Here is a 922,746-nt window from a genome sequence, read left to right as displayed (position 1 = left end):
GGCACCGTCCGCAACCAGGACGGCACCTTCGTCTTCACCGGTGACAACACCGCCGCGCTCCAGGTCTTCGAGGTCGAGGCCGACATGGTCGGCCGGGGCGGCGGGGCCATCGGCATCCGCTTCGACCGGATCCCGGCGGGCGCCACCGTACTGGTCAACGTCTACGGCACGAACCGGACCATCAACACCTTCAGCGGCGACATCACCGACAGCGCCAACGGGTTCAACCCCTACCGCGACCGGCTGCTGTGGAACTTCCCGGACGCCACCACCCTCAACCTGAACGGCAGCGGCCAGTTCCAGGGCAGCGTGCTGGTCGCCGAGCCGGCCTCGTCCACCACGGTCACCCTGCCCGGTATGAACGGGCGCTTCTTCACCACCGGCGACCTCACCCACACCGGCATCCAGGGCGGAGGCGGCGGCCAGGAGCTCCACGCGTACCCGTTCAACGGCAGCCTGCCCGACTGCGAGAACGTCGCACCGGTGAGGGGCCAGGTCTCCGTCTTCAAGCACGACGCGGACAAGCCGCTGCCCGGAGCCACGTACGAGCTGTGGCGTGAGACCAACGGCAAGAGCGGAGCCCAGTTCACCAACCCCGGCGGCGACACCAAGGTCGCCGACTGCGTCACCCCGGCGAGCGGCATCTGCTCCCACACCGTCCCGGTCGGCACGTACCACTGGCGCGAGACGAAGGCGCCGGCCGGGTACGAGCTCGCGCAGGACCCCGTGGCCGAACTGACACTGACGCGGCAGAACGCCTCCGCCGGCGTCAGGGCCCGCATGGCCAACAGGAAGCGCCCGGCCGACGCCGAGGTGGTGCTGCGCAAGTCCGACAAGGACGGCGGGGCGCTCCTGCCCGGCGCCCGGTTCGAGCTGTGGCGCGAGACCAACCACCGCGCGGGCCTGCAGACCGCCGGGATGGACCCGGACGAGCGGCTCCCCGGTACCTGCACCACCGACGCGAAGGGCAGCTGCACGGTCCACCTGCCGGTCGGCGAGCGGCACTACTGGCGCGAGACGCAGGCACCGGCCGGCTACGACCTGCCCGCGGACCCGGTCACCGCGTTCGATCTCGATGAGGGCGACGTGCGGACGGGCCTGGTCGTCAAGATCACCGACGAGCGGACGAAGGATCCCGAGTACACGGGGTCGATCAAGGTCCTGAAGAAGGACGCGAAGACGAAGCGCCCGCTGCGCGGGGCGGTCTTCGAGGTGTGGAAGGAGACCAACAACACCGCGGGCCTGCAGACGCGCGGGATCAACGCCGACCGGAAGGTGACGCCGGGCTGCGCGACGGACCGGGGCGGGACGTGCGAGTTCCCGGGGCTTCGGGAGGGCTCGTACTACGTGGTCGAAACGGCCGTCCCGGAGGGTTACGTCCTCCCGCCGAACCGGGTGACGGGCCCGCTCCGCCTGGACGCGAAGACCCCGGACCACCGCCGGGTGATCACCCTGCACAACAAGCGTGACGACCACGGCAAGGGCAAGGACAAGGGCCCGAAGCCGCCCCGGGCCGGATAGGGCGCGCGGATGGGCCGCCCGGGTGGGCCGGTGACCCTGCCGGCCCACCCGGCGCGCCGGGTCCGGGCGGGTCCGGTTGGATCGGGGCCAGCGGCCCGGCCGGCGGGCGCGAGGAGGCCCGTATGAGCACAGGCGGCGCGGCAGGGGCGATAGGGGCGATAGGCAGGGCGGCCGCCACGGCCGCGATCCTCGCGACGGGCGCCCTCGGCCCGCCGCTCCCGGCGACCGCGACCGCGACCACGGCCGGTGCCGCACCCGGCACCACGGCCGAGGCCCCGGACACACCCGCGGCCGGGACCGCGGCCGGGACCCCGCCCGGGACCGCGGCCGCGTGCACCGCCGGGACCGGGCCCTACCAGCGGGAGCTGGAAGGGCACCTGCGGCGCCGGGTCGACGGGGTGCAGGACGCCGCGGACTGCGAGGCGATCCGCGGGTTCCAGCGGAGCAACGCGATCCGGCCGGCCGACGGGTACGCCGGGCTGGTCACCTTCCGGACCATGGTCGCGGTCGCCGCCCGCGCGAACCCCAACGCCCGCGGCGGCTGCCCCGTCCGCCCGCACCGGGTGACCTGCGTGGACCTGGAGCGGCAGCTGCTCTGGGTGCAGCGCGACAGCGCGGTCGTCTTCCCGCCCGTGCCCGTGCGCACCGGCCGCGACGACGAGGAGACCCGCCCCGGCTGGCATGAGGTCTACTGGCGCAGCGAGGACCACAAGTCCACGCTCTACGAAGACGCCCCCATGCCCTACGCCCAGTTCTTCGACGAGGGCCAGGCCCTCCACGGCCGCCCCGGAGACCTGTACGCCCACGGCGGCTCCGCCGGCTGCGTCAACCTCTCCGTCCCCGACGCGCGGCGGCTGTGGGACCTGCTGACCGAGGGCGACGCCGTCTACGTCTGGGGCGCCAAGCCCGGTACGGAGGACTGACTCCCGGCGTGGCACCACTCTTGGGACGGAACGGTGACAAGGCCGTACTGTCTCGTGATCCCCCGTGTGATTTCCTGGCGAGAAGCGCGCGACTGTCCGCGCGCGGGGGACATGGGGAGAACAAGAGTGAACCTGCAGCCGATACGCGGCCGCGCCCGCACCGGCCTGCCGGCCCTCCTGCTGGGTGCGGCCCTGCTGTTCACCAGCGCGTGCAGCGCGGGGGGCAACGGCGGTGGCGCCGGCGGGAGCGGCGGCGGAGACGGGGGTACCGGTACGACCGGCACCGAGGCGTCGAAGGCCGTCGTGAGCGTCAAGCCCGATGACGGGGCCAAGGAGGTCGCCACCAACGGCGTCCTGAAGATATCCACCACCGGCGGCAAGCTCACCACGGTGACCGTCGCCGACAGCAAGGGCAACGCGGTCGAGGGCAAGCTCGCCGAGGACGGCGCGAGCTGGGAGCCCGCCCGCAACCTCGCCGCCGCCACCGAGTACAAGGTGCACGCGGTCGCCAAGGACGAGGCCGGCCGCGAGTCGGCGAAGGACAGCACCTTCACGACCCTCACGCCCGCCAACACCTTCATCGGCCAGTACACGCCCGAGGACGGTACGACCGTCGGCGTGGGCATGCCGGTCTCCATCAACTTCTCCCGCGGCATCACCAACCCCGAGGCCGTCGAGAAGGCCATCACGGTGACGGCCGAGCCGTCCGTCCCGGTCGAGGGCCACTGGTTCGGCAACGACCGCCTCGACTTCCGCCCCGAGAAGTACTGGGCCGCCGGCACCAAGGTCACCCTGAAGCTCGCGCTCGACGGGGTCGAAGGCCGCCCGGGGGTCTACGGCAAGCAGACCCGTACGGTCACCTTCACCGTCGGCCGCTCCCAGGTCACCACCGTCGACGCCGCCGAGCACGAGATGCACGTCGTCCGTGACGGCACGGAGATCAAGAACATCCCGATCACGGCCGGCGCCCCCTCGAACACCACGTACAACGGGCAGATGGTCATCAGCGAGAAGTACAAGGTGACCCGGATGAACGGAGCCACCGTCGGCTTCGGCGGCGAGTACGACATCTCCGACGTCCCGCACGCGATGCGGCTGACGAACTCCGGCACCTTCGTCCACGGCAACTACTGGGCCTCGTCGAGCACTTTCGGTTCCGAGAACGTCAGCCACGGCTGCGTGGGCCTCAAGGACGTCCGCGGCGCCGGTGACGGCAGCCAGCCCGCCGCCTGGTTCTTCAACGAGTCGCTGATCGGCGACGTGGTCATCGTGAAGAACTCCAAGGACAAGCAGGTCGCCCCCGACAACGGCCTCAACGGCTGGAACATGGACTGGGCCGAGTGGATCAAGTAGTCCCACGCCCCGCGTAGTCGAGGTGGCCCGGTGCTGTGACCCACAGCACCGGGCCACCTCGCGTTAACCGGCGCTAACCTTCCCCGTATGACCATCTCTCTCGAAGTCTCCGAAGGCGTCGGCGTCATCCGTCTGGACCGGCCGCCCATGAACGCCCTGGACATCGCCACCCAGGACCGGCTGCGCGAGCTCGCGGTGGAGGCGACCGATCGCGCCGATGTCCGCACGGTCGTCATCTACGGCGGCGAGAAGGTGTTCGCGGCCGGCGCGGACATCAAGGAGATGCAGACCATGGACCACGCGGGCATGGTGGCCCGGTCCCGCGGACTGCAGGACGCCTTCACCGCGGTGGCCCGGATCCCCAAGCCGGTCGTCGCGGCCGTCACCGGCTACGCCCTGGGCGGCGGCTGCGAGCTGGCACTGTGCGCGGACTACCGGATCGCCGCCGACAACGCGAAGCTCGGCCAGCCCGAGATCCTGCTGGGCCTGATCCCCGGCGCGGGCGGCACCCAGCGGCTGTCCCGGCTGATCGGCCCCTCCAAGGCCAAGGACCTCATCTTCACCGGCCGCATGGTCAAGGCCGACGAGGCACTGGCCCTCGGCCTCGTGGACCGCGTCGTACCGGCGGCCGAGGTGTACGAGCAGGCGCACGCGTGGGCCGCGAAGCTGGCGCAGGGCCCGGCCCTCGCGCTGCGCGCCGCCAAGGAGTGCGTGGACGCGGGGCTGGAGACCGACATCGACACCGGGCTGACCATCGAACGGGGCTGGTTCGCGGGCCTGTTCGCCACCGAGGACCGTGAGCGCGGGATGCGCAGCTTCGTCGAGGAGGGGCCGGGGAAGGCCAAGTTCCTGTAGGCGGGGCCCCGGTCCTCCCTGTGGGTGGATTAGCCGGGCCTTAAGGGAGTCTTAAGGCGAAACGTTGATCCACTGAGGGTGACCGCCGTTTTGCGGTGCGTCACCGCAGGTCAGGGTGGGTTCGGCGGCCCCCGGATTGCCATTCGCATATGCCGGGAAGACCCTTCGGAGCCAATGATTCCGAGGGGTCTTTTCCTGCGGAACCGCCCGGACTGCCGTACGGGCCGTCCATGATGGGGGCATGGCGGGTCTGGAGGGTGTGGAACAGCCGCGGCAGCGCAGCAGCGCTCCCGCCGTACGGCTCACGGCGGCCCTTGAGGACGAACAGGGCCTCAAGGCGCTGGAGTTGTACGGGAATCCGGCCGAGGCGGAAGTGACACTGCCGTCCATGCCCGAGTCGGCGAGCACCGCCCGCCGGCTCACCCAGTGCGTGGTCGTACGCCTCTGGGGCCTGTCGCCGCAGATCGCCGAGCACGCGGTGCTGCTGGTCTCGGAGCTCGTCGGCAACGCCGTCCGGCACACCGGGGCCCGGTCCTTCGGTTTACGGATGCTCAGGCGGCGCGGCTGGATCCGGGTGGAGGTGCGCGACCCCTCGCGGGGGCTGCCCTGCCTGATGCCGGTGCACGAGATGGACACCACCGGGCGGGGGCTGTTCCTCGTCGACAAGCTCTCGGACCGCTGGGGCGCGGACCTGTTGCCGCGCGGCAAGATCACCTGGTTCGAGATGCGGGTGGCGGACCGCTGAGCCGGAGCGCCGGGCCCCGGAAACGCAGAAACCCCCTGTCGCCGTTGTGGGGCGCTGCGGGGGTTTCATGGGTGTGCCGAGGATCGAAGGGGGTGTGATCCTCGGCGGGGGACTTCGCTCGGGTCAACGGGAAGCCGTGGTTCCGACTATGGCAGACGAGGGATCAAATGCCAAAAGTCCCAAGTTGGACATAAGTGTGCATATCCTAAGACTTTCCACCTAAATCTTAGGTGAGATGGACCACTGGCCTCGTAATTAGTGCATAAGTATCAACCGCTGTGAGTGAATCGTTGATCACATAGCGGACAGGTTCCCCGTGGGGCCGGTTTGGTCGAAGGTCCCGAATTGGGTCAATCAATACCTACACGGGCATCCACCCCTTAAATGGGCGAGTGCTCTGCTACCCGGACCGCCGATCCGCTCTTCGTGCCGGCGCGGCGGTCGCCGCCGGGGCCCTCGCCGCCGCCTGCGGCACGGATGCCCACACCGCCCCCGGGCCGTCCGCGTCCGCCGCGCCCCCCGCCAAGGCCGCTCCGGACAGACGGGCGGCCGCGGCCAAGGCGGCCCCCGCCCCGCGCCGGTTCGCCGGGCAGCCCGTGGAGATCGGGCACGGCCCGCGCGACCGTCCCGCCGTCGCGCTCACCTTCCACGGCAACGGAGACCCCGCCATCGCCAGGGCGGTGCTCGCCGAAGCGGAGCGGGCGGGCGCGCGGGTCACCGTACTGGCCATCGGCGCCTGGCTCGACGCCCACCCGGACATGGCCCGCCGGGTCCTGGACGGCGGGCACGAGCTCGGCAACCACACCCAGCACCACCTCGCGGTCAACACCATGCCCGAAGCGCAGGCGTACGCGGAGATCACCGGCTGCGCCGACCGGCTCAAGCGGCTCACCGGGTCCATCGGCACCTGGTTCCGCCCGTCCCAGACCCAGTACGCCACCCCGCTGGTGCGAAAACTCGCCCAGCGGGCCGGCTACCCGCACGTCCTCTCGTACGACGTGGACTCCCTCGACTTCACCTCGCCCGGTGCCGCGGCCGTGGTCCGCACCGTCATCGGCACGATCCAAGGCGGATCGGTGGTGAGCCTGCACTTCGGCTACGCGGACACGGTCGACGCGATGCCGCCCCTCCTCGAAGAACTCGCGCGCCGCAAGCTGCGCGCGGTGACCACCACGGAGCTGCTGACCCCATGACGACCACCCGCCTTCCCCGGAAGGCCACCGCGCTGCTGGCCGGTCTGGTCCTCGCCGCCCTGACCGGCTGCGGAGCGGCCGACAAGGGCCCCGCCGAGGCGCTCAGCACCAAGGGGCCCGCCGTGCCCGCCAAGGCCGTACCGGCCGCGCCGCCGGGCCTGGCCGGAATGCCGCCGCTCCTCGATCCGAACGACGTGTACGCGGCCGACCGGCCGAACAGGCTCTCCCCGGTGGTCAAGGACTTCCCGTCCCGGGTTTACGTGCCGAACACCAACTCCAACACGGTGTCCGTCATCGACCCGGTGACGTACAAGGTCATCGACACCATCCCCGTCGGCGTCCAGCCCCAGCACGTGGTCCCCTCCTGGGACATGAAGACCCTCTGGGTCAACAACAACCGGGGCCACACGCTCACCCCGATCAACCCGGCCACCGGCGAGGCCGGCAAGCCCGTCGAGGTGCACGACCCGTACAACCTGTACTTCACGCCCAACGGCAAGTACGCGGTGGTCATGGCGTCGATGGACAAGGAACTGGTGTTCCGCGATCCGCACACCATGGACCGCGTGAAAACCGTCCCGGTGACCTGTTTCGGCGTCAACCACGCGGACTTCTCCGCCGACGGCCGCTACTTCATCGTGAGCTGCGAGTTCTCCGGTGAACTGCTCAAGGTCGACACCGAGAAGATGGAGGTCATCGGCCAGCAGAAACTGCCGTTCGAGGGCGCGATGCCGCAGGACGTCAAGGTCTCGCCGGACGGAAAGACCTTCTACGTCGCGGACATGATGGCGCACGGCATGTGGGTCCTCAGCGGCGACACGTTCGACACCCCCAAGCTGCTGCCCACCGGAAAGGGCTGCCACGGCCTGTACGTCAGCCGCGACTCCAAGGAGATGTACGTCTCCAACCGGGGCGAAGGATCCGTCTCCGTCTACGACTTCACGCAGAACAAGCTGACGAAGAAGTGGGAGCTGCCCCAGGGCGGCAGCCCCGACATGGGCGGCGTCTCCGCCGACGGCAAGGTGCTGTGGCTCTCGGGCCGCTACAACTCCGAGGTCTACGCCATCGACACCACCACCGGGAAGCAGATCGCCAAGGTCGCGGTGGGCAGCGGCCCGCACGGCCTCGCCGTCTACCCGCAGCCCGGCCGCTACTCGCTCGGCCACACCGGCATCTTCCGGTAGGCGCACGGGCGCACGGGCGCACGGGCGTACAGGCGTACAGGCGCGCAGGCGCGCAGGCGCGCAGGCGTCGCGACGTGAAGGCTTGACGACGTGAGAGTGCCCCGGGAGCCCGCACAGCTCCCGGGGCACTCTCACGCGCCGGACGTCACCAGGAGACGGGGAGCCGCTCCGGAAGCCGCTTGATGAAGCCGGTCCGCCAGACGAGGTTCTCCGCCGGCACCGCGAGGCGCAGCTCGGGCAGCCGCTCGACCAGCACCTCCAGCGCGATCTCGGCGTGTGCCCGGCCCAGCGCGGAGGCCGGGCAGAAGTGCCGGCCGGCGCCGAAGGCGAGGTTGGCGTTGGAGCCCTCGCGCTCGAGGTCCAGCTCGTCGGGGTTCTCGAAGGCCTCCGGGTCGAAGTTGGCGCCCTCCAGCAGGACGAGGACGAGCTCGCCCTCCCTGATCAGCACGTCCCCGACCTGGATGTCCGCCATCGCGATGCGCGGCAGGCCGTCACCGACGGACAGGTTCCAGCGCAGCAGCTCGTCCACGGCCTTGCCCATGCGCTCCGGGTGTTTGCGCAGATACCCGATGAGCTCGGGCTTCTGCAGCAGCGCCAGGACCGCGAGGGTCAGGAACGCGGACGTGGAGACCGCGCCCGCGCCGAACAGCGACACGGCGACGGTGGCGAACATGTCGTCGGTCAGGTGCGCCGACTCCGGGTCCGCCTCCTTCAGCTCGGCGAACTTGCCGAGGAGCCCCGTACGCTCCTCGGCGGGAAGCGCGAGCTGCGCCTTCAGCCGGTCCTCGAAGTAGCCGACGTCCTTGTACCAGTTGAGCGCCGAGTCGGCGAACGGCTCGCGCGCGGTCATGAACGCGACGTCCAGACCCGACATCAGCCGCCGCCAGTCCTCGAACGGCACGCCCAGCACCTGGCAGTGCATGGCCGCCGAGAACGGATCGGCGAAGCCGGCCCGCAGGTCCGCGGGCCCGCCCTCGGCGAGGAGCCGGTCGACGAGCTCGCCGGCCTTCGCGCGCAGCCAGTCCTGCAGACCCTTCTGGCGCGGGTTGAGCGCCTTCATGACCGCGTTGCGCAGTCCGGCACTGTTGATGTTGCCCATGTTGTTGACGACCTCGGGCGGGATCGTCAGCGCGTACTGGCGGGGGACCCCGGCGTTCGCCGTGTCCTTGAGGCTGAAGCGCTCGTCCTCCAGCACCTGCTTGGCCAGCGCGTAGCTGCTCACCAGCCAGGCCGGGTCCCCGGTGAGGGTACGGACCTTCGCGACGGGCGCCTTCTCGCGCAGCCAGGTGCACTCCTCGGGGAGCACGTCTCCGCGCCGCGAGAGCGGGAAGTCGAGGAGGGCCTCATCGGTCCGCCCGCCCGTCTCACGGGAATGGTGCGCCTCAAGCTGCTCGACGCTCATCGACGGTCCCTTCGGTTGGTGCGGTGTGCGTGTGCGTGTTCACGTTCGGGTGGTTCGGGTGGTTCGGGTCGCTCTGAGCCATATCGGCCACCTCGGGCCTCACGACGGCATAGGCCTGGTTCCTGGTCGCGCGCAGTCCCCCACCGCGCGCGAAGAGGACATCGGTCATCGGCATCTTGACGTGGTAGGCCGCCACGGAGGACGGGACGTCGAGAATGCTCGGGGTGTCCACGAAGAAGGGCAGCTCGGCTGCCATGTAATCGAAACACACCTGCAACTGCGCGTCGGTGATGGATTCACCTTCCGGCAACTTGGAGCCGACAAAATGCAAGGCCATTTCCTCGCAGCCCTTGCGGAATTCGTCATCGGTCTCCAGGAAATGGAGTACGCGCCTGTGCAGAAGTTGGTAGACGGGGTTCGTCTGGAACTCCGAAAGTGCCCTCACTCGGATCTCGGCGTGCGGAGGCCCTGATTCCTCCACGCCCTTGAGAATCCGTCGCCGGACCGCCTTGATTTCCTTCGTCGCGCGCTTCTCCGCGTGTTCCTGGGTGTAGCCGAAGGCGGCGAACATCCGGTCCACGTGGAGGTCTGCGTAGACGAAGTCGACCTGCGCGAAGCGGGTCGTGGCCCATCGGGCGAGGCTTGAGATGCGCTCGGAGCTGAAGTAGCTGTTTCCAGGACTCACTCCGATGAGCACATGGTCGCCGTCTTCCCAGATGTGGCGGCAAGTGCGGGTGAAGGGCAGAACTTCGAATGATGCGTCAGCTGTGATCGTCACCTGTTTGATCGCCCTTGTTGCCGCTTGTCCCTGGGAGCCCTGCGCTCCCGGTGTGGCGGCAATGTCGCTACGTTATGCCGTGGCCCCGGAGGGTGACAAGTGGGGGCTTGAATTGTTGGCTGGAATTATCGCTTCCGCACTACGGAAGAGTAATTGAATTTCTTTCTGCCGCTCGAACGGGACCCGGGGCGTCCGGGGGCGCCGCGTGCCGCTACCCTGAGCCGGTCAACAAGCACCAAGAAGGGGTGGACCCAGTGGCGGACATCGACAGCGCACGGACGACGTTCGGCAAGTTCGACGTGAACGGTGACGGCTTCGTGACGGCCGACGAGTTCCGTTCGGCGATGGCGGAGATGGGTGACCCGTTCGTCACCGGCCCGGTCGCGGAGGCCGTGATCGCCGCCAAGGACACGAACAACGACGGCCTGCTCAGCTTCGACGAGTTCTGGGCCTCCCTGAACAAGTAAGCCCCCCGCGCCGCCCCCGGCCCCCTGCCGGGCCGGGGTGCGCGCGTCAGGCCCGCGGCTGCGGCCCGGACATGCCCTCCACCTCGGCGAGGGCCTCCTCCAGCCAGCGCAGCCAGAAGGTCTCCAGCCCGGTTCCCGCGTGCAGCACGACACGCCGCAACCGGTCCTGCGCGGCGTCCCGGCCGGCCGGGAAGTCCTTCTCCTCGATGGACTCGTACACCGCCAACTGGGCGCGGTGCAGCTCCAGGTGGCGCCGCAGCTCGGCCGCCAGACCCTGCGGCCCGACCACCGCGGCCGCCCGGATCCGCAGCAGCAGGGGATCCCGTACCGGCTTGGGATCCTGGCTCTCCCCGACCCACCGGGCCAGCTCGCCGCTCCCGGCGGGCAGCACCTCGTACTCCTTCTTCCGCCCCCGTACGGGCACCTCACCGGGCAGCGCCCGGATCAGCCCGGCGTCCTCGAGGCGGCCGAGCTCGCGGTAGATCTGCTGGTGCGTCGCGGACCAGAAGTACCCGATCGACTTGTCGAACCGCCGGGTCAGCTCCAGCCCCGACGAGGGCTTTTCGAGCAGGGCGGTGAGGATGGCGTGCGGCAGCGACATGCGGCCATCCTAGGTTTTAGGCCGGGCATCACCCTGCCTACCGCCAGGCGGCCAGCGCCTCCGGACTCCGGGGCCCGGGAGCGTCCGGCGCCAGCAGGCCGTGCGCGCGCAGCAGGGCCGTGACCGCCGGGGACCAGGCCGCGCGCAGGCCCGCCGAGGCGAGCAGGTCCGGGTCCGAGAGGAGGGCGCCGGCCGCGCCGAAGCGGATGCCCGACGGGGTCAGGACCGCCGCGTCGTCGGCCCAGCGGACCGCCAGGTCCACGTCGTGCGTGGCCATCACCACCGTCGTGCCGGAGGCCCGGAGCCCGGCGAGGACGGCCAGCAGCCGCTCCTGGCCGTCCGGGTCGAGCCCGGCCGTCGGCTCGTCCAGGATCAGCACGCGCGGCGCCATCGCCACCGCCCCCGCGATCGCCGCGCGCTTGCGCTGGCCGTAGGACAGGAGGTGGGTGGGGCGGTCCCGGAGCGCGGTGATGTCCAGGGCGGCCAGCGCCGAGTCCACCCGGGAGCGGACCTCCATCGTGGGCAGCCCCAGGTTCATCGGGCCGAAGGACACGTCCTGTTCGACGGAGGCCGCGAACAGCTGGTCGTCGGGATCCTGCACCACCAGCTGCACGGAGGTGCGCAGCCGGGTCAGCCCGGCCCGGCCGTACGAGACCTCCGTGCCATCGAGCCGCAGCGCGCCCGAGCCGGGCCGCAGGCCACCGCTCAGCAGCCGCATCAGCGTGGTCTTGCCGCTGCCGTTGCGGCCCAGCAGGGCCAGCGCCCGGCCCGGCGCGATGGCGAAGTCGACGCCGGAAAGGACCGCCGGGCCGTCCTCGTAGGCGTAGCCCGCCCCGGCCAGTTCCACCAGAGGGGTCACCAAGGGGGTCGCCAACGGGTTCACAGGTAGAGCCCCTTCAGGGTGAGGGTCAGGGTGATCAGGGCCGCCAGCAGGGCCGCCGAGGCCGCGAGGAACCGCCACGACAGCGCCGCCTCCGGTACGAGCACCCGCAGCGCGCCGTCGTAGCCGCGCCCGGCCAGCCCCGCCTGGAGCCTGGCCGCGCGGTCGAAGGCCCGTACGAAGGAGGTCGCGGCGAGCCCGGCCAGGGACCGCCACACCGCCGCCCGCCCGGTGTGCCCCAGGCGGGCCGCCTGGGCCCGGCGGACCTGGGCCGTGGAGTCGAGGAGCAGGAAGCCGATCCGGTACATGACCAGGGCCACGTCCACCACCGGGGCCGGCACCCCGGCCCGGACCAGCCGGGGCAGCACGTCGGAGACCGGGGTGGTGAAAGCGAACAGCAGCAGCCCCAGCGAGGCCGCCGAGGTCCGCAGGAGCAGTTCGGCGGCGTGCCGCGGGCCGTCGGGGGCCAGGGCGAGCGGACCCGCCGGGCCGCCGACCGCGAACAGCAGCGGCAGCGCCCCCGTGAAGCAGAAGCCGAGCGGGAGCCGGAAGGCCCGCCACAGCTGCCGCCCGGCGACCCCCGCCGGGCCCAGCAGCACGGTGAGGGTGGCGGCGGCCACGAGCGGCCCGCCCGGCCAGGGCGGCAGGCAGACGGCGGTGACCGTCAGCCCGATACCCAGCAGGGCCTTCTCCAGCGGGTGACGGCCGCGCCAGCGGCTGGAGTGCGCCGCCACGTCGATCGGCAGCACCGCCTACGACTCCGCGCGCGCCGGGGCGGAGGGCTCCGCGGCGGCAGGGGAGGGGGCCGCGGCGGAGGCGGCGGAGGTGGCGGGGGCGGCGGCCGCGGCGGGGAAGGCGGACGGAGCGGCTGCGGCCGCGGCCGCGGCGGCTGCGCCCTGGCGGCGGCCCTTGCGGACGCCGAAGTAGTAGGCGAGCACACCCGCGCCGAGGGCGGCCTGCAACGCGAACAGTGCGGACTCCACCTCCCCGGAGGGGGGTTCGTACAGCGGCGAGAACCACGGCTCGTAGTCCGGCTTGAGCTCCGTGATCGCCGACTCCGCCTGCGCGTCGGCGCCCGCGAAGGGCTCCTCCTTGCCCTCGCCCATCCCCAGCGCGATCGGGAGGACAGCCAGCGCCGCCACCAGGAGCAGCAGCAGGCCGTTGATCTTCGTGTTCCGGGACATCCCGCTCATCGGGCCGCCACCTCCGCTTCGGTCTCCCCGGGGCGGGCGGGCGTCAGCTTCGCGACCCCGAGCCGGACCAGGTCCGACTTGCTGGCCTGCATCAGCAGCCGCATCACCAGCACGGTCAGCAGGCCCTCGCTCACGGCCAGCGGGATCTGCGTGACCGCGAAGATCGCCCCGAACTTCGCGAGCGCGCCCGGGAACCCGGTGGCCGGGTCCGGGAAGGCCAGCGCGAGCTGCACGCTGGTGACGCAGTAGGTGACCAGGTCCGCGAAGAAGGCGCCGAAGAAGACGGTCACCATCAGCGGGAGGTCGAACCGGCGCAGCAGCCGGTAGACGGCGTAACCGGCCCAGGGGCCGGCGATCGCCATCGAGAAGACGTTGGCGCCGAGGGTGGTGAGCCCGCCGTGGGCCAGCAGCAGGGCCTGGAAGAGCAGGGTGATCGTGCCGAGCACCGCCATGACCGGCGGCCGGAACAGGATCGCCCCGAGCCCGGTGCCGGTGGGGTGCGAGCAACTGCCCGTCACCGACGGGATCTTCAGCGCGGAAAGGACGAAGGTGAACGCGCCGGACGCACCCAGCAGCAGGGTGCTCTCCGGGTTGGCCTTCACCTCGCGGGTGAGCGAGCGGACGCCGTGGACGACGAAGGGAGCGGACGCGGCGCCCCAGGCGGCCGCGTGCAAAGGGGGCAGGAACCCCTCGGCTATATGCATGAGTGGGGAGACCTCTCCAGCACCTCGTGGATGGACAACGCGCCCCGGCCGGTCTCCTGGCTCACGGGTGCTGCCGTCCCGGCCCCGCCTTCCCGGGCAGCACGGAAACCCCCGCGCAGCCCAGTGGCCTTCCCGCAGGAGTGGAGCCGGACTTCCCGATCACAGTGGCGAGGGCCGCACCGGTTTCCCACCGGTTTCCCGAACACCAAGGCCCGCTGACCCTAGTCGGCCGCACGGACCGGTACCAACCCGCCCCGGGCCCGGACGGGTGCGGCCCGGTGGCGGCCGAGCCCGGCGGCGCCGAGGCTGGTGGCGTGGCTGCCGACACCGATACCGATACCGCGAACCCGTTCGACTACTCCGACCTGACCGCCGTCTACGTCAACTGCACGCTCAAGCGATCACCCGAGCCCAGCAACACCGAGGGCCTGATCGGCAGGAGCCGTACGGTGATGGAGGCCGCGGGGGTGCGGACCTCGCTCATCCGGGCCGTCGACCACGACATCGCGACCGGTGTCTGGCCCGATATGACCGACCACGGCTGGGAGAGCGACCAGTGGCCGGTCCTCTACAGCCAGATCATGGACGCCGACATCCTCGTGCTCTGCGGCCCGATCTGGCTCGGGGACAACAGCTCGGTGATGAAGCAGGTCATCGAGCGGCTCTACGCCTGCTCCTCGATCCTGAACGAGCAGGGCCAGTACGCCTACTACGGGCGCGCGGGCGGGGCCCTGATCACCGGCAACGAGGACGGCGTCAAGCACTGCGCGATGAACGTCCTCTACAGCCTCCAGCACCTCGGCTACGCGATCCCGCCGCAGGCCGACGCCGGCTGGATCGGCGAGGCCGGGCCGGGACCCTCGTACATGGACCCCGGATCCGGCGGCCCCGAGAACGACTTCACCAACCGGAACACGGCCTTCATGAGCTGGAACCTCATGCACCTCGCCGCGCTGCTCAAGCGCAACGGCGGGATGCCCGCGCACGGCAACCAGCGCTCCCTGTGGGACGCGGGCTGCCGCTTCGACTTCCCGAACCCCGAGCACCGGTAGGGGACGCCCCCTACCCCGGTACGTCGGCCAGCGCCGACTCCAGCTGCGCCAGCAGTGGCCGCGCGTTCATCCTGCGGCAGCTCGACAGGGTCTCCTCCAGCACCGCCCGGGCCGCCGGCGCGTCCCCCGAGGCCAGCAGCGCACGGGCCAGCGGGGGCGCCGCCAACGCCCGCACCAGGCTCTGCCCCGACCGGCGGCCCAGCGCGTCGGCCTCCCGCAGGTGGCGCAGGGCCCCCGCCGTGTCCCCGCGGTCCTGGGCGATCCTGCCCAGCCCGATCCGGGCCGCGCTCTGCCCGGCCAGATCGCCGGAACCCAGGGTGAAGGCCAGCACCTCCCCGAAGCCGGCCTCCGCCTCGTCCAGCCGGCCCAGCAGCCGTTGCGCGTCGGCGACCCAGCGCAGCACGCACATCCGGGGCCAGGCCGCGCCGCCCAGCACCGCCACGGCCAGGGCCTCGCGCAGCACCTCCAGGGCGCGTTCCGGCTCGCCGCGCGCGAGCAGCACCTGACCGGTCCCGCGCAGGGCGTGCGCCTGGCCGTAGCGGTCCCCGGCCGCCTCGAAGACGGGCGCGATGCGCCGGCAGCGCCGGGCCGCCTCGTCGAGCCGGCCCTGGATCCGGGCGAGGTAGGAGAGCAGCCAGCCCGCGTACGCCGCCCCGTGCGCGTCCCCCAGCTCCTCGAACAACGCCTCGCCCGCGCTCAGCATCGCCCGGGCCGGACCCCACTCCTCGCGGCAGGTCCGCAGCCTGCCCAGCCCGACCAGCAGCACCGCCTCGCCCGTGCGGTCGCCCACCGCGCGGGCCGCCCCGAGCCCCGCCTCCTGGACGGCCTGCCAGCCGGCCAGGTCGCTGCGCAGGTCGAAGAGGTACTCGCCGCCCGCCGCGAGCTCCCAGCAGGCGTACGGGTCCACCCGCGCGGCCTGCCGCACGGTGGCGACCAGCGCGTCCCGTTCCGCGCCGAGCCAGCGCACCGGATCGGCGCGCGGCCCGGCGAGGACCGCCGGGTCGGGGACCCGGGCGGCCGTGCGGCCGCCCAGCCCGGGGTAGTCCAGGCCCTGGTGGGCGCGCCGGCCCTCCCGTACGAGCGCCACCCAGCAGGCGAGCACCCGGCGCACCACCGCTCCGTCCTGCCGGGCCAGCTCCCGGCCGAAGGCGCGGACCAGGTCGTGCATGCGGTAGCGCGGCCGGCCGGTGCCGTCCGGGCCGGACACCTCCAGCAGGTGGGCCGCCGTCAGGGCGTCGAGCGCCTCCTCCGCAGCGGGCAGGGGCCGGTCCAGGACCGCCGCCGCCGTCCAGGCCGCGCAGTCGGGGGCGTCGAGCAGCGCGAGTCCGCGCAGGAGCGCCCGCGCGTCGGGGGGCAGTGCGCGGTAGCTGAGCCGCAGCCCGGCCCGCACCCCGTCGAGCACGTCCAGCCGGGCCCGCTCGTCCTCCAGCCGCGCCACCAGGTGGGCCGGCCCCCGGTGCGGGAGCGCGGCCAGCTCGGCGCCGACCACGCGCAGCGCGAGCGGCAGCCGCCCGCACAGCCGGACCAGCTCACGGGCCGCCTCCGCCTCGGCGGCGATCCGTTCGGGGCCGGCGGCCAGTGAGAGGAGGGCGAGGGCGGCCGGCTCGTCGAGGAGGGGGAGCGAGAGGGCGACCCTCCGCTCCAGCCCGCCGAGCCGGTACCGGCTGGTGACCAGCACGCCCGGACCGCCCGTCCCCGGCAGCAGGGGCCGCACCTGCCCGGCTCCCGCCGCGTTGTCGAGCACCACCAGCACCCGCCGGTCCGCCAGCAGGCTCCGGTACAGGGCCGCGCGCTCCTGCGGATCCGCGGGCACCGCCGGACCGTCCACGCCGAGGGCGCGCAGGAACCCGGCCAGCACCTCGGCCGGATCCGCCGCGCCGGCCGGATCGGCGCCGCGCAGGTCCACGTGGAGCTGCCCGTCGGGGAACTCCCCGCGCAGCCCGTGCGCCACCCGCAGCGCGAGCGCGGTCTTCCCGATCCCGGGAGCCCCGGTGACCAGACAGACCCCGCCGCCCCCAACCAGCCCGCGCCGCAACACCTCCACCTCCCCCTCCCGCCCGGCGAACCCCCCGGGCCCGATGGGCAACTGCGCGGGCGGCCCCCACCCGCCCCCGTCCCGCTCGGCCCGGCCCGGGCCCGGCGTGCCCGTCCCGGGCCGGGCCCGCCGGGCCCCGGCGGCTCCGGCCCGCACCGGGTCCGGTGCGTCCGTCCGGGGCCGGTTCCGGTTCGCCCCTGGCTCCGTGTGGTGGGCTCGTCCCCGTGCCGGCCGGGGCCGCCGCTGCGCGGGCCGCCCGATCGAGGCCGGGTCCGGCCCGGCGGGGGCGCCGTGCGCGGGCGGGGTCCGGTCGGCCGGGTCCGGGAGGCGCAGGGCGGGGGCGTCGATGAGGATCGCCGCCTGCAGGGCGGTGAGGTCCGCCCCCGGGTCCAGGCCCGCCTGCTCCGCCAGCCGGCGCCGGGCCGCGGTGTACGCCGCCAGGGCTTCGCCGCGCCGCCCCGAGCGGTGCAGGGCCAGCATGTGGAGCTCCACCAGCCGTTCCCGCAAGGGGTGTTCGGCGGACAGGCCGGCCAGCTCCGCGCAGACCAGGGCGTGCCGGCCGAGCGCGAGGTCCGCGGTCAGCGCCCGCTCCACGCAGTCGAGCCGGTCCTCGGCCAGCCGGGCCGACGCGGCTTCGAAGACCCGCCCGCGAAGTCCCGCCAGGGCCACCGGACCCCGCCACAACTCCAGTGCCCGGTGCAGGAGTCGGCGGACCTCGCCCGGGTCCGGGCGGGCCTCGGCGGCGCGGCGCAGGAGCGCGAAGTCCCGTACGTCCAGCTCCGCCGCGACGGCGGGATCCGCCGCACCCGCCGTGCCTACCGCACCCGCCGTGCCTACCGCACCCGCCGTGCCTACCGCACCCGCCGTGCCTACCGCACCCGCCGTGCCTACCGCGCCCGCCGGGTCCGCAGGGTCCATCGGGTCCACCGGGTCCACGGACAGGGTGAATCCCGCCTCCGTGCGCGCCACCGGCACCCCCGCACGCCGCAACACCCCCGCCACGTTCTGCAGTTGCTCGTGCCACGTCGCCGGCGGGTCGCCCCACACCGCCGCCGCCAGCCCGGCGGCCGGGACCACCCGCCCCGCCTCCAGCGCCAGTGCCGCCAGCACCCGCCGGCCGCGCGGTCCGCCGGGCAGGGGCCGGCCGCCGTCCAGGGTGATGGCGACGGGACCGAGCAGTGAGAAGACGAGGGGCATCGCGCACTCCCTGACACCGCGTCCAGGACGGATGGCCGACGGATGGGCGGCCGGTGGGCCGAGATCGTAGCGTCTGCCCACCCGGCCGGAGCAGGGGTGCCACACATTCCGCTCCGGCCGGGGAGCGCCGGGGCGCAGCCCCCACGTCTCCGCGCCCCGGCGCTCCGGCGCTCCGGCGCTCCCGCCCCCGCCCACCGCTCCGAGAGGACATGCCCGATGCGTTCCCGCACGCGCACCGCCGCGCTGCTGACCGCCGCCGTGCTCGGCCTGGCCGGTCTCACCGTTCCCCAGGCCACGGCCCAGGCCCCGGCCCAGGCCCCCGCACGGGTCACGGGCTCCGCCGCGTCCCCGCCCGCCGGCCCGGCGGTCGCCGTGGCGATGGGCGACAGCTTCATCTCCGGCGAGGCCGGCCGCTGGCTCGGCAACACGGACCGCTACGACGCCGGCCGCAACGGCACCGACCGGGCCTGGACCGGCGGTTCGAAGTACGACCCCGCCAAGGTCTACGGGGCCACCGGCGCGGTCGGCGGCTGCCACCGCTCCGACGTCTCGGAGATCACGGGCGCCCCGCTGCCCGGCATCGACCAGCGGATCAACCTCGCCTGCTCCGGAGCCGAGACCGTCAACGTGCTCAGCGCCGCGAAGGGCGGGCAGCCCTACAACGGCGAGGCCCCGCAGACCGACCAGCTGGCGGCGCTCGCCAGGACGAAGCGGGTCAAGGTCATCGCGCTCTCGATCGGCGGGAACGACCTCGGCTTCGGCCAGATCATCGGCGACTGCGCGTACGACTGGTACTTCAGGCGGCTGTGCTGGAAGAAGCAGGCGCCGGTGGTGGAGCAGAAGCTGCCCGGGGTGAAGGCCAAGGTGGCGGCGGTCGTCGACGACATCCGCGCCACCATGCGGACCGCCGGGTACGCGGACGGCGACTACCGGCTCGTGCTCCAGTCCTACCCGTCACCGATCACGGGCGGGGAGTCCTTCCGGCTCTCGCAGAACGACTCGGACCGGATGTTCAAGGACGGCTGCCCCTTCAACGACCGCGACGCGGACTGGGCGGCGTACACGCTGGTCCCGCAGATCGGCGCCATGGTCAAATCGGTGGCCGTCGGCAAGGGCACCGACTTCATGGACCTGAAGGACGCGCTGGCCGGGCACGAGGTGTGCGCGCTCGGCACGGAGCAGGTGGGCCCGGGCGGGCCGGACCCGCGTGAGCACGAGTGGTTCCGGTTCCTGGACTACACGAACACCCAGGGCACGCTGGAGGAGTCCATGCACCCCAACGCCTACGGCCAGCGGGCGATGGGCGCCTGCCTGGGCCTGGTGAGCGCCGCCGCGGCCGGCCGGTACGAGTGCACGCAGGACTGGTTCGGCAACGGGGACCCCGGCCAGATGCGGATCCGCCCGGCCTAGTGCGGCGACCTGGGGCCCGCAGGAGGGGGCGGGGGCGGGGCCCGGCGCGTGCGACGCCGGGCCCCGCCCCCGTGCTCAGCACACGTTCGGGTGCGCGATGTCCAGCACGAAGCGCTCCGGGGAGTGCAGCGTGGACGAGGTGTAGGCGGGCTGGGTGTCGAAGGCGGCGCCGAAGGTCACGTACCCCTCGTAGTCGCCGGTCAGGGCGATGCCCTTCAGCTTGGGCAGGTAGGTCCTGAGGAGCTTGGGACCGAGGTAGACGTTGTGGCCCGCCTCGTCGTGTCCGGCCGCCGGGTGCAGGCGGATCTCCAGGAAGTACCGGCCGGCCAGCGGGACCGGCTTGCCGGACCCGTCGTAGACCAGGTGCGCGACGGGGGTGACGGTGACGGCGGGGACGTATCCCTGCAGGTCGACGACCACGCGGTCGTACGTGCAGTGCCCGCCCCAGCGGGCGTTGACGACGAGCGGGGTTGCGGAGGCGGAGGCGGTCGGCGCGGATGCGGAGGCGGTGGCGGCGGATGCCGGTGCGGCGAAGGCGAGGGTGGCGGCGAGCAGCGCGCCCGCCCCCAGTGCGGTGGCCTGCCGGCGGCGTGGACGGTTCATGGCGTCCCCTCGATTCTCGAGAGACGGGGACCGGTGTCACCGCTGAAGACGCTCCCGGTACGTCCGTGGTTGCACCGGATTCGGCCCGCGGACGCAGCCCACCGGGCGAGTCGCTCCGGACTCAGCCCGGCAGCAGCGCGCTGAGCTCGGCGTCGAGGTCGTAGTGCCGCTGCTCCTGGCCCCGCGGCACCATTTCGGTCAGCCGCCGGCACAGCTCCCGTACGTCCTTGGCACGGGCGGACACCACGCAGGACTGCTCGCCGTTGCTGAAGGCCAGGAAGACCCGCGGCTCGGTGCCCTTCCAGCGCGGCCACACCTGTATGTCGCCCTCACCGGTGGCGCAGACCTGGCCGTCGAGCAGCAGCTCCCGCGAGAACACCCAGTGCGCCAGGTGCATGCCGGCCCCCTCGAAGTCGAGGGAGATCTCGTAGGGCCGTGCGGTGCGGTACACGAAGACGCCGCGTACCGGGATGGGGGCCGGTGCGGCCTCCAGTCGCAGCGGGAGGACGCGGTGCTCGGTGCCGGTCATGCGGGGGCCTCTCTCTCGGGGTGGGGCCTCGTCGGTGGACGCGTGGCACGCCCACTCGGGCAAGCTAGCCCACCCCCGGCACGCTTCCGGCGGCCAAAGGTCCCATCCGGCGGGGCCGCTCGACCCGTTTTCGCGCAACGCGGCCGAGCCCGCCCTCCGGGGGTGTGGACGCGACGTCGTGTCCCCACCCGTCCACCCACTTGCCCGGGGCGGGGAACGACGCGGGCCCCGGCGCCAAGCGCCGGGGCCCGCATGCGATCAGCCGGAAGGCGTCAGCACTCGATGACGTTGACCGCGAGGCCGCCGCGGGCGGTCTCCTTGTACTTGACCTTCATGTCGGCGCCGGTCTCCTTCATGGTCTTGATGACCTTGTCGAGGGAGACCTTGTGGCTGCCGTCGCCGCGCATCGCCATCTTGGCCGCGGTGACGGCCTTGACCGCCGCCATGCCGTTGCGCTCGATGCAGGGGATCTGGACGAGCCCGCCGACCGGGTCGCAGGTCAGGCCGAGGTTGTGCTCCATGCCGATCTCGGCCGCGTTCTCGACCTGCTCCGGGGTGCCGCCCAGGACCTCGGCCAGCGCGCCGGCCGCCATCGAGCAGGCCGAGCCGACCTCGCCCTGGCAGCCGACCTCGGCGCCGGAGATCGAGGCGTTCTCCTTGAAGAGCATGCCGATCGCGCCCGCGGCCAGCAGGAAGCGGACCACGCCGTCCTCGTCGGCGCCCGGCACGAAGTTCATGTAGTAGTGCAGGACCGCCGGCAGGACGCCCGCCGCGCCGTTCGTCGGGGCGGTCACGACGCGGCCGCCGGCCGCGTTCTCCTCGTTGACGGCCATCGCGTAGATCGTCGCCCACTCGCTGCGGTGCATCATCGGGTCGCCCTCGGTGCGCAGCTGGCGCGCCGTGGAGGCGGCCCGGCGCTTGACCCGCAGGCCGCCCGGGAGGATGCCCTCGCGGGACATGCCGCGCGAGACGCAGGCCTGCATGACCCGCCAGATCTCCAGCAGGCCCTCGCGGATCTCGTCCTCGGTGCGCCAGGCCTTCTCGTTCTCCAGCATCATCGAGGAGATCGACAGGCCGGTCTCGTTCGCGAGGCGGAGCATTTCGTCGCCGCTGCGGAAGGGGTACTTCAGCGGGGTGTCGTCGAGCTTGATCCGGTCCTCGCCGACCGCGTCCTCGTCCACGACGAACCCGCCGCCGACCGAGTAGTACGTCTTCTCCAGCAGCGGGGTGCCCGCCTCGTCGTACGCGAAGAGCGTCATGCCGTTCGCGTGGTACGGGAGCGAGCGCCGGCGGTGCAGGATCAGCTGGTTCGGCTCGTCGAAGGGGATCTCGTGGCCATCGCCTATCTCCGCGCCGAGCAGGCGCAGGCGGCCGCTCTTGCGGATGCGCTCGACCTCGGCGTCGGCGTTCTCCACGTCCACGGTGCGGGGGGAGTGGCCCTCCAGGCCCAGCAGCACCGCCTTGGGGGTGCCGTGACCGTGTCCGGTCGCGCCCAGCGAGCCGAAGAGCTCGGCACGCACCGAGGCGGTCTGGGCGAGGACGCCGTCCTTCTTGAGCCGGGTCACGAACATGCGCGCGGCGCGCATCGGTCCGACGGTGTGGGAGGAAGAGGGACCGATGCCGATCGAGAAGAGATCGAAGACGGAGATGGCCACGGTTGCGGACTCCTATGTCTGCTCGTGGGTGGAAAGCGGGGCAGGAGGGGTGGATCTGCGGATTTTGTCCGGCAGACGAGCTTAACGCGGTGAGGTGAACAGCTCTGCTGCCGGACGCATCGTGCGGGAGGGGATCAGGCGTGGGTCAGTTCGCGCTCCGGTGTACCGGCCGTGCCGGCCTCCCCGGCGTGGGCGGCGTCCAGGACCGGGTCCGGGCCCGGCAGGCCCGCGTGGTGGGCCTTGACCCCGGACCGTACGGCCCAGAAGTAGAAGCCCAGGGCCGAGAGGCCCACGACGGCGATGTCCACGCCGCCCGGGATGAGGCCGTGGCCGCCGAATTCCTTGCTGCCGAGCGCCGACAGCGTGCCCAGCCACAGCAGGAAGGCGATCATCCACCAGGCCGGGGCGAACTGCCCGGCCAGGTTCTTCTCGCCCTTGCGCTTGAGCACGACGGCCGCGATCGGGGCGGCGACCAGGGTGAGGAGCACCACCTTGCCGGTGTCGGGCCACTTGGACCAGTACAGGGCGCAGGCGGCGAAGGCGAAGGTGACCGGGCAGAGGATCTTGGCAGCAGGGAGGCGGAAGGGGCGCGGCAGCCCGGGCTTGGTCTGGCGGAAGACGCCGACCGCGATCGGGCCGATCAGGTACGAGACCACCATCGCGGCGGAGACCACGCTGGCCAGGGCCTCCCAGCTGTGGCCGACGGTGACCAGCAGCAGGATCGAGAAGCCGAGGTTCAGCCACATCGCGGGACGGGCGGTGCCGTACTTGGGGTGGACCTCGCGGATCTTCTTCGGGAAGAAGCCGGTGTCCGCGAGGTTCTGCGCCATGTAGGAGGCGGAGGCGACGTTGCCGATGTTGGCGCCGGACGGCGAGATGAAGGCGCCGAACTGGAGCATCGTGACGACCCAGTGCAGCATCAGCATCTTGGCGAGGTCGGCGAACGGCGAGGAGAAGTTGATGCCGCTCCAGCCGCCGGCCTCGGCCAGCTTCTCCGGCGGGACGCCGCCGATGAAGGCGATCTGCAGGGCCAGGTAGATGACCAGGCCGAGGGAGAGCGCGCCGACCAGGGCCAGCGGGATGGCGCGGCCGGGGTTCTTGGCGGCGCCGCCGAGGTTGACGACGGCCTGGAAGCCGTTGAAGGCGAAGACGACACCGGAGGTGGTGACGGCGGTCATGACCGCGGACCAGCCGTTGGGGGCGAAGCCGCCGTGGTCGGTGAAGTTCCCGGTGTGGAAGCCGGAGGCGATCAGGGCGATCACGGCGAGCACCGGGATGGCGAACTTGACCAGGGTGAGCAGGTTGTTCGCCTTGGCGAGCAGCGCCACCGACCAGTAGCAGGCCAGCCACAGCGCCACGGTCAGGAACAGGGCCATCGCCATGCCGGAGGTGGTCAGGCCGCCGTTCTCGACCAGCCCCTTGGCCCAGCCGAAGTTCCAGGACGACATGTACTGCGTACCGGCGATGGACTCGATCGGGATCAGCGCGGCGATGGCGATCCAGACCGCCCAGCCGGTGATGAAGCCCAGCACCGGCCCGTGCGAGATGGTGCCGAAGCGGGCCATCGAGCCGGGCAGCGGATAGGCGGCGCCCACCTCCGCGTACGACATGGCGATCATGCCGATGAAGACGGCGCCGATCACCCAGGCGACGATGGCCGCCGGCCCGGCGACCGCGGCCGCCTGGCCCGCGCCGAAGAGCCACCCGGAGCCGAAGATCGAGCCGAGCCCGATCATGATCAGGGCGAAGAGGCTGAGCCCCTTCCTGTTGGCCGCGCTCATGTCCATGAGGTGTGCTGTCCGTCCTGCCTGGGGGTGCGGTGCTTCCTTTATTCGGAGCCTATTTGCCGTTTTTTGGGTTATTCAGTGGCAATGGGCCGCACCCACCGGGGGCTTTGGTCATGAGAAGGGCCCGGCCCTGTGCAAAACAGTGCCGGGCCCTCCCCAGGCCGGTGCCTAGAGCGTCGGGTACAGCGGGAACTTCGCGGCGAGCGCAGAGACGCGCGCCTTCAGGTCGTCCGCGTCGTAGGCGGGCTTCAGCGCCTGCGCGATGATCTCGGCGACCTCGGTGAAGGCCTCTGCGTCGAAACCGCGGGTGGCCAGCGCCGGCGTACCGATCCGCAGACCCGAGGTGACCATCGGCGGCCGCGGGTCGTTCGGGATGGCGTTGCGGTTGACCGTGATGCCGACCTCGTGGAGGCGGTCCTCGGCCTGCTGACCGTCCAGCTCGGAGTTGCGCAGGTCGACCAGGACCAGGTGCACGTCGGTGCCGCCGGTGAGGACGTCCACGCCCACGGCCTTGACGTCGTCCTGGACCAGACGGGCGGCGAGGATCTTCGCGCCCTCCAGGGTGCGCTCCTGGCGCTCCTTGAACTCGGGCGAGGCCGCGACCAGGAAGGAGACCGCCTTGGCCGCGATCACGTGCTCCAGCGGGCCGCCCTGCTGACCCGGGAAGACCGCGGAGTTGATCTTCTTGGCCAGCTCCTGCGTCGACAGGATGACACCGCCGCGCGGACCGCCGAGGGTCTTGTGCGTGGTGGTGGTGACGACGTGGGCGTGCGGCACCGGGTTCGGGTGCAGACCCGCGGCGACCAGGCCGGCGAAGTGCGCCATGTCGACCATCAGGTACGCGCCGACCTCGTCCGCGATGCGGCGGAAGGCGGCGAAGTCCAGCTGGCGCGGGTAGGCGGACCAGCCGGCGACGATCAGCTGCGGCTTGGACTCCTTGGCCAGGCGCTCGACCTCGGCCATGTCGACCTCGCCGGTCTCGTCGACGTGGTACGGGACCACGTTGTAGAGCTTGCCGGAGAAGTTGATCTTCATGCCGTGGGTCAGGTGACCGCCGTGGGCCAGGTTCAGGCCCATGATCGTGTCGCCCGGCTTGATCAGCGCGAACATCGCGGCCGCGTTGGCCTGCGCACCCGAGTGGGGCTGCACGTTCGCGGCCTCGGCACCGAAGAGCGCCTTGATGCGGTCGATCGCGATCTGCTCGACGACGTCGACGTGCTCGCAGCCGCCGTAGTAGCGGCGGCCGGGGTAACCCTCGGCGTACTTGTTGGTCAGGACCGAGCCCTGGGCCTCCATGACGGCGACCGGAGCGAAGTTCTCCGACGCGATCATTTCCAGGGTCGACTGCTGGCGCACGAGTTCGGCGTCGACGGCGGCGGCGACGTCCGGGTCGAGCTCGTGGAGGGGAGTGTTCAGTACGGACATCAGGAGTCCCCGGGGATCAGTTGTCGGAGTGGGTGAGCGCGGCGTACTCGTCGGCGGAGAGCAGGTCGCCCGGCTCCTCCGCGACGCGCACCGTGAAGAGCCAGCCGCCCTCGAACGGAGCCGAGTTCACCAGGGACGGGTCGTCGACGACGTCCTGGTTGGCCTCGACGACCTCGCCGGTGACGGGGGAGTACAGGTCGCTGACCGACTTGGTCGACTCCAGCTCGCCACAGGTCTCGCCCGCGGTCACGGTGTCACCCACCTCGGGAAGCTGGGCGTAGACGACGTCACCGAGCGCGTTGGCCGCGAACTCCGTGATGCCGACCGTCGCGACGCCGTCCACGGCGGCCGACAGCCACTCGTGCTCCTTGCTGAAACGCAGCTGCTGGGGGTTGCTCATGACCTGATTCTCCTGGATGCGGTGGAGTGGATGTGAACGGTGGTCTTGCGTGCGGCGCAGGTGCCGAGGTGAGGGGAAGTGTTACTTCTGCCGCTTGTAGAACGGCAGGGCCACGACCTCGTACGCCTCATGCGTACCGCGAATGTCCACGCCGACGCCGGAGGTGCCGGGCGCGGCGTGTGCCGCGTCGACATAGGCCATCGCGATCGGCTTGCCCAGCGTCGGGGACGGGGCGCCCGAGGTGACCTCGCCGACGACCTGGCCGTCGAAGGTCACGGAGAAGCCCGCGCGCGGGACGCGGCGGCCCTCGGCGATCAGGCCCACCAGCTTGCGCGGCGGATTGGCGGCGGAACGCTCGGCGGCGGCCTCCAGCGCGGCGCGGCCGACGAAGTCACCCTCCTTCTCGAACTTCACGACCCGGCCCAGCCCCGCGTCGAACGGGGTGAGGGAGGTGGTCAGCTCGTGCCCGTACAGCGGCATGCCCGCCTCCAGGCGCAGGGTGTCGCGGCAGGACAGACCGGCCGGGACCAGGCCGACGCCCTCGCCCGCCTTGGTCAGCGCCTGCCACAGCTCCACGGCGTGCTCGGGGGCGACGAACAGCTCGAAGCCGTCCTCGCCGGTGTAGCCGGTACGCGCGATCAGCGCGGGCACCCCGGCCACCGTGCCGGGCAGGCCGGCGTAGTACTTCAGACCGTCCAGGTCGGCGTCCGTGAGCGAGGCGAGGATGCCGGGGGACTCCGGACCCTGCACCGCGAGCAGCGCGTACGCGTCGCGGTCGTCGCGGACCTCGGCGTCGAAGCCGGCGGCGCGCTCGGTGATCGCGTCGAGGACGACCTGGGCGTTGGAGGCGTTCGCGACGACCATGTACTCGGTCTCGCCCAGGCGGTAGACGATCAGGTCGTCGAGGATCCCGCCGTCCTCCTGGCAGATGTGCGTGTAGCGGGCGCGGCCGACGCCGACGGTGGAGATGTTGCCGACCAGCGCGTAGTCCAGGACCTTGACGGCCTCGGGGCCGGTCAGGGTGATCTCGCCCATGTGGGAGAGGTCGAACAGACCGGCCTTGGTGCGGACGGCGTTGTGCTCGTCGCGCTCGCTCGCGTACCGCAGGGGCATGTCCCAGCCCGCGAAATCGGTCATGGTCGCACCGAGGGAACGGTGCAGCGCATCGAGGGCGGTCAGGCGGGGGGCAGTGCTCATGGGTGTGGCTCCCGGGTCCCAGGGCATGACATGACGAGGAGGAGTTCCTCCCCATCTGTCATCGGAACCTGAGAGGTTCGCCGAGAGTTCCCCGCTTCCAGGGGAAGGTCTTCGACTTGCACCTTGGGTGGAGCCGACGCCGGTGCCCTCACGGGCGGTGACGCGGCTCGCTTTTCAGATCTGCCTCATCCACGCGGTACGGGGCCTGAGAGATTCAAGGGAGGTACTTGCTCCTTCGGCGCCCGGGCACCGCCTTGCGGCGTGCCGGGACTCTCCCGCGCGGATTCAAGCGGCCGGTATGCAGTTGGTGTCCAGATGGCGCACATCATTGCACGGCGTGCGGCCGAATGGGGGAGGGGGTCCGGAAGCGGAGCGAACCGGAGCGGAACCGGAGGTCCCGGATTACCGTCTCTTTACACTCAGGGGGACCGGGTCCTGGTGACCCGGCGCGGGGGAGGCGATCACTGTGCGGAGATTCGGAGTACTGGCGATTACGGGTACGGCCACCGGCGAGGGCGCGGTGGCGGGCGTGCCGACGCAGCGCGGAGCCGTACGGGCGCAGGGCGCTGCGGGGGCGGCCGCGGCCTCCGGCCGCCGGCCCGCCCCGGTGGTACGGGACCTGCGCGGACCCGGCGGCCCGCGGTGGCTGCGGTTCGCGGACGGGGACATCGTGGTCGTGTCCGGACTGCCCGGCGGCGGCAAGAGCACTCTGATCAGGCGGGCCGCGGACGGCGGCGGCATCGACTCCCAGGACGCGCGCGAGCGCTGGGAGCGCCGCATGCCGGCCGCCCTGCCGTACGCGGTGTACCGGCCGGCCGTCCGGATCGCGCACTACTGGGGACTGTGGCGGGTGCTCCGCTCCGGCGCCCCGGCCGTCGTCCACGACTGCGGTACGCAGAGCTGGGTACGGGCCCTGCTCGCCAGGGCCGCCCGGCGGCGCGGCCGCGCACTGCACCTGGTGCTGCTGGACACCACCCCCGAGGAGGCCCGGGCCGGGCAGGCGGCGCGGGGCCGGGGCGTCTCGGCGTACGCCTTCGCCCGGCACCGGGGCGCGGTGGCCCGGCTGCTGCGCGAGGCCGAGTCCGGCCGCCCGCCGGCCGGCTGCGCCTCGGTGACCCTGCTGGACCGCCCGGCGGCGTCCCGGCTGACGGAGATCGGCTTCCACTGAGGGCGGCGGCCACGGGCCACGGGCCGGGGGCCGTGGCCGGGGCCGGGGCCGGGGGCACCCGAGCCCCCGGCGGGGCCGTCGGGGACGCCCGTTAACCTCGGGCGAGACCAGGAGCGAGCAAGCGGAGGCGTACATGTGGCCGGGGAACGAGCTGGAGCAGGTGCTCGGGGCGGCGCTCGGGCAGCCCGGCGCGGGGGGGCGGATCCTCGAGGTGCTCGGGCGCAGCCAGGTCTGGATCCCGCTGCCCGGCGGGGTGGGCAGCCTGGACCTGCCCACCATGGAGATCAACGGAGACGCGTACGTACCCGTGTACAGCTCCGAGGAGCAGTTCCGCGGCTGCGCCGGACCCGGTATGGACTTCGCCGTCGCCCCCGCCGTGGAGTTCGCCCGGGGCCTGCCCCCGCAGCTCGGCATCGCGATCAACCCCGAAGGGGCCGTCGGCGTGCCGCTGCCCCCGCCCGCCGTCGCGGAGCTCTGCCGGGCCGGTCGCGGCCCGCTCGACGGGCCGGCCACCGGTGGCCGGGTCCGGCTCTTCGAGCCCGACTGGCAGGAGGACCCGGTCGACTTCCTGACCGCCGCCGCCGAGGAGTTCCGCGCCACCGGAGTGGTCGCGGCCGCGTACCGCTGCCTCGCCAGCGTCGAGGCGGGGGCGCCGGAGCTGTACGTCGGTGTCCACCTGGTGGGATGGGAGCCCGGTATGCGAAATGCCCCGATGGACGCGCTGGGCCGGGCCCTGACCCGCGTCCCACCGCCCTGGCCGGTGCAGTTGATCCTGCTGGACGCCGCCGAGGACCCGGTCGTCGACTTTATTCGTGAGCGCGTACGCCCCTTCTACCTGTCGTAGGCACGCTTAAGCTGGTGGCCGACACGCGTGGACGACGGGCGGACGAAGAAACGAAGAGGGGTACCGGGTGAGTGCGTCAGGCACGGCCGCGGTCGGGCAGGTCGAGCACATGCTGCGCCAGGTGACTCCCGGGCGCTACGAGAGCTACGAGTCCCTTCTGCACGCCCTGGCCGAGGGACGGCTGTGGATGCTGCTCTGGCAGGGGCGGCCCGGCTCCCCGGACGCCCAGTACGGCGGCATGGAGGTCGAGGGCCTCGGGTACGCGCCCTGCGCGACCTCCCCGCAGGAGCTGGCCGTCAGCGGCTGGAACCGCGGGTACGAGGTGGTCACCGGCCGGGACATCGCCCGCGCCCTGTACCCCGACCGCTGGGGGCTGTGGCTCAATCCGCACGCCCAGGGCGGCGGCGTCGGCATCCCCTGGGCCGACCTGCGCCGGATCGCCACCGGCCTGGACCGGATGCCGGCCGGCCCGCTGCGGCTGTCCGAACCCGCCATCGAGCTCCCGCAGTTCTACGGGCTGCTCACGCAGCACGCGCACCGCACCCCCGCCGTGCGCTCGCTGCGCCGCGCCTGGGTGCAGCCCGCGCTGGGATCCCCGTACCTCGCCGTCGGGCTCGACCTGTACGACGCCTCCGCGCACGCGCTGGAATCCGTACGCGAGATGATGCGCCAGTCGGTCGGCGCGGTCCCCGAGGGCGTGCCCGTGTGCACGGTCGCGCTCGCGGACGAGCACGATCCGGTGGCGATGTGGCTGAGGGCGCAAACCAGGCCCTTCTACGACCGTGAGGGACAGGCGCCCGCCTACTGAGACATCGCAGCCAAGTCAGCCCGAGGCCGTACGGAACAGTCGTTCCGTGCGGCCTTTGCGTTGTCCTGATTTCGACACTGATGTACGCCCAATAGGCATGCTAGTACGCCGAGTTGGGCGCCATGTCCGATTCCGTACCGAACAGACGGTCTTGCTCCGCTGAGCTGGGAGTGAAGTCCGGATAACGGGAACTCGACCCTCAGATCACGGTTGCGCATCCATTCACCTGCGGGTCTGGCGGCTGATCGAGCGCCCGATGAAGACTCCCCACCCAAGAGCGGGGTCAGTCCTCCGAGAGCGACTCCGCCACAGGAAATCCGCGAGCAGTACCCCGCAGTACCTCGCAGTACTCGCAGTACCTGCAGTACCTGCAGCACCTCGCACTCCGAGCGCCACTCCGCACCAACGCCGCCACAGCGGCGGGCATGGGCCGGCCCACCCGTCGGCCGAGAGGGGTCCCCACCACGATGACGGCACCACTGCACGACATGAGCGCGGAGACACCCGCACCCGTGTCCGTAGCCGACGTCCCCGCCAAGGCCATCGAAGGCCGCTCGCCCGGCCGCATCGCCTGGACGCGGCTCAAGCGCGACAAGGTCGCGCTGGCCGGCGGTGTCGTCGTGCTCCTGCTGATCCTCGTCGCAGTCTTCGCGCCGCTGATCGTCTCGGTCCTCGGCCACCCGCCGGAGGAGCCGCACGAGGATCTCCTCGACCCGCTGCTCGGCCTGCCGGCCGGCCCCCGCGGCGGAATGAGCGGCGACTTCCTGCTCGGCATCGAGCCGGTCAACGGCCGCGACGTGTTCAGCCGGATCGTCTACGGCGCCCGCATCTCCCTGCTGGTCGCCTTCCTGTCCGCCGCCGTGGCGGTCGGGCTCGGCACCCTGTTCGGCGTCGTCTCCGGCTACTTCGGCGGCTGGGTCGACACGATCATCAGCCGCGTGATGGACCTGCTGCTGGCCTTCCCGCAGCTGCTCTTCATCATCGCCCTCGTCTCGGTCGTCCCCAACAGCCTCTGGGGCGTGGAGGGTTCGAACCTGCGGATGTGGGTCCTGATCCTGGTCATCGGCTTCTTCGGGTGGCCCTACATCGGCCGCATCGTCCGCGGGCAGACCCTGTCGCTGCGCGAGCGGGAGTACGTCGAGGCCGCGCGCAGCCTGGGCGCGGGACGGGCGTACATCCTCTTCCGCGAGCTGCTCCCGAACCTGGTGGCGCCGATCACCGTCTACACGACGCTGATGATCCCCACCAACGTGCTGACCGAGGCGGCGCTCAGCTTCCTGGGCGTCGGCGTCAAGCCGCCCACGCCGTCCTGGGGCGAGACCCTGTCGACGGCCGTGCGGACCTACGAGGACGATCCGCTCTTCATGATCTTCCCCGGTACGGCGATCTTCATCACCGTACTGGCCTTCAACCTCTTCGGCGACGGCGTCCGCGACGCCCTCGACCCGAAGGGCTCCCGTTAGCCGACCCCGCAGGGCATCCCGCAGGTCACCCGCAGGTCAGAACCACACGGCACACCGGACCCGGCTTCGAAACCGGAATCACAACGGAGGGTTGCGAGCATCGTGACTACCCATCGCATGTCCAAGCGCAAGCTTGCCGCCGGCACGGCGCTCGTGCTCGCGACGATGCTGGCCGCGACCGCCTGTGGCGGCAGCGACGGCGGCAAGAAGGACGAGAAGCCGTCCGCGTCGGCCGGCTTCAACGCCGCCATAGGCAAGGTCGCCAACGCCGGGACCAAGAAGGGCGGCGAGCTCAAGTTCGTCGGCACCCAGGAAGCCGACTCGTGGGACCCGCAGCGCGGTTACTACGGCTTCATGTGGGACTTCTCGCGCTACTACACCCGCCAGCTGATCAGCTTCAAGGCGGAGCCGGGCTCCAAGAGCACCGAGCTGGTCCCCGACCTGGCCACCGCGAACGCGGAGATCAGCGACGGCGGCAAGACCTACAAGTACACCCTCAAGGACAACGTGACCTGGGAGGATGGCACCCCCATCACCGCCCAGGACATCAAGTACGGCATCGAGCGCACCTGGGCCCAGGACGTCATCTCCGGCGGCCCGGTCTACCTGATGCAGGTCCTCGACCCGAAGACCGAGTACCCGGGTCCGTACAAGGACACCAGCCCGGACAAGCTCGGCCTCAAGGCGATCGAGACCCCGGACGCGAAGACCATCGTCTTCAAGCTCCCCGCGCCCAACGGCGACTTCGAGCAGATGCTGGCCATGCCGGCCGCCAGCCCGGTCAAGCAGGACAAGGACACCGCGGCCAAGTACGGTCTCAAGCCCTTCTCCAGCGGCCCGTACAAGATCGACACGTACGAGCCCAACAAGAGCATGAAGCTCTCGCGCAACGCGAACTGGAAGCCCGAGTCGGACAAGATCCGCACGGCGCTCCCGGACTCCATCTCGGTCACGTTCATGGCGAACGCCGACGACATGGACAAGCGCCTGATGAACGGCGAGTTCGACCTGGACATCAACGCGACCGGCATCGGCCAGGCGGCCCGCGCCACCGCGCTGAAGGAGCACAAGGACAACCTGGACAACGGCCAGACCGGCTTCATCCGGTACGCCGTCATGCCGCAGACCGTCGCGCCGTTCGACAACATCGAGTGCCGCAAGGCCGTCATCTACGCGGCCGACCACAAGTCCCTGCAGACCGCCCGCGGCGGCCCGCAGGCCGGTGGTGACATCGCCCCCAACATGCTGCCGCTCGGCATCAAGGGCTCCGACGCCAAGTACGACCCGTACGGCGTCCTGACGAACGACGGCAAGCCGGACACCGAGAAGGCCAAGGCCGCCCTGAAGGCCTGTGGCAAGGAGAGCGGCTTCAAGACCACCATCGCGGTCCGCAACAACAAGCCGGTCGAGGTCGCCACGGCCGTCTCCCTGCAGAACGCCCTGAAGCAGGTCGGCATCGAGGCCGACGTCGACCAGTTCGACGGCGCCCAGACCTCCGGCATCATCGGTTCGCCGAAGGTCGTCAAGGAGAAGGGCTACGGCATCATCATCATGGGCTGGGGCGCCGACTTCCCGACCGGTCAGGGCTTCTCCCAGCCGCTGGTCGACGGTCGCTTCATCCTGCAGAGCGGCAACAACAACTTCTCCGAGCTGAACGACCCGGCGATCAACGCCCTGTTCGACAAGGCCATCGCGGAGACCGACCCGGCCAAGGCCGGTGACATCTACAAGCAGATGAACCAGAAGGTCTCCGAGGCCGCGGTCTACCTGCCCTTCGTCTACGACAAGACGATCTCGTGGCGCTCCAGCCGCCTGACCAACGTCTACACCACCGACGCGTACAACGGCCGGTACGACTACGCCTCGCTCGGCGTCCAGTAGACAAACCGTCCGATTCAGTTCCAGTGCCACACCCGCTAGGCACGAAGGGCAGGTGATGGCCGCGGTGGCGGCTCGGGGACGCTCTCCAGAAGGGGGCGCCCCCGGGCCGCAGCCAGGCCGAGCGCAGTGCTTGCATATCTCATCCGGCGGATCTTCGCCGTCATCGTCATGCTGTTGGTCATCACGCTGGTGACCTTCGGAATCTTCTTCCTCTTCCCGAAGCTGATCGGGACGGACCCTGCCCTGTACTTCGTCGGCAAGCAGTCCGACCCCGCCGCCATCGAGGGCATCCGGCAGAAGATGGGTCTCGACGACCCGATCCTCGTCCAGTTCGGCAAGTTCGTCGTCGGGCTGGTGGCGGGTCGTACGTACGCCAACGGCAACGACGTCACGCAATGCGCCGCGCCCTGCTTCGGCTACTCCTTCAAGACCGAGCAGGAGGTGTGGCCGCTGCTGACCGACTGGCTGCCCGTCACCCTCTCGCTCGCCGCCGGCGCCGTCGTGCTCTGGGTGATCGGCGGTGTCGCCACCGGCATCATCTCCGCCCTCAAGCGCGGTACGGTCCTGGACCGTTCGGCGATGGGCCTGGCCCTCGCCGGCGTCTCCCTGCCGATCTACTTCACCGGCATGCTCGCCATCGCCGTCTTCTCCGACCAGCTCGGCTGGTTCGAGAGGCCGAGCAAGACCTTCGCCGAGGATCCGGGGGCGTGGTTCAACGGCATGATGCTGCCGTGGATCTCGCTCGCCTTCCTCTACGCGGCGATGTACGCGCGACTCACCCGCGCGACCATGCTCGAGGTCCTCAACGAGGACTACATCCGCACCGCGCGCGCCAAGGGGCTGACGGAACCCGTCGTCATCGGCAAGCACGCGATGCGCTCGACCATGACCCCGATCCTGACCGTCCTGGGCCTCGACCTGGGCGCCCTGGTGGGCGGTGCGGTCCTGACCGAGAGCACCTTCTCGCTGCACGGCCTCGGCTACAACGCCGTCCGCGCCATCAGCGATCACGATCTGCCGGTCATTCTCGGCATCACCCTGATCGCCGCCTTCTTCGTCGTCGCCGCCAACCTCGTCGTCGACCTCCTGTACGCGGTGATCGACCCCCGAGTGAGGCTGTCATGACCGATTCGACGACGCCCGCCGTGACGGGCGCACCGAACGAGCCCGTCGCCTCCGGCGCACCGGCCACCGCGTTCCTCGACGTACGCGACCTCAAGGTGCACTTCCCCACGGAAGACGGCCTGGTCAAGTCGGTCGACGGGCTCTCCTTCACGCTGGAGAAGGGCAAGACCCTCGGCATCGTCGGCGAGTCCGGCTCCGGCAAATCGGTGACCTCGCTGGGCATCATGGGACTGCACCGGGTGGGCCAGTACGGCCGCCAGCGGGCCCGGATCTCCGGCGAGATCTGGCTCGACGGCAAGGAACTGCTGTCCAGCCCCGAGGACGAGGTGCGCAAGCTCCGCGGCAAGGAGATCGCGATGATCTTCCAGGACCCGCTGTCGGCGATGCACCCGTACTTCACCGTCGGAAAGCAGATCGCCGAGGCCTACCGGGTCCACAACAAGGCCGACAAGAAGACCGCCCGCAAGCGGGCCGTCGACCTCCTGGACCGCGTGGGCATCCCCGAACCGCACAAGCGGGTCGACAGCTACCCGCACGAGTTCTCCGGCGGCATGCGCCAGCGCGCGATGATCGCGATGGCGCTGGTCAACAACCCCGACCTGCTCATCGCGGACGAGCCGACCACCGCCCTCGACGTCACCGTCCAGGCGCAGATCCTCGACCTGATCCGTGACCTGCAGAAGGAGTTCGGCTCCGCGGTCATCATGATCACGCACGACCTCGGCGTGGTCGCCGAGATGGCCGACGACCTCCTCGTGATGTACGGCGGCCGCTGCGTGGAGCGGGGCAGCGCCGAGAAGGTGTTCTACGAACCCCGCCACCCGTACACCTGGGGACTGCTCGGCTCCATGCCGCGCATCGACCGGGACCAGACCGAGCGCCTCATCCCGGTCAAGGGCTCGCCGCCCAGCCTCATCAACATCCCGAGCGGCTGCGCCTTCAACCCCCGGTGCCCCTACGCCGACCTGCCCAAGGACGACGTCACGCGCACCGTGCGGCCCGAACTGGCCCTGGTCGACCGATCGGCGGAGGGCGCCGGCCGCCACTGGGCCGCCTGTCACCTCTCCCCGGAGCAGCGGGACCGGATCTGGACCGAAGAGATTGCGCCGAAGCTGTGACCGAAATGGCTGTGCCCAACAACGACGTGCCCAACAACGACGTGCCCAACAACGACGTGCCCGACAACGACGTGCCCGACAACGCCGAGACGTCGGAATCCACCGGCGTCGTGCTCCCCGCACAGGCGGTGGACTCCCCGGAGCCGCTGCTGAGGGTGACCGGACTGGTCAAGCACTTCCCCATCTCCAAGGGGCTGCTGCGCCGCCAGGCCGGGGCCGTGAAGGCCGTCGACGGCATCGACTTCGACGTCCGGCGCGGTGAGACCCTCGGCATCGTCGGCGAGTCCGGCTGCGGCAAGTCCACGATGGGCCGGCTGCTCATGCGGCTGCTCGAACCGACCAGCGGGAAGATCGAGTTCGAGGGCAAGGACATCACGCACCTGAGCGTCGCGGGCATGCGCCCGCTCCGCCGTGACGTGCAGATGATCTTCCAGGACCCGTACGGCTCGCTGAACCCGCGGCACACGGTGGGCACCATCGTCGGCGCCCCCTTCAAGCTCCAGGGCGTCCAGCCCGAAGGCGGCCTGAAGGCGGAGGTGCAGCGCCTCCTCTCCCTGGTGGGCCTCAACCCGGAGCACTACAACCGCTACCCGCACGAGTTCTCCGGCGGCCAGCGCCAGCGCATCGGCATCGCGCGCGCCCTGGCCCTGAAGCCGAAGCTGGTCGTGGCCGACGAGCCGGTCTCGGCCCTCGACGTCTCGATCCAGGCCCAGGTGGTCAACCTGCTGGACGACCTCCAGGAGGAGCTCGGCCTCACGTACGTGATCATCGCGCACGACCTGTCGGTCATCCGGCACGTGTCGGACCGCATCGCCGTCATGTACCTCGGCAAGATCGTCGAGCTGGCCGACAACAAGTCGCTCTACACGGCCCCGATGCACCCGTACACCACGGCCCTGATGTCGGCGGTGCCGGTGCCGGACCCGCGGCGGCGCGGGGTCAAGAGCGGCCGCATCCTGCTCAAGGGCGACGTCCCTTCGCCGATCTCCCCTCCCTCCGGCTGCCGGTTCCACACCCGGTGCTGGAAGGCGACCCAGATCTGCACGACACAGGAGCCCCCGCTGGTCGCCCTGAAGACCGGCCACCAGGTGGCCTGCCACCACCCGGAAAACGCCCCGGACCAGGCCCCGGGCGACCCGTCCCTCCCGGGCACGGACGCGGCAACCACAACCCCGACACCCTGACCCCGTGCCCGGCGGGGCCACGACCCCGCCGGGCAAAGATCAGCCCCGCCGGCGATTGAGGCGCGGGGGTTCGGGGGCGGAGCCCCCGGCAACGGCGCCGCACCCGGCCCTGATCCGCCCCCACAGGGGTGTCGCCGCGGGCCGGCCCGGGGCCCGGCAACACCCCGGGCGGGGGCCCGAGCCCCACCCGTACCAGCCCGCCGCCAGGCGACCGGCAGAATGACCCCGTGCTCCACGACCTCTTCCCGCCCGGAATCCAGCACGCCCTGGACCTCGCGGGCATCTTCGTCTTCGCCACGGCCGGCGCCCTCCTCGCCGTACGCAAGAACTTCGACGTCTTCGGCATCGCCGTCCTCGCGCTGGTCACCGCCCTCGGCGGCGGCCTCTTCCGCGACCTGGTCATCGGTGCCACCCCCGCCGCGGCCTTCGGCGACCTCGGCTTCTTCGTCACGCCCCTGATCGCCGCCGCGCTCGTCTTCTTCCTGCACCCCGAGGTCCAGCGCATCAACCGCGCCATCAACGTCTTCGACGCGGCCGGCCTCGGGCTGTTCTGCGTGACGGGCACGACCAAGGCGTACGAGTACGGCCTCGGCCTCACCGCGTCCGCCGCGCTCGGCCTGGCGACGGCCGTCGGCGGCGGCGTCCTGCGCGACGTGCTCGTCAACGAGGTGCCGTCGCTGCTGCGCGACCGGGAGATGTACGCCGTGCCGGCCGTCATCGGCGCCTCGATGGTGGCGCTCTTCATCAGCTTCGATGCCCTGAACGGCCTCACCACCGGCCTGGCGATCATCACCACCTTCGTGCTGCGGCTCCTGGCGATCCGCTACCACTGGCGGGCCCCGCTCGCGTGGAACCGCCGCTCGTCGGTGGCGGAGGAGCCCTAGCAGAAAAAGCTACCGCTTAGTAGGTAGCCGGTGTACCGTCGTTCCATGTCACACGCAGCTGCCAAGGCCTCCATCGGCGACAGCGAGTTCGACCGCGACACCGCCATCAGCGCCCGCGCGGGCGAGCCCGGGGTGTACGACGCGAACCTCTCCGCCGGGTGGACGATCATCACCGCCGTCAACGGCGGCTACCTGCTGGCCCTCGTGGGCCGCGCCCTGTCGGCGGCCCTGCCGCACCCGGATCCCTTCACGGTCTCCGCGCACTACCTGACCTCCTCCGTGCCCGGCCCCGCCGTGATCCGCACCGAGGTCGTCCGCGTCGGCCGCACGCTCTCCACCGGCCAGGCCTCGCTCTTCCAGTACGACGAGAACGGCGCCGAGATCGAGCGGATCCGCGTCCTGGCCTCGTACGGGGAGCTCGCGGCGCTCCCGGACGCCGTCCACACCACGGCCCTCCCGCCCGTCATCCCCGCCTACGAGGACTGCCTCGGCCCCGAGGCCGGCCCGGCCCCGATCCCCGGCAGCTCGGCGATCGTCGACCGGCTCCGGCTGCGACTGGACCCGGCGACGGCCGGCTGGGCGGTCGGGCAGCCGTCGCGCAAGGGCGAGATGCGGTCCTGGTTCGAGCTCGCCGACGGGCGCGACGCGGACCCCTTCTCCCTCCTCCTCGCGGTGGACGCGCTCCCGCCGACCTCCTTCGACCTCGGCCTGCTCGGCTGGACCCCGACGGTGGAACTCACCACCCACATCCGCCACCGTCCGGCTCCCGGCCCGCTCCGGGTCTCGATCACCACCCGGAACCTGGCGGGGGGCTTCCTGGAGGAGGACGCGGAGGTCTGGGACTCGGCGGACCGCCTGGTGGCCCAGTCCCGCCAGCTGGCTCGCGCCCCGCGCGCGACTTCCTCGTAACGCGCCGCTCGACCCTGGCGCGCCTCCCGGGCTTCGAACCGCTCCGCCCGACTCCGCCCGCCGATCCTGCTCACACTCGCGCCCCCACCGCCCCACCCCGATGCCCGGGCGCGGCCCCGGCCGTCCTGGCGCGGGGCCCGATGCGCGGGTGTGGCCGCAGCCGTCCTGGCACGGGGTCCGAAGCCCGAGCGCGGCTCCGGCCGTCCTGGCACGGGGTCCGAAGCCCGGGCGCGGCTCCGGCCGTCCTGGCACGGGGCCCGATGCCCGGGCGCGGCTCCGGCTGTGCCGGTGCGAGGTCCGTTGGCGGGTGCGGCTGGTCTGCCCTGCGGGGCGGAGTTCCCCTACCCGCCCTTCGCCCGTTCCCCGGGCGCTGCCCGGACCCGGTCCTCAAACGCCGGACGGGCTGGAGGGTCGCCTCAAACGCCGGCGGGGCTGGAAAATCCAGCCCCGCCGGCGTTTGAGGCGCGGGGGTGCGGGGGCTGGCCCCCGGAGCGGTGCCGCACATGGCATCGGGTCCGGGGCGGAGCTCCGGGGAACGGGCGAAGGGCGGATAGGGGATGAAGCCCCGCGCAGCGCGACGTCCGCAGCCTGCGCCCGGGCCCGGCGCGGGGCCGAGGGTCCCGCCCGGGACCCGGATCGGCCGGCGCCGGTACGGACGCATCGGGAGCGCGGTTCCACTCGGATCGGCCGGCGTCGGTACGGGCGCACGGGGAGCGGGGTTCCGCGCGGATCGGGCGGTGCCGATGCGGGTGCACCGGGAGCGGGGTTCCACGCGGATCGGGCGGCGTCGGTACGGGCGCATCGGGAGCGGGGTTCCACCCGGATCGGCGGTGCCGGTGCGGGTGCACCGGCAGCACGATTCCACTCCGATCGGCCGGTACCGGCCGCGGGGCCCCGCCCGGATCGGCCCGGGGCGGTGGGGTCCGGGTTCCCTCGGCGGGGCGTAAGGCGGCGGCGGGGGGATCGGCGGCACGGGGGACTCGTAGAATCGGGGGATCATGGCCTACCTCGACCACGCCGCCACCACTCCGATGCTCCCGGAGGCCGCTGCGGCGATGACCGCGCAGTTCGCCGTCACCGGCAACGCCTCCTCCCTGCATGCCGCCGGCCGCCGCGCCCGCCGCACCGTCGAGGAGGCCCGCGAGGCCCTCGCCGACGCCCTCGGGGCCCGTCCGAGCGAGGTGGTCTTCACCGCCGGTGGCACGGAGGCCGACAACCTCGCCGTCAAGGGGCTCTACTGGGCCCGCCGCGACGCCGATCCCGCCCGGACCCGCGTCCTCGCGAGCCCCGTCGAGCACCACGCCGTCCTCGACGCCGTGCACTGGCTCGCCGAGCACGAGGGCGCCCAGGTCGAGTACCTCCCCGTGGACGCCTACGGCCGTGTGCACCCGGAGGCCTTCCGCGAGGCGATCGAGCGCAACCCCGACGACGTCGCCCTCGCCACCGTCATGTGGGCCAACAACGAGATCGGCACCGTCATGCCGATCGCCGAACTGGCCGCCATCGCCCGCGAGTCCGGCATCCCGCTGCACTCCGACGCCGTCCAGGCCTTCGGCCAGCTCGACGTCCGCTTCGGCGACAGCGGCCTCGCCGCCATGACCGTCAGCGGCCACAAGGTCGGCGGACCGTACGGGATCGGCGCGCTGCTGCTCGGCCGCGACCAGACCCCCGTACCCGTCCTGCACGGCGGCGGCCAGGAGCGGCACGTCCGCTCGGGCACCCTCGACGTCCCGGCCATCGCCGCCTTCGCGGTGGCCGCCGTACTCGCCGCCGAGCGGCGCGAACGGTTCGCCACCGAGATCGGCGCCCTGCGCGACGCACTCGTCACTGCCGTGCTCCGCGAGGTCCCCGACGCGGTCCTGGGCGGCGACCCCGCCGGCCGGCTTCCCGCCAACGCCCACTTCAGCTTCCCCGGCTGCGAGGGGGACTCCCTGCTGCTCCTGCTCGACGCCCAGGGCATCGAGTGCTCCACCGGCTCCGCCTGCACGGCGGGCGTGGCGCAGCCCAGCCATGTCCTGCTGGCCACCGGCACCGACCCGCGCCTGGCCCGGGGCACCCTGCGCTTCTCCCTCGGCCACACCTCCACGAAGGCCGATGTGGAAGCGGTCGCCGCCGCCATCGGGCCCGCCGTGGCCCGGGCCCGTACGGCCGGACTCAGCTAGCGGCCCGGGCCAGCTCTTCGCCGATCATGCGGATGTACCGGCTCCAGTCCCAGTGGGGCCCGGGGTCCGTGTGGTCGGCGCCCGGCACCTCGGAGTGCCCGAGGACGTGTTTGCGGTCGGCGGGTATGCCGTACCTCCGGCAGATGTCGGCGGCGAGCCGCGCCGAAGCCCCGTACATCGCGTCCGTGAAGTCCTGCGGCCGGTCCACGAACCCGACGTGCTCGATGCCGACGCTGCGCTCGTTCATCGAGCGGCTGCCCGAGTGGAAGGCGACGTCGAGCTCGCGCACCATCTGCTCCACGTGGCCGTCCTGGCCGACTATGTAGTGCGCCGAAGCCCTGTGGAAGGGGTTCCTGAAGGCGTCCACCGACGATTCGAAGCTGCCCTGTGTGACATGGACGACGATCCGGTCCACCCGGTAGTCGGCGGGCCGGTCCGCCAGCCGCCAGTTCGCCGGAGAGGCGGCCGTCCACGTCGCCCCCGCGTGGTCCAGCGCACCCTCCTGCCGCGGCTTGGACACCCCCGGCAGCAGCCACCAGGCCCGCCCGAGCTCGTCGCGCCCGGCGACCGCCGCCACCGCGAAGACCCCCAGCCCGCCGAACAGCACCGCCCTGCGGGTCCGCCGCGGCCGCCCGGCGCCCGTACCGCCCTTGCCGCCCGAGCTGCCCGTACCGCCCCTGCCGCCCTTGCCACCCGAGCCGCCCGACCTGCCCGTACCGCCCTTGTCGCCCTTGCTCCCCATGGTGATCCACCCCCTGCACCCGACAACGCGCTGTGACCCGGCGCGGTTCCCCCGTACTCTGGACGGTGCTATGACTGAGAACCTGCCGAGCGGTCCCCGCCCCCTTCGCGTCCTGGCCGCCATGTCCGGCGGCGTGGACTCCGCCGTCGCCGCCGCCCGCGCGGTCGCGGCCGGACACGACGTGACCGGTGTCCACCTCGCCCTCTCCGCGAACCCGCAGTCCTTCCGGACCGGTGCCCGCGGCTGCTGCACGATCGAGGACTCCCGCGACGCCCGTCGCGCCGCCGACGTCATCGGCATCCCCTTCTACGTCTGGGACCTCGCCGAGCGCTTCCGCGAGGACGTCGTCGAGGACTTCATCGCCGAGTACGAGGCCGGGCGCACCCCGAACCCGTGCCTGCGCTGCAACGAGAAGATCAAGTTCGCGGCGCTGCTCGACAAGGCCCTTGCCCTCGGCTTCGACGCCGTGTGCACCGGCCACTACGCCACCGTCGTGCTGAACGAGGACGGCTCCCGCGAGCTGCACCGCGCCTCGGACATGGCCAAGGACCAGTCCTACGTCCTCGGCGTCCTCGACGAGAAGCAGCTCGCCCACGCGCTCTTCCCGCTCGGTGACACCCTCACCACCAAGGAAGAGATCCGCGCCGAGGCCGAAGAGCGCGGCCTGGCCGTCGCGAAGAAGCCCGACAGCCACGACATCTGCTTCATCGCCGACGGGGACACCCAGGGCTTCCTCGCGAACCGCCTGGGCAAGGCCGAGGGCGACATCGTCGACGAGGCCACCGGTGAGAAGGTCGGCACCCACGAGGGCGCCTTCGGCTTCACCATCGGCCAGCGCAAGGGCCTGCGGATCGGCCACCCGGCCCCCGACGGCAAGCCGCGCTACGTCCTCGACATCTCCCCGGTGAACAACACCGTCACCGTCGGCCCCGTCGAGGCCCTCGACGTCACCGCCCTCACCGCGATCCGCCCCCGCTGGTGCGGCTCCACCGCCGCCGCCCCGGGGACGTACACCGCACAGCTGCGCGCCCACGGCGGCGAGACCGAGGTCTTCGCCGAGCTGGTGGAGGGCGAGCTCAGCGTCCGCTTCACCGAGGCGGTCCGCGGCGTCGCCCCCGGCCAGGCGATCGTCCTCTACGACGGCACCCGCGTGGTCGGCTCCGCCACGATCGCGACGACCACCCGGGCTGCGGCAGCCGCGGTCTGAGCCGGGGCTCAGGCCACCGTCAGCACGATCTTGCCGGTGGTGCGCCCGCGCTCGCCGATCTCGTGGGCCTTCGCCGCCTCGGCGAGCGGCAGCACCGTGTCGACGACCGGCCGCAGCCGGCCGTCCGCCACCAGTGCGGCCACGGCCTTGAGGCCCGCGTAGTCCGGCTCCACCAGCGTCCAGCCGGTGTGCACCCCGGGCGCCTCGGCCGGTACGTCGTCCGGGCTCGGCAGCGTCACCAGGTGCCCGCCGGGCTTGAGGACGGCCAGCGAGCGCTGCCCGTAGTCCCCGCCGACGGAGTCCAGCACGATGTCCACGTCCGCGCCGACCGCCTCGGCGAAGTCCGCGGAGCGGTAGTCGATCAGCTCGTCGGCGCCCAGCGAGCGCAGCAGCTCGTGCTTGCCGGCGCTGGCGGTGCCGATCACGTACGCCCCGTACGCCTTGGCGATCTGCACCGCGAGGTGGCCCACGCCGCCCGCCGCCGCGTGGATCAGCACCCGCTGCCCGGCGGTGAGCCCCGCCGTGTCGAGCAGCGCCTGGTAGGCGGTCAGGGCCGCCAGCGGCAGCGCGGCCGCGCCGGTGTGGTCGATGTTCGCGGGCTTGCGGACGAAGTGCCGGGCCGGGGCCGTCACGTACTCGGCGTACGCGCTCGCCTGGTGCGGGAAGCGCGGCATGCCGAAGACCTCGTCGCCCGGCTGGAACAGGGTCACCCCCGGGCCGGCCGCCTCGACCGTGCCGGACACGTCCCAGCCGACGGCCGGGACGGGGCCCCAGGAGATCAGGCCGCCGGTGGCGCGGGTCTTCCAGTCGACCGGGTTCACGCCCGCCGCGTGCACCCGCACCAGGATCTCGCCGGGGCCCGGCTCCGGCCGGTCCAGCTCGGTCTCGGTGAGTACTTCCGGTCCGCCCCACTGGCTGACGACGACGGCACGCATGGATGTCTCCTCTGATCGATTTCCTGCCGCTTCGCAGGAGTCTGTGCAGGTCCCGGCGGATTCCTCCGCTCGGTGCCCTCAGCCTGACGTCCCGTGCCCCCGCGTGGAACTGGCCGTACGGCCACTATGTGACAGAATCTGGCCATGACCCCTGTGCACCGCATCGCCGTACTCGCCCTCGAAGGGGTTCCCCCGTTCGAGCTCGGCATCCCCTCCCGGGTCTTCGGAAACGCCTTCGACGAGGCCGGGAAGCCGCTCTACGAAGTGACCGTCTGCACCGCCGACGGCGCGCCCGTGACCAGCGACGCCGGCTTCACCATCGGGGTCCGGGCCGGCGCCGAGGCGCTGGCCGCCGCCGACACGGTGGTCGTCCCGCCCACCCACGCCATGGACGGGCTGATGCGCGGCGCCCCGCTGCCGCCGGAGCTCAGGGACGCCCTGGCCGGGATCCGCCCCGGCACCCGCATCGTCTCCATCTGCACCGGCTCCACCGTCCTCGCCGCCGCCGGGATGCTCGACGGGCGGCGCGCGACCACGCACTGGGTGCACGCGCCCGAGTTCCAGCGGGCCTTCCCGCTCGTCAAGCTCGACGAGGAGGTGCTCTTCGTCGACGACGGGGACATCCTCACCTCGGCGGGCGTCGCGGCCGGGGTCGACCTCTGCCTGTACCTGATCCGCGGCGACCACGGCACGGCCGTGGCGAACCGGGCCGCGCGGCTGTGCGTGGTACCGCCGTGGCGCGACGGGGGACAGGCCCAGTACATCGACCGGCCCGTCCCGGAACCCACGCTCGCCACCACCACCGCCACCCGCGCCTGGGCCCTGGAGCGGCTCGCCGAGCCGATCGCGCTCGCCGAGCTCGCCGCCCACGCGCGGATGAGCCTGCGCACCTTCACCCGGCGGTTCCGCGACGAGGTGGGCATGACCCCGGTGCAGTGGCTCACCGGCCAACGCCTCGAAGTGGCCCGCCACTTGCTGGAGTCCAGCGACCTGCCCGTCGACCTGGTCGCCCACCGCTCGGGCTTCGGCTCCGCCAACTCGCTGCGCCAGCACATGCGGACGGCACTGGGCGTCTCCCCGATCGCCTACCGCCGCACCTTCCAGCCCGACGCGGCGGCGGCGCGGCCCTGACCCGTGACGGTCCGTGACGGTCCGTGGCGGCCCCGGAGGTTGTGACCGGCAGACAGTACGGCCCAGGTCGAACCGAAGGCCGAGAGTTCCGGAACCTGCGCATTCGTCATCATCGAGTACCGCTAGCCGCGGCATCGGTGCGCGCCGACTGCGATCGTGCACAGCATGCTGTCGCTGAAAATGAACGACGCCGCGGTTCGGGCGCTCGGAGTACTTGCCGGGCCGGCCGCCCTGACACCACCCGGGGCTCGAATCGGGATTCGTCGAACACATCCAGGTCGAGCTTGAGCCGAACCCACTCGACGGCCATGAAGGGCACCCCCAGGATCACCGGGCATGCTCAAAGGTGGGTATCGGCCAGGGGGTTTCGCCGGATGGCAGGATGTCTGCTCCCAGCTGGGAACACTCGGCCCGGTGAACCTCCCGTACCGAGCCTGCGTCTTCTCGTTCGATCGTCCCTACACGCGCAGGAGAACAGGCCGTTGACTGACAAGGACATTGAGCGGACCGACGAGCGGGGTGACGGCCCGGGGCCCTGGTGGGCGGGGCTCGGGACGTGGGGAGCCGTCGGATTGATCGTCTTCGGGGTCCTCTGGGCAGCGTGGATCTTCCTCCGGCTGCCCGGCACCCCGGAAATCCCGGCGACCGGCTACTACCAGGCCGCCAAGGTCCTCGCCGTCGGCCTGGTACTCGCAGGCAGCTCCCTGCTGGGCCGCCGCCGTCAGGGTGCCCGGTGAGCACCGTCAGACGGCGCGACCGAACCCCGTCACCTGACCCGCTGAAACACGCGAGACGCACGGGGCCTCCGGAGGGGAGCCACCGGAGGCGACTCAGGGCGAAGCCCGATCTTCCCGGCCCGAAGATCTCGTCCATGGCCTGAGCTCCTTCCGCCCGACCAGGAGGGCGATCACCTCGACCGGGATTCCGTGAGCGGAGAGCAGCGAGACGCAGCTCGTGCGGAGCAGCCGGGTCGTCCACCTCTCCGGACTCCCCACGCCGGCCTCGCGAAGCAGCGAGCGGAAGTCGCGCAGGACGCTGGTCGAGGTTCGCTGCTTCCCGCTGTCGTCGGGGAAAACGAGCCCGTCGGTGCTCCAGCCCTTCCCCGCGGCCTTGCACTCCTCCTGCTGGGCACGGCGGTAGTCCCTCATGACCTGAGCGACCTGAGCGACCTGAAGGGGCACGGCCAGTGACCGTCGGCTCTGTACGGTCTTGGCCTTCCCCGACACCTTGAGCCGCTTGCGCTTGCCCGCAGGAGTGAAGCCGAGGGAGACCGCCCCGATGTACTGGTTCTTGGACTTGTCCCAGTAGATGGAGTCCTCACCATTGGCTGCCCTTACGAGCCGGTGCCCGCTCGTTGTCCATCTGGCACCTGTCGTGCACGCCGGTGGGCCGCACCGGTCCTGGTGCGGCCCCAGCCGACCAGCACGCCACGTGCGGCCAGGGTCGGTTGGAGGCGTCGAACTCCTCGCCGTGCCACCCCCGCCGACATCCGGCCCTTCTTCAGGAACGCCGCCTCGTCCAGCACCAACACCCCGTCCGGCCTGCGGAGATGCTGCACCACGAACGAGCGCACACGGTCCCGGCGCTGATCGGCGAGCCAGGTGGAACGGGCCAGGAACCACTACACCCGCTCCGGCGACGCATGCCCGGTCCGACCACACCCGCACCGCACGCTCCGCCTGAATGAACGGAACAACGCGACACCGGCCCAACAGCCATCACGGCTGTAGTACCGGACGTTCGCCCCTTTTTTTGCGCGTGCGTACATTCTCGCCTGACATTCGCACACCGTATCCTGAGTTAGCTCTATTAAGATAACCCCGCAGGGAAGGAAGAGGCAGGCCATCCGATGGATATCTTTCTCGTCGCCCACGGCAAGTCGCAAAACTATCCACAAACGTTCATACCTGCTGGAATGTCGGTCACTCTTTTCAATGACCTCGACTTCAAGTTGGATCAATCCGCCTCCCTCATGTCCATGACCCTTCTCGCAGAGGCTGGGGCAGCCAGCAACAGAGCCGCCCTGGTGGGGCCCGCGGGGATCGAGAACAGAGAACTCACCGCACTCTCCAAAGTGGAGTTCGAGAGGGTGAAGCGGGCCGTGGGGGAAGGTCTAGGTGGTGTCGCCTACACGCCGGGGCAGGACGGCCTGCAGGAACCCATTCGACTGTGCGAAGCGCCGGCAGGTTCGGACTTGTGCGCCAACGGGGTGCACAGGTGCTACGGCCTGCTGCGACAGATCTATGACAGCTGGGACAGATCCGGACGGATTTACCTCGTCTATTGTCGAGGAACGCACGACGGATCCCCTCTAGCCGACAAGATCGTCGCAGAAGTGCCGGGCGGCAGCGATCACATCTACCTCTCCACCCACGAGGCGGCGGACCGTCTGATCAAGATGGCGTTCGAACTCAACAAGACTGCCTTCTTCGATCGGTACGACAGGCTTCCGGCTCGTAGTCAGGATATTCTGCGCAGCAGAAAGCCGGATATCGTCGGCAAAGCCATTACTGCGCGGCGAGCGGAGCGCGTTTTCCAGCAGGCAGGCGGCGACCTGATGAACGTATACGACCTGAGTGAGAAAGGGGAGGAAGCGGGTGCGGCTCTGATGCGGCACTACCTGGGGAGCGCGGCCTTCCGGCAGTTGGTATCTCAGGAGACGAACGGTGACCTTGGCTCCTTCGCATCGTTTCCGACACAGATCATCAAGAAATGTTGGGGCTGGTACAAACTGGAACCAGAGGAGCGCATAGCCCTCATGAAGCACAACGCATCGTTCCGGATGTGGCATGCCGCAGGGGAGAGGGAGAAAAAATACCAGCTCGAAGAGCTGAGAGTGAAGGAGAGAAGGCTGACTAATAGGCAGGCGAAATCAGGACCAAGGGGCGAAAATGAGACAGGTCCTTCCGTCTCCTCATCGGATTCCTTTGAGGACTCTGACAACTACTCCTCAGGAGGTGATTCACCGCGCTCCCCGGCGAAGCTGCCGGAGTATTATGACTTGCATCCAGAACTTGAATGGTGGCAGCGCCTGAAAATCTACTTCGATGCAAATTGGAATTCACCCTCACTTAAGCAGCCGGTTGATGCTAAGAATCTCGAGATCCTGAGAAACGTAAACGCTGAACAGATTAATTTTTGGCTCTACAACGGACGGCTGATCCTCGGCTTTGAATTTAACAACGGAACGCTAGTAAAAGATCCCAGGGTCGGAAATGTGGACGAAATCTTCACCGACACCGCTACTTATCTGAGCTATCATTCCGACTGTTACCGCGGAAAGATTGCACGCACCGGAGAGCTGAATTTCGGCATCGCGGACCATACTCTGGACCAGACCGCAATTCACATGCTCAATGCCGCTCTCGTGGAAGTGCTGGGCGGCCAAGATGCTCATGTTTCGGTTGAGATCCACGACCAGACGTGACATCGGCTATCCGATCTTCTTTCACCGACACGGCAGCCCCGCAGAGGAGCCACTGCGGGAGAGGTGACCCTGATGCCTCCCGGGAACTGGCGGGAGCCGCTCCCTTTCTGACCCGTCCGCGAGGGGCGCTCGTTACCCCGGAGGCAATCGCCACCGGGCCCGGCAGCGGGCAGGATCGGACCGACAAGCCGATCCCGCAGGGAAGACGAGGCCCGACATGACCGCCTACGCCATCGCCCACATACGCCCCCGGACCATGAACGAGGACGTCCTGCGCTACATCGAGGAGATCCAGGCCACCATGGACCCCTTCGGCGGGCGCTTCATCGTCCACGGCCGGGAGGTGGAGGTCGTGGAGGGCACCTGGCCCGGCACCATCGTCATGATCGCCTTCCCCGACATCGAGCGGACCCGGGCCTGGTACGGGTCCCCCGCCTACCAGGCCCTCATCCCGCTGCGCGCCGACCACATCGCCGGGGACGTCATCCTCGTCGACGGGGTCCCCGCCGACTACGACGCCTCCAAGACGGCGGCCGCCCTGCGCGCCGCGGCCGGCCTCTGACGATGGCGGAGCGCGCCACCCACCTCGGCGCGACCCTGTGAACCGTCCGGTCGGTCGGACTCTTTCGGGGCCGTCGGGTCCGTCGCGCCCAGCAAGATCGAAAGAGACGAGCCAACCCCGCCCGGGGCCCTGGCCGGGACCCGGGCAGGTGAGGTCGGAGGGTGCGGGTGGGGTGCGAGCATGGGCGGCATGCCTACTCACCTGATCACCGGCGCCGGCTCCGGCATCGGCGCTGCCGTCGCGGCCCGCCTGCACGCCCGCGGCGACGACCTCGTACTCCTCGCCCGCGACGCCGCCCGCGCCAAGCAGCTCACCGACCGCTACCCCGGATCCCGCGCACTCGTCGGGGACCTCGCCGACCCCGACCGGCTGTCCTGGGCCTTCTCCAAGCAGGCCATCCCCGAGCGGATCGACTCCCTCCTGCACATCGCCGGGATCGTGGACCTCGGCCCCGTCGGCGAGCTGCGCCCCAAGACCTGGCACCAGCAGCTCAACGTCAACCTCATCGCCCCCGCCGAGGTGACCCGCCTGCTGCTCCCCACCCTGCGCGCCTCCCACACCACCATCGTCTTCGTGAACTCCGGCGCGGGCCTCACCGCCCACGCCGACTGGAGCGCGTACGCCGCCTCCAAGCACGGGCTGAAGGCCCTCGCCGACTCGCTGCGGGAGGAGGAGAAGGAGAACGGCATCCGCGTCACCTCCGTCTTCCCCGGCCGCACCGCCACCCCCATGCAGGCCAAGGTCCGCTCCCAGGAGGGGGAGTCCTACGACGCCGCCGACTGGATCGACGCCGAGTCCGTCGCGACCACCATCGTGATGGCCGTCGACCTGCCCCGCGACGCCGTGGTCTCCGACCTCACCGTCAGGCCCGGCCGATGAGCGAGGGCCCCGCCGGCGGAGCCACCGGCATCGGTTCGCTCCCCGGCGGCGACGCACGCGAAGCCGCCAAGACCGTCACCGGTTCCTTCGAGGAGTTCCCGTACCTCCCCGAGCTGCCCGCCCGGGGCCCCGGCGCCGACATGATCGGCCGTTCCCTCGGGCTGCTCGTCGACATGTACGCCCACGTAGAGCCGAGCGGCTGGCGGATCAGCGACCGCCCCGGCCGCGACAGCAAGCGGGCCCGCTCCTGGCTCGGCGAGGACCTCGACGCCCTGGAGGAGTTCACCCAGGGGTACGAGGGCAGGCTCAAGGTCCAGGCCGTCGGGCCGTGGACGCTGGCCGCCTCCCTGGAGATGCACGGCGGCGAGTCCATGCTCCAGGACCCCGGCGCCTGCCGGGACCTGGCCGGGTCCCTCGCCGAAGGCGTCCGCGAGCACCTGGCCGACGTACGCAAGCGCATCCCCGGGGCCCAGGTCGTGCTCCAGTACGACGAGCCCTCGCTCACCGCGGTGCTGCTCGGCCGGGTGCGCTCCGCCAGCGGCTACCGCACCTACCGCGCCGTGGACCGCCAGGTCGTCGAGGGGACGCTGCGCGAGCTGTTCGCCGTCCACGACGGGGAGGTCATCGTGCACTCCTGCGCTCCCGAGGTCCCCTTCGGCCTGCTGCGGCGCGCCGGGGTCTCGGGCGTGTCGTTCGATTTCTCGCTGCTCACCGAGCGCGAGGACGACGCCATCGGCGAAGCCGTCGAAGGCGGCACGAAACTCTTCGCCGGAGTGGTGCCCGGCACCGACGGCCCGTTGTCAGACCCGGGCGGTAGCGTCATGGGTGTCAGGAAGCTTTGGCGCAGGCTGGGGCTGACCCCGGGGACTCTGGCGGAGTCCGTCGTGGTCACTCCCTCGTGCGGACTGGCGGGCGCTTCGCCCGCGTACGCGCGCGCGGTCCAAGCGCACTGCGTCAGGGCGGCGAGGTCGCTCGCCGACAACCCTGAGTGATGGACTGAGACGGGTCACGGGAGGACACGGCATGGCAGCCGAACAGAAGCAGGGCACCGACACGGCCGTACCGGTGGCATCGCGCGAGCAGCACGCGCTGATCGCCGAGCAGGTCGAGGAGCACCGCTTCCGGTACTACGTGAACGACCAGCCGGTCGTCAGTGACGCCGAGTTCGACAAGCTGCTGCGCTCACTGGAGGTACTGGAGGAGCAGTATCCGGAGCTGCGCACGCCCGATTCGCCCACCCAGAAGGTGGCCGGGGCGTACGAGACGGACTTCGCCTCCGTCGAGCACCGCGAGCGCATGCTCTCCCTCGACAACGCCTTCGACGACGAGGAACTGGCAGCCTGGGCCGAGCGCGTGGCCCGGGACGCCAACACCTCCGACTACCACTACCTGTGCGAGCTGAAGGTGGACGGCCTCGCCGTCAACCTCACCTACGAGAACGGCCGCCTGACCCGCGCCGCCACCCGCGGCGACGGCCGCACGGGCGAGGACATCACGCCGAACGTCCGCACCATCGCCGACATCCCCGACCGGCTGGGGGGCGAGCGGATCCCGGCCCTCGTCGAGATCCGCGGCGAGGTCTTCTTCCCGATGGAGAAGTTCGAGGAGCTCAACGCCCGCCTGGTCGAGGCCGAGGGAAAGCCCTTCGCCAACCCGCGCAACGCGGCGGCCGGTTCGCTGCGCCAGAAGGACCCCAAGGTCACCGCGAGCCGCCCGCTGCACATGGTGGTGCACGGCATCGGCGCCCGCGAGGGCTTCGAGATCGAGCGCCAGTCGCAGGCGTACGAGCTGCTCCACGAGTGGGGCATGCCCACCGCCAAGCACAACAAGGTGGTCTCCACGCTCGCCGAGGTCCGCGAGTTCATCGCGGACTTCGGCGAGAACCGGCACTCGGTGGAGCACGAGATCGACGGCGTCGTCGTCAAGCTCGACGAGATCGCCCTCCAGGGCCGCCTCGGCTCCACCGCGCGCGCTCCGCGCTGGGCCATCGCCTGGAAGTACGCCCCCGAAGAGGTCAACACCAAGCTGATCGACATCAAGGTCGGCGTGGGCCGCACCGGGCGCGTGACCCCGTACGCCCAGGTGGAGCCGGTGACGGTGGCGGGCTCCGAGGTCGAGTTCGCGACCCTGCACAACCAGGAGGTCGTCAAGGCCAAGGGCGTGCTCATCGGGGACACCGTCGTGCTGCGCAAGGCGGGCGACGTCATCCCGGAGATCCTCGGGCCGGTGGTCGACCTGCGGGACGGCACCGAGCGGGAGTTCGTGATGCCCGCCGGCTGCCCCGCGTGCGGGACGGAGCTGCGGCCGATGAAGGAGGGGGACATCGACGTCCGGTGCCCCAACGCGCAGTCCTGCCCCGCCCAGTTGCGCGAGCGGATCTTCTATCTGGCCGGCCGTCAGAGCCTGGACATCGAGAACTTCGGCATGGTCGCGGCGGCGGCCATGACCGGACCGCTGGAGCCGGCCGTCCCGCCGCTCCTCGACGAGGGCGACCTCTTCGACCTGACCATCGAGCAGCTCCTGCCCATCAAGGCCTACGTCCTGGACCCGGACAGCGGGCTGCCCAAGCGGGACCCGAAGACGGGCGAGGAGAAGATCGTCACGGTCTTCGCCAACCAGAAGGGCGAACCGAAGAAGAACGCCCTGTCGATGCTGGAGAACATCGCGGCAGCCAAGGACCGCCCGCTCGCCCGCATCATCAACGGCCTGTCGATCCGTCACGTCGGCCCGGTCGCGGCGGAGGCCCTCGCCCGCCAGTTCCGGTCGATCGACGCGATCCGGGGCGCCACCGTGGAGGAACTGACGGCGGCCGAGGGCGTCGGCGCCATCATCGCCGCCTCCCTCAAGGAGTGGTTCGCCGAGCCGTGGCACGAGGAGATCCTGCGCAAGTGGCGGGCGGCCGGCGTCCGGATGGAGGAGGAGGGTTCCGGTGAGGAGGAGGGCCCGCGCCCGCTCGAGGGGCTGACCGTCGTCGTCACCGGTACTTTGCAGAACCACACCCGGGACGGTGCGAAGGAGGCCCTGCAGAGCCGCGGCGCCAAGGTCACCGGATCCGTCTCCAAGAAGACCTCCTTCGTCGTGGTCGGCGACAACCCCGGCTCGAAGTACGACAAGGCCGTGCAGTTGAAGCTCTCCATCCTGGACGACGCCGGGTTCGCCGTCCTGCTGGCGGACGGCCCGGACGCGGCGCGCGAGGCCGCGCTCCCGGTGGACGGCCAAGCCGAAGCCGAGTAGTGACTCCCTGACAGGAGTGGCGAAGGCGAACGGATGCGTGGCGTGCGGCCGTACGAGCGGGCGCACGCCAGGCGCGGCCGGCGGTGGCACCCGTCCGCGAACGGCCGGTACTGAACACGGTTGAGGCCGGTACAAGGCTGGTCGTGGGCCCGGGACCTGTCGGATCATCGGATGGGTGACCGGAGGGTCCTGGTCCAAACTCACCCGTTCGGCGGATACCGTACTGATGAGGATGGCTGGGTCGTATTCGGGCAACCGCCGCCGACCGCTGCCCCTGGGTGCCTCCAGCGTCCTACTGTTGAGGGGTGCGCCAGTCGTGCACGGCTGCTTGATGCGCTTCCAGTCGTGATGGCATGACATCGGGGCCATTGCGTGGCATCGGCATCGCCGGCTGTGAGAGGGACGGGCATGAAACCCACCGAAAGCGCCGACCCGTCACCAGATTTCGGCGGGGAGTTCCCGTCCATGCGGCGGACGGGCCGACTCGGTGTCCTGGGCACCAGGGCACCGCAAGCGCGACCGCTCGACACCGGAGCGGGCGCGGGCGGACCGGAACGGCGGCGCCTCGCGCTGCCCTTCGTCGTCGTGGGGACCGCCGCCGTCGTGCTCGTGATCGGCATCGTCGCCGCACTGACCAGCCGTCACGCCCTGTTCCCCGGCGGCTCGGTCGGCTGGGCCCTCGCCCTGCTCACCGGCATCATCGTCGGCCACCTCGTCGCCCTCGGCCGCGACCGCTGGTGGGGCGGCACCGGATCGGGCGCGGCCCTCACCCTCGGCGTCCTCATCCTCTTCGGATGGGTCCCCGCCGGGCTCGTCTCGCTCGCCGTGGTCTCCCTCGTCGGAGCCGCCCGCCGGCACCGCTGGCGCCAGGGGCTGCTGCACGGAGCCACCGACATCCTCGGCATCGGCGCAGGCGCCCTCGTACTCGCCGCGTTCGGCGAGGCGCCCTCCGTCGAACGCCCCTGGAGGCCCACCGGATGGGGGCTCGACGCCGTCCCCGAAGTCATCCTCGTCGCCCTCGCCTACCTGCTCGTCACCCGCGTCCTGCTCTGGCTCGCGCTCGCCCCGACCGGCGGGGGACTGCCCACCGTCGCCCGCACCGCGCTGCTGCGCCAGGCCCTGGTCGCCGTGGCCCTCCTCGGCATCGCACCGCTGATCTGCGTGGTCGCCGAATCGCTGCCGGTGCTGCTGCCGCTGTTCGCCGTACCGCTGATCGCCCTGGACTCCACGCTGTGGATCGCCCGCGCCCGCGCCGAGGAACAACTGCGCGACCCGCTCACCGGACTGCCGAACCGGCAGTGGCTGCTGGAGCGCGCCTGGAGCGCACTCGACCAGGCTGAACGTTCGGGCACCCGCTCCGCGCTGGTGCTGATCGACCTGGACCGCTTCCGCGCGGTCAACGACACCCTCGGCCACCTCGCCGGCGACCGGCTGCTCCTGCAGATAGCGGACCGGCTGCGCCAGGCCCTGCCCCCGGACGCCGAGGCGGCCCGGCTCGGCGGCGACGAGTTCGCCGTCCTGCTGCCCGTCGCCGACTCCACCACCAGCGCCCAGCGGGTGGCCCGCAACCTGGTCGCCGAGCTCAGCTCCCCCCTCGACCTGGACGGCCTGACCCTGGTCCTGGAGGCCAGCGCCGGCCTCGCCGTCTTCCCCGACCACGCACTGGACGCGGAGGGACTGCTGCGCCGCGCCGACGTCGCCATGTACCAGGCGAAGCGGGACCGGACGGGCGTCGAGGTCTACGAGTCCAAGCGCGACAGCAACACCCCCGACCGGCTCGGCCTGCTGGGGGACCTGCGCCGCGCGCTGGACGCCGGCGAGGTGGAACTGCACTACCAGCCGAAGGTCCGCTTCGACGGCCAGGTGGCCGGGCTCGAAGCACTCGTACGGTGGGTGCACCCGGAGCGCGGGCGGGTCTCGCCGGACGAGTTCATCGCCATCGCGGAAACCTCCGGGCTGATGCCGCACCTGACGGAGTACGTACTGGAGACCGCGCTCGCGCAGGTCGCCCGGTGGCGGGCCCAGGGCCTCAAGGTCCCCGTCGCCGTCAACGTCTCGCCGCGCGACGTCCACACCCCCGGCTTCGCGGGAGCGGTGGCCGCCCGGCTCGCCCGGCACGGCGTACCGGCGAGCGGCCTCCAGCTGGAGATAACGGAACACGTGCTGCTGGAGGACCCGCAGCGGGCCGCCGACACCATGGCCGGGCTGACCGGCCACGGCGTGAAGATGTCCCTGGACGACTTCGGCACCGGCTACTCCTCCCTGGTCCACCTGCGGCGGCTGCCGGTCAGCGAACTGAAGATCGACCGCTCGTTCGTGGCCCGGCTGGCGGTGGACGCGCAGGACGCCGAGATCGTCCGCTGCACGGTCGACCTGGCCCACTCGCTCGGCCTGCTGGTCGTCGCGGAGGGCGTCGAGGACGACGAGACGTGGGAGCGCCTGCGCGACCTCGGCTGCGACGCCGTCCAGGGCTGGCTGGTCGCCGCCGCGATGCCCCCGCAGGAGGCCACGGCCTGGCTGCTGGCCCGCGGCGAGCGGGGCTGGCGGCGGCCCGCGGACATCACGGCGGAGCTGGCCGCGGAGGCGGCGGCAGCCTCCGCGGCGTCCGCCGCGGCCGCGGCGGCCTCGACCCAGTGAGCCCGAGGTACATCGAAGCACCGGCGGTCCACCGGCCCGCGCCCGGCGATCCGCCGTCGGTCTTCCTGGCGGGCGGGATCACGCACTGCCCGCCGTGGCAGTCGCCGGCGGCGCGGGCGCTGGACGAGTTCGTCGTCCTCAACCCGCGCCGGACCGACTTCGACGTGTCCGACCCCACGCAGACGGACGTCCAGATCGCGTGGGAGTACCGGCACCTGCTGCTGGCCGACGTGACGCTGTTCTGGTTCCCGGAGTGCGAAGCGTCCCTGACGGTCCAGCCGATCACCCTGTACGAACTCGGCGCGGCCGCGGCCGCCCCGGGGCGCCGCCTCGTCGTCGGGGCCGACCCCGGCTACCCCCGTGCCGCGGACGTCCGCACCCAGCTCTCCCTGGTCCGCCCGGGCCTCAAGGTCCACGGAACCCTCGCCGAAACCCTGGCCGAGGCCCGGACCCAGCTGGCGGCGCTGGCCTGAGGGCCGCCCTGCGGGGAGCGGCCGAATCGGGCCCCCGCGGGGGGTTCGCAGGCCCCCCTGGGGAAACCGTTGCGCCGGGTGGGGGCCGGGCCCCATAGGATTGGGACCGAAACCTACACACTCACCACCCCCAGAGGATCGCTGCATGCCTGGCATCACGCGCGAGGAGGTCGCCCACCTCGCTCGGCTGGCACGTCTGGAGCTGAAGAGCGAAGAGCTCGACCACTTCGCTGGACAGCTCGACGACATCATCGGCGCGGTCGCCCGCGTTTCCGAGGTCGCCGACCAAGACGTCCCGCCGACCTCCCACCCGCTGCCGCTGACGAACGTCATGCGCGCGGACGAGGTCCGTCCGTCGCTCACCCCCGAGCAGGCGCTTTCCGGCGCTCCCGCCCAGGAGCAGCAGCGTTTCAAGGTGCCGCAGATCCTGGGGGAGGACTAACAACATGACCGACACGCACAGCATCATCAGGCTCACCGCCGCCGAGACCGCCGAGAAGATCGCTTCCGGCGTCCTCACGGCCGTCGAGGTCACCGAGGCCCACCTGGCCCGCATCGAGGCGACCGACGAGAAGGTCCACGCCTTCCTGCACGTCGACCGCGAGGGCGCCCTCGCGCAGGCCCGCGCCGTCGACGCCAAGCGCGAAGCCGGCGAGAAGCTCGGCCCGCTGGCCGGCGTACCGCTCGCCCTCAAGGACATCTTCACCACCGTCGGGGTTCCGACCACCGTCGGTTCGAAGATCCTCGAAGGCTGGATCCCGCCCTACGACGCCACCCTGACGCGCAAGCTGAAGGAAGCCGACGTGGTGATCCTCGGCAAGACCAACATGGACGAGTTCGCCATGGGGTCCTCCACCGAGAACAGCGCCTACGGCCCCACCGGCAACCCCTGGGACCTCACCCGGATCCCCGGCGGCTCCGGCGGCGGCTCCGCGGCCGCACTGGCCGCCTTCCAGGCGCCGCTCGCGATCGGCACGGACACCGGTGGTTCCATCCGCCAGCCCGCCGCCGTCACCGGCACCGTCGGCGTCAAGCCCACCTACGGTGCGGTCTCCCGCTACGGCATGGTCGCCTTCTCGTCCAGCCTCGACCAGGGCGGCCCCTGCGGTCGCACCGTGCTCGACACGGCCCTGCTCCACGAGGTCATCGCCGGGCACGACCCGCTCGACTCCACCTCCATCGACGCCCCGGTCCCGCCGGTCGTCGAGGCGGCCCGCAACGGCTCCGTCGCCGGCATGCGCGTCGGCGTGGTCAAGCAGTTCGCCGGCGAGGGCTACCAGGCCGGCGTCGTCCAGCGCTTCAACGAGTCGGTGGAGCTCCTCAAGGAGCTCGGCGCCGAGATCGTCGAGCTGGACTGCCCGTCCTTCGACCTCGCGATGGCCGCGTACTACCTCATCGCGCCGTCCGAGTGCTCCTCCAACCTGGCCCGCTTCGACGCCATGCGCTACGGCCTGCGCGTCGGCGACGACGGCACCAAGTCCGCCGAGGACGTCACCGCCCTGACCCGCGAAGCCGGTTTCGGCGACGAGGTCAAGCGCCGCATCATCCTCGGTACGTACGCGCTCAGCTCCGGCTACTACGACGCGTACTACGGCTCCGCCCAGAAGGTCCGCACGCTCATCACGCAGGACTTCGAGAAGTCCTTCGAGCAGGTCGACGTGATCGTCTCCCCGACCACGCCCACCACCGCCTTCCCGATCGGTGAGCGCACCGACGACCCGCTGGCGATGTACCTCGCGGACCTGTGCACCATCCCGACCAACCTGGCCGGCAACTCCGCCATGTCGCTGCCCTGCGGCCTGGCCCCGGAGGACGGTCTCCCGGTCGGACTGCAGATCATCGCCCCGGCGATGAAGGACGACCGGCTGTACAAGGTCGGCGCCGCCGTAGAGGCTGCCTTCGTCGAGCGCTGGGGCCACCCGCTGCTTGAGGAGGCTCCGTCGCTGTGAGTTCGAGTACGAGTACCAGTACGAGTGCGCTGTCCAAGGCCAAGGGCTTCAGGAAGTCCAAGTCCGGCACGTACCTGTCGATCGGCACCACCGCCTTCGGTGCCCTCAGCGTGGTCAAGCAGGCCAGGAAGGCCCGCACCGAGCACGACACGCTGAAGCTGATCGACGCCGTCGTGTCCGCCGCCGCCATCGTCACCGGCCTCGCGATCCTGTACCGCGAACTGAAGCGTCTCGGCGACGACGACGTCCTGCTGGGCTGAGAGGGAATTTCCACTGTGACTGTCACCGAACTGCTGTCGTACGAGGACGCCCTCGCGTCGTACGACCCCGTCATGGGCCTCGAGGTCCACGTCGAGCTCGGCACGAAGACCAAGATGTTCTGCGGCTGCTCGACCGAGCTGGGCGCCGAGCCCAACTCGCAGACCTGCCCGGTCTGTCTGGGCCTGCCCGGCGCGCTGCCCGTCGTCAACGAGATCGGCATCGAGTCCGCCATCAAGATCGGTCTCGCGCTCAACTGCGAGATCGCCGAGTGGTGCCGCTTCGCCCGGAAGAACTACTTCTATCCGGACATGCCGAAGAACTTCCAGACCTCCCAGTACGACGAGCCGATCGCCTTCAACGGCTTCCTCGACGTCCAGCTGGAGGACGGCGAGATCTTCCGCGTGGAGATCGAGCGCGCCCACATGGAGGAGGACACCGGCAAGTCGCTGCACGTCGGCGGCGCCACCGGCCGCATCCACGGCGCGTCCCACTCCCTGCTGGACTACAACCGCGCCGGCATCCCCCTCATCGAGATCGTCACCAAGCCGATCGAGGGCGCGGGCGTACGGGCCCCCGAGGTCGCCAAGGCGTACGTCGCCGAGCTGCGCGAGGTCATCAAGGCCCTCGGCGTCTCCGAGGCCCGCATGGACAAGGGCCAGATGCGCTGCGACGTCAACCTGTCGCTGCGCCCCACCCCCGAGTCCGAGTTCGGCACCCGCAGCGAGACGAAGAACGTCAACTCGCTGCGCTCCGTCGAGCGCGCCGCCCGCTTCGAGATCCAGCGCCACGCGGCGGTGCTCTCCTCCGGCGGCTCGATCGTGCAGGAGACCCGGCACTTCCACGAGGAGGACGGCTCCACCACGGCCGGCCGCATCAAGGACAACGCCGAGGACTACCGGTACTTCCCGGAGCCCGACCTGGTCCCCATCGCCCCGGCCCGCACCTGGGTCGAGGAGCTGCGCTCCGGTCTGCCCGAGATGCCGCGCGTGCGCCGCAACCGCCTCCTCGAAGAGTGGGGCGTCACCGAGCACGACATGCAGTCGATCCTCAACGCGGGCGCGGTGGACTCCATCGTCGCCACCATCGAGGCCGGCGCGGACTCGACGGCCGCCCGCAAGTGGTGGATGGGCGAGCTGGCGCGCAACGCCAACGAGCAGGGCGTCGTCGTCGACGAGCTGCCCATCACCCCCGTCCAGGTCGCGCGCGTCGCGGCCCTGGTGGCGGCCGGTGAGCTCAACGACAAGCTGGCCCGCCAGGTCCTCGAGGGCGTCCTCGCCGGCGAGGGCACCCCGGACGAGGTCGTCGAGAAGCGCGGCCTGAAGGTCGTCTCGGACGAGGGCGCGCTCGGCGCGGCCGTGGACGAGGCCATCGCGGGCAACGCGGGCATCGCCGACAAGATCCGCGGCGGCAAGATCGCCGCCGTCGGCGCGCTGGTCGGAGCGGTCATGAAGACCACCCGCGGCCAGGCCGACGCGGCACGCGTCAAGGAGCTCATCCTGGAGCGCCTGGGCGTCTCCGAGTAGTCGGCGCGGTCGCTCCCGCGCGTGCGCGGGTACGTACACGACGGCCCCGCACCGGTTCTCCGGTGCGGGGCCGTTCGCCGTTCAGCGCGTCAGCTGCGGGCCGGCGATGACCACCTTGCCCATGTCGCAGCCCGCGTCCACCTTGAGGCGCAGCCGCAGGGCGCCGCTCACCTCCACCCGCTTGGTGATGGGTTTGCCCAGCGCCACCAGCTCGGAGAAGGCGGCGGGCTGGCCGTCGAGCGTGATGGTGACCCGGCCCTTCTCGTTGACGGAACCGTCGTCGATACCGGCGGTGAAGTCCAGGTACTTCCACTCCCGGTTCAGGTCGAACTCCGCGATCGCGTCACCGTTGCAGCCCAGGTCGGCGATGAACGCCGCACCGTACTGCTTGGTGTTGATCTTCGCCGCCCCGACGGTGAACTCGCCCAGTCCCGATACGGGGTTGATCACGGTCAGATCGGCGGCGTTGACCCCCGGAGCCACCCCTGACGCGGGCTGCGAACCCGTCGCCGTGGGCTGGGTCGTCGGGTCATCGGACACGGCCGCGGACGCGGACGGGCTGGGTGTCGGGGTGGGGGTCGGGCTCTCGGGGGCCGGGGAGGACGAGCCCGCCTTGTCCCCGCCGGCCGCGGTGTTCGAGCCGGCGGCGTCCTTCTTGTCCCCGAGCAGCCTTACGCCGACCACCGCACCGGCCGCCACCACCAGCACGGCGAGCACCGCCCCGAGCACCAGCCCGGTACGCCGCTTCCTGCGCGGGGGCGGGGCCGTGGGCAGCGGCTCCGTGGGGGACACGGCCGCGGGCGCGGGACCGTACCCCTGCGGCACGCTCGCCTGCGGCGGCGGGGTGAACACCGGTTCGGTGGGTGGCGGGGTGTACACGGGTTGCGGCGGGGGCGCCGCCGGGAGCACCGGGGAGGCCACCGGGGGCGTCGGCCGCTGCTGCGGCGGCGGGGCCACGGGCTTGGGCGGGGCCGCCACCGGGACCGGGGGCACGTCCTGCACCACCCGCTGCGAGGTGGACGTGGTGGTGGACACCACCGCGCGGCGGATGTCCTTCATCCAGCCCGCCAGGTTCACCGGACGCTTCAGCGGATCGGAGGCGAAGACGGAGGCGATCCGGGCCCGCTGCTCCGCGTCCAGCACCGCGAACTGCGGCAGCCGCACGAGGGACTGCGCCAGCAGTTCCGGAGTCGCGGGCGGCGATTCCCCGCTCAGCAGGAAGTACGCGATGGCCCCGAAGGCGTACCGGTCCGCACCCGGGGTCCGCTTCCCGTCGAAGACCTCGGGAGCCGCGTAGCCCGGGGTGAACCACACCTCGGCCGTCTGGTGGTCGGCGGTCAGCTTGCTGAGGCCGAAGTCCACCAGGGTCGCCTGCCCGTGGGCGTCGACCATGACGTTTCCCGGAGACAGGTCACCGTGGATGACCTGGCGCCCCGACGGGGTGGCCTTCCCCGAATGCAGCCAGTCCAGCACGTCGGCCAGCTGCTCCAGCGTGCGCATCACCTCGCGCCGCTCGCCGGCGGTGGAGAGCGTCCGCTCGGCCCGCCAGTCCCGCAGGTCGAGCCCGTCGACGTGGTTCATGACCAGGACGAGGGCCCGCCCGGTCAGCGTCCCGGATTCCCCGGGCCGGTGGATCGGCGGCCCCTCGAAGTGTTCCCGTACACCCACGACGCCCGGCCGGTGGACGAAGCGCAGCAGCTCGGCCTGTTCGTTCCACTTCTGGCTGATGCGGTCGAACACGTCCGGGGTGATCGTGGTCTTGGAGTCGAGCACCTTCACGACCACGGGCTCGGACCCACCCGCGAGCTCTATCTCCGCGAGGTAGAGCACGGCCTCACCGCCGCGCCCGATGGACCGGAGCAGTCGGTAGCGGTCTGCCGCCGCGTCCGGACCGATGTGCAGATTCTGGCTGGTCAATTTCCCCCCAGCGCCGAGTATTTGAGTGGGGATCAGCTTCCCGGCGCGGGAGGTGGATGGTCAAGCGGAGGCGGTCACGAATGCGTCCCAGGCTGCGGGGGCCACGGTCGGGACGGGGCCTTCGGCGACCTTGGAATCGCGCACGTGTACGGCGGCGGCGTGGGCGGCCCGACCGGTGTACTGCCCGGTGCCCGGTGGGCCGAACTGCCCACCGGGCGGCGCCGGTCAGCGGATCTGCGGCACGGCTCCCGACACGTCGAGGGTGAGCAGCCGGGCCTGCTTGGCCGGGAGGTGGACCTCGGGCAGGTCGATCTCCGGGAGCTCCACCTCCGGGCCGAGCGCGAAACCGGTCCGCTGGAGCCGGGCTATGGCCTTCTCGTTGCGGGCGTCGGGCTCGGCCACGACACGGCGGACCGACGGGTCGGACAGGAGGTAGGCCAGGAAGACGTTCAACAGGGCTGCGGTGAAGCCCTGTTCGGCGCCGCCGCGGTCCGGGCCGATCAGCAGGTGCACGCCGATGTCCCCGGGCTGGACCTCGTAGCACTCGCTGACCCGGTCCTCCGCGCAGTCGTACGTCTGGAACAGCGCGACCGGCTGCCCCTCGCGCCGCGCGAGGTACGCGTGGTGGGTGGTGCGGCGGTCCACGTCCTCGTAGATCTCCTGCACCAGCTCGCGGCTGGCTCCGCCCATGCCCCAGAAGGAGGCCCGCTCCTCGGTGACCCAGGCGTGGACCAGCACGGAGTCGACGGCCGGGTCGAGGGGGGTCAGGGTGACGGTGCCGAAGCCCTCGACGACATGGGTGTGCACGGGCTGCCGCGTGGTGACGGGGGCGGCGGTGTCGGGGACGGCGGTGTCGGGGGCGGCGGTGCCGGGGGAGCTGGTCATTCGGATTCCTTGGTGAGGCGGGACCAGTCGGTGACGACCGGGACGAGTTCGCAACGAGCCCAGAGCGGGAGCTGGTCGCGGTGGTGCGGGCTGCCGGTGACCCCGTCCGCGCCGAGCGGGACCGCCCAGAGGCTGTCCTCGCGGCGGGCCAGGTCCCAGACGTATCGGGCCGCAGAGGCGCGGGCGGTGAGGTCGGTGTAACCGGGGACGGTGGAGGTGGCGTTGACGCAGTCGTGGTCGCCGCCGAGCCCCGGCCACTCGGCGTCCGGATCCGGCAGCGCGGACCAGGGGGCCAGCCGGTGGACCTCCGACCAGGGCGTGTCGGGCCCGCCCGCGGCCGCCGTCTCCTCCAGCGCGGCCCGGACGTGCCCGGCCCGGTCCAGCGCGGGCAGGAGGGAGGTGGTGAGCAGCCCCTCCAGGGCGTAGCCGATGCGGGGGAGCAGGTACAGCCAGGGGTGGAACACCTCCGGGCCGGCCGGGGCGTCGGCGAGGCCGGCGAAGACCGGATCGGCGGCGAAGCGGCGTACGGTCGCCGCCCGGAAGGCCGAGAACACGGTGGCGTCGGTGCTGCCCGCGTCCATGTGCCGGTCCCAGCCGAGCAGCCGGGCCCGCAGCGCACCGGCGGCGGGGGAGAGGTCCTCGAACGCGGGGAGCAGGGCGAGCAGCGGCGCGGCGGAGGCCAGGTGCGTGTCCGCGTGTACGTCGGCCATCGCCTTCGGGGTCCAGTCCGCCGAGCCGGACAGCAGCTCGCGGATGCGGTTGGCGCGGTGCGGGGGCGCGAACTCCACGCCGAGCGGCGAGGCGATCCCGCGCGCGTTCGCCATCACGGCGAAGCCCTGCACCGGTTCGGCGGGGGTCTCCGCCCAGCCCTGCCAGGCGTGGCGGGCGTCCGTGGCGGGGACGGGGCGCAGCCGGTTCTCGGGGTCGCGCAGCGGGACGGCTCCGGCGACGCGGTGCAGCAGGCCGCCCTCGGTGTCGGCGGCGTGGACCACGTTGACGGGCTCGGCCCAGCCGTCGAGCGCGGCGTCGATGTCGGCGACGGTGCGGGCCCGCAGGAGCGCGGGGAGGGCGGCGAAGCCCAGGTCGCGGCGGACTCGGGGCGGGTAGCGCAGGGAGAGGGTCTGGGCGTTGCCGCCCGTGGGGCCCGCTTCGTCCTCCGCTCGGATGATCACCGGGCCGCGCGCGGTCTCCAGTACCTCCACCTCGACCGGGTCCGCTCCGGCGACCGTGATCGTCTCGGTGTGGCGGGCGACGGGCTCCCAGACGCCGTCGGGGCCCAGGGCCTCGGTCCGGCCGTCCTCCAGGTGGCGCAACTGCTCGGAGTACAGGTCCTGATAGTCGGCCATGGCGTTGGTGATGGCCCAGGCGGCGGTGCCGGTGTGCCCGAAGTGGGCGAGGCCGGGGACACCGGGAACGGCGAGGCCGAGTACGTCGTACTCCGGGCAGGCGAGACGTATCTGCTGGTACACGCCCGGGTCCTCGATGAACCGGTGCGGGTCGCCCGCGATGATCGCCGCGCCCGTCGCGGTCCGGTCGCCCGGCACCAGCCAGCCGTTGCTGCCGGCGGTGCCGGGGCCGTCGGTGGCGAACAGGGTGGCGGCCTCGTCGCCGAGGGCGTGGGCCGCGCGCTCGCGCCACAGCTTGGTGGCGAAGCCGGCGAAGAGGATGTGGGTCGAGATCCAGATGGCGAGGGGGACCCAGGGCTCCCAGGGCTCGGGGGCGTGCCCGAAGCGCTCGTCGCGGGCGGCCCCGGCGGCGAGCCCGTCGTTGACCCCGCCGACGTAGGCGCGGACCCAGGCGGAGGTTTCCGGGTCGAGTGCCTCGTAGCAGCGGCGCGCGGTGTCGGCGAGGCGGCTCCGGCGGGCGAAGCGGTCCCAGGCGACGGAGTCGGGGCCGAGGAGGGAGGCGCTCGCGCCCTCGGCGCGCAGGCGTTCCACCTCCAGCTGCCAGGCGCGGTCGAGGGCTGTGGTGCGGCCCTGGGCGTAGGAGAGACGGAGCGGATCCGAGGCGCGGAGGTGCGGTATGCCCCAACTGTCCCGGTAGAGCTCGGTGTCCTCGTACCTGCCGTGACCCTCGTACCTGCCGTGACCCTCGGACCTGCCGTGACCCTGGTACCTGTCGTGACCCTCGGACCTGTCGTGGTCCGCGTACTCGTCGTCCGTGCTGCTCACAAGGCTCACACTCTCCACACTCTTCCCCAAGTGCATTTAGGTTAGGCTGCCCTAACTATAAGGGGAAGGTAGGGATGCAATGAGCGTCGCGAGCGGGGCGGGGAAGACGGCCAAGGGCTGGGAGGGCGTCGTCCTCAAACTCATGCGGGCCAAGGACTTCACGTTCACGGTCACCGGGGCCGAACAGGTCACCGAGCACTTCCGGCGCGTACACCTGTCGGACGGCGGACTGCTCGCGGCGGCGGGGGAGTCGCTGCACCCGACGATGTGGGTCCGGCTCTGGTTCGCGGCGGCCGACGGCAAACCGCACCAGCGGGCCTACACACTGGTCGACCCGGACCCGGCCGCCGGCACCTTCTCGCTGGAGTTCGCCCTGCACGACGGGGTCGCGAGCGACTGGGCGCGGAGCGCGGCCGCGGGCGACACCATCGAGGCGACCATCCAGGGGACGGGCTTCACGACCCCGGAGCCGGCACCCGAGCGGCTCCTGGTGATAGGCGACCCGGCTTCGCTGCCCGCGATCAACTCCCTGCTGGACGCCTTCCCGGACACCCCGGCGACGGTCTGGTTCGAGACCCAGCACGCGGCGGACGCCGCACTGCCCCTACGAGTGCACGCGGACCGCCACGACGTACGCCGGGTCGAGCGGGGCGCGGGCGGAGGCACGGCGCTGACCGAGCGCGTCCGCGCCGAACTCCCGCCCCTCCTCGGGGAGGCGGGGTCGGCGTACGTCTGGCTGGCCTGCGACACCACCACCACCCGCACCCTGACGGGCTGGCTCCGCAAGGACCTGGCGATCCCGAAGGGGCGGGTCAACGGGCTGGGGTACTGGCGGCCTTGAGGGCTTGGCCTGGGGGTGGGTGTGGGTGCGGGCCGGGCATCGGGTGCGCGGGCGTCGGGTGCTCGGGCGTCGGGTGCTCGCGCCTTAGGCGCCCGTGACGCCGTCGACGGCCTCGCGGAGGAAGTCCGCGTGGCCGTTGTGGCGGGCGTACTCGTGGATCATGTGCAGCATGAGCATGCGGAGCGAGGCGTCCTCCTCCCACTTCTCGACGTGCGCCGTCACGTCGAGGGACTCGGCGGCCTCCTCCACCGCGCGCGAGTGCTCGACCTCCGCCTCCCAGGCCGCGAAGGCCTCGGCGCGGGTCGAGCCGGAGACGTCGTAGGCGGCCTGGAAGTCGTGCTTGTCCGACCACAGGTGCGGGACGTCCGCCCCGCCCAGGGTGCGGCGGAACCAGTGCCGCTCGACCTCCGCCATGTGCCGGACCAGCCCGAGCAGGGACAGGGTGGAGGGCGGGGACGACTGCCGGCGCAGCTCCTCGTCGGTGAGTCCGTCGCACTTCCAGGCGAGGGTGGCCCGGTGGAAGTCGAGGTACGCGCGGAGCATTTCGCGCTCGCCCCCGGTGAGGGGCGGGCCGATGCGGGGTGTGGGTTCTGTTCCTGTTGCAGCCATGGCAACGATCTTGCCCCGTTGATCCCGGGGGTGGAAGGCGTTCGGCCCGGCCCGGCGTGCATCTTTTGTTCTTAAACTGAACATATGCCGCCGAGTCGTCCCCATATAGCCCATAGGATCCACAAGTTCCTGCGGGGTGGGGGTGGGGCTGTGCTGCGGGTTGGGCGGGGGCGTTGACAGGGTCCGGTGGGAGCCCGGCAGTCCAGTGTCCTTTCGGTGCGGGCCGGTCCCTCAAGGGCGCTCCTTCGTCGCGTCGCTTCGCGATGGCCTTCGGCCACCCTTGACCGACCGACCCACCCCGAAACGCCACAAGACTTCCGGGTTCCCCCCGGGGAACGGCCGGGAGGGACGGATGCGGAGGAGCGGCCGCATCAGGGATGTCCATGCCCACTGCGGCCGGTGCGATCTGGACCGTCGAACGGTCAGGACCGGCCAGCTGGAGGGTACGGCTGCCCGGGACAGTCAGAACACCCAGGGCCGGGCGGTCGGACACCCTTCCCGAGACTTCGCACGGCCAACCCGACCGTAAGGACGACCACCACCCCCTCGCAGGGTCGGTGGGCGCATCAGATCGCTACACACTCCCACTCGGCTAAGCGACTAACGACCGTCCGTGGGCGATGGGGGTGATGGGGGTGATGGGGGCGGTCAATGGGATCAAGATCAAGATCGCGCCTGAGGCTGTCCGTCTTGGGTTGTGGACAGGCTTTGACCTCACGAATCACTTAGGTAAGCCTTACCTTGCCTGAATCGCACTCGCGATGATCCTGCCTTCGGAGCTCATTCTCATGTCGTCCACTGCCGCTGATCTGCCTTCCCGCCCTGTCCGCCTGTACGACTCCTGGTGGACGGTGGTGGCAGCTGGGCTTGGGGCGATGATCGTTCTGACGGTCGGTCTATGGGTGTCCGTTCACGTGGAAACCGACCCGGCGCTGCACACGGCCGCGCTGTTCGCCCACCTCGCGTCGCTCGTCGTCGGCTTCGGCGCGGTTCTGACCGCTGACTACTACGGTCTCCTGTGGGCCATGGGGCGTTGCTCGCTCACCGAGGTGGTCGGTGCCACCTCCAGGCTCCACATACCCATCTGGGCCGGACTCGGGGGTCTCGTCGTGAGCGGGATGATGCTGGCACCCAATCTCGACTCGCCGCTCACCCTCGCGAAGCTCGGGCTGGTCGCCCTCCTCACCCTCAACGGCCTCCAGGCCGGCCTCCTCGGTCACCGCCTCACGACCGCACCCGCCGTCACCCCCCGCCTGCTGCTGTGGGGCGGAGCCACCGCCGTCATCTCCCAGCTCTGCTGGTGGGGCGCAGTAACCATCGGCTTCCTCAACACCAATTCCTGACCCGCCCCGTCCTGCACCCTGTCCGCCAAGGCCACCTGGTGACGGTCTTCTCGTCCTCAGACTCCGAGAACTGATCGTTTCGATTCCTCGGCCACGGAAGGTCGTTAGTCGCTTAGCCGAGTGGGAGTGTGTAGCGATCCGACGCGCCCACCGACCCTGCGAAGGGGTGGTGGTCGTCCTTACGCTCATGGCGGCCGTGTCGAAGTCTCGGGAAGGGTGTCCGACCGCCCGGTCCTGGATGCTCTGACCGTCCCGGGCGTCCATTCCCTCCCCCTTCTGCGGTGCTGACAGGTGACGGGTGCGGATCGCACCGGCCGGAGGGGGGATGGGCATCCCTGATGCGGCCGCTCCTCCGTATCCGTCCCTCCCGGCCGTTCCTCGGGGGGATCCCGGAAGTCTTGTGGCGTTTCGGGGTGGGTCGGTCGGTCAAGGGTGGCCGAAGGCCATCGCGAAGCGACGCGAACGAAGTGAGCGCCCTTGACGGGCCGGCCCGCACCGAAAGGACACTGGACTGCCGGGCTCCCACCGGACCCTGTCGAAGTCACCGCCCAACCCACCCCCCACCCCACCCACCCCCCACCCCCTACCCCTCCCAAACCCAAGGCACCGTCACCCCCAGGACTTCGAAGCCAAGCCGTTGCAGGATCGGGCGGCTGTCCTCCGAGGCGTCGACCTGGAGGTAGGGGATGCCCCGCTCCGCCGCGATGCGGGCGCGGTGGGCGACCAGGAGGCGGTAGATGCCGCGGCCCCGCCACTCCGGGACCGTGCCGCCGCCCCACAGGCCCGCGAAGGGGGTCCCCGGGCGCATCTCCATCCGGGCCGCGCTGACCGGGGTGTCGCCCGCCATCGCGACGACCGCTTCGATGGTGTCCGGCTCGTCCCTCAGCAGGTTCAGCATCAGCTCCCTGATGCGCGGCCGGTCCGAGCCGAAGGCGCGGCGGTGGGCCTCCATCATCAGGTCAACGCCCTCCTCATCGGTCACCACCCGCAACGTGATGCCTTCCGGCGGCTCCACCGACAGGGCGGCGAGGTCCGCCGCGCGCCCCACCAGCAGCGTCTCCGCGGGCTCCGCCACGAAGCCCGCCGTGCGCAGCCGCTCGCCCAGGTCGGCGGGGCGGTCGTAGTCGTAGAGCTTCCATTCGAACTCCGCGTCGGGGACCTCGCCCCGTGCTGCCAGTTCCGTGAAGAACTGCACCTGCTCCGTGATCGCCGCGTCCGCCGTGCTCTCGTCGAGGTCGGACCAGAGCACCGTGCTCCCGCCGGCTCCGGGCACGATCTGCCGTACGACCGGTCCCACCCGTTCCACACGCGCGTCACTGGTGTCGGGCTGGGCGTTGCGGCGCATCGCGGAGTCGAACTCGGCGCGCACCTTCAGCAGGGCATCTCGATCCGTCGTCATCCGGCCAGCTCACCAGCCGCCGACCACTCCGACAACTGCATTAACCTCACCCCGGTGAGCGACCCCACGCACCCCGTGCACCCCGATTCCCCCCGCCCCACCCACCCGTCACCCCACCCCTCCCCCCACCCCTCCATCCACACCGGCAAGGCCACCCCCGACGCCGCGCTCGACCGGGGCTGGCTGCTGGGGCACTTCAAGGAGCCCGGCGACCCCCGCCACAGCGAGGACGTGGAGATCAAGTGGGGCGTCCACCCCAAGGGTGACGAGCGGGCGCAGTGGGTGCGCGGCGAATCGCGTACGGCGTTGCAGGTGCTGATCAGCGGACGGTTCCGGCTGGAGTTCCCCGGCCGCAGCGTCGTCCTCGCCGAGCAGGGGGACTACGTCGTGTGGGGGCGCGGTGTCGACCATTCCTGGTACGCGGAGGAGGACTCGGTGGTGCTCACCGTGCGCTGGCCCTCGCTGCCGGGTTACCGGGCCGACGGCCCTGATGACCAGTCCGGCCGGACCTCCGTTCCGAAGTCCGTGTGACCATGGTCCCGCACCTGTCCGGCAGCCTGTGACGATGCCCACGAAGGCCGCCAACGATCACGGAACGCTGAGATCGTGAAGGTGTAGACCACTAGTTACAAGACGTGCAGTTACAAGGCGTGCAGTTACAAGACGTGTAGTTACAAGACGTGTAGTTACAAGACGTGTAGTTACAAGACGACGTGCAGTTACAAGACGTGTAGTTACAAGACGTTCAGCCATTCAGTGTTCAAGCGTTCTTTGCGACGGGCCGTCCCCCGGTGAAGATCCGAACCACCAGGGAGCTCGTCCGTTGGCAGCCATCGCACGCTGGTGCATGCGACACCGACTCGTTGCCGTCTTGATCTGGCTCCTCGCGTTCCTCGGGACCGCCGCGGCCGCCGTCGGTGCCGGAGCGGCGTTCTCCAACGACTACGAGGTCCCCGGGACCGAGTCCAGCAAGGCGCACGCCCTGCTCCGCGAGGGCTTCCACGGTCAGGGTGGCGACACCGACACCATCGTGTGGCGGGCCCCCGACCACCAGAGCGTCCGTACGCCCGCCGTCGAGCAGCGCATGACGCGGGCGCTGGACTCGATAGCCCGGCTGCCCGGCGTCGGATCGGTGGCCGGTCCCTACGGTTCCGAACCCGGGGCCGCCGCCCGGATCAGCTCCGACGGGCGCACCGCCTACGCCGTGGTCACCTTCGACCGGCAGGCCGACTCCGTGCCCAAGGGCGAGGCCAAGGCCGTCGTCGACGCCGCGAAGAACCCGGAGACCCAGGCCGACGGCCTCCGGGTCGAGCTCGGCGGCCGCGCCATCGGTCTCACCGAAGCCCCCAGTGCGCACCTCGCCGAGGTCATCGGCGTGGCCATCGCCGCCGTGGTGCTGTTCCTGGCCTTCGGGTCGCTGGCCGCCAGCCTGCTGCCCATCGCGACGGCCCTGGTCAGCGTGGGCACCGCCTACTTCGGCATCACCCTCCTCGGGCACGCGATGCCGGTCGCCGACTTCGCCCCGATGCTCGGCACGCTCGTGGGCCTCGGCGTCGGCATCGACTACGCGCTGTTCATCGTCACCCGCCACCGCAAGGGACTCCAGCGCGGGCTCGCGGTCGCGGAGGCCGCCGAGAACGCCGTCGCCACCACCGGCCGGGCCGTCGTCTTCGCCGGGGCCACCGTCTGCATCGCGCTGCTCGGCATGCTGGTGCTGCGGCTGAACTTCCTTAATGGCGTCGCGATCGCAGCCTCCCTCACCGTGGTGCTGACCGTCGCCGCCTCGGTGACGCTGCTGCCCGCCCTCCTCTCGTACATCGGTCCGCGCGCGCTCTCCCGCCGCGAGCGGCGCAGGCTGGCGGACGAGGGTCCGCGGGCCGGGTCGGTCACCGGCTTCGCCGCCCGCTGGTCGGCCTTCGTCGAGCGTCACCCGAAGCTGCTGGGGCTGCTCGCCACGGTGGTCATGGTGGTGCTGGCGCTGCCCACGTTCTCCCTCCACCTCGGCACCTCCGACCAGGGCAACAATCCGGCCACCGCCACCACCCGCAAGGCCTACGACCTGCTCGCGGAGGGCTTCGGCCCGGGGATGAACGGCCCGCTGACCGTGGTCGCGCGCCTCGGCGGCGCCGGTGACCGGGTCGCCGTGGACGGGCTGGCCGAGTCGCTCCGTACGACCGCGGGCGTGGCCTCCGCCGGGCCGGCGGTCTTCAACCGGAGCGGGGACACCGCCGTCATCACCGTGGTGCCGGACTCCTCGCCGCAGTCCCGGGACACGAGCGCGCTGGTCGGCACCTTGCGCGAGGACGTCATCCCGCGCGCCGCGCACGGCAACACCATGCAGGCCCACGTCGGCGGGGTGACCGCCGGGTACGACGACTTCGCCGAGGTCATCGTCGGCAAACTGCCGCTGTTCGTCGGGGTGGTCATCGCCCTGGGCTGCGTGCTCCTGCTGCTGGCCTTCCGCTCCATCGGCATCCCGGTCAAGGCGGCCGCCATGAACGTCGCCGCCGTCGCCTCCTCCTTCGGCGTCGTCGTCGCGGTCTTCCAGTGGGGCTGGGGCAGCGAACCGCTGGGCCTGGGCAGCGCGGGACCGATCGAACCCTTCCTGCCGGTGATCATGGTCTCGGTGCTCTTCGGACTGTCCATGGACTACCAGGTCTTCCTCGTGAGCCGGATGTACGAGGAGTGGCTGGAGACCGGGGACAACAAGAGGGCCGTGCGCGTCGGCCTCGCCGAGACCAGCCGGGTGATCAACTCGGCGGCCGTCATCATGATCTCCGTCTTCCTGGCCTTCGTACTCAGCGGCGACCGGCTCATCGCCATGTTCGGCATCGCGCTGGCCGTGGCCGTCGCCCTCGACGCCTTCGTCCTGCGGACCCTCCTCGTCCCGGCCCTGATGTACATGCTCGGCGGAGCCAACTGGTGGCTGCCGGCCTGGCTGGACCGCAGGCTGCCGAAGATCAGCATCGAGCCCCCGGAGTGCCGCCCGCATGCGAAACTTCCCCTGCAGCGGCCCGGCACGGACCCCGCCACGAGCGAGGACGGAGCCGAGCCCGCCACCAGCCCCCGGTGACCAGGCCACCCGCCGCCACACACCCAAGGAAGAACGCGCATGTTCTCGATAGACCTCGCCGACGACGCCCAGATGTTCCCCCTGGAAGCCCGGCACGCGGAGGAGTTCTTCGCGCACATCGAACGCGGACGCGAGTTCATCGGCCAGTACGTCGGCTTCCCGGACCGGTCCTCCGACCTCGAGTCCGCCCGCGCGCTGCTGGCCAAGTACGCGCTCACCGCGGGGGAGGACGGCGCCCGGTTCTTCGGGATCCGGCTCGACGGCACCCTCGTGGGCGGTGTGCTCTTCCCGGCGTTCGACGCCCAGAGCGGCAACTGCGAGATCGGCTGCTGGCTGGAGCCCGCCGCGGCCGGCCGCGGCCTGGTCACCAAGGCCTGCAACGTCCTGATCGACTACGCCTTCGGCGAGCGCGGCATGCACCGCGTCGAATGGCACGCCGCCACCGGAAACAAGAAGAGCCTCGCCGTCGCCGAGCGCCTCGGCATGACCCGCGAAGGCGTCATGCGCCAGAACCACCTGCACCGCGGAGTCCGCCAGGACACCGAGATCTGGGCGATCCTCGCCCACGAGTGGTCCCCGGCGCAGGCGCCGTCCGCGTAAGCGCACCCCGGTCGCGCACACCCCGCCCCCGTCTCCGCCCCGCTCCGTATCCGCCGCGGACTAGGCCGGACGCGGGGCAGTGGTGACGGTCCGGCCGGATTCTCAGGAACCTCTCAGAAAAGCCGCCTACGGTGCCCCGCATGGACACCACGAAGACCGCCGACACGACCGCTCCCGAGGCGGACTCCCCGGCCGACCTGACCAAGGCCACCGACGAGACGGCCACCCCGGTCGCCGCGGACAACGCTGCCACCGAGGAGCTCCTCGACGAGGAGCTCGACGCCGACCTCGACGGCGAGCTCGACTCGTCGGACGACGAGCAGCAGAACAGTGGTGTCGCCGCCGGAGCCTCCGCCATCGTCGCCGCCGGTCTCGGCCTGATCGCCCTCAGCGGTAGCTGGACCTCGCGCGTCCTGGCCGAGCGCGAGACGCTCAAGGGCCAGATCAGCTCGGCCAACGCCACCAGCACCGAGGCCAAGATCGAGGCCCTGTACGGCAACGCCTGGCACATGACCGCCCTGGTCAACGGTGTGCTGTCGACGATCGCGCTGCTCATCGCCGTGTTCGTGCTGGCCCGCCCGGCCTTCGGCGCCCCCGGCCGCACCCTCCCGACCTGGGTCCGCTCCGTGTCCTGGGCCGCCGTGGTCGTCGCCGCCATCGGCCTGATCGCCTTCGCCTTCATGTACGTCCTCTCCCTCCCCGTGGCCCCCAGCGCCGCGTAACACCGCGACCGGCGGTCGCAGCGCGGACACCAAGTGGAGGGTGACACCACCGGTTCGACCGGTGGTGCCACCCTCCTGTGCGTCCCTGACCAGGGACCGAGGTGTCGAGACGGGCCGCCACCTTGAGTTCACCGTCACCACCGGCATTCGGCCCCTGGGCTGATCGGCTACCTGGGATCGTCGGTCATGGGGCTCATTCTCAGTACGGGCAGTACTGGGCGGTCCGCGGGTTCGGGACGCAGGTGACGTCGTCAAAGGCGTCCGCGAAACCGATCGCGAAGACGAACAGGCTGACCGCGAGGACGGCGAGCGCGAGAACCAGACTCGTGCGGGCCGCGCCGCGCAGGGTCCGCACCACCGGAGCCGGCCCGGAGAGAAGGGCATCGGCTCTGCCGTTTCGCTCGGAGAGGGCTGTCAGCACCGGGCGGACCCGTGCCTCGAAGAGCTGCTCCGGTCCGGCTCCGACGGTTCCGGCCCTGTGGAACAGGTAGTCCGCCGCCTCCGACGCGAACTCGCCCGCCTTGGCCGCGGAGGAGGCCGCCGCCCTGGCCGCGTGGACGGCCACCCCGCCCATGGTGAGCACGCCCAGGACGATCGGGATCACGAAGCTTCCCGTCGCCTGGCCCGCTTTGGCCGTAGCGGTCATCGCGGCGGTCGCCGCGGTTCCGAGAGCCCCGACCCACAGGGGCCAGGTGGTCCCGAGGACGGCCAGCCGACGCGCCCCGCCTAGGCCGATCGCCGCCGCCCGGTACCCCGCCTAGGCACTGCCTTAGGCCACCTCAGGCTCCTTAGGCCCGGGCCTAAGGCACCCCGGCCCGTACAGATGCGGCATGCTCCCGATGTGCCGGTACCCCCTGGGAAGCGATTCTTGGATCACACCGAACGAGGTGCCCGAGAAACACCACCAGGGAGTACGAGATGTTCCAGTACGAGATCGCCACCGCCCGCCACGACGACCTCATCCGCGAGGCCGACGCGTACCGCCTGGTCCAGGAGGCGAAGAAGAGCCGTCGCCTCTTCTCCCGGAACCAGGAACCGGAGGGGTCGGTGAGAGGGCACCGCAGCCGCTTCGCCCGAGCCGCGTAACCCCCACACGCAACCGTGTGAACCGGCACGTGATGAGAAGCGCACCAATAACAAGTGCCGATGACCAGGGCCTCTGTGCGATGCTCGGCGGCGTGGAAACCAGATCTGTCAGCCCGGTGTTCGTCGGCCGAGCCGACGAACTGGCCGTACTCACCGACGCCCTGACGCGCGCCGCCGGCCAGGAGCCGCAGGCACTGCTCATCGGGGGCGAGGCCGGGGTCGGAAAGACCCGCCTCACCGAGGAGTTCCTCTGCGAGGCCGACCGCCGCGGCGCGGTCGTCGCCGTCGGCGGTTGTGTGGAGATCGGGGCGGAGGGACTTCCCTTCGCCCCGTTCTCGACCGCCCTGCGCACCCTGCACCGCCTGCTCCCCGCCGAACTGGCCGCCGCGGCCGTCGGCCAGGAAGACGAACTCGCCCGCATCCTCCCCGAACTCGGCGAGACCCCGCGCGGCCCGCACGACGAGGAGAGCACCGCCCGGCTCTTCGAGCTGACGGCCCGGATGCTCGAGCGGCTCGCCGCCGACCGCACCGTCGTCCTCGTCCTGGAAGACCTCCACTGGGCGGACGCCTCCACCCGGCACCTGCTCTCGTACCTCCTGCGCGCCCTGGGCAGCGGCCGGCTCGTGGTGGTCGCCACCTACCGCGCCGACGACGTGCACCGCCGCCACCCGCTGCGCCCGCTCCTCGCCGAACTCGACCGGCTGCGCACCGTCCAGCGCATCGAACTGCCGCGCTTCAACCGGGCCGAGGTGCGCCGCCAGCTCGCCGGCATCCTCGCCTCGCAGCCCGACGAGGACTTCGTCGAATCGGTCTTCGACCGCTCCGACGGCAACGCCTTCTTCGTCGAGGAACTCGTCGCCTCCCGCGCCAGCGGCTGTGTCACCGGCCTCACCGAATCCCTGCGCGACCTCCTCCTCGTGCGCGTCGAAGTCCTCCCGGACGCCGCGCAGCGCGTCGTGCGCATCGTCGCCGAGGGCGGCTCCACGGTGGAGTACGAACTGCTGCGCGCCGTCACCCGGCTCACCGAGGACGAACTGATCGAGGCCCTGCGGTCGGCGGTCGGCGCCAACATCCTCATCGCCACCTCCGACGGCGACGGCTACCGCTTCCGCCACTCCCTGGTCCGCGAAGCCGTCTCCGACGACCTGCTGCCCGGCGAGCGCGCCCGGGTCAACCGCCGCTACGCCGAGGCGCTGGAGGAGGACGACTCGCTGATCCGCACCGAGGAGCGGACCATCCGGCTCGCCACCTACTGGTACCACGCCAACGACGCGGTCAAGGCGCTGCCCGCCGTACTCGCCGCCTCGGTGGCCGCCCGGCGCCGGCACGCCTACTCCGAGCAGCTGCGGCTGCTGGAACGGGCCATGGAACTGTGGGAGGCCGTACCGGAGGAAGTGCGCGGCGCGCTGCGCCCGGCGGACTACACCGAGGTGTACCCGCCCTGCGGCTGCGACCCGGCGACCACCCCGCTGCAACGCCTCGACCTGCTGGCCGAAGCCACCGTCGCGGCCCGCTTCGGCGGTGAGCGCGAGCGCGCCCTGAAGCTCACCAAGACGGCCCTGCGGACGCTGGACGACGGTCACGACCCGCTGCGCGCCGCCTGGTTCTGGACGGAACGATCCCGGCTGATCACCGCCCTCGCCCGCGGCGACGGCTGGGCGGAGCTGGCCAGGGCCCAGGAACTCGTCCGCGGGCTGCCCCCGTCCCAGGTGCACGCCGACGTCCTGGTCCGGGCCGCGAGCTGGGGCATGCTCCACCAGCCCGGCCCCGACAACCTGGTCGCCGCCGAACGCGCCGTGGAGTACGCGCGGATGGTCGGAGCCGAGGACACGGAACTCAACGCCCGGATCACCGTCGGCAGCCTGCTCGTCGACTGTGGCGAATCCGAGCGCGGCCTCGCCGAGATGTACGCCGTCAAGGACCGGGCCGCCGAACTCGGACTCGGCATGCTGGCGGGACGTGCTCATATCAACCTGACCTCTCATCTGGAAAGCATGGGCCGGTCCCGCGAAGCCGTGGAACTGGCGGAACAAGGTGTCGCACTGGCCAAGAAGTTCCATCTGATGGACTCCGAGGCCTGGGTGCGCGGGAACATGGCGGAGAGCCTCTACAGCCTCGGCCGGTGGGACGAGTCCGCGACGGAGGCCCGGCGCGGCCTGGCCCTCGTCAGCAGCGCCGCTCCGCGCGCCGCCGCCGCCGCACGGCTGTCCTACCTGGCCCTGGCCCGCGGCGAACTCGCCGAGGCCGCCACCCAGCTCGCCGCCGCCCGCGCCCACTTCGGCTCCCACAACGGCCAGCCCCAGCACCGGATCCCGCTGTTCCGCCTCGCGATCGGGGTGGCCGCGGGGGAGGGCCGGATAGCCGACGTCCGCACCGAAGTGACCACGGCCGTCGACTACGGCTTCCCGCTCGGCAACCACCGCTACGCCTGGCCGCTGCTGCTCGCCGCCGCCTCGGCCGAAGCCGACGCCCGGGGCCTGCCGGTCGCCGAGGCCGGCCGGGAGGAAGCGCTGACGGTGCTGCGCACCGCCGCCCGGGCCCTGGCCACCCCGGTCCCGGTGTGGAGCGCCCACTCCGAGTACCTCAGGGCGGAGCTGCTGCGGGCCGAAGCCCGGGACACCGTCGCCGACTGGACGGCCGTGGAAGGGGCCGTACGCCCGCTGGAGCGCCCGTACCTGCTGGCCAGGGCCCGGCACCGGCTCGTGGAGGCCCTGCTGGCGGGCGGCGGCGACCGCGAGGCCGCAACCGGTCTGCTCCACCAGGCGCACGCCACCGCCGAGCGGCTCGGCGCCCGCCGGCTCCGGGAGGACCTGGCCCTGCTCGCGCAGCGCGCCCGGCTCCCGCTCACCCCCCTGGACACCCCCAAGGCCCTGCCGGCGCCGGACACCGACCCGGTGGAGGCGCTGGGCCTGACCAGCCGTGAACGGGACGTGCTGCGCCTGGTCGCGGTGGGGCACACCAACCGCCAGATCGCCGAGGAGCTCTTCATCTCCCCGAAGACGGCCAGCGTGCACGTCTCCAACATCCTGGCGAAGCTCGGCGTCGCGGGCCGCGGTGAGGCCGCCGCCCTGGCCCACCGGCTGCGGCTCTTCGGATCAGGCTCCCCGAAGGCCGTCCGGACGGGTTAGGCCATCCTGGGCCGTCCTGGCCGTCCTGGCCGTCCTGGCCGTCCTGGGCGCCCTGGGCCGTCCTGGCCGTCCTAGGCCGTCGGGTGGTCCTTGGGGCGTATGAGCACCCGGCCGGACTCCAGGTCTATCGGACCCTTTCCCGGGTCGCCGTCATTCACGTCGATCCGGGAAAGCTCCAGCCGCTTCTTCTCGTCGTCCGTGTGCTTGCGTCCGGGGCTGAAGAGCTCCTCGATCATGTTGAACATCGTGCCCACCGTGCCTTTCGTCCCCCGGTCCGGGGCCCGCCGGTCATCGCACTGTCAGTGTCAGGATCCTGTCGTCGCCGGCTTCCGGCGACCCGCGCCCGTCCGTCTCGCTCGTGACCAGCAGCAATCTGTCCCCACCGAGGGCCACCACGGTGCGCAGTCGGCCGTACTCACCCTGCAGGAAGGCCTCGGGCTCCGCCACCGGCTCCGCCCCGGCCAGCGGAATCCGCCAGAGCCGCTCTCCCTTCAGCCCCGCCATCCAGACCGAGCCCGCGGCCCAGGCGATCCCGCTCGGTGAGGCCTCGTCGGTCTTCCACACCGCCACCGGATCGCGCAGCCCCGGCTTTCCGGCCTTGCCCTCCGCCTCCGGCCAGCCGTAGTTCCCGCCGGGCTCGATCAGATTCAGCTCGTCCCAGGTGTTCTGGCCGAACTCGGCCGCCCACAGTCGCTTGTCCTTGTCCCAGGCCAGGCCCTGCACATTGCGGTGCCCATAGGAATAGACGACCGAATCGGCCTCGGGATTCCCGTGCACCGGCTGCCCGTCCGGGGTCATCCGCAGGATCTTCCCGCCCAGCGACTTCTTGTCCTGGGCCAGCCCGGTCTCCCCGGTCTCTCCCGTCCCGGCGTAGAGCATCTTGTCCGGGCCGAAGGCGATGCGCCCGCCGTTGTGGATCAGGCCCTTGGGGATCCCCCTGAACACCGTGTCGGGCGCGCCCAGTTGATCACCAGCCGTTCTCTTCTCGTCATAGCGCAGCCGGGCGATGCGGTTGTCGGACTCGGTCGTGAAGTACGCGTAGACCATGCGGTCCGAGGCGAAGGAGGGGGACAGCGCCAGCCCCAGCAGCCCGCCCTCGCCGCCCGGGGCCACCCCGGGCACCTTGCCGACCGGGGTCACCGTGCCCGTGCCCACGTCGACCCGGCTGATCGTCCCCTTGTCCCGCGAGGCGACCAGCAGGTTCCCGTCGGGCAGCGGAGCCACCCCCCACGGGGCCTCCAGGTCCTTGGCGACCACCCCGGTCACCGTCACCTGGCCCTTGGCCGGCGGCCCGGAGGCCGACGGGGAGGCGGACGGCCCGCCGGAAGCCCCCGGTGGTGGCGGGCTGGACGCCGGGCCCGGTGGTGATCCGCCCGGCCGGGCCGCCGCGCCGCCCGGCGGCGAGCACCCCGCCGCCAGCAGCGCCCCGCACCCCGCCAGGGCGAACGCCGCCAGCACTCCACGGGTCCGGGCGCGCGGGCCGACGTACGACATCGGTACCCGTGCCCGCCCCCGCTCCTGGCCCTGGCCCTGTTCCGGCCCGGGCCCCTGCGCCCGGCCCCGTGCCCCGCCCCGGCCCCGCCCCTGCCCCTGCTCGTGTCCGTGTCCGTATCGCATCGCCGTGCTCCCCTCCGGTCCTCCGATCGTGCCTTCACCAGACTCAACAGCCACGACCATGCCCCAAGTTCCGCCACTCGTACACTCGATCGAGTGGTTGCGGAGCCGGCCCGGAAACCCGCCTCAGGCCCCCACCGGCGCCGGCAGCTCCGACAGCTCCACCAGGTCCGCGGAGGTCAGCCGGACCTCCGCCGCCCGCGCGTTCTCCGCCGCCCAGCGCGCCTGCCCGGCCCCCGGCACCGGCACCACCTGCGGACCCTGCGCCAGCACCCACGCCAGCGCCACCTGCGCCGCCGTGACCCCGTCCCCGTGCCGCCGGGCGACCCGCCGCAGCCCCGCCACCAGCACCTGGTTCGCCGCCATCGCGTACGCCGTGAACCGCGGATGCATGGCCCGCACGTCCTGCGGCTCGAACCCCTCGCCCGGAGTCAGCGTCCCGGTCAGGAACCCGCTCCCCAGCGGCATCGCCGCCAGGAAGCCCACCCCGCGCACCGCGCACCACGGCAGCAGCCCCCACGCCGCCTGCGGCGACCACACCGACAGCTCCGCCTGCACCGCGCTCACCGGGAACACCTGCTGCGCCCGCTCCAGGTGCCGCACGGTCGCCCCGTACGCCCGGTCCCCGCGCCGCCCCGCGCCCGGCCCGGTCCCCGCGCCCAGTGCGCAGAAGCCGAGCGCCCGCACCTTCCCCGCGCCCACCAGCTCCGCCATCGCGCCCCACGTCTCCTCGACCGGGACGTCCGGGTCCACCCGGTGCAGCTGGTACAGGTCTATGACGTCCGTGCGCAGCCGCCGCAGCGAGGCGTCACAGGCCCGCCGCAGGTACCCGGGGCGCCCGTCGGCCACCACGTGCGGCCCGTCCGCCCGCAGTCCCGCCTTCGCGGACACGAAGGCGTCCGCCCGGCGCTCGCGCAGTACCCGCCCGAGCAGCAGCTCATTGATGTAGGGGCCGTAGAGATCGGCGGTGTCCAGCAGGTTCGCGCCCAGGTCCAGCGCCGTGTGCACGGTGTGCAGCGAGTCCTCGCGCCGTTTGCGCGAGGGCGCGTACGCCCCGCTCATCGGCATGCATCCGAGCCCTATGGCGCCCACCGTCAGCGCCCCCGACCCGATCGCCCTGCGCTCCACCCGTGCGTCCCCCTCCCGGTCCGGCACACAAACTAACGGCTCGAACCCGATCCCCTGGCATAGCCTCGTGATCATGACTGCAGAGACTGAGATCCCGGACGTCTGGCTCCCCTTCCCCGCCGAGGAGGTCGAGGGGCTGCCCGATTCCTTCCGGTACCGGCAGTGGGACGGCGAAGAGGCCTTCCCGGGCGATCCGGCCGCCTGCGTCTTCTACGTCACCCCCTACATGAAGTCCCCGGCCGTCACCCTGCGCCCGCTGCCCGCGATGCCCCGCCTGCGGATCGTCCAGACGCTGACCGCCGGCATCGATCACGTCCTCGGCGGTCTCGGCGTCCTGGCCCCCGGCGTACGGCTGTGCAACGCCAAGGGGGTCCACGACGCGAGCACCGCGGAGCTCGCGCTCACCCTGACCCTGGCCTCCCTGCGCGGGATCCCCGGCATGGTGCGCGGCCAGGACCGCGAGGAGTGGCGCTTCGGGTTCTACGAGGCCCTCGCGGACAAGTCCGTACTGATCATCGGCTACGGGGCGGTCGGCGCGGCCGTCGAGGACCGGCTCGCGCCCTTCGAGTGCGAGCGGATCGTCCGGGTCGCGCGGACGGCGCGCACCACGGCGCGCGGGCCGGTGCACGCCCTCGCCGAGCTGCCCCAACTCCTGCCCGGGGCGGACGTGGTGATCCTCTCCGTGCCGCTCACCGAGGAGACGCGCGGGCTCGTGGGCGCCGGGTTCCTCGGCCGCATGAAGGACGGCGCACTGCTCGTGAACGTGGCCCGCGGCCCCGTCGTCGACACCAAGTCCCTGCTGGCGGAGGTGGAATCGGGCCGGCTGCGCGCCGCGCTGGACGTCACCGATCCGGAACCGCTGCCTTCAGGCCATCCGCTCTGGCATGCTCCGGGTGTCCTGATCACCCCCCATGTGGGCGGCAGCAGCTCGGCGTTCGAGCCCCGGGCGAAGCGCCTGGTGGCCCGTCAGCTCCGCCGGTTCGCCGCCGGAGAGCCCGTGGAGAACACGGTGTTGATCACGGAGTGACGAGCGGTGCGCACGCTCCGCGTTCACCCGGATGCGGTCCGTGGGCACAACTCCCCGCTTGGTGACGGAGCGTAGAGAAGCTATGTCCCTGAGTGACGAAAGTGGTGTATCGTCGGAAGAAGGGGCTGCGCCACGAACGTCTGGCGCTGGGGAGTGATCGGACACTTTGGGGGGCGACGGGCGATGTACGGCCAATGGACGAAGGATCCGATGCGGCGAAGCCGCCGGAGGCGACGCTGCCGGGACTGGGGTGCGCCGAAACCAGCCAGCGAGGTGGACCGGTGAGCGCCCCGGGGGCGGCGCTGCTGACCCGCCAGCCCCTCGCCGGCGGCGGCAAGAGCCTGGTGATGCAGCTCCTCCTCGCGGTGGTCAGCAGCGGGTACGGCGTGGGCGCGGCCCTCGGCTGGGGTTCCGAGGAAATCGCCGACTTCATGGGCGACTTCGGTCTCAGCGCCGCCGGGCTACTGGCCGCCGTCTCCTGTTTCACCTACGCGCGGGCCATCGACAGCCGTGAGCGCCCGGCCTGGCTCCTGTTCGCGTTCTCCTCGCTCATGGGCGGCTTCGGCAACGCCGTCTGGGGCTGGCACGAGGTGATCCTCGGCGAAGCGGTGCCGAAGCCCTCCATCGCAGACTTCGCCTTCCTCTGCTTCGCACCGCCCGCCATCGTGGGCCTGCTCGTCCTCGCCAAACGCCCGGTCACCAGAGCCGGCTGGGTCTGCCTCGGGCTCGACTCCTGGCTCATCGGCGGCTCCCTGCTCACCCTCTCCTGGAGCCTGGCCCTCGCGCACGCGGCGCGCACCGCCCAGACCGGGGCCCCCGGCAGTGTCCCGCGAGCGGCCCTCTCACTGGCCTATCCGCTCCTGGACATCGCGCTCGTCTCCATGGTGCTGGTGCTGCACTTCCGCCGCTCCGAGACCAACCGCTCCGCCGTCAACACCGCCATCGCGGCCCTCTCCCTGACCGTGCTCAGCGACGCGCTGTTCACCTCGCCGCTGCTCAGCGCGGAGTACCAGTCCGGCCAGCTCCTCGACGCCGGCTGGTTCGCCGGCTCGCTCCTCCTCGCGTACGCGCCCTGGGGCGCCCACCGGACCCACCCGGGCCCCGACGCCGCCGACCGGGCCCGCGCCGCCGAGCGGCCCCACAGCCGTCCCATCACCGGCTCCCTGCCCGCCCTCACCCCGTACCTCGCGGCCGCCGTCTGCACCCTCGGCATCCTCTACAACGTCGTGGACGGCCGGAAGGTCGACCGGGTCGTCGTCTTCACCGGCTGCACGGTCGTCCTCGCCCTGGTCATCCGGCAGGGGATCATGCTCCTCGACAACATCGCGCTGACCCAGGAGCTGGCCCAGAAGGAGAACCACTTCCGCTCGCTGGTCCAGGGCTCCAGCGACGTCATCATGATCGCCGCGCCCACCGGGACCCTGCGCTACGTCAGCCCGGCCGCCGCCGGGGTCTACGGCCGCGAGGCGGAGGAGCTGGTCGGCACCGAGCTGGCCACCCTGATCCACCCCGAGGACCTCGGCCGCGTCGTCCACGAGGTGCGCCGCTTCCTGGCCGCGCCGCCCGCCGAGGAGCCGACCACCCGCATCGAGTGCCGGTTCAAGTCGGGCGACGGTGAATGGCTCAACGTGGAGTCCACCGTCAACCGCCACCAGGGCGGGCTCATCCTGAACAGCCGCGACGTCACCGAGCGGGTCCGGCTCCAGGCGCAGCTCCAGCACAGCGCCGAGCACGACCCGCTCACCGACCTCCCCAACCGGGCCCTGTTCACCCGGCGGGTCCGCCAGGCCCTCACCGGCCGCCGGGCCGGGGACCACAGCACCGCCGTGCTCTTCATCGACCTCGACGGTTTCAAGGCGGTCAACGACACCATCGGCCACCAGGCCGGCGACGAACTGCTCATCGAGGCCGCCCGCCGGCTCCAGGACTCGGTCCGGGCGGGGGACACCGCGGCCCGCCTCGGCGGCGACGAGTTCGCCGCGCTGATCCTGGGCGACGGCAGCCGCGACCGCAGCGCCCGCGAGTACCAGGTCCACGAGATCGCCGACCGGCTGCGCACCACCCTCTCCCAGCCCTACCGGATCTCCGGGAGCGAGGTCCGGGTCGCGGCCAGCATCGGCGTGGCCTTCGCGGATCCCGGCATCACCCCTTCGGACCTGATGCGCAACGCGGATCTCGCGATGTACCGGGCGAAGGCGGGCGGCAAGGACCGGGTCGAGATGTACGCGCCGCAGATGCAGGCCGAGGTCGTCCGCAGGGCGGAGCTGGCGGGGCGGCTGCGCACCGCGCTGCACGAGGGCGAGTTCGCGCTGCTGCACCAGCCCGTGGTCTCCCTGGCCACGGGCGAGATCTCGGCCGTGGTGGCGCAGGCCCGGTGGCGTTCCGCCCAGGGGATCCTCTTCACGCCCGCCGAATTCCTGCGGGTCGCCGAGTACAGCGAGGGCGGTCACCCGGGCCACCCGGCCCTGCCGGACGCCTCGCGCGCCGCCGAGCTGGGGCGCTGGCTGCTGGAGGAGGCCGTCGGGCAGGCCGCCGAGCGGCACCGGGCCGGGCACGACGTACCCGTGGCCGTACGGATGACCGCGCAGCGGCTGCTGGACCGGTCGATGCCGCTGGGCTCCGTGGAGGCCCTGCTGACGCGCAACGGGCTGCCGTCCGGCGGGCTCGTCCTGGAGCTCGCCGTCTCCGACCCCAGGGTGCCCTTCGACGACCTGGAGCGGCGCCTGGCGGCCCTGCGCCGGCTCGGGGTCCTGATCGCCCTGGACGGCTTCGGCAGCGGTTACGCGGCCATCAGCGCCCTCCGGCGGCTCCCGGTGGACATGCTCAAGCTGGACCGCGGCCTGGTCGAGGGGGTCGTGGAATCCCCCCGGCTCCACAAGATCACGGCGGGTTTGTTGCGGATCGCAAACGACCTCGGCATGCAGTCGGTGGCGGAGGGCGTGGACCTGCCCGAACAGGTGATGGCGCTGCGCGCGATGGGCTGCTCCCATGGACAGGGAATGGCCTTCTCCGGCCCTCTCGACGAGTACAGGCTGCGGCGAGCGCTCGTGCGCGGTACGTTCCCAGTACCGGGCGGCGCGGCCCAACCAGCGTTGGCCGGTGGTTCCCCAGGGGGCTCGATGGCCATCCACAGAGGCTCACATAATGAGACGCCCGTCCCACCCGCTTGACATCACCCTCCCGCCGGAGGGAGGGTCAATGCCATGCGCACCCGAATTCTCGTACTTGGAAAGCGCGTCGGCTGAAGCTGGGACCAGCATGTCCCCGCTCAACGCACCCGACGCGCTCCCCTCGCTTGCCTCCCGGCACGAGGGGTTTTTTGTTGCACTGGCAACGTCGAATCTCGTAAAACCCTCCTCGTAAAACCCTCAGCTTCGAGAAGAGAATGCCGATGACCGAGCAGGCCACCGGGGCCCACCATCCGCAGCCGCGGGCCCGTACCGGCGGACACCAGACCGCCGCAGTTGAGCACGTCACGGGTGCGCAGTCCCTCATCCGCTCTCTCGAAGAGGTGGGGTGCGACACCGTCTTCGGCATTCCGGGCGGGGCCATACTCCCGGCGTACGACCCGATGATGGACTCGGAGAAGGTCCGTCACATCCTGGTCCGGCACGAGCAGGGGGCCGGTCACGCCGCCACCGGTTACGCGCAGGCCACGGGCAAGGTCGGCGTCTGTATGGCGACCTCCGGTCCGGGCGCCACCAACCTGGTCACCCCGATCGCCGACGCGCACATGGACTCCGTCCCGCTCGTCGCGATCACCGGCCAGGTCTCCTCCAAGGCGATCGGCACCGACGCCTTCCAGGAGGCGGACATCGTCGGCATCACGATGCCGATCACCAAGCACAACTTCCTGGTGACCAGGGCCGAGGACATTCCGCGGACGATCGCCGAGGCCTTCCACATCGCCTCGACCGGCCGCCCGGGCCCGGTCCTGGTCGACATCGCCAAGGACGCCCTGCAGGCGAAGACCACCTTCTCGTGGCCGCCCACCCAGGACCTCCCCGGCTACCGCCCGGTCACCAAGCCGCACGCCAAGCAGATCCGCGAGGCCGCCAAGCTGATCTGCCAGGCGAAGCGTCCGGTCCTGTACGTCGGCGGCGGCGTGATGAAGTCCGGTGCGACCGCGGAGCTGAAGGTCCTGGCCGAGCTGACCGGGGTCCCGGTCACCACCACGCTGATGGCGCTGGGTTCCTTCCCCGACAGTCACCCGCTGCACGTGGGCATGCCGGGCATGCACGGCGCGGTCACGGCGGTCACGGCGCTGCAGAAGTCGGACCTGCTGATCGCGCTGGGCACCCGCTTCGACGACCGCGTCACGGGCAAGCTGGACAGCTTCGCCCCGTTCGCCAAGGTCATCCACGCGGACATCGACCCCGCCGAGATCGGCAAGAACCGCGTCGTCGACGTCCCGATCGTCGGGGACGCCCGCGAGGTCATCGCCGACCTGATCCAGGCGGTCCAGGCCGAGCACACCGAGGGCCACGCCGGCGACTACTCCGCCTGGTGGAAGGACCTCAGCCGCTGGCGCGAGACCTACCCGCTGGGCTACGAGAAGCCCTCCGAGGACATGCTGTCCCCGCAGCAGGTCATCCAGCGGATCGGCCAGATGGCGCCCGAGCACACCATCTACGCGGCCGGCGTCGGCCAGCACCAGATGTGGGCCTCGCACTTCGTCAACTACGAAGAGCCCCGCACCTGGCTGAACTCCGGCGGCGCCGGAACCATGGGCTACGCGGTCCCGGCCGCGATGGGCGCCAAGGTCGGCATGCCGGACCGCACGGTCTGGGCGATCGACGGCGACGGCTGCTTCCAGATGACCAATCAGGAACTGACCACCTGCGCGCTGAACAACATCCCGATCAAGGTCGCGATCATCAACAACGGCGCGCTGGGCATGGTCCGCCAGTGGCAGACCCTGTTCTACAACCAGCGGTACTCCAACACCGTGCTGCACGCGGACGAGACGGGCCACGACACCGTCGGCTCCCAGCTCGGCGAGTCCATCGCCCCCCGCAAGGGCACCCGCGTCCCGGACTTCGTCAAGCTGTCCGAGGCCATGGGCTGCGTGGCGCTGCGCTGCGAGGACCCGGCCGACCTGGACAAGGTCATCGCCGAGGCGAACGCGATCAACGACCGCCCGGTCGTCGTCGACTTCATCGTCCACGAGGACGCGATGGTGTGGCCGATGGTCGCCGCCGGCACCTCGAACGACGAGGTCATGGCCGCCCGGGGCGTCCGCCCCGACTTCGGCGACAACGAAGACGACTGAGCCGAGAGAGCCTGAGAGAGAGAACGACTCACATGTCCAAGCACACGCTCTCCGTCCTGGTCGAGAACACGCCCGGCATCCTCGCCCGGATCGCCGCGCTGTTCTCCCGCCGCGGCTTCAACATCGACTCCCTCGCGGTCGGTGTCACCGAGCACCCCGACATCTCGCGCATCACCATCGTCGTGAACGTCGAGGACCTCCCGCTGGAGCAGGTGACCAAGCAGCTGAACAAGCTGGTCAACGTGCTCAAGATCGTCGAGCTGGAGCAGCACAACGCCATCGAGCGCGAACTCGTTCTGGTGAAGGTCCGCGCCGACAACGAGACGCGCTCGCAGATCGTCGAGATCGTCCAGCTGTTCCGCGCCAAGACCGTCGACGTCTCCCCGGAGGCCGTCACCATCGAGGCCACCGGCGGCACCGACAAGCTGGGCGCGATGCTCAAGATGCTGGAGCCCTTCGGCATCAAGGAGCTCGTCCAGTCCGGCACGATCGCCATAGGGCGCGGCGGCCGGTCCATCACGGACCGCAGCCTGCGCGCGCTCGACCGCAGCGCCTGAGCCGGCCGGGCCGGTGACACCGGCCCGGTCGCGCACCGCCCGTTCGTCCCTCGCTCGCTCGTATGGCGAGACCGAGAACCACGTATTCCGTTCCCCGCCGTACGGTGGGAGCAACACCAGCGCACCAAGGAGAGTTTCCAGTGGCCGAGCTGTTCTACGAGAACGACGCCGACCTGTTCATCATCCAGGGCCGTAAGGTCGCGGTCATCGGTTACGGCAGCCAGGGCCACGCCCACGCGCTGTCGCTGCGTGACTCCGGCGTCGACGTCGTCGTCGGCCTGCACGAGGGTTCGAAGTCCAAGGCGAAGGCCGAGGAGCAGGGCCTGAAGGTGCTCCCGGTCGCGGAGGCCGCGGCCTGGGCGAACGTGATCATGATCCTGACCCCGGACCCGCTGCAGGCCGAGATCTACGCGGCTTCGATCGAGTCGCACCTGGAGGAGGGGGACGCGCTCTTCTTCGGTCACGGCTTCAACGTCCGTTACGGGTTCATCAAGCCCCCGGCCAACGTGGACGTGGCGCTGGTCGCGCCGAAGGGTCCGGGTCACCTGGTGCGCCGCCAGTACGAGGAGGGTCGTGGTGTGCCCTGCATCGCGGCCGTGGAGCAGGACTTCACCGGTTCCGCGTTCCAGCTGGCGCTGTCGTACGCGGCGGGTATCGGTGGTACGCGTGCCGGTGTCATCAAGACCACGTTCACGGAGGAGACCGAGACCGACCTGTTCGGTGAGCAGGCCGTTCTGTGTGGTGGTGCTTCGGCGCTGGTGAAGGCTGGTTTCGAGACGCTGACCGAGGCGGGTTACCAGCCGGAGATCGCGTACTTCGAGTGCCTGCACGAGCTGAAGCTGATCGTGGACCTGATGTACGAGGGTGGTCTGGAGAAGATGCGCTGGTCGGTCTCGGAGACCGCCGAGTGGGGTGACTACATCACCGGTCCGCGCATCATCACGGATGCCACGAAGGCCGAGATGAAGAAGGTCCTCGCGGAGATCCAGAGCGGCGAGTTCGCCAACACCTGGATGGCCGAGTACAAGGCGGGTCTGCCCAAGTACAACGCGTACAAGAGCGCGGACGAGGCCCACCTGCTGGAGACCACCGGCAAGAAGCTCCGCAAGCTGATGAGCTGGGTCGACAACGACGAGAGCTGATCCAGTGCGCGGCGGGGCCGGGGCGAATCGTCCCGGCCCCGCCGCCCACCGGCGCCGGAACCCGGAAAACGGGGCTCCCCGAGTCCCGCTTGTCCACCCCGGCCAATCACGGACGGGTGATCCTTCCGTACAGGCGGAATGCCGGATCGGATCCGCCACTACACTGCTCAACACAACGCGTCAGGCCCACAGTGTCGTGCGTCTTCCACGCGGCTACCCCCTCCACCGCCTGCGGCCGTCGGGACGGCCGTCCGCACTGGACTTGTGAGGACCCACGTGAGCTCGAAACCTGTCGTACTCATTGCCGAAGAGCTGTCGCCCGCCACCGTGGACGCGCTCGGCCCAGACTTCGAGATCCGGCACGTCAACGGTGCCGACCGTGCGGAGCTGCTCCCCGCGATCGTCGACGTCGACGCGATCCTGGTCCGCTCCGCGACCAAGGTCGACGCCGAGGCCATCGCCGCCGCCAAGAAGCTGAGGGTCGTCGCCCGCGCGGGTGTCGGTCTCGACAACGTCGATGTCTCCGCCGCCACCAAGGCCGGCGTGATGGTCGTGAACGCCCCGACCTCCAACATCGTCACCGCCGCCGAGCTGGCCTGTGGCCTCCTCGTCGCGACCGCCCGCAACATCCCGCAGGCCAACACCGCTCTGAAGAACGGTGAGTGGAAGCGGAACAAGTACACGGGTGTCGAGCTCAGCGAGAAGACCCTCGGCGTCGTCGGCCTCGGCCGGATCGGCGTCCTGGTCGCCCAGCGCATGTCGGCCTTCGGCATGAAGATCGTCGCGTACGACCCCTACGTGCAGCCCGCGCGCGCCGCCCAGATGGGCGTCAAGATGCTGACGCTCGACGAGCTGCTCGAGGTCGCCGACTTCATCACGGTGCACCTGCCCAAGACCCCCGAGACCCTCGGTCTCATCGGGGACGAGGCCCTGCACAAGGTCAAGCCGTCCGTCCGCATCGTCAACGCCGCCCGCGGCGGGATCGTCGACGAGGCCGCGCTGTACTCGGCCATCAAGGAGGGCCGCGTCGCCGGCGCCGGCCTCGACGTGTACGCGAAGGAGCCCTGCACGGACTCCCCGCTCTTCGAGCTCGACCAGGTCGTCTGCACCCCGCACCTCGGCGCGTCCACGGACGAGGCCCAGGAGAAGGCCGGTGTCTCGGTCGCCAAGTCGGTGCGCCTCGCGCTGGCCGGCGAGCTCGTGCCGGACGCGGTCAACGTCCAGGGCGGCGTCATCGCCGAGGACGTCCGTCCCGGCCTGCCGCTCGCCGAGAAGCTCGGCCGCATCTTCACCGCCCTCGCGGGCGAGGTCGCGGTCCGCCTCGACGTCGAGGTCTGCGGCGAGATCACCCAGCACGACGTGAAGGTGCTCGAACTGTCCGCCCTCAAGGGCGTGTTCGAGGACGTCGTCGACGAGACGGTCTCCTACGTCAACGCCCCCCTCTTCGCGCAGGAGCGCGGGGTCGAGGTCCGCCTGACCACCTCCTCGGAGTCCCCGGACCACCGCAACGTGGTGACCGTCCGCGGCACCCTGTCGGACGGCCAGGAGGTGTCGGTCTCCGGCACCCTCGTGGGTCCGAAGCACCTGCAGAAGATCGTCGGCATCGGCGAGTACGACGTGGACCTGGCGCTCGCCGACCACATGGTCGTCCTGCGCTACGCCGACCGCCCGGGCGTGGTCGGCGCCGTCGGCCGCATCCTCGGTGAGGCCGGCCTGAACATCGCGGGCATGCAGGTGGCCCGCGCCGAGGAGGGCGGCGAGGCCCTCGCGGTCCTCACGGTCGACGCCGAAGCCCCGGTGAACGTCCTCGCGGACATCGCCACCGAGATCGGCGCCGTCTCGGCCCGCACGGTCACCCTCGGCTGAGGTTTCGGCAGCGGACATGCGCGAAGGGCCCGGGGGAGACCCCGGGCCCTTTCGTGTTCCCCGCCGCTTCGGACGTTCCTACGCCGCTCAGCGCGCGAGGGCTCCGCCGGCCTCTGCCCGCTCCGCCGGAGCCGGGGCCTGGGCTCCGCGACCCCGGAGCAGGGCCGCGGCGAGCACCGCCGCCGCGAGCAGCAGGACCGTACCGCCCCAGGCCGCGTACTGCATTCCGTGGACGAAGGCCTCCCGGGCCGCCGCCAGGACCTGTCCGCCCGCTTCGCCGCCGAGCTGCTGCGCGGTCGCCACGGCTCCGCCGAGGGTCTCCCGTACGGCCGGCTCGGAGCCGGCCAGGTCGGAGCGGTAGACCGCCGTGCCGAGGCTGCCCAGGACGGCCATCCCGAGGGCGCCGCCGAACTCCTGGCCGGTCTCCAGCAGGGAGGCGGCCGAGCCGGCCTTCTCGGCGGGGGCGGCGCCCAGCGCCATGTCGGAGACCAGGGACATCACGGTGACGATGCCGCAGGCGAGGACCCCGGCGCCGGTCAGCAGCAACCACAGCGAGTCGGTTCCGACCAGGCCGATCAGGCCGAACCCGGCGGCGGCGAGGACGAAGCCGCCGGCGATGACGTAGGCCCGGTCGGTCTTCTGGGCGAGGGCCGCGCTGACCGGGGCGGCGGCGCCGATGAGGACCGAGGGGGCCAGGCTCCAGAGGGCGGCTTCCAGGGTGCCCATGCCGAGCACCGACTGCAGGTACTGGGTGGTGAAGTAGGCCGAGCCCATCATGGCGAAGGCGGCCAGGGTGTTCAGGCCGATGCCGGCGCCGAAGCCGCGGCCCCGGAAGAGGGCCCGGGAGACCATGGCGTCGTCACGGGTGCGCTGGCGGCGGACGAAGACGTACCCGAAGGCCAGTCCGACGACGAGGCAGGCGGCGTGGAGCGGGCTGAAGCCCTCGGCGGCGATCTCCTTGAGGCCGTAGACCACCGGCAGTACGGCGGCCATGGACAGCGGCACGCTCAGCAGGTCGAAGCGGCCCGGGGCCGGGTCCTTGAACTCCGGAACCAGTACCGGGACCAGGGCGAGCAGGAGAAGCATCGCGGGCACGTTGATCAGGAAGACGGAGCCCCACCAGAAGTGGTTCAGCATCACCCCGCTCATCACCGAACCCAGTGCGATGCCGCCGGTCATGGCGCCGGACCAGATGGCGATGGCCTTTCCGCGCCGCCTGTCGTCCTGGAAGAGGTTGCGGATGAGGGCCAGCGTGGACGGCATCAGGGTCGCGCCGCCGATGCCGAGCAGGGCGCGGGCCGCGATGAGCAGCTCGGCGCTGGAGGCGTAGGCCGCGGTGACGGAGGCGAGCCCGAAGGCGGTCGCGCCGATCAGCAGCAGCTTGCGGCGGCCGATCCGGTCGCCGAGCGAGCCCATCGTGATCAGCAGGCCGGCCAGGGCGAAGGCGTAGCTGTCGAAGATCCAGAGCTGCTGGGTGGCGCTGGGGTCGAGCTCCCGGGTGATGGCCGGGATGGCGAAGTAGAGGACGGAGACGTCCATCGAGACCAGGAGCAGGGGGAGCAGGAGAACGGTGAAGGCGATCCATTCCCGGCGACCGGCGAGACGTGCTGCGGGGTTCGTCATGAGCAGCAATGTACAAGCGTCATAAACGCCTGTCTAGTACGGCCGTATGAAACGATTGTGTGGAACGTTTGTCTTGGACGGACGTCTTGGTTACCGTGAGGGCATGGGACATCGCGAAGACTTGCTGGAAGGCGCCAAGAAGTGCCTGGTCGAGAAGGGTTTCGTGCGTACGACGGCACGCGACATCGTCAAGGCCTCGGGTGCGAACCTGGCCTCGATCGGCTACCACTACGGCTCCAAGGACGCACTCATGACGGAGGCGTTCATCGCCGTCATCCAGGAGTGGGGTGACCAGTTCACAGCCGGGGTGAAGGGGGAGGGCGGCTCCCTCGAGCGCTTCCGGTCGGTCTGGGACGGGGTGCACTCCGGGCGCGAGGATTCCGGCCCGATCTGGGCGGCCAGCATGGAGATCGCGCTGACCCCCGACCGGATGCCGGAACTGCGCGAGATGCTCGCCGCCTCGCAGGGGGAGGGGCGCAAGGGGCTGGTCTCGATGTTCACGGGCGTGCCCGAGGAGGGCGTGTCCGAGGAGGACCTGCGGACCACCGGCGCGTTCTACCAGGCCCTGCTGAACGGGTTCATGCTCCAGTGGCTCTTCGACCCCGCGTCGGCCGCGACCCCGGCGGACCTGACCGAGGGGATGCGGCGGGCGGTCGGGGCGATGGCGGGAACGGCGGCCGGGGCTGACGCCGGGGCCGATGCCGGGGCCGATGCCGAGGTCGATGCCGGGGCCGACGCCCAGGGCTGAGCGGACTCGGAACCGCCGCCGCGGCGCCCCCGTCCCACCCCCGGATCGGATCGGACCGGCCGGAGGGGGAGTTGTGAGACGTACGGTGATGGCGGTGTCGGTGTTCCTCGCGGTGTTCGCGGCGGCGGGATGCGAGGGCTCCGGGGCGCCCCGGAGCGGCGCGACGTCCGACCTCCGCCCCCGGATGGCGGAGGTGGCGCGGGCCTGGGAGGGCTCGCCGGCGCTGAAGGAGTGGCGCGAGGGGTTCCACCTGCTGGAGGACCCCGTGCGGCTGCCGTCGGGCGCCTTCCGTGACGGGTACGACAAGATCGCCTATGAAGAGCGCAACTTCACCCTGCGCGGCAAACTGGCCGCGCAGCCCGGGCGGTCCGGCCGGATCAGCTGGGCCGACGGGGCCGCCCTCGACGTCACGACGCTGAGCGTGGGCGCGACGTACGAGGCGCTCACCGGTGGGGCGCTCACGGGTGGGGCGCTCGCGGGTGGGGAGCCCAGGGGTGGGATGCCCACGGGTGGGGTGCCCGCCCGCGAACACCCGTTGACCGTCACGGGTGTCCGCTCCGGCGAGCTGACCATGAAGACCAGCCGCGGCCCCGCCCGGGTCCCGGTGTGGTTCTTCGACCTGGAGGGATACGCGGAGCCGCTCGCCCGGGTCGCCCTCGCGGACGCCGGGCCCGCCCGGCCGCCGATCGGACCCGTGCGGCCGTTCGCCGGGGGCGCCGCCGAACTGTTCGGGCACGGGGCCGCGGACCCCGCCGTGACCGCCTTCTCCGTTGAAGCCGGGCACGGGGCATGTGACGGCGGGGTCGCCGTCGAGGTCCTGGAGGGGGTCGACACGGTGGTCCTCGGCGGCCGCGTCCTGCCCGGCAAGAAGCTTCCGGAGGGCGCGGTGTGCGCCGCGGTCATGCTCAAGGCGTCGGTCCCGGTGACGCTGACCCGGCCGCTCGGGAACCGGGTCCTTATCGACGCGGTCTCGGGGGCGGCGCTCGGCTACTCCGGCGGCCCCTTGCGCTGACGCACCGAGCGGTAGCCCGGGTGGACGCCCGGGGTCAGGCCCTGCGCCTCGGCCAGCCGGCCCAGCAGGGCCGCGAGTTGGCCCCGCTCCTGCGCCGACAGGGGCTCGCAGACCTGCTGTTCGTGCGCCGTCGCGACCTCGCGCAGGCCGGCCAGCAGGGCCGTCCCGGCGTCGGAGAGGAACAGTGCGTACAGCCGCCGGTCCTCCGGATTGCGGCGGCGCTCGATGAGTCCGCGCGCCTCCAGGTCGTCGGCGAAGGCCACGAAGCGGCTCGGGGGCATGCCGAGCACATCGGCCAGTTCGCGCTGGCTGCGGCCGGGAGTGCGGGCCAGCAGGCGCAGCAGTCCTGCCTGGGCGGGGGTCAGTCCGAGCGCGGAGACCCGCTCGGCGAAGCGCTCGGCGGCGTGCGCGCCGAGCTGGGCCAGCAGGAAGGCCACGCCGCCGGGCGGGCGCGGACCCGGGCCCGCGGCGGGGCCACCGCCACCGTCATCAGTCGTTCCCATGGGGGAACCGTAACAGCTTGACAATCGTTTCAACCTGTAATCATTCTGGAAGGGAACGGACTGGACGGGCGAGGAGACGAGAACGCCATGACCACCGCACCCACCCCCGCTGACCCGGCCGAACGCCCCGACCGCCCCGGCCGGGGCCCCCAGGCCGGGCCGCCCCTGCTGGCGCCCGTACTGGCCCTCACCGGCCTGACCATCGCCTACGTGGTCCTCAACCGGGCCACCCCGCACCCCGACGCCACCGGCCTGGAGGTCCTGCGGTACGCCACCGGACACCGGACCACCGCCGAGCTCGGTGCCTTCCTGCTCCTCGGCTCGGCGGTTCCGATGGCCCTGGTCGCGGCCGTCCTCTACCGGCGGCTGCGCGCGCTCGGCATCACCGCTCCCGGATCGGCGATCACCCTGGCCGGCGGGGTGCTGGCCGCGGCGGCGCTGATGCTGAGCGCCATGTCCGGCTGGGCGGGGGCCCGGCTCGGGCAGGGCGCCGGACCCGATCTCGCGCGGGCCCTGGCCGACCTGGCCTTCTTCGCCGGCGGGCCCGCGTACGCCGCCATGTTCGCCCTCCTGCTGGCCGGGGTCGCCGTACCCGGGCTGATCGCCGGTCTGCTGCCCCGGCCCCTGGCCTGGGCCGGGCTGGTGCTGGCCGCCGCGGGGATGCTGGCCCTGCTCGGGCTGGTGGTGGACGGGTTCCAGTACCTGCTGCCCGTGGTGCGCTTCGGCGGGCTGGTCTGGCTGGTGTGGGCCGCGGTGAAGCTCCCGCGGACCCGGCACGGCCTCGGCCGGGCGGGGGTGCGCTGAGATGACGCGCTACCCCGAACTGCACGGCCGTACGGTCGTCGTCACCGGCGGCAGCCGGGGCATCGGCGCCGCCACCGCCCACGCCTTCGCCGCCGAGGGGGCCCGGGTCTGCGTCGTCGGGCGGGACGAGGCGGCCCTGGCCGCAGTGGTCGGCGCGATCACCGCCGAGGGCGGTACGGCGATGTCCGTGGCCGCCGACGTCACCGACTCCGCGGCCCTGGCCCGGGTCGCCGAGGAGAGCGGGCGACGGCTGGGCCCGGTGGACGTACTGGCCGCCTTCGCGGGCGGTCAGGGCCGGCCCGTGCCGAGCGCCGAACTCACGGAGGAGCGCTGGCGCGAGGTCCTGGACGCGGACCTCACCTCCGCCTTCCTGACCGTACGGACCTTCCTGCCCGGCATGCTGGAGCGCGGCGGCGGCAGCGTGATCACCATGTCCTCGGCGGCGGGGCGCCAGCCCAGTGGGGCGAACCTCGCCTACGGGGTCGCCAGCGCGGGCCTGGTGATGCTGACCCGGCACCTGGCGACCGAGGCCGGCCCGCGCGGGGTCCGGGTCAACTGCCTGGCGCCTTCGGTGATCCTGACCGAGCGGTCGGCCGTCCAGATCCCGGCCGGGGTACGCGAACAGCTGGCGCGGGCCCACCCGCTGGGCCGCCTCGGCCTCCCGCGGGACGTGGCCGCCTGCGCGCTCTTCCTCGCTTCGGACGGCGCGTCCTGGCTCAGCGGCATCACCCTGGACGTGGCGGGCGGCCGCATCACGGGGTGAGCCCCGGCCGGTGCGGGCGGTCGGATGACGGGGTGACCCCCGGACCGGCGCGGGCGGTCGGATCACGGAGTGACCCCCGGACCGGCGCGGGCGGACCGGGCAGCCGGCCGGCGGCCCCGGCGGGGCGGTTCCCGGGCCGCGGACCGGTCAGCCGTGGAGCCGGGCCGCCTTGAGGGCCATGTGGAGGAGCAGGCGGTCCTCGCCCTCGTCCAGGTCGAGGCCGGTCAGCTGCTCCACGCGGGAGATGCGGTAATACAGGGTCTGGCGGTGGATGCCCAGGGCCGCCGCCGCGCGGCCCGCCTGGCCGGCACAGTCCAGGAACACCTCGGCGGTCCGGGCCAGTTCCGGGTTGGCCGGGCCGAGCAGGGCGCGGGCCACCGGGTCGTGCAGGGCTTCCCCGGCCACGGAGGCCAGCATCCGGTACGGCCCGATCGCGGACCACTGCGCGACCGGCCCGAGCCGGGGCTGCGCGGCGGCGGCCCGCGCGGCGGAGGCGGCCTGCCGCCAGGCCGCGGGGAGTCCCGAGAGCGCCCGCACGGGATCCGACACCCCGGCGGTCGTCCCGGCGGGAGCCCCGGCCGCCGTCCCGGCACCTGTTCCGGCCGCCGTCCAGCCGGAGCCCGCGCCGCCCACCGCGGAGCCCGCGCCGCCCGCCCCGGGCTTGGTCGTGCCCGCCACGGCGGCCGCGCCGCCCACCCCGGGCTTGGTCGTGCCGACCCCGGAGCCCGTGCCGACCCCGGATCCCGTGCCGCCCGCTCCGGAGCCCGGGCCGCCCACCCCGGGCCTGGCCGTGCCCGCCCCGGGGCCCGCCGTGCCCGCCCCGGCCGCGCGGGGCATCAGCCGGGAGATCGCCGTCAGGGCCGGAGCCAGCGGGTCCGTGCCGCGCAGCCGGATCAGGACCGCCAGCACCTGGCGCCCCGGGCCGGCCGGCCCGTCGGGGTCCCGCGCCGCGGGGTCGCTCTCCTCCTCGCCGGCTCCCCGCCAGGGGGCCACGCACACGGCCGCCGCCCCCGGGACCGAAGCCGGGGCCTCCCCGGGCCACGGGCTCACGCAGACCGCCGCGTGGGGTCCGTCGGCGCCGGGGCCGAGCGCCACGCGCAGCGCGGCCACCGCCATGTCCTGCTGCCAGCCGCGCCCGGCGGTGAGAACGGCGAGGAACTCGCGCGACAGGTCGGCCCCCGCCCGGGCCTCCTCCGCGAGCAGCAGCCCGATCCGCTGGGCCACCTCCATGGCCGCGGCCAGCGCCCCCGCGTCGGGGCCGGGCTCCTGGTCGAGGAGCCACACGTAGCCCTGGACGATCCCCCGGTAGCGCACCGGCAGGCAGATCCGGCCCCGGAAGACCCCGGCGTCCGGGGCCGCCGGGATCCGGACCGGTCCGGTGGCGCGGGCGATGCCGAAGCCTTCGAACCAGGAGCGGACGGCGGCCGTCGACTGGCGGGTCAGGATCGAGCGGGTCCGTACCGGATCCATCGCCAGATCGTCGTCGCTGTCGTGCGCGCCGAAGGCGATGAGGCGGAAGTCCCGGTTCTCCAGCGTCGCCGGAGCGCCGAGCAGCGCCGAGATCTCGTCCACCAGGTCCTGGTAATCGCCCTTCACGCGCACATTCTCCCACCCCCGGACCGGCTCTTCAGACAGATGTATGAGATCCCGGCCACGGATGCGTGACAGCTGTCGATGGCAGAGGATCGTGGAGATCCCTAGGTTTCACGGTGGTTTTACTTGCGTTTTCCTTATGGCCTTCGCCGTCCCGGCGTGGGCCGTATGTCTGCTTCTGCCAGCCACCCGTTGGAGGTCCCCCGTGCTGGGTCCCGCGATCCTCGCCGCCTCGCGCAGCGACAAGATGCGCCGAATCGTCTCTGCCGCCCCGGTGACCAAGCCCGTGGTGACCCGGTTCATCCCCGGTGAGACGGTCGACCAGGTCATCCCGATCGTCGAGGACCTCACGAGCAAGGGCCTGGAGGTGACCCTCGACGTCGTCGGCGAGGACATCACCACCGTGGAGCAGTCCCACGCCGCGCGCGACGCGTACCTCCAGCTGGTCGAGCAGCTCGCCCACCTGGGCCTCGGCGAGACCGTCGAGATGTCGGTGAAGCTGTCGATGTTCGGCCAGGCGCTGGAGGGCGGCCACGAGCTCGCCCTCGCCAACGTCCGCCCGGTCGTCGAGGCCGCCGCGGCCATCGGCACCACCGTGACCCTGGACGCCGAGGACCACACCACCCTCGACTCGATGTTCGCCATCCACGAGGAGCTGCGCCGCGAGTTCCCGCAGACCGGCTGCGTGATCCAGGCGTACCTCTTCCGCACCGAGGCCGATGCCCGGCGCCTGGCCGCCGCCGGCAGCCGCGTGCGCATCGTGAAGGGCGCCTACAAGGAGCCCGCCGAGGTCGCGTACCTGGACAAGGCCGAGATCGACAAGGCGTACGTCCGCATCATGAAGATCCTGATGGAGGGCGAGGGCTACCCGATGATCGGGTCCCACGACCCGCGCCTGATCGCCATCGGCCAGGAGCTCGCCCGGCAGGCGGGACGCAAGCTCGACGAGTACGAGTTCCAGATGCTGTACGGCATCCGCAGCGAGGAGCACCTGCGGCTGGCCGCCGAGGGCCACCGGATGCGCGTCTACACGGCGTACGGGACCGACTGGTACGGCTACTTCATGCGGCGCCTCGCGGAGAAGCCGGCCAACCTCCTCTTCTTCCTCCGCTCGATGATCACCAAGAACTAGCCCCTCCCGCTAGCTCAAGGCCCATCCCCCAGCTCAAGGAGTTCCAGCCCCATGGACGCCGTAACCCAGGTCCCCGTGCCGGTCAACGAGCCGGTCCACTCGTACGCCCCCGGCACCCCGGAGCGCGCGCGCCTCGAGACGCAGCTGAAGCAGCTGTCCGAGAACCCGATCGACCTCCCGATGACGATCAACGGCGTCAAGCGGATGGGCGGCGGCGAGCGCTTCGACGTCGTGCAGCCGCACGACCACAAGTCGGTCATCGGCACCTACGCCAACGCCACCCGGGACGACGCCCAGGAGGCCGTCGACGCCGCCCTCGCCGCCGCCCCGGCCTGGCGCTCGATGTCCTTCGACGACCGCGCCGCGATCATCCTGCGCGCCGCCGAGCTGCTGTCCGGCCCGTGGCGCGAGAAGCTGGCCGCGTCCACCATGCTGGGCCAGTCGAAGACCGCGCAGCAGGCCGAGATCGACACCCCGTGCGAGCTCGTCGACTTCTGGCGCTTCAACGTCCACTTCGCCCGCCAGATCCTGGCCGAGCAGCCGGTCGCGAACTCCGCCGGCGTGTGGAACCGCAGCGACCACCGCCCGCTCGAGGGCTTCGTCTACGCGATCACGCCGTTCAACTTCACGGCCATCGCCGGCAACCTGCCGACCGCCCCCGCGCTGATGGGCAACGTGGTCGTGTGGAAGCCGTCCCCGACGCAGACCCACTCCGCGGTCCTCCTCATGGAGCTCCTGGAGGAGGCCGGCCTGCCGAAGGGCGTCATCAACCTGGTGACGGGCGACGGCATCGCCGTCTCCGACGTGGCGCTGACCCACCCCGATCTCGCGGGCATCCACTTCACGGGTTCGACCAAGACCTTCCAGTACCTGTGGAAGACGGTCGGCACCAACATCGAGACGTACAAGTCCTACCCGCGCCTGGTCGGCGAGACCGGCGGCAAGGACTTCGTCGTCGCGCACCCGTCCGCGGACCGCGCGATCCTGAAGACCGCCCTGACCCGTGGCTCCTTCGAGTACCAGGGCCAGAAGTGTTCGGCGTCCTCGCGCGCCTACGTTCCGGCCTCGATCTGGAACGACGGCTTCAAGGAGGCCTTCGCGGCCGAGGTCGACGGCATCTCCATGGGTGACGTCCGCGATCTGACGAACTTCATCGGCGCCGTCATCGACGAGCGGTCCTTCGCGAAGAACAAGGCCGCGATCGACCGTGCCGCCGCGGACCCGACCTGCGAGATCGTCGCGGGCGGCACGTACGACGACTCGGAGGGCTACTTCGTCCGCCCGACCGTCATCGCGTGCACCGACCCGGAGAACGAGGTCTTCACGACCGAGTACTTCGGTCCGGTCCTGGCGATCCACGTGTACGAGGACGCCGAATTCGACGCGATGCTCGCGCAGATGGAGTCCGTCTCGGCCTACGCCCTGACCGGCTCGATCATCGCCGCCGACCGTTACGCGGCCGCCGACGCGATGGAGAAGCTCCGCTTCGCGGCGGGCAACTTCTACATCAACGACAAGTCGACCGGCGCCGTCGTCGGCCAGCAGCCCTTCGGCGGCGGCCGCGCCTCGGGCACCAACGACAAGGCCGGCGCCGCTTCGAACCTGATGCGCTGGACCTCGACCCGCTCCATCAAGGAGACCCTGGTCGCGCCGACCGAGTACGGCTACCCCCACATGGGCTGAACCGCGCCCCGCTGAACCCCGCCCCCGTTCCGGTACCCCCAAGTCCGGAGCGGGGGCGGTCCCGGTTCCCGGCCGTTTCCGGCTGTTCCCGGTCCTACGGGACCAGCACGACCTTGCCCAGGTTGCGGCGCTGCTCGATCACCGCGTGCGCCCGGGCCGCCTCGGCGAGGGGGATCTCCTCGTGCACGGCGGTGCGCAGGGTGCCCGCCCCGCGCAGTTCCCACAGCTCGCGCCGCCAGCGCTCGTACAGCTCGGGCCGGCCGGTGGCCACGGCCCGCATCTGGAAGCCGATCACCGAGGCGCCGCGCAGCAGCAGCTCGTACGCCTCCACCGTGCCGCCGCCGGAGCCGAAGGCCACCAGCCGGCCGCCGGTCGCCAGGGCCCGTACGGCGGGGCCGAGCAGGTCGCCGCCGACGCCGTCGAGGATCACGTCGTACGGCGCTCCCCACTCGGGGTCCCCGTACAGGACGACCTCGTCGGCGCCGAGGCCGCGTACGAACCCCGCCTTGTCGGCGCTGCTGACGGCGGCGACGACGCGGCCCGCCCCGCCGGCCCTGGCGAATTGGAGGGCGAGCGTTCCCACGGCGCTGGCGGCCGCGGTGACCAGCACCGACTCCCCGGGCCGGACGTGCGCGGCCTCGTAGGCGCCGCGCGCCACCAGCCCGCTGCGGACCAGTGCGACCGCCTCGACGGCGCTCGCGCCGTCCGGGACCGCGGAGGTCATCGTGGCGTTCAGGACCGCGAACTCGGCGTAGGCGTCGGCGAAGCACAGCCCCGTGACGCGGTCGCCGACGGCGAAGGCGGTGACCCCCTCGCCGGTGGCGGCGACGCGTCCGGCGACCTCGCCGCCGAACGGCGTGGGCCCGCTGCCCTCGCGGACCTTGCGGACGGTGGGCAGGGTCACCCCGACGGCCTCGGTCCGCACGAGCAGCTCACCGGGTCCCGGAGCGGGTACCGCGACGTCCTCGGCGAAGAGGACTTCGGGGCCGCCGTTGACCTCGTAGCGGATGCGGAGCAAGTGGACCTCCCGTTGTTGATCTTGCGCGAGGCCCCACGGTAACCGAGCCCCGACGGCTCGCTAGACCTCCACGATGACCTGGTCCAGGGACTTGCGGACCAGGTCCGGGACCTCGCAGTCGTCGGCGGGGTAGCCGACCGGGATGACCGCGAAGGCCTTCTCGTTCCCGGGGCGGTCGAGGACGTGGGAGAGGAAGCGCATCGGGCTCGGCGTGTGGATCAGGGCGGCCAGGCCGGACAGGTGGAGGGCGGACAGGAGCATGCCGACCGCGATGCCGACCGACTCGTCCACGTAGTAGTGCTTGTGCTTCGTACCGTCCTCGCCGAGCCAGTACCGCTGCTGGAAGACCACGATCAGCGCCGGGGCGTCGGTGAGGTGGGTCTTGACGGCGTCCGTGCCGATGGGGCGCAGGGCCGCGAGCCACTCGTCGCCGAGGCGGCCGTCGTAGGACAGCTGTTCCTCCTGCTCGGCGGCCGCACGGATCTGCCGCCGTACGGCAGGGTCCTTGACGAGGACGAAGGTCCACGGCTGCTGGTGCGCCCCCGAGGGCGCGGTCGCGGCGCACGCGATGGCGTCCCGCACCACCTGCTCGGGCACCGGGTCGGGGGAGAAGTGGCGTACGGTCCTGCGCTCGTCCATCCGCGAGCGCAACTCGGCGGCACGCGCGAGGGATTCCCGGGCCGGCATCCGCTCGGGCCGGTAGGGGGCGGGGCGGTACGGCTGGCCGTGGATCGGGGTCCACTGCTGGGTATCGGGAGACATGCGGCGAGTCTGCCGAGGCAGTGGTCCAGACCGCCAGACCCGCGTCGGCCGAATCCGGCCGGTGAGCGCCACCGCACGTCCGCATACCGGAGACGGCGCCGGACGGAGCCCGCTTGGTACGGTCCCGGCATGGCTGACTGGGACGCGGAGGCGGTACGGGGGACCTTGCTGCGGCACACCTCGCAGCTCGCGGACGGCGAGCTCCGCCGGGTGCGAGAGCTGCTCGACGGGGCCTTCGGCGGGGACTTCTCGGAGGAGGACTTCGAGCACGCGCTCGGCGGGATGCACGCGCTGGTCCACGAGGGCGGGGAGCTCGTCGCGCACGGGAGCGTCGTGCAGCGGCGGGTCGTGCACGCCGGGCGGGCACTGCGCACCGGGTACGTCGAGGCCGTGGCCGTGCGGGGCGACCGGCGGCGGTGCGGGCTCGGCGGGCGGGTGATGGACGCGCTGGAGGGAGTCGTCGCGCGGGCCTACGTGCTCGGGGCGCTCAGTGCCTCCGCCGCCGGGGCCGCGCTGTACGCCGGGCGCGGCTGGCAGGTGTGGGGCGGGGAGATCGGGGTGCTCGGACCCGGGGGGCCCGAGCGGCTCGCCGACGAGGAGGGGTCCACGTACGTGTGGGTCCCGCCGGGCGGTGGGGTGCTGCTCGACCCCACCGCCGGGCCGCTCCGCTTCGACTGGCGGGACGGTGACGTGCTCTAGGGCTCTAGGGCCCGTCGGCCACGGCTCCACGGCTCTAGGGCTCCGGAGCTCCTGTGCTCCTGTGCTCCTGTGCTCCGGCGCCGTGGCCGACGGGCCCTGGTGGCTAGGAGCCCGAGATGCTCGGCGCGCCCGACTCGATGTGGCCCGTGTAGCGGCGCGACCAGGTGCCGTCGGAGTCGGCGAGCACCGTGAAGTCGTACCAGCCGTTGCTGTAGGCCACCGCGTTGAAGTAGTCCTCGCGCGAGGAGTTCGCCGGGACGGTGTACGTCCACGGGCCGTCCGTGCGGTAGGCGTTCGGGCGGATGGTGAAGCTGACCGGCGAGGCGGAGGAGTTGGTCATCTTGAAGTAGACGGCCGTCTTGCCGGTGCCCGGCTCCACCGCGAAACGGGCCGCGACCTCGATCGACTTGCCGGCCTTCGAGGCGTCGCCGATGAAGCGGCGCAGGAAGCGGTTGGGCCCGTACATCGAGATGTCGTACTTGCCGGAGCCGCTGCCGGTGCCGATGTTGAAGTAGTCCGTCGAGGTGGCGCCGACGTCCACCGTGTACTGCCAGGCGGCCGTGTCCCGGTACTGGTGCGGGTGGATCGAGAAGTGCGCCGCCTGCTTCGCCTCCGCGCCCGCGTTCGTCATCGAGAACCAGGCCAGGATCTTGCCGGCCGCCCCGAACTCGAAGCGGTCCAGGTTCCCGTTGACCTGGTACGGAACGGCCCGCGCGGGCCGCGTACCGGCCTCCTGCACCGGCTGCGCGTTGTCCTGCGGCGCCGGGTTGGTCAGCGGGCCGCAGGTCGCCTGGCCGATGACCTTGGCGGTGGAGGGGAGACCCGCGGGGACCCCGTAGACCGGGTGCGCGAAGTCGAAGACGCCCGTCAGGTCGCCCGTGACCTTGCGGCGCCACGCGCTGATGTTCGGACAGGTGGCCGGGGTGCCCAGGGCGGCCGTCCACGTCTCCATGAAGCGCAGCACGGAGGTGTGGTCGAAGACCTCCGAGCTCACCCAGCCGCCGCGGGTCCACGGGGACATCACGATCATCGGGACGCGGAAGCCGAGCCCGATCGGGGTGCCGTCGATGTACTCGCCGGGGGTGCCGGGCGGGGCGATCGGCGGCGGGACGTGGTCGAAGAAGCCGTCGTTCTCGTCGTAGTTGAGGAAGAGGACGGTGGAGTCGAAGACCTCCGGGTTGGCCGAGAGCGCGCGGTAGACCAGGTCCACGAAGTGCGCGCCGTCGCCGGGCGGGGCGTACGGGTGCTCGGAGAAGGCCTCGTTCGCCACGACCCAGGAGACCTGCGGGAGGGTGCCGGCGACCACGTCCGCGCGGATGGCCGCGGCGATGTCGTCCGGGGTGGAGCCGGTGACCTTCGGCACGGAGCCCATGCCCCGGTCCCACAGGGGGTTGCCGGGGGCGGCGTCCGTGAACTTCTTGAAGTAGGCGAGCCCGTTGTCCCCGTAGTTGTCCTGGGCGTTCTGGTAGACCTTCCAGCTCATCCCGGCCCGCTGGAGGGCCTCCGCGTACGTCTCCCAGGTCAGGCCGGACTCGTCGCCGCCGTCCTTGCTGCCCGCGTCCACCTTGCCGCTCCACAGGAAGGTGCGGTTGGGGCCGGTCGCGCTCAGCGTCGAGCAGAAGTAGGCGTCGCAGATGGTGTAGTTGTCGGCGAGGCCGTAGTGGAAGGGGATGTCGCCGCGGTCGAGGTAGCCGAGGGTGCGGGTGTTGCCGACGCCGGTGACGAAGTTGTCCATGCGGCCCTTGTTCCAGGCCGCGTGCTGCGAGGTCCAGCTGTGCGGGAGGTCCCCGTTGCACTGGGCCAGGGTCTCGCCGTCCACGCCGCCGACCGCGGGGGTGGAGCTGAGCTTCCACGGGTACTGGCGGCCGCCCCAGTTGGGCTGGTTGAAGGTGCCCCAGCCGCCCGGGATGTTGCCGGCGGCGCGGTCGCTGAAACCGCGGACACCCTTCAGCCTGCCGAAGTAGTGGTCGAAGCTGCGGTTCTCCTGCATCAGGATCACCACGTGCTTCACGTCGGTGATCGTGCCGGACGCCGCGGCGGCGGCCGCCGAGGTCGGCGCGATCGCGGGCAGGGCGGCGCCTGCCATCAGCCCGGCGCCGATTCCCACGAATCCTCTGCGGCTGATCGGTGTCACTGGCTACTCGCCTCCAACTCAAGTGCCCCGCTGGCACATTGACGGCAAGAGTGGCGGTAGCCGCGCCAAAGGTCTACATCCGTGCGGTAAGAACTCGGTGAACATCCGGGTGGCTGGATTCAGTGGTCGACCCGTACGAGCATCTTGCCCAGATTGTCTCCTCGGAGCATGCCCCGGAAGGCATCCACCGTGTGATCGAATCCCTGGACAACGGTGGTGTCGGTACTTATCCGGCCACTTCGCAGGGACGGGACGAGGAGGTCCTCCAGCTCGTCCTGCAGATTGGTGTGATTGCGAACCAATACCCCTTCCAGGCGAAGCGACTTGTGTACGACCTCGAAGAGGTTGCGGGGCGCGGCGGGGGAGCGGTCGCCGTTGTACATCGAGATCCCGCCGACCCAGGCGATCCGCCCGTACTCGCGCAGCACGTCGATGGCGCCCTCCAGGTGGTCCCCGCCGACGTTGTCCACGTAGACGTCGATGCCGTCGGGGGCGGCTTCGGCGAGCTGTTCGCCGACCGGCCCGTCGTGGTAGTCGAAGGCCGCGTCGAAGCCGAGGACCCCGGTGAGGTGGCGCACCTTCGCCGCCGAACCGGCGCTGCCGATGATCCGGCGGGCGCCGAGCAGCCGGGCGATGTGGCCGGTGGCCGTGCCGACCCCGCCCGCCGCGGCCGAGACGAAGAGGTCCTCGCCCTCGCGCAGGGCCGCGGTCCGGGTCAGGGCGGCGTACGCGGTCAGGCCGGTGCCGCCGAGGATGGAGAGGTACGCCTCCAGCGGGACGCCCTCGTGGCCGCGGAGCTTGCGGGTGCCGTCGACGCCCAGGGTGACCAGCGCGTGGGTGCGCCAGCCCGCGCGGTGGAAGACCAGGTCGCCCTCCGCGAGGCCGGGGTCGCGGGAGGCGGTGACCCGGCCCACCGAGCGGCCCTCCAGCGGGGTGCCGAGCTCGAAGCCGCCCTCGCCGCCGTCCATCAGCCCGCGGTGGTACGGGTCCACGGAGAGCAGCAGGTTCTCCACCAGGGCGGTGCCGGGGCGCGGCCGCGGGACGGAGGTTTCGACGTAGGTGAAGTCGGAGGCGGCGGGGAAGCCGGTCGGGCGGGCGATCTGGTGGACGGCGTGAGCGGTGTTCTCGGTCATGGCGAGGACGCTAGGAGGGAATCGCCGGCCCGGGCAGGGGGTTGGGTTCATGGAACCCGCACATCCATGAATCGCGCTCATAGAACGAGGTGAGGGCCCCCGTGGCCGAGCTGCTCCCGCAGGAACTGCGGATCCTGGTCGCCGTCGCCGAGGCCGGCGGGTTCACCGCCGCGGCCGCCGTCCTCGGCCTCACCCAGTCCGCGGTCTCGCACGCGGTGCGCGGCAGCGAGGCCAAGCTCGGAGCGGTGCTCTTCGAGCGCGGCCGCACCGGCGCCTCGCCCACCCCGGCGGGGGAGCGGGCCGTCGGCCACGCCCGCCGGATCCTGCGGCTCCACGAGGTGATGGGCGCGGAGGCGCGCGGCGCGGGCCGGGCCGGCGACCCGGCGACGCTGGACGGCGTACTGCGGATCGCCGCGTTCCGCAGCGCGGCCCTGCATCTGCTGCCACCCGCCCTGGAGCGGCTCACCGCCCGTCACCCCGGCGTCCGCCCGGAGGTGCGGGTGGTGCGCGAGCTCGGCGCGGGCACGGCCGGGGAGGTCGCCGCGGGCCGCGCGGACCTCGGCATCGCGACCCTGGGCGGCGGCCAGGACCTGCCGCCCGGCCTGCTCGCCGGGGTGCTGCTGGAGGAGGCGTACGCCCTGGTGCACCCGGCCGGGCATCCGGACCCGAGGGCGCTGCCGCTGCTGGACTGGGACGAGAACTGCGGCTCCTACACCCGGGCCTGGTGGCAGGAGCAGGACTGGATCCCGCGGGCCACCGTCAAGGCGGAGGACGACGGGATGGTGCTGACCATGGTCGGCCGCGGGCTCGGCATGGCGATCCTGCCGGAGCTGTCGCTGCGGGAGGCGGACGGGGCCGTCGACATCACCGGTCTGGGTCTGGCGGGGCCGGTGAGACAGGTGGGATACGTCACCACACCGGAATCAGCTGCCACCCTGATGGTCAGGGCTCTGATCAGGGAACTTCGTTCCGCCACGGCATAAAACGGAACCCTGCGCAGGGCTCGTTCGAGGGCTTGTGCGTCTCAGATAGTAGGAAGTCCGAGTAATTGCGGAGACATACAGCGGGAGCTGGCCTACTTTGTAGAAGCCGAACGTCTCGCCGATCCGGCGAATGGCGGTCGAGAGCGCGCGCCCCATGGCAGGCAACCCTTGCCGCGCACCGCTCCCCGCCTCTTCCGGCGCCTTGAAGGAACCCCTCATCCGTGGCCCCGCCACGCCGTGATCTCAAGGAGTCGATCACCATGACGCACACCCCCACCAACTCCACCCGCCGGCCCCGCCGCTCCTCCGCCGCCGACGCGGACCGCAAGAACGCCGCCGCCGCCCTGCAGCGAGCCCTGGACCGCCGTGACAACGGCGGCTCGACCGGCCACTGAGCACGAGCCCGGCCCCGGACATATTGCGTCCACATGATGGACGCAATATGTCTGAGGGGTGGGACAGGGAGTACGGTTCCACCATGTCGACCAGCATCAATCTCGCAGTGATCCCCGGTGATGGCATCGGCCAGGAAGTCGTGGCTCAGGGCCTCAAGGTCCTTACCGCGGTCCTGCCCCAGGATGTGAAGCTGGAGACCAAGGAATACGACCTCGGCGCCCAGCGCTGGCACCGCACCGGTGAAACCCTCCCGGAAGCGGAGCTCGAAGCCCTCAAGCACCACGACGCGATCCTGCTGGGCGCCATCGGCGACCCCTCGGTCCCGTCGGGCGTCCTGGAGCGCGGTCTGCTGCTGAAGCTCCGCTTCGCCTTCGACCACTTCATCAACCTGCGCCCCTCGAAGCTCTTCCCCAACACGGCCACCCCGCTCGCCGGCCGTCCGGAGATCGACTTCGTCGTGGTCCGCGAGGGCACCGAAGGCCCGTACACCGGCAACGGCGGCAGCCTGCGCACCGGCACCCCGGCCGAGGTGGCCACCGAGGTCAGCGTCAACACGGCGTACGGCGTCGAGCGAGTGGTTCGTGACGCCTTCGAGCGGGCCAACGCCCGCCCGCGCAAGAAGCTGACCCTGGTCCACAAGAACAACGTCCTCGTCTACGCCGGCCACCTGTGGAAGAACACCTTCGACAAGGTCGGCCGGGAGTACCCCGAGGTCACCACCGACTACCTGCACGTCGACGCCGCGACGATCTTCTTCGTCACCCAGCCCGAGCGCTTCGACGTCATCGTCACGGACAACCTCTTCGGTGACATCCTCACCGACCTGGCCGCCGCCGTGACCGGCGGAATCGGCCTGGCCGCCTCCGGGAACATCAACCCGACCGGCGCCTTCCCGTCCATGTTCGAGCCCGTCCACGGCTCGGCCCCGGACATCGCCGGCACCGGCAAGGCGGACCCGACCGCGACGATCCTCTCGGTCGCCCTCCTGCTGCGCCACCTCGGCTACGAGGACCAGGCCGTCCGCATCGAGGACGCGGTCTCCGCCGACCTCGCCGAGCGCGACGGCACCTTCCGCTCCACCGACGCGATCGGCGACGCACTCGCCGCTCGAGTAGCCGGCTGACCCGGTAGCCCCCACTTCCAGGAAGCCGCCGGGTCGCGACCACCGCACCCGGCGGCTTTTCCTGTGCGGCCCCCGGGTGCCACCATCTCCCCTGGGCCGCATTTCACCCCGTTTCACCGAAGCCTCCTCCCGCGCGATAATCGAACGCGAGGCCGCGGAATACGGGGAAGCTCGGACGTCCTAGTACGCCGTGAGCGCGGTCCGCCATACACAACCGGTGAAGGACAAGCACTCATGACGACGACGCCCACGATCGAGCTGAAGCCCTCCTCGAACCCCCTGTCCGCCGCGGAGCGCGACGCGATCCTGGCGAGCCCCGGCTTCGGCCGCCACTTCACCGACCACATGGTGACGGTCAAGTGGACCGAGGGCCGCGGCTGGCACGACGCGGAGCTGGTCCCTTACGCGCCGCTGTCGATGGACCCGGCGAACATGACCCTGCACTACGCGCAGACGATCTTCGAGGGCCTCAAGGCCTACAAGCAGCCCGACGGCACCGTCGCCACCTTCCGCCCGCAGGCGAACGCCGAGCGCTTCCAGTCCTCCGCCCGCCGCATGGCGATGCCGGAGCTGCCGGCCGAGCTGTTCATCGCCGCCTGCGACGCCCTGATCAAGCAGGACCGCGCCTGGGTTCCTGACTCCGGCGAGGCCTCGCTCTACCTGCGGCCGTTCATGTTCGCCACCGAGGTCGGTCTCGGCGTCCGCCCGGCCAACGAGTTCCTCTTCATCGTCATCGCCTCCCCGGCCGGCGCCTACTTCCCCGGTGGCGTCAAGCCCGTCTCCGTGTGGCTCTCCGAGGAGTACGTCCGCGCGGCCAAGGGCGGCACCGGCGCCGCCAAGACCGGCGGCAACTACGCCGCCTCGCTCGTCGCGCAGGCCCAGGCCGCCGCGCACGGCTGCGACCAGGTGGTCTGGCTCGACGCGGTCGAGCACCGCTGGATCGAGGAGATGGGCGGGATGAACCTGTACTTCGTGTACGGCGACCGCATCGTCACCCCCGAGCTCACCGGCTCGCTCCTCCCCGGCATCACCCGCGACTCCCTCCTCACCATCGCCCGCGACCTCGGCTACACCGCCGAAGAGGGCCGGATCACCACCGAGGACTGGAAGCGCGACAACGAGAACGGCACCCTGACCGAGGTCTTCGCCTGCGGCACCGCCGCCGTGATCACCCCGGTCGGCTCGGTCAAGTCCGAGCGCGCCAACTGGACCCAGGGCGACGGCGAGCCCGGCGAGGTCACCATGAAGCTCCGCAAGGCCCTCCTGGAGCTCCAGACCGGCCACACCGCCGACACCCACGGCTGGATGCACCCGCTCGGCTAGAGCCCGCAGGCCGTTCGTACGAAGGCCCGCGCCCCCGGATCACGGGGGGCGCGGGCCTTCGTACGTACGGGGGGGCCTACGGGGCTACGCGGCCACCGGCTCCTCGGCGGCGGCAGCGCCGGCGGCGGGCGCCGTGGCCGGGGCGGTGCGGGCGGTCAGGGCCGTGTAGACCAGGCCGCCGGCCAGGCCGGAGAGGACGAAGGAGCAGTCCACTCCGCCGGTCAGGGCCAGCAGCGGGCCCTCGTAGAAGGGGGTGGTCACGGCGAGCAGGCCGACGCCCGCGCCGACGGCCCAGGAGAGGGTGGCGCGGAGGTTCCAGCCGCCGCGGTACCAGTAGACCCCGCCCCTGGAGCGGCGGTTGAACACCTGGAGCGCGTCGGCGTCGTAGTGGCCGCGGCAGCGGACGTAGCCGATCAGGGTGATCACGGCCCACGGGGTGCCGATCGCGGTCAGCAGCAGGACGAACGAGGTCATCGCGGACTGCACGTCCCACTCGAAGGAGCCGACGAACACGAAGGCGGTGGCCACGACCGCGGCGATCACGGTGGCGGTGGTGCGGGTGGCCTTGGGGACGATGGCGTCGAGGTCGAGGCCCATGGAATAGAGCATCAGCCCGGCGTTGCCGACCGAGCCGGCGGCCGCGGCGGCGAGCAGCGGGACCAGGTACCAGAACGGCGCGGCGTCGACCAGCGGTCCGGCGTACTCGGCTCCGGCCCGGGCGGCGAGCGCCGTGTAGGTGCCGAAGAGCTGCGGGATCAGCAGCCCGATGAGCAGGCCGAGCCCGGTGGAGCGGAGCACCTTGCGGGGGCTGTGCCGGTGGGGGGAGATGTAGCGGGTGTAGTCCCCGAGCAGGGTGATGAAGGCGACGGGGCCGCTGAGTCCGGCGGCGACGGCGGCGAGCAGCCAGGTCGGCCAGAAGGAGCCCAGCAGGTACGCGGTCTCCGGCGGGGCGGCGGTGGTGAAGTCGGGGGCGTAGGCGAGCACGCCGATCGCCAGCAGGACCACCATGCCGATGGAGAGCAGCTTGCTCATGCGCAGCAGCAGCCGGTAGCCGAAGACGGCCGCGACGACGGTACACGCGGCGAGCACGCCGTACATCACGGCCCGGGAGTGGCCCGTGTCGGGCAGCCCGGTGAGCCGGGACAGGGCGCCGACCATCACGTCGCCGCCTATCCACAGGGTCAGCGCGGTGTAGCCGAGGGAGAGCAGCAGGCCGACCACCGAGCCGACGAGCCGGCCGCGCACGCCGAACTGGGCGCCGCTGGAGGTGGAGAGGTTGGTGGCCGTGCGCAGGGACACGAGCGCGAGCGGCGCGGTGAAGGCGATGCCGACGACGGTGCCGGTCACGATGGCGGTGACCGACGGCCACAGCCCCAGTCCGAAGGACGGGGGCAGCCAGCCGAAGACGATCACACCGAGGCAGAGGTTGGAGCCGAGGAGGATCGAGATCAGGTCACGGGGACCGCTCGTCCGCTCCTCCTCCGGGATGGTGTCGACTCCGCGCTGTTCGATGGGCATGGGGGGACTCCCTTGGCAGGGCGGCGGGTGGCGATGCAATGTTTGAGCGACACTCAATGTGACCTAAGCCCAGGTCTCAGGTCAATGCTTCATTGCAGTGAAATGAAGAGTTAGAGTGATGCTCTAACCCATCGACTCAAAGGGTGGTGGATCGGCGTGCGGCTGACCCCTACGGAGCGCGACCGGCTGCTGCTCCGCAGCGCTGCGGAACTGGCCAGGGCCCGGCGGGCCCGCGGACTCAAGCTCAACGTCCCGGAGGCCACCGCGCTCATCGCGGACACGGTCTGCGAGGCCGCGCGCGACGGCAAGCGGCTGGCGGAGGCCATCGAGGAGGCCCGCTCCGTGCTGGGCCCCGACGACGTCCTGGCGGGCGTCAGTGACGTGGTCACCGAGGTCCACGTGGAGGCCGTCTTCGACGACGGATCCCGCCTCGCGGTGGTCTCCTCCCCGATCCGGGGGGCCGTGGGCCTGGGCGAGCACGCCCCGGGCGCGGTCGTGCCCGGACCCGGCGCCCCCCAGCCGGAGCCCACCGTCCACCTGCACGTGCGCAACACCGCCCCCGTGCCGGTCAGCGTCACCTCCCACTTCCACTTCTTCGAGGCCAACCCGCGCCTCGACTTCGACCGCGCCGCGGCCTACGGCATGCGGCTGTGCGTACCGGCGGGCTCGTCCGTACGGTTCGATCCGCACGGCGAGGGCGAGGTCGGCCTCGTCCCCATCGGCGGGGACCGCATCGCGATCGGCTTCGCGGGGCTCGTGGACGGACCGCTGGACGCCCCCGGCGCCAAGTCCCTCGCGCTGGAGCGGGCGGCGGCCTGCGGCTACCTGGGCGCCGCCCGGGACGGCGGGGCTCCGGCCTCCCCGGCGGCCCAGGCCTCGCCGGCCTCCCCGGCGGCCCAGGCCTCCCCGATCACCCCGGCGGGCGCGGCCTCCCCGATCACCCCGGCCTCCCCGATCACCCCCGCCGGCCCGGCCGCCCAGGCCGATGCCGACGACCGCCCGGAAGGGACGACCGCATGAGCCGGCAGACCCCCCACACCGACCACAGCGCGCACTGCGCCCCCGGCAGCCGGCACATCGACCCGCACGAGTACGCCTCCGTCTTCGGCCCCCGCGCCGGGGACCGGGTCCGCCTCGGGGACTCCGGCCTGACGGTCCGGGTGGAGTCCGATGCGCAGCGGCCCGGGGACGAGTTCCTGGCCGGGTTCGGCAAGACGGCCCGTGACGGACTGCACCTCAAGGCCGCGGCCGTCCGTGACACCTGCGACGTGGTGATCAGCAACGTGCTGGTCATCGATGCCGTCCTCGGCGTCCGCAAGGTCTCCATCGGCATCCGCGAGGGCCGCATCCACGCGATCGGCCGGGCCGGCAACCCCGACACCCTGGACGGGGTCGACGTGGTCGTCGGCACCGGCACCTCGATCGTCTCCGGCGAGGGCATGATCGCCACCGCGGGCGCCGTGGACACGCACGTGCACCTGCTCTCCCCGCGGATCATGGAGGCCTCGCTCGCCGCGGGCGTCACCACGATCATCGGCCAGGAGTTCGGCCCGGTCTGGGGTGTGGGCGTCAACTCCCCGTGGGCGCTGAAGCACGCCTTCAACGCCTTCGACGCCTGGCCCGTCAACATCGGCTTCCTGGCCCGCGGTTCCTCCTCGGACCCGGCCCCGCTGATCGAGGCGCTCGCCGAGGGAGGTGCCTCCGGCTTCAAGGTCCACGAGGACATGGGCGCCCACACCCGCGCCCTGGACACCGCCCTGCGCGTGGCCGAGGAGTACGACGTGCAGGTCGCCCTGCACAGCGACGGGTTGAACGAGTGCCTGTCGGTCGAGGACACCCTGCGGGTCCTGGACGGCCGGACCATCCACGCCTTCCACATCGAGGGCTGCGGCGGCGGCCACGTCCCCAACGTCCTGAAGATGGCCGGAGTGCCGAACGTCATCGGCTCCTCCACCAACCCCACCCTGCCCTTCGGCCGCGACGCGGTAGCCGAGCACTACGGCATGATCGTCTCCGTCCACGACCTCAAGGTCGACCTGCCCGGCGACGCCGCCATGGCCCGTGACCGGATCCGCGCGGGCACGATGGGCGCCGAGGACGTGCTGCACGACCTGGGCGCGATCGGCATCACCTCCTCCGACGCCCAGGGCATGGGCCGCGCGGGCGAGACCATCCGCCGCACCTTCGCCATGGCCGCCAAGATGAAGGGCGAGCTGGGCCCGCTGGACGGCGACGGCGAGGGCGACGACAACGCCCGCGTGCTGCGCTACATGGCCAAGCTGACCATCAACCCGGCCATCGCCCACGGCCTGGCCCACGAGATCGGCTCCATCGAGGTCGGCAAGCTCGCCGACATCGTGCTGTGGCGCCCGCAGTTCTTCGGCGCCAAACCGCAGCTGGTCCTGAAGTCGGGCTTCCCGGCCTACGGGGTCACCGGCGACCCCAACGCCGCCACCGACACCTGCGAGCCGCTGGTCCTCGGACCGCAGTTCGGCTCGTACGGGGCCACCGCGGCCGACATCTCCGTCGCCTTCGTCTCGGCCGCCGCGGCGGCACTGGGCAGCGACGAGATGCCGACGCGCAGGCGCCGGGTCGCCGTCCGCGGCACCCGGGGCATCGGGCCCGGGAACCTCCTGCTCAACTCCCGGGTGGGCGCGGTCGATGTGGACGCGCGCAGCGGCCTCGTCTCCCTCGACGGGGAACCGCTGCGCTCCGAAGCCGCCGACTCGGTCTCCCTCAACCGCCTGTACTTCCTGTAAGTCAGCACATCCTCTAAGGACCTCCTGCCATGACTGCGAAGCCCGTGAACGACGGATTCCGGATGCCTGCCGAGTGGACCCCCCACGAGCGCACCTGGATGGCCTGGCCCAGCCCGAACCCCACCTTCACCAACGAGCAGGAGCTCGCCGAGGCCCGCGAGGCCTGGGGCGCCGTGGCCCGCGCGGTGCGCACCTACGAGCCCGTGACCCTCGTCGTCTCGCCCGGTGACGCCGAGAGCGCCCGGGCGGTCGTGGGCGAGGACGTCGAGCTCGTCGAGCGCGCACTCGACGACGCCTGGATGCGCGACATCGGCCCGACCTTCGTCACCAACGACGCCGGCGAGCTGGCCGCCGTCGACTGGACCTTCAACGGCTGGGGCGCCCAGGAGTGGGCCCGCTGGGACCACGACTCGAAGATCGCCCGCGCCGTCTCGGACCTCGCCGGGACCCGTACGTACAGCACCCCGCTGGTCAACGAGGGCGGCGCCATCCACGTCGACGGCGAGGGCACCGTGCTCCTCACCGACACCGTGCAGCTGGGCAAGGGCCGCAACCCCGACTGGACCCGCGAGCAGGTCGAGGCCGAGATCCACGCCCACCTGGGCACCACGAAGGCGATCTGGCTCCCGTACGGCCTGGCCGGCGACTACGGGACCTACGGCACCCAGGGCCACGTGGACATCGTCGCGGCCTTCGCCCGCCCCGGCGTGGTCATGGTCCACAGCCAGCCCGACCCGGCCCACCCGGACCACGAGCGCGGCAAGACCATCGCCGCCATCCTGCGCGCGTCCACGGACGCGCGGGGCCGGCAGCTGGAGGTCGTGGAGATCCCGGCGCCGACCGTGCTGGAAGAGGACGGGGAGTGGGTCGACTACTCCTACATCAACCACTACCTGTGCAACGGCGGCGTGGTCCTGTGCGCCTTCGACGACCCGCGCGACGAGGAGGCCGCGGAGATCTTCCGGGGTCTCTTCCCCGAGCGGACCGTGACGCTCGTCGACGCACGTACGATTTTCGCCGGGGGTGGCGGTATCCACTGCATCACCCAGCAGCAGCCGAAGGTCTGACCTCCAGGACAGAGCTCGGACCCGAACGAGGAGTGGGCCATGGTGGCGGGTGAGGTACGTGCCGCGCGCAAGAACGCGCCGCCGCGCGAGGACGTACTGGTCGCCGCCATGGCCACCATCGCCGAACGCGGCCTCGACGGCCTCACCATGGCCGGCCTGGGCCGCCAGGTCGGCATGAGCAGCGGCCACCTCCTCTACTACTTCGGCACCAAGGACGAGCTCCTGCTGCAGACCCTGGAATGGAGCGAGGCGGCACTGGGCACCCGGCGCCGGGCCCTGCTGTCCCGCCGTGGCCCGGCGCGCGAGCGCCTGGGGGCGTACGTGGACCTGTACGTGCCCGAGGGCGCCCGGGACCCGCACTGGACGCTGTGGCTGGAGGTCTGGAACCGCTCGCAGAACGCCGGACCGGGGGAGCGGGACCGCCAGGGGGCCATCGAAGGCGCCTGGCACCGCGACCTGGTGGCCCTGCTCGCCGAAGGCATCTCGCGCGGAGAGTTCCGCGCCGTCGACCCGGACCGCTTCGCGGCCCGGCTGCGCGCCCTGCTCGACGGGTTCAGCATCCAGGTCGCCGTCGGCCTGCCCGGGATAGGACGGGGCGACATCCTGGCCCACGTCTCGGAATTCCTCGACGAGGCGCTCGTATCGTGAGACATGCGTCCACGTGTGCGGTCGCCTGTGGCACACTGCCAGCGTGCCTGCTCAGCTCATGATTATGGACAGCAGCGCGCCGGTCCCCAGTGGCCGCTGAGCCGCGGAAGAACTTCGCGGAGGCGGCCACCGTGCCCCAGACCCGCGCGCAGACCTCTCGCACCCGCGAGAGGTTTTTTCGTTTTCCGGCCCCATCCTGCCGGGAGCGGGCAGCGCGCGATGATGGGGGCAGTGGCGGCGGCCAGCCCTTGGGCGGGTATCCGGAATCCACTCATCCGACAGGAGCCAGATCAGCATGACGACGACAGAGGCGACCGATCCGACTGCGCCGGCTCCGGGCCCCGACGACGGCTTCCACGTTTTCGACACGACCCTGCGCGACGGCGCCCAGCGCGAGGGCATCAACCTCACGGTCGCGGACAAGCTGACGATCGCCCGGCACCTGGACGACTTCGGGGTGGGGTTCATCGAGGGCGGCTGGCCCGGCGCCAACCCCCGCGACACGGAGTTCTTCTCCCGGGCCCGCGGGGAGATCGACTTCAAGCACGCCCAGCTCGTCGCCTTCGGCGCGACCCGCAGGGCGGGCGGCTCGGCCGCCACCGACCCGCAGGTCCGCGCGCTGCTGGAATCCGGCGCCCCGGTGATCACGCTCGTCGCCAAGTCCCACGACCGGCACGTCGAGCTCGCGCTGCGCACCACCCTGGACGAGAACCTGGAGATGGTCCGCGACACCGTCGCCCACCTGGTCGCCCAGGGCCGCCGGGTCTTCGTCGACTGCGAGCACTTCTTCGACGGCTACCGCGCCAACGCCGAGTACGCGAAGTCCGTCGTCCGCACCGCCCACGAGGCCGGCGCCGACGTCGTCGTCCTCTGCGACACCAACGGCGGCATGCTGCCCGCGCAGATCACCGCGACCGTGGCGACCGTGCTCGCCGACACCGGTGCCCGGCTGGGCATCCACGCCCAGGACGACACCGGCTGCGCCGTCGCCAACACCCTGGCCGCCGTGGACGCGGGCGCCACCCACGTCCAGTGCACCGCGAACGGCTACGGCGAGCGGGTCGGCAACGCCAACCTCTTCCCGGTCGTCGCCGCGCTGGAGATCAAGTACGGCCGTACGGTCCTCCCGGCGGGTGCCCTCGCCGAGATGACCCGGATCTCGCACGCCATCGCGGAGGTCGTCAACCTCACCCCCTCCACGCACCAGCCCTACGTCGGCGTCTCCGCCTTCGCGCACAAGGCGGGTCTGCACGCCTCGGCCATCAAGGTCGACCCGGACCTCTACCAGCACATCGACCCCGAGCGGGTCGGCAACACCATGCGGATGCTGGTCTCCGACATGGCCGGCCGGGCCTCCATCGAGCTCAAGGGCAAGGAGCTAGGCGTCGACCTCGGCGGGGACCGCGCGCTGGTCTCGCGGGTGGTGGAGCGGGTCAAGGAGCGGGAGCTCCAGGGCTACACGTACGAGGCCGCCGACGCCTCCTTCGAGCTGCTGCTGCGGGCCGAGGCGGAGGGCCGGGCCCGCAAGTACTTCCGTACCGAGTCCTGGCGGGCCATCGTCGAGGACCGCCCCGACGGCACGCACGCCAACGAGGCCACGGTGAAGCTGTGGGCCAAGGGCGAGCGGATCGTCGCGACGGCGGAGGGCAACGGACCGGTCAACGCGCTGGACCGGGCGCTGCGGGTGGCGCTGGAGCGGTTCTACCCCCAGCTGGCGAAGTTCGAGCTGATCGACTACAAGGTCCGCATCCTGGAGGGCAAGCACGGTACGGAGTCCACGACCCGCGTGCTGGTCACCACGACGGACGGCACCCGCGAATGGAACACGGTCGGCGTCGCCCCGAACGTGATCGCGGCGTCCTGGCAGGCCCTGGAGGACGCCTTCACCTTCGGCCTGCTGCACGCGGGCGTGGAGCCGGCGGAGTAGTTCCGTGGCCGTGGCCGCGAGTGCCTCCGCGGCAGCACTCTGATTTCACGTACTCGCGGAAGCGCTCGTGGCTCATGGCGTCTGACCGGTGGAGGTTGATGGTCCTTATGTCCCGCTCACACAGGATTGGCCCCGTTCGGGTAGCGTCGTCAGCATGAGGACCAGGCTGACATCCGCACCATTTGGATCACTGCTGGCCGGTCTGCTGCTGGCCCTGTCCGCGACCGCACTCCTGGTCGCCCCGCAGGCATCGGCGGCCACCGGGACCACCACCGTGGCGGAGGCCCTCAAGAAGGGCCCGGTCTACGTCGATCCCCGCGCCGAGGCGCAGCTGCCGCCCGCGCAGGCGGAGGCACTCGCGAAGAAGATCAGGGACGCCGGGAAGCCGGTGTTCGTGGCCGTGCTGCCGGCCACCGCCGAGTTCCCCGCCGCGAGCGTGCTCAAGACGATCCGCACGGAGACCGGCATCACCGGGCTCTACGCGATCCGGCTCGGCGACGGCTTCAACGCCGGCGCCGACCGGGCGGTCATGCCGAGCAACGCGGTGCGCAACCTGGTCGACGCCGTGAAGGCGGGCGGCCCGGTCGACGCGAACGCCGAGCTCAACAGCTTCGTGGACCAGGCGCTCGCCCAGGCCAAGGGCAAGGCCCCGGCCTCCTGGGGCGGGGCGGCGGCCGACAGCGGCGCTCCGGTCGGGGCGCTGATCGGCCTCGGTGCGGTGGCCGTCGTCGGCGGTGGCGGTGCCTACGCGCTGGTCAAGCGCAACCGCAAGAAGAAGGAGGAGCTCCGCCGGGAGTCCATCGCCCGGCTGAGCGTGGTCGTCGACGAGGACATCACGGCCTTCGGCGAGGAGCTGGAGCGGCTCGACTTCCACCCGGGCGAGCCCGGCGCGGACGACGCGATGCGGACGGACTACGAGCAGGGCCTCGACTCGTACGAGAAGGCCAAGCAGATCATGGCCTCCGTACAGCACCCCGAGGAGGTCAAGGGGGTCACCCAGGCGCTGGAGGACGGCCGGTACGCCCTGGCGTGCCTGGACGCGCGCCGGCAGGGCCGGCCGCTGCCCGAGCGCCGCGCTCCCTGTTTCTTCGACCCGCGCCACGGGCCGAGCACCGAGGACGCGGCCTGGGCCCCGGCGGGCGGCGCCGCGCGTACCGTCCCGGTCTGCGCGGCGGACGCCGTACGGCTGCGCGACGGCCAGGACCCGGCGGTCCGTACGGTCGACACCGAGCACGGTCCGCGCCCCTACTACGACGCCGGCCCGGCGTACGGTCCCTGGGCCGGCGGCTACTTCGGCGGCGGCATGCTGCCCGGTCTGCTCATGGGCACGATGCTCGGTTCGATGATGTCCAGTCCGGCCTACGCCTCCGACTTCGGCGGCGGCAACGGATTCGACGGCGGCGGCTTCGGCGGGGGCGACGTCTCCGGAGCCGACTTCAACCCGTCCGACTTCGACGGCGGTGGCTTCGGTGGCGGGGACTTCGGCGGCGGAGGGGGCTTCGACGGAGGCGGCGGCTTCGGTGGGGGCGACTTCTGAGCCGCCCCCGGTCCCGGAGGGTCAGGCCTGCTTGATGGCCGAGATGTCGAAGGTCAGCTTCACCTTGTCGCTGACCATCACACCGCCGGTCTCCAGGGCCGCGTTCCAGGTCAGGCCCCAGTCGGAGCGCAGGATCTCGGCGGAGCCCTCGAAGCCGACCCGCTCGTTGCCGTAGACGTCGGTGGCCGAACCGTTGAACTCGAGGTCGATGGAGAGCGGGCGGGTGACGTCCTTGATGGTCAGCTCGCCGGCGATGCGGTACTTGTCGCCGCCGAGCTGCTCCGCCGAGGCGGAGCGGAAGGTCATCAGCGGGAAGGCTTCGGCGTCGAAGAAGTCACCGGAACGCAGGTGGCCGTCGCGGTCGCCGATGCCGGTGTCGACGGAAGCGATCTGCACGTCGATGGAGGCGGTGGAACGCGAGGGGTCGCCGCCGTCGAGGTGCAGCGTGCCCTCGTGCTCGCTGAAGGTGCCGCGGACGTTGGTGACCATCGCGTGGCGGACGGTGAATCCGATGCTGCTGTGGGCGGCGTCGATGACGTAGTCACCGGTGAGTGCCGCGAGGGCCGGGTCCACTTCGAGCGTGGCGACGGCGGTGGTGACGGCGGATGCGTCCTGGCTGCGGCGGGTGAAGAGACCCATGACTTGCTCCTCGGTTGGGTGCCGCTAGGTCCGGCACTCGTTGAACTTTCAACAAGAACGACGCTAGACCCATTCCGTTCAAATTTCAACTTCTTCCGATGGGTTTGTGGGATGCCCACAAAGGACGAAGGTCCCGACTGGTGGTGTCGGCTGGTCCTTCCGTGGTTCTGTCCGGGCCGGACAGCGGAAGACACCCGACACTGTGTGGATTCGACGGAGGGTTTTGCGGGTCCCGCTTCGTAAGGTCGATACATGACCGTTGTGGACCAGATTCCGAGCGAGCCGACGGACGCCCGCGGGCGCGTGGCCGAGCTGCACGACCTGCGCGAGCAGGCCCGGCGCGGACCGAGCGACCGGGCGACCGAAGCGCAGCACGCCAAGGGCAAGCTCACCGCCCGTGAGCGCATCGCGCTGCTGCTCGACGAAGGTTCCTTCAAGGAGGTCGAACAGCTCCGCCGCCACCGTGCGACCGGGTTCGGCCTGGAGGCCAAGAAGCCCTACACCGATGGCGTCATCACCGGCTGGGGCACGGTCGAGGGCCGCACGGTCTTCGTGTACGCGCACGACTTCCGGATCTTCGGCGGCGCGCTGGGCGAGGCCCACGCCACGAAGATCCACAAGATCATGGACATGGCCATCGCGGCCGGTGCCCCGCTGGTCTCCCTCAACGACGGCGCAGGCGCCCGTATCCAGGAGGGCGTCTCCGCCCTCGCCGGCTACGGCGGCATCTTCCAGCGCAACACCAAGGCCTCCGGCGTCATCCCGCAGATCAGCGTGATGCTCGGCCCCTGCGCCGGCGGCGCCGCGTACAGCCCCGCCCTCACCGACTTCGTGTTCATGGTCCGTGAGACCTCGCAGATGTTCATCACCGGCCCGGACGTGGTCCGCGCCGTGACCGGCGAGGAGATCACCCAGAACGGCCTCGGCGGCGCGGACGTCCACGCCGAGACCTCCGGCGTCGCGCACTTCGCCTACGACGACGAGGAAACCTGCATCTCCGAGGTCCGCTACCTCATCACGATGCTCCCCTCCAACAACCGCGAGAACCCGCCGGTCCACCAGACCGACGACCCCGCCGACCGCCGCTCGGAGGTCCTGCTGGACCTGGTGCCCGCCGACGGCAACCGCCCGTACGACATGCTCAAGGTCATCGAGGAGCTCGTCGACGAAGGCGACGTCCTGGAGATCCATGAGCGCTGGGCCCGCAACATCATCTGCGCGCTGGCGCGGATGGACGGCCAGGTCGTGGGCATCGTCGCCAACCAGCCCGGGCACCTCGCCGGAGTCCTGGACATCCACGCCTCCGAGAAGGCGGCGCGCTTCGTCCAGCTCTGCGACGCCTTCAACATCCCCATCATCACCCTCCTGGACGTCCCCGGCTTCCTGCCCGGCGTCGACCAGGAGCACGGCGGGATCATCCGCCACGGCGCCAAGCTGCTGTACGCGTACTGCAACGCGACGGTGCCGCGGATCTCGCTGATCCTGCGCAAGGCTTACGGCGGCGCCTACATCGTCATGGACTCCCAGTCCATCGGCGCCGACCTCACCTACGCCTGGCCCACCAACGAGATCGCCGTGATGGGCGCCGAGGGCGCGGCCAACGTCATCTTCCGCAAGCAGATCGCGGACGCCGAAGACCCCGAGGCGATGCGCGCGCGCATGGTCAAGGAGTACAAGGCCGAACTGATGCACCCGTACTACGCGGCCGAACGCGGCCTCGTCGACGACGTCATCGACCCCGCCGAAACCCGCGAGACCCTCATCTCAGCCCTCTCCATGCTCCGCAACAAGCACGCCGACCTGCCGTCCCGCAAGCACGGCAACCCGCCGCAGTAGACGTCGAAGGAGAACTGCCACCGATGAGCAACGCCAACACCCTGCTGCGCGTCGAGAAGGGTCACGCCGAGCCCGAGGAGCTGGCCGCGATCACCGCGATCCTGCTCGCCCGCGCCGCCGCCACCCCCGAGGAGGCCTCGGCCGGCACCGCCCGCACCCAGGCGGGCTGGCGCCGCCTGGAGCGCACCCCCGGCTTCCGCGCGCCGCACAGCTGGCAGGGCTAGTACCCCGAACGGCACCAGCGAAAAGCCCCCCGCACTCCTCGGAGCGCGGGGGGCTTTTCGCGTACGACCGGCAGCGACTACCGCAGGCGTGCCATGAGGGCGTGCTCGACGAGGGTGATGAGCGCGCTCTTGGCGTCCGCGCGGTGGCGGGCGTCGGTGGTGATGATGGGGGCGTCCGGGCCGATCTGCAGGGCCTCGCGGACTTCCTCCGGGGTGTACGGCTGGTGCCCGTCGAAGCCGTTGAGGGCGATGACGAACGGCAGGCCGCTGTTCTCGAAGTAGTCGACGGCGGGGAAGCAGTCGGCGAGACGGCGGGTGTCGACGAGGACGACGGCGCCGATCGCGCCGCGGACCAGGTCGTCCCACATGAACCAGAAGCGGTCCTGACCGGGGGTACCGAAGAGGTACAGGATCAGGTCCTGGTCCAGGGTGATGCGGCCGAAGTCCATGGCGACCGTGGTGGTCGTCTTGTCCCCGGTGTGGGTGAGGTCGTCGATGCCGGCGGAGGCGCTCGTCATGACGGCTTCGGTGCGCAGCGGGTTGATCTCGGAGACGGCGCCGACGAACGTGGTCTTGCCCACGCCGAAGCCACCCGCCACCACGATCTTCGCGGAGGTGGTGGAGCGAGGAGCCGCTCCGCCGTTAGAGCTTGCGAAGTCCACTGAGCACCCTTTCGAGCAGTGTCACATCTGGCTGGCCGCCGGCGGACTCGTCGCCGCCGGGCTGGTGGATGGCTACGAGGCCGGCCTCCGCCAGGTCGGCGACGAGGATCCGGGCGACGCCAAGAGGAATGGAGAGAAGTGCCGAGATCTCCGCGACGGATTTGATCTCCTGGCACAGGAGGCAGATGCGCTGGTGCTCGGGCAACTGCCCTTGCAGACGCGCGGGATCGGCCGTGGTGCTGACCAGGGCCTCGATGGCGAGCTGGTAGCGCGGCCGGGTCCGGCCGCCGGTCATCGCGTACGGACGAACCAGCGGGTTGTGCGCCTGCGGGCGCTGGGAACGCGGGGGCTGCTGCTGCGAGGACCGGTAAGGCTGCCCCGGCTGCTGCGGCCGGCCGTACTGCGGCTGCTGGTAGGGCTGCCGCTGGTACGGCTGCCCCGCCGGGTCGTGCTCGGGCGAAGGCCGGTTGCTGGGAGCGGAAGGGAAGTTGAAGCGGTTCTGGTCGTGCCCACCCTGCGGCTGCTGCGCGCCGCCATAGGGATGTCCTCCGGGTGTTGTCACGTCTCCTCCTCCGACTCCAAGTACGCAGTACTCCCTGTGGAACCGCGCCACCGCACCTTATGGTGCGATGGCGCGAAACGCACTGCCTGTCTGCTAGTTGAGAAGGCTTCCCTGCAGTTCGGCGCGCAGGTCCGGGGTGAGGACAGTGCCCGCGCGATCCACCAGGAGCGCCATCTCGTAGCCCACGAGGCCGATGTCGCACTCGGGGTGCGCGAGGACCGCGAGGGAGGATCCGTCGGAGACGGACATGAGGAAGAGGAAGCCGCGGTCCATCTCGACCACGGTCTGGTTGACGGCGCCGCCCTCGAAGATGCGGGAGGCCCCGGCGGTCAGCGACGTCAGCCCGGAGGCCACGGCCGCCAGCTGGTCGGCGCGGTCGCGCGGGAATCCGTCCGACATGGCCAGAAGGAGGCCGTCGGCGGACACCACCACCGTGTGGGACACCCCGGGGGTGTTGTCCACGAAGTTGGTGATCAACCAGTTCAGGTTCTGCGCCGCCTGGCTCATCGCGCTCACACTAACGCTCCTGGTCATAGCTGTTACTGGACTGCTCGGATCCCGCGTTGCGGCCCTGCTGGACACCGCGTCGCAGGTTGCTCAACCTGCCACGGACGTCCTCCGGGGCCCGGGAGACTTGGGGGCCTCCCTGCGGCGTCGTCTCCGCAGCGCCCTCGACCAGGTTGGCCTTGGGCACCCGCCGAGGGAGTCCGGACGGGGTGATCCCGCCGGCCTTCGGCTCACGGAGTTTGGCGGCCTGCTGCCAGCGCTCGTCGTTGTTCGAACGCCAGTCGGCGGGGCCTTCCGTTTCCTCCGGGGCCTGCTCCGGTTCAGCGGGCCGCTGCTGACGCTGCGGCCGCTGTTCGAAGAGGGATCCGGTGGACTCCGCTTCCTGCTGTCCCGGCCGCTGCTGCGGGCTGCCGCGTCGCGGCAGGCCCGCTCCGGTCACTTGGTGGCCGGCGTCGGCAGTGGCGCCCGGACGGTCGAAGCCTACGCGTTCCGGGGCCGGTTCGGGAGCGGCCGGTGATTCCGATTCGGTCCCGTAATCCTGCTGGTAGGAGCCCGAGTAGGTGTTCTGCACGGGCCACTCGGCCTGTGTGGAACGGGAATCGTACCCGGCGTCGTAGGCCGGGACATCCTGTCGCTGATCCGTGTAGTCGGCTTCCGGATACGTGTACTCCTGCTGGGGGTACGCCTCGTATGCCTGCCCGCCCTGGGGGGATTCGTAACCGGGGTCGTAGCCCTGCCCGGGCTGCTGCTCGTAGCCCTGCCCAGGCTGCTGCTCGTAGCCCTGGTACGGCTGGTACGCGTGCTCCGGCTGGGGTTCCGGATAGTCCGCCGCGGGCTCGCTGTACTCGGGCTGCGCCTGCGGGTAGCCCACCTGGGCCTCCAGCGCGGCCCGGCGTTCCTCACGGCCCAGGGAGCGGCCGACCGGGTCGGCGGCGGGCTCCTCGTAACCCGGCTGGTCGGCCCGGTGGACCTCGTAGCGGGAGTCGTCGAAGCCGAGCTCGGCGGCCGTGCGCAGCGGGGCGGGCTGCTGGGACTGCTGGCGCGGGATCATCGAGGAGACGGTGAAGTCGTCGTCGGGTATGCCCTCGCCGCCACCACCGTGGGTGATGACGTCCGGGAGCATGACCAGCGAGGTGGTGCCGGCGGCCTCACCCGAGGGGCGCAGCTGGACGCGGATGCCGTGCCGGTCGGCCAGCCGGCCGACCACGAACAGGCCCATGCGCTGCGAGATCGCGGCGTCCACGGTCGGCGGGTTGGCCAGCTTGTGGTTGATGTCCGCGAAGTCCTCGGCGGTGAGGCCGATTCCCTTGTCGTGGATCTCGACCATCACGCGGCCGTCGGGCAGACGCGTCGCGTTGACCCGGACCTTGGTCTGCGGGGAGGAGAACGTGGTGGCGTTCTCCAGCAGCTCGGCGAGCAGGTGCACGAGGTCGGTCACGGCCTGGCCGTGGATCTCGGCCTCGGAGACGCCCGACAGCTCGACGCGCTCGTACTGCTCCACCTCGGAGGAGGCGGCGCGCAGGACGTCGACGAGGGGGACCGGCTGGTCCCAGCGGCGGCCCGGTTCCTCACCCGCGAGGATGAGGAGGTTCTCGCCGTTGCGGCGCATACGGGTGGCCAGGTGGTCCAGCCGGAAGAGGTTCTCCAGCTGGTCCGGGTCGGCCTCGTTGTTCTCCAGCTCGGTGATGAGGCTCAGCTGGCCCTCGATCAGCGACTGGTTGCGCATGGAGAGGTTCGTGAAGATCGCGTTGACGTTGCCCCGCAGGAGGGCCTGCTCGGCGGCGAGCCGGACGGCCTCCCGGTGGACCTGGTCGAAGGCGCGGGCGACCTCGCCGATCTCGTCCTGGGAGTCGATCGGGATCGGCACCACCCGGGTGTCGACCTTGCCCGGGTCGGTCCGCGACAGCTGGTCGACCAGCGTCGGCAGGCGCTGCTCGGCGACGTCGAAGGCGGCGTTGCGCAGACGGCGCATCGCGCGGCCCATCTGGCGGGCCATGAGGCCGGCCAGGATGAACGCGGCGAGCAGGGCCACGACCACGATGGCGCCGGTGATGATGGCGTCGTTGCGGGCCTCGTCGGAGACGACGACGGTGTCCCTGGCGGCCTTGTCGAGGACTTCCTTCTCGATCTCGGCGTAACCGTCGAACTTGGCGGTGGCCGCGGCCTGCCAGGCCTGCGGGGTGGTGCCGCCCAGGGCGAGCTTGGCGGGCTTCTCGCCGCTCTCGATCGCCTCGGTCATCCCGGTGAGCGCGGAGTCGTTGACCACGGGAGGCGCCCGGAAGACGGTGCCGGCCTGCTCCGCCTGCTGCTTGGCGGCGGCGAGCTTGGCGGCACCCTCCTGGGACTTCTTGCCCATCACGTCTTTGAGGCGCGCGGTGTCCTCGTCGGTGCCGGCGGCGACGTACTCGCCGATGGCGATCTCTTCGAGGTACGCGTACGAGGAGAAGGCGACCAGCTGGGCCTTGCGGACGTCCTCGTTGTCGTTCGGCCGGACCAGCAGGTGCGTGCCCACCGAGCGCTGCAGCGAGTTCGCGGCCTTGGCCAGCTCGAGCGCGTAGACCATGCGGCCGTACGAGGTCACGTTGCCGGTGCCGAGGCCCAGCTCGTTGGAGAACTGCATGAGGTAGTGCTGGACCAGCACATAGCCCTCTTCGGTCGGAATCGGGCCCATCGCCTTGGGGAGCGCCTTCTTCGGCGTCTCCAGCTGAGCGAGGTAGGCCGTCTTGCGGACCTGCTCCAGCTTGGGCTCCTCCTGGCGGAAGAGCTCCAGGCGGCGCTCCATGCCCTGACCCTCGGGCAGGTCCTTCACGGCTTCGGCGAACTTCGCCTTGGCCGCGTCGGTGGCGGCGTACGCCTTCATCACGGGATCGGAGTCCCGCTGGCCCCTGAGCAGCGGTTCGGCGGTCAGGTCGCGCTCATTGAGCAGGGCCTGGCCGTACTCGGCCGCCGCCTGGACGATGCGGGCCGTCTTCTCGGCGTCCTTGGCCTCGTTCCAGGTGTCGATCGAGCCCTTCACCTGGAAGCCGCCCATCACCAGTCCGACGAGGACCGGGACGAGCAGGATGGCGTTCAGACGGGTCGGCACGCGCCAGTTGCGGGGCGAGAACCTGCTGGTGCTGCCGCCGCTCGTGGGCGGGTCCACGGGTACGTCGACGGGTGACGCGGCCGCGCGCGGCGGCGGGGTGAAGTTGCCGCGCGCGGGTTCATCCGCGGGGCTCGAGTTGCTTCGCCTCACTCGACCAACAACCTCTCGGCGGTGCTACTAGCTAGTTCGTTGAATTCCAGCACGGTTAACGGCCGTGTTCCAAACAGTTGAAATCGGCCATTCCTAGAGACTTATGTCCCACATAAATCGGACATAAAGAGCGTCCTGCGGCAAAAGCGGGGCCGGTTGTGAGCGCAGTGAGACCGGACGAACGCACCGTGTCGCCAACTACCGGCAATTCTCTGTCGAAACGTTATGAACGAAGAGGGCGGGCCGTGTCCTATGACACAGCCCGCCCCCCAAACCAGCCGGTGGAACTCTTGTTGCGCGGATCCCTACTTGAGCCGTGCCATGAGGGCGTGCTCGACGAGGGTGATGAGCGCGCTCTTGGCGTCCGCGCGGTGGCGGGCGTCGGTGGTGATGATGGGGGCGTCCGGGCCGATCTGCAGGGCCTCGCGGACTTCCTCCGGGGTGTACGGCTGGTGCCCGTCGAAGCCGTTGAGGGCGATGACGAACGGCAGGCCGCTGTTCTCGAAGTAGTCGACGGCGGGGAAGCAGTCGGCGAGACGGCGGGTGTCGACGAGGACGACGGCGCCGATCGCGCCGCGGACCAGGTCGTCCCACATGAACCAGAAGCGGTCCTGACCGGGGGTACCGAAGAGGTACAGGATCAGGTCCTGGTCCAGGGTGATGCGGCCGAAGTCCATGGCGACCGTGGTGGTCGTCTTGTCCCCGGTGTGGGTCAGGTCGTCGATGCCCGCGCTCGCGGACGTCATGACGGCCTCGGTGCGCAGCGGGTTGATCTCGGAGACGGCGCCGACGAACGTGGTCTTGCCCACGCCGAAGCCACCCGCCACCACGATCTTCGCGGAGGTGGTGGAGCGAGGAGCCGCTCCGCCGTTAGAGCTTGCGAAGTCCACTGAGAACCCTCTCGAGCAGCGTTACATCCGGCGTTCCGCCGGCCTCTCCATTGCCCGGCTGGTGGATGGCCACCATGCCGGCCTCCGCCAGGTCGGCGACGAGGATCCGGGCGACGCCGAGCGGCATCGACAGCAGTGCGGAGACCTCCGCGACCGACTTGACCTCACGGCAGAGGGTGCAGATGCGCTGGTGCTCCGGGAGCAGCCCGGACAGGTGCATCGGATCGGCCGTGGTGCTGACCAGGGCCTCGATGGCGAGCTGGTAGCGCGGTCGGGTCCGGCCGCCGGTCATCGCGTACGGACGAACCAGCGGCTGGTCGCCATCCGAGTACGAGTCTCCGTACTGATCGGAATAGGCGGGGGGCGGGGTCATTGATCCTCCGGGCTGGACAGCAATGGTCAGCGTGCCGTCTGACGGGGCGGCCGGTGGGGGGACGGTATGACGGCCTGGCGGTGGTACTGGGTTCCGGGGCCGGGGCCCCGGTCCCCCGACCGGAAGTACCGTCCGGCCGGGAGGGCGGCAGTCAGATGAGCAGGCTTCCCTGCAGTTCCGCGCGCAGGTCCGGGGTGAGGACGCTGCCGGCGCGGTCCACGAGGAGGGCCATCTCGTAGCCCACGAGGCCGATGTCGCACTCGGGGTGCGCCAGTACGGCCAGCGAGGATCCGTCGGAGACGGACATGAGGAAGAGGAATCCCCGGTCCATCTCGACCACGGTCTGGTTGACGGCGCCACCCTCGAAGATGCGGGAGGCACCGGCGGTCAGCGAGGTCAGCCCGGAGGCCACCGCGGCGAGCTGGTCGGCCCGGTCGCGGGGGAAGCCTTCGGACATCGCCAGAAGGAGGCCGTCGGCGGAGACCACCACCGTGTGGGACACCCCGGGGGTGTTGTCCACGAAGTTGGTGATCAACCAGTTCAGGTTCTGTGCCGCCTGGCTCATCGAACTCAACTATCGCTCCTGCTGGTAAGTGGGGTCGACGTGGTAGCTGCCGGTGGCCGGTCCGGTGGTGCCGGCCTGCCGTCCCTGCTGGATACCGCGACGGAGGTTGGTGAGACGGCCGCGGACGTCGTCCGGAGCTCGCGATACCTGGGGGCCGGCCTGTGCTTCGGCCTGCTGCTGCGCGGTGCCGGCCACGAGGTTCGCCCGCGGGACCCGGCGGGGCAGACCCGATGTGGTGATTCCGCCGGCGGCGGGCTGGCGCACGCGCTCCGCCTGCCGCCCCAGCTCGTCGTTCGGCGAGGAACGCCAGCTGACGGTCGGCACCGCACCGGTCTGCGTCAGGGGGGACTCGGCCGCGGCGGGCGCCGGAACCGGAGCCTGCTCCTGGCCGCGCTGCGGCAGCTGGGGCGGCTGCGGGCGCTGCGGGGCGGCCGCGATCGGAGCGGGGGCCGCCGGAGCGGACTGCTGCGCCTGCTGGCTCTGCTGCGGTATGGCTCCCGCCGGTCCCTGCGTGGGGGGCTGGGCGCCCTCCTGGCGGAACCAGTTCGACTCCAGCGTGTCGAAGATCGGGCTGCGGCCCTCACCGGCACCCGGACCGGCCGGGGGCAGCGCCTCGGGCCGGGAAGCGTGCGGCAGCCGCGGAGCCTCGGCGCGCGCGGGCGGTACGGGGGAGTAGCCGCCCTGGGGCTGCGGGGCCTGACCGGGCTGGGCGTAGCCGCCGACACCGGGGCCGCCGGGCCGCGGGGCATGGAAGTCCGGGCGGGCGAACTGGCCGGTGGAGGCCGGGTCGCCGAACTCGGGGCGGGGGAACTGGCCCGTGGCGGCGGGGTCGCCGAACTCGGGGCGGGGGAACTGGCCCGTGGCGGCCGGGTCACCGAACTCCGGGCGGGCGAACTGGCCCGTGGAGCTGTTGTCGACGTGCCCGCCGGGGTTGCCGCCGGGGTTGCCGCCGGCCTGCGGGGCCGGGGCGTTGAAATCGGGGCGGGGGAACTCGGAGGTGGAACCGGGGCCGGACAGCTCGTCGTGGCCGCGCGGTACGTCGAGCCCGCGCTGGCCGGAGCCCCAGCTGGTGGTCTGCGGCATCGCGGCGGGTCCGCCACCCGCACCCGGGAGCTCCGGGCGGGGCGCGCCACCGCGCGGCGGCAGCTGCGGCCGGGCACCGCGCGGGGCCGGGGCCCCGGGGGCTCCGCCCTGCAGCGGCGAGGGCTGCGGGGGCTGCGGAGCCTGCGGGCGCTCGAAGCCGTTGCCCTGCGGGAAGCCGCCCGACGCCGTGGGGGCGCCGACCGGACGGGCCTGCGGACCACCGAAGCCGCCGGGAGCACCGGGTCCGGAGGAGACCGGACCGCGGCCCGGCAGCGGCGCACCCGAGCCGAAGGCGCTCTGGGTCTGGCCGCCGGGGCCACCCTGCTGGGGCCGGCCGCCCTGCGGGCCGGGGCCCTGGGGCTGGCCGCCGGGACCGCCGTCACGGCCCGGCAGGGCCGCGCGCTGACCGGCGGCGGAAACCTGGCCGCGCTGCGGGGCCGCGCCCACGGGGGGACGTGCGCCCGCACCGGGAACGGAGCCCTGGGCACCGGGACCGCCCTGACCGGGGCCACCGGGAGCACCGGGACCGCCCTGACCGGGGCCACCGGGAGCACCGGGACCGCCCTGGCCGGGCATCGGAGCCGGCTTCTTGCCGCCCTGGGCGACGTCCACCGGCAGCATGACGAGGGCCGTCGTACCGCCCGAGTCGGAGGGGCGCAGCTGGATGCGGATGCCGTGTCGCAGGGACAGGCGGCCGACCACGAACAGGCCCATGCGGCGCGAGACGGAGACGTCCACGGTCGGCGGCGACGCGAGTCGCTCGTTGATCGCGGCGAGGTCCTCCGGGGAGAGGCCGATGCCGGTGTCGTGGATCTCGACGAGCACCCGGCCGTCGGGCAGCGCGTGACCGGTGACCTTGACCTTGGTCTGCGGGGAGGAGAACGAGGTGGCGTTCTCCAGCAGCTCGGCGAGCAGGTGCACGAGGTCGTTGACGACGCGGCCGGCCACGTCGGTGCCGGGCACCGACGAGAGTTCGATGCGCTCGTACTGCTCCACCTCGGACGCGGCGGCGCGGAGCACGTCGACGAGCGGGACGGGGCGGGTCCACCGGCGGCCCGGCTCCTCGCCCGCGAGGACGAGGAGGTTTTCGCCGTTACGGCGCATGCGGGTCGCGAGGTGGTCGAGCTTGAAGAGCGAGGACAGCTGGTCCGGGTCGGCCTCGCGCGACTCCAGCTCGGAGATGAGCGAGAGCTGGCGCTGGATGAGGCCCTGCGAGCGGCGCGAGAGGTTGGTGAACATCGCGTTGACGTTGCCTCGCAGGAGGGCCTGCTCGGCGGCGAGGCGGACGGCCTCGCGGTGCACGTCGTCGAAGGCCGCGGCGACCTGGCCGATCTCGTCGCGGGTGTGCAGACCGACGGACTCCACCGTCGTGTCCACGTCCTGCGGGTCCGACTCGGACAGCTGCTTGACGAGCTCGGGCAGCCGGTCCTGGGCCACGCGGGTCGCGGTGTCCTGGAGGCGGCGCAGCGAGCGGATCATCGAGCGGGCCATGACGAAGGCGCCGACGAGGGAGACACCGAGGACGAGGAGGATCAGCGCACCGTTGATGATGGCGTCGCGCTGCGACTCGTTCTTGAGCTCGCGGGCCTTCTGCTCCATGTCCTCGAGCAGGGTGAGCTCGATGACCTTCATGGCCTGGAGCTTGGTGTCGTCCGCGTCGTACCAGTCCATCCAGGAGCGGTTCTTCTCCTTGGCGAACTGGTCCTTGGTGTTCAGGACGCGGCGGGCGTAGTGGTCGGCGGTGCCGATCTCCTGGTTGCCGTCGCCGAGCACCGAGAGGAGCTCTTCGGGCTTGCCCTGGTAGACGAGCTCGAAGGTCTTCTTCGACTGCTCCTCTCCGCGCTGCGCGGAGAGGGCGTACAGCCGGTCGTTCTCGGAGAGGACGCCGCCCTTGGCGGGGTCCTCGGGGAGCGCGGCCGCGATGATCGCGCGCTGGATCGAGGCGTACTCCTTGGCGGACGAGAACGCCGCCAGGGCGCGGGTGCGCTTGATCATCTCGGGGTTCGAGGTGGCCTGGGCCATGTCCTGCGAGAGCGAGAGCAGCGAGACGATCAGCGCGTTGTACTCGGTGACGGTCTGCTGGGCGCCGTTCTGGTACGCCTTCTTGCGGATTTCCTCGAGGTTGGTGAGCCCGCGGCCGATCTGCAGGATGTTGTTGCGGATCGACTTGAGCGTCTCGTCCTTGTCCTCCGCGTTGTCGACCTTGTCGGTCGCGGCGGCGAAGGCCCTGGCGGCGGAGTCGGTCTGGTCGCGGACGCCCTGGACGAGGCTGTTGGGCTTGCCCGGGTCGGCGGACTGCCTGGCGACGGACAGCGGGCCGGCGGAGTTGTCACGCTCGGCCTGCAGCATGGCGGCCAGGTTGGTGGCCTGCCGGGTCATCGTCGTCAGCAGCTGCATGTGCTCCAGCTGCGAGATGTCGTTGAGCGAGTCGTTGATGCGGAAGCCACCGAGCGTGGTGGCGGCGACGACCGGCAGGGTCAGCAGCGACACCAGTCGCGTGCTGATGCGCCAGTTCTGCATGGCCAGACGGGAACCGGACCCACTGGGGGCCTTCGGTATCGCCGTGTCGCGGCCGCCCGACTCGTCGTTGGCCTTGGATGCGCCCTTGGGCTTGGCACGGCCCTTGGCCTTCACCGCGGCGGAGGCATCGGGGCCCGCGCCCTCGACAGCCGGCCCGCGGTTCTGGGCGTGCTGGGGCGAGGAGCCACGGTCGGTCCCGCCACGCGGGTCCTGCTCAGGCGCAGCATCCCCGCGGCCCTGACGGGCCTGGGGAGACCCCTTGTCGTCCCTCTTAGATCGTCCCTGCACTAGCGTCGCAACCTCTGGACCAGGCGTCCCGCCGGGCGACCGGTGGGACGGTGTCGAGTCTTGGGGCGGTGCGCCCCATGGTGGTCGTCGGTGACCGGCGCGTCTCCCTCTCCGTGCCACCGCGCCCGGCGCTGTCTCGCGCCACCTGCGCGCCGACTGATTCCCGCGGCGGTCCCGCGAATTCCAGCACAGAGGCGGATCTCCAACAAGGTGCGAGTCTCCGCCCGGAGAGTCGGTCACGGCTTGTGACGCGCGCACTACCCGTCGTGGGTGCCAATTCATATGGAATCGGACTTACATCGTCCAAACCCCGTGCCTGGCAAGCTGTCCCAGTCGCGATGATCGGGAGCGGAATGGCGCATTCAGTGGCGCAATGTCCGTTTTTTCGGGTGGGGTCGACTGTCCGCAATGCCCGTAATGCCTGGTCCCGGGTGAGCAAACTCACATAGCTGTGGCCATTACTTCCCGGTTCCGCGGGGGATTCAGATGTTTAGCCTTGAGCTTTACAGGCTTGCCGCATGCGACAAGCGGCACTGCGCAGACATCCCGGGCGGCACCCGCCGCCACCATTCGACCCGACGAGCCGAGGGCCCCGCACTCCGATGAAGACGACGATGATGTTCCGCAACATAGCCAACCCGCGCCGCACCACCCTCGCCCACCTCAAGGACGCCGAGGAGCTGCAGGCCGTGCCGGCCCCGGAGCACACCGTCGAGCTGCCGGCCCAGACCGCGAACCCGCGCCGCACCATCCTCATGGACGCACCGGTCGCCGCCGCCGCGCTGTAGGGGTGTCCGGCGAAAGCCGCGCGAAGCGTCGGCCCCCACCGCGTTAGCCTGGAGTCCGCAGACTCCAGCCAGCGGAAATACAGAGGGGCAGACGCAACACGTGCGCATCGCCAGGTTCTCGATCGACGGCAATGTCGCGTTCGGCGCGGTCGAGGGCAGCACTGCCCTCGCGGCGTCCGAAGGTGAGCTCGTCCTCGACATCATCAAGGGGATCCCGTTCGCGGACTTCGAGCTCTCCGGCACGAAGGTCCCGCTGAGCAAGGTCCGGCTGCTTCCGCCCGTGCTCCCGAGCAAGATCGTGGCCATCGGCCGCAACTACGCGGAGCACGCGGCGGAGCTCGGCAACGAGGTCCCGGATTTCCCGATCACGTTCTTCAAGCCCTCCACCTCGGTGGTCGGCCCGGGCGACCCGATCACGTACCCCTCCTTCTCCCAGGACCTGCACCACGAGGCGGAGCTCGCCGTGGTCATCGGCCGCATGTGCCGCGAGGTCCCGCGCGAGCGGGTCAAGGACGTCATCCTCGGCTACACCTGCGCCAACGACGTCACCGCGCGCGACGTCCAGCAGCGCGAGAAGCAGTGGGCCCGGGCCAAGGGCTTCGACAGCTCCTGCCCCCTCGGCCCCTGGATCGAGACCGATCTGGACCCGGGCGACCTGACCATCCAGTGCACCGTCAACGGCGAACAGCGCCAGCTCGGGCGCACCAGCCAGATGGTCCGCTCCATCGAGGACCTGATCGTGCACATCACCGAGGCCATGACGCTGCTCCCGGGCGACGTCATCCTCACGGGGACCCCGGCCGGAGTCGGCCCCCTCAACGTCGGCGACGAGGTCGCCGTCACCATCGAAGGCATCGGCACTCTCACCAACAAGGTGATCAAGCGTGGCTAACGCGACCCCCCGCGTACGTTTCTGTCCGTCCCCGACCGGCAACCCCCACGTGGGCCTGGTCCGCACCGCCCTCTTCAACTGGGCGTTCGCCCGCCACCACGGCGGTACGTTCGTCTTCCGCATCGAGGACACCGACGCGGCCCGCGACTCCGAGGAGTCGTACGACCAGCTGCTCGACTCGCTGCGCTGGCTCGGCTTCACCTGGGACGAGGGTCCCGAGGTGGGCGGCCCGCACGCCCCGTACCGCCAGTCCGAGCGGATGGACATCTACCGGGACGTCGCGCAGAAGCTCCAGGACGGCGGCTACGCCTACCACTGCTACTGCACCACCGAGGAGCTGGACGCCCGCCGCGACGCCGCCCGCGCCGCCGGCAAGCCGTCGGGCTACGACGGCACCTGCCGCGACCTCTCGGACGACCAGAAGGCCGCGTACGAGGCCGAGGGCCGCTCCTCGATCGTCCGGTTCCGGATGCCCGACGAGACGATCACCTTCACGGACCTGGTCCGCGGCGAGCTGTCCTTCAGCCCGGAGAACGTGCCGGACTTCGGCATCGTCCGCGCCAACGGCGCCCCGCTGTACACGCTCGTCAACCCGGTCGACGACGCGCTGATGGAGATCACCCACGTCCTGCGCGGCGAGGACCTGCTGTCCTCCACCCCGCGCCAGATCGCGCTCTACGGGGCCCTGATCGAGCTCGGCATCGCCAAGGCGGTGCCGGCCTTCGGCCACCTGCCGTACGTGATGGGCGAGGGCAACAAGAAGCTCTCCAAGCGCGACCCCGAGGCCTCGCTCAACCTGTACCGCGAGCGCGGCTTCCTCCCCGAGGGCCTGCTGAACTACCTCTCGCTGCTGGGCTGGTCCTTCTCCAAGGACCAGGACATCTTCTCGATCGAGCAGATGGTGGAGAAGTTCGACATCCCGGACGTCAACGCCAACCCGGCGCGCTTCGACCTGAAGAAGGCCGAGTCGATCAACGGCGACCACATCCGCCTGCTCGACCCGAAGGCCTTCGCGGACGCCTGCGCCCCGTGGCTCACGGCCCCGCACGCCAACTGGGCGCCCGAGGACTTCGACGCCGCCGCCTGGGAGCGCATCGCGCCGCACGCCCAGACCCGCGTCACGGTCCTCTCCGACATCACCGCCAACGTCGACTTCCTGTTCCTGAAGGAGCCGGTGGAGGACGAGGCCTCGTGGGACAAGGCGATGAAGGGCGAGCCGGCGGCCCTCCTCACCACGGCCCGCGAGAACCTGGCCGCGGCGGACTGGTCGGACCCGGAGTCCCTCAAGCAGGCCGTCCTGACCGCCGGCGAGGCCCACGGCCTCAAGCTCGGCAAGGCGCAGGCCCCGGTCCGCGTGGCGGTCACCGGCCGCACGATCGGCCTCCCGCTCTTCGAGTCCCTGGAGATCCTGGGCAAGGGCCGCTCCCTGTCCCGCATCGACGCGACCCTGGCGAAGCTGACCGCCTGACCCGCCCTCCCCGCAGGGGCGGCAGCCGACCCGGCTGCCGCCCCTGCGGCGTTGTGCGGAGGGTGTCGCGAGATCGCGAGGCGATCGCCGCGCGTGAAATCGGGAGCCGCAGGTGATCGTCCTTGACCACACGGCGGTCCTGGCGCTGTGCCGCGGCCACCGGCTGCCGTCCGCCATTGCCGTCGTCGAAGTGGACGATCCGTCCCGGCGGGCCCACGTACCCGCCCTGTGCCTGGTCGCCGCCGGCATGGAGCTGGCGGGCACCGCCGCGCACGTGGGGGCGTTGCCCGGTCTGGAGTTCCTGCCGCTCGACTTCGCGGGCGCGGCCGCGGCCGGTGCGGTGGAGGGGCAGGTGCTGACCGCGACGCCCGAGGCGTACGACGGTACGGGGGTCTGGGCCGTCGACATCGGGAAGGCCTAGAAAGCCCCTCCGGAGCCGCGGGCGCGGGCGTAGGGTCGGCCGTATGCCGATTCGTGCCGTCCTGTGGGACATCGACGACACCCTGTTCGACTACACCGGAGCCGACCGGGCCGGGCTCGCGGCGCATCTGGCCGACGAGGGGATCGCGGAGCGGTACGGGGCACCGGGCGAGGCGCTCGCGCTGTGGCGGCGGATCACCGACCGGTACTGGGAGCGCTTCGCGGCCGGGGAGGGGACCTTCCAGGGGCAGCGCCGGGACCGGGTGCGCGAGTTCCTCGGGGAGCCCGCGATGAGCGACGCGCAGGCCGACGGCTGGTTCGGGCGGTACGTCGAGCACTACACGGCCGCCTGGGAGCTGTTCCCCGACGTGGTGCCCGTACTGGACGTCCTCGCGGCCGGCTACCGGCACGGCGTGCTCTCCAACTCCTCCGTCGTCAACCAGGACCCCAAGCTGCGCAGCCTCGGCCTGCGCGACCGCTTCGAGGTCCTCGTGTGCGCCGTTGAGCTGGGGGTCAGCAAGCCGGAGGCGGGCGCCTTCCTCGCGGCGTGCGACGAGATGGGGCTGGAGCCCGGGGAGGTGGTCTACGTGGGAGACCAGCCGGAGATCGACGCGCGCGGCGCCCGTGACGCCGGGCTGACGGCGGTCTGGCTCGACCGCGACGGCCTGCGCGGGCCGGGGCCCGACGGCGTGCACAGGATCGCCGGTCTCGAACGGCTCCCGGAGGTGCTGGCCGGGGATACCCGTTTTGGAGCACGGTCAGGCATCCGGTAATGTTCTTTCTGCGCCGCCCGAGCGGGCCGAAAGGCCGGGCCGGAGGCGCTAACCGAACGAAAGCCCCTCAGGGTCTTGAGTTTTGGTGGGCTATAGTGTAATTGGCAACACGAGGGTTTCTGGTTCCCTTATTCTAGGTTCGAGTCCTGGTAGCCCAGCGCAGTGCAGTAGTAACGCAGTGCTTGCCCCCGTTGTGTAGCGGCCTAGCACGCCGCCCTCTCAAGGCGGTAGCGCCGGTTCGAATCCGGTCGGGGGTACAGATCCTTCCCGCGAGATCTCCAGGGTCGCACCCGGATGTTTTGATGCAGGATCGCTAGGGCCCCCGTTGTGTAGCGGCCTAGCACGCCGCCCTCTCAAGGCGGTAGCGCCGGTTCGAATCCGGTCGGGGGTACTGTGTCTAGCTGGTCTAGACCTTTGGGCTATAGTGTAATTGGCAACACGAGAGTTTCTGGTTCTCTTATTCTAGGTTCGAGTCCTGGTAGCCCAGCGCAGCACCGCAGTAACAGCTAGCCCCCGTTGTGTAGCGGCCTAGCACGCCGCCCTCTCAAGGCGGTAGCGCCGGTTCGAATCCGGTCGGGGGTACGCACAGAAGAGGCCCTCCGCGTTCATCGCGGAGGGCCTCTTCCTCGTTTCCGGGCGCGGACGCAAGTATGGGCCCGGAGGCGCGCGTTCGGACGTGTGCGGCGTCGTGCGCGCCCCCGGGCCCGGGGGAGTGGTGGGAGGTCGGAAGGGTCAGCTGGATCGGCGCAGGGCCTCCGTCAGACGGGCGGCCGCGTCGATGACGGCCTGGGCGTGCATGCGCCCCGGGTGCCGGGTCAGGCGCTCGATCGGCCCGGAGACCGACACCGAGGCCACCACGCGGTTCGAGGGGCCGCGCACCGGCGCCGAGACGGAGGCCACGCCGGGCTCCCGCTCGCCGATCGACTGCGCCCAGCCGCGGCGCCGTACGCCCGAGAGCGCCGTCGCCGTGAAGCGCGCGCCCTGCAGGCCGCGGTGGAGCCGCTCGGGCTCCTCCCAGGCCATCAGGATCTGCGCGGCCGAACCGGCCTTCATCGGGAGCGTGGAGCCCACCGGGACGGTGTCCCGCAGGCCCGACAGCCGCTCCGCGGCCGCAACGCAGATGCGCATGTCGCCCTGACGCCGGTAGAGCTGCGCGCTCTCTCCCGTCACGTCCCGGAGGTGGGTGAGCACCGGTCCGGCCGTGGCCAGCAGGCGGTCCTCGCCGGCCGCGGCGGCGAGCTCCGCCAGCCGCGGTCCGAGGATGAACCGGCCCTGCATGTCCCTCGCCACCATCCGGTGGTGTTCCAGTGCCACGGCAAGGCGATGTGCCGTGGGTCGTGCGAGCCCTGTCGCCGCGACCAGCCCGGCGAGGGTGGCCGGACCGGACTCCAGTGCGCTCAGTACCAGAGCTGCCTTGTCGAGAACGCCGACGCCGCTAGAGTTGTCCATGAAACGATATTCGCGTCTCACACTGTGAAACGCAAGTTCAATTTTTCCAAGAACCAGCGAGTCTGTATGTGCGGGTCCACGAACCACTGGGTCCGAGCCGTCGTCCGGGACGTGGGGTACGGACGATCAGGCGCACAAGATCTCTATCAAGCGCCGGCACAACCGGCCGGCCGGAGGGAAAGCGATGGGTAGGACACTCGCGGAGAAGGTCTGGGACGACCATGTCGTCAGGCGCGCCGAAGGTGAGCCCGACCTCCTCTTCATTGATCTGCACCTGCTGCACGAGGTGACCAGCCCGCAGGCCTTCGAGGGTCTGCGCCAGGCCGGCCGCAAGGTCCGACGCCTCGACCTCACCATCGCGACCGAGGACCACAACACCCCCACGATCGACATCGACAAGCCGATCGCGGACCCGGTCTCCCGGGCCCAGCTGGAGACGCTGCGCAAGAACTGCGCCGAGTTCGGCGTGCGACTGCACTCGCTGGGCGATGTCGAGCAGGGCGTCGTCCACGTGGTGGGACCGCAGCTGGGCCTGACCCAGCCGGGCACCACCGTGGTCTGCGGGGACTCGCACACCTCCACGCACGGCGCCTTCGGCGCGCTGGCCTTCGGCATCGGCACCAGCCAGGTCGAGCACGTGCTGGCGACCCAGACGCTGCCGCTGGCCCGCCCCAAGACGATGGCGATCACCGTCACCGGCGCGCTGGCCGACGGCGTCACCGCCAAGGACCTGATCTTGGCGATCATCGCCAAGATCGGCACCGGCGGCGGCCAGGGCTACATCCTGGAGTACCGGGGCGAGGCCATCGAGCAGCTGTCGATGGAAGCCCGCATGACCATCTGCAACATGTCGATCGAGGCCGGCGCCCGCGCGGGCATGATCGCCCCCGACCAGACCACCTTCGACTACCTCGAGGGCCGCGACCACGCCCCGACGGGCGAGGACTGGGACGCGGCGGTCGCGTACTGGAAGACCCTGCGCACGGACGAGGACGCCGCCTTCGACGCCGAGGTCGTCATCGACGGCACCACGCTGTCGCCGTTCGTCACCTGGGGCACCAACCCCGGCCAGGGCGCGCCCCTGTCGGCCAACGTCCCCGACCCTGCTTCGTACGAGGACGCTTCGGAGCGCTTCGCCGCCGAAAAGGCCCTGGAATACATGGGGTTGACCGCCGGACAGCCGCTGCGCGACATCAAGGTCGACACCGTCTTCGTAGGTTCCTGCACCAACGGCCGCATCGAGGACCTGCGCGCCGTCGCCGGCATCGTCGAGGGCCGCAAAGTCGCCGACGGCGTACGGATGCTGGTCGTCCCCGGCTCGGTGCGCGTCGCGCTCCAGGCAGTCGCCGAGGGCCTGGACAAGGTCTTCAAGGAGGCCGGCGCCGAATGGCGGCACGCGGGCTGTTCGATGTGTCTGGGCATGAACCCGGACCAGTTGGCGCCCGGTGAGCGCTCCGCGTCCACCTCCAACCGCAACTTCGAGGGCCGGCAGGGCAAGGGCGGGCGCACCCACCTGGTCTCCCCGCAGGTGGCCGCCGCCACCGCGGTGCTGGGCCATCTGGCCTCACCCGCCGACCTGTCCGACGCCACCGCGACCGCCGGAGTCTGAGAACGATGGAAGCCTTCACCACCCACACCGGCCGGGCCGTCCCGCTGCGCCGCAGCAACGTCGACACCGACCAGATCATCCCCGCCCACTGGCTGAAGAAGATCACCCGCGACGGGTTCGAGGACGGGCTTTTCGAGGCCTGGCGCAAGGACCCGGAGTTCATCACGAACCGTCCCGAGCGCGAGGGGGCGACCGTGCTGGTCGCCGGCCCCGACTTCGGCACCGGTTCCTCGCGCGAGCACGCCGTATGGGCCCTGCAGAACTTCGGCTTCAAGACGGTCATCTCCTCCCGCTTCGCCGACATCTTCCGCGGCAACTCGCTGAAGAACGGTCTGCTGACCGTCGTCCTGCCGCAGGAGACCGTCGAGCAGCTGTGGAAGCTGACCGAGGCCGACCCCACCGCCGAGATCACCGTCGACCTGGTCGACCGCCAGGTCCGAGCCGAAGGTGTCGTCGCGGAGTTCGAGCTCGACGACAACGCCCGGTGGAGGCTGCTGGAGGGGCTGGACGACATCTCGCTCACCCTTCAGAACGAAGGGGACATCGCGACCTACGAAAGCGTTCGACCCACCTTCAAGCCGCGCACGATTCAGGCGTGATTCCTGCCTGATCAGCGCTTATTCGCCTTCGGGTGATCACATAGGCAACACTGTGCCCCCTGCCTTCCGGCAGGGGGCACAGTCGTGTGTTGAGGCCCCGTGAGGCGACAACTCGCCCCAGATGGCACAATCTGTGCATGGAACGCGACAGTCAACTTGAGCTCTACGGACTTGTCGGGGACCGATTGAAAGAAGCACACACACGGGTTCGCTCACTGCAAGTCCCGGAGGGCGTAAGGATGGCGCTGACCCGGAAGCTGTTGGTCGTCACTGCTGCGGCGAAGCACGATCTCGCCGATGCCGCAGTGCGCCTGGACAGGTTGATGAAGGACCTCGACGAGGGTCGATTCCCTGAAGGCGACTGATGCGAAGGAACTCCGTAACGGCCTACAACGTTGCGGCACTAGGGTGATAAGCCCGTTTCGTGTTTGATTTGCGGTATATATCCGCCTAACGTGCGAAATAAGCTTGAACACATTCGTTCTGGCGAAGTCTCCGAAGGGGAAGACGTTGAACAAGGCGCAGCTCGTAGAAGCGATTGCCGACAAGCTGGGCGGCCGTCAGCAGGCCGCGGACGCTGTCGACGCGGTACTGGACGCCATCGTCCGCGCGACCGTCGCGGGCGACCGGGTCTCGGTCACGGGCTTCGGCTCGTTCGAGAAGGTGGACCGCCCGGCCCGCTACGCCCGCAACCCGCAGACGGGTGAGCGCGTCCGGGTCAAGAAGACCTCGGTTCCCCGTTTCCGTGCGGGCCAGGGCTTCAAGGACCTGGTCAGCGGCACCAAGAAGCTGCCCAGGGGCGGCGAGGTATCGGTGAAGAAGGCGCCCAAGGGCAGCCTCACGAGTGGGTCTTCCGCCGCCTCCGCCACGGTGAAGAAGGCCGCGGCGAAGAAGGCCACCACCGCCAAGAAGGCCGCAGTCGCCGCCAAGACCACGGTCGCGAAGAAGACCACGGCCAAGAAGGTCACGGCCACCGCCAAGAAGACGGTCGCCAAGACCGCCGTGGCGAAGAAGGCCGCGCCCGCGGCGGCCAAGAAGGCCACGGTCAAGAAGGCCGTGGCGACGGCGAAGAAGGCCACCGCCACCGCGAAGAAGACCGCACCGGCGGCCAAGAAGGCCACCGCGTCGACGAAGGCGCCCGCCAAGAAGACGGCGACGCGCAAGGCCACCGCGAAGAAGACCACCGCCCGCAAGACCAAGTAGGGCACGAGTCACACACGCCGGGCCGGCTTCCCCACCGTGGGGAAGCCGGCCCGCGGTGCGTTCGCGAGACCGTGAGGTCAGAAGGTCTGCAGCGTGACCAGGGTGATCCGCAAAACCGGGCCCTCGCCGTCCGTCTCGATCCGGACCCGCTGCCCGGGGCGCAGCAGCCGCAGGCCGCCCGCGTCGAACGCCGGGGCCTCGAAGGGCACGGGGGTGCCGTCGTCCAGCAGCACGCTGCCGCTGCGGGTCTGGGAGTCGTACGTGTACGCGGTCGCCTGCATACGGGCACTGTATCGGGCCGTATGGCGCCCCACACCGAGGGTGAGGGCGGTGCGCAGATCCGCCGCCGTGTCCACGTCCCGGCGGACGCTGTCGACGCCGGCGAGTGCCATTTCCACCGCTCCCGAGGCCGAATGCCGGGCCCGTGAGGGACCGCCGAACGAGGGCGCCAATTCCACGTCCGGAGCAGCGGAAAGCAAGGTCGTCCCGATTCCCGCCGCATCCGCCAGAAATGCCCGGGGAAATACCGAAGCGGTTTCGAGCACGCGTAGCAATTCGGGCGGCCGCAGCGCGGGCAGATCCGCGTTCATCGCGGCCACCGCCGCCCCCGGCCGGCCCGCCCTCACCGCCCGCGCCCCATGGGCGAGCGCCGCGTTGAGACCGGCGGCCGGGGAGTCCGGCACGATCCGTGCCCCCAGCCGCGCCAGTTCCGCCCCGGCGGCCGAATCGTCCGTGACGACCACCACATCCGCGACCGCCGCGCAGGCCAGCGCCCCTGCGACGGTGTCCAGCGCGAAGGCGAGGGCCAGCCCCGGCCGGGACCCTCCCACGGCCACCGCGAGGCGGCTCTTGGCCACCGCCAAGGGCTTCAGCGGGACGACCAGACTCCAGACGGCGTTCGTGACGGACCCCTTCCCTCCGGCCCGCGCTTCCGCGGCCGTTTGGGCCATGTGCGGGTCATGGCCTGGTCATGCATGGGCCCATTGTCACCTCAGGCCGGGCCACCCGGGGCCTGGTCGGGGCGTGCGGGGCGTACGGTGTTCTCGACAGAGACCGGACCCGGGGCGAGACTTGTCCGGCCCCGGGGTGCCCAAGCCGCGCACCGGTCCTAGAGGAAGGTGTCCGAGTGTCCCGCCGCAGAATCGGCTTCTGGTACCGCCTTGCGGCGGCCATCGCGAAACCGCCGCTGACAGTGTTCTTCAAGCGGGACTGGCGGGGAATGGAGCACATTCCGGCCGAGGGCGGATTTATCACCGCCGTCAATCACAACTCGTATCTGGACCCGCTGTCCTACGCGCACTTCCAGTACAACACCGGCCGGGTGCCCCGATTGCTCGGCAAGGCGGCCCTCTTCAAGGTCCCCATTGTCGGCGCGATCCTGCGGGGCTCCGGCCAGATCCCCGTCTACCGGGAGTCCACCAACGCCCTGGACGCATTCCGGGCAGCCGTGGACGCGATCGAGCGCGGTGAATGCGTGGCCTTTTACCCGGAAGGCACCCTCACCCGGGACCCCGACATGTGGCCGATGGCCGGCAAGACCGGCGCGGCCCGCGTGGCCCTGATCACCCGGGCCCCCGTCATTCCGGTGGCCCAGTGGGGCGCGAATCTCGCGATGCCGCCCTACGCCAAGGAGAACAAGGTCAGCCTGTTCCCGCGCAAAACCCTCCAGGTCCTCGCCGGACCGCCCGTGGACCTCTCCGAGTACTACGACCGGGAACCCACCCCGGCCGTGCTCAAGGAGGTCACCGAGGTCATCATGGCGGCCATCACCGGGCTCCTGGAGGAACTGCGGGGCGAGAGCGCGCCCACGCAGCCGTACGACCATCGCAAGGCCAGGGCGGAACAGCGGCGCAAGGCCGCGGGGGAGGGCAACAAGTGACACGTCCCGTGAAGGCAGCCGTATTCGGAACCGGCTCCTGGGGCACGGCCTTCGCCATGGTGCTCGCCGACGCCGGCTGCGAGGTGGTCCTGTGGGGCCGCCGCCAGGAGCTGGCCGATGCCATCAACACCGGCCGGACCAACCCGGACTACCTGCCCGGCGTGGAACTGCCCGCGAACATCCGGGCCACCACCGACGCCGCCGAGGCCGCGCGCGACGCCGACTTCACGGTCCTCGCCGTCCCCTCCCAGACCCTGCGCGGCAACCTCGCGGACTGGGCCCCGCTGCTGGCCCCCGACACGGTGCTCGTCTCCCTGATGAAGGGCGTCGAACTCGGCACCGCCAAGCGGATGAGCGAGGTCATCGAAGAGGTGGCCAAGGTCCCCGCGGCCCGGGTCGCCGTCGTCACCGGCCCCAACCTGGCCCGCGAGATCGCCGCCCGGCAGCCCGCCGCCTCCGTGGTCGCCTGCGTGGACGAAGCCGCCGCCCGGCGGCTCCAGGCCGCCTGCCACACCCCGTACTTCCGCCCGTACACCAGCACCGACGTCGTGGGCTGCGAGCTCGGCGGCGCCGTCAAGAACGTCATCGGCCTCGCCGTCGGCATCGCGGACGGCATGGGGCTCGGCGACAACACCAAGGGCTCGCTCATCACCCGCGGCCTCGCCGAGGCCACCCGCCTGGGCCTGGCGATGGGCGCCGACCCGCTCACCTTCTCCGGCCTCGCGGGCCTCGGCGACCTCGTCGCGACCTGCTCCTCGCCGCTCTCCCGGAACCACACCTTCGGCACCAACCTCGGCCGCGGGATGACCCTGGAGGAGACCATCGCGGTCACCAGGCAGACCGCCGAGGGCGTCAAGTCCTGCCAGTCCGTGGCCGATCTGGCCCGCCGCCACGGAGTCGACATGCCGATCACCGACACGGTCGTCGACATCGTCCACCACGGCAAGCCGACCCTGGTCGCACTCAAGGAACTCATGGGGCGCAGCGCCAAACCGGAACGGCGCTGACTGCTTTCCGGACGTGTGAGCGGGTACCCTCGTGGCGATATGAGCAGCGAGAACCTCCCCCAGACCCCTGAGCAGCAGGGCCGCAAGCCCCGCGTGGCCGTCGTGTTCGGCGGCCGCAGCTCGGAACACGCCATCTCGGTCGTCACCGCGGGCGCCGTCCTGCGGTCCATCGACCGCTCCAAGTACGAGGTGCTGCCCATCGGCATCACCACGGACGGCCGGTGGGCGCTGACCTCCGACGAGCCCGCCCGGATGGCGATCTCCGACGGCAAGCTCCCCGACGTCGCGCAGCTCGCCGAGTCCGAGGACGGCGCCGTCGTGCTCTCCGTCGACCCGGCCAGCCGCGAGGTCGTCTACACCGAGCCCGGCGCCGTCCCCAAGGCCCTGGGCGAGGTGGACGTGGTCTTCCCCGTCCTGCACGGCCCGTACGGCGAGGACGGCACCCTCCAGGGCCTCCTGGAGCTCTCCGGCATCCCGTACGTCGGCTCGGGCGTCCTCGCCTCCGCCGTCGGCCAGGACAAGGACTACATGAAGCGGGTCTTCACGTCCTTCGGGCTGCGCGTCGGCCCGTACGTGACCATCCGCCCCCGCGAGTGGGAGAACGACCGCGAGGGCGCCCTCGCCCGCATCGCGGACTTCGCCGGCGAACACGGCTGGCCCCTGTTCGTCAAGCCCGCCCGGGCCGGTTCCTCGATCGGCATCACCAAGGTCGACGACCCCTCCGGGCTGGACGCCGCGATCCGCGAGGCCCGCCGCCACGACCCGAAGATCATCGTGGAGGCGCTGCTGCGCGGCCGCGAGATCGAGTGCGGGGTCCTGGAGTTCGAGGACGGGCCGCGCGCGAGCGTGCCCGCCGAGATCCCGCCGGTCTCCAGCCACGACTTCTACGACTTCGAGGCGAAGTACATCGACGCGGCCTCCGGACTCGTGCCCGCCCCGCTCACCCCGGAGCAGACCGCCGAAGTCCAGAAGCTCGCGATCGAGGCCTTCGACGCCGCGTCCTGCGAGGGCCTGGTGCGCGCCGACTTCTTCCTCACCGAGGACGGCACCTTCGTCATCAACGAGATCAACACGATGCCGGGCTTCACGCCGATCTCCATGTACCCGCGCATGTGGCAGGAGTCGGGCATCGAGTACCCGGAGCTGGTGGACCGCCTGATCCAGGCCGCCCTGCGCCGCTCCACCGGGCTGCGCTAGCACCCGGGCACGAAGCCCCGTACGAAGTTCCGTACGCGACGAGGCCCGCCCGCCGGCTCCCCGAAAGGGGACGTCCGGCGGGCGGGCCTCGTGAGCGCGGGGCACCGAGCGGGCCCGCCCGTCCGGCGGGCCGGCGCGGTCAGTACGAGGAGATGCCCTCGGGTACGGTCTTGGCGATCGCGGCCGACAGGCCCACCAGCATGCCCGCATCCGTGGCATGCTCCTTGTCGACCCGGACCTCCGTGTACGCCAGCCGCATTCCGGTGGTGAACCGGAAGCCGCCGTCGTCCAGCTTCTCCAGGAGCCAGCCGACGCCGTTCACCTCGACACCGTCCTGCTTCTCGTCCAGCATCTTCGCGGGCCGGGGGATACCGCACCGCAGTACGATCGCCGAGCCGCCCCACGCGGCGGTCAGGTCCGACTCCGGCAGCGCCGGGGTCCGGTCCAGCGAGGCCACCGTCCCGGGAAGCTCCTTGTGCAGCGCCGCACAGAGACCCGCCACCGCGGCGGGCGGAGCGGACGGCGGATCCACCCGGGCCCCGGAACCACCCGGGGAACAGCCCGCGGCGGCCGGAACGGCCAGCGCGGTCAGTGCGGCGAGCAGAGAGAAGGGCCGGCGGTGTCGTGACATCACCGGCCAAGAGTAGACGGGGGCTACAGATGGACCACCGGGCAGGTCAAGGTGCGGGTGATCCCCTCCACCTGCTGGACGTTGGCCACGACCATGCGGCCGAGCTCGTCCACGGTGTCGGCCTGGGCGCGCACGATCACGTCGTACGGGCCCGTCACGTCCTCGGCCTGGATCACCCCCGGGATCTGCCCGATGGACTCGGCGACGGACGACGCCTTGCCCACCTCGGTCTGGATGAGGATGTACGCCTGTACCACGGAACCTCCAGGGCGGCCACGAGGATCATTTCCCCTACCCTTCGGGTGGGCCCGGGGATGACGGGTGGGCCCGGGGAAGAAGGGACGCCACGGTACCGCGTCGCCGAGCGCCGCGGGGAGACCCGGGGGTCCGGCTCCACGCACAGCGCGGCGTACGGAGAGCAGAAGTTGACGTATCTGTTGACGGTACCCAGAGCTGTGACGGCTCGCGACCGCAAGCGGACTGGGCAAGAAGGGGCACAGCGATGAAGGGCACTGTGGGCGAGCTGGGGGAGTTCGGGCTCATTCGGGAGCTCACCTCACGGCTCACCACCACCCCGGCGGTCCGGCTCGGACCGGGCGACGACGCCGCGGTGGTGTCGGCCCCCGACCGGCGGGTCGTGGCGAGCACGGACATCCTGCTGGAGGGGCGGCACTTCAGGCGGGACTGGTCCACGGCCTACGACGTCGGCCGCAAGGCCGCCGCGCAGAACCTCGCCGACATCGCCGCCATGGGCGCGGTGCCGACCGCGCTCCTGCTCGGTCTCGTCGTACCCGCCGAGCTCCCGGTCACCTGGCCCACCGAGCTGATGGACGGCATCCGCGACGAGTGCCAGGTCGCCGGCGCGGCCGTGGTCGGCGGCGACGTGGTCCGCGGCGACATCATCACCGTGGCCATCACCGCGCTGGGCGACCTGCGCAACCACGAGCCCGTGCTGCGCTCCGGCGCCCAGCCCGGCGACGTGGTGGCCGTGACCGGCTGGCTCGGCTGGTCCGCGGCCGGGTTCGCGGTCCTCTCGCGCGGCTTCCGTTCGCCGCGGGCCTTCGTGGAGGCCCACCGGCGGCCCGAGCCGCCGTACCACGCCGGCCCCGCGGCCGCCGGACTCGGCGCCACCGCCATGACCGACGTCAGCGACGGACTGATCGCGGACCTCGGGCACATCGCCGAGGCCAGCAAGGTACGGATCGACCTGCGCTCGGCGGCCGTCGACATCCCGACGCAGATGCACGACATCGGGCAGGCCGTCGGCGTGGACCCGCTCCAGTGGGTCCTCACCGGGGGAGAGGACCACGCCATCGTGGCCACCTTCCCGCCCGACGTGAAGCTCCCGGCCCGCTGGAAGGTCATCGGCGAGGTGCAGAACCGCTCCGCCCTGCCCCAGGTGACCGTCGACGGCGCCCCCTGGACCAGCACCGGCGGCTGGGACCACTTCGGCGGCGACGCGGCCGCGGAGGAATCCCCGCGATGAGCGGTTCCCCCGGGGAACGGCCGCACCGGCAACAGCGGCCGCAGGCACAGCCGCGGCCGCACCCGCCGCTGTGCCTGACCGTCGCCGGATCCGATTCCGGCGGCGGCGCGGGCATCCAGGCCGACCTCAAGACCATGCTGGCGCTCGGGGTCCACGGGATGAGCGTGGTGACCGCCGTGACCGCGCAGAACTCCCTCGGCGTCAAAGGCGTCTGGGAACTGCCCGCGGAGGCCGTCAGGGGCCAGTACAGGGCCGTGGTGGACGACATCGGCGTCCAGGCCGTCAAGACGGGGATGCTGTCGTCCGCGGAGCTCGTGGAAACCGTGGCCGAACTCCTGGCCGGGACCCGGGCCCCGGCCGTCGTGGACCCGGTCGGCGTCTCCAAGCACGGGGACGCGCTGCTCGCGGCCACGGCGCTGGACGCCGTACGCAAGGAACTGCTGCCCCGGGCCACCGTCGCCACGCCCAACCTCGACGAGGTGACCCAGCTCACCGGCGTCGTCGTGGAGAGCGAGGACGACATGCGCCGGGCCGCCGACGCGGTCCTCGCGTACGGACCCGCGTGGGCGCTGATCAAGGGCGGTCACCTCGCCGCGCACGGGGACGAGGCCGTGGACCTGCTGACGGACGGCGCCGACGTGCGCTGGCTGCGGGCCCCCCGCCACGACAACCGGCACACGCACGGCACCGGCTGCACGCTCGCCAGCGCCATCGCCGCGGGCCTGGCGAAGGGCCTGGCCGTCCCGGAGGCCGTCATCGGGGCCAAGGAGTACGTCACGGGCGCCATCGCGGCCGGGTTCGCGCTGGGCGCGGGCATCGGACCGGTGGACCACGCCTGGCAGTGGCACTGAAACGCCCGTAGGGCCTGCTCCTCCCCGCGGGTTCACGGGGAGGAGCAGGCCCTACGGGTTCGATCTGGCAAAGCAAGAGGCCGGTCCACCAGGTGGACCGGCCTTCTCAGCAACCGGAAAGGGCTGCGCTACGACGGGAGGCGTCAGCGCGAGACCTTGCCGGCCTTGATGCACGAGGTGCAGGCGTTGAGGCGCTTCGGCGTCCCATTGACCACGGCACGGACACGCTGGATGTTCGGGTTCCAGCGACGCGAGGTGCGGCGGTGCGAGTGGGAAATGCTGTTGCCGAAGCTCGGCCCCTTGGCGCAAACGTCGCAGTTGGCAGCCACAGGTCACTCCAAAGACTTCAGATGCACTTACAGTGAATCCCGGCGCACCGGTATCAGGGATCTGAAGTGGTTTGCCGGGGGGAATGGCCCGACTCTCATCGGGCAACCGGAGCAGCATACAACGACTGCCTCGGTCCAAGAAAACTACCATGACCGCGGCCGCCCCCGCCCCGGGGTCCCGCCGGACCGGCAGTCCTTCGTTACCCTGCGGTGAACCCTGGCCCGCACAAGGAGGAACGCCCGGTGGCGCACGAGCTTCAGCCGCAGCCCCCCGACGAGCTCGACGCCGAAGCGGTGCGCACCTGGAGCTCGCTGGCCCTGGCCGCACTGGGCCGGGCCCGCGAGGACATCGACGCGATCAACGTCTATCCCGTCGCCGACGCGGACACCGGCACCAACCTCTACCTGACCGCCGAATCGGCCGACCGCGAGCTCGGTGAGGTCCTCGCCGGAGTGACGGAGGGCACAGCCGGAGCCACCCTCCCCGAGGCCGTACGGGCCTTCGCGCACGGCGCCCTGATAGGCGCCCGGGGCAACTCCGGGACGATCCTCGCGCAGCTGCTGCGCGGAGTGGCCGACGTACTCGGAGACGAACCCGGCGGGCGCGATCCCGCGCGGCTGCTCGCCCAGGCGCTGACCCGGGCCGCCGAGGAGGCCTACCGGGCCGTCGCGCACCCGGTGGAGGGCACCATGCTCACCGTCGCCGCCGCGGCCGCCCGGGCCGCCGCCCTCGCCGAGGCCGCCGCCGGGAACGCCGCCGACGTGGCCCGGGCCGCCTACGACGGGGCCCGCGCGGCCCTCGCCGAAACCCCGGGGCAGCTGGCCGCGCTGGGGCGGGCCGGGGTGGTCGACGCCGGGGGCTGCGGGCTGGTCGCCGTACTCGGGGCCCTGTGGCAGGCGCTGTCCGGGCAGGAGCCGGCCGCCGAGCCGGTACGCGGCCGGGCCGTGCCCGTACCGCGGCCGCCCGAGCCCTGCGCCGAGGAGCACGGCGGACCCGCGTACGAGGTGATCTACCTGCTGGAGGCCGCCGAGACGGAGGTCGGGGAGCTGCGCACGCGCCTCGACGCGCTCGGCGACTCCCTGGTGGTGGTCGGCGGCGACGGGCTGTGGAACGTCCACGTCCACGTCGACGACCCCGGCGCGGCCGTGGAGGCCGCGGTGGTCGCCGGGCGGCCCTACCGGATCCGCATCACGCACTTCGGCGACGAACGGCGCCGGGCCCGCGGCGAGCGCGCCCGGCGGGCCGTGGTCGCCGTGGTCCAGGGCGAGGGGCTGGTCGTGCTGTGCGGAGACGCCGGAGCCACCACCGTGCTCGCCCGGCCCGGGGAACCGCCTGCCGTCGCCGAACTGGTCGACGCCATCCGCGAGGCGCACGCCCGCGAGGTCGTGCTGCTCCCGAACGCCGCGGAACTGCGGGCCGCCGCCTCCGCCGCCGCCGAACAGGCCCGCGCCGAGGGCGTACGGGTCGCCGTGATCCCCACCCGTTCCGAGGTCCAGGGCCTGGCCGCGCTGGCCGTCCACGACGGGGACGGCACCTTCGACGAGGACGTGGTCGCCATGACCGCGGCCGCCGGAGCCACCCGCTACGGCGAACTCGCCGTCGCCGAACGGCAGTCCTTCACCTCGGCCGGCATCTGCCAGGCCGGCGACGTGCTCGGGCTCATCGACGGCGACGTGGTCGTCATCGGCAACCGCCTGGAGGAGACCGCCGAGGCCGTCCTGGCCCGGATGCTCGGCTCCGGCGGCGAACTGGTCACCCTGGTCCTGGGACCCGAGGTGCCGGACGCACTGGCCGAGCGGCTGGAGGCGTACGTCCAGCACGGACACCTGGCCGTCGACACCGTGACCTACCACGGCGGGCGCTGGTCGGCGCCGCTGCTCATCGGGGTGGAATAGCCGGGTTGTCGGCGCCATGGTGTGCAATGGAACACGTGCCCGCGCTCGACGAAGACCTCAAGAAGACCCTCGGCCCCGCCACCGCCAAGGTGCTGGCCGAGCAGCTCGGCCTGCACACGGCCCTGGACCTGCTCCACCACTACCCCCGGCGGTACGCGGAGCGTGGCGAGCTGACCTCCCTGGACGACCTCGCCGACCAGATCGACGAACACGTCACGGTCGTCGCGCAGGTCGCCGACGCACGGCTGCTGACGTACCAGGGCAGCCGGGGCGGCGGCAAACGCCTCGAAGTCACCATCACCGACGGCAACGGGCGGCTCCAGCTCGTCTTCTTCGGGTCGGGCGTCCACAAACCGCACAAGGAACTGCTCCCCGGAAGCCGCGCGATGTTCGCGGGCAAGGTCGGGATGTTCAACCACAAGCTCCAGCTGGCCCACCCCGCCTACGAGCCGCTCGGCGCCGACGCCTCCGACCGGGACGCGGCGACCGCCTTCGCCAACCAGCTCATCCCCATCTACCCGGCCTGCGCGAAGCTCGAGTCCTGGAAGATCGCCAAGTGCGTGGACGCGGTGCTCCCCACGGCGCAGGAGGTCGTGGACCCGCTGCCGGCCGCCCTGCGCGAGGACCGCGCACTGGTCCCGCTCACCGAGGCGCTGCTGAAGATCCACCGCCCGGCCACCAAGGCCGACATCGAGGACGCCCGCTCCCGCCTCAAGTGGGACGAGGCCTTCGTCCTCCAGGTCGCCCTGGCCCGCCGCCGGCACGCCGACTCCCAGCTCCCGGCCGTGCCCCGCCGCCCCACCCCCGGCGGCCTGCTCGAATCCTTCGACGCCAAGCTGCCGTTCACCCTCACCGACGGCCAGCGGACGGTCTCCGGGGAGATCTTCGACGACCTCGCCACCGACCACCCCATGCACCGGCTCCTCCAGGGCGAGGTCGGCTCCGGCAAGACGCTCGTGGCGCTGCGGGCCATGCTCGCCGTCGTCGACTCGGGCGGTCAGGCCGCGATGCTCGCGCCCACCGAGGTGCTCGCGCAGCAGCACCACCGCTCCGTCACCGAGATGATGGGCGAGCTCGCCGAGGGGGGCATGCTCGGCGGATCCGACCGGGGCACCAAGGTCGTCCTGCTCACCGGCTCGATGGGGATGCCCGCCCGGCGCCAGGCCCTGCTCGACCTGATCACCGGCGAGGCCGGGATCGTGATCGGCACCCACGCGCTGATCGAGGACAAGGTGCAGTTCCACGACCTCGGCCTGGTCGTCGTCGACGAGCAGCACCGCTTCGGCGTGGAACAGCGCGACGCCCTGCGCTCCAAGGGCAAGCAGCCCCCGCACCTGCTCGTCATGACCGCGACCCCGATCCCGCGCACGGTCGCCATGACCGTCTTCGGCGATCTGGAGACCTCCGTACTGGACCAGCTGCCGGCCGGCCGTTCCCCGATCGCCACCCACGTGGTGCCGGCCAGGGACAAACCGCACTTCCTGGCCCGGACCTGGGAGCGGATCCGAGAGGAGGTGGAGAACGGCCACCAGGCGTACGTGGTCTGCCCGCGCATCGGCGACGGGGAGGACGACCCGAAGAACGGCAAGGGCGGCAAGGGCGCCAAGGGGGCCAAGGACGCCAAGAAGAAGGCGGCCGAGGAGGACGGCGACAGGCGGCCCCCGCTCGCGGTGCTGGACATCGCCGAGCAGCTCACCCGCGGTCCCCTCGCCGGAATCTCCGTCGAGGTGCTGCACGGGCGGATGGACCCCGCCGACAAGGATGACGTCATGCGCCGTTTCACCGCCGGCGAGGTGAAGGTGCTGGTCGCCACCACCGTCATCGAGGTCGGTGTGAACGTCCCGAACTCCACCGTCATGGTGATCATGGACGCGGACCGCTTCGGCGTCTCCCAGCTCCACCAGCTGCGCGGCCGCGTCGGCCGCGGCTCCGCCCCGGGGCTGTGCCTGCTGGTCAGCGAGATGCACGAGGCCAGCCCCGCCCGCGCCCGGCTCGCGGCCGTCGCCGCCACGCTGGACGGCTTCGAGCTCTCCCGCATCGACCTGGAGCAGCGCCGCGAGGGCGACGTGCTCGGCCAGGCCCAGTCCGGCGTCCGCTCCTCGCTGCGCATGCTCGCGGTCATCGAGGACGAGGAGGTCATCACCCAGGCCCGCGAGGAGGCCACCCGCGTGGTCGCCGCCGACCCCGAGCTGGCGGACCTGCCGGGCCTGCGGACCGCCCTGGAGGCCCTGCTGGACACCGAGCGCGAGCAGTACCTGGAGAAGGGCTGACGGGTACGACCTATCGTTGGAGCCCTGCACCATCCTCTGCTCGCCCCACCGAAGGACCCCAGATGACCCGCGTGATCGCCGGAAGCGCCGGCGGGCGACGCCTCGCCGTCCCGCCCGGCACCGGCACCCGCCCGACCTCGGACCGGATGCGCGAAGGCCTCTTCTCCACCTGGGAGTCGCTGCACGGGACCGAGGGGGCCCGCGTCCTCGACCTCTACGCCGGTTCCGGCGCCGTCGGCCTGGAGGCGCTCTCCCGCGGCGCGGACCACGCGCTGCTGGTCGAGCCCGACGCCAAGGCCGCCAAGGCCATCCGGGACAACATCAAGTCGGTCGGGCTGCCCGGCGCCGAGTTCCGGGCGGGCAGGGCCGAGCAGATCGCGGCCCTCCCCGCGCACGGGGACCCGTACGACGTGGTCTTCCTGGACCCGCCGTACGAGGTGGAGCACGGCGAACTGTGCGAGATCCTCCTCACACTCCGGTCCAATGGCTGGCTCAGCGACGACGCGCTCGTCACCGTGGAGCGCAGGACGAGGAGCGGCGCCTTCCCGTGGCCCGAGGGCTTCGAGCCGCTCCGGTCCAGGAAGTACGGCGAGGGCACCCTTTGGTACGGTCGCGCCGCCTTCACCAGCGAAGAGTCATGAAGCCCGCACCCGGGAGCGAGGGAATGCACGTGCGCCGCGCCGTCTGTCCGGGGTCGTTCGACCCCATCACCAACGGACACCTCGACATCATCGGCCGGGCCTCCCGGCTCTACGACGTGGTCCACGTCGCCGTGATGATCAACCAGTCCAAGCAGGGTCTCTTCACCGTCGAGGAGCGGATCGAGCTGATCCGCGAGGCGACCGCCGGCTACGGCAACATCGAGGTCGAGTCCTTCCACGGGCTCCTCGTCGACTTCTGCAAGCAGCGCGAGATCCCGGCCATCGTCAAGGGCCTGCGTGCCGTCAGCGACTTCGACTACGAGCTCCAGATGGCCCAGATGAACATGGGGCTGTCGGGCGTCGAGACGCTGTTCGTCCCGACCAACCCCACCTACAGCTTCCTGTCCTCCTCCCTGGTCAAGGAAGTCGCGGCCTGGGGCGGCGACGTCGCCCACCTGCTGCCCGCACACGTGCACGCCGCGCTGCTGGAGCGGCTGGCCAACCGCTGACCCCCGGCGCCCGGCGCCTCCCACGCCCCTGACGTGCTGTCAGTCGGTGTCGGCTCCCGGCCCGGTGGCCTTACAGTCTTCCCGTCCGTCTCGGGAACCGCCCGGGGCCGAGAGAGTGCGAGCACACATGGACGTGCAGAAGAAGCTCGACGAGATCGTCGCGGCCGTCGGCAGCGCCCGGTCCATGCCCATGTCGGCCTCGTGCGTGATCAACCGCGCCGAGCTGCTCGCCCTGCTCGAAGAGGTGCGCGGGGCCCTGCCGGGCTCGCTCGCACAGGCCCAGGAGCTCATCGGCGGCCGGGAGCAGATGGTCGAGGAGGCCCGCCGGGAGGCGGACCGGATCATCGAGTCGGCGCACGCCCAGCGCGGTTCGCTGATCTCCGACACCGAGGTCGCCCGGCGCTCCCAGGACGAGGCGGACCGGATCCTGGCGGACGCCCGCCGGGAGGCGGACGAGGTCAAGGCCGAGGCCGACGACTACGTCGACAGCAAGCTCGCGAACTTCGAGGTCGTGCTCACCAAGACCATCGGCTCGGTGGACCGCGGCCGCGAGAAGCTGCTGGGCCGGGGGCCGGGACTCGACGACCAGGGCTACCCGGACGCCGAGGCGCCCGAACGCAGCCACGACCCGGAGACCCAGCGGCAGCAGGCGGACGCCTACGTGGACAGCAAGCTGGCGACCTTCGAGGCGGTGCTCTCCAAGACCCTGGAGGCCGTCGGCCGGGGCCGCCAGAAGCTCCTCGGCCGCGTGGCCACCGACGACCTCGGCGCGCACATGGCAGCCCAGGACGCGGCGGGGCTCCAGCAGTCCCGCCCGGCCAGCGACGCCGACTTCCTGGCGGGTCTGGCCGAGCCGCAGGCCCCGCTGATCCCCGCGCAGGCACAGGCGCAGCCGGAGCCGGTGTACGACGCGTACTCCTACCAGCAGCCCGTCCAGCAGGACGCCTACGCGTACCAGGACCCGTACGGGAGCTACCAGCAGGTGCAGCAGCCCGACCCGTACGCGGTCCCGTACGACCAGCAGCCCGACCCGTACGGCGGCTACCAGCAGCCGCAGCAGGGCACGCAGGAGCAGCAGGCGGCGCTCGACGAGACCAGCTTCTTCGACACGAGCATGATCAACCTGGATCAGCTGCGCCAGTACGAGCAGGGCCGCTGACCTCCCCTCCGCACCTGGATTGGGCTCAGGGCGAAGCGGCGGGTATCCTGGCTCTTCGGTCGCGCGTATGCACCGCGATCCATGCTGCCCTTGAGTGGCGGAAATCTTGATCTTCAGCAGTCTCCAGTGATTTTGTGAAAGCAGGAACGGCCCTGAATACCCGCCTCGACCACCACAACCCCCTCGTGTTCGACACGCACGAGCTGGGTCGGCGTCCTGGTGCGATGCTGCGGCTGTCCCGTGAGATCGCGGCGCCGGCGGACCTCGGTCTCGCCGGTGTCATCGGAGTGCCGGAAGGCAGCCGGCTGAACCTCAAGCTCCGCCTGGAGTCGGTCATGGAAGGGGTGCTCGTCACAGGCACCGCCCGTGGATCGGCCGTGGGAGAATGCGTAAGGTGTCTGGAGGCCGTCGAGCGTGAGCTCAAGGCGGACTTCCAGGAAATGTTCTCGTACCCTGACGCCGACGACCGGAACCGCTCCAAGGCGGAGCCGGCCGACGACGCCGAGGACGACGAGGACACGCTCTTTATCGAGGACGGCTTGTTCGACCTCGAACCCGTGCTGCGCGATGTGGTGGTGCTCGCACTGCCGCTGCAGCCGGTGTGCCGGGAGGACTGTCTCGGACTGTGCCCCGATTGCGGGCTCAGCCTGAACGACGACCCGGACCACCACCATGACGCCGTCGACATCCGTTGGGCGGCACTGCAGGGACTCGTCACCGATCAGGGCGTCGAGAAGGACAATATGAGCGGCACTGCCTCCGACGGAGTTCAGGGCGCCGCCGAGAAGCAGGAGAAGTAGCCGTGGCTGTTCCGAAGCGGAAGATGTCGCGCAGCAACACGCGCCACCGCCGGTCGCAGTGGAAGGCTGCGGTCCCCACCCTGGTTTCGTGTGAGCGTTGCCAGGAGCCGAAGCTCCAGCACATTGCGTGCCCGAGCTGCGGCACCTACAACAAGCGCCAGGTCCTCGAGGTCTGAGCGGCTGGTGAGAGGCGCAATGTCTGAGCTGTCCAACGCTGAGAAGCAGGCAGACAGTAACAACGCGGCCTCGTCCCACGTGCTTCTGGAAGGGCGGCTCGGGTATCGACTCGAGTCCGCCCTTCTGGTGCGTGCGCTGACCCACCGCTCGTACGCGTACGAGAACGGCGGTCTGCCCACCAACGAACGGCTGGAGTTCCTCGGGGACTCCGTGCTGGGCCTGGTGGTCACGGACACGCTGTACACGACCCACCCCGACCTGCCGGAAGGCCAACTGGCCAAACTGCGGGCCGCGGTAGTCAACTCGCGTGCACTTGCGGAGGTCAGCCGCGGCCTCGAACTCGGTCTCTTCATCCGGCTCGGCCGGGGCGAAGAGGGCACGGGTGGCCGGGACAAGGCGTCCATCCTCGCCGACACCCTTGAAGCGGTGATCGGCGCGGTCTACCTCGATCAGGGCCTCGACGCGGCCTCGGAGCTGGTTCACCGGCTCTTCGACCCGCTCATCGAGAAGTCCTCCAACCTCGGTGCCGGCCTGGACTGGAAGACCAGTCTCCAGGAACTCACGGCGGCCGAAGGCCTCGGTGTGCCGGAATACCTGGTCACCGAGTCCGGTCCGGACCACGAGAAGACCTTCACCGCCGCCGCGCGCGTCGGTGGGACCTCCTACGGCACCGGCATCGGACGCAGCAAGAAGGAAGCGGAACAGCAGGCGGCGGAATCCGCGTGGCGCGGTATCAGTACCGTGGCGGACGAGCGGACCGCGGCGCAGGCCGCGCCCGTTCCGGCCGAGGCCGACGGGGCGCCGACGCCCGCCGACCCGGCGCCGGGCGCCTGACGGCTCCTTCCGGATTTTCCCCGCCCGCCCCCGCATCGCGGGGGCGGGCGGACCCGTTTCCGGGCCCCGCGCGAAGCCCGGTAGGCTCGCCGGGAGCGTTCACCACCGCACCCTTCCGGAGGACCCGTGCCCGAGCTGCCCGAAGTGGAAGTGGTGCGGCGCGGCCTGGAGCGCTGGGTGGCCGGGCGGACCGTGACGGCCGTCGAGGTGCTGCATCCGAGGGCCGTACGCCGGCACGCGGGCGGCGGCGCCGATTTCGCGGCCCGGCTCACGGGGGAGACCTTCGGGGTGCCGCGGCGGCGCGGCAAGTACCTGTGGCTGCCGCTGGAGGAGCGCGAGCTCTCCGTGCTCGGGCACCTCGGGATGAGCGGGCAGCTGCTCGTACAGCCCGAGGCGGCCCCCGACGAGAAGCACCTGCGCATCCGGGTGCGGTTCGGGGACGGGGCCGGGACCGAGCTGCGCTTCGTCGACCAGCGGACCTTCGGCGGCCTGTCGCTGCACGAGACAGTCCCCGGCAGCGCGGACGGGCTGCCCGACGTCATCGCGCACATCGCGCGGGACCCGCTGGACCCGCTCTTCGACGAGACGGCCTACCACCTGGCGCTGCGCGCCAAGCGCACCACGGTGAAGCGGGCACTGCTCGACCAGTCGCTGATCAGTGGCGTCGGCAACATCTACGCCGATGAGGCGCTGTGGCGCGCCAAGCTGCACTACGAGCGCCCCACCAGCACGCTCACGCGCCCCCGGAGCGTGGAACTCCTCGGCCACGCCCGGGACGTCATGAACGAGGCCCTGGCCGTCGGCGGCACCAGCTTCGACAGCCTCTACGTCAACGTCAACGGCGAGTCCGGCTACTTCGACCGCTCGCTCGACGCCTACGGGCGCGAGGACGAGCCCTGCCGGCGCTGCGGCACCCCGATGCGGCGCCGGCCGTGGATGAACCGGTCGAGCTACTTCTGCCCGCGCTGCCAGCGGCCTTCGCGCGTCTCGTCGTAGGCGGCCCGGGAGGCGAGCACCCCCGGCATGCTGCTCTCCAGCAGCCCGATGAGCGCGACCACGCGCTCCGCGACCTCCGCGCCGAACGGGGTCAGCTCGTAGTCGACCCTGGGCGGGTTCGTCGGCTGCGCCTCGCGGTTGACGATGCCGTCTCGCTCCAGCGCGTGCAGGGTCTGGGACAGCATTTTCTCGCTGATGCCGTCCACCCGGCGGCGCAGCTCGTTGAACCGGCATGGACCTCTGCGCAGAGCGCCCACCGTGAGGCTGCCCCAGCGACCCGTGACGTGTTCCAGCGTCTCGCGGGACGGGCAATCACGGGCGAACACGTCGAATGAACCGAACGTCTGTTCGGCGGCGCCCTCGTCCTCGGCGTCGCCGCAGGCTGGAGTCTGCATGGATTCAGCCTACTACTGAGCAGCGCCAGCCATTCGGGTTGCGCTTTCAAAAAGTTAGTGCTTTCCTTTTTCCTGTTACACCACGCCGCACAACGCCGTGACCCACCACGGTGTTTTCCGAGGGAGACCCGTCTTGTCCGGTATCACGTACACCCCTGTCGTCTCGATCGCCTACCACTCCGGCTACGGCCACACCACCGTCATCGCCGAGGCCGTCAAGGCCGGTGCCCTCGAGGCCGGTGCGACGGTCCACCTGATCAAGGTCGACGAGATCGACGACGCGCAGTGGGAGCTCCTGACCGCGTCCGACGCGATCGTCTTCGGTGCCCCCACCTACATGGGCAGCGCCTCGGGCGCCTTCCACGTCTTCGCCGAGTCCACGTCCAAGATCTGGTTCACGGCCGGCTGGCAGGACAAGGTCGCCGCGGGCTTCACCAACTCGGGCTCCAAGTCCGGCGACAAGGGCAACACCCTGGACTTCTTCCAGACGCTGGCCTCGCAGCACGGCATGAGCTGGGTCAACCTGGGTCTGAAGCCGGGCTGGAACTCCAGCACCGCTTCCGAGAACGACCTCAACCGCCTCGGCTTCTTCGACGGCGCCGCCGCCCAGTCCAACGGTGACCAGAGCGCGGAGTTCGTCCACAAGGCCGACATCGCCACCGCCGAGCACCTCGGCCGCCGCGTGACCGAGCAGACCCGCATCGTCATCGCGGGCCGCGCCGCCCTGGCCGCCTGACGCACGGCGTGAGCACCGGGCGCTGCCGCCCGGTGCGCGAAGGGGCACGGCCCCGTGCGGCGGGTCTATCCGCCGCACGGGGCCGTGCCCCTTGGTGTTCCCGGAAGCCGAAGCCCCGCCGTGCCTAGAAGCCGAAGTCCTGGGTCCACCAGGGGCCGCCCGCGGCGGAGTACATACCGACGCCCATGGTGCGGAACTCGCAGTTGAGGATGTTCGCCTTGTGGCCCGGGCTGTCCATCCAGGCCTTCATCACGGCCTGCGCGTCACCCTGACCGCGGGCGATGTTCTCGCCGCCCATCCCCGATATGCCGGCCTGGGTGGCACGGTCCCACGGGGTGCGGCCGTCGGGGTCGGTGTGGTCGAAGAACCCCCGGACGGCCATGTCCTTGCTGAAGGCTCCGGCCAGTGCCGCCAGCGGCGGGTTGGCCCGGACCGGAACGCAGCCGGCCTGCGCGCGCTCCTGGTTCACCAGGTTCAGCACGGCGGTCTCCTCGGAGGAGTGGCCGGCCGTGGCCAGCGCCGCCGGGGGCTTGGGGGCGGCCGTCTTCGGGGCGGCGGCCGGCTTCGGCGGGGCCGGGGTGGGGCTCGGCTTCGGGGTCTTCGCCGCCGCCGTCGAGGCGGCCGGGGAAGGGGAAGCGGAGGCCGACGGGGACGGCGGCGCCGAGGGGGAAGGGGACGCGGAGGGGGACGCCGGTCCGCTGGGCGTGAGGCCGGAGAGGCCGCCCTGCTGCTCCAGCGAGGTCCGGGGGCTCGGCAGGGCCGGGACCCCGGCGTCCGCGGTCTTCGCCTTCGCTTCGGAGCTCGCGCCCGCGACCCCTACGTAGGGGAAGGAGGAGCCGACCGGGACGACGCCCGTGGTGACGGCGGCCGTGCCGAGGGCCACGGCCACGGAAGCGCCGAGCAGGCCGCCCCGCAGGGCGGTGCGGCGCTTGCTGCCGCGGATCGGCGCGGCGTGAAGTCGGTGGCGTCCCATCGCGTCTTGCCTTCCTCGGGGGTCTCAGGGGCAGCGCCGTACGACCGGCACCGCAAGGTCGATGCTTCAAGATCAACCTTTACTCACCCAAAAGGGTGAGTTCATTGCTGCGCGACTGTACGCCATGGCGGCCGGGGGGCGCCGTGACCCGGAATCGTTTGCCCGGTTAGCGTTCATGCATGAATGAAGATGTGCGGATGACCGCCTGGGTGCGCGGTCGGGTACAGGGAGTGGGCTTCCGCTGGTTCACCAGGGCCAATGCCATGGAGATCGGCGGCCTGATCGGGTTCGCGCTCAACCTCGACGACGGTCGGGTGCAGGTGGTGGCCGAAGGTCAACGTGAGAATTGCCACCGGCTCCTGGAATGGCTGCACGGCACCGACACGCCCGGGAACGTGGACGGGGTGACGGAGATCTGGGGCACACCGCGAGGCGGCTACGAAGGGTTCGCCATCCGGTGATCGATCGACTGATCATGTACTGAACAGATCTCCGGATGGTCCGCACCTGGTCGGATCTGCGCATTCGTCGCCGACGCGTTGCCGAGCCGGGTGATCCGTGGAAGGCTCGGAGACGAGGATGATCTCCACGCCCCTTGCGGGGGCCGGGCTGCCCGCCGATACGGGGCGTGATCGTGTTGACCGTCAAACTTTTTGGTGAGACGCTGGAAGCCCCGCGCACCTGAGCTGTTTGGCAGCGTTGAGAGTAGTAAGCGCAGTGACTTCTCGTCGCTGCCGGACATCCGCGGGTGCGATTCCCTCACGACCCACACCGCTTCGGTCGGTCACTCAGTGTGGAGGACCATCCATCATGGCAAAGGCGCTTCTCGGTTACGTCGGCGGTTCCGACCCGCGACTCCTCGCCGAGATGCGACGGCTTCAGCAGCGCGTCCAGGACCTCGAGTCCGAGCTCGGACGAATCCAGTCCGAAAACGACGCTCTGAACGCGGCCGCCGCACAGCACGGAGACTCGCTGCTTGACAGCATCGACCTCGACGTACCCCAGGCGGAGCCTGCGCTCACCTGATCCGAGCTCCCTCGTCGCTCGACCAACAGTCACTCATGATCTGCAAGGGACGCTTCGGCGTCCCTTCTTTCTTTCCGCTGCACGAGGCCGCCGGGCGACGTTGCGCCAGGTGAGGGGCCGATTCCTTTAACGTCAGGTGTGCCCTGCACCTTCATGGGCGAAACCGAACGTGAAAGGTAGAGTCCGGCGGCGTGCATCTCAAGTCCCTGACCCTGCGCGGATTCAAATCCTTCGCCTCCGCCACCACCCTGCGCTTCGAACCGGGCATCACCTGCGTCGTGGGCCCCAACGGTTCCGGCAAGTCCAACGTGGTGGACGCGCTCTCCTGGGTCATGGGCGAACAAGGGGCCAAGTCCCTGCGCGGCGGGAAGATGGAAGACGTCATCTTCGCCGGCACCACCGGCCGCCCGCCGCTCGGGCGCGCCGAGGTCTCGCTGACCATCGACAACTCCGACGGCGCGCTGCCCATCGAGTACGCCGAAGTCACCATCACGCGGATCATGTTCCGCGGCGGCAGCAGCGAGTACCAGATCAACGGCGACACCTGCCGCCTGCTCGACATCCAGGAGCTGCTCTCCGACTCCGGCATCGGCCGGGAGATGCACGTCATCGTCGGCCAGGGCCAGCTGGACTCCGTCCTGCACGCCGATCCGATGGGCCGCCGCGCCTTCATCGAGGAAGCGGCCGGGGTGCTCAAGCACCGCAAACGCAAAGAGAAGGCGCTGCGCAAACTCGACGCGATGCAGGCGAACCTCGCACGCGTCCAGGACCTGGGCGACGAGCTGCGCCGCCAGCTCAAACCGCTCGGCCGGCAGGCGGCGGTGGCCCGGCGGGCCGCCGTGATCCAGGCGGACCTGCGCGATGCGCGGCTGCGGCTGCTCGCCGACGACCTCGTGACGCTCAGGGGCGCGCTCGACGCGGAGATCGCGGACGAGGCGGCCCTGAAGGAGCGCAAGGAGGCGGCCGAGGCGCAGCTCACGGCGGCGGTGCGGCGCGAATCCGAACTCGAGGAAGCGGTACGGGAGCTCGCGCCGCGGCTCCAGCGGGCGCAGCAGACCTGGTACGAGCTCTCGCAGCTGGCCGAGCGGGTACGGGGGACCGCCTCGCTGGCCGACGCCCGGGTCACATCGGCCTCGGCTCCGGCCGAGGAGGAGCGGCGGGGCCGGGATCCGGAGGACATGGAGAAGGAGGCCGCGCGGGTCCGCGAGCAGGAGGCGGAACTGACGGCCGCGGTGGAGGCGGCCGCGCGGGCGCTGGAGGACACCGTCGCCCACCGGGCCGAGCTGGAGCGGTCGCTGGCCGAGGAGGAGCGGCGGCTGCGGGACGCGGCGCGGGCCATCGCCGACCGGCGCGAGGGGCTGGCCCGGCTGACGGGCCGGCTCGGCGCGGCGCGCTCCCGTGCGGGCGCGGCCCAGTCGGAGATCGACCGGCTGGTGGCGGCGCGGGACGAGGCGCGGGCGCGGGCGGTGGAGGCGCGCGAGGAGTACGAGGCACTGGCCGAGGAGGTCGGGGAGGACGACTCCCCGGCGGCCGCGCAGGGGGAGTACGAGGCCGCGCGGGCCGCGCTGACGGAGGCGGAGGCCGGGCTCGGCGCGGCCCGGGACGCGTTGGCGGCGGCGGAGCGCTCGCGGGCGGCGGTGGCCGCGCGGCGGGACGCCCTGGCGATGGGGCTGCGCCGCAAGGACGGCACCGCGGAGCTGCTCGCGGCGCGGCTGGAGGGGCTGCTGGGCCCGGCGGCGCAGCGGTTGTCAGTGACCCCGGGGTACGAGGTCGCCGTGGCGGCGGCGCTGGGCGTAGTGGCGGATGCGGTGGCCGTGGACTCGGCCGCCGCCGCCGTCGGGGCGATCCGGCACCTGAGGGCCGCCGATGCCGGGCGGGCGGCGTTCCTGATCGCGCCGGGTGGAGTTGCGGTGCCTGGGCAGGGGGGTGCGGGTGCCGGTGCCGGTGCCGGTGCCGGGGCGGGTGCGTGGGTGGGTGCCGGGGCGGTTGGCGGGGTTCCGCCGAAGCCTGTTCTTCCCCACCCCGCCCCTTCCCGAGACTGGGGCTCCGCCCCAGACCCCGCTCCTCAAACGCCGGAGGGGCTGGATGTGGCGCCCCGTACGGCCGTGGTGGGGGAGGTGGCTGCGGTCGGCGGGGGGATTGCGGCCAGGGAGCTCGTGCGCGGGGACGCCTCGCTGGTGCGGGCGCTGGCCCGGGTGTTGCGGGACTTCGTGGTCGTCCCGGGGCTCGACGAGGCCGAGGCGCTGGTTGCCGAGCGGCCCGAGCTGGTGGCCGTGACCGCCGAGGGGGACGTCCTCGGGGCGCACCTCGCGCACGGTGGCTCCGCCGGGGTGCCCAGCCTCATCGAGGTGCGGGGTGCCGTCGACGAGGCCGATGCCGAGCGGCACCGGCTCGACGGGGAGTGCCTCGCGCTGGCCGGGGAGAAGGAGGCCGCCGAGCGGCACCGGTCGCTGGCCGGCGCCCGGGTCGAGGAGCTCGGGGAGCTCCGCCGGGCCGCCGAGCGGGCACGGGCCGGGGTCGCGCAGCAGCTCGGACGGCTCGCCGGGCAGGCGAAGGGGGCACTGGGCGAAGCCGAGCGCGCCGCCGCGGCCGCGGCCACGGCGCAGGACGCGCTGGAGCAGGCCCTGGCCGACGTGGAGGAGTGCGCCGAGCGGCTGGCCGTCGCCGAGGAGATGCCGGTGGAGGAGGAGCCGGACACCTCCCGCAGGGACCGGCTCGCGGCCGACGGGGCGAACGCGCGGCAGACCGAGATGGAGGCCCGGCTGCAGCTCAGGACCCATGAGGAGCGGGTCAAGGGGCTGGCCGGACGGGCCGACTCCCTCGACCGCGGGGCCCGGGCCGAGCGGGAGGCCCGCGCCCGGGCCGAGCGCCGCCGGGAGCGGCTGCGGTACGAGGCCGCGGTGGCCGCGGCCGTCGCCGACGGGGCCCGCCAGCTGCTCGCGCACATCGAGGTGTCGCTGACCCGCGCCGCCGGGGAGCGCACGGCGGCCGAGTACGCCAAGGGCCTGCGCGAGCGGGAGCTCGACGCGGCCCGGGGCCTGGGCCGCGGCCTGAAGGGGGAGCTCGACAAGCTCACGGACTCCGTGCACCGCGGCGAGGTGCTCGGCGCCGAGAAGCGCATGCGGATCGAGCAGGTGGAGGCGCGGGCGCTGGAGGAGTTCGGGATGGCCGGGGCGGGGCTCGTCGCCGAGTACGGGCCCGATCAGCCGGTGCCGCCGAGCCCGCCGGCGGACGGGGAGGCGCCGGACGAGGAGGCCGGGCCGGGGCCCTTCGTACGCGCACAGCAGGAGAAGCGGCTGAAGGCCGCCGAGCGCGCCTACCAGCAGCTCGGCAAGGTCAATCCGCTGGCACTGGAGGAGTTCGCGGCGCTGGAGGAGCGGCACAAGTTCCTCAGCGAACAGCTGGAAGACCTGCGCAAGACCAGGGCCGACCTCCTTCAGGTGGTGAAGGAGGTCGACGAGCGGGTCGAGCAGGTCTTCACGGAGGCCTACCAGGACACGGCCCGGCAGTTCGAGGGGGTCTTCTCGCGGCTGTTCCCCGGCGGCGAGGGCCGGCTGATCCTCACGGATCCGGACAACATGCTGACCACCGGCGTCGATGTCGAGGCCCGCCCGCCGGGCAAGAAGGTCAAGCGGCTGTCGCTGCTCTCGGGCGGGGAGCGCTCGCTGACCGCCGTGGCGCTGCTGGTCTCCATCTTCAAGGCGAGGCCCAGTCCGTTCTACGTCATGGACGAGGTCGAGGCGGCCCTCGACGACACCAACCTGCAGCGGCTGATCCGGATCATGGAGGAGCTGCAGGAGAGCTCGCAGCTGATCGTGATCACGCACCAGAAGCGGACGATGGAGGTCGCCGACGCCCTCTACGGGGTCTCGATGCAGGGCGACGGGGTCTCGAAGGTCATCAGCCAGCGTCTGCGGTGACGGGTGACGGGTGGCGGGAGGTGGATGACGGCTGGTGGATGACGGGTGGTGGATGACGGGTGGTGGATGACGGCTGGTGGATGACAGGTGGTGGATGACGGCTGGTGGATTACGGGTCACGGGTGACGGGTGACAGGGTGGCCAGGCCGATTCGGGGCACACGCACCCCGATGGCCCTTCCGGGTGGTGGCCGATCTTGACCTGTGCGCCACTGGGAGGGATCACACCCACAGCCCGCCACCGCAGCCGGCACGCAGGAGCGACCTTGAGCAGCAGCACGACGAGGCCCCAGAACTCGGGCGGCGGCCCGGCATCGCAGCCCGATCACCTCGGGCACGTCATCTTCATCACCGCGGCCGCCGCCATGGGCGGATTCCTCTTCGGCTACGACAGCTCCGTCATCAACGGCGCCGTCGAGGCCATCCGGGAGCGTTTCGACGTCGGCTCGGCCACCCTCGCCCAGGTGATCGCCGCCGCACTGATCGGCTGCGCCCTCGGCGCGGCCACCGCCGGCCGCATCGCCGACCGGATCGGCCGCATCCGCTGCATGCAGATCGCCGCCGTCCTCTTCACGGCGAGCGCCATCGGCTCGGCCCTGCCCTTCGCCCTCTGGGACCTGGCCGTGTGGCGGGTCATCGGCGGCTTCGGCATCGGCATGGCCTCGGTGATCGGCCCGGCCTACATCGCCGAGGTGTCCCCGCCCGCGTACCGCGGCCGGCTGGCCTCCTTCCAGCAGGCCGCGATCGTCACCGGCATCGCCATCTCCCAGCTCGTCAACTGGGGGATCCTGAACCTCGCGGACGGCGACCAGCGCGGGAAGGTCGGCGGCCTGGAAGCCTGGCAGTGGATGCTCGGCGTCATGGTCGTCCCGGCCGTCCTCTACGGCCTGCTCTCCTTCGCCATCCCCGAGTCCCCGCGCTTCCTCGTCTCGGTCGGCCGGATGGAGAAGGCCAAGACGGTCCTGCGCGAGGTCGAGGGCGAGGGAATCGACGCGGACGCCCGCGTCCGCGAGATCGACAGCGCCATCCATTCGGAACAGAGGTCCACTTTCAAGGACCTCCTGGGAGGCCGCTTCGGCTTCCTGCCCATCGTCTGGATCGGTATCGGCCTCTCCGTCTTCCAGCAGCTCGTCGGCATCAACGTGATCTTCTACTACAGCTCCTCGCTGTGGCAGTCGGTCGGCATCGATCCGAGCTCCTCGTTCCTGTACTCCTTCGAGACCTCGGTCGTGAACATCGTCGGTACGGTGATCGCGATGGTCTTCGTGGACCGCATCGGCCGCAAACCCCTCGCGCTCATCGGGTCCGTGGGCATGGCGATCTCCCTCGGGCTCGCCGCGTGGGCCTTCTCCTACAAGGACACCAGCGGCGGCGACATCGCCCTGCCGCACGCCCAGGGGCTCACGGCCCTCATCGCGGCCAACTGCTTCGTGCTCTTCTTCGCCCTGTCCTGGGGCGTGGTGGTCTGGGTCCTGCTCGGCGAGATGTTCCCGGGCCGCATCCGCGCCGCGGCCCTCGGCGTGGCGGCCGCCGCCCAGTGGATCGCCAACTGGGTCATCACCGTCTCGTTCCCCACGCTCTCGGACTGGAACCTGTCCGGCGCGTACGTCATCTACGCGGTCTTCGCCGTGCTCTCGATCCCGTTCATCCTCAAGTGGGTGCCGGAGACCAAGGGCAAGGCGTTGGAGGAGATGGGCTGACCACCCCCGCCAACTGCCCTCCTCCCCTCACAACGGGTACTGCCCCGGGCGCCTCACTCCTTGAGCCGGGGCAGTACCCGTTCGCACAGCAGCTGCAGGCTCCGCCAGCCCTCGTCCAGGGGCATCCCGCCGCACAGCGGGTGCAGCACCAGGTTCCCCGCCTCACCGGCGCCCCGGGCGTACGCGACCGCCTCGTCCGGGGTGAGGATGCGGTACACGCCCTCCGCGCGCAGCTCCGCGACCGTGTGCGCGCCCGACCGTACGGCGCTGCGGATGTCCTTGGACTGCCAGGACGCGTACATCCCGGCCTCGTGCAGGAAGCGCTCGCCGTGCTCGGCCCACGTCCGGTCCGGGTCCTCGGAGATGTGCAGCAGCGGGGTCTCGGCGGCCGGCATCATGCAGAAGCCCTCCGTGCCGTACTCCGCGAGCTTCGCGTTGTAGTACGCCTCCAGCTCGGGCAGGTGCGCGCTCGGGAAGAACGGCAGCCCCAGGCGCGCCGCGCGGCGGGCCGCCGCCTCGGAGCTGCCGCCGACCAGGAGGAGCGGGTGCGGCTGGGTGAACGGCCGCGGGGTGACCCGTACGGTACGGCCCCGGAACTCGAACGGTTCGCCGGTCCACGCCTTCAGCAGGGTCTCCAGCAACTCGTCCTGGAGCCTGCCGCGCCGGCCCCACTCCACGCCGTGCTGCTCGTACTCCTCGGGCCGGTAGCCGATGCCGGCCACCGTGACGAGGCGGCCGCCGCTGAGCAAGTCCAGGACCGCGATGTCCTCGGCGACCTTCAGCGGGTCGTACAGCGGGCCGATGATCGCCGAGACGGTGACCGCGATCCGGCGGGTGGCGCCGAAGACCGCGCCCGCGAAGGCGAAGGGGGAGGGCAGCCAGTTGTTGTCGGTGCCGTGGTGCTCCTCGGTCTGGATGGTGTCGATCCCGAGGTCGTCCGCGTACTTGGCCATCTCCAGCGCGGCCTTGTACCGGGCGGAGAGGGTTTCCGGGGTGCCGTTCGGGTCGATGAGATTGAACCGGGCCACGGTGATGGGCATGGAGAAGTCCCCCTTCGCCGGATGGGTGGGCGGGCGAAGGGGGACGTTAGCTGACGTGGCGTCAGTTAGACAGGGATCCGGCGCGGACCGGCTCGTCCGCCGCCGGCTCCGGTGCCCGCGCGGGCGGGGCCGTGCGCGGCAGGGCCCCGTACAAGGCCGCCGAGGTGACGATGCCCGCCGCCCAGCCCAGGCCGTTCTGCCCGATCCAGGTGGTGGCCAGCGGGCCGCTGAACCACTCGACCTTCGTGAACAGCAGGCCCACCACCAGGGCCAGCCCCCAGGCGGTCATGGCCTGCCAGGCGAATCCGCCCTTGTACCAGTAGGCGCTGGTCCGCGTGGTGTCCAGCAGCGCTGCGCCGTCGTAGGAGGTGCGGCGCAGCATGTCCACGCCGAAGACGCCGATCCACGCGGAGAAGGCCACGGCCAGCAGGGTCAGGAACGAGATGAACGAGCCGAAGAAGCTGGTCGCGACCACCATCAGCAGGAAGCCGAAGACCAGGCTGATGACGGCGTTGACGCTGACCGCCGCCGCGCGCGGGACCTTGATGCCGAGGGTCTGCGCGGTGAAGCCGGCCGAGTACATGGACATCGAGTTGATGAGCAGCATGCCGACGAGCGCGATCAGCAGGTACGGGACCGCGATCCAGATCGGCAGCAGCTCCCCGATGAAGGAGACCGGGTCCTGGGCGGTGGCCAGGTCGGGTGTGCCGACCGCCATCACCGCGCCCATGAGCACCATCGGGATCACGACGACGGCCGCGCCGCCGATGGTCGCGCCGACCATGCCCCTGGCGGATGCGGTACGGGGCAGGTAGCGGGTGAAGTCGGGGCCGGAGGGGACCCAGCTGATGCCGCCGGCCGCGATGGTGCCGATGCCCGCGACCATCATCGCGGTGGAACCGGCGGGCTTGCCGAAGACGGCCGACCAGTCGGTCTCGGCGATCAGGTAGCCGAGCACCAGCACGCTGAAGGCGCCGAAGAGGTACGTGGACCACTTGGAGCAGACGCGCAGCGCGTTGATGCCGAGGCCGGAGACCAGGAAGGTGCAGCCGACGAAGAAGAGGAGGGTGACCACGATCAGGGCGGTGTTCTTCTTCACGCCGAAGACCAGGTCGAGGACGGTCAGGACGGCGTAGGCGCCGCTGACCGCGTTGATGGTCTCCCAGCCCCAGCGGGCGACCCAGATCAGGGCGCCGGGGAAGAGGTTGCCGCGCTGGCCGAAGACGGCGCGGGAGAGCGCCATGCCGGGGGCGCCGCCGCGCTTGCCCGCGATGGATATGAGCCCCACGATCCCGTAGGAGACCACGGGCGCCGCGATCGCGACGACGAGCACCTGCCAGATGTTCAGCTTGTTGAGGATGACCAGGCCGGCGCCCATGGTCAGGAGCAGCACGCTGATGTTGGCGGCGACCCAGGTCGGAACGAGCTCGCGGACCCGGCCGCGGCGCTCGGAGTCCGGGACCGGCTCCAGGCCGCGTGACTCGACGGCGGTCTCGGCAGACATAGGTGTACTCCGTGGGGGAGGTGGGGCGTGGGGGGACTCCTCATCATCGTAGATTCGCCGCAAAAAGCACAAACAGAGGCTTACGTCCTAGTGCGAAGCTCCAAGGTCCCCGCCCCGGCGTGCGCGTGGCCGATACTGGGGAGCGTTATGGAAATCCTCATCCTTGCCGTAGTCATCGCCCTGGTCGCGGTCGGTGCGATCAGCGGGCTCGTGGTCAGCAGCCGCAAGAAGAAGCAGCTGCCGCCCACGGCGCCGTCGAGCACGCCGACCATCACTGCCCCGCCCGCCGAGCCGCAGGTGGGGGAGGACGCCGCACCGACGGCGGAAGAGCCGCGCCGCACGATCGAGGAGGTCGCCCTTCCCGACGCGCAGGCCCCCGTCGCGGAGCCCGAGGTCGCGCCCGAGCCCGAGGCTCCCGCCACGCCCCGGATCGAGGTGCCCGAGCCCACCGCCGGCCGCCTGGTCCGGCTCCGCGCCCGCCTCGCGCGCTCGCAGAACACGCTCGGCAAGGGGCTGCTCACGCTGCTCTCCCGCGAGCACCTCGACGAGGACACCTGGGAGGAGATCGAGGAGACCCTCCTCATCGCCGACGTCGGCGTCGCGCCGACCCAGGAACTGGTGGACCGCCTGCGCGAGCGGGTCCGGGTGCTCGGCACCCGCACCCCCGCCGACCTGCGCGCACTGCTGAAGGAGGAGCTGGTCGCGCTCCTGGGCACCGACTTCGACCGCGCCGTGAAGACCGAGAGCGGCGTGGACACCCCCGCCGTCATCATGGTCGTCGGCGTGAACGGCACCGGCAAGACCACCACCACCGGCAAGCTCGCCCGCGTGCTCGTCGCCGACGGGCGCAGCGTCGTGCTCGGCGCGGCCGACACCTTCCGCGCCGCCGCCGCCGACCAGCTCCAGACCTGGGGCGACCGGGTCGGCGCGCGCACGGTGCGCGGACCCGAGGGCGGGGACCCGGCCTCGATCGCCTACGACGCGGTCAAGGAGGGCATCGCCGAGGGCGCCGACGTGGTGCTCATCGACACCGCCGGCCGGCTGCACACCAAGACCGGCCTGATGGACGAGCTCGGCAAGGTCAAGCGCGTCGTGGAGAAGCACGGGCCGCTCGACGAGATCCTGCTGGTCCTGGACGCCACCACCGGCCAGAACGGCCTGACCCAGGCCCGGGTCTTCGCGGAGGTCGTGGACATCACAGGCATCGTGCTGACCAAGCTCGACGGCACCGCCAAGGGCGGGATCGTCATCGCCGTCCAGCGCGAGCTGGGCGTCCCGGTCAAGCTCATCGGCCTCGGTGAGGGCGCGGACGACCTGGCGCCCTTCGAGCCGGAGGCCTTCGTCGACGCCCTGATCGGCGACTGAGCGAAGCCCCGGGAGACGTTCCTACGCCGGCCAGTGCCCCCGCGGTCCCACGGACCCGGGGGCACTGCCGCGTGCGGAGCCCGGCCGGGCCCGGCCGGTGGCGCGGAGCGCGGCGGGGCCGGGGGCCGATCCGGGCCGGCCGCGCAGCGCGGCCCCGCCTCCGGCGCGGCCGGCCTAGCCCCGGCGCAGCCGGTGGCACAGGTAGGCCAGGGTGCCGAGCAGCAGGCGGGCCTGGGGCGGGTCCCCGGCCGAGTCCAGCGCCGGCGGGCGCAGCCAGCTCATCGGTCCGCGCCCCGCGAAGTCGGAGGGGGGAGCCGTGACGTAGGCACCCTGGCCCAGCGCGCGCAGATCGAGTCCGGCGTCGTCCCAGCCCATCCGGTACAGCAGCTGCGGCAGCCCGGCCGCGGCCCCCGGGGCGACGAAGAACTGGGCCCGGCCGTCCGGGGTCGCGGTGACCGGGCCGAGCGGCAGGCCCATCCGCTCCAGGCGGACCAGCGCCCGCCGCCCGGCCTCCTCGGCCACCTCGATGACGTCGAAGGAGCGGCCGACGGGGAGCAGCACCGCGGCGCCCGGGTAGCCGGTCCAGCTCGCGGTGACCTCGTCGAGGGTGGCGCCGGCCGGGACCGTCGGCGCGAGGGCCAGCGGATGCGCCCCCGGCGCACCGCAATTCGTATGACCGCAGGAGCAATCGCGGCCGGGTGCCGCGGCCCGGGCGCCGGGAACCACGTCCCAGCCCCACAGTCCGGTGTACTCCGCCACCGCCGTACACTCCGACGTCCTGCCGCGGCGCCGGACGCCGGAGCGGAACTCCTTGGTGCCGCGGCTGCCGCCGATCGTGAAGCCCATGCCCATGCCCCCTCCAACGGGTCGGACGTGCCGGTGGTTACGACGTCGGCGCAACGGGATGCCCGGCGCACTCCTCGCCGCGCACGCCCCGAGCGCACTTCCGTCCAACCGATCGGTTCTGCCTTCGTGTCAAGTGAATCGCGCCTGGCGGGTGGCGAGTTCATTCGAAGGGGTGGCGAATGGTGGCGTTTCCGGGATCGACCTCGCCGAAGGGGTGATCGTAGGATTACTTTCGGTGCACGAAGCGCGAAGCCGGACGCGTTCGCGGGTATGCCGGAGGCATGGCGTGAAGGACCTGTGAAGACCGGTTCCCGAGCGCGGGACCGCGAACCGGTGGCAGGGTTTCGTGGAGAAGAGAGCTGACGGATGGGGGCGTTCCAGTGAGCGGCAACGGCGCAAGCGGAACGGGTGCGGAGCCGACGGGTGCGGAGTCCGACGTGTCGTCCGCGGAGGAGTCCGAGCGGGATCCGGCCGCCCGCAACGAGCAGCTGACGTCGTGGTTCGTCCGCAGCGGCTGGTCCAAGGGCGAGCTCGCCCGCCAGGTCAACCGCCGCGCCCGGCAGATGGGCGCCCACCACATCAGCACGGACACCTCCCGGGTCCGCCGCTGGCTCGACGGCGAACAGCCCCGCGAACCCGTCCCGCGGATCCTCTCCGAGCTCTTCTCCGAACGCTTCGGCTCCGTGGTCGCCATCGAGCACCTCGGCCTGCGCACCGCCCACCAGACCCCCTCCGTCTCCGGCGTCGACCTGCCCTGGGCCGGACCGCAGACCATCGAGCTGCTAGGCGAGTTCTCCCGCAGCGACCTGATGCTGGCCCGCCGCGGCTTCCTCGGGACCTCGCTCGCCCTGTCCGCCGGCCCCGCCCTCATCGAGCCCATGCAGCGCTGGCTCGTACCGGTCCCGGCCGCCGACCCGGGACCCCGGGAGGCGGGGCCGGCGGGCGCACTCGGCGGCCACCGGCCGCCCCGGCTCTCCGGGCCCGAGGTGGACCTCCTCGAAGCCACCACCGTGATGTTCCGCCAGTGGGACGCCCAGTGCGGCGGGGGACTGCGCCGCAAGGCCGTCGTGGGCCAGCTCCACGAGGTGACGGACCTGCTCCAGGAGAACCACCCGGCCCCGGTCATGAAGCGGCTCTTCAAGGTCGCCGCCGAGCTCGCCGAACTCGCCGGCTGGATGAGCTACGACATAGGCCTGCACCCCACCGCGCAGAAGTACTTCGTCCTCGCGCTGCACGCCGCCAAGGAGGGCGGGGACAAGCCGCTGGGCTCGTACATCCTCTCCAGCATGAGCCGCCAGATGATCCACCTGGGCCGCCCCGAGGACGCCCTGGAGCTCATCCACCTGGCCCAGTACGGCAGCCGCGACTGCGCGGGGCCCCGTACCCAGGCCATGCTGTATGCGATGGAGGCCCGCGCCTACGCCAACATGGGCCAGCCCAGCCGCTGCAAGCGGGCCGTGCGGATGGCCGAGGACACCTTCTCCGACGTCGGCTTCGGTGGCGAGCCCGAACCCGACTGGATCCGCTTCTTCTCCGAGGCCGAGCTCAACGGCGAGAACTCCCACTCGTACCGCGACCTGGCCTACGTCGCGGGCCGCAGCCCCATGTACGCCTCCCTCGCCGAACCGGTCATGGAACGGGCCGTCGAGCTGTTCGAGAAGGACGAGGAGCACCAGCGCTCGTACGCCCTCAACCTCATCGGCATGGCCACCGTGCACCTGCTCCAGCGCGAGCCAGAGCAGGCCACCGTCCTCGTCGGACGGGCCCTCGACGTGGCGGGAAAGGTGCGGTCGGAAAGGGTCAACACCCGGCTGCGCAAGACCGTCGACAGCGCCGCCCGTGAGTACGGCGACGTCGCCGACGTGGTGCGCCTGACCGACCACCTCGCCTCCCGGCTCCCCGAAGCGGCGGAGGCCGTCTGACGGCCCTCCCGGCCGCCCCAAGGCTCCCGGCCGCGGCAGTCACCCCGTGAAACCCGATCAGGCTCCCCCAGCCAGGTTCCCCGGGTCATCGCCGCGGCCGGGCCCAGAACCGGCCCGTCCATGAACCACTCGTTCATGGACGCGTAACACGCCGGACCTCTTCGTCATCGACGCGAAACACCCAGCGGCGCCGCCGGAAACCGGCCTGCGCGAATCTCAGGGCCATTAACCGGCCAGCTCCCAGGCCGGGCCCCTCAGGCCTGATTCAAAAACCAGTGCCGCTCAGGTTTTCACGGTCGCCCGCACGCGAACGTACCGACGACGAGGAGACGCCGATGGCATCCGCCATCACGACCCTCGCGGCAGACGCCCCCACGCTGTCTTCCGCGAACACCGGGTTCATGCTCATCTGCTCCGCCCTGGTCATGCTGATGACCCCGGGACTCGCCTTCTTCTACGGAGGCATGGTCCGCGTCAAGAGCAGCCTCAACATGCTGATGATGAGCTTCATCAGCCTCGGGATCGTCACGATCCTCTGGGTCCTCTACGGATTCAGCCTCGCTTTCGGCGCGGACGCCGGCTCGGTCATCGGCTGGACCTCCGACTACGTGGGACTCAGCGGCATCGGCATCACCGAGCTGTGGGACGGCTACACCATCCCCGTCTACGTCTTCGCCGTCTTCCAGCTGATGTTCGCGATCATCACCCCGGCGCTGATAAGCGGTGCGCTGGCCGACCGGGTGAAGTTCAGCGCGTGGGCCCTGTTCATCACCCTCTGGGTCACCGTCGTCTACTTCCCCGTCGCCCACTGGGTGTGGGGCGCCGGCGGCTGGCTCTTCGAACTCGGCGTCATCGACTTCGCCGGCGGCACCGCCGTCCACATCAACGCCGGCGCCGCGGCCCTCGGCGTGATCCTGGTGATCGGCAAGCGCGTCGGCTTCAAGAAGGACCCGATGCGCCCCCACAGCCTCCCGCTCGTGATGCTCGGCGCCGGCCTCCTGTGGTTCGGCTGGTTCGGCTTCAACGCCGGATCCTGGCTCGGCAACGACGACGGCGTCGGCGCGGTCATGTTCGTCAACACCCAGGTCGCCACCGCCGCCGCCATGCTCGCCTGGCTCGGCTACGAGAAGCTGCGCCACGGCTCCTTCACCACCCTGGGCGCCGCCTCCGGCGCCGTCGCGGGCCTCGTCGCCATCACCCCCTCCGGCGGATCCTGCTCCCCGCTCGGCGCGATCGCCATCGGCGCCATCGCCGGTGTGGTGTGCGCCATGGCCGTCGGCCTGAAGTACAAGTTCGGCTACGACGACTCCCTCGACGTCGTCGGCGTCCACCTCGTCGGCGGTGTCATCGGCTCCCTGCTCATCGGCTTCTTCGCCACCGGAGGGGTCCAGTCCGACGCGGCCGGCCTCTTCTACGGCGGCGGCCTGGAGCAGCTCGGCAAGCAGGCAGTGGGAGTCTTCTCCGTCCTCCTCTACTCTCTCGTGGCATCCGCGGTACTCGCCTTCCTCCTCGACAAGACGATCGGAATGCGCGTCACCGAGGACGACGAGGTCTCCGGCATCGACCAGGTCGAACACGCCGAGACCGCCTACGACTTCAGCGGAGCGGGCGGCGGCTCCTCCTCCCGGAGCACCGCCGTGACCGCCCCCGTTGCCGCCGCGAGCAAGAAGGTTGACGCATGAAGCTCATCACCGCGATCGTGAAGCCGCACCGGCTCGACGAGATCAAGGAAGCCCTGCACCGCTTCGGAGTCCAGGGCCTGACCGTCTCCGAGGCCAGCGGATACGGCCGCCAGCGCGGCCACACCGAGGTCTACCGGGGCGCCGAGTACACCGTGGACCTCGTCCCGAAGATCCGCATAGAGGTACTCGTCGAGGACGGCGACGCCGAGGACGTGATGCGGATCGTCGTCGACGCCGCCCAGACCGGCAAGATCGGCGACGGCAAGGTGTGGAGCATCCCCGTGGACTCGGTCATCCGCGTCCGGACCGGCGAACGCGGCGCCGACGCCCTGTAGGACTGGCCCTGACCGACGGGAGCTCCCGGGTTGACGAGCGTCGAAGAGACCACGGACGACAACACGGCCGACTCGGGACCCAGCGGCTACGCCGCGGCCCGGCTGCGACTCCTCCAGGAGGAGTCGCGGTCCGGGCCCTCCCGGCGTTCCGCCCTGGCCGCCCTGACCGACGACTGGCTGAAGGCGCTGTTCGCCACGGCCGTACGGGAGACGGGCGTGCGCGGCGCCGCCCTCGTCGCCGTCGGCGGCTACGGACGCGCCGAACTCTCCCCCCGCAGCGACCTCGACCTGGTCCTGCTGCACGACGGCAAGGCCGAGCCGCGCGCGCTCAGCGCACTGGCCGACCGCCTCTGGTACCCCGTCTGGGACCTGGGCCTCGCCCTCGACCACTCGGTCCGCACCCCCGGCGAAGCCCGCAAGACCGCCGCCGAAGACCTCAAGGTGCACCTCGGACTGCTCGACGCCCGGCCCGTCGCCGGCGACGTCGGGCTGCTCACTGGGCTGCGCACCTCCGTCCTCGCGGACTGGCGCAACCAGGCCGCCAAGCGGCTGCCGCAGCTGCACTCCCTGTGCCGCGAACGGGCCGAGCGCGCCGGGGAGCTCCGGTTCCTGCTCGAGCCCGACCTCAAGGAGGCCCGCGGGGGGCTGCGCGACGTCACCGCGCTGCGGGCCGTCGCCGCGTCCTGGCTCGCCGACGCCCCGCGCGAGGGCCTGGCCGAAGCCCGGCGCCGGCTCCTCGACGCACGCGACGCGCTGCACCTGGTGACCGGCCGCGCCACCGACCGGCTCTCCCTCCAGGAACAGACCCCGGTCGCCGCGCAGCTCGGTCTGCTCGACGCCGACGCCCTGCTGAGGGAGGTGTACGAGGCCGCGCGCGTGGTCTCGTACGCCGGTGACGTGACCTGGCGCGAGGTCGGCCGCGTGCTCCGGGCGCGGGCCGCCCGGCCCAGGCTGCGCGGACTGCTCGGCACCCGGGGCGCCGTGCCCGAGCGGGCGCCGCTCGCCGAGGGCGTCGTGGAGTCCGACGGCGAGGCCGTACTGGCCCTGGCCGCGCGCCCGGACCGGGACCCGGTGCTGCCCCTGAGGTTCGGCGCGGCCGCCGCCCAGGCGGGACTGCCCGTCTCGCTGCACGCCGTACGCAGGCTCGCGGCGCAGGCCAAGCCGCTGCCGGTGCCGTGGCCCGCGGAGGCCCGGGAGCAGCTGCTGACCCTGCTGGGAGCGGGGGAGCCCACGGTGGCCGTGTGGGAGGCGCTGGAGGCCGAGGGGATCATCACCAGACTGCTGCCCGACTGGGAGCGGGTGCGGTGCCGGCCGCAGCGCAACCCGGTGCACACCTGGACCGTGGACCGGCACCTCGTCGAGACGGCGGTCCGGGCCTCGGCGCTCACCCGCCGGGTCGGCCGCCCCGACCTCCTCCTCATGGCCGCTCTGCTGCACGACATCGGCAAGGGCTGGCCCGGGGACCACTCGGTGGCGGGGGAGACGATCGCGCGCGACATGGCGCTGCGGGTGGGCTTCGACGCGGAGGACATCGCCGTGCTGGGCACCCTGGTACGCCACCACCTGCTGCTGATCGACACCGCCACGCGCCGGGACCTGGACGATCCGGCGACGGTGAAGGCGGTCGCGGACGCGGTCGGGTCGCCCGGCACGCTGGAGATCCTGCACGCGCTGACGGAGGCCGACGCGCTGGCCACCGGCCCGGCGGCGTGGAGCGCGTGGCGCGGCTCGCTCGTGGCGGACCTGGTGGCGCGGGTCGCCGCCCTGCTGCGCGGGGCGGCGCCGCAGCCGACGGAACTGGAGATCCCCACCACCGAGCAGGAACGGCTGGCGGTGGAGGCGCTGCGCACCCGGGAGCCGGTGCTGGCCCTGCACGCCCGCCAGGAGGAGGACGCGGTCGGAGTGGAGCTGGTGGTGGCCGTGCCCGACCAGCCGGGGGTGCTGCCGGCGGTGGCCGGCGTACTGGCGCTGCACCGGCTCACGGTGCGGGCGGCCGACCTGCGCTCGCTGGAGCTCCCGGACCAGCTGGGCGAGGTACTGGTGCTGCGGTGGCGGGTGGCCGCGGAGTACGGGGCCCTGCCGCAGGCCGCGCGGCTGCGCACCGACCTGGTGCGGGCCCTGGACGGTTCGCTGGACGTCCCGGCGAAGCTGGCGGACCGCGAGGCGGCGTACCCGCGCCGCCGCGGGGTGATCCCGCCGCCGCCCCGGGTCGCGGTGGTCCCGGAGGTCTCCTCCCTGGCCACCGTGCTGGAGGTGCGCGCGCCCGACGCGGTGGGGCTGCTGCACCGGATCGGGCGGGCGCTGGAAACCGCCGGCGTCCGGGTCCGCAGCGCGCACGTCTCGACGCTCGGCGCGAACGCGGTGGACACGGTGTACGTGGTCGACGGAGACGGCAAACCCCTCGCCGGCCCGGCGGCGGCAGCCCTGGCGGGGGCCGTCCAGGCGGCCCTGGCGTAGCCGGGCGGCCGCTGCGCGGAGACTCACCCCACCCCGCCCCTTCCCGAAACCGGAGCGCCGCCCCGGACCCCGGACGTGCGCTCCGGGGCTCCGCCCCGGGAAACGGTGAAGGGGCGGTGCGGGGGAAAGTCGCCCGCAGGGCCGGGCCGGTGGCGGGGACCGATACCCTGGGGGACGACCACACGCCCCCGACCCGAGGAATCGCGACCACCGTGTTCGATACGCTTTCCGACCGCCTCAGCGCGACCTTCAAGTCCCTCCGGGGCAAAGGCCGCCTCTCCGAGCAGGACATCGACGCTGCGGCGCGGGAAATCCGTATCGCCCTCCTCGAGGCCGACGTCGCCCTCCCGGTCGTCCGCTCCTTCATCGCGAACGTCAAGGAGCGCGCCCGCGGCGAAGAGGTCTCCAAGGCCCTGAACCCGGGCCAGCAGGTCCTCAAGATCGTCAACGACGAGCTGGTCTCCATCCTCGGCGGCGAGACCCGGCGGCTGCGCTTCGCCAAGACCGCGCCCACCGTGATCATGCTCGCCGGCCTCCAGGGCGCCGGTAAGACCACCCTCGCCGGAAAGCTCGGCCTGTGGCTGAAGGGGCAGGGCCACACCCCGCTCCTCGTCGCCTGCGACCTCCAGCGCCCCAACGCCGTCAACCAGCTCTCGGTCGTCGCCGACCGCGCCGGCGTCGCCGTCTACGCCCCGGCGCCCGGCAACGGCGTCGGTGACCCGGTCCAGGTCGCCAAGGACTCCATCGAGTACGCGCGCACCAAGCAGTACGACGTGGTGATCGTCGACACCGCCGGCCGCCTCGGCATCGACCAGGAGCTGATGCAGCAGGCCGCGGACATCCGCGACGCCGTCAGCCCGGACGAGATCCTCTTCGTCGTCGACGCCATGATCGGCCAGGACGCGGTCAACACCGCCGAGGCCTTCCGCGACGGCGTGGGCTTCGACGGCGTCGTGCTCTCCAAGCTCGACGGCGACGCCCGCGGTGGTGCCGCGCTCTCCATCGCGCACGTCACCGGCAAGCAGATCATCTTCGCCTCGAACGGCGAGAAGCTCGACGAGTTCGACGCCTTCCACCCGGACCGCATGGCGGGCCGGATCCTCGACATGGGTGACATGCTCACCCTCATCGAGCAGGCCGAGAAGACCTTCTCGCAGGCCGAGGCCGAGAAGATGGCGGCCAAGCTCGCCAAGGGCCCCAAGGAGTTCACGCTCGACGACTTCCTGGCCCAGATGGAGCAGGTCCGCAAGATGGGCTCCATCTCCAAGCTGCTCGGCATGCTCCCCGGCATGGGGCAGATCAAGGACCAGATCAACAACATCGACGAGCGCGACGTCGACCGCACCGCCGCGATCATCAAGTCGATGACCCCGGCCGAGCGCCAGGACCCGCACATCATCAACGGCTCGCGCCGCGCCCGCATCGCCAAGGGCTCCGGTGTCGAGGTCAGCGCCGTGAAGTCGCTCGTCGAGCGGTTCTTCGACGCCCGCAAGATGATGTCCCGCATGGCCCAGGGCGGCGGCATGCCGGGGATGCCCGGCATCCCCGGGATGGGCGGCGGCCCCGGCCGGCAGAAGAAGCAGGTCAAGCAGGCCAAGGGCAAGCGCAAGAGCGGCAACCCGATGAAGCGCAGGGAAGAAGAGGCCGCGGCCGCCGCGCGCCGCGAGGCCGGTCCGCAGGACGCCCCGCCCGCCGCCGGCGGCAACCCGTTCGGGCTTCCTGCCGGAGGCGCGCAGCCCGGGCAGGACTTCGACCTCCCGGATGAGTTCAAGAAGTTCATGAAGTAGCAGTACGGAGCCGCAGGAGCCCCGGCCGGACCTCTCCGGCCGGGGCTTCGCCGTGTCGGCTCCCGCCAGGGGCGATGATCCGGTTTGTCGCTTATGGTCGGCCGGGAGGACGGCAGAAGGAGGCCACGTGCCCAGCCCCACCCCCGTACCGCCCCGCGACCGGGCCGATACACCCTGGCGCTCCGAGGGCGCACCGCCCGCCCCGCCGCCCAAGAAGAAGATGCCCGGCGGCTGGCGGGGCCTGATCCTCACCGCCCTGATCGTCTACCTGATCACCAACCTGGTGCTCTCGTTCTTCAACGAGGGCGACGAGCCGACCATCTCGTACACCGAGTTCAGCAAGCAGGTCGCCAACGGCAACGTCTCGAAGATCTACGCCAAGGGCGACGCCATCCAGGGTCAGCTGAAGGCCGAACAGCCCAAGCCGGACGGGGGCAAGGGCGACTACACCAAATTCGTCTCCCAGCGCCCCGCCTTCGCCGACGACGACCTGTGGGCCAACCTCACCAAGCACAACGTCGTCGTCACCGCCTCCCCGGTCGTCGAACAGCGCAGCTTCCTCGCCAACCTGCTGCTCTCCCTCGCCCCGATGCTGCTCCTGGTCCTGCTGTGGGTGTTCATCGCCCGCAGGATGAGTGCCGGAATGGGCGGGGGCATGGGCGGACTCGGCCGCAAGGCGCCGCCCAAACCCGTGGAGCTGGAGGGCGCCAAGCGCACCACCTTCGAGGACGTGGCCGGCATCGACGAGGTCGAGGGCGAACTCAACGACGTCGTGGACTTCCTCAAGAACCCCGACGAGTACCGCAAGATGGGCGCCCGCATGCCCGGCGGGGTCCTGCTCGCCGGCCCGCCCGGCACCGGCAAGACCCTGCTCGCGCGCGCCGTCGCGGGCGAGGCGGGGGTGCCCTTCTTCTCCGCCTCCGCCTCCGAGTTCATCGAGATGATCGTCGGAGTCGGCGCCTCCCGGGTGCGCGAACTCTTCTCCGAGGCCCGCAAGGTGGCCCCCGCCATCGTCTTCATCGACGAGATCGACACCATCGGGCGGGCGCGCGGCGGCGGCGCGGGCATGGGCGGCCACGACGAGCGCGAGCAGACCCTGAACCAGATCCTCACCGAGATGGACGGCTTCTCCGGCTCCGAAGGCGTGATCGTCCTGGCCGCGACCAACCGGGCCGACGTGCTGGACCCGGCGCTGACCCGGCCGGGCCGCTTCGACCGCACCGTCGTCGTCTCCCCGCCCGACAAGGCCGGCCGGGAGGCCATCCTGCGCATCCACACCCGGGACATCCCGCTCGCCCAGGGCGTCGACCTCGCGCAAGTGGCCCGCACGACCCCGGGCATGACCGGAGCCGAACTGGCCAACCTCGCCAACGAAGCGGCCCTGCTCGCCGTCAAGCGCCAGCAGACGCAGGTCACCCAGTCGGACCTCTCCGACGCGCTGGAGAAGGTCCAGCTCGGCGCGGAACGGCCGCTGGTCATGCCGGAGGAGGAGCGCCGCCGCACCGCGTACCACGAGGGCGGGCACGCCCTGCTGGGCATGCTCCAGCCCGGCGCCGACCCGGTCCGCAAGATCACCATCGTGCCGCGCGGACGGGCGCTCGGCGTCACCCTCTCCACCCCCGAGGCGGACCGGTACGCGTACACCGAGGAGTACCTGCGCGGCCGCATCATCGGGGCGCTCGGGGGCATGGCGGCCGAGCAGATCGTCTACGACGTCATCACCACGGGCGCGGAGAACGACCTCGAGCAGGTCACCAACATCGTCCGGGGCATGGTCGGCCGCTGGGGAATGAGCGCACGCATCGGCCCGCTCACCGCGATCCCCTCGGACGCACAGAGCCCCTACGGCCTCCTCGCGGCCCCGGCCACCCTCGACGCGGTGGACCACGAGATGCGGCGGATCGTCGACGAGTGCTACGAGAAGGCCCGCCGCCTGCTGCGCGACAACCGCGACAAGCTGGACGCCCTCGCCGAGGCCCTGTTGGCGAACGAGACCCTGGACGAACCCGCCGCCTACGCCGCCGCCGGCATTCCCCGCCTCCACAAGTGAGGGCCGCGCGGGGCCGGTCACCGGCCCCGCGCCGCGGCGGCGGTTACGCCGTACGGGCGATGACGTAGCGGAAGATGTTCGGCAGCCAGACGGCCCCGTCGGCTCGTTCATACGGGTGAAGGGCCTCGGCCAGCTCCTTCTCCACCTGTACCGGGTCGGAGCATTCGTACAGCCCGGTCGACAGCAGCCCGCGCACCGCGCTGTCCACGTCGGCGTACCCGAAGGGGCAGAACACCCGCCCCGATCCGTCCGGCACCAGCCCGGCGGCGGCCACGAGCGCGTCCAGGTCGCGCGCCACCGGACCGCCGCCCAGCACCGACGGCACCGTGCACCGTTCCGCCGGACCCCAGTCGGCCAGCACCACCGCGCCTCCGTGCCGGCGCAGCGCAGGCAGGGCCGCGGCCAGGGCGCCAGGGGTGGGCGAGAAGGCCAGCAGGACGTCGTAGGGCACCGCGGGCGCGGGTGGGGCCGCCAGCACCTCCAGGAGCCGCTCCCGGGCCAGCGTCCGGCGCGCCGGATCCGCCTCCACACCCGTGGCCAGGGCTCCCCGCCCCGAGGCCAGCAGCAGGGCCAGTCCGGCCCCGCAGTCGAGGCCCAGCAGCCGGTCGCCCGGCCCGACCTCCAGCCGGTCGTAGACCGCCTCGTACAGCGGTACCAGCATCCGTTCCTGGATCTCCGCCCAGTCCCGGGCGACAAGCGTCGCCGTCGGCGTCGGTGTCATCGAAAGAGCGCTCCTGATTCCGTGTCGCCCCCTTGCCCCCGTTGCCAGAGAACTCCCGATTCGCCCCCGCGTCCAGAGGAGCGCGCCACCCGATTCACACTCGGCACTCCGGGCGCCGTACCATTCGCGCCATGGCAAAGGCACCCGTTCTCACCCCCCAGGCGGAGGATTTTCCCCGCTGGTACCAGGATCTGATCAACAAGGCCGAGCTGGCCGACAACGGTCCGGTCCGCGGCACGATGGTCATCCGGCCGTACGGCTACGGCCTGTGGGAGCGGATGCAGCAGGAGATGGACGCGCGCATCAAGGACGCGGGCGCCCAGAACGCGTACTTCCCGCTGTTCATCCCGCAGTCGTACCTGACGAAGGAAGCCGAGCACGTCGAGGGCTTCGCCCCCGAGCTCGCGGTCGTCACGCACGGCGGCGGCAAGGAGCTCGACGAGCCGATCGTCGTGCGGCCCACCTCCGAGACGATCATCAACGACTACTTCTCCAAGTGGGTCCAGAGCTACCGCGACCTGCCCCTGCTGATCAACCAGTGGGCGAACGTGGTCCGCTGGGAGATGCGCCCGCGCATCTTCCTCCGTACGAGTGAGTTCCTCTGGCAGGAGGGCCACACCGCCCACGCCACGTACGAGGACGCCCGCGACTACGCCGCCCGCATCCACACGGACGTGTACGGCGACTTCATGACCAACGTGCTCGGCATCGACGTGGTGCTCGGCCGCAAGACCGCCAAGGAGCGCTTCGCCGGCGCCATCAACACCCTCACCCTCGAGGGCATGATGGGCGACGGCAAGGCCCTGCAGCTGGGCACGAGCCACGAGCTGGGCACCAACTTCGCCAAGGCCTTCAACACGCAGTACCTGTCGAAGGAAGGCAAGCAGGAGCTCGTCTGGCAGACCTCGTGGGGCGTTTCGACCCGCATGGTCGGCGGCCTGATCATGTCGCACGGCGACGACAACGGCCTGCGGGTCCCGCCGCGCCTCGCGCACGTCCAGGTCGTCGTCATGGCGATCAAGGGCGACGAGGCCGTGACGAAGGTCCGCGAGCTGGGCGCCCAGCTCAAGGCCGCGGGACTGCGGGTGTTCGTCGACGACCGCGTCGACACCCCGTTCGGCCGCCGCGCCGTGGACTGGGAGCTCAAGGGCGTACCGGTCCGCGTCGAGATCGGTCCCCGCGACCTGGAGGCCGGCACCGCGATGCTGGCCCGCCGGATCCCGGGCGGCAAGGAGGCCGTGCAGATCGCCGACCTCGCCGCCCTGCTGCCCAAGGTGCTCGAGGAGGACCAGGAGCAGCTGCTGCGCGAGTCCCGCGAGCGCCGGCTGGCCCGCACCTCCGACGTCGCGACCATCGAGGAGGCCGCCGAGGCCGCCATCGCCGGTGGCTGGGCGCGGATCCCGTGGGCCGACCTGGGCCCCGAGGGCGAGGCGAAGCTCGCAGAGCAGGCCGTCTCCGTACGCTGCCTGATCGCCGCGGACGGGTCGGTTCCGCAGGCGGACGACGCCCCGGGTAACCTCGCGATCGTCGCGCGCTCGTACTAGCGGGGCCGGCTGACGGCTCTCACGCCCCGGCGTGCGGCTCGCGCCGCGCGCCGGGGTGTAGTCGTCGTTACGTACCGACTCCTCCTGAGATCTGCGCACCCGTCCTCGTCGGGACGCATGAGACTGAACTGACTGGTACGTGCAAAAAATTTGGAATGGCCCGGAATCGGAACACCTGGGCACCCCGGCTCGTTGTCACGACGTGAGCACGACACCCCCTGTTCTCGCCGCAGAGCTGGCGCAGGCGTGGGCCGATATTCAGCGGTACCACCCCGAGCTGCCTGACCTTGCCGCGCCCGAGTCCCTGATCGGAGAGTCCTCGTCCGCCTGCGGCGCCGAGCTCTCCTTCGAGCGACTGCTGCACGAGGCAGTCCACGGCATCGCCGCAGCCCGCGGAGTGCGTGACACCTCGCGTGCCGGCCGCTACCACAACCGCAGGTTCCTCGCGATCGCCGAGGAGATGGGGCTGGACCACAGTGACGAGCCGCACGCGAGCAGCGGCTTCTCCCTGGTCTCGCTCAATCCCGAGGCGAAGAAGCGCTACCGGCCCACCATGGAGCGCCTCCAGCGCGCGCTGAAGGCGCACACGGTCGCCACGGCGGCCGACACGAAGCGCAGTTTCCGGGGTCCGGCCGCCCGGCACGGGTCCTCCGGCGGAGGTGTCCGGGTCAAGGCGGTCTGCGACTGCGGGCGCAACGTCCGGGTCGTCCCCTCCGTGCTGGCCCAGGCCCCGATCGTGTGCGGAGGCTGCATGAAGCCGTTCCGCATTCCCGAGGTCGCGGTGTCGGCCGCTGCTTCCTGACCGGGGCGGACGGGGTGCCCCGGGCGTGTGGCACAATGGACAGCTGTACTCGACAGTCGCATAGGACCCCTCTCTCCTCCGGCTGACGCGTCCATCGGGCACCCGAGTACCGCAACCCCACGTGGCATCTCATGTGCCCAACCACGTCAAGTTCAGGAGACACCACTCCAGTGGCAGTCAAGATCAAGCTCAAGCGCCTCGGCAAGATTCGCCAGCCGCACTACCGCATCGTCGTCGCCGACGCCCGTACCCGTCGGGACGGTCGCGCGATCGAAGAGATCGGTATCTACCACCCGACGTACAACCCGTCGCGCATCGAGGTCAACGCCGAGCGTGCGCAGTACTGGCTGTCGGTCGGCGCCCAGCCCACCGAGGCTGTGCTCGCCATCCTGAAGCTCACCGGTGACTGGCAGGCGCACAAGGGCCTCCCGGCCCCCGCGCCGCTGCTCCAGCCGGCGACGAAGGAGAACAAGCGTCGCTCCTTCGACGAGTTCGCCAAGGCCCTCGAGGGCATCGGCGAGGGCAAGGGCGAAGCCATCACGCAGAAGGCGAAGAAGGCCGACAAGAAGGCGGACGAGGCTGAGGCCGAGACCGCCGAGTCGACCGAGGCCTGAGCATGCTCGAGGAGGCTCTTGAGCACCTCGTGAAGGGCATCGTGGACAACCCCGACGAAGTGCAGGTCGCCTCGCGCAACCTGCGCCGCGGGCAGGTGCTGGAGGTCCGGGTCCACCCCGACGACCTCGGCAAGGTGATCGGCCGCAACGGCCGCACCGCACGTGCCCTGCGTACCGTCGTGGGCGCCATCGGCGGCCGGGGGATCCGCGTCGACCTCGTCGACGTGGACCAGGTCCGCTGAGAAGTAGTTGAGTCACCGGCACGGGCCGGGGAGGGCATTGCGCCCGCCCCGGCCCGTCGTCGTCTGAACAGGAGAGACACACAGTGGAGCTGGTAGTCGCGCGGATCGGCCGCGCCCACGGGATCAAGGGTGAGGTCACCGTCGAGGTGCGCACCGACGAGCCGGAACTGCGGCTGAGTCCCGGCGCCGTGCTCCGGACCGAACCGGCGTCGGCGGGCCCGCTGACGGTCGAGACGGGCCGGGTGCACAGCGGAAGGCTGATGCTGCGCTTCGCGGGGGTCAAGGACCGCACCGGCGCCGAGGCGTTGCGCAACATCCTGCTCATCGCCGACGTGGACCCGGCGGAGCTGCCGGCCGAGGACGACGAGTACTACGACCACCAGCTGATGGACCTCGACGTGGTCCTCGAGGACGGCACGGTGATCGGCCGGATCACCGAGATCTCCCACCTGCCCTCGCAGGACCTGTTCATCGTCGAGCGGCCCGACGGCACCGAGGTGATGATCCCCTTCGTCGAGGAGATCGTCGCCGGGATCGACCTCGACGAGCAGCGCTGCGTCATCACCCCGCCGCCCGGCCTGATCGACGAGCGCGAGGCGATCGTCGTCTCGACCCGCGACGGGGACGGGGACGCGAACGAGGACGCGAACGAGGACGAGGACGAGGACGGGGAAGGGGAAGGCGCCTGATGCGTCTCGACGTCGTCACGATCTTCCCCGAGTACCTGGAGCCGCTCAACGTCTCCCTGGTCGGCAAGGCGCGGGCGCGCGGGCAGCTCGACGTACACGTCCACGACCTGCGGGAGTGGACGTACGACCGGCACAACACGGTGGACGACACCCCGTACGGCGGCGGTCCCGGCATGGTCATGAAGACCGAGCCCTGGGGCGAGGCCCTGGACGCGGCGCTGGCCGACGGCTACGAGGCGGGCGCGCACGGCCCCGTCATCGTCGTCCCCACCCCCAGCGGCCGGCCCTTCACCCAGGAACTCGCCGTCGAGCTCTCCGAGCGTCCGTGGCTGATCTTCACCCCGGCCCGGTACGAGGGCATCGACCGCCGGGTCATGGACGAGTACGCCACGCGCGTCCCGGTCTACGAGGTCTCCATCGGGGACTACGTCCTGGCGGGCGGCGAGGCGGCCGTCCTGGTCGTCACCGAGGCCGTGGCCCGGCTGCTGCCCGGGGTGCTGGGCAACGCCGAATCGCACCGCGACGATTCCTTCGCGCCCGGGGACATGGCCAACCTGCTGGAAGGGCCCGTCTACACGAAGCCCCCCCAGTGGCGCGGCCACGGGATCCCGGACGTGCTGGTCAGCGGCCACCACGGCAAGATCGCGCGCTGGCGCCGCGACGAGGCCTTCCGCCGCACGGCGAGCAACCGCCCGGATCTGATCGAGCGCTGCGAGGCCTCCGCCTTCGACAAGAAGGACCGCGAGCTGCTGAGCATCCTCGGCTGGAAGCCCTCCTCCGACGGCCGATTTTGGCGCAGGCCGCAGAGCGTGGAAGAATAGGCGGCTGCTGTGTGCTCGCGTGCGCCCCTGCCACAGGGGGACAGTCGTCCGCCGAGTCCCGCAGCTCCCGAATTCTCTACGGAAACCCCGCATCGGCGGCCTGTGGCGTCATGCGAAGAAAGCAGAAGAACTTCATGACTCACCTGCTCGATGGCGTCAACGCCGCCACCCTGCGCTCGGACCTGCCGGCCTTCCGCCCCGGTGACACGGTCAACGTTCACGTCCGCGTGATCGAGGGCAGCCGCTCCCGCATCCAGCAGTTCAAGGGTGTCGTCATCCGCCGCCAGGGCTCGGGCGTCTCCGAGACCTTCACGGTCCGCAAGGTCTCCTTCAGCGTCGGCGTGGAGCGTACCTTCCCGGTCCACTCCCCGATCTTCGAGAAGATCGAGCTCGTCACCCGCGGTGACGTGCGTCGCGCCAAGCTGTACTTCCTCCGTGAGCTCCGCGGCAAGGCCGCGAAGATCAAGGAGAAGCGCGACCGCTGATCTGCTCTCGGGGTTCAGCGGTCGGCCGGATAGGCTCGCCCCCGATGGACACCGAAGCACCTCACACGCAGCGCGGCCACTCTTCCCCCGACGAGGGGGAGGGGCGGTCGCGTTTCGCGTTTTCCGGCTCCGGATCCGGATCCGATTCCGGGTCTTCCTCTCCCCCTTCCGGTTCCGGTTCCGGCCGGGCGGGGTGGCTGACCTGGCGGCGGGCCGGGCTGCTGGGCGTGGTCTGCACCGTCTTCCTGCTGCTCCTGAGCAATTTCGTGCTCCAGCCCTTCCTGATCCCGAGCCGCTCGATGGAGCCCACGCTGGCGGTCGGGGACCGGGTACTGGTCAACAAGCTGGCGTACCGTTTCGGCAACCAGCCCGAGCGCGGGGACGTCGTGGTCTTCGACGGCACGGGCTCCTTCGTACCGGAGGGCCCGGACGGGAATCCGATCGCTGACGCCGTGCACGGGGCGGCCTCTGCCCTCGGGCTCGCCGAGCCCTCGGACACCGACTTCGTGAAACGGGTCGTCGGCGTCGGCGGCGACGACGTGGTCTGCGACGAGAACGGCCGGATCAAGGTCAACGGGGTGGTGCTCGACGAGCCGTACCTCTACCCGGGCGACTCGGGATCGAAAGTGCCCTTCCGGATCGTCGTGCCGCTTGGGACCCTGTGGGTCATGGGCGACCATCGTTCCCAGTCCCGGGACTCCCGGGACCACCTGGGGGAACCTGGCGGGGGGATGGTGCCTGTGGAGAAGGTGATCGGGCGGGCCGACTGGATCGGCTGGCCGGTGTCGCGCTGGGGCGGCGTACGGTCCGTGGGCGGCGGCCGTGGGTAGCCGCGGGCAGGACCCCGGAGCCGGGCGGAACCCCGGATCGGGGCAGGACCCCCGACCGGGGGAGGACCCCCGACCGGGGCAGGACCCCCGACCGGGGCAGGGCGCCGGAGCCGCGCCGGAGCCGGGCGGCCGCGCCGAGCGGCGCCGGACCGCCCGCCGGGTCCGGCGCAGGAGGCGCACCCGCCGGGTGGGGGAGCTGCCCCTGCTGGTGGTGGTGGCGCTGTGCATCGCCCTGATCCTCAAGACCTTCCTGGTGCAGGCCTTCTTCATCCCCTCGGGCTCCATGGAGGAGACGATCCGGATCGGCGACCGGGTGCTCGTGGACAAGCTGACGCCGTGGTTCGGCGCCGAGGTCGAGCGCGGCGAGGTCGTCGTCTTCAAGGACCCCGGCGGCTGGCTCAGCGGTGAGAGCGCGCGCCCGGCCCAGGACCCGGTGGGGGTCAAGCAGATCAAACAGACCCTCACCTTCATCGGCCTGCTGCCCTCGGCCAACGAACAGGACCTGATCAAACGGGTCATCGGCGTCGGCGGGGACACCGTCAAGTGCTGCGACGCCCAAGGCCGGGTCACCGTCAACGGCTCGCCGCTCGACGAGCCGTACATCAACCCGGGCAACGCGCCCTCGGAGATCCGGTTCGAGGTGAAGGTCCCCGCCGGGCGGCTCTTCGTCATGGGCGACCACCGGGCCAATTCGGCCGATTCCCGCTACCACCTCGACGAGGCCTTCCAGGGCACGATTCCCGAGGGGAACGTGGTCGGCCGGGCCGTGGTCATCGCCTGGCCCTTCGGGCACTGGCGCCGGCTGGAACAGCCCGCCACCTTCCGGATGGTGCCCGACCAGGCGCGCCGCGGCCGCCGTGCGCCCCGTCGCCCCCGGCGGGGCGCCTCGTTCGCATAGTGTGTCCTTGGTCTCCCGCGCCTTCGGGAACTCCCGCTCGTTAAGGGAGGGGAGGGCCCGCGCCTGATCCGGCCGGGCGGCGATTCCGAACGAGGAGTGGATGTGGGGGACGTGGCGGTTGGTGCACGGTCCGGACGGGACGAGGGTGGCGAGCAGCCGGACGACGCCGTCGAGCACGATGCCGTCAAGAACGACAGTGACGCGAAGGACGGGGCCGCGGCACGACCGCACCGTTCCTTCTGGAAGGAACTGCCGCTGCTGGTGGGCATCGCCCTGCTGCTGGCTCTGCTGATCAAGACCTTCCTGGTGCAGGCGTTCTCGATCCCCTCCGACTCGATGCAGAACACCCTGCAGCGCGGCGACCGGGTGCTCGTGGACAAGCTGACGCCGTGGTTCGGATCCGAGCCCGAGCGCGGTGAGGTCGTGGTCTTCCACGACCCGTCGAACTGGCTGAGCGGGGAGCCCACCCCGGATCCCAACATCGCGCAGAAGGTCCTCAGCTTCATCGGCCTCATGCCGTCCGCGGAGGAGAAGGACCTGATCAAGCGGACGATCGCCATCGGCGGTGACACGGTCGAGTGCAAGAAGGGGGGACCGGTCATCGTCAACGGCAAGGAGCTCGACGAGCCGTACATCTTCCCGGGCAACACCCCGTGCGACGACTTCCCCTTCGGTCCGCTGACCGTGCCCAAGGGCAAGATCTGGGTGATGGGCGACCACCGCCAGAACTCCCTGGACTCCCGGTTCCACCAGCAGGACCCCACCCACGGCTTCGTGCCCGTGGACGAGGTCGTCGGGCGGGCCGTCGTGGTCGCGTGGCCGATCACCCGCTGGTCCACCCTGCCGATCCCGGACACCTTCGACCAGCCCGGCATCGGCACGCAGACCAAGGCCACCGCGCTCGGTCTGGGCGCGGCCGGACTGGCTCCGGTCGGGCTCGGCCCGGCCGCCCTCGGCTTCGCCGGCGCGGTCCCGGTGGTCCTGTGGCGCAGGCGGAAGCTGACCGAGGGGCGTACCGGCAGGTAGGGTGCCGCCCAGGTCGACGATCTCCGAGTGTGGGGGCGCTTGCAATGGGCGGAACACAAGCAATACGAGCAGGTGACGGCGGTGGCCGCGGCGGACTCGGCAACATGTTGTCGGGAATCGCCGTGGCCATCGGCTTTGTGCTCTTCCTGGGCGGGTTCGTGTGGGGAGCAGTCGTGTACCAGCCGTACACGGTGCCGACCGACTCGATGGTGCCGACGGTGCAGCCCGGTGACCGGGTGCTGGCGCAGCGCATCGACGGCGGTGAGGTGCGCCGCGGGGACGTGGTCATCTTCAAGGACGCCCAGTGGAGCGATTCGCCGATGGTCAAGCGCGTCGTCGGCATCGGCGGTGACACCGTCAAGTGCTGCGGAGACGGCGGACGGCTCACGGTGAACGGCAAGGAGCTGGACGAGCCGTACATCGAGGCGGAGAAGCTCGACGTGACGGGCGCCCCCGGCGGGTCCGCCTCCCGGACCCCGTTCGAGGTGACGGTGCCGGAGGGCAACCTCTTCCTGCTGGGTGACCGGCGCGGCGCCTCGCTGGATTCCCGGGCCCACCTGGAGGAGGCCGGCCAGGGGACGGTGCCCCGTTCGGCGGTGAACGCCCGGGTCGACGCCCTCGCGTGGCCCTCCATGTCGATGCTGGAGCGGCCCGGGACCTACGCGGCCCTGCCCGGCGGGATCTCGAAGCCGGGGCCGCTGCGCCTCCAGGTCGCGGCGGTGGTGGCCGGAGCCGCCCTGGTGGTGCTCGGAGCCGCGTACGGGCCGGTCGTACGGGTTCTGGGGCGCGGGCGGAGGCGGGAGCGGGCCGGTGCCCGCTGACGCGACGGCGGGTCCGGGTCCGGGTGCCGGTGCGGGAGCCGCAACGGGCGGAGGGACGGCCGGGGAGGGCGGGCCGCGCAAGGTGGCGCGGTTGATCCTGCTGGACCCCGAGGACCGGATCCTGCTGCTGCACGGCTTCGAGCCCGCGGATCCGACGGACGACTGGTGGTTCACCCCGGGCGGCGGCCTCGAAGGGGCCGAGACCCGCGAGCAGGCCGCGCTGCGAGAGCTGGCGGAGGAGACCGGGATCACCGCGGTGGAACTGGGGCCGGTGCTGTGGCACCGCTACTGCTCGTTCCCCTTCGACGGGCGCCGCTGGGAGCAGGACGAGTGGTACTTCCTGGCACGTACCGCCCAGACGGCGACCGAGATGGGCGGGCTCACCGAGCTGGAGCGGCGCAGCGTCTCCGGTGCCAGGTGGTGGACCTCCGAGGAACTGCTGGCGGCCCATGAGACGGTGTACCCGACCAGACTCGCAGAGCTGCTCCGCACGCTGCTCGACGACGGTCCTCCGGGTGCGCCCGTGAACCTGGCTCCGGAAATCGTTTAGGGGCGCGGGGGCCTGGCGCACAATAGGGGGACGCACGGCTGAAGGGGAACATGCCATGAGTGCCGAGGACCTCGAGAAGTACGAGACCGAGATGGAGCTGAAGCTCTATCGCGAGTACCGCGACGTCGTCGGGCTGTTCAAGTACGTGATCGAGACGGAACGCCGTTTCTACCTCACCAACGACTACGAGATGCAGGTGCACTCGGTCCAGGGGGAGGTCTTCTTCGAAGTGTCGATGGCGGACGCGTGGGTCTGGGACATGTACCGGCCGGCCCGCTTCGTCAAGCAGGTGCGGGTGCTGACCTTCAAGGACGTGAACATCGAGGAGCTCAACAAGAGCGATCTCGAACTTCCGGGCAGCTGATCGAGAGGATTTCCCCGCGGCTGAGCGCGGGGATTCCCCCGCCGGGGTGACGGTGTCGTCCACAACGCCCCGGCTGTCCACCAAGATCCAATGGGTGGGCGGGGACGCGGGATCGTCGGTGCCGGAGGTGGTGCCGGATGAACGCGAAGGGCGTGGCACAGCAGGCATTGGGGCGGTACGGCGAGGACCTCGCGACGCGCAGGCTCACCGAGGCCGGGATGACCGTGATCGCGCGGAACTGGCGCTGTCGCGGTGGGGAGATCGACATCGTCGCCCGGGACGGGGACGCCCTCGTCGTGTGCGAGGTCAAGACCCGGCGGGCGGGGGAGTTCGAGCACCCGATGGCCGCCCTGCGGCCCGGCAAGGCGGAGCGCCTGCGCAGGCTCGCCGGGCGCTGGCTCGCCGACCACGGGGGACCGCCCCCGGGCGGGGTGCGCATCGACCTGGTCGGAGTCCTGCTGCCGCGGCGCGGCGGGCCCGTGGTGGAGCACATCAGGGGGGCGGCCTGATGGGGTTCGCGCGAGCCTGCTCGGTCGCCCTCGTGGGCGTCGACGGCGTGGTGGTGGAGGTCCAGGCCGACCTGGAGCCGGGGATCGCCGCCTTCGCCCTGGTGGGGCTGCCCGACAAGACCCTGGTCGAGAGCCGGGACCGGGTCAGGGCGGCCGTGGTGAACTCCGGCGCCGCCTGGCCGCAGAAGAAGCTCACCGTGGGCCTCAGCCCGGCATCCGTCCCGAAGTCCGGCTCGGGGTTCGACCTCGCCGTGGCAGCCGCCGTCCTGGGCGCCGCCGAAGTGGTCGACCCGGCGGCGATCGCCGATCTCGTCCTCATCGGGGAGCTGGGCCTGGACGGCCGGGTGCGTCCCGTGCGGGGGATCCTGCCGGCGGTGCTCGCCGCCGCCGAGGCCGGATACCGGCAGGTCGTGGTCCCGCAGCAATGCGCGGCCGAGGCCATGCTCGTCCCCGACCTCTCGGTGCTCGGCGTGCGCAGCCTGCGCCAGCTGATCGCGGTGCTGACCGGCGGGGAGGTCCCCGAGGAGGACCCGCCCGATCCGCCGGGGCGTCCCGACCCGATGCTGGCCGGGCTGATCGTGCCCGGAGCCGGAATCGGGACGGGGGTCGCCCGCGACCGGGACGGGCGGGACTTCCCCGACCTCGCCGACGTCGCCGGACAGCACGGCGCGCGCCGGGCCCTGGAGGTGGCGGCCGCCGGAGGCCACCACCTCTTCCTCAGCGGGCCACCCGGGGCGGGCAAGACGATGCTGGCCGAGCGGATCCCCTGGATCCTGCCCCCGCTCACCCGGCAGGACTCCCTGGAGGTCACGGCCGTGCACTCGGTCGCGGGAATCCTGCCGCCGGGCGAACCGCTCGTGGCGCGGCCCCCGTACTGCGCCCCGCACCACTCCGCGACCATGCAGTCCCTCGTCGGGGGCGGAGCCGGGGTGGCCAGGCCCGGAGCGGTGTCCCTGGCCCACCGGGGGGTGCTGTTCCTCGACGAGGCCGCGGAGTTCAGCACCAAGGCCCTGGACGCCCTGCGCCAGCCCCTTGAGGCCGGGCACGTGGTCATCGCCCGGGCCGCCGGGGTGGTACGGCTGCCGGCCAGGTTCCTGATGGTGCTCGCCGCCAACCCCTGCCCGTGCGGGCGGCACACCCTGCACGGGGCCGGCTGCGACTGCCCGGCCTCGGTGATCCGGCGCTACCAGGCCCGGCTGTCCGGGCCGCTGCTGGACCGGGTGGACCTGCGGGTGGAGGTCGAGCCGGTGACCCGCTCCGACCTGCTGGGGCGCGGGGGCCGCGGCGAAGCCACGGCGGCGGTCGCCGACCGGGTCCGCGGGGCCCGCGACCGGGCGGCGGCCCGTCTCTCGGGGACGCCCTGGCGGCTCAACGCGGAGGTCCCGGGCCACGAGCTGCGGACCCGCTGGCCGGCCGCCCCGGGGGCGCTGGCCCAGGCCGAGCAGGACCTGGAGCGCGGCCTGCTCACCGCGCGCGGTCTCGACCGGGTGCTCCGGGTCGCCTGGACGGTGGCCGACCTCCGGGGCCGGGACCGCCCCGACGCCCTGGACGCGGCCATCGCCCTGGAACTGCGGACCGGAATCGCCCGGGGAGCGGTGGCGTCGATGGGAGGGGCGTCATGACCGGGCCCGACGCGCGGGCCGAGGTGCTCGCGCGGGCCGCGCTGACCCGGGTGCTGGAGCCCGGGGAGGAACACGGCGGGCGCTGGCTGCGCAGGTACGGGGCCGTCGGCCTGATACGGCTGCTGACCGGGCCGGATCCGGAGCCCGGGGTGCCGGCCGGGGTCGGCGCCGAGCGGCTCGCCGGATACCGCCGCCGGGCCGCCCTGGCCGACCCCGAGCGGGACCTGGCGGCCGCCGCCGGTACGGGGGGCCGGTTCGTCTGCCCCGGATCGGCGGAGTGGCCCAGCCAGCTGGACGACCTCGGCGACGCCCGGCCGGTCGGGCTGTGGGTCCGGGGCCGGCCGAGCCTGCGCACCTGGGCGCTGCGCTCGGTGGCGGTGGTCGGGGCCCGCGCGTGCACCCCGTACGGGGCCCACATGGCGCAGAGCCTCGCCGCCGGGCTCACCGAGCGCGGCTGGGTGGTCGTCTCGGGGGCCGCCTACGGGATCGACGGGGCCGCCCATCGCGGCGCCCTCGCCGCGGGCGGAGCCACGGCGGCCGTGCTGGCCTGCGGGGTGGACGTGCCCTACCCGCGCGGGCACGCCGGACTGCTCGGCCGGATCGCCGCCCAGGGGCTGCTGCTCGGCGAGCTGCCGCCCGGCGCGCACCCCACGCCGAGCCGTTTCGTCCTGCGCAACCGCGTCATCGCGGCCCTGACCCGGGGCACGGTCGTCGTGGAGGCCGCGCACCGCAGCGGGTCCCTGGTCACCGCCCGGCGGGCCCAGGCCCTCGGGAGGTTCACCATGGGCATCCCCGGCCCGGCCACGAGCGGACTCTCGGCCGGAGTGCACGAGCTGCTGCGCGGCGAGGCCTCTCTGGTCACCGACGCGGCGGAGGTCATCGAGCTGGTCGGAGGGATGGGCGAGCTCGCTCCCGAACGGCGCGGCCCCGTGATCGCCCGGGACCTGCTGGATCCCGGCGCGGTCCGGGTGCTCGAAGCGCTGCCGGCCGGGCGGCCCGCCGACCTGGAGGAGGTGGCCCTCGCGGCGGGCACCGGCACCGATGAAGTCATCGGCAGACTGTACGAACTTCACTCTCTGGGGTTTGTCGAACGGCAGGGCGACGGCTGGCAGTTGACCCCGCGATGGCCGGAAGGAGGCATACAAACCGGAGCTGCCCGGCGAGGCGGTCGTTGACCTGGGGCGTTCCGGTGAAAGAGTGAAGCCGATGAGAGACGCGGTCTTCCCGGTGGCAGCCGCCGGGACCGTGCGCGAGGCGCCGGTCCCGGGCCGCCCGCGCGAGTCGGGGCGCCCTTGCGGGCCCGCGCGATCCCGTACTCTTCGCGCACCGCGACACTTCCGTCACGCTACGCTCCCAAGGAATCCGGCTCCGGCAAAGGCGAAGCATGCCCCAGCACACCTCAGGGTCTGACCGCGCTGCGGTGCCCCCCGCTGCGCGCGGCAGCGAGCGGTCCACCGCGCCCACGTCCCTGGAGGTCCTGTGGCGCTCGTACAAGGAGTCGGGTGACGAGCGGCTGCGGGAGCAGCTGATCCTGCACTACTCGCCCCTCGTGAAGTACGTGGCCGGGCGGGTCAGCGTCGGCCTGCCGCCCAATGTGGAACAGGCCGACTTCGTCTCCTCCGGGGTCTTCGGACTGATCGACGCCATCGAGAAGTTCGACATCGAGCGGTCCATCAAGTTCGAGACGTACGCGATCACCCGGATCCGGGGCGCGATGATCGACGAGCTCCGGGCGCTGGACTGGATCCCGCGCTCGGTGCGGCAGAAGGCGCGGGCCGTCGAGCGGGCCTACGCCACGCTGGAGGCCCAGCTGCGGCGCACCCCGACCGAGCACGAGGTCGCCGGCGAGATGGGCATCGGGGTGGAGGACCTGCACGCGGTCTTCAGCCAGTTGTCGCTCGCCAACGTGGTCGCCCTGGAAGAGCTGCTGCACGTCGGCGGAGAGGGTGACCGCCTCTCCCTGATGGACACGCTGGAGGACACCGCCGCCGACAACCCGGTGGAGGTCGCGGAGGACCGGGAACTGCGGCGCCTGCTGGCGCGGGCCATCAACACGCTGCCCGAGCGGGAGAAGACGGTGGTGACCCTCTACTACTACGAGGGGCTCACGCTCGCCGAGATCGGCAACGTCCTCGGGGTCACCGAGAGCCGCGTCAGCCAGATCCACACCAAGTCGGTCCTGCAGCTGCGGGCGAAGCTGGCGGACGTCGGGCGCTGAGCCTTCGTCCCCCGAGGCGTGGGGCGCCCTCTTCGGCACCGGGGGCCGAAGGGGGCGCGACGGCCTTGCGGTACATCCGTAGAGTGGACTCGTGCCCAGGATTCGAGCGGCCTCCGTGGCCGAGCACCGGTCGATGCAGCGCGGCGCCCTGTTGGACGCCGCGCGTTCCCTGCTGTCAGAAGGGGGGACGGAAGCGCTGACCTTCCCCGCCCTCGCCGAGCGGACCGGCCTCGCCCGGTCCTCGGTGTACGAGTACTTCCGCTCCCGTGCGGCCGTCGTCGAAGAGCTGTGTGCGGTGGACTTCCCCGTGTGGGCGGCCGAGATCGAGGCGGCCATGTCCGGGGCGCAGGAGCCGGAGGCGAAGATCGAGGCCTACGTGCGGAGCCAGTTGGGGCTGGTCGGGGACCAGCGCCACCGCGCCGTGGTGGCCATCTCGGCGAGCGAGCTGGACGCCGGCGCCCGCGAGAAGATCCGCGCGGCGCACGGCGGGCTGATCGCGATGATCGTGGAGGCGCTGGCGGCACTGGGCCAGACGGAGCCGAGGCTCGCCGCGATGCTGCTCCAGGGAGTCGTGGACGCAGCGGTACGGCGGATCGAGGCGGGCTCCGGAGAGGACCCGGCCGTGGTCACCGACGCGGCCGTGGCCATGGCCCTGCGGGGCGTGGGGGGCTAGGGGGAGCAGCCGGGGCGTCGGGCGGGGCAGGAGGGCCAGCGGGTTGAGGTAGGCCTCCGACTCCAGGAGGCCCCAGTGCAGACACGGGCCGGGGCAGTGGGAACCGGCCGTGAGCAGGGCGACCACCTGGCCCGCCGTCACCTCGGCGCCCTCCGCCACCAGCGGGCGGACGGGTTCGTAGGTCGTGCGCAGGCCGCCCGGGAGGGTCAGCGAGAGGACTCCGCGGCCCGCGACCGGACCGGCGTAGTGGACCCGGCCCGGCCCCACCGCGCGCACCTCCGCGCCCACCGGGGCCGCCAGGTCCACCCCGCGGTGCCCCGCCGCGTACGGGGTCGGGGGCGGGTCCCACCACCGGAGCACCGTCAGCGGAGCCGGGAGCGGGCGGCCGGCGGTGGTCTCCGTCCGGGCCGGACCCGCGTCTGGACCCGGACCCGCGTCTGGACCCGGATCCGCGTCTGGACCCGGGGCCGGAGCCGGAGCCGGAGCCAGCGGCGGAGTCGGGGGCAGTGGCAGGGCCAGGGCCAGGGTCAGCAGCAGGGGCAGCAGGAGCTTCGTCATGGGCTCAGGGTCCCGCTCGGGCGCGGGGCGGCGGCCGTGCTGTGGAGGGGCCGGGCGGTGTGGAAAACCGCGTCACCCGGCATACCGCCGGGTCCCGTACACTTCTTGTGGCGATCCGGGTCACCGGGTCGACTTCGCACGCCCCAGCACCAGCCCGAAAGAGCCAGGTGACAGCGTCTCTCGGTCCCCTCTGCGGGGGCAGGACGCGGCGGGGGCGTCAGGAACCAAACCGAGAAAACAAGGAGATGGCCATGGCCGTCGTAACGATGCGGGAGCTGCTGGAAAGCGGCGTCCACTTCGGTCACCAGACCCGCCGCTGGAACCCGAAGATGAAGCGCTTCATCTTCACGGAGCGCAACGGCATCTACATCATCGACCTGCTGCAGTCGCTGTCGTACATCGACCGCGCCTACGAGTTCGTGAAGGAGACCGTCGCCCACGGCGGTTCCATCATGTTCGTCGGTACCAAGAAGCAGGCCCAGGAGGCCATCGCCGAGCAGGCGACGCGCGTTGGTATGCCCTACGTCAACCAGCGGTGGCTGGGTGGCATGCTCACCAACTTCTCCACCGTCTACAAGCGCCTTCAGCGTCTGAAGGAGCTTGAGGCGATCGACTTCGACGACGTCGCGGCGTCGGGTCTCACCAAGAAGGAGCTCCTGGTCCTCTCTCGCGAGAAGATCAAGCTGGAGAAGACCCTCGGTGGTATCCGCGAGATGTCGAAGGTCCCCAGCGCCGTCTGGATCGTCGACACCAAGAAGGAGCACATCGCCGTCGGTGAGGCGCGCAAGCTCCACATCCCGGTCGTCGCGATCCTCGACACCAACTGCGACCCCGACGAGGTCGACTACAAGATCCCGGGCAACGACGACGCGATCCGCTCCGTCACCCTGCTCACCCGCGTGATCGCCGACGCCGTCGCCGAGGGCCTCATCGCCCGTTCCGGTGCCGCCACTGGCGACTCGAAGCCGGGCGAGAAGGCCGCCGCCGAGCCGCTCGCCGAGTGGGAGCGCGACCTGCTCGAGGGTGAGAAGAAGGCCGACGACGCTGAGGCCGCTCCGGTCGAGGCCGCTGTCGAGACCCCCGCCGTCGAGGCCGAGGCTGCCCCGGCCGCCGAGGCTGAGGTCGTCGCCGAGGCCGTCGTCGAGGCTCCGGCCGCCGACGCCGAGCAGGCCTGACCCACTGAGAGCGCCCGGCGATCATCCGCCGGGCACTCGAAGAACGGACGATGACGGCGGGGGAGCCGCGCCACGAGCGCGCTCCTCCGCCGTTCACCCGTAGATCCACGACTTCGAGAGAGAATCACAGACTCATGGCGAACTACACCGCCGCTGACGTCAAGAAGCTCCGCGAGCTCACCGGCGTCGGCATGCTGGACTGCAAGAACGCGCTGGTTGAGGCCGACGGTGACGTCGACAAGGCCGTCGAGGCACTCCGTATCAAGGGTCAGAAGGGCGTCGCCAAGCGCGAAGGCCGTTCTGCCGAGAACGGTGCCGTCGTCTCCGTCATCTCCGACGACAACACCTCCGGTGTCCTCGTCGAGCTGAAGTGCGAGACGGACTTCGTCGCCAAGGGCGACAAGTTCCTCGCGGTCACCAACGAGCTGGCCAACCACATCGCCGCGACCTCCCCGGCCGACACCGAGGCGCTCCTCGCGTCCGAGATCGCCCCCGGCAAGACCGTGCAGGCGTTCGTCGACGAGGCCAACGCCAACCTCGGCGAGAAGATCGTCCTGGACCGCTTCGCGCAGTTCACCGGCGGTTACGTCTCGGCGTACATGCACCGCACGATGCCCGACCTGCCGTTCCAGATCGGCGTCCTGGTCGAGCTCGACAAGGAGAACGCCGAGGTCGCCCGCGGCGTCGCGCAGCACATCGCCGCGTTCGCGCCGAAGTGGCTCTCCGCCGAGGACGTGCCGGCCGAGGTCGTCGAGTCCGAGCGCCGTGTGGCCGAAGAGGTCACCCGCGCCGAGGGCAAGCCCGAGGCCGCCCTGCCGAAGATCGTCGAGGGTCGCGTCAACGGCTTCTTCCGCGACAACACCCTGCTTGGCCAGGCCTACGCCCTGGACGCCAAGAAGTCCGTCCAGAAGGTTCTGGACGAGGCCGGTGTCACCCTGGTGCGCTTCTCGCGCATCAAGGTCGGCATCTGAGTCCGTCCGTACGCGACGGACACCGGACCCCGGTAGGGTCTGAAGCAGTCGCCCGCGTTCGCGCAGGGCGACCGCAGATCTGACGAGGAGGCCATTGCCGTAGAGGGAACCGCAAGGACCCACCGGCAATGGCCTTCTTCGTATGTGCACGAGGAGATCTCCATGAATCAGGGCGTGGACACCCACACCGCTTCCGACGACAAGAGCGACCAGGACAAGAAGGGCCGCCGCTTCATGCTGAAGCTGTCGGGCGAAGCCTTCTCCGGTGGCGGAGGACTGGGCGTCGACCCCGACGTGGTCCACGCCATCGCGCGCGAGATCGCGGCGGTGGTCCGCGACGGCGCGGAGATCGCCGTGGTGATCGGCGGTGGCAACTTCTTCCGCGGCGCCGAACTCCAGCAGCGCGGCATGGACCGGGCCCGGTCCGACTACATGGGCATGCTCGGCACCGTCATGAACTGCCTCGCCCTCCAGGACTTCCTGGAGAAGGAAGGCATCGACTCCCGCGTCCAGACGGCCATCACCATGGGCCAGGTCGCCGAGCCGTACATCCCGCTGCGCGCCGTGCGGCACCTGGAGAAGGGCCGCGTCGTCATCTTCGGCGCCGGCATGGGCATGCCCTACTTCTCCACCGACACCACGGCCGCCCAGCGTGCCCTGGAGATCGACGCGGAAGCCCTGCTCATGGGCAAGAACGGCGTCGACGGGGTCTACGACTCCGACCCGAAGAAGAACCCGGACGCGGTGAAGTTCGACGCGCTGGAGTACAGCGAGGTGCTGTCCCGCGACCTCAAGGTCGCCGACGCCACCGCCATCACGCTGTGCCGCGACAACAAGCTGCCGATCCTGGTCTTCGAGTTGCTCGCCGAGGGCAATATCGCCCGCGCCGTCAAGGGTGAGAAGATCGGCACGCTCGTGAGCGACCAGGGCACCCGGGCCTGAGCAGGCCCCGTCCGCCTGAACCATCCATTTCTGACATGCAGGAGCACGTGGTGACCGAAGAGATCCTCCTCGAGGCCGAGGAGAAGATGGAAAAGGCCGTCGTCGTCGCCAAGGAAGACTTCGCCGCGATTCGCACCGGTCGTGCGCACCCGGCGATGTTCAACAAGATCGTGGCGGAGTACTACGGCGCCATCACGCCCATCAACCAGCTCGCCTCGTTCTCGGTGCCCGAGCCGCGCATGGCGATCGTGACCCCGTTCGACAAGAGCGCCCTGCGCAACATCGAGACGGCCATCCGCGACTCGGACCTGGGCGTCAACCCCAGCAACGACGGCAGCATCATCCGGGTGACCTTCCCCGAGCTGACGCAGGACCGCCGCAAGGAGTACATCAAGGTCGCGCGCACCAAGGCCGAGGACTCCAAGGTGTCGATCCGCGCCATCCGCCGCAAGGCGAAGGACGCCCTCGACAAGCTCGTCAAGGACAAGGAAGCCGGCGAGGACGAGGTGCGCCGTGCCGAGAAGGAGCTCGACGACACCACCGCGAAGTACGTCGCTCAGGTGGACGAGCTGCTCAAGCACAAGGAAGCCGAGCTCCTCGAAGTCTGATGAACGACTCTTCCTGGCAGCCGGAGCCGGTTCCGGCGGGTCCCGCATACGATGCGCAGGTGGGCCCGCACACTCGGCCCATGCCCATCGTGCCCGATGCCGCCGGCCGTGACTTCGACGACCGGGAAGCACGCGATCGGGGGGCCGCCGCTGACGGCGGCTCCCTCTTCCGCGCCGATACGCCGCCGCAGGAGCCCATGCCCAGCCCCCCGCCGACCCCGCCTTCACAGGCACCGCAGGACGCCTCGCCCCCGCCGCAGAAGAAGCGTGCGGGGCGGGATCTGCGTGCCGCAATAGGGGTGGGCGTGGGCCTCGGCGCGGTGATCTTCGCCTCGCTGTTCATCGTCAAGGCGGTCTTCGTCGGCGTCGTCGTCGTGGCGGTCGTCGTGGGCCTGTGGGAGCTCACCTCCCGGCTCCAGGAGAAGAAGGGCATCAAGGCCCCGCTGGTCCCGCTCGCGATCGGCGGCGCGGCGATGGTCATCGCCGGGTACGTCCGCGGGGCCGAGGGCACCTGGGTGGCGATGGCCCTGACGGCCCTCGCGGTCCTGGTCTGGCGGATGACGGAACCGCCCGAGGACTACCTCAAGGACGTCACGGCCGGTGTCTTCGCGGCGTTCTACGTGCCGTTCCTGGCCACGTTCGTCACGATGCTGCTCACCGCGGACGACGGTCCGCAGCGGGTGGTCACCTTCCTGGTCCTGACCGTGGTCAGCGATACCGGGGCCTACGCGGTGGGCTGGCGCTTCGGCAAGACCAAGCTCGCCCCGCGCATCAGCCCCGGGAAGACCCGTGAGGGGCTCTTCGGGGCGGTGGCCTTCGCGATGGGCGCCGGCGCGCTGTGCATGGAGTTCCTGATCGACGGGGGCGTCTGGTGGCAGGGCCTGGTGCTCGGCTTCGCCGTCGCGGTCAGCGCCACCCTCGGTGACCTCGGGGAGTCCATGATCAAGCGCGACCTCGGGATCAAGGACATGGGCACCCTGCTGCCGGGCCACGGCGGCATCATGGACCGGCTGGACTCGCTGCTTCCGACGGCCCCGGTGGTCTGGCTGCTGCTCGCCGCGTTCGTCGGCACCGGCTGACACGGCCGGGCGCAGCCGCCGGCCGGCCGGCTTCTCATCGGGACGGTCCCGTCCGGGTGGGCGGCGTACGACGAAAGGCCCCGGTCCGGCCGGGGCGGTTACTCTTGAAGGGCGCGCTGCTTCTGCGGCGCGCCTTTCGTCTTACAAGGAGTACCTGCCATGGCCCGCCCTGTTCCGGGAGAGCTCACTTTCGTCGCCCCCCGTGGAGCGAAGAAGCCGCCCCGGCACCTCGCCGACCTCACCCCCGAGGAGCGCCGGGAGGCCGTCGCCGCGATCGGTGAGAAGCCGTTCCGGGCCAAGCAGCTCTCGCAGCACTACTTCGCCCGGTACGCGCACGACCCGGCCGAGTGGACCGACATCCCGGCAGGCTCCCGCGAGAAGCTCCGCGACGAGCTGCTGCCTGACCTGATGAACGTCATCCGCCACATCTCGTGCGACGACGACACCACCCGCAAGACCCTGTGGAAGCTGCACGACGGCACGCTCGTCGAGTCCGTGCTGATGCGCTACCCCGACCGGGTCACGATGTGCATCTCCTCACAGGCCGGCTGCGGCATGAACTGCCCGTTCTGCGCCACCGGCCAGGCGGGTCTCGACCGCAACCTGTCCACCGCCGAGATCGTGCACCAGATCGTCGACGGCATGCGCGCCCTGCGCGACGGCGAGGTCCCGGGCGGGCCGGCCCGGCTCTCGAACATCGTCTTCATGGGCATGGGCGAGCCGCTCGCCAACTACAACCGCGTCGTCGGCGCCATCCGCCGCCTCACCGACCCGGAGCCCGACGGCCTGGGCCTGTCCCAGCGCGGGATCACCGTCTCCACCGTCGGCCTGGTCCCGGCCATGCTGCGCTTCGCCGACGAGGGCTTCAAGTGCCGTCTCGCGGTCTCGCTGCACGCGCCGGACGACGAGCTGCGCGACACCCTGGTCCCCGTGAACACCCGCTGGAACGTCCGCGAGGTGCTCGGCGCGGCCTGGGAGTACGCGGAGAAGTCGGGCCGCCGCATCTCCATCGAGTACGCCCTGATCCGCGACATCAACGACCAGGCCTGGCGCGGTGACCTGCTCGGCAAGCTGCTCAAGGGCAAGCGCGTACACGTCAACCTGATCCCGCTGAACCCGACGCCGGGCTCGAAGTGGACCGCTTCGCGGCCCGAGGACGAGAAGGCGTTCGTGGACGCCATCGCCCGCCACGGCGTGCCGGTGACCGTACGCGACACCCGTGGTCAGGAGATCGACGGCGCGTGCGGCCAGCTCGCCGCCTCGGAGCGCTGATTTTCGCCAGTTGAGGTTCACAATCGGCCACGGGGTACCCTGTGGCCGAACCAATTTCATATTTCCGACAGGGGAGCGCCACAGCGCTGAGAGTGCGGTATCCGTCACCGCAGACCCTCTGAACCTCGCCCCGGTCATTCGGGGTAGGAAGTTCGGTCACCACTCAAGCTGTTGCGCCCTGCCCGGCGTCCGCTCCGCAGAGCGCCGGGCGGGGCCGCGTCTTCTCCTGGACATCCCAGGAGGAATGCACCAATGAGCACCACCAAGAAGCTGGCGGGCGTCGCGCTCGCGGCCGCACTCGGCGTCACCACGCTCAGTGCTTGCGGCGGCGGCGACGCCAAGGACAAGTCCGCGGGCGCGAGCGACGCCCCGAAGTCCAAGACGATCACCCTCGTCTCGCACGACTCCTTCAACGTGACCGACGCGGTCCTCAAGGAGTTCGAGCAGCAGAGCGGCTACACCGTCAAGGTCCTGAAGTCGGGCGACGCGGGCGCGGCGCTGAACCAGGAGATCCTCACCAAGGGCTCCCCGCGCGGCGACGTCTTCTTCGGCGTGGACAACACGCTCCTCTCCCGTGCCCTCGACAACGGCATCTTCACGCCGTACGAGGCCAAGGGGCTGGCCGACGTGAAGCCCGAGTTCGTCCTCGACAAGGAGCACCGGGTCACCCCGGTCGACTCCGGCGACATCTGCGTCAACTACGACAAGGCCTACTTCGCCGACAAGAAGATCGCCCCGCCGCAGACGCTGGACGACCTGATCAAGCCGGAGTACAAGAACCTGCTGGTCACCGAGAACGCCGCGACCTCCTCGCCCGGCCTCGGCTTCCTCCTCGCCTCCGTCGGCAAGTACGGCGACGACGGCTGGAAGGACTACTGGAGCAAGCTCAAGGCCAACGGCGTCGAGGTCGTCGACGGCTGGGAGCAGGCCTACAACGAGCGCTTCTCCGGCTCGGCGGGCGGCAAGAAGGCCAAGGGCGACCGCCCGCTGGTCGTCTCCTACGCCTCCAGCCCGCCGGTCGAGGTGCTCTACGGCGAGCCGCAGCCGGCCGAGGCCCCGACGGGCGTCGCGACCGGTACCTGCTTCCGCCAGACCGAGTTCGCGGGTCTGCTCAAGGGCGCGAAGAACGAGGAGGGCGGCAAGGCGCTCCTGGACTTCCTGATCTCCAAGAAGTTCCAGGAGGACATGCCGCTCCAGATGTTCGTGAACCCCGTGACCAAGGACGCGAAGCTGCCGGAGCTGTTCACCAAGCACGGCGTGGTGATCGAGAAGCCGGAGACGGTCGCCCCGGAGGCCATCGCCAAGAACCGTGACCAGTGGGTCAAGGCGTGGTCGACGCTCGTCGTCAAGTAGCACCGGTGGGCAAGGTTTCGAAGGAGCGCGGGCGGGCCACGGTGGTCAGGCTCGGTCTGATGGCCGTACCGCTCGCCTTCTTCGGGCTGTTCTTCGCCTACCCCGTCGCCGCGATCGTCGGGCGCGGGCTCAAGACCGACACCGGCTGGCAGTTCGGCCGGATCGGCGAGGTACTGGCCCGGCCCGACATCCGCGAGGTGCTCTGGTTCACCACCTGGCAGGCGCTCGCGTCGACGGCGCTCACGCTCCTGATCGCACTCCCCGGCGCGTACGTCTTCGCGCGCTTCGAGTTCCCCGGCAAACAGCTGCTGCGGGCGCTCGTGACGGTGCCGTTCGTGCTGCCGACCGTCGTGGTCGGCACCGCCTTCCTGGCACTCGTAGGGCGCGGCGGTCTGCTGGACGAGGTGTGGGGGATCCGCCTCGACACGACCGTCTGGGCGATCCTGCTCGCGCACGTCTTCTTCAACTACGCCGTCGTCATCCGCACGGTCGGCGGGCTGTGGGCGCAGCTGGACCCGCGCCAGGAGGAGGCCGCCCGGGTGCTGGGCGCCGGGCGGTTCGCCGCCTGGCGGCGGGTGACGCTGCCCGCGCTGGTCCCGGCGGTGGCCGCCGCCTCGCTGATGGTGTTCCTGTTCACCTTCTCCTCCTTCGGCGTCGTGCAGATCCTGGGCGGGCCCGCGTACTCCACCCTGGAGGTGGAGGTCTACCGGCAGACCGCCCAGCTCCTGGACCTGCCGACGGCCGCCGTGCTGACGATGGTGCAGTTCGTGGCGATCGGCGCGATCCTCGGCGTGCACTCCTGGACCGTGCGCAAGCGGGAGGCGGCGCTGCGGCTCGTGGACCCGGCCCGCACCGCGCACCGGCCGCGCGGCTGGGCCCAGCGGAGCCTGCTCGGCGGGGTGCTGCTGACGGTGGCGCTGCTGATCGCGCTCCCGCTCGGCGTGCTCGTGGAACGCTCCCTGGACGCCCCCGGCGGATACGGGTTCGGCTTCTACCGGGCGTTGCAGGAGGTGGGCGCCGGCGGCGGAACGTTCCTGGTGCCGCCGCTGGAGGCCATCTGGAACTCCCTGCAGTACGCGCTCGCCGCCACCGCCATCGCGCTGCTCGTCGGCGGGCTCGCGGCCGCGGCGCTGACCCGCCGGGAGGGCCGCTTCGTGCGGGGCTTCGACGCGCTGCTGATGCTCCCGCTGGGGGTGTCGGCCGTGACCGTCGGCTTCGGCTTCCTCATCACCCTCGACGAGCCGCCGCTGGACCTGCGGACCTCGTGGATCCTGGTGCCGCTGGCGCAGGCCCTGGTGGGCGTGCCCTTCGTCGTACGGACCATGCTGCCCGTACTGCGCGCGGTGGACGGCCGGCTGCGGGAGGCCGCCGCCGTGCTCGGCGCCTCGCCGCTGCGGGCCTGGCGGGAGGTGGACCTGCCGATGGTGCGGCGGGCCCTGATGATCGCGGCCGGGTTCGCCTTCGCCGTGTCCCTGGGGGAGTTCGGGGCGACCGTCTTCATCGCGCGGCCGGACCATCCGACGCTGCCGGTCGCGGTGGCGCGGCTGCTGGGCCGGGCCGGAGAGATGAACTACGGGCAGGCGATGGCCCTGAGCACGATCCTGATGCTGGTCTGCGCGGTGTCCCTGCTGGCGCTGGAGCGGCTGCGACCCGACAAGACCTCCGGAGAGTTCTGATGACACTGCTTCAGCTGGAAGGGGTGTCGGTCCGCTTCGGTGAGCGGGCGGACGCGTGCGCCCTGGACCGGGTGGACCTCGCGGTCGCCGAGCACGAGATCGTCTGCGTGCTCGGGCCGAGCGGGAGCGGGAAGTCCACCCTGCTCCGGGTCGTGGCCGGACTCCAGGGCGTCTCGGCCGGGCGGGTGCTGCTGGGCGGCGCCGACCAGGCCGCGGTGCCCGTGCACCGGCGGGGCGTGGGCCTGATGTTCCAGGACCACCAGCTGTTCCCGCACCGGGACGTGGGCGGGAACGTCGCGTTCGGACTGCGGATGCGGGGCGGCGGGCGCGGCTCGAAGCAGGCCTACGAGGCCCGGGTCGCGGAGCTCCTGGAGCTGGTCGGGCTTCCCGGGGCGCGGCGCCGGGCGGTGGCCTCGCTGTCCGGCGGCGAGCAGCAGCGGGTCGCGCTGGCGCGGGCGCTGGCGCCGTCACCGAGGCTGCTGATGCTCGACGAGCCGCTCGGGCAGCTGGACCGCGGGCTGCGCGAGCGGCTCGTCGTGGAGCTGCGGGGGCTGTTCTCGGGCCTGGGCACGACGGTGCTGGCCGTCACGCACGACCAGGGCGAGGCGTTCGCACTCGCCGACCGGGTGGTGGTGATGCGGGACGGGCGGATCGCCCAGGCCGGGTCCCCGCTGGAGGTGTGGGAGCGTCCGGCGTCGGAGTTCGTGGCGCGGTTCCTGGGCTTCGAGAACGTGGCGACGGCGGTGGTCGCGGGCGGCGCGGCCGTGACCCCGTGGGGGAAGGTCGCGGTGCCGGACGGGTCCCCGGAGGGGGAGCGGAAGGTGCTGATCCGGCCGGCCGGGGTCGTGCTGTCTCCCGAGGGGCTGGGCTGCGAGGTGGTGTCGCGGACCTTCCGCGGGACGCACGTCGCGCTGCGGCTGCGGCCGGAGGCGGGGCCGGTGCTGGAGGCCGAGTGCGGGCTGGCCGGGGCCCCTTCGGTGGGGGACCGGGTCGCGGTGGGTTTCGCCCCGGCCGAGGTGGTCGTCCTGCCGGGGGAGTAGGGCCGGCCGCTGCGCGGGACGCCGGGGCTCGCTCGGCCCCGGGCCCCGCGCCTCAGACGCCGGCGGGGCTGAGCTCCGCGGGTTCCGCGGCGCCGTCGTGGTTGCCGAACCAGGCGACCGCGACCGCGCCGGTCACCGCCAGGACGAAGCCGAGGACCGCCAGCCAGGCCATGCCCGGGCGGGAGGCGTCGCCGAGCCAGAGCACGCCGATCGCGCCGGGGAGGACGGTTTCACCGACCACCAGGGCGGCGGTGGCACCGTTCACGGAGCCGATCTGGAGCGCCACGGTGTGGAGGTACATGCCGCCGACCCCCGCCAGGACGATGGCGTAGAGGGCCGGGTCGGACAGGAGCGCCGGGAAGGAGAACGGCTCCACGCCGTTCAGGATGCGGACCCCGACGCCCAGCGCGCCGAACGCCAGACCCGACAGCAGGCCCGCCAGGATCGCGGCCCGGTCGCCGAGGAACCGTACCGCCACCGTGCCCCCCGCAATGATCAGTACGGTCACCGCCAGGAGCCACCAGTGCGTGGCGGCCGGGGCGTGGTGGCCGCCTTCGTGGCCCGCCGCCGTCGCCAGCAGGACCAGAGCGGTGCAGACGACCCCGATCGAGGTCCATTCCCTGCGGGTCAGCCGGATCCCCAGCATCTTCACGCTCAGCACGGCCGTGATCACCAGGTTGGCGCTGATGACCGTCTGGGAGAGGAAGAGGGGCAGGAGGCGGGCGGCCAGGGCGCCGAGGCCGAAGCCCACGAAGTCCAGGATCGTGCCGACGATGAACTCCCAGGTCATCGCGGCCTTCGCGGTGGAGGAGAGGTTCGGGCCGCCGTGCTGCGTGACCCCCGAGTCGGCGGGCGACGTACGGGCCGCCCGCCGGGAGCCGACGGCTTGCAGGACGGATCCCGTGCCGTAGCAGATGGACGCCGCGACAGCGGTCAGCAGGCCTATGAGCACCCGGGGGCTCCGTTCACGTCTGGCAGGTTTTGCGTTGTGCGTACCTCTTGCAGACGTGCAAAAGGGACGGGAAGTTGCCTGGCCGGGCCATTTTTCGGCTGTATGGGCGGTACGGGCTGTACAGCCCGTACGGACGGCCCGGCTATTTCATCGAGGCGAGGACCGCCGGGACCTCGTCCACCGAGTCGACCAGCGCGATCCGCGATTCCATCGCCCGGCCGCGGGCCAGGGCCTGCAGCAGCGGCCAGGCGGGCAGCCGCTCGGTCCAGTGGGCGCGGTTGACCAGGATCATCGGGGTCGGCTCGCCCCGGGACTCGTAGTGGTTGGGCGTCGCGTTGTCGAAGATCTCCTGGACCGTGCCCGCCGCGCCCGGCAGGAACACCACGCCCGCGTTGGACCGGGCGAGCAGCCCGTCCTCCCGGGTGGCGTTCGCGAAGTACTTCGCGATGTGGCCGGCGAAGGCGTTCGGCGGCTCGTGTCCGTAGAACCAGGTCGGGATGCCCACGGAGTCGCCGCCCGCGACGGCCGGCCAGCGCTCGCGCACGGCGAAGGCCGCCCGCGCCCAATCGGTGACCGACGGCGTGAAGGACGGGGACCCGGCCAGGATCCGAAGGGCTTCGGGCAGGGCCTCGTCGGGTGCCGGGGCGAGGTACGCGCCCAGGTTGGCGGCCTCCATCGCGCCGGGGCCGCCGCCGGTGGCCACGGTCAGCCCGGAGCGGGTCAGGGTCCGGCCGAGCTCGGCCGCGCCCCGGTAGGCGTCACCGCCGCGGGCCATGGCGTGGCCGCCCATCACGCCGACCACGCGGGCGCCGACGAGGTGTTCGTCGAGGGCGTCGGAGATGGCGTCGTCGTGGATGGAGCGGAGCATCGAGGAGTAGATGTCCCCGTCGGCCTTGGTCTCCTGGAACCAGGCGTACGACTCGGCGTCCGGGGTGGCCTCGTAACCGGCGGCCAGGCCCGCGAACAGCTCCTCGGCCGTGTAGAGCAGGCCGCGGTAGGGGTTGAAGGGCAGGTCGGGGACGGGCGGGAAGACCAGGGCGCCGTCCGCGCGGACCTTGACCGAGGCGTCCGGCTCCATCGCGCAGCCCAGGAACACGGCCGTCGAGGTGTCGGCGGACAGCAGGGCGAAGGTCCGCTCCAGGAGGTTGACCGACTGGATCCGGTAACCGCTGAGCGAGCCGCGGGCCACGACCCGGTCGAATTCGGCGAGCGTCTCGATCTCGATCTCTGCGTTGACCATTCGGCCCACCCTAAGGGCTGCCTGCCTCAGCGGGTCAATGCCAGTGACGTCAGCTGTGACACACCCCAGCTGAGCGGCAGGCACACGGCCAGCAGTGCGCCGGCCCGTACGGTCGCGGCCGTACGCAGGACCTTGGCCGGGGCGCCGATGCCGGTCAGCGTCTCGCGGGTGGCGGCCCGGTCCTGGTGGACCTCGACCGCGGATGTGACCAGGGTCGCTGCCGTGCACAGCACCACCAGCGCGGCGGCGGGCGCGGTGAGCGGGCCGAGCGGGACCTGGAGGCCGCCGTGATCGCGCAGGGCCGCGGCGCTGAGGGCGCCCGCGCCGACCGCGCACAGGACGCCGAGGGGCGCGCCGAGCCGCGGGGCCTCCTCCTGGAGGGCCCGCCCGGCCAGCAGCCGGAGCGCGCCCGGGCGTACGGCCTGGACCAGCGTTCCGCAGGCGTAGGCCAGGCCCGGACCGGCGAGGGCGAGCCCGACGGCGGTCAGCGTCCAGCCGACGGGCAGGCCCGCTCCGCCGGGTCCGGCGTAGGCCAGGGAGGCGAGTCCGCACGCGGTGAGGGCGATGCCCCAGGGCAGTACGGTCTGCGGCGCGGGCCGGGAGTGGGGGCGCAGGGCGAGGGCGGTGGCCACGGACGCGGCCAGCGGGAGCAGGGCCAGCAGGGTGAGGGCGGCCGCCACGGGCAGCGGCTGCTCGGTGTGGAGCAGCTCCGCCCCGGCCCCGTCGAAGGGCAGCCCGGACACGTCCCCGCGCAGGTGGAGGAAGACGGCCAGGGCCACGGCGCTGCCCAGGGCGCAGGCGACGGCGGTGGAGATCGTGGCGACCAGAGTGAGCCGTACGGGTCCCAGCCCGGCGGCGTCCAGCCCCTCGCGGGGCCGCGTCGCCGGGTCGCTGCGGGCCACGGCGACGGCGAACTGGACGGTGACGGCGAGGGGGACCAGGGCCCACACCAGCTGAGGGAACGATCCGGCGGACCGGGCCGTCGCCTGCGCGAGTACGTACAGCAGCAGGAAGCCGCTGGCGGCCGAGGCGGTGGCGACCAGCAGCCGGCGCAGCTGGACCAGCGGCCGGGAGCCGCGGGCTAGGCGGAGAGCGAGCACGCGGCCTGGTCCTCCGGGGGATGGGGGAAGGAGCTCTGCGGGGATGCGGCGGCGGCCGCGGCGGCGGCCGCCGGGCGGCCGTCGAGCAGGGGGACGTGCCGGTCGGCGGCGGCCGCGGTCTCCTCGTCGTGGGTGGCCAGCAGCACGGTGATGCCGTGGGACCGGGCCGCCGTGGTGAGGGCGCGCAGCAGCAGGGAGCGTTCGGCGCGGTGCAGCGGGGCCGTGGGCTCGTCGGCGAAGACCACGGCGGGTTCGCTCGCGAGGGCGCGGGCCAGGGCGACGCGCTGGGATTCGGCCCGGTTGAGTGCGCCGGGGTACTTGCGGGCGTAGCCGCCGATGTCGAGGCGGTCCAGCCATTCGCAGGCGGCCCGTTTGGCGGCGCGGTGGGTGGCGCCCGTGATCAGCAGCGGCAGGGCCGCGTTCTCCCAGACCCGGAGCTCGTCCAGCAGCCGGGGCTCGGGGCCGATCCAGCCGAACCGGTCGCGGCGCAGCCGCTCGCGGGCCAGGGCTCCCATGGCGTGCACGGGGACGCTGTTGAACCAGACCTCGCCCTGCTCGGGCAGCAGCTGTCCCGACAGGCAGCGCAGCAGGGTGGTCTTGCCGCTGCCGCGGGGGCCGGTGACGGCGAGGATCTCACCCGCGCGGACGCCGACGGAGACCCCGATGAGGCCCGGCGAACCGCTGTGGGAGTAGTGAAGGGACCGTGCCCAGAGGACGTCATTATCCGGTGGGGCGTTGTCCGGCGAAGCCACCATGGCGTACACCTCCGTCCGGGGGAACGAAGCGGAGCCCGCTTGGTCACTGGCGCCGCAATGAGATGTAAAGAGATGAACGTCTTGGATGGTGACAGCACACGGCCCGGACACCCGTGTTCTCACTCGAACGGGGTATCCGGGCCGTGTGGTCGGACTTTAGAGCTTGGTCCAGGCCTCGGTCAGCACGCGGCGCAGGATGCCTTCGATCTCGTCGAAGGTGCCCTGGTGGGCGGTGAGCGGCGGGGCCAGCTGGATGACCGGGTCGCCGCGGTCGTCGGCACGGCAGTACAGGCCGTTCTCGAAGAGTGCCTTGGAGAGGAAGCCGTAGAGCACGCGCTCCGTCTCCTCGTCCGTGAAGGACTCCTTGGTGACCTTGTCCTTGACGAGCTCGATGCCGTAGAAGTAGCCGTTGCCGCGGACGTCGCCGACGATCGGCAGGTCGTGCAGCTTCTCCAGCGTCGAGCGGAAGGCGTCCTCGTGGTCCAGCACGTGCTGGTTGAGGCCTTCCTTGTCGAAGATGTCGAGGTTGGCGAGCGCCACCGCGGAGGACACCGGGTGTCCGCCGAAGGTGTAGCCGTGCAGGAAGGTGTTGTCACCCTTGTAGAAGGGCTCGGCGAGCTTGTCCGAGATGATGCAGGCACCGATCGGGGAGTAGCCCGAGGTCATGCCCTTCGCGCAGGTGATCATGTCCGGCACGTAGCCGAACTTGTCACAGGCGAACATCGTGCCCAGACGGCCGAAGGCGCAGATCGTCTCGTCGGAGACGAGCAGCACGTCGTACTCGTCGCAGATCTCGCGGACCCGCTGGAAGTACCCGGGCGGCGGCGGGAAGCAGCCACCGGCGTTCTGCACCGGCTCCAGGAAGACGGCGGCGACGGTGTCGGCGCCCTCGAACAGGATCTCCTGCTCGATCTGGTCGGCGCACCAGCGGCCGTAGGCCTCGGGGTCGTCACCGTAGATCGGGGCGCGGTAGATGTTGGTGTTGACCACCTTGTGCGCGCCGGGGACCAGCGGCTCGAAGGGGGCCTTCAGGGCCGGCAGACCGGTGATGGACAGGGCGCCCTGCGGGGTGCCGTGGTAGGCCACCGCGCGGGAGATGACCTTGTACTTGGTGTGCTTGCCCTGCAGCTTGAAGTACTGCTTGGCCAGCTTCCAGGCGGTCTCGACGGCCTCGCCGCCACCGGTGGTGAAGAAGACCTTGTTCAGGTCGCCCGGGGCGTAGTGCGCGAGGCGCTCGGCGAGCTCGACGGCCTTGGGGTGCGCGTACGACCAGATGGGGAAGAACGCGAGTTCCTGGGCCTGCTTGTACGCGACCTCGGCCAGTTCCTTGCGGCCGTGACCGGCGTTGACCACGAACAGTCCGGCGAGACCGTCGAGGTAGCGCTTGCCCTTGTCGTCGAAGATGTAGGTGCCCTCGCCCCGCACGATGGTGGGTACGGGCGAGTTCTCGTACGACGACATGCGGGTGAAGTGCATCCACAGGTGGTCGTAGGCGGTCTTGGAGAGGTCCTGGCTCACGGCTATCGCGTTCCCCACATGTAGGTCTGCTTCTTCAGCTTCAGGTAAACGAAGCTTTCGGTTGATCGCACGCCGGGGAGCGCGCGGATCTTCTTGTTGATCGTTTCGAGCAGGTGGTCGTCGTCCTCACAGACGATTTCGACCATCAGGTCGAACGAGCCCGCGGTCATGACCACGTACTCGCACTCGGCCATAGCGGTCAGTGCGTCCGCCACCGGGTCGAGGTCTCCCTCGACGTTGATGCCGACCATCGCCTGGCGCCGGAGCCCCACGGTGAGGGGGTCGGTGACGGCGACGATCTGCATGACGCCCTGGTCGAGCAACTTCTGAACCCGCTGGCGCACCGCAGCTTCGGACAGGCCCACGGCCTTTCCGATCGCCGCGTAGGGGCGCCGGCCGTCCTCCTGCAGTTGCTCGATGATCGCCAGGGACACAGCATCTACCGAAGGGGACGGTTGTCTGTTCCTGGAATCTGCGCTTCGACTGACCACGTCCTCACTGTGCACGAGGAGTCGTCTGTTCCGCAAGGCGAGAACGATGTAATTCGTTGTTTCGGGAGTCAGATCTCACTGATTCCGTAGTTCGTGGTGGGTGGGCCTGTCGAAAACGGGGCCTGAGGGGCTAGGCTGAGTAGCTGTCTCAACCATTGGACATGTGATCACAGGAGTGTGGCTGTAGTGACCACCGAACTGCGTCGTCTGCGCAACTACATCGGCGGGGAGTTCAAGGACGCCGCCGACGGGCGGACCACCGAGGTGGTCAACCCCGCCACGGGCGAGGCGTACGCGACCGCTCCCCTCTCCGGCCAGGCGGACGTCGACGCCGCCATGGCCGCCGCCGCGGCCGCCTTCCCGGCCTGGCGCGACGCGACCCCCTCCGAGCGCCAGAAGGCCCTGCTGAAGATCGCGGACGCCCTCGAGGCCCGCGCGGAGGAGCTCGTCGCCACTGAATCGGAGAACACCGGCAAGCCGCTCGGCCTCACGGCCAGCGAGGAGCTGCCGCCGATGGTGGACCAGATCCGCTTCTTCGCGGGCGCCGCGCGCCTGCTGGAGGGCCGCTCGGCCGGCGAGTACATGGAGGGGATGACCTCGATCGTCCGCCGTGAGCCGGTCGGCGTCTGCGCCCAGGTCGCTCCGTGGAACTACCCGATGATGATGGCCGTCTGGAAGTTCGCCCCGGCCCTGGCCGCGGGCAACACCGTGGTCCTCAAGCCCTCGGACACCACCCCGGCCTCCACCGTCCTGATGGCCGAGATCATCGGCGAGATCCTGCCCGCGGGCGTCTTCAACGTCGTCTGCGGCGACCGGGAGACCGGCCGGGCCATGGTCGAGCACCGCACTCCGGCGATGGCCTCCATCACCGGCTCGGTGCGCGCGGGCATGCAGGTCGCCGAGAGCGCCTCCAAGGACGTCAAGCGCGTCCACCTGGAGCTCGGCGGCAAGGCCCCCGTCGTGGTCTTCGAGGACGCCGACATCGCCAAGGCCGCCGAGGACATCGCGGTGGCGGGCTTCTTCAACGCCGGCCAGGACTGTACGGCGGCCTGCCGCGTACTGGTCCACGAGTCGATCCATGACGAGTTCGTCGCGGCGCTGGCCAAGAACGCGGCCGACACCAAGACCGGCCAGCCGGACGACGAGGACGTGCTCTACGGCGCGCTGAACAACCCGAACCAGCTCAAGCAGGTCGCGGGCTTCATCGAGCGCCTCCCCGCCCACGCCAAGGTCGAAGCGGGTGGCCACCAGGTCGGCGAGAAGGGCTACTTCTACGCCCCGACCGTGGTCTCCGGCCTCAAGCAGGACGACGAGATCATCCAGAACGAGGTCTTCGGCCCCGTCATCACCGTCCAGTCCTTCACGGACGAGGCCCAGGCCCTGCAGTACGCGAACGACGTCGAGTTCGCCCTCGCCTCCTCGGTGTGGACCAAGGACCACGGCCGCGCGATGCGGATGTCCAAGAACCTCGACTTCGGCTGCGTGTGGATCAACACCCACATCCCGCTCGTCGCCGAGATGCCGCACGGCGGATACAAGAAGTCCGGCTACGGCAAGGACCTCTCCGCCTACGGCTTCGAGGACTACACCCGCATCAAGCACGTCATGACCTCGCTCGACGGCTGACCCCGGTCCCGGCGGGCGGCCGACCGGCCGCCGCATCGACCAGGTCACAGCCTTGAAGGGGCGGGTAGTAGACAACATGTCTATTGCCCGCCCCTTCGCGTTCCCCGAGGCTTTGCCCATGCCTGAACTCGCCTTCTCCCGCCGCGCGGCGCTGCGCGGCCTCGGTTCCGCGGGCCTGCTGGCCGCCCTCACCGGCTGTGGTGTCCCCGCCGCGTACGTCCCCGAGAACCGGCGGGAGGGGCAGGACCGTTCCGGGGGTGACCGGAGCGTCTCCTTCTCCAACTGGCCGCTCTACATCGACACCGACGACGAGGACGAGAACCGGCGTCCGACGCTGGACGCCTTCTCGGAGAAGACCGGCATCGAGGTCCGGTACACCGAGGAGATCAACGACAACGACGAGTTCTTCGGCAAGATCAGCCCGGCGCTGATGAACCACCAGCAGACCGGTCACGACGTGGTCGTGGTCAGCGACTGGATGGCCGCCCGCTTCGTCCGCCTGGGCTGGGCCCAGAAGATGGACCGCTCGGCGCAGGCGAACGTGACGAAGTACCTCGATCCCCAGCTGCGCTCGCCCGCCTTCGACGAGGGTCGGCTGCACACCGTCCCCTGGCAGTCGGGGATCACCGGCATCGCCTACAACCGCAAGGCGCTCGGCCGGGAGCTCAAGTCGGTCAAGGACCTGTGGCACCCGGACCTGGCCGGCAAGGTCACCCTGTTCTCCGGGCTCGACGAGTCCTTCTCCCTGCTGATGCAGGGCAACGGCGTCGACGTGACCAAGTGGACCGAGTCCGACTTCCACCGGATGTGCGACCAGGTGGAGAGCATGGTGAAGAAGAAGCACATCCGCCGCTTCACCGGCAACGACTACACCTCCGATCTCAGCAAGGGCGACGTCCTGGCCTGCCAGGCCTACTCCGGGGACGCGATCCAGCTGCAGGCCGACAATCCCGACATCGAGTTCGTGGTCCCCGAGGAGGGCGGCGAGCTCTGGGCGGAGAGCCTGCTCGTCCCCAACCTCGCCCGGCACAAGGCCAACGCGGAAGCCCTGATCGACTTCTACTACGACCCGGAGGTGGCCGCGCTGCTCGCGGCCTCCGTCAACTACGTCTGCCCGGTTCCGGCCGCCCGCGAGGTCCTGGCCGCCTCCGAGGACAAGGAGACCGCCGAACTCGCCGAGAACCCGCTGATCTTCCCCGACGAGGACATGCGCAAGCGGCTCGTCGTGTCCCGTGACATCTCCTCGGCCGAGCGGGTGTCCTTCGCCAAGCGCTGGAACTCCATCGTCGGTCTGTGAGCGGTCTGTGAGCGGTCTGCGAGGGCACGATCACGGTCCGGCCACGGAACTGGACATGTTCAGCAATTCTGCTGAACATGTTCAGAAACCTGCGTAGGCTTCCTTCCATGAGCGAGAGAAGCGCCCTTCAGCGGCGGATCCGTGCCTGGCTTGTCCTGTTCCTCGTCTGCCTCGTGCTGAGTGGACTCACCGCCTTCCCCCTGGTGGGCGAGCTGCACTGGGCCAATGCCCTGGTGGACAACGAGTGGTTGCGACGCGTCGGCGACGGGCTGGAGCGGGCGGACTCCGAATACCCCTTCCTCCTCTACGGCACCGACTGGCTCGCCTTCGCCCACCTGGTGATCGCCGTCTTCTTCTACGGCGTCCACCGCGACCCGGTCCGCAACGTCTGGATCGTCGAGGCCGGCATGATCGCCTGTGCCGGCATCGTCCCGCTGGCCCTGATCTGCGCCCCCATCCGCGGCATCCCCGTCTGGTGGTCGCTGATCGACATGTCGTTCGGCGTCTTCGGGGTGATCCCCCTGCTGATCCTGCGCCGAATGATCAAGCGCCTGGAGGCCATGCCGCCGGCCCCGACTGCCGCCCCGGTCCCGGTCGCCCCGGTCCCGGTCGCGGCCGAGGCCCGGAGCTGAGCCCGCACTACTTCGCGAAGGCCGCCATCACGATGCCGAGGGCCACCGGGTTCATGTCCTGGCCCTTGGCATCGGTCGAGTTGACCGAGTACACCAGGGTGCGGGACAGGTCCCGGGTGCCGCCTATCGCCGTGTTGTACCCGTACCGGCCACCCGTCTTGCCCCAGGCCACCGTGCCGTCGGGCAGCACGATCCGCGACATCCCCGCCGTCAGCGTCGCGTCCTTGCCCGTGGCGAAGTCCTTCACCGAGGGGACCGTGAACATCTCCTCCAGCTGCGCCTTCGGTACGAGGCGCCCGCTGAACAGGGCGACGGTGAACCGCTCCAGATCTGCCGTGGTCGAGATGATGTCGCCCGCCGCCCACCGGTCCGAGGAGTTCCACTCGGTCACGTCCCGCAGCCCGGTCGAACCGTCGGCCCGTGCCACCGCTTGGTAGCCGTGGTTGTGCGGACCCGGTATGCGGGTCTGGAAACGGCCAGGGAACGAGGTGTCCCTCAGCCCCAGCGGCTTCAGGACCCGCGCCGCGACCGCCTTCTCGTACGTCGTGCCCGTCACCTTCTCGATCAGCACGCCCAGCACCGTGTAGTTGATGTTCAGGTAGTGCTGGGCCGTGCCCGGAGCGAACTCGGGGCTCTTGGCCACGGCCTCCGCGATCTGGTCGTGTGGATCGGTCACGTCGAAGCGGTGCTCCCACTGCGCCTCGAATGAGTCGCCCGGCCCGTCCGCCGCCGGTATCCCGCTGGTGTGGTCGAGCAGCTGCCGGACGGTGACCGCGCCGTACGCCTCGGGGACGGGCCCGGGGAGGTACCGGCGGACCGGCCGGTCCAGATCCACCCTGCCTTCGGCGGCGAGCTGGAGCACCACCGCCGCGGTGAAGGTCTTCGTCACCGACCCGGCCCGGAACCGGGCGTCCTCGATCGCGTCGCGCCCGCTGCGGATGTCCGCGACACCCGAACTGCCTTGCCAGCTGCCGCTCGTACCGCCCACCCGCACCAGCGCGGCCGTCGCCTCCCCGTGCCGGGCCCCGAGCCCCGCGATCGCCTTCCGCAGCGCCGCGGCATTCGGCGGGGTCGAGACCAGCGGTCCCGGCTCCCGTGCCGGAACCGAAGCCGTCACCGGCACCACCTGTGCTTGTGCCCGTGCCGGAGCGGTCTGGGCGACGGCCGGTTCGGCCGCGACGCCCAGGAGCAGGGCGGTGGCGATCAGCGTGCGGGTCGTTGCGTTCATGGTGGGATCCCCCTGTCGGCTCTCCGGGCGACTTCCGCCCCGATGACCTCAATGCTGCTGGTCAGAGGGGCAGTTGCGGATCACCACCAAGAGGGGTCTTTACCGGTACGACAACTCACCACCGAGAGGGAGCAGGCACCCGGCCTCTCACTCCCGGGAGGGAGATACCGGAGAGCCAGCCCCCGGACCGGCCCCCGGACCGGCCCCCGGACCGGCCCCCGGACCGGCCCCCGCGCCGGCCACCGCCCCGGCCGAGACCAGCCCCGTCTCGTACGCGCAGATCACCGCCTGGATCCGGTCCCGCAGCCCCAGCTTCGACAGCACGTTCCCCACGTGCGACTTGACCGTGTGCTCGCTCACCATCAGCTCCGCCGCGAGCTCCGCGTTCGACAGCCCCCGCCCCAGGTGCAGCAGCGTCTCCCGCTCCCGCGCCGTCAGCACCCCCAGCCGCTCCGCGGACAGCGCCCCACCGGCCGCGGACCGGGCCGTGGCCGCCGTGTACTGCGAGATCAGCCGCCGGGCCACCGAGGGCGCCAGCAGGGACTCGCCCGCCGCCACCACCCGTACGGCGTGCACCAGATCGTCCCGCCGCACGTCCTTGAGCAGGAACCCGCTGGCCCCCGCGTGCAGCGCCTCGTACACGTACTCGTCCGAGTCGAAGGTCGTCAGCATCACCGTGCGGCAGGAGCTCGTCCCCGAGATCGCCCGGCAGGCCTCGATCCCGTCCAGCACCGGCATCCGGACGTCCAGCAGGGCGACATCGGGCGCCAGTTCCCGCACCGCCGCGACCGCCGCCGCGCCGTCCCCGACCTCCGCCACCACCTCGATGTCCTCCTGGACGTCCAGGATCATCGCGAAGCCGCTGCGCACCAGCTCCTGGTCGTCGGCCACCACCACACGGATCGTCAATTCCCCACCTCCGGACCCGACGTTACAAGGACGACGCTCAGCTCGAACCCGGCGCCGCCCGGGCCGGGGCCCGACCGGGCCGTCCCGCCGTGCGCGGCCGCCCGCTCCCGGATCCCGATCAGGCCGTGCCCGCCGGGGCGGGCACCCGGGCCCCCGCCCGGTCGGGCACCCGCGAGCGCCCCCGGCACGGAGACCGCACCCGGTCCCCGCCCGTCGTCCGTGACCGTCACCGTGAGCTCCCGCTCCGCGTACTCCAGGCGCACGTCCACCGCCGAAGCCCCGGCGTGCTTGACCACATTGGTCAGCGCCTCCTGCACCACCCGGTGCACGGTCGCCTCCAAAGCCGCCGGCAGGGCGCGCACCGGGCCCGTGCGCTCGTAACCCACCTCCAGCCCGCTGCCCCGGACCCGCTCCAGCAGCCCGGCCAGCTCCTCGATGCCGGGCTGCGGCCGGCGCGGCGCGGCCTCCTCCGTCCGCAGCACCCCCAGCATCGTGCGCAGCTGCGCCATCGCGTCCCGGCCCGTCTCGGCGATGGCCTCGAACGCGGCCTCGGCCCGTTCGGGGGCCCTGCGCACCGCCACCGGTCCGGCTTCCGCCTGCACGATCATGATGCTGACCGCGTGCGAGAGGATGTCGTGCATCTCCCGGGCGATCCGGGCCCGTTCGCGGGCGGCCGCCTGTTCCGCCTCGATCCGGTTGGCCCGCTCCAGCTGCTCCGCCCGGTCCTCCACGGCGCTCAGGTAGGCCTGCCGCGTGTGCTGGAGGCGGCCCAGCGCGTACGCCGCGCCCGAGACGAAGAGGGTGAAGAGCAGTTCGCGCGCGCTCCCGGTGTTCCAGCCCACCGACAGGGCGACCGCGAGGACGGTGAGCCCGCCCACCGCCAGCCGGACCCGGGCCGGGCACAGCAGCGCGACCGTGTAGAAGGCGATCAGCCCCGGGTACGGAAGCGGCTGCCCGGGACCGTCGACCGCCAGCTTGTACGCGCCGCCGGCCACCAGGATCGCGACGAGCACCGCCACCGGAGCCCGTCGCCGCCAGACCAGCGGGAGCACGCCGAGCGTGGTCATCGCGTACGAGACCCAGTCCGCGGGCGGTACGTCGGCGGAGCGGGGCACCACGAACGGCATCGTGACGGCCAGTTGCACCAGCAGCGCCAGCCCCAGGTCCTGCCGGCGCGGATCGGCCCCCCGGATCCGCGCGCCGAGCTCCCCCCAGGCCCGTATCACCGGCCGAGGCCGGCCCGTACGGATCCCAGTACGTCCACCCGGTTCGTCGTGATGGAGTCGACCCCTGCGTTGATGAGCCCGCGCATCGAGCGCTTGGTGTCCGGAGTCCAGGCCGACACCAGCAGGCCGTCCCGGTGCAGGGCGTCCACCAGCTCCCGGGTGACCAGCCCGAAGCGGTAGTTGAGCCAGGTCGGCGCCACCGCCTCGATCAGCACCCGGCGCGGCGGCGCCAGCGTGGTCCAGGTCAACGCGATCTCGGCGCCCGGATCGGCGGCGCGCACCGCCAGCATGGTGGACGGACCCGCGCAGTAGTACGTACGGTCGCGCGCCCCGCACTCGCGGACCTGACCGACGACGGTCCGTACCGCCTGCGCCGTCGCACCCGGCAGATCGACCATGACCCGGCCCGCTCCGGCGGCCATCAGGGCCTCGCGCAGGGTCGGGATCCCGCCGTCCGTGAGCTCCGCCAGCTGCGGGGCCGTGACGTCCTCGAGCCGGACGCCGTGGCCCCACAGCCGCTGGAGGCTCTCGTCGTGGAGCAGTACGGGGACCCCGTCGCGGGTCATCCGTACGTCGATCTCCACCGCGTCCGCCCCGCGGGCGAAGGCGGAGCGGATCGAGGGCAGGGTGTTCTCGCGGACGCGGTAGGGATCTCCGCGGTGGCCTACGGCAGTCAGGGTGCGCATGCACCCATTCTGCGCAGCCGTCAGGAGGCCAGCCAGGCGGAGGTGTACGTGTCGATCTCGGCGGTGATCTTCGCCTTGCCGGCCGGGTCCAGGAAAGAGGCCTCGACGGCGTTCTTCGCGAGCTGCGCGAGACCCAGTTCGTCCAGGTCCAGCAGCCGGGCGGCCACCGCGTACTCGTTGTTGAGGTCCGAGCCGAACATCGGCGGGTCGTCGCTGTTGATGGTGACGAGCACACCGGCCGCCACCATCTCCCTGACGGGGTGCAGGTCGAGGTCGGCTACCGCGCGGGTGGCGATGTTGGAGGTCGGGCAGACCTCCAGCGCGATGCGGTGCTCGGCGAGGTAGGCGAGCAGCTCCGGGTCCTGGGTGGCGCTGGTGCCGTGGCCGATGCGCTCGGCGCCCAGGTCGCGGATGGCGTCCCAGATGGTCTCCGGGCCGGTGGTCTCGCCGGCGTGCGGCACGCTGTGCAGCCCGGCGGCGCGGGCGGCGTCGAAGTACGGCTTGAACTGCGGGCGCGGCACGCCGATCTCCGGACCGCCCAGGCCGAAGGAGACCAGGCCCTCGGGGCGCAGGTCGACGGCGAGGCGGGCGGTCTCGGAGGCGGCCTCCGGACCGGCTTCGCCGGGGATGTCGAAGCACCAGCGCAGGATGACGCCGAGCTCGTCCTCGGCGGCCTTGCGGGCGTCCTCGATGGCCTCCATGAAGGCCTTCTCGTCGATGCCGCGCCGGGTGGAGGAGTACGGGGTGACGGTGAGCTCGGCGTACCGGATGTTCTGGCGGGCCATGTCGCGGGCAACCTCGAAGGTGAGGGTGCGTACGTCGGCGGGGGTCCGGACCAGGTCGACGACGGAGAGGTACACGTCGATGAAGTGGGCGAAGTCGGTGAAGGTGAAGTAGTCGGCGAGGGCCTCGGGGTCGGTGGGCACCTTCGAGTCGGGGTGCCGGGAGGCGAGTTCGGCCACGATGCGGGGGGAGGCCGAGCCGACGTGGTGGACGTGCAGTTCGGCCTTGGGCAGCCCCGCGATGAAGGGGTGCAGGTCGGGCATGAGGGTGCCTCCGGAGGACGTGGTGCGGACGGATCGGACTTCATCGTAGGCAGGGCCGGGGCTGTCGGAGGGAGCGCATAGCATGGCTGTACGAGAGGGGGGCGCCGTATGACCGATCAGAGCCCCGAGTCGCGAGACCCCTGGGCACCGCTGGAGCGGCCCGCGGTCGGACTGGGGAAGCAGCAGGACGGGCCGGGTGCGCCGGGGGTGCACGACCAGCAGACCGTCGCGGGTATGCCGGGGGCCGGCATACCCCCGGGCGCGCCGGTACCGGGGCAGTCCCCGGCGGCCGGGCCCGCGCCGGCGTACGCCCCGACCCCCGCCCCCCAGCCCGGGCCGACCCCCGCCTACGGGTACCCGGCCCAGCCGGATCCCGCCGGGTACGGCCATCCCGCCGCCCAGCCTCCGGCCCAGCAGCCCCCGTACCCGGGGTACGGGGGCCATCCTGGATATCCGGGGGACCTCGGATACCCGGCCGGCGGATACCCGGGCAGCGGCGGATACGCGCCCTACGCGCCCAAGAGCAACGGCTTCGGGGTCACGGCGCTCGTGCTCGGGATCATCGCCGTGGTCAGCTGCTACCTCGGCCTCCTGTTCGGCATACCGGCCGTCATCTTCGGCGTGCTGGGCCGAGGCAAGGCCAGGCGCGGAGAGGCCGACAACGACGGCATGGCCCTGGCCGGCATCATCACCGGCGCGGTCGGCATCGTGATCAGCTGCCTGTTCATCGCGCTGGCCATCGCCGGTGTGCTGCTCAGCGACTCGGAGTCCGACTCCGACTCGGGGTACTCGACCCCGTACCAGAACACCCAGGTCCTCTACCGGGGCTGAGCCGCGCGTCGGACCGTACGGCGGGAGGGCCGGGCGGGGACACGATGTGTCCCCGCCCGGCCCTCCGTCACACCATCACGCCGTCACACCATCACGCCGTCACACCATCACGCCGTCACGCCGTCACGCCGTCACGCCGTCACGCCGTCACGCCGTCACGCCGTCACGCCGTCACACCGTCAGACGGCCGCGGCCCCGGCCGGGGCCGCCCACGGCCACGTGGCGTCCCGGCCGCCCTCGATGAGGGAGACCATGCGGAAGGCCGCGTCGGTGAGCCCGCCGAAGGCGTGCCGGTTCGCGGACCCGGAGGGCGCGTGGCCCACCCGGTATCCGGCCAGGTTCCACGTGTACACCGGGACCGTGTCCGGCACCAGGGAGGTCGGGTCCCCGCCGTAGGCGTAGCCGGCCTGCTCGTCCGTGACGATCAGTACCCGGTCGTGCCCCGCGTAGTGCGTGCGCACGGCCTCGGCCGTGTAGGTACCGCCGAGGTTCTCGAACCTCTCCAGCACCTTCAGCACCGACTCGCCCCGGTCGTAGGCGACTTCCTTGCTGCCGGTGCCGAACTGCACCAGGTCCGCGTCCTCGGCGCGCAGCGCCAGCGCCGTCCCGAAGATCGCGGCCGCGTCGGCCCGGTTCAGCTGCGAGCGGTCCGACAGCGGGGACCACATCGATCCGGAGCGGTCCACCAGGATCAGCGTCCGCCCGGGCAGCGCCGGTACGTTGCCCAGCGAGTGGCCGAGCGCCCGCTCCAGCGGGTACGCCCAGCGCAGCGAGGGCGCGTGCTGGTACGCGGCCAGGTACCGGAAGGGGAACTGCCGCGATCGGGCGACGGACTCCGGGTCGGAGATCTTCGCCGCGACTCGCCCGGCGACCTCGTCCGAGACCCCCGCCTGGTCGAAGTTGCGCAGGTTGCGCACCAGCGCCATCGCCCCCATGGACGGGATGACCGCCTCCCAGGCGGCCGCGTCCATCGGCCCCTGCAGCCAGCCGGCCAGCGCCTCCCAGGTCATGCCCGCCGCGGCGAGCCGCTCGGCGCCGCCCGCGGCGGTGACCACGGACCGGCGCTCCTCCACGGGCAGCTCCATCAGGGCCCGGTGCGCGAGGAGGGTGCGGCTCGTCGCCGGCACCTCGGCGCTCTCCGGGTTGTGCCGGCGGTCGAGGGCGTACCGGAACAGCTCGCCCTGCCAGGGCTTGGCCGGGTCGGGGGAGGCGTGCACGAGGTTGAGGACGTCGCCGAAGCGGAATCCCCGTCGGGCGGAGGCGGTGTCGTACTTCAGGAGGGACTTCGCGTCGTAGAGCCGGCGCACCGCGTCGGCGATCCCGCGCTTGACGGGCTTGGGCACGGCCCGCCCGTACGCGGCCGTCCAGTAGGCGAGCAGCTCACCGGGCTCGTCCGCGCGCAGCAGTACGGAGTCCACGACCCGCCGGTTCGACGGCCCGCCGGCGGCTCCGGCGTCGAGCCGCGCCCTGACGTACTCGGCGGCGCCGACGAGCGAGGCCGTACGCATGCCGCCGTCGCGGCGCAGCCAGCCGAGCAGGCCGGCCGTCCACTCGGGGTCCTCGACGGCGAGGGTGCGCACCAGCGCGGCGAAGCGGTCGTCGCGGGCCGGGCCGTCCTCGTAGGCGGTCCGCTGCGTCACGAAGTTGGCGACGGCGAGCAGGAACAGCTCGGAACGCGGATCGCGGACGAAGCCGGGGCTTCCGTGGTGGTTGCGGCGCCGGGCGCCGCTCGAGCGGACGGGCGATACGGGCGAGGCGGGTGCAGCGGGCGCCGCGTCCCTGGACGGGCGCAGGTTGAAACGAGCCATGTGAATCCCCCCGAATTCAGTGGAAAGAGGGGGAGGTCCGAGGTGCGGAACGCCCGAGATCGAAGTCGGCGGCGGATGATGTCGACCGCTCTAACCGCTGAGCTACCGGCCGGAGCCGGGCGGGACTCGAACCCGCGACCAGTCGATCCGAAGTAACCGCTGCCTGCGCACCGGGCGTTCCGCACGCGTGCCTCCCGAGATCAGAAGCGGCGGCGGCGTGATTTCTGCAAGAAGTAGCCGCAGCCAGGCGCACCGGGAGGTGCGTGACGTAGGTGTCCAGAGATCGAAGCCGGCGAAACCACAAGGTGCTCTACCAGCTGAGCTACACCGGCCCGAAGCCGATGACGGGACTCGAACCCGCGGCCGCCCGATTATGAGTCGAAGTAGGTCTCGCCTTCGCACCTGGACGAGGACCACGCTAGCCGCCCGCCCCCGCGGGGCGCGATCGATTAACGCACCGGAAGCCGAGGGGGACAGCCACCCCTCCGACGCCACCCCTCTGCCCGTCACCCGTCCGCCCGCCCCCTCCGCCCGCCACCCCTCCGCCCGCTACCCCTCGGCCCGCAGCCGCTCCCGCGCCTCCATGAGCGCGAAGCCCAGCAGGTTCAGGCCGCGCCAGCGCGCCGGGTCCAGCGCGCGCTCGTCGTCGGCCGCCAGTCCTATGCCCCAGATCCGGTCCATCGGGCTGGCTTCCACCAGCACCCGGCGGCCCGTGGACAGCAGGTAAGACTTCAGCGCCGGGGCGGAGCCGAACTTGTGCACGCTGCCCTCCACCACCAGCGCGAACCGCTCCCGCTGCCACACCGCGTCGTCGAAGCCGCGCACGAGCCGCCCGGCCTTCTTCGCGGCTGCCGGACTCTTCGCCTCCAGGGCCGCGCGCTCCGCCTCGGCGTCCTCGAACAGCCGCGCCTTTCCGGCCATCATCCAGTGCTCGGCGGTGGCGTACCGCACGTCACGCACGGTGAAGGCGGACGGCCACCACTGGCTGAGGCAGCTCGGACCGAGCGTTCCGTCGGGTCGCGGACGGTGTCCCCAGAAGGGCAGGTACTTCACGCGTTCACCCCGGCTGACCTGCCCGATCAGTTTCTCGATCATCTCCATGCATGCGAGTCTCGCAGGAGCCACGGACACTTCGTACGGGATTTCGGGCGCGCCTCGACACATGGTCGACCGATTCCGTCGCGTAATCAAAAGGCAACAACGGAATCACTTGGCCGAGGGGTACACCTCTGTCAGGATCGGCACTCAATTCGAGCTGTAGCTCGAACTGTAGCTACGGAGAGCGTGAGAGCGTGATGGGCAACCGCTTCCAGGTCAAGGTCCAGGTCAAGGACCGATTCGCCGCAGGCGCGCAGTACATCGACGGGCAGCTGCGGCCCGGCACCTCGGGCCGGTCACACACCGTGGTCGACCCCGCGACGGGCGAGGAGGTGCTCACCTACGAGCTGGCCTCCACCGCCGACGTGGACGCGGCCGTCGCCGCCGCCAAGCGAGCCTTCCCCGGCTGGTCCGGCGCCACCCCCGGCGAGCGCTCCGACGCGCTGCACCGGCTGGCCGGCGTACTGGCCGAGCGGGCGGAGGACTTCGCCCTCGCCGAGTCCCTGCAGTGCGGGAAGCCGGTCAAGCTGTCGACGGAGTTCGACGTGCCGGGGACCGTGGACAACACCGCGTTCTTCGCAGGCGCCGCGCGCCACCTCCAGGGGCAGGCCGCCGGCGAGTACTCCGGGGACCACACCTCCTACGTGCGCCGCGAGGCCATCGGGGTGGTCGGCTCGATCGCGCCGTGGAACTATCCGCTGCAGATGGCCGCCTGGAAGATCCTTCCGGCGATCGCCGCGGGCAACACCATCGTCCTCAAGCCGGCCGAGCTCACCCCGCTGACCTCGCTGATGTTCGCCCAGGCTGCCAAGGACGCGGGCCTGCCCGACGGGGTGATCAACATCGTGACCGGCGCCGGCCGGGACGCGGGGGAGCACCTGGTCGGCCACCCTGACGTGGTGATGACCTCCTTCACCGGCTCCACCGCCATCGGCAAGCGGGTCGCCGAGATCGCCACCGCCACCGTCAAGCGGCTCCACCTGGAGCTCGGCGGCAAGGCCCCCTTCCTGGTCTTCGACGACGCCGACCTGGAGGCCGCGGCCAACGGCGCCGTGGCCGCCTCCCTGATCAACACCGGCCAGGACTGCACGGCCGCCACCCGTGCTTACGTCCAGCGCCCGCTCCACGACGCCTTCGTCGCCCGGGTCGCCGAGCTGATGGAGACCGTCCGCGTCGGCGACCCCTTCGACCCGGCCACGGACCTCGGCCCGCTGGTCTCGCACGCCCAGCGCGACCGGGTCGCCGGTTTCGTCGAGCGCGCCCGCGCGTACGCCACCGTCGTCACCGGGGGCGAGATCCCCGGCGGCGACTTGACGGACGGCGCCTACTACCGGCCCACCCTCATCTCCGGCGCCACCCAGGACAGCGAGGTGGTCCAGTCCGAGATCTTCGGGCCGGTCCTGGTGGTCCTGCCCTTCGACACCGACGACGAGGGCATCGCGCTGGCCAACGACACCCCGTACGGTCTCGCCGCCTCCGCCTGGAGCCGCGACGTGTACCGGGCGAACCGCGCCACCCGCGAGATCAAGGCGGGCTGCGTCTGGGTCAACGACCACATCCCGATCATCAGCGAGATGCCGCACGGGGGCTACAAGGCCAGTGGCTTCGGAAAGGACATGAGCACCTACTCCTTCGAGGAGTACACGCAGGTCAAGCACGTGATGTACGACAACACCGCGGTGGCCGCGAAGGACTGGCACCGCACGATCTTCGGGGACCGATAGCCGTCAGCCGCTCGACCAGCGGCGCACCCATCCCGAAAGGGCACCTCCCATGGAGCAGTTCGAGCCCGGCCGTCTCTCGGCGGCGCAACTCGCCGCGATGCGACGCAGCCTTGACAGCGGACGCGGCGCCCTCACCCGCCGGTCGCTGCTGCGCGCCTCCGGAGTCGGAGCGCTCACGATCGGCGGGCTGACCACGCTCGCCGGCTGCGGCATCCCGCCCGCCAAACGCACGGAGGGCACGGCCGTGGCCTCCGACGACCACTCGGCCCAGGAGAAGGAGCTCAACTTCTCCAACTGGACCGAGTACATGGACACCAGCGAGGACGAGAAGTCCCGTCCCACGCTGGAGGCGTTCACCAAGCGGACCGGGATCAAGGTCAAGTACACCGAGGACATCAACGACAACGTCGAGTTCTTCGGCAAGATCAAGCCCCAGCTCGCGGCCGGCCAGGACACCGGCCGCGACCTGATCGTCGTCACCGACTGGCTCGCCTCGCGGATCATCCGGCTCGGCTGGGCGCAGAAGCTGGACCCCTCCAACCTCCCGCACGCCTACGCCAACCTGATCCCCCAGTTCCGCAACCCCGACTGGGACCCGGGCCGCGCGCACAGCTACCCGTGGACCGGCATCGACACCGTCATCGCCTACAACACCAAGGCGACCGGCGGCAAGAAGGTCGACTCCGTCACCCAGCTGCTCGACGACCCCTCCCTCAAGGGCCGCGTCGGCTTCCTGACCGAGATGCGCGACAGCGTCGGGATGACCCTCCTCGACCTGGGCAAGGACCCGGCGAACTTCACCGACGCCGACTACGACGAGGCGATCGGCCGGCTCCAGAAGGGCGTGGACAAGAAGCAGATCCGCCGCTTCACCGGCAACGACTACACCGCGGACCTCGACAAGGGCGACCTCGCAGCCTGCCTGGCCTGGGCCGGCGACGTCATCCAGCTCCAGGCCGGCAACCCGGACATCCAGTACTCGATCCCGGCGGCCGGCTACATCACCTCCAGCGACAACCTGCTGGTCCCCGTGAAGGCCCGGCACAAGGCCAACGCGGAGAAGCTCATCGACTACTACTACGAGCCCGCGGTGGCCGCCCAGCTGGCCGCGTTCATCAGCTACGTCTGCCCCGTCGAGGGCGTCAAGGACGAGCTGGCCAAGATCGATCCGGCGCTCGCGGACAACGTCCTGATCGTCCCGGACAAGGCGATGTCCGCCAAGTCGCACGCCTTCCGCTCCCTCACCAGTGAGGAAGAGACGGCGTACGAGGAGAAGTTCGCCAAGCTCATCGGAGCCTGACGGGTCCCGCCGCCGTCCCCCCGCCGGCAACAGACACCCGTACCGGCACCTGCCCCTTCCACGACACACCACCGAAGGCCCAGGCCCATGACTGACAAGACCGCGGGCGGCGACGTCCGCCTCGCAGGGATCAGCAAGCACTACGGATCCTTCACCGCCGTGCACCCGCTCGATCTCACCATCCCCCAGGGCTCCTTCTTCGCCCTGCTCGGCGCCTCGGGCTGCGGGAAGACCACCACCCTGCGCATGATCGCCGGTCTGGAGGAGCCCTCCACCGGGACCGTCAGCCTCGGCGAGCGCGAGGTCACGAACCTGCCGCCGTACAAGCGCCCGGTCAACACGGTCTTCCAGAGCTACGCGCTCTTCCCGCACCTCGACGTCACGGAGAACATCGCCTTCGGGCTGCGCCGCCGCGGCATCAAGTCCGTCAAGAAGCAGGTCGACGACATGCTGGAGCTGGTCCAGCTCGGCCAGTTCGCCCAGCGCAAGCCGCACCAGCTCTCCGGCGGCCAGCAGCAGCGCGTCGCCGTGGCCCGCGCGCTCATCAACCACCCGCAGGTGCTGCTCCTCGACGAGCCGCTCGGCGCCCTCGACCTCAAGCTGCGCCGCCAGATGCAGCTGGAGCTCAAGCGGATCCAGACCGAGGTCGGCATCACCTTCGTGCACGTCACGCACGACCAGGAGGAGGCCATGACCATGGCCGACACGGTCGCCGTGATGAACGGCGGCCGCGTCGAGCAGCTGGGCGCCCCCGCCGAGCTGTACGAGAACCCGAAGACGACCTTCGTGGCGAACTTCCTCGGCACCTCCAACCTCATCGAGGCCGAGGTCCTGGAGGCAGGCGCGGCCGACATCGTGGTCAGCTCGGCCGGCACGAAGCTCCGCGTCCCGGCCGCACGATGTTCGACCACACCCCGCACCGGCGGAAAGCTGCTGGTCGGGGTGCGCCCGGAGAAGATCTCCCTGGTCCACGCGGACGAGGAGGGCACCATCGCCGCCGGCCGCAACAAGGTCGCGGGCAAGATCGCCGACTCCTCCTTCATCGGCGTCTCCACCCAGTACGTCATCGACAGCCGGGTCTGCCCCGAGCTGGAGGTGTACGTCCAGAACATCGAGCGCGACGCCCGGCTGGTCCCCGGCGCCGACGTGATCCTGCACTGGAACCCGGACCACACCTTCGGCCTCGACGCCGCCCAGGACATCGACGCGGGCATCGAGACGGTCGAGGAGTCCGCATGACCGGCCCCGTTACCGACACAGCGCCGCCCCAGGCGCCCGCTCCGGCCGAGCCCCCGGTCCACAAGCCGTCCCTGAAGAAGCGCCTGATCCCGTACTGGCTGCTGCTCCCGGGCATCCTGTGGCTGCTCGTCTTCTTCGTGCTGCCGATGATCTACCAGGCCTCGACCTCGGTGCAGACCGGCTCCCTCGAAGAGGGCTTCAAGGTCACCTGGCACTTCCAGACGTACTGGGACGCCTTCACCGAGTACTACCCGCAGTTCCTGCGCTCCCTGCTCTACGCGGGCACCGCGACCGCGCTGTGCCTGCTGCTGGGGTACCCGCTGGCCTACCTGATCGCCTTCAAGGCGGGCCGCTGGCGCAACCTGCTGCTGGTGCTGGTCATCGCACCGTTCTTCACCAGCTTCCTGATCCGCACCCTCGCCTGGAAGACGATCCTGGCCGACGGCGGCCCGGTGGTCGGCGTCCTCAACAAGATCGGTTTCCTGGACGTCACCAGCTGGCTCGGCATGACCGAGGGCGACCGCGTCCTCGCCACGCCGCTCGCGGTCGTCTGCGGTCTGACGTACAACTTCCTGCCCTTCATGATCCTGCCGCTCTACACCTCGCTGGAGCGCATCGACACCCGCCTCCACGAGGCGGCCGGGGACCTGTACGCCCGCCCCGCCACCGTCTTCCGCAAGGTGACCTTCCCGCTGTCCATGCCGGGCGTGGTCTCCGGGACCCTGCTCACCTTCATCCCGGCGAGCGGCGACTACGTCAACGCCGAACTGCTCGGCTCCACGGACACCCGGATGATCGGCAACGTCATCCAGTCGCAGTACCTGCGGATCCTCGACTATCCGACGGCCGCCGCGCTGTCCTTCATCCTCATGGCCATCGTGCTCGTCATGGTCACCATCTACATCCGCCGAGCGGGGACGGAGGACCTGGTCTGATGAAGAGCGCCACCACCTGGCTGCGCCGCAATCTCGTCGTGATCGCGGGGCTCGGCACGCTCGCGTACATGATCCTGCCGAACGTCGTCGTCACGGTCTTCTCCTTCAACAACCCCACCGGACGGTTCAACTACGCCTGGCAGGAGTTCTCCCTCGACGCGTGGAAGGACCCGTGCGGAGTCGCCGACATGTGCGCCTCCCTCTCGCTCTCCCTCCAGATCGCCCTGTGGGCCACCATCGGCGCGACCGTACTGGGAACCGCGATCGCCTTCGCGATGGTCCGCTACCGCTTCCGGGGTCGCGCCGCGGTCAACTCGCTGATCTTCCTGCCGATGGCCATGCCCGAGATCGTGATGGCGGCCTCGCTGCTCGCCCTCTTCCTCAACATGGGCATCCAGCTGGGCTTCTGGACGATCCTGATCGCCCACGTCATGTTCTGCCTCAGCTTCGTCGTCGCCGCCGTCAAGGCCCGGGTGCTCTCCATGGACCCCCGCCTGGAGGAAGCGGCCCGCGATCTCTACGCCGGTCCCGCGCAGACCTTCCTGCGGGTCACCCTGCCGATCGCGGCCCCCGGAATCGCGGCGGGCGCGCTGCTCTCCTTCGCGCTCTCGTTCGACGACTTCATCATCACCAACTTCAACTCGGGCAACACCGTCACCTTCCCCATGTTCGTGTGGGGATCGGCCCAGCGCGGTACGCCTGTACAGATCAACGTCATCGGCACGGCGATGTTCGTCATCGCGGTCCTGGTGGTGCTGGCCGGCCAGATGGTCGGCAACCGCCGCAAGAAGGCACAGCCCAAGTGACACCCCGCAAGCAGTAAGACCCCGCAAGCAGTAACACCTCGCAAGACCTGTAGGGAGTTGGAAGACATGGCCCCAGACGCCATGCGCACCGCTGCACGATCCCTTTCCGAAGCCAAGCCGGTCTCGTACTGGCTGGACGACCCCGGCAAGCCCGCCGCCGAACCCGCCCTCACCGGCGACGAGCACTGCGACCTGCTCGTCATCGGCGGCGGCTACAGCGGCCTGTGGACCGCGCTGCTCGCCAAGGAGCGCGACCCCGCCCGGGACGTCGTACTGATCGAGGGGCACGAGGCGGGCTGGGCCGCCTCGGGCCGCAACGGCGGGTTCTGCGCCGCCTCGCTCACCCACGGCCTCGCCAACGGCATGGCCCGCTGGCCGCAGGAGCTGGCGAAGCTGGAGGAGCTGGGCGCCGCCAACCTCGACGCCATCGAGGCCGCCGTCGCCCGCTACGGCATCGACTGCGACTTCGAGCGCAGCGGCGAGATCGACGTGGCCACCGAGCCGCACCAGGTCGCCGAGCTCCGCGAGCTCCACGCGGAGGCCGGGAAGCTGGGCCTCGCGGGCGGATCCCAGTGGCTCGACCAGGACGCCCTGCGCGCCGAAGTCGACTCCCCGACCTTCCTCGGCGGGATCTGGGACCGCGACGGCGTCGCCATGCTCAACCCGGCGAAGCTCGCCTGGGGCCTGAAGCGGGCCTGCCTGGAACTGGGCGTGCGGATCTACGAGAACACGCGCGGCCTGGACCTGGCCGGCTCGGGGGCCGGGATGGCCGTGCGCACCCCGTACGGCCGGGTCTTCGCCCGCCGGGTGGCGCTGGGCACCAACATCTTCCCCTCGCTGGTCAAGCGGGTGCGCCCGCTGACCGTCCCGGTCTACGACTACGCGCTGATGACCGAGGAGCTCACCGAGGAGCAGCTGGCCTCGATCGGCTGGAAGAACCGGCAGGGCCTCGGTGACAGCGCCAACCAGTTCCACTACTTCCGGATCACCCCCGACCGGCGGATCCTGTGGGGCGGCTACGACGCCATCTACCCGTACGGCGGCAAGCTCGACGCCGAGTACGACCACCGGCCCGAGACGTACCTCAAGCTCGCCGAGCACTTCTTCACGTGCTTCCCGCAGCTGGAAGGGCTGAAGTTCAGCCACGCCTGGGGCGGGGCGATCGACACCTGCTCCCGCTTCTCGGCCTTCTTCGGCACGGCGCACGCGGGCAAGGTGGCCTACGCCGCCGGCTTCACCGGGCTGGGCGTCGGGGCCACCCGCTTCGGCGCCGACGTGATGCTGGACCTGCTGGCGGGGGAGCGCACCGAGCGCACGGAGCTGGAGATGGTCCGCTCCAAGCCGATGCCCTTCCCGCCGGAGCCCTTCGCATGGACCGGGATCACGCTGACGAAGTGGTCGCTGGCCCGGGCGGACCGGCTGGGCGGCCACCGCAACCTCTGGCTGAAGACGCTGGACCGCTTCGGTCTCGGCTTCGACAGCTGACGCGGACTGCGCCGGCCGGCCTCGCGCCGGCCGACGCCCCGGTGGTGTGCTGATCGGGTAAGAGACGTCCGCACGCCCCGGGCGCACACCACCGCGGAACGTGTGACCCGCTTCACTACCATGGAGTAACGAAACCCGCGTCATACCTGAGCCCGGCCCCGCTCTCCCTGGTGAGAACGCTTCACCTCACCAACGAGAGAGCGGAGGCCGGGCGATGGCGATCCCGGGGGACAAGACGGCAGTGGAGTGGCTGGTCTCGGTGGCACCCGATCCCGAGGCCTGCCGGTGGGAGTGGGAGCGCAACCCCCTCGGGGTCGCACTGCTGCCCGCCGGCCGCCGGTGGGACGTGCTGATCCTGCCGGGGGAGCTGGGGCACACCACCCTCGAAGTACTGGACGCGCTGCTGGACCGGCCCGGCCCGGTGCTCGCCGATTTCGGCGACTCCAGGCTGGGCTTCTTCGTGCCCCCGGGGACCGCGTCCCGCTGGATCGGGACGGGCGTACGGGGAGCGGGGCGCGGGACCTGGATCGTGGTGCCGTATCCCGGCCGGGCCACGGGCGGAGTCCGCTGGCTGGTGGTCCCGGACGGGCGGGGCACGCTCACCGATCCGGCGGTCCTGGAGCTCGCGATGCACGAGGCGGCGGCGCTCGTCGTGGGCCGGGCAGGTGGGAAGTCTTGACAACGGTATTGGTCTGGACCATCTTGGGCGCCGCTGCGCCTTCCCCCGCCGCCTCCCCACCGGCGGCCCGGCTCCATCCCCCCACGCACCGGAGGCAGTCGTGCGCCCGAACAGCCCCGCCAGAGCCGCCAGCCCTGCCAGCCCCGCCAGAGCCGTCCGCCCCTCCAGGCCTGCCGGCCCCGCCAGGTCCACCGGGAGCACCTTCAGGCGCTCCGCCCTGGCCCTCCTTACCGTCGCCGCCCTCGCGGCGGCCGGCCTCCTCGCCGCCGGGCAGCCTGCCGCGGCGGCCGACACCGACCTCATCCGCAACGGCGGGTTCGAAGCCGGGCTCGACGGCTGGAGCTGTTCGGCCGCCGGCGGAGCCACCGTCAGCACCCCCGTCCACGGCGGGAGTTCCGCCCTCAAGGGCACCCCGGCCGGGCAGGACAACGCCCGCTGCTCGCAGACCGTCACCGTCAAGCCCGACTCCGCGTACACGCTGAGCGCCTGGGTGCAGGGCGCGTACGTCTACCTCGGCGCCACCGGCACCGGGACCACGGACCCGCAGACCTGGACGCAGACCCCGGGCGCGTGGAAGCAGCTGAGCACGAGCTTCCGTACCGGCGCGGCCACCACCTCGGTGACCGTGTACACGCAGGGCTGGTACGGCCAGCCGCCGCAGTTCACCGACGACGTCACCCTCGTCGGCCCGGACCCCGGCGGCTCCGGACCCGGCCAGCCCCAGCCCCCGGCCGCCCCCACCGGCCTCACCGCGTCCGCCTCCTCCGCGACCTCCGCCGGCCTATCCTGGTCGGCCTCGGCCGGCGCCACCTCGTACAAGGTCTACCGGGACGGCGCGAACCCGGCCACCGTCACCGCCGCTTCGGCCACGGTCACCGGCCTCACCCCCGCCACGACGTACTCCTTCCAGGTCAGCGCGGTCAACGCGGCCGGGGAATCCCCGAAGAGCGCCGCCGTACCGGTGACCACGCCCGGCGGCGGCAACCCGGGCAACCCGGGCCTGCCCGCCCACGCCCTGGTCGGCTACCTGCACACCGGCTTCGCCAACGGCTCCGGCTACGTCCGGATGGCCGACGTACCCGCCTCCTGGGACGTCATCAACCTGGCCTTCGGCGAGCCCACCTCGGTGACCTCGGGCGACATCCGCTTCCAGCTCTGCCCGGTGAGCGAGTGCCCGAACGTCGAATCGGCCGCGGAGTTCAAGGCGGCCGTCAAGGCCAAGCAGGCCGCGGGCAAGAAGGTCCTGATCTCGATCGGCGGCCAGAACGGCCAGGTCCAGCTGTCCACCACGGCGGCCCGCGACACCTTCGTCTCCTCCGTCAGCAAGATCATCGACGAGTACGGGCTCAACGGCCTCGACATCGACTTCGAGGGCCACTCCCTCTCCCTGGCGACGGGCGACACCGACTTCCGCGCCCCGACCACCCCGGTGATCGTCAACCTCATATCGGCCGTGAAGACCCTCAAGGCCAAGTACGGCCCGGACTTCGTCCTGACCATGGCCCCCGAGACCTTCTTCGTCCAGCTGGGCTACCAGTACTACGGATCCGGCCCCTGGGGCGGCCAGGACCCGCGCGCCGGCGCGTACCTCCCGGTCATCCACGCCCTGCGCGACGACCTCACCCTGCTCCACGTCCAGGACTACAACTCCGGCTCGATCATGGGCCTCGACAACCAGTACCACTCCATGGGCGGCGCCGACTTCCACATCGCCATGACCGACATGCTGCTCACCGGCTTCCCGGTCGCGGGCAACACCGCCCGCGTCTTCCCGCCGCTGCGCCCGGACCAGGTCGCCATCGGTCTGCCGGCCACGACCAACGCGGGCAACGGCCACACCTCCCCGGCGGAGGTGACCAAGGCCCTGGACTGCCTGACGAAGAAGACGAACTGCGGGACCTACCAGACCCACGGCACCTGGCCCGCCCTGCGCGGCCTGATGACCTGGTCGATCAACTGGGACCGCTTCGGGGCCTGGGAGTTCTCGAAGAACTTCGACGCCTACTTCGGCGGCTGACCCGCCCAGCCCCCCCCGCCGGCACCGCCGCGGGCCGGACCGGACCCCCACGGGGCTCCGGTCCGGCCGAGGGTCCTAGTCCCCGGAGCAGCCGAAGAACGCGACGTGGGTCGGCTCGCCGCCTTCGCCCGCTTCGCCGCCTTCGCCCTCCCCGTACAGGAGGACGTACAGCCCGCTCCAGCGTGGGAACTCCTCGCCCAGCAGGCTCTGCTCGTACTCCCGGTGGCTCATCGCCCGCCCGGCCGCGGCCAGCAGCTCCTCGTACCGGGCCACCGTCGGCCGCGCCGCGCCGAAGTGGTGCAGCAGGCGATCGGCGGGCAGCGGCCGCAGCGTGCCCGCCGCCGGCCCCCCGGGCCCGGAGGCGGCCGTCGGGACGTCCAGGATCGTGTGCGTGCCCCCCGTCCCCATGAACTCGCCGTCGGCCCACAGCGCGGCCAGATCGGGGTAGTCCCCGGTCTCGCCGAACTCCTCGACGAACACCCGCTCGTGCAGGGCGTCCAGTGACGCCTGCACATCCCCCTCGTACACCGTCACGTAGTCCCAACCGCTGGCACCCATGGCGCGCCCCCGCCCTTCGTGGAGAAGAATCCCAAGATCGGCAGAATCCTAGACCCAGGGTCAGACAGGGCGTGAGGCCCACCGGTGCACGCCCAGCAGGAGCGGCGTGCACATCAGGAAGCTGGCCAGGACGTCCAGGGGCCAGTGGTAGCCGCGCAGGATCAGGCCCGCCGCCGTCAGGGCGGTGAGGGCGGCCGCGAGGGGGAGGGGCCAGCGCCGGCGGGTGTACGGGGCCACGAGCAGGGCCGCGGCCGTGTAGGCCACGTACGCGGTGGCCGTGTGGCCCGAGGGGTAGTAGCCGGTGGCCCAGGGCTCCAGCGGTCCCGGCCGGGCGGTCCATTCCTTCAGCGGGACGATCAGGGCCGGCACCAGGGCCATGGCCAGCGCCGCGGCCGCCGCGCCCCGGCGGTTGCCGCGCCGGACGGCGTAGAGGACCGCGAGGAGCAGGACGGGCACCGCGACCGGGACGTTGCCGAGATCCGAGAGGCGCTGGGTGACCGCGTCCGGGACGGTGCGCACGAGCGCGCGGCTGAGGAGGGCGTCCGGGGTCAGCAGCGGGCCCGATACGAGGACCTGCCAGGTGATCAGCGCGAAGAGCGCGGCGCAGAGCGCGGAGAGGAGAGTGGCCGGCCGCCCCGGAACAGGGGGGGTGGTTCCGGGGCGGCCGCCCGGACCGGCTTGCCGCGCGCCCCGGGGGGTTTGGGGCGGGCGGCCGTCCGATCGGTGAGGAGTGTGCGCGAACGCATGCCCAGTACGGCGCTGGGGAAGCCCGGTACTGGTATCGCCCCCGGTTTCCCCGGAGCGGGCTGTCTCACTCATCTGCAGAAACCGTACGGCAGCGGAAGGGGGACCGACAGCAGGAAAACGCTCCCGCCATGGGCCCCCCACACCTTCTTCACAGCGCCCGACCGTTACCGGCGGTAGTGATCGAGCGCTGATCGAGCATTCTGTGCGCGCGTTCTACCGAACGCGCCGCACGTTCGATCAGACCGACGCGGCGACGGTCGCGAACGCGGCCTCGATCACGTCCAGGCCCTCCTTCAGCAGGTGCTCGCCGATCACGAGCGGCGGCAGGAAGCGGAGCACGTTGCCGTACGTGCCGCAGGTGAGGACGAGCACGCCCTCGGCGTGGCAGGCCTTGGCGAGCGCACCGGCCGCCTCCGGGTTCGGGGTCTTGGACGCGGGGTCCTTGACCAGCTCGATCGCGATCATGGCGCCGCGGCCGCGGATGTCGCCGATGATCTCGTACTTCTCCTGCATGGCCGTCAGGCGGGCCTTCATGACGGACTCGATCTTCTTCGCCGCGGCGTTGAGGTCGAGCTCCTTCATGGTCTCGATGGAGCCGAGCGCACCGGCGCAGGCCACCGGGTTGCCGCCGTAGGTGCCGCCCAGGCCGCCGCCGTGCACGGAGTCCATCATCTCGGCGCGGCCGGTCACGGCGGCGAGCGGCAGGCCGCCCGCGATGCCCTTGGCGGTCGTGATGAGGTCCGGGACGATGCCCTCGTCCTCGCACGCGAACCACTGGCCGGTGCGGCAGAAGCCGGACTGGATCTCGTCGGCGACGAAGACGATGCCGTTGTCGTTGGCGAACTTCACGATCGCCGGGAGGAAGCCCTTGGCCGGCTCGATGAAGCCGCCCTCGCCGAGGACCGGCTCGATGATGATCGCGGCGACGTTCTCGGCGCCGATCTGCTTGCTGATCTGGTCGATCGCCTGGGCGGCGGCCTCGGGGCCGCAGTTCTCGGCGCCGGTCGGCCAGCGGTAGCCGTAGGCGACCGGGACGCGGTAGACCTCGGGGGCGAACGGGCCGAAGCCCTGCTTGTACGGCATGTTCTTCGAGGTCAGCGCCATCGTGAGGTTCGTACGGCCGTGGTAGCCGTGGTCGAAGACGACGACGGCCTGGCGCTTGGTGTACGAACGGGCGATCTTGACGGCGTTCTCGACGGCCTCGGCGCCGGAGTTGAACAGGGCCGACTTCTTGGCGTGGTCACCCGGGGTGAGCTCGGCGAGGGCCTCGCAGACCTCCACGTAGCCCTCGTAGGGGGTCACCATGAAACAGGTGTGGGTGAAGTCGGCGAGCTGCGCGGAGGCGCGGCGCACGACGGCCTCGGCGGAGGCGCCGACCGAGGTCACGGCGATGCCGGAGCCGAAGTCGATCATGCGGTTGCCGTCGACGTCCTCGAGGATGCCGCCGCCCGCACGGGCCGTGAAGACGGGGAGCACGGAGCCCACGCCGCCGGCCACCGTCGAAAGGCGGCGGGCCTGCAGCTCCTGCGACTTGGGGCCGGGGATCGCGGTGACGATGCGGCGCTCCTGCGGGACAGCGGTCATAGGGGGCTCCTGGGGGGGGTGTTTTCGGACGCACTTGTGTCTTTGTCCGCAGGCTAGGCCCGGGAGGCGGGGTCCTGCATGCTCCGTTCGGGAGTGGTGCCCGCGTGTCCTTGTCCTTGACGGCCATAGGAACGAATCGGCGCGTGTCTTGTGGATCATGACCAGGTACGGGCCGCGGGGCGGCGGCGGCCACTAGATTGAGCGCGCAGCACAGTGCGGTAACGGGCAGGGGGCAGGGTTTTCATGGACACCGACGGCACGCACGGCCACGGCACGTACGGCGGTCCACCCGACGTGGGGGCCGGCGGCCCGCAGATCCCCCGACCGGCCGGCCCGCCGCCCTCGCCGCCACGACCGGTCGAGGCCGTCCCTCCACCGCCCTCGTACGCGCCGGGAGCTCCTGCTCCAGTCACGGCCACGGCTTCGGCCGGATCCCCTTTCGTCACCTGGCTGGGCGTCCCGCGGCCGGAGGCGAAGCCCGGGATCTGGCGCTACGCCTACACCCTGCCCACTCCGAAGCCCGACGGCACCGACCGGTCGTTGATCACGCGGGTCGTGGTCTCGTTCCTCGTCTTCTTCGTGTGCTGGCAAGCATTCCTCGACGGGAACCTCCCTTTCCTCGGCGCTCCGCTCCACTACTTCACCCCCGACAGTTGGTGGGAGGGCGGCCTGATCAACGGCCCGGTCGACCACCGCGGCGCGGCAGCCCTGGAGTTGTACGAGCTGCTGGCCACTGTGGGCCTCTTCCTCGGCTTCGCGAAGGTCGGCGGCTGGCGAACCGCCTTCGACCGACTGATCGCCGATCGAGGCCCCTGGTACCGGGCGCTGGGCGCCGTGGCGGGAGCCCTCGTCGCGGCGCTGCTGATCCAGAGCCAGACGCTGTCGGTCTACCCGTTGGCTTTCGCGCACCTGCCGTACGCGGAGCTCGGCGACGTGGGCAGCTCGGTGATCACCTATGTCCTCTACGTGGTGATCTACGCCCCCGTCCTCCTCGTCTTCGCCCGCCTCGGAGCCTGGGCCACCTTGGTGACCGGGCTCCGGGCCCCCGCCCCGCCCACTGCTCCCACCCTCACCCCGGGGGACCCGGACGATCCGGCCGCCTGGCCGCAGCTGCGCGCCGCCGGGCTCGTGGAGTCCGCGGACCGGCTGGCCGCCGAGGCCGAAGCGGGCCGGATGAACGACGTCGACCATTCGCGCATCCGGCGGGCCTGGGAGTCCGTGACGGTCGACCCCGCACGGCGCCCCGCCTTCGTGGCGGCCGTGCGGGACAAGGGCGCCGCCGCCTGCGGCCATCCGTCGGGTGCCCGCGATCTGTCCGTCCGCGTCGCGTCGCACGACTTGAGCGTCGCGCAGGTCTGGCTGGGCCGGGTCACCGGTGCCGAGCCGAACCCTGACGAACGCCGTGGGACAGGGCTCGCCCTGGACCCCAGCGTGCTGGGCACGTCCATCCTCGCCGTCGGGCCCTCGGGTTCGGGCAAGACCGCGCTGCTCGTCAGGCCGGTCGTCGAATCGCTGGCCCTCCAGGCGCTGGCCGGGCAGGCGGCCGTGATCGCCGTGGGCGCCGCCGGAACCAGGCTCGGGCCCGCCGACGCCTACGACATCGTGGTGCGCCTGGGCGACCCGACGTCCGTCCACGATCTCGACCTCTACGGCGGTACCAGGGATCCCGACGAGGCGTCTTCCCTCCTCGCCGAAGCCCTCGTGGGCGACGTGCCGGGCCTCGACGCACGCCGGTCCGCCACGGCACTCGCCCAGCTCCTCGGCCCCTTCCGGGCCGCGTACGGTCGCTTTCCCACGGTGCCCGAGCTGCGCGCGCTGCTAGAGCAACTGCCTGCGGTTCTCGGGGCGCTGCGTCAAGAGCTGGAGGGTTCCGGACAGCAGGCCATGCTGCGCGAGCTCGATGCCCGGGCCCGTCAGCAAAACGTCCACGGCGATCCGGCACCGGTACTCGCCGACAGGGTGGCACTGCTCGACCGGCCGGCGTTCCAGGGCTTCTTCGACACCACCGGCGGCGGACGGCCCTTCTCCCTCCGAGCCCTGGAACACCCTGTGCGGGTTCGCGTCGACCTCCCCGAGCGGGGCCACCCGGACGCCTCCCGGCTGCTGGCCAGGCTGCTCCTCGCCCAGTTCAACGCCGCCGCCGCGGCCCGTGCCGACCGCTCCCTCTTCGCCTTCCTTGCCCTCGACGACGCCTCGCACACCCTCACCCCCGAGGTCGTGCGCGGCGTACAAGGGCTCCGCTCGGCCAATGCGGGAGTCCTGCTGGCGCTGCGCACACTGGACGACGTACCCGAAGCGCTGCGTACCCCGCTCCTGGGGGCGGTCGGCTGCCGGATGGCCTTCTCCGGGGTCACCACCTGGGACGGCAAGTGGTTCGCCGACGCATGGGGAACCGAGCTGGTCGAGACGCGAGACGTCACGAGCCGGACGGTCTATGCCGACCAGCCCTTCACCCGTTTCGTGCACGCCGTACGCAAGGTGATCACGGGCAAGGCGGTCACCACGGACGCGGTCACGGTCCGGAAGGTGGAGCGGGAGCGCTGGTCCGCCTCCGCCCTCGCCAACACCGTACCCCCCGGGCACGCCGTGCTCTCCCTCACCTCCGTCCGCGGGGAGCGGGCCGCACCGCTGCTGGTCAGGCTCGGGGGACAGAGCTGAGCCGAACCGTACGGGATGGCAGAATCAAGGTGAGCCGTTCATACGACACGGCGAAGTCCGCGGTGGCGGTCCACGGCGAGAATCCTGCGTCGGCACCCCGCCGCCGAACCCCTCCTCCCTAAGGCGCCCCGGTACCCATGCCGCTCACCCTCGCCTCGCTCGTCCAGCACTCGGCGCTCAAACTCAGCGTCCGGGCCGGGGAGGGCCGCCTCGACACCCCCGTGCGATGGGCCCACGTCAGCGAGCTCGCCGACCCCGTCCCCTACATGGAGGGCGGGGAGCTGCTCCTCATCACCGCGATGAAGCTGGACGCCGAGGACCCCGAGGAGATGCGGCGCTACGTACGCAGGCTCGCGGCGGCCGGCGTCGTCGGGATCGGCTTCGCCGTCGGCGTCAACTACGACGCCGTGCCCGAGGCGCTGGTCGAAGCCGCCCGGGCCGAGGACCTGCCGCTGCTGGAGGTGCCCCGGCGCACCCCCTTCCTCGCCATCAGCAAGGCCGTCTCCGCCGCCCTCGCCGCCGACCAGTACCGGGCCGTGACCGCGGGCTTCGAGGCGCAGCGGGAACTGACGCGGGCCGCACTGTCCGCAGACGGCCCCGGCGAACTGCTGGCGAAGCTGGCGGCGCACGTGCACGGCTGGGCCGCCCTCTACGACACCTCCGGCGCCGTGGTCGCCGCCGCGCCCGACTGGGCCGCGCGCCGGGCGGCCCGCCTGACCCCCGACGTCGAGCGGCTGCGGGAGCGGCCGGCTCCGGCCAGCGCCGTGGTCGGCGGCTCCGAGGACCGGGTCGAGCTCCAGTCGCTGGGCACCGGACGGCGGGCGCGGGGCGCGCTGGCCGTCGGCACCGGAGCCCCGCTCGGTACGGCGGAGCGGTACGCCGTCCACTCGGCGGTGGCCCTCCTGACCCTGACCACCGAACGCTCCCGCTCCCTGCACGACGCGGAGTCCAGGCTCGGCGCGGCCGTGCTGCGCATGCTGCTCGCCGGGCAGGCGGAGCACGCGCAGGCCGTGGCCGGGGACCTGTACGGGCCCCTGCTCGAGGCGCCGTTCCGGATACTCGTGGCGGAGCCGGCCCTGACGGGCACCGCGCAGCCGCAGGGCCTGGCCATGCTGGCCGACGCGGTGGAATCGGCGGCGGCGCGCACAGGGGAGACGCTGCTGGTGGTGCCCGAGCCCGGCCGGCTCGTCGCCCTGGTGGCCGACGGGGGCTCGGCGGTCCAGGCGTGCGCCGACCACGCGGAGGCGCTGGAATCACGGCGCGGCCGGGAGACGGGCGAGCCGGAGCCGGACGAGCTGGTCCTCGGGCTGTCCGCGCCGGCGGGGGCCTCCGGCGTGGCGGCGGCCTTCAAACAGGCCGTCCAGGCCCTCGCCGTGGCCCGGCGGCGCGGCCGCCCCATGGTCGAGCACGAGGACCTCGCGGCGGGCTCGGTCCTCCCGCTGCTCGCCGACGACGCGGTACGGGCCTTCGCTGACGGCACGCTGCGGGCGCTGCGCGAGCACGACGAGAAGGGCCGCGGCGATCTGGTGGCCTCGCTCCAGGCCTGGCTCTCCCGCCACGGGCAGTGGGACGCGGCCGCCGCCGACCTCGGGGTCCACCGGCACACGCTGCGCTACCGGATGCGGCGGGTGGAGGAGATCCTCGGCCGCTCCCTGGACGACCCGGACGTCCGCATGGAGCTCTGGCTGGCCCTGAAGGCCACGACGCCGACGACATAGAGGGCCCGGGCCCGGGCCCGGGCCCTGCTCAACGCCCGGCGGGGCTGGACATGTCCAGCCCCGCCGGGCGAAATCAAGCCCCGCCGGCGTTTGAGGCGCGGGGTCTGGGGCGGAGCCCCAGCACGGCCCCGCGCGGGCACCCGTACGAGCACCCCGCAGGGGACCCGCACGCTCGGCGCCCGCCCCGACACTGACAAAGCGGCGCGCCGCGCCACGCCCGTACTCCACCCCGGACAAACGCCGAAACCGCGACGGAGTCCTACGGTGGAGGGGACAAGGACCCACCGCACACACTCCGAAGGGCCGGGATCAGCATGACTTCCACCCACGCCTTCTGGCTCGCCGGCCGCCAGGCCACCGGCGACGACAGCTTCGACGTCCACTCCCCGTGGGACGGCCGCCTCGTCGGTACCGTGAGCGTCCCGACCGACGCCCAGGTCGAAGAGGCCGTCGCAGCGGCGTACGCCGTGACGGCGGAGTTCTCCGCGACCCCGGCCCACGTACGCGCCGAGGCCCTGGCCCACGTGGCGCGCCGGCTCGCCGAGCGCACCGAGGAGATCGCGCTGCTGATCTCCGCCGAGAACGGCAAGCCCATCAAGTGGGCCCGCGGTGAGGTCGGCCGTGCGGTGTCCGTGTTCCGCTTCGCCGCCGAAGAGGCCCGCCGCTTCAACGGCGGAGAGGCCCAGCGCCTGGACACCGACGCCGGTGGCGTCGGCCGGCTGGCCCTGACCCGCCGCTTCGTCAAGGGTCCCGTCCTCGGCATCGCCCCGTTCAACTTCCCGCTGAACCTGTGCGCCCACAAGGTGGCCCCCGCCATCGCCGTCGGCGCGCCGATCATCCTGAAGCCGGCCCCGGCCACCCCGCTCTCCGGTCTGATCCTCGGTGAGCTGCTCGCCGAGACCGACCTGCCGGCCGGTTCCTGGTCCGTGCTCCCCGTCGCCAACGACAAGATGCCGGAGCTGGTCAAGGACGAGCGCCTGCCCGTCATCTCCTTCACCGGTTCCGACAAGGTCGGCTACGCCATCCAGCAGGCCGTGCCCCACAAGCACTGCACCCTGGAGCTCGGCGGCAACGCCGCGGCCGTGGTCCTCGAGGACTGGTCCTCGGAGGCCGACCTCGACTGGGCCGCGAACCGCATCGCGACCTTCTCGAACTACCAGGCCGGCCAGTCCTGCATCGGCGTGCAGCGCGTGATCGCCGACGCCGCCATCTACGACCGGCTGGTCGAGAAGGTCGTCGCCAAGGTTCAGCAGCAGGTCACCGGGGACCCCAACGACTCCGCCACCGACGTCGGCCCCCTCGTCTCCGAGGACGCCGCCAAGCGCGTCGAGTCCTGGGTCGACGAGGCCGTGGCCGCCGGAGCCAAGCTGCTCACGGGCGGCAAGCGCGAGGGCGCCTCGTACGAGCCCACCGTCGTCGCCGAGGTGCCCGAGGGCGTCACGCTGGCCACCGAGGAGGTCTTCGGACCGGTCCTCACCCTGCGCCGGGTCGAGAACACCGACGAGGCCTTCGCCGCCGTCAACGACTCGAAGTTCGGTCTGCAGGCGGGCGTCTTCACGCGGAACATCCAGACCGCGTTCCGTGCCCACCGCGAGCTGGAGGTCGGCGGCGTGATCGTCGGCGACGTCCCGTCCTACCGCGCCGACCAGATGCCGTACGGCGGCGTCAAGCAGTCCGGCGTGGGCCGCGAGGGCGTGCGCTACGCGATGGACGACTACACCTACGAGCGGGTCCTGGTCCTCAGCGGCCTCGACATCTGACCGAACTCGTTCGGCCGAGAAGCCGACGGCCGGAGCCTACTGTGCGGGGGCTCCGGCCGTCTTTTCGCATGCGCCCACGGGGACCGCTCAGTCCGACCCGTCCTCGAGCAGCACGTGCCCGGGGCTGAGCCGGGCCAGTGTCCACGACGCACCGTCGATCTCGCGGCGCTTCGATCCGGGTGCGGTGAGCATGCCGGTCAGCATGTGCAGGGCCTCGTCCCGGCAGTGACTCCCGAGACCGGCCAGCGCCTCCACCGTCTCGCACCACTCGTACTCGTCGGCCTGGAAGGCCCTGATCCTTTCCCGCAGCGCCTGCGCGGCGTCGTCCGTGTGCGCGGGACCGAGGACGGCGAGCATCTTCGCCACCTCTCCGATTCCGTCCGTCCTGCGATCGCCCAGCGCCTGAACCAGGGCCTCGACCGCCCACTTCCCGTACGGCTCGCCCAAGTCGACCAGCGTTTTCGCCGCAGACTCGCGGTTGTACTCGAACACGTCAGGCGCGGCCACCACGGCACGCAGAGCTTCCGCCGCAGCCGCCACATGCGGGCCGCCCAGGGCGAGCAGCGCCGGTACCGCCACATCCCGCGTGTAGAACGGCGTCTGCAGGTCGGCCACCACGGCCCGAATCCCTTCCGCGGCGAGCGCCACGTCCGGACCACCCAGGGCGAGCAGCTCCTCGGCCGCCGCGAGCCTCTCCTCCGGGCTGATGTTCCGATCGACGACCACCTCCCGCAGGACCGGGATGGTGACCGACTCGAAGCGCCTGTCCAACGCAAGGAGCTTGCGGGCCGCCGTCCCCCGGATCTCCGTGTTCTGCTTCTTCCATCCCCGCCCCCCGGCGGCCAGTGCTTCCAGGGCCTCGACGGCTCCCGCCGTGCGCAGCCTGCCCTGTTCCGCCAGAACGTGCACGATCTTGGTCCGGAGCTTCGTACTCGATCTCCGGTCGGCCAGCAGGGATCGCAGGATCGGCACGTCCCCACGCCAGTCCCTGCTCGGCGCCTCGAGGAGCAGCAGCCGCGCGGCGTCCCTACGCACCCGCGCACTCGCGTCACCACCGGCGAGCAGGTCCTCCAGGGCCTTGGCAGCCTGCGGCATGTGCTCGTCGGATGACTTCAGGGCCGCCACGGCGCGCCGCCTGTCGTGCGGAGCCGTCCGATGATCACCGATCACGGCCAGCAGGTGTCCGGCGTCCTGCCGGTACGGTCCGCCGGGCTCACGCAGGACCCGCCACGCCCGCCACCGGCCGGTCCAAGGGGTACGCGGGTCTGCGGCCATCACCCGGAGGCATTGCGCCGCCTCCTCGACACGGGTCCCGCCCAGGCCCGCCAGTTCCTCGGCCGCTTCCATCCGGTCGGACCAGGGTGCGCTCCGGTCCCCGGTCGCGTCGTGCAGGATCCGCGCCGCCGCCTCCACGTACGTCCCGTCCAGCCCCGCCAGTGCCTTCGCCGCCTTCAGCCGTTCCTGTCCTCCGCTCCCTTCCGCCATGGCCCGCAGGGCCTCCCCCGCCTGCCCCACGTACGTCCCTCCCAGCCAGGCCAGCATGTGTGCCCCGAAGCGCCGCTCGACCGGATCCTGGCTGCCGTCCGCGATCACCTCCCGGAAGACTTCCGCCGCCTCCGCCACGTGGGCCTCGCCCAGGGCGGCCAGGTGGCGAGCCGCGACCTGCCGGTGCCGCACGTCCTGACCTTCGGACATCACCCTTCGGAAGGCCTCCGCCGCTTCTTCCACGTGTGTCCCGCCCAACCCGGCCAGGGCGTCGGCAGCAGTCCACCGGGTGTGGGCGTCGACGCCGGGCGCGTCGAAGATCTCGAGGAGGGCCCGGGCGACCGCGCCCTCGCAGTACCGTGCCTGGGCGGCCAGCGCGGTCACGGCTCCCCACCGCTCGATGAGATGGGCTCGAGGGTCGAGCGCGACGGCCCGCAACGCCTGGACACCCTCCGGGGCATGCGTGGGGTCGATGGACGCCAGTGCTCGCGCCGCCCGGCCCCGCAACTTCGCCGCCGGATCCGCGACCGCCCGCAGCAGCGCCCGGCAGGCGGCCGCGTGATCCCGCGCCGCAAGCGCCTGCGCCGCGTGCACCCAGTACGGAGAGTCCTCGTCGTGCGCGGTGTCGTGCAGGTACTTCCCGACCAGGTCGTGGGGGATGCGGCTCAGCAGATTCCAGCGATCGCCGACGATGTCCGCGTACGGTGATCCGGCGGCCGCTGCAAGGAACCGCTCGATGTGCCGGTCCTGCGCGGGGCACCGCTCGGCCAGGAGGCGGCCGGCCGACAACTGGTCCCGGAACGGGCCCTCCTGGAGCCAGTCCAACAGCGCCGTACCGCCCCTGCGATGCCGGTGGCTGTAGTGGACCAGTGCTCCGACCTGGACTTCCACCAGTGCTCCGAAGGCCCAGCGGTCCCCGAAGGCACGGCGCAGCGCATCGCGCCAAGCGTTCGACTCCGGGTCGAACTCCTCGGGCAGGGCGTCGGCCAGGAGCTCGGCCGCCAGGTGTTCGGCGAAGGTGGCGTGCAGGAACCGCAGACCGGCCCCCGTGCGCACCAGGAGACCGGTGCCCAGCAGGGCCTCGGTGACCGATCCGTCCCAGCCGTCGAGCGGGGACAGCGCGCCGAAGCGGCCGTGCCCGTCGGCGGCGTTCTCCTCCCACCAGCGGCGTGCCTCCTCGGCGAGGTCCGCCGTGCCCCGTGCCACCTGGCGGTGGGCCAGATGCATGACCAGGTCGTCGAGATGCCGGCGCAGGTACGCCACCGCTGCCGTGCCCCGGGCCGTCAGTTGGGCCCGTGCCTCCAGCTCCTCCCAGAAGCGGCGGACCTTGTCCTGTTTCGCCGCCCTCAGGTGCGCCCTGGCCTCCTCGTACAGCTTCCAGCGGCTGTCGGGGAGCGGGCGATCGGGGTCGTCCTCGAACACGAGCACCGCGACCGTGGCCAGCAGGGGGTTGTGCAGCAGAGTGCCCAGCTCCGCCTCGTCGACCTGCCGCAGAAAGCTGTCGGCGAGATCCGCCCGCCCGGAGTCCTCGAGCCAGGCCCGTGCGAATGCCTCCAGACCCACCTGGTCGAAGGGCTCCAGCTCGTACGCCTCGAAACCCGCCCGCGCGAGGACCGGTGTCCCTTCGGGATCGGGCCGGGTGGTGAGCAGCAGCCGGGGTCCGTCCCCGGGGCGGCCGGCGAGCAGGTTGATCAGGCGGCCGCGGTGCTCCCGGTCCACCTCGTCGAGGGCGTCGACGAGGATCAGCCAGCGGGCCCCGCGGGGGAGTTCCGGAAGTCCTCCCGTACCGAGCCCGGTGGCCCGGGCCACGGCGGCCTCGAAGCCGGGCCCGGCGCCGGCGATCTGCGCCGCGGTGACCAGCAGCGGCACCAGGCCGTCGGGTTCTGCCGAGCCCTGCGCGGCGTTCCCCAGGTCGAGGGCGCACCGGTGCAGCAGCGTGGACTTCCCGCCGCCGGGTTCGGCCTGCACCAGCAGGTGGCCGCCCCCGCCCGCACCGAGCACGCCCTCGATCGGTCGCGCCGGACCTTCACGGCGTTCGTGCTCCGCTCCCGAAGCGTCCAGCAACTGGCGTACGTACACGGTGGTCAGGCGGCGCGGGCGTCCCTCGGGGCGCAGCAGGTAGGGGAGTTCCTCGGCGGCTTCGCGCTGGCGCTCCAGGACGCCGCGTACCGGCTCCGGCAGCCAGTGCCGCGGCCGTTCGCCGTCCGCCGCGCCGGGCGTCGCCGCGGGGGACGCGGGCTCGTCGCGGGCCTTGCGCCACCAGGCCACCCAGCAGGCCTCGTCGTACAGCCCGCGCGTGGCGTCGTCCGGGGCGGTGCGGCCGCTCGCCTCCCTGATCAGGGAGCCCACCACGGCGAGCAGTTGTGCTTGCGACTGCGGGACGTTGTCGCCGTTCTTCCAGGCGCTGACGCGGTTGAGCGTGACCCGCTGGCCCTTCGGCGCCAGTCGCCGGTTCGCCTCCGAGACCACGTGCTTGAGCGGAGGCCGTCCCACCGCCTCGTGCAGCTCCGCCAGTCTGGCGGCGAAGTTCCGTCGCGCGCCCACCGTTCTCCCGTCACCGAGCCGTTCCGGTCCGGTCCTGACCGGAAAGGCCAGCCTAGGGCGCCTCACCTGGGCCGTCCCAGGGGATTGCCGAAACCGGAATCCGTTCTCCTCACGGCCGGTGCCTGAATCGGAGCCGGGCCGAGCCGAGACAAGGCGACGCGAGGCCCACAGTCACCGGAGGAGCAGCACATGAACAGCAGCACCATCGACACCGTTCTCACCGGCGTGACCGCCCTGGGCGCGGGCGGGATCCTCTACGGCACGACGGTCGGCGTGACCGCCGCGGTCGCGGTGTTCGCACCTACGCCGGCCCGCCGCCGCGACGCCCGTGCCGTACTGGTGATCCTGCTCCGGCGCCGTCCGGCGCACTCGTGGGACTCCGGGACCCAGGGCTGAGCCACCGCGCGGCGCCGGACCGTACCGTCGCCGCGGGATGCCGGGTGCCCCGGCCGGAGTCCGCTGTGCGGGGGCTCCGGCCGTCCCTCTTTTACCGCCGCTTCCCCGCCGCCCGAAACGGGTACGACTCACTGGTAGCACCCACCGGTAAGCACTCCCACTCTCGGCGGCGAGGTGAGCCCCCTCATGTCCGCAACACAGCCCACACAGCCCGCACAGCCTGTACCGCCCGCACAGCCCAAGGTGACCGAGCGCGAGGCACGACAGGTCGCGGAAGCGGCCCGGGAACAGGACTGGAAGCGGCCCAGCTTCGCCAAGGAGCTGTTCCTGGGACGGTTCCGGCTCGACCTGATCCATCCCCACCCGCTCCCCGCCGAGGAGGACGTCCGGCGCGGCGAGGCCTTCCTGGCCCGGCTGCGGGCCTTCTGCGAGACCTCCGTCGACGGGGCGCGCATCGAGCGCGAGGCGAAGATCCCCGACGAGACCGTGCGCGGGCTCAAAGAGCTCGGCGCGCTCGGCATGAAGATCGACCCCAAGTACGGGGGCCTGGGCCTCACCCAGGTGTACTACAACAAGGCGCTCGCCCTCGTCGGCTCCGTCAGCCCGGCCATCGGCGCCCTGCTCTCGGCCCACCAGTCGATCGGCGTGCCCCAGCCGCTGAAGATGTTCGGCACGCAGGAACAGAAGGACGCCTACCTGCCGCGCTGCGCGACCACCGCCATCAGCGCCTTCCTCCTCACCGAGCCCGACGTGGGCTCCGACCCGGCGCGCCTGGCCACCACGGCGGTCCCGGACGGGGAGGACACCTACGTCCTGGACGGCGTGAAGCTCTGGACCACCAACGGGGTCGTCGCCGACCTGCTCGTCGTCATGGCCCGCGTCCCCCGGAGCGAGAACCACAGGGGCGGGATCACCGCCTTCGTCGTCGAGGCCGACTCGCCGGGCATCACCGTCGAGCACCGCAACGCCTTCATGGGCCTGCGCGGCCTGGAGAACGGCGTCACCCGCTTCCACCAGGTCAGGGTCCCCGCCGCCCAGCGCATCGGCGCCGAGGGAGCCGGGCTGAAGATCGCCCTGACCACGCTGAACACCGGCCGGCTCTCGCTGCCCGCCATGTGCGTGGGCGCCGGCAAGTGGTGCCTGAAGATCGCCCGCGAATGGTCCGGCGTACGCGAGCAGTGGGGGCGGCCGGTCGCGAAGCACGAGGCCGTCGGCGCCAAGATCTCCTTCATCGCCGCCACCACCTTCGCCCTGGAGGCCGTCGTCGACCTGGCCTCCCAGATGGCCGACGAGGACCGCAACGACATCCGGATCGAGGCCGCCCTCGCCAAGCTCTACGGCTCCGAGATGGCCTGCCTGATGGCCGACGAGCTGGTCCAGATCCGCGGCGGGCGCGGGTTCGAGACGGCCGAATCGCTGGCCGCGCGCGGGGAGCGGGCCGTCCCGGCCGAACAGATGCTCCGTGACCTGCGGATCAACCGGATCTTCGAGGGCTCCACCGAGATCATGCACCTGCTGATCGCCCGCGAGGCCGTGGACGCCCACCTGTCGGTGGCCGGCGACCTCATCGACCCGGAGAAGGCGCTGGGCGACAAGGCGAAGGCGGGCGCCCGCGCGGCCGGGTTCTACGCCCGCTGGCTGCCCAAGCTCGCCACCGGTGCCGGGCAGGTCCCCGGCACCTACCGCGCCTTCCACCCCACGGGCCACCCCGACCTCGCCACCCACCTGCGCTACGTCGAGCGCGGCTCGCGCAAACTCGCCCGGTCGACCTTCTACGCCATGTCCCGCTGGCAGGGCCGTATGGAGACCAAACAGGGCTTCCTCGGCCGGATCGTCGACATCGGCGCCGAGCTCTTCGCGATGAGCGCGGCCTGCGTGCGCGCCGAACACCTGCGGGCCACCGGCGACCACGGCCGCGAGGCCTACCAGCTGGCCGACGCCTTCTGCCGGCAGTCCCGGCTGCGGGTGGAGGAGCTCTTCGGCCGGCTCTGGGACAACACCGACGACCTGGACCGCAAGGTCGTCGCCGGGGTCCTGTCCGGCACCTACACCTGGCTGGAGGAGGGGATCCTCGACCCGTCCGGGGACGGTCCGTGGATCGCCGACGCCACCCCCGGCCCGTCGACGCACAAAAACGTGCACCGCCCACTGCGCTGACCTGCGATCATCTCCGGACGCCGGACAGGCGTACGAGGATGGGTGCGGGCGCGCGTGGGTACGCGTACCCGCACAGGGACGAGCACGGGCAAGGCGGTAGAGAGCGATGCCGACGGCTGAGGAGGACCGGGCCAGCCGACGGCTGGCCCGGTGCGCGGCGCACGTACTGCGCCACGCACCGGACCACGTCGTCGCCGACCTGATCGGCCGGCTAGACGGGCCGGCCCGCAAATACCTGTGCCGCGACGAGTGGCTGTCGGCCTCGACCGTCACCCTGCTGCTGCGCCACGGCAGCCAGGAGGACCGGCAGTACGTCGCCCGCAACCCGCACGTGGTCGGACGGCCCCTGCCCGGGCTGCCCGGCCCGGCACGGTACGCGGCCCGCCCCGGGCCGTCGCCGGAGCTGCTGCGGGAGGTCGGCCCCGGGCCGTTCACCACCGGCGGGCTCATCGCGCTGCTGCGCCGGCACGGCCGCCGGCCGAGGATCCCCCTGACCCTGCTGCGGATGCCGCACGAGCCCCTCGACCCCGCCGTCCTGCTGGCCGAGCACGCCCGGGAACCGCTGCCGCCCGGTGCGGTCGAGGCCCTGCTGCTGGCCGGCGCCCTGCCCCGGGAGGTCTGCCGGGCCCTCCTCGACGAGGGCGCGCGGGACACGGACGGGGACCGGTGGTACCGGCCGGCCGTGCGGGCCGTCCGGATGGGCCTGCTCACCTGCGACGAGCTCGCCGCCCACGTGGCCCCCGCGCGCCGGACCCTGCTGCTCGTGGACCTCCCCGCGGCCTCCGGCCTGCGCTGGTCCCTGCCCGAGCGGACGGGGATGCGCACGGCCGTGGCCCGGGCGCTGCGCCCCCTGCGGGACGACCCCCGGCTCCGGGCGGAGCTGCTCCGCCACGCCCCGGCCTTCCGCGGCACCCTGCCGGTCCTCGTGGCCAGGATCGTGCGCGGCACCCTGCGGGAGGAGCCCGCCGCGGGGCCGGATGCGGACCGGGCGGACGTCGACCGGGCGAACGTCGACCGGGCCGACACCGACCATGCGGCCGCCGACCGCGCTGACGCCCTCGCGCTCGCGGTCGCCGACGCGGTGCGCTCCCTGGCCCCGAAGGCCGCCGAGCCCGCCGGAGGCGTGGACCGCGAGCTGGCCCTCGCGAGCCTCGCGGTGCCCATGGAGTCCGTCCAGGAGGACATCCGGTGGGTGCGCGACTGCCTCGCCCGCGGGCTGCTCACCGGGGAGGACGTGATCCGGCACAAGGCACCGGCCTGCTGGGCCCTGGACGAAGACCACTGGCTGGGCGGTGTGAGCCACCCCGACCGGCACGACTGGCCCGCGCCGGTGCTCGCCTCGCGGGCCGAGGCCGACCGGCTGTTCGCCCTGGCCCTGGGCGCCGATCCGGATGCCTGGTGGCGGGTCGTCACCACCCTCCCGGACTTCGCCGGAACGCTGCCGCACCTGCTCCTGCGGGTCACGGAAGGGGGCTCAGTGTCCGGACGCCCCTGAGTTGCGGCAACAATGGGCTCATGAGCGACCGCCCCGCCCCCCTCGCCGATCCGCACCTCCTCTTCGACCCCGCGGCCGGCCGGAGGGACATCGTCATCCTCGGCTCCACCGGGTCCATCGGGACCCAGGCCATCGACCTCGCCCTGCGCAACCCGGACCGGTTCCGGGTGACCGGGCTGTCCGCCGCCGGCGGGCGGGTCGCCCTGCTGGCCGAGCAGGCCCGGCTGCTGCGCGTGCACACCGTGGCCGTCGCGCGCGAAGACGTCGTACCGGCCCTGAAGGAGGCGCTCGACGCCCAGTACGGCGCCGGTGAGCCGCTGCCCGAGATCCTCGCCGGCCCGGACGCCGCGACCGAGCTCGCCGCCTCCGAGTGCCACACCGTCCTCAACGGCATCACCGGTTCCATCGGCCTCGCGCCCACCCTCGCCGCGCTGCGGGCCGGCCGGACCCTGGCCCTCGCCAACAAGGAGTCGCTGATCGTCGGCGGCCCGCTGGTGAAGGCCCTCGCGAAGCCCGGCCAGATCATCCCGGTCGACTCCGAGCACGCGGCGCTCTTCCAGGCGCTCGCCGCCGGCACCCGGGCCGACGTGCGCAAGCTCGTGGTCACCGCCTCGGGCGGGCCCTTCCGCGGCCGGACCCGCGCCGAGCTGGCCGGGGTCACCGTCGAGGAGGCCCTCGCGCACCCCACCTGGGCCATGGGACCGGTGATCACCGTCAACTCGGCGACCCTGGTCAACAAGGGCCTGGAGGTCATCGAGGCGCACCTGCTCTACGACATCCCCTTCGACCGCATCGAGGTCGTGGTCCACCCGCAGTCCTACGTCCACTCGATGGTGGAGTTCACGGACGGCTCCACGCTCGCCCAGGCCACCCCGCCGGACATGCGCGGACCGATCGCGATCGGCCTCGGCTGGCCCGAGCGGATCCCGGACGCGGCCCCCGCCTTCGACTGGACCAAGGCCTCGTCCTGGGAGTTCTTCCCGCTGGACACCGAGGCCTTCCCCGCGGTGGGCCTGGCCCGGCACGTGGGCACCGTGGGCGGCACCGCGCCCGCCGTGTTCAATGCGGCGAACGAGGAGTGCGTAGCGGCGTTCCTGGCCGGTCGGCTGCCGTTCACAGCAATCATGGATACGGTCTCTGCCGTGGTCGATGAGCACGGGTCTCCCGCCCCGGGAACTTCCCTCACGGTCGCGGACGTCCTTGAAGCGGAGACCTGGGCCAGGGCCCGGGCACAGGAAAAGGCGGCACGGGCCGCAGTGGAGGCGCGCGCATGACCATACTGCTGACCTTGATCGGCGTGCTCGTCTTCGTGTTCGGGCTGCTCATCTCCATCGCCTGGCACGAGCTCGGCCACCTTTCGACGGCCAAGCTCTTCGGCATCCGCGTGCCCCAGTACATGGTCGGCTTCGGCCGGACCGTCTGGTCGCGCAAGAAGGGCGACACCGAGTACGGCCTCAAGGCCATCCCGATGGGCGGCTACATCCGCATGATCGGGATGTTCCCGCCCGGCGAGGACGGCAAGGTCACCGCCCGTTCCACGTCGCCGTTCCGCTCGATGATCGAGGACGCGCGCTCGGCGGCGTACGAGGAGCTGCAGCCGGGCGACGAGTCGCGGCTCTTCTACACGCGCAAGCCGTGGAAGCGCGTGATCGTGATGTTCGCGGGACCGTTCATGAACCTGGTCCTGGCGATGGCGATCTTCTTCGGCGTCTGGATGACCTTCGGGGTGCAGCAGACGACCACGCAGGTCCAGACCGTCTCCGAGTGCGTCCTCAAGCAGAGCGAGAAGCGCGAGGTCTGCAAGGACGGCGACCCGGTGGCCCCGGGCAAGGCCGCGGGACTGCAGGCCGGCGACAAGATCGTGGCTTTCGACGGCAAGCGGATCGAGGACTGGGACGCACTCCAGAAGTCCATCCGCAACACCATCGGAGCCGCCACCATCACCGTCCTGCGCGACGGCCGGCAGGCGGACCTCCACGCGAACCTCGTGGAGAACCGCGTGGGCAAGACCGACGGGCACGGCGGGTACGTCAAGGGCGAGTACGTGTCGGCCGGCTATCTCGGCATCGGCCCCAAGTCCGTGATCGCACCGCTCACCTTCACCCAGTCCGCGGACCGGGTCGGGGAGGTCGTCGAGGGCAGCGTGCAGGGCCTGGCCCAGCTCCCGGGCAAGATCCCGGCGCTGTGGAACTCCGTGTTCAACGGCGCCGAGCGCGAGCCCGACTCCCCGATGGGCATCGTCGGCGCCGCCCGGATCAACGGCGAGATCGCCGCCCTGGACATCCCGAGCGAGCAGCGGATGTCGATCATGCTGAACGTCCTCGGCATGTTCAACCTCTCCCTCTTCCTGTTCAACATGCTGCCCCTGCTGCCGCTGGACGGCGGGCACATCGCGGGCGCCCTGTGGGAGTCCGTGCGGCGCGGCTTCGCGAGGGTCTTCCGGCGCGCCGATCCGGGCCCGTTCGACGTGGCGAAGCTGATGCCCGCCGCGTACGTGGTGGCCGGGGTCTTCCTCTGCTTCACGCTGCTGGTGCTGGCCGCCGACGTGGTGAACCCGATCAAGATCACCTGAGCCGGATCGGCAGCCGGGCCGGCAGCCGGATCAGCAGCGGACCGGCAGCCGGACCGGCAGAACGACCAGCGGCTTGTCGTACGAACAGTTCGTACACCACCCGCACGGGAGCCGGGCACGCTTCGTGCCCGGCTCCCTACGTTCGGGTGGCACACCCCCTGCGATGCGCGGGGCACGCGCTGGTTGGCGTAATCTCGAAGGCTGGAGCCCGCCGATCCCGGGACCCTGGCCCACCTTGATCCACACCTTGGGGTTGCACAGCAGATGACTGCCATCTCTCTCGGAATGCCGGCCGTGCCGACGAAGCTTGCCGACCGCAGGGTCAGCCGCAAGATCCAGGTCGGTTCGGTGGCCGTCGGCGGCGACTCGCAGATCTCGGTCCAGTCGATGACCACCACCAGGACCTCCGACATCGGCGCCACGCTCCAGCAGATCGCGGAGCTGACCGCCTCCGGCTGCGACATCGTGCGCGTGGCCTGCCCCACGCAGGACGACGCCGACGCGCTCGCCGTGATCGCGAAGAAGTCGAACATCCCGGTCATCGCCGACATCCACTTCCAGCCGAAGTACGTGTTCGCCGCGATCGACGCCGGCTGCGCCGCCGTCCGCGTGAACCCGGGCAACATCAAGCAGTTCGACGACAAGGTCAAGGAGATCGCGCGGGCCGCCAAGGACGCGGGCACCCCGATCCGGATCGGCGTGAACGCCGGCTCCCTCGACGCGCGACTGCTGAAGAAGTACGGCAAGGCCACCCCCGAGGCGCTCGTCGAGTCCGCGCTGTGGGAGGCCTCCCTCTTCGAGGAGCACGGCTTCAGCGACATCAAGATCTCGGTCAAGCACAACGACCCGGTCGTCATGGTCAACGCCTACCGCCAGCTGGCCGCACAGTGCGAGTACCCGCTGCACCTCGGCGTCACCGAGGCCGGCCCCGCCTTCCAGGGCACCATCAAGTCGGCCGTCGCCTTCGGCGCCCTGCTCTCCGAGGGCATCGGCGACACCATCCGCGTCTCCCTGTCGGCCCCGCCGGTGGAGGAGATCAAGGTCGGCCGCCAGATCCTGGAGTCGCTGAACCTCAAGCCGCGCCGCCTGGAGATCGTGTCCTGCCCCTCGTGCGGGCGCGCGCAGGTGGACGTCTACAAGCTGGCCGAGCAGGTCACGGCCGGCCTGGAGGGCATGGAGGTCCCGCTGCGCGTCGCGGTCATGGGCTGCGTCGTGAACGGCCCCGGCGAGGCCCGCGAGGCCGACCTGGGCGTCGCCTCCGGCAACGGCAAGGGCCAGATCTTCGTGAAGGGCGAGGTCATCAAGACCGTGCCGGAGTCGAAGATCGTGGAGACCCTCATCGAGGAGGCGCTGAAGATCGCCGAGCAGATGGAGAAGGACGGCGTGATGTCGGGCGAGCCGACGGTCGCCATCGGCGTGTAGCTCCGCCGGGCGAACGATGACGGGCCCGGGGCCGCGAAGGCGGCCCCGGGCCCGTCGGCCTGTGCGGACCCGCCCGGTCCCGGAGGCTCCGGGACCGGCCGGGGCGGTCCGCAGGGCGGCCGGAGGGGGCTCGGAGGCATCTCGCAGCCGCGCCGGGTACAGTGCGGAGATCAGCAGACTTGCATGGTGAGGCCCCAGTGTTGACGCAGACCACCACCCGGGTCCTTGAGCCCAGTGATCTTGACGCCGCGCTCGAAATCCTCGGCCGCGAGCCGGTCGAGAACGCCTTCGTCACCTCCCGCGTCCAGATCGCCGGGCTCGACCCGTGGCGCCTGGGCGGCGAGATGTGGGGCTGGTACGCCGACGGCGAGCTCCGCTCGCTCTGCTACGCGGGCGCCAACCTGGTCCCCGTCTGCGCCGGTCCCGACGCCGTACGGGCCTTCGCCGACCGGGCCCGCCGCACAGGCCGCCGCTGCTCCTCGATCGTCGGCCCCGTCGAGGCCACGAGCCTGCTGTGGCGGATCCTGGAGCCCAGCTGGGGCCCGGCCCGCGACGTCCGCTCCCACCAGCCGCTCATGGTCATGGAGCAGCCGTCCACGGACGTCGCCGCGGACCGGATGGTCCGCCGGATCCGCAAGGACGAGATGGAGCTGATCATGCCCGCCTGCGTGGCCATGTTCACCGAGGAGGTCGGCATCTCCCCGATGGCCGGCGACGGCGGCCTGCTCTACCAGGCCCGCGTCGCCGAGCTGGTCGCCACCGGCCGCTCCTTCGCCCGCGTCGAGGACGGCAAGGTCGTCTTCAAGGCCGAGATCGGCGCCGCGACCTCCCGGGCCTGCCAGATCCAGGGCGTGTGGGTGGCCCCCGAATTCCGCGGCCGCGGTCACTCCGAGACCGGGATGGCCGCCGTCGTCGAGTACGCGCTGCGCGACGTGGCCCCCGTGGTCAGCCTGTACGTCAACGACTTCAACACCGCCGCGCGCGCCTCCTACCGGCGGGTCGGCTTCCGCGAGGTCGGCGCGTTCATGAGCGTGCTGTTCTGAGCGTCCCGTTCCGGGCGACCTGATCTGGGCGCCCTGTTCTGGACCGCGCGGTCGGCCAGTAAGGTCACCGCATGCTGCCAACCCCCGCGGGCGAAGACCCCGACCGGCCCGCCGGACTACGGATCGGGCACCTCGACCTCGCCGACCGGGTCGACGAGGCCCTGCGCGTGCAGGCCCTGGCCTTCGGGCTCAGCGAGGAGGAGGTCGGCATCCGGCGCTACATCGTCCAGCGCCACATGACCTGCGCCGGAGCCCGCGCACTCGGCGCGTTCACCGGGGACGGGGCGCTCGCCGGGTTCGTCTACGGCATGCCCAACGACCGCGCGCACTGGTGGTCCGGAATCGTCGAGCCCTACCTGCGGGCCGGCGGTCACGAAGGCTGGCTCGACGGCTCCTTCGTGATCACCGAGCTCCACGTGCACCCCGGGTTCCAGGGCAAGGGCGTCGGCCGCGGGCTCATCACCAAGATCACCGACACCGCCGCCGAACCCCGCTCGATCCTCTCCGCGATCGACATCGACAGCCCCGCCCGGGGGCTCTACCACGCCCTCGGCTACACGGACCTCGCCCGTCAGGTCCACTTCCCGAGCGCGAGCCTCCCGTACGCCGTCATGGGCGCCCCGCTGCCCCTGCGCAGGCCCTGAAACCGTTTCCGCCCCGGCCGGAGCCCCCGATAGCCTCGCGTCATGTCAACGCAACACGTGCAGCGCATGTCCCGCCTCATGGCCAAGACCCTCCGCGAGGACCCGGCCGACGCCGAGACCCTCAGCCACCGCCTCCTGGTGCGGGCCGGCTACGTCCGGCGCAGCTCCGCCGGCGTGTGGAGCTGGCTGCCGCTCGGCAAGCGGGTCCTGGACAACGTCTCGCGCATCGTCCGTGAGGAGATGGACGGGATCGGGGCGCAGGAGGTGCTGCTCCCGGCGCTGCTGCCCAAGGAGCCGTACGAGATCAGCGGGCGCTGGTCGGAATACGGTGACCTGCTGTTCCGGCTCAAGGACCGCAAGGGCGCGGACTATCTGCTCGGCCCCACCCACGAGGAGATCTTCACCCTGACGGTCAAGGACCAGTGCACGTCCTACAAGGACCTGCCGGTCATGCTGTACCAGATCCAGACCAAGTACCGGGACGAGGCGAGGCCCCGCTCGGGCGTCCTGCGCGGCCGCGAGTTCCAGATGAAGGACTCGTACTCCTTCGACGTGTCCGACGAGGGGCTGGCCGAGTCCTACCGGCTCCACCGCGAGGCCTACGTACGCATCTTCGAGCGGCTCGGCCTCGACCACCGGATCGTGTCGGCGGTGTCCGGCGCGATGGGCGGCTCGGCGTCCGAGGAGTTCCTGGCACCGGCCGCGGCGGGCGAGGACACCTTCGCGGACTGCCCGTCCTGCGACTACGCCGCGAACACGGAGGCGGTGACCTTCGCCCTGACCCCGGCCGGGGGAGAGCACGGTCCGCTGGAGGAGATCCCGACCCCCGACACCCCCACCATCGAGAGCCTGGCGGCGCACCTGGGCGTCCCCGCGTCGGCGACGCTGAAGAACCTGCTCGTCAAGGTGGACGGGGAGATCACGGCCGTCGGCGTACCGGGGGACCGCGAGGTCGACCTCGGCAAGCTCGGGGAGCATCTGGCCCCGGCCGTCGTGGAGTTGGTGACGGCGGAGGACTTCACCGGCCGGCCCGATCTGGTACGCGGCTACGTGGGTCCGCAGGGCCTGGAGAAGGTCCGCTACCTCGCCGACCCCCGTATCGCGCCGGGCAGTTCCTGGGTGACCGGGGCCAACAAGCCCGATACGCACGCCCGGAACGTGGTCTGCGGGCGGGACTTCGAGGTGGACCGGTACCTGGACGTGGTGGTCGTCGAGGAGGGCGACCCGTGCCCGTCCTGCGGAGCCGGGCTCCGCCTGGACCGGGCGATCGAGATCGGGCACATCTTCCAGCTGGGCCGCAAGTACGCGGACGCCTTCGGCCTGGACGTCCTCGGCCCGCAGGGCAAGCCGGTCCGGGTCACGATGGGCTCCTACGGCATCGGGGTCTCCCGGGCGGTGGCGGCGCTGGCCGAACAGACGGCGGACGAGCGGGGCCTGTGCTGGCCCGCCGCGGTGGCTCCGGCGGACGTGCACGTGGTGGCGGCCGGCAAGGCGGTGCCGCTGGCGCTGGCGGAGTCGGCGGCCGAAGCGCTGGCCGCGGCGGGGCTCCGGGTCCTCCTGGACGACAGGCCCGGCCTCTCACCCGGGGTGAAGCTCACCGACGCGGAGCTGATCGGTGTCCCGTGGATCCTGGTGGCGGGCCGCCGGTCCGCGGACGGGGTGGTGGAACTCCAGAACCGCACCACGGGCACCCGCGAGGAACTCCCCCTGGCGCAAGCCCTGACCCGCCTGACATAACAGGCCCCCTCAACCACCGCCGGGCCCGGTTGCCACCACCACACGGCACCCCTCCCGGGGCCCGGCCCCCGCCCCCGCCTCAAGCGCCGGCGGGGCTGGAGGGTGGCCTCAAACGCCGGCGGGGGCTGGGGGGTCGCCTCAAACGCCGGCGGGGGCTGGGGGGTCGCCTCAAACGCCGGCGGGGGCTGGGGGGTCGCCTCAAACGCCGGCGGGGCTGGAGGGTGGCCTCAAACGTCGGCCGGGCTGAGGGGTCGCCTCAACCATCGGCGGGGCTGAAGGGTGGCCTCCACCATCGGCCGGGCTGGGAAGATCGCCTCAATCGCCGGCGGGGCTTGATTTTGGCCGCCGTCGGCCAGCCCGTGACGGCTGCGGTTCGGAATATCCAGCCCCTCCGGCGTTTGAGGAGCGGGGTCTGGGGCGGAGCCCCAGGAGGGGTCCGGGCGCAGCCCGGGGAACGGGCGAAGGGCGGGTAGGGGACTCCGCCCGCGCAGCGGCTACCCCGGCGGCTCGTCCGGCGGCGACCCGTCCGCGGCCGGGCCGATGGCCGGGAGCTCCGGGGCAGCCGGCCCGCCGACGGCCTGGGGAGCCGGGGCCCCACCCGGAACAGCGGCGGCCGGGGCCGGGGCTCCGCCCGATACGGCGGGAGCCGGATCCCCGCCTGGCACGGCGGGCGGCGCCGTGGAGGGAGCTCCGCCCGGCACAGCCGCCGGGGCCGGGGCTCCGCCCGATACCGCGGGAGCCGGACCTCCGCCTGGCACGGCGGCCGGCGCCGTGGAGGGAGCTCCGCCCGGCACAGCTGCCGGGGCCGGGGCTCCGCCCGATACCGCGGGAGCCGGATCCCCGCCTGGCACGGCGGCCGGCGCCGTGGAGGGAGCTCCGCCCGGCACAGCTGCCGGGGCCGGGGCTCCGCCCGATACCGCGGGGGCCCGGGCTCCGCCCGGTGCGACGGCCAGGGCTGCGCCCGGCGCCGCCGGGGACGGGGCAGAGCCCGGGGCCGGGGCCGCACGTTCCAGGAAGCGGAGGAGTTCCACCGGGAACGGGAGCACCAGCGTGGAGTTCTTCTCCGCGGCCACGGCCACCACCGTCTGGAGCAGACGCAGCTGCAGCGCCGCCGGCTGATCAGACATCACCGCCGCCGCCTCCGCCAGCTTGTGCGAAGCCTGGAGCTCCGCATCCGCGTTGATCACCCGCGCCCGGCGCTCCCGGTCGGCCTCCGCCTGCCGGGCCATCGACCGCTTCATCGTCTCCGGCAGGGACACGTCCTTGATCTCCACCCGGTCGATCTGGACGCCCCACCCCACCGCCGGGCTGTCGATCATCAGCTCCAGGCCCTGGTTGAGCATCTCCCGGTTGGACAGCAGGTCGTCCAGGTCCGATTTGCCGATGATCGACCGCAAGGAGGTCTGCGCCATCTGCGAGACGGCGAAGCGGTAGTCCTCCACCGCCACGACCGCGTTGGCCGGGTCGACCACCTTGAAGTACACGACCGCGTCCACCCGCACGGTGACGTTGTCCCGCGTGATGCCCTCCTGGGCCGGCACCGGCATCGTCACGATCTGCATGTTCACCTTGCGGAGCCGGTCGACACCCGGGACGATCATCGTGAAGCCGGGACCGCGGACGCTCTCGCGCAGCCTGCCGAAGCGGAAGACCAGACCCCGCTCGTACTGTTTCACCACCCGGGCGGCGGCCCCCATCCAGACCACGGCACCGACGCTCGCGGCGATCCCCGCTGTCAGCAGTTCCTGGACCATGACGGCCTCCTGCCGGGCACACCTTCCCCCTTACGGTATGCCCCGCGCCCCGCCCTACAACCAGCCCGCGAACTCCAGCAGCAGCTCCGCGTCGCGCCGCCGTCCGGCGGCCAGCGCCCGGTTGCCCGACTCGACCGCGCGGAACAGCGTCCAGCCCCGCAGCCGGTCCCGGTCCACCTCCAGCGCGTCGGCCAGCTTGTTCACCCGGCGCCGGGCCCCGGAGGCCCCCGCCGAGGAGGCCATCTGGTCCTCCAGCCGGTCCCGCACCAGGCGCGCCAGGTCGTACGCCCGCTCACCCACCATCGGGTCCGGGCCCACCGCCAGCCACGGAGCCCGCTCGCCGGCCAGCACCTTGCCCTGCCGGAAGTTCCCGTGCAGCAGCAGCTCCTCGGCCGGCGCGGCCGTCAGCTCCTCGCGGGCCGCGAGCGCCGCCGAGGCCAGCTCCGCCGCCTCCGGGGGAGCCTTGCGGAGCTCCTCGGCCTGCCCGGCCGTCCGCTCGGCGACCGTCTCCCAGCCGTGCCCGGCCGGCGGGGCCACCCAGAGCCTGCGCAGCGTCCCGCAGGCCTCCAGCAGCGCCTTCGCCTCCGGCAGCGAGCGCAGCGACACCTCGGGGTGCAGCCGCTCCAGCAGCAGCGCCCCGTCCTCCTCGTGATGGCGCGTGTCGAGGACCCGTACCGCCCCGAACCCGCCCCAGTGCGCCAGCGCGGCCAGCTCCCGGTCGGGCCTGACCGCCGGCGGGGCCAGCTTCAGCGCGGCCGGGGTCCCGTCGGCGTACCGGACGAGGACGACCAGACTGGTGCGGCCACCGGGGGCCTGCACCCGCTGCGCCTGTACCTCACGCCGTGCCAGCGCACTCTCCGCCAGCCGGGGCAGCTGCCCCAGCCAGTCGGAGACGTGCGCCGGTTCCGGCATCTCGCCGAGCGCCCGTACGAGCCGCTGCGGCGGTTCGAAAGCCATGCGTGCGTGGTCCCTTTCAGCTGTACCCGGACTCGTCGCGCATGCTTGCGCGCTAGTTCCGCGGTGCGTCCGCGCGTTCCGTGAGCCCTGGGAAGGCTACGCCGACACCACGCCAGCGTGCCGCGCGCACGGCCGCGCCGCTCAGCGCGTCGGCCGCCTCGCGGCGCAGCTGCCCCTCGGCGGCGCGCACCAGATCGGAGTACGCGCCGGCCACCCGGTCCTCGATCCCGGCGGCCAGCCGCTCGGCGTCGGTGGGCGTGCGCACGGCGAACGGCAGGGTGTACGCGGCCTCCGAAGGGCGGGGGGAACCGCCCAGGTCACGCACGGTGCGGGCGAGCGCGTCACGGCGCGCGAGGTGGCCGGCGTACGCCTCGCGGGCCTCGGCGGAACGGGCGGCCGAGGCCCGGGCGCCGATCACGCCGTAGCCGTACGCGGCCGCGTGCTCGGCGGCGAGCGCGGACTGCGCGGCCTCCAGGATCCGGCCGGCGGAGGACGGTTCGGGGGTCACGAGGAGGCTCCGGGGGTCGAGGTCAGCAGGTACGCGTGTACGTGTCCGCAGGCGGCCACCGAGGCCAGCATCCGGGCCAGCTCCCCGGGGGCACCCGCCAGGGAGATCGTCCGGGCCTCGGCCAGGCTCCGCTCGGCGTCCGCGAGGGCGGTCAGCGCCTCGTCGGGCTTCGGGGACACCGGATCGGCGCTGGGGGCGGGGGGCGCGGCGGCCGCCGCGGAGCCGGACGGGGAGGGCGCGGCCGGCCGGGGGGCGGACCGGGACGGAGCGGGGGCCCGCTCGCCGGCCAGGGCCGCCGTGTGGGCCGCGACCGAGGCGCGCAACGGCGCGAGGCGCTCCGCCAGGGCCGGATGGGCGGCGGCCGTGGCGTCGTAACGTTCCAGCAGCCGCTCGCTCTCACGAACGGCCGTCTCGCGCATCCGCCGATCGAGTGGAATCTCAGGGTCAGCGGCGGGCGAGCTCCCGTCGGAGCAACCGCTGAGCAGCGCGGCGCCGGCGATGCCCGCGGCACCGGCGAGCAGGCTTCTTCGCGACGGCAGGATCGTGGGCACGGAGACGTCCTCGGGGTGATGTCGGGCAGGGTGTGATCACGGTACCCGGGGCCCTGTCCACAGCGCGGACGGCAACACCCCCCGCGACCGGATACCCTTTGACCTGACGCACGACGGAAACCACAACAGCACACGCGGCCGAGGAGTCACCCGGATGAGCACCACCCAGAGCGACAGGCTGCGCGCATTGCTGGAGCCGCTCGTCGCCGCCAAGGGCCTGGACCTCGAGGAGATCGAGACGTCCAAGGCGGGCAAGCGCCGGATGCTGCGCATCGTCGTGGACTCCGAGGACGGCGTGGAGCTGGACGCGTGCGCCGAGCTGAGCCGTGAGGTCTCGGACCTGCTGGACGAGACCGACACGATGGGCGAGGACGAGTACGTCCTCGAGGTGAGCTCGCCGGGCGCTGACCGCCCGCTGACCGAGCACCGTCACTACATCCGGGCGATCGGCCGCCTCGTGAAGTTCCAGACGTCGGACGGCGGGGAACTGATCGCCCGCATCCTCGACGTCGACGACGAGGGCATGGACCTGGAAGTCCCGGGCGTGAAGGGCCGCAAGGCGACCGCCCGCCGCATCGCTTTCACCGACATCGCCAAGGCGCGTGTCGAGATCGAGTTCAACCGCAAGGACAAGAAGGAAGAGGAGGCGTAGTCGTGGACATCGACATGAGTGCCCTACGGGGTCTGGTCCGGGAGAAGGAGATTTCCTTCGACCTGCTCGTCGAAGCGATCGAGTCGGCCCTCCTCATCGCGTACCACCGCACCGAGGGAAGCTTCCGGCGCGCACGCGTCGTGCTCGACCGCACCAACGGTCACGTGATCGTGTGGGCGACCGAGGACCCGAGGGACCTGGAAGAGGGCCAGGAGGCCAAGGAGTTCGACGACACCCCGTCGGACTTCGGCCGCATCGCCGCGACGACCGCCAAGCAGGTGATCCTCCAGCGTCTGCGCGACGCCGAGGACGACCTGACCTTCGGCGAGTTCCTGGGCCGCGAGGGTGATGTCATCACCGGCGTGGTGCAGCAGGGCAAGGACCCGAAGAACGTCCTCATCGACATCGGCAAGCTGGAAGCCATCCTGCCGGTGCAGGAGCAGGTGCCCGGTGAGGAGTACACGCACGGACTGCGCATCAAGGCGTACGTCGTGCGGGTGGCGAAGGGCGTCCGCGGTCCGTCCGTGACGCTGTCGCGCACCCACCCGAACCTGGTGAAGAAGCTGTTCGCGCTGGAGGTCCCGGAGATCGCCGACGGCAGCGTCGAGATCTGCGCGATCGCCCGTGAGGCCGGTCACCGCACCAAGATCGCCGTACGGTCCACCCGCTCCGGCCTCAACCCGAAGGGCGCCTGCATCGGCCCGATGGGCAGCCGCGTGCGCAACGTGATGGCCGAACTGCACGGTGAGAAGATCGACATCGTCGACTGGTCGGACGACCCGGCGGAGATGGTCGCGAACGCCCTGTCACCCGCCCGGGTGAGCAAGGTCGAGGTCGTCGACTGGGACACCCGCTCCGCGCGGGTCACCGTGCCCGACTACCAGCTGTCGCTGGCCATCGGCAAGGAGGGCCAGAACGCCCGCCTCGCCGCGCGCCTCACCGGCTGGCGCATCGACATCCGTCCCGACACCGAGCAGCCGTCGGACGGCGACGACCAGGGCCGCGGCGAGCGCCGTGACGACCGCGGTGACGACCGGCGCGATGACCGTCGCGAAGATCGCCGTGACGACCGTCGCGACGACCGGCGCGGGGAATAAAACCGGTATCGCCCGGAGCTGTCCGGGCGGTAGACAGGAAACATGAAGACTTGATCCGACGTTCGTGACTGCCCGCCGCCGAGGTTTCGGCGGCGGGGCCCGGCGTCGAGGATCACGACAACATCCGTTCGATTTTTCGCCCGAAGGGGTGAGGTCGGTGCGGGGAGGTAGACTTAAGCGTGTCTGGCCGGACGCAAGCCCGCGCATGCCCCGAACGCACCTGTGTGGGGTGTCGGGAGCGAGCGGCCAAGAGCGATCTGCTGCGCATCGTGGCGATCGGTGACCAATGCGTCTCCGATCCTCGCGGTACGCTGCCCGGCCGGGGTGCCTACGTGCACCCCGCCGTGGTCTGCCTCGACCAGGCGGTCCGCCGCAGGGCGTTCCCCCGGGCCTTCAGGTCCGCAGGGCCGCTCGACACGGCAGGACTGCGCAACGCCGTGGCCGATGAGGCCGGGGCGACACCGTAAGCAAGTAGTACGGCACGGATCACCGTGCGGTCAGGTACCTCGCGAGTTGGAAGTAGGTCGAGATTGCGATGAGCACCCCTCGATGAGTACGCGATGAGTACGAGCATGAAGTAGAGACGGTCCGGCGTAACCCGGACCTAAAAGGAGCGAAGTGGCTAAGGTCCGGGTATACGAACTCGCCAAGGAGTTCGGAGTTGAGAGCAAGGTCGTCATGGCCAAGCTCCAGGAACTCGGTGAGTTCGTCCGTTCGGCGTCCTCGACGATCGAGGCGCCGGTTGTACGCAAGTTGACCGATGCATTGCAGGGGCCGGGCGGCAACGCCGGCAAGCCCGCTGCGAAGCCGGGCGAGCCCCGCAAGGCCGCCCCCGCCAAGCCCGGGGCTCCCACCCCGGGTGCACGTCCCGCGGCGCCGAAGCCCGGCGCCCCGGCCCCCAAGCCGGTCGTCGCGGAGGCCCCGGCCGCCGTTGCGCCCGCCCCGGTGACCCCGGCCCCCGCCGCAGGTGGCCCGCGTCCCGGCCCCAAGGCTCCGGCCGCCCCGAAGCCCGCTCCGGCGGCTCCCGTGGCGACCGAGTTCTCCGCGCCTCCGGCGGCTCCGGCCGCCGCTGCCCCGGCGCGCACCGAGCGTCCCGCCGGTCCCGGCGCCACCCCCGGCCCCCGTCCGGCGCAGCAGCGTCCGGCGCAGGGTCAGGGCGGCCAGGCCGGCGCCCGTCCCGGCGCCCCGCGTCCGGCCGGTGCCGCTCCGGCGCGTGCCGAGCGTCCCGCAGGTCCCGGTGCCCAGGCTCCGCGTCCCCAGGGCGCCCGTCCGGCCGGTCCCCGTCCGGGCAACAACCCGTTCACCTCTGGTGGCTCCACCGGCATGGCGCGCCCGCAGGCGCCCCGTCCGGCCGGCGCTCCCCGTCCCGGTGCCCCCGGCGCCGGTGACCGCCAGGGTGGCGCTCCCCGTCCGCAGGGCGGCCCCGGCGGCGCCCCGCGTCCGCAGGGCCAGGGCGCCGGTCGCCCGACCCCCGGCGGCATGCCCCGTCCGCAGGGCGGCGCCCCGCGTCCGGGTGGTGCCCCCGGTGGTAACCGTCCGAACCCGGGCATGATGCCGCAGCGTCCCGCTGCCGGTGGTCCCGGTCCCCGTCCCGGTGGTGGCCCCGGTGGCCGCGGTCCCGGTGCGGGCGGTCCCCGTCCCGGCGGTGCCGGTGGCGCCGGTCGTCCCGCGGGCGGCGGCTTCGCCGGTCGTCCGGCCGGTCCGGGCTCGCGTCCCGGCGGCGGTGGCGGCTTCGGCGGTCCCCGTCCCGGTGGTGGCGGCTTCGGCGGCGGTCCGGCTGGTGCCGGCGGCGGCGGTCGTCCCGGCTTCGGCGGGCGTCCCGGTGGTCCCGGTGCCCGTGGTGGCACGCAGGGTGCCTTCGGCCGTCCGGGTGGTCCGGCCCGTCGTGGTCGCAAGTCCAAGCGCCAGCGTCGCCAGGAGTACGAGGCCATGCAGGCCCCGTCGGTCGGCGGCGTGATGCTGCCCCGCGGCCACGGCGAGACCGTTCGCCTGTCGCGCGGTGCGTCCCTCACCGACTTCGCGGAGAAGATCAACGCCAACCCGGCGTCGCTCGTCGCCGTGATGATGAACCTCGGCGAGATGGTCACTGCCACGCAGTCCGTCTCCGACGAGACCCTCGAAATGCTGGCCGGCGAGATGAACTACGTCGTTCAGATCGTCAGCCCGGAGGAAGAGGACCGCGAGCTCCTCGAGGGCTTCGACATCGAGTTCGGCGAGGACGAGGGCGGCGAGGAATTCCTCATGCCGCGTCCGCCGGTCGTGACCGTCATGGGTCACGTCGACCACGGTAAGACCCGACTGCTCGACGCCATCCGCAAGACGAACGTCGTTGCGGGCGAGGCCGGTGGCATCACGCAGCACATCGGTGCGTACCAGGTCGGTACCGAGGTCAACGGTGAAGAGCGCAAGATCACCTTCATCGACACCCCCGGTCACGAGGCGTTCACCGCCATGCGTGCCCGTGGTGCCAAGTCGACCGACATCGCGATCCTCGTGGTCGCGGCCAACGACGGCGTGATGCCGCAGACGATCGAGGCGCTCAACCACGCCAAGGCCGCCGGCGTCCCGATCGTCGTCGCGGTCAACAAGATCGACGTCGAGGGTGCCGACCCGGTCAAGGTGCGCGGTCAGCTCACCGAGTTCGGTCTGGTCGCCGAGGAGTACGGCGGCGACACGATGTTCGTCGACATCTCCGCCAAGCAGGGTCTGCACATCGACTCCCTGCTCGAGGCCGTCGTCCTCACCGCCGACGCCTCGCTCGACCTGCGCGCCAACCCGGAGCAGGACGCTCAGGGTATTGCGATCGAGTCCCACCTCGACCGCGGCCGCGGTGCCGTTGCCACCGTCCTCGTCCAGCGCGGTACCCTCCGCGTCGGCGACACGATGGTCGTGGGCGACGCCTACGGCCGAGTGCGCGCCATGCTCGACGACAAGGGCAACAACGTCGAGGAAGCGGGTCCGTCGACCCCCGTCCTGGTCCTGGGTCTCACCAACGTCCCCGGCGCCGGCGACAACTTCCTCGTCGTCGACGAGGACCGCACCGCCCGTCAGATCGCCGAGAAGCGTGCTGCGCGTGAGCGCAACGCCAACTTCGCCAAGCGCGTCCGCCGGGTGTCCCTGGAAGACCTCGACTCGGTCCTCAAGGCCGGTCTCGTCCAGGAACTCAACCTCATCATCAAGGGCGACGCGTCCGGTGCGGTGGAGGCCCTCGAGTCCTCGCTGCTCCAGCTCGACGTCGGCGAAGAGGTCGACATCCGCGTCCTGCACCGTGGTGTGGGTGCGGTCACCGAGTCCGACATCTCGCTGGCGATGGGCTCCGACGCCATCGTCATCGGTTACAACGTCCGTGCGGCCGGCCGTGCCGCGCAGATGGCGGACCGCGAGGGCGTCGACGTCCGCTACTACTCGGTGATCTACCAGGCCATCGAGGAGATCGAGGCGGCCCTGAAGGGTCTCCTCAAGCCGGAGTACGAAGAGGTCGAGCTCGGTACGGCGGAGGTCCGCGAGGTCTTCCGCTCGTCCAAGCTGGGCAACATCGCGGGTGTTCTCATCCGCTCCGGCGAGGTCAAGCGCAACACCAAGGCGCGGCTCCTGCGCGATGGCAAGGTCATCGCCGAGAGCCTCACCATCTCCGGTCTGCGCCGCTTCAAGGACGACGTCACCGAGATCCGCGAAGGCTTCGAGGGCGGTATCAACCTCGGTTCCTACAACGACATCAAGATCGACGACGTCATCGCGACGTACGAGATGCGCGAGAAGCCCCGCGCGTAAGCGCGAGGCGGTTCGCACCGTGTCGTAGGCAGCTGTAACACCGGGGCCGGTCGGCGGAATATCCGTCGATCGGCCCCGGCCGTTGCGTGTACGGTTCTGATGACCCTGCCGCGCGACGGCCGGCAGGCCACCGAACCCGCACCGGCGGGATATCCGGAACTGCATGTACGTGGGGACTCTGTCCTTCGATCTGCTCCTCGGCGATGTTCACTCGCTGAAGGAGAAACGCTCCGTCGTCCGGCCCATCGTGGCCGAGCTCCAGCGCAAGTTCTCTGTGAGCGCGGCCGAAGTGGGCGACCAGGACCTGCACCGCAGGGCCCGTATAGGGGTCGCTCTGGTGAGTGGGGACACGGGGTTCCTCTCGGATGTACTGGACCGCTGCGAGCGGCTGGTCGCGGCACGTCCGGAAGTGGAGCTGCTGTCGGTACGACGGCGGCTCCACGGTGATGAAGACTGACTGCAAGACGAAGAAGGAGACGCACCAGTGGCCGACAATGCGCGGGCGAAGAAGCTGGCGGACCTCATCCGGGAGGTGGTGGCCGAGAAGCTGCAGCGCGGTGTCAAGGACCCCCGCCTCGGTACGCACGTGACCATCACGGACACCCGGGTGACCGGCGATCTGCGGGAGGCCACGGTCTTCTACACGGTCTACGGCGACGACGAGGACCGGGCCAGTGCGGCGGCGGGCCTGGAGAGCGCCAAGGGCGTACTGCGCTCCGCGGTCGGCCGGGCGGCGGGCACCAAGTTCACGCCCACCCTGACCTTCGTGGCGGACGCCCTCCCGGAGAACGCGAAGACCATCGAGGACCTCCTCGAAAAGGCGCGCACCTCCGACGCCCAGGTCCGTGAGGTGTCCTCCGGCGCCCAGTACGCCGGCGACGCCGACCCGTACAAGAAGCCGGACGAGGACGACGACTCCGACGAGGACGCAGCCGCGGAATGAGCACCAACGCAGGGAAGACGCCGGACGGCCTGGTCATCGTCGACAAGCCGTCCGGCTTCACTTCGCACGACGTGGTCGCCAAGATGCGGGGGATCGCCAAGACCCGCCGCGTCGGCCACGCCGGCACGCTCGACCCGATGGCGACGGGCGTGCTGGTCCTGGGCGTCGAGAAGGCCACCAAGCTCCTCGGCCACCTCGCGCTCACGGAGAAGGAGTACCTCGGCACCATCCGCCTGGGCCAGAACACCCTGACCGACGACGCCGAGGGCGAGATCATCTCCTCGGCCGACGCCGCCGGGGTCACCCGGGAGGCCGTGGACGAGGGCATCGCCAAGCTGTCCGGCGACATCATGCAGGTCCCGTCCAAGGTCAGCGCCATCAAGATCAAGGGCGTGCGCTCCTACAAGCGCGCCCGCGACGGCGAGGAGTTCGAGATCCCGGCCCGGCCGGTGACCGTCTCCTCGTTCCAGGTGTACGACATGCGCGAGGCGGAGGCCGAGGACGGCACCAAGGTCGTCGACCTCATCGTCTCCGTCGTCTGCTCCAGCGGGACCTACATCCGCGCGCTCGCCCGTGACCTGGGCGCCGACCTCGGCGTCGGCGGGCACCTCACGGCGCTCCGGCGCACCCGGGTGGGCCCGTACAAGATCGACCGGGCGCGCACGCTCGACCAGCTCCAGGAGGAGCTGACCGTCATGCCGATCGGCGACGCGGCGGCCGCCGCGTTCCCGCGCTGGGAGCTGGACGCCCGGCGGGCGTCGCTGCTGGCGAACGGCGTACGCCTGGACATGCCGGAGGAGTACGAGCCCGGCAAGGCGGTGGCGGTCTACGGGCCGGGCGGTCAGCTGCTCGGGCTCGTGGAGAGCAAGGGCGGCAAGGCGAAGTCGCTGGCGGTCTTCGTCTGACCGACGGCTGACGGTCGACCGACGACCGACGACCGACGTGGAGCGGTGAGCGCACATCGACTGCTGCTCACCGCTCCACGACCCCCCTCGGGTAGGTCTCTATCCACCCGGACCCCTTTATTCACCCGTCCGAGCAGGCGCTCGGAGTGAATGGAGGGAGCGAAAGGGGGCGCTTTCGCCTCGCGTGCTTTTCCCGCTGATCTTCACCTGCCTACCGTCGTCCATACGGGGCGCGCGCGGCGGGGAGTGGTGCGGTGACGGCGGAACTGATCAGGATCTTCGATCTCGCCGGGCGGCCGCGGGGGAGCGGCTTCGTCGCGGACGACCGCGGGACGGTGGTGACCAGCCACGAGGCCGTGGACGGACTGGCCCGGGTGGTCCTGCACGGGCCGCCGTCGGGAGGGCGGACCTGGCTGGCGGGGGTCTCGGACGTGACGGCCCTGCCGGAGCTGGGACTGGCGCTCGTACGGAGCGACGGGCTCGGGGTCCGGCCGCTGCCGGTCGCGCCGCGCGGGGTGATCGCTCCGGGGACGTACGTACGGCTGGCCGCGCGGGGATGGCGGCAGGCGCGGGTGCTGGGCGGGGCCGAGGCCACGTACACGGCGACGGACCGCTTCCACCTGCTCCCGGCGGCGCTGGAGCTGGCCATCGGGACCGATGGCCAGGACGCGCTGAGGCTGGGCGGCGAGGCGTGCGGGGGCCCGGTGCTGGACGCGGGAACCGGAGCGGTGCTCGCGGTTCTGGGCACCGCTCTGCAGGCGGAGCACCGCTCCGGAGGCTTCGCGGTACCCCTCGCGTCGGCGGCCGCCGCCGATCCGGGCGGGCCGCTCGCCGAGCTGCTGGAACGCAACGCCGCCACCGTGCCGGGCTACGGCCCCGACCTGAACCTCGCCGGAGCCCTCCAGCTCACGGGCACCACCCTGGGCACGGCCCTCGCGGCACGGGACCCGGAGCCGGTGGACAGGCCCGCGATCGCGGCGGAACTGGACGCTTTTGCGGGTGGGGGCGTGGTGGGTGCGGGGGCTGGTGCGGGTGCCGCTGCGGGCGCTTGTGCCTGTACCGGTGCCGCTGCGGGTCTCGGTGTCGGTGTCGGCACCGCCTCGGCCTTCGCCACGGGCTGCGCCTTCGACGGCGGCCCGGCTTGTGGCTCCGCCACGGCCTCGGCTTGTGGCTCCGGAGTGGCCTCGGCCTCTGGCTTTGGCTCCGGCGTCGCCTCGGCCTGTGGCTGCGGTTCCGGCGTCGCCTCGGTCTCTGCCGATGTCTCCGGCGGAGCCTGTGGCTCTGCCTCGGCCAGTGGCCCTGCCTCGGTCGTTGCTGCCGATGCCTCCTGTGGCTCCGGAGTGGCCTCGGCCTGTGGCTGTGGCTCGGGTCTTGCCTCGGCCTCTGATGCTGTCTTCGGGGCCGTAAGTGGCTCCGTCTCCGCCAACGCCCCCGGCTCGGTCTGTGCCTCCGGCGTTGGTTGCGGTTGTGGCGTCATCCCGGCCTGTGGCTGTGCTTCCGGTGCCGCCTGCGCCTGCGTCACTGGCTTGGCCTTTGCCGTCGATGCCTCCTGTGCCGCGGGTCGTGCCGTTGGCGGCGCCTCGGCCTGTGGCTGTGGTTCCGGTGTCGCCTGTGGCTCCGCCTCTGGCACGGCCTGTGGCTCGGCTTCTGCCGGTGGCGGCGTCTTTGGTGCCGCCGATGCGGCTGCCTCCGGCGGCGCCGCCGGTGCCGGTGGCGGGCGGGTTCTGGCACTGGTCGGGCGGCCCGGTACCGGGCGTACGGCTGCACTCGCCGCCCTGGCGGTCCGGCGGGCCCGTGGTCCGCGGCCGGCCCCGACGCTCTGGCTGCGCGGCGCCGACCTGCGGGCCGACGACACCTCGCTGGCCGACGCGGTGACGCGGGCACTGGCGGAGGCGGGACGGATCCTGGAGGTGCCGGGAGCCGGGGCGGTCGGAGCTGTCCCGGGGTCGAGCTCGGCCGGGGTCGGGGGAGCCGTCCCGGAGCCGACCCCGGCCGGGGGTGCGGGGGCTGTCTCGGGAGGGGGCTCGGCGTGGTCCTCGGGCGGGGGCGTGGGAGCTGTCCGGGGGGTGACCCCGGCGGGGGTCGCGGGAGCAGCGCCGGCGTGGCCTCCGGCCGGGGCCTCGGGCGCCGTCCCGGGGGCGGTTCCGGGGGCGCCCCCGGCCCGGGTTTCGGCCTCGGGTCTGGCCTCGGTCGTGGCTTCGGCCGGGCGGGCGCTCCTCGTCGTCCTGGACGGGCCGGAGGAGATGCCGCCGCGGCTCGCGCACCGGCTCGGGCCGTGGACCGGAGCCACCGCCGCGTGGCTGGACGCGACCGGCGCCCGGCTGGTCGTGGCCGCCCGGCCCGAACACTGGGAGCAGGCCGGGAGGCTGTACCCGCCGCGCATGCTCCACACCCCGGCCCGGCCGGCCCGGCGGCTGCCGCCCGCCCTCCCGATCGGTGATCTCACCCCGGACGAGGCGGAACTCGTCCGCGGCCGCCTCGGGATTCCGGCCGACGCGGTCGCGGGAGCCGATGCCCGGCACCCGCTCACGCTGCGGCTGCTCGCGGACGTCCGCGCCGCCGGGGTCAGCGCCGGCCGTCCGTCCCGTGACGAGGTCTTCGCCGCACACCTGGACCTGCTGTGCCTGCGGGTGGCCGTCCGGGTGTCCGCCGCGTTCCCGCAGCCCGGCAGACCTTCCGGGGCTGCGGAGCCGGGCCGCGCGGGCGGGGAGGAGCAGGCCGGGGTGCACGGCCCCGGGGCCGGGAGGCTGGCCGCGCGCGTGGCCGGGCGGGTGCACGAGGCCGCGCGGCGGTGTCTGGGGCCGGGGCAGGGGCAGCTGGACCGGGCCTCCTTCGAGGAACTGTTCCCGTGGCGCACCGGCTGGGCCTCCGCCGTGCTCACCGAGGGGCTGCTGGTGCCCGCCGGCGAGGGCTACCGCTTCGCGCACGAGGAACTCTCCGACTGGGTCCAGGCCGCGCACCTTGACCTCCCAGCCGCCCTGGACACCCTGGGCCGGGACGTCCCCCGCCACCGCATCGGGCCCGTGCAGGAGGCCCTGCGCCTCCTTCCGCCCGCCGAGCGGGAAGCGACACTGGCGCGGCTGGTGACCCTGCTCGACGGCGACGGCGACGGCGACGGCGACGGCAACGGGGACCGCGACACCGGCCGCGCCCGTGACGGGGACCGTGCCCGCGCCTCCGGCTGCGACCGTGAGTCCGGCCGCGCCGGGGACAGCGCCTGCGCCTGCGACCGCGACTGCGACCGTGACCGCGACTACGACTACGACTACGACTACGACTACGACTACGACCGTGACCGCGACGGTGACGGCGACCGTGACCGCGACGGTGCCGGTGATGGCGACCGTGCCCGTGACGGTGCACATGCCCGTGGTGGCGACCGCGCCCGTGACCGCGCCCGCGGTGGTGACGGTGACCGCAACACCGGCAACACCGGCAGCGCCGGCGACACCGACACCGGCAGCGCCGGCGACACCGACACCGGCAGCGCCGGCGACACCGACACCGGCAGCGCCGGCGACACCGACACCGGCAGCGCCGGCGACGGTGGTGGTGCCCGTGCCCGTGGCGGGGCCCGCGACGGCGACCGTGCTCGCCACGCCCGCGACGGTGCCGGTGACCGCGACACCAGCAGCGCCCGCGACGGTGACCGCGACGGCGACCGTGCTCGCCCTCGCCACGCGCGCGACCGCGTTGGTGGCGGTGATCGTGACACCGGCAGCGCCCGCGACGGTGACCGTGCCTACCGCGACGGCGGCCGTGACCGTGACCGTGACCGTGGCGCTGGCGCTGGCGCTGGCGGTAGCGGTGCACGTGCCCGGGGTGGCGACCGCGACCGCGCCCGTGAGGGTGGCGGTGACCGCGGCAACGGCAGCCCCCGCGCGCGTGCCTGTGGCGCCGACCCCGGCCCCGAAGCCCGCTGGTGGGCCGCCCGGCTGGTTCGGGAGACCCTCCTGTGCTTGCCCGACGCCACCCCGTACCTCCCGGTCCTGCACGCCCTCGCCGGGCACCTGGCGCGGCCCGGCCGACCGCGGCCACCGGCCCCGGCGGACGGTCCGCGAGCGGTCGGGGCGCCGGAGCGCCCGAGCCCGGCCGGCTCCGCCGCGTACGCGGGGGCGCTGGGGGACACCGGTCCCGCCGCCACGACGGGCTGGGCGGGAGCCGTCCCGGCCGGGACCCCGGGAGCCGGCCGGCCGCCCCGGTCGGGTGAGGGCGAGTTCGGGGGGTGGTTCTGGAACCGGCTCCGGTTGGCCGAGGAGGACCGCTTCGATCTGCTGCGGCGGCTGGTTCCCCGTGATCACCGGTACCTCGATGCCGCCGCCCGGCGGCTGGTCCGGGCGCCGCGGCAGGTGCAGCCGCTGCTCTGCGGCTGGTTCGGCGATGAGCGGCGGCTGCTCGGGCGGCCCGGGGCCACCGTCGCCACCGCCGCACAGGCGCTGCTCCACACCCATCGGCGGTTGGCCGTCGACGACCTCACCGAGGCGCTGGTCGCCGCCGCGCACCCCCGTGGCGACGAGCTGCTCGCCGTGCTCGCCGAGGACGAGCCCTCCGCGCTCTGCCGGGCCGTGGACCGCTGGGCGCACGACGAGCGGCCCTCCCGCCGGGTCGCGGCCGCCGCGTACGGGCCGGTCACCGCTCCGCACGTGCGGACCCCCGCCGACCGCGAGCTGCTGCGCTACGCCGCGCAGGCGCTGCTCGCCCGCCCCGGCGACGCCTCCCTGCACGGCAGTGCCCTGGGGATCCTGCTCCGCGACCCCCAGGTGCGGGCCCGCTACCTCCCCGACGCCCTCGCCTGCTTCCTCGACCCCGGAAGCGGTACGCGGCTGCCCGCCTCCGCGCTGGTCGCGGCGCTGCCCGTGCTGCCCGACCCGGACGCGGTGTTCGCCGCCCTGCGGGAGCGGGCCGACGGGGAGGTGGTGCGCGCGCTGGCCGCGCTGACGACGCCGGGTCTGGCGCGCCGCGCGGCCGACCTCGTACGGGACCACCTGGCTCGGCACCCGCAGGACGCCGCGCACGCCGCCGAGTTCGTGGACCGGCGGCTCGAACAGGGCCTGGCCGCCGCCCCCGTGCTCCGCCCGCTCGTCCTGGAACTGCTGGGCTCCGGCCCGCCGCAGGTGCGGGCGGCGCTGGCCGCCGTACTGGCCGCGCCGGGTACCGAGCCCTCGTACACGCTCCGGGGCGAGCTGGCCGGCGTACTGCTCGGCGAGGAGCTCGACCCGGCGGTGCTCGACGCCTTCCTCGGCGCGCTCGCGGCGGGGGCGGCCGGTGACGCCGCCGGTGCGCAGGACCGTACGCGGGAGCTGCTGAGGCGTACCGGCCGGCAGCTGCTGCGGGCACCGGGCGGGCCGGCGGTCTTCGAACGGCGCACGGTCGAGCTGGCGCGGGCCGAACCGGCCTTCGGCGCGCTCGTGGCCCGCTGGCTGGCACGGGCGCCGCAGGAGGCGGCGGCGCTGCTGGGGCCGAGCGCGCGCCGGAGCGTGGAGACCCTCGGTCACAGCGCGTGCGGCGCGGCCGACGCCGATGATGGGCACCGGCCACCGGCATGGCAGTCTTAGACCTGCAATCGGCAATCGGTACAGGGCCTACAGGGTTCGGGCGAGGAGCGGTCACAGTGCAGCGCTGGCGTGGCTTGGAGGACATCCCCCAGGACTGGGGACGCGGCGTCGTCACCATCGGCTCCTACGACGGCGTCCACCGGGGTCATCAGCTGATCATCGGACGGGCCGTGGCCAGGGCCCGCGAGCTCGGCGTCCCCTCCGTCGTCGTCACCTTCAGCCCGCACCCGAGCGAGGTCGTCCGCCCCGGCAGCCACCCGCCGATCCTGGCCCCGTACGACCGGCGCGCCGAGCTGATGGCGGCACTGGGCGTGGACGCGCTGCTGATCCTGCCCTTCACGGCGGAGTTCTCGCAGCTGTCCCCGGCCGACTTCATCGTGAAGGTGCTCGTCGACAAGCTGCACGCGTGTGCGGTGATCGAGGGCCCGAACTTCCGCTTCGGCCACAAGGCCGCCGGAAACGTCGAGTTCCTGCGGCAGTTGGGCACCACCTACGACTACGAGGTCGAGGTCGTCGACCTGGTGGAGCGCGGCGAGGCGGGCGGCGGCGTGCCGTTCTCCTCCACGCTCGCGCGCAGGCTGGTGGCGGAGGGCGACATGGACGGCGCGGCCGAGATCCTGGGGCGCCCGCACCGGGTCGAGGGCGTCGTGGTGCGCGGTGCGCAGCGCGGGCGCGAGCTCGGCTACCCGACGGCGAACGTCGAGACGCAGCCGCACACCGCGATCCCGGCCGACGGGGTGTACGCGGGCTGGCTGACGGCGGACGGCGAGCGGATGCCGGCGGCGATCTCGGTGGGGACGAACCTGCAGTTCGACGCGACCGAGCGGACCGTGGAGGCGTACGCCATCGACCGGGTCGGGCTGGACCTCTACGGCATGCACGTGACCGTCGACTTCCTCGCCTACGTGCGGGGGATGGCGAAGTTCGAGTCGCTGGACGGGCTGTTGGAGGCGATCGCCGACGACGTGAAGCGGGCGCGGGTGCTGACGGAGTCCTACGACGCGGACGCCGCCGCGCTCTGAGCCTGCCGCCCCGCGGTGTGCGCGAGGGCCCGTACCGGTCTGGATTCCAGAGCGGTACGGGCCCTTCGTGCGTGCGGGGGCTCCGTCAGCCGAGGCGCGGGTCGCGCGGCGGCGGGCCGGGCTGCTGCGGGTGCTGCTGCGGTGCCTGCGGTGTCTGAGGCGCCTGCGGGGGTTGCTGCTGCCAGGGCTGGCCGGGGGTCGGGTAGGGCTGCTGGGCGTACGGCTGCGGGGGCTGGCTGTACTGCGGGGCGGGCGCGCCGGGCTGGCCGGGGTGCTGCGGGTGCTGGCCGGGCTGGAGGTGCTGCTGGGGCGGGGGCTGCTGGCCCCAGTGGTTCTGCGGGACCTGCTGCTGGGCGCGGACGAAGTCCTCGGCGACCAGGGCGGAGAGGTTGAAGTAGGCCTCGCGCGTCTTGGGCCGCAGGAGGTCGAGGTCGACCTCGGCGCCGGCCGCCAGGTGGTCGTCGAACGGGACCACGACGACACCGCGGCAGCGGGTCTCGAAGTGCCGCACGATGTCCTCCACCTTGATCATCTTGGCGGTCTCGCGGACCCCTGAGATCACGGTGAGGGAGCGCGAGACGAGGTCGGCGTACCCGTGCGCGGAGAGCCAGTCGAGGGTGGTGCTGGCGCTGCTCGCGCCGTCCACGGACGGCGTCGAGATGATGATCAGCTGATCGGCCAGGTCCAGGACGCCGCGCATCGCGGAGTAGAGGAGGCCGGTGCCCGAGTCGGTGAGGATGATCGGGTACTGACGGCCCAGCGTCTCTATGACGCGGCGGTAGTCCTCGTCGTTGAAGGTCGTCGAGACGGCCGGGTCCACGTCGTTGGCGATGATCTCCAGACCGGAGGGGGCCTGGGAGGTGAACCGCCGGATGTCCATGTACGAGTTCAGGTACGGGATCGCCTGGACCAGGTCCCGGATCGTGGCCCCGGTCTCGCGGCGCACGCGGCGACCGAGGGTTCCGGCGTCGGGGTTCGCGTCGATGGCCAGGATCTTGTCCTGGCGCTCGGTGGCGAGGGTGGCGCCGAGGGCGGTGGTGGTCGTGGTCTTGCCGACGCCGCCCTTCAGGCTGATGACGGCGATGCGGTAGCAGGACATGACCGGCGTGCGGATCAGCTCCAGCTTGCGCAGGCGCTCCGCTTCGGCCGCCTTGCCGCCGAAGCGGAAGCGGCTGCCGGCGGAGGCGTTGTTGCCGCTCTTCGGCTTCTGCTTGCCGCGGAGCAGGCGGTCGGAGGACAGCTCTACGGCGGCGGTGTAGCCGAGCGGGGCGCCGCCGTTGCCTCCGGCGGACTGGGCGGCGGGGTAACGGGGGTCGTGCCCGTGCGGCCCCTGGGGTCCCTGCGCCCACTGGCCGCCGGTGCGGGGATCGGCGTACTGCTGCGCGGGCGGAGCGGGCGGAGCGGGCGGGGAGACCGGGTACCCGTCGTCGGGCTGCGGGGGCTGCGGCGCGTACTGCTGCGCGGGCGGCGGGAACCCGTACCCGGCCTGGGGGGTCGCGGACGGGGGGAACCCGAACGGCAGCGGCGCCAGTTCGCCTCCGGGCTCCGCGACCGGGCCGGCGGATCCCCCGAACGTGTCCTCCGCGCGCGGCGCCGGAATGACCGTCCCCTCGGGAGGAGTGGGCGTACGCGGGGCAGCGGCGGGTCCGGCACCGAGGGGACCGGCGCCGGGGTGGGCGGAGTCGGGCCCGTGGGGGGCGGCGACCGCGCGTGCCGGTTCGGCCGGGGTCTCGCCGGGGTGGCCGGTGCCGGGGGTGGACGGGGCCGGGGCCGGGGCCGGGTAGGCGGAGTCCTGCCCGAGGGAAGCGGCGACGGCGTGTGCCGGTTCGGCCGGGGCTTCGCCGGGGTGGCCGGTGCCCAGGGCCGCGTCGGCCTGGAGGCCGCTCGGCTGCTCCGGGGCCGAGGGCGGCGCCACCAGGAGGACCGGAGCCGGCACCACGTCGACCGGCGGTGCGCTCGGGAACCGCGGCGGGGCGACGCCGGCCGCGACGCCGCCCTCCGCACCGGTCGGTGCGGGTACGGGTACGGGCGCGTACGGGTCGCTCGCGGGCGCGGGCTGAGCGGTGCTCGGCTGCGGGGGCGTGGCGGCGTGCTCCGTGCCGGTCGGGTGCGCTGCGTGGTGCTGGGCCGGGGGAGCGCTGTCCGCACCGGTCGGTGCGGGTACGGGTACGGGCGCGTACGGGTCGCTCGCGGGCGCGGGCTGAGCGGTGCTCGGCTGCGGGGGCGTGGCGGCGTGCTCCGTGCCGGGTGGCGCGGGCGCGTACGGGTCGCTGAGGGGCGCCTGCGCGGGCGCAGTGTGCTGCCCGGTCCCCGCCGGACCGGCCGGGTCCTGCGCGTACGGCGCGTCGGAGGACACGCCGGGGTACGCGGGCTCCGGGGACGGCGTGGTGGCGCTCCCCGCACTGCCCGGCGTCGACGCGTGCGGGGCGGCCGGGGCGGCCGCGTAGGGCGCTGCCGGGGTGTAAGGGGTGCTGGTCGGGACGTCCGCGACCGGTGCGGCCGGAGCGTCAGCCGCGTAGGGCGTTGCCGGGGAGTACGGGGTGCCGGTCGGGGCGTCCGTGACCGGTGCGGCCGGAGCCTCAGGGGTGCCCGCGTACGGCGTCGTTCCGTCAGATGCCGAGCGCGGTGCCGGAGGAGCCGTTCGCATTGGCGGAGGGGTCGCCGGGTCCGACGGCCGGTGGGGCTCGAAGCCGCTGCCCTGGGGCAGCTCCGGGATCGGATTGGCCGCCGGTACCGCGCCCTGCGTGTACCAGGCCGGTGGGGTGTAGTCGATGGTGAACTCGCCCGTCAGTTCGGGCTCCGCGTCGGACTGATCGTCCGTCGGGACGTCCCACGTCCCGCCGCGCCTCTCGTTCCGATCGCCGCTCACTGGTCCTCCTGATCTGTCGAACACTGGTCTGGCGTCCCACCGCGCCACGCCGGCGCCCAGCCTAATCGCGCGCGCCGAAGCCGGTATCCGCCCCCGTCGGCCCGTCCGCGAGGTCGGCAACGGAACGCGAGCCGCCTACATCCTGCCCACACGGCCGTGCCCCGGGCCAATCACCGTCCCGTCCTGCCGCACGACCAACCGCTCCCGCCCCGCCCGCCCGACTCCCACCCCGGCCGCTCCCGCCCCGTCCGTTCGCGCCCAACGGCCTGCCGCTCCGGCAGTTTCAAGGCCGGTTGACTCCCCGACCGCCCGTTCGCGCCGCATCCGTCCACAGCCGGCCGACTCCCGCGGCGCCGTTCGGGCCCTGCCCGTTCGCGGCCCGCGGACTTCCACCCCGGTAGTTCGTGTCCGCTCCGCCCACGTCCCGCCGACTTCGTCCGGGCTTGGCCCTTCACGGCCCCGCCGACTCCCAGCTGAGCCGCTAACGGCCTGCCGGTTCGCGGCCCCGTCGAGTCCAGGCCCGGCTGGTTCGCAGCGTGCCGGTTCACGGCTTGCCGCCGTCGGCCCGGCCGCTCATGCCTTGCCGACCTCTTGGCGCGGCCACTCGCTTCCGGCCGGTTGCCTGCTACCCGTTCGCGCGGCGCCGAGTTCAGCCCGGCCGTTCGTAGCGTGCCTGGTCGCGGCCCTCGGCGAGCCCCGGCCCGATCGTTCGCAGCCTGCCGGTTCGCGGCTCGCCGACTGCGGCCCAGCTTGCCCCGTCACGGCCTGGCGACTCCCAGCCGCGCCGCTCACGGCCTACCGGTTTGCGGCAGCGCCGAGTTCAGCCCGGTTGTTCTCAGCGTGCCCGTTCGCGGCGGCGCCGAGTTCCAGCTGGGCCGTTCGCAGCGTGCCGGTTCGCGGGCGTGCCGATTGCCGGCCCGGCCGTTCGTAGCGTGCCTGGTCGCGGCCTTGCTGAGTCCCGGCCTGATCGTTCGCAGCCTGCCGGTTCGTGGCTTGCCGTCGTCGGCCCGGCCGCTCATGCTCTGCCGACCTTTTGGCGCGGCCTCTCGCTTCCGGCCGGTTGCCTGCTGCCCGTTCGCGGCGCCGCCGAGTTCTGGCCCGGCTGGTTCGCAGCGTGCCGGTTCGCGGCCGTGCCGATTGCCAGCCCGGCCGTTCGCAGCGTGCCTGTTCCCGGCGCCGCCGAGTCCCGGCCCGGCCGTTCGCAGCCTGCCGGATCGCTGCGTGCCGACTGCGGACCGGCCGCTCGCGCCTTGCCGCCCATGGCCTGGCCACTCGCTTCCCGCCAGTTCGTAGCCCGGCCGGTTGCCTGCCGGCGGTCTTCACGGCCTGCCGGTCCGTGACCGCCCCGTCCAGCCGGGTCCCGCACAGAGCGGTCCCGCAAGGATCCGTACCGCGTGCCTACGGGGCGTGCGCGGCCCGGCCGCTCCAGCCGTGTCCGGATACTCGCTGTCCGCAGAAGCCGCCCCGGTCGCCTCGCACCGCCTCCGAGGGCCGACGGCCCACCTCACCGCGTCCCCCGTCCGGATGAACCAGCCGAACGCGACGCCTGCGTGCCTCGCCCGCCGGCTGTGCCGGGAGTAGTCACTCCACGCCCTCGCCCGCCGGCTCCGCCGGGAGTAGTCGCCCTGCGTGCCCCCACCCACCAGCTCCGCCGCCCGCCCACCGGCTCCGCCGGATCCAGCCGTCCCGCCCACCGGCGCCACCGCCCCGGCAGGGGTCAGTCGATCCGCCGTGCCGGACCCAGCAGGCCCGTCTCCGTGTCCGTCGGCTGGGTCATCACGAACTGGCGGTCCTGCTCCGTGCACCACAGCGTGACCCCGTCGCCCAGCGTAGGCAGCGATTCGACCGCCCCCGCGGGCAGCCGCATGAGGCGGCCGATCTGGTCCGCCTCGTCCGGGGAGACCCGCTGGACGCCCACCAGCGAGGAGTTGCGCACGAGCCGGGGGGCCGTCGGGCTCAGGTACGGCAGCAGGGTCAGTACCGACTGCCAGGGTCCCGCCGCGACGCGGCCCCGGGGCGGGCGCATTCCGCAGTCGCGGATCACCAGCACCGGGCTGCCCGCCGACGCGCCCTGCGGCGGCACCCGGCCGACGTCGTGCAGGGTCACGCACTGCTGGCCGCCGCCCGCCGCCTGCGCCAGGCCGGACCACACCTGGCCCCGCCCGGTCTCCACCGTCACCCGCGCACCGGTGGCCGCCGCCCGCAGCGCCAGGACCTGCGCCGTCCACAGGCCGCCGATCAGCGTGATCTCGTACGGCGTGGGCCGGTTGACGCCGAGGACCGCCGGGCGGCCCTGCGCGTCCACGCCGATGACCACCCCGTCGTCACCGACGGGCAGCGCCAGCACGTCCAGGTCCGCGGCCTGCACCACGTGCCGCTCCCTGCGCGGGCCGACCAGGCCGAAGCCGCCTCTCGCCGAGACCTTCATCGCGCTCCTCCCAGCGGCAGCGAGGCCAGCAGCCCCGGCACCTGCTCCCGGTCCAGGCGCACCAGCCCGGCCCTGACGCCCCGCGCCGTCTGCTCCAGTCCGCGCCGCGCGGCGACCAGTTCCTCGTCGCTGCGCCCGGTGACCCGCACGTGTCCGGTCAGCGTGACCTCGTGCCGCGCGGCCGGGGTCATCGTCAGGCTGAAGTTCGTGGCCAGGGCGGGCAGCGAGGTCAACAGCGCCACGAACTGCGGCAGTCCCGCCCCGTCGCCGCCCAGCTGCGGCCAGCGGTTGATCCAGTACGTGGTGTGCCGCCGGTCGTCGCAGCGCCAGGTCCGCGGGGTCTCCTCGGTACGCCGTCCCGTCGCGGCCGAGCGCCCGGCCTGGGTGATCGCCATCGGGTTCGCGCACGAGGAGGTCGCCAGCGCGCCCGTCAGCTCCTGCTCCGTCAGCACGGTCGCGCGGAACCCGGCCCCGGCGAGCCGGCTCGCCAACTGGTCGGCGACCCGCACCAGGCACCGCTGCGCACCCGGCAGCCCGCCCCCGCGAGCGGTCACCGCGTCGGGGCACAGCTCCGGATCCAGCTTGAGCGCGATCCACGTGAGGCGCACCGCCGGGCTGCCCGTCATGGCCTGGAGCGGGGCGTAGTTGCGCGTGGCCATCGACTGGGCCGGCAGGTGCGGCGCCGGCGCCGGCTGGGTGTGCTGCACCAGCTGTGCGGATTCCAGCCGGATGCCGTCGACTTCGAGGACGTCCCGTACGAGGGCCAGCGGCAGCGGCCGCGCCGTCCGGTCGGCCCGCAGCGCGGTGGCGTCCATGTCGACCTGGACGACCGCGGTCAGGAAGGTGCCGTCACCGACCATCCCGACGGGCCGCCTGTCACGGTCGCGGTCCCGGTCCCGCTCGCTGAACGTCAGTGTCCGCAGCGCCGGATCGGCCTCGACGAGCGGCGCCAGCCCCGGCTCGGTGCCGGCCGCGACGGACGTGGCGGCGGCCCGGCGGCGGCGTGCGCGCAGCGCCAGCGCGCCGCCGATCCACTCCGGCAGGGAGCGCCGGTGGCGGCGTACCAGGGCGAGCGGCACGAGGACCAGGGCGAGCACACCGGCCGGCGCCAGCAGCAGTGGTTCCACCACCCAGGCCGCCAACAGGGCTGCCGCGGCGACCTGGAGGAGTACGAGCTGTTGCAATCGGAACGGCCCGAAACGCCCCGGACCGGACTTCGGATGCGGTGTCACTCCGGGCCGCGCGGGTGCGGACGCCCCGGTCCGCGGCCTCACTGCAGTGGCCATCACTCGCGCGCCTCCCCTTTCGAGGGCTCGGGCCCCAGAGCTCCGGCATCATGCGCGACAGCCGGCCGCTCGACCCGGGAATCTCCCCAATCCGCCCCAACACCCCTTGTCTCCCCCGGCCCGGAAGGCGTGGAGCGGCTGCCTCACCCTACCCGGACCCCCGCCCCCCCTCCGTCAGGAGGCATAGTAGGTGGCCGGTCGGATAATCGAGGCCCGGAGACCGTACCCACCGACCGGGCCGTGCGGGGAGAATCAGGCGGCCATGGCATCACGACGTGACGAGCTCAACGCGTACACCTTTGCGAAGCGACGCACGGTGGCCGCGTTCCTTCAGCCTTCCGCGACCGGGTCCGAAGAGGGCGCCCCGCGGCCGCTGCGCGCCGTCCTGCCCAGTGTGGTGACCGCGGCGCTCGTCCTCGCGGGTTTCGGAGCCTGGGGCATGTTCAAGCCAACGGCCCCCAAGGGCTGGGACACCCCCGGTGCCCAGGTCATCGTCGGCAAGCAGTCGACGACCCGGTACGTCGTGCTGACGACCAAGGTCGACGGCAAGGAGCAGACCCGGCTGCACCCCGTGCTGAACCTCGCCTCCGCCCGGCTGCTGCTCGACCCCGCCAAGGCAAAGGTCGTGCAGGTCGACGACAAGGTGCTGGACGCGGGCAAGCTGCCGCGCGGCCCCATCATCGGCATCCCGTACGCCCCCGACCGGCTGCCCGCCCCTTCGGACGCGGGGAAGGCCAAGCGCTGGGTGGTCTGCCAGCAGCCCGGCGGCAACGGCCGCGGCGTGCAGACCGCCACCTTCGTCCTCGCCGACCGCGAGGCGAAGCTGATGGACGACGGGCGCCGGCTCTCCGACGCCCAGGCCCTGTACGTCCAGAGCACGGGCCCCTCCAAGAGCAGGTACCTGATCGACGCGGCGGGCACGAAGTACCGCTTCCCCGAGGGCACCGCGGACGCCCGCACCATGACCAACGCCCTCGTCGGTGGCAGCGCCGTCCCGCAGCAGGTCACCGAGGACTGGCTGGCCACCCTCGGCGCCGGCGACGACCTGGCCTTCCCGCCCCTGCCGGGCGGGAAGGCCGGGGCCCCCGCCGGGGTCAAGGGCCTGGCCAGCCCGGACGACAAGGTGGGCATGGTGCTCGAGGCGGTGACCGGTTCCGGTGCGCAGCACTACCTGGTGCTGCCCGGCAAGGTCGTCCCCGTCTCCGACTTCGTCGCCTGGCTGATGATCTCCTCGCCCGCGACCGACGGTCTCGACATGCACGGCAAACCCCACGAGGTGGACCTCCAGTCCATCAACCCGGATCCCGTCCCCTTCAAGGGCGACGCGAAGTGGCCGCAGAAGAAGACCGACCGGGTCAACGAGGTCCGCCCCGCCGGTGCCCCCGCAACCGGCACGGACGACAGCCGCGACACCGTCTGCGGGGTCCTGCGCTCGGTCGGCGCCCAGGGCGACCAGACGCTGAGCACCTGGGCCGGCACCGGCTTCCCCGTGGACATCACCGCCAGCGGTACGAGCGCCTACGTCACCCCGGGCACGGGCCTGCTCTACACCCAGACGCAGGGCCGCCAGACCACCGCCGGCGGCGCGCTCTTCCTGCTCACCGACACCGGCCTGCGGTACGCGGTCCAGGCCAACGGCGACAGCGACGCCGCCCAGCCGTCGCCCGGAGCGAGCGGTGCGAGCGGGACCGGCGGGCCGTCCGGCCCGACCACCTCCGACGGCCGCCCCGCGCCCAGCCAGGCCCAGGCCCGGCTCGGATACGGGAGCGTGGTCCCGGTGACGGTGCCCATCGCATGGTCGGAGTTCCTCTCCAAGGGGCCGCGCCTGGACAGCAACTCCGCCCGCCAGCCCCAGGGTTCGTGATGCGCGCCACCCCGATGCGCGCCACCCCGATGCCCACCACCCCGATGCCCACCACCCCGAAGCGCGCCCCCCGGAAGCCCGCCGCCCCGAAGCCCGCCCTCGCGGCCCTGCTGGCCGCCGCCGCCCTCGCGCTGGGGGCCGCGCCGCAGTCCTCGTACGAGGAGGCGCACCAGGCCGCGTACCCCTTGGGGCTCGACGGCGCCGGCGAGTGCACCTTCCCCATGAAGAAGCAGATAGAGGACCGCCCCTGGGCGCTCCAGCGGCTGCTGCTCGACGAGCTCTGGGCGGACACCAAGGGCCGCTCCCCGGACGGGAAGAGCGTGCGCGTCGCCGTCATCGACACCGGGGTCGACCGGGTGAACCCGCAGCTCAGCGACGCCCTCGACATCGGGGCGGGCCGGGACTTCCTCGATGCCAAGGGCGACGGCACCGGCGACACCGTCGGGCACGGGACCAAGGTCGCCGGGCTGATCGCGGCCCGCCCCAAGCCCGGCACCGGCTTCGTCGGGCTCGCGCCCGAGGCCACGATCATCCCGATCCGGCAGAACGACGGGCAGGGCAACGGCAACGCCCAGACCCTGAGCGAGGCCATCGACCACGCGGTGGCCAAGGGCGCGCAGGTCATCAACATCTCGCAGGACACCGACGCGCCGCTGACCGCGGACTCCAAACTCGGCCAGTCCGTCAAGAAGGCCGTCGAGGCCAACGTCGTCCTCGTCGCCTCGGCGGGCAACGACGGCCTCACCGGCCAGAAGCGCCCCACCTATCCGGCGGCCTTCCCCGGCGTCCTGGCCGTCGGCTCCTCGGACCGGAACAACGAGCGCGCCGCCTTCTCCCAGCCCGGCTCCTTCGTCGGGATCGCCGCCCCCGGGGTGGACATGGTCTCCACGGTCCCCGGCTTCGGCCAGTGCGTGGACAACGGCACCAGCTTCTCCGCGCCCTACGTCGCCGGGGTCGCGGCCCTGCTGCGCGCCAAGCATCCGCAGTGGAGCGCGCAGGAAGTGGTCTGGCAGCTCGAGAACACCGCGGAGCGCTCCGTCAACGGCCACGACGACTACGTCGGCTGGGGCGTCGTCGACCCGCTCCGCGCGCTCACCCAGGATCACGAGCCCCCCAAGGCCCCCGTCCCCGACCCCGGGCCGCCCCCCGCGGCGGCCCCGGAACCGGCAGCGATGCGGACGAGCGAGACGGCGCGCGAACGCGACGAGCGGCTCGGCACGTACGCGCTGGGGATCGGCGGCGTGCTCATCGCGGTGATCGCCGGGAGCGCGACGGTGGTCCGGGACGCCCGGAGCAGAAGGCGCCGTTTGCAGTGAACGGTCACGGTTCATCAACAGATCCCAAAGAGCTGTGTTGGGTAAGGCCGATCAACTGACTACAGTGATCGGAGGCTTCACGACTGTGATCGCGGATGGCGCGTGGGGCGGAGGGGGAATCCGGGGCACGTGGCTGAAACCGCGCCCCGAACGACCGCTCCGCTGCGCGATCCGCCGGTCCTGTTCTGGCGAATTGAGAAATGAGGAGCTTCGGATGACCACTAATTTCGGACTCGCTGATGACCCGGTAAAGCAAGCGATGAACAAGATCTCGGAGACCGCCGAAAGCGTGACGCGGCAGTCCCGTGAGCTTGCGGACATCCTTGCCACCGTCAGCGCCGGCTGGACCGGTGTGGGCGCATCGGGGTTCACCTCCGCGCAGACGGTCGTCAACGAGGACCACGACGAGATCCGCCGGCTGCTCGGCGTCCTGCACAACGCGGTCTCCCAGACCAAGAACCTGAGCAACGCGCAGGACGACGACGTGGTCTCGGCGTTCCAGGCGGTCAAGTCCGCCAGCGGCGGTGGCAACACCTCCGCCCTCAACGGGATCTGACCCACTTCCCCAACCACCTGCCCCGCCCCGTGCGAAGGAGAAGAGCATGACCGCGAACGACGGGCACACGAAGGTCCGGTACGAGAGCGTCCAGGTGATGGCGGACCGCATCCGCATCGTCTCGGACAACATCAAGAAGGACCTGGACGAGATGGGTGCGGCCCTGACGGTCGTCACCGACACCTGGGACGGCGAGGCGCACGCCCAGTACATCGAGCTCCAGCGCAAGTACAACGGCAAGGCCGACCACATGCGCGCCCAGCTGCGCCAGGTCGCCGACCTCATCGAGCGCGGCAAGAACGACTACCGCGCCACCGACGTGAAGGCCTCGCGGCTGTTCACCGAGGCCTACTGAGCCCGGCGGCGCACCACGCCGCAAGAGGTACGAGGAAGGGGCGCGCCCGCACCGGGCGCGCCCCTTCCTCGTGCCCCGGCGGGGCGACCGTCTACGCCGACTCCCGCGGACCGCGGTCCAGGTCGAACTCCCCGTCCCTGGCCCCGAGCACGAACGCCTCCCACTCGGCCGCCGTGTAACGCAGCACGGTGTCCCGGTCCAGCGAGGACCGCATCGCCACCGCTCCCTCGGGCAGCCTGGCGATCTCGACCCGCTCCTCGTCCGGCGAGGTCCCGGGCGGGCCCTCCCACGCGACGCCGCTGATGTCGAGCGCGTACAGCTCGTCCTTCTCCTGCTGAGTGCCCATGTGCGGCCTCTCCTTCGGTGGTGCGGTCGATGCCGATTATCGGTGGTGACCAGCCGCGCGCGGGAGGCTTTGCGGAACCCTCCCCGAACCCTCCCGCACGCCCCGCCCTACATCCCCGGCATCCGGCCGATCTGCACCAGCGAGGTGCCGCGCTTGCGCGAGACGAAGGACGCCCGGCCCGGAGGCATGGGACGCGGCCGGACATTGCCCACCAGATCTCCCTCGGACGGATCGCCGGACAGCACCACGCCCTGCGCCCCCAGCTCCTTGATCCGCTGCATGAACGGCTCGTACAGCGCCCGCGAGGCACCCGCCGAACTGCGCGCGATGACGAAGCGGACGCCCGTGTCGCGGGCGAACGGCAGGAACTCCACCAGCTGCGCCAGCGGATTGCCCTGGCTCGTGGCCACCAGGTCGAAGTCGTCGATGATGATGAACACGTCCGGGCCCGTCCACCAGCTGCGGTCGCGCAACTGCTGCGGTGTGACGTCCTGCGGCGGCTGCCGGCGGGCGAACACCCCGCCCAGCGCCTCCATGTGCATCTGCAGCGAGCTCGCCATCGGCGCGTACTCCAGCAAGTGCTCCTCCGGCAGCGCCCCGAGCAGGCCGCGCCGGTAGTCCCCGACCACGAGCCGCGCCCGGTCCGGGCCGTAGCGCTCCGCGATCCGCTGCGCGATGAGCCGCAGCAGGTTCGTCTTGCCCGACTCGCTCTCGCCGAACACCAGGAGGAAGGGGTCGGTCTCGAAGTCGATGAACACCGGCTCCAGCTCGGTCTCGTCGATGCCGATCGAGATCCCGCGCTCCGGGTACTCCCCGCCCTTCGGCAGCTGGTCGGCGTGGAGCAGCCGCGGCAGCAGCCGTACGCCGGGGGCCGCCTGGCCCGCCCAGTTCTGCTGCACCGCCGCCACGAAGGCGGCCGTGGCCTCCGACAGGTCCTCCGCCGCGTGCGAGCCGTCGATCCGCGGCAGCGCGCCCAGGAAGTGCAGCTTCTCGGCGACCTGGCCGCGGCCCGGCATCCCCGTCGGGACGTTCGCCGCGACCTTGCGGTCGAACTCGGAGTCCATGACGTCACCGAGGCGCAGCTCCAGCCGGCCGAGGATCTGGTCCTTCAGCGCGGCCCGCACCTCCATGTACCGGGCGACCGTGAGCACCACGTGGATGCCGTACCCCAGCCCCCGGGCCGCGATGTCCGTGACGACCTGCTCCAGGGCCTCGTACTCGCCCCGGAAGGCGCCCCAGCCGTCGACGACGAGGAAGACGTCCCCCCAGGCCTCGCCGGGCAGCTCGCCCGCCGCGCGCCGGCGCCGGTAGGTGCCGATCGAGTCGATGCCGTTCGCGCGGAAGAACTCCTCGCGCCGGCGCAGCACGCCGACCACCTCCGCGACCGTGCGCCGCACCCGCTCCGGGTCCAGCCGGGACGCGATCCCGCCCACGTGCGGCAGCTCCGAGAGCGAGGACAGGCCCCCGCCGCCGAAGTCCAGCCCGTAGAACTGCACCTCGCGCGGGGTGTGCGTCAGGGCGAACGAGGAGATCAGCGTCCGCATCAGCGTCGACTTGCCCGACTGCGGACCGCCGACCACCATCATGTGGCCCGCCGCACCCGAGAAGTCCCGGTACAGCACCTCGCGCCGCTGCTCGAACGGCTTGTCGATGAGCCCGAGCGGTACGACCAGCCCGCCCGGCCGCGTGTACCCCTCCGCGTGCAGCCCGCGCTCCGCCGAGGGCGCCAGCGCCGGCAGCAACTGGTCCAGCGGCGGAGCCTGGTCGAGCGGCGGCAGCCACACCTGGTGCGCCGGCACCCCCTGCCCCTCCAGCCGTCCCACGATCACGTCGAGCACCGTGTCCGCCAGCGCGTCGTCCCCCTGCCCGGCCCGCGCCTCCTGCTCCGCCCGCGCCGTCAGGTACGCCGGGTCCGGAGCCGCGTACACCACCGGCACCGGCGCCGCCGTGAACAGCACCGGCCGCCGCTCCACCGGGAACAGTCCGACCGACAGGTCCGGCCCGCCCGAGCGGTAGGTCCCCGAGACGTACGCCGCCTTGAAGCGCGTCATCTCGTCCGTACCGAACTTCAGGTAGCCCGAACCGGGCACCGACGGCAGGTGGTAGGCGTCCGGTACGCCGATCGCGGTCCGCGACTCCGCCGCCGAGAACGTCCGCAGACCGATCCGGTACGACAGGTAGGTGTCCAGCCCGCGCAGCTTGCCCTCCTCCAGCCGCTGCGAGGCCAGCAGCAGGTGCACGCCCAGCGACCGGCCGATGCGGCCGATCTGGATGAACATGTCGATGAAGTCCGGCTTCGCGGTCAGCAGTTCGGAGAACTCGTCGATGACCAGCACCAGCGAGGCCAGCGGCTCCAGCGGGGCGCCGGCCGCGCGGGCCTTCTCGTAGTCGTGGATGTTCGCGTAGTTGCCCGCCGAACGCAGCAGCTCCTGGCGGCGCTGCAGCTCGCCGCGGATCGAGTCGCCCATGCGGTCCACGAGCGTCAGGTCGTCCGCCAGGTTGGTGATGACCGCCGCCACGTGCGGCATCTGCCCCATCCCGGTGAAGGTCGCACCACCCTTGAAGTCGGCCAGTACGAAGTTCAGCGTCTCCGAGGTGTGCGTGACCGCCAGCCCCAGCACCAGCGTGCGCAGCAGCTCCGACTTGCCCGAACCGGTCGCGCCCACGCACAGCCCGTGCGGGCCCATCCCCTCCTGCGCGGCCTCCTTCAGGTCCAGCATCACCGGAGAGCCGTCCTCGCCGACGCCGATCGGCACGCGCAACCGCTCGCCGGCCGAGCGCGGCCGCCAGGTCCGGGCCACGTCCACGGCGGCGGCGTCGCCCAGGTTCAGCAGGTCCGTGAAGTCCAGATTGGCCAGCAGCGGCTCGTCCTCGTCACCGCCACCCGTCCGCAGCGGCGCCAGCTGCCGGGCCAGCGCCTCCGCAGCCGGCAGCGACAAGGTGTCCGGCACGCCCTCGTAGGCGACGCCCGCGCCCGACTCCAGCCGCAGCCGGCCCGGCCGCACCACGACCGACAGCCCGCCGCGCGCCTCGTCCAGCTCGCCCGCCACCACCTCGACGACGGTGACCCCCTGGAGCCCCTCGGGCGCCGCGAACACCGAGTCCGGCGGCACCAGACCACCACGGGAACCCGAGTCCAGTACGAGGACCACGTGCGGCTGGTCCAGCACCGGGGACCCCTCCCGGCTGAACCTGGGCCGCCCCTCCAGCCGGGAACCCAGCAGCCCCTCCAGCTCACCGAGGTCGTCGCCGAACAGCCGCTTCGTGCCGGCCCCGTCGATCTGACCCGGCACCTGGGTGTGCGGCAGCCACTTCACCCAGTCCCACTCCGCCACCGCACCCGGCGCGGCCACCACGGCCACCATCAGGTCCTCGGGGGAGTGCAGCGTCGCCAGCTGCGCCACCAGCGCCCGCGCCGTCCCGCGCGCCGACTCCGGCTCCCCGGACACCGTCACGTGGTAGAACGCCCGCAACGACACCGCCACCGGCAGCCCGTCCAGGGTGGAGTGCACCTTCAGGAACCGCTGCATGGCACCCGCCGTGAGCGGCTCCAGCTCGTCCACCGGCGCCGTGTCCGGCGCCACCAGCGCCGTCGCCAGCCGCTGCGCGCCCAGCCCCAGCCGGGCCTGCCCGAAGTCCGCGTCGCCGACCCGCCGCTCCCAGAGCCGGGAGCCCTCGGCCACCACCGACCACAACTGCTCCGGAGCCGGGTGCAGGTACAGCTGGGCGTCACGCTGGGCCCGCGCGGTCCTGCGCACCTGACGCCTGGTCTGCGCCAGGTACTTGAGGTAGTCCCGCCGCGTGTCGCCCATTTGCCCTTGCGTACCGCGCCGGTGGCGCACCAGCTGGGCGACGAGCATGCCCACCGTCGACACCATCATCAGCACGCCCATGATGCGCATGAACGGCGCGGCGCCCGGCATGAAGAAGAAGACGGCCGACGAACCCATCCCGAGCATCGGGAGGAGCTGCATCAGCACGCCCTCCTGCTGACCCCGCGGAAGCTCCGGCGGAGCCTCCAGCCTCAGTTCGTCCGAAGGCACTTCGGGCGGCAGCGACCGGGGCGGACGTTTGACGACGATCTGGCTCACCGGAGCATCAATCCCTCGAAAACAGACGGGACGTCGCAACGGGCGCCCTCAAGTCCCGGGCGCGAAGGGGGTCTCCTCCGCAGGGAGGTGATCCTACTTGCCGACAGTCATCCGCACTCCCGGTAGGGTGGCGCGCGCGGCATGCGCATCCGCGAATCGGCCGCGCACCGGCCGGCCGGACCACGCGGCCGCGGCGCCGCGCCGCACCGCAGGGCACGCCAACGCACGCCGTACACCCACGCACACACCAACCGGGGGACACCAGGTGAACACCGCCGAGGCGACCGGCTTCCGCAGGGTCACCGTCGTGGCTCCCGACAGCCGCATAGACGTCGCCCTCCCCGAGGACATCGCCGTCGCCGACATCTACCCCGAACTGCTGCGCCTCACCGGCCAGACCCAGGCCGTCGGCGCACCCACCGGCTTCCACCTGGTCCTGCGCTCCGGCACCGTCCTCGACGGCGCCCGCACCCTCGCGGCCCAGCAGGTCCTCGACGGCGAGGTGCTGAGCCTGCGCCCCTTCGCCGAGTCGCTGCCGCCCGCCGTCTTCGACGACGTCTCCGACGCCGTCGCCTCCGCCGTGGTGTGCGACCGCCACCGCTGGACCGACGACATGCTGCGCGGCGCGGGCCTGGCCGGCGCGGCCGTCCTCTTCGTCCTCCTCGGCTTCGTCCTCTGGTACGCCGACCCCGTCCTGCACGACATGCACGGCCTGCCCGGCATCGTCGCCGGTTCCGTCGGCGTGCTCCTGACCGCGGCCGCCGGCGTCCGCGCCCGGGTCTACCGCGACCGCGGCTCCGCCGTCGCGCTCGGCCTCGCCGCCGTACCGCACCTGCTGCTCGCCGGCGCCGGCATCGTCGCCCCCGCCGCGGGCCAGGGACCGGGCCGGCTCCAGTTCCTCCTCGGCTGCCTCTGCGTGCTCGTCGCCTCCGTCGCCCTCGTCGCCCTCACCCCGGACGGCGACGCCCCCTTCGTCGCGGCCACCTTCCTCGCCGCGACCGGGACCCTGGCCACGTTCGCCGCCATCGCCGCCGACACCGGCGCCACCTCCGCGGCGGCCGTCTGCGCCCCCGCCGCCATCGGCCTCGTCGCCTTCCTCCCCGGCTTCTCCGCCCGCTTCGCCCGGCTCCCCATCGGCTACGCCGCGCCGCAGAGCGCCGTGGCCGAGTACGAGACCCCGGACCGTTACGAGACGGAGCCGTACGGTGAGCGCTCCGCCGCCGACCAGCACGACTCCGGGGCCCCGCTCGACGCCGAGGCCATCGCCGCCCAGGCCCGCCGCGGCCACGAGATGCTCCTCGGCCTCGTCGGCGGCTGCGCCGCGGTCGCCGTCGGCGCCGCCGCCGTCCTCGGCTTCTCCGACAACACCTGGGCCCGGCTCCTCGCCCTGGCCACCGGGCTCGCGATGCTGCTGCGCGCCCGGCTCTTCCGCTACACCTCCCAGGTCGCCTGCACCCTGGTGGCCGGCTTCGCCGCCCTCGGTCTGCTCGTCCTCGGCCTCGCCATGCACCCGCCGGCCGCCCTGCTCCGCGAGCTCGCGCTGTACGGGGACCACGGCGGCCTGGAGCTCCGTACGCTCTGGCTCTCCGCGGCCGTGGCCGCCGGCGCGGCCCTCCTCGTCGGAATTGCGCTGGTCATTCCCCGCAAGGGTCTGTCACCCTTCTGGGGGCGCCTGCTCGACCTCACCGAGGCCGCGGTGCTGCTCAGCCTGGTCCCGCTGACCCTGGCCGTGCTCGACGTCTACGCCCGGGCCCGCGCTCTCACCAGCTGAGACGGGGTGGAGCGGCAGCCTGGTACGCTGTGTGACGGCCGTTTGTGTACGCGCTCCCGGAGTCCTCTGGGGGCTGCGCTCAGCGGACCCCGCCTCCCGAGTTACGGAAGATCCCCAGAGAATTCGACCTGGGGCACTCGGTGGCAACGAAGACCTATTACGAGGAGTACGCGTGCCGCTCGACGCCGCAGTCAAGAAGCAGCTCATCGCAGAGTTTGGTGCCAAGGAGGGCGACACCGGTTCCCCCGAGGTCCAGGTCGCGATGCTGTCCCGCCGCATCTCGGACCTGACCGAGCACCTGAAGGCCCACAAGCACGACCACCACTCCCGTCGTGGTCTGCTGATCCTGGTCGGCCAGCGCCGCCGCCTTCTGCAGTACCTGGCCAAGAAGGACATCCAGCGCTTCCGTACGCTGGTCGAGCGCCTCGGCATCCGCCGCGGTGCGGCCGGCGCCAAGTAAAGACGCTGTGAAGGGAGCGGTTCCCACATTGAGGGGGCCGCTCCCTTTGCTGTACGTGCGCGACGTGCCGCACGCTTTGTAGTCTGGAAAGCGTGCACGGACAACGCGCGCACAACTGAAGAGGAGGAGCGCCCTCCCTACGCCGCCGGTCCTCGGTAGTGGCATCCGGAAAGCCCCGCACGGGCCTTCGCCCGGCTGCTTCGATCGAAGACCGGCCCGCACGCCAGGAGCGCTTCTCCGCAACCGTCCACCACCACACGGGTGGCGGACGGAGACGACGAAAATGGAGAAAACGCTAGTGGAGAACGAGACCCACTACGCCGAGGCCGTCATTGACAACGGTTCCTTCGGCACCCGCACCATCCGCTTCGAGACGGGCCGTCTGGCCCGCCAGGCCGCCGGCTCCGCCGTTGCCTACCTGGACGACGACACGATGGTGCTTTCCGCCACCACCGCGTCGAAGAAGCCCAAGGACCAGCTCGACTTCTTCCCCCTGACGGTCGACGTCGAGGAGCGGCAGTACGCGGCCGGCAAGATCCCCGGCTCCTTCTTCCGCCGCGAGGGCCGCCCCTCCGAGGACGCGATCCTCACCTGTCGCCTGATCGACCGCCCGCTGCGCCCGTCCTTCAAGAAGGGCCTGCGCAACGAGATCCAGGTCGTCGCGACGATCATGGCGCTCAACCCCGACCACCTGTACGACGTCGTGGCGATCAACGCCGCCTCCGCGTCCACCCAGCTGGCCGGCCTGCCCTTCTCCGGCCCGATCGGCGGCGTCCGCGTCGCGCTGATCCGCGGCCAGTGGGTCGCCTTCCCGACGCACACCGAGCTCGAGGACGCCGTCTTCGACATGGTCGTCGCGGGCCGCGTGCTCGAGGACGGCGACGTCGCGATCATGATGGTCGAGGCCGAGGCCACCGAGAAGACCATCGCCCTGGTCAAGGGCGGCGCCGAGGCGCCGACCGAGGAGGTCGTGGCCGCCGGTCTCGACGCCTCGAAGCCCTTCATCAAGGTCCTCTGCAAGGCCCAGGCCGACCTGGCCGCCAAGGCCGCCAAGCCCGAGGGCGAGTTCCCGGTCTTCCTGGACTACCAGGACGACGTGTACGAGGCCCTCGCGGCCGCCGTCAAGGGCGAGCTCTCCCAGGCGCTGACCATCGCGGGCAAGCAGGACCGCGAGGCCGAGCTGGACCGCGTCAAGGAGATCGCCGCCGAGAAGCTCCTCCCGGCCTTCGAAGGCCGCGAGAAGGAGATCTCCGCCGCGTACCGCAGCCTGACCAAGGCCCTGGTCCGCGAGCGCGTCATCAAGGACAAGGTCCGCATCGACGGCCGCGGGATCACGGACATCCGTACCCTCGCCGCCGAGGTCGAGGCCATCCCGCGCGTGCACGGCTCGGCGCTGTTCGAGCGTGGCGAGACCCAGATCCTGGGCGTCACCACCCTGAACATGCTCCGTATGGAGCAGCAGCTGGACACCCTTTCCCCGGTGACCCGCAAGCGCTACATGCACAACTACAACTTCCCGCCGTACTCGGTCGGCGAGACCGGCCGCGTCGGTTCGCCGAAGCGCCGCGAGATCGGCCACGGCGCGCTCGCCGAGCGCGCGATCGTGCCGGTCCTGCCGACGCGCGAGGAGTTCCCCTACGCGATCCGCCAGGTGTCCGAGGCTCTGGGCTCCAACGGCTCGACGTCCATGGGCTCGGTCTGCGCCTCCACCATGTCGCTGCTGAACGCCGGTGTGCCCCTCAAGGCCCCCGTCGCCGGCATCGCCATGGGCCTGATCTCGCAGGAGATCGACGGCAAGACCCACTACGTCGCCCTCACCGACATCCTCGGTGCGGAGGACGCCTTCGGCGACATGGACTTCAAGGTCGCCGGCACCAAGGAGTTCGTCACCGCGCTCCAGCTGGACACCAAGCTCGACGGCATCCCGGCCTCCGTTCTGGCCGCCGCCCTCAAGCAGGCCCGCGACGCCCGCCTCCACATCCTCGACGTGATGATGGAAGCGATCGACACGCCGGACGCCATGTCCCCGTTCGCCCCCCGGATCATCACCGTCAAGATCCCGGTGGACAAGATCGGTGAGGTCATCGGCCCCAAGGGCAAGATGATCAACCAGATCCAGGAGGACACCGGCGCCGAGATCACGATCGAGGACGACGGCACCATCTACATCGGTGCCTCCGACGGCCCGGCCGCCGAGGCCGCCCGTGCCACGATCAACCAGATCGCCAACCCGACCATGCCGGAGGTCGGCGAGCGCTACCTGGGTACGGTCGTCAAGACCACCACCTTCGGTGCCTTCGTCTCCCTCATGCCCGGCAAGGACGGCCTGCTGCACATCTCGCAGATCCGCAAGCTCGCCGGTGGCAAGCGCGTGGAGAACGTCGAGGACGTGCTCGCGGTCGGCACCAAGGTCCAGGTCGAGATCGCCGAGATCGACTCCCGCGGCAAGCTCTCCCTGGTCCCCGTGATCGACGGCGAGGCCGCCGGCGACGACGCTGACAAGGACGACTCCGACAAGTGACGTCGCGTAGTTCCCGTGTGACGGCCCGCCCCTCTTCGGAGGGGCGGGCCGTCGCCCGTACCCAAACACTGCTCAAGGGCGCAGGCGGCATCGGCACCGTCCGGCGCACGGTCCTCCCCGGCGGACTGCGCGTGGTCACCGAGACCCTGCCGTCCGTCCGCTCCGCCACCTTCGGGATCTGGGCCAACGTCGGCTCCCGGGACGAGACGCCCTCGCTCAACGGCGCCACGCACTACCTGGAGCACCTCCTCTTCAAGGGCACCGACAAGCGCAGCGCCCTGGACATCTCCTCCGCGATCGACGCGGTCGGCGGCGAGATGAACGCCTTCACGGCGAAGGAGTACACCTGCTATTACGCGCGGGTGCTCGACACCGACCTGCCGCTGGCCATCGACGTCGTGTGCGACATGCTCACCGGCTCGCTGATCCTCGAATCCGATGTCGACGCCGAGCGCGGCGTCATCCTCGAAGAGATCGCGATGACCGAGGACGACCCGGGCGACATGGTCCACGACCTGTTCGCCCAGACCATGTACGGGGACACCCCGCTCGGGCGCCCCGTCCTCGGCACGGTCGACACGATCAACGCGCTGACCGCCGACCGCATCCGCCGCTTCTACAAGAAGCACTACGACCCCACCCACCTGGTCGTGGCGGCCGCGGGCAACGTCGACCACAACAAGGTCGTGCGCCAGGTCCGCGCTGCCTTCGAGAAGGCCGGCGCCCTGACCCGCACCGACGCCGAACCGGTGGGCCCGCGCTCCGGCACCAAGCGGATCCGCACCGCGGGGCGCGTCGAGCTGGTCAACCGCAAGACCGAGCAGGCCCACGTGGTCCTCGGCATGCCGGCCCTGGCCCGCACCGACGAGCGCCGCTGGGCGCTGGGCGTACTGAACACCGCGCTGGGCGGAGGCATGTCCTCCCGCCTGTTCCAGGAGGTCCGGGAGAAGCGCGGTCTCGCCTACAGCGTGTACTCGTACACCTCGGGCTTCGCCGACACCGGCCTCTTCGGGGTCTACGCCGGCTGTCGCCCCAACCAGGTCCACGACGTACTGCGGATCTGCCGGGACGAGCTGGACAAGGTCGCCGCCGACGGTCTCACCGACGAGGAGATCCGGCGGGCCGTGGGCCAGCTGTCCGGCTCCACCGTCCTCGGCCTGGAGGACACCGGCGCGATCATGAACCGCATCGGCAAGAGCGAGCTGTGCTGGGGCGACCAGATGTCGGTCGACGACATGCTGGCCCGTATCGCGGCCGTCACCCCCGACGAGGTGCGCTCGGTCGCGCACGACATCCTGGCCCAGCGGCCCTCGCTCGCGGTGATCGGCCCGCTGAAGGAGAAGCAGGCGGCCCGTCTCGACGAGGCCGTCGCCTAGGGAGCCCCTCCCGCAAGCGCGTCACCCGGGCCCGAGGACAGGGCCCGGGTCCGTACCCACGCAGTCCGCACGCATTCGAGGCTGCACGCACGTGAAGGATGTGACATGAGCAAGCTGCGCGTGGCAGTTCTCGGCGCCCAGGGCCGCATCGGCTCCGAGGCGGTCAAGGCCGTCGAGGCCGCCGGGGACATGGAGCTGGTGGCCGCCCTCGGACGCGGCGACAAGCTGGAGACGCTGGCCGACGCCGGCGCCCAGGTCGCGGTCGAGCTGACCACCCCCGCCTCGGTGATGGAGAACCTGGAGTTCCTCATCCGCCACGGCATCCACGGAGTGGTCGGCACCACCGGCTGGAACGAGGACCGCCTCGCTCAGCTCAACACCTGGCTCGCGGCATCCCCGCGGACCGGTGTGCTCATCGCGCCGAACTTCTCCATCGGCGCCGTCCTCACCATGAAGTTCGCCGCCCAGGCCGCCCGCTACTTCGAGTCCGTCGAGGTCGTCGAACTGCACCACCCCAACAAGGTCGACGCCCCCTCCGGCACGGCGACCCGTACGGCGCAGCTCATCGCGGCCGCCCGCGCCGAGGCCGGCCTCGGCGCGCAGCCCGACGCCACCACCGCCGCGCTCGACGGCGCGCGCGGCGCGGACGTGGACGGCGTACCGGTGCACGCGATCCGCCTGCGGGGCCTGCTGGCCCACCAGGAGGTGCTCCTGGGCGGAGAGGGCGAAACCCTGACCATCCGTCACGACTCCCTGCACCACAGCAGCTTCATGCCGGGCATCCTGCTCGGCGCGCGCCGCGTGACGCAGACCCCGGGCCTCACCTTCGGCCTGGAAAACTTCCTCGAACTCGGCTGACGAGCAGGCGACGACACCATGCGCGCGAAGATCATCTACTTCATCACGGCCGCCGTCCTGGTCGTGTACTTCGTCCTGGTCGGCAGCCGGGGCCTGATGCTGATCCGGCACGGGACCTGGCTCACGGTCACCTTCGGCGTGGCGGTGCTGATCCTGCCCGTCATCGGCGTGTGGTTCCTCTGGAAGAACACGCAGTTCGTCACCAGGGCCAACCAGCTCGCGACCGAGCTGGAGGCCGAGGGCGGACTGCCCGTGGACGAGCTGGAGCGGGACAAGTACGGCCGGATCCTGCGGGATTCCGCCGACGAGGTCTTCGCGCGCCGCAAGGCCGAGACCGAGGACGCGCCGGGGGACTGGCGCAGCTGGTTCCGCCTCGCCGTCGCGTACCACGACGCCCGTGACACCCCGCGGGCCCGCAAGGCCATGCAGCGGGCGATCTCCCTGCACGAGGGGAAGCCCGTACGGACCTGAGTCCTGTACGGGCTTCCCGTGCGTCCGACGCCGCCTCAGGCGGCCGTCCTCAGGCGGGCACCGCCCGGTATTCGTCGGCCCAGGCCTCGACCGAGTCGGCGGCCCGGTCGAAGGCCTCGGTGCGCGCCAGGAAGTCGGCGCTGTGGTCGGTCAGCAGGACCGGCAGCGCCGCGCCGCCGTGCCCGGCCACGGTCAGGGCCTGGCCCTGAACGGTCCTCGGCAGTCCGAGCCAGCGCACGGGCTGCTGCACCGTGCGGACCTCGCCGACCTGGCTCCACGGGATCGAGCGGGTGGTGAAGAACCCCACCCGGCGCAGCCCCTTGGGGCTCACCCAGACACCCGTGCGCAGCATCCGCAGTGCGGAGCCGACCACGGCGAGCGAGGCGAGCAGGCCGCCCAGGGCTCCGGTCCAGGTGCCGGCGGCCACGATGATCACCGTGGCGAACAGCATGAACGCGCCGAGCAGGAGCAGCAGCGCGGCGATGGCGATCCGCCAGGGCCCCGGACGGTAGGGGCGGCGCCAGCGGTCGGGGTCTTCGTAGGGGAGGGTCTCCCCGTCGTCGTGCGCGTCGAATGCGCCGTCGGCCGTCAGGAAGGGCAGGGGCACGGCAGGACCTCACTCACATGCACGTTCGGTTGGGCTGTGCCCGTGAGGCTACCGCCCCTCGGAGGCCTCCGACTGCTGCGACTTCGCCGGTGCGTGGCTCGGCTGCAGTGCGGGTATGCCGAAGAGCAGTGACCCGACGAGTCCCGCCACCACGGTCAGTCCGATCAGACTACGGGCGGCGATCTGGGTCTTGCTCAGACTCTCGCGCGGCGGCGGAGTGACGTTGCTGCGGAATCGGTCGGCCTCGGCGACGAAGGCGAACGGGACGGGTTCGCGCCGGCGGAACATGGAAACGACTCTCCTCGCGATCGGTGAGTTGGGCGGGTCTTCTCCTCTTTAGGACGTACAAAAGACCGGATCGGTGCCGAATTTCGGGACATTGATCCAGAATTCATGGCATCGCGTCAGACGAGCCGGCTCGCCGCGGAGCCACCGAGGAGCCTGCACGTAGCCTGCGCGGGACCGCTTCGGAGCCCGAGCGGACCCCCGCCGGGACCCGTCCGGCCGCTCGGGCGCGCGATCTCCGGCGGCGTCGTCCGCGTTGCCCCGTAAGGCTGGATCCCCCGTTCCGTACGGATGTACGGGTCAAGTCCGAAGTGTCCGTATTGCCACGTTTCGTAAAGTTCATCTAGGCTGATCAAACGGACCCGGCACTGCTTGAACCCCCGAGCAGGCAGTGCCGGGCTCCAACACCCTCATCACGTCCCCCGAGGGGACACCGCGAGCATGGCAGCGAGTAGCGTGTTACCCATGGCTCCGATCTCGACTCCGCAGACCCCCTTCGGGCGGGTCCTCACCGCCATGATCACGCCGTTTACGGCGGATGGCGCACTTGACCTCGACGGCGCGCAGCAGCTCGCCGTCCACCTGGTGGACGCAGGCAACGACGGCCTGATCATCAACGGCACCACCGGTGAGTCGCCGACCACCACTGACGCGGAGAAAAACGACCTCGTACGAGCCGTACTCGAAGCAGTCGGAGACCGGGCCCACGTGGTCGCAGGCATCGGCACCAACGACACCCGTCACACCCTCGAGCTCGCCCGCCAGGCCGAGCGCACCGGCGCCCACGGCCTGCTCGCGGTGACCCCGTACTACAGCAAGCCGCCGCAGGAGGGCCTCTTCCGGCACTTCACGGCGATCGCCGACGCCACCGAGCTCCCGGTGATGCTCTACGACATCCCCGGCCGCAGTGGTGTCCCGATCAACACCGAAACCCTCGTCCGGCTGGCCGAGCATCCCCGTATCGTTGCCAACAAGGACGCCAAGGGTGACCTCGGCCGTGCCAGCTGGGCCATCGCACAGAGCGGCCTGGCCTGGTACTCCGGTGACGACATGCTGAACCTGCCGCTCCTCTCGGTCGGCGCGGTCGGCTTCGTCTCCGTGGTCGGCCACGTGGTCAGCCCCGAGCTCCGCGAGATGCTCGAGGCCCACCTGGGCGGCGACGTCCAGAAGGCCACCGAGATCCACCAGAAGTTGCTCCCCGTTTTCACCGGCATGTTCCGCACCCAGGGTGTGATCACCACCAAGGGCGCACTGAACCTGCAGGGACTGCCCGCGGGCCCGCTACGGCTCCCGCTGGTCGAGCTGACCGCCGAAGAGACGGCACAGCTCAAGATCGATCTTGCCGCCGGCGGGGTACAGCTCTGACACCAGACTTCACAACTGAATAAGCGGAACCACAACAAGACAACAGCAAGTGCACGAATGACATGCGCGCCACGTGCCTCGACCGGTACGTGGCCGCGCGTGGTGAAGGAGAACCTTTTGAGCCATCCGCATCCTGAACTCGGTCCGCCGCCGAAGCTCCCCAAGGGCGGCCTTCGGGTCACCCCCCTGGGCGGTCTCGGTGAGATCGGCCGCAACATGACCGTCTTCGAGTTCGACGGCCGCCTGCTCATCGTCGACTGCGGTGTCCTCTTCCCCGAAGAGGAGCAGCCCGGCATCGACCTGATCCTGCCGGACTTCTCGTCCATCCGGGACCGCCTCGACGACATCGAGGGCATCGTCCTCACGCACGGCCACGAAGACCACATCGGCGCCGTCCCGTACCTCCTCCGGGAGAAGCCGGACATCCCGCTGATCGGCTCCAAGCTGACGCTGGCCCTCATCGAGGCGAAGCTCCAGGAGCACCGCATCCGCCCCTACACCCTCGAGGTGAAGGAAGGCGAGCGCGAGAACCTCGGCCCCTTCGACTGCGAGTTCATCGCCGTCAACCACTCCATCCCGGACGCCCTGGCCGTGGCCATCCGCACCGGCGCCGGCATGGTCGTGGCCACCGGTGACTTCAAGATGGACCAGCTGCCGCTGGACGGTCGCCTCACGGACCTGCACGCCTTCGCGCGCCTGAGCGAAGAGGGCATCGACCTCCTCCTCTCGGACTCGACGAACGCAGAGGTCCCGGGCTTCGTCCCGCCCGAGCGCGAGATCTCCAACGTCCTGCGCACGGTGTTCGCCAACGCCAACAACCGGATCATCGTGGCCAGCTTCGCCAGCCACGTGCACCGCATCCAGCAGATCCTCGACGCCGCCCACGAGTACGGCCGCAGGGTCGCCTTCGTCGGCCGCTCGATGGTCCGCAACATGGGCATCGCGCGCGACCTGGGCTACCTGAAGGTTCCGGCCGGTCTGGTCGTGGACGTCAAGACCCTCGACGACCTGCCGGCCCACGAGGTCGTCCTGGTCTGCACGGGTTCGCAGGGCGAGCCGATGGCGGCCCTGTCCCGCATGGCCAACCGCGACCACCAGATCCGGATCGTCCCCGGCGACACGGTCATCCTGGCGTCGTCCCTCATCCCGGGCAACGAGAACGCGGTCTACCGCGTGATCAACGGCCTGACCCGGTGGGGTGCCAACGTCGTGCACAAGGGCAACGCCAAGGTGCACGTCTCCGGCCACGCCTCCGCCGGCGAGCTGCTGTACTTCTACAACATCTGCAAGCCGCGGAACCTGATGCCGGTCCACGGCGAATGGCGCCACCTGCGCGCCAACGCCGAGCTCGGCGCCCTGACGGGCGTACCGAAGGACCGCATCGTCATCGCGGAGGACGGCGTGGTCGTCGACCTCATCGACGGCAAGGCCCGGATCTCCGGCAAGGTCCAGGCCGGCTACGTGTACGTGGACGGCCTCTCGGTCGGCGACGTCACGGAGGTCCACCTCAAGGACCGCAAGATCCTGGGCGACGAGGGCATCATCTCGGTCTACGTCGTGGTGGACAGCACCACCGGCAAGATCGTCAGCGGCCCGAACATCCAGGCCCGCGGCTCCGGCATCGACGACTCGGCGTTCTCCGCCGTCCTGCCGAAGATCGAGGAAGCCATCGCCCGCGCCGCCGCCGACGGCGTCGCGGAGCCGCACCAGATCCAGCAGCTCATCCGCCGGACGATGGGCAAGTGGGTCTCGGACGGCTACCGCCGCCGCCCGATGATCCTCCCGGTCGTCGTCGAGGTCTGACCCTCGCCGTAGCGACCTCACCGGAGCGGGGCAACCGGATTTGCATCCGGGGGCCCCGCTCCAGTACGTTTACGTCTCCACCTCGCACGGCACCTGCGCACACACGTGTGCCCGGACAGTCCGATGCGGGCGGGTGGGATTCCAGACCGGGGAAACCTGATAAAGTCTGGCTCGCCCGAAAGGGAATGGCTCTCCAATGGCCATCCAATTCAAATCCAAGCCGGGAACGGCAAGGAAATGATCTGGTAGAGTTGGAATCGCCGGAAAGGGAAACGCGAAAGCGAAGAACTGGAAAGCGAAACCCGCTTCGACCGGGAATCGGACACGAAAGAGTCTGATAGAGTCGGAGACACAAGAACGAAGGAAGCGCCCGGAGGAAAACCCCAGTAAGTGTTACTGAGGGTGAGTACAAAGGAAGCGTCCGTTCCTTGAGAACTCAACAGCGTGCCAAAAATCAACGCCAAAAGTTGATACCCCGTCCATTTCGGTGGATGAGGTTCCTTTGAAAAAGACCTGTGAGGTCGCGGCTTCGGCTGTGATGCTTGCAGGCAATTACACAGCGAGGACGCAGTGGACGGTCGGTCTTATTCCGACATGACTGTCCCGCTCTAAGTGCGTGTGCAACCGGGCAGCTTTTAATTAAGCACAGCCGGGTAAACATTCATGGAGAGTTTGATCCTGGCTCAGGACGAACGCTGGCGGCGTGCTTAACACATGCAAGTCGAACGATGAAGCCCTTCGGGGTGGATTAGTGGCGAACGGGTGAGTAACACGTGGGCAATCTGCCCTTCACTCTGGGACAAGCCCTGGAAACGGGGTCTAATACCGGATAACACTCCTGCCTGCATGGGCGGGGGTTAAAAGCTCCGGCGGTGAAGGATGAGCCCGCGGCCTATCAGCTTGTTGGTGGGGTAATGGCCCACCAAGGCGACGACGGGTAGCCGGCCTGAGAGGGCGACCGGCCACACTGGGACTGAGACACGGCCCAGACTCCTACGGGAGGCAGCAGTGGGGAATATTGCACAATGGGCGAAAGCCTGATGCAGCGACGCCGCGTGAGGGATGACGGCCTTCGGGTTGTAAACCTCTTTCAGCAGGGAAGAAGCGAAAGTGACGGTACCTGCAGAAGAAGCGCCGGCTAACTACGTGCCAGCAGCCGCGGTAATACGTAGGGCGCAAGCGTTGTCCGGAATTATTGGGCGTAAAGAGCTCGTAGGCGGCTTGTCACGTCGGATGTGAAAGCCCGAGGCTTAACCTCGGGTCTGCATTCGATACGGGCTAGCTAGAGTGTGGTAGGGGAGATCGGAATTCCTGGTGTAGCGGTGAAATGCGCAGATATCAGGAGGAACACCGGTGGCGAAGGCGGATCTCTGGGCCATTACTGACGCTGAGGAGCGAAAGCGTGGGGAGCGAACAGGATTAGATACCCTGGTAGTCCACGCCGTAAACGTTGGGAACTAGGTGTTGGCGACATTCCACGTCGTCGGTGCCGCAGCTAACGCATTAAGTTCCCCGCCTGGGGAGTACGGCCGCAAGGCTAAAACTCAAAGGAATTGACGGGGGCCCGCACAAGCAGCGGAGCATGTGGCTTAATTCGACGCAACGCGAAGAACCTTACCAAGGCTTGACATATACCGGAAAGCATTAGAGATAGTGCCCCCCTTGTGGTCGGTATACAGGTGGTGCATGGCTGTCGTCAGCTCGTGTCGTGAGATGTTGGGTTAAGTCCCGCAACGAGCGCAACCCTTGTCCTGTGTTGCCAGCATGCCCTTCGGGGTGATGGGGACTCACAGGAGACCGCCGGGGTCAACTCGGAGGAAGGTGGGGACGACGTCAAGTCATCATGCCCCTTATGTCTTGGGCTGCACACGTGCTACAATGGCCGGTACAATGAGCTGCGATACCGTGAGGTGGAGCGAATCTCAAAAAGCCGGTCTCAGTTCGGATTGGGGTCTGCAACTCGACCCCATGAAGTCGGAGTTGCTAGTAATCGCAGATCAGCATTGCTGCGGTGAATACGTTCCCGGGCCTTGTACACACCGCCCGTCACGTCACGAAAGTCGGTAACACCCGAAGCCGGTGGCCCAACCCGTAAGGGAGGGAGCTGTCGAAGGTGGGACTGGCGATTGGGACGAAGTCGTAACAAGGTAGCCGTACCGGAAGGTGCGGCTGGATCACCTCCTTTCTAAGGAGCACAGTACCGATTGCAGACAAATGTTCTGCACGGTCAGCTCATGGGTGGAACGTTGATTAGTTGGCACGGTTTCCTTGATGGATCACGAGTACTGCTTCGGCGTGGAAAGTGACTCACTGATGGGGGATCGTGCTTGGCACGTTGTTGGGTATCTGAGGGTACGGCCGTGAGGTCATGCCTTCTGTGATGCCGGCCCCAGTGAACTCGCCAGCTTGTCTGGTGGGGTGATGGGTGGCTGGTCGTTGCTTGAGAACTACACAGTGGACGCGAGCATCTGTAGGCCAAGTTTTTAAGGGCGCACGGTGGATGCCTTGGCACCAGGAACCGATGAAGGACGTGAGAGGCCGCGATAGGCCCCGGGGAGCTGCCAACTGAGCTTTGATCCGGGGGTGTCCGAATGGGGAAACCCGGCAGTCGTCATGGGCTGTCACCCACTGCTGAACACATAGGCAGTGTGGAGGGAACGCGGGGAAGTGAAACATCTCAGTACCCGCAGGAAGAGAAAACAACCGTGATTCCGGGAGTAGTGGCGAGCGAAACCGGATGAGGCCAAACCGTATGCGTGTGATACCCGGCAGGGGTTGCGCATGCGGGGTTGTGGGAATTCTTTTGATCGGTCTGCCGGCCGGTCGGCGAGTCAGAAACCGTTGATGTAGTCGAAGGACATGCGAAAGGTCCGGCGTAGAGGGTAAGACCCCCGTAGACGAAACATCAGCGGCTTGCTTAAGAATCTCCCAAGTAGCACGGGGCCCGAGAAATCCCGTGTGAATCTGGCGGGACCACCCGCTAAGCCTAAATATTCCCTGGTGACCGATAGCGGATAGTACCGTGAGGGAATGGTGAAAAGTACCGCGGGAGCGGAGTGAAATAGTACCTGAAACCGTGTGCCTACAAGCCGTGGGAGCGTCGCGCATTGAGTTTACTCAATGCGTCGTGACTGCGTGCCTTTTGAAGAATGAGCCTGCGAGTTAGCGGTGTGTAGCGAGGTTAACCCGTGTGGGGAAGCCGTAGCGAAAGCGAGTCCGAATAGGGCGATTGAGTTGCACGCTCTAGACCCGAAGCGGAGTGATCTAGCCATGGGCAGGTTGAAGCGGAGGTAAGACTTCGTGGAGGACCGAACCCACCAGGGTTGAAAACCTGGGGGATGACCTGTGGTTAGGGGTGAAAGGCCAATCAAACTCCGTGATAGCTGGTTCTCCCCGAAATGCATTTAGGTGCAGCGTCACGTGTTTCTTGCCGGAGGTAGAGCACTGGATAGGCGATGGGCCCTACCGGGTTACTGACCTTAGCCAAACTCCGAATGCCGGTAAGTGAGAGCGTGGCAGTGAGACTGTGGGGGATAAGCTCCATGGTCGAGAGGGAAACAGCCCAGAGCATCGACTAAGGCCCCTAAGCGTACGCTAAGTGGGAAAGGATGTGGAGTCGCAGAGACAACCAGGAGGTTGGCTTAGAAGCAGCCACCCTTGAAAGAGTGCGTAATAGCTCACTGGTCAAGTGATTCCGCGCCGACAATGTAGCGGGGCTCAAGCGTACCGCCGAAGTCGTGTCATTGCAGCTATAGGGCCAACGCCCGCTGTGATGGGTAGGGGAGCGTCGTGTGCCGGGTGAAGCAGCAGCGGAAGCTAGTTGTGGACGGTTCACGAGTGAGAATGCAGGCATGAGTAGCGATACACACGTGAGAAACGTGTGCGCCGATTGACTAAGGGTTCCTGGGTCAAGCTGATCTGCCCAGGGTAAGTCGGGACCTAAGGCGAGGCCGACAGGCGTAGTCGATGGACAACCGGTTGATATTCCGGTACCCGCTTTGAAACGCCCAATATCGAATCAGGCGATGCTAAGCCCGTGAAGCCGTTCCGGACCCTTCGGGGAATGGAAAGTGGTGGAGCCGGCGGACCAGACTTGTAGTAGGTAAGCGATGGGGTGACGCAGGAAGGTAGTCCAGCCCGGGCGGTGGTAGTCCCGGGGTAAGGGTGTAGGCCGAGGGGTAGGCAAATCCGTCCCTCATATAAGGCTGAGACCTGATGCCGAGCCGATTGTGGTGAAGTGGATGATCCTATGCTGTCGAGAAAAGCCTCTAGCGAGTTTCATGGCGGCCCGTACCCTAAACCGACTCAGGTGGTCAGGTAGAGAATACCGAGGCGTTCGGGTGAACTATGGTTAAGGAACTCGGCAAAATGCCCCCGTAACTTCGGGAGAAGGGGGGCCATCACTGGTGATCGGATTTACTCCGTGAGCTGGGGGTGGCCGCAGAGACCAGCGAGAAGCGACTGTTTACTAAAAACACAGGTCCGTGCGAAGCCGTAAGGCGATGTATACGGACTGACGCCTGCCCGGTGCTGGAACGTTAAGGGGACCGGTTAGTCACATTTCGGTGTGGCGAAGCTGAGAACTTAAGCGCCAGTAAACGGCGGTGGTAACTATAACCATCCTAAGGTAGCGAAATTCCTTGTCGGGTAAGTTCCGACCTGCACGAATGGCGTAACGACTTCTCGACTGTCTCAACCATAGGCCCGGTGAAATTGCACTACGAGTAAAGATGCTCGTTTCGCGCAGCAGGACGGAAAGACCCCGGGACCTTTACTATAGTTTGATATTGGTGTTCGGTTCGGCTTGTGTAGGATAGGTGGGAGACTTTGAAACCCCAACGCCAGTTGGGGTGGAGTCGTCGTTGAAATACCACTCTGGTCGTGCTGGATGTCTAACCTCGGTCCGTGATCCGGATCAGGGACAGTGTCTGATGGGTAGTTTAACTGGGGCGGTTGCCTCCCAAAAAGTAACGGAGGCGCCCAAAGGTTCCCTCAGCCTGGTTGGCAATCAGGTGTTGAGTGTAAGTGCACAAGGGAGCTTGACTGTGAGACCGACGGGTCGAGCAGGGACGAAAGTCGGGACTAGTGATCCGGCGGTGGCTTGTGGAAGCGCCGTCGCTCAACGGATAAAAGGTACCCCGGGGATAACAGGCTGATCTTCCCCAAGAGTCCATATCGACGGGATGGTTTGGCACCTCGATGTCGGCTCGTCGCATCCTGGGGCTGGAGTCGGTCCCAAGGGTTGGGCTGTTCGCCCATTAAAGCGGTACGCGAGCTGGGTTTAGAACGTCGTGAGACAGTTCGGTCCCTATCCGCTGTGCGCGTAGGAATATTGAGAAGGGCTGTCCCTAGTACGAGAGGACCGGGACGGACGAACCTCTGGTGTGCCAGTTGTCCTGCCAAGGGCATGGCTGGTTGGCTACGTTCGGGAGGGATAACCGCTGAAAGCATCTAAGCGGGAAGCCTGCTTCAAGATGAGTATTCCCACCTCCTTGAGAGGGTAAGGCTCCCAGTAGACGACTGGGTTGATAGGCCAGATGTGGAAGCCCGGTAACGGGTGGAGCTGACTGGTACTAATAGGCCGAGGGCTTGTCCTCAGTTGCTCGCGTCCACTGTGTTAGTTCTGAAGTAACGAACTGTGTCATATCCGGTTGGTTAACTTCATAGTGTTTCGGTGGTCATAGCGTTAGGGAAACGCCCGGTTTACATTCCGAACCCGGAAGCTAAGCCTTTCAGCGCCGATGGTACTGCAGGGGGGACCCTGTGGGAGAGTAGGACGCCGCCGAACAACCCGCCCTTTTAGCTCAGTCGGTAGAGCGTCTCCATGGTAAGGAGAAGGTCAACGGTTCGATTCCGTTAAAGGGCTCAGTACAGAAAGGCCTCCGCCTATTGGCGGGGGCCTTTCTGCGTTTAAGGAGTTCGGGACTCGTTGTCAAGTCCCGAATCTTCGGGCCGTGACCGGGGCCGGCGCTCGGGGCGCAATGGGATCAGGAGTCAGCACACCCAGCCCCCGACCCGCGGAAGGACCTCTCATGAGCATCGACCGGATCCGACACCTCGTCCGCGCGTTCACGACGGCCCCGGCCGCCGTCGACGTCTTCGCTTCGTCCCCTCCGTCCGCCATGGACGTCCCTCAGGACTCGGACGGCCGTGACGTGGTCATCGCCACGGGCAGCACGCCGTGGACCGGGGAGATGGCGGCCCCGTCCTTCATGATCCTGCTGGCGCAGTCCCGGCGGTAGCAGGAGCGGGCGCGGCGGCGACTTCAGTCGCCGTCGCGCTGCTGCGGGATGCGGAAGGCGAGGATGGCCATGTCGTCCGAGGCCGGCTCCGCCGCGAAGCGTTCCACCGCGCGCAGGACGCGGGAGGCGACGGCTCCGGCGGTGAGGCCCGTACAGGTGGTGAGGACTTCGGCGAGGCCGTCGTCGCCGAGCATGCGGGTGCCCTCGCGGCGTTCGGTGATGCCGTCCGTGACGCAGAGCAGGACGTCGCCCGGATCCAGGGTGAGGTTCTGCTCGTACAGTTCGAGGTCGTCGAGGACGCCCAGGAGCGGCTGCGGATCCGCGGCGGGGACGACCTCGCCGTTCGGGCGCAGGCGCAGGGGGAGCGGGTGGCCGGCGCAGACGACCTTCATGTGGGCGCTGCCGTCGGGCTGGGGGTGGAGCTCGCCGTAGAGGAGCGTGAGGAAGCGGCTGCGGTCGCCCTCGTCGAGGATCGCCGCGTTGAGGCGTTCCAGCACGGCCGGGCCGCCGAGACCCTCGCGGGCCAGGAGGCGCAGGGCGTGCCTGGCCAGGCCGGTGACGGCGGCCGCCTCCGGGCCCGTACCGCAGACGTCACCGATGGCGAACCCGTAGACGCCGGGGCGGATCGGGAAGACGTCGTAGAAGTCGCCGCCCACCTCGTTGCCCTCGCCGGCGGCGCGGTAGATGACCTCCACCTCGATGCCGGGGATGGCGGGGGAGCCGGGCGGCAGCAGGCTGCGCTGGAGGGAGCGGCTGATGGCGGTGCGCTCGGAGTACAGACGGGCGTTGTCCAGGGCGAGGGCGGCGCGCCGGGAGAGGTCCTCGGCGAGCTCGAGGATCTCCTGCCGGAAGTGCTCCTCGGAGGGTTTGCCGAGGGTCAGCATGCCGATGACGCGGTTGCGGGCCAGGAGCGGGAGGACCACAGTCTCGCCGCCGACCGCCAGGGTCGTCGCGGGCCAGGGCCGGGCGCCGGCCTCGCGGACCGGCTCGGGCGGACTGACCTGGGAGAGCAGGGCCTTGAGGCCGTCGATGCGTTCCTCGTCCTCGTGCAGGACGTAGGAGAGGAACGGGTCGGAGGCCTGGTCGGCGATGGTGTAGACGGCGCACCAGGTGGCGAGGGTGGGGACGGTCATCTGGGCCATGAGGGCCAGTGTCTGGTCCCGGTCGAGGGTGCCTGCGAGCAGGTCGGAGGCCTCGACGAGGAAGGAGAGGGAGCCGCGGCGCAGCCGTTCCAGCTCGCCGAGGCGGGCGGATTCGACGGCGAGGGCGATGCGGTCGGCGGCGAACTGCAGGCGCAGGGCGTCGTCGTTGGAGTAGCGGCCGGGGTTCTCGGCGGCGACGCCGAGCGAGCCGGTGAGGCGGCCCTCGACCTTGAGGGGGACCGTGATGGCGGAGCGCATGCCGGTGGATTCCAGGAGGGGTACGGCTCCGGGGACGACGACGAGGTCCTCGTGGACGGCGGGCATGCGGGCGCTGCCGTACCGGTTGGTGCCCGCTTCGACGGGGACGCGGGCGAAGCGCTGGCGGGTGGAGGGCAGGCCGGTGGTGGCGCGGACCTCCAGCTCGGTCTCGTCGTCGGTGGCGAGGAGGAGGAAGGCGGAGTCCGCGTCGAGGAGGTCGCGGGCGCGTTCCACGGTGCGCTGGAGGAGGCCGTCGAGGTCGTCGGGGGCGGGGGAGCCGATGAAGATCTCGAAGGGGTCCACCGGGCGGGATTCGGCGAGGTGGCCGCCGTCGACGGGGACGCGTACGGGGCTCTGGAGCAGGGCACGCTCGTCGTCGTGGACGAGCAGGCAGACGATCGAGGGCTCGCCGTGGGCATCGCGGACCCGCAGGTGGGAGGCGTAGATGGGGATGACGCGGCCGTCGGCGCCGCGGATGCCGTAGCTGCCCTCCCAGCGGGACAGGCGCAGGGCCTCGGCGATGCCGGTTCCGGTGCCGGGGGTCTGTGGCCAGGCGGCGAGCTCGGCCAGCGGGCGGCCGACGGCCTTCTCCGCGGGGTGGCCGAAGATGATCTCGGCGTCCTCGTTCCAGGCGGAGACGGTGTCGGTGGCGTCGATCTGCAGGACGGCGACGCGGACCCGGCTGTCGGCGAGGGGGAGCAGCTGGTCGGGGACGACGGGGCCCGCGGAGCGGGTACCGACCGGCCGGTCCGGCATGTCGAGCCGGAACCACACGTGTTTGTGCGTGGCCGTGTACTCGACGCCCCAGCGGGTGGCGAGGGCGGCGCAGAGCATGAGCCCGCGGCCGTTCTCGCGGTCGGGGTCGGCGTAGGGGCGGTCGCCGGGGTGCTGGAGGGGGAGCTCGCGCTCCGGGTACCGGTCGGCGACCTCGACCCGTACGCCGTCCTCGGTGCGCAGGCACAGGACTTCGGCGCGGGTGCCGGCGTGGACCACGGCATTGGTGACGAGTTCGCTGGTGAGGACCACGGCGTCGTCGACGATGTCCGCGAAGCCCCAGCCCTGGAGGGTGTCGCGGACGAATGCGCGGGCAGCGGCGACCGAGCGCCCTTGGGGATCGAACGTGGCAGCCGCCCGTGCCGTGATCACAAGTCTCCTTCGACGCGGTGGACAACGGATGCCAGGTTACTTACCTTCGCGCTCGCCATGGTGCCCTCGTCGGGGAATCCACCCGCAGGGTGCGGCCGGTGTGCGATGGTGCCGGAGTGTTATGGCCGGGTTCGGCCGGGGTGAAACACTGGGCAGGCTTGGAGTCGGGTAGATGAACAAGATGCCCGGTGGAACAGCGGTCGACCCTTTCGGGAGGGACACGGTGGAGGCTGGCGCGGCAGTGCGGCGTACGGGAACGCGCCCGAAGGGAGGACGCTCCCGGCGGAGCGGTACGACGGAAGTCGATGCCGCGGCCCTGAACAGGCTGCTCACGGCCCTGGTGTCGATGCGGGACGGGAACTTCCGCAAGCGGCTGACGGTGTCCGGCGAGGGCGTGATGGCGGAAATCGCCGCCGTCTACAACGAGGTCGCCGACCGCAATCTCCACCTGACCGGGGAGCTCTCCCGGGTGCGGCGCATGGTGGGCCGCGAGGGCAAGCTCAGCGAACGGCTGGAAACGGGTGCCTGTGAGGGTTCCTGGGCGGCCGCGATCGACGCCTCGAACCAGCTGGTCGACGATCTGGCCCGGCCGGTGTCCGAGGTGGGCCGGGTGCTGTCGGCGGTCGCCGAGGGTGATCTCGACCAGCGGATGGACCTGCGGACGCAGGCGGCGGAGGGTGCCGGGCATCCCCTGCGCGGTGAGTTCCTGAAGGTCGGGCGGACGGTCAACAACCTGGTCGACCAGCTCTCCGCGTTCACCGACGAGGTGACGCGGGTGGCGCTGGAGGTGGGTACCGAGGGCAAGCTCGGTGGCCAGGCACAGGTGCGCGGAATGTCCGGGTCCTGGAAGGATCTGACCGACTCCGTCAACACGATGGCGTACCGGCTCACCGCCCAGGTGCGTGACATTGCTCTCGTGACGACGGCGGTGGCCAAGGGCGACCTGTCGCGCAAGGTCACGGTGCACGTGGCCGGCGAGATGCTCCAGCTGAAGAACACCGTGAACACGATGGTGGACCAGCTGTCCTCGTTCTCCTCCGAGGTGACCCGGGTGGCCCGGGAGGTGGGTACGGAGGGTGAGCTCGGCGGTCAGGCGAAGGTGCCCGGGGTCGCGGGCGTGTGGAAGGACCTGACCGACTCCGTCAACACGATGGCGGGCAACCTGACCGCCCAGGTGCGCGGCATCGCGCAGGTGACGACGGCCGTGGCCAACGGTGACCTGTCGCAGAAGGTCCGGGTCAGCGCGCGCGGCGAGGTCGCGCAACTGGCCGAAACGATCAACCAGATGACCGAGACGCTACGGACCTTCGCGGACGAGGTCACGCGCGTGGCGAGCGAGGTCGGGGCGAAGGGTCTGCTCGGCGGTCAGGCGCAGGTGCCGGGGGCGGCCGGGACGTGGAAGGACCTCACCGACTCGGTGAACACGGTCTTCCGCAACCTCACCACACAGGTGCGCGACATCGCGCAGGTGACCACGGCGGTGGCCAACGGCGACCTGTCGCAGAAGGTCACCGTGAACGTGGCCGGCGAGATGCTGGAGCTGAAGAACACCGTCAACACGATGGTGGACCAGCTCCAGTCCTTCGGTGCCGAAGTGACGCGAGTGGCCCGTGAGGTCGGCGTCGAGGGCGAACTGGGCGGTCAGGCGCAGGTGCCGGGGGCGGCCGGGACGTGGAAGGACCTCACCGACTCGGTGAACACCGCCTTCCGCAACCTCACCGGACAGGTCCGCAACATCGCGCAGGTGACCACGGCGGTGGCCAACGGCGACCTGTCCCAGAAGGTCACGGTCGACGTCTCCGGCGAGATGCTCCAGCTGAAGAACACCGTGAACACGATGGTGGACCAGCTGTCCTCCTTCGCCGACCAGGTCACGCGGATGGCCCGGGACGTGGGCACCGAGGGCCGGCTCGGCGGCCAGGCCCGGGTCGAGGGGGTGTCCGGCACGTGGAAGGAGCTCACCGACTCGGTCAACTTCATGGCCGGCAACCTGACCTCCCAGGTGCGCCAGATCGCCCAGGTGACCACGGCGGTGGCCCGCGGCGACCTCTCCCAGAAGATCGACGTGGACGCGCGCGGCGAGATCCTGGAGCTGAAGAACACCATCAACACCATGGTCGACCAGCTCTCGGCCTTCGCCGAGCAGGTCACCAGGGTGGCCCGCGACGTGGGTACGGAGGGCCGGCTCGGCGGTCAGGCGCAGGTGCCCGGTGTGGCCGGCGTGTGGCGGGACCTGACGGACTCGGTGAACGGCATGGCCGGGAACCTGACTTCGCAGGTGCGCAACATCGCGCAGGTGGCCACCGCGGTGGCCCGCGGTGACCTGTCGCAGAAGATCGAGGTGGACGCCCGGGGCGAGATCCTGGAGCTGAAGAACACCCTCAACACGATGGTGGACCAGCTCTCGAACTTCGCGGAGCAGGTGACGCGGGTGGCCCGGGAGGTGGGCACCGAGGGCATCCTGGGCGGCCAGGCGGAGGTGAAGGGCGTCTCCGGCACCTGGAAGGACCTCACCCAGTCCGTCAACTTCATGGCGAACAACCTGACCTCGCAGGTGCGCAACATCGCCGAGGTGACCACGGCGGTCGCCATGGGCGACCTCTCCAAGAAGATCACGGTCGACGCGAAGGGCGAGATCCTCGAGCTGGTCACCACCGTGAACACGATGGTGGACCAGCTGTCCTCGTTCGCCGAGCAGGTGACGCGGGTGGCCCGCGAGGTGGGCACCGAGGGCATCCTCGGCGGCCAGGCCCGGGTGCGCGGGGTGACCGGCATCTGGAAGGACCTCAGCGACAACGTCAACACCATGGCCGGCAATCTGACGGCCCAGGTGCGCGGGATCGCGCAGGTCTCGACCGCGGTGGCCAACGGCGACCTGACCAAGACGGTCACGGTCGAGGCGCGCGGCGAGGTCGCGCAGCTCGCCGACACCGTCAACACCATGGTCAAGACCCTGTCGTCGTTCGCCGACGAGGTCACGCGGGTGGCCCGCGAGGTGGGTACGGAGGGCCGCCTGGGCGGCCAGGCGCACGTGCCGGGGGTCTCCGGGACGTGGAAGGACCTCACCGACTCGGTGAACTTCATGGCCTCCAACCTCACCGGCCAGGTGCGGCAGATCGCCATGGTCACGACCGCCATCGCCAAGGGCGACATGACCAAGAAGATCGACATCGACGCGCGCGGTGAGATCCTGGAGCTCAAGACCACGATCAACACGATGGTCGACCAGCTGTCCTCCTTCGCCGACCAGGTGACCAGGGTGGCCCGCGAGGTGGGTACGGAGGGCATCCTCGGCGGCCAGGCCCGGGTCCGGGACGTCGACGGCACCTGGCGGGACCTGACCGAGTCCGTGAACGAGATGGCCGGGAACCTCACCCGGCAGGTGCGCGCCATCGCGGCCGTGGCCACCGCGGTGACCCGCGGCGACCTCAACCTCAAGATCGACGTGGACGCGGCCGGGGAGATCCAGGTCCTCCAGGACAACCTCAACACGATGATCGCCAACCTGCGCGACACCACCTTGGCCAACAAGGAGCAGGACTGGCTCAAGGGCAACCTCGCCCGCATCTCCGCCCTGATGCAGGGCCGCCGCGAGCTGGACGACGTGGCCTCGCTGATCATGAGCGAGCTGACCCCGGTGGTCTCGGCGCAGCACGGCGCGTTCTTCCTGGCGCTGCCGGCCGGCGGTCCCGCCGATATCGGGGCGGAGGGGGGCGCGGACGGTCCGTACGAGCTGCGGATGCGCGGGAGTTACGCGTACGCGGGCGGCCAGATGCCCATCTCCTTCCGGCCGGGGGAGGGGCTGATCGGGACGGTCGCCGAAGAGAAGCGCATGATCCTGATCGAGAACACCCCGCCCGGCTACCTGAAGATCTCCTCGGGGCTCGGCGAGGCCCCGCCGGCGCACGTGATCGTGCTGCCGGTGCTCTTCGAGGGCACGGTGCTCGGTGTCATCGAGCTGGCCTCCTTCCAGCCGTTCACGCAGATCCAGAAGGACTTCCTCAGCCAGATCGCCGAGATGATCGGCACGAGCGTCAACACCATCTCCGTCAACTCCAAGACGGAGATGCTCCTCAAGCAGTCGCAGGAGATGACCGAGCAGCTGCGCGAGCGCTCCGACGAGCTGGAGAACCGGCAGAAGGCCCTCCAGGCCGCCAACGCCGAGCTGGAGGAGAAGGCCGAGCTGCTGGCGCAGCAGAACCGGGACATCGAGGTGAAGAACACCGAGATCGAGGAGGCCCGGCAGGTCCTGGAGGAGCGCGCCGAGCAGCTCGCGGTCTCGATGCGCTACAAGTCGGAGTTCCTGGCGAACATGTCGCACGAGCTGCGGACCCCGCTCAACTCGCTGCTGATCCTGGCCAAGCTGCTCGCCGACAACGCGGACGGGAACCTCTCGCCCAAGCAGGTGGAGTTCGCCGAGACCATCCACGGGGCCGGTTCCGACCTGCTCCAGCTGATCAACGACATCCTCGACCTGTCGAAGGTGGAGGCGGGGAAGATGGACGTCTCCCCGACCCGGATCGCGCTGGTCCAGCTCGTCGACTACGTGGAGGCCACCTTCCGGCCGCTGACGGCGGAGAAGGGGCTCGACTTCTCGGTACGGGTCTCCCCGGAGCTCCCGGCGACCCTGCACACCGACGAGCAGCGGCTGCTGCAGGTGCTGCGCAACCTGCTGTCGAACGCGGTGAAGTTCACCGACACCGGGGCGGTGGAGCTGGTGATCCGGCCCGCCGGGGCCGACGTGCCGATCGCGATCCGCGAGCAGCTGCTGGAGGCCGGTTCGCTGCGCGAGGCGGACGCCGATCTGATCGCCTTCTCGGTGACCGACACCGGGATCGGGATCGCCGCGAGCAAGATGCTGGTGATCTTCGAGGCGTTCAAGCAGGCCGACGGGACCACCAGCCGCAAGTACGGCGGCACCGGCCTCGGGCTCTCCATCAGCCGCGAGATCGCCCGGCTGCTGGGCGGGGAGATCCACGCGGCGAGCGAGCCCGGCCGCGGGTCGACCTTCACGCTGTACCTGCCGCTGCACCCGAGCGAGCTGCCCCCGCAGGGGTACGCGCCGCCGACGCCCGGGGGCGCGCGGGCCGAGCTGTACCGCCGCCCGGCGGCCGAGGAGGCGCGGCCCGCGCTGCCGGCGGCCCCGGCCCAGCAGGGCCCCGTAGGGCCCGCGCAGCCGATGGCGCTGCCGCGTGCCGGGGAGCCGGCCGGGCAGGGGTCCTCCGCGCTGTTCCGGCGGCGCCGCAAGGCGATGAGCGAGCCGGCGCTGCGGGCGGAGGTGCCGGGGCAGGGCGACGCGGAGGCGTGGGCCGTCGACGAGCCGTTGCCGGTGGTGCCGCGCTCGTACGACTTCCACGGCGAGCGGGTGCTGATCGTGGACGACGACGTACGCAACGTCTTCGCGCTGACCAGCGTGCTGGAACAGCACGGGCTGGCGGTGCTGTACGCGGAGAACGGCCGGGAGGGCATCGAGGTCCTGGAGCAGCACGACGACGTGGCGCTCGTGCTGATGGACATCATGATGCCGGAGATGGACGGGTACGCGACGACCTCGGCGATCCGGCGGATGCCGCAGTTCGAGGGGCTGCCGATCATCGCGCTGACGGCGAAGGCGATGAAGGGGGACCGGGAGAAGGCGATCGAGTCCGGAGCCTCGGACTACGTGACCAAGCCGGTCGAGCCCGATTACCTACTGTCGGTCATGGAAGGGCATATGCGGGGCAAGTGAGACGTGGACGGGCGGGCGGGGAGGGACTCGCGAGGGAACCTTCTGCCCTCCCGCCACGTTTCCGATCCGTGCACAGTGACATCTTGGTGACAGGGTGTGGCGATCTCGGGACTGGGGCTACGATGACCGGCACAAGGACGGACGGCGCAAGGATGCCGTCCTCTGGGGCGGGGCCCGGCGCACAGGCCGGTGCCAGGAGCCGGGGAGGCCCCATGCCGGGGCGAGGAGGACAGGGCATGGTGCAGAAGGCCAAGATCCTCCTGGTCGACGACCGGCCGGAGAATCTGCTGGCGCTGGAGGCCATCCTCTCCGCGCTCGATCAGACACTGGTCCGGGCGTCGTCGGGGGAGGAAGCGCTCAAAGCGCTGCTGACGGACGATTTCGCGGTCATTCTGCTTGACGTGCAGATGCCGGGAATGGACGGTTTCGAGACGGCCGCGCACATCAAGCGGCGGGAACGGACCCGGGACATCCCGATCATCTTCCTCACGGCGATCAACCACGGTCCGCACCACACCTTCCGCGGGTACGCGGCGGGCGCGGTGGACTACATCTCCAAGCCCTTCGACCCGTGGGTGCTGCGGGCCAAGGTCTCGGTGTTCGTGGAGCTGTACACGAAGAACTGCCAACTGCGCGAGCAGGCGGCGCTGCTGAGGCTCCAGCTGGAGGGCGGCAGCACCAACGGCGCGGTGGACGGGTCCAAGGAGACGGCCGGCCTGCTGGCCGAGCTCTCCGCGCGGCTCGCCGCGGTGGAGGAGCAGGCGGAGGCGCTCACCAAGCAGCTCGGCGAGGAAGCGGCCGATCCTTCGGTGGTGGCCACCGCGGCCCATCTGGAGCGCAAGCTCACCGGTCTGCGGCGGGCGCTCGACGCGCTGGAGCCGGGGACCGGCGGCGCCACTCCCGTGCTGCCGGCGCAGGGGTGAGTGCGCGGGGCTGAGGGCTCAGGGCTGAGGGTCGCACACGTCTCGCCGTGAGCCCGCTTGGTGGTCCGTCAGGTCTGGCGGAGCGTCAGGGCGGGCCACGGGCGCGGGGCGTCAGCCCACGCGGACGGGGGCGACACGAACGGGTGAAGGGGTGGGCACGCGTGTCCACCGGCGCGCGCACCGGTAACCTCGGGCCCATGGCCTCAAGTACGTCCGGTAAGGGTTCCCAGAGCACTGCGGGCAACGCGAAGGGCCGCACCGGCCGTACGACGGCGCCGGCGAAGAAGACTGCCCCCGCTCGCAAGCCGCCCGCCAAGAAGCCGGCGGCCACCAGGCGCGCCCCGGTCAAGAAGGTCGCGCCCAAACCCGCGCCGTCCCCCACCGGGGGCGTGCTGCGGCTGGTGCGGGCCTTCTGGCTCGGCATCGCGCACGCGGTCGGAGCGGTCTTCCGCGGCATCGGGCAGGGCGCGAAGAACCTCGACCCGGCCCACCGCAAGGACGGCCTCGCCCTGCTGCTGCTCGCGCTCGCGCTGATCGTGGCCGCCGGGACCTGGTCCAACCTGAGCGGACCCGTCGGGGATCTGGTGACCATGCTGGTCACCGGCGCCTTCGGGCGGCTCGATCTGCTCGTGCCGGTCCTGCTCGGCGTCATGGCGGTACGTTTCATCCGCCATCCCGAACAGGCCGACGCCAACGGCCGCATCGGCATCGGGCTCTCCGCGCTCGTCATCGGGGTCCTGGGGCTCGTCCACATCGCCTGCGGAGCTCCCGGGCGCGACGAGGGCACCACCGCCATGCAGAACGCCGGCGGGCTGATCGGCTGGGGCGCCTCGAAGCCGCTGATCTTCACGATGGGCGCGCCGCTGGCCGTGCCGATGCTGGTGCTGCTCACCGTGTTCGGGCTGCTGGTGGTCACCGCCACCCCCGTCAACGCGATCCCGCAGCGGCTGCGGAGCGCGGGGATCCGGCTGGGTCTCATCGCGCCGAACGAGTACGACGAGGGGTACGGGGAGACCGGGGGAGCGGCCGCCCAGGCGCAGGACCGGCATGACGCCGAGCAGTGGCGGGCGCGCTCCGCCGGCGCCGGGCCGGGTGACCCGGGGGAGGCCGCCGAGGAGGAGGCGCTCGCCCGGCGTCGGCGCCCCCGGCGGGCCACCGGCCGGCCGGCCATGGACCGGGGGATGGACGCCGTCGACGTGGCGGCCGCGGCCGCCGCCGCGCTGGACGGGGTGGTGTACGGCGGGATGCCGCCCTCCCCGCTGGTCGCCGACCTCACGCACGGCATCTCGGTGGAGCGCCAGGGCACGGAGATCACCGCTCCGGTGCCGGCCGCCCGGGAGGAGGAGCCCCCCGCGCCGGCCGCCGCCGAGTCCCCTTCCGCAGCAGCGGCCGCGCTCGCGCCCACGCCGCACGACACCACTTCGGCGGCCTCCGGGACGCTGTCGGTTCCCGACCTGACCAAGGCTCCGCCGGAGACCCAGGCGCTGCCGCCCCGCGCCGAGCAGCTCCAGCTGCGCGGGGACATCACGTACGCGCTGCCCTCGCTGGACCTGCTGGAGAAGGGCGGGCCCGGGAAGACCCGCAGCGCCGCCAACGACGCGGTCGTGGCCTCGCTGACGAACGTGTTCATGGAGTTCAAGGTCGACGCGAAGGTCACCGGTTTCACCCGGGGCCCGACGGTGACCCGCTACGAGGTGGAGCTGGGACCGGCCGTGAAGGTCGAGCGGATCACGGCGCTGGCGAAGAACATCGCCTACGCCGTGGCCTCGCCGGACGTGCGCATCATCAGCCCGATCCCGGGCAAGTCGGCGGTCGGCATCGAGATCCCGAACACCGACCGCGAGATGGTCAACCTGGGGGACGTGCTCAGGCTGGCCGATGCGGCCGAGGACGACCACCCGATGCTGGTGGCGCTCGGCAAGGACGTCGAGGGCGGCTACGTCATGGCCAACCTGGCGAAGATGCCGCACGTGCTGGTCGCCGGCGCCACCGGCTCCGGCAAGTCCTCCTGCATCAACTGCCTGATCACCTCGGTGATGGTGCGGGCCACCCCGGAGGACGTCCGGATGGTGCTGGTGGACCCCAAGCGGGTGGAGCTGACGGCGTACGAGGGCATTCCGCACCTGATCACGCCGATCATCACCAACCCGAAGCGGGCCGCCGAGGCGCTCCAGTGGGTCGTGCGCGAGATGGACCTGCGCTACGACGACCTGGCGGCCTTCGGGTACCGGCACATCGACGACTTCAACAAGGCGATCCGCGACGGCAAGATCAAACTGCCGCCGGGCAGTGAGCGCGAGCTCAGCCCGTACCCGTACCTCCTGGTGATCGTCGACGAGCTCGCCGACCTGATGATGGTGGCCCCGCGCGACGTGGAGGACTCGATCGTCCGGATCACCCAGCTGGCCCGTGCGGCCGGCATCCACCTGGTGCTCGCCACGCAGCGGCCCTCGGTGGACGTGGTGACCGGTCTGATCAAGGCGAACGTGCCCTCGCGGCTCGCCTTCGCCACCTCCTCGCTGGCCGACAGCCGGGTCATCCTCGACCAGCCGGGTGCGGAGAAGCTCATCGGCAAGGGGGACGGGCTGTTCCTGCCGATGGGCGCGAACAAGCCGGTCCGGCTGCAGGGCGCCTTCGTCACCGAGGACGAGATCGCCGGGATCGTGCAGCACTGCAAGGACCAGATGGCGCCCGTCTTCCGCAACGACGTCACGGTCGGGCAGAAGCAGAAGAAGGAGATCGACGAGGAGATCGGGGACGACCTGGACCTGCTGTGCCAGGCGGCGGAGCTGGTCGTCTCGACGCAGTTCGGGTCCACCTCGATGCTCCAGCGCAAGCTGCGGGTCGGGTTCGCGAAGGCCGGGCGGCTGATGGACCTGATGGAGTCGCGGGGGATCGTCGGGCCGAGCGAGGGGTCGAAGGCGCGCGACGTACTGCTGAAGGCCGACGAGCTGGACGGAGTGCTCGCGGTGATCCGTGGGGAGACTTCGGAGTAGCCCGCACGGGGCCGGCCCGCATCGGAGCAGACCGCTTCGGAGCGGACCGCAAAGGATCCGGGCACAACCGTTTCCCCCGGGCGTGCGTCCAGTTGAGGGAGGTGGCGGCGTGTTCCCGGCCGCCGCACCGGGCGGGAGCCCTCTGGCCATTCGTATGGCGTAGGGAGGCCCCCCTCCGGTTGCTCCACCCTTTCGTCACCCCCCTAGACTGGACATCCAGCAGGTGGCTACACGCTCGAAAGGCGCCCTCGTGTCCATCGGCAACGCCAACTCCCCCGAAGAAGAGCGTCCTTCGACCGACGACCGGTCCGAGGACCGCATCGTCGAACGTTCCGTCGAAGGGCCGTCGATCGGGACGGCCCTCAAGAAGGCCCGGATCCTCGCCGGGCTGACCGTTGACGAGGTCAGTTCCACCACCCGCGTGCGCATTCCGATCGTGCACGCGATCGAATCCGATGATTTCTCGCGCTGCGGCGGCGATGTCTACGCCCGTGGCCACATCCGTACGCTCGCCCGCGCCGTGCGGCTCGATCCGGCACCCCTGATCGACAGCTACGACGCGGCCCACGGCGGCCGGCCGGCACCCACCCCCGCCGCGCCGATGTTCGAAGCAGAGCGGATCCGTCCCGAACGGCAGCGGCCCAACTGGACCGCCGCCATGGTCGCCGCCATCGTCGCCGTGATCGGCTTCGTCGGCTTCACGGCCTTCGGCGGCGGCGACGAGAAGGCGAAGCGGCCGGTGGCGGAAGGTACCGCCGCCCCCAAGCCCGCACCCACCCCGACCGCCGGCACGCCCTCCGTCCAGGCGCCGCCGGCGCCGAAGGCTCCCAAGCCGGAGCCCTCGGACAGCGCCATCGCCGCCGCGCCCAAGGACCTCGTCACGGTCGTCCTGACGGCCAACGACGGCGAGAGCTGGATCTCGGCCAAGGACCACAGCGGACGGCTCCTCTTCGACGGCACGCTCACGCAGGGGCAGTCGAAGACGTTCACGGACAAGGAGTCCATCGACCTGGTGCTCGGCGATGCCGGGGTCGTGAAGCTCTTCGTGAACGGCAAGGAGATCAAGGACGCGTTCCAGGCCGGACAGGTGGAACGTCTCACATACACCAAGGACGATCCGCGTCAGGGACAGGCCCAGGCGGGCTGAGCAGCGGTCGATCAACGGCTGACCAGCAAGGAATACAACGTTCCGGATCCCCGGGGTGCCACGCCGCACTCCGGGGATCTTGTCGTACCGGGACGGGAGGCAGGGGCCGGTGCCGGGACGAAGTAGTCTTGAGTCCATGCCCGAACGCCGTACCGTCGCCCTTGTCACTCTTGGCTGCGCCCGTAACGAGGTGGACTCGGAGGAGCTCGCAGGCCGCTTGGCGGCGGATGGCTGGGAGCTCGTCGAGGACGCCGCCGACGCGGACGTAGCCGTCGTCAACACCTGCGGCTTCGTCGAAGCCGCCAAGAAGGACTCCGTAGACGCCCTGCTCGAAGCCAACGATCTCAAGGATCACGGCAGGACCCAGGCCGTCGTGGCCGTCGGCTGCATGGCCGAGCGCTACGGCAAGGAGCTTGCCGAGGCGCTTCCCGAAGCGGACGGCGTGCTCGGCTTCGACGACTACGCCGACATCTCCGACCGCCTCCAGACCATCCTCAACGGCGGCGTCCACGCTTCCCACACCCCGCGCGACCGGCGCAAGCTGCTGCCGATCAGCCCGGCGGCACGCCAGGACACCGCTGTGGCCCTCCCGGGCCACGCCCAGGCCACGTCCGGTGAGCCGACTCCGTCGGCGGGCGAGGCCGCCCCCGCGGACCTTCCCGAGGGCATCGCGCCCGCCTCCGGGCCGCGCGCGCCGCTGCGCCGCCGCCTGGACAAGAGCCCGGTGGCCTCCGTCAAGCTGGCCTCCGGCTGCGACCGGCGCTGCTCCTTCTGCGCCATCCCGTCCTTCCGGGGCTCCTTCATCTCCCGCCGCCCCAGCGACGTGCTGGGCGAGACGCGCTGGCTCGCCGAGCAGGGCGTCAAGGAGATCATGCTGGTCTCCGAGAACAACACCTCGTACGGCAAGGACCTGGGCGACATCCGCCTGCTGGAGACCCTGCTGCCCGAGCTGGCCGAGGTGGACGGCATCGAGCGCGTCCGCGTCAGCTACCTCCAGCCCGCCGAGATGCGCCCGGGCCTGATCGACGTACTGACCTCGACCCCCAAGGTCGTCCCGTACTTCGACCTCTCCTTCCAGCACTCGGCCCCCGACGTGCTGCGCGCCATGCGCCGCTTCGGTGACACCGACCGGTTCCTGGAGCTGCTCGACACCATCCGCTCCAAGGCGCCCACGGCCGGTGTGCGGTCCAACTTCATCGTCGGCTTCCCCGGCGAGAAGGAGTCGGACTTCGCCGAGCTGGAGCGCTTCCTCACCCACGCGCGGCTCGACGCCATCGGCGTCTTCGGTTACTCCGACGAGGACGGCACCGAGGCCGTCACCTACGAGAACAAGCTGGACGCCGACACGATCGCCGAGCGCCTCGCCCACATGCAGCGCCTCGCCGAGGAGCTCACCTCGCAGCGCGCGGAGGAGCGGATCGGAGAGACGCTGGAGGTACTCGTCGAGACGGTCGTCCCGATCGACGAGGCGGAGGACGGCGAGGGTGCCTACGGGCGCGCGGCCCACCAGGCCCCCGAGACCGACGGGCAGGTCGTCTTCACGGACGGCGCGGGGCTGGTCCCCGGGCGTATCGTCACGGCGAAGGTGGTCGGCACCCTGGGTGTGGACCTGGTGGCGGAGCCCCTGGGCATGGATCTTGAGGAGGCGGCCGGATGACCGGAGCCCCGGCATCTGCGGCGGGCGGGGCCGGCCGCCGGCCCGCGCCCGGCGCGAAGCTGGGCGCCGCGGCCGTCAACCAGGCCAGCCTGTGGAACATCGCCAACATCCTGACGATGATCCGGCTGGTCCTGGTGCCGGGATTCGTGATGCTGCTGCTCGCCGACGGGGGATACGACCCCGTCTGGCGGGCGCTGGCGTGGGCGGCGTTCGCCGTCGCCATGATCACTGACATCTTCGACGGGCATCTGGCCCGGACGTACAACCTGGTCACGGACTTCGGGAAGATCGCCGACCCCATCGCCGACAAGGCGATCATGGGGTCGGCATTGGTGTGTCTGTCGTGGCTCGGTGACCTTCCCTGGTGGGTGACCGGGGTGATCCTCGGCCGGGAACTGGGGATCACGCTCATGCGTTTCTGGGTCATCAGGTACGGCGTCATCCCCGCGAGCCGGGGCGGCAAGCTGAAGACCCTGGCCCAGGGCACGGCGGTGGGCATGTACGTGCTCGCGCTGACCGGGCCGCTGGCGACGCTGCGGTTCTGGGTGATGGCGGTCGCCGTAGTCCTGACCGTGGTCACCGGTCTGGACTACATCCGGCAGGCCGTCGTGCTCCGGCGCAAGGGACTGGCCGCGGAGCGTGCCGCGCGGTGAACCTCGCGGGGGACGGCGACGTGTACGGCGTGGCGCGTGGCGCGGTAACGCAAGAGGCGGGTGATTCTTCGGTGACGGATGGGGCGGTGCTGAAGTTCGGAGATGCTGCCGGGGACACCGGGACGGTTGCGGCTGATGTGCTGCGCCTCCTTGCGGAGAGTGACGGAACGGTCGCTGTGGCGGAGTCGCTGACCGGCGGCATGGTCGCGGCGGAGCTCACGGCCGTTCCGGGTGCCTCCCGGTCCTTCCGGGGCTCGGTCACGGCGTACGCGACCGAGCTGAAGCACCGGGTGCTGGGGGTCGACGCCGAGCTGCTGGCGGCCGAAGGTGCGGTGAACGCGCAGGTCGCGGAGGAGATGGCGGCCGGAGTGCGGCGCGTGCTCGGCTCCTCCTGGGGCATCGCGACCACCGGGGTGGCCGGTCCGGAGCCCCAGGACGGGCAGCCGGTGGGCACCGTTTTCATCGCCGTGGCGGGTCCCGGCAGCAGGAAAACGGCCCGTCTGAGGTTGAAAGGCTCCCGTGCGGAAATTCGTAGGGAGAGTGCACGGACAGTGCTCGAACTGCTCGCGAGCGAACTCCGCGAGAATCTGCGGGGGCAGGATACGGAACAGGACGGGGGGATTTGATGTTTGCAGCCCTGAGTGAACACGACATCGCTCCCCGCACGGCCGCCGCGCGAGGCGGTACGGTGGGGCGTGAAGGTTACGGCTACACGGTCAGAGGAGGGAGCCACCGATGATTCTGCTCCGTCGCCTGCTGGGTGACGTGCTGCGTCGGCAGCGCCAGCGCCAGGGCCGTACTCTGCGCGAAGTCTCCTCGTCCGCCCGGGTTTCGCTCGGCTATCTCTCCGAGGTGGAGCGGGGGCAGAAGGAGGCATCTTCCGAGCTGCTCTCCGCGATCTGCGACGCGCTTGACGTACGGATGTCAGAGCTGATGCGTGAGGTCAGCGACGAGCTCTCGCTCGCCGAGCTGGCACAGTCGGCCGCGGCAAGCGAACCGGTGTCCGCACCGGTCCGCCCGATGCTCAATTCGGTATCCGTGACCTCGGTCACGGGTGGCCCGGAGCGGGTGACCATCAAGGCGCCCGTGGAAGCGGTGAATGTCGTAGCCGCTTGATGGATTCGTCAGCGCGTGTGACTGCGCGCTGAGCGTATGAGTGTGGCCGGAGCCCCGGCCGGTGCCTGAGGCACCGGCCGGGGCTCCCGGCCGTTCTGGGTGCGGGGGCGGAGGGGGTGCGGGAGGATGGGGCCCGTCCGGGTCTCCGGCCCCTGGAGGTGGCCGTGCGGGGGTTGCTGCGCATACCTGTGGGCCTGGCACTGGCCCTGACTCTGTCGGTGGGCGTGCTGTGGTGGTGGGCCGTGCTGCGGCTGGCCCTGGCACCGGCCGAGGCCGGGCCGCTGGAGGGTGCGGTCGCCGTGGGGGGCTGGGGGCTGGGCCTGCTGCCGGTGCACTGTGTGCCGGGGCCGGCGGGTGCGGGGCGTAGGGCGGGCGTACACGGGGGTGGTGGCGGTCCGGGCGGGGAGGTCGCGGGCCGGGAGTCTGTGGGCGGAGAGTCTGTGGGCGGGGTGTCTGCGGCGGGGGAGTCTGTGGGCGGGGTGTCCGCGGGCGGGGAGGCCGCTGCTGTGGAGTCCGTGTCCGGGGGAACGGCTACCAGGGCATCGAGACTCCACCGTTCGGGCGAAGGATCTGGCCCGTCATGAAGGACGAGGCGTCCGAGGCGAGGTAGAGCACGGCCCGGGCTATGTCCTCGGGCTCGCCCACACGGCCCAGCGGGGACATCCGCGTCATCATCGCCTCGGTCTGCTGCTGCACCTCGGGGCTGTGGCGGTCGGTCATCGGGGTGCGGATCCAGCCGGGCGCGACGGCGTTGACGCGGATGCCGTGCGGGCCGGCCTCGGTGGCGAGGGTCTTGGTCAGCTGGACGACGGCGGCCTTGGCGGCGCTGTAGCAGAGCAGGCCCGGCTGGGCGGCGTCCACGGCACCCGAGGCCATCGTGATGATCGAGCCGGGGCGGCCGGCCGCGATCATGGCGCGGGCCGACTCCTGGCAGGTGCGCAGCACGCCCTTGAAGTTGATGTCCAGGACCCGGTCGAGGTCCTCGTCGGAGGTCTCCAGGACGGTGCTGCGGTGCATGATCCCGGCGATCGCGGCGGTGATGTCGAGCGGGCCGGCCTGGGCGACCGCCGCCCTGACCGCGGCCCGGTCGGTCACGTCGAGGAGGTGGACGGTGGCCCGGCCGCCGGCCTTGGTGACCAGTTCGGCGGTCTCGTGGAGGCCCTGCTCGTCGCGGTCCGCGCAGTGCACGGCCGCTCCCGCCTCGGCGAGGAGCACGGCGGTGGCGCGGCCTATGCCGCTGGCGGCCCCGGTGATCAGGGCGGTGCGGCCGGTGAGGTCGTACGCGGTGGGTGTAGGCATGCGGGGACGGTACGACCGCATCTGACGGAGCGTCAACTATGGTGCCGGGCCGGATTGGCAACGGGGGCACCAGTACGTGGGGCGGCCGTCCTGGGCCGCCTCCCGGACCGGGGTGCCGCAGCGGAAGCAGGGGCGGTGGGCGCGGCCGTAGACGAAGAGCTCCTGACCGGGGCGGAAGCTGCCGGTGGTGTTGCGGCGGCGGTCCTTGTTCGCGTCGAGGAGCCGGTGCGCGGCGGCGGTGATGCGGGGAAGCGTGGCCGGCGGGATGTCTCCGACGGGGGTCCAGGGGGTGAGGGCTGCGAGGAAGCAGAGCTCGGACTTGTAGATGTTGCCGATGCCGGCCAGGTTGCGCTGGTCGAGGAGGGCCTCGCCGAGGGGGCGCGCCGGGGTGGCGAGGAGGTTCGCGGCGGCGGTGGCCGCGTTCCAGTCGGGGCCGAGGAGATCGGGACCCAGGTGGCCGACGGCGCGGTGCTCGTCGGTGGTACGGAGCAGCTCGACGACGGGGAGGCGGTAGCCGACGGCGGTGTCGTCGGCGGTGGCGAGGATGACGCGGATCTCGTGGGCGGGGCCGGCGGGGCCGGCGGGGCGGGTCGAGCGGGTGGTGGCCGTGGCCGTGGCCGCGATGGCGGTGGCGTTGGCGGTGGTTGCGGTGGCGGCGGCGGGGAAGATGCGCCAGGCGCCGTCCATGCGGAGGTGGGTGTGGAGGGTGAGGGGGGTATCGGATTCGCGGGACGGCGCGTCGGGGTCTGCGGCCGGGCCCAGGCGGATGAGGAGGTGCTTGCCGCGGGGGACGACCCCGAGGGTGGTGCGGCCGGTGAGATCGGCGGTGGCGAAGCGCGGGACGCGCAGGTCGGACCGGGTGAGCACCTTGCCCGCGAGGACCTCGCGGAGCCGGGCCGCGGTGCGGTAGACGCTGTCGCCTTCGGGCATGACCCCATTGTCCCGCGAGGGCGGTGGGGTGCGGGTGCCGTGGCCGGGGCTGGACGGGAGCGCGGGACCGCCCTCCCGGGCGGGCGGAGGGTACGGAGCCGGGTCCCTGGGCGGGGCTGAGGGTGTGGAGCCGGGTCCCTGGGCGGGGCTGAGGGTGTGGAGCCGGGTCCCCGGGCGGGCTGAGGGTGTGGGGTCGGGTTCCCGGGCGGGGTGAGCGGAGCCGGGTTCCTCGCCGGGGCTGAGGGTGTGGGGCCGGGCGGGCTGGGGTGCGGGGCCGGTTCCTGGGCGGGGCGGACGGTGCGGGGCCGGTTCCTGGGCGGGGCTGAAGGTGTGGGGTCGGGCTGCCGGGCGGGCGGAGAGTGCGGAGCCGGGTTCCCGGGTGGGCGGTACGGGATCGGGTGCGCGGGCAAGGCTGCGTCGGGCCTCGGCGTCCAGCCCGGTGCGCGGAGCCGCTCCCCGCCCCGCCCTTCCCCCGTTCCCCGGAGCTCTGCCCCGGACCCCGGTATGGGGCCCGGCCCGGGCCATGCCTGGCCCGGCGGGGCCAGGACCGGCCCCTGTCCCGGCCCTGATCGTCCCTGTCTGGCTGCGCCAGGGCCTGGCCCGGCTTGGCGACTGGACCTCGGCCCAGCCCGGCCCAGCCCGGCCCAGCCCGGGCCCGGCCTTGCCCCGCCCCGCCCCGCCTCGGCCCGGCCCTGGCCTGGCCCTGGACCTCGGTGTGGGGCTGCGGCCCCGGCCCGGGCACGGCCTTTGGTCCTTGGCGCTGGCCCTGCGGCCTCTGGCCCCGCCCTCGGCCTCTGGCCCTGGCACTCGGTATGGGGCTGCGTCCTGGACGCGGACACGGCCCCGGCCCCCCGGCTCTGGCCCCGGGCCTCGGTGTGTGTGGCCTCGGAGTCGGGCGCGGGGCTTGGGGATGGCCCCGTGGGCCCTGGTGCCGGAGCCTGGATCTGGCACCCGGCTTCGGTGCCGCCCGGGCCCGCGCCCAGGCCGTCTCTTTCGGATCTTGTCGGTCGAGCCCGCGGCGTCTGGTGCGGTGTCTGGCCGTGCTGTCGGGGCGTCCGTGTGGGACGTACTCGGTTGCCCCGGCAGTGCGGCCAGGCGTCGCGGGCCCGGCAAGATCCGAAAGAGACGGCTTAGCGCAGGCGGAGGCCTCTGGGGGTGGCGTGGAAGCCTGCGGATTCCATGGGTGGGGCGTAGGGGGAGGTGAGGGACGGGGTGGCGTTGATGCGTTCCACCGTGAGGGGCGGGAGGGTGCCTGCGTGGGAGGCGGTGGTCAGGGCGGAGAGTGCGGCCGTCAGGCGGGGGTCTTCGGGGTCGGGCCAGGCGAGGAGGGTTTTGCCGCCGCGCTCCAGGTAGAGGGTGAGCTCGCCGTCGACCAGGACCACCAGGGAGCCCGCCTTGCGGCCCGGCTTGTGGGTGGCGCCGGACGGGGGCTCCGGCCAGGGCAGGGCCGCTCCGTACGCGTTGGCCGGGTCGGCGGCGGCCAGGACCGTCGCGGCCAGTGGGGGCGGGGTCCGCTCGGCGGCGCGCAGCCGGTCCACCGCGCCGTCCATGGCGAACTGGGCCGCGCCCAGGCCTTCGACCACGTAACCCCGCCGGGCCTGGCCGCTGTCCTCGAAGGCGGAGAGGACGCGGTAGACCGCGCTGAAGCCGCCTTCCACGCCCTCGGCGGCCACCGCGCCCCGGGTCACCACGCCGTGGCGGTCCAGCAGGGTACGGGCCAGGGCGTGTGCGCGGTGCGTCGGGTCGGGGGCGTGGACCGGGAGCAGGGACCAGCGGCCCGACACCGTGGGCGGGCCCGTACGGGAGACCGGGGAGGTGAGCGTGCCGTAGCGGCCGCGCGGGATCGTACGCCGGGCGCGGTGGGCGGTGGCTCCGGCCGTGCGGCCCGAGCCGAGGAGGTTGCGCAGCGGGGACAGGGTGTCGTTCGTCAGGCGGCCCGACCAGGCCAGGTCCCACAGCGCGGAGGCGAGCTCCGGGTCCGAGGCGTCGGGGTGCCGGGCGCGCACCGCCTCCGTCAGCTGGCGGAAGAACAGGCCGTAGCCGCCCGAGAGGGCGTCCAGGAGGGCCTGGTGGAGCGGGGTGGGCTCCAGGGGGTGCGCCGGGGGGAGGAGGAGCGGGGCCGCCTCCGCGAGGTAGAGGGAGATCCAGCCGTCCTTGCCCGGCAGGGCGCCCGCGCCGGCCCAGAGCACCTCGCCCGTGGTGGTGAGCTCGTCCAGGAGCGAGGGGGAGTAGTCCGCCACGCGGGACGGGAGGATCAGCCGCTCCAGCGCGGAGGCCGGGACCGCCGCGCCCTGGAGCTGCTCGATCGCGCGGGCCAGTCCGTCGATGCCGCGCAGGGCCCCGCCCAGGTGCTGCCACTGGGGGAGGAAGGTGGCCAGCGAGGCCGGCGGGACCGGCTCCAGCTCCTGGCGCAGCGCGGCCAGCGAACGGCGCCGCAGCCGCCGCAGCACCGTCGCGTCGCACCACTCCTGGCCGATGCCCGCCGGATGGAACTCGCCCTGCACCACCCGCCCGGCCGCCGCGAGCCGGTGCAGCGCGCCGTCCGTCACGGCCGGGCCCAGACCGAAGCGGGTGGCGGCGGTGACCGTGGTGAACGGGCCGTGGGTGCGGGCGTACCGGGCCAGGAGGTCGCCCAGCGGGTCCTTCACCGGCTCGGTGAACGCCTCCGGGACGCCCACCGGGAGCGCCGTGCCCAGCGCGTCGCGCAGCCGGCCCGCGTCCTCGATCGCCGCCCAGTGCTCCTCGCCGCCGATCCGGACCCGGATCGCCCGGCGGGCCGAGGCCAGGGACTGCGCCCACGCCGGGTCCGCGCCGCGCGCCGCCAGTTCCCCGGGGGTGAGCGGTCCCAGCAGGCGCAGCAGGTCGGCCACGGACTCGGCGTCCTTGGCCCGCCGGTCCTCCGTCAGCCACTGGAGCTCCCGCTCCAGCTCCGCCAGTACCTCCGCGTCGAGCAGCTCGCGCAGCTCGGCCTGGCCCAGCAGCTCGGCCAGCAGCCGGGAGTCCAGCGAGAGCGCGGCCGCCCGGCGCTCGGCCAGGGGCGAGTCGCCCTCGTAGAGGAACTGCGCGACGTACCCGAAGAGCAGCGAGCGGGCGAAGGGGGAGGGTTCGACGGTGGTGACCTCGACGAGGCGGACCCGGCGGGCCTCGATGTCCCCCATGAGCTCGGTGAGCCCCGGCACGTCGAAGACGTCCTGCAGGCATTCGCGTACGGCTTCCAGCACGATCGGGAACGAGCCGAACTCCGAGGCCACCTGGAGCAGCTGGGAGGCGCGCTGGCGCTGCTGCCACAGGGGGGTGCGCTTGCCCGGATCGCGGCGCGGCAGCAGCAGGGCGCGCGCCGCGCACTCGCGGAAGCGGGAGGCGAACAGCGCGGAGCCGCCCACCTGGTCGGTGACGATCTGCTGGATGTCGCCGTGGTCGAAGGCCACGTCCGCCGCGCCCAGCGGGGGCTTGTCGTCGTCGAAGTCGAAGGACCGGTCCCGGGCCGGGTCGTGGTCCAGCAGGTCCAGGTCCATGCTCAGCAGGTCCGCGTCCGGCAGCCGCAGCACGATGCCGTCGTCGGCGTGCATCACCTGCGCGTCCATCCCGTACCGCTCGGAGAGGCGGGCGCCGAGCGCCAGTGCCCAGGGGGCGTGCACCTGGGCGCCGAAGGGGGAGTGGACGACGACCCGCCAGTCGCCGAGCTCGTCGCGGAACCGCTCGACGACGATGGTCCGGTCGTCCGGTACGTGGCCGCAGGCCTCGCGCTGTTCGGCGAGGTACGCCAGGACGTTCTCGGCGGCCCAGGCGTCCAGGCCGGCCGCCAGCAGCCGCAGCCGGGCGTCCTCGGCCGTGAGACCGCCGAGCTCGCGCAGGAACGCGCCGACCGCGCGGCCCAGTTCGAGCGGCCGGCCCAGCTGGTCGCCCTTCCAGAACGGGAGGCGGCCCGGGACACCGGGGGCCGGGGTGACCAGGACGCGGTCGCGGGTGATGTCCACGATCCGCCAGGAGGTGGTGCCGAGGGTGAAGACGTCGCCGACGCGGGACTCGTAGACCATCTCCTCGTCGAGCTCGCCGACCCGGCCGCCGCCCTTCTTCGGATCCGACCCGGCCAGGAAGACGCCGAAGAGGCCGCGGTCCGGGATGGTGCCGCCGGAGGTGACCGCGAGGCGCTGGGCCCCCGGGCGGCCGGTGATCGTCCCGGCGACCCGGTCCCACACGACCCGGGGCCTGAGCTCGGCGAACGCGTCCGAGGGATAGCGGCCGGCCAGCATGTCCAGCACCGCCGTGAACGCCGAGTCCGGCAGCGCCGCGAAGGGCGCCGCCCGCCGCACCAGGGCGAGCAGGTCGTCCAGCTGCCAGGTGTCCATCGCGGTCATCGCGACGAGCTGCTGGGCGAGGACGTCCAGCGGATTGGAGGGGATCCGCAGGGACTCGATCGAGCCCGTGCGCATCCGCTCGGTGACCACAGCGGCCTGCACGAGGTCGCCCCGGTACTTGGGGAAGACGACCCCGGTGGAGACCGCGCCCACCTGGTGCCCGGCCCGGCCGACCCGCTGGAGCCCGGAGGCCACCGAGGGCGGGGACTCCACCTGGATGACGAGGTCCACCGCGCCCATGTCGATGCCGAGCTCCAGGCTGGAGGTGGCGACCACGGCGGGCAGCCGGCCCGCCTTCAGGTCCTCCTCCACCAGCGCCCGCTGCTCCTTGGAGACCGAACCGTGGTGGGCGCGGGCCAGCAGCGGCGGTGCGCCGAGGGCGGCGCCCGACTGGGCCATGATCTCGGCCGGGGCCGGACCCTCCGGCAGCGGGCCGCCCGTGGCGCGCTCGTACGCGATCTCGTTGAGCCGGTTGCACAGGCGCTCGGCGAGCCGGCGGGAGTTGGCGAAGACGATGGTGGAGCGGTGGGCCTGGACCAGATCGGCGATCCGCTCCTCCACGTGCGGCCAGATCGAGGGTTTGTCGCCGCCCTCCTTGCCCTCGGTGGCCGGCGAGCCGCCCAACTCGCCCATGTCCTCGACGGGGACGACCACCGACAGGTCGAACTCCTTGGTCGAGGGCGGCTGGACGATCTCCACCCTGCCGCGCGGCGCGAGGTACCGGGCCACCTCGTCCACCGGCCGGACCGTGGCCGACAGCCCGATCCGGCGCGCCGGGCGCGGCAGCAGCTCGTCCAACCGCTCCAGCGACAGGGCCAGATGGGCGCCGCGCTTGGTCCCGGCGACCGCGTGCACCTCGTCCAGGATCACCGTCTCGATCCCGGCCAGGGCGTCGCGGGCGGCCGAGGTCAGCATCAGGAACAGCGACTCGGGCGTGGTGATCAGGATGTCCGGCGGCCGGGTCACCAGCGCCCGCCGCTCGGCGGGCGGGGTGTCGCCGGAGCGGATCCCGACCCGGATCTCCGGCTCGGGCAGGCCCAGCCGCACCGACTCCTGCCGGATGCCGGTCAGCGGGCTGCGCAGATTGCGCTCCACGTCCACGGCGAGGGCCTTCAGGGGCGATACGTACAGCACCCGGCAGCGCTTCTTCGGGTCGGCCGGGGGCGGGGTCGACGCGAGCTGGTCGAGGGCCGCGAGGAAGGCGGCCAGGGTCTTGCCGGAGCCGGTGGGGGCCACCACCAGCACGTCCGAGCCCGCCCCGATGGCCCGCCAGGCGCCCTCCTGGGCGGCGGTGGGCGAGACGAAGGCCCCCGTGAACCAGGAACGGGTCGCGGGGGAGAACGAGTCGAGCGCGGTACCGGACATGCCCCCATCGTGCACCCGCCCACTGACAACCGGCCCGACCTGCGAGGACGCCCCGGCCGGCCGGGGCGCAGAATGGGGGGATGGGGACGGGGAGCGGAGCGGAAGAGGGCCGCCGGGAGTGGGCACGGCACTGGCAGTACGCGGAACTGCCCGGGCTGGACCTCCTGCGCGCCCACTACGTGCGCCACACCTTCCCGCGCCACGCCCACGACGGGTACGTCATCGCGGCCGTCACCGGCGGCATCGAGGAGGTCGGCCTGCCGGGGGACACCATCCGCGCCGGACCCGGCAGCGTGGTCCTGATCAACCCCGAGGTCCCGCACACCGCCCGCGCCGGAGTCCCCGAGGGCTGGGCCTACGCCACCCTCTACCCCTCCCGGGCGCTGATCACCGAGGTCGCCGCCGAGATCGGCACCCTGCGCGGGACCCCCGGCTTCACCGCCGACATGGTCACCGACCCGCGGGCCTCGCGGGTCATCACCGAGGTCCACCGGGCCGCCGAGGCGGGCAACGCGCTGGCCGCCGACACGCTGCTGCGCGGTGTGGTGGCCCGGATGCTGAAGCGGCACGCCGGACCGCTGCCCGCCCGTACGGTACGTCGCGCGGGCGCCGCCGACGCGGAGCGGGCCCGGGCCGTACTGGAGGAGCGGATGGGCGAGCCACCGTCGCTGGAGCAGCTCGCGGCGGAGCTGGGCACGAGCCCGTTCGCGCTGCTGCGGGCCTTCCGGGACCGGTACGGCATGCCCCCGCACACCTGGCTGACCGACGCCCGGGTCCGGCGGGCGCGCCGGCTGCTCGACGCGGGCACCCCGCCGGCGGAGGCCGCCGTCACCGTCGGCTTCACCGACCAGCCGCACCTGAACCGGCACTTCACCCGCATCGTGGGAGTCCCACCGGGGGCTTACCGGCGGGGACGGGCGGCCGGTTAGGGCGGGACAGGCCAGGACGACAGTGCCGCGCGGGCCTCCTCGATCAGGGCGGGACAGGCCCTAGGACGACAGTGCCGCGCGGGTCTCCTCGATCAGGGCGCGGGCCGCGGAGACCGTCGCCGTCAGGGCGGCCGCCGTGGTGCCCGGCGCGCCCAGCAGGGTCCGTACGCGCTCGCCGAAACCCGCCGGGGCAGAAGGCAGGAGCTCCGCCGCGGCCAGGGCGCCCTTCTCGTTCAGGCACCAGCGCCGGTCCGCCGCGAACAGGGCCTGGACGAGGACGCCGAAGGCCCGGGACAGGCAGAGCGAGACGTACAGGGAGTCCGCGCGGGCCGCGCCCTTCGCGGCGCCCGCGACGAGGAACTCCGCCTCCCAGGCCCCGGCGACCAGGGCCTCCCGCAGCGGCTCCGGGTACACCGAGGCCGCGGCGCGCAGCGCCGTCAGCTCGCCCGCGGGGTCGGCCAGGACCTGGCCCAGGGCCACCTCGCCCGGGTAGCAGGGGGACCAGAAGCCGAGCGGGTGCCCCGGCTGCACGCCCACCTCGTACCGGCCCGCGCGGCAGTCCTCCCACACCCGCTCGACCCGGTCCAGGTCCCGCAGGATCCAGTCCACCGCCACACCGTCCACGCGCAGCCAGGCCCCGCCGTTGACCCAGGGGCCCCAGCCGCCCGGTCCGGCCACCTCCACGTCCGGTCCGGCCAGCGCGCCCAGCGCGGCCAGGTCGAGGTCGCCGCGGTAGTAGACGCCGAGGTCCCAGTCCGATTCCGGGCGGTGTTCGCCGCGGGCCCGGCTGCCGCCGAGCATCACTCCGCGGACACCGGGCACCTCGGCCAGCCGGACCGCCATTTCCTTGATCACTTCGTTCACGGTGCAAGAACGTACAAGACCGGGGCGCCGCCGCCTCCGTATTTTCGGGGCGTGGGAGAACATCAAGTGGTGATACGAGAAGTACCCGAGGGGACCGGAGCCGGGACCGGAGCCGGGACCGGGGCCCGAGCAGGAGCCGGGGCCGGATCCGAGGTCCCGGCCAAGCCGCGTGCCGCCGTCGTACGGGACGCCCTCGGCGTCGGTGTGGCGGTCGGGCTGTCCGGGTTCGCCTTCGGGGTGACGGCCGCCGGATCCGGGGTCAGCACCCTCCAGGCCTGCGTGCTGAGCCTGCTCGTCTTCACCGGCGCCTCGCAGTTCGCGCTGGTCGGAGCACTGGCCGCCGGCGGGAACCCGTTCACGGCCGCCGCGGGGGCCTTCTTCCTCGGCACCCGCAACGCCTTCTACGGGCTGCGGCTGTCCCAGCTGCTCGCGCTGCCCAAGGGCGTCCGGCCCTTCGCCGCGCACTGGGTGATCGACGAGACCACCGCCGTGGCCCTCGCCCAGCCCGACCGGAAGTCGGCGCGGATCGGCTTCACCGTGACCGGGCTGAGCCTGTACGTCCTGTGGAACGTCACCACCCTGCTGGGCGCGCTCGGCGCCGAGGCCATCGGGGACACCAGGGCGTGGGGGCTGGACGCCGCCGGGCCCGCCGTCTTCCTCGCGCTGCTCGCCCCGATGCTCAAGACCGGCACCGAGCGGGCCGTCGCCGCCCTCGCCCTCGTCCTGGGACTGGGCCTGCTGCCCGTGCTCCCCGCCGGGGTGCCCGTGCTGATAGCGGCGCTGGCCGCGCCGGTCGTGCTGTGGATGAAGGGACGCCGCTCGTGAACGTCTGGATCGCCATCGGGCTCACCGTCGTCGGCTGCTACGCCGTCAAACTCGCCGGACTGCTCGTCCCCGCCGGAGCCCTGGAGCGGCCGGTGGTGCGCAAGCTCTCCGCCCTCCTGCCGGTCGCGCTGCTCGCCGCGCTCACCGCGCAGCAGACCTTCGCCACCGGCCACGAGCTGGTGCTCGACGCCCGGGCCGCCGGGCTGGTGGCCGCCGGGATCGCCCTGCTGCTGCGGGCGCCGTTCCTCGTGGTGGTCGCGGCGGCCGTCCTGGTCACCGCGGGGCTGCGGGCCCTGGGAGGCTAGCGCCGCCGGGGAGGAAACCGTGGGCGCGCAGCGTCAGCAGGGCCTCCAGCGTGGCGATCGGGCGCCGCTCCAGCGAGCTGCCCGGCGCCCACGCCGCGCGGTGCACCGGCCAGCCGCCGTCCGGTTGCTGCAGGCCGGCCAGGAAGTGCAGCGAGCGGCGCAGCTCCGCGTCCGTGAACCAGCCGCGGGCCAGGGACTGCGGGCGGCGGGCGAAGTCGTACGGGTACAGGTGCTCGCCCGGGGCGTGGCCCGGCACCGGCGGGTACGCGTCCTGCCGCGCGGGATCCAGTACGACGAGCTGCCGCTCCCGGACCAGCCGCCCCAGCCGGTCGGCGGCCGCCGAGGCACGGGCCCGGTCGGGGACCCCGTCCAGGAAGGCCACCGCGCTCTGGATCTCGTACGGGTGCGCGTGGCGCAGGTTCTCCACCCGGTCCCAGCAGAAGTCCGTCGCCCGGAACAGCCACGCGTGCCAGATCCGGTTGCGGTGCAGGATCCCGACGACCGGGCCGGTGGTCAGCAGGTCGCCCGGCGGGTGGTCGTGCAGCGGGAGGTGGGGGGCCGCCGGGTATCCGCCGTGGACCGGACCGGTCACCGGGAGCGCCCCGTCGGGGGTGGAGACCCGGGCGAGGTGATCGCAGAGCCGCTCGATGCGCTGCCCGGCACAGCGGCCCAGGCCGTCCAGGACGCGCAGGGCGTGGGCGGTGTGCAGCGGGTGGCTCAGCGGGCCGCGCAGATCGGGGTCGAGGGCGTGGCCGTAGCCGCCGTCACCGCCGAGGTAGGCGCCGAGGGCGGCGTCCACCGGGTCGGCGTCCCCGCCGAGGAAGTGGAACGCGAACCGCCGCTGCTCCAGCACCCGGGCCGTGAGCCAGATGAACTGCTCGGCGCGGGCCGGCGCACCCGCCGTCGTCGGCGCCGCCGGGGCGCACGCTTCGTCTCCAGGCATGCGAGAAACGTAGGGGCCCGTGGTGCGTCCGGGGGGCCGGAACGGGGCCGGTGCACTCTCCGGGGCGGGATACTGAGGTCATGCGGTTGACGAATTTCTGGGAGCGGATGGCCGAGCACTTCGGTGCGGGCTACGCGGACTCCTTCGCGCGGGACCACGTCATGACGGAGCTCGGGGGGCGCACGGTCCACCAGGCGCTGGCCGCGGGCTGGGAGGCCAAGGACGTGTGGCGCGCGGTGTGTTCGGCCATGGACGTGCCGGCCTCGCTGCGCTAGGCCGACCGGGTCGCCGGCCGTGGTGCCGGGCGGGCCCGGTGACCGCTTCGCGGTCCGCGGCGCCGGTGGGACAGACTGGGCGGCGTGGCAGCCAGCGATGAGACGACCGACCAGCCCGCAGACCCCCGGGGCGCGGCGCCGCCCGGCCGGGCGGCGCCGCAGGGCCCCCCGGCCGCAGGCCCCGTGGCGGCAGACCCGGGGACGCCGGGCTCCCCGCCCGGCCGCCCGCCGTCGCAGGACCCCGCCGGTCAACCGGCCCCGGGGGACGCGCGGATGCCGCGCTGGCTGCCGCGCGCCGTGGTCCTCGTACTGGCCCTCGTCGCCTGTTTCCAGCTCGGCAGCTGGGCCTTCCACCAGCTGATCGGGCTGCTCGTCAACATCCTGATCGCGTTCTTCCTGGCGCTCGCGATCGAACCGGCCGTGGCCCGGATGGCGGCTCGCGGCATGCGCCGCGGGCTCGCCACCTTCCTGGTGTTCCTCGGGGTGTTCGTCGCGTCGGCCGGATTCGTCGCGCTGCTCGGCTCGATCCTGGCCGCGCAGATCGTCGACCTGGTGGAAGGCTTCCCGGGCTATCTCGACTCGCTGATCGGCTCGATCAACGACACCTTCCACACGGACCTGTCCCGGCTGGACATCCAGGACAGCCTGCTGCACTCGGACTGGCTGCAGAAGTACGTGCAGAACAGCGCGAGCGGCGTGCTCGACGTGTCCGGCGCGGTGCTCGGCGGACTGTTCAAGCTGCTGACGATCGGCCTGTTCTCCTTCTACTTCGCCGCGGACGGACCGCGGCTGCGCCGCGCGCTGTGCTCCGTACTGCCGCCCGCGAAGCAGGCGGAGGTGCTGCGGGCGTGGGAGATCGCCGTCACCAAGACGGGCGGCTACCTCTACTCGCGCGGGCTGATGGCGCTGGTCTCCGGGGTCGCGCACTACATCTGCTTCGTGCTGCTCGACGTGCCGTACGCGCCCGCGCTCGCGGTGTGGGTGGGGCTGGTGTCGCAGTTCATCCCCACCATCGGCACCTATCTGGCGGGTGCGCTGCCGATGCTGATCGCCTTCACGGTCAACCCCTGGTACGCGCTGTACGTGCTCGGATTCGTGGTGGTGTACCAGCAGTTCGAGAACTACGTGCTCCAGCCGAAGCTGACCGCGAAGACGGTGGACATCCACCCGGCGGTGGCGTTCGGGTCGGTCATCGCGGGCACCGCCCTGCTGGGCGCGGTCGGGGCGCTCATCGCGATCCCGGCCGTCGCCACGATGCAGGCGTTCCTCGGTGCGTACGTGAAGCGGTACGCGCTGACCGACGACGCGGACGCCTCTACTTCGCGTTCTCGTCCGAGGAGGCGAGTACGGCTGCCAGGGCGTCGTTGACCCAGCTCTCGGCCGCGTCCTTGTCCACACCGAGGCCGCTGAGCAGACCCGTTCCGTTCTCCAGCTCCAGGAGCGCCAGCAGGATGTGCTCGGTGCCCACGTAGTTGTGGCCCAGGCGCAGGGCCTCGCGGAAGGTGAGCTCCAGGGCCTTCTTCGACGGGGCGTCGAAGGGGACCAGGGCGGGGAGGTCCTCCGCGGCCGGGGGCAGGCCCGCGGTCGCGGCGGCGCGCACGTCGTCCGCCGAGACCCCCTGGGCGGCGATGGCGAGGGCCGCGAGGCCCTCGTCCTCGGCCAGCAGCCCGAGGACGAGGTGCTCGGTGCGGATCTCGGTGTTGCCGGCGGCGCGGGCCTCGTTCTGCGCGGTCACGACCACGTTGCGGGCGCGGGGGGTGAAGCGGCCGAAGCCCTGGCTGGGGTCGAGTCCGGGCTCGCCCTCCTTGTCGGCCTTGGGTACGAAGCGCTTCTGCGCGGCCTGCCGGGTGACGCCCATGCTGCGGCCGATGTCGGTCCAGGAGGCGCCGGAGCGGCGGGCCTGGTCGACGAAGTGGCCGATGAGGTGGTCGGCGACGTCACCGAGGGCCTCGGCGGCCACCACGGCGTCGCTGAGCTGATCCAGGGTGTCGGTGTGGACCTTCTTGATGGCCTCGATGAGGTCGTCGAGGCGTACCGGATTGGTCATGCGGACGGGTTCGACCGAAGGGTTCGTCATGGGTGCAACCCTAGGTTGACAGTCGAGCGGGTGTCAACCTTGGGTTGTCAGTCGGCCTGCCGGAGACGCTCCGGCGCGGATCGCGGATCGCGGATCGCGGATCGGGGATTGCGGATCGGGGATCGCGGACCGCGGGCCGCGGATCAGCCGAGGCGGGTGAGCAGGATTCGGCCCCCCTCGTGCACCCCGCCGTCGATGGCGACGACCCGGCCGCCGGCGTAGCGCACCGCCTCCCGGACGTCCGCGGGCGCCACGCCGAAGTGCTTGGTGAGCGTGCTGTGCCCGTGCACCAGCACGTCGCCGCCGAGCGTGCCCAGCACGGCCGAGACGGGATCACCGGCGTGCGCCGCCCCGGCGCCGCGGAACGCTCCGCGGGCGCTCATCCGCCGGGTCAACTCCAGCCACACGGCGGTGTCCGGGGAGCTCAGCGCGGCGGCGACCGCGGCGTTGACCTCCGCGACCGTCGATCCGAACTCCAGGTAGCGGGCGGTGTCGGAGTGGACCAGGAGGTGGCCGTCCACGAGCTCCACCGCGGGCAGGCCGAGGATCCAGTCGATGTGCTCCGGTGCGAGGCGGCGCAGATCCTCCTCGGAGCCGCCGAAGCGGGTCCAGCCGCCCCGGAACCTGTCGGGTTCGTCCCAGCCCGCGACGGGTGCGCTGCCGAAGCGGTGCGCGGCGAGCAGCTGCACCTCGTGGTTGCCCAGCAGCGCCCCCACGCGGCCGCCGGCGGCCGCGGCCTCGTCCGCCAGTCTCCGGACGTCCTCGATGACGCCGATGCCGTCCGGCCCCCGGTCGACGTAGTCGCCGAGCAGCCACAGCCGTGCGTCACCCCCGGACCACCGGCCCGCGCGGTCGACGAGCGCGGCGTCACGGAGCACCTCCCGGAACTCGGACCGGTGGCCGTGGACATCGGCGGCTGCGTACAGGGGCGGGTTCGGCGTGGCCATGGGCCGGGACGCTACCAGCGGCCCGCCACCGGGGCAGCGGGCGTCTTCCGGCCGTCGCGGTACCCGCACCGGCCGGCCGGCGGCCCCGGCGCCGCGGGTCCGGCGTGGTGCGCTTGACACGGAAATCGAACACGCATTCTCATGGGTTATCCACAGTCAAACCGGACGCGGGACCGCGTTGTCAGTGGCAGGCGTTAGCGTCAATGGCGTGAAGCGATCGACTCAAGCAAATCGGGTGGAACCCATGGCAGGCAACGACCGCGAGAAGGCTCTGGAAGCCGCGCTCGCACAGATTGAACGGCAGTTCGGCAAGGGTGCCGTGATGCGGCTCGGCGACAAGCCGAACGACCCCATCGAGGTCATCCCCACCGGGTCGACCGCGCTGGACATCGCCCTCGGCGTCGGCGGGCTGCCGCGCGGCCGTGTGATCGAGGTGTACGGACCGGAGTCCTCCGGTAAGACGACCCTGACCCTCCACGCCGTGGCCAACGCGCAGAAGGCCGGCGGCACCGTGGCCTTCGTTGACGCCGAGCACGCACTCGACCCCGAGTACGCCAAGGCCCTCGGCGTCGACACCGACAACCTCATCCTGTCCCAGCCGGACACCGGCGAGCAGGCGCTGGAGATCGTGGACATGCTGGTCCGCTCCGGTGCGCTCGACCTGATCGTCATCGACTCCGTGGCGGCGCTCGTGCCGCGCGCGGAGATCGAGGGCGAGATGGGTGACTCGCACGTGGGTCTCCAGGCCCGTCTGATGAGCCAGGCCCTCCGCAAGATCACCGGTGCGCTCAGCCAGTCCAAGACCACCGCGATCTTCATCAACCAGCTCCGCGAGAAGATCGGTGTGATGTTCGGCTCGCCGGAGACCACCACCGGTGGCCGCGCGCTGAAGTTCTACGCCTCCGTGCGCCTCGACATCCGGCGCATCGAGACCCTCAAGGACGGCACGGACGCGGTCGGCAACCGCACCCGCGTCAAGGTCGTCAAGAACAAGGTCGCCCCGCCCTTCAAGCAGGCCGAGTTCGACATCCTCTACGGCCACGGCATCAGCCGCGAGGGCGGCCTGATCGACATGGGCGTGGAGCACGGCTTCGTCCGCAAGGCCGGCGCCTGGTACACGTACGAGGGCGACCAGCTCGGCCAGGGCAAGGAGAACGCGCGCAAGTTCCTCTGCGACAACCCCGCCCTCTCCGACGAGATCGAGCGGAAGATCAAGGAGAAGCTGGGCGTCGGTATCCGCAAGGACGCCGCTGCCACCGCCACGGCCACCGCTGAGGCCGGTGCGGACGCGTCCGCCGAGACCGCGGCCGTGCCCGCTCCCGCGTCGAAGGCCAAGACCGCGGCCAAGGCCGCCGTCGCCAAGAGCTGACCCGTGTGGGAGCAGGAAAGGGGTGGCGGCGGAGACGGCCGGGAAGGCCGTCGCGCGGGAGGCCGTGAAGGCCGCCGCCCATTCGGTCGTGAAGGTGGTCGTGAAAGCGGCCGGGACGGCAGTCGGGACGGCAGTCGTGAAGGCAGCCGGGAAGGCCGTCGCGCGGAGGGCCGGGGCGCCGAGGGCCGGGAAGGCCGTCAGGAGCTGCCGCCCCAGAGTCCCGAGGAGCAGGCGCGGGCGATCTGCCTGCGCCTGCTCACCGGGATGCCGCGCACCCGGCGGCAGCTCGCGGACGCCCTGGCCAAACGGGACATCCCCGAGGAGGTGTCGGAACAGGTCCTCTCCCGGTTCGAGGAGGTGGGCCTGATCGACGACGCCGCGTTCGCCGGGGCCTGGGTCGAGTCCCGCCACCGCGGCCGGGGTCTGGCCCGCCGGGCGCTCGCGCAGGAACTCCGTACCAAGGGGGTGGCCCCCACCCTCGTCCAGGAGGCCCTGGAACAGCTGGACTCCGACCAGGAGGAGGAGACCGCCCGGGAGCTCGTGGAGCGCAAGCTCCGCGCGACCCGGGGCCTGGAGCGGGACAAGCGGATCCGGCGGCTCGCCGGAATGCTCGCCCGCAAGGGGTACCCGGAGGGCATGGCCCTACGGGTGGTCCGCCGCGCGCTGGAGGCGGAGGGCGAGGACGCCGAGGACCTGGGGTACCCCGGGGGCTGACCCCGCTCACCGGCCCGGAACCACCGGGCGGGGGTGGGGCTGACCCGGCGGGTGGGGCTGACCCGGGGGTGGGGCTGACCCGGGGGGTGGGGCCAACCCCCGTCCCAGGAGGCCGGAGCGCTCCAATGTGACGCCGCGGACCCGGCGGCAGAGTTGCCCGCATGATGCTGCGCTACGCACTCCAGACCCTCAGGGACCGCAAAGCCGGATTCCTCGGTGCCTTCGTCGCCCTGCTGTGCGCGGCGGCCCTCGTGACCGCCTGCGGAACCCTCCTGGAGACGGGCCTCCGCGGAAAGATCGCCACCGAGCGCTACGCGGGCAGCCCGGTGGTCGTCTCCGCTGACCAGAACGTCCACGAGACGACGGTCAAGGAGAAGAAGGGCGGCACACCGAAGGCCAAGACGAAGCACAAGGCCAAACCCGTGGCGGAACGGGCCTGGCTGCCGGCCGCCACCGCGGACACCGTCCGCGCGGTGCCCGGCGTGGAGCGGGCCGTACCCGAGGTCACGTTCCGGGCACTGGCACTCGCCAGGGGCGCCGACCCCGCGAAGCCCTCGTACGGGCACGCCTGGAGCTCCGCCGCGCTCACGCCCTTCACGCTGGCCGAAGGCCGCGCCCCCGGGAGCGGTGACGAGGTCGTCGTCGACCGGGAACTCGCGGCCCGCGCGGCCCTGAGGCCCGGCTCCGAACTCGTCGTGCAGTCCACCGGCGAGCCCAGGACCTACACCGTCAGCGGGATCGCGGCCACGGCCGGCCGGAGCCTCGCGCACCAGAGCGCGCTGTTCTTCAGCGACGCCGAGGCACAGCGGCTCGCCGCCCGCGACGGCCGGGTCAGCGCCATCGGGATCCTGCCCGGGGCGGGCGTGGACCCCGGCGAGCTCGCCGGGCGGATCCGCCAGGCGCTCCGGGGCACCACCGCGCAGGTCGCCACCGGGGACGCGCGGGGCCCCGTCGAGTTCCTCGACGCGGCCGGCGCCCGGATCAAGCTGGTCTCCATGGGCGGCGCGATGGGCGGCACCTCGCTCCTCGTGGCGATCCTCGTGGTCGTCGGCACCTTCGCCCTCTCGGTCCAGCAGCGCCACCGCGAACTCGCCCTGCTCCGCGCCATCGCCGCCACCCCCCGGCAGCTGCGCCGCATGATCGGCCGCGAGGCGCTGCTCGTGGGTCTGGCCGCCGGAGTCGCCGGGGCCCTCGCCGGGCTGCCGCTCGCCGCCTGGCTGCACGGGCGGTTCGTCGGCGCCGGGGTCGTCCCCGTCACCCTGGAGCGCACCGCCGGGATCTTCCCGATGGCCGCCGCCGTCGGCGCGAGCCTGCTCGGAGCCTGGTCCGCGGCCCGGATCACCGCGCGGCGCACGGCCCGCATCCGCCCGGCCGAAGCCCTCTCCGAGGCCGCCGTCGAGCGGAGCCGGCCCGCAGGGGCACGGCTCGCCGGCGGGGTGCTGCTGCTGGCCGCCGGGGTGGTGCTGGTCGCCGTACTGAGCACGCTGCGCACCGAGCCGGCGTCGACGCCGGTCACCTTCCTCGCCGTAGTGGTGCTCGCCGGAGCCGTCTCGCTGCTGGGCCCGCTGATCGTCAGGGGCGCGACCGCGCTGCTCGCCGGGCCGCTGCGGCTGGCCGGTCCGGGCGGCCGGCTGGCCACCGCGAACCTGCGGGGCAACGCCACCCGGATGGCCTCCGCCGTCACCCCGCTCACGCTGCTGATCGGGATGGCCTGCACCGTGCTCTTCATCACCCCGACGCTCGGCGACGCCACCCGGACGCAGGCCCGCGAGGGGGTGCGGGCCGAGTGGGTGCTCCAGGGGCCGGGGCCCGGCCTCTCCGGCGCCGCCGCCGAGCGGATCCGCAGGACGCCCGGGGTCCTCGCGGCCACCGAGATCGTGCGCACGTCGGTCCGGGTGGGGCTGACGAAGTACGCGGCCCAGGGAGTGACCCCGGCCGGGCTGGACCGGACCTGGGACCCGGGCGTGACGGGCGGGAGCCTGGCGGGGTTCGGCGAGAGGAGTGCGGCGGTGAGCGAACTGGCCGCGGACCAGTTGGGCCTGGAGCCGGGGAGCGCACTGTCGCTGACCCTGGGGGACGGGACGCCCGTCACCCTGACGGTGTCCGCGGTCTACGCGCGGGGGCTGGGCTTCGGGGACGTGACGCTGCCGCACGCTCTGGTGGCCGCGCACGTGGACGATCCGCTCGCTTCGCGCGTGCTGGTGGCGGGAGTGGCGGGAGCGGGACCGGCGGTACGGGAGGCGCTGGCCTCGGCCGTACGGGAGTACCCGGGTGTGGCCGTGCTGTCGGCGGCCGAGGCGGAGCGGCGGTCCGAGGAGGCCGGGTCGGCGGCGTCGGAGATCAACCTGCTGGCGATGGGGCTGGTCCTGGCCTTCGCCGGGATCGCGGTGGCCAACACGCTGGCGATGTCCACGGGGGAGCGGCTGCGGGAGTTCGCGATGCTGCGGCTCGCGGGCGCGACGCGCAGGCAGGTGCGGGGGATGCTGCGGGCGGAGGCGCTGGCGGTGCTCCTGATGGGGGTGGCGCTGGGGTCGGGGATCGCGCTGGCGGTACTGACCGCCTTCAGCGTGGGCATGACGGGGGTGGCCGCGCCGGTGGTGCTCCCGCTGGTGTACGGGGTCGTCGTCGCCGGGGCCGGGCTGCTGGCGCTGTCCGCGACCGGTCTCGCGGGCCGGATCGCGCTCCGCCCGCACCCCGCAGCCCCGGCCCCCGCGAACCCCTGACCCCGACGGGGCCCGTCCCCTACCCCTTCCCCGGCCCTGCCCGGCCCCGCGCCTTGCCGGGTGGAGTCCGGGGAACGGGGGAAGGGTGGGTAGGGGAGTTGCGCCCGCAGGGCCCACCACCCGCACCGAGCACCGGGCCCCGTGCCGGGGCGGCGGTGGTCGCGACCCCGACCAGGCACCGACGGACGGAGTCCGGCGCAGCGGCGCGATGCCCGGAAAGCGCGTCAGCGCTGAGCGGTGCGAGCGGCGCGTCAGAAAGGGGTGACGGGGAGGCCCGCCGCCTTCCAGGCCTGGAAGCCGCCCGTGAGGTCCGTGGCCTCCGGGAGGGCCAGCGCGTGGAGGGACGCCGCCGCGAGGGTGGAGGCGTAGCCCTCGTTGCAGACGACGATGACGCGGATGCCGTGGTTCACGGCCTCCGGGAGGCGGTGGGAGCCCTCCGGGTCGAGGCGCCATTCCAGTTCGTTGCGCTCGATCACCAGCGCGCCCGGGATCAGCCCGTCCCGCTCACGCAGGGCCTGGTACCGGATGTCGACCAGGAGCGCCCCGGCCAGGAACTCCTCGTGCGCCTGGGCCGCGTCCACCCGCGTGTACGTGGTCCGCACCCGGTCGATGAGTGCGTCGATGCCGCTCACTGCCAGTCCGCCGGACGCTCGACCTGCTCCAGCGTGAGCACCGGGCCGGTGCGGCTGTAGCGGCGGATCAGGGGCAGCGGCGGGTAGTACGCGTGGACGGAGATCGCGTGCTCGGTCCCGGACTCGTTCAGCACCTCGTGCACGTGGTGTTCGCCGAAGGCCCGTCCGGCGCCCGCCGCCAGGCCGCGCGTGCGGTCCACGTCGGGGGCGAGGGAGAGGGACTGCCAGCCCTCGGAGGGGAGGCGGACCGTCAGGGAGTTCTCGGTGAGGCGACCGCGGGCGGTGGTGAAGGCGCCCCGCGACTCGGCGTGGTCGTGCCAGCCGGTGCCGGTGCCGGGGGGCCAGCCGATCAGCCAGGCCTCGCTGCCGCCCGGGCCGTCCAGCCGGATCCACGTCCGGCCCTCGGGGTCGAGGGGCAGGGAGGCGATCAGCTCGGGGTCGGAGGCGACGCGCAGGGTGAAGGCGAGGAGCTCCGCCGCCGAAGTGGCGGCGGCGGGCGCCGGCCCGGAGGCCGGAGCGGGGGCGTGCGTGGTGGCAGGCATGGGGGATGACCGTCCTGGGGGTTCGCGAGGGTGCGCGGCACACTTCGGGCGCGCAGAGGTAGGCGAATCAGCAGGAAGGGCGACACACGCAGCCCGCGTAGCGGAGCAGGTCCATATGGACCCTCCGCCACAGGCGTACGTCGTTGCCGGTCATGTCCGCGAGTGAAGCACGACTCGGCGGGAGGGTCAATCGATCAACGGTGCGATGGCGGGAGCGGCGCGGGGAGCGGAAGAGGCGGCGGGTTCGGGCGCGCCGTGGCGGACCGCGTCCGCGGCCTCGTACAGCTCCGCCGGGCGGACCCCGTCGAAGGTGGCCGCCATGTGCCCGTCCGGTCGTACGAGGAGCACGGTGTGCGCCGCCGCCCCCGGGTACCCGTCCGCCACGAGCAGCTCCGCCCGGACCGGGAGCGCGGCGACCGCCGCCGCGAGGCGGGGCATCAGTCCGGCGCCCACCCAGTGGCGCCGGTCCCAGACCCCGGTGCCGGGCGCGACGAGGACGACCAGCAGCCGGCCCCGGCCCAGCTGGTCGCGCAGCGGCACCGTCGAGCCGTCGGGCGCGGTCACCGGGATGTTCTCGACGGACCCGCCCGGCTCGGTGGCGGTCGGGGCCTCGCGGACGGCCACGGGCGGGGCGTACACCGGTTCGGCGCCCAGCGGGCCGCGCCCCAGGTGGCCGTCGGTGAGGAGCAGTTCGGCGGAGCGCGAAGCTCCGGGCAGGTAGGTGCGGAGCCCGTTCCCGGCGCGCACCGCGGTCATCGCCTGGTCGGCGGCGCGCAGCCGGGAGGCGACCGCCCGGCGGCGCTCGGCCTCGTAGCTGTCGAGGAGTTCCTCGGAGGCGCCCTGGTGCCAGGCGAGGGAGAGTTTCCAGGCGAGGTTCTCGGCGTCCCGGAGCCCCTCCTCGACGCCCTGGGTGCCGAGCGCGCCGAGCAGGTGCGCCGCGTCCCCGGCGAGGAAGACGCGGCCGTCGCGCCAGCGCCGGGCGAGCCGGTGGTGCAGGGTGTGGACCCCGGTGTCGAGGAGCTCGTACGGGGGAGTCGTGCCGCCGCACCACAGCGCGAGGGTGTCGCGGATGAGGGTGACCAGCGCATCGGGGGTCACGAGGTCCCCGCGCGCCGGGAGCAGCCAGTCCAGCCGGTACACCCCGTCGGCCAGCGGCCGTGCGGTGACTTCGTCGGGCGGGCTGCGGTGCAGCAACGCCTCGCCCGGCCACGGCAGTTCGGTGCGCAGGGCGGCGACGGCGTGCCGTTCCACGGCGGTGCGGCCGGGGAAGCGGATGCCGAGCAGCTTGCGCACGGTGGAGCGGGCCCCGTCGCAGCCGACCAGGTGGCTGCCGCGCCACCAGGTGGTCTCGGCGCCCCGGGTGTGGGCGGTGACCCCGGTGCCGTCCTGCTCCAGGGCGTCGATCCGGCTCTCGGTGACCAGTTGGACCAGGGGGTGCGCGGTGGCGGCGTCGCGCAGCCCGCGGGTCAGGGCGTGCTGGGGCAGGTGGATCGGGGCCGGGCCGTCCTCGAAGGTGATCCGCTGGGAGTCGCGGCCGCGTCGCATGGTGCGCCAGGCGGTGAAGTACGCGCCCTCGTCGCGCAGGGTCGCACAGCCCAGCCGGTGCACCATGGCGGCGGTGTCGGCGTGCAGGGCGACGGTGCGGGCCGGGCGGGGTTCGTCCTTGCCGGATCCTTCGTCGAGCACGACGCAGGGCACGCCCTGGCCGGCCAGGGCGAGGGCCATGGACAGCCCGACGGGCCCCGCGCCGACGACGATCACCGGGTCCATGATGTGGCTCCCGGTGTCCGGTATGTGATCACAGAACGTATGCAACTCACTGGAGGTGCCTGCGTCAAGTGACGCCGGGCGGGACAATGCCGAGTGGTGCGGCGGATGAGTTCCGCCGCACCACACGTTTCCCGCCAGTGTACTGACCGGCTGTCAGGCCGGGTGCCGGACGCGGGTCCGAGCGCATGTCCGATGTTCTGCCGGGGCTCCGGTCAGATGGCGCCGCCCGTGTTCGCGCCCGCGTCGAGGGTCGCCGGGACGATCGCGTCGGTGGTCCGCTTCGACTTCCGCAGGCGGCCCTCCAGCCAGGCGGCGAAGGTGGTGAGGCCGAAGTTCACCACGACGTACAGCGTCGCGATGATCACGAGGGTCGGGATGGTGTTGCTGTAGTTCGCGGCGATCGGCCGATTCATCGACAGCAGCTCGGCCAGGCCCAGCAGCGCGCCGCCGATCGCGGTGTCTTTGAGGATCACCACGAGCTGGCTGACCAGGGCCGGCAGCATCGCGGTGACCGCCTGCGGGATCAGGACGTACGTCATGACCTGGCCCTTGCGCATGCCGATCGCCTTCGCGGCGTCGGTCTGGCCCCGCGGGAGCGACTGCACGCCGGCCCGGACGATCTCGGCGATGACCGCGGAGTTGTACAGGACCAGGCCGGTGATCACCGCGTACAGCGGCCGTACCTCGGAGCCCACGGAGGTGTACTGCACGAAGAACGCGGAGCCGAAGAGCATCAGCATCAGCACCGGAACGGCCCGGAAGAACTCGACCCAGGTGCCCACGACGGCGCGCACCCACGCGTGGTCGGAGAGCCGGCCGATGCCGAGCAGGGCGCCCAGGGGCAGGGCGATCACCATGGCGATGGCACCGGCCCGCAGGGTTTCGCCGAGTCCCGGCAGCAGGAACGTGGTCCAGAGCCGGCTGTCGGTGAAGAAGGGAGCCCACTTGTCGGCTTCGAGCTGGTTCTTGTCCGCCAGGGCGGACAGCACCCACCACACGACGGCGGCGGCCACGACGAGGAAGATCCCGCTGTAGATCCAGTTGCGCGCCTTGGCCTTGGGGCCCGGGGCGTCGTACAGCACGGAGGTCATCGCTTCACCGCCACTCGCTTGGCAACCCAGCCGAGCAGGAGACCGGTGGGCAGGGTCAGAAGGACGAAGCCGAGGGCGAAGATCCCGAAGACGGCGAAGAGCGCCTGTGGTTCGTTCTCGACCATCTCCTTCATCAGGAGGGAGGCCTCGGCAACGCCGATGGCAGCCGCCACCGTCGTGTTCTTGGTCAGTGCGATCAGCACGTTGGCCAGTGGGGCGATGACCGCCCGGAAGGCCTGGGGGAGCACGATCAGGGTCAGCGTCTGCACGAAGCTCAGGCCCAGCGCGCGGGAGGCCTCGGCCTGTCCGACCGGGACCGTGTTGATGCCCGAGCGCAGCGCCTCGCAGACGAAGGTACCGGTGTAGGCGGTGAACCCGAGGACCGCGAGCCGGAAGCCGATGTCCTTGAACGTGCTGCCGCCGAGCGTGATGCCGAGGGTCTGGTTCAGGCCCAGCGAGCTGCCGATGATCAGCACGGTCAGCGGGATGTTGCGGACCACGTTGACGTAGGCGGCGGCGAATCCCCGCATCACCGGGACCGGGCTGACCCGCATCCCGGCCAGTACGGTGCCCCAGACCAGGGACCCGGCGGCCGAGTAGAGGGTGAGCTGAACCGTCACCCAGAAGGCTCCGAGCAGGTCGTACTGCCCAGAATCAAGAAAATCGAACACGATGGCCTGCGCTCTCCCCAGGATGGCCGGGATGGCCGGTGGGGCACGGTGCCGCCCGCATAGGGCGGCACCGTCCCTCACCTACGGATCAGTCCTCACCGATGGATGGGCCGGCGGACCGGCCGCCGGATCAGCTGCCTTCGGTGATCGCGGGCGCCGGCTCGTTCTTGTAGCCGGACGGGCCGAAGTTCTTCTGGATGGCCGCTTCCCAGGCGCCGTCCGTCTCCATCTTCTTGATGGCGGCGTTGACCTTGGTCTGGAGGTCCGTGTCGCCCTTCTTCAGACCGATGCCGTAGTTCTCGTTGCTCAGGCTCAGCCCGACCAGCTTGAACTTGCCCTTGTTCTTGTCCTGCGAGGCGTAGCCGGCCAGGATCGAGTTGTCCGTGGTCAGCGCGTCGACGACCTTGTTTTCCAGACCGGTCAGGCAGTCGGCGTAGCCCGGGTACTCCTGCAGGTCGGCCTTGGGGGCCAGCTTGGTCTTGACGTTCTGCGCCGAGGTGGAGCCGGTGACCGAACAGAGCTTCTTCGCGTTGAGGTCCTCGGCCTTGGTGATCGAGGTGTCGTTGGCGCGGACCAGCAGGTCCTGGTGCGCGAGGAAGTACGGTCCGGCGAAGGCGACCTTCTCCTTGCGCTTGTCGTTGATCGAGTAGCTTGCGACGACCAGCTTCACGTCGCCGTTGGCGATGAGGTTCTCGCGCTCGGCGCTGACGGCCTGCTTGAACTCGATCTGCTCCGGCGCGTAGCCGAGCTCCTTGGCCACGTACGTCGCCACGTCCACGTCGAAGCCCGTGAACTTGCCGTCGGGGGTCTTCAGTCCCATACCCGGCTGGTCGAACTTGATGCCGATGACGATCTTGTCCTTCTTGGCACCGGCCGTCGAAGTGGAGTCACCGGCGGGCTTGTCGCTGCCGCCGCCGCAGGCGGTCGCGGTCAGGGCGAGAGCAACGGCTACGGCGGCGGCCGCGCCGACCTTGGAGAGCTTCATGGTGGACTTCCCTCGGAGTGAGACGTGAGACAGAAGTGAAGTGAGACGAACTGGACGACGATCCGTCACCGGATCACTACCAGACGCGAAATCAGTGGTGCAGGATCTTCGACAGGAAGTCCCGGGCGCGATCGCTCCGCGGGTTGCTGAAGAACTGCTCGGGCGTCGCCTCTTCGACGATCTTCCCGTCGGCCATGAAGACGACCCGGTTGGCCGCAGAGCGGGCGAAACCCATCTCGTGGGTGACGACGACCATGGTCATCCCCTCCCGGGCGAGCTGCTGCATGACCTCCAGCACCTCGTTGATCATCTCCGGGTCCAGGGCCGAGGTGGGCTCGTCGAACAGCATCACCTTCGGGTCCATCGCCAGCGCGCGGGCGATCGCCACGCGCTGCTGCTGGCCGCCCGAGAGCTGCGCGGGGTACTTGTCGGCCTGCGAGCCGACGCCCACCCGGTCGAGCAGGGACTTCGCCTTCTCCTGCGCGGCCGCCTGGTCCGCCTTGCGGACCTTGAGCTGGCCCAGCATCACGTTCTGCAGCACCGTCTTGTGCGCGAAGAGGTTGAACGACTGGAAGACCATGCCCACGTCGGCACGGAGCCGGGCCAGTTCGCGTCCCTCGGAGGGGAGTTGCTTCCCGTCGACCGTAATGGTGCCCGAATCGATTGTCTCCAGGCGGTTGATGGTCCTGCACAGCGTGGACTTGCCCGACCCCGAAGGGCCGATCACCACGACGACCTCACCGCGGGCAATGCTCAGATCGATGTCCTGAAGCACGTGCAGCGCGCCGAAGTGCTTGTTGACGTTGCTCAGCACGACCAGGTCGTCCGCGGCACCGGACGCGTCCTGCACGTCCTTGGTCACTGATACTCCGCTCATCGGCTTCTAGCTCCGTCCTCCTCGGTTGGGAGGACAGTAGTGACGTGGCGCGCACAGCGTCAGCACATCTGAGGGAGAATTGAGCATAACGATCCGGCCTCGCACCGATACGCTCCGTGCGTGCGGGCGTACTCCACCGGCCGTGGCCGTACCGGGTGCGTAACGGAAGCCGCGTCCGACCGGAACCACCTTGACGTGGGGGTCCGCATCGGCGTGGATGCATGATGGCCGTCATCGGTGGCCACGGGAAGAACGACGAACGACGAACAACGGACGAGGAAGAAGTGGAGAGGGGGACGACATGAGACTGCTGCTCGTCGAGGACGACGATCACGTCGCCGCCGCCCTGTCCGCGATCCTGGCCCGGCACGGCTTCAAGGTGACCCATGCCCGCAGCGGCGAGGAGGCCCTGCAGGCCCTGCTGCCGGCCGGCGCCCCGCCCTACGGGGTGATCCTGCTGGACCTCGGCCTGCCCGACCAGGACGGGTACGAGGTGTGCGGCAAGATCCGCAAGCGCACCGGCACGCCCGTCATCATGGTCACCGCGCGGGCCGACGTGCGCTCCCGCATCCACGGCCTCAACATGGGTGCAGACGACTACGTCACCAAGCCCTACGACACCGGCGAACTCCTCGCCCGCATCCACGCGGTGGCCCGCCGTACCGGGGTCTCCGAGGAGAGCGCCGCCGGCGGCGCGGTGGGCGCGCCCGGGGTCGTCAGCCTCGGAGGCGTCGGCATCGAGCTGTCCACCCGCCGGGTCAGCGTGGACGGGGCCGACGTACCGCTCACCCGCAAGGAGTTCGACCTGTTGGCCCTGCTCGCGCAGCGCCCCGGCGTCGTCTTCCGCCGCGAGCAGATCATCAGCGAGGTCTGGCGCACCAGCTGGGAGGGGACCGGCCGGACCCTCGAAGTGCACGTGGCCTCGCTGCGCTCCAAGCTGCGGATGCCCGCGCTTATCGAGACCGTCCGCGGCGTGGGTTACCGGCTCGTCGTACCGCCCGCCGCACCGGCCTCGCCCGCCGCACCCACCCCGCCCGCCCTCTAGCGGAGATCCGTCGTGCGCGCCCGTCTGCTCCCCCTGCTCGTCGTCCTGATGGCGGGCGTCCTGCTCGCCCTCGGCTTCCCGCTAGCGGTGTCCCTGGCCGCCGGGCAGCAGCAGCGGGTGGTCGTCGACCGGATCGACGACAGCGCCCGCTTCGCCGCGCTGGCGCAGTTCGTCATCGACGCCGAGGGCTCCAAGTCCAGCGGCGCCGACGAGCGCCGCGAGACCCTGCGCCAGGAACTCAACCGCTACCAGGAGCTGTACGGCATCCGCGTCGGCATCTTCTTCCGCGACGACAACGCCCTGGTCCGCGCCCCCGGCTGGTGGGAGCTGCCGAAGTCGGACCAGGGGCGCCGCGCCTTCGAGGACGCCCTCGCCGGACGGCGCAGCCACGACCCCGGCCAGGTGTGGCCCTGGCAGCCGGGCGGCAGGCTCCTCGTCATCTCCCCGGTCGTCCTCGACGGGGACGTGGTCGCCGTCGTCGCCACCGATTCACCCACCGATCAGATGCGCGACCGGATCCTGCGGGGCTGGCTGCTCATCGTCGCCGGTCTCGGCGCGGCCATGCTCGTCGCCTTCGGCGCCGCACTGCGGCTGACCAGCTGGGTGCTGAAGCCGGTGCAGACCCTGGACGCCGCCGCCCACGGCATCGCCACCGGACGGATGAACTCCCGCGTCGCGGCGGCCGGCGGCCCGCCGGAACTCAGACGCCTGGCCCGCTCGTTCAACGAGATGGCCGACAACGTCGAAGACGTACTGGAGCAGCAGCGGGCGTTCGTCGCCGACGCCTCCCACCAGCTGCGCAACCCGCTCGCGGCGCTGCTCCTGCGGATCGAGCTGCTCGCCCTCGAACTGCCCGAGGGAAACCAGGAGATCGCCTCCGTCCGGACCGAGGGCAAGCGGCTGACCCAGGTCCTGGACGACCTGCTGGACCTGGCGCTGGCCGAGCACGCCACCGCCGAGATCGGCGTCGTCGACATCGCCGGTCTGGCCGCCGAGCGGGTCACCGCCTGGCGCCCCTTCGCCGAGGAGAAGGGCGTACGGCTCACCAGTGCGGGGCGCAGCGCCGCCACCGGCTGGGCCGACCCGATCGCGCTCTCCAGCGCGCTCGACGCCGTCATCGACAACGCGCTCAAGTTCACCCCGGAGGGAGAGGCGGTCGAGGTGACCCTCTCCGTGGTCGGGGACCAGGTGCGGGTCGTGGTCGCCGACCGGGGCCCCGGCCTCACCGGGGAGGAGCTGCTCCGCGTCGGCGACCGGTTCTGGCGCAGCGGACTCCACCAGAACGTGAAGGGCTCCGGACTCGGCCTGTCCATCGCCCGCACCCTGCTCTCCGCGGGCGGCGGGTCCCTCTCCTACGCGCCGAACCCGCCGCACGGGCTGCGGGTGACGGTGGCGATCCCGCGCTCCGATCCGTCCGCCGCGCCCGAGTGAACCGCTGCGCCTGAGCGGACGGCAGCTCCTGAGCGGACCGCCGTGCCTGAGCGGACCGCCGTGCCCGAGCGGTCGGCCGTGCCCGAGTGGATCGCGGGGTCGCCCCCGCGGGCGGGCGGCGGCTCAGGTCCAGGTGAGGGTGGTGCGGGCCGGGGCGGAGGCGGCGTACAGCTCGTCGACGGCCCGGATCTCGAAGACGGCGGCCCGTTCCCGCCCGGACCGGCGCACCGCCGGGAGGTGGAGGGCGGTGCCGCAGGTGCCGCCGAGGAAGCGGCGGGTGCCGTCCGGCAGGACGCGGGACACCTCGTAGTGGCGCACCGGCCCGGCTGCCCGCTGCCAGGACAGCCGCAGGGCCGCCCTGCCGGAGTGCTGGGCCGAGGCGGATACGGCCGGGGTGCCCGGAGTACCCGGGCGGGGCCGCGCGGCGGCGTCGCGTACCGTCAGCGCGCCGAGCCGCCAGCGCACCGGCTCCTTCCCGAGTCGGGTGATCCGTACGGCCAGGGCGTGGGCGGTGGTGCCCGCCAGGGCCGACAGCCGGACCCGGGTCGTGTGCCAGCCCTGACCGCTGCCCGGGCCCCGTGCCTCCAGCCAGGTGTACGGGACCTCCTGCCCCGGGCCGGACGGCTCGCGCACGGCCACGCCGAGCTCGAGCGCCACCCGACCCGACTCGGTGGCGTGGACCAGCTCGACGACGCAGGAGCGGGTCAGCGGCAGCCGCGTGGAGTGCAGTCCCACGGCGGCCGGGGCGGTGAGCCCGCCGGTGACCAGGAGGCTGGAGCCCCCGCGCCAGGCCCGGGCGAAGTCGAGGGTGACCTCGGGGCGGGTCCCGGTGGTGTCCACGGCCCAGCGGCGGCCCGGGAGCCGGTCCTGGAGGCCGAGGTGGTTCCAGCCGGAGTCGGAGACGGCCTCGCCGTCCTCGTACCAGCGCTCGCCGTGCCCGGTGTTGAAGGAGCAGCCGAAGGGCAGCGCGCTCACGGTGGACCGGTCCGCGACCACGGTGGCGGGCGCCCGCCAGGTGGCTTCGGGGGCGGGCCGGGCGGGGTCCAGGGACTCGCCCGTCCAGAACCGGTCGTCGGCGCGGTGGAAGGCGCCGGGGGAGCGGTCGGTCAGGTGGCCCAGGGTCCACTCGGGCCGGTAGAAGCCGTAGGACACGACGTGGTCCCGGTCGCGCGGGACGATGGCGTCCCAGTCCACCGGGGTGTCCCAGCCCTTGGACTCCGTGTCCACGGCCGCCCACAGCTCGTGGCGGCTGCGCCCCAGCCGGTCGGCGAGCGCGCCGGAGGCGGCCAGCGTCGCCGGGGTCCAGCGGAAGTCCACGAGCACGGTGTCCGCGACCCTGCCCCGGCGGTCCTCGAAGAACTCCTGGTTGAGCTCGTTCAGCGCGCCCTGCCAGCCGACCCCGCCGGTGCAGTTCATGGCGTCGTACCAGGTGATGCGCAGGCCGTACGGTTCGCCGGCGGCGCGCAGGGCGTGCAGGAACTCCCGCATCCGGGTGGCGAGTCCGCTGTCCCCGCCCTCGGTCTCGGCGTTGACGAACCAGCCGTCGAACCCGTACGCCCGCGCCACCTCGACCAGTTTCGCGGCGACCGGGAAACGGCCCAGGGAGTCCCGCTGGACCAGGTCGCGGGTCCACCGGAGGTCGCCGCCGTAGGGGACGGGAGGCAGGAACACGTTGCCCAGCACCCGCACGCCGTTGCGGTGCGCGGCGTCGGTGACGGGCGCGTTCGGGGCCAGCACGATGCCCTCGCCGGCGGAGCCGCCCCAGAAGACCAGCTCGTCGATGTACGCCCAGTGGCTGAGGGCGTAGTAGTCGGCGGTCGCGGAACCCTGGGCCGGATTCGCGGCCGTGCTCCCGAAGGAGACGAGCGAGGCGATACGGGCCTGGCCGGTCCGGGCCGTGGTGTTCGGCGGCACCGGGGTGAAGCGGGGCGCGAGCGGCACGGTGGCGGTGTTGAACGCGAGATCGGGGTCGGCGCCGGGGCTCCACCGCAGGAGGGAGTGCCAGGTGACCCCGGGGCCCGGGGTCCCCGCGGGGAGCGAGTCGGGGAACCAGTAGGAGGCGTACGGGGCCAGGTCGGCGGGGGCCGCCCGGGATGCGGCTGCGGTCGCCGGGGCGGCCGCCGCCCGGGTGCCCGCCCCGCGGCCCAGGGTGGCGGCCCCGGCGCCGGCGAGGAGGACCCCGCGCCGGGTCGGCCGCGGGGACGGGAGATGGGCCGTGCGGGGGTCGATGCCATTGCCGGTCTCGGACATGGGGGATCTCCTCCGTGGGCTCGTGGCGGGCTCGTGGTGGGCTCTTGGCGGGCTCTTGGCGGGCTCGTGGTGGGCGGTCAGCCCCGGTGGGGACCTCCGGACCCGGTGGGGACGTCGGGCACGCGCAGTACCTCGGTGATCCCGCGGGCGGCCAGGTGCTCCGCGTCCCCGGCGAGCTCGGCCAGGACCACGGCGGGCCGGACCCCCTGGGCGGTGAGCGCCGCCCAGGCCTCGAAGAACGCTCCGCCGGGCGCGCACACGGAGCGGCGCGGCGCCGCCTCACCGCCGCCCACGTCCACGGCGAGCGCGGTGGAGCGCACCGCCGGCCGGTGCTCGCGGCCCCGCCACTCCTCGGCGATCCCGGCGATCACCGCTCCGGCGGGCTTGGTCCGGCGGTCGTTGGTGAGCAGCCCGAGCCCGTACTCCAGCTCCGGGAAGTCCGCGAGCTCCCGCGACACGTCGTGCGAGCACCACCAGGTCACGCCCCACAGGTCGGGGCAGTCCAGGGCGTTCGCCACGGTGGCCGCGGTGAAGGAGGCCGCGTGCTCGGGTCCGATCAGCGGCGCGGGCGCGCCCACCTCCTGGAGCCAGACCGGGCGGTGCGGATCGCGGGCCCAGGCCTTGGAGAGCTCGATCAGGTACGCGGCGTGGTGCTCGGTGGCCGTCCCGGTCCGGCCGTGGCGCTGCGCGGTGCCGTTGAACACCCAGGAGTGCACGGCCGTGGCGCCGCCCAGGCGCGCCGCCTGGGCCACGGTGAAGGGGTGCCCGTCCTGGTACCAGGCGGCGTCGTACTCGGCGTGCAGGTGCAGGCGGCCCGGCGCGCCCTCCTCGCAGGCGGCGAGCATCCGCTCCAGCCACCGCCCGGCCTGCTCTCGGGTGATCCGGTCGGGGGAGGGGTGCGGGTCGTCGGAGAACTGGTTGATCTCGTTGCCGACCGTCATGCCGAGGAAGTTCGGCCGGTCCGAGAGGGCGGCGGCCAGCGTGCGCAGGTACTCCTGCTGCCCGGCGACGACCTGCGGATCGCTGAAGATGTTGCGCCGGTGCCAGGTTCCGGTCCACGCGGGCAGGAAGTCGAAGCTCGACAAGTGCCCCTGGAGACCGTCGACGTTGACGTCGAGCCCGCGTTCGCCGGCCGCGTCGGCGAGCGCGACGAGCTGCTCGACGGCGCGCGGCCGGATCAGCGTCCGGTTCGGCTGGAACACCGGCCACAGCGGGAAGACCCGTACGTGGTCCAGGCCGAGGCCCGCGATGGAGTCGAGGTCGGCCCTGACCTCGTCGAGGTCGAAGTCGAGCCAGTGGTGGAACCAGCCCCGGGTCGGCGTGTAGTTGGCGCCGAAGCGCAGGGTGCGGGCGGGCTGGGAGGCGGCGGTGCCGTCGTGCATGAAGGGTCCTGGAGTTCAGGGGGAATTCGCCGGACGCCCCATAACCTGCCGCGTGTGCGGGGGATAAGTCAACAGGGCCATCAACCCCGAACATCCTCCCTCGCTGGGGTGAAAGTCCTGACCTCGGAGGGTCGTGATACTTATGCGCTTCAGTCCAGTTGACAGAGGGCTTCAGGCCGTTTGAAGCTGGTTGTGCTAATGCGGTTTAGTTCTTGTTGGCCCATGTCATCACGCAAGGAAGTGTGCGGAAATGGACAGCGGAATTACGGTCACCTCGGCCACCACCCCGGCCCTCTTCGGCGGCCCGCCGGAAACGCCCTCGCAGGTCGTCCGGGTGAGCATCCGCAGAACGCGCCCGGCCGGCCCGCTGCACGTCCGCGTGCACGGCGAGGGCATCACCACCCCGCACCCCCGCATCGTGCGCGCCGACACCGCCGAGGCCTTCGAGGACCCCGCCGGGCGGGCCGCAGGGCAGTCCGTCGAGCGGCCCGTCGAGCGGCCCATCGAGTGGCCCATCGAGCGGACCGCCGAGCCGTCCGCCGAGCGGTCCGTCGAGTCCACCGTCGAGGTCTCCGTCCGCACCCCCGGCGCCGCCCCCGGAACCCTCCTGCCCGCCACCGTCCGCGTCACCACCCCCGACGGGCGGCCCCTCGCCGAGCTGCCCTTCGGCCTCGTCGTCGCCGAGCCCGGCTGGACCGTCCGCCTGGTGCCGCACTTCCACTACGACCCCATGTGGTGGAACACCCAGGCCGCCTACACCGCCCTCTGGGACCTCCCCCAGCGGCCCGGCGAGCCCGCGCACGGCTGGGAGTACACCGGCGTCCCCGCCTTCACCCTGATCCCGCTCCACCTCCAGCAGGCGCGCGAGGACCCGGCGTACCGCTTCGTCCTCTCCGAGGTCGACTACCTCAAGCCCTACTGGGACACCCACCCCGGCGAGCGCGCCGAGCTGCGCGCGCTGATCGCCGAGGGCCGCCTGGAGATCGTCGGCGGCACCTACAACGAGCCCTCCACCAACCTCACCTCCGCCGAGACCACCATCCGCAGCGCCGTCCACGGCCTCGCCCTGCACCGGGGCACCCTCGGCGCCGACCCGCGCACCGCCTGGCAGCTCGACGTCTTCGGCCACGACCCGTCCTTCCCCGCCCTGATGGCCGGCGCCGGCATCGACTCCGCCGTCCTGGCCCGCGGCCCCCACCACCAGTGGGGACCGATGACGGACACCTGGGACGGCGCACTGCGCCCGCCCGCGGCCATGCAACTGCCCGCCGAGTACGAGTGGATCGCGCCCGGCGGCGAAGGGCTGCTCCTGCACTACCTGCCCGCGCACTACTCCGCCGGCTGGTCCTCCCACCGGGCTCCGGACGCCGACGCCGCCGCCGAACAGCTGCTCGGGCTGTACGAGCTGCTGCGCACCGCCGCCGCGACGAAGAACGTCCTGATCCCGATGGGCACCGACTTCTCCTGGCCGCACCGCTGGGGCCTGGACGTGCAGCACGCCTGGAACCGCCGCTACTGCTGGCCGCGCATGGAACACACCGGGCCGCGCGCCCACTTCGAGGCCGTGCGCGCCGGGTTCGCGGCGCGCGGCGAGCGGCCTCTGCCGGTCACCAGGGAGATGGGGCCGGTCTACACGGGCAAGGACGTCACCTACATCGACGTGAAGCAGGCGCACCGGGCCGCCGAGAACCTCCTCGAACAGGCCGAGACCTTCGCCGCCCTCGCCTGCGCCGAGGGCCTGGCCGACCACCCCGCCCGGACCCTGTCCAGGGCCTGGCGCCACCTGCTGCACGCCGCCCACCACGACGCCGTCACCGGGACCTTCTCCGACCAGGTCTACCTCGACCTGCTCCCGACCTGGCGCGAGGCCCACGAACTGGCCGCGGGCGTACGGGAGGAGGCGCTGCGCGCGCTGACCGCCGAGGCCGACACCCGCGGTCCCGGACCCCTCGCCGTCACCGTGCACAACCCGGTGTCCTGGACCCGCACCGACCTGGTCCGCACGAGCGTCGACCTCGCGCTCCTGGGCCTGGACGAGGGCCGCGCCGACCGGATCACCGTCCTGGACGAGGCCGGCCTCGGCGCCCCCGTCCACCTCGAGGCCGTCGGCGACGGCACCGCCGAGCTGGTCTTCCTCGCCGGGGACGTCCCCTCGCTCGGCCACCGCACCTGGTGGTTCGCCGCGTCCGCCCGCCCGCTCTCCGGCGGCTGGGAGCCGGCCCGGGGGCACGCCGTCCAGAACGAGTTCCTGCGCGCCGAGGCCGACCCCGCGCGCGGCGGCGGCCTCGCCCGGCTGCTGGACCGGCGCACCGGGCAGGAGATCCTCACCCCGGGCGAAGTGGACGAGCTGGTGGTGCAGGAGGAGTACGCGGAGCACCCGTACTTCGGGGAAGGCCCCTGGCACCTGCTGCCCAAGGGGCCGGGCACCGGTTCGGGCGCCGCGCCCGCCGACTCCTGCCACGTGGAGCGCGGGCCGCTGGGCTCGCGCATCGTGGCCGGCGGGCGGACCGGCCCCGTCCGCTGGACCCGGACCACCACCCTGTGGGACGGCCTGGACCGGGTGGAACTCACCACGACGGTGCACGAGTTCGACGGCTCCGACCAGCTGCTGCGGCTGCGGATCCCGGCCGACGTGCCCGGGGCGCTGCCCGTCGCCGAGACGGCCGCGGCCGCCGTGGGGCGCGGGTTCGCCTTTCCCGGGGCGGATGCCGGGGCCGACGGCGCGCGGGCCCCGTGGACCCTGGACAGCCCCTGCCTGAACTGGTTCGCGCTGTCGGCGCCGATGACCGGGCCGGGCGGGCGGGCCCTGGGCGCGGCGGAGATCGTCCTCCCGGACGCGGGCGCTCCCGAGGGGCTGCGGGAGCTGGTCACCGCGCTCGGCAGGTACGGAGTCACCGCGACCCCGACCCGGGCGGGCGGGCCGCGCTGGGGGGACCTGGCGGTGGACAGCAGCCTGCCCGACTTCCGCATCGCACTCGGTGGCCCCGGCGAGAACCCCTTCACGGCGGCGCTGCTGGAGTCGGCCGGTCCCGCCCACGAGCAGGCCCTACGAGAGCACGCGCGGGTCTGGGTGGCGGCCCGCGCGGGGCTCCGCCCGCTCTGGACCCCGGGCTGCGACCTGACCGGGGTCCGCGACCTGCCGGTCCTGGTCCTCACCGGGCCCCCGGCGGAACTCGCCCGGGCCGTCGCCGCGTCGGGCCGGATCGAAGCGCCCGCTCCGGCGGCCGGAGCGGGCGCGCACGGGGAGGCGTACCCGCACGGGGAGGCGTACGCGGACCGCACGGTCGGGATCCTGGTGCGCGGCACGCCCGGCTTCGCCGTCGACACCGCCGGACGGCTGCACAGCACCCTGATGCGGTCCTGCACCGGCCGCCCGAGCGGCGAATGGATGGACCCTCCGCGCCGCACCGCGCCCGACGGGAGCTCCTTCCAGCTCCAGCACTGGACCCACGTCTTCGAGCACGCGCTGGTCGCGGGCTCCGGCGACTGGCGGGCGGTGGACCTGGCGCGCCGGGGACGGGAGTTCAACAAGCCGATGACCGCCGTCACGGCCACCCCCGGCGAGGGGCCCCGGCCGTCCGCGCGCTCGCTGCTCGGGGTGGAGCCGGCCGACCGGGTGCTGATCGAGACGGTCAAACGGGCCGAGGGCCCCGGCGACCGGAGCGACCCCGGCGACCGGAGCGACCTCGCGGTCCGGCTGCGCGAGACGCACGGCCGCCCGGCGACGACGGAGATCCTCTGGCCGACGGAGCCGGCCGCCGAGGCGGATCTGCTGGACCGGCCGACCGGCGCCTTCGAGGGGCGGGTCCGGGGCGCCGCGACGACCACGCTGCTGCTGCCCGCCGCATCGGGCATGCCGCTGCGGGAGGTCGAAGGGGAGGCGCACGGGCCGGTGTTCAGCCGGTACTGGCTGCACAACACCGGGACGGCCCCGCTCGGCGACGCCCCGTACACGGTGACGTGCGGGGGGATCCCCTCCGCGGTCACGGTCACCCTCGCGGCCCACGGGGCGGCCGACGGAGGCCCGGTCACCCTGGAGGTCCGGGCGCCGGAGGGCTGGCAGACCTCCTGGACCCGGCAGCGGCCCGAACTCCCGGCGGGCGGGCACGTCTCGCTCCCGCTGACGGTGGAGCCCGCCGCCGGCGCGGAGCCGGGCGAACACCTGGTCCGGGTCCTCGCCCGCACCCCGGCGGGGGCCTTCGAGGACGTGCTCACCGTCACGGTCCCCGGACCGGGCGGCGGCGCCGCACCCCCGGCCGGGCTGTGGGTGGAGGCACCGCGGACCAGGGTGACGGTCGCCCCCGGTGCGCGGGCCCCCGTCCGGGTCCGCATCGGCTCCACCGGCATCCGGACCGCCCTGACTGGGCAGGCGTACGCCGTCTCCCCGTACGGGACCTGGGGGATGACGGCCCCCGCCGTGCTGCCGGTCGAGGTGCCGCCGGACGGGGAGGCGCAGGTCCTCTTCGAGGTGCGGCCGCCGCTCGGCGCGGTTCCCGGGGAGTACTGGATGGTGGTCAAGGCGGTCTGCCAGGGCAGGATCGCGTACGGTCCGGCCATTGCCGTCCACGTCAGCGAGGGATGAGACAGGCCATGGCCCGCAGACCCACCATCAAGGACATCGCCCGGCAGGCCGGGGTGTCCGAGAGCGCCGTCTCCTTCGCGCTCAACAACCGGCCGGGGGTCTCCCAGGACACCCGCGCCCGCATCAGGCGGGTCGCCGAAGAACTCGGCTGGCAGGCCAACAGCGCCGCCCGCGCCCTCTCCGGCGAACAGTGCGGCGCCGTCGGACTGGTGCTGGCCCGGCCCGCGCACACCCTCGGGGTCGAGTCCTTCTTCCTCCAGCTGGTCTCCGGCATCCAGGAGGTCCTGGCCGCCGGGCGGATCGCCCTGCTCTTCCAGGTGGTCGAGGACATCGACGCCGAATGCGCCGTGTACCGCCGGTGGTGGGCCGAGCGGCGGGTGGACGGGGTCGTCGTCGTGGACCCGAGGACCGAGGACCCGCGCCCGGCCCTCCTCGCACAGCTGGCCCTGCCCGCCGTCACGGTGGGGGAGCCGGGTCTGCCGGGGCAGCTGGGGCAGCCGGGGGAGCCTGGGGTGAGCGGTCAGTCCGGGGGGCCGGGGCTGCCGATGGCGGGAGGCCTGCCCGGAGGGACCGGCCCGGAGGGGGACGCCGGCCTGCCCGGGGGGACCGGCCCGGCGCGAGACACCGGCCTGCCCGGGGGGACCGGCCCGGCGGGGGCGGGGGGCCCGCCCTTCGGGCTGTCCGCCGTCCGGGCGGATGACGCGGGGGCCATGGCGCAGGTGCTCGACCACCTGTACGGGCTCGGCCACCGCCGGATCGCGCACGTCGCCGGACTGCCCGGTCTCGCCCACACCGAGCGCCGGATCCGCTCGCTGCGCGCCGAGGCGCAGCGGCTCGGGCTCGGCCCCGGGCAGGTGCGCTCGGTCGCCACCGACTACTCCGACGCCGAGGGCGCGGCGGCCACCCGGCGGCTCCTCGCCGAGGACCGGCCGCCGACCGCGATCGTCTACGACAACGACGTGATGGCCGTGGCCGGCGTCGCCGTCGCCTCCGAGCTGGGCATCCCGGTGCCGGGCCGACTCTCGGTCGTGGCCTGGGACGACTCCGCGCTCTGCCGGGTCACCCACCCCCGGCTCACGGCCCTGGTGCGCGACACCGCGGGCTTCGGCCGGCTCGCCGCGGAGGAACTCCTCGCCGTCCTCGCGGGAAGCCCGCCGAGGTGCCGCGAGAGCGAGCGGCCCAGGCTGGAGCCCCGGGAGAGTACGGCCCCGCCGCCGGCCGCATACTGAAACCGACCCCTCCCTGGAGAGCCACCGTGACCACCCCCACTCCCACCTCCGCCTTCCCCGCCCCCCGCGCCGGCGCGCCGGTCGATCCCGGCCCGACGGTCGCGATCGACATCGGCGGTACGAAGGTCGCCGGCGCACTGGTGGACCCGGACGGCACGATGACGGCCACCACCCGCCGCCCGACCCCCCGCGGCGCGGACGCGGACACGGTCTTCGCGGCCGTCGCGGAGGTCGTCGCGGAACTCGCGAAGTCCCCGCTGTGGTCCTCGGCGGTCCGCTGCGGCATCGGCAGCGCGGGCCCTGTGGACACCGCGCTCGGCACGGTCAGCCCGGTCAACATCGGCGCCTGGCGGGGCTTCCCCGTCCAAGCCCGGGTGGAGGCGGAACTCGCGGAGCACGGGGCGCGGATCCCGACGGTGCTGGCCGGTGACGGGGTGGCGATGACCGCCGCCGAGCACTGGCTGGGCGCGGCCCGGGGCCACGCCAACGCGCTCTGCATGGTGGTCTCCACCGGCGTCGGTGGCGGACTCGTCCTGAACAACCAGCTGCACCCCGGTCCCACCGGGAACGCGGGCCACATCGGGCACATCAGCGTCGCCTTCGACGGGGAGCCGTGCGCGTGCGGCGGCATCGGCTGCGTGGAGTCCATCGCCTCCGGCACCGCGATCTCGCGCTGGGCCCTGGCCCAGGGGTGGGTTCCGTCCGGTGACCCCACCGCGGCCGGGGTGGCCGCCGCCGCGGCCGCGGGTGACCCGGTCGCCGTGGCCGCCTTCGACCGCGCGGGCCGGGCGCTGGCCGCCGCCATCGCGGCCACCGCGACCCTGGTCGAGACCGACATCGCCGTCATCGGAGGCGGCGTGGCCGCCTCCGGAGAGACCCTCTTCGGTCCGGTCCGCACGCACCTGGCCTCGTACGCGACCCTGTCGTTCGTCAAGGAGCTCCAGGTCGTCCCGGCGACGCTGGGCACGCACGCGGGGCTGATCGGCGCGGCCGCGGCGGCGACGATGCTGCTGCGGTCCTGAGCCCGGCGGGGCCCGAGAGACCTCGGGACCACGGCTCCACGGCTGCGGTTACGGCTTCGCTTACGGCTTCACTGAGCGGTAGTACCGGGCCGCGCCCGTGTGCAGCTCCAGCGGATCCGTGTAGATCGCGGTCCGCAGGTCCACCAGCTGCGCCGCGTGGACCTGGCGCCCGATCTCGTCCCGGCTGTTGATCACGGTCTTGGTGAACTGCTCCGTCAGCTCGGCGCCCGTGTCCTCCCGGGTCACCAGCAGGTTCGGCACCGCCACGGTGGCCACCGTCGAGGTGTTGCGGGCACGCGCGTAGGCGTCCTGGGGCATCACCGCCGCCCGGTAGTAGCGCGCGGGGCTGCCACTGGCCTGGAGGGCCTCCAGCAGGTCGCCGAGCTGTACCAGCCGGATCTCGAACCGCTCCGAGAGCTCGCGCACGGCATTGGTCGGCAGTCCGCCCGACCAGAAGAACGCGTCGATCCAGCCGTCCTCCAGCTCCGCCGGCATGGTGTCGATGCCGATGGACACCGGGGTGATGTCGCGGGCCGGGTCCAGGCCCGCGGCCGTGAGCATCCGCTCCGAGATCAGCCGCACCCCCGAACCGTTCTGTCCGACGGCCACCCGCTTGCCGCGCAGGTCCCGCGCCGACTGGACCGGCGACCCGGCGGGCACCACCAGCTGCACGTAGTCGTCGTAGAGCCGGGCACAGCCCCGCAGCCTGTCGGCGCCGGGCTTCCCGTCGACGCGGTACTTGGCCACCGCGTCGGCCGTCGCCACCGTGAAGTCCGCCTCGCCGTCGGCCACCCGCTGCAGGTTCTGCTGCGAGCCCTCGCTGGTCTGCAGCCGGACCCTGACCCCGGGGATGTCCTTGGCCAGCGCCTGCTCCAGCAGCTGGCCGTAGCGGTGGTAGACCCCGGTCTGGACCCCCGTGCTGAAGGTGAGCTCACCCGTGAGCTCCGGCCGGCCGAAGGGCCGCAGCCACCAGAGGAGGGCGCAGAGCACGGCCAGCACGGCCACCAGGGCCCGCAGGGCACGGCGCCTGCTGATCCGGGGCGGTACGAGAGGCATGGCCGCGATCCTGCCACCGACTCGCCCTCCTGTCACGGCCCGCCGGGGCGGCCCCGCGCGCCCCGGTCACCGGGGGCCGCCCGGGACGGGCCGCCCGGACGGCCCCGTACCCTTGCTGGGTGAGCACTGAGGGCGAGGCGACTGTTGTGAAAACGTACGAGGTCCGGACGTACGGCTGTCAGATGAACGTGCACGACTCCGAGCGGCTGTCCGGCCTGCTGGAGGACGCCGGGTACGTCCGCGCCCCCGAGGGCTCCGACGGTGACGCCGACGTCGTCGTGTTCAACACCTGCGCCGTCCGCGAGAACGCCGACAACAAGCTCTACGGCAACCTCGGACGCCTCGCCCCGATGAAGACCAAGCGCCCCGGGATGCAGATCGCCGTCGGCGGCTGCCTCGCGCAGAAGGACCGCGACACGATCGTGGACCGCGCCCCCTGGGTCGACGTGGTCTTCGGCACGCACAACATCGGCAAACTGCCCGTCCTGCTGGAGCGCGCGCGCATCCAGGAAGAGGCGCAGATCGAGATCGCCGAGTCGCTCGAGGCCTTCCCCTCCACGCTGCCGACCCGGCGCGAGTCCGCGTACGCCGCCTGGGTCTCGATCTCCGTCGGCTGCAACAACACCTGCACCTTCTGCATCGTCCCGGCGCTGCGCGGCAAGGAGGAGGACCGCCGTCCCGGCGACATCCTCGCCGAGGTCGAGGCGCTCGTCGCCGAGGGCGTCTCCGAGATCACCCTGCTCGGCCAGAACGTCAACGCCTACGGCTCCGACCTGGGCGACCGCGAGGCCTTCTCCAAGCTGCTGCGCGCCTGCGGTGCCATCGAAGGCCTGGAGCGGGTCCGCTTCACCTCCCCGCACCCGCGCGACTTCACGGACGACGTGATCGCGGCGATGGCCGAGACCCCCAACGTCATGCCGCAGCTGCACATGCCGATGCAGTCGGGCTCGGACACCATCCTGAAGGCGATGCGCCGCTCGTACCGCCAGGAGCGCTTCCTCGGCATCATCGAGAAGGTCCGCGCGGCCATCCCGCACGCGGCGATCTCCACCGACATCATCGTGGGCTTCCCCGGCGAGACGGAGGAGGACTTCCAGCAGACGATGCACGCCGTGCGCGAGGCCCGCTTCGCGAACGCGTTCACCTTCCAGTACTCCAAGCGCCCCGGGACCCCGGCCGCCGACATGGAGGGGCAGATCCCCAAGGAGGTCGTCCAGGAGCGGTACATGCGCCTGGTCGCCCTCCAGGAGGAGATCTCCTGGGACGAGAACAAGAAGCAGGTCGGCCGCACGCTGGAGGTCATGGTCGCGGAGGGCGAGGGCCGCAAGGACGGAGCCACGCACCGCCTGTCCGGGCGGGCCCCCGACAACCGCCTGGTGCACTTCACGAAGCCGGAGGCCGAGGTCCGTCCGGGTGACGTGGTGACCGTGGAGATCACTTACGCGGCTCCGCACCACCTCCTGGCGGAGGGGCCGACCCAGGCGGTACGCCGCACGCGTGCGGGCGACGCGTGGGAGAAGCGCAACGCGGCCCCGCCGCAGCCGAAGGGCGTACTCCTCGGGATCCCGACGCTGGGCGTCCCGGCGCCGCTCCCGGTGACGACGTCGGGCTGCGCGGCACCCGCGTCTTCCTGACGCGCGCACCCTTTTTTGACGCGCCGCTCGCACCGCTGCGCCGGACTCCGTCCGGCCGGTGGCACGGCGGTGACACGGCCGGTCCTCAAGCGCCGGACGGGCTGATCGCGCGCCTCAAACGCCGGCGAGGCTGGATAGATCAAGCCCCGCCGGCGTTTGAGGCGCGGGGTCTGGGGCGGAGCCCCAGGGAACGGTGGAAGGGCGGGTAGGGGACCCCGCCCCGCGCAGCGGCACACCCGCCCGGCCGGCGTGCAGGGCCGCGTCCCGGGGTCCGGGGGCCGGTTCGGGCGGAGGTGGGACGGGTGTGGGTGGCTGCGGCTACGCTGCGGATCATGCTCGTAGCCGCAGCCGTCTGCCCCACCCCGCCGATGCTCCTGCCGGAGCTCGCCACGGGCGCCGCCACCGAACTCGCCGCCGCCCGCACCGCGTGCTCCGACGCGCTGTCCGTGCTCGCCGCCTCCCGGCCCGATCTGCTCGTCGTGGTCGGCGCCGCCGACCCGGACCACCAGGGGGCCTACCCCCAGGGCTCCCGCGGCACCTTCCGCGGATTCGGGGCCGGGGCCGACGTACGGCTGGGAGAGGGCGAGGAGGGGCCGCGCCTGCTGCCCACCTCCCTCTCCGTCGGTGCCTGGCTGCTCGGCCGGGCGGGCTGGGGCGCCGCGCCCCTGGAGGGGTTCGGGGTCGCCGGGCCGCAGGACACCGAGAAGTGCCTGGAGGCCGGCCGGGAGCTCGCCGCCCGCGAAGCCCGGGTCGCGCTGCTCGTCATGGGTGACGGCAGCGCCTGCCGCTCCCTCAAGGCCCCCGGTTACCTCGACGAACGCGCGGCCGCCTTCGACGCCGAGGCCGCCCGCGCGCTCGCCGCCGCCGACCTGCCCGCGCTCGCCGCCCTCGACGCGGGGCTCGCCGCCGAGCTCCAGGCCGCCGGGCGGGCCCCCTGGCAGGTGCTCGCCGGGGCCGCGGAGGGCGCCGGGCTCGAAGGGCGGCTGCTGTACGAGGACGCCCCGTACGGGGTCGGGTACTTCGTCGCCGCCTGGTCGTAGCCGCGTAGCCGCGTGGCCGCGTGGCCCGTAGTCGGGTAGCCCCGTAGACACGCCGCGGCCCCCGGACACGACGGAGGGGCGCGGCACCACGCTCGGTGGTGCCGCGCCCCTCCGTGGAATCACGGGAACGCGTCAGGAGGCGGCCGGCGGTGTCGGCCCGCCGGGCGTGTCCTTGTGCGCGATCTTGCCCAGGGCGTCCTTCGCCTTGTCCGCGCCGCTAGAGATCTGGCCGCTGTACTTGCCCTTGGTCTTGGAGTCGACGGCCTTGGCCATCTTCTCCAGATTCTGGGTGATCTTGCCCTCGTGCTGTGCAGCGAGGTCGCCGACCTTGTCCTTGGCGGGCGCGAGCTTGGCCTTCAGATTGTCCAGCAGGCCCATGGGTCACCTTCCAATGGCGGGTAACTACGAACGGGCACCCTCTGCGGCCTCGCTGTCCGCGCTGACCTCCGCCGACTGCTGCTTCGGGATCTCCACGGCTTCCACCGCGCTCTCCTCCGCCACAGTCGCCTCGGTCCCGGCCTCGTCGGCCGTCGCGGACTCCGCCGTCAGGTCCTCGGTGACGGCCTCTTCGGTCGTCGCCTGGCTCTTGCGGCCGAGAAGCCGGTCCAAAATGCCCATGTCTACTCCTATAACGTTACTCGTGGGAGTGAAGTTCCGCCCTGGACGGACCGGCCCGCGCCGGTCACGGGCCGGGCGTACGACGGGCGCACGCCGGGCCGGAACCCCGCCAAGGCAACGACCCCGATCCGGTCACGTCACGTAGCTCGATCGGGTACATGGCGGTACCTTGACGAGGGGCTGCGAGACTGGTGCGGTGAAGAAAGCAGCCCCCGCCCCGCGGGTCATCGCCGTCGTCGGGCCCACCGCGGCCGGAAAGTCGGATCTCGGTGTGGCCCTGGCCCGTCATTTCGACGGCGAAGTCGTCAACGCCGACTCGATGCAGCTGTATCGGGGGATGGACATCGGCACCGCCAAACTGACGGCCGAGGAGCGCGGAGGGGTCCCGCACCACCTCCTCGACATCTGGGACGTCACCGAGACGGCGAGCGTCGCGGAGTACCAGCGCCTCGCCCGCGCCGAGATCGACAAGCTGCTCGCCCAGGGCCGTACGCCGGTCCTCGTCGGCGGTTCCGGCCTGTACGTGCGCGGCGCGCTCGACGCCATGGAGTTCCCCGGCACCGACCCCGAGGTCCGGGCCAGGCTGGAGGCCGAGGCCACCCTGCGCGGCCCCGGCGCCCTGCACGCCCGCCTCGCCGCCGCCGACCCGGCCGCCGCCCAGGCCATCCTGCCCAGCAACGGCCGCCGCATCGTGCGCGCGCTGGAGGTCATCGAGATCACCGGGAGGCCGTTCACCGCGAACCTGCCCGGCCACGAGTCCGTCTACGACACGGTCCAGATCGGCGTGGACGTGGCCCGGCCCGAGCTCGACGAGCGGATCGCGCTGCGCGTGGACCGGATGTGGGAGGCCGGACTGGTGGACGAGGTCCGCGCCCTGGAGGCCGCGGGGCTGCGCGACGGAATCACCGCCTCCAGAGCGCTCGGCTACCAGCAGGTGCTGGACGTGCTCGCCGGGCAGTGCACGGAGGAGGAGGCGCGCGCCGAGACGGTCCGCGCCACCAAGCGTTTCGCCCGGCGGCAGGACTCGTGGTTCCGCCGCGACCCGAGGGTGCACTGGCTCAGCGGGGCCGTCGCTGACCGTGGGGAACTCGCCGGACTCGCGCAGTCGTTGGTCGAACGAGCGGTCACAGCCTGATCACGTGATGGCATCGGGACGCCCCGGGCGCCTGTCCGGGGGTCGCTGGCGTGCCATCATCAAACTTCCGCCGGTGCCGTCACCGGCGGTGAACGGCGGCGTACGAAGTCCGAGTGGGGAGGGCGCGTGGCGATGGAGGCCGGCCCTCGTGACACCGGTCGGGACGACACCCGGCCGGAAGCGGACCCGATGCTTCACGGCGCCCTCGCGGACGTCGGCGGACTCGGACTGCCCGCAGAACCCGCACGGCTGACCCCCGACGGCCCGGACGCTCCGGACCGCACCGAGGTGGAGGCCGCCGCCGCACCCGAGTTCGAGGTCGAGCTGCGTCCGCAGCGCCGGCTGCGGCTGTGGCAGATCGCCCCCATCGTCGTGCTGGCCGCGGCCGGGTCCCTGATGTTCGCCTTCCCGCTCGCCTTCGAGTTCGGCGACGGCGGAGCGGTCGTCGCCATGCTCGGCTTCCTCCTCATGAGCTGCGCGGGCGGCTGGGGCATGATGGCCGCGCGCCGCGTGGGCTACGCCCTGCCGGGGCTCCCGGCCCGCGGTTCGGGCCTGCGCCCCGACTGGCGCCTCGCCCTGCTGTACGCGCTGCTCGCGCTGGGCCTCGTAGCCCTCGCGGTGTACCGGGTGGCCCGGCTGCGGTAGCCGCGGGCCCGGTACCGGCTGTGGTGGCCGCGGATCCGGTACCGGCCGCGGTGGCCGCGGGCTCGGTACCATGGGGCGGTGACGCAGACCAGCCTCTCCTTCCTCAAGGGCCACGGCACCGAGAACGACTTCGTGATCGTCCCGGACCCGGACAACGCCATCGAGCTGCCGGCCCGCGCCGTCGCGCGGCTGTGCGACCGGCGGGCCGGGATCGGCGCGGACGGCGTGCTGCACGTCGTGCGCTCCGCCGCGCACCCCGAGGCGGCGCACATGGCCGACGAGGCCGAGTGGTTCATGGACTACCGCAACAGCGACGGCTCCGTCGCCGAGATGTGCGGCAACGGCGTCCGCGTCTTCGCCCGCTACCTCCAGCACGCGGGACACACCGAGCCCGGCGAGCTGGCCGTCGCCACCCGCGGCGGAGTCAAGCGGGTGTACCTCGACAAGACCGGTGACGTGACCGTCTCCATGGGCCGCGCCGAACTGCCCGAGGGCGAAGTCACGGTCTCCGTCGGAGACCGCTCCTGGCCCGCGCGCAACGTCAACATGGGGAACCCGCACGCGGTGGCGTTCGTTGACAGCCTGGACGACGCCGGGAAGCTGCTGGACCCGCCCCCGTGCAGCCCGGCGTCCGCCTACCCGACGGGTGTCAACGTCGAGTTCGTCGTCGACCGCGGCCCCCGGCACGTCGCCATGCGCGTCCACGAGCGCGGCTCCGGCGAGACCCGCTCCTGCGGCACCGGCGCCTGCGCGGTCGCCGTGGCCGCCATCCGCCGGGACGGCGCGGACCCGGCCGTCACCGGCGAGCCCGTCACGTACACCGTCGATCTGCCCGGCGGCACGCTGGTCATCACCGAACACCCCGACGGCCGGATCGAGATGACCGGACCCGCCGTGATCGTGGCCGAGGGCGAGTTCGATCCCGCCTGGCTCACCGAAACGGCTTTCGTCTAAAGCTTCCCTCTAATGGGTGATCCGTTTCACGCTGAGCGAGAGGTGGACTGCGCCACGTGGTGGGGTCGGTAGCATCAGGCACCGGCCCTGCGGGCTCACCCCATGCCCACCACCGCCGGTCGAAGCCGTCGGAGGTGCCCATGAGTGCAGAGGCCACGAACCCCGAAGCACGTCCCGAAGCGCTCCCTGAACTTCGCAGACGCGGCCGGACCAGGCTTGACCTGCGACGACTCGGACGTGCTGCGCTGCTCGGGCCCACGCCCCGGGACCGCCTGCCCGACGCCATCGGCCATGTCGCCGAGGCGCACCGCGCCCACCACCCGGACGCGGACCTGTCCGTCCTGCGCCGCGCGTACCTGCTCGCCGAGACCTCGCACCGCGGTCAGATGCGCAAGAGCGGTGAGCCGTACATCACACATCCGCTCGCCGTCACCCTCATCCTGGCCGAACTCGGAGCCGAGACCACCACCTTGACGGCCTCTCTCCTCCACGACACGGTCGAGGACACCGAGGTGACCCTCGATCAGGTGCGCGAGGAGTTCGGCGAAGAGGTCTGCTTCATCGTCGACGGCGTCACCAAGGTCGAGAAGATCGACTACGGCGCCGCCGCCGAGCCCGAGACCTTCCGCAAGATGCTCGTCGCCACCGGCAACGACGTCCGCGTGATGTCCATCAAACTCGCCGACCGGCTGCACAACATGCGCACCCTCGGCGTGATGCGGCCCGAGAAACAGGCCCGCATCGCCAAGGTCACCCGCGACGTGCTGATCCCGCTCGCCGAACGGCTCGGCGTGCAGGCCCTGAAGACCGAGCTGGAAGACCTGGTCTTCGCGATCCTGCACCCCGAGGAGTACGAGCACACCCGCGCCCTGATCGCGGCCCACGCGGGGGAGCGCGACCCGCTGCCCGCCATCGCCGGCTCCGTACGGAGCGTCCTGCGCGACGCGGGCATCGCCGCCGAGGTCGTGGTGCGGCCCCGGCACTTCGTCTCCGTGCACCGCGTCTCCCTCAAGCGCGGGGAACTGCGCGGCTCCGACTTCGGCCGCCTGCTGGTCCTCGTGGGCGAGAACGCGGACTGCTACGCCGTGCTCGGGGAGCTGCACACCTGCTTCACCCCGGTCATCTCGGAGTTCAAGGACTTCATCGCCTCCCCGAAGTTCAACCTCTACCAGTCCCTGCACACCGCCTTCGCCACGCCCGAGGGGTACGTCGCCGAGGTGATCGTGCGGACCCGGCAGATGCACCGGGTCGCGGAGGCGGGGGTCGTGGCGCTCGGCAATCCGTACACGACGCCGCCCGCCGCGGACCAGGTCGCGGCGGCCGACTGCGACGAGGAGCGGGTGGACCCGACCCGGCCCGGCTGGCTGTCGCGGCTGCTCGACTGGCAGCAGTCGGCGCCCGACCCCGACACCTTCTGGGACGTCCTGCGCTCCGAGCTGGCGCAGGACCGGGAGATCACCGTGTTCCGGGCCGACGGGGGGACGCTCGGCCTGCCGGCGGGTGCCAGCTGTATCGACGCCGCCTACGCGCAGTACGGCGAGGCGGCCCACAGCTGTATCGGCGCCCGGGTCAACGGGCGCCTGACCTCCCTGTCCTCCCGGCTCTCGGACGGGGACACCGTCCAGCTGCTGCTCGCGCACGACGCCTCCTCGGGGCCCGCCGCCGACTGGCTGGATCACGCGAAGACCCCGGCCGCCCGGATCGCCGTCAGCAGCTGGCTGGAGTCCCATCCCGACGGCGCCGGGCCCGCCGCGGCCGCTCCCAGGGCGCCGCTGTCGGTGATCGGGGCCCGCGGCGGCGGCGGCAACGCCGTGGCCGACCTGCCGGACGCCACCGTGCGGCTCGCGGGGTGCTGCACGCCGGTGCCGCCGGACGCCGTCGAGGGGTTCGTCGTACGCGGCGGTGCCGTCACCGTGCACCGCGTCCACTGCGCGACGGTGGCCCAGATGCGGGCGGTGGGCCGGGCCCCCGTCGCCGTGCACTGGCGGGCGACCGCGGACTGCCGGGTCACCCTGCTCGCCGAATCGTTCGGCCGCCCGCACCTGCTGGCCGATCTGACCGAGGCCATCGCCCGCGAAGGGGTCGAAGTGGTCTCCGCGACCGTGGAGCCGCCGGTCGAACAGCGGGTCCGGCACAGCTACACCCTCCAGCTGCCCGACGCGGCGGGACTCCCGGCGCTCATGCGGGCCATGCGGGACGTGCCGGGCGTCTACGACGTCAGCCGGGCGTAGGCGGTCCGGCCGGGCGCAAGGGGCCCGGCCGTGCTCGAGTGGTCGGTCCGGGTCGGGCTCGAGTGGTCGGTCCGGCCTCGCTCGAGTGGTCCCGGCCGGGCTCGAGCCGGCCGGCCGGGCTTGAGCGGTCCGGCCGGGCTTGAGCGGTCCGGTAGCGCACCCGACCCCTTTCGGGTGGATCCGTCGCGCGCCGTTCGCGGGCGCTCGACGGGCGCTGGTATGCGGTGGGGGATGCAGCTCACCTCCCCGCGCCTGCGCGCCGCCCTGCTGGCCGCGGCCTCCCTCACCCTCGTCGCCGCCGTGGTGCCGCCGCCCACGGCACTCGGCATCGGCGACCCGCTGTTCCCGGAACTCGGGAACCCCGGCTTCGACGTGCTCTCGTACGACCTGTCCTTCGCCTACAAGGACAACCGCAGCCCGCTCGACGCGGTCACCGTCATCGACGCGCGCACCCTCACGCGGCTCGAAACCGTGAACCTGGACTTCACCCACGGGAAAGCGGCCTCCGCCGAGGTCAACGGGGAGCCGGCGCGGTTCGCGAGCGCCGGGGAGGACCTCGTACTGACCCCCGCCCGGCCCGTGGAGCCGGGCACGCCCCTGCACATCACCGTCCGGCACACGAGCGATCCGCGCGGCGGCGCCGACGGCGGCTGGGTGGTCACCGAGGACGGGCTGGCCATGGCCAACCAGGCCGACGCCGCCCACCGGGTCTTCCCGTGCAACGACCACCCCGCCGACAAGGCGTACTTCACCTTCCGCGTCACCGCGCCGGCCGGGCTGACGGCCGTGGCCAACGGTGTGCCGGGCGCGCTGCCGGCCCCCCGGGCGGGCGCCGCGACCACGTGGACGTACCGGACCCTGCACCCGATGGCCACCGAGCTCGCCCAGGTCTCGATCGGGAAATCGGCCGTCCTGCACGGCACCGGACCGCACGGGCTGCCGCTGCGCGACGTGGTCCCGGCGGCCGACCGGGAGAAGCTGGAGCCTTGGCTGAAGAAGACCGCCGGGCACATCGAGTGGATGGAGGCCCGGGTCGGCCGCTATCCCTTCGAGAACTACGGGGTGCTGATCGCGAAGGCCAGCACCGGCTTCGAGCTGGAGACGCAGACGCTGTCGCTGTTCGAGAGCGGGCTCTTCGCGGGCAGCGGGGGATACCCCGATTGGTACGTGGAATCCGTGATGGTCCACGAGCTGGCCCACCAGTGGTTCGGCGACAGCGTGAGCCCGCGCACGTGGTCCGACCTGTGGCTCAACGAGGGCCACGCCACCTGGTACGAAGCCCTGTACGCGGACGGCCTCGGCAAGTACTCCCTGGAGCGGCGCATGCGCGAGGCGTACCAGCGCTCCGACCAGTGGCGCGCGGCCGGCGGCCCCCCGGCCGCACCGAAGCCGGCGGCCCCGGGCGAGAAGATCGGGCTGTTCCGGCCGGCGGTCTACGACGGGGCCGCGCTGATCCTCTACGCGCTGCGGCAGGAGATCGGGACGGAGGCCTTCGACCGGTTGGAGCGGCGCTGGGTCGGCGAGAACCGGGACGCGATCGCGGGTACGGCGGACTTCGTACGGCTGGCCTCGCAGGAGGCCGGACGGGACCTGGGGGCCTTCCTGGAGCCGTGGCTGTACGGGAAGAAGACGCCGGCGATGCCGGGACACCCGGAGTGGAGCACCCCGAAAAGCGTGTGACGCGCGCGGAACGGGCATGCCACCATCGACGGGGCCGCTCGCCGCTCGCCACTGGCGCTTCCGCTGAGGGGAATCTCAGGGGAGTGTCACGCGTTGGACGTAACAGTGTTATGTCACGCGCAGGGGTAGCTTTGGCCCTGGCTCCGCTTCGTCTGACGCGGACGCATTCGAAAACGACGTAAGGATCCAATGACCTCCTCTTCTTCCCCTTCCCAGGACGCGCGGGACGACGCACAGGGTGCGGCGGACCCGCAGAGCTTCACCGAGAGCCTTCGGGCCGACGCCCTGATGGAAGAGGACGTCGCCTGGAGCCACGAGGTCGACGGAGACCGGGACGGCGAGCAGTTCGAGCGCTCCGAGCGCGCGGCCCTGCGCCGCGTGGTCGGCCTCTCCACCGAGCTCGAGGACGTCACCGAGGTCGAGTACCGCCAGCTCCGCCTGGAGCGGGTCGTACTCGTGGGCGTGTGGACCTCCGGCACGGTGCAGGACGCGGACAACTCCCTCGCGGAGCTCGCCGCCCTCGCCGAGACGGCGGGCGCGCTCGTGCTCGACGGCGTCATCCAGCGCCGTGACAAGCCCGACCCGGCCACCTTCATCGGTTCCGGCAAGGCCCGCGAGCTGCGCGACATCGTGATGGAGAGCGGCGCCGACACCGTCGTCTGTGACGGTGAGCTCAGCCCCGGCCAGCTCATCGCCCTCGAAGACGTCGTCAAGGTGAAGGTGGTCGACCGGACCGCGCTCATCCTCGACATCTTCGCCCAGCACGCCAAGTCCCGTGAGGGCAAGGCGCAGGTCGCGCTCGCGCAGATGCAGTACATGCTGCCGCGACTGCGCGGCTGGGGTGCCTCGCTGTCCCGGCAGATGGGTGGCGGCGGCGGTGGCGGCATGGCCACCCGCGGCCCCGGTGAGACCAAGATCGAGACGGACCGGCGCCGGATCCGCGAGAAGATGGCGAAGATGCGCCGGGAGATCGCGGACATGAAGACCGGCCGCGACATCAAGCGGCAGGAACGGCGCCGCAACAAGGTGCCCTCGGTCGCCATCGCCGGATACACCAACGCCGGCAAGTCCTCGCTGCTCAACCGCCTCACGGGCGCGGGCGTCCTGGTGGAGAACGCGCTGTTCGCCACCCTCGACCCGACCGTGCGCCGGGCCGAGACGCCGTCCGGCCGGGTCTACACCCTGGCCGACACGGTCGGCTTCGTCCGGCACCTGCCCCACCACCTCGTCGAGGCGTTCCGCTCCACGATGGAGGAGGTCGGCGACTCCGACCTCATCCTGCACATCGTGGACGGCTCGCACCCGGCCCCGGAGGAGCAGCTGGCGGCGGTCCGCGAGGTCATCCGCGAGGTCGGCGCCGTCAAGGTGCCCGAGATCGTGGTGATCAACAAGGCGGACGCGGCCGACCCGCTGGTCCTCCAGCGCCTGCTGCGGATCGAGAAGCGCTCCATCGCCGTCTCGGCGCGCACCGGCCAGGGCATCGAGGAACTCCTCGCGCTCATCGACGCCGAGCTGCCGAGGCCGGCGATCGAGGTCGAGGCCGTGGTGCCGTACACGCGCGGCTCGCTGGTCGCCCGGGCGCACGCCGAGGGCGAGGTGATCTCCGAGGAGCACACGGCGGAGGGCACCCTGCTCAAGGCCCGGGTGCACGCGGAACTGGCGGCGGAGTTCGCTCCGTACGTGCTCGCGAAGCACTGACGCGGTGGCCTGCGGGCCGCTGCGCGCATGACGGAGGGCCCCCGCTGGTGCGGGGGCCCTCCGTCATGCGGTGCCGGTCACTTGAACTCGGCGCTCAGTTGGACCTGACGCTCGCTTGGACCTGCCGGTCGTTTGGACCTGCCGGTCACTTGAACTTGGCGCTCACGGCGTCGAAGATGCCCTTCGCCTCCGGACCCAGCCGGGGTCCGGCCAGCCAGCCCGCCTTGGCCGGGCCTATGGAGGTGTTGGACACCAGCGCGGGCTTGCCGTCGGCACCCGCCGCGATCCAGCCACCGCCCGAGGAACCGCCGGTCATCGTGCAGCCGATGCGGTACATCGCCGGATCGGTCGCGTTCAGCGACAGCCGGCCCGGCTTGTCGGTGCACTGGAAGGCCTTCTGGCCGTCGAACGGAGCCGCCGCCGGGTAACCGGTCGCCGTCATGTTCGCGATCTTGGGCGCGGCCGGCGCGCTGAACTCCACCGGGAGCGCCGTACCGACCGTCTCCTCCAGCGACTTGCCGCCGCCCTTCTCCGGGGTCACGTGCAGTACCGCGAAGTCGTACGGTGCGCCCGCGCCGCCGGTCGGACCACCGGTCGCGATCCACTGGTCGGAGGTCTGCGCCCAGTCGCTCCACCACACGCCGTACGGGGCCACCTGCTCGCGCGGCGCGCCCTTGAGCGCGGCCGCCGCCTTGCCCGTGTTGTTGTACGACGGAACGAAGGCGATGTTGCGGTACCAGCCGCCGGACTTGCCCGCGTGCACGCAGTGACCGGCCGTCCAGACCATGTTGGACTTGCCGGGGTGCGCCGGGTCCTTGATCACGGTCGCCGAGCAGACCATCGAGCCCTCGGGGCCGTCGAAGAAGACCTTGCCGGAGGCGGGAACGCTCTGGTGGTACGGCGGGTTCGCGCCCTTCGCCGCCACCGCGGCGGGAGTCGGGTCGGTGACGCCCTGGTCCTTGCCCGCGTCGGGGTCGACGGCCGGCGGCTGCGGGGTCTTGCCGGCGTCACGCATCCGGTCCGGGTCCCAGAGGTCCTCGATGATCGGGTTGATGTAGTCGCCCGCCTCGCGGAGCCAGTCCTCCTTCTTCCAGTTCTTCCACGCACCTCCCTTCCACTTCTCCAGGTCTATGCCGTGCTCCTTGAGCTTGTCCTTGAGCCCGTCCGGGATCTTGACCCCGTCCAGGCTGGTCGGAAGGCTCGCCGCGACGGTCGGCTTGGCGTCGGTGTCACCGTCGCCGGGTCCACAGGCCGCGGCGGTCAGCGCGAGCGCGGCCGAGCACAGGATCGCGGTGACCGGTCGGATCGGTCGCATGTCGTGAATCCCCCTGGTGTTTCGGGATGGTGCCTGGGTTGCAGCCCCCCACTATGCCGCTGCCGTGGGGGACGGCACAGCCCGGGGCGCCGGTTCCCCGGGCCGGGTCCCAACTCCTGGACGGTTCCGCACAGGCCCCTCACAGCCCGCCTCGCGGGCCTTCTCACCGCTCTCCTCACCGCTCTCCCAATCGCTCTCCCCGTCGCTCTCTCCATCGATCCCCCGTCCGTTTCCTCGCCCGCCTCCTCACGGGCAAGGATCTTGGGTCCACCCGTGATCCGCCGCCGTCACCGTCGTTGGTACGTACGGGGGATGGGGGAGCAGCGTTGGTGTTCGAAGCGCACTCCGGAAGAGCAACCGTGCGGGAGGAGCGACACTCGTGGCTTTGGCGGGCGAGCAGGCTACGGCCGTGGAACGCGTCCCACCACAGAGCAACCGGGCACCGGGGCCCGGGACTTCCGAGGAACCGGTTCCGCGACCGGGTGCGGCCCCGGGGGAGGGCATCCTGCGGCGGCAGGCGCAACGGGAGTCCGCCGCCCGGACGTACGCGCGCTCCCTGCCCATCGTCCCCGTACGCGCACGGGGATTGACCATCGAGGGCGCGGACGGGCGCCGCTACCTCGACTGCCTCTCCGGCGCCGGAACCCTCGCCCTCGGCCACAACCACCCGGTGGTACTCGAAGCCATCCGCGGGGTCCTCGACTCCGGGGCCCCGCTCCACGTCCTCGACCTCGCGACTCCGGTCAAGGACGCTTTCACCACCGAGCTGTTCGCCAGCCTGCCGGCGGGGCTGGCAGCGGACGCCCGCATCCAGTTCTGCGGGCCGGCCGGGACCGACGCCGTGGAAGCCGCGCTCACGCTTGTCCGCACCGCGACCGGGCGGTCGGGCATGCTCGCGTTCACCGGGGCCTACCACGGCATGACGGCGGGAGCGCTGGCCGTCTCGGGCGGGGCGCCGGACGTACGGGTGACCCGGCTGCCGTATCCGCAGGACTACCGCTGCCCGTTCGGGGTCGGCGGGCCCGAGGGCGCGGAGCTCTCGGACCGCTGGACGCGGAACCTGCTGGACGATCCCAAGAGCGGGGTCGCCGCGCCCGCCGGGATGATCGTCGAACCGGTCCAGGGCGAGGGCGGCGTCCACCCCGCCCCGGACGCCTGGCTGCGCGGGATGCGGGAGCTCACGGCGGCGCGGGGGATCCCGCTGATCGCCGACGAGGTCCAGACGGGGGTCGGGCGGACCGGGGCCTTCTGGGGCGTCGACCACGCGGGGGTCGTACCCGACGTGATGGTGCTGTCCAAGGCCATCGGGGGCAGCCTGCCGCTCGCGGTGATCGTGTACCGGGCGGAGCTGGACCGGTGGACCCCCGGGGCCCACGCCGGCACCTTCCGCGGCAACCAGCTGGCCATGGCGGCGGGCACCGCGACACTGGCGTACGTACGGGAGAACGGCCTCGCGGAGCGTGCGGGGACCCTGGGCGCGCGGATGCTCACCGCCCTGCGCGGGCTGATGCCCGCCCACGCGTGCGTGGGGGACGTACGGGGCCGCGGCCTGATGATCGGCGTCGAACTGATCGACCCCGACTCCGGGGCGGCCGCGCCCGAGCTCGCGGTGGCCGTCCGCGAGGCCTGCCTGGACCGCGGCCTGATCGTCGAACTCGGAGGCCGCCGTTCCAGCGTCGTGCGCCTCCTTCCCCCGCTGACCCTGACCGACGAACAGGCCGCGGCCGTCCTCGACCGCCTCGCCGACGCCATCCCCGCCGCCTCCCGCCGCTAAGGACCCCGATGCCCAACCCCACCCACCCCACCCCCACCTCCCCACCCACGGGTCCGCTCCCCCCAACACCCCCACCGACGGGGCCCACGACGCCGCTGCCCTTGACGGGTGGGTCCGGGGCGCCGTTGCCACCGCGGAGTGGGTCCGGCGAGCCGTTGCCCCCGCCGACCGTGCCCGCCGAGCTGCTGCCTTTGGCGGATGGGCCCGCTGCGCTGCTGCCGCCGCTGAGTGGGTCCGCCGTGCTGCTGCCCTTGGTGGGTGGGTCCGCCGCGCCGTTGCCCCCGCTGAGCGGGTCCGCCGCGTCGCTGCCCTTGGCGGGTGTGTCCGGGGCGTCGTTGCCGCCGCCCACCGTGCCCGCCGCACCGTTGCCCTTGGTGGGTGGGTCGGGGGCGCTGCCCCCGCTGAGCGGGTCTGTTGCGCCGTTGCCTCAGGTGAGCGTGTTCGCCGCGCCGTTGCCCTTGGCGGGTGGGTCCGGGGCGCCGCTGCCTCCACTGAGCGGGTCCACCGTGCCGTTGCTCCTGGCGAGTGGGTCCGAGGCGCTCGCCCCGCCGAGCACGTCTGTCGTGCCCTTGCCCCCGACCGCGGGGTCTCCGCCGCCTGCCTCTCCGGGTGGTCCGGTGCCGCCCGTACAGACGATCTCCGCGGGTGGTGCCGTGCCTGTTATGGCTCATGTACCTCTGGTGGCGTCGCCGGTCTCAGCCGGTGGTCCCGTGCCCCTGGGGCCTCTGGTGGCGTCACCGGTCTCGCCGGGTGGGCCCGTGCCTCCCGGGCCTCTTGTGCCGCTGACGGTCTCGGCGGGTGTGCCCGGGTTGCCCCTGCCGGTGGTCGACGGCTCCCCTTCGACGCCGCCGGTCCCGGCCCTCGGTACTCCGCCCGCTGCGGAGCCCGAGCCAGCCCGACCCGCAGCCACCCCGACGCCGGGGACCGGCGCCTACCCACTGCAGTCGGGTTCCGGCTCGGCCGCCGAGCCCACCGCAGCAACGGCGCCCATCCCCGCCTCGGCCACCCCGCCACTGCCGTCGGCCGCCGCTACTCCTCTGCCCGTGGAGTCCCCATCGGCTCACCCCTCGGACCCAGAGCCCGGCGCCGGGGCCGGTCCCGCCTCCGCTCCAGATACCTGGCCCGCTCCCACGCCTGGCCCCGGGCCCGTTCTTGGTCCAGCCATCGGGCTCGGTCCCGGTCCCGGTTTTGGCTTTAGTCCCGGGTCTGGCCCCCGGCCTGAGTCCGGTCCCGGGCCCGGTTCTGGTGCCTGGTCCGGTCCAGAGTCCGGTCCCGGTCCCGTCTCTGCTCCGTGGTCCGAGTCTGGGCCCGGACCCGGGCCTGGGCTTGCCTCCTGGTCGGAGTCCGGGTCTGGTCCTGGGCCCGAGCTCGCTTCCCGGTCGGAGTCTGGGTCTGTTCCCCGGCCCGAGCTCGCCTCCTGGTCGGAGTCCGGGTCTGGTTCCGAGTCTGGGTCTGGTCCTGGGCCCGAGCTCGCTTCCCGGTCGGAGTCTGGGTCTGTTCCCTGGCCCGAGCTCGCCTCCTGGTCGGAGTCCGGGTCTGGTCCCGAGTCTGGGTCTGGTCCTGGGCCCGAGCTCGCTCTCCGGTCCGAGTCTGGGTCTGTTCCCCGGCCCGAGCTCGCTTCCCGGTCTGAGTCCGGATCTGGTCCCGGGTCCACTTCCCGGTCCGAGTCGGGCTCTGTTCCCTGGCCCGCGCCCGCGCCCGCGCCCGCTGCCCGGCCGGAGCCCGCGCCCGCATCCCGGTCCGGTGGCGGGCCAGGTTCCGGTTCACACGCCAGGCTCCGCACAGGCGTCTCCGCCGACTCTCCGCTGCTGTCCGCTCCCGACGCGGCTGCCCTCCCCGCAGGGCTCTCCGCAGGCTCTCCGTCGATGCCGCTCCCCTCTCCCGGCGCGCCTGAGGCACTCCCGTCGGCGCCCACCGGCCTGCCGCCGACGCAGACACAGGCGCCGACGGAGCTCGGCGTCGCACGGGTGGCAGGAGCCGATCCAGTACCGCCGCCGGCCAACTCGCAGACCGCCGCCCCCGGCTTGGCATCCGCCGCTGGGACAGGGCACTCCCGCTCCGCTCTGCCCGCGCCCCACGGAGCCTCGGCGTCCGCTTCCGAGGCTCAACCGGTGTCACCGGCCTCTGCCCCCGGCGGGCTGCCCACCGCCCAGCCTGAGGCTGCCCCGGGGCCCCTGCCCGACGCCACGAGGACGCCATCGATGACACCCGGCTTCCAGGCATGGCCCGTTGCCGGAGGCGCCCCCGCGTCACCGCACGCTGCTCCACCCTTCACCCTCGGCGCCGTGCCGATGCCTCCTTCGGAGGGCTGGCCCCTGCCGTCCGCGCAAACCCTGCCGACCCCCACCGGGTTCTTGCAGATGTGGCCTTGGGAGCCCTCCGACACCGGGACCACGGCTTCCCGCCTACGCCCGGACCCCTCCACCACGGCCGGATCCTCCTCGACCGGCCAAGCGGCGCTGCCGTCCACGCCGACCTCCTTGGTCTCCGCCCCCAAGGCGACGGCCGGCCCTCCCCGGCCCACCACCTCCATGCCTTCCGACGGCAGGCCCGTACCCGCGACGGCAGTACGGCCGCCGACCCCCGGCGGCCCAACTCACCCCCTGCCGCCCACCCCCGGGGGCGTCGGACCTTCGCCTGCTGTGGCCGTGCCACGGTCGCTTCCCGCTGCGGGGGACGCTCCCTACGCGGCCGGCGGGGCCCGAACAGGTGGCACCGGGTGGCCGCCCCTGGCCGGTGCCACACCTCACCCCCTGCCGTCCGCCCCCTCAAACAGCGGCTTTTCGCCCTCTGGCACCGCGTGGCCGCCGCTGGCCGATGCCATGCCTCAGCCCCTGCGGCCCACCCCCTCGGGGCCCTCGGACGGCGGCGCTTCGCCCTCCGGCTTCGCGTGCCCGCCGCTGGCCGGTGCCACGCCTCAGCCTCCGCCGTCTGCCCCCTCCGGGCCTTCGGGTGTCGGGTCTTCGCTTGTTGGGCCCGCGTCGCGGTCGCTTCCCGGTGCGGGGGACGCCTCCTATGTGGCTGGTGGGGCCCCGGCTGGTGGCACCGCGTGGCCGTCCCTGGCCGGTGCCACGCCTCAGCCTCTGCCGTCCCCCGCCTCCGGGCCCTTGGACGGCGGGCCCGAGGCGCCAGTGGGTCCGGGTGCGGAGGAACGGTCCCTGGAGGTTGCCGGGGCGGCCGGTCCGGCCCGCACGGCAGGCTCTGGCGTGGGAGCGGACGCCGTCCCCAGTGAGGCGGAGCGGTCCGGGTGGCACGCGGCGGAGGGCAGGGTATCGAGGCCCGGCTCCCATGTGTCCGGCTCCGGTCCAGCCTCCCCGGCACCGCCCAACCCAGAGGCTCCGGTGGTTCCGGCCGGGCCGAACTCGGCAGGTCGGGGCACGACGGTGCCGGCCGGGCCGAACTCGACCGGTACGGGCGCGGGCGTTCCGGCTGGGCCGACCTTGGCCGGTCCGGGCACGGGTGTTCCGGCTGGGCCGACCTTGGCCGGTCCGGACGCAGGTGTTCCGTACGGGCCGAATTTGGCCGGTCCAAGGGCAGGCGTTCCGGATGGGCCGAACCCGGAAGGCCGGGGCACGGCGGTTCCGGGCGAGCCGAACTCGGCGGGTACGGGAGCTGGTGTTCCGGACGGGCCGTACTCGGACGGTCCGGGCGCGGGTGTTCCGGCCGGGCCGACCTCGGCAGGGCTGCCCGGGGCAACCTCGGCGCAGGCCGTGCCTGGGGGGCTGCCCGGGGCTCTTCCCGGGCAGGCGGCCGTGCCCGGGGGGCTGTACGCGGCTCTTCCCGCGGTCTCCGGTGCCACCGGGGTGTCCATGTCCGGCGAGGACGCCGCGGCCCCGCGGAGCCGTGGCTCCGAACCGCCGGAGCCCGGCGACACCGCACCGTCGGAGCGGGCCGAAGCTTCCGCGTCACCGGCAGGGGAGACGCGTGGCTCCGCCGGTCCCGCCGGAGCCCTGCCGGGCATGCCGGGCGCGGGCATGCCGTGGGCGGCGACCGAGCCGCAGCTCGCCGCCGAGGCCGCCGCGACCGTGCCACGGCAGAAGGACGGCACCAGACCCCGGGCGGGCGCGGCCGACCCGCTGGACCACCCCGACCCCCACATCGCCGCCGAGGCCGCCTCGGTGGAGAACCTGCTGCGGTGCTGGGTCCGCGAGACCGGACTCGGGCAGCCCACCGGGCCGGTCCTCCGCGTCCCCCTGCCCGCTTCCGGCACGGCCCTGCTCGTCGCCGTCCGGTACTGGTCCGCCGCCGGCTGGCACCGCTTCGGCCCGGCCCGGATCGAAGGCATCCCCGCGGACGCCCCCGCCGTGGACGCCGTCACGCTGGCCGCGCTGATCTCCAGGGAAGGCGATGCCGCCCGTGGCAGCGCCGACCTCGTCGGCCGGGTCGCCGACTCGGTGCACCGGACCACGGAGTTCATCACCGACCGCCGCCAACGCCCCTGCGTACCGGCCCCCGTCGCCGCGGACCGCTTCCTCACCGCCGAACAGTCCCTCCTCCTCGGTCACCCGCTGCACCCGACCCCGAAGAGCCGCGAAGGACTCTCCGAAGCCGAAGTGCGCCGCTACTCACCCGAACTCCACGGCTCCTTCCCCCTGCACTGGGTGGCGGTCGCACCCGCCGCACTCGCCTCCGACTCGGCCTGGACCGAACGCGGCCGCCCGGTCTCGGCCGCCCGGCTCCTGGCCCGCCTCGCCCCCGGTCTCCCCGTGCCCGACGGCGCCACCCTCCTTCCCCTTCACCCCTGGCAGGCCCGCGACCTGCTCCAGCGCCCCGCGGTCACCGCCCTCCGCGACGCGGGACTCCTGCACGACCTGGGCCCGTACGGCGAGCCCTGGTACCCGACCTCCTCCATCCGCACCGTCCACCGGCCCGGCGCCCCCGCGATGCTCAAGCTGTCGCTGGGCCTGCGCATCACCAACTCCCGCCGCGAGAACCTCCGCAAGGAACTCCACCGCGGCATCGAGGTGCACCGGCTGCTCCGCACCGGCCTCGCCGACCAGTGGCAGGCGGCCCACCCCGGCTTCGACATCGTCCGCGACCCCGCCTGGGTCGCCGTGGACGCCCCGGACGGCACCCCCGTCCCCGGACTCGACGTCCTGCTCCGGCACAACCCCTTCCGTCCGGGCGACGACGCCCTCTGCATCGCCGCACTCACCGCACCCCGCCCGTGGCCCGGACGGACCACCATGAGCTCCCGGCTCGTGGAGACCGTCTCGCGCCTCGCCGCCACCACCGGGCGGACGACCTCCGCCGTCGCCGCCGAGTGGTTCCTGCGCTACCTCGAACACGTCGTCCTGCCGGTCCTCGCCTTCGACGCGCTCGCCGGCATCGCCCTCGAAGCGCACCAGCAGAACACGCTGGTCCTCCTCGACCCGGCCGGCTGGCCGGTCGGCGGCCGCTACCGCGACAACCAGGGCTACTACTTCCGCGCCTCCCGCCGCGCGGAACTGGAACGCCGCCTCCCCGGTATCGGCACCACCAGCGACACCTTCGTCCCCGACGCCGTCACCGACGAACGCTTCGCCTACTACCTCGGCATCAACAACGTGCTCGGTCTCATCGGAGCCTTCGGATCCCAGGGGCTCGCCGACGAGCGTGTCCTGCTCGCCGCCTTCCGCCGCTTCCTCGGCAAGACCAGGGGCCTCGGCCCGCTCCCCGAGCTGCTGCTCGACTCGCCCACCCTGCGCTGCAAGGCGAATCTGCTCACCCGCCTGGGCGGCCTCGACGAGCTCGTCGGCCCCGTCGACACCCAGTCCGTCTACGTCACCATCTCCAACCCCCTCCACGATTGACGCATCAGCACCGATACGGAGACGAACCCCCGATGCCCTCCACCGACCTCCACACCGAGGCACCCCGTCACACCGGGGCACCCCGCACCGTCGCACCGAGGCTCAGCGCCGAGTCGCTGCCCCTGCTCGCCGAAGCGGACCTCCTCGACTCCCCGGCAGGCTGGGGCGGCATCACCACAAGGGCCGGGGTCCTGCGCCTCGAACCCGTACGGCTCGACCGCGACCTGGAGCTGCTCACCGGCTGGATGAACGACCTGGACGTGGAGGCCTATTGGGAACTCGCCGGCCCCGCCACCGTCACCGCCGCCCACGTGCGGGCACAGCTGGACGGGGACAGCCACAGCATCCCGTGCCTCGGCCTCCTCGACGGCGCACCGATGAGCTACTGGGAGATCTATCGGGCCGACCTCGACCCGCTCTCCGCGTACTACCCGGCGCGTCCCCACGACACGGGTATCCACCTGCTCATCGGAGACGGCACGAACCGGGGCCGAGGTCTGGGCACCGCGCTCCTGCGCGCCGTCGCCGACCTGGTGCTCGACAACCGTCCCCGCTGCATGCGCGTCGTCGCCGAACCGGACATCCGCAACACCCCCTCCGTATCAGCCTTCCTGAACTCCGGCTTCCGCTGCTCCACCGAGATCGACCTGCCCGGCAAGCGCGCCGCCCTGATGATCCGCGAGCGGGCGCTGCGCAACCTCCTCTGAGCACCGTCCCCTGCCCCTGCCCCTGCCCCTGCCTCCATCTCAACCCCCGCCTCCACCTCCACCGCGACCCCCACCGCGACCGCCACCGCGACCTCCACACCTCTCACTTCGAAAACTCTGCGTCACACAGCAAAGTTCCCGATCTTCGAGGAGTCCCGTGCAGAATTTCTCCGCAACCCCCGGCTCCCCAGGCCCGCACTTCCCGGACACCGCACCGCCGTCCCCCCCAGCACCCGTGCACCCCGCCCGAACTGAACCGCCCGACCTGGGATTTCGCCGCCCGTCGCCTGCTCGCCAAGATGCTCGGAGAGTTCGCGTACGAGGAGATCATCAGCCCGGTTCCCGCCCCGGCCGCCTCCGGCGACGCCTGGACGCTGACCCTCGACGACGGCAGCAGCCTCGGCTTCCGGGCCCGTCGCCGCGCGTACGGCAGCTGGCACGTCAGACCCGACACTATGACCCTCACCCCGCCGCCCGCCTCGAGCGAGCCCCCGACCGCCTTCGGGGACCCGTACGCCTTCCTCATCCGAACCCGTACCCTCCTCGGCATCGACGGCGCGACCCTCGGCCACCTGGTCCGCGAGCTCAGCGCCACCCTCGCCGCCGACGCGCGCATCGACCACACCGCGCTCACCGCCGACGTCCTCGCCGACCTCGATTACGCCGCCCTCGAAGGCCACCAGACCGGCCATCCCTGGCTCGTCCTCAACAAGGGCAGGATCGGGCTCTCCGCCTCCGACACCGCCGCCTGGGCGCCCGAGGCCCGGACAGGACAGCGCCTGCCCTGGCTGGCCGCCCACACCTCCCTCGCGCACTACCGGGGCACCGCAGGTCTGGAGGACCCCGCCCGCCTCTACTCCGCCGAGCTCGACCCCGTCACCCGCGACGTCTTCGACCGGACCCTGCGCGACCGGGGCCTCGACCCGCTCGGCTACCTCTACCTCCCCGTCCATCCCTGGCAATGGGACGAGGTCCTGCTGCCCCTCTTCGCCCCGGCCCTCGCCGCCGGCACCCTGGTCCCGCTCCCCGCCGACCCCGACCTCCGCCTCCCCCAGCAGTCGATCCGCACCTTCCTCAACCTCACCCGCCCCGACCGCCACAGCGTCAAGCTGCCGCTCTCCGTCTTCAACACCATGGTCTGGCGCGGGCTGCCCTCCGACCTGGCCCTCGCGGCGCCCGCCGTCACCGCCTGGATCCGCTCGCTCCGCGACGGCGACCCCTTCCTCCGGGAGGAGTGCGGGGTGATCCTGCTCGGCGAGGTCGCCTCCGTCACGGTCCGCCATCCCGTCTACGACGCGCTCCCCGAAGTCCCGTACCAGTACAAGGAGCTCCTCGGCGCGATCTGGCGCGAGCCGCTGGCCGGCCACCTCGCTCCCGGCGAGCGCGCCCGCACCCTCGCCTCGCTGCTGCACACCGATCCCCGCGGGCGCTCCTTCACCGCCGAGCTCGTCGCCCGTTCCGGCCTGGCCCCCAGCGTCTGGCTCCAGCGCCTGTTCGGGGCCCTGCTGCCCCCGCTGCTCCACTTCCTCTACCGCTACGGCACCGTTTTCTCCCCGCACGGCGAGAACGCCGTCGTGATCTTCGACGAGCACGACGTCCCGGTCCGGCTCGCGGTGAAGGACTTCGTGGACGACGTCAACATCAGCGCCGAGCCGCTGCCCGAGCTGGCCACCATGCCCGACGAGGTCCGCGCGGTGCTGCTGACCGAGCCCGCCGGGTTCCTGCCGCAGTTCATCCACTCCGGACTGTTCGTGGGAGTCTTCCGCTACCTCTCCGCCCTCTGCGAGGACCGGCTCGGGGTCCCGGAGGAGGCGTTCTGGTCCCTGGTACGGGCGGAGATCCTGCGCCACCAGGCACGCTTCCCGGAGCTCAAGGAGCGCTACGAGCTCTTCGACCTGCTCGGCGAACGCATCGGGAGGCTCTGCCTCAACCGGAACCGGCTCTACGCGGACGGCTACCGCGACCGGCCCGACCGCCCGCACGCCGTACTGCACGGCACCGTGCCCAACCCTCTGTACCGCTCGTGAGCGGTCGCCGGTGCGGTCACTGTCGGTGGCGCCCCGTAGGGTTGGTACTGCTATGACGAAGCCCTCCCTCCCCGACCTGCTGCACGCCGCCGTCTCCGCCGTCGGCGGCACGGAGCGTCCCGGCCAGGTGGCCATGGCCGAAGCCGTCGCCGAAGCGATCGACGACAACTCCCACCGCCTGATCCAGGCGGGCACCGGCACCGGTAAGTCCCTGGGCTACCTGGTGCCGGCCCTCGCACACGGCGAGCGCGTGGTCGTGGCCACGGCCACGCTGGCCCTCCAGCGCCAGCTCGTCGAGCGCGACCTGCCCCGGACGGTGGAGGCGCTGCATCCGCAGCTCCGCCGCCGCCCGCAGTTCGCCATGCTCAAGGGCCGCTCCAACTACCTGTGCCTGCACCGTCTGCACGAGGGTGCCCCGCAGGACGAGGAGGAGGGACTCTTCGACCAGTTCGAGGCGGCGGCGCCCACCAGCAAGCTGGGTCAGGACCTGCTGCGGCTGCGCGACTGGGCGGACGAGACCGAGACCGGTGACCGCGACGACCTGACCCCGGGCGTCTCCGACAAGGCCTGGTCGCAGATCTCCGTCTCCTCCCGCGAATGCCTGGGCGCGACGAAGTGCGCGTACGGGGCCGAGTGCTTCGCGGAAGCCGCACGCGAGCGTGCCAAGCTCGCGGACGTGGTCGTCACCAACCACGCGCTCCTCGCCATCGACGCCATCGAGGGCGCCCCGGTGCTCCCGCAGCACGAGGTGCTGATCGTCGACGAGGCCCACGAGCTGGTCTCCCGGGTGACCGGGGTCGCCACCGGCGAGCTCACCCCCGGCCAGGTCAACCGTGCCGTGAAGCGGGCGGCCAAGCTGGTCGACGAGAAGACCGCGGACTCCCTGCAGACGGCGTCCGAGACCTTCGAGCGCGTCATGGAGCTGGCCCTCCCCGGCCGGCTGGAGGAGATCCCCGAGGACCTCGGCTACGCGCTGATGGCCCTGCGGGACGCCTCGCGCAACGTGATCTCGGCGATCGGCAACACCCGCGACAAGTCCGTCCACGACGAGGACGCCGTCCGCAAGCAGGCGCTCGCCGCGGTGGAGAGCGTGCACGGGGTGGCGGAGCGGATCATGATCGGCTCCGAGTACGACGTCGTCTGGTACGAACGCCACGACCGCTTCGGCGCCACGCTCCGGGTGGCCCCGCTGTCGGTGTCCGGCCTGCTGCGCGAGAAGCTGTTCGAGGACCGCTCGGTGGTCCTCACCTCCGCGACCCTCAAGCTCGGCGGCGATTTCAACGGCGTCGCCGCGTCGATGGGCCTGTCCCCCGAGGGCGTCGAAGGGGACGACGTACCGCAGTGGAAGGGCCTGGACGTCGGATCGCCGTTCGACTATCCCAAGCAGGGCATCCTCTACGTCGCCAAGCACCTGGCCACCCCGGGCCGGGAGGGCACCCGCGGCGACATGATGGACGAGCTCGCCGAGCTGATCGAAGCGGCCGGCGGCCGCACCCTCGGACTGTTCTCCTCCATGCGCGGCGCGAAGGCGGCCGCCGAGGAGCTGCGCGGCCGGCTCGACAACCCGATCCTGCTCCAGGGCGAGGAGACGCTGGGCGAGCTGATCAAGAACTTCGCGGCCGATCCGAAGACCTGTCTCTTCGGCACCCTGTCGCTGTGGCAGGGCGTGGACGTGCCCGGGCCCAGCTGCCAGCTGGTGGTCATGGACCGCATCCCGTTCCCGCGCCCCGACGATCCGCTGATGAGCGCCCGGCAGAAGTCGGTCGAGGAGCGCGGCGGCAACGGCTTCATGTCCGTCGCGGCGACGCACGCGGCGCTGCTGATGGCCCAGGGCGCGGGCCGGCTCGTACGGGCAACCGGTGACAAGGGTGTGGTCGCGGTACTGGACCCCCGGCTGGCCACGGCCCGGTACGGGAGCTTCCTGCGGGCCACGCTGCCGGACTTCTGGTACACCACGGACCGCAACCAGGCCCGCCGCTCGCTCGCCGCGATCGACGCCGCCGCCCAGGCCGAGGGCAAGTAGGCACTAAGCAGCTCCGGGACCGGCGCAGTAGGTCCCGGAGCTGGATGGTGGCGCGGGGGAGTCAGACCCGGCGCAGTACCGCGACGACCTTGCCGAGGATGGTGGCCTCGTCGCCGGGGATCGGCTGGTAGGCGGCGTTGTGCGGGAGCAGCCAGACATGGCCGTCCTCGCGCTTGAACCGCTTGACCGTGGCCTCGCCGTCGAGCATGGCGGCGACGATGTCGCCGTTCTCCGCGACGGGCTGGCGACGGACGGTGACCCAGTCGCCGTCACAGATCGCGGCCTCGATCATCGAGTCGCCGACGACCTTGAGGCAGAACAGCTCGCCGTCGCCGACCAGCTGGCGGGGGAGCGGGAACACGTCCTCCACCGACTCCTCGGCGAGGATCGGGCCACCGGCCGCGATCCGGCCGACCAGCGGTACGTACGAGGCCGCGGGCTTGCCCGTGGTGTCCGTGGGCTGCGAGCTGGGCTGGTCGGATCCGCGCACCTCGTACGCCCGGGGGCGGTGGGGGTCGCGGCGCAGGAAGCCCTTGCGCTCCAGGGCCATCAGCTGGTGCGCGACCGAAGACGTGCTCGACAGGCCGACCGCCTGGCCGATCTCCCGCATCGACGGCGGGTAGCCGCGCCGCTGCACCGAGTCGCGGATGACCTCGATGACCCTCCGCTGCCGGTCCGTGAGCCCGGAGCTGTCGGCGCGGATGCCTGGAGGCCGCCCTGGCAGCGAGCGTGCGGGGCGTACGGGTTCCGCTTCCGGGTTCAGGCTTGCGTCATTCATGGCATGCACCGGCTCGAGTCGGCTCTGGGAGCGGTTCTGGGCAGTGATGGTGGCACTGTCTGCGGTGGTGGTCACGTCGGCCCCTCTCGAAATGTTCTCCCTAGCTGGACAACGGTAGTTGCTTTCGAAAGGTTGCGCCAAACACACGTTCGAGTGAAAAATCGCAGATCATCCACCGTGGTCACATCGTGCGGTGTATGGGTGATCGATGGGCGACTGATGGACGACCGAAGGGCCATCCGGCCCGAACGCGGGTTCGGCTCCGGAGCCACTGCTTACGGTACCCTTTTGGGTCGGGTGGCTGTCGTCCGGGGCGTGCCCAGTGTGGCACCGCGAGGCCCCGTTCCCGGCCATCGGATGCCGCGACACGCGGAGTGCCGTAAATCCACCGCAACCCAAGATCTAGTGGTTGGATGAGCGCTGCCACCCAGAAGTTGTGGTCCTCGGTCCCCCGAGGTCTCCGACATCGCATATGCTGGTGGCTGCTTCACGAGCCCCCCGGAAGAGCTTCGACTCTGCCGTTCAGGGGTCTCGTGCGGCGTTTCAGTCGTGCCAAGAGGAGGGTGAGGGAACCATGCACTGCCCCTTCTGCAGGCACCCCGACAGCCGTGTCGTCGACAGTCGGACCACCGACGACGGCACGTCGATCCGCCGGCGCCGCCAGTGCCCCGACTGCTCCCGTCGCTTCACGACGGTGGAGACGGCCTCGCTGATGGTGATCAAGCGCAGCGGGGTGACCGAACCCTTCAGCCGTACCAAGGTCATCTCCGGCGTGCGCAAGGCGTGCCAGGGGCGGCCGGTCACCGAGGACGCCCTCGCCAAGCTCGGCCAGCGGGTCGAGGAGGCGTTGCGCGCCACCGGGAGCGCCGAGCTGACCACCCACGACGTGGGTCTGGCCATACTCGGTCCGCTGCAGGACCTCGACCTGGTCGCGTACCTCCGGTTCGCGTCCGTTTACAAGGCGTTCGACACACTCGAAGACTTCGAGACCGCCATCGCGGAACTCCGCGTGCCGCGGTCTCACCCCCAAGAGTGCGAGCCCGGTGGGACCGCTCCGGTCCCCGTGCCCGCCTCCGCCGCCGACTGACCGGACGGCCCGTATCGCGCTGCCACTCGCATCGCGGAGCGGCCGGTGAGCCAGGCGAAGAGACGTAGATACACGACACAGCACCGTGCCGCGGAATAGCGCTGGCACTTTCGGGCGTTTTGCCCGCATTGGGAGGACGGCATGACAGAGACGGCGAGCAGCTCGGCACGAGGTTCCCGCGCCAAGGGGACCAAGACTGCCAAGAGCGGCCTGCGTATCGAGCGCATCCACACCACCCCGGGCGTGCACCCGTACGACGAGGTGACCTGGGCGCGCCGTGACGTCGTCATGACCAACTGGCGCGACGGCTCGGTCAACTTCGAGCAGCGTGGCGTCGAGTTCCCCGACTTCTGGTCGGTGAACGCGGTCAACATCGTCACCAGCAAGTACTTCCGCGGCGCAGTCGGCACCCCGCAGCGCGAGACCGGTCTGAAGCAGCTCATCGACCGGATCGTGAAGACGTACACGAAGGCCGGCGAGGACTTCGACTACTTCACGTCGCCCGCCGACGCGGAGATCTTCGAGCACGAGCTGACGTACGCCCTCCTGCACCAGATCTTCAGCTTCAACTCGCCGGTGTGGTTCAACGTCGGCACGCCCCAGCCGCAGCAGGTCTCCGCCTGCTTCATCCTGGCCGTCGACGACTCCATGGAGTCGATCCTCGACTGGTACAAGGAAGAGGGCATGATCTTCAAGGGCGGCTCCGGCGCCGGCCTGAACCTCTCCCGCATCCGCTCCTCCAAGGAGCTCCTCTCCTCCGGCGGCAACGCCTCCGGCCCGGTCTCCTTCATGCGCGGCGCGGACGCGTCCGCCGGAACGATCAAGTCGGGCGGCGCCACCCGCCGTGCGGCCAAGATGGTCGTCCTGGACGTGGACCACCCGGACGTCGAGGACTTCATCGCGACCAAGGTGAAGGAAGAGGAGAAGATCCGCGCGCTGCGCGACGCGGGCTTCGACATGGACCTGGGCGGGGACGACATCACGTCGGTCCAGTACCAGAACGCCAACAACTCCGTCCGCGTGAACGACGAGTTCATGACGGCCGTCGAGAACGGCACCGAGTTCGGCCTGCGCGCCCGCATGACCGGCGAGGTCATCGAGATGGTCGACGCCAAGTCGCTCTTCCGCAAGCTCGCCGAGGCCGCGTGGGCCTGCGCCGACCCGGGCATCCAGTACGACGGTGTGATCAACAACTGGCACACCTGCCCCGAGTCCGGCCGCATCACCGCGTCCAACCCGTGCAGCGAGTACATGCACCTGGACAACACGTCCTGCAACCTCGCCTCGCTGAACCTGATGAAGTTCCTCGACGACGACGGCAAGGGCAACCAGTCCTTCGACGCCGAGCGCTTCGCGAAGGTCGTCGAGCTGGTCATCACCGCGATGGACATCTCCATCTGCTTCGCGGACTTCCCGACGCAGAAGATCGGCGAGAACACCCGCGCCTTCCGCCAGCTGGGCATCGGCTACGCCAACCTCGGCGCCCTGCTGATGGCCACCGGCCACGCGTACGACTCCGACGGCGGCCGCACCCTCGCCGCCTCGATCACCTCGCTGATGACCGGCACCGCGTACAAGCGCTCCGCCGAGCTGGCCGCGATCGTCGGCCCGTACGACGGCTACGCCCGCAACGCCGAGTCGCACAAGCGCGTCATGAAGCAGCACGCCGACGCCAACGCCGTCGCGCCGCGCACCGAGGACCTGGACAACATCATCTGGGCCGCGGCCACCGAGGCCTGGCAGGACGTGATCCGGCTCGGCGAGAAGAACGGCTTCCGCAACTCGCAGGCCTCCGTCCTCGCGCCGACCGGCACCATCGGTCTCGCGATGTCCTGCGACACCACCGGTGTCGAGCCGGACCTGGCCCTGGTCAAGTTCAAGAAGCTCGTCGGCGGCGGCTCGATGCAGATCGTCAACGGCACCGTTCCGCAGGCCCTGCGCCGCATGGGCTACCAGGAAGAGCAGATCGAGGCGATCGTCGCCCACATCGCCGAGCACGGCGTGGTCGTCGACGCCCCGGGCCTGAAGCAGGAGCACTACTCGGTCTTCGACTGCGCGATGGGCGAGCGTGCCATCTCCGCGATGGGCCACGTCCGCATGATGGCGGCGATCCAGCCCTGGATCTCCGGCGCGATCTCCAAGACGGTCAACATGCCGGAGACGGCCACCGTCGAAGAGATCGAGGAGATCTACTTCGAGGCGTGGAAGCTGGGCGTCAAGGCGCTCGCGATCTACCGCGACAACTGCAAGGTCGGCCAGCCCCTCTCCGCGAAGAAGAAGGAAGAGGAGAAGGAGGAGGTCACCGCCAAGGCGGAGGACACCATCCGGACGGCCGTCGAGAAGGTCATCGAGTACCGCCCGGTCCGCAAGCGCCTCCCGAAGGGCCGCCCGGGGATCACCACCTCCTTCACGGTCGGTGGCGCCGAGGGCTACATGACCGCGAACTCCTACCCGGACGACGGTCTCGGTGAGGTCTTCCTGAAGATGTCCAAGCAGGGTTCGACCCTCGCGGGCATGATGGACGCCTTCTCGATCGCCGTCTCGGTCGGTCTGCAGTACGGCGTCCCGCTGGAGACGTACGTCGCGAAGTTCACGAACATGCGCTTCGAGCCGGCCGGTATGACGGATGACCCGGACGTGCGGATGGCGCAGTCGATCGTCGACTACATCTTCCGTCGCGTGGCGCTCGACTTCCTGCCCTTCGAGACCCGCTCGGCCCTCGGCATCCACTCCGCCGAGGAGCGTCAGCGTCACCTGGACACCGGTTCCTACGAGCCCCTCGACGAGGAGCTCGACACCGAGTCCCTGACCCAGTCGGCCCCGCCGGTCGCGGTCCCGGTCATCCCGGTCCCGAAGCCGGTCGCGCTCGCCCCGGTCCCGGCCCCCAAGACGGCGCACTCCAACGCCGAACTGGTCGAGATGCAGCTCGGCGTCTCCGCCGACGCCCCGCTCTGCTTCTCCTGCGGTACGAAGATGCAGCGTGCCGGTTCCTGCTACATCTGCGAGGGCTGCGGCTCCACCAGCGGCTGCAGCTGAAACCAGGCGGAATTGCGTTGGATGCAACATCCGATGTAGCCCGAGCGCGTAGCTGACCAGCGGTTTTACGAAGGGGACCGGCCTCGGCCGGTCCCCTTCGGCGTGCCCGGAGCCCGTACGCCCGCCGTACGGGAGGCCGGGCGGGGGTCCGGATCTTCGTGTGTTCTGCCAGTACGGGCGGCTGTCGTGATCGGGCAAGACTGCCAACGGAGGCCGACGCGCACCTCGGTGACGGGGGCTCAGGCCGAGGCATGTCACATCGCATGGGGGAGAGAACCGTGAGCACGCAGCAGCAGTACGACGAGATCGGTGAGGCGTTCGAGGGCTTCAAGGGCCTGCCCATGGTGAAGTACGGGGAGGTGCCCAGCTTCCTCGCCATGGTCGGGGACGTGCGCGGCAAGTCGGTCCTCGACCTGGCGTCCGGCACCGGCTTCTACAGCAGGGAGTTCAAGCGGCGCGGCGCCGCGGAGGTGCTCGGTGTCGAGATCTCCGGTGAAATGGTCAACGTGGCACGGGCGCTGGAGGAGCGCGATCCGCTGGGCGTGCGCTACGAGGTGGGCGATGTGGCCGGACTGCGGCCTCTCGGGAAGCGCTTCGACGTCGCGGTGGCGGTACAGCTGCTCAACTACGCGGAGGACATCGCCGCCATCGAGCGGATGTGCCGTAACGTGCACCGGAACCTGGCGCCCGGCGCCGAGTTCTTCCTGTTCAACCAGTCACCCGACTACGACTTCGACGGGCCTTCCCTGGCCAAGTACGGCTTCGTCACCGAGCTGACCGGCGAAGAGGTCGAGGCCGGACAGCGCGTGCGGACCACGGCGCTGCTCGACCCGCCGGTCTCGATCTTCGGCATCTTCCCGCGCCGCGAGGTCTACGAGAACTGCCTGCGTGCGGCCGGCTTCAGCGAGCTGACCTGGGTCCCGGTGGAGGTGTCCGAGGCCGGTGTGAAGGAATTCGGCGAGGCCTACTGGGCGGACGCCCTCGGCAACCCGCCGCTGACGATGCTGCGCTGCCGCGCCTGAGGGACGGTCTGAGGGACGGTCTGAGGGACGGCCTGAGGGACGGCCTGAGGGACGGCCTGAGGGACGGCCGGACGAACGAGCGGGGGCCGGGTGTCATGCCGGTCCCCGCCTCCGTTTCAGTGCGGGAAGGTCCGGGCCGGGCGGGTGATCACTTCGTCGCGGAAGACCGCGATCGCGGAGCTCACCTGACGCATCAGGTGCGTGTTCTCGATCCGGTCCAGGTACAGGCAGCGGGCGGCCAGGCCGGTCAGCTCGAAGGCGAAGCACAGCGACATCAGCGGGTTCACGAACAGCTCGCTGTTCCGGGTGCGCGTGGTGAACCGGACGTCGCCGAAGGAGCCGCGCACGGCCGCCGCGATCGAGCCGTTCACGATGCTCGGATGGTCCGGAGTGCGGTCCTGGGCGTGGGCCACGGCATCGATGTACAGCGCACCCTCACGGGTGGAGCGGGGCACCGAGAACGCGCCGAGGTAGGCCCCGTCGCGCTCCAGCGCCGCGATGTTCTCGAGCACCAGCGCATGGCTCACCCCGTGGTAGGCGTCCACGCCGAAACCGACCGAGACGACGAGGCGCTCGGGTACGTCGTCCAGCGCGGCCAGCGCCGCCACGCTGGTCAGGTCCTCCTCGGGCGTGCCCAGTCCGGCTTCGTCACCCCGCATCAGGATGTCGGTGCCCCCGTCGACCAGGACCACCGCGTCGATGCGGTGCAGGTCGATCAGCGCCCGGTAGGCGGCCCGCAGCGGTTGCACTCCGACCGGCGGGAAGGCGTACACCGTGGACGGGTACCCGTGCAGCTTGAGCCACTGGGCCAGGGTCCGCTCCGGGAAGTACGTCTGGTGCGGCGCGGAGTCGGGGGTGACGGCGGCGAGGTCCGGGGCCGCCCAGTCGTCCGCCGGGAGGCCTTCGAGCGCGCTGAAGGAGAGGTTCGCCAGCGTGACCTCCTTGCCCTGGTGCAGGAGGGAGAGGGCGATCGGGAGGCCGGAGTAGATGTCGAAGCCGCCGCCGGCGCCGGCGACGAGGATCCGCTCGGCCGAAGCCAGGCGGGTGAAGAGCGGGTTGGTGTGCAGGGCGGCCATGATGACCATTGTGCGGGGCGCCACGACAGGGCGCCCCGGAATATCGCGGTGCGTCGAGCGGGGGAGCCATGGGAGTCGTGGGAGTCGTGGGAACCATGTGGAGCGGTGAGGAGCTGGACCTGGACGCCTATCTGGCGAGGATCGGCTGGGAGGGCGGGGAACTCCGCGCGGACCTCCCGACGTTGAAGTCGGTACACCGGGCCCACACCGGTGCGATCACCTTCGAGAGCCTGGACGTGCTGTTCGGCCGCCCAGTCGGGCTGGACGTCAAGGAGCTCGAGGACAAGCTCGTGCACGACCGCCGCGGCGGCTACTGCTACGAGCAGAACACCCTGCTGGCCGCCGCCCTGGAGCGGATCGGCTTCGAGGTCTCCGGACGCGGCGCCCGCAACCGCAGCCGGGGGGACTCCCTGACCGCGGTGACGCACGCCGTCCTCGTCGTCACCGTCGAGGGGGAACCGTGGCTCTGCGACGCCGGGTTCGGCTGGCAGGGGCCGCGCGAGCCCGTGCCGCTGGCGCGCCCCGGAGCGGAGGTCCGGCAGGGGGAATGGGTGTTCCGCGTCCGGGAGGAAGCGGACGGCGTCCTGGTGCTGAGCACCCTGCGCGAAGGCGCCTGGCGGGACCTGTACGCCTTCTCGCCGCAGCCCTACCACCCCGTCGACTACGTCGTGCTGAACCACTACAGCTCCTCGCACCCCCGCTCCGCCTTCGTCGGCCGGGTCATCGTCCAGCACCCGGGCGGCTCCGACCGGTTGGCACTCGTGGGGCGGGAGCTCTCCCGGCTGCGTCCCGACGGGCGGCTCGAGCGGCGGGAGGTCGCGCAGGAGGAACTGCTCGCCCTGCTCGAGCGGGAGTTCGGGCTTCGGCTGTCCGGGCGGGACGCGGACGAACTCCTTCGGATGTACCGCGCCGAGGACTGACCCGGGCCCCGCCGGGCCCGTACGATGGCGCAGTGCTGGTCAAGTGGATTCGCTGCACGGTGACGGACCGACGCGGGTTCGAGCGCGGGCAGCGCAAATGGGCGGGGCTGCCCGGCGAACCGGGCTTCCGGGGGCAGGGTGGCGGCTGGAGCCGGGGCCGGCAGGGGGTGGCGCATGTCTTCGCGTTCTGGGAGAGCCGTTCCTTCTACGACTCCTTCATGGCCAGGTCGCACGACAGACTGGCCGCTTCCCAGAACGGCACCTACACCGACGCGCGGGTCACGCTCTTCGACCACCGCTTCGACGTGAAGACCGGCTTCGAACCCCGGTTCACCGACGCCGACGTCGTCCGGGTCGCCCACACCCGGGTGCGGGAAGGTCGCGTGGACCATTTCGCGCTCATGCAGGAAAAGGTGTGGAATCCGGCCATGGCGGGCTCGCCCGGCATGGTCCGCGGCCTCTTCGGCGAAGCTCCCGGCCGGGAGTTCCTGGTGCTGTCGATGTGGCACGCGGCGGCCGAGCACGGCAAGTACCGCCAGGAGCGCGTCGAGCGGCTGTCGCTGCGCGCCCAGATCCAGGCCGACGTGGAGGCCCTCACCGGGGATGTCGTCGACCTCGAATCCTCCTGGACGGTATGACCGTAGGACCACCCGGACGACGGGCTGACAGGCGGGCTGACAGGCGGGATGGCCTGCGGGCTGACCGGCGGGCCACCACCGGGCAGCCGCTGGGCCGCCGACCGGCGCGCTCGACCGGCGTGCCCCGGTCGGTGTGCCCGTCGGTGGCCGAATAGGGTCGTGGGATGGTACGACCACGGCGCATCGTCCTTGTCCGGCACGGGGAATCGGAGGGCAATGCCGACGACACTGTGTACGAGCGGGAGCCCGACCACGCCCTGAGGCTGACCCGCACCGGCCGGGAGCAGGCCGCGGACGCCGGCGTGCGGTTGCGCGAGCTCTTCGGGGACGAGCACATCAGCGCGTACGTGTCCCCGTACCGCCGGACCCTGCAGACCTTCCGGGAGCTGCAGCTGGACCCGGCGCGCGTGCGGATGCGCGAAGAGCCGAGGCTGCGCGAGCAAGACTGGGGGAACTGGCAGGACCGGGACGACGTACGGCTGCAGAAGGCGTACCGGGACGCGTACGGGCACTTCTTCTACCGCTTCGCGCAAGGGGAGTCGGGCGCGGACGTGTACGACCGGGTCGGGGCCTTCCTGGAGAGCCTCTACCGCAGCTTCGAGGCCCCGGACCATCCGGAGAACGTGCTGCTGGTGACCCACGGGCTGACGATGAGACTGTTCTGCATGCGGTGGTTCCACTGGTCCGTGGCCGAATTCGAGGCGCTCTCCAACCCCGGGAACGGCGAATACCGGGTCCTGCTGCTGGGTCCGGACGGCCGCTACCGGATGGACCGCCCGTTTGAGCGGTGGACCACACCCGAGCCTTACGACCTCGACGGCTAGAGTGACGCGGGATGACCTCTGACTCCTCCCCCGAAAGGCGCTACGCACGCGCCATGGCCAGCCTCCGCGGGCTGGCCCTGGGTGACGCACTGGGTTCCCAGTACTTCGTCCCCGTGAACTACCCGCTGCTCAAGCGGCGCGAGCTGCCCGCCGGCAGCGATCCCTGGCAGTGGACCGACGACACCGAGATGGCCTGCTCGGTGGTGGCCGTGCTCGCCGGGCACGCGCGGGTGGACCAGGACGCGCTGGCCGCCTCCTTCGCCCGCCACCACGACTTCGACCGCGGCTACGGGCCCGCCGTGAACCGGATGCTGCGCCTGATCCGCGAGGGCGCGGACTGGCGCACGCTCGCCGCCGAACTGTTCAACGGGCAGGGCTCCTGGGGCAACGGCGCCGCCATGCGGGTCGCACCGCTGGGCGCCTGGTACGCCGACGACCCGGAGCAGGCCACCCACCAGGCGGAGATCTCCGCCTACACCACGCACCAGCACCGCGAGGCGGTGTGCGGGGCGATGGCCGTGGCCGCGGCGGCGGCGCTCGCGGCCGATCCGGCCGGGCCGCCGAGCGCCGCCGACCTGCTGGACGGCGTGATCGCGCTGGTGCCGCGCAGCGCGGTGGGCGCCGGGGTGCGGCGGGCGCGCGACATGCTGGACTACGGGGACGCGACGACCGTCGCGGCCGTACTGGGCTGCGGGCGGCGCACCAGCGCCCACGACACGGTGCCGTTCGCCCTGTGGTCGGCGGCGCGCTGCCTGGACGACTACGAGCGGGCCTTCTGGACCACCGCGCAGGTGGGCGGGGACGTGGACACGACCTGCGCGATCGTCGGCGGCGTGCTGGGCGCGCGCGGGGACGAGGCGCTGCCGCAGGCCTGGCTGGCCCGGACCGAGGCGTTGCCGGCCTGGCTGCCGGAGGCGGCGCGGTAGCGGTGGTCCGCGCCGGTTCACACCCCTCCGTTTGTCACGGTCCTGCCACAGGGTTCTTTTGATCCTGTTCAAAACTGCATGGCACCGGCCTACTCTGGCCGCTCGCCGCCCCCGAACGATGCCTGGGGGCGGCCGGCAGGGGAGGGGAAGCCGATGTCTGAGAACACCGAGGGAACGAACGAAAAGGCCGCGGAGGCCGAGGGGGTTGCGGCGGCCGAGGCCGCCGCGGGAGCCGAGAAGGCCGCGGGAGCCGCGCAAGCCGCGCAGGCCCCGGCTGCCGCGCAAGGCACGGGGGCCGAAGCGGCAGGCGCTCCGCCCGCGCCCGCTCCGCCCGCACGGACACCGCAACCGTCCGCGCCGCCGGGTTGGGATCCCAAGGCCTGGGAGACCCACCAACTGCGCAGGCAGCGCACCGCCTCCGGCGCCTGGTCGCTGGCACCGCTCGCCTGGGCCGAGGCGGCCCGGCCCGCGGCGGTGGCGCCGGTGCCGACCGCGGTGCTGGGCGCCGTACTCGCCTCCGGCATCGCGGTGTCCCTGCTGCTCGGCGAGGGGCTGGGTCCCGGCCTGCTCCTCGCGGTGCTGCCGGCCCTCGTCGCCGCCTGCGTGGCAGCCCGCCGGGCCGGTCGGGGCCTGCACCCGTGGACCGCGCTCTGGGCGATCGGCTGCCTCGCGCTGCTCGCCGTGCCCGCCCTGCGCGACTCCGGCTGGCCGTCCACGCTTGCCCTGTGCGCCGCCGTCCTGACGGGCGCGCTGGCCCTGCACGGCAGCCGCACCTGGCCGGGGATCCTGCTCGGCCCCGTCGGCTTCGTCGACTCCGCCGTCCTCGGGGTGCGCTGGGTCTTCAGCGGCCTGCGCTCGCGCGGCCGGGGGAGCAGGCACCGATGGCTGCCGGTGGCGAAGGCCGTCCTGGTGGCGGTGGTCCTGCTGGCGCTGTTCGGGACGCTGTTCGCCTCCGCCGACGCCGCCTTCGCGGACGTGCTGAGCGGGCTGACCCCCGACTTCAGCGGAGTGGACGGGCCGGTCCGCCTGCTGCTCTTCCCGCTGGGCCTCCTCATCGCGATCACGGTCGCCCGCACCGCCGCCGCGCCCTCGCGCTGGGACCGCATCCAGGTGCGCCCGGGGAAGGCGCGCTCCCGGGTGGAGTGGGCCCTTCCGCTCGTCGTGCTGAACCTGCTCTTCGCCGGATTCAACGCCGTCCAGCTCACCGTCCTCTTCGGCGGCTACCGCAAGGTCCTGGAGGCCACCGGCCTCACCTACGCCGAGTACGCGCGCCAGGGCTTCTGGCAGCTGCTCTGGGCCACCCTGCTCACCCTCGCCGTCATCGCGCTCGCCCTGCGCTGGGCCCCGCGCGGCGGAGCCGGCGACCGGAGGCTGGTGCGCAGCGTGCTCGGCACGCTGTGCACGCTGACCCTCGTCGTGGTCGCCTCCGCGCTCCACCGCATGGACCTCTACGTGGACGCGTACGGGCTGACCAGGCTGCGCGTGTCGGTCGCGGGCGTGGAGCTGTGGCTCGGGCTGGTCATCGTACTGATCATGGCCGGCGGGCTGTTCGGCGCGCGCTGGCTGCCGCGCGCGGTCGCCGGGAGCGCGATGGCCGCCGTACTGGCCTTCGGGCTGATGTCCCCGGACGGGATGGTCGCGGAGGGCAATGTGACGCGGTACGAGCAGGACGGCAAGATCGACCTGGCCTACTTCCAGTCCCTGTCGGCGGACGCGGTGCCCGGCCTGGACCGGCTGCCCGAGCCCCAGCGTTCCTGCGCCCTGCGCGGGATCGGCGGAGAGCTGGCGAAGGCGGGCAGGACGCCCTGGTACGCGATGAGCCTGGGGGAGCGCCGGGCCCGGGAGATCCTGCGCGAGCGCCCGGTGAAGGCCTCGTACGAGGAGTGCAAGCGCCTCGGAACCTTCAGGGCCCGGACCGAGTACTAGGCCGCCACGGGAGGGCCCCGGCGCGGTCGGCTTGCCCGCGCCGGGGCCCTCGTACGGGACCGCTCGCTCAGGCGACCGGACCGGCCTCGGCGGCGGCTCCGTTCAGGGCTTCCAGGTCGCTCTTGCGCACCCGGATCACCACCAGCGCGGTGACGAGCGCGACGCCCGCCATGGCCACGGCGGCGATGAACGCGGTGGCGATGCCCTGGGTGAGGACGAAGTCCCCCCAGGGGTCGGGTAGCCGACCGGTCTGCCGGAAGGCGGCCAGCTGTCCCTGGTCGGCGTGCGCCATGAAGTCCGGTACCTGGGTGTGGGCTTCGTTGCGGCTGGCCGTGCCGAAGACGGTGACCAGGATGGACAGTCCGAGCGAGCCGCCGACCTGCTGGCTGGCGTTGAGCAGCCCGGAGGCCGCGCCCGCTTCCTGCGGGGCCACCCCGGAGACGGCGGTGAGGGTGAGGGTGACGAAGTTCAGGCCCATGCCGAAGCCGAACAGCACCATCGGACCCAGTACCCCGGAGACGTAGGAGCTGCCGGGCTCGATGAAGGTCAGCCAGGTGAGGCCGGCGCCGGTGAGGCCGGCGCCGATGACCATGAAGGGCTTGGGGCCGAAGCGCGGCAGCAGGCGCTGCGAGAGTCCGGCGGCGGTGACGATGGCGGCCGTGATGGGCAGGAAGCCGATGCCCGACTGGATCGGGGAGAAGCCCAGTACGTTCTGTACGAACTGGACGATGAAGAAGAACATGCCGAACATCGCGGCGGCGAGGCTGAGCATGATCACGTAGGTGCCGGTGCGGTTGCGCTCGGTGAACATGCGCAGCGGGATGATCGGATCGGCCGCCCGGGACTCGACGAGCACGAAGGCGGCGAGCAGGAGGACGGCCAGGGTGAACGAGCCGATGGTCACGCCGTCGCGCCAGCCGTCCTGGGAAGCGCGGATGAATCCGTAGACGAGCGCCGTCATTCCGCCGGTGGAGGTGAGCGCTCCGGCGATGTCGAAGCGGCCCGGGTGCCGTTCGGACTCGTTGATGTAGAGCGGGGCCAGGAACGCGATGAGCAGTCCGATCGGCACGTTGACGAAGAAGACCCAGCGCCAGTCGAGCCATTCGGTGAGCATGCCGCCGGCCAGCAGGCCGATGGCGCCACCGCCCGCGGAGACGGCGGCGAACACGCCGAAGGCGCGGTTGCGTTCGGGCCCTTCGGCGAAGGTGGTGGTGATCAGCGCGAGGGAGGTCGGCGAGGCGATGGCGCCGCCGACGCCCTGGAGCGCCCGGGCGGCGAGCAACTGCCAGGGTTCCTGGGCGAAACCGCCGAGGAGGGAGGCCAGGGTGAAGAGCAGGATGCCGGTCATGAAGACCCGGCGCCGGCCGAGGATGTCGCCCGCGCGGCCGCCGAGCAGCAGCAGACCGCCGAAGGCGAGCGTGTAGGCGCTGATCACCCAGGACAGGTCGGTGGTCGAGATGGCCAGGTCGGTCTGGATGTGCGGGAGCGCGATGTTCACGATCGTCGCGTCGAGGACGACCATGAGCTGGCAGGCGGCGATGACGGCGAGCGCCACTCCCGGGCGCCCCTCCCGGCGGGCCGCGCCCGGTATCCGGAGTTTGGAGAGCTGAGGAGTTGTCACTGTGGATCCCCCCAAGTGAAATAGTGAACGTGTGCGTTCACGGCGATTCCACGGTAGGGAGTCAGCCTTAGTGAACGCAAGCGTTCACTAAGGCTGAAGATACGTGCGAGGGACGCGCGAGCCGGTCGGAGGTGCGGGAGTGGTGGGTTCACGCTGGTCGGCGGCGTCCCCGGGACGCAGGCGTGGACCCGAACTCGAACGGGCGATTCTCGACGCCGCGTTGGAGCAGCTGAGCACCGTTGGCTGGAATTCCCTCACCATGGAGGGCGTGGCCGCGGGCGCGCACACCGGCAAGGCGGCGCTGTACCGGCGCTGGCCCTCGAAGGCGGACCTGGTGGCCGACGCGCTGCGGACGGCGCTGCCGCCGCTCGGCCGGATCGCGGACCTCGGCTCGGTGCGCGAGGACCTGTACGCACTGTGCGTGCGGATGCGGGAGGTCATGCGGTCGCGGGCCGGGCAGGCCCTGCGGGCGGTGCTTCACGAGTGCGATCACGGTCATGCGGACCGGTTCCGCGGCCTGATCTGGTCGGGGCTGCACGAACCGGCGCACGGGCTGATCGGAGAGCTGGTGCGACGGGGAATCGACCGGGGAGACGTCCGGCCGGACGCGACCGGTCCGCTTCTCGCCGACGTCATCCCGGCGATGATGATGTACCGCGCGAAGGTGTGCGGAAGCGAATGGGCGGACGAGGAAATCGCCGAGATGATCGACGGGGTGATGGTGCCGCTGCTCAGGGCGTGAGACGGGGAGGGGTCGGGGTGGGGTCGGGGTGTGCAGGCGGCCCGAGGCGGCGTAACCTTGCTGGCGCCATGCCGTACGAAGCACCCACTCACACCGTCGAACGCTCCCTCCGAGCGACCACCGGCGCCAAGGTCATCGCCGGGGTCGACGAAGTCGGACGAGGGGCCTGGGCCGGTCCCGTCACCGTATGCGCGGCGATCACCGGTCTGCGCCGGCCGCCCGCGGGACTCACCGACTCCAAACTGCTCACCCCCAAGCGACGCGACGCGCTCGTCGGCGTCCTGGAGGACTGGGTCACCGCCTACGCCCTGGGTCACTCCTCCCCGGAGGAGATCGACGCGCTCGGAATGACCGCAGCCCTGCGCCTCGCCGCGGTGCGCGCCCTGGAGGCGCTGCCCGTGCGGCCCGACGCGGTGATACTCGACGGCAAGCACGACTACCTCGGTGCACCCTGGCAGGTCCGGACGGTGATCAAGGGCGACCAGTCCTGTGTCGCCGTAGCCGCGGCCTCGGTGATCGCCAAGGTCCGGCGCGACCGGATGATGGCCGAGATCGGTGAACAGGGCGGCGGAATCGAGGACTTCGCTTTCGCCGCCAACGCCGGATATCCCTCGCCCGTGCACCGGGCGGCGCTGGAGGAGCTGGGGCCGACCGCCCATCACCGGCTCTCGTGGTCCTACCTCGACGCGCTGCCCCGCTGGAGCCACCTCAAGAAGGTGCGCCGTAGCGAGGAATCGATGGAGCTGGAAAACGGAGGCCAACTCGGCTTCGATTTCTGATCGCACACACGTACCACCCACCGGTACGTTTCGTACCGGTGTTTGATAGATGTCAACGCATGCCTCTCACCCCCACCCCCGAGGAGCCTCAGATTCACGAGAGTGCCCAGGGTCCCCGCGTCACGCCGGCCGCGAGCCGCACCGCGCAGACCCCCCGCCCCGTACCTGGTCCGCGTCCCGTGCCCGCGCCCCGGCCCGGACGCCCCGGCCCCTCTCCCGCGGCGGCAAGCCGCGCGGGAGTCGCCCCCAGCCCCGCACCGCCCGCGCAGCGGTCGCCGCAGACCGCCCCCGGGCCCGTTCCCGCGGCCACCGTCACCGCTGCCGCCGCGCCCTCGGTCTCGGCCGCGGTACCGCAGATCCAGCTGATCCCGGCGTCCGCCGAGGGCGCGCTGGACGCGGCCGAAGAGGCCGTGGACCTGCTGCTCGACACCGGGCGCGCGCCCGGTGACATCCTGGTGCTCACCACCGGCGACCCGCACCCGTGGGCCGCGCACGAGCTGTCCTTCGGCGAGGCCGCGTACTGGGCCCTGCACGATGCCGGGGACGACGTCTTCTACGCGGACGCGGCGCAGGTACAGCGCGCCGCCGGCCGTCCCGTCGTGGTCTTCGCGGCCAACGGCGGACCGGTCGACGCGGCTGCCGGAAGCCTGCCGGTCGCGCTTGCGCGGGCCGGTGCGCTGCTGATCGTGTGCGGCGAACCGCAGCAGATCAACTCCGTGCTGGGGGCGGGCGTCTGACGTCCCGTCCCCCCGCACGGTCGAGGGGCGGGGTGGGCTAACAGCCGGCCCTGCCGAAGTCCGAGGCCTGACCAGCCGTACGCCCGTTTCCGGGTGTACGGCCATTGGTCGTGCCCGCGTGCTTTCGTGCCCGCGTGCTTTCGTGGGCGCCGGAGGCTTTGGGCAATCGGGCAATCGGGCAATCGGGTTCCGCAGGGTCCGTCCGGCAGGTTCCGCGGGGTCCGTCCACCGGTTCTGCGGGTCCATCCGCGGGTTCCGCAAGGTCCTGGGGGCCGGCGGGGGTTACGGGCTCAGCGTGCGGCCGTGCGGCGCAGGGCCTCCGCGGCTCCGCCCCCGGTGCGCAGGGCGAGCGGGGCGAACTCGGACACCGTGTCGCCGAGGCGCTCGGGCCGGGAGTCCGAGCTGGGGCGGCGGCCGCCACGGCCTTCGCCCAGTACCTGCCAGCCGCCCCGGGTCAGCGTGATGTACGCGCCGCACCGCAGCCCGTGCAGGGTGCAGGCGTCCCGCAGCCCCCACATCCAGGCCCCGTCCTCCTCGGTCCACCGCTCGTCGCCGTCGCGGCAGTAGAGCAGCACCGCCGTCCGCACCGGGGTCCGCCGCCGCAGGTCGTGGGGGATGACCCGGCGCAGCCGGGAGAGCAGGGCGTTGCGGTACTCCCAGCCGTCGGCCGAGACGGAGCGCTGTACGAAGGAGGCGCTCGCGACGAGCCTTTCCTCGGGCCCCAGGATCGCGATCACGGCCGTGGACGGTACGGGGCTGTGCCGCGAGTGCAGTCCGCTGACGACTTCACGCGGATTGCGCAGCAAGGGGACACCCGACGCCGTCCACTCGGAGGGTTCGAGCAGTCTGCCGTGCCGGCTGACGCCGCCGGTGGCCGTTGTCAGGGACGTGGTCGAGGGCGGGGCGAATCCGAAGGTCACGGTCCTCCCTTCGGGTACACGCCCGCGAACGGGCACGGCTGGAGTGCGGGCGCGCCGCGGCGCGGCCCAGGAGAGTGCCGTCGAGCCGAGCGGGAGCAACGCAATTCTCGCGTGGCCCGTGAGCATGCGGCAACGAGCAATTGGAGCCGCAGACCGGAATTCGCCGGTATGCCGTTCATATCCTTGCCCCGCCACGCCGAAGATGACGCATTCGGCTACGGCTGGAGCGCCAGCACCAGCGGAAACACCTCTTTGGCGCCCGCCCGCCGCAGCAGGCGGGCGGCGACCGCGAGGGTCCAGCCGGTCTCGGCGCGGTCGTCGACGAGCAGGACCGGTCCCGCCGCCTCCCGCAGCGTCGCGGCGAGCTCCGGCGGAACGGTCAGTGCCTGGTGCAGGCCGCGCACCCGCTGTGCGCTGTTCGAGGAGGGCAGGCCGAACTCCGGTGCCTGGTCCGTGTACGCCACCGTCCCGAGCAGGGGCATCCGCCCGACCTCCGCGATCCGCGCGGCCAGCGAGCCGACCAGCTGCGGGCGGCCGCGCGAGGGCAGCGCGACCACACCCACCGGCCGGGCGGGCGCGTCCGCGGCGCCGGAGGCCCAGCCGCCGGGGCCGCGGGCCCAGTCGGCCAGAACCGCCACCACGGCCTGCGCCACATCGTCCGGAATCGGCTGGTCGGGGGCCTGCGCCGCGAGCATCGGACGGAGCCGGTTGCCCCAGCCGATGTCGGAGAGGCGGCCCAGCGCCCGGCCAGTGGATGCCTGCTCGCCGGCGGGGATGCGGCCCTTGAGGTCCACGCCGACCGCCGCGAGACCCGTGGGCCACATCTTGCGGGGCTCCAGCTCCACGCCGGGCCGGCCGAGCTCCCCGCGGGCGGTGTCCAGCGCGGTCGAGGAGACCTCCGCCGTGAACCGGGCCCCGGCGCAGTTGTCGCAGCGGCCGCAGGGCACGGCCTCCTCGTCGTCGAGCTGGCGGCGCAGGAACTCCATGCGGCAGCCGGTGCCGGCCGCGTAGTCCCGCATGGCCTGCTGTTCCGCGGCCCGCTGCCGGGCGACCCACGCATAGCGCTCGGCGTCGTACACCCAAGGCTCGCCGGTGGAGGTCCAGCCGCCCTTGACCCGGTGCACGGCGCCGTCCACGTCGAGGACCTTGAGCATGGTCTCCAGCCTGGTGCGGCGCAGATCGACCAGCGGCTCCAGAGCGGGCAGGGACAGCGGCCGGCCGGCATCGGCCAGCACTTCCAGGGTGCGGCGCACCTGCTGCTCCGGCGGGAAGGCGACGGAGGCGAAGTACTGCCAGATCGCTTCGTCCTCGCGGCCCGGCAGCAGCAGCACCTCGGCGTGCTCCACGCCGCGGCCGGCGCGGCCGACCTGCTGGTAGTAGGCGATGGGGGAGGAGGGCGAGCCGAGGTGCACGACGAAGCCGAGGTCGGGCTTGTCGAAGCCCATGCCGAGCGCCGAGGTGGCCACCAGGGCCTTCACGCGGTTGGCCTGGAGATCGTTCTCGGCCTGCTCGCGGTCGGCGTTCTCCGTCTTGCCGGTGTACGAGGAAACGGTGTGCCCGCGGTGGCGGAGGTACGCGGTGACCTCCTCGGCGGCCGCCACGGTCAGCGTGTAGATGATCCCCGAGCCGGGGAGCTCGTCGAGGTGGTCGGCGAGCCAGGCCAGCCGGTGGGCCGCGTCGGGCAGCGTCAGCACGGCCAGACTCAGGCTCTCCCGGTCCAGCGGGCCCCGCAGGACGAGGGCGTCCGTACCGGCCCCGGTGCCCAGCTGCTCGGCCACGTCGGCGGTCACACGGGCGTTGGCCGTCGCGGTCGTCGCCAGGACGGGGACGCCGGGCGGGAGATCGGCCAGCATGGTGCGCAGACGGCGGTAGTCGGGGCGGAAATCGTGCCCCCAGTCCGAGATGCAGTGGGCCTCGTCCACGACGAGCAGACCGGTCGCGGCGGAGAGCTTGGGGAGCACCTGGTCACGGAAATCCGGATTGTTGAGCCGCTCCGGGCTCACCAGCAGCACGTCGATCTCACCCGCCGCGATCTCGGCCTGGATCGATTCCCATTCCTCGGGATTGGCAGAATTGATGGTGCGGGCATGGATCCCGGCCCGGGCGGCGGCCTCGACCTGGTTGCGCATGAGCGCGAGCAGCGGCGACACGATCACGGTGGGACCCGCGCCGCTCGCGCGCAGCAGGGAGGTCGCGACGAAGTACACCGCGGACTTGCCCCAGCCCGTGCGCTGCACCACGAGCGCCCGCCGCTTGTCCGCAACCAGGGCCTCGATGGCCCGCCACTGGTCCTCACGCAGCCGTGCGGTGCCCGTGGGATCGCCCACGAGACGGGCTAGTACGGAGTCGGCCGAGGACCTCAGGTCTGCGTTCATGCCCCCATGCAACCCGATGGCTCGGACATCGGACGAATGCCGCTCGGGACCTGTGGACGGCGAAGTGCGTGTTAGTTCGAGATCCGGTGCGGGGTGCCGGGGCGGGCCCGGGAGTTATCCACAGGGGTTTCCGGATCCGATCGGGCACGGGACCTTCGGGACATGACCAACAACCACGAAGCACACACCCCGTCGGGCAACCACGAAGCACACACCCCTTCCGGCAACCACGAAGCACACACCCCGTCCGGCGGCCGGTCCACCGGCCCGTCCGGAAACGCCGATCCATCCCGCATCACGCTGCGCGGCCCGGCCGAACTGGCCGACGCGCTGCCCTACATGTTCGGGTTCCACCCGACCGACTCCGTCGTCCTGGTCGCCGTCCACGGGGAGGGCGGCCGCTTCGGCGGCCGGCTCAGGGTCGGCATCCCACCCACCCCCGAGGAGTGGGAGGACACCGCACGGCAGGTCGCCGACTGTCTGATCGTCGGCAGCGAGCGGCGCGGTGCCAAGCCCGACGGCATCATCGTCTTCCTCTGCCAGGACCCGGGCCGGGGCGAGAGCGCGCAACGGGTGATGACCAGGCTGCGCCCGCTCGCCCAGCGGATCCGGCTGGCCTGCGGGGCGCTGGACGTCCCCGTGCTGGAGGCCCTGTGCCTCTCGGCCGGCCGGTACTGGTCCTACTGCTGCCCGGACCAGCGCTGCTGCCCCGCAGAGGGCACCGCGCTGACCGTGCCCGGCACCTCGGTGATGGCCGCCGCGGCCACCTTCGCCGGACTCCGGGTGCGGGGCTCCCTCCGGGAGATCGAGCGCAGGCTGACCCCGCTGCGCGGACCGGTGGCCGGCGAGATGGAGCGTGCCCTGGACCGGGCGGCCACCGCGCTCGTGCCGAAGATCCTCGACGGGGCGACCCGGGAGGAGGTGGGCGCGGAGACCGTCCTGCTCGCACGCGCGCTGATGCAGCGCATGACCCTCGCCCCGCCGGCCGAGGCCGGACCGGACGCCGACGACCGGGACGACGCGCTGCTCGGCCACGACGAGGCCGCCTCGCTGATCCTCGGGCTCCAGGACCGCGAGATCCGCGACATCGCCGCCGAGTGGATGGAGGGCGAGGAAGCCGCCCCCGCCCTGCGGCTGTGGCGGGCCCTGGCCCGCCGCTGTGTCGGGGCCTACGGGGAGCACGCGGCGGCCCCGCTCACCCTGGCGGGCTGGGTCTGCTGGTCGACCGGTGACGAGCCGACCGCACGCATCGCCCTGGGGCTGGCCCTGCGGGCGGACGACGGGTACCGCTTCGCGCAGCTGCTCCACCACGCCTGCAACGAAGGGATCGACCCGGAAGGGCTGCGGGAGTGCCTGCGGGAGGAGCGGCGGCGGAGGGAACCGCGCCGGGGACGCCTGCCGGCCGGGCCGCGCCGTGGCACCACCAGGCCGCCCGGCCGCCGGATCCGGACCACCCGCCGGGAGTCCGGGCGCACCGCGGGGAGCGAGCAGTGAGCCGGGGGCGGTCGGCGGTGCGCGCACTGCGCGCGGTCCTGGGGCGCCGCAGGCCCCCACGGCCGCCGCTGCTCCGGCGGGCGCAGTCCCCACCGGGGCCCGTGACCCGGGCGGGGGTGGGGGCGTTGCGCTGGGGGGTGGTGGGGGCCCGGCCGCGCCGCCGCCCAGCCGATCCACCCGGAGCGCAGACAAGGCGACCCATGTCTCACCCCGTACCCCCCGCCCGCACAGCCCACTCCCGCAGGCCCGACCTGCCGCCCGTGCACGGCGCGGTCATCTGCCTCGCCGCGCCGTGCCTGGTCATCTCGCCCGAGCACGGCCAGCTCACCGGCCGGGGGATCGACGGGATCTACCGCTCCGGGCGCAGGCTGCTGTCCCGCTGCGTACTGCGCGTCGGCGGCCGGGACCCCGTCGCGGTCCAGGGGCACAGCATCGGCGCGGACCGGGCCTCCTTCACCGCGACCGTGCGGACCGGAGCCGAGCCCGGCCCCGACCCCGACGTCGCGGTCGAGCGGTCCGGCACGCCGACGGCACCGAGCGGATCACCCTGCGCAGCTTCACCACCCGGCCGCTGCGGATCCCCGTGGAGGTCTCGCTCGGCACCGATCTGGCGGAGCTGGCCGATGTGGCCGCCGGCCGGGCCGGTCCGGAACTGCCCGCGGGGGTGCACGCCGCCGGACTGCGCTGGACCAGCGGAGAGTCGCAGGCCGTCACCGCGGCCGAGCCGCCCCCGGACGACGCGCTGGCCTCGGCGGGCCTGCTGCGCTGGCAGCTCGTGCTGCGCCCCGGCGAGTCCCGCACCATCGAGCTGCGGACCACCCGGGACCGCGGAGCGCGGGCCCCCGCCGGGCAGGTGGCGAATCCGCTGTCCGAGGAGGCCCGCGCCGAGGGCGACGACCCGAGGGCCGAGGCGTGGTTCCGCACCAGCCTCCAGGACCTGGGCGCGCTCCTGCTCAGGGACCCGAAGGACCCGGCCGACAGCTATGCGGCGGCCGGAGTGCCCTGGCGGCTGGGACTGGCTCCGGCGGAATCCCTGTGGGCCGCCCGCATGGCGCTCCCGCTCGGCACCGGACTGGCCGCCGCCACCCTGCGCATCCTGGCCCGGACCCAGACCGGCGGCCGGGGCGGCGACGCCGGGAAGATCCCGGGGCCGCTGCGCGGGGCGGGGCCGCAGCTGCCTCCGGGCTGCACCGGGACCGAGGCGACGCTCGCCTTCCCCGTGCTGCTCGCCGAAGCCCGGCGCTGGGGGATGCCCGAGGAGGAGGTGGCCCGGCTGCTCCCCGCCGCCGAGCGGTGCCTGGAGTGGATGCGGGGCGCCTTCGGGGAGGACGGCTTCCTGGCCGATCCCGACCCGGGGCCGCGGCGCTGTGAAACCCAGGCCCATGCCCATCGGGCCGCGCTGCTCGGGGCCGACCTGCTCGCCGGGTGCGGGCGGCCCGGAGCCGAGGAGTGGCGGGAGCGGGCGGCCGCCCTGCGGGAGCGGTTCGCAGCCCGGTTCTGGGTCGACGGCCCGGACGGCGGCCGGCCCGCGGCGGCCCTGCATCCCGACGGGCGGCCGCTGCCCCGGCTGACCGGGGCCGCCGCCCACCTGCTGGACACCGGGCTGCTCGGAGGCGGCCGGCTCGCGCGGGGGCTGCTGGACCGGGTCCGTGCCGAACAGCTGGCGCGGCTGCTCGGAGCCCCCGCCATGGACTCCGGGTGGGGGCTGCGGAGCATGGCGGTGCGCGAGCCGGGGCACAACCCGTTCGGCTACCGCTCGGGCGCGGTGCGGCCGTACGAGAGCGCGGTCGCGGTGGCGGGTCTGGCCCAGGGGGGCTTCGCGAAGGAGGCCACCGGACTGCTCCGGGGCCTGCTGGACGCCGCGGAGGGCTTCGGGTACCGCCTGCCGGAGATGTACGCGGCCGAGCAGCGCACCGCGGGCAGCGCTCCGCTTCCGCATCCGGCGGCCTGCCGTCCGGCGGCGGTCGCGGCGGCCGCGGGGATCCACGTACTGACCGCCCTGGCGGGGATCCGGCCGGACGCCCCCGCCGGCACGGTCGCCCTCGTCCCGCTCACCGGGGCCCCGCTCGGCGGGCTCCGCCTCTCGGGGCTCCGGGTCTCGGGGGAACCCTTCGCCGTCCGGATCAGCAGGCTCGGCCTGGGCATGGTGGAGGAGGCCGCAGATGCGCTGCAACTGGGTGGCTGAGCGGTCCCGGGGACGTGCCCGGGACCGCGGCCCGGGACGTGGTGCCCGGTCCGCGGAAGGAGGCCCCGGCTTCCGGTTCCGCGGTCCGAGGATCTCCAAAGCTCTGTTTATCGTCAGGCAGACGACTATGATCGCGGCATGTCGCCCTACGACCCGTCGGCCTTCCCGCCCTTCGCCGTCACCGTCGACCTGGTCGTGCTCACCGTGCGGCGCCACGCGCTCTGCGCGCTGGTCATCCGGCGGGGTGAGCAGCCGTTCCAGGGACGCTGGGCGCTGCCCGGCGGCTTCGTGCGCGGAGACGAGGACCTGTCGGCGGCCGCGGCCCGTGAGCTGTCCGAGGAGACCGGCCTCTGCGCCCACGACCCGGCCGCTCCCGACGTGGGCAACGGGGCACATCTCGAACAGCTGGCCACCTACGGCGATCCGAAGCGGGATCCGCGCATGCGCGTGGTCAGCGTGGCGCATCTGGTGCTGGCTCCGGATCTGCCCGCGCCCCGGGCCGGCGGCGACGCCAACAGCGCGCGCTGGGCCCCCGTCGACGAGCTGCTGTCCGCGGACGGCCAGAGCGGTGCCGGACTCGCCTTCGACCACGAGCAGATCCTCGCCGACGGGGTCGAGCGGGCCCGCTCCAAGATCGAGTACTCCTCCCTGGCCACCGCCTTCTGCCCGCCCGAGTTCACCGTCGGCGAGCTGCGCCGGGTCTACGAGGCGGTCTGGGGCGTCGCCCTCGACCCGCGCAACTTCCACCGCAAGGTCACCGGCACCCCAGGGTTCCTGGTGCCGGCCGGGGGGACGACGACCCGTCAGGGCGGCCGTCCCGCCCAGCTGTTCCGGGCCGGCGGGGCCACCCTGCTCAATCCGCCGATGCTGCGCCCGGAAGTCTGACGCACCGGCACCCCGGCCGATGCGCCGGCCGGTGCCCGACCCGGCAGCTTCCCCGGCGCCGACACGGGCGCGACTCGGCACAAGGTGCGCCGAAAATCGGACATATCGCGTTATCTTGTTAGCGGTATTCATCATGCCGCAGAGCGGTCTCACCCCCCGCGAGAGAAGCGATGCTCCAGGCCATCGGACTCACCAGCACCCCCCGTCGAGACCTTCCGCCCCTCGTGGACGACCTCACCTTCGAGGCTCGCCCCGGGAGCGTGACCGCCCTGCTCGGCGAGCCCGGATCGGGCAAGACCACAGCGCTGCGGCTCATGCTCGAACTCGAACCCGGCCGCGGAGTCACCTACTTCCGCGGGCGCCCCCTGCATCGGATCCCGCATCCGGGCCGCGAGGTCGGCGTGCTCCTCGGGGACCTCCCCGGAAACCCGTCGCGCACGGTGAGGAGCCAGCTGCGGATGCTCTGTGCCGCCGCCGGAGTGCCGGCCTCCCGGGCCGACACCATGCTGGAGGTCGTCGGCGTCGCCGGGCTGCGCGACCAGCGGCTCGGGTCGCTCTCGCTCGGCATGGAGCGCAGGGTCGCGCTGGCCGCCGCGCTCCTCTCCGACCCCTGCACGCTGCTCCTCGACGAGCCCGGCGCCGGACTCTCGCCCCGCGAACGCAGCTGGCTGCACGGGCTGCTGCGCGGCCACGCCTCCCTCGGCGGAGCGGTGCTCTTCACCACCGACGACGCGAAGGAGGCCGCCCGCAGCGCGGACCGGGTCGTCAGCATCGAGGCGGGCCGGCTCGTCGCCGACCAGGACGCCGCCGAGTTCGCCCGGACCCGGCTGCGGCCGCGGGTGGCCGTGCGCACCCCGCACGCCGCCCGGCTGGCCGACGTACTGGGCCGCGAGGCGCGGGCGGCCCAGCGCACGGTGGAGATCGTCGAGGAGAGCGGCAGCCGCCTGTCCGTCTACGGCAGCAACTGCGCAGAGGTCGGCGAAGCGGCCTTCCGGCACGGGGTGCTCGTCCACCAGCTCGCGGACGAGACCGGAGACGCGGGAGCGCCACCCTCTCTGCCGCGCGCCCGCGCGGAATCCGGTGCCGGGGACGGTGCCGGGGACGCGGGCGCGGGCGCCGACGGGACACCGGCCGTACCCGGAGAGGGCGGTGAAGGCCGCCGCCGACACCCCCGTTCGGGTCGGCCCGCATCCGTCGCGCGCCGGCTCGGCGGTCCGCTGCGGCCCCTGCGCTACGAGCTGCGCCGGGTCTTCGGCACCTCCACCCCGGCCCTCACCGCCGCCTTCGTCGTCGCCGTCTCCGTCGTCACGGCGCTGGTGCTCGCCCGGGCCGGCCACACCGCGCAGAACCGGTTGCTGGCGGCCTGGCCGGAGTTCCTCCCGCTGCCGCCCGCTGCCCTGGGCGCCGGGCTGCTCGGAGCGCTGGCCTTCGGTGAGGAGTACCGCTACCCGGCGCTCGCCGCCGACCGGGGCACCGTCCCGCGCCGGCTCGGACTGCTCACCGCGAAGCTCGGTGTCAGCGCCGCCCTCGCGCTCCTGTTCGGTGCCCTCGCCGTGACGGCCGACGCGGCCACCCTGACGCTGGTCTTCGGCGGCGGCCCGCTCCGTACCCCCGCGGAGTGGGTCTCCCCGGCGGCGAGTTGGGCGGGGCTGCTGATCGGCTGCGCCTGGTCCGGCGTCCTGGCCTCCGGGGTCTTCCGGTCCGCCGCCGCCGGCCTGGCCGCGGTGCTCGCCGTACCGGTGATGGTCGTACCGCTGGTGCGCAAGGCGCTGGACGGGCCGTCCGCGTACCCGGTGACCGGACTCGCGGAACGGCTGCGCGGCCTGGCCTGGGCGCAGTGGCCTCCGGAGGCCGACCGCCTGGTCCTCGGAGCCCTGCGGGTGATGGCCCAACCGGTCGGCACCGCACTGGTGTTGTCGCTGATGGTCCTGTTGTGCGCCTATGGGTTCACAGGACTGCGCGGCAGGGTCCGTTTGTGAGGGATCGTTGGTGATCGTTCCGATGCCGGACGGAACCCCAACGGGACCGTTGCAGTCCACATCGGACCCGGCGGATCGCAAGTCCCCGCAAAAGGCCCGGTTCTTTACGATAAGTCGTCAATTGCGTGGGTGGCACCGATCACCCTTTCGTGTGCTTTTCACCAAAGACCTCAAGGGACATGGAGGCACGGCCGACAAAGGATTCGTGAGTACCCTTGCGCACACCATGATGACCGCCGCCCGCCATGCCGACTCCGGCCTCGCCGGCTCGGGCGAACTCGACCGCTACCCCTACCCCGAGGCCACCGGGACCGACCGGGTGGGAGTACCCCACTGGGACGGATCCGACGTCGAGCTGAGCCGGGTCGGCCGCCGGGCCGCGGGCAGCCGCGGCCGCGGACTGCACGGTCAACTCGTCCAGCAGCTCGGCCAGATGATCGTTTCCGGCGACCTCGGTGCGGACCGCCCGCTGGTTCCCGAGGAGATCGGCCAGCGCTTCGAGGTCTCCCGCACGGTCGTCCGCGAATCGCTGCGGGTCCTCGAGGCCAAGGGCCTCGTCAGCGCCCGCCCCAACGTCGGCACCCGGGTCCGCCCGGTCGCCGACTGGAACCTGCTCGACCCGGACATCATCGAATGGCGCGCCTTCGGCCCGCAGCGCGACGACCAGCGCCGAGAGCTGGGTGAGCTCCGCTGGACCATCGAACCGCTCGCCGCCCGCCTCGCCGCCGGCCACGGCCGCCCGGAGATCCAGCAGCGCCTCGCCGACATGGTCGAGATCATGGGCCACGCCCTCGGCCAGGGTGATGCGATCACCTTCGCGCGCGCGGACAACGAGTTCCACGCGCTGCTCATCCAGGTGGCGGCCAACCGCATGCTCGAGCACCTCTCCGGCATCGTCTCCGCCGCCCTCCAGGTGTCCGGCAGCCCCGTCACCTCCTGCGACCGCCCCAGCGAGACCTGCGTCGCGCACCACGCGCGCATGGTCGAGGCACTCGCCGCCGGCGACGCGGTCGGCGCGGAGAACGCCATGCGCCAGCTTCTGACGGTGCATCCGGAAGTCGAGCGCGTGGTCCCCGCCCCGCGCGAGCACTGACGGGTCCACCCGCCCGTGTGTGGGGGTGCGCCGACCTGCTGCCGGGTCCCGAACGGCATCCGGACGGAGTCCGGAGGAGGGGTCCGGAGGAGGGGTCCGGAGGAGGGGTCCGGAGGAGGGGTCCGGCGGCATCGGAGCCCGGCCCCTCTGCCGGGCCCCTTTCCGGCCCCCCGTTCGGCCCCCGAATCGGGGCGTGTTCAGACACACCGGACGCACGCAAATGACGGTATGACCGGCATGGCATCAAACGTGGTGTGACTCGGGCCACGAAGATTGGGCGTAACGCTCCGCGAGGTCACGCGATGACCTAAGAGGTGATGGCCGACGGAGGGAAGACAGCAGCCCTTGGGATGCTGTACAGCTCCCCGGCCCCTGCCCGCGCCGCCGGCCCATCCCCAGTCGGTGGTCGTCGGCTCCGGTCCAGCACCACCAGGCCCGGGGTCGGAAGCCGTTTCCATCGTTCCGAGAGGTTGTTCGTGTCGGCCAGCACATCCCGTACGCTCCCGCCGGAGATCGCCGATTCCGAGTCTGTGATGGCGCTCATCGAGCGGGGCAAGGCCGAGGGGCAGATCGCCGGCGATGACGTGCGTCGGGCCTTCGAGGCTGACCAGATTCCTGCGACCCAGTGGAAGAATGTTCTGCGCAGCCTCAACCAGATCCTCGAGGAAGAGGGTGTGACGCTGATGGTCAGTGCCGCGGAGTCGCCCAAGCGCACCACCCGCAAGAGCGTCGCAGCGAAGAGCCCCGTCAAGCGGACGGCCACCGAACCCGTCGCCAAGAAGGCAGTGGCGAAGACGGCGGCGGTGCCCGCCGCACCTGCCCCGGAGACCGAGGTGGCGGACCCGGAGACCGTGGAGGCCCTCGCGGAGGGGACCGCGACCGAACCCGCCGCCAAGAAGACCGCGGCGAAGAAGACGGCGGCCAAGAAGGCGGCGCCCGCCAAGAAGACCGCGGCCAAGAAGACGGCGGCGAAGAAGACCGCCGCCAAGAAGGACGCCGACGAGGCCGGCGACGAGGAAGCCACGGAAGACGGCCCCGGCGCGGCCAAGGCCGAGTCCGAGGACGAGGAGGAAGGCGCCGAGAGCAAGGGCTTCGTCATCTCGGACGACGAGGACGACGCCCCGGCCCAGCAGGTCGCCGTGGCCGGCGCCACCGCCGACCCGGTCAAGGACTACCTCAAGCAGATCGGCAAGGTCCCCCTCCTCAACGCCGAGCAGGAGGTCGAGCTCGCCAAGCGCATCGAGGCCGGACTCTTCGGCGAGGACAAGCTCGCCAACTCCGACAAGCTGGCGCCCAAGCTCAAGCGCGAGCTGGAGATCATCGCCGAGGACGGCCGCCGGGCCAAGAACCACCTGCTGGAGGCCAACCTCCGCCTCGTGGTCTCCCTCGCCAAGCGCTACACCGGCCGCGGCATGCTCTTCCTGGACCTGATCCAGGAGGGCAACCTGGGCCTGATCCGCGCCGTGGAGAAGTTCGACTACACCAAGGGCTACAAGTTCTCCACGTACGCCACCTGGTGGATCCGCCAGGCGATCACGCGCGCCATGGCCGACCAGGCCCGCACCATCCGCATCCCGGTGCACATGGTCGAGGTCATCAACAAGCTGGCCCGCGTCCAGCGCCAGATGCTCCAGGACCTGGGCCGCGAGCCCACCCCGGAGGAGCTGGCCAAGGAACTCGACATGACCCCCGAGAAGGTCATCGAGGTCCAGAAGTACGGCCGCGAGCCGATCTCCCTGCACACCCCGCTGGGCGAGGACGGAGACAGCGAGTTCGGCGACCTCATCGAGGACTCCGAGGCCGTGGTCCCGGCCGACGCCGTGAGCTTCACCCTCCTGCAGGAGCAGCTGCACTCGGTGCTCGACACCCTCAGCGAGCGCGAGGCCGGCGTGGTCTCGATGCGCTTCGGCCTCACGGACGGCCAGCCGAAGACGCTCGACGAGATCGGCAAGGTCTACGGGGTCACCCGTGAGCGCATCCGCCAGATCGAGTCGAAGACCATGTCCAAGCTCCGTCACCCCTCCCGGTCCCAGGTGCTGCGCGACTACCTGGACTGATCCGGACCGGGGTGGACCGACCGGCGGGGCGTTCGCCGCAGGTCGCCGCCGGTGGCCGCGCGGGTGCGCTCGGCCACCGGGCGTCCCACTCTGGGTGGAGTCATGCACACTCGGAGTCAGGAGGCCTCATGCGTCGTCCCTTTGCCCGTGTCCTGGCGGGCGCGCTGACCCTGGTGGCGGGAGCGGCGGCGGCGCCGCTGAGCCAGGCGCCGCGAGCAGCCGCGGACAGCGTGGTGATCGGCGGGAAGCCGGTGAAGGTGGCCGATGCCCCCTGGGTCGTCGCCCTCGCGAGCCGTGACCGGTTCGGGGGTACGCGCGGCGGGCAGTTCTGCGGGGGCGTCCTGGTCGCCCCGACCAAGGTGGTGACCGCGGCCCACTGCCTGGGCCGGCAGGTCCTGGGCGGCCCGGTCGACTCGGTCCGCGACTTCCGGGTGGTCACCGGGCGTACGGAGCTGCGTGCGAACGAGGGCCGGGAGATCGCGGTGCGTTCCGCCCGGGTCAATCCGGGCTACGACCCGGTCAGCAACGCGGGTGACCTGGCCGTTCTGGAGCTGGACGAAGCCGTGGCCCCGGAGAACGTGCTGCCGATGGCCGGCCTCGGGCATCCGGCGTACGGGGCGGGGACCGAGGCGGCCGTGTACGGCTGGGGCGACACGAGCGGCTTCGGGGACTACTCCTACGCGCTGCGGGCCGCCGGGGTGACGGTGCTGGCGGACGAGGTCTGCGGCCGTGCGTACCCGGGGGACGCGGACGGACAGTTCCGGGCCGACTCCATGGTGTGCGCGGGGGACCGCGAGGGCGGCAAGGACGCCTGCCAGGGCGACAGCGGGGGTCCACTGGTGGCCCAGGGCCGGCTCATCGGCCTGGTGTCCTGGGGGCGCGGCTGCGGGCGCGCCGACAGCCCGGGGGTGTACACGCGGATCGCGCCGCTGATCGATTTCATCGCAGGGCTCACGGGTGGCCCGGAGGCGGCCCGTGGAGCGCGGGCCCACCCTGACGTCCGCGGAGTCCTGGGGAGCGGCGTACGGCCCGTCCAGGGGCCCGGAAGGGGCCGCGTGGGGGCGGACTGGTCCACGCCGCGGCGCTGACGGCTCACGTGGCGGCGCAGACGGCCGGCGCGGCGGCGCTGACGGCTCGCGCGGCGCAGCCGACGGTCCGGGCGGTCGCGCCGGGACGGGCCGCGCCCATGCCCGGAGCCGCATGGCTCCGGGCATGAGGACGGGCGGTTCCTCTGGGTCGCAGAGGTACCGCCCGTCGACCGGCCTGGCCGGTCCTGGCTCGTCGGATGCGAGGTGTAGGCCTTGTGTCAGCGGTCCTCGGGTTCGGCGGCAGTCGCCGCCGGAGCGGACGTGAGCCGCTCGGTCTCATCCTGTATTTCCGCGGCGATCTTCTTGAGTTCCGGCTCGAACTTGCGTCCGTGGTGGGCGCAGAAGAGCAGTTCACCGCCGCTCAGCAGGACGACGCGCAGATATGCCTGGGCGCCACAACGGTCGCATCGGTCAGCGGCCGTCAGCGGGGTCGCGGGTGTCAGAACAGTAGTCACGTCGCCTCTTCTCTAGCTCGACGAGCTGTCGTACCAGGGTCAACATCCAACCAGGCCGAAAACGTTCCCGCTCGCGGCTTTTCCTCGAAACTTCCTTCCGAAGCTGGCCGGCTGTTGCCGGTTGGCGGCGAAGGAGCCGTATTGCGTTGCTTTACGGTTTCGCGTTGTCAGGTCGTTCGCTTGTCGCAGTTCTGCCCTCTCCGGCTGGGTGCCGGTTGTTCATGAGGACGTGCCCGAACACTAAATGGTTCATGCGTGGAAGGGAACGTGATGTTTGCTTCACTCCCACGGGGGATCGAACGCGCGTGCGGATCTGCACTAGGCTGGTGGAGGGTGTGGGGTGGCGTTACATCGGCTCTACCAGGCCTCGGTACCCTTCCAGCGGCAGCCGAGCCACCACTGTGCCCGACCGGGCCAGAAAAGAAATTCAGCGAGGAGCGAACTGCGTGACCGCCGACACGTCCGTGCCTTCCAGCGCACTGCTGCCCGGAGCAGACCGGGACGGCTCCAACTACACCGCGCGGCACCTGCTCGTCCTCGAAGGCCTCGAGGCCGTCCGCAAGCGCCCCGGCATGTATATCGGGTCCACCGACAGCCGGGGCCTCATGCACTGCCTCTGGGAGATCATCGACAATTCCGTCGATGAGGCCCTGGGCGGGTACTGCGACCACATCGAGGTGATCCTCCACGAGGACTCCTCCGTGGAGGTCCGCGACAACGGCCGCGGCATCCCCGTGGACGTCGAGCCCAAGACCGGCCTCTCCGGGGTCGAGGTCGTCATGACCAAGCTGCACGCCGGCGGCAAGTTCGGCGGCGGGTCGTACGCGGCCTCCGGCGGCCTGCACGGCGTCGGCGCCTCCGTCGTCAACGCCCTCTCCGCCCGCCTCGACGTCGAGGTCGACCGCAACGGCTCCACGCACGCCATCAGCTTCCGCCGCGGCGTCCCCGGGATGTTCACCGAGCAGGGCCCGGACAGCCCCTTCGACCCCGCCAACGGCCTGCGCAAGGGCAAGCGGGTCACCAAGGGCAGGACCGGCACCCGGGTCCGGTACTGGGCGGACCGGCAGATCTTCCTCAAGGACGCCAAGCTCACGCTGGACACGCTCTACCAGCGCGCCCGCCAGACCGCCTTCCTCGTCCCCGGCCTGACCATCGTCGTCCGCGACGAGCGCGGCCTGGAGGGGGCCGGCAAGACCGAGGAGACCTTCCGCTTCGACGGGGGCATCAGCGAGTTCTGCGAGTACCTCGCCCAGGACAAGGCCGCCTGCGACGTCCTGCGCCTGACCGGCACCGGCACCTTCAAGGAGACCGTCCCGGTCCTCGACGACCGCGGCCACATGACCCCCACCGAGGTCACCCGCGAGCTCGGCGTGGACATCGCCCTGCGCTGGGGCACGGGGTACGAGACGAACGTGAAGTCGTTCGTGAACATCATCGCCACCCCCAAGGGCGGCACCCACATCTCCGGCTTCGAGCGCTCGGTCACCAAGACCGTGAACGAGGTGCTGCGCTCCGCGAAGCTGCTGCGCGTGGCCGAGGACGACGTGGTCAAGGACGACGCCATGGAGGGCATGACGGCGGTCGTCACCGTCCGGCTCGCCGAGCCGCAGTTCGAGGGCCAGACCAAGGAGGTGCTCGGCACCTCGGCCGCCACCCGGATCGTCGCGGCCGTCGTCGCCAAGGAGCTCAAGGCCTTCCTGACCTCCACCAAGCGTGACGACAAGCAGCAGGCCCGCTCCGTGATGGAGAAGATCGTCGCGGCCGCCCGGACCCGGATCGCGGCCCGCCAGCACAAGGAGGCGCAGCGCCGCAAGACCGCGCTGGAGTCCTCCTCGCTGCCCGCGAAGCTGGCCGACTGCCGCAGCGACGACGTGGAGCGCAGCGAGCTCTTCATCGTCGAGGGAGACTCGGCGCTCGGTACCGCCAAGCTCGCGCGGAACTCCGAGTTCCAGGCGCTGCTGCCCATCCGCGGCAAGATCCTCAACGTCCAGAAGTCCTCGGTCTCGGACATGCTCAAGAACGCCGAGTGCGGGGCGATCATCCAGGTCATAGGAGCCGGCTCGGGCCGGACCTTCGACATCGACGCCGCCCGCTACGGCAAGATCGTCCTGCTCGTCGACGCCGACGTGGACGGCGCGCACATCCGCTGCCTGCTGCTCACGCTCTTCCAGCGCTACATGCGCCCGATGGTCGAGGCCGGCCGGGTCTTCGCCGCCGTGCCGCCCCTGCACCGGATCGAGCTCGTCCAGCCGAAGAAGGGCCAGGACAAGTACGTCTACACGTATTCGGACAACGAGCTGCGCCAGACGCTGCTCGAGTACCAGCGCAAGAACATCCGGTACAAGGATTCGATCCAGCGCTACAAGGGCCTCGGCGAGATGGATGCGGACCAGCTGGCGGAGACCACCATGGATCCCCGCTTCCGCACCCTGCGCCGGATCAACATCGGCGACCTGGACTCGGCCGAGTCGGTCTTCGACCTGCTCATGGGCAACGAGGTGGCCCCGCGCAAGGAGTTCATCACCAGCTCCGCCGCCACCCTCGACCGCTCGCGGATCGACGCCTGACCGCAGCCGGAGCCACGGGGGGATTCCCCCGCGGCACTTCCGCCGCACTGGCACACCGGTGCTCTCCGCTCCATCACCTGATGGAGTGAAGAGCACCGGGACGCCAGTCCGGAAAGCATCCCTCCCGCACATCCTTGTGGGCACGCGGCCAGTGCGGCGGCGGACAAGGAGAGTTCGGTGGACAAGCACGAAGGTCGTGATGCCGGAACGATCCGGCTGGACGACCCCTGGTACGACGCGCTGGCCGTCGGTTGGGGCGAGGGCGCGGGTGCCGGCGTAGGCGAGGGTCCTGCCGGGGCGGCCGGTGAGGGTGCGGAAACGTCACCGCCTCGCTCCGCCTCCAGCGGCCCGCACGCGCACGGCGCGTCCGACATCTACCTCGAAGTGCAGCGCAGCGCCGCCTTCCAGGAAGTCCGCAGCCGCTACCGAAGGTTCGTCGTCCCCGCGACCGCCGGCTTCTTCCTCTGGTACGTCGCCTACGTGATCGCGGCCACCACGGCGCCCGGCGTGATGGCCCGGCCGGTGGTCGGGTCCGTCAACGTGGCCCTGCTGGCGGGCCTCGGCCAGTTCCTCAGCACCTTTCTGCTGACCTGGGCCTACGCCCGGCACGCGCGGCTGCGGCGCGACCGCGCGGCCCTGGACCTGCGCTGGACGGTCTTCGAACAGGAACAGGTCCGCCGCTCGGACTCCGGGGAGCGCAACCGCGCCCGGGGGGCGGGCCGGTGACCACCGAGCACCAGACCCTGGCGCTGCTCCTGTTCAGCGTCTTCATCGCGGTCACCCTGGGCATCACGACGTGGGTGAGCCGCAACCGGCACGGATCGGCCGAGGAGTTCTACGCGGGCGGGCGGCTCTTCTCCCCGCTGGAGAACGGATTCGCCATCGCCGGCGACTACATGTCCGCCGCTTCCTTCCTCGGCATCTCCGGTCTGATCGCCCTCTTCGGCTACGACGGCCTGCTGTATTCGGTGGGCTTCCTCGTCGCCTGGCTGGTCGTGCTGTTCCTCGTCGCCGAACTCGTCCGCAACTGCGGCCGGTTCACGCTCGCCGACGTGGTCGTCGCGCGGATGAGCGAGCGCCCGGTGCGGATCGCCGCCGGGACCTCCTCGGTGGTGGTCTCCGTGCTGTACCTCGTCGCGCAGATGGTCGGCGCGGGCAGCCTGGTGGGCCTGCTGCTCGCCGATTCGGGCCGGACCGCCCGGACGCTGACCGTGATCGGGGTCGGCGCGCTCATGGTGGTCTACGTGTCCTTCGGCGGCATGCGCGCCACCACCTGGATCCAGATCGTCAAGGCCGTGCTGCTGATGGGCGGGGCGATCACCCTGACGGTGCTGGTGCTGCTGCGCTTCCACGGGAACTTCGACCAGCTGCTCAGCAGCGCCGCGGAGCGCAGCGGGCACGGGACCCGCTTCCTGAGCCCGGGGCTCAAGTACGGCGGGGACTGGACGGCGCGCTTCGACTTCATGAGCCTCGGGCTCGCACTGGTCCTGGGGACGGCCGGACTGCCGCACATCCTGTCGCGCTTCTACACGGTGCCGACGGCGCGGGCTGCCCGCCGGTCGGTGGTCTGGGCGATCGGGCTGATCGGCGGCTTCTACCTGATGACCATCGTCCTGGGCTTCGGCGCGGCGGCGCTGCTCGGGCCGGAGCAGGTCAGGGCCTCCAACGCATCGGGGAACACGGCGGTTCCGCTCCTCGCGGCCTTCCTGGGCGGCGGCGCCGAGTCGACCGGTGGCGCGGTGCTGTTCGCCTTCGTGGCGGCCATCGCCTTCGCGACCATCCTCGCGGTGGTCGCGGGGATCACCCTCGCCTCGTCGGCCTCCGTCGCGCACGATCTGTACGCCTCGCTCAAGCGCCGCCACGCCCGGCAGCGCAGCGAGGTGGCGGTGGCCAGGGCTGCGGCGGTCGGGATCGGGGCGGTGGCGATCGCGCTGGGGCTGCTCGCGCAGGACCTGAACGTGGCGTTCCTGGTGGGGCTGGCCTTCGCGGTGGCGGCCTCGGCGAATCTGCCGGTGCTCCTGTACTCGCTGTTCTGGCGCGGGTTCACCACGCGGGGCGCCGTCTGGTCGGTGTACGGGGGGCTGGTTCCGGCGATGCTGCTGGTGGCGCTGTCCCCGGTGGTCTCCGGCAGTCCCGAATCCCTGTTCCCGGGTGTGGACTTCCAGTACTTTCCGCTCCAGAACCCGGGCATCGTGTCCATCCCGCTGGGCTTCCTGGCGGGCTGGCTGGGCACGGTGACCTCGGCGGAGGAGCCGGACGAGCGCCGGCACGCGGAGACGGAGGTCCGTTCCCTGACGGGAGCCGGGGCGGTGTAGGGCCCGCACGGCGGCCGGCATCAGCTCGCCGGGGGCTCCGGGGCGCGTCCGGTGGCGGGCGGGAGCCAGGAGTAGCGGTGTTCCGGGCGGCCCGTTTCGCCGTAGCGCAGGGCGAGGGTGACGCGGCCGGTGCGGTCGAGGAGTTTGAGGTAGCGCTGGGCGGTCTGCCGGCTGATGCCCACGCGGTCGGCGATCTGCTGGGTGGAGAGCGGGCCCCCGGCGTCGAGCAGGATGCGCCGGACCAGCTCCGCGGTGGGGGCGGAGTGGCCCTTGGGGAGGTCGTTCGGGGCGTCGGCGCGGGCCGCGGCGAGGGTGCCGAAGATCCGGTCGACCTCCGCCTGTTCGGCCTCGCCGCCGGTGTCCAGGGTGTGGCGCAGGGCCCCGTAGGCCTCCAGGCGGGTGCGCAGGCTCGCGAACGTGAAGGGCTTGACCAGGTACTGGAGGGCGCCCAGGCGCATCGCGGCCTGGACGGTGGCCAGGTCGCGGGCGGCGGTCACCATGATCACGTCGGTGCGGTGGCCGCGTTCGCGCAGCCGCCGGACCAGGTCGAGGCCGTTCTCGTCGGGGAGGTAGTGGTCCAGCAGGATCAGGTCCACGGGGTGGGTGTCGAGGATGGACAGGGCCTCGGCCGCCGAATGGGCCTGGGCCGACACCCGGAAGCCGGGAACTTTGGCCACGTACGCCGCGTTGATCCGGGCAACACGCATGTCGTCGTCGACGACCAATACGTCGAACACGTCCCCGTCGCACACGTCCACACCGGGCGCGTTCACGTCGGAGGCGTTCATCGCAGGGCCTCCGGGAGTACGACGGAGAATTCCGCCCCTCCGTCCGCTGCACCGCCGGCCCGGACCGTGCCGCCCTGCCGCTCCGCGAGGCGCCGCACGAGTGCGAGACCGAGACCGCGCCCGCGGTGGGTGTGGGCCTGGGGCTGCTTGGTCGACCAGCCCTCGGTGAAGATCTCCTCGCGGCGCTCCACCGGGATGCCGGGGCCGCTGTCACGGACCAGCAGGATCACGGTGCGGCCTTCCGTCCGGAGGTCGACCTCGACCAGGGGCGCCGGTGAGCCCACGGCCGCGTCCAGCGCGTTGTCGACCAGGTTGCCGAGGATGGTGACCAGACCTCCCGGGTCGGTGAGACGGTCGGGCAGCAGGGCGGAGTCGGCCAGGCGCAGGGGGACGCCGCGCTCCGCCGCGACCGTGGCCTTGCCCACCAGCAGGGCGGCGAGCAGTGGGTCCCGGACCTTCTCGGTGACCTGCTCGGCGGTGCTGCGGTGCACGCCGACGACCTCCGTCACGAACTCCACCGCCTCCTCGTACAGGCCCAGTTCCAGCAGGCCGAGGACGGTGTGGAGCCGGTTGGCGTGCTCGTGGTCCTGGGCGCGCAGGGCATCGATCAGGCCCTTGGTGGAGTCGAGCTCGCGGCCCAGGTGTTCCAGCTCGGTGCGGTCGCGCAGGGTGGCCACGGCCCCGCCGTCGTCGGTGGGCATCCGGTTGGCTACCAGTACCCGGGAGCCCTGGACCGTGAGCAGGTCGAGTCCCGTCACGCGGCCGGTCAGGACGTCGGTGGTGCGGCCCGCGCCGAGTACGTCGTCCAGCGCGCGTCCCGCGACGGCGCCGGCGGCGTCGGGCGTGAGGCCCAGCAGCCGGGCGGCCTCGTCGTTGACCAGCCGGACCCGTCCGGCCGGGTCGAGGGCGATCACGCCTTCGCGGATGGAGTGGAGCATGGCCTCGCGTTCGGCGAGCAGGCCCGCGATATCGGAGAAGGCCAGGTCGCGCGTCTGCCGCTGGATCCTGCGCGAGAGCAGGTAGGCGGCCAGGGCGCCCGCCGCCAGCGCGCCGCCCGCGTAGGCGAGCAGGCCCGGGATGGTGCCGACCAGGCGGCCCTGGACGCTGTCGTAGGCGATGCCGACCGAGACGGCCCCGACGATCTCGCCGTCGGCGGCGAGCAGCGGGACCTTGCCCCGTGCGGAGCGGCCCAGGGTGCCCTGGTCGATCTCCATGACCTCGCGGCCCGCCAGGGCGTCGCTGGGATCGGTGGAGACCCGCTGCCCGATGCGGTCGGGGCTCGGGTGGGAGTAGCGGATGCCGTTCAGGTCCATGACGACCACGTACTCGGCGCCCGTGGCCGAGCGGATCCGCTCGGCCGCGGCCTGCACCGGGCCGTCCGGCGACGGAGCCGAGGCGAGCAGGTCGGCGGCCAGCGAGGGATCGGCGGCGGCGCTCTGGGCGATGGCCAGTGCGCGCCGCATGGCCTGGTCGTCGAGCTGTGCGCTCAGCGGGGCCAGGAAGAGGCCCGTGGCCAGGGTGAGGACCCCGGCGGCGATGGCCAGCTGGGTGAGCAGGATCTGGGAGACGGCCCGTCTGGGCAGCCCCAGGCGCCGAGTGCTCGGTCGGGTGCCGATGTGGAGGAGCCCCATGAGTAGAAACGGTAGGTCCGTTCGGGGCTAAGCGGAATTTCCACCATGCACGTAAATGGCTTGCGTGATTTGCGCCCAGCTTGCGCAAGAGATGACGGCATGAAAGTGCGGTCAGAGATGTAGACGACTCGCCAAAGCTCTGCAACTCTCGCACCGCACGCTGCAAATTCCTATCTCCCATGGTTCAGAAAGTTCATGTCGAGGGGCGAGGACACATGAGAAGACACAACTGGAGATGGCGGACACTTGCCGCCCTGATCAGCACGGCCCTGCTGATGGTGGGCTGGCCCGCTCTGACCGCCGTGGCCGCCGGCGGACCGAGCGTCTCGGCGGGCAGGCCCGCCACGGCGAGCAGTACCAACGGCGGCTACACGGCCGCCAACGTGACCGACGGCGACCAGTCCTCGTACTGGGAGAGTGCCGGCAGCACCTTCCCGCAATGGGTGCAGACCGACCTCGGAGCCACCACCCGCGTCGACCAGGTGGTGCTCAAGCTCCCCGCCTCCTGGGAGAGCCGCAACCAGACCCTGTCCGTCCAGGGCAGCGCCGACGGCACCAGCTACAGCACCCTGGTGAGCTCGGCGACGTACACCTTCGGCCAGGGCGGCGGGAACGTGGTCACCATCGGCTTCCCCGCCACCCAGACCCGGTACGTGCGGATCGACATCACCGCCAACACCGGCTGGCAGGCCGCCCAGCTCTCCGAGCTGGAGATCCACGCACCCGGTGAGTCCGGCGGCAACCTGGCCCTGGGCAAGACGCTCACCGCGAGCAGCAGCACCCAGGTCTACGTGCCGGGCAACGCCAACGACGGCAACACGACCAGCTACTGGGAGAGCCTCAACAACGCCATGCCCCAGTGGCTCCAGGCCGACCTCGGCACCTCCGTCCGCGTGGACCGCGTGCTCCTCAAGCTGCCCGAGAACTGGGGCGCCCGCAGCCAGACCCTCAAGATCCAGGGCAGCGCCAACGGCACGGACTACACCGACCTGACCGCGTCCAAGTCCTACGACTTCAACGCTGCCGGCGGCAACGCGGTGACCATCACCTTCGACGCGACCACCACCCGCTACGTGCGCGTATGGATATCGCTCAACTCCGTGCAGCCCGGCGGACAGCTCTCCGAGCTGGAGATCTACGGACCGACCACCGGCGACACCCAGGCCCCGACCCCTCCGACCGCGCTCGCCTACAGCGAGCCCGCCACCGGTCAGATCAAGCTCACCTGGAACGCCGCCACCGACAACACCGGTGTCACGGGCTACGACGTCTACGCCAACAATCAGCTGCGCACCAGCGTCGCCGGCAACGTCACCACCTACACCGACACCCAGCCGGCCTCCGCGAGCGTGACGTACTACGTCCGCGCCAAGGACGCGGCCGGCAACCAGTCGGCGAACAGCAACACCGTCACCCGGGCCGGCGACTCCGGGGACACCCAGGCCCCGACCGCGCCGGGCTCCCTGACCTTCACCGAGCCTGCCTCCGGCCAGATCAAGCTCACCTGGAACGCCTCCACCGACAACGTCGGCGTCACCGGCTACGAGGTCTTCGCCAACAACGTGCCGGTCACCACGGTCGCGGGCAACGTCACCAGCTACACCGACACCCAGCCCGCCACCGCCACGGTGAGCTACTTCGTCCGGGCCAAGGACGCGGCGGGCAACCGCTCCGGCGACAGCAACTCCGTGACCCGCAACGGCAGTGGCGGCGGCGGCTCCAACCTGGCCGTCGGCAAGCCCATCGAGGGCTCCTCCGTGATCCACACCTTCGTCGCGGAGAACGCCAACGACAACAGCACCTCCACCTACTGGGAGGGCGCGGGCGGCGCCTACCCGAGCACCCTGACCGTCAAGCTCGGGTCCAACGCCGACGTCGACCGCCTGGTCCTCAAACTCAACCCGGACAGCAGCTGGGGCACCCGCACCCAGAACATCCAGGTCCTCGGCCGCGAGCAGAGCGCCCCGGGCACCACCAGCCTGGTCGCCGCCAAGGACTACGTCTTCAATCCGGCCGCCGGATCCAACACCGTCACCATCCCCGTCGGCGCCCGGGTCGCGGACGTGCAGCTGCGCTTCACCTCCAACACCGGCTCCTCCAACGGCCAGATCGCGGAGTTCCAGGTCATCGGCGTCGCGGCACCCAACCCGGACCTCCAGGTCACCGCGGTGAGCGCGAGCCCGGCGGCCCCCGTCGAGTCGGATGCCGTCACCCTGTCCGCCACCGTCAAGAACACCGGTCCGGCCCCGGCGGCCGCGACCGCGGTCTCCTTCCAGCTCGGCGGCTCCAAGGTCGCCACCGCCAACGTGCCCGCGCTCGCCGCCGGCGCCACGGCGACCGTCACGGCCGGCATCGGCCCGCGCGACGCGGGCACCTACCCGCTGAGCGCGGTGGTCGACGAGGCGAACACGGTCATCGAGCAGAACGAGACCAACAACAGCCTCACCGGCTCCCCGCTGGTGATCCGGCCGGTCGACAGCTCGGACCTGGTGGCCTCCTCGGTCGACTGGTCGCCGAGCGCCCCGTCCGCCGGGCAGTCCGTGAACTTCTCCGTCACGGTCAAGAACCAGGGCACCATGGCCGCCGCCGCGGGCACGCACAACGTCACCCTCACCCTGCAGGACGCGGCCGGCGCCACCGTCCGTACCCTGGCCGGCTCCTTCAGCGGCGCGCTCGCGGCCGGTGTCTCCACGGCCCCGATCCAGCTCGGCACCTGGACGGCGGCCAACGGCAAGTACACCGTCAAGGTGGTCCTCGCCGACGACACCAACGAACTGCCGGTCAAGCGCGGCAACAACACCTCCACCAAGCCCTTCTTCGTCGGCCGCGGGGCGAACATGCCCTTCGACACGTACGAGGCGGAGGACGGCGTGGTCGGCGGCGGGGCCGGCGTCGTGGGCCCCAACCGCACCATCGGTGACATCGCGGGCGAGGCCTCGGGCCGCAAGGCCGTGAACCTCGACGCGACGGGCGAGTACGTCGAGTTCACCACCCGCGCCGCCACCAACACCCTGGTCACCCGCTTCTCCATCCCGGACGCCCCGGGCGGCGGCGGCATCGACTCCACCATCAACGTCTACGTCAACGGCGTCCTCAAGAAGGCCCTGCCGCTGACCTCGAAGTACTCCTGGCTCTACGGCGCGGAGGCCGGACCCGGCAACTCGCCGGGCGCGGGCGCCCCGCGGCACATCTACGACGAGGCCGGCATCCTCCTCGGTGAGACCGTCCCGCAGGGCAGCAAGATCCGCCTCCAGAAGGACGCGGCCAACACCTCCACCTACGCGATCGACTTCGTGAGCCTGGAACAGGCCACGGTGATCGGCAACCCCGACCCGGCGACCTACACCGTGCCCGCCGGGTTCACCCACCAGGACGTGCAGAACGCCCTGGACAAGGTCCGCATGGACACCACGGGCAAGCTCGTGGGCGTCTACCTGCCGCCGGGCGAGTACGAGACGGCGAGCAAGTTCCAGGTGTACGGCAAGGCCGTCCAGGTCGTCGGCGCCGGACCGTGGTTCACCCGCTTCCACGCCCCGGCCTCGCAGGACAACACCGACATCGGCTGGCGCGCGGAGGGCACCGCGAAGGGCTCGTCCTTCTCGGGCTTCGCCTACTTCGGCAACTACACCTCGCGCATCGACGGTCCGGGCAAGGTCTTCGACTTCTCGAACGTCACCGACATGACGATCGACAACATCTGGGACGAGCACACGGTGTGCCTCTACTGGGGGGCCAACACCGACCGGATCACGATCAAGAACTCGCGGATCCGCGACACCTTCGCCGACGGCATCAACATGACCAACGGCAGCACGGACAACCTCGTGGCCAACAACGAGGCGCGTTCCACGGGTGACGACAGTTTCGCGCTGTTCTCCGCTATCGACGCGGGCGGCGCGGACATGAAGAACAACGTCTACGAGAACCTGACCACGATCCTGACCTGGCGCGCGGCCGGCGTCGCCGTCTACGGCGGCTTCAACAACACCTTCCGCAACGTCTACATCGCCGACACCCTGGTCTACTCGGGCATCACCATCAGCTCCCTGGACTTCGGGTATCCGATGAACGGATTCGGGACCGATCCGACGACCTTCGAGAACATCTCGATCGTCCGGTCCGGAGGCCACTTCTGGGGGGCGCAGACCTTCCCCGGAATCTGGATCTTCTCGGCGTCCAAGGTGTTCCAGGGAATCCGGATCAACAACGTCGACATCATCGACCCGACGTACAGCGGAATCATGTTCCAGACGCAGTACGTCGGCGGCCAGCCGGTCAATCCCATCAAGGACACCGTCCTGAAGGACATCACCATCACCGGGGCGAAGAAGAGCGGCGACGCCTACGACGCCAAGTCCGGGTTCGGTCTCTGGGCGAACGAGATGCCCGAGGCGGGACAGGGCCCGGCGGTGGGTGAGGTCTCCATCCAGAACCTGCGGATGAACGACAACGCCGTGGACGTACGGAACACGACCTCGACGTTCAAGATCAACCAACTGCCGTAGCGAGGCACGGAACGCGGAACGCGGAACACGGAACACGGAACGCAGGGCGGCGGGGCATCCCTTCGGGGTGCCCCGCCGCTCCGTTCGTCCGCCGCTCAGCCGCGGGCCGCGCTCCACCGCTCGCTGCTGGTGAAGTAGGTGTCGTAGAGCTCCTGCACGTCCAGCAGGGACTCCGGCGGCACCTTCCCGTAGGCGATCCGCTCCAGGTGGCGGAAGTACTCGAACCGCTCGACGCCCGGAGTGATGACGATGAGGATGTCGGCGTTCTCGCCGGGCGCGGCGGCGAAGGCGTGGTCGAGGCCGGGCGGGACGACGACGAGGTCACCGCGGCCGGCGGTCACGACCTGGTCGCCGGAGAGCAGCTGGGCGGTCCCGTCGAGGAGGTAGAACAGCTCGGCCGACCGCGAGTGGTGGTGGGGCGCGGCCCCGTCCGCGCCGTCCAGCAGGCGCACGTGCTGCGTGGAGAGGGCGCCGCCGGTAGAACTGCTGTCGGCGAGGAGGCGCAGGGTGGTCGGGCCGCCGCCGATGGTCTCGGCATCGGTGGAGCGAACGATCACGGAGTCGTCGAAGGCGGGGACTACGAGGGACATCGGGTCTTCTCCTGGTGGCGGGTGGCGGGGCGGGCGGGTGTTCAGACGGCGGCGGCCTCGGGGGTGTTCGCGGAGCCGGAGCCGGAGCCGGAGCCGTCGCGGAGTCCGGCGGCGGTGCGGCGCTCCCGCAGCAGCAGGACGGCGGTCAGGAGTACGGCCGCGGCCGTCGAGCCGTGTACTCCGAGGGCGGTGGCGGCGTTCCCGCCGCTGTTCAGGACGATCACCGCGTCGCCGAGCGGTACGAACGCGATCGCCGCCATGGCCCAGCCCAGCGCCCGCCGGTGCCCGGTCAGCAGGAGCGCCAGGATGACCAGGCCGGTCGCGATGTCCCGTACGCCCTTGACGGCGAGGAAGGCGGTGCCCTCGTGCTGCGGCCAGGTCGGGAGTCCGAAGTCGGCGGCGGTGGCCTGCGGGGCGAGCACGTAGCTGAGACCGACGTAGATGATGAACGCGGCTCCGACGGCGGCCAGGGCGGTGGTGAGGTGCTTGAGCTTCATGACGGTCTCCTGGTGGGGTGCGTGGCGGTGGCGCGTGACGGGTGACGTGTACTGCGTGGCGGTGCTGTGTGTTGTGTGCTGTGTGGTGCGCGGTCCGAGGTGCTTCGTTCACGGGGCCGGGCGGGGAGCGCGCCGGACGGCACCGGCCCGGCGGGCGTACCGGAGCCGGCCGGCGGCGTACCAGCGCAGCCGGGCAGGCAGGGACAGGCGGCCCAGCAGCGCCCGGCGCTCGGCCGGGAGGGCGTCCTCCAGGGCCGTGCCGAGGTCCGCCGCCGTCAGGTGCGCGCCCAGGGCCTCCCACTGGTACGGGTCCAGGTGCCGGACGGCGAGCGGGAACAACAGCCCGGCCTCCTCGGCCAGATGCCCGGTCAGGACCGCACGGTGCTCGGCCAGCAGGGCGGTGAGCGCGTCCCGGTCGGCCTCGCCCGCCCCGGACTCCCAGGCGGGCAGCGCCGCCGCGGCCGCGGCGAGGGTGGCCGCGATGTGTTCGTGCTGTTCGGTGCTCCGCAGTACGAGGTCGGCGTCGAGGTCGAGCCGGGCCAGTAGCGGCGGCCACAGGCAGCTCTCCTCCGCGTCGAGGCAGTGGCGCAGCGAGCGCCGGTACGAGCGGAAGTGGCCGGCCAGCACCCGCGCCCGGGCGGTGTCCCCGGGGGCCGCGGCGGCCACCAGTGCGACCAGCAGCCGCGCTTCGCGCCGCAGGCCGCGGTGGACGGCCGCCAGCTCGGGTGCGCCGGGCGGTGCGTGGTCCGTCCGGGCCTTCCCCGGCTGCGCCTTCTTCCCCGTCTCCGTGTTCATGGGAACAGAGTCACCGCGGGCTCATGGAGGCCTCTTGGAAGGGACTTGGAACCCCCGGGAGGGGGCAAGTGGCCCGATTCTGTGCACCAAGTGGCTTGTTCTGTGGGGATGTTGACCTTTCCGGTCTACGCTGGGCGCCACATGGTCCACATACGCGTACTCGGGTCCCTGACCGCCGAGCGCGACGGCGAGCCCGTCCCCCTCGGCGGTCACCGGCAGCGCTCGGTCCTCGGCCTTCTGGTGGCCGCGCGCGGCCGGGTGGTCTCGGTCGACCGGATGATCGATGACCTCTGGCAGGGGGCGGCCCCCGCCCGTGCGGTGGCCTCGCTCCAGGCCTACGTGTCCAATCTGCGCCGGCTCCTGGAACCGGGCCGGGCCCCGCGCACCGCGGCCACGCTGCTGGTGAGCATGCCTCCGGGGTACGCGCTGCGGCTGCCCGGGGACGCGGTGGACGCCTGGCGCTTCGAACGGCTGCTGGGATCCGCCCGCGAACTGCTGGCGGCCGCCCCGCCGCAAGGCGCGCAGGATCCGCGGGCAGACCTTCCGGTGGCAGGCCCCGCAGCCGCCAGGAGCCTGCTCAGGGAGGCGCTGGACCTCTGGCTGGGCCCGGCGTACGCCGAGAACGCCGACGAGCCGTGGAGCCATGCGGAGATCCTGAGACTGGACGAACTGAGGCTGGCCGCACGCGAGCTGGACATCGTCGCGGGGCTGCGCGGCTCCGACCCGGGGCGGGTGGTGGCGGAGGCGGCGCTGCTCAGCCGTGACGAGCCGTTGCGGGAGGAGGCCTGGCGGCTGCACGCACTGGCGCTGTGGGCCGCCGGACGGCAGGCGGACGCGCTGGCCACCCTGCGCCGGGCCCGGGCCGTCCTGGCCGAGGAGGCGGGGCTGGACCCCGGCGCAGCCCTGGTGGAGCTGGAGAAGGCCGTCCTGGCGCAGGACGAGCGGCTGCTGCGGGCGGCCACGGGCGGCCCGACCCCGGCGCGGCCGGCACCGGTCCGGCCGCCCGCGCGGCCCGGGGCGTCCGGCTCCGTGCCCGCCGGGCCGCCCGGACCACCGCTCGCCCCCGGCCCCGCGACAGCGACGGCACCACCCGGACTGTCCAGTTCCGGACCCGGGCTCCTGTCCCGGCCGGATCCGGCGGGGGAGGCCGGGCCGGAGGAGGGGGCCGGGCCCGGTGCGGGGGAGGTGCCGTTCGTGGGGCGGGCGGAGGAATCGGCGCTGCTGGACGGCGCCGCCGGCCGGGCCCTGGACCGCGGTCCCGCCGTGGCGCTGGTCACCGGCGAAGCGGGCCTCGGCAAGTCCGAGCTGCTCCACCGGCTCGGCGGCCGGCTGCGCCGGGACGGCTGGCTCGTCGCGCACGGCCGGACCAGCGATGCCGAGGGCGCCCCGCCCGCCTGGGCCTGGGTCGAGGTGCTGCGCACCGTGGCGGCCGCCGTCCCGCCCGGTCCCGCCGCGGCCGCCGCTCTGGCGCCCCTGCTGGGCGACGGCCCGGCGCGGGGCGGCGTACTCCTGCCGGGGCAGGACTCGGCTGCGGGGCGGTTCCGGCTGCACCGGGCCGTGTGGGAGTGGCTCGGGGAGGCGGCCCGGGAGCGGCCCCTCGCGGTGGTGCTGGACGACCTGCACTGGGCGGACGCCGAGACGCTGGCCCTGCTGGCCGGAGCCGGGGAGCTGCCCGCGGGGACGCGGGTGCTGATCGTCGGTGCCCACCGGCCCGACGAGGTGGGGGACCGGCTCGCCGACACCCTCGCGGCACTGGCCCGCCGGTCGCCGGCCCGGATCGCCCTGCGCGGTCTCGGCGAAGCGGCGGTGGCCGAGGTGGTCCGGGCGGTGGCCGGGCCGGAGGTGACCCCGGAGACGGTGGCCGCGCTCGTCGAACGCACCGGCGGCAACCCGTTCTACGTCCGCGAGAGCGCCCGGCTGCTGGCCGGCGAGGGCGAACTCGTCGCCCTGTCCGAGGTGCCCGAAGGGGTTCGCGACGTGCTGCGCCGTCGGCTCGGCCGGCTCCCGGACCCGGTGGTCGCCGTACTGCGGCTGGCCGCCGTCGCGGGGCGGGAGGCGGACGTCGAGGTGCTGCTCGGGGCCGCCGACACCGACGAGGACGGGGTGCTGGGGGCGCTGGAGGCCGGGCTGCTCTCGGGCCTGCTGACCGAACCGGGGCCGGGGCGGATCCGGTTCGCGCACGCGCTCGTGCGCGACACCCTGCTCGCCGACCTCAGCCGGCTGCGGGCCACCCGGATGCACGGTCGGATCGGAGCCGTGCTGGAGCGGCTCGGCCGGGGCGACGTGTCCGCGCTGGCCCACCACTTCGTACGGGCCGCCTCCTCGGCCACGGCGGCGCGGGCCGTGGCGTACTGCCTGCGGGCGGCCGACCTCGCCGAAGACCGCTACGCCCACGACGTGGCCGCCGGGCTGCTGGCCGAGGCGGTGGAGAGCTTCGAACGGATCCCGGCCGGGTCCGGCGGCGACGGGTCGACCGCAGACGGGTCGACCGCAGACCGGTCGGCCGCCGAGTGGTCCGGCGGCGACTGGTCCGGCAGCGACCGGTCCGGCGGTGACCGGGAAGCCGAACGGGCCGATCTGCTGGGACGGCTGGTCCGCGCCCAGGTGCGCGCCGGGGCGGTCATGGCGGCGCGCACGGTGCGCCGCACCGCCATCGACCACGCGGTCGGCGCGGGCCGCGAAGACCTGCTGATCCGCGCCTTCACGGCCTGGACCGAGCCGACGCCCTGGCAGACCCGGCCCTACGGCACGGTCGACCGGCCGGTCGTGGCGCTCCTCGAACGGCTGCTGGAACGGCCCGGACTCGGGGCCGGCGTGCGGTGCCGGCTGCTCTGCGGCTACACGGCCGAACTCTCCGACAGCCGGATCCCGGCCGTGCGCACGGCGGCCCGGGAAGCCGTGGCACTGGCCGCGGAAGCCGGCGGTCCGGCGCTGCGGGCGGCGGCCCTCGCAGCTCTGGTGCGCGAGCTCGACGCCGATCTGGAGGGGCGCGAACGGGACCGGCTGGGGCGCGAACTGGAGGCCCTGGGTGCCGCGCACGACCTGCCGGTCCACCACTGGTACGGGCTCTTCGTCCGCTCCTCGGCCGCGGCGGCCGAAGGGGACGTGGACGCGGTGCACCGGCTGGTGGCGCGGTACACGGACTTCGCACGGGCCTACCGGATGCCCGGGCCCGAGATGGTCGGCGAGGGGGTACTGGCGACCCTGGCGCACATCGAAGGCCGTACGCGGGACGCCGAACGCGGGTACGCGGCGGCCGCCGCGGCCATGACCCGGCAGGGGTCACCGCACGCCGCCGGGCACCTGGCGATCGCCACCGCGACGCTCCGGGCGAGCCAGGGGCGGCTGGGGGAGTCCGTGGCCTGGGCCCGGCGGGTGTACGAGGGCTTCGGGGCGGCCGCCGCGGACCTGCTGGCGGTCGCACTGGCCGAGGCGGGGGAGGCGGCGGAGGCCCGGAAGGTGCTGGCGCAGGCCGGACCGCTGCCCGAGAACTACCTCTTCAAGGTGTTCGGGACCTTCCGTGCGATGACACTGGTGGCCCTGGACGAGCCGCGGGGCGCGGGGGAGCTGTACGAGGCCCTGCTGCCGTACGCGGACGCCCCGCCGCCCTCGTCGGGATTCACCGTGGCGGTGCGCCCGGTGGCCTACACGCTCGGTGAACTCTCCGTCCTGCTGGGACGGGAGGACGCGGCCGCCGTACATTTCGCGCGGGCGGAGGCGATCGCGGAACGCTGGCACAGCCCCTGGGGCCGCCACCGGGAGGGAGATGGCCGAAACCGGTCTGCCGGGAGCCGCTGAGCCGCAGTGTCCCGGGTGCCACCCGGCCGGCCGGGGGCCTTATTGTCCGGTGGGACTCAGGGGGTTCCGTGCCGGATTTCGATGGGCCAAACTGACCGTAATCGAACTGCAAGGAACTTGCATTGTTTGCGCTACTCTTGCGCTCATGACGCGACGACTTGCTCAAGTGGCGAAGAAGGTGGGGGTCAGCGAGGCAACGGTCAGCCGGGTGCTCAACGGCAAGCCGGGCGTCTCGGAGACAACCCGCCAGTCCGTACTCACCGCCCTCGACGTTCTCGGCTACGAGCGCCCCACCCAGCTGCGCGGCGAGCGCGCCCGGCTGGTCGGCCTGGTCCTGCCGGAACTGCAGAACCCGATCTTCCCGGCCTTCGCCGAGGTCATCGGCGGCGCGCTGGCCCAGCAGGGGCTGACCCCGGTGCTCTGCACGCAGACCACCGGCGGGGTCTCCGAGGCCGACTACGTCGAGCTCCTGCTCCAGCAGCAGGTGTCCGGCGTGGTCTTCGCCGGCGGACTCTTCGCGCAGGCCGACGCCCCGCACGAGCACTACCGGCTGCTCCACGACCGCAAGGTCCCGGTGGTGCTGATCAACGCCTCGATAGAGGACCTCGGCTTCCCGTGCGTGTCCTGCGACGACGCCGTGGCCGTCGAACAGGCCTGGCGCCACCTGGCCTCCCTCGGTCACGAGCGCATCGGCCTGGTCCTGGGCCCGCCCGACCACATCCCCTCCCTGCGCAAGCTGGTGGCCGCCCAGACGGTCGCGGCGGCGGCCGGCACGGAGTTGCCCGCCGAACACGTGGAAAGGGCGCTGTTCTCCCTGGAGGGCGGCCACGCGGCCACCTCCCGGCTGCTCGACCGCGGGGTCACCGGCATCATCTGCGCGAGCGACCCCCTGGCCCTGGGAGCGATCCGGGCGGCCCGTCGCCGGGGGCTGGACGTACCCGGGGAGGTCTCCGTCGTCGGGTACGACGACTCGGCCTTCATGAACTGCACCGAACCCCCGCTGACCACCGTCCGCCAGCCCATCGAGGCCATGGGCCGGGCCGCCGTGGAGCTGCTCACCGCGCAGATCCAGGGGGCCGCCGTACAGCCCGGCGAGCTGCTCTTCGAGCCGGAGCTCGTGGTGCGGGGCTCCACGGCGCAGGTTCCGCGCCCCCGTTCCGCGTAACGCTCCATTCCGCTTCACCCCCTCGAGTACAGGGCTTCGAAACGTCCCGCTGACGTTTCGGAGCCCTGTTTTGCGTTCTCTGTCCGGCCTGTCCAGCGCACTGTTGCCAATCTCTTGCGAAATCTGCGCGAGATATTGCGTTCATCTGTAGGTGGTGGTTGAGTGTGCCGCGCTCGCCCCCGTACACGCCCCACGCCTCCTGTTCGAAGCTCGAAGGGGACCACAGATGAGAACCGACATCCGCCGCACCACCGCGGCCGCCCTCGTCTCGGCGCTCGCCGTCACCGCCTTGGCGGCGTGCGGTACGAGCAGCAGTGGAGACGGCAACAAGAACCAGCCGTCCGGCGGTTCCACGGACGCCTCCGCGCCGCTCGACCCGAAGACCAAGGTCACCCTCTCCATGGACTGCATGCCGCCGGCGGCGAAGGCCGCCGAGCTCAAGCAGTGGAAGGAGGACGTGGCGGAGTTCAACAAGACCTACCCGAACGTCACGATCGAAGGCCGTTCCACCCCCGGCCAGTGCCTGGAGCCCCCGCGCTTCACGGCGATGCTCAAGGCCAAGTCGCAGCCGGACGTGTTCTACGCCTACTTCACCGACCTCCAGCAGGTGCTGGACAACGACGGCGCCGAGGACATCTCCGCGTACGTCAGCGCCAAGTCGGTGCCGGGCCTGGACGACTTCGACAAGAACGTCGTCAACATCCTCAAGAAGGACGGCAAGGTCTACGGCCTGCCCACCAGCAACTACACGATGGGCCTGCTGATCAACCGCAAGCTCTTCCAGCAGGCGGGCCTCAACCCCGACCAGCCCCCGCGCACCTGGGACGAGGTCCGCGCGGCCGGGAAGAAGATCGCGGCCCTGGGCAACGGCACCGCCGGCTACGGCGACTACAGCGTCGAGAACACCGGCGGCTGGCACTTCACCGCCGCGATGTACGGCCTGGGCGGGGACGTCGTCGGCGCCGACGGCAAGGCGGCCTTCAACAACCCGACAGGCAAGCAGATAGCCGACAACCTCAAGGCCATGCGCTGGGAAGACGAGAGCATGGGCAAGACCCAGCTGCTCAAGTGGGGTGACCTGCAGAAGCAGATGGCCTCGGACAAGCTCGGCATGTTCCTCGCCGCGCCCGACGACATCACCTACATGGTCCAGCAGCTCGGGGCCAAGTACGAGAACTTCGGCATGGGCCCCATCCCCGGCGGCGCCGCCACACTGGCCGGCGGCAACGGCTACATGATCAAGAAGGGCAGCTCGCCCGACAAGGTCAAGGCCGCCGTCGCCTGGCTGAACTTCAAGTTCCTCTCGGTCGGCAAGGGGCAGTTCGAGTACGACCGCTCCAAGACCGACGGCCTGCCGGTCGGCCTTCCGCAGCCCGCCTTCTTCACCGGCGCCAGCAAGGCCAAGGACGACGAGCTGAAGGCCGCCAGCGCCACCATGCCGGTCGTCAACTTCAAGCCCTTCCTGGACAACCCGGTGCCCGGCAAGGCCGAACCGGCGAAGGCCCAGGAGGTCTACAAGGTCCTCGACAAGGTGATGTCGGGCGTCCTGACCAACAAGGACGCCGACTCGGCGCAGCTCCTCGCCGAGGCCGAGAAGGCCGTCAACCAGGTGCTGGCCAACCAGTAGCGGTCCCGGCCGGGGGAGGTCCGGGCGGCCTCCCCGGCCCGGACCCGCCCGCAGGCCCCGTACCCCGCAAATCGATGGCGACGACCCACCAAGGAGCGAGCGGCGATGTCGGCTCCCACCCTGCCCGGTACCTCACGCGAGGAACTCGTCCGGGCGTTCAAGCGGAACCTCTCGGCCCACGGCTTTCTGATCGGCGCCGTCCTCTGCTTCTCCTTCTTCTCCTGGTATCCGATGGTCCGGGAGTTCCTGCTGGCCTTCCAGAAGACCGAGGGCGGAGCCGTCCACTGGGTCGGCTGGGACAACTTCCGCTACGTCTTCAACGACCCGGCCTTCTGGCAGGCCTGGCGCAACACCCTGCTCTTCACCGGGCTCGCGCTGGTCCTCGGCTTCGCCGTCCCGTTCGTGGTCTCGATCGTGCTCAACGAGTTCCGGCACGCTCAGGGGTACCTGCGCCTGCTGGTCTACCTGCCGGTGATGATGCCGCCGGTGGCCTCGATCCTGCTCTTCAAGTACTTCTACGATCCCGGATACGGCGTATTCAACAGAATTCTGGAATTCCTGCACCTACCGGCGCAAGACTGGCTGCAATCCACCGATACCGCGATGCTCTCCGTCGTCATCGCTTCCACGTGGATGAACATGGGCGGCGCCACCCTGATCTACCTGGCGGCCCTCCAGGGCATCCCCGGGGAGCTCTACGAGGCGGCCGAGCTCGACGGAGCCGGGGTGCTGCGCAAGATCTGGCACGTCACGATCCCGCAGACCAGGCTGATCCTCTCGCTCATGCTGCTCATGCAGGTCATCGCGACGATGCAGGTGTTCGTCGAGCCGTTCATGCTGACGGGCGGCGCCGGACCCGAAGGCTCGACCACCACCGTGGTCGTCCTCATCTACCAGTACGCGTTCAGCTTCAACCAGTACGGCGGCGCCGCGGCCCTGGGCCTGTGCCTGCTCGTCCTGCTCGCCGGCTTCTCCGCCGTGTACGTCCGGCTGAGCCGCGACAACGAGAACTGACGGGAGCACCCACATGTCGGACCGCACGCTGATATCGCCGGCCCAACTGGGCCGCACCCGGGGCAAGATCGCCTACTGGACCGTCCTGGCCGTAGTCGTCACCGGTTTCACGATCGTCTTCCTCGGGCCCCTCTACTGGATGGTCGCCAACGGCCTCAAGAGCACCGCGGAGTTCACCCAGGTCCCGCCGACCCTGGTGCCGGACTCCCTGCACCCGGACAACTACTCGGCCGCCTGGAAGGTCATGGACCTCGCCAAGCTGCTGTTCAACACCCTCTACTACGCGTTCGGCGCCCTTGCCTTCCAGCTCGTCCTCGACGTCGCCGCGGCCTACTCGCTGTCCAAGCTCCGCCCCGTCTTCGGCAAGGCCGTCCTCGGCCTGATGCTGGCGACCTTGATGATCCCGGCCACCGTCCTGGTCGTACCGCAGTACCTCACGGTCCTGGACATGCCGATCATCCAGCGGAACCTGCTCGACACGCCCTGGGTGATCTGGCTGCCCTCGGTCACGAACGCCTTCAACATCTTCCTACTGAAACGATTCTTCGACTCCATCCCCGGCGAGATCCTCGACGCCGCCGCCATCGACGGAGCAACCTCCCTGCGCACCCTGCGCTCCGTCGTGCTGCCGATGTCCCGGCCGGTCCTGGGCGTAGTGTCGATCTTCGCCATCGTCGGAGTCTGGAAGGACTTCCTCTGGCCCATGCTCACCCTCCCCGACCCGGCCCTGCAGACGCTCAACGTCGGCATCTACTCGCTCGCCAGGGGAGTGCCCGAGAACCATCTCGTCGCCGCGCTCGCGATGGCCTCGGCACCCACGCTCATCATCTTCCTGATCTTCCAGCGCAACATCATGAGCGGCCTGACGGCAGGCTCCCTCAAGGGGTGAGCACCACCCCGCACCGCCGCCGTGCCCGGCCGCCCCCTGTGAGAAGAACGCCGTGAAAGGACCCCTCCGTGGCTGACTTTCCCCTGCCCGAAAACGCCGCCGACTGGTGGCGCTCGGCCGCCATCTACCAGGTGTACGTACGGAGCTTCGCGGACGGCGACGGGGACGGCACCGGTGACCTCGTGGGCGTCCGGGCCCGCCTTCCCTACCTCGCCGAGCTGGGCGTCGACGCCCTCTGGTTCACGCCCTGGTACCAGTCCCCGCTCGCCGACGGCGGCTACGACGTCGCCGACTACCGCAGCATCGACCCCGCCTTCGGCACCCTCGCCGAAGCCGAGAAGCTCATCGCCGAGGCCCGCGAGCTGGGCATCCGCACCATTGTCGACATCGTTCCGAACCACGTGTCCGACCGGCACGCCTGGTTCAGGGCAGCCCTCGCCGCCGGTCCCGGCAGCCCCGAGCGGGAGCTCTTCCACTTCCGGCCCGGCCGCGGCGAACACGGCGAACTGCCGCCCGGGGACTGGCCCTCGCAGTTCAACGGCGCCGCCACCTGGACGCAGGTACCGGACGGGGAGTGGTACCTGCACCTGTTCACCCCGCAACAGCCCGACCTCAACTGGGACCACCCCGCCGTCCGCCGGGAACACGAGGACGTCCTGCGGTTCTGGTTCGAGCGCGGAGTGTCCGGCGTACGGATCGACTCCGCGGCCCTGCTCGCCAAGGACCCGGCGCTGCCCGACCTGGCCGGCCGCCCGCCCGAGCCCTGGCCCGGTGAGATCCACCCGTACATCGACCGCGACGACCTGCACGGCATCTACCGCTCCTGGCGCGCCATCGCCGACGAGTACGACGCCATCTTCGTCGGCGAGGTCTGGCTGCCGGACTCCGAGCGGTTCGCCCGCTACCTGCGCCCCGACGAGCTGCACACCGCCTTCAACTTCTCCTTCCTCAGCTGCCCGTGGGACGCCGGCCGGCTGCGCACCTCCATCGAGGAGACCCTCGCCGAACACGCCCCCGTCGGCGCCCCGGCCACCTGGGTGCTGTGCAACCACGACGTGACCCGTACCGTCACCCGCTACGGCCGCGCGGACACCGGCTTCGACTTCGCCACCAAGGCCTTCGGCACCCCCACCGACCCGGCCCTCGGCACCCGGCGGGCCCGCGCCGCCGCGCTGCTGACCCTCGCCCTGCCCGGCGCCGTCTACGTCTACCAGGGCGAGGAACTGGGGCTTCCGGAGGCCGACATCCCGCTCGGCCGCATCCAGGACCCCATGCACTTCCGCTCCGGCGGCACCGACCCGGGCCGGGACGGGTGCAGGGTCCCGCTGCCGTGGACCGCCGAGCCCTGGAACGACCCATGGCTGCCCCAGCCCGCGGACTGGCCGGCCTACGCCGCTGACCGGCAGGCCGGCGATCCGGACTCGATGCTCACCCTCTACCGGACGGCCCTCGCACTGCGCCGCGCCGCTGGCGGCTTCGGCGGCGGATCGCTGGAGTGGCTGCACGCGCCGCCCGGGGTACTGGCCTTCACCCGCCCCGACGGGCTGGTCTGCGTGACCAACCTGTCGCCGGAGCCGGCCCCCCTGCCGGCCCACACGAGCCTCCTGCTGAGCAGCTCCGCCCTGGATGGCAACGGGCTGCTTCCGCAGGACACGGCGGTCTGGCTGCGGACCTGACGCCGCAGCCAGACCGCCGGAACCACGCCTTCCCCGCGCCACGCCTCGTAGAGCCGCCCGTGCACACCCCCCCCGCACCGCATGGAGAGGTCCCACCGTCATGAGCGCAGCAGCACGCATCGCAGCACGCGGGAGGCCGGCGAACGCGCTGGTCGCCGCGCTGGCCGCCACCGCCCTCCTCGGGGCGGCGGCCGTCCTGCCCCTGGTGGCGGCCCCCACCGCCACCGCCGCGGCGGTGGCCCTGTCACCCCTGGACGTCCAGGGGCGGGGGGCCACCGTGCCCTTCACCGAGCAGGAGGCGGAGCGGGCGGCCACCAACGGTTCGGTCATCGGGCCCGACCGGACCTACACCAGCCTGCCCGCCGAGGCCTCCGGGCGCAGCGCCGTACGGCTGGACGCGGCGGGGGAGTACGTCGAGTTCACGCTGGCCAAACCCGCGAACGCGATGAGCGTGCGCTACTCCGTACCGGACAACGCGGCCGGTACGGGCATCAGCGCGCCCGTGGAGCTGAAGCTGGACGGGACCAGGCTGAAGGACCTGGACTTCACCTCCAAGTACAGCTGGTTCTACGGCAGCTACCCCTTCACCAACCAGCCGAACGGCGACAAGCCGCACCACTTCTACGAGGAGACCCGCACCCTCTTCGGGAAGACCCTCCCGGCCGGCTCCAAGGTCCGCCTCACGCTCGCCTCGCTCGCGGCCACCCCGTGGGCGATCGTGGACCTGGCGGACTTCGAGGAGGTCGCACCGCCCGGGAACAGGCCGTCCGGTTCGCTGTCGGTGACCGACTTCGGCGCGGACCCGAACGGTTCCGCCGACTCCACGGCGGCCTTCCAGCAGGCCGTGGACGCGGGCGCGGCGCAGGCGAAGGAGGTGTGGATCCCGCAGGGCACCTTCAAACTGACCGATCACGTGGTGGTCGACAAGGTGACGCTGCGCGGGGCCGGACCCTGGTACTCCGTCCTCACCGGGCGCCACCCCACCGACCGCAACCGCGCGGCCGGGATCTACGGGAAGTACGTACAGGGCGGCGGGTACGGCGGCCGGATACGCCCGTACGAGAGCGGCGGGCCGAGCCGCAACGTCACGCTGAAGGACTTCGCGATCATCGGTGAGATCGCCGACCGGATCGACGACGACCAGGTCAACGCCATCGGCGGCGCGATGAGCGACTCCGTCGTGGACAACGTCTGGATGCAGCGGACCAAGGTCGGGGCCTGGATGGACGGCCCGATGGACAACTTCCGCATCAGGAACAGCCGGATCCTCGACCAGACGGCGGACGGGGTGAACTTCCACTGGGGCGTCACCAACTCCTCCGTCGAGAACACCTTCCTGCGCAACCTCGGCGACGACGGCCTCGCCATGTGGGCGGACACCAAGAACAACGTCGCCAACTCCTTCAGCCACAACACCGTCGTCCTGCCGATCCTCGCCAACAACATCGCGGTCTACGGCGGCAAGGACATCAGCGTCACCGACAACGTGGCCGCGGAGACCCTGTCCAACGGTGGCGGCCTGCACGTCGGCAACCGGTACCCGGGGGTCACGCCCGGGCAGGGAACGGACGTCTCGGGCACCTTCACGCTGTCGCGCAACACCCTGATCCGGACCGGGAACACCGACTACGGGTGGAACTTCCCGATCGGCGCCGTGTGGTTCGACAGCCGGTCGAGCTCCATCGACAAGGCCACGATCAACGTGACCGACAGCGCCATCCTGGACAGCTCGTACGCGGCCATCCACTTCGTGTCCGGCAGCACCAAGGGCGTCCACTTCGACAACATCGACATCGACAGGACGGGGACCTTCGCGCTCCAGTTCAACGATCCGGCCGAGCTGTCCATGAGCAACGTCAGGGCCACCCGGATCGGTTTCTCCGAACCGGTCTACAGCTGCCTGGGCGCACAGCTGAAGCTGACGCAGGGCAGCGGGAACTCGGGATGGAACACCAAGCTCCCGAACACCTACTGCGGACCGTTCCCGCCGGCCGCGGACCAGCCGGGACCGGACCCCACGCCCAGCCCGACGCCGACTCCCAGCCCTACGCCGACCCCCACTCCTACACCGACCCCGTCTCCCACGCCGACCCCGACCCCGACTCCTACGTCGACACCCGACCCCACCCGGAACCTCGCGCGGGGGCGGCCCGTCTCCGAGTCCTCCCACACCCAGGGGTACGACGCCGCCAAGGCCGTCGACGGTGACCCGAACAGCTACTGGGAGAGCGTCAACAACGCCTTCCCGCAGTCGGTGACGGTCGACCTGGGGGCCACCACCGCCGTCAAGCGCCTGGTCCTGAAGCTGCCGCCGCCGGCCGCCTGGGGGGCCAGGACCCAGACCCTGTCCGTCCTCGGCAGCACCGACGGCTCCGCCTTCACCACCGTCGCCGCCCCGCAGGGCTACGTCTTCGACCCGGCGAGCGGGAACGGGGTCACCATCACCCTCCCGGCCGGTACGAACCTGCGCCACCTGCGGCTCGCCTTCACCGGCAACACCGGCTGGCCGGCCGGGCAGCTCAGCGAGCTGGAGGCCTACACCGGCTGACACCCGACCGGCATGGCCGCCTCCCCGCGATCCCCCCGCCCGTCACGGCATCGGCTGTGGCGGGCGGGGGCCGTGGTACTGCCCGCTCGGCCGCATCCGCAGCGGGCGTTCCTGGTACTCCTCCAGCGCGTGTGCGATCCAGCCGGCCGTGCGGGCCACGGCGAAGACGGTCTCCCCGGCCTCCGCGGCCATCGCGCACGACACCGTCAGCACCGCCAGCGCCAGGTCCACGTTGGGGTAGAGCCCGCCGCCGTGCCGGGCCATCACCCCGGCCACCTCGCGCGCCGCGGCCAGCGCCGGACCGGCCTGCGCCAGCCCCTCCAGCCGCGCGAACAGCGCCGTGGCCCGGGGGTCCTGGCCCTCGTACAGCCGGTGCCCGAGCCCGGGCACCCGGCGTCCGGCCCGCAGGTACTCGGCCACCACCGGCGCCGCGCCGCCCCGCTCCAGCACCTCCACCAGCATCCGGTGCGCCAGGCGCCCGGCCGCGCCGTGCAGCGGGCCCTCGAGTGCGCCGAGCCCGGCCGAAACCACCGCGTACGGGTGTGCGCGCGCCGACGCGGCCACCCGTACGGCCAGGGTCGAGGCGGCCAGATCGTGGTCGGTGAGCAGCGCCAGGGCCAGGTCCAGTACGGCCAGCGCGTCCGGATCGGGGTCGAGGGCGGAGAGCCGCGGCCACAGCTGCCGGGCGAGGCGGCCGTCCCCGCCCCACTGGGCCGGGCCGACCTCGGGCAGGGCGCCGACCATGGTGGGGATCAGGGCGCGTGCGGAGCCCAGTACGGATGCCTCGGACAGGTCGAAGCGCAGCGGATCCGCGACCGCCGCGGCGGCGACGGCCACCCGCAGCCGGTCGAGCGGGCCGCTGTGCTCGGGCAGCGCCGCGACCGCCCGCCGGGCGGCGGCGAGGGCCTCCGGGGGAGCGGTGAACCGGGCCCCGGGCACCAGGGTCCCGGTCCAGAGCCACTCGGTGACCTCCTCGTACCGGTACCGCGAGGCCAGCTCCACGGCGTCCACGCCCCGGAAGTAGTACCGGCCGGGCTCGATGAGGGTCAGCGCGGTGCGTACGGAGAGCTCCCCGGCCGAACCGGCCGCTCCGGAGGGTCCCGCCGCCTCGCGCCGGCTGCGCAGGGCCAGGGCCGCCACCTCGCGGGCGTCGAAGCTGCTGGAGCGCCCGACCGGGTCGCGGCGGCTCGTGAGCTGGCCGCGGCTGACGTACGCATACACGGTCGCGGGCTTCACCCCCAGCAGGCGGGCCGCTTCCTGGGTGCTGAGCCTGCGCTCACCGGACTCGTCGTTCATGACGCACACCCTACATATGTTGACGCAATCAATATTGACAGTGATTGAGTCCATCATGGATGGTCAATCCATGAACACCACCGTCGCACCTGCCGAAATCCCCCGCGGACTCGCGGGAGTCGTGGTCACCGAGACCCGTCTCGGTGACGTCCGAGGCCAGGAGGGCTTCTACCACTACCGCCAGTACTCGGCCGTCGAGCTCGCCGGGAGCCGCACCTTCGAGGACGTGTGGCACCTGATGTTCCGCGGCGAGCTGCCCGCGGACGCCGCCGAACGCGCCGCTTTCGCCGCCGAGATCGCCCCGCTGCGCCGGCTCCCCGCCGAAGTGCGGGACGCCCTGCCCGCACTGGCCCGCGCCACCGCCCTGTCCGGCCCGCTCGCCGGTCTGCGCACGGCGCTCTCACTGCTCGGCGCCTCCGCCGGGTTCCGCCCGGTCTACGACCTCGGCCCCGAGCGCCGGGCCGCCGACGCGATGGCCGCCTGCGCCGCGGTACCGACCCTGCTCACCGCCCTGCACCGGCTCGGGCAGGGGCTGGAACCGGTGGAGCCGCGCGAGGACCTCCCGTACGCCGCCAACTACCTCTGGATGCTGACCGGGCAGGAGCCCGATCCGGTCAGGGCCCGCGCGGTCGAGCGGTACCTGATCTCCACCGTCGACCACGGTTTCAACGCCTCCACCTTCACCGCCCGGGTGATCGCCTCCACCGGCGCCGACGTCGCGGCCTGCCTCACCGGGGCGATCGGCGCGCTTTCCGGCCCGCTGCACGGCGGCGCCCCCAGCCGGGCCCTGGACACGCTCGACGCCATCGGCACGGCGGACCGGATCGACCCGTGGATCCGCGAGCGTGTCCTCGCCGGCGACCGGATCATGGGCTTCGGGCACCCCGTGTACCGCACGGAGGACCCGCGCTCACGGATGCTGCGCGAGATCGCCCGGCAGTTCGGCGGCCCGCTCGTGGACTTCGCCGTGGAGGTCGAGCGGCACGTCGAGGAGATCCTCGCCGAGCTCAAGCCCGGCCGCGAACTGCACACCAACGTGGAGTTCTACGCGGGCGTGGTCATGGAGCTGTGCGGGCTGCCGCGCGAGATGTTCACGCCGACCTTCTGCGCGGCCCGCGTGGTCGGCTGGAGCGCGAACGTCCTCGAACAGGCCGCCGACTCGAAGATCATCCGTCCGGCCGCCCGCTACACCGGCCCCACCCCGCCGCAGCCGGTCCCCGCCCTCGGCTGACGCTGGCTACGATCGACCGGGTGAACAGCATCCCCGTCGTCGTCCTCTCCGGATTCCTCGGATCGGGCAAGACGACCGTCCTCAACCACCTCCTCGGCAACCGCGGGGGCACCCGGATCGGGGTCGTCGTCAACGACTTCGGCTCCATCGAGGTCGACGCGATGTCGGTGGCCGGCCAGGTCGGCGACTCGATGGTCTCCCTCGGCGGCGGCTGCCTGTGCTGCGCCGTGGACGGCAGCGAACTGGACGCGTACCTGGACAAGCTCGCCGACCCCGTCCACCGCATCGACGTGATCGTCATCGAGGCGAGCGGGCTGGCGGAGCCGCAGGAGATGGTCCGGATGCTCGTCGCCAATGAGAACCCGGCCGTCCGCTACGGCGGAATGGTGCAGATCGTCGACGCGGCGGAGTTCGACGCGACCCGGGCCCTGCACCCCGGGACCGACCGCCACCTCGCCGTCGCGGACCTGGTGGTGCTCAACAAGACCGACCGCGTCGACGCCGCCGAGCGGGCCCGGATCGAGGGCGTGCTCGGCACGCTCTGCGCACCCGGCATCCCGGTCGTCGGCGCGGACCACGGGCGGATCGACCCGGAGCTCCTCTTCGACCGCCGCCCGTGGACCGAGACGCGCGGGCAGCTGTCCTTCGAGGACCTGCTGGCCCAGGCGCACGACCACGACGGCGACCACGCGGGACACGCGCACACGGCCTACGAGAGCACCGAGTTCGTGTCCGAACAGGCACTCAGCCCACGCCGGTTCATCGACTTCCTCGACCGCCGTCCGGCCGGGCTCTACCGGATCAAGGGCTACGCGTACTTCGGCGTCCCCGGCCACGATGAGCGCTACGAGGTCCAGGCGGTCGGCCGCTTCCTGCGCTTCGCCCCGCAGCCCTGGGGGCGGGGCGAGCCGCGCCTGACGCAGCTCGTCCTGATCGGCTCGGGCACCGACGGCCCGGCCCTGCTCCGCGAGCTGGAGGGCTGCCGCGAAGCCGAGCCGTGGCGGGCCGGCCCGGAGAGCATGTGGGGGGTACTGCGCTACGTACACCGCCCGGCGGCGCCGGAGCGGGAACGGGGTTCCGGCGACCCGGACATCGATCCCGCTCCCGGGGCCGACTTCGAAGCCGACCTCGATCCCGACTTCGATCCGGATCCCGACGCCGGGGCCGACCCCGGGGCCGACACAGAGTCCGACCCCGGTTTCGGGTACTGAGGGACCCGAGGGGTTCCGGGTACTGAAGGACCCGAAACCGGCTCAGGCGACCTCGACGCCGAAGTCGCCGAGCAGGGGTTCCAGCCCGCCCGGGTACCCCTTTCCGCCGACGACGAAGTCCCAGTCGCCGCCCGCGCGGCGCCGGAAGGAGCCCAGGACCAGGGCCGTCTCGCCGGCGCGGCCGTCGGAGACCATGAGCCGGCCCAGCTCCTCGCCGCCCGGACCCAGCAGCCGGATCCGGGCGTCGGTGAAGCCCGCCAGGTCGGCGCGCGGATCGACTTCCGGATCGATCGCGGCGACCAGGACCAGCCGGTCGGCGCGCTGCGGCAGGGCGTCGAAGAAGACCGCGAGCGCCGCCTTGTCGGGCGCCGAGTGTGTGTGGGCCCGTACCGAACCGTCCGGGGTGCTGGGGTTGTTGAAGAACACGAAGTGGTCCTCGCTCAGCACCCGGCCGCCCTCGCAGACCAGCGCGCACACGTCCAGCGCCACCGGTCCCGCCCAGGACATGCCGAGCACGTTCCGCTCCGCGGCCGACTCCGACTCCGACTCCGACTCCGGCTCCGTCGTCCGCCGGGCCGCCGTGCCGCCGCCGAGGCGCCCGCGCAGTCCGTGCTGGTGCAGCAGGTCCACGAGCGCGGCCCCGGGAACCAACTCCAGCGGCTTGCCGTTGGCAAAGGTGTACGACCCGGGTCCGAAGGTCGCGGTGGTGACCAGCACCCCCTTGTTCGCCCCCCGGTCCTGAACCGTGCCGTACAGGTCCCGCACGGCCGTTGGCGGGACCGTGTTCCGGTAGCGCTTGACCTGCACCACGATCCGCCCGCCCCGGATCGGAGCCGGGTCCAGCGCCTCGACGTCCACGCCGCCGTCGCCCGACCGCTGCGTGGTCACCGCCTCCATGCCCATCGCCCGGAACAGCTCCGCGACCAGGTTCTCGAAGGCGATCGGGTCCATCGCGAAGAGGTCCGGCTCCTCGTCGTCACCGTCCGCGTGCCCGCCGTGGCTGACGACACCGCCCATGTCCCCGGGCCTGCGGTCCGGGCGGACCGCGGCGAGCTGGTCCGGCCGCGGCGACAACTGTCCCCGCAACCCCTCCACCAGGCAGTCCACTGCGCTGACCTGCTCGAGTCGCAGCCCGGTGAAGGCGGACCGTGCTGCCGACACCGTGGCGAGAACGAGCTGCGCCTCCAGCCCCGTCACCGGATCGTGGGCGTCCACGAAGCCGTTGACCACCACCGAGTCCAGCATGCCGAACTCGTCCGCCGCGTACAGCTCGTGCACCACCAGCAGCAGGCACTGCGCCAGCAGGCCCCGGTAGAGTGCCCGCCGCTGCGCGGCCGGGCGGGCCGTCTCCTTGTCCTGGTCCGTACTGGGCAGATACCGCACCGACTTGGCTTCCGGTACCACCTCGTAGCGAGGCAGCTCCCAGTCGAGCACCAGCTGCCGCACCGTCCGGTCGTACGCTGCCGACACCTGCCTCGGCAGTTCCTCCGACCAGGCCGTGGAGGCGTACAGGGCGGCCGAGAAGTACTCCACCGCGGCTTCGGCCTCGCCCGCGCGCAGCCTCCCGGCCAGCTCGCTCAGCCCGGCGTTGTGCGCGCGGATGCCCGCGAGCCGCTCGGCCGCCCACCGGTCGTACTGCTCCCGCTGCTCGAACAGCCGCTCCTGGCGCCGGGTCTCAGCCGCACGTGCCTTCTGCGAGGCACGCGTGTACTGGGCGTGCGCCTCGTGCTCCGCCTGGGCCCGCCGGTAGGAACCGAGTGCCATGCCGCTGCTCTGCTGCTGGAACTGTTCGATCCGGGGTATTGCCACGGGGTATGCCAGGGGCCCCGGATCGAATGGGTCGAGCCGCTCGCTGCGGACCAGCGAGGCCATTCGGAACGCCGGCGCCCGGCAGCCTGCCGCCAACAGGTTCCGCAGTGCGGAGACTTCAGCCTCGATGCTCTCCGTACGCCGTCGTGCCTCGACCTCACGGTGCTGCCGGTAGGCGGCCTGCTGCTCGCGTTCGCCCCGGGCGACGTCCCGGTCCCATGCTCGGCGGCGGCGCTCGGCCTCTCGCTGCTGGATCACCTGCGTCCGCTGCTGCCTGCGCTGGTCCTCGGCCCAGTCCCCGATCATTCCGCTCGACCGACGGCTCATCAGCTTTCCCCCGCCCCCACCGCAAGCACCAACGGGAAAACACTAGTCGCCGTTCGGGTGGTACGTCCCCCGGACGTACCACCCGAATGGCCTCCTACCTCCTACAGCGCGGCCCCCGCCAGCGCCGCGACCACGGCCGGCAGCGCCGTGCCCGAGCCGTCCCGGCGCGGGTCGGCCGAAGGCAGCTCGGCCGGGGTGCCGTTCGCCGCGGCCGCGCGGACCGGGGAACCGCCCGCCCAGGCCAGGAGCAGTACGTCCTCGCCCTTCAGGAAGCGCTGGCAGCGCACGCCGCCGGTGGCCCGGCCCTTGCGCGGGTACTGGTCGAACGGGGTCAGCTTCCCGGACTGCATCGAGTCGTCCAGCGTCCCGTGCGAGCCCGCCACCGTGAAGACCACGGCGTCGCGCGCCGGGTCCACGGCGGAGAAGTGGATCACCTTGGCACCGTCCGCCAGTTTGATGCCGGCCATACCGCCCGCCGGTCGGCCCTGCGGGCGCACCTGGGCCGCCGGATAGCGCAGCAGCTGGGCGTCGTCAGTGATGAAGACCAGGTCCTCCTCGCCCGTGCGCAGCTCGACCGCGCCGATGATCCGGTCGCCATCCTTGAGGGTGATGACCTCCAGCTCGTCCTTGTTGGCCGGGTAGTCCGGCACGACCCGCTTGACCACTCCCTGCTCGGTGCCCAGCGCCAGGCCCTGCCCGGACTCGTCCAGCGAGGTCAGGCAGATCACCTGCTCGTCCGCCTCCAGCCCGGAGAGGAACTCCGAGACCGGGGCCCCGCCCGCGAGGTTCGGCGCGGCGTGGGTGTCGGGCAGCTGCGGCAGGTCGATCACCGACAGCCGCAGGAGACGCCCGTACGAGGTGACCACGCCGATGTCGGCCCGCGCGGTCGCCGCGACCTGCGAGACGATCAGGTCGTGCCTGGCGCGGCCGCCGCCCTCCTCCTCGGCAAGCGGCTCGGCGTTCGCGGTGCGGGCGAGCAGGCCGGTGGAGGACAGCAGCACCCGGCACGGGGTGTCCGCGACCTCCAGCGGGACCGCCGCGACCGGCGTCCCCGCCGACTCCAGCAGCACCGTACGGCGCTCCGTGCCGAACTTCTTCGATACCGCGGCCAGTTCCGCCGAGACGAGCTTGCGCAGCTCGCTGTCGGAGTCCAGGATCCCGGTCAGTTCGTCGATCTCGCCCGCCAGCCGGTCGCGCTCGGACTCCAGCTCGATCCGGTCGAAGCGGGTGAGGCGGCGCAGCGGGGTGTCCAGGATGTACTGGGTCTGGATCTCGCTCAGCGAGAAGCGCTCCATCAGGCGCTCCTTGGCCTGCGCGGAGTTGTCGCTGTCCCGGATGATCCGGATGACCTCGTCGATGTCGACCAGCGCCACCAGCAGGCCCTCGACCAGGTGCAGGCGGTCGCGCCGCTTGCCCCGGCGGAACTCGCTGCGCCGTCGCACGACCTCGAAGCGGTGGTCGAGGTAGACCTCCAGCAGCTCCTTGAGGCCCAGCGTCAGCGGCTGCCCGTCGACCAGTGCGACGTTGTTGATGCCGAAGGTCTCCTCCATCGGCGTCAGCTTGTACAGCTGCTCCAGCACGGCCTCGGGGTGGAAGCCGTTCTTGATCTCGATGACCAGACGCAGGCCGTGCGAGCGGTCGGTGAGGTCCTTGACGTCCGCGATGCCCTGGAGCTTCTTCGAGCCGACCAGGTCCTTGATCTTCGCGATGACCTTCTCGGGGCCGACCGTGAAGGGCAGTTCGGTGACGACCAGGCCCTTGCGCCGCGGGGTCACGTCCTCCAGTGCCACCGTGGCACGGATCCGGAAGGTGCCGCGCCCGTTCTCGTAGGCGTCCTTGATGCCCGCGAGGCCCACGATCCGGCCGCCGGTGGGCAGGTCGGGACCCGGCACGAAGCGCATCAGCGCCTCCAGGTCCGCCTCCGGGTAGCGGATCAGGTGGCGGGCGGCCGCGATGACCTCGCCGAGGTTGTGCGGGGCCATGTTGGTGGCCATGCCCACCGCGATCCCGGACGCGCCGTTGACCAGCAGGTTCGGGTACGCGGCCGGCAGGACGACCGGCTCGCGCTCCTGGCCGTCGTAGTTCGCGGCGAAGTCGACGGTGTTCTCGTCGATCCCGTCCGTCATCAGCGAAGCGGCGTCGGCCATCTTGGACTCGGTGTAACGCATCGCGGCCGGCGGGTCGTCGTTGCCGAGCGAGCCGAAGTTGCCGTGGCCGTCGACCAGCGGGAGCCGCATGGAGAAGGGCTGCGCCATGCGCACGAGGGCGTCGTAGATCGACGCGTCGCCGTGCGGGTGCAGCTTGCCCATGACCTCGCCGACGACGCGGGCGCACTTCACGTAGCCGCGGTCGGGGCGCAGGCCCATCTCGTTCATCTGGTAGACGATGCGCCGGTGCACCGGCTTCATGCCGTCGCGGGCGTCGGGCAGGGCGCGGGAGTAGATCACCGAGTACGCGTACTCGAGGAAGGAGCCCTGCATTTCGTCGACGACGTCGATGTCGAGGATCTTCTCCTCGAAATCCTCCGGCGGCGGGGTCTTCGTGCTGCGGCGGGCCATCGCTGCGCGGCTCCTTAACCAAGAATCGGGATGAGCTCAGCTCTCACGGGGTGGGGGCTGGTCTTCTTACACGGGCGGTGCTGGGTGTGGTGGTGCGGGCGGCACTGAGGGTGGTGGTGCGGGTGGGACCGGGTCGGGCCGGGTTTCGGACAGGGGGTGCCGCGCACCATTGTGGCCCGAGGCACCGACAACGCCGACTCCGACCCAGGACTGGGCCGGGAACTTCTCCGGTCGCCGACACGCTTGCATACAGTGGCAGGTCTGACAGGAATCTCTGCATCGCGATCGAAGGGACCACATGCCCATGGGTCACACGGCCACAGCTCAGGCCGGCTCCGGCGGCCTCACAGCAACCGAGCACCGGCTGGCCAACGGCCTGCGCGTGGTGCTGTCCGAGGACCACCTGACCCCGGTCGCCGCGGTCTGCCTCTGGTACGACGTCGGCTCGCGCCACGAAGTCAAGGGACGTACCGGCCTGGCTCACCTCTTCGAGCACCTGATGTTCCAGGGCTCGCAGAACGTGTCCGGCAACGGGCACTTCGAGCTGGTCCAGGGAGCCGGAGGCTCCCTCAACGGCACCACCAGCTTCGAGCGGACCAACTACTTCGAGACGATGCCGACCCACCAGCTGGAGCTCGCGCTGTGGCTGGAGGCGGACCGGATGGGCTCGCTGCTGGCCGCCCTGGACGACGAGTCCATGGAGAACCAGCGCGACGTCGTCAAGAACGAGCGCCGCCAGCGGTACGACAACGTCCCGTACGGCACGGCCTTCGAGAAGCTGACCGCCCTGGCCTACCCCGAGGGCCACCCGTACCACCACACGCCGATCGGCTCCATGGCCGACCTGGACGCCGCGTCCCTGGAGGACGCGCACGCGTTCTTCCGTACGTACTACGCGCCCAACAACGCGGTGCTCTCGGTCGTCGGCGACATCGACCCCGAGAAGACCCTGGCCTGGGTCGAGAAGTACTTCGGCACCATCCCCGGCCACGACGGCAAGCAGCCGCCGCGCGACGGCTCGCTGCCCGAGATCATGGGCGGGCAGCTGCGCGAGGAGGTCGTCGAGGAGGTTCCGGCCCGCGCGCTGATGGCCGCCTACCGGCTCCCGCCCGACGGCACGCGCGAGTGCGACGCCGCCGACGTGGCGCTGACCGTCCTGGGCGGCGGCGAGTCCTGCCGGCTGCACAACCGACTGGTGCGCCACGACCAGACCGCCGTCGCGGCGGGCTTCGGCATGCTGCGCCTCGCCGGCGCGCCCTCGATGGGCTGGCTGGACGTCAAGACCTCCAGCGGGGTCGAGGTGCCCGACATCGAGGCGGCCGTCGACGAGGAGCTCGCGCGGTTCGCCGCCGAGGGCCCGACGGCCGAGGAGATGGAGCGCGCGCAGGCCCAGCTGGAGCGCGAGTGGCTGGACCGGCTGAGCACGGTGGCCGGCCGCGCGGACGAACTGTGCCGCTTCGCGGTGCTGTTCGGCGACCCGCAGCTGGCGCTGACCGCCGTCCAGCGGGTCCTCGACATCACCGCCGAGGAGGTGCAGGCCGTGGCCGCGGCCCGACTGCGCCCGGACAACCGCGCGGTGCTCGTGTACGAGCCGATCGCGGCCGACGAGTCCACCGACGCCGACGCGCCCGGCGACACCGGCGCGGGCGACGAGAACAGCGACGAGAACGAGGGGGCGGAGCAGTGAGCGACACCGCAGCCGTCACGATGACCTTCCACCCGCGCCCCGAGGCCGGCGAGCCGCAGCCGTGGGCCTTCCCGGCCCCCGAGCGCGCGGTCCTGGCCAACGGCCTCACCCTGCTGCGCTGCCACCGCCCGGGCCAGCAGGTGGTGGCGGTCGAGATCAACCTCGCCGCCCCGATGGACGCGGAGCCCGCAGGCCTCGACGGCGTGGCCACGATCATGGTCCGCGCGCTGTCCGAGGGCACCGACAAGCACACCGCGGAGGAGTTCGCCGCCGAGGTCGAGCGCTGCGGCGCCAGCCTCGACGCGCACGCCGACCACCCGGGTCTGCGGGTCTCCCTGGAGGTCCCGGCCTCCCGGCTGCACAAGGCACTGGGCCTGGTCGCAGAGGCCCTGCGCGCGCCGGCCTTCGGCGACGCCGAGGTCGACCGCCTGGTGCGCAACCGGCTCGACGAGATCCCGCACGAGAGCGCCAACCCGCAGCGCCGCGCCGCCAAGGAGCTCTCGAAGGAGCTCTTCCCGGCCTCCCTGCGGATCTCCCGCCCGCGCCAGGGCACCGAGGAGACGGTCGCCCGCATCGACTCCGCCTCCGTACGCGCCTTCTACGAGGCCCACGTGCGCCCCGCGACCGCCACCGCGGTGGTCGTCGGCGACCTGACCGGCATCGACCTGGACGCCGTCCTGGCCGACACCCTGGGCGCCTGGACCGGTGACACCACCGAGCCGCGCCCGGCCCCGCCGATCACCGCCGACGACACGGGCCGCGTGGTCATCGTGGACCGGCCCGGCGCGGTCCAGACGCAGCTGCTGATCGGCCGCATCGGGCCGGACCGGCACGACCGGGTCTGGGCGCCCCAGGTGCTCGGCACGTACTGCCTGGGCGGCACCCTGACCTCCCGCCTGGACAAGGTGCTGCGCGAGGAGAAGGGGTACACGTACGGCGTGCGCGCCTTCGCCCAGGTGGTGCGCTCCACCGCGGACGGCAAGGGCGCCTCGATGCTGGCCATCAGCGGCTCGGTGGACACCCCGAACACCGGCCCGGCGCTGGAGGACCTCTGGACGGTGCTGCGCACCCTCGCGGAGGGCGGCCTGACCGACGCCGAACGGGACGTGGCGGTGCAGAACCTGGTGGGCGTGGCCCCGCTGAAGTTCGAGACGGCCGCCTCCGTCGCGGGCACCCTCGCCGACCAGGTCGAGCAGGAGCTCCCGGACGACTACCAGGCGCAGTTGTACGCGCGGCTCGCCGAAACCGGGACGGTGGAGGCCACTTCGGCCGTCGTCAGCGCCTTCCCGGTGGACCGCCTGGTCACGGTCCTGGTGGGCGACGCCTCGCAGATCGAGGAGTCGGTGCGGGCCCTCGGGATCGGTGAAGTGACCGTGGTGACCAACTGATCGCAGGCCGGTCGCCCAACTGACCGGCCCTACAAGGGGGCTCCGGCGGCTTGTCCGCCGGAGCCCCCTTTGTTCTACTTGTCCCTTTGGGGCGATGGTTGCCCGTATGGGGTGTGGCGTACGCAACAAAAGGGCGTGTCTGTTTGGTGATTGTCCGAAGATCCGCCTAGCGTCGGCGGTGCTGTCCGTCAGTTGTAACCGCCGCGTCCGCGGCACCGGGCAGCGATCGCCGAGTCCCCGTCAGGCGCGAGCCTGGGGAGCCGGGGACCCACTTGTGTCCCTGGGGTGAATCGGACCGCCTCGCGAGAGGGGGCCCGTAGGAGACCTTCCTGCTCCGAACCCGTCAGCTAACCCGGTAGGCGAGAGGGAAGGAAAGGATCAGCCCCTTCATGGCGTTTGGCAGTCGTCCCGCCGGCTCCGGCAAGCACCGCGGTTCCAGCCGTCTGAGCCGCAAGACCGCCGGCTACGCCGGTATAGCCGCCCTCGCCACCACTGGCGTCGTCAGCTCCCTGGCCGGCCCCGCGTTCGCCGCGGACCAGGCCCATTCCGCCGAGGACACCGGCCTCAACACCATCGTGGTGGCCGACGGACTCGCGGACGAGATCGAGGCCCAGGCCCAGTCCCAGCAGCGGTCCGCCGAGGCCGCCGCCGCCAAGGCGCAGGCCGAGGCCGACGCCAAGCAGCGGGCCGCCGAGGCCAAGTCGAAGGCCGAAGCCCGGGCCAAGGCCGAGCGCGAGGCCGCCGAGCGCGCCGCCCGCGAAGAGGAGCGCAAGCGCCTCAACACCTTCGTCGCCCCGATCGACAACTCCTACGTCAGCACCCAGTGGCACGCGGGCGGCGGCATGTGGTCCTCCGGCAGCCACACCGGCATCGACTTCCACGCCGGCTCGGGCACCCCCGTCCACGCCGTCGGCCTGGGCACCGTGGTCGAGGCGGGCTGGGGCGGCGCGTACGGCAACAACGTCGTCATCAAGCACGCCGACGGCACCTACACCCAGTACGGCCACATGTCGAAGCTCGGCGTCTCCGTGGGCCAGCAGGTCACCCCGGGCCAGCAGATCGGCCTGTCGGGCTCCACCGGCAACTCCAGCGGCCCGCACCTGCACTTCGAGGCCCGCACAGGCCCCGACTACGGCTCGGACATCGACCCGGTCGCGTACCTGCGTACGCACGGCGTCAACGTCTGACGAACGCACCGCACCGCACGTCTTCCGCGAAGGCCCCGGCTCTCTTCGAGCCGGGGCCTTCGCGTTGTGTGAATGTTTCGCATTCCAGGCCGTCCTCGGAAATTATCGTGTGTTGCAATAGAGTCGCAACACGCACAGCCATACGAAAAAGGCGGAGGTCCGGTCTTGCGAATTCCCGCGCACACGGTATGCACAGCAATCCGCGACGACATCGTCTCCGGGGTGTTCGGACCCGGTGGCCGGCTGACCGAGGAGGTGCTGGCCCGCCGGTACGGAGTCTCGCGCGTTCCGGTGCGCGAGGCGCTGCGCACGCTGGAGTCCGAGGGGTTCGTGACCACCCGCCGGCACGCGGGCGCCTGCGTGGCCGAGCCGACCGAGCAGGAGGCCGCCGACCTCCTGGAGCTGCGGATGCTGCTGGAGCCCCTCGCCGCGGCCCGGGCGGCCCGGCGGCGCACCGAGGCCCACCTCAGGGTGTTGCGGGGCCTGGTCAGGCTGGGCCAGGAACGGGCCAGGAGGGGGCAGGGGGAGGACCTGCGCTCCCTGGGCGGCTGGTTCCACGAGACGCTCGCGCAGTCCTCGGGCAGCCCCGGGCTGATCGCCCTGCTCACCCAGATGCGCCACAAGGTGGCCTGGATGTACGTGGTGGAGGCGCCGGTGCGGCCCGTGGAGTCCTGGGCGGAGCACGGCGCGATCGTGGACGCGGTGGCCCGGGGCGACGCCGAGCGGGCCCGGGCGCTGACCGCGGCCCACGTGGACCGGGCGGCGGGGGCGCACCGGATGCGGGTGAGGACTTTGCAACCTGCCGTAAACACGGCAAGCGCTCCGCATTAACAAACCCCGTATACAAAGGTGGGATATCGGGGTCGGCCCGAGGTGATTCGGCCGGGCTTTTCGGTTGCTTTTCGGCCGGGATTTTGGCCGGGATTTTTCGGTGGGGATCGGGTCGGTCGTCCGTGGCCGGGCAATTCGTGCCCGTGCGTCGTTCCGGCCGAATTGGGTCCGCCGGAATTCGATGCGGGCGTTTCCGGCCCGCGTGCCCGCGTGCCCGTGTGCCCGCGTGCCCGCGTGCCCGTGTGTCCTGGTCCAGGGCCGGGGTGCGCTTCCAGGGCTGAGGCCCGGCTTCATGGCTGAGGCCCGGCTTCACGGCTGAGGCCCGGCTCCAGAGGCTGAGGCCCGGCTCCAGGGGCCGAGACGCGACGGAGCCCGTCGCCTCCGGCCGTGGTCGGGGGCAACGGGCTCCGCCGTGCAAGTACTGCGAGTGTCCCGCGGGTCGAACCCGAAGGGTCAGACGGTCTCGGGGAGCTCCTCGAGGCCCTCGGCGACCAGCTTCGCGAGGCGGTCCAGCGCGGCCTCGGAACCCTTGGCGTCGGACGCGAGGACGATCTCCTCGCCGCCCTGGGCGCCCAGGCCCAGAACCGCCAGCATGGAGGCGGCGTTGACGGGGTCGCCGCCGGCCTTCGCGATGGTCACCGGGACGCCGGAAGCGGTCGTCGCGCGGACGAAGATCGAGGCGGGACGAGCGTGCAGGCCCTCGGCCCAGCCGACGTTGACGCGGCGCTCTGCCATGGTGATGCCCTTCAGGTTCTTACGGTTGTCTAGACCAGTCTCTCACGGCGTCCGGAATGGTCGGACCGACCTTGGGCCCGAAAATCGCCGCCGTTCGACCTGTCCCAGCTTGCCTTGATTCGGGTCAGCTTGCCCGATGCGCCGCGCCCGGGCCACTCGACCCGATCGAGCCTTAGGGTGGCCCCATGACCACCGAGCCGGACCCCTCGTACCCGGACCACTGGGAAGCGGACGTCGTCCTGCGCGACGGCGGGACCGCCCGGATCCGCCCCATCACCACCGACGACGCGGGCCGGCTGGTCAGCTTCTACGAGCAGGTCTCGGACGAGTCCAAGTATTACCGCTTCTTCGCTCCCTACCCCCGGCTCTCCGACCGTGACGTGCACCGCTTCACGCACCACGACTACGTGGACCGGGTCGGCCTCGCCGCGACGATCGGCGGCGAGTTCATCGCCACCGTCCGCTTCGACCGGATCGGCGCCGACGGGCGCTCCGCCACCGGCCCCTCCGACGAGGCCGAGGTCGCCTTCCTGGTCCAGGACGCCCACCAGGGGCGCGGGGTCGCCTCGGCCCTGCTCGAACACATCGGCGCGGTGGCCCGGGAACGCGGCATCCGCCGCTTCGCCGCCGAGGTGCTGCCCGCCAACGGCAAGATGATCAAGGTGTTCACGGACGCCGGCTACCAGCAGAAGCGCAGCTTCGAGGACGGCTCCGTCCACCTGACCCTCGACCTCGAACCCACCGCCGAATCCCTCGCCGTCCAGCGCGCCCGCGAACAGCGCGCCGAGGCCCGCTCCGTGCAGCGGCTGCTGTCCCCGGGATCGGTGGCGGTGATCGGAGTCAGCCGCTCCGGCGGGGGAGTGGGCGCGGCGGCCCTGCGCAACCTGCGGGACAGCGGCTTCCACGGCCACCTCTACGCCGTCAACGAGGCCACCACGGCCGACCTGCTGGACGGCGTACGGGCCTACCGCGCGGTCGGCGATATCGGCGCCCCGGTCGACCTTGCGGTGGTCGCGGTCCCGGCGGACCGGGTCCCGGAGGCGGTCGCGGCCTGCGGGGAACACGGGGTGCAGGGGCTGGTGGTGCTGTCCGCCGGCTACGGGGAGAGCGGGGCCGAGGGCCTGGCCCGCCAGCGCGAGCTGGTGCGTCAAGCGCGCTCGTACGGGATGCGGCTGATCGGACCGAACGCCTTCGGGGTGATCAACACGGCGCCCGAGGTGGAGCTGAACGCCTCCCTCGCCCCCGCTCCGGCCCCCGCGCGGGGACGGGTCGGCCTGTTCACCCAGTCCGGGGCGATCGGCATCGCGCTGCTCTCGGGGCTGCTGCGGCGCGGGGAGGGACTGTCCTCCTTCATCTCCGCCGGGAACCGGGCGGACGTCTCCGGCAACGACATCCTCCAGTACTGGTACGACGACGAGGCGACCGACGTCGCGCTCATGTACCTGGAGACGCTCGGCAACCCGAGGAAGTTCACCCGGCTCGCCCGGCGCACCGCGGCCGTCAAACCGGTGGTCGTCGCCAAGGGCGGCCGGCACACCCCGGCGGGACACGTGGTCACCGGCACCCGGCTGCCCGAGGCGACCGTGTCGGAGCTGCTGGGGCAGGCGGGCGTGATCCGGGTCGACACGGTGACCGAGCTCGTGGACGTCGGCCTGCTGCTGGCATCGCAGCCCGTCCCCGCCGGTCCGCGGGTCGCGATCCTCGGCAATTCGGAGTCCCTCGGGGTGCTCACCTACGACGCCTGCCTGACGGAAGGGCTGCGGCCGCTGGCGCCGCTGGACCTGACGACGGCCGCCTCGCCGGAGGACTTCCGCGCGGCCGTCGCGGCGGCGCTGGCCTCGCCGGACAACGACGCCGTCGTCGTGACCGCGATCCCGTGGGTGAGCGAGGAGACCCTGGCGGACGACCTGGCGGAGGCCCTGCGGACGGCGGCCGCCGCGCACCCCGGCAAGCCGGTGGCGGTCGTGCACGTGGAGCTGGGCGCGCTGGCCGAAGCCCTCTCCGCCGCGACCGCCCCGGCGGCCGCCACCTCCCGCCCGGCCGCTCCCCGGCCCGCGCCGGAGCCTGCCCCCGGCCCCGCGCCTGCCTCCGGCCCCGCACCCGCGCCCGGCCCCGTGCCCGATGCCGCCGCCGGCCCCGGGCGGATCCCCAGCTACCCCGCCGCCGAGCGGGCCGTCAAGGCCGTCGCCGAGGCCGTGCGGTACGGGCAGTGGCGCCGGGGCAACGCCGAGGCCGGGCAGGTCCCCGAGTACGAGGACATCGACGAGAGCGGGGCCGCCGGGCAGCTCTCCCGCCTGCTGGCCGGCGTAGGGGAGCACGAGGCGGCGACCCTGGCCGATGCCGACGCCCGCGAACTGCTCGCCCGGTACGGGATCCGGGTGCTCCCCACCCTCCCCGCCCCCAGCGCGGAGGCCGCGGCCCGCGCCGCCCGGGTCCTCGGCTACCCCGTCGCGCTGAAGACCACCGCCCCGCACCTGCGCCACCGCGCCGACCTCGGCGGCGTCCGCCTCGACCTCACCACGGAGGCCGAGCTGCGCCGCTCCTACGAGGAGCTCACCCAGGCGCTCGGCAAACCGCACGAGCTGCTCCCCGTGGTCCAGGCGATGGTCCCCCGGGGAGTGGACACCGTCATCCGCTCCGTCATCGACCCCGCCGCCGGAGCCGTCCTCTCCTTCGGACTCTCCGGAGTCGCCTCCGAACTGCTCGGCGACACCGCCCACCGGCTCGTCCCCGCCACCGACAAGGACGCGGCCGGCCTGATCCGCTCCATCCGCACCGCCCCGCTGCTCTTCGGCTGGCGCGGCAGCGACCCCGTCGACACCCCCGCACTGGAGGAGCTGCTCCTGCGGCTGTCCCGTCTCGTCGACGACCACCCCGAGGTGGTCGGGGTCGCGCTGGAGCCCGTCGTCGTCGCCACCGAGGGCCTGTCCGTGCTCGCCGCGAGCGTCCGCGTCGCGCACCCGCCCGCCCGCGGCGACCTCGGCCCGCGGACCTTGCCCAGCTACTGAGGTCCGGAGGCGGCCGGGGTACCCCGTACGGGCCTTAGGATGGACCTCATGGCGAAATCCGGTACGACGACCCAGGGGCTGCGCACGGCGATCGAGCGCAGCGGCTACTACCCGGCCCTCGTGGCCGAGGCCGTGGAGGCCGCGGTGGGCGGCGAGCCGATTTCGTCGTACCTGGTCCACCAGGAGACGACCTTCGACGCCAACGAGGTGCGCAGGCACGTCACCGTGCTGGTCCTGACCGGCAACCGCTTCATCGTCAGCCACACCGACGAGCAGGCCGCCGACGCCGGGTCCCCGTCGCCGTACGCGACCACCTCCACCGAATCGGTCAAGCTGGCCAGCATCTCCTCCGTGGTGCTCAGCCGCGTCGTCGCCAACCCGGAGTCCTACACCCCCGGCACCCTGCCCCGCGAGGTCGTCCTGACCATCGGCTGGGGCGCGGTCTCGCGCATCGACCTGGAGCCCGCCGCCTGCGGCGACCAGAACTGCGACGCCGACCACGGCTACACCGGCAACTCCACCGCCGATGACCTCAGCCTGCGCGTCAGCGAGGCCGGCGACGGCCCGGAGGCGGTCCGCCAGACCCTGCTGTTCGCGCAGGCGCTCTCCGAAGCCACCGCGGCCACGTCCTCCACCACCGCCCGCTGATGGCGTACTCGGCCGCGCAGAGCTGGCAGGACGAGCCGGAACCGCTGGACCTCGCCGGGGCCCCCGTCCCGGAGTACGGCACCGGCTCCCTCGCCGACCTGCTGCCCACGCTCGTGGCCGGCCAGGGCGTCCCCGGGTTCGAGGCCTCGATCGCCGAGCTGACCCCGGCCGACCGGAACTGCGTGTTCCTGGTCGACGGCATGGGCTGGGAGCAGATCAAGGCCCACCCGGACGAGGCCCCGTACCTCACCTCCCTCCTCGCCACCTCGCGCGGCGGCACCGGCCGCCCGGTCACCGCGGGCTTCCCGGCGACCACCGCCACCTCGCTGGCCTCCGTCGGCACCGGCCTGCCGCCCGCGCGCCACGGCCTGCCCGGCTACACCGTGCGCAATCCGGCCACCGGCGAACTGATGAACCAGCTCCGCTGGCACCCCTGGACCTCACCCAAGCCCTGGCAGCCGTACCCGACCGTCTTCCAGCAGGCGGACGCGGCCGGGGTGGCCACCGCGCAGGTCTCCTCGCCCGCCTTCCAGACCACCCCGCTCACCAAGGTCGCGCTGAGCGGCGGCACCTTCCTCGGCCGGATGACCGGCGAGGAACGCATGGACCTCGCGGCCGAGCGCCTCGGGGCCGGCGACCGCTCGCTCGTGTACACGTACTACAGCGAGCTCGACGGGGCAGGCCACCGGCACGGCGTCGACTCCGACGCCTGGCGCGGCCAGCTGATGTACGTCGACCGGCTGGTCCAGCGGCTCGCCGAGCAGCTGCCGCCGCGCACCGCGCTGTACGTGACCGCCGACCACGGCATGGTGGACATCCCCTTCGACGAGGACTCCCGGATCGACTACGACGACGACTGGGAACTCGGCGCGGGCGTGGCCCTGCTGGGCGGCGAGGGCCGGGCCCGGCACGTGTACGCGGTACCGGGGGCCGAGGCCGACGTCCTGACCGTCTGGCGCGAGGTGCTCGGGGACCGGTTCTGGGTCGCGAGCCGCGAGGAAGCCCTGGAACTGGGCTGGTTCGGGACGCCGGGCGAATGCGACGAGCGGGTCCTGGGCCGCATCGGCGACGTCATCGCCGCCGCCCACGCGGACGTGGCGATCACTGCCTCGAGGGCCGAGCCCAACGAGTCGGCGCTCGCCGGAATGCACGGCTCCATGACCCCGGCCGAGCAGCTCGTCCCGCTGCTCGAAATCCGCTCCTGACGCCACCGGCACCCCGCCGCTGCCGCCCCCGCACCTCCGCACCCACTGAAAGGCCCTGTTCCCCATGCCCGAGCTGGTGTTCTTCTCCGGAACGATGGACTGCGGAAAGAGCACCCTGGCTCTCCAGATCGCCCACAACCGCGATGCGCGCGGCCTGCAGGGTGTGATCTTCACGCGCGACGACCGTGCGGGCGAGGGCAAGCTGTCCTCCCGGCTGGGTCTGGTCACGGAGGCGGTGGAGGCGCCGGAGGGCATGGACCTGTACGCGTACGTGGTCGCCCAGCTCACCAAAGGCGGCAAGGCGGACTACGTGATCGTGGACGAGGCCCAGTTCCTGGCGCCCGAGCAGATCGACCAGCTGGCCCGGATCGTCGACGATCTGGACATGGACGTGTTCGCCTTCGGCATCACGACGGACTTCCGCACCAAGCTCTTCCCGGGCTCGCAGCGCCTGATCGAGCTGGCGGACCGCCTGGAGCAGCTCCAGGTGGAGGCCCTGTGCTGGTGCGGCGCCCGCGCCACGCACAACGCCCGCACGGTGGGCGGGGAGATGGTGGTCGAGGGCGCGCAGGTCGTGGTCGGTGACGTGAACCGCCCGGCGGAGGAGATCGGCTACGAGGTTCTGTGCCGCCGCCACCACCGCAGGCGCATGACCTCCGCCGCGGCCCACGCCGGCGCCCTCTCCCCGGACGTCCTCCCGGTCAACCACGGCTGACGGCCCCAAGGCCGCTCGTACGAAACCCAGTTCGTCAGCGCGAGGCGGAGCGTTTCGCACGTCCGGGTGGTCTCTGCCCGCGCGGGCGCATTCTGGCCTTTTCGGCCCGGGCGGGCGGCAAGAGTTGGTTCATGATCATGGATCCCGATGCCAACTCCGAAACCCCCGAAGCTTCCGGAGCCTCCGGCGAGCCCGCGCCGGCGCCCTCCCGTCGGCCCTCCCGCCGGACCGTCATCGCCGGCGCGGCCGCCGTCGCCGCGGCCGGCGGGCTGACGGTCGCCGTCACCTCCGCCGAGACCTCGCAGGCCGTCCCCGGCGCCGCCGTCGCCGACTGGGGCACCTGCCTGACGATCGCGCGGGCCATCCTCGTACGGGACGAGGAGGACCAGCCGCTCGTACCGCGCTACGCCGACATCCTGCTGAAGAACGGCCTGCCCCGCTCGCGCCGACCCGGGAAGAAGGTGCTGATCGTCGGCGCCGGGCCGGCCGGCCTCACCGCAGCGCACCTCCTGCGCGGAGCCGGCCACCAGGTCACCGTCATCGAGGCGAACGGCAACCGGGTGGGCGGCCGCATCAAGACCTTCCGCACCGGCGGCCACGAGAACGCCGCCCAGCCCTTCGCCGACCCGAAGCAGTACGCCGAGGCCGGCGCGATGCGCATCCCCGACAGCCACCCGCTGGTCACCGGCCTGATGGACGGTCTCGGCCTCAAGCGCAGGCGCTTCCACCTGGTCGACGTGGACGCGACCGGCCGTCCCGCGTACCGGACGTGGATCTACGTCAACGGCATCCGCGTCCGCCGCGCCGACTACGCGCGCGCCCCGCAGGCGCTCAATCGTTCCTTCGGAGTGCCGCAGGCGTACGAGTCCGTGCCCGCCTCGCAGATCGTCCGCGAGGCCTTCGCCCCCGTGCGGGCGGAGATCGAGGGCAAGAAGGACAGGGAACTCGTCGAGGGCTGGGCACGCGTCATCCAGCGCTACGGCCACATGTCGATGTACCGCTTCCTGACGGAGGAGGCCAAGCTCGACGAGCGGACCATCGACCTGATCGGAACCGTCGAGAACCTCACCTCCCGCCTGCACCTCGCCTTCGTACACAGCTTCATCGGTGCCTCGCTGATCAGCCCCGACACCGCCTTCTACGAACTGCCCGACGGCACCGCCACCCTGGCCGACGCGATGTACGCGCGCGTCAAGGACCTCGTACGCCTCGACCGCCGGGCGACCCGCATCATCCACGGCGACGGCAAGGTCACGGTCGAGACCGTCTCCGAGGGCCGCGGCGGCAGCCCCGTGCGGCGCGAGACCTTCACCGCCGACACCGCCATCATCACCGTCCCCTTCTCGGGGCTGCGTCACATCCCCGTCACCCCGGCGCTCTCGTACGGCAAGCGGCGCGCGATCACCGAGCTGCACTACGACGCCGCCACCAAGGTCCTGCTCGAATTCAGCCGCCGCTGGTGGGAGTTCGACGAGGCCGACTGGAAGCGCGAGCTCGAGGCCGTACAGCCCGGCTTGTACCGCAAGTACCAGACCGGGCAGAGCCCGGCGAACGGAACCCTGATGGGCGCCCACTCCTCCGTACCCGAGGGCCACATCTCCGCGGGCCAGCGCTCCCACTACGCCGCCAGCCGTGTGGTCAGCCGCGACCAGCCCGAGGCGGCCGGCGTCATCGGCGGCGGCTCGGTGACCGACAACCCCAACCGCTTCATGTTCCAGCCCTCCTACCCCGTCGAAGGCAGCGCCGGCGGAGTCCTCCTCGCCTCCTACAGCTGGTCGGACGACGCTCTGAAGTGGGACTCCCTGGACGACGAGGAGCGCTACCCGCGCGCCCTCGCGGGCGTCCAGGAGGTGTTCGGGCAGCGCGTCGAGGTGTTCTACACCGGCGTCGGCCGCAGCCAGTCCTGGATGCGCGACCCGTACGCCTACGGAGAGGCCTCCGTCCTCCTGCCCGGCCAGCACACCGAGCTCTTCCCCCATGTCCGCAAGGCCGAGGGCAACCTGCACTTCGCCGGCTGCCACACCTCCATCAAGCCCGCATGGATCGAAGGAGCCCTGGAATCCGCGGTGCGGACCGCCCTGGAAGTGCACACGGCGTAGCGGCGGACCCGGCGGCGGCTCGGCTGTCAGCTCTCGGCGAGCACGATCAGCCAGTCCTCCTCGGAGAACGTGACCCGCCGCCGCTTGTCGGGGTTGATCCGCACCCCGTAGTCCGGGCCCGTGGCGCTCCGCGCGCGCAGCCGGTAGCCGACCGCGCACTCCCCGCGCCGCCGTGCCGCCTCGACGGCGGTGGCGAACGACACCTCATGACCGGCCCGTACGTAGTGCGTGGCCGGCTTGAGGTGGAACTCGTGGCCCTCCGCGTCGAACAGCTCCTCGAAGACCGCGGCGAGGTACGGGCTCTCGGAGATCTGGGTCATCAGCAGGCTGATCAGCCTGCCGCTCACGATGAAGTCGGCGCCGTCCTGTGCCGGTGCGAGGAGCCGGTTGCCGTCGTCGGACATCTCGGTGGTGAGCGCGATGTCCCGCCGCGCGGTGTCCCCGATGGCCCGCAGGTGCAGCAGGGTGACCAGCGTCCTGTCGTCCGCCCGCGCCTGCGGATCCGTCACCGGAACGAGGGAGGCCATGGGCGCGTCCAAGGCCTCGGGCTCCGTCTCACCGATCACGATCACGCCGTCGTACGAGGGCACGTCCAGCTTGGCCAGGGTGAGCGGGTCGGTGATGTCACCGTCGTGGAAGGAGACTTCGAGGCGGGACCGCGCGGCCGTGACGCCTCGGGCGCCGCCCGTGGCCGCACGCACACCGAGCGCCACGACGTCCAGGGTGGTTCCCGGGCCCACGTACTGGTCGAGCTGCTCGATGACGAGCGGGGCGCGGCGGTTCCAGCCGAGCAGGAGGAGGCGTTCGGCCCGGGCGGTCGCGGGTGCGGCCGTCACGATCGCGTCGTCCTCGACATGGGCGGCCACGTCCGCACGCACGGCCGTGTCGTCGTCCCGAGAGATGACGATGATCCGGTCGGCCGGGCCGATCGTCGCCTCCGGGTCCGGATTGAGGGTGACGCTCCCGCCGCCGTGCAACAGGCCGACCGCCGAGGACGTGTCGAACGACAGCAGCGCCTCGCCGAACGTACGCCCCACGAGGTCCCCGGGGGCCACCGGGTAGAACTCGTCGCCGTCGAAGTCCAGCAACTCCGAGTAGACCAGCGAGAGACCGGGCTGTCGGGCCGTCGAGACGAGGAGCCGGGCGACGATGCCGTCCACGCACAGGACGTGTCCCGTGGGCCCGGCGGCCAGCCTGGCGGTCAGGTGGTTGCGGGAGTCACGGACGGCGGCGACCACCACCGCCTCCGCCTTCGCCTCTCCCTCCGCCTCCCCGGAGCCGTGGACGGCCGCGTCGAGGGCGAGCAGTGTCTTCACCACGTGGGCGTCACCCGTGTCCCCGGTGGGAGGCAGTACCAGGACCGCCCTGGCCGTGCGCGGACTCACCCGGCGCAGCTCGGACGGGTCGGTGGTGCTTCCGTTGCGGCAGATGATCCGCGTCCTGCCGCTGTCGCCGACGCGGGCGGAGATCTCCTCCTCCATCCACACCTTGTCCTGCGGGGCGAGCACGGCGATGGCGGAGCGGCGCTGGTTGGCGTTGGCGGCCACCAGTTCCCCGATCACGGGGAACACTTGGTCCGACCACCCCAGTACGACGGTGTGCCGGGTCTCCAACACGGTGGAGTGACCTCGGCGCAGCGACATGATGCGCCGGTTGATGCCCGTGGTGATCAGACTGACCAGGGTCGACACGAAGAGCAGCGCCACGAGCGCGAGCGATACGGAGGCCAGTACGTACAGCGGGGAGCCGACCGCACCCCCGATCTTCAGGGTCTGGCCGACGCTGACCCACACGGCGGTGAGCCGGCCGGAGAGCGTGGCCGGGGCGGCCCGGTCGGACCAGACGAGGACCGCGCTGGCCGGAACGACGACGGCGAGGCAGGCCAGGGCGAGCCAGCCGATGAGCGCGGTCGTTCCGCCCGAGAGCAGATGGTCGAAGCGATACCGGAGACGGAGCCGGAGTGACGTCGTGTGCTGCTGCGCCACACAAGCTCCTGTACATGAGTCGACGTGCCGGTCGGAGCGGCTGCATACCGCCAGGAGTCACCCTAGGCAGAAATTCGCCCCCGCCCCCGTGTGAACCCCACCGACCTCACTCAGAGGTATGAACGCACCGTGCACACCGGCAGTGGCCATGCGGCCACAGCGCGAGTTGGTGGATGTCCGAGCGAATGGACCCTGGCTCTCCAGATCGCCCGCAACCGCGATGCGCGCGGCCTGCAGGGTGTGATCTTCACGCGCGACGACCGTGCGGGCGAGGGCAAGCTGTCCTCCCGGCTGGGTCTGGTCACGGAGGCGGTGGAGGCGCCGGAGGGCATGGACCTGTACGCGTACGTGGTCGCCCAGCTCACCAAAGGCGGCGAAGGCGGACTACGTGATCGTGGACGAGACCCAGTACGAGGTCCTCTGCCGCCGCCACCACCGCAGGCGCATGACCTCCGCCGCGGCCCACGCCGGCGCCCTTTGCCCGGACGTCCTCCCGGTCAACCACGCCTGACAGGGCCCTCACAATGGGCCCGACGGAACCGGCGGGGTCCTCGATAGTGTGTTCAGCTAGGACGCTGACCGGCGCTGGAGGGGATGCAGCCCATGGAACTGACCGCAGAGATCGCGGCGATGCGGGACGGGTCGGGGGATCCGGGCCGTCTGCTGGGGGAGTTCCGGCGGGCCGCCCTGTTGGTTCCGCTCGCCGACGGCCCCGATGGCGGTCTGATGTCGGCGGTGTCGGGGGGCATCCGGTGGGTCTACGCGTTCACGGACGAGGAGGCGCTGGCGCGGTTCGCGGCGGCGCGCGGTGAGGCGGAAGCCGGCCGGGAGTGGGAGTACCTCTCGGTGCTGGGCGCCCGTCTCGTCGACGTGGTGGTTCCGATGGCGGACGGTCCTGCGGGTGTGGCGGTGAACGTCGCGGATGCGGACGGGTCGATGTTCTTCCCACCGGTCGCGGGGATCGTGCCGGATGGCAGTGCGGTGGATCTTGCCGGTGACGGGGAGGCGGCCTGATGGCGGGTGACGGGGATCTTGAGGTTTCGCCGGCGGCGGTCAAGAACGTCCAGGACGGTTTGCGGGCGGCGATCGGTGAGCTGCGGGAGTCGGGGGATGCGGCCGGTGCTTCGCAGGGTGCGGGGTTCGAGAACCTGTCGATGACGGGGATGGAGGCCGGGCACGCGGGTCTGGCGACGGATTTCGAGGATTTCTGCGAGCGCTGGGAGTGGGGTGTGCGCAGTCTGATCCAGAACGCGAGCACCCTCGCACAGTCGTTGGGGATCGCGGCGGGCACGGTGTGGGAGGAGGAGCAGTACCTCCAGGGCTCGTTCAAGGTGGTCGCGAACGCTGCCGCGTTCGGCAATCCGCACGCGTCCGAGGACGAGATCGAGCAGAAGTCCTGGGGGGACATCTTCTCCGCTGACACCTACATGCCCGATTACAGCGCGGAGTCCTTCGAGAAGAGCGGCGAGGACATCAAGAAGACCTGGTCGGACACGGGGGAGCAGCTGACGTCCAGCGGGAAGATCGGTTCGTTGAAGGACCTGCTGGAGCAGGCCAAGCGTGACGGGGGCGGTCGCTGATGGGGTGGCGGGATTTCGTTCCGGACGTGGTCGAGGACGTTGTCGAGGAGGGTGCGGAGAAGGTCGGCGACGCGATCGAGTGGGCCGGCGACAAGACGGCAGATCTCGCCGAGGACGTCGGTCTGGACGACGCCGGTGACTGGATCCGCGACAAGAGCCGCTCGGCCGCCAACCAGCTCGGCGCGGACGTGGCGGAGCTCGAGCTGGGTCAGACCGAGGACCCGAAGAAGCTGGTCTACGGCAGTGTCTCGAAGATCCGGGCGCAGGTTTCCCATCTGAACGATTTCAAGGCTTCCTTCGACAAGGTCGGCAACGGCCTGAAGGGGATGGGGGAGCCGGACGGGCTGAAGGGCAAGGCGGCCGATTCGTTCCGGGAGGCGGTGGCGAAGGAGCCCCCGCGCTGGTTCAAGGCGGCTGACGCGTTCGGCAAGGCCGCGGAGGCGATGGGCCGGTTCGCGGAGACGGTGGAGTGGGCGCAGGGCCAGGCGAAGGAGGCGTTGGAGGAGTACAACAACGCCAAGAAGGCCTCCACCGACGCCCGCAACGCGCACAACAAGCTGGTGGACGCCTACAACGACGCGTTGAAGGCGAAGAAGGACCCGCTGCCGGCACGTCCGTCGGAGAAGTTCACCGATCCGGGCAAGGCGTTGGCGACGGCGGCGCAGGACAAGCTCGACACGGCCCGCAAGCAGCGCAACGACGTGGCGGAGACGGTCCGGACGGCGGTGCGCGCGGCGCGCGACGCGGCCCCGCCGAAGCCCTCGTACGCCGAGCAGCTCGGCGACGCCATGGACTACCTGGACCTTGCCAAGACGCATCTGACGGGCGGGATCCTCAAGGGCACGGCCGGCATGCTGAACTTCGCCCGGGCGCTGAACCCGATGGACCCGTACAACCTGACGCATCCCGCCGAGTACGTGACGAACCTGAACTCGACGGCGGCGGGTCTGGTCACGATGGCCAACGATCCGCTGGGCGCGGGCAAGCAGATGCTCGACGAGTTCATGAAGGACCCCTCCGAGGGCATCGGCAAGATGATTCCCGAACTCATCGGTTCCAAGGGCCTGGGCGCCCTGAAGAAGGTCGGCTCCGCCGCCAAACACCTCGACGACCTCAAGGGGCCCGGCCGCAAGGGCCTGGACAAGGACGGTCCGAACCAGCGGGAGAAGCCGGACTGCGACAAGCGGTGCGACGGGACCGACCCGGTCGACTTGGCGACCGGCCGGATGTTCCTGCCGCAGACGGACGTGGTCCTGCCCGGGACCCTGCCCTTGGTCTTCACCCGCCGTGCCGATTCCGGTTACACGGCCGGCCGCTGGTTCGGCCCCTCCTGGTCCTCCACCATCGACGAACACCTGGAGATCGACCCCGAGGGCGTCGTCCTGGTCACCGCCGACGGCCTGGTCCTCCCTTACCCGCACCCCGCCCCCGGGGTGCCGGTGTTCGCCACCGTCGGTCCCCGATGGACGCTGGATCGCACCCCTGAGGGTGACTACGCGGTCACCGATCCTGCCCTGGGCCGTACCCGGTTCTTCGTCGCTCCCGCCGGCGCCGGCACCGGGGATGACGGTGACGGGTACGGACACGCGGTCATCGACCGCGTCGAGGACCGCAACGGCAACACGATCACCTTCGAGTACGACACCGAGGGCACCCCGCTGGGCATCGCCCACAGCGGCGGCTACCACCTGCGCCTGGAGACCGCCGGGGGCCGCGTCACGGCCCTCCACCTGACCGGCGGCCCGCGCATCCTCGCGTACGGCTACACCGACGGAAACCTCACCGAGGTCGTCAACTCCTCGGACCGCCCGCTGCGCCTCGCCTACGACGAGCGCGGCCGCATCACCTCGTGGACGGACACCAACGACCGCCGCTTCACCTACGCGTACGACGACCGGGACCGGTGCGTCGCCGAAGGCGGCACCGACGGGCAGCTGTCCCTCACCCTCGCCTACGACACGGTCGACCCGGGGACGGGCCTGCGGGTCACCACGACCACCACGGGTGAGGGGCACGTCCGCCGTTATCTGATCGACGACTCCTGCCGTGTCGTCGCGTCGATCGACGCCCTCGGCGCCGTCACGCGCCTCGCGTTCGATCGGCGCGGCCTGCCGGTCATGGAAACGGACGCACTCGGCCGCGTCACCCGGCGCTCCTACGACGAGCGCGGTCTGCTCACGGCCCTGGAGCGTCCGGACGGGCGCGTGGGGAGGATGGAGTACGACGGCCTCGGTCTTCCGACGCGGGTGGTGAACCCCGACGGCCGGGTCTTCCGGCAGACCTACGACGAGCGTGGCAACCGTACGTCGATGACCTCGCCGACCGGGTCGACGACCGTGCTGGAGCACGATGAGCGGGGCTCTCTGGTCGCGCAGACGAATCCGCTGGGGGCCGTCGTCCGCATCGACTCCGATGCCGCAGGCCTGCCGTACCGGGTGACGGACCCGCTGGGCGCGGTCACCCGCTTCGAACGGGACGCCTTCGGCCGGGTCGTGCGATTCACTGATCCGCTGGGCGCGGTCACCCGCATGGAGTGGACGGTGGAAGGGAAGCCTTCCCGGCGGATCGCCCCGGACGGGACCGAGCAGTCCTGGACCTACGACGGCGAGGGCAACTGCCTCACCCACACGGACGCCACAGGTGGAACGACGGTGTACGAGTACACCGACTTCGACCTGATGTCGGCACGGACCACCCCGGACGGGCTGCGGTACGAGTTCGCCTACGACGCCGAACTGCGCCCGGTCCGGGTGACGAGCCCGGACGGTTCCGCGTGGACGTACGCGTACGACGCCGCGGGCCGGCTGGTCTCGGAGACGGACTTCGACGGCCGGACCGTCGACTCCGGTTACGACGCCTCCGGGCAGCTCTCGTCTCGGACGAACGGCCCCGGCCAGATGGTGGCCTTCGAGCGCAACGCGCTGGGGCAGGTGATCCGCAAGGAGACCCCGGACGGTGTCACGACGTACGAGTACGACGTCTTCGACGAGCTGGCCGCGGCCACCACCCCCGACGGTTCCACGCTGGCCAGGCTGCGGGACCGGCACGGGCGGCTGCTCTCGGAGACGGTCGACGGCCGCACGCTCTCGTACGCCTACGACGAGCTCGGCAGACGCGTGGGACGAACGACCCCCACGGGGGCGCGGAGCCTGTGGAAGTTCACCGCCGACGGCCGGCGCGGTGAGCTCACCACCTCCGGGCGGACCGTCGCCTTCGGGCGCGACGCGGCGGGCCGCGAGGTGAGCCGTACCGTCGGCCGGGCCCTCACCGTGGCTCAGCGGTTCGACGTCCGGGGGCGGGTGACCGAGCAGCACGTGACCGGCGCGGACGGAGCCGTCCTGCAGCGCCGCGACTACGGCTACCGGGACGACGGGTTCCTGACGGGGATCGAGGACGCCCTGAACGGTGACCGGACCTTCACGCTCGACGCGCTCGGGCGGGTCACGGCAGTGGAAGCGGACGGCTGGTCGGAGCGCTACGGCTACGACGGGACGGGCAACCAGTCCTCGGCCTCCTGGCCGGACGGACATCCCGGAGCAGAGGCGCGCGGCGAACGCGAGTACACGGGAACCCGGATCACCCGGGCGGGCCGGGTGCGCTACGAGCACGACGAGCTGGGCCGGGTGGTCCTCCAGCAGCGGACCAGACTGTCCCGCAAGCCGGACACCTGGCGCTACGAGTGGGATGCCGAGAGCCGGCTCGCGGCCGTCGTGACCCCGGACGGCACACACTGGCGCTACCGGTACGACGCACTGGGCCGCCGCACGGCCAAGCAGCGGCTCGCGCCGACCGGTGTGGTGCCCGAGGTCGTGGAGGAAACCCTCTTCACCTGGGACGGAACGACGCTGTGCGAACAGGCCGCGATCGCCGACGGCCCTGGCGCCAAGGCGGTGATCCTCACCTGGAACCACGACGGCCACCACCCGCTCACCCAGACGGAACGCATCGCCGACGCCTCGCAGGAGGTGGTGGACGAGCGGTTCTTCGCGATCGTCACCGATCTGATCGGCACCCCGAAGGAGCTGGTCGGGGAGGACGGGAAGATCGCCTGGCGCGGCCGCTCGACGGTTTGGGGCGCCACCACGTGGAACCGCGACGCGACGGCGTACACGCCGCTGCGTTTCCCGGGCCAGTACTTCGACGTGGAATCAGGGCTTCATCACAACTACTTCCGCACGTACGACCCGGAAACGGCCCGCTACTTCTCCCCCGACCCGCTGGGCCTGCGGCCGGCGCCGAATCCGGTCGCCTACGTCGGCAATCCGTTCACCTGGTTCGACCTGCTGGGCCTGGCGCCGGATCCCGGGTGCGAAGAACTCGACGCGGACATCAAGAAGGCACGCGACGGCTGGACCAGCCCGGCCGGTCTGCGCCAGCACTACGACGACCACGCCCGGGACCTGAACATCTACGACGAGGACGACTACGCGCTGGAGGCGGACAGGTTCACGAACGGCCCGCGGGAGGAAGGCGTCCGGGAGAAGGACAGCATCCTGAAGAACAAGATCTACCGGTGGGACCCGTCGACGAACGAGTTCAGCGTCAGGGACCGTACGACCGGAAAGATCATCTCGTACTTCGACAGCTCCCTCCAGATCGATGGAAACTCGACGAAGGCGAACGCGAGGAAGTACTGGGACAAGCAGCCGGGAGACGAGCTCTACTGACCGCCGCCGCCTCATCGGCCGGTCTCAACCTCCGCCGGGCCCGTCGGGAGCTCCGCCGAGCGGTGTGAACGTGAACGACTCCGGGAGCAGGTCCCCGCCGACCCGGGCGGCGAGCAGGGCCGGCTGCGAGAGCCCGGAGTCGTAGTCGTTCCAGAGGTGCAGGACGAGCAGGGGGTCCCCCGGTGTCGCGGTGGCATAGGCGAGAGCCTTGCTGACCCGGGGGTTCGGGCCGCCGATGACGACGGACGGTTCGCCGAACTCGGCGGTGACGTCCGGCCAGTCCCGGTCCACGGCGCACCAGCCGGGCAGCGCGTCGCGCATCGCCTCGTACTCGGAGTTCGACAAGAGGCGGTCTGCGGTGAGCCAGCCCCGGCGGTGGGCGAACTCGGCATAGACCGAAGCGGTGTGGGTGTCGCGGGCCGCGTCCCGGGGCAGCAGCTTTCGGAAGGCGCCCTGGACTCCGTCCGTGTACCACGCGCCGACCTCGGTGAGGCGGGACTGCTCCTCCTGCCAGGCTCCGGGATCCCGCTGCTCGGCCACGAGCAGGTGGTCCATCAGGAACCAGATGGCGGTGTCGAGGTCGCCGTAGGCCGCAGGCCGGCGCAGGACGCTGTTCAGCTGATCGATGAGGTGGGCGTGTATGTCGATGGAGGAGGCAAGGTGCGGGGTACTCGGCATGGTGACGAGTGTGCACGGTCCTCCGGCCGGGTGCACCGTGGGCTTGCGTCCGAGGGGGAGTCCTGACGTCGGTGCAGGTCAGCGCCATCGCCGAGCCGCTCTCGCGGCGTGTCGGCCCTCTGCGTGGCAAGGGGCCCGCCACCGGACTGGGCCACGAAGGGTGCCCGCATCCACGTCGGCCCGGACGAGATGCAGAGCCCGACCGGGTTCTGACGGGCGGCTCGCTGGAGTTGCACCGACTGCCCGGAGATCCCGCCCTCGCGGCCGACTGGGGCTCGGCGACGGGCGTGGATTTCGAGCCGTACACGGCATGGTCGGATGTGAGAGGCGCGATCGCCGCCGCCGGTCTGGACGAGGCAGCCTTGGAGTGCACGGCACAGGGTGACTACCTGGAATACCGAAACCCGGACACCAAGGTGTCCGTACTGGTCGTCGACGGTGAGGATGAGCGGGACGCCTGGCCGGGCCACGGGGACATCTGGAGTGTCAGCCTCGGATGAGGTGCGGTGGGGCGCGGTGCGGTGCGGTGCGGTGCGGTGCGGTGCGGTGCCCACGATGGCGGATGCCCGAGCAAGAGCACCAACCACGGCTGAGACACTGCGGTTCCGTCCCCGGATCCCGGCGTGGTCCGCAGGGCACGCTCTTTCCGGCGTCAGCGATAGCGGATCACGCGCACCCCGGACTCCCCGAACGTATCCAGGCTTCGCAGCTCCTCGGCCGATCCGTCGACGAGGCCCACGTGACCGGCGTGAGTGTGGAGTCCGGTGAGGAGCAGACCGGTGGATTCGCGCCCGCGGCCGTCCTGGCGTCGCACCCATACGAGCGCCCGCCCGCCGACCGGCAGCGCGGCGACGGCCCGGACGGCCTCCGTGAGCGTCGAGAACTCGCTGACCTCCAGAACCGGGCCCAGCTTCGCCATCGTGGAGTCGAACCAGTCGGCGTCCCCAGGGGCGGGCGTCGGTCCCGTCGTCTCGCCCCGGTTCCAGGCGTCGAGGAATCCTCTGGGGTCGGAGTTGGGCAGCAGGAACGGCTCCTCGGGCCCCTTCGGCACCACCACGGCGGCATCGAGCATCGAGTGGCGCCAGTCCCGGCTACGCAAGGCCGCCGTGGTCTGGCAGGCGAACAGCCACCCTCGGGCCGTCTCGTCTCGGGCGTCGGGCGCTACCAGTTCTACGGGATCCGTGTACGTGGTCCTGAGCCACTCCTCGCCCTTGATCCGGGCTGCCGCGAGGTCACCGGCTGACCGGGGAACCGCGGTCTTCACCCGGGCGAAGACCAGCTCCCGCAGTCCGACAGTGTCCAGTCGCGCCAGACCACCGGTCATCCCGTCGAGGAACACCACGGTTCCGTGGTTGTTGTGTGCGTACACGAGGTGGCCGCTGACCTCGGTACCGCCGATCGCCCGCCGCACCCACACCACGCCCTGTGTGCCGGGCCCGGACTTCTCAGCCTGCGTGATCACCTCGTCCCAGTCGGCGCAGTGCAACTGCTCGGCCGTGGGGAAGTAGCGCCGTAGCAGCAGCTGCCACCACCCCGGCGCCTCGTGCGCCGGCTGCCAAGACAGCGGAGACGACGGCCGGCCCGCGATGGCCGCGGCCACCGTGACCACGCATCCACGAGAGTTAAGTCGCCGCGCCTGCTCCTCCGGATCACGTTCCACCGGGTTCTGCGTGTATGCCGCGGCATCGCTCCAAGGATCATCGGCCGCCGGGTGGAACGGCACCCCAAGGTCCTTGGGTACCACCACGGAAGCGGCCAGCATGGGGGTCCGGGGATATCCCGGCTGCTCAATCGACCGACACGCGAACAACCACGTACCGGCATCCTCGGCGACCGGTTCGATGCCCGCCAGTTCGACCAAGCCGCGATAGGTGGTGAGCAACCATCGCAGGGCCATCTGCCGCGGCTCGGCACGCACCGTCCGCGCCAGGCTGGACGACGACTGCCCACGGCTCGTGGGCGAATGCCTGCGCAAGGTAAGGGCGTGCCGCTTCCACGGCCTCGTTCAACGTGAGCATCTCTGGTTCCTGACAGTGCTAGCGATAGGGGACATGAGCGATTTCGCTGACGTTCAGTGTCTCCAACCTGGAAGCGCGCAGGTTCGCAGAATCCTGGAGCTCGAACACCCGGAACCCGCGCGTGCTCTACCAATTGACGGCGTTCGGCGTGCAGGTTCCGGAGCCGAGACCTCCCCGGCATGTGAGAGAGAACGGCGGGTCCGGGGCCGGGGCGCCCGGGTCGGCGGCCGCCGGGTTGGGCAGCAGATCGGCGACGGCGGAGGATCTGAAACGGTGGCCCGGCGGACCGACTGCATCGGCTGCCGGTTGCCCTGGCTGCTCGCCCAGCCCGTGCTCCGAGCACCCTCCGCCGCGGCCGTCCACCAGATCTGGCACGTCGCAGGGCGACCGCCGCGGGCCGGCCTCAACATCTGGCGTCCCTATGAAGGACTCGGTCAGCCGCAGCAGGAGCGATGCAAGAAGCCGCCGCCATCGCACTGGACCTCATCCGAACCGGCGAGATCATCGCGCGCGGGGCCCCGGCGTCCTCCTGGCCTGTCAGGCGTACCGGCCCGTCTATGACTGCGAACCACCCCCGTCCCTGCTGTCGGAGGCCGCGGGGGCGCCCGTGGTCCCAGGTTCGGCGTGGGGTCAGTTCCACGAGGCAGTCGAGGCGTTCTTCGACCTCGCACGCACCGACGCCGACACCGCTCGCCAGCTCCTGTGGATCATCACCTTGCGTTGCCGCAGCCTGGAGGACTTCGATCAGGACCGCAGGTTCCTGATCGGCTCCGGCATCCCCGAGACGCTGTTGCCCGACGCGCTCGGCCTGGGCCGTCTTGACCTCCGGTCCCGGCCCGGCTGACGGCCGAGGTCAGCCTTCGGCCGGTGCCGTCACCGCCGACTTCTCGTCATACTCGCGCAGCATCCGCATGACGGTCGCGGGCGAGGGGTGCCGGCCCTTCTTCTTGCCAGGGGCGCGTGGGGCGGGGTCTTGTACTACCGGCTGTTCGGGCGGTTTCGTCAGCGGCTTGTCCCAGCGTGCGCGGAAACCGTTCTTCCCGTAGGCGGGACGGCACCTTCCCCCGGACCGGCGCGGGCGAGGGGCGGGATGTCCCCGCAGGGCCACTACCGCAGGGCAGGAAAGTACTGATTGAGTGCTTTGTCTACCCGGATCATCCACCCCGAAGGAGTTGCCCATGTTCCACCTCCACCGTACGAAGCTGCGTGGCGCGGCGATCGGCGTCTGCACCGCGGCGCTGGTCGTCGGCACGGGCCTGTTCACTCTTCCCGCGCAGGCACAAAGCCCGCAGGCGGCACCCGCGGCCGCCGCGATGAGGGAGGAGCGGGCGACGGCGGAAGTCGCCGAGTTCTTCCAGAAGTACCTGGACGCCGTGAACCAGGTGAGCGCGCAGACCCCGTTCCAGGTCCGTGAGGAGTTCCTCAGCGCCGACCTCGACAAGGAGCTCACCGTCTGGGGATCCGAACACAAGACAGACCCGGTCCTGCGAGAGAACAAGATCCCCAAGACCTGGTCGACGACGGACGGTCTCAAGACCGAGACCGAGATGAAGGTCATCATCACCCAGCGGTGGGAGGACGGCACCAGCCGGGACGTCTGGTACCAGGTCCGGCTCTCCGACCTGGTGATTGTCAGCCTGTCGGACCCGACCCCGGCCGCCTGAACCACGGGGCCCTCACCCCGCACCCGCACGCCGTCCCGGGTCACCTCTGACACCGCGAAGCCACCCCGGCACCGGACCGGTTCTCACAACCCGTTCTCATTCAAGAGTTCTGAGAACTGAGTTGTGAGAAAACCCGAGGTCACTCGCGACCTGGCCCTGGCCCTGGCCGTTGCCGCGGTCAGCGGATCTTGGGGAAGGCCTTGTCCGGGTGGGCTGCCGCGACGTATTTCATGGCTGTCGACGGGTGGATGCCGAAGAGGCGGATGAGGTGGACGGGGTCGGCGCTCACCCGGGCCTCGTCCAGTACCCGGTCGCTCCAGAGCTGCCTCGGGGTCATGCCGATCTGGTCGAAGGCCGCGCGCAGTCCCAGGTAGCTGAGCGGGATGAGCGCGGGATGGTGAGCGCTGTGGCTGGTGATGAACAGGTGGGGGTTGGGCGCCTTGGGCCAGGTACGGCGCCGTTCGTGCAGCCAGTCCGCCGCGAGCTCCATGGTGATGGGGTCCAGGTACACGGTGTGGGTGTGGCTGCCGCGGCGGACGGTGATCGTGTCGCGGACGAGATCGACGGCGGACAGGGGCAGGCGGCGCTGCTGCGCCTGCTGCTGCGCCCACTCCACCGTCTCCGCGTACCGGTTCAGTGCGCCCGCTGCCGCCTCGCAGGCATCGGCAGCGTGCAGCCACTTTGTCGGGTGCATCGCGAACTTCCCGCGGAATGCCTCGGCGGCCTGCCCCTACCAATGGCCCGAGTCCAGTGCCCGCATGCCCTCGCCGACCCGGTCGAACGCACCCTGTAAGTCCTTCAGGTGCTTGGCCGACTCCCGTATCGACATCGGCTTGCCGTGCACCAGCTCGTTGGCCTGGTCGCTCTGGCCCAGTTGCTGTTCACTGACCGAAGCCCCCAGATCTGAGGCGAAACCGTCGCCCCAGTCCTCGACCTTGTCCGCCCAGTCGTCCGCACCGACGTACTCAAGACTCGCACCGATCCCGTCCGTGGCCTTGTCGACGCCTTGACCGACTACCTTCTTCGTCGACTCCCAGCCGTCGTCCAGCTTCTCCAGACCCTTGTCCAGAAGACCGCTCCAGTCGGGCATCAGCGCTCACCCCTGGACTGCGGTTGCTCCTGCGGCGCCGGACCGACCCAGGCGTCGACCGCCCCGTCCACCTCGCCCCGCAGTCCAGTCCCGCACCGTGCCCGCCCAGGCCTCCCTGCTGTTCTCGTTGGCTCGATCGAAGGACTCCCGGCTGTAATCAGCGTCCCGGACCTGCGTGTAAAGATTGTCGGAGACGACCTCGCCCCAGTGCTGGCCGACGACCTCCTTCTCCGACGCGTACGGATTGCCCAACGCAGAGTTCGTCAGCACCTTGAAACTGCCCTGGATGTACTGGTCCTGCTCGTGCAAGACACCCGCACTGGCGCCAGTAGTTGCGACCGTCGACCTGCCAACCACTGCTCCGTTCACCGAAGCCGCCCTGACCGCTGAGGTCTTCGCCATTCAATCCGCAGACACCAGTCCAGCTCGTCCGGCCGAAGCTACGGCTCTCTGTCACCCTGATCTTCCAGGCCAGGTTCCAGCCCTTGGCGGCAAGGGTGTTCACAGCAGCTGCCGCAAGCAGCAGGGCCGGCGGTCCATGGCGGTCGATGCCCGGGTCGTGGAGGACTGGCTGGAGCTGTCCAGGAAGATGAAAGTCGAGGTGTCGGCCGCTCCACATGGACGTCCCTCTGGCCACCCGGTCCGACGGGCGCCGACGACCAGTCCTCGTCCAGTCGCAGCACGGTGTACGGGTCGGTGACGAGAACCGGAAGTTGGCCTTTCCTCTCCGCGTCGTCAGGCCGGTCAAGGTTGTACGTGCGAGGGGAGCTGCATGCGGTCGGTTGTGATGGGGCTTCGGTGGCTTCGTATTTGACGGTCGAGAACGGTGATGGGTGGTTTGTGGAATTCGTTCCGCTTTCTGACCGTCACCAGACTGCTGGCGGATCTTCGGGCTCGAAATCGGCGAGGCCACCATGCGGGCCGGCGATCCGGCATGAGCGTCATCGCTCAACCGGCACTCCGCACAGCTACTGCCCTCTCCCGCCTGCGGTGACCGCATGGCCCCTGGTCAACCGGTGCGTATCGGAATCGCCGTGATCGCCGGATGTGGCCATTTCGGTGTATTCGTAACCGGGTCAGAGGTGTTGCAGGTCGCGCCGTATATGGTCGCTTCGAATGATCGCCCACTTAAGGATGGATGCATTGCGCTCCGCTCGTAGAATGCGACTCGGGGAACGGGCGCGTGTGCGCTCGCTTTCCGGAGTCCTAATAACCGGAATTCTTGCGTCCGGGATTGTCGCATTGCCTGCCACCACAGCCTCGGCCGGCACCTCCAGCCCGGTGGAGGACGGCTCGCAGTCAGAGGAGGACTACGCGCTGGTGCAGGCGAAGTCCACGGGCAAGCCGTACGAGTTGACGTCGGCGCGCACGGAGTCCTCGGACACCTGGGCGCTGCCGGACGGCACGTGGTCGGTGAAGCGCTACGGGACTCCGGTGCGCGTTCTGCGGGACGGCGTCTGGGTGGCCACCGATCCGTCGCTGGTGTTCGCGGCGAACGGCAGCGTGGTCCCCAAGGCCGCTTCAGTGGCGGTGACGTTCTCCGGCGGAGGCACGGCCCCGCTGCTGTCCGGCGTCAAGGACGGCCGCAGCCTCGGCCTGACCTGGCCCAAGGCCCTGCCCAAGCCCACGCTGAACGCCAACGTGGCCACGTACGCCGAGGTACTGCCCGGTGTCGACCTCCAGCTCAAGGCCGAGGTGGAGGGCTTCTCGCAGCTGCTCGTGGTCAAGACCGCGGACGCGGCGAAGAACCCCGAACTGGCCTCGCTGAAGTACAAGGTGGACACCGTAGGCCTCCAGGTCTCCACCGACACCGAGACCGGCGCCATCACCGCGGTCAACCCGGCCGGGCAGACCGTCTTCACCAGCCCGACCCCGCTGATGTGGGACTCCACCACCGCGACCTCCGCACCCGCCCCGCAGACCGCCAAGTCGGCCAAGACGGCGAAGTCCCTGGCCCCGGCCGCGTCTGCGAGCGTGGGGGAGACGCCCGCGGACGCCTTCGATCCGGCACCCGGCGCCAAGGACGCCCAGATGCCGACGACCGTGTCGAACGGCACCCTGGAGATCAAGCCCGTCCAGGCCCTGCTGACCGGTACCGACACCAAGTACCCGGTCTACATCGACCCGACCTGGGCCTGGGGCGAGCGGCAGAACTGGACGCGCGTCTACACCAGCTATCCCGACACCTCCTTCTGGAACTCCAAGGACGTGGTGCGGGTCGGGTACGAGAACGACACCAGGGGGTTGTCCCGGTCCTTCTTCCAGATGGACACCGGCAACATCCGCGGTGCGCAGGTCAAGTCGTCCACGTTCCGCATCAAGAACGTCTGGTCCTGGTCCTGCCAGTCCCGCCCGGTGGAGCTGTGGAGCGTCGGGGAGATCTCGTCCAAGACGACCTGGCGACACCAGCCCACCCGCTACGACAAGCTCTCCACCGTCAACGACGCCAAGGGCTGGAGCAACGACTGCGCGGCGGGCAACCTTGAGTTCGACGCCACCGCCAAGGTGCGCGAGGCCGCGTCCAAGAGCTGGGCCAGCCTGAATCTCGGCCTCTACGCCTCCAACGAGTCCGACACCTTCGGGTGGAAGAAGTTCGACCCGAAGACCGCCACCTTGGAGACCACCTACAACAACCCGCCGAAGCGGCCGGAGGACCCGGGCACCAACCCCCGCACCTCGTGCTCGTCCGGCGGCCTGATCGGCAACACCCGCGTCAGTCTCTACGCGACGATCGACGACCCCGACGCGGGCAACCTGTCCGCCGAGTTCCAGGTCTTCAAGGCCGGGGCCACCGACCCGTCACTGACCCAGTCGATCCCCGCCTCCAAGGGCAGGGTCGCCACCTGGGCCGTGCCCGACGGGGACCTGCCCAGCGGCAACTACACCTGGAAGGTGCAGGCGAAGGACGCCGACGGCGCCACTTCCAAGTGGTCGGACACCTGCAAGTTCACGATCGACCGCACCCGGCCCGGCAAGACCCCGGTGATCAGCTCCACCCAGTTCCCGAACGGCGAGAACGGCTGGCCCGCCGGCGGCACCGGCAAGGCCCGTACCGCCGGAACCTTCTCCTTCAACCCCAACGGCATCCCCGACGTCGCGGAGATCGCCTACTTCACCGACTCCGACCCCGTCGTCAAGTCCGTCATGCCCGGCGGTTCCGCCGCCATCACGCCCCCGGGCTACGGGCCGCACTTCGTGTACGCCTACAGCGTCGACAAGGCCGGCAACCGCTCCGACATCGCCACGTACGTCTACTACGCGAGCCGCTCCCTGAACCGCGACGGCCCCGGTGACCTCAACGGCGACGGCAACCGCGACATCTGGTCCGTCGACTCCAACGGCACCCTGCTCACCTACGCAGGCCAGGGCAACGGCAAGTTCTCCACCGCCACCAACGGCGGCAAGTCCTTCGACGGCAACCAGGTCGACTCCCGCGGCGACTGGGGCCAGGACGGCTACAACGACCTCGTCGCCCTCCGGTACGACAGCATCGACAAGAAGAAGAAGCTCTGGACCTACCCGAACAACGGCCAGGGCGTCATCTCCGACACCCCCACGCAGCTCACCGTCAGCTGCCCGGTGAAGGACCCCGACCTCGGCTGCGACTTCGGTCCGGACTGGAACGGCGACGACCACTGGTCGAACGCCGAACAGGTCGTCGCGGCAGGTGACCTGAACGGCGACACCCAGCCCGACCTGCTGGTCAAGCAGGGCAAGCAGCTCTGGGCGTACTACGGCAACCGGGCCGCCCACATGCTCGACACGATCCGCGAGCCCGTCCTGGTCGGCAACGGCGACTGGGACAAGTTCACCGTGATCGCCCCGGGCGACCTCAACGGCGACAACATCCCCGACCTGTGGCTGCGCGACAACGCCGGCGGCGACGTCCTGCGCAGCTACGGCAAGAAGGGCCCGGACGGCAACTTCAACCCCGCCACCTGGGGCGACCCCGCCGGCCGCGTCAAGATCGGCGGCGGTGTCTCCGCCGCGGCCTACCCGTCGATGGGCTCCGTCGGCGACGTCACCGGCGACGGGCTGCCCGACCTGTGGGCCCGGGACGCCTACAACTCCGTGTACGGCTTCGTCGGCACGGCCCCGGCCGCCGACAACTGGTCCTTCGCCGGCAGGTTCCTGATCGACGGCACCACCGGCGGCTCCCTCATCCCCGCGGGCACCACGCTCGCCTCAGGCCAGTCGATCAGCTCCGGCTCGACCAAGCTGACCATGCAGGCCGACGGCAACCTCGCCGTCACCACCGGCACCGGCAAGGTCATGTGGTCCACCGGCACCGGCGGCAACACCGGTGCGGTGGCCATGATGCAGAGCGACGGCAACCTCGCCGTCTACAAGGCCGACCGGACCACCAGGCTCTGGGAGTCCAAGACCAGCGCCCCCGGCGGCTACGCACTCCTCCAGCCGCGGGGCAACCTCGTCGTCTACGACGTCAAGAGCCAGTCCCTGTGGGCCAGCAACACGTCCATCCGCAGCGACCTGAACGGCGACGCCATCGCCGACCTGGCCGCCATCTGGACCGACGGCACGCTGCACGGCTACCCCGGCGACAAGGTCAAGGGCCTGGCCGGAACATCCACCCAGCTGCTCGGCGGCACCACCTGGAAGACCACGAAGCAGCTCGCCAAGGGCGACTTCGACGGTGACGGCATCGCCGACCTGATGGCCATCTGGTTCGACGGCACCATGCACCTCTACAAGGGTGACGGCAAGGGCGGCATCACCGACAGCGTCCCCGTCGCCACGGGCGGCAGCACGTGGGGCACCACCAGGCAGCTCGTCGCCGGAGACTTCACCCGAGACGGCATCGCCGACCTGATGGCCGAATGGTTCGACGGCACCATGCACCTCTACAAGGGCAAGGGCGACGGCCAGATCGAGTCCGAGCGCCCCGTCATCGTCGGCGACAACACCTGGTTCACCGTCAAGCAGCTGCCCGCCGGCGACTTCGACGGTGACGGCATCGCCGACCTGATGGCGGTCGCGAACGACGGCACCATGCACTTCTACAAGGGCAAGGGCGACGGCCAGATCGAGCTCGAGCGCCCGGTCGTCATGGGTGGCAACACGTGGAAGACCGTCCAGCAGATGTCCGGAGGCGATTTCACCGGCGACGGCATCGCCGACCTGATGGTCGTCTGGTTCGACGGCAGCGTGCACCTGTACAAGGGCAACGGCAAGGGCGACCTCCTGGACGGCGTGAGCGCATGGGGTGACAAGAGCTGGAACGGCATCCCGAAGGTCGTGTGACCCGCGCGGCTCCGCGGGAGACATGACGCCGCCGCCCCCTGCAGCCACCCGGCTGCAGGGGGCGGTCCGCGTCAGGTGGTGCGGGAGCGGATGCCGTGCGTGTCCGTGCACAGGGCCCAGATGATGAAGAGGCCGATGGCGATCGAGATCAGGCCCCAGAGCGGTGTGTAGGGCAGCCACAGGAAGTTCAGGATGATGTCCAGCGCGACGATCACCACGCCCGTGACCCGGGCCCAGTCCGCGCCCTTGAGGATGCCCGCGCCGACGACCACGAGCACGATGCCCAGCACGAGGTGGATCCAGCCCCACGCCGTGACGTCGAACTTGAAGGTGTAGTCGCCCACGCTCGCGTAGACGTCGTCGTTCGCGATGCCGACGATGCCCTTCAGGATGCCGATGACGCCTTCCACGAGCATCAGCACTCCGGCGAACATGACGCCGCTCGCCGCCCACGGGCTCTGTCCGTCGGTGGCGTACCTGTCGTTGGGGGCCCTGCTGGGGGGCGTTGTCTGTGCCACGAGAGACTCCTTCGTCGGGCGGGACGCCGAGTGTCCGGTGTCCCGCCCAGCGTCCGCGGCGGGGGAGCGCGGGGACATCGGAGCGCCGCCGTTCGGGTGAATCCGTACGGCGGCCCGGTACGGCGGAAGGCCGGCAGGGCGGGGTGCCCTGCCGGCCTTCCGCCGGGGTCGCGGGGTCAGGGGGTCGTCTTGCCGACCTCCAGGTCGGCCGTCGGGTCCTTGACCGTGCCGCCGGGCGGGCCGGCGGCCGCGCTCGTGTTGTTCGCGGGCTTGGGGTCGTTGGTCAGGGAGTCGACGGTGGCGGTGTTGCGGATGTCGGAGCCGTTCCCGGTGTACTCCGGGTCCAGCTTCACCTTGATCACCCAGGTCATCGAGGCCCCGGGCGCCAGCCGCGGCAGCGGGCCGCAGGTGACGGTCCGCCCCGAGGTGCAGGTGGCGTCGCCGGACATGAAGCTCAGCGCGGTCGGCAGGGTGTCGGAGACCGTGATCTGCTCGGCCTGGGAGGGGCCGTTGTTGGTGACCGTCAGGGCATAGTCGAAGGTCTCGCCCGGGGCCACGGCGGCGCTCTGGACGGGCTTCTTGGTGATGGCGAGGTCCGCGGCCGGGTCCGTGACGTGCCCGCCGGGCACGGTCGCGGTGCTCTTGTCGTTCTCGCTCGCCGGGTCGATGTTGTCGGCCGTCACCTGGGCGGTGTTCTTCAGGTCGCTGCCGTCGCCGCTGTACGCGGGATCCACCTTGACGGTGAGCAGGTACTCGACCGTCTCGCCGACCTTGAGCGGGGCGGTGCGCTTGCACGACACCAGGTGCCCGGCGACGGTGCATCCGGCGGGGGAGGAGGCCACGTACGACAGGCCCTCGGGAAGGGCGTCGGTGAGCTTGACGTTGAAGGCGTCGGCCGACGGGCCGTTGTTGGTGACCCGGATCCGGTAGTCGAAGTTCTCACCCGGTACCGGCGGCTTGGTGCCGACGGCCTCCTTGGTCACCGCCAGGTCCGCGGTCGGCTTGTTGACGGTGCTGCCGGGCAGGCCCGCCGGGCTGCTCGTGTTGTTCTCCGGCTTGGGGTCCTTGGTCCGCGAGGTGGCGGTCGCCGTGTTGCGGATGTCGGATCCGTTGCCGGTGTACCCGCTGTCGAGGCGGACGGTGAACCGCCAGGTGCGGGACGCCGAGGGGTCCAGTACGGCCACCTGGCCGCAGCTGACCGTCCCGTCGGTCACCGAGCAGTTGTCGGGGGAGGAGACGAAGGCCAGTTGCGCGGGCAGCTTGTCGGTGATCGTGGTGTTCGCGGCGCGGGACGGGCCTTCGTGGTCGCGGTGACCACGTACTCGAAGGTCTGTCCGGGGGCGATCGGGGTGTCGTTGGCCGGCCGCTTGGTCGTCCACACGTCGGCCTGCGGGACGGTGACCCCGCCCGGCGGCAGTACGGCGTGCGAGGTGTTGTCGGCGGGCTCCGGATCCTTGGACGCGGAGGCGGAGGTCGCGGTGTTGCGCAGGTCGCTGCCGTCACCGGCGTAGGCGGGGTCCAGCTTCACCTTGAAGGTCCACACCACTTCGGCGCCGGGGACGAGCCGGGCCAGCGGACCACAGGTGACGGTCCGTCCGGAAGCCGCGCAGGGGTCGGCCGAGGACACGAAGGTCAGCCCGTCGGGCAGGGCGTCGCTCACCCCGACGTTGCGCGCGTCGGAGGGGCCCTTGTTGGTCGTACGGATCTCGTACTCGTACTCCTGGCCCGGGATCGTCGGCCCCGCGCCCAGCGCGGTCTTGACGGTGGCCAGGTCCGAGACGGGATCGAACGGCCCCGGCGGCAGCACCGGATCCGGCTTGTTGTTCGCGGGGTCGGGATCGGTGGCCTCGGAGCTGCCCGTGGCGCTGTTGCCGAGGTCGGAACCGTCGCCCTGGTACGAGGGGCTCAGCCGGGCCTGGAAGCTCCAGCTCTTGTTCTGCCCGGCGGCCAGCTGGGGTTCGGGCCCGCAGGTGACGGTCTGGCCCGTGGCGGTGCAGCCGTCGGAGGAACCGACGAAGGAGATCCCGGTCGGGAGCTTGTCCGTCGCGGTGACCTTCCGGGCCACCGACGGGCCCTTGTTCCGCGCGGTCAGGGTGTAGGTGATCAGGTCACCGGGGGCCTTGGCATGCTGCGCCGTCACCTCGACCGTATGCCCTCCGCCGGTCAGAGCGGCGGCCGCGGGGCCCGGTCCGGCCCACAGGGCCGCGGCGCAGAGCAGTGGGGCCAGAGCCCGCACCGCCGGCCGCCGGCCTGGTGTCGTCGTCATCGCGCATCGTTTCCGTTTCGTGCGGGAGGACCGTACAGAGAGCTGCTGTACGGGAATCGAGGGGGAGGACTCCGGGGGCCCTGTCAGCCCGCGGTCGCGTCCTTGGCGAGCTCGATGTCGGCGCTCGGCGGGCGGACGCGTCCGCCCGGCACACCGTCGGAGCCGCTGTTGTCGAGCGGGTTCGGGTCGGCGGTGTCCGCGCGGGCGGTCGCGGTGTTCCGCAGGCCCGTCCCGTCACCGGTGTACGCCGGGTCGAGGCGCACGGTGAAGGTCCACGACCGGATCCCGCCCGGGTCGAGCGTGGCCGCCGTACCGCAGGTGACGTCCCGGCCGACGGCGGTGCAGCCCCCGGCCGAGGGGACGAACGAGAGCGCCGTGGGCAGCGGGTCGGTGACCGTGACCTTCCGGGCCACCGACGGGCCGGCGTTGCGCACGGTCACCGTGTACGTGAAGGTCTCCCCGGGGGCCACGGGGGAGCGGGTCTCCACGGCCTTCGTCAGCGAGAGGTCGGCCCGGGCGGGCGCCACGCCGCCGGGCGGAGCGGCGGCCGCGCTGGTGTTGTTCGCGGGCTGCGGATCGGTGACGGCGTGCCGGAGCGTCGCCACGTTCCCGAGGTCCGAGCCGTCACCCTGGTAGGCCGGGTCCAGCCGCACCCGCACGTTCCACGAGGTGCTCGTACCGGCGTTCAGCTGATCGCGGACCGGGCAGGACAGCTGCTGGCCCGAAGCCGTGCACCCGTCGGCGGAGGAGACGAACCGCAGCGGCCCGGGAAGGGTGTCGGAGAGCTGGACGGCGCTCGTGTGCGAGGGCCCGAGGTTGCGTGCGGTGATGCGGTACTCGAACTCCTGGCCCGGGGCCACCGGTCCGGACCCGAGCCCCTCCTTCTCCGCGGCCACGTCGGCGCGCGCCGTCACCACCGTGGCGGCGGCGGTGGAGCTGTTGTCCGCCGGATTGGTGTCCGTACGGTCCGCCGGGGCGGTCACGGTGGCCGTGTTGGACAGGGTGACGGGCTGCGCCGGAGCCGTACCGGTGACCGTGTAGGTGACGGAGCCGCCCCGCTGGAAGTCGGCCGTCGTGTCCAGGACGTTCCCGCTGCCCGAGGCCCGTCCGCAGGTCCCGCCGGTGTTGGCGCGGCAGGTCCAGGTCACGTTGGTCAGGCCGGGCACGGTGTCGCGTACGGCGGCGCCGGTCACTTCGTTGGCCTGGGAGTTGGAAACGGTCAGGGTGTAGGTCACCGGTCCGCCGCCGGCGGGCACGCTCGCGGGGGAGCCCGTCTTCGCGATGGTCAGGTCGGCCGGCACGTTGATCTGGAGGTCGTCGATCTCATGCACGTTCGTCGCGCCACCGGTGCTCCCGGAGAACCCCACCTTGAGGGTGGCCGGAAGCTTCGGCTGGCCGGTGATGCCCGTGACGTCGAAGTCGGTGATCAGCTGGGTCATGGCCGTGCCGGGGCCGCTGTCGGACCACACCGACAGCAGCATCTTCGTACCGCTGGGCAGGAGGGACACGCGCACCGTGCGTTCCTTGGCGCGGCTGCCGGTCTCCACGGTCTTGCCCGGTCCGTCGACGGCCGTGGCGTAGCGGTACCCCGTCTTGCCGCTGCCTCCGCCGCGCACCACGATCTTGTTGGACTGGGCGCCCGGACCGCCGTTGCCGACCACGTTGGAGGAGAAGTTGCCGAACTCGTCCAGCCCGATGCCGAGGTACGCGCCCGGTACGCCCGAGACGGCGCAGAGGTCCGCCACGCCCGTGCAGGCGTAGCCGAGGGCTCCTCCGGCAGGGCCGGTCCCGTCGGCCGCGGCGCCGTCGGCCAGGTAGAACGACAGCCCGTCACCCCGCTTGCCCTCGAAGGCCGCTCCGCCGTAGGTGGCGTAGCTGAACTCGGCGATGATGCCGAGGCTGGAGGGGAAGGAGTCCTTCAGCTTCCAGGTGCCGGCCTGGGTGGCGCTCGCGGAGGTCAGGCGCAGCCAGCCGCCGCCGTCGGGGTAGCTCGCGTTGCCGCTGGTGCTGCCCAGGTTGGTGGAGCTGTCGAAGGTCTCGTTGACGGGGAAGGCGAGCGCGCGGGGCCGGGGGCCGTCGGCCGGGTGGGCCGAACGGGCCGGATGTGCCGGGTCGGCCGCGGCGGTCGGGGCCGCCGCCGCGGGAGCGGAGAGGGACGCCGGCAGGACCAGCGCGGTCGTGCACAGCATTGCGGCGGCGGCCCTGCGCCACCAGGCACTCCGGGGCATCGTCATACCGGAACGTTCCTCGTCTTCCCACTCGGCGGTCGGGCTTGCGCGCGTGGTCCGCCGCGGGTGCCGCGGCGGACCGCCGGTCACGGGCGGCGCACCCGGAAGACCGTCCGCAGCGCCGCTCCACCGGCCACCAGCGCGGTCGAGGTCCACAGCAGCCAGGGCGGGACCGTGGCGCCGGAGTCGGCCAGGTCGCCGCGGCCGCCGTGCTGCTCGCGGCCGTCGTGGTGGTCCCGCCCGTCGTGCTGCTCACGGCCTTCGTGGTGCTCCCGACCGTCATCCCGACCGTTATCCCGGCCGTCATCCCGGCCGTCACCCCGGCCGTCACCCCGGCCGTCGTGCTGGTCGTCGCGGCCGTGGTGGCCGTCCTCCCGGCCGTCCTCCCTGCCCTCGTCCCGGCCGTCGTGCCCACCGTGCTGGTCCCCGCCCGCTTCGGACACCAGGCACAGCCGGCCGCCCTTCGGCCCGGTCGTACCGGGCTCGTTGGCGTTGTCCGAGAGGTCGGGGTCGAAACTGGCCGAGGTGACGCGGGCGATGTTCTCGATGGGGGTGCACTTGCCCGCCGGAGGCCGGGCCGTCCGATCCCCGGTGACGGCACGGACCGTGATCCGGAACTCCGCCTTCTCGCCGGCCGCCAGGCGCTCCAGCGGCGGACACACCACCAGCCGGTCCCCGCCCTTCGCGGGCGCGCAGTCGTCGGGTGAGGAGACCAGGACCAGCGAGGACGGCAGCCGGTCGGTGACCTGGAGCCGCCGCGCCGTCGCGGGGCCCGCGTTGCGCACCGTGATCAGGTACGTGAACTTCTCGCCCGGCCTGACGTGCTCCCGCCCCTTAGCGAGCAGCGCCGTCTTGCGGATCGAGAGATCCGCGGTCCGCGCGCTGGGCGGAACCTTCAGGCCGGTCAGGGAGGAGGCGTTGTTGCGGGAGTCCGGGTCCGAGGTGGCCGCGTCGACGACCGCTTCGTTGACGATGTCCGTACCGTCTCCGCGGTAGTCGGCCGCCAGCCGTACGGTGATCACCCAGGCGTGCGACGTGCCCACCGCCAGCGTGGCCAGCGGCCCGCACAGCACCGTGCGGCCGCTCGCGGTGCAGCCGTCGCGGGACGAGGCGAACTCCAGGGAGAGCGGCAGCCGGTCGGTGACGCGCACCTGCCGGGCGGCGGACGGTCCCTGGTTGGTCACCGTCACGAGGTAGTCGAACGTCTCCCGCCCGGCCGCGGCGGGGTTCTCCCGGTTGTCCCGGGGGGCGGTCGCGGCCGGCCGCAGCGAGAGGCCCGACACCGCCAGATCCGCGCTCTCCGGCGCCTGCGGGGCGGCAGCGGCGGCAGGTGCCGCGGGTACGGCGGACGCGCCGTCCCCCGGGGCCTCGGGGGACGGGGACGCGGTGGTACCGGGCTTCATCAGAGCCGATGCCGCGGCGGCGGGTGCCGCGGAGAGGAGGCAGCATGCCGCCACGGCGCAGCACGTGGTCACCGCGCGCCGGGGCCGGTACGGGCCTCCGGCGCGGCTTCTCAAGACACGTCGCATCGGGTGCCCTTCGGGGAAGTCGACTCGCCCAAGGAGGACCAGTGCGGTGATCTATTCACACAAATAGGCACAAAGGGTGCGGTCGCTTTGATCATTTATGACTAATGGGTGATCGAATTCAGTCCGTCGGGCGTACGGTGCCGTCCTCGCGACCCGTGGCGGCGAGCGGCGGCGGAGTCACCTTCGCCGGCAGCGGTCAGCTGGGTTGGGTCGGCGGGGGTCGGCGGGATCCTGCTCAGGTGGGCCAGGGTGCGCGGGCGGGCATGGGCGAGGATGGTGGCATGCTGCACGAGATCGAAGACCTCGGAGCCGAGAGGTCCCGGGTGTCCCGCCGGCCGGAGTCCGCATCCGCGCCCCCGGTCCTGGCCCATTTCGAACTGGCCGTGGACGGGGACCCCGCGGCGTACGCGAGCCGGCTGCGCGGAGCCCTGGACGCCGCGCTGGCGATCGCCGCCACGGCGTCCTTCGACGACGCGGCGGAGCTGCCCGTCGGCACCATGCCCGCGTGGTTCTCCGGTGTCTGCCGGGGCGGCGGCTCACCGGAGCCCTTCGCGGCGGAAGGGCGCGACCGGTACGCCGAGCGGACCGGGGGCGCACCCTGGGACCTGCAGGACTGGCTCTCGCGCTTCGATCCCGACCTGGAAGTCCGGGGCTGGGCCTGGTGGGACCTGACGCGCCCGCCCGCGGGGGCGGAGGGTGCGCTGCGGCTCTGGGCGGACACCTGGGGCGAGCCCTTCTTCGCCTGGGAGGACCTGCGGTGGCTCGCCCACGCGGCGGGCGCACGCTCGGTGGCGGACCCGGTGCTGGTGCGGCCCGCGGTCTGGGAGGGCGAGACTTCCGCATGACCGCAGACCCGGCCGGTGCGCGCCCGGCGAACGAAGTCCGTGCGCGGTTCGGCGAAGAGACCATCACGGTCTACCAGGCGTACCCGGCGCGGATCGCCGAACCGGCCCTGGAAGCGGGCACCTTCGTGGATCCGTTCAAGCGCACCCGGATGACGTGGATCAAACCGTCGTTCCTCTGGATGATGTATCGCTGCGGGTGGGGCGCGAAGGTCGATCAGGAGCGCGTCCTCGCCATCGACATCACGCGGGAGGGCTTCGAGCGGGCCCTCTCCCGTGCCTGCCCCAGCCACTTCGACCGTACGCGGTTCGCGGCCAAGGCGGACTGGCGGGCCGCCCTGCAGGCCAGTCCGGTCCGTGTCCAGTGGGATCCCGAGCGGGACCTGGCCCTGAACGGACTGCCGTACCGCGCGATCCAGATCGGACTGTCGGGCCCCGCCGTCGACCAGTACGTGGACGAGTGGACCGTCGGCATCAGGGACGTGACTCCGCTGGCGCAGGAGGTCCGCGCCGCAGTGCGCTCCGGTCACCTGGAAGCGGCCGCCGCCCTCCTGCCCCGGGAGCGGGTGTATCCGCTCCCGGCGGGCCTCGTGGAGCGCGTCGCGCGGGGCTGAACGGAGGTGAGAGGCCCCGGGCGGAGGGGGTGGGGTGCGAGTTCGGCCGATGGGGCCCTCCGCGTTGGATAGCTGGACTATCTTGCTGTCGTGGACCAGCTGATCGTCGAAGACCCGCCCCGTATCGGCCCGTACCGTCTGATCGCCCGGCTGGGCGCGGGGGGCATGGGCCTGGTCTATCTCGGCCGCTCCGAGGGCGGGCGCACCGTGGCCGTGAAGGTCGTACAGGCCGAGTACGCGGGGAACCCCGAGTTCCGCAGGCGGTTCGCCCGGGAGGTGGCCGCCGCCCGGCGGGTGGGCGGGAGTTGGACGGCCGCCGTCCTCGATGCCGACCCCGAGGCCGCCGTGCCCTGGGTGGCGACCCAGTACATTCCCGGACCCGATCTGCACTCCGTGGTGGCCAAGGACTTCGGGCCGCTTCCCGAGCACTCGGTCCACACCCTCGCCAACCGCCTCGCCCTCGCCCTGCGGGCCGTGCACGGGGCGGGCCTGATCCACCGCGACCTCAAACCGTCCAACGTCCTCGTCACCGTCGACGGCCCCCGCGTCATCGACTTCGGCATCGCCCGCGCGATGGACAGCCTCGCCGGGGACAGCCTGCTCACCAGCACCGGGATGCTGATCGGCTCCCCGGGCTTCATGTCGCCGGAGCAGGTCCGCGGCCTCGAACTCACCCCCGCCAGCGACGTCTTCTGCCTCGGGGCCGTCCTCGTCTACGCGGCCACCGGGCGCCTCCTGTTCGGCGCGAAGGACACGGGCCTCAACGCCCACCTGTTCCGCATCGCCGAGGAGGAGGCGGACCTGACCGGCGTCCCGGAGCCGCTCCTCGAGCTCGTCCGCGAATGCCTGCACAAGGACCCCGTCCGGCGGCCCACCCCCGAGCAGGTGGCCGCGCGTACGGCGGTGGACCACGAGGGGGAGTGGCTGCCGGGCGCGGTCCTGGCACAACTGGGCCGCCACGCGGCGAAGTTGCTGGACTACGCCCCCGCGAGCCCCGCAGAGGCCCCCGCCGAGGCCCCCAGCGGGCGGCCGGACCCCCGGGTCCCCTCCCCGCGCCCCCAGCTCCCGCCGCCGCCCGCGTACGCCCCGACGGCCCCGGCGCACTCCGGTCCCGCGCGGGGCTTCGGACCGCCCCCGGGCGCACCCGCCGACGCCCGGCCCGCGACGCCGTCCGCGGACCATCAGGACTCCACGGCCCCCCAGGACTCCGCCCCGCGGGGCGGGCGCCGACGGGGCCTGGCGGTGGCCTCCCTGGTGCAGCTGATGGTGGTGCTCAGCGCGACCGCCTTCACCATGGCGGTGCCGTCCGTCCAGGCGGACCTCGACGTCGGCTCCGCCGGACTGAGCCCGATGTTCACGGCCTACGTGGTCTCCTTCGGCGCGCTGCTGCTGCTCGGCGGGCACCTCGCGGACCTCGTGGGACGCAGGCGGACCCTGATCATCGGCCTGGCCGGATTCGCGGCGTCCTGCGCGCTCGGCGGCTCGGCCGGCGATCCCGTGACGCTGGTCCTGGCCCGGGTCCTGCAGGGTGCCTCCGCCGCGCTGCTGACACCGGCCGCGCTCTCCCTGGTCACCGCCGGCTCCACCGGCCCCCGGGAGCGGGGCCGGGCCTTCGGGGTCTACGTGGCGCTCACCGGCGGCAGTTCGGCGCTCGGGCTGCTCGCGGGCGGGACGCTCCTCGAAAGCCTGACCTGGCGCTGGTGCCTGTACGCCCCGCTCGCCCTGGCCGTGATCGCCCTGATCGGCGCGCTCACCCTGCCGCAGGACCGGCCCGGCACCTCCGGCATCCGCCTCGACCTGCCCGGAGTACTCCTCGGTTCCGGCGGCCTCGCCGCCCTCACCTACGGTCTCGGCGCGATCGAGTCCGGCGGCTCGGTCAACCCCCTGGCGGTGCTCCTGATCTCCGTCGGCATCGTCCTGCTCACGGCCTTCCTGTGGTGGCAGATCAGGACGTCCGGCCCGCTCCTCGCCCCGTACGTCTTCACGGACCGCAGCCGGGCGGGCTCCCTGCTCGCCCTGCTCCTGGCGGGCACCGGCGCCCTCGCCCTGTTCGCGGCCCTGGCCTTCTACGTGCAGCAGTTCTGCGGCTACGCATCGCCCGAGGCCTGGACGCTCCTCCTGGTCCTGCCCGCCGGGATCGCCGTCGGCTCCACCCAGGTGTCCGCCCGGCTGCTGCACCGTGCCGCGCCCCGGGTCCTGATCGCGGCGGGGCTGGTGCTCGCGGCCGCCGGGCTGCTGCTCCTGACCGGGGAGGACGGGAGCCTCCCCCCGGGCCGGGCGGTGCCCAGCATGGTCCTCACCGGCCTCGGCCTGGGCATGGCCTGGGTTCCGCTCTTCACCACCGTGACCGCCGGCGTACCGCCCCGGCAGGCCGGCGCGGCCTCGGCCGCCATCGCCACGGCCCAGCAGCTGGGCGAAGCCATCGGCGGCATGCTGCTCGGCGTCGTCATCGCCGGCCTCAGCCGCCTCGAGTCCTCGCAGGACACGGCCCGGTGGCTGCTGGGCGCCTACTCCACCGTCCTCTGGTGGGGCTTCGGCGCCCTGCTGCTCGCGGCCTTGACCGGCGGCCTGCTAGTCACCGCCAGGGAGCCCCGTGGTCCCGGTGGGCGGGCCGCCTAGGTCGACCGGACCCGGGGGTCAGCCCCTGCCGCGGACGAGCGTGAAGACGGCGCCCTCCGGGTCCGCGACCGTCGCCAGCCTGCCGCTGAGGCCCTCGCGCGGCGGCTGGACGATCCGGCCGCCGAGCCGCAGCACGCGGGCGGCGGCCGCGTCGGTGTCCTCCACCTCGAAGTACGTCATCCAGTGCGGCCCCCGGTCGTGCGGCAGGGACCGGCCGACCCCGTGCACGGCGGCCACCGGCCGGCCCTCGAGCAGCAGCGTGAGGTAGTCGAAGTCGTCACTGGCGTCGGCGTGCGCGCGGGCCTCGTGGCCGAAGACGTGCTGGTAGAACTTCCCGACCGTGGAGGTGTCCTGGGTGACCAGCTCGTGCCAGACCGGGGTGCCGGGCCCTCCGGCCAGCCGGGTGCCGAGATGGGACGCGGCCTGCCAGAGCCCGAAGATCGCGCCGAGCGGGTCCGAGCAGATCGCCACCCGCCCCGCGACCCCGGCGTCCAGCGGGCCCACCGCGACCGTGCCGCCGCAGGAGCGGATGGACTCGGCCGTCGCGTCGGCGTCGTCGGTGGCGAGGTACGTCGTCCAGGCCACCGGGAGTTGGCGGTCCGGCGGCATCTCGCCGATGCCCGCGACCTCCCGCCCGTCGAGCATGGCCCGCACGTACGGGCCCAGCTGCTCGGGGCCGGGCTCGTACTCCCAGCCGAACAGGTCCGCGTAGAACTCCTCGGTGGTCCCGAGGCCGTGCACCATCAGGCTCGCCCAGCACGGCGTGCCGGGCGTGCGCCGCGTTGCTTCCGATGCCTCGGTCATGTCAGCCGTCTCCTCCGTCGTCACGCTCGTGACCCTTCCCGGAGCTGATGCTTCCACTCCGGCGGGCTCGGCGCGCCCCGACCGGCCGGGCTTCGCACGACCCGGGAGAGATGACCGGATCCGTACGGCCCGTCGATGTCCGCCTTGTTACGCCGGGTGCGTGGCGGGGAGGAAAATGGCCCGCATGACTGCGAACCCGCCCCCTTCTCCGATCCTCTCCGCCGCCGATCTGAAGGAGGAACTGGCCGGCCCGCGGCCGCCGGTGCTCCTGGACGTCCGCTGGCAGCTCGGCGGCCCGAACCTGCGGGCCGAGTACGAGGCCGCGCACCTGCCGGACGCGGTCTACGTCGACCTCGACGCGGAACTGGCTGGCCCGGCGGGCTCCGGCGGGCGCCATCCGCTGCCGGATCCGGAGGAGTTCGGGGCGGTGATGCGGCGGGCCGGGGTCTCGGCGGACATGCCGGTGGTCGTGTACGACGGCGGACAGGGCTGGGCGGCGGCCCGCGCGTGGTGGCTGTTGCGCTGGACGGGTCACGCGCGGGTCCGGGTCCTGGACGGGGGACTGGCCGCGTGGACGGCCGCCGGCGGTGCGCTGTCGGCCGAGGTCACTCCCCTGAGTGAGGGTGATTTCAAGCCAAATCCGGGTGCCATCGGACTGCTGGACGCGGATGCGGCGGCGTCGCTGGCCCGGACGGGTGTCCTGCTGGACGCCCGGGCGGGTGAGCGGTACCGGGGAGAGGTGGAGCCGATCGACCCGGTCGGGGGCCACATCCCGGGGGCGGTGTCGGCGCCGACCACGCAGAACGTGGGTCCCGGGGGCCTGCTCCTGGACGGCGCCGCGCTGCGGGCGCGCTTCGAGGGCCTGGGCGTTCCCGGGGACGGCACGGCCCCGGTCGGCGTGTACTGCGGCTCGGGCGTCTCGGGGGCCCACGAGGTGCTCGCGCTCGCGGCGGCGGGGATCCCGGCGGCGCTGTACGCGGGCAGCTGGTCGGAATGGTCGGCGGACGGTTCGCGGCCGGTGGCGGTGGGAGAACTGCCCGGCTAGACGCGAAGGGGCCGAATCGGGACCGCGGGCTCCAACCCGCAGGGCCCCAACCCGCAGACCCCGGCCCGGCTTCCCTGACCCGCGTGCTCTGACCACGTGCCCTGACCCGCGTGCCCTGACCAACGTGCCCCGGCGGCGGTGTGCTCCGCCGCCGGGGACCGGGGGTTACTCCTGCTTCTTGCGGCGGGTGCCGAAGACGATCTCGTCCCAGCTCGGGACCGCCGCCCGGCGCCCGGGGCGGACGCCGTCGGCCTCCGCCTGCCGGTCCGTCGTGCCCGTCAGCCGGTCCCGGTGGCCCGCCACGGTACGCGGCATCAGCACGTCCGCGTAGGCGGAACCCGCCCCCGTGGAGGCGGCCGAGGCCGCGGGCGGCTCCTCCGCCTCCGGCTCCGTCACGGGCTCCGGGACCACCAGGTCGCCGCGGAAGCTCGGTACCGCCTCCAGCAGGGCCGTCAGGGTGTCCCGTTCCTCCTCGGCGTCCGTCTCCGGCGGCGGCGGGGGAGCAGGGGCCGTGTGGCTGGTGGTTCGCTCCATCTGCCGGTCGAGTGCCCGGTCCAGCGGCCGGTCGCGCGGCAGCCGCGCGATCCTCGGTACGAACGGGAAGCTCGGCTCCGGGGTCGCCGGCAGGTCGTCCGACTCGCCGATCAGCGAACGGGCCTCGTCGTCCACGGCCACGACCAGCCGGCGCGGCGGGTCGTACGTCCAGCTCGCCGAGTGCGGCTCACCCGCCACCCGGTAGACCAGCAGGACCTCCCAGGTGCCGTCGTCGCGGCGCCAGGAGTCCCACTGGACGGACTCCTTCTCCGCCCCGCGCAGCGTGAGTCGTTCCTGCACGGCCTCGCCGAGCTGGGGTCCGGTGTTCTCGCCGGGGCGGCGCACGGGCGTCTTGCGGGCCCGCTCCGCCATGAACGCGCGCTCGGCGAGCACGGGGCCCTCGAAGCGGCGTACGCGGTCGACGGGGATGCCGGCGAGCTGAGCGACCTCCTCAGCGGAGGCACCGGCCCGTATGCGGGCCTGGATGTCACGCGGGCGGAGGTGGCTCTCCACCTCGATCTCGATCTGGTTCAGGCGCGCACGGTCGTTGCGCACGGCAGCCCGGAGACGCTCGTCGATCGGAAGCGTGTACTCCGTGCTGTCCGCAGCCTTGAGCACCAGTCGTGTGCCGTCATTTGAGACGGCCACGACACGCAGTTCGGGCATGGGGACCTCCCGGGTGGTGCCTGCCGACGTCACGTGCGTCGCTGCTTCCGCTAGTCGAGTGTGGCCTGCCCGGGTGCAGCCTGCCACTACCTTGCCGAGTTAAACCGGCGTGTCGGGCATGCGCCCTTGATCGCTGTTATGGCACGGTTACCTGTTGGGCACGCACAGTGACCGAACGGTTACTGTGCGCAGCAGGATCCCGTGCAATACCGCGGCATCGCCGGTCTCGAGTGCCGTTTCTCCATCAGCCGGCCCCCTCTCCCGGGTCCGGACATCCGTAAGGAAGGACGGCCCCAGGGCTCGCCACAGTACTCCATTCGGGCCACCTGGGTGGACCGCCGCGCCGCCGAACTTGTCCCGGACGGCGGGAGTTGGGCTGCCCCGGATCGGGTCCACATCCGGCCGGACCTGGGCGTGCGTCCGTTTTCAGGTGTCTTGCTTCACAGAATCTCCGGAAATGGAACTATCCGTTTCGCTCATGTGTCAGTAACTGAAGGAAGCGGAGAAGCGCGAGAGGCAGGACACGCAGGGGATGGCGATGGGTCAGAAGGCGGCGCAGGACACCGGGCCGGAGCAGGAGCAGGAGAAGAAGAAGCTCGACCTGAGTGCGGCTCAGGTCGCGGGTTCTTCGCTGGCCACCGTCGCGGCTGCCCTGCTCGCCTCGCAGATGGGCGTCTACGGGACCATCCTCGGCGCCGGTGTGGTGAGCGTGGTGGCCACCGCCGGCGGGCCCGTCATCCAGCACTTCTTCCGCCGCACCGGCGACCAGTTGCGCGAGTCCGCCCGCCCGAGGAGCCGTCAGGTCCCGGTGGAGGGGCCGCGCGGGGCGCCCCACGAGGTGCGGGCGCCCGACGGCACGATGATGCTGCGCCAGGCCCCGCCCCCGGAGCTCCCGGAGGAGTTCGGCGCGGCCACCGTGCACGGCAGCCGGGTACGGGGCTGGAAGCGCACGGCGCTCGCCTCCGGCCTGGCGTTCGCCATCGCCCTGGGCGGCATAGGGACCTACGAGGCCGTCGCCGGCACCTCCGTCAGCAAGGGCGGCGGGACCGTGTTCTCCGGCGGCACCCAGAAGGCGGGCAGCGGCAGGACCGCCCCGGACCGGGACGGGACCGGCGGGTCGGGCGGGAAGACCCCGCAGACCGGGAGCTCCCCGGGCACCTCGAGCCCGAAGTCGGGCCCGAGCCACCGGACCGACCCGGACGCCTCGCCGTCCCCGGACCCGTCGTCCAGCCCCAGCCCCAGCCCGACCCCGCCGAAGCCCGATCCCTCGCCGAGCACCACGCCCTCGAAGTCCCCGACGCCGGGCGCCGGGCAGTCGACGCCGGGCGCCGGCGACGCGGGCGGCTCCGGCTCCGGCTCCACGCCGACCCCCTGAGCCGGACCCCGGAGCCGACCGACTGGGCCGCCCCCTGAGCCGACCCCCGGAGGCGGCCCCGTCCTCAGTCCCCCAGCACGCGCCGCAGGTAGTCGTTGCCGAAGGTCCGGTCCGGGTCCAGCCGGTCCCGGAGCGCCGTGAACTCGCCGAAGCGCGGGTACACCCGGGCGAAGTACTCGGCGTCCCGGGTGTGCACCTTGCCCCAGTGCGGCCGCCCGCCGTGCGCCGTGAAGATGCGCTCGGCGGCCGTGAAGTAGGCCTGGTACGGGGTGCCCTTGTACATGTGGACCGCGATGTACGCGCTCTCCCGGCCCGAGGCCGTGGACAGGGTGATGTCGTCCGCCGGAGCCGTCCGCACCTCCACCGGGAAGCTGATCCGCAGGTCGGAGCGGTCGACCATGGCCTTCAGCTCCCGCAGCGCCCCGACGACGCCCTCGCGCGGAAGGGCGTACTCCATCTCCACGAACCGCACCCGGCGCGGACTGGTGAACACCTTGTACGGGATGTCCGTGTAGGTACGCGCCGACAGGGCGCGGCTCGCGACCCGGGCGATGGCGGGGATGGCCGCCGGGACCGCGCGGCCGACGGAGTTGACGGCCTGGAAGACGCCGTTGGAGAGCAGCTCGTCCTCGACCCAGGCGGAGACCGCTCCGGGCGGGGCGGCCGGGCCCTGGCTGCGGTTGTTGCGCTTGGTGTTGCAGTTGCCGGTGTGCGGGAACCAGTAGAACTCGAAGTGCTCGTTCTCCGCGTGGTGCTGGTCGAACTCGGCGGTCACCCGGTCGAAGCCCATCGGCTCCTCACGGGCGGTCAGGAAGAAGAGCGGCTCCACGGCGAAGGTGATCGCGGTGACGATGCCGAGCGCCCCGATGCCCAGCCGGGCCGCTGCGAAGACCTCGGGATTCTCCTTCTCCGAGCACGCCAGCAGCCGCCCGTCGGCGGTGACCAGCTCCAGGCCGCGGATCTGGGCGGCGATGGAGGCGGAGTCGCGGCCGGTGCCGTGGGTCCCGGTGCTGGTGGCGCCGGAGACCGTCTGCTCCATGATGTCGCCCATGTTGGTGAGCGACAGGCCCTCCCCGGCGAGGGCCAGGTTGAGGTCCTTGAGGACCGTGCCCGCCGCCACCGTCACGGTGCCCGCGTCCCGGTCGATCGCCTGGATCCCGGCCAGCGCTTGCGGGCGGATCAGTACGCCGTCGGTGGCGGCGGCCGCCGTGAAGGAATGGCCGGTGCCGACCGCCTTCACCTTCAGCCCGTCCCCGGCGGCCCGGCGGACCGCCTCCTGGAGCTCCCCGACCGATGCCGGGGTGACCACGCGTGCGGGCGTGGCAGTGACGTTGCCCGCCCAGTTATGCCACGCGGCGGTCCGTGTCCCGCTGTTCCCTGCTGTCCCCGTCGTCGCCATCGCTGACGCGCTCCTCCCCTTGCGCCGACCTCGTCAGCCGGCGGTAACCCGCGAACGCCACCGCCGCCGCGGCGGTCCCCGCCGAGATGGAGACGACGTACCCGGTCCTCGCGCCGGCGGCGTCGATGACCCAGCCGGCCACGGAGGAGCCGAGCGCGACCCCGACCGCGAGGCCGGTGCTGATCCAGGTCATGCCCTCGGTCAGCTTCGCGCGTGGTACGTGCGCCTCGATCAGGGCCATCGTGGTGATCATCGTGGGAGCGATGGCGAGGCCCGAGACGAAGAGCGCCACGGCCAGAAACGGAAGGTTCCCGGCCAGTAGGAGGGGGATCATACTCACGGCCATCGCACATATGCCCAGCACCCACCTGCGTTCGGCCTTGCCCTTGAGGGGCAGCAGGCCGAATACGATCCCCGCGAGGCAGGATCCGACCGCCCAGATGGCGAGGATGAAGCTGGCGGCGGCCTTGTGTCCCTGCTCCTCGGCGAAGGCCAGGGTGACCACGTCGATGGAGCCGAAGATGGCCCCGGTGGCCACGAAGGTGGCCATCAGCACCTGGAGTCCGGGGGAGCGCAGCGCCGAGGTCCTGTCGGTGTCCTCGCCGCGCGGGTGCGGGGCCGGCTCGGTGGAGCGCTGCGCGGTCAGCCACCACACGCCCACCAGCAGGCAGACCCCGGCGACCAGCGGGCCGGCCTCGGGAAACCAGGTGGTGGAGAGCCCGATGGCGATGATCGGGCCGAAGATGAAGCAGACCTCGTCGAGGACCGACTCCAGGGAGTACGCCGTGTGCAGTTCACGCGGGGAGTCGCGGTAGATGGCCGTCCAGCGGGCGCGGATCATCGAGCCCACGCTCGGCACGCAGCCGGCGAGGGCGGAGAAGACGAACAGGGTCCAGTCGGGCGCGTTGTTGGCCGCGCAGAGCAGCAGGCCGGCGACGGCGACGACGGCCAGCAGGGTCGCGGGACGCAGGACGCGCCGCTGGCCGTACTGGTCGACCAGGCGGGAGACCTGGGGGCCGACCACGGCGGCGGAGAGCGCGAGGGTGGCGGTGAGCGCGCCGGCCAGTGAGTAGCGGCCGGTGAGCTCGGAGATCATCGTGAGGATGCCGACGCCGACCATGGAGATCGGCAGGCGGCCTATCAGGCCGGCCGCGCTGAACCCGCGGCTCCCGGGTGCGGCGAAGATCGCGCGGTAGGGACTGGGCAAGGTGCCCTCCGTAAGGGACGTCATTGGCCCATACAGGTTACGACCGCACACATGGCGCCCGCATGGGGAAAGGGCAAGAGGAAGTAAGGGTGACCTTACCTGCGATGGGGCGGGTTCGGACGCCGGGCCTGTTTCCCGGCCGGCGGCCGCGGGTGGCAGGATTCGAAGCATGTCTGACCAGCTCCGCGCCCCCGCCGCCGGCCCGGCCGAAGGCCCCGCCGCCCCCTACGACGCCCTCCTGCTGCTGTCCTTCGGCGGTCCCGAGGGGCCCGAAGACGTCGTGCCGTTCCTGGAGAACGTCACGCGCGGGCGCGGCATCCCGCGCGAGCGCCTCAAGGAGGTCGGGCAGCACTACTTCGGCTTCGGCGGCGTCAGCCCGATCAACGGGCAGAACCGCGAGCTGCTGGACGCGCTGCGCAAGGACTTCGCGGAGCACGGGCTGGACCTGCCGGTCTACTGGGGCAACCGCAACTGGGCCCCGTACCTGAACGACGTGATGCGCGAGCTGGCGGCCGACGGGCGCCGGCGCATCGCGGTGCTCGCGACCAGCGCGTACGCCTCGTACTCGGGCTGTCGGCAGTACCGCGAGAACCTCGCCGACGCGCTCGGCCTGCTCGTGGAGGAGGGCACGGCCGCGGCGGACCTGCCGAAGGTCGACAAGCTGCGGCACTACTTCAACCACCCCGGCTTCGTGCAGCCCATGATCGACGGGGTGCTGGCCGCACTGGAGTCGCTGCCCGGGGAGGTCCGCGCCGGGGCCCACCTGGCCTTCACCACGCACTCCATCCCGACCGCGGCCGCGGACGCCTCCGGCCCGGCCGCGGACCACACCGCGGACGGCGGGGGCGGGGCCTACGTCAAGCAGCACCTGGACCTCGCGAAGGTGATCGCCGACGCGGTGCGCGCCGAGACCGGCACCGAACTGCCCTGGGAGCTCGTCTACCAGTCGCGCAGCGGAGCCCCGCACATCCCGTGGCTGGAGCCGGACATCTGCGACCACCTGGAGGCCCTGCACGGTGCGGGCGCCCCGGCGGTGGTCATGGTGCCGATCGGCTTCGTCTCGGACCACATGGAGGTGCTGTACGACCTCGACACGGAGGCGACGGCGAAGGCCGCCGAGCTGGGCCTGCCGATCGCCCGCTCCGCGACGGTGGGCGCCGACCCGCGGTTCGCGGCGGCGGTACGGGACCTCGTGCTGGAGCGGGCCGCGGCGGAACGCGGGGAGGCCGTGGAGCGTTGCGCGCTCGGCCTGCTCGGAGCGAGCCATGATCTGTGTGCCGTGGGCTGCTGCCCGGCACGGGGGCCCCGGCCGGCGGCCGCGGGCGTGGACAGTCCGTACGCGTAGCGGGTCCGTACGCACAGACGGGCCGTACGCACGGACGGTCCGTACGAGTGGAAGAACTGGAGCCGGGCGTGATCTCCGAAGAGCTGAAGACCGAACTGCTGGACGTGGCCCTGGAGGCGGCCGGCCGGGCGGGGGCGCTGCTGCGGGACGGCCGGCCGGCCGATCTGGCGGTCGCCTCGACCAAGACGAGCCCGATCGACGTGGTGACCGAGATGGACATCGCGGCCGAGAAGCTGATCACCGGCATCCTCGGCGAGCGGCGGCCCGAGGACGGGCTGCTGGGCGAGGAGGGCTCCGACACGCCCGGGACCAGCGGCGTGCGGTGGGTCATCGACCCGCTGGACGGCACCGTGAACTACCTCTACGGGCTGCCGACCTGGGGCGTGTCCATCGCGGCCGAGTACCTGGGCGAGACCGTGGCCGGCGTGGTGGCGGCGCCGATGCGCGGGGAGACCTACCACGCGGTGCTCGGGCGCGGCGCGTGGCTGGACGGGACCCGGCTCGCGTGCCGGCCGGCCGCCCCGCTGGACCAGGCGCTGATCGGGACCGGGTTCGCGTACGTCCAGACCCGGCGGGCCCACCAGGCCGACGTGGTGCAGCGGATCATCCCGCTGGTCCGGGACATCCGGCGGGGCGGGTCGGCGGCGATCGACCTGTGCGACGTGGCCGCCGGGCGGCTGGACGGGTACTGGGAGCGGGGGCTGAACCCCTGGGACCTGGCGGCGGGCGAGCTGATCGCGCGGGAGGCCGGCGCGCTGACCGGCGGCCGGCCGGGCGAGAGCGCCTCGGGCGAGCTCGCGCTGGCCGCGACCCCCGCGGTGTTCGCCTCGCTGCGGCCGCTGCTGGACGAGGCCGGGGCCTGGCACGACTGAGCGGCCGCGCCTGAACGGATCGGCCGCGACCGAACGGATCGGCCCGGCACATATGAGGGAACCCCGGAGGCCGGTGGCGGCCGCCGGGGTTCGAGGGTGTGTTGGGTCGGTCGGGCGTGGGATCAGCAGACGGAGACGGTGACCGGTACGCCGTGATCGGCGGCGAGGCGCTGGAGGTCTTCCAGCTCCGCCTGTTCCACTTCCACGAGGAAGTCGTCGCCCGTCTCGCGGGCCTGCCTGAGGTCCGACTGCGTGTTCCTGATGCGCTGCAGGAGACCCGCGGTGAATGCGTCCATGATGGGTGCGCCCCCTCTTCGTGGGTCGGCGGCGGCACGTGGCGGCCCGCCGTCAGGGAGTGTTCGGGGTGTGAAATCGTCCTCCCCGCCGCCCTGGCCCCAGAAACCTCGCAAGGCGAGGGAATCCTCACGTCCGTCCGCGGGGACGGACCCGGGACCTCCCCGCCGAGGTCCCGCGGACGCCCGCGCGGACGCCCCCGGTCCCGCCCCCGCGGATGCCCGCGGGAGGTCCCGCGCGGCGTCTTACAGCCGGTTTACCGCCGAAAGGGGCAGGATGGACGACGCATCACACGCCTGCCCTGACGGGCTCTGAGGAAGGAAACGACGTGCGCGTACTCGTCGTCGAGGACGAGCAGCTGCTCGCCGATGCGGTGGCCACCGGACTGCGCCGGGAGGCCATGGCCGTGGACGTCGTGTACGACGGCGCCGCGGCCCTCGAACGCGTCGGAGTGAACGACTACGACGTGGTCGTGCTCGACCGGGACCTCCCGCTCGTACACGGTGACGACGTCTGCCGGAAGATCGTCGAGCTCGGCATGCCCACCCGCGTGCTCATGCTGACGGCGTCCGGGGACGTGAGCGACCGGGTCGAGGGCCTGGAGATCGGGGCGGACGACTATCTGCCCAAGCCCTTCGCGTTCACCGAGCTGACCGCCCGGGTACGGGCCCTCGGGCGCCGCACCACCGTGGCTCTGCCCCCGGTGCTGGAGCGCGCGGGAATCAAGCTGGACCCGAACCGGCGCGAGGTGTTCCGCGAGGGCAAGGAGGTGCAGCTGGCGCCGAAGGAGTTCGCGGTGCTGGAGGTCCTCATGCGCAGCGAGGGCACGGTCGTGTCCGCCGAGCAGCTCCTGGAGAAGGCGTGGGACGAGAACACCGACCCCTTCACCAACGTGGTGCGCGTGACGGTGATGACCCTGCGCCGCAAGCTCGGGGAGCCGCCGGTCATCGTGACCGTCCCCGGTTCCGGCTACCGGATCTGACGCGGGTGGCAGCGACCCCGGCGCCACCACCGGCGCCACCGAAACCGACCTGGGACCCCGGCCAGCCCGAGGGTCCTTTCCCTTGGCTGCGGCCGACCATCCGGATACGCCTCACGCTGCTGTACGGCGGGATGTTCCTGATCGCCGGCATCCTGCTGCTGTCGATCATCTACCTGCTGGCGGCGCAGGCGCTGCGGCAGGGCAACGCGCTCCCGTTCACCATCGTGGGCGGCGGCCCGATCCAGGTCACCAGCAGCTGTCCCGGAGTGAGCGGTACCGGGCAGATGCCCGACCAGTTCAACGCCGCGATCAACACGTGCATCCTCGAACAGCGGCGGCACGCGCTGGACGACCTGCTGAGCCGGTCGCTGATGGCGCTGATGGGACTGAGCATCATCGCCTTCGCCTTCGGCTATGCGATGGCCGGTCGGGTGCTCTCGCCGCTGGGCAAGATCACCCGGACCGCCCGCCGGGTGGTCGGTTCCGACCTGACCCGGCGGATCGAGCTGGACGGGCCGGACGACGAGCTCAAGGAGCTCGCCGACACCTTCGACGAGATGCTCGACCGGCTGGAGCGGGCCTTCTCGGCGCAACAGCGGTTCGTGGCCAACGCCTCGCACGAGCTGAGGACGCCGCTGGCCATCAACCGGACGCTGCTGGAGGTGCACCTCTCCGACCCCGGGGCGCCGGTGGAGCTGCAGCAGCTCGGCAAGACCCTGCTCGCCACCAACGAGCGCAGCGAGCAGCTGGTCGAGGGCCTGCTGCTGCTGGCCCGCAGCGACAACCAGATCATCGAGCGCAAGCCCGTGGACCTGGCGGAGGTGGCCTCGCGCGCCCTCGACCAGGCCCGTGCGGAGGCCCAGGCCAAGGGCGTCGAGATCCGCGGCGAGCGCGCGCTGGCCGTCGTACAGGGCAACGGCGTACTGCTGGAGCGGATCGCGCTCAACCTGGTGCAGAACGCCGTCCGGTACAACGTGCCGGAGGGCGGCTGGGTGGAGGTCACCACCGAGGCCGTGCACGGCCAGGCGGTCCTGCTGGTATCGAACACGGGTCCCGTGGTTCCCGCGTACGAGGTGGACAACCTCTTCGAGCCCTTCAGACGGCTGCGTACGGAGCGCACGGGCAGTGACAAGGGCGTCGGGCTCGGCCTCTCGATCGCGCGCTCCGTGGCGCGCGCACACGGCGGGAGGATCCAGGCGGTACCGCGGGAAGGCGGTGGCCTCGTGATGCGTGTCACTCTACCCTTGTGATTCCCCCCACCCCGTGTTCGCTGTTGGCTGAATGCTTGCCTCGTGAAGGCAGTGACTTCTGTGCGATCGATCACAGTGTCGAGTGTCCGGCCATATGCGTTCAGTGACCTCGGGTGGGCCGGAAAGCCCGGGAAGTCCGGGTTTCCGGCCCACCTAGCGGCGGAAAATACATGGGGTGGCGTTTGTGCAAGACGGCCCCCGGACCGTGTACGGTCCCGGTCGTCATCCCAGCCAATCGCTCCTTCTGATGTGCGGCTGGGTGTCGATTGAGTAACAGACCTTGATGTGAGGCAAAATCTCCGCCTCAGGTCGGGCACAAGTCCGGCCTCTCGCGCGTTACGTGCGCTGAGACACCCGCTAAATCCCAGAGGGGGAGAGCGAACTATGGCAACGGACTACGACACCCCGCGCAAGACCGACGACGACGTAGACAACGACAGCATCGAAGAGCTGAAGGCTCGTCGCAACGAGAAGTCGTCCTCGAACGTCGACCTGGACGAAATCGACAATGCGGAAGGCCTCGACCTGCCCGGCGCGGACCTCTCCAACGAGGAACTGGCCGTTCGGGTCCTGCCCAAGCAGGCCGACGAGTTCACCTGCACGAGCTGCTTCCTGGTGCACCACCGCAGCCAGCTGGCACGCGAGAAGAACGGTCAGCCGATCTGTCGCGAATGCGACTGAGAGGCGTCGGCCGTGACTGGCTCGACACCATTTCGGAAGCTGCGCTTCCGGAAAGCTGGTGATCCGGCGGAGACGCACGAGGGAGCCGGGGGCCTGAACACGGGCCCTGGAGCCCCCGGCGTACCCGCCGTGCTCCCCGACACCGCCGAGGCGGTGCCGTCGGCCTCCGAGGCCGGCGAGGGGTCCCGGAGCCGCTCCGGGGTCCGTCGGCTGCAAGCCGTCAAGAACGGTGTGCGCAAGGGCGGCGAAAGTGCCAGGGCCGCCGCCCTTTACCTCACCGACCGAGTCATCGAGAACGCCCCGCGCGTTCCGGTTCGGGACCTCGCGACCCTGCGCGCGCAGTTCCCGGGCCTCGGGCCCGATCAGCTCGCCGACAAGCTGATCTCCGGCGCCGCGAACGCCACCTCCACCGTCGGTGCGGGGATCGGCGCCGCGGCCATGCTGCCGGTGCCGCCCGCCATGCCGGCCGAGCTGGCCGCCGAGATCACCGGGGTCGCCGCGATCGAGCTGAAGCTCATCGCCGAACTCCACGAGGTCTACGGCCTGCGGCCGCCCGGCAACCTCAAGCAACGCAGCCTCGCCTACCTCACGTCGTGGACGGAGGAGCGCGGGGTCGACCTGACCAAGCCGACGACGCTGAACGCGGCGCTGGGCGGTCAGATGAAGCGCGAACTGCGCCAACAGATCATGAAGCGGATGTTCCGCAACCTGCCCAACCTGATGCCGTTCATGGTCGGCGCCGCAGTCGGAGCGGTCATGAACCGCCGCGACACCCGCAAACTCGCCGAGAAGGTGCGTGCGGACCTGCGGACCCGGGCCGTGCCCTGGAACTCGATGCCGCAGCTCCCGCCCCTTGAGCGGCCCGCCGAGCCCCTTCCCGGGGCAGCCAGGGCCGCCATCGAGGGCCGGCCGTTCGACCCCCGCGACACCTCCTAGGCCGGACCGCGCTCAGACCCGGCTCAGGCCGCGCCCTGCGCCGCGCGGATGGCCGCCGCCAGCGCCTCGGGCTCACGGGTGGAGACGTAGACGTACGGGGTCGGGTCCGCCGGGTCGGTGACCTCGACGCGGACCGCCGTCGGCACGTAGCTGCGCATCAGCATGAAGGCGCGCATGTCGGCCTTGTACGTGCGCCAGGCGCGGGCCTCCTCCGCGTCCAGGACCTCCGGGTCGCCCAGGGCCGACACCGGGATCCGGGCGTCACCGGCGGCCAGCGCGCCGCCCACCACGCGCACGCGCTGGGAGCCGTACGAACTCACCAGCAGCCCCGTCAGCGCGGTGCCCCCGACGAGCCCGGCCAGCAGCGGCAGCGTCCCGAGCGGCAGCAGCATCAGCGCGCACGCGAGGCCGGTGAGTACGGCGATCCCCCACCAGGAGCGGGGGGCGGTCAGACGTTCGTCGTGGTGCGCGGGGGAGAGCTGCATGCGGCCAAGCCTGCCACGAGGCGACCGGCGGGTAGCCGCGCGGGTAAGGTCTGCGGCTGTGAGTGGACGAAACACAGCGTTGACGCCCCCCGCCGATGCCGCGGCGCCGGTGCGGCATCCCGATGCCCCGGCACCCGGAGAGCTCCTCGGCGCGCACTACGAGCACTGTTTCGGCTGTGGCGGCGGCCAGCCGCACGGACTCCACCTGGAGGCCCGCGCGGGCGAGGGCGTGCGCGTCAGCGCCGAGTTCACCGTCAAGCCCGCCCACCAGGGCGCGCCCGGCCTCGCCCACGGCGGCGTCCTGGCCACCGCGCTCGACGAGACCCTCGGCTCCCTGAACTGGCTGCTGCGCGTCATAGCCGTCACCGGCCGGCTGGAGACGGACTTCGTCCGCCCCGTGCCCGTGGGCACGGTGCTGTACCTGGAGGCGGAGGTCACGGCCGTCGCCGGCCGGAAGATCTACTCCAGCGCGGTCGGCCGAATAGGCGGACCCGAGGGCCCGGTCGCACTGCGCGCGGACGCCCTCTTCATCGAGGTGAAGGTCGACCACTTCACCGACAACGGACGGCCCGAGGAGATCCGGGCGGCGATGGCCGACCCGGACCAGGTCAGGCGCGCACGCGCCTTCGAGGTGAACCCCTGATGTCTGAGAACAACACCGGCGTGGACGTGTCGATCAGGCGCGTCGACCCGGAGGTGCCGATTCCGGCCTACGGTCACCCCGGTGACGCCGGCTGCGATCTGGTCACCACCGTGGCCGCCGAACTGGAGCCGGGTGAGCGGGCGGTACTGCCCACCGGGGTCTCCATCGCACTGCCCGACGGGTACGCGGCGTTCGTTCACCCGCGCTCCGGCCTGGCCGCCCGGTGCGGGCTCGCGCTCGTGAATGCCCCGGGGACGGTGGATGCCGGGTACCGTGGGGAGATCAAGGTGATCGTGGTCAATCTCGACCCGCGCGAGAGCGTCAGGTTCGAGCGTTTCGACCGCATTGCCCAGCTGGTTGTCCAGCGGGTCGAGAGGGTGCGCTTCCACGAGGTGGCGGAACTTCCCGACTCGGCGCGGGCCGAGGGGGGTTTCGGCTCCACCGGCGGTCATGCGGCCGTGGCCGGATCCGGCGCTGGTCAGCAGGGTGGGAATGGCTACGCTTCGGTCGTATCCGACCGGGAAGGACAGTGACGTGTTCGGACGTCGCAAGAAGAACGACTCCGTCAAGGACGGCGGCGCGGCCGAGCAGGTCGTCGACGGCGTCGGTGCCGATGAGCAGGACGGCACGGAGGAGACCGACGGGGCACAACCGCGCAGGGTGAACCTGCCGCCGGCCCCGCGGCCCGACGGCCCGTGGGACATCTCCGAGGTCCCCGGCAACCCCGAGGAGGGGCGGGTGGACCTCGGCGGCATCTTCGTGCCCGGGGTCGAGGGCATGGAGCTGCGCGTCGAGGTCGCCGGTGACGCGATCGTCGCCGCGACCGTGGTGCTCGGCGACAGTGCCGTACAGCTGCAGGCCTTCGCCGCGCCCCGCAGGGAGGGCATCTGGGGCGAGGTCCGCGAGGAGATCGCCGAGGGCATCACCAAGCAGGGCGGCATCATCGACGAGGTCGAGGGTCCGCTGGGCTGGGAGCTGCGCGCGCAGGTGCCCGTACCGCTGCCGGACGGGCAGACCGGCGCCCAGCTGGTCCGCTTCGTCGGCGTGGACGGCCCGCGCTGGTTCCTGCGCGGTGTCATCTCCGGCCAGGGCGCGGTGCGCCCCGAGTCGGCCGGGGTGCTGGAGCGGATCTTCCTGGACACCGTCGTGGTCCGCGGCGAGGGTCCGATGGCCCCCCGCGACCCGATCGTCCTGAAGCTGCCGAACGACGCGCAGATGGTGCCGGACGGCGTGCAGACCGAGGAGCAGGAAGGCTCCCGCTTCGGCGGGGGCATGGGCCAGCTGGAGCGCGGCCCGGAGATCACCGAGGTCCGCTGACCCCGGTGCGAACCCGTACGGCCGTGGGCCGCGTCCCTCCGGGGGCGCGGCCCACGGCCGCGTCCGGGGGCGCCCGCTCCGGCCCCGGGTCCTGCCCCGGGCCCGGAGCCCGGAGCCCGGAGCCCGGAGCCCGGAGCCCGGAGCCCGGAGCGGTGCCCGCCCCCCCGCTCCGGACCCGGCGTGACCGGGGTCACCCGGGGTGTCAGGGATCCGTCAGAGATCGGCGCATACGCCCTGATCGGCGCGTGAACGGGGCGAACGTCCCGGAGAATGAGCGCATGGGACGCGGCAAGCTCAGGATCTATCTCGGCTCGGCACCCGGAGTGGGCAAGACGTACGCCATGCTCTCGGAGGGCCACCGCCGGGTGGAGCGCGGCTCCGACTGCGTCGTGGGTTTCGTCGAGCACCACGGGCGGCCGCGCACCGAGGTCATGCTGCACGGCCTGGAACAGGTGGAGCGCCGGGAGCTCTCGTACCGGGGGGCAGCCTTCACCGAGATGGACGTGGACGCGATCCTCGCGCGCAAGCCGTCCATCGCCCTGGTCGACGAGCTGGCCCACACCAACGTCCCGGGTTCGCGCAACGCCAAGCGCTGGCAGGACGTGGAGGAGCTGCTGCGGGCCGGCATCGACGTGATCTCCACCGTCAACATCCAGCACCTGGAGTCCCTCGGCGACGTGGTGGAGTCGATCACCGGGGTGCGGCAGCGCGAGACCGTCCCGGACGAGGTGGTGCGCCGCGCGGACCAGATCGAGCTGGTCGACATGTCCCCGCAGGCCCTGCGCCGCCGGATGGCCCACGGCAACATCTACAAATCGGACAAGGTCGACGCGGCCCTCTCCAACTACTTCCGCCCCGGAAACCTCACCGCCCTGCGCGAGCTCGCCCTGCTCTGGGTCGCCGACCGGGCCGACGAGTACCTCCAGCAGTACCGGGGCGAGCACAACATCCGCTCCACCTGGCAGGCCCGCGAGCGCATCGTCGTCGGCCTCACCGGCGGCCCGGAGGGGCGCACCCTGATCCGGCGCGCGTCCCGGGTGGCGGCGAAGGGCTCGGGCAGCGAGATCCTGGCCGTCTACATCGCCCGCAGCGACGGGCTGACCGCCGCCTCGCCGAAGGAGCTCGCGGTCCAGCGGACGCTGGTCGAGGACCTTGGCGGAACGTTTCACCATGTGATCGGCGACAACGTTCCCGAGGCGCTGCTCGAATTCGCCCGCGGGGTCAACGCCACCCAGATCGTGCTCGGCTCCAGCCGCCACCGCTCCTGGCGGTACGTGTTCGGCCCCGGCGTCGGCGCCACCGTCGCCCGCGACTCCGGGCCCGACCTCGACGTCCACATCGTCACGCACGAGCAGGCCAACAAGGGCCGCGGCCTGCCCGTGGTCCGCTCGGCGGCGCGGCTCGGCCGGACCCGGATCGTGGCCGGCTGGGTCGCCGGGGTGATCCTGCCGCTGCTGCTCGCGGCGCTGCTCACGCACGTGGACAACGACCCCGGTCTCGCCAACGAGATGCTCCTCTTCCTGGCCCTGACCGTGGCCGCCGCGCTGCTCGGCGGGCTCTACCCGGCGCTGGCCTCCGCGGCCGTCGGCTCCCTGCTGCTGAACTACTACTTCGCCCCGCCGATCCACCGCTTCACCATCTCCGACCCGAAGAACATCGTCGCCATCGCCGTCTTCTTCGGCGTCGCCGGATCCGTGGCCTCCGTGGTGGACGCGGCCGCCCGTCGCACCCACCAGGCCGCCAGGCTGCGCGCCGAGTCCGAGATCCTCTCCTTCCTCGCCGGCAGCGTGCTGCGCGGCGAGACCACGCTGGACGCGCTGCTGGAGCGGGTGCGCGAGACCTTCGCCATGGAGTCGGTGGCGCTGCTGGAGCGCGAGAGCGACGTGGAGCCCTGGCAGCCGGCCGGCAGCGTCGGCCCGAACCCGGTCTCCCGCCCCGAGGACGCCGATGTGGACATGCCGATCGGCGACCACATGGCGCTGGCCCTGTCCGGGCGGGTGCTGCCCGCCGAGGACCGCCGCGTGCTCGGCGCCTTCGCCGCCCAGGCGGCCGTCGTGCTCGACCGGCAGCGGCTGGTCGGGGAGGCGGAGGAGGCCCGCCGGATGGCGGAGGGCAACCGGATCCGGACCGCGCTGCTGGCCGCCGTCAGCCATGACCTGCGTACCCCGCTGGCCTCCATCAAGGCCTCCGTCAGCTCGCTGCGCTCCGACGACGTGGAATGGTCCGAGGAGGACCGCGCGGAGCTCCTGGCGGGCATCGAGGAGGGCGCCGACCGGCTCGACCACCTCGTGGGCAACCTGCTGGACATGTCGAGGCTCCAGACCGGCACCGTCACCCCGCTGATCCGCGAGATCGACCTCGACGAGGTGGTCCCGATGGCGCTGGGCGGCGTACCCGAGGGCAGCGTGCTGCTGGACATCCCGGAGACGCTGCCCATGGTGGCGGTGGACCCCGGGCTGCTGGAGCGGACCGTGGCCAACGTGGTGGAGAACGCGGTCAAGTACAGCCCGGCGGGGGAGCGGGTGCTGGTGGCGGCCAGTTTCCTCGGCGACCGGGTCGAGGTACGGGTCGTGGACCGCGGGCCGGGCGTGCCGGAGGAGGCCAGGGACCGGATCTTCGCCCCCTTCCAGCGGCACGGGGACGCGCCGCGCGGAGCGGGGGTGGGGCTGGGGCTGGCGGTCGCGCGCGGCTTCGCCGAGGCCATGGACGGCACGCTGACGGCGGAGGACACCCCCGGGGGCGGGCTCACCATGGTGCTCACCCTGCGGGCGGTGACCAACGGTCGGCCGCAGGCCCACGTGAGCGTGGACGGCGAGGGCCGCAGCGTGGATGCTGAGCTTGATTCTGATCTTGATTCGATACGACAGAAGGCAGGACCCCAATGACCCGGGTGCTCGTGGTGGACGACGAACCCCAGATCGTCCGAGCCCTCGTGATCAACCTGAAGGCCCGCAAGTACGAGGTCGACGCGGCCGCGGACGGGGCGAGCGCCCTGGAGATGGCGGCCGCCCGCCACCCCGACGTCGTCGTCCTGGACCTGGGCCTGCCCGACATGGACGGCGTCGAGGTGATCAAGGGGCTGCGCGGCTGGACCCGGGTCCCGATCCTGGTCCTCTCCGCCAGGCACAGCTCCGACGAGAAGGTCGAGGCCCTGGACGCGGGCGCCGACGACTACGTCACCAAGCCCTTCGGCATGGACGAGCTGCTCGCCCGGCTGCGGGCCGCCGTCCGGCGGGCCGAACCGGGGGCCGGGGCCGGCGAGGACGAGGTGACCGTGGAGACCGAGACCTTCACGGTGGACCTCGCGGCGAAGAAGGCGGTGCGCGCGGGCCGGGACGTACGCCTCACGCCCACCGAATGGCACCTGCTGGAGGTGCTGGTCCGCAACGGCGGCAAGCTGGTCAGCCAGAAGCAGCTGCTCCAGGAGGTCTGGGGCCCCTCGTACGGGACCGAGAGCAACTACCTGCGGGTCTACATGGCCCAGCTGCGGCGCAAACTGGAGACCGACCCCTCGCACCCCAGGCACTTCATCACCGAACCGGGCATGGGATACCGCTTCGAGAGGTGAGCGTGAGATACCGCTACGAGAGGTGAGCGTGGCGCCGGTACGCTTCCTGTATGAGTGCTGAACCGCGTCCCGAGATCCCCGCGAAGCCGGCGAAGCCCGCCAGGCCGGCGGGCCGGTTCCGCCGGATGATTGAGCGGCTGTCCACCTCGCAGGAGGAGCTGCATTCGGCGGAGCTGCAGGAGGACGCAGAAGCCGCGGGCTGCACGCGGATCTGCGACTGCCACGACCGTCAGATAGTCAAGGTGACCGGGACCCTGCGTACCGTCACCCTGCGACCGCGCGCGGGCGTCCCCGCGCTGGAGGCCGAGCTGTTCGACGGCTCGGCCGCGCTGGACGTCGTATGGCTCGGGCGTCGCTCGATCGTGGGAATCGAACCCGGCCGTCGCATGATCGCTTCCGGGCGGATCTCGATGAGCCACGGCCGTCGGGTGCTCTTCAACCCGAAGTACGAACTCCGACCGCTCGGACAGGAGCACTGACGGTGACGTCACTCGACAAACCGGCCACGCCTGACGTGGACCCCGCCGCCGAACCGTCGGCGGACCAGAAGGCCGTGACGCAGGCCGCCCTCTTCGACGCCTTCGGGGGCATCCGGGGCACCGTGGAGACGATGCTCCCCGGCCTGCTCTTCGTCATGATCTACACGATCAACAAGGACGTGAAGAGCTCCGCCATCGCGGCGGGCGCCGTGGCGGTCCTGCTGGTGATCGTGCGGCTGCTGCGCAAGGACACGGTGAAGCACGCCTTCAGCGGGGTCTTCGGCGTGGGAGTCGGCGTGGCCTTCGCCCTGTTCACGGGGAGCGCGAAGGGCTTCTACCTGCCCGGCATGATCTACGGCGCCGGCCTGGGCGTGGCCTTCACGCTCTCCGCGCTGGTGGGCTTCCCGCTGCTGGGGGTGATCCTGGGCCCGGTGTTCAAGGAGAACCTGTCCTGGCGCACGCGCAACCCCGGGCGCAAGAAGGCGTACACCAAGGCCAGTCTGGCCTGGGGCCTGATCTTCCTCGCGAAGTACGCGATCCTCTTCCCGCTGTACTGGTGGGGCGACGCGACGCAGCTGGGCTGGGTGCTGATCGCGCTGAAGCTGCCGCCGATGGTGCTGGCGGTGTACTTCACGTGGGTCTTCCTTGCGAAGGCGCCGCCGCCGATCAACGTGATCGCGGAGTGGGAGGCGGAGGAAGCCGCCGAGAAGGCGGCGAAGGCCGCGAAGGCCGCGGAGCGGGGCCGGTAGATCCGGCCCGTCCGGTGATGTGAGCGATGTGCACGATGTGAGCGAGGGGCGCCGACCACGATGGTCGGCGCCCCTCGGACGTCCAGCGGGCCGCGGGCCGGCCGCGGGCTAGTCCGCGGCCTGGAGGAGGTCCTCCAGCTGCTCCTCGCGGGCCTGGGCGGCCACGAAGAGGAGCTCGTCGCCCGGCTCCAGGGTCTCCTCGCCGTGCGGGGTGAGCACCCGGTTGCCCCGGATGATCGTGACCAGCGAGGTGTCCTCGGGCCAGGTGATCTCACTGATCTGCTTGCCGGCGACCTGGGAGTCGGCGGGCAGGGTCAGCTCGACCAGGTTGGCGTCGCCGTGGCTGAAGCGCAGCAGGCGCACCAGGTCACCGACGCTGACGGCCTCCTCGACCAGCGCCGACATCAGGCGCGGCGTGGAGACGGCGACGTCGACGCCCCAGGACTCGTTGAAGAGCCACTCGTTCTTCGGGTTGTTCACGCGGGCGACGACCCGCGGGACCCCGTACTCGGTCTTCGCGAGGAGGGAGACGACCAGGTTGACCTTGTCGTCACCCGTCGCTGCGATGACCACGTTGCACCGCTGCAGCGCCGCCTCGTCGAGCGAGGTGATCTCGCAGGCATCGGCCAGCAGCCACTCGGCCTGCGGCACCCGCTCCACCGAGATGGCGGTCGGGGCCTTGTCCACGAGGAGCACCTCGTGGCCGTTCTCCAGCAGCTCGCCCGCGATGGAACGTCCCACCGCGCCGGCTCCGGCGATCGCGACCCTCATGCGTGTGCCTCCTCAGGACCCTCGGCGAAGGACGCCTCCACCTTGTCGATCTCGTCCGTGCGCATCATCACGTGGACGAGGTCGCCCTCCTGCAGGACGGTCGCCGATGTCGGCAGCATGGCCTCGCCCAGCCGGGTGAGGAAGGCGACGCGGACGCCGGTCTCCTCCTGCAGCTGGCTGACCTTGTGGCCGACCCAGGCGGTGGAGGTGTGCACCTCGGCGAGCTGGACACCGCCGCTCGGGTCGCGCCACAGCGGTTCCGCGCCCGACGGCAGCAGCCGGCGGAGCATCTGGTCGGCGGTCCACCGGACGGTCGCGACGGTGGGGATGCCCAGGCGCTGGTAGACCTCGGCGCGCTTGGGGTCGTAGATGCGGGCGGCGACGTTCTCGACGCCGAACATCTCGCGGGCCACGCGGGCGGCGATGATGTTGGAATTGTCACCACTGCTGACCGCCGCGAAGGCACCCGCGTCCTCGATGCCGGCCTCGCGAAGCGTGTCCTGGTCGAAGCCGACTCCGGTCACGCGGCGGCCGCCGAAGGACGCCCCCAGCCGGCGGAATGCGGTGGGGTCCTGGTCGATGACCGCGACCGTATGCCCCTGCTGTTCCAGGGTCTGCGCGAGGGCGGAGCCCACTCTTCCGCAGCCCATAATGACGATGTGCACGGCCGTCCTTCCGGCTGTCAGCGGCTCGCTGGTTTCCAGCCTCATTGCTGCTCTGGCTTAACAGGGTCTCAGACCATGGCCCAAGCTACACACGGGCGGTCACCAGTGTGCCCTCTTCAGGGGCAGTCGGCGGGGCGCAGCGGGGCGTATGCGCCGCGTTTGGATGGCATATAGGGGCCGTATTGCCGTGTAGAGGGGTGCGGGTTCGTCAGCCTGATATCGAACGCTTACGATCCTCTGCGTGTCCAAACTGACCGACGTGCCCAAACGGATCCTGATCGGCCGGGCGCTACGCAGCGACCGCCTCGGGGAAACACTCCTTCCCAAGCGGATCGCCCTTCCTGTCTTCGCGTCCGACCCGCTCTCCTCGGTGGCATATGCCCCTGGCGAGGTCCTGCTGGTCCTGTCGATCGCGGGTGTGTCGGCGTACCACTTCAGCCCCTGGATCGCGGTCGCGGTCGTGGTGCTGATGTTCACCGTGGTCGCCTCCTACCGGCAGAACGTCCACGCCTACCCCAGCGGCGGCGGTGACTACGAGGTCGCCAACACCAACCTCGGACCCAAGGCCGGCCTCACCGTCGCGAGCGCCCTGCTCGTCGACTACGTCCTCACGGTCGCCGTGTCCATCGCCTCGGGCGTGGAGAACCTCGGCTCGGCCATCCCCTTCGTCGTGGAGCACAAGGTGCTCTGCGCGGTCGGGACGATCTTGCTGCTCACCCTGCTGAATCTGCGCGGCATGAAGGAATCCGGAAAGCTCTTCGCGATTCCGACCTACATCTTCGTCGCGGGCGTATTCATCATGATCGCTTGGGGCGCCTGGCGCGGGCTCGTCCTCGACGACACCATGAAGGCCCCGACGGCCGATTTCGAGATCAAACCCGAGCACCAGGGCCTCGCCGGTTTCGCGCTGGTCTTCCTGCTGCTGCGCGCCTTCTCCTCCGGCTGCGCCGCCCTGACCGGCGTCGAGGCCATCAGCAACGGCGTACCCGCCTTCCGCAAGCCCAAGAGCAAGAACGCCGCGACCACCCTGGCCCTCATGGGCGGGCTGGCCGTGACCATGTTCTGCGGCATCATCGGCCTGGCCATGGCCACCGACGTCAAGATGGCCGAGAAGCCCGCGCTCGACCTGCTCGACAACGGCGTGGCCGTCGGCGCCGGGTACGTCCAGAACCCGGTGATCTCCCAGGTGGCCGAGGCGGTCTTCGGCAAGGGGTCCTTCCTCTTCGTCCTGCTGGCCGCCGCCACCGCGCTCGTCCTGTTCCTCGCCGCCAACACCGCGTACAACGGCTTCCCGCTGCTCGGCTCGATCCTCGCCCAGGACCGCTACCTGCCGCGCCAGCTGCACACCCGCGGCGACCGGCTCGCCTTCTCCAACGGCATCGTGCTCCTCGCCGGCGCCGCCGCGCTGCTCACCTGGATCTACGGGGCCGACTCGACGAAGCTGATCCAGCTCTACATCGTCGGCGTCTTCGTCTCCTTCACGCTCAGCCAGACCGGCATGGTCCGGCACTGGAACCGCCACCTGAAGTCCGAGACGGACCCCGCAAAGCGCCGCCACATGATCCGCTCCCGCGCGATCAACACCTTCGGCGCCTTCTTCACGGGCCTGGTCCTGGTCGTCGTACTCGCCACCAAGTTCACCCACGGGGCCTGGGTCGCCCTGCTCGGCATGGTGATCTTCTACGGCACGATGACCGCGATCCGTAAGCACTACGACCGGGTCTCCACCGAGATCGCCGCCGCCGAGGAACGCCCCGACGAGTACGTGCGGCCCTCGCGGGTCCACTCCGTCGTCCTGGTCTCCAAGCTCCACAAGCCCACCCTGCGGGCCCTGGCCTACGCCAAGCTCCTGCACTCCAACCGGCTGGAGGCGCTCAGCGTCAACGTGGACGAGGCCGAGACCAAGGCGCTCAAGGAGGAGTGGGAGCGGCGCGGGATCAACGTCCCGCTGAAGATCCTCGACTCGCCGTACCGGGAGATCACCCGCCCGGTGGTCGAGTACGTGAAGGGCCTGCGCAGCGAGAACCCGCGCGACGCCGTCAGCGTGTACATCCCCGAGTACGTCGTCGGGCGCTGGTACGAGCACCTGCTCCACAACCAGAGCGCGCTGCGGCTCAAGGGCCGGCTCCTCTTCACCCCCGGAGTCATGGTCACCTCGGTGCCCTACCAGCTGCAGTCCTCGGAGCTCGCGAAGAAGCGGGCCAAGAAGCGGGCCGAATGGAACGCCCCGGGCGCGGTGCGCCGCGGGCCCGTGGACGCCCCGCGGCCGAAGGACCCGGCGGCCAAGGGCTGACGGCTCAGGGCTGACGGCTCAGGGCTGATGGCGAACGGCCGGACGAGATCCACGTAAACTGGTGGGTCGGTCGTCCGGCCGTTCCTTTTTGATCACTTCCTTGGAGTCTCCCCACCATGACGACCGAGCAGAACGAGAAGCAGTCACTGGTCGGGGAGGAGTACGAGGTCGAGGTCGGTCCCGTCGCGCACGGCGGGCACTGCATCGCCCGGACCGCCGAGGGCCGGGTCCTGTTCGTCCGGCACACCCTGCCCGGCGAGAAGGTCATCGCCCGCGTCACGGAGGGCGACGCCGACTCCCGCTTCCTGCGCGCCGACGCCGTCACCGTCCTGGACCCCTCCAAGGACCGGGCCCCCGCGCCGTGCCCGTACGCCGGCCCCGGCAAGTGCGGCGGCTGCGACTGGCAGCACGCGAAGCCCGGCGCCCAGCGCCGGCTCAAGGGCGAGGTCATCGCCGAGCAACTGCTGCGGCTCGCCGGACTCACCCCGGAGCAGGCCGGCTGGGACGGTACGGTCATGCCCGCCGAGGGCGACAAGGTGCCCGCCGGGCAGGTCCCGCAGTGGCGCACCCGCGTGCAGTTCGCGATCGACGAGGACGGCAACGCGGGGCTGCGCAAGCACCGCTCCCACGACATCGAACTGATCGACCACTGCATGATCGCCGCGCCGGGCGTCAGCGAGCTCGGCATCGAGCAGCAGGACTGGCCCCAGATGGCCACCGTCGAGGCCATCGCCGCCACCGGCTCCGGCGACCGCCAGGTCGTCCTGACCCCCCGCCCGGGCGGCCGTCTCCCCCTGGTCGAGCTGGACAAGCCCGTCTCCGTCCTGCGCGTGGAGGAGAAGGACGGCGGAGTCCACCGGGTCCACGGCCGCCCCTTCGTGCGCGAGCGCGCGGACGGCCGTACGTACCGCGTCGGCATGGGCGGCTTCTGGCAGGTCCACCCCCAGGCCGCGGACACCCTGATCAAGGCCGTCATGCAGGGCCTGATGCCGCGCAAGGGCGAAATGGCCCTCGACCTCTACTGCGGCGTCGGCATCTTCGCGGGCGCCCTCGCCGAACGGCTCGGCGAGACCGGCGCGGTCCTGGGCATCGAGTCCACGAAGCGCGCGGTCGAGGACGCCCGGCACAACCTCACCGACTTCCCCCGCGTCCGCATCGAGCAGGGCAAGGTCGAGCAGATCCTCCCGAAGACCGGCATCACGGAGTGCGACCTGGTCGTCCTCGACCCGCCGCGCGCGGGCGCCGGCAAGCAGACGGTCCGCCAGGTGGCCGGCCTCACCCCCCGCCGCATCGCCTACGTGGCCTGCGACCCGGCAGCCCTCGCCCGCGACCTGGCCTACTTCCAGGAGGCGGGCTACAAGGTCCGCACCCTGCGCGCCTTCGACCTCTTCCCGATGACGCACCACGTGGAGTGCGTGGCGATCCTGGAGCCCATCCGCGAGGACGCCTGACCTGCAGGTTCTCGGTTTTGGTGGTTCGCTTGACCTGTTTCCGGACGGACAACAGGTCGAGCGAATACGGTCGCAGTCGCGGCTGCCACGAGCTGCTTGACCTGCGGCTTTGGGTGACCAGGGCCAGAGGTTCGCCGGTAGCACCACAGGATCACTCGGAATCTTGACGCTCGAATGACGCTCGCTTGTGAATCTCCTGAGGGGTCGTCAGCGAGGAATGGGCGACTTTTGGGCGTGCTGTGTGGCGGTTCGGGAGCGGCCTATGCGGGCGGTCGCGATCGAAGCCGGACCGCCCGGAACGCGGCCCCACGCTTCCTGCGCGAGCTGCAGCAATGCGCACAGCTTCTCGGCTAGGTTCAGCCCGGAGCCGGATACATTCGGCTCTTCATAAGACCGCCAGGCCGACGCGTAGTTGGGCTGGCATCCTTGTGAGGGAGCCCCAGTAAGGCGGGCTGGATCAAGCTAGACGTACCGTGAACCCATGGTGGCGATCCTGCGGTGCACTCCTGATGAAGAGAAGTTCCTTGCCGGCTTCCGGCGGCCGACACAGTTCGAGGCCGGCTGGGAGTCATTAGGGGAACGTGAAGCGTGGAAGAGTAGCCACGTCGTCCTGGTTGTGACCGGACAGGAGAGTCGTAGGCCGCTTGTTGAGTACATCGGGCACGCCAGGAGCGGCCGACGTGCGGGCACATTTGGTAAGACGATCGAGGTGACGCAGCTTCATCGCATCGAACCTCCCGTCCCTATTGAGACGTTGTCCGATCGAGTCCACCTTCGTCACAGATACGCCACTGGTGTGTCGGGAACGCTGTCGAAGCGTGCCGGGGAAGAGCTGCTGGATGCACTCACCACTTGTCGGGCTGATTTGGTCGGTGTCATCGCCCAGTTGCAGGAGCGGACAGGTGGCTTCCGGATTCTCAGCCGGGTGCGGGAGCTCTTTGTCGAGGAACGGGATGCCACAGGGCTGGCGCTTCAGCTGGGCGGATTCGACCGGAGCATCATCGGTGAGGCTCGGTTTCCGGATGAGAACGGGTCCAGAGTCCCGGTTCTAGCCACTCTTCCAGGTCACCCAGCGCACGAGGACCACCTTGTCTTTCACGACGCGCAACGGTTCTCGGACTGGGTCGGTAGCGATGCGGAGCACCTCGCGAAGCGTCTGTTCCAGAAGGGTGATCAGAAGCTCTTCATCGCCAACGTCAACCGTCTGCCGGCTGAGGACACGCTGGGGATCGACCTGATCTACCACCATGTGAACCGGGACAGCTTCATCCTTGTGCAGTACAAGAAGATGCAGCAGGTCGGCGCGGGCCGCAGCGAGTGGGGCTATCGTCCGGATACTGACCTGGACGACCAGCTGGAGCGGATGAGGCAGGTAGAAGAGGCGTGCACGAGGCTCGATCAGGATCCGCTGCTTGACTATCGTCTTGCTCCTCAGCCTTGTTGGATCAAATTCTGTAAGTCCGAGCAGACTGCACCGAGAGGGGACGCTCTGATCGGTGGTATGTACCTCGCTCGCGAGCACGTCGAGTGGCTTCGCCAACGGCCCGACCTCGCCACGGGCCCGAGAGGGGGAGAGCTGTTCGGTTATCACACGGTGCCCCGCTACTTCGACAACACGACCTTCACCCAGCTCGTTCAAGACGGCTGGATCGGCACGCGCGGCAAGGCGAGCGAGATCATCCGGGACCAAATCGAAGCCAGCCTCAACGGCTCGCGTTCCCTTGTCTTCGCCGCCCTCATTGGCGACGACATGACGCAAGCCGAACGCACCAGGGAGCGCAGAGGTGGCTCGGCGGGCTGAACCCGCGGTGATCCCACGATCCGCCGGTACGTACACCGATCAGCATGGCCAGGGGCCAGCGCGGCGGGGCCGGGAGCCGGTGCCTGAGATGCGGCTGCCTGTGCTGCCCGCTCCCGTGCCCTGGGCGCATCGGGCGACCTCAGCAGATCACAGCCAGGATGCGCGCGAGCGGTCGCTCAGGGTGAACCACTACGGTCCTCGGTCGATTCCAGCGCACACAAGAACGATGGGGGAGAATCCGTGTCGGGGTTGCAGGTGAGTTGGTTCCGCCGAGACAAAAATTGTGGTGAGCTTTCACGTGCTACGGCACTGACTAACGGGGCTCAGCCGCGCTTCTTGGCGAGTGGCACGGAAGCGGCCTACGTGCTTATGGGCGCGCTAGGGCGGCCGAAGGCCATTCGCTAAGCTCCAAGTTTCCGCCCGATGTAGGCGATCTCCAACACCCCCTCTTCGGGCAGGAGCCGGAAATGCAGGCGCCCGGGACCCGGGGTGAAGCGGCCGTGCCAGTCGTAGCAGTGATCCTCCCCCTCCTCGTCCGTGAAGTGGCACAGGCGTTTGCGCTGCTCATGCTCCGGCGTGATCTTCGCTCCCTGCCAGGCGGGCGCGGCGGCTTCGGCCGGATCCCACCGCGCGGCTGACTCCTCCAGCCGCGCCAGCAGACCGCGCACCTGCACGAACGCTGGCGGCTGGAGAGCGTCCAGATCCTGCCGGGCCCGGGGAAGGAACCGGAGTGAGGGGAAGAAGTCGCCCCGCTCCTCCCACAACCGCGCCGCCGAGTCGACCGAATCGAGCCCGGTGGACCGCCCCCACTGCTCGTGCGGCTTGAGGTCGACGGGACGTGAGCCGTGACGTACGGACTCGGTTGCCTCCGCCATGACGAGTTCACCGCGGTCGTCCTCGACGAGCGTACGGACGGTGACCTCCAGCCACGGCCGGTGCCAGGCGGTCGACACCGGCAGGCTGACGCAGAGCCCGTCCATGAGATGGGCGGCGCCGACCCCCTCGATGGGTTCACCCGCGTACTCGTACTCGACCTCGCGGGGTGCCATGTTCTGGGGGAGGACCTCGGCGAACGGGGCCCGGTTGCGCAGGGCCTTGATGTACAAGCGTTGGTTGAGATGCCGGTTGTCTGCGGCCCACTGATGGTAGTAGTACCCCCGGGCCAGCTCGGACTGAGCCAGTGGGGTCCGGGTGACGAGGGCGATCTCGCGCCACGACCGGGTCTCCCGCAGGACGCTGATCAGCCCGTCCATCGCCTCGGCCACCTCTGCTGGCGAGGCTTCGGACATGCAGGACCGCTCGTTGAGGAACAGCAGAATTGGCACGCCCGCCCCCAGGTGTGATGATCGTGAACCGTGTCAGTCTGAGTCTCGCGGAGTTCAGTCGAGCAGCTGGTCGAGGGAGTTCTCCCACTCGTCGAAGAACCCTCGCGGCCACTCGGACAACATGCCGTCGTCCCCCATCCGGGGACTGACCGCCTCCCCGCGCTGCCCGCTGCGGCGGAAGAAGTGCACGGCGGTCGCGGACGCCGGGATGCGGTCGTTCTTGACGGAGATCCGCAGGCCGTTGAGGACGTGATCCGAGTGCGTCTCCACGACGAGCTGCGCGCCGGCGGCGACGGCGGCCGTCGCGAGGTAGGCCAGCGAGGTTTGCCCCTGCGGGTGGAGGTGCGCCTCCGGGTTCTCCAGCAGGATGAGCGAGCCCGGCCGGGCGGTGAGGCAGGCAACGACGACGGGCAATGCGTAGGTCAGGCCGAAGCCGACGTTGGTGGGCCGGTACCGGTTCGAGGCGTTCACGCCCGACCCGAAGCCGTAGCTGAGCCGCACGGTGTCCGTGCCGTCGATCCCGATGGCCTGGAGATTGACTCCTGGACAGAGCTGCTGCATCCACGCGTCGGTCTGCGCGAGTAGCGTGCCGGAGGTCGTTGACGGGTGCCGCAACGCGGTCCCTACGGGCTCGTCCTGATGGACGCGCAGGTAGTTGGCCGTGTGCTCGCCCCGGGCACCGAGGAACCCGCGCCGTACGACCGCGTGGTGCGAGCGCGGGTAGCTGATGTCGGGGACGATGCGGTCGGCCTTGAGGTACTGGAAGCCCGGACCGAAGAGCTCAGGCAGTGCCCGGACCAGGTGGGTCCCGGTCGGCGGCGCCGCGACCAGCTTGAGCAGGTCGTCTTCCGGACCGTACGCGGCACGCCAGGTGAGGGGCGCGTCGGGGAGGCCGACTGGGAGGACGGTCAGGCCGATGTCGGGGTCGTCCTTCGGATACGCCTCGTGCCGTACGTCCTGTCCGGTACCCAGCTGGACGAACTCACCGTTGAGCAGCAGCCCCGACTCGCCTCCGTCCTCCAGGACACCCGCCTCGTACGACTGGCGCAGCAGTGCCAGGGCCTGGAGGACCGTGCTCTTGCCGGAGGAGTTCAGGCCGGTGAGCAGGGTGAAGGGCGCAAGTGTGAGGTCCTGGCGGCCGAACGCCTTGAAGTTGGTGATGCCGATGCGCTCAAGCACTCAGGACCTCCCGGAACATCTCGTCGAGCAGACGGAAGCGGAGCTTGACCTTGTTGACGTCGCCGGTGCCCGAGGATACGGCGTTGAAGTAGTCGGGGTACTCCATGAGGCGCAGGAAGCCTTCCTCCACCGCGGTGCGGCGCTCGTCCAACAGCTCGATCTCATGTGGGGCGTATCCGGAGAGGGTGACCGACTGTGCCTCGAAGAGGGCCTTGTTGACCGGTGAGCGGCGGGTGGTGGCGCGGAACTGCTTACGGAAGGCGTGCTCACCGAATACGGCGTGGCTGGCGTCCATCGCCCTGATGAAGCGTGTCCGCATGTCCTGCCGACGACTGGGGTCCAAGTCGTTGATCTCGTGCATACCTTGACGGAGGAAGAGGTCGAAGTCCCCGCTCCCGTACAGGTCGAACGGTGTGAGAGTGAAGGCGAGGTGCCGCAGACACATTTCCCGGTCCGACATCCGCTCGGAGGACACGCTGCCCCCGGTCGCCCGCCGGAACTCGTCGGTTCCGGCCAGATCCTCAAGGAATCCACGTGCCGGGCCGGGGATCAGAGCATGACGCAGCTCCTGCCGTGTGAGCGGACGCCCCCCTGTGTTGATCCGGGCGAAGATGTTGAACTTGACCTTTTCCGGTGTCCCCCGCCGGATGAGGAGGACGACGAGTTCGGTCTCCTCTATCCGGGTCTGGAGGCGGCCGGGCAGGTCGGCGAACTCACAGCCCTCGAACTCGGTGAGGTACTCCAGCCCCGTCAGGCGCAGTGGCGCGGCGCCGATGGACTCGGGCGCGACGAACCTCGCGATCGTGGAGAGGCGCTGGACACCGTCCACGATGGCCCAGGTGTCGTCCTCGCCCTCGGCGGCGTAGAGGGTCGGCAGCGTGATGCGCAGGAGCAGCGACTCGATCAGTCGGCTCTGTGCCTTCAGGGTCCAGATGCCGGCCCGGCGCTGAAAGTCGGGGGCGAGGTCGATCGTGCCCCGTCTGATGCGGTTGAGAAGGAGACCGACGGTGGGATTGCGGGTCTGGACCTCGATCAGATCGGGATCGAAGGGACTGTCGATCCGCTCGCCGATGTCCTCCCGCTCCACGTCCGTGCTGAAGCCCGTCTCGTCCAGCTCGACGGGAATCATGTCCTGGACGAGGCGGGCCTCGGGTGCGGTCGTGCTGTCACTCATGGGTTCTCCGAACCGCCTCTCCGCTGTTGGGCTCCGTCGTCCACGGAGGCATCGTATGCGGGGCGGGCCGGTGGGCGGGGCTGGTGGTGGCGTATCAGAGGCGGAAGTCTCCGGCGTGGAAGGCGAAGGCCGCCCAGGCGCCGGGGGACACGTGCAGCGGGGCGAGCCCCGTGTCCTTGGAGTCCCGGACGAGGACGGCCTCGGGGCGGAGGGCCACCTCGACGCAGTTGTCGCCTGAACTGCCGCTGTAGCTGCTCTTGAATCAAGCCAGTTCGGTGGTGCTCATAGCGCTCCTCGCATCTGCTCAAGCAGGCGTACTGTGGCTTCGCGGCCGAGGGCATGCGAGCGCAGCTTGCCATAGCGCTGGAGCATCGCGCTCACGTCTTTCGAGTCGGTGATGAGAATGCTCGACTGCTGGCCTTCCGAGTAGCCCAACCAATCGTGATGGGGCGTCTCCGCCAGGTACATGAGGCCATCAATACCCGCGTGATCTTCCTGGCGGAGAGGCATTACCTGAATCTCGACGTTGCGGCGCTGTCCCTGGTCCAGCAAGTGGTCAAGGAGGCTGCGAGTGACCTCCGTGCCGCCCATACGCCGTTCGAGGAGTGCCTGCTCGATGACGAAGCTGAAGGCAGTGTTCGGACGGTTGGACAGCAGCTGCTGGCGCTCCAGCCGGGCGGCCACCTGCTGCTCGATCTGGCCTTCGGACAGTGGCGGCAATCGGCGATCGAAGATGGCTCGGATGTACGGCTCGGGTTGCAGCAGCCCGGGAATGGCCCGGCACTCGTACGTGTAGAGAGAGACTGCGTCCTCCTCGATACCGGCCCACGGCCGGAACCATGAGGCCAGCCCCGCCTTACGCGTCAGAGTTCGTGTCGCCGCCCCAAGTACCCGCCCGGCGATCGGATCGAGGACCGTCTCCGCCCGCCCGACGAGGTCCTTCGGCGGGAAACGCTTGCCTTGCTCGATCTTGGCGTTGTAGTGCGCCGAGTACCGGACCTGGGGACCGAACTCCTCCTGAGTCAGCCCGGCCTCGTCCCGCAGGGCCTTGAGCACCGCGCCGAAAGTCCTGAGACTGTCCGACAGCTCTGGTTCGTGGTTGGCCCCGCCGTTGTGGTCCACGCTCATCGCAGTCCGCCCCTTCGCGCCCGTACGCTCCCGCCCGACTTCACAGAGTTACGTAAGGTCACCCACCCAGTCCAGAGCGTGAGCCAGTGCAGCGGGATCTGTACCAGTGGCGGACCTGCCGACCAGGTGTGACGGCCCGGAAGCCTGGGCTCCATGACGTCACCCCACAACTCGACCACTGTCACCGTACGTACGTTCACCCAGCGGTTCTCGTCCACCCGGCGAGGCGCGCGGCTCGCCCGCCTCCTGGCCGCTCAGCAGCTCGCCGACTGGGGCGTTCCGTACGGCTCCGGGACGCATGACGCTGTCACGCTCGTCGTCGCAGAACTCGCCGCCAACGCCGTGATCCACGGCCGGATTCCGGGCCGCGACTTCGAACTGCGCCTCGCGCACCACGGCGGCCTCGTCAGGGTCGAGGTCTCCGAACACATCCGGAGCTGCCCGAGCGGGCCGCTCTCGGACCCGAGGGCGACGGCGGACGTGGCTTAAACCTGGTCGCCAGGCTTGCCGAGCGGTGGGGGGTGCGGGGCAGGGTGGGGCCGGGGAAGACCGTGTGGGCGGAGTGTGCCCTGTCGCCCCAAGCTCGTGAGGGCGAAATCGCGACAACGTGATCAGTTCTCTGGTCGGCGCCGTACGGCCTCTCCGGATTCCGTAGGCTTGACCAGCCCGTCCCCGGCATACCGCGGGCGCGGCGCGGCGACCGCGCAGGACACGGAACCACGAAAAGGTAGCGAGTGAGCGACAAGAACCAGGAGCTGGCCGACTTCATTTGGTCGGTGGCGGACCTGCTCCGAGGCGACTACAAGCGCTCCGAGTACGGCAAGGTCATCCTGCCCATGACCGTGCTGCGCCGGATGGACTGTGTGATGTCCGACACGCGCGAGGACGTGTGGGCGCGGGAAGCGTCCTACGCGGGAGTCAACAAGGAAGCCGTACTGCGGGTCGCCGCCAGCCGGAACTTCTACAACACCTCGAAGCAGACGTTCGCCACCATCGGCGCGGACCCGGACACCCAGAAGGTGGAGAAGAACCTCAAGGACTACATCGACGGCTTCTCCGCCGAGGCCACCGAGATCCTCGACAGCTACGCCTTCCATCTCCAGATCGAGCGACTGGCCAAGGCCGACCTCCTCTATCTCGTGGTGCAGAAGTTCCGCGACATCGACCTCAGCCTGAAGGCTGTGGACAACCACAACATGGGCTTCATCTTCGAGGAACTGATCCGCAAGTTCGCGGACGCCTCGAACGAGACCGCGGGTGAGCATTTCACCCCGCGCGAGGTCATCGAGCTGATGGTGGAGCTGCTGCTCGGACCCGACGACGGTCGCCTCAACGAGGCCCCTGTGATCGATATCCTCGACCCCGCCTGCGGTACCGGCGGCATGCTGTCGGCGGCCGAGCATCACATCAAGGAACTCCACCCCGGGGCCCGGGTCAACCTGTACGGACAGGAACTCAACGCCGAGTCGTACGCGATCTGCCGCTCCGACATGCTCCTCAAGGGTCAGGATGCCTCCCTCATCCACTTCGGCAACTCCTTCACCCAGGACGGACATGAGGGGGAGGAGTTCAGCTACATGCTGGCCAACCCGCCCTTCGGCGTCGAGTGGAAGAAGGTCGAGAAGCAGGTCAAGGACGAGTACGAGGAGCAGGGCCACGGCGGACGTTTCGGCGCCGGCCTGCCCCGGATCAACGACGGCTCATTCCTCTTTCTCCAGCACATGATCGCCAAGATGAAGCAGCCGAAGACCGGCGAGAACGGGGAGGAGACCGGCGGCAGCCGGCTCGCCATTGTCTTCAACGGCTCTCCGCTCTTCACAGGCGGCGCGGGGTCGGGCGAGTCCGAGATCCGCCGTTGGATCATCGAGAACGACTACCTGGAGGCGATCGTCGGCCTCCCGGACCAGCTGTTCTACAACACCGGCATCTCCACGTACTTCTGGATCGTCACCAACCGCAAGCCGAAGAACCTCAAGAACCGGATCATCCTGATCGACGCGCGGGACCAGTGGTCCAAGATGCGAAAGTCGCTGAGCAACAAGCGCAAGGAGATCGTCGAGGATCAGCGGAAGGAGATCTGCCGCTGGTACGAGGAGGCGCGGCGGCTGACCCGGTCGGGGGACGGTTCGGAGCACTCCGTGCCCGACAAGGTCAAGATCATGGACGCGGACGACTTCGGCTACAAGCGGATCACCATTGACCGCCCGCTGAAGCTGCGCTTCGAGGTCACCGAGGACACCCTGGACGCGCTGCGGGTGGCGAAGGTTGTTGAGAAGGAGCTGGGCGCCGGGGGCGTGGAGAAGCTGACGGGCGTGCTGAAGCCGCTGATCGGGTCGCGGTGGGGCACGAAGGCGGAGGCGTGGGATGCCCTGCGCACGACTCTGGCCGAGGGCGGAATCCCGTGGCCGAGCGGCAAGCCCTTCGACAAGGCGATGCGCGACGCGGTCGGGGTCCCGGACCCCGAGGGCGAGGTCCAGTACGTGAAGAAGGGGCAGCCGGAGCACGATCCGGATCTGCGCGACTTTGAGAACGTGCCTAGGCGCGGGGACATCGACGCGTACTTCATGCGCGAGGTGAAGCCGTACGTGGACGACGCGTGGATCACGGAGTTCAAGGACCCGAGGACCAAGGAGATGGTGCGCTACCGGGTTGGGTACGAGATCCCGTTCACACGGCACTTCTACGTGTACCAGCCGCCCCGGCCGCTCGCCGAGATCGACGCGGAACTGAAGACTCTTGAGACGGAGATCCAGAAGCTGCTGGGCGAGGTGGCGGGATGAGCCGGACGGTTACTGTCCGTGCTGTCGCGGAGGTGTCCCTAGGTCGACAGCGTTCGCCGCAACACGACTCGGGACCGCACATGGTTCCCTACCTACGGGCAGCCAATGTCAAGGACGGCTTCCTGGACCTCAGCGACGTAAAGCAGATGAATTTCGCCCCGGCTGAACGGCGGGTCTTCTCGCTGCGCCCTGGCGACGTGCTCGTCACGGAGGGCAGTGGGAGCCTGGGTTCCGTCGGGGCCTCAGCTGTCTGGCGCGGTGAGATCGAGGGCCCGGTCTGCTTCCAGAACACGCTGCTCCGGATGCGGCCTCGCGAGGGTGTGACCGACGGACGCTTTCTGGAGTGGTGGGCCCGCTCGGCATTCGGGAGCGGGGTGTTCGCGTCGGTAGCCACAGGCGCGAACATTTACCACATCAGCGCGGAGCGGGTACGGGCACTGCCGATCGAGGTGCCGTCGATGGAGGAACAGCGCCGCATCGCGGACTTCCTCGACACACAGACGGCCCGCATTGATCGCATGACGGATCTTCAGCGGGCCGCACTGGATCGAGTGGCGGAACGCGATGTAGCCGCCCTCGACCTGGGGATTGACGCTCTCTATGAGCAGGTTGGGTTCCTGCCGTTGCGTCGATTCGTGGTCGGCGTTGACCAGGGGGCGAGCCCTCAATGTGACGCCGTACCGGCAGACAAAGACGAGTGGGGCGTGCTCAAGGTCAGTGCACTTCGGCCAGGGCATTTCGAGTCAAGTGCCAACAAGCGCCTGCCCGATGACATGGTTCCGGACCGACGGAGCGAAGTTCGGGAGGGTGACCTGCTGATTACGCGGGCGAACACCCCTCAGCTCGTGGGTTCCACTGCGGTCGTGCCTCGCGTTCGGGGCAAACTCCTACTCTCGGACAAGATCTTCCGCGTACGTCTAGCCCCGGACATGGATGCGCACTATGTGGCAGCCGTGGCGCGGGGAAGCCGGGTACGGGCCGCCTGCGCCGCCGCGTCGAACGGTGCTTCGCAATCCATGGCGAATCTTCGCTTCGAAGAGATCAAAGACTGGCCCATCCCACGAGCGAGTCCGGCCCAGCAGCGTGCGTTCGTGCAGCAGATGGAGCGTAGTCGGGAGGCTGTCGGCCAGATTCGCACGAAGATCGACCGTCAGCTGGCCCTGCTCTCCGAGCGGCGCCAGAGCCTCATCACCGCCGCCGTCACCGGACAGCTTGACGTAACCACCGCCGGTCGAGCCGCAGCCGCATGACCCCCGCAGTCCCCGCCCACCACCCCATGCCCGCCCGCCCCGAGGAGCCCCGATGACCGACGCCCCCGCGCGAGCGCACGCGCACCAGGCCCACACCGAGGGGGCCTTCGAGGATGCCGTCGAGGCCGGGCTGCTGCGGGGCGGGTGGGAGCGGGGGCTGGCTAACACCTACAGCCACGCGCTCGGGATCGACACCTCGGAACTCAGTACCTTCCTCGGCGCCTCCCAACCCGACCAGTGGCAGCGGCTCCAGGACGCCTACGGCGAAGAGGAGGAGCAGGCCATCCAGCGGTTCGGCGCGCTCGTCGCCAAGCAGATTGACGGGCGCGGGCTGCTCGACGTACTGCGGCACGGCGTCGTCGACCGGAACGTCAAGCTCCGCCTTGCCTTCTTCAAGCCCGCCCATACCCTCGCCGCCGGGGCGCTGGACGAGTACGACGCCAACCGGCTCACCGTCGTACGGCAGTTCCACTTCTCGGCCGTCGACCCTGGCAAGTCCCTGGACCTGGCGCTCTTCCTCAACGGGTTGCCCGTCGCCTCCGTCGAGTTGAAGAACCCACTCACCGGGCAGTCGGCCGAGGACGCCATGCGCCAGTACCGGCGCCGCGACCCGGGCGAGCTGTACTTCGCGCGCCGCAGCCTCGTCCACTTCGCCGTCGATCCTGACCTCGTGTTCTTGACCACCCGCCTGGCCGGCCCGAAGACCCGGTTTCTGCCGTTCAACAGGGGTACCGGCGGCCCCGGCGCCATCGGAGGCGCGGGCAACCCGCCGCTGTCGGCCGACGTCGACTACGCCACCTCCTACCTGTGGGAGCAGGTCTGGCAGCGGGACGCCTGGCTCGACCTCCTGCACCGCTACCTGCACGTCGAGGACCCCGCAGCCAAGGCCGGCAAAGCCCCCCGCTACCGGCCGGGGGCCGCCCACTCCCACCCGCTGATCTTTCCGCGCTTCCACCAGTGGGACGCCGTCCGGAGGATGACCGCGCACGCGGCCCGGCACGGGGCTGGGGAGAACTACCTGGTCCAGCACTCCGCCGGCTCGGGCAAGTCCAACACCATCGCCTGGCTCGCGCACCGGCTGGGTTCGCTGCACACGCCCGAAGACCCGGCTCTCATCGATCCGGGCGCGGCAGCTGCCAAGGGGCTCGGCGCCAACAAGCCCGTCTTCGACAAGGTCGTCGTCATCACCGACCGGCGGGTACTGGACAAGCAGCTCCAGGACACGATCTACCAGTTCGACCACACGCCCGGTGTGGTCCTGCGGGTCGACAACGACTCCCAGCAGCTCGCGGAGGCCCTTACCGGCTCCACCGCCCGAATCGTCATCACCACGCTCCAGAAGTTTCCGTTCATCCTGGACAAGGCCGCCGGCCTCGGACGCAGCCGCCGCTACGCCGTCGTCATCGACGAGGCGCACTCCTCCCAGGGCGGCAAGGGCGCCGACGCGCTCAAGAAGGCGCTGGGCAAGCTCGGTTCGGACGCAGTGGACGAGGACGGTGATCCGCTGACCGCCGCCGCGCTGGCCCGCGGCAAGCAGCCGAACCTGTCCTTCTTCGCGTTCACCGCGACGCCCAAGGAGAAGACCCTCAACCTCTTCGGCACCCGGTCGCCCGAGAGCGGCCAGATGGAGCCCTTCCACATCTACTCGATGCGGCAGGCCATCGAAGAGGAATTCATCCTCGACGTGCTCGGCACCTACATCACCTACGGAACCTACTTCAAGCTCCAGAAGGCCGCCGCCGACGAGGCGGAGCGGCAGGTGGACCCACGCAAAGCCCGCTCCCGGATGGTGCGGGCCGCCCTGATGTCCGAGGCCTCCCTCACGTCACGGGCCAGGATCATGGTCGACCACTTCCGGTCCCACTCCGCCGGCCGGCTGGGCGGCCGGGCCAGGGCCATGGTTGTCACCCCCGGCCGGGAACACGCAGTCCGGCTCTACCAGGCGATCCGGTCCTACGTCGAGCAGAGCGGATTCCAAGATTGCGCCGCCCTCGTCGCCTTCTCAGGAACCCTCACCCTCGACGAGGGAATCGAGTACACGGAGGCGAAGCTCAACGGCTTCACCGAGAGTGAGCTGCCCGACAAGTTCGGGTACACCCGGCTCGACGATCCCAGGCCGCCGACCGTCCCCCGCCCCGAGTACCGCATCCTGGTCGTCGCGGACAAGTACCAGACAGGGTTTGACCAGCCGTTCCTCACCACGATGTACGTGGACAAGCCCCTGGCGGGCCTGGCGGCGGTGCAGACCCTCTCCCGCCTCAACCGCACCCACCGGCTGAAGTCCGCCGAGGACCTGTTCGTGCTGGACTTCGCGAACAAGCCGGAGGTGATCGAGGAGGCGTTCCAGGCGTACTACGAGGCGTCCGTCGCCGAGCCGCCGGAGCCCAATCTGCTCTTCGAGCGGCACGACGAGGTGATGGCGTACCGGCTGCTGATCGTGGCGGAGATGGACGCGTTCGTCATCGCCTACTTCGCGGCCTTCAAGGAAGGCACCGCCGCCGACACGGCCGTGGAGAAGGCCCACTCCAAGCTTCATCGCTACACGACTGCGGGCGTGGACCGCTTCACGGCGCTGGCCGCGGACGAGCCGGACGCCGCCCAGGAGTTCCGGCGCGCCCTGGAGTCGTATGTCAAGGCGTACGGCTGGCTCTCGCACGTCATCGGCTTCGAGAGCGAGGAGCTGGAACGGCTCTACCAGTACGGACGCTTCCTGCTGCGCCGACTGCCACGCCCGGAGGGCACCGCGAGCGCCGACATAGGCGAGGTCACGCCCAGCCACATGCGTGTGCGCAAGACCGGCACGCCGGAACTTGAGCTGAGGGCCGAGGGCGCCCAGGTGCTGGCCGGCCTGGTGCCGCAGGCAGCCGGCACGCCCACCGAGGTGCCGGAGCAGTCTCTGGCCGAGGTCATCGAGTCGGTCAACGACGAGTACGGCATCGGACTGTCCACCACGGACCAGATCCTGCTCGGCCAGCTGGTGGTGGCCGTGGCGGAGGACCCGGAACTCAAGGCGATCGGGATGCACAACGACGAGGAGACCTTCCGGCGGGAAGTGGAACGCGATATGGACCGGGTCGTCATCGAGCAGGCCCAGTCCAACGACGCCCTGCTGGTGCGGTACTACGACGATCCGCTGGTCAACAAGCTGTTCAAGCAGGTCGCCACCCAGCAGGCATACGGCCTCATCCGGCGGCCGGTGCGCCGGGAGGCCGAGAGGCGGGCCACAGCGGAGCGAGCCGCTGCGATCAAATCCGGCCAATCCGGGAACACTCCGCCCGCAGCCTCGTAACCTGGTCACACCAAGAACGATCACGTGACGCACGGCGTGTGCCCGGCACTCCGCGCAGGAGGGACCGCCCGTGCTGCACGACGCCGTGACCCAGGACGCCGACGTACCGTCCCGTGTGCTCGCGGGACGGTACCGGCTGAACCGCCCGATCGGGGCCGGCGGTATGGGCGAGGTGTGGCAGGCCTACGACGAGCGGCTCGACCGGCGGGTCGCGGTGAAGATGATGCTCACCGACGTGCGCGGACAGGACGGTGCGTCGCCCGGGACGTGGTCGCAGGAGGTCCTCCGCACCCGTCGTGACCGCTTCCTGCGCGAGGTCCGGACCACGGCGGCCGTTGAGCACCTGGGGATCCCTGCCGTCTACGACACAGGAATCGACGACCTCTCCGGCCGGCTCTACGTCGTAATGCAGCTGTTGACCGGCCGCGAACTACAGGCGGTCGTCGACGACACGGACCACGAGTCCGGGCCCCTGCCCCTTTCATGGGTTGCCGCCGCCGGGGCGCAGATCGCCTCCGTGCTCGACGAGGTGCACCGGCACGACGTGGTCCACCGCGACATCAAACCGGCCAACCTCATGCTCACGCGCGGCGGAGTGGTGAAGGTCCTCGACTTCGGGGTGGCGGCGCTCCTCGGCACCGGCAGCAATCCGCGACTCACGCAGGAAGGCATGACCGTGGGGACACCGGCCTATATGTCGCCGGAGCAGAGCCTGGCGAACGCGGTCGGCCCGGCGGCCGACGTGTACGCCCTGGGCTGTGTGTTGTACGAACTCCTCACCGGGCAGCCCCCGTTCCGCGGTGACGGGAACCGCTCGTACGCCTGGCACCACGTGCGCACCCCGCCGCGGCCGGTCCGAGGGAGCAGGCCCGATGTCCCGGCCGATGTGGAGCGGCTGCTGCTGGCGATGCTGGAGAAGGAGCCCGAGAGGCGACTCGATGCCGCCGCGGTGTACGAGGCCCTGCTGCCCTGGGTGCATGCCGAAGACACCGGGTACCGGGACGGGAGGGAACTCGATCCCCGGCACCCCTTCCACCAGGCGTTCGGGGGACCCCCCGGACGTCAGCGACCCAGGTACACGCCGACGGAGGTGGTTCCCGCTGCGCTCGTACTGGACGAGTCGGCTTCCGATACGTCGGCGCTGACGGACCAGGAGGCGGACGAGGTTGCGGACGAGGCGGCGCGACTCGCCCAGGATGGGCAGTTCACCCAGGCCTCCGACCTCCTGACGGAGGCGATCGCGCGCGCGGGCGACGCCACCGGTCTGCGTGAGGACCTGCTCTTCTCCCTGGCGCAGGTGAGGTTCCTCGGTGGAGCCCACCGTGAAGCGGCCGGACACTTCGAAGACGCAGGACACGCCTACGCCGTGCGCTTCGGGGCGGACGACGAACAAGCGCTGTTGTGTCGCTATTTCGCCGCCCAGTGCCATATGGAGCTCGGTGAGACGACGGCCGCCGTCGACGCCTTCCGCGCGTACGTCGCCGGTTCTCGCGAACCGGACGACGCGGCGGCCGTTGACCGCCACCTGGACGCCCTTGCCTCCTTGGCCCGGCTGTACGCCTCTACGGAACGGATCGCCGACGCGCTCACGGCAGCGGCGGACCTGCGCCAGGCCACACAGCGACTGCGTGGGCCTCAGGCGCCTGAGCTGGCCGACATCGACGGGTACCTGGCCCGACTCCATCGGTTCTCGGCCTGAGATCGTCCGAGCGCCGGGATACCCGAACCACCGATCCGATCACACCGCCCAGGGCCCCAGGCCGTCGCGGCCTCTCGCCGCTCGGCCCCAAGTACAGGAGAACGCATGCCCATGGCCCACAGCGCAGAACGGGACATCCCTGCCCAGGTCCGTCAGGTCCGCCGGGCGTTCGACGACACCTACACGGACCTCCTGGACATGAGCGACTTCGCCGGTCACTCCGAAGAGCGTCGTGCGGATGCCCGTCGCTCCCGGGCTCTGGCCGCGCATGCGGTGCGGATCGTCACGGGCTGGAGTGCCCGAGACGCCGCGCTCACGGTCATCGACGGAGGCGGCGACCAGGGGATCGACGCGATCGCCATAGTGTCTGAGCCTGCCCACATTTACCTTGTTCAGGCGAAGTGGAGCAGCAAGGGAACGGCAAGGGCGAAGACGGAGGCGGTACACAAGCTACTGGCCGGGCTACGACTCATCGACAGTGAGGAATTCGCCCAGTTCAACCCCCGTGGTCAGAAGCTTGCCCAGGAAGCCAAGGCCCTCATGGGGCAGGGTGCGGTGTCGGTCACGCAGGTCATCGTGCTCATGGGAGCCGAACCTGTATCCACTGAGGTGGAGCAGGCGCTCAGTAATGGAGAGAACGAGTTCAACCGGCACGGTGACTTGCTCGGCCGCCGCGTGATTCAAGCATCGGAGGTCTGGGCCAAGGTCCGGGACGACATCGCTGCAAAACCTGTCGACATGGCCGCGGATCTCTTCCCCTGGTTCGGCGTCAGCTCACCGTACGAGTCGTACCAGGGAGTGGTGACCGCGGAGCAGATCGCTGCATGGCTCAGGAACCACGGTGCCGACCTCTTCAATCTCAACATCCGCAACCCGTTGGGTCTGACCCCCATCAACAATGATCTTGTGGGGACGCTTACTCAGGAACCGGCTCACTTCTGGTACTTCAACAACGGAATCACCATTCTGTGTGACTCCGTGCAGAAGACCCAGCAGTCCATGCTTGCACCGGAGCAGCATCCGTTGTCTCTGCAGATCCGGGGGGCCAGTGTCGTCAACGGTGCGCAGACGGTACGTTCCATTGCTGATGCGATGGCGAAGGAGCAGAGCGACGCCGGATTTGCGAAGGTCGGTGTGCGGATCATCGTCACCGGTGGGGCCGAGGAGTTCGCGAAGCGCACCACGCAGGCCACGAACCGGCAGAATCGCATTGAGCCGCGGGACTTCATTGCGCTGGACCCGGTCCAGGCAGCGTTGATGGAGGAGATCAAGGCAGAACTCGGGCTGGACTACAGCGTCCGGCGCGGTGAACTCGAACCGCCCGCTGAGTCGGGCTGCTCCGTCGTGGAGGCTGCATGCGCCCTGGCCTGCGCCCACCCCCACAGCCAGTATGCGGCTCGCATCGCGGGTTCCTTGGATGTCCTCTGGGAGCGCGGCAGTCAGGGCGTCTACGACGTCCTGTTCCGCCCGCAGCCCGGTGCGTACCAGCTGTGGAATGCGGTGCTCGTTCTGCGGACTGTCCGGCGGACTCTGCACGATCTCCGGGCACGCTTCGAGGGGCGCGGGGCAGCTGTGGTAGAGCATGGAACATTCCTGATCGCACACCTGGTCTTCCAGGAGCTCGGGACTGACTCCATGGACGAACCCGATCCCACTCTCTCCTGGGCGCAGGGCGCCGTTGCCCGAGTGCCCGAGATCCTGGAGCGGGTTGTGCCGGCGCTGGTTGCGGCCATGGATAGCCTCTACGGAGAGCGCTCGCAGATCAGGTATCTGTGTGCCGATACGCAACGGTGCAAGGAACTGACCGCGGAGGTGCGGCACAGGATTGCCGAAGGTGTAGAGCAGGCCATTCCTGAGAAGTATCGACGGCAGAAGAAGCAGCGTAAGCCGCGGCGCCCCAACGCGGTCCACGTCATCATCGACCAGGGAGCGCTCAAGGACGGCGCGGTACTTACCCTGAACACCTACATCGTCCCCGAACAGGAGGCGCTCAAGGAATGGCTTGCGCAGGACGAGCAGCGCTCTCGGGCAACCTGGGTAAACCATCGGACGAGGCCGGTCCTGTGGGCTGCAGACGGCGAGCAGTATTCACCTTCTGGCTTGATCTCCCGCATGTGGGAACTCGCCGGCTGGGAGGAGAGGCCGGTGTCCAACCAGGGCACGACCCGATGGTCTACTGCCGAGGGGGACACCCTGGCGGAGCTCGCGTGGCGGCTCCTCGGTGAGCTGGAGGAGCAGGACGGAGAACCGGGGGTGTAAACGGATTCCAGGTGCGCTGGGGAACGTCTGCAGGTGCAGTTCGCTGTAACGCTGTCGTAGAAAACCCGTGACGCTCGTTTGACGCTCGGACCCATCTCGAACCGCGTTAAGCGGCCTGCTATGGCATCTGACCTGCTGCTTTATTGGCGCGCTTCATTCTCATCCCTTCCCGATGACGCACCACGTCGAGTGCGTCGCGATCCTGGAGCGGGTGGCCAAGGACGCCTGAGGGGCGTGGCCCCGGCTCCGGCCTCAGGGCGCCGCCAGGGTCACCGCGGTGAGGATGAGGCCGTGGGTGACGCGCCAGGTTCCCTCGAAGGCGGGGAGTCTGGTTCCGGCGATGAGGGGGGCCGGGACCAGGAGGCGGGCGGCGAAGGTGCCCGTGTCCGGGCGGACGGTGATTTCGCACTCCAGGAAGTCCAGGAAGGTGTGCGTCAGGGGGAACCAGGTCTTGTAGACGCTCTCCTTGGCGCTGAAGACGAGCCGGTCCCAGCAGATCTCCGGGCGGTCGGCGGCCAGGCGGGCGAGGTGCTCGCGTTCGGCGGGCAGGGTCACGTAGCCGAGGACGCCCTCGTTGGGGAGCGGCTCGTTGCGTTCGGCGTCCAGGCCGATGCTCAGCAGATCGGACGAGCGCGCCACGGCCGCCGCGCGGTAGCCGGTGCAGTGCGTCATGGTGCCGACGATCCCGTCCGGCCACCGCGGGGCACCGCGCGGGCCCGGCAGCAGCGGGGCGGGCGGTACGCCCAGCAGGCCGAGGGCCGCCCGGGCGCAGGCCCTGGCGGTGGCGAACTCCCGGCGCCTGGCGTCCACCGCGCCCGCCACGACCGCGGCTTCCTCGGGGTGGAGGGAGGAGAGAGGGGCGTCGCCGAACGTTTCGACCACCTCGGTCCGGCGGGGGAGCAATTCCCTGATCAGGGATACCGCCTCCCACGGGGCGGCGCTGTCCACCGGGCCGGTTCGCCGTACGGTCATCGCTGTGGCCCCTGTCGCTGGTGTGCGGGTGGCAGGATCTGCACGGGCCGGCCGGGCGGGGCGGCGCGTCGGCGCCACTCCCGCGGATAGCCGAGCGACACCTCCTGGTGCGGTACGCCCTCCCACTCGATCAGGCGCGGGATGTGGAGGTGGCCGTAGACCACGGAGGCGGCACGGAACCGGGTCGGCCAGTCCGCGGTGGCCTCCGTGCCGCACCACAGCGCGAACTCCGGGTAGCGCAGGACGCGCGTGGGCTCGCGCACCAGTGGGAAGTGGTTCACGAGCACCGTCGGCAACCCGGCGGGGACGGCGGCGAGCCTGGCCTCGGTGAAGGCCAGCCGGGCCCGGCACCAGTCGTCCCGCGTCGGGTAGGGGTCCGGGTGCAGGAAGTACTCGTCCGTGCACACCACACCCGCCTTCTCGGCGAGCGCCAGGGCCGCTTCCTTGTCGTGCGCGCCGGCGGGCCGGAAGGAGTAGTCGTAGAGGACGAAGAGCGGCGCGATCACGCACGGGCCGCCCGGGCCTTCCCAGACCGGGTAGGGGTCCTCGGGCGTGAGCACGCCCAGCCCCCGGCAGATTTCCACGAAGTGCTCGTAGCGCCGCACACCGCGCAGCTGGACCGGGTCCTCGGGCGGAGTCCACAGCTCGTGGTTGCCCGGTGCCCAGACCACCTGCGCGAAACGTTCGCTCAGCACGCGCAGCGCCCATTCGACATCGGCCGCGAACTCCCCGATGTCACCCGCGATCAGCAGCCAGTCCTCGTCCGACTCGGGCCTCAGCCGCTCGACGATGTCACGGTTCTCCGCGTACCTGATGTGCAGGTCACTGACGGCCACCAGCTTGCCGCCGCCCGCCGCCGCACCGGAGTGCCGCGCGGCCGGGGGCGAGGGGGTGCCGCGGATCTCGTACGTCATCGCAGTGTCGCGAGCGTCTCGGCGAGGGCTTCGAGCACGGCGCCCTGCTGTGCGGCCAGGTAGAAGTGGCCGCCGCTGAACTCGCGCAGTTCGAAAGCGGCGCCGGTGTGCTCGCGCCAGGCCTCCGCCTCGGCGATCGAGACCATGGGGTCCGCGTCACCGATGAACGAGACGACCGGGCAGGACAGCGGCGCGCCCGGCTCGTACCGGTAGCTTTCGACCGCCCGGTAGTCCCCGCGCACCGCGGGGAGGATCATCCGGGTCAGCTCCTCGTTGCCCAGGAGCGCCGCGTCGGTCCCGTTGAGCTGCCTGATGGCCGCCAGGATGCCGTCGTCGTCCCGCAGGTGGACGCCCTCCGTCCGCGGGATCGAGGGCGCGCGGCTGCCGGAGACGACGAGCGCACGCGGCGCAGTACCGGCCCGGTCGAGCCGGCGCGCGACCTCGAAGGCCACGACCGCGCCCATGCTGTGGCCGAAGAGGACGGTGGGCCGCGCGTCCTGCGTCCGCAGTACCGCGACGACGTGGTCGGCGAGTTCGCCGATGTCGGTGATCAGGGCCTCGCCGCGCCGGTCCTGCCGGCCCGGGTACTGCACGGCCAGCACGTCGGCGGTGGAGAGCCGTTGCGACAGGGGGAAGAAGAAGCTGGCCGCGCCGCCCGCGTGCGGGAAGCACACGAGGCGGGTCCCCGGACGCGGATGGAACCGGCGCAGCCAGTCACCCGCTGCCGCGGCGGGCCGCGGCGGGTGGGGGCCGGGAGCGGGATCCGGTTGGGCGCGGTTCGCCGGTTGGGCGCGGTTCAAGGGTGACGGGGCGTGGTTCAACGGTGGTAGGGCGTGGTTCATCGGTGGTTCCCCCTGTTCGCGGTGGCCTGCTCAGCCGGACACCCGTATCGGCAGCCGGCTGGGGCAGATGATCTGCATCGGGTCTTCGAACTCCACCCCGCCCGCGTAGTCCACGGATATCTTCTCGAAGCGGTCGAAGAGCGCGTTGAGCGCGATCTTGACCTCCAGCCGGGCCAGCGGAGCGCCGAGGCAGAAGTGGATGCCCTGGCCGAAGGCGATGTGTCCGCCGGTGTCGCGGTGGATGTCGAAGCGGTCGGGGTCCGGGAATCGCTGCGGGTCCCGGTTGGCCGCGCCGACCCACAGCGTCACCAGTTCGTCCTTGCCGATCCGGTGGCCGCCGATCTCGGTCTCGACGGTGGTGACGCGCGCCATCCTGGAGAACGGCGGGTACAGGCGCATCAACTCCTCGATGGCGCCGGGCAGGAGGTCGCGGTCCGCCCGCACGGCGGCGAACACCTCGGGGTGCCGGTCGAGGGTGAGGATCGCGTTGCCGACCATGGCCATGGAGGCGGCGTGCCCGGCGAACATGGTCAGGCCGATCAGGCCGATCAGGTCGCCGTCCCGCAGCGGTTCGCCGTCGATGGTGGCGTTGGCCAGCCCGCTGATCACGTCGTCGACCGGGTTCTCCCGGCGCAACGCCACGTGCTTGAGGATGTACGCGTTCATCTCCCGGATGGCGGGGGCGATTTCGGACTCCATCACCTCCGGTGGCGGGGTCGCCGCGTCGAGCGCGCCCAGGGCTTCGCCCCAGCTCTTGTACAGCGGCACGTCCTCGGGCGGCAGGCCGAGCATCTCGGCGATCACGATCATCGGCAGCGGGTAGGCCACCGTGCTCATCAGGTCGAAGGTGTCCGACCCGGCCACGTCGTCGAGCAGGGAGTCGGTGATGCGCGCGATCCGGTCGGCCAGACCGTTGACGGCGCGCGGGGTGAAGACGCGGTTGATGACCTGGCGCAGCTTGCGGTGGTGGGGCTGGTCGCTCGTCACCAGGTTGCCCATGAGGAACAGGTCGAAATCGGGCTGTGGTTCGTTGTACAGCCGCACCGTGTCCGAGGAGAACGTCTTCGGGTCGGTGAGGACGCGCGTGATGTCGGCGTGGTCGAACAGCTGCCAGCCGTATTCGGCGTCGTGGTGGATCGGTTTCTGGTCGTGCATCTCGCGGAACCAGGTGAACACCGAATCCACCGGCTCGGTCGCTGAGTTGATCGTCACTTGTATCGCCTGCCCTCTGAACGGACCATCGCTGACGTGTGGTTCACAGGCCGATCATGGAGCGGTAGGTCCTGCGGCTGACCGCCGGTCCCACCAGGCCACGGGAGTTGGGCGCCTGCGGCGACGGAGACAGCGTCGGCGAACCGGCCGCCCGCAGACCCGACTCGATGGCGCCGTCCATGTACCCGCCCCAGCCGAGGGCGAGGTCGTCACCGCAGAACTTCACCTGGCCGAGGGGCCGGCTGATCGCCCGGTGCAGCTTCGTCAGCTGGAAGGGCTGGCGGAACGCCGGGCCGCCGAGTGAGAATTCGTCCGCCTCCCAGTTCGTCACGGTGTAGCCGCGCAGGGTCGCCCCCGGCATGATCTCGCGCACGGCGGCCTGGACCTGCGCGTGGCTGGTGACGTCGAGTGCGGGATTGACGCTGAAGGCCACGACGGGGGCGTTCTCGTTCATCCGGCCCATGATGGTGATGGAGTAGCCCTCGGGCGCCTCGGCGATGAACCGGTCGCTCGGGTCGGCCAGGTCCAGCCACAGCTTCTTCTGGCGCGGCACACCGTAACCCTGGGCCGTCGCCGTCCGGTTGGCGGTCGGCAGCGCCGGGCTGAAGGCGATGTTCTTCCAGACGTTGACCGGCACGGCCATGATCACCTCGGCCGCGGTGTAGGTCACCCCCGTCCGCGTCGTCACCTTCACCCTGCCGTTCACCTGGGTGACCGAGGCGACCGGAGAATTGAGCACGAGCTGCGGCTTGCCGTCGGCGAGGATCGCGTTGGCCAGCGAGGCGGTGCCGTTCCCCATGCGGTAGGTGTTTACCCCGGAGAACCCCTCGTAGTTCCAGCCCGCCAGCGCCCACCAGTGGGCCAGCTGGGTCATCGCGCCCCGCTTGGTCGGCGAACCGTAGAGCGCGGTGGTGCTGGTCATCCGGATCTCGTCCTGGGGCGCGTACGCCAGCTGGTCGAGCCGGTCGCGCAGGCTCAGCCGGTCCAGCGGCGCGAGCAGGTCCTCGCGCGTGAAGGGCTGGTAGGGGCTGGGGAAGTAGTCCCTGGAGCCTTCGAAGAACGGCGTGAACAGCTCGCCCTGCCGGGTGTAGGCCTCGACCGGGTCGTACTCCGCGAACCCGGTCAGGGTCGGCATGAGCACGCGCTCCGGGCCCGCGTCCGCGATGATCGGCAGGGCGTAGCGCGACAGTTCGCGCCAGACGTGCGGCTGCCTCGGGTCGACCCAGGCCCCACCGCGCTCGATCTCGTACCCGTTGAACGTGTCGGTCCACGTGCGTCCGCCGATGCGGTCGCGCGCCTCGAGCAGGAGCACCTGGCGGCCCTGCTTGCGCAGTTCACGGGCCGCGGTCAGGCCCGCCAGTCCGGCCCCGACGACGATCGTGTCGAAGGTGCGGGCGGCGGTGACGGGCCCTTCGGTGGCCTCGGCGACCGCGGGGATGCTCGCGGCCAGCGCGGTGCCGGCCAGGGCCAGACCGCCCGTCCTGAGCGCGGTTCGTCTCGATATCATGCGGGTTTCCGATCTCGGTCTGAAGAGCAGGGCCGGGAATCCGGGTCGCGAGGCGCTTCGCCCGGACTCCCGGCCCCGCGTCTACGGCATGGGGGGGGAGGGGATCAGGCGGAACGCTTGCGGAACTGGTTGATCAGCGCGGCGTAGCTGTCGCCCACGTGGCCGTCGGCCACCGCGCGCCTGGCCATCTCCAGGTAGAAGTTCGGCAGTTCGGTGTTGACGCCGAGCGCCTCGCTCTCGTGGACGAGGTGCTCCATCCCGCCCACGTGGACGGCGATGGTGGCGTCGTCGGCCGGGTACTTGCCCTCGTCGATCTGCTGGGCGTACGCGGCCACGTACTCGGAGGTCACGTTGATCGCGGTGCTGGCCAGGGTCGCGAAGGTGGTCGCCTTGACGTTCGCGGTGCCCAGCAGCGCGGCACCGTGCAGGAAGCTGTTCAGGACGCCCCACATGATGCTCAGGACCGACATGTCGTACAGGGCCGACAGGCTGGGGTCCTCGTCGAGGTACACGGTCCCGGTCTCGCTGAGGACCTGGAGGGTGTCCTGGTGCGCCTCGAACGCGGCCTTCGGGCCGGAGTACAGCACGGTGGCGTCGGCGGTGCCGATGGCCGCGGGAAGGGCCAGGATCGCGCCGTCGAGGTAGGGGCTGGAGAGCTTGGCGGCCCACTCGGCGGTTTCGCGGGCCTGGGCGGAGCTGGCCGTGGTCAGGTTGACCAGGGTGCGGCCCGCCAGCGATGACCCGACCGGGTCCAGCAGCCCGTGCACGGCTTCGTAGTCGGAGACGCAGATGACGACGAGGGGACTCGCCTCGACCGCGCTCTTGACCGAGTCGGCGAGGGTGGCGCCGTTGGCGACGAGATCGTCGGCCTTGGCGGCCGAGCGGTTCCAGACGGTGGTCGGGTGCCCCTTCGCCAGGAAGGCCGCGGCCAGCGCGTGGCCCATCAGCCCCAGACCCACAACGGTGACCGGCGACTGGGGGGCCGAAAGGTTGGACATGTGCGCTCCTCTGTACCTCGCGCGGCGTCCACCGCGACGAGTGCGGGTGATCGTTCCTCGGTCCGACCGAGTCCGACCGAGTGGCGGCGGGACTCCCGTGCCCCGCCGCCCGTTCGAGCCTTCGGCTATGCCGCCCGGCCCTCGTCCTCGGCGGCCCACGGGCCGCTGACCCCGAAGGGGTTGTCGACGACGTAGCGCCAGTAGCCGTCCTCGCCCCGGCGCAGTACGTCGATGGCCACGCCCTCCAGGGGCTCCGGATCGCCGTCCTCGCCGATCGTGTCCATCTGCCACTCGACGACGAGCATGGCGATGTCACCGACCACCAGCTGCTGGCGCACGGTCGCTTCCACCGAGGGCTTGCGATTCGCCAGGAATTCGGCCACGTAATCGCGGCGGACCTGGCCGCTCAGCGGCTTTCCCGGCTCCCAAATTCCGACTGCGTCGTCAACGTACATTGCGTTGACCGCGGCCACGTTACCGGAGTTGAAAACCTCTCCGAACGCCTCCTGGTGTTTGTTGATGTCACTCACCAAGTGCTGATCCTGGGTCACGGCGAACCGCTCCATTCGTATTCTCATGAGAACCCGGCAAAGGTCTGTGAGAACGCTACCGACACGGACTCCCGGATCGGTCTCCTGCCGGTAATCGCGCGCATTCCCGCGGCGCGCCCGTCGATTACCGGGGGGAGAGCGGCGCGGGGTGCGCCCGGCCTCGGGAGCCGCCACCGGTACGGGGCGGAGGGTGGTGCTCGCCCTGATGAGGGGCCGTGGGCAGGTGGTCTCTCCCCGGTAATCCAACCGGCGCGGCGCACGCCGGCGCGCGATTACCGCCAGGAGACCGGAAGGGGGAACCCGCGCCGGTAGCGTACGGGCCGCCGCGTGCCGGCGATCTGATCGGCTTGGTCCGCTTCACCCCGTTCGCCGGCCGTGCCGATTCCACGGCATTGCCCGGGAATGCGGTCCCGCTTTCGCCTGCGATATCGGCGGACCCATCGCCTTCGGGCAGGGCGTCCATTTGTGCCCCGGCGCACCGCCGGCCCGGCTGCTGTCCCCATCTGAGGAGGGTCATGATTTCTTCATCGGTTCCGTCTGAGTCGGAGCGGCGGCCGTCGGCTCCCTGGCGGTCGTGGCACCGGCCACTGGTGCTGTTCTGCGTGGCGATGGTCCCGGTCGCGGTGCTGTGCGCGGTGGGGCTCCTCGTCGACGACCGCGTCCTGGGGGGTGCGCGGATCTGGTTCAAGCCGTTCAAGTTCTCGGTCTCGTTCGCGGCGTACTGCCTCTCCCTGGCCTGGATGCTGTCGCTCCTCCCGCGCGGCCGGCGCGCGGGCTGGTGGGCGGGGACGGTCGTCGCGGTGGCGAGCTTCGTCGAGATCGTGATCATCGCGGGGCAGGCGCTGCGCGGGAAGCGCAGCCACTTCAACTACGAAACGCCCCTCGACGAGGCGTTGTACAACGTGATGGGCGGCACGGTCATAGCCCTGTGGCTCGCCACGTTCGCCGTCGCCGTGCTGCTGCTCCGGGCCCGGATGGCCGACCGGGCCTCCGCCTGGGCCGTGCGCTGCGGCGTCGTCCAGGCGCTGGCCGGGGCGGCCGTCGGATTCCTCATGACGGAGCCCGCGCCGGGCCAGCAGATGGGCGTCTCCACGGTGGTCGGCGCGCACAGCGTCGGCGTACCGGACGGCGGGCCCTCGATGCCGCTGACCGGCTGGTCGACGACCGGCGGTGATCTGCGGATATCGCACTTCATCGGCATGCACGCGCTCCAGCTCCTGCCGCTGCTGGTCCTGGTGCTGGCCGCGCTCGCACCGCGGTTCGCCCGCCTCGCCGACGAGCGGGTGCGGCTGCGCCTGGTCCTGCTCGCCGCGGGGGTGTACGCCGCCGTGTTCGTCCTGCTGCTCTGGCAGGCGCTGCGGGGCCAGTCGCTGATCCACCCGGACGGGGCGACGCTGGGGGTGGCCGGCCTGATCCTGGTGGCCGCCGCGCTCGGGACCTACGGGTCCCTGCGGGTGCCGGCGCCGCCCGGGGGCCCGGGCGCACCCGGCGACGGGGACCTCGACGCCCTGGCGAAGCTCACGCGGTGACCGAGTGCCGCGTGATCGCATGACCGGGCCCCGCTCGCGTTCCCTCTGACCGGCCGCACCCGTCGGGCCGCCCGCGCTCCTGCGCGGGGCCCGGCCGGGTGCGCCTTCATGGGCGCGTGCGGGGCTCCGCGGAGGTCAGAAGCCGTTGAAGAAGCCGTAGACCCGGCTGATCCGGCCGCCCTCGAGCAGCGCGACATCGGACCCGCTCACCACCGGTGCCCCGCCCTGGGGGCCCACCCGCCACGAGAAGTGGACGGCATCGTGGTGGGTCAGCACGTTGTCGAAGGTGAAGAGCATCCCGGTGAAGTTCTGCTGGGCGGCGGCGATATAGGTACCGATTGCCGCGGCACCCTCGGCGGCGACAGTGGGGTCGGTGTACGCGGCGTCCGGGGTGAAGACCTCGTCGATCAAAGCCTGCCGGGCCCGGCCGTCCGATGCGTTCCAGATCGCGATGTACTTTCCGACCAACTGGGTGACGGAGTTCTTGTCCATGGCAGAGGATTCTATCATCGGCGGTACGTAAATCCTTTCAACTCCCGCTGGTCAACGGGTAGTTCGGTGGATACGCCGACACGGGCAGACCGGCGGACCGGCCTGCCCGTGCCACCTGGGATCACGTGGTCACGAGGGCGGGAAGTACCCCGCCCGGACAAAGAAATTCACGTACTTCTCGAACAGTTCCCGGCCGACCGGCGGGCATTCGATTCCGGTGTCCCGCAGTGCGTATTCGGTGTCCGAGACGTCGATCGGCGGATAAGTGGCGGTGCCGTGACCGGAATTCATTCCCTCGAACGAATCCAGTAGCGGGGCGATGGCGTTCCTGCGGTCCGAGCGGACCCGGGCCGACCACGCGGTCCAGTCGAGCTCGGGCAGCCGGTACCCGAACGACCTGAGGTGATCGACGAACTCCGTGAACGTCTGGTCCTGCCGGTTGTAGAGGTGGAAGGTCCGGCTCGCGGTGTCCTGCCGCGCCGAGAGGGCCACGATCGCCCCGCTGACGTAGTCCACCGGAACCATGTGGACGACACCCGCCAGACTCTCGGGCACCACTCCGGTCTCCAGCAGCCCCTTGAGGCTCAGCCAGATGAAGTCCCTGGTCTGGCAGGCGCCCGTCTCCCGGTCGCCGCACACGACGTCCACCCGGTAGACCGAGACGGGCAGTCCCCGGCTCCTGCCGAGCGCGATGGTCTGCTCGGCCACCCACTTGCTCTGCAGGTACCCGTTGTGCAGCAGCTGTCCGGGACCGGTCGGGTCGGTCACCGTGGCCGGGGCGGCGCCGGGGCCCGGTGCGGGGAACACCCCGGTCGTCGACACGTAGTGCACCGGTACCGTCCGGTGCGCCGCCGCCAGCCGCAGGATCTCCCGGGTGCCGCCCACGTTCGCCGACGCGAGTTCGGTGTAGGGCCGCAGCCAGCTGACGGTCGCGCCGGCGTGGTACACCACGTCGACCCGTCGGGCGAGGTCGTCGAACTCGGCCTCGGTCAGGCCCAGTCGTACGGCGCCCAGATCCCCGACGACGACGGAGATCCGGGCCGGGTCGATCTCCTCCCCGACCTGGTACCACGCCAGGTTCTCGTGCAGCCGGCGCAGTGCGTCGGCCTGGTCGGCCCCCCGTACCAGGCAGTGCACCCTGGCCGTGGTCGACCGCATCAGGTCGCGCAGCAGGAACGCTCCGAGGAACCCGGTGGCGCCGGTCAGCAGGATCTCGTCGGGGTCGGCGGCGACCCGGCTGACCTCACCGGCCGGGCGGATGTCCTCGTCGAGGCGGACCTCGGCGGCGAAGTCCACTGCGGCGGCCGCGGGGGCCGTACCGGCGGGGGACCCGGAGACCGTACCGGCCGGGGTGACCAGGACGGTGCACAGGTGCTCCACCAGCCCGTCCGGTGTGGGGTGCTCGAAGACGAGCGAGGGCGGCAGCCTCAGACCAGTGGCGTCCGCGAGCCGGTTGCGCAGCTCCACCGAGAGGAGCGAGTCGAAGCCCAGGCCGGAGAAGAGCTGCTGCCCGTCGATCGCGTCCGGCGAGGGGTGGCCGAGTACCAGCGCCACCTCCCGGCGGACGAACTCCGACACGAGCCCGCGCTGACGCGCCGGTGACAGCCCCGCCAGCTGCTCGGACAGGAGAGGGGACTCCTCCCCGGAAGCTTCCCCGGAACCATCGGCGGCGGCCGGGAGCAGCCGGCGCAGCAGCAGCGGCGCCCGGCCGGCGTGGGAGCGGAGCGCGGCCAGGTCGACCGGGGTGACCACCAGCTCGGGCCGCCCCGCCTGGAGCGCGAGGTCCAGCATCTGCGGTCCGGTCTCCGCGGTGATGGGGAGCAGGCCGGAGCGGGCGATCCGCTTGAGGTCGGCCGCGGTCAGGTGCCCGCTCATGCCGCCCTCGTACGCCCACAGTCCCCAGGCCAGCGAGGTCGCGGGCAGCCCCAGTCCGCTGCGGTGGCCGGCCAGTACGTCGAGGAAGGTGTTGGCCGCCGCGTAGTTGGCCTGGCCGGAGCCGCCGATGACTCCGGCGATGGACGAGAACAGGACGAAGGCGTCGAGGTCGTGGCCGAGGGTGAGCTCGTGCAGGTTCCACGCGGCGTGCGCCTTGGACCGCAGTACGGCGGCCAGCCGGTCCGGGGTCAGATCGGCGAACATGCCGTCGTCGAGCACTCCGGCGGCGTGCACGACACCGGTGAGCGGACGGTCGGCCGGGATGGTGTCCAGCAGCGCGGAGAGCGCCTGCCGGTCGGCGAGGTCACAGGCGACGACGTGCACCTCGGCGCCGAGTCCGGTGAGTTCACCGGCCAGCTCCGCCGCACCGTCGGCCGCCGGCCCGCGGCGGCTGACCAGCAGCAGCCGGGACACCCCGTGCGTGCGGACCAGGTGACGGGCGAACAGCCCGCCGAGCGCCCCGGTTCCGCCGGTGATCAGTACGGTGCCACCCGGACGCCACGGAGCGCCGGGCCGGGGCGCACCGTCCGCGGGCACCCCGGCCAGTCCGGGCACGAGCACCCGGCCCGAGCGGACGGCGGCCTGCGGCTGGCCGGACGCCAGTACCGCGGGCAGGGCCGCCACCGACGCGGGCTCCCCGTCCACGTCGATCAGTACGATCCGGTCGGGCGCCTCCGACTGCGCCGAACGCAGCAGCCCCCACAAGGGTGCGGCGACCAGGTCCGAGGCGTCCACACCGCCACGGCCGGTGGACACGGCCCCCCGGGTCAGCACGACCAGCGGGACATCGGTGGTCCGCTCGTCCGCCAGCCAGGACTGGACCAGCGCCAGCACCTCCTGCGCGGCTTCCCCGGCACGCCGGGGAACGTCCCCGCCCGGGGAGAACTGGGCGGGGACGAGCAGGGCGTCGAAGGACGCCCCCGACCGCAGGGCGGCCAGCGCGTCCGCCACGTCGCCGAACCGTTCGCCGACGGGGAGTTCCGCCAGACCGGAGAACTCGCCGCCGCCCGGGCGCAGCACCGCCAGGTCCGGGGCGGCGACCCGGCCGGCCGGGTCGTACGGGCTCCAGTCGACCCGGAGCAGCGCGTCGCGCGGGCCGCGCACGGTGGCCGCCGGCGGGGCGGCCGGGGCCGCGGGGGACTCCAGCCAGTACCGCTCCCGCTCGAACGGGTAGCTGGGCAGTTCCACCCGCCGGGCTCCGGCTCCGGCGAGGAAGGCCCGCCAGTCCACGGGTATCCCGGCGGTCCAGAGCCCGCCCAGCGCCGCGACCACGTCGTGCGTCTCGGCCCGGCCGGTGCGCACCGCGGCCACCGGGGTGATCGGTGCGCTCTCGGCGACCAGGGCCGAGAGGACTCCGGCCGGACCCAGTTCCAGGGTGACGGTCACGTTCTGGTCGGCGAGGGTGCGGGTCGCGTCGAGGAAGCGGACCGGCCGGCGTACCTGGCCGGTCCAGTACTCCGGGTCCCGGAGCTCCTCCGCGGTGGCGATCCGGCCCGTGACCGTCGACACGAGGGGGATGTCCGGCGCGTTCAGGGTGACCTTGCGCAGGACCCGGCCGAACTCCTCGAGCATCGGATCCATGAGGGGCGAGTGGAAGGCGTGGCTGACCGTCAGCCGCTTGGTACGGCGCCCCCAGGACCGTACGGTCCCGGTGATCTCCTCGACGGCGTCCCGGTCGCCGGACACCACCGTCGCCACCGGACCGTTGACGGCGGCGATCGCCGCGGCGCCCTCCCACCGGGCCAGCAGCGGTGCGATCTCGTCCTCGGTGGCCTGCAGCGCCGCCATCGCGCCGCCTTCCGGGAGTGCCTGCATGAGCGCGCCCCGTGCGGCGACCACGGCCGCCGCGTCCGGCAGCGACAGGACTCCCGCCACGTGCGCGGCGGACAGTTCGCCGATCGAGTGACCGGCGAGGAAGTCCGGCCTGACCCCCCACGCCTCGAACAGCCGGAACAGCGCGACCTCCAGCGCGAACAGCGCGGGCTGGGCGTATCCCGTCCCGGCCAGCAGGTGTTCGTCCTGGAGCACTTCGCGCAGCGGACGGTCCAGGTGCGGGTCGAGCTGGGCGCAGACCGCGTCGAACGCCTCGGCGTACACCGGGAATTCCTCGTACAGTGCCTTGCCCATGGCGGCTCGCTGGGAGCCCTGGCCGGTGAAGAGGAACCCCAGCTTGCCCTTGCCCTGGGCCTGAATCCGGCCCTGGCCCTTGTCCGGCGCCCCGGCGGTCGTGGTGCGGGCCCCGCCCGAGGCGAAGGCGCCGAGGGCCGCGATCAACGCCTCGCGGTCGGGACCGAGTACGACCGTCCGGTGCGGGAGGTCCGCACGCGTGGTCGCCAGCGAGTAGGCGATGTCCGCGGCGGACAGTCCGGGATCGGCCCCGGCGAACGCCGCCAGGCTGCCCGCCTGGGCCCGCAGGGCCCGCGGGCTCCTGGCGGACAGGGTCCACGGCAGGAACGCCCGCGGCGACGGGGCTGGCGCGGGGACTTCGGCCCCGCTCTGCGCGGGTGCCTGCTCCAGGATCACGTGGGCGTTCGTGCCGCTGACCCCGAACGCGGACACCGCCGCCCGGCGCGGCCGGTCCGTCCGCGGCCACGGACGCTGTTCGGTGAGCAGCTCGACCGCTCCCGTGGACCAGTCGACCAGCGGAGTCGGCTCGTCCACGTGCAGGGTCCGCGGCAGCGCCCCGTGCCGAAGCGCCTGGACCATCTTGATGACGCCGCCCACTCCGGCGGCGGCGACCGAGTGCCCGATGTTGGACTTCAACGAGCCCAGCAGCAGCGGGCGTTCCGGGGTGTGCGCGGCGCCGTACGTGGCCAGCAGCGCCTGGGCTTCGATGGGGTCACCGAGCCGGGTGCCGGTGCCGTGCGCCTCGACGGCGTCCACGTCGGAGGCGTCCAGCCGCGCTTCGGCGAGCGCGGTGCGGATCACCCGTTCCTGGGACGGGCCGCTGGGGGCCGTCAGCCCGTTGGAGGCGCCGTCGGAGTTGACCGCCGACGAACGCAGCACGGCCAGCACCCGGTGCCCGTTGCGCACGGCGTCGCCGAGCCGTTCGAGCAGGAGCAGTCCGGCGCCTTCCGACCAGCTGGTGCCGTCGGCGGCGGCGGCGAAGGACTTGCACCGGCCGTCGGGGGCCAGACCGCGCTGCCGGGAGAAGTCGACGAACCCGCCGGGGGTTGCGCCGATCGTGACGCCACCGGCGAGCGCGAGACTCGATTCACCGGTGCGCAGCGACTGTGCCGCGAGGTGCATCGCCACCAGGGAAGAGGAGCACGCCGTGTCCACGGTGAGGGCGGGGCCCTCGAAGCCGAAGGAGTAGGAGATCCGGCCGGACGCGACGCTGCCGAGCTTGCTCGTCAGCAGGTAGCCCTCGAGCTCCTGCGGACCGGACAGCCCCAGGTAGGACTGCTCCACGGCGCCGACGAAGACACCGACGTCGGTGCCCTTCAGCGGGGTCGGGTCGATGCCCGCGTGCTCGAAGGTCTCCCAGGCGGTCTCCAGCAGCACCCGCTGCTGGGGGTCCATCGAGAGGGCCTCGCGTGGCGAGATCCCGAAGAAGGAGGCGTCGAACTCGGTCGCACCGTCCAGGAATCCGCCTTCCCGCGTATAGGTGGTGCCCGGTACGTCCGGGTCGGGGTCGTAGAGCGCGTCCACGTCCCAGCCGCGGTCGGCGGGGAACTCGGTGATCGCGTCCCGCCCGTCCACGACGAGCCGCCACAGGTCGTCGGCCGAACGCACGCCGCCCGGGTAGCGGCAGGCCATGCCCACGATCGCGACTGGCTCCGTACGGCCGGACTCCAGTTCCGCGATGCGCTGCCGGGCCTTCTTCAGATCGGAGGTGACCCATTTCAGGTACTCCGCAAGCTTCTTCTCATCCGCCATGGGGATGTCTCACCTGTTCTTGACGTCGGGCGGGAATCAGTTCTGGGCGCGGCCGAGCTCGTTGTCGATGAACTCGAGCAGTTCGGCGGTCGATGCCGATTCGAGCGGGTCGGCCGGTTCCGCACCGGCTCCGTCCCCCGGCGCGGAACCGGCTTCCAGCCACCTGGAAAGGAGGGTCTGCAGCCGGACGGTGATGGCTCCGCGCTCCTCGCCCTCGTCGGTGCCGGCCCCTGCCGTGAGTACGTCCTCCAGCTCGTCCAGAGCGGCCAGGGCGGCCGATCGCGGGGGAGCCGCGTCGTCGGACGCGATCCGGCCGAGCAGGAACGCGGCCAGCTTCGACGGAGTGGGATGGTCGAACACCGCGGTGGCGGGGAGGGGGACCCCGCTGACCGTGCTCAGCCTGTTGCGCATTTCCACGGCGGTGAGCGAGTCGAAACCGAGCTCGCGGAAGGGCTGTTCCGGGTCGATCGCGGCCGGATCACTGCGGCCGAGCACCGCGGCCACCCGGCCGCGGACCAGATCGAGGACGAACTCCGCGCGTTCGCCGGCGCCCATCTCGGACATCCGCTGCGAGAGCGACACCTCGGCGCCGTGCGCCGCGGGGCGCGCCGCCGACGCGGGGACCAGCGCCCGCAGCAGCGGGGAGACGCGGTCGAGCGCCCGCAGCGCCTCCTGGTCGAACGGCGTGATGGTCACCGCGGGCCGGTCCACGGACGTCGCGGCGTCGAACACCGCCATCCCCTCCTCCGCACCGATCGGTACGAAGCCGTCCCTGGCGAACCGGGCGCGGTCCATCTCGCCCAGCCCCGCGTTGATGCCGCCGTCGACGTCCCACAGCCCCCAGGCGAGCGAGGTCGCGGGCAGTCCGTGCGCGCGCCGGTGCTGGGCCAGCCCGTCGAGGAACGCGCTGGCGGCGGCGTAGTTCGCCTGACCGGGCCCCCCGAAGAGCCCGACGGTCGAGGAGAACAGCACGAAGGCCGACAGGTCCGCGTCGCGCGTCAGCTCGTGCAGGTGCCGGGCGGCGTCGGCCTTGGGACCCAGTACGGAGTCCAGCTGGTGCGCGGTCAGCGCCGGGAGCAGGCCGTTGTCCAGCACGCCCGCCGCGTGGACGATCCCGCGCAGCGGCTGACCGGCCGGGATCTCGCCGAGCAGCGCGGCGAGGGCCTCGCGGTCGGAGACGTCGCAGGCCGCGATGCGGACCGTCGCGCCGAGCCCGGTCAGTTCGGTCCGCAGGAGCTCGGCCCCCGCAGCCTGCGGGCCCGAACGGCCGGCCAGCAGCAGGTGCGTGACGCCGTGCTCGGTGACCAGGTGGCGGGCGACGGCCGCGCCGAGCACGCCGGTGCCGCCGGTGATCAGGACCGTGCCCCCGGGGGTCCACACCGGGCCGTCGGAAGCCTTGCGCACCGCGGAGGAGCGGATCCGGTTCAGCCGGGGGAGCCGGAGCTGTCCCGCCCGGACGGCGGCCTGGGGTTCGTCGGCGGAGAGCAGGAAGGAGAGCAGGGAGGGGGGGATGATCTCCGCGGCTGCGTCCGTTCCCGTTCCCGTTCCCGTTCCCGTTCCCGTTCCTGTGCCCATGCCCGTGTCTGCGGCCGTGGCGCCGTCCGCGCCGTCCGCGCCGTCCACGTCGACGAGCACGATCCGGTCGGGTGCCTCCGACTGTGCGGACCGCACCAGTCCCCACACCGCTGCGGCCTCCGGATCGGGGGCCTCGGTGTCCGTGGTGGCGACGGCCCCGCTGGTGACGATGACCAGCCGGAGACCGGCGAACCGGTCGTCGGCCAGCCACTCCTGGACCAGGCTCAGCGCACGCCGGGCCGGCCGCTCCGGGGTGCCGGTCGTCGCCGGCGGAGCGAGGAGGGCCTGGACCTCGAGCCCGGATTCGAGTGCCTGGCCGAAGGCCGTCAGGTCCTCGTACGAGGGGACGCCGGTCGCCGTGCCGGGCAACTGCCCGAGCCGGGCCCAGGATGCCGTCCGGGCGGAGGGCCGTACGGCCTCCGGGACCCAGTTGACCTGGTGGAGGGCCCGTAGCGGATCCGGCCCGCCGGGTTCCTGGTCCGGTCCGGCCGTCGCGAGGGGTTCCAGCCAGAACCGTTCGCGCTGGAAGGGATAGGTCGGCAGCTCGGCCGCGCGCGCACCGGTCCCGGCGAAGAAGGCCGGCCAGTCGACGGGCACCCCCCGGGCGTGCAGCACCCCGAGCGCGTTGACCAGGGTGCGCGGTTCCGGCTTGCGCTTGCGCATGGAGGCGATCGCGACGGCCTGTTCGGCACTGGCGGCCGCCATCGCCGAGAGGACTCCGTCGGGGCCCAGCTCCAGCAGCGTGGTCACGCCCTCCGCCTCCAGGGTGCGCACCGCGTCGAGGAAGCGCACCGGATTGCGGATCTGGTCCACCCAGTAGTCGGCGGAGGCCCATCCGTCCCCGGGCTCCACCTTTCCGGTCATCGTGGAGACGATTCCGAACTTCGGCCGGTGGAAGGTCAGTTCCTTGGCGATCGAGCGGAACTCCTCCAGCATCGGGTCCATGCGCGGGGAGTGGGAGGCGTGGCTGATCGGCAGCACCTTGGTGGACCGGCCCCGGGCCCTCCAGATCTCCGCGACGGCGTGGACGGGGTCCGCGTCGCCGGATATCACCACCGCGTTGGGGCTGTTGATCGTGGCGATCACCGCCCGGTCGGTGTCGGTGAGGGTCCCGAGCACCTCCTCCTCGGTCGCCTCGACGGCGACCATGGCCCCGCCCTCGGGCAGGGCCCGCATCAGCCGGCCACGGGCGGTGACCAGCACCGCGGCGTCGGGCAGCGACAGAACGCCCGAGAGGTGCGCGGCGATCAGCTCGCCCGTCGAGTGGCCCACCAGGTAGTCCGGGTGCACCCCCCACGTCTCGAGGAGGCGGAACAGCGCCACCCCGACCGCGAAGAGGCCGGCGAGCGTGTAGTCGATCTGGTCCAGCTCGTCGCCCGACTCGATCACCTCGCGCAGCGGACGGGGCAGGTGCTCGTCCAGCGCGTCGCACACCTCGTCGAAGGCCGCGGCGAACGCCGGGAAGGTGGCGACCAGTTCGGAGGCCATCCCGATGCGCTGGGCACCTCCGCCCGTGAACATGAACGCGATCCGGCCCTCGTCCTTCGCGCCGAGGATCGCGTGGCCGCCGTCCTCCGCCAGGGAGGCGAGACCGCTGATCAATTCTTCGCGGTCGGCCGCGACCACCACGGCGCGCTGGCGGAGCGCCGAACGGGTGGTGGCCAGTGAGTAGGCCAGGTCGAGGGGGTCGAGGCCGGGAGTTTCGGCGAGGAGCGCGGCGATGCTCCCGGCCTGGACGCGCAGCGCCCGGGGGGACTTGGCCGACAGGACGTACGGAAGCGCCGGCGGCGCGATTACGGGAGGCGCCGGGACCGGGGCGGGCTCCTGCAGGGCCGACTGCAGGGCCGACTGCGGGGCCGGCTGCGCCGCCGGCTGCGGTGCCTGCTCGATGATGATGTGCGCGTTGGTCCCGCTGAACCCGAACGAGGAGACGGCGGCCCGCCGCGGCCTGTCCAGTTCCGGCCAGTCCCGCCGCTCGGTGAGCAGGTTCAGCGCGCCGGTGCCCCAGTCGACGTGCGGGGTCGGCTCCTCGGCGTGCAGGGTCTGCGGCATGACGCCGTGGTGGATCGCCTGGACCATCTTGATGATGCCGCCGACCCCGGCCGCGGCCTGCGTGTGCCCGATGTTGGACTTGAGCGACCCCAGCCACAGGGGCTGATCGGCGGCCCGTTCCCGGCCGTAGGTGGCGAGCAGGGCGTTGGCCTCGATCGGGTCGCCGAGGGGCGTTCCGGTGCCGTGCGCCTCCACCAGGTCCACATCGGCCGGGGAGAGTCCCGCGCTGGCGAGCGCCTGGCGGATCACCCGTTCCTGGGCGGGGCCGTTGGGCGCGCTCAGCCCGTTGCTGGCGCCGTCCTGGTTGATCGCCGAGCCGTTGACCACGGCGAGCACCTTGTGGCCGTTGCGCCGGGCGTCGGAGAGCCGCTCCACGAGCAGCAGCCCGGCTCCCTCGGCCCAGCCCGTTCCGTCGGCGGAGGAGGCGAAGGACTTGCACCGTCCGTCGGCCGACAGGCCGCGCAGCCGGGAGAACTCGATGAAGGCCTGGGGGGTGGACATCACGGTGACACCACCGGCCAGGGCCAGGTCGCATTCCCCGCGGCGCAGCGCGGCGGCCGCGAGGTGAACGGCCACCAGGGAAGAGGAGCACGCCGTGTCGACGGTGACGGCGGGGCCCTCCAGGCCGAAGACGTAGGACAGTCGGCCCGAGGCGACGCTGCCCGCGCTCCCGCTGTAGAGGTAGCCCTCGAACTCCTCCGGCGGCAACTGCGGGCGCGATCCGTAGTCGTGGTACATCGTCCCCACGAACACGCCCGTGCGGCTCCCGCGGACCGAGTCCGCGGGGATGCCGGCCCGCTCGAAGCTCTCCCACGCCGTCTCCAGCAGTAGACGCTGCTGCGGATCGGTGGCCAGGGCCTCCCGCGGCGACATGCCGAAGAACTCCGGGTCGAACTGGTCCGCGTCGTGCAGGAATCCGCCCTGATCGGTGTACGAGGTGCCGACGATCTCCGGGTCGGGGTGGTACAGCCGCTCCAGGGGCCAGCCGCGGTGCTCGGGGAAGGCGGTCACCGCGTCGACGCCGTCGGCCACCACCTGCCACAGCCGTTCCGGCGAGTCCACGCCGCCGGGGTACCGGCACGCCATGCCGATGATCGCGATGGGCTCCCGGTCCTTCTCCTCGACCTCGCGCAGGCGTCTGCGGCTGGCCTGGGCGTCGGCAACAGCACGCTTGAGGTACTGGCGGAGTTGGTTCTCGTCACTACTCACGTGCTCTCAGCTCCCAGGATCGTCTCGGGAGAGGCACTGGCCGGCTCCTCGCCACCGTGCACGTCAGCTTCCTTTCCCGGAAAAATTCTTCGTTCGGATCGCAGTCCTCGGCATTGTTGCTCTCATGCCGTCTGGGTGCAGTAATCGATCGCTCATTCCTGGGGCAATTCCCGCTGATGACTGGGGGCTTATTTGCCGATTAGCGGCGGATTACGGGGGGTCAGTATGCTTCCGAATAACGTAGACCGCCGAATGTGGGGGAACGGAAACAAAGATGAGCCCGGAAATAGCAGAACTCGAACTCGCGGAACCCTATATCGGGGGACTGCTCGCCTCGCTCGGACTGGGCGTCCAGTACCTCCGAGCGGAGGGAAACACCCTCTTCTACCGCGACACCGCCGGTCGCGAGGTCCCGGTGCTCGACCTGGTCGGCGGGTACGGATCGACGATCATCGGGCACAACAATCCCGAGATCGTCTCCTATGCGAAGAGCCTGCTCGATCAGGGAACACCGATCCACGCGCAGCTTTCCGAGCATCCGTGTGCCAACGAGCTGGCGCAGAAGGTCAATTCCGTCATCAAGCGGGAGTTCGCCACCTCCGACACGTACTCCGCTGTCTTCGCCAACAGCGGCGCCGAGGCGTTCGAGATCGCGATCAAGCACGCCGAATTCGACCGGCTCATGAAGGTGGCCGCGCTGGCGGAGGAAATCGACGCGAACATCGAGAGCGCCCGCGCGGCCGTTTCCGGTGGCGCCTCGATCGTGGTCGACGAGATCCATGTCCGGCTGAGCGCGGACGCGGGACTGGCCGCCGGCTCCGGGCCGGACGAGGTGATCGCCGGGATCCGGAGCGTCAACGGCGAGCGCATGGCGGCCCCGCCCGTCTTCCTGGCCCCGGAGGGTTCGTTCCACGGGAAGCTGGTCGGCAGCGTCCAGTTCACGCACAACGCCGATTTCCGGACCCCGTTCAAGTCGCTGGCCGTGCAGTGCCGGTTCGTGCCGGTGCACGAACCCGGGGCGCTGGACAAGGTCATCGAGGCGGAGCGGAAGACGCTGTTCGACGTCGTGGCCGAAGGCCGGACGGTCCGGGTCGTCGAGCGCGACCTGCCCGTCATCGGCGGGTTCGCCCTCGAGCCGGTCCAGGGCGAGGCGGGGATCAGGCCGTTCGACCGGGAGACCGTGCAGCGGATCCAGCAGGCGTGCGCGGCGATCGACTGCCCGGTCATCGTCGACGAGGTGCAGAGCGGCATGGGCCGCACCGGCGCCTTCTTCGCCAGCTCGCACCTCGGACTCCAGGGGGACTACTACACGCTGGCCAAGAGCCTGGGCGGGGGCGTAGCCAAGACGGCGATGACGCTGGTGCGCAACTCGCGCTACCGCAAGGAGTTCGAACTGGTCCACAGTTCGACCTTCGCCAAGGACGGGTTCTCCACCCGGATCGCCAACCGCACGGTGGACCTGCTCGAAGCGGGGAACGGCGAGGTCTATCGAATGGCCGCCGAACGCGGCAGCCGGCTGTCCGGGATGCTGCGGAAACTGCACGGAGAATTCGGCACCGTCATCAAGGACGTGCGCGGAAGGGGCCTGATGATCGGCCTTGAATTCCACGACCAGTCCGATTCCACCTCGGAGTCCATCGCCGGGTACTCCCGCGCGGGACTGTTCGGCTACGTCCTCTCCGGGTACCTGCTGCGCCTGCACGACATCAGGATCTTCCCGACCGCCAGCGCCGCGAACACACTGCGGCTGGAGCCGTCCGTCCACATCACCGACGCCGAGATCGACCGGCTGGAGTCGGCGCTGCGCGCTCTCCTGGCCGTGCTCCGGGACCAGGACGGCGCGGCACTGCTGCCCGCGGTCCCGGCAGAAGGAACCGGCGCATGAGGTAGAGCGAAGTCCACGAGGGAAACGACGTCGAACAGCATCGCGGCTGTCTGAAATCATGAAGGAAAGAGCTATTTAGATGACGACATGGCATGACGGTTACGAGGGTGGTCGTGACGAGGCGGTCGCGATCGTCGGAGTGTCCTGCCGGTTGCCCGGGGCGATCGGAATAGCAGAGTTCTGGAATCTTTTGAGCGGCGGCCGCGATGCGGTGACCGAAATTCCGGGTGACCGGAGGAGCGGCATCTCGGATTCGGTCCGGTTCGACGGCGGTACCCGGTTCGGGGCGTTCCTGGACGGAGTCGGGGAATTCGACGCCGGATTCTTCGGAATCTCGGCACGCGAGGCCGCGGCGATGGACCCGCAGCAGCGGCTCGTACTGGAGCTGACCTGGACGGCGCTGGAGGACGCCGGGATCGTGCCCGCCGATCTGGCCGGCTCGGCGGCCTCGGTGTTCGTCGGGTCGCTGCGCGAGGACTACACCAGCCTGGTGCTCAGCGGCGGCGACGCCGCGATCACCCAGCACACGAACACCGGCACGCACCGGGGGATCATCGCCAACCGGGTCTCCTACGCCCTGGACCTGCGCGGCCCGAGCGTCGTGGTGGACACGGCGCAGTCCTCCTCGCTGGTCGCGGTCCATCTGGCGGCGCAGAGCGTGCGATCGGGCGAATCACCCGTGGCCATCGTGGCGGGGGTGAACCTCAACCTCCTCGCGGAGGGGGCACTGGGGGCGCAGCGGTTCGGCGGCCTCTCGCCGGACGGACGCAGCTACGTGTTCGACGCCAGGGCCAACGGGTACGTCCGGGGCGAGGGCGCCGTGGTCATGGTGCTCAAGCCCCTGGCGGCGGCGCTGGCGGACGGGGACGAGGTCTACGCGGTCGTCCGCGGCAGCGCCGCGAACAACGACGGCGCCACCCCCGCCCTGACCGTGCCCGACGCCCGCGCACAGGAGAGGGTGATCCGGGCCGCGCTGCGGCGGGCCGAGGTCACCCCGGACCAGGTGCAGTACGTGGAACTGCACGGGACCGGAACCCCGGTCGGCGACCCGGTCGAGGCGGCCGCGCTGGGCGCGGTCTTCTCGGGGCGCCGGTTGAACGGTGGCGCCGGGGAGCCGGACCCGCTGCCGGTGGGGTCGGTGAAGACCAACATCGGGCACCTCGAGGGCGCCGCGGGGATCACCGGGCTGCTCAAGACCGTGCTCGGCATCCGGCACCGGCAGCTTCCCGCGAGCCTGAACTTCGACACGCCCAACCCGGACATCCCCCTCGAGGACCTCGGGCTGCGGGTCAACACGGATCTCTCCGACTGGCCGCACCCGGACCGGCCGCTGATCGCCGGCGTCTCCTCCTTCGGCATGGGCGGTACCAACGCCCACGTGGTGCTGAGCGAACCGCCGGTCACCGGACACGCTGCCGCTGACCAGGCAGTTGCCGGCCAGGCGCGCACCGGCCGGACCGTTGCCGACGGCCCGGCCGGTGCCGGGCCGGGCGCCCGGCTGCTCCCGGTTCCCGTGTCGGGGCGGACCCCGGCCGCGTTGCGGGCGCACGCCGCCCTGCTGCGGGACACGGACCTGTCACCGCAGGACCTCGGGTACTCGCTGGCGACGACCAGGACCGCGTTCCGCCACCGGGCCGTCGTCCTGGCTTCGAACGCCGAAGACCTGCGCACCGGGCTCGACGCGGTGGCGAACGGGGAGCCCGCACCGAACGTGGTGTCCGGGGCACCGGCCGACGCAGACGCAGACGCAGCCTCCGACCAGACCGACGTGCCCGTCACGGCTCCGGCCGCCCTCGCGGCCGGGTACGTCCGGGGCACCGAAGTCGACTGGACGGCGGCGTACGCGGGCACGGGGTCCAGGCGGGTCCGGCTGCCCGGCTACCCCTTCCAGCGGGAGCGGTTCTGGACCGGCGAACACCGCACCACCGCGCGTGCCGACGGTACCGGGACGGCCGGTACCGGGACGACCGGAGCCGACGAGGCCGGAGCCGACGCCGTAGCCCTCGTCAGGGCGCAGGTGGCGGCAGCCCTGGAGTCCGGTGACCCGGACGGGCTGGAGCTGGACACGAACTTCCGGGACCTCGGGTTCTCCTCGCTGATGACCGTGGAACTGATCGAGAACCTGTCCGCCGCCACCGGGACCTCGTTGTCCAGCGGTCTGCTGTTCGACTACCCGACGCCCCAGGACCTGATCACCTACTTCACCGGGACCGGAATCGGACCGGTGGACGCGGGAAGCGACCCGCGCGCGCCCGGGCAGTCCCGGCGCGACGGCGAGCCCTCAAGCCACGACCACGACCGCGACCGCGACCACAACGAGGACGCGATCGCGATCGTCGGCATGGCCTGCCGTTTCCCGGGCGGGATCGAATCGCCGGAGGACCTGTGGCGCGTGGTCACCGAGGAACGGGACGTGATCGGCGCCTTCCCGGCCGACCGGGGCTGGCAGCCCGGCGACGGCTACTCCCGGGTCGGCGGATTCCTCGACACCGCGGCCGAGTTCGACGCGGCATTCTTCGGGATCTCCCCCAGGGAAGCCCTGGCCATGGACCCGCAGCAGCGGCTGCTGCTGCAGACCACCTGGGAAGCCCTGGAACGGGCCGGCATCGACCCGCAGTCCCTGCGGGGCAGCCGGACCGGGGTGTTCGTCGGCGGCACCGCCTCCGACTACGGCCCGCGGATGCACGAGGCGGACGACGAGGTCAAGGGCTATGTGCTCACCGGGACCACGACCAGCGTCCTGTCGGGCCGGATCGCCTACCAGTTCGGGTTCGTGGGGCCCACGCTCACCGTTGACACGGCGTGCTCGTCCTCGCTGGTCGCGCTGCACCTGGCGGTCCGCGCACTGCGCGACGGGGACGCGTCCGCGGCGGTCGCGGGTGGCGTGACCGTCATGGCCACGCCGGGCATGTTCGAGGAGTTCTCCCGGCAGCACGGGCTGGCCGACGACGGACGGTGCAAGCCGTTCTCGGCCGACGCCGACGGCACCGGCTGGGCCGAGGGCGTCGGCATGCTGGTCCTCGAACGACTCGCGGACGCCCGGCGCAACGGCCACCCGGTACTCGCCGTGATCCGGGGCAGCGCCATCAACTCCGACGGCGCCTCCAACGGCCTGACCGCGCCGAGCGGTCTGTCCCAGCAGCGCCTGATCAACACCGCGCTGGCCGATGCCGACCTGACCACCTCCGACGTGGACCTGCTGGAAGCGCACGGCACCGGCACCTCGCTCGGCGACCCGATCGAGGCGGAGGCGATCCTCGCCACCTACGGGCAGGACCGGGACGAGCCGCTGTACCTGGGTTCGCTGAAGTCCAACATCGGCCACTCCCAGGCGGCGGCCGGAGTCGCCGGCGTCATCAAGGTCGTCCAGGCCATGCGGCACGAGGTGCTGCCGCGCACCCTGCACGCGCAGACCCCGACCCCCCGGGTGGACTGGACGTCCGGGCAGGTCGAGGTGCTGACGCGGTCCAGGCAGTGGCAGCGGGCCGGCCGGCCCCTGCGCGCCGGGGTGTCCGCGTTCGGGATCAGTGGCACCAACGCCCACGTCATCCTCGAACAGGGGGAGAGGGCCCCGACGGCACTGGTGTTCACCGGGCAGGGAGCGCAGCGGCCGGGGATGGGGCGAGAGCTGTACGAGCGGCACCCGGTGTTCGCGCGGGCCCTCGACGAGGTGTGCGCCGCGTTCGCTCCCCACCTGGACCGGCCGTTGAAGGAGCTGATGTTCGCCACCGGACCGGAAGCCGGTGCGGAACTGAACCAGACCCGCTACACCCAGCCCGCGCTGTTCGCCTTCGAGGTGGCGCTGGCCGGGCTGGCCGCCGAGCACGGCCTCGTCCCCGATCTGCTGGCCGGGCACTCCATCGGCGAACTGGCCGCCGCCTACGTGGCCGGGGTGTTCTCCTTGCCGGACGCGGCCGAACTGGTCGCCACCCGGGGCCGGCTGATGCAGCGGGCCCGGTCCGGCGGAGCGATGATCGCCGTGGAGGCCACCGAGGCCGAGATCGCCGCGACCCTGGTCGACGGCGTGGTGGTGGCCGCGGTGAACGGTCCGGTGTCCGTGGTGATCGCCGGGGACGACGAGGCCGCCGAGAGGGTGGCCGCCGGCTGGCGGGAGCGCGGCCGCCGGGTCACCCGGCTGACCGTCAGCCACGCCTTCCACTCCCCGCACATGGACGACGTGCTGGACGAGTTCCGGGAAGTGGCCGGATCCATCGAGTACCGGCCGCCGCGGATCCCCGTCGTCTCCACGGTGACCGGGCGGTCGCTGCCCGCCGACGTGACCGGGTACGCCGAACACTGGGTCACCCAGATCCGCGGCACGGTCCGGTTCCACGACGCCGTGTCGGCCCTGCGCGAGGCCGGCGCCGCCGTGTTCGCCGAGGTCGGCCCGTCGGCCGCGCTGACCCCGCTGATCAGGTCCGCCGGGATCACCAGGGCCGTCCCGCTCGGCCGGTCCACGGGGTCGGAGACGGACGTCTTCCTCTCGGGTCTGGCCAGGCTCAACGGCGAGGAGCCCACCCATCCCTTCCGCCGGGACCGGTACTGGCTGGCGCCGCGTTCCGCGCGGGGTGCCTCGGGGCATCCGCTGCTCGACTCGGTGGTGGAGCTGGTCGACCGGGACGAAGTCGTACTGGCGGGCACCCTTTCGCTGGCTGAGTACCCATGGCTCTCCGGACACGTCATCAACGGCTCGACCCTGCTGCCCGGGACGGCGTTCCTGGAGCTGGCACTGTTCGCGGGACAGCGGGTGGGTCTGCCCGAGGTGGCGGACCTGACCCTGGAGAGCCCGCTCGCACTGCCCGACGCGGGAGCACCCGGGTCCGGCCCGGTGCAGATCCAGATCACCGTGGACGACCGGCAACTGGTGATCCATTCCCGGCGGGACGGGGAACACGAGTGGACCCGGCACGCGTCCGGGCTGCTCGCGGACGCCGGATCCGGCGCGGCACCGGACCCGGACGACCTGCTGGAGTGGCCCCCCGGCGGCGACCCGGTGCCGGTCGAAGACGCCTACGAGCGCCTCGCCGGGCGGGGCTACGACTACACCGGTCTGTTCCGCGGACTGCGGTCCGTGTACCGCGACGGTGACACCGTGTACGCCGAGGTCCGCTTCCCGGAGGGTCACCTCCGCTCGGAATCCGGGTTCCTCCTGGACCCGGCGCTGCTGGACGCGGTACTGCATCCGATCGTCCTGGGACTGGTCGACGGCGGCGCGGAGACGCGCCTGCCGTTCGCCTGGAGCGGGGTACGGCCGCACTCCGGCGTCACCGGGGGGACCGAGTTCCGTGCCCGGATCACCCCGACCGGCGGCGACACCTACGAGCTGCTGCTCGCCGACGCGGTGGGTGCCCCTGTGGCCACCGTCGACGGGCTGGCCTTCCGGGCCGCGGCCCGCGACGAGGCCGTCCCGATGTACGAACTGACCTGGCAGGGCCCGGGCACCGCGGGCAGGGGCACCACCGCCGGTGACGCCCCCGACCTCGATCCCACCGTCATCGAGGTCACCCCGGCCGGCGATCCGGCGACCGCGGTCGCCCGGTACCTGGGAGAGATCCAGGACTGGGTGGCCGCCGAACACGGCCCGAACGAGCGGCTGGTGCTGGTCACCCGCAACGCGGTGGCAGTACGGCCGGGCGAAGCGGTCACCGATCTGCCCGCGGCCGCGGTGTGGGGACTCGTACGCACGGCCCAGAGCGAGTACCCCGACCAGGTCGTCGTGGTGGACTTCGCCGGCACCCCGGGCGCCACCGCCCCGGCGGACGTGACGGCCGCGATCGGCGCGGCGGTACGGACCGGGGAGCCCCAGATCGCCGTGCGCGACGGCGAGGTTCTGGTACCCCGGCTGACCAGGGCCGCCCCGGTCCCGGAAACGGCCGGCACCACCGGAAGCACCGGCACCACCACCAGCACCACCAACCCCGCAGCCGCCGGGCCCGGATTCGGGTGGGACCCCGACGGCACGGTCCTGATCACCGGCGGCACGGGCGGCCTGGGCGCGCTGATCGCCAGGCACCTCCACCACGAACACGGCGTACGGAACCTGCTGCTGGTCAGCCGCCGCGGCCCGGACGCCCCCGGCGCCGCCGGGCTGATCGCGGAACTGGACGGCGCACGCGTGGTCGCCCTCGACGTGACGGACCGGACGGCCCTGGCCGGGCTGATCGACGCGGTACCGGCCGACGCGCCCCTGACCGCGGTGATCCACACCGCCGGGGTGCTCGACGACAGCACGATCACGGCGCTGACCGCGGAACGGATCGACACCGTCATGGCGGTCAAGGCCGACGCCGCGCGGCACCTGCACGAACTGACCGCGGACCGCGGGCTCGGCGCCTTCGTCCTGTTCTCCTCGATCTCCGGTCTGCTCGGCACGGCCGGTCAGGCCAACTACGCCGCCGCCAACACCTACCTGGACGCGCTGGCCGCACACCGCCGTGCCCTCGGCCTGGCCGGGACCTCTCTGGCCTGGGGGCTGTGGCAGGAAGGCATGGGCCAGGGCCTCGACGAGGCGGACGTCAACCGCTGGACCCGTTCCGGGGTGGCGCCGCTGACCGCCGCGCAGGGACTCGGCCTGTTCGACCGGGCGATGGCCGGGGACGCGGCGCTGCCGGTCCCCGCGATCCTGCAGCCGTCCCGGCTCTCCGGCGCCGACCCCGTCCCGGCCGTCCTGCGGTCCCTGGTCAGGCGGCGCGCCAAGCCCGCCGGGACGATCAAGCCGGCCGGGCGGGCGGGACGGCCACTGACCACGAAGGACGCCCAGGACCTCGTACGGGCGACCGCGGCCGCGGCGCTCGGACTGCCGAACCCGAACACCCTCGACCTGAGCAAGGCGTTCCGGGAGCAGGGGTTCGACTCGCTGGCGGGCGTGGACCTGCGCAACCGGCTGACCGCGGCCACCGGGCGCCGGCTCCCGGCGACCCTGGTCTTCGACCACCCCACTCCGCAGGCACTGGCCGCCTTCCTGGCCGAGGACGCGGACTCGGCCCCCGGTGAGCAGCGGACCGGCGGCCCGGGGAAGCGGGGCAAGAAGAAGGGGAACCGGACCGACGAACCGATCGCGATCGTCGGCATGGCCTGCCGCTTCCCCGGCGGGGTCCGCTCGGCCGACGACCTGTGGCGGCTGGTGCTGGAGGGGCGGGACGTGATCTCCGAGTTCCCGACCAACCGCGGATGGGACCTCGGCAGCCTGTACCACCCCGACCCGGACCACCTCGGCACCAGCTACACCCGACACGGCGGATTCCTGCACGAGGCGGACCTGTTCGACGCGGCGTTCTTCGACATGTCGCCGAGGGAGGCGCTGGCCACCGACCCGCAGCAGCGGCTGCTGCTGGAAACCGCGTGGGAGACCTTCGAGGACGCCGGGATCGACCCGTCCGGCCTGCGCGGCAGCCGGACCGGGGTGTTCACCGGCGTGATGTACGACGACTACGCCTCACGCCTCCCGGTCACCCCGCGGGAGGTGGAGGGCTTCCTGCTGACGGGCAACACCTCCAGCGTGATCTCCGGCCGCCTGGCCTACACCTACGGGCTGGAGGGTCCGGCCCTCACCGTGGACACCGCGTGCTCCTCGTCGCTGGTCGCGCTCCACCTGGCCGCGAACGCGCTGCGCTCGGGCGAGGTGGACCTGGCCCTGGCGGGCGGCGTCACGGTGATGTCCGGACCCGGCACGTTCGTGGAGTTCTCCCGGCAGAACGGGCTGTCCGTGGACGGCCGGTGCAAGTCCTTCTCGGCCGACGCCGACGGGACGGGCTGGTCGGAAGGGGTCGGGCTGCTGCTGGTGGAACGGCTCGAGGACGCCCGCCGCAACGGGCACCAGGTGCTGGCGGTGCTCCGCGGTTCCGCGGTCAACTCCGACGGTGCCTCGAACGGACTGACCGCCCCGAACGGGCCCTCCCAGGAACGGGTGATCCGCTCCGCCCTCGCCGACGCGGGCCTGTCTCCCGCGGACGTGGACCTCATCGAGGCGCACGGCACCGGCACCCGGCTCGGCGACCCGATCGAGGCGCAGGCCCTGCTGGCCACCTACGGGCAGGACCGCGAGGAACCCGTACGTCTCGGCTCCCTGAAGTCGAACCTCGGACACGCCCAGGCCGCCGCCGGGGTCGGCGGCGTGATCAAGGTGATCCAGGCCATGCGCCACGGCGTCCAGCCGCGCACCCTGCACCTCGGCGAGCCCTCGCCCCACGTGGACTGGTCCGCGGGACGGATCGAGCTGCTCGCCGAACGGCAGGACTGGCCGGACCGCGACCGGCCGCGCCGGGCCGCCGTGTCCGCGTTCGGGATCAGCGGCACCAATGCCCACGTGATCCTGGAGCAGGCCGAGGACCTCCCGGTCCCCGCCCGGACCCCGGCCGCCTTCTCCGCCCCGGGAGACCCGGGAGACCCGGGAGACCCGCGAGACCCGCGAGACCCGGGCACCCCGGCCGGCCCCGCTCACCCGGCGGTGGCGCCGCCGGTGCTGCCCCTGGTGGTGTCGGCCCGCGACGAGCAGGCCCTGCGGACACGGGCCGCGCAGCTCCGCACCCACCTGGACGAACACCCGGAGGTCGACCTCGTCGACCTCGCGGGTACCCTCGCCACCCGGCGCGCCCGGCTGGACCAGCGGGCCGTCGTGCTCGGCGCCGACCGGGAGACCCTCCTGCGCGGCCTCGACGCCCTCGCGACGGGAGCGTCCGGCGGACCGGGCGTGATCCGGGGCAACGGCACGGGCCGGGGCGCCACGGCGTTCCTGTTCACCGGACAGGGCGCGCAACGGCCCGGCATGGGGCGCGAGCTGTACGAGCGCTCACCCGTCTACCGGGCCGCCCTCGACGAGGTCTGCGCGCACCTCGATCCCGTACTCGAGCGGCCGCTGCACATGGTGCTGTTCGCCGAGCCCGACAGCGCGGATTCCGCGCTGCTCGACCAGACCGCCTACACCCAGGCCGCGTTGTTCGCCGTGGAGGTGGCGCTCCACCGGTTCGCCGAGCACCACGGCATCGTCCCCGACTACCTGCTCGGGCATTCCGTCGGCGAGGTGGCCGCGGCGCACGTGGCCGGGGTGTTCGACCTGCCCGACGCCTGCCGCCTGGTCGCCGCCAGGGGGGCCGCGATGCAGTCCGCCCGCGACGACGGGGCGATGGCCGCGCTGGAGGCCACCGAGGAAGAGGTGCGCGGCGCGCTGGTGCCCGGTGCGGCGATCGCCGCGGTGAACGGTCCCCGGTCCGTCGTGGTCTCCGGCGACGCGGACGCGGTGGCCGCGCTGGCCGGCCTCTGGTCGGACCTGGGCAGGCGGACCCGGCGGCTCGCCGTCAGCCACGCCTTCCACTCGCCCCACATGGACGGGGTGCTGGCCGGCTTCCGGGCCGAACTGGAGTCCCTCACCTTCCACGCGCCCCGGATCCCGATCGTCTCGGACGTGACGGGGGAGATCGCCACCACCGAGCAGCTGACCTCACCGGACTACTGGGTGAGCCATGTCCGCGAAGCGGTCCGGTTCCACGACGGCGTACGCACCCTGCGGCGGGCCGGCGTCACCGAGTTCCTCGAGATCGGCCCGAACGGCGTGCTCACCGCGATGGCCGCCCAGGCCATCGAGGCCGACCCGGACGACCCGGCCGGCGAGCACCAGGGCGTCTCGGTACCGATGCTGCGCTCCGGGCGCGGTGACGCGGAAGCCGTGCTCGCCGCGTTCGGCGCCCTGAGCGTCCGGGGCGTACCGGTGGACTGGCCGCGGGTGTTCCCGGCAGCGGGGCGGGTCCCGCTGCCGCCGTACCCGTTCCAGCACCGGCGCTACTGGCTGGAAGCCCCGTCCTCCGGGCATCCGCTGCTGGACTCCGCGGTGGACCTCGTCGACGGCACGACCGTGCTGTCCGGCGGGATCAGCGCCACCGGATGGACCGGCGAGCACCGGATCCGCGGTGAAATCGTCCTGCCCGGCACGGCGTTGCTGGACATGACGCTGTATGCCGGGGCCCGGGTGGGCTGCCCGGCGGTGGCCGAGCTGACGGTCACCTCGCCCCTGCTCCTGTCCGAGGAGGGGCCCACGTCGATCCAGCTCCTGGTCGGCGCCCCCGACCCGGACGGCAGCCGGTCCGTACTGGTCCATTCCCGGCCGGTCCCCTCCGGATCCGGCGAAGCGGCCGAATGGACGGAGCACGCCCGTGCCGTTCTGGTTCCCGGGCAGCGGGTGCCCCCGGCCGAACCCCGGCCGGCCGGCACGGAGATCGACCTGACCGGGGCGTACCGGCGGCTGGGCGAGCACGGATACCACTACGGCCCCGCCTTCCAGGGCCTGCGGTCGGTGCACCGCGACGGCGAGGACCACTACGTCGAGGTGGAACTGCCGCAGCGCCACCGGTCCGAGGCGAGTTCCTTCGGGGTGCACCCGGCGCTGCTCGACGCGGTCCTGCACGTGCTGCTCCCCGGAGTGGCCGACCCCGGCGCCACGCCGGTCCTGCCGTTCTCCTGGACCGGGGTGACCCGCCACGCGACCGGCGCGACGGCGCTCCGGGCGAAGGTCACCGTGCGCGGGAACACGGCGCGGCTGGTGGCCCACGACCAGCACGGCAACGCGGTCCTGACGGTGGAGGAACTGGCGCTGCTGCCCGTCGGCGGAAGCCTGGCGCCCGCGGGGCTGCACACCGTGGTGTGGCGCGAGGCCCCCGCACCCGCCGCTTCCGCCGAACCGGCCGTCCTCCACCGCGTACCGACGGCCGCCCCCGCGGGGCAGGACGCCGTACGAGAGGTCGCGGCGGCGGCGAAGGCCGTGGTCCACTCCGTCCTCGCCGGACTGCGCGAGATCCTCAACGGGGACGACGGGGACGACGGGGACGACGCGAACGACGGGCGCAGGCACGCCTTCGTGATCACCCCGGATCCGGCGCACTCCACGGTGCGCGGACTGATCCGGACCGCACAGTCGGAGAACCCGGGCCGGTTCCTGCTGATCGAGGCCGACGGATCGGCCACCGAGGAGCAGCTGAACACCGCCCTGCGCACGCAGGAAGCGGAACTGGCGATCCGGGACGGCAGGATCCTCGCGCCCCGCCTGACCCGGCCGGCCGCCGATCCGGCGAGCTCCGCGCGGACCGGAGTGGACTGGAGCGCGGGACCGGTGCTGATCACCGGGGCGACCGGAACCCTCGGCTCGCTCCTGGCCCGGCACCTGGTCGTCAAGCACGGGGTACGCGACCTGGTGCTGCTCAGCCGCCGCGGCGAAGCCGCGCCCGGCGCGGCCGGACTCCGGGCCGAACTGGTCGCGCTCGGCGCCACCGTGAGCCTGACGGCCGCCGACGTGACCGACCGGCAGGCGCTGGAGCGCGTGTTCGCCGAACACGGGCCGGCCACCGTGGTGCACACGGCGGGAGCGGTCGCCGACGCCACCCTGACGGGACTGACCGCCGAACAGATCGACACCGTGCTGCGTCCGAAGGTGGACGCGGCCTGGCACCTGCACGAACTGGCCGGGGACAAGCCGCTGGTCCTGTACTCCTCGGTCACCGGACTGCTCGGAACGGCCGGCCAGGCGAACTACGCGGCGGCCAACACCTTCCTGGACGCCCTCGCCGAGCACCGCCGCGAACTCGGAAAGCCCTCGGTCTCCCTCGCCTGGGGTCTGTGGGCGCAGACCAGCGGCATGTCCGAGCAGCTGACCGATGCGGACCTCCAGCGGCTGACCCGCTCGGGTCTGCTTCCGCTGGAGACCGCCGAGGCACTCGACCTCTTCGACGCCGCCCTCGAAACGATCGGCGGGACCGGTTCCGCGGTCCTGGCCCTGACCCGGTTCGACCGCTCCGCCCTGCGCGGCCGCAGCGACCTTCCCGGTCTCCTGCGCGAGCTGGCCGGACCGGCCGCGGCCACGGCGAGGACGTCCACGCCGAACGGTGGGAACCACCGGCCGGGAGCGGACACCGCACCGGCCTCACCGCAGCTCGACCCGGCCGACGTCCAGGACATCGTCCTCAGGCACGTCGCCGAGGTACTGGGCTACGGCGATCCGGACGAGATCCGGGAGGACCGCTCCTTCAGCGAGCTCGGCTTCGATTCGCTCACCGCGGTCGAACTGCGCAACCAGCTGAGCGCCGCGACGGGCCTGCGGCTGTCCTCGACCGTGGTCTTCGACCACCCCAACCCCGTCTCCCTGACCGAACACCTGCGCGGCCTCGTCCCGGTCGCCGGGCCGCCGCCCGCCCCGGACGCGCCGCGGGACCGTAACCGGTCGCAGGCCGGGGAAGGCCACGACGAGCCCATAGCGATCGTCGGGATGGCCTGCCGGTACCCGGGCGGGGTCACCTCACCGCTCGATCTGTGGAACCTCGTGGCCGAAGGCCGGGACGCCACCTCGGAGTTCCCCGTGAACCGGGGCTGGCCGGAGGACCTCCACCACCCCGACCCGGACCACCTCGGTACCTCCATCACCCGGCGGGGCGGATTCCTGCACGACGCGGACCTCTTCGACGCGGAGTTCTTCGGAATGTCCCCGAGGGAGGCCTCGGCGGTGGACCCCCAGCAGCGCCAGCTGCTGGAAACCACCTGGGAGGCCGTGGAGAACGCGGGCCTGGATCCGCAGACCCTGCGCGGCAGCAGGACCGGCGTGTTCGTCGGCGTCATGTACAGCGACTACGGCTCCCGGCCGGACCTGCCCGCGGACGGATCGCAGGGATACCTCTACAGCGGCAGCGCGGGCAGCATCGCCTCCGGCCGGCTCGCCTACACCTTCGGGTTCGAGGGGCCGACCCTCACCGTGGACACCGCCTGCTCCTCCTCGCTGGTCGCGGTGCACCTGGCCGCGACCGCCCTGCGGCGCGGCGAGTGCGAGCTCGCGGTGGCGGGCGGCGCGACGGTGATGTCCACACCCACCGCGTTCGTGGAGTTCTCCCGCCTGCGCGGACTGTCCGAGGACGGCCGGTGCAAGTCGTTCTCCGACGACGCCGACGGCACCGGCTGGTCCGAGGGCTCCGGCATGCTGCTGCTGGAGACCCTGTCCGCGGCCAAGCGCAACGGCCACCGGATCCTCGGTGTCCTGCGCGGATCCGCGGTCAACTCCGACGGCGCCTCGAACGGCCTGACCGCGCCGAACGGCCCCGCCCAGGAACGGGTGATCCGGGCCGCGCTGGACGCCGCGGAACTGGCCCCGGCCGACATCGACCTGGTGGAGGCGCACGGCACCGGGACCAGGCTCGGCGACCCGATCGAGGCGCAGGCCGTGTTCGCCACGTACGGACGCGACCGGGAGAACCCGGTAATGCTCGGTTCCCTGAAGTCGAACATCGGACACACCCAGGCGGCCGCGGGAGTCGGCGGGATCATCAAGGTCGTCCAGGCCATGCGGCACGGGATCGCCCCGGCCACCCTGCACGTGGGTACCCCCTCCCAGCACGTCGACTGGTCGGCGGGCGAGGTCGAACTGCTGACCCGGGCCCGTCCGTGGCCCCGCGGGGAACAGCCCCGCCGGGCCGGAGTGTCCTCCTTCGGGTTCGGGGGCACCAACGCCCACGTGATCATCGAGGAGGCCGAAGCCGAAGCCGAAGCCGAAGCCGAACCGGCCCCCGTCACCGCGGCCCCGGCCGCCCCCGCCCCGCACCCGATCCCGTGGGTGCTGTCCGCCCGCAACCCGCAGGCCCTCGCCGAGCAGGCCGAACGCACGGCCCACCTGTCCACGGCGGACGAATCCCTCACCCTGGCCACCCGCGCCGCGATGCCGTACCGGATCGCGGCGAGCACCCTGGCGGCCCTGCGCGACGCGGTTCCGGTACGCGCACGAGGAGGCCGGCTGGCCTTCGCGTTCACCGGGCAGGGCGCGCAGCGCACCGGCATGGGCCTCGAACTGGCCGCCGCGTACCCGGTGTTCGCCGAGGCCTTCGACGAGGTCTGCGCACACTTCGACGCCTCGACCGGCTCCTCGGTCCGGGAGGCGATCGCCACCGGGGACCGGCTGGACGAAACCGGCACGGCGCAGCCCGCGCTGTTCGCCGTCGAGGTGGCACTGTTCCGCCTGATGGAGTCCTGGGGGATCCGGCCGGACCTGGTACTCGGCCATTCCATCGGCGAGCTGGCCGCCGCACACGTCGCCGGAGTGCTGTCGCTGCCGGACGCGGCCAGGCTGGTCACCGCACGCGGCAGCCTCATGCAGGCCCTGCCCCGGGGCGGGGCGATGGTCGCCGTCGAGGCGGGCATCACCGAACTGGACGGACTGGAGCTGCCCGCCGGCGTGAGCGTCGCCGCGGTCAACGGTCCCACCTCGATCGTGCTCTCCGGCGTGGAGGAAGCGCTGCTGCCCTTCGTGGAGGAGGAGTTCAGCGGCCGGGGCAGGCGCACCAAGCGGCTCACGGTGAGCCACGCCTTCCACTCCCCGCTGATGGAACCCATGCTGGACGGGTTCCGGGCGGTCGCCCGGGACATCGCCTACGCCGACCCGAAGATCCCCGCGATCTCCACCGTCACCGGCCGGCCCGCCGAGGAGTGGACCGACCCCGAATACTGGGTCAACCAGGTCCGCGCGACCGTCCGGTTCCACGAAGCGGTGCTGACCGCACGGGACGGCGGAGTGCGCACGGTCCTGGAACTGGGACCCGACGCCGTGCTCACCGGCATGATCGCGGCCGGCTTCCCCGCGGAGCCGGCCGGGGACACGGCGGACCCACTGGCCGCCGTGCCCCTCACCCGGGCCGGCAAAGCCGAACCGGACACCGTCGTCACGGCGCTCGGCACCCTGTTCACCAGGGGCGCGGAGATCGACTGGCACGCGGTGCTCCCCGGCGCCGGACCCGTCGACGTGCCCACCTACGCCTTCCAGCGCAAGCGGTTCTGGCTCTCCCCGACCGGACGGTCCCAGGTGACCGGCGCCGGTCTGCGGGCCGCGGAGCACCCCCTGCTGGGAGCGGCGGTCGACCTCGCCCCGGACGGTGCGGCGCGGTCGCGCACCACCGTGCTGACCGGCAGGCTGTCCCTGACCACCCATCCGTGGCTGGCCGATCACCGGGTCCAGGGCACCGCGATCGTGCCCGGCACCGCGCTGATCGAACTCGCCGCCTCGCTGGGTGCGACGGCGCAGCTCACCATCACCGAACCGGTGGTCGTGCCGGACACCGGCGCGATCACCCTCCAGGTGGTGTCCGACGGCAGCGACATCACGATCTTCTCCCGGCGCGAGGACGCCGACTCCGGTGACGGACCGTGGACCCGGCACGCCGCCGGAACCCTCGACACCGCAGAACACCGGGACGCTCCGCAAGCCGATCCCTGGCCGGACGGCCTCACGGAGATCGACCTCACCGGGGTGTACGAGCGGGTCGCGGAACACGGCTACCGGTACGGTCCCGCCTTCCAGGGGCTGCGCCGCCTCCAGCGGCGCGACGAGGAGCTCTTCGCGGAGCTCGAGGCGCCCGCCGAACTGGCCGAATCGGCCGACGGGTTCGCCGTGCACCCGGCACTGCTGGACGCGGTCCTGCATCCGCTGCTCCCCGAAGTGGCCGGAAACCGGCCCGCCTCCCTGCCCTTCGCCTGGAGCGGGGTCCGGTTCCACGCCGGAGCCCCGACCACGGGCGGGACGGTGCTGGGCGCCCGGATCACCCCGACGGGTCCGCACGCGGTGCGCCTGCTGGTGACCGACGCCGGCGGCCAGGTGCTGGTCGAAGTCGACGAGCTGGTGCTGCGCCCGCTCACCGGTCCCCTGACCGGCGCTCCGACCGGCGAGAACCTGGTGTACACACCCGTCTGGCGCTCGCTGGACGTGCCCGGGGCGCCGGCCGGAGCCCCGGTGAACGACTCCGCCTACGAGGTGACCCAGGTCGATCCCGGAGCGGGCGAACTGCCCCGGCGCGCCCGGCACGCCGTACACCACACCCTCGGTGTGCTGCGCGACTGGCTGGACACCGCGACCACCGGGAAGCTCGCCGTCGTCGTGGGCTCCGACCTGGCCCATGCCGGTGTACGCGGCCTCGTGCGCAGCGCCGCGACGGAACACCCCGGGCGGTTCGTCCTGGTGGACCGGCCGGACTGGGACGGCACCGGCGACGTCCGGGAGGCCGTCAGGGAGATCCTGGCCCGGACCGACAGCGGTGACGAGCCGTACGTACGGGTCCGCGAAGGGGAGCTCCTCGTCCCGAGGCTGGTCCGGTACGAGCCGGCGGCCGGCCACCGGTCGCAACGTCCGGCAGCGCAGGGCCCGGAGGAGCCGGTGAGCACCGCGATCGCCTGGGACGGGGGCACCGTCATGATCACCGGTGCGAGCGGGGCGCTGGGCACGGCGCTGGCCGGGCACCTGGTGCGGCGCCACGGAGCCCGGTCGCTGCTGCTGGTGAGCCGGAGCGGAACCGCTCCGCGGATCGAGGGCGTCACGGACGACGTCGAGGTCATCGCGGCCGCCTGCGACGTCACCGACCGCGAGGCACTGGCCGAACTCGTACGGCGCCACCGGCCGGTCGCCTTCGTCCACGCCGCCGGGGTACTGGCCGACGGCACGCTGGACGGGCTCACCGGCGAACAGGTCGACACCGTGCTCCGGCCCAAGATCGACGCGGCTTGGAACCTGCACGAACTGGCCGGGGACAAGCCCCTGGTGCTGTACTCCTCGATCGCCGGGCTGCTCGGCACCGCGGGGCAGTCGAACTACGCGGCGGCGAACACCTTCCTGGACGGCCTCGCCGAGTACCGCGACTCGCTCGGTCTGCCCACGGCCTCACTGGCCTGGGGCCTGTGGGAGACCGGGATGGGAGACGCACTGTCCGAAGCGGACCTCAGGCGCATAGCCAGGCTGGGACTGCGTCCGATCGCGGAACCGGAGGCGCTGGCCGCCTTCGACCTCGCCCTCTCGGAGATCGCCGCCCCGGCGAACACCGGGGACCGGAACCCGGTGTTCGCCGTGACCGGGATCGACCGGGCCGCCCTCGGCGCCTCCCCGAACCCGCCCTCGGTACTACGGGCCCTCGTGCCCCGTGCCGGACGGATCGCGGCGCCCCGGTCCGGCCGGGTCCAGCCGGCCGCGTCCCGGGCCGGTCTCCAGTGGCAGCAGCCGGGCGCCGTCCTGGACCTGGTCCGCCGTGAGGTCGCCACCGCACTGGGACACGAGGACGTGTCCGCGATCGCGAGCACGGCGCCGTTCACCGACCTGGGCTTCGACTCGCTGACGGCGGTGGAACTGCGCAACCGGCTGGTCGCGGTCACCGGTGAACACCTGCCGACCACGCTGGTGTTCGACCATCCGACCCCGTCGACTTTGGCCGAATACCTGCGCACCGTCGTCGCGGCCAGGCAAGCCGCCCCGCTCCTGGACCAGTTGGAAGCGCTGGTGCGCGAAGGGGGACTCGACGCGGGAGCGCGCGCACGGCTCCGGCAGCTCCTCGGTGGCGCCGCGGCCGGAGTCGCCGGGGACGGGGCGGAGGAGGCGGAGGAGGACTTCGCCGACGCGGCCGATGAGGAACTGTTCGCCCTGATCGACGAACTCGACTGAGAAACATGAGGACGTGCTCCGGCGCGGGCAGATCACCCGCCCGCGCCGGAGCACCTTCACGCTGCACTAGCCGGCCGCGTGTTCCTCGGGAAAGGAGTTCGTTCCGACCACCAGCGGCAACGCCCGGAGCAAGCGCGCCCGCTTGTCGGACGTGACGTCGGGGGAACCGAAAACGTGGTGGAACACCCGCCATGTCGATTCGGGGATGCATTCGCCCACGGTGTCGATCAAATTCTTGAACAGCCGGGCCACGGCATCGACCGACAGCGGTTCGAGCAGAATGCGGGTGCTGTTCGGCTGGGACCAGCCCCATTGCGGGTACCTGCGGTGGAAATCCTTGTTCGCGCAGGCCACGATGAGGAGCATGCCGGGCTGACTGCACGATCCGAGTTTCTCGATGAACGCGAGCGTGGCCTCATCGGCCAGGTGCAGATCGTCGACCGATACGATGATCGGGTGTTTCTGGGCGAACTCATGGACGATGTCCTCGGGTTCGGGGGTCCGCTGCTCCCCATCCGGATCGCCCTGCCCGGCCTGCTCGAATCGGCTGACGGGGCCGACCTCGTGGTAGAGCAGCCGCAACTCGGCGACCACCGCGTCCGGGTCGATGCTCACCGACCGGCTCACCCGGTACCTCAGGATCACGGGCGCCGGCTGGTCCTTCTCCGCGAACAGCCGGCAGAACTCTCCCAGGAGCCGGCTCTTGCCCGTCCCGTGGTCGCCGAGGACGGTCACCAGATGCGGCATGCCGTGCTGTTCGGCCCGCTCGAACATCCTCTGGAGAATGTCCATCTCGTGTTCCCGGTCCATGAACGGCTTGGTGTCGACCGGATAGTCCGCCGTGCGTGACTCGGCTACCCAGTAGGGCAGGTCCGCACCGGCCACCGCCGGGTAGGACGCCTGGTCGGCCGTCAGGGACCGGGTGCGGTCGCACACCCAGATCATGCCGACCGGTATCTTCGGAAACGTCTCCCAGCACTGGTCGAGGAGCGTTCCGTTGACCGACACCTGGCCCTTCTGCGGTGAGGAGTCGGAATGCCACTGCATGTCGCCGGTCGCCACCATGGCCCTGATGGTCAGCCCGTGCGTGTTCTCCTCCGACACGTCGAGGCTGTCGCGCAGCAGCAGCGCGAGCTGCGTGGCCCGGGAGGCGTTCTCCCTCGAATCCTCGAGGTCGAAAAGGGCGATCGTCGCGGAACCCACGGACGCGAGGACTTCTCCGCCGCAGCACTCGATTCCCATCCTGACCAACGTGTGGACGCCCTCGAGCAGCTCGTCGACCTCACCGGGGTCCGCCGTGCACGCCCCGGATCCCACGTGCGCGCGCACCATCATGACGCTGGCCTCGCGCCGGTGCGAGAGCGTCGGGGGCGGCGGTGCGACATCGGGCCAGCTGGGCACGGACAGTACGTCCGGTACGTCCGGCGCGAACTCGGCCTCGAAGGGGCGGCGCAGATCCGCGACGATCCGCGGGTCCGGAACGATCCGCGGACTCAGTTCGATCGTGTTCCTGAACGGTTCGGGACCGTCACCGGCCACGGTTCCCGGGTGGAAGTCGCTGAGCGCCGGATCGTGCGACAGGATGCGCTGCTGCAGGTTCCGCAGCCACGGCCCGGGCTCCAGGCCGAAATTGTCCACCAGTTCGACGCGGGTCCGGTTGTAGACGTTCAGGGCCTCGGTCTGGCGGCCGGAGCGGTACAGGGCCAGCATCAGCAGTCCGCGGGTTCGCTCCCGCACGGGTTCGGTCTCCGCCATCTTCTCGATCCCGGCGAGCACCTCCCGGTGATGACCGCATTCCAGTTCCGCCTCGAAGAAGAGCTCCTGGGCGTCGATCCGCGAGTTCTCGACGACACTCGCTTCCGGCCAGACGATCCCGACCTCCGCGAGATCGGCCAGCACCTGCCCGCGCCACAGGTCCAGGGCGCCCCGCAGGATCGCGGCGGCATCGGCGGGGAAGCCCTCGGCCATCCGCTTGCGGCCGAGCTCCAGCCTGCGGTGGAAGACGTGGATGTCGACCGTGTCCGGGTCGACGCTCAGCATGTAACCGGGAGACTGGGTGACGAGTACCGGGAGCGAATCGCGGGCGCGCAGTGCGGTGAGGATGGACCTGAGCGACCAGACCGAATTCTGCAGGATCTTCCTCGCCGTGACGGGCGGTTCGTCATCGGGCCAGAGGGATTCGACTAACCGGCTGGTCGCCACCACCTGGTTCGGCTCGAGAAGGAGACGGCCCAGCAGCGCGCGCTGTTTCACGCCACCCAGAATGGCCCGTTCGTCGTTTCGGATGATTTCCAGTGGGCCGAGCACGCGGAATTGCATCATGAATTTCTCCCCGAATTCTTGACGATCGGATTTCATTCCGGATCCCCGGGCGCGGGCATGGCGCGGCCGAGATCGCGGGTGTGTGGATCCCTGCAGGTGGAACCCGGCAGGGGGGTCAGGGTGACGGCCTCAAGGAATTGCGAACGGTCCGCCGGTGCGACGAGGAGCAGTCGTCGGGCGTCGTTATCGGTATCAGTCCTCTGACGGTGAAAGATCGCGTAACCCCCCGGATTAGCGTTCAGTCAAGTTTACCCAAATTTTAGTGTATCACGCAGAATTCAACTGGCCTGAATTGATCCATCCGTCAGCCGCTTACACTGTCGATACAAAGGGCGTTACGCGGAGTACGCCCTTCATCGTTGAACCGGACCGAAGCCCTTCTTGTTTCCTGGCTTTGGGGACGGTTTTCATTCCTACACGGGGAGCCCCGTCGGTTCCTTGATGCGCTTCATGATGATCTGGGAGTTGACCTCCGTGACGCCCGAGAGGGCCGTCAGTTTCTCGATCCAGAGGCGTTCGTACGCGCGCAGGTCCGCCACCGCGATGCGCAGCAGGCAGCCGGGGCTGCCGAAGAGGCGGTAGGCCTCGATGACGTCGGGGATGTCCTGGAGGGCCGCCTCGAAGGCCTCCACCGCCTCGCGGTCGCGCCGGACCTCGACGGAGACCAGCACCTCGAAGCCGCGGCCCACGGCCTCGGGGGCGATCACCGCGCGGTAGCCCTGGATGACCCCGTCCTCCTCGAGCTGGCGCACCCGGCGCATGCAGGGGGAGGGGGTCAGGCCCACGCGCTGGGCCAGCTCCTGGTTGCTGAGCCGGCCGTCGGCCTGGAGCTCACGCAAGATTTCTCTGTCAATCGCGTCCATTGCGCAATTATCGGCTACCTAGTGTTGCGTGCGGGGTCAAAGTAGCAATCGTGTTGCGCGTAGATCGGCCTACCATTGCGATTTGTAGAAAATCTGTACGAGCTCGCTACGGGCTTCGTCGAGGGAAGGGCCGTGGTCATGGGACGCGTCGTCGTCATCAGCACCGGTGGGACGATAGCCAGCCGCTGGCAGGGCTCAGGATTCGCGGCCGACGCCGACGGGGCCGAGGTCATGGCGACCGCGCCGCTGCCCGAGGGCGTCACCGTCGAGGTCGTCGACCTGTTCAGCGTCAACAGCCCGCGACTGACCACCGCCCATCAGCTGACCCTGCTGCGCACCGTGCACGAGGTGCTGGCCGACCCCGGCGTCGAGGGCATCGTCGTCACGCACGGGACCGACACGCTCGAGGAGTCGGCGTTCCTGGTGGACCTGCACCACCACGACGCGCGTTCGGTCGTCTTCACCGGCTCGCAGCGCCCCATGGGGGCGGCGGACGGGGACGGTCCCGGCAATCTCTACGACGCCCTGCTGACCGCGGCGACCACGCGCGGGCTCGGTGTCCTGATCGCGTTCGCGGGACGGGTGCACGCGGCGCGCGGGACCGTGAAGGCGCAGGCGGTGGCGCTGGACGCCTTCGCCGACCCGTCGAAGGAACTGCTCGGGAAGGTCGGCTTCGGGAAGGTCACCGTGCTGCGGACGCCGGTACGGCCCGAGCCCCTGCCGTTGCCGGCCATGCCGGAGGCACCGGAAGGGCCGCCGCGGGTGGACGTCGTCATGCACCACGCGAGCGGGGACCCGGTGCTGCTGAACGCCGCCGTGGAAGCGGGGGCGCGGGGGATCGTCCTGGTCGGGACGGGCGCGGGGAACGCGACCCCGGAGATCGTGGAAGCGGTCGAGGCGGCGATCGCGAAGGGCGTGCTCGTCGCGCTGACCACACGGGTCGCCGCCGGGCCGGTGACGGAGATCTACACCCACGGCGGTGCGGTGGACCTGGTCGCGGCCGGGGCCGTGCCCACGGGAACGCTGCGGGCGCCCCAGGCGCGGATCGCCGTACTGGCGGCGCTGCTCGGCGGCGGGGACGCGGCGGAGCAGGCGCGGGTGCTGAAGCAGGCACTGGCCGCCGGCGGGCCGGTACTGGTCTCCGCCTGACCCGGTGCCGTGACCGGAAGGGCCGCGGCACCAGGCGCTCGCCGGGGTCAGTCCGTGAACGCCGCCAGCAGGCGGTCCGCGGCCAGGGTGGGGGTCAGGGTGCCTTCGCGGACCGCTGATTCCAGGGCCGGTGCGAGCTCGCGCACGGCCGGGCTGGAGCGCAGGCGCTCCAGCAGTTCGTCGCGGACCATCGCCCAGGTCCACTCCACCTGCTGGGCGGCGCGCTTGGCCTGCAGGCGGCCGTCCGCGTCCAGCAGCCTGCGGTGCTGCTCCAGGCGGTTCCACACCTCGTCCAGTCCCGTTGACTCCCGGGCGCTGCACGTCAGGACCGGCGGGGTCCACGCGGCGTCGGCCGGGTGCATCAGGCGCAGCGCGCCCGACAGCTCGCGCGCCGCCGACTTCGCCTCACGCTCGTGCGGGCCGTCCGCCTTGTTGACGGCCAGGACGTCGGCGAGCTCCAGGACGCCCTTCTTGATGCCCTGGAGCTGGTCGCCCGTGCGCGCCAGGGACAGCAGGAGGAAGGAGTCGACCATGCCGGCGACCGTGGTCTCCGACTGGCCCACGCCGACCGTCTCGACGAGGACCACGTCGTAGCCCGCCGCCTCCATCACGATCATCGACTCGCGGGTGGCCTTCGCGACGCCCCCCAGCGTCCCCGCCGAGGGGGACGGCCGGACGAAGGCGTTCGGGTCGACGGCGAGGCGTTCCATCCGGGTCTTGTCGCCCAGGATGGAGCCGCCCGTGCGGGTGGACGAGGGATCGACCGCGAGGACCGCCACCCGGTGGCCCAGCCCGGTCAGCATCGTGCCGAACGCGTCGATGAACGTGGACTTGCCCACGCCCGGCACCCCGCTGATGCCGATGCGGCGCGCCCGCCCCGAGTGGGGGAGCAGCTCCGTCAGCAACCGCTGCGCCAGGGCCCGGTGAGCGGGCAGGGTGGACTCGACGAGGGTGATGGCGCGCGCGATGAACGCGCGCTTCCCGCCGAGCACGCCCTTGACGTAGCTCTCGATGTCGATCTTCGGCACCCGGGTCCGCCTACAGCTCGTGGCCCAGGTCCGCGGCCAGCCGCGTCACCAGGTCGTGCGCCGCGTCGGGGATCACGGTGCCGGGCGGGAACACCGCCGTCGCCCCCATCTCGAGCAGGGTGGGGACGTCCGCCGGCGGGATGACACCGCCCACGACGATCATGATGTCCTCGCGCCCCTCCAGTGCCAGCTGCTCGCGCAGCGCCGGCACCAGGGTCAGGTGGCCGGCCGCGAGGGAGGAGACGCCGACGACGTGCACGTCGGCCTCGACGGCCTGGCGGGCCACTTCCTCCGGGGTCTGGAACAGCGGGCCGACGTCCACGTCGAAGCCCAGGTCGGCGAAGGCGGTCGCGATCACCTTCTGGCCGCGGTCGTGCCCGTCCTGGCCCATCTTGGCGACCAGGATGCGCGGACGTCGTCCTTCCACTTCCTCGAAGCGGTCGACGAGCGCACGCGTGCGCTCCACGGACGGGGACTCGCCTGCCTCGGTTCGGTACACACCCGAGATCGTACGGATCTGGCTCGCGTGCCGCCCGTAGACCTTCTCCAGGGCGTCCGAGATCTCACCGACCGTCGCCTTCGCGCGCGCCGCGTCCACCGCGAGCGCCAGGAGGTTGCCCTCGCCGCGCTCCGCCGCGTTCGTCAGCGCCCGCAGGGTGTCCTGGGTGACCGCCTCGTCGCGCTCCTCGCGCAGCCGCCGCAGCTTGGCGATCTGCTGGGAGCGCACCGAGGAGTTGTCCACCTTCAGGACGTCGATCTGCTCGTCCGTCGCCACCCGGTACTTGTTGACGCCGATCACCGGCTGGCGGCCCGAGTCGATGCGGGCCTGCGTGCGGGCCGCCGCCTCCTCCACGCGGAGCTTGGGGATGCCCGCGTCGATGGCCTGCGCCATGCCGCCGGCCGCCTCGACCTCCTGGATGTGCTGCCAGGCCCGGCGCGCCAGGTCGTAGGTGAGCTTCTCCACGTAGGCGCTGCCGCCCCACGGGTCGATGGAGCGGCAGGTGCCCGACTCCTGCTGGAGCAGGAGCTGGGTGTTGCGGGCGATGCGCGCGGAGAAGTCCGTCGGCAGGGCGAGGGCCTCGTCGAGGGCGTTGGTGTGCAGCGACTGGGTGTGGCCCTGGGTCGCCGCCATCGCCTCGATACAGGTGCGGGTGACGTTGTTGAAGACGTCCTGCGCCGTGAGGGACCAGCCCGAGGTCTGCGAATGGGTGCGAAGGGAGAGGGACTTGGCGTTCTTCGGGTCGAACTGCTTGACCAGGCGCGCCCACAGCAGGCGGGCCGCGCGCAGCTTCGCGACCTCCATGAAGAAGTTCATGCCGATCGCCCAGAAGAACGACAGGCGCGGCGCGAAGGCGTCCACGTCGAGCCCGACGGCCTGTCCGGCCCGCAGGTACTCCACGCCGTCGGCGAGGGTGTACGCCAGCTCCAGGTCGGCCGTGGCCCCGGCCTCCTGGATGTGGTAACCGGAGATCGAGATGGAGTTGTACCGCGGCATCTTCTGCGAGGTGAAGGCGAAGATGTCGGAGATGATCCGCATCGAGGGCTTCGGCGGGTAGATGTAGGTGTTGCGGACCATGAACTCTTTGAGGATGTCGTTCTGGATGGTCCCGGCGAGCTTGTCGGGCGAGACGCCCTGCTCCTCCGCCGCCACGATGTAGAGGGCGAGGACCGGCAGCACCGCGCCGTTCATCGTCATCGACACCGTCATCTTGTCCAGCGGGATGCCGTCGAAGAGCTGGCGCATGTCGTAGATCGAGTCGATCGCCACGCCCGCCATGCCCACGTCGCCCGTCACGCGCGGGTGGTCGCTGTCGTAGCCGCGGTGCGTGGGCAGGTCGAAGGCGATCGACAGGCCCTTCTGGCCGGACGCGAGGTTGCGCCGGTAGAAGGCGTTGGACTCCTCGGCCGTGGAGAAGCCCGCGTACTGCCGGATCGTCCAGGGCTGGTTGACGTACATCGTCGGATACGGGCCGCGCAGGTACGGGGCCACGCCCGGGTAGGTGTGGAGGAAGTCCAGGCCCTCCAGGTCCCGGCCCGTGTACAGCGGCTGCACGCCGATGCCCTCGGGCGTCTCCCACAGCAGTTCGGGGGCGTCGGAGCCGGTGGACTCCTTCAGCGCCGTGCGCCACTGGTCTTCGGACCCGGCCGCCGGGGCCGCGCCGCTCAGCGCGAGTTCGGAGAAATCGGGGATGCTCAAGACGCGACTCCCATCCGGTCGAGTACGGAGGACAGCACGGCGACCGCGTCGCAGCCGGCGAAGACGTACTCGTCCACGGCCGCCGCGGCGGTACCGGGCCTGCCCGCGAGGAACACGGTCGTCGCACCCGCCGAGCGCAGGGCCGCGGCGACCGCCTCGGCCTGCTCCTCGTACAGCGCGTCGCTGGAGCACAGCACGGCCATGCCGTCCGCACCGCTCGCGGCGTACGCCGCCGCGGCCGTCTCCGGGGTCACCGACACCGGGTCGTGCACCGGGGTGACGCCGCCCGCCTGGAAGAGGTTGGAGGCGAAGGTGGCGCGGCCGGTGTGCGCGGCCGCGGGGCCGAGGGCCGCCAGGAAGACCGTGGGCCGGGCGCCCGTCGCCGCCAGGTGGGCGTCGCTGCGGGCGCGCAGGGCCTCGTAGGCCTCGTCGCGGCGGACGCGGGGCAGTCCGCCGGTGAGCGGGGCCGGCGCGGGTTCGCGTACCACCGGCTTCTCGGTGAGCAGCGGGAACTCGCTGACCCCGGTGACGGGTTCGCGGCGCGTGGCCAGCTTCTTCGAACGCGCGGCCCAGGTCGTGGCGAGGCGCTCGGCGACCAGGCCCGAGCGCAGGGCGGCGGCCTGACCGCCCGCCTTCTCGATGGTCTGGAAGAACTCCCAGGCCGCCCCGGCGAGTTCGTCCGTGAGCCGCTCGACGTAGTACGAGCCGCCGGCCGGGTCGATCACCCGGGCCAGGTGGGACTCCTCGAGCAGGATGGTGGAGGTGTTGCGCGAGATGCGGCGGGCGAAGGCGTCGGGCAGGCCGAGCTCCTGGTCGAACGGGAGCACGGTGACCGCGTCCGCGCCGCCCACGCCCGCCGCCATGCAGGCGATGGTGGTGCGCAGCATGTTCACCCAGGGGTCACGGCGGGTCATCATCACCGGCGAGGTCACGGCGTGCTGGCGCTGGGCACCGGCCGCCGGGGTTCCGCAGGCCTCGGCGACCCGGGCCCACAGGCGGCGCGCGGCGCGCAGCTTGGCGATGGTGAGGAACTGGTCGGCGGTGGCGGCGTAGCGGAACTCCAGCTCGCCGAAGGCCGCTTCCGTGCTGAGCGGGGTCTTGCTGAGGCCGGCGTCGGTGAGGGCGCGCAGGTATGCGACGCCGGTGGCCAGGGAGAGCCCCAGCTCCTCGGCGGCGCTGCCGCCCGCCTCGTGGTACGGCAGGGCGTCGACCGTCAGGGCGCGTACGTGGGGCCAGGCGGCCGTCCGCGCGGCGAGCCCGGCGGCTTCCGCCAGGTCCAGGGCCTGCCCCGTCCGGGCCTCGTGGCCCAGCGGGTCGGCGCCCAGGGAGGCGTGGGCGGCTCCGGGGGCCACCCCGCGCTCGGCGTACAGCGCGAGCAGGGCCTCGGCGGCCTCGGGGAACTGGGCCCCGGCGTCGAGGGAGACGGGTGCGAGGTCGAGGTAGACCCCGTCCAGCGCGCGGGCCAGGCCCTCGGCGGGGACACCGGCGTCGCCGACGGCCAGCCACAGGGAGGTGGTGCCGTTCTCCAGGTCGGCCAGGGCCGCCTCGTTCACCCGTACGGGGTCGGTGCCGGCGATCCGCTGACGCACGTCCCAGCCCGAGGCGGCGTTGCCCTCGGCCCTGCCTCCCCGGACGAAGGGTGCGAAGCCGGGGAAACCGGTGTCGGGCGCGGTTTCGGGCGCGGTGTACAGCGGGCGGGTGGTGAGCCCGTCCTCGAGCTTCGTGGACAACGCGTCTTCCGCTGCCTCGCCGGAAACTTCCTTGCCCGACTTGCGCAGGACGCCCTCTACAAGGCGCTGCCACTGCTCATGCGTCGCGTCAGGGAATTCGGCGGCCAAGGAGAGCCCGTCATCAGGCAGGACCGTCATGGCTCGAATGTTAGGGGGGTACCCGGGGTGCGCCTATAACCACTGGATGTGATCTCCCCCTCTCAAGTGAGACGGGAGGGGTCACGAAAGAGCGGGGCGAGGAGGACGGTCGCGGCGGCCACCGGGAGTACGGCGGGTCCCGCGTGCGGGGCGACGATCCGCCGCCCGTAGCGGTCGGGATCACCGGCCGCGTCGCGGATCTCCTCCAGGTAGCAGTCCTGCAGGATGCTGGAGAGCTCGCTGACGACCATCACGGCCGGGTTGAACACGTCGAGCAGCAGGGCGGCGGCCCGGCCCACGGTACGGGCGCGTTCGCGCAGCAGCCGGTCGGCGCGGGGGTCGCCGGTGGCGGCCGCGTCGACGAGGAGGTTGACGGAGGGCTCGGGGACGATGCCGCGGCGGACGGCCTCGGCGCCGGTGACCGAGTCGCAGACGCTGGCCTGCAGGCAACCCGTACGGCCGCACGCGCAGGGGGTCCGCGAACCGGGCACCGGCAGGTGCGCGACGTCACCGGCGGCGGCGCCCGGGCCCTGGTGCACGGTGCCCTCGATGCCGAAGGCGGCGTCGACGACATTGCCGATGAAGAGGTGCAGCAGGCTGGAGCGGGCCTCTGGGCGGCCGAAGAGGATCTCGGCGTGGGCGATGGCCCGGGCGTGGTTGTCCACGGAGACGGGCAGTCCGAGGCGCTGGGAGAGCTCGGCGGCGAGGGGCAGCCCGTGCCAGCCGAGCGCGTCGTGGCGCACGACGGTGCCGTCCGCGGGGCGGACCCAGCCGCCCAGGGCCGCGCCGAGGCCGAGGAGGGGGCGGCCGGTGTCGAACTCCTCGAGGAACCGCGCGAGTTCGCCCGCGATGGCGGCGGGGAGCCCGTCGGGGGAGCGGCCCGCGTGCGGGAAGGCCCGGCGGGCCGGGACGCGGCCGCGCAGGTCCACGAGGCTGAAGGTGGAATTGGGCACGCCGACGTGCAGACCGGCGGCGAGGGGGCCGCCGACGGGGCCGGTGTGCAGGTCGAGGGGGATGCGGGGGCGGCCGGGGGCGCCGGGGTCCGCGGTGGCGGAGGGCCCGGGGAGTTCGCGGAGCTCGCGGAGCAGGCCGGCCCGGAGCAGGGCCGTGGTCTGCCGGGACACCGCGGCGGGGCTGAGCCCGCAGAGCTTCGGGATGTCGCTGCGCGCGATGGGTCCCTGCGTCAGGACGGTGCGCAGCACGGCGGCGGCGTTGGCGGCGGCCCGGCTGTCACCGGGGGTGGGGGGCACGGGCGGGCTCCTCGGGGGTCGGGGCGGGGTGGTCCCGATCATGCCGGTGCGCTCCGCTGGGTGGGGCGGGCGGGGTCCGGAGCCGCTGCCGGGGCCGCTGCCGGGGCCCGCGGGACCCGGGCCCCGTCGGGGCCGAGGTCGCGGGGCGGGCGTCATGGGCACCTGCGGCGCCGTTGCCGGGGCTCTGCCCCGGACCCCGCGCCTCAAACGCCGGCGGGGCTGATTTTGGTCGGCGTCTCGGAGGCTGGCGGGGCTGGATTTGGTTGGCGCCTTGGACGCTGGCGGGGCTGGATTTGGGCGGGGTCTCGGGCGCCTGTGGGGCTGGATTTGGTTGGCGCCCTGGACTCCTGCCGGGCTGGATTGGGCTCGGCGGTTCGGGCGTCGGTGCGGGGGTGGTTTTGTCCGGGCGTGGCGGATGCGTTGCGGGGGCGTGAAATCCGGCCATGGTTTCCGGCCGTTGGTGGGGGGTCGGGAATCGGTGAAAGGGCAGGTCGGGGTGGGTGTGGGTGGGATTTCGGGGTGGTGGGGGCGGGGCGTCCACCGGGGTTGACCGGGCGTGGGGGCGCTGGCAGTCTCCGGGACATGTCCGCGACCGAGTTCCTCGCCCCGCGGCTCCACACCCCCGGCCTCTGTACCGCGCCGGGCGAGTGTCAGGGCCGCTGTCCGGCCCCGCGCCGTTTCTGAGCGCCGTCCGCCGCCTTCCGGGCTTTCGCCGCCTTCGGCGTCTCAGCGCCTGCGTCTCCGATGCGGCCGGCAGCAGTCTCTGTGGTGTCGGCAGTGCGCTTCTTCGCCTTCTTCGCCGACTCTTCCGTCCGCCGCCCCGAGTGCGCCCGCGTCGCCGTCCGCCATTGGTCCGCGCGCTCGGATCCTCCCTTCCCGCTTCGCGTCAGCTTCTCCCCACCCTCATTTCTTCCTCTCCGGAAATAAACAAGGAGCCATCATGACCACCGCCACCCGCACCGACCTCACCGTCACCAGGATCGGCGGCCGGATCGGCGCCGTGATCGGCGGAGTCCGCCTCGGCGGGGAGCTCGGGGCCGAGGAGATCGCCGGGATCCGGGCCGCGCTGCTCGCGCACAAGGTCGTCTTCTTCCGCGGTCAGGACCACCTCGACGAAGCCGGTCACGAGGCCTTCGCCGAGCTCCTCGGAGCGCCCGTCGCGCACCCCACCGTCCCGTCCGCCGACGGGCGTTACGCGCTCGGCATCGACTCCCACCACGGGGCCCGCGCCAACCAGTGGCACACGGACGTCACCTTCGTCCCCGCGTACCCCGCGTTCTCGATCCTGCGCGCCGTCACCATCCCGCCCTACGGTGGCGACACCCTGTGGGCCAACACGGCCACCGCCTACGCCGGCCTGCCCGAGCCGCTGCGCACCCTGGCCGACAGCCTGCGCGCCGTGCACTCCAACGAGTACGACTACGCCGCCCTGAAGCCGGACGCCCTGCCCGAGGCGCTCGCCCAGTACCGCGAGGTGTTCACCTCCACCAAGTTCCTCACGGAGCACCCGGTGGTCCGCGTCCACCCCGAGACCGGCGAACGCACCCTGCTGCTCGGCAACTTCGTCCAGCGGATCAACGGCCTCACCGGCCGCGACTCGCGCCTCCTCCAGGACCTCTTCCAGGCCCACATCGAGCTCCCCGAGAACACCGTCCGCTGGCAGTGGCAGGCCGGTGACGTCGCGATCTGGGACAACCGCGCCACCCAGCACTACGGCGTGGACGACTCCGACGACCACGAGCGCACCCTGCGCCGAGTGACGGTCGACGGCGACGTCCCGGTCGGCCCGGACGGGGTGCCGTCCCGGCTGATCAGCCCGGAAGAGGTGCCCGACCCTGCCTTCGGCATCGCCTCCGGAGCCTCCGCCTCCGCCGTCTGACCGATCCCGCCTTCCCCGTCCTCCCCGCCTCCGCCCGCCTCCGCCCGCCAAGGAGCGTTCCGTGCCCAAGCTGCTCGCCCTCACCGGCAGCCCGTCCGTCCACTCCCGTACCGCCGTCGTCGCCGATCACGTGCTGCGCCGCCTGAACCACGCCGGGTTCGAGACCGCCCACCTCGCCGTCCGGGAGCTCCCCGCCGCCGACCTGCTCTCCGCCCGCCGCGGCGAGCCGGAGATCAGGCGGGCCCTCGAGGCCGTCGCCGAGGCCGACGGGATCGTCATCGCGACGCCGATCTACAAGGCCTCGTACACCGGGCTCCTCAAGGCCTTCCTCGACCTGCTCCCGCAGGACGGGCTGGCCGGGAAAACGGTTCTCCCGCTGGCCACCGGGGGCAGCCTCGCCCATGTCCTGACCATCGACTACGCCCTGCGCCCGGTCCTCACCGCGCTCGGTGCCCGGCACGTCACCGCCGGCCGCTTCGTCCTGGACTCCTCCGTCGAGCGCGGGGCCGGTCCCGACCGGCTGCGGCCCGAGGCGGAGCTGGACCTCTTCCAGGCCGTCGACGAGTTCGCCGGAGCCCTGCGCGCGGCCGAGGCCGTGGCGCTCACCGCCGCGCACTGACCTCCGTACGGACCGGCCAATCCCGTCAGTCCCACCCGCCCCAGCCGCCCGACCCGCCAGACCGGATCGACAAGGAATCGTCATGCCCGCAGCCTTCACCACGACCCGTACCTCCCGACGCCAGTTCCTCACCCTGCTCGGCATCTCGGCGGCCGCGGTGAGCTGCGGGACGGCGACCGCGACCGGCGCCCGCGGCGACCAGATCACCTCCCTGAAGTACCAGGGCAGCGTCGGCGCGGTCACGCTCCCCGAGCTCGCCGCGGACCTCGGCTACCTCGGGGACGTCACCCTGGACTGGGTCGGCAACACCATCAGCGGCCCGCAGGACATCCAGTCCGCCGCCACCGGCCAGACCCACTTCGGCGGCGCCTTCAACGGCGCGATCGTCAAACTCGCTTCGAGCAAGGCCCAGATCAAGGCCGTCACCTCCTACTACGGCTCCGACAAGGACACCTACCTCGGCTACTACGTCCTGGAGGACAGCCCGATCCGCTCCGCCCGCGACCTGATCGGCAAGAAGGTCGGCATGAACACCCTGGGCGCCCACGCCCAGGCCCTGCTCGACATCTACCTGGAGCGCAACGGAGTCCCCAAGGCGGAGGCGGCCAAGGTCGAGGCCCTCGTGGTGCCGCCCGTCAACACCGAGCAGGCGCTGCGCCAGAAGCAGATCGAGGTCGGCGTCCTCAGCGGGGTGCTGCGGGACAAGGCCCTCGCGACGGGCGGCATCCGCCCGCTGTTCAAGGACTTCGAGCTGCTCGGCTCGTTCAGCGCCGGCTCGTACGTGATGACCCAGCGCTTCATCAAGGAGAACCCGGACACCGTCCGGACCTTCACCACGGGCGTGGCCAAGGCCATCGAGTGGTCCCGCACCACCCCGCGCGAGGAGGTCATCGCGCGGATGACGGAGATCGTCAAGAAGCGCGGCCGCAACGAGGACACCTCGACCCTGCAGTACTGGCACTCGTACGGGGTCGCCGAGCCCGGCGGCCGGATCGCCGACAAGGAGTTCCAGCTGTGGATCGACTGGCTGGGCGAGCGCGGCGAGATCAAGAAGGGCCAGCTCAAGGCGGCCGACCTCTACACCAACGAGTTCAACGGATTCGGGAAGGGCTGAGCGACCGCCATGGCGAAGATCGTGTTCGAGTCCGTGACCAAGACCTTCCCGACGAAGGACCGGAAGAACAGGAGGAGCAAGGAGGAGTTCACCGCTCTCGACGGGATCGACCTGGAGATCGGGGCGGGGGAGTTCGTGGTCGTCGTGGGCCCCAGCGGCTGCGGCAAGTCCACCCTCCTGGACCTGCTCGGCGGTCTGACCCCGCCGACCTCCGGCCGGATCCTGCTCGACGGCGAGCCGGTCACCGGGCCGGGGCTGGACCGGGGCATCGTCTTCCAGCAGTACGCGCTGCTGCCGTGGCGCACCGCGCTCGGCAACATCGAGTTCGGCCTGGAGGCGACCGGCGTCCCGCGCCGCCAACGCACCGCGAAGGCCCGTGAGTTCCTGGAACTTGTCGGCCTCACCGGATTCGGGGACCGGCACCCGCACGAGCTGTCCGGGGGCATGCGCCAGCGGGTCGCCATCGCGCGCTCGCTCGCGTACGACCCGGACGTGCTGCTGATGGACGAGCCGTTCGCCGCGCTCGACGCGCAGACCCGCGAGTCCCTCCAGGACGAACTGCGCCGGATCTGGCAGAGCACCGGCAAGACGGTCGTGTTCATCACGCACGGCATCGAGGAGGCCGTGTACCTCGGGCAGCGGGTGGCCGTCATCACCTCCCGCCCCGGCCGGGTCAAGCAGGTGGTCCCCGTGTCCTTCGGCGACCGGTCCGCCGGGGCCACCGGTGAGGACCTGCGCTCCAGCCCGGAGTTCGCCCGCTACCGCCACGAGATCTGGACCCTGCTCCACGACGAGGTGGCCCGCGCCCAGCAACTGGAGAAGGAGGAGGCCACCGTATGAGCACCACAGTGGAACTGGCGGAGGTGGAGGGGACGCCGGTACGGGACCTCGCGCCCCCGGCGGTACGGGAGCCCGCGCGGGCCGCCGTACGGGCCCCCGCCGCGGCCGTGGCCCTGAAGGTCCTGCGGGGGCTGCGGGCGGTGGCGCTGCGCTCGGCGGCGATCGTGGCCCTGCTCGCGCTGTGGGAGACGGCGCCGCGGCTCGGGCTGGTCGACGCGACGTTCCTGCCACCGGTCAGCGAGGTCGCCGTGGCCTGGTGGGAGCTCCTGGGCAACGGGCAGCTCGCCGAGCACACCCAGGCCAGCCTGATCCGCTCGTTCGGCGGCTTCGGCATCGCGGTGGCCGTGGCGGTCCCGCTCGGGCTGCTGATCGGCTGGTACCGGCCGGTGGCGGTGCTGCTCGGGCCGCTGCTGGAGGTGTTCCGCAATACGGCGGCGCTCGCGCTGCTGCCGGTGTTCGTCCTGCTGCTGGGCATCGGGGAGACCTCGAAGGTCTCGATCGTCGTGTACGCCTGCGTCTGGCCGATCCTGCTGAACACCATCAGCGCCGTGGGCAACGCCGATCCGACCCTCGTGAAGCTGGCGCGCTCGATGGACCTGTCCACCCCGCGGCTGTTCCAGAAGGTGATCCTGCCGGCCTCGGTACCGGCCATCTTCACCGGCATCCGGCTGGCGGGGGCCGTCTCCATCCTGGTCCTGGTCGCCGCCGAGATGATCGGCGCGAAGGCGGGCCTCGGCTACCTGATCAACGCCTCGCAGTTCAACTTCGCGATCCCGCAGATGTACGCGGGCATCGTCACCATCTCCGCGATCGGCCTGGCCTTCAACCAGATCCTCGTCACGATCGAACGCCGGCTGAGCCTGTGGCGCGTTCCGTCCTGAGGCCCTGAGGCCCTGAGCCGTCCCCGCCGACCACCTTCGACATTCCACCGAGGACCAAGAAAATGACCGCACCCCGGACCCTGCACCTCAACGCCTTCCTCATGAACGCCGGGCACCACGACGCCGCCTGGCGCCACCCGTCCAGCAGCCCCGAGCGGATCACCGACCTGGCCTACTTCCAGGAGCTGGCCCGTACCGCCGAGCGCGGCCGGCTCGACTCGATCTTCTTCGCCGACGGGCTCGCCCTCTGGGGCAAGGCCCGGTACAACGCCCTCGGCGGTTTCGAGCCGCTCACGCTGCTCTCCGCCATCGCCGCCGTCACCGAGCACGTCGGGCTCATCGCCACCGTCTCCACCACCTTCAACGAGCCATACAACCTGGCCCGCAAGTTCGCCTCCCTCGACCACATCAGCAACGGCCGCGCCGGCTGGAACATCGTCACCTCCGGAACCCTCGACGAGGCCCGCAACTTCAACCGGGAAGAGCACCTGGAGCACGCCCTGCGCTACGAGCGCGCCCGCGAGTTCCTCGACGTGTCCACCAAGCTCTGGGACAGCTGGGAGGACGACGCGGTCGTCCTCGACAAGGAGCGCGGGATCTACGCCGACACCGACAAGCTCCACCCCGCGGCCCACCGGGGCGAGTACTTCGGCGTCGCCGGCCCGCTCAACGTCCCCCGCTCCCCCCAGGGCCACCCGCTCCTGGTCCAGGCGGGCTCCTCCGAGGACGGGAAGGAGTTCGCGGCCCAGTACGCCGAGGCCGTCTTCACCGCCCAGCAGACCCTCGCCGACGGCCAGACCTTCTACAAGGACCTCAAGTCCCGCCTCGCCAGGTACGGCCGCGCCGAGAGCGATCTGCTCGTCCTGCCCGGCATCGCCCCCGTCATCGGTTCCACCGAGGCCGAGGCCAAGGCCCTGGAGCAGCAGCTCACCGACCTCCAGGTGCCGGAGTACGGACTGGCCCAGCTCTCCGGCATGCTCGGCACCGACCTCACCGGCCTGCCGCTGGACGGCCCGCTGCCCGAGCTGCCCGAGGAGCGGGACATCAACGGCAACAAGAGCCGTTTCACGCTCGTCGCCGAGCTCGCCCGCCGCGACGGCCTCACCCTGCGCGAGCTGATCGCCCGCCTCGGCGCCGGCCGCGGCCACCGGGTCTTCGCGGGGACGCCCGAGCAGATCGCCGACCAGCTGGAGGAGTGGTTCACCCGGGGAGCCGCCGACGGCTTCAACATCATGGCGCCCGTGCTCCCCACCGGACTCACCGACTTCGTCGACCAGGTCGTGCCGATCCTCCAGCGCCGCGGCCTCTTCCGCACCGAGTACACCGGCCGGACCCTGCGCGAGAACTACGGGCTGGCCCGGCCCGCCAACCGCTACGCGCCGGCCGCGACGTGAGCGAGCACGTCACCGACGTGCTCGTCGTCGGCGGCGGGCCCGCCGCCACCTGGGCCGCCCTGGCGGCGGCCCGGGCCGGGGCCTCGGTGGTCCTCGCCGACAAGGGCCACTGCGGCACCAGCGGGGCGACGGCCGCCGGGGGGACCGGCGTCTGGTACGTCCCGCCCGAGCCGGCCGCCCGGGAGGCCGCCATGGCGAGCCGCGAGGGGCTCGGCGGGTACCTCGCCGACCGGCGGTGGATGTCCCGGGTCCTCGACGAGACGTACGCGCGCATGAACGAACTGGCCACCAAGGGGCGTTACCCCTTCCCGGCCGGCCCGGACGGGCAGCCCCTGCGCAACGGCCTCCAGGGGCCCGAGTACATGCGCCGCATGCGCATCCGGATCCGCCGCGCGGGCGTGCGCATCCTCGACCACAGCCCGGTGACCGAGCTGCTGACCGATGCGGACGGCGCCGTCGCGGGGGCCGCCGGGTACCGCCGCCAGGCCCGCGAGGACTACCGGGTCCGGGCCGGCGCCGTCGTCCTGGCGACCGGCGGCTGCGCCTTCCTCAGCGGAGCGCTCGGCACCAACACCAACACCGGGGACGGCGCGCTGTTCGCCGCCGAGGCCGGGGCCGAGCTGTCCGGCATGGAGTTCTCCAACGCCTACGGGATCGCCCCCGAGGGCACCTCCGTCACCAAGACCGCCTTCTACGCCTTCGCCACCTTCTACGGGGAGGACGGCGAGGTCCTGGAGGGTGCGGCCAGTCAGGGAGGCCGCTCCGTCATCGCCCGCGCGCTCCTCGCGGGCGGCAGGGTGTACGCCCGCCTCGACCGGGCCGACGCCACCGCGCGGGCCGCGATGCGGCTCGCGCAGCCGAACTTCTTCCTCACCTTCGACCGGCTCGGGATCGACCCCTTCACCGACCGGTTCTCCGTCACGCTGCTGGCGGAGGGCACCGTGCGCGGGACCGGCGGGATCCGGATCACCGGGGACGACTGCGCCACCGCGGTCCCCGGCCTGTACGCCGCCGGGGACGCGGCCACCCGCGAGGAGATCTGCGGGGGATTCACCGGAGGCGGCAGCCACAACGCCGCCTGGGCGATGTCCTCGGGCAGCTGGGCGGGGGCCGGCGCGGCCCGGTACTCCCGCTCCCTCGGCCCGGGCCGGGCCGCCTCCCGGCCGGTCACCGGGGCCGGTGGGGCGGGCCTCCGCCCGACGGGGAGCGCCGGGCCCGTCCACGGGCGCCGGGACAGCGGAGAATTCGTACGGCTCGTCCAGGACGAGGTGCTGCCGTACGACAAGAACTACCTGCGCCACGGTGCCGTCCTCACGGCCTCGCTCGGCGTGCTCGACGAGCTCTGGGCACAGCTGCGCGGCTCCCTGCGGGGAGAGGGCGCCGGGCTGGTCAAGGCCCGGCAGGCGGCGGCCATGACGGCGCACGCCCGCTGGATGTACGCGGCCGCGCTGGCCCGTACCGAGAGCCGCGGGATGGCCCGCCGGCTCGACCACCCGGGGCAGGACCCCGCGCAGCACCACCGGATCCTGACCGGCGGGCTCGACCGGGTGTGGACGCGGACGGCGGTGCCGGCCGCATGATCGAACTGGTTTCGGCCGAGCGGTGCATCGCCTGCGACAAGTGCGTGGAGGTCTGCCCGACCGACGTCTTCGAGCGCGGGCCGCAGGGGATCCCGCTGCTCGCCCGGCAGGAGGACTGCCAGACCTGCTTCCTGTGCGAGGCCAACTGCCCGGCCGACGCGCTGTTCGTGTCGCCGCTGACCCGCCCGGTGCCCGAGGACCCGGCCGTACGGGACGAGGCCGGGCTCGTCGGCCGCGGCCTGCTCGGCAGCTACCGGCGCGAGATCGGCTGGGGTGAGGGCCGCACGCCCGGAGCCCTGCGGGCGGTCGGCCCGTCCCTCGGCCCGGTGGGGGACCGGGGGGCGGGGCCGCCGATCACGTCCTGAGGGGATGGACTGGAGGGTCGCGATGACGTCGTCGCCGAAGAAGTCCTGGGCCGCGTCCACGCCTTCGGGGGCCAGCTCGCGGACCCGGTCGGCGAGGCCCTCGCCGTACAGGACCGGCTCGGCGCCCAGCGAGCGCAGGTAGTCGTGGTTGTGCGCGCCGGCCGTGCCGATGACGCGCAGGCCGAGCGCGACGGCGATCTGCACGCCGAAGGAGCCGGTGCCGCCGGCCGCCGATCAGGCGGGCAGGGTGTTGCGGTGCGATCGGCGGCGGGCCGCGCTGAACAGGGCCTGGATCTGCGCCCCGGACTGCTCCACGTCGTCGAGCGGGGAGGGGAAGGGGAGTCTGACGTCGCGGTGGCCGCGCTGTTCCTCCAGGCGCAGGGTGATCCCGTACCGGTCCATGGCGACGGGCAGCGCGCGCAGGAGGGCGGACTGTTCACGGGAGTCCCGGGAGTCCCGGGAGTCCCGGGAGTCCCGGGAGTCCCGGGGGTCGCGGGGGTCGTGCGGGTCCTGCGGTGACTGGGTCGACTGCGGCTGGACCAGGCGCAGGAGGAGGGTGACGAGCTCGGCGTGGTCGTCGAGGAGGTGCGTGAGCATGCCGGCCTCGTACGGGGCGAGCGGGTCGGCGTGGGCCGCGTCCAGCTCTTCGAGGCCGACGTACGAGCGGCCGCCGTCGGGGGTTTCGAGGACGGCCCCACCGAATTCCACGCAGGTGGAGTCGGAGCTCTCGTCGGAGTACGGGGTGAGCAGGTGCCCGAACAGGGTGACGCGGGCGCGCACGCGCTCCCGTACCGGAGTGGGCGCGATGTCGGTGAACTCCATGCGGATCGCGGGGCGGTGCTCGGCGTGGCCGCCCGGTTCGGCGGGGTGCAGGTGCAGCCGGCCGAGGGGGTCGGTGCCGTCGAGGTGGCGGATCTCCGTGCACTGTCCGTCGGTGACGACGGTCATGGAATGGGCGGCGGCCAGGATGGACCGGACCCGCTCGGCGTCGGTGGGCATGGGCAGGTGCATGTGGATCTCCGTCGTCCCGAGTGGCGGCGTACTGCTGACTTAGGGTTGCCTAACCTAACTTACCTGGAGGGTGTGGGGGTAGTCGGCAGGGGGTCTCAGGTGCCTCGTGTCGGTGTTGGGCTGAACGGGTGAAACGCGAGAGGATGGGGGGATGCACATGAAGCGCAAGGCCGAGGCGGCCTGGTGAGCAGGTACGACGTCACCGACGAACAGTGGGAGGGGCTCGCGCAGGTGGTGCCCCTGCGCAGCCGCAACGAGTGGCCCTCCCGGGTGGATCACCGCACGATCCCCACGGTTCCGGGGGCGTCCGCGGCGGAGCAGCGGCGCTTCGTGGTGATCCGGGTCCAGGTCTTCGCGGACGCGCGGGAGGTCGCGGAGTACCTGATCGCGCAGATCCCGGTCCTGCTGGACCTCACGGGCGCGGACGGCGAAGTGGCCAAGCGGATCCTGGACTTCAGCAGCGGTGTGGTCTTCGGGCTGGGCAGCGGGATGCACCGGGTCGACCGGAACGTCTTCCTGCTGGCGCCCGTCGGGACCGAGGTGGAGGGAATCGCGGCCGCGGCCGTCCCCCGATCGTAGGAAGGTCCCGCGGGCGGAACGGTTCGCCGGACCCACGGGGGGTCCGGCGGGCCGTAGCGTCCCGCGCATGACTCCGCCCCTCGCTCCTGTTGATTCCGCTGCCCCTGCTGCCCCTTCTGCCGCCGCCGCCGCATCCGCCGGTCCGGTTCCGGTTCCGGTCCCGGATGCCGCAGGTGTGCACCTGCGGCCCGCCGTCACCGAGTTACGGCTCTCGGCCTACGGGGCCCACCGCGGGGCCCGGTTCGCGCTGGCGCCCGTCACCCTCTTCGCCGGGCCGAGCGGCAGCGGCAAGTCCCAGGCCCTGGAGGCCTACGGGGCGCTGGCCGCGCTGGGCGCCGGGACCGCGCTCGAAGAGGTGTTCCCGGATCCGCGGGCCCGCGTTCCCGACCGGGCCGTGCCCGACGCGGAGCGGCGCCGGGGGTTCCGGATCGGCTGCACGGTCGACGGCCCCGCCGGGCCGGTCCGGCTGGACCTCGCCGTCCAGGCGGAGCCCACGCTGCGGATCGTCGGTGAACGGCTCTCGGCGGACGGGCAGATCCTGCTCGGCACCGCTCTGCGCGATCCCGGGCGACGGTCCGTCCAGGCGGCCTGGCTGACCGGCGGAGCCACCGGGTACACCAGGGCCCCGCTGCCCGACGACCGGCTCGGCACCGCGCTGCTGCCGCTGCGGGTGGCCGGGGCCACCGAGGGGCAGCGGCGGGTGCTGGCCGCCGCCGAGCAGGTGGTGGTCGCGCTGCGCTCGGTGTTCCCCTGCGACCCCCGCCCGGAGCGGATGCGGGAGCCGGCCGCGCAGGGGGAGGGGCGGCTGCTGGGCGACTGCGCCAATCTGGCCGACGTGCTGCGCCGGACCCGGCTGGAGTGCGCCACGCGGTACGGGCTGCTCACCGAGGCCGCCCGCAACGGCTGCGCCGGACCGGTGGCCGGGCTGGACGTACGGGTCCCCGCGGGCGGCGGCCCGGTCACCGGCCTGCTGGACCGCGGCGCCGTCCGGCCCCCGACCGAGCTGGCCCGGCTCGGCGCGGGCGAACTGCGCTTCCTGTCCCTCGCGCTGGTGCTGCTGACCGGGCCGGGGGTGCTGGCCATGGACCCGGCCGCCGAGCTGCTGTCCGCCCGGCAGGCGCTGACCGTGCTCGCCGACGGTTTCGACCGGGACCTGGACGGTCGGCAGACCGCCGAACTGCTGCGACTGGCCGTACTGGCGTGCGGGCGCGGGCAGGTCAGGCTGGCGGCCTCGGTGGGCGAGGCGTGCACGAAGGCCGCGCGGGGGGTGCCGGGCATCTCGGTGGTAGACCTGGGCGCATGAGCGAAGAGCGGGAGGCGAAGGAAGTGAAGGAAGCGAAGGACGGCACCGGGCGGCGCGACGAGCGGATCGACCGGCTGCAGCGGCGGCTCGCCGATTTCGCGGCGGCGCGCGGGTGGGAGCCCTTCCACACGCCCAAGAACCTGGCGGTGGCGCTGAGCGTGGAGGCGGCCGAACTGGTCGAGATCTTCCAGTGGCTGACGCCGGAACAGTCGGCCAAGGTCATGGAGAAGCCCGAAACCGCACACAGAGTGGCCGATGAGGTCGCCGATGTGCTCGCGTATCTGCTGCAGTTCTGTGAGGTCCTCGGGGTTGATGTGCTGGATGCGCTCGCCGCGAAGATCGAGCGGAACGAGCTGCGGTTCCCCGTGCCGGGCAGTTCGCTGGCGGACCGTCACTCTTCGGAGTGATGGACTTATCCACAACCATGTTTGTGTCCACAATTTCCGAATACCCCTGGCTTTACCGGCTCGTTGCCCTCACTCTGGGTAGTGGAGAGAACGGCGAGATGTCGTGCGGACGGGGGACGGCATATGGACGCGGTACGGCTCATCGCAGCCGGCCGGCACGCGCTGGCACAGAGCGGGGCTGCGTGGGACATCGTGGGCGAGGCCTGGCAAGCGCAGGCCCTCGCGCAGGGCATAGGAGGCTGGCTGGCGGTCACCGGACCGCCGGAGCTGAGATCGGAGGCACGGGGGCTGGGTGAAGCGGGGGGCAGAGGCTGCGGGGTGCTCGACCGGGCGGCGCTGCGCGGAGAGGGCTATGCGCCCGATCTTCCGCCACGGGCGGCGCAGCTGACCGAGGTGACGGATGCCCGGCAGGCGCTGCTCGGGCTCCAGGCTCTCCTGGGCGAAGTGGGCATAGCACTGGTCGGGGTGGCCTGCGGGACGGACGACGAGGGTCTGTACTGGCAGTGCATAGAGTCGATAGACGCGGCCGACGAGTCGAGCGACCGGGTACGGGCGATCCTGCGCAGGATGACCGTGCGCGAGCGGGGCTCCGCGTCCGGCGTGGCCTGATCGCGGGCGCCGGCCGGCAGGGTCCGGGGCGCGGGGGTCGCGTGCGGTCCGGGGAAGTGTGCGGGGCGCGGGGATCGCGCGCGGCCCGGGGAAGTGCGGGGCGAGCGTGGTGTCCGGGCGGGTGACGGTGCTGTGCCAGGTGAGGTGCCGGATGCTGTGCCGGTGCTGTGCGAGGTGAGGTGACGGATGCTGTGCCGGGTGGGGTCCCGCCGCGCGCGACGGGACCCGGGCGGTCAGTACGACGGGTAGGACGGACGGTATCCGCTCTCCGGGGTGCGGTTGCCCTCGGGCAGCGGAGTGCCGGGGCTGCGGTCGGTGGAGGACTGGAGGTCGGCGTCGAGCTGCGAGAGGTCGGCGTTCAGCGCCGCCATCAGCTCTTCCATCTGCTGCAGCAGGCCCTTCGGCGCGCCGCCCTGGGCGGGTACCGCGGACTCCTGACGTGCGTGGTCGTGCGCTGCCTGCCCGGTCTGACAGTCCTGACGGCGGTTCTCCGGCGCGGACTCCTGGGACATGGCGGCCTCCTCGGCCCTGGCCCTTCCGAGGCGGAAGGGGGCGGTGGACGCACCGGCGAAGGCCGCCGGCGCGCGGGCCGGGCGGTCCGGCTCCGTCCGAGCAACGATCCCCATCCGGGCTGGTCACTGGCGCGGGCGGCGGCGGAACGCCCGGTTGACTCAGATTCACCCGGCCGGGGCCGAAAGGGCAGGATGGAGACATGGATCTCCGTATCTTCACCGAGCCCCAGCAGGGCGCGAGCTACGACACCCTCCTGCGCGTCGCCAAGGCCACCGAGGACCTGGGTTTCGATGCCTTCTTCCGCTCGGACCACTATCTGCGCATGGGCTCGGCCGACGGCCTGCCCGGACCCACCGACGCCTGGATCACCCTGGCCGGCCTGGCCCGTGAGACCAAGCGGATCCGGCTGGGCACGCTGATGACGGCCGGCACCTTCCGGCTGCCCGGCGTGCTCGCCATCCAGGTCGCACAGGTCGACCAGATGTCGGGCGGCCGGATCGAACTGGGCCTGGGCGCAGGCTGGTTCGAGGAGGAGCACAAGGCGTACGGCATTCCCTTCCCGCCCGAGCGCCTGGCCCGGCTGGAGGAGCAGCTGGCGATCGTCACCGGCCTGTGGGCGACCGCGCCCGGCGCCACCTTCGACCACGCGGGCGTCCATTACCAGGTGGAGAACTCCCCGGCGCTGCCCAAGCCGGCCCAGGACAAGATCCCCGTCCTGATCGGCGGCCACGGTGCGAAGCGCACCCCGCGCCTGGCCGCGCGGTACGCCGACGAGTTCAACATGCCGTTCGCCTCGATCGCCGACAGCGAGCGGCAGTTCGGCCGGGTCCGCGCGGCCGCCGAGGAAGCGGGCCGCAAGCCCGGCGACCTCGTCTACTCCAACGCCCTCGTCGTCTGCGTGGGCAAGGACGACGCCGAAGTGGCCCGGCGGGCCGCCGCCATCGGCCGCGAGGTGGACGAGCTCAAGGCCAACGGCCTGGCCGGGTCCCCGGCCGAGGTGGTGGAGCGGATCGGAGCGTACGGGGCCGTCGGTTCCTCCCGCCTCTACCTCCAGCTGCTCGACCTCGGCGACCTGGACCACCTGGAGCTGATCTCGGCCCAGGTCCTGTCCCAGCTCGGCTGACGGGGGCAGGACACCGTGCCCCGCGCGTCCGGCCCGCTCGCCGAGGCCCTGACCGGCCCCGCCGGCAGGGTCGTGCTCCTGGACGGCGGGCTCAGCAACCAGCTCGCCGACCAGGGATGCGACCTGTCCGGAGACCTCTGGACCGGCCGCGTGCTCGCCGAGCGGCCGGACCAGGTGGCGGCCGCGCACACCGCGTACGCGCGGGCCGGCGCCGAGGTGCTGATCACCGCGAGCTACCAGGTGGGGTACGCCGCCCTCGCCCGGCGCGGCCACGGCCCGGAGCACACGGAGGCCCTGCTGCGGCGCAGTGTGCGGCTGGCCGCCGGGGCGGCCCGGGCGGCGGACCACGAGGTGTGGGTCGCCGCGTCCGTGGGCCCGTACGGGGCGGTACTGGCGGACGGCTCCGAGTACCGCGGCCGGTACGGCCTGAGCGTGCGGGAGCTGGCGGAGTTCCACCGGCCCCGGATCGCGGCGCTGCTCGCCGAAGGCCCCGACGTACTGGCCCTGGAGACGATCCCGGACGCCACCGAGGCAGAGGCCCTGCTCACCGTGCTCGCGGAGACGGGCGCCCCCGCCTGGCTGAGCTACACGGTGGCGGGCGGCCTGACCCGGGCCGGCGGACCACTGGCCGAAGCCTTCGCGCTGGCCGCGGGCTCCCCGCAGGTCATCGCGACCGGCGTGAACTGCTGCGACCCCGCCGAGGTGCTGCCCGCCCTGGAAGCGGCGGCCGCCGTCACCGGAAAACCGCTGCTGGCCTACCCCAACGACGGCTCGGTCTGGGACGCCCCGACCCGCACCTGGCGCTCCCCGGCCGCCCCCGCCCCCTGGCCCACGGCCGCCTGGCACCGCGCCGGGGCCCGCCTCATCGGCGGCTGCTGCCGCATCGGCCCCGGCCACATCGCACGGCTGGCGACCGCCGCCCGGGCGATGGCGAGGCCCCCCGGCGGGGGGTGGCCGGCCCCGCGGAAAACAGGAGGCGCCCAGCGGCCGTGACCAGCAACAATCGGGCGTGTGTTCCTGACGATCTCCACCACCGGTTCCCCCGAGCGCCCCGCCACCGACCTGGGCTTCCTGCTGCACAAGCATCCCGGCAAGACGCAGGCGTTCTCCACCTCCCACGGCACCGCCCACGTCTTCTACCCTGAAGCCACGGCCGAGCGGTGCACGGCGGGCCTGCTGCTGGAGGTGGATCCCGTCGCGCTCGTGCGGCGCGGCCAGGGCAAGGGCCAGGGCGGCACCCCTGACGCGGCGCTCGCGCAGTACGTCAACGACCGTCCCTACGCGGCTTCCTCGCTGCTGGCCGTCGCCCTGAGCGGAGTGTTCCGCACCGCGCTGAAGGGCCAGTGCGCCGCCCGCCCCGAGCTGCCGGACGAGGTCCGCCCGCTGCGGATCGAGATCCCGGTCCTGCCCGCCCGGGGCGGAGCCGAGCTCGTGCGCCGGCTGTTCGGCCCGCTCGGCTGGGAATCGGTCACGGCCACACCGGTCGCGCTCGACGAGACCTTCCCCGAATGGGGCGACTCCCGGTACGTGCGCCTGGTCCTGGAGGGCGAGCTGCGCCTCTCCGACGCACTGCGCGGGCTGTACGTCCTGCTGCCCGTCCTCGACGACGCCAAGCACTACTGGATCGCCCCCGACGAGGTGGACAAGCTGCTGCGCGCCGGGGACGGCTGGCTGGCCGAGCACCCGGAGAGCGGGCTGATCGCCTCCCGCTACCTGGCCCGCCACAAGCGGCTGACCCGGGACGCCCTGGAGCGCCTGGAGCTGGTCCGCCTCGCCGAGGCCGACGGCAGCGAGGTCGAGGAGTTCGACAACGCGGTGGACGAGTCCGCGGACACCGAGGAGCAGCCCGTACCGCTCGCCGTGCGGCGCCGCGAGGCGATCCTCGCCGCGCTGCGCGCCGCCGGGGCCGCCCGCGTCCTCGACCTGGGGTGCGGCCAGGGCCAGCTGGTGCAGGCACTGCTGGGGGATCCGGCGTACACCGAGATCGTCGGCGTCGACGTGTCCGTGCGGGCACTGAACCTCGCCGCGAGGCGCCTGCGGCTGGAGCGGATGGGGGAGCGGCAGAGTTCCCGCGTCCGCCTGGTGCAGGGCTCGCTCGCGTACACCGACAAGCGGCTCGCGGGCTACGACGCGGCCGTGCTCAGCGAGGTCATCGAGCACCTGGACCTGGAGCGGCTGCCCGCCCTGGAGTACGCGGTGTTCGGCTCCGCCCGTCCCCGCACGGTCCTCGTGACCACCCCGAACGTCGAGTACAACGTCCGCTGGGAGACCCTGCCGGCCGGGCACGTCCGGCACGGCGACCACCGCTTCGAGTGGACCCGCGAGGAGTTCCGGTCCTGGGCCGGCCAGGTCGCCTCCCGGTACGGCTACACCGTCGCGTACGTGCCCGTCGGGGACGAGGACCCCGAGGTGGGGCCGCCGACGCAGATGGCCGCCTTCACCCAGAGCGCCACCACCGACACCCCGAAGGAGGGCGAGGCAGCATGACCATCACCGCCACCGGTACCGACCGCACCCGCGTGCTTCCCGTCACCGACCTGTCCCTCGTCGTCCTGATGGGGGCCACCGGATCGGGCAAGTCCACCTTCGCCCGGAAGCACTTCAAGCCCACCGAGGTCATCTCCTCCGACTACTGCCGCGGACTGGTCGCCGACGACGAGAACGACCAGAGCGCCAGCAAGGACGCCTTCGAGGTCCTGCACTACATCGCGGGCAAGCGCCTGGCCGCCGGCCGCCTCACCGTGATCGACGCCACCAGCGTGCAGGCGGAGTCCCGCCGGCAGCTCGTCCAGCTCGCCCGCGAGTACGACGTCCTGCCCATCGCGATCGTCCTCGACCTGCCCGAGGAGGTCTGCGCCGAGCGCAACGCGGCCCGCCCGGAGCGGGCCAAGCTGCCCCGCGCCGTCATCCAGCGCCACCGCCGGGACCTGCGCCGGTCGCTGCGCGGACTGGAGCGCGAGGGCTTCCGCAAGGTGCACGTCCTGCGCACGCCCGAGGAGGTGGAGTCGGCGGAGGTGGTCCTGGAGAAGCGATTCAACGACCTCACCCACCTCACCGGCCCCTTCGACATCATCGGTGACATCCACGGCTGTGCCTCCGAGCTGGAGACCCTGCTCGCCAAGCTCGGCTACCAGGACGGCGCCCACCCCGGGGGCCGGACCGCCGTCTTCGTCGGCGACCTCGTCGACCGCGGCCCGGACAGTCCCGGCGTGCTGCGCCGGGTGATGGGCATGGTCGGTTCCGGCAACGCCCTGTGCGTGCCCGGCAACCACGAGAACAAGCTCGCCCGTCACCTCAAGGGATCCAAGGTCCAGCTGACCCACGGCCTCGCCGAGACCGTCGAGCAGCTCGCCGCGGAGCCCGGGGAGTTCGTCGAGGAGGTCCGCGCCTTCATCCGGGGGCTGGTCAGCCACTACGTCCTCGACGGCGGGAAGCTCGTCGTCTGCCACGCCGGGCTGCCCGAGAAGTACCACGGCCGCACCTCCGGCCGGGTGCGCTCGCACGCCCTGTACGGGGAGACCACGGGCGAGACCGACGAGTTCGGCCTGCCCGTGCGCTACCCGTGGGCCGAGGACTACCGCGGCAAGGCCGTCGTGGTCTACGGCCACACCCCGGTCCCGAACACGGCCTGGATCAACAACACCATCTGCCTCGACACCGGGGCCGTCTTCGGCGGGAAGATGACCGCCCTGCGCTGGCCCGAGCGCGAACTGGTCGACGTACCGGCCGAGAAGGTCTGGTACGAGCCGGTCAAACCGCTCGTCGCCGAGGCGCCGGGCGGCCACGACGGCCGTCCGCTCGACCTCGCCGACGTCCACGGCCGCCGGATCGTCGAGACCCGGCACCTGGGCAACGTCAACGTCCGCGAGGAGAACGCGGCCGCCGCCCTGGAGGTCATGAGCCGCTTCGCCGTGGACCCGCGGCTGGTGCCGTACCTCCCGCCGACCATGGCGCCCACCGCCACCTCCTCGGAGGAGGGCTACCTGGAGTACCCGGCCGAGGCGTTCGCGCAGTACCGCAAGGACGGCATCGCCCAGGTCGTGTGCGAGGAGAAGCACATGGGCTCCCGCGCCACCGTGCTGATCTGCAAGGACGCCGACGCGGCCCGGGAGCGCTTCGGGGTCGACGGCCCCACCGGATCGGTGTACACCCGCACCGGACGGCCCTTCTTCAAGGACCCGGAGGTCACCGAGGAGGTCCTCACCCGGCTCCGCGCGGCGGTCACCGACGCCGGGCTGTGGGAGGAGCTGGCCACCGACTGGCTGCTCGTCGACGGCGAACTGCTGCCCTGGTCCCTGAAGTCCGGGGGTCTGCTGCGCAACCAGTACGCGGCCGTGGGCGCCGCCTCCGGCGCCGTCTTCCCGGACGCCATCGCCGCCCTGGAGGCGGCCGCCGCCAGGGGCGTGGACACCGGGGAGATCCTGGAGCGCCAGCGCGGGCGGGCCGCCGACGCGGCGCGGTTCACCGAGGCGTACCGGCGCTACTGCTGGACCACCGACGGGCTGGAGGGCGTACGGTTCGCGCCGTTCCAGCTGCTGGCGGCGGCCGGCCGCTCGCTGGCGGCCGTACCCCACGACGAGCAGCTGTTCTGGCTGGACCGGCTCGTCGCCGCCGACGAGGCCTCGGGCACCGGACTGCTGCGGCGCACCGGCCGGATCCTGGTGGACACCGCCGACGAGGCCTCCGTACGGGCCGGCACCGACTGGTGGCTGGAGCTGACCGCCGCCGGCGGCGAGGGCATGGTCGTCAAACCGCTCCAGGCGTACGCCAAGGACGGCAAGGGCCGGCTCGTGCAGCCGGGGGTCAAGGTCCGCGGCCGCGAGTACCTGCGGATCATCTACGGCCCCGAGTACACCCGTCCGGACCACCTGGAGCGGCTGCGCCAGCGCCACCTCGGGCACAAGCGCTCGCTCGCCCTGCGCGAGTACGCGCTCGGCCTGGAGGCCCTGGACCGGCTCGCCGCCGAGGAGCCGCTGTGGCGGGTCCACGAGGCGGTCTTCGCGGTCCTCGCGCTGGAGTCGGAGCCGGTCGACCCGCGGCTCTGACGCGTCAAGGAAGACCCCCCGTACGGCCGCGCATTAGGTCGTATGGGGGAACTTTCGCGAAGAACTCCGGGAAAACCACCGGCGGGATCGTTCATCCAGGGCAGCGGAATGTCCGCGACCCTGGAAGGACGGAACGTCACCTATGAAGATGACCGCGCGCGGAAGCATTGCGGCACTCATGACCTGTATGGCAGCGGCCGGCGCGGCCACCCCGGCCATGGCCGACGCGGTGCCCGTGGGTGTCCCCCTGGACGCGGTGCGGACCACGCTCGGCGTGGACGTCCCGCACCTGGCCACCGGAGTCCCGGTGCCGGTCGTCGGCGCCCCCCAGGTTCCCGTGCACCACACGGGCGACATGCTGCCGACCCCGCTGCTCCCGTCGGTGCCGATCGGCACCGAGCTCGGGAACACCCTCGTCACCTCCCCGGTGCCGAACCTGGCGGGCCGGCCCGAGACCGACGGCGAGGGCTCGCTGGACGCACCCGCGACCACCATGCGCACCCGCACCCCGGGACTGCTCCTCGGCTCCCCGCTGTCGATGCCCGACGGGTCCAACTACGGCCTGCCGAACGTGACCGCCCCCGCGCTGGGCGTGATCGCCCCGGAGCTCACGGGAGCACCGGAGGCCCTCCTCGGCCTGCGCTCACCGGCCCTCCAGCGCTGAGTTGAAGCCACGGCGTCGAACCCGCTGGGCCGACGCCACGTCAAAAAGCCGCCCGGTCTGCGAACGTGTACGGCATGGGATTCCATGTCGATTCCGAGACCGGGCGGCTGCGCCGCGTCATCCTCCACCGGCCCGACCTGGAGCTGAAGAGGCTCACACCGAGCAACAAGGACGCACTGCTCTTCGACGACGTGCTGTGGGTGCGCCGGGCGCGCCAGGAGCACGACGGTTTCGCCGACGTACTGCGCGACCGGGGCGTGGAGGTCCACCTCTTCGGTGACCTGCTGGTGGAGACCCTGGAGATCCCGGAGGCCAGGCACCTCGTACTGGACCGGGTCTTCGACGAGAAGGAGTACGGCCCGCTCGCCACCGACCACCTGCGCACCGTCTTCGACGGGCTGTCCTCGGCGGAGCTGGCCGAGGCGCTGGTCGGCGGGATGACCAAGAGGGAGTTCCTGGAGCGGCACGCGGAGCCGGTGTCGGTCCGCTTCCACGCCCTGGAGCTGGACGGCTTCCTGCTGGGACCGCTGCCCAACCACCTGTTCACCCGGGACACCTCGGCCTGGATCTACGACGGGGTGTCCATCAACGCGATGCGGTGGCCGGCCCGGCAGCGCGAGACCGTGCACTTCGAGGCCATCTACAAGCACCACCCGCTGTTCACCACCTCCGGAGCCTTCCACTACTGGTCGCAGGGGCAGGCCGACTACCCCTCCACCATCGAGGGCGGCGACGTCCTGGTCATCGGCAACGGCGCCGTGCTGATCGGCATGAGCGAGCGGACCACCCCGCAGGCGGTGGAGATGCTGGCGCGCGGGCTGTTCGCCGCCGGGTCGGCGAAGACGATCGTGGCCCTGGACATGCCCAAGCGGCGGGCGTTCATGCACCTGGACACGGTGATGACGATGGTCGACGGAGATACGTTCACCCAGTACGCGGGCCTGGGCATGCTGCGCTCCTACACGATCGAGCCGGGCGCCGGGCTGAGCGACCTGAAGGTGACCGACCACCCGCCGGAGCACATGCACGAGGCCATCGCCGCCGCGCTCGGACTGGATTCCATCCGGGTGCTCACCGCCACCCAGGACGTGCACGCCGCGGAGCGCGAGCAGTGGGACGACGGCTGCAACGTGCTGGCCGTGGAGCCGGGCGTGGTCGTCGCCTACGAGCGGAACGTCACGACCAACACCCATCTGCGCAAGCAGGGCATCGAGGTGATCGAGATCCCGGGCAGTGAGCTGGGGCGCGGGCGGGGCGGGCCGCGGTGCATGAGCTGTCCGGTGGAGCGGGACGCGGTGGCCTAGCGGGCCGGGGCCGGGGACGGGGCCCGGCGGGGGCCGGGCGGTATCCGGGGGTTCGCGGAGGTCGGCCGGGGGAGGGCTCCGTACGACCACCCCTGTATATCAATGCAGTGGATCGTATAGACTTCCAGCATCCCCTGTCACCGTGACTCTGGAGCGCCCTCATGGCCACCGATCTTGCCGGCCGCAGTTTCCTCAAGGAGCTCGACTTCACCGCCGACGAGTTCCGCGGCCTGATCGAGCTCGCCGCCGAACTCAAGGCGGCCAAGAAGGCCGGGACCGAGCGGCGCCGCCTCCAGGGCAAGAACATCGCCCTGATCTTCGAGAAGACCTCCACGCGCACCCGCTGCGCCTTCGAGGTCGCCGCCGCGGACCAGGGCGCCCACACCACGTACCTGGATCCCTCGGGCTCCCAGATGGGCCACAAGGAATCGGTCAGGGACACCGCGCGGGTGCTGGGCCGGATGTTCGACGGCATCGAGTACCGGGGCGACGCCCAGGACACCGTCGAGGAGCTCGCCGTCCACGCCGGCGTGCCCGTCTTCAACGGCCTCACCGACGACTGGCACCCCACCCAGATGCTGGCCGACGTGCTCACGATGACCGAGCACTGTGCCAAGCCGCTGGAGCGGATCGCCTTCGCCTACCTCGGCGACGCCCGTTTCAACATGGGCAACTCCTACCTGGTCACCGGCGCCCTGCTGGGCATGGACGTACGGATCGTCGCGCCGAAGCAGTACTGGCCGGCCGCGCCGGTGGTGGCCGCGGCGCGCGAGCTGGCACTGACCAGCGGCGCGCGGATCACCCTCACCGAGGAGGTCGCGGAGGGCGTCGGCCAGGCCGATTTCGTCCTGACCGACATCTGGGTGTCCATGGGGGAGCCCAAGGAGGTCTGGGACGAGCGGATCGCGGTCCTGGCCCCGTACGCCGTCACCATGGACGTGCTGCGCGCCACCGGGAACCCGGACGTGAAGTTCATGCACTGCCTGCCGGCCTTCCACGACCTCGGCACCAAGGTGGCGCGGGAGATCCACGAGCGGCACGGGCTGGAGTCGCTGGAGGTGACGGACGAGGTCTTCGAGTCCGCGCACTCCGTCGTCTTCGACGAGGCGGAGAACCGGCTGCACACCATCAAGGCCGTACTCGTCGCGATGCTCGCGGAGCCCGGCGCATAGTCATGCGGCCGACCGCCGGGCACGGCCCTAGAAGGCCGGCCGCGACGGCAGGGTGAACCAGACCGCCTTGCCGTGCGCGGTGGCGCGGTGGCCGCAGGCCGAGCTCAGGGTCCGGATCAGGAGCAGGCCGCGGCCGTGCTCCTGCCAGGGGTCGGGGTGGGCGTCGCCCGCGCGGGGGGCGGTGAGGTCGGCGGGGGGCTGCGGGTCGCCGTCGTGGACCTCGACCTGGCAGCCGTTCGCCAGCAGCTCCACGACGAGCTCGATCGGGGCGTCGCCGGGCGTGTGCTCGACGGCGTTGGCGACCAGCTCGGCGGTGAGCAGTTCGGCGGTGTCGCTGTCGGCCGGCGCCTCGATGTCGGCGAGCGCGGTGCGGACCAGGGCGCGGGCGATCGGTACGGCTGCTGTCGTGTGCGGCAGGGCGATCCGCCAGGCGGAGGCGTCGGGCAAGGCGGGACCGTCCGTTCCGTGGGGTCGAAGTGCGTGCGGCGGGGGAAATCCTGCTTTCAACGATACGAAGTGGAAATGTCCTGCCGTAGGGCACCCCGACGCGAGCGCAAGGGACGGTCGGCACCACCGGCTCGGGACCTTCGGGGTGTGTGGCGCGCCCGGCCCGCAGCCGACATTCATTTATCGCGCTTCCATGACGATGGTCACGATCCGGTGATACCTTCGGGAGGGTGAGCCCCTTCCTTGGTTCCGCATCAGCGACCGAACGCTGGCGCCACCTGCGGGTGGACCTGCGCGACGACGTCGCCACCGTCACCCTCGACCGCCCCGAGAAGCTCAACGCGCTCACCTTCGGCGCCTACGCCGACCTGCGCGACCTCCTCGCCGAACTGTCCAGGGAGCGTTCCGTGCGCGCCCTCGTGCTCGGCGGCGAGGGGCGCGGCTTCTGCTCCGGCGGCGACGTCGACGAGATCATCGGCGCCACCCTCGCCATGGACACCGCCCAGCTCCTCGACTTCAACCGGATGACCGGCCAGGTGGTGCGCGCCCTGCGCGAATGCCCCTTCCCGGTGATCGCCGCCGTCCACGGGGTCGCCGCCGGAGCCGGGGCCGTCATCGCGCTGGCCGCCGACTTCCGCATCGCCGACCCCACCGCCCGCTTCGCCTTCCTCTTCACCCGGGTCGGCCTCTCCGGCGGGGACATGGGCGCCGCCTACCTGCTGCCCCGGGTCGTCGGGCTCGGCCACGCCACCCGGCTGCTGATGCTGGGGGAGCAGGTCAGGGCGCCGGAGGCCGAGCGGATCGGGCTGCTGAGCGAGGTCACCGAGGAGGGCAAGGCCGCGGCGCGGGCCGCCGAACTGGCCGCGCACCTCGCCGCCGGGCCCGCCCTGGCGTACGCGCAGACCAAGGCGCTGCTGACCGCCGAGCTGGACATGCCGCTCTCCGCCTCGGTGGAGCTCGACGCGAACACGCAGGCGCTGCTGATGAACGGCGAGGACTACCGGGAGTTCCACGCGGCCTTCACCGGGAAGCGGCCGCCCGAGTGGAAGGGCAGGTAGCCCCGTGGCGGGTGCGGGTGCGGGTGCGGGTGCAGGTGCAGGTGCCGGTTCTGGTGGGATGAGCGTGGCCGTAGTCGGCGGGGGGCCGGGCGGACTGTACGCCGCCGCGCTGCTGGCCCGGCAGGGGCACGCGGTGGAGGTCTGGGAGAAGAACGCCCCCGACGACACCTTCGGCTTCGGGGTGGTCCTCTCCGACGAGACGCTCGGCGGCATCGAAGCGGCCGACGCCGTGGTCTACGCGGCCCTGAGCGCGGAATTCGTCCGCTGGGACGACATCGACGTCGTGCACCGGGGCCGCCCGCTGACCTCCGGCGGCCACGGATTCGCCGCCCTGGGCCGGCGCAGGCTGCTGGAGATCCTGCACGAGCGCTGCGCCGGTCTGGGGGTCCGGCTCCGCTTCCGCTCCCGTGCGCCCGAGCCCGGCGAGCTCGCGGCCTCGTACGACCTCGTGGTCGCGGCGGACGGGGTGCACAGCCGGATCCGGGAGGACGGGGCCGCGCACTACCGGCCCACCGTGACGGGCGGGCGGTGCCGCTACATCTGGCTGGCCGCCGACTTCGCCTTCGAGGCCTTCCGCTTCGAGATCGCGGAGACCGAGTACGGGGTGATGCAGCTGCACGCGTACCCGTATTCGGCGGACTCCTCGACCGTGATCGTCGAGATGCGCGAAGAGGTCTGGCGGTCGGCCGGCTTCGACCTCTGCGACGAGGAGGAATCGGCGGCCCGCTGCGCGAAGGTCTTCGGCGAGGCGCTGCGGGGACGCCCGCTGCGCGGGAACGGTTCGGCGTGGACGACGTTCCGTACGGTCGTCAACGAGCGCTGGTCGCACGGCAACGTGGTGCTGATCGGCGACGCGGCGCACACCGCGCACTTCTCCATCGGCTCCGGCACCAAGCTGGCGGTGGAGGACGCGCTCGCCCTGGCGCGGGCGGTGGAGTCGCAGGCGGACGTTCCGGCCGCGCTGGCCGCCTACGAGGCCGCGCGGCGTCCGGCGGTGGCCTCCACCCAGCGGGCGGCGGCCGCCAGCATGCGGTGGTTCGAGGAGGTCGCCGGGTACGTCGATCAGCCGGCCCGGCAGTTCGCCTTCAACCTGCTCACGCGCAGCCTGCGGGTCACCCACGGCAACCTCCGGCTGCGCGATCCGCGCTTCACCCGGGCGGTGGAGCACGAGTTCGGCTGCCCCGAGGAGGGCCCGGACGGGGCGGGAACCCCGCCGATGTTCACGCCGTTCACCCTGCGGGGACTGACGCTGCGCAACCGGGTCGTGGTCTCACCGATGGACATGTACTCGGCGAGTGGGGCTTCGGCAGGTGGGGCTTCGGCAGGTGGGGCTTCGGCGAGTGGGGATTCCGCGAGCGGGGGTGTCCCGGCGAGCGGCGGCGAAGGCGTGCCGGGTGACTTCCACCTGGTCCACCTCGGGGCGCGGGCGCTGGGCGGGGCCGCCCTGGTGATGACGGAGATGGTCTGCGTCAGCGCCGAGGGCCGGATCACCCCGGGCTGCACGGGGCTGTACACCGCGGAGCAGGCCGCCGCCTGGGCGCGCATCGCCGACTTCGTGCACACCTCCGCGCCCGGAACCGCCCTGGGCGTCCAGCTCGGCCACTCCGGCCGCAAGGGCTCGACCCGGGTCATGTGGGAGGGCATGGACGCCCCGCTGCCCGACGGGAACTGGCCGCTGGTGGCCGCCTCCGCGCTGCCGTACCGGCCCGGGGTCTCGGCCGTGCCCCGCGCCCTGACCGCCGCCGACCTCGCCGCCGTCCGCTCCGACTTCGCGGCCGCCGCCGTCCGGGCCGCCGACAGCGGCTTCGACCTGCTGGAACTGCACTGCGCGCACGGCTACCTGCTCTCGGGCTTCCTCTCCCCGCTGACCAACCACCGCACCGACGCCTACGGCGGCCCGCTGGAGAACCGGCTCCGCTTCCCGCTGGAGGTCTTCGACTCGGTCCGCGCGGTGTGGCCCGCGGACCGGCCGATGACGGTCCGGCTCTCGGCCACCGACTGGGCGCCCGGCGGGACCTCGCCCGAGGACGCCGTGGCCATCGCCGGGGCCTTCGCGGCCCACGGGGCGGACGCCATCGACGTCTCGACGGGCCAGGTGGTGGCGGAGGAGTCCCCCGAGTACGGGCGGGCGTACCAGACCCCGTACGCCGACCGGATCCGCGGCGCCGTGGGCGTCCCGGTCATCGCGGTCGGCGCGATCTCCTCCTGGGACGACGTCAACTCCCTGCTCCTGGCGGGCCGGGCGGACCTCTGCGCACTCGGCCGCCCCCACCTCTACGACCCGCACTGGACCCTCCACGCGGCAGCCGACCAGTCCTACACGGGCCCGGCCGCGCCCTGGCCCTCCCCCTACCTGGCAGGCAGCCGCAAACCGCCGACGGGGCGGGGGTAGGGCCCGGGGCGCTCAGGTCGCGACCAGCTCCACGCGGTCCTCGACCGGGGTGTAGCCCAGGCGCCGGTAGACGCCGTTGCTGGTGGGGTTCGCCAGGTCCGTGAAGAGCAGCACCTCCTGCGCCCCGGCCGCGCGGGCCGCCCCGGTCGCCGCGTGCGTGATCCCGGCGGCGTAGCCGCGGCCGCGGAGGGCGGGCGGGGTGTAGACCGGGCCGATCCGGGTCACCGCACCGACCGGGCGGAAGAACCCGGCCAGCGAGACCGGGACCCCGGCGTCCTCCCAGAGCAGCATGCCCCCGTACGAGATCCGGTCGAGCAGGGCCGTTTCGGAGGCGGCTCCGCCCTCTCCGGACTCCTGCTTGAAGGCGGTCACCCACTCCAGCAGCAGCGGCAGGTCGTCCCGGGTGGCGGGCCGGGCCCGCCCGGCCGGGGCGGGATCCGGGGCGATGAGCCCGGCGAGCCGGTAGAGGCGGTTCTCCTCGGCGACCTCGGTGGGCCTCCCCCAGGCCGCGCCCAGCACCCGCGCGTCCTCGCGGCGGGCGTCCAGCGCGTCGACCCCGGCCAGCAGGGGCTCGGAGGCGAGCGCGGCCCCCAGCTCCCGGACCGCCTCGGCGGGCAGCGCGCCGATCAGCAGCGGGTGCGGCGGGGTGCACAGCAGGGCGCCCGCGACGGTCGCGCCGTCACCGGTCCACCAGCCGAAGAGGGGATCCGCGGAACCGAAGGCGTCCGGGCCCTGCCGCTCCAGGGCGTCGATCACGGTCAGCAGCGAGGTGTTGGCGACGGGCTCGGCGGCGATGGCCGAACGCGCCGCGGCCAGATAGGCCGCGAGGTCGGCGGTGAAGGTCCAGGTCATGGGCCATGGTCACCCGCGCCCGGCCGGCGACGCAGCCCGTTTTCCGCCACGGTCCGGGCCGCGCCCGCCCGGATCCCGCCCTACGGCTCCACGGACCGCGCTCCACGGACCGCGCTCCACGGGTCCGCGAACCCCGCCCTACGGTTCCACGAACCCCGCCCCGATGTCCCGCAGCCGGTCGTGGAGCTCGGCGAAGACCGCTGCCGAGCGGTCGCCCGGCCAGTCCGCCGGGAGCAGTCCGCGAGGCAGGCCCGGATCGGCGTACGGGAGCCGGCGCCAGGTGTCCAGGGCGAGCAGGTAGCCCCGGTAGGCGGCCTCCGGGGTGGGGGCCGGACCCGTCTGCAGGGCGCGCAGGGCCGGCTCGTGCAGGTCGAGGAACTCCTCGTGCTGTTTGGCCAGCGCCGCCAGGTCCCACCAGCGGGCCACCGACTCCGCCGTCGCGGCGAAGCCGAGGTGGGCGCCGCGGAAGAGCTCCACGTACGCCGTCAGGTGCAGCCGGTCCAGGGTGCGCCGGGTCTCCCCGTGCAGGTGCGCCGGGGCGATCCACACGCCCGGGGCCACCGTGCCGAAGCCGAGCCGGGCGAGCCGGGAGCGCAGCAGGTGCCGCTTGGCGCGCTCCTGCTCCGGTACGGAGAAGACGGCAAGCAGCCACTCCTGCGACTCGGGCGGGCGCGGGGGCCCGTAGATCCGGCCGTCGCCGTCCTCCAGGAGCCGGCGCGCCTCCTCCGAGAGCTCGTACGCCGCCGAGCGGTCCCCGGCCCGCGCGGGCAGCAGGAAGCCGCGCCGCTTCAGCCGGGACACCGACGAGCGGACCGACGGGGCGTCCACGCCGGCCGCGCCCAGCAGGCGGACCAGTGCGGACACCGGGACCGGGCCCCGGAAGGCCCGCCCGTAGGCACCGTAGAACGTGACGATCAGGGATCGCGGGGTGTGCAGCTCGACCACGGGTTCACTCTAGATCGTGTTCTCCCCCCGGCCCCGGTCGTCCGGTTCCCGGTCGCGCAGCCGGAAGCGCTGCAGCTTGCCCGTGGCCGTGCGGGGGAGCTCGGGCAGGAAGACGAAGGCGCGCGGGCACTTGTGCGGGGCGAGCTCGCCCCGCATGAAGGTGCGCAGGTCGTCCTCGGTGAGGACCACGCCCTCCCGGAGGACCGTGTACGCGACCACGACCTGTCCGCGCCGGTCGTCGGGGCGGCCGACCACCGCCACCTCCATCACGTCGGGGTGGCGCAGCAGGGCCTCCTCGACCTCCGGGCCCGCGATGTTGTAACCCGCCGAGATGATCATGTCGTCGGCCCGGGCCACGTACCGGAAATAGCCCTCCGCGTCGCGGACGTAGGTGTCGCCCGTGACGTTCCAGCCGTCCCGTACGTACTCGCCCTGCCGAGGGTCCGCCAGGTAGCGGCAGCCCACCGGCCCCCGTACGGCCAGCAGCCCCGGCACCCCGTCCGCGACCGGCAGCCCCGACCCGTCCACCACCCGGGCCTGCCAGCCCGGCACCACGCGGCCCGTCGTGCCGGGCCGGATGTCCCCGTCGGCCGCCGAGATGAAGATGTGCAGCAGCTCGGTCGCGCCGATCCCGTTGATGATCCGCAGGCCCGTGCGCTCGTACCAGGCCTGCCAGGTGGCGGCCGGCAGGTTCTCGCCCGCCGAAACGCAGCGGCGCAGCGCGGAGAGGTCGTAGGCGCCGGTGTCGTACGGGCCCAGCGTGTCCAGCATCGACCGGTACGCGGTGGGCGCCGTGAACAGCACCGACACACGGTGCTCGGCCAGCGCGGGCAGCAGCCGGCGCGGGGACCCGTCCGCCAGCAGCAGCGCCGAGGCGCCGGCCCGCAGCGGGAACACCACCAGCCCGCCGAGACCGAAGGTGAAACCGAGCGGCGGACTGCCCGCGAAGACGTCCTCGGGGCGGGGCCGCAGCACCTCCCGGGAGAAGGTGTCGGCGACCGCGAGGAGATCGCGGTGGAAGTGCATGCAGCCCTTGGGCCGTCCGGTGGTGCCCGAGGTGAAGGCGATCAGCGCCACGTCGTCGGCGGAGGTCTCGACCGCCGGGAAGGGCTCCGGGTGCGCCTCGGCCAACCGCAGCAGGTCGTCCGGGGCCCCGCCGCCGTACGCGGTGATCCGCAGACCCGGCACTTGGGCCTTCACCAGGTCGTCCACCACCTCCGCGTGGCACAGGGCATGGCTCACCCGGGCCATCGAGCACACCGTGGCCAGCTCCTGGGCGCGCTGCTGGGCCAGTACGGTGACGGCCACCGCCCCCGCCTTCATCACCGCCAGCCAGCACGCGGCGAGCCAGGGGCCGGTGGGGCCGCGCAGGAGCACGCGGTTGCCGGGGACGACGCCGAGGTCGGCGGTGAGGACGTGCGCGAGCCGGTCCACGCGGGCGTGCAGCTCCCCGTACGTCCACACCGTGCCGTCCGCGCCCCGGAAGGCGGGACGGGCGGGACCCAGGCGGTCGATGGTGGCGTCGAGCAGCTCCACGCCGCAGTTGAGCCGGTCGGGATAGGCCAGCCCGGGGAGTTCGAAGAGGAGCTGCGGCCAGGCGTGCGCGGGCGGCAGGTGGTCGCGCGCGAAGGTGTCTCGGTGAGCGGAAGGCTTGAGCTCCAAGGCGGGTTCGCCCCCTTGCGACGGTCCGTGCCCCGGGTGGGGGCCGGACCCTCCGAATGGACTGTGCGGAATTGGTGGAGCCTGCCGTGCGGACGCAGCACGAGCGTATCGTCATGGTGACGGCAGTCAACAGGACGCGATAGAGGCTGGGGCATTCGGATGACCGGATTCGCGGGATCCGCAGGATTCGCGCTCGGGGCGGACCAGGAGGAGTGGTGCGCACGTCTGCGCGCCCTGGCGGCGGGGCGGCTGCGGCCGCTGGCCGAGAAGGGGGAGCCGGGCCGGGTCAACCGGCCGCTGCTGGCCGCATTGGGCGAAGAGGGTCTGCTGGAGCGGCTGTTCACCTCGGGCGCGCTGGAGCTGTGCCTGCTGCGCGAATCCCTCGCCTACGGCTGTACGGAGGCCGAGACCGCCCTCGCCCTCCAGGGGCTGGGCGCGCACCCGGTCCTGCGGTCGGGCAGTGACCGCCAGCGCGAGCGCTGGCTGCCGGGCGTACGGGCCGGGCGTACGGTGGCGGCCTTCGCGCTGAGCGAGCCGGGGGCCGGGTCCGACGCGGGGGCGCTCGCCCTCGAGGCCCGGCCCGAGCCCGGGGGCGGCTCCGGGGGCGCCTCCGGTGGCGGTGGCTGGCGGCTCAGCGGCGAGAAGTGCTGGATCTCCAACGCGCCCGAGGCCGATTTCTACACCGTCTTCGCCCGCACCGGCGAGGGCCCGGGAGCCAGGGGCATCAGCGCCTTCCTGGTCCCGGCGGACCGGCCGGGCCTCTCGGGGGAGGCCCTCGACATGCTCTCCCCGCACCCGATCGGCTCGCTGGCCTTCGACGGGGTCCCGGTCGGCCCGGACGATCTGCTCGGGGAGCCGGGCCGGGGCTTCAAGGTGGCCATGGACACCCTGAACCTCTTCCGGCCCAGCGTGGGCGCCTTCGCCGTCGGGATGGCCAGGGCCGCCCTGGACGCGACGGTGGCGCACACGGCTGCCCGTACCGCCTTCGGCGGGGTGTTGGGCGACCTCCAGGCCGTCGCCCACCGGGTGGCCGAGATGGCCACCCGGACCGAGGCCGCACGACTGCTCGTGTACGCGGCGGCGGGGGCCTACGACGCGGACGCGGGCTCGGCGCAGGTGCCGCGGCGGGCGGCCATGGCGAAACTGCTGGCCACGGAGACGGCCCAGTACGTCGTCGACCACGCGGTACAGCTGCACGGGGCGGTCGCCCTGCGCCGGGGCCACCTGCTGGAACACCTCTACCGGGAGGTGCGGGCCCCGCGGATCTACGAGGGGGCGAGCGAGGTGCAGCGCACGATCATCGCGAAGGAGCTCTACCGGGAGGTGCGGGAAGCATGAGTCTGGAGCGGATCAATCCGCAGGAGCTGTCCCCGGCGACGGGGTTCTCGCACGCCGTCGTCGCGAGCGGGGGCCGGCTGGTGTTCCTGGCCGGGCAGACGGCGCTCGACGGTGCCGGGAAGGTGGTGGGGGAGACGCTGCCGGGGCAGTTCGAGCGGGCGCTCGGGAACCTGCTGGCGGCGCTGGCGGAGGCGGGTGGCTCCCCGGCGGATCTGGCGCGGGTCACCGTCTACGCCGTGGACGTGGCGGACTACCGGGCCTGCGCTCCCGAACTGGGCCGGATCTGGCGTCGGTTGGCGGGGCGCGAGTACCCGGCGATGGCGGTCGTGGGGGTGGTCCGGCTGTGGGACGAGGCGGCGCTGGTCGAGATGGACGGGCTGGCGGTGCTGCCGTAGGCCGGTGCCCATTTTTCCCTTTGTGCTGGTGGGAGTGGGTGCCTTTGACAGTCGGCAGGGGAGGGGGGAGGGTGGAAATACCTCAAAAGCGGAGAAATCCACCCTTCATCCTCGGAGGTGTATGACAATGCGCCGTGGGTTCGTTGCGGCAGCGGTGGCAGGGGCCGCCGGGATCACGCTCGGTCTGATGCCCGTCAGCAGTGCCTTCGCCTCGGGTCTGCCGCAGACACAGCCGCAGACACACTGGTGTTCCGACTGGCGTGGTGACAATTCGCGTGGGAGCGACTGGTGGCGCAACTGCTGCGAGTCCTGGCGCGGCAACGACCGTCCCAGCTGGTGCTGGGACAACAGCAACTGGGACAACAGCAACTGGAACAACGACAGTTGGAACAGCAATTGGAACAACCGCGACAACTGGAACAACGACGGCCGACACGACGGCAGTTGGAACAACCACGACAACTGGAACAACCACGACAACTGGAACAACGGCAGTTGGAACAACGGCAACGGCAACTGGAACCGCTGACTGCTGACCGCGGACATGTGTGTGGCCCCGGCGCGGCATCCGCGCCGGGGCCCGCTGCCGACCGGGCCCGGCCGGACCCGGCGGGGACGGCGGTCTGGGCGACCTAGCCCTCCAGCAGGTTCCCCATCCACTCCTCGATCCCCGCGACCGTGCGCGGCAGCGCTCCCGACATCAGCCGGGCGCCCCCGGCCGTGATCACCAGGTCGTCCTCGACGCGGACGCCGATGCCGCGCAGCTCGGGCGGCAGGGTCTCGTCGTCGGGCTGGAGGTAGAGCCCCGGCTCCACGGTGAGGACCTGGCCCTCCTCCAGGACCCCGTCCAGGTACGCGTCCGCCCGCGCCTTCGCGCAGTCGTGGACGTCCAGCCCGAGCATGTGCCCGCTGCTGCACAGGGTGTAGCGCCGGTGCAGGTCGCCCTCCGCGTTCTTGAGCACCCCCCACTCCGCGAGCCCCTCGGCGATCACCCGCATCCCGGCCCGGTGGAAGTCGCGGAAGCTCGCGCCCGGCCGCAGCGCCGCGATGCCCGCGTCCTGGGCGGCCAGGACCAGCTCGTACACCTGCCGCTGGACGGGGGAGAAGCGGCCCGACAGCGGGAGGGTGCGGGTGACGTCGGCCGTGTAGAGGCTGTCGGTCTCCACGCCCGCGTCCAGCAGGAGCAGATCGCCCGCGTTCAGCCGGCCGTCGTTGCGGATCCAGTGCAGTACGCACGCGTGCGCGCCCGACGCGGCGATCGTCTCGTACCCGGTGCCGTTGCCCTCCGCGCGGGCGCGGCGGTTGAAGACCCCCTCGATCCACCGCTCGCCGCGCGGGTGGGTCAGGGCGCGCGGGAGGTCCCGTACGACGTCCTCGAAACCGGCGGTGGTGTGGTCGACGGCCAGCTGCAGCTGGGCCACCTCCCAGGCGTCCTTGACCAGGCGCAGCTCGGAGAGGGCGGCGGCCAGCTCCGTGTCCGTGGAGGCGTCGCGCCCCGACGGGGAGCCCAGCTCGTCCAGGTGGGCGCAGCGGATGCCGGAGAGCCGCTCGGCCTCCGCGAGGTCGGGGCGGCGACCGACCCAGAACTCCCCGTAGCGGCGGTCCCGGTAGAACTCCTCGTTGCCGCCCGCGCGCGGTGAGCGGGGGCGCAGGTAGAGGACGGCCTCGTGCCCGTGCGGGCCGGCGGGCTCCAGCACCAGGACGTGGCCCACCTGGTCCTCACCGGTGAGCCCGGTCAGCCAGGCGTACGCGCTGTGCGGCCGGAAGCGGTGGTCGCAGTCGTGGCTGCGCACCTTCAGCTCGCCGGCCGGGATGATCAGCCGCTCCCCGGGGAAGCGGGCGGAGAGGCGTTCGCGGCGGGCCGGGGTGACGGCGTGCGCCGGGATGCGGGCGGCTTCCGGGAGGGGCGAAGCCGCCCAGTTCGACGCCATGAAGCGGGACAGCTCCGCGGACACCGGCAGGTCGTGGCTGCCGATGTTGAGCCCGGTGGTGGGGCGGGAGGGGGTGTCGGTCACAGGGGCTCCCTCAAGAAGATGCGAACTGGTGGGCGCACAGGTCTTGTCAGTGCAATTTCACATTACTATGTTACAGCTCACACCGCGGCACATTAATCCCCGTCAAACGCCGCGTGACGCAGGGCAGTTCAAACCAGGGCAGTTCCGCACTTTCCCCCACCGCCCCTCCCAACCAGGAGTTCTTGGTGTCCCAGCACAGAGTTGTGCGCACATCCCTCCTCTCCGCCGCCGTCGCGGTCACCCTCCTCGCCACCGCGGGCCAGGCCGTGACCCAGGCCGCCGAGACCGGCGTCCGCGCCAACGCCCAGGGCTCGACCGCCTCCGGCACCTTCACCGGAGGCGCCCCGGGCGCCGAGGCCGGCGCGAACCCCTTCGACGAGGTCGAGCACCTCGCCGACGCGCAGAAGGCGGCCCCCGTGCCCGCCCCGGCCCCGGGCGGCCCGGCCGTGAGCGACGGGAAGGCCACGAACGACGGGAAGGCCCTCACCGACGGGAAGGCCCTCGCCGAAGGCAAGGTGCCCGGCGCCGTCACCAAGCCCGCCGCCGTGACCGCGGTGAAGAGCGGCAGGCTCGCCGCCTCCGCGACGAGCGCCGCCGGCGTCCCCTGCACCCTCGACGGGATCACCGGGCTCGCCCCGGAGCAGTTCGCCGACTTCCTCGCCGACCCGGCCGTCACCGCCGACGGCTGCCTGCGGGGCCTCATCTGGACCTGGGACGCCCGCCTGGCGCCCGTCATGTCCGACGCCCACGTACAGGCCGTCTCCCGCCGGATATCCGGCCTGGCCGCCACCCACGACGGCCGGAACTCCTCCCACCTGGAGGAGATGTTCACCTACCTGCACGCCGTGGTCTACCACGACTTCTCGCGCACCGAGATCGACGTCACCGACGCCCCGACCGTCGACGCGATGCGCCAGGCCGTCGCGGACTTCGGGGGCGCCGCCCGCACCTTCGACGCCACCGCCACCAACGCCCGCACCCTGCGCGAGGCGCTCTACGCGGCCAGTGCCCCCGGCCTGCGCCAGTACCAGCTCGGCCTGATCAAGAACGTCCTGGCCACCATGGACCCGTCGCACACCGCGACGAACCTGGACACCTCCTGGGCGGGCGCGGCCCTCGCCGCCCTCTCCGTCAACTACCTGGGCGTGTACAACCAGGACGCTGCCTTCCAGGCGGCGGCCGCCGGCGACGCCGCGTACCGCACCGTCTTCAAGAACTTCGCGACGTACTCCCACCTCAAGGGCACCGCCAACGCCTGGGTGGCGCGCGACGCGCTGGGCGAGTACGGCCGCTTCGGCCAGATCGCGAGCCTGCGGGACGGGGTCGTCGCCGACCTCGGCGCGCTGCTGGGCCCGGCCAGGTCCACCTTCGGCGACGGCAGCGAGCAGTGGGCGAAGGTCGTCTCCTGGCTCAACTACTACCAGGCGTGCAAGCAGTACGGGGTGTGCAAGGAGGACATCGAGAAGCAGCTCTTCCCGAACACCTACACCTACGACAACGGGGGAATCAAGGTCCGCACCGCCCTGGACCGGGCCACCGTCGACCAGCTCTACTACGCGAGCAAGCAGGTCAAGACGCAGTTCCACCGCGTGCTCGGCACCGACCAGCCGATCGCCGGGGACACCAACACCACGCTGAACATCGTGCTCTACGCCTCCCGCGCGGACTACGTGAACTACCACCCGATCCTCACCGGCTACGGCACCAACAACGGCGGCATCTACATCGAGAACGGCGCCACCTTCTACACCTACCAGCGCCGCGTCCCGCAGGACTCCTCGCTCACCCTCGAGGAGCTCTTCCGCCACGAGTACACGCACTACCTCAACGGCCGCTGGGCCGTCCCCGGCTCCTTCGGCCAGGGCGCCTGGTACCAGGGCGACCGTACGACCGCCATGGACGAGGGCACCGCCGAGTTCTTCGACGGGGCGACCCGCGACAACGGCATCGCCGTACGCAAGTCCCTGGTCAAGGGCATCATCAACGACACGGCCGGCGGCGGCCCGCGCATGTCGGTGGACCAGCTGCTGCACGCCACCTACGACGGCGACGGATTCCGCTTCTACAACTACGCGGGCACCTTCTTCGAGTTCATGTGGACCTCGCACCCCTCGAAGCTGCGGGAGATGTACGGCTACCTGCGCGCCGACGACCCGGCGGGCTTCGACGGCTGGCGCACCCGGATGGGCCAGGACGCGTACCTCCAGCGCGAGTACGACCGCTTCCTGGACGCCCAGATCGCCAAGGTGGACCAGCTGTACGTGCCGAACACCGCCTTCACCGCGAACGCGCAGCTGCGCGACGCGGCGCTCGCGGACGTGAAGTCCAGCTTCGCGACGGCCACGTACAACACCCCGGACTGCGTGGAGAACGGCGAGCCCGGGAAGCGCCGGTTCACCTGTACGGGCAAGATCACCGCCAACCTGAAGAGCTGGCGCAACGACGACCAGAACTTCAAGGACATGTCCGAGACGGTCGACTACTTCATCCTCGACCGGGCGGGTGCCGCCTCCAACAACCTGGCCGACATGAACTGTTCCTTCGGCCAGCTGGAGATCTGGACCAACCACAAGGCCGGGACCTCGAGTTACAGCTGTGAGGGTCCGCTGCGCAGCTGACCGGAGGCGGGCCGGTCCCGTCCCGGGGCCGGCCCGCGCCGCTCTCTGTTCCCTCTATAAAGAATGTGACATATTACTGCCGTGGCCAAGAGAACCTCCCTGGACGTCGTGATCATCGGCGCCGGTGTCGTCGGAGCCGCGTGCGCGTACTACGCGGCGCGCGCCGGACTCCGCGCGGCCGTCGTCGACCGCGGCCCGGTCGCGGGCGGCACGACCGGCGCGGGCGAAGGCAACCTGCTCGTCTCCGACAAGGAGGCGGGCCCCGAGCTGGACCTCGCACTGCTGTCGGCGCGCCTGTGGCGCGAACTCGCGCTCGAACTCCCGCCGGAGATCGAGTACGAGGCCAAGGGCGGATTGGTCGTCGCGGCCGACGGGGCCACCGTGAAGGCGCTACGGGGCTTCGCGGACGGCCAGCGCGCCGCCGGGGTCGACGCGGTCGAGGTCGGGCCGGACGAACTGCGCGAGCTGGAGCCCCACCTGGCCCCCGACCTGGCGGGCGGCTTCCACTACCCGCAGGACGCCCAGGTCCAGCCCGCCCAGGCGGCGGCGCGGCTGCTGGCGGCGTCGGGGGCGGAGGTCCACCTCGGCGAGGAGGTCACGGAGCTGCTCCGGGGCCCGGCGGGCGAGATCAGGGGGGTCCGCACGGCCCGCCGCGAACTCCTCGCCCCGGCGGTGGTGAACGCGGCCGGAACCTGGGGCGGGGCGGTGGCCGCCCTGGCGGGGGCCACGCTCCCCGTACTGCCCCGGCGGGGGTTCGTCCTGGTCACGGAGCCGCTGCCGAGGGTGGTGCGGCACAAGGTCTACGCCGCGGACTACATCGCGGACGTGGCGAGCGGGTCGGCGGCGCTGCAGTCCTCGGCGGTGGTCGAGGGCACCCCGGCCGGGCCGGTGCTGATCGGGGCCACGCGGGAGCGGGTCGGCTTCGACCGCTCCCTCTCGATGGAGGCGCTGCGGCGGCTGGCTTCGCAGGCGGCCGTGCTGTTCCCGGTCCTCGCGGACGTCCGGGTGCTGCGCGCCTACCACGGCTTCCGCCCGTACCTGCCGGACCACCTTCCGGCGATCGGCCGGGACCCGCGGGTCCCGGGCCTGCTCCACGCCTGCGGCCACGAAGGCGCGGGCATCGGCCTGGCCCCCGCCACGGGCGCCCTGATCGCCTCGACCCTGACGGGCACCACCCCCGCCCTGGACCCGACCCCCTTCAGCCCGTCCCGCTTCACGGACGCACCCCGATGACGCCCGGGCCCGGCGGAAAATTCAGCCCCTCCGGCGTTTGAGGAGCGGGGTCTGGGGCGGAGCCCCAGGGGCTCGGCCGCAGCCCGGGACCGGAGGGTCAGGGCGGAGCCCCGGGAACGGTGGAAGGGCGGGTAGGGGACGGGCCCCGCAGGGCAACGGACACGCAGAACGCACCCGGTCAGAGCAGCAACGGAGGACGAAAGCGATGAGCGAAGCGACGAGGGGCCGGCGAAGGTCGCCCCGCGACCTGGTCGGCGGAACCCCCACGGAAACGTGGAGCCTCCGCTTCGACGACCGCGAGCTGCCCGCCCAAACCGGGCAGACCATCGCCGCGGCCCTCTGGTCCGCCGGCATCCTCGCCTGGCGGACCACCCGGGAAACCGCCGCCCCCCGCGGAGCGTTCTGCGGGATCGGAAGCTGCTACGACTGCCTCGTCACCGTCAACGGCCGCCCGAACCAGCGCGCGTGCCTCGTGCCCGCCCGCCCCGGGGACCACGTCACCACCCAGGAAGGGACCGGCCATGGCGACCTCGCCGTCTGATCTCGCCGTCATCGGCGCGGGCCCCGCCGGCCTCGCGGCCGCCGTCACGGCCGCCGGTCTGGGCCTGCGCGTCACCCTCCTCGACGCGGGTGAGCGGCCCGGCGGGCAGTACTACCGCCACCCGGCGCCCGCCCTCGGCGCGGCCAACCCCGAGGCCCTGCACCACGGGTGGGCCGCCTTCGCCCCGCGCGAAGCCGCCCTGCGCGCCCACGAGGCGGCCGGCCGGATCACCTACCTCCCCTTCCACCACGTCTGGACGGTCGTCCCGGCCCCGGCCCCGGCCCCGGCCGCCCCGGCCCTCCGCCCGGACGGCTCCGTCGGTGAGGGTGCCCCCGGCGGCGACTTCGGCCCGACCGCCCCCGGCGGACAAGGCGCCCCCGCCGACCACCTCGGCCCCGGCGGTGACCCCAACACCGGGGGCGGCCCCGACGGTGGCCCCGACGGCGAAGCGGGCTGGATCGTGCACGCCGTGGCCGGCCCCGACGAGGCCGCCGCGACCGTCCGGGCCCGCGCCGTCCTGCTCGCCACCGGGGCCTACGAGCGGCAGCTGCCCTTCCCCGGCTGGACCCTGCCCGGGGTCGTCGGAGCCGGCGGGGCGCAGGCGATGCTGAAGAGCGGGCTCGTGCTCCCCGGCCGGCGCGTGGTCGTCGCCGGGAGCGGGCCGCTGCTGCTCGCCGTGGCCGGCTCCCTCGCCGCCGCCGGAGCCCGCGTGCCCGCCGTCGTGGAGGCCGCCGCCTACACCGGCTACGCCGCCCACGCCCCCGCCCTGCTCCGCAACCCCGGCAAGCTCGCCGAAGGCGCCACGTACGGCAGTGCCCTGCTCCGCCACGGCGTCCGCCTCCTCACCCGGCACGCCGTCACCGAGGCCCACGGCACCGACCGGGTCGAAGCCGTCACGGTGGCCCGCCTCGACCGGGACTGGCGCCCCCTCCCCGGCACCGCCCGCCGCATCCCCTGCGACGCGGTGGCCGTCGGCCACGGGCTCGTGCCGCAGCTGGAGCTGGCCACCGGTCTCGGTTGCGCCACCCGCCCGAGCCCGGACGGCACCGTGGCCCTGGAGCTGGACGCCCGGCAGCGCACCTCCGTCCCCGGGATCTGGTCCGCCGGGGAGACCGGCGGCGTCGGCGGCGCCCAACTGGCCCTGGCCGAGGGTGAGATCGCCGCCCACGCCATCGCGGGCCGCCCCGTCCCGGCCCGCCTGGTCCGGACGCGTACGCGGCTGCGCGCCTTCGCCGCCGCGATGGCCGGCGCGCACCGCCCGGGCGCCGGCTGGACCGGCTGGCTGCGCGAGGACACCGACGTGTGCCGCTGCGAGGAGGTCCCGGCCGGCCGGATCCGGGAGGCCGTCGAAGACCTGGGGGCGCGGGACGCCCGTACGGTCAAACTCCTCACCCGGGCGGGCATGGGCTGGTGCCAGGGCCGGATGTGCGGCCCGGCCGTCGCCGCCCTCGCCGGAGCGGCCGCACCGTCCGAGGGCGTGGCGCCCGACCGCAGACCGCTGTCCTGCCCGGTCCCGCTGCGCAACCTCGCAGGCCTCCCGGCCGACCGCCCCTCGGACCTTCCCCCGGACCTCCCCCCGGGCCTTCTCTCCGGCCTTCCCTCCGGCCTTCCTTCCGAACTTCCCTGACGGGACCGCTGATCGGGCGGGCCGCACCCCTTGTGGCCACCTCACGCCCACTAGTAAAATGTCACACATCACTCTAGGGAGCACACTCATGACCCACGCGCACACCTCCGCGCCCACCGGTACGGACAGCCGCACCCGCCCCTGGCACGGAATCATGGTCGCCACCGCACTACCCCTGCGGGAAGACCTGAGCGTCGACTACGACGCCTACGCCGAACACGTGGCCTGGCTGATCGCCAACGGCTGCGACGGCGTCGTCCCCAACGGCTCCCTCGGCGAGTACCAGACGCTGACCGACGAGGAGCGGGCACGCGTCGTCCGCACCGCCGTCGAGGCCGCCGGGGACGGCGCCCGCGTCATGCCCGGAGTCGCCGCCTACGGCAGCGCCGAGTCCCGCCGCTGGGCCGAGCAGGCCGCCGAGGCCGGCGCCGGATCGGTCCTGCTGCTCCCGCCCAACGCCTTCCGGGCCGACGAGGACGCCGTACGCGCCCACTACGCCGAAGTCGCCCGCGCGGGCGTGCCCGTCGTCGCGTACAACAACCCCATCGACACCAAGGTGGACCTGGTCCCGTCCCTGCTCGCCCGGCTCCACGCCGACGGGTCCATCGTCGCCGTCAAGGAGTTCAGCGGTGACGTGCGGCGCGCCTACGAGATCGCCGAACTCGCCCCGGGCCTCGACCTGCTGATCGGAGCCGACGACGTCCTGCTCGAACTGGCCCTGGCCGGCGCCGTCGGCTGGATCGCCGGCTACCCCAACGCGCTCCCGCAGGCCTGCGCCACCCTCTACCGCGCCGCCGTCGCGGGAGACCTCGCCACCGCCCTGCCGCTCTACAAGTCCCTTCACTCGCTGCTGCGCTGGGACTCCAAGACCGAGTTCGTCCAGGCCATCAAGCTCTCCATGGACCTGGCCGGCCGCCCCGGCGGCGCCACCCGCCCGCCCCGCTTCCCGCTGACCGGCGAGACGGAGGCCTCGGTCCGCGCCGCCACCGAGAAGGCCCTCGCCGAGGGACTCAACTAACCACGCCGCAAGGCCAGTCAGGGGACTCCATGCGCACACGCCACATCTACCACGCGGTGGACTCGCACACCGAGGGCATGCCCACCCGGGTCATCACCGGGGGAGTCGGGGTGATCCCCGGCGCGACCATGGCCGAGAAGCGGCTCCACTTCATCGAGCACCTGGACCACATCCGGACTCTGCTCATGTACGAGCCGCGCGGCCACTCCGCGATGAGCGGCGCGATCCTGCAGCCCCCGACCCGCCCGGACGCCGACTTCGGCGTGCTCTACATCGAGGTGTCGGGCCTGCTCCCCATGTGCGGGCACGGCACCATCGGGGTCGCCACCGTCCTCGTCGAGACCGGCATGGTACCGGTCGTCGAGCCGGTCACCACCGTCCGGCTCGACACCCCGGCCGGACTGGTGAGCGTCGACGTCCGCGTCGAGGACGGGGCGGCCACCGCCGTCACCCTCACCAACGTCCCCTCCTTCAACGTCGGTCTCGACCTCAAGGCGGACGTCCCCGGATACGGCACGGTCAGCTACGACCTCGCCTACGGCGGCAATTTCTACGCCTTCGTCGAACTCGACTCCCTCGGGCTCCCCTTCGACCGGGCCCACGGGGACGAGCTGCTCGCCGCCGGCCTGGCCGTCATGGAGGCGATCAACGCCTCCGGCGACCGGCCGGTCCACCCGGAGAACCCCGACATCGCCGGGGTCAAGCACGTCTACCTGGCCGCCCCCGGCTCCGACGCCGTCCGCTCCCGGCACGCGATGGCCATCCACCCGGGCTGGTTCGACCGTTCGCCGTGCGGTACGGGCACCAGCGCGCGCATGGCGCAGCTGCACGCCCGGGGGCTGCTGGCCCTGGACACTGACTTCGCCAACGAGTCGTTCATCGGCACCGAGTTCACGGGCCGGCTCGTCGGCGAGACCACGGTGGGCGGCCTCCCGGCGCTCGTGCCCACCGTCACCGGCCGGGCCTGGATCACCGGCACCGCCCAGTACTTCCTCGACCCGTCCGACCCGTTCCCCGGAGGGTTCCTGCTGTGAACTTCGTACGGACCGTGGACTACCACACCGCGGGCGAGCCGTTCCGCATCGTCGACCTCACCGCCCCGGGCCTGCCGCCCGTGCCCGGGGACACCGTCGCCGAGCGGTGCGCCACCGCCATCGGGCCCGGGGGGTCCGGGACGGCCCCCCGGCGGGGAGTCCTGGACGACGTACGGCGGCTCCTCGTGCAGGAGCCGCGCGGGCACGCCGGGATGTACGGCGGCTTCGTGGTCCCGCCCGACGACGACGGGGCCCATTTCGGGGTGCTGTTCTGGCACAAGGACGGCTACTCCACCGCGTGCGGCCACGGCACCATGGCGCTGGGCGCCTGGGCCGTGGACACCGGCCGGGTCGCCGCGCCCGACGACGGGGACGTGCAGGTACGGATCGACGTGCCCTCGGGCCGGGTCGGTGCGACCGTGCACCGCACCGGGGGCCGCACCACCGGGGTCACCTTCCGCAACGTCCCGGCCCGTGCCAGCGCCCGCAAGGTGCCCGTCGCCACCACCCTGGGCATGGTGGAGGCGGACATCGCGCACGCCGGGGCCTGCTACGCCTCCGTGGCGGCCCGGGACCTCGGCCTGGAGGTGACCCGGGACGCGCTGCCCTCGCTGGTGCGGGCCGGGAGGGAGATCCGGGCCGCCCTCGCCACCCACCCCGGGACCTGGCACCCGGACGGGCCGCTGCTCTCCGGGGTGTACGGGGTGACCCTGTACGAGGAACTGCCCGACACTCCCTTCGGGCCGCACCAGCGCAACGTCACCGTCTTCGCCGACGGGCAGATCGACCGCTCGCCCTGCGGGTCGGGCACCTCGGCGCGGCTCGCGCTGCTGGCCGAGGACGGCCGGCTGGGGCCGGGGGAGGACCTGCTGCACGAGTCGGTGGTGGGCACGGTGTTCACGGGCCGGGTCGCCTCCACCTCGGCGGCCGGGCTGGTCACCGAGGTCACCGGGGCGGCCTACCGCACCGGTGAGCACGCCTTCTGCGCCGACCCGCACGACGCGCTCGCCACCGGGTTCCTGCTGTGACCCGGCCCGCTGTCACGCCGCCCGCGGTGCCCCCGGCCGCCGGGATCCCGTCCGCGGTGACCCCGTTCCCCGGGATCCCGTCCGCGGCGACCCCACCCCCCGGGATCCCGCAGTTCTCGGCCGCCGGGACGGCCGGGCTGCTGAGCGCGGCCGCCGCCGCGGACGCGCTGGCCGGCGTACTGCTGGCCGGACTCGATCCCGAGACCTGCCCGCCGCGCAGCGCCCTGCCCGTACCGGGCGGCGGGGAGCTGCTGCTCATGCCGGCCGCCGCCGGGGCGTACGCGGGAGTGAAGATCGCCGGGGTGGCTCCGGGGAATCCGGCGCGCGGGCTGCCCCGGATCACCGGTTCCTACCTGCTCCTGGACGGGCCGACCCTGCGCCCCCTGGCCCTGTTCGACGGGGCGGCGCTGACCGCGCTGCGCACCCCGGCCGTCTCGGCCCTGGCGCTGCGTCACCTGCTCCCGGCCGGGCGGCCGCTGCGGCTGTTGCTGTTCGGATCGGGTCCGCAGGCGTACGGTCACCTCGAAGCGGTGCTGGCGATACGGCAGTTGGCGGAGGTGGTCGTCGTGGCCCGCAACCCGGTGGGTGCCGGGAAGCTGGCGGCGCACGCCCGGGATCTGGGGGTCCCGGCCCGCCCGGGGGTGGCGGCGGAGGTGGCCGACGCCGATCTCGTCATCTGCTGCACGACGGCGCGCGAGCCCCTCTTCGACGGGCGGTTGATCGGCCCGGAGGCGACGGTCGTCGCCGTGGGCTCGCACGAGCCGGAGGCCCGCGAGGTCGACACGGCCCTGGTCCGGCGGGCCGCCGTCTACGTGGAGTCGCGCGCCGCGGCCCTGCGCGAGGCGGGGGACCTGCTGGTGCCGGAGGCGGAGGGGGCGATCGGACCCGGTCATATCAGCGGCACCCTGGCCGACCTGGTCGCGGGCCGGATGCCGGGTGGCGGGGCGGGAAGTTGTCCACAGCTCTTCAAGAGCGTGGGCATGGCCTGGGAGGATCTGGCTGTGGCGGTGGCCTGGTTCGAGGCCGCCGGGGAGAACAGCGCAACGTGACATTGTACGCTGTTCCTCCGCACGCCGGTGGTGTGAGCGGTCTCGGAGGAAATACAATGGGTGACCTGAAGCAGCACAGTCTCATCAAGGCCCAGGAACGGCTCCGCGACCAGGTCGGCCACGCCCTCCGAGCCGCCCTGATAGCGGGTGAACTGCGCCCCGGGAGCGTCTACTCCGCCCCCGGCCTCGCGGCCGAGCTCGGCGTCTCGGCCACCCCGGTGCGCGAGGCGATGCTCGACCTGGCCCGCGAAGGCCTGGTGGAACCGGTGCGCAACAAGGGCTTCCGGATCACGGAGGTCAGCGAGCGGGATCTGGACCAGTACACCGAACTGCGCACGATGATCGAGGTCCCGACCATCGGCCGGATCACGAAGATCGCCACGCCCGAGCAGCTCGAGGCCCTGCGCCCGATCGCGCAGGAGATCGTCACCAGCGCGCGCGAGCACAACCTCATCGGCTACCTGGAGGCGGACCGCCGCTTCCACCTCAGCCTCCTCGGCCTCTCCGGCAACGACCGCCTGGTCGAAACCGTGGGCGACCTGCGCAAGCGCTCCCGGCTCTACGGGCTGACCGGCCTGGACGAGGCCGGCAAGCTGGTCTCCTCCGCCGAGGAGCACATCGAGCTGCTCGACCTGATGCTCACCGGGGACGCGGAGGCCGCGGAAGCCTGCATGACCCGCCACCTGGGCCACGTCCGCTCCCTGTGGGCCCAGGGCCGCGACGAGCCGGTGGGCCGCACCCCGGGCCGGCTGGGCTCGGGGATCTGACGAACGACCGCCCTCCACCGCGACGATCGCGGTGCGGGGCGGGCTCAGTAGTTGTCGGCCGAGAAGCCGATGAGCGCCGTGCCGTCGGTCTCGTGGGTCACGTTCGCGCCGATGGCCTGCGCCCCCTTGGGGCCGCCGCGAGGGGTTCCCGGAGCACCGTCACGCACAGGCTCGCGCCGCAGTGGGAACCCAGGCGGAAGCCTGGGTCTCCCGGTCTCAGGCGGTCGGGGAAGAAGCTGTCCAACCACGCGTCGACTTCGGCCTGGGGCATCCGCCAGGTTCCCCTGCAGGACGTGTCCGTCACCCCGTACGACTCGCAGCGTGCCTCCGTCGCGCGCTCCGGGACCTCGGGCATCGCGAACCGGGCGGCCTCCTCGCACGGAACCTCGTTCAGGTCGGCGAGGTGGGTGAACACGTACCCCGCAAGCGCGAAGAACCCCATCAAGAAGAGGGAGAGGCCGGTCAGGAGCCAGGGCCGCCAACGCAGGCCCGAGCCCGGCCGGGTGTGCGTGCCCAACGCCCCGCCGCCCGGGCGCATTTGGACACGGCTGGATAACGGCGGCTCCAACCCCTTGTCAGTACAATTTCACATTACTATGTTACCGGTCACATCATAGAGCGCGGCCCTTCACTGGAGTGACCCATGACCAAGCGCACCCAACTCGCCCTCGCCACCGCCCTGGTGGCCGCACTCGCACTCGGCGCCTCGGGCTGCTCCGACCCCAAGAAGGGCTCCGCGGGCGGGGGCGCCTCCAACCCCGCCTCCGCCAACGACGGGAAGATCCTCGGCGGCGCTCCCGTCAAGGGCGGCACGGTCACCGTCCTGTCCAACCAGGACTTCGCCCACCTCGACCCCGCCCGCAACTGGGTCATGCCGACCATGGACTTCGGCACCCGCCTCCTCTACCGCACCCTGGTCACCTTCAAGGCCGAGCCGGGCAAGGGCGGCAGCGAGCTGGTCCCCGACCTCGCCACCGACCTCGGGACCCCCTCCAACGGCGGCCGCACCTGGACCTTCACCCTCAAGGAGGGCGTGAAGTACGAGGACGGCTCGCCCATCAAGGCGCAGGACATCAAGTACAACGTCGAACGCTCGATGGCCCCCGACCTCACCGGCGGACCCGACTACGCGGCCCAGTACCTCGCCGGCACCGACGGATACAAGGGCCCGCTCCAGGGCAAGCACCTCGACTCGGTGAAGACCCCCGACGACCGCACGATCGTCTTCGAACTGAAGCGGCCCGTCGCCGAGTTCTCCGCGACCGCGACCCTCCCCACCTTCGCCCCGGTCCCCGAAGCACAGGAGAAGGGCACGCAGTACGACGCCCGCCCCTTCTCCTCCGGCCCGTACAAGATCGAGTCCTACGACCGCGACAAGAAGCTCGTCCTGGTCCGCAACGAGCACTGGGACGCGAAGACCGACACCGTCCGCAAGGCCTATCCGGACAAGTTCGTGGTGGTCATGGGCCTCAAGGGCGGCCAGATCGACGACCGGATCATCGCCGGGGAGGGCGCCGACGCCTCCACCGTCCAGTGGTCCGACATGCGGCCCGAGAGCGCCCCCAAGGTGCTGCCCAAGCCGGAGATCAAGCAGCGGCTGCTGGCCGAGTCCCAGGGCTGTACCGAGATGCTCCAGATGAACAACTCCCGCGCCCCCTTCGACGACCCGAAGGTCCGCGAGGCCATGCAGTACGCCCTAGACAAGGAGGCCGTGGTCACCGCGGGCGGCGGCCCCGCGCTCAACGAGATCGCCACCGCCTACCTGCCCCCGGCCCTCTCCGGCGGCAAGCAGGCCGACACCCTGAAGATCGCGCCGTCCGGCGACCCGGCCAAGGCCAAGGAGCTGCTCAAGGCCGCCGGCAAGGAGACCCTGAAGGTCTCCCTCGCCGTCTCCACCGGGGACAAGGGCAAGGCCGAGGCCGTCCAGCAGGGCCTGGCCCGCGCGGGCGTCGAGGTGGTCATCGACACCGTCGACCCGGGCGCGTACTACGACGTCATCGGAGACACCACCACCGCGCCCGACCTCGTCCTCAGCGGCTGGTGCCCCGACTACCCCTCCGGGTCCACCTTCCTCCCCTTCGTCTTCGACGGCCGCACCATCAAGGTCAAGGGCAACTCCGGCAACTACTCGCAGTTCCGCGACGACGCGACGATGAAGCGGATCGACGAGATCAACGCCATGGCCGACGCCAAGCAGGCCAACCAGGCCTGGATCGACCTCGACGCCGAGCTCATGAAGAAGTCCCCGGCCGTCCCCGTCCTGCTGGAGCGCAAGCCGCTGCTCGTCGGCCCCAACATCGCGGGCGCCTTCGGCCACCCCGTCTGGGTCGGCCAGCTCGACTACGCCACCATCGGCCTCAAGGACCCGGCCAAGAGCCAGGGCCAGGGCTGAACATGACCGCCCCCGTCGCCGCCACGTCCCCGGACGCGGCGGCGGTCAAGGAGGTCCCCCCGGGCAGCAGCCCCTGGCAGCTCGCCCGGCGGGAACTCCGCCGCCGCCCCGCCGTCCGCATCAGCCTCTGCGTCGTCCTCCTCTTCGTCCTGATGGCCGCCACCGCCCCCTGGCTGGGCGCACTCGGCGGCTGGTCCCCGGACGAGTTCGACAAGACCGCCATCGACCCCTACCTCGGCGGCCAGCCGCTCGGCTCCTTCGGCGGGATCAGCCCCGAGCACTGGCTCGGCGTGGAGCCCGTCAGCGGCCGCGACCTGTTCGCCCGCGTGGTCAACGGCGCCCAGGTCTCGCTCCTCATCGCCGCCACCGCCACCGCCATCGTGGTCGTCGCGGGCACCGCCGCCGGCATCGCGGCCGGATACTTCGGCGGCCGCACCGACACCGTCCTGTCCCGCCTGATGGACCTGACGATGTCCTTCCCGTCCCTCATCTTCATGATCGCGATGCTCTCGGTGGCCAAGGACGTCAACCGCATCGTCCTCATGACCGTCGTCATCGGGGTCTTCGGCTGGCCCGGCGTCGCCCGCGTCGTCCGCGGGCAGGCCCTCTCCCTCAAGCACCGCGAATACGTGGACGCCGCCCGCGTCGGCGGATCGAGCTCCTGGCGGATCCTGACCCGCGACATCCTCCCGGGGGTCTCCGGGCCGGTCATCGCCTACACCACCCTGCTCATCCCCGGCATGATCAGCACCGAGGCCGCGCTCAGCTACCTCGGCGTGGGCGTCCGCCCGCCCACCCCCTCCTGGGGCCAGATGATCGCCGAGTCCGTGGCCTTCTACGAGACCGACCCCATGTACTTCGTCATCCCGAGCCTCTTCCTCTTCCTCGCGGTCCTCGCCTTCACCCTGCTCGGCGACGCCCTGCGCGACATCCTCGACCCGAGGGGCGGCCGGACGTGATCCTCTACCTCGCGCGCCGGCTGCTCGCCCTCGCGGGCGTCCTCCTCGCCATCGCCGCCGTGACCTTCCTGATCTTCTACGTGCTCCCCTCCGACCCGGCCGCGGCCGCCTGCGGCAAGACCTGCAGCGCCGAGCGGCTGGCCGACGTACGCGCGTACCTCGGCCTCGACCGGCCCGTGTGGCGCCAGTTCCTCGACTTCCTCACCGGCATCTTCACCGGACGCACCCTCGGCACCGGCCAGTACGCCGTCCAGTGCGACTTCCCCTGCCTGGGCTACTCCTACGAGAACTCCCTGCCCGTGTGGGACCTGCTCATGGACCGCCTCCCGGTCTCCGCCTCCCTCGCCGTCGGCGCCGCCGCCCTCTGGCTCCTCCTCGGCCTCGGCGCCGGAGTCACCGCCGCGCTGCGCAAGGACACCGTCACCGACAAGGCCCTCATGGTCGGCGCGGTCGCCGCCGCCTCCCTGCCCGTGTACTTCACCTCCGTGATGCTCATCTACGGAGTCATCCGCGTCGCCGGGATCCTGCCCTACCCCAGCTACCAGGCCTTCACCGACAACCCGCTCGCCTGGGCGAGCAACCTGCTGCTGCCCTGGACCGCGCTCGCCCTGCTCTACGCCGCCATGTACGCCCGGCAGAGCCGCGGTTCGATGATCGAGGCGATGGCCGAGCCGTACATCCGTACCGCCCGCGCCAAGGGCATGCCCGAGCGCACGGTCGTCGTCAAACACGGACTGCGCTCCGGAATGACCCCGATCCTCACCATATTCGGCATGGACCTCGGCGGCCTGCTCGCCGGAGCCGTCATCACCGAGTCCATCTTCGGACTCCCGGGCATCGGACGGCTCTTCTACGGGGCGCTGGTCAGCTCCGACCAGCCCGTCGTGCTCGGGGTCACCCTGCTGGCCGCCTTCTTCATCGTCGTCGCGAACCTCGCCGTCGACCTCCTGTACGCCGTCATCGACCCGAGGGTGAGGTACTGATGGCTCCCGCTCAGGCAGCCCCCCTGCTCCAAGTGCGCGACCTGCGCGTCACGTTCACCACCCCACGGGGTTCCGTACGGGCCGTCGACTCCCTCGGCTTCACCGTCCGGGCCGGCCGCACGCTCGGCATCGTCGGCGAATCCGGGTCGGGCAAGTCCGTCACCTCGCTCGCCGTCATGGGCCTGCACCGGGGCGCCGAGATCGGCGGGTCGATCGCCCTCGACGGACAGGAGCTGACCACCAAGTCCGAGAAGGAGCTCTCCACCCTGCGCGGCCGCCGGATGGCCATGATCTTCCAGGACCCGCTCTCCAGCCTGCACCCCTACTACACTGTCGGCGAGCAGATCGCCGAGCACTTCCGGGTCCACTTCAGGGCCGGCCGGGCCGCCGCGAAGAGGCGCGCCGTCGACATGCTCGGCGAGGTCGGCATCCCCGAGCCCGCCCGCCGGGCGGGGGAGTACCCGCACCAGTTCTCCGGCGGCATGCGCCAGCGCGCGATGATCGCCATGGCACTGGCCTGCGAGCCCGACCTGCTCATCGCCGACGAGCCGACCACCGCCCTCGACGTCACCGTGCAGGCACAGATCCTGGAACTGATCGCCCGGCTCCAGCAGGACCGCGGCCTCGGCGTCGTCATGATCACCCACGATCTGGGCGTGGTCGCCCGCGTCGCCCACGAGGTGCTGGTCATGTACGGCGGCCGGGCCGCCGAACAGGCCCCGGTGGACGACCTGTTCACCGACCCCGCACATCCCTACACCCGGGGCCTGCTCGACTCGCTGCCCCGGCTCGACGACTCCGACGACGAGCCGCTGCGGGCCATCCCCGGCTCCCCGCCCTCCCTGCTCGCCCCGGCACCGGGGTGCGCGTTCGCCCCGCGCTGCGCGGTGGCGGCGGCGGCCCGTGACGCGGAACGGGAACGCTGCGCCACCGAGCGGCCCGAGCTGCGGGCCTACGGCGACGCCGGCCGCGAGGCGGCCTGCCACTTCGCGGGAGCCGTCCGGGAGGTGTCCCGATGACCGCCCTGGACAGGACCGGCCCGCGCACCGCTCCGCTCCCGCCGGCCCGGGGCGCCGAGCCGCCGCCCCTGCTGCGCGTGCGCGACCTCACGATGACCTTCCCCGGCAAGCGGACCGCGACCGGGCGCCGGGGGGCGCCCGTGCGCGCCGTCGACGGGGTCTCCTTCGACCTGGAGGCGGGCCGGACCCTGGGCCTGGTGGGGGAGTCGGGCTGCGGCAAGTCCACCACCGGACGGATGCTGGTCCGGCTGCTCGAACCGACCTCCGGAACCGTCGAGTTCGACGGCCGGGACATCAGCCGGCTCTCCCAGAGGGCCCTGCGCCCACTGCGCCCGGGCCTCCAGATGGTCTTCCAGGACCCGCACTCCTCCCTCAACCCCCGCCAGACGGTGGCCCGGATCATCTCCGACCCGCTGCTGGTCCAGGGTTCCGGCGCGGCGGACGCCCGCCGCCGGGCCGCCGAACTGATGGAGCTCGTCGGGCTGATCCCCGAGCACATCGACCGCTATCCGCACGAGTTCTCCGGCGGCCAGGCGCAGCGCATCGGCATCGCCCGCTCGCTGGCCACCAGCCCCCGGCTGATCATCGCCGACGAGCCGGTCTCGGCGCTCGACGTCTCCGTCCAGGCGCAGATCGTGAACCTGATGGAGCGGCTGCGCACCGAACTGGGCCTGGCCTACGTGTTCATCGCGCACGACCTCTCGGTCGTCAAGCGGGTCAGCGACCGGGTCGCCGTCATGTACCTCGGCCGGATCGTGGAGATCGGCGACAAGAAGTCGCTGTACGAGAACCCCCAGCACCCGTACACCCGGGCGCTGTTGTCCGCCGTGCCGCTGCCCGACCCGGCGGCGGAGCGGCGGCGCGAGCGGATCGTGCTGCTCGGTGACCCGCCGAGCCCGGCCGCACCGCCTCCGGGCTGCACCTTCCACCCCAGGTGCCCCGTGGCGCAGGAGATCTGCCGCACCGAACGACCGCTGCTGCGGACGGTCGCCTCCCGTGAGGTGGCCTGTCATCTGGTGTAGGCGAAGGGTCCCGGGGGACTGACGGGGAACCCCGGGAGGAGAAGGAGGGCCCCGGAGCCGGTCACCACCGGCTCCGGGGCCCTCCGTCGTGCCCGCGGCGGACCTCAGAGCAGGCCCAGCTCCTTGCGGAAGAACTCCAGCTCCAGCGCCATGACCTTCTCCCGCACCCCGCCCGGCGTCATGTGGGTGACGCCCGGCAGCGCGAGCAGCTGGTGCGGGCGGCCCGCGTCGGTCAGGGCCTGCGACAACCGCAGGGTGTGGGAGGGGTGGACGTTGTCGTCGGCCAGGCCGGTGACCAGCAGCAGCGGCCGGCTCAGCCCCGCCGCGTCGGGGATCAGGCTGTCCCGCTCGTAGACCTCCGGGTGCTCCTGGGGCAGGCCCAGGTACCGCTCGGTGTACGCCGTGTCGTAGTGCCGGAAATCGGTCGGCGCGGCCCCGGCGGCCGCCGCGTGGAAGACGTCCGGCCGGCGCAGCACCGCGAGCGCGGAGAGGTAGCCGCCGTAGGACCAGCCCCGGATGCCGACCCGGGTCAGGTCGAGGTCGCCGTGGCGTTCCCCGAGCGCACGCAGGGCGGCGACCTGGTCCTCCAGGGTGACCTCGGAGAAGCCGCGGTACATGGCGTGGGTGTGCTCCGGGGAGACGTACGCGGTGCCGCGGTTGTCGATGGTGACCACGGCGAAGCCCTGGTCGGCCCACCACTGCCGGTGCTGCCAGCGGCGCGGCTCGGCGCTGACGTCCTGCGCGCCCGGGCCGCCGTAGCTGTCGAGCAGCACGGGCAGCCGGGTGCCGGGGACGTGCCCGCGCGGCAGCACCAGGGCGGTGGGGATCGCGCGCCCGGTGACCCGCTCCAGCACCGGGACCACCCGGTACGGCAGCGGCTGCGACAGGTCCCCGGGGACGAACTCCCGCCCGTCGGCGGCCCGCAGGACGCGCCGGATCCCGTCGGCGTCGGCAGAGGTCAGCAGCAGCGCACCGGAGGAGGCCTGGACGGAGTGCACGCCGGGCCCGTCCGCGAGCGGGGTCAGCTCGCCGCTGTCCGGGTCCAGCAGGAGCACCTGCTGCTCGGAGGGGTCGCGCTGCCCGGCCTCGATCAGCAGCCGGGTGCCGTGCGTGCCGGCCGCGCGGCGGACCTGGATCCCGTCCCCGGTGAGCAGTACGCCGTCCAGCGCGAGCGCCCGGGCGGCCCCGCCGGGGGTGTCGGCGCAGGTGAGCATCCGGCCGTCGGCCAGGCGCGCCGGGGTGCCGGGGAGCAGGGGGTCCACCCACTGGGGGTGCGTGGTGCGCGACAGTTCCCGGGTGCGTCCGGTGGCCGGGTCGGCGCTGAGCAGCAGGACGTTCCGCTGGAGGCGGTCCTGGACGGTGAGCAGGATCTCGGCGGGCGATTCCCAGCCCGCGTCGGAGACGTACGGGTGGGTCGCGGCGTCCCAGTCGAGCCGTACGGGCGCCCCTTCGCCCGCACCCAGGCCCGCGCTCCCGTCCCCGCTCCCGTCCCCGCCAGGCCGGAGCACCCACAGCTGGACGTCGGCGTTGGGGCCCCCGGCCTCGGGGTACGCGAAGTCCTCGGCCGGCAGCTCCGGGTGCGCCGGGTCGGCGAACCAGCGCCGCTGGAGGGCGGATTCGTCGACGCGGGCGGCGAGCAGGGCCTGCCCGTCGGGGGACCACCAGTGCCCGCGGTCGCGGCCGAGCTCCTCGGCGGCGGCGAACTCGCAGACTCCCCAGCGGGCTCCGTCGTCGGGGCTGACCCGGCCGCCGGGGACGGTGTGCAGGGCGTCGCCGCTGACGTAGGCGACGCGCGAGCCGTCTGCGTCGGGGCGGGGATCGAAGACGGGCCCGGCGGCCGGGAGCTCCTTGGGCTGCGCGCCCGGGGTGGCCCGGCCCGGGTCGCCCTCCGCTTCGTGGGTGACCTCGTAGAGGTGCCCGTAGAGCGGGAAGACGGCCCGCCGACCGTCGCCCGAGAGCGCGTACGAGCCGATCCCGGCGGCGACCAGCCGGGTGCGCTCGCGCAGGCGCCGCTCGGCGACGGGGAGGGGCGCCGGTTCGGGGGACAGCTCGCGGGGGTCGGCGAGCCGGGTCTCGGTCCCGGTGGCGGTGTCCAGGACCCACAGGCCGTCGAGGGGGTCGGTGGGGCCGGTGGAGCGGAGGAACCAGAGGAGCCGGCCTTCGTCGCCGAAGGCGAAGGCGCGCGGGGCGCCGTAGGTGAACCGTGCCGTGCTCGCGGAGAGCCTGAGGAAGTCATCCATGCGATCCATGGAGCCAGTGTGCCATGTGAAATACTACAGGTTATATATCGCACAGCACATGCCACATAGCCTAGACCGTTCGAGTGGTGCCCCCCGGGGTACAGGTTTAGCGTCGAAAAAGTGGACCAGAACGCTTCGCCGAGCAGTACCAGCACCGGGACCGACGGCAAGGTCCAGGGCAACGGCGGTGGTCACGGGCTCGCTCTGCTCGTGATCGCGTCGTGCCAGCTCATGGTCGTTCTCGACATCACCATCGTGAACATCGCGCTGCCGCACATCCAGACCGCCCTCAACTTCTCCACCGAGAGCCTGTCCTGGGTCGTCAACGCCTACACCCTCACCTTCGGCGGCCTGCTGCTCCTCGGCGGCCGCACCGGCGACATCCTCGGCCGGCGGCGCGTCTTCATCTTCGGCGTCCTGCTCTTCGGCCTGGCCTCACTGCTGGGCGGACTCGCCCAGAACGCACCCCAGTTGATGGCCGCCCGCGCCCTCCAGGGCGTCGGCGGCGCCATCGCCTCGCCCACCGCGCTCGCGCTGATCACCACCACCTTCCGCGAAGGCCCCGAACGCAACCGGGCGTTCGGCGTGTTCGCCGGAGTCTCGGCCGGCGGCGGCGCCATCGGCCTGCTCGCCGGCGGCATCCTCGTGGAGTGGCTCAACTGGCGCTGGGTGCTCTTCGTCAACGTCCCGATCGCCCTGCTGATCGCCTTCGCCGCGCCCAGGGCCATCCGCGAATCCAAGCGCCATCCGGGCCACTTCGACCTCGCCGGGGCGCTGCTGTCCACGCTCGGCATGGTCGCCCTCGTCTACGGATTCATCCGCGCCTCCCAGGAGGGCTGGCGCGACCCGATCACACTGGGCTCGTTCGGCGCGGCCGTGGTCCTGCTGTTCCTGTTCGTCATCAACGAGCGGCGCTCGCCGCAGCCGATCACCCCGCTGCACATGTTCGCCGACCGCAACCGGGCGGGCACCTACGGGATCATGCTCTTCCTCGCGTGCGCCATGTTCGGCATGTTCTTCTTCCTGACCCTCTTCGTGCAGAACGTCCTCGGCTTCAGCCCGCTCCGCGCCGGCCTCGCCTTCCTGCCGGTCAGCGCGGTGATCGCGGTCGGCGCCGGGATCACCTCGCAACTGCTGCCCAGACTCGGACCGAAACCCTTCATGGTGACCGGCGCGCTGTGCTCGGCGGCGGGCCTCGCGTGGCTGACGCAGACCGACGTCCACTCCACCTACCTCGGCAGCATCCTCGGACCGATGCTGCTGTTCAGCCTGGGCATGGGCATGCAGTTCGTGTCGCTGACGCTGATGGCGCTCTCCAACGTCCCCGACCGGGAGTCGGGCGCGGCCTCCGGACTGCTCAACGCCATGCAGCAGGTGGGCGGCTCGCTGGGCCTCTCGATCCTGGTCACCGTCTTCGGCACGGCCAGCCGCAACGAGGCCAAGGACCAGGTGGGCTCCTTCCTGCGCACCGCGACCCCGGAGCAGAAGATCTTCCTCGCGCGCACCAAGCAGCTCCCCAAGCCCTGGGCCGACCAGGTCCTCTCCTCGGGCGTCAGCGCGGCCTTCGTGGTGGCGGCCCTGTTCGCCCTGATCGCGGCCCTGATCGCGCTCGTCGTCATCCAGGTCCGGCCCTCGGACATCGAACGGCTCAAGGGCAACCACACCCCGGAACCCTCGGCCACGGCATAGGCCGTCTCTTTCGGATCTTGTCGGGCCCGCGGCTACCGGGGGGTGGCGCCCACGCGGCGGATCCGGCAGCGCGCCGGACTCGTGGTGCGCAGGGTGATCCCGGCGCTGACCGAGATCTCCGTGTCCACGGCCTCGAACTCGTAGGCCCGCAGGAGCATCGCCAGCGCGATCACCGACTCCAGCATGGAGAAGTGCTGTCCGATGCACGCGCGCGGGCCGCCGCCGAAGGGGAACCAGGCGTAGCGCGGCCGGGCCGCCTCCGCCTCCGGGGTGAACCGGTCCGGGTCGAAACGCTCCGGGTCCGGCCAGTAGCCGGGGTGGCGGTGGGTGACCCACGGAGCCAGGATCACATCGGCGCCGGCCGGGACGGTGTGACCGTCCACCTCCGCGGCGGCGACCGAGCGGCGCCCCATGACGGGGGCCGCCGGGTAGAGCCGCATGGCCTCCTTGAGTATCCGGGTGAGGTACGGGAGCCGGTCCAGGTCGGCGGCCACGGGCGTACGGTCGCCCAGGACCGCGTCGATCTCGGCGCGGGCCCGGTCCTGGAACTCCGGGTGGCGGCCCAGCAGATGGAGGGAGAAGGCGAGTGAGGTGGCGGTCGTCTCGTGCCCGGCCAGCAGGAAGATCAGCACCTGTTCGCGCAGTTCGGTGGCGTCGAACTCCCCGTCGTCCGCGCTGCTCGCGGCGGCGAGCAGCGACAGCAGGTCCTCGCCCTTGGCCCCGCCCCCGCCTGCACCCTGGCCCCCGCTCCGGCGATCGGCGATGATCGCGTCGCAGACCCCGTACAGCTCCTCCAGCGCGGCGGCCGCCCGCTTGTTGCCCGGAGTGGGCCAGCTGCGGGGGACGTTGAGGGGGGAGTAGCCGCGGCGCAGCACGTATTCGGTGATGACCGGAAAACACCGGTCCACGACGGCGGCGGTGGCGTCCGAGTCGGTGCCGAAGAGGATCCGGGAGACCGCGCGCAGCGCCAGGACCATCATCTCGTCCGAGACGTCGACGACCCCGTCAGGGGCCTGCTCCCAGGCGGTGAGGGTGGCGGCGGTCTCGGTCGCGACGGCGTCCGCGTACCCGTCCACCCGGCGCTTGGTGAACAGCGGCTGGACCAGCCGCCGCTGGCGCAGGTAGTCCTCGTCCTGGCTGGTGAGCAGGCCGTTGCCGAAGGCGGTGCGGACCTCCTGGTAAAAGGCGTTGTCCTTGCGGAAGTTGGCCGCCTGGGTGGCGAGCACCTGCTGCGCCCCCTCCGCCGAGAACACGCAGTGCAGCTCGGCGCGGAGCCCGGGCGGGCCCGCCGCGATCCGCACGACGTCGCCGTGCCGGTGCCGCGCCCGCAGGTACGTACCGAGCGAGTCCGCCTTCAGGTCGGCGAGCGAACCGAGCAGGGGCGTGCCCTCGAGCCGCGGTATCCCCGTACCGGCGCCGCCACCCGCCCGAGCCGCTTGCGATGCTTCCGTTGCTGCCATGGATCCGCCCCCAGAACTGTGCCGACAGGGCGATTCTGCGGGTGGGCGGCGGCCGGGAGCGAGGGCCGCCGCCGCATCCGGCCGAATATCGCCGCCGCGCCGACACCCGACACCGTCGCCGTCCCGCTCGGGGTGCTTGCCCCAGCCGGGCCGGCCGCGCCTGACCGGAGCGGCGCCGATCCGGGCCGGGCGGGGGGTCCCGGGTGCGACGAGCGGGAATGCCCCCCAGCCCATCCGGCACGGATCCGCCGGACCGCCGTAGCTTGGGAGCGCACTCCGGTCCGGCGACAACGGCCCAGGCCCGAAGGATCGTTACGCCACCAACTCCGCCTGTATCCAGGGCAGTCGGGCCCGGCGCCGCCGCGGGAGCCGACACGCTCACCAACGGGTGAGGATGCCCCGGCGGGTGGAGCCGGGACGCCAGGGTGGCCCCATGATCACCCATGCCCTGCGCCGTCGCGCCGCCGCGCTCGCGACCGCCCTCGCCGCCGCCCTGCTGCCGCCGGCCTCCGCCTCCGCCCACGCGGCCGCACCTGCGAACTCGTGCCCCCGGGTCCAGAACCACCTCTTCGCCGCTGCCGACGAACGCGTGGAGGTGGAGCGCATCACCCCGTCCCCGTCCTGGCGGATCAACTGCAAGCAGCTCTACCGCTCGGACGGCCGCCCGCCGTCGGTGGTCTTCGAGGAGGGCTTCCTCCCCAGGGACACCCTGAACGGCCAGTACGACATCGAGAGCTACGTCCTGGTCAACCAGGCCTCCCCGTACGTCTCCACGACCTATGACCACGACCTGTACAAGTCCTGGAAGAGCGGCTGGAACTACTACGTCGACGCCCCGGGCGGCGTCGACGTCAACCAGACCATCGGCGACACCCACAAATACGCCCGCCAGGTCGAGGTGGCCTTCCCCGGAGGCATCGCGCGCTCGTTCATCGTGGCGGTCTGCCCGGTCGACACGGTGAAGAAGATCGAGATCATGGACGAGTGCGTGGACAACCCGAACTACGAGCCCTGGCGCACCAACTACCCGGGTTGATTTCCCGTCCCGCTGGAGCGCCGGCCGCGGCAGCGCCCGGGAGTCGCGCGGTCCGCGTCAGCGACGCCAGCGTTCCGGGTCGGGCCCCTTGCAGGTGTAGACGACGCCGTTCTTGCCGACGCCGGTCGTTCCGGGCGTGGAGCAGAACGCACCCGGGGTGACCGTGCCGGCACCCGAGCCACCCGTACTTGACCCACCGGACGAGGATCCGCCGGATCCGCCGGATCCGCCGGAGTCGTCGCCTTCGTGCGTGGGTGTGGACGGAGGAGCGGGCGCGGGCTTCGGGCGGAGCTCGGTGTTCTTCCCCGCCGGGCACGCCGTGCCGGGGGCGACGAGGTGCACGCTCGTGTTCGCGCTCTTCGGAACCAGCTTCACGCCTCCCTCAGGAGCCTGGAAACAGACGACCCAGTCCGCATGGGCGGCGGGAAGTTCCACGTCGTCGTAGGCGCTGAGCGCGGCGAGCTCGGTGTCGACCAGCTCCTCGACGGCCCTCTCCGCCTCCCCGAAGGACTTGCCCACGACGGCGGGCATCAGGGGGTCCGCGCTCTTCGTCGGTGTGGGCGTGGGCGAGGCGCTCGCCGGGGGCGTGGCCTCGACGGTGACGGTACGGGTGACGGCGGGCTGCGGCTTGGCGTCGTCCGCCGGCTTCTTCGGGGGGTCCGCGGTGAGGAAGGGCGTCAGGAACCAGAGACCCGCCACCACGGTCGCGATGATCTTCGCGGTCCGGTTCCACTGCCCCAGCCAGGCGAGGGCGATGCCCGCGGGCGGGATGACGATCAGCAGGGTGATGATCAGCGCCGGGTGTTGCCACCAGCGCCGTACGGGCGGGTGGGGGTGCGGGTACGGCGGTGGGTAGGTCACATGCGGTCCTTCGGGCGGCGCGCGGCGGGCCCGGCGAGCGTACAGACGATTGGAGTCCGTACCGATCGGTACGCAGAAATCCCTTCCTGCCACGGCCGGTTCGGTCCCAGTCGATGCCGTCCGGGACGAACGCGAAGTCCTCGCCCTGCCGCATCCCGAGGCCACGGCCCACGTCGACCAGGGACGGCGTGCCGATCCGGCCGTTCGTCGCGGATCTTTCGTACGCCCTTACCTGGGCCGCTCAGGCAACCGGCTCACAACGTCTCCTCGTACTTGCCCGCTGCGCTCTGAAGACCGAGGCCCCGTCACCCCGTGTGAAGGGGTGGCGGGGCCTCGTCTGAGGTGATGACCGGTCAGCCGTCAGTCACTCGCTGCACGCGATCCCTAGATGTCGCGGAAGATCTCGATCTGGGCGCCCACCGAGTTGAGGCGTTCCGCCAGTTCCTCGTAGCCGCGGTTGATGACGTAGACGTTGCGCAGGACCGAGGTGCCCTCGGCCGCCATCATGGCCAGGAGGACGACCACCGCCGGGCGGAGGGCAGGCGGGCACATCATTTCCGCCGCGCGCCAGCGGGTCGGGCCCTCGACCAGGACGCGGTGCGGGTCCAGGAGTTGGAGGCGGCCGCCGAGGCGGTTGAGGTCCGTCAGGTAGATGGCCCGGTTGTCGTACACCCAGTCGTGGATCAGGGTCTGGCCCTGGGCCACGGCCGCGATGGCGGCGAAGAACGGGACGTTGTCGATGTTCAGCCCGGGGAAGGGCATCGGGTGGATCTTGTCGATCGGCGCTTCGAGCTTCGACGGGCGGACGGTGAGGTCCACCAGGCGGGTGCGGCCGTTGTCGGCGGTGTACTCGGGGGAGCGGTCGTGGTCGAGGCCCATCTCCTCCAGGACCGCGAGCTCGATCTCCATGAACTCGATCGGGACCCGGCGGATGGTGAGCTCGGACTCGGTGACCACGGCCGCGGCCAGCAGGCTCATCGCCTCGACCGGGTCCTCGGAGGGGGAGTAGTCCACGTCCACGTCGATGTTCGGGACGCCGTGGACCGTCAGGGTCGTGGTGCCGACGCCGTCGACCCGGACGCCGAGCGCCTCCAGGAAGAAGCACAGGTCCTGGACCATGTAGTTGGAGGAGGCGTTGCGGATGACCGTGGTGCCGTCGTGCCGGGCGGCGGCCAGCAGCGCGTTCTCGGTGACGGTGTCCCCGCGCTCGGTCAGCACGATCGGGCGGTCCGGGGAGATCCCGGCCTCGACCTGGGCGTGGTAGATGCCCTCGGTCGCGGTGATGTCCAGGCCGAAGCGGCGCAGGGCGATCATGTGCGGCTCGATGGTGCGGGTGCCGAGGTCGCAGCCACCCGCGTAGGGCAGCTTGAAGTGGTCCATCCGGTGCAGGAGGGGACCCAGGAACATGATGATGCTGCGGGTGCGGCGGGCCGCGTCCGCGTCCATGGCGTCCATGTCGAGGCGGGCCGGCGGAACGAGTTCCAGGTCGACGCCGTCGTTGATCCAGCGGGTGCGGACGCCGATGGAGTTCAGGACCTCCAGGAGGCGGTAGACCTCCTCGATGCGGGCGACCCGGCGGAGCACCGTACGGCCCTTGTTGAGCAGGGAGGCGCAGAGCAGCGCCACGCACGCGTTCTTGCTCGTCTTGACGTCGATCGCGCCGGACAGGCGGCGGCCGCCGACCACGCGCAGGTGCATCGGGCCGGCGTAGCCGAGTGAGACGATCTCGCTGTCGAGGGCTTCCCCGATGCGGGCGATCATCTCAAGGCTGATGTTCTGGTTGCCGCGCTCGATCCGGTTCACGGCGCTCTGGCTGGTGCCGAGTGCGTCCGCGAGCTGACTCTGCGTCCAGCCGCGGTGCTGCCTGGCGTCACGGATGAGCTTGCCGATGCGTACGAGGTAGTCGTCTGCCATGGATGCACCGTATCTCAGATATGAGATGCGGCTCGCGCCCGGTGCGGCGAATGGGTGTGGCGGTGGTGTTACCGGTCGTCAGGTCCCATGGTGGGGGCGGGGCGTGAGTGGTGCGCGGCCGGTCGTCCGAACGGTGGAGTGGGTCGTTTTCGCCCCTCCATGGACAAAGAGGGACAGAAGCTCCTCCCGGGCTACGGCGGGCAGTTGTTCCGGCCGCCGGCCGGGGGGCCGCTCGAGCAGGTCGCAGCGGCCCCCCGGCGTGCCCCTCGGCGTGTCTCCCCCCCCCCGCCGTCCCCCGCCGTGCCCCCCCGCCGTGTCCTCAGTGCCCGCAGGCGTGGTGACGGCCCGTGCCGCCGCCGTGGACAGCCGCGTACGAGGCCGGGCGCGGGCCCGCCGCCGCGGCGCGGGCCACCCGCGCCGAAGCCGCCCGGCCCGACGCCGAATCCGCGTCGTGCACCACACGGCCGCCGACCAGGGTCATCCGTACGCCCGTCCCGCTGATGTCGGCCACCGGACAGCGCGTCACGTCCCGGTCGAGCACCACCAGGTCCGCCGCCTTGCCCGGCTCCACCGTGCCGGTCAGCTCCTCCTGGCGCAGCTGCCACGCCGTCCCCGAGGTGTGCATGCGGAGCACCGAATCCCGGCTCAGCCCCTCGAGCTCCCGGTACAGCTCCCCCTCCCCGGAGGCGCCCCGCCGGTCGATCGCCGTCCGCAGCTGGTTCCACACCTGGAGGGGGTCCACGGGCCAGTCGGAGCCCCCGGTCAGCCGCGCGCCCGCCTTCTCCAGGCTGCGCGCCGGGTACATCCACCGGTGCCGCCCGGGCCCGATGTAGGGGAGCAGGGCCTCCATCGTCCAGGTGTCCCGCGCCGCCCACTGGAGCTGCATGCACGCCGCGACCCCCAGCTGCGCGAAGCGCCGCAGGTCCGCGGGGTCCACGAGCTGCAGGTGCGCCACCGCGTTGCGGGCGTCCCGCTGCCCCGTCACCCGCCTGGCGTACGCGTATCCGTCCAGAGCGGTGCGCACCGCCCGGTCCCCGAGTCCGTGGGCGTGCATCTGCCAGCCCGCCCGGTTGAAGGCGGCGCTGAGCCGGCCGTAGTCCGCCGCCGAGGTGTAGAGCTCGCCCCGGTTCGCGGTCGGCCTGCCGTTCCCGTCGAGGTACGGCTCCAGGAGGGCGGCCGTCTGCGCCGGGTACTCGATGACCCCGTCCAGGAACACCTTGATCATCCCGAACCGGAGCCCCCGCACCCCCTCGAACTCCCGCCGCAGTCCCCGCGCGTACGCCAGCGAGCCCGCCGGGTCCTTGGCCTGCTCCGCGTCCAGCCGGATCGCCGGCACGATCCGCTGCGGCAGCTTCCCCGCCGCCGAGAGCGCCTGGTACAGCTCCAGCTCGTGCGGTCCCACCAGGGCGTCCATCATCGTGGTGACCCCGGACGCGGCGGCCAGCCCCAGCACCCCGGCGCACGCCGCGACCAGTTCGGCCCGCGTGGGCTCGGGCACCAGCCGCTTCACCAGTGCCTGGGCGTCGTCCTTGAGCACGCCCGTCGGCCGTCCGTCGGCGCCCTTGACCACCTTGCCGCCGACCGGGTCGGGGGTGGCCGCCGTGATCCCGGCGATGTCCAGGGCGCGCTGGTTGGCCCACAGGTTGTGCCCGTCGCCGCCGACCAGGACGACCGGCCGCCGGGTGGGGAGCGGGTCCAGCATCGAGTGGTGCGGGTTGGTGCCCACGGGGAGCAGGCCGACCGGATTCCAGTCCTCCACCACCAGCCAGCGGTCGGGTTCGGCGCCGGCGCCGCCGGTGTCGGCGAGGAAGCCGGTCAGGATCCCCCGGAGCTCCTCCGGGGTGGTCTCCGCGCCGTCCAGGGACGGGTTCAGCGAGCGCTCGCCGGCGCCGAGCGGGTGGACGTGGCCGTCGTGGATGCCGCTCATCACCGTGCTGCCGCCGGCGTCGACCACCTCGGTGTCCCGGCCCGCGTACCGGCGCAGCGCCGCGTCGGTCCCGGTGGCCAGGATCTTTCCGTCCCGGCCGACCGCGACGGCCTCCACCCGTCCCCGGCCGCCGGTCCCGGTGAACACCGAGGCGTTGCGCACCACCAGGGCGGCCGAACCCCGCCCGCGGGAAGGTGCGGAGGGTGCGGAGAGGGCGGAAGGGGCAGCGGGGTCGGCCGCGGCGGGCCCCGCCCCCAGCAGGCCGGCCGCCCCGGCGGCCCCGGCGGCGGCGAGGAGTCCCCGGCGGGACAGGGGAGACGAGGGAGATGAGGGAGACGAGGGAGACAGGGGGGAGGAAGAAGACTGCATGCCCACTCCAAACGTTGGTGTGGCCAGGACGCTGTTTGATTAAGGGCTTAACCAGAAGCCGCCTCCGGCGACGAAATCCGTACGATGACGGCGTGCCAGCGCCCGATCCCACCCCCACGCCCGTCCCCACCCCCACCCCCACCCCCATGCCGGCCCCCGCCCCCGTGCCCGGCCCGACCCTCGCCGACATCGCGCGCGCCGCCGAGGTCTCCACGGCGACCGTCTCGCACGCGCTCAACGGCACCGGCCGGCTCGGCGAGTCGACCCGCCGCCGGGTGCGCGAGGTGGCCGGGTCCCTCGGCTACGGAGCCCGGCGCGGCCCGCACAACCGCAGCCTCGGGGTCGCTGTGACCACGTACGCCGGGTTCGCCTGGGACTTCGCGAGGATCGCCTACTTCTCCCGGCTGCTCACGGCCGCCACCTCGGCCGCGCACGCGCACGGTTACGCCCTGACCACGCTGCCCGCCGACCGGGGCGCCGAACCGCTGTGGCACCAGCTCGCGGTGGACGGGATGCTGCTGCTCGACAGTCCGGCCGACGATCCGGTGCTGCGCGCGCTGCGGGCGCGCGGACTGCCCGTGGTCTTCGACGGGCGCCCGCACGACCCCCGGCCGCAGGACGTGTGGGTGGACAACGACCACGAGGCCACCACCCGCCTGGTGCTGGACCACCTCGCGGAATCCGGCGCCCGGCGGATCGCCCTGCATTCGGGGTACGGCGGGGAGCACTACACCGGGGCCGTCACCTCCGCCTACGAACACTGGTGCGCGGAGCGCGGTCGGGCCGTGCGCGTGGTCCCCTTCGACCCGGGTGACGCCGCCGGGCACGCCTTCGACCCGGCCTTCGCCGGCCCGGACCGGCCCGACGCCGTGTACTGCGTGTACGACCCGGGGGGCATGCAGGTGCTCGCCGCGGCCGCGCGCCACGGGATCCCCGTGCCGGGGGCGGTGGGGGGCCGGGAGGGCCTGCTGCTGGTGTGCGCCAGCGAGGACCCGGCCTACGCCGAGAACGAACCCTCCGTGACCACCGTCACCTTCGATCCGGACCTGATCGCCGCCACGGCGGTCTCCGTGCTGGTCAAGCTCGTCGAATCCGGACATGCGGAATCACCTGGTCAGCTGACCGTACCGGCGGGGCTGAGGGTGCGTGCCTCGTCCCGGCCCTCCCGCATGTACTAGAGTTATCTCGACATCGAGATATCTGCCCAAGGCGTTCCGCAGCCGTCCCGCTGGTAAGGGTTACCTAACTTAGCCTCACCTTAGCGGATTGGCCAGAGTGCCACGCGGCAGGATTGCGGTAATACGCGCGAATTCATGCATGAAGGAGACTGTCGTGTCGGCGAACAGCTTCGACGCCCGCAGCACGCTGCAGGTGGGCGACGAGTCGTACGAGATCTTCAAGCTGGACAAGGTCGAGGGCTCCGCCCGCCTTCCCTACAGCCTGAAGGTCCTGCTGGAGAACCTGCTCCGTACCGAGGACGGCGCGAACATCACCGCCGACCACATCCGGTCGCTCGGCAACTGGGACTCGCAGGCCCAGCCCAGCGAGGAGATCCAGTTCACGCCGGCCCGCGTGATCATGCAGGACTTCACCGGCGTCCCCTGCGTCGTGGACCTCGCCACGATGCGCGAGGCCGTGAAGGCCCTCGGCGGCGACGCCTCCAAGATCAACCCGCTGGCGCCGGCCGAGCTGGTCATCGACCACTCCGTCATCGCCGACAAGTTCGGCACCCACGAGGCGTTCGCGCAGAACGTCGAGCTGGAGTACGGCCGCAACAAGGAGCGCTACCAGTTCCTGCGCTGGGGCCAGACCGCCTTCGACGAGTTCAAGGTCGTCCCCCCGGGCACCGGCATCGTCCACCAGGTCAACATCGAGCACCTGGCCCGCACGGTCATGGTCCGTAACGGCCAGGCGTACCCCGACACCCTCGTCGGCACCGACTCGCACACCACCATGGTCAACGGCCTGGGCGTGCTGGGCTGGGGCGTCGGCGGCATCGAGGCCGAGGCCGCGATGCTCGGCCAGCCGGTCTCCATGCTGATCCCGCGCGTCGTCGGCTTCAAGCTGACCGGCGAGCTGCCGGCCGGCACCACCGCCACCGACCTCGTGCTGACGATCACCGAGATGCTGCGCAAGCACGGCGTCGTCGGCAAGTTCGTCGAGTTCTACGGTCAGGGCGTCTCCGCGACCTCGCTGGCGAACCGCGCCACCATCGGCAACATGTCGCCGGAGTTCGGCTCCACCGCCGCGATCTTCCCGATCGACGACGAGACGCTGAAGTACCTGCGCCTCACCGGCCGCGACGCCCAGCAGGTCGCCCTCGTCGAGGCGTACGCCAAGGCCCAGGGCCTGTGGCTGGACCCGGCCGCCGAGCCGGACTTCTCCGAGAAGCTGGAGCTCGACCTCTCCACGGTCGTTCCCTCCATCGCCGGCCCGAAGCGCCCGCAGGACCGCATCATCCTCGCGAACGCCTCGCAGCAGTTCGCCCAGGACGTGCGCAACTACGTCAGCGACGACGAGGAGGCCGGCAAGGAGTCCTTCCCGGCGTCCGACGCCCCGGCGTCCGCCAACGGCGTGCCCACCAAGCCCACCCCGGTGACCCTGGCCGACGGCACCTCCTTCGAGATCGACCACGGCGCCGTCACCGTCGCCGCGATCACCTCGTGCACCAACACCTCGAACCCCTACGTCATGGTCGCCGCGGCGCTCGTGGCGAAGAAGGCCGTCGAGAAGGGCCTCGCCCGCAAGCCGTGGGTCAAGACCACCCTGGCCCCGGGCTCGAAGGTCGTCACCGACTACTTCGACAAGGCCGGTCTGACCCCGTACCTCGACAAGATGGGCTTCAACCTCGTCGGGTACGGCTGCACCACCTGCATCGGCAACTCCGGTCCGCTGGAGGAGGAGATCTCGAAGGCGATCAACGAGGCCGACCTCGCGGTCACCTCGGTGCTCTCGGGCAACCGCAACTTCGAGGGCCGCATCAACCCCGACGTCAAGATGAACTACCTGGCCTCCCCGCCGCTGGTCGTCGCGTACGCCATCGCGGGCTCCATGAAGGTGGACATCACCCGGGACGCCATCGCCACCGACTCCGACGGCAAGCCGGTCTTCCTCGCGGACATCTGGCCCACCGAGGCCGAGGTCAACGACGTCGTCGCGAACGCGATCGGCGAGGACATGTTCAACAAGTCCTACCAGGACGTCTTCGCGGGCGACGCCCAGTGGCAGGCGCTGCCGATCCCGACCGGCAACACCTTCGAGTGGGACCCGCAGTCCACCTACGTGCGCAAGCCCCCTTACTTCGAGGGCATGACGATGGAGACCACCCCGGTCTCCGACATCGCCGGCGCGCGCGTCCTGGCGAAGCTGGGCGACTCGGTCACCACCGACCACATCTCCCCGGCCGGTGCGATCAAGGCCGACACCCCGGCCGGCAAGTACCTCACGGAGCACGGCGTCGAGCGCCGCGACTTCAACTCGTACGGTTCCCGCCGCGGCAACCACGAGGTCATGATCCGCGGTACGTTCGCCAACATTCGCCTCCGCAACCAGATCGCGGCGGGCACCGAGGGCGGCTTCACCCGCGACTTCACCGTCGAGGGCTCCCCGGTCGCCTTCATCTACGACGCCTCGCAGAACTACCAGGCCGCCGGCATCCCGCTGGTGATCCTGGCGGGCAAGGAGTACGGCTCGGGCTCGTCCCGCGACTGGGCGGCCAAGGGCACCGCGCTGCTCGGCGTCAAGGCCGTCATCGCGGAGTCCTACGAGCGCATCCACCGCTCCAACCTGATCGGCATGGGCGTCCTGCCCCTGCAGTACCCCGAGGGCGTCACGGCGGCCTCCCTGGGCCTCACCGGCGAGGAGACCTTCTCCTTCACCGGCGTTGAGGAGCTGAACAACGGCACCACCCCGCGCACGGTCAAGGTCACCACCGACACCGGCGTGGAGTTCGACGCGGTCGTCCGCATCGACACCCCGGGTGAGGCGGACTACTACCGCAACGGCGGAATCATGCAGTACGTGCTCCGCAACCTCATCCGCGGCTAAGCACATACCGGCACCAAAGGGCCGTACCTCCGTTAAGGGGGTACGGCCCTTCCGTTTCTGCGGGCGGCTCCGACGGTCCAGGTCAGGTGACGGTGAGGTCTCAACTCGGAAAAGCCGGGGCCCATACCGGTACATGATCTTGCTCACAGGAGCGGAAGTGGACTATACCTGTGCCCGTCCGGATCACCGCGAAACGAGCGGCCCCGGACGGGGGGACGGCGGGGACCTGCGGTGATGTCCGCTGGGCGGCAGCAGTCGCACTTTCCTTCCTCCCTCACACTCCTGACGAAGGCGAGGACTTGAGCATGGGATCCACCTCCGCCCACGGCGAGAACAGCAACGGCGAGGGCTTCGGCCGCCGGGACCTGATCAAGCGCTCCGCGGCACTCGGCCTGATCGCCGTACCGACGATGAGCTTCCTGTCCGCGTGCGCCTCCGGCTCCGACGAGACGACCAAGGGCAACGAGGCGAAGACGGCCGTCACCAAGGAAAACCCGTTCGGCGTCTCCAAGGGCAGCAAGCTCGACGTGGTCGTCTTCAAGGGCGGCTACGGCGACGACTACGCCAAGGCCTGGGAGGCGGCGTTCGACAAGAAGTGGGGCACCGCTTCCTCCCACCTCTCCACCCAGGAGATCACCTCGAAGCTGCAGCCGCGCTTCAACGGCGGCAACCCGCCGGACGTCGTCGACGACTCCGGCGCCCAGCAGATCAAGCTGGACGTGCTCGCCACCGGCAACCAGCTGGCCGACCTCACCGCGGTGCTCGACGCCCCGTCGCTCGACGACCCGAGCAAGAAGGTCCGCGACACGCTGATGCCCGGGACCGTCGAAGGCGGCATGATCGGCGGCAAGTTCGTCGCCCTGCAGTACGTCTACACCGTCTGGGGCCTGTGGTACTCGGGCAAGCTCTTCAAGGAGAAGGGCTGGACCCCGCCGAAGACCTGGCCCGAGTTCATGGACATCTGTCAGAAGGCCAAGGCGGCCGGCATCGGCGGCCTGGCCCACCAGGGCAAGTACCCGTACTACATCAACGTCGCCATCATGGACCTGATCGCCAAGAAGGGCGGCCTGGATGCCATGAAGGCGATCGACAACCTGGAGCCGAACGCCTTCGCGGACAACCCGGTGGCGCTGGAGGCCGTCGAGGCGATCTACGAGATCGTCGAGAAGGACCTGCTGATGCCGGGCACCAACGGCCTGACGCACACCGAGTCCCAGACCCAGTGGAACCAGGGCAAGGCCGCCTTCATCACCTCCGGCTCCTGGCTGGAGAACGAGCAGCTCAAGCAGACCCCGGAAGACTTCGACATGCAGTTCCTGCCGATGCCGGTGCTGCCCGGGAGCAAGCTGCCCTTCGAGGCCATCCGCGCCGGTGCCGGCGAGCCCTTCATCGTCCCGGAGAAGGCCGCCAACAAGGCCGGCGGCCTGGAGTTCCTCCGCTCGATGCTGTCGCGCGAATGGTCGACCCTCTTCGCGCAGCAGGCCAACTCCCTCACCGTCCTCAAGGACGGCGTCGACCCGGCGGTCAAGCTCCGCCCGGGCACCCAGTCGGCCGTGGCGGCGCTCAAGGCGGCCGGGGACAATACCTTCAACTACCGCTACGCGGACTGGTACAGCGCGATGGGCACGGAGCTCGAGAACGCGTCCAATGAGCTGATGGCCAAGCGCATCCAGCCCAAGGAATGGATCAAGCGGGCCCAGGCTGCGGTAGACAAGGCGACCAAGGACCCGAACGCCAAGAACAACAAGCGCAGCTGACAACAGCGTCCACCGGTCACCCGGAAACACCAGGGACGGACACCATGAGCCATGTAGTGAACAGCAAGGGGCGGGGCGGCTTCATCGCCGGCTTCCTCATCCTGCCCCTCGCGTTGTACCTGACCTTTGTCATCTGGCCGTACATTCAGACGTTCGGCTATTCCTTCACCAACTGGACGGGTCAGTCACCGACTTTCGACTTCGTCGGGCTGGACAACTACTCGGCCCTGCTGAAGGACGAGGTCTTCCGCGGCGCGCTGCTGCACAACCTGCTGCTCCTGGTGTTCGTCCCGACGGTCACCATCCTGATCTCCCTGTTCTTCGCCTTCATGCTGAACGCCGGTGGGCGCAGCGGGGCCGGCGGAGTCCAGGGGGTGGCGGGTTCCGCCCTCTACAAGGTGATCTACTTCTTCCCGCAGGTCCTCTCCCTCGCGATCCTCGCGGTGCTCTTCGGAGCCGTGTACCGCAGCGACGAGGGAGGGCTGCTGAATGGATTCCTCACCAAACTGGGCCTGGTCGACCCGGCCCACCCCATCGAATGGCTCAACGAGCCCAATTTCGTCCTCTGGTGCCTGCTGCTCGTGGTCGTCTGGCACGGGGTCGGCTTCTACCTCGTCCTCTTCTCGGCCGCCATGCAGTCGGTCCCCAGGGACATCTACGAAGCCGCACTCCTCGACGGCGCGGGGCGCGCCCAGACCTTCTTCAAGGTCACGCTGCCCCTGCTGTGGGATTCTGTGCAGACCTCCGCGGTCTATCTGGGCATCGCCGCGATGGACATGTTCGTCCTCGTGTCGACCATGACCTCGGGCCAGTTCGGCGGCGGACCGGACCACCACAGCGAGGTCATGGCGACGGTGCTGATGCGTAACTTCCTCTACTTCGGCAAGGCCGGCTACGCCTGCGCCATGGGGGTCGTGATGCTCGTCCTCACCCTGATCCTCTCCGCCATCACGCTGCGGGCCACTCGCCGCGAGCACGTCGAGTTCTAGCGGGAGACCACGATGACCACAGTGATCAAAGCACCGGGCGAGGCGGCAGCCGAGAAGCGCGCCACCGCCACCGGGCAGCCCGGAGGGAAGCGCAAGAGCGGTTCCGACGGCATGGTCCTCAACGTCTTCTCGCACGGCTTCCTCGCCGTGTGGGGGATACTGATCGTCCTGCCGCTGATCTGGCTGGTGCTCGGCTCGTTCAAGACCGACGTGCAGATCGGTGAATCGGCCCTGAGCTGGCCGGCCAACTGGCACTTCGACGCCTTCCCGCGCGCCTGGAACAAGGGCATCGGGAGCTATTTCGCCAACACGCTGATCGTGATGGTGTTCTCGGTTCCGCTGACGATGCTGCTCGGCTCGATGGCCGCGTACGTCCTGGCCCGCTACCCCTTCCGGGGCAACCGGGCGATCTACTACTTCTTCGTCAGCGGGGCCATGTTCCCGGTCTTCCTGGCGCTGGTCCCGCTGTTCTTCATGGTGAAGCGGCTGGACATGCTCAACACGTACCAGGGGCTGGTCCTGGTGTACGTGGCGTACTCGATGCCGTTCACCGTCTTCTTCATGCACTCGTTCTTCCGGACGCTGCCGACGGCCGTGCACGAGGCCGCGGTGATCGACGGCGCCTCGCACACCCGGATCTTCTTCCAGGTGATGCTGCCGATGGCCAAGCCCGGCCTGATCAGCGTCGGGATATTCAATGTCCTGGGGCAGTGGAACCAGTACATCCTGCCGTCGGTGCTGATGCAGCCACAGACGGGATCGGACCCCGAGCGCTACATGCTCACCCAGGGCCTGATCCAGTTGCAGTACCAGATGGGCTACGAGACGGACCTGCCGGTGCTGTTCGCCGGCGTGACCATCGCGATGATCCCGATGCTGGTGGTCTACCTGTCCTTCCAGCGGCAGATCCAGGCCGGCCTGACCTCCGCGACGCTCAAGTAGCGGAAGCGGAGGGGTCGGGGACCACCGACCAGCTGACCGCCGAGACGGAGGGGTCGAGAGAGAGGTTGCTGACGGCTGCCTCGAGCATCCGGCCCCCCTCGCCCTCGGCGGTCAGCAGCGCGGACACCGTCACCAGGCCGGCCTCCGGGCCGTCCTGGCTGCGGATCGAGCGCAGCTGGTAGCCCGGCCGGCCCAGCGCGTCGACCAGCCGGTGGCGGATGTGGGCCTCCTCCGACTCCAGGCACACGGCCTCGAAGTGGAAGTCGGTGGCCACTTCGGCCCCGCCCCCCGGTTCGCGGTCCATGCGCCGGCCCAGCGGGCGCAGCAGGAGGTTGGCCCCCACCACGCCCGCCGTGCCGAAGGCCGCCAGGAGGAACATCCCGGTGCCGGCGAGGCAGCCCACCGCCGCCGAACACCACAGGGTGGCCGCCGTGTTCAGGCCCCGGACGCTCAGCCCGTCGCGCATGATCACGCCCGCGCCGAGGAAGCCGATCCCCGAGACGATCTGGGCGGCGACCCGCGAGCCGTCGTACCCGACCTCCGAGACCTCGCTCATGAACCCGTACTGCGAGAGCAGTACGAAGAGCGCGGCGCCGCCCGCCACCAGGGCGTTGGTCCGCAGGCCCGCCATCCGGGCCCGCCACTGCCGTTCCAGGCCGATCGCCGCCCCGAATCCGAGCGCCGCGGCCAGGTGCCCGGCCATCACCCATTCGGTGGGCATCATCGGCCCGCTCCCTTCTTTCCGGCGGCTCTCAGAGCCAGGTGCCGAACTTGCGGATGTACACGGTCTTCAGCAGCTGCGTGAGCGTGCAGTACGCGAGCAGCACGCCGATCAGCCACGGGAAGTAGCTCGCCGGCAGGGGCACGAAGCCCAGCGAGGCGGCCAGCGGCGAGAAGGGCAGGAAGAGCCCGGTCAGCACCGCGAGGACGGTCATCACCATCACCGGCCAGGAGGCCCGGGACTGGATGAAGGGGATCTTGCGCGTACGGATCATGTGGACGATCAGGGTCTGCGAGAGCAGGCCCTCGATGAACCAGCCGGACTGGAAGAGCGCCTGGTTCGCCTCGGTGTTGGCCGCGAAGACGTTCCACATGACGACGAACATCGCGATGTCGAAGATCGAGCTGATCGGGCCGATGCAGAGCATGAAGCGGCCGATGCCCTTGGCGTCCCAGTTGCGGGGCTTGCGCAGGTACTCCTCGTCCATCCGGTCCCACGGCGTGGCCAGCTGGGCGATGTCGTAGACCAGGTTCTGGACCAGCAGCATGATCGCGAGCATCGGCTGGAAGGGGATGAAGGCGCTCGCCACCAGCACCGAGAAGACGTTGCCGAAGTTGGAGCTGGCCGTCATCTTGATGTACTTGATCGTGTTGCCGAAGGTGGTCCGGCCCTGGATCACGCCCTGCTCCAGGACGGTCAGGTCCTTCTCCAGCAGGATGATGTCGGCGGACTCCTTGGCGATGTCGACGGCGGTGTCGACCGAGATGCCGACGTCCGCGTCGCGCAGTGCCGCCGCGTCGTTGATGCCGTCCCCGAGGAAGCCGACCGTGTGTCCGTCGGCCTGCAGGGCCCGCACGATACGGGCCTTCTGGACCGGGTTGACCTTGGCGAACACCGTCGTACGGGCGGCCAGCTCGCGCAGTGCCGCGTCGTCGAGGGCGTCGATCTCGGTGCCGCCGACCACGTGGCCGACGGTGAGGCCGACGTCGGCGCAGACCCGGGCGGCGACGAGCTCGTTGTCGCCGGTCACCACCTTCACCGCGATGCCCTTGTCCGCGAGGCCCTGCAGGGCCCGGGCGGCGTCGGCCTTCGGCGGGTCGAGGAAGGCGAGGAAGCCGACCAGGGTCAGCTGGTCCTCGTCGGCGACCGTGTAGGTGTCGCGCGGTGCCGCGATCGTGCGGGTGGCCACGGCGAGGACGCGCAGCCCCTTGCGGTTGTTGTCCTCCGCGATGCGGCTGACGTGCCACCGCAGCTGCTCGGTGAGCTCCACCCGCTGCCCACGGTCCGTCATGTGGGTGCACAGGCCGAGGACTTCCTCCACGGCACCCTTGGTGATCATGACGTGCTCGGAGCGGCCGGGGCCGCCCACGATGCCGTTGCGGTTGAGGACCACGGACATCCGGCGCCGGGCGAAGTCGAAGGGGATCTCGTCGACCATCGAGAACCGTGCGTCGACGACAACCTCCTCGGCCTCGTCCACGCGGTCGATGACCGCCTGGTCCATCAGGTTCTTCAGACCGGTCTGGAAGTGCGAGTTGAGGTAGCCGTACTCCAGGACCTCGTTGTCGTCGTCGCCGTGCACGTCCAGGTAGCGGTCCAGGACGATCCGGTCCTCGGTGAGGGTGCCGGTCTTGTCCGTGCAGAGCACGTCCATCGCGCCCAGGTTCTGGATCGCGTTGAGCCGCTTGACGACCACCTTGCGCTTGGACATGGCCACCGCGCCCCGCGCCAGGTTGGCGGAGACCACCATCGGGAGCATCTCGGGGGTCAGGCCCACGGCCACGGCGATGCCGAGGAGGAAGGCGGCTTCCCAGTCGCCCTTGGTGAAGCCGTTGATCATGAAGACGACGGGGACCATCACCAGCATGAAGCGGATCAGCAGGAAGCTGACCTTGCGCACGCCGGTGTCGAAGTTGGTCTCGGGGCGCTCGCCGACCAGGGAGCCGGCCATCGAGCCGAAGTAGGTGCCGGCGCCCGTGGCGACGACGACTCCGGTGGCGGTGCCGGAGGTCACCGAGGTGCCCATCAGGCAGATGTTGTCGGCCTCGACGGGGTCGGTGGTCTCGAACTGGCCGAGGTCGTCCGTCCGGGTGTCGGCCTTGGCGACCGGCAGGGACTCGCCGGACAGGGCGGCCTGGCTGACCATCAGGTCCTTGGCGGTGATCAGCCGCAGGTCGGCCGGGATCAGGTCGCCGGCGGCGAGCTTGACCACGTCGCCCGGGACCACCTGGTCCATCGGGATCTCGAAGGTGGTGGCCCCCGAGCCGCTGCCTGCCCGGCGCTGCACCGCGCAGGTGGTGGTGACGAGCTGCTTGAGCGCGTCGGCGGCGCGGCCCGAGCGGTACTCCTGCCAGAAGCGGAGCAGGCCGCTGATCCCGACCATCACCGAGAGGATGATGACGCCCGGGTCGCCGGGCTCCTGCCAGTACATGACGGCGGCCAGGAAGACCAGGACCGCGATGAAGGGGTTCCAGTACGCCTTCGCCAGCTGGACGTACCAGCGCGGGGCGCGCTCCTGGGCGATGACGTTGGCGCCGTGCCGCTCCAGGCGCAGCGCGGCCTCGGCGTGGGTGAGCCCGTTGCGGGAGGCGTCCACGTCCTGGAGGACCTGGACGCCCGCGCGGGCACTGATCCCGGCGAGCCGCTCGCCGACGGTCCGGGTGCGGGCCTCCAGCTCGGCGGCCTTGCGCTCGCGGCGGGCCCGGCCCGGCGGTGCGAGCTTCGTGGGGGTACGGGGGGTGAGCATGGTCATGACGAAAACCTCCCTCCACGGCGTCCGGGCAGCGCGAAGCCGCGCGGTCACGTGGAGTGATCATGGGTCGGCGCGGGACGGCACGTACGGCCGCGGGGTACGCCGATGGGCATGGATGACGCGCGCCCGACCGAAGTGTCAGGGCGTGCGGAAGGGGTTGCGAAGATGAATGCAGGAACGCACGGGGGCGACGCGGGGCCACGGCCGTGCACACTCGAAGAAGGGCCGGAACCTCAGAAGGGCTCAGCCGAAGAGAGCGCTGCAAGGACTTCGATCGGGACTCATCCCGAACACCTCCTTGCGTAGCGCTGTCATTACAGGGGGCGCCCGGTCCGCTCTTGCGAGCCCGTTGAAGGCCGCGAAGACCAGCGCCACGGCGACCGTAGCACGATGTGGATGGAGGTTTCTCTCATACTTATGACCGGTAGTGCCCGATTCGTACTGCGTCGGCCTCTTGACGTCTGGATGCGCAAAGGCTCGACTTAAGGTTCACAAGTTGGAGAGACGCCGGGGTCTCGTGTCAGTCGGGGCATGCAGCCGCTGACGGCCCCGGCCGGGGGGCGACGGCTTGCCGTTGCTTATGGGCAGGAGTGGATGAGTCGTGCAGACTCCCGGATCGCAGTCTTCACTGCATCGCGCGAATCTGGAGCGCGTCGTACGGGCGGTGCGGCTCGCGGGTTCGCTGACCCAGGCGGAGATCGCCCGGACCACCGGACTGTCGGCGGCCACGGTCTCCAACATCGTCCGGGAGCTCAAGGAGGCCGGGACCGTCGAGGTCACGGACACCTCGGCCGGCGGCCGGCGGGCCCGCAGCGTCTCCCTCAGTGGTGACGCGGGCATCGTGATCGGCGTCGACTTCGGCCACACCCACCTGCGGGTGGCCGTCGGCAACCTCGCGCACCAGGTGCTGGCCGAGGAGTCCGAGCCGCTGGACGTGGACGCCTCCTGGGTGGACGGCTTCGACCGGGCGGAAGCCCTGGTGGGACGGCTGATCGCGGGCATCGGGGTCGGCCGCGACAAGGTCATCGGCGTGGGGCTCGGCGTCCCCGGCCCCATCGACCTGGAGTCGGGCACCCTCGGCTCCACCGCGATCCTGCCGGGCTGGGCGGGGATCAACCCGCGGCGCGAGCTCTCGCAGCGCCTCGGCGTGCCCGTGTACGTGGACAACGACGCGAACCTCGGAGCCCTCGGTGAACTCGTTTGGGGGAGCGGCCGGGGAGTGAAAGATCTGGCCTACATCAAGGTGGCCAGCGGGGTGGGCGCCGGGCTCGTGATCAACGGCCAGATCTACCGGGGACCCGGCGGCACGGCCGGCGAGATCGGGCACATCACCCTGGACGAATCGGGCCCGGTCTGCCGCTGCGGCAACCGCGGCTGCCTGGAGACCTTCGCCGCCGCCCGGTACGTGCTGCCGCTCCTGCAGAGCAGCCACGGAGCGGAGTTGACGATGGAGCGGGTGGTCGAGCTGGCCCGGGACGGGGACCCCGGCTGCCGCCGGGTCATCACCGACGTGGGCCGTCACATCGGCAGCGGCGTGGCCAGTCTGTGCAACCTCCTGAACCCGAGCCGGGTGGTCCTGGGCGGCTCGCTCGCGGACGCGGGTGAACTGGTGCTGGCGCCCATCCGTGAATCCGTGGGGAGGTACGCGATTCCCAGTGCGGCCCGGCAGTTGTCGGTGCTCACGGGGTCCTTGGGCGGGCGCGCCGAGGTGCTGGGAGCCCTGGCCCTCGTACTGAGTGAGATGGGCGATTCGACGCTTTTGACGGAAAATGGCAGTGGAGTGCGAGCACCAGCCGTCTTGTCTTCAGTTAGATAACGGATGGCACCGTTGTCATCTCGTTAAGGATTCACTCCTTGACGGCAAACTTGCGGCCGGGGTTGACTCACATCCACCTCGGCCGCAGCGTTGCGGCCTCGTCAGGGAGGTTCAAGTAATGAACACGCAGATGCGCAGAGCCGCCGTAGCTGTTGCCGCCGGCGCCATGGCCGTCTCGCTGGCCGCTTGCGGCAGTGCGAAGGAGTCCGGGGACAAGAAGGACTCGACCGCCGCCGTCAAGGGCAACGCGATCAAGGTCGGCCTGCTCCTGCCGGAGAACCAGACCGCGCGTTACGAGAAGTTCGACAAGCCGCTCATCGAGAAGGCCGTCAAGGACCTCACCGCGGGCAAGGGCGAGGTCGTCTACGCCAACGCCAAGCAGGACGCGGGCACGCAGAGCAACCAGGTCGACACGATGATCACCAACAAGGTGAACGTCCTGATCATCGACGCGGTGGACTCCAAGGCCATCGCGGGCTCGGTCAAGAAGGCCAAGGACGCGGGCATCCCCGTCGTGGCCTACGACCGCCTCGCCGAGGGCCCGATCGACGCCTACACCTCCTTCGACAACGAAGAGGTCGGCAAGGTCCAGGGCAAGGCGCTCCTGGAGGCCCTGGGCGACAAGGCCAAGGACGGCCAGATCGTCATGATGAACGGGTCCGTCACCGACCCGAACGCCGCCCTGTTCAAGAAGGGCGCCCACTCCGTCCTCGACGGCAAGGTGAACATCGGCAAGGAGTACGACACGGTCGAGTGGAAGCCGGAGAACGCCAACACCAACATGGCGGCCGCGCTCTCGGCGCTCGGCAAGGACAAGGTCATCGGCGTCTACTCCGCCAACGACGGCATGGCCGGAGGCATCATCACCGCCCTCAAGGCGGCCGGCGCCAACCCCCTGCCGCCGGTCACCGGCCAGGACGCCGAACTCGCCGGTGTGCAGCGGATCGTCGCGGGCGAGCAGTTCATGAGCGTCTACAAGCCGTACGCCCCCGAGGCCGAGGCTGCCGCGAAGATGGCCGTGGCCCTCGCCAAGGGCGACTCGATCGCGACCGTCGCCACCGCCAAGGTCGACAGCCCCACCACCAAGCAGGTTCCGTCCCTGCTGATCCCGGTCGTCTCGCTGACCAAGGACAACGTCAAGGACACCGTCATCCGCGACAACGTGTACTCGGCCAACGAGATCTGCACCGACAAGTACACGGCCGCCTGCGCGGCCGACGGCCTGAAGTAAGGCCCCCGGCCGCTCGGTTCGCCGAGCCGGCCCCCCAATCCTGTCCGGCGCTCCCGCCTCCACATCCCGCCACCGGCGGGGCGCCGGACAGAAACGATTCTTCCCAATACCCCCGTGGTCCTGCTCTTTTGCACGACATCCCCGCCGGTCAGGCGGCAAGGAGATGGTTCATGTGTCCGCTGCGCCCGTACTGGCGTTGCGAGGGGTCTCGAAGCGGTTCGGCGCCGTTCAGGCCCTCACCGACGTAGAACTCGAGATCCACTCCGGCGAGGTGGTCGCCCTCGTCGGCGACAACGGCGCCGGTAAGTCCACGCTGGTCAAGACGATCGCCGGCGTGCACCCCATCGATGACGGAGTCATCGAGTGGGAGGGCCGCCCGGTCACGATCACCAAGCCCCACGACGCCCAGAACCTGGGCATCGCGACGGTCTACCAGGACCTCGCGCTGTGCGACAACATCGATGTCGTCGGCAACCTCTTCCTGGGCCGCGAGCTGAAGCGGCGCGGGACCCTGGACGAGGTGGAGATGGAGCGGCGCGCCCGCGAGCTCCTGACCACCCTGTCCATCCGGATCCCGAGCGTCCGCATTCCCATCGCCTCGCTCTCCGGCGGCCAGCGCCAGACCGTGGCGATCGCCCGCTCGATGCTGGGCGAGCCCAAGCTCGTCATCCTCGACGAGCCCACCGCCGCCCTCGGCGTCGAGCAGACCGCCCAGGTCCTCGACCTGGTCGAGCGGCTGCGCGAGCGCGGTCACGCCGTCATCCTCATCAGCCACAACATGGCCGACGTGAAGGCCGTGGCGGACAAGGTGGCCGTCCTGCGGCTGGGCCGCAACAACGGCGTCTTCTCCGTGAAGGACACGTCGCAGGAAGAGATCATCTCCGCCATCACCGGGGCCACGGACAACGCCGTGACCCGCCGGGCGGCCCGCACAGGGGAGGCCCGCAAGTGAGCACCCAGAATCCGACCGGGCACATAGACCCCGTCAACCCGGCCGCGGCGCACGACGCCATCCCGGCCGTCGACCCCCGGCTGCTCGTGCGCGAGCAGGGGCTGTCCGGGTACGTGAGCGAGTTCGGCCGCAAGCTCAAGTCCGGCGACCTGGGTTCCGTACCCGTCGTCCTCGGCCTGATCATCATCTGGAGCATCTTCCAGAGCCTGAACTCCAACTTCCTCGGCCCCGAGAACCTCACCAACATCGCGATCACGATGACGGCCACCGGCATGATCGCGGTCGGCATCATCTTCGTCCTGCTGCTCGGCGAGATCGACCTCTCGGTCGGCTCTGTCAGCGGCGTCTCGGGCGCGATCGTGGCGGTCCTCGCGGTCACCCACGGCGTCAACGAATGGCTGGCCATCCTCGCGGCGATCGCCGGGGGTGCCCTGATCGGCTCCATCCACGGCTTCTTCTTCGCCAAGATCGGCGCACCGGCCTTCGCCGTCACCCTGTCGGGCCTGCTCTTCTGGTCCGGCGCCATGCTGCAGATCCTCGGCAGCAACGGCACGATCAACCTCGACTCCGAGGGCGTGGTCGGCAAGCTGACCACGTACTTCTTCTCGGACGTGGCCGTCGGCTACGGGCTCGCCGCCGTCGCCGTGGTCGGGTACTTCCTCGCCACGTTCTTCGACGCCCGGCGCCGCGAGGCCGCCGGGGTGCCCTCCCGGCCGGTCGGCGAGATCGTGCTGCGCACCGCCCTCCTCGCGGTGTTCACCTTCGGTCCCGCCGTCGTGTTCAACCAGTACAAGGGCCTGCCGCTCGCGGTCGTGCTCTTCCTGCTGGCCCTGGTCGCCACGGACTTCGTCCTGCGGCGCACCACCTTCGGCCGCCAGGTCTTCGCGCTCGGCGGCAGCGTCGAGGCCTCCCGCCGCGCCGGCATCAACGTCAACCGGGTCCGGATCACGGTCTTCGCGATCGCCGGCACCTTCGCGGCGATCGGCGGCCTCTTCTGGGCCTCCAAGATCGCGGCGGCGAACCAGAGCGCCGGAGCCGGCGACCTGCTGATGAACGTGATCGCGGCGGCCGTCATCGGCGGCACCAGCCTCTTCGGCGGCCGCGGCCGGACCTGGAACGCCCTCCTCGGCGTCATGGTCATCACCTCCATCCAGTACGGTCTGGCCCTGGAGGGAATCGCGACGCCGATCCAGTACATGATCACCGGCGCCGTACTGCTCGCCACCGTGGTGATCGACTCGGTCACCCGCAAGACGCAGAAGACGGCCGGGCGCGCCTGATCGGCGCGTTCGGAGCGTGATCCGGCGGTAAGAACCGTCACAGTGCCCGGTGCCACTCAGTGTGGCGCCGGGCACCTGTGCGTAGAGATGTACGTAGACCTGTACGGGTATACGCCCGTTTGGTGGGTGTGACCTCGTACCAGTGTGTACAGGTATGACAAAGGTGTGACCCGACCGGGGCCGCCCGATGATGCCCGCCGCGAGCGGAACATTAGACTCGACAGACCAGCTGGCAACTGCAAGGAGGCACGGGTGCTGCTGACCCGCATCAAGGGACCGCGCGATCTGGACCGGCTCAGCCAGGAGGAGCTCGACCAGCTCGCCGCTGAGATCAGGTCCTTCCTCGTCGACGCCGTCTCCAAGACCGGCGGGCACCTCGGCCCCAACCTCGGTGTGGTCGAGCTCACGATCGCCCTGCACCGGGTCTTCGACTCGCCCAAGGACAAGGTCCTCTTCGACACCGGCCACCAGGCCTACGTCCACAAGCTGCTCACCGGCCGCCAGGACTTCGGCGGCCTGCGCACGAAGGGCGGCCTGTCGGGCTACCCCTCGCGCGCCGAGTCCGAGCACGACGTGATCGAGAACTCGCACGCCTCCACCGTGCTGGGCTGGGCCGACGGCATCGCCAAGGCCAACGAGGTGCTCGGCAAGGAGAACCACCACGTCGCCGCGGTCATCGGAGACGGGGCCCTCACCGGCGGCATGGCCTGGGAGGCGCTGAACAACATCGCCGCCGCCAAGGAACGCCCCCTGGTGATCGTCGTCAACGACAACGAGCGCTCGTACGGCCCCACCATCGGCGGCCTCGCGAACCACCTGGCCACCCTGCGCACCACGGACGGCTACGAGCGCTTCCTGGCCCGCGGCAAGGACCTGCTGGAGCGCACCCCGGTCGTCGGGAAGCCGCTCTACGAGACCCTGCACGGCGCCAAGAAGGGCCTGAAGGACTTCATCGCCCCGCAGGGCATGTTCGAGGACCTGGGCCTGAAGTACATCGGGCCCATCGACGGCCACGACATCGAGGCCCTGGAGTCCGCCCTGCAGCGCGCCAAGCGCTTCAGCGGTCCGGTCATCGTGCACTGCCTCACCCAGAAGGGCCGGGGCTACGAGCCGGCCGTCCAGGACGAGGCGGACCGCTTCCACGCGGTCGGCGTCATCCACCCGGACACGGGCCTGCCCGTCTCCACCGACGCCGCCAGCTGGACCTCCGTCTTCGCCGACGAGATGGTCAAGCTCGGCAAGGAGCGCAAGGACATCGTCGCCATCACCGCGGCCATGCTCCAGCCCGTCGGCCTGAAGAAGTTCGCGGACGCCTTCCCGGACCGGATCTTCGACGTCGGCATCGCCGAGCAGCACGGCGCCACCTCGGCGGCGGGCCTGGCCACCGGCGGCGCCCACCCGGTCTTCGCGGTGTACGCGACCTTCCTCAACCGCGCCTTCGACCAGGTCCTGATGGACGTGGCCCTGCACAAGTGCGGAGTCACCTTCGTCCTGGACCGGGCCGGCGTCACCGGCACCGACGGCGCCTCCCACAACGGCATGTGGGACATGTCCATCCTCCAGGTCGTCCCCGGCCTGCGGCTGGCCGCCCCGCGCGACGCGGAGCAGCTGCGGGCCCAGCTGAACGAGGCCGTCCTGGTCAAGGACGCCCCCACCGTGGTGCGCTTCTCCAAGGGCGTCGTCGGCCCGGCCGTCCCGGCCGTCGGCAGGATCGGCGGCATGGACGTACTGCGCCGTCCGGCCGACGAGGTCACCCGTCCGGACGTACTGCTCGTCTCGGTCGGCGCGCTCGCCCCGATGTGCCTGGAGATCGCCGACCTCCTCGACAAGCAGGGCATCTCCACGACCGTGGTCGACCCCCGCTGGGTCAAGCCGGTGGACGAGGCCCTGGCCCCGCTCGCCGACCGCCACCGCGTGGTCGTCACGGTCGAGGACAACAGCCGAGCGGGCGGCGTGGGCTCCGCCGTCGCGCAGGCCCTGCGGGACGCGGGAGTCGACGTGCCCCTGCGGGACTTCGGCATTCCGCAGCGGTTCCTGGACCACGCCACGCGCAAGGAGGTCATGGCCGAGATCGGCCTGACCGCCCCGGACATCGCACGGCAGGTCACCGGCCTGGTGGCCAAACTGGACGGGCGCTACGACAGCGAGCCGGCCGCCACCGTCGACTGACGGCGGCCGCCCGGCGGCTGATCATCTGCGGTTGCACGGCACGGGCCGGAAGGGTCACCCTTGAAGGGTGGGCCTTCCGGCCCGTCTCGTTTCGATGCGGTCTCTCCTGGGAGGTGCGTCGGTGAGCAGGAATCTGAACAGCCCCTTCCGCACGAAATCGGTCGAGCAGTCCATCCTCGACACCGAAGAGCCGGAACACGCGCTCAAGAAATCGCTCTCGGCCTGGGACCTGACCGTCTTCGGCGTCGGCGTCATCATCGGCACCGGCATCTTCGTCCTCACCGGCAAGGTCGCCAAGGAGACCGCCGGTCCCGCCACCGCCCTCGCCTTCGTGGCCGCCGGAATCGTGTGCGCGCTCGCCGCCCTGTGCTACGCCGAGTTCGCCTCGACCGTTCCGGTGGCCGGATCCGCGTACACCTTCTCGTACGCCTCGATCGGCGAGCTGCCCGCCTGGATCATCGGCTGGGACCTGGTGCTGGAGTTCGCGCTCGGCACGGCGGTCGTCGCGGTCGGCTGGTCGGGGTACGTCCGCTCGCTCATGGACAACGCGGGCATCCACCTGCCGGCCGCCCTCCAGGGGCCCGACGTGCAGGGCGGCACCTTCGACCTGCTCGCCTTCGTCCTGGTCCTCGTCCTCACCGTGATCCTGGTCGTCGGGGTGAAGCTCTCCGCGCGGATCACCGGGGTCGTCGTGGCGATCAAGGTCACCGTGGTGCTCATCGTGATCATCGCGGGCCTGTTCTTCATCACGAAGTCCAACTACCACCCGTTCATCCCGCCGGCCCAGCCCCAGAAGGCCGGCTCCGGGCTGGACGCCCCCCTGGTCCAGCTGCTGTTCGGCTACGACCCCACCGACTTCGGCGTCATGGGCATCTTCACCGCCGCCTCCGTCGTCTTCTTCGCCTTCATCGGCTTCGACGTGGTGGCCACCGCTGCCGAGGAGACCAAGCTGCCGCAGAAGGACATGCCGCGGGGCATCCTCGGCTCGCTGATCATCTGCACCGTGCTCTACGTGGCGGTCTCGATCGTGGTGACCGGCATGCAGAACTACAAGGACCTCTCCACCAGCGCCCCACTGGCCGACGCCTTCAAATCCGCCGGCCATCCGGTCTACGGAGGCATCATCAGCTTCGGCGCGGCGGTGGGCCTGACCACCGTGTGCATGATCCTGCTGCTGGGCCAGACCCGGGTGTTCTTCGCGATGAGCCGCGACGGACTGCTGCCGCGGTTCTTCTCGCGGACCCACCCGAAGTTCCGCACCCCCTACCGGCCGACGATCCTGCTCGGCGTGATCATCGCGATCGTCGCCGGATTCACCAGCATCAACGAGCTGGCCACGCTGGTGAACATCGGTACGCTCTTCGCCTTCGTCGTCGTGGCACTCGGCGTGATGGTCCTGCGCCGCACCCGCCCCGACCTGCACCGGGCCTTCCGCACCCCGTGGGTGCCGCTCGTGCCCGTCCTGTCGATCGCCGCGTCGGTCTGGCTGATGCTGAACCTGCCGGCCGAGACCTGGCTGCGCTTCGGGATCTGGATGGTCATCGGCTTCTTCGTCTACTTCCTCTACGGGAAGCAGCACAGCCGGCTGGGGCGGGGCGAGGGCATGACCCCGAACCCGGCACGCGAGGGCCGCTGACCGTCTCCTACGGTGAGGGGATGGAGATCACCGCGGTACTGGAGCCCTGGACGGAAGACGACTTCTGGCTGCTGCTCCGCAAGAACGAGCCGGCCATGACCGAGCATCTCGGCGGGCCGGAGACGATGGCCAAGCTGGAGGACCGCCACCGGCGGTACCTGGCGCTGAGCGCCCGGGAGCCGGCGGCGGGCCGCATGTTCCGGGTCGTCGCCGACGGCGAGAGCGTGGGCAGCATCGGCTTCTGGGAGCGGGTCTGGCAGGGGGAGGAGGTCTACGAGACCGGCTGGGCCATCCTCCCCGAGTTCCAGGGCCGGCGGCTCGCGGCCAGGGCGGCGCGGGCGCTCGTCGCCCACGCGGGAGTCCACGGCACCCGCCGCCACCTGCACGCCTTCCCGGGCGTGGACCACCCGGCGTCCAACGCGGTCTGCCGCGCGGCGGGCTTCGTGCTCCTCGGCGAGGTGCGGTTCGAGTACCCGCCGGGGCAGTGGCACGCGAGCTCCGACTGGCGCGCGGTGCTGGGGGACGGCGCCGACGCGTAGCAACGGGGCCGGTCACGGCGGCTCGTGGGCACCGGGACCGCCATGGCACCGGGACCGGCATGGCACCCGGCCCGCTCATGACACCGGGGCCGGTCGCGGAGGCCGAAGGGCCGTCCGTGACCGGCCCCGGGACGCGGAGTCGGGTGCCGAGGGGCCGTCAGCCGCCGGTGGCCGGGGACTTCTTCGCCGCGGCGGGGATCGGCTTGTCGTTGCGCACGGCCTCCCACAGCTGCCCGGACTGCGGCTCGGCGGCGATGACGCGGTTGGGGTCCACCTTGTCGTAGGCGACCGGCAGCATGATCGTCTCCATGGTGTCGGGGTCCACGCCCTTCATGCTCTGGGCGAAGTCCGACAGGCCCTTGAGGGAGCCGAGTTCGGAGTCGGTCGTCAGTGCCTTGGTGCCGGCGTCGGCGAGCTTGTAGAGCCGGGCCGGGTTGCCGAGGGCGTCCTGGTTCTTCACCTCGGACAGCATGGCCAGCATGAACTTCTGCTGGAGGTCGATGCGTCCGAGGTCGCTGCCGTCGCCGTAACCGTGGCGGGTGCGAACGAACTTGAGGGAGTCGGTGCCGTTCAGGCGGTGCGTGCCGGCGTCCAGGTTCAGGCCGCCCTTGATCGGCTTGTCGAGGGTGACGGTCACTCCGCCGAGCGCGTCAACCAGCTCCTTGAAGCCGGCGAACTCCACCTTGACCAGGTGGTCGACGCGGATGCCGGACATCTGCTCGACGGTCTTGACCACGCAGGCCGGGCCGGCGGTCCCGATGACGCTGTTCATCATGACGCGCTTGGCCCCGGCGACCGTCTTGCCCTTCTCGTCCTTGCAGTCGGGACGGGTGACGAGGGTGTCACGGGGGATGCTGATCGCGGTGGCCTTCTTACGGCCCTCGGGTATGTGCACCAGCATGTTGGTGTCCGAGCGGGAGCCGCTGACATCGCCGTGGTCGAGTTCGCCGTTGGCGCCGGCGCGCGAGTCGGAGCCCAGGACGAGGATGTTCTGACCGCCGTCCGGGACCTTCGCCGGCCGGTTGTCCGTACCGATCGCCTGGTCCAGGTCGACGCTGTCGATGTTGCCGTTGAGGTGGCTGTACGCCCACCAGCCGGCGCCGCCCGCGGCGAGCAGCAGGACCAGGAGCGTCACCAGGACGATTCGTCTGATGCGCTGGCCGCGGGTGCGGACGCGCTTGCGCCCCCTTCCGGCCGTCGTGTCGGGGGCTTGACGACGGTCCGGTGTCTGGACGTCCTGGCTCATCCTGCTTCAGTCCTCAATCGTGGGGCCGGCGTGGGCGGTGTACGGGGCGCTGGAGCGGCGGGATCCCGGGCGCGTCGGTGAACGCCCGCTCATGCCACGCTGACCGTGCACTATAGACAGATATTGAGACTGGCGTGCGTCCCGGGTCCAGGAACGGCACATCTGTTCCTCGAACTACAATCCGCACCGTGTGGCCGACGGCGGCCCGCGCGAAACGCTGGAGGCAAACGTCATGCGGTCGAGGTCGGGAGCCGGCGTGCGGCGGGACGCCGAGCGGACAGATGCCGGACAGGGCCGGGGAACCGACCCGGCCGGGCCCGCGTCCGTCCTCGACGGCCGCTGGCTGATGCGGGGGCCCGAGGGCCTGCTCTCGGCCTACGCGCGCACCCCGGACGGGCTGCTGCGCTGGACCGAGATCACACCGGGCGGCCCGCAGTGGCGGGGGCCGGACTTCTTCGCCGCCCCGGACGTGGCCTCGCTGTCGGTGGCCCAGGGGCCGAACGGCTTCGTCCACTTCGTCGGCCGCCGCACGGTGCGGGGCAAGGCCGGCGACACCGTCGACCTCGCCCACGCGATCCAGTACCAGACCGGCCGGCCGCTCGGTGAGTGGAACTCGCTGGGCAATCCGCACCGCGACCCGGCCCGCGCCCCGTACATCGGGAACCCGGTCGTCTCGGTCGCCGCGAACGGTGCGGCGTTCGTCTTCCTCGCCAACGCCTCCGGCGCCCTCGCGGTGCGCCGCGAGTCGGCGTCCGGAAAATGGCTCCCCTGGCAGGGCATCAAGTGCCTGGGCGTGCGGTCCGACATGGCCCCGGTGCCCTTCGCTTCGGGGCCGATGGAGGTCCTGGTGCCCCACGAGGCCGGGACGATGCGCTGCTACCAGCCGGAGGCCGACGCGGCGCTGGCGCGCACCCCGGACCTGCCGGTCGTGCCGGCCGAGCAGAGCGTCACGGGGATCGAGACGGCGCCGGGCCGGGCCACCTACTACTGGACCGACCCCGCGACCACGGGCCTGCAGGCCTACCGGGACGGCGGCTGGATGATCCCGCTCGGCGGCAGCGCCGCCGAGGGCCGCATCGCGGCCCTGCGGACGACGATCGACGGATACGACTGCACGGTCCTGGCCCACCGGAGCCTGGACGGCCAGGTCGTCCTCGGCGCCTTCGGCACCGGGAACGAGGGCGCCGGGGTGTGGTGGGCGCCGACCGGCGAGTGGTGCGCCGCGGCTCCGGCCCTCGCGCTCGACCACTTCGGGCGGGTCGTCGTCGCCTTCCTCGATGCCGACGGCGGGCTGCGGATCGCCCGGCAGGGCACCGGGGGCGGCTTCGCAATGGACCGCTCGGTCCAGGTCTGACCGGGTTGATCATTCTTCGCCCATGCTTCTCCGAAGTTGGGAGCGGACTTTAGTGTGATGGCCTCCACACCGAAACCCCTGGTATGCCGCAAGTTCATTTCAGGTCAGTAACGGCCTCCCGGAAACACTGGCCATTGATGGACGCCTCGTAACGGCCCATGTAAAGGTTGAGTAATGCTGGATCAGCTGGAACGGGACAGCACCGTTCGGCATCTTCCAGCCATGGTTCTTACAGGGACGGCCCGGGGGCAGCGGCACCAGGGGCGTGGGCGGTGCTCGTGAGCTTGGATGGTGCGGAAGTCTGTGAGCCTCAAGAATCCTGAGGCGAGTGCGCTGGTCGCGTCCTACCGGTCACTGCTGCCCGTGCGAGCCCGCCGCAAGATCGTCCGAAAAGTGCCGCGCCCCCTGCGGCAGGGCGTCATGGCGGTCCTGGCCTCCTTCGACTCGCTGCGCTCCGCCCTCGCGGTCCGCGCCCTCGGCGGCCGCGCCCGGGGCGCCCGGCACAGCGCCCGCGGCGCGATACGCGTCGTACGCCTGGGCGGCAAGCACGTCAGGGCCGTCGTCGTGCCCGGCGCCACCGAATGGGCCGCCCGCGCACGCAACCTGCACCTGCTGGTCAGCATGCTCGAAGAAGCGGACATCGATTTCTTCTGCATACGCGGCACCGCCAACAGGCTGCCCTGCGTGGCCGTCCCCTCCGTCTGGCGCGATGACCTGGAAGAGGTCCTCCAGATCGGCTTCGGGCACAACCCCGGCTACGTCGGCGAGGGAGCCGGCGCCCACATGCGCTCCGGCTCCACCGCCGCCGCCTGGCGCAAGGTCCGCCACGCCAAGGTGCTGCGCCTGGCGTGGAACGTCTGCGACCCCTCCGGCCACCTCGTCTTCGGGCCCGAGTCCGGCGTCGAGCTGGAGTTCTGGTCCCAGGACGGCGGGGAGTACGTGGCTCCGCGCCCCAACAGCGTCGTGACCAGCGCCGGGGTCAGCGACGAACGCCGGCTGGCCGAGCAGAAGCTCTTCAGCCCCGTCCCCCAGCTCTACGCCACCGGCCTGACGCGCACCCTGACGGAGTTCACCGCCCCGCTCCCGGGCGACCACCTCTACCCCGTGGACGTCGTCTACACGTGGGTCGACGACTCCGACCCCGTCTGGCGGGCCGCCAAGGAGGCCGCCCGCGGCACCGCGGGCCGCAGCACCGGCGCGCCCCTGCACGAGCAGGCCGCCAACGACTCCCGCTTCAAGAGCCGCGACGAGCTCCGCTACTCCCTGCGCTCGATCCACCAGTACGCCCCCTGGGTGCGCAACATCTACCTGGTCACCGCCGGCCAGGCCCCCGGCTGGCTCAACACGGAGTACCCCGGCCTGCGCGTGGTCGACCACCGCGAGATCTTCACCGACCCCGCGGCGCTGCCGACGTTCAACTCGCACGCCATCGAGAGCCAGCTGCACCACATCGAGGGCCTCTCGGAACACTTCCTCTACCTCAACGACGACGTGTTCTTCGGCCGGCCGGTGGACCCCGGGCACTTCTTCCACCCCAACGGCCTGACCAAGTTCTTCATGTCCAAGGCCCTCATCCCCTCCAGTCGCAACGGCGACGCGGACCTCCCGGTCAACGCGGCCGGCCGCAACAGCCGCAGCCTGATCTCCCAGCAGTTCGGCACCTTCATCTCCCAGAAGATGAAGCACACGCCGCACGCCCTGCGGCGCAGCGTCCTCGGCGAGATCGAGCAGGTCTACGAGCGGGCCCACTGGACCACCCAGCACGCGAACTTCCGCTCCCCGCACGACGTGCCGATCGCGTCCTCGCTGCACCACTACCACGCCTACCACTCGGCCCGGGCGACGGTGGCGGACCTGCGGTACACGTACATCGACATCGGCGACGGCCTGGCCCAGCAGCGGCTGGACCGGCTCGTCGCACGCCGCGACTTCGACACCTTCTGCATCAACGACACGGTGGTCCCCGCCGATCCGGACGCTCAGGAGCGGATGGTCGCCACCTTCCTGGAGACGTACTTCCCCGTCCCCAGCCCCTACGAGATACCGGGCGCGACCGGCCTTCCGGTGCGACGCGTCAACGAGTTGGGACGTGTACAGGCATGAGTGCCCTGCGAAGCCGTCTCGGCGCCGTGCGCAGGAGGCTCCTCAAGCTCAGTGCCGCCCGCCGCGTCTGGCACCTGATCGTCCCGGTCCTCTTCCCGATGCGGGCCAAGCGCTCCGCGCTGCTGCTGTACGCCGCCGTGCTCGACGGGCAGACGGTCAACCTGCACGCCGAGCTGCCGGCCTCGGCCGGCATCCCGGAGAGCGCCGAGATCGTCCTCGGCAGCGGCCGCAACCGCCACGCCGTCCCCGCGCGCATCCGCACCGACCGCGAGGGCCGCGTGCTGATGGACGCCGCCGTGCTGCTCGGCGCCGAGGTGGGCGGGGTGCCGGTCACCCCGGGCCGCTGGAAGCTGCGGCTGCGGACCGGAGCCGGCCGCTCCGCGCGCAACCTGCCGCTGATGCTGAGCAGCCTGCCCGCGGTCCACGAGGGCGGGGCGACCGGGCCGATGACCTTCTCGCCCGTCACCGGCCGCCGCCACCGCATCGTCCGCAGCGCCACCGGCGAGGCACGTATCATCTGTAGTGCCCCGAAGCCGGGGGTGGAGGTCGTCCAGCTGCACATCGGGCATTCCGGTATCCAGGTGGACTTCCGTGTCCTCGGCATGCAGGCCGAGGGCGCGTGGTGCGAGTTCGCCGCGTCGGGCCGCCGGATCACCGCCTGGCCGGCCGAGGCGGAGCCCGGCGTGTGGCGCGTGGGCGTGCCGCTGTCGGAGATGAGTCCCGGGGGGGACCGGAACGAGCACTGGGACGTGCTGTTCTGCGCCGAGGGCCGCCGCTCCGTGCGCGTCGCCCGCAAGCTGCACGACGTGCGTGACCCGCGGCAGGTCTTCGCGGCGCGCAGGATCGTGGTGGCGCCCGGTCCAGAGAATTTGATCATGGTCGAATCGCGGTACACGGCAGCCGGGAACCTCCGGTTCACGTGCAGTACCGCGGCCGGGTGAGGAAGAGTATGAAGGTCACGTTTCTGCTGACTGCGGCAGACGCGATGAGCGACGCCGAGCGCGCCGTGTTCAACCAGGCGGCTGAACTGGCCGCCATCGGGTACGACGTGTCCGTCCTCAGCGTCTTCAAGGTCCGCCGCCGGCGCTTCGTGCCGCCGGACGGAAGGGTGGCCACCGGCTTCCTCATCGAGGCCGGCGGCGCGACCCACCGGCCCGTCCGCGACTCCGGGCTCGACGAGGCCCGCGCCGCGGCGCTCGCCTCCGTACCCAGCGCGATCGTCGAGCGCCGCTGCGACAACCGGTTCAACCGGCTCGCGGACGTGGAGCTCGAGTACGCGCTGCAGAACACCGACACCGACCTCCTCGTGACCACCTCGCCGGGGCTCATGGCGTACGCGGCGGCGTTCGTGCCCACCGGGGTGCTCACCGTCCACCACGAACAGCGGGTCCCCGAGCTCGGCGGGCCCGAGGGCGAACCGCTGCTCAGGCACACCCCGCGGTTCGACGCCGTCACCTTCCCGAGCGCGCGGTCCTACGAATGGTTCATGGAGACCTTCGGCGCGGGCAATCCGCAGCTCGACGTGATCCCGCCGGCCCCGCTCGCCGGCTTCCGGCCCCGCTCCACGCTCCAGACCCGCATCGTCCTGCTCAGCGCCCCCCTGGTGGAGCGGGCCGGGGTCGTCGACGCCCTCAAGGCCTGGGCGACCATAGCCCCGAACCACCCCACCTGGTCCCTGCGCGTCATAGGCGAGGGCCCGCAGATCGGCCTCCTGCGCCGCCGCCGCGACCAGCTCGGCCTGCACGGCAGCGTGCACTTCATCAGCGAGGCCCCGTTCCTCGCCGAGGAATGGGCCAAGGCCAGCATCGCCCTGTGCTCCTCCGAGTCCGAGGCCGGCGGCCTGTCCATGATGGAGGCGCAGGCGGCCGGCGTCCCCGTCGTCGCCTACGACTGCCCCAACGCCCCCCGGGACGTGGTCCAGGACGGCCGCACCGGCGTCCTGGTCACCCCCGGCGACACCGAGGCGCTCGCCGGCGTCCTCACCCGGCTCATCGAGGACGACCAGCTGCGCCACGGCATGGGCAGCGCCGCCTTCGAGGCCGCCGTCCGCTTCGACCCGGCCGAGGTCACCGGCCGTTGGGACGGCCTCTTCCGGCTGCTCGCCGCCGCCCGGGACTCCGGATCGCGCGCGGAGCTCAAGGCCGCCCGGCTCGCCGCGCACGCTCTGCACGCGGGCAACGACGGGGCCGCCCGGGCCGCGGCCGCCGCCCCGGCCAGCACCTCCCGCACCAAGCGGCTGCGCGCCACCGAGGAGCGCATCCTCAAGCACGATCGCTCCCTGGTGCGCGACGGCGGCCAGGTCTGCCGGATCATCGACTCCGAGTCGCCCTTCGAGATCTCCTGCACCAACCTCTCCCTGACGGCCGACGCGCTGGAGCGGGCCCGCATCCCCTACTTCACCGTGCGCGACACGAAGGTGCGCCACTCGGTCGCCGTCCACGCGGAGCACCGCGACGAAGTCCTCAAGGTGCTCGCCGAGACCTACCCCGGGGCGCCCGTCTACATAGCGCTGCTCAACGACGCCGACTCGCCGACCCTCACCACCCTCGCCGAACTCGCCACCGACCACATCGGGGCCACCTTCGCCGGGGTGCGGGTCTACCAGAGCGCCGTCACGGCCTCGCGCACCCTGCGCCTGAGCGCCGCGTACGGCTGCACCATCTCCTTCTGGGAGGAGGACCCGGAGGACCCGGAGTTCTTCGTCTCCCCGACCCGTACGCTCATCGGCGCACGCGTCCCCCGCCCCGCCCTGCGCCAGGCGACCATGGTCCTCGGCGGCCGGACCTACCCGTCCATCGAGCCGTACGCCCAGACCCTGCACCACGACTTCACCTTCCCCATCGACGCCGTCTACACCTGGGTCGACGGCGCGGACATGGCCTGGCTGGAGCGCAAGAACGCCGCCCTGTCCGCGATGGGCATCGTCACCGAGGACGCCGCCACCAGCGCCGCGCGCTTCCGCAACCGCGACGAACTGCGCTACTCGCTGCGCTCGATCGACATGTACGGGCCCTGGATCCGCAACATCTACCTGATCACGGACCAGCAGGTGCCGGCCTGGCTGGACACCAGCCACCCCCGGGTGCGCGTCGTGGACCACAGCGAGATCTTCGGCAGGGAGGGCAGCCTCCCCACGTACAACTCGCACGCGATCGAAAGCCGCATGCACCACATCGAGGGGCTCGCCGAGCACTTCCTGTACTTCAACGACGACATCTTCCTGGGGCGCCCGGTCCAGCCCAGCCTGTTCTACCTCAGCAACGGGCAGGCCAAGCACTTCACCTCGTCGAACGCCATCCCGATGAGCGCCATCACCGAAGGCGACGAGTTCAGCCGCATGGCGGCGAAGAACAACCGCGAGCTCATCCGGCAGATGTTCGGCCGGACGCTGGTGAACTCCTTCGTCCACGCCCCGCACCCGCTGCGCCGCAGCATCATGTTCGACCTCGAGTCGCACTTCCCCGACGCGATGCGGCGCACCGCCCACGCCCAGCTGCGCAGCCCCACCGACGTGTCGACCGCCTCCTCGCTGCACCACTACTTCGGCTACTACACCGAGCGCAGCGTGCCGGGCGGACTGAGTGCCGGCTTCGTGAACGTCGGCCTCAGCGAACAGCTCCAGAAGCTGAACACGATGCTCACCGCACGGTCGAACGACACCTTCTGCCTGAACGACTATCACGACGGCGACGTCTCGGAGGACGAGCAGGACGCGATCCTGGCCGGCTTCCTGCCGAGCTACTTCCCGGTCGCCAGCCAATTCGAATTCGGATCACCGAGGAACCAGCGCTTCCACGCCGGTCTGCTCCCCGGGTTTCCGCTGTAGGAGACAGGACTATTCATGAGCAAGATCTGCGTGGTCGGAAACTCCGTGGCCAAGTCGCGGAAGCCGGAGGAGGCGCCGCTGGCGGGCTGGGGACAGTTCCTCACCGACTTCGTGATGCCGTATCACGAGGTGCGCAACTACGCGCGGGACGCCATGACGGCCCGCACGTACTTCCTGGAGCGGCTGCCCACGCTCCTCGAACTGCTGGAGCCGGGCGACGTCGTCCTCATCGACTTCGGTACGGTCGAGCAGCGGTTCGACAACCCGATGCGCTACCACGGGCCGCGTGAGTTCAAGGAATTCATGTACCTGTACGTGGAGGCCATCCGGGCCCAGGGCGCCGTGCCGGTCCTGATGACCTCCGCGTCGCGCTGCACGTTCGACAGCGAGGGCAATGTCGCCGACACCCTCGGCGAGTACCCGCAGCTGATGCGCGAGGCCGCGGCCGAGACCGGCTCCGGGCTGGTGGACCTGCACGCCTTCACCACGCGCATGCTCCAGGAGCTCGGTCCGCAGCGGGCCCGCCAGTACTTCCGCTGGGTGGACGCGGGGGAGCACCCCAACCACCCCGACGGCTTCATCGACTCGACGCACTTCAACGAGATCGGTGCCCGCGAGGTCGCCCGCATCGTGGCCATCGGCCTGCACAACTCCCCGGCCGTCCCGCGCGGGTTCGTCAACCCCGAGGCCGTCGCGATGACCCCGGACTTCCCGCCGCCGGCCGCCGAGTTCACCGTGGAGAAGCCCGAGTTCGCGCTCTACGCCGACCACCGCCACGGCAACCCGCCGGTCTTCGGCTCGCCCTCGGCGGGCAAGCTCGTCAGCGCCATGGGCAAGTTCGCGGGCACGGCCGACCCCGGCACGAGCTACCTGCTGTTCTTCGAGAACGGCGGCTACGTCGGCGGTACGCGCGTCAGCCAGGACGGCAAGTGGCTGTGGCGGCGGGTGCTCAACTGGACGGCGGGCGACCACCTCCTGCAGGCCGTGGGCATCACCGACCACGGCCCCACCCCGGTCGCCTCCCTGCCGTTCACGGTCAAGGACTGGGTGGCCCCGCCGGTCGTGATCTCACCGAAGGACGGGGGCTACACGAGCACGAGGCCCCGGTTCACCGGCACCGCCGAGCCCGGCGTCTCGAAGATCGCCATCCTGGAGAACGGCCGCCTCATAGCCTCCGTGGCGGTGGCCCCGGACGGCCAGTGGAAGGTCACCCACCCGCACGTCTGGAAGCCCGGCACCTACACCCTGGACTTCGTGGCGGTCTTCAGCGCCATCCACTCGGTGCCCGTCCGGGTCACCATGAAGGTCCACGGCGTCCCGCCGGACAACTGGATCCGGCAGTCGGCCCTCGTCTCGCGCGAGCCCTGCAACGACAGCCCCTGCGAGCACTACCCCTACGGCGGCGGACAGTGATCCGGCGCTGACGGGACAACGGGAAGGCCCCGCACACCAGGTGTGCGGGGCCTTCGCCGTGTCCGTGCGGACGGTGCGTTACGCGGGAACGCTCGCCAGGCCCGGGGCCAGGAACTTCTTGCCGTTCACGCGCTCGGAGACACCCTCGCGGTCCAGGTACGGCGTCACGCCGCCCAGGTGGAAGGGCCAGCCGGCGCCCGTGATGAGGCAGAGGTCGATGTCCTGGGCCTCGGCCACGACACCCTCCTCCAGCATCAGGCCGATCTCCTGCGCCACCGCGTCCAGGACGCGGTCGCGGACCTGCTCCTCGGTCAGGACGGTGTCGCCCTGGACGAGGAGGGCGGCGACCTCGGGGTCCAGCTCCGGCTTGCCGGAATCGTAGACGTAGAAGCCGCGCTTGCCGGCCTTGACCACGGCCGCCAGGTTCGCGGAGACGGTGAAGCGCTCCGGGAAGGCGCGGTTCAGGGTCTCGGACACGTGCAGACCGATCGCCGGACCCACGAGCTCCAGGAGCACCAGCGGGGACATCGGCAGGCCGAGCGGCTCGATGGCCTTCTCGGCGGTGACCACCGGGGTGCCCTCGTCGATGACGTTCTGGATCTCGCCCATGAAGCGGGTCAGGATGCGGTTCACGACGAACGCCGGGGCGTCCTTGGTGAGGACCGCGGTCTTCTTCAGCTTGCGCGCGACACCGAAGGCCGTGGCCAGCGAGGCGTCGTCGGTCTGCTCGCCGCGGACGATCTCCAGCAGCGGGAGGATCGCGACCGGGTTGAAGAAGTGGAAGCCGACCACGCGCTCCGGGTGCTGGAGCTTCGAGGCCATCTCGGAGACCGACAGCGAGGAGGTGTTGGTGGCGAGGATCGCGTGCGCCGGGGCGACCGCCTCGACCTCCGCGAACACCTTCTGCTTGACGGACATCTCCTCGAACACGGCCTCGATGATGAAGTCCGCGTCCGCGAAGCCCTCGGCCTTGTCCAGGACGCCCGTCACCAGGGCGGTCAGGCGGTTGGCCTTGTCCTGGTTGATGCGGCCCTTGCCCAGCAGCTTCTGGATCTCGGCGTGGACGTAGCCCACACCCTTGTCCACGCGCTCCTGGTCGATGTCGGTGAGGACCACCGGCACCTCCAGGCGGCGCAGGAACAGCAGCGCCAGCTGCGAGGCCATCAGGCCCGCGCCGACGACGCCGACCTTGGTGACCGGGCGCGCCAGGGACTTGTCCGGGGCACCGGCCGGGCGTTTGGCGCGCTTCTGGACCAGGTTGAAGGCGTAGATGCCGGAGCGCAGTTCGCCGCCCATGATGAGGTCCGCCAGCGCGGTGTCCTCGGCGTCGAAGCCCTTCTGCAGGTCGCCGTCCTTGGCCGCCTCGATGATCTCCAGCGCGCGGTAGGCCGCGGGGGCCGCGCCGTGCACCTTGGAGTCCGCGATGAAGCGGCCGCGGGCGACCGCCGCGTCCCAGGCCTCGCCGCGGTCGATCTCGTCGCGTACGACCTCGGTCTCGCCGTTCAGCACGCGGGCGGTCCACAGGAGCGACTGCTCCAGGAAGTCCGCGCCCTCGAACAGCGCGTCCGCGATGCCGAGCTCGAAGACCTGCTTGCCCTTGAGCTGACGGTTCTGGTTCAGCGAGTTCTCGATGATCACCGAGACCGCGCGGTCCGCGCCGATCAGGTTCGGCAGCAGGGCGCAGCCGCCCCAGCCCGGAACCAGACCGAGGAAGACCTCGGGCAGCGAGAAGGCCGGGATGGCCTTCGAGACGGTGCGGTAGGTGCAGTGCAGACCGACCTCGACACCGCCGCCCATCGCCGCGCCGTTGTAGTAGGCGAAGGTGGGGACGGCCAGCGCGGCCAGGCGCTTGAAGACGTCGTGGCCGCCCTTGCCGATGGCGAGCGCCTCGTCGTGCTTCTTCAGCAGCTCGACGCCCTTGAGGTCGGCGCCGACCGCGAAGATGAACGGCTTGCCGGTGATGCCCGCGCCGACGATGGAGCCCGCGAGGGCCTCCTGCTCGACCTGGTCGATCGCCGCGTTCAGGTTGGCGAGGGACTGCGGGCCGAAGGTGGTCGGCTTGGTGTGGTCCAGGCCGTTGTCCAGCGTGACGAGCGCGAAGCGCCCCGCGCCGAAGGGCAGGTCCAGGTGGCGGACGAGCGCGCGCGTGACGACCTCGTCCGGGAACAGCTCGGCCGCGCCCTTCAGGAGCTCAGTGGTGGTGGTGCTCACTTGCTGTCTCCCTCGGCGGTGAAGTTCGGGTTCTCCCAGACGACCGTGGCGCCCATGCCGAAGCCGACGCACATGGTGGTCAGGCCGTAGCGGACCTCCGGCTGCTCCTCGAACTGGCGGGCCAGCTGGGTCATCAGACGGACGCCGGAGGAGGCGAGCGGGTGGCCGAAGGCGATGGCGCCGCCGTACTGGTTGACGCGGGCGTCGTCGTCGGCGATGCCGTAGTGCTCCAGGAACGCGAGGACCTGGACCGCGAAGGCCTCGTTGACCTCGAAGAGGCCGATGTCGTCGATCGTCAGACCGGCCTGCGCGAGGGCCTTCTCCGTGGCCGGGATCGGGCCGTAGCCCATGACCTCGGGCTCGACGCCCGCGAAGGAGTACGAGACCAGGCGCATCTTGACCGGGAGGTTGTTCTCGCGGGCGAAGTCCTCGGACGCGATGATCGCGGCGGTGGCACCGTCGTTGAGACCGGCGGCGTTGCCCGCGGTGACCTTGCCGTGGGTACGGAAGGGGGTCTTGAGGCCGGCCAGGTTCTCCAGGGTGGTCCCCGGACGCATCGGCTCGTCGGCGGTGACCAGGCCCCAGCCCGTCTCACCCGCCGCCTCGTTGTTGTTGCGCACCGAGATCGGCACCAGGTCCTGCTGGATCTTGCCGTCGGCGTACGCCTTGGCGGCCTTCTCCTGCGAGCGCACGGCGTACTCGTCGGCGCGGAGCTTGGTGATCGTCGGGTACCGGTCGTGCAGGTTCTCGGCGGTCATGCCCATGAACAGGGCGGACTCGTCGACCAGCTTCTCGGAGACGAAGCGCGGGTTCGGGTCGACGCCCTCGCCCATGGGGTGGCGGCCCATGTGCTCGACACCGCCGGCGAGGGCGACGTCGTACGCACCGAAGGCCACACCGCCCGCGACGGCGGTCACGGCGGTCAGCGCGCCGGCGCACATGCGGTCGATGGAGTATCCGGGGACGGACTGCGGGAGACCCGCGAGAATGCCGGCCGTGCGGCCCAGCGTCAGGCCCTGGTCGCCGATCTGCGTGGTCGCGGCGATGGCGACCTCGTCGATCTTCGCGGGGTCCAGGTCCGGGTTGCGGCGCAGCAGCTCCCGGATCGCCTTGACGACGAGATCGTCGGCGCGGGTCTCGTTGTAGATGCCCTTCGGGCCCGCCTTGCCGAACGGGGTGCGGACGCCGTCGACGAAGACGACGTCCCTGACGGTACGAGGCACGTTGGCTCTCCTCCAGGTGCGGGTGTGCACTGCTGCGCGGGGGCGTGCCCATTACTGAGCGCCCGCTCACCCGATCCATGCTACTTGCCGGTAACCGGCATGCACAGCCCTCCCGGAAGGAGCGGCGAAGGTCACACTCCCACCCCGCCCCTCACCAGCCGCGCCACCGGCCGGGAGGCGGGCGCGGCAGAGCCCCCCGGCCGTGAGGGGCGGGGGGCTCTGTCCAGGGGCGTGCGGTGCGTCAGTCCTCGGTCACGGCCAGGGCCGTGACCAGCGCGTTGGTCACCTGTTCGATCTGCCACGGGCGGGCGCCGTAGCCGGCCAGGGCCTCGGCCACCGCGTCGGGCTCCAGCCGCTCCGGCGGCTCCCAGCACAGCCGGCGGACCGTGTCGGGGGTGATCAGGTTCTCCTGCGGCAGGTTCAGCCCCTCCGCCAGCGCCGAGACGGCCGTGCGGGCCGCCGCGAGCCGCGCCGCGGCCTCGGGGTCCTTGTCGGCCCAGGAGCGCGGGGGCGGCGGACCGGCCGGGGTCGCACCCGGCTGCGGCAGCTCGCTCTCGGGCAGGGCCTTGGCCCGCTCCACGGCGGCCATCCACTGGTCCAGCTGACGCCGGCCCATGCGCTGCCCGTAGCCGGGCAGGGCGGAGAGCGCGTGCACGTTCAGCGGCAGGGCGAGGGCGGCCTCGACGATCGCGGCGTCACCCAGCACCTTGCCCGGTGACACGTCACGGCGCTGCGCGATCCGGTCGCGGGACTCCCACAGCTCCCGTACGACGGCCATCTGCCGGCGCCGGCGCACCTTGTGCATGCCGGACGTACGGCGCCACGGATCCTTGCGGGGCGGCGCGGGCGGCGCGGCCGCGATGGCGTCGAACTCCTGGTGGGCCCACTCCAGCTTGCCCTGCCGGTCCAGCTCCTTCTCCAGCGCGTCCCGCAGGTCCACGAGCAGCTCCACGTCGAGCGCCGCGTAGCGCAGCCAGGGCTCGGGGAGCGGCCGGGTGGACCAGTCGACGGCGGAGTGGCCCTTCTCCAGCACGTAGCCGAGGACGCCCTCGACCATCGCGCCGAGCCCGACCCGCGGGAAGCCGGCGAGGCGGCCCGCCAGCTCGGTGTCGAAGAGGGAGGTGGGCGCCATGCCTATTTCGCGCAGGCACGGGAGGTCCTGGGTGGCGGCGTGCAGGATCCACTCGGTGCCGGACAGGGCGTCGCCCAGGGCGGAGAGGTCGGGGCAGCCCACCGGGTCGATCAGTGCGGAGCCGGCGCCCTCGCGGCGCAGCTGCACGAGGTACGCGCGCTGGCCGTAGCGGTAGCCGGAGGCGCGCTCCGCGTCGACGGCGACGGGTCCGGTGCCCGCGGCGAAGGCCGCGACCACCTCGGCGAGCGCGGCGGCGTCGGCGACCACCGGAGGAATGCCCTCACGGGGTTCGAGCAGGGGAACGGGCAGCCCGTCGGACGAAACCTCGTCGTCCGGGGGGCCGCCCCCGGTGGTGGTGCGCAGGCCTGCTGCGGTTTCTTGGGCGTCGGTCACCGGTCAAGGGTATCCGTGGATACGACGCGCCCGTCGCCGGAACGTTCCGGCGACGGGCGCGAGGGGGAAGTACGGACGTTTCCCCGGGTTCTCCGGGAGTTCTCCCGGGGTCCTCCGGGGGGTATCGGCCGGGTCAGTGGATGATCCCGGTGCGCAGGGCGACGGCGACCATCCCGGCCCGGTCGCCGGTGCCCAGCTTGCGGGCGATCCGTGCGAGGTGGGACTTGACGGTCAGGGCGGACAGGCCCATCGAGACGCCGATGGCCTTGTTGGACTGGCCCTCCGCGACGAGGCGCAGGACCTCGACCTCGCGGCCGGAGAGCTCTCGGTAGCCGCCCGGGTGGCTCGGGGCACCCGGGGGGCGGCGGTGCATACGGGCTGCGGCGGCGCCGATGGGGGCGGCGCCGGGCCGGGACGGGAGCCCGATGTTGGTCCGGGTGCCGGTGACGACGTAGCCCTTCACTCCGCCCGCGAGGGCGTTGCGCACGGCGCCGATGTCGTCGGCGGCGGACAGGGCCAGGCCGTTGGGCCAGCCGGCGGCGCGGGTCTCGGAGAGCAGGGTGAGACCGGAACCGTCGGGCAGGTGCACGTCGGCCACGCAGATGTCGCGCGGGCTGCCGATGCGTGGACGGGCCTCCGCGATGGACGAAGCCTCGATCACGTCGCGTACTCCGAGGGCCCACAGATGGCGGGTCACGGTGGAGCGTACGCGCGGGTCGGCCACGACGACCATGGCCGTCGGCTTGTTCGGGCGGTAGGCGACCAGGCTTGCGGGCTGCTCGAGAAGAACGGACACCTAGGCCTCCTGGGGGGAGTGGCGGGACGGCCGGCTCGGGGAAGGAAGCCGGTGCGAACCGTGCGGATGGTCACTGACTCCTTCGGCACGTCACCCGCCCGGCTTTAGGGAATGATCACGATTTGGTGAGTAACAATTCGGGCAATTCGGACGCACGATCGATCATCGGGTGATCAGAAGCCCGCAACGGACGCCCGGTTGCGACATTCGTCCGGGATCCGTCGCATGCTTCGACCGCGTGTGCTGCCAGTGCTGTGGCCGGCGGTGCCGCGGCCGGAGAGGTCCACCGGGCCGCGGTGCTAGCCCTGGGGGTGGTGCGGACCGCGTCGCTGCGGCAGCGTGACCACGCCGGTCACCGTCTCGGTCGGACCGACCGGCGGCAGCCCCGCGATCTGGCACAGCAGTTCGCACCACGCCGACAGGTGTGCGGCGGTGTCCGGCACCCCGCCCACGCCCTCGCGCGGCGTCCACGACGCCCTGATCTCGATCTGGGTCGCCGGCCGCCGCTCCCCGAGCCCGCCGAAGTAGTGCGAGGCGGCCATGGTCACGGTCCCGCTCGCCTCCCCGTACGTCAGCCCGCGGGCGTCCAGCGCCCCCGTCAGCCAGGACCAGCACACCTCCGGGAGGAGCGGGTCCACGGCCATCTCCGGCTCCAGTTCCGCCCGTACGAGCGTCACCAGCCGGAAGGCTCCCTGCCAGGCGTCGTGCCCGGCCGGGTCGTGCAGGAGGATGAGCCGGCCGTCGGCCAGGTCCTCCTCGCCGTCCACGACCGCCGCCTCCAGCGCGTACGCGTGCGGGGCCAGTCTCTGTGGTGGCTTGGTGGGGTCGATCTCGATCCCCTGCCGCAGCCTCGCCTTCTTCAAGCCGTCGACCGCCCGCCGGAACGGGAGCGGGACGGAGCTCTCCTTCGCGCTGTCCGTACCGTCAGCGCCATCTGAAAATCGTCCCTGAGCCGCAGCCATGCGGGGAAGACTAGGCGGAACGAGCGCCCGTACGGCGCAGGGACACCCGCGCCGGGCCGGGCACTTCTTCATACGTGCGAAGATTTGAGTCGTGAGCGCCAACACCCGCCCCACGGGCACGCCGAGCCAGACGTACGATTCCGCCTTCCTGAAGGCGTGCCGGCGTGAGCCGGTGCCGCACACCCCGGTGTGGTTCATGCGGCAGGCGGGCCGTTCGCTCCCCGAGTACCGCAAGCTGCGCGAGGGCACGCAGATGCTGGAATCCTGCATGCGGCCCGACCTGGTCACCGAGATCACGCTGCAGCCCGTCCGCCGCCACAACGTGGACGCGGCCATCTTCTTCTCCGACATCGTGGTCCCGCTGAAGGCCATCGGCATCGACCTGGACATCAAGCCGGGCATCGGCCCGGTCGTCGCCCAGCCGATCCGCCGCCGCGAGGACCTCGCACAGCTGCGCGACCTCACCCCGGAGGACGTCTCCTACGTCACCGAGGCGATCGGCATGCTCACGGGTGAACTGGGCTCCACGCCGTTGATCGGTTTCGCCGGTGCGCCTTTCACCCTCGCGAGCTACCTGGTCGAGGGCGGCCCGTCCAAGAACCACGAGCACACCAAGGCCCTCATGTACGGGGACCCGGAGCTCTGGGCCGATCTGCTCGACCGCCTCGCGGAGATCACCTCGGCCTTCCTCAAGGTCCAGATCGAGGCCGGCGCCTCCGCCGTCCAGCTCTTCGACTCCTGGGTCGGCGCGCTCGCCCCGGCGGACTACCGCCGCTCGGTGATGCCCGCGTCGGCGAAGGTCCTGGAGTCCGTCGCCTCCTACGGGGTCCCGCGCATCCACTTCGGCGTGGGCACGGGCGAGCTCCTCGGCCTCATGGGCGAGGCCGGCGCGGACGTCATGGGCGTCGACTACCGGGTCGCGCTGAACGAGGCCGTCCACCGGGTCGGCCCCGGCAAGGCGCTCCAGGGCAACCTGGACCCGGCGGTCCTCTTCTCCACCCCGGAGGCGGTGGAGGCCAAGACGGACGAGGTCCTCGCCGCGGCCGCCGGCCTGGAGGGCCACATCTTCAACCTGGGCCACGGCGTCCTCCCGACGACCAACCCGGACGCCCTGACCCGCCTGGTGGACTACGTCCACACGCGGACGGCGGTCTAGCGGCCCCCCCTTGCGGCCCGGCTGCCGGAGCCCCGGCAGCCGGGCCGCAAGGGTCCGCCTACACCCCCGCCGCGCGAACCGCGGTCACCGCCTTTCGGGCCGCCACCAGGACGGGGTCCCAGACCGGGGAGAACGGGGGCGCGTAGCCCAGGTCCAGCGCCACCACCTGCTCCACCGTCATACCGGCCGTCAGGGCCACCGCGGCGATGTCCACCCGCTTTGCGGAACCCGCGCCGCCGACGATCTGGACGCCCAGGAGGCGGCCCGTGCGCCGCTCCGCCAGCATCTTGACCGTCATCTCCTCGGCCCCCGGGTAGTAGCCCGCCGTGTTCGTCGAGCGGATGGTGGCGGTGACGAAGCGCAGGCCCACCGCCAGGGCGTCCCGCTCGCGCAGACCCGTACGGGCGATCTCCAGGTCGCAGACCTTGCTCACGGCCGTGCCCACCACACCGGGGAAGGTCGCGTAGCCACCGCCCACGTTCGAGCCGATGACCTGGCCGTGCTTGTTCGCGTGCGTGCCCAGCGGGATGTGCCGCATGCGGCCCGCCACCAGGTCCAGTACCTCCACGCAGTCGCCGCCCGACCAGATGTTCCCGTGTCCCCGCACCCGCATGGAGAGGTCGGTCAGCAGACCGCCGGACTCGCCGAGCGGGAGGCCCGCCGCGCGGGCCAGCGCCGTGCGCGGCTCGACGCCGATGCCGAGCACCACGACGTCCGCCGGGTACTCCTCGCCCGAGGCCGTGGCCACCGCGCGGGCCCGGCCCTCCTCGTCCTGGAGGATCTTCGTCACCTCGGCACGGGCGACCGTACGGATCCCCATGCCGTTCATCGCGCTGTGCACCAGGCCGCCCATGTCCGGGTCCAGCGTGGACATCGGCTGCTCGCCCCGGTGCAGCACGGTGACCTCGAAGCCCCGCCCGACCAGGGCCTCCGCCATCTCCACGCCGATGTAGCCCGCGCCGACCACGACCGCCCGGCGGCCCGGGGCCCGTTCCAGGGAGTCCGTCAGGCGCTGCCCGTCGTCCAGGGTCTGCACCCCGTGCACCCCGTGCGCACCGATGCCCGGCAGCCGGGGCCGGACCGGGCGGGCACCCGTGGCGAGGACGAGCTTGTCGTACTCCGTCCAGTACTCGGACCCCGAGTCCAGATCCCGGGCACGCACCCGCTGCCCCGCGAGGTCGAGCTCCACGACCTCCGTCCGGGTCCGCAGGTCGATGTCCCGCGCCCGGTGCTCCTCGGGCGTCCGGGCGATCAGCTCGTCCCGGCCGCCGACCCGGCCGCCGATCCAGTACGGGATCCCGCACGCGGAGTACGAGGTGAAGTGCCCGCGCTCGAAGGCGGTGATCTCCAGCTCCGCCGGGCCCTTCAGCCGCCGGGCCTGTGACGCGGCGGACATCCCCGCCGCGTCACCGCCGACCACCACCAGCCGTTCCCTGCTGTTCGCCATCCGCCCCTACCGCCTTCCCCGCAGCCTTCGTCCGACGGGGCAACGCTACGGGCGAACGGGCGTTCAGTCCCGGACGTCCGGCCGCGGACCCGCCGGATCCGCCGAGTCCGCCGGAGCACCGGCCGCCGGACCACCGGCCGGAGGCGTCACCGGACCACCGGCCGCAGGAGCCGTCTGCCACAGCGGACCGGGCTGCGCCGGAACCCGCATCGGGGCCGGACCCGTCTTCGGCTTCGCCGGCCGCCACTTGCGGTGCTGCCGGAAAGCGAGCGCCAGCACCGCGCCCGTCAGCAGGAAGGGAGAGGCGGCGGCGAGCGCCATCAGCAGGTACTTGATCAGGGTCGCGAAGACGTACCAGCCGCCGACCAGGGCGTCCGCGAACCCCGGCGCCTTCTCCGGCGCCTTCTCCTCGGCCTTCGCCGGCTCCGAGAACGTCAGCGTGATCGTGCCGAGCGCGGTCTGGTCCTTCAGGGCCGTCTGCTGCGCGAGCAGCGACTCCAGATCGGACTGGCGCTTGCTGAGCTCGGCCTCCAGCGTGACCACTTCGCTCAGCCCCGAGGCCTTCTCCATCATCTCGCGCACCCGCGCCACGCTCGCCTGCTGCGATTTGACCCGGCTGTCGACGTCCGCGACCTTCTGCGTCACGTCCTGCGCCTCGACCTTGCGGTCGAGCAGTTTCCCGCTCCCCTCCATCGCGGTCAGTACCGCGTCGAAGCGCTCGCCCGGCACCCGCAGGGTCACGGTCGAGGTCATCGCCCCGCCGCCGTCACGCTTGGTGGTCTCGTTGCCCACGTACCCGCCCGCGCCCTCCGCCGCCGTCCGGGCCCCGGCCGTCGCCTTCTGGGCGTCCGCCGTCTCCACGCTCAGCGTCGCCGTGCGGATGATCTGCGCGCGTACGGCCGGGGCCTGCGGCTGGTTCTTGTCCGAAGCCGGCGCCGGGGCGCCCGGCGCGGCCGGGGCCGCCGCCGCCCCCTTCCCGGCCGCCTCCTGCTGTTGCTGCGGGGCCGCCGCGTCCGCCTTGCCGTCGCTCCCGGCGGCGCAGCCGGTGAGCACCAGCGCCCCCGTCAGGGAGAGCGCGGCCAGGGCCGTCGCCGAACGCCGTCCGCGGCCTCCGTGACGTCTGGGCTGGGTGTGCTGGGCGGGCTGGGTGTGCATCGTTGGGTACCCCCGGGAATCGCCGGATGCGCTGATGTCGCCCCTTCGACGCCCCGGTCCCCGCCCCGGGTTTCGTACGCGCGGTCCCGAGCTGATGCCGAAGCGGTCACGGTCAGGCCTCGGTGATCTCCCGACGAGCGGTCTGAGACGATGTGTCCATGCACGAAGCGGACACGCGTACGGACCGGCCGGCCCCCACCGGCCACGTCGTCGTCATCGGCGGCGGCATCGCCGGCCTCGCGGCGGCCCACCGGCTGCTCGCCGACGGCCTGCGCGTCACGCTCCTGGAGGCCGGCCCGCGCCTCGGCGGCAAGCTGCTCGCGGGCGAACTGGCCGGCCTGCGCGTCGACCTCGGCGCCGAATCCGTGCTCGCCCGCCGCCCCGAAGCCCTCGCGCTGGCCCGCGCCGTCGGCCTCGGCGACGCCCTGCAGCCGCCCGCCACCGCCACCGCCCGCCTGTGGACCCGCGGCGAACTGCGCCCCATGCCCGGCCGCCACGTCATGGGCGTCCCCGGCGACCTCGGCCCGCTCGCCGCCTCCGGAGTGCTCTCCGCCGAGGGCCTGGCCCGGGCCGGGGCCGAGGATACGCTCGCGCCCGCCGGGAGCGCTGCGATCGGCGAGGACGTGGCCCTCGGCGAGTACGTCGCCGCCCGCCTCGGCCGCGAGGTCGTCGACCGGCTCGTGGAACCGCTCCTCGGCGGGGTCTACGCCGGCAACTCCTACCGCATCTCCATGCGGGCCGCCGTCCCCCAGCTCTTCGAGGCCGCCCGCACGCACGCCTCCCTGGGCGAGGGCGTACGGGACCTGCAGCGCCGGGCCGCCCTCGCGGGCCAGACCGGCCCCGTCTTCTCCGGCATCGACGGCGGCATCGGGCGGCTCCCGCTCGCCGTCGCCGAGGCCTGCCGGACGGCCGGAGCCCGCCTCCTCACCGACACCCCCGCGCACGAGCTGACCCGTACCGCCACCGGGTGGCGCGTGGTCGCCGGTACCCCCGGCAGCCCGGGCGGCGCCGAGGTCATCGAGGCCGACGGCATCGTCCTGGCCACCCCGGCCGGACCCGCCGCCCGGCTGCTGGACGGGCTCGCCCCCGCGGCCGCCGCCGAGCTGCGCGGGGTCGAGTACGCCTCCATGGCCCTGGTCACGATGGCCTTCCGGCGCTCCGACCTGCCGGCCGCGATCGCCGACGGCGGCGCGAGCGGCTTCCTCGTACCGCCCGTGGACGGCCGGACGATCAAGGCCTCGACCTTCTCCAGCAACAAGTGGGCCTGGGCGGGGACCGATCCCGAGCTCTTCCTGCTGCGCACCTCCGTCGGCCGGCACGCCGACGAGGCCGATCTGGGGCGCTCCGACGAGGAACTGGTCGACGTCTCCCGCGCCGACCTCGGCGACGCCGTGGGCCTCGCGGCCGCCGCCCGCCCGGTCGCCTCCACCGTCACCCGCTGGGAGGGTGGCCTGCCCCAGTACCCCGTCGGCCACCTCGGCCGGGTGGCCAGGATCCGCACCGCCGTGGCGGCGCTGCCGGGCCTCGCGGTGTGCGGAGCGCTGTACGACGGGGTCGGCATCCCGGCCTGCATCGCGAGCGCGGGCAAGGCCGCTGACGTGGTGATCGCCACGTTGGGCACCCGTGGGGCACCCCTGGCACCGACCACTGATCAGCACACGGGACAATAGACACATGACTGCACCAGAGAAGATTCCCAACGCGGGGAAGAAGGCGAAGGACCTCAACGAGGTCATCCGCTACACCCTGTGGTCCGTCTTCAAGCTGAAGGACGTGCTGCCCGAGAACCGCGTCGGCTTCGCCGACGAGGTCCAGGAGCTGTTCGACCAGCTGGCCGCCAAGGACATCACCGTCCGCGGCACCTATGACGTCTCCGGCCTGCGCGCCGACGCGGACATCATGATCTGGTGGCACGCGGAGACCTCCGACGAGCTGCAGACCGCGTACAACCTGTTCCGCCGCACCCAGCTGGGCCGCGCGCTGGAGCCGGTCTGGTCGAACATGGCCCTGCACCGCCCGGCCGAGTTCAACAAGTCGCACATCCCGGCCTTCCTGGCCGACGAGACGCCGCGCGACTACGTCAGCGTCTACCCCTTCGTGCGCAGCTACGACTGGTACCTGCTGCCCGACGAGGACCGTCGCCGCATGCTCAAGGACCACGGCATGATGGCCCGCGGCTACCCCGACGTGCGCGCCAACACCGTCGCCTCCTTCTCGCTCGGCGACTACGAGTGGCTGCTGGCCTTCGAGGCCGACGAGCTGTACCGCATCGTCGACCTCATGCGCCACCTGCGCGCCTCCGAGGCCCGTATGCACGTCCGTGAAGAGGTGCCCTTCTACACCGGACGCCGCAAGTCCGTCGCCGATCTGGTGGCCGGACTCGCCTGATACCTCCCCTGGGGGGAAGGACCGGAGGACCGCTGACCGCGGTTCTGCCGGTGGATCGGGAGGCCTTGCCCCCGAATCGACGCAGCCGGAGATCCCGCCCGGAAGTTCAGACGACTGGCGGCAGCAGTGCCCTGGGGTGCCCCTCGGCGCTGGCTGCCCGGTCGTCCAGCGACACCGGTGCGGGCTCCGGATGCGGCGCACACGAGACGCTCCGCCCCGGAGTGTCACCCGTCAGCAAGTACCGCTCCACGTGGGCGTCCACGCAGTCATTGCGTCCGCCGACCACCCCGTGGGTGCCGGCCCCCCGCTCCGTCAGCAGCGCCGCCCGCGGCCCGAGCCGCCGCTGGAGCTCCAGCGCGCCCGGGTACGGGGTGGCGCCGTCCCGCTCGGCCGCGACGACCAGCGTGCGGGGGAGCGGGACGTCAGGGCGTTCGCCCACGTCGACCGGCTGCTGCCGCTCGCGCACCGGCCAGTCGGCGCAGGGCAGGTTCAGGAAGGCGTTGGCCCAGGTCTCGAAGGGGGCCGTGCGGGCCAGTTCGGTGTTGTCGCGGTCCCAGGTCTCCCAGTCGGCGGGCCACGGCGCGTCGTTGCACAGGGTCGCCGTGTAGACGGCCGTCGCGTTCTCGTCCTCGGCCGCGGTCGCCGGGTCCGGGGCGGCGAGCTCGACGAGCGGGCCCGGATCACCGCGCAGGAACGCCGCCAGGGCCGCCGCGCGACCCGGCCACACCTCGTCGTAGTACGCGGCCTGCAGGTACGCGGAATGCAGCTCCCCGGTGCCCACCACCCCGCCCGCCGGTTCCCGCTCGAGCGCGGCCCGCACCCGGTCGTAACTCGCCTGCACGGCCTCGGGGGTGGCGCCGAGCCCGTACGCCGCGTGGTGACGGGCCGTCCAGGCGCGGAAGTCGGCCCAGCGGCGCTCGAACCCGGTCGCCTGGTCGAGGTTGTTGCGGTACCAGACGCGGCGGGGGTCGGGGTCGACGGCCGAGTCGAAGACCATCCGGCGCACGTGGCCGGGGTAGAGCGTGGCGTAGACCGCGCCCAGGTAGGTGCCGTACGAGGCCCCCATGAAGGTCAGCCGCGGCTCGCCGAGCGCGGCGCGCAGCACATGGAGGTCACGGGCGTTGTTCAGGGTGGTGTACGAGCCGAGGGCGGCACCGGCCCGCTGCGCGCAACCGAGCCCGTAGGCTCGCGCGGCCACCGTACGGGCCTCCTTGGCGGCGGCGTCCGGCTGGGCTTCCGGGGCCCGGGACGGGCCGCGGGAGTGGTCCGCCGGGTCCTGGCAGGACAGTGGCCGCCCGGACAGGCCGACTCCGCGCGGGGCGTAGCCGACGAGGTCGTAGGCGGCGGAGATGCGGCGCCACTCGGGCAGGCCGGCCACGAGCGGGAAGAACAGCCCGTTCCCGCCGGGGCCGCCGGGGTTGTAGACGAGGGCCCCCTGGCGCGGGACCCCGCCGGAGGCGGCGATCCGGCTGACGGTGATCCCGGTCTGAGGTCCGTCGGGCCGCGCGTAGTCGACGGGCACCCGCAGTGTGGCGCACCGCACGTCCGGGCCGAGCCCCTCGGCGACGGGGCACGGCCCGAAGTCGAGCCCCGCTCCGGCGGGGTCTGCGGTGGGGCTTCCGGCGGGGCCCGCTCCGCGGGGCCGGCCGGCCGGGCCCGGCTTCGGCGCTCCGGCGCCGGGGAGCCGCGCGGCCGCCGCTGCGCGCAGCGCCACGAGCTCGGCCCCGGCGGCCTCGGCGGCCCGCCGGGCCGTGGAGCCGGGCGGGGCGGCCGGCGGGGCGGCGGGCGGGGCCGGGGGCGCGGCCCATGCTGCGGCCGGGACGAGGGGCAGGACCAGCAAGGCCGCGGCCAGTGCACCACGCATCCGCATCCGCGTCTGAATCCGCGTTCGAATCCGCATCTGCGTCCGCATGCCAGGGCCCTCGTCTCATCGGATGACCCGATGAGATCCGCGGAGCGGGCCCCTGTACAGGATCGAGCGCCGGTGTCGCGCTCAATACCCCCGTTGCCGCGGAATCCGACCCCGATTGCCGCAGGCGAGCGCCGCCCGCACCTCGGGATCGGTGACCGCGCGGAGCCCCCGCAGCGCCACCGCCGTGAGCGACCCCTGCCCGCCCCGCTCCCGCCCCAGCTCCACGAGCAGTCTCCGCCCGGCGGGGGAGGCCCAGGTCGAGTGCGCGTGCCCCTCGACGCGGGCGATGGCCAGGCAGCCCGCGCACAGGATCAGCGGCAGGGCGAACCAGCACAGGATCATCGTCGTCGTGGTCCCCGGCGCCGGTACGCACAGGGCCGCCACCGTCATGCCGAGGACCAGGAGCGTGGCCCGCCGGACCGACCGGATGCCCTCGCCGATCTCCCGTACGGACCCCTGGCCCAGCGCGAGACCCGCTTCGCCCAGCCGGTCCGCGAGGTCCCGTACGGCCGGATCCCGTTCCACGGCCGACCGTATGGCCAGCACCTCTTCCTGCCCGTCCGGCCCGAACGCGCCGAGTACGGACCGCTCGTGCGGATCGCGCCCGACCGGGTCGAGCACGGTGGCCCAGCCGGTGTGCGCGAGCAGCAGCCGCCGCTCGCGCTGCATCGACAGCAGGGTCAGCTCGGCCACCCGCTGCGGGCCGCCGGCGAGGTACGCGGCCTCGTACAGGCTCAGCCCGTCGTGGTGCGGCGCGGCGGCGGGCCCGGCGACGGGCTCCGCGGTCTCACCGGCGGCTCTCAGCAGGCGCGCGGACGCGATCAGCACCCCCGCCCAGGCCAGGAGGAGGAACAGGACCCAGAACATTCCCGCTTTCTACAAGATGTGGAACCACCGGGCATAGGGATCTGCCGAGGTGTGAGCAGCTCGTGACGGGTCCGTGATGGATGGTCAGGAGCTGCTGCCACAACTGGAACTGGACGAACTGCCACAACTCGAACTACTGCTGGAACAGCTCGATCCGCCGCCCCCGCAACTGCTCCCGGAGGACCCGCAGCCGGACCCCGGGGAGGAGCCGCAGCTCGATCCGGACCCGCAGCTCGATCCGCCCGACCCGCCGCCGTCGGCACCCGCGCACCAGACGACCGGGATCGCCTCGGCCCCGGAGGCCCAGGACGAGTCCGAGGTACTGGAATGCGGACGGGACTGGGCCGCCGCCAGCCGGGTACCGCGGGCCGCCGGGACCAGCTGCTCGCGCAGATAGGGGTCCCGCAGTCCGGCCAGTCCGAACAGGGAGGTCTGGACGTACGGGCTCTGGTCGGCCCGGTAGTGGGCGCGGATGTCGCGCAGCGCCGCGGCCCCCGCCGGGGTGATCCGCCGGCCGGCGCGGGCGGCACCGATGGCGCCCATGACGATTCCGCCCAGCAGAACGGGAAAGACCTCGGCGATGAACGGCACGTGGAACGAGCCGGACCCGCGTTCCAGTACGTAGGCGACGAAGGTCAGCGGCAGGGACAGCACCAGCAGCATCCCGCACACCAGCGCCTGGACCAGCCCGTGGCGCGGCCACCGCCGGCGGCCTCCGGGCGTGGCGATCAGCCCGCGGTCGGCCAGGGCGTCGCCCGTCTCCTGGACGGCCGGGTCACGCATGGCGGCGTAGCGGATCTGGTAGAGCCATCCGGACGGAGCGCCCTCGTGGGCCCGCAGTACGGCCCGCTCGGCGAAGTCGCCGGCCCGCACGCCGGGGCGCAGCTGGACGATGCCGGGCCCGCCGACCACCATCCGGCCGTCACAGAGCAGGGAGACGAGCGCCGCGTCGACGACCGCGCCGGGACCGCCCGCCATGAACGCGGCCTCGGACAGGTCGTGCAGGCGCGGAGCCGGGCCGAGGGTGGAAGGACGCGAGCGGCGCACACCGCGCAGCAGGACGACGCCGGAGGTGATGACGCCGATCCAGACGGCCACGGCGATGAAGTCGAAGAGGTTCACGCCGCTCTCCCCACCAGGGCGCGGGCCCAGCGCACGGCCCGGCGCGGCGGCCGGGCCCCGGCCCGGTCCTGCCACCAGAGGGTGAGCCGGCGCCGTGCGGCGGGGTCGGCGGGCAGGTCCCGGATCAGCAGGTGCTCGGCGAAGTCCAGCGCGTCGCGCTGGTATCCGGCGGCCATGGGCCGGTGCCGGGCATAGCTGAGGAACGCCTCCCGGTACGCGTCCTGCCCGCCCAGGATCCCGGGCAGCTCGGGCGCCAGCCGGGCCACGACCCCGGCCCGCTTGGCCGAGAGCGCCCGCGCCTGGATCCGCACCCGCTGCCGGTCGAACCCCTCGGGCACGGGGGTCCCGGCCACCAGCGCCGACAACAACGCGGCCTGCCCGAGCCCGACCCGGGTCCGCACGGAGTCCAACCCGGCCCCACCGGCGTTCGAGTCACGGGTCGAGGCAGAGTCCGGCCCAGCCCCACCGGCGTCCGGGGCGCTGGTCGGGGCAGAGTCCGGTCCGGCCCCGCCGGCGTTTGAGGCGCTGGTCGGGGCAGAGCCGATTCCAGCCTCGCCGGCGTTTGAGGCGCGGGTCCGGGCAGCGCCCGGGGAACGGTGGAAGGGCGGGTAGGGGACAGCCCCCGCAGGGCCGCCCAGCACCCCCCGGATCGCGTCCAGTTCCCCCGCCAGCTCGCCCTCCGGCGGAAAGTCGTCGTCCCGCTCCAGCAACACCCCGGCCGGCTCCACCCGGGCCCGGAGCTCCGCCAGCACGTCCAGGACGACCCGCGGTACGGGATGCGCGTGCGTGTCGTGCCACACCCCACCCCGCTCCACGCCCCCGGCGACGTGCACGTACGCCAGCGCCTCCAGCGGGATCCCGTCCAGCACGGCGGCCGGGTCCTCCCCCCGGTTGACCCGGTTGGTGTGCAGGTTGGCCACGTCGATCAGCAGCCGCACCCCGGTCCGCTCCACCAGCTCGGTCAGGAACTGCCCCTCGGTGAGCTCCTCCCCGGGCCAGGACAGCAGCGCGGCGATGTTCTCCAGCGCGAGCGGCACGGGCAGCGCGTCCTGCGCGATCCGCACGTTCTCGCAGAGCACGTCCAGCGCGTCCCGGGTCCGCGCCACGGGCAGCAGGTGCCCGGCTTCGAGCGCCGGGCCCGGCGCCACCGAGGAGGTCCGTACGAAGGCGATGTGCTCGGTGACCAGCGGAGCCCCCAGCGCCACCGCGCGCTCCCCGAGCGCGGCCAGCTTCGCCGGGTCCGGCCGGTCGGCGCCGCCGAGGCCGAGCGAGACCCCGTGCGGCACCACGCGGACCCCGCGTTCGAGCAGCCGCAGCAGGGACTCGGGAAGGTGGCCGGGGCAGATGTTCTCCGCCACCACCTCGACCCAGTCCAAGCCCGGGAGGGCCTCCACCGCCCGCGCGATCTCCGGCCGCCAGCCGATGCCCACCCCCAGGTGTGCCATGGGCTTCATGTCCCCTCGCCCCCTCTCATCGGTCCGTGTGCCGATGTCATGACCCCGACGGAGTCGAGCCAACCGCCAAGGGGGACGTTCAGAGCAACATTTGAGGTTCCCGGGCCGGGCCCGGCCGACAAGATCCGAAAGAGACGGCCTAGCCCCGGAGCCGCCCCCGCAGCGCCGGATGGTCCGAGACCACCGTGCACGACCCCGGCGCGATCTCCGTGAACCCCGCGTCCCGTACCACCGGCAGCCCGCTCCCGGACAGTTCCGCCCAGCGCTCGCGCGGGGCCGTCCGCACCGCCAGCCGGAAGCCGGAGTCCTGCCACGCGGCGCGCTCGGCGCCGGTCAGCTCCCACCACGCCAGCTGCGCCGCGTGCCCCGCCTGGGCCATCGCCTTGCCGGCCGACATGTCCAGGTCCGGGTTGAGCCAGAGCACCGGAAGCCCGGCCGGCGCGGGTGCGGCCGGTTCCGGGTCGTCGAGGTCGGTGCCGGACACCTGGAGCTTGGCGAGTTCCTTGGGCCAGCCGTCGAGCGGGACCGGCGGGAAGACCCGTACCTCCGACGCGGCACCGTGCACCGTGAGCCCCGGCAGGGCACCGGCCTTGCGCCACTCCGCGCCGCGCGCCCTGCGCACCACCTTGCGGATCCGCGCGTCCTGCCAGTCCCGGACCGCCCCGGCCCACTCGCCCTCGCCGGCCGACCGCTCGTCGGTCAGCAGGACGAGCACCGCGCGCGCGGCCGTCTCCAGGGCGTCGGTCCGGGCCGGCGGCGCGTCCTTCTCGATCCGCACCACCAGCGGCAGCACGAACTGCGGTGCATCGTCGCGGGCGATCCGCTCCTGCCGGAAGGGGCTGTCCGCCCCGACGGCGGGTACCCGGGTGTCGTGGCGCGTGTCCTCGGTGCTCATCCGGCCAAGTCTGCCAGCCTCCGCCTTGCGGATGATGTCGCAGGGGTCCCGGCCGGGTGAGCACCGAGGCGGCCGCCGCGCATCGACCGGGGTGAGTAGGCTCGTACGCATGGACCAGATGGAGCAGAGCGCGCCCGACTCCCCGTACTGCGCCGCCCCCGCCGCCCCCGCCGGACGGGTGGCCGGGCCGCCCTACGCCGACTGCGTGGAGTGCGGCGAGCCCACCGAGTACGGGGTCGCGACACCGGGCATCGTGCTGTGCCCCGTGTGCGAGTGGCAGGACGCGCAGCGCACGGCCTGCTCCGGCTGAGCCCCGGGCTACTTCCCGATGAGTTCGGAGACCTTCACGAAGCGGTAGCCGCGCTTGCGCAGCTCCGGAACGATCTTCCGGACGGCCTCCTCGGTGACCGGGGCGGCGCTGCGCGTGCAGTGCATGACCACGACCGAGCCGGGCTTCACCCCGGACAGGACCTGTTCGGCCACCGCGTCGGGATCCTTCGCGAACGCGTCCCCGCTGACCACGTCCCACTGCACGGCCGTGACCTTGGCCGTGGAGATGGCCCGCAGCGCCTGGTCGTCGTAGCAGCCGCCGGGGAAGCGGAAGTACGGGACGGTGTTGACGGCGCCCGCCTTGCGGAAGGCCTCGAAGGCCCGGTCCACGTCGGCGCGGGCGGCCGCCTCGTCGAGGGTGGGCAGTCCGTAGCAGGGGGACTTGAAGGCGTGGTGGCTGTACGAGTGGTTCGCGATCTCGAAGTTCGGATCGCTGCCCACGGCCTTCGCCTGGTCCGGGTACTGCTCGGCCCAGCGGCCCGTCATGAAGATCGTCGAGGGCACCTTGAGGGTGCGCAGCGTGGAGATCAGCTGCGGGTTGTCGAAGTGCTCGCCACCGGCCGCGCGCGGCCCCTGGTCGGAGGTCATGTCGGCGTCGAAGGTCAGCGCCACCGTCTTGTCGGTGTGCTGCTTCGCCCGCTCGAAGACCGGGGTAAGACCGTTCGGGCCGGGCGCCATGGTCGGGGCCTTGCCGGGAGCCATGGTCGGCGGGGTCCCCGGCCGGCTGCTCTGGGGGCTCGTCCGCGGGGACGCGGACGCGGAGGGCGGAGCGGTGGGGTCCGCTGAGGCCCCCAGACGGGCCCGGCCGCCGGCCTCCGGAGTGCCGCCGCCGGCTCCGCACCCCACGAGGACGCTGCCGAGGGCCGCACCGAGAGCGGCTGCGGCCGCCACCTTGCGCACAGAAATGGTCACGGTCGCAAAATATATGACCATGTGGCGATCGGATGTTCGCGGCGCGCACGCGGGAGGGTTGCGCCGGGCCTCAGGTCTTGAGCAGCCGGGCGCGGCACTCCGCCAGGTCGAAGCCGGCCGCCGGATACTGCGGAGCGATGCCCTCCAGGTGCTCCAGCAACAGTTTGCTGATGGCCCAGTTGCGGTACCACTTGCGGTCCGAGGGCACCACGTACCAGGGCGCGGCATCCGTGGAGCAGCGCTCCAGGGCCAGTTCGTAGGCCTGCTGGTACGCGGGCCACGCAGCCCGCTCCTCGATGTCGCCCGGGTTGAACTTCCAGTGCTTGTCCGGGTTGTCGAGCCGCTCCAGGAGCCGCTTGCGCTGCTCCTCGTAGCTGATGTGGAGGAAGACCTTCACCACGGTCACGCCGTCGTCGGCGAGGGACTTCTCGAACCGGTTGATCTGCGCGTAGCGGCGGCCCAGCTGACTGCGCGGCACCAGGTCGCGGACGCGGGCGATGAGGACGTCCTCGTAGTGCGAGCGGTCGAAGATGCCGATCTCGCCCGGCTGCGGGAGCGCCTTCATGATGCGCCAGAGGAAGGGGTGGTTCTGCTCCTCGGGCGTGGGGGCCTTGAAGGCCTTGATCCGGCAGCCCGAGGGGTTGAACAGGCCGATCACGTGCTTGACCGTGCCGCCCTTGCCGCTGGTGTCCATGCCCTGCAGGACGAGCAGCACGCGGCGGCGGTCCCCGGCGGTGCTGGCGGCGTAGAGCCGCTCCTGGAGGGAGGCGAGCTGTTCGGCCATCTGGGCGGTGGCCGCCACGCCGGCCGCCTTGTCGGTGGGCCCGGCCGGGGTGGCGCCGGGGTGCAGGGCTCCGAGGTCGACGCGCCCGCCGGAGGGGACGCGCAGGAGGGGGCTCAGGGGAGCGTCGTGCCCGCGGCCCTTGCGGGCCCCCTTGGGTGCCTTCGGGGTCTCGGCGGAGATCCGGAGCAGCTCGCGCAGGGAGAGGGGCTTGGACTTCGGCTTGGCCTCGGCGCCGGCCTTGCTCCCGGGCTCGGCGGCGGAGGCGGCCTTGTCGGGCTTGTCCGCCTTGGCGGGCTTCGCCGACCCGGCGGGCTTCGCCGACTCGGCCTTGGCGGGCTTGAGGGCCTTCTCCGCCTTCTCCCCCTTGGCCGGCTTGGAGCCCTTCCCGGCCTCGGCCGTCTTGTCCCCCTCGGCGGGCTCCTCCGCCTTGGCGGGCTTCCCCGGCTTCGCGGCCTCGGTGGCCTTCCGGGGCTTGGCGGCCTTCCCCGCCTTGGCGGGCTTCGTGGCCTTCCCCGGCTTGTCGGCCTTGGCGGGCTTCCCGGGCTCGGTGGCCTTCCCGGGCTTCGCCGTCTTCGCCGACTTCGAGGGGCCGTCCGGCTCGGAGACCTCGTCCGGGGTCCTGCTGTCCTTCTTGGCCACCGCTACCTACCTCAATCCCGTCGGGTCCCTACGATTTTCCAACACATCGGGTGGGATCGCGAGGTGACGAAAGACCAGCGGGGACGGGCCGTAAGGAGGCAGGCGGAGGTAGAAGGGTGGGGGCCGAAGGTCAGTGCCACGGGCCCGTCACCGCGAAGGTGGTCCCGGGCGCGTACGCGTTCACGTACATCGTCCGGGCGTCCGGCGAGAACGTGACCCCGGCGAACTCGCCCCACTCCGGCGCCCCCGGTCCGCCGATGTCGTCGGCGTTGCGGGCCATCGGGTACACCTCCCCGCCCCGGGTCACGCCGAAGACGTACTGCGCGCCGCCGCCGTCCTCGCACACCATCAGGCCGCCGTCGGGGGCCAGGCAGATGTTGTCGGGGGAGTCGCCGGGCAGCCGGGGGTCGGTGGCCGGGCCGAACAGCACGTCCAGCCGGAGCCGGGCGCGCAGCGGGTCGTAGAACCACACCTGGCCGTGGTGGTCGGCGGGGGAGCCCTCGCGGGTGCGGGAGTAGCTGGAGACGAAGTGGACGCCGCCGCCTCCCCAGTAACAGCCCTCCAGCTTCTGCGCGTGGGTGATCCCGCCGGGGCCGAAGTCCTGGAGCCGGATCGGGGTGCCGGACGCGGACGGGTCCGGCACGGGGACCCACTCCGCCGGGAACTCGGCACCCGGCTCGTCCACCACCGCCAGGTTCGCCAGCCCGGGCACCCGCAGCGCCTCCAGCGCGCCGCCGGCGCGCAGCGAGCCGGGGCCGCCGAGGGGGCGGGCGGGCAGGAACCGGTAGAAGAGCCCGAAGGGTTCGACGAAGGCGTCCTCGGTCTCGTAGACCACGCCGCGGTACGGGTCCACGGCGACGGCCTCGTGCGCGAAGCGGCCCATCGCGGTGAGCGGGACCGCACCGGAGCGCAGCGGGTCGGCGGGGTCGACCTCGAAGACGTAGCCGTGGTCGCGGGCGTAACCGGCGGTGCCCGCCCGGTCCTCGGTCTCCTCGCAGGACAGCCAGGTGTTCCAAGGGGTACGCCCGCCCGCACAGTTGACGGCGGTACCGGCCAGGGCGACGCGCTCGGAGGTGACCCGGCCGGTGGCGTCGAGGCCGAGGAGGGTGCAGCCGCCGAGGGCGTACGGGTCGTACGTGAGCCCCTCGACGGGAGGCACGCGCAGGGCCGCGGTGGTCCGGTTCTCGTGGTTGCGGACCAGCCGGACGCGGCCCTTCCCGGCGCCGAAGGCGGCCATGCCGTCGCAGTTGGCCGGGACGGCGCCCTCGCCGGAACGGAGCGGCTCGCCGGCGCGCGAGAGCACCCGGTACGTGAACCCGGCGGGCAGGTCGAGCAGCCCGGCGGGGTCGGCCACGAGCGGTCCGTAGCCCCGGGTGGCGCCCGGTGCGGCGGCTCCGGCGCCCGGCAGCGAGCCCGGCATTGAGCCCGGCACCGCGCCCGCCCCCGGTCCGGCTCCGGCGAAGAGCGCGCCGAGTGCTCCGGTGAAGGCGACCGACCCGGCGGCGAGCAGACTGCGGCGGCTCAGGGACACCGGCGGCATCGCTGGCGTCGACGGCATCGGCAACTCCCGGCGGTGGGGCGGTACATACGACCGGGCCGTGGTACCACGCGGGCCGGTCCGGCCCCGCCCGCCGCGCCGCCGGGTACCCCCTGACGGGCGTACGCCCCCACCGCCGGGCGCAGTTGCCCGGTGCGGCCCCGGCCCCGGCGCGGTGCGGCCGGAGCCGACCGCGCGGGGCCCGGCGGGGATCAGAGCAGGGTGGCCGTCAGGGTGATGGTCGTACCCGTCAGGGCCTGGCTGACCGGGCAGTTCTTCTTGGCGTCCTCGGCGGCCGCGGTGAAGCCATCCTCGTCCAGGCCCGGGACCTCCGCAGCCACGGTCAGGTGGATGCCGGTGATGCCCTCACCGGGCTGGAAGGTCACCTCGGCCTTGGTCTCCACCCGGGTGGGCGGGGTGCCGGCGCCGGCCAGGCCGTGCGAGAGGGCCATCGAGTAGCAGCTGGAGTGCGCGGCGGCGATCAGCTCTTCCGGGCTGGTCTTCCCGTTCGCGGCCTCGGCGCGCGAGGGCCAGGAGACGTCGAACGAGCCCTGGCCCGAGGAATCGAGGGAGACGACGCCCGTACCGTGGAGCAGGTCGCCTTTCCAGACGGTGTGGGAGGAACGCTTGGTGGCCATGGTGGATCCCTTCATGGAAGGTGGGTACGGCCGGGCCGTGGAGACGGCCCGGCGTTCCCAAACCTACTGGGACACCAGGGGCTTCGCGTCGCGCGCCAGTGCGGTGAGCCGTGAGATGGCCCGGAAGTACTTCTTGCGGTAGCCGCCGTTCAGCATTTCTTCACTGAAGAGCCTGTCGAAGGGGAGGCCCGACGCCAGGACCGGTATCTCGCGGTCGTAGAGGCGGTCCGCGAGGACCACCAGGCGCAGCGCCGTCGACTGGTCCGGGACCGCGCCGACGTCGGTGAGGCAGACGGCCGCCACGCCGTCGGTCAGGGCCCCGTAGCGGCTGGGGTGGACCCGGGCGAGGTGCTCCAGGAGGGCGGGGAAGTCGTCGAGGCTCGCGCCCTCGGTGGCGTACGCGGCCTTGGTGACCTCCTCCTCCGAGAACGGCGAGGGGGCTTCGGGCAGGCCGCGGTGGCGGTAGTCCTGGCCGTCGATGCGCAGCGGCCGGAAGTGCGCGGACAGCCCCTGGATCTCCCGCAGGAAGTCGGCGGCGGCGAAGCGGCCCTCGCCGAGCTTGCCGGGCAGGGTGTTGGAGGTGGCGGCCAGCGCCACGCCCTGCTCGACCAGGCGGCTGAGCAGGGAGGAGACGAGGACGGTGTCGCCCGGGTCGTCGAGCTCGAACTCGTCGATGCACAGGAGGCGGTGTCCGCCGAGGGTCTGCACGGTCTGCTGGAAGCCGAGCGCGCCGACCAGGTTGGTCAGCTCCACGAAGGTGCCGAAGGCCTTGAGCGCGGGCTCGGCCGGGGTGGCGTGCCAGAGGGAGGCGAGGAGGTGGGTCTTGCCGACGCCGTAGCCGCCGTCGAGGTAGACCCCGCGCGGAGCGGTGGAGCCGGCCGTGTTCCCCGGGGTCCTCGCGAACCACCGCCGCTTGCCGGAGCCGCTGGCGTGCGCCCCGCCCAGACCCGCGGCGAAGCCGGCGAGGACGGTGACGGCCTCGGACTGGCTCGGCTGGTCCGGGTCCGGGTCGTAGGTGTCGAAGCGCACCGAGTCGAAGCGGGGCGGCGGCACCATCTCGGCCACGAGCCGTTCGGCGGGCACCCGCGGCTCGCGGGCGCAGAGGGACTGCGGTCCCGCGTCGGCTATCGGGGGTCGCCCGGAGGCTGACGCTGAGGGCGAGAGTGAGGTCGACACAGCTCTTCACTCTACGGGGCGTGGCACACTGCACCGATGCGACGCCTGTTCCCTGTGACCGATCAGACATCAGCAGACCGGACCGCCCCGACCGACCCGGCCGACCGCCTCGACCAGACGGTCCCGGCCGACCGGACCGCCCCGACCGACCAGATCGACCAGAGCGACCGCGAGTGGTCGCTGGACGAGCTCGCCGATGCGTACGCGTACCCCCCGCTCGGCCCGGACGGCCACTGGCTGCGCGCCAACATGGTGTCCACCCTGGACGGCGCGGGCCAGCACGACGGCCGTTCGCAGCCCATCTCGGGCGAGACCGACATGCGGATCTTCGGCACCCTGAGGGCGCTGGCCGATGTGGTGGTCGTCGGTGCGGAAACGGTTCGCCAGGAGGGTTACGGCCCCGCGCGGGCCCGGGACGCCTTCGCTGCCCGTCGTAGCGCGGCAGGTCAGGGACCCGCCGCGGTCATCGCCGTGGTCACGGCGAGCCTGAACCTGGACTTCTCGACTCCGCTGTTCACCTCCCCGCTGGCGCCGACCCTGGTGCTCACCGGGGCCGCCGCGCCCGCGGACCGCGTCGCCGAGGCCGTCCGGGCGGGGGTCGAGGTCGTGGTGGCCGGCGACGGGGCGGGCGTGGACCCGGCCCGCATCGTACGGGAGCTCGCGGACCGGGGGCTGCGCCGCCAGCTCACAGAGGGCGGGCCCCGGCTGCTGGGCCAGTTCGTGGCCGCCGACGCGCTGGACGAGCTGTGCCTGACGATCTCGCCGGTGCTCACGGCGGGTGACGCCCAGCGGATCTCCGGGGGGCCTTCCGTCACGGTTCCGCACCGGCTCGCGCCGGCCTGCGTACTGGAAGAGGCCGGGTTTCTCTTCACGCGTTACCGTCGGATCTGAAGAGAGGCGGAATTTGTAGTTCCGCTTAGCTTCCGCTGGGCACATAAGTGGGCAGGTATACGGCGTAGGCCCCGTGCGACAGCGGGGCAGGATGGTTTCCGCAGGGGCCGGCCTACGGCCTCGGCCCACGAAGGAGAGGGCGTCCGTGTTCACGAGCGTATTGATGATCGAGCAGCCGCTGACCCCGGTCGACGTGGACTTCGTCACCACCCTCCACGGAGACGAGCCGGTCTCCTTCGTCGTCCTGATGCAGCCCCGGGGCGACCGGGACCGCCTGCTGCGCGCCATCGACGACGTAGCGCTCGGTGAGCTTCCCGAGGCCATCCACGAGGGTGACGAGCCGGAGGGCGACGCCGCCCGGGGCCCCGCCGAAACGGCCCTCGAACACTCCCTCGCCTCCCTGCGCGCCAAGGGCGCCAAGGCCGTCGGGCAGATCATCGAGGACCACCCGCTCGACAAGCTCAAGGCGGTGGTGGAGGAGACCGGCGCCGACGAGGTGATCGTGCTGACCGCCCCGCACTACGTCGAGGAGTTCTTCCACCGGGACTGGGCCTCCCGGGCGCGCCACAAGGTCGGCGTTCCGGTGCTCAAGCTCTTCGCCCACAAGGAATAGGGTGGAGGCGGCCGGACCTCCGCGTCCGGCCGCCCGCACGCCCTCGATCCTGGAGCTACCTGAATGAAGCCCGGCCTGCCGACCGCCATGGAACGGCCCCACTTCATCGGCATCGGCGGCGCCGGCATGTCCGGCATCGCGAAGATCCTCGCGCAGCGCGGCGCGCAGGTGGCCGGCAGCGACTCCCGTGACTCCGAGACCGCCCAGGCGCTGCGCGCCCACGGCGCCACGGTCCACATCGGGCACGCCGCCGGCCACCTCGCCGACGACGCGACCTGCGTGGTCGTCTCCAGCGCCATCCGCGCCGACAACCCGGAGCTGGCCCGCGCCGCCGAGCTCGGCATCCCCGTCGTGCACCGCTCCGACGCCCTGGCCGGGCTGATGGACGGCCTGCGGCCGATCGCCGTCGCCGGCACCCACGGCAAGACCACCACCACCTCGATGCTGGCCGTCTCCCTCTCGGCGCTGGGCCTGGACCCCTCGTACGCCATCGGCGGCGACCTGGACGCCCCCGGCTCCAACGCCCACCACGGCGAGGGCGACATCTTCGTCGCCGAGGCCGACGAGAGCGACCGCAGCTTCCACAAGTACACGCCGCAGGTCGCGATCATCCTCAACGCCGAGCTCGACCACCACGCGAACTACGCGTCGATGGACGAGATCTACGAGTCCTTCGAGACCTTCGTCGGCAAGGTCCCCGACGGCGGCACCCTGGTCATCGCCCACGGCCAGGCCGGGGCCGCGGAGATCGCCGGCCGGGTCCGCGGCAACGACGGGCTGAACGTGGTCACGTACGGCGAGGAGCCCGGGGCCGACGTCCGGATCACGAAGATCACCCCGCGCGGGCTGACCAGCGAGGTCACCGTCGTCATCGACGGCCGGATGCTCACCTTCACCGTCTCGGTCCCCGGCCGCCACTACGCGCACAACGCCGTCGCGGCCCTCGCCGCCGGTGTCGCACTCGGCATCCCGGCGCACAACCTGGCCTCCGCGCTCGGCAAGTACACCGGGGTCAAGCGCCGCCTCCAGCTCAAGGGAGAGGCGTCCGGGGTCCAGGTCATCGACTCCTACGCGCACCACCCCACCGAGATGACCGCCGACCTGGAGGCCATCCGCGGCGCCGCCGGGGACTCCCGGATCCTGGTCGTCTTCCAGCCGCACCTCTTCTCCCGCACCCAGGAACTCGGCACGGAGATGGGCCGGGCCCTGGCCCTCGCCGACGCCTCCGTGGTCCTGGACATCTACCCCGCCCGCGAGGACCCGGTCCCCGGGGTCACCAGCGAGATCATCATCGCGGCCGCCCGGGCGGCCGGCGCCGACGTCACCCCCGAGCACGACAAGGGGGCCGTCGCGGACGTCATCGCGGGAATGGCCAAGCCCGGCGATCTCGTTCTCACCATGGGTGCGGGCGATGTCACGGACCTGGGGCCGGCCATCCTGGCCCGTCTGTCGAACTGACGGCTCTGGGAAGAGCGGGAAAGCGGGAGAGTAGTCATGTCGTACGAGGTAGAGAAGACGGACGAGCAGTGGCAGGCGGAGCTGACCCCGTCCGAGTACCAGGTGCTGCGCCTCGCCGGGACCGAGCCCGCCTTCCGCGGTGAGTACACGGACACCAAGACGGAGGGCGTCTACTCCTGTCGCGGCTGCGGCTCCGAGCTGTTCCGCTCCACGGAGAAGTTCGAGTCGCACTGCGGCTGGCCGTCCTTCTACGACCCGAAGGACTCCGACGCGGTCGAGCTGAAGGCGGACGTCGCCCACGGCATGGTCCGCACCGAGGTGCTCTGCGCGAAGTGCGGCTCCCACCTGGGCCACGTCTTCGAGGGCGAGGGCTACCCGACCCCCACGGACCAGCGCTACTGCATCAACAGCATCTCCCTGCGCCTGACCCCCGCCACCTGACCGGACCGCCTCCTGACCGGGCCCGCACCCACACCTGGGTGCGGGCCCGGTGCGTTCGAGGCCCGCGGAAGCGGCCCGTGGGGCATGAACCGGCTGACGAGGGCTTCCGTTCTCCAGGTGTACGGCCCACTGTCACGAAAGCAATGCCGACCGGTACCCCGGGGCCGCTGTTCTTGGGGCGCCCCTCGACACCCCCCGCACCGTCTCACCAGCAGAGGTCGTCACGCCATGGCAGAACTGAACCGCCGCAGGTTCCTGCAGATCGCCGGCGGCACCGCCGCCGTCGCGATGCTGAACGAGAGCATCGCCCGCGCCGCCGCCATCCCGGCGCAGGGCAGCACCGGAACCATCCAGGACATCGAGCACATCGTCGTCCTCATGCAGGAGAACCGGTCCTTCGACCAGTACTTCGGCTCCATGAAGGGCGTACGGGGCTTCGGCGATCCGCGGCCGGTCCTGCAGGACAACGGCAAGCCGGTCTTCTACCAGTCCAACGGGACGAAGGACATCCTCCCCTTCAACCCGCAGGTCAACGACCTCGGCATGCAGTTCGTCGAGGGCCTGAACCACGACTGGGCCGGCGGCCACCAGGCGTACAACAACGGCAAGTACGACAAGTGGGTGCCGGCCAAGACCGCCACCACCATGTCGTACATGACGCGGAACGACATCCCGTTCCACTACGCGCTCGCCGACGCCTTCACGGTCTGCGACGCCTACCACTGCTCCTTCATCGGAGCCACCGACCCCAACCGCTACTACCTGTGGTCGGGTCACACGGGCAACGACGGTACCGGCGGCGGCCCGGTCCTCGGCAACCAGGAGGCCGGCTACGGCTGGAAGACCTACCCCGAGCGCCTGGAGACGGCCGGGGTGTCGTGGAAGGTCTACCAGGACGTCGGCGACGGCCTGAACGCGGCCGGCGGCTGGGGCTGGATCAGCGACGCCTTCCGCGGCAACTACGGGGACAACTCCCTGCTGTACTTCAACAGCTACCGCAACGCCCAGCCGGGCAGCGCCCTGTACGAGAAGGCCCGTACGGGCACCAACGCCAAGGCGGGCGAGGGCTACTTCGACAAGCTGCGCGCGGACGTGGTGGGCGGCACCCTGCCGCAGATCTCCTGGATCGCGGCGCCGGAGGCGTTCAGCGAGCACCCGAACTGGCCCACGAACTTCGGGGCCTGGTACATCTCGCAGGTGCTCGACGCGCTGACCGCCAACCCCGACGTGTGGGCGAAGACGGCCTTCTTCATCACCTACGACGAGAACGACGGCTTCTTCGACCACGTCGTGCCGCCGTACCCGCCCACCTCCGCGGCGTGGGGCCTGTCGACCGCCGACGTCACGAAGGACCTGTTCGCGGGCAACGCGAGCTACACGGCCGGTCCGTACGGGCTCGGCCCGCGCGTCCCGATGATCGTGGTCTCGCCGTGGAGCAAGGGCGGTTACGTCTGCTCCGAGACCTTCGACCACACCTCGGTGATCCGCTTCATGGAGAAGCGGTTCGGCGTGCAGGAGCCCAACATCTCGCCGTGGCGCCGCGCGGTGTGCGGTGACCTGACCTCGGCCTTCGACTTCACCAAGGCCGACGCGTCCAAGGCGGTCCTGCCGTCCACGGCCGCGTACGTCCCGGCGGACCACAACACCCACCCGTCCTACCACCCGGTCCCGCCGGCCACCGGCACCCTGCCCAAGCAGGAGGCCGGTGCCAAGCCGACCCGCGCGCTGGGCTACGCCCCGTACGTGGACGGCAAGGCCACCGTCTCCACCGCCAAGTTCACCCTGACCTTCTCCTCGGGTCCCTCCCTCGGCGCCCACTTCCACAGCACCTCGGGCAACCGTACGGACGGCCCGTGGCCCTACACGGTCGAGGCGGGCAAGACCCTGTCGGACACCTGGAGCACCAGCAGCTCCACCGGCAACCAGATCAACCTGACGGTCTGGGGCCCGAACGGCTTCCTGCGCACCTGGAAGGGCCCGGCGAAGAAGGCCGGTCCCGAGGTCACGGCCCGCCACGACGGTGCCACCGGCGACCTGGTCCTGTCCCTGACCAACTCCGGTACGGCGGCCGTCAACCTGACAGTCACCAACGCCTACGGCGGCGCGGCCCAGGTCCTGCGCGTCGCGGCGGGCGGCACGGTCGCGCACACGGTGCCCCTGTCCACCACGGCCCGCTGGTACGACGTCAAGGTCGTCTCCGACGCCGACACCACCTTCCTGCGCCGCTTCGCCGGCCATGTGGAGACGGGCGCGACCGGAGTCTCGGACCCGGCGATCACGACCGTCTGAGGTGTGCCCGCCCGCGGGACCGACGCGCGCGTCGGTCCCGCGGGCGCGGATCACACCGCGAAGCCCGACCGGGTCCGGCCGGGCTTCGCGGTGTGATCGTAGGGGTGGTGGGCAGAAGGTACGGCGGCAGTCCATTCAGCCCCGTCACCGAGGGAGAACGCATGGCCATCGCCCACCGCAGGATCGGCACCGGCCCCGTCCGCGTCATCGTGCTGCACGACTGGTTCGGCACCTCGGCCAACTGGGGCTCCGTGCTGGAGTACCTGGACCCGCGCCGTTACTCCTACGCCTTCCCCGACTACCGCGGCTACGGCGACCGCAGGGACGTCGCCGGCCGCTACACCGTCGCGGAGATCGCGGACGACGTCCTGACGCTCGCCGACGAGCTCGGCTGGGACACCTTCTCCCTGCTCGGCCACTCCATGGGCGGCAAGGCCATGCAGCAGGTCCTCGTCCGCGCCCCCGAGCGGGTCGAGAAGCTGATCGGGATCAACCCGGTCCCCGCCGCCCCGTACGAGATGGACGACGCCACCCACGAGCTCTTCTACGGGGCCGCCGCCAGTGCGGAGAACCGGCGCGCCATCCTCGACATCGTGACCGGGCGCCGCGCGAGCCCGTACTGGCTGGACCGGATGGTCGAGCACTCCCTGGCCGTGTCCCGGCCGGAGGCCTTCGCCGGGTACCTCGCCAGCTGGCAGCCGCTCGACCTGTCCGCCGCCGTGAAGGGCAGCACCGTCCCGGTGCTGGTCCTCGTCGGCGAGTACGACCTCGCGCTCACCGCCGAGGTCATGCGGGCCACCTGGCAGGTCTGGTACCCGAACTGCCGCATCCACCCGCTGCCCGGCGCCGGCCACTACGCCCCGCACGAGAGCCCGGTGGCCTTCGCCACCGAGCTGGAGGCCTTCCTGTCCGCCGACTGACCCCGCGGGCCGACCCGGCGGGCCGACCCGGCGGGCTGACTCCGCCGGCTGACCCCGCGGGCCGTGCGTCAGCTCTGCGCGGCGTCGTCGCCCGTCTGTCCGGCGCCCTCGGCCGCGCCCGCCTTCTCGCGCATCTTGCGCACCAGCTCCGCCTTCTGGTCGGCCGCACCCTGGCGGTCGAGGTTGCGGTGCGGACCGTTGTTCGCGCGTTCGGCGCGGGACAGCCTCTTGCGCTGGCCGCCGCCCATGCCCACGGGGTTGTTGATGTTCTTGCTCACGGTCACGGGTTCTCCCGGTAATGATGTGAAGTGATCTGCGGATTCATCGGTGAGGGACGGGCGGCGACGTCGGAGGACGTCAGCAGGGGCCCATCACGCTCTCACTCGTAAATCGGCGCCTGGAAGAACATGACAAAGACGTTACCCGGTCCCGTCGGCCCCGGACACCACCCCTTGCGCCGCCCCGGCGCCGGCCGGGCCCCCGGCGGGCGTCCGGGGCGGCCGTTTCCCTCCGGGACCGCCTTCAGCCGTGCGACTTCGGCAGCAGCCGGTCGATCAGGGCCAGGGCGATCGCCGACACGATGAAGGCGACGTGCACGATCACCTGCCACATCGTCTGCTGCCACGTCCACGTCTCGCCGGAGATCTCGATGAAGGACTTCAGGAGGTGGATCGAGGAGATGCCGATGATGGCCGTGGCCAGCTTGACCTTCAGCACGTTCGCGTTGACGTGGCTGAGCCACTCCGGTTCGTCGGGGTGGTCCTTGAGGTCGACCCGTGCGACGAAGGTCTCATAGCCGCCGACGATCACCATCAGCAGCAGGTTGGCGACCATCACCACGTCCACCAGGCCCAGGACCATCAGCATGGTCTTGGTCTCGGTGAGCGAGCCGATGTCGCCCACCAGGTGCGCGACGTCCTTGAGGAAGACCCACACGTAGACCATCTGCGCCACGATCAGACCCAGGTACAGCGGCAGCTGGAGCCAGCGGCTCAGGAACATCACCGCGCCGATGCGGTGCCCGACGGTCACCGGCGGGGGAGCCGCGGCGGGCGCGGACGCGAGGGGGCGTACGGGGGGTGCGGGGGGCGCGGTCGTCATGCTCGGCTCTCGTCGGCAGGTCGGGTCACGGAACCACTCCAGGCTCCCCGGACCGGGGCCGCAAGACCTCGGCCGGAGGTACGGAAGTCCTGCGCCGGCTCCATCTTTCGGACGAGCTCCCGGCTCCGCCTCAGGGCGGACTCAGCCGCCCCACCAGCCACTCCAGCGCCGCCGGCACCTCGCGCGCCCAGGTCTCGTAGTTGTGCCCGCCGCTCCCCAGGACGATCGAGGAAACCCGCGCGGGCGGCCGTACCGCCTCGATGAACTCCAGCGTCGCCGGGTACTGGTGCTCGCCCTTGCGGCTGCTCGTCACCAGCAGGGACACGGGCGGCTGGGACAGGTTCCGCAGCCGCCACAGCAGGTCGTTCTCCCGCCTGCGGCCCGCGTCGCCGCCGAACAGCTCGCCGGTGTCCGCGTCCTTCGCCGCCGCGTACGAGGCCGACAGCCCGGCCGCCGCCCGGTACGCGTCCGGCTCGCGCAGGGCCAGCTTCAGCGCGCAGTACCCGCCCACCGAATTTCCCATCACACCCCACCCCCGGGGATCCTCGGTGAGGCCGTAGTACGAGGACACCGCCGCCCGCAGGTCCCGCGCGAAGAAGGTCTCCGTCCGCGGCCCGTCCGGCACGTCCGCGCACTGCGTGTCCCGGGGCGGCGCCACCGTAGGAGTCATCAGCACCAGCACCGCCGGCCGCATCCTGCCCGCCCGGACCGCGTCCAGGGCCAGCTGCGGATACCGCAGCCGGTCGAGCAGCACCCCCGGCGTACTGGGGAACCCGCTCAGCGCCAGCACCACCGGGAACTCCGCGCGCCGCCCGGGCGTCGCGTGCACGTACTGCGGAGGCAGGTACACGTACGCCTGCCCCGACAGCCCGCTGCGCGACCCGCGCACGGTGACCGCCTCGATCCGGCCGATCACCGCCGGGTCGTCGGAACCGACGTGCCGCCACGAGTGCGTGCCCCGCACCAGCAGGGCCCCCTGCCCCGGGCCGTCCGCGGCCACCGCCACCGGGTCCTCGCGGCGCAGGGACAGCAGGTCGCGCCAGGAGCCGTAGAAGCCGTACGAGGAGTTCACCGCGAGCAGCAGCGGCGCCAGCGCCGTCAGGGCGATCGCCAGCTGGAGCCCGGCCCGGCCCAGCACCGGACGCACCCCGGGCCCGGCCAGCCGGGGCCACAGCCACACCGTGGCCCCGAACACCGCGGCCGCCACGAGCAGCAGCACCGGGACGCCGTCGAGGGCGAGGGTCAGCGCGAGGGGCGGGGCCTGCGCCGGGGGGAGCACGGGCCCGAGGGGGAACTCCTGCGCCAGGCTGAGCGCGGGGGACACGGCCGCCGGGCCCGGATCAGCCGACCGGACCGCGCGGGGCCGCGGCCACCGCGCGGTTCTCCCAGGCCCAGGCGGCGATCTCCACCCGGTTGCGCAGCCCCAGCTTGGACTGCACCGAGACCAGGTGCGTCTTGACCGTGGACAACGAGATGAACAGCCCGTCGGCGATCTCCTGGTTGGTCAGCCCCCGCGCGACCAGCCGTACGACGTCCAGCTCGCGCTCCGACACCGGCAGCCCGCCGGGCCCGGCACCCGGCGCCGCCGCGGGATGCTCACCGAGCCGCTCCAGCAGCCGCAGGGTCACCGCCGGGGAGACGAGCGCGTCCCCGCGCGCGGCCGCGCGCACCGCCTCCACCAGCAGGACGGGCCCGGCGTCCTTGAGCAGGAAGCCGCTGGCGCCGCCGCGCAGCGCACCGTAGAGGTAGTCGTCCTGGTCGAAGGTGGTCACGATCACCACCCGCAGCGGATCGGCCACCCCGGGGCCGGCCAGCAGCCGGGTCACCTCCAGCCCGTCCAGTCTGGGCATCCGTACGTCGACCAGGCACACGTCGGGGCGCAGCCGCCGGGCCAGCTCCACGCACTGCGCGCCGTCGCCGGCCTCGCCGACCACCTCGATGCCCGGCTGGGCGTCCAGGATCAGGGCGAAGCCGGTGCGGACCATCTCCTGGTCGTCGGCGATCAGGACCCGGATGTCGCTTTTCATGCCTTTGATCCTGCCAGGCCGTCCAGCAGCGGGAAGACCCCGGTCACCCGCCAGCCGCCGTCCGGCAGCGGGCCGGCGGTGAGCCGGCCGTCCACCGCCAGGGCCCGTTCGCGCAGCCCGATCAGGCCGAGGCCCCCGCGACCGCCGGGCGGGGCGTGGCCGCGCCGGGCGGCCCCGGGGGAGTTGGTGACCTCCACCGTCAGGTGTACTCCGTCGGTGGTCAGCCTCACCCGGGTGGACCGTGCGCCCGGAGCGTGCCGCGTCACATTGGTCAGCGCCTCCTGGACCAGCCGGTGCACCGAGGTCTCCACCTCGGGAGCCAGCCGTACCCGCCGCACCGGGTCCGCCAGCTCCAGCACGGCCCCCGGCCGGCCCGCGGCCAGCAGGCCCAGCTCCGCCAGCAGGTCCTGCGGCCGCACCGGCCCCGAGTCCTGCTCCCGCAGTACGCGGACCAGGCGCCGCATGGAGTCCAGTGTCTCGCCTCCGGCCCGCTCGATGGAGCGCAGCAGCGGATCGAGCCGCTCGGGCGCGTGCTCCCGGATGGCCTGGGCGGCCTGCGCCTGGACGACGATCCCGGTGACGTGGTGGGCCACGAAGTCGTGCAGGTCGCGGGCGAGTTCGTGCCGCTCGTGCTCCCGTACGGCCGCGACGGCGCGGGCCCGGCGTTCGTCGAGGATCCGCAGGTAGCCGCCGAAACCGGCCGCCGCCGCGGCGGCCAGGGTCAGCGCGAAGGCGGCGGTCTCGGCGGCCGCGTCGCTCGGCATCCGCAGCGGGGCGGCCGCCGCGGCGGCCCACAGCAGCAGGCCCAGTGGCACCACCCGGCGCGGGTCGGTGTACCGGGCGCACCGGGCCAGCAGCACCAGCAGCGCGGCGGACTCCAGGAGCCCCCAGCTGCCGCCGGTGCCCCGGTCCGGCAGCAGCATCCAGCCGGTGACGGCGAGCGAGAGCGGGGCGGCGAGCAGCGCGCGGCCGTCCAGGGGCAGGCGGAGCGCGCGGGCGGGGAGCAGGGCGATCGCGCCGACGGCGGCGCCGCAGACGAGGACGGCCCAGGCCCGCGGCCGCTCCACGGTGATCCAGTCGAGGGCCCAGACGAGCCCGCAGCCCGCTGCCAGCAGCAGCGCGGGGAATCTCTCTCTACGCATGGCCCTCTGCGGACGGGGTCGGGAAAAGCCCGTGGGGGGTACGAGGAAAACCTCGTACCCCCCACGGGACAAGCAGGGTGAGTGACGGGACTTGAACCCGCGGCCACCTGGACCACAACCAGGTGCTCTACCAACTGAGCTACACCCACCACGAAGGGCGGCGGACCACCCGTTCGATGTGCAAGCACAGCATAGCTGATCAGCGGGGTGCTCCCGCGACGCCTTATCGCCCGCCGCCGGAAACGGCGACGGCGGGCCCGCGCGGCTGACGGCTGGTGCTCGGTCAGCCCTTCTCGGGGCGTTCCTCCCCGTCCCCGCGCAGGCGGCGGGCTCGCTCGGCGATGCCGCTGGAGAGCTTGGCCCGCGCCGAGCCGGCCCGGTCCAGGGTCTCCCTGCCGAGGCTTCGGGCGGCACCGACCCCCTTCGCGCCCGTCTCGAGCGCCCTGTCCCTCGCCGCCGCTGCCGGGCAGCCATCAGTCCGAGGCGGTGCCCGTCCAGCTCCTCCGGAGAGGAGTCCAGCACCCGGTCGAGTTCGAGCACACGTCGTCGAGCTTCTCGTCGATCGTGGCGAGATAGTCGGTTATCTCGTCCATCGTCTGCTGCATCGCGAACTGGGCGATGAGCCCTGCGGCGCCGGCGAGAACCGCCGGGTTGGCCAGGAACGATCCCGGCCCCTTCGTGAATTCGACGACCCCCTGATCTGGCCCTTCTGTCCTCGTCCGGAAGGGCCCGACAGGCCCGACGCCATCCCGGCGGGCGGACTCGACCGGCGCGGCCGGTGTCGCCCGGGGCGGGGGCGCGGGAGGATCCGCGTATGGACCACGACTCCGATCCCTTCACGGCCGCCGACTACGCCGCCCGGATGGCCGCCGCCGCGCGGTCCGCCGCCGATGCGGGCCTGGCGGGCCTGCTGATCGCCCCCGGGCCCGACCTGGCCCACCTCACCGGATACCGTCCCGTCGACACCGAGCGGCTGACCCTGCTCGTGCTCGCCGCCGGGCAGGACCCCGTCCTCGTCGTCCCCGCGCTGGAAGCCCCCGACGCGGCGAAGTCCCCCGGCGCGGGCGCGCTCACGCTGCGGGACTGGGCCGACGGGAAGAACCCGTACACCGCCACCTCCCCGCTGCTGGACGTGACCGGCCGCTTCGGGGTCAGCGACAACACCTGGGCGCTGCACCTGCTCGGCCTGCAGCGGGAGTTGCCGGCGACCTCGTACGTCTCGCTGACCCACGCGCTGCCGATGCTGCGCGCGGTCAAGGACGAGCGCGAGCTGGCCCGGCTCGCGGCGGCCGGCGAGGCCGCGGACGCCGCGTACGAGCAGATCCTGCACGTCCCCTTCGCGGGCCGCCGGGAGAGCGACGTCGCCGCCGACCTGGCCGCGCTGCTGCGCGTGCACGGCCACTCCCAGGTCGACTTCACCGTCGTCGGCTCCGGCCCCAACGGCGCCAACCCGCACCACGAGGCCGGCGACCGGGTCATCGAGCGCGGGGACATGGTGGTGCTCGACTTCGGCGGCCTCAAGCACGGCTACGGCTCGGACATCTCCCGCACCGTCCACGTCGGCGAGCCCACGGAGGAGGAGCAGCGCGTCCACGACATCGTCCGCGAGGCACAGCTGGCGGGCGTGGCGGCGGCCCGGCCGGGAGCCGCCTGCCAGGACGTGGACCGGGCGGCCCGCGCGGTGATCACCGAATTCGGCTACGGCGAGCGGTTCATCCACCGCACGGGCCACGGCATCGGAGTCACCACGCACGAGCCGCCGTACATGGTCGAGGGCGAGGAGCAGCCCCTCGTCCCCGGCATGTGCTTCTCCGTGGAGCCGGGCATCTACCTCCCCGGGCGGTTCGGCGTCCGCATCGAGGACATCATCACGGTCACCGACAGCGGCTGCCGCAGCTTCAACAACGCCTCGCGGGAGCTGGCGATCGTCGAATAGGGTCCCGGCCCCTGCCCGTCGGGGTCCGGTCCCCGGCGGGCGGGGGCGGGGGCGGTGGCCGCGGCGTTCACGGGCCCAGGACCGCCGCCGATTCGGCCGGTACGTGGACCCGCCCGTCGGCGTCCGGAGGGGCGACGGGGAGCCAGGCGGCCAGCACCCGGACCCCGTTGCGGCCGAGGGCCACGGTCACCGCCTCCGCGGAGAGGTTCACCACCACGCGGACGTCACCCCGGCGGAACGTCAGCCAGCGGCGCTCCTCGTCGTGGGCGGTCCGCAGCGCCGCCAGATCGGGATCGCGCAGATCGGAATGGGTGCGCCGGAGCCCGATCAGGGTCCGGTACCAGTCGAGCAGCCGGGCGTGGGGTTCCCCTTCCGGCTCCGCCCAGTCGAGCCGGGAGCGGTCCCGGGTGGCCGGGTCCTGGGGGTCGGGGATCTCCTCCGCCTTCCAGCCGTGCTCCGCGAACTCCCGCCGCCGGCCCGCCCGTACGGCCTCGGCGAGTACCGGGTCGGGATGGTCGGTGAAGTACTGCCACGGCGTGCCCGCGCCCCACTCCTCGCCCATGAACAGCATCGGCACGAACGGACCGGTCAGCGCCATCGTCGCCGCGCACGCCAGCAGCCCCGGGGAGAGGGAGGCCGCGAGCCGGTCGCCCAGGGCCCGGTTGCCGATCTGGTCGTGGGTCTGGGTGTAGCCGAGGAAGCGGTGCGCCGGGGTGCGGGCGCGGTCCACCGGACGGCCGTGGTGGCGGCCCCGGAAGGAGGACCAGGTCCCGTCGTGGAAGAACGCCCGGGTCATGGTCTTGGCGAGGGCGCCGAGCGGAGCCTCGGCGAAGTCCGCGTAGTACGCCTGGGATTCGCCGGTCAGCGCGCAGTGCAGGGCGTGGTGGAAGTCGTCGTTCCACTGCGCGTGCAGGCCGGTGCCCCCGGCGCCGCGGGGGGTCGTCGTGCGCGGATCGCACCGGTCGGACTCGGCGATCAGGAACAGCGGCCGGCCGCTCTCGGCGGCCAGCTCGTCCACCGCCGCGGACAGCTCCTCCAGGAAGGTCAGCGCCCGGTCGTCGGCGAGCGCGTGGACCGCGTCCAGCCGCAGCCCGTCGATCCGGTAGTCGCGCAGCCAGGCCAGGGCGCTGCCCAGGAGGTACGCGCGCACCTCGTCGGAGCCCGGCGCGTCCAGGTTCACCGCCGCGCCCCAGGGGGTGTGGTGGGTGTCGGTGAAGTACGGGCCGAAGGCGGGGAGGTGGTTGCCGGAGGGGCCGAGGTGGTTGTGGACCACGTCGAGCACCACGCCCAGTCCGGCGGCGTGCGCGGCCTCCACGAACCGGGCCAGCCCGGCCGGGCCCCCGTACGGCTCGTGCACGGACCAGGGGGCGACCCCGTCGTACCCCCAGCCGTGCCGCCCGGGGAAGGAGCAGACCGGCATCAGCTCGACGTGGGTGATGCCGAGGACGGTCAGGTGGCCGAGGCGGGCGGCGGCCGCGTCGAAGGTGCCCTCGGGGGTGAAGGTGCCGATGTGCAGCTCGTACAGGACGGCGTCCTGGAGCGGGACCCGGGGGGAGGGGGCCGGCTCCCCGGGGGTGAGGGCGGCGAGGTCCACCACCGCGGAGAGCCCGTCGGGCCCGTCGGGCAGGCGCCGCCCGCGCGGGTCCGGGCGTACGGGGCCCAGCGGATCGGCCCCGGGACCGTCCGGGCGTACGGGGCCCGGCGGACCGCCACCGGGGCCGCCACCGGGACCGTCCGGGCCGTCGGGCAGCGGACCGCTCCCGGGGCCGTCCGGGCCGCCGCCCAGCTGGAACCCGTACCGGGAGCCGTCGGCCGCCGGGGCCTCGGCGACCCACCAGCCCGGCCGCTCCGGATCCGGCGTCATCCCGTACGCGGCCCCGTCGAGCCGCAGCGCGACCCGGCCTGTCAGCGGTGCCCACACCTCGAACTGCACGGACGGTCCCCTCGTCTGGCGGCGGTACCCCAACCTGCGTGTCCGGGCCATCATCCCGGGCCCGGTGGGGGAGTTCTGGACACTCTGCCCCCGACGGGCCGACAATCACCCTGTGACGTCGAGTTTCGAGTTCCCCGCATACCCCGCTCCGCGGCTCTCCGACGCGGAGCGCGACCGTGCGCTGGGCCAGCTCAGGGAGGGCGCCGCCCTCGGGAAGCTGTCCCACGACACCTTCCTGCGCCGCATGGAACTCGCCCTGGTCGCCCGCCGTTCCGAGGACCTCGCGGTGCTCACGGCGGACCTCGGGGAGCGGGAGGGGGACGAGAGCCCCTGGACCCGCCGGCTGTTCGGCTGGGTGGGGCGGGTCTCGGCCGTCTCGGTGGGCGTACGGCGGGCCTGGGCCGTCGAGAAGCTGCCCACGCTGCTCCTGCCGCACCCGAGCGCCGGACCCCTGCGGATCGGCCGTGACCCGGGCAACGGGCTGCGGCTCAGCCACGAGACGGTCTCCCGGGCCCATGCCGAACTGGGCATCCGGGACGGGGTCTGGGTGGTGAAGGACCTCGGCTCGACGAACGGGACCACGGTGAACGGGCGCCGGGTGACGGGCTCGGCGGTGGTACGGGACGGGGACCAGATCGGCTTCGGACGGATGTCGTTCAGGCTGTCGGCCGGCTGAGGCGCCCGGGCCCCGCAACCGGGCCCCGAATCCCGAATCCCGAATCCCGCGTCCCGGGACCCGGTTGTGCGGCGGGTGGTGTCCGCGCGGAGGATGGCACCCATGGAACACGCGTCTGCCGACCCCGTCGTCCGGCCCGCGCGCCCCGGGGACCTGCCCCGCCTGGTCGAGCTGATGCGCGAGCACATGGCGTACGAGAAGTCGGCGCCCCGCCCGGCCGATCTCGCCGACCGGCTCGGTCCGCAGCTGTTCGCCGACGGGGCCCGGCTCCGGGTGCTGCTGGCCGAGACCCCTGAGGGCGCGGTCGCCGGGTACGCCGCCTGCTCGGCCGAGTTCTCCTTCTGGGACGCCCGCCACCACCTCCACATGGACTGCCTCTACCTGGCCGAGGAGGCCCGCGGGCACGGCCTCGGCGCCGCTCTGATGGACGGCGTGGCCGACCTCGCCCGCGAGCTCGGCTTCGGCCGCGTCGAGTGGCAGACGCCCGACTGGAACGAGGGCGCGATCCGCTTCTACGACCGGCTCGGGGCGACCGGCAGGCCGAAGCTCCGGTACGCCCTGCCGGTCGAGTAGGCCGTCCTCCCCGGCCGGCGCCGCCCGCCCGGCCACGCCCGCGGCCCGGCCCGCGGCCACGCCCCGGCTACCGGCCCGCCGCCACGAGCCGGTCGTAGGCAGCCAGGACCACCCGGGACTGGTGCTCCACCTGTGTGGCCACCGGGACCCAGCGCGCCTGGAAACGGGCCGCGAACTCCTCGCACCACCCCGTGACGAGCCGGTCCACGGCCGGCGCCGCCGGATGCCCCTGGGCGAGCAGTACCCGGAGCAGCATCGCGGCGGCGCGCAGCGAGAGCCGCCGGCCGAAGGCGTCGATGCTCCCGATGTACGCCGCCGTCGCCTCGGCGGGAGCCGCGGCCCCCGTCCACTCGACGGTGATCCGGGGGATCAGCGCGAGCGTCCAGTCCACCGCGCGCAGCAGGGCGGCGGCCGGGTCCGTACCGGCGTCCGCGGCCTCCCGCAGCGCCGCCACCCGCGCGGCGTCGGCGGTGAGCCGTGCGGCCAGTACGCGCAGGGCGGCGCGCGGGTCGGGGTGCGGGGCCGGGTCGTCCACCAGGTCCGAGGCCCACATGGGGACTTCGACGATCGCGGTGGTTCCGGCGTGGCGGTGGGCGTGGTACCAGGTGCTGAGCCGGGTGTCCTCGGGGTGGAAGGCCCCGCCCGCCGCCGTCCCCGGCTCGGGCATCACGAAGATCCCGGCTCCGGGCGAGGGCCAGCCGGCCGCGTCGGAGGCGCTGGTCTCGACCGGAATGCGCAGCTCGGCGGCCGATTTGCCGAAGGGCTCGGCGAGGCCGGGTATGTCCCGGGTGAGCTGCACCCAGGAACCGCCGAGGTCGGTGCCGTGGAGGGAGACCTGGAGAGCGGGCCGGAGCTCGTCGATGAGGCGGGTGAGGACGAGGGTCTCGGGCGGGAGCCGGTCCGGGGGCAGTAAAGACGGCGCCCACTCGGGCTGTTCGGGGCCGGGCGGCCGGAAGAAGTTCCGGTGGTAGTCGAGCAGGGAGTACGGGCGGGGCGTGCGGTGCAGGGCCGCTCCGTCGGGGTCGGCACAGAGCAGGAAGTGCCAGCCGGTACGGGGGCGCGGACCGGTCCCGCCGCCGGGCCGGGTACCGGTGCCGGTACCCGGCCCGGCCGGGGTGTCCGGTCCCGTGGCCTCCCGGATGAGGGTCCGGGCGAGCGCGAGGGCGGTCGCACCGCCCACGGGCTCGTTGGCGTGGGCCCCGGCGACGACGAGCACGGTGTGGGGGGTGCCGCAGGGGCCCACGGAAAGCACCCAGAGGGGCTCCCCGGCCCGGGAGGTGCCGGCCTGCCGGAGCCGGACCAGGGAGGGATGTTCATCGGCCAGGGCGCGCGCGGCCAGGGCCAGTTCGTGGGGGGTGGGGTAGCACATGTCACGGATCAGGGTCACAGACGGTCCCATTCCCGTGGGGGGTGCGGGCTAGGCCGTGTTTTGGAAGTCGGCTCCCCGGTCGCCCCGGACCGACGAGAGCCCGGCCGATCGACCGGCCGGGCCGGTGCCGGGTTCCGTCAGCGGGTCGGGCAGACGTCCTGGGTGACCTTGCCGGCCTTGCCGCCGTTCGTCGCGGGGTCCAGGGTCAGGCACTTGCCGGTCCACCGGTTGATGAAGTAGTAGGCGCGCCGCCCGCCGTACTGGTCCGCCGGCATGATCTCCCAGAGCTGGTTGTCCGAGGCCCACCGGCTCTCGCACGGCCACCAGAACAGCTGCATGCCGTTGCCGGGCGGCACGCCGAGGTTCCACGGGACGGTGAGGCAGTAGCCGTTGCCCGCCTTGATCCAGTAGTGGTTCTTGCTGTCGTAGGGCGGCAGGGTGCCCGTCCACTGCTGGCTGCTGGGCGCCGGACTCGCGCAGGCCCGCTGTGTCACCACGCCTCCCGAGCCGTCGGGGAAGTCCTCGCCGCGCACCATGCAGCGGTTCGGGGCAGTGGTCGCGTAGGTCTGCCCGATGAACTGCTTGTTCGAGGTGACGGTCCACAGCGCCGGGTGCGGCGAGAAGATGTGGGCGTTGCGGTTGAGTTCGTTGACCACGGACATCGGGGTGACGCCGCCGGTGCTGCTCTTCTCGTAGAAGTTCACCGCGACGTAGTTGGGGTTGTGGCCCGCGGCGGGACGGCAGTCCTTGTCGATGCGGTTCTTCAGGGCCGAGCCGTTGTCGCCCGGCGCCTTGGCCTCGGGGTCCAGCACGCTCGAGTCGAACTGGTTCATGGTGAACAGCGGCGTCAGGGCCGTACCGGGCATGGGGTTCTGCCCCACCGGGTTGCTGTTGCGCGATGCGCAGCCGCTCGGCCGGCCGTCGTAGTCGTAGAGCGTCTCCACCGTACGGTTCCAGGTGTACATGAGGCGCCCGTACTCCTTGTTCCCGTCGCTGGACTTGACCGGGACGTCATCTCCCCACCTGTCCTGGAACACCACCAGGCGGCGGTTGTCGGAGACCATGTCGCGCAGCCGCGGCCAGTTCCGCTTGTCGATGTCGTACTGGTTGGGCGAGAACAGCAGGTTCTTCGCGTTCTTGGCCTCCAGCACGTCGGTGACCGCCTGCGTGAGCGATGCCCGGCTGGCGTAGTTCTCCAGGAAGACCGTGACCACTTCGTCAGGGTGGGCCTTGAGGAAGTCCACCACCCTGCTGAGCCCGCCGCGGAAGCTCTCGAAGCAGGCGAAGGTGGAGTGGCACATCATCAGGTCGACGTTGCCCTCCTGGTCGACGGCGACGTCGTAGGTGTCGAGCATCAGCCCGCGCACGCCGTCGTCGAGCTGCTGGGAGATGTTGCGCGACTGGTTCCTCGGCGGCAACCCCCCGGAGTTCGCGTAGGAGTTGTGGGTGGTCAGCGAGGACCACTGGTCGAGGCGGGCGTCTGCGTACTTGTCCCCGGACGCCGCCGCCGCGCTCGTGGGGGCGGGCAGCATCGCGGCCAGGACGAGCAGCGGAAGGACGGGCAGGGACAGCCTTCGCAGCACGCGGAAGCCTCTTGCAAACATGTGGTTCCCCAGGGTCGGGACGGTCGCTGGAACCGGAGCGGGCGTGCGGCACCGGTCGTCGAACGGCGGTGTGGGCGGCCCGGGGCACCGTGATGCCCGGCGGACCGGCCGCCGTCCGTGCCACCTCGAGCCAACACGGCGGACCCGGGGCCGGACCACGAAGTTCCACCGGCAGAAGTGGACGCAACGTCTTGGCATACTTCTGCCGGTAGCACCCGCCGACTCGGGGGGAACCACGCCGACCAGGGGATTCGAGTCATGAGCAACGAGGGGTTCGCCGCGCGCCTGCATGCTCTGCGAACGGGTGCGAGGCTCACCCAGGAGGAACTTTCGCAGGCCGCGGGGTTGAGCGTGCGGGCCGTTTCGGACCTGGAACGCGGACGCTCCCGGGGGCCGCAGCGCCGTACCGTCCAAGCCCTGGCCACCGCCCTGGACCTGGACGATGCGGCCGCCGCCGAACTGGCACACGCCGCGAACCTCGGCCGCATCCACCTCCGCCCCCGGCCCGGCTCCGGAGCCGGGCCCGCCGCCCGGCCAGAGTCACGGACCGTCCCGCACCACACCCTCCAACTGCCCCGCGACCTGAGCGACTTCACCGCACGCGGCTCGGCCCTGGACCGGCTCCGCGCCCTGGCCGAACACCTCGACCCCGCTCATCCGCCCGTTGCCGTGGTCAGCGGACAGCCCGGCCTGGGCAAGACCGCCTTCGCCGTCCACGCCGCCCACACCCTCGCCCCCCGCTTCCCGCACGGCCAGTACGCCATCGACCTGCGCGGCATGGACCCCCGCCCCACCCCGCCGCGCGACGCGCTCGCCCGGCTCCTGCGCGCCCTCGGCACCGCCGACGGCGCCCTCCCCGCCACCACCGAGGACCGCAGCGGCCTCCTGCGCTCCCTGCTGCGCGACCGCCGGATCCTCCTCCTCCTGGACAACGCCGCCGACGAGGACCAAGTCCGCCCCCTGCTACCCGGCCGCAGCCCCACCCTCACCATCGTCACCAGCCGCAGCACCCTCGCCGGCCTCGAAGCGGTCCACCGCCCCGAACTCACGCTGCTGCGCCGCGAGGAAGCCGTCGAACTCCTCACCCGCGTCATCGGCCCCGAACGGGTGGGCCGCGAGAGCCAGGCCGCCCGCGACCTCGCCGACCTGTGCGGCCACCTCCCCCTCGCCGTCCGCATCGCCGCACAACGCCTCGCCGCCCGCCCTGGCGAACACCTCACCAAACTCGCAACCCAGCTCGCCGAAGACACCACCCGCCTGGACATCCTGCAAGTCGGCTCACTGCAGGTCCGCGCCGCGTTCGCCCTCTCCTACCGGCAACTGCCCCCAGCCACCCGCACCGTCTTCCGCCGCGCCTCGCTCGCCTCCGGCCCCGACTTCAGCCCCCAGAGCGCCGCCCTCCTGGCAGGACTGCCCCTGCGCCAGGCCGCCACATGCGCACAGGACCTCACCGACGCCGGACTGCTCCAGCCCCACCCCACCGCCGACCGCTACCGCTTCCACGACCTCCTCCACCTCTTCGCAGCCGAACGACTCGCCGAAGAGGACGAGCCCGCGCACACCACCGCCGCCCAGAACCGGGCCGACCTCTGGACACTGCACCGCGCGACGGCCGCAGCCCGGCTCTTCGACACCGCACCCGACCCCGGCACCGGCCCCATCACCCCCGACCCCGATCCCGCCACCGCACCCGCCGACCTCGAACAGGCACGGGTCTGGCTGGAGGCCGAGAAGGCCCAGTGGCTCGCCGCCCTGGGCCGCGCCCAGGCCCGCGGCCTGCACCAGCAGGTCATCGACACCGCCGAGGCGATGCACTGGTTCTCCGACCGCACCCCGCACTGGGAAGCCTGGGCACAGGTCTTCCAGTGGGCCGTCGGCTCCGCCCGCGCCCTGGGCAGCAGACGCGACGAGGCCGTCCACCTCAACTACCTGGCCTGGGCCTGCAGCATGTGCCTCCACGACCACACCGCGGCCCTGACCACCGCACAGGCCGCCCTGGCCGCGGCGCGCGAATGCGGCGACCGGCTCCAGGTCGGCTGGGCCCTGGGCTACGCCGCCGGCGCGCTCCACCGGCTCGGACGAACCGGCGAATCCATCACCCGGCTCCAGGAAGCCGCCGACCACCTCAGCGGGCAGAGCGACCCCCAGAGCCGCCTCGCGGAACTCACCGTCCTCAACACCCTCGGCCAGCACCTGCGCCAGACCGGCCGCGCCGAGGAGGCCCTGACCATCCACCGACGCAGCGAAGCCATCTGCCAGGCCGGCATTCCCGGAAAGCCCCGGGAACTGATCGGCCTCTACCTCGCCGTGACCCGCCAGCACATCGGCAACGACCTCGCCGCCCTCCACCGGTGGAACGAAGCAGAACACCCCCTGAGCCACGCCCTCACCCACTTCCAGGCAGCGCAGACGCCCGCCTGGAGCGAACCGGCCCGCCTCGACCTCGGCATCGTCCTGCGCCACCTCACGCGCCACCACGAAGCCCGCGCGGCCCTGACCGCCGCACACGAGGCGCTCGTCCGGCTCAACAACCCCCGCGCGTCCGAAGCCGCCGACCACCTCCGCCAACTCGACCGGACGCTCGACGCCGCAGGTCCGTCAGCCGGCTGACGGGGGGCGAAGGCCGCTCGTCATGCTCCGGGCCCCGGGGCCGCTCCCCGGTCCTCGCGGAGCAGGACGGCGACGGGCGCAGCGTTGCCGAGGAGTTCGTCGAGCCGGGTCTCGCCCTCGAGCGCAGCCCCCGCACCGGCGGCCCCGCCCGCTTCAGCCCCGAGGACCGGCAGCCGCCGCCAGCGGCCCGGCGGCAGGGTCAGGGCCGTGTCCCGCCAGCCCCCCGCCCCCGCCAGCCGGTGCGACAGACGGGTGGCCACCGCCACCAGGGCGCCGCCCCGGGCGAAGGCCACGCAGTGCTCCGCCGCGGGGCCCCGGGCGGGCAGCGGTGCGTAGCCGGTGAACAGCCCGGGCCGGCTCCGGCGCAGCCGCAGCAGGGCGGCGGTGAGGGCGAGCTTCTCCCCGGCCGTGCCGTCCGGCGCGGCCCCGGAGTCCAGCCGGGCCAGGGCCTCCCGGGGGAAGACGGCGGGCCGCCGGTTGTCCGGGTCGACCAGGGCCCGGTACTCCGTCTCGGCGCCCTGGTAGACCTCCGGGACCCCGGGCACGGTCAGGTGCAGCAGCGCCGCGCCGAGCAGATTGGCGCGGGCCGCCGCCGCCAGCGGCCCGGCCGGCTCCGGGGCGGCCGCGGGCACGTATCCCGGGACCGTGGCCTCGTACGCCGTGTCCTGCTCGGTCCACGTCGTGTGCAGGGCGGCCTCGCGGACGGCCTTCAGCAGGGCCTGCTCCAGCCGTGCGGCGCGCTCCGGGCCGTCGTCCCCGAGCCCGAAGGCCGTCTGCCAGGCCACCCAGGCGAGCTGGGGATCGGCCCCGGCCGGCGCGGGCACGGACTCCGGGTCCTGGGAGAGCGCCGAGATCCGGGCCCGGACGTCCGCGCTGCGCTTGGTGTCGTGCGTGGTCAGCACGGTCCCGGAGCGGGGCCACAGCAGCTCCCGCTCGGTGCAGTACGCGTGGAACTCCGCCACGGTGACCACCGGGTTCCCCGGGTCGCCGCCCACCTCCGTGGCCGAGAGCAGCGGCGCGTACCGGTAGAAGGCCCTGTCCTCCAGGGACTTGGCGCGCAGGGCCGCCGAGGTCTGGGCGAAGCGGGCCGCGAAGGCCGGATCGCGCAGCACGAGCCCGCGTACGCCTGCCACCGCCTCGGTGCCGGCCCTCGCCGCGGCCCGTTCCAGGGCCTCGGGTGCGAGCTCCGGATCCCCGGGGTAGGGCCGGTAGACGGGATAGGCGATCAGCAATTCCGTTACGGCGTCGGCCAGTTCCGGCCCGGCCAGTCGCTGGAGCGCCGCCAGCTCGGCGGCCAGGTCCCCGGTCAGCACCTCCCGGGCGCCCGCCGCGGCCGTCTGTGCCCACCGGGGCTGTCCGGTCGATGCGCGGAAGCGGGCGTCGAGCCGTGCGGCCCCGGCCGGATCGGTGAACACCCCGTCGACCCGGTGGAGCGCGTCGTACCCGGTGGTCCCGGCCACCGGCCAGGCGGGGGCCAGCCGTTCCCCGCGGGCCAGGATCTTCTCGACCACCACCCAGCAGTCCGCGCCGACGCCCTCCCGCAGCCGCCGCAGGTACCCCCCGGGGTCCGCCAGGCCGTCCACGTGGTCGATCCGCAGCCCTTCGAGGATCCCGTCGCGGACCAGCTCCAGCACCTTGGCGTGGGTGGCGGCGAACACCTCGGGGTCCTCGACGCGGACCCCGATCAGTTCGGAAATGGTGAAGAAGCGGCGGTAGTTGAGCCCGGTCCTGGCCTCCCTCCAGTGCGCCGGCCGGTACCACTGGGCATCGAGCAGCGCGGCCGGCTCCAGCCGGTCCGTGCCCTCCCGCAGCGGGAACTCCAGCTCGCCGACCCGCAGTACGGTCCGCTCGCCCCGCGGGCCGGCCGCGACGCGCACCTCCGTCGGATCCAGGGGCGCCGCGAGCACCGGCAGCAGCAGCTTGCCCCCGCCCGCCTCCCAGTCGATGTCGAACCAGCGCGCGTAGGGGGAGTCCGGCCCCTCCCGGGCCACCTCCCACAGGGGCCGGTTGAGGCGCAGTGGCGCCGGGACGGCCATGTGGTTCGGCACGATGTCGAGCACCAGTGCGAGCCCGTGCGCGCGGGCGGCGGCGGCCAGCGCCCGCAGCCCGCGCTCCCCGCCCAGCTCCTCCCGGACCCGGGTGTGGTCGGTGACGTCGTACCCGTGGGCCGAGCCGGGCACCGCCTCCAGGACGGGGGAGAGGTGCAGGTGGGACACGCCGAGCGAGGCGAGGTACGGTACCGCTGCCCGCGCCCGGTCGAAGGTGAACTCGGGGCGCAGTTGGAGGCGGTAGGTCGACGTGGGGGTGACAGCCGACGGAACATCAGATTCCGGTTGGCTGGATTCGCGTCCGTTGCGCAGGGGCAGGCTCATGAGAACGTACGTACCCAGGATGCGGGATTCCGTGCCATTACCCAATGCATCCGGGTGACTGCGCCGGGTTAACGTTGCTCAGGTGTTTGGAACCGTCAACACCTATCGAAAAGTCATCGCCCTGACCGGGCCCCTTCTGCCGCTCATATCGTTCCTCGCCCGACTGCCCGTCGCGATGTCCCAGTTCGGCAGCGTTCTGCTGGTCGCCGAGACCAGCGGCTCCCTGGCCACCGCCGGCATCGTCGGCGGCACCCTCTCCGCCGGACAGGTGGTCTTCGGACCCGTCCTGGGGCGGCTCGCCGACCGCCACGGGCAGCGCCCCGTCGTCCTGGCCGCCGCGGCGGTCAATGCCGTGGCCACCGCCGCACTGGTGGCCGGGGCCCTCTCCGGCCTCGCCACCGTCCCGCTCGCCGCGATCGGCGCCGTCACCGGTGCCTCCGTCCCGCTGATCGGACCGCTCGCGCGGACCCGCTCCGTGGCCCTGGCCCACCGGGCCAAGTCGGACGAGAGCGTCGTGGGCGCCATCCACTCGCTCGAAGGCACGCTGGACGAGGTCTCCTTCGTCTTCGGGCCCGCCCTCGTCGGCCTCGCCACGCTCATCGCGCACCCGGCCGTCGCCCTCGGCGGCGCCGCCGCCCTCGTCGCCGTCTTCGGCACCGTCTACGCCCTGCACCCGACCGCCGCCGTCACGGCCGGGGTGCCCGCGGGGGAACGGCGGGAGAAGGAGCGGTCCCAGGTCCGGCCGCCGCGCGTGGTGTTCGCGATCCGGGGCTCCCTGGCCCTCCAGGGCGCCATGTTCGGCGCCTGCCAGGCCGGAATCGCCGCCCTCACCGCACAGTTGGGCGTCCCCGGCCAGGCCGGCATCGTGTACGCCGCCATGGGCGTCGTCAGCGCCGCCGTCGGGCTCTCGCTCGGCGCGCTGCCCGCCCGCTTCGGACTGCGGCTGCGCTGGCGGGTGGCCACGGCGGCCGCGCTCGTGCTCTCCGTACCGCTGCTCTTCACCTCCACCCTGTGGCCGCTGTACGCGGTCGTCACCGTCCTCGGGGCCGCCTACGCCCCGCACCTGATCACCGCCTTCGCGATCACCGAGCGCGCGGTGACGCCGTGCCGGCTCGCCGAGTCGATGGCCTTCGCCGCCAGCTCGCTCGTCGCAGGCCAGGCCGCCTCCCTCGCCGTCTCGGGCCGCCTCGCCGAGTGGTACGGGCCCTCCGCGGCCTTCGCGGTGGCCGTCGGGGCGGCCGCCCTGTGCCTGACCCTGGCCCTGGTCACCCGCGTGCCGCAGTCCCGTACGCACGCTCCGCGGCCGTCCGCCCCGGCGGCCACCGCGGACGCCGTCCTGGGAGGCGCCGCCTACGCCGGGCGCTGAAGCACCACCAGACACCGTCCTGTCAGCGTCACCCGGTCCCCGGCCGCGTACTGCGGCCCGGTACCGGGTGCCAGTACGTCCGCCCGCGCCGTGTCCACGACCAGGCGCCACTGCGACCCGTGCCCGGCCGGGACCGTGAAGTCCTGGGGCTCGGCGCCCGCGTTGAACATCAGCAGGAACGAGTCGTCGGTGATCCGCTCCCCGCGGGTGCCGGGCTCCGAGATGGCCTCGCCGTTCAGGAACACCGCCAGCGCCCGCGCGTGCTGCGCCTGCCAGTCGCGGGCCCGCATCTGCTCGCCGTGCGGGGTGAACCAGGCGATGTCCGAGAGCTCGTCGTGCGTGCCCTCCACCGGCCGGCCGTGGAAGAAGCGGCGCCGCCGGAAGACCGGGTGCTCGCGCCGCAGCCACACCATCCGCCGGGTGAACTCCAGCAGGGCGGGCGCCGGCTTGCCGGGCTCCGGCCAGGCCACCCACGACAGCTCGTTGTCCTGGCAGTAGGCGTTGTTGTTGCCGCCCTGGGACCGGGCGAACTCGTCACCGTGACTGATCATCGGCACGCCCTGCGAAAGCATCAGCGTGGCGATGAAGTTGCGCATCTGGCGTTCGCGCAGCTCGCCGACCGCCGGGTCCTCCGTCGGGCCCTCCACCCCGCAGTTCCAGGACCGGTTGTGGGTCTCGCCGTCCCGGTTGCCCTCACGGTTGGCCTCGTTGTGCTTCTCGTTGTAGGAGACCAGGTCGTTCAGTGTGAAGCCGTCGTGGCAGGTGGTGAAGTTGATCGAGGCGAGCGGCCGCCGCCCGTCGTCCTGGTAGAGGTCGGAGGAGCCCGTCAGCCGTCCGGCGAACTCCGCCAGCGTGCGCGGCTGCCCGCGCCAGAGGTCCCGTACCGTGTCCCGGTACTTGCCGTTCCATTCGGTCCACAGCGGCGGGAAGTTGCCCACCTGGTAGCCGCCCTCGCCCAGATCCCACGGCTCCGCGATCAGCTTGACCTGGCTGACCACCGGATCCTGCTGGACCAGGTCGAAGAACGAGGACAGCCGGTCCACCTCGTGGAACTGGCGGGCCAGCGTGGCCGCCAGATCGAAGCGGAAGCCGTCCACGTGCATCTCGGTGACCCAGTAGCGCAGCGAGTCCATGATCAGCTGGAGCACGTGCGGGGAGCGCATCAGCAGCGAGTTCCCGGTGCCCGTGGTGTCCATGTAGTGCCGCGGATCGTCCGCCAGCCGGTAGTACGAGGCGTTGTCCAGCCCCCGGAAGGACAGGGTCGGGCCCAGGTGGTTCCCCTCCGCGGTGTGGTTGTAGACCACGTCGAGGATCACCTCGATCCCGGCCTCGTGCAGCGCCCGGACGGCCGACTTGAACTCCAGCACCTGCTGCCCGCGGTCGCCCGAGGCGTAGCCGTTGTGCGGGGCGAAGAAGCCGATGGTGTTGTAGCCCCAGTAGTTGCTGAGCCCGTCGTCCACCAGGCGGTGGTCGTTGACGAACTGATGGACCGGCATCAGCTCCAGCGCCGTCACCCCGAGCTTGGTCAGGTGCCCGATGACCGCCGGGTGCGCGAGCGCCCCGTACGTGCCGCGCAGCTCCTCCGGGAGGTCGGGATGGCGCATGGTCAGGCCCTTCACGTGGGCCTCGTAGAGCACGGTGTGGTGGTACTCGTGGCGCGGCGGCCGGTCGTTGGCCCAGTCGAAGTAGGGGTTCACCACCACCGAACTCATGCTCTTGGGCGCGGAGTCCAGGTCGTTGCGGGAGTCGGGCCGGCCGAAGTGGTAGCCGTAGACCTCCTCGCCCCAGTCGATGCTCCCCGCGACGGCCCGCGCGTACGGGTCCAGGAGCAGCTTCGCCGCGTTGCAGCGCCGGCCGCGCTCGGGCTCGTACGGGCCGTGCACGCGAAATCCGTAGCGCTGACCGGGCATCACGCCCGGGAGGTAGGCGTGCCGTACGAACGCGTCGGTCTCGCGCAGTTCGACCGCGGTCTCCGAACCGTCGTCGTGCAGCAGGCACAGCTCGATGCGTCGGGCGGCCTCCGAGTAGACCGCGAAATTGGTGCCGGCGCCGTCGTACGTGGCACCGAGCGGGTACGCCTGTCCTGGCCAGACCTGCATAGAGAACGACTCTTCCCCTCTGTCTCGGGTTGATCCGGCGTGGACCACGTCACTGGCAGATCTTCCCCGAAAGAGGGCCCTCACGCGGGGACTTGGGAGGGTCCTACCGGGTGACCCGGAGAGCTGATATGAGGGTCGGCGGACAAGCGGACCATGGGGAGATCGGATGGTCGGCGCATCGGATAATGGGTCAACGCACTTCCGGCGCAAGGCGCGTCGGGCCGCCCGGGGACTCATCGGGCTGCAGTGGGCCGTGTGCGCGGAGTACCCTTCCGTGATCACTGGAGACGGGCGTCCAGACGCAGGAGGCGGTGCACGGGTGAGCTCGGGAGGTCTGGAGCTGCCCCCTGGTGACGGCGGTCACGAGGGTGGCCCGGCGGACACCGCAGGCGGGGCGCCCGGCGGGATGCCCGCTGGGGCGGTCTCACTGGCCCCGCCGGAGGCCGGGAGGACCGGGAAGGCGCAGGCGGGAGCCGGGGCCGAGCTGGACTGGGGCGCGGACGCCTGGAGCGAGGTCCGTACCCGGGCCCAGCGCGCCGGCCGTGCGTACATCTGGCTGAACCTGATCGAGCAGCGGCTGCGGTCGGTGGTCGGAGCGGTGCTCCGGCCGGTCTACGAGCCCGTGCACGGCGGGGACGACTGGGTCGTCGCGGCCGCGGGCCCGGCCGGCCAGGAGTGGGTGCAGCGCGCGGTCGCGGTACGGGAGGTCAGCCGGCGCAAGGGCTACCTGCTGGACTCCGCCGACGACAACGTGCTGAGCTTCCTCACCCTGCCGCAGCTGCGCGAGCTGATGGTCCAGCACTGGCCCTGCTTCGAGCCCTACTTCGACGACCGGCGCGAGATCGAGCAGGCGCTGGACGAGCTGGAGGTCACGCGCAACGTCGTCTCGCGCAACCGGGCCCTGTCGCGTCCCGTCCTGGAACAGGCCGAGCGGGCCTCGGCGCGGCTGCTGGAGGTACTGGGCGGCGGCGCGGGCTCACCGGCCGCGGACCGGCTGCCCATCGACGCCGTCGAGGACCTGGTCGGCGACCGGTACGCGGACGTCATCTCCGTCCACCCCGACCGGGTGCGGCTGCAGCGCCAGCTGCCCGCGGAGGACCTCTTCGGGGGTGCGCGCCGGCTGGACGCCATCGGCATAGGGCTCAACCTGCTGGTCCAGAACTTCTCGGGCCGAAGACTCGTACGCCTCGCGGAGGCCGGCTGCCGGGTGCGGCTGCTGTTCCTGAACCCGGCGAGCAGCGCCGTCAAGCGGCGCGAGCGGGAGCTGGGCCTGCGCAAGGGCGAGCTGAGCCGGTCGGTGGAGATGAACATCCTGCACGTGCGGCGGGTCCGGGCGGGCCTGCGCGACGCCTCGGGCTTCGAGATCCACGTCTTCGACGAGACCCCGCGCTTCACGGCCTACCTGGTGGAGGGGGAGTCCTCGGGCATCGCCGTGGTCCAGTCCTACCTGCGCCGGGCCCGGGGCATGGAGACGCCGGTCCTGGTCCTGCGCGGCGGCGGACGCGCCTCGCGGGACCGCGACGCGGAGCTCGGGCTGTTCCCGACCTACCGCGAGGAATTCGAATCGATCTGGCAGGACTCCCGCCCGGTGTCATGACTGTCAGTGCCCCGTGGCAGGCTGAAAGCCGTTGACGCAAAGGGATGGGGACGGGGGCACGGGGTGGAGGGCGAGCACGGCATGGGGGACTGGCACGGCGGGCCGATGGTGGCCTTCGATCTGGAGACCACGGGGACCGACATCGAGTCCGACCGCATCGTGACGGCGGCGGTCGTGGTGCTCGGGCCGGACGGGCGGGTGGCGCGGGAGCGGACGTGGCTGGTCGACCCGGGGGTGGCGATCCCGGAGGAGGCCTCGGCCATCCACGGCATCTCCACGGACCACGCCCGCGTCCACGGCATGGCGGCCGCTGCCGCGATCGAGGAGATCACCGGCACGCTCTTCGAGGCGCTGAGCTCGGGAACCCCCCTGGTGGTGATGAACGCGCGGTACGACCTGACCCTGCTGGACCGCGAATGCCGGCGCCACGGGATCCAGCCGCTCGGCGAGCGGTGGCCGGGCCGGCCGGCCCCGGTGATCGATCCCCTGGTGCTGGACAAGCACGCGGACCGGTACCGCAAGGGCCGGCGGACCCTCCAGGCGCTCTGCGAGCACTACGGCGTGACCCTCGACGAGGCGCACAACGCGGGCGCGGACGCGCTGGCGGCGGCCCGCGCGGCGCGGCGGATGGGGGCCAGGCACGCCGCGATAGGGGCGGTCGGGCTGGCGGACCTCCATGACCTCCAGGTCCGCGCGGCGGCCGAGCAGGCGGCCTCGCTGCAGAGCTACCTGCGCCGGACCTCGGACCCCGAGGCGATAGTCGAACGGGCCTGGCCCGTGGTGCCGTACCGGGTCTGAGGGCAGCGCGTCCAGGGTGCGTTGGAGCGCGGTGCCGGGGCGCGGTGCCCGGGCGCGGTGCCCGGGCGTCGGGGGCCCGGCAAGATCCGAAAGTGACGGCCTAGCGCAGCAGCCAGTCCCGGGTCAGTTCCATGACCTCGGCGCGGCTGCGGGCGCCGTGGTCGGCCGCGATGAAGTAGTTCCCGATCCGCATGGAGTAGACGATCATGCAGCGGACCTCGACGTCGTCCTGGTCGGGGCAGAACGCGCCGAACAGCGAACGCAGGTAGTCCATGCGGCGGTTGTCGACCCGCCGCAGCCGCTCCGCGACCGCTTCGTCGCGCCGGGCCCAGTCGCGGATCGTGAGCTCGGCCGCGACGCCCATCGCCGGCCCGTCGGCGGCCGCGGCGATCGCGAACAGCCGCTTCAGCCTGGCCCGCGGGTCCCCGCCGGCGTTCTCCACCTGCTCGATGACGGCCTCGGCGACCTCGCGCTCCCAGGTGTCGAGCATCTCGGTCAGCAGGGTGTCCCGGTTGCCGAAGTGCCCGTAGAAACCGCCCTTGCTGACGCCGAGAGACTGCGCGAGCGCTTCGATCCGGACGGCGTCGGGGCCTCCGGCGGCGAGTGCGCGCAGCCCCTCCTCGATCCAGCTGACGCGCGGGGTGCGGGTCGCGCCCACGATGTGTCTCCCTTCCCACGGACCCGATCCATACGGTGGCGTATAGATCGGTGCTAGCCTTCTTCTATACGGCATCGTATAGATAGGGGCTTGCTCATGAGACTCCCCAGGACCGCCCACACCGACCGCCCCTGGCGGATCCACGAGATCGCCGGCGATTTCAGGGTCGAGGACGTGTGGGACCTGCCGACACCGGGCGGCCCCGACGACCTCGCGCGGCTCGTGGACCAGTTCAGGAACGGTACGGGGGAGCGCGTCGCCTCCCCGGTGGGGCGGGCGCTCTTCGCGATCCGCTGGAAGCTGGGGGCGCTGCTCGGCTGGGACGGGCCCGCCGACGGTGTCGGCACGCGGGTGGAGTCCCTGCGCGACCGGCTGCCGCAAGACCTCCGTGAGGGCGCGAGCGGGCCGGACCTCAGCTCGTTCCCGTTCACCTCCGTCTACCAGACGCACGACGAGTGGGCGGCGGAGATGGCCAACCGGACCGTGCACGGGGTCCTGCACATCGGCTGGGTCGAGGACGCGGACGGAGCGGGCGGCTACCACGGCCGCATGGCCGTCCTGGTGAAGCCGAACGGCCTCTTCGGCACGCTCTACATGGCGGCCATCAAGCCCTTCCGGTACCTGGGGGTGTACCCGGCGATGATCCGCGGCATCGGCCGCGCGTGGGAGGCGGGCCGGGCGGACTCCGGCGCGCCCTGACCGGGAAGGGGCCCGGAAGCCTTCAGGGCCCTTCGGGAGCCCTCGGGGCCCTTCGGGAACCCTCGGGAGTCCTCAGGGCGCCGGCCACTGGTCGCGGTAGACGACGTGGAGCTCCCTGCCGGCCCCGACCGTGCGGTCGTAGTGCCCCAGCCGCGTGCAGTAGTGCGAGCGGTCGGGATGGGCGAGGACATGGCCCGGGGCCCGGTGGGCGATGTCGGCGAAGAGCCACGCGGTGTCGGCGAACAGCCCGGCGCTCCCCGTCATGAACAGGGTTCCGGCGCGGACGTGCTGGTGGAAGCGGTCCCGGTTCTCCTGGTGCCCCCGCTGCGGTCGGGGGGCGGCCGAGGGGTCGTGGGGGGCCGGGCCGGGGAGCTTCGCGGTCTGCGTCCGGCCCGGGTCCAGCCGGGCCCGCAGCTCCTTCCAGCGCGAGGGCGCGAACTGGAGCGAGTGGTGCAGCAGGACGAGGTCGAGGCCCGGTGCCCCCGTACCGGGGTCGGTGCGCCGCGGCGGGATGTGCACCAGCGAGCGCGGAGAGGTGGCGGCCAGCGCCCACAGCCCGGCGATGAGCTGCGCCGCCTCCTGGTCGACCTGGGCCTCCAGGAACCAGTCGCCGTCCGACAGCAGGGCGCGGGCCGGCGGCCGGGCCGGGCGGATCACCTTGAACTCCGTCGGACCGAGCCGGGCGCGGTGGATGGTGAGGGGCAGTTTCATATGCGGAGATTGATACGCCACCGCTAGAACGGGTGCCAGCGGATTTCCGGGTCGCCCTCGCGCAGGGAGGCCACCCGGCGCCGGAACTCGGCCAGGGCCTTCGGGTTGGTCGGGGCGTGCTGGGAGACCCAGGCGCAGCTGGCCGTCTCGCGGGCGCCGCGCAGGACCGCGCAGCCCTCCCAGTCGCGCACGTCCCAGCCGTACGCCGTCGCGAAGGCCTCGTAGGACTCGGCGGGCATCCCGTACCGGTCGCGGGAGAGCGCCATCACCACCAGGTCGTGCTCGCGCAGGTCGGCGGAGACCGTCTCCAGGTCGACCAGTACCGGCCCGTCCGGGCCCACGTGGACGTTGCGGGGCAGCGCGTCGCCGTGGATCGCGCCCGGCGCGAGGTGCGGGGTGAGGGCGGCGACCTGGCCGGCGTACCCGTCGCGGCGGGCCCGCAGGTACGCCGCGTCGGCCGGGTCGATCGCCGTGCCCGCCAGCCGCAGCCAGCGCTCGACCCCGCCCAGCAGATCGCGCGGGGGCAGTGCGAAGGGGGGCGCGGGCAGGGCGTGGATCCGCCGCAGCAGCGCCGCGAGGTCCTCGGGGCCGGCCGGGCGGACCGCGTCGGGGAGCCGGTGCCACAGCGTCACCGGGTGCCCGTCCACCAGCCGGGGCTCCGGCTCGGCCGCGCGGACCGCCGGGATGCCGGAGTCCGCGAGCCAGCCCGCGACCGCGAGCTCCAGCTCGGCGCGGGGCAGCAGGGCCGCCTCCCGGCCGACCTTGGCGACCAGGCCGTCGCCGAGTGCGAAGACGGCGTTCTCGCCGAGGGCCAGCAGCTCGGGGGCCCCGGCCCCGGCACCCGCCCCGGCCCGCGCCGTGGTCAGACCCGCCGCCGTCAGGGCTTGCCTGGCCTGTGCCTCGTCCATTGCCGTTCTCCGCGGTCCGTCCGATCGCCCGGTGGTGTGCCGGGCGTTCTCGATCAGCCAAGTCTCGCACCCCGCACCGCCCTCTTCGCCCAGGCCGCGCCTGGCTCCACGGGAACGGCATCGACGAGGACAGCGGGCGCCGGCGGCAGCCAGGAGGGGCCGGCCACCGGCACCCCGATGGTCGCGGTCCCGCAGGCCGTCGACACCGGCCCGGACGGTTTGAGGGGGCCTTGTCGGTGGGGCGCCCTATCGTTCGGGGATGACCAAGACGAAGTACGCGGCGCTGCTGCGGGGCATCAACGTCGGCGGGAACAAGAAGGTCCCCATGGCCGAACTGCGCCAGGTCCTGCAGGGCATCGGCCACGAGGACGCGCAGACCTACCTGCAGAGCGGCAACGCCGTCTTCAGCAGCGCCGCGCGGCAGGACCCGGCCGTCCTCGCCCGCGCGCTGGAGGCCGCCATCGAAGCCCACTTCGGCTTCCGGGTCCCCTGCCTGGTGGTCGAAGGCGCCTACCTGCGCGCCGTCGCCGACGCCTGCCCCTTCCCGGCCGCCGACCTGGAAGGCAAGCAGCTCCACGCCACCTTCTGCTCCGAGCAGCCTGCCGAGTCCCGCTTCGCCCCGATCGACGGCCCCGCGTACCTCCCGGAGGAGTACCGCGTCGGCGACCGCGTCATCTACCTCTACGCCCCGAACGGCCTGGGCCGCTCGAAGCTGGCCGAGGCCCTGGCGAAGCCGGCCGTGGTCAAGGGCCTGGACGTGACCACCCGCAACTGGAACACGGTCGCGAAACTGGTCGAGCTCACCCGCGACTGACCGGCGAGCGGCCCTTCGAAGAGCGCGGCGCCCGGCCTCCCGCCGAGTACGCGGCCCTCATGGACCGGTGCGGGGCCGGCGCCGCCGGCTGGACCCGGACCCGGGCGAAGGGCTCAGCGGCGTGCCGTCTTCAGCACGACGAAGCGGGCCAGCATGCCGACGGTCAGGACCGTTCCGCTGAGGCACAGGCCGATCAGGCCGAGTACGGCGGCGGGCTGTCCCGACTCGCCCGCCATCCGGTTCGCGGAGAAGCCGCCGACGACCAACAGCGCCGACGCGATGGCGGCGAGCGCGCCGACGCCCCACACGGCCCGGAACATGCCGATCTGGGTGCGGGAGGCCACGTCGCTCCAGCGCGGCTCGGCAGGGGACGAAGCGGTGGCGGAGGTGGCGGAGGTGGAGGTGGCGGAGGTGGCAGAGGCGTTCACGAGGGGCTCCTGAGGTTCGTGCGGGCTGGGCACATCCAGGATGACCGGGGAACGTATCGGGACCCGGGCCGCCGTGTATCGGCGACCGCTCCTCCGCGTATCAGCCCGTCACCCCGCCAGCGCGTCCAGCAGGGACACCTCGCGCGGGGTCAGGTGGACCGTGGCCGCGTCCAGGTTCTCCGCCAGGTGGGCCGGGGAGCCCGTGCCGGGGGCGGGGCAGAGGACCGGGGAGTGGCGCAGGAGCCAGGCCAGGGCGATCTGGCCGGTGGACGCGCCGTGTTCGGCGGCGACCGCCGTCAGCGCGGCCGCGCTCTCGCGGGTCAGGGCGCCGCTGCCCAGCGGGTAGTAGGGGAGGAAGGCGATGCCGCGGACCTCGCACAGGGCCAGGAGCTCCGCCGAGGAACGGTCCAGCAGGTTGTACGGGTTCTGGACGGACGCCACCGGGACCAGGGCCAGGGCCTCCAGGAGCTGGGCCGGCGTCACCGTGTTCAGGCCGATGTGGCGGATCTTGCCCTCCGCCCGGAGCTCTCCCAGCGTGCCCAGCTGCTCCGCCATCGGGACGGCGGGGTCGAAGCGGTGCAGCTGGTACAGGTCGATCCGGTCCAGCCGGAGCCTGCGCAGGCTCGCCTCGCACATCGCGCGGAGCTCGTCGGGACGGCCCGCCGCGTGCCACCGGTCCGGGCCGGTGCGCACCACCCCGCCCTTGGTGGAGACCACGAGCCGCTCCCCGTACGGGTGGAGCGCCTCGGCGACCAGTTCCTCCGCCAGGTGGGGACCGTAGTTGTCGGCGGTGTCGATCAGGGTGACCCCGCGCTCCACGGCGGTGCGCAGCAGTGCCACGGACTCGGCGCGGGAGGCGCGCGGACCCCAGTACCCGGCGCCGACCAGACCGCCGGTACCGAGCCCGAGACGGCGTACGGGCAGGTCCCCACCGAGGGTGAACGTCTCAACCGCGTCAACAGGCATGGCCCGACCGTAACCCAGGGCCCCGGATGTGCCAGGCTCACGGGATGCGTTACATCATCATCGGCGCCGGTGCGATCGGCGCGACCATCGGAGGACGGCTCGCGGAGTCCGGCAGCGAGGTCGTCCTCGTCGCGCGCGGCGCCCACGCGCTGGCGCTCCGGGCGGACGGGCTGCGGCTCACCACGGCGGACGGGGAGCGGGTGCACCGGCTGCCCGTGGCCGACGGTCCGGCCGATCTCGGCGAACTGCGCCCGGACGACGTGCTGTTGCTGACGGTCAAGACCCAGGACGCGCTCGCCGCGCTCGACGTGTGGGCCGACGCGGAGGTCGCGGGCGGCGGGACGGCGGCGCAGCGGCTGCCGGTTCTGTGCGCGCAGAACGGCGTGGAGAGCGAACGCCTGGCCCTACGGCGCTTCGCGCACGTGTACGGGGTCTGCGTGTGGCTGCCGGCGACCTTCCTGGAGCCGGGCGCCGTCTCCGCGCTGTGCACGCCGCTGACCGGGATCCTGCACATCGGCCCGGCCGCCGGGGGGCCCGCGGCCGGGGGCACGGACGCCAGGGCCCGGCGGATCGCGGCCGACCTGGAGAAGGCCGGTTTCGAGGCGCCGGTCGTCGAGGACGTCATGCGGTGGAAGTACGCGAAGCTGCTGGGCAACCTGAGCAACGCGATCCAGGCGACTACCGGACCCGAACCGGGCCCCGCGAAGGCGGCGCTGCTGCTGCGGGCGATCCGGGAGGCGAAGGCGGCCTTCGGGGCCGCCGGGATCCCCTACGCCTCGGAGGACGAGCAGTCGGCGGCCCGCGGGAACAAGGTGGAAGCGCCGGCCGGGCTGCGGGGCGGATCCTCCTGGCAGAGTCTGGCGCGGGGGACGGGGTCGGTGGAGGCGGACTACCTCAACGGGGAGATCGTGCTGCTGGGGCGGCTGCACGGGGTTGCGACGCCGGTCAACGACACGCTGCGGCACGCGGCGAACATCTTCGCCCGCGAGGGGCTGCCGCCGGGCGCGATGTCCATCGAGGACCTGACGGCCCTGGCCGACGAGGCGGCCGCCCGCGCGTAGGCGCCGCTGCGCGGGGCCGCCCCCGAACCACCCTTCCACCGTTCCCTGCGGCTCCGCTCCAGCCCCCGGTCCTCAAACGCCGGACGGGCCGGAAGGGAATGCGGCTACGCCGTCAGCGCCGGGACTCGGGCCGGGGTGAGGGCCGCCGCCTCGTAGCGGCGCAGCAGCAGGCGGGCCAGTTCAGGGGAGGGGCCCAGGACGGCGGAGAGCACGTCCGCGCCCGCGGCTTCGGCGCCCGCCGCGATGCGGTCGGGGAGCCGGCCGGGGGCGATCACGTACGGGGCCACCGCGATCCGGCGGACGCCCTCCGCGCGCAGGGCCCGTACGGCGTCCTCCGTACGGGGGAGAGCAGCGGAGGCGAACGCAGGCCGCACGGCGCACCAACCGGTGTGCCGCCACTCCCGCGCGGTTTCAGCGATCACTGCGATCGCCTCCGGGTCTGAGGATCCGGCGGACGCGAGCACCACTGCGGTGGTGGCGCGGTCCGCCGGGGTGAGGCCGGCCTCCCACAGGCGGCGCTCCAGGTTCGCCAGCAGCAGCGGGGACGGACCGAGCACGTCCGCGATCCGGACCGAGAGGTCCGGCAAGTGGGACGCCGCTCCCGCGAGCACCGCCGGGATGTCGGACTTCGCGTGGAACGCCCGCGTCAGGAGCAGCGGGAGGGCCACGACCTCCCGTACGCCCGACAGGTAGAGGGAGGCCACCGCCTGGTCGACGGTCGGGGTGTCGAAGTCCAGGAAGGCCGTCTCCACGCGCAGCCCCGGCCGCAGTGCCCGCACCCGGCGGGTGAGGGCGTGCACGGTCGCGGCGTGCCGCGGGTCGCGGCTGCCGTGGGCGATGACCAGCAGGGCGGGGGAGTGCGTGGCGGGCGCGTACATGCTGATCAGCTCTTGACCAGCAGGCCGCGGGTGCGCAGCACCCACCGCTCGACCGGGCTGAAGATCAGCAGGTCGATCGCGATGCCGACGACCAGGATCAGGATGATCGCCAGGAACACGCCGGGCAGGTCGATGTTGTTGCGGCCGTTCTCCAGGAGCTGGCCCAGGCCCAGGCCCAGGTCGGGCGAGCTGGCGATGATCTCGGCGGCCATCAGCGAGCGCCAGGAGAAGGCCCAGCCCTGCTTGAGGCCGGCCAGGTACCCGGGCAGCGCGGCCGGCATGATCACGTGCCGGGCGCCGCTCAGGCCGGTGGCGCCCAGGGTGCGGCCGGCCCGCAGGAACAGCGGCGGGATCTGGTCGATGCCGGAGACGAGGCCGTTGGCGATGGACGGGACGGCGCCGAGCAGGATGACGGTGTACATCATCGCGTCGTTGAGGCCGAACCAGAGCACCGCCGGCGGCACCCAGGCGACCGAGGGCAGGGATTGCAGGCCCTGGAGGATCGGGCCGATCGCGGCGCGGACGAACTTCACCCGGGCGACCAGCAGTCCGAGCGGGGTGCCGATGGCCAGGGCCAGCAGGAAGCCGAGCAGACCGCGGGAGACGCTGGTCCAGATGACCTCCAGCAGGGTGCCCTTGAGCCACATGGCGGACAGGCTGTCCCAGACCGCGGACAGGGAGGGCAGCTTCGTCTCGTCGGTGACCTTCGCCGCGACCAGGATCTGCCAGACGAGGAGGACCAGGCCGACGGCGATGACCGGCGGCAGGACCTTCTTGACCAGGACCTCACGGACCGGCGTGCGGTGCGTCTGGACGGCGTCGAGGGCGTCGAGGCCCGCCTCCAGGCCGGCGAGATCGTCGGTCTTGGCCCTGGCCTTCGCGTCGGCCCTGGTCCCGGCCTCGGGGGTGGTGTCAGTGCTGGCCATGGCGGCGGATCTCCCCACGCAGGTGTTCAGTGATCTCAAGGGACAGCTCAGCGACGTCCGCGTCCTCGATGCGCCGCGGCTGCGGGATGCCCACGGTCCATTCCTTGGCGACCCGGCCGGGACGCGAGGACAGCAGGACCACGCGCTGCGCGAGCCGCACGGCCTCGCGGACGTTGTGCGTGACGAAGAGGACGGAGAGGTTCGTCTCTTCCCAGATGCGGGTCAGCTCACCGTGCAGCACGTCACGGGTGATGGCGTCCAGCGCCGCGAACGGCTCGTCCATCAGCAGGAGCTGGCTGTCCTGGGCGAGCGCCCGGGCCAGGGCCACGCGCTGGCGCATGCCGCCGGACAGCTCGTGGACCCGCTTGCCGTACGCGCCGCCGAGCCGGACCAGCTCCAGCAGCCGCTCGGCCTCGGACTTGCGGTCGGCCTTGGCCACCCCGCGCAGGCGCAGGGCCAGTTCGATGTTCTTGCCCGCGGTCAGCCACGGGAAGAGGGCGTGCTCCTGGAACATCAGGGCCGGCCGCCCGCCGGGCGTCTCGATGACGCCCGCGGTCGGCTTGTCGAGCCCCGCGACCAGGTTGAGCAGGGTGGACTTTCCACACCCCGAGGCACCCAGGATGGTGACGAACTCTCCGGGAGCGACATCGAGGCTGATGTCGTCCAGGACGAGCTGCGATCCGGCCGGGCCGGAGAAGGACTTCGATACGTGCTCGATGCGAGCGGCGTGCGTCTGCTCCGCTACGGTGCCCTCGGCAGCCTTGGCAAGCATGGTGGCCATGGTCGTCACCTCCTGGGATTCGGGACGGGTACTGGAGGGGTTACTTGACGCCGAGGCCGGCGTCGGAGACCTCGGGCTTGCCGGCGGCCTTGAGGACCTTGTTCAGGAGCGTCAGGTCGTAGATGCCGGTGAGGTCGGGCTGCTCGATGAGCTTGGCCTTGACGGCCCAGTCGGATTCGGTCTTCAGGGTGCCGGCGAGCGGGTCGTCGGTGACCAGGATGCTGGTCCAGGCCGGGTCGATGACCTTGGCGTCGAGCGGCTTGCCGCCTTCGGCGGCCAGCTTCGCGTTCGCGGAGGCCTTCGCCTTGTCGGGGTTGGCGTTGATCCACTCGTTGGTCTTCACGGTGCCGCGCAGGACGGCTTCGACGACGTCCGCGTGTTCCTTGAGGAACTTCTGCGACACGATGATGTTCGTGATGACGAACTTCTTGTCGGGCCACAGGTCGGTCTCGTCGAGGAGGACCTTGGCGCCGTCGGAGACGAGCTTGGAGGCGGTGGGTTCGGGGACCCAGGCGCCGTCGATGGAGCCCTGCTTGAAGGCGTCGGGGGTGACCTTGTTGTCGGTGCGGACGACGGAGACGTCGCCCTTGCCGGACTCGGGGTCGACGTTCCAGCCCTTTTCGGAGATCCAGTTGAGGAACGCGACGTCCTGGGTGTTCCCCTTCTGGGGGGTGGCGATCTTCTTGCCCTTGAGGTCGTCCAGGGTTTTGATCTTGTCGGGGTTCACGACCAGCTTCACGCCGCCGGAGGCGGAGCCGGAGATGATCCGCAGGTTGGAGCCCTTGGACTTGACGTAGCCGTTGATGGACGGCGAGGGGCCGATGAAGCCGATGTCGAGGGAGCCGCCGTTGAGGGCTTCGATCTCGGAGGGGCCGGCGTTGAAGGACTGCGGCTTGATCGTGGTGCCGTTGAGTTCCTTGGCGATGAGGCCTTCCTGGAGACCGACGAGCGCGGTGGCGTGCGTCAGGTTCGGGAAGTAGCCGATGCGGACCTCGGTGGCGGACAGCTTCTTGCCGGCGTCGGCGGCGACGTTCTCCTTCGCGGGAGCGTCGTCCTTCTTGGCATCGGAACCGTAGCCGCACGAGGCGAGGGCGCCGATCAGGAGCGGGAGGGCGGCGGCGGCGACGATGCTGCGGCGCAGGCTGTGGGAAGAGCGCAGTTTACGGGTGGTACCGGTGGCAGGCACGGGAGGACTTCCTCTCGTAGCGTCGTTTCACGACGCACGTCTTCGTCTGTGGAGCAAGGGCGGGTACAGCTCGTGGGGGGTGTGGGCGCGCATGCGGTGCGCGTACGTCATCACGCACATCGCCCCACCCCTCCCTGGCCGCTGCCGAGGGAGCCGCTGCCCACCCGGCCGCCCTCCTTCGCGAAGGTGGCGTAAATGTCGGCAAGCATGATCAGAAGTCCCACCCTTCCTCATCGGCCTGAACGGTGGTCTCGGCCTTCGAGGCGAAGGACTCGCCGACCATGCCGGCCGCCAGGGTGGTGCCGTCCGCCGGGTCGATCAGCAGGAAGGACCCGGTGCGGCGCGAGTCGGCGTACGAGTCGAGCGCGAGCGGCTCGGCGGTCCGGACGACGACCCGGCCGATGTCATTGGCCACCAGCTGCCCGGGGTTCGGGTGCTGGGACAGGTCGTCCAGGGTCAGCCGCGAGGGGATCTCCTTGACGATCGCCTTGACCGTGCGCGTGGTGTGCTTGATCAGCACCCGGGCGCCCACGGCCAGCGGCTGGTCCGCCACGTGGCAGACCGTCGCCTCGACGTCCTGCGTGGTGGCGGGGGAGTTCGCCGACGGCGCGATCAGGTCGCCGCGCGAGATGTCGATGTCGTCCTTGAGGCGCACGGTCACCGACTGCGGGGCCCACGCGATGTCGACGCTCTCACCGAGCGCGTCGATTCCCTCGATGACCGAGGTGCGGCCCGACGGCAGGACGGTGACGGCTTCGCCGACCCGCAGGACGCCGGAGGCGATCTGGCCCGCGTAGCCCCGGTAGTCCGGGTTCTCGGCGGTCTGCGGCCGGATCACGTACTGCACCGGGAAACGCGCCGGGCAGGCGGTGAGGTCGTGGCTGACCGGGACCGTCTCCAGGTGCTCCAGCACCGTGGGGCCGCCGTACCAGTCCATGTGCGCGGAGGGCTCGACCACGTTGTCGCCGGCCAGGGCCGAGATCGGGATCGCGGTGATCTCCGGGACGCCCAGGTCGGAGGCGTACGCGGTGAACTCCTCGGCGATCGCGGCGAAGACCTTCTCCTCGTAACCCACCAGGTCCATCTTGTTGACGGCCAGCACCACGTGCGGGACCCGCAGCAGGGCCGCGACGGCGGCGTGCCTGCGGGTCTGCTCGATCACGCCGTTGCGGGCGTCGACCAGCACCACGGCGAGGTCGGCGGTGGAGGCGCCGGTGACCATGTTCCGCGTGTACTGCACGTGCCCGGGGGTGTCGGCCAGGATGAACCGGCGCCGGGCGGTGGCGAAGTAGCGGTAGGCCACGTCGATGGTGATGCCCTGCTCCCGCTCGGCCCGCAGGCCGTCGGTGAGCAGCGCCAGGTCGGGGGTGTCCTGACCGCGCTGGGCGGACACGGCCTCGACCGCTTCGAGGGTGTCGGTGAGGATCGACTTGGAGTCGTGCAGCAGGCGTCCGACCAGGGTGGACTTGCCGTCGTCGACGGAACCGGCGGTCGCGAAGCGCAGCAGCGTGGTCGCCGACAGGTCGGCGAACTGCTCGGTGGTGGAGGTCATTTCTAGAAGTACCCTTCGCGCTTGCGGTCTTCCATCGCGGCCTCGGACATCTTGTCGTCGGCGCGGGTCGCGCCCCGCTCGGTGAGCCGGGAGGCGGCGATCTCGGTGATCACGGCGTCCAGCGTGGTGGCGTCGGAATCGACGGCGCCGGTGCAGGACATGTCACCGACGGTGCGGTAGCGGATCAGGCGGGTCTCGGTGGTCTCGTCCGCCTTCGCGCCGCCCCACTCGCCGGCCGTCAGCCACATGCCGTTGCGCTTGAAGACCTCGCGCTCGTGGGCGAAGTAGATCTCCGGCAGTTCGATGCCCTCGCGGGCGATGTACTGCCACACGTCCAGCTCGGTCCAGTTGGACAGCGGGAAGACGCGCACGTGCTCGCCCGGCGCGTGGCGGCCGTTGTAGAGCTGCCACAGCTCGGGGCGCTGGCGGCGCGGGTCCCACTGGGAGAACTCGTCGCGCAGGGAGAAGACGCGCTCCTTGGCGCGGGCCTTCTCCTCGTCGCGGCGGCCGCCGCCGAAGACGGCGTCGAACTTGAGGCTCTGGATCGCCTCGGTCAGCGGGACGGTCTGCAGCGGGTTGCGGACGCCGTCGGGGCGCTCGCGGAGCTTGCCGGCGTCGATGTACTCCTGGACGGAGGCCACGTGCAGGCGCAGCCCGTGCTTGGCCACCGCGCGGTCGCGGTAGTCCAGGACCTCGGGGAAGTTGTGGCCGGTGTCCACGTGGAGCAGGGTGAACGGCACCGGCGCGGGCGCGAACGCCTTCAGCGCCAGGTGCAGCATGACGATGGAGTCCTTGCCGCCGGAGAAGAGGATCACCGGCTTCTCGAACTCGCCCGCGACCTCGCGGAAGATGTGCACGGCCTCCGACTCGAGGGCGTCGAGGTGCGACAGCGCGTAGGGCGCGTCCGTCCCTTCGTGGACGTGTGCGACGGTGGCGGTCATGCCAGACCCCTCTCGGTGAGCAGCGCGTGCAGGGCCGAAGCCGACTCCTGTACGGACTGCGTGTGCGACTCGATACGGAGGTCCGGGGACTCCGGCGCTTCGTACGGGTCGTCGACCCCGGTCAGACCGGAGATCTCGCCCGCCGCCTGCTTGGCGTACAGGCCCTTCACATCACGCTCGGAGCACACCTCCACCGGAGTGGCCACGTGCACTTCGAGGTAGTTCGTCTGCTCGGCCGCGTGACGCTTGCGGACGGCCTCCCGGCTGTCCGCGAACGGCGCGATCACCGGGACGAGCGCCTTCACGCCGTTGGACGCGAGGAGTTCGGCGACGAAGCCGATCCGCTGCACGTTGGTGTGCCGGTCCTCGCGGGTGAAACCGAGGCCCGCGGAGAGGAACTCGCGGATCTCGTCGCCGTCGAGGACCTCCACGCGGTGGCCCTCGGCGCGCAGCCGCTCGGCCAGCGCGTAGGCGATGGTGGTCTTGCCCGCGCTCGGCAGCCCGGTCAGCCACACGGTGGCGCCCTGGTCGCTCACGCTCATCTGCTTCGTCTCCGTCGGTTCCGTACGGGCTGTGTCTGTAGGAGCGGTGTCTGTAGGAGAGGTGTCTGCCATCAGCCGTGCAGTCCGCACTCGGTCTTCCCGAGGCCGGCCCAGCGGCCGGACCTGGCGTCCTCGCCCGCCGCGACCCGGCGGGTGCACGGGGCGCAGCCGACGGAGGCGTAACCGTCCGTCAGCAGCGGGTTGGTGAGGACGCCGTGCTCCAGGACGTACGCGTCCACGTCGTCCTGGGTCCAGCGGGCGATCGGCGAGACCTTGACCTTCTGCCGCTTCTCGTCCCAGCCGACCACCGGGGTGTTCGCCCGGGTCGGGGACTCGTCGCGGCGCAGGCCCGTCGCCCACGCGTCGTACGCGGTCAGGCCCTCTTCGAGGGGCTTGACCTTGCGCAGCGCGCAGCACAGGTCGGGGTCGCGGTCGTGCAGCTTCGGGCCGTACTCGGCGTCCTGCTCGGCGACGCTCTGGCGCGGGGTGAGCGTGATGACGTTGACGTCCATCACGGCCTCGACCGCGTCACGGGTGCCGATGGTCTCCTCGAAGTGGTAGCCCGTGTCGAGGAAGACCACGTCCACGCCGGGGAAGGCGCGGGAGGCGAGGTGGGCGACGACCGCGTCCTCCATGGAGGAGGTCACGGCGAACCTCTTGCCGAAGGTCGAGGCCGCCCAGGTGAGGATCTCCAGCGGGGAGGCGTCCTCCAGGTCCCGGCCCGCCTGCTCGGCCAGTGCCTTCAGACTGCCGGTTTTGAGATCGGCGTCCTGAACCGTGGTCATATCGAGTCCCCTCCAGCGTCATTGGACTGAACACCCTGAACACCCCGGGCCAGCAGCCCGAGGTACTTCAGCTGGAAGGCTCGGTTGCAGGCCCTGCATTCCCAGGCGCCGTGGCCCGTTTCGTTCGGGAACAGGTCCTCGTCGCCGCAGTACGGGCAGTAGAAGGGTGCGGCGCGCTCGCTCACGACAGATCCTCGTCCTTGGCCCGGGTGACCCAGGCGGCGAAGCGCTCGCCGTCCTCGCGCTGGTCCTGGAAGCGCGTGACGACCCGCTCGACGTAGTCCGGCAGACCGGCCGAAGTGACCTTGAGACCGCGGACCTTGCGGCCGAATCCGGCCTCCAGGCCGAGCGCGCCGCCCAGGTGGACCTGGTAGCCCTCGACCTGGTTTCCGGCGTCGTCCAGGACCAGCTGGCCCTTGAGACCGATGTCCGCCACCTGGATGCGGGCGCAGGCGTTCGGGCAGCCGTTGATGTTGATGGTCAGCGGCTCGGCGAACTCCGGCAGGCGGCGCTCCAGCTCGTCGATCAGCGAGGCGCCGCGCGCCTTCGTCTCGACGATGGCCAGCTTGCAGAACTCGATGCCGGTGCAGGCCATCGTGCCGCGGCGGAACGGGGACGGCTTGACCCGCAGGTCCAGCGCCTCCAGGGCCGCGACGACCGAGTCGACCTTGTCCGCCTCGATGTCGAGCACGATCATCTTCTGCTCGGCGGTGGTGCGCAGCCGGCCGGAGCCGTGCCGCTCGGCGACGTCGGCGATCTTCGTCAGCGTGGCGCCGTCGACCCGGCCCACGCGGGGCGCGAAACCGACGTAGAACCTGCCGTCCTGCTGCTGGTGGACGCCGACGTGGTCGCGCCACTGGCCGCTGGGCTGCTCGGGCGCGGGGCCGTCGGTCAGCTCGCGCCCCAGGTACTCGTCCTCCAGGACCTGGCGGAACTTGGCCGGGCCCCAGTCGGCGACGAGGAACTTCAGGCGGGCGCGGGTGCGCAGCCGGCGGTAGCCGTAGTCGCGGAAGATCGAGATGACGCCCTCGTAGACGTCCGGGACCTCGTCGAGGGAGACCCAGGTGCCCAGGCGCACGCCCAGCTTCGGGTTGGTGGACAGGCCGCCGCCGACCCAGACGTCGAAGCCGGGACCGTGCTCGGGGTGGGTGACCCCGACGAAGGCGATGTCGTTGATCTCGTGCGCCACGTCGAGCAGCGGCGAGCCGGAGATCGCGGACTTGAACTTGCGGGGCAGGTTGGAGAAGGCCGGGTTGCCCACGATGCGGCGGTAGATCTCGTCGATGGCGGGGGTGCCGTCGATGATCTCGTCCAGCGCGATGCCGGCGACGGGCGAGCCGAGGATGACGCGGGGCGTGTCACCGCAGGCCTCGGTGGTCGAGAGGCCGACGGCCTCCAGACGGCGCCAGATCTCCGGGACGTCCTCGATCCGGATCCAGTGGTACTGCACGTTCTGCCGGTCCGTGAGGTCGGCGGTGCCGCGCGCGAACTCCTGGGAGATCTCGCCGATGACGCGCAGCTGGTCGGTGGTCAGCCGGCCGCCGTCGATGCGCACGCGCAGCATGAAGTACTTGTCGTCCAGCTCCTCCGGCTCCAGGATCGCGGTCTTGCCGCCGTCGATCCCGGGCTTGCGCTGGGTGTAAAGGCCCCACCAGCGCATACGGCCGCGCAGGTCGTTGGGGTCGATCGAGTCGAAGCCCGCCTTGGAGTAGATGTTCTCGATGCGCGTCCGCACATTGAGACCGTCGTCGTCCTTTTTGAACTGCTCGTTGCCGTTGAGGGGCGTGTGGTGCCCGACGGCCCACTGGCCCTCGCCGCGGTGACGGCCGGTCTTGCGGCGCGCGGCGGCGCCGGGTGCGGCGGCTGCGGTCGTATCGGGGGTGGCGGCCATGGCGGTATGTCCTTCTTCGGCGGCTCGAGGCAGGGGCAGGGGGAGCAGCGGCGTGACCCCTGGCGCGCGTGGAGCGGATGTGGCTGATTTGCCGCCGTTTCGGGCGGCGATCGGCCTACAGGGGACTGCGGTGGTGGCTGACGGCGGGCGGTGTGTTCGCGTCCGCGGCGGCGGCGGTGCGGGGCGCTGTCGCGGCGGTGCTGTGCGTCAGCGCGCCGGACAGATGGCGCTGGACATGCGGCCGAGGTCGACGTGCCGCCGACTCACCAAGGCAATTCCAGCTCCGTTCATGGGGGGAAGCGTGGCATGTGGCGATTGGAGGAGTCCACTACTGTCCACGATCCGGACGAACTCGTCTCGCATCGCAAGATCCCCGTGACGGGGGTCACCCCAGGAGCCCCTTTGTGCACCCCGTGCCTCAACCGTCGGCGGCGGTTGAGGCACGGGGTCCAGGGCCGGTCCCCGGGCCCGGCAGGATCCGAAAGAGACGGGCCTAAGCGCCGGGCCAGGGGCCGGGAGTCGGGGTGGACTCCTTCTGCTCCGATTCCTCGCGGAAGACCTTGAAGCCCCGCCGGAGGTAGTTCGCCATCGCCGTCGGCCCGTCCTCACTGCACGTGTGGACCCAGACGCGCCGCGTCTCGGACAGCTCCGGCCAGCGCCCGGCCAGGGACCAGGCCCGCTCGATGCCCACCGACAGCAGGTGCCCGCCGATGCGCCGCCCCCGGAAGTCCGGGAGGAGGCCGAAGTACATGATCTCCACCACGCCGTCCGGCTGCGGGTCGAGTTCCACGTACCCGGCCGGCGTGCCCCGGTCGTACGCCACCCAGGTCTCCACGCCGGGACGGTCCAGCTGCTCGACCCACTGCGCGCGGGTCAGCGACAGCCGGTCCGTCCAGTGGATGTCGCCGCCGACCGAGGCGTAGAGGAAGCGGCTGAACTCGGGGGAGGGGACCTCGGAGCGTTCGATCCGGATCTCCGGCCCCGGGACGGCCGCCGGGACGAGGTCGGACGGTGAGGTCATTTCCAGGGACCAGGTGGTCAGCGTGATGGTGCTCATGGACGTCAGGGAATCACGCCCGCACTCCGGTGGCCCAGCCGGGCGCCGATCACCGCCGGGGCGGTGGAGTGCGGCAGCAGCGCGGCCGGGTTCCCGGGGCGGATCAGCTCCACCTCCACGTCCTGCGCGAAGCGGTACGGGCGGTGGGCCAGTACGCCCCCGAGGTTCCGGCGTATCCGGGAGATCTCCGCGCGGACCGTCACGGTGCGCGTCGGGTCCCCGAACAGCTCCTGCGCGAGTTCCGCGGCCGAACGCCCCCGGGGGGCCTCCGCCAGCAGGAACAGCAGCTCCGCGTGGCGCGGGCTCAGCTCCTGCGACCAGCTGCCCGCGGCGCCGTAGACGGTGGCCGACCACGCCCCCGGCCGGCTGAGGTCGAGGACCAGGCGGGCGGCCGCCCCGGTGCCGGTGGGGGCCTGCGTGACGCCCAGCAGCCAGCCGCCCGGCAGCGGCTCCACCAGGCAGTCGCCCAGCTGCGGCACCCACACCCGGCCCGGGCCGAAGGACTTCGGCAGCGGGACCCGGTCCACCGGCGCGAGCCCGGTGACGGCCGCCGTCCACCCGTGGCAGTCGACGGCCAGCGCCCGCCCCGGCATCCGGGCCAGCAGCGGGGCCGCCACCGACCGCAGCCGTTCCAGGGACTCCAGGTGCCGTACCCGCAGCTCCCGCTCCGCGAGGCGGGCCACCGAGCTCACCCACGCCAGCGTCGCCGGGTGCATGGTGGCCAGCGGCCCGCTGACGTCGAGGATGCCGAGCAGCTGCCCGTCGCGGGGGTCCCGTACGGGGGCTCCCGCGCAGGTCCAGTCGTGGTGGCTGGAGACGAAGTGTTCCGCCGAGAACACCTGGACCGGTCTGCGGGCCACCAGGGCGGTACCGACCCCGTTGGTGCCGACCACGGCCTCGTCCCAGTCGGCTCCCACCCCGAAGCCCAGCCGGTCCGCCTTGCGCAGGATCGAGGAGTGGCCCTCCCGCCACAGCAGCCGTCCCTCGGCGTCGGCGACGACCATGATGTGCAGGGACTCGTCCAGCGAGGGCAGCAGCCCCTCGCGCAGGACGGGCAGCAGGTCGCGCAGCGGAGAGGTCTGGCGCCGCTCCTCGGTCTCGGCGGCCGACAGCATCCGCGAGCGGCTGTCGCGGTCCGGGTGCACCCCGCCCGCCATCATCCGGCGCCAGGACTCGGCGATCTCCGGGCGCGGTGCGGCCGGCGGCCGGTCCCCGGCGAGCGCGGCCGCCCGTACCCCCTTGAGCAGACGCGCGGCCTCCCGCGCGTCCATGGCCGAGATGCGTGCCACATCGACCGCGCTGCCTGTGGTGTGAGCCACCGGAACCTCCCCGTGTCGAACGTGCGTACGACGGTTCCCGCCCGGGAGTGTCCGGTACGCGCCGCTTCCCGTGGCGCGTACGGCTCGCCCCTGGGGCGGTTCCAAGTCAAAGGTTGCAACGTCATGCAACTCTCGCCAAGTCCCGGTCGCCCGATCGAAACTGTGCGGACGTCGCCGAGCGGCGTGACAGCTCCTTCCTCGGGGCTTCTCGGATCAGGGGTGGTGCCGAGTCGGCGCGGCGCCATCCCTGGTCCAGGTCAACGGGCCCGGATCGCGGCCCGCAGTGCTCCTCGGAGGGTTGGGGCCCTCCTGTGCTACCCCGCGATCCGGGCCCGTTCCACCACGGACCCCAGGTCCAGACTGTGCGGCAGCGTGCCGAAGGCCGCGCCCCAGTCCCCGCCCAGCCGCGAGGCGCAGAACGCGTCGGCCACCTCCGGCGGGGCCCAGCGCACCAGCAGGGACCCCTGCAGCACCAGCGCCATCCGCTCCACCACCCGCCGGGCCCGCGCCTCGATGCCCTCCAGGTCCGCGAGCTCGGTCAGCAGGTTCTTGATGGCCGAATCCAGCCGGTGGTCTGCGCCCCGCGCCAGGCCGACCTCCTGGAGGAAGGCGTTCAGGGCCTGCGGCTCGCGCTGCAGGGCGCGCAGCACGTCGAGGGCCTGGACGTTGCCCGATCCCTCCCAGATGGAGTTCAGCGGGGACTCGCGCAGCAGCCTGGGCAGTCCCGACTCCTCTACGTAGCCGTTTCCGCCCAGACACTCCAGTGCCTCCGCCACCATCGGCGTACAGCGCTTGGTCACCCAGTACTTCGCTGCGGGCACCGCGATGCGCAGGAAGGCCCGCTCCTGCTCGTCGCCCCTGCTCTGGACGGCGTCGTACGCGGCCGCGAGGCGGAGCGTGAGGGTGGTGGCCGCCTCCGACTCCAGGGCGAGGTCGGCGAGCACGTTGCGCATCAGCGGCTGGTCGATGAGCGGCGCTCCGAAAGCAGAGCGGTGCTCCGTGTGGTGAGCGGCCTGCGTGAGCGCCTGGCGCATCAGCGAGGCCGAGCCGATCACACAGTCCAGCCGGGTCGCCGCGACCATCTCGATGATGGTCCGCACCCCCCGGCCCTCCTCGCCCACCCGGCGCGCCCACGTCCCGTCGAACTCCACCTCGCTCGACGCGTTCGACCGGTTGCCCAGCTTGTCCTTCAGCCGCTGGATCGCGAACACGTTGCGCGTCCCGTCCGGCAGCACCCGGGGCACCAGGAAGCAGGTCAGCCCGCCCGGCGCCTGCGCCAGCACCAGGAACCCGTCGCACATCGGCGCCGAACAGAACCACTTGTGCCCCGTCAGCAGGTACTCGCCCGACGCGTCCAGCGGCACCGCCGCCGTCGTGTTAGCCCGTACGTCGCTGCCGCCCTGCTTCTCCGTCATCCCCATCCCGAAGAGCACCCCGGCCTTCTGCCCGGCCGGCCGCAGGCCCTCCTCGTACACGTGCGAGGTCAGCCGCGGCTCCCACTCGGCGGCGAGCACGGGATCGGTCCGCAGCGCCGGTACCGCCGCGTGCGTCATCGAGACCGGGCAGCCGTGCCCCGCCTCCGCCTGCGACCACACGAAGAACCCGGCCGCGCGCCGCAGATGCCCCGCCGGGCGTCCCCACGCGTCGGTGAGCCCCGCGCCCACCGCGTGCCCGAGCAGCCGGTGCCACGAGGGGTGGAACTCCACCTCGTCGATCCGGTTCCCGTAGCGGTCGTGCGTCCTCAGCTTCGGCGGGTTCTCGTTGGCCTGCGCCCCCCAGTCCTGTGCCTGCCGGGACCCGGCCGCGCGCCCGAGGTCCGTGAGCTCTTCCCGTACCTCCGCGGCGAGTTCGGGCGCGGCACCCGCGAGGTGCCGCTCCACTCCCTCGCTCAGGACCCGGTCGCTGCCGTATACATCGTGGCCCACGAGGAGCGGGGCCTGATTGCTGACTGTGTGGGTGGTGGCTGCCATGCGGATACCGTAAGGACGTGCAGCACGCAAAAGAAACAGCTGAGCGGATTCAGGCCCGGCCGGGACGGCTCCACCGGGCCCGTGCCCTCTACCGCAACGTCTCCAAGCGCAAGATGGCGTGGCTGCTGCTCAAAGACACCGTGAACTCGTGCATCGAGTACCGGATCCTGGGACTCGCGGCCGAGGCGGCCTTCTTCACCCTCCTCTCGCTGCCCCCGCTCTTCCTCGGCCTGCTGGGCCTCCTCGGGTACGTGGACGGCTGGTCGGGCGGTACGACCGTCGCCAGCATCGAGGAGAACATCCTGCGCGCGGTCGGCACCGTCCTGTCCGACCGGGGCGTCAACGACATCGCCCGGCCGATGCTCGACGACGTCACCAACCGGGGCCGCCCCGACCTGATCTCCCTCGGTTTCGCCTTCGCCCTGTGGTCGGGCTCGCGCGCCGTCAACGTCTTCATCGACACCATCACCGTCATGTACGGGCTCGACGGCCAGCGCGGCATCGTCAAGACCCGGCTGCTCGCCTTCGTCCTCTACGTCATCGCCCTGCTGATCGGCGCCATCGTGCTGCCGCTGATGGTGGTCGGCCCGGACGCGGTGGTGCGCCTGGTGCCGTGGAGCACGGAGGTGATCGCGGTCCTGTACTGGCCCGTGGTCACCCTGCTCTCGATCGCTTTCCTGACCACGCTCTACCACGTCTCCGTCCCCGTCCGGTCGCCCTGGATCGAGGACGTGCCCGGCGCGCTGGTCGCCCTCGCCATGTGGGTGTTCGGCTCGTTCCTGCTGCGGATCTACCTCACCAACACGGTGGAGGGCCCGACCATCTACGGATCGCTCGCGGCGCCCGTCGCGGTCCTGCTGTGGATCGGCATCTCGGCGTTCGCCGTCCTCGTCGGAGCGGCCGTCAACGCCGCGATCGACCGCGTCTGGCCCTCGCTGGCCACGGCGGCGGCGCGCGAGGCGAACGAGCGGGTCCGCGAGGCGGAGGCTGCCCAGCTGGTCGCGCGGGCCGCCGCCTGGCGGGCGCTGGCGGAGGGGGAGTCGGAGGACGACGAGGACGCGGGCATGCCCTCGGAGTTCCCCGAGCGCTGGTCGAAGTTCCTGCCGCCCGAGGACTACCACTCCCGCCTGCGCAAGCACTGAGGGCCTGCGGGAGCGCGGGCCGCTTGCGTGAGCGCTGGCCGCTTGCGTGAGCGTCGGCCGCGTGCGGGAGCGCTGATCGTCTGCGTGAGCGCCGGCCGCCTTCGTGAGCACCGACCTCCTGCGCGAGCGCTGGCCGTTTGCGTGAGCAGTGATCGCTTGCGTGAGCACTGGCCGCGTGTGTGAGCAGTGATCGCTTACGTGAGCTCTGACCGCCTGCGCGAGCACTGGCCGCCCGGGTGGGCGCCGGGCCCGGCGTTTCGGGCCGGGCGGCGCGTAGCCTGGTCGGCGTGTACGAGGAGCGGCCGTCCCCCGTGGTGCCCGGCGCCGTGCTCTGGCGGGCCGGCGGCAGCGGCGGCGTGGTGCTGCCCGACGGCTGCATGGACCTGCTGTGGGTGGACGGCCGGCTCCTGGTCGCCGGACCCGACACCGCCGCGCACCCCGCCGGGGAGGTCCCCGGCTCCGGCTTCGCCGGGATCCGGCTGGCCCCCGGCACGGCGCCCGCGCTGCTCGGCGTACCGGCCCGTGTCCTGCGCGACCGGCGGGTCGAGCTGGCGGACCTGTGGCCCGCCGCCGAGGTACGGCGCCTCGCCGGGCGGGTGGCCTCGTACGAGGACCCGTGCGCGGGGCTGGAGGAGCTGGCCCGGCTCCGCGCGGCCGACGGCGGGCCCCCGGACCCCCTGGTCACGGAGGTCGCGGCCAGGCTGCGGGCCGGGCAGGGCGTCGCCGCCGTCGCGGGGGCGGTCGGCCTGGGCGAGCGGCAGCTGCACCGGCGCGCGCTCGACGCGTTCGGGTACGGACCCCGCACGCTCGGGCGGATCCTGCGCCTCCAGCGGGCCCTCGCGCTGACCCGGCGCGGGCTGGCGCAGGCGGCGGTCGCGGCGGCGGCCGGATACGCCGACCAGGCCCACTACACCCGCGAGGTGCGCGCCCTGGCCGGGACCACGCCGGGCGCCTACGCGGCGCGGCCTGCGGCGGGGTCGGCTCAGGCGGGGGCGGCTCAGGCGGAGGTGACTCAGGCCGGGGTGGCTCAGGCCGGGTCGGCCGGGCCTGCCGTGTCGCCGGCTCCGGCTGCTCCGGCTGCCGCGAAGAGGGAGACCCCGGAGCCGTCCGGGTCGAGGACCACGGCGTAGCGCTGCCCCCAGAAGGCGTCCCAGGGCTCCAGGTGGCCCGTGTGGCCGGCGTCGGTCAGCTCCGCGTACAGCGAGTCCACCCCGGCGGGGGAGTCGCACAGGAATGCGAGCCCCACCCTGCCGTCGCTCGCGGGGCGGGTCCAGGACCGGTCGAAGGAGCGGATGACCTCCTCGGTGTCCCAGCCGATCCGCAGTCCGCCCGGCAGGGTGGCCTCGACGTGCGGCTGGGAGTCCGCCCCGGCGGGGACGTCGATGCCGAGACGGCGGTAGAAGGCGAGCGATGCGGCCATGTCGGAGACGACGATGCCGATCATGTCGAGTCGGGGAGTCATGGCGTCAGGTTAGGGGCGCCGGGGACCGCCGGTCTTGAACGAATCGGACACCGGGCGCCCGGTCAGTCCGTGTCCTCCTCCGGCGGGAGATGGCGGTAGACCGTGGCCCGGGAGACGCCGAGCGCGGCGGCGATCGCGGTGGCCCCGCTGCCCGCCGCGTGCATCCGGCGGGCGGCCTCGGTCATGGCCGGGGTCATGGCGGCGGGGCGCCCGCGCCGGCCCCCGGGTACGGGCCGCGCCGTCACGGCCGCGGGACCGGCGGGCCCGTCCAGCAGGCGCCGTACGCCGTCCAGGACCGCCTCGCGCAGCTCCGGGACCGGGGCGTCGGCGAAGAGCACCACCGGGTCGGAGAGCATCGCGACGGCTTGGGCGGCCCGCACCCGCTCCGCGAAACCGGGATCCGGCCCCGCGACCAGGGCGCTCGCCCGGAGCATGGCCTCGCGCAGCCGCGCGAAGGCCGGGCCGGGGGTGGCCAGGGCCGTGTCCTGGAGGTTCAGGCGGAGCAGGTGGCGGTGGTTCAGCCAGACGTCGAGCACCCCCTCGATCGCGGCCCACCGGGCCCGGTCGGCCGCGGCGGCGCGGGCCAGGGCGGCGGCCAGATCCCGGAGCATCGGCTCGACGAGGGCGGCGAGGATGTCGGCCTTGCCGGGGAAGTGGTAGAGCACCGCCGGCTTGGAGACGCCGACCCGCTCGGCGATCTCCCGCAGCGAGGTCTCGTGGAAGCCGTGGACCCCGAACAGTTCCGTCGAGACCCTCAGGATCCGCCTGCGGGTGTCGGGAGCCGTCTCGATAATCGACGCGTTGTGCGACGGGCTGGGAGCGATCTGCGTCTCGTAAATCGTCTCAGAATCTGCGGTTCTGCGGCTTTCCATGGAGAACAGCTTAATGCCTTGCCTGACTTGAGGGCAGGCTTCTGCCGTCGTGCCTGACCGACGGTCAAACGAATGCCCGCCACCGCCCACGCGGACGGCGGCCCGTAAAAGAAGTGGCGCGAGCCTGAGCGGGCTTGTTGCGGTGGGGACGTTCCCGCCGATCGGCGTGGGACCGCTCGTCAGTACGTGCGTACGACCCGGAGGTGAGTTCATTGATGACTGTCATGGCGCAGGGCGCTGCCCGCACTCAGAAGACCATCAATGTCACCTCCGTGGTCTCCGGCTGACCTCCAACCTCATTTGCACTCCACCCTCCGCGCCCGTCAAGGGTCTGCCCTACCAGGTCGACACCCTCAACGCGGCCGGCAACGGCTGGATCACCACCGCCCGCACCGAGTACGACGCACTCGGCCGGGCGGTCAAGGTCATCGACGCGGCGAACAACGCCGTGACCACGTCCTACGCCCCTGCAACGGGCCCGGTCTTCTCCGTCACCAGCACCAACGCGCTGGGGCATACGACGACGACCACCAACGAGCCGGGCCGCGGGGTTCCCCTGGAATCCACCGACCCCAACGGCCGCAAGGTCACCAAGTCCTACGACGCCCTCGGCCGCATGACCGCGGTGTGGACCCCCTCGCAGAAGCCGGCCACGGACAAGGCGGCCTACACCTTCGCCTACCAGATCGACGTCGACAAGACGCCGGTCGTCACCTCCGCCACCTTGCGGGACAACGGTACCTACGCCCAGTCCATGGCCATCTACGACGGCCTGCTGCGTCCGCGCCAGACCCAGACCGAAGGCCTGGGCGGGGGCCGTCTGATCACTGACACGCTGTACAGCGAGAACGGCACGGTCCGACAGACGAACAACGGCTACCTCGCCGAAGGCGAGCCGGCCAAGGAGTTCTTCGTCCCGGAGAGCGTCTACAAGGTTCCCAACTCCACTGAGTTCGCCTACGACGGCCTGGGCCGCACCGTCCGCACCACCACCATGTACGCGGACGTGGCGCAGAACTCGACAACGACCCAGTACGCAGGTGACTGGACGCTCACCCGGACGGCGATGTCGGGCGACGGAAAGACTCCGCTCAAGGGCAGCCGCGCCTCCAAGACGTTCACCGACGTGCTGGGCCGCACCTCCAGAATCAACCAGGCCACGACAACCGACACTTCCAAGATCGACCCGGTCAAGCCGGCCGACGCCGACCCGACCATCTGGAACAGCACCACCTACGACTACGACGCCCGAAACAAGCTGTCGAAGGTCACCGACCCGGCCGGCAACGCCTGGACATACACCTACGACGCACGCGGCCGCATGACGGGATCCGATGACCCCGACGTCGGTACGACCACGTTCGGGTACGACAACCTCGACCAGAAGACCTGGACGAAGGACTCCGCCGGACGCACCCGTTACACGACCTACGACGCCCTCGGACGCACCACCGAACTCCGCGACGACACCGCCAACGGCCCGCTGGTCGCCGCATGGACCTTCGACACACTGCCCGGAGCCAAGGGCCAGCCCGTCGCAGCCACCCGCTACAACGCCGGGGCGGCCTACATCAGCGAGGCCACCGGCTACGACACCGAGTACCGGCCCACCGGCTCGAAGATCACCATCCCCGACACCCCGGCCACCAAGGGGCTGGCCGGCAGCTACGCCTACACCACCACGTACACCCCGACCGGCAAGGTCCAGTCGACCACCGTCCCGGCAACTCCGGGCGGCCTGGCCGCAGAGAAGCTGATCACCCGCTACAACGCCGACGGCGCCCCGGTCACCCTCTCGGGCCTGGCCTGGTACACCGCCGACACCATCTACAGCCCCTACGGCGAGGTACTGCGCACCACCTCGGGCAGCGCACCGCAGCGCGTGTGGCAGACCAACCGGTACGACCCCAACACCGGTCAGGTGACCCAGTCCACGGCCGACCGGCAGACCGCCCCCAACCGGATCAGCGACGTCAAGTACGCCTACGACCCTGCTGGCAACATCACCTCGGTCACCGACAGCCAGCCCGGCGGCATCGCCGAGACCCAGTGCTACGCGTACGACCCGATGGGCCAGCTCACCAAGGCCTGGACAGGCAAGACCGATGCCTGCACCGGCCCGTCCAAGAGCGACGTCACCCCAGGCATCGACGGAGCCGGTTACTGGAAGGAGTACTCCTTCGACAAAATCGGCAACCGCACCCAGCTCATCGACCACGACCTGACCGATCCGGCCCAGGACAACACCACAACGACGAAGTACGCCTACGGCGTCAAGGTGACCGGCAACGGCACCCAGCCGGACACCACCAGCCAGCCCCACGCCCTCGGCAAGACCGACGAGACGATCAAGAAGCCCGGCTCCACCATCACCTCGCAGTCGACCTACGGCTACGACAACGCCGGCAACACCACACGCCGCACCATCGGCGGCGACACCCAGATCCTGAACTGGGACCGGAGCAACAAGCTCACCTCCGCCTCCAGCCCCGGCATCGGATCAGTCGCCGTCACCGGCCCCGCCGGCAAGTGCCTGGACGTCGAGAGCGGAAGCAGCGCTGACGGAACCGCGGTCCAGCTCTGGCCGTGCAACGAGACCAAGGCCCAGCAGTGGCGCCTGAGCGGTGAAACCGTCCGCGCGCTCGGCAAGTGCCTCAAAGCCGCAGGCGGCAATGCGGTCCTCGCGGCATGCGACGGCAGCAACGAACAGAAGTTCACCTACCGCCCCGGCGACAAGACCCTCTACAACGCGGCCGCCAACGCCTGCGTGGACGTACCCAATGGCAACACCGCCGACGGCACGAACCTCCTGGTCTTCGCCTGCAACGGTGGCGCCAACCAGCAGTGGAGCTTCGACACCACCACCACCTACCTCTACGACGCCTCCGGCAACCGCCTGATCGAGGAAACCGGCAGCAGCCGCACCCTCTACCTCGGCGAAGCCGAGATCACCGTCAACAAGGCCGGCCAGCCCCTGGACGCCGCCCGTTACTACGGCAACACCGTCCGCACCACCCGGGGCAAGGCCACAGACCACAAACTCTCCGTTCAGCTGACCGACCACCACAACACGGCAACCACCTCGATCGACCAGAACGCCACCCAGAACATCACCCGTCGGAAGTTCGACCCGTACGGAAACGACCGCGGCGCACAGGTGGGATGGGCCGGCAGCCGCACGTACCTCGGAACCGGCAACAACGACAACACCACCAACCTCACCCACATCGGGGCTCGCGAGTACGAATCGACCACGGGCCGCTTCATCAGCGTCGACCCGATCATCGACATCACCGACCCGCTCCAGATGAACGGGTACACCTACGCCAACGGCAACCCCGTCAGCAACTCAGACCCCACGGGTCTGCGAACTGACGACGGCACAGGCCACAGCGAAAGGCTCGACGGCAAGTCTCCTACGAACCCCTTCACCCCTGGAGGCGGCCACAAGGGTGACTCCGCGGACAGTGACGACGGCCCTGGCGGTGGCGATAGCCCTGGCAATGGCGGCAACGGCAACGCCGGTAAGAAGGGGAACGGCTGCGACAACTGGCTTTGCAAGGCCGCGAACAAAGCCAAGAAGTTCGTCGTCGAAAACAAAGTAGCAATCGTCTCGATCGCCACCGAGATCGTTGTCGGCGCGGCCTGCGTGGCAGGCGCCAGCGCCGCGGGCATAGCGACAGGCGGCGCAGGATTCGCCCTGGCCGCTGGATGCGGTGCACTGGCCGGAGCCGCCGGCGCAGCAGTCGCCAACCTCATGGACCCAGCCGCCGACCACAGCGTCATGGGAATCCTCACGGACATCGGGATAGGCGCAGGCCTCGGCGCAGCAGGCGGAGTGGCAGGTGTTGGGGCCGGACTAGCCCTTAAGGCCGGCGCCAAGGCCCTGGCTAAGACCGTCGTAGGCAAGGCAGTCGGCCAGGCGGTCGGCAAGGCAGTCAGTCGCGCAAAATGCTTCGTCAATAGCTTCACCACTGGCAGCCTCGTCTTGATGGCAGACGGCACGGCAAAGCCGATCGAAGAGATAGAGATCGGCGACAAGGTCCAGGCATCAGACCCGGAGACGGGCGAGGCCGCACCAAAGGACGTCACGGCAACCATCCGGGGCGATGGGTCCAAAAACCTAGTCGAAATCACGATCGACACTGATGCCGACACAGGATCGACCTCGGGCACCATCACCGCCACGGACAAACACCCCTTCTGGGTACCGGACATGGCCAGCTGGGTAGACGCCAAGGATCTTCAGCCCGGGCAATGGCTCCAGACCAGTGCTGGCACTCACGTCCAGATCAAGGCCGTCAAGCAGTGGACGCAACAACTCGCCACGGTCCACAACCTGACCGTCGCCGACGTCCACACGTACTATGTGCTCGCAGGTACCACACCGGTCCTCGTCCACAATTGTGGTGGCACAGCGACGATCCATTACGACGGTGGCCATGCTTCGATCGAGGTCAGTGCGGGCGAGGAGGCTCTTCACACGCACCAGGTCGGTGGCCTGGTGGAGGTAGGCGGTGAAACGATTGCTACGCCAGTGAGGTCAGAGATCTTCACAGGAGCAGTTTCACCTAGCGCACGTTCGGTGACTTTCAATCTCCCGAATCCTGGTGGCGCTATGGCCTATCAGGAGGTCTTTCTCGAGAGAGGAGTAACTGGCACCTATGACGCCTCGACAGAAACTTGCTTCCATTACTGTGCGAGGGTTCTGCAAGCAGGTGGAGTCCCGAACGTTCCGGCCCAGGGAACGATCAGGGAGCTGGCAGTCTTTCTACGTCGTGCGAGCCAGTGAATCGAATGGGGATCCTGCGGGGAGAAGAGGTAGGAATGGATGAGTTTGACTGGCTGGATGACCTGCCGGAAGCATGGTCCGTGCCACCCGAACTTAAAGGTCCTACGCGAGTTCACTTTGTGAATTTCGTGATTCATGTAGTTTCGAGCGAATATACGTCAAACCCGATCAATGAATCAATTGGCGAACTCCTGGCCGAGCATGGACGCTTCAATGTATCTTACCAGCTCAGCGCAAAAGGAAGCCTTCCGGACAAGGGCCTTATGGAGCTATCGGTTGCTCTAGAAGGTGTACTCAAGGAATGCTGGGAGGCATGGCTTAAGTACCAGCAAATCTGGATCTCCGGAAATACTCCCTCTGGCGGCGACTATCAGCAACTGCTGACGGATCTGCGTGCGAGTAGAGACGAAATTAAGCGCATCAGGCCAGTCTGATCGGACTTCCGAAGGAGCCGAGGCCCGCCGCCGGGACTCAGCGGGTCCGTCTGGTAGAGATTGGATGAGCCGAAGCCCCACCGGAATATGACTCCGGTGGGACTTCTGGCCGTCTTGACGGCAGCAGTTGACGGCAACGTCAGTGGACGGGTGCTGCACAACGTGGGGGTTCGTCGTCGCCGTCGGGCTCGATGTTGGGCTCCAAGGGGTCGCGAGCCCAGCCCAGCCCAGAACGAAGGGGCCGACAGCAGAGCTGTCGAGCTGTTCAGAGTTTCTTTACTTGATCAAGGCGGCCCGCTGACGCGGCCCGCGCGCGCTCCGGCCCCTCGGGGCCGCCGCCCGCTCCTGTCTCCGCCCCGCTTGCCGGCTGCCCCGCTGGTCCGGGCGCGCAACACCACCAGCAGGCGCTGTTCTGGGGCTCTGCCCCAGGCCCCGGCCCTCTCTCCGAGGGGGAGGAGGGCCGAATTCAAGTGCGGCTGCGTCGTGGTGATGAGTGGTCGGGTCGCAGGAGGGGTCCCTCGTCGCCCGGGCACTGGAGGCGTACCAGGAACCCCCGGGGGCCGCCAAGGCCGAGCGCAAGCGTCACGGTGTGAGCCTTGGCGGCCCCCGGAGAACCCTGGTACGGCGAAGCTGCCCGACCGACGAGGGACCCCCCCTCCCGCTCAAGCCCCGGTCTGGCCGGAGGCCGGCCCTGCGCTGCTCCTGCCGACTGCGAGCCCAACCCCGTACACAGCATGGGTGACCGCCCCGGGTGGGTATCTGCCGAGTAGCCCCCGGTTGATACGCCCTTCCGGCGTACCGTGGCGCTGGAGGTGTTGAGCTGATGACTACCGAACTGGCTGACAACGTCCGTAAGTACCGGCGTCGGTCCGGGATGAGCCAGGAAGAACTGGCCCACGTCGCAGGCGTCTCGCCTGGCACAGTGCGCAAGGTAGAGCAGGGCGGAACGGTCCGTATGGAAACCCTTCACGTCCTGGCCCGCGCTCTGGGCGTGACTACTGCCAAGCTGATGGCGTCCGACGCTCCCGAACCCGTGGGCCGCACCGAGGAGCCGAACCGGGTCAACCTGATCCAGCTTCGCGCCGTGCTCACCCCGGCTGTCGGGCTCGTGGACCAAGACGCCGAAGTGATAGCCGAAGAACCGAACCTGCGCTCCTTCGGCCGGACGGTGCGTGACGCGCGGGTCCTGTACTTCTCCGACAGCTACAAGAGCGTCGCGGCTCAACTGCCGGACCTGCTGCGTGATGCCATGAGGGCCGTTGCCTACTACGACAGCGGAGAGGAGCACCAGCAGGCACTACTGGGCCGCGCCGAGGCGCTGCGTCTGGCTGGCACCTACCTCACCCAGGTTCGCCAGTACGACATCGCCTACACCGCCCTGGCCGGTGCGATCACGGATGCCAGGCAGGCCGGGGACATGCTCGCGGCAGGCTCGGGCGTCGGCGGTATGTGCTGGCTGCTGGTACGGCAGGGCCGGCTGGGCGAGGCGGAGCGGATCGCCGCCCAGAGCATGGACGCGGTGGAACCGAAGATCACCGGGGCCGCCCCGGACCACTACGCGGTGTGGGGCGGTCTGGCCATGGAGGCCGCAGCCGCAGCCGCCCGCAACAACCGCCCCGATGCGGCCAAGGAATACCGAAAGGCCGCCCGCGTGGCGGCAGCCGCCGTCGGTACGTCGCACCGCAACGTCTCCCGGCACTGGTCCGTCTTCGGTCCGGTCACGGCGGCGATGAAGGCTCTCGAAGACTCCATGGTCGTAGGCGACGCACGCGCCGTGGTGCGCAATGCCGGGGAACAGGAGGAGCTGTCGCCCAAGGCGTGGAAACGCCTGGGCAGGCCCAGCACGAACGACGGGAACCGCTTCACCCTCGACGTGGCCCGTGCCCACACACGCACAGGCGACCTGTCGGCCGCCATGGATGAACTGACCCGCGCCCGGGAGGCAGCCCCAGAATGGATGCGGCACCAGAGCATGGCAGCCGAGACCATGCAGGAGATCCTGGGCAAGCGCAAGCGCACCCTCACGACGGAGATGCGGGAGATGGCCGATTACCTGGGCGTCGTCGGATAGCTACCACGCAACGCAATACTTCCGGCACAGTCCGTCGCCAACTGGTATGCCGCATCGATGGAGTGACGGACAGTGAGCCCCTACGTTCGCCGTATTCCATTCGTCTACCCAGGTGGGGGTGCACGGTGAGCACATCCAGGACCGACGCGGACCGAATCCGCCGCAGGGAGCTGCACGACGCAGCGGCAGGCGTGACCGGTCCCCGGTTACTGCCATGGACTACCCAGGATGGGAACCCCTGCTACCTCAGCACCGATGGCAGGGGCTACCTCTCCTCGCTCGCGGACAGCATCGAAGAGGTGCAGCTCGACATGGGCGAGGAACTCCTGGAGTACGCCCGCGGAGTCGTGGCTCCCGGAGCCAAGATGCTCTCGGCCGCCGAGTACCGGTGGCTCGCCTGCCGGCTGACCGAAGCCTTGACCGACGCACTCCGAGTCGCCGAATCACGCGGCCACCGACTCCCCGCCCCAGCCGAGAGCCCTGGCACCTGACGGCAGTAGCGACGGCAACAACCACGGATTCCCAGGCACGACCACGGACGCCAATGGAACCCCGAACCGCCTCTCACCTGCGTAAATGCAGGTGAGAGGGTCCCTGTCAGCACACGTACTATGTGCTGGCCGGCGCCACCCCAGTCCTCGTCCACAATTGCGGTGGTGGGACGACCGTCTATCGTGGCGTCCCAGAGGGACACCCTGGTTTCGATGCGGCGGTGGACGGTGTGGCCGTCCCCCGTGGAGGAAATGCTTCGGCGGAGTCACACCATCTTGGTGACACCGATAGTCCATTCACCAGTTGGTCAACAAGTGAGGCAGTGGCACGTCGGGCAGCAACTAAGGGGCCGACTGGCGTTGGTGTAGTGATCAAATCGAAAGTTCCTGCCGGGCGGCCGCATGTTCACAGCAATGACGAGCCTGGGGTGGGATTCAGAGGCGAGTTTGAGGTGCAAATCGAGGGAACGGTGACAGGGAATGCATATCCGGCGTGGAGGGGAATGCCGTGAAGCAGGTAAAAGTTGGGAACATCGCGGAGCTGCTATCTGCGTTCCGGCCTGCGGCTCTCGTTGAGGACGTCGATCGGTTGGTTGCCGCGCTGGCCTCCGAGTCTGACAGCGTCGTCGAAGTCACCTTCCCGCCAGCCAAGGAGGTGCTTGATGTCTATCGGTACAGATATGACTCGATCGGTGAAGTTCGGGATTCGCGAATCGGATGGGAGCTCTTCTTTCCTGCCCTCGAAGATTCGGATGGCCGGGTAGGCTTGCTGTCTGTGAGAGCTGGCGAGCTGGGTGCGATCGTTCTTGTTGACGAAACCGTGGAGCTCGTATTGGCGGCTTTGATTAGGCGGTCAGCATGATCCATGGTCCGGGAAGAATTTCCGGACAGGGAAATTCGGCGAGATTTGAGGCGCTCTATCGCTATGTAAGGAATTAGCGTTCCAATTCTCGCTTTAGGGCACGTTGCAGCCCCCTCCCGCTTGCCTCGGAGGGGGCTTCAACATGCCCTTGACGGAAGTAGCTGACGGCAACGTCAGCTGACGGGTGCTGCACAAAGTGGCGGTTCGTCGCCGTCGTCGGGTCGGGTGGCGGCTGGGTGGGGTCGCGGAGGGCGTGGCCGAGGAGGTCGATGGCGTTGCGCTGGAGACGGAGTCGGACGTGGGCGTAGACGGTGGCGGTGACGCCGATGTGGGCGTGACCGAGGAGTTCTTTGATCACGACGAGTTCGACACCTTGCTCCAGGAGGAGCGTCGCGGTGGAGTGCCGTAGGTCGTGGAAGCGGATGCGGCGGAGCCCTGCCCGGTCGAGGAGGGCGCGGAAGTGGCGATTCAGGTTCGCGGGATCGATCGGCCCTCCTGCCGGCGTGCTGAAGACGAGGCCGTTGTCCCTCCAGTCGTCCGCTGCTGCCCCTACTTCTCCTTCCTGTACCTCACGGTGTTCCTTGAACGAGTGGATGCACTCGCTGGGGAGGGCGATGCGTCGTTCGGAGGCTCGGGTTTTGGTGGGTAGGGCGATCAGCCCGCCGGTCTGGGTGCGCTGGAGGGTGCGGCGAATGCTGGCGGTGCCTGTCTGGAGGTCGAGGTCTTCCCACTGAAGGCCGAGGAGTTCGCCCTTGCGGAGGCCGGTGCGGAGGGCGAGTTCGTACAGCGCGAACAGGCGGTCATTGCGGACGGCAGTGAGGAACTGGCGGGCTTCATCTGCTGTGAGTGGTTCGAACCGACGGGGGCGCGGTGTGCCCGTGCGGACGTTGCAGCTTCTTCTCCGGACGGCCGAAGGTGTCCGAGGACGGCGGCATCGAGGAGTTCCCGGAGTTACGCCCCAGGCGACGCTCCATCAGCGGCAAGGGCCACCATCACGGCCTCGCGCTGGATGGGGACGGCAAGACGCTGTTGTCGCGGCGGGTGGCCAACGAGCCGGATCTGCTGAAGCTGATCGGTGACGTCCTGGCCCTGGCCGACGGCCGTCAGGTCACCTGGGCCGTCGACATGACCGGCGGTGAGCCCGCGCTGCTGCTGGTCCTGCTGGTCCTGCTGTTCAGCCACGGCCAGGAGGTCCTTTACCTCCCCGGCCTGCTGGTCAACCAGGCATCCGACGGCTACCCGCGGCGAGGGCAAGACCGACGCCCGCGACGCCTATGTGATCGCCGACCAGGCAGGATGCGCCGCGACCTGCGACCCATCCGCCCCGGCGGCGAAGCCGCCATCGAACTGCGGCTGTTGACCGGACGCCGCACCGACCTGGTCGAGGACCGCACCCGCTCGGTGAAGCGCCTGCGCGGCACCCTGCTGGGCATGTTCCCGGACCTGGAACGGGCCCTGGACGTGACCAGCGCCGGCCCGCTCAAGCTGCTGACGGTCTACCAGATCCCAGCCGCGATCGGCCGTGCCGGGGCCACGCGGCTGACCAAGTGGCTGGCCAACCGCAAGGTCCGTAACGCAAGATCCCTGGCCGAAACCGCGGTCGGGTCGTGGGCCGCGCTCAGGACGCCCAGGACGCCCAGGACGTACTCCAGGAGCAACGGCTCGAGGCCGTCCGCGCCGTCCGCGAGCGGCTCCACCAGCCGGTAGGGAAGCTCGTAGCGCATGGAGCCAGTGCAGACCGCGTGCAGCGCGGCCTCCCGCATCTGGCGGCCCTCGCCGGAGAGTGCGACGGCCACGAGGCGCTCGACGACTCGCTCGGTCGCGGCCCCGGTCGTTCCGGGAACGACGAAGCCTCCGGCCCCTGGTGTTGAGTGGGATCCTCACACCGGGGGCCGGAGGCTTCGCTTGACGGTTGCTCAGGCGCAGAGTCCGCTGAGCGGGGGGAACTTGGAGGTTTTCACGATGGTGAAGTCGGTGACTTCATTCAGGACACTCCTCGCGTACGTGATGTTGTGCCCGCTGAAGTTCCAGTTCTGACCGGAGTCTGCGTCCGAGAACCTCCACGACCCGGATGTCTCGCGAAGTACCGGAGCCCTTTCGATCCATCCGAATTGCTGGGGGGGGTACGCTGACGGTGGTTGAGTCGGTTGTGTCGGTGCTTTCGGTCCAGGAGTGATTTGCGTCAAATGCAGCTTTGAACAAATCTCCTAGTGGCCCGATTGCGATACCGGTTCCGATTCCCCACGTAGACCCACTGGACTTGGTTGAACCTTGGGTGTGATCGGCCTTTTCGGTGCTGGCATTAAAAATGACACTGCCTTCGACACATCCCTTGGACGCTCGATAGGCAGAGCTTCCCGAACCGTCCACGAATGAGCATTTTGCCGCAGACGGCCGCGCTTTGCAGTTGTAGGCGGCGTACTTGGCCACCAGCCCCACCACGCCTTCCGCCGTTTCCTCGGAAGTCACGGCCTCCCTGGCGTTTCCCAGTCTCCAGGTGTCATTGCTGGTGGGGGTGGTGTTGTTGCAGTAGTGCACTTCGAGATTCTTGGATGAATTGATGCCGATGCAGAAAGAGCGGTGGTGGAGCCGGTAGGATGCGGGCTCTGAAAGCGAGTTGGAACCGACAGGTTCGAGACTCCAATACTCATTTCCGGCCATCGATCCACAGTCCTTGAAGGCCGGGGAAGGGTCCGCGCTCAATTCGACATCGGTAATATTTGCCAAGTAGAGGCAAAGGCCGTTGTACTTGCTGCTGATGTTGAACCTGCCGGTTTCGTTTCCGTTCGCGTCCCTTCGCTGAGACAGTGACCATTGCTGCTGGAGAGTGGGCAATCCGGGTTGCCCGGTGGGGAATCCCCCGGCGGACGCGGCGAGCGGCTGCTGAAGGTTTGGATTGAAGATCTGAAGGCAAGGCAGCGTGCCAGGGGCTTCACATGGTCCCGACCCGGGCCAGGCGAGGTCTTTCCAGTTGAGCCAGATGTCGGTCCTGCTTCCGTCGGGCGTTCCGGCGGCCAGCTGTGTGCGCTGGAATACGGACCCATTGGCCATGGCGAAGACTTCGAAACCGGGTACGTCTCTGGAAGTTGAGGTCTGCACCGCGAGGGACGTGGCCGCGTCCCTGATGCCGTCCAGGATGGTCCGGTTCCCCAGCCAGATGCCGTTGACGTCGACGGTGTCCGCGCTCTGGGTCTGTAGACGGTAGGCGACCTTGCCGTCGGCGGCGTTGATGCCGAATACGGCGATCCGCCCGTCCGAGTAGCTGGCCGTCACGGGAGTGGTGGTGAACTCGGGGCCCAGAATCCTGCCGGCTGCCCAGGTGCCGTTCGGATTGCTCACGGTCCCGGGGGTCGACTGGGTCGCGGTGTACAGGTTTCCGGCACGGTTCCCGAAGATCTGCAGCAATTGGCCCGAGTCGGTGATGTTAGCGGCTACGGCGACGCCGCCGGTGAATCCGTCCCCGAGTTCGAGCCAGGGCGACCAGTCCGGTTGCGGATCCATCTGGGTTGACCGGGCGATCTGCGCGCTGTGCCTGATGCGCCCGTCGGCTTTGCGGGCGAAGATTCCGATGCGTCCGTCACCCTCGACGATGGCGGCCGGATTCCCGTCCCAGTCTCCCGCCAGGCGCTTCCAGTCGGTCCAGAGGTCTCCGTTGGGGGCCTTCTGGACCGTGTACCACAGGCCGTTGTCAGAGCCGCGAACGAACACTTCCAGCCGGCCGTCGTTGTTGCTCACCTTCGTGGTGCTGTTCGAGGGCTTGCTGTAGATGTTGTTGTTGGCGACGACCACGGGGTCCCCCACGAGGGGAACACCCGCCGGTTGCCCGATGACATTCCAGGGACCTGGAGCAACGTCGCCCGTGGTGGTGAGGATCTTCTGGTACCGGAGATTGCCACTGTTGCCCCGGACGAATACGACCTGGCCCTTGTCCAGGTTCTGGGCGACCGAAGGGGGTCCGCCCGTTCCGTTGTCGAACCCCGACTTCCAGGATCCCCAGTCCCCGTTTCCGCCCGACCGTACGCGGTAGCTGAGCTGTCCGTTCGCGTCCGCCGCGAGCAGCGTGAGCGTTCCGTCAGGCGATGTGGCGACGGCGGGATTCGTCGGGATGATTCCATCTGCTGCTGCCGCCGCGGGAGCGCCGGTATAGACCGGGAGCGCCCCGCACATTGCGATTGCGGCGGATGACAGGAGAAGAGCCGACTTCCGCGCGACCATTCGTGATGGTCGGCCAAGCAGGGAAAGTGGGGGCATGAACTATCCTTCCTGCCCATTCGATTAGCGCGAAGGGTAGCGGCACCCCTGGCCATGTAGGACACGATCCAAGGGCTTGTCCTACGGGGCGGGTCTCGGTGCTCCGTCCACTTCGGCGGAAGGGCTTCGTTCGTGGGGAATGGACCGTCGGTAATCGACATGATGGGTGAACTGGCTCTGGAGCCAGGGGAATTCCACCAGGCAGTGTCTGATGGCTCTCGCCCGGACGGTGGATCTGCTGCCGTTCCGGGCAAGAGCCGGTCATGGTGCGTCGGCATGAACTGACGAACGCTCAGTGGGATCGGATAGCCCCGCTGCTGTCGGAGACGGGCGGGCCGGGTGGGCGGTGGGCCGACCACCGGACCGTGGTCGACGGTGTGCTCTACCGGACACGGACCGGGATTCCCTGGCGTTACCTGTCCGAACGCCACGGATCCTGGCAGACCGTCTACGAACGTCAGCGCCGCTGGTCGGCCGACGGCGCCTGGTCGAAGATCCTGCGGGCAAGGTCCACCTGCTGGCCGATGACCGCTGCCGGCCCCTGGTCCGGCTGACCTCACCCGGCCAGCGCGGCGACAGCCCGATGTTCATCCCCCTCATGCAGGCCCTCAACGTGGCCCGCACCGGAACCGGGCGCCCGCCGGACTTCGACCGCGAGCAGTACCGCCAGCGCAACACCGTCGAACGCTGCATCGGCAAGCTGAAACACCACCGGGCCGTCGCAACCCGGTACGACAAGCGCGACTACATCATCAACGGCACCCTGGCCACAGCAGCCATCGTGAACTGGCTCCGCGCCCTCACCAAAGAGCCGTCAGGCAGTGCCTAGGGCGTGTCTGGTGGGTGTGGGACCGACCGTCCACCTCACAGGCTTGAGTGCTGGCGATCTTCAACACCTGTGGCTAGGCTATGCGTTGCTCATTCGAGAGCCACAAGCACTGGCGACGTGTCCGATGGGGGACAGTGCTTCAATCTCAACAGGCAATGAGCACGATGAGTCTCTAATCGTCGCAGAGCCTCAGCAGGCCATCCGTAAGCGGTGGTCGAGCTGAGGCTGCCCGCCGACTGGTCGATCACCTTCGTGAAAGGGATCGACTGGTGAGGCTGACTTTTCTCGTTCAGGTACTTCTTGCACTTCTGTCCTTCGTATCGTCGCTGCTTGTAGCGGTGGTGGCGGGGGTACTTTCGCATGAGGCTGGGGCGCCGGTAGCTAGTGCAGTGCTGTACGGCGGCGGCGCGTTCATCGGCTGGATGACGCTTTGCGTCACTGTGCTGACGGCACTCGGCCTGCTCGGGCGGCACGGCCATTCCGGCGAGTGAGGGTGCCCGGTCCTCAGGAGCGCAGCCAGAGCCGGATCGCAGCGAGGGTGACGGTGCCGTGGAAGATATGTGCTCTATCTGTCGTACATGGTCGCCACAGCCCGCGAGGCCTTCAGGGCATTCATGGTTCGCTCGACTTCGTTCCCGCGTGTGTAGAGCGACCTGTCGAAGCCGGTGGGTCGACCGCCTCGGCTACCGCGGCGCTTCCGGTTAGCCCGCTGATTCTTCGGTTCGGGGACGGTGTGCTTGATCTGGCGCCTGCGTAGGTAGCGGCGGTTAGGCCAGGAAGAGCACGCCTCGTCTCCGCTGACGGTGATCGGGCCGGGTGCGCGGGCGACCGCCGCCCGGCCGTGGCAGGCGAACGCGCTCCAGGACCGGAATCATCTGACAGTTCGGTGACGAGGTACCCGGACGCGGCCACACGTTGCGGTACGACCCGTGCTCGACGCCGATGATCTCGACCATCTTGTCGATCATGTCCTGCGGGTCGTTCTGGTCCGCGAGGATCTCCGCGAAGCGGGCCCGTACGTCCTTGCCGGTTGGAGGATTGTTCAATGTGGTCAGGGAAGAGCGGCCCCGGCGCAGTGCCTCGCGGTTGAGGCGATGCAGGCGGCCGGTCGTTGAGGTCGGCAGGCCGCAGGTCCTCGCCCAGGATGCTGTACGACTCGCGGCGTGACGCCGGTCCGCCGACTGCCGGGGTCGTACAGGTGAGGTCCCGAAATTTAATCGATGGTGCCGTGCCCTGGGGTGGGGCTATGGTTCTGCTCGTGCCAAGGCGCGGCTGTGTGTCGTTGCCGAGGGCGCGGTGTTGGTTCGTTGAGAAGAAGCAGGAGGTGAGGACATTGATGACTGTCATGGTGACGGGCGCTGCCCGCATTCAGGAGTTCATCGTTTCCACCCCTGTGGTCTCCGGCTGACACCCACTCAATTTCCGCGCGCAGAGCGCGCCGCCGGGGCCACCCTTTGAAGGGTTTCCCTTGCTCAACGTTTTGCTCAACACGTCTTCCACTTCTGATGCTCAGCACGTCCTCGCCGCCTACGGCTGGGACGAAGACTGGGAAGCGGAGTTCGCCCCGTACATCGCGCAGGGTCTGGTCCCTGGCCGGGTCGTGCGGGTTGACCGCGGTCAGTGCGACGTGGTCACCCCTGCCGGCGTCATCCGTGCCGACACCGAGTTCGTTGTTCCCCGTGATCCGATGAAGGTCGTGTGCACGGGGGACTGGGTCGCCGTCGATCCCGCGGGCGGTGATCCGCGGTACGCGCGCACGATCCTTCCTCGCCGTACGGCCTTCGTGCGGTCGACGTCCTCCAAGCGTTCCGAAGGCCAGGTGCTGGCCACCAACATCGATCACATCATCATCTGTGTGTCGCTCGCGGTCGAACTCGACCTTGGGCGGATCGAGCGGTTCCTCGCGCTTGCGATGTCCAGCTCGAGCGGTGACGCGCTGCTGCGTACGTCGGCGCACTCCTGGGAATCGGGGGCACAGCCGCTCGTCGTCCTGACCAAGGCGGACCTGGTCCCGGACCCGGTCACCCTGGGGCACCTCGTCGAGGACGTCGAGACCACGGCGCCCGGCGTCCAGGTCCTCACCGTGTCCTCGGTGACCGGGGAGGGCACGGACGTGCTCGCCGCGGTGGTCGGGGGCGGTACGAGCGTGCTCCTCGGGATCTCCGGCGCGGGCAAGTCCACGCTGGCCAACACCCTGCTCGGGGCTGACGTGATGGAGGTCCAGGCGGCGCGCGACGTCGACGGCAAGGGCCGCCACACGACCACGACGCGGAACCTGCTGGCGCTGCCGGGCGGTGGCGTGCTGATCGACACCCCCGGGCTGCGGGGCGTCGGGCTCTTCGACGCGGAGGCGGGCGTCGGGCAGGTCTTCTCGGAGATCGAGGAGTACGCGGAGCGGTGCCGCTTCCACGACTGCGCGCACGAGGCGGAGCCGGGGTGCGCGGTACGGGAGGCGGTGGACTCCGGGGAGCTGCCCGAGCGGCGGCTGGAGAGCTACCGCAAGCTCCTGCGGGAGAACCAGCGGATCGTCGCGAAGACGGACGCGAGGCTCCGGTCGGAGATCAGGCGCGACTGGCGCCTGCGCGCGGCGGAGGGCCGCGCGAACTACTCCGCGAAGCGCACGGGCCGGGCCTGACCTTCCCGCTCCCGTCGGCGGGGCCGGCTCGTCCGGCCCCGCCGGCGTCAGCCCTCCAGGCCCCAGGCGAGGACGCGCTCCGGGTGGATCCGGATGACTTCCGGGCTGAAGTGCGGGCCCAGGGAGTGCGGGCCGACCTCCAGCGTGGCGCGGCCGCGGATCTCCACGCCGCGGACCTTCCACGGGCGGGTGCTGACCAGGTCGTCCACGACCAGCGACAGCCGGGGGTTCACCGACAGGTTGCGCCACTTCTTCGTCGTGCCCATCGCCAGCCCGCCCACCAGGACCGTCCCGTCGTCCTGCGGGAAGAACCCCACCGGGTTCGCCTGCGGCTGCCCGGCCGCGTCCACGGTCGCGAGCCGGCCCAGATGCTGCGAGCGCAGGTATGCCAGTTCGGCCTCGCTGAAACCCTTGAAACCCTTGAAACCCTTGAAACCCTTGAAACCCTCGAATTCCGTCATGAGGCAGACGATCCCAGCCCGGGCGGCACACCGCATCGGGCCGGGGACCTACGCGGGCCTACGCCGAAAGACCCGCCCGGCCGGACCGGGACCACACCGCAAAGGGCCCCGGAAGGCACCCCGCCAGGCCCACCCCGCTAAGCCCACACCGCCAGCCCCAGCCACGCCCCCACCACCAGCAGGCACGCGAACAGCTCCACCAGCACGCTCGTCCCCACCGCCCGCATCACCGCACGGACCGAGGCCCACGCCTCGCCGTGCGTGCCCAGGCGCTGCCGCTCGCAGAGGTAGATGCCGCCCACGAAGCCGGGGACCGCCCCCACCACCGGCACCAGCACGAAGCCCAGTACCGCCCCCGCACCCGCGTACACCACCATCCGGCGGGTGACGCCCACGCCCCGGAGCCTGCGCGGGGGCAGCTGCCACTTCACCACCTGCACCACCAGCAGCAGCGCCGTCGCCCCGGCCAGCAGGCCCCACGCCTCCGGCGACCGCTCGTGCAGCGCCCACCAGAGCACTCCGGCCCAGACCAGCCAGGTCCCCGGGACCCCCGGGACCAGCACCCCGAGCAGTCCGAGCACGAGCACCAGCCCCACCAGGAGCAGCTGAGGCAGGTTCATCTGCTCAGCGTGCCTGACCTGGGGCTATCGGGCCACCCAGCCCCGCTCGTACGCGTGCCAGCCGAGCTGGAGCCGGGTGGTCACCCCGGACAGCTCCATCAGGCCCTTCACCCGCCGCTGGACCGTGCGCAGGCCCAGTTCCAGGTGCTTCGCCACGCTCGCGTCCGTCATCCCCGCCAGGAGCAGGGTGAGGATCTCCAAATCGGTGATGTCGGGTCCGCCGTCCGATTCCTCCGGGGCTCCGGAGGAACCCAGCCGCAGCGGCAGCGACTCCCGCCAGACCGCTTCGAAGAGGCCCATCAGGGACTCCAGCAGCCCCGAAGCGTGCACCACCAGCGCCGCCGGCTCCGCGCCGCGCGCCGTCAGCGGCACCATCGCCAGGGTCCGGTCCGCGATCACCAGTTTGGTCGGCACCTCGGCCGTCACCCGGATGTGCTCACCGCGCGCCAGCGCCGTGGACGCCTCGCGGATGCCGCTGGACCGGGTGAGCACCTCCCGTTCGATGACCACCCGGTACGCGACGCCCCTTACGGAGGCCCGTTCCTCCGCCTCGTTCTCCGTCCCCGTCACCACCTGGGGCCGGCCGGTGACCAGCGCGCACACCTCCTCCGCCGCCCCGAGCTGGAGCTGGTGGAAGCGGTGGGCCACCGCGCTCGCACCCGTCACCACCTCCACCAGGTCGTGCACCGCGGGCTCGGCGGCCTCCGCCCGGTACTCCTGCGCCAGCAGCGCCGCCGCCAGCTCCGCCTGCTCCAGCTCGTGCCGCTGCTGGGTGAGCAGCGCGCCGAGCGCCACCCCGGGCGGGGCCGCCACCCACCGGCCGGGCCGGGCGGAGGACTGGGCCGCGAGCCCCTGGCGCTCCAGGTGACGCAGGGTCCGTTCGGTCTGCTGCACCGGCAGCGTCAGCCGGTGCGCGAGGTCAGGCACCTCCGCGGCCCCCAGCGCGACCAGCGCGCGGTACGCCGTCTCCTGTCCCTCGTCGAGACCTATCGCTCCCAGCAACCCGTCCACCCAACCCTCTCAGCGCCGTTCCTGGCGGGAAGCGGCCACGGCGCAAACCCGCCGCGGACATCATCGCCGCACCACCCGCCTCTCTGCCAAGGTGACGCCACCGCAGCACCAACATCCGCTGGCCAGAAGCCATTTACGCGGCGTTTCGCCGTGCAATGCAGTAGTTGGCCGGAATTCACCTGGGGAGAGCGATGCGCCCGATATCGCGTACGGCACTGGGAGCGGCCATCGCGGCCGTCCTGGCCGTCACGGCCGTGGGTCCGTCCACGGCACAGCCGAGCGACGGGGCACCCGGAGCGGGGACAGCGGCCAACAGGCCCCTCACCGGCAGCGACGCGGCCGCGAAGCAGCCCACCGGGCCCGTCACGGTGACCCTGGTCACCGGTGACCGGATCCTGGTCTCCACCGACGCGGCCGGCCGCACCGCCGCCACCGCGATGCCCCGCCAGGACGGCTCGCAGCCGCTCGTGCAGACCCGCCAGTCGGGCAAGGACCTGTACGTCTACCCGGAGAGCGCGATCATGGCGCTCGCCGCGGGCAAGGCCGACGAGGAACTCTTCAACGTCACCGGCCTGATCCGGCAGGGCTACGACGACGCGCACGCCAAGAAGCTCCCGCTCATCGCGGTGTACGACACCTCGACGGGCGCGGCGAGCCTCGCGCGCAGCGCCCCGCCGCTGCCCCGCGGCGCCGAACAGTCGCTCGTCCTCGGCTCCATCGGCGGCGTCGCACTCGCCGCCGACAAGGAGAAGGCCGCCGACTTCTGGGCCGACGTCACCGGCGCCACCGTCAACCCCCACGCGCGCTCGGCCGCCTCCGCCCCGCTGAAGAAGCTGTGGCTGGACGGCAAGGTCCAGGCGAACCTGGAGCGGTCCACCAAGCAGATCAACGCCACCGCCGCGTGGGCCGCCGGATTCGACGGCACGGGCACCAAGGTGGCCGTCCTCGACACCGGTACCGACCTCGAACACCCCGACCTCAAGGGCCGGGTCGTCCAGGCGGAGAACTTCACCGACTCGGACACGGTCGAGGACCGCCAGGGCCACGGCACCCACACCATCTCCACCGTCGGCGGCTCCGGCGCGGCGAGCGGCGGAGCGAAGAAGGGCGTCGCCCCCGGCACCCAGCTGCTCAGCGGCAAGGTCCTCAACGACTCCGGCTACGGCCTGGACTCGTGGATCATCGCGGGCATGCAGTGGGCCGTCGACAGCAAGGCCGACGTGGTCTCCATGAGCCTCGGCGACCCCTCACGCCTCACCTGTGACGACCCGATGTCCGTCGCCACCGAGGCCCTGGCCAAGAGCAGCGGCACCCTCTTCGTCATCGCGGCCGGCAACTCCGGCCCCGGCAACAACACCGTGTCGTCCCCCGGCTGCGCGCCCAGCGTGCTGACCGTCGGCGCCGTGGACCGCGACGACAAGACCGCCTCCTTCTCCAGCCGCGGCCCGGCCGGCCTGGAGCACACCCTCAAGCCCGAGATCGCCGCCCCCGGCGTCGGGATCTCCGCGGCCAACATGGGCGGCCGCGGGGTGTACGCGTACCAGTCCATGTCCGGCACCTCGATGGCCACCCCGCACGTCGCGGGCGCCGCCGCCATCGTCAAGCAGCGCCACCCCGACTGGAACCCGCAGCAGATCAAGGCCGCGCTGGTCGGCTCCGCCAACACCGCGGTCCCGGGCGACGTACGGGAGACCGGCGGTGGCCGCCTCGACGTGAAGGCCGCCATCGACACCACCGTCACCAGCGCGCCCGCCGTCCAGGGCGGCGCGTACAACTGGCCGCAGGACCGCAGCGACCGCACCGGCGTGCAGGTCCCGTACACCAACACCGGCAGCAAGCCCGTCACGCTGACCCTCTCCGTCGAGAAGGTCACCGGCAACGACGGCTCCGCCGTCCGCAGCCAGGTCGCCCGCCTCGGACAGCGCACCGTGACCGTCCCGGCCGGCGCCACCGTCAAGGTGCCGCTCGCCCTGGACCCCGCCGCGAAGCTGGAGCGTTCCCAGTACGGGGACGTCACCGGCCGCGTGGTCGCCACGGCGAACGGCGTGCACGTCTCCACCCCCTTCTCCCTCTACGTGGAGCCGGAGACGGTCACCCTGCGGGTGAAGCTCATCGACCGTGCGGGCAAGCCGGCCGCCGGCCCGTCCTCCCTGGACGTGATCGGCACCGACGACGCCTCCGGTGAGCGCCGCTTCAACGAGGGCTCCGCCGACCAGGTCTACCGGGTCCGCCCGGGCGCGTACTTCCTCTCCGCCTTCGTCGGCACGCCCGACGCGGGAGAGGGCGCGACCATGATCGACTCGCTCACCTACCTCGGCCGCCCGCAGGTGGAGGTCAAGAAGGACACGGTGATCGTCCTGGACGCCCGCAAGGCGGCCCGGCTGGACATCGCGACCGACCGGCCCACCGAGGCCCGCAACACCACGCTCGCCTTCGCCCGCTCCTGGGACGAGGCCTGGCTGCACGCGGCCACCGCCATGGGCGGCCGGACCATCCGCGGCTACTACGCCTCGGTCGACGGCAAGGCGAAGGACGGCACCTTCGAGTTCGGCAGCTACTGGCGGGCGGCCGCGCCGCTGCTCTCCGAGCTGAAGGCGAACGGCGGCCCCGTACTGCACCCGCTCACCGCCTCCACCGGCAGCGACAACCTCGACGGCACCGGCAGCGCGCCGCTCGTCAACGCGGGCAAGGGCAGCCCCGAGGAGCTCGCGGCCGTCGCGGCCGAGGGCGCGATCGTGCTGGTCAAGACGGACGACGGCGCGCTCTACGAGGTCGCGGACGCCGCGAAGGCGGCCGGCGCCAAGGCCGTGCTCGCCTACCGCGACGCCCCCGGCCGCTGGCAGGGCTTCACCGGCTACGCGGGCGGCTCGCTCCCGGCCCTGTCCGTCGAGTCGGGCGAGGGCCAGGCCCTGCTGGCCAAGCTGGGCAAGGGCCCCGTCACGCTGAGCTGGAAGGGCAGCGCGAAGAGCCCGTACGTCTACAACCTCGCCCAGATCGAGAAGGGCCAGATCCACGGCGACCGCACCTACCGGGTGCGCGACCGCGACCTCGCCACCGTCGAGTCGGCCTACCAGTCGATGGGCGTCGCGGCCGACTTCATCGACGTCACCGGGGCCTACCGGCCGACCGGCAGCGCCGTGTTCTTCGGCGGCATGGACACCGTCGCGGTGCCGGGCAAGCGCACCGAGTTCTACTCCGCCGGGGACACGGCCTGGGACCACCTGGTCTCCAGCAGCTTCCCGTGGGGCGAGTTCATGACGGACCAGCACCGCACCTACCGCTCCGGCTCCCAGCGCGCCGAGAACTGGTACGACGGGGTCATGGGCCCGGTGGCGGGCCGCGACACGGACGGCAAGGAGCAGCTGGCCGCCGAGCGGCAGGGCAACCTGATCGGCTTCTCCTCCGCGATGTGGGGCGACAGCGGGCACTACGCCCAGCCGGGCGGCTTCGGTGACGCCGGCGGGCTGGTGCTCAAGCGCAACGGCGAGCAGATCGGCGACAGCTGGTACCCGTCCGGGGCCTTCGAGGTCCCGGCCGAGGAGGCCACGTACGAACTGACCCAGCAGATCGAGAAGTTCGGGCAGCCGGCCCGGACCTGGCAGCGCTCCCAGGCGGTCGTCACCTCCTGGACCTTCCGCTCGAAGCTGGACGCGACGCAGTACTCGCAGCCCCTCTCGATCCTCTTCCCGAGGATCTCCGCTCCGCTGGACGGCATGAAGACGCTGGCCGCGGCCAACGGCCAGAAGATCGGACTCGGAGTCAGCGGGCACGCGGGCTACGCGCCCGGCGCGCTCAAGTCCGCGAAGCTGTCGTACTCGTACGACAACGGAGAGAGCTGGACCGGGGCGAAGGTCAGCGAGCGCGGCGGGCAGTGGACCGCGACCGTGGACCACGCCGGAGCCGCGGGCAAGCAGGTCATGCTCAAGGTCGAGCTGACCGACGTGAACGGCGCTACCGTCACCCAGATGGTCGCGCGGGCGTACGACATTCGTTAAGTCGTACGACTGAGGGGAGGGGGGTCCATCGGACGGCGGTCCGATGGACCCCCCTTTTCGTGAGTTCGCCGGATTCCGGCCGCGCCGGAGCCCGACAATGAGGGGCATGAGTCAGCAGGGCGCGGGCGCGGATGACTGGTGGCAGAAGCTCTACGAGGACCCCGACGCGGGACCGGACCCCGACCCCAGGGACACCCTGGACCACCGCTTCCGCTCGGCGGCGGTCCTGGTGGCCCCACCGGCGTTCCCGGGACCCCGCCACGACGAGGACGGACCCCCGGCGGACCCCTCGGTGGACCCCTCGGCGGGGCCACCGGGGCCGGAGCGCGGTCCGGAGCCGGGGTCCGGGCCGGTTGCGGGGGCGGCGCCGGACCTTGGCCCTTCGGCCGGTGCCGGGGCGGCCGGCGGAGCGCGCCCGGAGGCTCCGGATCAGAGCGGGCCGGGAGGCGGAGGGGCCGGGGCGCAGGCCGCACCCGCTTCCCAGGCCCCGCCCGTGCCGGAGCCCCGGCCGGGCCGCGGGGACAGGTACTCGGTGCTGCCGCCGCCGCGGGATCCCCGGGAGGGCGGGCAGACCTGGTACGCGCTGGGGGACGTCGCCGTCCCGCCCGCGCTGCCGCCCGCCGGGCCGGAGGAGCTGCCCGACTGGTACTGGGGCCTACGGGACGATGCCCCCACCACGACTGCGCCCCCGGAGCGGGACCGGGGTGGTCCGGAGCCGGACGCCGACTCCGGACCGCGCCCCGGAGCCGGCCGGCCGGGCCCCGGGGAGACGGCGGCAACCGGTTCAGCGGCCGTTCCCGGCCGGGGGAGGGGGTCCGGTCCGGGTCCTGACCTCAGGCCGGGTGTCGGCCCTGGGCCGGGTGCCGACCCTGAGCCGGGTGTCGACCCCGGGCCCGGTTCCGCGCAACGTCCTGGGTCCGGCCCGGGTCCTGATCCCGTCCCCTGGCAGGGCTCTGCCCCGGACTTCAGCGCGGCTCGCGGCCCGGGTTCCACCCGGGGTCCCGGTTCCGCCTCCGGCCCCGTCGGCGGTGGCTCACGTCCTGACCCCGGCCACGGTCCTGGCTTCGACCTCGGCTCCAGCCCCGCCTCCGCCTCCGGATGGGACCCGGGTCCCGGCTCCGGGTCGGGACCCGGCCGGGGATCCGGCGACGGCTCCGGCTCCGGTTCTGACGGTGGTCCCGGCCAGGGTTCGGGTGGTGGCTCCGGCCCGGGTTCTGGCGGCGGTCCCGGCCCTAGTTCCGGCGGTGGCTCCGTCCCGGGTGCCGGTCCGGGCGGCGGCCACGGGGCAGGCCTTGACTCTGCACCGGGCTCTGCACCGGGCGGCGGGGACGGGCTCGTCCCGGGCTCCGGTTCTGGTTCCGGTCTCGGTCCAGACTCCGGTCTCGGCTTCGGTTCTGGTTCCGGGGCCGAGCAAGGATTCGGGTCAGGCTCGGGTCCGGGCGACCGCAGCGGCAGTGGGGCTGGTGCGGGCGCCGTCCCGGCCCGTTCCGCCTACTCCGGTCCGGACCGGACCGTGGGGCCGACCGGTCCGGGTGGGAACGGGGCAGGGGCCGGGGGCGCGGCTTACCCGGACGGGCCCGGTGCCGGAACGACCGGTACAGGGCAGGGCGCTGGGCCGGACGGCGCCGGGCTGGGGCCCGGGCCGGACGGCAGCGGGCCGGTGGCCGACACGTCCAGCAGTGGGGCGGAGGCGTACGGGCCCGGGCCGGGGGCCGCGGCGCACGGGCCGGGGCCCGGCGGTGGGGCGGGTGCGGGTGCCGGGCCGGTGGCCGATGCGTACGGGCTCGGTACCGGATCTGGTGCCGGGGTGTACGGAAGCGGCCCGGCCGGGGTGTACGGGCCGGGGACTGGCGGTGGGGCCGGTGGGGATGCCGGGGCGGTGGCCGACGGGTATGGGACCCGTAGCGGATCTGATGCCGGGGCGTATGGAAGCGGCCCGGCCGCCGGGGTGTACGGGCCGGGGACTGGCGACGGGGCCGGTGGGGATGCCGGGGCGGTGGCCGACGGGTATGGGACCGGTACCGGATCTGATGCCGGGGCGTATGGAAGCGGCCCGGCCGAGGTGTACGGGCCCGGGCCCGGCGGTGGGGGATTCGGGGTGCCGCGGCCAGTGGTGGCGCATCTCGGGGACCGGCCGCCCACCTACGCCGCCGAGCCCGTCGCGCTGCCCGCCGCCGATCCGGCCGGGCTCGACGCGCTGACCCCCGACACGGTGCTGGAGGGGGCCCAGTACGGCGGTTACACCCTGCGTGCCGCCTCCGTGCGCGGGGACTCCGCCCGGTTCCGCGGCGAGGCCCGGCGGGACTTCCTGCTCACCGCCCGCTTCGGCACCGGCCCCGACGCGCTGGTCCTGGTCGTGCTCGCAGGCGGGGACCGGGCCGCGCCCGGAGCCGCCGATGCCGCCGCCGAGCTGTGCCGGTCCGTGGCGCGCGCCGTCGGGCGGAGCCAGGAGCGGCTGTCCGAAGACATCCGGGCCGGCCGGCGCGAGGCCCTGCGCTCCGGGCTCCAGCGGCTCACCGACCGCGGCTACGGGCGGCTGCGCAACCGGGCCGCCGAGCTGGGGATCCCGGAGGAGTCCTACACGGCCGGGCTGCGCGGGCTGCTGCTCCCGGTCGACCCCGGCTGCCGCACCCGGGTCTGCTTCGGCGCGGGCGCGGGCGGGCTGTTCCGGCTCCGCGGAGGCCAGTGGAGCGACCTGGAGGAGACCGCGCCGCCAGGGTCCGCGGCCGCCGGGTCCGTGCCGACCGGGTCCGGTCTCACCGGATCCGACCCCACCCGGGGCGCCCCGCCAGGCGCTGCACCGATGTGGGCCGAGCCGCGAGGGAGCACGCCTGGAGGGACCGCCCCGGCCGGGGCCGTGCCGTGGGGGCCCGCCCAGCCGGGAGCCCAGCCGGGTGGGGCCGCCCACGGCGGAGCCGCGTCACCGGGGGCCGCGCCGACCGGGGCCGTGCCGCGGGGAGCCGGCCAGGCGGGCGGCGTACCGGGAGGGGCCGATCCGAGAGGGGCGGCCCCGGCCGGTGCCGTGCCGTGGGGGCACGGCCCGGAAGGAGCCGCGTCACCAGGGGCTGCGCCGACCGGAGCCGCCCCGGCGGCCGGAGCCGGAGCCAGCCCCGGAGCCGGAGCCAGCCCCGGAGCCGGAGCCAGCCCCGGAGCCGGAGCCAGCCCCGGAACCGGATCCGGCCCCGGATCCGGGTTTCGGTTTCGGGCTTCCGTGGCTCGGGCCGGGGACGTGCTGCTGCTCTGCTCCGGCGGGCTCGCGGAGCCGATGCGGGAGGAGGAGCCGCTGTCCGCCGAGCTCGGCGTCCGTTGGTCCGACGAGCCCGCGCCGGGCCTCGCGGCCTTCCTCGCCGACACCCAGCTCCGCCTCAAGGGGTACGCCGACGACCGGACGGCCGCCGCGGTCTGGGAGGCGTAGCGGGGCGAACCGTGCGTGGATGGAAGGCGCACACGGCAGAGCCGAACCGGAAAGGGCGCCCTCCATGGCCAAGCAGAACGTGGCGGAGCAGTTTGTCGACATCCTCGTGCGCGCGGGCGTCCGGCGGATGTACGGAGTCGTCGGCGACAGCCTCAACCCCGTCGTGGACGCGATCCGCCGAACGGGTGGCATCGAGTGGATCCAGGTCCGCCACGAGGAGACGGCCGCCTTCGCGGCCGGCGCCGAGGCCCAGATCACCGGCACCCTCGCCGCCTGCGCGGGCTCCTGCGGTCCCGGCAACCTCCACCTCATCAACGGCCTCTACGACGCCCACCGCTCCATGGCCCCGGTCCTCGCACTGGCCTCCCACATCCCCTCCAGCGAGATCGGCCTCGGCTACTTCCAGGAGACCCACCCCGACCGGCTGTTCACCGAGTGCAGCCACTACAGCGAGCTGATCTCCAACCCGCAGCAGATGCCCCGGGTCCTGCAGAGCGCCATCCAGCACGCGATCGGCCGCAGCGGGGTCGGCGTGATCTCGCTGCCCGGCGACATCGCCTCGCTGCCCGCGCCGGAGAAGAGCATCCAGCACGCGCTGGTGACCGCGCGGCCGACCGTACGCCCCGGCGACGGCGAGATCGACAAGCTCGTCCGGCTCGTCGACGAGGCCGACCGGGTCACCCTGTTCTGCGGCAGCGGCACCGCCGGGGCGCACGCCGAGGTGATGGAGTTCGCGGGCCGGGTCAAGGCCCCCGTCGGACACGCCCTGCGCGGCAAGGAGTGGATCCAGTACGACAATCCGTACGACGTCGGCATGAGCGGGCTGCTCGGCTACGGCGCGGCCTACGAGGCCACCCACGAGTGCGACCTGCTGATCCTGCTCGGCACGGACTTCCCGTACAACGCCTTCCTCCCCGACGACGTGAAGATCGTGCAGGTGGACATCCGGCCCGAACACCTCGGACGGCGTTCGAAGCTGGACCTGGCGGTCTGGGGCGACGTACGGGAGACCCTGCGCGCGCTGAACACCCGGGTACGGGCCAAGACGGACCGCCGGTTCCTCGATCGGATGCTGAAGAAGCACGCCGACGCGCTGGAGGGGGTGGTGAAGGCGTACACGCGGAAGGTGGAGAAGCACACGCCCATCCACCCCGAGTACGTGGCCGCGGTCCTCGACGAACTCGCCGACGAGGACGCCGTTTTCACCGTCGACACGGGCATGTGCAACGTGTGGGCGGCGCGCTATCTTTCCCCGAACGGCAAGCGCCGCATCATCGGCTCCTTCAGCCACGGCTCCATGGCCAACGCCCTGCCGCAGGCCATCGGCGCACAGTTCACCGATCGCGGACGTCAAGTGGTGTCGATGTCGGGCGACGGCGGTTTCTCCATGCTGATGGGAGATTTCCTCACCCTGGTGCAGTACGACCTTCCCGTCAAAGTGGTCCTCTTCAACAACTCATCCCTGGGGATGGTCGAGTTGGAGATGCTGGTTTCCGGCCTGCCGTCGTACGGAACGACGAACAAGAACCCCGACTTCGCGGCGATCGCCCGCGCGGCGGGTGCGTACGGGGTCCGCGTGGAGAAGCCCAAGCAGCTCACAGCGGCTTTGAAGGAAGCTTTCAAGCACAAGGGGCCCGCCCTCGTGGACGTGGTGACGGACCCCAACGCGCTGTCCATTCCGCCGAAGATCAGCGCTGAAATGGTGACCGGATTCGCACTTTCCGCCAGCAAGATCGTGCTGGACGGAGGGGTCGGCCGGATGATCCAGATGGCGCGATCCAACCTCCGCAACGTACCGCGCCCGTGAGCCCGGATGCGTGCGGATTCCCCCGGGGGGCATGCATCCCGTAGGCCTGTTCGACAGGCGGGCCGTCGGGAAGCGGGGCACACGGGAGGTACATCGCCGTGCGGGTGGGGGCGAAGACGGGGAAGCTGTTCAGAAGAGGGCGGCCCGTGCCGCGCGAACCGTCGACCGAGGACGGGGCGGCCGTGGACGCGCTCGGGATCACCCGGAGCGTGCGCCGGGCCGATCTCAAAGCCGTGGGAGAAGTCCGCAAGGCCTTACGGGAGTTGATGCGCCACCGGTGCCGGGTGGAGGCCGCCGAGGTGGCCGAGCTGCTGGTCACCGAGCTCGTCACCAACGCCCTCGTCCATACCGATCAGGGCGCCGAGGTCTCCGCGACCCTGGACGCGGACCGCCTGCGGGTGGAGGTCCGCGACTACGCCGCCCGCCGGCCCCGGCCGCACGTACCGTCCGCCGACGACGGTACGCACGGCAGGGGGCTGGTGCTGGTGCAGGCGCTCGCCGACGCCTGGGGCGTGGACGCACTGGGACTGGCGCTGGGCGGGGGCAAGGTGGTGTGGTTCGAGCTCGACGGGGCGGACGGCACCGGGCCCGCCTGACGGTGTCGGGCGGGCCCAGCGATCGTTCCAAGGGGTCGTGATCAGCCGAACTGCTGTTCCAGATCCTTCAGTTTGCGTTCGAGCGAGTCGAGTCGCGGGAGTGTCTGCGTGTCGTCCTCGGCGGTGAGGTCCACCGTCCGGGGACCGCCGGTCGTGTCAGCGGGTTCGGTTCCGCCCACGGCCTGCAGGGAGGGCCGGCGTCGTAGTGGCAGCTGCCCGGTTTCCGCTATGGCCGGCTCCGCGCCGACCGGCGCGGAGCCCGCTCCGGGGGCCAGCCCCGGCACATCGACCTGACGGGCGCGGGCCACGCGCCCGAATGCCCGGTTCTGCCGGCCGAGCGCCTTGATGTGCGCCCGGTCCAGGCGGTGTTGCTCCCGCCTGCGGTGCCGGTCCTGCTCCTTCTCCTTCTTGTCCTCGCGCACCTCGTCCACGGCCTCGTCGAGGGTGCGCACCCCTTCCAGCAGCATCAGCGACCACGCGCCGAAGGTCTCCCGCGGCGCCCGCAGCCAGCGGACCATCCGGATCTGCGGCAACGGCCTGGGGATCAGGCCCTGTTCGCGCAGTGCGGCCCGGCGGGTCTGCTTCAGGGCCCGGTCGAAGAGCACGGCCGCCGAGAGCGACATGCCGGAGAAGAACTGCGGAGCCCCGTCGTGGCCGATGCCGCGCGGGGCGTGCACCCAGTTGAACCAGGCGGCAGCGCCCGCGAACAGCCAGACCAGCATGCGCGAGCCGAGGGCGGCGTCGCCGTGGCTGGCCTCGCGGACGGCGAGCACCGAACAGAACATGGCGGCGCCGTCGAGCCCGAAGGGGACCAAGTACTCCCAGCCGCCGGAGAGGTTGAGGTTTTGCCGGCCGAAGCCGACCAGGCCGTGGAAGGAGAGCGCGGCGGCGACCGCCGCGCAGCAGAAGAGCAGGACGTAGGAGGCGGTCCCGTAGACGGCTTCCTTGCGCCGCCGCCGTTCCTCGCTGCGCTCCCAGGTGTCCTCGGCCGCCGCGGCCTTCTCGCCTTCGCGCTTGCCCCGGGCCAGTACCGCAACTGCCGCAAGCACGCCCAGGATCAGCAGGCTGCCGGGCAGCAGCCAGTCCAGCGATATGTCGGTCAGTCTCATGCGGTGTCCCTTGCCTCGCGTATGCGGCTGTTCGGCTCGTGGGCCGGTGCGGCTTTCCGGGCGCCATAGTGGCGCAGCCGGTGAGTGGTACACGCGGGTTTCGGGGCAAGTGGACGCCATCGGGGGGCGGAGCCCGCCGGATAGGGTGTTGCAGCTCGAACTGCCGCTCGTACGTGCGGGGTTGAGTTCGATTCCGGGTCAGTCGGACGGGTGGGTTCAGTCGGTGGGGGAAGGGCCGGGGTCGGCGTCGGGGTTCGCGGCGGTGTTCCCGTCGGGATTCTCGGTGGGGTTCCTGGTGGGGTTCCTGGTGGGGTTCGCGGTGAGGCTCGCGGTGGGGTTCCTGGTGGGGTTCACGAGGCCGGTGTGCCGGATTCCGCCGCCGTCAGGCGGGCGACGCGGTCCGCGTCGCAGGTGCGGGGGCAGGTGACGCAGGTGTCCGCGGGGCGGACCGTGTAGAAGAAGCAGCAGCTCGCCCGGTCGCGGGTGGGCAGTTCCCGGCCGTCCGGGGCTTCGAGCGTGCGGAACGCCGCCCCGCCCGTATAGGGAGCCGTCGCGCCGGGCAGGAGCAGCTCCAGCTCGCGCACGGCCCGCCGCTCCTCGGCGGCGCCGAGGAGGTTGCCGACGTACCAGAGGCCCTCGACGACCTCGTCGGTCACCATGCCCCACAGGGCCCGCCTTCCGCGCCGCATGCGGGGGCCGAAGCCCTCCAGCACCGGTTCGAGGTGCAGGGCCACCGCGGCCCGCACCTCCTCGCGCAGCGCTTCCTCGTCGGGCACGACCCGGGCTCCGGGGAGGGCGGCCGCCGGATCCCCCGGAAGGCAGGCGAAGGACCCGACGCGGACCGCCATCCGGCCCTGGGTCCGGTGGAAGGACACGGAGTCCGGGGACAGCAGGGGCACCCGCCGCTCCAGGAACCACGGAACGGTGATCAGCAGGCAGGCCGGCCACGCGTACCGGTGCAGTCCGAAGCCCGCCACCACGTCGGGCCGCGCCCGGTGACCGTAATCACGTCGTACTTGCGCCTCGTCCCAGGCGAGGAACTCCTCCAGGGCCGCACCGCCCGCCGCGAGCCCGTCCGCGCCCACCCACCCCACACCGCGAGGGGAGGGTTCGTGCGCGGCGAGCCCGGTGACGCGGAGGCCGCCGTAGGCGTCCGTCAGCCGTGCGTAGGCGGCCGCCACCGGGGAGCCGGCCGGGGCGGTGGTGCGTACGGGCCGGACGTGTCCTTGGGCGGTCTCGACGGTCGGGACGGCCATAACGGTCATGGGGACCACCGAATCACGTGATCGTTAACAGGTAAGCCTTACCTTACCTGATCCCTTCGGGCTGTGGGAGGCCGGGCTATCCTCTGGGCAGGTCGAAACCCGTGGGAGGACCGAGTGCGCGATACGGCCCGAGCCCGGGTACCCGAACAGCAGGCGCGGAAGGTCGTACGCCATTCGGTGCGCGGGCAGATCCTCGAGGCCCTGCGCGCGGCGCTCCTCGAGGGCGAGCTCGCGCCGGGGGAGATCCACTCCGGCCCGGCGCTGGGGGAGCGGTTCGGGGTCTCGGCGACGCCCGTGCGCGAGGCGATGCAGCAGCTGGCGGCGGAGGGGGCGGTGGAATGCCTCCCGAACCGGGGCTTCCGGGTCCTGACCCGAACCCCGGGAGACCTTGCCGAACTGGCCGAGGTCCGGGCGCTGCTCGAGGTCCCCGTGATGCTGCGGCTCGCCCGTACGGTGGCTCCCGGAGCCTGGGCCGCGCTGGGGCCGGTGGCGGCCGAGACTGCGGAGGCGGCGGCCGCGGGTGATCTGGCGCGGTACGCCGACGCGGACCGGGCGTTCCACCGGGCGGTGCTCGCCCTGGCGGGCAACGGCCAGCTGCTGCTGGTGGCGGACGACCTCCACCGCCGCTCCCAGTGGCCCCTGCCGGGGCCCTCGCGGATCCGCCGGGCGGACCTCGTCGCCGATGCGGCGGAGCACGTGGCGCTCCTGGACGCTCTGACCGCGGGCGACCCCGCCCGGGCCGAGCCCCTGATCCGCACCCACTTCACCCCCCGCTAGGTGCGCGGCGTGTCCGCCGTCCGGCGCCGTTACCGGGGGCCGGCCCCCCCGGACCCCCGCTCCTCAAACGCCGGAGGGGCTGAAGGGCGCTTGAGGACCGGGGTCCGGGCAGAGCCCGGGGAACGGGCGAAGTGTGAGTAGGGGACCTCCCAGCCCCGCAGGGCCGGTGAACTTTTCCGGTCACAGCGCTAGGCCGGCTCGGCCGACAAGATCCGAATGAGACGCCCTAGATGTGCTGTCCCGACACGTTGGTGACACGCGTGCTGGGTTCTTGAAATGGGTGAGGGCCTCCGGGTTCGGTGTGGATTGCGACATCTGCACCGATCCGAGGAGGCCCTCGTGGTTCACCGTAATGCCCCGCTGACCGAGACCGGACGACTTCGTCTGGCCCGCTGTGTCGTGGACGACGGCTGGCCTGTGCGGCGGGCGGCGGAGCGTTTCCAGGTCAGCCACACCACCGCGGCCCGCTGGGCCACCCGCTACCGGCAGTTCGGCGTCGCCGCAATGAGCGACCGCTCCAGCCGGCCCCACCACCAACCCGCCCGGACCGCCGCCGAGGTGGAGGAACAGGTCCTGCGACTGCGGCGCGAACACCGGATCGGCCCCCTGCGGCTGGCCGCCCGCTGCGGGATCGCGCCCTCGACCGCCCACCGCATCCTCACCCGCCACGGCCTGCCACCACTCACGGCTCTGGACCGGGCCACCGGCGAACCCATCCGCCGCTACGAACGAGCCCGGCCCGGCGAGCTGATCCACATCGACGTCAAGAAGCTCGGCCGGATCCCCGACGGCGGCGGCCACAGAACCCTCGGCAGAGCCGAAGGCCGCCGCAACAAGACCGGCACCGGCTGGGCCTACCTCCACACCGCCCTCGACGACCACAGCCGCCTCGCCTACACCGAAGACCTCCCCGACGAGACGGCCCCCACATGCGCCGCCTTCCTGCGACGGGCGACCGCCTGGTTCGCGGAACGAGGCATCACCGTCGAACGGGTCCTGACCGACAACGCCTGGGCCTACAGCAGGAACACCTGGCGCCAAACCTGCCGCGATCTGGGCATCAGCCCCCGCTGGACCAGGCCCTGGCGGCCGCAGACCAACGGCAAAGTCGAACGCTTCCACCGCACCCTGCTCGAGGAATGGGCCTACCAGCAGCCCTACACCTCAGACACCGAACGCCAGACCGCGTTCACCGACTGGATCGACTGGTACAACTACCACCGACCCCACACCGGCATCCAAGGCCAAACACCCGCCAGCCGCGTCACCAACCTCCCCGGACAACACACCTAGAGCGTGGCCGCCGGGTGGAGTTGGTCCGCCAGCCAGGTGGGGATGCCGCCCAGGAGGTGGAACAGGCGGCGGGCCTCCGCGCGGAGGCGGGCGGCCTCCGGTTCCGGTTCGGCTTCGGCCAGGGCCGCGAGGGCCGGGGCCGTGCCGACCAGGAAGCCCAGGTCCTCCCGGATGCGCAGGGACTCCGCGAAGCCCTTGCGGGCTTCGGCGATCTCCCCGTCCCGCAGGGCCAGCGCCGCCAGGTGCCGCCAGGTGAAGGACAGGAGGAGGGTGTCACCGTGGGTGAGAGCCCCCGCGTGGGCCCGCCGGTACGCCGGCAGCGCCGACTGCGGTGCGTCCGCGAGGTGTTCGGCGACCAGACCCCGCCGGAAGTCCAGCAGCGGCCTGGTCCGGGACCCCGGGGACAGCAGCGCCGCCGCCCGGCCGAGCGCCGAGCGGGCCTCGTCGGCCCGGTCGCGTACGCCCAGTACGGTCGCCGCGTACGCCAGGTGGCCCCGCTCGCACGCGGCCGCGCCCCGGTCGTCGTCGTCCTGGGCCACCGCCTCGGCCACCCGCAGCGCGTCCTCCGCCTCGGCCCAGCCCTGCCCCGTGAACAGGCAGCGCTCGACCAGCAGCCCGGTCCGCTGCACGGCGGCTCCGGCATCGTGCAGGTGCGGCGTCAGCAGGGCCGCCGCGTCGGTCCAACAGCCGCGCGAACGCAGCCGCCATATCGCCCGCTGGAGGGGGTCGTCTCCCCCGGTAGTTCCGGCACCGGACATGGCGGTATCCGCCACATTGCCCTCCCCAAAGCAACCAAGCAGCACGTCGTTGAGCCCTGGGGCGAAATGAGAGCACGGATCGGCGGCTTCGGCCAAGGGGTCGGGTGAACTCTTTCACAAAGTCCGGACGGATCATCAGCCGCCCCCGCGCGGATCGGTCGGGCGCCGGAGCGGCGCCCGACCGGCCCCCCGGCCGGTCAGGAAGCGGAACGCCTCAGCTCATCCGCAGTGCGAGGAAGAAATCGAGCTTGTCCTCCAGCCGGGAAAGATCCCTCGCCGTCAACTGCTCGATTCGCCCGACCCGGTACCTCAGCGTGTTGACGTGGAGGTGCAGCCGCGTCGCGCAGCGGGTCCACGAGCCGTCGCAGTCCAGGAAGGCCTCGAGCGTGGGGATGAGCTCCGCCCGGTGGCGGCGGTCGTAGTCCCGCAGCGGGTCCAGCAGCCGGGCCGTGAAGGCGCGGCGGACGTCGTCCGGGACGAACGGGAGCAGCAGGACGTGCGAGGCCAGCTCGTGGTGCCCGGCCGCGCAGACCCGGCCCGGGCGGGCCGCGGCGACCCGGCGGGCGTGCCGGGCCTCCTCCAGGGCCCCGCGGAGCCCCTCGGCGGAGTGCACGGCCGCGCTGACGCCCAGCGTGAGCCGGCCGTCGTCGGCGAGGCCGGCCGCGAGGGGGTCGCGTACGGCCGCGAGCAGCGTCTCCGCGTGCAGGGCGGTGTCGGGGCCCTTCTCCTCGCCGGGCTCCCCGGCGGGCGCGGGCAGCGGTACGAGGGCGATCGCCTCGTCCCCGGCGTGCGCGACGGCGATCCGGTCCGAGGGCTCCGGCCCGGAGACCGAGGGATCCACGAGGATCTCCTCCAGCAGGGACTGGGCGACGGGTCCGCCCGCGATGTCCCCGCCCTCCCAGTCCACCCGGGCCACGACGACCTGCCAGTGCGGGGCGGTGCCCAGCCCCGGCAGGAGCACCGGCGCGGCCACCCGCAGGCGGGCGGCGATCTCGGCGGGCGGGGCGCCCGTCTGGACCAGCTCCAGCACCTCCTGGGCGAGCCGGCGGCGCACCGTACGGGCCGCGTCGCGGCGGTCCCGCTCGACGGCGATCAGCTGGGTGACGCCCTGGAGCAGGTCGAGCCGCTCGGCCGGCCAGTCGCCGGCGTCGGCCTCGACGGCCAGCAGCCAGTCGGAGAGCACGCTCTCGCGGACGTCGCGGGTGGCCGGACCGGCCGGACCCCGGCCGTGTCCCCTGATCGGGAACAGGGAGTAGGTAATACCCTGGATGGAGATCCGGTGCGGGCCCCGGCGGCCCGTCCGGACCGCAGCGAGGTGCTCGCTCGCCAGTGCCGCGCAGACGCCCGGTGCCAGCGGCTCGCCCGCCCCGGCGATCTGCCGGCCCGTGGGCGAGAGCACCCAGGCCCGCAGATCGAGGTCCGTGGTGAGCAGATCGAGCACCACATCGGGGCCCCCACCGGCCGGACCGGAGGTCATCAGACGGCGGTGGCGGTCCACGACGGCCGCGAGGTCCCCGGCCCGCTCTCCCGAGACCTGCCGGACCACGTACTCGGTGATCGTGGCGAATGCAACGTCTTCGTTCACAGCGAACAGGGGCAGCCGGTTGCGCAGACACGCCGTGACCAGGTCGTCGGGAATATCACCCAGCTCGGCCTCGCCGGCGGCGAGGCCGGCCACCCCGGCGCTCGCGAGGATTCGTACGAACGGCTCGGAGTCGGCCGAATTTCGTCTCCATGCCAGGCCAGTGAGGACCAGTTCACCTCCGGAGAGGTATCGGCTGGGATCCCTCAGGTCGGTCGTCATGACCCCGCGGACCGTCCGGTCGAGTTCTTCCTCGCCGCCCAGCAGCCGCAGCCCCAGCGCCTCGGTTTCCAGCAGTGCGCGCAGCCGCATGATGTCGCCGCCGATCTGTCTCGAATGTTGCCGTTGGAAATCGGGCAGGTCGTCGCATCCTGCCTTTCATACGAATCTACAAGACGAGGGAGGTCCCCAGCCAACTCCTTCATGGTTTCGGTGACTGCACCCGGGGGATAGGCGGCCGGTGTACTGAGTCCACACCGCGTTAACAGCACGTGAACGACCAGTCGAGGGCCCAACGGCCTCCTGGCTTGAAGTGAACGACCCGATTAAGAAGAAGAAGAGAGCCGCACATGGACTTCCTTCGCCCCGCCAGCTGGGAGGAGGCGCTCGCCGCTAAGGCCGAGTTCCCCACAGCTGTGCCGATTGCGGGTGGCACCGATGTGATGGTCGAGATCAACTTCGACCACCGTCGGCCGGAGTACCTCCTGGACCTGAACCGCATCGGTCTCCTGCGGGAGTGGGAGGTCGGCGAGGACGTGGTTCGTCTGGGCGCCTCCGTCCCGTACACGCAGATCATGGAGAACCTCCGCACGGAGCTTCCGGGACTCGCGCTCGCCTCGCACACGGTCGCGTCCCCGCAGATCCGCAACCGCGGCGGTGTCGGCGGCAACCTCGGTTGTGCCTCGCCGGCCGGCGACTCCCACCCCGCGCTGCTCGCGGCGGGCGCCGAGGTCGAGGTGGAGTCCGTACGCGGCTCCCGCCTGATCCCGATCGACGAGTTCTACACGGGCGTCAAGCGCAACGCGCTGGCCGCCGACGAGCTCATCAAGACCGTCCACGTGAAGAAGGCGGACGGCCCCCAGCAGTACTCCAAGGTCGGCTCCCGCAACGCGATGGTCATCGCCGTCTGCGCGTTCGGCCTGGCGCTGCACCCCGAGACCCGCACGGTCCGTACCGGCATCGGTTCGGCCGCGCCGACCCCGATCCGGGCGAAGGCCGCCGAGGAGTTCCTGGGCGCCGCGCTCGAAGAGGGCGGCTTCTGGGAGTCCGGCAAGGTCATCACCCCGTCGATCGCCAAGCAGTTCGGTGACCTCGCCTCCGGCGCGGCCAACCCGATCGACGACGTCCGCGGCACGGCGAAGTACCGCCGCCACGCGGTCGGCATCATGGCTCGCCGCCAGCTCGTCTGGACGTGGGAGCAGTACCGCGGTTCGAACAACGGCCGCTCGCTTGAAGGGGCTGCGTAATCATGCGCGTCAATTTCACTGTCAACGGCCGTCAGCAGGAAGCGGACGACGTCTGGGAGGGCGAGTCCCTTCTCTACGTCCTGCGCGAGCGCCTGGGCCTGCCGGGTTCGAAGAACGCCTGTGAGCAGGGCGAGTGCGGTTCCTGCACCGTCCGCCTCGACGGTGTGCCGGTCTGTTCCTGTCTGGTCGCGGCCGGTCAGGTCGAGGGCCGCGACGTCGTGACCGTCGAGGGCCTGGCGGAGTTCGCCAAGCAGCGCGACGAGCACGGCCACGGCGGTGCCTGCGGCACCGGCGGTGGCTGCGGCGGCAAGGGCGGCGTCACCCTGGGCGCGGCCAAGCAGTGGCAGGCCAAGCCGGGCGACTCGCAGACCGGCGAGGGCGTGGAGCTCTCCACGATCCAGCAGGCCTTCATCGACGCCGGCGCGGTCCAGTGCGGTTTCTGCACCCCGGGTCTGCTGGTCCAGGCCGACGCGCTGCTGGAGGAGAACTCCTCCCCGTCCGACCAGGACATCCGTGAGGCCCTGTCCGGCAACCTCTGCCGCTGCACGGGCTACGAGAAGATCCTCGACGCGGTCCGCCTCGCGGCCGCCCGTCAGTCTGAGGCGGTCTGACCATGGCCCAGAACACGCGTACGGTCCCGGCGGGCACGCCGACCAACGTCACGCAGAACCACACCAAGGGCGGGATCGGCGAATCGATTCTGCGCCCGGACGGCACCCTCAAGGTCACGGGTGAGTTCGCGTACTCCTCGGACATGTGGCACGAGGACATGCTGTGGGGCCAGACGCTCCGCAGCACCGTGGCCCACGCCGAGATCGTCTCGATCGACATCTCCGAGGCCCTGGCGATGCCGGGCGTCTACTCGGTGCTGACGTACGACGACCTGCCGGCCGAGATGAAGAACTACGGCCTGGAGATCCAGGACACCCCGGTTCTGGCCAACGGCCGGGTGCGCCACCACGGTGAGCCGGTCGCCCTCGTGGCCGCCGACCACCCGGAGACCGCCCGCCGCGCGGCCGCCAAGATCAAGATCGACTACCGTGAGCTGCCGCTGGTCACGGACGAGGCCTCCGCCCTCGCCGAGGGCGCGCCGCTGATCCACGAGGGCCGTGACGACCACCACATCGGTCACGTCCCGCACCCGAACATCGTGCACCGCCAGCCGATCATCCGCGGCAACGTGGAAGAGGCCCGCAAGCGCGCCGACGTCATCGTCGAGGGCGAGTACACCTTCGGCATGCAGGACCAGGCCTTCCTCGGCCCGGAGTCCGGCCTGGCCGTGCCGTCCGAGGACGGCGGCGTCGAGCTGTACGTCGCCACCCAGTGGCTGCACTCGGACCTCCAGCAGATCGCCCCGGTCCTGGGTCTGCCGCCGGAGAAGGTCCGCATGACGCTCTCGGGCGTCGGCGGTGCCTTCGGTGGCCGCGAGGACATCTCGATGCAGATCCACGCGTGCCTCCTGGCGCTGGCCACGAACAAGCCGGTCAAGATCGTCTACAACCGGTTCGAGTCCTTCTTCGGCCACGTGCACCGCCACCCGGCGAAGCTCTACTACGAGCACGGCGCCACCAAGGACGGCAAGCTCACGCACATGAAGTGCAAGATCGTCCTGGACGGCGGCGCCTACGCGTCCGCTTCCCCGGCGGTCGTGGGCAACGCCTCCTCGCTCTCGGTCGGTCCGTACGTCCTGGAGGACGTGGACATCGAGGCGATCGCGCTCTACACGAACAACCCGCCCTGTGGCGCGATGCGCGGCTTCGGCGCCGTCCAGGCCTGCTTCGCCTACGAGGCCCAGATGGACAAGCTCGCGGCGAAGCTGGGCATGGACCCGGTCGAGTTCCGCCAGCTGAACGCCATGGAGCAGGGCACGATCATGCCCACCGGCCAGGTCGTGGACGCCCCGGCGCCCGTCGCCGAGCTGCTGCGCCGGGTCAAGGCCCGCCCGCTGCCGCCGGAGCGCCAGTGGGAGAGCGCCGGCGAGGGCGCGGACGTCCGCGCGCTGCCCGGTGGCCTCTCCAACACCACCCACGGCGAGGGCGTCGTACGCGGCGTCGGCTACGCGGTCGGCATCAAGAACGTCGGCTTCTCCGAGGGCTTCGACGACTACTCCACCGCCCGTGTGACCCTCGAGGTCATCAACGGCGAGGCCGTCGCGATGGTCCACACGGCCATGGCGGAGGTCGGTCAGGGCGGCATCACCGTCCACACCCAGATCGCCCGTACGGAGCTGGGTGTCACGCAGGTGACCATCCACCCGGCCGACACGCAGGTCGGCTCCGCCGGTTCCACGTCCGCCTCGCGGCAGACGTACATGACCGGTGGCGCCGTGAAGAACACCTGTGAGGCCGTCCGCGAGGCGGTCCTGGAGATCGGCCGGCGCAAGAACGGCTCGTACCACCCCGCGTGGGCGACCGCCGAGCTGCTCCTCGAAGGCGGAAAGGTCGTCACGGACGGCGGAGAGGTCCTCGCGGACATCGCCGACATCCTGGAGGGCGAGGACGCGATCGACATCGAGCTCGAGTTCCGCCACGCCCCGACCGAGCCCTTCGACCTGGTCACCGGCCAGGGCAACGGCCACGTCCAGTACACCTTCGCCGCGCACCGCGCGGTAGTCGAGGTGGACACCGAGCTCGGCCTCGTCAAGGTCGTCGAGCTCGCGACCGCCCAGGACGTCGGCAAGGCGCTGAACATGCTCTCCGTGGTCGGCCAGATCCAGGGTGGTACCACCCAGGGACTGGGCGTCGCGATCATGGAAGAGATCATCGTCGACCCGAAGACCGCGAAGGTGCGCAACCCCTCCTTCACGGACTACCTGATCCCCACCATCCTCGACACCCCGACCATCCCGGTCGACGTCCTGGAGCTCGCCGACCCGAAGGCCCCGTACGGCCTGCGCGGCATGGGCGAGGCCCCGACCCTCTCGTCCACCCCGGCCGTCATCGCGGCGATCCGGGCGGCGACCGGTCTGGAGATCAACAAGACACCGATCCGTCCGGAAGCCCTCACCGGCACCCTCTAGGACGGCGTGGTCCGGGGGCCGCGAGGCCCCCGGACCCCCCCCAGATTTCCGGGCGGTGCGACAAGGGAACGTCACACTTCCAGCCGCACCGCCCGGAGCACAGAAGTCCGGCGTCATCCGTACCGCACCGCTCGCGGTCAGTTTCACCGGCAGTACCCAAGCAGCACCCCCCCCCGCAGGTCGCGCCACAACCCCCGGCGCGACCGGCAGTACCGCAGAACCCACGCAGTACCCGCAGTACACGCAGTGCAAGATTTGCGTCGCCTCGGGCCGTCACCCCGGGTCGTGCAGCCAAACGCGTTTTCCCAAATCCCGCGTCTCCAATCTTTTTGCGGGTGCCCCTTTGAACCTTGGGAGTTAGGCACCATGACCCAGTCCTCTGTGGAGCCCAAGACCAGTGCGGAAGAGGCCGGCGACGGCTCTCTGAACCCCGCCGGACGGTCTTGGCTCGACCGGTACTTTCACATCAGCAAGCGTGGATCCAACGTAGGCAATGAAATCCGTGGCGGCGTCACGACGTTCATGGCCATGGCGTACATCCTCCTGCTCAACCCGCTCATCCTCTCCGGCAAGGACGTGGCCGGCGACACGATGAGCCAGAAGGCTCTGATCACGGCCACGGCCTTCGCCGCGGCCCTCACCACGCTCCTCATGGGCTTCGTCGGCAAGGTCCCGCTCGCGCTGGCCGCCGGCCTCTCCGTGTCCGGTGTGCTGTCCTCGCAGGTGGCGCCGCAGATGACCTGGCCGCAGGCCATGGGCATGTGCGTGATGTACGGCGTCGTGATCTGTCTCCTGGTCGTCACCGGCCTCCGCGAGATGATCATGAACGCGATACCCCTCGCGCTCAAGCACGCGATCACCATGGGCATCGGCATGTTCGTCGCCCTGATCGGCCTCGTGAAGGCCGGCTTCGTGGGCAACGGCGGGGAGTTCGCTCCCCCCGTGCAGCTCGGTTCCGTCGGTCAGCTGGCCGGCTGGCCGGTCCTGATCTTCTGCGTGACCCTGCTCGCCATCTTCATGCTGCAGGCCCGCAAGATCCCCGGCGCGATCCTGATCGGCATCGTCGGCGGAACGGTCCTCGCCGCCATCCTCAACGCCGTCGTGGACATCGACCCGAAGGCCTGGAAGAACGGCGCTCCGGAGCTCTCCGGCTCCGCGGTCTCGATGCCCGACTTCTCGCTCTTCGGCCAGGTCTCCTTCGGCGGCTGGGGCGACGTCGGCGTCATGACGGTCGGCATGATCGTCTTCACCCTGGTGCTCGCCGGCTTCTTCGACGCGATGGCCACCATCATCGGCGTCGGCACCGAGGCCAAGCTGGCCGACGACAAGGGCCGCATGCCGGGTCTGTCCAAGGCGCTGTTCATCGACGGCGCCGGTGGCGCCATCGGCGGCATCGCGGGTGGCTCCGGCCAGACGGTCTTCGTCGAGTCCGCCACGGGCGTCGGCGAGGGTGCCCGTACGGGTCTCGCCTCGGTCGTCAGCGGTCTGCTCTTCGCCGCCTGCCTCTTCTTCACCCCGATCACGCAGATCGTCCCGGGTGAGGTCGCCTCCGCGGCCCTCGTGGTCATCGGCGCGATGATGATGCAGAACGCCCGCCACGTGGACTGGGCCGACGCCGCCACCGCCATCCCCGTCTTCCTGACCGTGGCGATCATGCCCTTCACGTACTCCATCACCGCCGGTGTGGCCGCTGGTGTGATCTCCTTCGTGGCGATCAAGATCGCGCAGGGCAAGGCCCGCGAGATCGGCGCCTTCATGTGGGTGCTGTCGGTGATCTTCGTGATCTTCTTCGCGGAGCACCCGATCGAGGGCTGGCTCGGGGTCCACTGATCCCGGACGGACCCGGTCCGTACGAAAACGCACCTTCCACGTATCCGATACTGGAAACCGAACCCCTCCGAGGAGGCCGCAATGCTGGACATCGCCGAAGAACTGAACCGGTGGGTCGAGCAGGGACGCGATTTCGCAGTCGCCACAGTCGTGGCGGTGGGCGGTAGCGCACCCAGGCAGCCCGGAGCGGCCCTCGCCGTCGACAGCGACGGCACGGCCATCGGTTCGGTCTCCGGCGGATGCGTGGAGGGTGCGGTCTACGAGCTGTGCCAGCAGGCCCTGGAGGACGGCGAGACCGTCCAGGAGCGCTTCGGATACAGCGACGACGATGCTTTCGCGGTCGGCCTGACCTGCGGCGGGATCATCGACATCCTGGTGACCCCGGTCCCCGTGGGCTCTCCCGCACGGGAGGTGTTCGCGGCCGCGCTCGCCGCCGCCGCCCGGGGGGAGGCGGCGGCGGTCGCACGGATCGCCGAGGGCCCGGCCGAGCTGATGGGCCGCGCCGTACTCGTCCGCGGCGAAGGCGCCCACGAGGGCGGTTTCGGCGGACACCCCGAGCTGGACCGCGCCATAGCCGACGAGGCCCGCGCCATGCTCGACGCCGGCAGGACCGGAGTGCTGGAGATCGGCGCCGACGGCCGCCTCTGCGGAGAGCCGCTCAAGGTCCTGGTCGAGTCCAGCGTCCCGCCGCCCCGGATGATCGTCTTCGGTGCCATCGACTTCGCCTCCGCCCTGGTGCGGATCGGCAAGTTCCTCGGCTACCGGGTGACGCTGTGCGACGCCCGGCCCGTGTTCGCCACGAAGAAGCGCTTCCCGGAGGCGGACGAGATCGTGGTCGACTGGCCGCACCGCTACCTGGAGGAGCAGTCCTCGGCCGGCGCGGTCGACGGCCGGGCGGTCCTGTGCGTACTGACGCACGACGCCAAGTTCGACGTCCCGCTCCTCGAACTGGCCCTGAAGCTTCCCGTCGCCTACGTCGGCGCCATGGGCTCCCGCCGCACCCACGAGGACCGCAACAAGCGGCTCCGCGAGGTCGGCGTCACCGAGCTCGAACTGGCCCGGCTGCGCTCCCCGATCGGCCTGGACCTCGGCGCCCGCTCCCCGGAGGAGACCGCGCTGTCCATCGCCGCCGAGATCGTCGCCAACCGGCGCGGCGGCACGGGCGCGGCCCTGACCGGCGCGCACATCCCGATCCACCCGGACACCTCGAACACGGTGATCAGCCGGATCGGTTCCGTCGCTTGAAGAGGTAGCGGGCTGTAACACGGTGTGGGAAGGGCGCAACCCCCGCGAGGGTTGCGCCCTTTCGCTGTTCCGTCTATTTTACCGGCCGGTAACAGCGTCTTCCCGCAACGGAGTTGACCGTATGTCTGCCATTCCCTTACGCAACCGCAGGGTCAGTGCGGGCCTGCCGGCCCTGGCCGCCACGGCGGCGCTGGCCCTGGCCGCCCTCGTGGCGGGTCCCGCACCCGCGGCGGGTGCGCAGTCCGCGGCGGGTGCGCGGGCCGCCGGCCCGGACCTGCGCGAGGTGCTGTTCGTGGGGAACAACTGGGAGGGCACCGCGGACGTCCTCGCCTCCACCGGGGACCTCGCGAAGGTGGGCCGGATCAGCATCGTCCCCGACAAGGAGGAGCGGCTGCGGGAGATCTACCTCAACCCCGTGAAGCTCGGCTACTTCCTGGGCATCCGGGCCACGGCGGGTGAGGGCCACGACCAGTTCGTGGACGACATGTACACCACCCCGGACGGCTCCGCCGTCGTCGCCTCCCGGCCCAGCTTCGCCGACGTGGTCTCCATCGACCTCCGCACAGGCCGGGTCAACTGGCGTTTCCCGGTCGCCGGTTACCGGGCGGACCACATGGCCGTCTCCCCGGACGGCACCCGGGTGGCGGTGTCGGCCTCCACCGCGAACACCGTGCACGTCCTCGACATCGCGAGCGGCCGTCAGGTCGGCTCCTTCACCACCGGGGACAAGCCGCACGAGAACACCTTCACCCAGGGCGGCCGGTTCCTGTGGAACAGCTCCATCGGTGACGTGACCTCCGCGCTCGACGCCCCGTGGCTGGACTGGACGAAGGGCGACCGGAAGATCACCGTCGTCGACGCGCAGACCTTCCGCACGGTCCGGGTGATCGACATGCGGGCCCGCCTCGACGCCTTCGGCCGCTCCGACCTGTCCGACGCCGTGCGGCCCATGTCCTTCAGTCCCGACGAGTCGAAGCTCTACTTCCAGGTGTCGTTCTTCAACGGCTTCGTCGAGTACGACGTGGCCACCGACCGGATCACCCGGATCAAGGTCCTCCCCGAGAACCCCGCCACCAGCACCGACCGCACCACCTGGGTCAACGACTCCAGGCACCACGGCATGTCCATGAGCCCCGACGGGTCCAGGCTCTGCATCGCGGGGACCATGGACGACTACGCGACCGTCGTGGACCGGGCCACCCTCGCGCAGGGGCCGCTCGTACCCGCGGACAAGCCCTACTGGGCGACCGTCGACGGGGACGGCGCCGGCTGCGTGATCTCCGAGAGCGGCGCCGACCGGGTCACGGCCATCGACTTCGCCACCGGCGCCAAGCGGGTGTCCGTACCCGTCGGCGACCATCCGCAGCGGGTCCGCCTCGGGCACGTCCCGGCCGGCTGGACGGGACCGGCGGCGGGCTGATCCGGCCCACCGCGGCCCCCGTGGATCCGGCTCAGCGGGCGGGCAGGGAGATCCGCACGGCCGACATGCCGAAGCCCGGGCTCAGGACGCCCGTGGAGATGCCGTCACCCAGCCGGTGCAGGTCCTCCTCGCGGTAACGCTTCACCTTCTGGTGCCAGTTGAGGATTCCGGCGAGCCAGTCCTGCAACTCGGTGACATAGGTGTCGAGTCCGGCCCGGGCCTCCGCGTTCAGTTTCCAGTCCTCGTAGAGCAGCGGCAGCTGGCTGGCGACCACGTGCTCGAACTCCTCGGTGCGCTGGGTCATCAGGGAGTGGCAGATGTGCAGGGCCTCCGGGTAGCCGATGTCGAAGAAGTTGCGGGTGACGAGCACGTAGTTGTGCACCTCGCCCTCGACCTCCACCTCCTTCTGGTACGAGAAGACGTCGTTGATCAGGCAGGCGGCGTCGGCGGCCGCGTTCTCCAGGGAGCGAATGGTGCCGGAGGAGTAGATCTCCTCGGGGATGCCCCGGCCCGCCTGGCCGAGCCGGCACAGGTACATGGTGAGGTAGGTGCCGAAGGTGCGGCGGCGCATCTCGGCGTAGTCCACCGGGTCCGGGATGCGGTTCTGGATCTGGTTCTCCACCTCCCACAGCCAGCTCTCCAGCATGTCCACGAGGGTGGCCCGGAACTCCGTGCGCACCCGGGTGCCCATGTCCCGGCTGGTGCGCACCCACAGGTCGCCGAGGGAACGCTCCATCGCGGTGGCGGGCAGGGCCTGTTCGGCGTGGTCCACCGGGATCATGGCGACGAGCCGGGCGGTGGTGGCCTTGGCGGCCGCGAGGTTCTTGGCCTGTGCGAAGACCACGGGGTAGTAGTCGTCCCCGTACGTGCCCCAGGTGAGCCAGCAGGCGTTGAGGGTCAGGGCCTCGGGGGTGGCGTCGGGGTCGAGGCCGGCGGAGCAGAGCGCGAAGTCGTAGCCGCGCAGTTTCTCCTCGCTCCAGATGGCCGAGCCGGGATCGCCGGGCTGGGGGTCGAGGAGGCCCATCTGCCGGGCCCAGGCCACGGACTCCTCGCGCGCGCGGGTGTGGTGCGGGCTGAGGGTGAGCGGGAACGGCATGTAGATGTCCGGGATGACGGACGGGCCGGTGCGTTCGAAGGGGACGTGGGTGAAGGAGCGGCGGCGCAGTTCCAGGGCGCGCGGGGCGAGGATCGAGCGCAGGTCCAGGGCGGTGGTGCCGAGGCCCGAGGGCATGAAGGGCAGGGTGAGCGGTGCGGTGGGGCGGGCCTCCTTGTTCATGTAGCGGCTGGAGACCATGTGCCATTCGTGGCCGCCGGACTGCCAGTCCTGGAGGCCCTTGGCGTAGGCGAGGACGGCGGCGATCTCCACCGGGTCCATGGCCTGGTCGGCGAAGAGCTGGGGGAGTTCGGCCAGCGCGGTCTGCTCGAACTGCTGGAGCCGGGAGGTGAGGAGGTCGTTGGAGGCCTCGGCGGCCTCCTGGGTGGTGCAGCCGAGGAAGGTCTCCAGCACCAGGATGGCGTTGGAGAGTTCGCCCTCGTCGGCGACCTCGCGCTGGTAGGAGAAGATGTCGTTCCTGATGTGCACGGCGTCGGAGAAGGCGTCGCGCAGCACGCCGAGCGGCCGCGAGTGCGCGACGCGCGCCGGGACCTCGGCGGACACGTACTCGATGAGCCCGGCCGACCAGGGGGCGCCGCCGACCTTGCGGCGCATCTCGATGTACTCGAGGGGGTTGGCGATCCGCCCGATGTTGATGTTGGCGAGTTCCCACATGGACTCGTTGAGCAGGTTCCTGGTGGATTCGGAGAACCGTTCCCGCCAGTCCATCGACATGGCCGGCACGGTACGGGCCCACAGGTCGGCGAGACCGGCCTCGACGGGGTTGGTGGCCTCGGGGAAGCCCTCTTCGAGGTCCATCGGCATGAAGGCGGCGAGCCTGTCGAGGTAGGCCTTGGCGCCCTCACGGTCCTGGGAGCGTTTGTACATCTCCAGGAAGTGGTCGTCGAAGAAGAACACCCACACGTACCAGTCGGTGACCAGGGACAGCGCCTCGCTGTCACAGTCGGGGTGGGTGTAGGCGCACAGCAGGGCGTAGTCGTGCGAGTCGAGGTCCTTCTCCTCCCAGACGCCGGAACCCTCCAGCATCCCGAAGTCGCGGGCCCACTTCTTGGTGTGGACCCTCGCGTCCTCCAGGTGGGGGTTCAGTCGCGCCGGATAAGGCACGTAGAAATCCGGCAGTTGGAACGGCTGCGTCACGGCGGGGTCGGCCTTTCGTCTGTCTGTCTCGCGGAACCATCCGCACGAGATCAGCAGGGCCCTACCCGTGGCGCTGGTGGGATAAGGGGTAGTTCACTTCATCAGGTGACACGGGCCTTGTTCTGCGGCGCACGAGGCGGCAGGCGGGTAGAGAGGCGCAGGAGGCGGCCGGGGAGGGGGTGCCCCTCCCCGGTGCGGGGGCCCGGGCCCCGTCCCCGGTTGCCGGGGCTCAGGCCCCGGCGGACTTCCGCTGGTCGAAGGCCGGGTAGAACGTGCGCAGCAGGCCGAAGGTCTCGGGGAAGTCGAGCTGGCCCGGGGCGGAGCTGGCGCCGAAGAAGGAGTAGGTGATCCGCGATCCGAGGGCGGGGAAGAAGACGCGCGAGACCGCGCCGGTCTCGCCCATCGCGATGACGATCAGCCGGGTGTCCCCGGTCCCGGCGTGCAGCAGCAGCGAGGCCAGCCGTCGTACGTCGCTCTCCGACTGCACCATGGTGGACACCTTGACCACGTCGGCGCCGGCGCTCTTCGCGTCGTCGATGACGGCCTGGAGTTCTTCCGTGCCGGGGGTGAAATCGAAATTGTGGTACGAGACGATCGCCACCGTGTCGTGCCGGTGGGCGGCCTCGATCACGTCCGCCAGGATTTCCCCGGACGAAAGCTCGATGTCCACGGCCTGGACCTGAGGGGCGAGTGCGCGAAACAGTTCAAGCCGCTCCGCTTCGGTGCCCCGCCATTCGCCGCCCTCGCGGGTGGACCGGATCGTGGCCAGGACCGGCAGCACCTTGAACGCGTCCACCTGTGCCAGGACATGGGCCGCGTCGGTCTTCGCGTACCGGTCGACCCGGAGCTCCGCCACATCGACGCCGGCGGCTTTCGCGGCGTGTGCGCGCGGCTCGGTTTCGCTGTCGTCGAAGCTGACGGCCACCAGCGGAATCCCGCCGTCGAGAAGCGCCCGCATTGAATTCATTTCCTGGTCACAGCCTTTTCGATTCTGATATCCGAAGCGAATCACATGGTGAACGGGGCGGATTATACGCGGAATCGGTAAGGGGGAGGGGGGTCGACCGCCCCTTGGTCGGGAGGGTGGGCGCGGGTCCGCCGCCCCCGAAGGTGCTGGTGTCGCAGCCTGGGATGTTTGTCCGATTGTTCTAGGTTTGGGTCATCGGTACATACTTCGGCGTTCCGGGAGGGACACTCATGGCGATCGACCTCGACAAGGTGCTGGACAAGGCGTGGGCCGAAAAGCCGCTCGCGGAGGTGCTCGCGGCCCCCGTCTCCGCGCTCAAGGGCGTCACCGACAGGGACGGCGAGCTGCTGCATGAGGCCTTCGGCGTCAAGAACATCGCCGACTTCGGCCAGCTGAAGTACGCGCGCTGGGCGCAGGCGCTCGTCGCGCTGAACCAGACCGTCAAGCAGTAGGAGCCGCCGGCGGGCGCCCCCGGCCACCCGGCGGGCGCCCCGGCCGGCAGGTGTGCGCCCCGGCTACCCGGCGGGCCTCAGGTCCCCGCCGGGGTGGGCCGTCCGCCAGGCCTTGATGGAAAGGTCCCAGTCGTCGCCCGTCAGGGCGGTGAGTGAAGCGGGGAAGAGGCCGTCCTCCTCCTTCGCGATGTGGTGGTGCAGCTCGTCGACGGCACGGCGCAGCTCCGCCACGTACGCCGGGTCCGCCAGGTCCGCGCGGGCGAGGAAAGCCGCCAGTTCGCGGTGCTCCTCCACCAGGGCCGCGATGTACGGCGCGTACTCCGGGTCCTGCTCCATGACCGCGAAGAGGCCGTCCTCCTCGCCCTTCCAGTGGGCGAGGAGGACGGCCGTCATGTCCGCCACGAGGGCGCTCGCCCTCGCAAGGTCCCCGGAGTCCAGGGCGCGCAGGGCATCGCCCGCCGCGTCCGTCACCGCCTCGTGCTCGGCGATGAACTCCTTGATCAGGGGGATCTCACGGCAGCCGCAGTAGTGGCACATGCGGCCAGTGTGATCCAGGCACGGACCGGTTACTCGCTTTCGCCTTCGAGGTTGCCCTCCGTGTCCAGGTACACCTGGCGCAGCGCCTCCAGCACCTGCGGGTCCGGCTTCTCCCACATGCCGCGCGACTCCGCCTCCAGCAGCCGCTCCGCGATCCCGTGCAGGGCCCAGGGGTTGGCCTCCTCCAGGAAGGCGCGGTTCTCCGGGTCCAGGACGTACGTTTCGGTCAGCTTGTCGTACATCCAGTCGGCCACCACGCCGGTCGTGGCGTCGTAGCCGAAGAGGTAGTCGACGGTGGCGGCCAGCTCGAACGCCCCCTTGTAACCGTGGCGGCGCATCGCCTCGATCCACTTCGGGTTCACGACGCGGGCGCGGAAGACGCGGGAGGTCTCCTCGACCAGCGTGCGCGTCTTGACCGTCTCGGGACGGGTCGAGTCACCGATGTACGCCTCGGGGGCCGTGCCGCGCAGCGCGCGGACGGTGGCCACCATGCCGCCGTGGTACTGGAAGTAGTCGTCGGAGTCGGCGATGTCGTGCTCGCGGGTGTCCGTGTTCTTCGCCGCGACGGTGATCCGCTTGTAGGCGGTCTCCATCTCCTCGCGCGCCGGGCGCCCTTCGAGGCCCCGGCCGTACGCGTACCCGCCCCACACCGTGTAGACCTCCGCGAGGTCGGCGTCGGTGCGCCAGTCGCGGGAGTCGATCAGCTGCAGGATGCCCGCGCCGTACGTGCCCGGGCGCGAGCCGAAGATACGGGTGGTCGCCCGGCGCTCGTCACCGTGCACGGCCAGGTCCGCCTGCGCGTGGGCGCGTACGAAATTGTCCTCCGCCGGCTCCTCCAGCGAGGCCGCCAGCCGCACCGCATCGTCCAGCAGGCCGATGACGTGCGGGAACGCGTCGCGGAAGAAGCCCGAGATGCGCAGGGTCACATCGATGCGCGGGCGGCCGAGCTCGGCGAGCGGGATCGGCTCCAGGCCGGTGACGCGGCGCGAGGCCTCGTCCCATACCGGGCGGACACCGAGCAGCGCCATGGCCTCGGCCACGTCGTCGCCCGAGGTGCGCATCGCGCTCGTGCCCCACAGGGACAGGCCGACGGACGCGGGCCATTCGCCGTTGTCCGTGCGGTAGCGGTTCAGCAGCGAGTCGGCCAGCGCCTGACCGGTCTCCCACGCGAGGCGGGAGGGAACGGCCTTCGGGTCGACCGAGTAGAAGTTGCGGCCGGTCGGCAGGACGTTGACCAGGCCGCGCAGCGGGGAGCCGGAGGGGCCCGCCGGAACGAAGGCGCCGTCCAGGGCGCTGACGACGTGGGCGATCTCGTCGGTCGTGCCGGCCAGGCGCGGGACGACCTCGCGGGCCGCGAAGTCCAGTACGGCCGCCACGTCGGTGGAGTGGCCGGCGGCGACCGAAGCCACCGCCTCCGGGGCCCAGTTCGCGTCCTCCATCGCCTGCACCAGAGCGCGCGCCGTCTCCTCCGCCTCGTCGGCGGTGGTGCGGGTGGCCGCGGACTCGTCGAGGCCGAGCGCCTCGCGCAGGCCCGGGAGCGCGGTCGTACCGCCCCAGATCTGGCGGGCGCGCAGGATCGCGAGGACCAGGTTGACGCGGGAGTCGCCGGTCGGGGCGCCGCCCAGGACGTGCAGACCGTCGCGGATCTGGGCGTCCTTGATCTCGCACAGCCAGCCGTCGACGTGCAGCAGGAAGTCGTCGAAGCCGTCGTCGTCGGGGCGCTGCTCCAGACCCAGGTCGTGGTCCAGCTTCGCCGCCTGGATCAGCGTCCAGATCTGCGCGCGGATCGCCGGCAGCTTCGCCGGGTCCATCGCCGAGATCTGGGCGTACTCGTCCAGGTGCTGCTCCAGGCGCGCGATGTCGCCGTACGACTCCGCGCGCGCCATCGGCGGCACCAGGTGGTCGACCAGGGTGGCGTGCACGCGGCGCTTGGCCTGGGTGCCCTCGCCCGGGTCGTTGACCAGGAACGGGTAGATCAGCGGCAGGTCGCCGAGCGCGGCATCGGGGGCGCAGGCCGCCGACAGGCCCGCGTTCTTGCCCGGCAGCCACTCCAGGTTGCCGTGCTTGCCCAGGTGGATCATCGCGTCGGCACCGAAACCGCCGTCCTCGGCGCGGGCCTGGATCCAGCGGTACGCGGCCAGGTAGTGGTGCGAGGGCGGCAGGTCCGGGTCGTGGTAGATCGCGATCGGGTTCTCGCCGAAACCGCGCGGCGGCTGGATGAGGATGAGGAGGTTCCCGCGGCGCAGGGCCGCCAGCACGATGTCGCCCTCGGGGTTGGCCGAGCGGTCCACGAACATGTTGCCCGGGGCCTCGCCCCAGTGCCGCTCGACGCTGTCCCGCAGCTCGGCGGGGAGCTCGGCGAACCAGCGCTTGTAGTCGGCGGCCGGGATCCGGACGGGGTTGCGGGCCAGCTGCTCCTCGGTGAGCCAGTCCTGGTCGTGGCCGCCGGCCTCGATCAGGGCGCGGATCAGCTCGTCGCCGTCACCGGAGACCAGGCCGGGGACGTCCTCGACGGGGCCGAAGTCGTAGCCGCCCGCGATGAGCGTGCGCAGCAGTTCCACGGCGCTGGCCGGGGTGTCCAGACCGACGGCGTTGCCGATGCGGGAGTGCTTGGTGGGGTACGCGGAGAGGACGAGGGCGATCTTCTTGTCGCGGCGCTCGATGTGCCGCAGCCGGGCGTGACGCACGGCGATGCCGGCCACGCGGGCGGCCCGCTCGGGGTCGGCGACGTAGGCGGGCAGCCCGTCCTCGTCCAGCTCCTTGAAGGAGAACGGGACGGTGATCAGCCGGCCGTCGAACTCCGGTACGGCGACCTGGGTGGCGGCGTCGAGCGGGGACAGGCCCTCGTCGTTCTCCTCCCAGGTGCTGCGCGAACCGGTCAGGCACAGGGCCTGGAGGATCGGCACGCCGAGGCCGGCGAGCGCGCCCGCGTCCCAGGACTCGTCGTCACCGCCCGCCGAGGCGGTGGCGGGCTTGGTGCCGCCTGCGGCGAGGACGGTGGTGACCACCGCGTCGGCCGACTCCAGCTCCGCGATCAGCTCCGGCTCCGGGGTGCGGAGGGAGGAGACGAAGAGGGGGAGCGGCTGGGCGCCGTGGGCCTCGATCGCCTCGCAGAGGGTGTGGACGAAGGCGGTGTTGCCGCTCATCTGGTGCGCGCGGTAGTACAGCACGGCGACCTTCGGGCCGGTGGTCCGGCCGGCCGTCCGCTCCAGCGGGCCCCAGGTGGGGGAGGCCGCCGGGGGCTCGAAACCGTGACCGGTCAGCAGCACGGTGTCGGAGAGGAAGCGCGCCAGCTGGTCCAGGTTGGCCGGGCCGCCGTGGGCGAGGTAGCCGTGGGCCTCGGCGGCGATGCCGATCGGGACCGTCGAGGCTTCCATCAGCTGGGCGTCGGGAGCCTGTTCGCCGGTCAGGACGACGACCGGGCGGGTCTGGTCCGGGGCGAGGAGCAGGTCCAGGCCGTCCTGCCAGGCGCGCAAGCCCCCGAGGAGGCGTACGACGACCAGGCCGACGCCGTCGAGGAGACCGGGGAGGTCGTCGAGGGGAAGGCGTGAGGGGTTCGCGAACCGGAACGGGACGGGGCCGTCGGCGGCGGCGCGAGCGCTGAGCAGATCGGTGTCGGACGTCGACAGCAGCAGGATCATGCGGCGGCAGGCCTTCCTCGGGGTTTCCGCGCCCCGGGCAGTGAGGACGGCGGGAGTTCCTGGCTCGTCCGGCGGCCGGGGCCGCGCGGATTCACAGTGGCGGGACCGCGCCGGAATCGCACCGGGCTTCCTCCCATGTCGCCGTCCTCGGCGATGGCGGGCCTGTTGGCCGCCGAGGAACCATCTTAGGGGGCCGTTGCCCGGGGGCCGGTGGTCGGGTGCGGCGGGGTTGCGGTGGCCCCGCGGTGGGGCTGTGGCCGGGTGGCCGCGTGTCCGGGCCCCGGGCGAGCCCGGCCTGCCGGGTGGGGTGGGGTGCCGGGCCGGGCGGGTTGCCGGTGGGCCGGGTCCGGTGCGGCGCCGTTGCCGGGGCCATGCCCCGGACCCCGCGCCTCAAACGCCGGCGGGGCTGGATCATGCGGGGCCGGATTGGGTTGGTGGGGCTGGGTCGAGCGGCGGGCTGGATCGGGTGGGGCTGGGTGGGTCGGCGGGGCTGGGTTGAGCGGGGTGGTTGGGGCGAGCGGTGGGGTTGGGTCGAGCGGGCTGGGGTGAGCGGGGCTGGATCGGGTCGGCGGGGTTGGGGCGAGCGGTGGGGCTGGATCAGGCGGGGCAGGATTGGATCGGTGGGGCTGGATCAGGCGGGGCTGGTCGTGGGTGGTTCGGGGTGGTGATCGACACAAGGGGTGGGCGGAGAATCGTGGGTATGCTCGCCGCCATGCCCACGCCCCCTTCCGCCGTCCCGGCGCGCGACGAACCCGTCATACGGGATCGCGGCGACGCCTGCCCCGGCGCGCTGCGGCTGCACGCGGCGGACGACGGGTACCTGGCCCGGGTCCGGATCCCCGGTGGACTGCTCGGCGCCGCGCAGGCCGCCGCGCTGGCGAACGCCGCCGACCGGTTCGGGGACGGGCACCTGGAGCTCACCTCGCGCGGGAACGTCCAGCTGCGCGGCCTCGCCGACGGGTGCGGCGCCGGGCTCGCGGAGCTGCTGGACGGGGCCGGACTGCTGCCCGCGCCCTCGCACGAGCGGATCCGGAACATCGTCGCCAGCCCGCTCGCGGACCCCGCCCCGGTGCGCGCCCTGGACCGGGCGCTCTGCGCCGACCCGAAGGCCGCCGCCCTGTCCGGCCGGTTCCTGTTCGCCGTCGACGACGGGCGCGGGGACGTCGCCGCACTCGACCCCGACGTGACCCTGCTCGCGCAGCCCGGCGACCGGGTGCTCGTCCGGCTCGGGGCCGCGCCGGACGCGGTCGAGGTCGCCCCGGCGGACGCGCCCGCGGCCGCGCTCGAAGCCGCCCACTACTTCCTCGACGCCGCCTCGGACGCCGGCACCCGCGCCTGGCGCATCGCCGAACTGCCCGCCGGATCCGCCCTGGGAGCACAGGAGTTCACCGTCCGGCTGCTCGCGTCCGGCATCCCCGCGCGGTACCTGCCCGAGGCGCCGCGCCCCTTCTGCCCGCCGCCCGCACCCGGCCCGCACGGGGACGCGCTCTGCGTCCTGGTCCCGCTCGGCCGGCTCACCACCGCCCAGTGGCGGGAGCTGCCCGGAGAGCTGCGGATCACGCCCTGGCGCAGCATCGTCGTCACCGGCACCACCGTCCGCCCCGCCGGGCTGGTCACCTCGCCCGACGGCCCCTGGGAGTCCGTCACCGCCTGCACCGGCCGCCCCGGCTGCGCCAAGTCCCTCGCCGACGTGCGCGCCGACGCGCGGGCCGTCGCCGAGCGGGCGCGCGGGCCGCTGCCCGTGCACTGGTCCGGCTGCGAACGCCGCTGCGGACACCCGCGCGGCACCGCCTGGGTGGACGTGGTGGCCACACCCGACGGGTACACGATCGGCGCCGACCCGGTGGCACCCCGCGAACTTGCAGTGGCTGTGGCCGACGCGCGCAGCCGACTCCCCATGTCCGAAGACGCAGTGAAGAAATGAGCGAGTACACCGTGTTCGAGTACGAGAAGGACGGCGCCGAGATCTACCGCCAGTCCTTTGCCACGATCCGCGCCGAGGCGGACCTCTCCGGGCTGCCCGCCTCGGTCGCGCAGGTCGCGGTGCGCATGATTCACGCCTGCGGGATGACCGACCTGACGCGGGACCTGGGTTACACGCCCGAGGTCGTGCTGCGGGCGCGCGCCGCCCTGGAGGGCGGCGCGCCGATCCTGTGCGACGTGCAGATGGTCGCCAGCGGGGTCACCCGCAAGCGGCTGCCCGCCGGCAACGAGGTGATCTGCACCCTCTCCGACCCGGCCGTCCCGGAGCTCGCCGCGAAGATGGGGACGACGCGCAGCGCCGCCGCCCTCGAAGTCTGGCGGGACCGCGGGCTGTTGGAGGGTTCGGTGATCGCCGTCGGGAACGCGCCGACCGCCCTCTTCAGGCTGCTGGAGATGATCGAGGAGGGCGCGCCGCGGCCCGCCGCCGTCATCGGCGTCCCCGTCGGCTTCATCGGCGCCGCCGAGTCCAAGGACGCCCTCGCCGAACACCCCTCCGGGCTGGACCACTTGATCGTCCGGGGCCGGCGCGGTGGCAGCGCCATGGCCGCGGCCGCCGTCAACGCCATCGCGAGCGTGGCCGAATGAGCGCCGGGAACGCCGGAACGGCCGGGACCGCCGGATCCGCCGGATCCCCCGGGACCGCCGGGAAGCTGTACGGAGTCGGGCTCGGGCCCGGTGACCCGTCGCTGATGACGCTGCGCGCCGTCGAGGTCATCGCGGAGGCCGACGTCATCGCGTACCACTCCGCCCGGCACGGCCGCTCGATCGCCCGCTCGATCGCCGCGAAGCACCTGCGCGCGGACCACGTCGAGGAGCCGCTGGTCTACCCGGTCACCACCGAGACCACCGACCATCCCGGCGGCTACCAGGGTGCGATGGAGGAGTTCTACGAGGCCTCCGCCGCCCGGCTCGCCGTCCACCTGGACGCCGGCCGCACCGTCGCCGTCCTCGCGGAGGGCGATCCGCTCTTCTACGGCTCGTACATGCACATGCACAAGCGGCTCGCCGACCGCTACGAGGCCGAGGTGATCCCCGGGGTGACCTCGGTGAGCGCCGCCGCCGCGCGGCTCGGCACCCCGCTCGTGGAGGGCGAGGAGGTGCTGACGATCCTGCCCGGCACCCTCTCCGAGGAGGAGCTCACGGCCCGCCTCGCCGCCACCGACTCGGCGGTCGTGATGAAGCTCGGCCGTACCTTCCCCACCGTGCGCCGGGCCATGGAGAACAGCGGCCGGCTCGCCGAGGCGCGCTACGTGGAGCGCGCGACGATGGCGGGGGAGCGGACCGGTCTGCTGGCCGACACCGACCCCGGCAGCGTGCCGTACTTCGCCGTCGCCGTGGTGCCCAGCCGGATCGGCAACCCGGGCAGCGTGCCGTCCGGGCCGGGCCAGGTCGCCGTCGTCGGCACCGGTCCGGCCGGGCCGCTGTGGCTGACCGCCGAGACCCGGCGGGCGCTGGCCGACGCGGAGGTGCTCGTCGGGTACACGACGTACCTGGACCGGGTCCCGGTCAGGCCGGGCCAGATCCGGCACGGCTCGGACAACAAGGTGGAGTCGGAGCGCGCCGAGTTCGCGCTCGACCTGGCCCGGCGCGGCCGGCGGGTGGCCGTGGTCTCCGGCGGTGACCCCGGGGTCTTCGCCATGGCCACCGCGGTCCTGGAGGTCGCGGCGCAGGACCCGTACCGCGATGTGCCGGTACGGGTGCTGCCCGGAGTGACGGCCGCCAACGCGGCGGCGGCCGCGGCCGGCGCCCCGCTCGGCCACGACTACGCGACCATCTCGCTCTCGGACCGCCTCAAGCCCTGGGAGGTCATCGCCGAGCGGCTGACCGCCGCGGCCCGCGCCGACCTGGTCCTCGCCCTGTACAACCCGGGCTCGCGCAGCCGCACCTGGCAGGTGGAGAAGGCCCGCGACCTGCTCCTGGAGATGCGCCCGCCGCAGACCCCGGTGGTCATCGCGCGGGACGTGGGCGGCCCCGGGCAGTCGGTGCGCATCGTGACCCTGGCCACGCTGGAGCCGGCCGAGGTGGACATGCGGACGCTGCTGCTGATCGGCTCCTCGCAGACGCGGGTCACCGAGCGCGGCGACGGCTCCCGGGTGACCTGGACCCCGCGCCGCTACCCCTGAGTACCCGAGGCTGTCGAACCCCCGCGGGGCTCGTGGCGCGTCAACCGCCGTGGGCCCCGCGGCGGTTCGCCCCCGCGGGGCTGCGGCAGGGTCGCGTATGGCGCGATGGAAGTCAGCGCCTGTGCTGACGCGGGGGCGGTCCCACACGGCGGCCGGTCACCGGCGTCGGCACCGGCCCGCCTCTGTGCGCTCGTCGTCGGGGTCATCCTCCGGACGGGCTCTTCCGGATCCGCGCAGCGGGCCGGCACCGTTTTCCCGTGCCCGTGAGAGCCTGCCGAATCCGCCGCACCGGACCGCAGGCGCGTTCCATCACGCGTCCGTGGACGGTCAGAAGCGGTTCCGGGTCGCTGCCGGCAGCAACTCCCGTGACTTCGAGGACCGCGTCCCCGCCCTGGTCGAGGCCGGAGCGGACGTCCTGTGCCTCGACTCGTCGGACGGCTGTTGCGTCTACCAGCGCAAGGCCATCGCCTTCGCGATCGGCACGGACTTCGTCATGCTGGGCCGGTACTTCGCCCGCTTCGACGAGTCCCCCTCGCGCAAGGTCCGCGTGGACGGCCAGTACTACAAGGAGTACTGGGGCGAGGGATCGCGGCGTGCCCAGAACGCCGCCCGCTACGGGCAGGGCGACGAGATCGCCTTCGAGGAGGGCGTGGACGGCTTCGTACCCTACGCGGGCAGCCTGTACGACAACGTGGAGCTGACGCGGTCGAAGCCGACCGCCACCACGATCAGCTGCGGTGCGACCTCGCTGGGGCAGTTCCACGAGGAAGCGGTCATGGTCCAGGTCTCCGAGCGGTCCTACGAGCAGAACACCGCCGAGGTGCGGCTGCGGGAGCGGTCCGTCGACTCGGGCGAGTGAGACGCGGGCCGCCGGCCGGGCCGTCCCCCGCCGCCCCGTTCCGGGTGGCGGGGGACGGCGTGCTCACGGCTTGCGCCGGCCCGCTTCCCGGTCGGACAGCCAGCGCAGGACCCCGTCGACGGACCCGGTGTGCGGTACGCCCCCGGGGGCCGGCGGGCGGCGGACGACGAGGACCGGGATGCCGGCCTCGCGGGCGGCGGTGAGTTTGGGTGCGGTCGCGGAGCCGCCGCTGTCCTTGGTCACCAGGAGGTCGACGCGGTGGCGGGCGAGCAGCTCCCGCTCGTCATCGAGGGTGAACGGCCCCCGGGCGAGCAGTACTTCGAGCCGGGGAGGGGCGGGGGCGTCCGGCGGATCCACCGAACGCACCAGGAACCAGGGCTCGGTGAGGTGCGCGAAGCTGTGCAGGCCCATCCGGCCGGTGGTCAGGAAGACGCGCGAGCCGAGGCCGGGCAGCAGGGCGGCCGCCCCGGCGAGGGAGTCCGCGAAGTGCCAGGCGTCCCCCGGGCCCGGGGTCCAGCCGGGGCGGCGCAGCGCGAGCAGTGGGACACCCGAAAGCGCCGCGGCCCGGGCCGCGTTGAAGCTCATCCGCTCCGCGAACGGGTGGGTGGCGTCGACCAGCTGCGTGACCCGGTGGGCGGCGATCCACTGCGCGAGCCCGGCCGGTCCGCCGAAGCCGCCGATCCGGGTCTCGCCCGGCGGGAGCACCGGGGCGGCGACCCGGCCGGCCAGCGAGGTGGTCACCCGGTACGGGGAGTCCGCGTCGGCGCTCAGCGCCTGCGCAAGGCGGCGGGCCTCGGTGGTGCCGCCGAGGATCAGGACGTGCGGACGGCCGGGACGGTGCCCGGGACCGGGAGGATCAGCAGGCATGCCGGTCTCGCTCGGCGGAGTACAGGTGACTGTCGCGGAACTGCTCGGCGCCCAGGGTGCGGCCCACCAGGATGACGGCGGTGCGGACCAGCCCGGCCTCCTTCACCTGTGCGGCGATGTCGGCCAGCGTCCCGCGCAGGATCAGCTCGTCGGGGCGGCTGGCCATCGCGACCACCGCCACCGGGCACCCGGCCCCGTAATGCGGCAGCAGCTCGTCCACGACCCGGTCGACGTAGCGGGTGGCCAGGTGCAGCACCAGCAGCGCTCCGCTGCGGCCCAGCGTGGCGAGGTCCTCGCCGGGCGGCATCGGCGTGGCCTGCTGGGCGATCCGGGTCAGGATCACGGTCTGGCCGACGGTGGGGACGGTCAGCTCCCGCTTCAGCGCCGCGGCGGCCGCGGCGAAGGCGGGGACGCCGGGGACGACCTCGTAGGGGATGCCGGCCGCGTCGAGCCGCCGCATCTGCTCCGCGACGGCGCTGAAGATGGAGGGGTCGCCCGAGTGGAGCCGCGCCACGTCCTGGCCGGCCGCGTGCGCGCGTACGCACTCCTCGATGATCTCGTCGAGGTTGAGCCGGGCGGTGTCGATCAGGCGGGCGTCCGGCGGGCACTCGGCGAGGAGTTCGCGCGGGACCAGGCTGCCCGCGTACAGGCACACGGGTGCCGCGGCCAGTGTCCGGGCGCCGCGCACCGTGATCAGGTCGGCGGCGCCGGGGCCCGCACCGATGAAGTACACGGTCATATCGTCTGATCCACCATTTCGGGGAGGGCGGCTGCTGCTTCTGCTGCTGCTTCTGCTGTTCTGGGGTGGGGCTTGGTGACCGACCACTGGGTGACGGGCATCGCCTGGCGCCAGCCCGTGAAACCGCCGACCGGCACGGCGTGCGCGACGGCCAGTTTCACCAGTTCGCCGCCGTGGCGCCGGTAGCGGTCGGTGAGCACCGCCTCCGACTCCAGGGTGACGGTGTTGACCACGAGCCGGCCACCGGGGGCCAGCGCCTCCCAGGCCGCGTCGAGCAGGCCCGGTGCGGTCAGGCCGCCGCCGATGAACACCGCGTCGGGGGCGGGCAGCCCGGCGAGCGCGCCTGGCGCGGCCCCGGTGACCACGCGCAGACCGGGGACGCCGAGCGCCGAGGCGTTACGGATGATCCGCGCGGCCCGCTCGGACACCCGCTCCACGGTCACGGCGCGGCAGGACGGGTGCGTACGCATCCACTCGATGCCGATGGAGCCGGAGCCGCCGCCGATGTCCCACAGCAGTTCACCGGGGGCGGGGGCCAGTGCGCACAGGGTGGCGGCGCGGACGTGGCGCTTGGTGAGCTGGCCGTCGTGCTCGTAGGCGGCGTCGGGCAGGCCGGGGGTGGCACCCAGCCGGGGCGTGGGGGCGCCGGGGTCGCGGCGGCAGTCGACGGCGACCACGTTGAGGGGGTCGCCGGGCGGATGCTCCCAGCTGTGGGCGAGGCCCTCGTACGCGTCCTCGTGCTCGGAGCCGAGCTGTTCCAGGACCCGCATCCGGCTGGGGCCGAAGCCCCGCTCTCGAAGCAGAGCAGCGATCTCGTTCGGGGTCACCTCTCCGGCGCTCAATACCAGCACGCGCCGGCCCTCGTACAGCGCGGCCGCGAGCCGGGCCACGGGGCGGCCGACGACGGTCACCACCTCGGTGTCCTCCACCGGCCAGCCGAGGCGGGCGCAGGCGTAGGACACGGAGGAGGGGTGCGGCAGGACGTGCAGGGAGCCCGGCCCGAGCTCCTCGGACAGGGCGCGGCCGATCCCGTAGAACATCGGGTCGCCGCTGGCCAGCACCGCGATCCTGCGGCCCGCGTGCTCCGCCATCAGCTTCGGCACGGCCGGGCGCAGCGGGCTGGGCCAGGCCACCCGGACCCCGCCGCATTCCCCGCGGGGCAGCAGGTCCAGCTGCCGGGGCCCGCCGATCAGCACCTCGGCCCCGGCCAGCGCGGCCCGGGCGGGGGCGGTCAGCCCGTCCCAGCCGTCGGCGCCGAGGCCGACGACCGACACGGGTACGGGGGGCGGTGGCGGTGCGGAGCTCACTGCGCGGAACCTCGGGGTACGGGAAGGGGACGGACCCGCAGCCTACTGGTCCCGGACCCCGCCCCCGGCCCGGGCCCCCTGGCCCCGGTCCGGGACCTGTGCCCCCGGTCCGGGCCCCCCGCCCTCGGTCCGGGCTCCCCGTCCTCGGTCCGGGCTCCCCGTCCTCGGTCCGGGCCCCCCGTCCTCGGTCCGGGACCCGTGCCCCCGGGCCGGGACCCCCTGCCCCCGGGCCGGGACCCCCTGCCCCCGGGCCGGGACCCCCTGCCCCCGGGCCGGGACCCCCCTGCCCCCGGGCTGGGACCCCCTGCCCCGGGCCGGGGCGACCCCTGGACCCCTGCTCGGGCCCGGGGCATCCCGCTGCGCGGGCGAAGTCCCCGACCCGCCCTTCCCCCGTTCCCCGGAGCTCCGCCCCGGACCCGTTGCCACGTGCGGCACCGTCGCCGGGGGCCAGCCCCCGGACCCCCGCTCCTCAAACGCCGGAGGGGCTGAAGGGGTCGCCGGCGGTCTGGAAAATCCAGCCCCTCCGGCGTTTGAGGAGCGGGGTCTGGGGCGGAGCCCCAGGGCGGGTCCGGGCGGAGCCCGGGGAACGGGCGAAGGGCGGGTAGGGGACTTCGCCCGCGCAGCGGGATGCCCGGGGGCCCGGGCATGGGCCCCCGGACCAGGGTCCCGGCCCGGGCCCGGACCAGGGTCCCGGCCCGGGGGCGGACCAGGGTCCCGGCCCGGGTCCGGACCGGGGGCGGGGGTGTCCCGGGGGGACCCCGGGAGTAGGGTGCGGGGGCCGCGGCCCGATGGGGGTCGCCGGGTGAAGAGGAGCCGGCATGCCGGGCTGGAAGGCTGCGCACATACCGGACCAGAGCGGCCGCACGGCCGTGATCACCGGCGCGAACAGCGGGATCGGCTACTTCGCGGCCCGCGAACTCGCCCGCCACGGCGCCGCGGTGGTGCTCGCCTGCCGCAGCGCATCCCGCGGCCGGGCCGCCGAGATCCGACTGCGCGCCGAAGTCCCCGGCGCAGACGTCGAGTTCATGGCACTGGACCTCGCGGACCTGGCCACCGTACGGGAGTTCGCCCAGGCCTACGCCCGGCGCCACGACAGCCTCGACCTCCTCATCAACAACGCAGGCGTGATGGCCCTGCCGTACGGGCGGACCGCCGACGGGTTCGAGACGCAGTTCGGGGTCAACCACCTCGGCCACTTCGCCCTCACCGGCCTGCTCCTGCCCCGCCTCCTCGCCGCTCCGCCCGGAGCCCGGATCGTGAGCCTCTCCAGCGGCTTCCACATGTTCGGGGACGTGGACCACGAGGACCTCAACGGCGAGCGCGACTACCGGCGATGGATCGCATACGGCCGCTCCAAGACCGCCAACCTGCTCTTCACCCACGAGCTCGCCCGGAGGCTCGCGACCGCCGGATCCGGGATGGTCGCGGCCGCCGCCCACCCCGGCTACGCCGCCACCAACCTGCACGTCGCCGCGGCCCCGCAGGCGGGCACCACCCTCACCTCGCGCATCGCGGTCGCCGCCAACAGCCTCGGCATCCTCATCGGCAACGGCGTCATCGCCCAGTCCGCCGCCTCCGGCGCGCTGCCCGCCCTGTACGCGGCGACCGCGCCCGGGGTCCGGCCGGACGAGTTCATCGGGCCGCGGTTCAGCGTCCGCGGCGCGCCCTCCCGTTCCTGGCGGGCGAAATGGACCCTGGACGACAAGTCCGGCGAACGGCTCTGGGGCGCCTCCGAAAAGCTCACCGGAGTCTCGTACGCATCCCTATCGCGCTGAATCCCCGGGGGCTAGCTTGCTACTCGCCAGTCACTTCAGGCTGCCGAGTCGCATCCCCTGGGAGAGCCATGCGCAGATCCGCCCTGCCCGTGCCCCTGCTGTTCACGATGCTCGCCGCCGTCACCGCCGCGCTCTTCGCGGGCCTCCTCACCGCCCCGGCGGCGCAGGCCGACGCCCGCGCGGAGCGGCGTACGCCGGTCGTCCTCGTCCACGGCTACGGGGACACCGCGGCCTCCCTCGACGGGCTGGAGGACTATCTGCACTCCCAGGGCTGGCTCTCCAGCGACCTCGCCGAGTTCGGCTACGACTGGGCCGCCACCAACGACTCCAACGCCGCCCGCTTCGGCTCCTTCCTCACCGAGAGGTTCGGCAGCCGCCCGGTCGATGTGGTCGCGCACAGCATGGGTTCATTGCTCACCCGCAAGTACCTGAAGGACGGCGGGAGTTCACGGGTCCGCGCCTGGGTCTCGCTCGGCGGCCCCAACCACGGGGCCGGGGACGCCGCGCCCTGCGGCCCCTTCGCCACCTTCTGCGACATCCACGCCGCCTCGCTCGCCGACATGACCCCCGGCAGCGCCTTCCTGAGCTCCCTGAACGCGGGCGACGAAACCCCGGGCGCCACCCGCTACACCACCTTCAGCTCCACCTGCGACCAGCAGATCCCGCCCGGCGACAGCCGCGCCCCGCACTCCACCGAGCTGGCCGGCGCCGTCAACCACGTCCTGCCGGTCGGCGACAGCGGCTGCCCCTCGCACTACGGGCTGCTCGGCAACGACTGGGTCCGCCGCCAGATCGTCGCCGAGTTCTCCAAGGACCCCGTCACCCAAGTCGACCTGAAGGGCGGCCCGTTCCGCATCACCGTCGACTCGGCCCGGTTCACCTCCACCGGTGAGAGCGGCCCCGAGCTCTACGACGGCCTCACCCTCACCACCGACGGGACCGCCCGCACCCTGTGGCACCGCGACCGGTCCGGGGCCACCGCCTTCCCCGACCACGACCCGTGGTTCGGGCTCGACGACGCCAACCGCAGCCAGGTCTTCGGCGGCGAGGCGACCATCTCCGCCTACCTCACCGACGCCGACTACTCCGCCGGGAACAACGACGACGTGATGGCCGCCGGCCGCGTCCACTGGGACCCGGCCCTCGGCTTCGGCCGCTTCACCGCGAGGATGCTCGGCGTGGACGGCGGCGAGGCCTCCGTCACCTACACCGTCACCCCCGTGCAGGGGGTCCCCGACTGCCGGGTCCGCGTGGACCAGGCGGAGCTGACCTACTTCGACGACGGCACGACCCGCCCCGCGCTCTACGGCGACATCGCGGTCCGGACCGGCGACGGTGCGCGCACCGCCGTCTGGTCGCGCTCCGGCTCGGACCCGTCGACCTTCCCGAACCAGGGCAACCGCAGCAACCCCGACCCGTACTTCTACCAGCGGATCGGCTCGGGAGCGACGTACGGCCCCGGCCCCATCGAGATCGGCGTGTACCTCTGGGACTACGACGCCTCCTCGGCCGACGACCTGGTCGCCCGGGGCACGGTGGCCTGGGACCCGTACACCGACCAGCCCGGTACCCGTACCAGCGAGTTCCACGGGGACGACGGCGGGCACGTGAAGGTCACCTGGACCGTCCTCTGCCCCTGATCCCTCCCGGCCGGGGCCGCCCGCCGGGCCCGCTCCGGCGGGCGCGCCCCGGTATGAGCCCGTCCGCCCCCGGGAAGCCTCCGGGCGCCCCGTCCGGGCCCTGACCCGGACGGGACGCCCGCAGCACACTCGGCGGCATGGACGACGACGCTACGGACAACCACCTACGCACCACCGAACCGCAGGCAGACCCGCAAGCCGAATCGCAGGAAGACCCGCAGGCCGGGGACCATGCCGTGGTCCTCGGCGCGGGCATGGCCGGCCTGCTGGCCGCGCGGGTACTCGCGCGGCGGTTCGCCCGGGTCACCGTGGTCGAGCGGGACGAACTGCCGGAAGGGGAAGCCGCGTTCCGGCCCGGGCTGCCGCAATCCCGGCACGCGCACGTACTGTGGTCGCGGGGCGTGGACCTGATCGAACTGATGCTGCCCGGAATCACCGGCAAGCTGGTGGGCGCCGGGGCCCACCTCCTCGACTCGCCGCGCGACTTCCTCTGGCTGAGCCCGGCCGACTGGTTCCGGCCGGTTTCCGGAGCCAGGGTCCTCCTCGCGAGCAGGGAGTTGCTGGACCGGACGGTTCGGCGGGAGGTGCTGCGCAACGGGCGCATCCGGGTCCGGGCCGGCACCCCCGCCGCCGGACTCGTGGCCGGTCCGGACGGCCGCTCGGTGGCGGGCGTGGAGCTGCGCGGCGGCGAGCGGCTGGCCGCGCGCCTCGTCGTCGACGCGACCGGGCGCACCTCCAAGGCCACCGCCTGGCTCGCGGAGTTCGGTCACCCGGCCCCGGCCGTCACCCGCTACGATTCCCATCTCGGGTACTCCAGCCGCTACTTCGCGATCCCCGAGGATCCGGGACGTCGCTGGCAGGGCATGTACGTACAGGGCCGTCCCGACCTCCCGCGCGGCGGGGTGCTGATGCCGCAGGACGGCGACCGCTGGCTGGTGACCCTCATCGGCAACGGCGAGCACGCCCCGCCCGTCAGGGACGAGGAGTTCTTCACGTTCGCCCGGAGCCTGCGCAGCCCGGCCCTGTACGACGCCATCCGCGACGCGACCCCGCTCTCCGCCCCCACCGCCTTCCGGGGCACGGCCAACGAATGGCGGCACTACGAGCGCATGGAGCGCTGGCCGGCCGGCTTCGTGGTCCTCGGCGACGCGGCCTGCCGGTTCAACCCCGTGTACGGGCACGGGATGACGGTCGCCGCGCTCGCCGCGGAGGCCCTGGCGAAGGAGATCCGTACCCTGGGCCCGGAGGAGATCGCCGCCGCCTCCCGGCGGATCCAGCGCAGGACCACGGCGGCCGCGGCCGTGCCCTGGCAGATCGCCACCAGCGAGGACATGCGGTACCCGGAGACGGACGGGCCGCCGCCGGACCGGGCGACTCGCATCCTGCAGTCCTACATGTCCCGGGTGATCGCGGGCGCCAACACCGATCCGGCCATCGCCGCCCGCTTCTTCGGAGTGCTGTCGCTGACCAGCTCGCCGGGCACGCTGCTCGACCCCGTCACGATGGTCCGGGTCCTGTCGAAGTGGCGGCTGCCAGCCGCTCCGGACACCGCCGACTACCCGGCGCACCACGGCCCGCCGGTGGGACGGGCGGTTGGCGCGGAGCGGGCGCAGAGCCGGCCTCCGGCCGCCGGGCAGTGACCCGGCCTCGGTCCGCCGCCGGGCAGTGACCCGGTCGGCCGGGCCGGGCCTGACCGGGCCGGGCCTGACCGGCCTGACCTGAGCGGGCCTGACCTGACCGGGCCGGGTCGGGTCGGGCCTGGTCAGGCCGGCCGGGCCCGGTCAGGCCAGGAAGCGCTCGACGGCCGCGCGGGCCCGGGCGTTCGAGGCCGCGGCGTCGGCCAGGGCGCGGGCCAGGGCGCCGATCCACTCGTCGAGGTCCGCTTCGCGCCGTGAGAGCACGATGCCCCGCACCTCGTGGCAGATCTCCCCGGTCACCCGCCCCCGGTCCGTCCGCAGCGAGAGCCGCCGGTCGCCGAGCGTGACGTCCAGTTCGGCGACCGGACCCTCGCGCCCGGCCAGCCGCTGCGCGACGGAACGCCGGCGCCTGATCCGTACGGCGCCGGCCGGCAACGAGTCCGCCAGCCTCACCGACAGCACGTTGACATAGAGGTGCAGGTCCGAGCTGTCCTGGCGCAGCGCCGCGGCCAGCAGTTCCACTTCCATGTCGGGCATCGGGGCGTCGGGCATCGGGCCGTCAGGCACCGGGGCGTCAGGCATCGAGACTCAGGACCAGGGCCGGCCGGTCGATGACGTGGTCCTCGCGCAGCGGGCGCACGGCGGTCCCGATGGCGAAGAACTCGGTGGTGTGCGATCCCCAGGTGTGCGAGTGCTGCTTCAGCCGGACGGCCACGATCCCCTCGGCCTCCAGGGCCTCGCCCTCCGCCCGCATGCGGCTCATCGCCAGCTCGCGCGCGTTGTAGAGGGCCTGGGTGAACGGTTCGATCTCGACGTTGCGGCCCGTGGCGCCCAGCGCCTGGGTGAAGCGCTGGTGCGCCACGTGGTAGACGCACGAGCCCATGACCATGTCCAGGGGCGCGTACCCGGCCCGGATCAGCGTCCAGAAGTCCTGGCCGGACAGGTCCGAGGTGAACGGCTTGCCCTTGTTGTTGAGCCAGGTCCCGCCCGGTCCCGGGTCCGCGCCGTCCGCCTTCACCGCCGTGCCGACCGCGATGAACTCGGCGATGTCCGAGCCGAATTCCTTGAACTCGATGTCGAGGCGCACCCCGACGATCCCGTCGGCCCCCAGCGCGCTCGCCTCCGCCTCCATCCGGCTCATCGCCAGCTCGCGCGCCTCGTACATGGCCTCCGACAGCGGGTCAGCTCCTGGTTCTTCGACCACCGGCCGAGCTGGATGCCGACGTGGTAGACCGAGGAGCCGAGGACCAGGCCCAGCGGGCGGAAGCCGGCCTCGCGGACCAGCAGGAACTCGTTCACCGTCAGGTCCGAGGTGAAGAGCGAGCCCTTCTCTCCCGGCTGGAGCCGTGCCAGCCGCCGCATCGCGTCCTCGGACACGCCCTCCTCCGCGGCCGGCCGTGCGGCTTCCCCGGCCAGTTCCCGCCCCGTTCGCTCGGTCATGTCAGTGCTCTCGCTCCAGTCTCATGATGGTCAGTGGTCCGGGTCCGGCGGGCCGCCCGGAGCGGCTGAACCGGGTGATGGAGGTGCCGGTGCAGACCGCCTCCGCGACGAGGTCGTGCGCGTAACCGAAGTTGGGGCACTCGTTCTCCCGCAGCGTCAGTTCCACCTCGTCCACCACCACCCCGTCGCCGCCGTGCTTCGCCGCGTCGAGGGCCAGCTGGTCGCGGGCCTGCCGGCGGGCATGGCTGATCAGCTGGGTGTAGCCGTCGACCTCCATGTTCCCGGCGGTCCAGCGGGTCCGCCGGGAGGTGCGGAAGTCGTCGTGGCGGGTCTCCAGCGCGATGCCGAGGACGAGTCCGGTGGGAACCCACCCCTCGTTCACGAGCTTGGCGAAGTCCTGGCCGCTCACGTGCGAGGTGAAGGGCCGGTGGGGCCGGACGCGCGAGCGGGCCCGGACCGCGGTGCCCAGCGCGGTGAACTCCAGCGTCTCCGCCGTGAACTCGCTGACCCGCAGCTCCACTCCGACGATCCCGTCGCCGCCGAGGGCGCGGCACTCGTCCACCGCCCGGGCCAGCGCCAGCCGGCGGGCCGCGTACAGGTTGCCGACCAGCTGGGAGAAGGACGAAGTCCAGGCCGAGGACGGCGTCTTGACGCCGTCCGTCACCGTCCAGGCGCCCGGGCAGCCCCAGAGGCCGCTGAACCCGACGCCGAAGACGGCCGTGCCGAGCACCTGCCCGACCGGGTCGAAGCCGACGCTCCTGATCGCCGCGAACTCCCCTGAGGACAGTGCCGAGTCCCAGGTGCCGCCCGCCCGGGGCGCTGCCACCGCGCCGTCCGTGGCTCCCGGAAGACCGGTGTCCCGTCGGTGCGTCATCGGCTCAGGTGTCCTGGGTCTCGTGGTTCACCGCGCGGATCGCGGCGCCGTTCGGCAGCGTATGTCATCGCGGGGAGCGGCGAAACGGCGACCATCGGCTGGTCAGGCTGGTCAGGCCGGTCAGGCCGGTCAGGCCGGTCGGGTCGCCTGGTCGTCCGGGCCGGGCGGCCCGGCGGCGACGGCGCCGCCGACGGCACGCCGGCAGAGGGCGCGGGTCACGTCGTCGAAGTAACAGCTGTACGAGGTCTCGTCGTCGCCACCTCCGTCCCGGCGGGCCGAGGACCACCGCCCGCCCCGCTGGCGGGACCCGGACCGCCCCCAGCAGTCCCACCTGGACTTCGCCGTCGCCGACCTGGACCGGGCCCACGCGCAGGTGCTGGGCCTCGGCGCGACCCTGCTGGACGAGAGCCGGACGGCCGAGGGCTGGCGGGTCTACGCGGACCCGGTGGGGCATCCCTTCTGCCTGGTGCGGGACTGACGGGGCGGGCGGGCAGCGGCAGGCCCGTATCCTTATTGCGAATAGTTCGCAATAAGGATGGGGTGGCGGTGTGACGGGGTCTCCGGTGGTGCTCGGGATCGAGTCTTCGTGCGACGAGACCGGGGCGGGCATCGTCAGCGGCGGCCGGCTGCTCGCGCACGTGGTCGCCTCCAGCATGGACGAGCACGCCCGCTTCGGCGGGGTGGTCCCGGAGATCGCGGCCCGCGCCCACCTGCACTCCTTCAACCCCGTCGTCCGCCAGGCCCTCGATCAGGCCGGACTGCGCGCGGACCAGCTCGACGCGATCGCCGTCACCACCGGCCCCGGCCTCTCGGGCGCCCTCCAGGTCGGGCTGGCCGGCGCCAAGACCCTCGCCTACGCGCTCGGGCTGCCCCTCTACGGAGTCCACCACCTGGCCGGTCACGTCGCGGCCGACACCCTGGAACACGGGCCGCTGCCCGACCCCTGCGTGGTGCTGATCGTCTCCGGCGGCCACACCTCGCTGCTCCTCGTGCGCGACCTCGTGCGCGAGCCGATCCTGCACCTCGGCGACACCCTCGACGACGCGGCCGGAGAGTGCTTCGACAAGGTCGCCCGCGTCCTCGGCCTGCCCTACCCGGGCGGCCCGGCCATCGACCGCGCCGCCCGCGGCGGCAACCCCAAGGCCGTCACCTTCCCCCGCCCGCTGACCGGCGGGCCGCGCGCGCAGGACCCGTACGCCTACGCCTTCTCCTTCTCGGGGTTGAAGACGGCCGCCGCCCGCTGGGCCGAGGGCCACCGCCTGCGCGGCCAGGAGCCGCCCGTCGCGGACGGGGCGGCCTCGCTGCAGGAGGCGGTGGCCGACGTGCTCACCCGCAAGGCCGTCGCGGCCTGCCGGGAGTACGGGGTCCGGACCCTGGTGGTCGTCGGCGGGGTGGCCGCCAACTCCCGGGTCCGCGAGCTCGCGGAGCGCCGCTGCGCCTCCGCCGGGATCGAGCTGCGGGTCCCGCCGATGACGCTGTGCACCGACAACGGGGCGATGATCGCGGCCGTCGGCGACCTGCTGGTGCGGGCGGGCGTGGAGCCCGCCCCGCACCAGCTGACCGTCGACCCGTCGGCGCCGCTGGAGTACGCCTCCCTCAACCCGGCGGCCCGGATCTAGCGGAGGGTACGGAGGGTGCGGAAGGTACGGAGGTCTACTTCGACGGAGTCAGCTGCACCGTCGTCACCGCCCCGCCCGAAGCCTCCTTCACCACCGCGATCCGGGTCCCGGTGTCCGGCACCTTGACCCCGAGCTGCGGCAACTCCGCGTTCCAGTAGGACCCGTGGCGGTCGTCGAAGACCGCCACCCCCGGCCGGGCCGGGATCACCGTCGGGGCGCCCGCCTTGTGCAGGACGACCCGGTCGCTCCTCCCGAGCGAGAAGGTCGCGTCGAAGGTCTGCGCGCGGGCGTTGAGCAGGCCGCCGTCCGCGTACTTCAGCGGCTCCGGCCGGGAATCGACCGGCAGCAGCAGACCGCCGCCCGGGTGCGCCTTGGTGGTGTTGTCGCTGTACGCCGTGTCCCAGAGCCAGATCAGCACGCCCTGCTGGTACGGGAAGAACTCCACCTTGTCGCCCGTGAACCCGAAGTTGTACGGGCCGGTCTTCAGCAGGCTGCCGTAGCCGGTGTAGCGCCGGTTCTCCACGAAGTACGCGCGCGGGTGCTGCTCGCTGCCGGTACGGCCCTCGGTGCGCGACCACTTGACCGCCGTCCAGCCGTTCGCGCCCTGCTCCGCGCCGTCGCGCAGCAGCTCCCGACCCTCGCCGGCCGTGACCCGGATGTCGTCGAAGGCCACGCCCTTGCCGTGGGTGTTGCTGTCCGAGGTGACGCGCAGCCTCAACTGGACCGAGGTGCCCGCGTACCGGGTCAGCGGAACCGACAGCCGCGCCCAGCCCGCCGAGGTGCCGGTGATCCCCTTCGCCCCGATCGGCGCGTCGTTCACGGTGCCCGGGAGCGCCGTCCACGCGGCCCCGCCGTCCGTGGAGGCTTCCACCGTCAGGTAGTCGAAGTCCTGCTCGATGTCGTACCAGGCGCGGGCGTCCAGCCGGGCGTCCGTCCCGGCCGGGATCCCCGTGAGGTCGAGCGTGCGGGACAGCGTGTTGTCCATGAAGTCGCCGGTACCGCTCCACCACTGACTGGCGCCCTCGTACGGGTCGGCCAGCTCGGTCGTGGTCACCGACGGCGGCAGGTGCACCAACAGGGCTTGTGGATCCTCGGTGTTGTAGCCGGACACCCCGAGCGTCGCCCGCGTCGTGCGGCCCGCGTCGGCCTCCGTGTACTGGAGCCAGCCCAGCTGCAGCTTGCTCCACGGGTCCAGGTCGCCCGGGAACTCGCCGGTGGAGTTGCGGCCCTTGCCGAGGTAGGACGCCGAGGACATCAGCGACCAGAAGTTGACGCCGTTGTCCCCGTCCGAGCTGTACAGGTCCGGCAGGCCCAGATCGTGCCCGAACTCGTGTGCGAAGAGGCCCGCTCCGCTGTTCTCGCCGCCGGTCAGGTAGTCGCCGGCCCAGATGCCGGTGTCGCCCACCGGGGTGCCGCCGGCCTTGTTGCCGGCGGGTCCCGCGCTGCCGGCCTGGTTCCAGTAGGCGAACCAGCGGTGCGCCCACACGGCGTCCTTGCCCTGCGCACCCCCGCCCCAGGTCCCGTCCTTGCCCGCGTGCACGACGACGAGGTGGTCGAGGTAGCCGTCCGGCTCGTCGAAGTTGCCGTCGTGGTCGGCGTCGTAGCGGTCCCACACGTCGTACTCGGCGAGCTGTGCCTTGATCTGCCCGGGCGTACGGCCCTTCGCGCGCTCGGAGTCGTACCAGGCGGTCGTGGCGTCGCGGATCATGTCCCAGTTGGTCTGGCACTGGCCGGACTCGGAACAGTGGTCGGTGCCGTAACGGGCTTCGTTCCAGGGGAGCTTGACCCAGTCGGTCACCGTGCCGTCCATGTCGTAGCGACCGGAGGACTGGAGCCGGTAGTAGGCGCGCATGGACGCCGACTGCGGGTCGGTGGAGAAGAACTGCTTCTGGTAGGAGGCCCGGTCGAAGTCCTTGCGCCACAGGGTGTGGTTGTCGTCCTTGGCCGGCTCGCCGATCGTGTTGTGCAGCGGGCCCGGGGTCCCGCCGAAGCGCGGCTTGCCCTCGAACTCCGTGGTGTTGTCCACCTGGTCGCCGAACTCGGCGAGGATCACGAAGACCTTGTCCTTGCGCTCCTGGGCCAGCTCGACATACCGCTTGCCGACCTTGGCGAGGCGCGGGAGCGTGCCGTCGGCCTCGGCCCGCAGGCCGTCGGGGCGGCCGGCCGCGACTTCTTCGAGGGCCTGGCGGCGCAGGGCCTGGCGCTGGAGTTCCAGGGGTGCGGGCGGCGGGGCGGCCGCCTGCTCGGCCTGCTGCTGCCCGGAGAGGGGCGGGATCGGGGGTGCGGTGGCGGCGAACGCGGGGGCGGCGAGGAGGGCGAGGGATATCGCCGCTCCCACCGCAGCGAGTCTGCGCAAGGTAGCTGACCTTTCTGGGAGTTCCGGTCGGAGCGGGAGTAATATTTCACATGTCACAGGTGATTGATAGGAGTCGGATCTTCCGAACTCGACGTTCCACGGACCCTGTTCGCCGCTCGGCGCTATCGTGCCGAGCGGGGACGACTGTGCGAGGGGGCGGAGCCGCGATGCGATTTCTGTTTGTGCACGGCACGGGGGTGCGGCGCGAGCGGCACGACACGCTCTTCGCGCTGGTCCGGGACCGGCTGACCGACCGGTTTCCCGGCGCGAGCGTCGACTTCTGCTTCTGGGGGGAGCGGTACGGAGCCACCCTCAGCGCCCAGGGCCGTTCGGTGCCCGGACTGCGCACCCCCGCAGGCGACTCCGGTGACGGGCCCGGCCCGGAGGACGACGGGACCGCCGAGTGGGGACTGCTGATCGCCGACCCGCTGTGCGAGCTGCGGGTACTGGCGGAAGCCGGCTGGGACACCGGGTCCGGTGACGGTGACCACGGGGACTACGGCGACTACGGCGACGGCGGCTTCGCCATGCCCGGCGTCCGGTCCGCCGGGGACGGGGTGCTGGAGCTGCTCGCCGCGGTGACCGGGGTCCCCGACGGCGGTGAACAGGCCGCGCTGCTGCTCGGTACCGGCCTGGCCGCCGGATTCCCCGCCGCCCTGGAAACCGTCGCCCGCTCCGCCGAAGCCGCCCGCGCCGGGGCCCGCGCCACCGAGCAGCCGCAGGCCCGGGAACTGGCCCTCGCCCTCGCCCGCGCCGTCACCGCCGCCGCGCTCGCCTCGGCCGGCGCCGAGGCCGACTGCACCGGAGCCGAACGCGACCGCCTCGTCGAACTGCTCACCACCCGCCTCGGCGGCGAGGCCCGGGTCCCCGGCGCCCGCGCCGCCGCGGTCCTCGGCCGCCTCGCGATGCGCGTCACCACCCAGCCGCTGCTCAACGCCTGGCGCGGCTCCCTCACCGTCGGCGCCACCCCGGCCCTCGGCGACATCCTGCGCTACCAGGCCCGGGGCGGCGGACTCCGCGCGTTCCTGCACGAGCGGATCACCGCCGAGCCGGGGCCGACCGTACTCATCGGCCACAGCCTCGGGGGCATCGCCCTCGTGGACCTCCTCGCGCTCGGGGCCGCGCGCGGCGAGCCCGTCCCCGGCGTCGAACTGCTCGTCACCGTGGGCTCGCAGGCCCCCTTCCTCCACGAACTGGGCGCACTGGCCGGGATGGCCCCGGGCACCAAGCTCCCGTACGGCTTTCCGCACTGGCTCAACGTCTACGACCGTCAGGACGTGCTCTCGTACCTCGCCGAGCCCGTCTTCCCCGGCGATCCGCGCGTCAGCGACCAGGAGATCGGCAGCCGCCAGCCCTTCCCCGCGTGCCACAGCGCCTACTGGAAACAGGACTCCCTCTACGCACGCATCGAACAGGCGGTGGCCGAAGCGGAGATCGGGTGAGTCCCTCCGGCTTCCTGCCCCCGACCCTGGGGCCCCGGCGCACCTTCGCGCTCGTCGCCGGGGTCGAGAGCTATGCCATCAGCCACCGGTGGAACCTGCGCGGACCGGCCCGCGACGCGCTGCGGTTCGCCCACTGGCTGACCGGCCCCGGAGAGGTACCGCCGGGCCACGTACGGCTGCTGCTCTCCCCGCTCGACGATCCGGACACGCTCGACTGGTCGGCCTCCGAGGGGCTGGAGGCCCTGCGCGCCACGCACCGGCCGGCGACCGAGGAGAACGTGAAATCAGTGCTCCTGAACGAACTCCCCGCCTGCGACGGCGACTTACTGCTGATCTTCTGGGCCGGACACGGCTACGTGGCGCCGAACGGCGGTGAACTGATGCTGCCCTGCGCCGACGCCCACCCCGGCCAGATCCGCCACCTCAACCTCGACTCCGCGCTGCGCTGGTGGCGCACCGACTACGTCAAGAACCGCCGCTTCCCGCTCCAGGCGGCCCTGGTGGACGCCTGCCGGGTCGACGCCCCCCGCGACGCCCGGTGGAACTTCGGCACCGTCAACTACGGTGCCGGCAACGCCGTCCCGGGGCGGCGGCAGTTCCGGCTCTACGCCTCCCGCGAGGGCGAGGCCGCGAAGAACGACGCCGAGCGCGGTGCGGGCCGCTTCACCGAAGAGCTGCTCGGGGAGCTCGGCGAACGCTCGGTGCGCGAGGCCGTCGCCGGTCTCGCCGACACCGCCCGCTCCATCCACCGCACCTTCCGGGACCTGCGCGAGCGCGGAGAGGGCTGGCAGCTCCCGCAGTTCGTCGTCGACCGGGACTGGGACGCCTCCTCCTTCCTCGACGACGACCTGCCCGGGGCGCTGCCGCCGCGCGCGGTCCGCCTCGACCAGAGCGCCTGGGACGGACTCGGAGAGCTCTTCGAGGACCGCGACCTGCCGCGATGCGCCTACGAGGCGTACCTGTGGGCCTTCAAGGCCACCGGCTGCGCGGCGCCCGTCCAGGGCGGCCTGCCCGGCGACAGCCTGCTGGAGGTGGTCCAGGACCTCGACGAGCGGCACGGCGGCCCGGGCGGGATGCCGCTCGCGGTGCCCTTCGTACGCTTCCTCGGAGAGCGGGCCGCGCCGGGCGAGGAGCGCTGGGCGGCCCGGCTGCGCGACTGGGTGCGCGCCACCCGGGAGCGCCTGGCCCTGCCCGCGCTGCCGCCCCCGCCCCCGCCGCCCCGCAGAACGGCCCTGCACGTGCGGCTGGAGTCGCCGCCGGGCGGGGAAGAGGGATTCCTGGCCCGGATGTGGCTGCGCCGGGAGGCCACCGAGCACATCTGGGAGTCGGAGGGGGAACCGGTGCGGCTGGAGGTGATCCGGGACCAGCTCGTCCGCCAACTCGGGCTGCTGGGAAGACTGCTGGGGGCCGGAGCGGAGGCCGGGCGGCCGTCCGGGGCGGTGGAGCGGATCGAGTTCCACGTGCCGTACGAGCTGCTGGACCTGGACTTCGACCAATGGCCCGTCCCGCGCGGCCCGGGCGGGCGGACCCGGGCCCTGGGCGTGCTCTACCAGGTGGTGGTGCGCTGCCCGCAGGAACGCGAGGACACCGGCGCGGAATGGCGCGGCAAATGGCGCTGGCTGTGGGCCCAGGGCGGACGGCACGCCGATGCGGTCCGGGTGGTGGCCGACGCGGAGGTGGGCGACGGGCTCGGCATGGAACTGGGCGCGGGGCCGGCGCCCGCGTGCGTACTGGCGCACACGCGCTCGGGGGCACGGACGGGAGCGGTGGTGGAGGCGGTGCTGGAGGGCGGCGTACCGGTGGCGGTCTGGCGCCGCCCCGGCGGGCCGGCCGGTCAGCCCGCGCCGCCTGGTGAGTCCGCACCTGCCGGTCCGAGCGCACCGGCAGGTCCGCCCGCGCCGGCCGATCTGCTCGCGCCCGCCGGTGACGACGGGCGACCCGACCCCGGCGCACTCGACGTGCTCGCGCTGCCCGCCCGGGTGCGGGAGGTGCGCCGGGCGGCCGCCGTCGCGGCTGCGGGCGCCCCCGACGGCAATCGGCAACAGGCCATGGGGGGAGACCGGTTGGTTCTCTTGTGGGACGATCCCGACGACACGCTCACCCTCCGGTCCCTGGCTTGAACCCGCTCCCCGGACACCGCTTCCGGACACCGGCCCCGACATCCATCCCGACACCTATTCCGACTCCCGTCCCGACTCCCGTCCCGACACCCATCCCGATCCCGATCCCGACGACCGAGCACGGCGGCAGGCCGTGACACCGACGATGGAGGCAGAGGCAGTGGTGAAGGACTGGTGGCTGTACCACGGGACCGGCGAGGCCGCCGAGCGCCGGACCAGGCTGGAGGCCGGACCGCCACCGCCCTGGCGCGATTTCATGGGCACCCCCGACCCGGGGTACGCCCCTCCCGGCCGTGAGGGGCCCGCCTGGGAACGCACCTGGCGGCGCGGCGAGGGCTACGTACCCGACGAGCCGGAGAAGGACGTGGTCAACACGGCCCTGCACCTGCGCAGGCCGCTCCTGATCACCGGAAAACCCGGCGTCGGCAAATCCACGCTCGCCTACAGCATCGCCTCCGACCTGGACCTGGGCCCCGTACTGCACTGGCCGGTCACCAGCCGGACCGTCCTGCGCGACGGCCTCTACCTGTACGACGCGATCGGCCGGCTCCAGGAGGCGGGACTGGAGCAGCTGCGCACGCCCGGCGCGCCGGGCGCCGCCGCCCTCCCGGGGGCCGCGGCCGCGGCCGGTGAGGACCCGTCCATCGCCCGCTACCTGCGCCTGGGCCCGCTCGGCACCGCGCTCCTGCCCCAGGACCGCCCGCGCGTGCTGCTCGTCGACGAGATCGACAAGAGCGACATCGACCTCCCCGGCGACCTCCTCACCGTGTTCGAGGACGGCGGCTTCGCGATCCCCGAACTGGCCCGGCTCGCCAAGGAGGCCCCCACCGTCGCCATCGGCACCGAGGACGACACGGACGCCGTCGTCCGGATCTCCCAGGGCCGGGTCCAGTGCCGGTACTTCCCGATCGTCGTCCTCACCAGCAACGGCGAACGCGATTTCCCGCCCGCCTTCCTGCGCCGCTGCGTCCGCCTCCACCTGGACCCGCCCGGCCCCGACAAGCTCGCCCGCATCGTGCGCGGCCGGCTCGGCGTGGACATCGAGAACAGCGAGGAGTACCGCGAGCTCGTCCAGAGCTTCCTCGAACGCGCCGAAGACGGGGACCTCGCCACCGACCAGCTGCTCAACGCCATCCAGCTCCGCCTGGCGGGCGCCTGGTCCGCCCCCGGGGACCGCGACCGCTTCCTCGCCACCGTCATGCACCACCTCACCGGGCCCTCCGCGTGATCGAGCGGCTCCTCGCCGCCCTGGCCGAGGGCGGTGAGGACGGCGGTCCGCCCTCCGGAGTGGGGGCGGAGGAGATCGCCGACATCCTGTGGCTCGCGACCCGGGTGGACGCGGGCCGCGAGCACCTCCAGGAGCCCACCGGGGCACCCCCGGCCGCACCGGAGCCGCCTCCGGGCGCCGAACCGGTCGACCTCGCAACGCAGTCACCGGGTGAGGGCCGGGCCGGCCGGGCCGGTGCGCGGCCGGGCGTCCAGTACTTCCCGGCGCCCGGACGGGACCCCGGCGGCCCGCCGGACCAGGCCGACCCCGCCGCCCGGGCCGGCGGGGCCGCGCCGCCCGGGGCCGCGCCGGCCCGGCGCCGCGGCACCCCGCTGCGCCTGCCGAGGGCCGCCTCGCTCGACGACCCGCTCGCCCTGATGCGCGCCCTGCGCCCCGTCGGCCGCCGCAACATCGGCGGCCCGGGGGAGGAGCTCGACGAACAGCTCACCGTGGAACGCAGCATCGAGCGCATGGTGCTCACCCCGGTCCTGCGCCCCGCCGAAAGCCGCTGGCTGGACGTGGCCCTGGTCGTCGACGCGCACCACTCGATGCTGCTCTGGGCCGATCTGGTGGAGGAGGTGCGCGGGGTCCTCACCCGCAGCGGGGTCTTCCGCGACGTGCGGACCTGGCGGCTCACGGGCACCGGCCCCGGCTCCACCCCGCTGATCACGCAGGGCCGGGACAGCGCGCCCCGCAACCCCCTCGAGCTGGCCGACCCGGCGGGCCGCCGGCTGATCCTGGTCCTCTCCGACACCGTGGCCGGCGGCTGGCGCGAAGCACCCCTGCGCGCGGTGCTCCGCCAGTGGTCGGCGCACAACGCCGTGGCCGTACTGAACGTCCTGCCCGAACGGCTCTGGACGCGCGGCGCGGTCCGGCCGGTCCCCTTCGCCGTGCGCGCGGACCGTCCCGCGGCCGCCACCCGCTCCTGGCAGCGGGTCCCGATGGCCCGGCGGGCGCGCGGGGGCGGGGCGGTGATCCCGGTCGTCGGCCTCGCTTCGGGGAGCCTGGCCCGCCTGGTGCGGGTGGTGTCCGGCGACGGCCGCTGGCGGCGTCTGGCCTGCCTGCGCCTGGACACGGAGCCGGCGCGCGAAGCGGCGTACGCCACGCCGGAGGCCCCGAAGCCCTTCCCGGACCCGCTGGAGGTGGTGGAGCGCTTCCGGGCGAGCGCCTCCCCGACCGCCCAGCGCCTGGCCGGCCACCTGGCGGCCGTACCGCTCACGCTGCCCGTGATGACCCTGGTACGCCGCTCCCTGCTGCGGGAGTCCGAGCACAGCCACCTCGCGGAGGTGGCGCTGGGCGGCCTGTTCGAGAACTGGGAGGGCGAACAGGATGCGGAGCACGCACAGTTCGAGTTCCTTCCGGGCGTGCGCGAAGCACTGCTCGGATCGCAGCTGCGCGGTGACGTGGCCGCCGTACGGGAGCTGGTGCGGCGGCGCGTGTGGGAGTACATGTCCCGCAACCGCGGCACCGGCCGGGACTTCACGGCGATCCGCCTCACGCCCCGGGGCGGGGGACGCCGCGAACTGCCCCCCGAAGCCATGCCGTTCGCCGCGTCATCCGGGCCCGGCGGGGGGCTTGCCGATCTGGTGGTACGGGTGCGCTTCGAGCCGCAGCGGGAGTCGCAGGCAGTCGGCGTACTGCTGTCGCCCCGGCTGGTCCTGACGGTCGGTGAGGCAGCACAGAGCCCGCGTACGAACGCGGTCGCCTGGGTCCGCGTCGGGGACCAGGAGCACCTCTGCTACCCGGCGTGGGGGGACGGGGCGGCGCCCCAGGTGCTCCTGCTGGTGTCCGAGGTGGACCTCGTGAACCCGGCGGACTGGACGGAGCCGGACTGGGCGGAGGGGTTCGCCGCACCGGGGGAGCACCTCGTCGTGGACGGTTCCACCGATCAGGGCGAGCCGACGGCGCTGACCGGCGAAGTCCTCCCGTACGACGGGGAGCGCAACGGGGAGCTCGTCCAGCTCTCCGCGGAACCGGAGGTCTGGACCCTCTACGCGGGCTCCCCGGTCTCCCGTGACGGCCGGCTGGCCGGCATCGTGCACACGGTGCTCACGGACCGGATGGTGTTCCTGACGGGACAGGCGCTGCGCGAACAGCCGGGCTTCCGCGAGGTCATGGCCACGCACGCACGCCGGCGCGCCGATGAGTCCGGGGTCTGCCTGGCGGTACGGCCCCACCTGTTCACGGGGCCGATCGGCTGGAGCCTGGGAGAGGCGGTCGACGAGCTCCTCATGGAGGCCATGGCGGACTCCGGGGTGAGCGGGGTGGTGGCCGCGCACGAGGAAGGCCTGCACATCGCGGTGCTGGCCGACCCGGGCGCTCTGGGGAAGGCGGGGCTGCTGCTGTCCGCGCTTCCCGCCGCCCTGTCACGGCTGCGCGCGGGCGCGGGCGAGTGGGAAGTCGCCCTGGCGGTGGCCGTGTCCGGGGGCGCGTTCACGGTGGACGGGGAAGGGTTGCACGGTCCGGCGGCGGACGAGGCCCTGGGGCTGGTCCGCCGCGCGGAGATCACCGAGCGGCTGAACGGGGCCCGAGTGCCGGGGGCGGTCCTCCCCGTGACGGGCGTCTCGCTGGGTGACGTCAGCGAGCTGGGATCCCTCGCGCTCGAACCGCTGTACGCGGACGCTGACGTGGACCTGGGCCTGTACGCGGACGCGGATCTGGACCAGGACGAGGACGCCGACCAGGACGAGGGCCAGGACGCGCGCCCGGACCAGGGCCAGGAGGCGGACCGGGGCGGGGACCAGGACCGGGACCGGGAGCCGCAGGGCTGGATCTGTGCCGGGGGAGCCGTCGAGGTCGGGCGGGCCTTGATCGATGCCGAGCTGAGGATCGACGACCCGGTCGCCGACCTGGCCGTCGACTGGCCGCGGTGCGGCCACGCGAGCACGACGGCGGGGCCGGGCGGGTGCACCGGCATTCGCCTGCCGGACCGCCGGCGCTGCCTGGCGCATCTGACGGCTTCGGACCAGGAGGCGTACCTCGGGACACTGCGGCCGGGTTCGGACGTGGACCTGCGGGGCACCACCTTCGCCGGCGGGCTGCTCGAACGCCTGCTGGCGGCGATGCGCGACCCGCAGACGGGGCACGTACGGATGCGGCGCGCGCTGTTCGACCGCGCACGTCTCGCCGAGGACTGGGCGGCGGTGGGTGGTGAGTTCGAGGGCCGCGCCTCCTTCGACCGGGCCGTCTTCGAAGGTCAGGCGGTGTTCGACGCGGTCCACTTCAAGGGGAGCGCCTCCTTCGGGCGGACCGTCTTCCGGCGTGGTGCGACCTTCGACAGCGGGGTGTTCGACCGTGAAGCGCGTTTCATCAGGGCGGACTTCGGTGGCAACGCGGGCTTCACGGAGGCGGTGTTCGCCCAGGGTCTCGACATGGCCCGGGCCGAAGTGTGGGACAGGGCACGGATGAGTCGGATGCGGGTGCGGGGTGCGGCCGACCTCTCGCACGCGGTCTTCCACGGCCGCAGCGAGTGGAGGTGGACCACCTTCCTGGGGCCCGCCTCCTTCGCGTCCACCGTATGGGGCGCCGAGCTCCTGTTCGACCAGGTCCGCTTCGAGGGCCGGACCTCCTTCGACCACGCCACCTTCGGCGCCCCGGCACTCTTCAAGGGGACGGTCTTCGCGGGCCGGGCGACCTTCGCCGGGGCCGACTTCGCGGAATACGGCGAGTTCACGAACACGACCTTCGCGGATCCCGCGGGGCTCCCCGGTCCGTGGCGGCCGCTGCTGCCGCCGTCGGGCGCGGCGACGTTCCGTACGGGCGGACCCGAGGACCGGCCCGAAGACTGACCCGACTACCGGCCCGACTACCGGCCCGAGGACCGGCCCGATGGCGGCGCCGGGAGCGGCGCCGCTCCCGGGCTGTGACCGGCCCGCCGCTCCGGCGGCTCAGCCGCTCCGGCGGAGCAGGAAGAACAGGCTGGGGCCGAAGTTGAGGGCGGCCAGCGGGCTCTGCACCCGCTGCTCGACGGCCAGCAGGCGTTCCTCGCCCACGCTCCGCTTCAGCCGGCCGCTGCGCATGTTGGACACCGAGAGCTTGTCCTCGACGCGCAGCCCGGCTTCGGTGAACTGCCGTACGACGGTGTCGGGATGGTGGTTGACGAAGGGGATGCTGCCCTCGGCGACCTTCTCGGCGGAGCGGATGTCCACCGGCCCGCGCGGAACGCCGCGCAGCCGCTTCGCGTAGCGCAGCTTGTTCAGCATGTGCGCGGAGTTGGCCACTTCGATCAGGGCGCGGGCGCCGGGCTTCAGCACGCGCGCGATCTCGCGCAGCGTGGAGCCGGGGTCGGGCAGGTGGTGCATGACGCGCACCATGGAGACGAGATCGACCGATCCGTCGTCCAGCGGCAGGTGCCCGGGGTGCATGAGGTGCGCCGTGACCCCGGGATGACCGGCCAGCAGCCGCTCGGCGATGCCGACGTGCTTCGCGCTCGGGTCGAACATCATGACCCGGTCCGCGTACTCCTTCAGGACCGGGCTCAACCGCCCGAAGCCGCCCCCCACTTCGCAGACGAGCCCGTACCGGGTGCCGTCGCCGCGGGCGATCAGCCGTTTGACCGCGGCTATCTCCGCCGCGTGTTCGTAGTCGCGCCCCTGCCAGTAGGCGACGTAGTCCTCCGACTCGTCGTCGTACTGGTCGCCCCGTACCTCACCGTTGTCCATGCGCAGCCCCCAGACGCGGATCCCGGATGCGGATCAAGGCGCATCATCTCGACGGATCCGGGGGGGAAGCAACGGATCCGGAGCATGGTGCATACACGAACTGGCGCATACACGAACTGGTGCGTACGCGAACTGCGGCACGCGCGAACCGGCGCCCACCTGAACCCCCGGGTGCGGGACCGGCCACCGGCCGGCCCCGCACCCGGGAGGAGAGCCGGGGTCAGGCGGTGGGCGGTACCCGCACCGGGCGTCCCGCACCGCGGGTCAGGCGGTGGCCGCCGATGCCCGCGAGAGCGGCGAGCAGTCCGCCGGCCGCAGTCCAGAGCCACCGGTCGGACCACCAAGTGCCGGACCAGCCGTCGGCCGGCGCGATGCCGGAGGCCGTACCGGCGGCCGGGACGAGCGGTACGGCCAGGGCGTCGTCGGCCGCGTACGCGCCGCCGACGTCCGTGGACTCGGCCCGCAGGCGCGCCCGTACCGGCTGGCCGAGGTCCTCCGGCGCCAGGTCGGTGACCGTGAGCCGGACGTAATAGGCGCCGGGCAGGGGGTCGTTGGCCCACTGGTCGGCGCCCGAACGGACCGGGCGCAGGGTGCAGGACAGGTCGACGGTGGCGGCGTCCTTGGCGGCCGTACCGGTCTGCGTCCCGTACGTGCAGGGCTGGCGGCGGCGCAGGCCGTCGTAGACGTCGAGCTGCCACGTGGAGGAGGAATGGCGGCCGGTCGCGGCGGGCAGGGTGACCGAGGCCCGGACGGTGGCGCGCTGCCCGGAGTCCAGGGGGAGCACCCAGTAGAGGTAGTCACCGGTGGAGGCGTCGGCCGTGGCCTCCTGGCCCAACCGGACCGGCGTGGCGGTGCGGAAGGCCGTGCCGGCCTCGGTCGGTCCCCCGGCGCCCGCGCTGCCGCTCGGGCTCGGAGCCGGCGAGGCCGCCACGCCGAGCAGGCCGCCGCCCACGAGCAGGGCGGCGGTCAGCAGGCGCCGTACGGATCGTCGTTCACGTCTCAGGGCACTCATCAGTTGGTCCTCCAGACCGCGATACGCCAGCGGGAGACCCAGCCCCACACCAGACCGGCCAGGAAACCGGTGAGCACCAGCACGCCGAGCAGCCACCAGCCGCGCCCGAGGCCGAAGGCGGCCACGTCGGTGGCCCGGTCCGGGCCCTCCACCACGTCGATGGTCAGCTCCACGGGCATGCCCGGGGTGGTCTTGACGGAGGCGGGCGCCGAGAAGGAGTTGCTGACCTGCAGGCACACGATCTCCGCGGGCTCCTCGTCGTCCCCGCTCCCGGCCTTCGGATAGCGCAGCCCGGACGAGATCAGATCGGTACGCCCGTCACCGGCCTCCTGACCGCGTACGATCTCCCGCCCGCTCTGTGTCGTGGCGCGCAGCAGGATGCCGTAGTCGTTGTTCACCGCGCGGTCGGCCCCGATGCTCACCGAGGCGCGCAGCTCCCGGCCGGGCGGTACGGAGACCCGGTACCAGCGGTGCTCCCCGAAGCTCTCGCGGTCGCTGTAGAGACCCGGCTTCAACTCCGGTGCTCCCGCGCACTGCTTGGCGCCCTCGGCTGCGACCGGATTGACCACCGGAGTGGCTGCCCGGTCTACCAATTGCCGTACTCTGCCCGAGAGTTCGGCGGTGTGCTGCACGGAGGTGTAAGTGCCGCCCGTGGCCTCGGCGATGCAGATCAGCTGGTTGCGGGTCTTGGCGTCGGGGACGAGCCCGAGCGTGTCGATGACCAGGTGGATCCCCTGGGCGGCGATGTCCCGGGCCACTTCGCACGGATCGAGCGGGGCGCAGGTGTCCTCGCCGTCGGTGATGAGCACGATCCGCCGGGTGGCGTCCCCGCCCTTGAGGTCCTCGGCGGCCCCGAGCAGCGCCGGCCCGATGGGCGTCCATCCGGTGGGGGCGAGCGTCGCCACCGCCGTCTTGGCCTCGGTCCGGTTCAGGGGGCCGACCGGGTAGAGCTGCTTGGTGTCCTTGCAGCCCAGGTTCTTGTCCTGGCCCGGGTAGTTGGCGCCGAGGGTGCGTATCCCGAGCCGCACCTCGTCGGGCACCGCGTCCAGCACCTCGTTGAACGCCTGTTTCGCGGCCGACATCCGGGACTGCCCGTCAATGTCCGTGGCGCGCATCGAGCCGCTGACGTCCAGCACCAACTCGACCTTGGGCGCTTCCTTCGCCACCGGCTCACCGGCGGCGGCACCTGCCGGGAACAACCCGGCAGCCAGGGTGACGAGCAGGCCGCAGGCACCGGCCGTCACCCATCTTCTAGTGATCATCGCCGGATCGTATTGGGGTTCCCCGCACCTACCAAACCGGGGCCGCGTGGGAGCGCCCCGGCGGGGAAGCGGCAGGTCCGGATCGGCTAGGGGGCCGACGCCGGGGCGAGGGTGCCGGCGAACAGCCCGCGCAGCGTGTGGAACCCGGCCGTCAGCCAGGCCAGTACGAGGAACACGTACAGCCCGCCGGCCAGCCAGGCGCAGGCGGTCAGTCCGGTGTGCCGCGCCAGCCCCGCCGCGCCGGTGACGCAGGTGCCGACGGGGAAGGTCAGCGCCCACCAGGTCATCGAGAACCCCATGCCCTGCTGGCGGGCGCGCAGGACCACCGCGCACGCCAGCGCGAACCAGAGCAGCGCGAACCCCATCGTCGGCACTCCGTAGAGCACCGCGAGCATCCTGAAGCCCTCGGCGTAGGGGGCCGGGAGCACGTGCGGTGCGGTATCGGCGAAGTTGTTCACCGCCGTCGTGGACTGCCCCAGCGGGCCGAGCACCAGGAAGAGCGTGGGCGCCAGGGCGAGGGGCAGCCGCGGGCCCGCCAGCAGCCGTGCGAAGACGATGGGGAGCAGGAACATCGTCGCGAGCAGGCTCAGGCCGAACATCGCGTAGCAGCCCAGGAGCAGCGCCTGCTGCCACTGGCCGGCCGGCAGGTGCGGGACCAGCAGCGGTCCGAGTGCGGCGGAGACCATCGGCGCGACCACGGGCAGGATCCACACGGGGGAGGCACTGCCCGGCTTCAGCTCGTGGCGCGCCGCCATCAGGAAGGGGATGGCGGCCGCGACGAGCAGCCCGACCGCCGTCCCGGCGGTGAACAGCGCCGTGTCCACGGCCACGGCGGCGCCCGGGCCGATCCAGTCCTTCCCGACCAGCATCGTGCCGCCGCCCACCGCCAGGAGCGCCATGGAGAGGCATCCGTAGAACGGGGCCATCGTCGGGTCGAGCAGATGGGCGCGCGCCTGGTCGCCGTGGCGGGCCCAATGGACCGTCCGGGTGAGGAGCAGCACCGCCAGCATCACCGCGGACAGGGCCCAGACCACGGCGCACGCCGTGCGCATCCCCGGGACGTGCCAGGGGAGTGCCACGCCGGCGTTGGCGACGATGGCGGTACCCATCACGCTGGCGTACCAGTTCGGGCCGAGGTGCCGCACGCGCGAGCCCTTGGAGCCGGTCGCGGGGCGGATCGCGGAGCGCGTCCGGGCAGATGCAGCCATGCCTCCACGGTGCCCCGCCGCCACCGGCCCGACCATTCGGGACCGGCGTGGCTCACACCAGCACCCCGGAGAAGAACATCGCCCCCAGCAACGCGTACTGCGCCGAACAGCAGGCCAGCAGTGGCACCTGAACCCATCGGGACATGCGCCCGACCAGTACGAGCCCGACGAACATCTGCGCGTGGTTCCGGTACCACGACATTTCCGCGCCAGCGACGAACGGCAGGAAGAAGACGGCCACCGTCAGGATCAGGGCGGCCCATTCCGCGACGTCGAGCCGACGGTTCCGGACGAGCAGGACCGCGGCGGTCGCCAGTACGAGCAGGACGAACGCACCGTTCAGCCAGAGCTGGACCCGGTGCGCGGCGAGAGCGTGCTCCACCAGCCACGGCAGGTGGCCCTTGGGCCGGTACCAGTCGCTGAACGGGATGGCGTAGGACTTCACCATCTCGTCGAACGGCTGCCGCACGTCACCCTGCCCGTAGCTGGCCCGCTGGATGACCTCGTACGCGTTCCAGCGGTCCGTCGCCTGCCACATGAGCCATCTGGCCCAGAGCATGCCGCAGCCGGCGAGAGCCGCCGAGGACATGGCCTTCGCGCACCGCACCGGCCACGTGTCCCCCTGCCACGCGAAGAACGCGCTCAGCAGCAGCATGCCGACGGCGACGGCGCCGACGGGGTAACAGGAGGTCGCCACGAAACCCCCGGCACCGGCGATCGCCCACGACCCGCGCTTCACTCCGGCGATGCAGACGAGCAGCGCCAGGGTTCCGGCGGCGACCGGAAACATCGCGTGGAAATAGACCCCGCCCGGGAATACCGCGCCAATGGCGAGGGTAAGTCCGGTGGACCAGGTGAGCCGGGACCCGAGCAGCCACCACAACACCGCGAACATGCCGAACAACGACGCTTCGGTGACGAGGACGGCGGATATCTCAAAGGAGAACCCGGTGGAGGAAATGGCCCGGACGGCCATGGGGTATCCGGGGAACCAGGCGACGTTCCCGCACATGACATCGCGGAAATCCGGGTACCGCTCCCGGCACCGGAACATTTCGTAGCCGGTCTTGGCGATGGACAGGTAGTGCTCGGAATCCCAGCGTCGGCGTCCGCCGGTGGACCAGTAGGCCACCTTGGACCCATCACCGGCCACGGACGCCTTCGCGACCAGCCAGGTGACGAGGTTCGCGATCAGCCACGCGACGGCCGGCGACAGCAGTCTGCGGCGGCCCTCCGCCAGTAGGTCAGCCATCAGCGGCCACGGACCGGGGGAATTCCCGAAGCTCACTGAATACGTGGAATTCGATCATCGCCGACTCCGCGCTCGTCTCGTCGGTGAGCTCGGTGGACCGCGGCATGGCAGCCCGCGTCCCGGGCCACGGCCGGCGGCAGAGCCCCGCTGACCGCGGGCCCGCGTTCGTCCACCCGCACGGGTGCCGTGCCTCCCGATCAGTCTGGCGACCCCCACGCAAACCCGCACCCGGAGCCACCCATCCGGCGCACCGGCCCCCGCCCCGCCGATCTTGAGGACCGGCGGACTGCTGTCCGTCACGGTGTGATCCTCCGAGGTCTACGAGATCCGCACGGCTTCGCGAAGTCTGCGGCCGTCCTGCGTCCCCGGCCTGGTCCGTGGCGGGCCGGGTGCCCGGGTCGGGGTGGGAGGGGTCAGGGTTTTGGGTGCTGGTGGAGGGTGGCTGCCAGGAGGTGGGAGTCGAGGAGGGAGACGTCTGCCGTCCTGTCCGCCCGGGCGTAGCCGGACAGCATCCGTTTGGTCAGGACGAGGGCTTCGGGTGAGCGTCGGGCCAGGGGCCTGGTCCAGGAATCGATCGCCCTGTCCAGCTGGTCGAGCGGGGCGGTCCGGTGGAGCAGGCCGATGCGGTGGGCCGTGGCGGCGTCGAAGACGTCGCAGGTGAGCATGAGTTCGCGAATTCTGGAGACGCCGGCCTCGGAGACCAGGCGTCCCATCGCCCCGCCCCACGCCGGCGGCAGCCCTATGCCGACCTCTGGCATGCGGAAGCGGCTGGTGTCGGCACCGGCGCGCAGATCGCAGAACGCGGCGAGGGCGAGACCCGCGCCGATGACCCGCCCGTGCAGCCGGGCGATGGTGACCGCGTGGGTGTTCTCCAGGGCCTGGCACAGGCGGTGCGCCTTGTCGGCGATGCGCCGCAGGCCCACTCCGGACGGGTCGGCGGCCAGTGCCTCCTGGTACTCGTCGCGGTCGGCGCCCAGGCAGAAGTCCGTACCCAGTGACGACAGCGTCAGGATCCGGATGTCGGGTCTCTCGTGGAGGTCGTCGAGCAGGTTGGTGAGGTCGTCGAGGACCGCGGCGTCCAACGTGTCCTCCTGTCCCCAGGGGTTGAGGCGGACATGGAGTACGGGGCCGTCCTGCTCTGCGCGTATCGCCTTGGGAGCGGTCCGGGCGGGTGCGAGAGCGTGCGTGGGGGTGGGGGTGGGCGTGGGGGTGGGGGCGGGGATGGGAGTGGGGGGCGCGTCGGTCATGCGAGGGCTACGTCCAGGTTCAGCAGGCGCCGGAACGCCACACGGGGCGCCATCGACGGGGGGCGTACGAGGGTCAGGCGGGGAAGGCGCCGGATCAGCCGGCGGAGGAGGGTCTGGGCTTCGAGGCGGGCCAGCGGGGCGCCGAGGCAGTAGTGGATGCCGCCGCTGAACGCGAGGTGGTCGGGGGTGCGTTCGGGGTCGAACCGGTCCGCGTCGGCGTGCCTGGCCGGGTCCCGGTGCGCCGCTCCGATCATGAGGTGGACCATCTCGTCGCGGCGGATCTCGAGGCCGCCCAGCACGGAGTCCTGTGATGCGACCCTGCTGATCACGTGGGTGGGCGGGTCGTAGCGGAGCGTCTCCTCCACGAAACCGGGTACGAGGTCCGGGTTGCCGGCGACCATGTCCCAGCGTTCCGGGCTTTCGACGAGCCGGAGCGTCATCGTCGAGAGGAGGGTCGCGGTGGTCTCCAGGGCGGCCAGCAGGACGAACAGCACCAGGAAGTAGACGGCCTCGTCGGCCTTGTCCCGGTCGGGCTCGATCGCGTCCCACGTCCGGATCCACCGGGTGACGGGGTCATCGCCGGGGTGGGAGCGTCGGTCCCGTACCAAGTCCGTGAAATAACTGCGGAGTTCGGCAGTCGCCGTGTCGGACAGGGCCAGTTGGCTGGCAGACGGCAACAGCTCCTGGGTGAATACCTGATCGTGTGTCAGTTGTCGCAGCGTGGGCCAGTCGGCCTTCGGCAGCCCGAGCCAGTCACCTATGGTGGCCACCGGCAGCTCCTCGCAGACGAGCTCCGAGAAGTCTGCCTCGCCGGTGCGTATTCGCTCGGTGAAGGCGTCGAGGAGTTGATCCGCGGTCCGGCCCACATTGCGGCCGATGCGCTCCACCGAGGCCCGGTCGAAGGTGCCCGCCGCCCGCCGCACCCTGGTGTGGTCCGGTGGGTTGAGTGCGGCGAGCGTGTTGCTCATCTCGCGTGAGGAGGGCGCGGTCCAGCGCGTCCCGGGCCCCTGGCGCTCCCGCCATCGCCTGTCCGGCTCCAGCCATTGCCGGCTGCGCAGGACCTGGTCGCAGGCGGCGAAGCCCGTCACGGCGAAGCCGCCCCAGGGGGCGGGGACCGCATCGCCCCGCAAGAGGAGTTCGGCGTATATCGGAAAGGGGTCGGCCTGCCCTTCTCCCGTCCGCAGACGGGAGAAGAGGGAGGCGGACTCCCGGCGGTCGTACGACGGAATTGCGGTAACCCCCATAACGGCGGCTCCTTTCTGAGAATCAGCCGCCATGCATACCCGCATGATCGTTAGGGCACCCACTACCACTGAGTACTCAGGGGGTTACCAGAATCACATTCGTCACACTTGCCTCACTCGCCCCTGGTCCACGCCAGGAAGCGGCTGAACAGGCCGCCCTTGGACTGCGGCGCGGCAGCGGCATTCGTACGCGAGGATCCCGAGGATCCCGAGGATCCCGAGAGCCCCGAGAGCCCCGGGAGCCCCGAGGGTCCGGCCTTGGAGGGTGCGGAGGCGGCCGTCTGCTGCTGGAGCGGCTGGTGGCCCCCGTTCGATCCGGCCGTCCCGGCCGTCCCGGCTGCTCCGGCTGCCTGGGGAACGGCCCTCGGGGTGAAGCGGATCGGGAGGGTGACCAGCGAGCGGCTCCACGGACTCGGCGTCCAGGTGAGCGCCTTGAACGGGACGCGCAGCTCCACGTCGAGGAGCTGGTTGAGCAGTACCTCGACGGCGGTTACGGCGATCATGAAAGCCGGGTCCTTGGCGGGGCAGGCGTGCGGGCCCGCTCCGAACGCCAAGTGCGCCTTGGCGCTGAGCTGTTCACGGTGTTCGGTCAGCTTCGGGTCGGTGTTGGCCGCGGCGAACGAGATGAGGACCGGGTCGTTGGCCCGGACCACCCTGCCGCCGAGCTCGACGTCGTGAGTCGGGTAGTGGGCCGCGTAGTTGGCGATCGGCGCGTAGTTCCAGAGGGTCTGGGAGACCGCGTCCTCGACCGGGAGGCCGACCTGCCAGTCCTCTCCGAGGTACAGGGCGCTACTGGTGCCGATGGCCGCGGCCAGCGGCGCCGTGCCACCGGAGAGCAGGGTGACGAGCTGGTGCAGCACCTCCTCGTCGCTCAGCTGGGCCGGGTGCTCCATCAGACGCGTCGTCAGGTCGTCCGTCGGGCGCCGCCGCTTGAGGTCGATCAGCTCGGTGAGCGCCCCGCCGAGCACCTCGTCGGCCCCGGGGGTTCCCTCGAAGATGCCGCTGATGCCGGCGATCACGCGGTCGCCGATCTCGGGCGGGCAGCCGAACAGGTCGCTGAAGACCAGCAGGGGCAGCGGCTGGGCGTACTCGGCCATCAGTTCCGCCTGGCCGCGGATGTCGGTACTGAACTGGCTGATCAGGTAGTTGGCGGACTGCTGTGTCTGCCTGATGAGCTGGTGCTCGTTGACCGTGGCGAGACTGTCGGTGACGGCCCGGCGCAGTCGGGCATGTGCCGCACCGTCACTGAAGAGCGCGTTGGGGCGGTAGCCCATCATGGGCAGTGCCGGGCTGTCGGCCGGGATGCGCCCTTCGTTGAGGGCGTTCCAGCGGCGGGAGTCGCGCACGAAGGAGGCGGGGTTCTGCAGGACGTACAGAGCGGCGTCGTAGCTCGTGACGAGCTCGGCCTGGACGTCGGGGGCGATGTCCACGGGCGCGCTGAGACCGAACGACCGCAGCTGTGCGTAGTGGCTGTCGGGGTCGGCTCCGAACGACGGGCCGTACATCTGGACGTTCCCGTGCGCAGGGCAGCCGGGGGGTATCTCCTGCGGGTCAAGTCGCTGATGCATTCCTGCGCTCCTAGCCGAGTTGGGACATGAGGTGTTTCACGAGGGTGATGAGGGCCTGTGCCGAGGAGTTCTCGTCCCGTACGTCGCACTCCACGACCGGGGTCTCGGCGGCGAGGTTCAGGGCCTCGCGCACCTCGTCGAGCGGGTAGTGCGTGGTGCCCTCGAAGTGGTTCACGGCAATGGCGTACGTCAGGCCGAAACGCTCCACGAGGTCCAGGACGGGGAAGGACTCGTGCAGTCGCTCCGGATCGACGAGGACCAGCGCGCCCAGAGCGCCCCGGGAGAGCTCCTCCCACATCTCCTTGAAGCGCTCCTGGCCGGGCGTTCCGAAGAGGTAGAGCACCAGGGTGTCGCTGAGGGTGAGCCGGCCGAAGTCCATGGCGACGGTGGTGGTCGTCTTGTCGGGTGTGCCCGACAGGTCATCGAAGCCCACGCTGGCTTCGGTGATCTCTTCCTCGGTCCGCAGGGGCTCGATCTCGGAGAGACTCCCGATGCAGGTGGTCTTGCCGACCCCGAAGTGCCCCACTATGAGGATCTTCACCGCGTGGGAGACGTCTGGATCCAGGTACACGCGTTACGCTCCGAATCGATTCTTCAGGCCCTCGAGCACGGCGCTGACCAGTTCTCTGTCGACACGTTCGGCGCGCGGTATCGGTGTCCTCGCGAGGATGAGGCCGTCCTCCTCCAACTGCGCCAGCAGGATGCGGACGATGCCCAGGGGCAGGTGCGTGTGCCCTGCCACCTCGGCCACGGAAAGGAAGCCGTCCGCGACCAGGTCCATGACCTGACGCGCTTCCGGGGACAGCGTGCGCGCCGCGACCTGTCCGCTCTCCGCCGCCGCCGTCACGAGCGTGGTGTGCTCGTACTCGTGGTCCGGGGGCAGTGCCCGTCCGTTCGCGATCACGAAGAGGGGGACTAACGGAGACGTTAGTTCCAGCTCTTCATCCTGTTCGGGCCGATCAGGCATGGCCTGTCCCCTTCCCCGGTGTCGCCGCCGCGGTCAGCCTGGGAACCACCTCGTGCAGACGCGTGGTGAACTGTTCTATGTCGCAGTTGTGTTCGGCGGCAGCGGCCAGGAAGGCATCGGGGCCGGCCGCCATCAGGAAGATCCAGCCGTGCTGGAACTCGATGACGGTCTGACGCCATTGCGCGTCCTCGATGACCCCCGCGAACTGGGAGGTGACCCGGCTGTAGGCGTGGATTCCCGTCATGGCGGCGGAGATCGTGTCCGCCAGGTCGCGGCTCATCCCGGTGGTCGCCCCGCGGGGAAGGCCGTCCGATCCCAGCAGCACGGCGTGGCGGGCACCCTTGACCTCGGACATCACCTGGTCGAGCTCGCCGAGGGCGAATCCCGTGCCACCGGCGCTCCGCTGCCGGGGGGCGCTCCCGCGCGGACCGCCGGCGTCCTCGGCGCTCACCCGGGGCGGCGAGGTGAGGTTGTTGCCCAGGCGGGCGACCAGGCGGTGCATGCGGAAGGAGATCTGCTGCATGTCCACATCGGCCTCGGCCGCGGCGGCGAGGTAGGAGCCCTGCCCTGCCCCGATCAGGAAGATCCAGCCGTGCGAGAACTCGATGACGGTCTGGTTCCACCGCCGGTCCTCCTCCGCTCCGGCGAAGTGGGCCGTCGCCCGGCTGAGCGACTGCATCCCCGCCATGGCCGCGGAAATGGTGCGCACGTCCTTCTCGGCCAGGCCATCCGTCGCGCCACGAGGAAGGCCGTCCGCGGACAGCAGGACGGCGTGCCGTGCCCGGGGAACGTTGTGCACGATGTCCTCGAGCATCCACGACAGGTCTGCGGTCATGCCTCTTCGGGCCCTTCGAACGAGGTGGCGTCAAGGTCGCGGCCGGAGAGCGTGCCGCGCTGGAAGGCCCCCAGACTGCGCCCGGAAGCGCGGCCCGTTTCCCCCGGGGTCCGCGGCGCCGGAGCGGTGGTGCCGGTGCCGGTGCCGGTCTCGGTCTCGGTCTTGGGGTCGGGGACGCTCGCGATGGGCGCCTGGCGTGCGCCGCGCTTGGGCAGACCGTGCATCGTGCGCGACATCGCGCTCTGGGGCCGGTTCTCGCTCTGGGGGCGGCTCTCGACCAGGGTCCGGCCCTCCGCCAGGGTCCGGCTCTCCGCCAGGGGCCGGCCCTCGGCGACGCGCCGGATATCGCTGACCGGGGCCTCCTGGACGGGCGGAATCTCCTCCATGGTCCACAGCTCCTCGGGCAAGAGGACGACGGCCCTGACGCCGCCGTACCGGGAGACTCCGGTGACGTCGACCCTGAAACCGTGCTGACGCGCGATCAGGCCGATGACCGGGAAGCCGAACTTCGGCTGGGACCCGAGCTGCGACAGACGGGGAGCGACTTCTCCGGAGAGCAGCGCGGTCGCCCGCTGCCGCTCTTCGTCGTTCATGCTGACACCGGCGTCGTCGATGACGATGCACAGGTTGTTCTGGACGCGCTGGAACGTCACCTCGATCGGTGCGTCGTGCTGCGAGAAGCTGGCGGCGTTGTCAAGCAGCTCCGCCACGGCGAGGGCGACGGGCGCGACCGCGGACGCCTTCAGGGCCAGGCTGGTCTGCTGCATGATGGCGACCCGGTGGAAGTTGCGGATCTGGCCCTGGGCGCTGCGCACCACGTCGTAGACGCTGGCGGGCCTGTTGCGACGGCCGAGCGGCGCACCGCACATGACGGCGATGCCCTGAGCCTTGCGCGCCATCTGGGCGTTGGCGTGGTTGACGTCCAACAGGTCGCTGAGGACGGTGTGTCCGCCGTACTTGCGCTGGATGCCGTCCAGAAGCGTCGTCTGCTCGGCCGCGAGGCTCTGCAGGAGGCTGGCGGCACCCTTGAGGACGGCCTTGGTGTTCTCCTCCGCCGCTTCCTTGGCCTGGCGGAGCGTGGCGTCCTGCTCGTTACGGAACCTCTGCAGCTCGGCGTGCGAGGAGTGCAGGTGGCTGTCTGCCGTGAGCAGCTGGTGCCTCAGTTCGGCCTCGGTGTGCTCCTTCTTCGCCCCCAGCGCTCTGTTGCGGGCGACGAGTGCCACGACCGCGACAACGGCTATCGCCGCCACCGCAACCAAGCACCACACAAGTGCGTCTCGACTCATGGAAACCTTTCCCGGCGCATGACATGCGGACGGCTGCAGATACACCTCGCGAGGCCCCGCAACACAGCTGATCGGCACGGTTCACCTGCGGTTACGAGGAGAGCGCGCCGCCGATCACATCAGCATCTGCGTCAAAATGGATCAAGATCACAGATGCCGGGATGCTACCACCGGATCTTCAACCTCTCAGACTTCCGGGATGGCTCCGCATACACCCAACCCAGCTGTCGTGGCAGCGGGTTGACATGGCCTTATGACTCCGCATCTGCCATCGGCCACCCCTCTCGCGAAGGATCCGTTAAGCAGTTCTTCACGAGAGTGACGGCAATCCCTCACATCGATCTGAGGCGCCGTTGCCCAAACCCTGGACGGGCCCCATCGGCAGGAGTTGAACGGGACGCGGCCGAGCATCGGGCGGTCGGAGTCCCTGGACCGGACCGGAGTGGACCGGAGCGAACCGGACCGGACCGAACCGGACCGAACCGGACCGGACCGAACCGGACCGGACCGGACCGGACCGGACCGGCACGCACGCCAACGGACACCTCGCCCGGCTCACCGTCCCGGACGGCGCCACGGCGCCACGGAGTCGAGGAGTTGCGAAGTCTGGAAGTCGCGGCAGGATTCCTACCGGGAACGACAACGTGGCTCCCGCAACGCGGCTTCCGCAACGTGGCCCCCGCGGGGCGGGCCAGATGAGGTTGCAAGACGAGGTGGCATTCGCATGAAACTCACCATCGGCGACGAATGGACCGCGACGGTGACGGGCGATCCCCTGAGCATCACCCCGCGTTTCGATTTTTGGGACCTCAGCGTGTCCATCGCGACGTACGCGAACGTCGAGGAACGCGAGCGATTCCTCCTGGACACCTTCGGGAGCCATCCGTGGCTGTGGGACACGCCCGACGAACTCCACTTCGATCCGGCCGGCCGGAATCTGGTCGGGGCCGCGTTCCAGATCGCCGTCGGGTTCGCTGACGCCGAGGACTGGGCGCGTGTTCCCGCCACACCTCTCGTCCACCCGGGTGGTCTGCGCGCGGACGAAGCCCGGGACTTCCGTCTGGAGGTGACCACGGAGCTGTGCCGCGCACCCGGCTCCTGCTCATCGAATGCCTGGACCGCCTCACCACGCCGCTGCTCGACGAGGTGAGGCGCCGGGACCCGGCCGCCCTGGCCGGCCTCCGGGAGCTCCACCACCGACTGCGTGAGCAGCGCGAGGACCGCCACCGCGTCGACGCCCTGACGATGAAGATCGCCGACTTGGTGTCGGACTACGGGAACCCGCGCCGAACCGGCGAATTCGGTGATGATCACTCACATCGGATCGGGGGTTTGTCCAGTGATCCCAGCCGTGCAGGTGACGGTGACGGTGACGCCGGCGGGGTCAGCGGCAGAGATTCATGATGGTGTCGTCGAAGTCGGGGAACTCCTGGGCCGCCAGCTCGATCACGGCCGCGGCTGACCGGCACTGGTGCGGTGCGAATCCTTCAGCGATGGCCGCCAACTCCGGGTTGGGGTGTGCCTTCCAGTCGGGCTCGTACGAGGTGGCGGCTTCCCAGGGGCCGAAGCCGTCGGCCAGCAGCCACAGGAAGTCGCCCAGATCGCGCGCGACGACACCGGTCTCTCCCTCCGGCCCGAGGAAGACCACGGGCTGCTCGGCCAGCGGCTGGCTCGGGCGGATCAGCCAGAACGCCGCGTACCCGTCCGTGCCGTCCTGTCCGAACACGCGGAAGTCGCCGCCGTCCAGTTCGCTGTTCCCGGTCCACGCCTGGAACCAGTCGGTGGCCTCGGCAGAAGTACCTGCCACCGAGGTCAAAACTCGATCGGCTCGTGCGGTTGACGCCGAACAGCAGCCGAGTCAGCTGCTGTTGCGAAAGACGAGCAGGTAGCGCCAGAACAGGAGCCGGCGCAGGGTGAACCCGGGCAGCAGCACCGCGGCTTCCTGTCGGATCTGGAACAGGGGCATGGTCGGTTGCGCCACCGGTGCCCTGGCCAGGTCACGGCCGGATCCAGCGGAGGTGGGGCGGATCTTGTCCATCAACGCAAACGCCAGCCTGGTAACGGCATTGACGGGAACCGCCGTCAGGCTCCAGGCCCAGTCGACCCACGTCTTCTCCGGATGGCAGCCAAGGATGACCAGGACGCCCCCCGGGCCAAGCGCGTCGCGCAGCGTGGTGACCGTGTCGAACGGCATGTGGTGGATGCTCGCCAGGCAGGAGATGAAGTCGTAGTGCCCCTTCGGCAGCTCAAGCTCGGTCACGTCCCCGTGCTCGAACCTGGGCACCATCCCGCTGGATATTCCCTCGGACAAGGCGCGGGCCGCCGCGATGGCCTCCTCCGAGGGGTCGACGGCGCGGACCTCGACGTTCAGGCCGGCCAGTCGGCGGGCGAACCGTCCGGTCCCGCAGCCGACATCCAGCGCCGTGCCACAACTCCGCGGCATCTGACGCAGGAGCAGGCGATGGTAGCGGTCATTGTGATCAAACGGCATGGCCCGACCCTGCCACACCAATCGGACGACGACCGGCCCTTCCACCACCGCGACCACCGAGGTGAACTGCAGTACACCAGGACTGCGGGAATGCGACACGCGCCGCTGCAGGCGTCGCCAACGCGGCGTCGACGATGGACGTGCTCAATGACCACACGAGGTCATCCGCACACGGCCCCTGCGGACCACTATGCCCACTTCATGCCCGAGGCCGGCGGCAAGGGTCGCGCGGCCATCGACGAACTGCTCGGCACGGCGCCCGAGTGCGTACCTGAGGCCCTGGTCCATGGTCAGAGGCCGCAGCGATGTTCGAACGCGGCACAGGGCGTGGTGACTTGATTGAGCGACCCCCATGCCCCTGCCGTGGGGACCGTGCCGAGGCGGAGACTTCGGCGGTGATCACTCGTGTCCGATCGAGGTTCTCCAGTGATTCCGGCCGGTCGTGCGGGTGACGATGCCGGGTTCAGTGGCAGTCGGGGCGGGGGAAGAAGCGCGTGGTCGGCGCTACCAGTGGTTGAGTACGCCGGTCAGGCCAGCGCGGTCAGGTGGTCAGGGTGGTGGGGTGGCGACGTCGTGGGCGGCTTGGACGAAGGCGGCGACGGCTGCGGATCGCGAGGCCTCCGGCCAGGCGACCATGACCGCGCTGGGGCTGAGGCCGGTGACCGGCCGGTATGCGATGTCCGGGCGCTGGTGCCGCTCGGTGGTGGAGCGTGAGAGGAACGCCACCGCCTGCCCCAGCGCGACCACCTCCAGGAGTTGCTCGACGCTGGCCACGAGCGGCCCCTCAGGAATGTCAGCCGCCGCCAAGCCCGTGTGGCCATCGCCTGCTTCGGCGGCGTCGTATCCGGTGAAGTAGGCGATGGAGGAGGGGGCGGCCCCCTTCCAGCGCGGGATCGGTTCGCCCCTGAGGTCGGTCAGCCGCAGTCGCCGGCGCCCGGCCAGGCGGTGCGCGGCGGGGAGGACGGCCAGTCGCGGCTCGACCACGAGCGTCTGGGAATCCAGCCCTTGACCGTCGAACGGGCTGCGCAGCAGCGCTATGTCGGCACGGCCGTCCCGCAGCATGGCGATCGGCTCTCCGCTGCCGCCGATGACGACTTCAGGCGGCGGCAGATGCGACCCAGTTCCCCGGTAGGCGGCGAGGATCTCCCGCAGCAGCCCGGCATCGCCTCCCGGTTTGACCACCACGACGAGCTGGGGTGTCGGCTGACCGGCCCGGCGTGCTCGCCGGGCCGCCGCGTGCACCGCGTCGACCGCGATCCGGGCCTGGTCGAGCAGCACCTGACCGGCGGTGGTCAGCCTCACCTGCCGGGTGGTGCGCTCCAGCAGGCGTACCCCGAGCCGGGACTCCATCTGAGCGATCGCCTTCGACAGCGGGGGCTGCGCCATCCCCAGGCGTTGCGCGGCCCGGCTGAAGTTCAGTTCCTCGGCGACCGCGATGAAGTACCTCAGCTCCCGCACCTCCAGCTCACTCATATCCGTGGACTATAGATCCAGAGTCTTCTGGTCTTTCCCTGCCGCCCGTGGGTGAGGGGAGGCTGGGTGCCATGACGACTTCGCAGAAGACTGCTTTGATCACCGGCGCGAACAAGGGCATCGGCAAGGAAACGGCGCGCAGGCTCGCAGCCCTCGGCATCACCGTGCTGATCGGCGCCCGCAACGCCGAGCGTGGCGAGGCGGCGGCCGAGGAGCTTCGCGCGGGCGGCGCCGACGTACGGTTCGTTCCGCTGGACGTCACCGACGAGACCTCGGTCCAGGCCGCCGCCAAGCACATCGACGCCACGTTCGGCCGCCTCGACATCCTCGTCAACAACGCCGCGATCGCCGCCGGACCGCAAGAGCCGAGTGAAACCCCAGCCGCCACCGTCCGGCAGGTCTACGAGACCAACGTGTTCGGAGTCATCGCGGTGACCCACGCCATGCTCCCCCTGCTACGCCGCTCCGCCGCCGCACGCATCGTCAACATGTCCAGCGAACTCGGCTCCCTCACCCACCTGGCCGACCCGGGCAGCCCGTGGGCCGCCTACTTCTCGACCCTCCTCCCTTACTGCACCTCGAAGAGCGCGCTGAACGCGATCACCGTGCTCTACGCCAATGAGCTGCGCGCCGAAGGGATCCTGGTCAACGCGGTGAGTCCCGGCTACTGCGCGACCGACCTCAACCGCCACACCGGGATACGCACGGCGGAGGAGGGCGCGGCCGTGGCGGTTGACCTGGCGACGGCGGGCGAGGACGGCCCGACGGGCGCCCTTTTGGCCGAGGACGGGCCGATTCCCTGGTGAGACCATGCCGCGCCGACTCAGCCCGAAGCCTGCCGGGGTGTCTTCAACCCCCGCCGTGACGATCACTGGCCTCTGGCGCGGCGCCCATCCCCACGGGCCCTACCGGTAGTTGGTGGGCACCCAAGCCAGGACGGGCACGAAGTGATCATTCATCTCGCGGAGTCAGCATCAAGGGCTGGGCTGGCTGGGGCAGCTCGGCCCACACGGACCCCGGCTTGCGTACGGCTGGGGTCGGCCGCGCGCCGTCGAAGGTGGTCGGCGGTGCGGAAGGGCCAGCCCCAGGGTGCGGGGGAGCGCCCGGCATGGGCGGGCTGTGGATCTTCCCCGGATTCTCCCCAGGGGCCCTGCGGGCCACTTTTGGGCGTTCCCAAGAGGCTGAGTGGATCGGCGGTGCTGATGTGCGGTCTACAGCCAGTCGCGCTTCTTGAAGATGACGTACAGGCTGACGCAGACCACCGCCATCAGCAGGATTGCGAAGGGGTAGCCGCCTGCCCACTTCAGTTCGGGCATGTCCTCGAAGTTCATGCCGTAGATCGTGCCGACCAGCGTGGGGGCGAAGAGGATGGCGGCCCACGAGGAGATCTTCTTGATCTCCTCGTTCTGTTCGAAGCCGGCTTCGGCCAAGGCGCGCATTTCGGCGTTCTGTTGTTGGGAGACCAGGGTGGCGTTCACCGTCAGGATTTCGGTGAGGGCCTGGCGGAAGCCGTCTACGCGTTCGCTGGTGTGGGTCACGTGGTCGGCCACGTCGCGGAGGTAGCGCTGGAGTTCCTCGTCCGTGCCGTACTTCGCGAAGCCTGCCATCAGGCTGTGGAGCATGCCGACCAGGGGGCGGGTGGCGCGTTGGAACTCGACCATTTCGCGGGAGAGTTCGTAGATGCGGCGGGAGACCTCCGGGTCGCCGCTGAAGACTTCGGTCTCGATCTCGTCCATGTCGATCTGGACTCCCTCGACGACGGGGGCGTAGCCGTCGACCACCGCGTCGAGGATCGCGTACAGGGCGGCTTCGGGGCCGAGGGAGAGGAGTTCCGGGGACCCCTCCATCCGGCGGCGGACGGCCGAGAGGTCCGGGGCGGCGCCGTGGCGGACCGTGATCAGGAAGTCGGGGCCGACGAAGATGTGGAGCTCGCCGAAGTCGACCTCCTCCAGGGCGTCCAGGTAGCGGGCGGCGCGCAGGACGACGAAGAGGGTGTCTCCGTAGCGTTCCAGCTTGGGCCGCTGGTGGGCCTCCAGGGCGTCTTCGATGGAGAGCGGGTGGAGGTTGAACTCGGCGGCCAGGGAGTGCAGTTCCGCTTCGGTGGGGCGGTGCAGGCCGATCCAGGCCATGCCGTCGGGCTGTTCGCGCAGCCGGCGGAAGGTCTCGGCGAGGGTGGTGGGGGAGGCGACCCGCAGGCCGTCACGGTAGACCGCGGAGTCGATCACGCTCCGGTGGTCCGCGGGGTTCGGGGCCTGCGGGGCCGGCTTCGGGGCCCGCGGGGGTGCGGCCGGGGGAGCTGCGGGAGGGGCGGCCGGGCGGCGCCATCCCGCCCGCTTCGAGGGCGCGGGCGAGTTCGGGGGCGAGGGGCGGTGGTCTGGTCGCTCCGACATCGCAGGTCAGCTCCCGGTCGAACGGGTGTTTACGGGCAAGGTGCAGGATATCCGGGTGAATGGTCCCCCGGTTCATTCCTCCTCGGTGCGGGGAGCGCGGCCGGGTCGGAGTTGCGGACAGCAGGTGTCCGCATGGGCCGCTACGTTGCTGGTCATGGCCCCCAAGACGACGCGTCCCGTACTCGACACCCGTTCGCTGAACCGAGCCACGCTCGCCCGCCAGCTGCTGCTGGGGCGAGCCGAGATGTCCGCGGCGGACGCCACGCGGCACCTGCTCGGGCTGCAGGCCCAGAACGTGAAGCCGCCCTACTTCCAGCTCCACGCCCGCCTCGCCGGATTCCGGCCCGCCGAGCTCGCCGGACTGATGGAGTCCCGGCAGGCGGTCCGTATCGTCACCATGCGGTCCACCATCCACACCCACACGGCCGCCGACGCGCTGGTCCTGCGCCCGCTCGTCCAGCCCGCCCGTGACCGGGAGGTCAGGTACTTCCGCAAGGGCCTGGTCGGAGTGGACCTGGACAGGCTGGCCGAGCTCGCGCGGGTCTTCGTGGAGACCGAGCCGCGGACCATGGGGGAGATACGGGAAGAGCTGCTGAAGGAGTGGCCCGACGCCGACCCGCAGTCGCTGTCCGTCGCCGCGCGCTGCCGGCTGCCGCTCGTCCAGGTCACCCCGCGCGGGGTGTGGGGGAAGAGCGGGCAGGTGCGGCTCACCACCCTGAGCGAGTGGGTCGGAGACGTTGACCCGGGCAGTGGTGCAGGGGGGATGGACGCGGCTGTTCTGCGTTACCTCGGCGCGTTCGGGCCCGCCTCCGTCAAGGACATGCAGACGTGGGCCGGTCTCACCCGGCTGCGGGAGGTCTTCGAGCGGCTCCGGCCGGGCCTGGCCGTCTTCCAGGACGAGAACGGAGTCGAACTCTTCGACCTGCCCGACGGACCCCGCCCCGATGCCGACCAGCCCGCGCCGCCGCGGTTCCTCCCCGAGTTCGACAACCTGCTCCTCTCGCACGCCGACCGCACCCGGGTGATCGACCCCGAGCTCAAGGGCCGCACCTGGTCGGGGAACCAGGCCCACTGCACCCTGCTGCTCGACGGATTCCTCGCGGGGCTCTGGAAGCTGGACGCGGCCACGCTCACCGTCGAGCTGTTCTCGGCTGCCTCCAAGGCGAGCAGGGCGGAGATCGTGGCCGAGGGGGAGCGGCTCATCGCCGATATGACGGAGGCCGGGGAGAGTGCGGAGGAGGGGGCGAAGGCTTCCAGCGGCTCGGTCCGGTTCGGGGCGATCCGCGCCTGATGAGGCGCCGGGGAAGAGGGGGAGAAGGGGAGAAGGGGAGAAGGGGAGAAGGGGAGAGGACCCAGGAAGAGGGGAACGGGCACGTCGGCGGGTCCGTGAGACCAGCGAGGCCCATGAGGCAGACGAGGCCAACGAGGCCGACAGGGCTCTGGTGGCCCGTACACCCGGCACGGCACGATGCGTGGCACGACCGGGATGCCGAGCCGCCGGGACGCCGGGGTGCCCAGACGCGGGGTACCAGGACGCCGACGTGCTCGTTCTCGTTCGCGGAGCGCTCATGTTCGGGACACAAGGAGAGAGCAATGCGGATTCCCATGACCGTCACGGACTTCCTCGACCGGGCGGAGCTGGGGTTCTCGTCCAGTCCGGGAGTGGTGGACGAGCCGGATCAGCCCGGCCCCCCGGTCCCCGATTCGACGTACGGGCGGCTCGGCGAGCGCGTGCGGGCCTGGCAGGCGGGTCTGGACGCGCTGGGCGTCGGCGAGGGCGAGCGCGTGGCCGTCGTCAGCCACAATTCCGCGCGGCTCCTGGAGCTGCTGTTCGCCGTGCCGATGAGCGGACGCGTCTGCGTGCCGGTGAACTTCCGCCTCAAGCCCGAAGAGGTGGAGTACGTGGTGCGGCAGAGCGGGGCGTCCGTCCTGCTGGTCGACCCCGAGCTGGACGAGTCGCTGTCCGCCGTCAAGGCGCGCCACCGCTTCGTCCTCGGGCACCAGACGGACCTCGAGCTGATGCGCTTCGGCGTGGAGCCGCGCCCCTGGTCGCACCCGGACGAGGACGCCACGGCGACCATCAACTACACCTCGGGGACCACGGCCCGGCCCAAGGGCGTACAGCTCACGCACCGGAACATCTGGGTGAACGGGCTGACCTTCGGCCTCCACACCCGGGTCTGGGAGCGCGACGTCTACATGCACACGCTGCCGATGTTCCACTGCAACGGCTGGGGCATGCCCTTCGTGATGGCCGGGCTCGGCGTCAAGCAGGTCGTGCTGCGCAAGATCGACGGCGCGGAGATCCTGCGCCGCGTCGAGGAGCACGGCGTCACGCTGATGTGCGGCGCGCCCGCGGTCTGGAACACGGTGCTGGACGCCGCCGCGACCTGGGAGGGCGAGATCCCGGGCCGCGACAAGGTACGCATCGTCTGCGCGGGCGCCCCACCGCCGAGCCGGACGATCCAGCGCATGGGCGAGGAGCTGGGCTGGGAGTTCACGCAGATCTACGGTCTGACGGAGACCTCGCCGCTGCTCACCTTCAACCGGACCCGGCCCGCCGACGCCGCGCTGCCGGCCGCGGAACGGGCGCGCAAGCTGTCGCGCGCGGGGCTGCCCGCGCTCGGGGTCAAGCTGCGGGTTTCCGACACGGGCGAGGTCCTGGCCAGGTCGAACGTCGTACTGGAGGGGTACTGGGACAAGCCGGAGGAGACCGATGCGGCCCTGGAGGACGGCTGGTTCCACACCGGCGACGGCGGCACGATCGACGAGGCCGACGGCCATCTGACGATCTCCGACCGGAAGAAGGACGTGATCATCACCGGCGGCGAGAACGTGTCCTCGATCGAGGTGGAGGACGCGATCTTCAGCCATCCGGCGGTCGCGGAGGTCGCCGTCATCGGTGTCCCGCACGAGAAGTGGGGCGAGACGATCAAAGCCCTCGTGGTCCTCGCCGAGGGGGCGGCCGCGGGTGAGGCGGACATCATCGCCCACTGCAAGCAGCGGCTGGCGGGCTACAAGGCTCCGACGACGGTCGAGTTCCGCGACACCATCCCGCGCACGGCCACCGGCAAGATCCAGAAGTTCAAGCTTCGCGAACCGTACTGGTCGGGCCTGGAGCGGGAAGTGAACTGACCGCCCGAGCCGGAGCCGGAGCCAGACCCGGAGCCAGACCCGGAGCCAGACCCGGAGCCAGACCCGGAGCCAGACCCGGAGCCAGACCCGGACCCGGAGCCGGACCCGGCCTCACACCCGGCGGGGGCGGTACGGAGCTGCGCGCGCAGCCCCGTACCGCCCCCGTGGCCGGATCCGGCCGCCGACCGACTAGGCCGGCAGCTGCGCCTCGATCGCCGCGATGACCTCGGGGGCCTCCGGCTCGGTGCGCGGGCGGAAGCGGCCCACGACCTCGCCGGCGGGGGAGATCAGGAACTTCTCGAAGTTCCAGGTGATGTCACCGGCCTCGCCGTCGGCGTCCGGGGTCTTCACCAGCTCCTGGTAGAGCGGGTGCCGGTTCTCCCCGTTGACCTCGGACTTCTCCAGCATCGGGAAGGTGACGCCGAAACCGGACGCGCAGAAGGTCTGGATGTCGTCGGCGTTGCCCGGCTCCTGCCCGCCGAACTGGTTGCAGGGCACGCCGATGACGGTGAAGCCCTTCTCCTCGTACTTGAACTGCAGCCGGGCCAGACCCGAGTACTGCGGGGTGAGACCGCACTGGGAGGCGGTGTTCACGAGCAGGATCGCCTTGCCCTTGTACGCAGCGAGGCTGGTCGGCTCGTCGGACAGGGTGGTCAGCGGGATGTCGTACAGGCTCATCAAGCTCTCCTCGGCAGAAGCACGGAATGCCTCCGAGCCTAGGCCCCCATACCGACCAGGTCGTCCGCCGGGTCGTTTACCGGCTGGGGCATGCCCGTGAGGTCCATGACGAAGAGGGGTATGCCGAGGTCGTCCGCGCGTGCGCGCGCGTCCTCCGTGTATCCGGCCAGCGAGAAGTAGACGCTGGTCGCGCAGGCCGTCAGCCCGTTCAGCCAGACGCACTCCACCGCGCGCAGCCCGGCCGGCGCCGTGGTCGGGTCCACCTGCGCGACCAGCCCGGGGGCCCGCAGGTCCACCGCCGCCGAGGGGATCGGTCGTCCGTCGGGCTGGCGCACGTCCTGGAAGCCGAGCCAGCGCAGGTACAGCGCGGCCGTGACCACCGCGTCCCGGGCGGTACGGATGGTCGCCGGGCGGAACGCGGGCCGCGGCACCGCCGGGTCTGCGGGCGGGGCCGCCTGGGTGTGCGCGGACCCGTACGCCGGATCGTGCCCTGATCCCTGCCCCGATCCCGGTTCCGACCCCTCTTCAGGTGCGGCCGACGCCGGCGGCGGCACCTGCGCGGACCCGTCCCCGGGGCCCGTGGGCCCGGCCGCCCGTCCGGGCGCGGCCCCCGCGCGCGGGGGAGTGCGTACGTCCCCGCCCGCCACCGGCTCCAGCGGATGCACCGGGATCAGCACCACCGTCCCGCAGGAGCCGCACCCCACCTCCGGATGCGGCCACTCGCTCTCCCGCCCGCAGGCCGTGCACCGCACCGCCACCCAGCTCTCCGACCAGGTGCGATGGGTCAGCTCCCGGGGTGGCGAGGTCAGGTCCAGAGGCGGGGTGACCGGGTTCCCGCAGGCGCAGGGGAAGACCGGAGTGGCGTAACCGTTCTCGCGCAGGCACGCCGGACAGCGCACCGGTACCGCATCCGCCATGAGACCTGGACCCCCTTCGTCGCTGTGCGTAGGCCCATGGTCCACCACCTGCCACGGGAGGGGCGAGCAGACCCCCGATTTTCAGTCGAGAGCTGGTTTTTCGTACAACTCACCGACCGAGACGCGGCTTTTGGTGGGTTCCGGGGTGCCGCACCGCCTTGACGTGCGCGAAGTCGACGCTTAGCTTGTTCCGTATAGCAGAACAAAACTTCCGGATTACGGAAAAGCCTGACCGCCAGACCCGCAGGAGAACTCGATGCCTCGTATGACAGCCGCCGCCGCTGCAGTGGAGATCCTCAAGCTCGAGGGTGTCGAACAAGCGTTCGGCGTCCCCGGTGCTGCGATCAACCCGTTCTACCGCGAGCTCAAGAACGTGGGCGGCATCGCACACACGCTGGCCCGCCACGTCGAAGGCGCCTCGCACATGGCCGAGGGCTACACCCGTGCCAAGGCCGGCAACATCGGCGTCTGCATCGGTACCTCGGGCCCGGCCGGCACCGACATGATCACCGGCCTGTACTCCGCGATCGCGGACTCGATCCCGATCCTGTGCATCACCGGTCAGGCTCCGGTCTCGAAGCTCCACAAGGAGGACTTCCAGGCCGTCGACATCGCCTCGATCGCCAAGCCGGTCACCAAGAAGGCGACGACCGTCCTGGAGGCCGCCCAGGTTCCGGGCGTGTTCCAGGAGGCCTTCCACCTGATGCGCTCCGGCCGTCCGGGCCCGGTCCTCATCGACCTCCCGATCGACGTCCAGCTGACCGAGATCGAGTTCGACCCCGAGACCTACGCGCCGCTGCCGGTCTACAAGCCGCAGGCCACCCGCGCCCAGGCCGCCAAGGCCCTGCAGTTCCTGCTGGAGTCCGAGCGTCCGCTGATCGTCGCCGGTGGCGGCATCATCAACGCCGACGCCTCCGACCTGCTGGTCGAGTTCGCCGAGCTGACGAACGTCCCGGTCATCTCCACCCTCATGGGCTGGGGCACCATCCCGGACGACCACGAGCTGGCCGCCGGCATGGTCGGTGTGCAGACCGCGCACCGCTACGGCAACGCGACCTTCCTCGAGTCGGACTTCGTCTTCGGCATCGGCAACCGCTGGGCCAACCGTCACACCGGTTACAACCTCGAGGCCTACACCAAGGGCCGCAAGTTCGTCCACGTCGACATCGAGCCGACCCAGATCGGCAAGATCTTCGCCCCGGACTTCGGCATCGCCTCGGACGCCAAGGCGGCCCTGGAGCTCTTCATCGAGATCGCGAAGGAGCTCAAGGCCGAGGGCAAGCTGCCCGACTTCAGCGCTTGGGCCGCCTCCGCCCAGGAGCGCAAGGCCACGCTGCTGCGCCGCACGCACTTCGACAACATCCCCATGAAGCCGCAGCGCGTCTACGAGGAGATGAACAAGGCCTTCGGCCCGGAGACCCGCTACGTCACCACCATCGGTCTGTCCCAGATCGCCGGTGCGCAGATGCTGCACGTCTACAAGCCGCGCAACTGGATCAACTGCGGCCAGGCCGGCCCGCTCGGCTGGACCATCCCGGCCGCGATCGGTGCCGCCACCGCGGACCCCGAGACCCCGATCGTCGCCCTGTCCGGCGACTACGACTTCCAGTTCATGATCGAGGAGCTCGCGGTCGCCGCGCAGCACAAGGTCCCCTACGTCCACGTCCTCGTGAACAACGCCTACCTGGGTCTGATCCGCCAGGCGCAGGGCGGCCTGGGCATCAACTTCGAGGTCAACCTCGAGTTCGAGAACATCAACACCCCGGAGATCGGCGTCTACGGCGTCGACCACGTCAAGGTCGCCGAGGGCCTGGGCGTCAAGGCGATCCGCGTCACCGACCCGGACAAGCTGGCCGAGGCCTTCGAGACGGCCAAGAAGTGGGCCCAGGAGCACCAGGTTCCGGTCGTCGTCGAGGCCATCCTGGAGCGCATCACCAACATCTCGATGAGCAAGACGGTCGACATGAGCGACGTCACCGAGTTCGAAGAGCTCGCGACCGAGCCGGGCCACGCCCCGACCGCGATCCGCAACGCGCTGTCCGCCTAGTTCCACACAGGCTGGTCTAGCACCGCGCAGCGGCCCCCGTCCCTCCTCCAGGAGGAACGGGGGCCGTTCCGCGTTCCCTACGGGTCCCAGGTCCCGGAGCCGTTCCGCCAGTCGGCACGGGCGCCGGTGCGCCCCTCCCGCGCCCCGAAGGTACTTCCGAGCGCCGCCCGGAGACCTCCTCGGGCGTCCGTTGCCCGCCGCGTCCCCTTGGTGGCCGAGATGGGCCCGGAGCGCCAGGGCGAGGTACTGGAGCCGCTGCGGGTGGTGGCCGACGCGGCGGCCCGGGTGGGGCGGGGTGCCCAGGCGGACGTGTACACCCAGGTCGAGATGGCTTCGGACTACCGCTCCGTCAACCCCTGCCTCACCGATCCGGACCGGCGTGCGGCCTTCCTCGACGCGGTGCACAGGATCGATCCCGAGGCCGACACGAAGCTGCTGAACGTCCGTCGCAGCGCGAAGTCCCGGCAGCGGCTCAGCTGAGCAGCCGGTGGGACGACAGCTGGCCCTTCAAGGCCGGGGCGGCGCTCGGGCCCACGGCCATCAGCGGGTCCGCGAACCGCACCAGCGGCATCCCCACGCAAAGCACCCTGGACAACCGGCAGTGGCTCATCAGGTCTTCCCATGGCCCTGACCGCCGGCGCCGAGGGGGCGGCGGTCAGGGGCCGGCGGCAAGACAAAGAGCCGAGTCACGGGACCGTCCGTGACTCGGCTCTTCGAGTGCGTGCTGCTGTTACCGCCCGACGGTACGAGGCTGGCGCGACAGGACGTTCGCACCGCCGGGCGGAGAAGGTGGGGGAGGTGCTCCTCTGTATATAGAGGAGTGGTTGGCTGGGACCGTGGCGGGCGGCGACGAGAACTCCGGCTTCGTCTCCCTCAGGTCAAGAGACGGGCCTCGGAACCCATTACCACCGCACTGGCTCGCACGCTCGCCACGGTCCTCGTCCTGCCCTCACCGCGTACCACCCCTCATCCGGGTCCGCGGTGTGGGCTCAGCACCCGGAACCTGACCTCCCGTCAGGCCCCCGGTGCAGCTTTGGGGCTCAGGCGTCGCGCAGGGCGCGAACGGCCTCCTCGACGCGCTTGCCGTAGTCGGCGTCCGCGGCGTGGAAGTGAGCCAGGTTCTTCTCGATGACGTCCTCGATGGTGACCTGGGACAGGCCGCCGGCGATGTTCGCCACCAGACGCTGCTTCTCGGCCTCCGACATCAGTCGGTAGAGCTCACCGGCCTGGAAGAAGTCGTCGTCCTTGGTGTGGGCCGGGGCCTCGTGGGTGCCCGTGTAGCCGGAGACGGCCTTCGGGGCGCCCAGCGCCAGGCCGGTCTCGGCCGGACCCTGGTACGAGTTGGGCTCGTAGTTCTTGTCGTGGCGCGAGCCGTTGCGCAGCGCCATGACGCCGTCGCGGCCGTAGTTGTCGGCCTTCGTCGCCTTCGGGGCGTTGACCGGCAGCACGGTGTGGTTCACGCCGAGGCGGTAGCGCTGGGCGTCGGCGTACGCGAACAGGCGGCCCTGGAGCATCTTGTCCGGCGAGGCGGTGATGCCCGGGACGAAGTTGTTCGGGGAGAACGCGGACTGCTCGACCTCGGCGAAGACGTTGTCGGGGTTCCGGTCCAGGACCAGACGGCCGACGCGCTGCAGCGGGTAGTCCGTGTGCGGCCACACCTTGGTGATGTCGAACGGGTTGAACCGGTAGTCCGCGGCCTCGGCGGCGGGCATGATCTGGACGTAGAGGGTCCAGCTCGGGTTCACGCCGCGCTCGATCGCCTGGAGCAGGTCGGTCTGGTGCGAGTTGCCGTCCTTGCCGACGAGCTCGGCGGCCTGGTCACCGGACAGGCAGCGGATGCCCTGGTTCGTCTTGAAGTGGTACTTGACGAAGAAGGCCTCGCCCTGCGCGTTGGTCCACTGGTACGTGTGGGAGCCGTAGCCGTTCATGTGACGGTACGAGGCCGGGATGCCGCGGTCACCCATCAGCCAGGTGATCTGGTGCGTGGCCTCGGGGGCGTGCGCCCAGAAGTCCCAGACGTTGTCCGGCTCCTGCTTGCCCGTGAAGGGGTCGCGCTTCTGGGAGTGGATGAAGTCGGGGAACTTGATCGGGTCCTTGATGAAGAACACCGGGGTGTTGTTGCCGACGAGGTCGTAGTTGCCCTCTTCGGTGTAGAACTTCAGCGCGAAGCCGCGCGGGTCGCGGACCGCGTCCGCGCCACCCAGCGAGTCGGCCACGGTGGAGAACCGCAGGAAGGTCTCGGTCTTCTTGCCGACCGTGTTCAGGAACGCGGCGCTGGTGTACGCGGTGACGTCGTCGGTCACCTCGAAGTGGCCGTACGCGGCGGAGCCGCGGGCGTGCACCACACGCTCCGGGATGCGCTCACGGTTGAAGCGGGCGAGCTTCTCGAGGAGCTGCTGGTCCTGGACCAGGATGGGGCCACCGACGCCGGCGGTAGCGGAGTTCTGGTTGTCGGCGACCGGGGCGCCAGACTCGGTCGTCAGCGTGCGCTTCGACATGGTGACCTTCCGTACGGGGAACTGCTGACGGAATCCGTCTTCCGTCATGCGGAACAGCCTAATTTCGGCATGAACTCGACGTCAACAGTTTGTTGAAAAGAAAGATGGAGGGAGAGGTGATCCGGACGGTGCCGGCGCTTGGGCGCGACAGGACAGGTGTCAGCACCGGCACCATCCGGAAACTCAGGTCCCCGCGAGCGGGGAGGGCGGCGGCCCTACGGGAGGGCCGCCGGCCGGAGCGGGCTCAGCGAGCCGAGCTCAGATCTGGGCGCCGGAGAGGCGCTCGACCGCGCGCAGGAGCGCGGAGTGGTCCAGGCCGCCGTCACCCTGGGCGCGCAGCGAGGCGACCAGCTGGGCGACGACCGCGCCGACCGGGAGGGCCGCACCGACGTTGCGGGCGGCGTCGGTGACGATGCCCATGTCCTTGTGGTGCAGGTCGATCCGGAAACCGGGCTTGAAGTCGCGGTTCAGGAAGTTGGCCTTCTTGCGGGTCAGGACCGTGGAGCCGGCCAGACCGCCGTTGAGCACGTCGAGAGCCGCTTCGAGGTTCACGCCCGACTTCTCGAGGAAGACGACGGCCTCGGCGCACGCCTGGATGTTCACCGCGACGATGAGCTGGTTGGCGGCCTTCACCGTCTGGCCGGAGCCGTGCGGACCGCACAGGACGATGACCTTGCCGAGGGCCTCGAGGATCGGGAGGGCCTCGTCGAAGTCGGCCTGCTCGCCACCCACCATGATCGACAGGACGGCCTCGATGGCACCGGCCTCGCCACCGGACACCGGGGCGTCGATGACGCGGATGCCCTTGGCGGCGGCGTTCTTCGCCAGGTCGATCGAGGTCTGCGGGGTGATCGAGGACATGTCGATGATCAGCGCGCCGGACTTGGCGTTCTCGAGGATGCCGTTCTCACCGTAGGAGATGGCCTCGACCTGCGGGGACGCGGGGACCATCGTGATGATGACGTCGGCATCGGCCACGGCCTCGGCGATCGAACCGGCGGCACCGCCACCGGCCGCGGCCAGGCGGTCCAGCTTGTCCTGCTCCAGCGTGAAGCCGGTGACCGAGTAGCCGGCCTTCAGGAGGTTCTCGGCCATGGGGGAGCCCATGATGCCGAGGCCGATCCACGCGATTTTGGGGAGGTTGCTCATGGTGAGGGTCCTTCTCTTAATGCTTCGTACGAAAAGTTCGTCAGGTGCCTGGCTGTTCGCCCGGACTTTTCCGCCTACTTCGCGGCGCGGGCCTCGGCCGGCAGCCATGCGAAGGAGGCGGCGGCGTCGGCGGCCTTGTACTCGAGACCGACAAAGCCCTGGTAGCCGGCCTTCTCGAGCTGGTCGAGCAGCTCTTCGAGGGGCAGCTCGCCGGTGCCGGGGGCACCTCGTCCCGGCTTGTCCGCAATCTGGACGTGTCCGGTCTTGGCGGCGTACTTTTCGATGACCTCGGAGAGGTCCTCATCGTTCATCGCCAGGTGGTACAGGTCGAGCAGGAACTTGGCGTTCCCGAGGCCGGTGGCCTCGTTCACCTTGTCCACTACCTCGATGCCGGCCGGGGCGCTCACCAGCGGGTAGAGCGGCGACTCGGGCTTGTTGAGGGTCTCGATCAGGAGGATCGCGCCGACGCGGTCCGCGGCCTGGGCCGCCACGACCAGGTTCTTCAGCGCGAGCTCGTCCTGTACGGCCGGGTCCACGCCTTCGACGCGGTTGCCGTAGAGGGCGTTCAGCGCCTTGCAGCCGACCGAGGCCGCGAAGTCCGCGGCCACGTTGATGTTGGCGTTGAAGCGCTCCGACTCCGCACCGGGAACCGATACCGCACCGCGGTCGGGCCCCGGCAGCTGGCCGGCGTAGAAGTTCAGGCCCACCAGCTGGGTGCCGGCGTCCTCAAGAGCCGTCTTGAGGGCGTCGAGCTCCTCCTGGGCGGGGGTGGGGGTCTCGATCCAGGGCCACCACAGCTCGACCGCTGTGAAGCCCGCTGCGGCAGCAGCCGCGGGACGCTCCAGGAGCGGGAGTTCCGTGAAGAGGATCGAAAGATTTACATCGAAGCGCTGGTCCGTGTATCCCATGAGGGGTGTGCGCTCCTTCCGTATTGCGGAAGTTAGTTTCTGCCTGATGGAAGACTGCAAGCCGGGTGTCTCACTTGTCAAGTACCGACTGCCGAAAAGTCCGGACTGCCGGGTAGCTTGAGCGACGTGCGATTGAGAGTGGAGTTCACGACCGAGCCCTTCGATCTTGAAGAGGCCCCTGCCCATGCCGTGGCCGCTCGCGAGGTCATCCAGAAGGCCCAGCTGGACGCGGTGGATGTCGGCCCCTTCGGTAACACAGCCGAAGGGGAGTCCGGAGAAGTGCTGACCGCGGTCACCTCGCTGCTGCGCGACGCCCTGGAGGCCGGGGCCACGCGCGTCTCGCTCCAGGTCAACGTGATCGGGGAGGACACCCCATGACCGAGCCCCGTGACCACCCCTTCGTCACCGCGGTCAAGCCGCTGGTGGACGCGATGGGCGGCGAGCTGATGGATCCGTCCCTGGCCCAGCCCGACGACGTCGTGCTGGCCTGGGAGGGCCAGGACCTGCTGGCCGTACGGCTTCCGCAGCTCTCGGACTCGCTGGACCACATCCTGGCGGCGCTGGAGCGCCGGCACGGCGTACCGTTGTCCCAGCTCGACCGGAAGTCCAAGCAGGACGTCGTGCGGATACTCGAGGCGCGCGGCGCCTTTTCCGTCCGGCACGGTGTGGAGACGGTGGCCGGAGCCCTGGGCGTAAGCCGCTTCACGGTCTACAACTACCTGAACAGGGACTCGAGCACCCCCAGGGGGCCGGCCAAGACCAACCAGGAGTGAGACGCTCCTGACTCACGGTGACGAGCCGCCGCCCAATTCACCCGGGCGGCGGCTTTTGTGTACGGGAAGTTTCAACAAAGTGTTGACGCCGTGTTGTCGAAGGCGTTAGCTATGCGCAGCCCGTCAAAGCAACAACAGGCCACGGAGGCCTACCGTGACTTCGAGTCCGACCCCGGGTCTCACCCGGTTCAACGCCTTGGACGACAGCGCGGCCACGGCCGAGCTGCACGAGGTGTGCGCCAGTTCGGCATGGGGCAGCAAGCTGCTCGCCCAGCGCCCGTTCACCAGCGCCGAAACCCTGTTCTCCGCGAACGAGGCCGCCATGGCCGAGCTCACCGCCGGGGACCTGGCCGAGGCGATGGGAGGCCACGCGCCGATCGGCCGGCCGAAGCCGGGAGACCCGACCTCCGCCCGCGAGCAGCGTGGCATGGCCGGTGCCTCGGAGGAGCTCAAGAACGAGCTCCTCGAACTGAACCTGGCCTACCAGGACAAGTTCGGCCACGTCTTCCTCATCTGCGCCACCGGTGCGACCGGTGAGTTCATGCGGGACGCGGTCAAGGTCCGGATCGAGAACTCGCCGGAGCAGGAGCGGGAAACCGCTCGCGGCGAGCTCGTCAAGATCAACCGGATTCGCCTGACCCGTCTCGTGGAATCCGCAGAAGGAGAGTAAGACCGAGCATGAGCACTGAGACCACCGCGTCGGTGTCCACGCACATCCTGGACACCAGCATCGGGAAGCCCGCCGAAGGCGTCGCGATCTCCCTGTCGGCCCGTACGGGTCTCCACGGCGAGTGGGCGGCCCTGCGCGGCTCCGCCACCGATGCGGACGGGCGCTGCAAGGACCTGCCGGCCCTGCCGGAAGGCACCACCCACGTGCGTCTCGACTTCGAGACCGAGACGTACTTCTCCAAGAAGCAAGCCGAGGCGCAGCAGGACGCCCCCCGCGTAAGGGACAGCGGTGCGTTTTTCCCGGAGGTCACCATCACCTTTGCGGTGAACCCGGGCGAGCACTATCACGTACCGCTGCTGCTCAACCCGTTCGGCTACTCCGTTTACCGAGGGAGCTAGCAGACATGCCCACGATTCTCGGCCAGAACCAGTACGGCAAAGCAGAGAACCGCGTAGTCAAGATCACGCGGGATGGCGACACCCATCACATCAAGGACCTGAACGTCTCGGTCGCCCTCTCGGGCGACATGGACGACGTCCACTACTCCGGCTCGAACGCCAACGTCCTGCCGACGGACACCACCAAGAACACGGTGTACGCGTTCGCCAAGGAGTACGGCATCGAGTCCGCCGAGCAGTTCGGCATCCACCTGGCGCGCTGGTTCGTCAACAGCCAGGAGCCGATCCAGAAGGCGCGCATCCGGATCGAGGAGTACTCCTGGTCCCGGATCGCCACCTCGGACGCCAACTCCAAGTTCATCGGCTCCGACGAGGTGAACCACTCCTTCGTCCGCAACGGCGGCGAGACCCGGGTCACCCAGATCACGTACGACGGCAAGAACTGGGAGGTCATCTCCGGCCTCAAGGACCTCGTCGTCATGAACTCCACGAACTCCGAGTTCTGGGGTTACGTGAAGGACAAGTACACGACCCTGAAGGAGGCCTACGACCGCATCCTGGCGACCCAGGTTTCGGCTCGCTGGCGCTTCAGCTGGTCCGACGACGACCAGCGGATGCCGAACTGGGAGAAGTCCTACGCCGAGACCCGGAAGCACATGCTCCAGGCCTTCGCGGAGACCTACTCCCTGTCGCTCCAGCAGACCCTGTACCAGATGGGTTCGCGCATCATCAACCACCGTTCGGAGATCGACGAGGTCCGCTTCTCGCTCCCGAACAAGCACCACTTCCTCGTCGACCTCGAGCCCTTCGGTCTCAAGAACGACAACGAGGTCTACTTCGCCGCGGACCGCCCGTACGGTCTGATCGAGGCGACGGTCCTCCGCGACGGCGTGGACGCCCGCATCCCCGTGGACATGACCAACCTCTGATGTGGCACGCACGTCCCGGGGCTCCGCAGTGGCCCCGGGGCGGCGCGACACCAGTCAGCACTCCCAACTTCCTGAATCGGCACCCGGACGCACCACACGGGGCGGCAGTACTGTCAGCTGTCAAGGCCCCCGGCTCCGGCACTCAAATCCCCTGGGTTTTGCCGTGCCCGCACCGCCACTGAAAGCACGAGGAAGTCCCATGGCAGCATCGGCAGCCAATGACAGCGCCGTAGAGCGCATCGTCATCGAGAACTGTGCGATTGCAACCGTTGATGCGAACGACACCGAGTACGCCTCGGGCTACGTGGTCCTCGCAGGCAACAAGATCGAGGCCATCGGTGCGGGCAAGGCCCCCGAGAACCTCGGCAATGTGGTCCGCCGCATCGACGGCACGGGTCACCTCGTCACCCCGGGTCTGGTCAACACCCACCACCACTTCTACCAGTGGATCACCCGTGGTCTGGCCACCGACCACAACCTCTTCAACTGGCTCGTCGCGCTGTACCCGACCTGGGCGCGCATCGACGAGCAGATGACGTACACGGCCGCGCAGGGCTCCCTCGCCGCGATGGCCAAGGGCGGCGTCACCACCGCCATGGACCACCACTACGTGTTCCCCAAGGGCTCCGGCGACCTCTCCGGCTCGATCATCCGCGCCGCGTCCGAGATGGGCGTCCGCTTCACCCTCGCCCGCGGTTCCATGGACCGCAGCGAGAAGGACGGCGGCCTGCCGCCGGACCACGCCGTCGAGACCCTCGAGGGTGCGCTCGCCGACACCGAGGCGACCGTGAAGAAGTACCACGACGCCTCCTTCGACGCGATGACCCAGGTCGCCGTCGCCCCCTGCTCCCCCTTCTCGGTCTCCACCGAGCTGCTGAAGCAGGGCGCCGAGATGGCCCGCCGCCTGGGTGTGCGCATGCACACGCACGGCTCGGAGACCGTCGAGGAAGAGCAGTTCTGCAAGGAACTGTTCGGCATGGGCCCGACCGACTACTTCGAGTCGACCGGCTGGCTCGGCGAGGACGTGTGGATGGCGCACAGCGTCCACATGAACGACTCCGACATCGCCGCGTTCGCCCGTACCAAGACCGGTGTCGCGCACTGCCCGTCCTCCAACGCTCGTCTGGCCGCCGGCATCGCCCGCGTCCCGGACATGCTCGCCGCCGGTGTCCCGGTCGGCCTCGGCGTGGACGGCACCGCCTCCAACGAGTCCGGCGAGCTGCACACCGAGCTGCGCAACGCGCTCCTCATCAACCGCCTGAACCCGGTCCACCGCGAGCGCGCCCTCAACGCGCGCCAGGCCCTGCGCCTCGGCACCTACGGCGGCGCCCAGGTCCTCGGCCGCGCCGGCAACATCGGTTCGCTCGAGGTCGGCAAGTGCGCCGACCTGGTGATGTGGAACCTGAGCACGCTCCTGCACTCCTCGATCGCCGACCCGGTCACCGCGCTGGTCTTCGGTGCCGCGGCCCCCGTGACGGCTTCGTTCGTCAACGGCAAGCAGATCGTCGAGAACAACCGTCTTCTCTTCGCCGACGAGGACGCGATCGCCGTGTCCACCCGGGAAGAGGCCCAGCGCCTCGCGCGGATCTCCGCGCAGGCCTGATCCCACGGAGTCCGGCCGGGGGGGACGGCCCCCGGCCGGTGGCCGTGGACCCGAGCGGGGTCCGCGGCAGCCGTTCCCGGGTAGCGCCCGAGGTTCTTCCGAAGGCGCCCCGGGGCCGGTGACTCGTGCCACTCGCTGCGCAGCCCGTGTACCGCGCCACTGTCACGGCACCTCCAGCCCTCGTACCGGCGGCCCTCGCCGCCACCGCGTGGAAACGCCTCGGGCGAATCGTTTCCGCACCCCTTGGGACAAGTACCCGCAGGACCCCACAACTCAATAAGGGATCGATCAGCTCGATCAGCTCGATCAGCTCGACTAGCACCGCTTTCGCACCACCTCCATGACACCCACGTCCCTGCCGACGTGTATAACCGACCGGAGGAAGCCGTGGCCGCTGCGCCCAGGTTTCGCAAAGATGCAGTCGTAGTACCGGAGGGGAAGCACCCGGTCGACGAGACCTTGCCTCCGTTGAAAATGTTCACGAGCGGCCTCCAGCACGTGGCCGCCATGTACGCGGGCGTCGTCGCCCCGCCCATGATCGTCGGCCCGGCCGTCGGTCTCTCCGCCACCGAGACCGCCTTCCTGATGGGCGCCTCGCTCTTCACCGCAGGACTCGCCACCCTCCTCCAGACCCTCGGGTTCTGGAAGATCGGCGCCAAACTCCCCTTCGTCAACGGCGTCTCGTTCGCCGGCGTCACCCCGATGATCGCCATCGGCAAGGGGGAGGGCGGCAACGCGATCCCCGTCATCTTCGGCGCGATCATCGTCGCCGGCATCCTCGGCTTCTTCGCCGCCCCCTACTTCGGCCGGCTCGTGCGGTTCTTCCCGCCGGTCGTCACCGGTACGGTCATCACCCTGATCGGTGTCTCGCTGCTCCCGGTGGCCTTCAACTGGTCACAGGGCGGGAACCGCACCGCCACCGACTACGGCTCGGTGAAGAACATCGCCATGGCCGCCGTCACCCTCGCGATCGTCCTGCTGATGCGCAAGTTCCTGCGCGGCTTCCTCCAGCAGATCTCCATCCTCCTCGGCCTGGTCGCCGGCACGCTCATCGCGCTGCCGCTGGGCATGACCAGCTTCGACGCCGTCAGGAACGCCGACCTCGTGGGCTTCCCGACGCCCTTCCACTTCGGGGCACCGCAGTTCCAGGTCGCCGCGATCATCTCCATGTGCATCGTGATGCTGGTGTGCATGACCGAGTCCACGGCCGACATCCTGGCGCTGGGCAAGATCGTCGGCCGTCCCGCGGACTCGAGGACCATCGAGGGCGGCCTGCGCGCCGACGCCCTCGGCAGCGCGGTCAGCCCGCTGTTCAACGGGTTCATGTGCAGTGCCTTCGCGCAGAACATCGGCCTGGTCGCCATGACCAAGGTGCGCAGCAGGTTCGTCGTCGCGGCCGGCGGCGGCATCCTGATCCTGCTGGGGCTGTGTCCGATGGCCGCGTCCGTCATCGGAGTCGTACCGCTGCCGGTCCTCGGCGGCGCGGGCGTCGTCCTCTTCGGCTCGGTCGCCGCCAGCGGCATCCAGACCCTGGCCGGCGCGGCCATGGAGAAGGGCGAGAACGCCCTGATCGTCGCCGCCGCGCTCGGCATCGGCCTGATCCCGATCGCCGCCCCCGGCTTCTACCACGCCTTCCCGAAGGACCTGCTGGTCGTCCTAGACTCCGGCATCAGCACGGGCTGCGTCGTGGCCATCGCGCTGAACCTGGCCTTCAACCACCTCGGCACCAAGAAGGGCGCGGCCTCCGCCGCCCCGGATCCGGTGCCGGTGCACTGACCGGGCCCGGGCCGTCCCTTTCGGATCCGGCCGGGCCCGGCCGGAGTGCGGGATGCGGCGGTGCGTACGTCACCCACTGCGGGGTTGGCGTCCGCGCCGCCGCACGCATTTGCGGCTCCGTCCCGGGGCTCCGCCCCGGACCCCGCTCCTCAAACGCCGGAGGGGCTGGAATTCGCCGGGTCCGGGTCCGACCAGATGTCCGGGACGACCGTGCGCAGGCGGTGCCCGCGCAGGTCCAGCTCCTGGGCCTCGGACTTGCGCACCTGCAGGGCCACCGCCGAATCCCGGATGCGCAGGCCCGGCAGCCGCCGGGTGAGGTCCGCGGTGTAGCGGGAGAGGTCCTCCACGGTGCGCAGCCGGGCGCTGATCATGAAGTTCCAGGGCCCGCTGACGGACATGCAGGTCCGGGTCTCGCGCAGCCCCGCGGCCGCGGCCGCGCAGTCGGCGAGCTCGTACTCGGAGGCCTCCGCCCACAGCGTGGCCGACACCGGCCAGCCCGACAGCCCCGACGCCAGCGCACAGCTGTAGCGCAGGCTCTGCCCGGCCTCCAGGCGCACCAGCCGGCGCCGCACGGTCGACTCGCTCATCCCGAACTCCCGCGCCAGCGAGGCCACGCTGCGCCGTGCGTCCCGGGCCAGGGCCAGCACCAGCGGCCGGTCCTCCTCCTGCAGTGCCGTGACCACCGGCTGCGCCGGGGCGGCCGACGGCGCCCAGCGCCGGCTCCGTCCGGTCAGCAGGTCGATCTGGCCCGGGGTCAGCTGGTCCAGGCGCCAGCGGTCGGGGGCGTAGTGCACCGCCGTCACCATCGACGTACGGGTGCCGACCACGCCCGGGATCAGCTGTACCCGGGAGTACAGGTACCGGTACAGCGTGGGCAGGTCCGGGACGGCCACGAAGGTCAGCAGGTCGCGGCCCCCGGTGGTGTGCTCGACGCCCAGGGCGTACGGGTCGGCCACGAGGGTGTCGCCCACCGAGGGCGAGGTGCCCGCGGTGCACATGACCTCCACCCACGCCATGCAGGGCGTTCTGGTGCCGCTGCGCAGACCCAGCCCGGTCAGCCATGCCTCGCCGGCCCCGGTGAGCCGCTCCCAGCGGCGCGCCAGGGTGTCCGGTCGCGCGCCGAGGACCGGTCCCAGCAGCTCCCAGCTGGCACGGGGTGCGAGCTGGAGTGCGTGGACAAGCGCCCGGTCCATGTCGTCGATGGCGGAAATGGCCGAGTTCATACCTTCCCCCTGGCGGTTCTCCCGGTCGGTGGCGGGACAACGGGATTATGAGCAGATCATCTCTCTTTGTGCGTTCGACTCTTAACCAAGTGGCGGCTCGCACATGTCGGACATGGCGGGAGGATGCGTGGGGGAAGCCGGCTCGGGCATGCGGCAGGCGGTACCCGCAGAGTTGTCGAGCTTCATCGGGCGGGAGCGCGAGCTCACCGCCCTCGCCTCACTGCTGGCCACGGAGCGGCTGGTCACGCTGACCGGACCGGCGGGCATCGGCAAGACCCGGCTCGCCGTGCGCACCGTACGCACGCTGACGGACAGGAACGGCCTCGACACCGTCTGGGCGGACCTGGCGACCCTGCCGGAGCGCCGCTGGGCGGACCTGGAGGACGAGCTCATCGACCGGCTCGCGGGCCGCGGCGGGACCCTGCTCGTCCTCGACGGCTGCGAACAGCTCGGGGAGGCCGGCCCGGGGCTCGCGGCGCAGCTGCTGCTGCGCCTTCCGGGGCTGCGGATCCTGGCCACCTCGCAGCGGCGGCTGGGGCTCGCCGGGGAGGCGGTGCTCGCGGTCCCGCCGCTGTCGGTGCCCTCCGCCCCCGCCGCGCAGTCGCTGCCCTCGGTGCCCACGGTCGCGCCGGGGGCCCCGGGCGACGGAGCGGCGGACCCGGCGCGGAGCTTCCAGGTGGCCGAGGTCGCCGGGTACGCGGCCGTACGGCTCTTCGAGGAGCGGGCGCGCGGCGCCGATCCCTTCTTCGAGCTGACCGAACGCAACGCGGGCGCCGTGGCCGCGCTGTGCCGGGCCCTCGACGGGATCCCCGGCGCACTGGAGCTCGCGGCGGGGCGCGCACACCAGTACGCGCCCGCGCAGGCGCTCCGCAGACTGGGCTCCGACCCGCTGACCTTCCTGGCCGGCGGCGCCGGGCGCAGCACCCGGGTCGACGCCGAACGCTCCCTGCGGCTGGCCTCGCCCGCCGAACGGCTGCTCTGGGAGCGGCTCTCCGTCTTCGCGGGCTCCTTCGACCGGACGGCCGCCGCCGAGGTGTGCGGCTTCGGGGCGCTCACCCCGGACACCGCCGGCGAGGCGCTGCTGGCCCTCGCCCCGGGCCTGCTCGCGGACGCCGGGCCCGGCCGCTACCGGCTGCCGCTGTCCGTACGGGCGTACGCGGCCCGGCGGCTCGCGCACGGGCCCGCCGGGGACGGCCCGACCACGGCCCGGCGCCACCGCGAGCGCTGCCGGGTGCTGGCCGAGCGGGCGGCGCAGCTGTGGCGCTCCGGCGCGCAGCAGGAGGCGCGCGCCCTCGCCGTACGGGAACTCCCCGAGCTGCGCGCGGCGATGAACCCGCTCTCCGCCGGCGGCCCGGGCGAGGCCCTGGAGATCGCGGTGTCCCTGTGGTTCCTGTGGTCCGCGTGCGGGATGGTGGCGGAGGGGCGGCGGCACCTGGAACGGGCCCTGGCCCTGCACCCCGCGCCGCGGCCCGCCCGGGCGCTGTGGCTCGCGGCGTGGCTGGTGGCGAGCTTCGGCGAGTCGGACGGCGCCGATCCACTGCTGGTGGAGGCGTGGACCGAGGCGGTGCACGAGGGGGAGGACGGCTGCCTGGCCTACCTCGCGCACGTACGCGGCACGATCGCGCTGTGGGAGGACCGGTACGAGGACGCCGCGGCGGAGTACCGCGACGGACTGGAACTCCTGACGGCCGATCCGGGCTTCGGACCCGGCCGCGAGGCCCTGCGGGCCGCGCACACCCTGGCCGTCGCCCACACGGACCCGGCGGCCGTCCCGGTCGAGGACGGCCCGCCGGACGCACCCGCCGACCTGTGGGCCCGCTCCTGGGTGAGCTACGCCCACGCCCTGGTCCAGCGCCGCGAGGGCCGCCCGGCACTGGCCCGGGCCGAACTGCTGCGCGGGCTGCGGACCCAGTTCGCGCTGGGCGACCAGCTCGGGCAGGCCTTCTCGGTGGAACTCCTCGCCGAACTGGAGGCGGACCAGGGCCGCTGCGCCGAAGCCGCCCGCCTCCTGGGCGCGGTCTCGCGCACCCGCCCGCGCGCGGCCTCGGAGCCCCGCGCCCAGCGCACGGTCCGCGCCCGCCTCACCCCGGAGGCCTTCCGCGCGGCCTACGCACGCGGGGCCCGTACGCCGCTGCGCGAGCTGCTGCCCGAGCTGCTGGAGCTGCCGGGCTGAGGCGGCGGCACGGCTACCGGGCCTGCGGGCCCGGCCGCCACGCCATCAGGTTGCTCATCAGCTCGGCCTGCTCGATCGCGTCGTCCAGCGCGTGATGCGTGTGCGGGCGGCGCGAGAGCAGCTCGCGCGGCATCCGTCCCTTGACGGCGGCCCGGAGCGGGACGCGGGCCTTGGCCGCGTAGAGGGTCTTCATGTCCAGGCAGCCCGAGTGCCCGAAGGGGCTGTCGCCGCCGAAGCTCATCAAGTACCAGTACAGGAAGGTCCAGTCGAAGGAGGCCGGGTACGCGCACATCACCGGCTGCGCCCCGGCGGAGACCTCCCGCACCCAGGCCCGGAACTCCGCCATGGCGGTGGCGGGTTCGGCGCCCTCGCGGACCAGCCGGTCCCGGTCCAGTCCGCTCACGGCGAGCGCCCCGGGTACGTACGCCTCACTGATCGGACGCAACTCCCGGTAGAAGGTGTCCCGTTCGGGATCGGCCGCCGTATACGAAGCACCGTCCTGCCGCCCGGCCACGGCGGCCCCGAAGCTGATCATCGAGTAGGGACCGGGAATGGGTCCGTCGGCCTCGACGTCGACGGAGATGTAGAGGCTGGGCCGGTCGGCCCGGGCGGGACGTGCGGTGCTGGCTGTCATACGCGGAGCATGCCAGTCGGCACCGCACGCGCTCACCCCGATTTCGGCCGGGTCCGCCGCACTAGGTGATCTTGCCGTGACGCTCCTCACGGTGCCCGAAGACAACCCGCGGGCCAGTGCCGCGTCGGGAAGGGTGGAGTGGACGGCGTCCAACGAGCCGCCTCCGGCGGCTGGTTGACGGACCGTCACTTCGAACCCGGGGAGGATCACCACCCATGCCCGTTCTGACAGGCTCGCGCGGACGCCGTCGCGGCCTCACCGCCCCGGCGGGGACCGCGCGGAGATTACCCGTCCCCTTGCTCGTGCTGGCGATGCTGGCCTCGCTGCTGGCACTGGCACCGCAGGCCGCAGCCGCGGACGTCCCGACCCAGGAGGAGGTGAGCCGGGCCCTGGACAGCGGCCCGAGCACCAACTACTTCTGGACCGGCAGGACCGGGAAGTGCGCGGGCGAAGAGGACAGCGTCAAGGGCTTGGCCGAGCGGCTCGCGGGGGAGCGCGGCGGCAAGACCCTGGAGATGCGGCTGCGGGAGGCGGGCGTCAGGATGCCGTCCGGAGTTGCTCGGCTGGTTCCGCAGCGGTGACGTCAGGCCGTACCGCATCGAGATCATGGACACCTCCAGGGTGCTCCACCGCGAGTGGTCCGAACCGTACGATGCCATCTGCGGGACCGGGGCGGGCTCCTCGAACGCACCCCGCGGCCTGGCCGAGCTGGGCAAGCGGTCCGTCACGGTCATGCCGCTGGGCGACTCCATCACCTCCGGCGTCGGCAGCTCCACCAGCGCCGGCTACCGGGCGCCGCTTTACGAGGACCTGAAGCGGGCGGCGAAGTCGGTGGACTTCGTCGGATCGGTGCGCACGGGCACGATGCCGGACGGCGACAACGAGGGCCGTCCCGGCTGGCGCATCGACCAGATCGCAAGGGCCGCGGACTGTTCCGTGCCCTCCCAGCGGCCCAGCGTGGTCACCCTGCACGCGGGTACCAACGACCTCAACCAGAACCACGACGTCGCGGCGGCACCGGCGAGGCTCGGCAGCCTGATCGGCCAGGTGCTCGACGACGTTCCCGAGGCGACCGTTCTCGTGGCGGATCTCGTCCCGGCCACCAAGCCCGGTCTGCAACCGCTGATCGATGCCTACAACGCCCAGCTGCCGTCCGTGGTCAGCGGCTTCCGCGACCGCGGCAAGCACGTGGCGCTGCTCGACATGAGCACGGTGACCACCGCCGACCTCGCCCAGCCCGCACACCCCAACGACGCCGGGTACCGCAAGATGGCCGATGTGTTCCTGGACGGCATCGCCCAGGCGGCGGCCGACGGCTGGCTGGCGGACCCCCAGGGTGGGACCGGCAAGGGCTGCGGCTCGGGTGACGAGGACACCGGCAAGGCTGGGCCCGGCTGGGAGGCCATCGGTGTCATCGCCCCCGGGGTCCGCGGCGCCACCCGCGACAAGCTGCGGCTCGCCGATGTCAACGGCGACCACAAGGACGACTACCTGATGGTCGGCAGTACCGGAGCGGTCCACGCCTACATCAACAACGGGGGCGGAGGCGCGGGCAGCTTCATCAAGGAGCTCTACTTCGCCGGCGAAACCGGCTACCCGGGCGACAAGACCACCTTCCGCGACGTCGACGGCGACGGCAAGGCCGACTACGTCGTCATCTACGACGGGGGAGCCGTCCGCGCCTGGCAGAACCGCGGAGGCAACACGGGATAGCCGGGAGGACCTTCCGGCGGTACCACGATGGCGGGTGCCCGGACACGGTGACGTGTCCGGGCACCCGCCCCGGCGCTCACCGCACTAGGACACCGGGGTCAGGTACATCCCGCTCTGGTCGGCCCCGGCGGTGTTCTTGCAGCCGAACCCGCTGCTCGCCGGCTGCGCCACGGCCAGCGCCAGGCAGCGCCCGACCGCGAGCTGGCCGAAGTAGTTCGGGTGCATGGACTCCTGGACGAGCCCCTGGGTCTCGCTGCTGTCGATCCAGCGGGCCCACTCGCTGGTCTTGGCCGAGGCCGGTGCCGAGGTGGTCACCAGCTTGCTCGCCTTCGCGCACACCTCGCGGCCCTGCAGCATGTCCCGCAGGTCCAGGAACTGCACGCCCTTGGCGGCGGCGACCCCCTTGAGGCGGCCCGCGAGCTGCGGCACGAGGGAGTCCCGCGCCCAGTCCGAGTCCTTGTTCCAGAACGGACAGCCGCCGGTGTTGAGCCGGCTCCAGTCGCTCTGGGTGTACCGGTTCTCCGCGCCGCGCGGGATCGGCGACGGGTAGGACTGCAGCACGATCCGGTAGGAGGAGTCGGAGTATCCGGCGCCGCGCATGACGGCCCGTACCTCGTCGACCGACTTCCCGACGCCGGCCATCACCCCGTCGATCTTCTGGTCGACCCCGGCCTGCTGGTCGTCGTAGCAGTAGGAGTTCCAGAGCACGAAGTCGTACGCGCACTCCTTGATGATGTCGGCGAAGCCGAGGTCGTTCCCGCCGATGGACAGCGCGATGACCTTGACGTTGTTGCTCGCGGCCACGGCGGCGAGCTGATCGGCCTGCGGGGCCTCGCCCTTGAAGGCGACGCCGCCGTTGGAGGCGCGGAACACGTTCTGGGAGGTCGCCCCGGAGCAGGCCAGGTTGATCGCCACGTCGGCGACGGCCCCGGCGCTCTTCACCTCGGCGGAGTCCGAGCGGTGACACCCGCCGGCGGTCGCCCCGTAGACCTTGCCCGGGTCGTAGCTGCTGCCGCTCACCCACGCCCGGTCGGTGCCGGTCCGGTTGCCGGTGTTGGTGAGGCTGTTGCCCTTCCAGCGCCCGGCCTCGCCGGAGATGTAACTGTCGCCGAGGGACACCACGGCGGTGGGTCCGCTCCCCGGCCCGTTCCCCGGCCCGGCCACGGCCGTCCCGGCCCCTCCGGCCACCAGCGCCCCGGCGGCGAGCGGCAACGCCATCCCGATCCCGGCCAGTCGTCGCACCCGACGGGCCCGTTCCTTGCTTGCGGTGCGGAATCCGATCACTGCGGAACTCCTGCGGTCGGCCATGCGGGAGCCAGGAACAACTCCGGTGCATGGCTGGGTAAGTGGGGGTTACCTCCGGCCGGTGGCAATCGGAAAGGTGCCACCCCGCACGTTGTTACCGCTAGGTACAGGCAAGTTACGAACAAGTAACAACCGACCGCTCGTTCGGCCCGGACCGGGGCCTTCCGGCTCCGGGCGCACGACGGCGCCCCCGGAGCCGGAAGGCTTCGGGGGCGCTGTCGTGGTGTTCGGCTGCTGTGCGATTCAGCCGAAAGCGGGGTGTCAGCCGATGAGCTGGTCGTACGCGGGGAGGGTGAGGAAGTCCGCGTAGTCGGCGTCCAGGGAGACCTGGAGGAGGAGGTCGTGGGCCTGCTGCCACTTGCCGGAGGTGAAGGCCTCCTCGCCGACCTCGGTGCGGATCGCGGCGAGTTCGGCGGCCGCGACCTCACGGGCGAGGTCGGCGGTGGCGAGCTTGCCGTTCTCGAAGACCACGCCGGCGTTGATCCACTGCCAGATCTGCGAGCGGGAGATCTCGGCGGTGGCCGCGTCCTCCATCAGGCCGAAGATGCCGACGGCGCCGAGGCCGCGCAGCCAGGCCTCGATGTAGCGGATGCCGACCTGGACGGCGTTGCGCAGGCCGTCGTAGGTGGGCTTCGCGTCCAGGGAGTCGATCGCGATGAGCTCGCCGGGGGCGACGTGGACGTCCTCGCGCAGGCGGTCCTTCTGGTTCGGCTTCTCGCCGAGGACCGCGTCGAAGGAGGCCATCGCGATCGGGACCAGGTCGGGGTGGGCGACCCAGGAGCCGTCGAAGCCGTCGCCGGCCTCGCGGTCCTTGTCGGCCTTGACCTTCTCGAAGGCGACCTTGTTGACCTCGGCGTCCTTGCGGGACGGGATGAAGGCCGCCATGCCGCCGATGGCGTGCGCGCCGCGCTTGTGGCAGGTCTTGACCAGCAGCTCGGTGTAGGCGCGCATGAACGGGGCGGTCATCGTCACGGCGTTGCGGTCCGGCAGGACGAACTTCTCGCCGCCGTCACGGAAGTTCTTGACGATGGAGAAGAGGTAGTCCCAGCGGCCGGCGTTCAGGCCCGCCGCGTGGTCGCGCAGCTCGAAGAGGATCTCGTCCATCTCGTACGCGGCCGTGATGGTCTCGATCAGGACGGTCGCGCGGACCGTGCCCTGCGGGATGCCGACGTAGTCCTGGGCGAAGACGAAGATCTCGTTCCAGAGGCGCGCCTCGAGGTGAGACTCGGTCTTCGGCAGGTAGAAGTACGGGCCCTTGCCGAGCGCGATGAGGCGCTTGGCGTTGTGGAAGAAGTACAGGCCGAAGTCGACGAGCGAGCCGGAGGCCGGGCCGCCCTCGAACTGCAGGTGGCGCTCCTCCAGGTGCCAGCCGCGCGGGCGCATCACGACGGTGGCGAGCTCGGCGGCCGGCTTGAGGGCGTACGCCTTGCCCGTGCGGGCGTCGGTGAAGTCGATGCGGCGCTCGTAGGCGTCGATCAGGTTGAGCTGGCCGAGGACGACGTTCTCCCAGGTGGGAGCCGAGGCGTCCTCGAAGTCGGCGAGCCAGACCCTGGCGCCCGAGTTCAGGGCGTTGATGGTCATCTTGCGGTCCGTCGGACCGGTGATCTCCACACGGCGGTCGTTCAGCGCGGCCGGGGCCGGCGCCACCTTCCAGTCGCCCTCGCGGACCTGTGCGGTGTCCGGGAGGAAGTCGAGCGTGGAAGTGCGGGCGATCTCGGCGCGGCGCACGGCGCGGCGGGCGAGGAGCTCGGCGCGGCGCGGCGCGAACCGCCGGTGGAGCTCGGCCACGAAGGCGAGAGCCGCGTCGGTGAGGACCTCGTCCTGCCGGGGCAGGGGCTCGGCGTCGACGATGGCCAGCGATGACGGCGCTGGTGCGGACATATCTGTCACTCCTTCAGCGGCGGTGCCTGGCGGCCGCGGGGAATGCTCGCGCTGGACGGCACGCAGTGCCGTCGGGTGTGGAGAGTTCCGGGATACGGTCGCGGGCGCCGTCTGGGGGTTCAGGGCGCTTCTGACCAGTGGATAGTAATTTCCTCATGGTGGAAGTTCAATGGTTTGTTGATGTCGAGATTCTCTGAGTCGACAGATTCCATTTCCCGGTGGCCCTCAGTGCCATCGTGGTCACAGCCCGCTCAGGCCAGTCGTGCCAGGTCGGGCGGGGTGTCGATGTCGAAGGCCTCCGCGATGTCCCCGCACTCCACCAGTGTGAGCTCCGCCGCGTGCGCCGACAGGTGCACCCGTGCGCCCTTGTCGCCCGTGGCGGTCGCCACGATGTCCGGCCAGCGCTCCGCCCCGAACAGCACGGGGTGCCCGCGCTCGCCGTCGTAGGCCGCCGCCACCAGGCTCGCGGGGGAGCGGTAGGCCTCCCGGACCCGGGCCACCGCCGCCGCTCCGATGCCCGGCTGGTCCACCAGGGAGACCAGCGCCGCACCGGCGCCCGTACCGGCCAGCGAGGCGAGGCCGACCCGCAGGGAGGAGCCCATGCCCTCGGCCCAGTCCGGGTTGTCGGTCACCACGCAGCCGCTCAGGTCGGCGCGCTCGCGCACCTCGGCCGCGGAGGCGCCGAGCACCACGTGCAGCGGGCCGCAGCCCGCCTCGCGCAGGACCCGTACGGCGTTCTCCACCAGCGGGCGGCCCCGGTAGGTCAGCAGGGCCTTCGGCCGGCCGCCCAGCCGCCGGCCGCCGCCGGCCGCCAGGAGCAACCCCGCGATCACCGGGGGAGCGGAGCCGTCCGCTGCCGCTGCGGACTCGCGGCGGGGCTGGTGGCGGGGCTGTTCGTGCGTGCTGCTGTGGGGTGACATGACACCGATTCTCGCTCGCGCCGCAGCAGTCGTCCCACGGCGGCCAGCGCGGCCCTGACGCGCAGGGGCTCGGCGATCCGGTTCTCGGTGGCGGTGAGCAGGGCCCGCTCGTCACGGTCGGTCAACATCGTGAAGTCTCCTTGCCAATCGGGGGCCAATACGGCGAGTCTGGTCCTGGATTGGCCTGGCTGGCAGAGCCAATCAGGGGAGGTTGGCATGGCAAACGGGCGAGTGGTCCAGACGGCGGACAGAACGATCGGCAGCCGCCAGCTCGCCGCGCTGCTCCCGGCGGAGATCCTGGCCCGCCCCGGCTACCGGGCCCTCGCCGACGCCGTCCGCACCCTGATCCTCGACGGCCGGATCGCCCTGCACGTACGCCTGCCCGCCGAACGCGAGCTCGCCGAGGCGGTGGGCGCCAGCCGGGCCACCGTCACCGCCGCCTACGACCTGCTGCGCGAGAGCGGCTACGTCCGCAGCCGGCGCGGCTCCGGCACCTGGACCGAGCTGCCCGAGGGCCACGCGCCGGTCGGCGCGCACGCCCTCGTCGGCGCCGGCGGCTACAGCGCCGACGGCGACCCCGGCATCGACCTGGCCATCGCCGCCATGGGCGCCCCCGAAGGCACCCTCACCGAAGCGATGGCCTGGGCCGCGCCCAGGCTCCCGGAGCTGGCCCGCAGCCCCGGCTACCGCCCCTTCGGCCTGCCCGACCTGCGCACCGCCATCGCGGAGCGGTTCACCCGGCGCGGGCTCGCGACCCGCCCGGAGCAGATCCTCGTCACGGCGGGCGCGCAGCAGGCGTTCGCGCTGGTGGTGAGCCTGCTGTGCCGGCCCGGGGACCGGGTGATGACCGAGAACCCGACCTACGCCAACGCGCTCGACGCCCTGCGGCACGCCCGGCTGCGCACCGGGTCGATCGCCGTCTCCGACGCGGGCTGGGACCTGGAGATCGCCGAGTCCACGCTGCGCCAGACCGTGCCGAGGCTCGCGTACGTGATCCCCGACTTCCACAACCCGACGGGCGCGCTGATGCCGGAGGAGCAGCGGCTGCGGCTGCTGGCGGCCACGCGGCGGACCGGGACCTGGCTGGTGGTCGACGAGACCATCGCGGACATCGCGCTCGACGTGCCGGCGCCCGCCCCGACGGCCTCGCTCGCGCCGCGGGGCGGGGCCGACCACGTGGTGACCATCGGGTCGCTGAGCAAGACCCACTGGGGCGGCCTGCGGGTCGGGTGGGTCCGGGCCACCGCCAAGATGATCACGGAGCTGACGGCGGTACGGGTGGCGTCCGACATGACCGGTTCGGTACTGGACCAGCTGGTGGCACTCCCGCTGCTGGAAGGGCTGGAACGGTCGCTGCCCGGACGGCTGGAGCAGCTGCGCGGGCAGCGGGCGGCTCTGGTCGCCTCGCTGGAGCGGCACACGCCGGAGTGGTCGTGGCGGCTGCCGCCGGGCGGGCTGTCGCTCTGGGTGGACCTGGGGGAGCCGGTCAGCTCGGCGCTGTCGGAGCGGGCGGTGGCGGCCGGGGTGCACATCGGGCGGGGCGCGCGGTTCGGGGTGGACCCGGGGACGTTCGAGCACCGGCTGCGGATTCCGTACACGCTGACGGCGGACCGGCTGGACGAGGGGGTGCGGAGGCTGGCGGAGGCGTTCCACTCCGGCGTACCGCTGCCCGCGGGGGTGGACCGGCCGTACTGGGTGGCGTAGGCCCGCGGCAGCGGACCGCCGGCACGGCTACGGCGTGCGGATCAGGCGGCGGGTGGCGGCTGCCGCCACTGCTGAGGTGCGGGAGTCGACGCCCAGTTTCGCGTAGATGTGGACCAGGTGGGATTTGACCGTGGCCTGGCTCAGGAAGAGCTGTTTGGAGATCTGCTGGTTCGACAGGCCGTCCGCGACCAGTTGCAGGACCTCCAGTTCGCGTTTGGTCAACGCCTCCGCAGGGGTCCGCATGCGGTCCATCAGGCGCAGCGCCACCGCCGGGGCCAGCGCCGACTGGCCCGCCGCCGCCGTGCGCACCGCCGCCGCGAGTTCCTCCGGCGGGGCGTCCTTGAGGAGGTAGCCCGAGGCTCCGGCCTCCACCGCCGCCAGGATGTCCGCGTCCGTGTCGTACGTGGTCAGGACCAGGACCCGGGGTGCCGAGGGCCGGGCCGTGATCAGGGCCGTGGCCGCGGAACCGTGCATGCCGGGGCCGGGACCGAACTGGAGGTCCATCAGGACCACGTCGACGTCGGCCCGGCCGGCCAGTTCCACGGCCTGCTCCGCCGTCGCCGCCTCCGCCACCACCGCGAAGTCCGGTTCGGTGTCCAGCACCGCGCGCAGCCCGGCCCGGACCACCGGGTGGTCGTCGGCCAGGAGCAGCCGGATCGTCATGACAGTGCCTCCGCGGGCAAGGGCAGGGTGACGGCCACGGCGGTGCCCTGGCCGGGGGAGGATTCGACGGTGAACAGGCCGCTGAGGGTCTCGGCCCGCGAGCGCATCGCCGGCAGACCGAAACCGCCGTCGCCGGAGGGGGCGGAGGTGGGGTCGAAGCCGCGGCCGTCGTCGACGATGTCCAGGGTCACGGAACTGTCCATGAAGGTCAGCGTGATCTCGGCGCGCCCGGCCCGCGCGTGCCGCACCACGTTGGCCAGCGCCGACTGCGCGATCCGCAGCAGCGCCACCTCGTAGGGCGTGGGCAGGGGGCGCGGGGTGCCGCTCAGGGAGAACCGGACCCGGGGGCCCGGCGCCCCCGAGCAGAGCCGTTCCAGCGCGGCCGGCAGCGATCCGTGCTCCAGGTCCGGAGGCGTGAGGGCCCGTACGAACCGACGCGCCTCGGCGAGGTTCTCCTGGGCCGCCTCCCGGGCCCGGCCGATGTGAGGCAGGGCCGGCGAGTCCGCGGGCAGGCCGCGCTCGGCGGCGCGCAGCAGCAGCTGGATGGAGGACAGGCCCTGCGCCAGGGTGTCGTGGATCTCCCGGGCGAGCCGCTCCCGCTCCGCGAGGATCCCGGCACCCCGCTCGGCGGCGGCCAGCTCGGCCCGGGTGGTGATGAGCTCCTCGATCAGCTCGCGCCGCCGCTCGCTCTCCCGGTACAGCGCCTGGTAGCCCAGTACGGTCGCCACCGCCACGGCCCCGCCCAGCAGCGGCCCGAGGAAGGCCCCCGGGGTCACCGCGCCGCTGTGCGCGAGGAAGCCTCCGATCGCGGCGCCGGCCGTCACCGCGACGGCCGTCACCCCCCAGCGCAGCCGCAGCAGGTGCAGCTCCAGGAAGTACAGCGGGAAGGCGATCCACAGCCCGTCGGGGGAGACCGCCAGCAGCGCCGCCCAGGCCGCGCCCAGCCCGGCCAGCCACACCGCCCCGGCGCGCGCCGAGCGGTGCACCACGGGGGCCAGTACGCCCGCCAGGTACACGGCGGCCAGCACCGCGCAGGCGGCGACCACCCGGCCCTCCTCCGGCGGCGAGTCGGTGACGGCCCGCCCGGCGGCCAGCGCGAGCAGGCCGAAGAGCAGCGCGTGCAGGCACAGCCGCAGGACGCGGGAGACGGGGGTGAGGGCGCGGCCGCCGGGGGCCGGAGCGGGGAGGGCAGTCATGACCCGACCAGCGTAAGTCCGCGTCCGGTGGCCCCGGTCAACCAAAGGATTGATGTGTCCGTGCGCCCTTCGACACGAGGATCCCTACTGTGGCGCGATGCCTTGTGTCCACGCGGAAGACCAAGGTGGGGAACATGTTCGTCGCATGGAGAGATCTACGGTTCGCCAGGGGCCGCTTCGCCCTGATGGGCTCGGTCGTACTGCTGATCACGCTGCTGGTCGGCCTGTTGTCCGGGCTCACCGCCGGCCTGGCCCGGGAGAACATCTCGGCCATCACCGGCCTGCCCGCGACCACCCGCCTCGCGTTCGCCGCGCCCACCGGGGACCAGAAGGTCTCCTTCACCAGCTCCCAGGTGCCCGAGAAGGCCTGGCTGGCCTGGCGCGAGCAGCCGGGGGTGACGTCGGCGCAGCCGCTGGGCATCCGCACCACCAACGCGGTCTCCGGTGAGCGCACGGCGGCCGTGTCCGTCTTCGGCGTGGATCCGGCGGGATCGCTCGCGCCCCGGGGGAGCGGCCTCACGCAGGGGCAGGTGGTCCTGACCGAGAAGGCCGCCAAGGAGCTCGGCGGGCTCACCGCGGGCGCCAAGCTCAAGATCGGGCAGGTCGAGATGGTCGTGGCCGCGGTCTCCGGCACCGCCGCCTACAGCCACACCCCGGTCGTCTGGATGGACCTCAACGACTGGCAGCGCGTCGGGAACCCCGGCACCTCCATCGACACCCTCGCCACCGTCGTTGCCCTGGACGGCAAGGACGGCGTCGACTGGGCGGCCGGCGGCAAGGCCACCGCCACCAAGGCGCAGACCCTCGACGAGGCCCTCGCCGCGATCGGCTCCTACACCTCCGAGAACGGCTCGCTGCAGCTGATGCGAGGGTTCCTCTTCGCCATCTCCGCCCTGGTCATAGGGGCCTTCTTCACGGTGTGGACCATCCAGCGCAGCGGGGACATCGCCGTGCTGAAGGCACTGGGTGCCTCCACCCCGTACCTCCTGAAGGACGCGCTCGGGCAGGCCGTGGTGATGCTGACCCTCGGCACCGGGGCGGGGACCGCGCTCGCCGCCGGGTTCGGCGCCCTGATCAGCGGCGGCGCCGTGCCCTTCGTGCTCGACGCCGCCACCGTGCTGGTCCCGTCCCTGGTGATGATCGCGCTCGGCGCGCTGGGCGCCGCCCTGTCCATCCGGCGGATCACCGCCGTAGACCCCCTGACCGCTCTCGGGAGCGCCCGATGACCCTGCTCGTCCATGACGTCACGCTCACCTACCCGGACGGCGACGGCCGCCTCACCGCGCTCGACGCGGTCCGCCTGGAGGTGCCGTCCGGCACCCTGACGGCGGTCATCGGCCCCTCCGGTTCCGGCAAGTCCAGCCTGCTCGCGGTCGCCGCCACCCTCGTCACGCCCGATGCGGGACGGGTCGTCGTGGCGGGGCGGGACACCTCGCGGCTCGGGGCGGCCGAGAAGTCGGCCCTGCGCCGGGAGAAGATCGGCATCGTCTTCCAGCAGCCGAACCTGCTGGCCTCGCTCACCGCGGCCGAACAACTCCAGGTCATGGCGCACCTGTCCGGCCGCCCCGCGCGGGCCGTGCGCGGGCGGGCCCTGGAGCTGCTGGACGCGGTGGGCCTGGCCGACAAGGCGGGCAAGCGGCCGCACGAGCTCTCCGGGGGGCAGCGCCAGCGGATCAACATCGCCCGCGCCCTGATGAACGAGCCCGCGGTGCTGCTGGTCGACGAGCCCACCAGCGCGCTGGACCACGAGCGCGGCGCGGCGGTCCTGGACCTGCTGGTCACCCTCACCCGGGAGCGTTCCACCGCCACCGTGCTGGTCACCCACGACCACGCCCACCTGGACCGCATGGACGCGACGGCGACGATGACGGACGGCCGCCTGACGCAGGGCGTCCCGGCCGCATAGCCCCGGGCCACGCGAAAGGCCCCGGCCGCCCGATGGGGCGGCCGGGGCCTTTCGCGTACGGCCGGGTGCCTACGCCGGGTTCTGGCTCTGCAGGGCCACCGACAGCTCGGCCGCCACGCCCTGGAGGATCGGCACGAAGGACTCGGCGACCGCCTCGGTGACCCGGCCGGCCGGGCCGGAGATGGAGATCGCGGCGGCGGTCGGCGAGTTCGGGACGGAGACCGCGAGGCAGCGGACTCCTATCTCCTGCTCGTTGTCGTCGACGGCGTAGCCCACCTTGCGGACCTGCTCCAGGGCGTCCAGGAAGCCCTCGGGCGTGGTGATGGTCTTCTCGGTCGCGGCCGGCATCCCGGTGCGCGCCAGCAGGGCCCGCACCTCGTCGGCGGGGGTGTAGGCGAGCAGCGCCTTGCCCACGCCGGTGGAGTGGGGCAGCACGCGGCGGCCGACCTCGGTGAACATGCGCATGGAGTGCTTGGACGGCACCTGGGCGACGTAGACGATCTCGTCGCCGTCGAGCAGGGCCATGTTCGCCGTCTCGCCGGTCTCCTCGACGAGGCGGGCGAGGTAGGGGCGGGCCCAGGTCCCCAGGAGCCGTGACGCGGACTCGCCGAGGCGGATCAGCCGGGGGCCGAGGGAGTACCGTCGGTTGGGCTGCTGCCGGACGTAGCCGCACGCCACGAGGGTGCGCATGAGGCGATGGATGGTGGGCAGCGGCAGACCGCTGGCGGCGGAGAGCTCACTGAGACCGACCTCGCCCCCCGCGTCGGCCATGCGTTCGAGCAGATCGAAGGCGCGCTCAAGGGACTGGACGCCACCGCTGGCGGCGGCGGGCTTGGTGGAGTCGTCGGTGGTGCTGGCGCTGGACGTCGGCACGGCGCGGTCCTTTCGGTGCTGGCAGGCAAGAAAGCAGCCTACCGGTCGGTCGGCGTCGGCCCTAGGGCCGGGGCATTGCCGTCCTCGCCGGTCAGAGGCGGTTTGTCCTGGTGGCGGACATCCTCGGGAAGTTACCCGCGCAGTCCCTGGTGGTGGTAGCTACATTCTGCATAGCGAAATCTTAATTCCATCCTGTGGAAACATCCAATTGCGGTGCGGGCCTGTCAGTGGTCCGTCCGGGCGCTCTTGACTGGTTCCGCATCGACGTGAAGACTCCGTCAACAGAACGTTGAATTTCGCTCTGTGGAAGTAGATGGGGAGGTTCCGGTGTCCGACCTGGCTGTGGAACTGGTACTGCGCTCGACGCGCGTCATCACCCCCGAGGGGACGCGCGCCGCTTCGGTGGCCGTCGCCGGCGGGAAGATCGCGGCCGTGCTGCCGTACGAGGCCGACGTACCGGCCGGTGCCCGGCTGGAGGACTTCGGCGACGACGTGCTCCTCCCCGGCCTGGTCGACACCCACGTCCACGTGAACGACCCCGGCCGCACCGAGTGGGAAGGCTTCTGGACGGCCACCCGCGCCGCCGCGGCCGGTGGCATCACCACCATCCTCGACATGCCGCTGAACTCGCTGCCGCCGACCACCACGACCGCCAACCTGGTGGTCAAGCAGGAGGTCGCGCGGACCAAGGCGCACGTGGACATCGGCTTCTGGGGCGGTGCGCTGCCCGGCAACGTCAAGGACCTGCGCCCGCTGCACGACGCCGGGGTCTTCGGCTTCAAGTGCTTCCTGTCGCCCTCCGGCGTCGAGGAGTTCCCGGAGCTCGACCAGGAGCAGCTGGCCTCCTCGCTCGCCGAGATCACCGGCTTCGGCGGCCTGATGATCGTGCACGCGGAGGACCCGCACCACCTGGAGTCCGCGCCGCAGAACCCGGGCCCCAAGTACGCCGACTTCCTGGCCTCCCGCCCCAGGGACGCCGAGAACACCGCGATCCAGAACCTGATCGACCAGGCGAAGCGGCTGAACGCGCGCGTTCACGTACTGCACCTGTCCTCCTCCGACGCGCTGCCGCTGATCGCCGCAGCCAAGGCCGAGGGCGTCCAGATCACGGTCGAGTCCTGCCCGCACTTCCTCACCCTCACGGCCGAGGAAGTCCCGGACGGCGCCACCGAGTTCAAGTGCTGCCCGCCCATCCGCGAGTCCGCCAACCAGGACCTGCTGTGGGACGCGCTCGCCGACGGCACGATCGACTGCATCGTCTCCGACCACTCTCCCTCCACCGCGGACCTGAAGACCGGCGACTTCGCCACCGCCTGGGGCGGCATCTCCTCCCTCCAGCTGGGCCTGCCGGCCATCTGGACCGAGGCGAAGAAGCGCGGCCGCACCCTGGAGGACGTGGTCCGCTGGATGTCCGCCGCCCCGGCCGCCCTCGCCGGCCTGGCGCAGAAGGGCGCGATCGAGGTGGGCCGTGACGCCGACTTCGCCGTCGTGGCCCCCGAAGAAACGTTCACCGTGGACCCGGCCCACCTGCACCACCGCAACCAGGTCACGGCGTACGCGGGCAAGACCCTGCACGGCGTCGTGAAGTCCACCTGGCTGCGCGGTACGCAGATCGCCGACCACGGCACCCCGACCGAGCCCACCGGCCTCCTCCTCGAAAGGCAGAACTGACAGTGGCGATTGAATCCTTCACCGGCAACGCGAACCCGTACGGAGGCGGCGACCCGTACGCGGACTACCGCAGCGCGGACTTCCCGTTCACCCAGTACGCGAACCTCGCCGCCCGTGAACTCGGCGCCGGCGTCATCGAAGCCAACGACGAGTTCTTCGCCCAGCGCGAGAACCTGCTGATCTCCGAGGCCGCGCACTTCGACCCGGAGGACTTCGGTCACAAGGGCAAGGTCATGGACGGCTGGGAGACCCGCCGCCGCCGCGGCATCTCCGCCACCCAGCCCTGGCCGACCGCCGAGGACCACGACTGGGCGCTCGTACGCCTGGGCGCCCCCGGCGTCATCCGCGGCATCGTGGTCGACACCGCCCACTTCCGCGGCAACATGCCGCAGGCCGTCTCCGTCGAGGCCACCAACTGGGAAGGCGCCCTCGCGCCGACCCCGGCTGAGCTCCAGGGCGAAGACATCAAGTGGACGACCATCGTCGCCCGCACCCCGGTCGGCGGCCACGCGGCCAACGGCTTCGAGGTCACCGCGGAGCAGCGCTTCACGCACCTGCGCGTCAACCAGCACCCCGACGGCGGCATCGCCCGCCTGCGCGTGTACGGCGAGGTCGTGCCCGACCCGAAGTGGCTCGCCGCGCTGGGCTCCTTCGACGTGGTGGCGCTGGAGAACGGCGGCTCCGTCCAGGACGCCTCCAACCGCTTCTACTCCCCGCCGACCAACACCATCAACCCGGGCCGCTCCCGCAAGATGGACGACGGCTGGGAGACCGCGCGCCGCCGCGACAACGGCAACGACTGGATCCGCTACCAGCTCGTCGCCGAGTCCGAGATCCGCGCCGTCGAGATCGACACCGCGTACCTCAAGGGCAACTCGGCCGGCTGGGCCTCGCTGTCCGTCAAGACGGGCGAGGAGGGCGAGTGGACGGAGTTCCTGCCGCGCACCCGCCTGCAGCCCGACACCAACCACCGCTTCGTGCTCGACGCCCCGGCGGTCGGCACGCACGTGCGGATCGACATCTTCCCGGACGGCGGCTTCTCCCGCCTGCGCCTCTTCGGCGCGCTGACGGAGGCCGGCACCGCCGCGCACACCGCCCGTCACCAGGAGCTGGGCGGCTGACGCCACCTTCGTGACCGCCCCGGGGGCCGACACCCCCGGGGCATGCCCACCACCCCGCGGGGGCGTGCCGTTCCACGGTGCGCCCCCGCGGGTTTTCCGCCCCGCCGGACCCCGCTCCGCGGGACCCCGCCGCGCCGGACCCCGCCCACCGGGCGCAGCCCGGCGGCCGTGGTCGTGCCCGGCGGGATCGGGGCCGGCTACGCCGCGTGGCCGCCGTCCACCGCGAACTCGGCGCCCGTGACGTACGCGGCGTCCGGGCCCGCGAGGAAGGACACCATCGCGGCCACCTCCGCGGGGGTGCCGAAGCGGCCCAGGGCCGTCAGCGCGGACTGCGGGGCGGCGTAGGGGCCGCCCGACGGGTTCATGTCGGTGTCCACCGGGCCCGGGTGGACGAGGTTCGCGGTGATCCCTCGCTCGCCGAGCTCCCGGGCCAGGGCCTTGGTCAGGCCGGTCAGCGCGGCCTTGCTCATCGCGTACAGGGTGCCGCCGGGGCCGGGGACGCGCTGGGTCATGCAGCTGCCGATGGTGATGATCCGCCCGCCCCGGTCCATCCGCCCGGCCGCCGCCTGTGCGCTCAGGAACGCGCCCCGTACGTTGACCGCGAGCACCCGGTCCACGTCCGCGAGGGCGAGCTTTTCGAGCGGGCCGAGCACGCCCACCCCGGCGTTGTTCACCAGGACGTCGATGCGCCCGAGCCCGCGTACGGTCTCCTCCACCGCCGCGACCGCGTCCGCGGCCCCGCCCGCGTCGGCCCGTACGGCCAGGGCGCGCCGCCCGAGGGCCTCGATCCGGCCGGTCACCGAGGCCGCGGCCGCCGCGTCCTCGACGTAGGTGATCGCGACATCGGCGCCCTCCTGCGCCAGCCGCAGCGCGCAGGCCGCCCCGATCCCCCTGCTCCCGCCGGTCACCAGTGCCACTGTGCCGTTCATGGGTGTCCTCCCGTGTTCACGTGTTCCCGTGTCCGCTTGTTCGGTCGTCCGCCGACCGTCAGGTTGTTGCGAGTTCAATGAAATCGGAGGCGGGGCGGGAGCGCTGGCGGGAATCGGACCTCGCGTTCGCGCGCGCCGGGCCGATGAGTTCCGGGCGGCCCGGGAGTCTGAACGGGTAGCAGAGGACCGATGTACCCCGATCCAAGGAGCGCGGAGCCATGGGAAAGCTGACCCTCACCACCTTCCTGACCCTCGACGGAGTGATGCAGGCCCCCGGGGGGCCGGAGGAGGACCCCAGCGGCGGGTTCGAGTACGGCGGCTGGCTCGTGCCGTTCGACGACGAGGGCATGGGGGAGTTCATCACCGAGGGCTTCGAGCGGGCGGAGGCCTTCCTGCTCGGGCGCCGGACCTACGAGATCTTCGCCTCGTACTGGCCGGACCACGACGACCCCGCCAACCCGATCGCGAACAAGCTCAACCGTCTCCCGAAGTACGTGGCCTCGACCACGCTGAAGGAACCGGCCTGGGGTCCCACCACCGTGATCGACGGGGATCACCTGCAGAGCGAGATCGTGCGGATCAAGGACGCGATGGAAGGGGAGCTGCAGGTGCACGGCAGCGGCGCGCTGGCGCAGTGGCTGCTGGTGCGCGACCTGGTGGACGAGCTGAACCTGCTGGTCTTCCCCGTCTTCCTGGGCGCCGGGCGCCGGCTGTTCCCGACGGGCGGGCTGCCGACCGCCTTCGACCTGACGGCCTCCCGCACCACTGCGGCGGGCACGGCCATCCACACCTACAAGCCGAAGGGCCGCGCCACGTTCGGCAGCTTCTGACCCGGTGACCGGCGGGGCGCCGCGGCGGAGGGAAGCCGGGGAGCGGGAGAGCGCCCCGCAGGGCCCGGACCCTTCTGGAGTGGCGTCCAGACCCTGCGATGCGGCGGTGGCCAGTGCCTCTTGAGACGGGTCGGCGGCCTGTGGGTCAGCCGTAGACCTCGACGCCGAACAGCGAGTAGCCGTACGAGGTGCCGCGCTGGGTGAGATTGAGGCGGAGATAGCGCCCCACGCCTGCCAGCCCCGTCAGGTCGTCCACCCCACCGTCACCACTCGTCGTGGAGTAGATCGTCGTCCAGCTGGTGCCGTCCTGCGAGGTCTGCACCTGGTAGGCCTTGCCGTACGCCGCCTCCCAGGACAGTTTCACCCGCCCGATGTTCTGCGAGGACCCCAGGTCGATCCGCAACCACTGCGGATCGGACCTCAGACTCGACCACCGCGTCTTCGGATCGCCGTCGGTGGCGTTGGCCGCGGGGAACGCCGCGTTCTCGACGGAGGACGCGGTGGTGGGCCGGCCCCGCGCGAGGTCGGGCTGCCCGTAGACCTCGACGCCGTACAGCGAGTAGCCGTACGGGGTGCCGCGCTGGGTGAGATTGAGGCGGAGGTAGCGCCCCGCTCCTGCCAGCCCTGTCAGGTCGTCCTCCAGACCGTTGCCAACCGTCGTGGAGTAGATCGTCGTCCAGCTGGTGCCGTCCTGCGAGGTCTGCACCTGGTAGGCCTTGCCGTACGCCGTCTGCCAGGACAGTTTCACCCGCCCGATGTTCTGCGAGGACCCCAGGTCGATCCGCAACCACTGCGGATCGGACCTCAGACTCGACCACCGCGTCGTCGCCTCGCCGTCGGTGACGTTGGTGGCGGCGAGGTAATCGGTGAGGGTGGTCCCTCCGTCGGCCCGCATCACGGGTTCGACGCTGGAGGCGGTGGCGATCGCGTACTGGGCGAGGTTGCCGGGCTGGGTGCCGGACTTGTTGCCCGGCGCGTGGCCGACCGCGCCGAGGATCGGGAAGAAGTCCGTGAACGTGGCCGCGGGCTTGGGCGATCCCCAGGTCTGTTGGGCGAGGACGGCCAGCGGTTTGGCGATGCCGTCGGCGACCTGCTCCTCGGATTCCGCGGCGGGGGTGTCGCACCAGACGTGCAGCTTGGATCCCCGGTTGGTGCCGGGGTCGGTGACGGTGCGGCCGTCGTCGAAGGTGTCCGGTGTCCAGGTCTCGTAGAGCTGGGCCGTCGGCGGCTTGTAGCGGCCGAGGACGTAGTACAGCGAGGAACGGGGTTCGTTGGTCACCGTGTGGCCGGCATCGACCAGAGCCTGAGCGGACAGGCCGGAGGAGTTCCACTTCTCGGCGATGATGCCGGCGGCCGGGACGACGGTGCCGTCGCCCTTGATGCCGTCCGTCCAGATGCGAGTGGTCTTGCCGGCGGCCCGGACCAGGCCGTCGATGTGGTTGATGAAGCCGTAGAAGGTGTCGACGGCCTTCGCGGAGGAGCCGTAGTGCGCCCGGGCATAGGTCAACAGCTGCGGGTAGGCGGAGTAGTCGGTGAGGTACTCGTCGGCGCCGGTGTGCCAGTACGGCGCCGGGAACAGCGGAAGGTACTCCTTGACCAGGTCGTCGATCAGCTGGGTCGCGGCCGGCAGCGAAAGATCGATCTTGCCGGCCACCGGGGTGCCCGACGAGTTCCTCAGCTGCAGTTCGGGGTGGGGGGTGATCACCGGGGCCATGTGGCCAGGGGCATCGATCTCGGGCACGACCATGATGTGGTAGCGCGCGGCGTACGCGATCAGGTCGGCGATCTCCCGCTTGCTGTAGCGCTGCGCCGAGACGACCTCGGGGTGGGTGGTGCTCTCGATCCGGAAGCCCTTGTCGTCGGAGAGGTGCAGATGCAGGTAGTTCATCTTGAGGTGGGCCATCTCCCGGATCTCCTGACGGAGCCAGTCGAGGGTGAAGTACTTGCGGCCGACATCGACCATCAGGCCGCGCTCGCTCTTGGTTGCCCAGTCGCGGGCGGTGCCGCCGGGGACGGAAGGGCTCTGGCGGAGCAGTTGCAAAACGCTCCGAGTGCCGTAGAAGGCCCCGGTGTCGGTCCGGGCCTTGATCGTGAGGGCCGGACCGGAAGTGAGACTGTAGCCCTCGTCGCCGAGTTGGCTGTCGGTGGAACCGAGGGTCAGGACGATGTCGCCGGCGAGGGCGCCGGCCGGGGTGCCCGTGGCCACAGCCGGTGTGGTGCCGGTCAGCAGCCCCAGGTCAGCGGCGAACTGGCGGGCGTCGTCGTCGAGCGAAGCAGTGTAAGCGGGGTCGACCAGCACCCGGGTACTGGCGGCGAGGACGAATCCGCCCGACGCGGGGGTCCACTGCCGCAGAGCAGGAACCGTCCGGGGGACGGCGGTGGCAGCCTGAGCGGGTACCACTGCCGGGAGCAAGGCGGTGACCACGGCGACGGCGGCACCGGTCAGAACCGTACGGGCACGGAGACGGGAGGCGAGGAGAGCCGCTCTGCCCGGGGAAATCGTGAGGAGTGACGCCACAAATATCTCCTTGCTGTGGGGACCGGGCGGGTCAGGGGCCGCCGTCCGGCTTGGTGAAGCGAACCGAGGCCCACTCCCTCGTCAGCTCAGCTCAGCCCATGACCCGGACCCTCTTCGCAGGCGGTCGCATCGTTCACGCAGGGAGCCCGGACGCGGCCGTCGAGCACACTGCCAGCATCCGAGCCTCCGCCGACCGGCGCCATTCCAAGACACACCGCGAAGGGACCCGGTGGACGAACCGGCGAGTGCTTCTCCAGGTCAGAGGCCGAAGTCGGTAAGCGCTCGACCGGGGTGATCTACCTCCGGTAGCGTGAGCCATTCCGTGCGAGCCGCCGAAGCCTCCACCCGCATCCTGCCGTTGGAGACCCGGTGTCCACCATCGCCGCCCCCGTGCCCGTGCCCGCCCCCACCCGTCGCGGAGCCTGGCTCGCGGACCTGCCGGTCCTGCTCGTCGCCCTCGTCTGGGGCGGCAGCTACCTGGCCGCCAAGGGCGTCACCACCTCGCACACCGTGATCGCGGTGCTCGTCCTGCGCTTCGCGCTGGTGCTGCCCGTACTCGCCGTCGCCGGCCACCGCCGCCTGCGCGCGCTCACCCCCGCCCAGCTGCGCGGCGCCGGCGTGCTGGGACTCGTGCTCGGCGGGATCTTCCTGCTGGAGACCTACGGGGTCGTCCACACCTCCGCGACCAACGCCGGGCTCATCATCAGCCTGACCATGATCTTCACCCCGCTCGCCGAGTCCGCCGTCCGCCGCCGGGCCCCCTCGGCGGCCTTCCTCGGTGCCGCGGCCCTGTCGGTCGGCGGAGTCGTGCTGCTCACCCAGGGCGCCGGCTTCACCGCTCCGAACTCCGGCGACCTGCTCATCCTCGCCGCCGCGCTCGCGCGGACGCTGCACGTCCTGCTCATGGCCCGGATCAAGGCGGTGCAGGAAGCGGACTCGCTCTCCCTGACCACCGTTCAACTGGGGAGCGCGGTCGCGGTGTTCGCCGTACTGGCCCTGCTGCCCGGCACCGGCGCGAGCCCCTGGGCGGCCGCCGCCGACTTCGGCGCGGCCCAGTGGGCCGGACTCGCCTTCCTGTCCGTCTTCTGCACCCTCTTCGCCTTCTTCGTGCAGATGTGGGCCGTGCGCCGCACCTCGCCCTCCCGCGTCAGCCTGCTGCTCGGCACCGAACCCCTGTGGGCCGCCGCCGCGGGCATCGCCATCGGCGGCGAACGGCTCGGCGCGGCCGGTCTCGCGGGGGCCGCGCTGGTCCTCGTGGGCACCGCCTGGGGGCGGCGCGCGGCTGGCTGAACGATTGGCCGAAACCAGCTCCGCCCCAGGTCAACTCCCGGTCTAGGGTGACCGCATGCCAGTCCTGGACCTCAGTACGATCGCCGAAGGCTTCAACGAAAACCCGTACCCGCACTACGCGCGCCTGCGCGAGGACGGGCCCGTCCACCGCGTCAAGGCGGCGGACGGTCAGGAAGTCTGGCTGATCGTCGGTCACCAGGAGGCCCGCCAGGCCCTCACCCACCCCGACGTGTCCAAGAACTGGCTGACGTCCGGGCTCTACGCCGACCGGGAGCAGACCGAGGCCAGCGCCAACATGATGCGCGCCGACCCGCCCCACCACACCCGGCTGCGCCGGCTGGTCTCCCGCTCCTTCGCCCCCTCCCGCATCGAGGGCCTGCGCGGGCGCATCCAGGAGATCGTCGACGGGCTCCTCGACGGGATGCAGGCCCTGCCCGAGCGGCGCGCGGACCTGATCGAGTCCTTCGCCCTGCCGCTGCCCATGACCCTGATCTGCGAGCTCCTCGGGGTCCCCGAGGCCGACCGGGGCGTCTTCCGCGGCTGGATCACCCAGATCGTCTCGCCCACCGGACTGGAGTCCGAGAACGCGGCCGTGCGCACCATGACCGCCTACATGGCCGAGCTCGTCGACGCCAGGATCGCGGACCCCGGCGAGGACCTGCTCAGCGACTGGGTCACGAGCCGGGGGGACGAGGGGGACCGGCTCTCCCGGCAGGAGCTGGTCGCCATGGCCTTCCTGATGATGGTCGGCGGGCACGAGACCACCGTGCACCTGATCTCCAACGGGATCCGGGCCCTGCTCGCCCACCCCGACCAGCTCGCCGCCCTGCGCGCCGACCCGGACGGACTGATCGACGGCGCCGTCGAGGAGGCCCTGCGCTACGACGGCCCGGTGGAGACGGCCACCTTCCGCTACGCCAGCGCGGACCTGGAGATCGGCGGCACCTTCATCGAGGCGGGCTCGCCCGTCCTGGTCTGCCTCGCCGCGGCGGACCGGGACCCCGCCCGCTTCGAGGACCCCGACGCCTTCGACATCCGCCGCCCCGGCCGCGGCGGGCACATCGCCTTCGGGCACGGCATCCACCACTGCGTCGCCGCCCCGCTGGGCCGACTGGAGGGCCGCATCGCGATCCGGTCGCTGCTGGAACGCTTCCCGGACCTCCAGGAGGAGCCGGCCGTCCTGGAATGGGCGCCCGGAACCCTGGTCCGCGGGACGACCCGGCACCCGGTGCGCTGGTAGCGGGGCGGGGCGACGGGGGTGGGTGCGGGCATGCCAGGAGTCTTACGGGCCGCTTCACAGGCCGGCTTGTGCACCGGCTCACGGGCCGGCTCACGGGCCTCAGAGATCCGGGAGCTCCGCCAGCGCGACCCGGCGCCGTTCCCGGCGCGAGCGCTCGCAGGCCTCCGCCACCCGCTGCGCGGCGAGCGCCTCGGAGCCGTCGCACGGATTGGGCACCTCCCCGCGCACCAGCCGGACGAAGGCCTCCAGCTCCGCCTCGTAGGCGGGGGCGAAGCGCTCCAGGAACCCGGGCCACGGCTTGGTCGCCGGGGGCGGGCCGTGCGGCTCGGTCGAGGCGATCGGCGTACGGTCGTCCAGCCCGGTGGAGACCTGGTCCAGCTCCCCGGCCAGCTCCATCCGCACGTCGTAGCCGGCGCCGTTGCACCGCGTACCGGTACTGGAGACCAGTGTCCCGTCGTCGAGGGTCAGGACGGCGGAGGCGGTATCGACGTCACCGGCCTCCCGGAACCGCGCGGGCCCCGCGTCCGACCCGGTCGCGTACACCTCGACCACCTCGTGCCCGGTCACCCAGCGGACCATGTCGAAGTCGTGCACCAGACAGTCCCGGTAGATCCCGCCCGAGGTCGCGAGGTACTCGGCGCTCGGCGGCGACGGGTCCGCGGTCGTGGTCCGTACGGTGTGCAGCCGGCCCAGCGCGCCGGAGCGGACCAGCTCGCGCGCCGTCGCGTAGCCCGCGTCGAAGCGGCGCATGAACCCCAGCTGGAGCACCCCGCCGACCGCCGCCACCTCGCGCAGCACCGCCAGGGTGCGGTCCAGGTCCGGGGCGACCGGCTTCTCGCAGAACACCGGCAGCCCGCCGCGCACCGCCCGTACGACGAGGTCCGCGTGCCCCGCGGTGGCGCAGGCCACCACCAGCGCGTCCACGCCCCAGGTGAAGACCTGCTCGACGGAGGGCGCGGCGGTGGCCCCGAGCCGGGCGGCCAGGCGCGCCGCCCGCGCGGGGTCCGCGTCGGCGAGCAGCAGCGAGCCCGCGTCCGCCTGGCGGGCCAGTGCCGCCGCGTGGAAGGAGCCGATGCGGCCCGTCCCGATGAGCCCGATGCGCATGCACCCAACGTGGCCCCGTCCGGGGGAGCTGTCAATCTGCCCGGCTGTGTCCCGACCGGTCCGCAATGGCCCCGATGGCCTTGCATGGTGCACTGTGACGGATACTGGGCGGCTGCGGCGTGAAACAAATGACCGTTTTTGACGACCGGGGCCGCGGCGGACGGCGGTCGCGGGACAAGCGAAAGGCACGGGCAGACGTGGCTAGGGTTCGGACAGGGGTACGCCTCGTGGGCGCGGTGCTCGCGGCGGTACTGGGTGCCTCCCTCGTGGGCTGCAGCAGTACGGGCGGCAAGCGCGCCGAGGACCGCGCGAAGGCCGAGGCGGCGGGCCGGCCCGCCGTTTCCACCCCGCGCTGGACCTTCGCGATGGTCACCCACGCGGGCGATGGCGACACCTTCTGGGACATCGTCCAGAAGGGTGCCAAGGAGGCCGCGGCGAAGGACAACATCAACTTCGTCTACGCCCACGACGACCAGGCTCAGCAGCAGGCCCAGTTCGTCCAGAACGCCATCGACCAGAAGGTCGACGGGCTGATCGTGTCCCTCGCCAAGCCCGAGGCCCTCAAGGACGTCCTCGCCAAGGCCACCAAGGCCGGCATCCCGGTGATCACGGTCAACTCCGGATCCGCCCAGTCCGCGGCGTACGGGGCGCTCACCCACATCGGCCAGGACGAGGAGATCGCCGGCGAGGCGGTCGGCACGGAGCTGGCCAAGCGGGGCAGGAAGAAGGCCGTCTGCGTCCTGCACGAACAGGGCAACGTCGGCCACGAGCAGCGCTGCGCCGGAGCGAAGAAGACGTTCGCCGAGGGCGGCGGAAGCATGGAGAACCTGTACGTCGAGGGCACCAACATGCCGTCCGTCCAGTCCGCGCTCCAGGCCAAGCTCCAGGCCGACCCCTCCGTCGACGCCATCGTCACCCTCGGCGCGCCCTTCGCCCCCACCGCCGTCAAGGCCAAGGAGGCGGCGGGCAGCAAGGCCGAGGTGGACACCTTCGACCTGAACGCCTCGGTGGCCCGCGACCTGAAGTCCGGCGCCCTCGGATTCGCCGTCGACCAGCAGCCCTACCTTCAGGGCTACGAGGCCGTCGACCTGCTCTGGCTCCACCGCTACAACGCCGACGTGCTCGGCGGCGGCCGTCCGGTGCTCACCGGGCCGCAGATCGTCACGGCGGACGAGGCCGCCACCCTGGAGAAGTTCATCAACCGGGGCAGCCGATGAGCGCCTCCGCCCCGGCCCGCTCCTCGGCCCCCGCACCCGTCCCCGGCCCGGGCGACGAGCGGCTCGCGCCCACCTCGCTGCTGCGCCGCCTGCTCGGCCGGCCCGAGCTCGGCGCGGTGGTCGGCGCGGCGGCCGTCTTCGTGTTCTTCTCCTTCGCCGCGGACAGCTTCCTGCGGGCCTCGAGCCTGAGTACGATCCTGTACTCGGCCTCCACCATCGGCATCATGGCCGTCCCGGTGGCCCTGCTCATGATCGGCGGCGAGTTCGATCTGTCCGCCGGGGTCATGGTCACCACCTCGGCGCTGTTCAGCTCGATGTTCAGCTACCAGATGACCGCCAACGTCTGGGTGGGCGTCCTCGTATCGCTGCTGGTCACCCTGGCCATCGGATTCTTCAACGGGTTCATGCTGACCCGCACGAAACTGCCGAGCTTCATCATCACGCTCGGCACCTTCCTGATGCTGACCGGCCTGAACCTCGGCTTCACCAAACTGATCAGCGGCTCGGTCTCCACCAAGACCATCGCCGACATGGAGGGCTTCGCCTCCGCCCGCGCGCTCTTCGCCTCGCAGTGGAGCTTCGGCTCCGTCACACTCAAGGTCACCATCCTGTGGTGGCTGGTCCTGGTCGCCGTGGCCACCTGGATCCTGCTGCGCACCCGCGCCGGGAACTGGATCTTCGCCGTCGGCGGCGGCGCGGACGCCGCCCGCGCGACGGGTGTCCCCGTGGTGAAGACCCGCATCGGCCTGTACATGGGCGTCGCGCTGTGCGCCTGGATCTCCGGCCAGCACATCCTCTTCTCCTTCGACGTGGTCCAGTCGGGAGAAGGCGTCGGCAACGAGTTCCTCTACATCATCGCGGCCGTCATCGGCGGCTGTCTGATGACCGGCGGCTACGGCTCGGCCATCGGCTCCGCCGTGGGCGCCTTCATCTTCGGCATGACCAGCAACGGCATCGTGTACGCGCAGTGGAACCCGGACTGGTTCAAGTTCTTCCTCGGCGCCATGCTGCTGCTGGCCACGCTGCTCAACGCATGGGTCCGCAAGCGGGCGGAGGCGAAGTGAAGACGACCGAAGCAGCACCGGCCGAAGCGGCACCGACCGGTGGCCCCGCCCTGGTGAAGCTGACCGACGTCAGCAAGTACTACGGCAACATCCGCGCCCTCCAGGGCGTCTCCCTGGAGGTCTCCGCGGGCGAGATCACCTGTGTCCTCGGCGACAACGGCGCCGGCAAGTCCACCCTCATCAAGATCATCGCGGGGCTGCACCGGCACGACGCCGGGACCTTCGAGATCGAGGGCGAGGAGACGGTGCTCGCCAACCCGCGCGCCGCCCTCGACCACGGGATCGCCACCGTCTACCAAGACCTCGCCGTGGTCCCGCTCATGCCCGTCTGGCGCAACTTCTTCCTCGGCTCCGAGCCCACCAAGGGGCGCGGTCCCTTCCGCCGCCTCGACGTGGAGCTCATGCGGGAGACCGCCCGCGCCGAGCTCCTGCGCATGGGCATCGACCTGCGGGACGTGGACCAGCCCATCGGCACCCTGTCCGGCGGCGAGCGCCAGTGCGTGGCCATCGCCCGCGCCGTCCACTTCGGCGCGAAGGTCCTCGTACTGGACGAGCCCACCGCCGCCCTCGGCGTCAAACAGTCCGGGGTGGTCCTCAAGTACGTCGCCGCCGCCCGTGACGCCGGCCTCGGGGTGGTCCTGATCACCCACAACCCGCACCACGCCCACCTGGTCGGGGACCGTTTCGTGCTGCTCAAGCGCGGCACCATGGCGGGCAGCCACACCCGCGACTCGATCACCCTGGACGAGCTCACCCGGCAGATGGCGGGCGGCTCCGAGCTCGACGAACTGAGCCACGAACTGGAGCGAGTGGCAGAATCAGGGTCTGACAACGCATCCGGCCCCACTCCGGGCACCACCGCACCATGAGGGACGACACGACTCGATGAGCACGTACCGGGACTTCACGCTCGCCCACCGGGGGGCGGCGCGAGGCACCGTCCTGCGGACCATCGGGACCCGTGAGCGCCGGTCACACCTGACCGCCCCGCGCGTTCCGACCGTCGGCATCGACATCGGCGGCACCAAGGTGATGGCCGGCGTCGTCGACGCCGACGGGGTCATCCTGGAGAAGATCCGGGCCGAGACCCCGGACAAGTCCAAGAGCCCCAAGGTCGTCGAGGACACCATCGTCGAGCTGGTCCTCGACCTCTCCGACCGGCACGACGTGCACGCGGTCGGCATCGGCGCCGCCGGCTGGGTGGACGCCGACCGCTCCCGCGTCCTGTTCGCCCCCCACCTGGCCTGGCGCGACGAGCCGCTGCGCGACGCCCTGCAGTCCCGGCTCGCGGTCCCGGTCATGGTGGACAACGATGCCAACACCGCCGCCTGGGCCGAATGGCGCTTCGGCGCCGGCCGCGGCGAGGACCACCTCGTCATGATCACCCTGGGCACCGGCATCGGCGGGGCCATCCTCGAAGGCGGCCAGGTCAAGCGCGGTCGCTACGGGGTCGCCGGCGAGTTCGGCCACATGCAGGTCGTGCCCGGCGGGCACCGCTGCCCCTGCGGCAACCGCGGCTGCTGGGAGCAGTACAGCTCCGGCAACGCCCTGGTCCGCGAGGCCCGCGAGCTGGCCGCCGCCGACTCCCCGGTCGCGTACAACATCATCGCCAGGGTCGGCGGCAACGTCTCGGAGATCACCGGGCCGCTCATCACCGAGCTGGCCCGGGAGGGCGATGCCATGTGCATCGAGCTCCTCCAGGACATCGGGCAGTGGCTCGGCGTCGGCATCGCCAACCTCGCCGCCGCCCTCGACCCCTCCTGCTTCGTCATCGGCGGCGGCGTCAGCGCCGCCGACGACCTGCTGATCGGCCCCGCCCGCGACGCCTTCCGCCGCCACCTCACCGGACGCGGCTACCGCCCCGAGGCCCGCATCGCCAAGGCGCAGCTGGGCCCCGAGGCCGGCATGGTCGGCGCGGCCGACCTCGCGCGGCTCGTCGCCCGGCGTTTCCGCCGGGCCACCCGCCGGCGCGTCGAGCGCTACGAGCGGTACGCGCAGTTCGGCCGGCGCGACACCACGGGCCCCGAGGAGCAGGAAAAGCAGTGACACCGCCTTCCCTGCCCCACCAGGCCCCGTCCCCCGACGAGCGGCCCACCGCGCCGGCCCCCGCCGAGGACCGCAAGCACGTGGTGCGGCGCCGCTGGATCACCGCGATCATCATCCTGCTGCTGGTCGGCGTCCCGGCGGGCTACCTCGCCGTCTCCGCGCAGCAGAGCCGCCAGAGCGGCCGCGACAAGGCCGCCAAGATCGGCGCCGCCAAGGTGCGCACGGCCTGGCCCTCGAAGGTGCAGCGCAGCGTCTACGAGGTCCCGATCCCGATGACGGCCTCGCGGGTCGGGTACCTGGAGACCAACAACTGGCACACCAGCCGGCTGTACGTCCAGTTCGGGGTCACCCCGCAGGAGCTCGACACCTTCCTGGCCGACGTCGGCACCAGCCGGGACGCTCTGACCCGCGGGGTCTCGATCTCCGCGGAGGACGCGGCGGCCGCGGGCTGGCGCTGGGGCCCGAAGGACGCCTGGTACGGGATCACCCTGGACGCCGAGAACCCCCGGCCCACCCGGGACATCACCGTCGACCTCACCGAACCGACGTACCCCAAGGTGTACGTGGTCTCCACGGCCGTGCCGTAGGCCTGCCGCGGGTACAGTGCGGGGCGGGGCGGAGCCGTAGCGCAGAGGTCGTCGCGCGCGGTCTCCAAAATCGCGAGGACGCCGGTTCGAATCCGGTCGGTTCCGCCTTCCTGCCGTGGCCCGCCGGCCCGCCCCGCTAGCCTTGGATCATGAAGCTCACCAAGCGGCTGCACTCCTGCGTCCAGCTGGAGAAGGACGGGCGCGTCCTCGTCATCGACCCGGGCGCCTTCAGCGAGCCGGAGGCCGGCCTCGGGGCCGATGTCCTGCTCGTCACCCACGAGCACCCCGACCACTTCGAGGAGGGCCGGCTGCGGGCCGCCCTCGACGCGAACCCGGACGCCCGGCTGTGGACGCTGCGCAGCGTCGCGGAGAAGCTGGCGCCGGCCTATCCGGGCCGCGTGCACACCGTCGGCCACGGGGATGCCTTCAGCGCCGCCGGCTTCGAGGTGCAGGTGTACGGCGAGCTGCACGCCGTGATCCACCCCGACATGCCGCGGGTCACCAACGTCGGCTACCTGGTGGACGGATCCCTCTTCCACCCCGGTGACGCGCTGACCGTGCCCGAGGCCCCCGTGGACACCCTGATGCTGCCGGTGCACGCACCCTGGAACAAGATCGCCGAGGTGATCGACTACGTCCGCGAGGTGAAGCCGCGCGTGGCGATCGACATCCACGACGCCTACCTCGCGGACATCGCCCGCCCGGTCTACGACTTCGCCCTGGAGAAGCTCGCGGGCTCCCCGCACACCCGACTCACCGCCGGGGACAGCACAGACCTGTGACTGTCGGTGCCGGGCGGTAGGTTGGACGTCATGCGTATCGCCACGTTCAACGTCAACTCGATCACCGCCCGGCTGCCGCGCCTGCTGGCCTGGCTGGAGAGCTCCGGCACCGACGTCCTGTGCATCCAGGAGACCAAGTGCTCCGAGGCGCAGTTCCCGTACGAGGAGCTGCGCGAGCTGGGGTACGAGTCGGCCGTCAACGCCACCGGCAGGTGGAACGGCGTGGCGCTGCTCTCCAAGGTGGGCCTGGAGGACGTGGTCGTGGGCCTGCCCGGCGGGCCCGAGTACGAGGGCGTCCAGGAGCCCCGGGCCATCTCCGCCACCTGCGGCGGGGTGCGGGTCTGGTCGGTGTACGTGCCCAACGGGCGCGAGGTGGAGCACGACCACTACGGCTACAAGCTGGAGTGGTTCCGGGCCCTGGGCGCCGCCGTGGCCGAAGACGCGGCCGGTCCGCGCCCGTTCGCTGTGCTCGGCGACTTCAACGTGGCCCCGACCGACGAGGACGTCTACGACCCGTCGGTATTCGAGGGCGCCACCCACGTCACCCCGGCCGAGCGCGCCGCCCTGGAACAGCTGCGGGCCGCCGGGCTCTCGGACGTCTTCCCGCGCGCACTCAAGTACGACCGGCCGTACACCTTCTGGGACTACCGGATGCTGGCCTTCCCGAAGAACAAGGGCATGCGCATCGACCTGGTCTACGGGAACGCGGCCTTCGCCAAGGCCGTCACCGACTCCTACGTGGACCGCGAGGAGCGCAAGGGCAAGGGCGCCTCCGACCACGCCCCGGTCGTCGTCGACCTGGAGGTCTAGGCCGGCCCTTCCGGATCTTGCCGGGCCCGCGACACCCGGCACCGCGGGCCCGCGCCGCACACGGAATGTCCCCCGCGGCAGGTGATCCTTCAGGCGCGCCCCGTAGCCCGCCGGGGATCCGGGTGTCAGGCTGGGCTTATGAACATCCCTTTCCTGGCCAACTGGATCAACCGACACGAAAAGGAACAGGGCGCGGGGCTCGCCGCGGGCCTCGCGGACGACCCCGAGGGGATCAACGAGCTGTTCGCGGAATGCGAGATGCTGCGCGCCCACGCGCGGTCGGCCGGCCTCGAACTCAATGAGGATCCGCGCTCGTTGGAGGAGCTCGACCAGCTGATGCCCCGCTGGCGCCGGGACCCGGAGATCACCCCGTGGCTCGGCAACGACGCGGGCTTCTACCTCGGGACCGTGATCGTCCGGTCCGTCCCGGGCGCCGCATGGCAGGTGTGGCCCAACGGTCAGCCGATGATCAGGCTGGCCTCGGGCCGCGAGCTGAACGTGGTCGAGTCGGGGGTGTCCTGGGCGATGACCGGTTCCCCCGAGCTCAGCCAGGCGTACGCGGAAGCCTCGGAAGACTGACCTCGCAGGCCTTTATGCGGCTTTTAGGCGTGTCGCGGTGAAGTGCCCTTCCGTGGCTGGATAGTTTGCGCTGACCTCGACACACCGACAAGTGGGCAGGGCAGCGTATGGCCGTCGATCCGTTGATCGAGCTGCGGGACGTCAACAAGCACTTCGGACAACTGCACGTCCTCCAGGACATCAACCTCACCGTCGGCCGCGGGGAGGTGGTGGTGGTGATCGGCCCCTCCGGCTCCGGGAAATCGACCCTGTGCCGGGCCATCAACCGGCTGGAAACCATCGAGTCGGGCACGATCACCCTCGACGGGAAGCCGTTGCCCGCCGAGGGCAAGGAGCTCGCCGCGCTCCGCGCGGACGTGGGCATGGTGTTCCAGTCCTTCAACCTCTTCGCGCACAAGACGGTCCTCGCCAACGTCTCACTGGCCCAGATCAAGGTCAGGAAGCGCAAGAAGGACGAGGCGGACAAGCGCTCCCGGGAGCTGCTGGAACGGGTCGGCCTCGCCAACCAGGCCGAGAAGTTCCCCGCCCAGCTCTCCGGCGGCCAGCAGCAGCGCGTGGCCATCGCCCGCGCCCTCGCCATGAGTCCCAAGGCCCTCCTCTTCGACGAGCCCACCTCCGCGCTGGACCCGGAGATGATCAACGAGGTGCTGGAGGTCATGCAGCAGCTCGCCTCCGAGGGGATGACCATGGTGGTCGTCACGCACGAGATGGGCTTCGCCCGCTCCGCCGCCAACCGCGTGGTGTTCATGGCCGACGGAAGGATCATCGAGGACCGGACCCCGGAGGCCTTCTTCACCGCCCCCGAGAGCGACCGGGCCAAGGACTTCCTCTCCAAGATCCTCAAGCACTGAGGGGCGGCCCGATGAGACACCCGCGTGCCGGAGCCCTGCCACTGCCCGTCCTCGTCCTCGCCCTCGTGCTGCTGGGCGCCGTCACCGGCTGCGGAAAGTCCGGCAGCCCGCCGGTCAAGGGCCCGCAGCCCGAGGACCTGCCCGCCTACCAGGTCGCCACCGGCTTCCAGCTGCCCTCCTCCCCGACCTGGGAGAAGGCCAGGCGGCGCGGCCACCTGGTGGTCGGCGCCAAGGAGGACCAGCCGTACATGGGGGAGAAGGACCCCGCGAGCGGCCGCTACTCCGGCTTCGACATCGAGATCGCCAAGATGATGTCGGCCTCGCTCGGCTTCGACCCCAAGACGATCGAGTTCAAGACGATCGCCTCCGCCAACCGCGAGACGGCCCTGCAGAACGGCCAGATCGACTACTACGTCGGCACCTACACGATCAACGACAACCGCAAGAAGCAGGTCGGCTTCGCGGGCCCCTACTTCCCCGCCGGCCAGTCCCTGCTCGTGCGCAAGGGGGAGACCGCGATCAAGGGCCCCGAGGACCTCGCGGGCAAGAAGGTCTGCTCGGCCGCCGGCTCCACCCCCTACCAGCGGCTCCAGAAGGAGTTCCCCCGGGCGGTCCTCGTCGCCTACGACACGTACTCGGTCTGCGTGGACAACCTGCTGACCTACCAGGTCGACGCCGTCTCCACCGACGACTCCATCCTCCTGGGCTACGCGGCCAAGGTGCCCGAGGAGCTCAAGGTGGTCGGCAAGCCCTTCTCCGAGGAGCCCTACGGCATCGGCGTCCCGCGCTCCGACAACGCGCTGCGCTTCGCCCTCGACGACGCCCTCGCCGAGAACGAGAAGGACGGCAACTGGAAGAAGGCCTACGAGGCCACGCTCGGCCTGTCCGGCGAGCCGGCCCCGAAACCGCCCGCCATCGACCGCTACCCGGCGGGCTGAGGGGACAGCGCACAGCCATGGACGTACTCACCGACAACTTCTCGCTCTACGGGAAGGGCTTCCTCGGCACCGTGGAACTCACGGTCTACGCCTCCCTCGTGGCCCTGGTCCTCGGATTCCTGATGGCCTCCTTCCGGGTCGCCCCCGTCGGCTCCTTCCGGGTCTTCGGCACCGTCTGGGTGGCCATCCTGCGCAACACCCCGCTCACCCTGCTCTTCTTCGCCGTCCTGCTCGGCCTGCCGCGCTTCGGCCTCGTCCTGCCCTTCCAGCTCTTCGCCGTCCTGGCACTGGGCTGCTACACCTCCGCCTTCATCTGCGAGGTCCTGCGCTCCGGCATCAACACCGTGCCCAAGGGCCAGGGCGAGGCGGCCCGCAGCCTGGGCATGTCCTTCGGGCAGACCCTGGGCACGGTCGTGCTCCCGCAGGCCTTCCGCTCCGTCATCCCGCCCATCGGCTCCACGCTGATCGCGCTCGCCAAGAACTCGGCGATCGCCGGCGCCTTCAGCGTCACCGAGCTGCTGGGCACGTACAAGACCCTCAACGAGCTGGGCTACAGCATCATCTGGACCTTCATCTGGATCGCGGTGGGCTACCTGATCATCACCCTGTCCATCAGCGCGCTCTTCAACGTGCTCGAAAAGCGCTACGGAGTCGCCCGATGACCGCGCACGCGCTCCGCGGGGACCTGGAGTCCACCGCCCTCTACGACCTGCCGGGCCCGCGCGCCCAGCGCCGCCACTTCCTCTACGGGATCGCCTCGACCGCCGTCATCCTCGGGCTGCTCGGCTGGCTGCTCCACCTGCTCTTCGACACCGACCAGTTCACCGCCGCCAAGTGGACCCCCTTCGAGTACAAGGGCATCCAGGAGCTGCTGCTCAAGGGGCTCTGGAACACCCTCAAGGCCTTCGCCTACGCCTCGGTGCTCTCGGTCGTGCTCGGCGCGGTGCTCGCGACGGGCCGGCTCTCGGTCCACCGGCCGCTGCGCTGGCTGTCCACGCTGTGCGTGGAGTTCTTCCGGGCCATGCCGGTACTGGTGATGATCTTCTTCATCTTCGTCGCGCTGAAGGTCCAGCCGCTGCCCGCGCTGGTCGCCGGACTGACCCTGTACAACGGCTCGGTGCTGGCCGAAGTCTTCCGCACCGGCATCAACTCGGTCGAGAGGGGCCAGCGCGAGGCCGCGTACGCCCTGGGCATGCGCAAGACCCAGGTGATGACGCACGTCCTGGCCCCGCAGGCGGTCCGGGCCATGCTGCCCACGATCATCAGCCAGCTGGTGGTCGCCCTGAAGGACACCTCGCTCGGCTACCTGATCACCTACGAGGAGTTCCTGCACGCGGGGAAGCTGATCGCCTCCAACCTCGACTACGACCTGCCCTTCATCCCCGTGGTGATGATCATCTCGCCGATCTACATCGGGATGTGCATGCTGCTGTCCTGGCTCGCCACCTGGGTGGCCCGGCGCGAGCGGCACAGCCCCAAGACGAAGGCGGTCGACATCGGCATCGACCTGGACGTGGCCGGGCCGGGAGCGGCGCCGCCCGGCCGGATCTGACCCGGAGGGCCGAGCCCCCGAGAGCCACACCCGGCCCGGTTGCAGCCGTGGATCACTGCTCGCGCAGCGGCACCGAGACATACGAGGGATCGGTGCGCGGCGAGGAGAAGGTCAGCTGCGCCCCGGTCGGGTTGTGCTCGATGTACAGCGGGTCCACCGTGTCGACGACGACCGCGAGACGGTGCCCGGCCGGGACGTCGTAGGCGGTGGAGAACAGCTCCAGGTCCACGCCGAAGGACCGGCCGGCCGGCCTGCCGTGGAAGGTGTACGGGGCGTTGCTGATCAGCTTGCCGAAGCCGAGCGGGCCGACGTCGTAGAGGTACGCGACGAAGGTGCCGTCGGACTTCGTCGGCGTGAGGGTGGTGTGCAGTCTGACGGTGCCGCGCACCCGCCGGTCCGCGTCCTGGCGCGGGGACTGCCAGACGGCGGCGAAGGCGCGGGGGAGCAGCGGGATCGAGGCGGTCGGGGGCGCCTGGAAGAACTGGTCGAGGACGTTGGACAGCAGGACGACCCCGCCGTTGGCGCCGGAGTCGACGCCGGCGAAGAGGTGCTCGCTGTCGGAGAGCATCAGCTTCTCGGTGCCGCCGGAACCGACCGACTTCCAGTCGGCGTAGCCCTCGTAGCCGCCGTCGCCGCGGGGTTTGATCTGCACGGGGGCCTCGGTGTCCACGCCGTTGAGTTCGCCCTTGAGGTAGCGGTCGAACCAGCGGTGGGCGTTGGTCCAGGTGTCGTTGGGCAGTCCGAAGAGGCCGGTGGCCTCGGCGGTGGCGTGGTCGCCGGGGCGGAATTCGAGGCGCTTGGGGCCGGTCAGCTTCTCGAAGAACTCCGCGTACTGGTTGGGCGGGAAGATGGTGTCGCCCCAGGCGTTGCCGAGCATGATCGCGGCGCCGTTGGCGTTGATCTGGTCCACCTTCTCGGAGGCGGACCGCTGCTTGCCCCACTCGATCATCTGCGGTTCCCTGTCGAGCTTCGAGCCGAGGAAGTCGCCGAGGATCTGCTGGAGTTCGGGTCCGGGGCGGCCGGTGAGGAATCCGGCGCCGCCGAGCAGGCCGGCGGCCTGGAGGTGCTGGGTGCGGCCGGAGTAGATGGACTCGATGAGGTCGGCCCAGCCGCTGAGCGCGACCACGGCCTTGATGCGCGGATCGCGCGCGGAGGCGAGCAGGCTGATGCCGGCGCCGTACGAGACCCCGCCCAGGCCGATGTGGGCGGGGTCGCCGGCGGTGTTCGCGAGCGCCCAGTCGATGACGGCGGAGACGTCGGCGGTGTCCGCCGGGCCGGCGGTCTCGATTTCGCCGCCGGACAGCCAGAAGCCGCGGGAGGTGTAACTGACCACCACGTAGCCGGAGTCGGCGAGCTTCTTGGCCTGGGTGATGTATTCGATCTGCGGCAGGCCCCAGCTGGTGGGCAGCACGATGAGCGGGTACTTCGCGCCGGGCCGGGCGCCGGAGGG

General features: G+C 71.7%; 708 protein-coding genes, 8 tRNA genes, 3 rRNA genes, 14 pseudogenes and 5 riboswitches (2 of these 738 only partly in view). Of the genes and pseudogenes, 449 read left to right on the top strand and 284 right to left on the bottom strand.

All coding sequences use genetic code 11. The features are described 5' to 3' along the window. From OG904_RS07640 to OG904_RS07610, 7 genes are all read left to right on the top strand, one after another. A protein-coding gene (locus tag OG904_RS07640; RefSeq protein WP_405488656.1) for a choice-of-anchor A family protein crosses the window boundary here: on the top strand, window positions 1-1,521 show its 3' portion. Its footprint begins 642 nt before the window's first position; the window shows 1,521 of its 2,163 coding nt (coding positions 643-2,163); its start codon lies beyond the left edge, outside the window; its stop codon occupies window positions 1,519-1,521. A gap of 122 nt (window positions 1,522-1,643) precedes the next feature. Beyond that, entirely contained in the window at window positions 1,644-2,444 is an 801-nt protein-coding gene (locus OG904_RS07635; RefSeq protein ID WP_405488654.1) for a L,D-transpeptidase family protein, read from the top strand. Window positions 2,445-2,570: 126 nt separating this feature from the next. After that, on the top strand, window positions 2,571-3,797 hold the full coding sequence (locus tag OG904_RS07630; RefSeq protein ID WP_405488652.1) for an Ig-like domain-containing protein: 1,227 nt from the start codon (window positions 2,571-2,573) through the stop codon (window positions 3,795-3,797). Window positions 3,798-3,884: 87 nt separating this feature from the next. Further along, window positions 3,885-4,652 carry an enoyl-CoA hydratase/isomerase family protein gene (locus tag OG904_RS07625; protein WP_405488650.1) on the top strand — a complete coding sequence of 256 codons (768 nt, stop codon included), beginning with the start codon at window positions 3,885-3,887 and terminating at the stop codon, window positions 4,650-4,652. 241 nt (window positions 4,653-4,893) lie between these two features. Next, complete coding sequence (locus tag OG904_RS07620) at window positions 4,894-5,397, top strand: ATP-binding protein (RefSeq protein ID WP_405488648.1); 504 nt, start codon at window positions 4,894-4,896, stop codon at window positions 5,395-5,397. Window positions 5,398-5,789: 392 nt separating this feature from the next. After that, the gene (locus OG904_RS07615) at window positions 5,790-6,590 is read left to right on the top strand and encodes a polysaccharide deacetylase family protein (protein WP_405488646.1); all 801 of its coding nucleotides are present in this window, start codon (window positions 5,790-5,792) and stop codon (window positions 6,588-6,590) included. After that, window positions 6,587-7,774 (top strand): YncE family protein, encoded by a 1,188-nt coding sequence (locus tag OG904_RS07610; protein ID WP_405488644.1) that lies wholly within the window; start codon window positions 6,587-6,589, stop codon window positions 7,772-7,774. The genes OG904_RS07615 and OG904_RS07610 overlap by 4 nt, the downstream gene beginning before the upstream one ends. Window positions 7,775-7,919: 145 nt before the next feature. On the opposite strand, the gene OG904_RS07605 is transcribed toward OG904_RS07610, so the two are convergent. After that, window positions 7,920-9,176, bottom strand: coding sequence for a cytochrome P450 (locus OG904_RS07605; protein ID WP_405488642.1), 1,257 nt, complete (start codon window positions 9,174-9,176; stop codon window positions 7,920-7,922). Beyond that, window positions 9,157-9,954, bottom strand: a complete 798-nt coding sequence (locus OG904_RS07600; protein ID WP_405488640.1) for a tRNA-dependent cyclodipeptide synthase — start codon at window positions 9,952-9,954, stop codon at window positions 9,157-9,159. The genes OG904_RS07605 and OG904_RS07600 overlap by 20 nt, the downstream gene beginning before the upstream one ends. Window positions 9,955-10,208: 254 nt before the next feature. On the opposite strand from OG904_RS07600, the gene OG904_RS07595 reads away from it, so the two are divergent. Further along, window positions 10,209-10,421 carry an EF-hand domain-containing protein gene (locus OG904_RS07595; protein ID WP_405488638.1) on the top strand — a complete coding sequence of 71 codons (213 nt, stop codon included), beginning with the start codon at window positions 10,209-10,211 and terminating at the stop codon, window positions 10,419-10,421. Between the two features lie 46 nt (window positions 10,422-10,467). Here the strand turns inward: OG904_RS07595 and OG904_RS07590 are convergent, their stop codons facing one another. The 5 genes from OG904_RS07590 to OG904_RS07570 are packed head-to-tail and all read right to left on the bottom strand — an operon-like array spanning window position 10,468 to window position 13,799. Next, window positions 10,468-11,022, bottom strand: coding sequence for a PadR family transcriptional regulator (locus OG904_RS07590; RefSeq protein ID WP_405488636.1), 555 nt, complete (start codon window positions 11,020-11,022; stop codon window positions 10,468-10,470). Between the two features lie 37 nt (window positions 11,023-11,059). Continuing rightward, the gene (locus OG904_RS07585) at window positions 11,060-11,905 is read right to left on the bottom strand and encodes an ATP-binding cassette domain-containing protein (protein ID WP_405488634.1); all 846 of its coding nucleotides are present in this window, start codon (window positions 11,903-11,905) and stop codon (window positions 11,060-11,062) included. Then, window positions 11,902-12,651 carry a cobalt ECF transporter T component CbiQ gene (gene cbiQ / locus OG904_RS07580; protein WP_405488632.1) on the bottom strand — a complete coding sequence of 250 codons (750 nt, stop codon included), beginning with the start codon at window positions 12,649-12,651 and terminating at the stop codon, window positions 11,902-11,904. Before cbiQ ends, OG904_RS07585 begins: the two co-directional genes overlap by 4 nt. Before the next feature lie 3 nt (window positions 12,652-12,654). After that, entirely contained in the window at window positions 12,655-13,086 is a 432-nt protein-coding gene (locus OG904_RS07575) for an energy-coupling factor ABC transporter substrate-binding protein (RefSeq protein WP_405497847.1), read from the bottom strand. A gap of 5 nt (window positions 13,087-13,091) precedes the next feature. Further along, window positions 13,092-13,799 (bottom strand): energy-coupling factor ABC transporter permease, encoded by a 708-nt coding sequence (locus OG904_RS07570; RefSeq protein ID WP_405488630.1) that lies wholly within the window; start codon window positions 13,797-13,799, stop codon window positions 13,092-13,094. Between the two features lie 28 nt (window positions 13,800-13,827). After that, a riboswitch (cobalamin riboswitch) is annotated at window positions 13,828-14,024 on the bottom strand. Between the two features lie 89 nt (window positions 14,025-14,113). On the opposite strand from OG904_RS07570, the gene OG904_RS07565 reads away from it, so the two are divergent. Further along, window positions 14,114-14,851, top strand: coding sequence for a flavodoxin family protein (locus OG904_RS07565; RefSeq protein WP_405488628.1), 738 nt, complete (start codon window positions 14,114-14,116; stop codon window positions 14,849-14,851). A gap of 10 nt (window positions 14,852-14,861) precedes the next feature. On the opposite strand, the gene OG904_RS07560 is transcribed toward OG904_RS07565, so the two are convergent. Continuing rightward, on the bottom strand, window positions 14,862-18,083 hold the full coding sequence (locus OG904_RS07560; protein ID WP_405488626.1) for an AfsR/SARP family transcriptional regulator: 3,222 nt from the start codon (window positions 18,081-18,083) through the stop codon (window positions 14,862-14,864). A gap of 216 nt (window positions 18,084-18,299) precedes the next feature. Here OG904_RS07560 and OG904_RS07555 point away from each other — a divergent pair, with 216 nt between their 5' ends. Continuing rightward, the gene (locus tag OG904_RS07555) at window positions 18,300-19,493 is read left to right on the top strand and encodes a hypothetical protein (protein ID WP_405488624.1); all 1,194 of its coding nucleotides are present in this window, start codon (window positions 18,300-18,302) and stop codon (window positions 19,491-19,493) included. Between the two features lie 75 nt (window positions 19,494-19,568). Here the strand turns inward: OG904_RS07555 and OG904_RS07550 are convergent, their stop codons facing one another. From OG904_RS07550 to gcvT, 7 genes are all read right to left on the bottom strand, one after another. After that, window positions 19,569-20,096, bottom strand: coding sequence for a hypothetical protein (locus OG904_RS07550; RefSeq protein ID WP_405488622.1), 528 nt, complete (start codon window positions 20,094-20,096; stop codon window positions 19,569-19,571). Window positions 20,097-20,217: 121 nt separating this feature from the next. Beyond that, on the bottom strand, window positions 20,218-20,625 hold the full coding sequence (locus OG904_RS07545) for an SsgA family sporulation/cell division regulator (RefSeq protein WP_405488620.1): 408 nt from the start codon (window positions 20,623-20,625) through the stop codon (window positions 20,218-20,220). A gap of 272 nt (window positions 20,626-20,897) precedes the next feature. Then, window positions 20,898-22,280, bottom strand: coding sequence for an L-serine ammonia-lyase (locus OG904_RS07540; protein ID WP_405488618.1), 1,383 nt, complete (start codon window positions 22,278-22,280; stop codon window positions 20,898-20,900). Window positions 22,281-22,414: 134 nt separating this feature from the next. Then, window positions 22,415-24,067 (bottom strand): APC family permease, encoded by a 1,653-nt coding sequence (locus tag OG904_RS07535; RefSeq protein ID WP_405488616.1) that lies wholly within the window; start codon window positions 24,065-24,067, stop codon window positions 22,415-22,417. A 168-nt stretch (window positions 24,068-24,235) separates the two neighbouring features. Next, window positions 24,236-25,492 (bottom strand): serine hydroxymethyltransferase, encoded by a 1,257-nt coding sequence (gene glyA, locus OG904_RS07530; protein WP_266881241.1) that lies wholly within the window; start codon window positions 25,490-25,492, stop codon window positions 24,236-24,238. A gap of 16 nt (window positions 25,493-25,508) precedes the next feature. After that, on the bottom strand, window positions 25,509-25,892 hold the full coding sequence (gene gcvH / locus OG904_RS07525) for a glycine cleavage system protein GcvH (RefSeq protein WP_405488613.1): 384 nt from the start codon (window positions 25,890-25,892) through the stop codon (window positions 25,509-25,511). A gap of 81 nt (window positions 25,893-25,973) precedes the next feature. Next, the gene (gcvT, locus tag OG904_RS07520) at window positions 25,974-27,089 is read right to left on the bottom strand and encodes a glycine cleavage system aminomethyltransferase GcvT (protein WP_405488611.1); all 1,116 of its coding nucleotides are present in this window, start codon (window positions 27,087-27,089) and stop codon (window positions 25,974-25,976) included. 184 nt (window positions 27,090-27,273) lie between these two features. Further along, window positions 27,274-27,377: riboswitch (glycine riboswitch) on the bottom strand. Between the two features lie 202 nt (window positions 27,378-27,579). Between gcvT and OG904_RS07515 the strand changes: the two genes are divergently transcribed. The 11 genes from OG904_RS07515 (at window position 27,580) to OG904_RS07465 (ending at window position 40,635) form a co-directional block, all read left to right on the top strand. Then, window positions 27,580-28,257, top strand: a complete 678-nt coding sequence (locus tag OG904_RS07515) for an AAA family ATPase (RefSeq protein WP_405497845.1) — start codon at window positions 27,580-27,582, stop codon at window positions 28,255-28,257. 133 nt (window positions 28,258-28,390) lie between these two features. Continuing rightward, window positions 28,391-29,101 (top strand): enhanced serine sensitivity protein SseB, encoded by a 711-nt coding sequence (locus tag OG904_RS07510; protein WP_405488609.1) that lies wholly within the window; start codon window positions 28,391-28,393, stop codon window positions 29,099-29,101. A gap of 67 nt (window positions 29,102-29,168) precedes the next feature. Then, complete coding sequence (locus tag OG904_RS07505; protein ID WP_405488607.1) at window positions 29,169-29,909, top strand: enhanced serine sensitivity protein SseB C-terminal domain-containing protein; 741 nt, start codon at window positions 29,169-29,171, stop codon at window positions 29,907-29,909. A 467-nt stretch (window positions 29,910-30,376) separates the two neighbouring features. Further along, on the top strand, window positions 30,377-31,372 hold the full coding sequence (locus OG904_RS07500) for an ABC transporter permease (RefSeq protein ID WP_405488605.1): 996 nt from the start codon (window positions 30,377-30,379) through the stop codon (window positions 31,370-31,372). A gap of 117 nt (window positions 31,373-31,489) precedes the next feature. Next, window positions 31,490-33,253: an ABC transporter substrate-binding protein gene (locus OG904_RS07495; protein WP_405488603.1), complete on the top strand. Its 1,764-nt coding sequence runs from the start codon at window positions 31,490-31,492 to the stop codon at window positions 33,251-33,253. 126 nt (window positions 33,254-33,379) lie between these two features. Next, window positions 33,380-34,378: an ABC transporter permease gene (locus OG904_RS07490; protein WP_328300926.1), complete on the top strand. Its 999-nt coding sequence runs from the start codon at window positions 33,380-33,382 to the stop codon at window positions 34,376-34,378. Next, complete coding sequence (locus tag OG904_RS07485; protein WP_405488601.1) at window positions 34,375-35,496, top strand: ABC transporter ATP-binding protein; 1,122 nt, start codon at window positions 34,375-34,377, stop codon at window positions 35,494-35,496. The genes OG904_RS07490 and OG904_RS07485 overlap by 4 nt, the downstream gene beginning before the upstream one ends. Before the next feature lie 5 nt (window positions 35,497-35,501). Beyond that, window positions 35,502-36,680, top strand: coding sequence for an ABC transporter ATP-binding protein (locus tag OG904_RS07480; RefSeq protein WP_405488599.1), 1,179 nt, complete (start codon window positions 35,502-35,504; stop codon window positions 36,678-36,680). 227 nt (window positions 36,681-36,907) lie between these two features. Continuing rightward, complete coding sequence (locus OG904_RS07475) at window positions 36,908-37,564, top strand: trimeric intracellular cation channel family protein (RefSeq protein ID WP_405488597.1); 657 nt, start codon at window positions 36,908-36,910, stop codon at window positions 37,562-37,564. 45 nt (window positions 37,565-37,609) lie between these two features. Next, window positions 37,610-38,473 (top strand): thioesterase family protein, encoded by an 864-nt coding sequence (locus tag OG904_RS07470; RefSeq protein WP_405488595.1) that lies wholly within the window; start codon window positions 37,610-37,612, stop codon window positions 38,471-38,473. A gap of 998 nt (window positions 38,474-39,471) precedes the next feature. Next, window positions 39,472-40,635, top strand: a complete 1,164-nt coding sequence (locus tag OG904_RS07465) for a cysteine desulfurase family protein (RefSeq protein WP_405488593.1) — start codon at window positions 39,472-39,474, stop codon at window positions 40,633-40,635. Here the strand turns inward: OG904_RS07465 and OG904_RS07460 are convergent. Continuing rightward, window positions 40,628-41,377 carry an N-acetylmuramoyl-L-alanine amidase gene (locus tag OG904_RS07460; RefSeq protein ID WP_405488591.1) on the bottom strand — a complete coding sequence of 250 codons (750 nt, stop codon included), beginning with the start codon at window positions 41,375-41,377 and terminating at the stop codon, window positions 40,628-40,630. The two genes, OG904_RS07465 and OG904_RS07460, sit on opposite strands and share 8 nt — an antisense overlap. 70 nt (window positions 41,378-41,447) lie before the next feature. Here OG904_RS07460 and mnmA point away from each other — a divergent pair, with 70 nt between their 5' ends. Beyond that, complete coding sequence (gene mnmA / locus OG904_RS07455) at window positions 41,448-42,584, top strand: tRNA 2-thiouridine(34) synthase MnmA (protein WP_405488589.1); 1,137 nt, start codon at window positions 41,448-41,450, stop codon at window positions 42,582-42,584. A gap of 8 nt (window positions 42,585-42,592) precedes the next feature. Here the strand turns inward: mnmA and OG904_RS07450 are convergent, their stop codons facing one another. Continuing rightward, window positions 42,593-43,519: an NADP-dependent oxidoreductase gene (locus OG904_RS07450; protein WP_405488587.1), complete on the bottom strand. Its 927-nt coding sequence runs from the start codon at window positions 43,517-43,519 to the stop codon at window positions 42,593-42,595. Window positions 43,520-43,663: 144 nt separating this feature from the next. On the opposite strand from OG904_RS07450, the gene OG904_RS07445 reads away from it, so the two are divergent. Both OG904_RS07445 and OG904_RS07440 read left to right on the top strand, forming a co-directional pair. Then, window positions 43,664-44,650: a GlxA family transcriptional regulator gene (locus tag OG904_RS07445; protein WP_405488585.1), complete on the top strand. Its 987-nt coding sequence runs from the start codon at window positions 43,664-43,666 to the stop codon at window positions 44,648-44,650. 482 nt (window positions 44,651-45,132) lie between these two features. Continuing rightward, window positions 45,133-45,387, top strand: a complete 255-nt coding sequence (locus OG904_RS07440; RefSeq protein ID WP_405488583.1) for a hypothetical protein — start codon at window positions 45,133-45,135, stop codon at window positions 45,385-45,387. A gap of 93 nt (window positions 45,388-45,480) precedes the next feature. On the opposite strand, the gene OG904_RS07435 is transcribed toward OG904_RS07440, so the two are convergent. Beyond that, a complete protein-coding gene (locus OG904_RS07435; RefSeq protein WP_405488581.1) occupies window positions 45,481-45,798 on the bottom strand; it encodes a hypothetical protein in 318 nt (105 codons plus the stop codon). Between the two features lie 185 nt (window positions 45,799-45,983). Next, window positions 45,984-46,265, bottom strand: coding sequence for a transposase (locus tag OG904_RS07430; protein ID WP_405497843.1), 282 nt, complete (start codon window positions 46,263-46,265; stop codon window positions 45,984-45,986). Between the two features lie 234 nt (window positions 46,266-46,499). Between OG904_RS07430 and OG904_RS07425 the strand changes: the two genes are divergently transcribed. From OG904_RS07425 to gatB, 11 genes are all read left to right on the top strand, one after another. Continuing rightward, on the top strand, window positions 46,500-48,077 hold the full coding sequence (locus OG904_RS07425; protein WP_405488579.1) for a hypothetical protein: 1,578 nt from the start codon (window positions 46,500-46,502) through the stop codon (window positions 48,075-48,077). 217 nt (window positions 48,078-48,294) lie between these two features. Continuing rightward, entirely contained in the window at window positions 48,295-48,639 is a 345-nt protein-coding gene (locus tag OG904_RS07420) for a DUF1330 domain-containing protein (protein WP_405488577.1), read from the top strand. Window positions 48,640-48,828: 189 nt separating this feature from the next. Beyond that, entirely contained in the window at window positions 48,829-49,518 is a 690-nt protein-coding gene (locus OG904_RS07415) for an SDR family oxidoreductase (RefSeq protein ID WP_405488575.1), read from the top strand. Next, window positions 49,515-50,510, top strand: coding sequence for a methionine synthase (locus OG904_RS07410; RefSeq protein ID WP_405488573.1), 996 nt, complete (start codon window positions 49,515-49,517; stop codon window positions 50,508-50,510). Before OG904_RS07415 ends, OG904_RS07410 begins: the two co-directional genes overlap by 4 nt. Before the next feature lie 31 nt (window positions 50,511-50,541). After that, window positions 50,542-52,752: an NAD-dependent DNA ligase LigA gene (ligA, locus tag OG904_RS07405; RefSeq protein WP_405488571.1), complete on the top strand. Its 2,211-nt coding sequence runs from the start codon at window positions 50,542-50,544 to the stop codon at window positions 52,750-52,752. Window positions 52,753-53,160: 408 nt separating this feature from the next. Next, window positions 53,161-55,389 carry a putative bifunctional diguanylate cyclase/phosphodiesterase gene (locus tag OG904_RS07400; protein WP_405488569.1) on the top strand — a complete coding sequence of 743 codons (2,229 nt, stop codon included), beginning with the start codon at window positions 53,161-53,163 and terminating at the stop codon, window positions 55,387-55,389. Then, window positions 55,386-55,862, top strand: a complete 477-nt coding sequence (locus tag OG904_RS07395; protein WP_405488567.1) for a nucleoside 2-deoxyribosyltransferase domain-containing protein — start codon at window positions 55,386-55,388, stop codon at window positions 55,860-55,862. The genes OG904_RS07400 and OG904_RS07395 overlap by 4 nt, the downstream gene beginning before the upstream one ends. Window positions 55,863-56,007: 145 nt before the next feature. Further along, window positions 56,008-56,304, top strand: coding sequence for an Asp-tRNA(Asn)/Glu-tRNA(Gln) amidotransferase subunit GatC (gene gatC, locus OG904_RS07390; protein ID WP_007266718.1), 297 nt, complete (start codon window positions 56,008-56,010; stop codon window positions 56,302-56,304). A 4-nt stretch (window positions 56,305-56,308) separates the two neighbouring features. After that, on the top strand, window positions 56,309-57,811 hold the full coding sequence (gatA, locus tag OG904_RS07385; protein ID WP_405488564.1) for an Asp-tRNA(Asn)/Glu-tRNA(Gln) amidotransferase subunit GatA: 1,503 nt from the start codon (window positions 56,309-56,311) through the stop codon (window positions 57,809-57,811). Then, window positions 57,808-58,071, top strand: a complete 264-nt coding sequence (locus OG904_RS07380) for a hypothetical protein (protein ID WP_328300942.1) — start codon at window positions 57,808-57,810, stop codon at window positions 58,069-58,071. Before gatA ends, OG904_RS07380 begins: the two co-directional genes overlap by 4 nt. Before the next feature lie 15 nt (window positions 58,072-58,086). Next, window positions 58,087-59,595 (top strand): Asp-tRNA(Asn)/Glu-tRNA(Gln) amidotransferase subunit GatB, encoded by a 1,509-nt coding sequence (gatB, locus tag OG904_RS07375; protein WP_405488562.1) that lies wholly within the window; start codon window positions 58,087-58,089, stop codon window positions 59,593-59,595. A gap of 81 nt (window positions 59,596-59,676) precedes the next feature. On the opposite strand, the gene OG904_RS07370 is transcribed toward gatB, so the two are convergent. The 4 genes from OG904_RS07370 to OG904_RS07355 all read right to left on the bottom strand — a co-directional run bounded on the left by OG904_RS07370 (window position 59,677) and on the right by OG904_RS07355 (window position 64,421). Beyond that, window positions 59,677-61,512, bottom strand: a complete 1,836-nt coding sequence (locus tag OG904_RS07370) for a protein kinase domain-containing protein (protein ID WP_405488560.1) — start codon at window positions 61,510-61,512, stop codon at window positions 59,677-59,679. A gap of 60 nt (window positions 61,513-61,572) precedes the next feature. After that, window positions 61,573-61,656: a DUF397 domain-containing protein gene (locus OG904_RS07365; RefSeq protein WP_405497841.1), complete on the bottom strand. Its 84-nt coding sequence runs from the start codon at window positions 61,654-61,656 to the stop codon at window positions 61,573-61,575. Window positions 61,657-61,737: 81 nt separating this feature from the next. Beyond that, window positions 61,738-62,397 (bottom strand): GNAT family N-acetyltransferase, encoded by a 660-nt coding sequence (locus tag OG904_RS07360; RefSeq protein WP_405488558.1) that lies wholly within the window; start codon window positions 62,395-62,397, stop codon window positions 61,738-61,740. Beyond that, window positions 62,394-64,421, bottom strand: a complete 2,028-nt coding sequence (locus OG904_RS07355) for a penicillin acylase family protein (protein ID WP_405497839.1) — start codon at window positions 64,419-64,421, stop codon at window positions 62,394-62,396. Before OG904_RS07355 ends, OG904_RS07360 begins: the two co-directional genes overlap by 4 nt. 226 nt (window positions 64,422-64,647) lie before the next feature. Between OG904_RS07355 and OG904_RS07350 the strand changes: the two genes are divergently transcribed. Beyond that, entirely contained in the window at window positions 64,648-65,409 is a 762-nt protein-coding gene (locus tag OG904_RS07350; protein WP_405488556.1) for a siderophore-interacting protein, read from the top strand. 84 nt (window positions 65,410-65,493) lie between these two features. Here OG904_RS07350 and OG904_RS07345 read toward each other — a convergent pair whose 3' ends face one another. Further along, window positions 65,494-66,018: a DinB family protein gene (locus tag OG904_RS07345; RefSeq protein ID WP_405488554.1), complete on the bottom strand. Its 525-nt coding sequence runs from the start codon at window positions 66,016-66,018 to the stop codon at window positions 65,494-65,496. A 902-nt stretch (window positions 66,019-66,920) separates the two neighbouring features. Between OG904_RS07345 and OG904_RS07340 the strand changes: the two genes are divergently transcribed. Further along, on the top strand, window positions 66,921-67,361 hold the full coding sequence (locus OG904_RS07340; protein ID WP_405488552.1) for a hypothetical protein: 441 nt from the start codon (window positions 66,921-66,923) through the stop codon (window positions 67,359-67,361). A 583-nt stretch (window positions 67,362-67,944) separates the two neighbouring features. Here the strand turns inward: OG904_RS07340 and OG904_RS07335 are convergent. Continuing rightward, complete coding sequence (locus OG904_RS07335) at window positions 67,945-68,760, bottom strand: GNAT family N-acetyltransferase (RefSeq protein WP_405488550.1); 816 nt, start codon at window positions 68,758-68,760, stop codon at window positions 67,945-67,947. A 135-nt stretch (window positions 68,761-68,895) separates the two neighbouring features. Between OG904_RS07335 and OG904_RS07330 the strand changes: the two genes are divergently transcribed. The 4 genes from OG904_RS07330 (at window position 68,896) to OG904_RS07315 (ending at window position 73,155) form a co-directional block, all read left to right on the top strand. Continuing rightward, window positions 68,896-69,291 (top strand): signal peptidase I, encoded by a 396-nt coding sequence (locus OG904_RS07330; protein WP_405497837.1) that lies wholly within the window; start codon window positions 68,896-68,898, stop codon window positions 69,289-69,291. Between the two features lie 292 nt (window positions 69,292-69,583). Beyond that, window positions 69,584-71,833 (top strand): MMPL family transporter, encoded by a 2,250-nt coding sequence (locus OG904_RS07325; RefSeq protein ID WP_405488548.1) that lies wholly within the window; start codon window positions 69,584-69,586, stop codon window positions 71,831-71,833. A 39-nt stretch (window positions 71,834-71,872) separates the two neighbouring features. Continuing rightward, a complete protein-coding gene (locus OG904_RS07320) occupies window positions 71,873-72,433 on the top strand; it encodes a GNAT family N-acetyltransferase (RefSeq protein WP_405488546.1) in 561 nt (186 codons plus the stop codon). Window positions 72,434-72,573: 140 nt separating this feature from the next. After that, window positions 72,574-73,155: a hypothetical protein gene (locus tag OG904_RS07315; protein WP_405488544.1), complete on the top strand. Its 582-nt coding sequence runs from the start codon at window positions 72,574-72,576 to the stop codon at window positions 73,153-73,155. A gap of 199 nt (window positions 73,156-73,354) precedes the next feature. Here the strand turns inward: OG904_RS07315 and OG904_RS07310 are convergent, their stop codons facing one another. Then, entirely contained in the window at window positions 73,355-73,759 is a 405-nt protein-coding gene (locus OG904_RS07310) for a hypothetical protein (protein ID WP_405488542.1), read from the bottom strand. A 314-nt stretch (window positions 73,760-74,073) separates the two neighbouring features. Here OG904_RS07310 and OG904_RS07305 point away from each other — a divergent pair, with 314 nt between their 5' ends. Both OG904_RS07305 and OG904_RS07300 read left to right on the top strand, forming a co-directional pair. Beyond that, window positions 74,074-74,241 carry a hypothetical protein gene (locus OG904_RS07305; RefSeq protein ID WP_405488540.1) on the top strand — a complete coding sequence of 56 codons (168 nt, stop codon included), beginning with the start codon at window positions 74,074-74,076 and terminating at the stop codon, window positions 74,239-74,241. Window positions 74,242-74,321: 80 nt separating this feature from the next. Next, window positions 74,322-77,369: an AAA family ATPase gene (locus OG904_RS07300; protein ID WP_405488538.1), complete on the top strand. Its 3,048-nt coding sequence runs from the start codon at window positions 74,322-74,324 to the stop codon at window positions 77,367-77,369. A 71-nt stretch (window positions 77,370-77,440) separates the two neighbouring features. Here the strand turns inward: OG904_RS07300 and OG904_RS07295 are convergent, their stop codons facing one another. The 3 genes from OG904_RS07295 to OG904_RS07285 all read right to left on the bottom strand — a co-directional run bounded on the left by OG904_RS07295 (window position 77,441) and on the right by OG904_RS07285 (window position 80,111). Further along, on the bottom strand, window positions 77,441-77,614 hold the full coding sequence (locus OG904_RS07295; protein ID WP_405488536.1) for a DUF6191 domain-containing protein: 174 nt from the start codon (window positions 77,612-77,614) through the stop codon (window positions 77,441-77,443). Between the two features lie 43 nt (window positions 77,615-77,657). Continuing rightward, entirely contained in the window at window positions 77,658-78,863 is a 1,206-nt protein-coding gene (locus OG904_RS07290) for a PQQ-dependent sugar dehydrogenase (protein WP_405497835.1), read from the bottom strand. A 246-nt stretch (window positions 78,864-79,109) separates the two neighbouring features. After that, window positions 79,110-80,111 carry an aldo/keto reductase gene (locus OG904_RS07285; RefSeq protein WP_405497833.1) on the bottom strand — a complete coding sequence of 334 codons (1,002 nt, stop codon included), beginning with the start codon at window positions 80,109-80,111 and terminating at the stop codon, window positions 79,110-79,112. 73 nt (window positions 80,112-80,184) lie between these two features. Here OG904_RS07285 and OG904_RS07280 point away from each other — a divergent pair, with 73 nt between their 5' ends. From OG904_RS07280 to serA, 6 genes are all read left to right on the top strand, one after another. Next, window positions 80,185-81,138 carry a 2-hydroxyacid dehydrogenase gene (locus tag OG904_RS07280; RefSeq protein ID WP_405488534.1) on the top strand — a complete coding sequence of 318 codons (954 nt, stop codon included), beginning with the start codon at window positions 80,185-80,187 and terminating at the stop codon, window positions 81,136-81,138. A gap of 281 nt (window positions 81,139-81,419) precedes the next feature. Then, window positions 81,420-84,308 carry a putative bifunctional diguanylate cyclase/phosphodiesterase gene (locus tag OG904_RS07275; RefSeq protein WP_405488532.1) on the top strand — a complete coding sequence of 963 codons (2,889 nt, stop codon included), beginning with the start codon at window positions 81,420-81,422 and terminating at the stop codon, window positions 84,306-84,308. Between the two features lie 215 nt (window positions 84,309-84,523). Continuing rightward, a complete protein-coding gene (locus tag OG904_RS07270; RefSeq protein ID WP_405488530.1) occupies window positions 84,524-86,410 on the top strand; it encodes an acetolactate synthase large subunit in 1,887 nt (628 codons plus the stop codon). Window positions 86,411-86,442: 32 nt separating this feature from the next. After that, window positions 86,443-86,967, top strand: coding sequence for an acetolactate synthase small subunit (gene ilvN, locus OG904_RS07265; protein ID WP_053677671.1), 525 nt, complete (start codon window positions 86,443-86,445; stop codon window positions 86,965-86,967). 140 nt (window positions 86,968-87,107) lie between these two features. Further along, window positions 87,108-88,109 carry a ketol-acid reductoisomerase gene (gene ilvC / locus OG904_RS07260; protein ID WP_405488527.1) on the top strand — a complete coding sequence of 334 codons (1,002 nt, stop codon included), beginning with the start codon at window positions 87,108-87,110 and terminating at the stop codon, window positions 88,107-88,109. 276 nt (window positions 88,110-88,385) lie between these two features. Further along, window positions 88,386-89,975, top strand: a complete 1,590-nt coding sequence (serA, locus tag OG904_RS07255; RefSeq protein WP_405488525.1) for a phosphoglycerate dehydrogenase — start codon at window positions 88,386-88,388, stop codon at window positions 89,973-89,975. An 87-nt stretch (window positions 89,976-90,062) separates the two neighbouring features. Here serA and OG904_RS07250 read toward each other — a convergent pair whose 3' ends face one another. After that, window positions 90,063-91,598 (bottom strand): MFS transporter, encoded by a 1,536-nt coding sequence (locus OG904_RS07250; RefSeq protein WP_405488523.1) that lies wholly within the window; start codon window positions 91,596-91,598, stop codon window positions 90,063-90,065. Window positions 91,599-91,701: 103 nt separating this feature from the next. On the opposite strand from OG904_RS07250, the gene OG904_RS07245 reads away from it, so the two are divergent. After that, window positions 91,702-92,346 carry a TetR/AcrR family transcriptional regulator gene (locus tag OG904_RS07245; RefSeq protein WP_405488521.1) on the top strand — a complete coding sequence of 215 codons (645 nt, stop codon included), beginning with the start codon at window positions 91,702-91,704 and terminating at the stop codon, window positions 92,344-92,346. Between the two features lie 73 nt (window positions 92,347-92,419). Continuing rightward, window positions 92,420-93,358, top strand: a complete 939-nt coding sequence (locus OG904_RS07240) for a hypothetical protein (protein WP_405488519.1) — start codon at window positions 92,420-92,422, stop codon at window positions 93,356-93,358. On the opposite strand, the gene OG904_RS07235 is transcribed toward OG904_RS07240, so the two are convergent. Beyond that, on the bottom strand, window positions 93,334-93,861 hold the full coding sequence (locus tag OG904_RS07235) for a MarR family winged helix-turn-helix transcriptional regulator (RefSeq protein ID WP_405488517.1): 528 nt from the start codon (window positions 93,859-93,861) through the stop codon (window positions 93,334-93,336). The two genes, OG904_RS07240 and OG904_RS07235, sit on opposite strands and share 25 nt — an antisense overlap. Before the next feature lie 87 nt (window positions 93,862-93,948). On the opposite strand from OG904_RS07235, the gene OG904_RS07230 reads away from it, so the two are divergent. Together OG904_RS07230 and OG904_RS07225 are read left to right on the top strand one after the other, a co-directional pair. Beyond that, the gene (locus tag OG904_RS07230) at window positions 93,949-94,665 is read left to right on the top strand and encodes a DUF4386 domain-containing protein (RefSeq protein WP_405488515.1); all 717 of its coding nucleotides are present in this window, start codon (window positions 93,949-93,951) and stop codon (window positions 94,663-94,665) included. A gap of 1 nt (window position 94,666) precedes the next feature. Continuing rightward, on the top strand, window positions 94,667-95,428 hold the full coding sequence (locus tag OG904_RS07225) for an SDR family NAD(P)-dependent oxidoreductase (protein WP_405488513.1): 762 nt from the start codon (window positions 94,667-94,669) through the stop codon (window positions 95,426-95,428). A 147-nt stretch (window positions 95,429-95,575) separates the two neighbouring features. Here OG904_RS07225 and OG904_RS07220 read toward each other — a convergent pair whose 3' ends face one another. Further along, window positions 95,576-97,024: a PucR family transcriptional regulator gene (locus tag OG904_RS07220; protein ID WP_405488511.1), complete on the bottom strand. Its 1,449-nt coding sequence runs from the start codon at window positions 97,022-97,024 to the stop codon at window positions 95,576-95,578. A 202-nt stretch (window positions 97,025-97,226) separates the two neighbouring features. Here OG904_RS07220 and OG904_RS07215 point away from each other — a divergent pair, with 202 nt between their 5' ends. After that, complete coding sequence (locus OG904_RS07215; protein ID WP_405488509.1) at window positions 97,227-98,153, top strand: proline dehydrogenase family protein; 927 nt, start codon at window positions 97,227-97,229, stop codon at window positions 98,151-98,153. Window positions 98,154-98,204: 51 nt separating this feature from the next. Further along, window positions 98,205-99,836, top strand: a complete 1,632-nt coding sequence (pruA, locus tag OG904_RS07210; RefSeq protein ID WP_405488507.1) for an L-glutamate gamma-semialdehyde dehydrogenase — start codon at window positions 98,205-98,207, stop codon at window positions 99,834-99,836. A 94-nt stretch (window positions 99,837-99,930) separates the two neighbouring features. On the opposite strand, the gene OG904_RS07205 is transcribed toward pruA, so the two are convergent. Next, window positions 99,931-100,854: a zinc-binding alcohol dehydrogenase family protein gene (locus OG904_RS07205; protein WP_405488505.1), complete on the bottom strand. Its 924-nt coding sequence runs from the start codon at window positions 100,852-100,854 to the stop codon at window positions 99,931-99,933. 60 nt (window positions 100,855-100,914) lie between these two features. After that, the gene (locus OG904_RS07200) at window positions 100,915-101,616 is read right to left on the bottom strand and encodes a nitroreductase family protein (protein WP_405488503.1); all 702 of its coding nucleotides are present in this window, start codon (window positions 101,614-101,616) and stop codon (window positions 100,915-100,917) included. Window positions 101,617-101,745: 129 nt separating this feature from the next. On the opposite strand from OG904_RS07200, the gene OG904_RS07195 reads away from it, so the two are divergent. Then, on the top strand, window positions 101,746-102,315 hold the full coding sequence (locus OG904_RS07195; protein WP_405488501.1) for a GNAT family N-acetyltransferase: 570 nt from the start codon (window positions 101,746-101,748) through the stop codon (window positions 102,313-102,315). A gap of 103 nt (window positions 102,316-102,418) precedes the next feature. Here the strand turns inward: OG904_RS07195 and OG904_RS07190 are convergent, their stop codons facing one another. Together OG904_RS07190 and OG904_RS07185 are read right to left on the bottom strand one after the other, a co-directional pair. Next, the gene (locus OG904_RS07190) at window positions 102,419-104,449 is read right to left on the bottom strand and encodes a phosphocholine-specific phospholipase C (RefSeq protein WP_405488499.1); all 2,031 of its coding nucleotides are present in this window, start codon (window positions 104,447-104,449) and stop codon (window positions 102,419-102,421) included. A gap of 119 nt (window positions 104,450-104,568) precedes the next feature. Then, the gene (locus tag OG904_RS07185; protein ID WP_405488497.1) at window positions 104,569-105,582 is read right to left on the bottom strand and encodes an NADP-dependent oxidoreductase; all 1,014 of its coding nucleotides are present in this window, start codon (window positions 105,580-105,582) and stop codon (window positions 104,569-104,571) included. A gap of 101 nt (window positions 105,583-105,683) precedes the next feature. Here OG904_RS07185 and OG904_RS07180 point away from each other — a divergent pair, with 101 nt between their 5' ends. The 4 genes from OG904_RS07180 to OG904_RS07165 all read left to right on the top strand — a co-directional run bounded on the left by OG904_RS07180 (window position 105,684) and on the right by OG904_RS07165 (window position 109,407). Further along, the gene (locus OG904_RS07180) at window positions 105,684-106,565 is read left to right on the top strand and encodes a LysR family transcriptional regulator (protein WP_405488495.1); all 882 of its coding nucleotides are present in this window, start codon (window positions 105,684-105,686) and stop codon (window positions 106,563-106,565) included. A 260-nt stretch (window positions 106,566-106,825) separates the two neighbouring features. After that, the gene (locus OG904_RS07175; protein ID WP_405488493.1) at window positions 106,826-106,960 is read left to right on the top strand and encodes a hypothetical protein; all 135 of its coding nucleotides are present in this window, start codon (window positions 106,826-106,828) and stop codon (window positions 106,958-106,960) included. Between the two features lie 83 nt (window positions 106,961-107,043). Further along, window positions 107,044-108,084: a 3-isopropylmalate dehydrogenase gene (locus OG904_RS07170; protein ID WP_405488491.1), complete on the top strand. Its 1,041-nt coding sequence runs from the start codon at window positions 107,044-107,046 to the stop codon at window positions 108,082-108,084. Window positions 108,085-108,318: 234 nt separating this feature from the next. Then, window positions 108,319-109,407, top strand: coding sequence for a branched-chain amino acid aminotransferase (locus tag OG904_RS07165; protein ID WP_405488489.1), 1,089 nt, complete (start codon window positions 108,319-108,321; stop codon window positions 109,405-109,407). 84 nt (window positions 109,408-109,491) lie between these two features. On the opposite strand, the gene OG904_RS07160 is transcribed toward OG904_RS07165, so the two are convergent. Next, a complete protein-coding gene (locus OG904_RS07160; protein WP_405488487.1) occupies window positions 109,492-110,925 on the bottom strand; it encodes a cytosine permease in 1,434 nt (477 codons plus the stop codon). A gap of 156 nt (window positions 110,926-111,081) precedes the next feature. Between OG904_RS07160 and ureA the strand changes: the two genes are divergently transcribed. The 6 genes from ureA (at window position 111,082) to OG904_RS07130 (ending at window position 118,863) form a co-directional block, all read left to right on the top strand. Continuing rightward, complete coding sequence (gene ureA / locus OG904_RS07155) at window positions 111,082-111,945, top strand: urease subunit gamma (protein WP_405488485.1); 864 nt, start codon at window positions 111,082-111,084, stop codon at window positions 111,943-111,945. Further along, complete coding sequence (locus tag OG904_RS07150) at window positions 111,942-113,684, top strand: urease subunit alpha (RefSeq protein WP_405488483.1); 1,743 nt, start codon at window positions 111,942-111,944, stop codon at window positions 113,682-113,684. Before ureA ends, OG904_RS07150 begins: the two co-directional genes overlap by 4 nt. 29 nt (window positions 113,685-113,713) lie before the next feature. Then, window positions 113,714-114,751 carry an agmatine/peptidylarginine deiminase gene (locus OG904_RS07145; protein ID WP_405488481.1) on the top strand — a complete coding sequence of 346 codons (1,038 nt, stop codon included), beginning with the start codon at window positions 113,714-113,716 and terminating at the stop codon, window positions 114,749-114,751. Between the two features lie 39 nt (window positions 114,752-114,790). After that, window positions 114,791-115,399 (top strand): TetR/AcrR family transcriptional regulator, encoded by a 609-nt coding sequence (locus OG904_RS07140; RefSeq protein WP_405488479.1) that lies wholly within the window; start codon window positions 114,791-114,793, stop codon window positions 115,397-115,399. 295 nt (window positions 115,400-115,694) lie between these two features. Beyond that, a complete protein-coding gene (cimA, locus tag OG904_RS07135) occupies window positions 115,695-117,326 on the top strand; it encodes a citramalate synthase (protein WP_405488477.1) in 1,632 nt (543 codons plus the stop codon). A gap of 154 nt (window positions 117,327-117,480) precedes the next feature. Beyond that, on the top strand, window positions 117,481-118,863 hold the full coding sequence (locus tag OG904_RS07130; protein WP_405488475.1) for a hypothetical protein: 1,383 nt from the start codon (window positions 117,481-117,483) through the stop codon (window positions 118,861-118,863). A 21-nt stretch (window positions 118,864-118,884) separates the two neighbouring features. Here the strand turns inward: OG904_RS07130 and OG904_RS07125 are convergent, their stop codons facing one another. After that, window positions 118,885-119,502 carry a YceI family protein gene (locus tag OG904_RS07125; RefSeq protein ID WP_405488473.1) on the bottom strand — a complete coding sequence of 206 codons (618 nt, stop codon included), beginning with the start codon at window positions 119,500-119,502 and terminating at the stop codon, window positions 118,885-118,887. Between the two features lie 252 nt (window positions 119,503-119,754). Between OG904_RS07125 and OG904_RS07120 the strand changes: the two genes are divergently transcribed. Further along, a complete protein-coding gene (locus OG904_RS07120; protein WP_405488471.1) occupies window positions 119,755-121,338 on the top strand; it encodes an acyl-CoA carboxylase subunit beta in 1,584 nt (527 codons plus the stop codon). A 23-nt stretch (window positions 121,339-121,361) separates the two neighbouring features. Continuing rightward, the gene (locus OG904_RS07115; RefSeq protein WP_405488469.1) at window positions 121,362-121,562 is read left to right on the top strand and encodes an acyl-CoA carboxylase subunit epsilon; all 201 of its coding nucleotides are present in this window, start codon (window positions 121,362-121,364) and stop codon (window positions 121,560-121,562) included. A gap of 77 nt (window positions 121,563-121,639) precedes the next feature. Here the strand turns inward: OG904_RS07115 and OG904_RS07110 are convergent, their stop codons facing one another. The 8 genes from OG904_RS07110 to OG904_RS07075 form a co-directional block, all read right to left on the bottom strand. Further along, complete coding sequence (locus tag OG904_RS07110) at window positions 121,640-122,224, bottom strand: ATP/GTP-binding protein (RefSeq protein ID WP_007266770.1); 585 nt, start codon at window positions 122,222-122,224, stop codon at window positions 121,640-121,642. Next, window positions 122,205-122,786, bottom strand: a complete 582-nt coding sequence (locus OG904_RS07105) for a DUF742 domain-containing protein (protein ID WP_405488467.1) — start codon at window positions 122,784-122,786, stop codon at window positions 122,205-122,207. Before OG904_RS07105 ends, OG904_RS07110 begins: the two co-directional genes overlap by 20 nt. A 93-nt stretch (window positions 122,787-122,879) precedes the next feature. Then, the gene (locus OG904_RS07100; RefSeq protein WP_007266772.1) at window positions 122,880-123,293 is read right to left on the bottom strand and encodes a roadblock/LC7 domain-containing protein; all 414 of its coding nucleotides are present in this window, start codon (window positions 123,291-123,293) and stop codon (window positions 122,880-122,882) included. A 10-nt stretch (window positions 123,294-123,303) separates the two neighbouring features. Next, the gene (locus tag OG904_RS07095; RefSeq protein WP_405488465.1) at window positions 123,304-126,528 is read right to left on the bottom strand and encodes a nitrate- and nitrite sensing domain-containing protein; all 3,225 of its coding nucleotides are present in this window, start codon (window positions 126,526-126,528) and stop codon (window positions 123,304-123,306) included. 305 nt (window positions 126,529-126,833) lie between these two features. Then, window positions 126,834-127,418, bottom strand: coding sequence for a GTP-binding protein (locus tag OG904_RS07090; protein ID WP_405488463.1), 585 nt, complete (start codon window positions 127,416-127,418; stop codon window positions 126,834-126,836). Then, window positions 127,399-127,791, bottom strand: coding sequence for a DUF742 domain-containing protein (locus OG904_RS07085; protein ID WP_214947821.1), 393 nt, complete (start codon window positions 127,789-127,791; stop codon window positions 127,399-127,401). Before OG904_RS07085 ends, OG904_RS07090 begins: the two co-directional genes overlap by 20 nt. A gap of 151 nt (window positions 127,792-127,942) precedes the next feature. Next, the gene (locus tag OG904_RS07080; RefSeq protein ID WP_008739864.1) at window positions 127,943-128,356 is read right to left on the bottom strand and encodes a roadblock/LC7 domain-containing protein; all 414 of its coding nucleotides are present in this window, start codon (window positions 128,354-128,356) and stop codon (window positions 127,943-127,945) included. A 9-nt stretch (window positions 128,357-128,365) separates the two neighbouring features. Beyond that, window positions 128,366-132,247, bottom strand: coding sequence for a nitrate- and nitrite sensing domain-containing protein (locus tag OG904_RS07075; RefSeq protein ID WP_405488460.1), 3,882 nt, complete (start codon window positions 132,245-132,247; stop codon window positions 128,366-128,368). Window positions 132,248-132,849: 602 nt separating this feature from the next. Between OG904_RS07075 and OG904_RS07070 the strand changes: the two genes are divergently transcribed. The 10 genes from OG904_RS07070 (at window position 132,850) to OG904_RS07025 (ending at window position 137,170) form a co-directional block, all read left to right on the top strand. Beyond that, entirely contained in the window at window positions 132,850-133,035 is a 186-nt protein-coding gene (locus tag OG904_RS07070) for a hypothetical protein (RefSeq protein WP_405488458.1), read from the top strand. A 100-nt stretch (window positions 133,036-133,135) separates the two neighbouring features. Continuing rightward, window positions 133,136-133,927: a fumarylacetoacetate hydrolase family protein gene (locus OG904_RS07065; RefSeq protein WP_405488456.1), complete on the top strand. Its 792-nt coding sequence runs from the start codon at window positions 133,136-133,138 to the stop codon at window positions 133,925-133,927. Next, window positions 133,920-135,395 carry a glutamate--tRNA ligase gene (gltX, locus tag OG904_RS07060; protein ID WP_405488454.1) on the top strand — a complete coding sequence of 492 codons (1,476 nt, stop codon included), beginning with the start codon at window positions 133,920-133,922 and terminating at the stop codon, window positions 135,393-135,395. The genes OG904_RS07065 and gltX overlap by 8 nt, the downstream gene beginning before the upstream one ends. Before the next feature lie 112 nt (window positions 135,396-135,507). After that, the gene (locus OG904_RS07055; protein WP_405488452.1) at window positions 135,508-135,816 is read left to right on the top strand and encodes a hypothetical protein; all 309 of its coding nucleotides are present in this window, start codon (window positions 135,508-135,510) and stop codon (window positions 135,814-135,816) included. Between the two features lie 43 nt (window positions 135,817-135,859). Continuing rightward, on the top strand, window positions 135,860-136,588 hold the full coding sequence (locus OG904_RS07050) for an HAD family hydrolase (protein WP_405488450.1): 729 nt from the start codon (window positions 135,860-135,862) through the stop codon (window positions 136,586-136,588). Between the two features lie 86 nt (window positions 136,589-136,674). Continuing rightward, window positions 136,675-136,746: transfer RNA gene (locus OG904_RS07045), tRNA-Gln, on the top strand. A 26-nt stretch (window positions 136,747-136,772) separates the two neighbouring features. Further along, window positions 136,773-136,845: transfer RNA gene (locus OG904_RS07040), tRNA-Glu, on the top strand. Between the two features lie 61 nt (window positions 136,846-136,906). Then, a tRNA-Glu gene (locus tag OG904_RS07035) sits at window positions 136,907-136,979 on the top strand. 24 nt (window positions 136,980-137,003) lie between these two features. Continuing rightward, a tRNA-Gln gene (locus tag OG904_RS07030) sits at window positions 137,004-137,075 on the top strand. Window positions 137,076-137,097: 22 nt separating this feature from the next. Beyond that, window positions 137,098-137,170 (top strand) — tRNA-Glu (locus tag OG904_RS07025). A 150-nt stretch (window positions 137,171-137,320) separates the two neighbouring features. On the opposite strand, the gene ndgR is transcribed toward OG904_RS07025, so the two are convergent. After that, the gene (ndgR, locus tag OG904_RS07020; protein ID WP_112450208.1) at window positions 137,321-138,037 is read right to left on the bottom strand and encodes an IclR family transcriptional regulator NdgR; all 717 of its coding nucleotides are present in this window, start codon (window positions 138,035-138,037) and stop codon (window positions 137,321-137,323) included. Between the two features lie 184 nt (window positions 138,038-138,221). On the opposite strand from ndgR, the gene leuC reads away from it, so the two are divergent. The 4 genes from leuC to OG904_RS07000 all read left to right on the top strand — a co-directional run bounded on the left by leuC (window position 138,222) and on the right by OG904_RS07000 (window position 141,448). Next, window positions 138,222-139,646 carry a 3-isopropylmalate dehydratase large subunit gene (gene leuC, locus OG904_RS07015; RefSeq protein ID WP_405488448.1) on the top strand — a complete coding sequence of 475 codons (1,425 nt, stop codon included), beginning with the start codon at window positions 138,222-138,224 and terminating at the stop codon, window positions 139,644-139,646. Window positions 139,647-139,651: 5 nt separating this feature from the next. Then, entirely contained in the window at window positions 139,652-140,245 is a 594-nt protein-coding gene (gene leuD / locus OG904_RS07010) for a 3-isopropylmalate dehydratase small subunit (RefSeq protein WP_405488446.1), read from the top strand. Window positions 140,246-140,382: 137 nt separating this feature from the next. Continuing rightward, complete coding sequence (locus OG904_RS07005) at window positions 140,383-140,610, top strand: hypothetical protein (RefSeq protein ID WP_328301002.1); 228 nt, start codon at window positions 140,383-140,385, stop codon at window positions 140,608-140,610. 145 nt (window positions 140,611-140,755) lie between these two features. Continuing rightward, a complete protein-coding gene (locus tag OG904_RS07000) occupies window positions 140,756-141,448 on the top strand; it encodes an HU family DNA-binding protein (protein WP_405488443.1) in 693 nt (230 codons plus the stop codon). Between the two features lie 284 nt (window positions 141,449-141,732). On the opposite strand, the pseudogene cofC reads toward OG904_RS07000, so the two are convergent. Next, a pseudogene (gene cofC / locus OG904_RS06995) lies at window positions 141,733-142,398 on the bottom strand (2-phospho-L-lactate guanylyltransferase); the annotation flags it as partial. A 176-nt stretch (window positions 142,399-142,574) separates the two neighbouring features. Between cofC and OG904_RS06990 the strand changes: the two are divergent. Genes OG904_RS06990 through OG904_RS06980 form a run of 3 tightly spaced genes read left to right on the top strand, consistent with a single transcriptional unit; the run spans window position 142,575 to window position 145,531 of the window. After that, complete coding sequence (locus tag OG904_RS06990; RefSeq protein WP_405488441.1) at window positions 142,575-143,327, top strand: lysophospholipid acyltransferase family protein; 753 nt, start codon at window positions 142,575-142,577, stop codon at window positions 143,325-143,327. Then, window positions 143,324-144,334 carry an NAD(P)H-dependent glycerol-3-phosphate dehydrogenase gene (locus tag OG904_RS06985; protein ID WP_405488439.1) on the top strand — a complete coding sequence of 337 codons (1,011 nt, stop codon included), beginning with the start codon at window positions 143,324-143,326 and terminating at the stop codon, window positions 144,332-144,334. The genes OG904_RS06990 and OG904_RS06985 overlap by 4 nt, the downstream gene beginning before the upstream one ends. Window positions 144,335-144,373: 39 nt before the next feature. Continuing rightward, on the top strand, window positions 144,374-145,531 hold the full coding sequence (locus OG904_RS06980; protein WP_405488437.1) for a D-alanine--D-alanine ligase family protein: 1,158 nt from the start codon (window positions 144,374-144,376) through the stop codon (window positions 145,529-145,531). 139 nt (window positions 145,532-145,670) lie between these two features. Here the strand turns inward: OG904_RS06980 and OG904_RS06975 are convergent, their stop codons facing one another. Both OG904_RS06975 and OG904_RS06970 read right to left on the bottom strand, forming a co-directional pair. Further along, window positions 145,671-146,162 carry a DUF3515 domain-containing protein gene (locus OG904_RS06975; RefSeq protein WP_405497830.1) on the bottom strand — a complete coding sequence of 164 codons (492 nt, stop codon included), beginning with the start codon at window positions 146,160-146,162 and terminating at the stop codon, window positions 145,671-145,673. 23 nt (window positions 146,163-146,185) lie between these two features. Continuing rightward, on the bottom strand, window positions 146,186-146,419 hold the full coding sequence (locus OG904_RS06970) for an Lrp/AsnC family transcriptional regulator (protein ID WP_405488435.1): 234 nt from the start codon (window positions 146,417-146,419) through the stop codon (window positions 146,186-146,188). A 245-nt stretch (window positions 146,420-146,664) separates the two neighbouring features. On the opposite strand from OG904_RS06970, the gene OG904_RS06965 reads away from it, so the two are divergent. After that, entirely contained in the window at window positions 146,665-147,648 is a 984-nt protein-coding gene (locus tag OG904_RS06965) for a thiamine-phosphate kinase (RefSeq protein ID WP_405488433.1), read from the top strand. Continuing rightward, window positions 147,645-148,499 carry a bifunctional hydroxymethylpyrimidine kinase/phosphomethylpyrimidine kinase gene (gene thiD, locus OG904_RS06960; protein ID WP_405488431.1) on the top strand — a complete coding sequence of 285 codons (855 nt, stop codon included), beginning with the start codon at window positions 147,645-147,647 and terminating at the stop codon, window positions 148,497-148,499. Before OG904_RS06965 ends, thiD begins: the two co-directional genes overlap by 4 nt. A 143-nt stretch (window positions 148,500-148,642) precedes the next feature. Here thiD and rpmB read toward each other — a convergent pair whose 3' ends face one another. Beyond that, window positions 148,643-148,828 carry a 50S ribosomal protein L28 gene (gene rpmB, locus OG904_RS06955; protein ID WP_073911113.1) on the bottom strand — a complete coding sequence of 62 codons (186 nt, stop codon included), beginning with the start codon at window positions 148,826-148,828 and terminating at the stop codon, window positions 148,643-148,645. A gap of 243 nt (window positions 148,829-149,071) precedes the next feature. Here rpmB and OG904_RS06950 point away from each other — a divergent pair, with 243 nt between their 5' ends. The 9 genes from OG904_RS06950 to mutM all read left to right on the top strand — a co-directional run bounded on the left by OG904_RS06950 (window position 149,072) and on the right by mutM (window position 158,110). After that, window positions 149,072-150,724: a DAK2 domain-containing protein gene (locus OG904_RS06950; RefSeq protein WP_405488429.1), complete on the top strand. Its 1,653-nt coding sequence runs from the start codon at window positions 149,072-149,074 to the stop codon at window positions 150,722-150,724. A 26-nt stretch (window positions 150,725-150,750) separates the two neighbouring features. Then, window positions 150,751-152,994: an ATP-dependent DNA helicase RecG gene (recG, locus tag OG904_RS06945; RefSeq protein ID WP_405488427.1), complete on the top strand. Its 2,244-nt coding sequence runs from the start codon at window positions 150,751-150,753 to the stop codon at window positions 152,992-152,994. A 62-nt stretch (window positions 152,995-153,056) separates the two neighbouring features. After that, on the top strand, window positions 153,057-153,635 hold the full coding sequence (gene rsmD / locus OG904_RS06940; RefSeq protein WP_405488425.1) for a 16S rRNA (guanine(966)-N(2))-methyltransferase RsmD: 579 nt from the start codon (window positions 153,057-153,059) through the stop codon (window positions 153,633-153,635). A 29-nt stretch (window positions 153,636-153,664) separates the two neighbouring features. After that, window positions 153,665-154,144 carry a pantetheine-phosphate adenylyltransferase gene (coaD, locus tag OG904_RS06935; RefSeq protein WP_328301013.1) on the top strand — a complete coding sequence of 160 codons (480 nt, stop codon included), beginning with the start codon at window positions 153,665-153,667 and terminating at the stop codon, window positions 154,142-154,144. A gap of 127 nt (window positions 154,145-154,271) precedes the next feature. After that, window positions 154,272-155,303: a cell division initiation protein gene (locus OG904_RS06930; protein ID WP_405488423.1), complete on the top strand. Its 1,032-nt coding sequence runs from the start codon at window positions 154,272-154,274 to the stop codon at window positions 155,301-155,303. A gap of 152 nt (window positions 155,304-155,455) precedes the next feature. Next, entirely contained in the window at window positions 155,456-156,103 is a 648-nt protein-coding gene (locus tag OG904_RS06925; RefSeq protein ID WP_405497827.1) for a YceD family protein, read from the top strand. Between the two features lie 2 nt (window positions 156,104-156,105). After that, window positions 156,106-156,279, top strand: a complete 174-nt coding sequence (rpmF, locus tag OG904_RS06920) for a 50S ribosomal protein L32 (protein ID WP_003965982.1) — start codon at window positions 156,106-156,108, stop codon at window positions 156,277-156,279. 19 nt (window positions 156,280-156,298) lie between these two features. After that, a complete protein-coding gene (rnc, locus tag OG904_RS06915; RefSeq protein WP_405488421.1) occupies window positions 156,299-157,114 on the top strand; it encodes a ribonuclease III in 816 nt (271 codons plus the stop codon). Window positions 157,115-157,240: 126 nt separating this feature from the next. Continuing rightward, entirely contained in the window at window positions 157,241-158,110 is an 870-nt protein-coding gene (mutM, locus tag OG904_RS06910) for a bifunctional DNA-formamidopyrimidine glycosylase/DNA-(apurinic or apyrimidinic site) lyase (RefSeq protein ID WP_405488419.1), read from the top strand. Here the strand turns inward: mutM and OG904_RS06905 are convergent. Further along, window positions 158,065-158,505, bottom strand: coding sequence for a winged helix-turn-helix transcriptional regulator (locus tag OG904_RS06905; protein ID WP_405488417.1), 441 nt, complete (start codon window positions 158,503-158,505; stop codon window positions 158,065-158,067). The genes mutM and OG904_RS06905 overlap by 46 nt on opposite strands. A gap of 133 nt (window positions 158,506-158,638) precedes the next feature. Between OG904_RS06905 and OG904_RS06900 the strand changes: the two genes are divergently transcribed. Then, complete coding sequence (locus tag OG904_RS06900) at window positions 158,639-159,241, top strand: flavodoxin family protein (RefSeq protein ID WP_328301018.1); 603 nt, start codon at window positions 158,639-158,641, stop codon at window positions 159,239-159,241. 124 nt (window positions 159,242-159,365) lie between these two features. Here the strand turns inward: OG904_RS06900 and OG904_RS06895 are convergent, their stop codons facing one another. Beyond that, complete coding sequence (locus OG904_RS06895) at window positions 159,366-160,214, bottom strand: CAP domain-containing protein (protein ID WP_405488414.1); 849 nt, start codon at window positions 160,212-160,214, stop codon at window positions 159,366-159,368. Between the two features lie 179 nt (window positions 160,215-160,393). Here OG904_RS06895 and OG904_RS06890 point away from each other — a divergent pair, with 179 nt between their 5' ends. From OG904_RS06890 to OG904_RS06875, 4 genes are all read left to right on the top strand, one after another. Next, complete coding sequence (locus OG904_RS06890) at window positions 160,394-160,675, top strand: acylphosphatase (protein ID WP_405488412.1); 282 nt, start codon at window positions 160,394-160,396, stop codon at window positions 160,673-160,675. A 349-nt stretch (window positions 160,676-161,024) separates the two neighbouring features. Next, window positions 161,025-161,240, top strand: a complete 216-nt coding sequence (locus OG904_RS06885) for a hypothetical protein (RefSeq protein ID WP_030227372.1) — start codon at window positions 161,025-161,027, stop codon at window positions 161,238-161,240. A 191-nt stretch (window positions 161,241-161,431) separates the two neighbouring features. Continuing rightward, a complete protein-coding gene (locus OG904_RS06880) occupies window positions 161,432-165,160 on the top strand; it encodes an AAA family ATPase (RefSeq protein ID WP_405488410.1) in 3,729 nt (1,242 codons plus the stop codon). A 265-nt stretch (window positions 165,161-165,425) separates the two neighbouring features. Continuing rightward, window positions 165,426-166,859: a sugar porter family MFS transporter gene (locus tag OG904_RS06875; RefSeq protein ID WP_405488408.1), complete on the top strand. Its 1,434-nt coding sequence runs from the start codon at window positions 165,426-165,428 to the stop codon at window positions 166,857-166,859. 53 nt (window positions 166,860-166,912) lie between these two features. Here OG904_RS06875 and OG904_RS06870 read toward each other — a convergent pair whose 3' ends face one another. Further along, a complete protein-coding gene (locus OG904_RS06870; RefSeq protein WP_405488406.1) occupies window positions 166,913-167,899 on the bottom strand; it encodes an LLM class flavin-dependent oxidoreductase in 987 nt (328 codons plus the stop codon). Window positions 167,900-167,960: 61 nt separating this feature from the next. Further along, on the bottom strand, window positions 167,961-169,403 hold the full coding sequence (locus tag OG904_RS06865; protein WP_405488404.1) for a cytosine permease: 1,443 nt from the start codon (window positions 169,401-169,403) through the stop codon (window positions 167,961-167,963). 147 nt (window positions 169,404-169,550) lie between these two features. Here OG904_RS06865 and ftsY point away from each other — a divergent pair, with 147 nt between their 5' ends. Continuing rightward, window positions 169,551-170,768: a signal recognition particle-docking protein FtsY gene (gene ftsY, locus OG904_RS06860; protein ID WP_405488402.1), complete on the top strand. Its 1,218-nt coding sequence runs from the start codon at window positions 169,551-169,553 to the stop codon at window positions 170,766-170,768. Between the two features lie 174 nt (window positions 170,769-170,942). Here the strand turns inward: ftsY and OG904_RS06855 are convergent, their stop codons facing one another. Next, a complete protein-coding gene (locus OG904_RS06855; protein ID WP_405488400.1) occupies window positions 170,943-171,614 on the bottom strand; it encodes a bifunctional DNA primase/polymerase in 672 nt (223 codons plus the stop codon). A gap of 380 nt (window positions 171,615-171,994) precedes the next feature. Here OG904_RS06855 and OG904_RS06850 point away from each other — a divergent pair, with 380 nt between their 5' ends. The 6 genes from OG904_RS06850 (at window position 171,995) to ftsH (ending at window position 181,847) form a co-directional block, all read left to right on the top strand. Next, window positions 171,995-173,536 carry a hypothetical protein gene (locus OG904_RS06850; protein WP_405488398.1) on the top strand — a complete coding sequence of 514 codons (1,542 nt, stop codon included), beginning with the start codon at window positions 171,995-171,997 and terminating at the stop codon, window positions 173,534-173,536. Between the two features lie 335 nt (window positions 173,537-173,871). Continuing rightward, window positions 173,872-175,218: an ammonium transporter gene (locus OG904_RS06845; protein WP_405488396.1), complete on the top strand. Its 1,347-nt coding sequence runs from the start codon at window positions 173,872-173,874 to the stop codon at window positions 175,216-175,218. Then, on the top strand, window positions 175,215-175,553 hold the full coding sequence (locus OG904_RS06840) for a P-II family nitrogen regulator (RefSeq protein WP_112451060.1): 339 nt from the start codon (window positions 175,215-175,217) through the stop codon (window positions 175,551-175,553). The genes OG904_RS06845 and OG904_RS06840 overlap by 4 nt, the downstream gene beginning before the upstream one ends. Before the next feature lie 30 nt (window positions 175,554-175,583). Next, window positions 175,584-178,010, top strand: a complete 2,427-nt coding sequence (locus OG904_RS06835; RefSeq protein WP_405488393.1) for a [protein-PII] uridylyltransferase — start codon at window positions 175,584-175,586, stop codon at window positions 178,008-178,010. Window positions 178,011-178,222: 212 nt separating this feature from the next. After that, window positions 178,223-179,797: a signal recognition particle protein gene (gene ffh, locus OG904_RS06830; RefSeq protein ID WP_405488391.1), complete on the top strand. Its 1,575-nt coding sequence runs from the start codon at window positions 178,223-178,225 to the stop codon at window positions 179,795-179,797. 220 nt (window positions 179,798-180,017) lie between these two features. Beyond that, entirely contained in the window at window positions 180,018-181,847 is a 1,830-nt protein-coding gene (ftsH, locus tag OG904_RS06825) for an ATP-dependent zinc metalloprotease FtsH (RefSeq protein ID WP_405488389.1), read from the top strand. Window positions 181,848-181,890: 43 nt separating this feature from the next. Here the strand turns inward: ftsH and OG904_RS06820 are convergent, their stop codons facing one another. Continuing rightward, a complete protein-coding gene (locus OG904_RS06820) occupies window positions 181,891-182,568 on the bottom strand; it encodes a methyltransferase type 11 (RefSeq protein WP_405488387.1) in 678 nt (225 codons plus the stop codon). A 131-nt stretch (window positions 182,569-182,699) separates the two neighbouring features. Here OG904_RS06820 and proS point away from each other — a divergent pair, with 131 nt between their 5' ends. The 18 genes from proS (at window position 182,700) to OG904_RS06730 (ending at window position 197,276) form a co-directional block, all read left to right on the top strand. Continuing rightward, window positions 182,700-184,112, top strand: coding sequence for a proline--tRNA ligase (gene proS, locus OG904_RS06815; protein ID WP_405488385.1), 1,413 nt, complete (start codon window positions 182,700-182,702; stop codon window positions 184,110-184,112). A 202-nt stretch (window positions 184,113-184,314) separates the two neighbouring features. After that, window positions 184,315-184,914: a hypothetical protein gene (locus tag OG904_RS06810; RefSeq protein WP_328301035.1), complete on the top strand. Its 600-nt coding sequence runs from the start codon at window positions 184,315-184,317 to the stop codon at window positions 184,912-184,914. 170 nt (window positions 184,915-185,084) lie between these two features. After that, complete coding sequence (gene rpsP / locus OG904_RS06805; protein ID WP_243337676.1) at window positions 185,085-185,528, top strand: 30S ribosomal protein S16; 444 nt, start codon at window positions 185,085-185,087, stop codon at window positions 185,526-185,528. Between the two features lie 2 nt (window positions 185,529-185,530). Next, complete coding sequence (locus OG904_RS06800; RefSeq protein WP_030011889.1) at window positions 185,531-185,770, top strand: RNA-binding protein; 240 nt, start codon at window positions 185,531-185,533, stop codon at window positions 185,768-185,770. 83 nt (window positions 185,771-185,853) lie between these two features. Further along, a complete protein-coding gene (rimM, locus tag OG904_RS06795) occupies window positions 185,854-186,459 on the top strand; it encodes a ribosome maturation factor RimM (protein WP_405488382.1) in 606 nt (201 codons plus the stop codon). Beyond that, window positions 186,459-187,280, top strand: coding sequence for a tRNA (guanosine(37)-N1)-methyltransferase TrmD (gene trmD, locus OG904_RS06790; RefSeq protein WP_405488380.1), 822 nt, complete (start codon window positions 186,459-186,461; stop codon window positions 187,278-187,280). Before rimM ends, trmD begins: the two co-directional genes overlap by 1 nt. A 134-nt stretch (window positions 187,281-187,414) precedes the next feature. After that, on the top strand, window positions 187,415-187,765 hold the full coding sequence (rplS, locus tag OG904_RS06785; protein ID WP_405488378.1) for a 50S ribosomal protein L19: 351 nt from the start codon (window positions 187,415-187,417) through the stop codon (window positions 187,763-187,765). A gap of 44 nt (window positions 187,766-187,809) precedes the next feature. Beyond that, a complete protein-coding gene (gene lepB / locus OG904_RS06780) occupies window positions 187,810-188,595 on the top strand; it encodes a signal peptidase I (RefSeq protein WP_405488376.1) in 786 nt (261 codons plus the stop codon). Between the two features lie 187 nt (window positions 188,596-188,782). Then, on the top strand, window positions 188,783-189,493 hold the full coding sequence (lepB, locus tag OG904_RS06775) for a signal peptidase I (protein ID WP_405488374.1): 711 nt from the start codon (window positions 188,783-188,785) through the stop codon (window positions 189,491-189,493). A gap of 111 nt (window positions 189,494-189,604) precedes the next feature. Further along, entirely contained in the window at window positions 189,605-190,519 is a 915-nt protein-coding gene (gene lepB, locus OG904_RS06770; RefSeq protein ID WP_405488372.1) for a signal peptidase I, read from the top strand. A gap of 44 nt (window positions 190,520-190,563) precedes the next feature. Beyond that, a complete protein-coding gene (gene lepB / locus OG904_RS06765; RefSeq protein ID WP_405497825.1) occupies window positions 190,564-191,340 on the top strand; it encodes a signal peptidase I in 777 nt (258 codons plus the stop codon). A gap of 82 nt (window positions 191,341-191,422) precedes the next feature. Then, entirely contained in the window at window positions 191,423-191,890 is a 468-nt protein-coding gene (locus tag OG904_RS06760) for an NUDIX hydrolase (protein ID WP_405497823.1), read from the top strand. A gap of 55 nt (window positions 191,891-191,945) precedes the next feature. After that, on the top strand, window positions 191,946-192,254 hold the full coding sequence (locus OG904_RS06755) for a DUF2469 domain-containing protein (RefSeq protein ID WP_005311352.1): 309 nt from the start codon (window positions 191,946-191,948) through the stop codon (window positions 192,252-192,254). Between the two features lie 137 nt (window positions 192,255-192,391). Next, on the top strand, window positions 192,392-192,763 hold the full coding sequence (locus OG904_RS06750) for a YraN family protein (RefSeq protein ID WP_405488370.1): 372 nt from the start codon (window positions 192,392-192,394) through the stop codon (window positions 192,761-192,763). Then, on the top strand, window positions 192,763-194,385 hold the full coding sequence (locus OG904_RS06745) for a YifB family Mg chelatase-like AAA ATPase (protein WP_405488368.1): 1,623 nt from the start codon (window positions 192,763-192,765) through the stop codon (window positions 194,383-194,385). Before OG904_RS06750 ends, OG904_RS06745 begins: the two co-directional genes overlap by 1 nt. Next, on the top strand, window positions 194,382-195,560 hold the full coding sequence (gene dprA, locus OG904_RS06740) for a DNA-processing protein DprA (protein WP_405488365.1): 1,179 nt from the start codon (window positions 194,382-194,384) through the stop codon (window positions 195,558-195,560). Before OG904_RS06745 ends, dprA begins: the two co-directional genes overlap by 4 nt. Before the next feature lie 209 nt (window positions 195,561-195,769). Then, window positions 195,770-196,603 (top strand): RNA polymerase sigma factor WhiG, encoded by an 834-nt coding sequence (whiG, locus tag OG904_RS06735; RefSeq protein ID WP_405488363.1) that lies wholly within the window; start codon window positions 195,770-195,772, stop codon window positions 196,601-196,603. Window positions 196,604-196,718: 115 nt separating this feature from the next. After that, complete coding sequence (locus OG904_RS06730; protein ID WP_405497821.1) at window positions 196,719-197,276, top strand: TetR/AcrR family transcriptional regulator; 558 nt, start codon at window positions 196,719-196,721, stop codon at window positions 197,274-197,276. Between the two features lie 51 nt (window positions 197,277-197,327). Here OG904_RS06730 and OG904_RS06725 read toward each other — a convergent pair. After that, a pseudogene (locus OG904_RS06725) lies at window positions 197,328-197,834 on the bottom strand (M23 family metallopeptidase); the annotation flags it as partial. A 251-nt stretch (window positions 197,835-198,085) separates the two neighbouring features. Between OG904_RS06725 and rpsB the strand changes: the two are divergent. The 9 genes from rpsB (at window position 198,086) to OG904_RS06680 (ending at window position 207,950) form a co-directional block, all read left to right on the top strand. After that, window positions 198,086-199,009, top strand: a complete 924-nt coding sequence (gene rpsB, locus OG904_RS06720; RefSeq protein WP_405488361.1) for a 30S ribosomal protein S2 — start codon at window positions 198,086-198,088, stop codon at window positions 199,007-199,009. Between the two features lie 134 nt (window positions 199,010-199,143). After that, window positions 199,144-199,980: a translation elongation factor Ts gene (gene tsf / locus OG904_RS06715; protein WP_266904072.1), complete on the top strand. Its 837-nt coding sequence runs from the start codon at window positions 199,144-199,146 to the stop codon at window positions 199,978-199,980. A 162-nt stretch (window positions 199,981-200,142) separates the two neighbouring features. Continuing rightward, window positions 200,143-200,922 (top strand): UMP kinase, encoded by a 780-nt coding sequence (gene pyrH, locus OG904_RS06710; RefSeq protein WP_250743872.1) that lies wholly within the window; start codon window positions 200,143-200,145, stop codon window positions 200,920-200,922. A 50-nt stretch (window positions 200,923-200,972) separates the two neighbouring features. Continuing rightward, window positions 200,973-201,530 (top strand): ribosome recycling factor, encoded by a 558-nt coding sequence (gene frr / locus OG904_RS06705; protein ID WP_112453867.1) that lies wholly within the window; start codon window positions 200,973-200,975, stop codon window positions 201,528-201,530. Continuing rightward, window positions 201,530-202,609: a phosphatidate cytidylyltransferase gene (locus tag OG904_RS06700; protein ID WP_405488358.1), complete on the top strand. Its 1,080-nt coding sequence runs from the start codon at window positions 201,530-201,532 to the stop codon at window positions 202,607-202,609. Before frr ends, OG904_RS06700 begins: the two co-directional genes overlap by 1 nt. A 159-nt stretch (window positions 202,610-202,768) precedes the next feature. Further along, on the top strand, window positions 202,769-203,881 hold the full coding sequence (gene rlmN / locus OG904_RS06695; RefSeq protein ID WP_385329304.1) for a 23S rRNA (adenine(2503)-C(2))-methyltransferase RlmN: 1,113 nt from the start codon (window positions 202,769-202,771) through the stop codon (window positions 203,879-203,881). A 59-nt stretch (window positions 203,882-203,940) separates the two neighbouring features. After that, window positions 203,941-204,049, top strand: a riboswitch (TPP riboswitch). 84 nt (window positions 204,050-204,133) lie between these two features. Further along, window positions 204,134-205,234 (top strand): thiamine ABC transporter substrate binding subunit, encoded by a 1,101-nt coding sequence (locus tag OG904_RS06690; protein ID WP_405488356.1) that lies wholly within the window; start codon window positions 204,134-204,136, stop codon window positions 205,232-205,234. 59 nt (window positions 205,235-205,293) lie between these two features. After that, window positions 205,294-206,910 (top strand): ABC transporter permease, encoded by a 1,617-nt coding sequence (locus tag OG904_RS06685; protein WP_405497819.1) that lies wholly within the window; start codon window positions 205,294-205,296, stop codon window positions 206,908-206,910. Then, the gene (locus tag OG904_RS06680) at window positions 206,910-207,950 is read left to right on the top strand and encodes an ABC transporter ATP-binding protein (protein WP_405488354.1); all 1,041 of its coding nucleotides are present in this window, start codon (window positions 206,910-206,912) and stop codon (window positions 207,948-207,950) included. Before OG904_RS06685 ends, OG904_RS06680 begins: the two co-directional genes overlap by 1 nt. Before the next feature lie 52 nt (window positions 207,951-208,002). Here OG904_RS06680 and OG904_RS06675 read toward each other — a convergent pair whose 3' ends face one another. The 6 genes from OG904_RS06675 to OG904_RS06650 form a co-directional block, all read right to left on the bottom strand. Continuing rightward, window positions 208,003-208,902 (bottom strand): hypothetical protein, encoded by a 900-nt coding sequence (locus tag OG904_RS06675; RefSeq protein WP_405488352.1) that lies wholly within the window; start codon window positions 208,900-208,902, stop codon window positions 208,003-208,005. Between the two features lie 142 nt (window positions 208,903-209,044). After that, complete coding sequence (locus tag OG904_RS06670) at window positions 209,045-210,142, bottom strand: LOG family protein (RefSeq protein WP_405488350.1); 1,098 nt, start codon at window positions 210,140-210,142, stop codon at window positions 209,045-209,047. Between the two features lie 26 nt (window positions 210,143-210,168). Then, a complete protein-coding gene (locus OG904_RS06665; protein ID WP_405488348.1) occupies window positions 210,169-211,242 on the bottom strand; it encodes a hypothetical protein in 1,074 nt (357 codons plus the stop codon). Further along, on the bottom strand, window positions 211,224-211,997 hold the full coding sequence (locus tag OG904_RS06660; protein ID WP_405488346.1) for an ABC transporter ATP-binding protein: 774 nt from the start codon (window positions 211,995-211,997) through the stop codon (window positions 211,224-211,226). Before OG904_RS06660 ends, OG904_RS06665 begins: the two co-directional genes overlap by 19 nt. A 156-nt stretch (window positions 211,998-212,153) precedes the next feature. Then, complete coding sequence (locus OG904_RS06655) at window positions 212,154-213,533, bottom strand: aspartate aminotransferase family protein (protein ID WP_405488344.1); 1,380 nt, start codon at window positions 213,531-213,533, stop codon at window positions 212,154-212,156. Next, complete coding sequence (locus tag OG904_RS06650) at window positions 213,518-214,021, bottom strand: Lrp/AsnC family transcriptional regulator (protein ID WP_150517594.1); 504 nt, start codon at window positions 214,019-214,021, stop codon at window positions 213,518-213,520. Before OG904_RS06650 ends, OG904_RS06655 begins: the two co-directional genes overlap by 16 nt. Window positions 214,022-214,192: 171 nt before the next feature. Here OG904_RS06650 and OG904_RS06645 point away from each other — a divergent pair, with 171 nt between their 5' ends. The 3 genes from OG904_RS06645 to OG904_RS06635 all read left to right on the top strand — a co-directional run bounded on the left by OG904_RS06645 (window position 214,193) and on the right by OG904_RS06635 (window position 217,561). Beyond that, window positions 214,193-215,632: a gamma-aminobutyraldehyde dehydrogenase gene (locus tag OG904_RS06645; RefSeq protein ID WP_405488342.1), complete on the top strand. Its 1,440-nt coding sequence runs from the start codon at window positions 214,193-214,195 to the stop codon at window positions 215,630-215,632. Between the two features lie 118 nt (window positions 215,633-215,750). After that, window positions 215,751-216,929: a PotD/PotF family extracellular solute-binding protein gene (locus OG904_RS06640; RefSeq protein WP_405488340.1), complete on the top strand. Its 1,179-nt coding sequence runs from the start codon at window positions 215,751-215,753 to the stop codon at window positions 216,927-216,929. 107 nt (window positions 216,930-217,036) lie between these two features. Next, on the top strand, window positions 217,037-217,561 hold the full coding sequence (locus tag OG904_RS06635) for a hypothetical protein (protein WP_405488338.1): 525 nt from the start codon (window positions 217,037-217,039) through the stop codon (window positions 217,559-217,561). 7 nt (window positions 217,562-217,568) lie between these two features. On the opposite strand, the gene OG904_RS06630 is transcribed toward OG904_RS06635, so the two are convergent. The 5 genes from OG904_RS06630 to OG904_RS06610 all read right to left on the bottom strand — a co-directional run bounded on the left by OG904_RS06630 (window position 217,569) and on the right by OG904_RS06610 (window position 222,656). Continuing rightward, window positions 217,569-218,789, bottom strand: coding sequence for a serine hydrolase domain-containing protein (locus OG904_RS06630; RefSeq protein ID WP_405488336.1), 1,221 nt, complete (start codon window positions 218,787-218,789; stop codon window positions 217,569-217,571). Window positions 218,790-218,936: 147 nt separating this feature from the next. After that, complete coding sequence (locus OG904_RS06625) at window positions 218,937-219,698, bottom strand: response regulator (RefSeq protein ID WP_405488334.1); 762 nt, start codon at window positions 219,696-219,698, stop codon at window positions 218,937-218,939. Next, a complete protein-coding gene (locus OG904_RS06620; RefSeq protein ID WP_405497817.1) occupies window positions 219,695-220,921 on the bottom strand; it encodes a sensor histidine kinase in 1,227 nt (408 codons plus the stop codon). Before OG904_RS06620 ends, OG904_RS06625 begins: the two co-directional genes overlap by 4 nt. Next, window positions 220,921-221,610 (bottom strand): glycerophosphodiester phosphodiesterase, encoded by a 690-nt coding sequence (locus tag OG904_RS06615; RefSeq protein ID WP_405488332.1) that lies wholly within the window; start codon window positions 221,608-221,610, stop codon window positions 220,921-220,923. Before OG904_RS06615 ends, OG904_RS06620 begins: the two co-directional genes overlap by 1 nt. A 20-nt stretch (window positions 221,611-221,630) precedes the next feature. Continuing rightward, window positions 221,631-222,656 (bottom strand): adenosine deaminase, encoded by a 1,026-nt coding sequence (locus OG904_RS06610; RefSeq protein WP_405488330.1) that lies wholly within the window; start codon window positions 222,654-222,656, stop codon window positions 221,631-221,633. 108 nt (window positions 222,657-222,764) lie between these two features. Between OG904_RS06610 and OG904_RS06605 the strand changes: the two genes are divergently transcribed. Further along, a complete protein-coding gene (locus OG904_RS06605; RefSeq protein ID WP_405488328.1) occupies window positions 222,765-223,487 on the top strand; it encodes a DUF4190 domain-containing protein in 723 nt (240 codons plus the stop codon). 179 nt (window positions 223,488-223,666) lie between these two features. On the opposite strand, the gene OG904_RS06600 is transcribed toward OG904_RS06605, so the two are convergent. Beyond that, entirely contained in the window at window positions 223,667-225,295 is a 1,629-nt protein-coding gene (locus OG904_RS06600) for a TROVE domain-containing protein (protein WP_405488326.1), read from the bottom strand. 549 nt (window positions 225,296-225,844) lie between these two features. Then, window positions 225,845-226,396: an NADAR family protein gene (locus OG904_RS06595; RefSeq protein ID WP_405488324.1), complete on the bottom strand. Its 552-nt coding sequence runs from the start codon at window positions 226,394-226,396 to the stop codon at window positions 225,845-225,847. A gap of 194 nt (window positions 226,397-226,590) precedes the next feature. On the opposite strand from OG904_RS06595, the gene OG904_RS06590 reads away from it, so the two are divergent. From OG904_RS06590 to OG904_RS06555, 8 genes are all read left to right on the top strand, one after another. Further along, entirely contained in the window at window positions 226,591-228,117 is a 1,527-nt protein-coding gene (locus OG904_RS06590) for a gamma-aminobutyraldehyde dehydrogenase (protein ID WP_405497815.1), read from the top strand. A gap of 49 nt (window positions 228,118-228,166) precedes the next feature. Then, window positions 228,167-229,417 carry a spermidine/putrescine ABC transporter substrate-binding protein gene (locus tag OG904_RS06585; protein ID WP_405488322.1) on the top strand — a complete coding sequence of 417 codons (1,251 nt, stop codon included), beginning with the start codon at window positions 228,167-228,169 and terminating at the stop codon, window positions 229,415-229,417. Window positions 229,418-229,504: 87 nt separating this feature from the next. After that, complete coding sequence (locus tag OG904_RS06580; RefSeq protein ID WP_405488320.1) at window positions 229,505-230,656, top strand: ABC transporter ATP-binding protein; 1,152 nt, start codon at window positions 229,505-229,507, stop codon at window positions 230,654-230,656. Next, a complete protein-coding gene (locus OG904_RS06575; protein WP_405488318.1) occupies window positions 230,653-231,591 on the top strand; it encodes an ABC transporter permease in 939 nt (312 codons plus the stop codon). The genes OG904_RS06580 and OG904_RS06575 overlap by 4 nt, the downstream gene beginning before the upstream one ends. Beyond that, window positions 231,591-232,397: an ABC transporter permease gene (locus tag OG904_RS06570; protein ID WP_405488316.1), complete on the top strand. Its 807-nt coding sequence runs from the start codon at window positions 231,591-231,593 to the stop codon at window positions 232,395-232,397. The genes OG904_RS06575 and OG904_RS06570 overlap by 1 nt, the downstream gene beginning before the upstream one ends. Before the next feature lie 66 nt (window positions 232,398-232,463). Beyond that, window positions 232,464-233,882, top strand: a complete 1,419-nt coding sequence (locus OG904_RS06565; RefSeq protein ID WP_405488314.1) for an NAD(P)/FAD-dependent oxidoreductase — start codon at window positions 232,464-232,466, stop codon at window positions 233,880-233,882. A 214-nt stretch (window positions 233,883-234,096) separates the two neighbouring features. After that, window positions 234,097-234,561 carry a hypothetical protein gene (locus OG904_RS06560; protein ID WP_405488312.1) on the top strand — a complete coding sequence of 155 codons (465 nt, stop codon included), beginning with the start codon at window positions 234,097-234,099 and terminating at the stop codon, window positions 234,559-234,561. Window positions 234,562-234,778: 217 nt separating this feature from the next. Beyond that, on the top strand, window positions 234,779-236,578 hold the full coding sequence (locus OG904_RS06555) for a chitinase (RefSeq protein WP_405497813.1): 1,800 nt from the start codon (window positions 234,779-234,781) through the stop codon (window positions 236,576-236,578). 75 nt (window positions 236,579-236,653) lie between these two features. Here OG904_RS06555 and OG904_RS06550 read toward each other — a convergent pair whose 3' ends face one another. From OG904_RS06550 to gabT, 3 genes are all read right to left on the bottom strand, one after another. Further along, on the bottom strand, window positions 236,654-237,136 hold the full coding sequence (locus OG904_RS06550) for a hypothetical protein (protein WP_405488310.1): 483 nt from the start codon (window positions 237,134-237,136) through the stop codon (window positions 236,654-236,656). A 60-nt stretch (window positions 237,137-237,196) separates the two neighbouring features. Then, window positions 237,197-237,955 carry a phosphatase PAP2 family protein gene (locus OG904_RS06545; protein ID WP_405488308.1) on the bottom strand — a complete coding sequence of 253 codons (759 nt, stop codon included), beginning with the start codon at window positions 237,953-237,955 and terminating at the stop codon, window positions 237,197-237,199. A 165-nt stretch (window positions 237,956-238,120) separates the two neighbouring features. Continuing rightward, window positions 238,121-239,467, bottom strand: coding sequence for a 4-aminobutyrate--2-oxoglutarate transaminase (gene gabT, locus OG904_RS06540; protein ID WP_405488306.1), 1,347 nt, complete (start codon window positions 239,465-239,467; stop codon window positions 238,121-238,123). A 243-nt stretch (window positions 239,468-239,710) separates the two neighbouring features. Between gabT and OG904_RS06535 the strand changes: the two genes are divergently transcribed. From OG904_RS06535 to OG904_RS06525, 3 genes are all read left to right on the top strand, one after another. Further along, window positions 239,711-242,125, top strand: a complete 2,415-nt coding sequence (locus tag OG904_RS06535) for an ATP/GTP-binding protein (RefSeq protein WP_405488304.1) — start codon at window positions 239,711-239,713, stop codon at window positions 242,123-242,125. A 137-nt stretch (window positions 242,126-242,262) separates the two neighbouring features. Then, complete coding sequence (locus tag OG904_RS06530) at window positions 242,263-243,843, top strand: PucR family transcriptional regulator (RefSeq protein WP_405488302.1); 1,581 nt, start codon at window positions 242,263-242,265, stop codon at window positions 243,841-243,843. Between the two features lie 314 nt (window positions 243,844-244,157). Beyond that, window positions 244,158-245,603 carry an aldehyde dehydrogenase family protein gene (locus OG904_RS06525; RefSeq protein WP_405488300.1) on the top strand — a complete coding sequence of 482 codons (1,446 nt, stop codon included), beginning with the start codon at window positions 244,158-244,160 and terminating at the stop codon, window positions 245,601-245,603. 87 nt (window positions 245,604-245,690) lie between these two features. On the opposite strand, the gene OG904_RS06520 is transcribed toward OG904_RS06525, so the two are convergent. Continuing rightward, complete coding sequence (locus OG904_RS06520; protein ID WP_405488298.1) at window positions 245,691-249,632, bottom strand: NACHT domain-containing protein; 3,942 nt, start codon at window positions 249,630-249,632, stop codon at window positions 245,691-245,693. Between the two features lie 189 nt (window positions 249,633-249,821). Between OG904_RS06520 and OG904_RS06515 the strand changes: the two genes are divergently transcribed. The 9 genes from OG904_RS06515 to OG904_RS06475 all read left to right on the top strand — a co-directional run bounded on the left by OG904_RS06515 (window position 249,822) and on the right by OG904_RS06475 (window position 261,098). Further along, on the top strand, window positions 249,822-250,028 hold the full coding sequence (locus OG904_RS06515; RefSeq protein WP_405488296.1) for a hypothetical protein: 207 nt from the start codon (window positions 249,822-249,824) through the stop codon (window positions 250,026-250,028). Window positions 250,029-250,214: 186 nt separating this feature from the next. After that, window positions 250,215-252,185 (top strand): acyl-CoA dehydrogenase family protein, encoded by a 1,971-nt coding sequence (locus OG904_RS06510; RefSeq protein ID WP_405488294.1) that lies wholly within the window; start codon window positions 250,215-250,217, stop codon window positions 252,183-252,185. A 106-nt stretch (window positions 252,186-252,291) separates the two neighbouring features. After that, a complete protein-coding gene (locus OG904_RS06505; protein WP_405488292.1) occupies window positions 252,292-253,680 on the top strand; it encodes a hypothetical protein in 1,389 nt (462 codons plus the stop codon). A 20-nt stretch (window positions 253,681-253,700) separates the two neighbouring features. Further along, the gene (dxr, locus tag OG904_RS06500) at window positions 253,701-254,954 is read left to right on the top strand and encodes a 1-deoxy-D-xylulose-5-phosphate reductoisomerase (RefSeq protein ID WP_405488290.1); all 1,254 of its coding nucleotides are present in this window, start codon (window positions 253,701-253,703) and stop codon (window positions 254,952-254,954) included. After that, a complete protein-coding gene (locus OG904_RS06495) occupies window positions 254,951-256,252 on the top strand; it encodes a M50 family metallopeptidase (RefSeq protein ID WP_405488288.1) in 1,302 nt (433 codons plus the stop codon). The genes dxr and OG904_RS06495 overlap by 4 nt, the downstream gene beginning before the upstream one ends. 264 nt (window positions 256,253-256,516) lie before the next feature. Then, entirely contained in the window at window positions 256,517-257,674 is a 1,158-nt protein-coding gene (ispG, locus tag OG904_RS06490) for a flavodoxin-dependent (E)-4-hydroxy-3-methylbut-2-enyl-diphosphate synthase (RefSeq protein WP_328301090.1), read from the top strand. Between the two features lie 197 nt (window positions 257,675-257,871). Next, window positions 257,872-258,717 (top strand): GNAT family N-acetyltransferase, encoded by an 846-nt coding sequence (locus OG904_RS06485; protein ID WP_405488286.1) that lies wholly within the window; start codon window positions 257,872-257,874, stop codon window positions 258,715-258,717. Between the two features lie 71 nt (window positions 258,718-258,788). Further along, window positions 258,789-259,361, top strand: coding sequence for a GNAT family N-acetyltransferase (locus OG904_RS06480; protein WP_405488284.1), 573 nt, complete (start codon window positions 258,789-258,791; stop codon window positions 259,359-259,361). 42 nt (window positions 259,362-259,403) lie between these two features. Continuing rightward, the gene (locus tag OG904_RS06475; RefSeq protein WP_405488282.1) at window positions 259,404-261,098 is read left to right on the top strand and encodes a proline--tRNA ligase; all 1,695 of its coding nucleotides are present in this window, start codon (window positions 259,404-259,406) and stop codon (window positions 261,096-261,098) included. Window positions 261,099-261,739: 641 nt separating this feature from the next. On the opposite strand, the pseudogene OG904_RS06470 reads toward OG904_RS06475, so the two are convergent. The 4 genes and pseudogenes from OG904_RS06470 to OG904_RS06455 all read right to left on the bottom strand — a co-directional run. Continuing rightward, window positions 261,740-262,852 (bottom strand): annotated as a pseudogene (locus OG904_RS06470) (SPFH domain-containing protein); the annotation flags it as partial. A gap of 54 nt (window positions 262,853-262,906) precedes the next feature. Further along, the gene (locus OG904_RS06465; RefSeq protein ID WP_405488280.1) at window positions 262,907-263,809 is read right to left on the bottom strand and encodes an aminoglycoside phosphotransferase family protein; all 903 of its coding nucleotides are present in this window, start codon (window positions 263,807-263,809) and stop codon (window positions 262,907-262,909) included. Window positions 263,810-263,861: 52 nt separating this feature from the next. After that, window positions 263,862-264,317, bottom strand: coding sequence for a ferritin-like domain-containing protein (locus OG904_RS06460; protein ID WP_405488278.1), 456 nt, complete (start codon window positions 264,315-264,317; stop codon window positions 263,862-263,864). Beyond that, entirely contained in the window at window positions 264,314-264,868 is a 555-nt protein-coding gene (locus tag OG904_RS06455) for a hypothetical protein (protein WP_405488276.1), read from the bottom strand. The genes OG904_RS06460 and OG904_RS06455 overlap by 4 nt, the downstream gene beginning before the upstream one ends. Window positions 264,869-265,022: 154 nt before the next feature. On the opposite strand from OG904_RS06455, the gene rimP reads away from it, so the two are divergent. The 9 genes from rimP to OG904_RS06410 all read left to right on the top strand — a co-directional run bounded on the left by rimP (window position 265,023) and on the right by OG904_RS06410 (window position 278,813). Beyond that, window positions 265,023-265,520: a ribosome maturation factor RimP gene (gene rimP, locus OG904_RS06450; protein WP_405488274.1), complete on the top strand. Its 498-nt coding sequence runs from the start codon at window positions 265,023-265,025 to the stop codon at window positions 265,518-265,520. Window positions 265,521-265,522: 2 nt separating this feature from the next. Beyond that, window positions 265,523-266,617: a transcription termination factor NusA gene (gene nusA / locus OG904_RS06445; RefSeq protein ID WP_405488272.1), complete on the top strand. Its 1,095-nt coding sequence runs from the start codon at window positions 265,523-265,525 to the stop codon at window positions 266,615-266,617. Window positions 266,618-266,796: 179 nt separating this feature from the next. Then, window positions 266,797-267,084, top strand: coding sequence for a YlxR family protein (locus OG904_RS06440; protein WP_405488270.1), 288 nt, complete (start codon window positions 266,797-266,799; stop codon window positions 267,082-267,084). Between the two features lie 151 nt (window positions 267,085-267,235). After that, on the top strand, window positions 267,236-270,388 hold the full coding sequence (gene infB, locus OG904_RS06435) for a translation initiation factor IF-2 (protein WP_405488268.1): 3,153 nt from the start codon (window positions 267,236-267,238) through the stop codon (window positions 270,386-270,388). A 163-nt stretch (window positions 270,389-270,551) separates the two neighbouring features. Beyond that, entirely contained in the window at window positions 270,552-270,845 is a 294-nt protein-coding gene (locus OG904_RS06430; protein ID WP_030161467.1) for a DUF503 domain-containing protein, read from the top strand. Between the two features lie 27 nt (window positions 270,846-270,872). Beyond that, entirely contained in the window at window positions 270,873-271,331 is a 459-nt protein-coding gene (rbfA, locus tag OG904_RS06425) for a 30S ribosome-binding factor RbfA (protein WP_405488263.1), read from the top strand. Further along, the gene (gene truB, locus OG904_RS06420; protein ID WP_405488261.1) at window positions 271,328-272,236 is read left to right on the top strand and encodes a tRNA pseudouridine(55) synthase TruB; all 909 of its coding nucleotides are present in this window, start codon (window positions 271,328-271,330) and stop codon (window positions 272,234-272,236) included. The genes rbfA and truB overlap by 4 nt, the downstream gene beginning before the upstream one ends. A gap of 254 nt (window positions 272,237-272,490) precedes the next feature. Continuing rightward, on the top strand, window positions 272,491-277,791 hold the full coding sequence (locus OG904_RS06415) for a hypothetical protein (protein ID WP_405488259.1): 5,301 nt from the start codon (window positions 272,491-272,493) through the stop codon (window positions 277,789-277,791). 56 nt (window positions 277,792-277,847) lie between these two features. Further along, window positions 277,848-278,813 carry a bifunctional riboflavin kinase/FAD synthetase gene (locus OG904_RS06410; protein WP_405488257.1) on the top strand — a complete coding sequence of 322 codons (966 nt, stop codon included), beginning with the start codon at window positions 277,848-277,850 and terminating at the stop codon, window positions 278,811-278,813. An 85-nt stretch (window positions 278,814-278,898) separates the two neighbouring features. On the opposite strand, the gene OG904_RS06405 is transcribed toward OG904_RS06410, so the two are convergent. From OG904_RS06405 to eccE, 3 genes are all read right to left on the bottom strand, one after another. After that, window positions 278,899-281,682: an SCO5717 family growth-regulating ATPase gene (locus tag OG904_RS06405; RefSeq protein ID WP_405488255.1), complete on the bottom strand. Its 2,784-nt coding sequence runs from the start codon at window positions 281,680-281,682 to the stop codon at window positions 278,899-278,901. A 1,717-nt stretch (window positions 281,683-283,399) separates the two neighbouring features. After that, complete coding sequence (locus tag OG904_RS06400) at window positions 283,400-284,110, bottom strand: hypothetical protein (RefSeq protein ID WP_405488253.1); 711 nt, start codon at window positions 284,108-284,110, stop codon at window positions 283,400-283,402. Next, on the bottom strand, window positions 284,107-285,396 hold the full coding sequence (gene eccE, locus OG904_RS06395; protein ID WP_405488251.1) for a type VII secretion protein EccE: 1,290 nt from the start codon (window positions 285,394-285,396) through the stop codon (window positions 284,107-284,109). The genes OG904_RS06400 and eccE overlap by 4 nt, the downstream gene beginning before the upstream one ends. Window positions 285,397-285,658: 262 nt before the next feature. On the opposite strand from eccE, the gene eccB reads away from it, so the two are divergent. From eccB to OG904_RS06375, 4 genes are all read left to right on the top strand, one after another. Then, complete coding sequence (eccB, locus tag OG904_RS06390; protein ID WP_405488246.1) at window positions 285,659-287,260, top strand: type VII secretion protein EccB; 1,602 nt, start codon at window positions 285,659-285,661, stop codon at window positions 287,258-287,260. Between the two features lie 44 nt (window positions 287,261-287,304). Next, window positions 287,305-288,576 (top strand): type VII secretion-associated serine protease mycosin, encoded by a 1,272-nt coding sequence (gene mycP, locus OG904_RS06385; RefSeq protein ID WP_405497811.1) that lies wholly within the window; start codon window positions 287,305-287,307, stop codon window positions 288,574-288,576. 259 nt (window positions 288,577-288,835) lie between these two features. Beyond that, window positions 288,836-289,132, top strand: coding sequence for a hypothetical protein (locus OG904_RS06380; RefSeq protein WP_328301111.1), 297 nt, complete (start codon window positions 288,836-288,838; stop codon window positions 289,130-289,132). 46 nt (window positions 289,133-289,178) lie between these two features. Further along, window positions 289,179-289,487 carry a WXG100 family type VII secretion target gene (locus tag OG904_RS06375; protein WP_405488244.1) on the top strand — a complete coding sequence of 103 codons (309 nt, stop codon included), beginning with the start codon at window positions 289,179-289,181 and terminating at the stop codon, window positions 289,485-289,487. 91 nt (window positions 289,488-289,578) lie between these two features. Here the strand turns inward: OG904_RS06375 and OG904_RS06370 are convergent, their stop codons facing one another. Further along, window positions 289,579-289,833: a DUF397 domain-containing protein gene (locus OG904_RS06370; protein WP_405488242.1), complete on the bottom strand. Its 255-nt coding sequence runs from the start codon at window positions 289,831-289,833 to the stop codon at window positions 289,579-289,581. Window positions 289,834-289,940: 107 nt separating this feature from the next. After that, window positions 289,941-293,924 (bottom strand): type VII secretion protein EccCa, encoded by a 3,984-nt coding sequence (gene eccCa / locus OG904_RS06365; protein ID WP_405488240.1) that lies wholly within the window; start codon window positions 293,922-293,924, stop codon window positions 289,941-289,943. 265 nt (window positions 293,925-294,189) lie between these two features. Between eccCa and eccD the strand changes: the two genes are divergently transcribed. The 6 genes from eccD (at window position 294,190) to OG904_RS06335 (ending at window position 301,381) form a co-directional block, all read left to right on the top strand. Beyond that, a complete protein-coding gene (gene eccD, locus OG904_RS06360; protein ID WP_405488238.1) occupies window positions 294,190-295,695 on the top strand; it encodes a type VII secretion integral membrane protein EccD in 1,506 nt (501 codons plus the stop codon). 172 nt (window positions 295,696-295,867) lie between these two features. Then, window positions 295,868-296,155: a 30S ribosomal protein S15 gene (rpsO, locus tag OG904_RS06355; protein ID WP_327255219.1), complete on the top strand. Its 288-nt coding sequence runs from the start codon at window positions 295,868-295,870 to the stop codon at window positions 296,153-296,155. Between the two features lie 298 nt (window positions 296,156-296,453). Beyond that, window positions 296,454-298,676, top strand: coding sequence for a polyribonucleotide nucleotidyltransferase (locus OG904_RS06350; RefSeq protein ID WP_405497809.1), 2,223 nt, complete (start codon window positions 296,454-296,456; stop codon window positions 298,674-298,676). Beyond that, window positions 298,673-300,052, top strand: a complete 1,380-nt coding sequence (locus tag OG904_RS06345) for a M16 family metallopeptidase (RefSeq protein WP_405488235.1) — start codon at window positions 298,673-298,675, stop codon at window positions 300,050-300,052. Before OG904_RS06350 ends, OG904_RS06345 begins: the two co-directional genes overlap by 4 nt. Window positions 300,053-300,157: 105 nt before the next feature. Beyond that, a complete protein-coding gene (gene dapB, locus OG904_RS06340; protein ID WP_405488233.1) occupies window positions 300,158-300,910 on the top strand; it encodes a 4-hydroxy-tetrahydrodipicolinate reductase in 753 nt (250 codons plus the stop codon). A gap of 18 nt (window positions 300,911-300,928) precedes the next feature. Continuing rightward, a complete protein-coding gene (locus OG904_RS06335) occupies window positions 300,929-301,381 on the top strand; it encodes a hypothetical protein (RefSeq protein ID WP_405488231.1) in 453 nt (150 codons plus the stop codon). 49 nt (window positions 301,382-301,430) lie between these two features. On the opposite strand, the gene OG904_RS06330 is transcribed toward OG904_RS06335, so the two are convergent. Both OG904_RS06330 and OG904_RS06325 read right to left on the bottom strand, forming a co-directional pair. Beyond that, entirely contained in the window at window positions 301,431-301,988 is a 558-nt protein-coding gene (locus tag OG904_RS06330; RefSeq protein WP_405488229.1) for a PH domain-containing protein, read from the bottom strand. 48 nt (window positions 301,989-302,036) lie between these two features. Beyond that, a complete protein-coding gene (locus OG904_RS06325; RefSeq protein ID WP_405488227.1) occupies window positions 302,037-302,276 on the bottom strand; it encodes a hypothetical protein in 240 nt (79 codons plus the stop codon). A gap of 462 nt (window positions 302,277-302,738) precedes the next feature. On the opposite strand from OG904_RS06325, the gene dapA reads away from it, so the two are divergent. From dapA to OG904_RS06290, 7 genes are all read left to right on the top strand, one after another. Next, window positions 302,739-303,638: a 4-hydroxy-tetrahydrodipicolinate synthase gene (gene dapA, locus OG904_RS06320; RefSeq protein ID WP_266904008.1), complete on the top strand. Its 900-nt coding sequence runs from the start codon at window positions 302,739-302,741 to the stop codon at window positions 303,636-303,638. A 117-nt stretch (window positions 303,639-303,755) separates the two neighbouring features. After that, window positions 303,756-305,441, top strand: a complete 1,686-nt coding sequence (locus tag OG904_RS06315) for a ribonuclease J (RefSeq protein WP_405488224.1) — start codon at window positions 303,756-303,758, stop codon at window positions 305,439-305,441. A gap of 660 nt (window positions 305,442-306,101) precedes the next feature. Further along, window positions 306,102-307,626: ribosomal RNA gene (locus tag OG904_RS06310) — 16S ribosomal RNA — on the top strand. A 288-nt stretch (window positions 307,627-307,914) separates the two neighbouring features. Beyond that, window positions 307,915-311,038, top strand: a 23S ribosomal RNA gene (locus OG904_RS06305). Window positions 311,039-311,111: 73 nt separating this feature from the next. Next, window positions 311,112-311,229 (top strand): 5S ribosomal RNA (gene rrf, locus OG904_RS06300). Together the 16S, 23S and 5S rRNA genes with 1 tRNA gene alongside form the textbook arrangement of a ribosomal RNA operon. Before the next feature lie 5 nt (window positions 311,230-311,234). Then, window positions 311,235-311,307, top strand: a tRNA-Thr gene (locus OG904_RS06295). A gap of 166 nt (window positions 311,308-311,473) precedes the next feature. After that, window positions 311,474-311,683: a hypothetical protein gene (locus tag OG904_RS06290; RefSeq protein WP_405488222.1), complete on the top strand. Its 210-nt coding sequence runs from the start codon at window positions 311,474-311,476 to the stop codon at window positions 311,681-311,683. Between the two features lie 23 nt (window positions 311,684-311,706). Here OG904_RS06290 and OG904_RS06285 read toward each other — a convergent pair whose 3' ends face one another. Beyond that, window positions 311,707-314,229, bottom strand: a complete 2,523-nt coding sequence (locus tag OG904_RS06285) for a SpoIIE family protein phosphatase (RefSeq protein WP_405488220.1) — start codon at window positions 314,227-314,229, stop codon at window positions 311,707-311,709. 181 nt (window positions 314,230-314,410) lie between these two features. On the opposite strand from OG904_RS06285, the gene OG904_RS06280 reads away from it, so the two are divergent. From OG904_RS06280 to OG904_RS06245, 8 genes are all read left to right on the top strand, one after another. Continuing rightward, complete coding sequence (locus OG904_RS06280; RefSeq protein ID WP_405497807.1) at window positions 314,411-319,957, top strand: HAMP domain-containing protein; 5,547 nt, start codon at window positions 314,411-314,413, stop codon at window positions 319,955-319,957. A gap of 236 nt (window positions 319,958-320,193) precedes the next feature. Continuing rightward, window positions 320,194-320,880 (top strand): two-component system response regulator, encoded by a 687-nt coding sequence (locus OG904_RS06275; protein ID WP_405488218.1) that lies wholly within the window; start codon window positions 320,194-320,196, stop codon window positions 320,878-320,880. Between the two features lie 197 nt (window positions 320,881-321,077). Next, window positions 321,078-323,876: a DNA translocase FtsK gene (locus OG904_RS06270; RefSeq protein WP_405488216.1), complete on the top strand. Its 2,799-nt coding sequence runs from the start codon at window positions 321,078-321,080 to the stop codon at window positions 323,874-323,876. Between the two features lie 250 nt (window positions 323,877-324,126). Continuing rightward, window positions 324,127-325,023, top strand: coding sequence for a helix-turn-helix domain-containing protein (locus OG904_RS06265; RefSeq protein ID WP_405488214.1), 897 nt, complete (start codon window positions 324,127-324,129; stop codon window positions 325,021-325,023). Between the two features lie 136 nt (window positions 325,024-325,159). Beyond that, on the top strand, window positions 325,160-326,680 hold the full coding sequence (gene rimO, locus OG904_RS06260) for a 30S ribosomal protein S12 methylthiotransferase RimO (protein ID WP_405488211.1): 1,521 nt from the start codon (window positions 325,160-325,162) through the stop codon (window positions 326,678-326,680). Then, window positions 326,677-327,333 carry a CDP-diacylglycerol--glycerol-3-phosphate 3-phosphatidyltransferase gene (pgsA, locus tag OG904_RS06255; RefSeq protein ID WP_405488209.1) on the top strand — a complete coding sequence of 219 codons (657 nt, stop codon included), beginning with the start codon at window positions 326,677-326,679 and terminating at the stop codon, window positions 327,331-327,333. The genes rimO and pgsA overlap by 4 nt, the downstream gene beginning before the upstream one ends. 89 nt (window positions 327,334-327,422) lie before the next feature. Further along, entirely contained in the window at window positions 327,423-327,959 is a 537-nt protein-coding gene (locus OG904_RS06250) for a CinA family protein (RefSeq protein WP_405497805.1), read from the top strand. Window positions 327,960-328,068: 109 nt separating this feature from the next. Further along, window positions 328,069-328,449, top strand: a complete 381-nt coding sequence (locus tag OG904_RS06245) for a helix-turn-helix transcriptional regulator (protein ID WP_328301131.1) — start codon at window positions 328,069-328,071, stop codon at window positions 328,447-328,449. A gap of 531 nt (window positions 328,450-328,980) precedes the next feature. Here the strand turns inward: OG904_RS06245 and OG904_RS06240 are convergent. The 3 genes from OG904_RS06240 to OG904_RS06230 all read right to left on the bottom strand — a co-directional run bounded on the left by OG904_RS06240 (window position 328,981) and on the right by OG904_RS06230 (window position 336,401). After that, complete coding sequence (locus tag OG904_RS06240; protein ID WP_405488206.1) at window positions 328,981-329,748, bottom strand: SDR family NAD(P)-dependent oxidoreductase; 768 nt, start codon at window positions 329,746-329,748, stop codon at window positions 328,981-328,983. A gap of 36 nt (window positions 329,749-329,784) precedes the next feature. After that, window positions 329,785-330,678, bottom strand: a complete 894-nt coding sequence (locus OG904_RS06235) for an Fpg/Nei family DNA glycosylase (protein ID WP_405488204.1) — start codon at window positions 330,676-330,678, stop codon at window positions 329,785-329,787. A gap of 1,130 nt (window positions 330,679-331,808) precedes the next feature. Continuing rightward, a complete protein-coding gene (locus tag OG904_RS06230; RefSeq protein ID WP_405488202.1) occupies window positions 331,809-336,401 on the bottom strand; it encodes an ATP-dependent helicase in 4,593 nt (1,530 codons plus the stop codon). An 80-nt stretch (window positions 336,402-336,481) separates the two neighbouring features. On the opposite strand from OG904_RS06230, the gene OG904_RS06225 reads away from it, so the two are divergent. Next, window positions 336,482-337,330: an AraC family ligand binding domain-containing protein gene (locus tag OG904_RS06225; RefSeq protein ID WP_405488200.1), complete on the top strand. Its 849-nt coding sequence runs from the start codon at window positions 336,482-336,484 to the stop codon at window positions 337,328-337,330. A gap of 60 nt (window positions 337,331-337,390) precedes the next feature. On the opposite strand, the gene OG904_RS06220 is transcribed toward OG904_RS06225, so the two are convergent. Then, on the bottom strand, window positions 337,391-338,173 hold the full coding sequence (locus OG904_RS06220; protein WP_405497803.1) for a nucleotidyltransferase domain-containing protein: 783 nt from the start codon (window positions 338,171-338,173) through the stop codon (window positions 337,391-337,393). A gap of 93 nt (window positions 338,174-338,266) precedes the next feature. Between OG904_RS06220 and OG904_RS06215 the strand changes: the two genes are divergently transcribed. Together OG904_RS06215 and OG904_RS06210 are read left to right on the top strand one after the other, a co-directional pair. Continuing rightward, window positions 338,267-339,019 (top strand): AzlC family ABC transporter permease, encoded by a 753-nt coding sequence (locus OG904_RS06215; RefSeq protein ID WP_405497801.1) that lies wholly within the window; start codon window positions 338,267-338,269, stop codon window positions 339,017-339,019. Then, a complete protein-coding gene (locus OG904_RS06210; protein WP_405488198.1) occupies window positions 339,016-339,324 on the top strand; it encodes an AzlD domain-containing protein in 309 nt (102 codons plus the stop codon). The genes OG904_RS06215 and OG904_RS06210 overlap by 4 nt, the downstream gene beginning before the upstream one ends. Here the strand turns inward: OG904_RS06210 and OG904_RS06205 are convergent. After that, window positions 339,293-340,267 carry a hypothetical protein gene (locus OG904_RS06205; protein ID WP_405488196.1) on the bottom strand — a complete coding sequence of 325 codons (975 nt, stop codon included), beginning with the start codon at window positions 340,265-340,267 and terminating at the stop codon, window positions 339,293-339,295. The genes OG904_RS06210 and OG904_RS06205 overlap by 32 nt on opposite strands. An 80-nt stretch (window positions 340,268-340,347) precedes the next feature. Between OG904_RS06205 and OG904_RS06200 the strand changes: the two genes are divergently transcribed. Next, on the top strand, window positions 340,348-340,542 hold the full coding sequence (locus OG904_RS06200) for a DUF3046 domain-containing protein (RefSeq protein WP_405488194.1): 195 nt from the start codon (window positions 340,348-340,350) through the stop codon (window positions 340,540-340,542). 273 nt (window positions 340,543-340,815) lie between these two features. Then, window positions 340,816-341,910, top strand: a complete 1,095-nt coding sequence (locus OG904_RS06195; RefSeq protein WP_405497799.1) for an AI-2E family transporter — start codon at window positions 340,816-340,818, stop codon at window positions 341,908-341,910. Here the strand turns inward: OG904_RS06195 and OG904_RS06190 are convergent. Together OG904_RS06190 and OG904_RS06185 are read right to left on the bottom strand one after the other, a co-directional pair. Next, a complete protein-coding gene (locus tag OG904_RS06190) occupies window positions 341,858-342,619 on the bottom strand; it encodes a Clp protease N-terminal domain-containing protein (RefSeq protein WP_405488192.1) in 762 nt (253 codons plus the stop codon). The two genes, OG904_RS06195 and OG904_RS06190, sit on opposite strands and share 53 nt — an antisense overlap. A gap of 143 nt (window positions 342,620-342,762) precedes the next feature. After that, window positions 342,763-343,566: a metallophosphoesterase gene (locus OG904_RS06185; protein ID WP_405488190.1), complete on the bottom strand. Its 804-nt coding sequence runs from the start codon at window positions 343,564-343,566 to the stop codon at window positions 342,763-342,765. A 244-nt stretch (window positions 343,567-343,810) separates the two neighbouring features. Between OG904_RS06185 and recA the strand changes: the two genes are divergently transcribed. The 3 genes from recA (at window position 343,811) to OG904_RS06170 (ending at window position 348,372) form a co-directional block, all read left to right on the top strand. Next, on the top strand, window positions 343,811-344,935 hold the full coding sequence (gene recA, locus OG904_RS06180) for a recombinase RecA (protein ID WP_405488188.1): 1,125 nt from the start codon (window positions 343,811-343,813) through the stop codon (window positions 344,933-344,935). A 3-nt stretch (window positions 344,936-344,938) separates the two neighbouring features. Beyond that, window positions 344,939-345,649 carry a recombination regulator RecX gene (gene recX / locus OG904_RS06175; protein ID WP_405488186.1) on the top strand — a complete coding sequence of 237 codons (711 nt, stop codon included), beginning with the start codon at window positions 344,939-344,941 and terminating at the stop codon, window positions 345,647-345,649. Between the two features lie 161 nt (window positions 345,650-345,810). After that, window positions 345,811-348,372, top strand: coding sequence for an FtsX-like permease family protein (locus OG904_RS06170; protein WP_405488184.1), 2,562 nt, complete (start codon window positions 345,811-345,813; stop codon window positions 348,370-348,372). A gap of 251 nt (window positions 348,373-348,623) precedes the next feature. Here the strand turns inward: OG904_RS06170 and OG904_RS06165 are convergent, their stop codons facing one another. The 8 genes from OG904_RS06165 to OG904_RS06130 form a co-directional block, all read right to left on the bottom strand. After that, window positions 348,624-349,010 (bottom strand): rhodanese-like domain-containing protein, encoded by a 387-nt coding sequence (locus OG904_RS06165; protein WP_405497797.1) that lies wholly within the window; start codon window positions 349,008-349,010, stop codon window positions 348,624-348,626. Next, a complete protein-coding gene (locus OG904_RS06160) occupies window positions 349,001-349,546 on the bottom strand; it encodes a cysteine dioxygenase (RefSeq protein WP_405488182.1) in 546 nt (181 codons plus the stop codon). Before OG904_RS06160 ends, OG904_RS06165 begins: the two co-directional genes overlap by 10 nt. Window positions 349,547-349,613: 67 nt before the next feature. Further along, window positions 349,614-349,700 carry a putative leader peptide gene (locus OG904_RS06155; RefSeq protein WP_311318651.1) on the bottom strand — a complete coding sequence of 29 codons (87 nt, stop codon included), beginning with the start codon at window positions 349,698-349,700 and terminating at the stop codon, window positions 349,614-349,616. Between the two features lie 32 nt (window positions 349,701-349,732). Next, on the bottom strand, window positions 349,733-351,316 hold the full coding sequence (locus tag OG904_RS06150) for an FAD-dependent monooxygenase (RefSeq protein ID WP_405488180.1): 1,584 nt from the start codon (window positions 351,314-351,316) through the stop codon (window positions 349,733-349,735). 212 nt (window positions 351,317-351,528) lie between these two features. Beyond that, on the bottom strand, window positions 351,529-352,407 hold the full coding sequence (locus tag OG904_RS06145; RefSeq protein WP_405488178.1) for an amino acid ABC transporter permease: 879 nt from the start codon (window positions 352,405-352,407) through the stop codon (window positions 351,529-351,531). After that, window positions 352,404-353,078 carry an amino acid ABC transporter permease gene (locus OG904_RS06140; RefSeq protein ID WP_405488176.1) on the bottom strand — a complete coding sequence of 225 codons (675 nt, stop codon included), beginning with the start codon at window positions 353,076-353,078 and terminating at the stop codon, window positions 352,404-352,406. The genes OG904_RS06145 and OG904_RS06140 overlap by 4 nt, the downstream gene beginning before the upstream one ends. A 130-nt stretch (window positions 353,079-353,208) precedes the next feature. Continuing rightward, window positions 353,209-354,063 (bottom strand): glutamate ABC transporter substrate-binding protein, encoded by an 855-nt coding sequence (locus OG904_RS06135; RefSeq protein ID WP_405488174.1) that lies wholly within the window; start codon window positions 354,061-354,063, stop codon window positions 353,209-353,211. 91 nt (window positions 354,064-354,154) lie between these two features. Further along, window positions 354,155-354,940, bottom strand: a complete 786-nt coding sequence (locus OG904_RS06130; RefSeq protein ID WP_405488172.1) for an amino acid ABC transporter ATP-binding protein — start codon at window positions 354,938-354,940, stop codon at window positions 354,155-354,157. 301 nt (window positions 354,941-355,241) lie between these two features. On the opposite strand from OG904_RS06130, the gene OG904_RS06125 reads away from it, so the two are divergent. After that, the gene (locus OG904_RS06125; RefSeq protein ID WP_405488170.1) at window positions 355,242-355,985 is read left to right on the top strand and encodes a response regulator transcription factor; all 744 of its coding nucleotides are present in this window, start codon (window positions 355,242-355,244) and stop codon (window positions 355,983-355,985) included. A gap of 12 nt (window positions 355,986-355,997) precedes the next feature. Next, the gene (locus OG904_RS06120) at window positions 355,998-357,416 is read left to right on the top strand and encodes a sensor histidine kinase (protein WP_405488168.1); all 1,419 of its coding nucleotides are present in this window, start codon (window positions 355,998-356,000) and stop codon (window positions 357,414-357,416) included. Between the two features lie 123 nt (window positions 357,417-357,539). Here the strand turns inward: OG904_RS06120 and OG904_RS06115 are convergent, their stop codons facing one another. Both OG904_RS06115 and OG904_RS06110 read right to left on the bottom strand, forming a co-directional pair. Further along, window positions 357,540-359,666, bottom strand: coding sequence for an endo-beta-N-acetylglucosaminidase (locus tag OG904_RS06115; RefSeq protein ID WP_405488166.1), 2,127 nt, complete (start codon window positions 359,664-359,666; stop codon window positions 357,540-357,542). Between the two features lie 77 nt (window positions 359,667-359,743). Further along, window positions 359,744-361,048, bottom strand: a complete 1,305-nt coding sequence (locus OG904_RS06110) for a glycosyl hydrolase (protein WP_405488164.1) — start codon at window positions 361,046-361,048, stop codon at window positions 359,744-359,746. A gap of 250 nt (window positions 361,049-361,298) precedes the next feature. Between OG904_RS06110 and OG904_RS06105 the strand changes: the two genes are divergently transcribed. The 3 genes from OG904_RS06105 (at window position 361,299) to OG904_RS06095 (ending at window position 367,881) form a co-directional block, all read left to right on the top strand. Next, window positions 361,299-365,630: an NEW3 domain-containing protein gene (locus OG904_RS06105; RefSeq protein ID WP_405488162.1), complete on the top strand. Its 4,332-nt coding sequence runs from the start codon at window positions 361,299-361,301 to the stop codon at window positions 365,628-365,630. A gap of 8 nt (window positions 365,631-365,638) precedes the next feature. Continuing rightward, window positions 365,639-366,859: a substrate-binding domain-containing protein gene (locus tag OG904_RS06100; protein WP_405488160.1), complete on the top strand. Its 1,221-nt coding sequence runs from the start codon at window positions 365,639-365,641 to the stop codon at window positions 366,857-366,859. A 104-nt stretch (window positions 366,860-366,963) separates the two neighbouring features. Continuing rightward, window positions 366,964-367,881, top strand: coding sequence for an ROK family protein (locus OG904_RS06095; protein ID WP_405497795.1), 918 nt, complete (start codon window positions 366,964-366,966; stop codon window positions 367,879-367,881). A 60-nt stretch (window positions 367,882-367,941) separates the two neighbouring features. Here the strand turns inward: OG904_RS06095 and OG904_RS06090 are convergent, their stop codons facing one another. Further along, window positions 367,942-368,937, bottom strand: a complete 996-nt coding sequence (locus OG904_RS06090) for a TAXI family TRAP transporter solute-binding subunit (RefSeq protein ID WP_405488158.1) — start codon at window positions 368,935-368,937, stop codon at window positions 367,942-367,944. A gap of 119 nt (window positions 368,938-369,056) precedes the next feature. Between OG904_RS06090 and miaB the strand changes: the two genes are divergently transcribed. Continuing rightward, complete coding sequence (gene miaB, locus OG904_RS06085) at window positions 369,057-370,571, top strand: tRNA (N6-isopentenyl adenosine(37)-C2)-methylthiotransferase MiaB (protein WP_405488156.1); 1,515 nt, start codon at window positions 369,057-369,059, stop codon at window positions 370,569-370,571. A 332-nt stretch (window positions 370,572-370,903) separates the two neighbouring features. After that, entirely contained in the window at window positions 370,904-371,611 is a 708-nt protein-coding gene (locus tag OG904_RS06080; RefSeq protein WP_405488154.1) for a hypothetical protein, read from the top strand. A gap of 132 nt (window positions 371,612-371,743) precedes the next feature. Here the strand turns inward: OG904_RS06080 and OG904_RS06075 are convergent, their stop codons facing one another. After that, the gene (locus OG904_RS06075; protein WP_405488152.1) at window positions 371,744-371,989 is read right to left on the bottom strand and encodes an antitoxin; all 246 of its coding nucleotides are present in this window, start codon (window positions 371,987-371,989) and stop codon (window positions 371,744-371,746) included. Between the two features lie 24 nt (window positions 371,990-372,013). Next, window positions 372,014-372,229, bottom strand: coding sequence for a hypothetical protein (locus OG904_RS06070; RefSeq protein WP_405488150.1), 216 nt, complete (start codon window positions 372,227-372,229; stop codon window positions 372,014-372,016). Between the two features lie 196 nt (window positions 372,230-372,425). Between OG904_RS06070 and miaA the strand changes: the two genes are divergently transcribed. The 6 genes from miaA to hflX all read left to right on the top strand — a co-directional run bounded on the left by miaA (window position 372,426) and on the right by hflX (window position 380,572). Next, complete coding sequence (gene miaA / locus OG904_RS06065; RefSeq protein ID WP_405488148.1) at window positions 372,426-373,364, top strand: tRNA (adenosine(37)-N6)-dimethylallyltransferase MiaA; 939 nt, start codon at window positions 372,426-372,428, stop codon at window positions 373,362-373,364. Between the two features lie 132 nt (window positions 373,365-373,496). Next, window positions 373,497-374,009 (top strand): hypothetical protein, encoded by a 513-nt coding sequence (locus OG904_RS06060; protein ID WP_405497793.1) that lies wholly within the window; start codon window positions 373,497-373,499, stop codon window positions 374,007-374,009. A gap of 78 nt (window positions 374,010-374,087) precedes the next feature. Next, window positions 374,088-374,963, top strand: coding sequence for a diaminopimelate epimerase (gene dapF, locus OG904_RS06055; protein WP_405488146.1), 876 nt, complete (start codon window positions 374,088-374,090; stop codon window positions 374,961-374,963). A 140-nt stretch (window positions 374,964-375,103) separates the two neighbouring features. Further along, window positions 375,104-377,194, top strand: coding sequence for a RelA/SpoT family protein (locus tag OG904_RS06050; RefSeq protein WP_405488144.1), 2,091 nt, complete (start codon window positions 375,104-375,106; stop codon window positions 377,192-377,194). 231 nt (window positions 377,195-377,425) lie between these two features. Beyond that, window positions 377,426-378,874 carry a M1 family metallopeptidase gene (locus OG904_RS06045; RefSeq protein ID WP_405488142.1) on the top strand — a complete coding sequence of 483 codons (1,449 nt, stop codon included), beginning with the start codon at window positions 377,426-377,428 and terminating at the stop codon, window positions 378,872-378,874. A gap of 189 nt (window positions 378,875-379,063) precedes the next feature. Beyond that, window positions 379,064-380,572 (top strand): GTPase HflX, encoded by a 1,509-nt coding sequence (gene hflX, locus OG904_RS06040; protein WP_405488140.1) that lies wholly within the window; start codon window positions 379,064-379,066, stop codon window positions 380,570-380,572. Between the two features lie 145 nt (window positions 380,573-380,717). Here the strand turns inward: hflX and OG904_RS06035 are convergent, their stop codons facing one another. After that, window positions 380,718-381,887 carry a hypothetical protein gene (locus OG904_RS06035; RefSeq protein WP_405488138.1) on the bottom strand — a complete coding sequence of 390 codons (1,170 nt, stop codon included), beginning with the start codon at window positions 381,885-381,887 and terminating at the stop codon, window positions 380,718-380,720. 502 nt (window positions 381,888-382,389) lie between these two features. On the opposite strand from OG904_RS06035, the gene OG904_RS06030 reads away from it, so the two are divergent. From OG904_RS06030 to OG904_RS06010, 5 genes are all read left to right on the top strand, one after another. After that, window positions 382,390-383,661: a diaminobutyrate--2-oxoglutarate transaminase family protein gene (locus OG904_RS06030; protein WP_405497791.1), complete on the top strand. Its 1,272-nt coding sequence runs from the start codon at window positions 382,390-382,392 to the stop codon at window positions 383,659-383,661. A 3,809-nt stretch (window positions 383,662-387,470) separates the two neighbouring features. Further along, on the top strand, window positions 387,471-389,453 hold the full coding sequence (locus OG904_RS06025) for an IucA/IucC family protein (protein WP_405497789.1): 1,983 nt from the start codon (window positions 387,471-387,473) through the stop codon (window positions 389,451-389,453). A gap of 32 nt (window positions 389,454-389,485) precedes the next feature. Next, on the top strand, window positions 389,486-390,160 hold the full coding sequence (locus OG904_RS06020; RefSeq protein ID WP_405488136.1) for a GNAT family N-acetyltransferase: 675 nt from the start codon (window positions 389,486-389,488) through the stop codon (window positions 390,158-390,160). Window positions 390,161-390,459: 299 nt separating this feature from the next. Then, the gene (locus OG904_RS06015; protein WP_405488134.1) at window positions 390,460-392,187 is read left to right on the top strand and encodes an IucA/IucC family protein; all 1,728 of its coding nucleotides are present in this window, start codon (window positions 390,460-390,462) and stop codon (window positions 392,185-392,187) included. Window positions 392,188-392,239: 52 nt separating this feature from the next. Continuing rightward, window positions 392,240-394,210 carry an ATP-dependent DNA helicase gene (locus tag OG904_RS06010; RefSeq protein WP_405488132.1) on the top strand — a complete coding sequence of 657 codons (1,971 nt, stop codon included), beginning with the start codon at window positions 392,240-392,242 and terminating at the stop codon, window positions 394,208-394,210. 61 nt (window positions 394,211-394,271) lie between these two features. On the opposite strand, the gene lexA is transcribed toward OG904_RS06010, so the two are convergent. After that, window positions 394,272-395,063, bottom strand: coding sequence for a transcriptional repressor LexA (gene lexA / locus OG904_RS06005; RefSeq protein WP_214953278.1), 792 nt, complete (start codon window positions 395,061-395,063; stop codon window positions 394,272-394,274). A 499-nt stretch (window positions 395,064-395,562) separates the two neighbouring features. Here lexA and nrdR point away from each other — a divergent pair, with 499 nt between their 5' ends. From nrdR to OG904_RS05990, 3 genes are all read left to right on the top strand, one after another. Next, the gene (nrdR, locus tag OG904_RS06000) at window positions 395,563-396,075 is read left to right on the top strand and encodes a transcriptional regulator NrdR (RefSeq protein WP_328301176.1); all 513 of its coding nucleotides are present in this window, start codon (window positions 395,563-395,565) and stop codon (window positions 396,073-396,075) included. A gap of 141 nt (window positions 396,076-396,216) precedes the next feature. Beyond that, window positions 396,217-399,111, top strand: coding sequence for a vitamin B12-dependent ribonucleotide reductase (locus OG904_RS05995; protein ID WP_405488129.1), 2,895 nt, complete (start codon window positions 396,217-396,219; stop codon window positions 399,109-399,111). Window positions 399,112-399,374: 263 nt separating this feature from the next. Beyond that, window positions 399,375-400,133 (top strand): class I SAM-dependent methyltransferase, encoded by a 759-nt coding sequence (locus tag OG904_RS05990; protein WP_405488127.1) that lies wholly within the window; start codon window positions 399,375-399,377, stop codon window positions 400,131-400,133. A 116-nt stretch (window positions 400,134-400,249) separates the two neighbouring features. On the opposite strand, the gene OG904_RS05985 is transcribed toward OG904_RS05990, so the two are convergent. After that, a complete protein-coding gene (locus OG904_RS05985; RefSeq protein WP_405488125.1) occupies window positions 400,250-401,209 on the bottom strand; it encodes a DUF1152 domain-containing protein in 960 nt (319 codons plus the stop codon). Window positions 401,210-401,286: 77 nt separating this feature from the next. Here OG904_RS05985 and OG904_RS05980 point away from each other — a divergent pair, with 77 nt between their 5' ends. The 5 genes from OG904_RS05980 to OG904_RS05960 all read left to right on the top strand — a co-directional run bounded on the left by OG904_RS05980 (window position 401,287) and on the right by OG904_RS05960 (window position 406,443). After that, window positions 401,287-402,129, top strand: a complete 843-nt coding sequence (locus OG904_RS05980; protein ID WP_405488123.1) for an arylamine N-acetyltransferase — start codon at window positions 401,287-401,289, stop codon at window positions 402,127-402,129. A 32-nt stretch (window positions 402,130-402,161) separates the two neighbouring features. Then, the gene (locus OG904_RS05975) at window positions 402,162-402,767 is read left to right on the top strand and encodes a YdbC family protein (RefSeq protein WP_405488121.1); all 606 of its coding nucleotides are present in this window, start codon (window positions 402,162-402,164) and stop codon (window positions 402,765-402,767) included. Window positions 402,768-402,931: 164 nt separating this feature from the next. Further along, the gene (locus tag OG904_RS05970) at window positions 402,932-403,591 is read left to right on the top strand and encodes a histidine phosphatase family protein (protein ID WP_405488119.1); all 660 of its coding nucleotides are present in this window, start codon (window positions 402,932-402,934) and stop codon (window positions 403,589-403,591) included. An 11-nt stretch (window positions 403,592-403,602) separates the two neighbouring features. After that, window positions 403,603-404,517, top strand: coding sequence for an ADP-ribosylglycohydrolase family protein (locus OG904_RS05965; RefSeq protein ID WP_405488117.1), 915 nt, complete (start codon window positions 403,603-403,605; stop codon window positions 404,515-404,517). 153 nt (window positions 404,518-404,670) lie between these two features. Next, window positions 404,671-406,443, top strand: coding sequence for a DUF4173 domain-containing protein (locus tag OG904_RS05960; protein WP_405488115.1), 1,773 nt, complete (start codon window positions 404,671-404,673; stop codon window positions 406,441-406,443). Between the two features lie 67 nt (window positions 406,444-406,510). Here the strand turns inward: OG904_RS05960 and OG904_RS05955 are convergent, their stop codons facing one another. Next, window positions 406,511-408,064 (bottom strand): MFS transporter, encoded by a 1,554-nt coding sequence (locus OG904_RS05955; RefSeq protein ID WP_405488113.1) that lies wholly within the window; start codon window positions 408,062-408,064, stop codon window positions 406,511-406,513. Window positions 408,065-408,203: 139 nt separating this feature from the next. Here OG904_RS05955 and OG904_RS05950 point away from each other — a divergent pair, with 139 nt between their 5' ends. The 3 genes from OG904_RS05950 to OG904_RS05940 all read left to right on the top strand — a co-directional run bounded on the left by OG904_RS05950 (window position 408,204) and on the right by OG904_RS05940 (window position 410,322). Next, a complete protein-coding gene (locus OG904_RS05950) occupies window positions 408,204-408,806 on the top strand; it encodes a TetR/AcrR family transcriptional regulator (protein ID WP_405488111.1) in 603 nt (200 codons plus the stop codon). 68 nt (window positions 408,807-408,874) lie between these two features. Then, window positions 408,875-409,585, top strand: a complete 711-nt coding sequence (locus OG904_RS05945) for a ribonuclease HII (RefSeq protein WP_405488109.1) — start codon at window positions 408,875-408,877, stop codon at window positions 409,583-409,585. A 59-nt stretch (window positions 409,586-409,644) separates the two neighbouring features. Further along, window positions 409,645-410,322, top strand: a complete 678-nt coding sequence (locus tag OG904_RS05940; RefSeq protein WP_405488107.1) for a hypothetical protein — start codon at window positions 409,645-409,647, stop codon at window positions 410,320-410,322. A 290-nt stretch (window positions 410,323-410,612) separates the two neighbouring features. Here the strand turns inward: OG904_RS05940 and OG904_RS05935 are convergent, their stop codons facing one another. Beyond that, window positions 410,613-411,242 carry a hypothetical protein gene (locus tag OG904_RS05935; protein WP_405488105.1) on the bottom strand — a complete coding sequence of 210 codons (630 nt, stop codon included), beginning with the start codon at window positions 411,240-411,242 and terminating at the stop codon, window positions 410,613-410,615. Window positions 411,243-411,457: 215 nt separating this feature from the next. Then, the gene (locus OG904_RS05930) at window positions 411,458-413,617 is read right to left on the bottom strand and encodes a RecQ family ATP-dependent DNA helicase (protein ID WP_405488103.1); all 2,160 of its coding nucleotides are present in this window, start codon (window positions 413,615-413,617) and stop codon (window positions 411,458-411,460) included. A 162-nt stretch (window positions 413,618-413,779) separates the two neighbouring features. Here OG904_RS05930 and OG904_RS05925 point away from each other — a divergent pair, with 162 nt between their 5' ends. From OG904_RS05925 to OG904_RS05895, 7 genes and pseudogenes are all read left to right on the top strand, one after another. Beyond that, window positions 413,780-415,111: a DUF4192 domain-containing protein gene (locus OG904_RS05925; RefSeq protein WP_405488101.1), complete on the top strand. Its 1,332-nt coding sequence runs from the start codon at window positions 413,780-413,782 to the stop codon at window positions 415,109-415,111. A gap of 200 nt (window positions 415,112-415,311) precedes the next feature. Next, window positions 415,312-417,296: pseudogene (locus tag OG904_RS05920) on the top strand (glycogen debranching N-terminal domain-containing protein). A gap of 138 nt (window positions 417,297-417,434) precedes the next feature. Continuing rightward, window positions 417,435-418,181, top strand: a complete 747-nt coding sequence (locus OG904_RS05915; RefSeq protein ID WP_405488099.1) for an NUDIX domain-containing protein — start codon at window positions 417,435-417,437, stop codon at window positions 418,179-418,181. A 170-nt stretch (window positions 418,182-418,351) separates the two neighbouring features. Continuing rightward, the gene (locus OG904_RS05910; RefSeq protein ID WP_405488097.1) at window positions 418,352-420,160 is read left to right on the top strand and encodes an ATP-binding cassette domain-containing protein; all 1,809 of its coding nucleotides are present in this window, start codon (window positions 418,352-418,354) and stop codon (window positions 420,158-420,160) included. Between the two features lie 151 nt (window positions 420,161-420,311). After that, on the top strand, window positions 420,312-421,253 hold the full coding sequence (locus tag OG904_RS05905; protein WP_405488095.1) for a FadR/GntR family transcriptional regulator: 942 nt from the start codon (window positions 420,312-420,314) through the stop codon (window positions 421,251-421,253). A gap of 470 nt (window positions 421,254-421,723) precedes the next feature. Then, window positions 421,724-423,310, top strand: a complete 1,587-nt coding sequence (locus OG904_RS05900) for an RNA polymerase sigma factor (RefSeq protein ID WP_405488093.1) — start codon at window positions 421,724-421,726, stop codon at window positions 423,308-423,310. A 128-nt stretch (window positions 423,311-423,438) separates the two neighbouring features. Beyond that, window positions 423,439-424,398, top strand: a complete 960-nt coding sequence (locus OG904_RS05895) for a S1 family peptidase (RefSeq protein WP_405488091.1) — start codon at window positions 423,439-423,441, stop codon at window positions 424,396-424,398. A 218-nt stretch (window positions 424,399-424,616) separates the two neighbouring features. On the opposite strand, the gene OG904_RS05890 is transcribed toward OG904_RS05895, so the two are convergent. Next, window positions 424,617-424,853, bottom strand: coding sequence for a hypothetical protein (locus OG904_RS05890; RefSeq protein WP_351273481.1), 237 nt, complete (start codon window positions 424,851-424,853; stop codon window positions 424,617-424,619). A 446-nt stretch (window positions 424,854-425,299) separates the two neighbouring features. Between OG904_RS05890 and OG904_RS05885 the strand changes: the two genes are divergently transcribed. From OG904_RS05885 to OG904_RS05875, 3 genes are all read left to right on the top strand, one after another. Beyond that, window positions 425,300-427,420 (top strand): type IIA DNA topoisomerase subunit B, encoded by a 2,121-nt coding sequence (locus OG904_RS05885; RefSeq protein ID WP_405488088.1) that lies wholly within the window; start codon window positions 425,300-425,302, stop codon window positions 427,418-427,420. A gap of 177 nt (window positions 427,421-427,597) precedes the next feature. Beyond that, on the top strand, window positions 427,598-428,146 hold the full coding sequence (locus OG904_RS05880; RefSeq protein WP_405488086.1) for a DUF485 domain-containing protein: 549 nt from the start codon (window positions 427,598-427,600) through the stop codon (window positions 428,144-428,146). Continuing rightward, window positions 428,143-429,735, top strand: a complete 1,593-nt coding sequence (locus OG904_RS05875) for a cation acetate symporter (protein WP_405488084.1) — start codon at window positions 428,143-428,145, stop codon at window positions 429,733-429,735. Before OG904_RS05880 ends, OG904_RS05875 begins: the two co-directional genes overlap by 4 nt. A 20-nt stretch (window positions 429,736-429,755) precedes the next feature. Here OG904_RS05875 and OG904_RS05870 read toward each other — a convergent pair whose 3' ends face one another. Together OG904_RS05870 and OG904_RS05865 are read right to left on the bottom strand one after the other, a co-directional pair. Then, the gene (locus tag OG904_RS05870) at window positions 429,756-430,523 is read right to left on the bottom strand and encodes a response regulator (RefSeq protein WP_405488082.1); all 768 of its coding nucleotides are present in this window, start codon (window positions 430,521-430,523) and stop codon (window positions 429,756-429,758) included. Continuing rightward, entirely contained in the window at window positions 430,520-432,154 is a 1,635-nt protein-coding gene (locus OG904_RS05865) for an ATP-binding protein (RefSeq protein WP_405488080.1), read from the bottom strand. The genes OG904_RS05870 and OG904_RS05865 overlap by 4 nt, the downstream gene beginning before the upstream one ends. Before the next feature lie 215 nt (window positions 432,155-432,369). Between OG904_RS05865 and OG904_RS05860 the strand changes: the two genes are divergently transcribed. Then, entirely contained in the window at window positions 432,370-436,659 is a 4,290-nt protein-coding gene (locus OG904_RS05860) for a discoidin domain-containing protein (protein ID WP_405488078.1), read from the top strand. A 95-nt stretch (window positions 436,660-436,754) separates the two neighbouring features. Here OG904_RS05860 and OG904_RS05855 read toward each other — a convergent pair whose 3' ends face one another. The 3 genes from OG904_RS05855 to OG904_RS05845 form a co-directional block, all read right to left on the bottom strand. Further along, window positions 436,755-437,249 (bottom strand): cupin domain-containing protein, encoded by a 495-nt coding sequence (locus OG904_RS05855; protein ID WP_405488076.1) that lies wholly within the window; start codon window positions 437,247-437,249, stop codon window positions 436,755-436,757. A 41-nt stretch (window positions 437,250-437,290) separates the two neighbouring features. After that, entirely contained in the window at window positions 437,291-437,746 is a 456-nt protein-coding gene (locus OG904_RS05850) for a DUF4267 domain-containing protein (RefSeq protein WP_405488074.1), read from the bottom strand. A 108-nt stretch (window positions 437,747-437,854) separates the two neighbouring features. Further along, the gene (locus tag OG904_RS05845) at window positions 437,855-438,541 is read right to left on the bottom strand and encodes a hemerythrin domain-containing protein (RefSeq protein WP_405488072.1); all 687 of its coding nucleotides are present in this window, start codon (window positions 438,539-438,541) and stop codon (window positions 437,855-437,857) included. Window positions 438,542-438,682: 141 nt separating this feature from the next. Between OG904_RS05845 and OG904_RS05840 the strand changes: the two genes are divergently transcribed. From OG904_RS05840 to OG904_RS05810, 7 genes are all read left to right on the top strand, one after another. Next, the gene (locus tag OG904_RS05840; RefSeq protein WP_405488070.1) at window positions 438,683-442,339 is read left to right on the top strand and encodes a BTAD domain-containing putative transcriptional regulator; all 3,657 of its coding nucleotides are present in this window, start codon (window positions 438,683-438,685) and stop codon (window positions 442,337-442,339) included. A 145-nt stretch (window positions 442,340-442,484) separates the two neighbouring features. Then, window positions 442,485-443,504 carry a LacI family DNA-binding transcriptional regulator gene (locus tag OG904_RS05835; RefSeq protein WP_405488068.1) on the top strand — a complete coding sequence of 340 codons (1,020 nt, stop codon included), beginning with the start codon at window positions 442,485-442,487 and terminating at the stop codon, window positions 443,502-443,504. Between the two features lie 226 nt (window positions 443,505-443,730). Continuing rightward, entirely contained in the window at window positions 443,731-445,131 is a 1,401-nt protein-coding gene (locus OG904_RS05830; RefSeq protein ID WP_405488066.1) for an ABC transporter substrate-binding protein, read from the top strand. A gap of 105 nt (window positions 445,132-445,236) precedes the next feature. Continuing rightward, on the top strand, window positions 445,237-446,145 hold the full coding sequence (locus tag OG904_RS05825) for a carbohydrate ABC transporter permease (protein ID WP_405488064.1): 909 nt from the start codon (window positions 445,237-445,239) through the stop codon (window positions 446,143-446,145). A 13-nt stretch (window positions 446,146-446,158) separates the two neighbouring features. Beyond that, window positions 446,159-447,034, top strand: a complete 876-nt coding sequence (locus tag OG904_RS05820) for a carbohydrate ABC transporter permease (protein WP_405488062.1) — start codon at window positions 446,159-446,161, stop codon at window positions 447,032-447,034. Between the two features lie 68 nt (window positions 447,035-447,102). Further along, the gene (locus OG904_RS05815) at window positions 447,103-448,710 is read left to right on the top strand and encodes a glycoside hydrolase family 13 protein (protein WP_405488060.1); all 1,608 of its coding nucleotides are present in this window, start codon (window positions 447,103-447,105) and stop codon (window positions 448,708-448,710) included. A 100-nt stretch (window positions 448,711-448,810) separates the two neighbouring features. Then, the gene (locus OG904_RS05810; protein ID WP_405488058.1) at window positions 448,811-451,258 is read left to right on the top strand and encodes a discoidin domain-containing protein; all 2,448 of its coding nucleotides are present in this window, start codon (window positions 448,811-448,813) and stop codon (window positions 451,256-451,258) included. 42 nt (window positions 451,259-451,300) lie between these two features. Here the strand turns inward: OG904_RS05810 and OG904_RS05805 are convergent, their stop codons facing one another. Beyond that, on the bottom strand, window positions 451,301-452,554 hold the full coding sequence (locus OG904_RS05805) for a citrate synthase (RefSeq protein WP_405488056.1): 1,254 nt from the start codon (window positions 452,552-452,554) through the stop codon (window positions 451,301-451,303). Between the two features lie 55 nt (window positions 452,555-452,609). Between OG904_RS05805 and OG904_RS05800 the strand changes: the two genes are divergently transcribed. Both OG904_RS05800 and OG904_RS05795 read left to right on the top strand, forming a co-directional pair. Continuing rightward, a complete protein-coding gene (locus OG904_RS05800; RefSeq protein WP_405488054.1) occupies window positions 452,610-453,785 on the top strand; it encodes a citrate synthase/methylcitrate synthase in 1,176 nt (391 codons plus the stop codon). 20 nt (window positions 453,786-453,805) lie between these two features. Next, window positions 453,806-454,996, top strand: a complete 1,191-nt coding sequence (locus tag OG904_RS05795; RefSeq protein WP_405488052.1) for a CobW family GTP-binding protein — start codon at window positions 453,806-453,808, stop codon at window positions 454,994-454,996. Between the two features lie 42 nt (window positions 454,997-455,038). Here OG904_RS05795 and OG904_RS05790 read toward each other — a convergent pair whose 3' ends face one another. Together OG904_RS05790 and OG904_RS05785 are read right to left on the bottom strand one after the other, a co-directional pair. Continuing rightward, complete coding sequence (locus tag OG904_RS05790) at window positions 455,039-457,132, bottom strand: restriction endonuclease (RefSeq protein WP_405488050.1); 2,094 nt, start codon at window positions 457,130-457,132, stop codon at window positions 455,039-455,041. Between the two features lie 101 nt (window positions 457,133-457,233). Beyond that, complete coding sequence (locus tag OG904_RS05785; protein ID WP_405488048.1) at window positions 457,234-459,690, bottom strand: DNA topoisomerase (ATP-hydrolyzing) subunit A; 2,457 nt, start codon at window positions 459,688-459,690, stop codon at window positions 457,234-457,236. 304 nt (window positions 459,691-459,994) lie between these two features. Here OG904_RS05785 and OG904_RS05780 point away from each other — a divergent pair, with 304 nt between their 5' ends. The 4 genes from OG904_RS05780 to OG904_RS05765 all read left to right on the top strand — a co-directional run bounded on the left by OG904_RS05780 (window position 459,995) and on the right by OG904_RS05765 (window position 464,783). Continuing rightward, a complete protein-coding gene (locus tag OG904_RS05780) occupies window positions 459,995-461,377 on the top strand; it encodes a M16 family metallopeptidase (RefSeq protein ID WP_405488046.1) in 1,383 nt (460 codons plus the stop codon). 20 nt (window positions 461,378-461,397) lie between these two features. Next, window positions 461,398-462,765, top strand: a complete 1,368-nt coding sequence (locus tag OG904_RS05775; protein ID WP_405497787.1) for a M16 family metallopeptidase — start codon at window positions 461,398-461,400, stop codon at window positions 462,763-462,765. Between the two features lie 217 nt (window positions 462,766-462,982). Then, window positions 462,983-463,142: riboswitch (cyclic di-AMP (ydaO/yuaA leader) on the top strand. 12 nt (window positions 463,143-463,154) lie between these two features. Then, entirely contained in the window at window positions 463,155-463,952 is a 798-nt protein-coding gene (locus tag OG904_RS05770; RefSeq protein ID WP_405488044.1) for a M23 family metallopeptidase, read from the top strand. 165 nt (window positions 463,953-464,117) lie between these two features. Beyond that, window positions 464,118-464,783, top strand: coding sequence for a GntR family transcriptional regulator (locus OG904_RS05765; RefSeq protein WP_405488042.1), 666 nt, complete (start codon window positions 464,118-464,120; stop codon window positions 464,781-464,783). A gap of 453 nt (window positions 464,784-465,236) precedes the next feature. Here the strand turns inward: OG904_RS05765 and OG904_RS05760 are convergent, their stop codons facing one another. After that, window positions 465,237-465,518 (bottom strand): HPr family phosphocarrier protein, encoded by a 282-nt coding sequence (locus OG904_RS05760; protein ID WP_405488040.1) that lies wholly within the window; start codon window positions 465,516-465,518, stop codon window positions 465,237-465,239. Between the two features lie 185 nt (window positions 465,519-465,703). On the opposite strand from OG904_RS05760, the gene OG904_RS05755 reads away from it, so the two are divergent. The 5 genes from OG904_RS05755 (at window position 465,704) to OG904_RS05735 (ending at window position 473,193) form a co-directional block, all read left to right on the top strand. Continuing rightward, entirely contained in the window at window positions 465,704-468,526 is a 2,823-nt protein-coding gene (locus tag OG904_RS05755) for a GNAT family N-acetyltransferase (RefSeq protein ID WP_405488038.1), read from the top strand. Between the two features lie 48 nt (window positions 468,527-468,574). Beyond that, window positions 468,575-469,174, top strand: coding sequence for a DUF5998 family protein (locus OG904_RS05750; RefSeq protein ID WP_405488036.1), 600 nt, complete (start codon window positions 468,575-468,577; stop codon window positions 469,172-469,174). Further along, window positions 469,174-470,379 (top strand): alkaline phosphatase family protein, encoded by a 1,206-nt coding sequence (locus OG904_RS05745; RefSeq protein ID WP_405488034.1) that lies wholly within the window; start codon window positions 469,174-469,176, stop codon window positions 470,377-470,379. The genes OG904_RS05750 and OG904_RS05745 overlap by 1 nt, the downstream gene beginning before the upstream one ends. A gap of 64 nt (window positions 470,380-470,443) precedes the next feature. Further along, window positions 470,444-471,094, top strand: a complete 651-nt coding sequence (locus OG904_RS05740; protein WP_405488032.1) for a thymidine kinase — start codon at window positions 470,444-470,446, stop codon at window positions 471,092-471,094. Window positions 471,095-471,225: 131 nt separating this feature from the next. Further along, window positions 471,226-473,193, top strand: coding sequence for an FAD-dependent oxidoreductase (locus OG904_RS05735; RefSeq protein ID WP_405488030.1), 1,968 nt, complete (start codon window positions 471,226-471,228; stop codon window positions 473,191-473,193). Window positions 473,194-473,219: 26 nt separating this feature from the next. On the opposite strand, the gene OG904_RS05730 is transcribed toward OG904_RS05735, so the two are convergent. After that, the gene (locus OG904_RS05730) at window positions 473,220-475,178 is read right to left on the bottom strand and encodes a CASTOR/POLLUX-related putative ion channel (protein ID WP_405488028.1); all 1,959 of its coding nucleotides are present in this window, start codon (window positions 475,176-475,178) and stop codon (window positions 473,220-473,222) included. Window positions 475,179-475,307: 129 nt separating this feature from the next. Between OG904_RS05730 and OG904_RS05725 the strand changes: the two are divergent. The 4 genes and pseudogenes from OG904_RS05725 to OG904_RS05710 all read left to right on the top strand — a co-directional run bounded on the left by OG904_RS05725 (window position 475,308) and on the right by OG904_RS05710 (window position 481,425). Next, window positions 475,308-475,689: pseudogene (locus tag OG904_RS05725) on the top strand (hypothetical protein). A 92-nt stretch (window positions 475,690-475,781) separates the two neighbouring features. Continuing rightward, entirely contained in the window at window positions 475,782-476,192 is a 411-nt protein-coding gene (locus tag OG904_RS05720; RefSeq protein WP_405488026.1) for an SseB family protein, read from the top strand. Continuing rightward, entirely contained in the window at window positions 476,192-476,758 is a 567-nt protein-coding gene (locus OG904_RS05715; RefSeq protein WP_405488024.1) for a hypothetical protein, read from the top strand. The genes OG904_RS05720 and OG904_RS05715 overlap by 1 nt, the downstream gene beginning before the upstream one ends. Beyond that, complete coding sequence (locus OG904_RS05710) at window positions 476,758-481,425, top strand: putative T7SS-secreted protein (protein ID WP_405488022.1); 4,668 nt, start codon at window positions 476,758-476,760, stop codon at window positions 481,423-481,425. Before OG904_RS05715 ends, OG904_RS05710 begins: the two co-directional genes overlap by 1 nt. 24 nt (window positions 481,426-481,449) lie before the next feature. Here OG904_RS05710 and OG904_RS05705 read toward each other — a convergent pair whose 3' ends face one another. Further along, on the bottom strand, window positions 481,450-482,103 hold the full coding sequence (locus OG904_RS05705; protein ID WP_405488020.1) for a hypothetical protein: 654 nt from the start codon (window positions 482,101-482,103) through the stop codon (window positions 481,450-481,452). Window positions 482,104-482,174: 71 nt separating this feature from the next. On the opposite strand from OG904_RS05705, the gene OG904_RS05700 reads away from it, so the two are divergent. Continuing rightward, window positions 482,175-482,603 (top strand): hypothetical protein, encoded by a 429-nt coding sequence (locus tag OG904_RS05700; protein ID WP_405488018.1) that lies wholly within the window; start codon window positions 482,175-482,177, stop codon window positions 482,601-482,603. A gap of 152 nt (window positions 482,604-482,755) precedes the next feature. On the opposite strand, the gene OG904_RS05695 is transcribed toward OG904_RS05700, so the two are convergent. Continuing rightward, the gene (locus OG904_RS05695; RefSeq protein ID WP_405488016.1) at window positions 482,756-484,021 is read right to left on the bottom strand and encodes a YrhB domain-containing protein; all 1,266 of its coding nucleotides are present in this window, start codon (window positions 484,019-484,021) and stop codon (window positions 482,756-482,758) included. A 707-nt stretch (window positions 484,022-484,728) separates the two neighbouring features. On the opposite strand from OG904_RS05695, the gene OG904_RS05690 reads away from it, so the two are divergent. After that, window positions 484,729-484,965 (top strand): hypothetical protein, encoded by a 237-nt coding sequence (locus tag OG904_RS05690; protein WP_405488014.1) that lies wholly within the window; start codon window positions 484,729-484,731, stop codon window positions 484,963-484,965. 334 nt (window positions 484,966-485,299) lie between these two features. Beyond that, a complete protein-coding gene (locus OG904_RS05685; RefSeq protein ID WP_405488012.1) occupies window positions 485,300-485,785 on the top strand; it encodes a hypothetical protein in 486 nt (161 codons plus the stop codon). Between the two features lie 178 nt (window positions 485,786-485,963). On the opposite strand, the pseudogene OG904_RS05680 reads toward OG904_RS05685, so the two are convergent. Further along, window positions 485,964-486,875, bottom strand: a pseudogene (locus tag OG904_RS05680) (putative T7SS-secreted protein). A 1,242-nt stretch (window positions 486,876-488,117) separates the two neighbouring features. On the opposite strand from OG904_RS05680, the gene OG904_RS05675 reads away from it, so the two are divergent. Beyond that, the gene (locus OG904_RS05675; protein WP_405488010.1) at window positions 488,118-492,137 is read left to right on the top strand and encodes an FG-GAP-like repeat-containing protein; all 4,020 of its coding nucleotides are present in this window, start codon (window positions 488,118-488,120) and stop codon (window positions 492,135-492,137) included. Between the two features lie 71 nt (window positions 492,138-492,208). On the opposite strand, the gene OG904_RS05670 is transcribed toward OG904_RS05675, so the two are convergent. From OG904_RS05670 to OG904_RS05650, 5 genes are all read right to left on the bottom strand, one after another. Continuing rightward, window positions 492,209-492,655 (bottom strand): hypothetical protein, encoded by a 447-nt coding sequence (locus OG904_RS05670; RefSeq protein ID WP_405488008.1) that lies wholly within the window; start codon window positions 492,653-492,655, stop codon window positions 492,209-492,211. Window positions 492,656-492,831: 176 nt separating this feature from the next. After that, window positions 492,832-493,902, bottom strand: a complete 1,071-nt coding sequence (locus OG904_RS05665; protein ID WP_405497785.1) for a DUF11 domain-containing protein — start codon at window positions 493,900-493,902, stop codon at window positions 492,832-492,834. Further along, window positions 493,866-494,921 (bottom strand): DUF11 domain-containing protein, encoded by a 1,056-nt coding sequence (locus OG904_RS05660; protein ID WP_405488006.1) that lies wholly within the window; start codon window positions 494,919-494,921, stop codon window positions 493,866-493,868. The genes OG904_RS05665 and OG904_RS05660 overlap by 37 nt, the downstream gene beginning before the upstream one ends. An 83-nt stretch (window positions 494,922-495,004) precedes the next feature. Then, window positions 495,005-497,155, bottom strand: a complete 2,151-nt coding sequence (locus OG904_RS05655) for a lectin-like domain-containing protein (protein ID WP_405488004.1) — start codon at window positions 497,153-497,155, stop codon at window positions 495,005-495,007. A gap of 80 nt (window positions 497,156-497,235) precedes the next feature. Further along, a complete protein-coding gene (locus OG904_RS05650; protein ID WP_405488002.1) occupies window positions 497,236-498,552 on the bottom strand; it encodes a DUF11 domain-containing protein in 1,317 nt (438 codons plus the stop codon). A 407-nt stretch (window positions 498,553-498,959) separates the two neighbouring features. Here OG904_RS05650 and OG904_RS05645 point away from each other — a divergent pair, with 407 nt between their 5' ends. The 3 genes from OG904_RS05645 to OG904_RS05635 all read left to right on the top strand — a co-directional run bounded on the left by OG904_RS05645 (window position 498,960) and on the right by OG904_RS05635 (window position 502,753). Then, window positions 498,960-499,523, top strand: coding sequence for a hypothetical protein (locus OG904_RS05645; RefSeq protein ID WP_405488000.1), 564 nt, complete (start codon window positions 498,960-498,962; stop codon window positions 499,521-499,523). Beyond that, window positions 499,520-500,134, top strand: coding sequence for a DUF4291 domain-containing protein (locus tag OG904_RS05640; RefSeq protein ID WP_405487998.1), 615 nt, complete (start codon window positions 499,520-499,522; stop codon window positions 500,132-500,134). The genes OG904_RS05645 and OG904_RS05640 overlap by 4 nt, the downstream gene beginning before the upstream one ends. Before the next feature lie 90 nt (window positions 500,135-500,224). After that, window positions 500,225-502,753 carry a bifunctional serine/threonine protein kinase/MFS transporter gene (locus tag OG904_RS05635; RefSeq protein WP_405487996.1) on the top strand — a complete coding sequence of 843 codons (2,529 nt, stop codon included), beginning with the start codon at window positions 500,225-500,227 and terminating at the stop codon, window positions 502,751-502,753. An 18-nt stretch (window positions 502,754-502,771) separates the two neighbouring features. Here the strand turns inward: OG904_RS05635 and OG904_RS05630 are convergent, their stop codons facing one another. Next, on the bottom strand, window positions 502,772-503,557 hold the full coding sequence (locus tag OG904_RS05630) for a VOC family protein (RefSeq protein ID WP_405487994.1): 786 nt from the start codon (window positions 503,555-503,557) through the stop codon (window positions 502,772-502,774). Window positions 503,558-503,741: 184 nt separating this feature from the next. Between OG904_RS05630 and OG904_RS05625 the strand changes: the two genes are divergently transcribed. After that, window positions 503,742-504,602 (top strand): sulfurtransferase, encoded by an 861-nt coding sequence (locus OG904_RS05625; protein WP_405487992.1) that lies wholly within the window; start codon window positions 503,742-503,744, stop codon window positions 504,600-504,602. Window positions 504,603-504,767: 165 nt separating this feature from the next. On the opposite strand, the gene sepH is transcribed toward OG904_RS05625, so the two are convergent. Further along, window positions 504,768-505,802 carry a septation protein SepH gene (gene sepH, locus OG904_RS05620; protein WP_405487990.1) on the bottom strand — a complete coding sequence of 345 codons (1,035 nt, stop codon included), beginning with the start codon at window positions 505,800-505,802 and terminating at the stop codon, window positions 504,768-504,770. Window positions 505,803-506,340: 538 nt separating this feature from the next. Between sepH and OG904_RS05615 the strand changes: the two genes are divergently transcribed. After that, a complete protein-coding gene (locus tag OG904_RS05615; RefSeq protein ID WP_405487988.1) occupies window positions 506,341-507,177 on the top strand; it encodes a hypothetical protein in 837 nt (278 codons plus the stop codon). A gap of 64 nt (window positions 507,178-507,241) precedes the next feature. Here the strand turns inward: OG904_RS05615 and OG904_RS05610 are convergent, their stop codons facing one another. Together OG904_RS05610 and OG904_RS05605 are read right to left on the bottom strand one after the other, a co-directional pair. Next, entirely contained in the window at window positions 507,242-508,576 is a 1,335-nt protein-coding gene (locus OG904_RS05610) for a D-arabinono-1,4-lactone oxidase (protein ID WP_405487986.1), read from the bottom strand. Further along, a complete protein-coding gene (locus OG904_RS05605) occupies window positions 508,521-509,783 on the bottom strand; it encodes an MFS transporter (protein ID WP_405487984.1) in 1,263 nt (420 codons plus the stop codon). The genes OG904_RS05610 and OG904_RS05605 overlap by 56 nt, the downstream gene beginning before the upstream one ends. Before the next feature lie 169 nt (window positions 509,784-509,952). On the opposite strand from OG904_RS05605, the gene OG904_RS05600 reads away from it, so the two are divergent. Together OG904_RS05600 and OG904_RS05595 are read left to right on the top strand one after the other, a co-directional pair. Then, complete coding sequence (locus tag OG904_RS05600) at window positions 509,953-511,128, top strand: ferrochelatase (RefSeq protein ID WP_405487982.1); 1,176 nt, start codon at window positions 509,953-509,955, stop codon at window positions 511,126-511,128. Window positions 511,129-511,196: 68 nt separating this feature from the next. Beyond that, the gene (locus OG904_RS05595; RefSeq protein ID WP_405487980.1) at window positions 511,197-512,000 is read left to right on the top strand and encodes an inositol monophosphatase family protein; all 804 of its coding nucleotides are present in this window, start codon (window positions 511,197-511,199) and stop codon (window positions 511,998-512,000) included. Between the two features lie 122 nt (window positions 512,001-512,122). On the opposite strand, the gene OG904_RS05590 is transcribed toward OG904_RS05595, so the two are convergent. Then, a complete protein-coding gene (locus tag OG904_RS05590; RefSeq protein ID WP_405487978.1) occupies window positions 512,123-512,296 on the bottom strand; it encodes a hypothetical protein in 174 nt (57 codons plus the stop codon). A gap of 326 nt (window positions 512,297-512,622) precedes the next feature. Between OG904_RS05590 and OG904_RS05585 the strand changes: the two genes are divergently transcribed. From OG904_RS05585 to OG904_RS05570, 4 genes are all read left to right on the top strand, one after another. Further along, a complete protein-coding gene (locus OG904_RS05585) occupies window positions 512,623-513,276 on the top strand; it encodes a response regulator transcription factor (protein ID WP_112451148.1) in 654 nt (217 codons plus the stop codon). 5 nt (window positions 513,277-513,281) lie between these two features. Then, window positions 513,282-514,526, top strand: a complete 1,245-nt coding sequence (locus tag OG904_RS05580) for a HAMP domain-containing sensor histidine kinase (protein ID WP_328301261.1) — start codon at window positions 513,282-513,284, stop codon at window positions 514,524-514,526. 384 nt (window positions 514,527-514,910) lie between these two features. Continuing rightward, window positions 514,911-515,207, top strand: a complete 297-nt coding sequence (locus OG904_RS05575; protein WP_112451146.1) for a DUF4193 domain-containing protein — start codon at window positions 514,911-514,913, stop codon at window positions 515,205-515,207. Between the two features lie 12 nt (window positions 515,208-515,219). Continuing rightward, window positions 515,220-516,143, top strand: coding sequence for a hypothetical protein (locus OG904_RS05570; protein WP_405487975.1), 924 nt, complete (start codon window positions 515,220-515,222; stop codon window positions 516,141-516,143). A gap of 23 nt (window positions 516,144-516,166) precedes the next feature. Here the strand turns inward: OG904_RS05570 and OG904_RS05565 are convergent, their stop codons facing one another. Continuing rightward, complete coding sequence (locus OG904_RS05565) at window positions 516,167-516,628, bottom strand: DUF3093 domain-containing protein (RefSeq protein ID WP_405487973.1); 462 nt, start codon at window positions 516,626-516,628, stop codon at window positions 516,167-516,169. A gap of 58 nt (window positions 516,629-516,686) precedes the next feature. Between OG904_RS05565 and OG904_RS05560 the strand changes: the two genes are divergently transcribed. From OG904_RS05560 to OG904_RS05530, 7 genes are all read left to right on the top strand, one after another. Then, entirely contained in the window at window positions 516,687-517,271 is a 585-nt protein-coding gene (locus OG904_RS05560; protein ID WP_405487971.1) for a PaaI family thioesterase, read from the top strand. Further along, on the top strand, window positions 517,271-517,804 hold the full coding sequence (gene dut, locus OG904_RS05555; protein ID WP_405487969.1) for a dUTP diphosphatase: 534 nt from the start codon (window positions 517,271-517,273) through the stop codon (window positions 517,802-517,804). Before OG904_RS05560 ends, dut begins: the two co-directional genes overlap by 1 nt. Before the next feature lies 1 nt (window position 517,805). Next, on the top strand, window positions 517,806-518,588 hold the full coding sequence (locus OG904_RS05550) for a DUF3710 domain-containing protein (protein ID WP_405487967.1): 783 nt from the start codon (window positions 517,806-517,808) through the stop codon (window positions 518,586-518,588). Between the two features lie 278 nt (window positions 518,589-518,866). After that, window positions 518,867-521,473, top strand: coding sequence for an ATP-binding protein (locus OG904_RS05545; RefSeq protein WP_405487965.1), 2,607 nt, complete (start codon window positions 518,867-518,869; stop codon window positions 521,471-521,473). After that, on the top strand, window positions 521,470-522,156 hold the full coding sequence (locus OG904_RS05540; RefSeq protein ID WP_328301268.1) for a response regulator: 687 nt from the start codon (window positions 521,470-521,472) through the stop codon (window positions 522,154-522,156). Before OG904_RS05545 ends, OG904_RS05540 begins: the two co-directional genes overlap by 4 nt. Before the next feature lie 50 nt (window positions 522,157-522,206). Then, window positions 522,207-522,635, top strand: a complete 429-nt coding sequence (locus OG904_RS05535; protein ID WP_405487962.1) for an OB-fold nucleic acid binding domain-containing protein — start codon at window positions 522,207-522,209, stop codon at window positions 522,633-522,635. A gap of 2 nt (window positions 522,636-522,637) precedes the next feature. Further along, window positions 522,638-523,384 carry a DUF3159 domain-containing protein gene (locus tag OG904_RS05530; RefSeq protein ID WP_405487960.1) on the top strand — a complete coding sequence of 249 codons (747 nt, stop codon included), beginning with the start codon at window positions 522,638-522,640 and terminating at the stop codon, window positions 523,382-523,384. 108 nt (window positions 523,385-523,492) lie between these two features. Here OG904_RS05530 and OG904_RS05525 read toward each other — a convergent pair whose 3' ends face one another. Together OG904_RS05525 and OG904_RS05520 are read right to left on the bottom strand one after the other, a co-directional pair. After that, window positions 523,493-524,155, bottom strand: a complete 663-nt coding sequence (locus OG904_RS05525) for a TrkA family potassium uptake protein (protein ID WP_214953432.1) — start codon at window positions 524,153-524,155, stop codon at window positions 523,493-523,495. After that, a complete protein-coding gene (locus tag OG904_RS05520; protein ID WP_405487958.1) occupies window positions 524,152-524,820 on the bottom strand; it encodes a potassium channel family protein in 669 nt (222 codons plus the stop codon). The genes OG904_RS05525 and OG904_RS05520 overlap by 4 nt, the downstream gene beginning before the upstream one ends. A gap of 241 nt (window positions 524,821-525,061) precedes the next feature. Here OG904_RS05520 and OG904_RS05515 point away from each other — a divergent pair, with 241 nt between their 5' ends. The 3 genes from OG904_RS05515 to OG904_RS05505 all read left to right on the top strand — a co-directional run bounded on the left by OG904_RS05515 (window position 525,062) and on the right by OG904_RS05505 (window position 530,365). Continuing rightward, window positions 525,062-527,113 carry an APC family permease gene (locus tag OG904_RS05515; protein WP_405487956.1) on the top strand — a complete coding sequence of 684 codons (2,052 nt, stop codon included), beginning with the start codon at window positions 525,062-525,064 and terminating at the stop codon, window positions 527,111-527,113. A gap of 116 nt (window positions 527,114-527,229) precedes the next feature. Then, entirely contained in the window at window positions 527,230-528,564 is a 1,335-nt protein-coding gene (locus tag OG904_RS05510) for a class I SAM-dependent RNA methyltransferase (RefSeq protein WP_405487954.1), read from the top strand. 481 nt (window positions 528,565-529,045) lie between these two features. Continuing rightward, window positions 529,046-530,365: a hypothetical protein gene (locus tag OG904_RS05505; RefSeq protein WP_405487952.1), complete on the top strand. Its 1,320-nt coding sequence runs from the start codon at window positions 529,046-529,048 to the stop codon at window positions 530,363-530,365. A gap of 401 nt (window positions 530,366-530,766) precedes the next feature. Here OG904_RS05505 and OG904_RS05500 read toward each other — a convergent pair whose 3' ends face one another. From OG904_RS05500 to OG904_RS05480, 5 genes and pseudogenes are all read right to left on the bottom strand, one after another. After that, a complete protein-coding gene (locus OG904_RS05500; RefSeq protein WP_405487950.1) occupies window positions 530,767-531,690 on the bottom strand; it encodes a hypothetical protein in 924 nt (307 codons plus the stop codon). Between the two features lie 54 nt (window positions 531,691-531,744). Continuing rightward, window positions 531,745-532,869 (bottom strand): DUF3696 domain-containing protein, encoded by a 1,125-nt coding sequence (locus OG904_RS05495; protein WP_405487948.1) that lies wholly within the window; start codon window positions 532,867-532,869, stop codon window positions 531,745-531,747. Next, window positions 532,862-534,043 (bottom strand): DUF262 domain-containing protein, encoded by a 1,182-nt coding sequence (locus OG904_RS05490; RefSeq protein WP_405487946.1) that lies wholly within the window; start codon window positions 534,041-534,043, stop codon window positions 532,862-532,864. The genes OG904_RS05495 and OG904_RS05490 overlap by 8 nt, the downstream gene beginning before the upstream one ends. Window positions 534,044-534,137: 94 nt before the next feature. Further along, window positions 534,138-534,329, bottom strand: a pseudogene (locus OG904_RS05485) (DUF397 domain-containing protein). Then, entirely contained in the window at window positions 534,326-535,171 is an 846-nt protein-coding gene (locus OG904_RS05480) for a Scr1 family TA system antitoxin-like transcriptional regulator (protein WP_405487944.1), read from the bottom strand. Before OG904_RS05480 ends, OG904_RS05485 begins: the two are co-directional and overlap by 4 nt. A 153-nt stretch (window positions 535,172-535,324) precedes the next feature. On the opposite strand from OG904_RS05480, the pseudogene OG904_RS05475 reads away from it, so the two are divergent. From OG904_RS05475 to OG904_RS05450, 6 genes and pseudogenes are all read left to right on the top strand, one after another. Next, window positions 535,325-535,782, top strand: a pseudogene (locus tag OG904_RS05475) (ATP-binding protein). 123 nt (window positions 535,783-535,905) lie between these two features. Then, on the top strand, window positions 535,906-537,951 hold the full coding sequence (locus tag OG904_RS05470; protein WP_405487942.1) for an N-6 DNA methylase: 2,046 nt from the start codon (window positions 535,906-535,908) through the stop codon (window positions 537,949-537,951). A gap of 80 nt (window positions 537,952-538,031) precedes the next feature. Then, on the top strand, window positions 538,032-539,201 hold the full coding sequence (locus tag OG904_RS05465) for a restriction endonuclease subunit S (protein ID WP_405487940.1): 1,170 nt from the start codon (window positions 538,032-538,034) through the stop codon (window positions 539,199-539,201). A 52-nt stretch (window positions 539,202-539,253) separates the two neighbouring features. Further along, on the top strand, window positions 539,254-542,490 hold the full coding sequence (locus OG904_RS05460; protein ID WP_405487938.1) for a type I restriction endonuclease subunit R: 3,237 nt from the start codon (window positions 539,254-539,256) through the stop codon (window positions 542,488-542,490). A gap of 70 nt (window positions 542,491-542,560) precedes the next feature. Next, window positions 542,561-544,189 carry a protein kinase domain-containing protein gene (locus tag OG904_RS05455; protein WP_405487936.1) on the top strand — a complete coding sequence of 543 codons (1,629 nt, stop codon included), beginning with the start codon at window positions 542,561-542,563 and terminating at the stop codon, window positions 544,187-544,189. A gap of 105 nt (window positions 544,190-544,294) precedes the next feature. After that, window positions 544,295-546,448, top strand: a complete 2,154-nt coding sequence (locus OG904_RS05450) for an AIPR family protein (RefSeq protein ID WP_405487934.1) — start codon at window positions 544,295-544,297, stop codon at window positions 546,446-546,448. A 252-nt stretch (window positions 546,449-546,700) separates the two neighbouring features. Here OG904_RS05450 and OG904_RS05445 read toward each other — a convergent pair whose 3' ends face one another. From OG904_RS05445 to OG904_RS05415, 7 genes are all read right to left on the bottom strand, one after another. Continuing rightward, window positions 546,701-547,363 (bottom strand): 4'-phosphopantetheinyl transferase, encoded by a 663-nt coding sequence (locus OG904_RS05445; protein WP_405497783.1) that lies wholly within the window; start codon window positions 547,361-547,363, stop codon window positions 546,701-546,703. 53 nt (window positions 547,364-547,416) lie between these two features. Further along, window positions 547,417-548,334, bottom strand: coding sequence for a metallophosphoesterase family protein (locus OG904_RS05440; protein WP_405487932.1), 918 nt, complete (start codon window positions 548,332-548,334; stop codon window positions 547,417-547,419). Next, window positions 548,331-549,008, bottom strand: a complete 678-nt coding sequence (locus tag OG904_RS05435; RefSeq protein ID WP_405487930.1) for a thioesterase II family protein — start codon at window positions 549,006-549,008, stop codon at window positions 548,331-548,333. The genes OG904_RS05440 and OG904_RS05435 overlap by 4 nt, the downstream gene beginning before the upstream one ends. A gap of 198 nt (window positions 549,009-549,206) precedes the next feature. Beyond that, window positions 549,207-550,388, bottom strand: a complete 1,182-nt coding sequence (locus OG904_RS05430; RefSeq protein WP_405487928.1) for a cytochrome P450 — start codon at window positions 550,386-550,388, stop codon at window positions 549,207-549,209. 43 nt (window positions 550,389-550,431) lie between these two features. Beyond that, window positions 550,432-551,895 (bottom strand): flavin monoamine oxidase family protein, encoded by a 1,464-nt coding sequence (locus OG904_RS05425; protein ID WP_405487926.1) that lies wholly within the window; start codon window positions 551,893-551,895, stop codon window positions 550,432-550,434. Window positions 551,896-551,999: 104 nt separating this feature from the next. Beyond that, window positions 552,000-552,893 (bottom strand): NAD(P)-dependent oxidoreductase, encoded by an 894-nt coding sequence (locus OG904_RS05420; RefSeq protein ID WP_405487924.1) that lies wholly within the window; start codon window positions 552,891-552,893, stop codon window positions 552,000-552,002. A gap of 125 nt (window positions 552,894-553,018) precedes the next feature. Then, the gene (locus OG904_RS05415; RefSeq protein WP_405487922.1) at window positions 553,019-553,459 is read right to left on the bottom strand and encodes a YybH family protein; all 441 of its coding nucleotides are present in this window, start codon (window positions 553,457-553,459) and stop codon (window positions 553,019-553,021) included. A gap of 593 nt (window positions 553,460-554,052) precedes the next feature. Here OG904_RS05415 and OG904_RS05410 point away from each other — a divergent pair. After that, on the top strand, window positions 554,053-554,973 hold the full coding sequence (locus OG904_RS05410) for a hypothetical protein (RefSeq protein WP_405497781.1): 921 nt from the start codon (window positions 554,053-554,055) through the stop codon (window positions 554,971-554,973). A gap of 135 nt (window positions 554,974-555,108) precedes the next feature. Here OG904_RS05410 and OG904_RS05405 read toward each other — a convergent pair whose 3' ends face one another. From OG904_RS05405 to OG904_RS05395, 3 genes and pseudogenes are all read right to left on the bottom strand, one after another. Next, the gene (locus OG904_RS05405; protein WP_405487920.1) at window positions 555,109-555,465 is read right to left on the bottom strand and encodes a nuclear transport factor 2 family protein; all 357 of its coding nucleotides are present in this window, start codon (window positions 555,463-555,465) and stop codon (window positions 555,109-555,111) included. A 129-nt stretch (window positions 555,466-555,594) separates the two neighbouring features. Beyond that, window positions 555,595-561,249, bottom strand: a complete 5,655-nt coding sequence (locus OG904_RS05400; RefSeq protein WP_405497779.1) for a thioester reductase domain-containing protein — start codon at window positions 561,247-561,249, stop codon at window positions 555,595-555,597. A 66-nt stretch (window positions 561,250-561,315) separates the two neighbouring features. Continuing rightward, window positions 561,316-566,076: pseudogene (locus OG904_RS05395) on the bottom strand (type I polyketide synthase); the annotation flags it as partial. A gap of 313 nt (window positions 566,077-566,389) precedes the next feature. Between OG904_RS05395 and OG904_RS05390 the strand changes: the two are divergent. Together OG904_RS05390 and OG904_RS05385 are read left to right on the top strand one after the other, a co-directional pair. Then, complete coding sequence (locus tag OG904_RS05390; RefSeq protein WP_405487918.1) at window positions 566,390-568,000, top strand: aspartate aminotransferase family protein; 1,611 nt, start codon at window positions 566,390-566,392, stop codon at window positions 567,998-568,000. 79 nt (window positions 568,001-568,079) lie between these two features. Then, window positions 568,080-585,434 (top strand): SDR family NAD(P)-dependent oxidoreductase, encoded by a 17,355-nt coding sequence (locus tag OG904_RS05385; RefSeq protein WP_405487916.1) that lies wholly within the window; start codon window positions 568,080-568,082, stop codon window positions 585,432-585,434. 66 nt (window positions 585,435-585,500) lie between these two features. Here OG904_RS05385 and OG904_RS05380 read toward each other — a convergent pair whose 3' ends face one another. Next, window positions 585,501-587,792, bottom strand: a complete 2,292-nt coding sequence (locus OG904_RS05380) for a BTAD domain-containing putative transcriptional regulator (protein WP_405487914.1) — start codon at window positions 587,790-587,792, stop codon at window positions 585,501-585,503. 377 nt (window positions 587,793-588,169) lie between these two features. Then, window positions 588,170-588,619, bottom strand: coding sequence for an Lrp/AsnC family transcriptional regulator (locus tag OG904_RS05375; RefSeq protein ID WP_405487912.1), 450 nt, complete (start codon window positions 588,617-588,619; stop codon window positions 588,170-588,172). A gap of 138 nt (window positions 588,620-588,757) precedes the next feature. Between OG904_RS05375 and OG904_RS05370 the strand changes: the two genes are divergently transcribed. Next, entirely contained in the window at window positions 588,758-589,768 is a 1,011-nt protein-coding gene (locus OG904_RS05370; RefSeq protein ID WP_405487910.1) for an asparaginase, read from the top strand. Between the two features lie 47 nt (window positions 589,769-589,815). Here the strand turns inward: OG904_RS05370 and meaB are convergent, their stop codons facing one another. The 4 genes from meaB to OG904_RS05350 all read right to left on the bottom strand — a co-directional run bounded on the left by meaB (window position 589,816) and on the right by OG904_RS05350 (window position 596,111). Further along, window positions 589,816-590,796 carry a methylmalonyl Co-A mutase-associated GTPase MeaB gene (gene meaB / locus OG904_RS05365; RefSeq protein WP_405487908.1) on the bottom strand — a complete coding sequence of 327 codons (981 nt, stop codon included), beginning with the start codon at window positions 590,794-590,796 and terminating at the stop codon, window positions 589,816-589,818. Between the two features lie 10 nt (window positions 590,797-590,806). Beyond that, window positions 590,807-592,993 (bottom strand): methylmalonyl-CoA mutase, encoded by a 2,187-nt coding sequence (gene scpA, locus OG904_RS05360; RefSeq protein WP_405487906.1) that lies wholly within the window; start codon window positions 592,991-592,993, stop codon window positions 590,807-590,809. Next, a complete protein-coding gene (locus tag OG904_RS05355) occupies window positions 592,990-594,861 on the bottom strand; it encodes a methylmalonyl-CoA mutase family protein (protein WP_405487904.1) in 1,872 nt (623 codons plus the stop codon). Before OG904_RS05355 ends, scpA begins: the two co-directional genes overlap by 4 nt. 62 nt (window positions 594,862-594,923) lie before the next feature. Then, window positions 594,924-596,111: an ROK family protein gene (locus tag OG904_RS05350; protein WP_405487902.1), complete on the bottom strand. Its 1,188-nt coding sequence runs from the start codon at window positions 596,109-596,111 to the stop codon at window positions 594,924-594,926. 940 nt (window positions 596,112-597,051) lie between these two features. Between OG904_RS05350 and OG904_RS05345 the strand changes: the two genes are divergently transcribed. From OG904_RS05345 to OG904_RS05310, 8 genes are all read left to right on the top strand, one after another. Then, on the top strand, window positions 597,052-597,990 hold the full coding sequence (locus OG904_RS05345; protein WP_405487900.1) for a TauD/TfdA dioxygenase family protein: 939 nt from the start codon (window positions 597,052-597,054) through the stop codon (window positions 597,988-597,990). Window positions 597,991-598,051: 61 nt separating this feature from the next. Beyond that, window positions 598,052-598,609 (top strand): NADPH-dependent FMN reductase, encoded by a 558-nt coding sequence (ssuE, locus tag OG904_RS05340; protein WP_405487898.1) that lies wholly within the window; start codon window positions 598,052-598,054, stop codon window positions 598,607-598,609. 82 nt (window positions 598,610-598,691) lie between these two features. Further along, entirely contained in the window at window positions 598,692-599,723 is a 1,032-nt protein-coding gene (locus tag OG904_RS05335) for an ABC transporter substrate-binding protein (RefSeq protein WP_405487896.1), read from the top strand. A gap of 9 nt (window positions 599,724-599,732) precedes the next feature. Continuing rightward, a complete protein-coding gene (locus tag OG904_RS05330) occupies window positions 599,733-600,563 on the top strand; it encodes an ABC transporter ATP-binding protein (RefSeq protein WP_405487894.1) in 831 nt (276 codons plus the stop codon). Further along, entirely contained in the window at window positions 600,560-601,444 is an 885-nt protein-coding gene (locus OG904_RS05325; RefSeq protein ID WP_405487892.1) for an ABC transporter permease, read from the top strand. Before OG904_RS05330 ends, OG904_RS05325 begins: the two co-directional genes overlap by 4 nt. A gap of 62 nt (window positions 601,445-601,506) precedes the next feature. Continuing rightward, a complete protein-coding gene (locus OG904_RS05320; RefSeq protein WP_405487890.1) occupies window positions 601,507-602,838 on the top strand; it encodes an LLM class flavin-dependent oxidoreductase in 1,332 nt (443 codons plus the stop codon). Continuing rightward, entirely contained in the window at window positions 602,835-604,418 is a 1,584-nt protein-coding gene (locus OG904_RS05315) for an FAD-dependent oxidoreductase (RefSeq protein WP_405487888.1), read from the top strand. Before OG904_RS05320 ends, OG904_RS05315 begins: the two co-directional genes overlap by 4 nt. Beyond that, on the top strand, window positions 604,415-604,783 hold the full coding sequence (locus tag OG904_RS05310; protein WP_405487886.1) for a 4Fe-4S binding protein: 369 nt from the start codon (window positions 604,415-604,417) through the stop codon (window positions 604,781-604,783). Before OG904_RS05315 ends, OG904_RS05310 begins: the two co-directional genes overlap by 4 nt. Here OG904_RS05310 and OG904_RS05305 read toward each other — a convergent pair. Both OG904_RS05305 and OG904_RS05300 read right to left on the bottom strand, forming a co-directional pair. Further along, a pseudogene (locus OG904_RS05305) lies at window positions 604,769-605,017 on the bottom strand (zinc-binding dehydrogenase); the annotation flags it as partial. The gene OG904_RS05310 and the pseudogene OG904_RS05305 overlap by 15 nt on opposite strands. Next, a complete protein-coding gene (locus OG904_RS05300) occupies window positions 605,018-605,794 on the bottom strand; it encodes a DUF2470 domain-containing protein (RefSeq protein WP_405487884.1) in 777 nt (258 codons plus the stop codon). Window positions 605,795-605,977: 183 nt separating this feature from the next. On the opposite strand from OG904_RS05300, the gene OG904_RS05295 reads away from it, so the two are divergent. From OG904_RS05295 to OG904_RS05280, 4 genes are all read left to right on the top strand, one after another. Continuing rightward, on the top strand, window positions 605,978-606,373 hold the full coding sequence (locus tag OG904_RS05295; RefSeq protein WP_250742110.1) for a cell division protein SepF: 396 nt from the start codon (window positions 605,978-605,980) through the stop codon (window positions 606,371-606,373). A 67-nt stretch (window positions 606,374-606,440) separates the two neighbouring features. After that, a complete protein-coding gene (locus tag OG904_RS05290) occupies window positions 606,441-607,676 on the top strand; it encodes an ATP-binding protein (protein ID WP_405487881.1) in 1,236 nt (411 codons plus the stop codon). Window positions 607,677-607,741: 65 nt separating this feature from the next. After that, window positions 607,742-608,083, top strand: a complete 342-nt coding sequence (locus tag OG904_RS05285; RefSeq protein WP_405497777.1) for a nucleotide pyrophosphohydrolase — start codon at window positions 607,742-607,744, stop codon at window positions 608,081-608,083. A gap of 123 nt (window positions 608,084-608,206) precedes the next feature. Continuing rightward, window positions 608,207-608,692, top strand: a complete 486-nt coding sequence (locus OG904_RS05280) for a DUF6099 family protein (RefSeq protein ID WP_405487879.1) — start codon at window positions 608,207-608,209, stop codon at window positions 608,690-608,692. Window positions 608,693-608,925: 233 nt separating this feature from the next. Here the strand turns inward: OG904_RS05280 and OG904_RS05275 are convergent, their stop codons facing one another. Continuing rightward, window positions 608,926-609,204 carry a hypothetical protein gene (locus OG904_RS05275; RefSeq protein WP_405487877.1) on the bottom strand — a complete coding sequence of 93 codons (279 nt, stop codon included), beginning with the start codon at window positions 609,202-609,204 and terminating at the stop codon, window positions 608,926-608,928. Window positions 609,205-609,404: 200 nt separating this feature from the next. On the opposite strand from OG904_RS05275, the gene OG904_RS05270 reads away from it, so the two are divergent. The 7 genes from OG904_RS05270 (at window position 609,405) to argF (ending at window position 618,513) form a co-directional block, all read left to right on the top strand. Then, entirely contained in the window at window positions 609,405-610,328 is a 924-nt protein-coding gene (locus OG904_RS05270; RefSeq protein WP_405487875.1) for an LLM class F420-dependent oxidoreductase, read from the top strand. 15 nt (window positions 610,329-610,343) lie between these two features. Next, entirely contained in the window at window positions 610,344-611,321 is a 978-nt protein-coding gene (mmuM, locus tag OG904_RS05265; RefSeq protein WP_405487873.1) for a homocysteine S-methyltransferase, read from the top strand. Between the two features lie 18 nt (window positions 611,322-611,339). Beyond that, window positions 611,340-612,815 (top strand): 3' terminal RNA ribose 2'-O-methyltransferase Hen1, encoded by a 1,476-nt coding sequence (locus OG904_RS05260; protein WP_405487871.1) that lies wholly within the window; start codon window positions 611,340-611,342, stop codon window positions 612,813-612,815. Then, complete coding sequence (locus OG904_RS05255; protein ID WP_405487869.1) at window positions 612,812-615,373, top strand: polynucleotide kinase-phosphatase; 2,562 nt, start codon at window positions 612,812-612,814, stop codon at window positions 615,371-615,373. The genes OG904_RS05260 and OG904_RS05255 overlap by 4 nt, the downstream gene beginning before the upstream one ends. Window positions 615,374-615,551: 178 nt before the next feature. Next, the gene (locus tag OG904_RS05250) at window positions 615,552-616,037 is read left to right on the top strand and encodes a hypothetical protein (protein WP_405487867.1); all 486 of its coding nucleotides are present in this window, start codon (window positions 615,552-615,554) and stop codon (window positions 616,035-616,037) included. A gap of 74 nt (window positions 616,038-616,111) precedes the next feature. Further along, entirely contained in the window at window positions 616,112-617,341 is a 1,230-nt protein-coding gene (locus OG904_RS05245; RefSeq protein ID WP_405487865.1) for an arginine deiminase, read from the top strand. 161 nt (window positions 617,342-617,502) lie between these two features. After that, a complete protein-coding gene (argF, locus tag OG904_RS05240) occupies window positions 617,503-618,513 on the top strand; it encodes an ornithine carbamoyltransferase (RefSeq protein WP_405487863.1) in 1,011 nt (336 codons plus the stop codon). Between the two features lie 27 nt (window positions 618,514-618,540). On the opposite strand, the gene OG904_RS05235 is transcribed toward argF, so the two are convergent. After that, entirely contained in the window at window positions 618,541-618,960 is a 420-nt protein-coding gene (locus OG904_RS05235; protein ID WP_405487861.1) for an ATP-binding protein, read from the bottom strand. 230 nt (window positions 618,961-619,190) lie between these two features. Here OG904_RS05235 and OG904_RS05230 point away from each other — a divergent pair, with 230 nt between their 5' ends. Further along, window positions 619,191-620,018, top strand: coding sequence for an enoyl-CoA hydratase family protein (locus tag OG904_RS05230; protein ID WP_405487859.1), 828 nt, complete (start codon window positions 619,191-619,193; stop codon window positions 620,016-620,018). Window positions 620,019-620,076: 58 nt separating this feature from the next. Then, complete coding sequence (locus OG904_RS05225) at window positions 620,077-622,410, top strand: FAD-dependent monooxygenase (RefSeq protein ID WP_405487857.1); 2,334 nt, start codon at window positions 620,077-620,079, stop codon at window positions 622,408-622,410. A gap of 12 nt (window positions 622,411-622,422) precedes the next feature. On the opposite strand, the gene OG904_RS05220 is transcribed toward OG904_RS05225, so the two are convergent. The 3 genes from OG904_RS05220 to OG904_RS05210 all read right to left on the bottom strand — a co-directional run bounded on the left by OG904_RS05220 (window position 622,423) and on the right by OG904_RS05210 (window position 625,869). Beyond that, window positions 622,423-623,262 (bottom strand): GNAT family N-acetyltransferase, encoded by an 840-nt coding sequence (locus OG904_RS05220; RefSeq protein WP_405487855.1) that lies wholly within the window; start codon window positions 623,260-623,262, stop codon window positions 622,423-622,425. Window positions 623,263-623,400: 138 nt separating this feature from the next. Continuing rightward, window positions 623,401-624,207, bottom strand: a complete 807-nt coding sequence (locus OG904_RS05215; RefSeq protein WP_405487853.1) for a PaaX family transcriptional regulator C-terminal domain-containing protein — start codon at window positions 624,205-624,207, stop codon at window positions 623,401-623,403. Window positions 624,208-624,216: 9 nt separating this feature from the next. After that, a complete protein-coding gene (locus OG904_RS05210; protein ID WP_405487851.1) occupies window positions 624,217-625,869 on the bottom strand; it encodes an AMP-binding protein in 1,653 nt (550 codons plus the stop codon). A gap of 159 nt (window positions 625,870-626,028) precedes the next feature. Here OG904_RS05210 and OG904_RS05205 point away from each other — a divergent pair, with 159 nt between their 5' ends. The 3 genes from OG904_RS05205 (at window position 626,029) to OG904_RS05195 (ending at window position 628,131) form a co-directional block, all read left to right on the top strand. Continuing rightward, window positions 626,029-627,207 (top strand): acyl-CoA dehydrogenase family protein, encoded by a 1,179-nt coding sequence (locus OG904_RS05205; protein WP_405487849.1) that lies wholly within the window; start codon window positions 626,029-626,031, stop codon window positions 627,205-627,207. Next, on the top strand, window positions 627,204-627,602 hold the full coding sequence (locus tag OG904_RS05200) for a RidA family protein (RefSeq protein ID WP_405487847.1): 399 nt from the start codon (window positions 627,204-627,206) through the stop codon (window positions 627,600-627,602). Before OG904_RS05205 ends, OG904_RS05200 begins: the two co-directional genes overlap by 4 nt. 187 nt (window positions 627,603-627,789) lie before the next feature. After that, on the top strand, window positions 627,790-628,131 hold the full coding sequence (locus OG904_RS05195; protein ID WP_405487845.1) for a hypothetical protein: 342 nt from the start codon (window positions 627,790-627,792) through the stop codon (window positions 628,129-628,131). Between the two features lie 103 nt (window positions 628,132-628,234). Here OG904_RS05195 and OG904_RS05190 read toward each other — a convergent pair whose 3' ends face one another. Then, window positions 628,235-629,617 carry an aminopeptidase P family protein gene (locus OG904_RS05190; protein WP_405487843.1) on the bottom strand — a complete coding sequence of 461 codons (1,383 nt, stop codon included), beginning with the start codon at window positions 629,615-629,617 and terminating at the stop codon, window positions 628,235-628,237. Between the two features lie 185 nt (window positions 629,618-629,802). Here OG904_RS05190 and OG904_RS05185 point away from each other — a divergent pair, with 185 nt between their 5' ends. From OG904_RS05185 to OG904_RS05145, 9 genes are all read left to right on the top strand, one after another. Next, on the top strand, window positions 629,803-632,235 hold the full coding sequence (locus OG904_RS05185) for a collagenase (protein WP_405487841.1): 2,433 nt from the start codon (window positions 629,803-629,805) through the stop codon (window positions 632,233-632,235). A gap of 81 nt (window positions 632,236-632,316) precedes the next feature. After that, a complete protein-coding gene (locus OG904_RS05180; protein WP_405487839.1) occupies window positions 632,317-633,468 on the top strand; it encodes an NAD(P)/FAD-dependent oxidoreductase in 1,152 nt (383 codons plus the stop codon). Between the two features lie 205 nt (window positions 633,469-633,673). Further along, window positions 633,674-634,009 carry a (2Fe-2S)-binding protein gene (locus tag OG904_RS05175; protein ID WP_405487837.1) on the top strand — a complete coding sequence of 112 codons (336 nt, stop codon included), beginning with the start codon at window positions 633,674-633,676 and terminating at the stop codon, window positions 634,007-634,009. Continuing rightward, on the top strand, window positions 633,990-635,636 hold the full coding sequence (locus OG904_RS05170) for an NAD(P)/FAD-dependent oxidoreductase (protein ID WP_405487835.1): 1,647 nt from the start codon (window positions 633,990-633,992) through the stop codon (window positions 635,634-635,636). Before OG904_RS05175 ends, OG904_RS05170 begins: the two co-directional genes overlap by 20 nt. An 88-nt stretch (window positions 635,637-635,724) precedes the next feature. Further along, window positions 635,725-636,654 carry a dihydrodipicolinate synthase family protein gene (locus OG904_RS05165; protein ID WP_405487833.1) on the top strand — a complete coding sequence of 310 codons (930 nt, stop codon included), beginning with the start codon at window positions 635,725-635,727 and terminating at the stop codon, window positions 636,652-636,654. A 29-nt stretch (window positions 636,655-636,683) separates the two neighbouring features. Continuing rightward, window positions 636,684-637,688 (top strand): proline racemase family protein, encoded by a 1,005-nt coding sequence (locus OG904_RS05160; protein ID WP_405487831.1) that lies wholly within the window; start codon window positions 636,684-636,686, stop codon window positions 637,686-637,688. Continuing rightward, window positions 637,685-638,716 carry a proline racemase family protein gene (locus tag OG904_RS05155; protein WP_405487829.1) on the top strand — a complete coding sequence of 344 codons (1,032 nt, stop codon included), beginning with the start codon at window positions 637,685-637,687 and terminating at the stop codon, window positions 638,714-638,716. The genes OG904_RS05160 and OG904_RS05155 overlap by 4 nt, the downstream gene beginning before the upstream one ends. 104 nt (window positions 638,717-638,820) lie before the next feature. Then, window positions 638,821-639,765: an ornithine cyclodeaminase family protein gene (locus OG904_RS05150; RefSeq protein WP_405497775.1), complete on the top strand. Its 945-nt coding sequence runs from the start codon at window positions 638,821-638,823 to the stop codon at window positions 639,763-639,765. Window positions 639,766-639,821: 56 nt separating this feature from the next. Next, a complete protein-coding gene (locus OG904_RS05145) occupies window positions 639,822-640,532 on the top strand; it encodes a GntR family transcriptional regulator (protein ID WP_405487827.1) in 711 nt (236 codons plus the stop codon). 44 nt (window positions 640,533-640,576) lie between these two features. Here the strand turns inward: OG904_RS05145 and OG904_RS05140 are convergent, their stop codons facing one another. Next, window positions 640,577-640,699: a hypothetical protein gene (locus OG904_RS05140; protein ID WP_405487825.1), complete on the bottom strand. Its 123-nt coding sequence runs from the start codon at window positions 640,697-640,699 to the stop codon at window positions 640,577-640,579. A 476-nt stretch (window positions 640,700-641,175) separates the two neighbouring features. Here OG904_RS05140 and OG904_RS05135 point away from each other — a divergent pair, with 476 nt between their 5' ends. The 5 genes from OG904_RS05135 to OG904_RS05115 are packed head-to-tail and all read left to right on the top strand — an operon-like array spanning window position 641,176 to window position 646,907. Beyond that, a complete protein-coding gene (locus tag OG904_RS05135; RefSeq protein ID WP_405487823.1) occupies window positions 641,176-642,924 on the top strand; it encodes an ABC transporter substrate-binding protein in 1,749 nt (582 codons plus the stop codon). Between the two features lie 2 nt (window positions 642,925-642,926). Continuing rightward, entirely contained in the window at window positions 642,927-643,883 is a 957-nt protein-coding gene (locus OG904_RS05130) for an ABC transporter permease (protein WP_405487821.1), read from the top strand. After that, window positions 643,880-644,866, top strand: a complete 987-nt coding sequence (locus tag OG904_RS05125) for an ABC transporter permease (RefSeq protein ID WP_405487819.1) — start codon at window positions 643,880-643,882, stop codon at window positions 644,864-644,866. The genes OG904_RS05130 and OG904_RS05125 overlap by 4 nt, the downstream gene beginning before the upstream one ends. After that, window positions 644,866-645,885, top strand: a complete 1,020-nt coding sequence (locus OG904_RS05120) for an ABC transporter ATP-binding protein (protein ID WP_405487817.1) — start codon at window positions 644,866-644,868, stop codon at window positions 645,883-645,885. The genes OG904_RS05125 and OG904_RS05120 overlap by 1 nt, the downstream gene beginning before the upstream one ends. After that, window positions 645,882-646,907 carry an ABC transporter ATP-binding protein gene (locus OG904_RS05115; protein WP_405487815.1) on the top strand — a complete coding sequence of 342 codons (1,026 nt, stop codon included), beginning with the start codon at window positions 645,882-645,884 and terminating at the stop codon, window positions 646,905-646,907. Before OG904_RS05120 ends, OG904_RS05115 begins: the two co-directional genes overlap by 4 nt. Before the next feature lie 104 nt (window positions 646,908-647,011). Here OG904_RS05115 and OG904_RS05110 read toward each other — a convergent pair whose 3' ends face one another. After that, entirely contained in the window at window positions 647,012-649,156 is a 2,145-nt protein-coding gene (locus OG904_RS05110) for a prolyl oligopeptidase family serine peptidase (RefSeq protein WP_405487813.1), read from the bottom strand. A 111-nt stretch (window positions 649,157-649,267) separates the two neighbouring features. On the opposite strand from OG904_RS05110, the gene OG904_RS05105 reads away from it, so the two are divergent. Continuing rightward, window positions 649,268-650,836: an MFS transporter gene (locus OG904_RS05105; RefSeq protein ID WP_405487811.1), complete on the top strand. Its 1,569-nt coding sequence runs from the start codon at window positions 649,268-649,270 to the stop codon at window positions 650,834-650,836. Window positions 650,837-650,868: 32 nt separating this feature from the next. On the opposite strand, the gene OG904_RS05100 is transcribed toward OG904_RS05105, so the two are convergent. Continuing rightward, window positions 650,869-652,296 (bottom strand): cytochrome P450, encoded by a 1,428-nt coding sequence (locus OG904_RS05100; protein WP_405487809.1) that lies wholly within the window; start codon window positions 652,294-652,296, stop codon window positions 650,869-650,871. Window positions 652,297-652,729: 433 nt separating this feature from the next. On the opposite strand from OG904_RS05100, the gene OG904_RS05095 reads away from it, so the two are divergent. Beyond that, window positions 652,730-653,332 carry an ADP-ribosyltransferase gene (locus OG904_RS05095; protein ID WP_405487807.1) on the top strand — a complete coding sequence of 201 codons (603 nt, stop codon included), beginning with the start codon at window positions 652,730-652,732 and terminating at the stop codon, window positions 653,330-653,332. A 57-nt stretch (window positions 653,333-653,389) separates the two neighbouring features. On the opposite strand, the gene OG904_RS05090 is transcribed toward OG904_RS05095, so the two are convergent. The 3 genes from OG904_RS05090 to OG904_RS05080 form a co-directional block, all read right to left on the bottom strand. After that, window positions 653,390-654,193 (bottom strand): hypothetical protein, encoded by an 804-nt coding sequence (locus OG904_RS05090; RefSeq protein WP_405487805.1) that lies wholly within the window; start codon window positions 654,191-654,193, stop codon window positions 653,390-653,392. A 384-nt stretch (window positions 654,194-654,577) separates the two neighbouring features. Next, a complete protein-coding gene (locus tag OG904_RS05085; protein ID WP_243331486.1) occupies window positions 654,578-656,107 on the bottom strand; it encodes a UDP-N-acetylglucosamine 1-carboxyvinyltransferase in 1,530 nt (509 codons plus the stop codon). A 319-nt stretch (window positions 656,108-656,426) separates the two neighbouring features. After that, window positions 656,427-658,199, bottom strand: coding sequence for an amidohydrolase (locus OG904_RS05080; RefSeq protein WP_405487803.1), 1,773 nt, complete (start codon window positions 658,197-658,199; stop codon window positions 656,427-656,429). A gap of 296 nt (window positions 658,200-658,495) precedes the next feature. Here OG904_RS05080 and OG904_RS05075 point away from each other — a divergent pair, with 296 nt between their 5' ends. The 5 genes from OG904_RS05075 to OG904_RS05055 all read left to right on the top strand — a co-directional run bounded on the left by OG904_RS05075 (window position 658,496) and on the right by OG904_RS05055 (window position 666,138). Further along, on the top strand, window positions 658,496-659,581 hold the full coding sequence (locus OG904_RS05075; RefSeq protein ID WP_405487801.1) for a LacI family DNA-binding transcriptional regulator: 1,086 nt from the start codon (window positions 658,496-658,498) through the stop codon (window positions 659,579-659,581). Between the two features lie 154 nt (window positions 659,582-659,735). Next, on the top strand, window positions 659,736-662,450 hold the full coding sequence (gene acnA / locus OG904_RS05070) for an aconitate hydratase AcnA (protein ID WP_328301375.1): 2,715 nt from the start codon (window positions 659,736-659,738) through the stop codon (window positions 662,448-662,450). A 305-nt stretch (window positions 662,451-662,755) separates the two neighbouring features. After that, window positions 662,756-664,207, top strand: a complete 1,452-nt coding sequence (ngcE, locus tag OG904_RS05065; RefSeq protein WP_405487798.1) for an N-acetylglucosamine/diacetylchitobiose ABC transporter substrate-binding protein — start codon at window positions 662,756-662,758, stop codon at window positions 664,205-664,207. 44 nt (window positions 664,208-664,251) lie between these two features. Further along, window positions 664,252-665,196 carry a carbohydrate ABC transporter permease gene (locus OG904_RS05060; protein ID WP_405487796.1) on the top strand — a complete coding sequence of 315 codons (945 nt, stop codon included), beginning with the start codon at window positions 664,252-664,254 and terminating at the stop codon, window positions 665,194-665,196. Window positions 665,197-665,208: 12 nt separating this feature from the next. After that, window positions 665,209-666,138, top strand: a complete 930-nt coding sequence (locus OG904_RS05055) for a carbohydrate ABC transporter permease (protein WP_405487794.1) — start codon at window positions 665,209-665,211, stop codon at window positions 666,136-666,138. Here OG904_RS05055 and OG904_RS05050 read toward each other — a convergent pair. Continuing rightward, window positions 666,131-666,862, bottom strand: a complete 732-nt coding sequence (locus OG904_RS05050) for an MgtC/SapB family protein (RefSeq protein WP_405487792.1) — start codon at window positions 666,860-666,862, stop codon at window positions 666,131-666,133. The two genes, OG904_RS05055 and OG904_RS05050, sit on opposite strands and share 8 nt — an antisense overlap. A gap of 28 nt (window positions 666,863-666,890) precedes the next feature. Beyond that, window positions 666,891-669,611, bottom strand: a complete 2,721-nt coding sequence (mgtA, locus tag OG904_RS05045) for a magnesium-translocating P-type ATPase (RefSeq protein WP_405487790.1) — start codon at window positions 669,609-669,611, stop codon at window positions 666,891-666,893. A gap of 601 nt (window positions 669,612-670,212) precedes the next feature. On the opposite strand from mgtA, the gene OG904_RS05040 reads away from it, so the two are divergent. The 7 genes from OG904_RS05040 to OG904_RS05010 all read left to right on the top strand — a co-directional run bounded on the left by OG904_RS05040 (window position 670,213) and on the right by OG904_RS05010 (window position 679,234). Then, window positions 670,213-671,427 carry an ROK family protein gene (locus OG904_RS05040; protein ID WP_405487788.1) on the top strand — a complete coding sequence of 405 codons (1,215 nt, stop codon included), beginning with the start codon at window positions 670,213-670,215 and terminating at the stop codon, window positions 671,425-671,427. 118 nt (window positions 671,428-671,545) lie between these two features. Next, entirely contained in the window at window positions 671,546-672,658 is a 1,113-nt protein-coding gene (locus OG904_RS05035) for a substrate-binding domain-containing protein (RefSeq protein ID WP_405487786.1), read from the top strand. Window positions 672,659-672,821: 163 nt separating this feature from the next. Beyond that, complete coding sequence (locus tag OG904_RS05030) at window positions 672,822-673,610, top strand: ATP-binding cassette domain-containing protein (RefSeq protein WP_405487784.1); 789 nt, start codon at window positions 672,822-672,824, stop codon at window positions 673,608-673,610. After that, the gene (locus OG904_RS05025; protein ID WP_405487782.1) at window positions 673,607-674,890 is read left to right on the top strand and encodes a sugar ABC transporter permease; all 1,284 of its coding nucleotides are present in this window, start codon (window positions 673,607-673,609) and stop codon (window positions 674,888-674,890) included. Before OG904_RS05030 ends, OG904_RS05025 begins: the two co-directional genes overlap by 4 nt. A 252-nt stretch (window positions 674,891-675,142) precedes the next feature. After that, window positions 675,143-677,059 (top strand): 1-deoxy-D-xylulose-5-phosphate synthase, encoded by a 1,917-nt coding sequence (gene dxs / locus OG904_RS05020; protein ID WP_405487780.1) that lies wholly within the window; start codon window positions 675,143-675,145, stop codon window positions 677,057-677,059. Window positions 677,060-677,180: 121 nt separating this feature from the next. Continuing rightward, window positions 677,181-678,695 (top strand): amino acid permease, encoded by a 1,515-nt coding sequence (locus OG904_RS05015; protein ID WP_405487778.1) that lies wholly within the window; start codon window positions 677,181-677,183, stop codon window positions 678,693-678,695. 20 nt (window positions 678,696-678,715) lie between these two features. Then, window positions 678,716-679,234, top strand: a complete 519-nt coding sequence (locus tag OG904_RS05010; protein ID WP_405487776.1) for a GNAT family N-acetyltransferase — start codon at window positions 678,716-678,718, stop codon at window positions 679,232-679,234. 157 nt (window positions 679,235-679,391) lie between these two features. Here OG904_RS05010 and OG904_RS05005 read toward each other — a convergent pair whose 3' ends face one another. Beyond that, window positions 679,392-680,480, bottom strand: a complete 1,089-nt coding sequence (locus tag OG904_RS05005; RefSeq protein WP_405487774.1) for an LCP family protein — start codon at window positions 680,478-680,480, stop codon at window positions 679,392-679,394. Window positions 680,481-680,712: 232 nt separating this feature from the next. Between OG904_RS05005 and OG904_RS05000 the strand changes: the two genes are divergently transcribed. The 5 genes from OG904_RS05000 to OG904_RS04980 all read left to right on the top strand — a co-directional run bounded on the left by OG904_RS05000 (window position 680,713) and on the right by OG904_RS04980 (window position 689,176). Next, entirely contained in the window at window positions 680,713-681,834 is a 1,122-nt protein-coding gene (locus tag OG904_RS05000; protein ID WP_405487772.1) for a hypothetical protein, read from the top strand. Window positions 681,835-682,254: 420 nt separating this feature from the next. Then, window positions 682,255-683,937, top strand: coding sequence for a stealth family protein (locus OG904_RS04995; RefSeq protein ID WP_405497773.1), 1,683 nt, complete (start codon window positions 682,255-682,257; stop codon window positions 683,935-683,937). After that, entirely contained in the window at window positions 683,934-684,878 is a 945-nt protein-coding gene (locus OG904_RS04990) for a hypothetical protein (RefSeq protein WP_405487770.1), read from the top strand. The genes OG904_RS04995 and OG904_RS04990 overlap by 4 nt, the downstream gene beginning before the upstream one ends. A gap of 8 nt (window positions 684,879-684,886) precedes the next feature. After that, complete coding sequence (locus OG904_RS04985) at window positions 684,887-687,763, top strand: stealth conserved region 3 domain-containing protein (RefSeq protein ID WP_405487768.1); 2,877 nt, start codon at window positions 684,887-684,889, stop codon at window positions 687,761-687,763. A 15-nt stretch (window positions 687,764-687,778) separates the two neighbouring features. Then, on the top strand, window positions 687,779-689,176 hold the full coding sequence (locus OG904_RS04980; RefSeq protein WP_405487766.1) for a hypothetical protein: 1,398 nt from the start codon (window positions 687,779-687,781) through the stop codon (window positions 689,174-689,176). Window positions 689,177-689,254: 78 nt separating this feature from the next. Here OG904_RS04980 and OG904_RS04975 read toward each other — a convergent pair whose 3' ends face one another. The 5 genes from OG904_RS04975 to OG904_RS04955 all read right to left on the bottom strand — a co-directional run bounded on the left by OG904_RS04975 (window position 689,255) and on the right by OG904_RS04955 (window position 695,893). Beyond that, window positions 689,255-691,387 (bottom strand): 3-hydroxyacyl-CoA dehydrogenase NAD-binding domain-containing protein, encoded by a 2,133-nt coding sequence (locus tag OG904_RS04975; RefSeq protein ID WP_405487764.1) that lies wholly within the window; start codon window positions 691,385-691,387, stop codon window positions 689,255-689,257. Then, a complete protein-coding gene (locus OG904_RS04970; protein WP_405487762.1) occupies window positions 691,384-692,610 on the bottom strand; it encodes a thiolase family protein in 1,227 nt (408 codons plus the stop codon). Before OG904_RS04970 ends, OG904_RS04975 begins: the two co-directional genes overlap by 4 nt. A 241-nt stretch (window positions 692,611-692,851) precedes the next feature. Beyond that, window positions 692,852-694,135, bottom strand: coding sequence for an HRDC domain-containing protein (locus OG904_RS04965; RefSeq protein ID WP_405487760.1), 1,284 nt, complete (start codon window positions 694,133-694,135; stop codon window positions 692,852-692,854). A 133-nt stretch (window positions 694,136-694,268) separates the two neighbouring features. Then, complete coding sequence (locus tag OG904_RS04960) at window positions 694,269-694,931, bottom strand: response regulator transcription factor (protein WP_214956508.1); 663 nt, start codon at window positions 694,929-694,931, stop codon at window positions 694,269-694,271. A 299-nt stretch (window positions 694,932-695,230) separates the two neighbouring features. Then, the gene (locus OG904_RS04955; protein ID WP_405487757.1) at window positions 695,231-695,893 is read right to left on the bottom strand and encodes a DUF3000 domain-containing protein; all 663 of its coding nucleotides are present in this window, start codon (window positions 695,891-695,893) and stop codon (window positions 695,231-695,233) included. Between the two features lie 91 nt (window positions 695,894-695,984). Here OG904_RS04955 and hemE point away from each other — a divergent pair, with 91 nt between their 5' ends. Then, the gene (hemE, locus tag OG904_RS04950) at window positions 695,985-697,049 is read left to right on the top strand and encodes a uroporphyrinogen decarboxylase (protein WP_405487755.1); all 1,065 of its coding nucleotides are present in this window, start codon (window positions 695,985-695,987) and stop codon (window positions 697,047-697,049) included. 58 nt (window positions 697,050-697,107) lie between these two features. Here hemE and OG904_RS04945 read toward each other — a convergent pair whose 3' ends face one another. Further along, complete coding sequence (locus tag OG904_RS04945) at window positions 697,108-698,496, bottom strand: FAD-dependent oxidoreductase (RefSeq protein ID WP_405487753.1); 1,389 nt, start codon at window positions 698,494-698,496, stop codon at window positions 697,108-697,110. Window positions 698,497-698,559: 63 nt separating this feature from the next. Further along, window positions 698,560-699,651, bottom strand: a complete 1,092-nt coding sequence (locus OG904_RS04940) for a DUF4349 domain-containing protein (protein ID WP_405487751.1) — start codon at window positions 699,649-699,651, stop codon at window positions 698,560-698,562. Between the two features lie 158 nt (window positions 699,652-699,809). Here OG904_RS04940 and hemG point away from each other — a divergent pair, with 158 nt between their 5' ends. Together hemG and hemQ are read left to right on the top strand one after the other, a co-directional pair. Further along, a complete protein-coding gene (gene hemG, locus OG904_RS04935; protein WP_405487749.1) occupies window positions 699,810-701,321 on the top strand; it encodes a protoporphyrinogen oxidase in 1,512 nt (503 codons plus the stop codon). 4 nt (window positions 701,322-701,325) lie between these two features. Further along, a complete protein-coding gene (gene hemQ, locus OG904_RS04930) occupies window positions 701,326-702,039 on the top strand; it encodes a hydrogen peroxide-dependent heme synthase (RefSeq protein WP_405487747.1) in 714 nt (237 codons plus the stop codon). A 106-nt stretch (window positions 702,040-702,145) separates the two neighbouring features. Here hemQ and OG904_RS04925 read toward each other — a convergent pair whose 3' ends face one another. The 5 genes from OG904_RS04925 to OG904_RS04905 all read right to left on the bottom strand — a co-directional run bounded on the left by OG904_RS04925 (window position 702,146) and on the right by OG904_RS04905 (window position 708,289). Beyond that, window positions 702,146-703,909 carry an alpha/beta hydrolase gene (locus OG904_RS04925; RefSeq protein WP_405487745.1) on the bottom strand — a complete coding sequence of 588 codons (1,764 nt, stop codon included), beginning with the start codon at window positions 703,907-703,909 and terminating at the stop codon, window positions 702,146-702,148. A 123-nt stretch (window positions 703,910-704,032) separates the two neighbouring features. Then, window positions 704,033-704,818, bottom strand: a complete 786-nt coding sequence (locus tag OG904_RS04920) for a TIGR04222 domain-containing membrane protein (RefSeq protein ID WP_405487743.1) — start codon at window positions 704,816-704,818, stop codon at window positions 704,033-704,035. A gap of 84 nt (window positions 704,819-704,902) precedes the next feature. Next, a complete protein-coding gene (locus tag OG904_RS04915) occupies window positions 704,903-705,940 on the bottom strand; it encodes a TIGR04222 domain-containing membrane protein (RefSeq protein WP_405487741.1) in 1,038 nt (345 codons plus the stop codon). Next, entirely contained in the window at window positions 705,937-707,394 is a 1,458-nt protein-coding gene (locus OG904_RS04910) for a DUF692 domain-containing protein (protein ID WP_405487739.1), read from the bottom strand. The genes OG904_RS04915 and OG904_RS04910 overlap by 4 nt, the downstream gene beginning before the upstream one ends. A 139-nt stretch (window positions 707,395-707,533) precedes the next feature. After that, entirely contained in the window at window positions 707,534-708,289 is a 756-nt protein-coding gene (locus OG904_RS04905) for an aminoacyl-tRNA hydrolase (protein WP_405487737.1), read from the bottom strand. A 109-nt stretch (window positions 708,290-708,398) separates the two neighbouring features. Between OG904_RS04905 and OG904_RS04900 the strand changes: the two genes are divergently transcribed. Then, window positions 708,399-708,599, top strand: coding sequence for a hypothetical protein (locus OG904_RS04900; RefSeq protein ID WP_405487735.1), 201 nt, complete (start codon window positions 708,399-708,401; stop codon window positions 708,597-708,599). 8 nt (window positions 708,600-708,607) lie between these two features. Here the strand turns inward: OG904_RS04900 and OG904_RS04895 are convergent, their stop codons facing one another. The 5 genes from OG904_RS04895 to zapE all read right to left on the bottom strand — a co-directional run bounded on the left by OG904_RS04895 (window position 708,608) and on the right by zapE (window position 714,305). Beyond that, on the bottom strand, window positions 708,608-709,531 hold the full coding sequence (locus OG904_RS04895; protein WP_405487733.1) for a polysaccharide deacetylase family protein: 924 nt from the start codon (window positions 709,529-709,531) through the stop codon (window positions 708,608-708,610). A gap of 70 nt (window positions 709,532-709,601) precedes the next feature. Further along, window positions 709,602-710,504, bottom strand: a complete 903-nt coding sequence (locus OG904_RS04890; protein WP_405497771.1) for a polyphosphate kinase 2 family protein — start codon at window positions 710,502-710,504, stop codon at window positions 709,602-709,604. A gap of 580 nt (window positions 710,505-711,084) precedes the next feature. After that, a complete protein-coding gene (locus OG904_RS04885; protein WP_405487731.1) occupies window positions 711,085-712,512 on the bottom strand; it encodes an alkaline phosphatase PhoX in 1,428 nt (475 codons plus the stop codon). 191 nt (window positions 712,513-712,703) lie between these two features. Continuing rightward, window positions 712,704-713,129 carry an OsmC family peroxiredoxin gene (locus OG904_RS04880; protein ID WP_405497769.1) on the bottom strand — a complete coding sequence of 142 codons (426 nt, stop codon included), beginning with the start codon at window positions 713,127-713,129 and terminating at the stop codon, window positions 712,704-712,706. 63 nt (window positions 713,130-713,192) lie between these two features. Next, window positions 713,193-714,305, bottom strand: a complete 1,113-nt coding sequence (gene zapE / locus OG904_RS04875; RefSeq protein ID WP_405487729.1) for a cell division protein ZapE — start codon at window positions 714,303-714,305, stop codon at window positions 713,193-713,195. Window positions 714,306-714,341: 36 nt separating this feature from the next. Between zapE and OG904_RS04870 the strand changes: the two genes are divergently transcribed. The 6 genes from OG904_RS04870 to OG904_RS04845 all read left to right on the top strand — a co-directional run bounded on the left by OG904_RS04870 (window position 714,342) and on the right by OG904_RS04845 (window position 720,917). Continuing rightward, a complete protein-coding gene (locus OG904_RS04870) occupies window positions 714,342-715,196 on the top strand; it encodes a pyrimidine reductase family protein (RefSeq protein WP_405487727.1) in 855 nt (284 codons plus the stop codon). A 145-nt stretch (window positions 715,197-715,341) separates the two neighbouring features. Continuing rightward, the gene (locus OG904_RS04865) at window positions 715,342-715,809 is read left to right on the top strand and encodes an indole-3-glycerol phosphate synthase (protein ID WP_405487725.1); all 468 of its coding nucleotides are present in this window, start codon (window positions 715,342-715,344) and stop codon (window positions 715,807-715,809) included. A 63-nt stretch (window positions 715,810-715,872) separates the two neighbouring features. Beyond that, complete coding sequence (gene murC, locus OG904_RS04860; RefSeq protein ID WP_405487723.1) at window positions 715,873-717,267, top strand: UDP-N-acetylmuramate--L-alanine ligase; 1,395 nt, start codon at window positions 715,873-715,875, stop codon at window positions 717,265-717,267. 36 nt (window positions 717,268-717,303) lie between these two features. After that, on the top strand, window positions 717,304-717,708 hold the full coding sequence (gene msrB / locus OG904_RS04855; protein ID WP_405487721.1) for a peptide-methionine (R)-S-oxide reductase MsrB: 405 nt from the start codon (window positions 717,304-717,306) through the stop codon (window positions 717,706-717,708). Window positions 717,709-717,936: 228 nt separating this feature from the next. Then, window positions 717,937-719,997 carry a phosphocholine-specific phospholipase C gene (locus OG904_RS04850; RefSeq protein ID WP_405487719.1) on the top strand — a complete coding sequence of 687 codons (2,061 nt, stop codon included), beginning with the start codon at window positions 717,937-717,939 and terminating at the stop codon, window positions 719,995-719,997. A 161-nt stretch (window positions 719,998-720,158) separates the two neighbouring features. Continuing rightward, window positions 720,159-720,917 carry an alpha/beta fold hydrolase gene (locus OG904_RS04845; RefSeq protein WP_405487717.1) on the top strand — a complete coding sequence of 253 codons (759 nt, stop codon included), beginning with the start codon at window positions 720,159-720,161 and terminating at the stop codon, window positions 720,915-720,917. Between the two features lie 68 nt (window positions 720,918-720,985). Here OG904_RS04845 and OG904_RS04840 read toward each other — a convergent pair whose 3' ends face one another. The 6 genes from OG904_RS04840 to OG904_RS04815 all read right to left on the bottom strand — a co-directional run bounded on the left by OG904_RS04840 (window position 720,986) and on the right by OG904_RS04815 (window position 725,336). Continuing rightward, window positions 720,986-721,201, bottom strand: a complete 216-nt coding sequence (locus tag OG904_RS04840) for a DUF6243 family protein (protein ID WP_405487715.1) — start codon at window positions 721,199-721,201, stop codon at window positions 720,986-720,988. 238 nt (window positions 721,202-721,439) lie between these two features. Next, window positions 721,440-722,018 carry a TIGR00645 family protein gene (locus tag OG904_RS04835; protein WP_405487713.1) on the bottom strand — a complete coding sequence of 193 codons (579 nt, stop codon included), beginning with the start codon at window positions 722,016-722,018 and terminating at the stop codon, window positions 721,440-721,442. 130 nt (window positions 722,019-722,148) lie between these two features. Continuing rightward, window positions 722,149-723,342, bottom strand: coding sequence for an alpha/beta hydrolase (locus OG904_RS04830; protein WP_405487711.1), 1,194 nt, complete (start codon window positions 723,340-723,342; stop codon window positions 722,149-722,151). Between the two features lie 16 nt (window positions 723,343-723,358). Beyond that, window positions 723,359-724,045, bottom strand: a complete 687-nt coding sequence (locus OG904_RS04825; protein ID WP_405487709.1) for a response regulator — start codon at window positions 724,043-724,045, stop codon at window positions 723,359-723,361. Next, complete coding sequence (locus OG904_RS04820; RefSeq protein ID WP_405487707.1) at window positions 724,042-725,187, bottom strand: sensor histidine kinase; 1,146 nt, start codon at window positions 725,185-725,187, stop codon at window positions 724,042-724,044. The genes OG904_RS04825 and OG904_RS04820 overlap by 4 nt, the downstream gene beginning before the upstream one ends. A gap of 76 nt (window positions 725,188-725,263) precedes the next feature. After that, a tRNA-His gene (locus tag OG904_RS04815) sits at window positions 725,264-725,336 on the bottom strand. Between the two features lie 665 nt (window positions 725,337-726,001). Here OG904_RS04815 and OG904_RS04810 point away from each other — a divergent pair. Further along, on the top strand, window positions 726,002-727,123 hold the full coding sequence (locus tag OG904_RS04810) for a M24 family metallopeptidase (RefSeq protein WP_405487705.1): 1,122 nt from the start codon (window positions 726,002-726,004) through the stop codon (window positions 727,121-727,123). Between the two features lie 67 nt (window positions 727,124-727,190). Here OG904_RS04810 and treZ read toward each other — a convergent pair whose 3' ends face one another. Beyond that, window positions 727,191-729,056, bottom strand: coding sequence for a malto-oligosyltrehalose trehalohydrolase (gene treZ, locus OG904_RS04805; protein WP_405487703.1), 1,866 nt, complete (start codon window positions 729,054-729,056; stop codon window positions 727,191-727,193). Between the two features lie 112 nt (window positions 729,057-729,168). On the opposite strand from treZ, the gene OG904_RS04800 reads away from it, so the two are divergent. Continuing rightward, window positions 729,169-729,732 carry an FHA domain-containing protein gene (locus OG904_RS04800; protein WP_405487701.1) on the top strand — a complete coding sequence of 188 codons (564 nt, stop codon included), beginning with the start codon at window positions 729,169-729,171 and terminating at the stop codon, window positions 729,730-729,732. A gap of 102 nt (window positions 729,733-729,834) precedes the next feature. After that, window positions 729,835-730,305 carry a GNAT family N-acetyltransferase gene (locus OG904_RS04795; protein ID WP_405487699.1) on the top strand — a complete coding sequence of 157 codons (471 nt, stop codon included), beginning with the start codon at window positions 729,835-729,837 and terminating at the stop codon, window positions 730,303-730,305. 67 nt (window positions 730,306-730,372) lie between these two features. Here OG904_RS04795 and OG904_RS04790 read toward each other — a convergent pair whose 3' ends face one another. Beyond that, window positions 730,373-731,692, bottom strand: a complete 1,320-nt coding sequence (locus tag OG904_RS04790; RefSeq protein WP_405487697.1) for a M14 family zinc carboxypeptidase — start codon at window positions 731,690-731,692, stop codon at window positions 730,373-730,375. Window positions 731,693-731,811: 119 nt separating this feature from the next. Next, window positions 731,812-733,257 carry an RICIN domain-containing protein gene (locus OG904_RS04785; RefSeq protein ID WP_405487695.1) on the bottom strand — a complete coding sequence of 482 codons (1,446 nt, stop codon included), beginning with the start codon at window positions 733,255-733,257 and terminating at the stop codon, window positions 731,812-731,814. Between the two features lie 279 nt (window positions 733,258-733,536). On the opposite strand from OG904_RS04785, the gene OG904_RS04780 reads away from it, so the two are divergent. Beyond that, window positions 733,537-735,888, top strand: coding sequence for an NB-ARC domain-containing protein (locus OG904_RS04780; RefSeq protein ID WP_405487693.1), 2,352 nt, complete (start codon window positions 733,537-733,539; stop codon window positions 735,886-735,888). Between the two features lie 20 nt (window positions 735,889-735,908). On the opposite strand, the gene treY is transcribed toward OG904_RS04780, so the two are convergent. Next, complete coding sequence (gene treY, locus OG904_RS04775; RefSeq protein ID WP_405487691.1) at window positions 735,909-738,260, bottom strand: malto-oligosyltrehalose synthase; 2,352 nt, start codon at window positions 738,258-738,260, stop codon at window positions 735,909-735,911. A gap of 82 nt (window positions 738,261-738,342) precedes the next feature. Here treY and OG904_RS04770 point away from each other — a divergent pair, with 82 nt between their 5' ends. Further along, the gene (locus OG904_RS04770; protein ID WP_405487689.1) at window positions 738,343-739,626 is read left to right on the top strand and encodes an MFS transporter; all 1,284 of its coding nucleotides are present in this window, start codon (window positions 738,343-738,345) and stop codon (window positions 739,624-739,626) included. Here the strand turns inward: OG904_RS04770 and glgX are convergent. After that, window positions 739,611-741,725 carry a glycogen debranching protein GlgX gene (glgX, locus tag OG904_RS04765; RefSeq protein WP_405487687.1) on the bottom strand — a complete coding sequence of 705 codons (2,115 nt, stop codon included), beginning with the start codon at window positions 741,723-741,725 and terminating at the stop codon, window positions 739,611-739,613. The genes OG904_RS04770 and glgX overlap by 16 nt on opposite strands. Window positions 741,726-742,044: 319 nt before the next feature. On the opposite strand from glgX, the gene OG904_RS04760 reads away from it, so the two are divergent. Continuing rightward, window positions 742,045-743,322, top strand: coding sequence for an SAV2148 family HEPN domain-containing protein (locus tag OG904_RS04760; RefSeq protein ID WP_405487685.1), 1,278 nt, complete (start codon window positions 742,045-742,047; stop codon window positions 743,320-743,322). An 81-nt stretch (window positions 743,323-743,403) separates the two neighbouring features. Continuing rightward, window positions 743,404-744,120 carry an exonuclease domain-containing protein gene (locus tag OG904_RS04755; RefSeq protein ID WP_405487683.1) on the top strand — a complete coding sequence of 239 codons (717 nt, stop codon included), beginning with the start codon at window positions 743,404-743,406 and terminating at the stop codon, window positions 744,118-744,120. 100 nt (window positions 744,121-744,220) lie between these two features. On the opposite strand, the gene OG904_RS04750 is transcribed toward OG904_RS04755, so the two are convergent. Then, window positions 744,221-744,778, bottom strand: coding sequence for a TetR/AcrR family transcriptional regulator (locus tag OG904_RS04750; protein ID WP_405487681.1), 558 nt, complete (start codon window positions 744,776-744,778; stop codon window positions 744,221-744,223). A gap of 96 nt (window positions 744,779-744,874) precedes the next feature. Between OG904_RS04750 and OG904_RS04745 the strand changes: the two genes are divergently transcribed. Then, a complete protein-coding gene (locus OG904_RS04745; RefSeq protein ID WP_405487679.1) occupies window positions 744,875-745,477 on the top strand; it encodes a DUF2867 domain-containing protein in 603 nt (200 codons plus the stop codon). A 72-nt stretch (window positions 745,478-745,549) separates the two neighbouring features. On the opposite strand, the gene OG904_RS04740 is transcribed toward OG904_RS04745, so the two are convergent. After that, window positions 745,550-746,188, bottom strand: coding sequence for a hypothetical protein (locus tag OG904_RS04740; RefSeq protein ID WP_405487677.1), 639 nt, complete (start codon window positions 746,186-746,188; stop codon window positions 745,550-745,552). Window positions 746,189-746,211: 23 nt separating this feature from the next. Then, window positions 746,212-747,096 carry a phosphotransferase enzyme family protein gene (locus OG904_RS04735; RefSeq protein ID WP_405487675.1) on the bottom strand — a complete coding sequence of 295 codons (885 nt, stop codon included), beginning with the start codon at window positions 747,094-747,096 and terminating at the stop codon, window positions 746,212-746,214. 259 nt (window positions 747,097-747,355) lie between these two features. Between OG904_RS04735 and OG904_RS04730 the strand changes: the two genes are divergently transcribed. Beyond that, window positions 747,356-747,910, top strand: a complete 555-nt coding sequence (locus tag OG904_RS04730) for a DUF1697 domain-containing protein (protein ID WP_405487673.1) — start codon at window positions 747,356-747,358, stop codon at window positions 747,908-747,910. 113 nt (window positions 747,911-748,023) lie between these two features. Here OG904_RS04730 and OG904_RS04725 read toward each other — a convergent pair whose 3' ends face one another. Next, window positions 748,024-748,338: a hypothetical protein gene (locus OG904_RS04725; protein ID WP_405487671.1), complete on the bottom strand. Its 315-nt coding sequence runs from the start codon at window positions 748,336-748,338 to the stop codon at window positions 748,024-748,026. A gap of 108 nt (window positions 748,339-748,446) precedes the next feature. Then, a complete protein-coding gene (locus tag OG904_RS04720; RefSeq protein WP_405487669.1) occupies window positions 748,447-749,304 on the bottom strand; it encodes an aldo/keto reductase in 858 nt (285 codons plus the stop codon). 44 nt (window positions 749,305-749,348) lie between these two features. Here OG904_RS04720 and OG904_RS04715 point away from each other — a divergent pair, with 44 nt between their 5' ends. After that, entirely contained in the window at window positions 749,349-750,365 is a 1,017-nt protein-coding gene (locus tag OG904_RS04715) for a ketopantoate reductase family protein (RefSeq protein ID WP_405487667.1), read from the top strand. A 104-nt stretch (window positions 750,366-750,469) separates the two neighbouring features. Here the strand turns inward: OG904_RS04715 and OG904_RS04710 are convergent, their stop codons facing one another. The 14 genes from OG904_RS04710 to OG904_RS04645 form a co-directional block, all read right to left on the bottom strand. Next, complete coding sequence (locus tag OG904_RS04710; protein ID WP_405487665.1) at window positions 750,470-751,243, bottom strand: sirohydrochlorin chelatase; 774 nt, start codon at window positions 751,241-751,243, stop codon at window positions 750,470-750,472. Window positions 751,244-751,248: 5 nt separating this feature from the next. Further along, complete coding sequence (locus OG904_RS04705; RefSeq protein WP_405487663.1) at window positions 751,249-752,169, bottom strand: ABC transporter permease; 921 nt, start codon at window positions 752,167-752,169, stop codon at window positions 751,249-751,251. After that, a complete protein-coding gene (locus OG904_RS04700) occupies window positions 752,156-752,950 on the bottom strand; it encodes an ABC transporter ATP-binding protein (RefSeq protein ID WP_405487661.1) in 795 nt (264 codons plus the stop codon). Before OG904_RS04700 ends, OG904_RS04705 begins: the two co-directional genes overlap by 14 nt. Window positions 752,951-752,990: 40 nt before the next feature. Then, window positions 752,991-754,136: an ABC transporter substrate-binding protein gene (locus OG904_RS04695; RefSeq protein WP_405487659.1), complete on the bottom strand. Its 1,146-nt coding sequence runs from the start codon at window positions 754,134-754,136 to the stop codon at window positions 752,991-752,993. Between the two features lie 211 nt (window positions 754,137-754,347). Continuing rightward, window positions 754,348-755,688, bottom strand: a complete 1,341-nt coding sequence (locus OG904_RS04690) for a sulfate adenylyltransferase subunit 1 (protein ID WP_405487657.1) — start codon at window positions 755,686-755,688, stop codon at window positions 754,348-754,350. A 2-nt stretch (window positions 755,689-755,690) separates the two neighbouring features. Then, window positions 755,691-756,629, bottom strand: a complete 939-nt coding sequence (cysD, locus tag OG904_RS04685; RefSeq protein WP_405487655.1) for a sulfate adenylyltransferase subunit CysD — start codon at window positions 756,627-756,629, stop codon at window positions 755,691-755,693. Further along, a complete protein-coding gene (cysC, locus tag OG904_RS04680; protein ID WP_328301460.1) occupies window positions 756,626-757,171 on the bottom strand; it encodes an adenylyl-sulfate kinase in 546 nt (181 codons plus the stop codon). Before cysC ends, cysD begins: the two co-directional genes overlap by 4 nt. A 71-nt stretch (window positions 757,172-757,242) precedes the next feature. Then, on the bottom strand, window positions 757,243-757,956 hold the full coding sequence (locus tag OG904_RS04675) for a phosphoadenylyl-sulfate reductase (protein ID WP_405487652.1): 714 nt from the start codon (window positions 757,954-757,956) through the stop codon (window positions 757,243-757,245). Further along, window positions 757,953-758,141 (bottom strand): hypothetical protein, encoded by a 189-nt coding sequence (locus tag OG904_RS04670; RefSeq protein ID WP_405487650.1) that lies wholly within the window; start codon window positions 758,139-758,141, stop codon window positions 757,953-757,955. The genes OG904_RS04675 and OG904_RS04670 overlap by 4 nt, the downstream gene beginning before the upstream one ends. Then, the gene (locus OG904_RS04665; RefSeq protein WP_405487648.1) at window positions 758,138-759,847 is read right to left on the bottom strand and encodes a nitrite/sulfite reductase; all 1,710 of its coding nucleotides are present in this window, start codon (window positions 759,845-759,847) and stop codon (window positions 758,138-758,140) included. Before OG904_RS04665 ends, OG904_RS04670 begins: the two co-directional genes overlap by 4 nt. Window positions 759,848-760,054: 207 nt before the next feature. Beyond that, window positions 760,055-760,138 carry a putative leader peptide gene (locus tag OG904_RS04660; RefSeq protein WP_312847410.1) on the bottom strand — a complete coding sequence of 28 codons (84 nt, stop codon included), beginning with the start codon at window positions 760,136-760,138 and terminating at the stop codon, window positions 760,055-760,057. Window positions 760,139-760,340: 202 nt separating this feature from the next. After that, window positions 760,341-760,904, bottom strand: a complete 564-nt coding sequence (locus tag OG904_RS04655; protein ID WP_405487646.1) for a GNAT family N-acetyltransferase — start codon at window positions 760,902-760,904, stop codon at window positions 760,341-760,343. 5 nt (window positions 760,905-760,909) lie between these two features. Then, window positions 760,910-762,175, bottom strand: a complete 1,266-nt coding sequence (locus OG904_RS04650; RefSeq protein ID WP_405497766.1) for a GAF domain-containing protein — start codon at window positions 762,173-762,175, stop codon at window positions 760,910-760,912. Window positions 762,176-762,537: 362 nt separating this feature from the next. Then, on the bottom strand, window positions 762,538-764,193 hold the full coding sequence (locus tag OG904_RS04645) for an acyl-CoA dehydrogenase family protein (RefSeq protein ID WP_405487644.1): 1,656 nt from the start codon (window positions 764,191-764,193) through the stop codon (window positions 762,538-762,540). 17 nt (window positions 764,194-764,210) lie between these two features. Here OG904_RS04645 and OG904_RS04640 point away from each other — a divergent pair, with 17 nt between their 5' ends. Together OG904_RS04640 and OG904_RS04635 are read left to right on the top strand one after the other, a co-directional pair. Then, window positions 764,211-765,335 (top strand): YihY/virulence factor BrkB family protein, encoded by a 1,125-nt coding sequence (locus OG904_RS04640; protein WP_405487642.1) that lies wholly within the window; start codon window positions 764,211-764,213, stop codon window positions 765,333-765,335. 287 nt (window positions 765,336-765,622) lie between these two features. Further along, window positions 765,623-766,465, top strand: a complete 843-nt coding sequence (locus OG904_RS04635) for a helix-turn-helix domain-containing protein (RefSeq protein WP_405487640.1) — start codon at window positions 765,623-765,625, stop codon at window positions 766,463-766,465. On the opposite strand, the gene OG904_RS04630 is transcribed toward OG904_RS04635, so the two are convergent. Beyond that, a complete protein-coding gene (locus OG904_RS04630) occupies window positions 766,363-766,797 on the bottom strand; it encodes a VOC family protein (RefSeq protein ID WP_405487638.1) in 435 nt (144 codons plus the stop codon). The two genes, OG904_RS04635 and OG904_RS04630, sit on opposite strands and share 103 nt — an antisense overlap. Before the next feature lie 62 nt (window positions 766,798-766,859). After that, entirely contained in the window at window positions 766,860-767,669 is an 810-nt protein-coding gene (locus tag OG904_RS04625) for a TetR family transcriptional regulator (RefSeq protein ID WP_405487636.1), read from the bottom strand. Between the two features lie 142 nt (window positions 767,670-767,811). On the opposite strand from OG904_RS04625, the gene OG904_RS04620 reads away from it, so the two are divergent. The 5 genes from OG904_RS04620 to OG904_RS04600 all read left to right on the top strand — a co-directional run bounded on the left by OG904_RS04620 (window position 767,812) and on the right by OG904_RS04600 (window position 776,319). Beyond that, on the top strand, window positions 767,812-772,461 hold the full coding sequence (locus OG904_RS04620; RefSeq protein WP_405487634.1) for a ricin-type beta-trefoil lectin domain protein: 4,650 nt from the start codon (window positions 767,812-767,814) through the stop codon (window positions 772,459-772,461). 35 nt (window positions 772,462-772,496) lie between these two features. Beyond that, window positions 772,497-772,895: a hypothetical protein gene (locus OG904_RS04615; RefSeq protein ID WP_405487632.1), complete on the top strand. Its 399-nt coding sequence runs from the start codon at window positions 772,497-772,499 to the stop codon at window positions 772,893-772,895. Window positions 772,896-773,718: 823 nt separating this feature from the next. Continuing rightward, complete coding sequence (locus tag OG904_RS04610; protein WP_405487630.1) at window positions 773,719-774,966, top strand: helix-turn-helix domain-containing protein; 1,248 nt, start codon at window positions 773,719-773,721, stop codon at window positions 774,964-774,966. 299 nt (window positions 774,967-775,265) lie between these two features. Further along, window positions 775,266-775,457 (top strand): hypothetical protein, encoded by a 192-nt coding sequence (locus OG904_RS04605; RefSeq protein WP_405487628.1) that lies wholly within the window; start codon window positions 775,266-775,268, stop codon window positions 775,455-775,457. Window positions 775,458-775,965: 508 nt separating this feature from the next. Continuing rightward, window positions 775,966-776,319, top strand: a complete 354-nt coding sequence (locus OG904_RS04600) for a hypothetical protein (protein ID WP_405487626.1) — start codon at window positions 775,966-775,968, stop codon at window positions 776,317-776,319. 223 nt (window positions 776,320-776,542) lie between these two features. Here OG904_RS04600 and OG904_RS04595 read toward each other — a convergent pair. Together OG904_RS04595 and OG904_RS04590 are read right to left on the bottom strand one after the other, a co-directional pair. Then, a pseudogene (locus OG904_RS04595) lies at window positions 776,543-777,214 on the bottom strand (site-specific integrase); the annotation flags it as partial. Then, on the bottom strand, window positions 777,153-777,293 hold the full coding sequence (locus tag OG904_RS04590) for a DUF6444 domain-containing protein (protein ID WP_405487624.1): 141 nt from the start codon (window positions 777,291-777,293) through the stop codon (window positions 777,153-777,155). The gene OG904_RS04590 and the pseudogene OG904_RS04595, both read right to left, overlap by 62 nt. On the opposite strand from OG904_RS04590, the gene OG904_RS04585 reads away from it, so the two are divergent. Continuing rightward, window positions 777,235-778,026, top strand: a complete 792-nt coding sequence (locus OG904_RS04585; protein ID WP_405487622.1) for an IS110 family transposase — start codon at window positions 777,235-777,237, stop codon at window positions 778,024-778,026. The genes OG904_RS04590 and OG904_RS04585 overlap by 59 nt on opposite strands. A 273-nt stretch (window positions 778,027-778,299) precedes the next feature. On the opposite strand, the gene OG904_RS04580 is transcribed toward OG904_RS04585, so the two are convergent. Next, complete coding sequence (locus OG904_RS04580) at window positions 778,300-780,570, bottom strand: hypothetical protein (protein WP_405487620.1); 2,271 nt, start codon at window positions 780,568-780,570, stop codon at window positions 778,300-778,302. A gap of 266 nt (window positions 780,571-780,836) precedes the next feature. On the opposite strand from OG904_RS04580, the pseudogene OG904_RS04575 reads away from it, so the two are divergent. Beyond that, window positions 780,837-781,399 (top strand): annotated as a pseudogene (locus OG904_RS04575) (transposase). A 269-nt stretch (window positions 781,400-781,668) separates the two neighbouring features. After that, the gene (locus OG904_RS04570) at window positions 781,669-781,890 is read left to right on the top strand and encodes a hypothetical protein (RefSeq protein ID WP_405487618.1); all 222 of its coding nucleotides are present in this window, start codon (window positions 781,669-781,671) and stop codon (window positions 781,888-781,890) included. A gap of 13 nt (window positions 781,891-781,903) precedes the next feature. On the opposite strand, the pseudogene OG904_RS04565 reads toward OG904_RS04570, so the two are convergent. Next, window positions 781,904-782,277: pseudogene (locus OG904_RS04565) on the bottom strand (IS5/IS1182 family transposase); the annotation flags it as partial. Between the two features lie 590 nt (window positions 782,278-782,867). On the opposite strand from OG904_RS04565, the gene rsgA reads away from it, so the two are divergent. Next, complete coding sequence (gene rsgA / locus OG904_RS04560; protein WP_405487616.1) at window positions 782,868-784,034, top strand: ribosome small subunit-dependent GTPase A; 1,167 nt, start codon at window positions 782,868-782,870, stop codon at window positions 784,032-784,034. A gap of 47 nt (window positions 784,035-784,081) precedes the next feature. Here rsgA and OG904_RS04555 read toward each other — a convergent pair whose 3' ends face one another. The 3 genes from OG904_RS04555 to OG904_RS04545 form a co-directional block, all read right to left on the bottom strand. Then, window positions 784,082-784,495, bottom strand: coding sequence for a PPOX class F420-dependent oxidoreductase (locus OG904_RS04555; RefSeq protein ID WP_405487614.1), 414 nt, complete (start codon window positions 784,493-784,495; stop codon window positions 784,082-784,084). A gap of 137 nt (window positions 784,496-784,632) precedes the next feature. Next, window positions 784,633-785,115 (bottom strand): DUF456 domain-containing protein, encoded by a 483-nt coding sequence (locus OG904_RS04550; RefSeq protein WP_405487612.1) that lies wholly within the window; start codon window positions 785,113-785,115, stop codon window positions 784,633-784,635. A 24-nt stretch (window positions 785,116-785,139) separates the two neighbouring features. Next, entirely contained in the window at window positions 785,140-786,117 is a 978-nt protein-coding gene (locus tag OG904_RS04545) for a helix-turn-helix domain-containing protein (RefSeq protein WP_405487610.1), read from the bottom strand. Window positions 786,118-786,317: 200 nt separating this feature from the next. On the opposite strand from OG904_RS04545, the gene OG904_RS04540 reads away from it, so the two are divergent. The 4 genes from OG904_RS04540 (at window position 786,318) to OG904_RS04525 (ending at window position 795,939) form a co-directional block, all read left to right on the top strand. Next, entirely contained in the window at window positions 786,318-790,121 is a 3,804-nt protein-coding gene (locus OG904_RS04540; RefSeq protein WP_405487607.1) for a S8 family peptidase, read from the top strand. Between the two features lie 2,110 nt (window positions 790,122-792,231). Next, window positions 792,232-793,536, top strand: coding sequence for a protein phosphatase 2C domain-containing protein (locus tag OG904_RS04535; protein ID WP_405487605.1), 1,305 nt, complete (start codon window positions 792,232-792,234; stop codon window positions 793,534-793,536). 64 nt (window positions 793,537-793,600) lie between these two features. Further along, window positions 793,601-795,343 carry a pyruvate dehydrogenase gene (locus OG904_RS04530; RefSeq protein WP_405487603.1) on the top strand — a complete coding sequence of 581 codons (1,743 nt, stop codon included), beginning with the start codon at window positions 793,601-793,603 and terminating at the stop codon, window positions 795,341-795,343. Window positions 795,344-795,552: 209 nt separating this feature from the next. Beyond that, complete coding sequence (locus OG904_RS04525; protein WP_405497764.1) at window positions 795,553-795,939, top strand: ATP-binding protein; 387 nt, start codon at window positions 795,553-795,555, stop codon at window positions 795,937-795,939. 41 nt (window positions 795,940-795,980) lie between these two features. On the opposite strand, the gene OG904_RS04520 is transcribed toward OG904_RS04525, so the two are convergent. From OG904_RS04520 to OG904_RS04510, 3 genes are all read right to left on the bottom strand, one after another. Beyond that, window positions 795,981-797,048, bottom strand: a complete 1,068-nt coding sequence (locus tag OG904_RS04520) for a DUF2637 domain-containing protein (protein ID WP_405487601.1) — start codon at window positions 797,046-797,048, stop codon at window positions 795,981-795,983. A gap of 216 nt (window positions 797,049-797,264) precedes the next feature. Then, window positions 797,265-797,402 (bottom strand): hypothetical protein, encoded by a 138-nt coding sequence (locus tag OG904_RS04515; protein ID WP_405487599.1) that lies wholly within the window; start codon window positions 797,400-797,402, stop codon window positions 797,265-797,267. After that, window positions 797,399-798,304, bottom strand: a complete 906-nt coding sequence (locus OG904_RS04510) for a (2Fe-2S)-binding protein (protein WP_405497762.1) — start codon at window positions 798,302-798,304, stop codon at window positions 797,399-797,401. Before OG904_RS04510 ends, OG904_RS04515 begins: the two co-directional genes overlap by 4 nt. 123 nt (window positions 798,305-798,427) lie before the next feature. On the opposite strand from OG904_RS04510, the gene OG904_RS04505 reads away from it, so the two are divergent. Then, window positions 798,428-799,090, top strand: coding sequence for a GntR family transcriptional regulator (locus OG904_RS04505; RefSeq protein WP_405487597.1), 663 nt, complete (start codon window positions 798,428-798,430; stop codon window positions 799,088-799,090). 339 nt (window positions 799,091-799,429) lie between these two features. Then, on the top strand, window positions 799,430-800,383 hold the full coding sequence (locus tag OG904_RS04500; protein ID WP_405487595.1) for an IS481 family transposase: 954 nt from the start codon (window positions 799,430-799,432) through the stop codon (window positions 800,381-800,383). Here OG904_RS04500 and OG904_RS04495 read toward each other — a convergent pair. Together OG904_RS04495 and OG904_RS04490 are read right to left on the bottom strand one after the other, a co-directional pair. After that, the gene (locus tag OG904_RS04495) at window positions 800,380-801,156 is read right to left on the bottom strand and encodes a hypothetical protein (protein ID WP_405487593.1); all 777 of its coding nucleotides are present in this window, start codon (window positions 801,154-801,156) and stop codon (window positions 800,380-800,382) included. The genes OG904_RS04500 and OG904_RS04495 overlap by 4 nt on opposite strands. Before the next feature lie 199 nt (window positions 801,157-801,355). Continuing rightward, on the bottom strand, window positions 801,356-803,035 hold the full coding sequence (locus OG904_RS04490; protein ID WP_405487591.1) for a PucR family transcriptional regulator: 1,680 nt from the start codon (window positions 803,033-803,035) through the stop codon (window positions 801,356-801,358). A gap of 257 nt (window positions 803,036-803,292) precedes the next feature. Between OG904_RS04490 and OG904_RS04485 the strand changes: the two genes are divergently transcribed. The 6 genes from OG904_RS04485 (at window position 803,293) to OG904_RS04460 (ending at window position 811,703) form a co-directional block, all read left to right on the top strand. Next, window positions 803,293-804,189, top strand: a complete 897-nt coding sequence (locus OG904_RS04485) for a xanthine dehydrogenase family protein subunit M (protein ID WP_112451346.1) — start codon at window positions 803,293-803,295, stop codon at window positions 804,187-804,189. Window positions 804,190-804,191: 2 nt separating this feature from the next. Further along, window positions 804,192-804,800, top strand: a complete 609-nt coding sequence (locus tag OG904_RS04480; protein ID WP_405487589.1) for a (2Fe-2S)-binding protein — start codon at window positions 804,192-804,194, stop codon at window positions 804,798-804,800. Window positions 804,801-804,802: 2 nt separating this feature from the next. Continuing rightward, complete coding sequence (locus OG904_RS04475) at window positions 804,803-807,208, top strand: xanthine dehydrogenase family protein molybdopterin-binding subunit (RefSeq protein WP_405487587.1); 2,406 nt, start codon at window positions 804,803-804,805, stop codon at window positions 807,206-807,208. A 366-nt stretch (window positions 807,209-807,574) separates the two neighbouring features. Then, the gene (locus OG904_RS04470; RefSeq protein ID WP_405487585.1) at window positions 807,575-809,038 is read left to right on the top strand and encodes an NCS2 family permease; all 1,464 of its coding nucleotides are present in this window, start codon (window positions 807,575-807,577) and stop codon (window positions 809,036-809,038) included. 81 nt (window positions 809,039-809,119) lie between these two features. Beyond that, on the top strand, window positions 809,120-810,283 hold the full coding sequence (locus OG904_RS04465) for an XdhC family protein (RefSeq protein ID WP_405487583.1): 1,164 nt from the start codon (window positions 809,120-809,122) through the stop codon (window positions 810,281-810,283). 121 nt (window positions 810,284-810,404) lie between these two features. Next, window positions 810,405-811,703: a YncE family protein gene (locus OG904_RS04460; RefSeq protein ID WP_405487581.1), complete on the top strand. Its 1,299-nt coding sequence runs from the start codon at window positions 810,405-810,407 to the stop codon at window positions 811,701-811,703. Between the two features lie 31 nt (window positions 811,704-811,734). Here OG904_RS04460 and OG904_RS04455 read toward each other — a convergent pair whose 3' ends face one another. Together OG904_RS04455 and aroD are read right to left on the bottom strand one after the other, a co-directional pair. Then, window positions 811,735-813,954 (bottom strand): germacradienol/geosmin synthase, encoded by a 2,220-nt coding sequence (locus OG904_RS04455; protein WP_405487579.1) that lies wholly within the window; start codon window positions 813,952-813,954, stop codon window positions 811,735-811,737. A gap of 229 nt (window positions 813,955-814,183) precedes the next feature. After that, window positions 814,184-814,912 carry a type I 3-dehydroquinate dehydratase gene (aroD, locus tag OG904_RS04450; protein WP_405487577.1) on the bottom strand — a complete coding sequence of 243 codons (729 nt, stop codon included), beginning with the start codon at window positions 814,910-814,912 and terminating at the stop codon, window positions 814,184-814,186. Between the two features lie 239 nt (window positions 814,913-815,151). On the opposite strand from aroD, the gene OG904_RS04445 reads away from it, so the two are divergent. Further along, on the top strand, window positions 815,152-815,373 hold the full coding sequence (locus tag OG904_RS04445) for a hypothetical protein (protein ID WP_405487575.1): 222 nt from the start codon (window positions 815,152-815,154) through the stop codon (window positions 815,371-815,373). 63 nt (window positions 815,374-815,436) lie between these two features. Here OG904_RS04445 and OG904_RS04440 read toward each other — a convergent pair whose 3' ends face one another. Further along, window positions 815,437-815,910, bottom strand: coding sequence for a hemerythrin domain-containing protein (locus OG904_RS04440; protein ID WP_405487573.1), 474 nt, complete (start codon window positions 815,908-815,910; stop codon window positions 815,437-815,439). Window positions 815,911-815,939: 29 nt separating this feature from the next. Next, window positions 815,940-819,551 (bottom strand): cobaltochelatase subunit CobN, encoded by a 3,612-nt coding sequence (gene cobN, locus OG904_RS04435; protein ID WP_405487571.1) that lies wholly within the window; start codon window positions 819,549-819,551, stop codon window positions 815,940-815,942. A gap of 53 nt (window positions 819,552-819,604) precedes the next feature. Beyond that, a riboswitch (cobalamin riboswitch) is annotated at window positions 819,605-819,684 on the bottom strand. 567 nt (window positions 819,685-820,251) lie between these two features. Between cobN and OG904_RS04430 the strand changes: the two genes are divergently transcribed. From OG904_RS04430 to OG904_RS04415, 4 genes are all read left to right on the top strand, one after another. Then, window positions 820,252-821,475 (top strand): cobalamin biosynthesis protein CobG, encoded by a 1,224-nt coding sequence (locus OG904_RS04430; RefSeq protein ID WP_405487569.1) that lies wholly within the window; start codon window positions 820,252-820,254, stop codon window positions 821,473-821,475. After that, entirely contained in the window at window positions 821,472-822,119 is a 648-nt protein-coding gene (locus OG904_RS04425; RefSeq protein ID WP_405487567.1) for a precorrin-8X methylmutase, read from the top strand. The genes OG904_RS04430 and OG904_RS04425 overlap by 4 nt, the downstream gene beginning before the upstream one ends. Further along, window positions 822,116-823,657 (top strand): precorrin-2 C(20)-methyltransferase, encoded by a 1,542-nt coding sequence (locus tag OG904_RS04420; RefSeq protein ID WP_405487565.1) that lies wholly within the window; start codon window positions 822,116-822,118, stop codon window positions 823,655-823,657. The genes OG904_RS04425 and OG904_RS04420 overlap by 4 nt, the downstream gene beginning before the upstream one ends. A 319-nt stretch (window positions 823,658-823,976) precedes the next feature. Further along, complete coding sequence (locus OG904_RS04415) at window positions 823,977-824,516, top strand: IMP dehydrogenase (RefSeq protein WP_405487563.1); 540 nt, start codon at window positions 823,977-823,979, stop codon at window positions 824,514-824,516. A gap of 63 nt (window positions 824,517-824,579) precedes the next feature. Here OG904_RS04415 and OG904_RS04410 read toward each other — a convergent pair whose 3' ends face one another. From OG904_RS04410 to cbiE, 3 genes are read right to left on the bottom strand one after another with little or no spacing between them, the layout of a single operon-like run. Then, on the bottom strand, window positions 824,580-825,383 hold the full coding sequence (locus OG904_RS04410; protein WP_405487561.1) for a cobalt-precorrin-6A reductase: 804 nt from the start codon (window positions 825,381-825,383) through the stop codon (window positions 824,580-824,582). Further along, complete coding sequence (cobM, locus tag OG904_RS04405) at window positions 825,373-826,122, bottom strand: precorrin-4 C(11)-methyltransferase (protein ID WP_405487559.1); 750 nt, start codon at window positions 826,120-826,122, stop codon at window positions 825,373-825,375. Before cobM ends, OG904_RS04410 begins: the two co-directional genes overlap by 11 nt. After that, the gene (gene cbiE / locus OG904_RS04400; RefSeq protein ID WP_405487557.1) at window positions 826,119-827,429 is read right to left on the bottom strand and encodes a precorrin-6y C5,15-methyltransferase (decarboxylating) subunit CbiE; all 1,311 of its coding nucleotides are present in this window, start codon (window positions 827,427-827,429) and stop codon (window positions 826,119-826,121) included. Before cbiE ends, cobM begins: the two co-directional genes overlap by 4 nt. Window positions 827,430-828,247: 818 nt before the next feature. On the opposite strand from cbiE, the gene OG904_RS04395 reads away from it, so the two are divergent. The 3 genes from OG904_RS04395 (at window position 828,248) to OG904_RS04385 (ending at window position 832,484) form a co-directional block, all read left to right on the top strand. After that, window positions 828,248-829,204, top strand: a complete 957-nt coding sequence (locus OG904_RS04395; protein ID WP_405487555.1) for an oxidoreductase — start codon at window positions 828,248-828,250, stop codon at window positions 829,202-829,204. A 68-nt stretch (window positions 829,205-829,272) separates the two neighbouring features. Then, entirely contained in the window at window positions 829,273-830,844 is a 1,572-nt protein-coding gene (locus tag OG904_RS04390) for an esterase/lipase family protein (protein WP_405487553.1), read from the top strand. Between the two features lie 137 nt (window positions 830,845-830,981). After that, window positions 830,982-832,484, top strand: a complete 1,503-nt coding sequence (locus tag OG904_RS04385) for an NAD(P)/FAD-dependent oxidoreductase (RefSeq protein WP_405487551.1) — start codon at window positions 830,982-830,984, stop codon at window positions 832,482-832,484. A 141-nt stretch (window positions 832,485-832,625) separates the two neighbouring features. Here OG904_RS04385 and OG904_RS04380 read toward each other — a convergent pair whose 3' ends face one another. Genes OG904_RS04380 through OG904_RS04365 form a run of 4 tightly spaced genes read right to left on the bottom strand, consistent with a single transcriptional unit; the run spans window position 832,626 to window position 834,795 of the window. Continuing rightward, window positions 832,626-833,018, bottom strand: a complete 393-nt coding sequence (locus OG904_RS04380) for a hypothetical protein (RefSeq protein ID WP_405487549.1) — start codon at window positions 833,016-833,018, stop codon at window positions 832,626-832,628. A gap of 37 nt (window positions 833,019-833,055) precedes the next feature. Further along, window positions 833,056-833,646 (bottom strand): heavy metal-binding domain-containing protein, encoded by a 591-nt coding sequence (locus tag OG904_RS04375; protein WP_405487547.1) that lies wholly within the window; start codon window positions 833,644-833,646, stop codon window positions 833,056-833,058. Continuing rightward, window positions 833,619-833,921: a hypothetical protein gene (locus OG904_RS04370; protein WP_405487545.1), complete on the bottom strand. Its 303-nt coding sequence runs from the start codon at window positions 833,919-833,921 to the stop codon at window positions 833,619-833,621. Before OG904_RS04370 ends, OG904_RS04375 begins: the two co-directional genes overlap by 28 nt. 1 nt (window position 833,922) lies before the next feature. Next, on the bottom strand, window positions 833,923-834,795 hold the full coding sequence (locus OG904_RS04365; protein ID WP_405487543.1) for a heavy metal-binding domain-containing protein: 873 nt from the start codon (window positions 834,793-834,795) through the stop codon (window positions 833,923-833,925). Between the two features lie 268 nt (window positions 834,796-835,063). Between OG904_RS04365 and OG904_RS04360 the strand changes: the two are divergent. Together OG904_RS04360 and tsaD are read left to right on the top strand one after the other, a co-directional pair. Further along, window positions 835,064-835,273: pseudogene (locus OG904_RS04360) on the top strand (VOC family protein); the annotation flags it as partial. Window positions 835,274-835,358: 85 nt separating this feature from the next. After that, window positions 835,359-836,414 carry a tRNA (adenosine(37)-N6)-threonylcarbamoyltransferase complex transferase subunit TsaD gene (tsaD, locus tag OG904_RS04355; protein WP_405497760.1) on the top strand — a complete coding sequence of 352 codons (1,056 nt, stop codon included), beginning with the start codon at window positions 835,359-835,361 and terminating at the stop codon, window positions 836,412-836,414. A gap of 34 nt (window positions 836,415-836,448) precedes the next feature. Here the strand turns inward: tsaD and OG904_RS04350 are convergent, their stop codons facing one another. After that, window positions 836,449-838,770, bottom strand: a complete 2,322-nt coding sequence (locus tag OG904_RS04350; protein ID WP_405487541.1) for an immune inhibitor A domain-containing protein — start codon at window positions 838,768-838,770, stop codon at window positions 836,449-836,451. 167 nt (window positions 838,771-838,937) lie between these two features. Between OG904_RS04350 and OG904_RS04345 the strand changes: the two genes are divergently transcribed. The 4 genes from OG904_RS04345 (at window position 838,938) to OG904_RS04330 (ending at window position 847,387) form a co-directional block, all read left to right on the top strand. Next, window positions 838,938-840,212: a hypothetical protein gene (locus OG904_RS04345; RefSeq protein ID WP_405487539.1), complete on the top strand. Its 1,275-nt coding sequence runs from the start codon at window positions 838,938-838,940 to the stop codon at window positions 840,210-840,212. After that, window positions 840,209-842,332, top strand: a complete 2,124-nt coding sequence (locus tag OG904_RS04340) for a hypothetical protein (protein WP_405487537.1) — start codon at window positions 840,209-840,211, stop codon at window positions 842,330-842,332. The genes OG904_RS04345 and OG904_RS04340 overlap by 4 nt, the downstream gene beginning before the upstream one ends. Window positions 842,333-842,477: 145 nt before the next feature. After that, on the top strand, window positions 842,478-843,560 hold the full coding sequence (locus tag OG904_RS04335) for an AAA family ATPase (RefSeq protein WP_405487535.1): 1,083 nt from the start codon (window positions 842,478-842,480) through the stop codon (window positions 843,558-843,560). Continuing rightward, window positions 843,557-847,387 (top strand): SAV_2336 N-terminal domain-related protein, encoded by a 3,831-nt coding sequence (locus tag OG904_RS04330; protein WP_405487533.1) that lies wholly within the window; start codon window positions 843,557-843,559, stop codon window positions 847,385-847,387. Before OG904_RS04335 ends, OG904_RS04330 begins: the two co-directional genes overlap by 4 nt. Window positions 847,388-847,486: 99 nt before the next feature. On the opposite strand, the gene OG904_RS04325 is transcribed toward OG904_RS04330, so the two are convergent. The 12 genes from OG904_RS04325 to OG904_RS04270 all read right to left on the bottom strand — a co-directional run bounded on the left by OG904_RS04325 (window position 847,487) and on the right by OG904_RS04270 (window position 860,078). After that, window positions 847,487-848,260, bottom strand: coding sequence for a class I SAM-dependent methyltransferase (locus OG904_RS04325; RefSeq protein WP_405487531.1), 774 nt, complete (start codon window positions 848,258-848,260; stop codon window positions 847,487-847,489). A gap of 220 nt (window positions 848,261-848,480) precedes the next feature. Beyond that, window positions 848,481-849,272 carry a hypothetical protein gene (locus OG904_RS04320; protein ID WP_405487529.1) on the bottom strand — a complete coding sequence of 264 codons (792 nt, stop codon included), beginning with the start codon at window positions 849,270-849,272 and terminating at the stop codon, window positions 848,481-848,483. Beyond that, the gene (locus tag OG904_RS04315) at window positions 849,272-850,534 is read right to left on the bottom strand and encodes a VWA domain-containing protein (RefSeq protein ID WP_405487527.1); all 1,263 of its coding nucleotides are present in this window, start codon (window positions 850,532-850,534) and stop codon (window positions 849,272-849,274) included. Before OG904_RS04315 ends, OG904_RS04320 begins: the two co-directional genes overlap by 1 nt. An 86-nt stretch (window positions 850,535-850,620) precedes the next feature. Next, complete coding sequence (locus tag OG904_RS04310) at window positions 850,621-851,742, bottom strand: TDT family transporter (protein WP_405487525.1); 1,122 nt, start codon at window positions 851,740-851,742, stop codon at window positions 850,621-850,623. Between the two features lie 52 nt (window positions 851,743-851,794). Next, window positions 851,795-852,994 carry a hypothetical protein gene (locus OG904_RS04305; RefSeq protein ID WP_405487523.1) on the bottom strand — a complete coding sequence of 400 codons (1,200 nt, stop codon included), beginning with the start codon at window positions 852,992-852,994 and terminating at the stop codon, window positions 851,795-851,797. Between the two features lie 413 nt (window positions 852,995-853,407). Continuing rightward, a complete protein-coding gene (locus tag OG904_RS04300; protein WP_405487521.1) occupies window positions 853,408-854,241 on the bottom strand; it encodes an enoyl-CoA hydratase/isomerase family protein in 834 nt (277 codons plus the stop codon). After that, on the bottom strand, window positions 854,238-855,485 hold the full coding sequence (locus OG904_RS04295) for a cytochrome P450 (protein WP_405487519.1): 1,248 nt from the start codon (window positions 855,483-855,485) through the stop codon (window positions 854,238-854,240). The genes OG904_RS04300 and OG904_RS04295 overlap by 4 nt, the downstream gene beginning before the upstream one ends. A gap of 113 nt (window positions 855,486-855,598) precedes the next feature. Beyond that, window positions 855,599-857,053 carry a cytochrome P450 gene (locus OG904_RS04290; RefSeq protein WP_405487517.1) on the bottom strand — a complete coding sequence of 485 codons (1,455 nt, stop codon included), beginning with the start codon at window positions 857,051-857,053 and terminating at the stop codon, window positions 855,599-855,601. A 10-nt stretch (window positions 857,054-857,063) separates the two neighbouring features. Continuing rightward, window positions 857,064-857,624 carry a GTP-binding protein gene (locus tag OG904_RS04285; protein WP_405487515.1) on the bottom strand — a complete coding sequence of 187 codons (561 nt, stop codon included), beginning with the start codon at window positions 857,622-857,624 and terminating at the stop codon, window positions 857,064-857,066. Window positions 857,625-857,627: 3 nt separating this feature from the next. Further along, window positions 857,628-858,020: a DUF742 domain-containing protein gene (locus tag OG904_RS04280; protein WP_405487513.1), complete on the bottom strand. Its 393-nt coding sequence runs from the start codon at window positions 858,018-858,020 to the stop codon at window positions 857,628-857,630. Next, a complete protein-coding gene (locus OG904_RS04275) occupies window positions 858,013-858,855 on the bottom strand; it encodes a roadblock/LC7 domain-containing protein (RefSeq protein ID WP_405487511.1) in 843 nt (280 codons plus the stop codon). The genes OG904_RS04280 and OG904_RS04275 overlap by 8 nt, the downstream gene beginning before the upstream one ends. After that, a complete protein-coding gene (locus OG904_RS04270) occupies window positions 858,852-860,078 on the bottom strand; it encodes an ATP-binding protein (RefSeq protein ID WP_405487509.1) in 1,227 nt (408 codons plus the stop codon). Before OG904_RS04270 ends, OG904_RS04275 begins: the two co-directional genes overlap by 4 nt. A 787-nt stretch (window positions 860,079-860,865) precedes the next feature. Here OG904_RS04270 and OG904_RS04265 point away from each other — a divergent pair. Beyond that, window positions 860,866-861,291 carry a hypothetical protein gene (locus tag OG904_RS04265; RefSeq protein ID WP_405487507.1) on the top strand — a complete coding sequence of 142 codons (426 nt, stop codon included), beginning with the start codon at window positions 860,866-860,868 and terminating at the stop codon, window positions 861,289-861,291. A gap of 234 nt (window positions 861,292-861,525) precedes the next feature. Here OG904_RS04265 and OG904_RS04260 read toward each other — a convergent pair whose 3' ends face one another. From OG904_RS04260 to OG904_RS04250, 3 genes are all read right to left on the bottom strand, one after another. Next, on the bottom strand, window positions 861,526-861,948 hold the full coding sequence (locus tag OG904_RS04260; RefSeq protein ID WP_405487505.1) for an SMI1/KNR4 family protein: 423 nt from the start codon (window positions 861,946-861,948) through the stop codon (window positions 861,526-861,528). Between the two features lie 51 nt (window positions 861,949-861,999). After that, complete coding sequence (locus tag OG904_RS04255) at window positions 862,000-862,632, bottom strand: class I SAM-dependent methyltransferase (RefSeq protein WP_405497758.1); 633 nt, start codon at window positions 862,630-862,632, stop codon at window positions 862,000-862,002. Window positions 862,633-863,181: 549 nt separating this feature from the next. Further along, complete coding sequence (locus tag OG904_RS04250) at window positions 863,182-864,105, bottom strand: LysR family transcriptional regulator (RefSeq protein WP_405487503.1); 924 nt, start codon at window positions 864,103-864,105, stop codon at window positions 863,182-863,184. Window positions 864,106-864,176: 71 nt separating this feature from the next. On the opposite strand from OG904_RS04250, the gene OG904_RS04245 reads away from it, so the two are divergent. After that, the gene (locus OG904_RS04245) at window positions 864,177-864,911 is read left to right on the top strand and encodes an SDR family oxidoreductase (RefSeq protein ID WP_405487501.1); all 735 of its coding nucleotides are present in this window, start codon (window positions 864,177-864,179) and stop codon (window positions 864,909-864,911) included. A gap of 405 nt (window positions 864,912-865,316) precedes the next feature. Here OG904_RS04245 and OG904_RS04240 read toward each other — a convergent pair whose 3' ends face one another. Further along, complete coding sequence (locus OG904_RS04240) at window positions 865,317-866,495, bottom strand: magnesium and cobalt transport protein CorA (RefSeq protein WP_405487499.1); 1,179 nt, start codon at window positions 866,493-866,495, stop codon at window positions 865,317-865,319. A gap of 154 nt (window positions 866,496-866,649) precedes the next feature. Between OG904_RS04240 and OG904_RS04235 the strand changes: the two genes are divergently transcribed. Next, window positions 866,650-867,786: a winged helix DNA-binding domain-containing protein gene (locus tag OG904_RS04235; RefSeq protein WP_405487497.1), complete on the top strand. Its 1,137-nt coding sequence runs from the start codon at window positions 866,650-866,652 to the stop codon at window positions 867,784-867,786. Between the two features lie 302 nt (window positions 867,787-868,088). After that, window positions 868,089-869,630, top strand: coding sequence for an AMP-binding protein (locus tag OG904_RS04230; RefSeq protein ID WP_405487495.1), 1,542 nt, complete (start codon window positions 868,089-868,091; stop codon window positions 869,628-869,630). A 189-nt stretch (window positions 869,631-869,819) separates the two neighbouring features. On the opposite strand, the gene OG904_RS04225 is transcribed toward OG904_RS04230, so the two are convergent. Continuing rightward, window positions 869,820-870,308: a glutathione peroxidase gene (locus OG904_RS04225; RefSeq protein ID WP_405487493.1), complete on the bottom strand. Its 489-nt coding sequence runs from the start codon at window positions 870,306-870,308 to the stop codon at window positions 869,820-869,822. Between the two features lie 38 nt (window positions 870,309-870,346). After that, the gene (locus tag OG904_RS04220) at window positions 870,347-871,225 is read right to left on the bottom strand and encodes a hypothetical protein (RefSeq protein WP_405487491.1); all 879 of its coding nucleotides are present in this window, start codon (window positions 871,223-871,225) and stop codon (window positions 870,347-870,349) included. A gap of 265 nt (window positions 871,226-871,490) precedes the next feature. On the opposite strand from OG904_RS04220, the gene gcl reads away from it, so the two are divergent. Continuing rightward, entirely contained in the window at window positions 871,491-873,272 is a 1,782-nt protein-coding gene (gene gcl / locus OG904_RS04215; RefSeq protein WP_405497756.1) for a glyoxylate carboligase, read from the top strand. Between the two features lie 210 nt (window positions 873,273-873,482). Next, the gene (locus OG904_RS04210; protein WP_405487489.1) at window positions 873,483-873,752 is read left to right on the top strand and encodes a hypothetical protein; all 270 of its coding nucleotides are present in this window, start codon (window positions 873,483-873,485) and stop codon (window positions 873,750-873,752) included. Between the two features lie 560 nt (window positions 873,753-874,312). Here OG904_RS04210 and OG904_RS04205 read toward each other — a convergent pair. The 3 genes from OG904_RS04205 to OG904_RS04195 all read right to left on the bottom strand — a co-directional run bounded on the left by OG904_RS04205 (window position 874,313) and on the right by OG904_RS04195 (window position 877,827). Continuing rightward, window positions 874,313-875,770 carry a catalase gene (locus tag OG904_RS04205; protein ID WP_405497754.1) on the bottom strand — a complete coding sequence of 486 codons (1,458 nt, stop codon included), beginning with the start codon at window positions 875,768-875,770 and terminating at the stop codon, window positions 874,313-874,315. 258 nt (window positions 875,771-876,028) lie between these two features. Further along, a complete protein-coding gene (locus OG904_RS04200) occupies window positions 876,029-876,919 on the bottom strand; it encodes a 2-hydroxy-3-oxopropionate reductase (protein WP_371618623.1) in 891 nt (296 codons plus the stop codon). Window positions 876,920-876,993: 74 nt separating this feature from the next. Beyond that, on the bottom strand, window positions 876,994-877,827 hold the full coding sequence (locus OG904_RS04195; RefSeq protein ID WP_405487487.1) for a TIM barrel protein: 834 nt from the start codon (window positions 877,825-877,827) through the stop codon (window positions 876,994-876,996). 126 nt (window positions 877,828-877,953) lie between these two features. Here OG904_RS04195 and OG904_RS04190 point away from each other — a divergent pair, with 126 nt between their 5' ends. From OG904_RS04190 to OG904_RS04160, 7 genes are all read left to right on the top strand, one after another. Then, window positions 877,954-878,205 carry a hypothetical protein gene (locus tag OG904_RS04190; RefSeq protein WP_405487485.1) on the top strand — a complete coding sequence of 84 codons (252 nt, stop codon included), beginning with the start codon at window positions 877,954-877,956 and terminating at the stop codon, window positions 878,203-878,205. Continuing rightward, window positions 878,202-878,600: a helix-turn-helix domain-containing protein gene (locus OG904_RS04185; RefSeq protein ID WP_405487483.1), complete on the top strand. Its 399-nt coding sequence runs from the start codon at window positions 878,202-878,204 to the stop codon at window positions 878,598-878,600. The genes OG904_RS04190 and OG904_RS04185 overlap by 4 nt, the downstream gene beginning before the upstream one ends. A gap of 154 nt (window positions 878,601-878,754) precedes the next feature. Continuing rightward, on the top strand, window positions 878,755-879,270 hold the full coding sequence (gene uraD, locus OG904_RS04180; protein ID WP_405487480.1) for a 2-oxo-4-hydroxy-4-carboxy-5-ureidoimidazoline decarboxylase: 516 nt from the start codon (window positions 878,755-878,757) through the stop codon (window positions 879,268-879,270). A gap of 8 nt (window positions 879,271-879,278) precedes the next feature. Continuing rightward, a complete protein-coding gene (uraH, locus tag OG904_RS04175) occupies window positions 879,279-879,668 on the top strand; it encodes a hydroxyisourate hydrolase (RefSeq protein WP_405487478.1) in 390 nt (129 codons plus the stop codon). A gap of 5 nt (window positions 879,669-879,673) precedes the next feature. Further along, the gene (gene pucL / locus OG904_RS04170; protein ID WP_405487476.1) at window positions 879,674-880,597 is read left to right on the top strand and encodes a factor-independent urate hydroxylase; all 924 of its coding nucleotides are present in this window, start codon (window positions 879,674-879,676) and stop codon (window positions 880,595-880,597) included. Window positions 880,598-880,796: 199 nt separating this feature from the next. Beyond that, window positions 880,797-882,200 (top strand): 8-oxoguanine deaminase, encoded by a 1,404-nt coding sequence (locus OG904_RS04165; protein WP_405487474.1) that lies wholly within the window; start codon window positions 880,797-880,799, stop codon window positions 882,198-882,200. Between the two features lie 387 nt (window positions 882,201-882,587). Beyond that, a complete protein-coding gene (locus OG904_RS04160) occupies window positions 882,588-883,976 on the top strand; it encodes a nucleobase:cation symporter-2 family protein (RefSeq protein WP_405487472.1) in 1,389 nt (462 codons plus the stop codon). A 149-nt stretch (window positions 883,977-884,125) separates the two neighbouring features. Here OG904_RS04160 and OG904_RS04155 read toward each other — a convergent pair whose 3' ends face one another. Then, window positions 884,126-885,199, bottom strand: a complete 1,074-nt coding sequence (locus tag OG904_RS04155) for an Lrp/AsnC family transcriptional regulator (RefSeq protein WP_405487470.1) — start codon at window positions 885,197-885,199, stop codon at window positions 884,126-884,128. A 127-nt stretch (window positions 885,200-885,326) separates the two neighbouring features. Between OG904_RS04155 and OG904_RS04150 the strand changes: the two genes are divergently transcribed. Then, window positions 885,327-887,372: an ATP-binding protein gene (locus OG904_RS04150; protein WP_405487468.1), complete on the top strand. Its 2,046-nt coding sequence runs from the start codon at window positions 885,327-885,329 to the stop codon at window positions 887,370-887,372. 13 nt (window positions 887,373-887,385) lie between these two features. Here OG904_RS04150 and OG904_RS04145 read toward each other — a convergent pair whose 3' ends face one another. Next, complete coding sequence (locus OG904_RS04145; RefSeq protein ID WP_405487466.1) at window positions 887,386-888,006, bottom strand: 3'-5' exoribonuclease domain-containing protein; 621 nt, start codon at window positions 888,004-888,006, stop codon at window positions 887,386-887,388. 296 nt (window positions 888,007-888,302) lie between these two features. On the opposite strand from OG904_RS04145, the gene OG904_RS04140 reads away from it, so the two are divergent. Next, window positions 888,303-888,587, top strand: coding sequence for a hypothetical protein (locus OG904_RS04140; protein WP_405487464.1), 285 nt, complete (start codon window positions 888,303-888,305; stop codon window positions 888,585-888,587). After that, the gene (locus OG904_RS04135) at window positions 888,562-889,719 is read left to right on the top strand and encodes a GDSL-type esterase/lipase family protein (protein ID WP_405487462.1); all 1,158 of its coding nucleotides are present in this window, start codon (window positions 888,562-888,564) and stop codon (window positions 889,717-889,719) included. The genes OG904_RS04140 and OG904_RS04135 overlap by 26 nt, the downstream gene beginning before the upstream one ends. Window positions 889,720-889,803: 84 nt before the next feature. Here OG904_RS04135 and OG904_RS04130 read toward each other — a convergent pair whose 3' ends face one another. The 3 genes from OG904_RS04130 to OG904_RS04120 all read right to left on the bottom strand — a co-directional run bounded on the left by OG904_RS04130 (window position 889,804) and on the right by OG904_RS04120 (window position 893,738). Beyond that, window positions 889,804-890,961, bottom strand: coding sequence for a GDSL-type esterase/lipase family protein (locus OG904_RS04130; RefSeq protein ID WP_405487460.1), 1,158 nt, complete (start codon window positions 890,959-890,961; stop codon window positions 889,804-889,806). Between the two features lie 324 nt (window positions 890,962-891,285). After that, window positions 891,286-892,905 carry a malate synthase A gene (gene aceB / locus OG904_RS04125; RefSeq protein WP_405487458.1) on the bottom strand — a complete coding sequence of 540 codons (1,620 nt, stop codon included), beginning with the start codon at window positions 892,903-892,905 and terminating at the stop codon, window positions 891,286-891,288. A 251-nt stretch (window positions 892,906-893,156) separates the two neighbouring features. Beyond that, window positions 893,157-893,738, bottom strand: a complete 582-nt coding sequence (locus OG904_RS04120; protein WP_405497752.1) for an NTP transferase domain-containing protein — start codon at window positions 893,736-893,738, stop codon at window positions 893,157-893,159. A gap of 303 nt (window positions 893,739-894,041) precedes the next feature. Between OG904_RS04120 and OG904_RS04115 the strand changes: the two genes are divergently transcribed. Then, a complete protein-coding gene (locus tag OG904_RS04115) occupies window positions 894,042-895,529 on the top strand; it encodes a PLP-dependent aminotransferase family protein (protein ID WP_405487456.1) in 1,488 nt (495 codons plus the stop codon). Between the two features lie 27 nt (window positions 895,530-895,556). Here the strand turns inward: OG904_RS04115 and OG904_RS04110 are convergent, their stop codons facing one another. Further along, window positions 895,557-896,192, bottom strand: coding sequence for a response regulator transcription factor (locus tag OG904_RS04110; RefSeq protein WP_328301563.1), 636 nt, complete (start codon window positions 896,190-896,192; stop codon window positions 895,557-895,559). After that, window positions 896,189-897,388 carry a sensor histidine kinase gene (locus tag OG904_RS04105; RefSeq protein ID WP_405487454.1) on the bottom strand — a complete coding sequence of 400 codons (1,200 nt, stop codon included), beginning with the start codon at window positions 897,386-897,388 and terminating at the stop codon, window positions 896,189-896,191. Before OG904_RS04105 ends, OG904_RS04110 begins: the two co-directional genes overlap by 4 nt. 134 nt (window positions 897,389-897,522) lie before the next feature. Here OG904_RS04105 and OG904_RS04100 point away from each other — a divergent pair, with 134 nt between their 5' ends. Both OG904_RS04100 and OG904_RS04095 read left to right on the top strand, forming a co-directional pair. Continuing rightward, on the top strand, window positions 897,523-898,614 hold the full coding sequence (locus OG904_RS04100; RefSeq protein WP_405487452.1) for an ABC transporter permease: 1,092 nt from the start codon (window positions 897,523-897,525) through the stop codon (window positions 898,612-898,614). Next, on the top strand, window positions 898,611-899,294 hold the full coding sequence (locus OG904_RS04095; protein WP_405487450.1) for an ABC transporter ATP-binding protein: 684 nt from the start codon (window positions 898,611-898,613) through the stop codon (window positions 899,292-899,294). The genes OG904_RS04100 and OG904_RS04095 overlap by 4 nt, the downstream gene beginning before the upstream one ends. A 69-nt stretch (window positions 899,295-899,363) precedes the next feature. Here the strand turns inward: OG904_RS04095 and OG904_RS04090 are convergent, their stop codons facing one another. Next, entirely contained in the window at window positions 899,364-900,167 is an 804-nt protein-coding gene (locus OG904_RS04090; protein ID WP_405487448.1) for an IclR family transcriptional regulator, read from the bottom strand. A gap of 336 nt (window positions 900,168-900,503) precedes the next feature. Between OG904_RS04090 and allB the strand changes: the two genes are divergently transcribed. Both allB and alc read left to right on the top strand, forming a co-directional pair. Further along, window positions 900,504-901,838 (top strand): allantoinase AllB, encoded by a 1,335-nt coding sequence (gene allB / locus OG904_RS04085; protein ID WP_405497750.1) that lies wholly within the window; start codon window positions 900,504-900,506, stop codon window positions 901,836-901,838. Between the two features lie 2 nt (window positions 901,839-901,840). Continuing rightward, complete coding sequence (gene alc / locus OG904_RS04080) at window positions 901,841-902,959, top strand: allantoicase (RefSeq protein ID WP_405487446.1); 1,119 nt, start codon at window positions 901,841-901,843, stop codon at window positions 902,957-902,959. Window positions 902,960-903,156: 197 nt separating this feature from the next. Here alc and OG904_RS04075 read toward each other — a convergent pair whose 3' ends face one another. Then, complete coding sequence (locus OG904_RS04075) at window positions 903,157-903,888, bottom strand: SDR family oxidoreductase (RefSeq protein ID WP_405487444.1); 732 nt, start codon at window positions 903,886-903,888, stop codon at window positions 903,157-903,159. A 218-nt stretch (window positions 903,889-904,106) separates the two neighbouring features. Between OG904_RS04075 and OG904_RS04070 the strand changes: the two genes are divergently transcribed. Continuing rightward, entirely contained in the window at window positions 904,107-904,718 is a 612-nt protein-coding gene (locus OG904_RS04070) for a dihydrofolate reductase family protein (RefSeq protein WP_405487442.1), read from the top strand. A 145-nt stretch (window positions 904,719-904,863) separates the two neighbouring features. Here OG904_RS04070 and OG904_RS04065 read toward each other — a convergent pair whose 3' ends face one another. Continuing rightward, on the bottom strand, window positions 904,864-907,236 hold the full coding sequence (locus OG904_RS04065; RefSeq protein ID WP_405487440.1) for a family 20 glycosylhydrolase: 2,373 nt from the start codon (window positions 907,234-907,236) through the stop codon (window positions 904,864-904,866). Window positions 907,237-907,605: 369 nt separating this feature from the next. Between OG904_RS04065 and OG904_RS04060 the strand changes: the two genes are divergently transcribed. Together OG904_RS04060 and OG904_RS04055 are read left to right on the top strand one after the other, a co-directional pair. Further along, a complete protein-coding gene (locus OG904_RS04060; RefSeq protein WP_405487438.1) occupies window positions 907,606-908,526 on the top strand; it encodes a DMT family transporter in 921 nt (306 codons plus the stop codon). Between the two features lie 55 nt (window positions 908,527-908,581). Then, the gene (locus OG904_RS04055; protein ID WP_405487436.1) at window positions 908,582-909,766 is read left to right on the top strand and encodes a cytochrome P450; all 1,185 of its coding nucleotides are present in this window, start codon (window positions 908,582-908,584) and stop codon (window positions 909,764-909,766) included. A 99-nt stretch (window positions 909,767-909,865) separates the two neighbouring features. Here OG904_RS04055 and OG904_RS04050 read toward each other — a convergent pair whose 3' ends face one another. Further along, window positions 909,866-910,870: a Gfo/Idh/MocA family oxidoreductase gene (locus OG904_RS04050; RefSeq protein WP_405487434.1), complete on the bottom strand. Its 1,005-nt coding sequence runs from the start codon at window positions 910,868-910,870 to the stop codon at window positions 909,866-909,868. 197 nt (window positions 910,871-911,067) lie between these two features. Here OG904_RS04050 and OG904_RS04045 point away from each other — a divergent pair, with 197 nt between their 5' ends. From OG904_RS04045 to OG904_RS03985, 13 genes are all read left to right on the top strand, one after another. Then, the gene (locus tag OG904_RS04045; protein ID WP_405487432.1) at window positions 911,068-912,087 is read left to right on the top strand and encodes a sugar ABC transporter substrate-binding protein; all 1,020 of its coding nucleotides are present in this window, start codon (window positions 911,068-911,070) and stop codon (window positions 912,085-912,087) included. Continuing rightward, complete coding sequence (locus OG904_RS04040; protein ID WP_405487430.1) at window positions 912,084-913,151, top strand: ABC transporter permease; 1,068 nt, start codon at window positions 912,084-912,086, stop codon at window positions 913,149-913,151. The genes OG904_RS04045 and OG904_RS04040 overlap by 4 nt, the downstream gene beginning before the upstream one ends. Next, on the top strand, window positions 913,121-914,020 hold the full coding sequence (locus tag OG904_RS04035) for an ATP-binding cassette domain-containing protein (RefSeq protein WP_405487428.1): 900 nt from the start codon (window positions 913,121-913,123) through the stop codon (window positions 914,018-914,020). Before OG904_RS04040 ends, OG904_RS04035 begins: the two co-directional genes overlap by 31 nt. A gap of 16 nt (window positions 914,021-914,036) precedes the next feature. Then, on the top strand, window positions 914,037-915,197 hold the full coding sequence (locus OG904_RS04030) for an ROK family glucokinase (RefSeq protein WP_405487426.1): 1,161 nt from the start codon (window positions 914,037-914,039) through the stop codon (window positions 915,195-915,197). Beyond that, window positions 915,194-915,784, top strand: a complete 591-nt coding sequence (locus OG904_RS04025) for a hypothetical protein (RefSeq protein ID WP_405487424.1) — start codon at window positions 915,194-915,196, stop codon at window positions 915,782-915,784. Before OG904_RS04030 ends, OG904_RS04025 begins: the two co-directional genes overlap by 4 nt. Before the next feature lie 30 nt (window positions 915,785-915,814). Beyond that, window positions 915,815-915,889 (top strand) — tRNA-Trp (locus OG904_RS04020). Between the two features lie 44 nt (window positions 915,890-915,933). Beyond that, window positions 915,934-916,566, top strand: a complete 633-nt coding sequence (locus tag OG904_RS04015) for an MBL fold metallo-hydrolase (RefSeq protein WP_405487422.1) — start codon at window positions 915,934-915,936, stop codon at window positions 916,564-916,566. A 30-nt stretch (window positions 916,567-916,596) separates the two neighbouring features. Then, window positions 916,597-917,376 carry an exodeoxyribonuclease III gene (locus OG904_RS04010; protein WP_405487420.1) on the top strand — a complete coding sequence of 260 codons (780 nt, stop codon included), beginning with the start codon at window positions 916,597-916,599 and terminating at the stop codon, window positions 917,374-917,376. Window positions 917,377-917,514: 138 nt separating this feature from the next. Next, window positions 917,515-917,955 (top strand): DUF6278 family protein, encoded by a 441-nt coding sequence (locus tag OG904_RS04005; RefSeq protein WP_405487418.1) that lies wholly within the window; start codon window positions 917,515-917,517, stop codon window positions 917,953-917,955. Window positions 917,956-918,062: 107 nt separating this feature from the next. Then, window positions 918,063-918,806, top strand: coding sequence for an amino acid ABC transporter ATP-binding protein (locus tag OG904_RS04000; protein WP_405487416.1), 744 nt, complete (start codon window positions 918,063-918,065; stop codon window positions 918,804-918,806). 11 nt (window positions 918,807-918,817) lie between these two features. Further along, window positions 918,818-919,744, top strand: coding sequence for a glutamate ABC transporter substrate-binding protein (locus OG904_RS03995; RefSeq protein WP_405487414.1), 927 nt, complete (start codon window positions 918,818-918,820; stop codon window positions 919,742-919,744). 17 nt (window positions 919,745-919,761) lie between these two features. Continuing rightward, entirely contained in the window at window positions 919,762-920,406 is a 645-nt protein-coding gene (locus OG904_RS03990; RefSeq protein WP_405487412.1) for an amino acid ABC transporter permease, read from the top strand. Beyond that, window positions 920,403-921,296, top strand: coding sequence for an amino acid ABC transporter permease (locus OG904_RS03985; RefSeq protein ID WP_405487410.1), 894 nt, complete (start codon window positions 920,403-920,405; stop codon window positions 921,294-921,296). The genes OG904_RS03990 and OG904_RS03985 overlap by 4 nt, the downstream gene beginning before the upstream one ends. Before the next feature lie 52 nt (window positions 921,297-921,348). Here the strand turns inward: OG904_RS03985 and OG904_RS03980 are convergent, their stop codons facing one another. Then, window positions 921,349-922,746, bottom strand: the 3' portion of a protein-coding gene (locus OG904_RS03980) for a CocE/NonD family hydrolase (RefSeq protein ID WP_405487408.1). Its footprint extends 228 nt past the window's final position; 1,398 of the gene's 1,626 nt are visible here — the last part of the coding sequence; its start codon lies off the right edge, out of view; the stop codon is at window positions 921,349-921,351.

The sequence above is a fragment of the Streptomyces sp. NBC_00096 genome (assembly GCF_045041305.1).
In the GTDB taxonomy this organism is placed as follows: domain Bacteria; phylum Actinomycetota; class Actinomycetes; order Streptomycetales; family Streptomycetaceae; genus Streptomyces.
The sequence above is the reverse complement of the archived record's forward strand: the minus strand, read 5'-3'. Positions and strand labels throughout refer to the sequence as shown.

What these genes read in the sequence shown, in the direction of transcription:
- OG904_RS07635 (WP_405488654.1), top strand. Translation starts at nt 1,644, where the DNA reads ATGAGCACAGGCGGCGCGGCAGGGGCGATAGGGGCGATAGGCAGGGCG.
- OG904_RS07625 (WP_405488650.1), top strand. Translation starts at nt 3,885, where the DNA reads ATGACCATCTCTCTCGAAGTCTCCGAAGGCGTCGGCGTCATCCGTCTG.
- OG904_RS07620 (WP_405488648.1), top strand. Translation starts at nt 4,894, where the DNA reads ATGGCGGGTCTGGAGGGTGTGGAACAGCCGCGGCAGCGCAGCAGCGCT.
- OG904_RS07610 (WP_405488644.1), top strand. Translation starts at nt 6,587, where the DNA reads ATGACGACCACCCGCCTTCCCCGGAAGGCCACCGCGCTGCTGGCCGGT.
- OG904_RS07605 (WP_405488642.1), bottom strand. Translation starts at nt 9,176, where the DNA reads ATGAGCGTCGAGCAGCTTGAGGCGCACCATTCCCGTGAGACGGGCGGG.
- OG904_RS07590 (WP_405488636.1), bottom strand. Translation starts at nt 11,022, where the DNA reads ATGTCGCTGCCGCACGCCATCCTCACCGCCCTGCTCGAAAAGCCCTCG.
- OG904_RS07575 (WP_405497847.1), bottom strand. Translation starts at nt 13,086, where the DNA reads ATGTCCCGGAACACGAAGATCAACGGCCTGCTGCTGCTCCTGGTGGCG.
- OG904_RS07570 (WP_405488630.1), bottom strand. Translation starts at nt 13,799, where the DNA reads ATGCATATAGCCGAGGGGTTCCTGCCCCCTTTGCACGCGGCCGCCTGG.
- OG904_RS07560 (WP_405488626.1), bottom strand. Translation starts at nt 18,083, where the DNA reads ATGCCCCTCGTCTTCTCACTGCTCGGTCCCGTCGCCATCACCCTGGAC.
- OG904_RS07555 (WP_405488624.1), top strand. Translation starts at nt 18,300, where the DNA reads ATGCGTTCCCGCACGCGCACCGCCGCGCTGCTGACCGCCGCCGTGCTC.
- OG904_RS07550 (WP_405488622.1), bottom strand. Translation starts at nt 20,096, where the DNA reads ATGAACCGTCCACGCCGCCGGCAGGCCACCGCACTGGGGGCGGGCGCG.
- OG904_RS07545 (WP_405488620.1), bottom strand. Translation starts at nt 20,625, where the DNA reads ATGACCGGCACCGAGCACCGCGTCCTCCCGCTGCGACTGGAGGCCGCA.
- OG904_RS07535 (WP_405488616.1), bottom strand. Translation starts at nt 24,067, where the DNA reads ATGGACATGAGCGCGGCCAACAGGAAGGGGCTCAGCCTCTTCGCCCTG.
- glyA (WP_266881241.1), bottom strand. Translation starts at nt 25,492, where the DNA reads ATGTCCGTACTGAACACTCCCCTCCACGAGCTCGACCCGGACGTCGCC.
- gcvH (WP_405488613.1), bottom strand. Translation starts at nt 25,892, where the DNA reads ATGAGCAACCCCCAGCAGCTGCGTTTCAGCAAGGAGCACGAGTGGCTG.
- gcvT (WP_405488611.1), bottom strand. Translation starts at nt 27,089, where the DNA reads ATGAGCACTGCCCCCCGCCTGACCGCCCTCGATGCGCTGCACCGTTCC.
- OG904_RS07510 (WP_405488609.1), top strand. Translation starts at nt 28,391, where the DNA reads ATGTGGCCGGGGAACGAGCTGGAGCAGGTGCTCGGGGCGGCGCTCGGG.
- OG904_RS07500 (WP_405488605.1), top strand. Translation starts at nt 30,377, where the DNA reads ATGACGGCACCACTGCACGACATGAGCGCGGAGACACCCGCACCCGTG.
- OG904_RS07495 (WP_405488603.1), top strand. Translation starts at nt 31,490, where the DNA reads ATGTCCAAGCGCAAGCTTGCCGCCGGCACGGCGCTCGTGCTCGCGACG.
- OG904_RS07485 (WP_405488601.1), top strand. Translation starts at nt 34,375, where the DNA reads ATGACCGATTCGACGACGCCCGCCGTGACGGGCGCACCGAACGAGCCC.
- OG904_RS07480 (WP_405488599.1), top strand. Translation starts at nt 35,502, where the DNA reads ATGGCTGTGCCCAACAACGACGTGCCCAACAACGACGTGCCCAACAAC.
- OG904_RS07470 (WP_405488595.1), top strand. Translation starts at nt 37,610, where the DNA reads ATGTCACACGCAGCTGCCAAGGCCTCCATCGGCGACAGCGAGTTCGAC.
- OG904_RS07465 (WP_405488593.1), top strand. Translation starts at nt 39,472, where the DNA reads ATGGCCTACCTCGACCACGCCGCCACCACTCCGATGCTCCCGGAGGCC.
- OG904_RS07460 (WP_405488591.1), bottom strand. Translation starts at nt 41,377, where the DNA reads ATGGGGAGCAAGGGCGACAAGGGCGGTACGGGCAGGTCGGGCGGCTCG.
- mnmA (WP_405488589.1), top strand. Translation starts at nt 41,448, where the DNA reads ATGACTGAGAACCTGCCGAGCGGTCCCCGCCCCCTTCGCGTCCTGGCC.
- OG904_RS07450 (WP_405488587.1), bottom strand. Translation starts at nt 43,519, where the DNA reads ATGCGTGCCGTCGTCGTCAGCCAGTGGGGCGGACCGGAAGTACTCACC.
- OG904_RS07445 (WP_405488585.1), top strand. Translation starts at nt 43,664, where the DNA reads ATGACCCCTGTGCACCGCATCGCCGTACTCGCCCTCGAAGGGGTTCCC.
- OG904_RS07435 (WP_405488581.1), bottom strand. Translation starts at nt 45,798, where the DNA reads ATGAGGGACTACCGCCGTGCCCAGCAGGAGGAGTGCAAGGCCGCGGGG.
- OG904_RS07425 (WP_405488579.1), top strand. Translation starts at nt 46,500, where the DNA reads ATGGATATCTTTCTCGTCGCCCACGGCAAGTCGCAAAACTATCCACAA.
- OG904_RS07420 (WP_405488577.1), top strand. Translation starts at nt 48,295, where the DNA reads ATGACCGCCTACGCCATCGCCCACATACGCCCCCGGACCATGAACGAG.
- OG904_RS07415 (WP_405488575.1), top strand. Translation starts at nt 48,829, where the DNA reads ATGCCTACTCACCTGATCACCGGCGCCGGCTCCGGCATCGGCGCTGCC.
- OG904_RS07410 (WP_405488573.1), top strand. Translation starts at nt 49,515, where the DNA reads ATGAGCGAGGGCCCCGCCGGCGGAGCCACCGGCATCGGTTCGCTCCCC.
- ligA (WP_405488571.1), top strand. Translation starts at nt 50,542, where the DNA reads ATGGCAGCCGAACAGAAGCAGGGCACCGACACGGCCGTACCGGTGGCA.
- OG904_RS07400 (WP_405488569.1), top strand. Translation starts at nt 53,161, where the DNA reads ATGAAACCCACCGAAAGCGCCGACCCGTCACCAGATTTCGGCGGGGAG.
- gatC (WP_007266718.1), top strand. Translation starts at nt 56,008, where the DNA reads ATGCCTGGCATCACGCGCGAGGAGGTCGCCCACCTCGCTCGGCTGGCA.
- gatA (WP_405488564.1), top strand. Translation starts at nt 56,309, where the DNA reads ATGACCGACACGCACAGCATCATCAGGCTCACCGCCGCCGAGACCGCC.
- OG904_RS07360 (WP_405488558.1), bottom strand. Translation starts at nt 62,397, where the DNA reads ATGACCAGCTCCCCCGGCACCGCCGCCCCCGACACCGCCGTCCCCGAC.
- OG904_RS07350 (WP_405488556.1), top strand. Translation starts at nt 64,648, where the DNA reads ATGAGCGTCGCGAGCGGGGCGGGGAAGACGGCCAAGGGCTGGGAGGGC.
- OG904_RS07345 (WP_405488554.1), bottom strand. Translation starts at nt 66,018, where the DNA reads ATGGCTGCAACAGGAACAGAACCCACACCCCGCATCGGCCCGCCCCTC.
- OG904_RS07335 (WP_405488550.1), bottom strand. Translation starts at nt 68,760, where the DNA reads ATGACGACGGATCGAGATGCCCTGCTGAAGGTGCGCGCCGAGTTCGAC.
- OG904_RS07320 (WP_405488546.1), top strand. Translation starts at nt 71,873, where the DNA reads ATGTTCTCGATAGACCTCGCCGACGACGCCCAGATGTTCCCCCTGGAA.
- OG904_RS07315 (WP_405488544.1), top strand. Translation starts at nt 72,574, where the DNA reads ATGGACACCACGAAGACCGCCGACACGACCGCTCCCGAGGCGGACTCC.
- OG904_RS07305 (WP_405488540.1), top strand. Translation starts at nt 74,074, where the DNA reads ATGTTCCAGTACGAGATCGCCACCGCCCGCCACGACGACCTCATCCGC.
- OG904_RS07300 (WP_405488538.1), top strand. Translation starts at nt 74,322, where the DNA reads ATGCTCGGCGGCGTGGAAACCAGATCTGTCAGCCCGGTGTTCGTCGGC.
- OG904_RS07295 (WP_405488536.1), bottom strand. Translation starts at nt 77,614, where the DNA reads ATGTTCAACATGATCGAGGAGCTCTTCAGCCCCGGACGCAAGCACACG.
- OG904_RS07290 (WP_405497835.1), bottom strand. Translation starts at nt 78,863, where the DNA reads ATGTCGTACGTCGGCCCGCGCGCCCGGACCCGTGGAGTGCTGGCGGCG.
- OG904_RS07280 (WP_405488534.1), top strand. Translation starts at nt 80,185, where the DNA reads ATGACTGCAGAGACTGAGATCCCGGACGTCTGGCTCCCCTTCCCCGCC.
- OG904_RS07270 (WP_405488530.1), top strand. Translation starts at nt 84,524, where the DNA reads ATGCCGATGACCGAGCAGGCCACCGGGGCCCACCATCCGCAGCCGCGG.
- ilvN (WP_053677671.1), top strand. Translation starts at nt 86,443, where the DNA reads ATGTCCAAGCACACGCTCTCCGTCCTGGTCGAGAACACGCCCGGCATC.
- OG904_RS07250 (WP_405488523.1), bottom strand. Translation starts at nt 91,598, where the DNA reads ATGACGAACCCCGCAGCACGTCTCGCCGGTCGCCGGGAATGGATCGCC.
- OG904_RS07245 (WP_405488521.1), top strand. Translation starts at nt 91,702, where the DNA reads ATGGGACATCGCGAAGACTTGCTGGAAGGCGCCAAGAAGTGCCTGGTC.
- OG904_RS07235 (WP_405488517.1), bottom strand. Translation starts at nt 93,861, where the DNA reads ATGGGAACGACTGATGACGGTGGCGGTGGCCCCGCCGCGGGCCCGGGT.
- OG904_RS07230 (WP_405488515.1), top strand. Translation starts at nt 93,949, where the DNA reads ATGACCACCGCACCCACCCCCGCTGACCCGGCCGAACGCCCCGACCGC.
- OG904_RS07225 (WP_405488513.1), top strand. Translation starts at nt 94,667, where the DNA reads ATGACGCGCTACCCCGAACTGCACGGCCGTACGGTCGTCGTCACCGGC.
- pruA (WP_405488507.1), top strand. Translation starts at nt 98,205, where the DNA reads ATGGACGCCGTAACCCAGGTCCCCGTGCCGGTCAACGAGCCGGTCCAC.
- OG904_RS07200 (WP_405488503.1), bottom strand. Translation starts at nt 101,616, where the DNA reads ATGTCTCCCGATACCCAGCAGTGGACCCCGATCCACGGCCAGCCGTAC.
- OG904_RS07195 (WP_405488501.1), top strand. Translation starts at nt 101,746, where the DNA reads ATGGCTGACTGGGACGCGGAGGCGGTACGGGGGACCTTGCTGCGGCAC.
- OG904_RS07185 (WP_405488497.1), bottom strand. Translation starts at nt 105,582, where the DNA reads ATGACCGAGAACACCGCTCACGCCGTCCACCAGATCGCCCGCCCGACC.
- OG904_RS07175 (WP_405488493.1), top strand. Translation starts at nt 106,826, where the DNA reads ATGACGCACACCCCCACCAACTCCACCCGCCGGCCCCGCCGCTCCTCC.
- OG904_RS07170 (WP_405488491.1), top strand. Translation starts at nt 107,044, where the DNA reads ATGTCGACCAGCATCAATCTCGCAGTGATCCCCGGTGATGGCATCGGC.
- OG904_RS07165 (WP_405488489.1), top strand. Translation starts at nt 108,319, where the DNA reads ATGACGACGACGCCCACGATCGAGCTGAAGCCCTCCTCGAACCCCCTG.
- OG904_RS07160 (WP_405488487.1), bottom strand. Translation starts at nt 110,925, where the DNA reads ATGCCCATCGAACAGCGCGGAGTCGACACCATCCCGGAGGAGGAGCGG.
- OG904_RS07150 (WP_405488483.1), top strand. Translation starts at nt 111,942, where the DNA reads ATGAGCCGGCAGACCCCCCACACCGACCACAGCGCGCACTGCGCCCCC.
- OG904_RS07145 (WP_405488481.1), top strand. Translation starts at nt 113,714, where the DNA reads ATGACTGCGAAGCCCGTGAACGACGGATTCCGGATGCCTGCCGAGTGG.
- OG904_RS07140 (WP_405488479.1), top strand. Translation starts at nt 114,791, where the DNA reads ATGGTGGCGGGTGAGGTACGTGCCGCGCGCAAGAACGCGCCGCCGCGC.
- cimA (WP_405488477.1), top strand. Translation starts at nt 115,695, where the DNA reads ATGACGACGACAGAGGCGACCGATCCGACTGCGCCGGCTCCGGGCCCC.
- OG904_RS07130 (WP_405488475.1), top strand. Translation starts at nt 117,481, where the DNA reads ATGAGGACCAGGCTGACATCCGCACCATTTGGATCACTGCTGGCCGGT.
- OG904_RS07125 (WP_405488473.1), bottom strand. Translation starts at nt 119,502, where the DNA reads ATGGGTCTCTTCACCCGCCGCAGCCAGGACGCATCCGCCGTCACCACC.
- OG904_RS07120 (WP_405488471.1), top strand. Translation starts at nt 119,755, where the DNA reads ATGACCGTTGTGGACCAGATTCCGAGCGAGCCGACGGACGCCCGCGGG.
- OG904_RS07115 (WP_405488469.1), top strand. Translation starts at nt 121,362, where the DNA reads ATGAGCAACGCCAACACCCTGCTGCGCGTCGAGAAGGGTCACGCCGAG.
- OG904_RS07100 (WP_007266772.1), bottom strand. Translation starts at nt 123,293, where the DNA reads ATGAGCCAGGCGGCGCAGAACCTGAACTGGTTGATCACCAACTTCGTG.
- OG904_RS07085 (WP_214947821.1), bottom strand. Translation starts at nt 127,791, where the DNA reads ATGACCCCGCCCCCCGCCTATTCCGATCAGTACGGAGACTCGTACTCG.
- OG904_RS07080 (WP_008739864.1), bottom strand. Translation starts at nt 128,356, where the DNA reads ATGAGCCAGGCGGCACAGAACCTGAACTGGTTGATCACCAACTTCGTG.
- OG904_RS07070 (WP_405488458.1), top strand. Translation starts at nt 132,850, where the DNA reads ATGAAGACGACGATGATGTTCCGCAACATAGCCAACCCGCGCCGCACC.
- OG904_RS07050 (WP_405488450.1), top strand. Translation starts at nt 135,860, where the DNA reads ATGCCGATTCGTGCCGTCCTGTGGGACATCGACGACACCCTGTTCGAC.
- ndgR (WP_112450208.1), bottom strand. Translation starts at nt 138,037, where the DNA reads ATGGACAACTCTAGCGGCGTCGGCGTTCTCGACAAGGCAGCTCTGGTA.
- leuC (WP_405488448.1), top strand. Translation starts at nt 138,222, where the DNA reads ATGGGTAGGACACTCGCGGAGAAGGTCTGGGACGACCATGTCGTCAGG.
- leuD (WP_405488446.1), top strand. Translation starts at nt 139,652, where the DNA reads ATGGAAGCCTTCACCACCCACACCGGCCGGGCCGTCCCGCTGCGCCGC.
- OG904_RS07005 (WP_328301002.1), top strand. Translation starts at nt 140,383, where the DNA reads ATGGAACGCGACAGTCAACTTGAGCTCTACGGACTTGTCGGGGACCGA.
- OG904_RS06980 (WP_405488437.1), top strand. Translation starts at nt 144,374, where the DNA reads ATGAGCAGCGAGAACCTCCCCCAGACCCCTGAGCAGCAGGGCCGCAAG.
- OG904_RS06975 (WP_405497830.1), bottom strand. Translation starts at nt 146,162, where the DNA reads ATGTCACGACACCGCCGGCCCTTCTCTCTGCTCGCCGCACTGACCGCG.
- OG904_RS06965 (WP_405488433.1), top strand. Translation starts at nt 146,665, where the DNA reads ATGAAGGGCACTGTGGGCGAGCTGGGGGAGTTCGGGCTCATTCGGGAG.
- thiD (WP_405488431.1), top strand. Translation starts at nt 147,645, where the DNA reads ATGAGCGGTTCCCCCGGGGAACGGCCGCACCGGCAACAGCGGCCGCAG.
- recG (WP_405488427.1), top strand. Translation starts at nt 150,751, where the DNA reads ATGGAACACGTGCCCGCGCTCGACGAAGACCTCAAGAAGACCCTCGGC.
- rsmD (WP_405488425.1), top strand. Translation starts at nt 153,057, where the DNA reads ATGACCCGCGTGATCGCCGGAAGCGCCGGCGGGCGACGCCTCGCCGTC.
- OG904_RS06930 (WP_405488423.1), top strand. Translation starts at nt 154,272, where the DNA reads ATGGACGTGCAGAAGAAGCTCGACGAGATCGTCGCGGCCGTCGGCAGC.
- rnc (WP_405488421.1), top strand. Translation starts at nt 156,299, where the DNA reads ATGTCTGAGCTGTCCAACGCTGAGAAGCAGGCAGACAGTAACAACGCG.
- OG904_RS06905 (WP_405488417.1), bottom strand. Translation starts at nt 158,505, where the DNA reads ATGCAGACTCCAGCCTGCGGCGACGCCGAGGACGAGGGCGCCGCCGAA.
- OG904_RS06895 (WP_405488414.1), bottom strand. Translation starts at nt 160,214, where the DNA reads ATGGGACGCCACCGACTTCACGCCGCGCCGATCCGCGGCAGCAAGCGC.
- OG904_RS06890 (WP_405488412.1), top strand. Translation starts at nt 160,394, where the DNA reads ATGAATGAAGATGTGCGGATGACCGCCTGGGTGCGCGGTCGGGTACAG.
- OG904_RS06885 (WP_030227372.1), top strand. Translation starts at nt 161,025, where the DNA reads ATGGCAAAGGCGCTTCTCGGTTACGTCGGCGGTTCCGACCCGCGACTC.
- OG904_RS06870 (WP_405488406.1), bottom strand. Translation starts at nt 167,899, where the DNA reads ATGCCCATCACCGTGGCCCGGTTCAATCTCATCGACCCGAACGGCACC.
- OG904_RS06865 (WP_405488404.1), bottom strand. Translation starts at nt 169,403, where the DNA reads ATGTCTGCCGAGACCGCCGTCGAGTCACGCGGCCTGGAGCCGGTCCCG.
- ftsY (WP_405488402.1), top strand. Translation starts at nt 169,551, where the DNA reads ATGGAAATCCTCATCCTTGCCGTAGTCATCGCCCTGGTCGCGGTCGGT.
- OG904_RS06855 (WP_405488400.1), bottom strand. Translation starts at nt 171,614, where the DNA reads ATGGGCTTCACGATCGGCGGCAGCCGCGGCACCAAGGAGTTCCGCTCC.
- OG904_RS06845 (WP_405488396.1), top strand. Translation starts at nt 173,872, where the DNA reads ATGGCATCCGCCATCACGACCCTCGCGGCAGACGCCCCCACGCTGTCT.
- OG904_RS06840 (WP_112451060.1), top strand. Translation starts at nt 175,215, where the DNA reads ATGAAGCTCATCACCGCGATCGTGAAGCCGCACCGGCTCGACGAGATC.
- ftsH (WP_405488389.1), top strand. Translation starts at nt 180,018, where the DNA reads ATGCCCGGCGGCTGGCGGGGCCTGATCCTCACCGCCCTGATCGTCTAC.
- OG904_RS06820 (WP_405488387.1), bottom strand. Translation starts at nt 182,568, where the DNA reads ATGACACCGACGCCGACGGCGACGCTTGTCGCCCGGGACTGGGCGGAG.
- proS (WP_405488385.1), top strand. Translation starts at nt 182,700, where the DNA reads ATGGCAAAGGCACCCGTTCTCACCCCCCAGGCGGAGGATTTTCCCCGC.
- OG904_RS06800 (WP_030011889.1), top strand. Translation starts at nt 185,531, where the DNA reads ATGCTCGAGGAGGCTCTTGAGCACCTCGTGAAGGGCATCGTGGACAAC.
- trmD (WP_405488380.1), top strand. Translation starts at nt 186,459, where the DNA reads ATGCGTCTCGACGTCGTCACGATCTTCCCCGAGTACCTGGAGCCGCTC.
- rplS (WP_405488378.1), top strand. Translation starts at nt 187,415, where the DNA reads ATGACTCACCTGCTCGATGGCGTCAACGCCGCCACCCTGCGCTCGGAC.
- lepB (WP_405488376.1), top strand. Translation starts at nt 187,810, where the DNA reads ATGGACACCGAAGCACCTCACACGCAGCGCGGCCACTCTTCCCCCGAC.
- lepB (WP_405497825.1), top strand. Translation starts at nt 190,564, where the DNA reads ATGGGCGGAACACAAGCAATACGAGCAGGTGACGGCGGTGGCCGCGGC.
- OG904_RS06755 (WP_005311352.1), top strand. Translation starts at nt 191,946, where the DNA reads ATGAGTGCCGAGGACCTCGAGAAGTACGAGACCGAGATGGAGCTGAAG.
- OG904_RS06750 (WP_405488370.1), top strand. Translation starts at nt 192,392, where the DNA reads ATGAACGCGAAGGGCGTGGCACAGCAGGCATTGGGGCGGTACGGCGAG.
- OG904_RS06745 (WP_405488368.1), top strand. Translation starts at nt 192,763, where the DNA reads ATGGGGTTCGCGCGAGCCTGCTCGGTCGCCCTCGTGGGCGTCGACGGC.
- dprA (WP_405488365.1), top strand. Translation starts at nt 194,382, where the DNA reads ATGACCGGGCCCGACGCGCGGGCCGAGGTGCTCGCGCGGGCCGCGCTG.
- whiG (WP_405488363.1), top strand. Translation starts at nt 195,770, where the DNA reads ATGCCCCAGCACACCTCAGGGTCTGACCGCGCTGCGGTGCCCCCCGCT.
- rpsB (WP_405488361.1), top strand. Translation starts at nt 198,086, where the DNA reads ATGGCCGTCGTAACGATGCGGGAGCTGCTGGAAAGCGGCGTCCACTTC.
- tsf (WP_266904072.1), top strand. Translation starts at nt 199,144, where the DNA reads ATGGCGAACTACACCGCCGCTGACGTCAAGAAGCTCCGCGAGCTCACC.
- pyrH (WP_250743872.1), top strand. Translation starts at nt 200,143, where the DNA reads ATGAATCAGGGCGTGGACACCCACACCGCTTCCGACGACAAGAGCGAC.
- OG904_RS06700 (WP_405488358.1), top strand. Translation starts at nt 201,530, where the DNA reads ATGAACGACTCTTCCTGGCAGCCGGAGCCGGTTCCGGCGGGTCCCGCA.
- rlmN (WP_385329304.1), top strand. Translation starts at nt 202,769, where the DNA reads ATGGCCCGCCCTGTTCCGGGAGAGCTCACTTTCGTCGCCCCCCGTGGA.
- OG904_RS06690 (WP_405488356.1), top strand. Translation starts at nt 204,134, where the DNA reads ATGAGCACCACCAAGAAGCTGGCGGGCGTCGCGCTCGCGGCCGCACTC.
- OG904_RS06685 (WP_405497819.1), top strand. Translation starts at nt 205,294, where the DNA reads ATGGCCGTACCGCTCGCCTTCTTCGGGCTGTTCTTCGCCTACCCCGTC.
- OG904_RS06680 (WP_405488354.1), top strand. Translation starts at nt 206,910, where the DNA reads ATGACACTGCTTCAGCTGGAAGGGGTGTCGGTCCGCTTCGGTGAGCGG.
- OG904_RS06670 (WP_405488350.1), bottom strand. Translation starts at nt 210,142, where the DNA reads ATGGTCAACGCAGAGATCGAGATCGAGACGCTCGCCGAATTCGACCGG.
- OG904_RS06660 (WP_405488346.1), bottom strand. Translation starts at nt 211,997, where the DNA reads ATGGTGGCTTCGCCGGACAACGCCCCACCGGATAATGACGTCCTCTGG.
- OG904_RS06640 (WP_405488340.1), top strand. Translation starts at nt 215,751, where the DNA reads ATGCCTGAACTCGCCTTCTCCCGCCGCGCGGCGCTGCGCGGCCTCGGT.
- OG904_RS06635 (WP_405488338.1), top strand. Translation starts at nt 217,037, where the DNA reads ATGAGCGAGAGAAGCGCCCTTCAGCGGCGGATCCGTGCCTGGCTTGTC.
- OG904_RS06630 (WP_405488336.1), bottom strand. Translation starts at nt 218,789, where the DNA reads ATGAACGCAACGACCCGCACGCTGATCGCCACCGCCCTGCTCCTGGGC.
- OG904_RS06615 (WP_405488332.1), bottom strand. Translation starts at nt 221,610, where the DNA reads ATGCGCACCCTGACTGCCGTAGGCCACCGCGGAGATCCCTACCGCGTC.
- OG904_RS06610 (WP_405488330.1), bottom strand. Translation starts at nt 222,656, where the DNA reads ATGCCCGACCTGCACCCCTTCATCGCGGGGCTGCCCAAGGCCGAACTG.
- OG904_RS06605 (WP_405488328.1), top strand. Translation starts at nt 222,765, where the DNA reads ATGACCGATCAGAGCCCCGAGTCGCGAGACCCCTGGGCACCGCTGGAG.
- OG904_RS06600 (WP_405488326.1), bottom strand. Translation starts at nt 225,295, where the DNA reads ATGGCTCGTTTCAACCTGCGCCCGTCCAGGGACGCGGCGCCCGCTGCA.
- OG904_RS06595 (WP_405488324.1), bottom strand. Translation starts at nt 226,396, where the DNA reads ATGGAGATGATCGAGAAACTGATCGGGCAGGTCAGCCGGGGTGAACGC.
- OG904_RS06590 (WP_405497815.1), top strand. Translation starts at nt 226,591, where the DNA reads ATGGGCAACCGCTTCCAGGTCAAGGTCCAGGTCAAGGACCGATTCGCC.
- OG904_RS06585 (WP_405488322.1), top strand. Translation starts at nt 228,167, where the DNA reads ATGGAGCAGTTCGAGCCCGGCCGTCTCTCGGCGGCGCAACTCGCCGCG.
- OG904_RS06580 (WP_405488320.1), top strand. Translation starts at nt 229,505, where the DNA reads ATGACTGACAAGACCGCGGGCGGCGACGTCCGCCTCGCAGGGATCAGC.
- OG904_RS06575 (WP_405488318.1), top strand. Translation starts at nt 230,653, where the DNA reads ATGACCGGCCCCGTTACCGACACAGCGCCGCCCCAGGCGCCCGCTCCG.
- OG904_RS06570 (WP_405488316.1), top strand. Translation starts at nt 231,591, where the DNA reads ATGAAGAGCGCCACCACCTGGCTGCGCCGCAATCTCGTCGTGATCGCG.
- OG904_RS06565 (WP_405488314.1), top strand. Translation starts at nt 232,464, where the DNA reads ATGGCCCCAGACGCCATGCGCACCGCTGCACGATCCCTTTCCGAAGCC.
- OG904_RS06560 (WP_405488312.1), top strand. Translation starts at nt 234,097, where the DNA reads ATGGCGATCCCGGGGGACAAGACGGCAGTGGAGTGGCTGGTCTCGGTG.
- OG904_RS06550 (WP_405488310.1), bottom strand. Translation starts at nt 237,136, where the DNA reads ATGGGTGCCAGCGGTTGGGACTACGTGACGGTGTACGAGGGGGATGTG.
- OG904_RS06545 (WP_405488308.1), bottom strand. Translation starts at nt 237,955, where the DNA reads ATGAGTGAGACAGCCCGCTCCGGGGAAACCGGGGGCGATACCAGTACC.
- gabT (WP_405488306.1), bottom strand. Translation starts at nt 239,467, where the DNA reads ATGACCGCTGTCCCGCAGGAGCGCCGCATCGTCACCGCGATCCCCGGC.
- OG904_RS06535 (WP_405488304.1), top strand. Translation starts at nt 239,711, where the DNA reads ATGGACACCGACGGCACGCACGGCCACGGCACGTACGGCGGTCCACCC.
- OG904_RS06530 (WP_405488302.1), top strand. Translation starts at nt 242,263, where the DNA reads ATGCCGCTCACCCTCGCCTCGCTCGTCCAGCACTCGGCGCTCAAACTC.
- OG904_RS06525 (WP_405488300.1), top strand. Translation starts at nt 244,158, where the DNA reads ATGACTTCCACCCACGCCTTCTGGCTCGCCGGCCGCCAGGCCACCGGC.
- OG904_RS06515 (WP_405488296.1), top strand. Translation starts at nt 249,822, where the DNA reads ATGAACAGCAGCACCATCGACACCGTTCTCACCGGCGTGACCGCCCTG.
- OG904_RS06510 (WP_405488294.1), top strand. Translation starts at nt 250,215, where the DNA reads ATGTCCGCAACACAGCCCACACAGCCCGCACAGCCTGTACCGCCCGCA.
- OG904_RS06505 (WP_405488292.1), top strand. Translation starts at nt 252,292, where the DNA reads ATGCCGACGGCTGAGGAGGACCGGGCCAGCCGACGGCTGGCCCGGTGC.
- dxr (WP_405488290.1), top strand. Translation starts at nt 253,701, where the DNA reads ATGAGCGACCGCCCCGCCCCCCTCGCCGATCCGCACCTCCTCTTCGAC.
- OG904_RS06495 (WP_405488288.1), top strand. Translation starts at nt 254,951, where the DNA reads ATGACCATACTGCTGACCTTGATCGGCGTGCTCGTCTTCGTGTTCGGG.
- ispG (WP_328301090.1), top strand. Translation starts at nt 256,517, where the DNA reads ATGACTGCCATCTCTCTCGGAATGCCGGCCGTGCCGACGAAGCTTGCC.
- OG904_RS06480 (WP_405488284.1), top strand. Translation starts at nt 258,789, where the DNA reads ATGCTGCCAACCCCCGCGGGCGAAGACCCCGACCGGCCCGCCGGACTA.
- OG904_RS06475 (WP_405488282.1), top strand. Translation starts at nt 259,404, where the DNA reads ATGTCAACGCAACACGTGCAGCGCATGTCCCGCCTCATGGCCAAGACC.
- OG904_RS06465 (WP_405488280.1), bottom strand. Translation starts at nt 263,809, where the DNA reads ATGGCTTTCGAACCGCCGCAGCGGCTCGTACGGGCGCTCGGCGAGATG.
- rimP (WP_405488274.1), top strand. Translation starts at nt 265,023, where the DNA reads ATGAGCACCACCCAGAGCGACAGGCTGCGCGCATTGCTGGAGCCGCTC.
- OG904_RS06430 (WP_030161467.1), top strand. Translation starts at nt 270,552, where the DNA reads ATGTACGTGGGGACTCTGTCCTTCGATCTGCTCCTCGGCGATGTTCAC.
- truB (WP_405488261.1), top strand. Translation starts at nt 271,328, where the DNA reads ATGAGCACCAACGCAGGGAAGACGCCGGACGGCCTGGTCATCGTCGAC.
- OG904_RS06400 (WP_405488253.1), bottom strand. Translation starts at nt 284,110, where the DNA reads ATGAAGGTCTCGGCGAGAGGCGGCTTCGGCCTGGTCGGCCCGCGCAGG.
- eccE (WP_405488251.1), bottom strand. Translation starts at nt 285,396, where the DNA reads ATGGCCACTGCAGTGAGGCCGCGGACCGGGGCGTCCGCACCCGCGCGG.
- eccB (WP_405488246.1), top strand. Translation starts at nt 285,659, where the DNA reads ATGGCATCACGACGTGACGAGCTCAACGCGTACACCTTTGCGAAGCGA.
- mycP (WP_405497811.1), top strand. Translation starts at nt 287,305, where the DNA reads ATGCCCACCACCCCGAAGCGCGCCCCCCGGAAGCCCGCCGCCCCGAAG.
- OG904_RS06380 (WP_328301111.1), top strand. Translation starts at nt 288,836, where the DNA reads ATGAACAAGATCTCGGAGACCGCCGAAAGCGTGACGCGGCAGTCCCGT.
- OG904_RS06375 (WP_405488244.1), top strand. Translation starts at nt 289,179, where the DNA reads ATGACCGCGAACGACGGGCACACGAAGGTCCGGTACGAGAGCGTCCAG.
- OG904_RS06370 (WP_405488242.1), bottom strand. Translation starts at nt 289,833, where the DNA reads ATGGGCACTCAGCAGGAGAAGGACGAGCTGTACGCGCTCGACATCAGC.
- dapB (WP_405488233.1), top strand. Translation starts at nt 300,158, where the DNA reads ATGAGCAAGCTGCGCGTGGCAGTTCTCGGCGCCCAGGGCCGCATCGGC.
- OG904_RS06335 (WP_405488231.1), top strand. Translation starts at nt 300,929, where the DNA reads ATGCGCGCGAAGATCATCTACTTCATCACGGCCGCCGTCCTGGTCGTG.
- OG904_RS06325 (WP_405488227.1), bottom strand. Translation starts at nt 302,276, where the DNA reads ATGTTCCGCCGGCGCGAACCCGTCCCGTTCGCCTTCGTCGCCGAGGCC.
- dapA (WP_266904008.1), top strand. Translation starts at nt 302,739, where the DNA reads ATGGCTCCGATCTCGACTCCGCAGACCCCCTTCGGGCGGGTCCTCACC.
- OG904_RS06290 (WP_405488222.1), top strand. Translation starts at nt 311,474, where the DNA reads ATGAGCATCGACCGGATCCGACACCTCGTCCGCGCGTTCACGACGGCC.
- OG904_RS06280 (WP_405497807.1), top strand. Translation starts at nt 314,411, where the DNA reads ATGCCCGGTGGAACAGCGGTCGACCCTTTCGGGAGGGACACGGTGGAG.
- OG904_RS06275 (WP_405488218.1), top strand. Translation starts at nt 320,194, where the DNA reads ATGGTGCAGAAGGCCAAGATCCTCCTGGTCGACGACCGGCCGGAGAAT.
- OG904_RS06270 (WP_405488216.1), top strand. Translation starts at nt 321,078, where the DNA reads ATGGCCTCAAGTACGTCCGGTAAGGGTTCCCAGAGCACTGCGGGCAAC.
- rimO (WP_405488211.1), top strand. Translation starts at nt 325,160, where the DNA reads ATGCCCGAACGCCGTACCGTCGCCCTTGTCACTCTTGGCTGCGCCCGT.
- pgsA (WP_405488209.1), top strand. Translation starts at nt 326,677, where the DNA reads ATGACCGGAGCCCCGGCATCTGCGGCGGGCGGGGCCGGCCGCCGGCCC.
- OG904_RS06245 (WP_328301131.1), top strand. Translation starts at nt 328,069, where the DNA reads ATGATTCTGCTCCGTCGCCTGCTGGGTGACGTGCTGCGTCGGCAGCGC.
- OG904_RS06240 (WP_405488206.1), bottom strand. Translation starts at nt 329,748, where the DNA reads ATGCCTACACCCACCGCGTACGACCTCACCGGCCGCACCGCCCTGATC.
- OG904_RS06235 (WP_405488204.1), bottom strand. Translation starts at nt 330,678, where the DNA reads ATGCCCGAAGGCGACAGCGTCTACCGCACCGCGGCCCGGCTCCGCGAG.
- OG904_RS06230 (WP_405488202.1), bottom strand. Translation starts at nt 336,401, where the DNA reads ATGTCCGGTACCGCGCTCGACTCGTTCTCCCCCGCGACCCGTTCCTGG.
- OG904_RS06225 (WP_405488200.1), top strand. Translation starts at nt 336,482, where the DNA reads ATGGGGACGGGGAGCGGAGCGGAAGAGGGCCGCCGGGAGTGGGCACGG.
- OG904_RS06220 (WP_405497803.1), bottom strand. Translation starts at nt 338,173, where the DNA reads ATGGCGGTCCGGCTGGCCGAGGTGCCCGGTGTCCGCGGAGTGATGCTC.
- OG904_RS06205 (WP_405488196.1), bottom strand. Translation starts at nt 340,267, where the DNA reads ATGCCTGGAGACGAAGCGTGCGCCCCGGCGGCGCCGACGACGGCGGGT.
- OG904_RS06200 (WP_405488194.1), top strand. Translation starts at nt 340,348, where the DNA reads ATGCGGTTGACGAATTTCTGGGAGCGGATGGCCGAGCACTTCGGTGCG.
- OG904_RS06195 (WP_405497799.1), top strand. Translation starts at nt 340,816, where the DNA reads ATGCCGCGCTGGCTGCCGCGCGCCGTGGTCCTCGTACTGGCCCTCGTC.
- OG904_RS06190 (WP_405488192.1), bottom strand. Translation starts at nt 342,619, where the DNA reads ATGACGAACCCTTCGGTCGAACCCGTCCGCATGACCAATCCGGTACGC.
- OG904_RS06185 (WP_405488190.1), bottom strand. Translation starts at nt 343,566, where the DNA reads ATGGCCACGCCGAACCCGCCCCTGTACGCAGCCGCCGATGTCCACGGC.
- recA (WP_405488188.1), top strand. Translation starts at nt 343,811, where the DNA reads ATGGCAGGCAACGACCGCGAGAAGGCTCTGGAAGCCGCGCTCGCACAG.
- OG904_RS06170 (WP_405488184.1), top strand. Translation starts at nt 345,811, where the DNA reads ATGATGCTGCGCTACGCACTCCAGACCCTCAGGGACCGCAAAGCCGGA.
- OG904_RS06160 (WP_405488182.1), bottom strand. Translation starts at nt 349,546, where the DNA reads ATGCCTGCCACCACGCACGCCCCCGCTCCGGCCTCCGGGCCGGCGCCC.
- OG904_RS06155 (WP_311318651.1), bottom strand. Translation starts at nt 349,700, where the DNA reads ATGACCGGCAACGACGTACGCCTGTGGCGGAGGGTCCATATGGACCTG.
- OG904_RS06150 (WP_405488180.1), bottom strand. Translation starts at nt 351,316, where the DNA reads ATGGACCCGGTGATCGTCGTCGGCGCGGGGCCCGTCGGGCTGTCCATG.
- OG904_RS06145 (WP_405488178.1), bottom strand. Translation starts at nt 352,407, where the DNA reads ATGACCTCCGTGCTGTACGACGCCCCGGGCCCCAAGGCCAAGGCGCGC.
- OG904_RS06135 (WP_405488174.1), bottom strand. Translation starts at nt 354,063, where the DNA reads ATGAAGCTCTCCAAGGTCGGCGCGGCCGCCGCCGTAGCCGTTGCTCTC.
- OG904_RS06130 (WP_405488172.1), bottom strand. Translation starts at nt 354,940, where the DNA reads ATGAGCGGAGTATCAGTGACCAAGGACGTGCAGGACGCGTCCGGTGCC.
- OG904_RS06125 (WP_405488170.1), top strand. Translation starts at nt 355,242, where the DNA reads ATGAGACTGCTGCTCGTCGAGGACGACGATCACGTCGCCGCCGCCCTG.
- OG904_RS06115 (WP_405488166.1), bottom strand. Translation starts at nt 359,666, where the DNA reads ATGTCCGAGACCGGCAATGGCATCGACCCCCGCACGGCCCATCTCCCG.
- OG904_RS06110 (WP_405488164.1), bottom strand. Translation starts at nt 361,048, where the DNA reads ATGCACGACGGCACCGCCGCCTCCCAGCCCGCCCGCACCCTGCGCTTC.
- OG904_RS06105 (WP_405488162.1), top strand. Translation starts at nt 361,299, where the DNA reads ATGGACAGCGGAATTACGGTCACCTCGGCCACCACCCCGGCCCTCTTC.
- OG904_RS06100 (WP_405488160.1), top strand. Translation starts at nt 365,639, where the DNA reads ATGGCCCGCAGACCCACCATCAAGGACATCGCCCGGCAGGCCGGGGTG.
- OG904_RS06090 (WP_405488158.1), bottom strand. Translation starts at nt 368,937, where the DNA reads ATGCCTCTCGTACCGCCCCGGATCAGCAGGCGCCGTGCCCTGCGGGCC.
- OG904_RS06080 (WP_405488154.1), top strand. Translation starts at nt 370,904, where the DNA reads ATGCTCGTAGCCGCAGCCGTCTGCCCCACCCCGCCGATGCTCCTGCCG.
- OG904_RS06075 (WP_405488152.1), bottom strand. Translation starts at nt 371,989, where the DNA reads ATGGGCCTGCTGGACAATCTGAAGGCCAAGCTCGCGCCCGCCAAGGAC.
- OG904_RS06070 (WP_405488150.1), bottom strand. Translation starts at nt 372,229, where the DNA reads ATGGGCATTTTGGACCGGCTTCTCGGCCGCAAGAGCCAGGCGACGACC.
- OG904_RS06060 (WP_405497793.1), top strand. Translation starts at nt 373,497, where the DNA reads ATGGAGGCCGGCCCTCGTGACACCGGTCGGGACGACACCCGGCCGGAA.
- OG904_RS06050 (WP_405488144.1), top strand. Translation starts at nt 375,104, where the DNA reads ATGAGTGCAGAGGCCACGAACCCCGAAGCACGTCCCGAAGCGCTCCCT.
- OG904_RS06045 (WP_405488142.1), top strand. Translation starts at nt 377,426, where the DNA reads ATGCAGCTCACCTCCCCGCGCCTGCGCGCCGCCCTGCTGGCCGCGGCC.
- hflX (WP_405488140.1), top strand. Translation starts at nt 379,064, where the DNA reads ATGACCTCCTCTTCTTCCCCTTCCCAGGACGCGCGGGACGACGCACAG.
- OG904_RS06035 (WP_405488138.1), bottom strand. Translation starts at nt 381,887, where the DNA reads ATGCGACCGATCCGACCGGTCACCGCGATCCTGTGCTCGGCCGCGCTC.
- OG904_RS06025 (WP_405497789.1), top strand. Translation starts at nt 387,471, where the DNA reads ATGTCCGGCGAGGACGCCGCGGCCCCGCGGAGCCGTGGCTCCGAACCG.
- OG904_RS06020 (WP_405488136.1), top strand. Translation starts at nt 389,486, where the DNA reads ATGCCCTCCACCGACCTCCACACCGAGGCACCCCGTCACACCGGGGCA.
- OG904_RS06015 (WP_405488134.1), top strand. Translation starts at nt 390,460, where the DNA reads ATGCTCGGAGAGTTCGCGTACGAGGAGATCATCAGCCCGGTTCCCGCC.
- OG904_RS06010 (WP_405488132.1), top strand. Translation starts at nt 392,240, where the DNA reads ATGACGAAGCCCTCCCTCCCCGACCTGCTGCACGCCGCCGTCTCCGCC.
- nrdR (WP_328301176.1), top strand. Translation starts at nt 395,563, where the DNA reads ATGCACTGCCCCTTCTGCAGGCACCCCGACAGCCGTGTCGTCGACAGT.
- OG904_RS05995 (WP_405488129.1), top strand. Translation starts at nt 396,217, where the DNA reads ATGACAGAGACGGCGAGCAGCTCGGCACGAGGTTCCCGCGCCAAGGGG.
- OG904_RS05990 (WP_405488127.1), top strand. Translation starts at nt 399,375, where the DNA reads ATGGGGGAGAGAACCGTGAGCACGCAGCAGCAGTACGACGAGATCGGT.
- OG904_RS05985 (WP_405488125.1), bottom strand. Translation starts at nt 401,209, where the DNA reads ATGGCCGCCCTGCACACCAACCCGCTCTTCACCCGCCTGGCTTCGGCC.
- OG904_RS05970 (WP_405488119.1), top strand. Translation starts at nt 402,932, where the DNA reads ATGGTACGACCACGGCGCATCGTCCTTGTCCGGCACGGGGAATCGGAG.
- OG904_RS05965 (WP_405488117.1), top strand. Translation starts at nt 403,603, where the DNA reads ATGACCTCTGACTCCTCCCCCGAAAGGCGCTACGCACGCGCCATGGCC.
- OG904_RS05960 (WP_405488115.1), top strand. Translation starts at nt 404,671, where the DNA reads ATGTCTGAGAACACCGAGGGAACGAACGAAAAGGCCGCGGAGGCCGAG.
- OG904_RS05945 (WP_405488109.1), top strand. Translation starts at nt 408,875, where the DNA reads ATGCCGTACGAAGCACCCACTCACACCGTCGAACGCTCCCTCCGAGCG.
- OG904_RS05940 (WP_405488107.1), top strand. Translation starts at nt 409,645, where the DNA reads ATGCCTCTCACCCCCACCCCCGAGGAGCCTCAGATTCACGAGAGTGCC.
- OG904_RS05930 (WP_405488103.1), bottom strand. Translation starts at nt 413,617, where the DNA reads ATGAACGCAGACCTGAGGTCCTCGGCCGACTCCGTACTAGCCCGTCTC.
- OG904_RS05925 (WP_405488101.1), top strand. Translation starts at nt 413,780, where the DNA reads ATGACCAACAACCACGAAGCACACACCCCGTCGGGCAACCACGAAGCA.
- OG904_RS05915 (WP_405488099.1), top strand. Translation starts at nt 417,435, where the DNA reads ATGTCGCCCTACGACCCGTCGGCCTTCCCGCCCTTCGCCGTCACCGTC.
- OG904_RS05910 (WP_405488097.1), top strand. Translation starts at nt 418,352, where the DNA reads ATGCTCCAGGCCATCGGACTCACCAGCACCCCCCGTCGAGACCTTCCG.
- OG904_RS05895 (WP_405488091.1), top strand. Translation starts at nt 423,439, where the DNA reads ATGCGTCGTCCCTTTGCCCGTGTCCTGGCGGGCGCGCTGACCCTGGTG.
- OG904_RS05870 (WP_405488082.1), bottom strand. Translation starts at nt 430,523, where the DNA reads ATGAACGCCTCCGACGTGAACGCGCCCGGTGTGGACGTGTGCGACGGG.
- OG904_RS05865 (WP_405488080.1), bottom strand. Translation starts at nt 432,154, where the DNA reads ATGGGGCTCCTCCACATCGGCACCCGACCGAGCACTCGGCGCCTGGGG.
- OG904_RS05860 (WP_405488078.1), top strand. Translation starts at nt 432,370, where the DNA reads ATGAGAAGACACAACTGGAGATGGCGGACACTTGCCGCCCTGATCAGC.
- OG904_RS05855 (WP_405488076.1), bottom strand. Translation starts at nt 437,249, where the DNA reads ATGTCCCTCGTAGTCCCCGCCTTCGACGACTCCGTGATCGTTCGCTCC.
- OG904_RS05850 (WP_405488074.1), bottom strand. Translation starts at nt 437,746, where the DNA reads ATGAAGCTCAAGCACCTCACCACCGCCCTGGCCGCCGTCGGAGCCGCG.
- OG904_RS05845 (WP_405488072.1), bottom strand. Translation starts at nt 438,541, where the DNA reads ATGAACACGGAGACGGGGAAGAAGGCGCAGCCGGGGAAGGCCCGGACG.
- OG904_RS05840 (WP_405488070.1), top strand. Translation starts at nt 438,683, where the DNA reads ATGGTCCACATACGCGTACTCGGGTCCCTGACCGCCGAGCGCGACGGC.
- OG904_RS05835 (WP_405488068.1), top strand. Translation starts at nt 442,485, where the DNA reads ATGACGCGACGACTTGCTCAAGTGGCGAAGAAGGTGGGGGTCAGCGAG.
- OG904_RS05830 (WP_405488066.1), top strand. Translation starts at nt 443,731, where the DNA reads ATGAGAACCGACATCCGCCGCACCACCGCGGCCGCCCTCGTCTCGGCG.
- OG904_RS05825 (WP_405488064.1), top strand. Translation starts at nt 445,237, where the DNA reads ATGTCGGCTCCCACCCTGCCCGGTACCTCACGCGAGGAACTCGTCCGG.
- OG904_RS05820 (WP_405488062.1), top strand. Translation starts at nt 446,159, where the DNA reads ATGTCGGACCGCACGCTGATATCGCCGGCCCAACTGGGCCGCACCCGG.
- OG904_RS05810 (WP_405488058.1), top strand. Translation starts at nt 448,811, where the DNA reads ATGAGCGCAGCAGCACGCATCGCAGCACGCGGGAGGCCGGCGAACGCG.
- OG904_RS05805 (WP_405488056.1), bottom strand. Translation starts at nt 452,554, where the DNA reads ATGAACGACGAGTCCGGTGAGCGCAGGCTCAGCACCCAGGAAGCGGCC.
- OG904_RS05800 (WP_405488054.1), top strand. Translation starts at nt 452,610, where the DNA reads ATGGATGGTCAATCCATGAACACCACCGTCGCACCTGCCGAAATCCCC.
- OG904_RS05790 (WP_405488050.1), bottom strand. Translation starts at nt 457,132, where the DNA reads ATGAGCCGTCGGTCGAGCGGAATGATCGGGGACTGGGCCGAGGACCAG.
- OG904_RS05785 (WP_405488048.1), bottom strand. Translation starts at nt 459,690, where the DNA reads ATGGCCCGCCGCAGCACGAAGACCCCGCCGCCGGAGGATTTCGAGGAG.
- OG904_RS05780 (WP_405488046.1), top strand. Translation starts at nt 459,995, where the DNA reads ATGGGTCACACGGCCACAGCTCAGGCCGGCTCCGGCGGCCTCACAGCA.
- OG904_RS05775 (WP_405497787.1), top strand. Translation starts at nt 461,398, where the DNA reads ATGACCTTCCACCCGCGCCCCGAGGCCGGCGAGCCGCAGCCGTGGGCC.
- OG904_RS05770 (WP_405488044.1), top strand. Translation starts at nt 463,155, where the DNA reads ATGGCGTTTGGCAGTCGTCCCGCCGGCTCCGGCAAGCACCGCGGTTCC.
- OG904_RS05760 (WP_405488040.1), bottom strand. Translation starts at nt 465,518, where the DNA reads ATGGCAGAGCGCCGCGTCAACGTCGGCTGGGCCGAGGGCCTGCACGCT.
- OG904_RS05755 (WP_405488038.1), top strand. Translation starts at nt 465,704, where the DNA reads ATGACCACCGAGCCGGACCCCTCGTACCCGGACCACTGGGAAGCGGAC.
- OG904_RS05750 (WP_405488036.1), top strand. Translation starts at nt 468,575, where the DNA reads ATGGCGAAATCCGGTACGACGACCCAGGGGCTGCGCACGGCGATCGAG.
- OG904_RS05745 (WP_405488034.1), top strand. Translation starts at nt 469,174, where the DNA reads ATGGCGTACTCGGCCGCGCAGAGCTGGCAGGACGAGCCGGAACCGCTG.
- OG904_RS05740 (WP_405488032.1), top strand. Translation starts at nt 470,444, where the DNA reads ATGCCCGAGCTGGTGTTCTTCTCCGGAACGATGGACTGCGGAAAGAGC.
- OG904_RS05735 (WP_405488030.1), top strand. Translation starts at nt 471,226, where the DNA reads ATGATCATGGATCCCGATGCCAACTCCGAAACCCCCGAAGCTTCCGGA.
- OG904_RS05720 (WP_405488026.1), top strand. Translation starts at nt 475,782, where the DNA reads ATGGAACTGACCGCAGAGATCGCGGCGATGCGGGACGGGTCGGGGGAT.
- OG904_RS05715 (WP_405488024.1), top strand. Translation starts at nt 476,192, where the DNA reads ATGGCGGGTGACGGGGATCTTGAGGTTTCGCCGGCGGCGGTCAAGAAC.
- OG904_RS05710 (WP_405488022.1), top strand. Translation starts at nt 476,758, where the DNA reads ATGGGGTGGCGGGATTTCGTTCCGGACGTGGTCGAGGACGTTGTCGAG.
- OG904_RS05705 (WP_405488020.1), bottom strand. Translation starts at nt 482,103, where the DNA reads ATGCCGAGTACCCCGCACCTTGCCTCCTCCATCGACATACACGCCCAC.
- OG904_RS05685 (WP_405488012.1), top strand. Translation starts at nt 485,300, where the DNA reads ATGTTCCACCTCCACCGTACGAAGCTGCGTGGCGCGGCGATCGGCGTC.
- OG904_RS05660 (WP_405488006.1), bottom strand. Translation starts at nt 494,921, where the DNA reads ATGACGACGACACCAGGCCGGCGGCCGGCGGTGCGGGCTCTGGCCCCA.
- OG904_RS05655 (WP_405488004.1), bottom strand. Translation starts at nt 497,155, where the DNA reads ATGACGATGCCCCGGAGTGCCTGGTGGCGCAGGGCCGCCGCCGCAATG.
- OG904_RS05650 (WP_405488002.1), bottom strand. Translation starts at nt 498,552, where the DNA reads ATGAAGCCCGGTACCACCGCGTCCCCGTCCCCCGAGGCCCCGGGGGAC.
- OG904_RS05645 (WP_405488000.1), top strand. Translation starts at nt 498,960, where the DNA reads ATGCTGCACGAGATCGAAGACCTCGGAGCCGAGAGGTCCCGGGTGTCC.
- OG904_RS05640 (WP_405487998.1), top strand. Translation starts at nt 499,520, where the DNA reads ATGACCGCAGACCCGGCCGGTGCGCGCCCGGCGAACGAAGTCCGTGCG.
- OG904_RS05630 (WP_405487994.1), bottom strand. Translation starts at nt 503,557, where the DNA reads ATGACCGAGGCATCGGAAGCAACGCGGCGCACGCCCGGCACGCCGTGC.
- OG904_RS05625 (WP_405487992.1), top strand. Translation starts at nt 503,742, where the DNA reads ATGACTGCGAACCCGCCCCCTTCTCCGATCCTCTCCGCCGCCGATCTG.
- sepH (WP_405487990.1), bottom strand. Translation starts at nt 505,802, where the DNA reads ATGCCCGAACTGCGTGTCGTGGCCGTCTCAAATGACGGCACACGACTG.
- OG904_RS05615 (WP_405487988.1), top strand. Translation starts at nt 506,341, where the DNA reads ATGGGTCAGAAGGCGGCGCAGGACACCGGGCCGGAGCAGGAGCAGGAG.
- OG904_RS05610 (WP_405487986.1), bottom strand. Translation starts at nt 508,576, where the DNA reads ATGGCGACGACGGGGACAGCAGGGAACAGCGGGACACGGACCGCCGCG.
- OG904_RS05600 (WP_405487982.1), top strand. Translation starts at nt 509,953, where the DNA reads ATGTCTGACCAGCTCCGCGCCCCCGCCGCCGGCCCGGCCGAAGGCCCC.
- OG904_RS05590 (WP_405487978.1), bottom strand. Translation starts at nt 512,296, where the DNA reads ATGGACGCATTCACCGCGGGTCTCCTGCAGCGCATCAGGAACACGCAG.
- OG904_RS05575 (WP_112451146.1), top strand. Translation starts at nt 514,911, where the DNA reads ATGGCAACGGACTACGACACCCCGCGCAAGACCGACGACGACGTAGAC.
- OG904_RS05565 (WP_405487973.1), bottom strand. Translation starts at nt 516,628, where the DNA reads ATGCAGCTCTCCCCCGCGCACCACGACGAACGTCTGACCGCCCCCCGC.
- dut (WP_405487969.1), top strand. Translation starts at nt 517,271, where the DNA reads ATGTCTGAGAACAACACCGGCGTGGACGTGTCGATCAGGCGCGTCGAC.
- OG904_RS05545 (WP_405487965.1), top strand. Translation starts at nt 518,867, where the DNA reads ATGGGACGCGGCAAGCTCAGGATCTATCTCGGCTCGGCACCCGGAGTG.
- OG904_RS05540 (WP_328301268.1), top strand. Translation starts at nt 521,470, where the DNA reads ATGACCCGGGTGCTCGTGGTGGACGACGAACCCCAGATCGTCCGAGCC.
- OG904_RS05535 (WP_405487962.1), top strand. Translation starts at nt 522,207, where the DNA reads ATGAGTGCTGAACCGCGTCCCGAGATCCCCGCGAAGCCGGCGAAGCCC.
- OG904_RS05525 (WP_214953432.1), bottom strand. Translation starts at nt 524,155, where the DNA reads ATGAGGGTCGCGATCGCCGGAGCCGGCGCGGTGGGACGTTCCATCGCG.
- OG904_RS05510 (WP_405487954.1), top strand. Translation starts at nt 527,230, where the DNA reads ATGACGACCGAGCAGAACGAGAAGCAGTCACTGGTCGGGGAGGAGTAC.
- OG904_RS05505 (WP_405487952.1), top strand. Translation starts at nt 529,046, where the DNA reads ATGGTGGCGATCCTGCGGTGCACTCCTGATGAAGAGAAGTTCCTTGCC.
- OG904_RS05490 (WP_405487946.1), bottom strand. Translation starts at nt 534,043, where the DNA reads ATGAGTGACAGCACGACCGCACCCGAGGCCCGCCTCGTCCAGGACATG.
- OG904_RS05480 (WP_405487944.1), bottom strand. Translation starts at nt 535,171, where the DNA reads ATGAGCGTGGACCACAACGGCGGGGCCAACCACGAACCAGAGCTGTCG.
- OG904_RS05465 (WP_405487940.1), top strand. Translation starts at nt 538,032, where the DNA reads ATGGTTCCCTACCTACGGGCAGCCAATGTCAAGGACGGCTTCCTGGAC.
- OG904_RS05460 (WP_405487938.1), top strand. Translation starts at nt 539,254, where the DNA reads ATGACCGACGCCCCCGCGCGAGCGCACGCGCACCAGGCCCACACCGAG.
- OG904_RS05450 (WP_405487934.1), top strand. Translation starts at nt 544,295, where the DNA reads ATGCCCATGGCCCACAGCGCAGAACGGGACATCCCTGCCCAGGTCCGT.
- OG904_RS05440 (WP_405487932.1), bottom strand. Translation starts at nt 548,334, where the DNA reads ATGACGTACGAGATCCGCGGCACCCCCTCGCCCCCGGCCGCGCGGCAC.
- OG904_RS05425 (WP_405487926.1), bottom strand. Translation starts at nt 551,895, where the DNA reads ATGATATCGAGACGAACCGCGCTCAGGACGGGCGGTCTGGCCCTGGCC.
- OG904_RS05420 (WP_405487924.1), bottom strand. Translation starts at nt 552,893, where the DNA reads ATGTCCAACCTTTCGGCCCCCCAGTCGCCGGTCACCGTTGTGGGTCTG.
- OG904_RS05415 (WP_405487922.1), bottom strand. Translation starts at nt 553,459, where the DNA reads ATGGAGCGGTTCGCCGTGACCCAGGATCAGCACTTGGTGAGTGACATC.
- OG904_RS05410 (WP_405497781.1), top strand. Translation starts at nt 554,053, where the DNA reads ATGGTCCCGGTCGCGGTGCTGTGCGCGGTGGGGCTCCTCGTCGACGAC.
- OG904_RS05405 (WP_405487920.1), bottom strand. Translation starts at nt 555,465, where the DNA reads ATGGACAAGAACTCCGTCACCCAGTTGGTCGGAAAGTACATCGCGATC.
- OG904_RS05390 (WP_405487918.1), top strand. Translation starts at nt 566,390, where the DNA reads ATGAGCCCGGAAATAGCAGAACTCGAACTCGCGGAACCCTATATCGGG.
- OG904_RS05385 (WP_405487916.1), top strand. Translation starts at nt 568,080, where the DNA reads ATGACGACATGGCATGACGGTTACGAGGGTGGTCGTGACGAGGCGGTC.
- OG904_RS05380 (WP_405487914.1), bottom strand. Translation starts at nt 587,792, where the DNA reads ATGAAATCCGATCGTCAAGAATTCGGGGAGAAATTCATGATGCAATTC.
- OG904_RS05375 (WP_405487912.1), bottom strand. Translation starts at nt 588,619, where the DNA reads ATGGACGCGATTGACAGAGAAATCTTGCGTGAGCTCCAGGCCGACGGC.
- OG904_RS05370 (WP_405487910.1), top strand. Translation starts at nt 588,758, where the DNA reads ATGGGACGCGTCGTCGTCATCAGCACCGGTGGGACGATAGCCAGCCGC.
- OG904_RS05355 (WP_405487904.1), bottom strand. Translation starts at nt 594,861, where the DNA reads ATGACGGTCCTGCCTGATGACGGGCTCTCCTTGGCCGCCGAATTCCCT.
- OG904_RS05345 (WP_405487900.1), top strand. Translation starts at nt 597,052, where the DNA reads ATGACCACCGCCACCCGCACCGACCTCACCGTCACCAGGATCGGCGGC.
- OG904_RS05335 (WP_405487896.1), top strand. Translation starts at nt 598,692, where the DNA reads ATGCCCGCAGCCTTCACCACGACCCGTACCTCCCGACGCCAGTTCCTC.
- OG904_RS05330 (WP_405487894.1), top strand. Translation starts at nt 599,733, where the DNA reads ATGGCGAAGATCGTGTTCGAGTCCGTGACCAAGACCTTCCCGACGAAG.
- OG904_RS05325 (WP_405487892.1), top strand. Translation starts at nt 600,560, where the DNA reads ATGAGCACCACAGTGGAACTGGCGGAGGTGGAGGGGACGCCGGTACGG.
- OG904_RS05320 (WP_405487890.1), top strand. Translation starts at nt 601,507, where the DNA reads ATGACCGCACCCCGGACCCTGCACCTCAACGCCTTCCTCATGAACGCC.
- OG904_RS05310 (WP_405487886.1), top strand. Translation starts at nt 604,415, where the DNA reads ATGATCGAACTGGTTTCGGCCGAGCGGTGCATCGCCTGCGACAAGTGC.
- OG904_RS05300 (WP_405487884.1), bottom strand. Translation starts at nt 605,794, where the DNA reads ATGCACCTGCCCATGCCCACCGACGCCGAGCGGGTCCGGTCCATCCTG.
- OG904_RS05290 (WP_405487881.1), top strand. Translation starts at nt 606,441, where the DNA reads ATGACTCCGCCCCTCGCTCCTGTTGATTCCGCTGCCCCTGCTGCCCCT.
- OG904_RS05280 (WP_405487879.1), top strand. Translation starts at nt 608,207, where the DNA reads ATGGACGCGGTACGGCTCATCGCAGCCGGCCGGCACGCGCTGGCACAG.
- OG904_RS05275 (WP_405487877.1), bottom strand. Translation starts at nt 609,204, where the DNA reads ATGTCCCAGGAGTCCGCGCCGGAGAACCGCCGTCAGGACTGTCAGACC.
- OG904_RS05270 (WP_405487875.1), top strand. Translation starts at nt 609,405, where the DNA reads ATGGATCTCCGTATCTTCACCGAGCCCCAGCAGGGCGCGAGCTACGAC.
- OG904_RS05255 (WP_405487869.1), top strand. Translation starts at nt 612,812, where the DNA reads ATGACCATCACCGCCACCGGTACCGACCGCACCCGCGTGCTTCCCGTC.
- OG904_RS05250 (WP_405487867.1), top strand. Translation starts at nt 615,552, where the DNA reads ATGACCTGTATGGCAGCGGCCGGCGCGGCCACCCCGGCCATGGCCGAC.
- OG904_RS05245 (WP_405487865.1), top strand. Translation starts at nt 616,112, where the DNA reads ATGGGATTCCATGTCGATTCCGAGACCGGGCGGCTGCGCCGCGTCATC.
- argF (WP_405487863.1), top strand. Translation starts at nt 617,503, where the DNA reads ATGGCCACCGATCTTGCCGGCCGCAGTTTCCTCAAGGAGCTCGACTTC.
- OG904_RS05225 (WP_405487857.1), top strand. Translation starts at nt 620,077, where the DNA reads ATGAGCGTGGCCGTAGTCGGCGGGGGGCCGGGCGGACTGTACGCCGCC.
- OG904_RS05220 (WP_405487855.1), bottom strand. Translation starts at nt 623,262, where the DNA reads ATGACCTGGACCTTCACCGCCGACCTCGCGGCCTATCTGGCCGCGGCG.
- OG904_RS05205 (WP_405487849.1), top strand. Translation starts at nt 626,029, where the DNA reads ATGACCGGATTCGCGGGATCCGCAGGATTCGCGCTCGGGGCGGACCAG.
- OG904_RS05200 (WP_405487847.1), top strand. Translation starts at nt 627,204, where the DNA reads ATGAGTCTGGAGCGGATCAATCCGCAGGAGCTGTCCCCGGCGACGGGG.
- OG904_RS05195 (WP_405487845.1), top strand. Translation starts at nt 627,790, where the DNA reads ATGCCCGTCAGCAGTGCCTTCGCCTCGGGTCTGCCGCAGACACAGCCG.
- OG904_RS05175 (WP_405487837.1), top strand. Translation starts at nt 633,674, where the DNA reads ATGAGCGAAGCGACGAGGGGCCGGCGAAGGTCGCCCCGCGACCTGGTC.
- OG904_RS05170 (WP_405487835.1), top strand. Translation starts at nt 633,990, where the DNA reads ATGGCGACCTCGCCGTCTGATCTCGCCGTCATCGGCGCGGGCCCCGCC.
- OG904_RS05165 (WP_405487833.1), top strand. Translation starts at nt 635,725, where the DNA reads ATGACCCACGCGCACACCTCCGCGCCCACCGGTACGGACAGCCGCACC.
- OG904_RS05160 (WP_405487831.1), top strand. Translation starts at nt 636,684, where the DNA reads ATGCGCACACGCCACATCTACCACGCGGTGGACTCGCACACCGAGGGC.
- OG904_RS05145 (WP_405487827.1), top strand. Translation starts at nt 639,822, where the DNA reads ATGGGTGACCTGAAGCAGCACAGTCTCATCAAGGCCCAGGAACGGCTC.
- OG904_RS05135 (WP_405487823.1), top strand. Translation starts at nt 641,176, where the DNA reads ATGACCAAGCGCACCCAACTCGCCCTCGCCACCGCCCTGGTGGCCGCA.
- OG904_RS05130 (WP_405487821.1), top strand. Translation starts at nt 642,927, where the DNA reads ATGACCGCCCCCGTCGCCGCCACGTCCCCGGACGCGGCGGCGGTCAAG.
- OG904_RS05120 (WP_405487817.1), top strand. Translation starts at nt 644,866, where the DNA reads ATGGCTCCCGCTCAGGCAGCCCCCCTGCTCCAAGTGCGCGACCTGCGC.
- OG904_RS05115 (WP_405487815.1), top strand. Translation starts at nt 645,882, where the DNA reads ATGACCGCCCTGGACAGGACCGGCCCGCGCACCGCTCCGCTCCCGCCG.
- OG904_RS05110 (WP_405487813.1), bottom strand. Translation starts at nt 649,156, where the DNA reads ATGGATCGCATGGATGACTTCCTCAGGCTCTCCGCGAGCACGGCACGG.
- OG904_RS05100 (WP_405487809.1), bottom strand. Translation starts at nt 652,296, where the DNA reads ATGGCAGCAACGGAAGCATCGCAAGCGGCTCGGGCGGGTGGCGGCGCC.
- OG904_RS05095 (WP_405487807.1), top strand. Translation starts at nt 652,730, where the DNA reads ATGATCACCCATGCCCTGCGCCGTCGCGCCGCCGCGCTCGCGACCGCC.
- OG904_RS05085 (WP_243331486.1), bottom strand. Translation starts at nt 656,107, where the DNA reads ATGGCAGACGACTACCTCGTACGCATCGGCAAGCTCATCCGTGACGCC.
- ngcE (WP_405487798.1), top strand. Translation starts at nt 662,756, where the DNA reads ATGGGATCCACCTCCGCCCACGGCGAGAACAGCAACGGCGAGGGCTTC.
- OG904_RS05060 (WP_405487796.1), top strand. Translation starts at nt 664,252, where the DNA reads ATGAGCCATGTAGTGAACAGCAAGGGGCGGGGCGGCTTCATCGCCGGC.
- OG904_RS05055 (WP_405487794.1), top strand. Translation starts at nt 665,209, where the DNA reads ATGACCACAGTGATCAAAGCACCGGGCGAGGCGGCAGCCGAGAAGCGC.
- OG904_RS05050 (WP_405487792.1), bottom strand. Translation starts at nt 666,862, where the DNA reads ATGATGCCCACCGAATGGGTGATGGCCGGGCACCTGGCCGCGGCGCTC.
- mgtA (WP_405487790.1), bottom strand. Translation starts at nt 669,611, where the DNA reads ATGACCATGCTCACCCCCCGTACCCCCACGAAGCTCGCACCGCCGGGC.
- OG904_RS05035 (WP_405487786.1), top strand. Translation starts at nt 671,546, where the DNA reads ATGAACACGCAGATGCGCAGAGCCGCCGTAGCTGTTGCCGCCGGCGCC.
- OG904_RS05030 (WP_405487784.1), top strand. Translation starts at nt 672,822, where the DNA reads ATGGTTCATGTGTCCGCTGCGCCCGTACTGGCGTTGCGAGGGGTCTCG.
- OG904_RS05010 (WP_405487776.1), top strand. Translation starts at nt 678,716, where the DNA reads ATGGAGATCACCGCGGTACTGGAGCCCTGGACGGAAGACGACTTCTGG.
- OG904_RS05005 (WP_405487774.1), bottom strand. Translation starts at nt 680,480, where the DNA reads ATGAGCCAGGACGTCCAGACACCGGACCGTCGTCAAGCCCCCGACACG.
- OG904_RS05000 (WP_405487772.1), top strand. Translation starts at nt 680,713, where the DNA reads ATGCGGTCGAGGTCGGGAGCCGGCGTGCGGCGGGACGCCGAGCGGACA.
- OG904_RS04995 (WP_405497773.1), top strand. Translation starts at nt 682,255, where the DNA reads ATGGCGGTCCTGGCCTCCTTCGACTCGCTGCGCTCCGCCCTCGCGGTC.
- OG904_RS04990 (WP_405487770.1), top strand. Translation starts at nt 683,934, where the DNA reads ATGAGTGCCCTGCGAAGCCGTCTCGGCGCCGTGCGCAGGAGGCTCCTC.
- OG904_RS04985 (WP_405487768.1), top strand. Translation starts at nt 684,887, where the DNA reads ATGAAGGTCACGTTTCTGCTGACTGCGGCAGACGCGATGAGCGACGCC.
- OG904_RS04980 (WP_405487766.1), top strand. Translation starts at nt 687,779, where the DNA reads ATGAGCAAGATCTGCGTGGTCGGAAACTCCGTGGCCAAGTCGCGGAAG.
- OG904_RS04955 (WP_405487757.1), bottom strand. Translation starts at nt 695,893, where the DNA reads ATGGCTGCGGCTCAGGGACGATTTTCAGATGGCGCTGACGGTACGGAC.
- OG904_RS04945 (WP_405487753.1), bottom strand. Translation starts at nt 698,496, where the DNA reads ATGGCGAACAGCAGGGAACGGCTGGTGGTGGTCGGCGGTGACGCGGCG.
- OG904_RS04940 (WP_405487751.1), bottom strand. Translation starts at nt 699,651, where the DNA reads ATGCACACCCAGCCCGCCCAGCACACCCAGCCCAGACGTCACGGAGGC.
- hemG (WP_405487749.1), top strand. Translation starts at nt 699,810, where the DNA reads ATGCACGAAGCGGACACGCGTACGGACCGGCCGGCCCCCACCGGCCAC.
- hemQ (WP_405487747.1), top strand. Translation starts at nt 701,326, where the DNA reads ATGACTGCACCAGAGAAGATTCCCAACGCGGGGAAGAAGGCGAAGGAC.
- OG904_RS04925 (WP_405487745.1), bottom strand. Translation starts at nt 703,909, where the DNA reads ATGCGGATGCGTGGTGCACTGGCCGCGGCCTTGCTGGTCCTGCCCCTC.
- OG904_RS04920 (WP_405487743.1), bottom strand. Translation starts at nt 704,818, where the DNA reads ATGTTCTGGGTCCTGTTCCTCCTCCTGGCCTGGGCGGGGGTGCTGATC.
- OG904_RS04910 (WP_405487739.1), bottom strand. Translation starts at nt 707,394, where the DNA reads ATGAAGCCCATGGCACACCTGGGGGTGGGCATCGGCTGGCGGCCGGAG.
- OG904_RS04905 (WP_405487737.1), bottom strand. Translation starts at nt 708,289, where the DNA reads ATGAGCACCGAGGACACGCGCCACGACACCCGGGTACCCGCCGTCGGG.
- OG904_RS04900 (WP_405487735.1), top strand. Translation starts at nt 708,399, where the DNA reads ATGGACCAGATGGAGCAGAGCGCGCCCGACTCCCCGTACTGCGCCGCC.
- OG904_RS04885 (WP_405487731.1), bottom strand. Translation starts at nt 712,512, where the DNA reads ATGCCGTCGACGCCAGCGATGCCGCCGGTGTCCCTGAGCCGCCGCAGT.
- OG904_RS04880 (WP_405497769.1), bottom strand. Translation starts at nt 713,129, where the DNA reads ATGGCCACCAAGCGTTCCTCCCACACCGTCTGGAAAGGCGACCTGCTC.
- OG904_RS04870 (WP_405487727.1), top strand. Translation starts at nt 714,342, where the DNA reads ATGCGACGCCTGTTCCCTGTGACCGATCAGACATCAGCAGACCGGACC.
- murC (WP_405487723.1), top strand. Translation starts at nt 715,873, where the DNA reads ATGAAGCCCGGCCTGCCGACCGCCATGGAACGGCCCCACTTCATCGGC.
- msrB (WP_405487721.1), top strand. Translation starts at nt 717,304, where the DNA reads ATGTCGTACGAGGTAGAGAAGACGGACGAGCAGTGGCAGGCGGAGCTG.
- OG904_RS04850 (WP_405487719.1), top strand. Translation starts at nt 717,937, where the DNA reads ATGGCAGAACTGAACCGCCGCAGGTTCCTGCAGATCGCCGGCGGCACC.
- OG904_RS04845 (WP_405487717.1), top strand. Translation starts at nt 720,159, where the DNA reads ATGGCCATCGCCCACCGCAGGATCGGCACCGGCCCCGTCCGCGTCATC.
- OG904_RS04835 (WP_405487713.1), bottom strand. Translation starts at nt 722,018, where the DNA reads ATGACGACCGCGCCCCCCGCACCCCCCGTACGCCCCCTCGCGTCCGCG.
- OG904_RS04825 (WP_405487709.1), bottom strand. Translation starts at nt 724,045, where the DNA reads ATGAAAAGCGACATCCGGGTCCTGATCGCCGACGACCAGGAGATGGTC.
- OG904_RS04820 (WP_405487707.1), bottom strand. Translation starts at nt 725,187, where the DNA reads ATGCGTAGAGAGAGATTCCCCGCGCTGCTGCTGGCAGCGGGCTGCGGG.
- OG904_RS04810 (WP_405487705.1), top strand. Translation starts at nt 726,002, where the DNA reads ATGGACCACGACTCCGATCCCTTCACGGCCGCCGACTACGCCGCCCGG.
- OG904_RS04795 (WP_405487699.1), top strand. Translation starts at nt 729,835, where the DNA reads ATGGAACACGCGTCTGCCGACCCCGTCGTCCGGCCCGCGCGCCCCGGG.
- OG904_RS04780 (WP_405487693.1), top strand. Translation starts at nt 733,537, where the DNA reads ATGAGCAACGAGGGGTTCGCCGCGCGCCTGCATGCTCTGCGAACGGGT.
- treY (WP_405487691.1), bottom strand. Translation starts at nt 738,260, where the DNA reads ATGAGCCTGCCCCTGCGCAACGGACGCGAATCCAGCCAACCGGAATCT.
- glgX (WP_405487687.1), bottom strand. Translation starts at nt 741,725, where the DNA reads ATGCAGGTCTGGCCAGGACAGGCGTACCCGCTCGGTGCCACGTACGAC.
- OG904_RS04755 (WP_405487683.1), top strand. Translation starts at nt 743,404, where the DNA reads ATGGGGGACTGGCACGGCGGGCCGATGGTGGCCTTCGATCTGGAGACC.
- OG904_RS04745 (WP_405487679.1), top strand. Translation starts at nt 744,875, where the DNA reads ATGAGACTCCCCAGGACCGCCCACACCGACCGCCCCTGGCGGATCCAC.
- OG904_RS04740 (WP_405487677.1), bottom strand. Translation starts at nt 746,188, where the DNA reads ATGAAACTGCCCCTCACCATCCACCGCGCCCGGCTCGGTCCGACGGAG.
- OG904_RS04735 (WP_405487675.1), bottom strand. Translation starts at nt 747,096, where the DNA reads ATGGACGAGGCACAGGCCAGGCAAGCCCTGACGGCGGCGGGTCTGACC.
- OG904_RS04730 (WP_405487673.1), top strand. Translation starts at nt 747,356, where the DNA reads ATGACCAAGACGAAGTACGCGGCGCTGCTGCGGGGCATCAACGTCGGC.
- OG904_RS04720 (WP_405487669.1), bottom strand. Translation starts at nt 749,304, where the DNA reads ATGCCTGTTGACGCGGTTGAGACGTTCACCCTCGGTGGGGACCTGCCC.
- OG904_RS04715 (WP_405487667.1), top strand. Translation starts at nt 749,349, where the DNA reads ATGCGTTACATCATCATCGGCGCCGGTGCGATCGGCGCGACCATCGGA.
- OG904_RS04710 (WP_405487665.1), bottom strand. Translation starts at nt 751,243, where the DNA reads ATGTACGCGCCCGCCACGCACTCCCCCGCCCTGCTGGTCATCGCCCAC.
- OG904_RS04705 (WP_405487663.1), bottom strand. Translation starts at nt 752,169, where the DNA reads ATGGCCAGCACTGACACCACCCCCGAGGCCGGGACCAGGGCCGACGCG.
- OG904_RS04700 (WP_405487661.1), bottom strand. Translation starts at nt 752,950, where the DNA reads ATGGCCACCATGCTTGCCAAGGCTGCCGAGGGCACCGTAGCGGAGCAG.
- OG904_RS04690 (WP_405487657.1), bottom strand. Translation starts at nt 755,688, where the DNA reads ATGACCTCCACCACCGAGCAGTTCGCCGACCTGTCGGCGACCACGCTG.
- cysD (WP_405487655.1), bottom strand. Translation starts at nt 756,629, where the DNA reads ATGACCGCCACCGTCGCACACGTCCACGAAGGGACGGACGCGCCCTAC.
- cysC (WP_328301460.1), bottom strand. Translation starts at nt 757,171, where the DNA reads ATGAGCGTGAGCGACCAGGGCGCCACCGTGTGGCTGACCGGGCTGCCG.
- OG904_RS04675 (WP_405487652.1), bottom strand. Translation starts at nt 757,956, where the DNA reads ATGACCACGGTTCAGGACGCCGATCTCAAAACCGGCAGTCTGAAGGCA.
- OG904_RS04665 (WP_405487648.1), bottom strand. Translation starts at nt 759,847, where the DNA reads ATGGCCGCCACCCCCGATACGACCGCAGCCGCCGCACCCGGCGCCGCC.
- OG904_RS04660 (WP_312847410.1), bottom strand. Translation starts at nt 760,138, where the DNA reads ATGAACGGAGCTGGAATTGCCTTGGTGAGTCGGCGGCACGTCGACCTC.
- OG904_RS04655 (WP_405487646.1), bottom strand. Translation starts at nt 760,904, where the DNA reads ATGAGCACCATCACGCTGACCACCTGGTCCCTGGAAATGACCTCACCG.
- OG904_RS04650 (WP_405497766.1), bottom strand. Translation starts at nt 762,175, where the DNA reads ATGGACGCGCGGGAGGCCGCGCGTCTGCTCAAGGGGGTACGGGCGGCC.
- OG904_RS04645 (WP_405487644.1), bottom strand. Translation starts at nt 764,193, where the DNA reads ATGGCAGCCACCACCCACACAGTCAGCAATCAGGCCCCGCTCCTCGTG.
- OG904_RS04630 (WP_405487638.1), bottom strand. Translation starts at nt 766,797, where the DNA reads ATGACTCCCCGACTCGACATGATCGGCATCGTCGTCTCCGACATGGCC.
- OG904_RS04625 (WP_405487636.1), bottom strand. Translation starts at nt 767,669, where the DNA reads ATGGAAAGCCGCAGAACCGCAGATTCTGAGACGATTTACGAGACGCAG.
- OG904_RS04615 (WP_405487632.1), top strand. Translation starts at nt 772,497, where the DNA reads ATGGATGAGTTTGACTGGCTGGATGACCTGCCGGAAGCATGGTCCGTG.
- OG904_RS04610 (WP_405487630.1), top strand. Translation starts at nt 773,719, where the DNA reads ATGACTACCGAACTGGCTGACAACGTCCGTAAGTACCGGCGTCGGTCC.
- OG904_RS04590 (WP_405487624.1), bottom strand. Translation starts at nt 777,293, where the DNA reads ATGGAGCGTCGCCTGGGGCGTAACTCCGGGAACTCCTCGATGCCGCCG.
- OG904_RS04580 (WP_405487620.1), bottom strand. Translation starts at nt 780,570, where the DNA reads ATGCCCCCACTTTCCCTGCTTGGCCGACCATCACGAATGGTCGCGCGG.
- OG904_RS04555 (WP_405487614.1), bottom strand. Translation starts at nt 784,495, where the DNA reads ATGACGGAATTCGAGGGTTTCAAGGGTTTCAAGGGTTTCAAGGGTTTC.
- OG904_RS04550 (WP_405487612.1), bottom strand. Translation starts at nt 785,115, where the DNA reads ATGAACCTGCCTCAGCTGCTCCTGGTGGGGCTGGTGCTCGTGCTCGGA.
- OG904_RS04540 (WP_405487607.1), top strand. Translation starts at nt 786,318, where the DNA reads ATGCGCCCGATATCGCGTACGGCACTGGGAGCGGCCATCGCGGCCGTC.
- OG904_RS04530 (WP_405487603.1), top strand. Translation starts at nt 793,601, where the DNA reads ATGGCCAAGCAGAACGTGGCGGAGCAGTTTGTCGACATCCTCGTGCGC.
- OG904_RS04520 (WP_405487601.1), bottom strand. Translation starts at nt 797,048, where the DNA reads ATGAGACTGACCGACATATCGCTGGACTGGCTGCTGCCCGGCAGCCTG.
- OG904_RS04510 (WP_405497762.1), bottom strand. Translation starts at nt 798,304, where the DNA reads ATGGCCGTCCCGACCGTCGAGACCGCCCAAGGACACGTCCGGCCCGTA.
- OG904_RS04490 (WP_405487591.1), bottom strand. Translation starts at nt 803,035, where the DNA reads ATGCGGCTGCGCGCACTGCTGGAAACCGAGGCGCTGGGGCTGCGGCTG.
- OG904_RS04485 (WP_112451346.1), top strand. Translation starts at nt 803,293, where the DNA reads ATGGACTTCCTTCGCCCCGCCAGCTGGGAGGAGGCGCTCGCCGCTAAG.
- OG904_RS04480 (WP_405487589.1), top strand. Translation starts at nt 804,192, where the DNA reads ATGCGCGTCAATTTCACTGTCAACGGCCGTCAGCAGGAAGCGGACGAC.
- OG904_RS04475 (WP_405487587.1), top strand. Translation starts at nt 804,803, where the DNA reads ATGGCCCAGAACACGCGTACGGTCCCGGCGGGCACGCCGACCAACGTC.
- OG904_RS04470 (WP_405487585.1), top strand. Translation starts at nt 807,575, where the DNA reads ATGACCCAGTCCTCTGTGGAGCCCAAGACCAGTGCGGAAGAGGCCGGC.
- OG904_RS04465 (WP_405487583.1), top strand. Translation starts at nt 809,120, where the DNA reads ATGCTGGACATCGCCGAAGAACTGAACCGGTGGGTCGAGCAGGGACGC.
- OG904_RS04460 (WP_405487581.1), top strand. Translation starts at nt 810,405, where the DNA reads ATGTCTGCCATTCCCTTACGCAACCGCAGGGTCAGTGCGGGCCTGCCG.
- aroD (WP_405487577.1), bottom strand. Translation starts at nt 814,912, where the DNA reads ATGCGGGCGCTTCTCGACGGCGGGATTCCGCTGGTGGCCGTCAGCTTC.
- OG904_RS04445 (WP_405487575.1), top strand. Translation starts at nt 815,152, where the DNA reads ATGGCGATCGACCTCGACAAGGTGCTGGACAAGGCGTGGGCCGAAAAG.
- OG904_RS04440 (WP_405487573.1), bottom strand. Translation starts at nt 815,910, where the DNA reads ATGTGCCACTACTGCGGCTGCCGTGAGATCCCCCTGATCAAGGAGTTC.
- cobN (WP_405487571.1), bottom strand. Translation starts at nt 819,551, where the DNA reads ATGATCCTGCTGCTGTCGACGTCCGACACCGATCTGCTCAGCGCTCGC.
- OG904_RS04430 (WP_405487569.1), top strand. Translation starts at nt 820,252, where the DNA reads ATGCTCGCCGCCATGCCCACGCCCCCTTCCGCCGTCCCGGCGCGCGAC.
- OG904_RS04425 (WP_405487567.1), top strand. Translation starts at nt 821,472, where the DNA reads ATGAGCGAGTACACCGTGTTCGAGTACGAGAAGGACGGCGCCGAGATC.
- OG904_RS04420 (WP_405487565.1), top strand. Translation starts at nt 822,116, where the DNA reads ATGAGCGCCGGGAACGCCGGAACGGCCGGGACCGCCGGATCCGCCGGA.
- OG904_RS04410 (WP_405487561.1), bottom strand. Translation starts at nt 825,383, where the DNA reads ATGCCTGCTGATCCTCCCGGTCCCGGGCACCGTCCCGGCCGTCCGCAC.
- cobM (WP_405487559.1), bottom strand. Translation starts at nt 826,122, where the DNA reads ATGACCGTGTACTTCATCGGTGCGGGCCCCGGCGCCGCCGACCTGATC.
- OG904_RS04395 (WP_405487555.1), top strand. Translation starts at nt 828,248, where the DNA reads ATGCCGGGCTGGAAGGCTGCGCACATACCGGACCAGAGCGGCCGCACG.
- OG904_RS04390 (WP_405487553.1), top strand. Translation starts at nt 829,273, where the DNA reads ATGCGCAGATCCGCCCTGCCCGTGCCCCTGCTGTTCACGATGCTCGCC.
- OG904_RS04385 (WP_405487551.1), top strand. Translation starts at nt 830,982, where the DNA reads ATGGACGACGACGCTACGGACAACCACCTACGCACCACCGAACCGCAG.
- OG904_RS04380 (WP_405487549.1), bottom strand. Translation starts at nt 833,018, where the DNA reads ATGCCCGACATGGAAGTGGAACTGCTGGCCGCGGCGCTGCGCCAGGAC.
- OG904_RS04375 (WP_405487547.1), bottom strand. Translation starts at nt 833,646, where the DNA reads ATGTACGAGGCGCGCGAGCTGGCGATGAGCCGGATGGAGGCGGAGGCG.
- OG904_RS04370 (WP_405487545.1), bottom strand. Translation starts at nt 833,921, where the DNA reads ATGACCGAGCGAACGGGGCGGGAACTGGCCGGGGAAGCCGCACGGCCG.
- OG904_RS04365 (WP_405487543.1), bottom strand. Translation starts at nt 834,795, where the DNA reads ATGACGCACCGACGGGACACCGGTCTTCCGGGAGCCACGGACGGCGCG.
- OG904_RS04345 (WP_405487539.1), top strand. Translation starts at nt 838,938, where the DNA reads ATGCGATTTCTGTTTGTGCACGGCACGGGGGTGCGGCGCGAGCGGCAC.
- OG904_RS04335 (WP_405487535.1), top strand. Translation starts at nt 842,478, where the DNA reads ATGGAGGCAGAGGCAGTGGTGAAGGACTGGTGGCTGTACCACGGGACC.
- OG904_RS04325 (WP_405487531.1), bottom strand. Translation starts at nt 848,260, where the DNA reads ATGGACAACGGTGAGGTACGGGGCGACCAGTACGACGACGAGTCGGAG.
- OG904_RS04320 (WP_405487529.1), bottom strand. Translation starts at nt 849,272, where the DNA reads ATGAGTGCCCTGAGACGTGAACGACGATCCGTACGGCGCCTGCTGACC.
- OG904_RS04315 (WP_405487527.1), bottom strand. Translation starts at nt 850,534, where the DNA reads ATGATCACTAGAAGATGGGTGACGGCCGGTGCCTGCGGCCTGCTCGTC.
- OG904_RS04310 (WP_405487525.1), bottom strand. Translation starts at nt 851,742, where the DNA reads ATGGCTGCATCTGCCCGGACGCGCTCCGCGATCCGCCCCGCGACCGGC.
- OG904_RS04305 (WP_405487523.1), bottom strand. Translation starts at nt 852,994, where the DNA reads ATGGCTGACCTACTGGCGGAGGGCCGCCGCAGACTGCTGTCGCCGGCC.
- OG904_RS04300 (WP_405487521.1), bottom strand. Translation starts at nt 854,241, where the DNA reads ATGACCGACGCGCCCCCCACTCCCATCCCCGCCCCCACCCCCACGCCC.
- OG904_RS04295 (WP_405487519.1), bottom strand. Translation starts at nt 855,485, where the DNA reads ATGGGGGTTACCGCAATTCCGTCGTACGACCGCCGGGAGTCCGCCTCC.
- OG904_RS04290 (WP_405487517.1), bottom strand. Translation starts at nt 857,053, where the DNA reads ATGCATCAGCGACTTGACCCGCAGGAGATACCCCCCGGCTGCCCTGCG.
- OG904_RS04280 (WP_405487513.1), bottom strand. Translation starts at nt 858,020, where the DNA reads ATGCCTGATCGGCCCGAACAGGATGAAGAGCTGGAACTAACGTCTCCG.
- OG904_RS04275 (WP_405487511.1), bottom strand. Translation starts at nt 858,855, where the DNA reads ATGACCGCAGACCTGTCGTGGATGCTCGAGGACATCGTGCACAACGTT.
- OG904_RS04265 (WP_405487507.1), top strand. Translation starts at nt 860,866, where the DNA reads ATGAAACTCACCATCGGCGACGAATGGACCGCGACGGTGACGGGCGAT.
- OG904_RS04255 (WP_405497758.1), bottom strand. Translation starts at nt 862,632, where the DNA reads ATGCCGTTTGATCACAATGACCGCTACCATCGCCTGCTCCTGCGTCAG.
- OG904_RS04250 (WP_405487503.1), bottom strand. Translation starts at nt 864,105, where the DNA reads ATGAGTGAGCTGGAGGTGCGGGAGCTGAGGTACTTCATCGCGGTCGCC.
- OG904_RS04245 (WP_405487501.1), top strand. Translation starts at nt 864,177, where the DNA reads ATGACGACTTCGCAGAAGACTGCTTTGATCACCGGCGCGAACAAGGGC.
- OG904_RS04240 (WP_405487499.1), bottom strand. Translation starts at nt 866,495, where the DNA reads ATGTCGGAGCGACCAGACCACCGCCCCTCGCCCCCGAACTCGCCCGCG.
- OG904_RS04235 (WP_405487497.1), top strand. Translation starts at nt 866,650, where the DNA reads ATGGCCCCCAAGACGACGCGTCCCGTACTCGACACCCGTTCGCTGAAC.
- OG904_RS04230 (WP_405487495.1), top strand. Translation starts at nt 868,089, where the DNA reads ATGCGGATTCCCATGACCGTCACGGACTTCCTCGACCGGGCGGAGCTG.
- OG904_RS04225 (WP_405487493.1), bottom strand. Translation starts at nt 870,308, where the DNA reads ATGAGCCTGTACGACATCCCGCTGACCACCCTGTCCGACGAGCCGACC.
- OG904_RS04220 (WP_405487491.1), bottom strand. Translation starts at nt 871,225, where the DNA reads ATGGCGGATGCGGTACCGGTGCGCTGTCCGGCGTGCCTGCGCGAGAAC.
- gcl (WP_405497756.1), top strand. Translation starts at nt 871,491, where the DNA reads ATGACAGCCGCCGCCGCTGCAGTGGAGATCCTCAAGCTCGAGGGTGTC.
- OG904_RS04205 (WP_405497754.1), bottom strand. Translation starts at nt 875,770, where the DNA reads ATGTCGAAGCGCACGCTGACGACCGAGTCTGGCGCCCCGGTCGCCGAC.
- OG904_RS04200 (WP_371618623.1), bottom strand. Translation starts at nt 876,919, where the DNA reads ATGAGCAACCTCCCCAAAATCGCGTGGATCGGCCTCGGCATCATGGGC.
- OG904_RS04195 (WP_405487487.1), bottom strand. Translation starts at nt 877,827, where the DNA reads ATGGGATACACGGACCAGCGCTTCGATGTAAATCTTTCGATCCTCTTC.
- OG904_RS04185 (WP_405487483.1), top strand. Translation starts at nt 878,202, where the DNA reads ATGACCGAGCCCCGTGACCACCCCTTCGTCACCGCGGTCAAGCCGCTG.
- uraH (WP_405487478.1), top strand. Translation starts at nt 879,279, where the DNA reads ATGAGCACTGAGACCACCGCGTCGGTGTCCACGCACATCCTGGACACC.
- pucL (WP_405487476.1), top strand. Translation starts at nt 879,674, where the DNA reads ATGCCCACGATTCTCGGCCAGAACCAGTACGGCAAAGCAGAGAACCGC.
- OG904_RS04165 (WP_405487474.1), top strand. Translation starts at nt 880,797, where the DNA reads ATGGCAGCATCGGCAGCCAATGACAGCGCCGTAGAGCGCATCGTCATC.
- OG904_RS04155 (WP_405487470.1), bottom strand. Translation starts at nt 885,199, where the DNA reads ATGAACTCGGCCATTTCCGCCATCGACGACATGGACCGGGCGCTTGTC.
- OG904_RS04145 (WP_405487466.1), bottom strand. Translation starts at nt 888,006, where the DNA reads ATGACAGCCAGCACCGCACGTCCCGCCCGGGCCGACCGGCCCAGCCTC.
- aceB (WP_405487458.1), bottom strand. Translation starts at nt 892,905, where the DNA reads ATGTCCGCACCAGCGCCGTCATCGCTGGCCATCGTCGACGCCGAGCCC.
- OG904_RS04115 (WP_405487456.1), top strand. Translation starts at nt 894,042, where the DNA reads ATGGCAAACGGGCGAGTGGTCCAGACGGCGGACAGAACGATCGGCAGC.
- OG904_RS04110 (WP_328301563.1), bottom strand. Translation starts at nt 896,192, where the DNA reads ATGACGATCCGGCTGCTCCTGGCCGACGACCACCCGGTGGTCCGGGCC.
- OG904_RS04105 (WP_405487454.1), bottom strand. Translation starts at nt 897,388, where the DNA reads ATGACTGCCCTCCCCGCTCCGGCCCCCGGCGGCCGCGCCCTCACCCCC.
- OG904_RS04100 (WP_405487452.1), top strand. Translation starts at nt 897,523, where the DNA reads ATGTTCGTCGCATGGAGAGATCTACGGTTCGCCAGGGGCCGCTTCGCC.
- OG904_RS04095 (WP_405487450.1), top strand. Translation starts at nt 898,611, where the DNA reads ATGACCCTGCTCGTCCATGACGTCACGCTCACCTACCCGGACGGCGAC.
- OG904_RS04075 (WP_405487444.1), bottom strand. Translation starts at nt 903,888, where the DNA reads ATGAACGGCACAGTGGCACTGGTGACCGGCGGGAGCAGGGGGATCGGG.
- OG904_RS04070 (WP_405487442.1), top strand. Translation starts at nt 904,107, where the DNA reads ATGGGAAAGCTGACCCTCACCACCTTCCTGACCCTCGACGGAGTGATG.
- OG904_RS04055 (WP_405487436.1), top strand. Translation starts at nt 908,582, where the DNA reads ATGCCAGTCCTGGACCTCAGTACGATCGCCGAAGGCTTCAACGAAAAC.
- OG904_RS04050 (WP_405487434.1), bottom strand. Translation starts at nt 910,870, where the DNA reads ATGCGCATCGGGCTCATCGGGACGGGCCGCATCGGCTCCTTCCACGCG.
- OG904_RS04040 (WP_405487430.1), top strand. Translation starts at nt 912,084, where the DNA reads ATGAGCGCCTCCGCCCCGGCCCGCTCCTCGGCCCCCGCACCCGTCCCC.
- OG904_RS04035 (WP_405487428.1), top strand. Translation starts at nt 913,121, where the DNA reads ATGGGTCCGCAAGCGGGCGGAGGCGAAGTGAAGACGACCGAAGCAGCA.
- OG904_RS04030 (WP_405487426.1), top strand. Translation starts at nt 914,037, where the DNA reads ATGAGCACGTACCGGGACTTCACGCTCGCCCACCGGGGGGCGGCGCGA.
- OG904_RS04015 (WP_405487422.1), top strand. Translation starts at nt 915,934, where the DNA reads ATGAAGCTCACCAAGCGGCTGCACTCCTGCGTCCAGCTGGAGAAGGAC.
- OG904_RS04010 (WP_405487420.1), top strand. Translation starts at nt 916,597, where the DNA reads ATGCGTATCGCCACGTTCAACGTCAACTCGATCACCGCCCGGCTGCCG.
- OG904_RS04005 (WP_405487418.1), top strand. Translation starts at nt 917,515, where the DNA reads ATGAACATCCCTTTCCTGGCCAACTGGATCAACCGACACGAAAAGGAA.
- OG904_RS04000 (WP_405487416.1), top strand. Translation starts at nt 918,063, where the DNA reads ATGGCCGTCGATCCGTTGATCGAGCTGCGGGACGTCAACAAGCACTTC.
- OG904_RS03995 (WP_405487414.1), top strand. Translation starts at nt 918,818, where the DNA reads ATGAGACACCCGCGTGCCGGAGCCCTGCCACTGCCCGTCCTCGTCCTC.
- OG904_RS03990 (WP_405487412.1), top strand. Translation starts at nt 919,762, where the DNA reads ATGGACGTACTCACCGACAACTTCTCGCTCTACGGGAAGGGCTTCCTC.
- OG904_RS03985 (WP_405487410.1), top strand. Translation starts at nt 920,403, where the DNA reads ATGACCGCGCACGCGCTCCGCGGGGACCTGGAGTCCACCGCCCTCTAC.